Here is a 922,746-nt window from a genome sequence, read left to right as displayed (position 1 = left end):
AAGATTGATAAAGAAAAACAGGAAATTGAAACGAAGGTATTAAACAGCGGAATTTTGAAAAATAAAAAAGGAGTCAATGTTCCCGGAGTTAGTGTCAATCTTCCTGGAATTACGGAGAAAGATGCAAAAGATATTTTGTTTGGCATTGAGCAGGGAGTCGATTTTATCGCTGCATCATTTGTTCGCCGCGCTTCCGATGTATTGGAAATTCGTCAACTGTTGGAGGAACACCAAGCTGACGATATTCAAATTATCCCGAAAATAGAAAATCAAGAAGGCGTTGACAATATTGATCAAATTTTGGAAGTTTCCGACGGGCTAATGGTTGCTCGAGGAGATTTAGGAGTAGAAATTCCCGCTGAAGATGTTCCGCTTGTCCAAAAGGAACTGATTCGCAAATGCAATCAATTAGGAAAACCTGTTATTACTGCTACTCAAATGCTTGATTCGATGCAGCGAAACCCAAGACCTACCCGTGCGGAAGCCAGCGATGTAGCAAACGCTATTTTTGATGGAACCGATGCAATTATGCTTTCAGGCGAGACAGCTGCCGGTTTATATCCGGTAGAAGCAGTGGAGACGATGCATAAAATTGCTTCCCGCGTTGAACAAGCTTTAGATTATCGCCAAGCCTTAACGAAACATACGAAAGTTGCTGATTCAACGATCACAAATGCAATTGGACAATCAGTAGCTTATACGGCGATAAATTTGGACGTTTCGGCCATTATCACGCCAACAGTCAGCGGCTATACGGCCAAAATGATTTCGAAATATCGGCCAAAAGCGCCGATTATTGCAGTAACATCCAGCAGTAAAGTATGCCGTAAGCTTGCCCTTGTATGGGGTGTGCATCCAACAATAGGACAAATTGCTACAACAACAGATGAAATGCTTGACATAGCTGTGCGTGAATCTATAAACACTGGAATTATTACACATGGAGATCGAGTGATTATTACAGCCGGAGTACCTGTTGGAGAAACAGGTTCCACAAATCTGATGAAAGTCCATGTTGTTGGCGATGTTTTAGGAAAAGGTCAAGGGATTGGACGAGCATCGGCATTTGGAAAGGTTATCGTTGCAAAGAATAGTAAAGAAGCTGTTGAGAAAATGGTGAAAGGTTCAATTCTCGTTACGAATGGGACCGACATAGACATGATGGAAGCGATTGAAAAAGCAGCTGCACTTGTTACGGAAGAAGGCGGCTTAACGTGCCATGCGGCCGTAGTCGGTTTGAGCCTTGGCATTCCAGTCATTGTCGGGGTAGAAAATGCAACAGAAATTTTGAAGGATGGTATGGAAGTCACTGTGGATGCAATCCAAGGGATGATTTATAAAGGACATGCGAGCGTTCTATAATTTTGATTGAAAGGAGAAGGATTTCAGTTCCTTCTCTTTTTTTGTATAGTAAAGATTAAGAAACGAGCATTTTACATCTCCCTTTTGTATAGTAAAGAGTAGGGAACGGGTATTTTATATATGGAGGAGATAGCATATGCGAGCATTATTGATTTTTTTTATTGTTGCACCGGCTTGTGAAATAGGGGTTTTGCTTTTATCTGGAAAGACGATCGGGGTGCTTCCGACTGTGCTATTGATTATCTTAACAGGCTTTGTTGGGGCTTATTTGGCGAAAAAACAAGGAATTCAGGCAGTGCGAAATCTTCAAAAGGAAATTCAATATGGGCGCATTCCAAGCAATGCCATTTTGGATGCAATGGCTATTTTTGTCGGAGGAATCATGCTATTGACGCCGGGATTTATTTCGGATATCGTCGGTTTGTTTCTTTTATTTCCAATCACAAGAAATTGGATAAAGCCTTTTCTTATTCAATTCATAAAAAAATGGATTGATAAACATACGATCCATATTATTCGGCCATAATTCAATAAAAGATTTATTATGCTGAAATAAGTAATTCTTATTCAATTCTATAAGATTTTTTTATTAAAAAAAAGAATTCCGTAAAAAATATCTTATTTATCTGATTCACAAAAGTCTGATAATTGTTTATAATAGAGGTGTATTTTTTAATTCATATGTTTGGTGATCATTTCACTGATAAAAAATATTTCACAAAAGAAATGAAAGCATTTTCTTTTTGTGAAAAAATGAAAGTTTTATGAATTTCGTTTATTTCTATTTGAATTGCAGTTGAAAATTTTATGTAAAGGGGAGATAGCCATGACAGCAACGCGTGGACTAGAAGGCGTGGTAGCCACAACTTCATCAATAAGTTCTATTATTGATGATACATTGACATATGTTGGTTACAATATTGACGATTTAGCTCAAAACGCAAGCTTTGAAGAAGTTGTTTACCTGCTTTGGCATCGAAAGCTTCCGAATAAGGAGCAATTAGAGGAATTAAGAAAGCAGCTTGCTGAGAATGCGTCGATACCGAATGAAATATTAGAACATTTTAAAACTTATCCGATTGATAAAGTACATCCGATGGCAGCTTTGAGAACAGCTGTATCTTTGCTTGGATTGTATGACGAAGAAGCGGACAACATGTCTGATGAGGCAAATTATCGAAAAGCAATTCGATTGCAGGCGAAAATTTCTACAATTGTCGCTGCTTTTGCCCGCATCCGCAAAGGATTGGAGCCTGTTCAACCGAGAACAGATTTAGGCTTTGCCGCTAATTTCTTATATATGTTAAAAGGTGAAGAACCTGATCAAACTTCCATTGAAGCCTTCAACAAAGCGCTCGTCCTTCATGCAGACCATGAATTGAATGCTTCGACATTTACTGCAAGAGTATGTGTGGCAACGCTTTCGGACATTTATTCCGGAATTACTGCGGCAATTGGAGCATTGAAAGGACCGTTGCATGGCGGTGCGAACGAACGCGTTATGCGAATGTTAACAGAAATTGGTGAACCTGAAAATGTAGAATCTTACATTCGCGAAAAATTAGCAAACAAAGAAAAAATTATGGGATTTGGTCATCGAGTTTATCGCAAAGGGGATCCTCGTGCCAAACATTTAAAAGAAATGTCCCGCAGACTAACAGAAATCACCGGTGAAACGAAATGGTATGAAATGTCAACTAAAATTGAGGAAATCGTAACATCTGAAAAATCTTTACCGCCGAATGTTGATTTTTATTCAGCGTCTGTATACCATTGCTTAGGTATTGATCATGATTTATTTACGCCGATTTTTGCAATAAGCCGCACATCTGGATGGTTAGCCCATATTTTAGAGCAATATGAAAACAATCGATTGATTCGTCCTCGTGCGGAATATACAGGACCAGAAAAACAAGTATTTATCCCTATCGAAAAGCGCAGCTAACAGGTAAAATAGAAAAGGGATTCCTTTTTCTTCCCTGTTAAGCATGGCCATGCTTTTATACACAAATAGAGAATACATATTTAGGAGGTAATGATTGTGGCAGAAGGTCAAAAAATTACAATGACAAATGGTACTTTAAACGTTCCAAATGATCCTATAATTCCGTTTATTGAAGGAGACGGCACTGGTCCTGATATTTGGAGAGCTGCGTCAAAAGTGCTGGAAGCAGCTGTAGAAAAAGCATACAATGGCGAAAAGAAAATCGTTTGGAAAGAAGTGCTTGCTGGTGAAAAAGCTTTTAAAGAGACTGGGGAATGGCTTCCTCAAGAAACGCTTGATGTTATACGCGAGTATATGATTGCGATCAAAGGTCCGTTAACAACTCCTGTAGGTGGAGGAATCCGTTCTTTAAACGTTGCTCTTCGCCAAGAGCTGGATTTATTTGTGTGCTTAAGACCTGTCCGTTATTTCAATGGAGTTCCTTCCCCTGTAAAACGTCCTCAAGATACAGACATGGTAATTTTCCGTGAAAATACCGAAGACATCTATGCCGGCATAGAGTATGCAAAAGGGACAGAAGAAGTAAAAAAAGTCATTGAATTTTTACAAAAAGAGCTGGGAGTAAACAAAATCCGTTTCCCTGAAACGTCTGGAATCGGCATTAAGCCTATTTCTGAAGAAGGAACGAAACGGCTTGTCCGGGCGGCCATTAACTATGCAATTGAACACGGAAGAAAATCTGTCACCCTTGTTCATAAAGGGAACATTATGAAATTTACAGAAGGCGCGTTTAAAAATTGGGGATATGAATTGGCTGAGCAAGAGTTTGGCGATAAAGTATTCACATGGGCTGAGTATGACCGCATTGTTGAAAAAGAAGGAAAAGAAGCGGCTAACAAAGCGCAAGAAGAAGCAGAAAAAGCTGGAAAAATTATTATTAAAGATGCAATTGCAGATATTTTCCTACAGCAAATTCTTACTCGTCCGCGCGAGTTTGATGTAGTAGCAACGATGAATTTAAATGGAGACTACATTTCGGATGCTTTGGCTGCACAAGTAGGCGGAATCGGTATTGCTCCAGGAGCAAACATTAACTACGAGACAGGGCATGCGATTTTTGAAGCAACACACGGTACAGCACCAAAATACGCCGGACTTGATAAAGTGAATCCATCTTCCGTAATTCTTTCTGGAGTGCTTATGCTCGAACATTTAGGCTGGAAAGAAGCAGCTGATTTAATCATTCAAGCAATGGAAAAAACGATCGCTTCAAAAGTTGTCACCTATGACTTTGCACGCCTCATGGACGGAGCTACGGAAGTAAAATGCTCTGAATTCGGCAATGAATTGATTAAAAACATGGGTTAAACAAAGAACTGAGAGCTGCTTCTTTACGAAGTAGCTCTCCATTTAGATTCATTTTTGAAAAATCACTTACATAAAAGAGAGGATGGATGCTTGAAATGGCGATTAAAAGAAAGAAAATTTCTGTCATTGGTGCTGGATTTACTGGTGCGACAACAGCTTTTTTGCTAGCAAAAAAAGAGCTGGGAGATGTTGTGCTCGTTGACATTCCGCAAGCAGAGAATCCGACAAAAGGGAAAGCGTTAGACATGCTTGAATCAAGCCCTGTTCTTGGATTTGATGCGAACATTATCGGAACATCAAACTATGAGGAAACGGCTGATTCCGATATTGTTGTGATCACGGCAGGAATTGCAAGAAAACCTGGAATGAGTCGAGACGATTTAGTGCAGACCAACCAAAAAGTAATGAAAAGCGTCACAAAAGAAGTTGTAAAATATTCCCCAAATTCCATTATCATTGTGCTGACAAATCCGGTTGATGCAATGACTTACACTGTTTATAAAGAATCCGGATTTCCAAAACACCGCGTCATCGGTCAATCTGGAGTTTTAGATACCGCAAGATTCCGTACATTTGTTGCTCAAGAATTGAATTTATCAGTCAAAGACATTACAGGATTTGTGTTAGGCGGCCACGGAGATGATATGGTGCCATTAGTTCGCTATTCATACGCAGGGGGCATTCCGTTAGAAAAATTAATTCCGAAAGAGCGCTTGGATGCGATTGTTGAAAGAACTAGAAAAGGCGGGGGAGAAATTGTTAACCTGCTTGGAAACGGAAGCGCATACTACGCACCAGCCGCATCTCTTGTAGAAATGGTGGAAGCGATTGTTAAAGATCAGCGCCGCGTATTGCCTGCCATTGCATATTTAGAAGGAGAATACGGTTTTGAAGGTATTTATTTAGGCGTTCCAACAATTCTTGGAGGCAATGGCTTAGAGCAAATTATTGAGCTTGAACTGACGGATGAAGAAAAAGCAGCTTTGGAAAAATCTGCGGAATCTGTAAGAAATGTTATGAAAGCATTAATATAGTGCATGATAGAAAAAGGAGGACATGTTATGTTCCTCCTTTTTCTTATAAAAGAAAAAAGAGAGTTTGCATAGAAAATTCGTCCGCTTTTTCAATTTCCGCTTCAAAACCGCTCCATCATGTTTCTATCGATTCTTTAAAATCTTCTGAAAGCAGCTTTTCTTGTATTGGTTCTTTCTGCTTCGTGGACTATAATAATAATAAAGAATAATAAGAACAGTAGGAGAAAATTATTGGAGGATTTTATGAGTAAAAAAATATTAGTAGTGGATGATGAACAATCGATTGTCACTCTTCTTCAGTATAATCTTGAACAAGCAGGCTATGAAGTCATTACTGCTCAGGATGGAAGCGAAGGATTTGAAAAAGCAATTACAGATGCACCGGATTTAATTGTGCTTGATTTAATGCTCCCGAGTATAGATGGTATGGAAATTTGTAAACAGCTTAGACAGCGCAAAGTGATGACGCCCATTTTAATGCTTACGGCAAAAGATGATGAATTTGATAAGGTGCTTGGGCTTGAGCTAGGGGCGGACGATTACATGACAAAACCGTTCAGTCCAAGAGAAATTATCGCTCGGGTAAAAGCAATCCTGCGGCGTGTCAGATCAGAAGATGCTCACATGCATGTAAAAAAAGAAGCGGAAGAAAACAACATTATTATCGGTGATTTAAAAATTATGCCTGAACGATATGAAGCTTATTTTGAACAAGAAAGACTTGACTTTACACCGAAAGAGTTTGAACTGCTTCTTTATCTTGCGAAACATAAAGGCCGAGTTTTGACAAGGGATCAGTTATTAAGCGCTGTTTGGAATTATGATTTTGCCGGTGATACAAGAATAGTGGATGTTCATATCAGCCATTTAAGAGAAAAAATTGAACGGAATACGAAAAAGCCTGAATATATTAAAACGATCAGAGGTCTAGGCTACAAACTGGAGGATCCAAAGCTAAATGAGTAAGTTCCGTTCAAAACTGCTTCTTGCGTTTACAGCATTAATTATTACTGTTCTGCTTGGTTTTGGATTTATTTTAGGACAATTATTTCAATCGTTTTACTTCATCAATTATGAGAAGCAATTTAAAAAAGAAGCCGAGTTGATCAAGCTGGTCATTGAGAATGAAAAGATCGGTTCTACCGAAATGAAGCATAAAATGGAGGAAATGAGCGAAAAGTTAAACTCACTCCTTCTTTTTATGGATATGGACGGAAACATCGTTTTTAAAACAGGTCCTAGCTTTCATCAAAGCGACGAAAGGTTATCAGAACTGATCTTGACCAACCACCGAAATGCAAAGGAAGGATTTCGCCTAGGTCTCGATCAAGCTGATTTGTTATTTTACGGTATTCCCATCTTTCAACAAGATGAACGAAAGGGATTTTTAGTTTTCGGGACTTCCATCAAATATTTCGAAGCGATGAATAAAGAAATTTGGTTTTTCATTATAGGGAGTCTTATTGCGGCATTAACGATCATTTTAATTTTTGGCACCCGCATTATGAAGCAGTATACGAAACCGATCGAATCGGCGACAGAAGTGGCGATGGAGCTTGCAAAAGGAAATTACAAAGCGAGAACATATGAAAATTCATCAGGCGACGAAACGAGTATGTTGAGCAAATCCATCAACATTTTGGCACGCAACCTTCAAGACATGACAAGAACCCAGGAATTGCACCAGGAAAGGCTGCAAACATTGATTGAAAACATGGGAAGCGGTCTTCTTTTCATTGATGAACGTGGCTATATTAGCCTGATGAATAAAGCCTTTAAAGAAATTTTTCAAATTAATCAAGAGGATTATTTATATAAATCTTACCAAGAAGCGATCGCATATAAAGAAATTATTCAAATGGTCGAAGAAATTTTTTTGACGGAATCAAATATAAGAAAGCATATTATGCTTCCTGTTAACATCGAAAGAAAGCATTTTGAAGTTTACGGTGCTCCGATCATTGGAAAAAGTGAAGTATGGAAAGGCGTCGTTCTTGTTTTTCACGATATTACCGAATTGAAAAAGCTTGAACAAATACGAAAAGATTTTGTAGCAAATGTATCTCATGAATTAAAAACACCGATCACCTCCATCAAAGGGTTTTCTGAAACATTGCTGGATGGCGCCATGAAAGATGAACAAACATTGCATTTTTTTTTATCCATCATTTTAAAAGAAAGCGAACGAATGCAATCTTTAATTCAAGATTTATTAGATTTATCAAAAATCGAGCAGCAGGGCTTTCAGCTGGAGCTTAGAAAATGCAATGTAAACGAGTTTTTAAAAGAAATTCATCATTTGCTAGATAGAAAAGCGAAAGAAAAAAATATTGATTTTATATTGGATGTTCCAGACGAGCCTGTTTTTATTGAAGGCGATCCTCATCGGCTGAAGCAAATTTTTATAAACTTAGCCAGCAACGGAATTATGTATACGCCAGCTGGCGGAAAAGTGACCCTTTCTGTTAAGGCTGGACATGATGAAGTAGCCATTTCTGTTCAAGACACCGGAATTGGAATTAGAGAAGAGGAAATTCCTAGAATTTTTGAGCGTTTTTATAGAGTTGATAAAGCTAGAAGCAGAAACTCAGGTGGAACTGGTTTAGGGCTTGCGATCGTAAAACATTTAGTAGAAGCCCACCAAGCAAATTTGACAGTCAAAAGCACCGTTGGTGTTGGAACGACTTTTACTGTGACTTTTCAAAGATACAATGAATAGTTTAACATAAGATTTACATCCAATTTATGCTAAGTTAACATTTGATTGTTAAAATGGCATTCGAAAACCCCTTCATCCAAGGAGCCCATTTGCAGATGGAAACAATTACGTTTCCGTCTTTTTTTTATGGCTGCGTTTTTTAAATGAAACAAAATCGTACTTTTTTCGTATGAAATAATAAATAGAGAGAGATGGGGGGATATAATGGTAAGCATAAGAAGATTATTAACAATTATTGGATTTATTTTTCTGATCAGCATTCTCGGTCTTGCTGCGATTACTTCCTGGTATACTGTAGACGAGTCGGAACAAGCGGTTATTACTACATTTGGAAAAGTGGAAGAGGGTATAACTGAGCCTGGGCTTCATTTTAAATGGCCATGGCCGATTCAATCGGTAAAAAAACTATCCAAAGAAACATTCAGTTTACAATTTGGATATAAAGAAAAAGATGGAAAAGTTGAGTCTTTTCCAAAGGAAACAAAAATGATTACAGGCGATGAAAACATTGTGTTAGCAGATATGGTCGTTCAATGGAAAATAACGAATCCGGCAAAATATTTGTTCAATGCTGAAAATCCAAAGGAAATTTTGCGGGATGCAACATCTGCTTCGTTAAGAAGCATTATTGGAAGCACAAAAATTGACAATGCTTTAACGAGCGGAAAAGTGGAAATTGAAGCTCAAGTGCAAGAATTATTAAGCTCGTTGATGAAAAAGTATGATATTGGCATTTCAATCATTGCGGTCAAATTGCAGGATGTTGATTTGCCGAACGAAGAAGTTCGAAAGGCGTTTACAAACGTTACGGATGCAAGAGAAATGATGAATACGAAAATAAACGAAGCCAATAAATATAGGAATAAACGAACAAAAGAGGCAGAAGGAGAGCGCGATGCAATCATCTCCAAAGCTGAAGGGGACAGAGCGTCCAGAATTGAACAAGCGAAAGGGGAAGTCGCACTATTTAATTCTTTATACAATGAATACAAAAATTCGAAAGAAATCACAGAAAAACGTCTAATTTTAGAAACAATAGACAGCGTGCTGCCAAATGCGCAAATTTACATTATGAAGGATGATGGAAATACAATGAAGTATTTTCCTGTTCAGCCTATGCAGCAAGTGCTGCCTAATGATCAGCAAAGTCAGCAAAAAGCTGATCAATCGAGTGAGAACACGCAAAAAAGAGGTGAAAACAATGGACAAGAATGAAAAGAAAATTAATTTTGAATGGAAGAAATACATACGCCTAGGGTCTGTTATAGCCGGTTTATTTGCGTGTTTGCTATTTTTATTCAGCAACGTTTTTGTTGTGAAAGAAAATGAATATAAAGTCGTTCGCCAATTTGGCGAAGTTGTAAAAATTATAGAGAAGCCCGGCCTCCATTTAAAAATTCCTTTCATACAAACAGTTGAAAGTCTTCCAAAGCATCAATTAACGTATGATGTGGAGGAAGCGGAAATCAATACAAAGGATAAAAAACGAATATTAATTGACAACTATGCGGTTTGGAGAATCGAAGATCCGAAAGAAATGATCGCCAATGCAAGAACAGTTGTCAATGCAGAGGCAAAAATGTCGGAATTTATCTTTTCCACTGTGAGATCGCAGCTTGGAAAACTGAATTATGATGAAATTATTAATGATGAAAAGTCTTCCCGCGGGAGCCTCAATGACAAAATCACAAATATTGTTAATAACCTGCTTGAACAAAATCATTTCGGCATTAAGGTGGTTGATGTAAGAATTAAACGGACGGATTTGCCGGAAGCAAATGAAAAATCGGTATTTACTAGGATGATATCAGAGCGGGAATCAAAAGCCCAAGAATATTTATCGATGGGGGATGCAGAAAAAAATCGAATTGTTGCTGAAACGGACAGACAAGTAAAAGAAATGCTGGCAAAAGCTGAAGCTCAAGCTGAAACCATCCGCGGTCATGGAGAGGCGGAGGCGGCGAAGCTCTATAACCAGGCTTATTCAAAAGATCCTAAATTTTATGAATTATATAGAACACTTCAATCCTACAAGAAAACAATCGACGGTGAAACAGTCATCGTTCTCCCGTTCGATTCTCCATACGCCAAAATATTAATGGGAGAAACAGAATAAAATCGATAAGCCATGTTTTTTCTTCTGCTGAAAGTAATGGTAGAATAGAAGGAAGGCATGGCTTTTTTAGTTGAAGGAGGCTAGTAGTAGTGACAAAGAAGCTAGTTTTAATTGATGGAAACAGTATTGCTTACAGAGCGTTTTTCGCTTTGCCGCTTTTAAATAATGATAAGGGGATTTATACGAATGCAATTTACGGCTTTACAAATATGCTGTTAAAAGTACTGGAGGAAGAAAAACCGACACATATTCTTGTTGCATTTGATGCAGGGAAAACAACGTTCCGGCATAAAACTTTTAAAGAATATAAAGGAACTCGGCAAAAAACCCCGCCTGAATTGTCGGAGCAGCTACCATTTATACGGGATTTGCTTGATGCCTACAAAATTACAACATATGAGCTCGAAAATTATGAGGCTGATGATATTATTGGAACAGTTGCGAGACAAGCTGAGAAGCAAGATTTTGAAGTGAAAATTATTTCCGGAGATAAGGATTTAACACAGCTGGCAACTGAAAAAACGACCGTTTCCATCACGAAAAAAGGAATTACGGATGTTGAACCGCACACGCCTGAATCGATTCAAGAGAAGTATGGGCTAAGCCCGGCACAAATTATTGATTTGAAAGGATTGATGGGCGATCAATCAGATAATATCCCAGGTGTGCCCGGCGTTGGAGAGAAAACCGCGATTAAATTGCTGAAACAGTTTGAGACAGTCGAAAATATTTTAAATTCGATTGAAGAAGTAAATGGAAAAAAATTAAAGGAAAACTTACAAAACTATAAAGAGCAAGCATTAATGAGCAAACAGCTTGCGACAATTAATTGTGAAGCTCCTGTCGAAATAAAAATTCAAGACCTTGAGTATAAAGGCTATGACAAAGAAAAAGTAGTGAAAATTTTTAAGGAACTAGGCTTCCAATCGCTCCTAGACAAAATGGGAGAGCATGAGAATGAAGAAGCGGATGAAATGCCGACGATTAAGTTCGAAAAAGTTGAAAAGCTGTCAGACAAGGTTTTATCAGAGAAGGCAGCTCTTTTAGTGGAAATCATTGATGAAAATTATCATACTGGAGAAATCATCGGGTTTTCTATCGCAAACGAAAATGGATGTTTTTATATTCCAGCCGAAATTGCGCTACATTCAAAAGAGTTCATAGAATGGGTGAAGGATGAAACAAAGCGGAAAGTGGTGTATGATGCGAAAAAATCAATTGTGGCGCTGCGCTGGCGAAACATTGATTTAGCAGGTATTGAGTTTGATGTTCTCATTGCCTCATACATTTTAAACCCGTCTGAATCGATTGACGACATAGCCGAGCTTGCCAAGACAAAAAATAAACATTTAGTTCAAAAGGATGAAGTGATTTACGGAAAAGGCGCTAAACGTCATATCCCTGATGAAGACATTTTAGGCGAACATCTTGCCAGAAAAGCGTTAGCCATTTATGAGCTGGAAGAATTATTAATACAAGAATTAGAAGAAAATGAACAATTTCATTTATTCAGCGAATTGGAGCTTCCGCTGTCAGCCATTTTATCTGACATGGAAACAACAGGAGTAAAGATAGACGTCAACCGTCTGAAAGAAATGGGAAAAGAGCTTGATGAACAGCTGAAGCAATTAGAAAAGGATATTCATCGTCTAGCTGGAGTGTCATTTAACATTAATTCTCCGAAGCAGCTTGGGCCGATTTTATTTGAAAAGCTCAATCTACCGGTTTTGAAAAAGACCAAAACGGGGTATTCGACCTCTGCGGACGTTTTAGAAAAATTGAGAGGACAACACGAAATTGTGGAGAAAATTTTGCATTACCGGCAGCTCGGAAAGCTTCAATCGACGTATATTGAAGGGCTGCTGAAGGTTGTCCATCGTGATACGCATAAAATCCACACCCGATTTAATCAAGCATTAACGCAAACCGGAAGATTAAGCTCCACAGACCCGAATTTGCAAAACATTCCGATTCGCCTTGAGGAAGGCCGCAAAATTCGTCAAGCATTTATCCCTTCTGAAAAAGATTGGGTCATTTTTGCAGCGGACTATTCCCAGATTGAACTGCGAGTGCTTGCGCATATATCTGGAGATGAAAAATTGATTGAAGCGTTTAAACAAGATCTTGATATTCATACAAAAACGGCGATCGATGTGTTCCATGTCGAAGAAGATAAAGTGACCTCCAACATGAGAAGACAGGCAAAAGCAGTTAATTTCGGGATTGTTTACGGAATCAGCGATTACGGATTGTCGCAAAACTTAGGAATTACCCGAAAAGAAGCTGGTGAATTTATTAAAAAATATTTTGAAATTTATAAAGGTGTTAAAGAATATATGGATGGCATAATCCAAGAGGCGAAGCAAAAAGGCTATGTAACGACACTAATGCAGCGTCGGAGATATATTCCGGAAATTACGAGCAGAAATTTCAATATCAGAAGTTTTGCCGAGCGAACAGCCATGAATACTCCGATTCAAGGAAGTGCAGCGGATATTATCAAAAAAGCGATGATCGATATGGCGCAAGAAATTGAAAAACGAAATTTGCAAACGAGGCTGCTGCTTCAAGTTCATGACGAATTGGTGTTTGAAGCGCCAAAGGATGAAATTGAAATTTTAGAAAAGCTTGTTCCGGAAGTAATGGAAAATGCCATTCAGCTAAAAGTGCCGTTAAAGGTTGATTATTCTTACGGTTCTACGTGGTATGAAGCGAAATAATTTGAAAAAGGCGGAAAGGGAAGCTCCCCCGCCTTTTTCGAGTGTAGATAAGGGGTGAACATAATGCCTGAGCTTCCTGAAGTAGAAACGATTCGAAAAACATTAAGGGAGCTTGTCATAGGAAAAGTCATCGATGAAGTTATCGTATCATGGCCGAAAATCATCAAACGTCCTGAAGACGCAGAGCAGTTTTGCCGCGTTTTGAGAGGGGAAACAATCAATGAAATCGGAAGAAGAGGGAAATTTTTAAAATTTTATTTAGATCGATATGTTCTTGTATCACATTTACGAATGGAAGGAAGATATGGACTGTATCCAAAAATAAAGCCCATTGAACCTCACACACATGTCATTTTTCGCTTTCAAGATGAAACGGAATTAAGATATCGGGATGTTCGCAAATTTGGCACTATGCATCTGTATCAAAAGGGCGAGGAGGAGAAGCATCCTCCTTTGTCCCAGTTAGGCATGGAGCCTTTTTCGGAACAATTTACTGCTGAAAGACTTATGAGCAAGCTTCAGTCTACCTCTAGAAACATCAAGACGGTTTTGCTTGACCAAAAAATAGTGGCGGGATTAGGAAACATTTACGTTGATGAAGTATTGTTTCGATCAGGCATTCATCCGGAGCGGCTGGCAAAAGATTTGACAGCGGAAAAAGTGAAAATATTGCATCGGGAAATTATTCAAACGCTGAAGGAAGCAGTTGAAAAAGGAGGAAGTACTGTCCGATCCTACGTCAATTCACAAGGGCAAATCGGGATGTTTCAACTGGACTTATTTGTCTATGCAAGAGAAAAAGAACAATGTAAAATTTGCGGAAGCCCTATCCAAAAAATAAAAATTGGGGGAAGAGGCACACATTTTTGTTCATCTTGCCAAGTGTAGAAAGATTTATGCCACCTTCTTTAAGCGAACACATTTTAGTCGGTTTTCATATTACTATGTTAGCAATAAAAGGAAAGAAGGGGCATTTGATAAAATGACGGAAATCGGATCGGTTTTAATATTGGCGTTGGCAGTCAGTCTTGATAGTTTTTCTGTTGGCTTAGCGTTCGGTTTGCGTAAAGTAAAAATTCCAATTAAATCGATTATCACTATTTCATGCTGTTCGGCGATTGTGTTGCTCGCTGCGATGATGGCCGGACAAATAGCTCAAAGTGTTCTTCCTCCCTATTTTACGGATAGGCTTGGCGGAGCTATTTTCATTTTGCTTGGCATGTTTGTGTTATATTCCTTTTTCCGCAACAATGAATCAGAGGATGAGAAAGATGAGGAAAAGAGTGAAAAAACGATTTTAAATATGGAATTAAAATCGTTAGGCATTGTCATTCATATATTGAAAAAGCCTGCTGCAGTTGATATGGATCGATCTGGCGAGATTACAGGCGTGGAAGCTTTGCTGCTTGGGATCGCTCTTTCGCTCGATTCATTCGGAGCAGGAATCGGTGCGGCTTTAGCAGGGTATGAACCTTTTTTAACAGCTATTTTCGTCACTTGTATGAGCACGATGTTTGTTTATATTGGAATGAAATCCGGCCGATTTGCTTCATCCTATTCGTTTTTTGAAAAGTTTTCATTTATCCCGGGTTTATTATTAATAATGATCGGTGTTTGGGCCATGTAAGGATAAAGGAGAATGATGATATGACAATGATTATTGGATTAACTGGAGGCATAGCAAGCGGAAAAAGCACTGTGTCTGAAATGCTTAAAAAAAGAGGCATTCCAGTTATTGACGCAGATCTAATTGCAAGAGAAGTGGTAGAAGTCGGCAAAAAAGCATATACAGAGATCGTAAATGCTTTCGGAAAAGAAATATTAAACGAAGACTTAACGATCAACCGAGCTCGATTAGGCTCCATTGTATTTCAAAACGAAGATAAGCGGGAGAAGCTAAACAGTATTGTACATCCTGAGGTCAGGCTGGAAATGAAAAGGCGACAGGAACAATTGATCTCAGAAGGTGCGAAAGCAGTAGTTCTTGATATTCCCCTTCTATTTGAAAGCAATTTGAAGCATTTAGTGGATAAAGTGATTGTTGTTTATACGGGAGAAAAAAATCAACTGGAACGATTAATGAAAAGGAATAATTTTTCGAAGAAAGAAGCTTTATCACGCATCAATGCACAAATGCCTTTGAAAGAAAAAGTAAAATTTGCCGATGCAGTGATCAATAATGATGGAACATTAGAAGAAACGGAACAGCAATTGGAAAACATTCTCATGAATTGGGGAATTGGTTAATCCGCTCGTGAATAGAGCGGTTTTTTTATTTTTAGTATATATTTTTTAAGAAACGATTAAAATAATTGTTTCGTTATTTTATAAATGTGATATACTAATTAACAGAATAGGAGATAAAAAGTGTAACATAATGCCGGAAGGGGATATTCACATGAGTGCTAAGGTTGCCATTAACGGTTTCGGCCGAATTGGCCGAATGGTATTCAGAAAAGCAATTTTAGAAGGAGATTTGAATATCGTAGCAATCAATGCAAGCTATCCAGCAGAAACATTGGCTCATTTAATTAAATACGATACAAACCATGGGAAATTTGAAGGAGAAGTCATTCCAAAAGAAGATCATTTAATTGTAAATGGCCATAAAGTGCTTCTTTTGAACAATCGAAATCCTATTGAACTTCCCTGGAAAGATCTAGATGTGGACATAGTGATTGAAGCGACAGGAAAATTCAACTCCCGTGAAAAAGCGATGATGCATGTTGAGGCAGGGGCGAAGAAAGTTATTTTAACAGCACCTGGAAAAAATGAAGATGTAACGATTGTTATCGGTGTAAACGAAGAACAATATGATCCTGACAACCATGTCATTATTTCGAATGCTTCTTGCACAACAAACTGTCTAGCGCCTGTTGCAAAAGTTCTTGATGAACAGTTTGGCATTGAATATGGTTTAATGACTACTGTCCACGCATATACGAACGATCAAAGAAATATTGATAATCCGCATAAAGATTTAAGAAGAGCGCGAGCGTGCGCCCAATCAATCATTCCGACAACTACCGGTGCAGCAAAAGCGATCGGCTTAGTTTTACCGCAATTAAAAGGAAAATTGCACGGTCTTGCATTAAGAGTGCCTACACCAAACGTCTCCCTCGTAGACTTTGTTGTAGATCTAAAACGCGATGTGACCGTTGAAGAGGTAAATGAAGCGTTTATCCAAGCTTCTCAAGGAAAGCTGAAGGGGATATTAGATTTTTCTTCAGAACCGCTCGTATCGGTTGACTACAACACAAACCCGCACTCTGCTATTGTCGACGGTTTAACGACAATGGTTATGGGAACAAGAAAGGTAAAAGTGCTTGCATGGTATGATAATGAATGGGGCTACTCTTGCCGCGTTGTGGATTTAGCAAAACTTGTAGCAAGCAAATTGAATAAATTGGCCGCAGCTGTATAAAATGATGGGAGGGTTGATCTTTACAAAGATTGACCCTCTTCTTCTTTTTGTTTGGATACTTTTTTCAGCGCAAAATTTTTGACAAAGTATGTTGCAAAAACAAATCAAACCATATATACTATTTTTCGTGAACTTCTTAAACGCAAGGTAATGTGGCTACTTAAAGGGTTAGGACCTCTTTGGACTAACTTTCCCCCGTGGTAGTTAAACATACCAGAGTGCGAAGAATTCATAAAAATTTATAAAGGGGGATCCATGGCTATGGAAACAATGGGACGTCACGTTATCTCTGAGCTGTGGGGATGCGACTTTGATAAGTTGAATGACTTGGAATTTATTGAAAAAACGTTTGTAAATGCAGCATTAAAATCAGGTGCTGAAATCCGGGAGGTTGCGTTTCATAAGTTTGCGCCTCAGGGTGTAAGCGGAGTTGTGATCATTTCAGAGTCACACCTAACAATTCATAGTTTTCCAGAGCATGGATATGCTAGCATTGATGTGTACACTTGCGGTGATTTAAATCCAAATATTGCAGCGGATTACATTTCTGAAGCTTTAGGTGCTCAAACGCGCGAAAATATTGAAATTCCTCGCGGTATGGGTCCTGTTCAAATCAAACAGGGTCAAGCAAAAGCACTTTAAAGTGAAAACAGAATAAAATTTGAATGGAAATGCAAAGAGGTGTCAGCTTTTTACTGCACCTCTTTTTATATTATAATAAAGAATAATATTTCATATTGAATGGTATTTAGAGGCATCTTATTTGTGGCCTCAAAGTACCGAGTTATTCTACCCCCTTCAAAGCCGTTATGAAAAAGAGGCTTTGATGTTTTTAAAATCATTCATTGTAGTGATGTAAAAATAAAAAAGCTTTTATTGGCATGGCTACATGGCTGCCATCACTGTTTGGCGGTTCGAACATCATTTGATTGGACCGGACTGACAGAAATCCATTTCATTCAGTCGAATTATCTATAACAAAAATACAAGAACTTGAAAGTTTCTTGTCTGATCCAATGCTATTTAATAAGATGTAGGTAGAGCTTTTTTGATTTAGTTAAAAAGATTGGAGCTGGTGATATGAAATGCCCTTCCTGCCACCATTTTGGAACACGTGTTTTAGATTCGCGTCCAGTCGATGAAGGGAGATCAATTCGGAGGCGAAGGGAATGTGAGGAATGTCAATATCGGTTCACAACGTTTGAAAAAGTAGAAGAAATTCCGCTCATCGTTGTGAAAAAGGAAGGAACACGAGAAGAGTTCAGCAGGGAAAAAGTTTTGCGCGGGATGATTAAAGCTTGTGAGAAAAGACCGGTTTCTTTAAAAAAATTGGAAGATGCTGCGCATGATATTGAAAAAGAACTAAGAAATCTAGGTACATCGGAAATATCAAGCGAAACGATCGGCGAAATGGTGATGGACAGACTAGCCGAAATTGATGAAGTCGCATACGTTCGATTTGCTTCTGTTTACAGGCAATTTAAAGATATAAATGTCTTTATTGAGGAATTGAAAGAACTGATCAAAAAAGAACGTTCATAAAAGAGCTGCGAGATTATGACATGCTATTTGGGAAGGTTTTGAAAAAATGATTGGACATCATCACTGGAAAGAGCTGCTGCCTGTTGATCGCTACGTTGTGAAATGTACGAGCAGTTTGATTCATGAATTTGACCGAAAAGTTCTTACATTACTGTACCAGCCCTTAATCGGGCCAAGAACGTTAAACTTATACATGACGCTTTGGAGCGAGCTTGAACAAAACCGTCTTTGGGGGACGGAATCGACCCACCATTTTTTAATGGCTGTTACTCAATCCCCATTAAATGAAATTTATCATGACCGTTTGAAATTAGAAGGAATAGGTCTTTTAAAAACATACCTTGTCGATGAAAGCGAACCGAAAAAATATATTTATGAACTTCAACGACCTCTTTCCCCCAAACAATTTTTTTATGATGGAATGTTGAACATATATTTATATAACAGAGTTGGAAAAACGGTGTACCAAAGATTGAAAAGCTATTTTTCCGATAAATCGGTTGATAGCAACGCCAAAGATGTGACAAGATCATTTCATGAAGTATACCAATCGATCCACCCATCTGAGCTTTCAGCCAATATTGCAATGGAACCCGAGGAAAACGATCAGGAGCTTTTTGATCATGCGCCTGGAGAACCGATTTCGATTCAAAACCAGTCCTTTGATTTTCAATTGTTTTATGCCGGTTTATCAGAGCATATTGTGCCCAAAAAAGCGATCACGCCTGCGGTTAAGGAAGCTGTTGAGAAATTAGCATATGTTTATGGAATTGATCCAATTGAAATGAAAAATCTGGTCATCCGTTCTTTGGATCATGATGAGCAAATTAATTTAGACGAGCTGCGAAAATGGGCGAGGGATTGGTATAAGCTGAATCACGGCAACCGTCTTCCAGAGCTTGTTGATAGGCTTCAGCCTTTGAATCAGCGGGTGAAAGACGAAGAAATTGAACAGTCAAAAGATAAGGAATTAATTCGACAGCTTGAATCCATCTCTCCAAGACAGTTTCTAAAAGATATTTCAGGCGGTATTGAACCGTCCGCAGCGGATTTGAAAATTATTGAAGATGTCATGTTTCAGCAAAAGCTGCTTCCCGGAGTTGTCAACGTTTTAATTTATTATGTCCTGCTAAAAACAAATATGAGATTGTCAAGAGCGTATGTTGAGAAAATTGCCAGCCACTGGGCTCGATTAGGAATTAAAACTGTGAAGGATGCAGTGGATGTGGCGAAAAAAGAACATAAGAAATATTTAACTTGGGCGGAAACAAAGGATAAGAAGACTGTCAGCAAAAAAATCGTTCGAAAAGAAAAACTCCCTTCATGGCTTTTGGAAAACGAAAATCAACAGGTAGAAAACATCGATCCGGAAGCGTTTGAAAAAGAAAAACAAAAGCTACAGGAGCGGATTAAAAAATATAAAAATAAACAGAAGGACTAGGCGAAAGGAGGGAGGAAGATGGAATCCCTGCAAAATCATTTAAAACAATTCATGAACAGCAAAGGGTTTCAAGAAACGTATTTGAACTTGAAACAGCAAATAAAATCGGACAAAGATGTCAGGTTATTTTTAGAAAAGCATAAAAATCAAATCGATGAACATATGATTGACCGCAGCTTAGGCAAACTGTATGAATTTGTAACGCAGAGCAAGTTTTGCCGTGAATGCCGAAATTTAGATGAGTGCAAAAATATTTTAAAAGGATATCACCCTACATTAATTATTGAAAGAAAAACAATCGACCTGAAATATGATAAATGCCCGAGAAAAGAAGCATATGATGCTCGAAAAAAACAAGAATCGCTCATTAAATGCATGTATGTACCAAAGGAAATCCTCAATGCACACCTAGAGGATATTGATTTAAACGAACCAAACCGTCTGAAGGCAGTGTCTCTCGTGCAAGATTTTGTTGAGCAATACGGTCAAAATGATCGGTTAAAAGGATTGTATTTATACGGTTCCTTCGGCGTGGGAAAGACATTTATTCTTGGAGCGATCGCGAATGAGCTGGCGGAAAAAGGCGTTCCTTCCATGCTTGTATATGTTCCGGAGTTTGTCAGGGAGTTAAAAAGCGCTCTTCAAGATCATTCACTGAATGAAAAGATTGATGCGGTTAAAAAAATTCCGGTATTAATGCTTGATGATATTGGTGCTGAATCGATGTCGAGCTGGATGAGAGACGACATTTTAGGCTCGATTCTCCAATTCCGCATGCTTGAAAATTTACCGACCTTTTTTACATCCAACTTTAATTTTAGCGAATTGGAACACCACCTGACTTATTCACAAAAAGGCGAAATAGAACAGCTAAAGGCAAAAAGAATTATGGAAAGGATTCGTTTTTTGGCCATTCCCGTGGAATTGAAAGGAAAAAATCGCAGACAAGAATAACCGCTGGACAGCAAACACTTCTAAATAATGCCATCCCCCCATATATATAGAAACAGGACTTGCTATATAAAGGGGGGATCTTTTTTTGCTGGAAATAACTTTTCAAACGGAAAAAGAAGCTTCTTATCTGCATCAATTGCTTAATACAGAGAAGGAAAACTTTGATTTCCAAGCAGCCTTGCTGAACGGCACAGTATTAACATGTGAAACAGATGATTGGGAAACATTTATATCTGATGTGCTCGTACCATCATTTGTTGACTTTTTTCTAAATGTGAAAGAGCCCCGTCTCCTTCTTTTTATAATTGAAAAACAATTTTATTTTGAGGATGAAGATGAAAAACAGCAAATTTTACATATTGCTCAATCGATCTTGGAAGGAGAGCGGGCGGAAATTCCAATGATCAAACATTTTGAGCCGAGAGAAAACTTAATTATTTCTGCTTTAACGAATTTCCTTCGGCCAAACCAATCTTTTTCTATAGAATCATTTATTCAATTCCGCTTGTCTGATTATTTATCAAGACTTTCGGAATATGTCGGTCTCTCCATTGAAGAGTATAAAATGGAGCAGGAATACCAAAATTTTATTCAAAGCTTGCGGGAATATGTTCTCAATAAAAAACCGAAATTATCAACGATTCATATTTTGCATGATACTTCCTTTCAAGTGTTTAATGAAAAGTTCATCGAAATAAAAGAGCTGGAATTGAAAAAGTGGATTGATCGGGAATTTATTTATCGCCACCCGATGTATATTGATTCCCATTTGCTGGCCCCGCTTGTATCCATTGCTCCTTTAGAAATTTATATATACTCCGATCAACAGGAGGAAGCAATGATTCAAACGATCCAAAACATCTTTCAGGAACGGGTTCGATTTTTTTCAAGGGCTAGCTTTCAAAAACGATAAGTTTCTTTCAGTACTCCTTGATTTTTGGTGGCGAATCAGTCTATAATACGGTTGAAATCATTCATCACGAAAAGGTTATGATGAGGACACGGGAGTATTATCACAGTTCAAAGAGAGGGAAGGCACAGGCTGAAACCTTCCTAACTCGTGTAATGCTCTTACCACCTCTAAACTTCAGCTGTGAACGGCTTTTGCCAAGTAATAGCTGGCGGATTGCTCCGTTATCAAAATGAGCCGCGCAAAGTTTTGAGCGGGAACTAGGGTGGAACCACGGGTTTTACATACAACACTCGTCCCTTCTTTTAGGGACGGGTGTTTATTTTTGCAAGAAAAAACAAAGGAGGAAAGAAGATGAAAGAAGCCATTAAAATTACTTTTCCAGACGGTTCTGTAAAAGAATTTCCGTACGGAACAACAACGGAAGAAATCGCTGCATCCATCAGCCCTGGATTAAAGAAAAAAGCCATTGCAGGTAAAATAAATGGAAAGCTTATTGACTTAAAAACCCCGATTGAACAAGACGGCCAGATTGAAATTTTGACGCCTGATACAAAAGAAGCGTTAGAAATTTTACGACATAGTACAGCACATTTAATGGCGCAAGCGATTAAACGGCTTTACCCAAATGTAAAATTGGGAGTTGGGCCCGTCATTGAAAACGGTTTTTATTATGATATCGATATGGATGAAACGATCTCACACGAAGATTTGCCTAAAATCGAAAAAGAAATGAAAAAAATTGTCGGCGAAAATTTGCCGGTTATTCGTAAAGAAGTAAGCCGCGATGAAGCAAAAAAAATGTATGAGGAAATCGGCGACCATTTAAAGCTTGAGCTTATCGATGATATTCCGGAAGGCGAAATCATTTCCATATATGAGCAAGGAGAATTTTTCGATCTATGCCGAGGAGTCCACGTTCCTTCTACCGGAAAAATAAAGGAATTTAAATTGCTCAGCGTAGCCGGCGCCTACTGGCGTGGAGACAGCAAAAACAAAATGCTTCAACGCATATACGGTACAGCATTTTTTACAAAAGAAGAGCTTAAAGAACATCTCCGCATGCTTGAAGAAGCGAAAGAGCGGGATCATCGCAAGCTTGGAAAAGAATTAAACCTGTTTACCACTTCTCAAAAGGTTGGACAAGGCTTGCCGCTTTGGCTGCCAAAAGGTGCAACTATCCGCCGGATTATCGAACGCTATATTGTTGATAAAGAAATTAAACTCGGATACCAGCATGTATACACACCTGTTCTCGGCAGCGTCGATCTTTATAAAGCTTCCGGCCATTGGGACCATTATCAAGATGATATGTTTCCGCCAATGAAGATGGATAACGAAGAGCTTGTATTGCGTCCGATGAACTGCCCGCATCATATGATGATTTACAAAAATGAAATTCACAGCTATCGGGAATTGCCGATCCGCATTGCAGAACTTGGAACAATGCACAGATACGAAATGTCAGGTGCATTGACAGGGCTGCAGCGTGTTCGCGGGATGACGTTGAACGATGCGCATATTTTCGTGCGGCCGGATCAAATTAAAGACGAATTCATCCGAGTTGTCCGCCTTATTGAAGAGGTATACGAGGATTTTGGTATAAAAGATTATTCGTTCCGATTATCTTACCGCGATCCTGAGGATAAAGAAAAATATTATGATGATGATGAAATGTGGGAAAAGGCCCAGTCGATGCTGAAAGCCGCAATGGACGAACTCGGGCTGGATTATTATGAAGCGGAAGGTGAAGCGGCATTTTACGGACCGAAATTGGATGTACAAGTGCGGACGGCTTTAGGAAAAGATGAAACATTATCGACTGTTCAGCTAGATTTTCTCCTTCCGGAACGGCTTGATTTAACATATGTTGGCGAAGACGGCAAACATCATCGGCCAGTTGTTATTCACCGCGGAGTTGTTTCAACGATGGAACGGTTTGTTGCCTTCTTAATTGAGGAATATAAAGGCGCCTTCCCAACTTGGCTTGCACCTGTGCAAGTCAAAGTCATCCCTGTTTCGCCGGAAGTGCATCTTGATTATGCCAAAACAGTAGAACAGCGTCTTCAGCAAGAAGGCTTGCGTGTTGAAGTCGATATTCGGGATGAAAAAATCGGCTATAAAATTCGTGAGGCACAAATGCAAAAAATCCCGTACATGGTCGTTGTCGGTGATCAAGAAGCAGAAAATGAGACGGTCAATGTCAGAAAGTATGGAGAACAAAAATCAGAATCCATGCCGCTGGAGACATTTGCTGTATCTGTTGGAAAAGAAGGGAGAAAATAAGGAAATCGGCGTTTGCTGATTTCCTTTTTTTGAAACATAAGCGAGGGGTGTACGGATGGAAATAGTAGGAATTGATGCAGGGGGAAGTTTATTAAAAATTGCTTATGTTGAACATGGGCGATATCGGTATAAATGGTTTCCAATTGATGAAATGGATCAAGCTCTTTCTTGGATGAAGAGATTGAAGCCGGCTGCCCGCTATAGAATAACAGGAGGCAGAGCTGCAAAAGTAAAAGAAAAATTGACTGGAGCTGATGTGACCTTTATTCCAGAATTTGATTCAGTTTGTATAGGAACAAGAGAGCTTTTAGTAGAAGAAGGAAAGGAGCCAAAGAGCGATTTTTTAATCGTCAGCATCGGAACGGGAACATCTTTTTTCCTTATGAAGGGCGAGCGGTATGAGCGTTTGCTTGGTAGCGGTATCGGCGGTGGTGTTATTTCCGGTTTAAGCCGGCTCATTTTGCAGGAGAGCAATTTTTATCAAATCGTTGATTTGGCGAAAAAAGGTGATCGAAGCCATGTTGATTTGTTGGTAAAAGATTTGTATGGAGAAGAGGCTCCTCCAATTTTAGGAGATGTAACCGCTGCTAATTTTGGCAATCCGGATTTATCGAGAGCACGGAAAAAAGATGCTGCTGCAGCGTTATTTCAATTGATTGGTGAAACGATCGTTCTTTTGGCAAAGCAATGTGCCGAGCTTCATCAAGTGGACACGTGTGTCTATGTTGGAGCTGCAATTTCGCAAAACCCTCCTTTACAACAAATCATCCAAAGCTTTGATTCCATGACAGGTCTGCAAAGCATATTTTTATCAAACGGTTCTTTTACCGGAGCATTGGGAGCTATTTTATATCAATAATGTTTAAAACAATGGAGGAATTATTTTTCTTCAAGCTCAGAAATATCTACAACCGTACGTTCTTTAAACGGACCTCTTACATGAACGGTTGCTGTTTTTCCATCTTCATTTAGCTGATCAATCCAAACGGAAGCTCCGTTATAGAGAACTTCAATATCAGCCGGCGAGGATAAAATTTGTTTTACGCGGTTTGCATCCATTTCGATCACTCCAATAGTTATATGATATATTGATTATCATGTCCACTCCATTCCGATTTATGTATGTTCATTCAAATAGTCTCTTGCATTTTCTGTTTGAATAGTTTAAAATGGTATCGTTTTTGAAGAAATGTTGTTTTGACAAAGCTGCTTTGCCATGATAGAATATTATAGTCAAGGAGAACAAGCAGAAGCACCCGCTTCTCACCTGATTGACGCACATCGTTGCTGTTGACAGGTTTATACATTGGACAAAAAGTTCGTGTATTCAACGTGTGGGTGCAGTGTGCGTCTACGCGTTTTTTATTTGCATAAACGAATGTATAAGCTCTGTCAAGGCGAACGTGCACTTTGTTTATAAAATCTTGGAGGTGGCTCATTATTAGCAAAGACATGTTAGTAAACGAGGGCATCCGCGCTCGTGAAGTTCGACTGGTCGATCAAAACGGTAATCAGTTAGGCATTAAATCACGGCAAGAAGCGCTTGATATTGCCGCAAATGCCAATTTGGATCTCGTTCTTGTTGCTCCGAATGCAAAACCGCCGGTTGCTCGCATCATGGATTACGGAAAATACCGCTTCGAGCAGCAAAAGAAAGAAAAAGAGGCGCGTAAAAAGCAGAAAGTTATTAATGTGAAGGAAGTCCGCCTAAGCCCAACAATTGAAGAGCATGACTTTAATACAAAGCTTCGCAATGCTCGGAAATTTTTGGAGAAGGGTGACAAGGTGAAAGCATCGATCCGCTTTAAAGGAAGAGCGATTACCCATAAAGAAATCGGCCAACGAGTTCTAGAAAGATTTTCTGAAGCATGCGCTGACATCAGTTCTGTTGAAACGAAGCCGAAAATGGATGGGCGCAGCATGTTTCTAGTGCTAGCACCGAAAAACGAAAAGAAATAGAAGGAGGATCCTTTTATGCCTAAAATGAAAACTCATCGCGGCTCTGCGAAAAGATTTAAAAAAACTGGGAACGGAAATTTGAAACGGTCTCATGCATTTACTAGTCATTTATTCGCTAACAAAACTCAAAAGCAAAAACGCAAACTTCGTAAACCAGCATTAGTAAGCAAAGGTGACTTTAAACGTATTCATCAAATGCTTGACAATATAAAATAATTTTTAACTTCGATTTTTTAGGAGGGAATGCATTATGGCACGTGTTAAAGGCGGTACAGTGACACGCAGACGCCGCAAAAAAATTATTAAGCTTGCAAAAGGTTATTACGGTTCGAAGCATCGTTTATATAAAGTTGCTAACCAGCAAGTAATGAAATCTTTAATGTATGCATACCGTGACCGTCGCCAAAGAAAACGCGATTTCCGTAAGCTTTGGATTACGAGAATCAATGCTGCTGCGCGCATTCACGGTCTTTCCTACAACCGGTTCATGCACGGTTTAAAGCTTGCTGGCATTGAAGTAAACAGAAAAATGCTTGCTGACTTAGCAGTAAATGATGAAAAAGGATTTGCACAACTCGCCGAAACAGCTAAAGCTGAATTAAATAAGTAATCGAAAAAGCAAGCCACCTATAAACGTACATTGCCCTTTGGGCTGGACATAATTGAACAGCACATTATTGATCCCCTTTAAGTAGACGTGTAAAAAATCTGCGCAATGACTCGCGGATGCTGCACTTCTATTTGGAGGGGATTTTTATATGGCTGAAAAGGTAAACGATTATGGCTTTACGTTTCTCAACAGTGAAAAAAGTCAAAAGTTCAAGGGTTTTTTAGGCCGATGCAAAAAATTTAGGTTCTATACTAAATGTTGGGATCAAGAATATCATCAAAATGAAAAAAGCATTTACGAAGCACTCTGTTTTATAATGAAAGTGACCAAACCCAATTAAAAAGGAGACTTCGAAAAATTATAATCAATTACCGAGCTGTTTTACAAAATTTCATAGAGGAAGAGAAAAGGTAATGGGATAAAAATAGAAATGGAAGCTAACAGCAGCTCCCGCAATGGGAACTGCCTTCAGAATGCTTATTTTCTTTTTAAATCAGAAATATTCCATAGATTGATCAAAAAAGCGACACCATGATCGTCCAGTCATGGACCGCATAGTCTTTTAACACTGTCAATTTTGAACGGGAATGTCAAGCTGCTCATTCTTTTTTACTGTCTTAAGATAGTGTCGGGAATTCCGATTCGTTCCGATTCAAAAACTCTTTAATTGGACTTTTCCAGTCGATTTTGGCGTAAGGATATGCTTCTTTTATTTTCGATTCTATAAATTGAAAATCTTCTTTTGTAAACCCCCTTAACTTATTTGGAGTAGATGTCCAAATAAAAACGGAGATAACTTCAAAAGAAGTTTCAGTCGTGCCTAAATATTTTTCCCCTTCAAATAAAACTCCTTTATGCGTTAACAAAAAATTTTTGTGGACATTTTCTTTATCATCAAGAAAGAAAAATTTTTTTTGCTCATGAGCCAATTCTAACTTTCGCTTCGGGTTCAATAAATATTTAATGAATGAATAAATTAGGAAAATAATCGCAGCAATTATGAAAAGACGAAGAAGGATGACAATCATTTACTTTAAACCTCCCCGAAGGTCATATTCATACATATACATTACGAAAAAGGAATTGAAGGGGTTTCATTAATGATCACATTTGCTATAATTTTTTTAGATATATTTTAGGGGTTGAGAAAATGGATTTTGAACAGTTATATAAAATGCAAAAAGAATTGGATGAAAAAATTGAAAAGAAACACGGTTTGGAGGAAGAAAGGCTGATCGAGAGAAAAGTTTTAGCCTTGCTTGTCGAAATTGGCGAATTGGCTAATGAAACGCGCTGCTTTAAATTTTGGAGCGTTAAGCCGCCTTCCGACAGAGAGGTTATTTTGGAAGAGTATGTAGACGGCCTTCATTTTTTATTGTCGATCGGCCATGAATTGTATATTGAAAAACTGCCGGAAATGAAAGCAAGAAAAATCGATAAAAGCCTGACCGATCTTTTTTTAAACGTTTATCAAAAAACGGCAAAATTCAGTGAATATTTGTCTGTCCAAGCGTATATCGATTTATTTAACGACTATGTTACACTCGGCTCTGCGCTGGGCTTTTCAGAGGAAGATATTATTTCAGCATACATGGCGAAAAATGAAGTCAATCATGCTAGACAAAATCAAGGATATTAACAATTCCGTTTGGGAAAAATGAAGAATATAAATTAAAGGAGGTTTCAGTGTGGAGAAATGGGATGAAACATTGAAAATGTTAAAAGATTTAACAGACGCGAAAGGCATCGCCGGCAATGAACGGGAAGTCAGAGAAGTAATGAGAGGGTACATAAAAGATTATGCAGATGATATCCAAACGGATGGACTCGGCAGTTTAATTGCCAAAAAAGAAGGAGAATCAGGCGGACCCAAAATTATGATCGCGGGCCATCTTGATGAGGTCGGCTTTATGGTTACGCAAATTGATGATAAAGGGTTCATTCGCTTTCAGCCTGTTGGTGGCTGGTGGAATCAAGTTATGCTCGCACAAAGAGTGACGATTGTCACCCAAAAAGGAGATGTGACCGGCATCATCGGTTCCAAGCCGCCGCATATTTTGCCGGCAGAAGCACGAAAAAAGCCTGTAGAGATCAAAGACATGTTTATTGATATTGGCGCCAGCAGTCGAGAAGAAGCGATGGAATTTGGTGTTCGTCCCGGCGACCAAATTGTGCCTTATTTTGAGTTCACCGTTATGAAAAATGATAAAATCCTTTTGGCGAAAGCTTGGGATAACCGCATCGGTTGTGCAATAGCGATCGAAGTTTTGAAAAAGCTGAAAGGGGTAAACCATCCGAACGTCGTTTACGGTGTAGGAACCGTTCAGGAGGAAGTAGGATTAAGAGGAGCCCGCACATCAGCCCATTATATTGAGCCTGATATTGCTTTCGGCGTAGACGTCGGAATAGCCGGCGACACTCCAGGCATTTCCGAAAAAGAAGCGATGGGAAAAATGGGGAAAGGTCCGCAAATTATTTTATATGATGCTTCTATGGTCTCCCATAAAGGGCTTCGCGATTTTGTCGTAGGGGTCGCTGAAGAATGCGGCATTCCATATCAGTATGATGCTATGCCGGGTGGCGGTACAGACTCCGGATCGATTCATTTAACAGGAAATGGTGTTCCAACGCTTTCCATTACGATTGCAACGCGCTACATTCATACACACGCTGCGATGATTCATCGCGAAGACTTTGAACATACGGTTCAATTATTGACAGAAGTCATTAAACGCCTCGACAAAAAAACGGTTGAAAACATTACGTACAACTAAAAAGCAGGAGCTGGTTATTTCCCAGCTCCAGTCTCTTTTAATCCTTGTTCAAGTGTTTCAACCATTTCCTGCTGATCACGCTGACTTGAATGGTTCCAGATAATTTCAAATAACACGCCTAACCCTGGAAGCATTTTTTCTTCCTTGCTATTGATGGCATCAACGATCGTTTCTCTCAGCTCGTCTTTTGAATTTTGCGATATGTTGGCAATGACTGCATTGCGCAAATCAAAATTCATATCCTTCACCTCGTTTTTCTTCATTCTTCTTTATTTTTTCTTTTGTTTTCTATAATATGTATATGAAATGAACTATCAGTTGAAGGAGACACCATCATTGAAACGGATTGCGTCAACTAAAAATGAAAGAGTAAAAGAATGGAAAAAGCTGCAATCAAGAAAAAAACGGGAAGAGCGCGGGCTGTTTTTAATTGAAGGCTTGCATTTAATCGAGGAAGCTCTCAAATACAAATCAATTGTTCAAGAGTTAATTGTTTTAGACGGAGCGAAGCTGCCAAATCATTTTTTCGAAGGTACTATTCCGACAACGATTGTTTCCAAAGAGGTGTTTTCGCTTCTGTCTGAAACGGATTCCCCGCAAGGTGTCATGGCTGTTTGTAAGCAGCTTAGGTGGGAAATCGATTTGAACGCCAAAAAATGGCTGTTAATAGATGCGGTTCAAGACCCAGGAAATCTCGGTACGATCATTCGTACTGCAGATGCGGCTGGAATGGATGTTGTGATTTTAGGTGAAGGGACGGTTGATTTGTACAATAGTAAAACGATCCGGGCGACACAAGGATCAATTTTTCATTTGCCTGTGATCAATTCGTCATTAAAACCGATTATAAGTAAGTTGAAGGAAGAGAAAATTCCTGTATTTGGAACTTCAACAAAAAATGCTGTTTTCTATAAAGAGATTCCTCCATCTGAAACATTTGCCCTCCTTGTAGGAAATGAGGGAAATGGGGTCTCAAAAGAGCTGCTGGATATGACGGATCAAAATTTACACATTCCGATTTATGGAAAAGCGGAGTCATTAAATGTTGCCGTTGCTTCAGCTATTTTCATGTACCATCTTCGCAAATAGTGTTGCGCCTTTAATTTCTTTTTTTTATAATTAAAAGCAATTGAATAAAGGAATAACGATGACGGAGAAGAGTAGTTTGCAGGTCGCCATTTAGGGAGAAAATGCCGTAGACTGGAAGCATTTTTATGGTAGAGGCAAACGAATTCACCTCCAGAGTTGACGCCAGGACCATGCGGAAGCATGTAAAGGCGCTCCGGCTGTGCCGTTATGATAATGAAGTGAACAAAGATTCTTTCTTTGTTAATAAGGGTGGTACCGCGAAATTCAACTCGTCCCTTTTTTGGGATGGGTTTTTTTATTTATTTTAAAAAAAAAGGAGGAATTTACATGCAGGAAGAATTAACAAAGCTTCGCGATGAAGCGTTGCAAAAGGTACGGGAAGCAACGGATTTAAAACAATTGCAAAATATTCGCGTTCAATATCTTGGAAAAAAAGGACCGATTACCGAAGTTCTTCGCGGAATGGGAAAGCTTTCGAAAGAAGAACGGCCGAAAATAGGTGCGTTAGCAAATGAAATTCGGGAAGTGATTGCCGGGGAAATAACAAGTAAGCAAGAACAACTCGAAAAAGCAGAAATCGAGAAAAAATTACAGCAAGAAACGATTGACGTTACCCTTCCAGGCAGACCGGTTCGAACAGGAAACCATCATCCTCTCCAAGCGGTCATTGAAGAAATTGAAGATTTGTTTATCGGCATGGGATACACAGTAGAGGAAGGTCCAGAAGTTGAAACAGATTATTACAATTTTGAAGCGCTCAATTTGCCGAAAGGCCATCCGGCAAGGGATATGCAAGATTCCTTTTACATAACTGATGAAATTTTGCTGCGCACACACACATCTCCAGTTCAGGCGAGAACGCTAGAAAAATATAAAGGGAAAGGTCCTGTAAAAATCATTTGTCCAGGGAAAGTATACAGACGTGATACAGATGATGCAACGCACTCCCATCAATTTACGCAAATTGAAGGGCTCGTTGTGGATGAAAACATTCGCATGAGCGATTTAAAAGGAACGCTCGAAGTGTTTGCGAAAAAACTGTTCGGTGAAGACAGGCAAATTCGTCTGCGTCCGAGCTTTTTCCCGTTTACTGAACCGTCGGTGGAAGTCGATGTATCCTGTTTTAAATGCTCCATGAAAGGCTGTCATGTATGCAAAGGAACAGGCTGGATTGAAATTTTAGGAGCAGGGATGGTTCATCCAAACGTTTTGGAAATGGCGGGATTCGATTCGAAAAAATACCGTGGTTTTGCATTTGGAATGGGACCGGAACGGATTGCCATGTTGAAATATGGAATCGATGATATTCGTCATTTTTATACAAACGATGTGCGTTTTTTGAAACAGTTTAAACAAGCTTAAAAGGAGGTTTTCTCATGTTCGTTTCATACAAATGGCTCTCTGAATATGTTGATCTAGACATTTCCCCTGAGGAGCTGGCTGAAAAAATAACGAAGAGCGGCATTGAAGTTGAAAATGTTCAAGCTGTTAATGAAGGAATAAAAGATGTTGTAGTTGGACAGGTGCTTGAAAAAGAACAGCATCCAAATGCAGAAAAATTAAGCAAATGTTTAGTTGACATCGGAGAAGGAGAACCAGTGCAAATTATATGCGGCGCCCAAAACGTTGAAAAAGGTCAAAAAGTGCCGGTAGCCAAAGTTGGTGCGGTTTTGCCGGGCAATTTCAAAATTAAACGGGCAAAGCTGCGCGGTGAAGAATCTAACGGTATGATTTGTTCTTTGCAAGAGCTGGGCATTGAAGGAAAGCTTGTCCCAAAAGAGTTTTCTGACGGCATTTTTGTTTTCCCTAGTGATGCTGAAGTTGGAAAAAATGCGATTGAACAGCTGTTTATGGACGATTATGTACTTGAATTAGGTCTTACACCAAACCGTTCTGACTGTTTAAGCATGATCGGTGTTGCCTATGAAGTTGCAGCAATTTTAAAGAAAGAGGTTCGAAAGCCGGAAGTTCATTATGAGGCTGCCGAAGAAAAAGCAACTGATTATATTACTGTGAATGTTGAAGCAAAAGAAGATAATCCATTCTATGTAGCCAAAATTATTAAAAATGTCAAAATTGCCCCTTCCCCTTTATGGATGCAAATGCGCTTAATAAAAGCCGGAATCAGACCGCATAACAACGTCGTCGATATTACAAACTATTGTTTATTAGAATACGGCCAGCCGCTTCATGCGTTTGACTATGACCGGTTCGGATCAAAGGAAATACTCGTTCGCCGCGCACATGACGGAGAGACGATCGTGACCCTTGATGATCAAGAACGAAAGCTTACAAGCGATCACCTTGTGATCACAAATGGCAAAGTACCTGTTGCATTAGCTGGTGTAATGGGAGGGGCCGATTCTGAAGTAAGAGACGATACGACGACCGTTTTGCTTGAGGCCGCCTATTTTAAAGGCAGTGTTGTCCGAAAAGCGTCGAAGGATTTCGGACTTAGAAGTGAAGCGAGCTTGAGATTTGAAAAGGGGGTTGACCCGAACAGGGTAAAAGCTGCAGCAGAGCGGGCAGCACAATTGATCGCAAAATACGCCTCCGGAACTGTTTTAGAAGGTGAAGCAGAATTTCATGATTTTTCAATCGAGAAAAAAGTGATCACCATTTCCGCTGAGAAAATTAACAACGTTTTAGGGACAAACATTGCAGTAGATGAAATAAAAGAAATTTTTGACCGCTTGCAATTTGAAACCGTTGAAGAAAACGGTCTTTTTACAGTAACCGTTCCGACAAGAAGAGGCGATATTGCGATTGAAGAAGATTTAATTGAAGAAGTAGCCCGCCTTTACGGATATGACTATATTCCGTCAACATTGCCTGAAGGATCTTCAACATCCGGAGCATTAACAGACTATCAATTGAAAAGAAGAAAAGTGCGAAGATTTTTGGAAGGCGCCGGGCTTTATCAAGCGATCACATATTCATTAACGAGCAAAGAAAAGGCGGGACAATTTACGCTGGAGACGTCAAGCTTTACTCAATTAGCATTGCCGATGAGTGAAGAGCGGAGTGTTTTGCGTTTAAGCCTGCTTCCTCATTTGCTTGAGTCTGTAAAATATAACAAAGCGCGGCAAATCGATGATATTCATCTTTATGAAATTAGTTCTGTTTTCATTTCGGACGATGCTTTAGAAAAGCCTTTGGAAAAAGAACGTTTATCAGGCGTCATGACGGGTCACTACGTTTATCACCCATGGCAAGGGGAAAAAACAAAAGTTGATTTTTATGTTGTGAAAGGAATTTTAAACGGTTTATTTGATCTGCTTGGACTGTTGGATGAAATTGAGTATAAACAGGCAAAACGTGAAGGGCTGCATCCCGGCAGAACGGCAGATATTTATTTAAACGGATCATTCATCGGATTTGTCGGCGAATTAAATCCGGAAGTTGAAAAAGAGTATGATTTAGATGAAACATATGTTTTTGAGCTGAAGCTAGCCGATCTCATTCAATATGAAGCTAAGCCAGTCATATATACGCCGATTCCAAGGTTCCCATCTATTACAAGGGATATCGCCTTAGTCGTTGATCAGCATGTGCATGCTGGCGAGCTTCAAGAAACGATCCGGGAAGCGGGCGGAAAACTGTTAAAAGAGATTTCCATTTTCGATGTGTATGAAGGAGAACGTTTGGGAGCAGGGAAAAAATCGATCGCATTTTCACTCCGCTACTACGATCCTGAACGAACATTGACGGATGAGGAAGCAGCAAAAGCTCATGAAAAAGTAATTAAGGCGGTAGAGGAAAAATTTTCAGCAGTTCTTCGCAGCTAACGCAGGACGATAAATCCCTAAAATAATTCCAGCTAACAAATGAAGGTGCAGATAGCACCTTCATTTTTATTGAAATCATAAATTGGTCCTGCTAACCTCAGAAAATAAGATTTCCGGATTCGTCATTTCAATTCAATAGATTCAAAGCTTTTTCGGTGTTGGCAAAATGAAGCTTTGCCATTTTGCCAAGTGTGTTTTTCCCTTTTTCCTTTATTAATTTGGCAGCAGCTTCATCAACAGTATGGCTGGCTCCTTTTGGCAAATAAAATCCGGCTGCGTTGGATAAGCTGTTTAATTCTTTTAAAAAAGCATATCTTGCGATAATGGATGCTGCAGCGACAGATATGTGTATATGCTCCGCCTTCGGTTTAAAGATGGTTATGTCTTTAAACGGAACATCCCGGTCTTTAAGATATTGAAAGTAAACATTCGGCTCTGCAAACTGATCGATTAACACAGCTTCTGGTTTATCAGGAGAAATTTTCTTGAGTAAATGATGAATCGCTTGATTATGAAGGATAGCTTTCAATTTCCCTTGGTTCATTCCAGATTTTTGCAATTGATTGTATTTTTCATTGCGCAAAATTAAGAGGCTGTACGGAACTTTCTCTATTAAAGTGTTGGCGATTGAAAAAACTTGTTTGTCTGTCAAAGCCTTTGAATCTTTTACTCCAAGCTGCTGAACCAGTTTTCTTTTTTCTTTAGGGACAAATACTGCAGCAACCGTGATCGGTCCAAAATAATCCCCCGTTCCTGCTTCATCAGAGCCGATGACTGACATCTGTTGAAGCTGTTGAAGCTCATCCTCTGTTTGAGAAGGGGCTGTTTTTGCTATTTTTTCCCATCTGTTTGCTTCCTGCTGAGCGGCAGATCCTTGAAAAAGCACTTTTCCCGACTTGTAAGCAGTGATCGTACAGTTTGTCAATTTGGCAGAAAAGACGGCACCTGGAGGGGTTCTGTCTATAATGAAAGGATTATAAAAATCTTTCAAAGTTTGAATTCCCCCATGATCAACTTTTATGACGATATTGGACAATAAAAAACGCCTCGCTTTCCTAAAATGGATGCTATATTATTGTACCCTTTCTTTTGTTCTTCTTTCCATCTTTTCGACAAACATGTTATGATTATGATTAGGATTTTGAATCATTTTGCGATATTTTTTCATAGAGGATGGAGGATTCGCTTTGTCTGATCAACCTAAAAATAAAGCGACTGTTTATATATATGGACAGCAGTATTCGATTGTTGGAAATGAGAGCGTAAATCATATGAAGCTTGTCGCTTCAATTGTTGACGAAAAAATGCGGGAAATCAGTCAAAAAAACCCATCTCTAGATTTAAACAAGCTGGCAGTACTAACTGCGGTAAATGCTGTTCATGATTATCTCAAATTAAAGGAGAAATTTGAAGAACTAGAAAAGCAACTTCAAGAAAAGGATTGAAATTTAAAATGCTTGACTTGATCATTTTATTTTTCTTAGTATTCGGATTGCTCACTGGCCTTAAAAGGGGATTTATTCTCCAAGTAGTTTATTTATCAAGTGTTATAGTGTCTTTCATAATTGCCAGAACATATTTTGACGATCTTGCTCCTAAACTGGAATTATGGGTACCGTATCCAAATATAGGAGATTCAAATGCTGCTCTATCTATATTGACAGGGGGCCATTTGGAGGAAGCTTACTATCGCGGAGTTGCATTCGTGCTTTTGTTTATCGGATCAAAAATAGCGCTTCACATCATCGGATCTATGTTTGATTTTGTTGCGATGCTTCCAATACTTAAGCAAATCAACCGCTTGCTGGGTGCGGTTTTAGGTTTTGCGGAAACTTACCTCATTTTATTCATTCTGCTTTTTTTGGCAGCGCTCATTCCAGCCGAGCAAATTCAAAATCTTATCGATAAATCGCTGCTGGCTGATTTAATTGTCAATCATACCCCTGTCTTATCTGATAAAATTCACGATCTTTGGATCGGCTATTTCGGTAAAGGAAGCTAGACGTAAAGGGACGATGGAAACATCTTTATTTAGACCCCCATCGTCCTTCTCTGTTTCTATTAAATAGTTCAATAGCAGGTGATTTTTATATTGTTTAAGATTCAAGAGGTGACGTAAAACATGACGGTTCACAAAAAGGATGTTGTCAGCCTGTTAAAGAAAATTGCGGTATATATGGAGTTAAAAGGCGAAAACCCTTTTAAAATCTCCGCGTTTTATAAAGCTGCCAATGCCCTTGAAAGGGATGCGAGAAGCCTATCATACATCCACGATTTTACTTTAATCAGTGGGATTGGGAAAGGAACGAGTGCAGTCATCGAAGAATTCATAAAAACCGGCGAGTCAAAAACGCTGCAAACCTTGCAAAAGGAAGTTCCTGAAGGGTTAATCCCTCTTCTTCAATTGCCAGGGCTGGGCGGAAAGAAGATTGCAAAATTGTACAAGGATTTAGGTGTTGTGGACATCGATTCTTTAAAAAAAGCCTGTGAAGAACATAAAGTGCAAAGTTTACAAGGTTTTGGAAAAGTAACGGAAGAAAAAATATTGGCTGCGATCGATGAAATGAATAAAAAACCGGGCCGACTGCCTCTTGCTTATATGCTGCCGATTGCAGAAAAAATAGAGAAATTTTTAGAAAAAGGACAGAAAAACGGAATAGTTCGCTTTTCTCGCGCAGGAAGCTTAAGAAGAATGAAAGAAACGATAAAAGACCTTGACTTTATTATTGCGGCGGAAAATAAAGAAGCTGTGCGAGATTACATTTTAACAATGCCGAATATAACTGAAATCATTGCGAAAGGCGATACGAAAATATCGATTGAACTCAAGTTTGATGTCAAGGTTCAGGTCGATTTTCGCATCGTGCACCCAAAGGAATTCATTTCGGCTTTGCACCATTTTACAGGCTCAAAAGAGCATAATGTAAAAATGCGCCAGCTAGCGAAGGAAAGAGGAGAAAAAATAAGCGAATACGGCGTAGAAATAATAGAAACCGGAGAAGTGCTCACATTTGAGTCAGAAAAAGAGCTGTATGCACACTTTCAGCTTCCCTACATTCCGCCAGAGGTTCGGGAAGATGGGGAGGAAGTGGAAAAATACAAAGGAAATCTTATTTCGCTCGAGGAAATAAAGGGAGATCTCCATATGCATTCAACATGGAGCGACGGCGCTCATTCAATCAAGGAAATGGCTGAGGCTGCTAAAAGAAAAGGCTACAAGTACATCGCGATTACAGATCACTCGCAATTTTTAAAAGTAGCCAACGGCTTGACTCCTGAGCAGCTGAAAGAACAAAAAGAAGAAATTGACATGTTGAATGAACAATATTCTGATTTTACGATTTTCAGAGGAATCGAGATGGATATTTTGCCGGACGGTACACTTGATTATGACGACGATTGTCTAAAAGAGCTAGATATAGTTATTGCATCGATCCATTCGAACTTTTCCCAGCCGCAGAGTGTAATTATGAAAAGGCTGAAAGCAGCCCTATATAATAACCATGTTGATATTATCGCTCATCCGACTGGAAGGTTAATTGGGCGAAGAGAAGGATACGATGTTGATATAGAAATGCTTTTAGAACTTGCAAAGGAAACAGATACTATTTTAGAATTGAACGCAAATCCGAACAGGCTTGACTTATGTGTAGAACATTTGAAGAAAGCGAAGGAATACGGTGTAAAGGTTGTGATTAATACAGATGCCCACAGCATAAACATGCTAGAACATATGGAGATAGGGGTTGCGTATGCGCGAAAAGCTTTCATTCAGCCGGATGACGTTGTGAATACGTGGGATGTTGAACAATTAAAGCAATTTTTAAAAAGGAAAGACTGACCATTCAACTGTCAGGAGGTTTTGAGAAGTTGCAGGAACGAGTGTTACATGTTTTGGAATTTAATAAAATAAGGGAACTGCTGAAAGAGCATGCTTCTTCTTCTTTAGGAAAAGAGAAAGCGTTAAAGCTTATGCCATCAGGAGACATCAACGAAGTACTGAAGAGGCAGGAGCAGACAGATGAAGCACTAACAGTGCTCCGATTGAAAGGCTCTGCCCCTTTCGGAGGATTAAGCGACATACGGCCGAGTGTAAAGCGTGCGCAAATAGGCGGAACTTTAGGTCCGCAAGAGCTTGTGGCTGTTTCTGCCGTGTTATATGCTTCAAGACAAATGAAGCAATTTATTGAAAAGTTGACTCAAGAAGAGGAGGTTTCACTTCCTCATTTAGAACAATTGGTCAGCGAAATCGGAATTTATTTAAAAGAAGAAAAAGAAATTCAACGTTGCATACGCGATGACGGGGAAATTGTTGATGATGCGAGCGATAAATTAAAAGCGATAAGAGGTCAAATCCGTACATTGGAGGCTCGTATTCGCGAAAAGCTGGAATCGATCATTCGCTCCCCATCTGCACAAAAAAATCTTTCGGATGCCATTATTACGATTCGAAATGACCGCTATTGCATTCCTGTCAAACAAGAATATAGAGGAGTTTACGGAGGAATCGTCCATGATCAATCTTCCTCAGGAGCAACTCTGTTTATTGAGCCGCAGGCTATCGTAGAAGCGAACAACTCTTTAAATGAAGCGCGGATTAAGGAAAGGCGCGAAATTGAACGGATCTTAACGGAATTGTCGAAAATGGTTGCTGACATAAGCAAGGGAATCATTCATAATATCACTGTAATGGGTGAAATCGATTTTATGTTTGCCAAGGCATTGTATGCTAAAAAATTAAAGGCTACAAAGCCAAATATAAATGATCGTGGCATTATGAAGCTGTATAAAGCCCGCCATCCTCTTATTGACCCTGAAACCGTTGTGCCAAATACAATTGAAATTGGGGAAGATTTTCAATCGATTGTCATTACCGGTCCAAACACCGGCGGTAAGACGGTGACGCTGAAGACAATTGGACTGCTCGCACTAATGGCGCAATCAGGTCTGCAAATCCCTGCTGAAGAAGGATCTACAATGCCGGTATTTGAGGCAGTTTACGCAGATATTGGGGATGAACAGTCAATTGAACAAAATTTGAGTACATTTTCTTCTCATATGGTGAACATCGTCAAAATTTTACAGGAACTTAATGATCGCTCACTCGTACTATTTGATGAACTTGGGGCAGGTACAGATCCTGGAGAAGGTGCTGCTCTAGCCATTGCAATTTTGGATGAAGCTTTAAACAGAGGAGCGCAAGTTGTTGCAACCACCCACTATCCCGAATTGAAAGCATACGGATTTAACCGTAAGGGCGTGATCAATGCAAGCGTTGAGTTTGATGTCGACACATTATCGCCGACGTATAAATTGTTGATCGGTGTACCTGGCCGAAGCAATGCGTTTGAAATATCAAAAAGGCTTGGATTGAGCAAAGAAATTATTGAGCGCGCCAAATCGTTCATGAGCGCTGACAGATCCAAAACGGATGCAATGATTGCCTCCCTTGAGGAAAGCAAAAAACGTGCTGAAGAGGATTGGATGGAAGCTGAAAAAACGCTGAAAGAAGCAGAAAAACTTCATAAAGAACTACAAGAACAAATCATTGAATTTAATAAGCAGAAAGACCGCCTATATCAAGAAGCTGAGGAAATGGTGAAAAAAAGGCTGGAAGAAGCGCAAAAAGAAGCAGATCAGATTATTCAAAAATTGAAAAACATGCAAAAAGAGCACAGTTCAGCTATTAAAGAGCATGAATTAATAGAAGCAAAAAAGCGGCTTGAATATGCAGCGCCTGAATTTATAAATACTGAACAAAAATCTGAAAAACAAAAAAGCAAAAAGCAGCTGCGCCCCGGCGATGAGGTAAAAGTGATCAACTTAAATCAAAAAGGACATCTGCTTGAAAAAGCAAATGAAAGTGAATGGCTTGTACAAATTGGAATATTGAAAATGAAAGTAAAAGAAGAAGATCTTGAATATATTGGCAGCCCGAAACAAGAGGGAGAAAAAACGCTCGCAACAGTAAAAGGGAAGGATTTTCATGTTTCATTAGAACTTGATTTGCGGGGAGAGCGATATGAAGATGCGCTCATCCGTCTTGAAAAATATATTGACGATTGTCTTCTCGCAGGATATCCGCGGGCGCACATTATTCATGGCAAAGGGACGGGCGCTTTAAGAAAAGGGGTGCGGGAATTTTTGCAAAACCACCGCGCTGTTAAAAACGTCCGTTTCGGTGAAGCAAATGAAGGCGGAACAGGTGTTACGATTGTGGAGTTCAAATAAACTTTTCTTTAAGGAGAGTAAACATGAATCTGTTTTGGGAAAACGTATATGTTCAAACTGCTGCTAATTATAGTGTTGTCATATTGTGCGGGGTTTTATTTTTAGTCATTTTTGAATTGGTGACGAAATATAAAAACTGGGAAGAAATCCAAAAAGGCAATGTGGCTGTTGCAATGGCAACAGGCGGCAAAATTTTCGGGATTTCAAACGTTTTCCGCTTCTCAATTGAACAGCATGACGGTCTTTTTGAAATGATTGGCTGGGGCTTTTACGGATTTGCCTTGCTCTTAATCGGATATTTTATTTTTGAATTTCTGACTCCTAAATTTAATATTGATGATGAAATTCAAAAGGATAACCGTGCAGTTGGCTTTATCTCAATGGTCATATCCATAGGCTTGTCCTTTGTAATCGGAGCAGGAATTACAAATTAGGAGAGGGGAACATGGAAACGCTGGCTAAAATTTTATTTGGTTTGTGCGGTCTGTTTATTGCGATCGGTATTATTTATATGGTGTTTTTTGCTTGAAAAAGCGGAGAAAAGAAAAGGTCTCCGCTTTTTCCTGTTTAAAATTCTAAAAATAATTATATTTCTGAATTTTATTTTGATATAATGAAATAAAATCATCATTATTTTTCAAAGGAGAGGAGATAAATGGAATGTCAAAAACCTTGGCTCAATTTTTATCCCTCGGAAATTCCGCATAATATCTCTTGGGAGAATAAGCCGCTTTCCAAATATTTTCAAGATACGGCTAATCAGTTTCCGAATCATACAGCCGTTTCATTTTTTGGAAAGAACATTACGTACCGCAAGCTATACGAACAGATGCTTCAATTGGCTAATTATTTGGAGCAAACAGGGTTTGAAAAAGGGGATCGGGCAGCGATTATGCTTCCAAACTGTCCACAGGCAGTTATTGCTTATTATGCAGTTCTGGAGGCAGGCGGAATAGTTGTTCAATTGAATCCTCTTTATACAGAATCAGAGCTGGAGTACCAGTTGAATGACAGCAGTGCTACACATCTCATTACATTAGATCTTTTCTATCCAAAAGCCTCGAAATTGAAATCTCTCACAAATATCAAACATATCATAATAACAAAGATCCAAGAGTATTTGCCTTTCCCAAAAAATCTTCTATACCCGCTCATTCAAAAGAAGGAGCAAAATCTTTTAATAAAGGTAAACGCAGCAAATGGTGTTCATGTATGGACAGAGATCTTAAAAACATCGCCTGCTAAAGAATTGACAGTAAATATTGATCCGAAAGAAGATATTGCCCTTTTGCAATATACAGGAGGGACGACAGGGACGCCTAAAGGGGTGATGTTGACGCATGAAAACTTAATTTCCAATACGAAAATGTGTGCTGCCTGGATGTATAAATGCAGGAAAGGAGAAGAGTCCATACTAGGAGTTTTGCCTTTTTTTCACGTATATGGCATGACGACTGTAATGAATTTATCGATCATGGAAGGTTTTAAAATGATTTTAATCCCCAAATTTGATTCAACCGAAATTTTGAAAGCGATTGAAAAAGAAAAGCCAACGCTTTTTCCAGGAGTGCCAACGATTTATGTTGCTCTTTTAAATCATAAAGATTTGCGAAAATACGACTTGTCCTCGGTTAAATATTGTATCAGCGGTTCGGCTCCTCTTCCGGTAGAAATTCAGGAGCGCTTTGAAAAAGAAACAGGCGGGAAGCTTGTTGAAGGATATGGACTCTCGGAAGCTTCTCCCGTTACGCATGCAAACTTATTTTATTCAGATGTCAAGAAAAAAGGAAGCATTGGCATCCCTTGGCCCAATACGCATGCAGCCATTTATTCGGCTGAAAAAGAAGGATTTGCAGATGTAAACGAATTCGGCGAGCTTATTGTAAAAGGACCGCAGGTGATGAAAGGCTACTGGAACAACCGAGAGGAAACGGAAGCGGTTTTCAAAGACGGATGGCTTTTTACAGGAGATATCGGCTATATGGATGAAGACGGATTCTTTTATATTGTCGATCGTAAAAAAGATATGATTATTGCTGGCGGGTACAATATTTATCCCCGCGAGATAGAAGAAGTGTTGTATGCTAATGAAAAGGTTAAAGAGGTTGTCGTTGCAGGTGTTCCGGATCCTTACAGAGGCGAGACCGTGAAAGCTTATGTTGTACCAAAGGGAGGAGCACAGCTTACGGAGCAAGAGCTTGACCAATTCGCCCGAAAACATCTTGCCCCGTACAAAGTGCCGAAAAAATACGAATTTCGCGACGAGCTTCCGAAAACAGCAGTAGGAAAAATTTTAAGAAGAAAACTAGTAGAGGAAGAAAGAAAAATATAAAACGGACATCTATCGGTTTTGAACGAGAATAAAAACTTCCCTCAATGCTTGACAAAAAGGCTTAATCTAAATATCATATAAATGAATGACCATTCATTCATTTTGAAGGGAAGATACACGTTGAAAGAAAAAAAGGCAAAATATAAACAAATCATTGATGCAGCTATTGTCGTCATTGCGGAGAACGGCTATCATTCCGCTCAGGTTTCGAAAATTGCCAAACAGGCGGGCGTAGCAGATGGAACGATTTATTTGTATTTTAAAAACAAGGAGGATATTTTAATCTCCCTTTTTCGAGAAAGATTGATGAATCATATCGCTGAAGTGAAAAAAAGCATTGATGCAAAGCAGACTGCTGCAGAAAAATTGTTTGCGCTGATCGAAAAGCATTTTCAAATGCTAGTTCATGATCGGAATTTGGCAGTGGTTCTTCAATTGGAATTGCGGCAAGTAAACAAAGAATTGCGCCGGCGCATAAATGAAATTTTTAAAGAATATTTGAAAGTAATAGACGAAGTGATCGAATTCGGAAAAAAAACGGGAGAGTTTCGACAAGATTTGGATTTAAGGCTGGCAAGACAAATGATTTTTGGGACGATGGACGAAACGGCGACAACGTGGGTAATGAAAGATCAAAAATACGATCTCCTCGCAATTGCAGAAAAAATTCCTGAGCTGTTAATCAACGGATTTAAAAGCAATCATTCATAAAAAGAGAATGATCAATTTTTAAAAAGGGGATGGGAAAGGTGAATATTTTTGTCCTTATGAAAAGAACTTTTGACACAGAAGAAAAAATTTTAATTGAAAACGGATCAATCTCCGAGGATGATGCAGAATTCATCATAAACCCTTATGATGAATATGCCATTGAAGAAGCGCTGCAGCTTAAGGAGGCTCATGGCGGAGAAGTAACTGTTGTTACAGTAGGATCAGAAGAAAGCGAAAAAGAGCTGAGAACGGCTCTTGCGATGGGATGCGATAAAGCTGTCTTAATAAATATTGAGGAAGATTTGGAAGATGGAGATCAATTTACAACAGCAAAAATTCTATATGAATTTTTGAAGGATAAAGAAGCGGACATTATATTAGCTGGAAACGTTGCCATTGACGGAGGATCTGGCCAAGTAGGCCCCCGTTTGGCGGAGCTTCTTGACATTCCGTATGTCACAACGATCACAAATGTTGAAATAGATGGAAAAAACGTGAAAATTGTGAGAGATGTTGAAGGGGATTCGGAAATCATTGAAACAACACTCCCTCTTTTAGTAACTGCCCAACAAGGTTTAAACGAACCGAGATACCCGTCTTTGCCGGGAATTATGAAGGCAAAGAAAAAACCGCTTGAAGAGTTGGAGCTTGATGATTTAGATCTTGAAGAAGAAGATGTCATGCCGAAAACAAAAACGTTAGAAATTTATTTGCCGCCTAAAAAAGAAGCAGGAAAAATATTGCAAGGGGAACTGCAGGATCAAGTGAAGGAACTTGTTTCTTTATTGAGATCAGAAGAAAAAGTTATTTAGTGGAGACGAATATAGCAGGGGGATGAAAAAATGGCTCGAAAAGTGTTCGTATTGGGAGAAATAAGGGATCAATTTTTAAGGAACGTATCATTTGAAGCGCTTGCAGCCGGCAAGATAATATCCGAAGGCGGAGAGGTGGTCGCCGGATTAATTGGAGAGAACGTTAGAACGCTTGCAAATGACATGATTTATTATGGAGCGGATAGGGTTGTCATCGTGGAAGATGAAAAATTGAAATATTATAGTCCGGACGGGTATTCACAAGCTGTCATGGCGATCATTGACAGTGAAAAGCCTGACGCTATTATTTTCGGACATACGGCATTAGGCAAAGATTTATCTCCAAAAATAGCGGCTAAATTAAACGCAGGTCTTATTTCTGATGCTACCGCTGTAGAAATAGTGGGCGGTAACGTTGTTTTCACAAGACCGATCTATTCAGGAAAAGCTTTTGAGAAAAAAATCATTACGGATGGGATTATTTTTGCGACCGTTCGTCCGAACAATATTCCACCTCTCGAAAAAAATGAATCAAGGAGCGGAGAAGTTGCTTCCATATCGGTAGAAATAAAAGATCTGCGCACGATCGTGCGTGAGGTTGTCCAAAATGCAGCGGAAGGCGTTGACTTATCTGAAGCAAAGGTGATCGTTGCCGGAGGGAGAGGGGTAAAAAGTGCAGAAGGGTTTGAACCGCTAAAAGAATTGGCATCTGTGCTCGGAGGAGCAGTAGGGGCGTCACGCGGTGCCTGTGATGCAAACTATTGTGACTACTCGCTGCAAATCGGACAAACGGGAAAAGTCGTTACACCGGATTTATATATTGCCTGCGGAATTTCTGGAGCCATTCAGCATTTAGCGGGAATGTCGAATTCTAAAGTAATTGTTGCAATCAATAAAGATCCGGAAGCGAACATTTTCAACGTCGCAGACTACGGTATTGTCGGAGATTTATTTGAAGTTGTGCCAATGCTTACGGAAGAATTTAAAAAATTAAAAATCCATTCCTCTTAACGTGTCCTGAATGGACTCGTATTTTTTTGAACAAATCCATTCCTCCTAGTATAAGTGGAGACGGGTCACGACGTACATAAAATACAAAAAATATGAAAAAATAGTTGCAGATCAAAACATTCGCTTCAAGCGAAAGAACATGGTATACTTCACATAGAAAAAGTGAATTAGGAGGAATTAAGATGGCAATTGTAAACGTTACTGACCAGAATTTTTCCCAAGAAACAAGCGAGGGTGTAGTATTGGCAGATTTCTGGGCGCCTTGGTGCGGTCCATGTAAAATGATTGCCCCAGTCCTTGAAGAATTGGATCAAGAACTTGGTGACAAAGTAAAAATTGTTAAGCTTAACGTGGATGAAAATCAAGAAACTGCCGGTCAATACGGAGTCATGAGCATTCCGACGTTAATCGTCTTTAAAAATGGTGAAGCAGTGGATAAAGCGATCGGTTACCAGCCGAAAGAAGCTTTAGCGCAATTGCTTAACAAACATTTGTAATATAAAATATAAAAAGAGGCGCTCTCGAAAGTTACCTTTTGGAGCGCCTTCTTGCTTGTGCGCCCGGCATGGGTGTAATCTATAGGGTGAAAGTCCCGAGCTGCGAAGGCAGAAGTAGCAGTTAGCTTAACGCAAGGGTGTCCGTGGTGACGCGGAATCTGAAGGAAGCGAGCGGCAAACTTTAAGGTCTCTCGGAACACGAACTTCATATGAGGCTAGGTATCACTGGGTGAGTTTGCAAGACAAAACAAAGCCCTTTCTGCCGAAGGTGATACAGAGTAAATGAAGCAGATGGATGGAAGGAAAGATTACACTCTTACCCGGGGAGGTCTGGCTGGCACGCCAAGTAACCTTGGTAACCTATCTAGTGATAGATAGCTGAACAGTCAGAAGTCAGCAGAGGTCATAGTATTAGTTGGTCTAGAACAACTAAGAAGGACCGAACAATTAAGAGAGAATAGCCCTTGGCATTCAGTGAGTCATGATGAACACAGAAAACGTAGTACCTCACTTGAGGGAGGAAGCGGTGAATCCCGTGGGAGATCTCTTGGAGGGTGGAGTGACCACTGGCATAAAGAGAACAGCTATTCACGGAAGTTATAAAGACTTGCGTCAATTATCTTAATTGAACCGCCGTATACGGAACCGTACGTACGGTGGTGTGAGAGGACGGGAGTTAATCGCTCCCTCCTACTCGATTTAAATGAAAACGGCTGAATAAATCCAGCACAGATTAGAATAAGTTGGAGTGTTTTACCGATGTATGAGCATTTAAAAGAAAAACTTTCGCTTCTTCCGAATAAGCCTGGCTGCTATTTAATGAAGGACAAAAACGGAACCGTCATTTATGTTGGAAAGGCAAAAGTATTGAAAAACCGGGTTCGTTCCTACTTTACTGGATCACATGACGGAAAAACGTTAAGACTCGTTCAAGAAATTGCCGATTTTGAATATATCGTAACATCCTCGAATATTGAGGCGCTTCTATTAGAAATGAATTTAATTAAAAAACATGAACCGAAATACAATGTCAATCTAAAAGATGATAAAAGCTATCCGTATATTAAAATTACTTCCGAGCGCCATCCGCGGCTGATCGTCACACGAAAAGTAAAAAAAGATAAGGGAAAATACTTTGGACCGTATGCAAACGTCCAAGCTGCGAGAGAGACAAAAAAGCTGCTTGACCGCATGTATCCTTTGAGAAAATGCAATTCGCTTCCAGACCGGGTTTGCATCTATTATCATATGGGCCAGTGTCTTGCGCCTTGTGTTCACGAAGTTTCCGAAGAAACGAACAAACAAATGGTGGAAAGCATCATCCGTTTTTTAAATGGCGGATATAAGGAGATCAAAAAAGAATTAACAGAAAAAATGCTGAAATGTGCAGAAAATCTTGAATTTGAAAGGGCAAAAGAATATCGGGACCAAATCGCGCATATCGAAGCAACAATGGAAAAGCAAAAAATGGTTCTCAATGATTTTATTGATCGCGATGTATTTGCTTATTATTACGATAAAGGATGGATGTGCGTCCAAGTATTTTTTATCAGGCAAGGAAAACTGATAGAACGGGATGTGTCCATTTTCCCTCTGTACCAAGAGCCAGAGGAGGAATTTTTAACATTTATTGGTCAATTTTACGCAAAGAACGACCATTTTCTTCCGAAAGAAATAGTCATTCCGGAAGATGTCAATGAGGAAATGGTTCGAGCTTTAGTACAAGTACAGGTCAGCAAACCAAAGAAAGGAAAAAAGAAAGATCTCGTACAGCTAGCTTATCAAAATGCAAAAATTTCGTTAAAAGAGAAGTTTTCACTCATTGAACGAGATGAAGAAAGGACGATCAAAGCAATTGAAAATTTAGGAAAGCAGTTGAATATTCCTACACCACATCGGATTGAAGCTTTTGACAATTCCAATATTCAAGGCGCGGACGCTGTTTCGGCTATGGTTGTTTTCATAGATGGAAAACCTGCGAGAAAAGAGTATCGAAAGTTTAAAATAAAAACAGTCAGCGGGCCTGATGATTATGAATCGATGAGGGAAGTAATTCGCAGGCGATATACTAGAGTGCTGAAGGAGGAGCTGCCGTTGCCGGACCTTATTATTGTTGATGGAGGAAAAGGACAGGTACAAGCAGCTATGGATGTATTAGAAAACGAACTGGGACTTGACGTTCCTGTTGCCGGGCTTGTGAAAGATGACAAGCACAAAACGAGCGATTTGCTTCTCGGCAACCGGGAGGCTGCTGTTCAATTGTCAAGAAGCAGCCAAGAATTTTATTTGCTTCAGCGCATTCAAGATGAAGTGCACCGCTTTGCCATTACGTTTCATCGACAAGTCCGCCAAAAGAATACGTTTAAGTCTGTATTAGATGAAATCCCCGGCATAGGACCTAAGCGTAAAAAACAACTGTTAAAATCGTTCGGTTCCGTTGAAAATATTAAAAAGGCATCGCTTGAAGAGCTAAAACAGGCAGGAATGTCTGAAAAAACAGCACAAAACATTTTACAATATTTCAGCGAATAGCGATGTAATAAAACAAATAGGAGGAAGCTTTTAAATCCTCCTACTGCCCTTTCATTCTGTTAAATTTTATCTTTTTCATCCCATTTTACAATGAAAATAACTTTGTTTAAGCGTTTGTTTATCTGTTCATACGCTTCTGTGACGACACCGTTCATACATTCGATTTGCTGCGCGATAAATCCTGCTTCTAGTTGGAAGGATAAATCTTTGAAAAGCTTCATCCTTTTTTCGATCAATTGGCCTGTTAATTCAAATTCCATTTCGTTTTTTTTCTGGCGAATAATATGAAGATCGCCCCATCCGGCTGATGAAAAAAAAGATATAAGTTCTTCTAACGTAGATAATTGAATTTTTCGAGCTAGCTGTTTGCCTGCCCAATACAAAATGGAATGATGCTCTTTTCCTAGAAGTTCAGGAAGTAAATAGTCGCGAAGCAGCAAAACGCTAAAAGGATGTAAGGTTATTTCTTCTAATTCTTTTAATTGATCGTGATATGACAGCTCTTTCAATCGTTTCCCCTCTTTCTAGCGAACAATTATATTATATCAGCTTTCACATAAGATGAAAGAGTTTATAAAATCAATTTCGGATACGGGAAATATTCTATTTTCCGATCAGAAAAAATGATTTTACTGAATAATACTTTGTAGACGTTTTCTTGACGGTACTACTTTATGGGAGTACAATGAATTTGTCCTATTATTTTAAGATTTCGTCATATTTTGTCGGCGGATTTTTACATGCCAAGCAGGGGGAGCAGGAGATTTTAAGAAATCTTTTAATTTATTAAGATTAGGGGGTAAACGCATATGTCTGGTAACAGAGAATTTGCAAACCGCAGACTACATTCACTTTTAGGTGTTGTACCGATTGGCGTATTTTTAATTCAACACCTGACTGTCAACCATTTCGCCACAAGGGGCGAAGAAGCATTTAACAACGCAGCGCATTTTATGGAAAATTTACCATTCCGCTATTTTCTGGAAATTTTCGTTATTTTCCTTCCTCTGTTATACCACGCCATTTATGGGATTTATATTGCTTTCACAGCAAAAAGCAATGTAGGTCGCTTTGGCTATTTCCGCAATTGGATGTTCCTGCTTCAACGTGTAACTGGTATTATTACCCTTGTTTTTATTGCATGGCATGTATGGGAAACTCGTATTGCCGCGATGTTTGGGGCTGAAGTTAATTTTGATATGATGGAATCCATTTTAAGCAATCCTGTTAGTTTAGTGCTTTACATAGTAGGCGTTCTTTCAGCGATTTTCCATTTTTCCAACGGTCTATGGTCTTTTGCAGTCAGCTGGGGAATTACGGTTACTCCAAAATCTCAGCTAGTCTCAACTTATGTGACAATAGGTATTTTTGTGTTGCTTTCAATCGTAGGTCTTCGTGCCATTTTTGCGTTTGTCTAATCTAACTAAATTGCGTTCAAGGGAGTGGGCGAAAAAATGAGTAAAGGAAAATTAATTGTTGTCGGCGGCGGCTTGGCTGGCTTAATGGCAACTATAAAGGCTGCGGAAGCCGGGGTGTCTGTTGACTTATTCTCGTTAGTACCTGTAAAACGTTCCCATTCAGTATGTGCTCAAGGAGGGATCAACGGGGCGGTAAATACAAAAGGAGAAGGAGACTCTCCGTGGATCCATTTTGATGATACGATTTATGGCGGAGACTTTTTGGCTAACCAGCCACCGGTTAAAGCGATGTGTGAAGCAGCACCGGGAATTATTAACCTTTTAGATCGCATGGGTGTTATGTTTAACCGTACACCAGAAGGATTGTTGGATTTCCGTCGTTTTGGAGGAACACAGCATCACCGGACAGCGTTTGCCGGAGCAACAACTGGACAACAGCTTTTATATGCATTGGACGAGCAAGTTCGACGTCACGAAGTAGCAGGTCTTGTGACGAAATATGAAGGCTGGGAGTTTTTAGGAATCATACAAGATGATGAAGGACGCTGCCGCGGCATCGTTGCTCAAGATTTAAAATCAATGGAGATTCAAGCTTTCCGTTCGAATGCCGTAATAATGGCGACAGGAGGACCTGGAATTATCTTTGGTAAATCAACAAACTCTGTGATTAATACGGGATCGGCTGCTTCTATCGTTTATCAGCAAGGAGCTTATTATGCAAACGGGGAATTTATACAAATTCATCCGACAGCCATCCCTGGAGATGACAAGCTTCGATTAATGAGCGAGTCTGCACGCGGCGAAGGCGGAAGAATTTGGACATATAAAGACGGAAAACCATGGTATTTCCTTGAAGAAAAATATCCGGCATATGGAAACCTTGTTCCTCGTGATATTGCAACGAGAGAAATATTCCATGTATGTGTAGACTTGAAATTAGGCATTAATGGCGAAAACATGGTATATCTTGATCTTTCTCATAAAGATCCAAAAGAGCTTGATATTAAACTAGGCGGTATTATCGAAATTTATGAAAAATTCATGGGTGAAGATCCAAGAAAAGTGCCGATGAAAATTTTCCCTGCCGTCCATTATTCTATGGGAGGTCTATGGATCGATTACGATCAAATGACAAACATCCCTGGTTTGTTTGCAGCTGGTGAATGCGATTACTCTCAGCATGGTGCGAACCGGCTTGGAGCAAACTCATTGCTTTCTGCAATTTACGGTGGTATGGTTGCAGGACCAAAAGCTGTTGAATATATGAATGGATTGGAAAAATCAGCTGACGATTTACCATCCACATTATATGATGCACGCGTAAAAGAAGAACAAAGCAAATGGGACGAAATCCTGAAAATGGATGGAAACGAAAATGCTTACGTTCTTCATAAAGAGCTTGGTGAATGGATGACCGATAATGTTACAGTCGTGCGCTACAATGATAAACTTCTAAAAACAGATGAAAAAATTCAAGAGCTTATGGAACGTTGGGAAAGAATTAATATTAACGATACTGCGAAATGGAGCAACCAAGGCGCAAGCTTTACTCGCCAGTTGAGAAACATGCTTGTGTTGGCTCGGGTTATTACGCTTGGAGCTTATAACCGTAATGAAAGCCGAGGTGCTCACTATAAACCAGAATTTCCAGAACGAAATGATGAAGAGTGGCTCAAAACAACTATGGCAACGTTTGCCGGCCTGAAGGAAGCTCCTAAGTTCCACTATGAAGATGTTGATGTATCACTCATTAAGCCTCGTGTGCGTGACTATACGAAGAAACATTAAAAAAGCTGGGAGAAAAGGGGGAGTAAACAATGAGTGAAAAAACAGTGCGGTTTATTATCACCAGACAGGATCGACCAGACACAGAACCATATCAAGAAGAATTTGAAGTGCCATATCGTCCGAATATGAACGTTATTTCGGCCTTAATGGAAATTCGCCGTAACCCTGTTAATGCCAAAGGAGAAAAAACAACGCCAGTAACATGGGATATGAACTGTTTAGAGGAAGTATGCGGTGCTTGTTCAATGGTCATTAACGGGAAACCGCGTCAATCATGTACAGCGCTGATTGATCAGCTGGAACAGCCTATTCGTCTCGAGCCGATGCGCACATTCCCGGTTATTCGCGATCTTCAAGTAGACCGCAGCCGCATGTTCGACTCTTTGAAAAAAGTAAAAGCATGGATACCAATTGACGGTACGTATGACTTAGGACCAGGACCAAGAATGCCTGAGAAAAAACGCCAATGGGCATATGAGCTTTCAAAATGTATGACGTGCGGCGTATGTCTTGAAGCTTGTCCAAACGTAAACAGCAAATCGAACTTCATCGGTCCAGCGCCATTATCACAAGTGCGTTTGTTTAACGCTCATCCGACAGGCGCGATGCATAAATCAGAACGCTTGGAAGCCATCATGGGCGACGGCGGACTTGCGAACTGCGGAAATTCCCAAAACTGCGTTCAATCTTGTCCAAAAGGAATTCCGCTTACAACATCGATTGCGGCATTAAATAGAGAAACAACTGTCCATGCATTTCGTAAAATGTTCGGAAGCGACTATATTGACAGCTGATGTATATTGTGAAAAAGGGGCTGTCCAAAAAGTCAGGGTAACTGACTTTTTGGAGCCCCTCATTTTTTCACTTTTTAAAAAAAATGCACAAAAAAATCGTCCTTTCTAGTAAAATGAAGTTACCACACAACATTACAGAAAGGACGATTTTTTATGAGCAATCAAATGATTACTCGTGAAAATTATAACACACAAATGACACTTCCTCTAGATGGAAAAGAAGAAAAAACTCCTGCCAAAAGAAATTTAGCCCCTACTTTCAAACCATATGACAACCGTCAAGTTCAAATGATTTATGATATTGAATCTCTTATACCCGAACATCACGTGGCACGTGTCGTGGACGAAATGGTGGAGGCGATACCAGATAAACAATTGTTTTCTCATTATAAAGGCGGCGGCAGAAGTTCCTATCATCCCAAAATGATGCTGAAAATCATTCTGTATGCTTATTCTCAAAAGGTTTATTCCTGCCGAGGAATCGAAAAACTCGTTAAAGAAAATATTCCTGCCATGTGGCTTTCAGCGATGCAACAACCAGATTTTCGCACCATTAATGAGTTCCGAGGGGAACGGATGAAAGCTTTCATGGATGAGCTCTTTGAAGTCATGATTCTCAAATTGATAAAAGAACATTACATCACGATGGAAAACTACTTTTTGGATGGCACTAAGATCGAAGCCAATGCCAATAAGTATTCTTTTGTGTGGAAAAAATCCACTTTGAAATTCGAAGAGAAATTAAAAGAAAAAATCCAAGAAACACTAAAGCACATTCATGAATTAACCCAATTAGAAGCCGGAACAGGGCAAAAGGAAAGCGATCAACATACAGAGATCACCGAACAAAACATGGAGGAAATCGCAAAAGAAATAGAAGAAAAAGTTGAAACGCTAACGGAAGAAATCGAAAAGGAGACCGATACATCCATTCGGAAAGAGAAGCGAAAAAAACGCAGTCAATTAAAGAAATCGGTGAAACAAATTCGGGAAGATTTCCTGCCCCGAATGGCAAGATACAAAGAACAAAAGGAAATGTTCGGTGACCGTAACAGCTACTCGAAAACAGACAAAGACGCAACCTTCATGCGCATGAAAGAAGACCATATGAAAAACGGTCAGCTCAAGCCCGGATACAACGTGCAAATGGGGACAGAGAATCAGTTTATCTTGTTTTATACCATTCATCAACGACCGACCGATACACGTTGCTTTATCCCACATATGGAGAAGCTAGCCTCCAGTTCATTACCGATGCCCAAAACGGTCATTGCGGATGCAGGCTATGGTAGTGAAGAAAACTATGTATATGCAGTTGGTGATGAGAAAGAGCCCCGTTTTGAGTTTCTAATTCCTTATGGGAGCTATGTAAAAGAACAAACACGTACATACAAAAAAGACATTAAAAATGCCAAAAACTGGACCTATTGTGAAGAGGATGATTGTTTTATTTGCCCGAATGGAAGGAGAGTAACGTTTAAAAAATACCAAAACAAAAAGAATCCATCTGGCTATGAACAAAGCTTCAAAATATACGAATGTGAAGATTGTACCGATTGCCCATTGAAAGCGAAATGCACAAAAGCGAAGGGAAATCGTCAAGTTCACTGGAATCCCATCTTCGAAGAAATGAAAGCAAAGGCCAAAACAGCCCTTGAATGTGAAGAGAAAGCCGCCATCTACGCTCGACGCAAAGTCGAGGCAGAAAGTGTGTTCGGTCACATCAAGGGCAATCGGTCGTTCCGCAGATTTTCTTTGCGGGGCCTCGACAAGGTACATGTTGAGTTTGGGATTGTGGCATTAGCCCACAACATACTGAAAGTAGCCGGTATCCGCCAGCTACTTTCAGATAAAAATCGAAAAAATATAAAAGCAAGTGGAGAGAAACGAATTGTTTTTCTCCACTTGCTTCATTTTAGGGACTTATCGGACAGCCCCTAATTTTAGAAACGGTTGAATCTTTCTCGAACATTTCCTCCTTCAAACGAGTCCCTTTAACGTAAAAAAGCTTCTTTTCGCCTAAAATGCACCTTTCTTTTATGAATCTTGTCACGGTCATCTTTTTGCGATCATACTATATGGTGACAATTTTTAAATCCATCCTGTCGACTGGCTCTCATCTGCAAGGAGGGTTACAATACTTGAATGAGAAGGATTTTCAGCCAAAGCCGCTGCTAACAAAGAGAGAGAGAGAAGTATTTGAGTTATTAGTGCAAGATAAGACTACAAGAGAAATAGCCAGTGAACTTTTCATAAGCGAAAAGACGGTGCGGAACCATATTTCAAATGCTATGCAAAAATTAGGTGTGAAAGGGCGCTCACAAGCAGTCGTAGAACTTCTTCGTATGGGAGAACTAAAGCTTTAAACAGAAGAGGCAGCCTTAGTGGAACTTCGCCGTCGGCTGCCTTTTTTAGATTGATAAGGAAAGAGTTTGTTTTACTCTTTTTCTATGAATCATTGGCCTCTTAAAAAGGCTTGTGACTTTTTGAAAAAATTCGTCTTTCCACATTTTGGAAAAATACGGCTATGCTTGAAATTTTACATAAAAAAATGGAAAATAGATTTGATCTTATTTGTTAATCTTGAAAGAAAGGGTTCCCCGTTATGACGTACGTTTTCAATACTGTTGAAGAAATAGAAAAATCCCTCCGCTGCATAGCTGCGATTTTAAAAAAGAAGGGCCGTGATATTTTAAGCAACTACTCGATTACTCCTCCGCAATTTGACGCGCTTCTGTTATTGAATGAATCAGGAAACATGACAATTGGAGAACTTTCAAATAAAATGTATCTTGCATGCAGCACGATCACGGATTTAATGGATCGAATGGAAAAAAACAACCTTGTTAAAAGGGTGAAAGACGAAAAGGATCGTCGATTAGTCAGGATTCAATTGCTTGAAAATGGACAACGCGTTATCGAGGCTGCATTAGCGAAGCGGCAAGAATATTTAAGAGAAGTTTTGAAAAACTTCTCGGATCAAGAAATTGTTCAATTGGAAAAGCTATTAGCAAAATTGCAACAAGAAATGAAAGAATAGAGGCGATTTTTTGAATAGACCAATTGGAGTTATTGATTCAGGTGTTGGTGGATTAACTGTTGTTAAAGAGTTGATGAGGCAGCTTCCAAAAGAAGAATTAATTTATTTGGGTGATACCGCCCGATGTCCGTACGGCCCGAGGCCGAAAATGGAAATTCGACAATTTACATGGGAGCTGACCAACTATTTAATTTCAAACTTTCATATCAAAATGCTTGTCATTGCTTGTAATACTGCAACAGCAGTTGTATTAAAAGAAATTCAAGAACAACTTGATATCCCTGTGATTGGTGTAATTCAACCAGGGGCAAGAGCTGCCATAAATGCTACACGCTCAGGCCATATTGGTGTGATCGGAACAAAAGGAACTATATCGAGCGGCGCGTACGTTCGTGCGCTCAAAACGATTAACAGCTCTGTTATTGTGGAAAGTCTCGCTTGCCCTGAGTTTGTGCCGTTAGTAGAAAGCGGCGAATTTGAAGGTGAACGGGCGGAATATATTGTTGCAGAATCTTTACTTCCTTTTAAAGGAAAGAGAATTGATACGCTTATTTTAGGATGCACACATTATCCTCTATTACGGCCTTTAATTCAAAAATATATCGGGAAAGACGTAAAAATAATCACCTCGGGAGATGAAACAGCCCGGGAAGTGAGCGCTATTTTATCCTTTCATCATTGTTTAAACCAAGAGGATGGCAATAAAAACCACAAATTTTTAACTACTGGGTCGAAACAAATGTTTCAAAAGATTGCTTCAAAATGGTTCGGTCATCACATTGATCATGTAGAAAGTATAACTTTAACGAAAACAGTTTGCTCTAAATGAGCAAGCTGTTTTTTTGTCCATTGAATTTTTGGTTGGAGCTGGTCTATTTTTTTTCAATGCTCGTATACATAGTAGTACAAACTGCCTTAGGAGGGATTGTTATGCCAAAAAACAGATGGGTGAATGTGACAGCAGCAGTTTTGGCTACTTTTGTTTTGCTTTCAGGGTGTTCTTCATTTGGAAGCAAGAGTTCAAAACAAGAAATAGATCCGCCGCAGGATATTACCTATTTGGAGGACGGGGATCAGCTTGATCAACAATTAGACTCAGCGAAATCAACGTCCGACAAAGAGGAATCCTCAAAGGAAACGGTGAAAAGAGTTCTGTATTTAATTGACAAAAACGGAATGGTCGTTCCACAAACATTGGAGCTGCCTAACACGAAGGAAGTAGCCAAACAAGCCGTTGAATATTTAGTGGCTGGAGGGCCTGTTTCAAACATTCTCCCGAACGGGTTCCGTGCGGTATTGCCGGAAGATACAGTTGTTAAAGGAGTAGATATTAAAGACGGAACGGCTATTGTAGATTTCTCAAATGAATTTACTAACTACAAGCCGGAAGATGAAGAAAAAATTTTGCAGGCAATTACATGGACATTAACCCAATTTAAAAATATTAATAAAGTAAAGCTCTGGGTGAACGGCCATGAACTGAAAGAAATGCCAGTAAACGGAACCCCAATCGGCGAAGGAACGACTAGAAAAGACGGCATCAATATTGATACGAGCGATGCTGTTGATATTACGGATACTCATCCTCTAACCGTGTATTATATTGGGGAGGAAGGGGATAACGTATATTATGTTCCCGTGACAAAGAGGATCAGCAATGAAGAAAAAGACGAAGTCGTAGCTGCTGTTAACGCATTAGTTGAAGGTCCAGACCGTTCAAGCGGATTATTAAGCGAGTTTCAGTCTGAAGTGAAGCTGATTGAAAAGCCAAAATATGAAGACGGTCAAGTCACTTTAAACTTCAACGAAGCGATTTATGGAAGCTATGATGAGGAGAAAAAGATCGTTTCCAATCATGTTATAAACTCCCTTGTGCTTACATTGACGGAGCAGGAAGGAATAGAAAAAGTAGCACTAAAAGTGAACGGCAAGCAAGACCTTGTGAATGAAGATGGAAAAAGTTTGTCAGAGCCAGTGTCAAGACCTGAAAATGTAAACACAGGTAGTTTTTAAACATCTATTTTTGATATACTATAAGAATGAGACTTTAGAGGCGAGCATGATAGCTGCCTCTTCTTTCATGTTTTCGTACATTGCAGTTGGTAGGAGGGAAAACAATGCGCCTTGATGGCAGAAATCAAGATGAGTTAAGAGAAGTCACAATAGTAACGGATTATTTGAAGCATCCGGAAGGGTCTGTTTTAATAACGGTTGGAGATACAAAAGTGATATGCAGCGCAAGTGTAGAAGACCGTGTCCCTCCTTTTATGAGAGGTGAAGGGAAAGGATGGATTACCGCAGAATATTCCATGCTTCCGCGTGCAACGGCTCAAAGAACGGTCCGGGAGGCATCAAAAGGAAAAATCTCCGGAAGGACAATGGAAATTCAACGGCTGATTGGAAGAAGCTTGCGTGCAGTTGTTGATTTGGAGAAACTGGGTGAAAGAACATTATGGATTGATTGCGATGTAATTCAAGCGGACGGGGGAACGAGAACGGCTTCCATAACAGGTTCTTATGTTGCAATAAATCTCGCTCTCGGTAAATTATTCAATGACGGTGTACTAGATACATATCCAGTAACAGATTTTTTAGCAGCTACGTCTGTAGGGATCGTTCCTGAACACGGAGTCATTTTAGATTTGAATTATGAAGAGGACTCAGCGGCAAAAGTTGATATGAATGTTGTTATGACATCAAGCCGCCATTTTGTTGAATTGCAGGGAACTGGGGAAGAATCCACGTTTTCAAAAGAAGAGCTGAACTTACTGTTGGAATATGCTGAAAAAGGAATTTTGGAACTAATCGAAAAACAAAAAGCGGCATTAGGGGAATGGACTGCAAAAATTATCAATAACAGGGATCAGCGGGAAGAGGGATGCTCATGAAAGAATTGGTGATCGCCACCAAAAACAAAGGGAAAATCGAAGAATTTCGCGCGATGTTAGAAAAAAAAGGAATACAGGTCAAGTCACTGTTGGATTATCCGAATTTGCCAGATGTTGAAGAAACCGGCCAAACTTTTTATGAAAATGCTGTTCTAAAAGCGGAGACAATCAGCCAATTGCTTAATAAACCCGTTGTTGCAGATGATTCCGGGCTTTCGATTGATGCTTTAAATGGCGAACCGGGGGTTTATTCGGCCCGATATGCAGGAAATGAAAAAGATGATCAAAAAAATATTCAAAAGGTTTTAAAAAAAATGGAAGGCGTTGAAAATCGAAAAGCAAGGTTCATATGTGTTTTGGCGTTTGCTGCTCCAGGACGTGAAACGATGACGGTGGAAGGTGTGTGTGAAGGACAAATTACAACTGAACCTTGCGGTGACAATGGCTTTGGATATGACCCTATTTTTCTTGTGGAAGGCAAAGAAAAAACGATGGCTCAACTCAAGCAGTTCGAAAAAAACGAAATCAGCCATCGTGCAAAAGCTTTGAAGAAACTAGAAAAATTAATAGGCGATTGGGGAGAGGCTAATCGTGAAAGTTTTAATTATAAGTGATAGTCACGGTCTTACGGATGAGCTTGTGGAAATTAAGAAAAGGCATATAAACGAAGTAGAAGCAATCATCCATTGCGGTGATTCAGAGCTGAATGATGGAGCGGAACAAATTCAAGATATGTTGATCGTGAAAGGAAATTGCGATTTCCTTGGAAACTTCCCGAATGAAATCATTGAAACAATTGGAACCTATCGCTTTTTTATCACCCATGGCCATTTATATTCTGTCAAAACGACTTTAATGAAATTAAAATATCGTGCAGAGGAAGCGCAAGCAAACATTGTTTGTTTCGGCCATTCGCATATAGCCGGAGTCGAGCTTGTAGACGGGACATTGTTTATTAATCCAGGAAGTATTTTCCTTCCGAGGATGAGAAATGAAAAAACTTATGCTATACTAGAATTGATGAATGGCCAAGCAATTGTAGATTTTTACAATCTTCATGGAGAGAAAATTTCAAACTTGTCCACTAAATTCCAATTTGCTTAACCACTCTTCATTGAGGGAGAATTTTTCTCCCTCAAAAAATTTTTTAAAAAAGTAGTTGACATACTTTTAGCATGAAATTATAATAAACATTGTCTTTCGAAAAAATTATAAAAAATTATCCGATGTCCCAGTAGCTCAGCTGGATAGAGCAGCGGCCTTCTAAGCCGTCGGTCGGGAGTTCGAATCTCTCCTGGGACGCCATTTTTATAACGATAAAGCCCATCAAATCAACCTTTTAAAGTGCTTAGTGAAGCGGTCAAGAATTCGATCGCTTTTTAAAAGTGGAGCGTTTTAGAAGGTTGATTTTTATTATGACGAAGAAAAAAGATGTTATAATGTTATTAAGAAAAATTATAGTTTGAATGTTGTGCCTCTTGTTCATGAAAAAAGATAACGAGGTAAAAGATAAAATGGAACCTAGAATAACGTATGACAATGAAGCTAAATTAGCCTATTTATATATTTTCCCTGCAGATTTTCCATATGATATTGAATGTACCGAGGAATTAGAAGTTAATGAATTTTTAGTGCTTGATATTGATCATCATGAAAGGATTGTGGGGATTGAATTTTTTTGGACCTGCAGCCCATCAATTATCTAAATTAGCTGGGGCAGAGAAAATATATAAGAAAAATGGTAATACCTTTTCGTTTCGTCTGTCAGAACAAGAAGTAAAAAATAAATTCCAATATAAAGGAATTAATTTTTGCTTTTCTGATAAAGAGTTTGAACATTTTATCGGGTTTGATATTGTAGATCTTAATAAATACAATGAACATGCTTTAGAACAATTAGTAATTTAAAAAAATAATTAATACAGTTTATTAGACAGAGTAAGGATTTAGCTTGCTCTGCTTTTTATCGTTTCAATGTTTAAAAATTTATTGCTGCAGGCCTATGGTTTCTATGTAAAAGACTAGCATGTGTATAAGCGAAATCCGTGGATGCAAATCCAATTCTAAGCTCCATTTAAAAAGATTTGAGGCTTTTCACTGAGGAGGAGTTCACATCTAATAAGTGACGCCCAAAACAGCAATGTCATTATTTCCTAAGTTATTGCAGTTTTATTTGCTTTTGTATTTTCTTCGGCAATTTTTGAAAAACAAGTTCGTAGGAACGAAAAATCAGGTTTTCCAAAATTTCCTCCGGGATGTTCGTGTTAAAATATATTGAGATCCAATGATTTTTGTTCATATAGTAGCCTGGAATGACGCCATCGTAATTTTCTCTTAATTGTTCAGAATGATGCGGATCACATTTTAACGTGATGATTGGCTTTCCTTCAGAATCACATCCTATAATCGCAAATATTTTGCCTCCCACTTTATATCGGTCTGCTTCCCAATCAATTTGGTAATCATGAACAGAACCGGGAAGTTTGAGACAGAAAGATTCAAGCTTTTGTTTGTTCATCATATAATCTCCTCCACCATATATTGTTCCAAATATTTTTTATACAACATACTTTGTCTTTTTTCCTTCTTCCGAAATTGCTCGTTTCAAGTGAAGGGCTTTTATTTAAAATCGAATAACGTTCAAGGTTTTAGAACATACATATGCTGCATTACTGATTAAAACAGATTACAGCCCTCTTTCTGAAGTGTTCGGGTTGCCGAGCCTTTAAGAAAAACTGGTGTAATTTCGAATAAAATGGATGTTTTTTCTTTTGCCGCATTTGTTGAAAACGTTGGCTATTCAAATTAATTTAAATAAAATATTACGCACATTTTGCCTAATGGCTTGGAATCGATATTTATTTCAATTTAGAGCATAAAAAATTTTCATTGTATTATAAAATGTTGAAATAATGAGTTTGTAAACGTTACCAAAAAAACTGTTTCATAAAAATAATCAAATAATTCATAAAAATGGTGTTGACACTTTTGAAAAATCAGCGTATTATAAGGCTCAAACATAAATTTTCGTAGAAGAATTGAATGTAAAAATTTATAGATGAAAACGATGAAGAGGATTAGTAATCTTTGGTTAAGATAACTCCAGAGAGCCGGGGGAGCTGAAAACCGGCGTTATCACCAAGGATGAACTCGCCTCCGAGTGCCTTTTCGAAAGCGGACAGCGAGTAGGATTGGCCGGGTGCATCCCAATGCACTCGTTAGGAAAAGAACGGATATTCCGTTCATGAGGTGATCGATTTGATCACGAAGAAGGGTGGTACCGCGGGAATTCAACCTTCTCGCCCCTTTGGCCTGCTATAAGTGGGTTTCATAGGGGCGGGAAGGTTTTTCATTATCTAAAAATTCTATCACATCTGTTTAAAAGGAGGATATATTCATGACTGCGAATGTACAGTTGGATGAGTTGAAAACCAAATGTACAACAACAACCATGACGGGGTCGGAAATGCTCATCGAAGCCTTAAAAAGGGAAAATGTAGAAGTCATTTTCGGCTATCCCGGTGGAGCCGTTTTGCCAATATATGATAAGCTATATAATTCTGGAGTCTTTCACGTCTTAACAAGACACGAGCAAGGAGGAATCCATGCTGCTGAAGGATATGCACGTATATCCGGAAAACCGGGTGTCGTCATTGCCACTTCAGGACCTGGTGCAACCAACTTAGTGACAGGGCTTGCGGATGCATTAATTGATTCTTTGCCGCTCGTCGTCTTTACAGGGCAAGTAGCAACAACTGTGATCGGTTCTGATGCTTTCCAAGAAGCAGATGTGATCGGAATTACCATGCCCGTTACAAAACATAATTATCAAGTTCGGGATATAAATGATTTACCGAGAATTGTTAAAGAAGCGTTTCATATCGCAACAACTGGAAGACCAGGACCTGTATTGATCGATATTCCAAAAGATATTTCACAGGCGGAAGGCAATTTCGAATATGATATGGAATTGTCATTGCCTGGCTACCAGCCGAAATTAGAGCCGAATTACTTGCAAATCCGCAGGCTGGTGGAATCGGTCAGCAGTGCAAAAAAACCGGTGATTTTAGCTGGTGCCGGCGTTCTTCATGCCAATGCTGCGAATGAACTGAGAGAATATGTTGAACAGCAGCAAATTCCGATCACAAACACTCTACTTGGATTAGGAAGTTTCCCAGCGGATCATCCTCTATTTTTAGGAATGGCAGGAATGCATGGAACATACGCGGCTAACATGGCTCTTTATGAATGCGACTTATTGATTAGCATCGGAGCCCGCTTTGATGACAGAGTGACAGGAAATCTTAAACATTTTGCGCCTAATGCAACTGTAGCACATATTGACATTGATCCTGCCGAAATTGGTAAAAATGTTCCCACACAAATTCCGATTGTCGGCGACGCGAAGCAAGTATTGAAGCTTTTGATCGAGCAGGAAGGAAATAAAGGCGATCATCAAGAGTGGATTCAGCATCTTGCTGAATATAAAAAAGAATATCCATTATGGTATGAAAAATCTGAAAATGAAATCAAACCTCAAGAAGTGATCGAAGAAATTTATAAACAAACAAAAGGAGAAGCAATTGTTACAACAGATGTAGGCCAGCATCAAATGTGGGCTGCGCAATATTATCGCTTTAATTCGCCAAACAGATGGGTGACATCGGGCGGACTTGGAACGATGGGCTTTGGACTCCCTTCAGCTATCGGCGCGCAATTTGCTGACCGCAACAGAACGGTTGTCGCGATATTGGGTGATGGAGGGTTCCAAATGACCTTCCAAGAGCTTGCGGTAATCAAAGAGCACAATTTGCCAATCAAAGTAATCGTTCTGAACAACAATTCGCTCGGTATGGTTCGCCAATGGCAAGAACTCTTTTATGAAAAACGTTATTCTCATTCCGTCTTTCAAACGCAGCCTGATTTTATTAAATTGGCAGAAGCGTTTGGAATAAAAGGAGTAAGAATCCAAAATCATCAAAATCTTAAGACAGTGTTGGAAAAAAGCTTTGCAAACAGAGAGCCGGAGCTGATTGAAATCGTCGTAGCACCGGAAGAAAACGTATATCCAATGATTGCTCCTGGCAAAGGACTGAATGAAATGGTGGGGATAAAGAAATGAAGCGAATCATTACGCTGACTGTCATGAATAGATCAGGAGTTTTAAACCGAATTACTGGCCTGTTTACGAAAAGACACTATAATATCGAAAGCATTTCTGTCGGCCATTCGGAAATAGAAGGCGTTTCGCGAATTACATTTGTTGTAAATGTTAAAGAAGAAAAAGAAGTTGAACAAATTACAAAGCAATTAAATAAGCAAATTGATGTGTTGAAAGTGATGGATATCACAAATCAATCAATTGTTGCAAGAGAACTAGCATTAATTAAAGTTGTTGCAAATCCATCGACAAGAATGGAAATATACGGTGTGATCGAACCGTTTCGCGCATCGATCATTGATGTTAGCAGAGACAGCGTTGTCGTACAGGTAACAGGTGAGCCGAACAAAATTGAAGCGCTGATTGACTTATTGAAACCGTACGGCATCAAGGAAATAGCAAGAACAGGACTGACAGCTTTTCCTCGCGGTACACAAAAGCTGCAGCAGTCCGAAAAAACTTTTTCAATCGTCTAATACATTTTTAAATATAGTAAAACATTTAAGAAAGGGAGATGTACAAATGACAAAAGTATACTATAACGGAGATATTAACGGAGCTGTATTAGAAGGGAAGAAAGTAGCGATTTTAGGATATGGTTCTCAAGGTCACGCGCATGCTTTAAATTTAAAAGAAAGCGGCGTAGATGTAGTAGTTGGCGTTAGAAAAGGTAAATCATTTGAAAAAGCTCAAGAGGATGGATTGGAAGTTAAAACAGTTCGTGAAGCTGTTGAAGAAGCAGACATTATCATGGTGCTTGTTCCGGATGAAAAGCAAAGAGAGCTTTATGAAAATGAAGTGAAGCCGGGACTAAAAGCAGGAAATGCTCTCGTATTTGCCCATGGATTTAACGTTCATTTCAATCAAATTGTTCCGCCAAGCGATGTGGATGTATTTTTAGTTGCACCTAAAGGCCCAGGTCATCTTGTGCGAAGAACTTACACTGAAGGAGCTGGGGTTCCGGCATTGATTGCTGTTGAACAAAATGTAACAGGTCAAGCGAAAGAATTGGCTTTAGCATATGCAAAAGCAATCGGATCCGCACGTGCCGGCGTTCTTGAAACAACGTTTAAAGAAGAAACAGAAACGGATCTTTTCGGTGAGCAAGCAGTTCTTTGCGGCGGGTTAACATCCCTTGTAAAAGCTGGATTTGAAACGCTTGTTGAAGCAGGTTACAAGCCTGAAGTTGCATATTTTGAATGTTTGCATGAACTAAAATTAATTGTGGATTTACTGTATGAAGGCGGGCTTTCCAACATGAGATACTCCATTTCCGATACAGCTCAATGGGGTGATTTTGTATCTGGACCGCGCGTAATCGATGCGCATGTAAAAGAAAACATGAAAGCTGTATTGAATGATATTCAAACTGGAAAATTTGCGAAAGAATGGATTTTGGAAAACCAAGTAGGAAGACCGCAGTTTAACGCGATCAACAATCGTGAAAATGAGCATCAAATTGAACAGGTCGGAAGAGTGTTAAGAGACATGATGCCGTTTGTAAAGCCTAAAAATAAGGAAGCGGTGGTAACTGGTGCGAAAAATTAACTTTTTTGACACAACCTTAAGAGATGGCGAGCAATCCGCTGGAGTAAACCTAAACTTAAAAGAAAAATTAGAAATCGCAAAACAGCTGGAACGAGTTGGAATGGACATTATTGAGGCAGGCTTTCCTGCCTCCTCTCCAGGCGATTTTCGCTCAGTACAGGAAATTGCCAGAACAATCAAAAATTCTTCTGTTACAGGATTGGCGAGATCTGTTAAAGGAGATATCGATGCGGCGTGGGAAGCATTGAAAGACGGGGCGGAGCCAAGACTTCATACGTTTATTGCAACATCGCCTGTTCATCGGGAATATAAATTGAAAATGACGAAGGAGCAAGTGATCGAGCGTGCAGTAGAATCCGTCAAATATGCAGCGAAATTTTTCCCTATTATACAATGGTCTGCAGAGGATGCCTGCCGCACTGAACTCGATTTTTTGGCGGAAATTGTTGAAAAAGTGATTGAAGCCGGCGCGAAAGTCATCAATATTCCTGATACTGTAGGCTATATCACTCCGATTGAATATGGCAAAATATTTGAATATTTAAAACAAAATGTGAAAAACATTGATCAAGTCATTTTGTCCGCTCATTGCCACGACGATTTAGGAATGGCAGTAGCGAACGCTCTCAGCGCTGTAGAACATGGAGCAGGGCAAATTGAAGGTACGATTAACGGAATTGGAGAGCGTGCGGGCAATTCAGCTTTAGAGGAAGTGGCTGTCGCTCTGTACATTCGAAAAGACTATTACAAAGTTGAAACAAACATCCGCTTAAATGAAATTAAGAGAACAAGTGATTTAGTGAGCAAATTGACAGGAATGATAGTTCCGCCAAACAAAGCGATCGTCGGGAAAAACGCTTTTGCCCATGAATCTGGCATACATCAAGACGGTGTGCTGAAAGAAAAAACAACATATGAGATCATATCTCCTGAACTTGTTGGGGTACAGTCCAACAGTTTAGTATTAGGGAAACATTCTGGTCGTCACGCATTTCGGGTAAAGCTCAAGGAATTAGGCTTTACAATGGATGAAGAAGCGACAAATCGTTTATTCACTGCTTTTAAGGAACTTTCTGAAAAGAAAAAAGAATTGACGGAAGATGATCTTGTAGCTCTTGTATTAGAAGAACAATTAACAGGTGAAGAAGGAACATATGAACTTTGTGCGCTGCAGGTAACATATGGTACGACTGGAGTCCCGTCTGCCACTGTGACGCTGAAAACGAAAGAAAACGAGGAAATTCAAGAGGCTGCGACAGGAAATGGAAGCGTAGAAGCTATTTACAATACGTTAGAACGCTGTTTGAAGCAGTCCGTCACTTTGCTGGACTACCGAATCCAATCTAATTCAGGAGGACGCGATGCGTTAGCGCAAGTATATGTAAAAGTTAACGTGGACGGAATTGAAATGGGAGGACGCGGCATTGCCCAGGATGTGCTTGAAGCATCTGCCAAAGCCTATCTAAATGCTGTCAACAGGGCGATATTACTCAAACATACAGCGAAGGAAAAACATCAGGCGACTGTATAAAATCATGAAAGGGGTGGAACGTGATGAAGAAAAAAATCGCTGTTTTGCCGGGAGACGGCATTGGAAAAGAAGTAGCGAACGGAGCTATTGAGGTTTTAAAGGCTATTGGACAATATTACAAACATGATTTTGAATTTGAATTCGGCTTAATTGGCGGAGAAGCGATAGATAAGTGCGGGACACCTCTTCCTGAAGAAACGATTGAATTATGTCGTTCAAGCGATGCGGTTTTATTAGGAGCTGTAGGCGGTCCGAAATGGGATAAAAATCTTCCTGAACTCCGTCCGGAAAAAGGATTGCTAGGCATTCGAAAAGAGTTGGACTTATTTGCAAATATCCGCCCTGTTCAAACTTATAAAGCCCTTCAAGAAATATCTCCGTTAAAGGGAGAAAAAATAGAAGATGTTGACTTGGTGATTGTACGCGAATTGACAAGCGGACTTTATTTCGGGAAACCGAGTGAAAGAATCGTTTCAGACGGAGAAGAAGCAGCGGTTGACACGCTTTTTTATAAACGGAAAGAAATTGAACGCATTTTGGAAACAGCTTTTCAAATGGCGCAAAAACGCCGAGGAAAAGTAACGTCTGTTGATAAGGCAAACGTGCTTACAACTAGCAAGCTTTGGCGTGAAATTGCCGAAGAATTGGCTTCTAAATACCCTGATGTCACATTGGAGCATATGCTTGTTGATAATGCGGCCATGCAATTGATCCGCATGCCAAGCCAGTTTGATGTGATTGTGACGGAAAATATGTTCGGTGACATTTTAAGCGATGAAGCATCCATGATTACTGGATCGTTGGGCATGCTTCCTTCAGCAAGCTTATCAAACAGTGGATTGCACTTATATGAACCAGTGCATGGATCGGCTCCTGACATTGCCGGCCAAAACCTGGCAAACCCTGTCGGAATGATTTTATCTGGTGCGCTCATGCTCCGCTATTCCTTTGATCTTCATGAAGAAGCTAGAGCCATTGAAAAAGCGGTTAAACACGTGTTGGATTCCGGAAAGTGCACGAGAGATTTAACAAATAATGAAGGTGCATTTATTCATACAACTGAAATGGTGGAAGAAATCAAAGAAGTGCTTGCGAACGATTATGCACTATTAAATATTATCGATTCCTACGAATAAAATGGGGGGGTGTGGGCTTTTCCGGGAGGAGAAGCTCACCGTTTTCTTAATAGATACAAAACAGGAAATAGGGGGAAAAAGAAAATGAAGCCTCGAAACATAATAGAAAAAATCTGGGATGATCATGTGGTCGTAAGGGAAGAGGGAAAACCGGATCTGCTTTATATTGACCTTCATCTCATACATGAAGTTACATCACCGCAAGCTTTTGAAGGATTGAGACAAAACGGACGGAAAGTGAGACGTCCTGATCTCACCTTTGCCACAATGGATCATAATATCCCAACCGTGAACCGCTTTGTCATTGAAGATGATGTAGCTAAAAACCAAATAAGTGCTTTAGAAAGAAACTGCCAAGAATTTGGAATTACTCTGGCAGGATTAGACAGCGATGATCAAGGAATTGTCCATGTTATCGGTCCGGAATTAGGGCTTACTCTTCCAGGAAAGACTATTGTATGCGGAGACAGCCATACATCGACACACGGCGCTTTTGGGGCGCTGGCATTTGGAATCGGAACAAGTGAAGTAGAACACGTTTTGGCCACTCAAACATTATGGCAGCACCGTCCGAAAACTTTGCAAGTGAAAGTGACAGGATCTTTGTCAGAAGGAGTCACGGCCAAAGACGTCATCCTTTACATTATTGGAAAATTTGGTGTTGATTTCGGTACAGGCTATGTTATTGAATATTCGGGTGAAGTGATTGAAAGCTTATCAATGGATGAACGGATGACTATTTGCAATATGTCAATCGAAGCAGGTGCCCGCGCCGGTTTAATAGCTCCGGATGAAACAACCTTTAATTATATAAAAGGAAGAAAATATGCTCCGAAAGGGGAAGAGTTCGAAAAAGCAGTTGCTTACTGGAAATCTTTAAGATCTGATCCAGGAGCTACATTTGATAAAACGATTGAAATCCGCGGGGAAGACATCGCACCGATGGTTACCTGGGGTACAAATCCAAGCATGGTGCTGCCTGTTGACCATTCGATTCCGACACTTGAGGATGCACGCAATGAAAATGAAGCAGCTTCCTTCAAACGGGCGTATGAGTACATGGGACTTGAACCGGGAACGAACATTCAAGACATTGAAATCGATTATGTATTCATTGGATCATGTACAAACTCAAGACTAACTGATTTGCGTGCAGCGGCGAATGTAATTAAAGGACGAAAGGTTGCTCCAAATGTGAAAGCGATCGTAGTTCCAGGCTCCCAAAAAGTAAAACAAGCAGCAGAACAAGAAGGATTGCATGAAATTTTCATCAATGCTGGTTTTGAATGGAGAGATTCTGGATGCAGCATGTGTTTAAGCATGAATAACGATGTCGTGCCTCCTGGAAAACGATGTGCGTCTACTTCCAACCGCAACTTTGAAGGACGTCAAGGGAAAGGGGCAAGAACTCACTTAGTGAGTCCTGCAATGGCAGCACTGGCAGCAATTTATGGTAAGTTTGTTGATATTCGGACAGAGAAGCTTGAAGCAGTAAAATGAGGAGGGAAGAAGCAGCATGCAGCCTTTTACAACATTAACTAGCCATATTGCAGTATTAAATAGAACAAATGTGGATACGGACCAAATCATTCCGAAACAATTTTTAAAACGAATTGAACGGACAGGTTATGGAAGATTTGCTTTTTTTGATTGGAGATATTTAGATAATGGTGAGGAAAATCCACAATTCGAGTTAAATCAGCCAGTCTACAAAGGCGCACAAATTTTGCTAGCTGGCGAAAATTTCGGTTGCGGTTCATCAAGAGAGCATGCTCCATGGGCTTTAGCAGACTTTGGTTTCCGCGCAATTATCGCGCCTAGCTTCGCAGATATTTTTTATCAAAACTGTTTAAAAAACGGAATCCTGCCGATACGGGTCAATGAAGAAGTGTTTGAAACATTGCTCAAAAAAGCGGAAGGAAATGTGTACGAATGCACGATTGATTTAGAGCAGCAAAAAGTATTTGATCAAGAAGGATTTGAGTTTCATTTTGACATTAATGAGCATTGGAAGGAAATGCTTTTAAATGGACGCGACGAAATAGGATTTACATTATTATATGAAGAGCAGATCAGCCAATTTGAACAAAAGGCAAAAGCGTGGGGATGATGATTGCATCCTCCGCTTTTTCTTTTGATTCTTGTTTTCTCGTTGCTCAGCTGGTAAACTTGTAGCAAAATCATAAAGAGGTTTTCTACAATGAAAAAAGCGAATGGAAAAATCATTCCCTTTCCCCGACTTAATGAACGATTGATTGAAAAAGGAATGAATGCGTTACATAATAAACAATTTGAACAAGCGCTCGACCTTTTTTTAGAGGCGAGATCTTGGAATTCAAATCACCCTGATATTGAAATAGGAATTGCTTTATGCTTAATGGAGCTTGGAGAATATCAGGAAGCAAAACAAATTTGTAAAAAAATGCTTCACGAAGCAAAAGGAAATTATTTTGAAATATTGCAGATGTATTTAACGATTTTAGTACAGCTTGGACAATATGATGAGGTAAAAACGACGATTGAAGCGGTTTTGGAAGAAAATAAACTTCCGGCAGCACATGCAGAACAGTTTTACAAGCTGCTTCATTTTAGCCGGAGGATGAGCGAAGAGCAAATCAGTCCAGAACCGAATGACGATGATCTTTTCAGCAGGCTGGACAAGCAAATTTCCTACATACATTCGATCAAAAATAATAATAATGTTAAAAAAAATTTACATACGATTGAAGAGATGCTTCAGTCAAAAACGGTCCATCCGGTTGTGAAAACAATGCTGCTGCAAATATTGCGAGATCATGAAATAGCACGAATAATGACCGTTGAGAAATTCGGGGAAACTACCGCTGTAAATCCTATCCATCTTCAAGATTTATTAGAAATGACGTTTGCCAAAAAAGTGCTCAATCTTTTGGACGATTTTTTAGGAAATGAAAATCCAACCCTTTTCGAAGCTGTAAAAGATATATGGATTCGTCATTTATATGTCATGTATCCTTTTCATCCTAAACCGGAAAATGCAAATATTTGGGCAGCAGCGCTTCATTACGTTGGCTACGAAATTTTTGGGATCGTCATCAAGCTGACGGAAGTTGAGCGGATTTACAACATAAAAAGTGCTGAGTTTATTTCAGTTTGCGATAAAATTAGACAAATTGAAGAAATTTCAAACATTAGATGGTAGAGTCCTATTGAAAGGATTGAATCCTATGGTATAATAAAATGGTTGTAAAATGTATATTTTTTGTATGCACCTTTCTTGCTATTGGTGCCGGTTATCCTTTTTTGACATATTTATTTTATGGCTTGTTTCTTTACGGACAAGGCATATAAAAAATTTTTATCGTGTACTCACGAATAATATTTATAGATTGTTGGAGGGAAACAAATGTCAGTTAAATGGGAAAAATTAGAGAAAAACGAAGGAGTCTTAACCGTTGAAGTAGATGCACAAACATTTAAAGAAGCGCTGGATCGAGCATTTAAAAAAGTTGTAAAAAATGTAGCTGTTCCAGGATTCCGCAAAGGAAGAGTGCCGCGCCCTATTTTTGAAAAGAGATTCGGTGTTGAGGCGCTATATCAAGATGCGCTTGATATTTTGCTTCCAGAAGTTTACCCAAAAGCGGTTGAAGAAGCTGGAATTGAACCGGTAGACCGTCCTGAAATTGATATTGAACAAATTGAAAAAGATAAACCGCTTATTTTTACGGCTAAAGTAACGGTCAAACCAGAAGTGAAACTTGGCGAATATAAAGGTTTGGATGTCCAAAAAGAAGATACAACCGTTACGGATGAAGATGTGGAAAACGAATTAAAACAGCTTCAAGAACGGCATGCTGAATTGGTTGTGAAAGAAGAAGGAAAAGTGGAAGAGGGAGATACAGTCGTCCTCGACTTCGAAGGTTTTGTTGACGGCGAAGCGTTTGAAGGCGGAAAAGCTGAGAATTATTCTTTGGAAGTCGGCTCCGGCACATTTATCCCTGGTTTTGAAGATCAGTTGATCGGGCTTGAAGCAGGCGAAGAAAAGGATGTAGAAGTAACGTTCCCTGAAGAATATCATGAGGAAAAGCTTGCTGGAAAACCGGCTGTCTTTAAAGTGAAAATTCATGAAATCAAAACGAAAGAACTCCCTGCATTGGATGATGAATTTGCAAAAGATGTAAACGATGAGGTTGAAACACTTGAAGAATTAAAGGCGAAAATTAGAGAGCGTTTAGAAGAGCAAAAGAACACACAAGCTGAAAATAAACTTCGTGATGAACTTGTTGAAAAAGCTGCAGAAAATGTTGAAGTGGACATTCCGCAAGTGATGATTGACAATGAACTTGAAAGAATGATGAATGAATTTCAACAACGCTTGCAATTGCAAGGCTTGAACTTAGAACTGTATTACCAATTCTCTGGCCAAAGCGAAGAAGAATTGCGTGAACAAATGAGAAAAGACGCTGAAAAGCGCGTGAAATATAACTTAACATTAGAAGCAATTGCGAAAGCTGAAAACATTGATGTGACAGAAGAAGAAGTAAATGAAGAGCTGCAAAAAATGGCTGACATGTACAATATGCCAGTTGAAAGCGTTAAGAGAGCACTCGGTTCAACAGAAGGAATAAAAGAAGATTTAAAAATTAAAAAAGCGGTCGATTTTCTTGTAGAAAATAGAAAAGATGTTGCATAATATAGTTACAGGAACATCATGATCTTTGATAAAGTTGATAACAAGGCGCGATTTGATCGTGCCTTGTTTTATAAAATGAAAAGCGTTAAATCGTTCGAAACTGTACATAATAATTGTCACATAACTATACATACTTTTCATTACCGCTTTTCTTTTGTTTTATGATAAAATGCGATACATACTTTTCTTTTGTTTGAAAAGCATTGTTCCCCGATTCATGCGTGCGGTTTATATATGGGTGGGGAGGCAATGAAGGAAATTAAGGGGTGATATCATGTTTAAGTTTAACGATGAAAAGGGACAGTTAAAATGTTCGTTTTGCGGAAAAACTCAAGATCAAGTGAGAAAGCTGGTTGCTGGTCCTGGCGTCTATATATGCGATGAATGTATTGAACTTTGCACAGAAATTGTAGAAGAGGAGCTTGGCACAGAAGAAGAGGCTGAATTTAAGGATGTTCCGAAACCGAAAGAAATTCTCAGCATCCTAGATGAATATGTAATCGGGCAGGAGCAGGCAAAAAAATCTTTGGCGGTTGCAGTTTACAACCATTATAAGCGGATTAATTCAAACAATAAAATTGATGATGTTGAGCTGTCCAAAAGTAATATTGTGTTAATCGGGCCGACAGGAAGCGGAAAAACGCTGCTTGCACAAACGCTTGCACGCATTTTGAATGTTCCATTTGCAATTGCTGACGCAACGTCGCTAACGGAAGCTGGATACGTTGGGGAAGATGTTGAAAATATTTTGCTGAAGCTAATCCAAGCTGCTGATTACGATGTGGAAAAAGCGGAAAAAGGAATTATTTACATCGATGAGATTGACAAAATTGCTAGAAAATCAGAAAATCCATCCATTACAAGAGATGTGTCTGGTGAAGGCGTCCAACAAGCACTTCTGAAAATTTTGGAAGGAACTGTAGCAAGTGTTCCTCCACAAGGCGGAAGAAAACATCCGCATCAAGAATTTATCCAAATCGATACGACTAATATATTATTTATTTGCGGCGGAGCATTTGACGGCATAGAGCAAATCATCAAGCGCAGATTAGGGCAAAAGGTCATTGGATTTGGAGCAGATAGCCGAAACAAAGAGCTTGATCAAAAGCAACTGCTTTCAAAGGTGCTACCTGAGGATTTATTAAAATTCGGGTTAATTCCGGAATTTATCGGGCGTTTGCCTGTCATTGCCAGCCTTGAACCGCTTGATGAAGCAGCACTTGTCGAAATATTAACAAAACCGAAAAACGCGCTTGTTAAACAATATCAAAAAATGCTCGAGCTAGATGGCGTTGAGCTGGAATTTGAAGAAGAAGCATTATCAGAAATTGCGAAAAAAGCAATTGAACGAAAAACAGGTGCGCGCGGCCTTCGTTCTATCATTGAAGGCATTATGCTTGATGTGATGTTTGAATTGCCGTCTCGTGATGATATTACAAAATGTGTCATCACGGCAAACACTGTAAGAGAAAAAATTCCTCCGAAGCTGATTGCAAATGATGGAACCATTATAAATGAAGATACGAAAACTTCCGCATAAGACACGTTTTGACGGGCTTTTTAGTCTGAATTTGCAGCAGTTTAGTTTTGTAAAAGGATAGTTGTTCTCATAAAAATAAGAAGGATCGAGTTCATACAACTCGATCCTTCTTTTCATGAAAATCCGTCCTCAACATATGTTTAATCCGTATATGCAAAGGAGATAATAGGGGATAAACATTTGTTGAGGAGGAAACTCAGGATGAACTGGACAGGGATTGCCCTTTTCATACAATTAATTTTCGGAGTCATTGTCGGTCTTTATTTTTGGAATTTATTGCGGAATCAGCGGACGCAAAAAATTTCCATTGACCGCGAGTCGAAAAAAGAAATGGAACAATTGAGAAAAATGAGAGCTATCCAATTATCAAAGCCGCTTTCAGAACGAATTCGTCCAAAAAGCTTTTCTGACATCGTCGGACAGGAGGATGGCATCAAAGCATTAAAAGCGGCTTTATGCGGGCCGAATCCCCAGCATGTTATTATTTACGGACCTCCTGGTGTAGGAAAAACGGCTGCTGCAAGGCTCGTTCTTGAAGAAGCGAAAAGAAATAAAAAGTCTCCTTTTCAACATAATGCTGTTTTTGTTGAATTGGATGCAACAACAGCGAGATTTGATGAACGGGGAATAGCTGATCCTTTAATAGGTTCTGTTCATGATCCCATTTATCAAGGTGCTGGGGCAATGGGACAAGCCGGAATTCCACAGCCGAAACAAGGAGCAGTGACTCATGCACACGGCGGCGTGTTGTTTATTGATGAAATTGGCGAACTCCATCCCATTCAAATGAATAAACTGTTAAAAGTACTTGAAGACCGAAAAGTTTTTTTAGAAAGCGCCTATTATAGTGAAGAAAATTCTCAAATTCCAAGTCATATTCATGATATTTTCCAAAACGGTCTCCCGGCTGATTTTCGCTTGATCGGGGCAACTACAAGAACACCATCTGAAATACCGCCCGCCATTCGCTCGCGCTGCCTTGAAGTATTTTTTAGAGATTTAACGGCCGATGAACTCGCGGTCGTTGCTCGGAAAGCGGCTGAAAAAGTAAATGTAAAAATTTCAGAAAAAGGAATATCCATTTTAACTTCTTATGCCCGCAATGGAAGAGAAATTGCCAATATGATGCAAATTGCTGCTGGAATTGCCATCACCGAGGACCGAAATGAAGTGAAAGTCGAAGATATTGAATGGATTGTCCATTCCAGCCAGCTTACACCAAAATATGAAAAGAAAATTGGAAATGAACCTAAAGTTGGACTGGTGAACGGTCTTGCTGTTTACGGACCAAACAGCGGCTTTTTATTAGAGGTGGAAGTGACGGTTATTCCGGCAAAAGAAAAAGGAACGATCAACATTACAGGTATTGTAGAAGAAGAAAACATTGGCGACCGCGGAAAATCCATCAAAAGAAAAAGCATGGCCAAAGGCTCCGTTGAAAATGTCATAACAGTGTTACGATCAATGGGAGTTAATGCCCATGATTATGATATTCATGTAAACTTTCCCGGCGGGGTACCTGTTGATGGACCGAGTGCAGGAATAGCGATGGCAACCGGCATTTTTTCTGCCATCCACAAAATTCCTGTTGATAATACCGTTGCGATGACTGGAGAGATCAGCATTCATGGGAATGTAAAACCGATTGGCGGAATTATTCCAAAAATAAAAGCTGCCAAGATGGCAGGTGCAAAAAAAGTGATCATACCAGAGGAGAATATGCAGTCAATTTTAAAAACGATTGAAGACATTGAAATTATTCCTGTTCGAAGCTTTCAGGAAGTGTTAGATTGTGCGCTTATCAATCCTCCAACGGAGCAAATTTATCCAGAGACAATCATAGAGAAAAAATCGGTTTAAAGCAGCGTCTTCATTCCAAATGCCTAACAGGGTTCAGGCCGTGGCACTGAACCTTTATTTTTGTTGAGGCAGTTATTTATTCCTTTCAATAAAGATAAGTTTGAAAATAGACAGTGCAGAAAGAATAGGATAGAATTGAACAAGGACGCTGTATAATCTATTTTTCACATGATGGAGGTGTAAAAATATGGCGAAAAAAGAGAATAGAATCGTCCCCCTCCTACCGCTTCGAGGTTTGTTAGTTTATCCATCGATGGTGCTACATTTAGATGTAGGACGCGATAAATCTGTACAGGCGCTTGAGAAGGCGATGATGGATGATCATATGATATTTTTAACAACACAAAAGGAAGTTTCAATAGATGATCCAAAAGAGGATGATTTATACCATATTGGAACGCTGACGAAAATTAAGCAAATGCTCAAACTGCCGAACGGCACCATTCGCGTGCTAGTCGAGGGACAAAAAAGAGGCGCAATCAAAAGTTTTGAAAGCAAGGAACCATATATTTCTGTACAAGTTGATACTTATGAAGAACCGCTTCAAAAAGATGTTGAAGAAGAAGCTTTGATGCGAACTGCGCTTGAATATTTTGAGCAATACATAAAAATGTCTAAAAAAATTTCAAGTGAGACGTTTGCAACCGTTTTGGATATAGATGAACCGGGAAGATTGGCCGATATTATTGCTTCCCACTTGCCGATCAAGCTGAAAGATAAGCAAGAAATATTAGAAACATTTGATGTGAAAGAAAGATTAAATAAAATTATTCAAATGCTCCATAATGAGAAGGAAGTCCTGCAGCTTGAAAAGAAAATAGGCCAGCGGGTCCGTCAATCAATGGAACGGACGCAAAAAGAATATTATTTGCGCGAACAAATGAAGGCCATTCAAAAAGAGCTCGGAGAAAAGGAAGGGAAAACGGGCGAAATAGAAGATTTGACTGAAAAAATCGAAAAATCGGGAATGCCGGAACATGTTTATAAAACGGCTATGAAAGAGCTCAGCCGATATGAAAAAATCCCTTCAACATCCGCTGAAAGTGCGGTGATCCGCAATTACTTAGACTGGCTTATTTCCTTGCCGTGGAACAAGGCAACAGAGGACAGACTGGATATAAAGCTGGCGGAAGTGATCTTAAATGAAGAGCATTACGGACTAGATAAAGTAAAGGAACGGGTGCTTGAATATTTAGCAGTGCAAAAATTAACAAATTCGCTTAAGGGCCCTATTTTATGTTTAGTGGGACCGCCTGGCGTTGGGAAAACATCTCTTGCCCGTTCTGTTGCAAAATCATTAAATAGAAAGTTCGTTCGAATTTCTCTTGGCGGCGTTCGGGATGAATCGGAAATAAGAGGCCATAGAAGAACATATGTCGGTGCGATGCCGGGTCGGATCATTCAAGGGATGAAAAAAGCGGGAACGATTAATCCGGTATTTTTGCTGGATGAAATTGATAAAATGTCCAGCGATTTTCGCGGTGATCCTTCAGCTGCTCTTCTTGAAGTGCTGGATCCGGAGCAAAACCATAATTTCAGCGATCATTATATTGAAGAGCCATATGATTTATCAAAAGTCATGTTTATTGCGACAGCCAATAATTTAGCAACTATTCCAGGTCCGCTGCGCGACAGAATGGAAATTATCACAATTGCCGGTTATACCGAATTAGAAAAAGTTCATATCGCCAAAGATCATCTTCTTCCAAAACAATTAAAAGAGCATGGACTGAAAAAAGGTCACTTGCAAATAAGAGAAGAAGCAATTTTAAATATAATTCGTTATTATACGCGCGAAGCAGGGGTAAGAGGGTTAGAACGCCAAATCGCAGCAATATGCCGAAAAGCAGCGAAAACGATTGTAACAGGTGAAAGAAAAAGAATTGTTGTAACCGCTAAAACTCTTGAAGACTTTTTGGGCAAAAAATTGTTTCGATACGGTCAGGCAGAATTGCAGGATCAAATCGGTGTGGCGACCGGTCTCGCATATACGACGGTCGGCGGCGATACGCTGTCCATTGAAGTGTCCATCTCTCCGGGTAAAGGCAAGCTGATTTTAACCGGAAAGCTCGGAGATGTCATGAAGGAATCGGCTCAAGCCGCTTTCAGCTATATTCGATCTAGAACAAAAGAACTAAAGATAGATCCAGATTTCCACGAACAATATGATATCCATATTCATGTGCCTGAAGGAGCTGTTCCAAAAGATGGACCGTCTGCAGGCATTACGATGGCAACGGCGCTTATTTCAGCATTAACTGGAAGACCGGTTCGAAAAGAAGTCGGAATGACAGGTGAAATTACTTTAAGAGGCCGCGTTCTGCCGATAGGCGGTTTAAAAGAAAAAACATTAAGCGCCCATCGTGCCGGTTTAAAGAAAATTATTTTGCCGAAGGAAAATGAAAAGGATTTAGATGATATACCAGAAAGCGTGAGAAAAGAATTGACTTTTGTTCTTGTCTCACATATGGATGAAGTATTAAAACATGCATTGGCAGGAGAAAAAGAATGAAGGTAACAAAAGCAGAAATTGTCATAAGTGCGGTTAAATCTGATCAATATCCATCAACCGATTTTCCAGAAATCGCTCTGGCAGGAAGGTCTAACGTCGGGAAATCTTCGTTTATTAATAAAATGATCAATAGAAAAAATTTGGCGAGAACCTCTTCAAAGCCTGGGAAAACGCAAACGTTAAACTTTTATTTAATTAACGATCAATTTTATTTCGTTGATGTTCCCGGATATGGATTTGCCAAAGTGTCGAAAAGGGAGCGGGAAAAATGGGGGAAAATGATCGAAGCGTATTTGCTCAAAAGAGAACAGCTTAAAGCATGTATTCTTATCATTGACATCCGCCATGCACCTACATCTGATGATGTCATGATGTACGAATTTTTAAAATATCATGGAATTCCTGCTGTAATTGTCGCCACAAAGGCGGATAAAATTCCTAAAGGAAAATGGCAAAAACACTTAAAAGTAGTGAAGGAAACGCTAAAAATGGAAAAAAATGATCCGCTTATTCTTTTTTCAGCAGAAACTGGCTACGGAAAAGAGGATGCATGGTCAGCCATTTATCCATTCCTATCATAAAACGAAATTGCTTTAGGCTGGATACAGAAGGAAAAGCTCGAGAAGCTTTACCGCTTCGAGCTGTTTCCTTTTATTTTTTTCTGAAAAACAATAAATACAAACCTGCAATAACAAAAAGAATCGGCCAAAAGGCTTGCCAATTGGAAACGCTCTTTTGAATAAAAGATGTCAAAGCGGACGGAAAATAGTAAAGGAAACTTCCGATCAAAAGAAGGATAAATCCTTGTGCAAACCCGCTTTTTGTTTGAGCAGACCGAATGATGAAAGCAAGGGCAATGATCCAGATCATTGCGGTTAAATCATCAGGCCAGAACGGGAATGATTTTCCCCATAAAAAATGGATGCCAAGGCCAAGCAGCAGAACGGCAGGAACGATTGCTTGGTCATCCTTTTCCGCTTTTGCCTGAACCATAAAGGCGATGCCAAACATGATGAAAAAGAAAGGCAAAGTGTTCATGTTCATATTGAAAAAGAGATCGAAATTTTTCAACAAGAAATAAAGCCCGATCTCCAGCATAATCATAGCAACAAACGTCCAACGCACTTAACGATCACCTCTGTTTTGATGACTTGATTCCGGCTCTCTTTTTTGATAATATTTTTAATGTAATAATTAATATAATTTATATCTGTTTCTTACTTTATCATCATATCATACAGTTTCATATACTGTTCACATTTTTTTGTCGATATTTTGTTATAATAAAGTCAGTATGTATTTGCTTTTGGGGGGTCGGAGATGCATATTTTAGCTGTTGGGTTAAATTATAAAACAGCCCCTGTTGAAATTCGCGAAAGGTTGAGTTTTAGCAGCAATGATTTAGCTTCTGCAATGAAACGGTTGAAGAATGAAAAAAGCATTTTGGAAAACGTGATCGTTTCCACCTGCAACCGGACAGAAATCTATGCAGTTGTTGATCAGCTTCATACAGGGCGTTATTATATAAAAGCATTTTTAGCTGAATGGTTCAATATGGACATTGAGGAGTTCGATTCGTATCTAAAATACTTTGAAAATGAACAGGCTGTTCAGCACTTGTTTCGGGTGGCATGCGGCCTGGATTCTATGATTTTAGGCGAAACGCAAATTTTAGGACAAGTCCGTTCAAGCTTTTTATTAGCTCAAGAACATAACACGATCGGAACGATTTTTAATCAACTGTTTAAACAGGCAGTAACATTGGCTAAAGAAGCCCATTCGGAAACGGAAATCGGTTCAAATGCTGTTTCCGTCAGCTATGCTGCCGTAGAATTGGCAAAAAAAATTTTCGGCGACCTATCGAGCAAGCATGTGCTTATTTTAGGCGCAGGAAAAATGGGAGAGCTTGCCGTACAAAATTTACATGGCAGCGGAGTCAAACAAATTACAGTTATGAACCGTACATTTGAAAAAGCGAATGAATTGGCGAAGCGTTTTTCCGGACAAGCAAAAATGATGTCTGAGCTTCAGTGTGCGCTTATTGAGGCAGATATTTTAATTAGTTCAACAGGTGCAAAGAGTTTTGTGATTTCGAAAGACATGATGTTAGATGTTGAAAAGTTAAGAAAAGGCCGCCCGTTTCTGATGGTGGATATTGCGGTTCCACGCGATTTAGATCCTGCATTGAGTGAAATAGACAGCATTTTTTTATATGATATCGATGATTTGGAAGGAATTGTCGAAGCGAATTTGCAGGAAAGAAAAGAAGCGGCTGAACAAATTGAAATCATGATCGAGCGAGAGGTCTTGGAGTTTTCGAAATGGCTGAATACATTAGGGGTTGTTCCGGTTATTGCTGCATTGAGGGAAAAAGCTCTTCTTATCCAATCGGAAACAATGAAAAGTATTGAACGGAAGCTGCCGAATTTGACAGAACGCGAAAGAAAAATATTAAATAAACATACGAAAAGCATTGTCAATCAAATGTTGAGAGATCCGATTTTAAAAGTGAAAGAGCTGGCTGCTCTTCCAAATGGCGAACAATCTTTGGAATTGTTTAAAGAGATTTTTAATTTAGATTTAGATGAGGAATTAATAGAACAAACTCCTTCCGTTCAATTAAAAACGCATTCAAAAAATGTTTCACTTGAAATGTAAGTGAAAGGAAAAACTAATATATGTTTGATTGGAATATCATTAGATTAAACGAATTGATGATTGTTTTATATGCATTGAGCGTTTTCTTATATTTTATAGATTTTTTGCATCATAACCGGAAGGCAAACAAAATAGCCTTCTGGTTACTTTCTATTGTCTGGGTTTTACAATCCTTTTTTTTATTTTCGCAAATGGCGCAAACGGGCAGATTTCCGGTTTTAAACGTAGCGGAAGGCCTTTATTTTTATGCATGGGTATTGGTCACTCTTTCCCTTGTGATCAACCGGCTGCTTCGAGTCGATTTTATTGTCTTCTTTACGAATGTCATTGGTTTTATCATTATGGCCATCCGGACGTTTGCTCCTTCAGAGGCAGTATCGACTGAAGTATCCAGCAGGTTAATTTCAGAACTGTTATTGATCCATATCACGATGGCGATACTATCATACGGAGCGTTTTCGCTTTCATTTGTTTTTTCCATTCTTTATTTGATACAGCACAACTTATTAAAAAAGAAAAAATGGGGGAAAAGGCTTCATCGCATTCAAGATTTGGCAAAACTGGATTATATGACATATGTTTTAAATATGATCGGTGTACCTATATTGCTATTAGCTCTCATTTTAGGAATGATATGGGCTTATTTAAAGGTGCCAAATTTGAACTGGTATGATGCAAAAGTGATCGGTTCATTTTCTGTTTTAGGCATATACAGTTTTTATTTGTATGCCAGAGTAGTAAAAGAGTGGCAATGGAAAAGAATTGCCTTTTTAAACGTTGCCTCATTTTTAGTGCTGTTAGTTAATTTCTTTTTATTTGGAAGCTTATCGAATTTCCATTAATGCATGTGCTCAGGAGGATGTTTATGCGAAAAATTATTGTCGGGTCAAGGCGAAGTCGGTTAGCAATCGCCCAAACAAATTGGGTGATCGAGAGATTAAAAGAGCTTGGAGCCCCATTTGAATTCGAAATAAAAGAAATTGTCACAAAAGGTGATAAAATAGTTGATGTCACTCTTTCAAAAGTAGGCGGGAAAGGCCTTTTTGTAAAAGAAATTGAGCAGGCTATGCTAAACGGTGATATTGATATGGCCGTGCACAGCATGAAGGATGTGCCGTCTGTCTTGCCGAATGGCTTGACGATCGGCTGCATTCCTAAACGAGAAGATTACCGCGATGTTTTGATTTCGAAGGATTGCCAAACTTTAAGAGATTTGAAAGCTGGCGCTGTTGTTGGAACGAGCAGCTTAAGAAGGAGCGCCCAAATTTTAGCCGTCCGCCCCGATGTAACCGTCCGTTGGATTCGCGGAAATATTGATACGCGTCTAAAGAAGCTGCGGGAAGGCAACGATTATGATGCAATCATTTTAGCAGCAGCAGGTCTTAAACGAATGGGCTGGAAAGACGAATTGGAAAATGCGTACTTTTTACCGCCTGATATGTGCGTTCCGGCAGTCGGTCAGGGAGCTTTGGCGATAGAATGCCGAGAAGATGATCATGAACTGCTTGCAGCTTTAAGAAAACTAAATGACGAACGGACGGAGAAAGCCGTTTTGACAGAGCGGGCTTTTTTGCATGATATGGAAGGAAGCTGTCAAGTGCCTATTGCTGGTTTAGCTCAAGTTGATGAAAATGAAGAAATTGTGTTAACAGCACTTGTTGCATCTCCGAATGGAAAAACGGTATATAAAGAGACGAAAACTGGAAAAGATCCGAATTTACTTGGAAAGGATATGGCAGCACTTCTATCGTCTCAAGGCGCCAAAGAGCTGGTCGAACAAGTGAGAAAGGAGCTAAACCATGAATGAGTGCTGAAAAACCATTGAATGGTTTTAATGTGTTAGTGACGAGAGCGAACAGCCAGGCTGCCGAATTCTCAAAGAAAATTCAAGCGGCGGGAGGCTGTCCTATAGAAGTTCCGTTAATTGCAACAAGGAAAACAGAAACGGATTTCAATGCCCTCCCCGTTTTAAAACAGTTAACATCTAAAGACTGGATTGTTTTTACTAGTGCAAACGGCGTTCAATATTTTTCCGAACATGTAAAAGACTTGTCATTGGAATTAGAAGATCTGAAAAACGTCAACGTTGCTTGTGTCGGTGTAAAGACAAAAAAAGCTGCGGAGAAAATAGGATGGAAGGTTTCTTTATGTCCTGAAGAGTTTCGTGCCGAAAGCTTAGCGGAAGAATTAATCGATCATGTTCGGCAAGACAGCAAAATAGTAATTGCCCGCGGGAATTTGGCACGCACTTATTTACGTGAAGTATTAACAGAAAAAAAGATTTTTTTCTTTGATTTTGTTGTTTATGAAACAATACAATTGTTGGAAAATGAAAAAGAAGTGTTGCATTTGCTTGAAAATAAAACGATTGATTTTATTACGCTGACGAGTTCTTCCACAGCTTCTGCATTTATGCAAATTGTCAAAAGAAACGGGTTGGAAAACAGGATTCAGGATATTGTGTTTGTTTGCATCGGACCGATAACAAGAGATAAATTACTGTCTTATAAAATAAAGTGTACTTGCATTATGCCAGAAAAATATACAATTGATGGAATGCTGGAAAAAATGTGTGCATACGCAGAAAAAAGGGAGGAATAGATCATGCTGAATTTTGCACGGCATAGACGATTGCGGCATACAGCTAATCTGCGGGCTATGGTCAGGGAAACCCGCCTTCATAAAGAAGATTTAATATATCCGATTTTTGTTGTCGAAGGGGAAAATCAAAAAAATCCAGTGCAATCGATGCCGGGAGTTTTTCAAGTTTCATTGGACCGGTTAAATGAAGAAATTGAAGAAGTTGTCAAGCTGGGAATTAAATCAGTTATTTTATTCGGCATTCCTCATGAAAAGGATGAAGTCGGTTCAGGAGCATACCATGATCACGGCATCGTGCAGCGGGCTATCGCTCAAATTAAACAGCAGCATTCTGATCTTGTCGTTATCGCAGATACTTGTCTATGTGAATATACTGATCACGGTCATTGCGGAGTTGTGGAAAACGGGCAAATTGTAAATGATGCTTCGTTAAAATTATTAGCCAAAACAGCTGTCAGCCAGGCAAAAGCCGGGGCGGATATAATTGCTCCATCCAATATGATGGACGGATTTGTCGCAGCCATTCGGGAAGCGCTTGATGAAGAAGGCTTTGTTCATATTCCAATTATGTCATATGCGGTCAAATATGCCAGTGCTTTTTACGGTCCGTTCCGGGAAGCAGCTGAAAGCACGCCGAAATTCGGTGATCGGAAGACGTACCAGATGGATCCGGCTAACAGGCTGGAGGCATTAAGGGAAGCAGAAGCAGATGTTGAACAAGGATGCGATTTTTTAATTGTGAAACCGGCGCTTTCTTATTTAGACATTGTCCGTGATGTTAAAAATCATTTTAACCTTCCTGTCGTTGCTTATAATGTAAGCGGCGAGTACTCAATGATTAAAGCGGCAGCTGAAAATGGATGGATTGATGAAAAAGGCACTGTCCTTGAAATGCTTACAAGCATGAAAAGAGCCGGCGCGGATTTAATGATTACGTACCATGCAAAAGATGTTGCCCGTTGGTTAGATGAACAGTCTGATTATTGAAAAGGGGGCTCATTTCATGAAATATGAACGTTCGATAAAAGCATTTGAAAAAGCGAAGACGTTGATGCCCGGCGGGGTCAACAGCCCTGTGCGCGCGTTTAAATCCGTTCAAATGAATCCGATCTTTATTGAGCGCGGAAAAGGTTCTAAAGTGTATGACATTGATGGCAACGAATATATTGATTATGTTCTTTCATGGGGACCGTTAATTTTAGGACATGCCAATGACAGAGTTGTTGAAGCATTAAAGAAAATAGCGGAACAAGGAACGAGCTTTGGGGCGCCGACCTTGATTGAAAATAAGCTGGCGGAGCTCGTTGTGGAGAGGGTTCCTTCCGTTGAAATTGTGCGGATGGTGAACTCTGGTACGGAAGCGACAATGAGCGCATTGCGCCTTGCCCGCGGATATACGGGAAGAAATAAAATTTTAAAATTTGAAGGATGTTATCATGGCCATGGAGATTCGCTGCTCATTAAGGCTGGATCAGGAGTTGCCACATTAGGGCTTCCGGATAGTCCAGGGGTGCCGGAAGGAATTGCCCAGCATACGATTACTGTTCCATATAATGATTTAGAGAGCGTCCGCTTTGCTTTTGAAAAATTTGGCGAAGACATAGCTGCCGTGATCGTCGAGCCAGTAGCCGGAAATATGGGTGTTGTACCGCCTAAAGAAGGCTTTTTAGAAGGCTTGCGCGAGATCACCAAACAATACGAATCGCTTCTGATTTTTGACGAAGTGATGACCGGTTTTCGCGTTGACTATCATTGCGCCCAAGGATACTTTGGAGTGACTCCGGATTTGACATGTTTGGGGAAAGTCATTGGAGGAGGACTTCCAGTCGGGGCCTATGGCGGACGGGCGGACATCATGGAAAAAATCGCTCCTGTCGGTCCTATCTATCAAGCGGGGACACTTTCAGGAAATCCGCTTGCGATGACAGCCGGATATGAAACACTCATTCAGCTTACACCAGACACATATAAAGAATTTAAAAGAAAAGCGGATAAATTAGAGGAAGGATTGCGCAAAGCTGCTCAGAAATATGAAATCCCTCATACGATTAATAGAGCGGGATCAATGATCGGATTTTTCTTTACAAATGAAGATGTTGTCAATTACGAAAAAGCAAAAACATCAAACCTTGATTTTTTTGCAAAGTATTATCGTGTTATGGCGGATGAAGGCATTTACTTGCCGCCTTCCCAATTTGAAGGAATGTTTCTGTCAACAGAGCATTCGGATGAAGATATTGAAAAAACAATTGAAGCATGTGAAAAAGCTTTTTCGGTTTTGAGATAACGAGCTAAAAGGACTAGCTTCTGATTGAAGCTGGTCCTTTTATTTTTGTTTCCCGTGCATATTTTGCCATCCTCCTTCATACATCTTTAATGGCACGATAAATTAGATTGATTGGAGAAAGGAGGAAGTCCGCATGTCCATTGAAGAAACGTCCGTTTTACGATTTTCGGTAGAGGAATCGGTCTTGTTTCGCCATCATTTTCAACCTTCTGAACTATTGTCCATTTCACTGGAACCTGACATCTCAATTGAAGAACATGATGGATATGTAACGATAAAAGGTGCTCTAGAGCTTTCCGGAGAATACAAATTCGATGGAGAGGAGCAACAGAATGATAAACTTCTTCAAACCTCCTCCATCGCCCGTTATATACAAAATGTAGAAGCGAGAAATGACGGTGTAATGGAATTTAGACACGAGCTTCCGGTCGATATTACAATACCGAAAAAAAGAATTGCCAATTTAGAAGAGGTGTTTGTGGCGATTGAATCATTTGATTATGATTTTCCGGAAGCAAATGGTTTAAAGCTTATAGCTGATCTATCCATTTACGGAATTCGAGAAGAGCAGGCGGAAGAAACTGCTGCAAATGAAGTGGACGAGATCATAGATGCTGAAGCGGAAATCTCATCCGTTCGACAGTCTGATGTAAGGGAAGAAGATGAAACCGAATCAACGATCAAAGAAAATCGTTTCAACGATGAACCAATCAACAAAGCGGAAAATATTGAAAAAGACAATGAACAGAAAAGTCTTAATGAATATTTCGAATTCGATACAGCCGAACGCGATCAAAATGAGCAAATCGAACATGATCGTGATGCTGTTCAAAAGGATGACAATGAAGAGACATCAGACATTGTTTTTATGATGCCATTAAAGAGAGAAGAAGAAACGGAAACGGATTACGATACATTCACTGTTGAAGCGAAGAAAAATCAAGTCAGTTTGGAAGAGAAAGGCCGCATAGAAGAAGAAAAGCCAGTGATCAATAAAATTTCCAATTATGTCGAAAAAGACGATGAAGAAAAAGAATCTGTAAGGAAAAATGATAACACCTTATATTTAACAAAATTGTTTACGAAAAATGAGGAAGAAGAATTTTCTAAATTAAGAATGTACATTGTCCAGCAGGGAGACTCGCTCGAAAATATTTGCGAACGCTACAACATTACGCTTCAGCAGCTCAATCGAGTAAATCAATTTCACCATGATAAAGAGATTAGTGAAGGAGACATTTTATATATCCCGGTTCTTGAAACACAACAAACGTAATTTTTGCAAGCGGCTTGAGAGGGATCCAACCACCTCAAGCTTTTCTTTATTTTCTTTAAAGGCGTGTGGGAAGATGAGCGATGATCTGAAAACGGCCATGAGGATTTTGCAGCATTATCCAATCAAACCGATTTATTTAGAGAAAAAAACAAAAAATGTCTTGAAAATTCATTGTGAAAAAAGAACATATGCTTTAAAACGAACAACGATTAAAAAGCAAAGAAACATTCTAAAATTATATTCAATTTTTCACGACTTTCCATCTTTAGGAATCGTGCCGATTTATAGGACAACGAACGGAAATGTGTTTGTTAATGACTCAACGAAATCGTTTTATTTAATGCCTTGGATGGAAGGTTCAATCGTTGATGAAAAAAATGCCTCAATCCTTTTTTACCACTTAGCGAAACTCCATAAAAAAACAAAACAGGAAATCAACATACCTCTAGTTCAGCTCGAAAATGAGTATCAACAGATTCAGAACAAGTGGAAGAGAAATTTCAACCTGCTGGAAGCATTTATGGAACAAATCGAAAAAAAATGGTATATGTCGCCTTTTGAATTGGCGGTCTTCAGCTATTATTTTGAAACGAGGCAAGCCATCTTATTTGCTGAAGCAAAGCTTGATGAGTGGTATAACGAAATAAAGCAATCCCCTCACATGCGAATTGCACTGAACAAAGTAAATGTCTCCTTATCTCATTTTCTGTTAGATCCAAAAGGGAAAATTTATTTTATTAATATGGAAGATGCAGCATTTGCTACTCCAATTTATGACCTTTTCTTAATGTTTATGAACCTCTCCGAAGCAGAACCAACCGTTAGTGATGAAAATGTGCAATATATATCAGAGTACGAAAAAGTGCTTCCTTTAACAAAAACTGAGAGATTGCTGTTGATAAGCTATTTATCTTATCCAGCCAAATTATTAAAGCTTGTCCGGCAATATCAAAAAAAGAAAAGCGAAAAGGGAGAATTAGAATATTGCAAACAGCTGTTAAGAGCATACTGGCAAATGAAAAATACCGGGTACATTGCTTTAAAATGGAATGAAAAACTAGAAAACGATTCATTGGCATCAGAATGAATGGGGGATCTGTCAGCTTCAACCCCGTTCCATATACAACGCGGCTGCTAGAAATAGTAAAATGGCTAATAAAATAATATCAAACATAGTTGGTAAAAGGATTGTTCGAATTCCCTGAAAAATCGTTAAAGGAACGATGAACTGTTCAAGAGTAGATCGGAATTGTTTAATAAACGATTGAATATAGTATGGTTTTATTTTTTTTCTCATGCTGATCACCTTCAACTTTGTTAATTTATATTATGAAATAAAGAACATTTTGTGATTTTTGTTTAAAGGTTAAGGAAGATGGGGAAAATATTGACGAAAAAAACAATTTTTTAGTACTATTAAATATAGAAATTTATATAGTTTGTGAAAATGTGTTGAAGGGGAGTAGTACAACGAACGACTCCTTCCAGAGAGGGAAATCGCAGGCTGGAAGATTTCCTAGGAGATCCCGTTGGAAAGTCGCCCTGGAGCAGCTTCCTTGAAAGCTTTTAGTAAAGGGAGCCGGCATTAGCCGTTACCTGAAAGAAGTGCACAGACGTATCTGTGAAAAAAGGTGGTACCGCGAAAACATCTCCTTTCGTCCTTTTAGGATGGAAGGAGTTTTTATATTTTAGAATGAAAATAAGGAGGTTTTCATAAATATGTCGAATTCAGAAATCACTCTTTCCCCAAAATACGATCCGAAAACGGTTGAAGAGGATCGGTATGCATTTTGGCTCGAGGGAAAATTTTTTGAAGCAAAAGATGATGAGGGGAAAACTCCTTTCACGATCGTTATTCCTCCGCCAAACGTCACCGGTAAGCTTCACCTTGGACATGCATGGGATACAACTCTTCAAGATATTATTACCCGAATGAAGCGAATGCAAGGGTACGATGTTTTGTGGCTGCCAGGGATGGATCATGCGGGAATCGCCACACAAGCCAAGGTGGAAGCAAAACTGCGCGAAGAAGGGAAAAGTCGGTATGATCTCGGGCGGGAAAAATTTGTAGAAGAAACATGGAAATGGAAGGAAGAATATGCAGACCATATTCGCAAACAATGGGCAAAATTAGGCCTAGGTCTTGACTACACAAGAGAGAGGTTCACCCTTGATGAAGGTCTTTCAAAAGCTGTAAGAGAGGTTTTTGTATCGCTTTATAAAAAAGGTCTTATTTACCGAGGAGAGTACATTATTAACTGGGATCCGGTGACAAAAACAGCCCTTTCCGATATCGAAGTCATTTATAAAGAAGTGAAAGGGGCACTTTATCATTTAAAATATCCGCTGGCTGATGGATCCGGATATATTGAAGTCGCGACCACTCGCCCGGAAACGATGCTTGGGGATACAGCAGTGGCAGTTCATCCTGATGATGATAGGTATAAGCATTTAATCGGAAAAACAGTGAAGCTGCCAATAACAGGACGGGAAATTCCGATCGTCGCAGATGAATATGTCGATATGGAATTCGGTTCAGGAGCAGTAAAAATAACTCCTGCACACGATCCGAACGACTTTGAAATCGGAAACCGCCACAATTTAGAAAGAATATTAGTCATGAATGAAGACGGGACAATGAATGAAAAAGCGGGAAAATATGAAGGAATGGATCGCTTTGAATGCCGGAAGCAGTTGGTGAAAGACCTGCAGGAGGAAGGAATTTTATTTAAAATTGAAGAGCATATCCATTCCGTAGGCCATAGTGAACGAAGCGGAGCAGTTATCGAGCCGTATTTATCAACTCAATGGTTTGTGAAAATGAAGCCTTTGGCCGAAGCTGCTTTGAACCTTCAGAAAACAGAAGGGAAAGTTCATTTTATTCCTGAACGATTTGAAAAAACGTATTTGCATTGGCTGGAAAACATTCGCGACTGGTGTATTTCCCGTCAGTTATGGTGGGGACATCGCATTCCAGCTTGGTATCATAAGGAAACAGGCGAAGTTTATGTTGATCATGAGCCGCCTAAAGATATTGAAAATTGGGAGCAGGATCCAGATGTGTTAGATACATGGTTCAGCTCTGCTTTATGGCCGTTTTCAACAATGGGCTGGCCTGATAAAGAGGCAAAAGATTATAAACGCTATTATCCGACAGATGTCCTTGTTACCGGGTATGACATTATTTTCTTTTGGGTTTCGCGGATGATTTTCCAAGGATTGGAGTTTACTGGGAAAAGACCGTTTAAAGATGTTTTGATTCATGGACTTGTGCGCGATTCAGAAGGAAGAAAAATGAGCAAATCATTAGGCAATGGCGTCGATCCGATGGATGTTATTGACAAATACGGTGCGGACTCTTTGCGCTACTTTTTAGCTACCGGCTCAAGCCCAGGACAGGATTTAAGATTTAGCTTTGAAAAAGTAGAAGCCGTGTGGAATTTTGCCAATAAAATATGGAACGCCTCCCGCTTTGTACTGATGAATTTGAACGGTTTAACATATGAAGAAATTGATTTAAACGGAAAAAAATCAGTGGTAGATAAATGGATTCTCACACGGTTAAATGAAACGATTGAGCTTGTCACAAGACTTGCGGAAAAATATGAATTTGGCGAAGCCGGTCGGGTGCTGTACAATTTTATTTGGGATGATTTTTGCGACTGGTATATTGAAATGGCAAAAATTCCGCTGTACGGAAATGATGAGGAAGCGAAAAAGACAACTCGTTCCGTTTTGGCATATGTGTTAGATCAAACATTGCGACTCCTTCATCCTTTTATGCCGTTTATAACAGAAGAAATTTGGCAGCACCTTCCTCATCAGGGAGAATCGATTACAATTGCTTCATGGCCGGTTGTACGTCAGGAGCTTTCTGATGAAAAAGCTGCAAACGAAATGAAGCTTCTAGTTGATGTGATTCGCTCAGTCCGTAATATTCGCGCTGAAGTGAACACACCGATGAAGAAGCAGGTGGATATGATCATTCATGCTCATAGTGAAGAAGTTAAAAACCAGTTGGAGAAAAACCGCAGCTATTTAGAGAGATTTTGCAATCCTAGCTCATTAACAATTGATACAAACATTGATGCTCCTGACAAGGCTATGACAGCTGTTGTGAGCGGGGCAGAAGTATTTCTTCCTCTTGAAGGACTCATTAATGTGGAAGAAGAAATCAAACGGCTTGAAAAAGAATTAGAGAAATGGAATAAAGAAGTCGAGCGCGTTCAGAAAAAGCTTGCCAATGAAGGATTTATTAAAAAAGCACCGAAAGAAGTCGTAGAAGAAGAGCGGGCAAAAGAAAAGGACTATTTAGAAAAACAGCAGGCGGTGTTAAAACGACTTCAGGAGCTGAAAGGCTAAAACAAATCCGGGTATGCCCCGGATTTTCTTCCATCAAAACGTTTATGATACATCCGGTCATTCAAATTCATTGAAAATGTTCGAGAGTTCAAGGAGGGGAATTTATATGTTTCAAACATATGAAGAAGCACTCAAGTGGATACATTCCCGCCTAACCTTTGGAATAAAGCCTGGTCTCCAGCGAATGGAATGGATGATGGAAAAGCTTGATCATCCGGAAAGAAGATGCCGCTTCATTCATGTAGCCGGAACAAACGGGAAAGGATCAACGATTGCTTTTATGCAAGAGGTGTTAAAAGCCGCTGAATATAAAGTAGGTGCTTTCACCTCGCCTTATTTGGAATCATTCAATGAACGAATTACGATAGATGGCAATCCCATTTCTGAAGAGGAAATATTGCAGCTATCCAATGTGATCAAACCGGTTGTTGACGAGCTTGAGAAAACGGAGCTTGGAGCACCGACAGAGTTTGAAGTCATTACTGCGATGATGTTTTATTATTTTGGTAAAATCAACGTGCCGGATGTTGTTTTATTAGAAACAGGACTCGGGGGAAAATGGGATTCTACGAATATTGCGAATCCTATTCTTTCAGTGATTACAATGATTGGACATGATCATTTAAACATCCTTGGCTCAACGATAGAAGAGATTGCAGAGCAAAAGGCAGGCATTATTAAAAACGGAGTTCCTGTCATTACAGCTGTGGAACAAAAGGAAGCCCTTGATGTCATTGAGCGTGTTGCAAAAGAAAAAAAAGCAAAGCATTATTGGCTCACTAGGGATTTTCACGCAGGAGATTTTGATGAATTTTTTGTACAAACCCCCTTTAAACGATATAACAGCCTTTCATTACAGATGAAAGGAAACCATCAAGCGATCAATGCTGCACTGAGTGTCATGACGCTTGATTATTTAAGAGTTTATTATTCGTTTATCATTGAGGAAGAGCATATACAGGAAGGACTGAAGCGCACTTTTTGGAAAGGGCGGTTTGAAGAAGTAAAGGAAAAACCGAGAGTCATTTTGGACGGAGCACATAATCCGGAAGGAATGGCAGCGTTGAAAGAAACTGTACAAAAGTTTTACCCTGATAAGAAAATCATCATGTTATTTTCGTGTGTGAAGGACAAGCAATATAAAGAAATGATCAAGCAGGCTGCACAAACGGCAAATCGAATCATTTTTACAACCTTTCATTTCCCGAAAGCAGCTGATGCGAAAGAATTATACGAGGCTTGCGACATGAAGGATAAAGAGTATGAAGACAATTGGGAGCTTGCCTATGAAAAGATTATCAACACAATGGATGACGAAACGGTTCTCATTATTACAGGTTCCCTTTATTTTATCGGTGAAGTGAGAAAACATATAAAACATAGCTCATGAGTACGAGGATGTCGAAAAATAACGACAACAATTATGAACGAGGCGACAAATGTCTCGTTCTTTTTTATTTTACATATGTTAGCATAAAAAAAAGTTTGTCCAGCAAAAAAGGGCGGTGATCATTTTGGACAAGCCATCATCGAAAATAACCATTAAAATCAACGGTCAGGAAAACAATTTTTCCAACGATACGAATGTTTCTGCTGAAACAAGTGAAACTGGCAAACAATTAAAAGTATCCAGCTGGGAGGAAAAGGTGAAGGCTGAAAAAGAAATGGCAGCATCAGAGGATAAGAACGAAGAGGAGACATCTTTTCCTTGGATTTTGCCGGATGATGAGGAGGATAAGAAAGAAAACCCGAAAATAGCCTTCTCAAAGAACCATAGCAGAACGCTGCCTCCTAAAATAAAAAATTATGTGATATCGATCATATTTGCTGTTATTCTTGGACTGAGTTTTGGGGTTTTAGCCCTGCAATTTATTTCAAACGATTCAATGCCTGTATCATCTGAATTGAGGGATGTGTCAAAGTCTCCTCACAGACAGAACGTTAGCAATGCTTCAGCGCCAAGCGGTGCGGAAAACATCGTTTTTGAAGTTTATATGGTACAAGCCGGAAAATTTACAAAAAAAGAAGGGGCGGAAACCGTCAGCGGGCAGATAAAGGCTAAAGGATTGCCTTCTGTTATCGTTTCACAAGGCGGCGATCATTACGTATTCATTGGGGCAGCGTTGGATAAAAAGACAGCAGAAGAGTTGAAAAACATGGCTGAATCACATCAAATTGAAACGTTTGTGAAAAAGATGAAATGGGAAGGAAAGGTGGAAAACGAAAAAACAAAAACGGTCGTTGAGGAGATGCTGAAGCTGTCTTCGTCTTTTGTGAATGGAACCGCCCCGGAACAAGAGAAAGTAGAGTCATTATTAAATGAGGCTGGTCAAATAAAAGACGATTCAATTTTGGCAGCAGTAAAAAAACTGCAAACAGAAAAATCGGCAAATGAACAGCTATGGAGCCTGCAGCAGTCGCTGCTAGATTTTTTTGAAAAACTTTCTTGATAACGGGAAAGCGTTTGCTCGAGCATTCGTTTTCTTTTTTTATTTTCACAAGCAGTTTTCCTTAGATAATGTAGTTTTTTCTGTAAATTGAATAAATGTTTTTATTAATGGCGATTAGATAATTCTTTTTTGAAAAATTGTTTGCAAAAGCCTTTTTTGATAACATACGGATAGTATTGGTTGAAAGGATGAAATAAAAATGGAACGCCTCATACTTGCATCAAGCTCTCCGCGAAGAAAAGAACTCCTCAAGCTGTTAGGAATACCATTTGCTGTGATTGAAAGCAATTTGGAAGAGAGGCTGGACGAAGAAGCTGAACCCGAAAAAGCCATTCAAAAACTTGCCTTTCAAAAAGCCTTTCATGTAGCCGAAAGGTATAAAGATGCATATGTCATCGGAGCAGATACGGCGGTGATCCTCGAAAATCGAATACTAGGAAAACCGAAAGACCGCCGTGACGCCTATTACATGTTAAAATCACTTTCTGGGAAAACACATACTGTTTTAACAGCAGTTTCGATTATTCATGGTGAAAAGCATACAACATTTTCTGAATCAACAAAAGTTACTTTTTGGCCGCTTTCAGACGATGAAATCCTGGAATACATTGAGACAAACGAACCGATGGACAAGGCGGGTGCTTATGGAATTCAACATTTCGGCTCATTGCTAGTGAAAAAAATTGATGGCGATTATTTTACAGTTGTCGGTCTTCCTGTTTCAAGACTGTACAGAGAATTAAAAAATTTTGGATTTCACTGGTAACAAACAAGGGGGAAAGATATGCTCGCTATTCGAGATTTTCCAGAAGAAGAAAGACCGAGGGAACGATTGATACACAACGGACCAAAAGGCCTTTCCAACCATGAACTGCTGGCAATTTTATTGAGAACAGGGACAAAGGGAGAATCAGTGCTTGAACTGGCGAATAAGCTTTTAAAAACATTCGGCGGTCTTAGAATGTTAAAAGAGGCGTCAGTTCAGGAAATTATGGGCATACCCGGCATTGGAAAAGCAAAAGCGGTGCAAATTATAGCAGCATTAGAGTTGGGAAAAAGAATTCATCAGCTCGCATACGAAGATCGGTATGTCATTCGTTCTCCGCAAGATGCCTCCAATTATGTCATGGAAGAAATGCGCTTTTTAAAACAAGAGCATTTCGTAGGTTTATATTTAAACACAAAAAACCAAGTGCTGCATAAGCAAACGATTTTCATTGGCAGTTTAAATACATCAATTGTTCACCCAAGAGAAGTCTTCAAGGAGGCATTGAAATGTTCAGCTGCATCTTTTATTTGTATCCATAATCATCCATCAGGAGATCCCTCCCCAAGCAAAGAGGATATTGAAGTCACGAGGCGCTTGTCCGAATGCGGAAAGCTGATCGGGATTGAACTTTTAGATCATATCATAATCGGAGAGCGTAAATACGTCAGTTTAAAAGAAAAGGGATATTTATAACGTTTTTTTAAAAGGTTCTATGTCAATTGTTGGGGTGCACTGGATATGAAGTGCACCTCTTTTTATGATGTGTGAAGATTAGATCTATGAAATTATTGATAAATGACTTCCAATTTTTTAAGCTTAAAAATGACATTCGCAGTTTTATGAATTTTTATCTTTGAATATCTATTGCTGATGGAGAATGGCTTGATATATAATCAATAGCATCCCTTTACTTTATTGGAAAACTTTCATATATAAGGTTCTATTTTATATTACTCATATGATGCTCCTGTCTTTTATAATGAATTGTAAGGAAGCATGTTTTCATTTAAGATTACAGACTTCTGAAGTTAAGATCCTCGTCGCACTGCTGCCTATGTGATTGTGCACTTGAATTTGTATTGATGTTCTTTTTTTGGCAACTGCATCAGACCAGCTAACTTATTATTGAAAAATAACAATTCATTTTACTCTAGTCATTCTACCTCAGTTCCAGCAACAAAGTTTTATGAAAACCACTTATATGTATAATCATTACATTTCACCCAAAATTTTGTCATTGCGAAAAAGGAGTTATTTTTACACACTTTATATGGTTAAAAAACTTATTTTCCCGAGTTATAAATGGGTGAAAAAGTATGCCTTCATTTAAAATCAATCCTAACACGTATTACAGTTAATAGCTTTGGATTCTGAACTGCTAGCGCTTTTTCGGACAGATTTTTGCGCTTCTAGACACGTAATGCGAACAACCACCGTCTTGCTGAATTTGCAGGGGGACAGATGGGAGACAGCACAACGGTATATAACATACTGACCAGTCTCGCAAAGTACGATAAAAAGCTGCTTGAAGCGGGGCAGTGACGTTATTACAACGCATAAGTGCATGATAAAAGGAATTTCAAAAAACATTTGCACGGCCTCGCGGGCTCCAAATGATGTCCGCATTACAAAGGGTTTGCGACATAAGAAGAGCCAAAGTTGGAGAAAAAGCTCATATTTTAGTGATTTTCAATAATAGATGAACTTGAAACTTCGGCAGAATTGTTATGTAATACTTTATTGGAGTCATTTGAATTGAAACACAATCAACTGAAAAAACCATTATTTTTTATGACATTCTAAACCGTCGCTAATAAAGAGTGCAAAGGGGGGATTTGTAAACATAAAATAATATTTTTTGTATGGACTTGTAATATTTTTAAGTTATTATTCTCAATGGATAAATTAAATCAAGGTTTTCATACGGGCGGTATATGCTGTGACATCTATTTTTCATCCTCTATTCTCCACTAGGAAAATTTTTTAGTAAAAATTTTTGAGGCGTCCAACACAATGATCAGCTTTTCATCAAGTTTCATGAAAAATACCTCGCAAATTTTTATTTTACGCAGGGTATTGATAGCACTTTTTTTTTTGAAAAATTACGTTATAATATAATTTATGGGTTTTTTCAATAATGATTAGACATTTACATGAATATAAAAACGTATTTATTTTGGAAGAAAGGGAGATACAACAGCTATGTTTGGAATTGGTACGAGAGACCTTGGAATAGATTTAGGGACAGCCAATACGTTAGTGTTTGTGAAGGGAAAAGGTATTGTAGTGCGTGAACCATCTGTTGTTGCTTTGCAAACTGATACAAAGCAAATTGTTGCAGTTGGTAATGATGCAAAAAATATGATCGGGCGTACGCCTGGAAATGTTGTAGCACTTCGACCAATGAAAGACGGAGTGATTGCTGATTATGAAACGACTGCTACGATGATGAAATACTACATAAAACAGGCAACAAAAAATGCAGGTATTTTTTCGCGAAAACCTTATGTGATGGTTTGTGTTCCTTCGGGAATAACTGCGGTTGAAGAACGTGCGGTCATTGATGCAACGAGACAAGCAGGCGCTAGAGATGCGTATACGATCGAAGAGCCATTTGCGGCTGCTATTGGAGCCAACCTTCCAGTTTGGGAACCGACCGGAAGCATGGTTGTAGACATCGGCGGGGGAACAACGGAAGTTGCCATCATTTCTCTCGGCGGAATTGTGACAAGCCAATCTATCCGTGTTGCCGGTGATGAAATGGATGAAGCCATCATTAACTATATCCGTAAAACCTACAACTTAATGATTGGTGATCGGACAGCGGAAGCGGTGAAGCTTGAAATCGGTTCTGCAAGCGCTCCGGAAGGTGTTGAAAACATGGAAATTCGCGGAAGAGATTTGTTAACAGGCCTTCCGAAAACGATTGAAATTACTGCGACAGAAATTTCAGAGGCATTACGCGATACTGTCTATGCGATCGTAGATGCTGTAAAAATTACTTTGGAAAAAACTCCGCCTGAACTTGCGGCGGATATTATGGATCGAGGAATTGTTTTAACGGGTGGGGGCGCCCTTCTTCGCAATTTAGACAAAGTTATAAGCGACGAAACGAAAATGCCTGTAATCATTGCGGAAAATCCTCTTGATTGTGTAGCGGTCGGAACAGGAAAAGCTCTTGAACATATCCACCTATTCAAAAATCGTACAAAAGACCACAGATAAGTTAGAGGTGTAAATCATGCCACAATTTTTTCTAAATAAACGATTAATTGTGCTCCTTGTCGGGATCATTATTTTGGTGGCATTGATTGGTTTTTCCCTAAAGGAAGACCGCAATCTTTCGTGGCAGGAGAAGTTTATTCAAGATTCGGTTGGACTAGTCCAGAAGGTATTTCATCAGCCCGCACAATATATTGCGGGCTTCTTTGAGAATTTGAATCATTTAAAAAATACATACGAAGAAAACGAGCTGCTTCGCAAACAACTGAATAATTATATTCAATTGGAGGAAAAGCTGCAGGAATTAGAACAGGAAAACAAACAATTAAAAGAAGAATTAAAATTATCTGCTGATAACGATATAAGAAAATATAAGTCGATCCAAGGGACAGTCATCGCAAGAAATCCTGATCGTTGGCATGATTATATCAAAATTGATAAAGGCGAACAGCACGGAATCAAAAAAGACATGGCGGTTATAACGGCAAAAGGATTGATCGGGAAAGTGAAAAATACTTCTGAATTTACGTCCACCGTTCAGCTTTTAAGTGCTTCCGACAGAAAAAACCGGATTTCAGCAATGGTTCATACGAATAACGGAAAGGTATTCGGCCTCATTGTCGGCTACAGTGAGCAGGAAAATGCTCTTGAAATGAACATCATTGAATCAAATGCTCAAATCAAAGAAAATCAAATTGTAGCGACTTCTGGCCTTGGCGGAGTGTTTCCTGAAGGTTTAGTGATCGGAAAAGTAAAAAAAGTCGAACTTGATTCGTACGGATTAACAAAGATAGCTTATATAACCCCATCAGCTGACTTTTATGATATAGATCGTGTCATGATCATCGAGCGGGTTCTTCCAACAGTTGATATCAATCAATTGGAAGAGGAGGAAGACTCTTGAGAACGTTTTTCCTCCCCGTAATGGTTATGTTTATTTTCGTATTGGAAAGCATCATCGTTGATCTTGTTCCGATCCCTTTTCTTTCAGATCACCAAGTGGCAGTTCCCCATCTTTTACTATTGATGATTGTCATCTTGGCAGCGTACGGCTCTCGGAAAATTGCCGTCATTTATGGAATTGTTTTCGGTTTATTGTTCGATGTTGTTTACACGCAAGTTATCGGCATATATGCTTTCGCATTTCCAACCTTGGCATATTTAGTGATGCAAGCTTTGCGGGTGCTCAATCCCAATATTTTTGTTTTAATTTTTTTAACTGAGCTTTCCGTTGCATTGCTTGAATTTTTCACATACGGTATTTATTTACTAATCGGGATGACAGCTGTTCCTCTGCAATTGTTTACAATTGATCGCCTGCTACCGACACTTGCTCTGAATTTTGTATTAGCTTGTGTGTTAATCTATCCTTTAAAGAAATTCGTTTTGGGCTTGAAAATAGGTGAACACAACGATTAAGTTTTAAAGTTTGATAGAGGAGTTTTTGTTATTGCTGTCGAAATAGATTTTTGTTGGGGTGAACTTCGTGAAAGCTCAAAGACCATATTATGTAACGATTAAAGGCACAAAGGATGGATTGACATTATATTTAGATGATTCCTGTTCGTTTCATGATATTGTGAATGAACTGGATTCGATGCTCTCCAAAAGGCAGTATGTTCAGGAAAATGAACCGATGATCAGGGTGACGATAAAGGCTGGAAATCGTTTTTTGACGGAGGAACAAGAAGAGAAAATAAAAGACGTAATAAGAAAAAAAAGAAATTTAATTGTCGATGCAATTGATTCAAATGTCATCTCAAAGGAAGAGGCGTTGAAGTGGAAAGAGGAAGCAGATGTTATCTCAGTTGCTAAAATCGTCCGTTCTGGGCAAGTGTTGAAAATTAGAGGGGATTTGTTGCTGATAGGAGATGTCAATCCTGGCGGGACAGTCATGGCAACGGGCAATATTTTTGTCATGGGGGCTTTAAAAGGCATAGCTCATGCTGGTTTTGAAGGGAATCGAAATGCAGTGATTGCCGCCTCCTTGATGAAGCCGACACAGCTGAGGATCTCCGATATTTTAAGTAGGCCACCCGATCAGAAGGAGCCATCATTTCGAAATGATATGGAATGTGCATATATTGATGAAAATGGGACAATCATTATTGAACGGATTCAACAATTAGCTCATCTGAGACCCAATTTAACTAGGCTTGAAGGGGGAATAATGAATGGGTGAGGCAATTGTGGTCACTTCTGGCAAGGGCGGGGTCGGCAAAACAACAACGTCTGCAAATGTTGGTACAGCCCTTGCCATTATGGGAAAGAAAGTTTGTCTAGTAGATACAGATATCGGCTTGCGGAACCTCGATGTTGTCATGGGATTGGAAAACAGGATTATTTATGATTTAGTTGATGTTGTCCAAGAACGATGCAAAATTCATCAAGCTCTCGTAAAAGATAAACGCTTTAATGATTTTCTTTATTTGCTGCCTGCAGCGCAAACTAGCGATAAAACTGCCGTAACACCTGAGCAGATGAAAAAATTAATTGACCAGCTAAAACAAGATTTTGATTATATTATTATCGACTGTCCTGCCGGGATTGAACAAGGATATAAAAATGCCGTATCCGGTGCGGATCAAGCGATTGTCGTGACAACACCAGAAGTTTCCGCTGTGAGAGATGCGGATCGAATTATCGGTTTGCTGGAGAAGGAAGATATTGAGCCGCCACGATTAATTATTAATCGGATCCGAAATCATTTAATGAAAAACGGTGATATGCTGGATGTCGATGAAATTGTCAGCCATCTGTCTATTGATTTGTTGGGGATTGTAATTGATGATGATGAGGTAATAAAAGCGTCTAATAATGGGGAACCGATTGTAATGAACCCGGACAATCGTGCTTCCATTGCCTACCGCAATATTGCGAGAAGAATTTTAGGTGAAGCGGTTCCGCTTCAATCATTAGATGAGCCTGAAAAAGGTGTTATCGCAAAAATCAAAAAATTTTTTGGAGTACGTGCTTAATCCTAATCAATTTAAAAATCACACTTCCTTGAATAAGGCATTAGCTTTTTTCTTTGCACACATTAGAATCACTGCCATCACACTGATATATCTCCCACCTGCTGATCGTTTTTTTCTTCTATCTCTTGAGGTGGGAGATTTTTTGAAGGCTGTACAAAATATTTCCTCTTGAATCTTTTCCCTTTCAATATGATTCAATAATCGTCAATTTTTGTTCTGCGTTTGTCCGCTGTTTTGGTTCTGGGATTGAGGCAGGATAGCCAATATGTAGAAGGCCGACAATTTTTTCTCCTGGTTCTACTCCAACTTTTTGTCGGAAAGATGGTGAATAAATATAAGCACCTGTTTTCCATATAACGCCAATACCTTTTTCCCATGCAGCTAGTTGAAAATTTTGGATTAATGCACTGGTCGCTTTTAAATCCTCCTCCCACTGCTTTTGACGCGGATCCTCTTTCATGATTACCAATAAATGTGCTGGAATCGGCAGCAGCTTTTCTCGTAATCGATCGATATTTTTTCCATTGTTCGTTTCTTGTGCAATAGCAGCAACTAATTTTTCTTTTCCTTCATTCATAAACAGCACGAACCGCCATGGCTCTCTTAATCCATGATTAGGAGCCCAAACAGCCGTATTTAATAATTCACATATTACTTCTTTAGGGATTGGATCTTTCTTAAATTCTTTAATCGATCGACGCTCTTTAATTATATTGGCTACTTTGTATGTTTCCATTGGTATTTCTGATGCCTCCTTAATAATAATGATTTTCAATTAGAATTATTTCAAAATTGAGGCGATATGTAAATGTTTATTTCTACAGTCGTAATCGTTTACAAAGGGAAGGAGACAGGTGCGAGAAATCATTTCAAACAGCTGATACAAGAGCAATGAAAACGATCGACTTAAAAATACAGAATATTCAATTAATAAAATATGAATTCTTTACATAAGAACTATAAATGAGAAAGTTTCGCATGGATGAACAATTGCTAAAACTAGATATAACAGGATGATGCGAGAATATGTTCATCCAGCAATTGATTCATGCACATTTATATTCCCTAATGAGAAAGATCATTCATAAGAAATATTAGATGACTCATTTCTACGTTCAAATCTCAGATGGAAGGTGACAGTGATGGAACATGGCAAATCCACAAAAAAGTGGCCGGCCGTTGGTCCGGGGTTAATTGTCGCAGCAACGGGCGTCGGAGCCGGTGATCTAGTTGCTGCCTTAGTTGCCGGTACAAATTTTGGACTTGTCTTTTTATGGGCAATCATTATCGGGGCTATTTTAAAATTTGCCTTAAATGAGGGTGTTGGCCGATATCATTTGCTGACTGGAAAAACTATTTTAGAAGGCTGGCATTCTATGGGATTATGGGCAACAAGCTATTTTGGCGTTTATTCGGTTATTTGGGGATTTGTTTATGGAGCGGCTGCGACTTCATCTTGTGCATTGGCTCTGTCTGCATTATTTCCTGTCTTGCCTTTATGGGTATGGGCGGTTATAAGCGGTTTGTTAGGTTTTTTATTAACATGGATGGGGCAATATAAGCTATTTGAAAAAGTTATGAATCTTTTAATTCTACTTATGTTTATTTCGGTTGTCGGCTCAGCTGTTATTGTTCTGCCGGAACTTTCTGATATCATCGACACTGCTGTTCCGACGTTGCCGAAAGGGTCACTGCTTTACGCACTCGGATTAATTGGGGGAGTTGGCGGATCCATTACCATGGCGTCTTATGGCTATTGGCTGCAGGAAAACAATTGGAAGGATCGATCCTACCTCCGCTACGTTAGATTTGACTCCATGATTGCCTATATTACTACAGCAGTTTTTACAATTTCTTTATTAATTTTAGGGGCTGCATTACTATATGGAACGAATACAAACATTAACGGTGAGCAAGGTCTCGTATCATTTGCTACCATTTTAGGAAACGAGCTGTCCTCAACTGTACGCATCTTATTTCTCATCGGTTTTTGGTCAGCTTCCTTTACATCAGTATTAGGTGTTTGGAATGGCGTCTCTTATTTATTTGCTGATTTTGTCTATACTGTTAAAAAACATGATGTGAATAAAGAACAATTAAGTAAGACAAAAGCTTATAAATTTTTTGTTTTTTGGTTAACATTCCCGCCAATGCTCTTGCATTTTATAGGAAAACCTGTGAGCCTCATTATTTTGTATGGTGCCCTTGGTGCGCTATTTATGCCCTTTCTGGCGCTGACCCTTATCTATTTGCTTAATAGTAAAAAGCATCTTCCTCATAAGGAAGATCGAAATAAATGGTTTTTCAACGTACTTTTGAGTTTAAATATTGTTTTATTTTTCATTTTATCGATCAATGAACTAGTCAACCTATTTCGTTAAGCGGCTTCAAATAAAAGGCAGTCTAGCTTTTGTGTTAATTCACCATATACTACTATTTCAAAAAGAAGACGACAAAAGCATTTTGTGGTCTTCTTTTTGATTTCAAAATTTTGCTTTTCTCGGATAGCGCCATATTTTATTTTGCTTCATCCAGTATTCCTTTGAACCAGAAAACAGTGAAGAACCTACTTACTAGGTTGTAGGTAAAAGTTCTATATCAAGGTCAAAGATAAACATTTGCCTAGATATCGCTTTAAGAAATGCAAAATGGCTTTATTGTCATAAACGGTAAGGACAGGGCATAAACTTGTACAAAATTGCAAAAGGATGATGGATGATGAATCGTCGAGCAAAAGAAATAAAAAAACGAATAGCAAAGCGTAAACGAAAAAGAATGAACAGCATGCTTTCGAGCAGTTCAAGCAGCAGTGATGATATATCTGTTCCATTTATCAATCAAATCACACAAGAAAACGTGCAAGTTGACGCGGACTCCCCTCTTTATGTAGAGGCAGAAGGAAGTAAAAATTTTCATCCATTGTTCCGTTCGGACGTTTTTATAACAAAATTGCTAATCTCTGCCTGCATCGTCCTGATGATCGGTATTATTTTTAAAAATGACCGGGCAGAATTTCTGAAAGCTAGAGATTTCGTCAGCCATGTGATGGAAAAGGAGTTTAACTTTGCATATGTTTCCAAATGGTACGAAGAACAATTTGGGAATCCATTAGCGTTTTTGAAAAAACAATCGAAAGAAGAAAGTGGATCTAAAGAAAGTCAATATGCGGTTCCGGCATCAGGAAAGGTGCTTCAGAGCTTTAAAGATACCGGGCAAGGCGTGATGATCGAAACAAATAATAAAACGGTAGAGGCCATGAATGAAGGAATTGTTATTGAAGCTGGAAAGAAGGAGGATACTGGTCTGACTGTGGTGATTCAACATGCTGATGGAATAGAAACCTGGTATGGGAACCTGGAAGAGCTAAATGTAGCGCTGTATGACTTTGTCGAAACAGGAAAACCTGTAGGCAAAGTAAAGCAAAGCCAAAACCAGCATGGAACATACTATTTTGCCATAAAAAAGGGCGACACATTTATTGACCCGAGTCAGGTGATCTCATTTGAATAAATATTTTTCCTTATTGTCGAAAATACATATTCATCCTATCTTTTGGGTGTTGATTGCAATCGGAGCAATGACAGCGCAATTTAAAGCTCTTTGCATCCTTTTCTCAATAGTTTTTATTCATGAAATGGGGCATGCTGTTTGCGCCAGTTTTTTTTCATGGAGGATCAAGTCCATTCAGCTTCTTCCTTTTGGCGGTGTAGTGGAAATGGAGGAGCATGGAAATCGTCCCTTGAAAGAAGATCTGTTTGTTGTTATATCTGGACCGATTCAGCATTTATGGATGCAAATAGCTGCATGGATTTTTTGGGAAGCGAATTTCATAAACGACTCTACATATGAAATGTTTATTTTTTTTAATATGTCTATTTTCCTTTTTAATCTTGTTCCCATTTGGCCCCTTGATGGAGGAAAGCTTCTTTTTATTTTGCTGAGCAAACAAAAACCTTTTTCAGTTGCTCATAAGGAAATGCTTCGCATATCTGCAGTTGTTTTTTCATGTTTGTTCCTTTTTTTGCTTTTTTTTAACCCTACTCTTTTAAGCGGGTGGATTATCGCAGCCTTTATCGTCCACTCCATTTATACGGAATATAAACAAAGACAATTTGTATATATTCGCTTCTTGATGGAAAGGTATTATGGAAATCATCAAGCGTTTACAGTGTTAAAGCCGATCATTGTTGATCGCGATGATTTGATTTACCACGTGCTGCTGAAATTTCAGCGGGGTTGCAAGCACCCTATTATTGTGGAGGACGATGGAAAAAAACTTTTTCAGCTTGATGAAAATGAGCTGCTGCACAGTTTTTTTTCGGAAAAAAAGACGGACAGAAAAATGGGCGATTTACAGTACGTTTATTGACGCCTGCAGGAAAACATGATATTGAAATAGGAAACAATACATGAAAAGAGGTTGTTGGGTTGCGGCAATTAATTATAAATAAAAAAACGGATGATGAACGCATTGCATTGTTGGAAAACGGACGACTGGCGGAAGTATGGATAAAAGAAAAAAACACGATTGTCGGCAACATTTATAAAGGAAAAGTAACAAAAGTCCTTCCTGGTATGGAGGCTGTTTTTGTTGATTTAGGTCAGGGAAGAAACGGCTATCTTCACCGGAATGACATTATGTCATATTTTGAGACGTCCCGAACGAATGAGGCATTAAAAAATAAAAATGTCCGACATTTTATTTCTCAAGGTGAAGAGGTAATCGTTCAAGTTGTAAAAGAATCAGGAGAATTTAAAGGCCCTAAAGTCACAATGAATATTGAATTGCGATCCCCTTTTTTTGTATATCAGCCCTTTGGCCGCTCGGTAGCAATTTCCAAAAAAATTATTTCCCAGGAAGAAAGAAAAAGATTGCAGCTTCTCGGGGAAACGTTATGCTCAAACAAAGGGGGCATCGTTTTCCGAACTGCTGCTGAAAGAGCGGATGACCAAACAATAAAAAAATGGTTCGATGACATGCTGAGCAGTTTTGAACAACAGCTGAAAAGCAAAAAAGTGCCAAGCTTATTATTCGGTTCAGAAAGTTTTGTAGAGCAAATTATCGCTGAAATTTCACCGCATGTATTGGATGAAATTGTCATTGATGACATAAGCACTGTAAAAGAATTGAAAAAAAATTACGGAGATTTGTTCCCATTTTCCATTGATTTTTATTCCGAAAACGAAAATATTTTTTCTTATTATGCAATCGAACATGAAATCGAAAAGGCGCTGAAAAAAATTGTTTGGCTAAAAAACGGCGCGTTTATCGTAATTGAAGAAACGGAAGCAATGATTGTCATTGATGTTAATACAGGGAAATTTTCGGGGAAAAATACGTACCGAGATACGGTTTTAAAAACCAATGAGGAAGCGGCAAAAGAAATTGCCCGGCAGTTAAGATTAAGAAATTTGAGCGGAATCATTTTGATCGATTTTATTGATATGGAGAAGGAAGATCGAAGCCGGATTTTGAGATTGTTTCAAAAAGAATTGGAAAAGGACCGCATTTTCACAAAAGTCATCGGTTTTACCGAATTAAATATATTGCAATTAACAAGGAAAAAAACTCGAAAATCTCTTTCCGAGCTTTTGCTCGAACCATGTCCAGCATGCGGCGGAACAGGAAGAAAAAGGACGGTTGAAAGCATTGCTTTTGAACTTGAAAGAACCCTTCTTGAACATGCTGGATCAGATGACGAAGCCGTCCTTGTAGAAGCGGCCCCAGAAGTTTGCGATTTTTTTACATGTGAATATGAGAAACATTTAAAAAAGCTTGAAGAACTAATAGGCATGAAGATTTTCTTCAGTCCTTCCGATCATGTAAAAGGATTCGAAATTCGCCAATGGGGAACAGAAGAGGAAGTGGCTTTACGGATCTCCAAAATGTATTGACATATACATTCATATTTTGTTAAGATCAATTTGTTATTGTTTTTTGTAGCACCCGTGCTACAACCGCTCAGTTTGGGTTAGAAGCTCGGTTATCCGACACCCTAATCTGGCGAGTCTTAGTTAAATAGGAGGTGCAGAATATGTACGCAATCATTGAAACTGGCGGGAAACAAGTGAAAGTGGAAGAGGGTCAAGCCATTTATGTGGAAAAATTAGACGCTCAAGAAGGTGAAACAGTTACTTTTGACAAGGTGCTTTTCGTTGGAGGAGACAACGTAAAGGTAGGTAACCCGCTGGTAGAAGGAGCTACGGTTACGGCAAAAGTTGAAAAGCATGGCCGAGGTAAGAAAATTATCGTTTTTAAATATAAACCGAAAAAAAATTACCGTAGAAAACAAGGTCATCGCCAACCGTACACAAAAGTTGTCATTGAAAAAATTAATGCATAATAAAGGCTGTTTCATATGATACATGTGACCATCCATCGTTCGAAAGAAGGATTCATCCGGTCGTTTACAATGAAAGGGCATGCGGACTTCGCAGAGCACGGGAAGGACATCGTATGTGCAGGCGCTTCAGCTGTTTCTTTTGGAGCAGTAAATGCGATCAAAGCTTTAGCCAATGTCGATATGAATGTTGAACAATCGGAAGAAGGCGGATTTTTGCACGTACAGGTTCCTGATCAAGTTGACACGGATTCATTTGAAAAAATCCAATTATTGCTTGAAGGAATGCTTGTTTCATTACAAACGATCGAGCGAGGGTATGGAAAGTTTATTCGAATCGTTACAAAAAAAGATTAGGAGGTGGCACTCATGCTAAAATTGGATCTTCAATTTTTCGCATCGAAAAAAGGAGTTGGGTCCACGAAAAACGGACGTGATTCCATCGCAAAACGATTAGGTGCAAAACGTGCGGACGGCCAATTTGTTACAGGCGGCTCCATTCTTTATCGTCAAAGAGGTACAAAAGTTTATCCTGGTTTGAATGTTGGCCGCGGCGGGGATGATACGCTTTATGCGAAAGTAGACGGCATCGTCCGTTTTGAACGATATGGACGCGACAAGAAAAAAGTCAGCGTGTATCCGATAGCAAAAGAAGCATAAGCAAACACTTGAAAAACTCTAGCCTTTTTGGTTAGAGTTTTCTTTTTCGGTGTTTTTTTAATGGAAAGTTGATATAATTTTTGTACATGTTTAAAAAGATAGCTTGATGGGAGTGGAACCATGGCTGATCAAAGAGAGAGATGGAGTATTGTTGACGCATTAAGCCACTCCAGACATGATTGGATGAATAAATTGCAATTAATTAAAGGCCATTTATCATTAAAAAAATACGATCGGGTGAAGGAATTTATTGATGAAATTGTCGTGGAAGCAAAGCAAGAATCAAAACTTTGCAATTTAAACATGCCCAGTTTTGCAGAGCTGCTTTTAACATATAACTGGAAAGGACACCTTCTCATTTTGGATTATGAAGTGCTAGGGGAAGCGATGGATTGTTCTGGTCTAGATGAGGAAATGTTCCATTTTACAACAGATCTTTTTCAAATCCTTAATCAAAATATTGATAAAAAACAAGAAAATCATATAACCGTAACATTAGAACTCTTTAAAACAGAAAACAATGTCCGGTTCTTTTATGATTTTAATGGTATACTAACGGATGATAAGACTCTTTTAACATTTTTAGAGCAGTACCAATCAGATGCAATCACCATTCAACAAATACATTTTGATACATATGAATTTACATTGATGGTCAGTAAGTCGTGATGAAACAATGAAAGGAGGCTGAAGCTCAATGTTTGTCGATCAAGTGAAGGTATATGTGAAGGGCGGAGATGGCGGGAACGGCATGGTTGCTTTCCGCCGTGAAAAATATGTTCCGAAAGGAGGCCCTGCAGGGGGTGACGGCGGAAAGGGCGGAGATGTGATTTTTGAAGTGGATGAAGGTCTCCGGACGTTAATGGATTTTCGCTATAAAAAACATTTTAAAGCTCCAAAAGGCGAAAACGGGATGTCAAAAAATCAGCACGGGAAAAATGCCGACCCCCTTGTTGTGAAAGTTCCTCCCGGTACTGTTGTAATAGATGATGATACAAAAGAAGTGATCGCAGATTTAACCGAGCACGGGCAAAGAAGCGTGATTGCCAAAGGAGGACGGGGCGGCAGAGGAAACACCCGATTTGCCTCGCCAACGAATCCGGCGCCCGAAATATGCGAAAAAGGAGAGCCGGGCGAAGAACGATATGTAACATTGGAATTAAAGCTTTTGGCTGATGTCGGGCTTGTCGGATTTCCGAGCGTTGGAAAGTCCACTCTTTTATCAGTTGTATCAAGTGCTAAACCAAAAATCGCTGCCTACCATTTTACAACGATAGTGCCGAATTTAGGTGTTGTTGAGACCGAAGACGGACGCAGTTTTGTGATGGCAGATTTACCGGGTCTTATTGAAGGCGCTCATCAAGGAGTAGGTCTTGGACATCAATTTTTGCGTCATATTGAAAGAACAAGAGTCATCGTTCATGTCATTGATATGTCCGCAATGGAAGGCCGTGATCCGTATGAGGATTACCTGACGATCAATGAAGAATTAAAACAATATAATTTAAGGCTGACGGAGCGGCCGCAAATTGTTGTCGCCAACAAAATGGATATGCCAAATGCTGCTGAAAATCTTTCACAATTTAAAAGAAAGCTGCAAGACAAAAATGTCAGCATTTTTCCAATATCAGCCGTTACACGCCAAGGAATTCGCGAGCTGTTATTTGCTATTGCCGATTTACTGGAAAAAACACCGGAATTCCCTCTTTACTTTGACGAAACGGAAACATCTGCTCCGAATCGCGTCGTGTATACATTAAAGGATGAAAAGCCGAGCTTTACCATCAGCCGTGACAGCGATGGAGCGTTTATTTTATCAGGTGAAAAAGTTGAAAAGCTGTTTAAAATGACCGATTTTTCAAGAGACGAATCCGTTCGCCGTTTTGCAAGACAGCTTCGCAAAATGGGGGTAGACGACGCATTAAGAGAGCGCGGTGCAAAAGATGGGGATACAGTAAGGCTGCTGGAATTTGAATTTGAATTCATTGAATAAAACATTTTGCACATAAAATCTGTGTCCTTCATGCTTCATCGCATATGGGTGGGAAAGGAGACGGTAGATGAAAGACGAAATTTTTTATTTGGTAAGGGAAGATGTGCTGCCGGAAGCAATGAAAAAAACGCTCGAAGTGAAAAAGCTTCTTGAACGAGGCAAAGTCTCGTCCGTTCAAGAAGCAGTGCAGCTCGTTGACTTGAGCCGAAGTGCGTTTTATAAATACAGAGACGCGGTTTTTCCTTTTCATACTGTTGTCAAAGAAAAAATCATTACGTTGTTTTTCCATTTAGAAGATCGTTCCGGAACGCTGTCGCATTTGCTTAAAGTTGTGGCTGAAGCAGGCTGCAATGTGCTGACAATTCACCAAACCATTCCAATTCAAGGAAGAGCCAATGTGACTTTATCATTAAACACGAACGGAATGAAAGAAGATATGAACGTTTTATTATTAAAATTGCGGAAGCTAGAATTTGTAGAAAAGGTCGAACTATTAAGTTCAGGTGCATAGAATTAGGAAGGAAGATATACAGATGAAAATCAGCTATTTGGGACCGAAAGCAACATTTACTCATTTGGCCGTCTCAAAATTTTTTGAAAACGATGTAAAACTAGTCCCTTACCGAACGATTCCACATGTCATGGATGCAGTCGTCAAGCAAGAAACAAACATTGCCGTTGTTCCGCTTGAAAACGCGCTTGAGGGGTCGGTCAATCTTACAATTGATTATTTAATTCATGAAAATACACTGCATATTGTCGGTGAAATTGTTGTTCCAATCAAGCAGCATTTAATGGTTCATCCTTGCAGGAAGGATGATTGGAAAAAAATCGAAAAAGTATTTTCTCATTCACATGCTATTGCACAATGCCATAAATTTTTACATGAGCATATGCCGGATGTTTCGATCGAATATGCCACATCGACAGGAGCTGCTGCAGAATATATCCATCAACATCCGGAAGAAAATATGGCTGTCATTGCCAATGAGTTGGCGGCAAAAGAGTATGATTTAGCTATTGTGAAATATAATATTCACGATTATGATTACAACCATACACGATTTGTTATTTTACATCCGGATCAAGATTTTCAAATAGAAAATAACCACCATAATAAAGTCGGTGAAAAGACGACATTAGTTGTAACGTTGCCGACAGACCATGTAGGCGCCCTGCATCAAGTATTGTCTGCATTCGCATGGAGAAAACTGAATTTATCAAAAATTGAATCTCGTCCAATGAAAACGGGATTAGGAGATTACTTGTTTATTATAGATATAGAATCAAAAATGGATGATGTTTTAATACCCGGGGCAATCCAAGAACTGGAGGCTTTAGGCTGCGGCGTCAAGATTCTCGGAAGCTTTCCGGCTTATAAACTATAAAAAAAGCCGAGCATCCATTGCAGGATGCCTGGCTTGATTAATCAATGATCGTCACGAATTAAAAATCCTGCTTGATCAAGAGCTGCACAAACTTCATTTAAAGTTTTTTCATTGTCGGCAAGAATGGTGTGCAAATGAATGCCGTTCGTTAATTCCGACAAATAAGAGGCGTTTGTTGTTTCGATTTTTTTTATGAACTCATCTACTTCTTTTCGATTGCTTACCATAATCGATGCGGTCAAATCCCCGTACACTGGATGTTCAACGATTACATCTTTTACGGTCGCTCCGTAATCAACAATAATGTTCAATTCCTCCTTTGTTTTTTCCGGAGCGTGCTTGCAGGCAATAAGACGTTTCGCTTTTTTTGCCTCATTCGTTCTTTCTTTTAAATACATATATCCCTGACTTGTGGCTAAAATCGGTTCTCCGAGTGCTTTTAAAAGAGAAATATCTTGAACGATGACTTGACGGCTGACATTCGTCCGTGAGGCTAATTCCCCGCCCGTGATCGGCCGATTTTCATTTTTCAACCATTCGAGAATCACTTCCCTCCGCTTGTCCCCTAATATTTTTTCCATAAACACCAGCCTTTCAAAACTCTTATCGAACGATGGATAGAATCGCATTGATAAGCTCATCGACTTCCGAGATTGTATTTGTAATTCCAAAGGAAATACGAATAAATTGATGAGCGGAATCTTTGTCAAAGCCGATTGAAAGAAGGGTTTTAGAAGGATGACTATTTCCAGCTTGACAGGCGCTTCCAGTTGAGACCGCAAATCCTTTTCGGTTCAATTCGAGCATTACAAATTGACCTTCTAAACTGTTTGTGACAACACCAACAATATTTGGGAGAACCTCTTTTTTCGTTTCATTGACAATCGTTATAGTGGGCAGCTGTGTCTTTAATTGGCTGATCAAATGCTGCTTGAGCTTGATGAAATGGTTAAAATGCTTCTCTCTTTGATTATAAAACTCATTTGCGGCAGTGACAAAGGAAAAAATGCCTGGAACGTTGACAGTGCCTGGACGAAATCCGTCCTCATGTGTTGTTCCGGGAATCACTGGCGACCAGCTTGCTGCTGGATGAATATACACTGCTCCTACGCCCTTTGGACCGTAAATTTTATGTGAAGAAAATGTATAGGCATCAGCATTCATCTCATCGACGGGAATCAACAGTTTTCCAAACGTTTGCACACAATCGGTATGAAAGTATATTTTCCTCTTTTTTAAAAACAAGCCAATTTCCTTTATATTTTGAATTGTTCCGATTTCGGAATTGCCGTGCTGGATGGTGACAAGGGCCGTATCTTCACGTATTTCTTCTTCAAGATGCTCCATTAAAATATTTCCATTTTGATCATGTTTTAAAAATGTAATGTCATATCCTTTCGCACGCAATAAAGACAAATAATGGTCAATGGATGCATGTTCAAGTGAAGAAGCAATAATATGCTTTTTGTTTGGCGTGCTATTTAATAATGATTGGATGGCCAGTATGTTGCCTTCAGAACCGCCGCTGGTAAAATAAACACCGTTTGGATCTCCTCCTAATAACGCTGCAAATGCTTTCCTTGACGCTGTCAATAGTTCATACGCTTTGCCGCCGATATCATGCAGACTGCTTGAGTTTCCGTAAGCAAATTTTGCCGCTTCGGTGTATGAAGCAATCGCTTTTTCACTCATGGGGGTCGTTGCTGCAAAATCAAAGTATATCAATTGTTTTCGCCCCTCTCTATTCAAGCCTTAAAAATTTTGTGAAAAATTCCTCTTGTCAATATTGTATTTTTGTGTAAATATATGTGTCAAGACATGTGTAAATTTATAAGGGGGGTTGTTGATGACCCATTATGATGTCATCATCGTCGGAAGCGGTATTGCCGCATTAACGGTTGCAAGCGAATTATGTGAAAAAATGAACATATTAATGATTACAAAAACGATGAAAACTAGTTCTAATTCTCATTTAGCTCAAGGTGGAATTGCATGTGCCATACATGAAAATGATCATAGCTGCCTTCATTATGAAGATACATTATATGCTGGGCGCTACCACAATAAAAAGGAAGCAGTTGAGCTGCTCGTACAAGAAGGAAAGGAAATTATTTCATCCCTTATGGATGAGGGCTTTCCATTTGACAAGGACGAGCAAGGAAATGTGGATTTAGGAAATGAAGGGGCGCACTCCTTTCGCCGCATTCTCCATGCAGGAGGAGATGCGACGGGAAGGAAAATGGTAGAGCATTTTTTGAAAAAAATAACAAACCGGATAACAATCAATGAATATCAGTTTGTTTGTGATGTCGTTGTAAAGGACGGAAGGGCAGTTGGCATTATTACCAAAACAGCAGATGAAAATATACATGTCTATACAGCCTCCCATATTATTTTGGCAACCGGCGGCTGCGGTCAAGCTTATGAATGGACATCCAATCATCCGAACGCAACGGGAGACGGACTTGCCATTGCTTTTCGGGCTGGATGCAGGCTGATCGATATGGAGTTTACACAGTTTCATCCAACAATGCTTTATATAAACGGGACATGCAGAGGATTGATTTCTGAAGCGGTCAGGGGTGAAGGCGCTGTATTGATCGATGAAACGGGGCAAAGATTTATGAGCGAAATTCACCCATTAGGTGATTTGGCTCCTCGAGATGTTGTTGCCCGCGCAATTTATCGTAAATATCGGGATGGACATCAAGTTTATTTGGATATTTCAGAAATTCAATTTTTTTCCGAACGTTTTCCGACGATTGCTGAGATGTGTCGGCAAAATCGGGTAAATTTGAGCGAGAAGAAAATTCCTGTAGTGCCTGGCATGCATTTTTTAATGGGCGGAATTGAAACCGATTTAGTCGGCAGAACGAATATCGATCGGCTTTATGCTGTAGGCGAATTGGCGTGTACCGGTGTCCACGGGGCAAATCGTCTAGCATCAAATTCTCTTTTAGAAGGTCTTGTATTCGGAAAAAGGATTGCAAAATTTATACTGGATCAGCGGCTGTCTTCACAGGAGAGTTTTGGGGATTTCCATTGGAACGAACATGAAAAAACAGAGGTTCCAGAAAAAGGAGAAATACGCAAAATATTGACAAAATGGGTTGGAATCGAACGGACGCATGGAGAACTGGCATGGGCTGTTTCATGGCTGAAGCGATATGTCAAATATTTTCCATTAAATGCTATAAGTTATTCAATTGAAGAAATCGAACGGATTAACATGATCACAGCCGGATATTTAATAGCTAAAGGAGCTCTTTTACGAAAGGAAAGCCGCGGCGGCCATTTCAGGATCGATTATCCAGGGGAAAAACCTGAATGGCTGGAAAAACGAATTGTACAAACAAACGAGCAAAGGATAGGGGCGGTTGAAACATGAATCAAATAAAACTCGAGCAGGCATTGAAGCAATTTTTTATGGAAGACATAGGAGACAATGATTTGTCCAGCGATGCGATTTTCTCAGAAAACGACCGAGGATCGGGCGTCATAAAAGCAAAACAAAGCGGAGTTTTTTGTGGAGAAAACGTGGTGAAAACCGCTTTTTCGATGTTAAACCCCAACCTTGAAGTTCACATGTTTGTAAAAGATGGACATGAGCTGACAGCGGGGGAAGAGATTGCTGTCATAAAAGGTTCTATTCGTTCCATCTTACAAGGAGAGCGCGTAGTGTTAAATTTGCTGCAGCGAATGAGCGGGATCGCAACTTTGACAAAACAAGCGGTGCTGACGTTAAATTCAACGCATACAAAAATTTGTGATACAAGAAAAACAACACCTGGGCTTAGAATGTTTGAAAAGTATGCTGTCCGCATAGGGGGAGGATATAATCACAGATTTGGTTTATATGACGGGGTGATGATTAAAGACAACCATATTGCCTTTTGCGGTTCGATTACAAAAGCAGTTGAAAGGGCAAGAAATCGAGTCGGCCACATGGTAAAAATTGAGGTGGAGGTTGAAACGGAAGAGCAATTGAAAGAAGCAATTTCAGTACATCCCGATATTATCATGTTTGACAATTGCCCGCCTGAACAAGTGAAAAAATTTGTTGATATGACTCCGCCTGACATTATTACAGAAGCTTCAGGCGGAATTACGTTAAAAAATTTAGCGGATTACAAAGATACAAATGTTGATTTCATATCGCTTGGGTTTATTACCCATTCAGCACCTTCAATAGACATTAGTTTATCTTTTTCGGGGAGGAATGAGCTATGAATCTTTTTGAATTGTTGGATGCTTCAAAAACAGAAATGATGCCTGAAGATTATAAACATCGATCTGTGGAAGAATTGGAAAACCGTGTGATAGAAATTAAAAAGAAATTCGGAACAAGACTGATGATCCCAGGTCATCATTATCAAAAAGACGAAGTGATCCAATTTGCAGATGTAACAGGAGATTCGTTAAAGCTGGCACAAATAGCGCAAGAAACAAAAGATGCCGAATATATTGTCTTTTGTGGTGTTCATTTTATGGCAGAAACAGCAGACATGCTGACATCGCCTTATCAAAAGGTGATTCTTCCGGATATGAGAGCTGGCTGTTCGATGGCGGATATGGCAAATATCAAACAAACAGAAGCCGCTTGGAGCAAGCTGCAAGAGCTTTTTGACGACACGATTTTGCCATTAACATATGTCAATTCATCAGCAGAGATTAAAGCTTTTGTCGGTAAAAATGGCGGAGCAACGGTAACCTCCTCAAATGCTGAAACGATGCTGGCTTGGGCGCTGAAGCAAAAAAAGAGAATTTTGTTTTTACCTGATCAGCACTTAGGGAGAAATACTGCCTTTAAACTAGGTATTCCCCTTAATAAGATGGCTGTCTGGGATCCGATTGAACAAAAGCTGCATTATGATGGAACAAGGGAAGATGTCGCCATCATCTTATGGAAAGGCCATTGCTCAGTGCATGAGAAATTTACAGTAAAAAATATTGAACATATTCGCAGCAAATATCCCGATATGAAAATTATCGTTCATCCTGAATGTACATTTGAGGTTGTTCAGATGGCCGATTATTCGGGATCCACGAAATATATTATTGATACGATTCAAAACTCCCCGAAAGGAAGCAAGTGGGCAATCGGAACAGAAATGAATCTAGTGAATCGGTTAATACAAAATAATCCCGACAAAGAGATCGTTTCTTTAAATCCATATATGTGTCCGTGTTTAACAATGAATCGAATTGATCTGCCCCACTTAGTTTGGGCGCTGGAATCAATCGATAAAGGAAAAATAATTAATCAAATCATTGTGGATGAATCAATTAAAGAGTATGCAGTTCTTGCATTAAATCGCATGCTGGATCATAGCTCATAAAAAGGAAAAATATTGCAATTGCCCATATGCATGCGGGATAGCAAAAGTACGAAGAACAATTTGAATGCCTGGGGTCCTCCTCGGGTATTTTTATTTTTGTAATTTTTGCAGCATAAATCAGCAGCTGTGTACTGATATCGATATCAATTGGCTTTTAAAAAAGAGGATCGTTTTTCTTAGCCTTCATTTTTAAATCATAATCCCACTAAAATTTGCATAAGTTGTGATGAAGAAGATTTATGAATGTTTTGATTCGAAAGTTGTATAGGCAGTACGTTTTCACAGGAGGGGGAAACAGTGAAAATCCACATTGTTCAAAAAGGCGATACACTATGGAAAATTGCTCAAAAATATGGAGTCGATTTCCAGGAGTTAAAAAAGTTGAATTCCCAATTGAGCAATCCTGATCTTATTATGCCAGGAATGAAAATAAAAATTCCAACTGGTGATGTGCCAATTAAAAAGGAAGTGAAACATGAATTAAAGAAAGAAGTGCCAAAAGTAGCTTTTAAAAAGGAAGCAAAGGAACATCCTTTTGCAGAGGAAAAACCTGTTGCTCCTATTGAGACGGAGGAACCGGAAGCAAAGGAGAAGCCGTCTAAGCCATATGTGCCTCCCGTTCCAAAAGTTTATCAGCCTTACTATCCGAAAAAAACTGATGTAAGCAATTATTTTATGCTCAATATGCCGATGATGAATATCCATGAAGAAGCGGAAAAGGCTCCAACGCATCCCTATGCTTCAAAAGATTCCAAACCGCAGCTTCCGAAAAAGCCTGAAAATGTGTTTCATGAAGTTTTGGGTAAAGGAGAAGAAAATAAAGAGGAGGACAACAAAGATATGACGAATCCGCAATTTTCGAATGTCAATCCATATTATGGAGCCCAATGGCAGCCTTATTACGCGCCTGTCTGGCCAAATATTCCGAACCCTGCCCCGAATCAATTTGTAAGCCCACAACAATATGGCGAAGATTTTGATGATGATGAATATGATGAAGCGTATGGTTACGAAAACGTTGCACCTAACATTCCGCCAAACGTTTCACCAATACAATACAGTCCGCAACCCGTAGTTCCATGTGTACCATATCCTGTTCTTTGTCCACCGTTTCCATTCTTAGGATGCCATCCGGTATCTCCTGTATATCCAGGATCAGGATTGGCGCCGACACCTTATGCTGCACCTTATGGAATACCGCACGGTCAATGGGTAAGCCCGGAGGCGGCGGAAAATCAAGAATTTGCAGAGAATATACCTCATACTGGAGCTTTTCCGAGTCATCAGGATGACTGCGGCTGCGGAGGTCCTGTACCTTATGGATATCGAGCGGCTCCATTTGTACCATATGGAATACCGCATTACCCTTATGCTGTGCCTTACTATGATTATAACCAGTTCGTTGCACCGCAAGATGAAGAAGATGAAGATTAATTTTATTGGAGACGATGATAAAAATCGTCTCTTTTTTCTTTGAAAATTTCATGACATGATTTATTTTTCGTAAAATACAATATGATACAATAGATAATAAAAAGAAATGATGCTAAGGAAGGTGCATGACATAATGCAGGAAAAAATTGCAAAACTAATCGAATGGCTTCAAAATCAAGTAAAAAACGCAGGATTAAACGGTGCAATTGTTGGAATAAGCGGGGGAATTGATTCCGCCGTAGTTGCTCATCTCATTAAGCGAGCGTTTCCTGAGCATTCGCTTGGCCTAATCATGCCATGTAAAAGCAATCCGAAAGATCAAGAAGATGCTTTAAAAGTAGTGAAAAGCTGCAACATTGATTATATGGTGATCGACTTGACCGAAACTCATGAAACGCTTTTTCACGCCATTCAAAAAAATATTCAAGCTAAAAACGATTGGAATGAAGAAGCATCAAGATTAGGCGACGCGAATACGCGCGCGCGGCTCAGAATGACAACATTATACGCTGTGGCAAACAATTATCGTTACATGGTTGTTGGCACAGATAATGCAGCTGAATGGTATACAGGCTATTTTACGAAATACGGAGACGGCGGTGTAGACCTTGTTCCTCTTGTACATTTTACAAAAGGCGAAGTAAGGGAAATGGCAAAAATTTTAGGAGTTCCGGATGAAATTATTAATAAAGCTCCAAGCGCCGGTTTGTGGGAAGGACAAACGGATGAAAACGAAATGGGAACAACATATGATATGATTGACAAATTTTTAAAGGGAGAGGAAATTCCTGAGAAAGATAAAGAAATCATTGAAGCGCTGCATAGACGTTCTGAGCATAAACGAAATTTAGCGGCAGCACCGCCAAAATTTTAATTAATTGCCGGGAACTAACAGCAATAAACCTCCCCTGAAAGAACAAGCTATTGATGAGCTATTATGCTCAAATTGTTTTTCAGGGGGTTTTTTCATTGAGAAAATCAGTTTCCGCAGCTATTGCCCTTTCTTTTATGACAATTGGTCTTGCGGCGTGCAACAACAATAATGGTGCATTGGATGACCGTGATCGAAATGGTGCAGCACCAATTGGCTACTATTCAGCTGATCGGGATCGCAATTTTGATTACGTTGATAATGATGGACCGATCACTGAAATGTTTGACGGCGGAATGGATGACAATGATATGCTCCGCGATGCAAATGACCGCAATAGAGACCGCTCGCTGACAGTGAACGATAGAAGAAACAACGGCTTCCAAAGAAGCGATGTCAATTATCATAATCATTTACGGGATGTGGGCTCGAATAATGCTCAATTAGCCGAACGAATTTCTGATCAGGTAAGCCGGCTGAAAAACGTGCAGGATGTTGATACGCTCGTAACAAATGACAGGGTTGTAGTAGCGATCAATACAACTGATCGAAACGAACAGAATGTAAAAAATCGAGCCAAACGAGTTGTATCAAGACTGGCTGGAAATAAAAGCATCCATATTGTAACAGACGAGGAAACTTTTACTCGCGTGCGAAACATTAATAATAACTTGAATAACGGTACGGATGTAGGGGAAGATATCCAACGTCTATTCAATGATATTGGAGAAGCAGTAACAGAGCCTTTTGACGGAAATAACCGCTAACGAGACAGGGAGAACTCCTCCCTGTTTCTTTTGTGAAGAACAATTTTTCCCGCTAAATAAAATATGTTATATTAAAAATCGAGAATTGTTTATGAGAGGGGATTTTTAGAATGGCAGGACATTCTAAATGGAAAAATATTCAAAGAAGAAAAAATGCCCAAGATGCGAAGCGGGGCAAAATTTTTATGAAATTGGCAAAAGAAATTTATGTTGCGGCTAAACAAGGCGGAGGAGATCCTGACGCGAATCCGAGCCTCAGACTTGCCATTGACAAAGCTAAAGCTGCCAACATGCCGAACGATAATATAGAACGAGCAATTAAAAAAGCGACCGGCAGCCAAGATGGAGCCAACTATGAAGAAATTACATATGAAGGATATGGCCCCGGCGGTGTCGCTGTAATGGTAAAATGTCTGACGGACAATAAAAACCGTACAGCAACAAGTGTTCGCACTGCCTTTAATAAAAACGGAGGAAACTTAGGAGAAACTGGTTGTGTATCCTATATGTTCGAACGAAAGGGATATATTGTTATTGATGGTAACGGAATTGAAGAGGATGACTTGTTTCTTGAAGCAATTGAAGCTGGAGCAGAAGAATTAGAAGCGTCAGGTGGTGAGGCGTTTGAAATTTATACCGCTCCTGAAAATTTGAATAATGTAAAAACCGCTTTAGAAGAAAAAGGATATAAACTGGAAACAGCGGAAATCACATGGATTCCTCAAACGTACACGCAACTAGATGAAACAACGGCTGAAAAAATGTACAAATTAATCGATGTCCTTGAAGATGACGACGATGTCCAAGAAGTCTTCCATAATATGCAGGAAGATGAGTGATTGAAAATTTGTTGATATTAACGATTTGAAAAATCTAACAGCTGAAAAAATGAAATTGTTAAGTTATCCATTTTACTTTTTCTAATTGAAACGTATTAATATACAAGCATGCCATGATATACAAGGTAGTTTCCATAATATGTAATAAGATGAAGAATCAGGACTAAGGGTTAAAACTTCTCATGATGGCTACAATAAATAAAAACAAATGTGTTATAAGTTCAGGAGTGGTGGCATGTGAAAAAGGTATTTTGCCTCTTTTGTTATACTTTGATGATCTTAGCTTTTTGTCATTTCCATCCTGAAGCATCTTTCGCAAATGCGAATCATCATTCCTCGACAGTTGAAGTCATCTTGAGAAGAGTTTATCTTGATGGCGAAGTGAGCGAAGAGGTCAAAACAGAACATCTTCATTCTATCGCAGATGTAATTGCGAAATATCAAGATTGGCAGGTTGTTCGTCAGGATGGCGACGAAATTGTCTTTCAAAAGCAAATTGATGACCTCTCTCCTTTATTAAAAACAAATGGTTTTTTCGGTATTATGGAAGACGGGACTTTGTCGATTTTTAACGGGAAGCCTGACGCAGACAATGAAGTCATTCAGTCTTTTTTTCAGATCGATATAAAAAAACTGGAAAGCTATCGCCACCTGCAACTAAAAAGAGGAATTCCCGTAAAAAATAAAGAGAATTATTTAAATGTCATCAATACCTTTAAAGCTTATTCTGCTGATGAATTCAAATAAAAGGACCGATGCTTTTTGCATCGGTTTATTTTTGCAGTTCTATCCCTGACGGAGCGAGTTCTTTATGTTAAAATAGGTTAAGTGATGAGAGGTGAACGCAGTGATTGAGTTTATCCGCGGAGTTGTAGATCATATATCAATAGATTCAATTGTGATCGATCGGAACGGAATCGGCTTTCAAATTTTCACTCCCAATCCTTTCAGCTATCAAAAACATATAAAAAAAGAAGTGACAGTTTATACATATCAATATGTAAGGGAGGATCTCCTCGCTCTGTACGGATTTTCAAGCCGTGAAGAAAAGACTCTCTTTTCCAAGCTTTTAAACGTAACAGGAATCGGTCCGAAGGGTGCTCTGGCGATCCTGGCTTATGGGGATGCAAAGCAAGTAGTGGAGGCCATTGAAAATGAAGATGAAGCATTTTTAGTAAAATTTCCTGGTGTCGGAAAGAAAACAGCGAGGCAAATCATCTTAGATTTAAAAGGGAAGCTCGTCGAATTCGTTTCAGAACCGTCTTCCAACATGTTAGCTAATCAGGTGCAAACAGACCAAAAACATAGCAATCATTCGCTTATGGAAGCGATCGATGCTCTGAAAGTTTTAGGATACAGTGAGAAAGAGATAGCAAAAATCAAGCCGTCATTGGAAGGTGAATCGCTCTCAACTGATCAATATGTGAAAAAAGCATTGAAACTGCTTTTGAAATAAGGTGATAGCAATGGAGGAAAGAATTGTTGCAGGCGAAGCTGAAGCGGGAGAAAAAGATTTTGAATTCAGCCTTCGTCCTCAATCTTTCGATCAATATATCGGTCAATCAAAGATTAAGGAAAACTTAAAAATATTTATTGAAGCGGCAAAGCTTAGAGAAGAAACGTTGGATCATGTTCTTTTATATGGACCTCCAGGGCTCGGGAAAACAACACTTGCAACGATTATCGCAAATGAGATGGGGACGAATATCCGCCATACTTCAGGGCCCGCGATTGAACGGCCGGGAGAATTAGCGGCTATTCTCACTTCTTTAGAACCGGGGGATGTTTTATTTATTGATGAAATTCACCGGCTGCATCGTTCGATCGAAGAAGTCTTGTACCCAGCGATGGAAGATTTTTGTATAGATATCGTCATTGGAAAAGGATCAAGCGCCCGCACGCTCAGGTTGGATCTGCCACCGTTTACACTTGTTGGTGCAACAACTAGAGTTGGCTTATTAACTGCTCCTTTAAGGGATCGATTTGGTGTGTTAAGCCGCTTGGAATATTATCAAGAGCACGAGCTCTCAAAGATAGTCAAACGAACGGCCAATCTGTTAAATATCGAGATTGAAGAGGAGGCAGCCGTTGAAATAGCCAGAAGATCGCGGGGAACGCCAAGAATTGCGAACAGACTTCTTAAAAGGGTCAGGGATTTTGCGCAAGTGCTCGGATTTGAAAAAATCAGCGCCCATCTTGCTGAAGACGCCTTGGAGCGTTTGCAAGTGGATAAACTTGGATTGGATCATATCGATCATAAACTTCTTTTAGGGATCATTGAAAAATTCCAAGGAGGACCCGTTGGAATTGAGACCATTTCAGCGACAATCGGTGAAGAAGCGCACACAATTGAAGATGTTTATGAACCGTATTTATTGCAAATCGGTTTTATTCGGCGAACACCGAGGGGAAGAATAGTAACAGATCTTGTGTATAAACATTTTCAAATGGAGGTGCCGAAAAGATGACGGAATTTCCAAAGCTATTGATGGTGCTTGGCGGTATTTTGCTTTTTATCGGCTTATTTATGCAAGTTGTCGGAAGACTGCCAGGAGATATCGTAGTAAAAAAAGGAAATTTCACCTTCTTCTTTCCGATTGTCACATGCATTGTCATTAGTTTGCTTTTAACGTTCATTTTTTCTTTTTTAGGACGGTTTAAATAATGGACAGAAGCTAGGTGAACAGGATGAATATCGAATTATTTGACTTCGAATTGCCAGAGGAACTGATTGCTCAAACTCCGTTGAAGGAGAGGGATGCTTCAAGATTAATGATTGTTGATAAAAAAAGCGGAGATATTACGCACAGCAGATTTAAAAGCTTAATTGAGTATGTATCTCCGGGTGATTGCCTTGTTTTAAATGATACGCGGGTCATGCCGGCCAGATTGTACGGGGTGAAAGAAGAAACCGGGGCCAAAGTGGAAGTTTTATTGCTAAAAGAAAAAGAAGGGAATGTTTGGGAAACCCTTGTAAAACCTTCAAAGCGAGTCAAAGTAGGGACAACATTAAATTTCGGAAACGGCCTTTTAAAAGGAACATGTGTAGGAACTCTTGAACACGGCGGTAGAATCATTGAATTTCAATATGAAGGCATTTTTTTGGAAATTTTGGATCAGCTTGGGGAAATGCCATTGCCGCCATACATTAAAGAGCAGCTTGATAATAAAGAACGATATCAAACCGTTTATTCCCGAGAAATTGGTTCAGCAGCTGCACCGACTGCAGGTTTGCATTTCACGGATGAAATACTCGAAAATATAAAAAATAAAGGGATTCATATCGCTTTTATAACGCTGCATGTTGGGCTTGGGACATTTCGTCCAGTCAGCAGCACAAACATTACAGAACATAAAATGCATGCGGAATTTTATCAAATGACAGAGGGAACGGCCCGCTTATTAAATGAAGTAAGAGAAAAGGGAGGACGTATTATCGCAGTCGGTACGACTTCAACAAGAACGCTGGAAACAATTGCTGGAAAACATGGAGGCAAATTTGTCGAAGAAAGCGGTTGGACAGACATTTTTATTTATCCGGGCTACAATTTTAAAGGAATAGACGGACTCGTTACAAATTTTCATCTTCCTAAGTCTTCTCTGATCATGCTTGTCAGTGCGCTGGCTGGAAGAGAAACAATTCTTCGCGCGTATGAGGAGGCTATAAAGGAAAAATACCGTTTTTTCAGCTTTGGAGATGCCATGCTGATTATTTGAAACAGAATAGAGGTACACTGAATAAAGGAGGGGCTATCATTGAATAAGCCACCTATTCGATATGAATTGATCAAAACATGCAAACAAACAGGCGCCCGCCTTGGAATCGTACATACACCTCACGGTTCGTTTGAAACTCCGGTGTTTATGCCTGTGGGAACATTGGCGACCGTCAAAACTATGTCACCGGAGGAATTAAAAGAAATTGGCGCAAAAATCATTTTGAGCAATACATACCATTTATGGCTCAGACCAGGGGAAGATATCGTTAAGGAGGCAGGAGGTCTCCATTCTTTTATGAATTGGGATGGAGCGATTTTAACCGACTCCGGCGGATTTCAAGTGTTCAGCTTAAGCGAATTCCGGCGAATTGAAGAAGAGGGAGTATATTTTCGCAATCATTTAAACGGGGACAAGCTGTTTTTATCTCCAGAAAAAGCAACTGAAATCCAAAATGCTCTCGGATCAGATATTATAATGGCATTTGACGAATGCCCGCCTTACCCGGCATCATTTGATTATATGAAACAATCTGTAGAACGAACCTCCAGATGGGCTGAACGCTGTCTAGCAGCTCATAAAAGAGAAAATGAACAAGGGATGTTTGGAATTGTACAAGGCGGCGAATATGAAAACTTGCGGAAGCAAAGCGCACGCGATCTTGTCTCGCTTGATTTTTCGGGATATGCGGTTGGTGGTCTTTCTGTCGGTGAACCGAAAGAAGTGATGAATCGTGTGCTAGAATTTACCGTGCCTTTATTGCCAAGTGACAAACCTCGTTATTTGATGGGGGTCGGTTCTCCAGATTCACTGATAGATGGAGCGATTCGGGGCATTGATATGTTTGATTGCGTGCTTCCTACTAGAATTGCGCGCAACGGCACCTTAATGACATCAACAGGTCGGCTTGTCGTAAAAAATGCGAAATATGCGCGCGATTTCGGTCCATTGGATGAATCTTGTGATTGCTACGTTTGCCGAAATTATTCACGTGCTTATATCAGACATTTAATTAAAAGCAATGAAACATTTGGGATTCGATTAACATCTTACCATAATCTCTATTTTTTGATAAAATTAATGGAGCAGATTAGGGAATCAATCCGTGAAGACCGTTTAGGAGATTTCCGAGAAGAATTTTTTGAACGGTACGGATTCAATAAACCAAATGCGAAAAACTTTTAATGCTTAGAAAGGGGTGAAGAAATGTCGGAGAATTTTGTAGCAACAGTGCTGCCTTTTGTGCTGATGATTGCTATTTTTTACTTTTTGTTGATCAGACCTCAGCAAAAAAGGCAAAAGCAAATCCGTGACATGCAGGCAAACTTGAAGAAGGGTGATAAAATCGTAACGATTGGCGGTTTGCATGGGACGGTTGATTCATTGGATGAAGATAAAATCGTCATCCGTACGGGAGACGGCTCCCGCTTAACTTTTGACCGAAATGCTGTGAGAGAAGTCGTAGAACAATCATAGTTCTACAAAAAACAGGGCTGACTTAAATGTCAGCCTTTTTCTTTTTAAGCCTGCCGTTTTGGCGACGAAATATTGACTCCCAGCATTCCTCCAACTATTGAAGTGATCAAAAATCCACCGTGATATAATAGCGATTCTAGCGAAAGCGTTTTTCCGTAACCTAAAAATTGAAACAACAACACAATTCCCGTGTAAGCAACCGCTGTCGCACCGCCTAAAAGCCACCCTTTTTCTTTACCTTTTCCGCCAGCTATAAAACCTCCGATAAAAACGGCTAAAAAACTTATAGATGTGATGACCCAAAAGAGCGAATCTTCTGTTAAACTAGTAAATCGTAATAAAATAGATAAAAGAAAACTGGAAATCAAAGCAATGATCAAAATGGTAAAAACACCGTAAAATACAGCTTTCCCCCACCGCTTTGCTTCAATCATCCATTCATCTCCTCCCATGTTCACCCGTACAAGGGTAATCACTTTTATACAAGCATATTCATAAAAAAAAGATTTAGAATTAAAATTGCCAGATCAGGGTGAAAGGAATGAAACGGATAGATTTTAACGATTTTTCTGCATCGGAATAAAGATTGCTATATACGGACCGATTAGGGGAATTCGCTTTACTTCTTCCTTTTCGACTAGTCGAAAGATGATGAGAAACAGACTGTAAATAACTGTTGTGATCATGCATGCATACATTAACTTTGGCAGCAAATGCAGTTGTTCCAATAAGATATCGTAAATATGATAGGAGATCCAACCTGTTAAGAATATGGCTGCAAAAGATAGAACATAGTCTCTTAAATAAATTGTGAACTTAAACACTTTCAGCACCGTTGCATAATGAAGAAGAGTAACGATCATAAACCCGCTTATAATGGCAAGAGCTGCGCCGATAATGCCGAGCTCTGGCCTAGTTGCGAAAACAAAAATGAGCGCTGTTTTTAAAATGGAACCAATTAAACTGTTGGTCATCGCTGCTTTTGCTAAATTTAATGCTTGCAATGCTGCTTGCAGTGGACCTTGGAAATAATAAAAGATGAAAAAAGGAGCCATAACTTTCACATAGATGGCAGATTGAGCATTTCCATACATAAAGATCATGATCGGTTCAGCGTACACGTATAAAATAACAACTGCTAGTCCGCCTGTAACAAGCGAGAGCCTTAAAGCTTGCCTCAGCCGATATTCTGCTAATCGAATCCTTTTTTGGGCAATCGCTTCGCTTAATGCGGGCACTAATGATGTTGACAGCGAAAAAGTGATGAAAGAGGGAAGCATTAATAAAGGAAGCGCATACCCCGTCAATTCCCCATATTGTTTTGTAGCTAAAGATGAATGAACGCCGGCGATCAGTAAACTGTGTGAAACAACGATCGGTTCGAGAAACCATGAAATGTTGCCGATAAATCGGCTGCCGGTTGTCGGCAGGGCAATTTTCATGAGCTGACTGAATGTTTCTTTTCCCTTTTTTAACGAACGGAAAAACGATTTTCTCACTCGAATTTGCTTTTTGAAACGGAACGCTATTAGTAAGTAAAGTAAGGAAGCAAGTTCTCCAATTGCTGCCGCAACAAAGGCGCCAGCGGCTGCATATTCGATTCCGTAAGGCAGCATAGCTTTTGTACAAACGGCGATAAAGGCGATTCTGACCGCTTGCTCAAGCACCTGGGAGAATGCCGCAGGCGTCATGTTTTGTTTTCCTTGAAAGTAGCCTCTCAAAACAGAGGATACAGCAATAATAGGAATTACAGGAGTGATGGAAATCAAAGGAAAGAATGTTCTTGGGTCTGTAAGCAATGTTTCAGAAATATATGAGGCGGAAAACAACACAAGCGGTGCGATGATAATGCTTAAACTGCACGTAATTGTTAAAGATACAACCAGTATTTTTTTTACCTTTTTGCTGTCTCCTATTGCATCCGCTTCCGCGACCAGCTTGGAGATGGCAACCGGCAAACCGAGCTGTGTAGCTGCTGCGACAAGGCCAAACGTAGGCATCGCCATCATGTAGAGGCCAACCCCTTCTTCTCCAATCATTCTGGCTATGACAATTCGATTAATAAAACCGAGAATTCTTGTGATGAGGCCTGCCGTCATTAAAATGAGCATTCCTTTTAAAAAGGTTTGCTTCGGCATTTTTCTCCCTGCCTTCTCAAAAAACTTGATATCATATACAATTACTATATGCAGACTCGAAGTACAGGCATGACAACCTTTTAAGAAAGGAGCATAAAAGTGGAGAACTATTCGGTAGATGTCTATCGCAAGTATTTAAGGCCGTTTTTGAAAAGCAAGCTCGAAGAATTCCGGCTGTATGGATACGATAAAATGACAGAGGATGAATTGTGGGCTTTTTTGAAAAGAAAAAAATGGAAAAAAATTGAGGGTGTCAGAGTACATCGGTTAGTAGAAGGGATTATGTCAGTGAAAGTGTCCGATTTCATGAATTATACGACCATTGAGTTTATGAAAGATGCAAAATGGTTAGATAGTAAAGAAGGACAAGAAATATTAAAAGAATTAACCTAAAGATGATAAGGCGATGTTTCGCATATAAGCTTGAGGAGGATCAACATGGCAAAAAAAGGCCGAATTATATCATTTTTTATCATTGTTTTCGCCCTTTTAGGTTTGACTGGCGCAACGACAAAACCAATCGTAGAAGGCATTACGCTTGGTCTTGATTTAAAAGGCGGCTTTGAAGTTTTATATGAAGTGAAGCCGGTAAATAAAGGAGATAAAATTGACCGTCAAGCCCTTTTAAGTGCAGTTGAAGCGCTGGACAAAAGGGCGAATGCTCTTGGAGTGAGCGAACCAAATATCCAAATAGAAGGGAATGACCGAATTCGCGTTCAGCTTGCAGGCGTGACGGATCAGACTGAAGCTCGGAAAATTTTGTCGACGCAGGCAGAGCTGACCTTTCGTGATGTCAATGACAAAGAATTACTAAACGGTTCAGACTTAGTGCAAGGCGGTGCCAAGCAATCATTTGACCAAAACGGTAAACCGAACGTTGTCGTTGAGCTAAAGGATGCGAAAAAATTTAAAGAAGTGACAGAGAAAATAGTAAAAATGGCGCCTGAAAATAAGCTGATCATATGGCTTGATTGGGAAGAAGGCGACTCGTATAAAAAAGAAGCAGCAAAAGCGAATCCGAAATTTTTGTCCGATCCGTACGTAAATGAAGTGTTTGATACGACTACCGTCACGATTGAAGGACAATTTACGGTAGAAGAAGCGCAGCAATTAGCAAGTTTGCTGAATGCTGGTGCATTGCCAGTGAAGCTGCACGAAATTTATTCAACTTCTGTCGGGGCAAAATATGGGGAAGAAGCGATGCAATCAACCATTTATGCGGGTTACGTCGGCGTAGGCCTCATTATGCTGTTCATGATCTTTTACTATCGCTTGCCGGGATTGATCGCATCTATCACGCTTGTTTCATACATATACCTCATTTTAGTTGTGTACAATTGGATGCATGCGGTGCTTACATTGCCGGGGATCGCCGCCCTTATTTTAGGGGTTGGGATGGCAGTTGACGCGAACATTATTACAGACGAACGAATAAAGGATGAATTAAAGCTTGGAAAAAGTGTCCGATCTGCTTTTAAAGCAGGAAACAAAAGATCGCTTTTAACCATTTTTGATGCCAATGTTACGACAATACTCGCAGCTGTTGTTTTGTTTATTTTTGGAACAAGCTCTGTAAAAGGCTTTGCGACAATGCTCATTGTCAGCATTATTATATCCTTCCTTACGGCGATTTATTTAAGCAGATTGCTGCTCGGATTGCTCGTGGAGAGCCGGGCATTTGACAAAAAGCCGCATTGGTTTGGCGTGAGGAAAAGCGATATTTTGGATATTACGAAAACGAATAAAGATACCGATGTCCCAACTCGCTTTGATCATATTGATTTTGTTAAACATCGGAAAAAGTTTTTCGTTTTATCAAGTGTATTAATTGTCGCAGGCATCATCATCCTCTTTGTTGCTAAATTGAATCTAAGCATCGATTTTACGAGTGGAACGCGGGTCGAGCTAGCGACAAATGAGCCGCTATCGGCTGATACAATCGAAAAAGAATTCAAATCAATCGGGCTTAAGCCGGATGAAATTGTATTATCTGGTAATGATAAAAGCACAGCAGTTGTACGATTTGTAGGCGCATTTGATAAAGAAACGATTTCAAATGTAAAAGAACATTTCACAGAGCTGTATGGGATAGAGCCAAATATAAGCACGGTTTCGCCAACAGTCGGAAAAGAGCTGGCGCGAAATGCTCTCATCGGTGTTGCAATTGCTTCCATTGGGATTATCATATATGTATCCATCCGCTTTGAATTTTATATGGCGCTTGCAGCTGTGCTTGCCCTATTGCACGATGCCTTTTTTATCGTTTCCTTTTTCAGCATTACCCGTCTTGAAGTAGACATTACATTTATCGCGGCCGTGTTGACGATTATTGGTTACTCGATCAACGATACGATTGTTACGTTTGACCGTATAAAAGAAAACATGGGAAAAGCGAAAAAAATAAAAACATTTGAGCAGCTTGCGGAAATTGTCAACAAAAGCTTGCGGCAAACCTTTACAAGATCGATTAACACCGTTTTAACCGTGATCTTTGCTGTTGTCGCTCTCATTTTATTCGGAAGCTCGTCCATTTTAAATTTCTCGATTGCTTTGTTGGTTGGATTGATCGCAGGCGTTTATTCCTCTTTGTTTATCGCCAGCCAGCTTTGGCTCGTTTGGAAATGGAAGCAAATTGAAAAACGTTCTGTAAAAGAAAACTAGTGAACAGCCGCTGTAAAAGTTCGAAGGGGCTGTCCAAAAAGTCAGGGTTAACTGACTTTTTGGGGCTCCTTCATTTTAGGGATTTATCGGACAGACTATTTTTCCTATCTTGTGTTTAGGGGCTGTCTTTGAAAGTCAAATCGCCATTGAAAACAAAAAATCATAAACACCGATATATCAACATTTCTAAAACATTAATGGGAGCGTCAATAAGCCGTAAAAACGACTTATTAGACATCCCCCTTCTTATGCTCTCTTTCTTCATTACGTTCTCCAAAAGTTTTATGATGGACATTCAGCGCATACAATTTATTCCAGTTGGACTTCATTGCTTCTATGAAGGACATTTACAAATTTTATTCGATTATTTTTGTCCTTCACAATGTATTTCTCCAAACTCCTTCATTTTAGGAACTCATCGGACAGCCCCTCTCTTTCTTATGAAGAAACATAACCTTAAAAATAGTGTTTGAAAACATTTCATTTCGTTCTGTATAATAGGAGAAGTTGAGGGGTGAAATCATGCTGAGATCTAAATTTCGTTGGAATCGTTTATATAGGGATGAGTCCAACGAAGAGGCTGTTCGAGCATTAATCGACTCTTTGAATATTACCTATTTGACTGCTCGATTACTTGTGAATCGCGGCATTCAAAATGTTGAAGAAGCAAAAGAGTTTTTACATATAAAGGAACCTTCATTTCATGATCCTTTTTTGTTGGATGGGATGGAGCGGGCATGTGAGCGTATTTTTGCAGCAATCCGCGCTGGTGAAAAGATTGTCGTATACGGTGATTATGATGCGGACGGCGTTTCCAGCACTGCCGTCCTGTTGACGGCATTAAAGGAATTGGGGGCAAACGTCGATTTTTACATACCGAATCGATTTTCAGAAGGATACGGGCCAAACGAACATGCTTTCCGAATGATTCATGAAAAAGGATGCAGGCTGATTATAACAGTTGATACCGGCATCGCGGCAATCAATGAAGCGGATTTAGCCAAAAGGCTTGGAATCGACCTCATTATCACAGACCATCATGAACCGGGGCCTGTTTTGCCTGATGCGTATGCGATCATTCATCCGAAATTGCCAAATTCAACATATCCTTTTAAGGAGCTGGCAGGTGTAGGCGTTGCTTTTAAAATGGCCCATGCCCTTTATGGAAAGGTTCCAGAATCTCTGATAGAGATCGCAGCCATTGGAACAATTGCTGATTTAGTACCTCTATACGGAGAAAATCGGCTTCTTGCGAAAAAAGGGATTGAAAAATTAAAAACGACGACAAGACCTGGCATAAATTCGCTTCTTTCCATTGCTGGAGTGGACAAATCTTCCGTAAATGAGGAAACGATAGGATTTGTTTTAGGACCGAGAATCAATGCGGCAGGGAGGCTGAAAGAAGCCGATCCTGCCGTTGAATTGTTGTTGACAGATGATGAAGAAAAAGCTGATATGCTTGCTAAGGAAATCGATCAATTAAATAAACAAAGGCAGAAGCTTGTACAAGAGATAACGGACGAAGCGATTAAGGAAATTGAAAAAAATTTTCCAATCGAAGACAATCCTGTTTTAGTCGTCGCAAAAGAAAACTGGAATTCTGGAGTGATCGGAATCGTTGCTTCCAGATTGGTCGAAAAATTTTACCGTCCTGCCATCGTGTTGAGCATTGATCGTGAGACAGGTCTTGCCAAAGGGTCTGCGCGAAGCATTCAAGGGTTTGATCTATTTAAAAACTTATCGGAATGCAGGGAGCTTCTCCCTCATTTTGGAGGCCATACGATGGCTGCTGGCATGACGCTGAAAGCAGAGCATATTGACGAGTTGCGCCAAAAAATGATCGATCTTGCAAATAGTCAGCTTTCAGATGAAGATTTTATTCCTGTAAAAAACATTGAATGTGCCTGTTCATTGGAGCATGTCACAATAAAAGCAGTCGAAGAGCTGGAGAAGCTTGCCCCTTTCGGAGTCGATAATCCGAAGCCGCTCTTTTTACTAGAGAATGTCAATGCGGCAGATGTTAGAAAAATTGGGGTAAACGGAAATCATTTGAAAATGAAGATTGAGGAGAAGGAATTTGAATTAGATGTCGTCGGCTTTGGACAGGGAGAATTGGCAGAAGAAATATCTCCTTTCGCAAACGTTTCTATTGTCGGTGAGCTTGCGATCAACGAATGGAATTATGTAAAAAAGCCGCAGCTATTGCTTCAAGACCTTGCCGTGCCAGCGTGGCAGCTTTTTGATTGGCGAGGTTCAAGAGGAACGGAGGCTTTGCTCTCTAAACTTCCTGCTGAAAAACGATTGCTGATCGCCTTTCATGAAGAATCTATAAAATTATATAAAGATCAACCGTACATTCATGAAATTCATATAATATCAGAAATAAAGGATTACAAAAATATAGATGTTTCCAATAAGTATGTTGTATTTCTCGATATGCCCCCGGCAATCGAATTTCTTGTTTCAGCATTTGAGCAAGGAATGCCTGAAAGAATTTATGCTATTTTTTATCAGCACGCAGACCACTTTTTTCAAACAATGCCGACAAGAGAGCATTTTAAATGGTATTACGCATTCTTAACGAAAAAAAATTCTTTCGATTACAAAAAATATGGGGAAGATTTAGCCAAATACCGTGGCTGGACAAAAGAAACGATCTTTTTTATGACAAAGGTGTTTTTTGAACTTGAATTTGTTACAATAAACAATGGTGTGATTACATTAAACAAAAAGGTGAAAAAACGGGATTTATCAGAATCCGGAACATATCAGCAGAAGCTGGATCAAATGAAACTGGAACAGCAGCTTCTCTATTCTTCTTATCAAGAACTGAAGGAATGGTTTGAAAAGGCAGTCTTGAAACGAGATGCCGATAAATTTTTACAAGTTCATGAATGGTAAACAACCGAGGAGGACGAGTGATGGATTTAAAAAAATACGTGACAATTGTTGAAGATTTTCCAAAACCGGGCATTTCTTTTAAAGATATCACAACATTAATGGACAACGGGGAAGCATTTAAATATGCAACAGACCAAATTGTTCAATATGCGCGTGAAAAGAAGATTGATATTGTTGTCGGTCCAGAAGCAAGAGGGTTTATCATCGGCTGCCCAGTTGCTTACTCTCTCGGAGTTGGTTTTGCACCTGTTCGAAAAGAAGGCAAGCTTCCGCGCGAAACGATCAAGGTGGAATACGGGCTTGAGTACGGAAAAGATGCATTAACCATTCATAAAGATGCGATTAAGCCTGGCCAGCGAGTGTTAATAACCGATGATTTGCTGGCGACTGGAGGAACGATTGAAGCTACCATTAAATTAGTGGAACAGCTTGGCGGAGAGGTTGCCGGCATTGCCTTTTTAATTGAATTGTCTTATCTTGAGGGCAGAAAAAGGCTTGAAGGCTATGATATATTAGCATTGATTAAATATTAATCGGCGCAAATCTATAAATGAAGCACTCTTAATGGGTGCTTTTTTTTTAAACAATAAAATGAAAAACTTTAGAAGTTGTAATATTTTCCATCCACTCGTAAAATAGCCGCAGCAGCTCTATTTTTTTTACCCCTTTTCAAAAGGATCGTATTCTTCTCTTTACATGTTTGTTAATTTTATTTAATAATAAAAACAATAACGTATATACAATTAAAGGTGATCCCATGGCAAACGAACAAATGTTGACAGCTGAACAGATCTTCGAAAAAGCGGAAAAGTATCTTCCGCCTGACGATATAGAGTTTATAAAAAAAGCATACGAGTTTGCAAAAAACGCCCATCATGGGCAATATCGCAAATCAGGCGAACCATATATTATGCATCCGGTGCAGGTTGCCGGGATTCTAGTAGACTTGGAGCTGGATCCTACAACGATTGCTGGCGGCTTTTTACATGATGTTGTGGAAGATACGGATGTGACATTAGACGAGCTTCGACAAGAATTTAACGATGAAGTCGCTATGCTTGTGGATGGAGTAACAAAGCTGGGAAAAATTAAATATAAATCAAAAGAAGAGCAGCAGGCGGAGAATCACCGGAAAATGTTTGTCGCTATGGCGAAGGACATTCGGGTCATTTTAATTAAACTGGCAGACCGTCTTCACAATATGCGTACGTTAAAACATTTGCCGCAGGAAAAGCAGCGAAGAATCGCCAATGAAACGTTGGAAATATTTGCTCCTCTCGCCCATCGCCTCGGAATCTCAAAAATCAAATGGGAACTTGAAGATACAGCCTTGCGGTATTTAAATCCGCAGCAATACTACCGAATTGTCAATTTGATGAAAAAGAAACGTGCAGAACGGGAAAAGTATGTTGAAGAGGTAATTGAAGATTTAAAGAAGCGAATTGAAGAAGTAAAGATAAAGGCAGAGCTGTACGGTCGGCCGAAGCATATTTATTCCATTTATCGTAAAATGGTTCTCCAAAATAAACAATTTAACGAAATTTATGATTTGCTGGCTGTGCGAATTATTGTGAACAGCATAAAAGACTGCTACGCAGTGCTTGGCATCATTCACACATGCTGGAAGCCGATGCCTGGCAGATTTAAAGATTATATTGCAATGCCGAAAACAAACATGTATCAATCCATTCACACGACTGTCATCGGTCCGAAGGGGGATCCCCTTGAGGTTCAAATTCGCACATACGAAATGCATGCGATCGCTGAATACGGGATTGCCGCCCATTGGGCTTATAAAGAAGGAAAAAGCATTACATCTTTTGATAAAAAACTGAGCTGGTTTAGAGAAATATTGGAGTTTCAAAACGATTCTTCCAACGCCGAAGAATTTATGGAGGCATTGAAAGTTGATCTGTTCTCTGACATGGTGTTTGTATTTACTCCAAAAGGAGATGTCATTGAGCTTCCCGCCGGGTCGATTCCGATTGATTTCGCCTACAGAATTCATTCTGAAATAGGCAATAAGACGATCGGAGCAAAAGTAAACGGAAAAATAGTGCCTCTTGATTATAAATTAAAAACCGGAGATATAGTGGAAATATTGACGTCGAAGCATTCTTACGGTCCGAGCCAAGATTGGCTTAAATTGACGCAGACCTCTCAAGCGAAAAATAAAATTCGCCAATTTTTCAAAAAGCAGCGCCGAGAGGAGAATGTTGAAAAAGGAAAAGAATTAATTGAAAAAGAAATTAAAGCGATGGATTTTGATGTGAAAGAAGTCCTTACTCAGGAAAATATAAAACGTGTCGCGGAAAAATTTAATTTTTCAAATGAGGACGATATGTATGCGGCGGTTGGCTTCAACGGCATTACTGCTTTACAGGTTGCAAACCGCCTAGTCGAAAAAATTCGCAAACAGCGGGATATAGAAGAGCAGGAAAAATTGATGGAAAAGGTGGTTCAACAAGGTGCAAGGCGGCCGAAGCGCCGTGATGCAGGAGTGTCTGTAAAGGGTATTGATAATTTGTTAATCAGGCTTTCCCGCTGCTGCAACCCAGTCCCTGGCGATGATATTGTCGGATTTATTACAAAAGGAAGAGGGGTATCTGTTCACCGGTCTGATTGTCCAAATGTCAATAAAGAGGATGCAAAAGACAGGTTAATTGAAGTGGAATGGGAAAATCAGCTGGACGGCCGGAAGGAATACAATGTGGAAATTGAGATTTTAGGTTTTGACCGGCGCGGCTTATTAAATGAAGTGCTCCAGTCTGTAACAGAGACGAAGACAAACATTACGACAATTTCGGGAAGAACGGACCGTAACAAAGTAGCGAACATCCATTTAGGAATTTCGATTCAAAATGTCAGCCATCTTCAAAAAGTTGTGGATCGGATCAAGCAAATACCGGATGTATATTCAGTGCGGAGAATTATGAATTAAGAAAGGAAATACATGATGAAAGTTGTAGTACAACGAGCAAGGAATGCAAATGTCAAAGTAGATGGACAAGTTGTTGGTTCGATTGAGTTCGGTTTAATGGTGCTAGTCGGTGTTACACACGAGGATACGGAAAAAGATGCAGAGTTTTTAGCGGATAAAGTGGCCAATTTGCGCATATTTGAGGATGAAGAAGGGAAAATGAATTTATCTCTTTTAGATGTTGGGGGCGAAGTTTTATCCGTCTCCCAATTTACTCTGTACGGCGATTGCCGGAAAGGAAGAAGGCCAAATTTTATGCAAGCAGCCAAACCGGATATTGCTGAAAAACTATATGAATCTTTCAACGACAAACTGAGAGAAAAAGGCGTACGTGTTGAAACGGGTTCTTTCGGAGCGATGATGGCTGTTGAATTTACAAACGTTGGCCCAGTAACATTGATTATCGAAAGCAAATAAAAAAATCGTGAGCGAGCTGCTCACGATTTTTTTATGAGTTTACATATTTGACGACCGCTTTATAAATCGCTTGTGAGATTTTTTCTTGGTAAGCGTTTGTGCTGACTGTCCACTCTTCCATAGGATTGCTCAAAAAACCTAGTTCAAGCAAAGCAGCAGGACGTTTATTTTCACGCAGCACAAAATAATTTCCAAATTGAACACCGCGGTTTCTTAAATTGACATGCCTCACCATCTCTTTGTGAATTACATTTGCTAATGCTTTATCCTTTGCAGAATTGTAATAAAAAGTTGTGATTCCATTTGCGCTTGGAATGATTGAGCTATTATAATGGATGCTCACAAAGGCGTTTGCGTTGTTTTTTACAGAAATTCCTACACGGGATTGCAGGCTGATATATGTATCGTCGCTTCTAGTTAAAACTGCATTTACACCTGCTCTTTTTAATTTGTTGTACACAAGTTTAGCTGTTTTTAAGGTTAAATGTTTTTCCAGCGTCCCTCTGACACCGATCGTCCCGCTGTCATAGCCTCCGTGGCCCGGATCGATAATGACTTTTTTACCGTTTGACGGTATGCTTGTCCCTTTATTGGAATTGTTTTCGCTTGTTGTTGTGACGACCCAGCTTGCTACATAAGCTGTTTGACCGTTTCGGAGCTGAATTTTATACCAATTATTATAAATCCCTACAATTGGAAAAGTCTGCCCTTTGTTTCCTCTTTGAACAATTTTTGCAGAAGTGGAAGGTGCACTGCGCAAATTTGTTCCGTCGTATAAAAGGACAACTGATTGAGCGCCGTTTGTTTTCTTTGAGCCAGCTTCGATATATCTTTTGGATGCCCAGCCTGTTTTGTTTTTCGCATATCTAATTTGATACCAATCTCCGTTTGCACCTATGATTTCTACCTCTGTTCCTTTTTTAATGGTACCGACAATTTTTGAGTGTAAAGACGGACCGCTTCTAACATTTAACGAACTGGCTGTAATCCTTCCTTTTTGCGGGGAAGTGCTGCTGCTTTTAGCTGCTGCTTTGGTAATATATTGCTTCGACACCCACCCCGTCACATTGTTGTAGCGAATGTTATACCAATTGCCTTGTTCCGAAATGATTTCAACTTTCATGTTTTTTGTCAGCTTGCCGGTAATTGATGATTGTGCATTTGGTTTTGAACGAACATTTAATATAGTGGCTGTAACCGTACCGAGGCTATGCTTCTGATTCGAAGGAGTTTTGCTTGCTGCTGGAGCTACATATGCAGAAGAGACCCATCCTTGCCGGCCATTATAGGAAATTTTCACCCATTTCCCCTGTTTCATCAACACATGCGCTTTTTCCCCTTTAGGAAACTGTCCAACAACTTTATAGTTTGTCCCGGGGCCAGAACGGATTCTTAACCCGGTAGTCGTAGAAACGACATAATCCTTTTTTTGAAGCTCGGTTTCTACTGAAAGAAGCCAATCGGCTACCCACCCGGAAGAGCCCTGTTTTAATTGAATTTTCACCCAATCTCCTTTCCTTGCGACAATCGGGTATTTTTCACCGTACCGAACGCTTTTCATTACGGGATAGCTTAAACCGGGACCTGTCCGGACATTTACTTTATCTTGCTTAATGACTGCATTTTGCGTATCCGCTTGGGCTGAATGAAAAACTGGAGCGGTAGAAGTAAAAAGCAGTGAAAGCAACAGAACGATTAAAAAGCATTTTTTTCGCAATGGCCATGCTCCTTTCACATTCATGCAAAAAACTATTTCTATTTTATTTCGGCATTTCCTTTTTTACATTGAGTATTTTTTCATTTTTTTGCGGGAAGACTAAGACGCAAATTCTGATGAAAAAGAAAGGGGAAAAATATGCGGTCCAGTGAAAAACATTCTTTCTCCGCATCAATTTTTCATGACCAGTTTGGTATTTCTTTCAGTGATCGTACGATGCAGGATATTTTAATAGAGGTTTCGTTTGAGCATGGTTTAAATCAAGAGGAGGCGAAAAAGCTCCGTGATCGGCTCAGCCGTTCTTGACATGACACAGTATTGTTCGTATGATAATATAAAATTCTAGATTTAAAAATAACGTACATAAACAACCGATGACGGAGACAAGTAGCTGGGATGCACATGGACAGAGAGGAAAGGCCTTAGGCTGAAAGCCTTTCCCCATGATCGCTTAGTGAAGAACACTCCGGAGGTTTTCCTCTGAAAGGTGTAAAAGTAGGAGGAAACGTAAATAGGCGTTAACTTTTAAGTGGAAGCATTGCTTCAATTAGGGTGGCACCACGGGAGACTCTCCCGTCCCTACGGGAATCGTCAGGGGACGGGTTTTTTTATGGAATTTATTTTATAAGTGGAGGAGAATCGACAATGGCTTTTCAAATCCCGCGAGGTACACAGGATATTTTGCCGTCGGAGGCTTCAAGATGGCAATATGTTGAGAAAAAAGCTAGGGAAATATGCCGTCTTTATCGCTTTCAAGAAATTCGAACCCCCATTTTTGAACATACGGAATTATTTCAAAGGGGTGTAGGCGAATCAACCGATATTGTCCAAAAAGAAATGTACACTTTTTCCGACAGGAAAGGAAGAAGTTTAACATTAAGACCGGAAGGAACGGCAGCAGTCGTCCGCGCTTTTGTTGAAAAGAAAATGTACGCAGATCCGAACCAGCCTGTAAAGCTTTTTTACATCGGTCCGATGTTTCGGTATGAAAGACCGCAATCAGGGCGTTTTCGGCAATTTGTTCAATTCGGTGTGGAGGCTCTCGGCTCGGACGACCCTGCGCTGGATGCTGAAGTTATTTCTTTGGCGATGGCGTTTTATCAATCGCTCGGCTTAAAAAAATTGAAGCTTGTCATTAACAGTTTGGGAGATCAAGAGAGCAGAGCTGCACATCGTGCTGCTTTAGTCAACCATTTTAAGCCGAGAATTGGAGAATTTTGCTCTGATTGCCAAAAGCGGCTTGAGCAAAATCCGTTAAGAATACTTGATTGTAAACAAGACCGCGAGCATGAATTGATGAAAAGCGCCCCTTCCATCATTGACTTTTTAAACGATGAATCAAAGCAATATTTTGATCAAGTGTTAAAATATTTAACGGAGCTTGGCATTGAGTATGAAATCGATCCAAATCTCGTCCGCGGATTGGATTATTATAACCATACAGCATTTGAAATCATGAGCAATGCGGAAGGGTTTGGGGCGATTACGACTTTATGCGGCGGCGGAAGATATAACGGCTTGGTCGAAGAAGCCGGAGGGCCAAGCACGCCGGGGATCGGCTTTGCTTTAAGCATTGAACGCCTGTTAGCAGCAATTGATGCTGAAAACATCGCTCTTCCGATTGAAAAAGGTCTAGATTGTTATATTGTGGCACTGGGAGATCGGGCGAAGGAACGGTCGGTATCTCTATTGCAGGAAATGCGGAAAGCCGGCATTTCTGCAGACAAAGATTATGAAAATAAGAAAATGAAAGCACAACTGAAGCAAGCGGACAGGCTTCAAGCCAAATTTGTCATCATCATAGGTGATGAGGAATTAGAAAAAGGGGTGGCGAACGTAAAAAACATGGCAACAGGCGAACAAGATGCGGTGGCATTTGAACGACTTGCAGAGTATATAAAAGAGAGAAAGTAAAGGAGAGTATGTAGGATGTTTGGACGTTCGTATTATTGTGGAGAAATTTCCGAAAAAGCAATCGGCGAAAAGGTCGTTTTAAAAGGATGGGTGCAAAGACGCCGCGATTTAGGAGGACTTATTTTTATCGACTTGCGCGACCGGACAGGAGTTGTCCAAATTGTTTTTAATCCTGAAGTTTCAAAGGAAGCGTTAGAAATAGCTGAGAAAATCCGCAGCGAGTATGTATTGGACATTGAAGGCGAAGTGGTGAAAAGATCGGAAGAGACGATTAATCCGAACATTCGAACAGGAAAAGTGGAAGTGGTTGTTCAATCGGTAACCATTTTAAACAGCGCCAAAACTCCTCCTTTTTCACTTGCGGATCAAAAAGCGGACATTTCGGAAGAGGTTCGTTTAAAATACCGTTATTTAGATTTGCGCCGTCCAGTCATGTTTGAAACGTTAAAAATGCGGCATCAAATTACGAGAGCGATTCGCAACTTTTTGGATGAAAATGGATTTATTGATGTGGAAACCCCCATTTTAACAAAAAGCACACCGGAAGGAGCACGGGACTATCTTGTCCCTTCTCGCGTCCATGAGGGGGAATTTTATGCGCTCCCGCAATCGCCGCAAATATTCAAACAGCTTCTAATGGTTTCAGGATTTGATAAATATTATCAAATTGCAAGATGCTTCCGCGATGAGGATTTGCGCGCAGACAGACAGCCGGAATTTACCCAAATAGATATAGAAACTTCTTTTATGAGCCAAGAAGATATTATGAATCTAACCGAAAAGATGATGGCTCATGTGTTAAAAGAAGTGAAAGGAATCGAGCTTACTCTTCCATTCCAACGCATGCCATATGATGAGGCGATGGCGCGCTTTGGGTCGGACAAGCCGGACGTTCGATTCGGCCTGGAGCTTGTTGATGTATCTGAAATTGTGAAAAACTCCGCTTTCAAAGTTTTCAGTCAAGCAGTTGCAGGTGGAGGGCAAGTAAAGCTAATCAATGTAAAAGGAAAAAAAGACGAATTTTCACGCAAAGATCTAGATGCTCTCCAAGAGTATGTTCACAATTATGGAGCGAAAGGTTTGGCTTGGCTTAAAGTAGAAGAAAATGAAGTAAAAGGCCCAATTGCAAAATTTCTATCAGAAAATGAACAAAATAGTATTTTGCAAGCAGCTGAAGGACAGAATGGAGACTTGCTTCTGTTTGTTGCCGACAAGCCGAATGTTGTTGCTGATTCGTTGGGGGCTCTCAGATTAAAACTAGGAAAAGATTTAGGGCTGATCGAAGAAGATAAACTTGAATTTTTATGGATTACGGATTGGCCGCTCGTTGAATATAATGAAGAAGACGGCCGCTATTATGCATTGCATCATCCGTTTACTATGCCGTTTCGTGAGGACTTGGAGTACTTTGAGAAAGACCCTCTCAAAATGCGGGCTCAAGCATATGACTTAGTGTTAAATGGATATGAACTTGGCGGAGGGTCGATTCGGATTTTTGAAAAAGACGTTCAAGAAAAGATGTTCAAACTTCTTGGTTTTACAGAGGAACAAGCAAGAGAACAGTTCGGATTTTTGCTGGAAGCCTTCGAATACGGTACGCCGCCGCATGGTGGAATTGCACTAGGATTGGATCGGATTGTAATGCTTTTGGCAGGAAGAACAAATTTACGGGATACGATTGCCTTTCCGAAAACAGCAAGTGCGAGCTGTTTGTTAACGGAGGCACCAAGCCAAGTAAGCAAAGAGCAATTGGATGAACTGCATCTTGAAGTGAAACATAGCTCAAGGTAATAATTTCCATTATTTGTTTTTTATCTTGAAATCTCATGCTAATTATGATATTCTTTATTCAAAATTTAAGTCCTGATGTGTGCGTCGTACACCTAGTTTTGACCGAACAACGATTTAAATGGGAGCCCGGAGTTTCTAAAGTGAGTAAATGCCTCATATGCATATGGCACGAGGACTTACAAAGCTTTAGAACAGGGCACCCACCTGCTGAGAGCGGGTTCAAAACGAAGGAAACGGCGACGGCACAATTGGGACTTTTTTAGTTTGTACACTGAATTTTGTCAAATTGGAGTGATTTTTTTTGCTTCATCAGTTTTCCCGGAATGAACTAGCGATTGGAAAAGAAGGTTTACATAAATTGAAAAACAGCTCCGTAGCCGTTTTAGGGGTTGGCGGAGTTGGATCTTTTGCCGTCGAAGCTCTTGCACGATCAGGCATCGGGCGATTGATTTTGATCGATAAAGATGATGTCGATATTACGAATATTAACCGGCAAATCCATGCGCTTTTGTCGACGGTTGGAAAACCGAAAGTGGATTTAATGAAAGCAAGAATTGCTGACATTAATCCGGATTGTGAAGTAATTGCATTAAAAATGTTTTACACGGAAGAGACGTATGAAGACTTTTTTAAGCTAAACCCTGACTATGTGATTGACGCCAGCGATACGATCAGCTATAAAATTCATTTAATGAAGGAATGCCTGAAACGGAATATTCCTATTATTTCAAGCATGGGGGCAGCCAACAAAACGGATCCAACCCGTTTCCGAGTAGCAGATATTTCAAAAACACATACAGATCCGATTGCCAAAGTGATTCGAACGAAACTGCGAAAAGAAGGGATCCGAAAGGGAATTCAAGTCGTATTTTCTGATGAACGCCCTGTTGTTATTAGAGAAGATGTCAGAAAAGAAGTCGGCAATAACGAATCAACGATCCGCAAAGCAAAAATGCCCCCGTCATCAAATGCCTTTGTGCCATCCGTAGCCGGATTGATTATGGCTGGTCATGTGATTAATGAATTGCTGAAGGATATAAAAATTTATCGTGTCGGCGACGACGATTAAAAAATGGGGGTGTCAAATAAGCCGTTTTTCGGCTTATTGACGCCCCCTTTTATTTACGTTTTCCATGGGGTTTTGACATTTTGGACAATCCTATTTATATTTCCAAGATGACGCGGACATGACCGCAGCTTCCTATTCGTCCTTTTCTTTTTTCTTTTTCTCGATATTTTCATATATTTGCGCTAAAGCCTGCTCGAATTTGCCCGTTCTTTTTGGCTTGTAATATTTTTTATGCTTGATGGGGTCAGGCAAATATTGCTGGTTTACCCAGCCTGATTCATAATCGTGCGGATATAAATAGTTCACTCCTCTGCCAAGCTGCTTTGCTCCTTTATAATGAGCATCCCGCAAGTGGGAAGGGACCTCGCCTGTCACTCCTGAGCGAATGTCGGCTAAAGCTGCATCAATCGCTTTATAAGCAGAGTTTGATTTAGGGGATAAACATAGTTCAATCACCGCATTGGCCAAAGGGATGCGTGCTTCGGGAAAACCGATGCGCTCAGCTGCTTCTATAGCCGAAAGAGTTCTAGGTCCCGCTTGCGGATTTGCAAGACCAATATCTTCATAGGCGATGACCGTTAAACGCCTTGCAATCGAAGAAAGATCCCCTGCCTCAATTAATCTGGCCAAATAGTGAAGCGCTGCGTTTACATCGGACCCGCGAATAGACTTTTGAAAAGCAGATAAAACATCGTAATGATGATCTCCGTCTTTATCGTGGGAAAAGCTCTTTTTTTGCATGCACTCTTCAGCAATTTCAACCGTAATGCAAATGTTCCCATTCTCATCTTCCTTTGTTGATAAAACGGCGAGTTCTAATCCATTTAACGCCGCACGCACATCTCCGCCGGAGCTTTCGGCAAAATGTCTTAGAGCTTCGTCGCTGATTTGAACAGGAAAGTCGCTCAGTCCTCTTGGGTCTGTAAGAGCTCTTTTCAGGGCAATCATAATGTCATCTGGAGAAAGAGGGTGCAATTCGAAAATTTGACAGCGGCTCCGAATCGCCGGGTTAATGGCATGATACGGATTGCTTGTCGTTGCACCGATTAAAATAATCATGCCGTTTTCTAAATATGGAAGCAAAAAATCTTGTTTCCCTTTATCAAGTCTGTGCACTTCATCTAAAATGAGAATGATTTGCCCTGACATTTTTGCTTCTTCTACAACAATTTCCATATCTTTTTTATTGTGGACAACCGCATTCAGCTTTCGAAAAGGCGTGTTAGTGCTGCCTGCTATTGCAGTTGCAATAGATGTTTTTCCGATTCCAGGAGGTCCGTATAAAATCATCGAGCTTAAATATTTAGCTCGCACCATTCGTTCAATAATCTTTCCTTTTCCAACTAAATGTTCTTGTCCAATAATATCTTCTATTTTGGTTGGACGCATTCTATACGCTAAAGGTTCCATTTTATCGCTCCCAAATAAAAATCATATCATCTCATTTACCCACTAATAAAATAATATGCTATAATGTCTAAAGTTTAAAGTAGAACCAAGATGGTGAAAATCTTGAAAAAAACTAAAAAATAGGAGTGTAGAAACGTGAGAATTTCAACGAAAGGACGCTATGGTTTAACGATTATGATTGAATTGGCGCGAAAGTACGGAGAAGGACCGACATCTTTGAAAAGTATTGCACAATCTCATGATTTATCAGAGCATTATTTGGAACAATTAATTGCTCCTCTCCGCAATGCCGGACTTGTCAAAAGCATTCGCGGAGCTTATGGCGGATATATTTTAGCGAACGATCCGTCCAAAATAACGGCTGGTGACGTTATCCGTGTGTTGGAAGGACCGATCACCCCTGTTGAAGGAATTGAAGATGAACCGCCTGCTCAAAGGCATCTATGGTTAAAAATCCGCGATGCGGTGAAGGACGTTCTTGACAACACGACACTTGATGATTTAGCAAGCCATACAGGAGATAATGAGCAGGACGCTTACATGTTTTACATTTAAAGTCGGGAGGAATTAACTTTGGAACGGATATATTTGGATCATGCGGCAACATCGCCAGTCCATCCCGCAGTTTTGGATAAAATGACAACCTTTATGAAGGATTATTTCGGCAATCCGTCTAGCATCCATTCTTTTGGCAGAGAAAGCAGACGAGAAGTGGATGAGGCTCGAGAGCTCCTTGCCAAAAGTATTCATGCCGATCCAAAAGAAATCATATTTACAAGCGGAGGAACAGAAGCAGATAATTTAGCGGTGATTGGAACAGCGCTTGCTAATAAAGAAAAAGGAAACCATATTATCACAACAGAAATTGAGCATCCGGCTGTCCTCCAATCTTGCCGCTATCTAGAAAAAAACGGATTTCACGTTACGTATTTGCCTGTCAATCAATCGGGAGTTATTTCTGTCGATGATCTTAAAAAAGCTTTAAAAGATGAAACGATTCTTGTCACAGTCATGTATGGAAATAATGAAGTAGGTGCCTTACAGCCTATTTCAGAAATAGGAAGCTTATTACAAAACCATCAAGCGTATTTTCATACCGATGCAGTTCAAGCATACGGACTCGTTCCAATTGATGTTCGCGAGCTGAATGTCGATCTGCTGTCGGTTTCCGGTCATAAAATAAATGGGCCGAAAGGGATCGGTTTTTTATATGCAAAAGCTGGGGTGAAATTCACTCCGCGCATGCATGGCGGTGAGCAGGAATTGAAGAGAAGAGCCGGAACGGAAAATGTTCCAGCGATTATCGGGTTTGCAGAAAGCGCAAAAATTGCAGAACAAACAAGAAAGGAAAAAACAGAGCAATATGTGCATTTTAAACAAATCATGATCGATGTGTTTGAACAAGAGGGCATTTCCTTCGCTGTGAACGGCTCGATTGACAACAGCCTGCCTCATATATTAAACGTTTTCTTTCCGGGAACAAATGTTGAATCGCTTCTTGTCAACCTCGATTTGGCGGGAATTGCGGCATCAAGCGGCTCAGCTTGTACAGCAGGATCAGTTGAACCGTCGCATGTGCTCGTTTCAATGTTTGGCAAAAATTCAAAAGAAATAACTTCATCGGTTCGATTCAGCTTCGGCTTAGGAAATACGGAGGCACAAATTGAATCGGCTGCCAAAAAAACAGCCGAGATTGTTAAAAGGTTAACGTCAAAATAGAAAGAGGTGAGAGAGATGGAAAAGGCGCCGCATGAAACAAGAGTCGTAGTCGGGATGTCTGGCGGAGTAGATTCATCTGTAACTGCTTTGCTCCTAAAAGAACAAGGGTACGAAGTCATCGGGGTCTTTATGAAAAATTGGGATGATACGGATGAAAACGGCGTATGTACGGCAACGCAAGATTATGATGATGTAATCCGTGTATGCAATCAGCTTGGGATTCCTTATTATGCAGTGAATTTCGAAAAAGAGTATTGGGATAAAGTGTTCACTTACTTTTTAGAGGAATATAAAGCTGGAAGAACGCCAAATCCCGATGTCATGTGCAATAAAGAAATTAAATTTAAAGCTTTTTTGGAGCATGCAGCTGACTTAGGCGCGGACTATATCGCAACAGGTCATTATGCACGGGTAAAATACCGCGATGGTGTGTACAAATTGCTCAGAGGAAAAGATCCAAACAAAGATCAAACGTATTTTTTGAATCAGCTGAATCAGAAGCAGCTGTCAAAGGTCATGTTCCCCATCGGGCATCTTGAAAAAAAAGAAGTTAGAGAAATTGCGGAAAAAGCAAACTTGGCAACAGCAAAGAAAAAAGATTCAACAGGCATCTGCTTTATTGGCGAGCGGAACTTTAAAGAATTTTTAAGCCAGTATTTACCTGCTCAACCCGGCAAAATGGAGACGTTGTCTGGTGAGGTAAAAGGGAAGCATGACGGGCTTATGTATTATACGATCGGTCAACGCCATGGACTCGGAATAGGAGGAAATGGCGATCCTTGGTTTGTGGTTGGAAAAAATTTAAAAAATAATATTTTATATGTTGAACAAGGATTTCATAATGAACATTTATATTCAGACTCCATTATCGCAACAAATGTAAACTGGATAACCGGTGTAAAACCAACAGATGAGCTTGTTTGCACCGCAAAATTTCGCTACCGCCAGCCTGATCAGCCGGTAAAAGTGAAAATGATCGGTGATCAAACTGCACAAATTTCGTTTGAACAGCCGGTCCGTGCCGTTACACCAGGACAAGCTGTCGTTTTTTATAATGGAGAGGAATGTCTGGGAGGCGGCATTATCGATAAAGTATTTCGCAACGGCGAAAAACTGTGGTATGTCGGTTAAAGAGATAAGCTGTACCGATCGGAATGAGATTTGTTAACTTGGCGCAGCCTCTTTGCCTTTGGATGTGAAAGGATGAAATGGATGCATAAAAATCAACTGGCTTTAGAAGCAATAAAAGAAGGGAAATGGGAAGAAGCAGCGAAATATTTTGCAGAAGCATTGGAAGAAAATCCAAACGATCCTGTGTTATACGTAAATTTTGGGAATTTGCTTGCCTCTTCAGGTGATGAAGAAAGAGCATTGAAATTTTATGAAAAGGCGATTGAGATTGATAAAGGGACGGCTACTGCGTATTACGGCATTGGAACCGTTCATTATAATGCGGGAGATTATCATAAAGCGAAAACATTTTTTGATCAGGCGGAAAAGTATGGGCTTGCTCATAAAGATGTCTATTTTATGCTTGGAATGTCTCTTTACCAGCTTGAACAGCCCCGTCTTGCACTTCCATATTTTTTGCGGGCGGTTGAGCTGGATGAACAAGATGCCAGCGCTCACTTTCAATATGGTTTATGTTTAGCACAAGCAGGCCACATTCAAGAAGCAAAAAAAGAGTTTGAAAAAACGATCGACCTCGATCAACATCACGCAGATGCTTATTATAATTTAGGTGTTGCGTACGCATTTGAAGAAAATAGAGAAGAAGCTTTAAAAATGTTTGATATGGCGCTTTCCATTCAACCGGATCATTTGCTTGCGGGCAACGGGAAAAGGCTGTTAGAAGAAATGATTTAAACGAAATTAGGAGGAAAGAGGATGGGCGGTCAACAGGAGAGTTTGTTTCATGAGGAAAGTACTCCTTTTGTTCGCGGAGCCATTAAACATATTGTGTTCCAGAATGAGCAAAATTTTTATACTGTTATTAAAGTGAAAATTGAAGAGACGAATGAACAGTTTGAGCAAGATCAAGTGACCGTGACGGGTTTTTTTCCTCTTCTCCAATTACATGACAGCTATACGTTTTTTGGCGCGAAAAAATACCATCCAAAATTCGGCGTACAATTTCAAGCCGAGCGTTTTCAAAAGGAGCTTCCAACTACGAAAGAAGGAGTTATTCAATATTTATCAAGCGGGCTTTTTAAAGGAATCGGCAAAAAAACAGCGGAAGCGATCGTGAATGAACTGGGCGAACATGCGATTTCGATTATTTTGGAGGATCCCGATTCATTAAAAAGAGTGAAGAAGCTTTCAAAGGAAAAAGCCAAAATACTGGCTGAAACACTGAAGGAACATCAAGGTTTAGAAGGGGTTTTAATCGGATTAAATCAGCTTGGCATTGGGCCTGCGCTTGGGATGAAAATTTATCAGCTGTATCGGGAGGATACGCTTAAAATCATTCAAAAAAACCCATATCAATTGGTGGAAGATATTGAAGGGATCGGCTTTATTCGAGCGGATGAAATTGGGAGAGAGCTTGGGATCTCCGGCAATCATCCCGACCGGCTGAAGGCGGCTTGTTTGTTCACTATTGAACAAGATGCTGTAAAAGAAGGACATGTATATGTTACAAAAGTTCAGCTGATGGAAAAAGCGAAAAAATTGCTCACCCAAAATGGAGAAGACATATCTGATCAGGATATTGAAAGAATCATTCTTGAATTGGAAGAAGATCGAAAAATTATCGTCGAGGAAGATCGAATTTATTTACCCTCTCTTTACTATGCTGAAGTGGGACTTGCCAATAACATTGAAGAAATTTTAACCCAAAACCAATTTCAAGATATGTTTCCTGAATCAGAATTTTTGCTGGAGTTAGGAAAACTGGAAGAAAAAATGAATGTTCAGTATGCCCCCTCTCAAAAAGAAGCCATTCAGCGGGCTATTCATTCGCCGATTCTTTTGCTGACCGGCGGGCCTGGAACGGGAAAAACAACCGTTATCAAAGGCATCGTTGAAATTTATGCGAACCTCCACGGCCTTTCATTGAACCCAAAAGAATATCAAAAGAAGGAAGAGCCGTTTCCCATTGTACTGGTGGCACCTACCGGACGAGCTGCAAAAAGAATGGCAGAAGCAACCGGTCTTCCTGCCGTCACAATCCACCGCCTTTTAGGATGGAATGGTTCAGAAGGATTTGAACACAATGAGGATCATCCGATTTCTGGAAAGCTTCTGATTGTTGATGAAGTATCAATGGTTGATATTTGGCTCATGCATCAATTGTTTAAATCGCTTCCTTCGGACATACAAATTGTTCTTGTCGGAGACGAACACCAGCTTCCGTCCGTTGGACCCGGCCAAGTGCTTCGCGATTTGATTCAATCCGGACGAATCCCAGTTGTTACACTGACAGATATTTATAGACAAGCAGAAGGATCTACAATTATTGATTTGGCCCATTCAATCCGCCAAGGAACTCTTCCAGCGAACCTTTTGCAAACGACACAAGACAGATCGTTTATTCCTTGTACAACATCACAAATAAAAGAAGTTATAACGAGAGTAATTGAGAACGCTTTGAAAAAAGGATATTCTGCGAAGGATATACAGGTGTTGGCACCGATGTACAGAGGGATTGCCGGCATTGATCAGTTGAATGAAATGCTTCAGGAAATGTTAAACCCCCCTTCAAAAGAAAAAAGAGAGATCAAGCATGGCAACGTTATTTACCGAATCGGGGACAAAGTGCTGCAGCTCGTCAATCAGCCTGATCAAAACGTGTTTAATGGCGATATTGGGGAGATTGTTTCTATTTTTTACGCAAAAGAAAATGTCGAAAAAGAAGATATGGTGGTCATTTCTTACGACGGTATCGAAGTAACCTATACGAAGCAAGATTTTAATCAGTTTACTCATGCTTACTGCTGCTCCATCCATAAAGCGCAGGGAAGCGAATTTCCGATTGTCATTTTGCCGGTAGTAAAAGGCTACTTTCGGATGTTGAGAAGAAATTTGATTTATACAGCTGTTACAAGGAGCAAGCAATTTTTAATTATGTGCGGAGAATGGGAAGCGTTAAAAATGGGAGTATACAACAATCAGGAGTCGATGAGGCAGACAACCTTAAAAGAGAGGCTGAAAACGTCTGAACTTGTCGAGCTGAAAGAGGAGCTTCCTTTTCCACTAGAAGATGCCAACATTGGGATGGAGAACATCACTCCATATGATTTTATGGAAGAGGGCGAAGGATAATAAATTTGTTCCTTTCCATAAGATCGATAACGATTGACAGATGATGCTGCAAACAGGGGACAAATTGTTTAAGCATAAAAAAGCATGCTTTATAGAGACGTATAAATTTTTTGAAAATGGTAACAAATAGTAGTGTGCATAGCGAGAACATACCGGATTAATAAATAATTAAATAAATGAATAAAGAAGGTGTCCCTGTTTGTTAACATGTCCCAATTGTAAAAGCAAAGATATTGGAAAAATCGGAGTCAATCAGTATTATTGTTGGCATTGTTTTATTGAGCTTACCGTTACAAAAGGCATTATTCACACACATCAAGTAGAAGAAGACGGAACACTAAGTTCTTTAGATGACTTGTTTCCTGAAGAAGATCGTGCGATTTGAGGCGCCTAAAATGGGCGCCTTCATGCATATTTTCGTGAGCATTCCTCAAAATAAAAAGAGGAGGGATGCGGGATGAATGAGCGAGAGCGGAAATGGCTTTTCCGAATCATTTTTTTTCTCATTTTATCATTGTTTGTATATATGGTTCTTCAGCTAAAAGTCATTTGGTTTCCTATTTTCAAAATGTTAAAAGCTGTTTTAATTCCTTTTATGCTTTCCGTCTTCATTACCTACTTGCTTCATCCCGTAGTGGAAAAGCTTTACCGTTCAGGTGTTCCAAGAACATGTTCGATTCTCATCATCTATTTTATTTTTTTCGGAGGAGTCGGTTTTAGCTCTTATAAAGGTGTCCCAATTTTTGTTGAACAAATGAAAGACCTTTCCGAAAATATCCCTATGTTTACAAAATATTACCAAAGCTGGACGGATAAAATTCATGACGGAACAACCAATTTACCTGGAGAAATTCATCATCGAATTGAATCTTTTATTGCTGGAATGGAAACATCCGTCGCTGCCTTTCTTGAACGGATGCTTTCAAGCATGAAGTCAATTATTGATTATGCTGTTATTATTGGTGTCATTCCCTTTCTCGTTTTTTATATGTTGAAAGATTATGAGAAAATGAAAAAGGCCATTTGGTACTTCACCCCGAAGAAATGGAGACGTGAAGGGAGACGTTTTTTAGAAAACGTCGATGAGTCGCTCGGAAGTTATTTGCGGGGGCAACTATTTGTTTGTTTTCTGATCGGGCTGGCGGCTTCGATTTTGTTTTGGCTGTTTAAAATTAAATATCCGTTAATTTTAGGGACGATTATCGGAATGACCAATATTATTCCTTATTTCGGTCCATTTATCGGGGCGGTTCCTGCTTTGATGGTCGCTGCAACGCTCTCCATTAACAAAATAATTGTAGTGCTTTTCATCATTTTTGGGCTGCAATTTATTGAAAGTAATATTCTTGGCCCTTTCATCGTTGGGAAAAGCCTGCATATGCATCCGATGGTGATTATTATGGCGCTCTTGGCGGGCGGAGAAATCGGCGGAGTGATCGGTTTAATTTTAGCTGTGCCTTTTATCACTGTTCTGAAAGAGATATTGCTGCATATCATCCGTCTGAGGAAAGCGCATTGACAAGCGATTTTTCCTTGTCTATAATTCGTGATAGACATGGAATAAGTGCATGAAAGCGATGACGAATCGAGTATGTTGCAGTCCATCTTAAAAGAGAGGGGCTTCCGAGGCTGAAAGAAGCTCTAGATGAAGGGCAACAGAACGCTAATTCTGAGTGCAGGCAAAACCTGACGAAAATGCCACGTTACGGCAAATGAAGGTGATGAGCAATTGGCTCATAATCAGGGTGGTACCGCGAGTAACTCTCGTCCCTGTGTAAATCAGAGCATTTACATAGGCGAGAGTTTTTATTTTGCGAGAAAAATGAAGACATTTTAGGAGGAATGCCATGAAAAAGCTCACTTCAGCACAAGTTCGTCAAATGTTTTTAGATTTTTTTAAGGAAAAAGGACATTCGGTTGAACCGAGCGCTTCTTTAATTCCGGTTGATGATCCGTCACTATTGTGGATCAACAGCGGTGTCGCAACATTGAAAAAATATTTTGACGGAAGGGTTGTTCCTGAAAATCCGAGAATTACTAACGCACAAAAATCAATCCGAACAAACGATATTGAAAATGTCGGAAAAACAGCGCGCCATCATACATTTTTCGAAATGCTCGGAAATTTCTCAATCGGCGACTATTTTAAAGAAGAGGCGATTGAATGGGCATGGGAATTTTTAACAAGCGAAAAATGGATTGGCTTCGACCCAAATAGATTATCAGTTACTATTCATCCGGAAGATGAAGAGGCGTATGACATTTGGAAAAATAAAATCGGGTTGCCGGAAGAACGAATTATCCGTTTGGAAGGGAATTTCTGGGATATTGGTGAAGGGCCAAGCGGACCAAATACTGAAATATTTTATGATCGTGGAGAAGAATTTGGAAACGATCCAAATGATCCGGAACTTTATCCCGGTGGTGAAAACGAACGCTATTTGGAAGTTTGGAATCTTGTTTTTTCTCAATTTAATCATAATCCTGATGGAACTTACACTCCGCTTCCAAAAAAGAATATTGATACAGGCATGGGCTTAGAGCGAATGGTTTCTGTCATTCAAAATGCGCCGACCAACTTTGACACAGATCTCTTTTTACCGATCATTCAAGCTACCGAAAAGATTTCGGGGGAAGCTTATCGAACCGACAAAGAGAAAGATGTCGCTTTTAAAGTGATTGCCGACCATATCCGCACGGTTACATTTGCTGTTGCAGACGGTGCGCTACCTTCTAATGAAGGCAGAGGGTATGTACTTCGCCGTCTTATCCGCAGAGCGGTTCGGTATGCAAAAACGATCAACATAGACCGCCCGTTTATGTATGAATTAGTTCCGGTTGTAGCGGAAATTATGAACGATTACTATCCGGAAGTAAAAGAAAAAGCATCTTTTGTTCAAAAGGTAATTAAAAATGAGGAAGAGCGTTTCCATGAGACTCTCCATGAAGGGCTTGCCATTTTAGCGGATGTAATCAAAAAGCAGAAAGGACAGGGTAGCCGAATAATTCCAGGCGAAGATGTGTTTCGGCTTTACGACACATACGGTTTTCCAGTGGAATTGACGGAGGAATACGCACAAGATGAAGGCATGGAGCTGGATTATGAAGGCTTTGAACGAGAAATGGAGCATCAAAAAGAACGTGCAAGAAAAGCCAGACAGGATGTCGACTCGATGCAAGTGCAAAGCGGAATTCTTGTGGAATTAAAAGAGGAAAGCAAATTTGTCGGCTACAATACCCTGGAAGCAAATGCACGGGTGCTTGTGATCATAAAAGATGGGGAATTAGTCGATCAAGCCGAGAGCGGGGAAGAGGTCCAAATTATATTGGACGAGACGCCTTTTTATGCTGAAAGCGGAGGTCAAATTGCTGACAAAGGAATCATCAAAAATGATGATGTGGTCTTAAACGTAAAAGATGTGCAAAAAGCGCCGAACGGCCAACACTTGCACCGGGCTGTCATCGAAAAAGGCGTTTTGACAAAAGGAGCAGCAGTTTACGCTTCCGTTTGTGCAGAGTCTAGAAAATCCATCGTGAAAAATCATACAGCGACACATTTGCTGCACCAAGCGCTGAAGGACGTGCTGGGCGTACATGTCAACCAAGCTGGATCGCTTGTTGCTTCCGACCGTCTCCGTTTTGACTTTTCACATTTTGGACAAGTTTCAACAGAAGAGCTGGAAGAAATTGAGCGAATTGTAAATGAGAAAATTTGGGAAAGCATTCCAGTCTCTATCGAGCACATGCCTCTTGACGAAGCGAAAGCGATGGGCGCGATGGCTTTATTTGGAGAAAAATACGGAAAAATTGTTCGCGTTGTTCAAGTAGGCGATTATTCGCTTGAGCTTTGCGGCGGATGCCATGTAACAAATACAGCGGAAATCGGACTGTTTAAGATTGTTTCCGAAACTGGAATTGGTGCAGGAACCCGCCGAATTGAAGCGGTGACAGGAAAAGAAGCGTACCGGTTTATGAATGAACAATATTTATTGTTAAAGGAAATTGGGGCAAAACTGAAAGCGAATGTAAAAAATCTGCCGGAGAGAATTGACAGTCTGCAGCAAGAAATAAAAGAACTACAGCGGGAAAACGAATCTCTTACGATGAAGCTTAGCAATCTGGAAGCGGGGAACATCGCTGAAAAAGCGGTAACGATCAACGGTGTAACAGTTCTTGCGGAAAAAGTTCAAGTGAAAGATATGAACAGATTGCGCGGCATGGTCGATGAACTGAAGCAAAAGCTCGGCTCGGCTATTGTTGTGCTAGCAACGGTATCAGACGGAAAAGTAAATTTAGCAGCCGGCATCACAAAAGACTTAGTTGACAAAGGGTTCCATGCTGGAAAATTAATTAAGGAAATTGCAAGCCGCTGTGGAGGCGGCGGCGGCGGAAGACCTGACATGGCTCAAGCGGGAGGAAAAAATCCTGAACGGTTAGCTGAAGCTCTTCGTTTTGTCGAAGACTGGGTGAAATCCGTTTCATAAATTCCAGTCATAGTGTAAAATGGATGTAGACAAGCAGATTCGCTTTTTAGTCTAGGAAAGAGGTGCAAAAATTGAGTTCCTTCGATAAAACGATGAAGTTTAATTTTTCAGAAGAACCTGTTGAGACAAATGTCAAGGAAGTTCTAAGTGCCGTATACAATGCACTGGAAGAAAAGGGTTATAATCCGATCAATCAAATCGTCGGCTATTTGTTGTCCGGAGATCCTGCTTACATTCCTAGACATAACGGCGCACGCAATCTGATTAGAAAAATTGAACGAGATGAATTAATTGAAGAGCTTGTAAAATTTTATTTGAAAAACAACCGTGAGGAATAAAATGCGAATCATTGGGTTAGACTTAGGTTCAAAAACATTAGGAGTTGCGGTAAGCGATGAGCTGGGATGGACTGCTCAAGGTGTGGAAACGATCAGCATAAATGAAGATGAAGGCGAGTTCGGGATTCAAAGACTCGCTGAACTGATAAAGAAATACGAGATAGAAAAAATAGTAGTCGGGTATCCGAAAAATATGAACGGCACCGTTGGACCAAGGGGAGAAGCAAGCGAGCGCTTTGCCGCGCTTTTGAAGGAGCAGTTTCAGCTTCCGGTCATTTTATGGGATGAGCGCCTTTCGACGATGGAAGCCGAAAGATTTCTCATTGAGGCGGATGTAAGCCGGCGAAAAAGACGGCAAGTCATTGATAAAATGGCTGCGGTGATTATTTTGCAAAGTTATTTGGACAGTCAACAATAAATTGAGGTGAAATAAGTGGAAGGTGAAAAACATATTACCGTTATTGATGAAAACGGTAATGAACAACTATACGAAATTTTGTTTACGTTTAATTCGGACGAATTTGACAAATCTTACGTTCTTTATTATCCGATCGGCATCGATGATGAGGAAGACGAAGATGGAATAGAAATTCATGCAGCAAGCTACATTCCCAATGAAGACGGTGAGGGCGGAAAGCTGGAGCCTGTGGAAACCGATGAAGAATGGGAAATGATCGAGGCCGTTTTAAATACATTTTTAGAAGAGGAATAAGCACCGTTTTGCGGTGCTTTTTTTGTTGAGGTGATTTACATCCAAATGAAAAAAACAATTTCTTCCTATAAAAAAATGGAGATTTTTGACGAATAAATGCGTGTATGTAGTATAATAATCGGGACGGAAGGAGGATGAATTGATGGCGGATTCGGATTCGAATAAGGAATTTTTGGATAAGAAACTCCAAGAAAAACTGCATATAGCGAAAATTGTTCGAAAAACTGTGTTAACTGTCCTGATTGCCTTTGTTGTTATATTTGCTGGAGTGATTGGCGGCGGGTATTTATATGTGCGATCTGCATTAAAGCCTGTTGATCCGGATAATAAGGAACCTGTAAAGGTACAAATTCCGATTGGATCTTCCGTATCGCAAATTGCTTCTATTTTAGAAAAAAATGACATCATTAAAAGTGCGATCGTGTTTAAATATTACGTGAAATTTAAAAATGAATCAGGGTTTCAAGCAGGAAATTATCAATTTAATCAATCGATGACGATTCAAGAAATCGTTGAACGCTTAAAAAAAGGCGAATTAATGGGAGAAGCAGCTATTAAATTGACGATCCCGGAAGGATTGCAACTATCAGAAATTGCTGACATCATCGCCAAACATACTCCCTATTCAAAAAAAGAAATTATGAACCAATTAACAAACCAACAGTTTATCAAACAAATGCAAAAAAAGTATCCTAATACAATAACAGATGACATTTTCAACGGACGTATAAAATATGCATTGGAAGGATATTTGTATCCGGCTACTTATTCGTTTTATGAGGAATCTCCTCCGTTGTCGGAAATCATTGAAACAATGATTAAAAAGACAGATGAAATGCTTGTTCCTTATAGAAACAAAATGAAAGAGCTGAGTCTTTCCACTCATCAATTTTTAACATTAGCGTCTTTAGTGGAGGAGGAAGCGACGGAAAAAGCCGACAGGGAAAAAATAGCCAGCGTTTTTTACAATCGTTTAGAAAAGAACATGCCTCTCCAGACAGATCCAACCGTTTTATATTCATTAGGAAAGCATAAGGAGCGCGTATACTATAAAGATTTAGAAGTCAATTCTCCCTATAACACATATAAAAATAAAGGACTTCCGCCGGGGCCGATTGCCAATGCTGGCAAGCAGTCACTAGATGCTGTAGCAAATCCTGCCGATACAAACTATTTTTATTTTCTCGCAACGAAAGAAGGGGAAGTTATATTTACGAAGACGTTGGATGAGCATAACAAAGAAAAAGCTAAGCATATTACGGAAAAGGATTAAAGGTTTGCGATTCGCATTCCTTTTTCTTTTATGTTAAAATATATCGAGCTAAAAAAACAAACTTGAAGAGTTCGAACAGAACTCTTCTTTGATTAAGGGAGTTTTTTAGGAGTGTCCATTTTGCCAAACAAAAAAATCGAGGAATATTTAGCAAATTTTTCTACTAACAAAGATGAAAAATTAGTTCAATTAGAAGCATATGCAAAAGAGCAGAAGGTGCCGATTATGGAAGAGCGGGCGCTGTCTGTCATGCTTCATATTTTAAAGCTCCATCAGCCGAACAAAATATTGGAAATTGGGGCGGCGATCGGCTATTCGGCGATTCGGATGGCAAAAGCGTTGCCGAACACAAAAATTGTAACGACTGAAATAGATCCTAATCGATTTGAACTAGCGGAACAAAATATTCGAGCTTGCGGTCTTGAAAATCAAATTACCATTTATCACGGTGATGCTCTAGAAATCGTACAGGAAGTCAAGCTTGACGGTCCGTTTGATGCGCTCTTTATCGATGCGAGCAAAGGGCAATATAAACGTTTTTTTCAAGCATATGAACCTTTGCTGTCAAAAAGAGCGGTCGTTTTTTCGGATAATGTTCTTTTTAAAGGACTAGTCGCTGAAGAAATGATAGAATCAAAAAGGTTAAAATCTTTAGCGAAGAAAATTAAAGAATATAATGAATGGCTAATGAATCAGTCCGAATGGGATACCGTTATTATTCCGATAGGCGACGGATTAGCCTTCAGTATAAAAAGGGGTGAAGGGGAATGAAAAAACCCGAACTGCTCGTCACACCTGTAAATGTCAAAAATATTGAGAGCCTTTGCAAAGCTGGCGCAGATGCTTTTATCATCGGCGAACAGCGTTATGGCTTAAGGCTTGCAGGGGAATTTCATCGAAAAGATGTATTAGATGCGATTGACCTTGCCCATCAATATGGAAAAAAAGTATACGTTGCAATGAATGCAATTTTTCATAATGATAAAGTAGACGAGCTTGCAGATTATGTAAAATTTGTTCATAATGCGAAGGCAGATGCGATTGTATTCGGTGATCCAGCTGTGTTAATGACTGTTAGGGAAGTTGCTCCGGAGATGAAGCTCCATTGGAATACGGAAACAACCGCGACCAACTGGTATGCATGCAACTATTGGGGAAGGAAAGGCGCCAAGCGTGCAGTACTAGCTCGGGAGTTAAGCATGGAAGCTGTCATTGAAACGAAAGAGCATGCAGAAGTGGAAATAGAAGTCCAAGTCCACGGAATGACGTGCATGTTTCAGTCCAAAAGATCTCTTATCGGCAATTATTTTGAATATCGTGGGAAAGCGATGGAAATTCACAATTATAAATACGGCAAAAATATGTTTTTGCATGATAAAGAGAGAAATAACAAATATCCAATTTTTGAGGATGAAAATGGAACCCATATTATGAGTCCGAATGATATTTGCATCATTGACGAGCTGGAGGAACTGGTTGATGCAGGAATTGATTCTTTTAAAATAGATGGCGTGCTGAAAACTCCGGAATATATTGTAGAAGTGACGAAAAAGTATCGAAAGGCGATCGATTTATGCGCTGAGGATCGAGAGCAATATGAAAATGTTAAAGACAAGCTGTACGCTGAAATTGAGGAAATACAGCCGCCAAACCGCCCGTTGGATACAGGATTTTTCTTTAAAGAGACCGTTTATTAAAAAAACGTTAAAGGAGGAGTTCGCATGCCGGTTGTGAAAGATAAAATTTCAACAATTATCAACGGTAAAAGGGTCATAACGAAAAAACCTGAACTTCTTGCACCTGCCGGAAATTTGGAGAAATTAAAAATCGCCGTCATGTACGGTGCTGACGCCGTCTTCATTGGCGGACAAGAGTACGGCTTGCGTTCCAATGCCGATAATTTCTCCATTGAGGAAATTAAAGAAGGAGTTCAATTTGCTAATCAGTACGGGGCAAAAATATATGTGACGACAAACATTTATGCACATAATGAAAACATTCCTGGACTCGATCAATATTTAAAAGCGCTAGAAGACGCGGGAGTGGCAGGGGTCATTGTCGCAGATCCCCTCATTATTGAAACGTGCAGAAAGGTAGCTCCAAAATTGGAAGTCCACTTAAGCACTCAGCAATCCCTTTCGAATTGGAAAGCTGTCCAATTTTGGAAGGAGGAAGGTTTGGAGCGGGTCGTTCTAGCACGGGAAACGAGCGCTGAAGAAATTAGAGAAATAAAAGAAAAAGTAGATATTGAAATCGAAACGTTTATTCACGGTGCGATGTGCATTGCCTATTCAGGCCGCTGCACATTAAGCAATCATATGACAGCGCGAGATTCAAACAGAGGAGGATGCTGTCAGTCCTGCCGGTGGGATTATGATTTATATGAATATTATAAAGGCAAAGAAGTGCCTATGTTTGATGAGCAAGACTCTCCATTTGCAATGAGCGCTAAAGACTTAAAATTGGTTGAGTCGATTCCGAAAATGATTGAAATGGGGATCGACAGCTTGAAAATTGAAGGCCGCATGAAATCCATTCACTATGTTGCAACTGTTGTCAGTGTATATCGCAAAGTCATTGATGCATACTGCGCCGATCCCGATCATTTTGTCATGAAACAGGAATGGCTGGAAGAATTGGATAAATGCGCGAACAGAGAAACGGCTCCTGCCTTTTTTGAAGGAGTGCCTGGTTATCAAGAGCAATTATTTGGCACTCACAGCAAAAAAACAGCATACGACTTTGTCGGGCTTGTGCTTGACTGGAATCCAGAAACGAAAATGGTGACATTGCAGCAAAGAAACCATTTCAGACCTGGTGACGAAGTAGAATTTTTCGGTCCGCAAATTGACAATTTTCGCATTGTCATCGATAAAATTTGGGATGAAGATGGAAATGAATTGGATGCAGCAAGACATCCTTTGCAAATAATCCGCTTCAAGTGCGAGCATCCGCTATATCCGTATAATATGATGAGAAAAGAGACAAGATAGGGGAAGAATCTGGATTTTTTTATAAAAAAGCAAAACGTTTCTTGAACTGCCGATTATTTTGTAATAACATATCATAGATAAATATTTCCTTCTATAACTATGTTATAAAAGATTCTTTTCTGTCGAAAGAACGGCAGAAAAGTTCTTTCATTTTTTAGGAACCATTAGGGGGATATAAAGAAAAGGAGGACTATTATGGCGGAAGAAAAGGTATTTCCTATGACGAAAGCTGGGAAAGAAAAACTTGAACAAGAACTTGAGTATTTAAAAACGGTAAAGCGAAAAGAAGTTGTAGAACGAATAAAAGTGGCAAGATCATTTGGCGACCTATCAGAAAACTCTGAATATGATTCAGCAAAAGAAGAGCAAGCTTTTGTAGAAGGACGCATTACAACGCTCGAAAATATGATTCGCAATGCGAAAATTATTGAAGAAGACACAGAAAATAAAACAACTGTTTCACTTGGAAAATCTGTTACGTTTATTGAATTGCCTGATGGAGAAGAAGAAACTTATACAATTGTCGGAAGTGCAGAAGCAGATCCTTTCGAAGGGAAAATTTCCAATGATTCTCCGATGGCTAAAAGCCTGCTCGGCCGTCAAGTAGGGGAAGAAGTTGTAGTTCAGACGCCTGGCGGCGATATGACAGTCAAAATTGTACGTGTTGATTAATGTTGATAGCCTTTAATATAGTTTAAGATGTGCGCACCTCGTCGAAAATATAAGACGAGGTGTTTTTTTATGAATAAGCGAATAAAATATATAGGCGTCTTCATCATTTTGTTAATGGGTGTTCTCATATATAGACTTGCGCAAATTCAACTGCTTGAAACCGAGTCATTTTCAGAACAAGATGTCAATTTGATGAAAGAAAGCGTCAAACAGAGGACACAAGAAGTAATTATAGATGATGGGCGGGGTCGATTTATTGATCGTGAAAATAAACCTTTGAACGAAACATATTTGCCTACGCTCGTTTTATTTCCATTTCTGAAAAATTATCAATGGCCGATCGATCAATTGGCGGCAGCCATTTCTGTTCGCAAGGATGAAATCGAACAATTATTGAAAGGAACGAAAAATGAACCTATTTTGTTGAATAAAGAAAAAGGATTTCAACTTGATGAACAGGATATAAAAGCCATCAATAAGTTAAAAATTCCGGGAGTATTCGGCATCTTTATGAAAACAGAGCAATCAGACAATATTGCTTCCCATCTTATTGGGATGACAAGCGAAAATGAAACAGAATGGAAAAAAAGATACCCTGACAAAGAGATCACGTCATTAAGTCCTGAAGTAGGCGTGACTGGACTGGAGGAGGCGTTTGATGAATTTTTGCAGCCGGAAGATGCGTCAAGACTTTTATATCATGTTGATGGTCTCGGCAGGCCTCTTTTCGGCGTCAATGTAAAATATATTGCCGATTCCAATCCATTTTACCCAATTGCCGTTCAAACAACGATTGACAAACATTTGCAAGAAAAAGCTGAACAAATTTTAACAAAACATCAAATAAATGAAGGCGGCCTCGTTCTGTTAGACATTGAAAACAGCGAAGTAGTTGCAATGGCCTCCAAACCGGATCTGGACCGGAATGATCCAAAAACATATGAAAATAAAATGCTTTCGGCAATGTTTCCTGGTTCTGTTTTTAAAACCGTTATCGCTGCAGCAGCGATCGACACAAACATGATCAAACCGGAAAGAACATTTAATTGTGACCGGAATGTCTACGGCCAAACAGAAAAAGAGGAAGAAAAGCGGGCTGGAACGCTTACGTTTGAAGAAAGCTTTGCGAAAAGCTGCAATTATGCGTTTGCTACGATAGGTCAGGAATTAATACAAAAAAAGAGCAATATAATTGAAGAATACGCAGAAAAGCTTGGCCTTCTCAGCTTCTCAGGCTGGTCGGGAAAAGTATACCATTACGATCAATTTAAACAATTTCCAAGGGAGCAAAGAGGAACGATTTGGGGAGATGACAGCGACAAAAAGTCAGCAAAGGCCATCGCACAAACCTCCATCGGACAAAAAAATGTAAAGGTTACTCCTCTAGCTGTCGCGAATATGATGGCTACAATTGCTCGCGGAGGAGAAAAAAGAGAAGTGAAAGTCGTGGATAAAATTTTATATAAAAACGGAGAAACGATGTATACATTCAAGAACCATTTGATGAAAGGAGAAAAAATTTCCCCTGCAACATCATCAAAATTAACGGATCTCCTGCTTCAAGTAGTCGCTCATCCTGATGGAACCGGCAGAGCGTTTCAAAGCTTGCCTGTTAAAGTAGCCGGCAAATCAGGCACTGCCGAAACGGGAACATTGAACGACAATGGAAAAAAATTATATCATAAATGGTTTGCCGGTTTTTTTCCTGCGGAACATCCGAAATATGCCTTAGTTGTTGTTGATATGAACAAAACGAGCGGTAGAGCAAAGACAAATGATGTTTTTTACGAAATGGTTGAACAGATTTATAATGTTAATGAAGAATAAAGTATGTTAAAATAATAACTCAAAGATTGGAGAAACAAAGGAGTTGACGGGGAATGGCGGGTTCTCGTTATGAAATTCGGGATAAAAAACGAAAAACGAATTTGATTTTAAATATTTTAATTGGAATTGTCGCCTTACTCATCCTCGTTATTGCTTCTCAGCTTTTTTTGGGAGGCGGTACTGAACAAGCGAATTCCAACAGTGAACAACAAAAAGAGCAATCAAGCTCATCTAAAAATATCGAAGAAGAGACAGCTGAACAATCTAACGATCAGCGGGAAGAAGAAAAAGCAGCTGAACAGAATGAAAGTAATGAAATTAAGGAGGAAGAGGACGAAAATACACAATCAGCAAATAAAGAAAAGGAATCGAGCGATGATCCTTTTGAAGGTGCAACAGTAACTGAAGGAGAAGCAGGTTCCGATGTTGAACAAATCATTGAAAATCCAAATTGGAAGCCGATCGGAACAGTCCAGACAGGTGAGCACGTTACGACTTATAAAAAGTCATCTGTAGATTGGAAGGAAATGGAGAAAGCATTAAGCTATGCAACAGGTGTTTCTCTTGAAAATATGCAGACCCTTTGGATCGGCAATAACGGAAGCCCGAATGATGCGAAAGGAACGATTCAAAACAAAGCAGACGGAAAAAAATATAGAGTATCCATTACATGGATAGACGGAGAGGGCTGGAAACCGACTAGAGTTGAAGTATTAAAATAGACTGAAAAGCAAAAAAGACCCTCATGTGTAAAAAGCTGACTGTCAAACACTTGAGGGATCTTTTTTTATGATTTTTATAGCTATTCATGATAGAAAGGAATGTTGGAATATGAAAATTGCAATCATTGGTGCAATGGAAGAAGAAGTTCGCATCCTGCGCGAGAAATTGGATTGTACAAAAGAAGAGGAGATTGCAGGCTGCAGTTTTATGATTGGGAAATACAATCAAACTGATACGATTTTATTAAAATCAGGAATTGGAAAAGTGAATGCAGCCGTAAGCACAACTTTGCTGCTGGAGCGATATCGGCCGGATTATGTGATCAATACCGGCTCCGCCGGAGGATTTCATGAGTCTTTAAACGTAGGGGATGTTGTCATATCCACAGAGGTTCGCCATCATGATGTAGATGTGACGGCTTTTGGATATGAATATGGTCAAGTTCCCGGGCTTCCTCCATCCTTTAAGGCTGATGAAAAACTGATTGAAATCGCTGAAAGAAAAGCAAAAGACATTTCAGGAATTCAGACGGTAAAAGGGGCGATCGCAACGGGGGATTCTTTTATGAACGACCCCGATAAAGTAGCTTTTGTCCGGTCTAAATTCAGCCATTTGTACGCTGTTGAGATGGAAGCTGCTGCTGTCGCGCAAGTGTGCTACAAATTTCAAACGCCTTTTGTCATCATCCGGGCGCTCTCAGATATCGCCGGAAAAGAGTCGAACATTTCCTTTGAACAATTTTTAGACAAAGCGGCTTTCAATTCATCGGAATTGGTTCTGAAAATGATTGAAGAACTAAGTTGAATGTAAATGGAAACTATTACAAGCCTATTAGCCCGAATCGATATGTTATTCTTTTATAATATAGAATAACTAATTCGATTAGGTGATATCATGGAGGAGAAAAAATTAAAAGAATTAATAGAAGACTATAAGCATTTTGCTCTCGTTCTGCTAGCTGTCGGAACCTTTTTATACATCGGAATATGGATTCCTAATCATTCACCTCGGACCAATATACAAGAAATAATGCTAATCGGAACTTCAACGATGATGTTAGCCAGCTCTATTCTATTTTTTAAATTGTCATCGAAATATCAAAAAAAGCTTGATAAATTGCAATCTTAATCATTTCTTGAAAAAGGGCTCCAAAAAGTCAGTATAGCTGACTCTTTTGAGCCCCTCTTTTTTGATAAAACATTAGGTGAATGAAGGCGGCATTGTTCTGTTTCATATGAAAACAGCAACTAGCGCTGCAATAAAGGCTGCCTTTTTACAGATTGAAAGCAGTTGTAATGGGCTCTCAACCGTAACGTTCGCATCCTGTCAAATCATGTTACCACCATTTTACGTCAAACAGCGGATTCGCTTTCTGCGATTTTTATTAATCGGTCAATTTTGAGATTCGTTTTTATATCTCGATTTGCGCCAATGCGCTGGAAAACCTGTAGCAAGGTTAATTTTGAGTTTTATGGGATGTCACATATCGGAAAGCCACTTTAAAATGAATTTTGCAGATATACGCGAGTAAATCATTCAGGAACTCTCGCAAATTTCGCACAAAATCTCGTTGAAAATGCTTTTCCTTTTATTCTTTTGACATCTTTTTTTCTTTTTCATTTCGGTAAAACTCATGAAACATTTTCATAAGTGCCCTTTTTTCGATTCTGGAAACATAACTCCTCGAAATGCCGAGCTCTTTTGCAATTTCACGCTGCGTTTTTTCCTGCTGCGTATTCAATCCAAACCGCCCGATAATGACTTCTTTTTCTCTTTCGTCTAGAATCGATAAATATTTCTTAATTTTTTCCAGCTCCATATTCAATTGAATCGTGTCGATAATATCTTCATTTTCTGATTTTAGCACATCTATTAAACTGATTTCGTTTCCTTCTTTATCTTGGCCAATAGGATCGTGTAGGGAAACATCTTTTTTTGTTTTTTTTAAGGAACGGAGATGCATTAAAATTTCATTTTCAATGCATCTTGCGGCATATGTAGCAAGCTTTGTCCCTTTGTTTTCGGAATAGCTTTCAATCGCTTTAATTAAACCAATTGTGCCGATGGATATGAGATCTTCCGAGTCTTCACCTGTATTTTCAAATTTTTTGACAATATGAGCGACAAGGCGCAAATTATGTTCAATTAATATATTTCTTGCTTCGTCATTTCCTTCGGCCATCAGGCGGAGATATTTTTTTTCTTCATTTGGGGAAAGCGGTTGAGGGAAAGCATTGTTTTTTACATATGAAACGAGAAAAACCAATTCTTTTATAAAATAGCTTAGTGCAGTCAAAATTCCAGACATGTTTTTCACCCCCGCATTACGTATTATTAAATTGTATGTGATTGCGGCTTTGTCCTTGTATGTCCTTCATGAAAAAGGGGAAAGAGTATGGAAAACAGCTGAGTTTTAGTTATAATGAGACAGTGAAGAAAAATGGATTGGTATCGGAGATCATCAGTTGAAAGGTATTAAGTCATTGTGGATTGACATCAACGATTATCTGTTAAAGGAGTTTAGCGGCTGTGGAACATGCAGCCATGCGCCGGGGGTAGGTTTTTAAGCAAAAAAAAAGACACCGCTAAGACGATGCTTTTAATAAGTGAGAGAGCGAGCGGCGCTTTATTTCCAATTCTATTAATTCGATGAATTCTTTGCTAAGCCTCATTTCGGTTGCTTTATAGTAAGATTCAATTAAAAATTCGTCCGATAAATTTTTCATAGAAGCGATCATGTTATGGAGAAAGCACCTCCTTTATTTATTACCATAAATTTACCATGTTTTTTAATAGAGAACAACCGTTCTGTTATCCACAGCCTTCGGTGGAAAAGCTGTGGGTAGTTTGTTTATATACTTTACTAAAGATTGATATGAATAGGTGGATATTGTGTATAAAATTATCCACAGCTGTTGAATATGTTAAAAAATTGTCGAATTTTTTTTGTGAAAACAATATTGTTTTGAAAGTAAACTCGAAATTCGGTATGATGAAAAATAGTTTAACAGTAGTCTATTTATTGAATTAAGAGGTGTTCAATTTGCTGAAAAGGTTTTTGCCCGGAGAATATGCGAAAAGCGTTTTTCATATTTATCCTCATTTTTTAAAGGAAAAAGGTATAAAAGGTATTATTACCGATTTAGATAATACTTTAGTAGAATGGGACAGGCCGAACGCAACTCCGAAATTGAAAAATTGGTTTGAAATGATGGAACAGAACGGGATTAAAGTGACAATTGTTTCAAATAATAACGAAAAACGCGTTCGTTCGTTTTCTGAACCGCTGAATATTCCGTTCATTTCGAAAGCGGGAAAACCCCGTGCAAAAGCGTTTAAAAAAGCGGCTGAGCAGATGGGGCTGAAAAAAGAAGAAGTTGTTGTGGTCGGCGACCAGCTGCTGACAGATGTTCTCGGAGGGAATCTCTGCGGTTTTCATACGATTTTAGTTGTGCCTGTATCGTCTACTGACGGCTTTTGGACCCGGATCAACAGGAAAATTGAAAGGAAAATTTTAAAATTGTTAAAACAGAAAGGCATGCTGCATTGGGAGGAGTGATGAGTTTGGATGAGAAGGTTTGCGTCGGGTGCGGAGTAAAAATTCAAACGGAAGATCCATCTGAAATTGGATATGCTCCAAAAGCTGCTCTTGAGAAAGAACAGCCGATCTGCCAAAGGTGTTTTCGGCTGAAACATTATAACGAAATTCAAGATGTCTCGTTAACAAATGAGGACTTTTTAAAAATTTTGCACGGCATTGGCAATACGAAAGCTCTTGTTGTGAAGGTTGTCGACATTTTTGATTTTAACGGAAGCTGGATCAACGGCATACAGCGTTTTATCGGCTACAATCCAGTCATTTTAATCGGCAATAAAGCAGATCTCCTTCCAAAATCGGTGAAAAAAGAAAAGGTTATTCGTTGGATGAAGAGAGAAGCAAAAGAGTATGGATTAACGCCATTGGATGTGCTTTTAATCAGCTCAGAAAAGGGACATGGCATTAAAGAAGCGGCAGAGCAAATAGATCATTATCGCAACGGAGAAAACGTGTATGTTGTTGGATGTACAAATGTTGGGAAATCAACTTTTATTAATCGAATCTTGAAGGAGGTTACGGGAGAAGGGGATATCATTACAACTTCCCATTATCCCGGCACAACGCTCAATCTAATTGAAATTCCGTTAGATGACGGCGCAGTTTTATACGATACACCAGGCATTATCAATGATCATCAGATGGCGCACTTTATTGATAAGCGCGACCTAAAGCTTCTATCGCCGAAAAAAGAAATTAAGCCTAGAGTGTTCCAGTTAAATGAAAGGCAAACTTTATACTTCGGCGGATTGGCAAGACTGGATTATATAAAGGGAGGACGTTCCTCCATTGTGTGCTATATTCCGAACAGCATTGACATTCATCGAACAAAACTGGAGAAGGCGGATCATTTATATGCAACACATTTAGGGGAGCTTTTAACCCCTCCTAGTAAAGAAGCAGTCGAATCCTTTCCAGAACTTGTCCCGCACGAATTCACTATAAATGGAAAAAAGAAAGATATCGTGTTTTCAGGTCTTGGATGGGTAACGATCCACGATGGACCGAAAAGAGTCGTTGCTTATGCACCTAAAGATGTACATGTGGGCGTCCGTCATTCATTAATATAAAAACAAAAAGGTGGAGAGGATTTCAAATGGAGCAAGTTTACGGAGTAATAGGCGACCCGATCGGTCATTCGCTTTCCCCTCTCATTCATAACGATGCTTTCGATTACTTAAATATGAATGCCCGCTATCACGCATTTCAAGTAAAAGGGGAAGAGCTTGAACAAGCGGTAAAAGGGATGAAGGCTCTTGGCATAAAGGGGTTTAATGTAACGGTTCCGCATAAAGTGTCAATCATTCCTTTTCTTGATGAGTTGGATGAATCGGCTCAATTGCTTCACGCGGTAAATACAGTAAAAAACGAAGACGGGAGATTAATCGGTTTTAACACAGACGGATACGGATTTTACCTGTCATTGAAAGAGCATATTGACAATACCAATCCCCGAGATTTAAAAGTGCTGCTGATCGGGGCGGGCGGAGCCGCTCGGGCGATCTATACAACGCTGGCGAAAGAAGGCTTTGCGTTCATTGATATTGTAAACAGAACAGCAGAGCGGGCTCATCTGTTAAAGGAAAACTGCAGCTATGAGACAAAAGGAAACGTTTATTCATTCCAACAACTCGATCAAACGTCCAATGAATATGATGTCATCATTCAAACGACATCCATCGGGATGAAGCCGAATATCGAAGAAAAGCCGATTGAATTAACCGGACGCGTTCACGGCGGAACTGTCGTTGCTGATATCATTTATAATCCGCTGAAAACGATGTTATTAAAAGAGGCTGAAAAGCTGGGCCTTAAAACTGTTGACGGAGTAGGAATGTTTGTTTATCAAGGGGCATGTGCGTTTCAAATATGGACGAATGTGGAACCTGATGTCAGTCGAATGAAAAAGCTCGTATATGAAAAATTAGGAGGAAAATCATGACTTTAACTGGAAAACAAAAACGTTTTTTACGCTCTCTTGCACATCATCTGAACCCGATATTCCAAATTGGAAAGGGCGGAGTAAATTCAAATTTGCTTCAGCAGGTGAACGATTGTTTAGAAGCAAGAGAGCTCATAAAAGTGAACGTGCTGAAAAATTGTGATGAAGACAAAGCAGCAGTTGCTCAAGCACTTGTTGATGGGACAAATGCCCATCTCGTCCAAATCATCGGAAATGTCATTGTTTTATATAAAGAATCAAAAGAAAAAAAACAAATCATTTTGCCTGAATAAACGAACGGATGGTGCGGAAAAATTGGGTAAAATCGGAATTTTTGGGGGGACATTTGACCCGCCCCATAACGGACATTTATTAATGGCCAATGAGGTTCTTCATTCTCTTAATCTGGACAAAATATGGTTTATGCCGAACAATATTCCACCCCATAAACAAAAGGAGCCGGTGACAGAAACACACCACCGGGTAAATATGCTGAAAAGAGCAATTGAAGGAAATCCATTTTTTCAAGTCCAATTAATTGAACTTGAAAGAGAGGGTCCGTCTTTTACGTATGACACAGTGAAAATATTGAAAGAAAGATATCCAAACGAAGAATTTTATTTTATTATTGGATCAGATATGATTGAAAATTTGCCTCATTGGCATCGAATAGAGGAATTGATGGATATGGTGCAATTTGTCGGCGTGAAACGTAACGGATACTCGAATGAGAGCACATTTTTCGTAAAAGAGGTGGAAGTTCCTCAGTTTGATGTTTCCTCTACAATGATCAGAGAGCGATTGAAAAACGGACAAGCGGTGGACTATCTTCTGCCCAAAAAAGTTATTCAATATATAGGGGAGAATCGATTATATGGAACGTGAAAAAGCGTTAGCAGTTGTGGAAAAGGCGATAACGAAACAGCGTTATCAACATACTTTAGGCGTAATGGAGACAGCCATCAGTTTGGCAAAGCGGTACGGCGCCGATGTGAAAAAGGCAGAATTAGCAGCTATTTTTCATGATTATGCCAAATTTCGGCCAAAAGATGAAATGAGAAAAATTATTATTGAACAAAATATGCCGAAGGACTTGCTGGAATATAATACAGAACTTTGGCATGCACCTGTTGGCGCCTATTTAGTCGAGAAGGAAGTCGGCATTTCTGATAAAGAAATTTTAGATGCGATCCGCTACCATACATCCGGAAGAGAAAACATGACTCTTCTTGAAAAAGTGATTTATTTAGCTGATTATATTGAACCGGGTAGAAGCTTCCCCGGAGTCGATGAAGTCAGGGAATTGGCACAAAAAGATTTAAATGAAGCGCTCGTTCAGTCGATATCCAATACGATTGCATTTTTAATGAAGAAAAAGCAGCCGATTTACCCTGAAACGTTTAAAACTTATAATGCGCTCGTAATGAAAAATTGAAGGAGTGAAGTGGATGAATTCGCGTGATATTCTAGCTTTAACTGTTAAAGCAGGCAGCGATAAAAAAGCAGAAGATATCGTAGTATTAAACATGCAAGGAATCTCTCTAATAGCTGATTATTTTATGATATGCCATGCGAATAACGAAAAAAATGTGCAAGCAATTGCCAGAGAAATGAAAGAGAAAGCGGAGGAAAACGGAATTCCCGTCAAGCGTCTCGAAGGGTTTGATGAGGCAAAATGGGTTCTCATTGATTTAGGAGATGTCGTTGCTCATGTTTTCCACAGGGATGAAAGAAGCTATTATAATTTAGAAAAATTATGGGGAGATGCTCCACGCGAAGAAGTGAGCGAGTGGTTAGCTTGATTTATAAGCATTTTGCATCTGTGTACGACCGATTAATGAAAGATGTTCCTTATGATGAATGGGCGCAATTTTTGCATCAAGCGATTCAACGATATGGAAACGGCGGGAACCGGGTGCTAGATTTAGCTTGTGGAACAGGAGAAATATCGTATAGGATGGCAGAGCTTGGGTATGAGCTAACAGGTGTCGATCTCTCCGGAGAAATGCTCGCCGTTGCCCAGGAAAAGATGATGAAAAAAGGGTTTGATGCGCTCTTTATTGAACAAGATATGAGGGAGCTTAAAGGCTACGAGCCTTTTGATGCGGTGTTATTAAATTGCGATTCCATCAACTACTTGCTGAAGGAAGAGGATGTGGTCAAAACGTTTCAAGCCGTATACGACCACTTGAACCGAAACGGCTTATTTCTGTTTGATGCCCATTCTGTTCATAAAATGGAGAAAATATTTAAACATGCTGTATTCGCTGATAATGATGAGGATGTCAGCTATATTTGGAAATGCTTTGACGGTGAATATCCAAACAGTGTCATTCATGAATTAACCTTCTTTGTGAACAATGGAACGGATTATGTACGGTTGGATGAAGACCATTATCAAAGAACTTTTTCAATTTCTGAGTACCGACATATGTTGGAAAAGTGCGGCTTTACGATCGTTGACATAACGGATGGAATTTTTCAAAGCCCGGACATCGAGCAGGCGGAACGAATATTTTATATTGCGAAAAAAAGTTGAAACCATCGAATGTAATTTTTTTTCGATGGTTTTTTTCATTTTAGCAGGAATTTTCATGAGCCCTGCAGAATATTATTCATTGTCAAATTGATGCCTCACTTTTTGTAAATCTTCATCAAATTTTGCATGGGTGCTTTGAAATAAATGATGAAACATGTCGCCTAGTTCATTTTCAAGCACTTTAATCCCCTCTCCGGTAACTCCCCCTTTTACGTGCACTTTTTCCTGCAATGTCGGAAGCGTGTAATACCCGCTTTCAAGCAGCTTGCCTATGCCGATCATCATCTCGTTTGCTAATTGAACCGCATCCTCTTTCGAAATGTCTGTTTCCGCCTCAGCAGCTTCAATAAATTTTTGTAGCAAAAAGCTGAAAAAAGCCGGTCCGCAGCTGACGATATCAGATGCAACACGGGTAATGTTATTTTCTATTAAGATTGGCTTTGATATTTTTTCAAACATGGAAAGAATGATATTTCTTGTATGTTCGCTGCATCTATTTCCAAATGTCAGCAAAGCAGCTCCCGCTTTAGCCCTGTTTGTTATGCTTGGTATGACTCGGGCTACTTGGCATGGAACAGCCGATTCGATTTGCTCGACTGAAATCGGGCTCGTAATGGAAATTAAACATTGATGTTCTTGTAAACCAGTTTTCAGTTCCTTTAAAAGGGGGTGTATATCTAAAGGCTTAACGCATAGAAATATGAAATCGCTTTGATGAACGACCTCTATACTTGATGTACAAACATGTATTTCAGGATATTTCCGTTTGATGGCATATGCCTTTTGAATCGTTCTATTCGTTATAAACAACGATGAGGGTGTTGATACTTTTGCCTCGCAAAAAGCTTCAATGAGAATACGCCCCATATTGCCGGTTCCTATAAACCCTATTTTCACTTTTCACCCCTCCTTTTTTTAACATTGTTCTCCTACACGATATGTTCTGCTGCCTTATTTTATGAATGAATATTTAGAAAGGGGAATTCATGTGTATGAACCATTTCCTTTTTATAAAAAAGTATGGGGTTTTTTTGTTAATCATTTTCGCTGCCATTTTGTTTTTTATCATCAACAACTGGCGTGATTCAAACGAGATCGAAGTTTCCGATGAACCATTGCTGGAAACGGATGAACGAACGCCGATGCAAAAAAGCAGAGAAGGTGATGACGAAGAAGAGAATGAGCGCCGTAACGAACAGACGACGATGATTTTTATTGATATAAAGGGGGCTGTTCGTAAGCCTGGTGTTTATGAATTGCCGTCATCCAGCAGGGTGTTTGAAGCAATCGAAAAAGCTGGAGGAATGAATGACCAGGCAGACGGAAATCGTGTGAATCTGGCCAGAAAGCTAACAGACGGTATGGTTGTTTATGTGCCAAAGCTAGGCGAAAAAATTGACGAAAATGCTCTTATGGATGAAAGCGGCGCAAATGCTGATGCTTTACAAAGACCGCAAGAGAAAGAAAAAATCAATATTAATACGGCGACAAAGGAAGAGCTGCAAAAATTAACGGGAATCGGCCCTGCAAAAGCGGAAGCAATTATCGCACACCGTGAAGAAAACGGGCCGTTTCAAAAAGAAGAGGATTTACTGGAGGTTACCGGTATAGGAGAAAAAACGTTTGAAAAGATCAAAAATGAGATTAGCGTTGACGAACATGAAGACTTGTCGATAAACTGAAAAAGAATGTTTACAAAATTCGGAGGGGTAAAAGTGGATCGAATTTCTTGGAATCATTATTTCATGGCGCAAAGCCATTTGCTTGCGCTGAGAAGCACATGTACAAGGCTTGCTGTCGGTGCTACGATTGTCCGCGATAAACGGATTATTGCAGGGGGATATAACGGCTCGATCGCAGGAGGAGTCCACTGTATTGATGAAGGCTGCTATGTGATTGATAACCATTGTGTTCGAACGATCCATGCGGAGATGAATGCGATATTGCAATGCGCCAAATTTGGAGTGGCAACAGCAGGAGCGGAAATTTACGTCACGCATTTTCCATGCTTAGCTTGCACAAAAGCGATTATTCAAGCGGGTATTCAAAGTGTATATTATGCAAAAGATTACAAAAATCATCCATATGCAATGGAATTATTTGAACAAGCAGGTGTTCATATAGAAAAAGTCGCATTCGATGAAACGACTTTGGATTTAAAAAATGAAGAAAAGCGCGAATATGTTGAGCAGCTTTTAAATGCTTTAAAACATCTCGGCGTATCAGAAACGGACTTGAAAAAATGGAATGAACAAGCCCGTCAACTTTTCGGCTGATCTAATCGAAAAGGAGGTTATTTTTTTGAGAGGCCAGTGGGCATATGTCGCGATTTCCGCATTGTTGGCGATTGTTTCCGCTACCTCTTTTCCTTCCCTTCTTCCTTTTTTCATTTTTGCTGCACTTCTTTTTTTCTTATGGCTTCAACATAAAAGGAAATTAGCTTTCATCGTTGCTTGCTCGTTTTTGTTCATGCTTCCATATTTTCATTGGTATGATCAACAAAATAAAACAAATTATCACGAAGGCATGTTATCAGCAAAAGGAAAGGTAATCTCCTCTCCTGAAATCGACGGGGATCTGATGACATTTGCGGTCGAGACGAATCAGGGAGAAAAGCTGACGGCCCGTTATACATTGAAAACAAAACAAGAGATGAAAAGTACAAATAATATACGGCCAGGTGATATATGCAATTTTTCAGGAAAGCTTGAAAAACCGAAAAATAACACAAATGAAAATGCGTTTAATTATAAGCGCTATTTGTATTTTCAGCAAATCCACTGGCTGTATAAGCTCGACAAAATCGGGCATTGTACATATAAGCCGTCATGGAAAGATCATTTGGAAAATTACCGGCAAAAAATGATTGAATGGATTCATCATAAATTTCCAGAAAAAACAGCCGGCTTCGTCCTTGCTTTGACGGTAGGCTATCAGAACAATATTCCAGAAGAAGATCTTGCCGCTTATCGAAAGCTAGGGATTGTTCATATTCTTTCGATTTCAGGTCTTCACGTAAGCATATTAATCGCCTCACTTTACATCTTCCTTTTGCGGCTGGGCATTTCAAAAGAACAAACCATTATGATTTTGATTTGCTTCCTCCCCTTTTATGCATTGTTAACAGGAGGTGCTCCGCCTGTCGTCCGCGCCTCTCTTATGGCAGCGCTGATCATGGGAGGAACACTTTTTAAACAAAATATGCCCCTTTCTGATTCAATCTCATTCAGCTTTCTTCTCATGACATTTCTTGACCCGTATGAAGTTTTTCATCTTGGATTTCAGCTTTCTTACGCAGTCACATTTTCGCTAATTTTATCAAGACAAATCTTTCAAAAATGCAGGAATTCATTGCAATTGTTGGCAGCAGTTTCATTTGTTGCCCAAACTGCTTCACTGCCGATTATATGCTACTATTTTTATCAATTTTCTCTATTGAGCTTTATCATGAATATTATGTTTGTGCCGCTATACACGTTCTTTTTGCTGCCGCTTACCATGATCACTCTCATTTTAACCGTAATTTCTTCTTCCATCGGTTCAATATTTGTTTCCCTTCTTCACACTTCTTTTACTTTGTCGTCCAAAACAGCATTATTTTTCAGTAATTTGCCTTTTTTCATGATAACAACTGGAAAACCGACTGTTTATTTATTTTTGCTGCAATGCGTCATTTTTATTGCTGTTTTCTTTCAAATGGAGCATAAGCCGATGAAAAAATGGGGAAAACCGATATTGTGCAGCAGCTTGCTCACTGCATTGCTTTTGATAGCAGGAAAAATGACCATGCCGGGAGAAGTAACAGTTCTTGATGTCGGACAAGGAGACAGCATTTTTATTAGAGAGCCCGGCTTAGGTAACAGTTATTTAATTGATACAGGAGGAATGGCTGTATTTGAAAAAGAAAGCTGGCAGATGCGAAAAAAACCGTTTTCCATCGCATTGGACGTCCTGATCCCTTATTTTCAGTCGAAAGGGGTAGAGGAAATTGAAATTTTGTTTTTAACTCATGGAGACTATGACCATATCGGCGAGTCATTAACCTTAATCAAACAATTTCGAGTAAACAAATTGGTTATTCCAAAATATTTTTCCAGAGAAGAGCTTGAAAAGCAAATAGTAAAAGAAGCGAAAAATCGAGGAATTGAAATATTTGAATTAGAAGCAGGAGATCGGATCACAGGCAGAACAGCTTTCCACGTTCTCTCTCCTTTCACAAAATCGGATTCTAAAAATAATGATTCTCTCGTCCTAATGGCAAAAATAGGCGGGTTGCGCTGGCTGTTTACCGGTGATCTTGAAGAAAGTGGAGAGCGGCACATGATTAAACAATATCCAAAAATGACTGCGGATGTGGTCAAAATCGGGCATCATGGAAGCAGAACTTCGACTAGCGATATATTTTTACAAACAATTGATCCGAAGATCGGGGTCATTTCAGCAGGAAGAAACAATCGTTTCGGACATCCTCATCAAGAAGTATTGAATCGATTAAAAAAACAAAACGTATCCATTTTTCGTACAGATCAACTGGGTGCTGTCCAATACAAATATCGAAAGTCTCAAGGAACCTTTTTATTCTACCCGCCATACGATACATTAACAAAATAGGGCAGTTTTGACAGCTTGAAAATGGAGAGATGATTGGACGGCTGGGTCCGGATTGTACAAGGAGCAAAAAGAAAGAGACTGCCGTTTGCAGCCTCTCTCTTTACGAGCCGATCAATTTAATCGCTGTTGCAATGATAAACAATGTGGCAAAAAAGCCAAAAGAAACAATAAAACCGACGGCAGAATCAACAGCATCATTACGTTTGCTTACATTTTGTTCAAATTCGTTCATCTATACCCCTCCTCATCGTCATAAGTAGTATAAGCGATTTCAGCAAAAAAATCTACATTCTTAAAAATGATTCATGTTAACGATTAACAACTATATTCTTTTTCGAAAGGGAGAATATATGAATGGGTAATCGTTTTTTTGTAAGTGTCCCGGGGCTTACAAAAAAACGTTCATATAAATCGGAGGATTGGTTTCGCTGCCAATTCTCCATTATGTTGAAGTGTTGCGAAAAAAATTTTTTCCATATATGATGAATGAAGCACACTTCATTTTTTAGGGGAATCTTAAGATGATTGTCGATTTATGGAATTCATTTAAAAAGAAACAATTTCAGTCTCTTTATTTATTTTATGGAAAAGAATCATTTTTATTAAATGAAACAATTCGCAAATTGTTAACCGAGGCAATTAGTGAAGACGAACGGGAATTTAATTATTCCGTCTATGATATGGAAGAAACAAATATAGAAACGGCTGTTGAAGATGGGGAAACGATGCCGTTTTTAGGTGAACGCAGGATGGTTGTTGTGAAAAATCCTTATTTTTTGACGAGCGAAAAGAAAAAAGAAAAAGTGGAGCATAATCTTAAAAAACTTGAACAATATGTAGAAAATCCTGCCCCGTTTACTGTTTTTGTCTTTTTGCTTCCACATGAAAAAATTGATGAAAGAAAAAAGCTGACAAAACAAATAAAGAAAGCGGCAACAGTAGTTGAAATGAATTCCTTTTCAGAAGAGGAAACAGTCAAATGGATAAAGGAAAAAGCGGAAGCAGAAAATGTGGCGATGGAAAAAGAAGCGATCGATGAGCTTATGGAAAAAACATCTGGTAACTTAATGATCATAGATAAAGAGATGGAAAAATTATGTGCATATGTTGGAAGCGGAAATAAGTTGACTGCAGAAATGGTCAAGCAGCTCGTTGCACGCTCGCTTGAACAAAATGTTTTTGATTTAATTGATGCCGTCGTCAAAAAGAAAACAGAAGAAGCCTTTAAAATTTTTTATGATTTGTTAAAAATAAACGAAGAACCGATTAAAATTTTAAGCCTCCTTACACAACAATTCCGTCTATTATATCAAGTGAAGCAGCTTTCGAAATCCGGTTACGGACAGGATCGGATGGCGTCATCCTTAAAGGTTCATCCGTTTCGCATTAAGCTGGCTTTAAAACAGGAGAAGCAGTTTTCTGCCAGTGAATTGCAGAGCATCATAAAAGCTCTTGCGGAGACAGATTTTGAAATAAAAACAGGAAAAAAAGATAGACAATTAGCGTTAGAGTTTTTGCTGCTGAAGCTGTTTCAGCAAGAAAAAAAGCAATCAACAAGCGGGATAAAAGCTTGATGATTGCTTTTATTTTTATGCTGATAAGCTGTTTAATTTTTTAGCTAAGCGTGATTTGAAACGAGCGGCTGCATTTTTATGAATGATTCCTTTGGAAGCAGCTTTATCAATTTTTTTCGCAGCTACTTTAAACGCTTCTTTTGCTTGTTCAACATCTTTATTTACAACGTACGCTTCAAACTTTTTAATTGCTGTACGCATAGCCGATTTCATTGATGTATTGCGGGCACGGCGTGTTTCATTTGTTTTCATTCGTTTAATAGCGGATTTAATGTTAGCCATTGTTTCACCTCCTACTGACTATATAAAATCAAAGCTGCCGCATTCTTTTTTGGATATAGAACAAAAGTTATTCTATCAAACGGTTTTTTCTTTTGCAATACTAATGTAAATGAAATCCCCCTTTGAAGCTAAGAAATGGGATGAAATAAAATGACTTTGGAAAAAATAGATAAAAATGAACTTGGGGTGACAATGATGAACAACGCGCTTGATTTAAGCAAATATTCAATCAGAACCGATTTGGCGCTTGAAGCGAGAGATTTGGCTCTTGAAAAAAAGAAAGAAATGGAAGGGGTCATCGTTCAAGAAGAAGAGGAAGACGGTATGAAAATTGTCCATATGGACATTACGGATAAAGGTGCTGAGACAATCGGCAAAAAGAAAGGTAAATATTTAACGCTGGAAGTGCAGGGAATCCGCAATAAAGATACCGAACTGCAGGAAAAAGTAATCAAAATGTTTGCAAAGCATTTCAGTTCTTTTTTGGAACAGCTGCAAATTTCTAAAGATGCAAGCTGCTTAGTGGTCGGTCTTGGCAATTGGAATGTCACTCCAGATGCTTTAGGCCCTTTAACATGTGAAAATTTATTGGTCACAAGACATTTGTTTCAACTTGAACCAGAAAACGTCAAAGAAGGCTATCGACCTGTCAGCGCCCTTGCACCAGGAGTGATGGGGCTAACGGGAATTGAAACATCTGATATTATAACGGGAGTTGTAAAACAATCAAAACCTGACTTCATTATTGCCGTTGATGCATTAGCTGCAAGATCAATAGAGCGTGTAAACAGCACAATACAAATTGCCGATTCCGGCATCCATCCTGGATCCGGCGTAGGAAACAAAAGAAAAGAATTGAGTGTGGACACGATAGGCGTTCCGGTTATATCAATCGGAATTCCGACAGTAGTTGATGCTGTAACGATAACCAGTGATACGATTGATTTTATATTAAAGCATCTCGGCAGAGAAATGCGGGAAGGAAATCGCCCAAAAAATGCGTTGGCTCCGTCTTGGTTTAGCTTTGCTGAAAAAAAGAAGCTGACGGATGAAGATTTGCCTGAGGAAAAAGAGAGAAAGCAGTTTTTAGGGATAATCGGTACCCTGGAAGAAAATGAAAAGAGAATGCTGATTCATGAAGTGCTGAGTCCACTTGGACATAATTTAATGGTAACACCAAAAGAAGTAGATATGTTTATTGAAGATATGGCGAATGTGCTTGCGAGCGGTTTAAACATGGCGCTCCATTCCGCGGTGAATGAAGAAAATACCGGGGCTTACACACATTAAAAACAAAGTAAAAGTTCTATTCCTCCCAGTGCTGTCATACATATTTTGTAGACAAGCCTTGGAGGAGGATTTTCATGAAGCATCGCAGAATGGTCGTAACAGTTGATAGGACAAGCTTAAAAAAAATCATCTTAGCGGGATTTTTTTTAATCATTTTTATGTTTTTCATTACAGGGCTTTTGACGTCGATTAAGATTGAATATCGTCCCGCCTCTAGTTCTATTCATGAAATCACGGGAAATATAAACGGCAGAATGTTTCTTCATTTATTAAACTTTGAAAACCATTATTTTTCTCAAGGATTAGAAGAAAGTAAACCGGATTTTTCAGTTTCTTCCGTCCTTTTTCAATTAACGACAAGCATAAATCCTGATGATCCGCGCAGCTTGCTCGGACGGGAGCTTCCAGGGTTTACTTTGTTCGATGGCGACATCATTGTGGCTGGAGAAGGGACGAATTATACGAACATGCCGATTGAATCCGCTCCCCCGACAGAAGTGCTTTTAGAGGAAAGGGAAGCTTCGATTGACAAGCTTGAAGATGTGGAAGGCGAGGAAAAGCCAAAACAGTCTCCTAACTTAACAACAAATGGAAAAAAAGTCGTATTTATTTATCATACTCACACGACCGAATCTTATTATCCTTTATTAAATGGGGCAAAATCTCCTTTTCATTCAAAGGCGAATGTCACATTAGTCGGAGAAAAGTTTGGACAGGAGCTTGAAGAAAGAGGAATAGGAGCGGTTGTGGACAAAACGAATTTTCAAACTGTATTAAATGAGAAAAAATGGAAATATTACAAATCATATGATGCATCAAGACCTGTTGTTCAAGAAGCATTGGCATCGAATCGAGATCTTCAATACATTTTCGACATCCACCGTGATTCACAAAAAAGGGATAAAACAACCATTACGATTAATGGAAAGAGTTATGCCAAAATTGCATTTGTGATTGGCGGGAATAATCCAAATGCTGATAAAAATAAAAAAATTGCACAAAATTTGCACAAATTGTTTGAAAAGAAATATCCGGGCTTAAGCCGTGGTGTGTTTTCCAAAAAAGGCGAAGGAGTTAACGGCGTTTACAATCAAGACTTATCAGAGAATTCGCTGCTGATTGAATTCGGGGGAGTTGATAATAACATGGAAGAACTCAGCAGAACTGTCGAAGCGGTTGCAAACATATTTAGCGAATATTATTGGCAGGCAGAAAAGGTGAGCGGGAGCGTTCAAAACGAGTGACGGCTTGAAAGGAGGAATGTTTGATGGCGAAGTTTATGGCCAAAAGTCTGCTTCTAACCTTCATTATGTTTTTAGGAGTAATAATTGGCATACAGCAAGCGAGCCATGGCATTCAACAAATGAGAGGCTATGAGACGGAAGAGACAGTCGAAGCCGTTCAACTAAAGCAAAAGGACGACGGAAAACTGGAAGCCACGATTTTGGGAAATCAAGTGACAAGCCACGATTTACAAAAAAAGCAGGAGCAGCTTGAAAAAATAGAGGCATTCAATTTCTTCTCTCAAATTGGAAAATCGCTTGCGAATCTAGTGCAAAAAGGAACGTCAGCGATCATTGAAGGAATATTGGAGCTGATTGAAGCATACACCTAAACAAATTTAAAAGAAAGACTTGAAGCAATCCGCAGGTCTAGTCTATTTCAAAACAGGGTTCAGACAGTCATTCTGATCCCTGTTTTGCGTATTCAATCACAGAATAAATTTTCATTGAATCTCCAATTTTCTACTGATATAATCAAAGCTAGTGTAGTTGGCTAGTAGGAGTGGTGACAAAAATATGAAAAGGGAAGAAAAATTAGAACGCCAGAAGAGAATTCGCAATTTTTCCATCATTGCTCATATAGATCACGGGAAATCAACACTAGCTGACCGGATTCTGGAAAAAACAGCTGCTGTTACCCAAAGGGAAATGAAAGAGCAGCTGCTCGATTCGATGGATCTTGAACGCGAAAGAGGTATAACAATTAAACTGAATGCGGTTCAGTTATCATATAAAGCGAAAGACGGGAATGAATATATTTTTCATTTAATTGATACCCCTGGACATGTTGATTTTACGTATGAGGTTTCGAGAAGCTTGGCTGCCTGTGAAGGCGCCATTTTAGTTGTGGATGCGGCGCAAGGGATCGAAGCGCAAACGCTGGCGAACGTCTATTTAGCGATTGACAACGACTTAGAAATTTTGCCTGTTATTAATAAGATTGACTTGCCGAGCGCTGAGCCTGAACGAGTGCGACAAGAAATTGAAGACGTGATTGGGCTTGATTCTTCTGAGGCTGTGTTGGCATCAGCAAAAGCAGGAATCGGCATCGAAGAAATTTTAGAACAAATTGTTCACAAAGTCCCAGCTCCGCAAGGTGACCCAGACGCACCGCTCAAAGCGCTTATATTTGATTCTCTGTATGATGCATACCGTGGAGTTGTTGCTTATATACGCATTTTTGATGGTACGGTAAAAGTCGGAGACCGTATAAAAATGATGGCGACGGGGAAAGAATTTGAAGTAACGGAAGTCGGTGTTTTCAAGCCAAAAGCGCATCCTGTACAGGAGCTCACGGTTGGCGACGTCGGTTATTTAACGGCTTCCATTAAAAATGTCAGTGACACACGAGTTGGTGATACGATCACTAGCGCTGTCAATCCGGCTGCCGAGCCTCTGCCGGGGTACCGAAAATTAAATCCGATGGTCTTTTGCGGGATGTATCCAATAGATACGGCAAAATACAACGATTTACGTGATGCTCTTGAAAAATTGCAGCTGAATGACTCCGCATTGCAATTTGAACCTGAAACATCGCAAGCGCTGGGCTTTGGATTTCGCTGCGGCTTTTTAGGTCTGCTGCATATGGAAATCATCCAAGAGAGAATTGAAAGGGAATTTCATATTGATTTAATTACGACGGCTCCTAGCGTTATTTATCATGTTTATTTAACAGACGGCAGCATGGTTCAAGTTGATAACCCTTCGAACATGCCGGATCCGCAAAAAATTGACCGAATAGAAGAGCCTTATGTGAAAGCCGGGATTATGGCTCCAAACGACTATGTTGGTGCGGTGATGGAGCTTTGCCAAGGAAAACGCGGCCAATTCATAGATATGCAATATTTGGATGAAACGAGAGTCAATATTGTTTATGAAATCCCCCTTTCGGAAATCGTTTATGATTTTTTTGATCAGTTGAAATCAAGCACAAAAGGGTATGCATCGTTTGACTACGAACTCATTGGCTACAAACCTTCAAAACTTGTGAAAATGGATATTCTTTTAAACGGGGAGAAAATCGATGCTTTATCCTTCATTGTTCATCGTGACAGCGCCTATGAACGCGGCAAAGCTATCGTTGAAAAATTAAAAGAGCTTATTCCAAGGCAGCAATTTGAAGTTCCTGTTCAGGCTGCAATTGGAAACAAGGTCATCGCACGTTCAACGATTAAAGCTTTACGTAAAAATGTGTTGTCAAAATGTTACGGTGGAGATGTGTCGCGTAAACGGAAGCTTCTTGAAAAACAAAAAGAAGGAAAAAAACGAATGAAACAAGTCGGCTCTGTCGAAGTGCCGCAAGAAGCCTTCATGGCTGTGCTGAAAATGGATGAAAACCAAAAATGATGTTGACGAGTGCCGCAGCCATTGCTGCGGCATTAGCGCTTTGGAAAGGCAGGAGAATGAAAAATGGCTGAAGCCGCGTATATTCATATCCCGTTTTGCGAACAAATATGCCACTACTGTGATTTCAATAAATTTTTTTTACAAAACCAGCCTGTTGATGACTATTTGCAAGCACTGCGTTTGGAAATGATAAAGGCAATGGAGGATCAAGTATTAAATGAAGAATTAAAAACGATATTTATCGGCGGCGGTACGCCTACTTCCCTGTCAGCCAAACAGCTCGATCATTTAATGGAGAGCATACATCAAACTTTGCCGATGCAATCCGTAGTTGAATTTACAGTTGAATGCAATCCAGATCAATTAACGATGGAAAAGCTGTCTGTATTGAAAAACGCCGGAGTCAATCGCCTATCCATCGGAGTGCAAGCCTTTCAAGATTCATTACTGAAAAAAATTGGAAGGACTCATAATAAAGAAACAGTTTTTCAAGCAGTTGAACGGGCAAGATCGCTAGGCTTTGAAAATATTAGCATAGATCTTATGTACGGTCTACCCGGCCAAATGATAGAAGAATGGAAAGAAACTCTTTCCGTTGCATTTTCATTAGAGGTCCAGCATATGTCTGCTTATTCCCTAATCGTAGAACCGAAAACGGTGTTTTATAATTTAATGCGAAAAGGAAAGCTTTTGCTTCCTTCTCAAGAGGAAGAGGCGTTTATGTATGAGACCGTTATGAATGAAATGGAACGGCACGGATACCATCAGTATGAATTAAGCAATTTCGCACGCAAAGGCTTTGAAAGCAAACATAATTTAACGTATTGGCATAATAACCATTACTATGGATTTGGAGCTGGAGCACACAGCTATTTGGACGGGATCCGGCGGGAAAACGCTCGACCGCTGAAGAAATATATTGAAATGATTTATAAAAATAATGGAACGGCTTTTGTTTCGGAGAATATGCTAACAAAAGAAGAAATGATGGAGGAAGAAATGTTTCTTGGATTGCGGACGATCAGAGGGGTTTCCAAAAAACGGTTCCGAGATAAATACGGATTAGATGTTGGGGAAGTATTTGGCCCGCAAATTGAAGAACAATTAAGAAAAGGTCTTTTATCTGAAAGTGCATCACATCTTTTTTTAACAAGAAAAGGAATGCTTTTAGGCAATGAAGTATTTCAAGCATTTCTCGCAGTTAGTTAATTGACAATTCTTCTTTCATTTGATAACTTTATCATAGAATTAGCACTCGAGTAATATGAGTGCTAACAGAGGTGATGTTCCTTGCTGACAGATCGTCAATTATTAATTTTGCAAATTATAATTGATGATTTTATTCAATATGCTCAGCCGGTTGGCTCCCGTTCTTTATCGAAAAAGGAATCGATTACGTTCAGCTCGGCTACAATCCGAAATGAAATGGCGGACTTGGAAGAATTAGGATTGATTGAAAAGACCCATACGTCATCAGGCAGAGTGCCGTCCGAAAAAGGGTATAGATACTATGTCGACCATTTATTGTCACCAAAAAAATTAACGAAAAAAGAAATTATGGCGATAAGATCCATTTTCGCCGAGAAAATATATGAATTAGAAACGCTTGTTCAAAAATCAGCTCAAATTTTATCTGAGCTTACAAGCTATACAGCGATTGTTTTAGGTCCGAAAGTTTCGGAGAACCGACTCAAACGTTTGCAAATCGTTCCAATTAACGAAGATAAGGCGGTTGCCATATTTGTAACGAACACAGGCCATGTTGAGAATAAAATGATTACTTTTCCAGAAAAAATAGACATGAGTGAACTGGAAAAAATTGTAAATATTTTAAATGAAAAGCTTGCTGGCGTGCCTCTAAGCGAATTAAAGGATAAAATATACAAGGAAATTGCAAACATTTTACGGAAGCATATTAGAAATTATGATATTTTATTAAAATTGATTACTGGCACGCTGAATGTAGGTCACGAAAAAATATATTTCGGAGGAAAAACGAATATTTTGAGCCAGCCGGAGTTCCGCGATGTCTCTCAAATTCAAACATTTTTAGATTTCATAGAACAAGAAGATGAACTGTATGATTTGCTAAAGACAAACCCGTCAGGCATTACGGTGAAAATTGGCACGGAAAATAAAATATCTGCTATGGAAAACTGCAGCTTAATTACTGCCACCTATTCAATTGGCGAGAAGCAAATCGGCACAGTCGCGGTGCTCGGCCCGAAACGAATGGATTATTCAAGGGTCATCAGCCTTTTAAAATTTTTCTCGAAAGATTTATCACAAGTTTTAACAAAGCTATATCAAGGATAGGATGGGGGAATTCTCCATCCCTTTTCCTTTGCACTTTAAGGGAGGTGAAATGATGGCAAACGATCAGACTGAAAAAGAACAAACAATCCAAGAAGAAGTTGAATACAATAACGAGAAAGCCGAAAACGAGAAAGAAGAAATGCCTGATCAAGAAGAATTGCGCCAAGAGGGCAGCCAAGAGGAAAAAGGTGAAGACCAATCTTCTTCAAATGCTGAAGAGGAATTGGTGAAAGCGAATGAAAAGATCGCTGAGCTTGAGGCAAAGCTGGAGGAAATGGAAAATCGCATGCTCAGAGCTCAGGCCGATTTTGAAAATTTTCGCCGGCGCAGCAGGCTTGATATGGAAGCACAGCAAAAATATCGTGCGCAAAGTTTAATATCAGATCTTTTGCCTGCTATTGATAACTTTGAACGGGCGTTGAAAATTGAGGCAGAGGATGAAAAAACAAAATCCGTTTTGCAGGGCATGGAAATGGTTTACCGTCAGATCCTTCAAGCACTTGAAAATGAAGGAGTTGAAGTGATCGAAGCGGTTGGGAAACCGTTTGATCCGCACCTTCATCAAGCGGTAATGCAAGTGAAAGACGAAAATTTCGAATCCAATGTTGTTGTGGAAGAGCTGCAAAAAGGCTACAAACTGAAAGACCGGGTTATTCGACCGTCTATGGTAAAGGTTAATGAGTAATTACATATGATAATTAGCAGGAGGTTGTGATATATGGGTAAAATCATCGGTATTGACTTAGGAACAACGAACTCTTGTGTAGCGGTTCTAGAGGGCGGCGAACCGAAAGTGATTCCAAACCCAGAAGGAAACCGGACGACACCGTCGGTTGTTGCATTTAAAAACGGCGAGCGTCAAGTAGGTGAAATTGCAAAACGCCAAGCGATCACGAATCCAAATACAATTATTTCTATTAAACGCCACATGGGAACTGACTACAAAGTGGAGATTGACGGAAAAAAATATACGCCGCAGGAAATTTCTGCTATTATTTTGCAGCATTTAAAATCGTATGCAGAAGATTATTTAGGGGAAAAAGTAGAAAAAGCTGTCATTACTGTTCCTGCCTATTTTAACGATGCTCAGCGCCAAGCAACAAAAGATGCAGGAAGAATAGCCGGTCTTGAAGTTGAACGGATTATCAATGAGCCGACTGCAGCTGCTTTAGCTTACGGTCTTGACAAAATGGATGAAGATCAAACCATTTTAGTTTATGACTTGGGCGGCGGTACATTTGATGTGTCCATTCTTGAACTTGGGGACGGTGTTTTTGAAGTAAGAGCAACAGCGGGCGACAACCATCTCGGCGGTGATGACTTTGACCAAGTCATTATTGACTATTTAGTAGATCAATTTAAAAAAGAAAATGGCATTGATCTTTCCAAAGACAAAATGGCTCTGCAAAGATTGAAGGATGCTGCGGAAAAGGCGAAAAAAGACTTATCAGGCGTAACATCAACACAAATTTCTTTGCCGTTTATTACTGCAGGTGAACAAGGACCGCTTCATCTGGAAGTGACATTAACGCGGGCAAAATTTGAAGAATTGTCTGCGCATCTTGTAGAAAAAACTATGGGTCCTGTTCGCCAAGCATTGAGCGACGCTGGTTTAACGAAAAACGATATCGATAAAGTAATTTTAGTCGGAGGCTCCACTCGGATTCCTGCTGTTCAAGAAGCGATTAAAAAGGAAATTGGCAAAGAGCCTCATAAAGGCGTTAACCCGGACGAAGTCGTTGCGTTAGGTGCTGCAATTCAAGGCGGTGTCATCACAGGTGATGTGAAGGACGTTGTGCTCCTAGACGTTACTCCATTATCGCTTGGAATTGAAACGATGGGCGGAGTGTTTACAAAACTGATTGAACGGAACACTACGATCCCAACGAGCAAGTCGCAAATCTTTTCAACTGCTGCTGACAACCAAACTGCGGTCGATATTCACGTTCTGCAAGGGGAACGTCCGATGGCTGCTGACAATAAAACATTAGGACGCTTCCAATTAACAGATATCCCGCCTGCGCCGCGAGGAGTGCCGCAAATCGAGGTAACGTTTGATATCGACAAAAACGGAATTGTGAACGTAAGTGCTAAGGATTTAGGAACTGGAAAAGAACAAAAAATTACAATTAAATCATCCACGGGATTATCCGAAGAAGAAATTGAGCGCATGATTAAGGAAGCGGAAGAAAACGCTGAAGCTGACAAAAAACGAAAAGAACAGGCAGAATTGAGAAATGAAGCTGACCAGCTTGTCTTTACGACAGAAAAAACATTAAAAGAGCTGCAAGGAAAAGTTGACGAAGCAGAAGTGAAAAAAGCAAACGAAATAAAAGATGCATTAAAAGAAGCGATTGATAAAAATGATTTCGATCAAATAAAAGCGAAAAAAGAAGAACTTCAAGAAATCGTTCAGAACCTTTCTGTAAAACTTTATGAGGAAGCGGCTAAACAAGCACAGACAAATAATCAACAAAATAATTCTGAAAACAAAAATAAAAATGACGATGATGTGATTGACGCTGAATATAAAGAAGTAGATGACAAATAAAATGTTTTAATCTGAAAATGGATAAGTCAAAGTCAGGCATGTCTTGACTTTGACTTTTTTCAGTAAAGGCGGTTAACAGTTGCTTTCTTCCGTTTGTCAATGTTAAAATTTACTCTATGTGAGAAATCGGGAGTGTGAATATATGGCGAAGCGTGATTACTATGAGGTGCTTGGAGTTAGTAAGAACGCAACAAAAGAGGAGATTAAAAAAGCCTATCGCAAGCTGTCCAAAAAATATCATCCGGATATTAACAAAGACCCAGACGCGCCCGAAAAATTCAAAGAAGTAAAAGAAGCGTATGAAGTGTTAAGCGACGACACAAAAAGAGCCCAATATGACCGCTACGGTCATGCAGGTGCTACTCAAGGCTTCGGCGGCTTTAACGGTGAAGAATTTGAAGCGGATTTCGGGGGATTTGGATTTGATGACTTATTCAGTTCGATCTTTGGCGGAGGAAGAAGAAGAGATCCGAATGCTCCTCGAGCAGGTGCAGATATTCAATATACGATGACGATTTCATTTGAAGAAGCTGCGTTCGGAAAGGAAACGACAATTGAAATTCCTAGCGAAGAAACATGTGATACTTGCCACGGTTCAGGAGCGAAACCTGGTACTACTCCGGAAACTTGTCCGCATTGCGGAGGTTCGGGTCAAATCAGCTCAGAGCAGCGAACAGCTTTTGGTGTTTTTGTGAATCGGCGCGTTTGTTATCAATGTAACGGAACAGGTAAATTTATCAGACATCGCTGTACAACTTGTGGCGGCAGCGGAAAAGTGAAGAAACGCAGAAAAATCCAAGTAAAAATTCCAGCTGGTGTAGATGACGGTCAGCAGCTCCGCATACAAGGGAAAGGAGAGCCGGGAATTAACGGCGGTCCATCAGGTGATTTATATATTGTTTTCCGCGTACAGGAACACGAATTTTTCGTCCGCGATGGTGATGACATCTATTGTGAAATGCCGCTGACATTCGCACAAGCTGCGCTTGGAGATGAGATTGAAGTTCCTACTTTATACGGTAAAGTGAAATTAAAAATACCTGCAGGCACGCAGACAGGCCGAAAATTCAGACTGTCTGGAAAAGGGATCAAAAATGTTCACGGCCATGGCATAGGAGATCAATATGTAACTGTTCGCGTCGTTACACCAACTAACCTTACGGAAAAACAAAAAGAATTGCTGCGGGAATTTGCGGCTATCAGCGGGAATCAACCTGATGTACAGGAAGAAAGTTTTTTTGATAAAGTGAAGCGGGCGTTTAAAGGAGATTAAAGGATTGGGGTTACTAAAATGAAGTGGTCAGAGATTAGCATCCACACAACGGAAGAAGCGGTTGAACCTATCTCTAATATTTTACATGAAGCGGGTGCTGGTGGAGTAGTTATTGAAGATCCGTATGATCTTATAAAAGAAAGAGAAGATCAATATGGAGAAATATATCAGCTTGATCCTGAAGACTATCCTGATGAAGGTGTCATCATTAAAGCGTACCTTCCCGTGAATAGCTTTTTAGGCGAGACGGTGGAAGGGATAAAAGAACGGATAAATAACCTGCTGTTGTATGATATTGATTTGGGGCGGAACCATATTACAATTAGTGAAGTCAATGAGGAAGAATGGGCTACCGCTTGGAAGAAATATTACCGTCCTGTGAAGGTTTCAAAAAAATTTACGATTGTCCCCACATGGGAGCTGTATGAACCTGCTCACACCGATGAACTGATCATTGAATTGGATCCTGGTATGGCGTTTGGAACTGGAACCCATCCAACAACAGTTCTCTGCATACAAGCACTTGAAAAAAAGGTGCAAAAGGGAAATATTGTAATTGATGTCGGTACAGGGTCAGGCGTATTGAGCATCGCGAGTGCTTTGCTGGGGGCCGATAAAGTCATCGCACTTGATTTGGATCCAGTTGCAGTGGACAGCGCGCGATTAAATGTTAAATTGAATAAAGTGCAGCATCTTGTTCAAGTCAAGCAAAACAATTTGTTGGACGATATCGATGTTAAAGCAAACGTAATTGTTGCAAACATATTAGCTGAAGTCATATTGCGATTTGTTCGTGATGCGCATGAGCGTTTAGAAAACGGCGGTTATTTTATTACTTCCGGAATTATTCAAAACAAAAAACACGAAGTGGAGCAAGCTTTAATCGAAGCTGGTTTTACGATTGAAGAGACGATGACGATGGAAGATTGGGTCGCCTTTATCGCAAAAAAATAGAGGGATTGAAGATGCAGCGTTATTTTATTCATTATGCAAAAAAAGAATTAACTGATATTATTGACATCACCGGGGAAGATGTCCACCACATTTCCCGGGTGATGCGGATGAAACAGAATGATCAAATTATATGTGTAACAAAGGATGGATATTCAGCCCTTTGCCAAATTGTTCAAATATCTGCCGATAAAGTATGCTGTTCCATTTTAGAGTGGATCGAGAACAATTCAGAGCTTCCGGCAAAAGTGATATTAGCGAATGGGCTGCCTAAAGGGGATAAATTGGAGCTCGTCATTCAAAAAGGGACGGAGCTTGGTGCTTCCAAGTTTATCCCTTTTAATGCTGCTCGTTCAATTGTAAAATTAAATGAAGGTAAAATAAATAAAAAATTAGAGCGGTGGAATAAAATTGCGAAAGAAGCTGCGGAACAGTCACATCGGACCATAATTCCTGAGGTGACGAAGCCAGCTTCATTAAAGGATGTCATTTCTTATGCTGCATCAGCCGATGTAAAAATTGTCGCTTATGAAGAGCATGCAAAAAAAGGTGAAACGAGCAATTTATTTCGTGCTTTAAATTCTTTGCAGCGGGGAGGATCATTATTCGCTGTTTTTGGACCAGAAGGAGGTTTTACAGCCGAGGAGATTAAGCAGTTATCCGATAACGGCTTTCTTTTATGCGGGCTAGGTCCGAGAATATTGCGGGCGGAAACGGCTCCTCTTTATTTATTATCTGCAGTATCCTATCATTTTGAACTGTCGAGGTGAAAAACATGCCGACTGTTGCTTTTCATACATTAGGATGTAAGGTAAATCATTATGAAACAGAAGCTATTTGGCAGCTATTTAAAGAAGCGGGATATGAGCGCCGGGATTTTGAAGCGATTGCGGATGTATATGTCATTAACACTTGTACGGTGACGAATACAGGTGATAAAAAAAGCCGCCAAGTAATACGGAGAGCGATCCGCAAAAACCCTGACAGTGTTATTTGCGTTACAGGTTGTTATGCGCAAACGGCACCCGCAGAAGTCATGGCCATTCCTGGGGTTGATATCGTTGTCGGTACACAAGATCGAAAAAAAATGCTCGATTATATTGAGCAGTTTAAGAAGGAGCGCCAGCCGATCAACGGTGTGACAAACATTATGAAAGCTCGGGTATTCGAGGAGATGGACGTACCTTCCTTTACAGACCGGACGCGGGCGTCTTTAAAAATACAAGAAGGCTGCAATAATTTTTGCACGTTTTGTATTATTCCTTGGGCACGCGGTCTCATGCGGAGCCGGGATCCAAAAGAAGTGATTAAACAGGCTCAAAAGCTGGTGGATGCTGGATATAAAGAAATTGTTTTAACCGGCATCCATACAGGAGGATATGGGGAAGATTTAAAAGATTATAATTTTGCGCAGCTTCTTCGCGATATTGATTCTGAAGTGAAAGGATTAAAGCGGCTTAGAATTTCTTCAATTGAAGCGAGCCAAATAACTGATGAAGTAATTGAAGTGCTGAAAACGTCCGATAAAATTGTCCGCCATTTGCATATACCGCTTCAATCAGGATCAAACAGCGTCTTAAAGCGGATGCGCCGTAAATATACGACGGAATTTTATGCTGAGCGTCTGAAACGGCTGCGGGAAGCTTTGCCTGGGCTTGCGGTAACTTCTGATGTGATTGTAGGTTTCCCAGGTGAAACGGAAGAAGAATTTATGGAAACATACAACTTTGTTAAAGAACACCGTTATTCTGAGCTTCATGTTTTCCCTTATTCGAAGCGGACAGGAACACCAGCTGCCCGAATGGAAAATCAAGTTGACGAAGACATAAAAAACGAACGCGTACACCGGCTGATCGCATTAAGCGATCAACTAGCAAAAGAATATGCCTCAAAATTTGAGGGACAAGTACTGGAGGTTATTCCAGAAGAACCTTATAAAGAAGCTCCAGACAGCGGCAAATATGAAGGATATACGGACAATTATTTAAAAGTTGTTTTTCCGGCGACGAAAGAGATGGTTGGGAAAATTGTGAAGGTGAAATTAACTAAGGCTGGCTATCCATATAATGAAGGACAAGTAGTCCGTATAGTCGATGAAGACTATTTACAGAAGTCTTCTTAATCTAGCTTTTTCTTGTGTAAAACAGACTTTGATGTAAGCTGTACCACTTTTTATGAAGGGAGCCTTCTCATGAAAAGGGATATTGCGAAGTATATTGACCATACTGTTTTAAAGCCGGATGTCACGCAGGCAGATATTGAAAAGCTTTGTTTTGAGGCGAAGGAGTACGGATTTGCATCTGTCTGTGTTAACCCCGTATGGGTGGAAACAGCAGCTAATTTGCTGCAAAAATCAGATGTGAAAGTTTGCTCAGTGATTGGTTTTCCGCTTGGAGCAACAACTACTGAAGTAAAGGCATATGAAACGACAGAGTTGGTTCAAAAAGGTGCAGCGGAATTAGATATGGTGATAAACATCAGCGCATTAAAGGATCAGCGTTATCATGCAGTTGAAGAAGATATTCGTGCTGTCGTTGAAGCGGCAAACGGAAAAGCTTTGATAAAGGTGATTATTGAAACATGTCTATTAAATGTTGATGAGAAAAGAAAAGCGTGTGAGCTAGCTGTAAAAGCCGGAGCAGATTTTGTCAAAACATCGACAGGATTTTCTACCGGTGGTGCAACAGTTGACGATGTGAAGCTTATGCGTGCAGTAGTAGGTCCGAAATTCGGCGTGAAAGCATCTGGCGGAATCCGCGATTATAAAACTGCGATCATGATGATAGAAGCCGGTGCGACAAGAATTGGTACTAGTTCTGGAGTGGCGATTATAAAAGGAAGTGAACGTTAATCTATTATAATCACAGAATTGCTGGATTTTTTACATTTAGTTTAAAAAAGTTTTCCCGCAGTTTGTTGCGGGATTATTTTTTTATCCATGCTGAAATAGTTTTTGTCCACCATAATACAAAATTTGCATATTGATTCGCAAACGGGAGAATGATTAAAGAAGTTATCAAGTTAAAAATCAGACTAAAGTGAGCGATTTGGAAATCTGGTTCATTTGTTAACAATTTTAAATTATTTGCGAAAAAAGGAATAAGCGGAACGAACAGGATCACTCCAAACACATTCAGCCAAAGATGGGCAAAAGCAGTATATTTCGCTTCTTGTTTAGAGCCGATCGAGGCCAATAAAGCTGTAATGCAGGTGCCGATATTTGCGCCGAGAACAAAAGCTAATCCTGTTTCTAATGGCAGCAGCTGTTCGTTCATAAAGCTCATGACAATTCCGATTAATGCAGTTGATGATTGAATAATTCCGGTGAAGACCGCGCTTATTCCGACAGAAAAAAGCAAATGGTCACTCGATTTGGCAAGCAGATCAGACATAACCTGCAGGTCAGACAAAAGAAAAGCAGCTTTTTCAAACCCGTTCAAAGCTAAAAAAATACACGATATGCCGAAGCATGAACAGCCTAATGAAAATAAAATTCTGTTTTTAAAAAGCATGAGAAGAAGAGAAATTGCAAACATCATCCCTAAATAGTCATCTATTTCAACGGCTAGAAATTCGGTCGTAAAGGTCGTCCCGACATTGGAACCTAAAATAATTCCAATTGCATCTTTAAACTTTAACAAACCAGCGGAAACAAAACTAACTGTAATCACCATCACTAGAGAACTGCTATGAACAAGAGCTGTTGCAATCATGCCGGTTAGAAAGGATTTGATTGGGGCGTTCGTGCAGTTGTACAGCCATTTCTCCAGCTGCCTATGGGACATTTGCTGAAATCCGTATTTCATCATTGCCATTCCGCAAAAAAATAAAAGGAAACAAGAAAAAAATAATAACAGCAATTGCATTCCCATGAAAACCACCTCATCAACAGTCTATGGACAAGGTGTCACAATAAGACCTTATGAACGAGTAATTTTTTTCAATCGAACTAGTTATATTTTTTCAGACAGCTGTTTAGCGGCTTTCAAACGATCTTGAATCATTTCCTTATATACATGATGAATTTGGAAATTCTTCCATACAAAAGCTGATATAAAACAGTCTTGTAAACCTGTCCGATAAAAAAAAGTCATAAGGAATAGGAAAGATGTTTTGAACATTGACCAAATAAATCGATTATATTATACTAACTTAGTAAATGTTCTTTTTGATAAGGAACATGAACTGGCTTTGTTCGGAGGGAGGGAAAAAGGATGTCTAAAACGATCGTACGTAAAAACGAATCGCTTGAGGATGCTCTTCGCCGCTTCAGACGCCAAGTATCAAAAACTGGTACTTTGCAGGAATATAGAAAGCGCGAATTTTATGAGAAGCCTAGCGTAAGACGCAAGAAAAAATCTGAAGCTGCAAGAAAGCGTAAATATTAAAAGAGGGTGTATATTGATTATGGGTCTTCTTGAGCGTTTAAATCAAGATATGAAGCAAGCGATGAAAAATAAAGAGAAAGATCGCCTTTCAGTCATTCGCATGGTAAAAGCATCCTTGCAAAATGAAGCGATTAAACTCGGAAAAAGTGAGTTGACTGAAGAAGAGGAATTAACGGTACTTTCTCGAGAATTAAAGCAACGTAAAGACTCCCTCCAAGAATTTGAAAATGCAGGTCGTTCAGATTTAGTTGAAAAAGTGAAAGCTGAAATTGCAGTAATAACTGAATATATGCCTGAGCAATTATCTGAAGAGGAATTAATACAAATTATTAAAACAACAATTTCGGAAGTGAACGCAACGTCCAAATCCGATATGGGGAAAGTAATGGGAGCCGTTATGCCAAAAGTAAAAGGAAAAGCAGATGGCTCGCTTGTCAATAAATTGGTTCAGGATTTGCTTTCATAATTCGAGTAAAAAGCTTGCCGCTTTCTATGTGCGGCAAGCTTTTATGTTTTTGCAGCGGATTCATCCTATGGACTGCGGCAGTCGATTAATGAATGTAGCTGCCTTGCAATTCATCAATAGTGGTTCTGTTGTTGATAGCTAGCTTGTCGGCGAAAGAATATAGCTGCTATGCAAATGTCCGCAAAAAATTGAGCAGAGGGCAACAATGAAGGAAAACATTCGGAAAGGCTGATCTTCATGAAGATTATCGGGAAAATACGGCGGCAATAAAGGAAAACCTCTCGAAAAGGGAGCACATGTCTATCTGGCTGTGAGAACAGGAAAAACGACAGCACTATTTGCTCTGAAAGGGAAAGGATTTATTTCGGAGTTAACCCAAATATTTTCATTGAAACCTCAGGGATCAACATGACGGAGCGTATAAGCGGCGCCTGAGCTGTTCATACGCTCTTTTTTGATGAAGGGAAAACCGTTCTATCCATATAGTTTGAGCAGTTTTTCTTTTGACATCATTAAATATTTCGGCGGCCGCTTCAAGCTATCGAAACGATATTGAATGATTAAATACATAGGGGTAAATGTCAAAAGCTTATACCATTTATAAAATGGATTTTGAATGGAAAACGTTTCAAAGCCCAGCCGTTCAGAGCCTTTATTTAAAATAGTTATTCCAATGATCCCTTTCACATTATGAAATTGTGAATGATTCCGCAAGTATTGAACAATATTTGGCAGCCCTTTTTCTGTTTTAGAGTAAATGTATCTTCCTTTTTGAATTTCGCTCTTAAAACGATTCAGTTCCTTCATTAAGTAGACGTTATGAAGATGTATTTTTAACAGAAGATCATTTTTTTTAATTTTTGTACCGTCTGAAAGAATTATTTCCCTTCCTTTATATTTTGTCAATCGAACCCGGAAAATGTCACGATTATTCTCCTTGTCCCTCACATACTCAAGCCGCGAACAAAGGTAATAAATGGGATCCAACAGGCACCAAAACTTAAAAAAACAATATCTCAACCTTCCCATTTGCAACACCTTTCACTTTTTTTCTTACAGTTTATTTTTTAGCATACGAATTGTTTTTATTTATAAAAATTTTTTTCGAATAGCCATGCGAAATTAAGAAAAAACTTTTAAAGAACTCCATCAATAACAATGGTGAGCGATATGAAAAAAATTTTATATCTTCCTTTTTTGACCATACCTTCAGGCCATCATCAAACAGCTGATGCTCTAATGGAAGGGTTGTTACGTCTTGATCCCGACATTCATTGCGAAAAAATGGACCTTTTGTCATCGAAATTTGGAAAAATAGAAAGGCTGATATCTTCCTTTTATTTGCAATGGATTGGCCGTTTTCCTAAATCATACAGCCATATGTACCACAGGTCAGTGCTTGCGGAGCAAAAGAGCGCCAAAAGGTTTTTCCATTATGAGGCACTTTTTCTCCGGCATTTAAAAAAGATCATTGATGAATTGAATCCGAAAATGATTGTTTGTACCCATGCTCTTCCTTCTTACTTGCTCGCCAGGCTGAAAGCCTCTTCTCAAATCAACATCCCTGTTATCAATGTATACACAGATTTTTTTATTCATCATCTTTGGGGAAAAAGAGAAATTGACTATCATTTTGTCGGTCACTCATATATGAAAGATTATTTGCTCGAAAAAGGTATAAAGAAAGAGCAGATTTTTGTTACAGGGATTCCTATTCACCCAAATTTTACAAAAAGGAAAGATGAACATGTACATAGCATGCGCTTTTATCGAGGATTAATTTCGGGAGGAAGCTCAGGCGTCGGTTCAATAGAGAAGATAACGGAAAAAATCAGCCGCGATGATGATATCCATTATATGGTGTTATGCGGAAAAAACAGAAAGCTTTATGATCGATTAATAAAACAAAACCATCCACGAATTACTCCTTTACCTTACATCTCTTCAAGAGAACAAATGAACGATCTGTACAATCGCGTCGATTTTATCATGACAAAACCCGGGGGTGTGACAATCAGCGAATGTTTATACAAAAAAATTCCTATATTTGTATACCACACTCTTCCAGGACAGGAAGAAATAAATTTGGAGAAATTAACAAAATTCGGGATGGTGTTTGATTTTCGAAATTGGCAAGAGGAAACAAATATTTCGGCCTCCATTATTCGAGCGCTGCAATCTAAGCAGCTATCAAAATTTTTATCGAAAGTGGATGAATATCATAAAAGTTTAGCTCCGATTGAACCAGCGGGATTGATCAAACGTTTAATGAATGAATAGCTCCTGGAAGCCATTAAAGCTTCTAGGAGCATTAGTTTGAAAATTATTTATCGATAAAGGGATGACCCGCCCTCTATAAATTCTTTTGCTTTTTGCCTCAAACCTTCCTGAACGAAATCAGAATCACTTGAACCGGCCATTTTTCTTAAATTGTGGGAAATTTTCATCGAGCAAAATTTTGGACCGCACATAGAACAAAAATGGGCAATTTTCGCTCCTTCTGCCGGCAAAGTTTCGTCATGATATTCGCGTGCCCGTTCAGGATCGAGAGAAAGATTAAATTGGTCGTTCCAGCGAAATTCAAAACGGGCTTTTGATAAAGCATCATCCCTTATTTGGGCGCCTGGATGCCCTTTTGCCAAATCTGCGGCATGGGCTGCAATTTTATAAGCAACAACACCTTGGCGCACATCCTCTTTATTGGGAAGGCCTAAATGCTCTTTCGGAGTTACATAACATAGCATGGCCGTTCCGTACCAGCCGATCATGGCTGCTCCAATGGCTGACGTAATATGATCATAGCCGGGAGCAATATCGGTCGTTAATGGACCGAGGGTATAAAAAGGAGCCCCTTTGCAAATTTCATTTTCTAAATCAACATTTTCTTTAATTTTATGCATCGGAATGTGCCCAGGGCCTTCGATCATGACTTGGACATCATGTTTCCAGGCGATTTCCGTCAATTCACCGAGCGTTTTCAATTCGGCAAATTGCGCTTCATCATTGGCATCTCGAATAGATCCGGGACGCAAGCCGTCACCTAATGAAACGGCAATATCATATGTTTTTAAAATTTCGCAAATCTCTTCAAAATGAGTGTATAAAAAGTTTTCTTGATGATGCGCCATACACCACTGCGCCATGATCGAACCGCCGCGGGATACGATTCCGGTCGTCCGTTTGACGGTCAAAGGGATATAGCGAAGCAGCACGCCGGCATGTATAGTAAAATAATCGACCCCTTGTTCTGCTTGCTCAATTAATGTATCACGGTAAATTTCCCATGTTAAATCTTCAGCAACGCCATTTACTTTTTCGAGCGCTTGGTAAATCGGGACGGTTCCAACCGGCACGGGCGAGTTGCGGATGATAAATTCTCTTGTTGCATGAATATTTTTTCCTGTTGACAGGTCCATAATTGTGTCAGCGCCCCAGCGGATGGCCCAAAGCATCTTCTCAACTTCTTCTTCGATTGACGATGTTACAGCTGAATTGCCAATGTTGGCATTAATTTTTACATGAAAGTTCCGGCCGATGATCATCGGTTCACTTTCCGGGTGATTAATGTTGGACGGAATAATGGCCCTGCCGGCAGCGACTTCTTGACGAACGAATTCAGGATCCATGTTTTCACGAATCGCCACAAACTCCATCTCTGGGGTGATGATCCCCTTTTTTGCATAGTGCATTTGTGTAACGACAGCACCTTTTTTTGCTTTGAAAGGCTTTCGATGAAAAGGTGTGGCAATATTGTGATCTTCCCAATTGCGAAATCCATTATCTTCAGGCTTTACCTGGCGCCCGTCATATTCTACAACATCATGACGGTCTAAAATCCACTGTTTGCGCACAGCCGGCAAACCTTTATGAATATCTGCCTGAAAATCAGGATCTGTATAGGGACCGCTCGTGTCATAAACCTTTACAGGTTCATTTTCAAACGTTCCCGCTTCCGTTTTCGTGGGAGTTAATTGAATTTCCCTCATCGGAACCCGAATATCGGGTCTCGACCCAGTCACATAAATTTTTTTGCTTGCTGGAAACTGCATGTTTTCGAAATAATGTTTCATTTTTCTCCTCCTCCATTTTTTTATCTGAAGATGTGCATAGAAAAATAGGAGGGGAGATGGGACGTGAAAAATAAAAACGGGTTCGCTTTAGCACGAACCCGATCAATTCAATATAGAAAAAGAAGGCAATACAAATACTCCCGCTACCTACTTCCCTACGCTGGCATCATCCAGATCAGGTTCAAAGGGTTGAAGAACTTCAGGCGCGTTCTTCTCTCAGTCCAGCTAATTGGACACCCCTAGTAGATGGTTATATATTTTTTTTAATAGTAACATAATATGAAAAATAATGAAAATATTTTTTCGTTTCATGATGTTTGTAGAATTGTTGATTTTTGAAACTTTCTGCGCAATTGTCCGTAATAATATTAGGCAAAAAATAAGGGGGGAGAGGCCTGAAATCAAACAATAAGTTTTTCGCTATTTGCGCTCTGCTGCTCATCTTGTCGATTATTTGTGCGTCTTTTGATGCCAAATCATCTGAAGGGAAAACTGTTTATTTTATTCCGATTGAAAATACAATTGAAAAAGGGTTGGTGCATTTTATTAAACGATCCATTCAGGAGGCGGAAAAAGAGAAGGCGGATGTCATTGTTTTTGAATTGAACACTCCTGGCGGTGCTTTAGAGGCAGCGATAGAAATAGGTAAAATGATTATGGATACAGATATCAAAACAATCGCTTATGTAAATAAACATGCGATTTCCGCAGGGGCTTATATAGCATTAAGGGCTGATCAAATATATTACCATCCTGGCGGTACCATTGGGTCAGCGGCTGTCATTGACTCCAATGGCAATGCTGCAGAAGTAAAAGTGCAATCGTTTTGGAAAGCAGAGATGAGAAATGCTGCTGAGGTTCATGGCAGAGACCCTATGTTCGCTGAGGCGATGGTAGACAGCAGCTTGGATATGCCCGAATATGGTGCAGAAAAAGGAGAATTACTAACATTAACAGCAAAACAAGCGATGGAAGTCGGGTATGGTGAAGGCATCGCCAAAAGCCGGGCAGAGCTTTTGAAATCGATCGGAATGGAAGGTGCAAAAGTCCAGGAGACTGAGGAGACGTTTGCTGAAAAAATAGCCCGTTTTGTAACAAACATGTATACCATTCCGATATTATTAACGATTAGCGGTTTAGGGTTTGTGTTAGAATTGTACACTCCTGGGTTTGGCATTCCTGGTTTTATTGGACTATTGGCACTGTTTTTGTTTTTCTTCGGTCATTTTATTGCAGGGCTTGCGGGATTGGAAACGGTTGTTTTGTTCGTGCTTGGGGTACTGCTTATAATTGCAGAGTTGTTTGTTCCAGGAGGAATTATTGGAGCAATCGGTTTTCTTTCAGTCCTTTTAAGTTTATTTTTAGCAGCTGATCATATAGGACATATGGCGGTTTCTCTTTTTATTGCCGGTTCCATTTCGATATTCACAATATTCATCATGTCAAAGGTGATTGGTAAGCGTATGAAATGGTTTAAAAAAATTATTTTAAATGATTCAATCAGCACGGAGAAAGGTTATGTATCCAATCAAAATCGTACAGATTTAATTGGGAAAACGGGTGTAACTGTGACTGCTTTACGACCGGCAGGAACAGTAATGACCGATGGAGAGGAAAGATTGGATGTTGTGACAGAAGGAACGTATATTGAGAAAGGAAAAAAAGTGAAAATTGTTAAAGTAGAAGGCTCACGAATTGTTGTAAGAGCTATTAATGAAAATGAATAGGAGGTAGGTATATCACATGGATGTATCATTTTTTCTTTTACTAGGTCTTATCGTATTAGGTCTTATTTTGCTTGGCATCTTGTTCTCTTTTGTGCCGATTATGCTCTGGATTTCCGCTCTGGCAGCTGGCGTTCGCATCAGTATTTTGACTCTTATTGGAATGAGGCTGCGCAGAGTCATTCCAAGTCGAGTGATCAATCCGTTAATTAAAGCGCATAAAGCCGGCCTTGATGTCACAACAAATCAATTGGAAAGCCATTATTTGGCAGGGGGAAATGTCGATCGAGTTGTCAACGCATTAATTGCAGCTGAAAGAGCTAATATTGAATTGAGCTTTGAACGTTGTGCTGCGATTGATTTAGCGGGAAGAGACGTGCTTGAAGCCGTTCAAATGAGCGTAAATCCGAAAGTAATCGAAACCCCGTTTATTGCAGGGGTTGCCATGGACGGAATTGAAGTGAAAGCAAAAGCCCGCATCACGGTGCGAGCCAATATCGACCGGCTTGTTGGCGGTGCCGGGGAAGAAACGATTATCGCACGTGTAGGTGAAGGAATTGTCAGCACCATTGGTTCTTCTGATGATCATAAAAAAGTGCTGGAAAACCCTGATATGATTTCGCAAACAGTTTTAAACAAAGGACTCGATTCAGGAACAGCCTTTGAAATTTTATCCATCGACATCGCGGACGTTGACATCGGCAAAAACATCGGTGCGATCCTGCAGACAGATCAAGCGGAAGCAGACAAAAACATCGCGCAAGCTAAAGCGGAGGAACGCAGGGCGATGGCGGTGGCAAGAGAGCAGGAAATGCGCGCTAAAGTTGAAGAAATGCGGGCAAAAGTTGTTGAGGCGGAAGCGCAAGTTCCGCTTGCAATGGCGGAAGCTTTAAAATCAGGAAATATTGGAGTTATGGATTATATGAACATCAAAAACATTACCGCTGATACAAATATGCGTGATTCTATCGGAAAAATGACAAAAAACTCTGCTGGTGATGAAGAAGAATGATCTTTCTGCCCATCAAAGGAGGTGTCATATGGAAATATTTGAAAATCCACTGTTCATTGTTATTTTAATCGGGATTATTTCTTCTTTGTTTGGCAGAAATAAAAAAGATCAAGAGCAGCAGAAAAAAAGGAAACAAGTTGCAAAACAAACGAAACAAAGGATAAAAAATGTTTCGACAAGCCCTCCAAATGAATGGAATCAAATTCAAAATGTACACACAGGCCTATCCAGCCAACTAAAAAAAGCTGAAAAAGACAAATCGAATATGAAATCTTTTCATAATAAAAATAAAAAACAGAAACCATCAGCTTTACACATGCATTCAGCTGCAAAAGGAGTCATTTGGAGCGTCATTTTAGATGAACCACGATCCAAAAAGCCCCATCGGTCGAATTTCATAAAATAAATGAATTAATGGTGTTAATCCCCTTTTGTCTCTCATAAATATGAGGATGAAGGGGGTTCTTTTATGGGCAAAAAATGGCATCAGCGAATAAAAAGCATATTGACAGAAGGATTGCAAATACCAGCTGACGTCATGATGGATCTTCCCCGTGTTACGATGATCGGTACATTGCATATATATATAGAAAATCATAAAGGACTGCTTTCTTTTACAGATAAAGAGATTCGAGTTTTGCTGCAGCAAGGCCAGATGCTCATTAAAGGAAGCGATTTTGTGATGAAAGCGATATTGCCAGAAGAGCTCCTTGTAGAAGGGAAAATTGAACAAGTATTATATATTGATCAGTAGGGGGATCGGGATGCGGAACAATTGGTTGTTATATTTTACAGGCTTCGTTCAGGTAATAGCGGAAGGAACCGGCTCAGAAAGAATGTTGAACGATTGCACGCGGCTTGGCATTGTCACAATAAATGTAAAGCGGCTGGAAAACGGTGCAATTTCTTTTTTTATACGCCTTAAAGATGTACAGGCTTTACGAAAAGTAGTTCGTAAACATGAATGTAAGTGCACCTTTCACCAAAGGATAGGATTTCCATTTTTATTAAAAAAATCATGGAGAAATTTTGGTTTTGTTATTGGAATTGTTCTGTTCATTGCCATTACATTTCTTTTATCCAACATGATTTGGCATATTGAAATAAAAGGGGCTAGTCCGAAAACAGAGCATTTAATACAAAAAGAATTGGACAAAATAGGAATTAAAAGAGGGACGTTTCAGTTTTTGACATCGAGCAATCAAACAGTTCAAAATCGTTTGATGAGCCAAATAGATGATATAACATGGATCGGTGTCAAATTAAAAGGAACGACATATTCTCTGGAAGTAGCCGAAAAGAAAAAAGAGCAAAAAAGCAAAGTGGAGGGGCCGAGGCATTTAGTGGCCGCGAAGGAAGCTGTTATAGCAAAAATGTATGTTGAAAAAGGACAACCTTTAGTAGACGTTCATGATTTTGTTAGAAAAGGACAAATATTAGTTTCCGGTGTAGTTGGAGAAGGTGATAAAATACGAAAAGTGGCAGCAGACGGAGAAATATTAGGCGAAACTTGGTATATTTCAACAGTGGAGGTGCCGCTTCAAACAACTTTCCAGTTATTTTCAGGAAAGTCAGTCACGAAGCATTTTCTCTCCTTTCGTTCTTTTTCCCTTCCTATTTGGGGGATGTTTCGCAATGATGAATCGGAATATCCGCAATATGCGGTGGAGCGAGACGAGCGTCCATTAAAATTTTTAAAATGGGATCTTCCAGTTAACTATAAGAAAGAAACGATTCGTGAGACGGAAACCTTTCACAGAAAATATTCTGTGGATGAAGCGAAACGGCAAGCGATTGCTGCCGGGAAAAATGACTTATTTCGAAAACTTGGAAAAGATGTCAAAATTGTTGGCGAAAAAGTTTTGCACGAAGACGTCGAGAATGGTAAAGTAAGATTGAAAATACACTTCCAAGTTATTGAAAACATTGTAAAAATAAAACGGGTTCAGGGAGATTAGAGAATGACAGAAGATTTAGTCACAATCAGCCAGAGTTTAGAAAATCCGAATGAAGCCATTAATTTATTTGGGATTCATGATGTTCATTTAAAAAAAATTGAAGAAGAGTTAAACGTATCGATCATTTCGCGCGGTGAAGCGGTATATGTTTCAGGAGATAAAGAAAAAGCTGAACTGGTTGAAGACATCTTGAAATCCCTTCTTTCGGTTATTCGAAAAGGAATTTCGATTAACGAACAAGACGTGCTTTATGCAACAAAAATGGCGAAAAGTGGGAAGATCGATGAATTTGAATCCCTATACGATGAAGAAGTTGCGAAAAATGCAAAAGGAAAAATCATTCGTGTAAAAACGCTAGGTCAACGAAAGTATTTTCAAGCAATTAAAACGCATGATTTAGTATTTGGAATCGGTCCAGCAGGAACAGGAAAAACGTTTCTCGCTGTTGTCATGGCCGTCCATTGCTTGAAAAATGGGCTTGTAAATAAAATCATATTAACGCGGCCGGCCGTTGAAGCTGGTGAAAATTTAGGTTTTTTGCCCGGCGATTTAAAAGAAAAGGTAGATCCTTATTTAAGACCTTTATATGATGCTCTACACGATATTTTAGGCGTGGACCATACAGAGCGCTTATTAGAAAGAGGAGTTATTGAAATTGCTCCATTGGCGTATATGCGCGGAAGAACACTTGAGGATGCGTTCGTTATTTTAGATGAAGCGCAAAATACAACAACTCAGCAAATGAAAATGTTTCTAACCCGTTTAGGCTTTGGATCCAAAATGGTCATTACAGGCGACCTGACACAAGTGGATTTGCCCAAAGGAGTAAAATCAGGACTGCTTGAAGCGAATGAAAAATTATCAGGCATTCGAGGCATTTCATTCGTATATTTAAAGGAAACTGATGTCGTGCGGCACCCGCTCGTTTCAAAAATTATTGAGGCTTATGAAAAAGATGATCAGTAAGACCCGCTCATCATGACCGGGTCATTTTTGCATAGAATTGATCGGAGGTGCTGTGACAAATGAAAAGAAAAATGGATCGCAAAGACAGGAAACAGCCGATATTCCATTTTTTGAAAAAAATGAAATCCCTTCATCTTTTCTTATATCCCGTTATTGGAGTAATTTTGTTTACCGTTTTATACAGCAATGTAGAACCGGACACGTTTGATGCCAAATTATTTTCAGTATCCGACCAAACGATTTACGCACCTGTTACCGTTGTCGATAAGGAAATGACGGAAAAGAGAAGAGAAGAAGCTGCTGAAAGCGTGGAAGATCAATATGTGCTAAAAAAAGAATATGCGGACAACAGTGTGGATTTGGTCGAATCTTTATTTGATGCCATCATGGAGGCTTCATCTAATGCCGAAATGAGCAGCAAAGAGAAGCTTGACAGGCTTAAAAGCAGTTTAGGAGATATGTATGATAAATATCCTGAAAGCGTATATACATCGTTGTTAAGTGCAAATGAAGGACAGCTTACGCTGGCGAAAGATGCGGTTGTTACGGCTGTCAATGAAACGATGAGCGAGCCGATTCCGGCTGAAAAATTAGAAGAAGCGAGAAACAAAGTGAAAGAACGGCTTCAAAACGTGAATTTGCCGGATAAGATACGCTCAGCAGCTGATGAGATTGGACGCAGCGCAATTATTTCCAATTATGTATTTGACCCAAAATCAACAGATGAAAAGCGGGAAGAAGCAAAAGAAAAAGTGCAGGAGGTTCAAATTAAGCAAGGTCAAATTATAGTCGAAGAGGGCCAATTAATTGACAGGGAAGTATATAGAAAGCTGGAATTGTTGGGCCTTTTAGATAATAAGTACACATTTCAGCCGATCATTGGTCTTTTCATTTTAGTCTTATTAGTGATGATCTATCTTGCATATTTTTTTGAAAAAGAAAAGAACTCGTTCTTTACGAGTAAAAACCAGTCATTGCTTCTCTTTACCATCATCCTAGCGATAACGTTAACGGTCATGAAGATTATCAGCTTATTTCAAAAAATGGACTATTCTCATATCGGCTTTATTGTCCCGGTGCTGATGGGAGTTATGTTGACAAAGCTTTTGATTAATGACCGCCTTGCGTTCGTGACAAGCATTATATATGCTTTTTGCGGAAGCTTGATTTTTAATGATGGAGTCACTGGCACATTTAATTTTACAATTGGTCTTTACTACTTATGCGGGTGCATCGCAGCCATTCTGTTTCTAGGGGAACATAACGTCCGTTCGAAAATTTTACAAGCTGGTCTTTTCGTTTCGGCTGTTAATATTGTTGTGATCACCGCTATTTTATTCATTCAAAATGGAATTTATTCGAATCTAGAGATCGGTTCTTATTTTCTTATGGCGATTGTATCAGGTGTTATCTCTTCCGTCTTGACAATCGGTTTAATGCCTTTTTTTGAATCAGGTTTTGGCATTTTATCGACGATGAAGCTGATTGAACTGTCGAATCCGAATCATCCTTTATTAAGGAAAATATTAACGGAGGCGCCTGGTACTTATCATCACAGTGTAATGGTGGCCAATCTAGCCGAGGCTGCTTGCGAAGCGATCGGTGCGAATGGATTGTTGGCAAGAGTTGGAAGCTACTATCACGATATCGGCAAGACGAAACGGCCGCGCTATTTTATTGAAAACCAAATGAACATGGAAAATCCGCATGATAAATTGTCTCCTCAGCTAAGCAAAAACATTATTATTGCTCATGCTGAAGAGGGAGCAGAAATGTTAAGGAAGCATAAAATGCCGAAAGAATTTATCGATATTGCTCTGCAGCATCATGGAACATCGCTTTTAAAATTTTTCTACCATAAAGCCCAAGAAAATAGTGATCAGCCTATTTTGGAAAGTGAGTTTAGATATCCGGGTCCGAAGCCGCAAACGCGGGAGATTGCCGTTATTTGTATCGCTGACAGTGTAGAAGCAGCTGTTCGTTCAATGAAAAATCCGATGCCCGAAAAAATTGAAAAGCTTGTTCGTTCCATCATAAAAGATAAACTTCAAGACGGGCAATTCGACGAATGTGATATAACGTTTAAAGAGCTTGAAACGGTGGCAAAAATATTGTGTGAAACATTGAAGGGGATTTTTCATTCAAGAATTGAATATCCGGAATTTCATGAAAAGAAGGTGAAGAAAACATGACATTATCCATTGACATTTTCGACCAGACGGAAACACTCTCTTCTGAGGAAATAGAAACGATCGAAAATTTGCTGCAATTTGCTGCTTTAGAAGAACGTGTTCCCAAAGATTCGGAAGTATCTATAACCTTTGTTACTAATAAAGACATTCAAGAGATCAATCGGGATTACCGGGGAAAAGATCAGCCGACAGATGTGATTTCATTTGCGCTTGAAGAAACAGGAGAAGATGAAGTGGAGATCCAAGGTGCTGATCTCCCCCCTCATTTAGGGGATATCATTATCTCAATAGAAAAAGCGAAAGAGCAAGCAGAAGAATACGGCCACTCATTTATGAGAGAGCTCGGATTTTTATCTGTTCACGGCTTTTTGCATTTATTAGGTTATGATCATATGACAAAAGAAGAAGAAGAAAAAATGTTTTCAAGGCAAAAGGAAATTTTAGAGAAATTTGGATTGAAAAGAACAGGATAAACATGAAGACTTTGTTGAAAAGCTTTTATTTTGCCGTACAAGGAATAGCTGCAGCCTTCCAATCCGAGCGGAACTTTAGAATTCATGTGACAGCTGCGATCATCGTGATCGCAGCCGGATTATTTTTCAACATTAGCTTAATTGAATGGATTGTCATTCTCCTATTAATTGGCGGAATGTTAGCTTTAGAGCTGGTCAATACTGCCATTGAACGAATCGCTGATGCTGTGTCGAAAGAATTTCATCCTCTGCTTAAAACTGCAAAAGATGCAGCTGCAGGAGCAGTATTGGTTTATGCAGCCGTTTCGGTTGTTATCGGATTCATCATTTTTTCCCCAAAAATAATTGAAGTTTTTTCGTGAAAAATGTAGAATTTTCTGAAAAAATAAACGTGAAATTAAATGAAAAATGATGTAAAATAATGAGTATAAGCTGCAACGTAAACGAAAGGAAGGAAGCTATGGACTCCCATCAACTGATTGAAGAAGCAAAAAGAGCAAGAGAATTTGCTTATGCACCTTACTCTCGATTTAAAGTAGGTGCAGCACTTCTGACAAAGGATGGAAAAGTATACAAAGGATGCAATATTGAAAACGCAGCTTATTCCATGTGCAATTGTGCCGAGCGCACTGCTATATATAAAGCGGTTTCAGAAGGTGAAAATGAATTCGCAGCTATTGCCATAGTTGCGGATACAAAGCGCCCTGTATCGCCATGCGGCGCTTGCAGGCAAGTCATAGCAGAGCTCTGTCCTAAAAATATGAAGGTGATTTTGGCGAATCTTAACGGAGACTATAACGAGCTAACAGTTGAACAACTATTACCAGAAGCATTTACATCGGAGGATTTACATGAATAAGACAAAATTTAAATCAGGATTTGTATCAATCATCGGCCGTCCGAATGTCGGCAAATCGACTTTTATTAACCGTGTAATCGGTCAAAAAATTGCGATTATGAGCGATAAACCTCAAACAACGAGAAACAAAATACAAGGGGTTTATACGACGGAAAACTCACAAATTATTTTTATCGACACTCCCGGTATTCATAAACCAAAGCATAAATTGGGCGATTTTATGATGAAAGTCGCTCAAAATACGCTCAAAGAAGTGGATCTAATTCTGTTTATGATTAATGCTGAAGAAGGATTAGGCCGCGGTGATGAATATATCATGGAACGATTGAAGGAAACCGATACTCCTGTATTTTTAGTTGTCAATAAAATCGATCGGGTTCATCCTGATGATTTATTGCCGCTTATTGACCAATACAGGGAAAAGTTCGAGTTTCAGGAAATTGTTCCAATTTCTGCCCTGCAAGGAAACAACATTGAAACGTTGCTAGGGCAAATTGAAGCGTATTTGCCGGAAGGTCCGCAATATTATCCTAGTGATCAGGTGACAGATCACCCGGAACGTTTTATCATTTCTGAACTAGTTCGCGAAAAAGTATTGCATTTGACAAGAGAAGAGATCCCACATTCTGTTGCAGTTGTTGTTGATTCAATTGAAAAAAGAGAAAACCATGCAGTATATATAGCTGCAACAATTGTTGTGGAACGCAACTCTCAAAAAGGTATTATCATTGGGAAGCAAGGAAGAATGTTGAAAGAAATTGGGAAAAGGGCAAGGGTTGACATTGAAAACTTGCTCGGGTCAAAAGTCTTTTTAGAGCTGTGGGTCAAAGTGCAAAAAGATTGGAGAAATCGCCTGTCGCAATTGCGAGATTTTGGATTTAGGGAAGACGAATATTAATTGACTTAAAGGAAGTTAGAAATATTTTCAAAACATGAAAATGATTCAAAAAGGCTATGATAACAATGAATTGGATATAGCTTAGGAACAACGACAGAAAGGTGGGGACAATATGTTAGATTTTACCTGGAAAGTATTCACGTTTACAGGTAATATTGACACATATCTCCTTTTTAAAGAGCTTGAAAAGGAGCGGACGAAAGATTGTCAAATGAAGGAAGAAGAGCGGACTGAGGTTGATCTCCCTGTTTAGTAGTGCTGTATCCAATAGGATGGTGGAGAAATGCTTGTAAAGACGGAAGGAATTGTCATTCGTACAACGGAATATGGTGAGACCAATAAAGTTGTTACAATATATACAAGGGAGTTGGGGAAAGTTGGTGTAATGGCACGGGGCGCAAATAAACCGAACAGCCGCCTCGCAGCTGTTACCCAACTTTTTACGTATGGAAATTTTTTGTATCATCAATCTTCTGGATTGGGTAATTTAAGCCAAGGAGAAATCATTTCCGCTTTTAGAGAGATTAAGGAAAATATTTTTTTGACTGCATATGCTTCATATATTGTAGAGCTCCTTGATAAAGGAACAGATGAAAAAGACAGAAACCCTTTTTTGTTTGAGCTCTTATTTCAAACACTTCATCTGCTGAATGAAGAAAAGGATGCGGAAATTTTGACCAATATATTTGAAATAAAGATGCTCAACGTTCTCGGTTTATATCCCGAATTAAACAAATGTGCAGTAAGCGGCGAAACAAACGGACCGTTTCATTTTTCATTAAAAGAAAACGGATTGATTTGCAGCCGCTGTTTTGAAAAAGATCCTTACAGGCTCAATATTTCTCAGAAGACAGTGAAGCTGTTGCGGCTGTTTTATTCTATTGACTTAAACCGCATTGGTCAAATATCCGTCTCCCCTGAGACAAAAAAAGAACTGAGATTTGTTCTTGATCAATATTATCAGGAATATGCAGGTTTATCGCTGAAATCGAAAAAATTTTTAAATCAACTTGACAGTTTAAAAGAAATGTTGTAAACCATATACATGGATGTGAAACCTTTCAAATGAAGGATTTATCCCCCCTCATGCTGTTAGAAAAAGCGATTTAATGTCATGTAATGAGCGGAAATGATACGTGTCAAATTGAATAATAAAATGCGATGAAGGAAAAGAGTACCTGCAATCTTCATAGAAAGCGACCTTAGGATGGTGCGAGCTAAGGTATGAGGATGCAGGGAACGGCGTTCCAGAGCAATAACGGTTTACGAGAGGCTGAAACGTTTTTCAGCAAATAGGGTGGAACCGCGGGTCATCCCGTCCCTATGCAACTTTGTTGCATTAGGGACGGTTTTTATTTTGTTCGAACATAACTTAATTGTGGAGGTGCATGATGAATGAACATTCAAGAAATGATTTTGACGCTGCAAAAGCATTGGGCCGATCATGGATGTATTTTGATGCAGGCATATGATGTAGAAAAAGGTGCCGGAACCATGAGCCCATACACATTTCTTCGCTCCATCGGGCCAGAACCGTGGAATGTTGCTTACGTGGAGCCGTCAAGAAGACCTGCTGACGGAAGGTATGGGGAAAATCCGAACCGCCTTTATCAACACCATCAATTCCAAGTCATTATGAAGCCGTCTCCGAAAAACATACAAGAAATTTATTTAGATTCATTAAAGGCTCTTGGAATTGATCCGCTTGAACATGACATCCGCTTTGTGGAAGATAACTGGGAAAATCCTTCTCTCGGCTGCGCAGGGCTTGGCTGGGAAGTTTGGCTTGACGGAATGGAAATTACTCAATTCACGTATTTTCAGCAGGTCGGAGGACTGGAATGCAAACCGATTTCTGTTGAAATTACTTATGGAATAGAGCGTTTGGCGTCTTATATTCAAGAAAAAGAAAATGTATTTGACCTTGAATGGACAAACGGATTTACATACCGGGACATTTTTTATCAGCCTGAATATGAGCATTCCAAGTATACGTTCGAAACATCCGATACAAACATGCTATTTGAACTGTTTAATACGTATGAAAAAGAAGCGCACAGACAGATGGAATTAGGTCTCGTTCATCCAGCGTACGACTACGTTTTAAAATGCTCGCACACATTTAATTTGCTTGACGCAAAAGGAGCTATTTCTGTTACAGAACGAACCGGATATATTGGCAGAGTGAGAAAGCTGGCAAGAAAAGTTGCCAAAACGTTTTATGAAGAACGGGAAAAACTCGGTTTTCCAATGCTGAAAAACAAGGGGGCCGAAAATCATGAATAAACGGGATTTACTTATCGAAATCGGGCTTGAAGAAATGCCTGCCGGCGTCATCCTGTCTTCGATTGATCAGCTGGCTGACAAAGTAGGAGCTTGGCTGGATGAACATCGCATTTCTTACGCCAAAATAAAAAAATATTCAACTCCTAGACGTCTTGCCGTCCTTGTAGAGGATGTAAATGAAAAACAGGAAGATTTGCTTGGCGAAGCAAAAGGACCGGCAAAAAAGATTGCGGTTGATGAGAATGGAAATTGGACAAAAGCAGCGTTAGGCTTTGCACGGAGCCAAGGAGCTTCCACAAACGACATATCCTTTAAAGAAGTAAACGGTGTTGAGTACGCTTTTGTTCAAACATTTCAAAAAGGGAAAGAAACGAAAGAACTGCTCCCAGGGTTAGAAGAGATTATTCAAACCATCCATTTTCCGAAAAATATGCGTTGGGGAAATTGGAATCTTCGCTATATCCGTCCGATCCAATGGTTAGTTGTCTTATTTGGACAAGACATCATTCCGTTTTCCATTACCGATGTTCCGACAGGAAATGTTACGTATGGCCATCGCTTTTTAGGAACGAAAGCGGAAATTTCCACTCCACGCGATTATGAAAATACTTTGTTGAACCAGTTTGTTGTCGCCGATTATGAAAAACGAAAACAAATGATCATTCAACAGCTGGAGGAACTGGAAAGAAAGGAAAACTGGATCATCCCTGTTGATGAAGATTTGCTCGAGGAAGTTACAAACTTGGTGGAATATCCGACCGCCCTGTACGGTTCATTCGAAGACCGGTTTTTAACATTGCCTGAAGAAGTGTTAGTGACGACGATGAAGGAGCATCAGCGATATTTTCCTGTCAAAAATAAAGATGGAAAGCTGCTTCCGTTTTTTGTTACCGTAAAAAACGGGAATGATCAAAACATTGAAACGATTGCCAAGGGGAATGAAAAGGTCCTTCGGGCAAGACTTTCCGATGCAAATTTCTTTTACGAAGAAGACAAAAAGCTTGCCATCGATACCGCACTGGAGAAGCTTGAAAAAATTGTTTTTCATGAAGAACTGGGCTCCATCGGTGACAAGGTTCGCCGAATTGTAAAATTATCAGAAAAGCTTAGCGAAAAGCTTGAATGCTCCAATGAGGAGAAAGCTTATATTAAACGGACTGCTTCCATTTGCAAATTTGACATTGTTACGCAAATGGTTTATGAATTTCCTGAGCTTCAAGGAATTATGGGAGAAAAATACGCTCTTTTAAAGGGTGAACAGGAAGAGGTTGCAAAAGGAATAAATGAGCATTATATGCCGCGGCATGCTTCCGACAAGACGCCTGAAACGTTGAGCGGAGCCATTGTAGGGCTTGCGGACAAGCTGGATACAATTGCAGGATTTTTTTCGATCGGTTTGATTCCAACTGGCTCACAAGATCCGTATGCATTAAGAAGACAAGCAAGCGGCATTGTTCAAATTCTTCGAGCAAAACAATGGCGGCTTGAATTGGAGGAATTGTTCGACCTTGCTATAAATGTATATGGTTTAGAAAATAAAGACAATTTGAGAAAAGAATTGCTGTCGTTCTTCCAAATGAGAGTCAAATTTGCGCTTCATGAAGAAAATGTCCGCCATGATATAATTGAATCGGTATTACAATCCAATTACCATGAAGTTAATGCATATTTTGAGCGGGCTGCCGTTCTGTCAGAAGAAAGCCAAAAGGGTGACTTTAAAGAAGTAATTGAATCGCTGTCTCGTGTTGTCAACATCTCGTCTAAGGGCCAAGAGGGTAATATTAAAGAAGAGCTGTTCGAGAAGGAAGAAGAAAAAACATTGTATCAAGCGTATTTACGGCTTGAAGAAAATTTTGTAAAATTGCAAAAAGAGGGTAATTTTAAAGAAGCATTTTTGGAAATGAAAGCTTTAAAGCCGGTGATTGATCGTTATTTTGATAATATTATGGTAATGGCAGAGGATGAATCGGTTAAACAAAACAGGCTGTCCCAAATGGTACAATTAACAAAGATAATCACATCTTTTGCCAAAGTGAATGAAATTATCGTAAAATAAATGCAAATAGACGATTATCCCGAGGATAATCGTCTTTCCTTGTGCGCCCGGCATGGGTGTAATCTATAGGGTGAAAGTCCCGAGCTGCGAAGGCAGAAGTAGCAGTTAGCTTAACGCAAGGGTGTCCGTGGTGACGCGGAATCTGAAGGAAGCGAGCGGCAAACTTTAAGGTCTCTCGGAACACGAACTTCATATGAGGCTAGGTATCACTGGGTGAGTTTGCAAGACAAAACAAAGCCCTTTCTGCCGAAGGTGATACAGAGTAAATGAAGCAGATGGATGGAAGGAAAGATTACACTCTTACCCGGGGAGGTCTGGCTGGCACGCCAAGTAACCTTGGTAACCTATCTAGTGATAGATAGCTGAACCGTCAGAAGTCAGCAGAGGTCATAGTATTAGTTGGTCTAGAACAACTAAGAAGGACCGAACAATTAAGAGAGAATAGCCCTTGGCATTCAGTGAGTCATGATGAACACAGAAAACGTAGTACCTCACTTGAGGGAGGAAGCGGTGAATCCCGTGGGAGATCTCTTGGAGGGTGGAGTGACCACTGGCATAAAGAGAACAGCTATTCACGGAAGTTATGAAAACTTGCGTCAATTATCTTAATTGAACCGCCGTATACGGAACCGTACGTACGGTGGTGTGAGAGGACGGGAGTTAATCGCTCCCTCCTACTCGATTCGCCGTAATGAGCAATAGAAAACCTTTTCAAAATATTGAAATCATATATAATATTTTTATAATGCAGCCTCTTTTTCAAGGTGGTGAGGACAATAGAGCTTAATAAACGGCAAGAACAAATATTGCAAATCGTTAAGGAGCATGGGCCAATTACGGGTGAGCATATTGCAGATCGTTTAAACTTGACAAGAGCTACGCTAAGACCTGATTTAGCAATTTTAACAATGGCTGGATACCTTGACGCAAGGCCGCGAGTCGGCTATTTTTATACAGGGAAATCAGGCGCCAATTTGCTTGCAGAGAAATTAAAAAAGCTCCAAGTAAAAGATTTTCAGTCGATCCCAGTCGTTGTCAACGATAATGTTTCTGTTTATGATGCAATTTGTACAATGTTTTTGGAAGATGTCGGGACATTATTTGTGGTAGATAATCAATCGTTGCTAGTGGGAGTGCTGTCGAGAAAAGATCTCCTCCGGGCAAGTATCGGCAAACAGGAATTAACCCAAATCCCCGTCAATATTATTATGACTAGAATGCCAAATATAACCGTATGCAAAAAGGAAGATCTTATTATTGATGTAGCAAGGATTTTAATTGAAAAGCAAATCGATGCACTGCCCGTTGTAAAAGAAGTGGACGGCGGTTTTGAAGTGATAGGAAGAATTACGAAAACAAACATTACAAAAATATTGGTAAGATTAGTTGATGACGATATTATGTAAGAATGGGGGATCCGAATGAATAATCGTACGATCTATATTGTTTCAGACTCAGTCGGGGAAACGGCAGATCTCGTTGTAAAAGCAGCTATCAGTCAATTTAACGGCTCTCAATATGAAACGAATGTGAAAAGGGTGCCTTATGTGGAGGATGCAAATACAATCAAAGAAGTTGTCGCATTGGCGAAAATGGATAATGCGATCATTTGCTTCACAATCGTTGTCCCCGAACTTAGGAATCTTCTTATTCAAGAAGCGGAAAAAGAAGGTGTGATCTACCACGATATCATTGGTCCTTTAATTGATAAAATGGAAACGTCATATGGAATAAAAGCGAAGTATGAGCCCGGAAGAGTTCGGAAGCTTGATGAAGACTATTTCAAAAAAGTAGAAGCAATTGAGTTTGCTGTTAAATATGATGACGGCCGCGATCCGAGAGGAATTTTGAAAGCCGATATTGTTTTGATCGGTGTATCGCGGACTTCCAAAACGCCTTTGTCGCAATATTTGGCGCTAAAACGATTAAAAGTAGCTAATGTTCCTATTGTTCCAGAAGTAGAACCCCCTGAAGAACTTTTTAAAGTTTCCAAAGAGAAATGCGTCGGTCTAAAAATCAGTCCGGAAAAGCTGAATTATATCCGAAAGGAAAGATTAAAGCAGCTCGGGCTTAATGATCAGGCTATATATGCCAATATAGACAGAATTAAAGAAGAATTAGCTTATTTTGAAAAAATTGTTCAAAAAATCGGCTGTCCAGTTATAGATGTATCGAACAAAGCAGTTGAAGAAACAGCCAATCATATCCAAAATTTATTCTTAAAAAAATAACATGTGATAAAACCTGCTTATTCCGATCTTAAGAATATAGTAGGTTTTTTTCATGGTGAAAGATAAAATGATGGAATAATGCAGTGTATTGTATTATAATAAAAAATTGTGATAAAATTACGCTTTTTAGGTTTAGACTAAAAAAAATACGAATAAACTATTTACAGGAAGATGTCAAGGGGGTTGGAGAAAGAAAATTCGACAAATCACTTTTTGTAAAAAGTTTAAATTGCTGGCAGGATTCTTTGAGGTGATGAAGAATAGAGAAATATGATGGAAAAAATATCACTATTTTTGTCGATGCTGATGCATGCCCCGTCAAAGAAGAAATTGCATCAGTCGCAAAAAAATATAAAGTCCCGGTTTGTTTCATTGCATCATATGCTCATGTAGGTAAAAAGGATGACGGGAATAGCTGGGTATTTGTCGATCAAGAAAAGGAATCTGTCGACTTATACATTTTTAACAACTCAAAAAAACATGACATCATCATTACACAAGATATCGGACTAGCCGGTATGCTGCTTAAGAAATGCACACATGTTCTCTCTCCAAGAGGAATGCTGTTTACAGAAGATACAATCGACTCTGTTCTCCATCTCCGGTATATTTCGGCAAGGGAAAGAAGAAACGGCAATTATATCAAAGGGCCAAAAAAATTCCAAGATAAAGATCGTCATCATTTTATCACAGCACTTGAAAAAATATTGTCGAATTATGCAGGAAATTTTAAAATTCATATTGAATAAATTTTAAGGCACGGAGTTGTTCATATGGGGAAAATGCTTCCCGAGGAATTTATAGAAAAAGTGCAACATGCTGTTGATATAGTAGATGTTGTGAGTGAATATGTTCAATTAAAGAAGCAGGGTCGAAACTTTTTTGGACTATGTCCTTTTCACGGCGAAAATACACCTTCATTTTCTGTTTCACCTGAAAAACAAATTTTCCACTGCTTTGGCTGCGGTTCTGGCGGAAATGTTTTTACCTTTCTCATGCAAATTGAAGGATGCAGCTTTACAGAAGCTGTACAAATGACAGCAAAAAAAGCTGGTTTGGACATTCCAGGGGGCTCGGCACTTTCTCAAGAGTCGACATACCCAAACAACAGCGAAGCAGAGAAAATGATAAAAGTGCATGAACTGCTGAAAAAAATGTATCATCATTTATTACTAAATACAAAAGAAGGGCAAAACGCGTTAAATTATTTGCTTCATCGGGGTTTTACGAAAGAATTAATCGATCAATTTGAGATTGGCTACGCTTTAGATTCTTGGGACTTTTCTTTAAAATATTTGCTGAAAAAAGGTTTTGAACTTCCGTTGTTGGAAAAAACAGGGTTAATTATCCGAAGCGAATCTAACGGTTCTTTTTTTGATCGGTTTCGCAATCGGATCATGTTTCCGGTTAAAGATGCACAAGGCCGTACAGTCGCTTTTTCCGGAAGGTCGCTAGGAAACAAACAGCCAAAATATTTAAACAGCCCTGAGACAAAAATATTTAACAAAGGACGGATTCTTTATAATTTCCACCAAGCAAGACCTTTCATTAGACGAAAACAGGAAGCGGTGTTGTTTGAAGGGTTTGCGGATGTTATATCGTCCGTTCACGCAGGAATCGAGCATAGTGTAGCAACAATGGGAACAGCGCTGACGGAAGAACAGGTCAAGCTCTTAGCCAGAAGCGGAGGAACAGTTGTCATTTGCTACGATTCCGATTCCGCTGGAATTGAAGCTGCCTTCAGAGCTTCTAAATTGCTTGTTGAAGCAGGATGTAATGTAAGGATTGCTAAAATGCCTGAAGGGTTAGACCCTGATGACTACATTCGGACATACGGAAAGGAAAAATTCAAAAACGATGTAATAGGGGCAAGTCTCTCATTAATGGCATTTAAGATGGAATATTTTCGAAAGGGGAAAAATCTCCAGGATGAAGGGGATCGAGCGAGATACATTCAAGAAGTGCTTAACGAATTAAGCGGCCTTCCGAGCGGGATCGAACAAGAGCTGTATATCACGCAGCTTTCTGAAGAATTTTCCGTATCAAAAGAAACGTTAATGGCAGAGCTTCGGAATATAAATAAGCGGAAAAGAAGAAGACCTGAAAAGACGAGCCTCAAGACTGATGCATTACAACGGAATGCACTGATGCCTGCTTATCAAAAGGCAGAACGCCTTCTAATTGCTCATATGTTGAAAAGCAGGGAAGTGGCAGAAAAGGTTCTTCATGCGATTGGTGGAAATTTTAACGTGGAGGAGCATCGGGCTATTTCATCCTATTTATACGCTTATTATGAGGAAGGGAACGATCCAGACATAAGCCACTTTTTGACAAAGCTCAAAGATCCTTCATTAAGCCGAATTGTATCGGAAATTGCCATGATGACAATTGGCGAACAATTGACTGAGCAAGAGCTTCAAGACTATGTAAAACATATCTTGAACCATCAAAAAATGCTCATCCTAAAGGAAAAGGAAGCTGAGAAGAAAGAGGCTGAAAAACGAAAAGATTATGTAAAAGCTGCCGAAATTGCAATGGAAGTAATTCAGCTGAAAAAAGGATTAATGTGAAAGCTTGTATAACTCTGGAAGGAGGGGATCCAATGGCTGAAAAACAAGCCCATTCAAAAGATTTAGAAGCTGATGGAACTGTTGAGGAAGTGAAAAATCAGCTTATTCAATTAGGAAAGAAACGCGGAGTATTAACATATGAAGAAATTGCTGAGAAAATGGCAAATTTCGATATTGATTCAGATCAAATGGATGAGTTTTATGAATACGTTAATGAGCAAGGAATCGAATTAATTAGCGAAAACGAAGATGTTGATTCCAATTTGCCGGATTTAGACAAAGAAGATGAAGAAGAATTTGATCTAAATGATCTTAGTGTACCGCCGGGTGTGAAAATAAATGATCCGGTTCGAATGTATTTAAAAGAAATCGGCCGGGTTGATCTCTTATCGGCTGATGAAGAAATCGAACTTGCCAAGCGTATTGAACAAGGGGACGAAGAAGCGAAAAGAAGGCTTGCAGAAGCCAACCTGCGCCTAGTCGTCAGCATTGCAAAACGCTACGTCGGCCGCGGAATGCTCTTCCTCGATCTCATACAGGAAGGCAACATGGGGCTGATGAAAGCTGTTGAAAAATTTGATTATCGAAAAGGATACAAATTCAGCACATATGCAACATGGTGGATTCGCCAGGCAATTACACGGGCAATTGCAGATCAGGCGAGAACGATCCGCATCCCTGTCCATATGGTTGAGACAATCAATAAGTTAATTCGAGTCCAACGTCAATTGCTTCAAGATTTGGGTCGTGAACCGACACCAGAAGAGATCGCTGAAGATATGGATTTGACTCCTGAAAAAGTTAGAGAAATCTTAAAAATTGCCCAAGAACCTGTATCATTAGAAACGCCGATTGGCGAAGAAGACGATTCGCACTTAGGTGATTTTATTGAAGACCAAGAGGCTACTTCTCCATCAGAGCATGCTGCATATGAATTATTAAAGGAGCAGCTTGAAGATGTTCTCGATACCCTTACAGACAGGGAAGAAAACGTTCTGCGCCTTCGTTTTGGACTGGACGATGGAAGAACTCGGACTCTGGAAGAAGTAGGAAAAGTTTTCGGTGTCACTCGAGAACGCATTCGGCAAATTGAAGCGAAGGCTCTGCGAAAATTGCGCCATCCAAGCCGAAGCAAGCGGCTGAAAGACTTTTTGGAATAAAAATAAAAATGTTTTTTTCTTTCCTTGGGCAGACTTATTCGTCTGCCTTCCCTTCAATATATGTAAACGCTAACAACAATAACTATTTGTACTATATTTTACTGAATCTTCTTTCATTTTGCAAATGACATTTGTTAAGAAACATAAGATCTTTTTAAATTGTTTTTTTGTCTAATTCGTGAACATCACAAGGAACTTATATAGAAAGACTTTTCCTTCAAAGAAAATTGAAGTACAATAGAGATTGTTTAGGTTAGTTTCAGCTCGTCCATGTTGAGCGAAAAAAGCAAATGTACGGTTATACATAAGGGAGGTTACAAAATGAATCGTAATCCGCTTATTCCATTTGCATTAATCATTGTGTTTGGAATTGGACTAATGGTTGCATTTTCTTTCATCGGACTGGATAATATGAAAGAGATGGCTGAAGAAAAAGAGGGGGGCGGACAAAAAACGGAAGACGTCGCTAATGCAAAGCCGGAGGATATATTCAAGCAAAGCTGTGCAAGCTGCCACGGTCAAAACTTTGAAGGCGGAGCAGGTCCTTCATTAAAAGGTGTTGGCGACAAATTGTCTGTTGATGAAATTAAAGAAACAATTAAAAACGGCCGCGGTGCGATGCCTAGCGGGCTAGTACCTGAAGAAAAGCTTGATGAAATGGCCGAATGGGTTTCTAAAATTAAATAATAAAAAACATATTGGTTGAAAAGTCTTCCTTTTGGGGGACTTTTTTCGTATTTTCATGTTTACCAAATTGGAATAAAGGGTGAAATAAATTGAACAGTGTCCAACTTTCAAAAAGACTGTCGGCTGTGGCAGAATTTGTTCCGAATAATCAGGTGACAGCAGATATTGGATCAGATCATGCATATTTGCCATGTTATTTAGTGCTTGCCAAAAAAACAGTGAAAGCGATTGCCGGTGAAATCAATGAAGGCCCTTTTCAAGCGGCAAAAAAACAAGTGGAAAAAAGCGGGCTCCAGCATGTAATTTCCGTTCGGAAAGGGGACGGATTGTCCGTATTACAAAAGGATGAGGCAACATGCATCACGATCGCTGGCATGGGCGGCTCGCTTATTAAAACGATTTTGGAGGAAGGAAAAGAGAAGCTCGGGAAGGTTGAACGGCTTGTACTTCAGCCGAATATTCATGCAATTGAAGTTCGAAAATGGCTGATTGACAATGGTTGGGAGCTCGAAGGAGAAACAATTCTAGAAGAGAGCGGAAAAATATATGAGGTGCTGTCCGCTAAGCGTGGAAATGCAATGAAACCGTACGAAGATTTGCCATTTGAAGCAGCTTTGTTAATGGGTCCATTTTTGTTAAAAGAAAAGAACAACGTTTTTTTTAAAAAATGGAAACACGAGCTTTCTCATCGGAAGGACATTCTACGGCAGCTGGAGCAATCCAACGGAAATGAACAGCTTATGCAAAAAAAAGAAGAAATAAAAAAGGTGATCGAGATCATTGAGGAGGTCATAAAATAAATGAAGAAAATCGCTAACGGCCAACATATTATTCAATTATTTGAACGGTTTTCTCCAAAGCATTATGCATTGGAAGGAGACAAGATCGGGCTGCAAATCGGCACATTAAACAAGCCTGTCCGAAAAATTATGGTCGCTCTGGATGTTTTGGAGGAAGTCGTTGATGAAGCAATCAATCAAAAGGTTGATTTGATTATCGCTCATCATCCTCCCATTTTTCATCCTTTAAAGCATATTAGAACAGATGATCCGGCAGGGCGTATTATAGAAAAATGCATCAAGCATGAAATTGCCGTTTATGCAGCCCATACAAATTTGGATGTGGCTCCAGGCGGAGTGAATGATCTTTTGGCCGACCGCTTACAACTGGTGAATCAAAAAATACTTGTCCCAACTTATCAAGACCCATTAAAAAAGCTTGCTGTATTTGTACCAAAAGACTATGAGGGGGACGTTCGGGAGGCGCTTGGCAAAGCGGGTGCTGGATTTATCGGCAACTACAGTTATTGCACTTTTTCCTCGGCAGGAACAGGAACATTTTTACCTTTGGAAAATGCAAATCCCTTTATCGGAGATACTGGAAAGCTTGAAATGGTTGAAGAAGTCAAAATTGAAACGATCTTCCCGCAGTCAATCCAAAAGAAAGTCATTCAAGCGATGTTGAAGGCTCATCCTTATGAAGAAGTTGCTTATGACATCTATTCATTAGAAAACGAAGGGAAACAGCTTGGATTAGGGAAAATTGGAGAGCTTGAAAAAGAAATGACATTGAAGGAATTTGCAGAGCATGTTAAGAAAGCTTTAGAAGTGGAAAAAGTAAGAGTAGTAGGGGATTTACAGGCAACTATAAAAAAAGTAGCCGTTTTAGGCGGAGACGGAAATAAATACATTTATCAGGCAAAAATGAGAGGCGCAGATGTTTATGTAACTGGTGATGTATATTACCACACAGCTCACGATGCTATGATGCTCGGCTTACATGTAGTTGATCCAGGTCACAACATTGAAAAGGTGATGAAAGAGGGAGTGGCGGAAAAACTAACAAAGCTGTGTGCTGAAGAAAATCTGGAAGTAGAAATTATTCCTTCCCGCGTCCATACAGATCCGTTCAAGTTTCTATAATTAAAAGGGGGATCAGTTCTTTTTAGTGGACCGATCCCCTTTAATCATTAAAAAGGTTTTGTCTATGATTTTTTGACTTTTACCTTTGGCAATATTTTTTCAAGAGGGACATTTGAAGTTAAATCCCATGTTTCTGGATTTTCTGGATCATAATTCTCCAAAAATCGAATGACCTCTTTGACAATCGGCGTTGGGGTTGATGCACCGGCTGTAACGGCAACTTTTTTAACGTCTTTAAGCCATTCCAGTTTGATTTCACTTACATTCGCCACGCGATAAGCTTTCGTGCCCGCAATCTCTTCAGATACTTGCGCAAGCCGGTTTGAATTGTTGCTGCGCGGATCGCCGACGACAATGGTTAAATCAGCTTCTTTTGCCTGTTCGGCCACAGCTTCCTGGCGAACTTGTGTTGCGAGGCAAATTTCTTTATGAAACTCGACATGCGGATATTTTTCCTTCACTTTTTCCATTATATCAGCTACGTCCCATTGGCTCATTGTTGTTTGGTTCGTAACAATGATTTTGTCGTTGGAAATATCGAGCTCTTCAACATCGTTGACAGTCTCGACTAAATGAACGATATCCGGCGCTACACCTACTGCTCCTTCCGGTTCCGGATGCCCTTTTTTTCCAATATAAATGACGTCATACCCTTCTTCTTTTTTTTGCTTAATAAGTTCATGAGTTTTTGTGACGTCAGGGCATGTAGCATCGATCGTGACAAGCCCTTTTTCCTTCGCTATTTTGCGCACTTCTGGCGAAACGCCGTGAGCAGTGAAAATAACGGTTCCTTTATCGACTTTTTTCAAAATCTCAAGTCGATTTTTTCCGTCTAACGTAATAATCCCTTCTTTTTCAAAGGCATCTGTTACATGTTTATTATGAACGATCATTCCTAAAATATAGATCGGTCTAGGCAGTGATTTATCCATTGCTGCATTTTTGGCTATCACCATTGCATCAACAACACCATAGCAGTATCCTCGAGGGGAAATTTTAATAACCTCCATGTTTTTTCCTCCTGATATTTAGTAAAGGAAAATAAAAAAGCCGTCAAGCGGCTTGACTATCTAACATCATTATACCTAACATGGAGGAAGAAAACAAAACACAATTAAATATAAAGCTTAGGTTTTGATTCGCCCGACGTATTTTCATCTGAAGGGCTGTCATCGGCTGTCTGTTCCTTCAATCTTTTAGATGACGAATTTTCTTTTATATCATCTTCTTCGCTACTGTCTGTATCAGCATTTTTCAATTCTCTATAAATTTTGAACATTGCCGGGAGATTACGAATCAGAGGACCGTATTGCTGAACCATCGGTGTGACTTGCTGAGCGACACCGAGAACTTTTTGGACATTCGTCAACATGTTTGAAAGATTGGCAGGGTTTGTTAAACTTTGAACAGCACCGCTTGACGGTATACTTCCTGCATGCATTGTGCTCGATGGAAGAAAACGCGAAAAAAGCGATTGTAATCCTCCCCTAGGCGGAACCGGCCATTGCTGAACAGGTGGCTGCCCCCAAAAAGGATGGTAGCCTCCGCCAAAAAAAGGGCGGATCAATGGCTGCTGCCGGAAGGGAGGAAAAGCTCGATAAGGATGCATAAACTTTTCCCCTTTCTTTTGCTGTTTTACCTACATTAAACTATGCGGCGTTTTAGGAAAATGTTTTATTAAAATTGGAGTTTTTCCATTATATTGTTTATAATCAAAAAATGGGTTGATTGATTATGAAGGAGTTGTTTTGCAATGGCAGCTGACTTTAAAGATTTTCCATTTCAAGATTTTATTATAGATGCCGTTCAGTCGTTAGGTTTTAAAGAACCGACTGAAATTCAAGCACAAATGATCCCAATCATATTAAGAGGAGCAAGTGCCATCGGCCAATCACAAACAGGTACAGGCAAAACACATGCTTATTTGCTACCGTTAATCAACAGTATTTGCGGAGAGGAAAAGCGTGTTCAAGTTGTTGTTTTAGCACCGACGAGAGAGCTCGCGACTCAAATTTACGAAGAAGCGTTAAAAATCATAAAATTCGCCCCGCCGGAAAAAGAATTACATGCAAAACTTTTTATTGGCGGTACAGATAAAATGCGGGCGATCGAAAAGCTAAAAACTCAGCCCCATCTTGTGATCGGAACACCTGGCAGAATTCTTGATCTTGTCAAGGAAGGGGCGCTAGATTTATATTCGACCAAAAGCATAGTTGTGGATGAAGCCGATTTAATGCTTGATTTAGGCTTTATTTATGAGGTCGACCAAATAGCTAGCCGCATGAAAAAAGAACTGCAAATGCTTGTGTTTTCTGCCACCATTCCTGAAAAATTAAAGCCTTTTTTAAAAAAATATATGGAAAATCCTGAGTATGTTCATGTATCTCCAAAACAAGTACATGCCAAAAACATCACGCATGTTCTTGTTCCGCTGCGGCATCGAAACAAAATAGATCTTTTATACAATATGGTAGTTTCCTTAAACCCTTATTTAGCGTTAATTTTTGTGAATACAAAAGCGAATGCCCAAGATGTGGCATACGGTCTTGCCGAAAAGGGATTAAAGGTTGGGCAAATCCACGGCGGTCTTACCCCGCGTGAACGGAAAAAAGAAATGCGTCAAATAAAGGATCTTGCCTATCAAGTTGTAGTAGCAACTGATTTAGCTGCAAGAGGAATTGATATTGAAGGTGTTTCCCATGTAATCAATGCCGAGCTGCCGACAGATTTAGATTTTTATATTCACCGAACCGGAAGAACGGCTCGGGCTGGCTTTTCAGGATTTGCCTATACAATCTATGAAGACGATAACGAACAAATGCTGCAAAAGCTTGAAAAAATGGGGATAATCTTTGAAAATCGAGATATTGAAAACGGAATATGGAAAGCGCTCGATGACCGAAATCGCAGACAAAAAAGAAAAAAACAACCAATGGAAACAAACGCGATTATCGGAATCATCAAAAAGCCAAAATCGGTAAAACCAGGATACAAAAAAAAGATGAAAGAACAAATTGAAAAGCTAAAGAAAAAGCAAGCAAGAAAAAATAAATAAAAGGTTGTAAGGAGAGGAAAAACATGTTAAAAATTGGCTCGCATGTATCGATGAGCGGCAAGAAAATGTTGCTTGCGGCAAGTGAAGAGGCAGTTTCATACGGCGCTAATACGTTTATGATTTATACAGGAGCCCCGCAAAACACGAGAAGAAAAAAAATTGAAGATTTAAATATCGAAGCAGGTTTGGCGCATATGAAAGAGCATGGCATCGAAGAAATTGTCGTTCACGCACCATATATTATTAACATTGGCAATACAACAAATTTAGCGACCTTCCAGCTTGGCGTTGATTTTTTAAAATCGGAAATTGAACGCACGGAAGCAATCGGTGCAAAACAAATCGTGCTCCATCCGGGAGCTCACGTTGGAGCCGGTGCAGAAGCCGGAATCAAAAAAATTATTGAAGGTTTAAATGAAGTGCTGGAGAGGGGGCAAAAAGTGCAAATCGCCCTTGAAACGATGGCCGGCAAAGGTTCAGAATGCGGAAGAACGTTTGAGGAGCTTGCGATGATCATTGATGGTGTTACCTACAATGAACATTTGTCCGTTTGTTTCGACACTTGCCATACTCATGATGCCGGTTATGATATTGTCAATGATTTTGATGGGGTTTTAAATCAATTTGATAAAATCATCGGCATCGACCGTTTAAAAGTTGTTCATATAAACGACAGCAAAAATCCGCGCGGGGCCCAAAAAGACCGTCATGAAAATATCGGATTCGGCCACATAGGATTTAAAGCAATCAATTATATCGTCCACCATCCGCAATTAAAAGACTTGCCAAAAATTTTAGAAACTCCGTATGTCGGTGACGACAAAAAAAATAAAAAGCCGCCTTATAAATTTGAAATTGACATGCTGAAGAATAAGACGTTTGATGAAAATGTTTTGGAAAAAATAGCGAATCAATAAAAAAGGACAAGCTCCCTTTTTTAGGGAACTTGCCTTTTTTATTTCCAATTGCCATTGAAGAATTGCAAAAATAATTGATTTGCTTTTTTGGCTGTTTCCGGCGAAGTGATTTTGGCAATTTGTTTTAACAAAGCAATTCTTTCTTCTTCATGAAACACGTTGATTTTTTTTCCCTGTACGAGTTGAAGCAGCTGTTTTGCTTCGTTAATCGAAATGGATATATCATATTGCTTTGCATATGACACAAGTTCTTCAGGTTTTAAACTGTTAATTTTTTGTTGAATAATTTTTTCAAATAAAATCAAAGATCTCGCCTCCCCTCTTATTCGTATGAACAGAGGGGAAGATAGTTGCCTTTTTTTAAAAAAAATGGGTGGAGAAAATGACATAAATATCGTCTCAGCAAAATTTTTATAATACAATATGATTAAAAAAAAACTAGGAGGACGAGATGAGTAAAAAACATCATAAAAAAGAAAGCTTAAGACACATCATTTATCGATTGTTAATGATTGTGATCGGAGCTGTTCTGGCAGCCGTAAGCATCGAGCTGTTTTTAGTCCCAAATCATATGATTGATGGCGGTATCATCGGCATTTCGCTTATTTTAGACCACATATTTTCGAATCATATTAAAATCATCAATTTCGCAACATTAGTTATTGTGTTAAACCTTCCTTTTATGTATTCCGGTTATAAGCAGATTGGGAAGACATTTATGTTTTCGTCCATATTTGGCATCATTTGTTTGGCCATTGCGGAAAGGCTGGCCCATGATTTTGAGGCCTTTACAACAGAGCCTTTGTTAGCCACTGTATTTGGTGGTTTTTTGCTCGGTGCAGGAGTGGGACTTGTCATCCGACACGGAGGATCTCTGGACGGGACAGAAATTTTAGGAATTCTTTTAACGAAAAAAATTCCCTTTTCCGTTGGTGAAATCGTGATGTTTTTGAATATTTTCATTTTTGGAAGCGCAGCGTTTGTCTTCGGGATTGAGCAAGCCATGTATTCCATCTTTACATATTATATTGCCTTTAAAACAATTGATGCGGTTGTTCAAGGTCTTGATGAAACAAAGGCCGCCATCATTATATCTGATCATTACGATGAAGTGTCTGATGCCATATTGTCACGCTTAGGACGCGGAACGACAAAATTAAAGGGAAAAGGCGGATACACGGATACGGAAAAAGACGTCATTTATGCAGTTGTTACAAGGCTTGAAGTGGCAAAATTAAAATCGATTGTACATGAGATTGACCCGAACGCGTTTATTACCATTATGAATACACAAGAAACGAAGGGCGGAAAATTTAAATCTGCCATCCATTAATCAACACATTGAAGTAGAGGGAGAACACATTTTTCTTTACAAATGTGCTCTTCTCCTGTATACTTTAATGACAAAAATAAATCGTAATGATTCCTAATAAAATAGGTGAGAAGCATGGGGGAAAAAATAGTAGAAGTAAAAAACCTTTTTTTTCAATATGAGAGAAAATATGTGCTCGAAAATATCAATATTTCCATTGAAAAAGGAGCATTTTTAGGTTTAGTTGGGCCGAACGGCTCCGGAAAATCGACATTATTGAAATGTCTGCTTGGGCTTTTAAAGCCTCAGAAAGGGACGATTCATTTATTTGGTGAAGATATTCATCAATTTAACGATTGGCATAAAATTGGCTACGTTTCTCAAAAGGCAAACAGCTTTAACTCTTCGTTCCCAGCTACTGTTTTTGAAGTAGTAGCGAGCGGCTTGACTCCCAAACTCGGTTTGTTTAAAAAAATGAAAAAAGCTGATCGGGAAAAGGTAATGGAAGCGATCCGGGCAGTTGGAATGGAAAAGGCAGTTCACCAAAATATCGGTGAGCTTTCAGGAGGACAGCAGCAAAGGGTATTTATTGCTCGCGCACTTGTCAGTGAACCTAAATTATTGATTTTAGATGAACCAACTGTAGGTGTAGATAGTCAGACAGTCAATCATTTTTATCAGCTTTTGCATCATTTGAATAAAGAATTGGAAATCACATTAATACTTGTTACCCATGATATTGGAGCTATTACAGATAAAGTTACGCATGTTGCTTGCTTGAACAAACAACTTTATTTCCATGGAAATAAAGACGAATTTGAACGCCTGAAAGAAACGGAATTGACCTCATTGTACGGGCATCCAGTTCAGTTAATAACACATGATCATGAGTAGATGGAGGAAATGAAGATGTTTAGCAGTATTTTACAATTTGAGTTTTTGCAAAATGCATTTCTTTCAGGTATTTTAATCGGTTTTATCGCACCTCTTTTAGGTGTTTTTGTGGTGGTCAGACGATTATCACTAATTGCAGATGCACTGAGTCATGTGACCTTGGCTGGAATTGCGGGCGGTCTTTTTTTATCTTCAAAAATATCCTTCTTTTCTTCATTGAATCCAATTTATGTCGGAATGGGTTTTTCTGTTTTAGGCTCACTTGTGATTGAAAAGCTGCGAGCTTTTTATAAATTTTATGCGGAATTGGCCATTCCGATAATCATGTCGGCTGGGATCGGTTTTAGCGTTGTATTTATCTCTTTAGCAGATGGGTTTAATACAGATCTTTTTAATTACTTATTTGGAAGTGTTAGTGCGGTTTCCAGGACGGATTTATATATTATTACTGGTGTTGCAGCATTGGTTATTTTATTGATCGTATTGTTTTATAAAGAATTGTTTTTACTGTCGTTTGATGAAGAATATGCATCTGCTTTAGGGCTGCCGGCAAAAGGCTTGCATCTTTTGTTTATTTTAACAGTTGCCCTAGTGATAAGCGTTTCCATGAGAGTTGTTGGAATTTTGTTAGTTTCCTCGCTTATGACCCTTCCTGTTGCTGCAAGTATTAGAATAGCAACCGGTTTTAAAAAGACAATTTTTCTTTCCGTTATAATAGGAGAAGCTTCCGTTTTAATCGGTTTAGTATTATCTTATTATTTAGATATTGCTCCGGGAGGAACAATTGTCATTTTAGAGGTATTGGCTTTGATTTTTTCCATTATTTTGTCAAAAGCTAGGAGGGGCAAAATATGAATGTCGAACAAGCTTTACAATATTTAAAAGAAAAGGGATATAAATATACATCCAAAAGGAAAGAAATGCTTCAACTAATTGCCGATTCTGATAAATATTTGACAGCTAAAGATGTTTTGGAAAAAATGAATAAGCGCTATCCCGGTTTAAGTTTTGATACGATTTATCGGAATTTATCATTGTTTGCAGAGTTGGGTATATTGGAAACGACAGAGCTTTCAGGTGAAAAGCACTTTCGCTTTCATTGTGATTTAGGACATCATCACCACCATTTTATTTGTATGGAATGCGGAAAAACGAAAGAGATCGAATCATGCCCAATGAATACGATAGAGGAGTATTTGGACGGATATAAAATTAATGGACATAAATTTGAAATTTATGGGTTATGCCCGAATTGCCATGAACAAACCTTGTGAAATTTGATCACAAGGTTTGTTTTTTTATGGGAATTCATGATAAGAAGGGATGAACTCGAGTTTTGTCATTTCTTAAAAAAAGAATAAAATTTCACAAATAGTAAAAAAATAAAGGATCAACATATTGCTTCCCGTCCTCTGATCCAACATTAGATCCTATTTGAAAACATTTCCATAATAATGGGAATTGATTTGCTTATACTATAAATGCTCCTATCTTTTGAAAGCGAGGGATATGGCAATGGCAAACAAAAATTTCCCACATGCCGGCAAATCAACTGAAATAAATGCCATTCAGGAAAACCGAAATTTTGAAAACCGGAATAATGAAAACCGAGATTATCTAGAAGAAACCGCAGCAGAAGCTGGAGCAGTTGAATCTAGAAATACAAATGAAACATATAATTATAATAATGACGCCGATGAAGCTGGCGGCCGCAATTTAGGATGGCTGGCGCTGGCACTATCGATTATTTCTTTATTTGTTTTGCCCGTTTTATTAGGAGCATCGGGTATCATTATAGGGTTTATCGCCCGTCGGCGCGGTGCGGAAAATCTGGGAGCATGGGCGATCGGAATAGGTATCGTTTCCTTGCTGCTTGGAATTTTCGTATTACCGTTTTTTTAACAAAAACAAAAAGCTTGGGGCATCTGCTCCAAGCTTTAAACTTTTTCCTTTTCTTGTTTTTTGAAATATTCTTCAGCGATTAAATCCACTTCTTTTTTTAATTCTTCGACCATTGTTTCTTCCGGAACTTTCCGAACAATTTTTCCTTTTCTAAAAAGCAATCCTTCGCCTCGTGCACCAGCAATTCCAATATCGGCTTCTCTCGCTTCGCCTGGACCGTTTACTGCGCATCCTAAAACAGCTACTTTGATTGGCGCACGAATTTTTGAAATATATTCTTCGACTTCATTCGCGATTTTAATGAGATCTATTTCAATTCTTCCGCATGTAGGGCATGAAATAAGTGTTGCTGCATTGGCAGCCAGGCCGAATGATTTCAGCAATTCCCGGGCAACCTTCACCTCTTCGACGGGATCAGCGCTTAATGATATACGCAAAGTATTGCCGATGCCTTTGCTTAAAATGGCTCCAAGGCCGGCAGCGCTTTTGATTGTTCCCGCAAACAAAGTGCCAGATTCGGTAATCCCTAAATGGAGCGGATAATCAAACTCTTTTGCAGCTTTTTCATATGCTTCGATTGAAAGCCGTACATCAGACGCTTTTAAAGAAACGATAATATCGTGAAAATCAAGATCCTCTAAAATTTTTATGTGATGCAATGCACTTTCAACCATTCCGTCAGCAGTAGGATAGCCGTACTTTTCTAAAATCCTTTTTTCAAGTGAACCGGCGTTTACTCCAATTCTGATTGGAATGTTTCTTTCTTTCGCAGCCTTCACAACAGCTTCTACTTTTTCCCTTCGCCCGATGTTCCCCGGGTTAATCCGTATTTTATCTGCTCCGCCTTCAATCGCTTTTAAAGCGAGCCGGTAATCAAAATGTATATCGACAACTAGAGGAATGTTAATGCGTTTTTTGATTTCTGGAATTGCATTTGCAGCCCGTTCATCAGGACAAGCAACACGAACGATTTGACAACCTGCTTCTTCCAGTCTGTGAATTTCTTTTACTGTGGCTTCAACATCATGCGTTTTCGTTGTGGTCATGCTTTGAATGACTACTTCATTATTTCCGCCAATTTGAATGTTGCCTACTTTGACTGGACGTGTTTTCGTACGATGTGTGATTTCGCCCACGTTTATCGCTCCTTAAATATAAATACGTTTGATGGAACATTTGCCATCCTATGATATTGTACCAATCATAGCCAAGCAATGACAAGAATTAAAAACTTTAACTAATTGTTATATAAGGGGAATTTGTATGTTTTTCCTGCTTGTATACTGTACACATCTTCATTTGAATTTAATTCCCCAAAATCTTTAATAATCTCTTCAATGCTTGCTGGAACAGGCTTATTGTGTATTTTTTCAACAATGGAAAGAACCGTATCTCCTTCCTTCACTTTTACCTCCATAAATTGTTCTTCAGCATGCGGTTCATTTTGTATGGAAGATACAGGTAATGTACCGTTTTTTAAATCATAATAAATAACAAAACTGAAAAAGATAACTAGTAAAGCAGAAAATAAACGTTTCATCTCTATGTTCCCCCGTTTTGTTCTTTATTAACATATATGTTTTTTATGTACAAACATACCAATTATGTCTTTGCTGGCATACACAAGTGAAAAGTTAGCAAGTTCGGAGGACCTGGGGAGAAATCAACATCTCTTTTCTCGCTTGAGACAAGCTGCTGAAGCTGTTGCAAAGCGAGTTCGCTGCTTTTTTCGATCTTTCTGTCTTCTTGAATGGAAAATTTATATAGATTGAAGTTTTCAAGCAATGAGGGCTCAAATTTATGAATTCAGATCCTTTCCAGCTATTCTTTCCGAAAATATTGTTCAAGTTGAAGCAGTGTCTGAATTAATGCGAGAGGGAAGCTCAGTTAAACCTAAAGGGTAGAAGCTGCTTTACGATCGAAGAGCATTTTGAAAACGTCCAAGATATTCTTCGGTTTAACGCATTCCCTGCTGTCAACAATGAATTCATGCATCAATTCGAAATTCGAGTAAACGAAGGGAGATAAATATGAGAGAGCATATCATCATTATGTTATTAGGGATGCTTCCGTTTATGATGGTGCTAGGAAATTCGATGCTGATCCCGATATTGCCGGAGTTTGGACAAGCGCTTGAAATTACAGCTGCACAGACGAGCTTTATTTTAAGCATATTTAATATACCTGCAGCGATCATCATCCCAATCGTAGGTTTCCTTTCCGACCGTTACGGCCGAAAAACATTTATTTTATGGTCGCTTTTATTGCTGATCATAGGGGGGGCTATCTGTTTTTTCAGCGGTTTTGTCAACAAATCTATTGCTTTTTGGACATTGTTAGCTGGACGTTTGGTGCAAGGGCTTGGCACAGGAGGAATATCGTCTCTAGCCATGTCATTAGCAGGAGACATGTTTACGGACGAAAAACGGGATCGAGCTCTTGCCGTTTTAGAAGTGTTCAACGGAACTGCAAAAGTAGCCGCTCCCATTTTAGGGGCTTTGTTAGCCCTTGTAGCATGGTATTTTCCATTCATTCTTTTCCCTATTATTGGAACTCTCTTGCTTTTTTTCATTCTTTTTTTTATAAAGACTTCTCCATCAGGCGAGGAAAAAATATCGCTTCACGAATATGTGCAAAGAATAGCTGATGTGTTAAAGGTGCAAAAAGTGCGATTGTTATCTCTTTACCTGTATGGCGGTACAAGTATGTTTTTGCTTTTTGGGCTGCTGTATTACTTAGCCTATTTAATTGAAGAGTTATATCATATCGATGGATTCTTTAAAGGATTTGTATACTCTTTTCCGTTAGGCGCATTATCTATATCGTCTTATTGGACAGGAAAGCGATTGGACTATGTAAAAAACCGTTTTCTTTTTTTATTGGTAGGGATGTTCATGACGTTTTTATCATTTTTCAGTTTTTTGATTTTTCAACAGTTTTCGCTATTTTTGTTTTTTATCACTATTTCATTTGGCGGCTTAGGTTTTGTGCTGCCGGTTATTAATTCGTTGATTATATCAAGTGTTGATGATGCAGAAAGAGGGATTGTAGTTAGCTTATACGGGATGGCGCGTTTTTTAGGGGTTGCGCTCGGACCGGTTGTTTTTAGCTTGTGGATTGGCAATGAACAGTTGTTGTTTAAGCTTTTATTTTTTATGTTGTCGCTCGTTCAATGTTTACTCCTATACGTATTTAAAAATGATTGGAAAATAGTATGTAGCAAAATGTGGAGGAATTTACAATAAAAATAAAAAAACTTTAAATTCCCTTAATAATCTTTTGTCATAATGCTGTTAAGCTTATAAAGGGGGAAATCATAATAGTGAAAAAGAAGAGAAAGAACATGTCGATAGGAGAGCGAATACCTCTATCTGTAAGATTGATTTTGTTTGCGCTCATACTTCTTATTAGTTCGATAACTGTTGTCGGTTATACTGCTTACCAAAAAGCAAGTGAAACAACTTTTAATTTGATAGAGGATCGATTAAAAAGGGAAGTATATATGACAGAGATTGCTGCCAGCAATCTTCTGTATGCTTATGTAAATAGCTCTGATGATTTTTTCGAAAGATTTGATAAAGAAGTCGTTCAAAGGCAATCCTCCCAGCTGATTCAGGACGGTTTAAATGCTGACTTTTTTTTCGTTCGAAATGAAAAGGCCACACCATTTTCGGTTAGCGTTAAAACAAAAACTCAAATCCCAACTGCAATTGTAAAGGAAATAACGAAAAAAAATAGCGGAATTATTCATAAATCTTTCAATGGACAAGATTATACGTTGGCCTTTAAAGAAATGCAGGAATTGAAAGGAATTTTTTTGCTTGCCGTTCCGACAGAAAGTTTTATAAAGCCTGTGCATGAACTAGCTTACAATACAATCTGGATTGGAATAATCAGCGTCTTTTTTATGATGGGAATATTGTTTTTAGCTGTCAGAAGTATGACAAAACCGTTGACGATTTTGAGGGAAAAAATGAGAAAAATGCGTGAAGGAGATATTCAGCTTGATTTAAACATAAATACAAATCTTCCAGAAATCCTTTCGCTCATCAAAAGCTTTAAGCAATTGGCAGGCTATTTGGGGATGATGATTCAAAGGATTAATACCACAACAGAAAATTTGTTTTCGACAGGCCGGAAGCTTAAACATTCTTCTGATGACGTATTAACATTACATACGAATCTTGTTGAAGCGATTGAAATGGTGAAAAACGGTGCGCAGCAAACAGCTTCAAGCTCTGAAGAAAGCGCAAAAGTATTTCATTCCATGAAAAATACAGTTCAAACTGTGCTGGAGAGAATAGAGCGCCTTTTCTCAAGCGCACAGGGCATGAACCGATCAGCCAACACGGGAGAACAAAATATGAGACAGATGATCGAATCGTTAAATCGCTTTGAAAAAGAATGCAAAACTATGTCTAAAACGATCCAAAGTGTTCGAGATCATTCGACGGCGATTGAAAAGGTTGTGGAAATGATATATGCAATATCTGAGAAAACAAAGCTATTGTCATTAAATGCAACAATTGAAGCAGCAAGAGCTGGAGAAGAAGGCAAAGGATTTGCTATCGTTGCTGAGGAAGTCCGAAAATTGGCTGAACAGTCATCCAAAGCGACGGAAGACATAGCACAGTCTGTAAAAATGATGGATGATATTTCTCAGAGCGCTTATCAGCAGTTTAAGCTAATTTTGGAGCTTGTGCAAAACCATTTAGAAGTTGCAGGTAAATCGCGGCTTTCATTTGATCAACTAGTAGATGAGATTGGAAAAGTGAATGAAATATTGTCTGAAACAAGACACAGCTTACATACTTTAGATGATTGGCTCCCTAAAATGGAGCAATCTGCTGAAAATTTTTTATCAGTCTCTCAAGAAACGTTTGCCAGTGCAGAGCAAATGCAATCTGTCGCAAAAGTACAGATGGAACAAATTCGCGAAACCCATGCTATTGGACTAACTTTAATGGAACTGTCCGAATCTCTAAAGTCCACTACAAACAAATTTCAGTTTAAATCATAGTGTTAATAACCCCTTAAGGCAGAGTTGGAAATTCTGCCTTAAGGGGTTTTTTATGCAGCTTTTATTGGTTGTTTCGGGCTCGGGATTTCTTTTAATACAAGATATAAAACAGTTATATGTACAAACCAGTTTATATAAAGAGCAAAGGATATATCGATGAGAAAAAAGTTCATAATGGCAAAAAACACGGTTGCAAGCGTGACGCTGTAGGCTGAAATAGTCCAAAGCTGTTTAAAATTTAATCTTTTTCCCATCCTCTTTTTAAACAACAGCCCGACAATAGCTAAAAACGTAATTTCCACAAATTTAGAAGTGGCTGACATCGCAAATAGTGTGACAGATATCACGGGAATGATAATCGGAGCAACTTCAGACAGCTGTTTGATGGCAGCTGTCAAATCCTCTTTTGTTATCTCTGTTTCCTGAAAAAAGTTATACTCGAGCTGCTGCATTGTGCCATTGGAAACGAAAACAAATTCATTCGATAAGATGCCGATGACGTTTTCCTGCCATTTCAAGTCATCCCTTGTGAAAGTTCCTTTTGGGTCAAAAATAATTGTATATTGATCATGCTTTGCTTTCACAACCGCATTTTCCTCGGATTTTAAAGTTCCGTTATGAATGGTGAATTCAGGGATTTTTTCATTTATCGTTTGGTCAAGCCCGTTTATAGCATTTACAATAGCTAAGTTTAAATATATGCAATTGGGCAGGGCGGCAAGAAAGGCCAATAAAAATCCATAAAGAATGGGTTTGCCGATTTTTTGAAATCTAGTAAGAGCGATTGTTTTTGGAGAGTATATGCTTTTAAAAAGGAGGACAAATAAATTCATTGATCGAAACACTTCCTTTTATAACATTTCTATTTGATTGTACCAATGAAACAAAAATAATGAAAATAAGTTATATAGGCGATTCGGCAATAAGAATAACAATTGTGAACAAAATGTAAAATTTTTTTGTTAAATTTAAAATCACTAGCGTTGCAGTAATTAAATCTGATGATTCAAAATACTAAGAATGTTCAATTTTTTATTGATTTCGAAACAAAAAAATCCTTTACAATGGAAGTACAGGTGGTTCCTGTCCAAATCCAATCGTAAAGGATAAGAGTTATGGACAAGAATACACTAATTTCATCATTTGGTAAATGGGTTTCACCCATAAATATTCAAAAACTTAGCGAACAAGTCAAAGAATTGAAACAGGACTATTACACAAAAAAGCTGACAACAGAAGCCTATATTAAACTTTTATTGGTAGCCCAGCTGCTCGAATTTAAGAGCTTAGAGGAAATGAGTGATGCACTTGTAGACGAAGATCTTCAAAAAGCACTCGGATTTGAATCGATAAGTGCCTCTCAGCTATCCCGAAAAAACAATCAGATCCACCCACTAATTCTTGCAAATTTGTTCTTGGATCTTGTTTGGAAAATTCAACGGTACCATTATAAAAACGGAAAGAATATGCCACTGAAAATCATTGATTCAAGTACACTCCCGTTGAACTTGACCAATTATAAATGGGCAAAATTCCGGAAAACAAAAGCTGGTGTAAAGCTACACTTACGGCTCGTTTTCATGGATAAAGACACCGTCTATCCTGAAAAAGCAGTGATTACGACAGCAAAAGAACATGACCGAAATCAACTCGAAGTCCTAGTGGATGATCAAGAAGCCATGTATGTGTTTGACCGCGGTTATGTGGACTATGAACGTTTTGACCGGATGACAGATGATGGCTATTTCTTCGTTTCAAGACTGAAGAAAAACGCAGTCATTCGTGAAGTCTATACATTTTCACTTCCTGATGATTGTCACGTTCTATCCGATAAAATGGTCTACATTGGTACCACACAAAATCGTACTGAAAATGTCTATCGTCTACTAGAAGTTATGGACACAAAAGGGAACTTACTTCGTTTCATCACCAACCGATTTGATTTAAAACCAGAAGAGATAAGTGATATTTACCGATCTCGCTGGGCTATTGAACTCTTTTTCAAATGGCTCAAGCAACACGTAGAAATTAAGCACTTTTATGGAATGAGTGAAACAGCTATTCAAAATCAAATTTTCTTAGCCCTGATCACGTATTGCTTACATGTTCTCATTCAATTGGAGATGAAAAGTAAGAAATCCCTACTTCGAATTACTCGTTGGTTAAAGAGAGCTCTGTGGAAACCAGCTTATGTTTGGTTGCGAAAATTTGATGGGCGAGCCAGTCCATAATCTCCCTTTTGTCGTTGTCGCTCTGGTTTAACTGTATATATTTACCAAATGGGCAGTGCCACCTTTCTTTAGGTTTTGTCTTTTTGGCACAAATTCACAAAAGCTAATTAACAGAAAATTCTAACTATATTTATGCAATGCTAATGATTTAAAATATAAAAGTAACATGTGTGGGAGGAACATGTTAAAAATTAATTTTATTTGCGGGGCATATCGGTTTCGTCCATTATTATAGACAGAAGCTGCAGGAGCCTGCACCGATTGCAAAATAAAAAAATTGGATTTGAAGGAATTTGGTAATGGGAAATGTAAACGTTTCTTTTTCAAAAATGATTTAACCGTTAATATATTTGGAAAAATAAGGAGGTGAAACGAGTGGATGTAGATGTTCAAAAAATATTATTTGAATTTCTTGGCGGGATTGGAATTTTTTTATTTGCGATTAAAAGTATGGGAGAAGGTATGCAAAAATTCTCCGGAGATAAATTACGAGATATTTTGGATAAGTTTACGACAAACCCTATTATGGGTATTTTTGCTGGGATGTTTGTGACAATGTTAATTCAATCAAGCAGCGGTACAACTGTTTTAACGGTTGGTCTCGTTTCTGCCGGCTTCATGAGCTTAAAGCAAGCAATAGGCGTGATCATGGGAGCAAATATCGGAACGACTGTTACGGCATTTATTATCGGATTCGATATCGAAGCGTATGCCTTGCCAATTTTATTTATAGGTTCTGTTCTTTTATTTTTTTCTAAAAACAAAAAAATAAACAGCATCGGGCAGGTGATCTTTGGATTTGGCGCTTTGTTTTTTGGGCTTGAATTGATGGGAGACGGCATGAAGCCGTTAAGATCATTAGAAATTTTTCATGACTTGACTGTCAGCATAAGTGCAAATCCGCTGCTTGGCGTTGTAATTGGAACCGTTTTTACAATCATCGTTCAAAGTTCAAGTGCGACGATTGGGATTTTGCAAATGATGTTTTCACAAGGGTTAATTGATCTCAACGCTGCGCTGCCTTTATTATTCGGTGATAATATCGGAACAACCATCACAGCAGTTTTGGCATCAATTGGAGCATCGATTGCTGCTAAACGGGCTGCTTTGACGCATGTAATGTTTAATTTAATCGGAACGGCAATTTTTCTAATTATTTTACCAATTTTCAAATATTTTATCGAATCATTGCAAGCCCATTTGTATTTAAATCCTGAAATGACCATTGCCTTTGCTCATGGAATATTTAATGTTGTCAATACGATCGTTCAAGCGCCGTTCATCGGTGCACTTGCACTGCTTGTCACAAAAGTTATACCTGGTGAAGATTTAGCGATAGAGTATAAAGCGAAGCATTTGGATCCAATTTTTATTGAACAGTCACCAACCATTGCTTTAGGGCAAGCGAAGGAAGAAGTGCTTCGGATGGGTCAATATGCATCATTAGGGCTAGAGGAAACGAGACAATTTTTGATGACAAATCAGCAGAAGCACGCACAAATGGCGATGCAGCTTGAAGAGGCGATCAATAATTTAGATAGGAAAATAACAGATTATCTCGTATTGATTTCTGGAAAAGATATGTCGCAAAATGATTCGCGTCGACATTCCATTTTAATGGATACTGTTCGAGATATTGAACGAATCGGCGACCATTTTGAAAATATAGTGGAGCTTATTGATTATAAAAATAATAATAAAGTCACCATTACTGAGCAGGCATTGGAAGATTTATTGGAAATGTTTGAAATTACCTTGCAAAATGTGAAGGATGCGATCAACGCTTTAGATGATAACGATGTTGTATTAGCAAAAAAAGTATTGAAATCTGAAGAAAAAATCGATAGAATGGAACGCACTTTACGCAAAAAACATATTATCCGCATTAATGAAGGGATTTGTACCGGACAAGGCGGAATAGTATATGTAGATATTATCAGCAACTTAGAACGAATTGGCGACCACTCGGTGAATATTGCGGAAGCTGTTTTAGGATACCGTCAATAATCGTTTCAAGTGGATTAAATTGTTCATTGATTTCTAATTTCTAGGAGGATAAGCAAATGGATGTAATCATTTGGATTTTGATCATTGCTCTTTTTATCTTATCTTTTGTCGGGCTGATTTTCCCCATTTTACCGTCAGCGTTATTGATTGTAGCAGCCTTTTTTATCTATGGAATTTGTTTTAGCTTCAGCCAGTTAACCATTTCATTTTGGGTTGTTGAAAGTATGTTCATCATTCTTTTATTCCTATCGGATTATTTGGCAAATATGGTAGGAGTTAAACGGTTTGGTGGAAGTAAAGCAGCCGGATGGGGAAGTACGATTGGTTTAATTGCCGGGCCATTTATCATCCCGTTTGTTGGCATTATTTTAGGACCTTTTTTAGGGGCTGTTGCGGCAGAGCTTCTCGTACACCGCAAAACATTTAGCGAGGCTGTAAAGGTTGGAGTCGGTTCTTTATTGGGGTTGTTGGCGAGCACAGTAGCAAAAGGGCTGATTCAGCTGTTGATGATCATTCATTTTCTTTATACAATATTCTAAATTAGCCATTGACTTCAACAGCTATTTAGTGATAATTTACTTATGTGTTTGAAAAAGGACCCTTAGCTCAGCTGGTTAGAGCAGACGGCTCATAACCGTCCGGTCGCAGGTTCGAATCCTGCAGGGTCCATAAAATTAGTCGAATAATGTAACCGCTTTTTTAATTGCACATTAATTGCATCATTTTAATAAGTTTGGTAATCTGAATATGAAAGCTTCAAGGCAGAAAGCATTTAGTACATATTAATCATTAAGGAGGAGATTCATTATGGCTTATGAATTACCTAAATTGCCATACGACTATGATGCATTGGAACCTCATATTGACAAAGAAACAATGACGATTCACCACACAAAACATCATAACACATATGTGACGAACTTGAACGCTGCTTTGGAAGGTCAAACTGAACTTTTATCTAAAAGTGTAGAAGACTTAATCTCTAATTTAGACGCTGTTCCTGAATCTGTTCGTACAGCTGTTCGAAATAATGGTGGAGGACATGCAAATCACAGCTTGTTCTGGACCATCCTCTCACCGAATGGAGGCGGCGAGCCAACTGGAGAATTAGCAGAAGCAATTAACAAAAAATTTGGAAGTTTTGAAGCTTTTAAAGAAGAATTTGCTAAAGCTGCTGCTGGTCGTTTTGGCTCCGGCTGGGCATGGTTGGTTGTAAACAACGGCGAGCTTGAAATTACAAGCACTCCAAACCAAGACAATCCTCTTATGGAAGGGAAAACTCCAATTTTAGGTCTTGATGTTTGGGAGCATGCTTATTACTTAAAATACCAAAACCGTCGTCCTGAATATATTGCAGCGTTTTGGAATGTTGTGAATTGGGATGAAGTGGCAAAACGCTACAGCGCTGCAAAATAAACTGTTACAAGAGGCTGAGATATTCGAATCTCAGCCTTTTTTTATTTGTCGCGCCCAGCTAAGCTGTTATCTGCTAGTTGGTGCAAGTCCAACTCGAGTAAATGCCAGGACGCTCGGTAGCTGACAGGCAACTGGTGGAGAAACTAGACCTTGAAATCAACACAGAAAAATCCAAACTGGTCAGCCTATGGGACGACACAAACGGATTTGACTTTCTGGACAGCCCCTTGAAATCAGTTTTCTACTCTACTATTTTTTGGAAATGACTGACATAATTCGTGTTTCAGCGGTTTCTGTGCATTTTTTTTTGAGGCTGATCACTGAAAGGTAACGAAAACACCTTTCTTTATACATAACTCCCCTTTAGCTAGGAAAAATAGTAGTAGCAAGTAAAGGGGAGTTTTATATGATAAACGTCAAAAAATGGATTGGATCAAGAAAAACAGACCATGATTTCATGCTGCTGTTGATGATCGGCGGTTTTTATTCATTAAGCATTGCACTTTCGAATACGTTCGTAAATGTTTATTTATGGAAACAGTCAGGGGAATTGATTGATTTAGGATTATACAATTTATTTATTGTCATTTTTCAGCCGCTTGCTTTCATTATTGCTGGGAAAGTATCCAAAAAAATTGATCGAGTCGTTGTACTTCGCCTAGGAGTGTCGTTTTTAGCCGCATTTTTTCTAACCGTTTTAGTTTTAAAAGATCAAGCTGTCAACTACATGTATTTGTTAGGTGCAATCATTGGCGTCGGCTACGGTTTTTATTGGCTGGCCTTTAATGTGTTGACATTTGAAATTACTGAACCGGAAACACGGGACTTTTTTAATGGCTTTCTTGGGATATTAACTTCCCTTTCAGGGATGGTTGGACCGATGTTAGCTGGTCTGATTATTTCAAGACTTACAAATACTATTGGGTATAAAGTGATTTTTGCAGTTTCGTTAATGTTATTTACTGTTGCTGTCATGTTGAGCTTCTTTTTTACGTCTAGAAAAGCTCACGGAGATTACATTTTATTGAAAATCATTCAAGAAAGAAAAAGAAACAAAAATTGGAGATTAATTACAAACGCTCATGTGTTTCAAGGATTGCGTGAAGGAACATTTACATTTTTCATTAATGTGTTTGTATACATCGTGACCAAAAGTGAGATGGCTTTAGGTACATTTAGTTTTCTAAATTCTTTCGTAGCCTTTTTCACTTATATTGTGGCTTCTCGGTGGATCACGAAAAAAATGAGGAAAAAAGCTATTCTAGCCGGCGGGCTTATGCTATACTTTTCCTTGTTTCTCATTTTATTTCAAATTTCCTATGAAAGATTGTTAATATATGCTATTGCAATCGGAATTGCCTATCCAATTTTGCTTGTTCCGTACTCTTCGATCACGTATGATGTGATTGGAAAAGGGTGGAATATTGCGCAAGCAAGGATCGAATATATTGTTGTTCGAGAAATTTTTTTAAATGCAGGAAGAATCCTATCGATCCTCTTTTTTATTTTTACAGTTGCTTTGACAAATGAAACAAAAACCATTCCTTTTTTATTGCTCTTAATAGGTTCAGGCCATGCGTTCATATATCTGTTTGTTAAACAAATTAGGCTGAAAGAAAGCAACCGCCCGTTAAAACAAGAAAAGCGCATACACAGGCCAAATCTAGCGGATGGAGAGAAGGGATAAAATAAATGCGGAATGCCGTTTACGCAGCATCAGCTGTTCTTTATACACACAAAAAACAAGCTTTACAAAAGCTTTACATTCTATTAAAACTTGTTTAATACTTGAAAGTTAATCTTATATACGTAAGATGAGATCACGAAATAATAGGGGGAAGTAACCGAATGAAAAATTTTAAATTTTTGGCGTCATCCATTATGATCAGTTCTGTATTAGCTTTTACAGCAGCCTGCGGTAATTCGGATGATGCAAACACAAATGGTTCAAACTCCGGACAGCAATCATCTTCAGAAAGCGGATCAAGCGAGCAAAAATTAGAAGGTGAAATCGCTATTGATGGATCATCAACTGTTGGTCCGATAATGGAAGCTGTTTCTGAAGAATTTGCTGCAGAACATCCTGATGTAAAAGCTCCAATTGGAATTTCAGGAACAGGCGGAGGCTTTGAAAAATTTACAGCTGGTGAAACTGATATTTCTAACGCATCTCGCCCAATTAAAGACGAAGAGAAAAAAGTTGCTGAAGAAAATGGTATTGAATATACAGAATTCAAAATTGCTTTTGACGGTTTATCCGTTGTTGTAAACAAAGAAAATGACTGGGTCGATAAACTTACGATCGAAGATTTAGCAAAAATTTGGAAAGGCGAGCCGAAAAAATGGTCTGACATCAACCCTGAGTGGCCGGATGAAAAAATTAAATACTTCTCGCCTGGTACAGATTCCGGTACGTATGATTATTTTGATGAAGTTGTTTTAGGCGGTGAGCCGATTGTAAAAGATGCGACATTGTCCGAAGACGATAACGTACTTGTAAAAGGAGTCGCTAACGATAAAAATGCAATAGGTTATTTCGGCTATGCATACTATTTAGAAAATAAAGACCAGTTGAAAGTTGTGCCGATTGTAAACTCTAAAGGGGAAGCAGTCGAGCCGAAAAATGAAACGATTGAAAAAGGAACTTATGAACCGCTTTCCCGTCCGCTATTCTTTTATGTGAACAACAAATCATTAAAAGAAAAGCCGCAAGTGTATGAATACGTGAAGTTTGCCTTGGAAAACGCTGGGCAATTGGCAGAGGAAGTTGGCTATGTAAAACTTCCGCAAGAGCAATATGATGAACAGTTAAAAACGCTTGAAGGTTTAAAATAAAAATAAATAGACTGGTTGGATGAGAAGCATCCTTGCTTCTCATCTTCCTATGGGCATGAAAGGGGTTTTCATGATGGCTTTATCTGCAGGAAAATCGGTTCGGGAAATGATCAAAGAGAAAAAAACAAAAAAATCCACGCGCGATTTTATGGAAAAAATGGTCCCAGCCGTTTTATTTGTTGCAGCAGCTATTTCCATCTTAACAACTATCGGAATCATTGCTACTCTTGCTACAGAAACAATCATGTTTTTTTCACGAGTTTCTTTTTTTGAATTTATCACTGAAAAAGAATGGTATCCGTTTTTAAAAGATGATGCCTCATATGGAATCATGGCTCTTGTTTCTGGCACGCTTTTAGTAACGGTTATTGCCATGATTGTTGCGCTTCCAGTCGGTCTTGCATCTGCTATTTTTTTGAGTGAGTATGCGTCAGATCGGACAAGAAGGATTATCAAACCGATTTTAGAGGTTTTGGCAGGAATTCCAACTATTGTATATGGTTTTTTTGCTCTGACGTTTGTTACTCCTCTCTTGCAAAAATTGATCCCTGATATTGGCTTTTTCAATGCATTAAGCCCGGGCATTGTTGTTGGAATTATGATTATTCCGATGATTGCTTCCCTTTCAGAAGATGCGATGAGCTCTGTTCCGAATTCCATTCGAGAAGGCGCACTTGCTTTAGGTGCGACAAAATTTGAGGTGGCTTTAAAAGTAGTACTTCCTGCTGCCACATCGGGAGTCGTTGCCTCGTTCGTACTAGGAATTTCCCGTGCGATTGGCGAAACAATGATTGTCACATTGGCTGGAGGAGCCACACCAAAATTAACGTTTGATCCAACTGAATCTATTCAAACGATGACGGCTTATATCGTTCAAGTCAGCACGGGCGATGCGGGATACGGAACAACAATCTATTACAGCATTTATGCTGTCGGTGCCACGCTTTTTGTCTTTACAATGCTGATGAATTTATTAGCTCAATTTATCTCGCGCCGATTCAGGGAGGAATATTAACATGAAGTACATTGATCAAACGGTTGTTCGAAAAATGATGGGCAAAAGGGCCATGAAAAATCGTTTTTTTCAAACACTGTTTTTTGTATCTACCATTTTCGCTTTAGTAGTACTTGCTATTCTGTTATACCGAATATTCACTCAAGGAATTAGTTATGTAACACCGGAGTTTTTCCAAAATTTTGCCTCTAGGAGAGCTTCTGCATCAGGAATAAAAGCAGCCCTGGTCGGCTCAATTTGGGTTATGGGAGTGGTCATTCCAATTTCCCTCCTGCTTGGTGTAGGAACAGCTATCTATTTAGAGGAATATGCGAAAAAAAATAAACTTACAAATTTTATTCAGGCGAATATTTCGAATTTGGCGGGTGTCCCATCTATTGTTTTTGGTTTGTTGGGGCTTACAGTATTTGTTCGGGGAATGGATTTAGGCAGAAGCATTTTGGCAGGCGGTTTAACGATGAGTTTATTAATATTGCCAGTTATTGTCGTGGCGGCACAAGAAGCGATCCGTTCGGTTCCGAAAGAGTTACGTGAAGCTTCTTATGGAATGGGAGCAACGAAATGGCAAACAATTTATCGAATTGTTCTTCCAGCTGCAATTCCTGGAATTCTTACCGGAAGCATTTTAGCTTTTTCACGAGCTATTGGAGAAACTGCCCCTCTTCTTGTGGCGGGTGCATTTGTATTTGTTAACTATTTACCAGAGAATTTATTAAGCTCCTATACGGTTATGCCGATTCAAATTTACAATTGGGCTTCGCGACCTCAAGCAGAATTTCAAAATGTAGCAGCTGCCGGAATCATTGTGTTGTTTATTTTCTTAATAGTAATGAATTCGATTGCGGTGTTGATTCGAAACAAATTTCAAAAGCGTTATTAAATGGGTTTTCCTAAAAGGATGAAGGAGGTTTTTATTTTGGCAATTACTGAATTGAAAAAAACTGAACTGAAAAAAGAACAAGAAATCGTTTATGAACAAAATAGCGAAGACAAGAATGAAAAGAAAATTGTCTATAAAACGAACGGCTTAAATTTATGGTACGGTGATGATCAAGCTCTAAAAAACATTGATTTAGACATTTATGAAAATGAAGTAACTGCAATCATCGGTCCTTCTGGATGCGGAAAGTCGACTTATATCAAAACATTGAATCGAATGGTCGAGCTGATTCCATCCGTTCGAATCAACGGTGAAATATTATATCGCGGAAAAAATATATTTGATAAATCTTATCGTGTTGAAGAACTGCGCACTCAAGTCGGCATGGTTTTCCAAAAGCCGAACCCGTTTCCGAAATCTATTTATGACAATATTGCGTATGGACCGAGAATACACGGCATCCGTGATAAAAAAATATTGGATGAAATCGTCGAAAAAAGTTTAAGAGGCGCGGCTATATGGGATGAAGTAAAAGATCGGTTGAAGGAAAACGCGTATGGCCTGTCAGGAGGACAACAGCAGCGTTTATGTATTGCGCGTTGTTTAGCAATTGAACCTGATGTGATTTTGATGGACGAACCAACGTCAGCGCTTGATCCGATTTCTACGTTGAAAATTGAGGAATTGGTTCAAGAATTAAAGAAAGATTACAGCATTATTATTGTAACGCATAACATGCAGCAAGCTGCACGTATATCTGATAAAACTGCCTTTTTCTTAAACGGAGAAGTTATCGAATTTGGCGAAACCGACCAAATCTTTTCTAATCCGTCAGATAAGCGGACGGAAGATTATATTACAGGACGCTTCGGATAATAATTGTTTTGAATAACACGGTTCATGTTGGAGGAAAAAAAATGAGAGAAAAATTCGAACTTGACTTGAACACGTTACACACCAAGTTAATTGAAATCGGCAGTTTGACGGAAGTTGCATTAGGCAAATCAATCCGCGCATTAGAAAAGCAGGATATCGATTTGGCTATTGAAGTATTAGAGCAAGATGTGAATGTCGATCAGCTCGAAGAGGAAATTAATGACTTTGCAATTCTTTTAATTGCAAAGCAGCAGCCCGTTGCGATTGATCTAAGAAGAATCATTGTTTCCATTAAAATAGCTGCTGATATCGAACGAATGGCAGATAACGCAGTCAACATCGCAAAATCAGCAATTCGAATTGGAAATGAACCGCTTATAAAACCGCTTGAACAAATCACAAAAATGCACAAGCTGGCATCAGAAATGCTGTCTTTATCGCTGAAAGCTTACCATGAGGAAGATGTTGCATTAGCAAGAAAAATAGCCGAAATAGACGATGAAGTAGATGATTTATATGGTGAAGCAATTAAGGAGCTTTTGCAAATTATTCCTGAGAACTTAGAGTATATGAATCAAATTACCCAGCTCTCTCTTGTAGCAAGATTTATTGAACGTACTGCTGACCATGCGACGAATATCGCGGAAAATGTTTTATATTTAGTTAAAGGCCGCCATTATGCTTTAAATGATTAAAGGTTTGCCGTTTTCAGGCAAACCTTTTTTATATAAATAAAATCGCTATGTTATTCGTAAATGGTTCCGCGATACTAAAAAGCCCCTCCTAGTGCTAAAATAAATTTTGGTTCGCCGCCCAAATTTATCTAAATAGGAAGTGAACTTTTTATGTCTTTCGATTTAAATAGTTTATCGCATATAAAATGGAATTGTAAGTATTATATCGTGTCTATGTCTGAAATATAAGAGACAAGTGTTATGGAAAAATTTCGGGCAGAGCATAGGGCAATTTTGTGAAAGAAAAGGCATAAAATTTTGGTGGGCTTTTATAAGTACTATTGATTAAAAAAAGACAATTTAAAAGCCGAGAAAAGCACAAAATTGAGGCTGGGACAATGATCTTGGAATGACAATAATCAACACGGTCGGGAATGGGAGAAAAATGATAAGGGCAATCTTTTTGTGGTTCTGAACTTCACCATTTTGAGTTTTGAAAAACTTCCTTTTTTTACAAACGGCTGGTTTCAAACCTTATTTATAAAAAAACGGATCGCAGCCCCTTTTATCTTGTAAGGGCTTCTGCGATCTCGTAGTAGCTCATCCCTTTTTTTACTTCAAAAGTTCCAATTTGTACACGCTTATGATAATCGTGTTTAATTAAGTATTGATTAAATTTGGAGGCGGAATCAATAATGCCCGATTGTTCAAGTATTTTTGATACGTCGCTTGTCGTCATGCCTTCTTTAATATTTACTTTTACAGGTTTTACCTCAGTTTGTTGGTTATTGTTCTTTTGTTCTTGGTTTTGATTTTGTGCATTTTGGTTTTGTGCATTTTGGTTTTGTGCATTTTGATTTTGCTGCTTCTGCTGCTGTTCATTTTGTTGAGGTGTTTTATTCAGATTTTTTACTTTTGTATCTTTGTAAGAAAGAAATTCTTCATATTCTTTATTGGATACAGCAATTTTATTATTTTGAGCTAAATACTCGTTAACTGATTTGTCCGTCAACTCTTTTTCAGCCACAACCTTTTGATCATAGTTCCCTAAATAAAAAGTGAGGGTCAAAATTGAGGTGGAAACGATCATCCCTGCTGAGAATGCTTGTAAAATTCGTTTATTCATGATAGTTCCCTCTTATTTTGTTCGATTATTAGCTTTACTTCATCGGTTGTGGCATTTTCCGATTTTGCAATTTCAGCAATTGACATGCCTTGCTGATATTTTGATAAAATTTTGTTTTTCGTGTAATAATCAAAGTGTATAACGGACTGTGTGTCTTGCGAAACAGGCTTTGTGTTTGTTCCTTGCAGCAATTCTTCTTCCAATACCCTCATTTTCTTTTTCATTTTGTATATTTCTTGCATCGCAGAAACGGATAAATGCTCAACTTCTTGTTCCAACTCTTTTATATCGTCACGCTGAGTATAAGCAATTCCTAATAAAGCAATGCTGACAAGGAAAAGAATAATAATCACAATTTCCATGCATCTCACCTTCCATTAGTTGTCCCTTTATTGTTATATCATATATTTTAATAGAACAAAACGGCTTTTAACGAAATTTCATGTTAACTTAAAAAAAATGTAATTTGAAACGACTTGAAACTTTGTGTTCAAAAATAAACATAATGTAGATTTTACAATGCAAAAATGATATTATATAAAAGTCTGAATTTGAACATGAAATAGTTTGGAGGGAAAGATATGCGCGTAAATATTACTCTTGCTTGCACAGAATGCGGCGATAGAAATTATATCTCTACAAAAAATAAACGTACAAACACAGAACGCATCGAATTGAAAAAATATTGTCCAAGATGCAAAAGTCATGCTTTGCATCGTGAAACGAAGTAAAAGCAGTGGGAAGATATTTCCTGCTGTTTTTTTATTATAAAAAAGGTAAATGGGAGGAATTTTTAAGTTGGAAAAAAAATTTGAAATCAGAAATGAAGTGAAACGGATGTTAAAAAACATGGGGCATGAATTGCATGCGGACTGGTCAAACAAAATTGCTGAAACTCTTTTTGAAACAGACTATTGGCAGGAGGCGAATACCATTGGCCTTACAGTATCCAAAGGCTTCGAGGTCGATACAAAAAGTTTATTTTTTCGCTGCTGGCAGGAAAAGAAAAAAACAGCTGTGCCTAAATGCGACCCAAATATAAAAGAAATGGAGTTCAGGGAAATAAAATCGTTTGATCAATTAGAGAATGTTTATTTAGATTTACAGGAGCCGATCTTTGAGCAAACAACACTCATAACGCCAAAAGAAATTGACTTGCTCATCGTCCCTGGCATCTGCTTCGACCGGCGTGGGCACAGGATCGGATATGGCGGGGGTTATTTTGATCGTTATTTACATAAATACGCAAATGTAACTATTGCGCTTGCTTTTTCCTTTCAAATAGTTGAGGAAGTGCCGATTGAATCCCATGATATTCCGGTTGATATCATCATTACTGAAAAAGAATTGGTGGAGTGCAGGAAATGATCATTCCTTTATTGTTCATTATTTTTATTGCGACTATCGCTTATATTTCCTATAAGTCAAAAGCTTTGTCGATTTCTGGAGCAATAAGCTCCGTATTTGTCGGCGCTAGCATCTATTTTAGTTTTGGTTTTCCAGGGCTGGTCCCCCTTGGATTATTTTTTGCGTCATCAAGCATGATCAGTAAATGGAAGAAGGAACGAAAAGCGCAAATGGCATCAATTCTTGAAAAAGGGGAAAGACGCGACTATGTTCAAGTGCTGGCAAATGGCGGGATTCCAGTATTGATCAGCATTTTCAATATAGTGGATCATGATGACCGCAATTTTTGGTTCATTCTTTTAACCATTTCATTCGCTTGCGCCAACGCGGACACATGGGCTTCCGAAATTGGCAGCTTAAGCCGAATAAAACCGATTCTTTTATTTCCTCCAAAATTTGTCGAAAAAGGAACATCAGGTGCTGTTACCGTTCTCGGAACTTTTGCTTCCATCCTCGGTTCTTCGTTTGTTGCGCTGGGGAGTTCTTTTTTTATAAAAAATGATGCTCAAATTTTACCTTTCATTATATTATTTGGATTTATTGGAGCTTTGATTGACACGCTGTTCGGATGCTTTTTTCAACGAAAAAATAAATGTCTCGTCTGCCATGCTGAAACGGAAAAAAGAATACATTGCGGGGAATATACGGTAAAGACGAAAGGTTTTGTCTGGATGAATAATGACGCAGTCAATTTTTTATCAATTTTCATTGCAACAGTAATTGCGTATTTTATTTTGGATAAAAATTGAGCAAAAAGTTTATTTTAATTAATGGAGGGATTAAATTATGAAGCGATTAAAAAGAATTCTTCTAGTATTCGGCATTTTCTTCATATATTCAAATCGATACAAAATTATGAACGTATGCCTAAAAAGCAAATGGATGCGTGAGAAATTTATTCAACTGACAATGCAGATACCGCTAATTGGCAGGAAATTTCTCCAAGGTGCTTTTAAATAGGTGGAAATGGAAAGCTGAATCGTTTTTGATTCAGCTTTTTTCTTCAAACTGCCCTTCCACATTGGTATAATAAAGGAAAAACATGCGGAGAGATTTTAAATGGGGACTCAGCTAGATTTTATTTTTTGGAAAATTTTGCGAAGTCTTGTGGTGGAGCATAATTACAGGCTAATCAATATATCCGGCGATCATTCGGAGGTTTGGCTTGAGCCGTTTCGCAACAAATATTTTCAGCTTGTACGATTTGTCAGAAAAGATATTGACTGGGGAAATTGGATCTCTCAAGACATTGAACATACGGCGCATATTTTTGAAACGATCCGAAAACAATCTATGAGAAGGGACTTAAATATTCTTAACATTTATGTGACCACATTTCCTCCTGTTGATGATTGGGAATTTCGGATTAAAGAACCTTTTGCGCATGGGAAAACAGTCGTCAAAACAATGCTGCTGGATCAAGAGCATATAATGGAAAAAACAGGTGATTTGGAAGATGCTCTTTCGGTTTCGTTGAAAAAACTTGATTATGCAGCAGAAGAATCAAATTTTGAATCAGTTGAACGAATAAAAGAAGAAATATTTTCTTATATAAAAAGGCAGGAAAGGCTGGAACGCTCCTTTTTTGAAAATGGCAGGCCTTTCTTTACATATGTTTTTTTAACAGCACAAATTGTGATGTTTTTTCTTCTTGAATGGTACGGGGGAAGCACAAATTCTGATACTCTTATAAAATTTGGAGCGAAATACAATCCTGCCATTTACGATGGCGAATGGTGGAGATTTTTTTCACCAATTTTATTGCATATCGGTTTTTTGCATTTGATTATGAACTCTTTAGCCCTTTATTATATTGGAATGACTGTTGAAAAAATGTATGGTTCGATTCGATTTTTGCTTATATACTTGTTTGCCGGATTTACTGGTTCGCTTGCAAGCTTTGCTTTCAGCCCCTTTTTGTCCGCAGGTGCATCAGGTGCGATATTCGGCTTGTTCGGTGCGCTCTTGTTTTTAGGTGTGTTAAACCCTAAATTGTTTTTCCGTACAATAGGACCCAACATCTTGATTGTAGTTTTAATTAACTTAATGCTTGGCTGGGCGATTCCGAATGTGGACAACGCTGGTCATATAGGCGGTTTAATTGGCGGATTTCTGGCAGCTTTTGTTCTGCAGATTCCAAGGATGTCCAAATTTTTCACGAGAGCAGTGGGGCTTATTTTATCGATCATCTTCGTTTTCGGTCTTGGGTATTATGGATATGAAATAGCCCCTAAGCGCAATTCGGAAATGGCTTTAGCAAGGGCGCAGGCACTAATTGAGAACAAGGAGTTCCAAAAGGCTTCCGAAGTGCTTTCGGAAGCGAAGGAGCTTGATGATGCAAAAGTTGAAATCATCTATTTACTTGCTTATACGGAATATCGTTTGAACAATGTGGCAAGCTCAATTGAATATTTAAACAATGTATTGGAAAAAGATCCGACATTTCATCAAGCTTATTATGTACTTAGCCTAATATATGCGGAACAGAATGATGTTGTGAAAGCACAAGAAGCGATTGATAAGGCATTGAAGCTTGATCCGGGAAAAGCGGAATATCAGCAGCTAAAACAACAGCTTGACAATCTATAGCTCGATGACTTGTTCGGAAGTTTTCAAAAAAAGAACTTTAGCAATATGTGCAGCTTATCCGCATTTTTATTTAGAAGGTGATGTTTTTGAAAACGATTTACGACATACAACAGCTTTTAAAACGTTTCGGTACTATCATATACATCGGAGATCGTGTGGCTGATCTTGAATTAATGGAGGAGGAGGTGAAGCAGCTGTTTGAGTCGCAGCTGATTGACGCAAAAGAATTTGAAATGGCCATGCTATTGTTAAGACGAGAAATAATGATAGAAAAAGATAAGAGAAAAAGAGTAAAGGGTGAAAAATATGATCGATAATTGGCTAGTTGGTGTGGACTTAGGGGGAACTACGATAAAAATTGCATTTATCAATATAAATGGAGATATTATTGAAAAATGGGAAATCCCTACCGATAAATCAGGAAAAAATATTGTTAGTGATATTTCTCAATCTATATACGAAAAGTTGAAAGAACTTGGTGAATCGAAGCAAAAGCTGATTGGAATCGGCATGGGGGCGCCTGGCCCTGTCGATTTAACAGAGGGAATCATTTCTAGAACTGTCAATATTGGATGGGAAAATAATTATCCGCTTAAGAAAAATCTTGAAAAAGAAACTGGTTTGCAAGTAATCGTTGATAATGATGCCAACCTTGCAGCTCTTGGTGAAATGTGGAAAGGAGCGGGGAATGGAGAAAGGGATTTAATATGCGTCACACTCGGAACGGGAGTCGGCGGAGGAATCATTGCAAATGGAGAAATAATCCATGGGAAAAATAGCGCAGGCGGAGAAATCGGCCATATAACTTCCGTTTTGCATGGAGGTTTTCCGTGCAACTGCGGAAAAACGGGCTGCCTGGAAACGGTCGCCTCTGCAACTGGAATAGTTCGAATGGCTATAGCCAAAATGGAAGAGTTTAATGGGAGATCAACGCTGAATCGAGAATTGGAAAGAAAAGGATCGATCACTGCAAAAGATGTGTTTGATGCTGCGAAAAACGGCGATGAGATGGCATTGCAGGTTGTCGACGACATGACGATGCATCTTGGTCTTGCTCTTGCCAACTTGGCTACTGCTTTAAATCCTTCCAAAATTATCATTGGCGGTGGAGTATCAAAGGCTGGGGAATTTTTAATAAAAAGAGTTAAAAATGTTTTTCAACAGTTCGTTTTTCATGAAGCTTCCGCAGCAGATATTGCTCTTGCAACGCTTGGCAATGATGCAGGTGTAATTGGCGGCGCATGGCTGGTTAAAACGTACATACTTGAAAATTGAGAAAGACTAAAAAGGAATTGTCCGATAAGTCCCTAAAATGAAGTAAGTGGAGAAAAACAATGTGTTTCTCTCCACTTGCTTGTGCGCCCGGCATGGGTGTAATCTATAGGGTGAAAGTCCCGAGCTGCGAAGGCAGAAGTAGCAGTTAGCTTAACGCAAGGGTGTCCGTGGTGACGCGGAATCTGAAGGAAGCGAGCGGCAAACTTTGGGTCTCTCGGAACACGAACTTCATATGAGGCTAGGTATCACTGGGTGAGTTTGCAAGACAAAACAAAGCCCTTTCTGCCGAAGGTGATACAGAGTAAATGAAGCAGATGGATGGAAGGAAAGATTACACTCTTACCCGGGGAGGTCTGGCTGGCACGCCAAGTAACCTTGGTAACCTATCTAGTGATAGATAGCTGAACAGTCAGAAGTCAGCAGAGGTCATAGTATTAGTTGGTCTAGAACAACTAAGAAGGACCGAACAATTAAGAGAGAATAGCCCTTGGCATTCAGTGAGTCATGATGAACACAGAAAACGTAGTACCTCACTTGAGGGAGGAAGCGGTGAATCCCGTGGGAGATCTCTTGGAGGGTGGAGTGACCACTGGCATAAAGAGAACAGCTATTCACGGAAGTTATAAAGACTTGCGTCAATTATCTTAATTGAACCGCCGTATACGGAACCGTACGTACGGTGGTGTGAGAGGACGGGAGTTAATCGCTCCCTCCTACTCGATTTATATTTGTTCGATTTTCATCTGAAAGTAGCTGGCGGATGCCGGCTCCTTTCAGTATGTGTGCGCTAAAGCCACAATCCCAAACTCGACATGTACCTTGTCGAGGTCCAGCAAAGAAAATCTGATAGCGCTTTTAAAAAAGGCGCTATTTTTTTGGCAGCCAAATTTGGATTATAACAAATTCTGTTTATATGAAACTTTTTTAATTTTTGTCCGTCTAAACATAATAGGTACTGAGATAAAATAATATATAAAAAGCTAGCATCTTATTGTAAATATATTGTAAAAAAACATTGATTTTTTTTGGAAGAAGTATTAAGATAATCTTTAGTTATTCACTAAGATGCCTAAAAAATGGAAAAAAACACTTAAGTGTAGAAATGCGCAGGTCCACCGTTTGAGGAGGTAAAAAAATGCGTAAAAGCACATTTTCAAAAATTTCTTTTTTGTTATTAGCGACATTTTTTATGTGGATTAAAACGTACATTGTCTACAAAACTAGCTTTGATATAAAAATAGAAAATTTCAAGCAAGAGATTATTTTATTCATCAATCCGCTGAGCTTTTTGCTGTTTGTTTTTGGTATTGGATTATTTATGAAAGACAAAAACCGGAATCGCTGGGTGACCGGTGCCAGCATTGTGATGACCTTTCTCTTATTAGCTAATGTTGTTTTTTATCGGTTTTATAACGACTTTTTGACTATTCCCGTGCTCTTCCAAGCTAGCAATATGGGAGATTTGGGAAGCAGCATAACCGAGCTGATTCAACCTGTCGATATATTAATGTTTGTTGATATAGCCATTTTAATTTGGCTTTCACGGAGACCTGTTTTCCGCAAACAGGAAAAATTAATGCGCAAAGAAAAAACAGCATATTATTTAATGGTTGCAGCTGTGTTTTTCTTTAATCTTGGATTGGCTGAAACAGAGCGTCCGCAGCTTTTAACAAGAACGTTTGACAGGGAGATGCTCGTCAAAAATATTGGTGTATACAATTTTCATATTTACGATTCTTTGCTGCAGTCCAAAACGTCTGCACAACGTGCGTTAGCTGACAGCAATAACTTGGTCGAAATTCAAAATTATTTAAATGCGAACAAAAAAGAACCTAGTAAAGAAATGAATGGAATTGCAAAAGGTAGAAATGTCATTATCGTCTCTATGGAGTCGTTCCAAAACTTTGTTATCAATCAGAAATTGAACGGACAAGAAATTACTCCGTTTTTAAATGATTTTATTAAACAAAGCTACTATTTTGATAATTTTTACCATCAAACAGGACAAGGCAAAACGTCAGATTCAGAATTTTTATTGGAAAATTCTTTGTATCCGTTGGGAAGAGGCTCAGTCTTCTTTACAAATGCGAACAATGAGTACAATGCAACTCCGGAAATTTTAAAGGATTACGGTTATTACACAGCTGTATTTCATGCAAATAACCGCACATTCTGGAATCGCGATGTGATGTATAATTCTCTTGGATACGACCGTTTCTTTGATGTCAGAGATTATAATGTGACGGAAGAAAATTCGGTAGGATGGGGATTGAAGGATATTGACTTCTTTAAGCAGTCGGTACAATTATTGAAAAATGTTCCTCAGCCTTTTTATACGAAATATATTACATTAACGAACCATTTTCCGTTTGAGTTGGGTGAAGAAGATAAATTGATTGATGAATTTGATTCTGAAGATGGAGTCGTGAATCGCTATTTTACGACGGTTCGTTATACAGATGAAGCCTTGAAAGTGTTCATCGAAGATCTAAAAAAAGCTGGACTATATGAAAATTCAATTATTATATTGTACGGCGACCATTACGGTATTTCCGAAAACCATAACAAAGCGATGGCACAATTTTTAGGAAAAGAGGAAATTACGCCGCTTGATACGATTCAGCTGCAAAAAGTTCCGTTAATTATCCATATTCCAGGGGTTACCGATAAAAATCCGAAAGTGTTCCATCAAGTCGCCGGGCAAATTGACTTGAAGCCAACTATTTTAAACCTGCTAGGCATTGATACGAAAAACGATATCGAATTTGGTACAGATATTTTTTCAAAAGACCGTATTCCGTTTGCTGTGTTAAGGGACGGCAGCTTTATTACGGATCAATATGTGTATACAAGAGGAATATGCTATGACAAATCAACAGGCGAAGCTGTTGAGGATAAAAATGCATGTGAACCATATATGGAAAAAGCGAAAAATGAGCTTGATTATTCGGATGAAATTATTTATGGTGACCTGCTGCGGTTTTTTGACAAAGAGGATGAACCATCTCCGAATTCAACCGAGCAGCAAGCTGCAAAAAAACAGTAAAAGGCTCTGGCCATTAGGTCAGAGCTTTTTTATACGTTTTATTAATGAAACATGATGTCGTTCATATAATATGTTATGTACTGAATAAAAAGGGGAGAGGGGTTTTTTTATGGAAATCTGTATGAATGAAACAGCGGATTTGGAGCACTTGGGAAAAAAATATCAACTTTCAAAACGATTGTTGTTGGATTCAAATCCCTTCTTCGAAAACGAAAAAATCTTTAAAGGGGAAAAAATCGTCATTCCCGGATGGGGTTTCGTACAAAATAATCCGTTTCATCCTTCACCAAGCTTGACTAAAAATACATACAATGCTGTCCCAATTTCATGGCCTGTAATTGATCCAAAACGGCCCTATCATTTTTTTGCTTTGACAAGCGATATTGCGGTGTTAAAAAAAAATTACCCATTTATTAAAGAGAGGATTATCGGCCGCAGTGTTCTAGGGAATCCTTTAGTTGAACTTCTTATCGGTTCCGGAACGAAAAAAGTTCATATGAACGGTTCGTTTCATGCAAATGAGTGGATTACGACAGCCATTATGATGAAATGGCTCAATGAGTATGTTCGGAAACTTATTTTAAACGAATCGATTAATGGAATTTCTGTAAGACAGCTTTATGAGCAGATAACTTTATCGTTTGTTCCGATGGTGAATCCGGATGGAGTGAATCTTGTTTTAGCAGCCGAATCGTTTGATCCTCAAGTGAAAGAACAGGCCGTCAAGTTAAATAATAACTGTGAAGATTTTTCCGATTGGAAAGCAAATATTCGCGGCGTTGATCTGAACAATCAATTTCCTGCCTTTTGGGAAATTGAAAAAGAAAGAAAAAGCCCAAAATCCCCGGCTCCTCGTGATTATCCAGGTGATTATCCTCTCTCAGAGCCGGAAGCAATTGCTATGAGTGAACTAGTCAAGCAGTCTCAATTTGATCTCATCGTAGCCTTCCACACACAAGGAGAAGAAATATATTGGGGGTATTTAAATTATGAACCAGAGGAGTCGGAAGAAATCGTAAAAGAGTATGAGTTGTTAAGCGGATATAAAGGAATCCGAATGATTGATAGTCATGCCGGCTTTCGCGATTGGTTTATTAAAGAATACAGAAAGCCGGGATTTACCGTTGAATTAGGCAGAGGAAGGAACCCTTTGCCGCTTGACCAATTTGATGAAATTTATCGGAAAGCAAAGGGAATATTTTGGGCGTCGCTATATTTGCTGTGCAAATAATTTTTTTTTTAAAATTCGTAAATTATAAGTGAAAATTGGATGAGAAGGATGAGGGTGATGAGGGCAGCATTTTTTTTCGTCATGTGCTTTCCGATTCTCTTTTTGTCGTCTTGTGAATTTCATCAGCTAACGGATGAAAAGAAACAAGTGACAAAAGAGAAAAAAATGGAAACCGAGTTTGATAACTTTAAAGCAGAACAGAATCTTTTAGAGAACATTCAACCGATTGAAGCAGAGGAAAATACCTTTCAAAATATTACTGGATGGTTTCATGAAACGGCTGTGCTTTACATTAAAAATCTTGAAGACCGTTCGGAAGTTATTTGTCACGATCTTCAAAGCGGAAAAGATGAACTATTTTTTCAGACAAAGCATCCGATTATTCAAACAGTGCCCAATGATCGCCGAACAATTTTTCTCATTCATTCAAGCCATGAAACCAATCAAGCCATCCTGACATTTGTAAACACCGAAGGAGAGGAATTATTTCATTGGGAAATCAATGCGTTTGAACTTCAATACACATGGAATCCCTATAATGAAAACGAGCTGATGGTTACAGCATTTGCTGAAGATTGGTCATATAAGACTTATTTGCTTGATTTGAAAGAGAAAAAAGTTGTGGATAGTCCCTATCAAATACCTTTTTTTCAATGGACAGATGAAGATCGCATTACATATGTAAAATGGAATAACGATGAGCCTGAGTTAAGCGCTCCGCTTTATGAAGCAAACTTAATGAAACATCACGAAAAAAAAATCGCTGATCATGTCATCGGAAATGGAAATTTTTCATCGATTGTCATGTATTTGCAGGAAAATCAACAGGAAAAAGGATTCGGTCAATATGTTTTTATAAATTCTTCATCAAAAAAAGTGTTGTCTACATTTCGTGTCCCTTTGGCTTCCGATTACTCTCAATGGATTTTTCCCTACTATGACTTCAATGCTCAAAATCAGCAGTTTTATACATTTGTGCCCGTTGCCAAATCCCAGGACGGTTCCTTTGAACTGCAGAGATTTAACCTTATCACTAAGAAAAAAGAAACCATCTTCAAAAACGTGACAAACGATCCTATCCTCATTTCGCCATCCGGTCATTATGCTTTGTATGGGCCGAGATTGGAAAAAATCATGGATTTAAGTAAGGAAAAGATTCAGGAGATTGTAAAATAAACAGGAGTGAAAGCATCTTTTTTGGCAATATGAAGCGGAGGTTAAAAGACGGGTGTGTGACAACGGAATGTTTATTTATTCATAAAAAAAAGAATGGCCCCGCCATTCTTTCTTTTTTAGTGTGGCACTGGTATACCGTGGTGAACAATCGTTTTATAGGTAAACCATCCAAAAACAGCGACTGTTCCAAGCGCAAACAAAATTCCCAATATGTTTTTTTGTTTTAAAGAACGGAAAATAGCATAGATACCAAGCAAAGTTACTAAAGTAAAGATAATGACAGTACCCATTGTATAGCCCCCAATCTTTTATACGTTGAAGTGCGGCAAATATCTTCCCCTTCATATTTTAATCTCTTTTACTAGATTTGTCGAGGTAGGAACGGTACGTTTGCATAAAATGACTATGTCAATTTTATGAACGGTATGTCCTGCACATTTTAGGTTTGGCCAAAAATTTTCTAACTATTCCTTTTGCGCCAAAAAAGAATGTTTTGTATGATGGAAATGGAAAAGAAATTGACCTGAGGTGAGAGCATGAAATGGATGAGAATCCCGCTCGGATTGCTGCAAACAAATGCGTATATTTTAACAAATGACAAAAATGAGTGTATTTTATTTGATCCAGGCGATGAAGGAGAAAAGCTAATTGAAGTATTGCGCAAACATCAGTTGACTCCCCTTGCCATTTTGTTGACACATGCACATTTTGATCACATCGGAGCGATTGATGATGTTCGAAAAGTTTGGAATATTCCAGTATATGTCCACGAAAAAGAACAAAAATGGCTTGGCGATCCTTCTTTAAATGGATCTGGTCATTTTATGAATGGAAAAAATGTAACGGTAGAGGAAGCGGACGAAATCATTCGGGAAGAAGGAAGCTTGACAATTGGTTCTTTCCAGTTCTCTTTATTTGAAACACCGGGGCATTCTCCTGGAAGCATCTCCTACTATTTAGAAGAAGCAAATGCTGTTTTTTCAGGCGACGTATTATTTAAAGGAAGCATTGGCCGTACGGATTTGCTTGGAGGGAATCATGAAGAACTGCTGAAAAGCATTCATGAAAAACTGCTAGTGCTGCCGGAAGAAACCATTGTGTTGCCTGGCCACGGTTCAGAAACAACCATTATAGAAGAAATGGAAACAAATCCTTTTTTAAATGGATTTTCGCTTTCGTAAAAATTGAAGAAGGTCAAAAAACAGGCAATTCCATTGCGGAATTGCCTGTTTTTATTAATGGCCGCCTTGTCCAGGGACCATCATAAACGTCGTCCAATATGTAAACCCGACGAAGAAAATGGTCAAATATGCTCCGAAAATATAAATATACATTCGTTCAGTTAATTTTAAATAAGATAGTAAAACAAAAAATCCAGTTTGACCAAAGAAAAGTAAAGACGTCGTCTTCATATCGCCTAAATAAAACATAATAGCAAAAATACCTGTCCAAAAACCGAGTACACGGAACATGCGATCCATTGTGTTTCCCTCCTTTTCCCTCAATCGGTCGCTTTTTATATTATAATGTACAGCTTGATACATTGTAAATATACCGTTTCCAATTGTTATTGTATCCACTTTGTTTTCAAACATGTTGTAAAAAAATGTTCAAAAATTATGAGTTTATAGCAAAAAATTGTTTTCTAAACAGTCTTTGCAAACAATTGTTATTTTTCGGTTATGTTCAATTAAATTTTGCAAAAGGAAAGGGAAAAGAAAAATCCATTATCTACGTTCGCATTTTTCTCTTCAATTCGTTAAGATGAATCCTAAGAAAAGAAAGGGGGGATATGGAATGATTGAAATTGAAAAGCTTAGCGAAAAACTGATTGAACTGGCGTGTTCATTTAGTGCCTCAGACATCCATATTGTTCCGAAAAAGAAAAAAGCAGTTATTCAATTTCGAATTGACGATGACATCAAAGAAATATTTCATCTGCCAAAAGCTATTTGTGAACGCTTAATTTCTCATTTTAAATTTATGGCCCAAATGGATATTGGCGAAAAAAGGCGTCCGCAAAACGGTGCTTACTCCTTCCATACGATTTACGGAGAGGTGCATCTTCGTTTATCGACATTGCCTACAGTATTTGATGAAAGTCTAGTCATCCGAATATTGCTAGAGCAATCGATTCAAACGCCTGAAAAACTTTCATTGTTCCCGTCAGAATCCAAAAAAATGCTTTCATTTTTAAAGCATTCTCACGGTCTCCTGATCCTTACCGGTCCGACCGGTTCGGGAAAAACGACCACTCTTTATTCGCTTCTCCATTATGCAAAAAAACATTTTAAAAGAAACATCATCACACTTGAAGATCCTGTGGAAACGAAAAGCGATGAAATGCTTCAAGTGCAGATCAATGAAAAAGCTGGAATTACGTATGCAAATGGGTTAAAAGCAATATTAAGACATGATCCGGATGTGATTATGGTCGGTGAAATTCGGGATCATGAGACAGCAAGGATTGCGGTCCGGGCTGGGCTTAGCGGACATTTAGTACTGACCACCATGCATACGCGGGATGCAAAGGGAGCTATTTACCGATTATTAGAATTTGGTGTAACCTTTTCCGAAATTGAGCAAACTTTGATCGCTGTTGCTGCGCAGCGTCTCGTTCATTTAATATGCCCGTTTTGCAAAGGGAATTGCCCGCCTTATTGCAAAAAATTAAAGGAAATTAGGAGAATTGGGGTCTATGAACTTCTTTACGGCAAAAATTTAACCGCCGCTATTCGGGAAGCAAAAGGAGAGGAGCAGAGTGAGTTAGATTATATGAAGTTAAAAGATGTAATTAAAAAAGGAATCGCTCTTGGATATTTATATCCGGACATATATGATCGTTGGGTGTTCGAATATGAATAGGCATCGATGGAACAAAAAGATGCAGGCACAATTTTTGAAGAAAGTGAGTGAGCTGCTTTCAGAAGGGTATGCATTAAATGAAGCTATTCGCTTTATGAGTTTTCATGTAAAAGAAAAATACCGACAAGATATTGAGGCTTGTATACAGATGTTGACAAAAGGAGATTCACTATACACGGCTTTTGAGAAGCTTGGATTTCATCGAGATGTACTAAGCTATCTTTTCTTTGCTGAAAAGCATGGTGATATACATTTTGCTTTAAAAGAAAGCTCAGTAATGCTGGAAAAACAACTCCTCCATTTGGAAAAATTTATTCAAGTTCTCCGCTATCCGCTCTTTTTAATTGCTCTTCTTTTAATTATTTTATTTGTCATCCAAGCAGTTGTTACCCCGCAATTTTCGTATATGTATGAAGCAGTTGATTTGAACGCCTCCTTCTTTCTGACATTTGTCATGTTTACCATTCAAGGCATTAAAACGTTTTTTTTCATTTTGTTTAGTTTCTTATTGCTCCTTTTTTTCTATTATTGGGTCTCTTTCAAAAAAAAGCCTCCACTTGAAAAACAGAAGCTGCTTATGAAAATTCCGATCGTGTCAAAAGGTTTGCGGTTATTTCACAGCTACTATTTTTCTTTGCAAATGAGCAATTTGTTGAAGGGAGGATTGTCCGTTTTTGAATGCTTTACTCTGTTTAAAGAACAACATTTTCTCCATTTTTATAGGGAAGAGGCCAATCTGTTTATCGAGAAATTAAAGAAAGGAGAATCGCTAGAGATCATATTTGCTGAAAGTCCATTTTTTGAACAGGAACTTTCCTCTGTTGTTCAACATGGACAAGCCGTCGGTCAATTGTCTAAAGAGTTGTATATGTACAGCCGGTTCGTATTGGAGCGGATGGAACAAAAAATAATGAGAATCATTAGTTATATTCAGCCGGTCGTTTTTCTGATGATCGGGGTCTTCGTATTGATCATTTATTTATCGATTTTGCTTCCAATGTACCAAATGATGGGTCAAGTATAGGAGGATGAAAATAGTGAAAAATGAACATGGATTTACATTAGTGGAAATGCTGGTTGTACTGTTAGTGATCTCGATTTTGCTTATTATAACGATTCCGAATGTTATGGCTCATAATAAAAATATTCAAAATAAAGGGTGCGAAGGTTTAATTGATATGGTGCAGGGTCAAGTCGTCGCATATGAAATGGAGTTTCATCAAACACCAACAATTAATGATTTAATCACTAAAGGGTACTTGCCGAATAATTCTGGAAAATGTCCAAATGGTGATGAGATTGAAATTGATGCAAATGGAAACGTCATTAAGAGCAACTAGGCAAAGTGGTTTTACTGTTCTGGAGATGCTTCTTGTTCTTTCGATCTTTTTATTGATCAGCTCTTTTATATGGATTGGAGCAGTAAATATTTACAGAGAAAAAGTCATCGATCAATTTTTCGTTCAACTGGAAAAAGATTTGCTATATGTACAACAGCACGCATTCGTTAATAAAGAAAAAATTTATTTGTTTTGGTATCCTGACAAACATTACTACGAAGCTGAACGATCCGGCTTTAAAGGGGAACTGTTTGAAAGAGCATACGATCAAAACATAAAAGTCGAATCAGGAAACATAAAATTTCCAATCGAGTACTCTCCTTCCGGCTATTTTTATCAAGCTGGAACAATCTTCATTTCGTATGATAAAAAAACGTACAAAATCATTTTTAATTTAGGGAGAGGAAGGTTCCGTGTGGAAAAATTATAGCGGATATACGATCACAGAAATATTAATAGCATTTTCCATATGGTGTTTGCTTTCGCTGACGCTGGTCCCTGTGTCAACAGCCTTATTGAAACAGCAAAAAGAAGCAGCAGCATCTGTGCTGGCTTATCAACTGCTCAAAGAAGAACTTGAACGTTTTGTATTTGAAAAGAAAAAAACAAATGGCCAAGTTGAGCGGCAAGGGATGATGTTCGAACTGGTGTGGGGAAAGGAGGGGCAATTTGCTGAATTATGTGTTCTTTCGGATGAAAATGCAGAACAAAAGGTTTGCGGCTACATTTATGAACAATAAAGGATATACGGCAGCAAACATGCTGATAGCCTTTCTAGCGACAACCATCATCATCTCTTCCTTTGCACCCATGCTCTCATTTTTTCTCAAATTGAATACGAGACAGCAAGATTTACATCCAAGCGAGTGGAATTTATTTCTAATTGAGCTTCATCGTGAAATCAAAACATCTCAACAAATAATGGTGAAGCAAAATGTTTTACAATATAAAAATCAAAAAGGAGAAGTAGTCACACTCAGTCAATATAATGATTTGCTGCGCTATCAGGTTGACGGAAAAGGACATGTTATTGTGCTGCGCGGTGTTCAAGCCGCTCATTTTATTCCAATAACACATGGTGTGAAAATTGAAATCACAAGCTTAGAAGGTAAGCGGTTTGAAGGAACCATTCGCGATGTGAAAGGAGTGATTCCTGATTGAAAAATGAAGATGGTCATATTTTTCCGATGACGATCGGCATATTTCTGCTTTGCATAATGATTCTTACCGCATATGCTTCCTCATATATACAAGAGCAAAGATTTCGGCATGATGCGAAAGAGTTTTATTTGCAGGAAACGTTAATGCTTGCCGGTGTTCAATATTCGCTGAAAAAAGCTGACTATTCTGATACCCAGGAAATACTTGAACTCCCAAATGGAACCATTTCGTATAAACGAACGAAAAAAGAAAAAGGAATCGTCAATATTTCCATTACATGCAAGACGTTAAAAGGAACGGAGTATACGGCAAACTTTCATTATGATTTGAACAATCAACAGATTATGAGCTGGAATGAATATTCATAGCTTTCATCGTTCAGCGCCTTATCAAAGCTTCAACCAATCGTTTATTTGCCAGAATGTCTGTTTAAATGAACAGAGTTTAGGAAATAATATAAAAAAATTTTATTTCGAGGTGCCCGCTTATGTCTGGTAATGATTATGTGAAATATGTAACCGAACAGTTTGTAAAGTTTATCGACACCCCAAAAGAAACAAGGAAACAAAAGCGTGAGGAACGGAAAAAAGATCGTCTTCCATTATCAATGAGATGGTTTGGATTTTTGCCGATGGCGTTTTTAATTTTGATCAAGAAAAAGAAATAAAGGAAAAGGAGCCGTTTACCAGCTCCTTTTTTATTGAAAAGTGATGAGATCATTCAATTTCGAGCGTATTTTCTGCGTCTTGATTTTATTTTAATGAATTATAGAATCCGATGATAAATAAAAAATTCCTCCATTGTGGACTTCTATTTCAATGCGCGGTTCATACAGCTCTTGAATCGCCTTCTTTTCTGTCCAATAAACAGAAGGTTTTTCATCTAGATCTTCATAAAAATGCTCCAACAATGCTAAATCGGCATTCATTCGTTCTCTCGCTTCTTCCGCCCACCGATGGTCATCTTCTTCAATTTTTTTTATCACGTAATGCTTCAATCGAGTTAATCCGCTTTTTGGTGTAATTAATGGCGTAATGGTAAAACAAAAATCAGGAATTTTCGGTGTCAAATGAATTTTTTCTAGCTGCTCCTGAAAATTTTCAACAATCCTTCCATTGATTAAATGCAGTCCTAATGAATAAGTTTGATCCTTCTTTTTGTCACAAATATACGAAATCGTTACATTCATCCCAATCCAAGGGTGCAGCGGCACGTTTGCTTTGGAAGCTGCTGTCTGTTCATATAACCGAATATAAGAAGACATTTTCTTCGTTGCCGCAAAAATTTGGTGCAGTCTCGGCGATCCGAAATGAATCCATTCACCTTTTACATCTTCCGGAGCCTCCTTTGAATCCGTGATGAAAGTAAGTTTCATCGGATTTGGAGTTCCGCCGGTTTTTTCTAAATAATGCCAGTAAAAAGGCCGATTCATTAATTCTTTATCCATTTCAACAGTTAATTGAACGGTAAAATATCCGTTTTTTTCTTCAATAATTGGACAATTGGTCGCCTGAAAAAAGCGTTTTAAAAATGTGGAAATTTGAGCCTGCTGCATCATTCCGCCTCCTATTTAAAAATTTTGCAAGCAGCTATGAAAAAAAGAAATCAGTTATTCTCGGCCTGTTGTAATTGTTCACCAAAGTTAAGAATAGCCGCTAAATTTTCCATTTTAATTTTCATTTCTCCTTCCGAACTCGACTGAATCATAATATCTTCTATATGTTCATGAATATTGCGGAGGTCAAGTTTTGCTAAAATACTGTCCAATTCCCCAATAACACGTTCAAACAGATTTATTTTTTCATATAATAGCTTTAAGATATGCTCCTCTACTGTATTTTTTGTCGCCATGTTATAAATGAACACATCTCGTTCTTGTCCGAGACGGTGGATGCGCCCGATTCGCTGCTCCAAACGCATCGGGTTCCAAGGCAGATCATAATTAATAATATGATTGCAAAACTGCAAATTTATCCCTTCCCCTCCTGCCTCTGTCGCGATCAGTACTTGCGCTCTATTTTTAAATAAATCCTTCATCCAATCCTTTTTGCCGCGTTTAAATCCGCCGCGGAACGGAACAGATGTTATGCCGTGCTGTTTTAAAAACCATTGTAAATATAATTGTGTTGCCCGGTATTCGGTAAAAATAATCACTTTATCGTTAATGTTTTGAATGAGTTCGACCGTTTTTTCTGCTTTCGAATTTTTTGTTACTTGATCGATATAGCCCATTAGATTGCGAATGATCTTTTCAGGCAATTGTGGAGCTTCATCCTTTTTATCAAGCATTTTTTTTAATGTTATGTACACTGCTTCTCTGCTCGAACATGCTTCACGCTGAAGCGTTAAAATGGAGAAACTGCTTGTCGGAATAGAGAATGACGACCGAATTTGGCTGATGGCATCATATAAAGCCTGTTCAGCTTCCGAAAATTGAATCCAAATCGTTTCCACATGTCTTTTTGACCATTCAATTCCTGTATCAATGCGGCGGTTTCGTATCATAACTTTATTGACAAGTTCTCGTAAATGCTCATCGTCACGAATATTCCGTCCTTTTTTCTTAAACATATCGTGAAAGAGCTGTTCATTGCCGAGATGTCCAGGTTTTAAAAGAGAAACAAGGTTGAAAATTTCTTCAATGCGATTTTGAATAGGCGTTGCCGTCAATAATAAACAAAATTTTTTCTTTAAATTTTGAACAAACTCATAGTTTTTTGTTTTGTTATTTTTTAATTTATGCGCTTCATCAATGATGACCATGTCATAATCCAATCCGTGAATAATTTCTTTATGGGGGCTTCTTTTTGCTGTATCAAGGGAAGATACGACAACATCGCATTGCTCCCAAACATAGCTTTTCTTTTGCTCAACGGCAGGAATGTAAAATTTTTCATTTAATTCCCTCACCCATTGGGAGACGAGTGAAGCTGGAACTAAGATGAGCACTTTTTTGACAAGTCCGCGAATCATATATTCTTTTAATATTAATCCGGCTTCAATTGTTTTGCCGAGACCGACTTCATCAGCTAATATAGCTTTTCCGTTTAATTTTTCTACTACTGTTTGTGCGACCTCCAATTGGTGGGGAAGAGGGGTTACATGATCAAGATGCAAAGGAGCTACTAAACCTTCAAATGATGGAATGGACAAATAATTCGTAACTTCATAAGCTAATTTGTATAATTCCCAGTTTGCCCACGGACCGTCTTCCTTTAATCTTTGCAAAAATTCTTCTTCCCATGTTGTTTTATAGCGGATGTTTATATTCATTGCCCACACCCTATCCTTTATTTTTATATTCAAAGTGAAATGTTCATTTTTTTTATCGCTAATTCAAAAACCGTCCCGTTTTTTGATTATAAATTTTTATAAACACGAACAATTAACAATGATTTTTTAAAATTATTTGGGAAAGGTATTGCTGAAACCGTTTAAAGATGATACGATTAAAATACGTTTGAAGTCTTTTTCTTTTGTTTTCTACTCATCTTTTTCCTTTTTGTCGAATATGTCATTTGTTATTTTTTCACAATTTACAAGAAAATATGTGCGGATGAGAGCAAGGGGAGAGACCTCCTTTGTGAGGCGCCGAAGGAGCAAGCATATGTGAATCTCTCAGGCAAAAAGACTCTTGTTTGACGCAGCTCTGGAGAGTGTTTGCATATTGTGCAAACCACCAAAGGGGAAAGCCTTTTTAAGGTAAACTTTCAGGTGCAAGGACAGAGACGGTGTAGCAAAATCTTGTCGATCGGAATAGACAAGACGATACTAGGCCGTTTTCTGTCCTTTTTTCTGCTTTTTAAGCTAAAAAATTTTGAGAGAAACTAGATGCAAAAAATAGATCAGGAGGGGAAATGATGAATGAATTAAAACGCACTCCTCTTTTTGAAGTGTATAAACAATATCGAGCAAAGACGATCAATTTTGGAGGATGGGAATTACCTGTGCAATTTACTTCCATTAAAGAGGAGCATTACGCTGTCCGCACCAATGCAGGTCTATTTGATGTTTCTCATATGGGAGAAATCATTGTAAAAGGGAAAGACAGTCTTCAGTTTTTGCAAAAGGTATTAACTAATGATGTTTCAAAGCTTCGGGATGGAAAGGCTCAATACACAATTATGTGTTATGAAGATGGAGGCTGTGTAGACGATTTAATCGTTTATCGGCTAAACGAGGAAAAATATCTTTTAGTAGTCAATGCAGCGAATATTCAAAAAGATTTTCAATGGCTCATGTCTCAAAAACACGGAGATGTTGAATTGCAAAATATTTCTGAAAGCTGTGCTCTCCTTGCATTGCAAGGCCAGAAAGCGGAAAAGGTGCTGCAAACTTTAACAGACGTACACTTATCTGAGTTGAAATTTTTTGAATTTATTGAAAGTGCTGAGATCGCAGGTAAAAAAGCGCTCATTGCCCGAACTGGTTATACCGGGGAAGACGGCTTTGAAATCTATTGCCAAAGTGAGGACACCGTTTATTTATGGGAGAAGATTTTGCAAGCAGGAGATAAAGAAAAAGTTGTTCCATGCGGATTGGGCGCTCGTGATACTTTGCGGCTGGAAGCAGCTTTGCCGTTGTACGGTCAAGATCTTTCGGAAGACATTACTCCGATAGAAGCAGGAGTCGGATTTGCAGTGAAGCTTACGAAAAAAGAGAATTTTATCGGAAAAGATGTATTGCAAATACAAAAAGAACAAGGGGTATCGAGGCTGGCGGTCGGCTTGGAAATGATCGAAAAAGGCATTCCCCGTTCAGGCTATAAATTGTTTTCTGGAAATCAACAAATTGGAGTTGTTACATCAGGGACGCACTCTCCTACTTTGAATAAAAGCATTGGAATCGCTCTCGTCAAGAAAGAATTTTCGGAGATCGGGAATGAAATCGAGGTGGAAGTTCGGACAAAACGATTAAAAGCAAGAGTAGTACCAACTCCATTTTATAAACGACCAACAAAAAATGGAAAATAAAGAAAGGAGAAGCTTTCGATGAAGCATCGCTATTTACCGATGACAGAAACTGATCGAAAAGAGATGTTGGAGGCGATCGGAGTCGAATCGATCGATGACCTGTTTGCCGACATTCCAGAAAGTGTACGGTTTAAAGGAAAATACAACATAAAGGCTCAGAAACCGGAAACCGAGCTGTTTCGCGAGCTATCTCAACTTGCTGCCAAAAATAAAGATGTAAAAACAAACGTTTCCTTTTTGGGAGCTGGAGTGTATGACCATTATATTCCGGCAATTGTCGATCATGTCATTTCCCGTTCAGAGTTTTATACGGCTTATACGCCATACCAGCCAGAAATTTCTCAAGGCGAGCTCCAAGCAATATTCGAATTTCAAACAATGATTTGTGAATTGACAGGAATGGATGTCGCCAACTCGTCGATGTACGACGGAGGGACAGCTTTAGCAGAAGCTGCATTATTAGCTGCAGGTCAAACAAAAAAGAAAAAGGTGCTCGTTTCGCAAACGGTGCATCCTGAAACGAGAGATGTGCTAAAAACTTATGCAAAAGGACAAAACGTTGAGGTAGTGGAAATCCCTTACCGAAACGGAGTGACCGATGTAGAGGCATTAAAAGAAATGATGAATGCCGAAGTAGCATCAGTCATTGTACAGCATCCAAATTTTTTCGGTCAACTTGAACCGCTTCACCAAATCGAAGAGATCTCCCATTCCGAGAAAAGCTTATTGATCGTTTCAAGCAATCCTCTTGCTTTAGGTGTGCTTTCACCGCCTGGTTCATTTGGTGCGGATATCGTAGTAGGCGATGTTCAACCGTTTGGAATTCCAATGTCTTTTGGCGGTCCAACTTGTGGATATTTCGCCGTAAAAAAAGAGCTGATGAGAAAAATTCCTGGGCGACTCGTCGGTCAAACAGTAGATGAAGAGGGGAAACGAGGCTTTGTTCTCACTCTGCAGGCAAGGGAGCAGCATATCAGAAGGGATAAAGCTACATCAAACATTTGCTCCAACCAAGCGTTAAATGCTCTTGCCTCTTCTGTTGCCATGACTGCTCTTGGAAAAACAGGTGTAAAAGAAATGGCTTATCAAAATATCCAAAAAGCAAACTATGCGAAAAAGATGTTTGAGAAGAAAGGTTTTTCCATTCCGTTTCAGGGTCCAATGTTTAATGAGTTTGTCGTGAAGCTGTCCAAACCAGTTTCTTTGGCCAATAAAAAGCTGCTCGAAAAGGGAATCATCGGCGGCTACGACCTTGGCAGAACGTATCCGGAACTTGAAAAACATATGCTTGTAGCGGTAACAGAGCTTCGTTCGAAAGAAGAAATCGATTTATTGGTGAACGAGTTGGAGGGATGGCAATGAAGGATCAACCGTTAATTTTTGAAATGTCAAAACCGGGACGGATCGGATACAGCCTGCCTGATTTAGACGTACCGGAGGAAAATATTGAACAGCTGATTCCTAGTGACTATTTGCGGACAGAAGATGCCGAGCTGCCGGAAGTATCAGAACTTGACATTATGCGCCATTATACTGCTTTGTCGAAGCGGAACCACGGTGTGGATTCCGGTTTTTATCCGCTTGGTTCCTGTACAATGAAATATAATCCGAAAATAAATGAAAATGTGGCAAGATTAACTGGCTTTTCTTATATTCATCCATTACAGGATGAAGCGACGGTTCAAGGAGCAATGGAATTAATGTATGATTTATCAGAACATTTAAAAGAAATTACAGGTATGGATGCTGTTACATTGCAGCCGTCGGCAGGGGCGCACGGAGAGTGGACGGGGCTCATGATGATTCGCGCCTACCATGAGGCAAATGGAGAAAAACATCGAACACAAGTGATTGTACCTGATTCAGCCCATGGAACAAATCCTGCTTCAGCGACCGTTGCCTGTTTTGAAACTGTCACGGTGCGATCTGATCAAAACGGACTTGTCGACCTAGACGACTTAAAGAGAGTGGTAGGAGAAAATACAGCTGCTCTTATGTTAACAAACCCAAATACGCTCGGTTTGTTTGAAGAGCATATTGTAGAGATGGCGGAGATTGTTCATTCAGTTGGAGGAAAATTGTATTATGACGGAGCGAATTTAAATGCAATTTTAGGCAAAGCGAGACCAGGGGATATGGGCTTTGATGTCGTTCATTTAAATCTTCATAAAACGTTTACAGGCCCCCACGGGGGAGGGGGTCCCGGTTCAGGACCTGTCGGTGTGAAAAAAGAGTTAATTCCTTTTTTGCCGAAGCCTGTGCTCGTCAAGGATGAAAATGGATTTCGTTTCGACGAAGACAGGCCGCAATCGATCGGACGAGTAAAATCGTTTTATGGAAATTTTGGAATCAATGTGCGGGCATACACATACATCCGCTCCATGGGTCCGGACGGTTTAAAGGCGGTTTCTGAAAATGCGGTATTAAATGCGAATTATATGCTGAAAAAATTAGCGCCTTATTACGAAATGCCGTATGACCGCATTTGTAAACACGAATTTGTCTTATCTGCGAAACGGCAAAAGAAGCTCGGTGTCCGTGCGCTTGATATTGCAAAAAGGCTTCTCGATTTCGGGTATCATCCGCCGACAATTTATTTTCCGCTCAATGTTGAAGAATGCATGATGATTGAACCGACTGAAACGGAATCGAAGGAAACATTGGATGCCTTTATCGAAGCGATGATTCAAATTGCTAAAGAAGCGGAGGAAGAACCGGAAATCGTTCAAGAAGCTCCTCATACAACAGTCGTCAAAAGGCTCGATGAAACACTCGCAGCAAGAAATCCGATATTAAAATATGAAAAAAAGTAAGGATTCGCGTTTTGCGAATCCTTGTTTTTTATGCTTCATTTTATTTCCCTTTTTTAATTTTTCCAGTCCACTTTTTAAAGCCGCCCTTTAAATAATAGAGCTCCTGATAGCCTTTTTTCTTCAGCATTTGTGCGGCTCGCCCGCTTCTTGCACTTGACTGGCAATATAAATAAACCGGTTTGTCTGGGCGGATTTCTTTATAGCGCTGTCTCAATTGGGAAAGGGGAATATTTCTTGCTCCTAAAATGTGGCCACCTTCAAATTCATTCGGCTCCCGCACATCGATGAGCTGCGCTTTCCGATAGCCGGCTTTAAATTCTTCCTCCGTTAATCCTTTCATAATCTTTTTTTGATATAAAAATGTGGCCAAAAAATAAATGATAATAGCTGCAAGAATGAGCAATGACCATTCCACGCTTGTTCGACTCCTTTTTATTTGTTTGAATTTATTTGTTTGAAGTTCATGTGAACATACATACGAATGTTGGACAACATTTATTATATAAAACAAGAATGGAAATGTCATTTCTTTTCGGGCGTTTTATTTAACAATATCCTCTTCATTTGATAGACTAAAAAAGCAAATATAAAATAAAGAGGGTTGCGATATGGGAAAAGAAATATGGAATTATATTGATTCTGGCTTTTCATCCCCTTTTTACAATATGGCTCTTGATGAAGCTTTATTGGACTGGCACAGTGAAGGAAAAATCGCTCCGACGATTCGTTTTTACGGATGGAATCCGCCGACATTATCCATCGGCTATTTTCAAAAGGTTGAAAAAGAAATTGATATGGATGCTGTAAGACGGCACGGCCTTGGCTTTGTACGAAGACCAACAGGCGGAAGGGGCGTGCTGCATGACAAGGAGCTTACATATAGCGTCATCGTATCCGAAGATCATCCGCGAATGCCCAAAACCGTGACAGAGGCTTATCGTGTAATTTCGGAAGGAATTTTGCATGGATTTCGCTTGTTAGGCTTAGACGCTCATTTTGCAATTCCAAGAACGGATGAAGAAAAACAGCATTTGAAAAATCCGCGGTCATCTGTATGCTTTGATGCACCGTCTTGGTATGAGCTGGTAGTTGAAGGAAGAAAAGTTGCCGGGAGTGCCCAAACTCGCCAGAAAGGCGTTATCCTGCAGCACGGCTCGATATTGCTAGATTTAGATGAAAAGCTGCTGTTCGACTTGTTTAAATATCCTAATGAGCGAGTCAGGGAAAGATTAGAGAAAAACTTTAAAAATAAAGCGGTGGCGATCAACGACCTTAGAGAAACTCCAGTCACAATGGAAGAGGCATGGAGCGCCTTTAAAAAAGGGTTTGAATACGGGCTTGATATTGAGTTGAGACCGTACCAATTGTCTAGCGAACAAGAAGAGTATGTGAAAAAACTGGCTAAAGAGAAATATGAAACAGAAGAATGGAATTTTAGAAGATGAAGCGGCGAACATGCCGTTTTTTGTATGATCAAAATGAAATGGATCGTTGCTTGTAAATCAAGGTGCCGATGTGTTTTCAAAAACTGCAACTGACAAATTTCTTCAAATACCGCCGGAATGATTCTAAGATCATTAAATTTCTTTTCCTTGCTTCTTTTTTTGGTTAGTTTTACATTTGACATTTTCATAATGTAGCGTATATCATACAATATATAGAGCAAACAAATGTTCTTTAGCACAATATATTGTTATTTTTTCGTTGATAATATCATCTAAATGTGGTAACGTATATCAAGTACGATATTTTTAAGGGAGTTGTGAATATGACAGTGGCGCTGAATGAGAAAATGAAAATTGATGTGGAGAAGCTGAATAAAGATATCAGCCTTTTCCCGCAGGTGCATCCGATTACGGAAGATATGAAAATCACGCACAAAGGTGTTTCGCGCCTTGTAATGCTGGACAGGTATTCATTTAAAGACACTGAAAAAATTACGCTATCTGAAGGCGATTTTGTAGTGCTGACGATCAAGGAAGATCCAAAATTTCCTGCAAGAGGGCTAGGCTACATTAAAGAAATTGATTGGGAAAATAAAAAGGCAAAGGTTCAGGTCGAAGAAGAGTTTCGTCATACTCTTGAAAAGCCTGAAGAACGGGAGACGGGAATCATCGTTCGCTCTTTAGATGTCATCGAAAAACCGCTTGAAATTTTTTATGAACAAATTGCCAAAAGAAATGCAACAGGTCTTGCTGCTGTTGAAAAAACAGAAGAAAAAAGAAAAGAATGGTTTGAAAAATTTTATCAAGAGCTCGTCAATCTGCATTTTATTCCGGCTGGCCGGGTTCTTTACGGCGCAGGAGCAGGAACCGAAGTGACGTATTTTAACTGCTATGTCATGCCCTTTGTAAAAGATTCCCGTGAAGGGATCTCTGAACACCGCAAACAAGTAATGGAAATTATGAGCCGCGGAGGCGGTGTCGGCACGAACGGTTCAACATTGAGACCAAGAAACACATTAGCCCGAGGTGTAAACGGCAAATCATCAGGATCTGTGTCGTGGCTGGATGACATTGCAAAATTAACCCATCTTGTTGAACAAGGTGGCTCACGGCGAGGAGCCCAAATGATTATGCTGGCCGACTGGCATCCTGACATCATTGAATTTATCGTTTCCAAAATGCAAAACCCGCGCATTTTGCGCTACTTAATTGAAAATACAAATGATGAAGGAATTAAGAAGGCGGCTGAAGACAAGCTCAAATTTGTTCCTCTTACACAGCAAGAGCGCGACATGTATCAAGGAATTGTCAACTTTAAAAATGTTCCGGGCAAAGGAGGCTTTTCAGACGCTGTTATTAGAGAGGCGGAATTAAAGCTTCGAGTCGGAGGAACATATACTGTTCATAATCCGGAATTTTTAACAGGCGCTAACATTTCTGTCTGCTTGACGAAAGAGTTTATGGAAGCAGTGGAAGAAGATCGGGAGTATGAGCTTCGCTTCCCAGATGTGGAAAGCTACAATGATGAAGAAATGAAGATTTACAATGAAGAATGGCATAAAGTTGGCGATGTGCGCGAGTGGGAGAAAATGGGGCATCGCGTGCGCGTGTACCGCAAAATTCGCGCAAGAGAGCTTTGGAAGCTGATTAACATTTGTGCAACCTATTCAGCGGAGCCAGGTATTTTCTTCATTGACAATGCCAATGATATGACGAACGCAAGAGCATACGGTCAAAAGGTTGTTGCAACAAATCCGTGCGGTGAACAGCCTCTTGCGCCATATTCCGTCTGCAACTTAGCAGCAGTAAACTTGGCGAAGATGGTCGACAAGGAAAAGAAAGCTGTTGACTATGAAAAGCTCAAACGAACTGTGGAAATCGGCGTCAGAATGCAAGATAATGTCATTGATGCTACGCCTTATTTTCTCGAAGAAAACAAAAAGCAAGCGCTGGGTGAACGGCGCATCGGCTTAGGCGTTATGGGTTTGGCGGACTTGCTTATCTACTGCGAAAAAGAATATGGAGCAGAGGACGGCAACAAGCTTGTTGATGAAGTGTTTAAGGTAATTGCAACGACCGCATACCGGGCATCAATAGAACTGGCAAAAGAAAAAGGCAGCTTCCCGTTCCTAGTCGGCGAAACGGAGGAAGAGACGCAAAAATTAAGACAAGCCTTCATTAATACAGGATATATGAAAAAAATGCCGGAAGATATTCGCGAAAACATTTTAAAATATGGTATTCGCAACTCGCATTTGCTGACGGTAGCACCGACAGGATCAACTGGCACTATGGTTGGTGTTTCTACAGGTCTTGAGCCATATTTCTCCTTCTCGTACTACCGAAGCGGGCGTCTTGGCAAATTTATTGAAGTAAAAGCGGATATCGTTCAAGAATATTTAAACGAACATCCGGAAGCTGATCCGAATCATTTACCGCATTGGTTTGTGTCAGCGATGGACTTGTCGCCTGAAGCTCATGCCGATGTGCAATGCATCATTCAACGATGGGTCGATTCAAGCCTTTCCAAAACAGTAAATGCGCCGAAAGGCTATACAGTTGATCAAGTGCAAAAAGTATATGAGCGCCTATGGAAGGGCGGAGCAAAAGGCGGAACTGTTTATGTAGACGGAAGCCGTGATACCCAAGTCCTGACATTAAAAGCGGAAGAAAATGTATTGAATGACGACATTCCGGAATCGACGAAAGAAAATGAAGGTAAAGTTGTGTTAATGAACACTGTTCAAGATTTGCGCTCAACTGATGTCACATATGGCAACGAAGTCGGCAATACATGTCCTGTTTGCCGGGAAGGAAAGGTTCAAGAAATCGGCGGCTGCAATACTTGTACAAAATGCGGTGCCCAATTGAAATGTGGATTATAATAAAGCGGCAGACTTGTTCTGCTGCTTTATTCTTGTGCGCCCGGCATGGGTGTAATCTATAGGGTGAAAGTCCCGAGCTGCGAAGGCAGAAGTAGCAGTTAGCTTAACGCAAGGGTGTCCGTGGTGACGCGGAATCTGAAGGAAGCGAGCGGCAAACTTTAAGGTCTCTCGGAACACGAACTTCATATGAGGCTAGGTATCACTGGGTGAGTTTGCAAGACAAAACAAAGCCCTTTCTGCCGAAGGTGATACAGAGTAAATGAAGCAGATGGATGGAAGGAAAGATTACACTCTTACCCGGGGAGGTCTGGTGGATATGTGAAGTACGCTTCATAACCTACTTAGTGATAAGTAGCTGAACCGTCAGAAGTCAGCAGAGGTCATAGTATTAGTTGGTCTAGAACAACTAAGAAGGACCGAACAATTAAGAGAGAATAGCCCTTGGCATTCAGTGAGTCATGATGAACACAGAAAACGTAGTACCTCACTTGAGGGAGGAAGCGGTGAATCCCGTGGGAGATCTCTTGGAGGGTGGAGTGACCACTGGCATAAAGAGAACAGCTATTCACGGAAGTTATAAAGACTTGCGTCAATTATCTTAATTGAACCGCCGTATACGGAACCGTACGTACGGTGGTGTGAGAGGACGGGAGTTAATCGCTCCCTCCTACTCGATTGAAAACAAACTTCTAAACATCGTTTTCCCTTCTTAAAATGTAGTAACGGAATAGTAAGGAGGGAATGCTTTGAAAATTGACGGTGTTTTTTCTGGTGGAGGGATCAAAGGCTTCGCTTTTATTGGAGCATACAAGGCCTTGGAGGAAAAAGGATTTGAATTCGCCAGGGTTGCTGGCACGAGCGCCGGTTCGATCATTGCCGCTCTCATTGCAGCCGGCTACAAAAGTGATGAAATCCTTTCTTTGATGGACAGCTTAGACCTGCGAAAGTTTTTAGATAAAAGAAAAGGAATTATGTCATTTATGCTCATGAAATGGATCAGTGTTTATTGGCGGTTGGGACTATATAAAGGACAATTTTTAGAAGAATGGATGGAAGAAAAATTAAAAGCAAAAGGAGTTTCAACATTTGCAGATTTGCCGAAAGGAAAGCTTCGTGTGATTGCCTCCGACCTTACGAACGGAAAAATTGTTGTATTGCCGGACGATTTAAGCAAATATGGAATCAATCCTAATAGATTTTCTGTTGCAAAGGCAGTCAGAATGAGCTCATGCCTCCCGTATTTTTTTGAACCTGTCAAACTATGGACGAAGGATGGCGTCAGTATTGTTGTCGATGGAGGAGTGCTCAGCAATTTCCCGATTTGGCTTTTTGATGGAAAAATAAAAAAAAGACCGATCCTCGGTTTTCAGCTTAGCGCGCATATAGAGGAAAGGCCAAAAAATGAAATAAAAAACGCTTTATCAATGTTTCATGCGTTATTTGAAACGATGAAAGAAGCGCACGATGCAAGGCATATTGCTACAAGGCATGAACGCAGCATCGTTTTTATTCCGGTTGAAAATATTTTAACGACGGAATTTAAAATTACGAATGAGAAGAAACAGGAATTAATTCAGCTCGGCAAAGAAAAAACGGAAACCTTTTTAAAAAAGTGGTCCTATTAGAAAAGAGCTCTATTTTTCTTTTTTCCTTTTTTACCTTCGATGACTGTCAAATGATTGTTTTCTCTCCGCCTTTTAGCAGAGATAGCCGTTTTGTTTTTTTTGTGGAGTACGTGCTTTTGAGCATAATGTATCTTTTTGTCTTTAAATCTTTTTTTCGATCTTTTCGCAGCTTTTAAAAACTGTGAATACTCATTATTTGTACGTTTTTTCATCACTAAACGATAAATGAGGATGATGATCCCGATGACAACCGCCCAAATAAACAATTTGAAAAAAGTCTTTGGATTGAAAAAGAGCATATAAATAAGCCCTAAACCTCCTAAAGTAGCGATAACGGCGAATACGGGATGGACGGGAAAACGATTCATCTAAAGGCCACCTCCATCAGTCGTTTTCAAGAAAAAGAAAAGCTCTCGTTTATCAAATCAACCAATACGCTCCATTTTTTCCGTCTCTTCTTCCAATAAAAGCAGCTTTTGAAAGCTTGCAATCGCTACTTCCACTTGATCGTCTGTAGGTTCTTTTGTCGTCAGCAGCTGAAGCCATAGTCCTGGATAACCAAGATATTTTAAAACAGGCTTATGCCGCAGCTTATTTGTAAACTGCAATACTTCAAATGAAATGCCGAGAACAACCGGTATAAGAGCGATTCGGTCAACAACGCGAAGCCAAAGCGGGTCTGTCGGAACGAGCAGATACACAAATACTCCAACAATAACCGTAAACAAAATGAAACTGGAACCGCATCGATAGTGAAGTCTTGATTGTTTTTGTACATTTTCAACAGTTAAAGCGAGCCCGTTTTCATAGGCGTTAATCACTTTATGCTCAGCCCCATGGTATTGAAAAACACGCTTTACTAAAGGAGTCATCGAGATGAAATAAATATAAGCAAGCAACAGCAAAAGCTTAAAAAAGCCTTCGAGCAAAATTTGCCCCACATCCGATGAGATGATCGGCCTGAACCATTCTGCGATAAACACTGGAATTAAAGTAAAGATAAATTTGCCAAGCAAAAATGACAGCACTCCGACAGCAGCAGCTCCTAAAATGAGTGAAAGCTTCGACTCTTTTTTTTCTTCTGACAATAATTTTTCATCATCGGCTGGATCAACATCGTATCGATCTGAAGAATAGCTTAAATGCTTGGAGCCGTTTGCGCTTGCTTCAATAATGGCGGCAATTCCGCGAATAAAAGGAATTTTTTTGAAGCGGGATAATATAGGATGTTTTTTTCGCGGCAATTGAAAAAAATCAATTGAATTGTCTTTTCTCCTGATCGCTGTGACGAAATGATGCTTCCCTCCAAACATAACTCCTTCAATTACCGCTTGCCCGCCATACATAGTCTTTTCGTTTTTCATGACGCACCAACCTGCCTATCTATATAATAAAAAAGCTATTGAAAAGTTTTATTTATTACTATTCTACAAAAAATTAGATGAAACCTCTAGGTTGGATGTGTCTTTTTTCCAATAGGGCGGCGTGAAAAACTTTATCATTATTTAGTATGAATGAAATAAATTTTTTTATACGAGCATTTTGCAAAATTAGATTTTTTGGATAAAAGTATAAAAAATAAAGCACTCGACAAATAGCTACCAGCATGTTATTTTACAAAATATTACAATAATCTTGTTTTCGGGCATACCTACAGAATTTTTCACATTGAATTTTTTTAAGCGGCTTTCTTCCCTTTATTTTCCTTTGCCATCGCTAGCGCTGAAACAAGTAATACAATAGCGTTCAGGTAAATATGGGTCTTTACTTTTTCAATTCCCCATACATGTAGGGAGTTCGCCGTAAGGTAGCTTTTCATTCTTGAATTACAGCGTTCTACACTTGTCCTCTCGTTGTAAAGCTCTTTCCAACGTTTTGTATCACGGTGCGGATTGGAATATCGGCGCACATCCTTTTTGATGTCGACTTTTACCACCATTCCATAGTTGGAAGATGAACAGGCTGCCATTCCTAATGGGCAATCCACTTTGCCGGTTGCGTGAGGACATCTGAACTTGAGCTGGTCCTTATCAGCTCCCCAATAAGTCATTTCATAACCCATGGAACAACGCGGAGTTCCATTGGAAGAAATCCCTTCAGGAGGCTCTTTTTCGTTGCGCAAATTGAGCGGGATAATGGCTTGCGCTCCAATGTTTTTGGCTGATTCATAGTTTTTTAGTTGGTCATATCCGCCATCCATGATCAGAAATTCAATTTTGGATTTGGTACGCTCTGCCACTTGCTCTATTAATTCTGGTGCGACTTCTCCATCGTTCACATGGGCAGGGGTTACTTTTATGGCTATTGGCAGTTCGCTTGCGGTATCGACTGAAAGATGCATCTTATAGCCAAACCAGGTAATTTTATTGCCGAAGGAATCATATTTTGCGCCCCAATTGGCATTACCCGTTTGTTCACTACGCTTTTTGGGCTGTTTCTTTTCATAGGCATCAATGGCGGCACTGTCGATGGCCTGGTGGCTGCCGTCAATTATTCCTTCCTCCTGAGCTAACTGTACCAAGTCAAGGAAGATCTTTTCAGCCAGCTTTTTTTTGGTAAGTGCCGCAAAAACCCGGCTGAGAGTGGAGATAGACGGTGCGGGGCGATCAATCGATAAACCGCATTGATAACGGAAACGAAGGTCTTTATCCAATCGATGATGAAGGGCGGTAAAGGTGTCGATGCCTTCGAGTGGGGCAGCGATGAGAGCCCTTAGAATCCCTTCTCTGGAATGACCGTCAGCCCCTCGGGGTGAAGAACTTCTCAACTGTTTAGCATAAGGGCGTAAATCAAGCGAGCTAAAAAAGATAGGTAATTTCTCTTTTGACTCTAATTTTTGCAGTTCTTCAAAGGAAAATAGGCTTTCTTGTAGAATATACAAAGTGACTTCCTCCTTTTGAATTTTTGTGGTTTCGTCACTTCAAAAATTCTACATTTTAGGGGTGAAGTCCTTTTTTATGTCTTTGAAATCCTTATGGCTCTTGGGTCAAAAAATATGCAAAATGCTCATACAAAAAATAAACTTTTCATGAAAAATTCATCAAGAAAAGAAAAGTGGACATATTAAAAAAGGGAGGTGGACGGATGCTTAACAGCGAAAAAAAGAATTCTACTGGTAAGGAAAAGAAAAAAGAACCATTCCGATCCTTTTTTCTGAAAATTGTTGTCATTGGTTTTACTGGCGGAGTATTATGGAGTTTGATAGGATATTTAGCGTATGTGTTGAACTTTACGAAAATCGGGCCAAATCGAGCTCTCATGTTATTTGCCTTTGATAATTGGAAGAACGGAGTCGCTGGGCATTTTGCGGGAGCTGCCTTCATAGGCATCATTTCTATACTTACTGCATTTTTATATTATGTTCTGTTCAAAAAAGTTCGGTCAATATGGGGAGGCATTGTTTTCGGAGTCGCGCTGTGGGCCGTTGTTTTTTGCTGGCTGGGACCGGCATTTCTAAAAATCGATCCGCTCGGTCGGCTTGGTACAAATACCATTGTCACCTCCATCTGCTTGTATGTGCTGTTTGGCGTTTTTGTCGGGTATTCCATTTCCTACGAATATAGGGAACGTCAATCATAAACTAAATGATGAGATTATAGAACTGTGTCAGGGTCACAAGATCCAATCATAAACTAAATGATGAGAGATCAAGAATCTTATGGTAGAATGTTCATAATACTGGACATTCTTTTTTAATACATGATAGAAAGGTGTAATCGATGGAGAGAATACTTGTGATCAATGGCCCGAATTTAAATTATTTAGGCGTGAGGGAGCCGCATATTTACGGAAAAAAAACATTGGCAGATTTGGAAAATGAATTGAAATCTCTCGGTGAAAAAAAACAAGTTCAATTTTCTTTTTTTCAATCGAATCATGAAGGAGAGATTATCGATAAGCTTTATGAAGCCGATCAACAATTTGATGGAGTGATTTTAAATCCAGGAGCTTTTACTCATTACAGCTATGCGATACGGGATGCAATTGCCAGCATTTCAAAACCGGTAATTGAAGTCCATATCTCCAATACAAATCAACGGGAACCGTTCCGGCATCATTCTGTCACAGCACCGGTGACACAAGGGCAAATAATTGGCTTAGGGTTTTACGGCTATCAATTGGCAGCTTTATCTTTACTACGTTTGATCAGGGAGGAAACACATGAAGCTTGAAAAAGTTCGTTCACAAATGGAACAGTTAAATATTGACGGCATGCTCATTACAAACGAATATAACCGCCGCTATTTGACGGGATTTACAGGTACGGCCGGGGTCGCACTGGTGGCAAAAGAGGATGCATGCTTTATTACCGATTTCCGGTATGTAGAACAGTCAAAAAAACAAGTAAAGCATTTTAGAATTGTGCAGCATTCAGGATCGATTTTTGAAGAAGTCGCTGCGCAGGCGAAGAAAATGGGGATCAAAACGCTCGGGTTTGAGCAGGATCATCTTTCTTATTCAACATACACATCGTACAAGGATGTTTTAAAAGGGATTGAATTCGTTCCTGTCTCAAATATTGTGGAAAAGTTGCGCTTGATAAAGACTGATGAAGAGATTAAGATATTAAAGGAAGCCGCTGAAATCGTTGATGCTGCCTTTACACACATTTTACATATGATCCGTCCAGGTGTGAGAGAGATTGAACTAGCGAATGAGCTCGAATTTTTTATGCGAAAAAAAGGAGCAGCTTCCTCATCTTTCGATACGATTGTCGCGTCAGGCTATCGGTCAGCCCTTCCCCATGGTGTAGCAAGTGAAAAACCAATTGAAAAGGGAGAGCTTGTAACGTTTGACTTTGGCGCCTATTATAAAGGATACTGTTCAGATATGACGCGGACAATTGCTGTTGGAGATCCTGGAGATGAAATGAAAGAAATTTATAACATCGTGCTTGAAGCACAAAAGAAAGGCGTGCGCGAAATCAAGTCTGGAATGACTGGAAGGGAAGCGGATGCTGTCACACGTACCTACATTGAGGATAAAGGGTACGGGGAATATTTCGGTCATTCAACTGGACATGGAATCGGACTTGAAATCCATGAAGGACCGACACTATCAGCTCGCTCTGATACCGTTCTTCAGCCAGGCATGGTGGTCACGGTTGAACCTGGTATATACCTTCCAGGAAAAGGCGGGGTAAGAATTGAGGATGATATTTTGATCACTGAGCACGGAAATGAAGTGTTGACTCATTCGAAGAAAGAGCTCATCATTCTCTAGCGAGTGCCCCAATCAATGTTGTTAAAGAAAATGTAATAGGAGGACCAAATATGATTTCTGTAAATGATTTTCGTACAGGTTTAACGATTGAAGTCGATGGGGGGATTTGGCGCGTTCTTGAATTCCAGCATGTAAAGCCTGGTAAAGGGGCGGCGTTCGTTCGTTCAAAATTGCGCAACCTTCGGACAGGTGCCATCCAAGAAAAAACGTTTCGGGCTGGCGAAAAAGTAGCACGTGCTCAAATTGACACCCGGAAAATGCAATATTTGTATGCAAATGGCGATCAGCACGTTTTCATGGACACAGAATCGTATGAACAAATTGAGCTTACTTCAAAACAAATTGAATATGAGTTGAAGTTTTTGAAAGAAAATATGGAAGTATACATCATGATGTATCAAGGCGAAACAATCGGAATTGAGCTTCCGAACACGGTTGAATTAACTGTTACGGAAACAGAACCTGGCATTAAAGGGGACACTGCATCAGGCGGCTCTAAACCGGCTACGCTTGAAACAGGGCTTGTCGTGCAAGTGCCGTTTTTCGTTAATGAAGGGGACGTTATTATCGTCAATACTTCTGACGGTTCTTATGTTTCCCGTGCGTAATTATTCTTAAAAAATAATGAAAAAAGTCAAAGAAAACGAAAAGACCCGCAGAATTCATAACTGATTTCTGTGGGTTATTTTTTTTGAAAAGAAAGTTATAGCTATTTTCGCAATCGTTTATAAAAGACCAGAATACACAAGCTTTCCAACCTGGCCTTTTTTTGAACAGGATTCAATTACAGCTTGTCCACCTTTAATGATCCATCCACGCTTTTTTCTTTTTCCTCAATTCACTGAAAACGGCAAAAGGTATAACAATATAAATAAAAGCCGCAAGAAGCCATACAAGTCCATCATAAATTTGAACCAACATTCAATCACCACCCCCTAACTCCATTATAACTGTTAAAATCAGAAAATTCTATCAAATTCTATTGAAATGATAAATGCAAAAAAAAGGAATAAGAGAAACGGTAGTCATAAAGTGGCCAAGCTTGCATACATTGAAAATAAATAAGGTATTAAAGGGGGAAGGAAGATTGAAAGAAATCATCTCAATTTTTCCCGAAACAATTGCAAATGAATTAAAGCAGCTTCCTTCTTCTTTTTTTGAACAGATGGAAGAAATTCGCATACGTTTGTACAAGCCGATTGAAATCATCGCATTCGGCAAACCGCACTTTCTTCACTACGAGGCGACAAAAGAAGACGGGATGATGATTTTAAACAAGATCAGCCAATATTCGATTTACACACTGGAGGAAGAATTAAAGAGAGGTTTTATTACGATTGGAGGAGGGCACCGGATCGGCCTTGCTGGAAAAGTGATTACAGAAAACGGCAATGTCAAAGCCATACGGCACGTTACATCTTTTAATATCCGGATAGCAAGGGAGAAAATAGGCCTGGCTGAGCAATATATTCCTTATGTATATGAAAAAAAATGGTTAAATACGCTTGTTTTTGGACCTCCCCAATCAGGAAAAACGACGCTGCTGCGCGATTTTGCCCGGATCATAAGTACTGGGGTTAAAACGATCCCGCCTCAAAAGGTCGGCATTGTGGATGAAAGATCAGAAATAGCCGGCAGTGTAAAAGGAATTCCGCAATTTACTTTTGGTCTTCGCATTGATGTATTGGACGGATGCCCGAAAGCAGAAGGGATGATGATGTTGATCCGTTCGATGAGCCCTGACATCATTATTGCTGATGAAATAGGGCGTAAGGAAGATACCGATGCATTAATGGAAGCTGTGAACAGCGGTGTTCAGCTGTTTGTGAGCGCTCATGGCGAATGCTTTGAAGATTTGCTGCACCGTCCGACTTTAAGAGAACTTATTCAATTAGGCATTTTTGACCGATACATGGAATTGGAGAAAAAAGGTACTCCAGGGATGGTTTCCCGTATATTTGGAAAAAAAGAAAAAGAGATTGTGTATAAAGCAGGTGTGAAATAGCGATGAAATTGCTAGGGTCTTTATTCATCTTATTAGCAACAACATGGATTGGGTTTGATTCGGCTAAACGATTGACAGAGCGGACAAGACAATTGCGGCAATTAAAGGTTTCTTTGCAAAGCTTGGAAGCTGAGATCATGTACGGCCACACACCATTGCAGGATGCATCGCTTCATATTGCCAAACAGTCAGCCCCTCCGCTTTCTAATCTATTTACATTATTTTCTGAGAAATTATCGCAAGGCGACATGGATGTGAAAAGCGCATGGGAAAGCAGTCTGCTTGAAATATGGCCTTATACATCGCTGAAGGAAGGGGAATTGGAAGTTTTAAAGCAATTTGGAGAAACATTGGGGCAGCATGATTTAATCAGCCAGCAAAAGCATATTAAATTGACAATGGCTCATTTGGAAAAAGAAGAAAAAGAAGCGCTGTTTAATCAAGAGCATTACGGAAAAATGACGAAAAGCTTAGGATTTTTAGCGGGATTGCTCATTATCATTCTTTTGATGTAGCGATATAAGCTGGGAGGAGAAAGGGACATGGGTGTTGACGTCAACACAATTTTCCAAATCGCAGGAATCGGAATTATCGTTGCGTTTCTTCATACCATTTTAGATCAAATGGGGAAGAAAGAGTACGCCCAATGGGTTACATTGTTGGGATTTATTTACATACTTTTTATGGTTGCTTCCATTGTCAACGATTTGTTCCAAAAAATTAAAGCGGTTTTTCTTTTTCAAGGATAGGAGGTTTTGGAGATTGAAATTTTTCAAATTGTCGGGCTAGGATTGATTGCAACTTTGCTCGCTCTTGTCATAAAAGAACAAAAGCCGACCTTTGCCTTTCTATTAATCGTCTTTACCGGTGTCTCCATTTTTCTTTTTTTAGTGGATCAAATTTATGAATTGATTCGAATGGTCGAAAGAATTGCGAATGAAGCAAGCATTGATTTGATTTATGTCGAAACCATTTTAAAAATCATCGGAATTGCCTATATTGCTGAATTTGGTGCGCAAATTACGAAAGATGCCGGACAAGGCTCCATTGCATCCAAAATTGAATTGGCAGGGAAAATTTTAATCTTATCTATGGCAATTCCGATCATGACGGTGATTATACAAACGATGATTAAGCTTCTCCCAAATATATAAGTTTAAGGGGGTGATGGGGATTCAGTCATCATTTTTTCGCGGCATCCTTTTTTTGGCGTTTTTTGCTTTCGCTGTGCCAAACATGGTACAAGCCTCTCAAGAGCAAAATTCATCGGCAGATCCTCCAAAAGAAGAAGCGATTCAACAAGAATATATGGCAGAACAAATGGACGAACTTGGGATTGAGGAAATTAAAAATTTTTGGAATGACATTATGACGACATACGGAGGACTTCTTCCGGAAAGCCAGAAGGGAAGTTTGATGGATTTTATTAAAGGTGAAAAACAATTTTCTATAAAAGAGTGGGCCGTTGGCATTTTGAAATTTCTTTTACATGAAATCTTGGCAAACGGAAAGCTTCTTGGAACCATTATTATTTTAACGATATTTAGCGTTCTTCTCCAGCATTTACAAAACGCTTTTGAAGAAAAAAATGTAAGCAAAGTTGCTTACTCCATTGTTTATATGGTGCTTGTCATTTTAGCTTTAAACAGTTTTCACGTAGCCATTTCCTATGCAACGAATGCGATTAAAGGGATGACAAGCTTTCTTCTAGCCTTAATTCCGATGTTAATAGCTTTAATGGCGTCATCTGGAGGAGTTGCTTCGGCTGCATTTTTTCACCCCATTACCATTTTCTTGATGAACGGAAGCGGTTTGTTGATTGAAAAAATTGTTCTCCCTCTGCTGTTTTTGTCTTCTTTGTTATTTTTAATCAGCACGATGACGGATCAATATAAAGTTACTCAGCTTGCTCAGCTGTTCAGAAGCATTAGCATCTGGCTTTTAGGCATTTTCTTAACCATTTTTTTAGGAGTGATTTCTGTCCAGGGGGCGACGGCAGCTGTGACAGACGGGATCGCCTTGCGGACGACAAAGTTTATAACGGGAAACTTTATACCTGTGCTTGGAAAAATGTTTACGGAAGCGGCTGATACGCTCTTCAGCGCATCGATGCTGTTAAAAAACACAATTGGCGTCATTGGTGTTGCCATTCTCTTTTTGATCACCATTTTTCCGGCAATGAAAGTACTGGCGATTGCCTTCATCTATAAATTTGCCGCTGCCGTTTTGCAGCCTTTAGGGCCGGGAGAGATTATCTCCTGTTTAGACATCATCTCCAAGAGCATCATCTATATACTAGCGGCACTGATCCTTGTATCGTTCATGTTTTTTTTAAGCATTACAGTTATTATCGCAGCGAGCAATGTCACCATGATGGTTCGATAGGAGTGGTGGTATATGTCATTCATCACCGAATGGGTCACTAATATCATATTATTTATTTTTATTGCCATTATTTTAGATATGCTGCTGCCGAGATCCGCAATGCAAAAATATGTAAAAGTCGTTGTTAGTTTATTATTAGTGTCTGTCATTCTTACGCCGATTTTAAAAATATTTTCCTATGATTTTCCGAACTTGTTATCCGAGGAGCTGCTGAACTCGGAAGCAAAAGAAGATTCAATAAAAAAATCAATAGAATTTAAGAAAAATGAAATACAAGCTAACAACCGTGCATATATTTTAGAACAAATGGCTGTCCAAATGAAAAATTTAGCGGAAGAGGAGCTGGTAGAAAACTATGGTTTAAAGGTTCAAAAAATTCATCTTTCGGTTGATGAAACAAAAGAGAAGATTGAATCAGAAAACGATTTAAAGCAAGTTACAGTTTTCGTGGAAGAAAAAGATCTTCCCCACACGGTTGAAACGGTTAAACCGGTTGAAATCAACATGAACGAAGAAGACAAAAAAATGCTCGCAAATGAAAACGAAATAATTGCCCAGCTTGCTGAAACATGGGGAGTATCGAAAGAAAAAATTTCGATTGAAATGGAAGGAGGCGGCCTAAGTGAATGATAGGAAAAATTTTTTGCAGCGACTAGCCTCTCTTCTTCCCGGACGAGATATGCTCAAAAAATCAGCCACCTATCCATTCATGCTTATACTTTTGACGCTTGGAATCGCTTTTATGCTGATCGGCAGTTTTTTATCCAGCGAAAGCAAAACAGTAGAAACGATAAACACCGCTGCAGAAGAAGAGGATGTTGAGCCCGCATTTAAACAAACAACAAGTGAAAAAGGAACAATTGAACGTTATGAACAGCAGTATGCAAATGAGCTAAAAGGAGCGCTTCAGTCCATTTCAGGCGTAGGTGAGGTAGAAGTTATTGTCAATGTTGACTCTTCATCTGAAAGTGTGTTGGAAAAAAATCGCTCGATTCAAAACCAAACGACAGATGAGACGGACCGTGAAGGCGGAAAGCGGCAGGTGGAAGATAAATCTGTTGACGAACAAGTGGTAATCATTCGAAAAGGGGATCAAGAATCGCCCATCGTTGTAAAAACCGAAAAGCCGAAAATACGCGGAGTGTTAGTAGTAGCAAAAGGTGCTGAAAACGTTCAAATTAAAAAAATGATCACCGATGCAGTTACAAGGGTGCTTGATGTTGATAGTCATAGAGTAGCCGTATTGCCAAAAAAGTAAAGGAGGATGCTTGACATGTTAAAAAAACAAACTGTTTGGTTATTAACCATGTTAAGTTTAGTTGTTGTGCTGTCCGTTTATTACATTACATCTCCTGAAGGAGGATCTTCCCCTGATGTGGTGTTGACGGATACAGAGACGAATTCGAATGAAAAAGAAAGCGGAAATGACAATAATAAAGAACAAACAGAGCAGCAAAAAACTGATGCGAAGCAGCAAGAAAAAGAACAATCGAGCAAGCAGTCCAGCGCAGAAGATGGATCGGTAGTCTCCACAATAACGGACGATGATTTATTTACTGCGCTGAGAATGGAAGTGGAAGATGAAAGAAGTGAACGCAAGCAGGAGCTGGAGACAATTATTGGGTCCAATGATGTCTCATCTGAGGAAAAAAACAATGCATATGAGGAGATGCGCGAATTATCCAAGCTGTCAGAGAAAGAGAAGGTATTAGAAACACTTATCAAAACAAAAGGCTACGAGGATGCATTAGTTCGCGCTGATGGAGACAAGGTGAGAATTACCGTAAAAGCGAAAGAACACTCCCCGCAGCAAGCAAACGAACTGATTCAATTGGTGAAGGATGAAATCCAGTCCATGGAAGATGTTGCCGTAACATTTGAAATAGCAAAGTAACATGACTCCCCGAGAAAAATCGGGGATTTTTTCATGTGAAGAAAAAGCTGCCTTGAATTGTTTGCTCATATTTTTAATAGTTATTGAATTTTAGCAAAAAGTTATCGTATCATAAATGATAGTTACTTTTAATACTTGATGATAATATCTAGCAAATTGGAATTCATTTTAAGGAGTGTTTTTTCATGTTAAATTTTAAAGAAATAAAGGAAATCATCAAATTGATCGATGATTCATCCATTGATGAATTTACATATGAAAGCGAAGGGGCAAAGGTCCAATTAAAAAAAACTGCGGCTCGCGCTAATCAGCATGTTGTCTATAACAATGCTTCTGAAATTCAAGCTTTGCCAAAGCAGCCAGCTGCTGAATCTTTAGAACAGCCGAAAAAAGAGGTGCATTTGCCGAAAGAAGAAAGCGAGCAGAAAACAGAAAATTTACATAAAATTACTTCGCCGATGGTCGGCACATTTTATGCTGCTCCAAACCCAGATGCAGATCCTTATGTTACAATAGGATCAAAAGTAAAAGAGAATACCGTTGTTTGCATTGTAGAGGCAATGAAATTATTTAATGAGATTGAAGCGGAAGTAAAAGGCGAAATTGTCGACATTTTAGTTGAGAACGGTCAGCTTGTTGAATACGGACAACCATTATTCCTTGTAAAACCAGAGTGAGGGAAAGAAAATGTTTAAAAAATTGCTGATAGCAAACAGAGGAGAAATTGCAGTAAGAATCATACGCGCCTGCAAGGAATTAGGGATCGAAACAGTCGCCATATATTCTGAGGCGGATAAAGACTCCTTGCATGTTCAGCTTGCAGATGAAGCGTATTGCATAGGACCGACTGCATCTAAAGACAGCTATTTAAACTTTACGAACATCGTGAGTGTAGCGACGTTGACTGGATCAGAAGCCATTCATCCAGGCTACGGATTTTTGGCAGAAAACGCTGATTTCGCCGAGCTTTGCAATGATTGCAACATTGTTTTTGTAGGCCCTAGTCCAGAAGCAATCACAAAAATGGGAAAAAAAGATGTTGCTAGGGAAACAATGCGGCAGGCGGGTGTTCCGATTGTGCCTGGGTCAAAAGGGATCATTAAAAGCGAAGAGGAAGCAGTTGAGATCGCAAATCAAATCGGTTATCCAGTCATTATTAAAGCAGCCGCCGGAGGCGGAGGAAAAGGAATACGCGTTGCGAATGACGAAGAAAGCTTGCGGAAAGGGATCCAAATTACTCAGCAGGAAGCGCAAACAGCATTTGGAAACCCAGGCGTTTACATTGAAAAATGTATTGAAGATTTCCGCCATGTTGAAATCCAAATTCTTGCCGATCACCATGGAAACGTCGTTCATTTAGGTGAAAGGGACTGCAGCATTCAAAGGCGCTTACAAAAGCTGGTGGAAGAAACTCCTTCTCCTGCACTATCTGATAAAATGCGACATAAAATGGGGGAAGCGGCTGTAAAAGCAGCCAAAGCGGTGCGTTATTCCGGTGCAGGTACAGTGGAATTCATTTTTGATTATAAAAATGAGCAATTTTATTTCATGGAAATGAATACCCGCATTCAAGTTGAGCATCCTGTTACTGAAATGGTCACAGGCATTGATCTGATCAAAGAGCAGATCAAGATTGCAGCAAACGAACCACTAAGCTTTGAACAGAAAGACATTACATTTAACGGCTGGGCGATCGAATGTAGAATTAACGCAGAAAACCCGGAAAAGAATTTTATGCCTTCAGCTGGTAAAATCGAAATGTACCTGCCTCCGGGCGGACCGGGTGTCCGCATTGATTCTGCCTGCTACCCTGGCTATTCCATTCCGCCATATTATGATTCAATGGTCGCAAAGCTGATTACACACGGAGCGACAAGGGAAGAAGCGATAGCCAAAATGAAAAGAGCTTTAAGTGAATTTGTTATAGAAGGAGTGCATACAACCATACCTTTCCACCTGAAATTAATGGATCATGAAAAATTTATCAGCGGGGAGTTCAACACTAGATTTCTTGAAAATTATAAAATCATGTCATAATTTTGGAGGTGTACTATTTGAAAGATACAGGATTGGAAATGAATCATGAAGCAAGCTTTGGAAAAGTGGAAATCGCTCCGGAAGTCATTGAAGTCATCGCCGGAATTGCCGCATCTGAAATAGAAGGGGTAGCCCAAATGCGCGGCAATTTCGCTTCAGGAGTCGCTGAACGCTTTGGCAAAAAAAATCATGGTAAAGGCGTAAAAGTAGACTTAGGTGAAGAAGGCATTGTCATTGATGTATATTGTGTCATGAATTTCGGGGTTTCCATTCCGGCTGTTGCACAGAAAGTACAAGAAAACATTCGTCAAACGCTTTTAACGATGACGGCGCTTGAAATCAACGAAATCAACATTCATGTAGTGGGCATTCAGTTTGAAACGAAGACGGAAGAGCCTGAAATTCAAGAGGAAATGTAAAGGCGGAGGATATCCTCCCCTTTTTTGTTTAAAATAAAGAATAATAAGAAAGATTCTGAAATTTCTTTTCGGATGAACTTTCATATGTGATACAAGAGGCAGTTATGATATGATTCATATATGACATTTCGACATAGTTTGAAAAAAGGAGCAAAAAGATGAAACGGAGAACAGCTAGGAAAAAGGCATTGCAGGCACTGTTTCAAATTGACTTGGCTGAAGCGCTTCCTGAGGAAGCCATCAATCATGTTTTGGACGGTAATGAACATGATCCATTTTTAAATAAGCTTGTACTCGGAACGGTTGAACATCAAAACGAAATTGACGAATTGATAAAAAGGAATTTAACCAATTGGAAATTGGAAAGATTGGCTAACATTGACCGTGCCATTTTGCGTTTAGCTGTATATGAGATGAAATATGAACCGGATATTCCGTTCAATGTAACAATTGATGAAGCGATTGAACTTGCTAAAATGTTCGGAGATGTTCAGTCGAGCAAATTTGTAAATGGTGTCCTCTCAAGTATAAAAGAAGAGTTAGAAAAAAAAGCTTAGGAGGAAAAAGATGGTGGCGACGATTATTGACGGAAAAGAATTGGCAAAAGAAATGCGAAGCGAGTTAAAGAAAGAAGTGGAACAATTAAAGGAAAAAGGGGTAACACCCGGCCTTGCCATTATTTTAGTTGGGAACAATCCTGCTTCCCTTTCTTACATTAAGGGGAAGCAAAAAGCTTCGGAGGAAATCGGCGTTTCTTTTAAGCTGGAACATTTGGAGGAGTCGATTTCACAAGAAGAACTGCTTGAAGTGATAGAAAAATATAATCAGGACGATCGTTATGACGGAATTCTTGTTCAGCTTCCGTTACCTGACCATATTGATGAAACAGCAGTCATTGAAAAAATTTCTCCAGAAAAAGATGTGGATGGCTTTCATCCGATTAATGTTGGACGCATGATGACGGGACAGGATGCGTTTTTGCCGTGCACACCGGCCGGAATTGTTGAAATGATCAAATCTGCAAATATCGAAATTGCCGGAAAGCATGTTGTCGTTGTTGGCAGAAGCAATATTGTCGGAAAACCGGTCGGACAATTGCTTCTAAACGAAAATGCAACGGTTACATATTGCCATTCGAAAACGAAAAATTTACGGGAGCATACGATCCAAGGAGATATTTTAATCGTTGCTGTCGGGCGTCCTCATTTCATAGGTGCTGATCATATTAAAGAAGGTGCAGTCGTAATAGATGTTGGCGTCAATAGACTTGAGAACGGAAAACTTGTAGGCGATGTAAAATTTGATGAGGCAAAAGAAAAAGCAAGCGCCATTACTCCTGTTCCCGGCGGAGTAGGTCCAATGACGATTACGATGCTGGTTTATAATACGGTTAAATCCGCAAAGAAGCGGGTACGTCCATAAACTTGCTTTAAAGGAGTTGTTCATGAGTAACAAAAAATTTGTAACCGTTTCGGCGTTAACAAAATACCTTAAGCGAAAATTTGATGTTGATCCACATTTGCGCGATATTTGGGTAAAAGGCGAATTATCAAACGTAAAAATTCATGACAGCGGACATATTTATTTTACGTTAAAGGACGAGCATGCCAGAATACAGGCGGTTATGTTTTCAAGTTTTAACCGTTCTCTTCCATTTCGCCCAGAGGACGGGATGAACGTATTGGTACGCGGTGAAATTACCATTTACCAGCCCGGAGGAATATACCAAATTTATGCAAAGGAAATGGAGCCTGATGGAGTAGGAGGGCTTTATCTTGCATTCGAGCAGCTGAAAAAAAAATTGGAGCAAGAAGGGCTGTTCGATGTCAAGCATAAAAAAACGATTCCTGCCTTTCCAAAGACGATCGGTGTGATCACATCGCCGACAGGTGCAGCCGTCAGGGATATCATCACAACGATCAAACGAAGATACCCTGTGGCAAAAGTGGTGGTTATTCCCGCAATTGTTCAAGGTGTACAAGCGGGAAAATCGATTGTGAATAAAATACAGCTTGCCAACTCCCTCGGTTATTTCGATGTCCTCATTGTTGGAAGAGGAGGCGGATCGATTGAAGAGTTGTGGGCTTTCAATGAAGAGATGGTGGCAAGGGAAATTTTTAAATCAAAAATACCCGTTATATCTGCTGTAGGCCATGAAACAGATTATACAATCGCAGATTTTGTCGCCGATCTTCGGGCGCCGACTCCAACCGGAGCAGCAGAGCTGGCTGTTCCTAATATAACGGATTTAATCGAAAAGATCCGGGAACGGAACATTAGAATGACGAACGCTTTAAAGGAACGGATCAAAAAAGAAAAGCTCAAGCTTTTCCGCTTAACCAACTCATATGCATTCAAATATCCGAAAAAGCTTTATATGCAAAAGGAACAGGAGCTGGACATTTTATTCGAAAGGTTTAAAAAAGCAGGAAAACGTTACTTAAGCGATCAAACGAACCGATACTTGTTATTGACGAATCGTCTTAAAAACGAACTTCCATATGACCAAATTGAGCGGGCGAAGACAAGAATGAAGGATCTGGACAAAAAAATGCTGCGCGAGATGACAGCTTTATATCAACAGAAGCTGAATCGCTTTCAAGCATTGGCTTCTAAACTTGATGCGCTCAGCCCATTAAAGATTATGGAACGTGGATACAGCCTTGTGTATAAACAAGATAAGCTGGTAAAGAGCGTAAAACAAACGGCTGAAGGGGATTTTATTCAAATTAAATTGCAGGACGGGACCATCCATTGTGAAGTATCTGAAATTGAGGAGAGAAGATCATGAATGATCAAAAAGAATTAACGTTTGAAGAAGCGATGAAAGAGCTGGAAGCAATTGTTTTAAAATTAGAAGACGGAGATGTTCCATTAGAACAGGCGATCCAATATTTTCAAGAAGGAATGAAGCTTTCAAAGCTTTGCCATGAAAAATTAACGCAAGCTGAAAAGCAATTGGATTTTATTCTTGATGAAGATGGAACGATCAAACCTTTCCAAGCACAGGAGGAAGAACAAAAGTGATGTCTTTTCCGGAATACTTAAAAACGCGCAAAGCTGCCATTGATTCCGTTCTTCCCACATATATTGAAAGATTAAATGCCCCGAAAATTATTAAAGAATCGATGCTTTATTCCTTAAATGCCGGCGGGAAACGTCTGCGCCCTATGCTCTTGCTTGCCGTTCTCCATTCGTATGGAAAAGAAGAGAAAATTGGCTACCCGGTCGCATGTGCGGTGGAATTGATTCATACGTATTCGCTCATTCATGATGACCTTCCATGCATGGACAATGATGATTTTAGAAGAGGAAAGCCGACCAATCATAAAGTATATGGAGAAGCCATAGCCGTGCTGGCAGGTGACGGATTACTGACTGAAAGCTTTCGGCTGATTGCTGATGCTGAAGAGCTTTCAGATCGCGTAAAATTGACGCTCATTTCAGAGCTTTCAAAGGCGGCTGGTGCAGAAGGAATGGTTGGCGGACAAGTTGCCGACATGGAAGGAGAAAACAAACAATTAACTTTAAAACAGCTTGAATATATTCATGAGCATAAAACAGCAAAGCTTCTGGCTTTCAGTATTATTGCAGGTGCCATCATTGCTGAGGCGTCGATTGAAGAAATAAATAAATTAAAGGAATTCGCATACCATATAGGCATTGCCTTCCAAATTAAAGATGACATATTAGATGTTGAAGGAGACGAAGAAAAGATCGGAAAGCCTGTTGGTTCCGATGAAGAGAATAAAAAAACAACGTATTTGTCCGTACTGTCTTTGGAAGGCGCAAAGAAAAAATTGTCGGAGCATATTGAAACATCAAAGGCTATTTTGCAAACATGCTCCATAAACAATGAGCTTCTATTATCGTTTTGTGATTTAATTGGAGAGCGCGAACATTAAACGATGAAAATTCGGTGCACCTCCAACGGGTCGACAAAATGTGAGGAACGGGATTCGCATTTGAATGTGTGCATTCTCCAACAAGTTGAGGAAAACACTCCTATATGATATAATTCTGTCAGAAAACATGATGGAGTGGTGCAGTATTCTAGTCAGCCCTCCGGTTCTGAAGGCGGGCCTAAAAATCCGCTAAAGGGCACATCGATGAAGTTCCTGGTGTTGGCTTGAGGCGCCCAGCCTTGGGTTGATGCTGGGGGTTAAGGTTAGAGGGCGATCCACAATGGCATGTGGGCGTTGACCCTCTTTCCGCGGAGGCCCATTTTATGTGCAAAATGGGTATGAACCTGTCTACGCGCTTCATAGTGCAATGAGGCGCGGACAGCGTAGCCTGCCTTGAGTGGAGGCCGAGGGGATTATGGAAACAAGGAACTTTTTCATATGGCCAATGAAAGAGTTTCTTATGTGACATATGAAATCGGCTCTGCAAAAGAGGCTAGGAACCGGCTAAAGGCTGTTTGAGGAAAACTCCTAGACTGTTCACATGACATATATAGAGGATTGTAGTACGGACTAAGTGGCAATCCAGTCTAGCGTTTGGCGACAGCGCTAAGTCAGGTTTAAAGGGAAACCGCCGGGGCGGCAACGCCTGGTACTTGACTGGGAAAACCTACTGGACCTAAGCCGTAATGTTTACTCTATATATGACCACTCCATTTCGTTATATATAGTTTTTACATAGAAATCAGGTGTTATGCATTTCATGATGAAAGAGCTAATTCGATATTCAATACGATGGAGTTTAGGAATTGCCGTTATCACATTCGTGTTAGCGGCTCTTTTTTCAATTGTATCAACTGTTCTCCTGGAAGGCGTCGGATGGGCTGCCGGTATGATGATCGTTTTTGTGATCGTTTTAATCGGCATTTTTTTTGATATGCTCGGCATTGCTGCCACATCAGCAGATGAGGTTCCGTTTCATGCGATGGCGTCAAAGCGTGTGAGCGGTGCCAAGCATGCCATTCAAATTATCCGAAATGCCGATCGCTTTTCGAACTTTTGCAACGATGTTATTGGCGATATTTCCGGCATAATCAGCGGAACAGCCTCGGCTGTTGTCGTAGTGCAGCTGGCGGTGACGTTTGCCGACCGTCAAACTTCGGCGCTTGAGTTTACGATTTCAATCGTATTCACAAGCATTGTAGCTGCTCTTACTGTCGGAGGAAAAGCGTTTGGAAAGGCGTTTGCAATCCGTTTTTCAACTCCGATTATTTTTTATGTCGGAAAGATATTTTATTTTTTTGAAAAAAGATTTAATATTGTTTTGATGAAAGAGAAAAAAGGAAAGAATCATAAAAAAGCAAGCATATCTAAAAAGCGAAAGTGAGTGATCCGTTTTGGATCTATTGTCCATCGAAAATCCAAAATTTCTGAAAAAGTTTTCAATAAAAGAACTGGAGCAATTGAGCGCGGAAATTCGCCAATTTTTAATTGAAAAGCTGTCAGTGACCGGCGGACATATTGGACCAAATTTAGGAGTAGTTGAGCTGACAATATCTTTACATAAAATGTTTGACAGCCCGAAAGATAAATTTATTTGGGATGTAGGTCACCAGGCGTACGTTCATAAAATTTTGACAGGCAGGGCGAAAGAGTTTGATACGTTGAGGCAGTATAAAGGATTGTCCGGTTTTCCGAAGCGTTCAGAAAGCGAGCACGATGTTTGGGAAACGGGGCACAGTTCAACTTCACTTTCTGCGGCAATGGGAATGGTTATTGCCCGCGATTTAAAAGGAACGGATGAATATATTGTGCCGATTATCGGCGACGGTGCTTTAACCGGAGGCATGGCGCTTGAAGCATTGAATCACATCGGCCATGAACAAAAGGATATTATTGTTGTGTTAAACGATAATGAAATGTCTATTGCTCCAAACGTCGGTGCTCTTCATCATATACTTGGAAGATTAAGAACAACAGGCAAATATCACTGGGTAAAAGAAGAGTTGGAATACTTGTTAAAAAAAATTCCAGCTGTCGGAGGAAAGCTTGCCTCAACAGCAGAACGGCTTAAAGACAGTCTGAAATATTTATTCGTTTCGGGCATGTTTTTTGAGGAGCTTGGCTTTACCTATTTTGGACCGATTGACGGACATGATTTTCAGGCATTGATGGAAAACATTAGTTATGCCAAAAAAACAAAAGGCCCTGTTTTGCTGCATGTTATCACGAAAAAAGGAAAGGGCTATTTGCCTGCCGAAAAAGACAAGGTTGGAACATGGCATGGAACAGGCCCGTATAAAATTGAAACAGGCGATTTTGTTAAACCGAAAATATCGGCTCCGTCTTGGAGTGAATTAGTAAGTGAAACAGTTCGAAAATTAGCGAGAAACGATGAAAGAATTGTTGCAATTACACCAGCCATGCCGGTTGGTTCGAAACTTGAAAAATTCCGAGAAGAATTTCCGGACAGAATGTTTGATGTCGGTATTGCCGAGCAGCATGCGGTGACGCTTGCAGGAGGACTTGCTGCTGCCAATATGAAGCCGTTTTTGGCAATCTATTCAACCTTTTTGCAGCGCGGTTATGACCAAATGGTTCATGACATTTGCCGACAAAACTTAAATGTGTTTTTCGGAATTGACCGCGCAGGACTCGTCGGAGCTGACGGAGAAACCCATCAGGGAGTATTTGACATCGCTTTTTTGCGCCATATACCAAACATTGTATTAATGATGGCGAAAGACGAAAATGAAGGACAGCATATGGTTTATACGGCTCTGAAGTACGATGAAGGGCCGATCGCTCTTCGCTATCCGAGAGGAACAGGATTGGGTGTGCCTCTTGATCCTGAGCTGAAAGAAATTCCGATCGGTACGTGGGAAGTTCTTTTACAAGGTAAAGATGCTGTCATTTTAACATTTGGAACGACGATTAAAATGGCATTGGATGCAGCGAAAGCACTTGCCAAAAATAATGTTTCCGTTCGAGTCGTCAATGCCCGCTTTTTAAAGCCGCTTGATGAGAAAATGCTTCTTGAGATTTTCAACGAAGGAATACCGATTTTAACAGTAGAGGAAGCAGTTCTTGAAGGCGGTTTTGGCAGCTCGGTATTAGAATTTGCTGAAAAGCATGGCTTTACAAATCTTACAATGAAAAGAATGGGAATTCCAGATCGCTTTATCGAGCATGGAAGCGTGGAAAAACTATTAGAAGAGATTGGATTAACAAAAGAAGGAATAATAAAAAATGTGCTCGAAGTAATACCAAAAAAAGAAAAAGGAATCAAATATGGGTAAAAAGGAACGTTTAGATGTATTGCTTGTAGAAAGAGGACTTGCAGAAACGAGAGAAAAAGCAAAAAGGGCCGTTATGGCCGGGCTTGTTTATTCAAATGAAAAACGATTGGATAAGCCTGGCGAAAAAATTGATCGCGACATCCCGTTAACTGTAAAGGGAGATGCGATCCCTTATGTTTCAAGAGGCGGTTTAAAGCTGGAAAAGGCATTGAAACAATTTGAAATCAGTGTGGCAGGAAAAATTATGGTAGATGTCGGCTCTTCTACGGGAGGATTTACCGACTGCGCCTTGCAGAACGGCGCAAAATTATGTTATGCGGTGGATGTCGGGTATAATCAATTGGATTGGAAGCTGCGTCAAGATGAACGTGTCATCGTGATGGAACGGACAAACTTCCGTTATGTAAAGCCGGAGGATTTTCAAAAGGGGCTTCCGGAATTTGCTACCATTGATGTATCGTTTATCTCTTTAAAATTGATCCTCCCTGTTTTAAAAACCATTTTGGTGCCCACTGGTGAATGCGTCGCGCTAATTAAGCCGCAATTTGAAGCAGGAAAAGAAAAAGTCGGGAAAAAAGGAATTGTGAAGGATGCTCGGGTTCATGAGGAAGTTTTGCATGACATAACGGCCTTTGCAATCAGTGAAGGATTTGATTGCTTACATTTATCGTACTCTCCGATCACTGGCAGCAACGGGAATATAGAGTTTTTGCTCCATTTGTATTGGGGAGGGGCAAAAGAAAAAGGTGACATAAAATTTACGGAAACAATTGAAGAAATTGTGAAAAATGCTCATTCGACGTTAAAAATAAAGAGACAGGGATAACGAATACAAGTTATTCCTGTTTTTCTATGAGATATCATAACAGGAAAGAGAATAGGGGTGGTCGCTAATGACAAAAGGACAGCGTCTTATTAAAATTAGAGAGCTTGTCACAAATTACGAAATCGAAACGCAGGATGAACTAGTAGAAATGCTGAAAAATTTAGGTTTTAATGTCACCCAAGCAACCGTATCCCGCGACATCAAAGAGCTCCATTTAGTGAAGGTTCCGACATCTGATGGACGTTATAAATACAGCCTGCCCGCAGATCAGCGCTTCAATCCCCATCAAAAGCTGAAAAGAGCATTGATGGATGCATTTGTTAAAATCGATTCTGCCGGACATTTGCTTGTGATGAAAACAATGCCGGGAAATGCTCATGCAATTGGTGCATTAATTGATAATTTGGACTGGGAAGAAATATTAGGGACAATTTGCGGCGATGACACGATTTTAATTATATGCAGGAAGAATGAAGACACCAAAACGTTGACGGAAAAATTTTTGGACATGCTTTAACAAGTTTGGGGTGAAAATGCGATGTTAGCGGAATTGTCGATTAAAAATTTTGCCATTATTGAATCCCTATCTCTTTCTTTTGAAAAAGGGCTGACAGTGCTGACGGGAGAAACGGGTGCTGGGAAATCGATCATTATTGATGCTATATCTCTTCTTGTAGGAGGACGCGGTTCTTCTGAATTTGTCCGAGCCGGTGAAAAGCGCGCTGAATTGGAAGGGTTGTTTATATTGGAAGAAGAGGACCATCCGTGCTTGAAAAAGTGCCATGAATTAGGAATAGATGCTAGTGAAGGCATGATTGTTTTAAACCGGAATATCTCCGCTAACGGAAAAAGCATTTGCAGAATTAATGGAAAGCTTGTCACAATCGGAATTCTCCGGGATATTGGGAGCACATTAGTCGATATACACGGACAGCACGATCATCAAGAGCTGATGGACGAGCAAAAGCATCTTCATCTTCTCGACGAATATGGCGGCGAAGAAGTGAAAAAAGCAAAGGATGCATACGTAAAGCTTTATAAAAAATACACGGACTTAACAAAGCGGTTAAAAGCCCTTTCAGAAAATGAGCAGCAGATGGCGCATCGATTGGATTTATTGAAGTTTCAATTAAAGGAAATTGACGATGCCGATTTAAAAATGGATGAAGATATAAAGCTTCAGGAAGAACGGCAGGAAATGTTAAATTTTGAAAAAATTTATGAAGCCTTGAAAAATAGCTATGAATCGCTGCAGGGAGAGCAGCGCGGGCTTGATTTTTTACGACTTGCCATGAATCATTTAGAAGAAGCAGCAGAATTTAATAAACAGTTAAAAGAAATGTCCGAAACACTGTCGAACAGTTTTTACGTTGTAGAGGATTTAACATTTCAGCTTAGAAATGAATTAGAACGCATGGAATTTAATCCTGATCGGTTAAATATGATAGAGGACCGCCTCCATGTCATTCATCGGTTAAAACGAAAGTACGGGCAATCAATCAAAGACATTTTGCAATATAGAGATGAAATTGAAAAAGAGATCGATACGATTGAAAACCGTGAAAGCCATATTCAAACGCTTAGAAATGAGCTTAAATCTGTCGTCGAAGAACTGCTGACAAAATCCCAACATTTAACAGCAATAAGAAAAAAATACGCAAACAAGCTAACCGCTCAAATCACATCTGAATTAAAACAGCTGTACATGGATAAAACTACATTTAAGGTTCAATTTTCGCAGAAAGAGGCCCAAGATTCCGCTTTGATCGATGGAATTCCAGCGAAATTTGGAAGTGACGGCATGGATTTTGTGGAATTTTACATTTCCACCAATCCAGGCGAACCTCTTAAGCCTCTTGCGAAAATTGCTTCCGGCGGGGAATTATCAAGAATCATGCTTGCCTTAAAAACGATTTTTTCCAAGCATCAAGGAATTACTTCCATCATATTTGACGAGGTGGATACTGGTGTAAGCGGCCGTGTCGCCCAAGCGATCGGAGAAAAAATTTATCAGGTGTCGATTAACTCTCAAGTGCTATGCATCACGCATCTTCCTCAAGTTGCAGCGATGGCTGACAACCATCTATTAATTGCTAAGGAAGTAAGCAAAGAGGGAAGAACGAAAACAAAGGTTCTTCCGCTTTCTGAAAAAGAAAAAATTGCAGAAATCGGCCGGATGATTGCTGGAGCGGAAGTGACGGAATTGTCGAAGCAGCATGCAAAAGAGCTGTTGGATCTGGCTATATCGGTGAAATCCTCCTAGCGGAAATAATTTCTTTAAGAAAAAGTTATAAATGGCCTCGCTCAAGGAAAAATTATTAGATGTAGCCATGTGAAATAGTCATATGGTGTGGGTTAGGAGCGAGGAGAGTGAAGAAATGACTTTAGAATACATCAGAAAAATAATTGGTACGATTCTCCTTGTTTCTTTAATCAGTTTAGGCTTTTCAAAAGAGGTGCGACAATATTTACACATTCCGAAAACAATCACCATTTTTGAACATGACGTTTATACAATAGAAAAAAATGTTATTCCAGCTCAAGCTCAAGTTCAGGATGTTCAAAACGCTTTAAAAGTGTCGGAAAGCGGGGACGAATTGCTGCTAAAAGGCACGAAATCTGGAGATGGACAAATTCTCTATGAAATAAAAGGCATGCCGGTTAAAAACGTGAATGTCAAAGTTCTCCCGGAATTAAAGGTAATTCCTGGAGGCCAATCGATCGGTGTTAAGTTAAATACACTTGGTGTTTTAGTAGTCGGCTTTCACCAAATTGAAACTGAAGCCGGAAAAAAATCACCGGGTGAATCGGCAGGTGTAGAAGTCGGCGATATGATAACAAAAATTAATGGGACAAAAATAGAAAAAATGAGTGATATTATTCCATTTATACAAGAAGCAGGAAGAACAGGCCGCCCTTTAGCGATCGAAGTAAAACGCAACAACAAAGTTCTCAACACGAAATTGACACCAGTCAAAGACAAAAGCGACAAAACGTATCGTATCGGTCTCTATATACGGGATTCTGCAGCAGGCATTGGAACGATGACGTTTTATGATCCGAAATCAAAAAAATACGGTGCTCTTGGTCACGTTATATCAGATATGGATACAAAAAAACCGATTGTGGTTGAAAATGGAAAAATTGTCCGCTCAACGGTAACGTCGATTGAAAAAGGAAGAGGCGGAAGTCCAGGTGAAAAATTAGCAAGATTTTCAGAAAAACATGAAGTGATCGGCTCTATTTCAAAAAACAGTCCATTCGGCATATTTGGCAGGCTGAATCAAGAAGTGAAAAACGGAATTATGGACAAACCGATACCAGTTGCTTTCTCACATCAAGTAAAAGAAGGTCCTGCAAAAATTTTAACAGTGGTAGATCAAAATAAAGTGGAAGCATTTGATGTAGAAATTGTCAGTACCGTTAATCAAAAGTTTCCTGCAACAAAAGGTATGGTCATAAAAGTGACAGATAAGGAATTGCTTAAGAAAACAGGAGGCATTGTTCAAGGAATGAGCGGCAGTCCAATCATTCAAGATGGAAAGCTGGTTGGCGCTGTGACTCATGTATTTGTCAATGATCCGACATCTGGTTACGGTGTTCACATTGAATGGATGCTGCAAGACGCAGGGATTAGTATTGACGAAAAGCAGCAAAAAGCGAGTTAACGCACTCGCTTTTTCTTATGTGCGCCCGGCATGTACATGAACTATAGGATGTAAGTCCCGAACCCCGAAGACAGAAGTAGAGGTTAGCTCAACGAAAGGGTGTCCGTGGTGACGCGGAATCTGAAGGAAGCTGGAGGCAAAACACCGGTCCGAGGAACACGAACCTCATATAAGGCTAGGTATGATTGAGTGAGTTTGCAAAACAAAACAAAGCTCTTTCTGTCGAAGGTCATATCGAGTAAATGAGGCGGATAGATGGTGTGAAAGTGCATGTACTTACCCGGGGAGGTCTGGCGGATATGTGAAGTACACTTCATAACCTACTTAGTGATAAGTAGCTGAACCGTCAGAAGTCAGCAGAGGTCATAGTATTAGTTGGTCTAGAACAACTAAGAAGGACCGAACAATTAAGAGAGAATAGCCCTTGGCATTCAGTGAGTCATGATGAACACAGAAAACGTAGTACCTCACTTGAGGGAGGAAGCGGTGAATCCCGTGGGAGACCTCTTGGAGGGTGGAGTGACCACTGGCATAAAGAGAACAGCTATTCACGGAAGTTATAAAGACTTGCGTCAATTATCTTAATGGAACCGCCGTATACGGAACCGTATGTACGGTGGTGTGAGAGGACGGGAGTTAATCGCTCCCTCCTACTCTTATTACATGATGCAGCGTTCTGACATAAATCCTTTTGCGAAAAACGTCACGTTCACATAAAGGAATTTTGTGAAGTGGGCTGTTTGCTTTAAAAGCAAGGGAAGTGTACTGGCTGAATCAAGCGAAAATTTATGTATAAACTTATTTAATTCGACATACATATTTATTACAAAAACGCTGTTTATGTTTGTTAGAGGAGAAATTTGGTTGAAATCTAAGACTTTATTCATAATAAATAGGAAGAAAAAAGAAGAACTTTGAAAAAACACATATTTTTTCACTTTTTTTTAAAAAAGGAAAAGGATTATTTGTAAAGTTGTCGAAAATATCTTGTAGATCAAACAATGTATAATTTTGTAAAGAGGATTGGGAGGAGTGCGTGTGGAAAAAATTAAAGTATGTATCGTTGATGATAACCGAGAGCTTGTTGCCCTTTTGGATGAATATTTATCCAGCCAAGAAGATATGGAAGTGATCGGTGTTGCTTACAATGGTCAGGAATGTTTAAATATTTTAAATGAAAAAAGCCCGGACGTTCTTGTATTGGATATTATAATGCCCCATTTAGATGGTTTAGCAGTGCTGCAAAAGCTCAAGGAGCTAAACAAAGCGAAAAAACCGAACGTGATCATGTTAACTGCTTTTGGCCAGGAGGATGTAACGAAAAAAGCGGTCGACCTAGGGGCTGCTTATTTTATTTTAAAACCGTTCGACATGGAACAGCTGGCTGGAAATATTCGTCAAGTGAGTGGAAAACCTTCACCTTTAATGAAAAATATATCTTTACATAAATCTGGCTCTGCTGTTTCTGAAAATAAAAATGACAATCTAGACGCTAGTATTACAAGCATTATTCATGAAATCGGGGTTCCTGCGCACATCAAAGGATATTTATATTTAAGAGAAGCGATTTCCATGGTTTATAATGATATCGAGCTGTTAGGATCGATTACAAAAGTGCTTTATCCAGATATTGCGAAAAAATTTAACACAACGGCAAGCCGTGTGGAACGTGCTATCCGCCATGCTATTGAAGTAGCATGGAGCCGCGGCAACATTGAATCTATCTCATCGCTGTTTGGCTACACAGTCAGCATGTCAAAAGCCAAACCGACGAACTCAGAATTCATCGCAATGGTGGCAGATAAATTGAGATTGGAGCATAAGGCCTCCTGAAAAAAAGTAACCGCTGAGCCTAACGGCGGTTACTTTTTTTCTGAAAACGCGGCTGAACTCGATTGCGTTTTCTATCTCTATGCAAAATAAATCCTCCTATAAAGAACAATCCTGCTAGGAAAAATAATAAACCCATTAAAAATTGCAGCCATAAATAAGGAAACGGGGGCTGTAAAATGCCAAAAAGCATATCACGCATTAATTTAATTCCGTAAACCGCCAGAATCCCTGGAATCACCATAATCATCAATGCAATAAGCCTTATCATTTGACTTTATATCCCTTTCTGTTAAAATAGTACGGATCAATTTCATTTTTACGGTCATCTAACAATTTGTCAATACAAATAAACATGTTATGATGAAGGTATGCCATTTTATTAATGGTGAATGGACAAATAGCAGACGTCTTTTCTATATAAATATTTTTAAAAATCGGTTTTTTAGCATACATAGAAGAGATTAAAGGAAGGAGAGTTTCATGGCCAAAGAATATGATGTAGTGATTTTAGGAGGAGGAACAGCAGGATATGTCGCAGCGATCCGGGCATCCCAGCTCGGTATGAAAACAGCTATTGTAGAAAAATCAAAGCTTGGGGGGACCTGTTTGCATTCGGGCTGCATCCCGAGCAAAGTTTTATTGCGAAGCGCTGAAATTTTTGCTCAATCAAAAAAAAGCAGCGACTTTGGAATCGAGCTGTCCAATGTTCAAGTCAATTTTGATAAAGTGCAGGAGCGGAAGGAAAAGATAGTTTCTCAACTTTATCAAGGGGTCAGGCAATTAGTCAAAAAGGGAAAGATCGATGTGTTTCATGGCATCGGACGAATTTTAGGTGCGTCCATCTTTTCTCCGCAGCCGGGAACAGTTTCTGTAGAGATGGAAAACGGGGAGGAAAACCAAATTTTACTTCCGAAATACGTTATTATTGCAACTGGATCGCGCCCTCGTGAATTGCCTGGATTAACGATTGACGGCGAGACTATTTTGACGTCAGATGAAGCATTGCAATTACAACGCCTTCCTTCATCTATGATCATTGTGGGCGGCGGAGTGATTGGAATGGAATGGGCATCTATGCTCTCTGATTTCGGAGTTGAAGTCACGATCCTTGAAATGGCGGATCGAATTTTGCCGTCAGAAGATATTGAAATAAGTAAAGAAATGGAACGGCTAATGAGGAAAAAAGGAGTCCGCATTTTTACGAATATATCGATTTTGCCTGAAAAAACAGAAATACAAAACGGAATCACAGTGTTCATCGAACAGGATGGACAAGAAATCAGTTTGCACAGTGAAAAACTGCTGTTGTCAATAGGGAGAAAAGGGAACACAGAAGGAATTGGATTGGAAAATACCGAAATTGAAATCCATAATGGCTATATTGTGACAAACGAGTTTTATCAAACAAAGGAATCAAACATCTATGCAGTCGGTGATGTCATCGGCGGTCTTCAGCTTGCCCATGTCGCATCGCAAGAAGGAATACGCGCCGTAGAACATATTGCAGGAGAGAATGTTTTGCCAATTGACTACAAAAAAGTCCCTAAATGTATTTATTCGAATCCTGCAGCTGCAAGTATCGGTTTAACAGAACAAGAAGCGAGGGAAAAAGGCTATACCGTCAAAATCGGAAAATTTCCTTTTCAAGGAGTTGGAAAAGCGCTCATTTATGGAGAACCGCAAGGGTTTGTCAAAATTGTCGCAGATGAAAAGACCGATGATCTTTTAGGAATTCATATTATCGGACCAAATGCAACAGAGCTGATTTCTGAAGGAAGTTTAGCAAGCTTTCTCGATGCAAGCTCTTGGGAACTCTCCCGTACGATTCATGCCCATCCAACATTGTCAGAAGGGATAATGGAAGCGGCTCTTGCGGTAAATGGCAAAGCAATACATATATAAGCTAGGGAGGTCTTGTCATGCCCAAAAATCGTCATCAGTCTTTAGGTTTAACGGATCAGGACGTATTAAACATGTATGAAACGATGCTTCTTGCAAGAAAAGTGGACGAACGGATGTGGCTTTTAAACCGAGCAGGAAAAATCCCATTTGTCATCTCATGTCAAGGGCATGAAGGCGCTCAAGTTGGTGCAGCCTTTGCCTTGGACAAAACAAAGGATTATATTTTGCCTTACTACCGTGATCTAGGCATTGTCCTGCACTTTGGAATGACCGTGAAAGAATTAATGCTGTCAGCATTTGCAAAAGCGGAAGACCCGAATTCCGGGGGCAGGCAAATGCCGGGACATTTCGGCCAAAAGAAAAATCGGATTGTAACTGGTTCATCCCCTGTTACAACTCAAGTTCCTCATGCAGCTGGAATCGCCTTAGCAGGAAAAATCGATAAAAAGGATTTTGTCACATTTGTTTCCTTTGGGGAAGGATCTTCGAACCAAGGAGATTTTCATGAAGGGGCGAATTTTGCTGGAGTACATAAATTACCTGTCATTTTGATGTGTGAAAATAACCAATACGCCATCAGCGTTCCGATTCAAAAGCAATTAGCTTGCGAAAAAGTGTCAGACAGAGCAGCAGGGTACGGCATGCACGGGGTGACTGTAGATGGAAACGATCCTCTTGAAGTGTATAAAGTTGTGAAGGAAGCGAGAGAAAGAGCTGTCCGAGGAGAGGGACCGACATTGGTTGAAACGCTTGTGCACCGCCTTACACCCCATTCGAGCGATGATGATGATCGGAGCTACCGGACAAAAGAAGAAATCGAAGAAGCTAAGAAAAAAGATCCGATTTATACGTTTGCATCCTATTTAAAAGAAATTGGATTGTTAACAGAGGAATTGGAACAAAATATGCAGACGAAAATTGCAAGCGTAATCGATGAAGCAACTGATTATGCAGAAAATGCGCCTTATGCGGCTCCGGAACATGCACTGAAACATGTGTATGGAAACTGAAGGAGGAAAAAAGATGCCAATTATGTCATATATCGAAGCAGTTACAGCTGCACTTCGTGAGGAAATGGAGCGAGATGAAAAAGTATTTCTACTAGGAGAAGATGTCGGGAAAAAAGGAGGAGTTTTTAAAGCGACTCAAGGGTTATATGAACAGTTTGGAGAAGAGAGGGTAATCGATGCTCCCCTTGCTGAATCTGCTATCGCTGGCGTTGGAATAGGAGCGGCCATGTACGGAATGCGCCCTGTTTGTGAAATACAATTTGCTGATTTTATTATGCCGGCTGTCAATCAAATTATTTCAGAAGCAGCGAAAATACGGTATCGCTCCAACAATGACTGGAACTGTCCGATTACGATTCGGGCGCCGTTTGGCGGAGGAGTGCACGGTGCTTTATACCATTCTCAGTCTGTTGAGGCGGTATTTGCCAACCAGCCTGGTTTGAAAATTGTCATACCTTCTACGCCGTATGACGTAAAAGGATTATTAAAAGCAGCGATACGCGATGATGATCCTGTCTTATTTTTTGAACATAAGCGGGCATACAGGCTCATTAAAGGGGAAGTTCCGGCAGATGATTATGTTTTGCCGATTGGAAAGGCGGATGTCAAGCTGGAAGGGGATGACATTACCGTTATTACATATGGATTGTGCGTTCATTTTGCTCTGCAGGCAGCTGAACGATTAGAAAAAGATGGAATTTCTGTCCACCTTTTAGATTTAAGAACGGTATATCCGCTTGATCAGGAGGCTATTATTGAGGCCGCTTCAAAAACCGGCAAGGTGCTTCTCGTGACTGAGGATAATAAAGAAGGCAGTGTAATGAGCGAGGTATCCGCCATTATTGCAGAGCATTGTTTGTTTGATCTTGATGCACCAATTAAACGGCTTGCAGGCCCGGATGTACCTGCAATGCCATTTGCACCGACAATGGAAAAATTTTTTATGATGAATGCAGAAAAAATTGAAAAAGCGATGAGAGAATTGGCAGAGTTTTAAAGTTGACCCTAATCTCAAGGAGGAATCAACGTGCTAATCGAAGAAATGAAAATGCCTCAATTAGGAGAAAGCGTGACAGAAGGAACAATCAGCAAGTGGCTCGTCTCCATCGGCGATAAGGTCAACAAATATGATCCCATTGCAGAAGTTATGACGGATAAAGTAAATGCAGAAGTTCCTTCATCATATACAGGTGTAATTAAAGAGCTTGTAGCTGAGGAGGGAGATACTCTCCAAGTTGGCGAAGTTATTTGCAGAATTGAAGTGGAGGCTGTGGCGGTTGAACAAGAAAAAAACATTCAGCCAAAAGACAGTCTTTATGCTAATGACCATCAGCCGGCTGAAAAAGAAGAAACGGAAAAGAAGACTATGAAAAACAGGTATTCTCCGGCAGTGCTCCGGCTAGCTCAAGAACATGATATTGATTTAGAAAAAGTCAACGGAACGGGAGCTTTCGGAAGAATTACCCGAAAAGATGTGTTGAAACTGATTGAAGCAGGTAATATACCGAAAAAGGGCTCCTTGATCCAAGAAACGAAATCCTATAAATCACCTAAAACAGCCGGTGATACTGAAATTCCTGTTTCTGGGGTGCGCAAAGCCATTGCTCAAAATATGGCGCGAAGCAAAACAGAAATTCCCCATGCTTGGATGATGATTGAGGTCGATGTAACTGGGTTAGTTGAATTAAGAAATTCGATCAAGGAAGAATTTAAAGCAAAAGAAGGTTTTCCTTTAACATTTTTCCCGTTTTTTGTGAAAAGCGTTGCAGAAGCGTTGAAAGAATATCCGCAAATGAATTCGACTTGGGCGGGGGATAAAATTATTCAAAAGAAAGACATTAATATTTCGATCGCTGTTGCAACAGATGATGCGCTTTATGTACCAGTTATTAAACATGCTGATGAAAAATCCATTAAAGGAATTGCTCGAGAAATTAACGAGCTTGCTTTAAAGGTTAGAACGGGAACGATTGAAGCGAAGGAAATGGAAGGCGGCACATTTACCGTTAACAACACAGGTTCATTCGGCTCTATTCAATCAATGGGAATTATTAACTATCCACAAGCGGCTTTGCTGCAAGTAGAAACGATTGTGAAAAGATTAGTTGTCATGAAAAACGGAATGATCGCCGTGCGCGATATGGTGAATCTCTGCCTTTCTCTCGATCATAGAGTATTAGATGGGGTAGTATGCGGAAGATTTTTGCAAAGAGTAAAACAAATATTAGAAGGTATTTCGAAAGAAACGACATCCGTATATTAGTCCTTTGAGTTATTAGAAATAATGCTTAAGCAGAATTGAATTGGTTAACATTTGCTTCAAAGATTGCTGTTATTGTAAGATAACAATATAATGGTGAAAAAAGGGAAAGGGGTGCGAATGAATGAGCATCGATTTTAATTTCTTCATGAACGACATAGTTCGCCAAGCGCGTGAGGAAATCGTCGCCGCTGGCTATACGGAATTGAAAACACCGGAAGAAGTGGATGAAGCTTTAACGAAAAAAGGAACCACTTTAGTAATGGTTAATTCTGTTTGCGGCTGTGCAGGCGGAATCGCAAGACCGGCTGCATATCATGCGCTTCATTATGATAAACGTCCTGATCAATTAGTGACTGTATTTGCAGGTCAAGATAAAGAAGCTACGGAACGAGCTAGATCTTATTTTACCGGTTATCCGCCGTCTTCTCCATCTTTTGCGCTGCTCAAGGATGGAAAGCTCGTTACCATGATTGAACGCCATGAAATCGAAGGACATGAGCCGATGTCTGTTGTCCAAAAATTACAAGAGGCATTCGAGCAATATTGTGACGAAGTATAAAAAGAAAAGGCTGCCATTTTTAGATGTGGCGCCTTTTTTATTTCGAAAAGAGAATAGGAAAATGATGGTGATGAGTAATGAGAAAATTTAAAATCGGTTATCGTACGTTAAAAACAGCGATAGGTGCTCCTCTAGCGATATTTTTAGCACAGCTGATGGATTTAAACCATTTTGTTTCCACCGGCATCATCGCGATTCTTTGTATTCAAGTAACAAAAAAGAAATCATTGAAAAGCGCTTGGTCCAGGTTTTTTGCTTGTATAACGGGAATGATGTTTTCTTTTCTTTTTTTTGAAATTTTTGGTTACCATCCAATTGTCATTGGATTTCTGTTGCTTTTTTTCATACCGACAATGGTGCTTTTTAAAACGACAGAAGGCATTGTAACGAGCTCTGTTATTATTTTGCACTTATATGAAGCAGGTCAAATAACGCTGGATATTGTTCAAAACGAACTTTTGATTATTGTGACAGGGATCGGAGTAGCGCTCTTAATGAATCTGTATATGCCGAGCCTGGAAAATGACCTTAATGTTTATCGAAAAGAAGTAGAAAAAAACTTTGCGGTTATTTTTGAAAAAATTGTAGCTTTTTTAAGAGAAGGCGACTATACGTGGGATGGAAAAGAAATTCCTGAGACAGCCGATCTCATTGAAAAAGGGAAAGGATTGGCGCTCCGAAATGTAGAAAATCGTTTGCTAAGACATGAAGACCAATATTATGCATATTTTAAAATGAGAGAAAAACAATTAGAAATCATTGAACGAGTGCTGCCGACGTTCACGATGATCACCGCAAACGTAGAACAAGCGCACCTTATTGCACAGTTTATTGAAGAGTTAAAAGACAACATTCATTCCGGAAATACAGCAAAGAAATTTTTAAAAAAGCTAGATGACATCAAAAAAGAGATGGAAAGGGCACCGCTTCCGAAAACAAGAAAGGAATTTGAAACGAGAGCAAGGCTTTATCATTTTTTATATGAAATGGAGCAATATTTAATTACTGTAGATGAGCAAATTCACTAACATAAATTTACATCCGAACAAAAAAGGAGACATGAACCCGATTCCTTGATTAGAATAGATGTGTCACCAAACCATTCTCAAGGAGGTTCATGTCTCATGAATAGACTACCACATCACCAAGGAATCGACAAGTTTTTCGCAATGTTGGGGCTGGCCCTTTATTTCTCTAAGCCGGTCATGAAGCATCTCGTTCATATTATCGATGCGCTGACAACGAAAGGATTTGTGGGAACCTTGACCGATCTGCATCATGAGAGCTTTCATCCCAACCATCGAACGACACTGAGCCATTTTTTCACGAAAAGCCCTTGGGATGAAGAAATCTTGCTTCGCAAACTCCAGCAGTGGATGCTTCGTCATGTGGAACGAACGGCCAAGCGAAAGAATCACCCCATTTTTGTTTCGATCGATGATACGATCTGCCGAAAAACGAAGCCTTCGTCACAGGCGAAACACGCTATTGAAGGGTGTAATTGGCATTATTCTCACGCGGACAAAAAGTCGATTTGGGGACACTCTCTCGTCTGGCTCATGGTTCATACGATGACGCAAGCCTTTCCCTTTGCGTTTCGCCTCTACGACAAGGCGGATGGGAAAAGCAAGGGTCAATGGGCCATCGAGATGCTTTCTTCTTTGGATGTGCACGGTTCTGTTTATGTGCTGATGGATTCTTGGTACCCATCGAAAACACTCGTGGAAGCCTGCCTGAAAAAAGGATTCCACGTCATTGCGATGCTCAAGACGAATCGGGTTCTTTATCCAAAAGGCATCGCCATCCAAGCCAAACAGTTTGCCCGCTATATCGAACCGAACGACACCCATCTCGTCACGGTGGGAGAAGAGCGTTATCGCGTGTATCGCTACGAGGGAGCGCTGAAAGGTCTCGATGATGCCGTTGTGTTGTTGGCTTGGAAAGCCGATCAGCCGATGACACCTGAACATCTTCACTGCGTCTTGAGCACCGACCGGGAGCTAAGCGATGAAGAGATCTTGCGCTACTATGCCCAGCGTTGGTCGATCGAATGCTTTTTTCGACAAGCGAAAGACCAGCTGAAGCTCGATGGGTACCGCGTTCGTCAACGTCGGGCGGTGAAACGGTATTGGATCTTGGTGCAACTCGCTTATGTGTACAGTATGGTCGAATCCAACAGCGATTTCTCTACCGGGCTTGACTTCCTTCGAAAGAAGAAAGGACATAGCCTCGTGGAGTTTATTTACGATGCAGCGAAACAAGATATTCCCATTGATGTCGTTAAAAAACAGCTTCATGTGGCATAAGGGGTACTCCGTTTGTCTCTTTTTACATGGTAATTATTGTAATGAAAATTGCTCAACTACAGTTAATTATTAAAAGCCAGTTTAAAGGTCTTGCCGACGCCAAAAAAGGAAAAGGATGAAGCTCTTGTCATTGAGCACAATAAAACGAGAGATCGTGTCAATGCTTTTTTCATACATATGTTTAGAAGAAACGCCTTTACGAGCTGCACTTTTCAAAATACAAACAGAAGAATGGACCGTGTCTGCTGAAAAAAATCGGCTAAGAATGTTCACCATATCGGTTCGCATGATCTGAAAATATTCGTGAACAGCTATGGAATAAATCAGCGGATCTGTAAAAAAATTCGCGGCAACGATGCCAAAAGTCCGCAGCGGACGAGATTGATTTTGCGAAAATGAATGTGCGGAATTCATGGACTTTATCGGAAAATATGTAACAAAAGGTAGTATGAGGACGAGCAATCGAGAGGAGGAAGCACCGATTTGAAAGAAATTGTTTTTCACCAAACAGCCTATGTGGTGTAAAAAGTGCATGTTGAATTTTTAAAGCCACATAGTGATGCCTGTTAAAATTGAGGTGATCAGCAATGAACCTAACATAATATAAACAACCCACTTTTGCATTTTTTTGCTTGTCATCATGATTCCCTCCACATACATGATTTATAAAACATTGTACAACGATTTTTTAGAGGGGACAACCTTCATCGACAGCTTCTTTTTGATTTCACAAGCGGAATCAAAATCGGTTACACTAAACATGAATACATAATTAGGAGGAAAGACAAAATGGTTCAGGAAAACCGGCTAGTGAATGAATTTTTAGAACTCGTGAAAATTGATTCAGAAACAAAATTTGAACGGGAAATAGCAAATGTATTAAAGCAAAAATTTACCGAGCTTGGACTACAAGTAATAGAAGACGAATCAATTGAAAAAACAGGACATGGAGCAGGAAATTTAATTTGTACGCTAGAGGCGACGAAAGAAGGCGTTGATACGATTTATTTTACCTCTCATATGGATACGGTCGTGCCTGGAAAAGGGGTAAAACCTTCTATACAAAACGGATATATTGTGACGGACGGAACAACGATTTTAGGCGCTGATGATAAAGCGGGCCTTGCCGCAATGCTGGAAGCGGTGCGTGTATTAAAAGAAAATAACATTCCTCACGGGAAAATCGAGTTTGTCATTACGGTTGGAGAAGAATCAGGTTTAATTGGGGCAAAAGCGCTCGATTCAAAACTGATTACCGCGCAATACGGGTATGCATTGGACAGTGACGGAAAAGTTGGAGACATTATTGTTTCGGCGCCGACACATGCAAAAATTAAAGCGACGATTCACGGAAAAACCGCTCATGCCGGGGTTGCGCCAGAAAAAGGAATTTCCGCTATTACGGTTGCAGCAAAAGCAGTTGCCAATATGCCTTTAGGCCGAATCGATGAAGAAACAACGGCAAATATCGGCCGTTTTGAAGGGGGAACGCAAACAAATATCGTATGCGACCGCGTTGAAATTTTAGCTGAAGCGCGTTCACTTGTACCTGAAAAATTGGAGCAGCAAGTACAAAAAATGAAGGAAGCTTTTGAAACAGCAGCTGCCGAAATGGGAGCAAAAGCAGAAGTGGATATTAACGTAATGTATCCCGGATTTACGTTTACCGATGAAGATAAGGTCGTTCAAATTGCTAAAAAAGCTATCAAAACAATCGGCAGAGAGAGCAGATTGTTAAAAAGCGGGGGCGGAAGCGATGCGAATATTATCGCTGGCTTCGGCATTCCGACTGTTAATCTTGCTGTTGGTTATGAGGAAATTCATACAACAAATGAAAAAATGCCGATTGAGGAGCTTGTCAAAACAGCAGAATTAGTTGTCGCCATTATAAAAGAGGTAGCAAACCAATAGAGCTTTGAAAATTTGAAGCCGGAAGCTCGTCACTCAGCAAACGATCCGATGTGCCAGGCCTTAGGCTTCATAATAAGAATTGACAGCTCCAAAACATCTGCAAGACCTCTGATAGTTTTTACAACCTCCGGCTTCTATAATATTGACAGCCGTTCCGCTCTTCCAGCGTCGTGTTGGAAGAGCATCTTTTTTATTGATATTTTTCTAGTACTGAGAAAAACTCTTTAGCAAATTGATAAAACACTTTAACGGACGGGGCCAGCTCGTAATTTTTCGATATAATAATGCCGACATTTCTGCTTACACGAGGCATTTCAATCGGAATTTTTACCGTAAAACGAGGCATTGTTTCATAAAAAGTGCTTTCAGGCAGCAATGTTACGCCAATTTCTGCCGATACGAGCCCTTTGATGGCATCTAAATCTTCCCCTTCCGATGAAATAATTGGGAAAAATCCAGCCTGTTGACACGCTTCATGCACGATTTTATGCAGAATATAACCTTCTGGAAACGTCACAAACGGTTCATTACGCAATTCAGTCAGCACTAAGCTTTTTTTGTGCGCAAGCGGATGATTGTGCGGCAAAAGGGCTGCAAAGGATTCCGTAAATAAAATATCCCCTTTCACATCGTTGTCATCCGTCGGAATAGGACCGAGAAAAGCTAAATCGATTTCTCTTTTTTTGACGGCTTCAATTAAATATTTATAAGAACCTTGTCGCAAATGAAAGGAAACGTTCGGGTGTTTTGCTTTAAAAGCGGAAATAACAGTCGGCATTGTATGGCTTGCCAAGCTCGTCGGAAAGCCGATTTTAACTGTTCCTCTTTCCGGATCCAAAAATTCTTCAATTTGCTGTTTGGCGTGTTCGATCGCTTTTAAAGCCGTCTCGACATGGGGCAAAAAATGACGTCCAATTGGAGTAAGCTTAACATTCCTTCCTTCCCTTTCAAAAAGCTCCACTCCGAGCTCCGCCTCTAAATTTGCTATTTGCCTGCTGATAGCCGACTGTGCGACATGAAGGGCTTCAGCAGCTTCTGAAACATGCTCCCGCTTCGCAACCTCCCAAAAATATATAAGCTGTCTCAGTTCCATTTGACTCACCCCCAAGCAATTTATATCAAAATGAGATTATTATTATCTAAATTATATATTGTTAATATTATTTTTGAAAACTACAATTATACATACAGACTTATCGGCATGAGAATGGGGGAGAAGAGATGAAACAGATAGGATTACCAAAGGCACAAGGTCTCTATCGTCCTGAATTTGAACATGATGCATGTGGGATCGGTTTATATGCTCATCTGAAGGGGAAACCTTCTCATGATATTGTCAAAAAAGGCCTTCACATGCTTTGTCAATTGGAGCACCGCGGCGGACAAGGAAGCGATCCGAAAACTGGAGACGGTGCAGGCATTATGGTTCAAATTCCGCACAATTATTTTAAAGTTGCTTGCGGACGAATGAACCTTCCAGAAAAAGGACGATATGGAGTCGGAATGGTCTTTTTGCCGAGTCGTGAACATGATCGGATACATTATGAAACAGAAATCAATAAAATCATTGAAAAAGAAGGACAAATATTATTAGGTTGGAGAACTGTGCCGGTAAATTCTGAAAAGATCGGTTGGCTTGCAAAAGAGAGCAAACCTTTCATCAGACAAGTATTTATTGGGGCGAGCGATGATATTCAAGACGAGCTTACTTTTGAGAGAAAGCTGTATGTTATTCGGAAACAAGCAGAACGTCTTGTTCAAAATAATGAATTTTATTTTGCAAGTTTATCAAGCCGGACAATTGTTTATAAAGGTCTCTTGACGCCTGAACAATTAGATGAATTTTATGTAGACTTGCAGGACGAGAGATTTCAATCAGCTTTTGCTCTAGTCCACTCCCGATTCAGCACCAATACGTTCCCAAGCTGGGAAAGAGCGCATCCAAACAGATATTTAATCCATAATGGCGAGATCAACACATTGCGCGGCAATGTGAATTGGATGGCTGCAAGGGAAAAGCTGTTTGTTTCAGACGTTTTCGGGGATGATTTGACAAAAATCACACCTATTTTAGATATGAACGGAAGCGATTCATCCATTTTAGACAACGCTTTTGAATTTTTTGTGCTGGCAGGGAAAAAGCTGGCGCACGCGGCGATGATGCTTATTCCTGAACCGTGGTTTTGGGATGATGAAATGGATGATGATAAGAAAGCATTTTATGAGTTTCACAGCTGTTTTATGGAGCCGTGGGACGGTCCAACGGCCATCTCGTTTACAGACGGAAAGCAGATCGGAGCTATTTTGGACCGCAATGGACTTAGACCAGCCCGCTACTATGTGACGAAAGATGATTACATTATTTTCTCATCAGAAGTCGGTGTGATTGATGTTGAACCGGAAAATGTGCTTTATAAAGACCGGCTGAGTCCAGGAAAAATGCTGTTGATTGACTTGGAAGAAGGAAGAATCATTTCTGATCAGGAAATCAAAGAAGAAATCGCCAAAGAAAAACCATATCGCCAGTGGATCAATGATCAGATGATTTCTATTTTCGACATCAATGTCCCTGAAGATGTTGAAAAGGTTGACGATCTAACCAAACTCCAAAAAGCGTTTGGTTATACGTATGAAGATGTTGAAAAAACAATTGCAGCAATGGTGATCGATGGAAAAGATCCGATCGGCGCAATGGGAAATGATACTCCTCTTGCAGTGCTGTCAGATCGCCCGCAAAGCTTGTTTAATTATTTTAAACAATTGTTTGCCCAAGTAACGAATCCTCCGATTGATGCGATTCGTGAATCGATCGTCACTTCTACGATGACACTGTTAGGAAAAGAAGGAAATATTCTCGATCCTGATCCATCAGCAGCACGACGCATTCGCTTAGAATCTCCAATTCTTTCGAATGAAGAACTCGCTGCTTTGAAAAATAATCCGTATCCTGAATTTAAATGCGTCACTTTGCCGGCTTTGTTTAAAGATGATTTGAAAAATGCATTGGATCAGCTCTTTCAAGCTGCTGATGAAGCGGTGGAAAACGGCGCTACACTTCTAGTTTTATCAGATCGCGGAGTAAATGAAGAATATGCAGCAATTCCAGCACTGCTTGCCGGAAGCGCTCTGCATCAATATATGGTGAAAAAAGGAACCCGCACGAAAGCAAGCATTATTGTTGAATGCGGAGAAGCGAGAGAAGTGCACCATTTTGCGGCTCTAATAGGATATGGTGTAGATGCGGTCAATCCTTATTTAGCTTTAGAAACAGTGCGAAATGCTGTTCAAAAGGGAACGATTCCATATTCATATAAAGAAGCAGTAAAAAGATTTAAAAAAGCGGTGACAGACGGGGTCGTCAAAGTCATGTCAAAAATGGGAATTTCTACGATTCAAAGCTACCGCGGAGCCCAAATTTTTGAAGCGGTCGGCATTGGAGAAGAAGTTATCGAGGAATACTTCACTGGAACAGCCTCGCAAATTGGAGGAATCGGATTAAAAGAAATTGAAAAAGAAGCGAAAATGCGTCATGCTCAAGGATTTAAAACAACTTATCGAGATGAAACGCTCGATCCAGGCAGCGAATTTCAATGGAGAAGAAACGGAGAACACCATGCATTTAATCCGAAAACGATCCATACGCTGCAATGGGCATGCCGGAAAAACGATTATAAGTTATTTAAAGAATACTCGAAGATGGCCAATGAAGAGCAAGTGACGTTTTTGCGCAACTTGTTTGAATTCAATGAATCTAGAAAACCGATTCCTATTGAAGAAGTTGAGCCGGTGGAATCGATCGTACGCCGCTTTAAAACAGGAGCAATGTCCTTCGGTTCCTTAAGCAAGGAAGCGCATGAAGCATTGGCGGTTGCGATGAACCGCATCGGTGGAAAAAGCAACAGCGGTGAAGGTGGAGAAGATCCGAACCGCTATGTTCCAGATGAAAATGGAGATTTGAAGCGAAGCGCCATAAAACAAGTAGCTTCCGGCCGCTTCGGCGTGAAAATCCATTATTTAGTCAATGCTGACGAGCTGCAAATTAAAATGGCTCAAGGAGCAAAGCCAGGTGAGGGCGGACAGCTGCCAAGCAAAAAGGTGTATCCTTGGATCGGAAAAGTTCGCGGCTCTACACCGGGTGTGGAATTGATTTCACCGCCTCCGCACCATGACATTTATTCAATTGAAGACTTGGCGCAGCTTATTCATGATTTGAAAAACGCGAATAGAGATGCCCGAATCAGCGTCAAGCTTGTTTCAAAAGCTGGAGTAGGAACGATTGCTGCTGGAGTTGCGAAAGGTGCAGCGGACGTTATTACAATCAGCGGCTATGACGGCGGTACCGGGGCATCTCCAAAGACGAGCATTAAGCATGCCGGACTTCCGTGGGAGCTCGGCCTTAGTGAAACACATCAAACGCTTATGCTCAACGGATTGCGTGACCGAGTCGTTCTTGAAACAGACGGCAAGCTGATGACAGGCCGTGATGTTGTGATGGCGGCATTGTTCGGGGCAGAAGAATTTGGTTTTGCAACCGCTCCTCTAGTCGTTCTAGGATGTGTCATGATGCGTGTATGTCATCTTGATACATGTCCAGTCGGAGTGGCAACGCAAAATCCTGAACTTCGTGAAAAATTTATGGGCAAGCCAGAGCATGTTGTTAATTTCATGTATTTCATCGCGCAGGAAGTTCGCGAAATCATGGCAAGCCTCGGATTCCGAACTATTGATGAAATGGTTGGAAGATTAGATGTATTGAAGGTTAGCGACCGTGCAAAAAAACATTGGAAGGCAAAGCATCTTGACCTATCCCGCTTGCTTTATCAAGTGGAGGGTCCGCGAACATTTGCACGTCCGCAAAACCATAAAATCGACCAGTCATTAGACGTGAACGAAGTATTGCCGAAAGTTGAAGAGGCAATTAAACGGAAAGAAAAAGTTGAACTCCATTTGAACATTAAAAATGTGAACCGCGTCGTTGGAACCATTACAGGCAGCGAAATTGCAAAACAATATGGCGAAGAGGGGCTGCCGGAAGATACGATCAATCTTCATTTCTACGGCTCAGCAGGTCAAAGCTTTGCTGCGTTTGTACCGAAAGGAATGACGATGACGCTTACTGGCGACGCCAATGATTACATTGGAAAAGGCTTATCCGGCGGAAAAGTAATTGTCCGTCACCCGAAAGAAGCATCTTTTGCATCAAGTGACAATGTCATTATTGGAAATGTGGCGTTCTACGGTGCAACGAGCGGTGAAGCATATATTCAAGGGCGAGCCGGCGAAAGATTTTGTGTCAGAAACAGCGGTGTGAATGCTGTTGTTGAAGGTGTCGGCGATCACGGTTGTGAATATATGACCGGAGGACGTGTTGTCATTCTCGGATCTGTCGGCAAAAACTTTGCAGCTGGTATGTCCGGAGGCATTGCTTACGTATTGGCGGATGATCAGGAGAAATTCAAACGAACAGCCAATAAGGAATTAGTGTTATTTGAATCTCTTGAAGATGAAGAAGAAATCCGCACTGTATATGACATGATTTCGAAGCATTTCCAATATACAGAAAGTCCAAAGGCCCGGCATATATTAGATCATTGGGAAGAGTATGTCGGAAGATTTATTAAAGTGATACCTAGAAACTACAAACTAATGATCAGCACGATTGAAAAAATGGAAAATTCAGGTCTTACGAAAGAAGAAGCTGTACTTGCAGCATTTGAAGCGGTTGCGAATGAGAAAACAACCGCCGGTGAACCATTCGCTTTACAGGCTGTTGCAAATTAACCTCATTGCACACCTAGTGAATGGATGAAAAGGAGGGGGAGACTCGTGGGAAAAGCAACAGGTTTTATGGAGTATGTACGAGAAGAAGAGAAAAAACGTGATCCGCTTTCCCGCCTTGATGATTGGAAGGAATATTCATTCCCGTTTTCAAATGAAACACTTGCCAGACAAGGTGCCCGCTGCATGGACTGCGGGACTCCTTTCTGTCATATGGGAATGGAGATCAACGGCTTAACATCAGGTTGTCCGATTCATAATTTAATCCCTGAATGGAATGATCTTGTTTATAGAGGTAAATGGAAGGAAGCGCTGGACCGTCTTTTAAAAACAAATAATTTTCCTGAATTTACCGGAAGGGTTTGCCCTGCACCGTGTGAAGGATCTTGTACGGTTGCGATTTCAGATCCTGCTGTTGCCATTAAAGGCATCGAGCGCGCAATAATCGATAAGGGCTTTGACGAAGGATGGGTTCAGCCGAGAATTCCTGAAAAGCGCACAGGTAAAAAAGTCGCTATTGTTGGGTCAGGTCCTGCCGGTCTGGCATGTGCGGATCAATTGAACCAAGCGGGACATTCCGTTACGGTTTATGAGCGGGCTGATCGAATCGGCGGGTTATTAATGTACGGTATTCCGAATATGAAGCTTGAGAAGGAAATTGTTGAAAGAAGAGTGCGTCTTTTAGAAGAAGAAGGAATTACGTTTATAACTAATACGGAAGTAGGCAAAGACATCACCGCTGATGAGCTTCGCTCCCAATATGATGCTGTTGTTTTATGCACAGGAGCGCAAAAGCAGCGTGATCTTGTGATTGAAGGAAGAGAATTAAACGGCGTGCACTTTGCGATGGATTATTTAACAGAAACGACGAAAAGCCTGCTCAATTCTAATTTTGCAGACAAAAAGTTTATTGATGCAAAAGATAAGCATGTCATCGTCATTGGCGGCGGTGATACAGGTGCTGACTGTGTAGCGACAGCATTGCGGCAAAAGTGTAAAAGCGTTGTGCAATTTGGTAAACATCCAGCCTTGCCGAAGGAGCGGGCGGAAGGCAATCCATGGCCTCAAGCTCCGCTGGTCTTTACGTTAGATTATGCATATGAGGAAGCCAAAAGCAAATTCGGACAGGATCCTCGTCAATTTTGCATCCAAACAAAGAAAATTGTCGGCGATGAAAATGGCAATGTAAAAGAATTGCATACGATTCAAATGGAAAAATCATTTGATGAAAACGGCAATGCGGTGTTTAAAGAAATACCCGGCACAGAAAAAGTATGGCCGTGCGATTTAGTCTTTATCGCAATCGGCTTTGAAGGGCCGGAACAGCCTGTTCTGAAGCAATTTGGCGTTGAAACGGTAAACCGGAAAGTGAACGCTCCGTACGGCAAATTTACAACAAATGTAGAAGGCGTATTTGCCGCAGGTGACGCAAGAAGAGGACAGAGCTTGATTGTCTGGGCGATTCATGAGGGAAGAGGTGCCGCAAAGGAAGTGGATCGCTTCTTAATGGGAGCGACGAATTTACCTTAAAATTATATTTTGAAATCCCGGGGCTGTCTAGAAAGTCCAATCGCCATTGAAAATAAAAAATCATAAACACCGATATATCAACGTTTCTAAAACATTAATGGGGGTGTCAATAAGCCGTAAAAACGACTTATTAGACACCCCCTTTCCTTTATTTTTAAAGCATTTGCATAGCAGGCAGCAAGAAATGCCAGCTTCATTCAGCTCTGTCCGCCCATTCAAAAGAACAAGGGAGCCTCTTTTATTTATGTATGGTACAATGATATTGGGTGATGTGTATGAGCCGCGTTATTTTGCATATTGATATGAATAGTTTTTACGCATCTGTTGAGGCTGCCTTTGATCCGTCGTTAAAAGGGCTGCCGCTTGCGATAGCCGGCAACCCGGAGGAGAGGAAAGGAATTGTTGTGACTTGCAGCTATGAAGCTAGAGCGTTTGGGGTAAAGACGACCATGCCAGTATGGGAGGCAAAGAAGCTTTGCCCGAATTTAATTGTCAAAAAGCCCCGTTTTGATCGTTATCGAAAAGCATCGAAAGCAATGTTTGCGATTTTATGTTCATACACACCGATTGTAGAGCCGGTTTCTATAGACGAAGGATATATGGATGTCACAGACGTCGCAAGACATCCGCTCGATCTGGCAAAAGAAATTCAACAGCGGCTTCTTGATGAGTTGGAGCTGCCGTCCAGCATCGGAATTGCCCCGAATAAATTTTTGGCTAAAACAGCTTCTGATATGAAAAAGCCTTTAGGCATAACGGTTTTAAGGAAGAGGGATATTAAAGAGAAATTGTGGCCTCTTGATGTAGAAGAGATGCATGGCGTAGGGGCGAAAACAGCTGAAAAATTAAAGAAGATCGGAATTCGGACAATCGGTGACCTTGCAAGAGGAAACGACGTTCAACTAGAAAAAATAATTGGTATTAATGGATTAAGGTTAAAAGAAAAAGCAAACGGCATTGACCATCGCCCGGTTGATCCATCGTCCGTTTATGATTTTAAAAGCGTCGGAAATCAGATGACGCTGCCCGAAGATGAAACAAATGAAGAAGAGTTAAAGAATGCCCTAAAAAGTTTGGCGAAATCGGTAAGTCTCCGATTGAAGAAAAAAGAGGCGGTAGCGACAAAAGTTGCAGTGATGCTTCGCTATAAAGACCGGACGACTGTAACAAAAAGTATGAAATTAGAAAACCCAACCGATGATGAAAGAACAATTTTCCAGCATGCTTTGATTGTTTTTCAAAAGCTGTGGAAAAACGAGCCTGTGCGCCTGCTCGGCATAACAGGGCAGGATGTGATGCACAAAAAAAATGCTTTTAAACAGCTTGATCTATTTACTTTTGAAGAAGAAGCGAAAAATGAACCGCTCCATCAGGCGATAGAAAAATTGTCTGAAAAATATGGAGAAGGAATTATCAAAAAAGGACTGAGCATGCATAAAGAGATTGATTCTTTCGGCTCGAGCTTCGGGAAAGATTTTTTCTTTAAATAAGTTTTTTAAGCCTGTACTTTGTATATGGCTTTGACTTGAAAACAATCTATTAATTATGGTATTTTCAGTTCTGTAGAATAGTTATTCGAAATAGAAAGGGACGTATTCATATGTCAAAACAGCAAATAGGTGTTATCGGATTAGCAGTAATGGGAAAAAATTTAGCATTGAATATTGAAAGCAGAGGCTACAGCGTTTCTGTCTACAACCGTTCTTCAGAAAAAACAGACGAAATGCTAAAAGAAGCAGCAGGAAAAAAAATCGTCGGAACGTATAGTATAGAGGAATTTGTCAATTCTCTTGAAAAGCCTCGAAAAATTTTACTGATGGTTAAAGCGGGTGCTGCGACTGATGCAACTATTGAACAGCTTCTTCCATATCTCGATGAAGGAGATATTTTAATTGACGGCGGAAATACATATTATAAAGATACTCAACGCCGCAGCAAACAGCTCGCTGAACGCGGCATCCATTTTATTGGCACAGGGGTTTCCGGCGGGGAAGAAGGAGCTTTAAAAGGCCCTTCCATCATGCCGGGAGGACAAAAAGAGGCTCATGAGCTTGTGCGTCCAATTTTTGAAGCGATCGCCGCTAAGGTAAATGGTGAGCCGTGCACCACCTACATTGGTCCAGATGGAGCAGGACATTACGTAAAAATGGTGCATAACGGCATTGAATACGGAGATATGCAATTAATTTCCGAAGCTTACTTCATTTTAAAACATGTTCTAGGGTTAAATGCTCAAGAGCTTCATGAAGTGTTTGCTGAATGGAATAAAGGAGAGCTCGACAGCTATTTAATTGAAATTACAGCAGATATTTTCACAAAAATCGATGAAGAAACAGGAAAACCGCTTGTCGATGTCATTCTTGACACCGCCGGGCAAAAAGGAACAGGAAAATGGACAAGCCAAGACGCGCTCGATTTAGGAATCCCTCTTCCGATCATTACTGAATCGGTATTTGCCCGTTTTATTTCCGCCATGAAGGAAGAGCGTGTTAAAGCAAGCAAACTGTTGAGCGGACCGAATGTACGGCCTTATGAAGGAAGCAAGGAAGAACTCATTGAAGCCGTTCGCAAAGCGCTGTACATGAGCAAAATTTGTTCTTATGCTCAAGGGTTTGCGCAAATGAAAGCAGCAAGCGAAGAGTATAATTGGAATTTAAAATACGGCGATATTGCCATGATCTTCCGCGGCGGCTGCATCATCCGCGCAGCGTTTTTGCAAAAAATCAAAGACGCTTATGATCGCGACCCTGATCTTCCAAACCTACTGTTGGACCCTTATTTTAAAGAAATTGTTGAAAGCTATCAGGGAGCTTTACGACAAGTTATTGCGATTGCCATCGAAAGAGGAATTCCAGTGCCGTGCTTCTCTGCCGCTCTTGCTTATTATGACAGCTACCGCACTGAAACATTGCCGGCAAACTTAATTCAAGCACAGCGCGATTATTTCGGCGCTCATACGTATCAGCGCGTTGACAAAGAAGGCATCTTCCATACAGATTGGCTGAATAAATAACGATAAAAAGCATCGGTTTTAACCGATGCTTTTTCATTTCGCCATGATTCCTTTCTCGTGAGCACCGTTCTGCTATTTTTCATTTTGAAAAAGGAAAATACAAAATTTTTCTTGATAAAAATTTCAACATAAATTACTATAAATTCAAATAAAGGTTATATATTCCATTAAGATATAAAACTAGACTTATAATTCATTTGCTAAAAAGCGAGATGAGTGATAAAAAATGATCCAATGGATAAAGGATAATAAATTTTCCAGCTATGTATTGTTTTTTATTGCTTTTACATTGTCGTTCATTTCGATCATTCTGTCCATCTATATATCGATGGGCTCAGAGGCGGAAAATATTCCAATCATGCTGAAAAAAGAAGGGGCGCCGGCTTATGCAATTTTCGGAATTGTCCTCGTGTTTATTATATTATCAGTCATAATGCAATTATTTGTAGGAGCTTCCATTACTCATTTTTTCGTAAAATTTCTATTTAGAATTCCTTTACAATTTTCTTTATTTTATAGAGTTTATCTTATTTTCACTTCTTTTTTAGCGCTATCGATTATTTGGCAATTGTTTATGTTCCGAGATACTTCGAATATTTTTTTCATTGTAGCCAATCCGTTTTTACTCTCAGGTCTTTTTGCTCTTTTTATTCTATTGAAAAGAATGGCGAATTTAAGCTGGAAAAAGCCGCTCCTTTTCACCATTTTTTCTTTATTCGTCTATTTGGCTTTTACATTTTTAGGAGGTTACGTATTTGATGAAGAATACATTATGTGACGTGATCTTTTCTAATATGGCATCAGGATGAAGTTATGCAGTTTATTATAAAGGGTGCACTAAAAGCGGCTTTTAAAATTTAGTACTCTTAAAATATCACATGATTCATCCTTATTCACGAGAAAACCGATCTAAACTTGTGTAAGCGAGTATGATAAGACATGTATTTAAAATTATGCTATTTATTAACGAACTCAACTTTCGCACACAGAAATATTTAAGCATTGCTTGATATAATTAGGTATAGTGGCCAACCATTTATTCATTTGATTTTTAAAGATGTCCATGTTCAAAGAAACCTCGGCTTCCGCCAAAGTTTGGAAAAGGTCAATAAGTGATTGAAGGGCAGTAATAAAATCTATGTCTTTTACATCTTCGCAAAGGATGTAAAAAAGGTTGCCAATCGTCTTAGGATCCTCCTCTTTTCGCATTTGCCAAGCAATGAGAATATATCGTGTAAAAACAATGGTTGTATGGCTAATTAACATGTCGTAGGAACGTCCCTGGAATTCTTTCTCTAAATTTAAAAGGGATTTATTGCATTTGAAGAAGACTTCAATGTCCCAACGCATGCCGTAAATACGAATGATCTCTTCATTTTCTAATGTTGTATCTGTGCTGAGAATGGCAAGCCATTCGCTCCGTTTATTACGGTTTCGTACAAATAGAATTTTTACTGGAATTCCATTGTCTAAAGTAGCATAAACGGATCCGCAAATGTCTTTTTTACCCATGTGAGGTTTTGCCAATTTGTAAAGTTGATTCAGTGTGAAACGTTCACCATTGTAAACGTATCGCTGCTTTAATTGCTTCACCAAGCCAATGACAAATAACCCTTTGTTCGTAATCTTCTCAATTAAAGGCGCTTGTGTAAACCAGGAATCCATGAGAACATAGTCAGCTATAATCCCTTTTTCAAGCGCATGATCAAGTAAAGCTGAAGCCACGTCCGGTTTTGATTTCAGAGCTTCCTGGCGACGCTTATAGCCAGATGTTCGTTTATCAATATTGGTATTGATTTCTTGCAGGCGATTTTCCTTTTTCGGTGAACTTAGAAGAGCAAAATCAACGGGAATAAAAGTAAAACTATCGTAAGCGTAAAGTAATCCCCACCTGTATTCAGATGGGGATTTCATGTATGCTTTATTTAGATTTTTTAGGAACACGGCATTCCTGCGGAAGCGTCGGTGACCATGGCAGGAATTCAGCTAATTTTGTTTTATCTGTCGTATCTATATTGGGAAGCTCTTGAAACAGATAGCTAAGGTAGTTGAATGGATCCAACTCGTTTTCCTTGGCTGTCTCCACAACACTATAGATGATCGCACTAGACCTTGCTCCTTTTGATGTATTACTGAAGAGCCAGTTTTTGCGACCGATCACAAAAGGTTTAATTGACCGTTCCCCGCGATTATTATCGATCTCCAAACGGCCGTCCTCTAAAAATGCCTCCAACCGCTCCCATTGGTTACGACAATACTTGATCGCTTTGCCAAGTGCGCTTTTTGGCAGTACGCGCGGCATTTGCTCTTTAAGCCATGACAAAAAAGCCTCAAGCACGGGTTTGCTGTGCTCCAGCCGTGCTTGATAGCGCTCCTCTGGACTTGCATCTTTAAGCTTGCGCTCAATTTCAAAAAGTTTATTGCAATAGGCCAGACCTTCCTTTGCTTTGACGGTGGAAGTGCTCGCCGATTCAGGCAGTGCCTGCAGGGCTTCTGTGAATTTGCGGCGGGCATGGGCCCAGCACCCGACCAATTTCACATCGGGGAGGACGTTATAACCCGCATACCCGTCCACATGCAAATATCCCCGGAAGCCGTCCAAAAAACGGCGTGGGTGCTTGCCTGCACGGGTTTGCTGGTAATCGTATAAGACGATTGGTGTATCCCCGCGACCGGTACGATAAAGCCATATGTAGGAAGTCGATGTCGCTGGCCGGTCCGGTTCAGACAGGACCTGCAAGGTTGTCTCATCCGCATGCAGACGATCCTTCTGTAGGAGGTGCTCATGCATCTCATCGTAAATGAGACTAAGCCAAGTTTGAGCCCCATAAATTGTCCAATTGGCCAGCGTTTGCCGAGGTATGGACACGCCAAAGCGTTCCAGTTGTTTCTCCTGGCGATACAGGGGCATACCTTCTATGTATTTTTGTGTCATGGTATAAGCCATTGACGACGGAGACGCTAGGCTTCCAGGGAAAACAGGTTCCGGCATCTTCGCTGTCACAATAGGTGTGTTCAGTTCATGACGCTCACAGTGACGGCAGCTATATACATGACGCACATGTTCGACTACTTTCACTTGGGCAGGAATGACTTTCAATTCCTTGCGTACTTCTGTGCTCATTTCATGCATGGCACCGCCACAGCACGAACAGACCTGTTCCTCATCAGACAAACGGTATTCGATCGTCTCTGTAGGCAGGTTTTCAAGCATGTGTTTGCGTTGGCCGTGTTGTTTCTTGCGTCTATATGTCATCGTCTCAACGGTAGGCTCTTCCATAGCTGGATCAGCCGTGGACTCGGCTTCGTTGAAAAGGGAGAGCTGGTCCGGATGGGTCTTCTCGCTGGAAGCTCCGAATCGGCGTTGCTGGCTGAGGCGGAATTGTTCCTCATACCATTTTAATTTCGCTTCCAACTCTTCCTTTTCCATTTGGAGCTTTTCGTTGAGCGCTTTGTAATATTCAATTGTGCCTTTTGAAGTCTGCGCTGATTTTTCCATATGTCCAGTATACGGAAAAGAATCCAACTTGCCTAGTATCGAATTCTTTTTTTATTTATTTGTTTTATAGAAGGATGCGTGCCTTCACTTCCTGATGCGCTTGTTTTTGTTCGATTGGCAAGCCGTCCAGCAGCCAGCGCAGCTGGCGTGAACTGATAGACATGGGCGCTGTATCATTCTCCGACGGCCAGTGGAACGTTCCTTTTTCCAGACGGCGATAATGAAGCCAGAAGCCGTTATGTTCCCATTGAAGGATCTTTAACTTGTCCCGTTTCCGGTTACAAAACACGAATAAGCACGGAGAGAAGGGATCGAGTTCAAAGCATTCCTGTACAATAGCGGCCAGTCCGTCAATCGATTTGCGAAGATCCGTACTGCCACGCGCCAGATAGACACGTTCAAACGGGGAATTCATCAACATTGGTGTTGCAGCACCCGAATCACATCGGTTAATAGATCCAGATTGGCACCGGGCCGTACTTCAACGGAGATCGCATCAACGTGTAAAAAGATCGGACCTTGACCTGAAGAGGGCAAGGATTCTTCTACCTGAACAGCCAGCCACTGCGTCTGGACAGGCGTTTCAGTGCAACTGCCACCGCGGGAGAACTGCCTCACCCAATAGTACATTTGGTGAGTTTTGATTCCTTGATCCCGGCACCACTCCGCTATACTCTGTCCACTCTCTTTCCAGGCATCATATCGTGCTTTCCATTCTATTCTTTTTTCTTTTAGGGTCATGGCAAAACCTCCCGAATCATTCTAAGAAGATTATCACACGGATGACCTATGATCGGAATGTGGGTTTTATTTGACGCTTACAAACTATCGGTCCAGCCAAGTTTAATTTCTTTTGGTAATTGCGCAAAGTAGTCTTTATTCGTTATCATAGTGGTGACACCTTTCTTTTGGATTTGGTTTCGTCACCAATATTTTACCAAAAGAATAGGTGTCTTTCTTTATGTTTTAAAAAATGTCAAATGATAATTTTGTACTTCCCAAAACCATTTACATCAAGCATTTAAACAAGATTTTGGACTGCGAAAGCTGAGTTAAATATAAAATCACATAAATAAAAAAAGCCTATAGGTAACTCCAGAAACAATTAAGAAGTTCGATAACTAAACTTACCTCTTAAATAAGCCTAATTTTTTTTTGCTGCTTTTTTCTTCCATTTTTTTAAATGTTGTTGACATGGTTTTTGACCGTTCGGATGGAAATGAACATTTCATCTGCAATTTCACGTATTATCTATGAACTCTAATATTTTTCATTCGGTTGGCGTTAGTTGTGATTGGATTTTTTCCATCTTATATTGATTTTCTATCTTTTTAACTTGCAAAATTCTTTGGTCAAGTCCAAATTATTGTGTAAATTCCCCCCTATGAACTTTACTTTCTATAATTTGGATGGGGATGTTTAATAAGTCGTTTTTCGGCTTATAGACGCTCTTTTAATGTTTTAGAAATGTTGATAGATTGATATTTTTCAATGAGGATTTGACTTTTTAGACAGCCTCTATTGGATATATTTTTTAACTATCACTTTTTTGATTAATTCTTTCACAAACCGTTTCGTTTATATCTAAATTCGGTAAAAAATAAATTAAGATAGAAATGAAGAATATTTATGAAAGGAGTGAAAAAATGAAGCAATACCATATCATTGTTTCAGGACGTGTGCAAGGAGTGGGGTTTCGATATTTTACGCAATCAAAAGCGGTCGAGCACCAAATTTCCGGTTGGGTTCGAAACAGGATGGACGGAACGGTTGAAATCGTTGCAGAAGGAGAGGAGCAAAATTTACAGAACTTTCTTGCCTCTATTCAAAAAGGTAGTCCTTTTTCAAAAGTTGAAAATATACAATTAACGGAACATGATGAAGTGGAAGGCTTTCAAAAGTTTGATATTCGTTATTAATCATTAAAGCATCAATATGATAAAACACCCCTATTTGTACAAGGGGTGTTTTAATAAGGCAACACTTTTAAATTGAAAAATGTCATTAGATCGGCCACCAATGGAAGCCGTCTTTGGCAAGAAGTTCATCCGCTTCTTTAGGACCCATCGAGCCTGCCTCATAGTTAGGGAAGGCCGCTTTTTTACGGGACCATGCATTTGAAATCGGATCAACATATGTCCATGATAAGGCGACTTCATCCCAGTGGGTAAAATTCGTGGCATCGCCTTGCATGCAATCATATAGCAATCTTTCATATGCCTCCGGAGTGTTCATGCCGTCGATGCCGTTATTGTTGTAAGAAAGCTTAATTGGTGTAGCCTCTGAGCTTACTCCCGCTTTTTTGGCATTGAGATGAAGCGTAATCCCTTCATCAGGCTGGATATGGATGACAAGCAAGTTTGGAACGCGGTCGCTTTCCTTTTTAAAGTAAAGGTTCATTGGAATGTCTTTAAATTCGACAACAATTTTTGTTGATTTTTCTTTCATCCGCTTTCCTGTGCGAATGTAAAAAGGAACGCCTGCCCAACGGTAATTGTCAATCAAAATCTTTCCGGCCACAAACGTTTCTGTATTGGAATCGGGATCTACATTTGTTTCTTCTCGGTAGCCGATAACCTCTTTTCCATTAATTATTCCCTTTGTATATTGGCCTCTTACAAAATAGCTGTCGACTTCATTTTCCTGAATTGGCCGTAAAGCACGAAGCACTTTAATTTTTTCGGAACGAATTTCGTCAGTCGTTAATTTAATTGGCGGTTCCATCGCAAGCAGGGCCACCATCTGCAGCATATGGTTTTGCACCATATCTCTGAGCGCACCGGATGTTTCATAATAGTTGCCCCGGTCTTCCACGCCGAGTGATTCGCTTGAAGTAATTTGAATATTGGAAATAAAACGGTTATTCCATAAATGTTCAAAAAGCGCATTGGCAAATCGAATGACTTCAATATTTTGCACCATTTCTTTTCCTAAATAGTGGTCGATTCGGTAAATTTGCTCTTCATCGAATGCGGCGCGGATTTCATCGTTTAATTTTTGGGCGGAAGCTAGGTCATGGCCGAACGGCTTTTCAATGACAAGTCTTGTCCATCCGTTTGTATCTTTTAAACCGTGCTCTTTTAAATTGTTAGCGATGATTCCGAAAAATTCAGGCGCCATCGCCAAGTAAAAGACTCGGTTCCCTTCCGTTTGATATTTTTCATCCAAGTCGGAAAGTAAGCTTTTTAAGCTGTGATACGAAGACTGGTTCGATACATCAAACGGATGATAATAAAAATGCGAAGTAAAGGATGTTAGATCGCTGTTGACGGAAACTGCATTTTCAACGGAATCTTTAACATTTTCCCTGAACGTTTCGTTCGTCCATGGTCTTCTTGCTACGCCAACGACCGCGAATTCTTCGCTGATCTTACCGCTTTGATATAAACGGTAAATGGATGGGAATAATTTCCGTTTTGCTAAATCTCCTGTTGCTCCGAATATAATGATGATTGCTTTTGGTAACTGGATTGTATTCACTGAACGTACCTCACTTTATCGTTTTGCTATAAATTTTGCTAAAAATGTACCCGTTCAAATATTTAATTTTAAAGGTAAACGTACTGTAACGCAAATAATATTTGCTGATTTTTCTGCTAAATATTGAATGAATGTATTATAATAACAGATAAAAAGACATTTGGAGGAGCGAACGTTGAATCTTTATTTTTTAGGAACAGGTGCTGGTCTGCCGGCCAAACATCGAAATGTGTCTTCCATTGCGCTTGAATTGCTTGAAGAACGCGGTTCTATTTGGCTGTTTGATTGCGGCGAGGCGACACAGCACCGGATTTTATATACGAACATCAAACCGGCAAAAATTGAAAAAATTTTTATTACGCATTTGCATGGTGATCATATATACGGACTTCCCGGTTTGTTAGGAACAAGATCCTTTCATGGCGCCGAGAGCCCGCTCGTAATTTACGGTCCTCCCGGCATTAAAGAATTTGTGGAACAAACTTTGAAGTTAAGCTTTACTCATCTTAAATATCCGCTTATTACAAAAGAAATATTTGACGATGAAACCGTTTTTGAGGATGATCAATTCATCGTTAAGGTAAAGAAATTGGAGCACGGCATCCCTTCATTCGGTTATCGGATTATAGAGAAGGATCTGCCCGGAACACTTTTAGCGGATCGATTAAAAGAAATTGGAGTAAAACCAGGACCTATATACAAAAAATTAAAAAATGGCGAAACAGTCCAACTTGCTGATGGAAGAGTTTTGAATGGAAAAGATTTTTTAGGTCCTGTCAAAAAAGGACGGATTGTTTCGATTTTGGGTGATACAAGATATTGCAAGCAAAGCGTCGAATTATCAAAGGATGCGGATGTTTTAGTGCATGAGGCGACATTTGCAAAGGATGAAGAGCTTTTGGCCTACAATTATTTTCATTCGACAACAGTTCAAGCAGCGCAAATTGCTTTAGAGGCAAACGCAAAAACGTTATGGCTGACGCATATTAGCTCGCGATATCAAGGCGAAAAGGATTGTCAAATGCTTCTGGCTGAAGCAAGGGCTGTATTTCCTGAAGCAAGCCTTGCCCATGATTTTTTATGTGTCCCAATTCCTAAAAAGTAGAAAATGGTATGGGGATGCCAAAAATGAAACTTTCGCCGCCTTTTTTACATAGAATAAAAGAATCGTCTACAGGTATATTTAGTCCTATAATCGGGCAAAAAAATCGTCGACATGATTCTTGCAGAATCTCTGAACTTTCAAAATTTTTTCGGTTGCGGCAATGAAAGAATTATATGTTGATTCAACACTCACTGTATGCTTTGGAAAATGCAATATGCAAACAAAAGCTGCCTCAAAAGGCTTTTTTGAGACAGCTTCTTCTTTTATACGCGCCATCCGCGTTCATATTGTGTCGGCGATTCAATTTTTGCGTTTAGTTCATTAGCTGCATGGTAAGGCCAATATGGATTTCTCAATAATTCGCGGGCGACAAAAATAAGATCCGCCCGGTTGTTTTTTAAAATCTCTTCCGCCTGCAAAGGTGAAGTAATTAAGCCGACTGCCCCTGTTTTGATGTTTGCTTCCTGTCTGATTTTTTCGCTAAATGGCACTTGGTACCCGGGATAAACATCTATATTTGCCGGGACAAGCCCTCCTGAGCTGACATCAATCAAATCGACACCATCCTCTTTCAGCCATTTAGCAATTTGTACGTAATCATTTATCGTCGATCCGCCTTCAACATAGTCACTGGCGGAAACACGGACAAACAACGGGCCTTCCCACACTTTCCTTACGGCTTGGATAACCTCTTTTAAAAACAGGTAGCGGTTCTCTAAGCTTCCGCCATACTCATCATTTCGTTTGTTTGATAGCGGAGATAAAAATTCGTTAATGAGATAACCGTGGGCAGCATGGATTTCGATGATATCAAAGCCTGCGTCCTTAGCTCGTTTTGCTCCTAATTGAAATTTTTCAACCGTTTCTTTTATTTGTTCTTTTGTCAGTTCTTTCGGTGTACGGCTGTTTTGATCAAAAGGAATTGAAGATGGGGCGAATATGTCTCCGCTCACATTTGACTTTCTTCCTGCATGAGCAAGCTGGATGCCTGTTTTCGCTCCGTATGATTTGATTTGCTGCACAAGTTCAGCCAATTTTATAATATGGTCATCTTCCCATATACCGAGGTCCAATTCAGAAATTCTGCCTTCCGGCGTAACAGCTGTTGCTTCAAGAATGATGAGGCCCACCTGTCCTACCGCTCTTGAAATGTAATGTGTGAAATGAAAATCTTCAAGAAATCCTTTTTTATTTGCGGCGGAGTACATGCACATCGGCGACATGACAATTCGATTTTTCAATGTGACATCTTTAATCGTAAATGGAGAAAATAATAAACGGTCTTTCATCTTTTATTCGCCTCCCTAAATATTTCCTTTAAAATTTTAGCAATTATGATTATTTTTGTCATATGATCTGCTTGGTAAATATAAAAAGGGGTTCAGTATTGCTCGCTGAACCCGAGTCCGATTTCAAATTATTGTTCGTTCACCAGTTTTTCCTCCAAAGCGCTGTTTAATTCTTTTGACCGTTCGACTGCCCGTTTCACACAGCTTATAATAGCTTCATCTACGTGATGATTGTTTAGGACGCTTAAGCCGGCTTCAGTTGTGCCGCCTGGGCTCATTATTTCTTTTCTTAGAGTAGACGGCTCTTTGTCAGACGTTTTTAACATTAATGCTGCCCCATAAAGTGTTTGAACAATGAGGGAGCGCGCCATGGACTTTTCTAAACCGATTTCTTCTGCTGCTTTTTCCATTGCTTCTACTATGTAATAAATATAGGCTGGTCCGCTTCCTGCCAGTCCTGTGACGGCATCGAGCTTGTCTTCTTCAACAATTTCGACTGTTCCGATCAATTGAAACAGTTCAACAGCTGCTGACAGGTCACCATCCGTTGCATATTGTCCTTGTGCCAAGGCGGTTGCTGATTGTCTGATGGTAGCGGACGTATTCGGCATTGCTCGAATGACGGGAATACGTTTGTTGAATAATGTTTCAATTGCTTTCGTTGAAACGCCTGCAAGCATGGAAATAACAAGATGGTTTTCTGTTGCGTATTCGCGGACTGTTTTTACTGCCTCGTCAACGTCCTTCGGCTTCATCGCGAAAAAAATCGTTTTTGTGTTGTCAAACAGATGCTTTTTATCTTTTGTCATCGTGACGCCGTATGTTTTTTGCAGCTCCTCGAGCCGCTTTTCATTGGAACGGTTTGTCACAACGATCTCTTCTCTCCGGCACTTGTTCCCGTTGATCAATCCGGATATAATAGCTTCCGCCATAGATCCTGCTCCGATAAATCCAAACTTGTACATAAAAAGAGACTCCTTCCTGATCGTTTTATATGTTTTGAACTTCTTCCCTATAAACTTAGTTTAAAAGAGAAGAGATTCAGTGGGAAAGGTAGCGAGAAAACGTTTTACTATTCATCTGTTAAGCAACAGAAGCGCATGCTTTGGATGGGCTTGTATGATGAAATGTTTCCCTGCCTTAAATTCTAAAAGCGTTGTAGAATTAATTTTTTATCAGTTCCAACTGCTTGTCAAGTATACTTATGAATTATTCGAATAAAATGACAAATTGATTTATCATGTGTAAAATAAGTTATATTAAAAAATTAAAGGCGGTTTGCAAAAATGTTCAGCAAAGATGCAATTTATAAAATAACGATCCCTATACCTTATCCGATTAAAGATGTGAACGTGTATGTTGTAAAAGGGGACGCATTGACATTAGTGGATGCAGGGATGAAAACGGAGGAAGCGTGGAGAGTTTTTGAACGTAAGCTGAAGGAAATAGGGCTTGTGCCTGAGGATATTGAGCAAGTCATTCTTACCCACCATCATCCTGACCATATCGGTTTGCTCGATTTTTTAGATGGCGATCTTCGTGTTTTGGGCCATCGTTTGCTTGCTCCTTGGCTTTCTCATGATGTGCGTTTTTTTGATCGGCAAAAGGAATTTTTTTTAGAATTATTGAAGCAGTTTGCCGTCCCAGAGTCGTTTGCGTCACACTTAGATCATCTTGATCTTTCCTTATATCCACGCAATCATCCGCTGACCTCCTCCATTCAAGAAGGAGATGAAATAGACGGGATGCCTGGGTTTACGGTCATTGAGACTCCTGGACATGCCCAAAGCCATATCGTTTTGTACAATGAGAAAGACTGCCGAATGATCGGCGGCGATCATTTGCTGAAAACCATTTCCTCCAATCCTGTTCTTGAAATGCCGTATGAAGGAAAAGAGCGTCCAAAACCTCAGCTGCAATATAATGAATCTTTGAAAAAGCTTTTGCATATTCCGATTTCTGTTGTCTTTCCGGGTCATAAAGATGAATTTTTCGATCCTCATCTGTTGATTCGGAACCGTTTAGACAAACAGCATGAACGCGCGCTCACCGTATTAAAGCATTTAGAAAAACAGGAAATGACGGTGTTTGCTCTTTGCAAGCTTCTTTTTCCGTCTGCTTATCAACAAGAGCTTTTATTTGCTATATCAGAAACTGTTGCTCAGCTTGATTATTTAGAACAATATGGAAAAATTAACAAAAGAATAGAAAATGGAGTTTTACTTTTTTCCGTGCAACGAAGAGGTGACAAATAAATGAATTCGCGGCTTAAAGATCGATTGGTAGTTATTACGGGGGCATCGAGCGGGATCGGGGAAAAAATCGCAAGGATCGTTGCAGAAAGCGGTGGACACTTAGTTTTGCTGGCTAGGAGGAAGGATCGTCTCAAGAAACTTTCGGATGAGCTACAAGCCTCTCACTCTATTTCTTGTACATATTACGAACTGGATGTCAGTGACCTTGACGCAGTTTCCGAAGTATTTACGGACATCACAGAGAATTTTGACCGAGTGGATGTTTTAGTCAATAATGCTGGTTTTGGTATTTTTCGAAATGCAGAGGAAGCAACATTTGAAGAGATGCAGCAAATGTTTAAAGTAAACGTGTTCGGATTAATTGCTGCGACAAAGCTGGTTCTTCCGAAGATGCTGGCCCAACGGGAAGGGCATATTATTAATGTCGCTTCTCAGGCTGGCAAAATAGCTACTCCGAAATCAAGCCTCTATTCTGCTACAAAACATGCTGTTTTAGGCTTTACGAACAGCTTGCGGATGGAAGTGGCGGACCGCGGGATTTTTGTAACATCTGTCAATCCGGGTCCAATTGAAACGGATTTTTTCAATCTTGCCGATACGTCAGGGGATTATGTGAAAAATGTCCAACGCTGGATGCTTAATCCGGAAGCTGTTGCACAAAAAATCGTGAGCGTGATGCTGACAAATAAACGGGAAATTAATATGCCTGTTTGGATGGAGCTTGGCGGGCTTGTTTATCGTCTCATGCCCTCCCTATTTGAAAAAGTTGCCGGAAATTTGTTTCGGCAAAAATGACCGGGAGCATGATGCAGGAAATGAACAGAAAGCTGAAGGCGGACTTTTCGCTAAAATCTCCGCTCTCACTTCTGAAAAGGCGCGTCAAGCGTCTTTTTATTTTGACAAAAAATTCAGCTCGTTCACCGATTTGTCTCCAACTTAAATCTTCTAAAAAACGCGGCTGTATTTTGAATAAGCTGTTTCCAAGCTTAATATCTGTTTTTCGATGCCGTACTTCGTTGTTATGCTCCTTTTGTACCGCGAAAAATGGCGCAAATTCCCATTGAAACCGAACGTATATTCCTATACAATGAAAATAAAATAAAACCGAACATACATTCTCATAAGGGGATGATGGAATGAATTATGAATCGTTTACAAACCGGCATATATTATGCATCGATATGAAAAGCTTTTATGCGAGCTGTGCGGCGGTCATGCTTGGGCTTGATCCTTTAACATCCCACATTGCTATCGTTGGGGACAAAGATCGGGCAGGAAGCATTGTATTGGCCGCTTCACCAAAACTGAAGGAAGATTTCGGAATTCAAACCGGATCCCGCTTATTTCAAATTCCAAACGACCCCCGCATCCGCCTCATCACTCCGAAAATGGCGACGTATTTACGGATTTCTGCTGAAATTACTCGGCTGCTGAACCGCTATGTTCCGAAAGAAAACATCCATGTTTACAGCGTAGATGAATGTTTTATTACTGCAGATGGAACAGAAAGACTTTGGGGGGATGCGCATAGTCTGGCCGAAAAAATTGTGGAAGATTTACGAAATGAATTTTCTCTCCCATGTGCGGTCGGGATCGGTCCAAACATATTGATGGCGAAGCTTTGTCTAGATTTGGAGGCGAAAAAGAAAGGTATAGCGGAATGGACGTATGATGATGTCAAAACGAAGCTGTGGAGCATCAAGCCGTTGCGTAAGATGTGGGGGATTGGGGCAAGACTTGAAAAAACGTTAAATCGAATGGGAATTTTTACAGTCGGTCAGCTCGCAAATTATCCGTTAGAGCTCCTTGAAAAGAAGTTCGGCGTCATGGGGAATCAGCTTTATTACCACGCATGGGGAATAGATCTTTCCGACATAGGCTCTCCGATTATGCTGGGGCAAATCAGTTTTGGAAAAAATCAAATATTGCTTCGCGACTATCCGGACCCCGAAGAGGTAAAATGCGTCATCTTAGAAATGTGCGAGGAAGTGGCAAAAAGAGCGAGGGAACACCGGATGGCGGGGAGAACAATCAGCCTTGGAATCGGCTACAGCCAAAAGGAAGGCGGAGGAGGATTTTACCGTTCCAAAACGATGGATGTCTCAACAAATATTACGATGGATCTTTATCGAGCCTGCCTTTCGCTGTTTGATCGTTTTTATGAGGGGAAGACGGTCAGAAAAATTTCCATCTCTCTTTCCAACGTGGAAAAAGACAGCGGCATGCAGCTTGATTTGTTTAGGCCGAACCGCATAAAAGAGCATCGTTTAGGATATGTAATGGATGCGATTCGGAACAAGCACGGCTCCAATGCACTGCTGCGCGCTGTTTCGTATACGAAGGCAGGAACGAGTCTTCACCGCAACAAGCTGATCGGCGGGCATTATGCGTAACGAAAATGAAGAAAAGAAAGCAAAGGATGGGATAAACAATGATTCAGGATCGTGGAAGCATAAAATGGACAGCCATGATGCTGCCCGAGCATGTGAAATTGCTAAGGGAATACAATGAAAGTTTAGATAAAGTCGAAAAACCGGTTTTAGATGAACAAAAATATGAAGAATTTAATGAAGTTATCTGTGAGGCTATGGAAGAGAACATTACTCTACAATTCACCTATTATCAAAAAGGTGAAATAAAGAAGCTTGTCGGCAATATTCATTATATCGATCAGCTAAAAAGAGAATTACGAATTGTTGATTACTTGACTAAAAAACATGTTTTAAAATTAGGAGATATTATTGAAATTGAGCAATACTAAGAAAACAGCATTAGAAATACAAACTTAATAGGGGTAGCGTAAGGTCAGGAAAATGCAGATTTACAACGCTTAGAAAATGACGATAATTAAAAGCCCAATTTCTAAAAATTTGAGAAATTGGGCTTTTTGTGTGTGCGCCCGGCATGGGTGTAATCTATAGGGTGAAAGTCCCGAGCTGCGAAGGCAGAAGTAGCAGTTAGCTTAACGCAAGGGTGTCCGTGGTGACGCGGAATCTGAAGGAAGCGAGCGGCAAACTTTAAGGTCTCTCGGAACACGAACTTCATATGAGGCTAGGTATCACTGGGTGAGTTTGCACAACAAAACAAAGCCCTTTCTGCCGAAGGTGATACAGAGTAAATGAAGCAGATGGATGGAAGGAAAGATTACACTCTTACCCGGGGAGGTCTGGCTGGCACGCCAAGTAACCTTGGTAACCTATCTATTGATAGATAGCTGAATAGTCAGAAGTCAGCAGAAGTCATAGTACTCTTTCAAGCTCGAGATGGAAGAGGAAGGACTATATGATAGATGCATTAAAAGCTGTGGAAGGATCAGAAATTCGCATCAGCTTTACAGGGGCGATGAGGCCGTTTTTAATTCGTGTTCCCGAAGATGAAACAGTTTTGCAGCTGATTCTTCCTGTCCGAACATATTTCTTAGCTCCTGTAATAATTTACACTTATTAAAAAAGGACGCACCCCAAACTTTTACATTAGCTGTGTCAGGGCGTCCACAACAAGAGTGTTGGGGCATGAAAAAGTGTTTTTGTAGCTATCAACTTCTTAAAGCCTCTCAGAAGCCCTCACAGGCTTTTCTAAGGGCTATCCTATTCTATTTCCGCCAAAAAGTTGAACAGTCTGCTTTATCCTGAATATTAAATTCAATCATTTTCTCAAGCAATTCGTAATTTACCGGCTCATTCCACGGAATTCGAAACAAGCCTTTGGTAGCGCTGTAGCCAGCTTGGGCGATTTCATCGGCAAAATGCATCATTGTCTTTTCTTCGGGTGAAACGCTCAAATGATGCTTAGCTGTGGAAAAGCCGATAATAAATGTGCCGTGATCGGTAAACATTGGCGTATTCCACTTGATTTGCGGTTCTAAATTTGGAAATTTATTAGCAACCCACGCCAAAATTTCCTCTGTTCGGTCGCGGTGGTCGGGGTTATCAATACCTGCTAAATATTTTGCAAAAACTTCCATGTTATTTCCTCCCTGAATCCGTGATGAATTGAAATCGACTTTGATTTTGTTGTAATTTTGATGGATTGATAATCCATAAAACCCCTTTTATGCTTATGACCTATGTCATCTCTATTTCCGAAAATGGAACAAATCTCTTTTTTAGGTATACGAACCAAAAAAATAGACAAAAAAGCACAGGGAGTGACGTTGGACATCAGTGCCCGAACATTCGTTCGTTATCTTGCCTCTCTCCATTTCTGATAGACGTTCAGTAGGGGCTCGCTATAGCCACTCCTTCGCGTCAGTTTCATCCAGATCTGTCGTGATCGACGGACGAGTCGCCCTGCCATCGTGATCACCGTCTGAATAATCGTCTTGATGCGGCGGCGTTTCACTTTGTGGTGCAACGGATGTCTCGGATCGCTTAATAGATCTTGTCCAATCAGACGAAGAAGATTGTAAACGAAGGCTCCCATGACCAACACGAGCGCATTCGTTTTCATCTTCCCAGATGGAAGCCGCTCTAAATCTAAGTCGCTCTTCAGTTCGCTATGAAACTGTTCGCATGTCGCATGGTCATGATACAACGCGAGCACATCGCTCATTCGAACATGCTCGTATCCTTTGAGCCGCACCCAATAGCTTTCCACTTCATAATCAGGAACGAGCATCAGCTGTCCATTGCGTTCCATCGTCCGTTCCGTCACTTGGGTGACTTGAACGTACGTATACGTGTTTCCATCGATCGCTGCCTTCTGTGGAAGGCATAGCTCATAGGTTTGTACTCCTTCGCTTTGTCCATCATCGACACGTTTGCCCTTTTGCGAAGCGATCTGGAACCAAAGCGCTTTCGATTCTCGGCGTAAGTTTCGCTTGATGACAAAGTCCACGTCTTCCTTTAGGCATACGTGCACATTCGCTTCTGCATCGTTTCCTGCATCCATGCGAACAAGCAGACGAGATGAAGTCAGTTGACGAGCTCGACGGATAGCGGTGACTAAAAACGAGGGCATGTTGTCTTGCACATGTTGTTTCCCTGGACGCAACTCGGCATGAACGAGATACCCTTCCTTCCCTGCATACGCAAACAACGGTGTAAAACCGTCAAATCCTTTATACGTTCGACTGACTCCTTCTTTTTTCGTATCGGAGTTGTCAAATGGGGAACCATCTATATCAAGGGGAAGCCATGTCGTCTTTCCTTTGGTCCAACAAGGGGACAAAGTGGCATGTCGTTGAATCAACAGACGTATGGACTCCTCCCAAAGAATCGTTTCGGTCATCGGAAGACAAGCGAGCTGATCGAGTCGTTGTCGCAAGGTTGGAGAGGAAGGCACGTGCTGAATCCCCATCGATGCCGAAAAGATATCGTCCTGACGATACGCTTCGATATGATCGAAATCCGTTTTTCCTGTGGCAAGCAAGCCAATCATCGAGCGAATGACATCGCTATGGGAAATGTGCACTTCTCGACGAACCGTTGGAAGCCGAAGTGCGTTTACCCGTTTATCCAGTTTCGTTCGATGGAGTAAGTAGCCAACGAGAGCAAGCCCAGCACTTGGGGTAATCGCTTCATCTGTCAATACAAACCGAATCGGGAAATCTTTCATCACATCACCTACTTGATGAAGAATCGTCAACGTCGTTTTCCCTTATCGTATCAACGGTTTGCGACCATTGTAAAGATGTTTTGTCACGGATTCAGGTCCTCCTAAAATAAAAATCGTTTAGAGAAGTTCCTCAAACCCATTCGTCGTTAAAACTCCTCACAGAACCGCTCAGACAAGTTCTTAAACAACACCTATTTCCACTATATATTTTACAACCTGAATAGTCAAAATGGCTTAAAATGCAAATTAGTTTGAAATTTTCCATCCGAATGTAGAGTTAAAAAAGGTTCGATCATTTAAAGCAAATTATAATAAAGATTGATAAAACCATGATATTGTGAAACAATTTACTTAAACGAAAGGAAAGGGTACAGCACCAAATTAAATGAATATTAGTTTAATTTATGCTGTATCTTTTCGCTAGTCAACTACACGAGCCGTAGCAATTCAATGACCGAATTGCTACGGTAGTCAGTTTATGATTTAAGGATGGCTGATAACTTGAAAACAAATGCTAGGTATCAAACTTGGATTCGAATGAATAAACTACTAATTTTTTTGCTTTTTTCACTTTTATTCATTTTGTTGACATTCTTACCTATTAATTTATATCTGCGAGTTTTGTCAGGTATTATAGCGTTACCATTAATTTATATTACATTTATCCTTTCTTATTCTTATTACCAATTCGCAGCATTTGGGGGAAATTATCAGTCAAAAATACATGACTTAATTGTTGCCAAGGTGAATTGGGATGGGCAAGGAAAAATACTGGATATAGGAACAGGCAGCGGTTCACTGATTATTAAACTTGCAAAGGCTTTTCCTGAGTCCCTATTAACTGGAATTGATTATTGGGGCGACGATTGGGAATATTCGAAAGATCAATGCCAACGAAACGCTGAAATTGAAGGGGTTTCTGATCGAATAAATTTTCTGAAAGCAAGTGCCACAAAACTGCCTTTTAAAAATGATGAATTCGATATAATTGTAAGTTGTCTAACATTTCATGAAGTTAAAGATGAAAGAAATAAAACAGAAGTAATGAAAGAGGCATTAAGAGTGTTAAAACCTGGTGGTGGATTTGTCTTTTTAGATTTGTTTATGGATGAAAAAATATTTGGGGATGAAAAAGAGCTCTTAAATTCCTTAAAGAAACATGGTGTATCTGAATTGAAAAGCTACAAACTCGCTAAAGTAATGAAACTGCCAAAGCTTTTATTGAACAAAAAAGTATTAGGGAATGCAATGATATTGATTGGAAGAAAATAAGCGTGTCATCATTTGCTTGTGAAAATAACACTGATTTCTCACAAATAAAAAACAACAGCTTTATTCAACTAACCCGGCTAATAGTTTGTCAATATTTCTCTATAAATGTTTAAAAAACGTTAATCGGTTATGTTCATTCTGCTTCAATAAGCGGAGAGAGCTAAAATATGATAGAATGGAGGCAAAATTAAAAAAGGATGATTTTAGCCTATGAACATTTCGTTTACAAACGCAGCGAAAGCAAAGCTTAAAGAGATATTGGAAATGAACGAAAACCGCTATATAAAGCTGAAATATGATACAGATGGCTGCGGCTGTGTCATGAGCGGTGTTACTGTTCTTTGGCTTGTGAAAGATCTTGATGAGGATGATATGAAAATTGATACAAATTTTGTCCCGGTGTACGTGGAGCGATCAAAGCTTGTTTTTTAGATGATGAATTGCAAATCGATTATCACGGGCAAAAACAAATATTCATGCTCAAAAGTCCAATGCAAATTTACAATCCAAGAATGAGCTGCATTGTGAAATGAGGGAACAAAATTGAAGGAACGTCTAGCTTCTTTAAAGAACATTGCTTTAAATAAAACATGGGTGTCCTTTCTCCATGATAATCATCCGTACACCCTTCTGCATTGGTCTGTAGGAGGAATGGGATATGAAAAAAAGGATGTGTGGCTGATTCAAGATGAAATGACGTTTGAAGCGGAAGAGTTTGCCACGATCGATGAAGCAATTGCATGGATGGAAAAAAACATGCAGAATATTCACGATGTATTAGGATAAAAAAGAGCATGCATTGGTCAAAGGAAGGGAAAAAACATGAAAGATGCATGGAATCTCAAAGATCAGATCGGCGAAGAAAAAGCGAAAAAGCTTATAGATATGAAAAAACAAATTGAAGAAGAAAAGGAGAAATTAAAAAAACTGGAATTGGAGCGTAAAAGAAAAGAGGAACAAAAGCGGGAAAAACAGAAAAGCTTTGCTGAATTGCTCGCAGAAAGCGACTTGAAATGGGAAGATTTTAAATAAAAAGCTGGAAAGGAGGCTGTCCAAAAAGTCAGGGTTCACTGACTTTTTGGAGCCCCTTCATTTTAGGGACTTATCGGATAGACCATTTTTCCTGTCTTATTATATCCTCCAGAAGTCTTATGAACTTTCTTTCTTCATTACGTTCTTCAAAAGTTGTATGACGGACATTCAGCATATACAACTGCTTCTTGTTGGACTTCATTGCCTCTATGAAGGACATTTACAAATTTTATTCGATTATTTTTGTCCTTCACAGTAGTATTTTTCCCCGATCCTTCATTTTAGGAACTCATCGGACAGCCCCTTAATTCCCAACATTTATTATGCCGCCATGAATTTGTTTAGAAACACTTTCTTTTATAAATGAAAAAGAATTCCCACAAGAGAATAGATAATGACAGTTGAAAATAAGATTGTCATATGAAACAGAGAATAAAGAAACATTGATTTTGCCCATTTCTCTGAATCCATTTTTTTATAGCCGAAAATGCTTAACATAAGCCACAGAACGCTTAAAAGAAGGGCTACTAGCATAAGACCGAGGCTTAAAGGCCCAAAAAGAAAGCTTGCTGCAATTAAAATAATTAAATAAATATTCGTTTGTATATATGTTCTTTTAACACCTTTGACAACTGGGAGCATAGGAACCTTCGCAGCCTTATACTCATCGTGCTTGCGAATAGCTATAGCATAAAAATGAGGCATTTGCCAAATAATTGAAATCACAAACAAACCAAGAATGGCTGGATGTGTCACGTCCGGATGAACAGCAGCCCATCCGATGAGAGGGGGCATTGCTCCAGAAATACTGCCAATTTCCGTATTATAAATTGTTCTTCTCTTGCTCCACATCGTATATGGGACAACATAAAAAAACAAACCTAGAAACCCTAGGAATGCTGCTAGAGGAGTTGTTAATGCAAGAGCTGCAATTCCTAAAATAGACATACAGATTCCAAGCCATAATACTGTTTTAGGCTTTATTGCTCCTGTCACAGTCGGTCTGTTTTTCGTCCTTTCCATGATAGAATCTATATCTCGGTCATATAAGTTGTTAAAAGCTCCAGCTGCACCCATTACGAAAATCGATCCAATCAAAGCAAATAACATTTCCGGCAATTTCTCAAACAGGCTGATCTGATACGTATACAATGCCAATGTCAATCCAGCCAACATCGGAACGAGATTTGATTGAATAATTCCAATTTTACAAGTTTCAGCCAAAATTTGGGGCAAAGTTGGTTTCTGTGTTGTAAGGCTTTCTTCTTTTCGCATTCTTCCCCTCTTCCTTTTTCACTCATGATCTATAAATCTAGGAGGACATTGTTGATAGTTGCGTCCAGCATAATGAGAAATTATAATTTGTATACTGATTAGAATTTATATACTATCTGGTATGTTAATGCTATATGGTATGATTGTCAAGAGAGAGGGAGGATAGCAAATTGGTCAGACGAAGATTAACCCAAGAGGAGCGAAAAAAAGAAACGCGGCAATTACTTTTAGAGTCAGCTGTTGAAATCTTTGCTCGATTCGGCTTTCACGGCGCTTCTGTTGATAAAATTGCAGAACATGCCGGATTTAGCAAAGGGGCGGTATATGCCCATTTTCGTTCCAAAGAAGAGCTCTTTTTAGCTATTTTGGAGCAACAAATGCAATTGCATGTGGACAACATTCTTCAAGTCATAGACGGACAGCATTCGCTTTCACATTTTATCGAAACGATGGATGAATATTTCCTGTCAGTTAGGCAGAAAAATCGAACGTGGAGCATGCTTAACATGGAATTTTTTCTTTATGCGATGCGTGAAGAATCGGTACGCCGAAAATGGTCTGACATGATAACGGAAGCGGTACAACAAATTTCCAAGGCGATTGAAAAATTGAAGTCGAAAGAGAATAACGATTCTGCTCTATCTGCGGATGAAATAGCATGGACTATTCTTTCGTTAGAAAACGGTTTAGCGATATTTTATTATATTAGCGAAGACCGTGTGCCTCTTCATTTATATGGAAAAGCACTGCAAAATTTGCTTCGATCCCCTCATTAGAAAATATTCAAGCTTAAACGGATTTCAAAATATATTAGTCCAAAATTTTTCAAGATAGGAATGGACGGCGCTGTTCAATGAACCGATACATATAGTTGTAAATCCGGTTTATGTGCTATGAACAATCGTTTAGCCATTGAGATTGCAACATGATCATGCGAATCCCATCCGTTTCGGCAGGAACATCAACTGGATAGCTAAATTGAATTTTCAACAGTCATGTGAATCCGAAAATAAATAAGCGGGGATCGTCCCCGCCTGTTTTAACGGATTTCCGAAAGAAGTCTCCCATCCTCAAGGAATGTGCAGGGCGTAGCCCAATGAGTAGGTGGGAGATGAATTTCGGTTGGCTTTAGCCAAAGGTTTTGATATAATCAGTCTTATATATAAAAAAGGATTGATATATCAATGAAATTGGATAGTAATAATCATTCAGTGTTCCTATTACATTATCATCTTGTATTAGTTGTAAAGTATCGCAGAGAAGTGTTCACCGATGAAATATCTGATTTTGCAAAAGATATGTTCATTGAGATCGGAAAAAAATACAACATTACTTTGACAGAGTGGAATCATGATAAGGATCATATCCACATCCTATTCAAAGCACATCCTAATTCTGAATTATCGAAGTTCATCAATACTTATAAGAGTGCAAGTTCTCGACTGATAAAGAAAAACTTTCCTCATATCCGAAAAAGACTATGGAAAGAGATGTTTTGGTCAAGAAGCTTTTGCCTGCTTACAACAGGCGGTGCACCAATAGAAGTCATAAAAAAATACATTGAAAATCAAGGTCAGAAGTGAGGTGATTTGATATGGCCAAACAAAACAAAGCCTTCAAATTTCGTTTGTATCCGAATAAAGAACAGAAAATCCAATTAGCCAAAACATTTGGTTGTGTTCGCTTTGTCTACAATAAGATGCTGGAAGAACGTAAGGAAACGTATGAGAAATTCAAAAACGATAAAGAAACGCTTAAACAACAAGCATTCCCGACACCAGCGAAATACAAAGATGAATTTCCATTCCTAAAAGAAGTGGATTCTTTAGCTTTAGCAAACGCACAGATCAATTTGCAAAATGCTTATAAGAACTTTTTTGAAGGTCGTGCGGAGTTTCCTAAATTCAAAAGCAAGAAAAATAAACAATCTTACACAACCAATATGGTCAACGGCAATATTAAGCTAGAAAATGGTCATATCAAACTACCAAAAATCAAAAAGCCAATGAAAATGAACCGACATAGAGAAATACCTGCTGATTATAAAATCAAATCTTGTACTATTTCTAAAACAAAGACAGGTAAATATTATATTTCGATTTTGACAGAATACGAGAAAGATATTCAGTCAGTAAAGATTCAAAAAGTAGTTGGCTTAGATTTTGCTATGGACGGTCTATATGTCGAGAGTGAACAGGGTGAGAAAGCCAATTACCCACGGTACTATCGACAAGCATTAGACAAACTGGCAAAAGCACAACGAATTCTTTCTCGCAGAAAAAAAGGTTCTGCACGTTGGGAAAAACAACGTTTGAAAGTAGCAAAGTTACAAGAGAAAATTGCCAATCAACGCAAGAATTTTCTTCACCATAAATCAAAAGAATTAGCATCAACCTATGACGCAGTTATCATTGAGGACTTAGACATGAAAGGAATGTCTCAAGCCCTCAATTTTGGAAAAAGTGTTCATGATAATGGCTGGGGTATGTTCACTACTTTCTTAGAATACAAGCTAAAAGAACAAGGGAAACAACTTGTAAAAATCGATAAGTGGTTCCCTTCTACTAAGAAATGTTCTTGTTGTGGCAAGGAAAAAGAAATGCCATTATCTAAACGTGTATATGAATGTTCTTGCGGTTTTGTATTAGATCGTGATCACAATTCAGCAATCAATATCAAAAATGAAGGATTACGCATATTAGCATAAAGAATAATAACTTTCGGAACGAGAGGGTAAGCTCGGTCAATTTCTTATCGTTAGATAGGATTACCCGAGAAGCCCCCACTTCAAGCGACCCGCAAGGGTGGTAAGTGGAGGGTAGTTCACTCGCGATGGATTGTATAAAGAGACTGTTTTGTTGCGTTTATAAGCGCTTCGTATTCTTCTTCCAGCAGATCTTTTGCTTTCGCTGCTTGGACATTTTCAAGCAGCTGCTCTTGCTTGCTCGCTCCGGCAATGCAGGAGGCTACAACACGCTGATGAAGAACATATTTTATGGCTGTTTCCGTCCGAGTGCGATCCGGGCATGCTGAATCGATGCTGTGCAAAGCTTCTTTTAATTCATCGAACGTGTAGTCTAAATATCCATTGTTCTTGACGCGCTCAGAGGCTTTTTCGAGCGGGCGCTCTGTCAAGAGGCCTTGAGCCAACGGCCCTCTGGCAATAACAGAAACGTTATGCTCCTGAATCAAAGAAAACCATTCTTCTGGGCGCCGGTCAAGAAGGCTGTATTGCATCATGATTGAAACGATATTGGAGCGTTTCAACCATTCTTTCATAACGTTCGGCCGAATCGAAGAAATGCCGTAGTAGCGGATGACGCCTTCCTGCTTTAACTCTTCGAACGCTTCAATCGTTTCATCGATCGGGTCGTCGATTGTTCCTCCGTGAAGCTGATATAAGTCGATATAATCTGTACCCAGCCGTCTGAGGCTTTCTTTCACTTCTTCCTTTATGTATTTCTTGGATGGATCCCACCACCATCCGTCTTTGCCAACTTCAAACCGATTTCCTACTTTTGTTGCTAAAATGATATCGTTTCGACGCGATTTAAGAGCCCTTCCGACAAATTCTTCATTCAGGCCTTGATCATAAAGATCTGCTGTATCAAAAAAATTAATCCCCAATTCAAGCGCTTGGTCAATCAGCGAACGCGCATGCTTTTCGTCGCGTCCAAGCGACATGCATCCAAGACCGATTTCGCTCACATACAGCTCGGATGTTCCTAATCTGCGCTTTTTCAAAAAGATCACCTCTCTTTTTCTCTTCTAATTTGAAAGTAGTATAAACTTTTTGAAAAAGCAAATGTTTCATATTCATGATGAAGCCATTCATAGACTGTTTTATATCGTTTTGCGGCTTCCTTTAAGCTGTAAGCAATTTCCTTCGGCTTTCCGATCATCACGACACGGTTATAATTCCGATACATGAGCAATCGCTCCGCCTCCTTTTTAATTATGGTAGAATGTATGAAGAATGATTGGATAATAGAACAGGAGTTGAATATATGAACCGTTTAAACGAGGAAACGATTGCGAAGGAAAAAATTTTTTCAGGGAAGATTATTGATGTATATGTGGAAGATGTCCGTCTCCCAAACGGGGAAAATGCGAAACGTGAAGTCGTGAAGCATCCGGGTGCAGTTGCCGTGATTCCTATTACAAATGAAGGGAAAATTGTCATGGTGAGACAATATCGCAAAGCTTTAGAACGCCAGCTTGTGGAAATTCCTGCCGGAAAGCTTGAAAAAGGGGAGTCACCTGAAATCACAGCAAGAAGAGAGTTGGAAGAAGAAACGGGCTATGGATGTGAATCATTAAAACATGTCATTTCGTTTTATACTTCACCGGGCTTTGCTGATGAACTCGTTCATCTTTATTTAGCTGAAGGATTGATAAAGCTGGAAAATAAAGCGAGTTTGGATGAAGACGAGTTTGTCGAGGTGCTGGAAGTAACCCTTGAGGAAGCGAGAAAATTGATAGAAGAAAAAGAAATTTACGATGCAAAAACTGCTTATGCAGTTCAATATTTAACATTAAAACAATTGAGTGAGGAGATATGAACGCTTTTTTTGCAGATTTGCACATTCATATCGGCAGAACAAATACAGGAAAACCGGTAAAGATTACGGGGGCCAAGTCGCTGACGCTTGAAAATATTTTTATAGAAGCAGCTGAGAGCAAAGGTATGGATATAATTGGCATCATTGATTGCCATGTCCCCGAAGTAATCAAGGAAATTGAAGATGGCATCAGAAGGGGAAAGTATGAGGAATTAATGGAAGGGGGAGTCCGCTATCAAAATTCGACACTTATTTTAGGTACGGAGCTTGAAATATTTGATGAACATTGCAATGGGCCGATCCACGTTCTATGCTTTATGCCGACTTTAGAAAAGATGAAGGAATTTTCCCATTGGCTCAGCTCCCATTTAAAAAATATTCATTTAAGCTCTCAACGGGTATATGTTGAAGGGAAAAGACTTCAGCATAAAGTGAAAAGCTTGGGCGGATTGTTCATTCCGGCGCATATTTTTACTCCTTTTAAAAGCTTGTACGGAAAAGGGGTTCAGCGAAGCTTGACAGAAGTTTTTGATCAAACACTCATCGATGCGGTCGAGCTCGGTTTGAGCAGCGATACTAAAATGGCAAGCCGTATTCGTGAACTAGCTTCCTATCCATTTTTAACGAACTCAGACGCCCATTCATTGCCAAAAATCGGGCGGGAATATCAGAAGTTGTTGTTAAAAGCGCCGACGTTTCAGGAATTGGTGATGGCGATCAAAAAAGAAAACGGCAGAAAAATTGAGGCGAATTACGGATTAAACCCGAAACTTGGAAAGTATTATGAAACGTTTTGTGAAGCGTGCCAAAAAACAGTAGGCTTGACAGATGAGGGATGCTGTCAAATATGTGGAGGAGTAAAAATTACAAAAGGTGTAAAACAGCGGGTTGAAGAACTGGGGGATAAAACAAAACATGTGGAGAAAAGGCCCCCTTATATTCATCAAGTCCCGCTAGCTTTTCTGCCTGGCATTGGCCCTAAAACATTAAAAAAATTAAAGCATTATTTTGGAACGGAAATGAATATTTTACACAAAGTTCTGTACGCCGATCTTGTCGAAGTGGTTCCGGAAAAAATCGCCGCTTCCATCATCTCGGCAAGAGAAGGCACCCTTTATGTGCAATCAGGGGGAGGAGGAAAATACGGAAAAGTGGAAGGTGCGTAAATTTTCGCGCCTTTTCTTTTTTTCTAGTAAAAATACGAATATGTACCATCCGTTCTCTCATACAATCTAGTAAAGAAAGACAGGAGAGGATAGGATATGCAGAATATTCAGCGTTTTTTACTAAAACAATTGAAAGATCAATCAACCGTCTATTTATTTGTGCTTATATTGTTCATAATGGGAGTAATTTTTGGCGCAATCATCGTAAACAGCATGAGCATTACGCAAAAAGAAGATCTGTATTATTATTTAAACCTGTTTTTTGGACAAGTATCGGACGGAAAACTTGCCAGCTCGTTTGAAATGTTCAAGCAAAGTTTTTTCCACAATACAAAATATGTAGGGCTTATGTGGCTTCTAGGCATTTCGATCATTGGTCTGCCGATTATTTTTATCATGTTATTTTTAAAAGGAATGGTCGTTGGATTTACAGTCGGATTTTTAGTAAATCAAATGAAATGGGGCGGATTTTTGCTGTCATTCGTTTCCGTTTTGCCGCAAAATTTGCTGCTGATACCTGTGTTTCTTATTATGAGCGCATCGGCAATTTCTTTTTCCTTCAAGCTCATTAGACAGCTTTTTGTAAAAAAGTTCCACGATCAGCCGTTTCGAATGTTTGCAGGCTATGCAGTCACATTTTCTTGCTTGATCGCCGTTATATTGCTCGCTGCAATGTTAGAAGCATATGTTTCCCCGATCCTGATGAGAGGAACGATCGATTTTATTTATAAATAATAATTATTATTTAATATAAATTTTATTTTTTAATTTAAAATTATTTCAGTTGGACACTTTCTTTTATTTTGTTATAATATATGAGGAATGCGGCGAGGGAGGGAAAGTGTCATGGAAAACCGCATAGAGCGTATAAAAAAGCAGTTGCATTCTTCAAGCTATAAATTAACCCCGCAAAGGGAAGCAACCGTTCGTGTTTTGCTTGAACATGAAGAGGATCATTTAAGTGCCGAAGATGTTTACCTCCTCGTTAAGGAAAAATCGCCTGAGATCGGGCTCGCAACAGTGTACAGAACGCTGGAATTGTTAACTGAGCTGAAAATTGTTGATAAAATAAACTTTGGAGACGGGGTTTCCAGATATGATTTGCGCAGGGAAGGAGCCGCTCATTTTCACCATCATCTCGTATGTATGGAATGCGGTTCCGTTGATGAGATTCAGGAAGATTTATTAGAAGATGTTGAAAAAATTGTCGAACGAGATTGGAAGTTTAAAATTAAAGATCATCGTCTAACTTTTCATGGCATATGCCACCGCTGTCAGGAAAAAGAAAAAGAAGATAACAAGAAAGAATAAAGCCTTTTCCGCGAGGGGAAAGGTTTTTTTATATTATATACGTATAAAGATTGTCCAGACGGTCATATCTTTAAATATAAGAAAATATGGCCTTGTGGAGGACGAACATGGAAAAATGGACGAAAACCGTAAAGAATATGCTTAAAATTTTTATCTTGTTTACAGGATTTACGATTTTGTTCTACTATGCTATTATATGGGTTAACTTGGAATATCAAGATTACCATCGCTATGACGAGCCTGAAGGATCTGCCGTAAAGGTGACAAGCGTTGTGGAAGAACAGAACGATAATTGGCTGAATCGCTTAATATTCTTTTATTTAAACGGGGAGTAGAGAAGATTGAACGATCATATCCAAGATTTTATTCATTATTTGACCGTTGAGAGAGGACTTGCGAACAATACGATCGTTTCATATGAGCGAGACTTGAAATCGTACAAGCAATTTTTGAACGAAAAACTGAATATTCAAGAAGTGCAAAATATTCAACGCTATCATATTTTGCAATATTTGCATTTTTTGAAAGATCAAGGGAAATCCAGCAAGACAATCGCCCGGCATATCGCCTCAATCCGCGCTTTCCATCAATTTTTGTTAAGGGAAAAAGCTGCGGATGAAGACCCGTCCGTCCATATTGAAACACCGCAGATTGAACGGAAGCTTCCGAAAGTGCTGTCTCTTGAGGAAGTGGAGCGGCTTCTTGAAACGCCTGAGCTGACCTCACCGATTGGATATAGAGATAAAGCAATGCTTGAACTTTTATATGCGACAGGTATTCGGGTGAGTGAAATGGTTCATTTGAATCTTTCAGACGTCCATTTGATCATGGGATTTATCCGCTGCTACGGAAAAGGGAAAAAAGAACGGCTCGTTCCGATTGGAGAAAAAGCAACAAAAGCGCTGGAGGAATATTTGGAAAAGGGCCGGCCAAAGCTTGTAAGACAGAAGCATAAAACGGATGCCTTATTTTTAAACCATCATGGAAAAAGAATTTCCCGCCAAGGATTTTGGAAAAATTTAAAATCGATTGCGGTTAAAGCAGGAATACAAAAAGAATTGACTCCTCATACATTGCGACATTCCTTTGCCACCCATCTGCTTGAAAACGGCGCTGATCTAAGAGCGGTGCAAGAAATGCTAGGTCATGCTGATATTTCAACCACGCAAATTTATACTCATGTAACAAAAACACGTTTAAAAGATGTATATAAAATGTACCACCCCCGTGCTTAATGCCATCGTCATGCTAAAAATCAAGTTGCTCGTCTGTTTCGGCAAGCATTAGGAAAAAATATAATCATCACCGCTTTCAAATGGCAGGAGGAATTTAACATGCAGCATACATATAAACGCGTCTTTTTAATTGTAATGGATTCAGTTGGAATCGGCGAAGCACCGGATGCAGAGCTTTATAACGACAAAGGTGCTGACACGCTTGGCCATATCGCTGAACATCTCGGCGGTTTGCATTTGCCGAATTTAGCGAAGCTCGGATTGGGGAATATACGTGAAATAAAAGGTGTTCCAAAGACAGACAAGCCGCTCGCCTTCTATACAAAAATGAAAGAAGCTTCAGCAGGAAAAGATACGATGACTGGTCATTGGGAGCTGATGGGGTTAAAAATCGATTCTCCTTTTCAAGTATTTCCAGACGGCTTCCCAGAAGAACTGATAGAGGAGCTTGAAAAAAGAACCGGGCGAAAAGTGCTTGGCAATAAGCCGGCAAGCGGTACGGCAATTATAGAAGAGCTTGGAAAAGAACATATGAAAACAGGAGCCATCATTGTCTATACGTCGGCAGACTCTGTTTTACAGATTGCTGCACATGAAAAAGTCATTCCTCTGAACGAATTATATCAAATTTGTCAAATTGCCCGCGAACTGACTTTGGATGAAAAGTACATGGTTGGGCGCGTTATAGCTCGTCCGTTTGTCGGGGAGCCGGGGAATTTTGAACGGACTGCCAACCGGCATGACTATGCTTTAAAGCCTTTCGGCCGAACAGTTATGAACGAGTTGAAGGACGGAGGATTTGATGTAATTGCCCTTGGGAAAATTTCCGATATTTATGACGGCGAAGGCATTACAGATGCAATCCGGACAAAGTCGAATATGGATGGAATGGACAAATTGATCCAAACATTCGACCGGGATTTTACAGGTCTTTCCTTTTTGAACCTTGTCGATTTTGATGCAAAATTCGGCCATAGAAGAGATCCTGAAGGGTATGGACAAGCGCTTGAGGAATTCGATGCTCGTCTTCCTGAAGTGTTCGAAAAAATGAAGGAAGAAGACCTGCTCATCATCACAGCAGACCATGGAAACGACCCTCTTCACCACGGTACGGATCATACTAGAGAATATGTTCCGCTGTTAGTTTATAATTCAACCTATACAAAAGGAAAAGAACTGCCAATCAGAGAAACATTTGCAGATGTAGGAGCAACCATTGCAGAAAATTTCGGCGTGCAAATGCCAAATTACGGAACAAGCTTTTTAACAGAATTGAAGCAGGGGGATTGATCAATGTCAATTGTGGAAGAAGTTGAAAAGGCCTCTCAATTTTTAAAAGATAAATGCAAACAAACTCCAGAGATCGGTCTCGTTCTAGGATCAGGTTTAGGAGTTCTCGCTGAAGAAGTGGAGGATGCTGTAACCATTCCATACAGCGGCATTCCTTATTTTCCGGTTTCCACTGTTGAAGGGCATAAAGGCCAATTCGTAATTGGGGAGCTAAATGGCAAAACAGTAGCGATCATGCAAGGCAGATTCCATTTTTACGAAGGGTATAGTGTAAAGCAAGTGACATTTCCTGTGCGAGTCATGAAGGCGCTGGGTATTCATTCCTTAATTGTGACAAATGCAGCCGGAGGGATCAATCAGTCATATCAGCCAGGTGATTTAATGCTGATTACCGATCATATTAACAACATGGGACAAAACCCTTTAATTGGCGAACATAGCCCTGAGCTTGGCGACCGTTTTCCCGATATGTTGGAAGCGTACGATAGCAGACTAATCCAACTGGCAAAAGAAGCAGCGAAAGAGCTTGGCATCGAAATAAAAGAGGGGGTTTATGTTGCTAATACTGGACCGTCCTATGAAACGCCGGCTGAAATACGGATGTTAAGAGCGATCGGGGGAGACGCAGTTGGCATGTCAACAGTTCCAGAAGTGATTGTGGCGAATCAAGTCAAAATGAAAGTGCTTGGCATTTCATGTATTACGAACATGGCGGCGGGTATTTTAAAACAGCCTTTGACGCATGAAGAAGTCATGAAAACGGCGGAAATGGTTCGGGCTGATTTTATAGCGCTAGTAAAATCCATCGTAGCCAAAATGTAGAAAAAGGTGATTTGCATGCGAATGGTCGATTTAATAGAGAAGAAGCGGGATGGGAAAGCGCTCACAAAAAAAGAAATCCGTTATATCATTGAAGGATATACGGCCGGGGAGATTCCGGACTATCAAATGAGCGCTTTCGCCATGGCCGTTTTTTTTAGAGGGATGACGGAAGAGGAAATGGCGGAGCTCACAATGGCGATGGTTGATTCTGGAGAAAAGATCGATCTTAGTGAAATTAAAGGGATAAAAGTGGATAAGCATTCGACCGGAGGAGTTGGCGATAAAACTACGCTGGTGCTTGCGCCGCTTGTGGCTTCTGCTGGTGTTCCTGTTGCCAAGATGAGCGGAAGAGGTCTTGGCCATACCGGCGGAACGATTGATAAACTAGAATCGATCCCGGGGTTTCATGTTGAAATAGACAATCGACAGTTTGTCCGTTTAGTCAATCAAAATAAAATTGCAGTCGTTGGACAAACGGGAAATTTAACTCCCGCTGATAAAAAACTGTACGCATTAAGAGATGTGACAGCGACGGTTAACAGTATTCCTCTTATTGCCAGCTCCATCATGAGCAAAAAAATCGCTGCCGGAGCGGATGCCATTGTTTTAGATGTTAAAACCGGATCGGGCGCTTTTATGAAAAATATAGAAGAATCAAAAAAACTGGCAAAAGCGATGGTGAAAATAGGGGAAAACGTCGGCAAAAAAACGATTGCCGTGATCTCCGATATGAGTCAGCCGTTAGGGTTTGCGATCGGGAACGCTCTTGAAGTCCAAGAAGCGATTGATACATTAAAAGGTGAAGGTCCTGAAGATTTAACTGAACTATGTTTAACGCTTGGCAGCTATATGGTGTATATGGCGGAAAAAGCAAATAGTTTAGAAAAAGCGCGTAAACTGCTCGAGCAATCCATTGCTTCAGGAAAAGCTTTAGAGACTTTTAAAACATTTGTCTCTGCCCAAGGGGGAGATGCCTCAATTGTGGACGATCCATCAAAATTGCCGCATTCTTCGTATACATTCGAATTAAAGGCGAAAGAAGAAGGCTATGTAAACGAAATTGCAGCTGATGCAGTCGGGACTGCCGCCATGTGGCTTGGTGCCGGAAGAGCGACGAAAGATGCTGCAATTGATTTGGCAGTCGGCCTCATCCTCCATAAAAAAATAGGCGATTACGTAAAAAAGGGAGAAACATTCGTTACAATTTACAGCAATCAACAAGATATTGAAAAGGTGAAACAAACTTTATACTACAGCATTAAAATTTCGAAAAACAAAACAAAAAAGCCTGTCCTTATTTATGAAACAATAACAAATTAGGAAAGAAAAAAAGAATCGGGTAATCCCGATTCTTTTTTTGTATAACTTTTTAATAATTGGAAAAAATGGGTTTTATACAGATAATTTTACCAGTAAAAATTCATTCTCATTTCATTTTTAGAGTCTTTTACATTTCATTAGATTAGATTGCAGTTACATATGAGGAATGGAGGATGTGGAGATGAAACAATTACTACTGTCTGTCATGGCAACATTTGTTCTTTTTTTTGGGGTTTCAACGGCTGCGTGGGCAGAAGAAAAAAATGTCAAACTAGTAGATGGAGTGAAATCGGCTATACTGATTGAGCGGGATACAGGTCAAGTACTATATGAAGAAAATTCAGATACACCGCTGCCGCCCGCCAGTATGACGAAAATCATGACGCTTCTTCTTATTATGGAAGCTCTTGATAAAGGAAAGATTCAAATGGATGAAAAAGTAAGAGCGAGCGAATATGCAGCATCCATGGGGGGATCGCAAATCTTTTTGGAGCCTGGGGAAGAAATGACAGTGGAAGATTTATTAAAAGGAATTGCGATTGCTTCCGGCAATGATGCGTCTGTCGCGATGGCGGAGAGAATTGCAGGATCAGAAGAACAGTTTGTATCCATGATGAATCAAAAAGCGAAAGAGCTCGGACTGAAAAATACGCATTTTAAAAATTCGACCGGATTACCTGCAAAAGGACATTATTCGTCGGCAAAGGACATGGCGGTTATTGCCAAAGAGCTATTAAAATATGAAGAAATTACGAAATTTACGGGAACATATGAGGATTATTTACGAGAAGGAACAGACAAAAAATTTTGGTTGGTCAATACAAATCGGCTTGTGAAATTTTACGACGGAGTTGACGGTGTAAAAACAGGTTATACAAACGAAGCGAAATACTGTTTAACGGCAACAGCCAAAAAAGGGAATATGCGGGTGATTGCTGTTGTATTTGGAGCTAAAACGCCAAAAGATCGAAATGCTCAAATCACGAAGCTGTTAGACTATGCCTTTTCCCAGTATGAAACCCATCCTCTGTTTAAACGAAACGAAGTGGTGACAAAAGCAAAACTGAGCAAAGGAAGCGATAAAGATGTACAGCTGATTACTTCGGAGCCTGTTTCCATTATAACCAAAAAGGGCGAAAGCATTGATGATATTAAACAAGAAATTATGTTTAAAAACCACCTGGTAGCGCCAGTGAAAAAAGGAGATGAGCTTGGAACCCTCGTGCTGAAAAAGAATGGAAAGGTTTTTGCTGAAAGCAAGCTTGTGGCTAAACAAGATGTTCGCGTTGCGAGCTGGTGGAAGCTGTTCAAAAGGGTTCTAGGCGAATGGACGAAGGCCGAAAAATGATATTTTTGGCGAAATTCCACTAGTTTTGTCTTCAGGCAGGAAATATGAAAGGTCAACTCGAAAGATTCAATATCATAGTTGAAGGAGGAATATGATCTTGAGTCTAGCGGTTGACCTTGAAGTAAAAGAAAACGTGTTATTGATACGTCTGTCAGGGGAGCTCGACCACCATACAGCAGAGGAACTTCGGCAAAAAGTCAATGATGCCATCGAAAATAACTCTATTCAACATATTTTATTAAATTTAGAACAATTAACTTTTATGGATAGCTCTGGACTTGGAGTGATTCTCGGGCGTTATAAGCAAATAAAACATCTCGGCGGTGAAATGATTGTTTGCGCCATCTCCCCGAGTGTAAAGCGTCTTTTTGACATGTCAGGTTTATTTAAAATTATTCATCTGGCCGAGACAGAGAAAGCGGCTTTGCAAACGTTGGGGGTGGCGTCATGAAAAACGAAATGAAGCTTCAATTTTCCGCTGTAAGTCAAAATGAATCATTTGCAAGAGTAGCTGTAGCTTCCTTTATCGCACAGCTGGATCCGACGATCGATGAACTAACCGAAATCAAAACAGTAGTTTCCGAAGCTGTGACAAATGCGATCATTCACGGTTATGAAAATAATCCTGACGGTATTGTGTATATTTCCTGCACGCTAGAGGACCATATCGTTCATTTGACGATTCGAGATGAAGGGGTAGGAATTGACAACATTGAAGAAGCTAGACAGCCGCTTTTTACAACAAAGCCTGAGCTGGAGCGTTCAGGAATGGGATTTACCATCATGGAAAATTTTATGGATGAAGTGAAAATAGAATCGGAAAAAAATAAAGGCACAATCATTCGATTAACAAAACATCTTACAAAAAGCAAAGCTTTATGTAATTAAGGAGATTAGCTTATGGATGTGGAGGTCAAGAACGAACATTCGAATGGACAATTGAAGGATCAGGAAGTCAGGGATTTGATTAAAAGAAGCCAGCAAGGCGATCAGGCAGCCCGCGATTTGCTTATCCAAAAAAACATGCGGCTCGTTTGGTCAGTTGTGCAGCGATTTTTAAACCGAGGCTATGAGGCGGATGATCTATTTCAAATCGGCTGCATTGGCTTAGTGAAATCGGTCGATAAGTTTGATTTGTCGTATGATGTTAAATTTTCCACTTATGCTGTTCCGATGATTATAGGAGAAATTCAACGATTCATCCGGGATGACGGAACAGTAAAAGTGAGCCGTTCATTAAAAGAGCTCGGAAATAAAATTAGACGGGCTAGAGAGGAACTGTCCAAAACACTTGGCAAGGTGCCAACAGTAGGGGAGATCGCTGACTACTTAGATATTTCACCTGAAGATATCGTTCTTGCACAAGAAGCTGTACGTGCACCTTCCTCCATCCATGAAACGGTTTATGAAAATGATGGCGATCCGATTACATTGCTGGATCAAATTGCAGATCAAAATGAGCAAAAATGGTTTGATCAAATAGCATTAAAAGATGCTATGAACGATTTAGGCGAGCGGGAGCGGCTGATCGTTTATTTGCGGTATTATAAAGATCAAACACAGTCGGAAGTCGCAAAACGGTTAGGAATCTCACAAGTTCAGGTGTCCAGACTGGAAAAGAAAATATTAAAGCAAATGAAAGACCGAATGAGCGGATAGCTCTTTGGTCTTTTTTTGTGGAAATAAATGGTCTTGATCATTTTGCATGAGGGAGTGGCGAACGTTTCATACTATTAGAAAAAAGTAGGATGTGACAGGGCGTGAATAAAACGGTTTATGTGCGTCTAAAGCATCGTATTCAGGCAAAACCGAACGAAAGGATCACGCTTAACAAAATCGCGAAAATAATTGCAGACGAAGCGTTAATCAGCAAAATGGGGGATCAAATCATTCATCAAATTCAATCAAAAGATAAAACATATGTTGTCATTGATGTCATCAACGTCATAGAAAAAATCCAATCCATTGATCCTTCCCTTGATGTCCAACCTGTTGGGCCGACGCAAACAATTGTTGAAATTCAAAATCATCGAAAAAAATTTGCTCCCGTCCTTTTTTTTCTTGTATGGCTGTTATTATTTGTCGGATCGGCTTTAACGATTATGAACTTTCATGAAGATGTCAGCATGCAGCGGATGCATCGCAATTTGTATCAGTTTTTCACTGGCAATAAGATCGATAAGCCGTTAATTTTGCAAATCCCCTACTCCATCGGTTTGGGGCTGGGAATGGTTCTGTTTTTTAATCACGTTTTTAAAAAGAAATTTAATGAAGAGCCGAGTCCGTTGGAAGTCGAGATTTTTAATTATCAAATGGATCTCGACCAATACATCGCCATAAACGAAAACAAAGAAAGCGTGAAAAATGATGATGATTAAATGGTTCATGCTTTTGTTTACGGGGTTTGCAGGGGGCTTGGCTGTCGGGTGTGGATTTGTTGCGTTTTTATCTGTTCTCGGAATCATTCCAAGACTCATGCAGCTGACGAAGACAATAAAATGGATTCGTTTGTATGAATGGGCTGTTATTCTTGGCGCCGTGTCCGGCGGTTGGTTCAGCCTCTCTCCCGTCTATTTGCATGCTTCGCATTATTGGTTTATCCCGATCGGTCTCCTTTACGGAATATTTGTCGGAATGCTTGCAGCAGCATTAACAGAAGTGCTGAATGTATTTCCGATATTAGCGAAAAGGATCGGCATTGATGACAAAATCGTTATGTTGATGATGGCGATCGTTTTAGGAAAAATTTGCGGCTCTTTGTTTCATTGGCTTTATTTTGCTGGTCTGTAAAGGCAATTTGTCATATGATCGGAGGAAACATAGCATGATGCGGTTAACGGGAAAGCAAACATGGGTGTTTCAGCATAAATTGTTTGTCAATAAAACGGCAACTGTCGTTGGGCCGAAGGAAGCGAAAGGACCGCTTAAGGAAACATTTGATGCTCATTTTGATGATATGTACTGCGGTGCGCCGTCTTGGGAATTGGCCGAGCGGAATTTAATGGAGCAGGCGATCAGCCGCTGTTTAAAAAAAGCTGAATTAAAGGAAGAGGATATTGATTTGTTTTTGGCGGGGGATTTATTGAACCAAAATGCTACATCGAACTATACAGCTAGAATGCTCAATATTCCGCTGTTATGTATGTACGGGGCCTGTTCGACTTCAATGGAAACAGTCGCTGCGGCATGCGCGCTGATCGATGGGGGGTTCGCGAACAAAATTATCGCTGCCACAAGCAGCCATTATGGCGCAGCTGAAAAGCAGTTTCGGCATCCAACGAATTTCGGCGGACAAAAACCAGAAACAGCGACGACAACCGTAACAGGGGCAGGTGCTGTATTAATCAGCAAAGACGAAAGTGAGATTGCCATAACGGCTGCAACGATCGGCAAGGTGATCGATGTTGGCAGGAAAAACCCTTATGATATGGGGTCCGCAATGGCGCCGGCAGCTGCAGATACAATTAAGCAGCACTTTCGTGATTTAAATCGGACTCCTTCTGACTACGATTTAATTCTTACCGGCGATCTTTCGGGAGTCGGCAGTCCGAAGCTGAAGGAATTATTGCTTGAGGATGGGTACGACATCCGAGGCAACCATTCAGATTGCGGGCTGTTAATTTTTCATCCAGCACAAAGAGCATTTGCCGGCGGGAGCGGATGTGCTTGTTCAGCAGTTGTAACTTACGGTCACATATTCCAAGAAATGAAAAAAGGAAATTTAAAACGAGTATTGATGGTGGCAACCGGGGCTCTGTTAAGTAAAACGATGATCAAGCTGAACGAATCGATCCCGGCCATAGCTCACGGAGTAGTTTTTGAAAGACAGAGATAGAAAGGTGGGAAAAGGTGAGCTGAACATGAATGATGAAGAGAAAGGATTCGATAGCATGACGAAATTAACCGATCAAGAAAAAAGTCAAATCTCTCCCAAGCTGCAAGATACCGAAAAATTTTTTCGAGATCATATTGGCTTAGGAACAAGCTTTGATTTAGGCGTGCGCAAATTTATGCTTCTCGGAAAACAAGTGCATTTATATTATGTGACAGGACTTTGCGATTCACTTTATGTCATCGAACTGATCAAGGAGCTTTTGAAAATCAATGATCATGAAACGGAAGCCAATCGTTTAAAGGAAATTGTCAAAAACCGTCTCGTTCATCAGCAAGTAACATTGGTTCAAACGCTTGATGAAGCAGTCGATCAAGTGTTGTCAGGCTTAGTCGTTTTTTTTGTCGAAGACAGCGATTTTGCTTTTGTTGTCGATGTCCGCAACTATCCTGGAAGACAGCCGGAAGAGCCGGATACGGAAAAAGTGATCCGCGGCGCACGTGACGGTTTTGTGGAAAATATCGTTGTCAACACGGGACTGATTCGGAGAAGAATAAGGGACGAACGTCTGAGATATGAAATCATGAAAATCGGCGAGCGATCAAAAACCGACATTGCGATCGCGTATTTGGAAGATGTGGCGGATCCAGGATTAATTGAAGTGATCAAAAAGGAGTTAAAAACGATAAAGATTGACGGGCTTCCAATGGCAGATAAAACAATTGAAGAATTTTTAGTAAAGCAAGGCTTTAATCCGTTTCCGCTTGTCCGCTATACGGAAAGAGCGGATGTAGCTGCAGTTCATTTGCTGGAAGGACATGTCATTATTCTTGTTGACACGTCCCCGAGTGTCATTATTACGCCAACTACTTTTTTTCACCATGTTCAGCACGCCGAAGAATACCGTCAGGCGCCAGCGGCCGGAACGTTTGTCAGATGGGTGCGCTTTTTTGGCATGCTAGCTTCTATTTATTTGCTTCCTCTTTGGATGCTGTATGTAGTGCAGCCGTCTTTACTGCCGGAGGCTATATCTTACATTGGACCAAACAAAGAAAAAAATATTCCGATTGTTGTTCAAATTTTTCTTGCTGACATAGGGATTGAGCTTTTAAGAATGGCAGCCATTCATACACCGACAGCTCTTTCAGTGGCGATGGGTTTAATTGCAGCAGTTCTCATAGGACAAATTGCCATCGATGTCGGTTTGTTTTCGCCGGAAGTTATTTTGTACGTTTCCATTGCGGCGGTCGGTACTTTTGCAACCCCGAGCTATGAATTGAGCGTAGCCAATAAAATCGTTCGTTTTGTATTGCTGCTATTAGTAGTGATCTTTAAAGTGCCCGGATTAGTGATCGGCTGCACACTGTTCATCCTTTTCCTTGCCAGCATTCGATCGTTAAATACGCCTTATTTATGGCCGTTTATCCCTTTTAATCCTCAAGCCTTTTGGCAGATCATCGTCAGGTCGTCGGTGCCTCATATAAAAGTAAGGCCAAGCATTGTTCATCCGCAGAACGTAAAAAAGCAGCCTTAAAAAAATTTGAAAGAGAAAATGTTTTATGGTAATGTATTTTTAACTTTTACGTTCACGAAAGCGGGGGCTAGTCTTTGTATTTACAGGGAACAAGTAAAATCAACCAGTTAGGGCATTTAGAAATCGGCGGTGTCGATACAGTTGAACTTGTCAAACAGTATGGGACACCGTTATATGTATACGATGTCGCACTCATTCGCGAACGAGCCCGTTCTTTTAAAAATACATTTGAATCATTAGGAGTTCCATATCAAGTTGCTTATGCAAGCAAAGCCTTTTCTTCCATTGCAATGGTGCAGCTTGCAAATGAGGAAGGGCTTTCTCTTGATGTCGTTTCAGGCGGTGAACTGTATACGGCATTAAAAGCAGGATTTCCTCCGGAAAAAATTCATTTTCATGGAAACAATAAAAGCATCGACGAGCTTGCAATGGCTCTGGAGGCAAATATCGGTTGCATTGTGATTGATAATTTTTATGAAATTGATGTTTTATCTTCTCTTTGCCGGCAAATGAATAAAAAAGTTGCGGTATTGCTTCGCGTTACACCGGGCGTCGAGGCACATACACATGATTACATTACAACCGGGCAGGAAGATTCGAAATTTGGATTCGACCTTCATAATGGTCAAATCGAAAAAGCGATTGAGCTTGTAAAAAATCAATCGCATTTACAGCTATTAGGAATCCATTGCCATATCGGTTCGCAAATTTTTGGCACTGAAGGATTTGTTTTAGCAGCAGGAAAGATTTTTGGGAAAATTTCTATTTGGAAAGAGAAGTTTCAGTTTGTTCCGAAAGTTGTAAACTTAGGGGGAGGATTCGGAATTCGATATACGAAAGAGGATGATCCTCTGCCAATGAATGTATATGTTGAAAAAATGGTGGAAGTTGTGAAAGGACACTCTGAGAAGCTTCAAATTCCTCTCCCTGAAATATGGATTGAGCCAGGACGCTCTCTCGTCGGGGATGCAGGAACAACCTTGTACTCGATAGGATCTCAAAAGGTCGTCCCTAACATTCGCAAATATGTTGCGGTGGACGGAGGCATGAGCGACAACATCCGGCCTGCTTTGTACCAGGCAAAATACGAGGGGGCTCTTGCCAACCGGATGAATGACGAATGTTCTGAGACTGTATCGATTGCTGGAAAATGCTGCGAAAGCGGGGACATGCTCATTTGGGATTTATCCCTTCCTACCGTAAAAGCAGGCGATATATTAGCTGTTTTTTGCACGGGAGCTTACGGATATTCTATGGCAAATAATTATAACCGGATCGCTCGGCCTGCTGTTGTATTTGTTGAAAACGGCGAAGCGAGACTTGTCGTCAAAAGGGAAACATACGAGGATTTAGTCAGTCTCGATTTGCCTTTAAAAGCGGAAGTCGGTCAACCGTAAACGAAAAACGGCGTCTCAACATTAGTTGAAGACGCCTTTTTCATTATTGGAAAAACGATGCGATGGCATCAATGATCGAAGAAAAGAATTCTTTCAATTTTTGCAAAAAGCTTTGTCCTTCTTCGGATTCGAGAAATTTAGAAATTTTGTCTTTTGCTTTGTCAAGCTGGTTTCCGACTTCATCCCAATTGATATTGACGTTAATCATATTGTTAAATAAGAGGATTAAATTGTTTATATCATCTTCGGAAAGATTTATTTGCAAATCTTTTGCTGCTTGTTCAATCATTTCTCTTAACTCTTGGTCATTTTTCGGAACGCCGTTTTCGGACATCTGTTCTTTTACTTTTGCAATTAATGCCGAAGCATTTTCGTCACCAATCTTATCTCCAAGCTTTGCTGTTTCCACCAGCTCTTGGTTGGCGACCTGTTTCACGTCTTCAGGGATCGCTTTATCAGTCGAAACTTCATAAGCTTTTATCAACCCTGTTAAAGCGGCTGTTCCGGAAACTTCAAAAGGCGCGGTGACATAAACATTTGCATCTTTGACACCAGCTGTCATGAGCGCATTTAAGTACATTTCATCCGTGACCCAGTTTATGTTGTTTGTTTGGACTTCTAAACCAGATCCCTTTTTCTCAATTTGTATTTTGGAAGAAGAGATCGCTTTTGAACCGATTTGCGCTTTCGGAATATAATCCCCTAAATATTTGTGCTCCTCTTCGTTTGTCACGGTGACCGTTTGCACGTTATCTGGTACGCCCATTTCCTTTAAGAGATCCTGCTTTTGCTGCTCCGTTAAATCGCTGCCTAACGTGACAATAACATCTCCAACAACAGAATCAGCAAAACTAGTAGTTGGTGTTGCCAACCCAATAGCAAGTAATATGGATAAAACGATTTTTTTCATCACTTAACCTCCTAAGCGAACATGACTTCGAATATATGATTATAGAGTGCAAAAACTTTCAACCATTTAAGACGTATATATATACTAAAACGTTTCATCTGTATTTTATGTTTTACTCTATGATAAAATAAAGAGAAAATTTTTTCATGAAAGGGAGCTGTTTTATGAGCAAAAAAGGCTACATTTTAATGGAAAACGGAGAAAAAATTGAATTTGAGCTTTTTCCGAATGAAGCTCCAAATACAGTGAAGAACTTTGAAAAACTTGCGAATTCAGGCTTTTATGACGGTTTGACTTTTCATCGTGTTATTCCAGGGTTTGTAAGCCAAGGCGGATGTCCGAATGGCAACGGCACTGGTAATGCAGGATATACGATCAAATGCGAAACAGATGGCAATCCACATAAACATGTAACCGGCGCCATTTCTATGGCTCACGCAGGCAGGGATACAGGCTCTTGTCAATTTTTTATCGTTCATGAACCTCAGCCTCACTTGGATGGAGTTCATACTGTTTTTGGCCAAGTAACTTCAGGCATGGAAACTGTGTTGAGCATGAAAAACGGAGATGTAATGAAAAAAGTAGAAGTGTATGAAAATTAAATTCCTCTTTCAAATAGAAAGGGATGTACAAAATGAGAATGAAAAACTGGATGTTATTTATTGTTCTTGTTGTATTGAGCATTATTTGGGGACTCGTCTATTGGATGTTCATTGCTGACTAGCTGAATACCGCTCAGCTTTAGTTGATAATATAATTCTTGTAGATGCGGTCAAGTGTAGGAGAGAAATAATCGATAAAATGGCACTTTTTCATATTGGTCAAAGATTGCTTTCTTGACAGAAGACCGTTTGAAGGGAGATAATAGTAAAATAATTGGCTGTTTTCTTCAGCTTTGTTTCTTTTTCAAAACTCGTGAATGCTTCAAAATGGAAGGTGGGAAGCAAGAGGAAGCAGCCGTTTTTCCCATTGAAAATAACATAAAATGAATGATGCATCCTTCGGGGCAGGGTGAAATTCCCGACCGGCGGTGATAAAAGCTTTTAAGCTTTTTTAGCCCGTGACCCGCATTGGCGGAACGCCTTTGCGGTGGATCTGGTGAAAATCCAGAGCCGACAGTATAGTCTGGATGGGAGAAGGATCACTTTTGAAGGTGAGGAGTATAAACTGTTCAAAAAGAACAGATTTTATACTCTTATTTGAGTATACCTTCTTTTCGTTAAAGTGATCATCAAGCCCTGGGGGAACAAACCCGGGGCTTTTGTTTTGAAATCAACAAAAGGGAGGTGTGTCCTTCATGAATGACGAAAAATGGATGGAATTTGCCTTTCAGCTAGCGAAACAAGCAATCGGCCAAACGAGCCCTAACCCGTTGGTGGGAGCGGTCGTTGTGAAGGATGGGGAACTGATCGGGTTTGGAGCGCATTTAAAGGCTGGGGAACCCCATGCGGAAGTTCATGCTTTAAATATGGCTGGGGAAAAGGCAAAAGGTGCAACGCTGTACGTCACGCTTGAACCTTGCAGCCATTTTGGCAAAACTCCTCCCTGCTCTGAGCTTATTATCAAAAGAGGGATTAAACGGGTCGTTGTAGCTGCTTTGGATCCGAATCCTCTCGTAAGTGGACGCGGTGTGAAAGCTTTGCAAGATGCTGGAATCGATGTGGAAGCCGGGATATTGCAAAAAAATGGACATGAACTTAACAAAGTTTTCTTTCATTACATTCAAACAAACACTCCGTTTGTCACATTAAAATATGCCGCAACATTCGATGGGAAAATTGCTACAAAAACAGGTGACAGCAAGTGGATTACCGGAGAGGAAGCAAGACAGGATGTGCACCGTTACAGAGAAATACACGACGGCATTTTAGTGGGTGTTAATACAATTGTAAAAGACAATCCAAGTCTGACTTGTCGGCTGCCGGATCGCAAACGAACACCGATACGGATTATTTTAGATACCCATCTGCGAATTCCGCTGGATGCCAATGTGATAACTGACAAGGAAGCAGAAACTTGGGTCATTTGCCAAGATGGGGATCTCAATAAAAAAGCGGAACTGAAAAAATTAGGAATAGAAGTGTTGACTTTACATGATCAATGGAATATCCCAAATATTTTAAAAATATTAGGCGAGCGAGGCATCACCTCCCTGTTCGTTGAAGGAGGAGCAAGAGTCCATGCTTCATTTTTAAAAGCGGAAGCGGTGAATGAATTAATCGTGTATTTTGCACCCAAAATATTGGGGGACCCTGAAGGAATATCAGCCGTCATGGGCGATGAAGCATTAAAGATGAGCATGGCACATTCATTTGAAATTCAGTCCGTTACGAAAATAGGAGAAGATGTGAAAATTGTCTCCGTTCCGAAAAGAGGTGGACAAGATTGTTTACTGGAATCATTGAAGAAATAGGGGAAATCAAATCAGTAAAAGGAACGAATCAAGCAGTAATTTTAGAAATTTATGCAAAAAACATTTTGCAAGATGTAAAAATAGGCGACAGCATTGCCGTCAACGGAGTCTGTTTAACGGTCACCGACTTTGAATCGAATTATTTTTCTGTGGATGTCATGCCTGAGACGATGGCGGCAACGACATTTGGTACATTAAAAACCGGATCAAAGGTGAATTTGGAAAGGGCAATGGCTGTTGGCGACCGATTTGGCGGCCACATCGTTTCAGGACATGTTGATGGCGTTGGCACGATCGTCAAAAAAGAAAGAAAGGAAAATGCTGTTTATTATCAAATTAAAGCTCCTAAAGATTTGCTTTATTACATGATATTAAAAGGTTCAGTTGCAGTTGACGGAACGAGTTTAACCATTTTCGGCTTAACAGAACAAACCTTTACGATTTCGATTATTCCTCACACATATTCAGAAACAATTATTGGGGAAAAGGAGATTGGCGATAAGGTCAATATTGAATGTGATTTGATCGGGAAATATTTAGAAAAGTTTGCTCGCAAAGAGGCGCCAACCGGAATTACCGTTGATTTTTTGCAAAAGCACGGTTTTTACAGTGAATAGAGGTGATAGAATAATGTTTCATTCCATTGAGGATGCCATCGCAGATTTAAAACAGGGGAAAGTGATCATTGTCGTGGATGATGAGAATCGGGAAAACGAAGGAGATTTTGTCGGTCTAGCTGAGTTTTCCACCCCTGAAATGATCAATTTTATGATTTCGAAAGGAAAAGGTCTCGTTTGTGTGCCGATCACGGAATCGTTAGCGCACCGTTTGCAGCTTCACCCTATGGTAGCGGAAAATACAGATTTGCACCAAACCGCGTTTACTGTCAGCATCGATCATCAAACAACAACGACGGGAATCAGCGCATATGAGCGAGCTAAAACGATTCAGTCGCTCATTCAGCCGGATGCAAGGGCGGAGGATTTTAAAAGACCCGGACATGTTTTCCCGTTGATTGCAAAGAACGAAGGAGTATTAAAAAGAGCCGGCCACACGGAAGCAGCCGTTGATTTGGCAAAGCTGGCAGGATGCTTTCCAGCTGGCGTCATTTGCGAAATTATTAATGAAGACGGAACAATGGCTCGGGTTCCTCAATTAAAAGAAATAGCGGAACAATACAATTTAAAAATGATCACGATTCAAGATTTAATTCAATACCGCAGAAAACGGGAGGAATTAATCAAAAAAGAAGTGGAAATCGAGCTTCCGACAGGTTTTGGCCGTTTTAAAGCCATCGGTTATACCAGCTTGTATGATGGAAAAGAGCATATTGCGCTGGTGAAGGGTGAAATTAAGCCGGAGCATCCCGTTTTAGTTAGAATCCATTCAGAATGCCTGACAGGAGACGTCTTTCATTCTCACAGATGCGACTGCGGCCCGCAGCTTCATTCTGCATTGAGTGAAATTGAAAAAGAAGGAAGCGGAATTTTGCTCTATTTGCGCCAAGAAGGCAGGGGGATCGGGCTAATAAATAAATTGAAAGCATATAAGCTTCAAGAAAAAGGTTATGATACGGTCGAAGCAAATGAGGAGCTCGGCTTTCAGCCGGATCAAAGAGAATATGCTGTTGCAGCACAGATGCTGAAGGATATTGGAGCCAAGTCTATTCGTTTAATGACAAACAATCCGAGAAAAATGAAAGAAATGCAAGAATACGGACTTGAAATATTGGAGCGGGTTCCAATTGAAATACCGGCAAACAAGGATAATGAAAAATATTTGAAAACAAAAAAATCGAAACTAGGACATCTACTTCATATTTAGCGGGAGGTTATACTAATGAGCATAAACAAAATTGAAGGACATTTAGTCGGAAAAGATTTGAAAATCGGAATTGTCGTATCAAGATTTAATGAATTTATTACAAGCAAGCTGTTAAGCGGAGCAATCGATGCTCTCATCCGCCACGGCGTTTCGGAAAGCGACATTGATGTTGCATGGGTTCCGGGGGCTTTTGAAATCCCGCTTGTATCCAAAAAACTGGCTGAGTCCAAAAAATACGATGCGGTCATTGCCTTAGGAACAGTTATCCGTGGATCCACTACGCATTACGATTACGTATGCAATGAAGCGGCAAAAGGGATTGCGAACGCTTCTCTGCAAACAGGAGTGCCGGTAATATTTGGCGTCGTCACGACGGAAAATATCGAGCAAGCGATTGAACGAGCAGGAACGAAAGCGGGCAATAAAGGCTGGGACGCAGCACTATCGGCAATTGAAATGGCAAATTTAATCAAATCCCTCGCCCAACTTTAAAGAAAACAGTTTAAAATTCATAAGAAAATGTATATAATGTTAAGAGCAATATGATAAATGGGATTCAACACTAGTTGCCCATAAAATCTTTCTTGAAAGAATGTTATATATTAACGAGGGATCCAGCATGTTAGTTCGATATAAGAAAGCTTTTGAAAAAATTGCGATGGGGCTTCTTTCCTTTATGCCGAGTGAAAAGGATTTAAAGCAGCTCCAGCAAACGATGAAAACGTATGAAAATGACGAAAATTGGCAGCTTTTCTTATGGAAGGAAGAAGATGTTATCGGAGTGATCGGCGTTGAATTGAAAGATAAAGGAATAGTGGAAATTCAGCATATTTGCGTAAACCCGTCCCATCGTCATGAAGGAATCGGCAAAAAAATGATCAATGCCGTAAAAGAGCTATATAAAGATAAACATGTTATTCCTAGCGAACAAATTCAATCCTTTTTTGAAAAATGCGACCATGAACAATTGGAAAAAGAAGAGAGCTGATCACTCTCTTCTTTTTCTTTTTTTATGCCAATTTTTCAATCTCTCCTCAATGATGTCCGTTCGATCCCTTGTTTTATGTTTATGTATTAAAAAAACGTTTGAAATATCGCTAGGCTTACCGAACGTTTTTCCTCGTTCCTTTGCCGTTGTTAAGCAAATTTCGTAAAGGTTTTGATCAAAAATCGGCAGCTGAATGCTTTTATATGGTTCTCTTTTTTGAATTCGACCAAAAGTGTCTTGTAAAATATGTAAGAGCTGTTCATCATCCAAACCGAGTTTGTTAAGAGACGCCGTTTCATTTTTTAAAATGCGAATAGCATTTTTCATCATCCGTTCAGCACCATTGAAATTTTTTCTCCTGTAATGATAAAAGCTAACGGCAATTTGTATGAGCCCGACCCAGATTTGTTTTCTCTCTTCTTTAGGATCTTTTTTCCACAATTCTTCTAAAATTTCATGACATTCAAAATAATCCCGGTCACAATGAAAATGATATAAAAACTCAATATATTCAGGTGGGTACATATTGAGAAAACTCCTTTTTTCTACTATATATGTTATAGTTTATGAAAATGGCTGCAAAAAAGAAAGTATTCATGCCTGATTTAAAAATAAACAAAAATGAGCTTTGTTGAAAAAGAGTATTGGATGTATTTTTCTATTGGTCTATACTAAAAATTAGCCATTTATCGAGGGTGATGATCAGGTAATGTATCTAGTAAAGTTAGAAGCTTTTGAAGGTCCGTTAGATTTGCTTTTGCATTTAATTCATCGTTTAGAAATTGATATATATGATATCCCTGTCAGCGAAATAACAGAACAGTATATGGAATATATTCACACGATGCAGGAGCTTGAGCTGGATGTTGCCAGTGAATATTTAGTGATGGCAGCCACATTATTGTCGATTAAAAGCAAAATGCTCCTTCCAAGACAGGAGGAAGAGTGGTCAGACGAGGAAATCATCGAAGAAGAGCAGTCCGATCCGAGAGATGAGCTTGTTACCCGTTTAATTGAATACAAGAAATATAAAGAAGCGGCAGTAAAGCTGAAAGAACTGGAAAGTGAACGGGCGCTTGTCTATACGAAGCCTCCAAGCGACTTGAGCGAATATTTGGAGGAAAAAGAGCCGATTTTGCAAAAAGGAAACGTAACGGTTTATGATATGATCGCTGCCTTTCAAAAAATGCTAAAACGAAAAAAAATTGAAAAGCCAATCGAACGAACCGTAGCAAAAGAAGAAATCCCGATCGAAAAACGAATGAAGGAAATGATCATGGAGCTGAAGGCATCGAAAAAGAAAAAGGAGTTTCACGATTTCTTTCCAGCTGACAGGAAGGATTATATGGTCGTGACTTTTTTAGCTTTGCTTCAGCTGATGAAAAATGAATACGTTCATGTAGAACAAGAACATAATTTTTCAGAAATTTATATTTACGGGAGTGAAAAGCTGCATGAGTTTAGGGATTATTGAATGGAAATCCATTTTGGAAGGGCTCTTATTTGCGGCTGGAGACGAAGGCCTTTCCATCAAGCAATTAACTTCCGTTCTTGAAATTGACGAAGCAACGGTTTTAAGCATTATTGAAGATTTAAAAGAGGAATACCAAAAAAAAGAACGGGGGATCGACCTTGTAGAAGTAGCAGGGGTTTACCAGCTCACAACCAAAAAGGAGCATGCACCATATTTAAAGCGGCTGATGGAAACTTCTATGAACCAATCACTCTCTCAGGCTGCGCTTGAAACATTGGCCATTATCGCTTATAAACAGCCGATTACCCGGATTGAAATAGAAGAAATTAGAGGGGTAAAGTCAGAAAGGCCGATCCGGACCCTTTTAGCGAAAGGGCTTATTCAAGAAGTCGGCAGAGAAGAGGGAGTGGGAAGAGCTATTTTATACGGAACGACAAAAGAGTTTCTTGAATATTTCGGATTAAAAACGATCGAAGAATTGCCTTCATTGACAGAGATCGAGAATGAAGAGCATTTTATTCAAGAAGAGGCAGATTTATTCTTTGAAAAATTAAATAACTTGTAAGTCGTCTCAGGCGGCAGTCTGAGACTTATTTTTATTTCACATTCTTTCAAATTCCGTTCATACGGTTGTCTTCTTTGCATAAACTTGTACAAAACGAATCGAATAAAGGGACGTGAAAGCATTAATGAACAAATGGACATCACGTATTAATGTATTCATTCTTTTTATATTGATAGGCCATTTTTTTATCCCGACAGCTCATGCAACTCATACGATTGAAGTTAGTGCAGAAAGCGCCATATTAATGGATCAGGAGAGCGGCCGGATCCTTTTTGAAAAAAACCCACATAAAAAAATGCGCATTGCAAGCATTACGAAAATCATGACGGCGATTTTAGCAATTGAATCAGGAAAAATGGATCAAAATGTGACTGTCAGTGACCGCGCTGTCCGAACTGAAGGGTCTTCCATATATCTTAAGCAGAAGCAAAAGGTGAAGCTGGAAGATTTGGTTTATGGTCTTATGCTAAGGTCCGGAAATGACGCTGCGGTGGCGATTGCTGAATTTGTCGGAGGCAGTTTAGATGGTTTCGTATTTATGATGAACGAAAAGGCGAAGGAAATCGGCATGACAAATACTGAATTTGCCAACCCGCACGGTTTGGATGATCACGAAAACCACTATTCTACCGCATATGATATGGCTCTTTTAACGAAATACGCCATGGAGAATGAAACGTTCCGCAAAATATTTGGAACAAAAGTTTATAAAAAAGACGGATTTCAGTGGAAAAATAAAAACAAACTTTTAAATTTATATGAATATTGTACAGGCGGTAAAACCGGGTACACAAAGAGGGCAAATAGAACATTAGTCTCCACTGCGGAAAAAGATGATTTACATTTAATTGCTGTTACGCTAAATGCTCCCGATGATTGGAACGACCATATGTCCATGTTTAACAGCGCGTTCAGCGAATATGATCAAGTGACGATCAAAAAAGAAGGATACCTTGCCATTGACAACAAGTTTTACAAAGACCGCATCTTCATTAATCGCGACATTGTTTATCCGCTGATGGAGGAAGAAAAAAACAAAATAAACATCCGTTTATTCCTAGCAAAACCGAAGGCTTCGTGGAAGAACCATCCTGAAAAGGTTCCAGAAAAAGTAGGAACATTGAGAGTGTTGCTCGATGGCGAAACGATTGAAGAAGTGCCGATCTATTTTGAAAACGGTGATGTAGAGCCTCCGCATGGCTGGTTTGGAAAGATGATCGATCTATTTTTTGATATGCTGGGTGTTTCCGCATGATTCATATTATTTGGGTTGCCTTAACTTTGATCGGCGTCGTATTTGCAATGTTCAACGGAACAATGGAGGAAGTGAATAAAGCCGTCTTTTCAGGTGCAAAAGAGGGTGTCACCATTGCCTTTGGCTTCATCAGCGTGCTTGTATTTTGGTTAGGCTTAATGAATATTGCTGAGAAAAGCGGTCTGTTAGAAAAGCTAGGGAATCTGTTCAAACCGCTGATGAGGAGAATTTTTCCTGATGTTCCCCCTGAGCATCCTGCGATGGGCTACATGCTGTCAAACTTGCTCGCTAATATGTTTGGGCTAGGAAACGCAGCTACACCGTTGGGAATTAAGGCGATGGAGCAGTTGAAAAAATTGAACAAAAATAAAGACCAGGCGTCCAGAAGCATGATCACCTTTCTAGCATTAAATACAACTGGATTGACTCTTGTTCCAACAACTGTAATTTCTATACGAATGACATACGGTTCGCATAATCCGACTGATATTGTCGTGCCAACGCTTCTGTCGACTTTCTTTGCTACCATAGCCGCTATTATGATTGACCGCTATTTTTACTATTTACGAAAAAGAAAAGGAGAATAACGATGGTGTTCATTAGTGCTGTTTCGATATGGCTGATCCCATTGATCATCGGTTTTATTTTGTTGTACGGGACTTTTAAACGCATTCCAACTTATGAAGCGTTTGTTGAAGGTGGAAAAGAAGGAATCGAAATTTCTTTTTCCATTATTCCGTATCTTGTCGGCATGCTCGTGGCAGTGTCTGTTTTTCGCGCTTCAGGGGCTCTCGATTTTTTTATGGACCTGTTAAAACCGATGTTTCAAGCTATCCACGTCCCGGCGGAAATTGTTCCGCTGGCGTTAATTCGGCCCATCTCTGGAACAGCTTCGTTAGGAATTATGAGCGATTTAATTTCAATGCATGGAGCGGATTCGTTGATCGGCCGACTGGCAGCCACCATGCAAGGGAGCACAGACACGACTTTGTATATCATTACAGTATATTTCGGTGCTGTTGGGATCAAGCGAATGGGCGATGCGATAAAGGTTGGGCTGCTGGCGGATTTTGCAGCCATCCTTTCTTCCATAATAATTGTTACGCTCCTTTTCGGTTAAGCTTTAATGAGCTTAGCTTTTTTATTTGCAAAAAAATAAATGCGTTCATCTTGTGTAACCAGACCGAAAAAAGGTAATATTTTTAGAGAGGTGAGATCAATGGAACGTTTGCAAAAGGTGATAGCGCGTTCGGGAATTGCTTCAAGAAGAAAAGCGGAGCAATTAATTTTGGACGGAAAAGTTACTGTAAATGGACAAGTTGTAACAGAGCTCGGAACAAAAGTATCTGACGAGGACAAGGTGGAGGTAAACGGGATTCCGGTAGAAAGGGAAGAACCGATTTATATTTTGTTTTATAAGCCTAGGGGAGTTATTTCGAGCGTGAAAGATGAAAAAGGGAGAAAAGTCGTCACCGATTACTTTCGAGATTTTGAGCAGCGCATCTTTCCGGTCGGCAGACTTGATTATGATACTTCAGGCCTTCTAATCCTGACAAACGATGGCGATTTTGCTAATTTGTTAATGCATCCACGATATGAAATTGATAAAGTGTATGTAGCGAAAGTTAAAGGAATTCCAGAAAGGAAAGAATTAAAACAACTGGAGCAAGGGATCATGCTGGAGGATGGAATGACAAAACCAGCAAAAGTCAAAATGCTTTCTTTAGATAAAAGAAAAAAAACGTGTATAATCGAAATTACCATTCATGAAGGAAGAAACCGGCAAATTAGAAGAATGTTTGATAAAATCGGCTATCCTGTGCTGAAGCTGAAAAGAGAACGGTACGCATTTTTAGATTTAAAAGGGCTCAATCCGGGTGCGTTCCGCGAAATTACTCCCCACGAGGTGAAGAGATTGCGGGCGCTGGCCCAGCACGGCAAGCATGCGAGAGTTTAGCCTAAAATCGGTTAAGCTTTCGCATTTGTACCGACAAAACGTTGCAAACAATGTACTGCTTTAGGGGCTTACACGTTTTTATGTCACATAAACGTCAAAATTATTTTTCTGAATGAACGGAAATTCAATGATATAATAACAAGCGAATGAAAAACAAAGGGAGTACACACGATGAAAAAAAGGCGACTCATTACTCGCTCGATTATTCTTGTTATTTTATTAGGTGCTCTTGGATATACACTCTATTCAAATTTTTTTATGAGCAAAGAAAAAGTGAAAGTCGGATCAGCTGCGCCTGATTTTGTTCTTACTGATTTAGAAGGAAAAAAGCATCAATTTTCCGATTATAGAGGAAAAGGGGTATTTCTCAATTTCTGGGGAACGTGGTGCAAACCTTGTGAACGTGAAATGCCTTACATTGAAAGACAATATCAGCACTATAAAAATTTAGGCGTGGAAGTTTTAGCTGTCAACGATGGCGAATCAAAATTAGTAGTGGAAAAATTTGCGGAAAAATACGGACTCAATTTCCCGATTGTCATTGACAAAAATCAGCAGGTGCTTCATGCATATGATGTAGATCCGCTGCCTACTACGTTTCTCATCGATAAGAACGGGAAGGTTGTCAAAATCATTACTGCACCAATGACGGAACGGGAAGTTCGAGATTACATGGAAATGATAAAACCATAGTTAGGGAGTTTTCAACATGAATCATGTGAAATGTGAATGCGGTCATGTAAATCCGTTCGGTACTGTGCTGTGTGAAAATTGCGGACGGGCCTTGGCAGCAGAGGGCGAAGGCAATTCGGAAAAACTTCATGATATGCGTTATGACGGAAGCGCCAGACGTTCTCAAACATATAATAAAACGATCGTCGATAAAGTATGGAATTTTTTCTCTTCTGTTAAAGTTGGAGTCTGGCTGATTGTGATAACGCTGATCGCATCAGCAATCGGAACGATTTTTCCGCAAGAATTGTACATACCTTCCAACGTAACGCCAGAGCAATTTTATAAAGATGAATATGGAATTTTAGGCCAGCTTTATTATCAATTAGGCTTCCACCGCCTATACGGTTCTTGGTGGTATATGACCTTGATCGCATCGATTGGAATATCGCTTGTGATTTGCTCGCTTGACCGGGTTATTCCACTTTATCGTGCCTTGAAAAATCAAGGTGTGTCTCGGCACGAGTCTTTTTTGAAAAGACAGCGCCTTTTTAGCGAATCATATGTGGACAATATTGAAAAAAATGTAGAACAAGTTAAAAAAAATTTAACAGCGCGCCGTTATCGCATTCGAGAAGAAAATGGAAACATTTTGGCAGAGAAAAATCGATTTTCCAGATGGGGTCCGTATGTCAATCATATCGGATTGATTATTTTTTTAATTGGAGCCATGCTCCGCTTTTTCCCGGGGATGTATGTGGATGAGGTTCTCTGGTTAAGAGAAGGGGAAACGAAAGAAATACCCGGGACAAATGGCGAGTATTATTTGAAGCATCATCAATTCATTTTGGAAACTTATCAAAAGGAAAAAGAAAAAGATGTGTTTCAGGAAGCGATTGACCGTGTCGGCGATGGAAGCGTAGCTAAAAACTTCCAATCAAATGTGACGCTTTATAAAAAGCAGGGAGACAGCCTGCCGGGTGAAGAACCAAAATTAAAAGAGGTAAAAGACTTCAGCATTCGCGTCAACGAACCGTTGAAATTTGATTCTTATGCTGTCTATCAAGTGAATTACAAGCTGAATGAGTTAAATAAAATGACGTTTGATCTTATCGATAAAAAATCGGGGAAAAGCTTCGGGAAAGTTGTCATTGACCTCTTAAATCCAGAAAAGAAATATGATTTAGGAAACGGCTATGCTGTTGAAATTGCTAGCTATCTTCCAGATTTTTATTTTGATGACGAAGGCAATCCAGCCACGCGGTCGAGAGTGCCAAACAACCCGGCATTTGTTTTTAAAATGATTGCACCTGACAGACCGAAGGGAGAAACGAGTTTCGTTGCCATCCAGCAAACGATTGAACCTAACGAGAATAACAAATACAAAATGAAATTTTCAGGAATTGAAACGAAAAACTTAACGGGTCTAGTTGTAAGAAAAGATTTAACTTTATGGGTGCTCGGTGTCGGCGGAGCCATTTTTATGATAGGCTTAATTCAAGGATTGTACTGGCAGCATCGCCGCATATGGCTGAAAGCGGATAACGGCAAAATCATGCTGGCGGGGCATACAAACAAAAACTGGTTTGGATTAAAAAATGAATTGGACATCATTTTGCGCGATACTGAAATTCAAAAGCCTGTTGACCAAAAACAATTAAAAGAATAGAACCTCATGAAGGAGGGGAAGTTTGTGGCTGAACTTAGCAGCACTTTATTATACATTGCGTTTATTTTGTATTTAATAGGAACATTCTTTTTTGGCGGTTCCATCCGTGACAAAAGAGGAAAGGATGAAAAAACGAATAGATGGGCGCGATTAGGCATTGCGGCGGCGATCCTCGGTTTTTTGTCTCAACTGGGATACTTCGTTACGAGATGGATCGCTGCTGGACATGCCCCGGTTTCGAACTTATTTGAATTCACGACATTCTTTGGTATGATGCTAGTAGGAGCATTTATCATTATTTATTTTATTTATAAGCTGTCTGCACTTGGCTTATTTACATTGCCAGTTGCACTTTTATTGATTGCATATGCCAGCATGTTTCCGACAGAAATCAGCCCTTTAATACCAGCTCTTCAAAGCGATTGGCTGAAAATCCATGTAACAACAGCTGCTGCCGGACAAGCTATTTTGGCGATCAGCTTTGTAGCCGGAGTCCTGTATTTAACAAAGGTTGTGGATCAATCAAAAGCAACAAAAAAGACGTTTTGGCTTGAATTTGTCATGTTTGTATTAGTCACAACACTAGCATTTGTCATTGTCACAACCGTGTTCCGAGCAATGGATTATGAATCAGTGTTTAAATGGATCGATAAAAATGGACAAGAGGCGGAAATGGAATTTCATTTGCCTGCTCTCGTTGCGCCGCACGAAGGAGAATTGTTGACAAAAGATCGGCTTGCAGGCTTTGTGGAATTGCCGGCGATTTTATCGGCCAGAAAGGTGAACACTGTTTTATGGTCCACATTTGTAGGACTGATTTTATACGGAGTGATCCGCCTAATATTGAGAAAGCGTATTTCTGCAGCGTTGCAGCCTTTAGTGAAAAATTTAAATTTGGATGTGGTGGATGAAATTGGCTACCGTTCAGTAGCGATTGGATTCCCAGTATTTACACTAGGTGCTTTAATATTTGCCATGATTTGGGCGCAGATCGCTTGGACCCGATTTTGGGGCTGGGATCCGAAAGAGGTTTGGGCATTGATCACTTGGCTGTTTTACGCGGCATATCTTCACTTACGGCTTTCGAGAGGATGGCATGGAGAAAAATCAGCATGGCTTGCGGTTATCGGATTTGCGATCATCATGTTTAATTTAATTTTTGTAAACCTTGTGATAGCTGGTTTACATTCATATGCATAAACGGATTGGCTGACTCATGATACATGCTGGAATTTGGATCATTATCATTTGAGTCAGCTCTTTTTTAACCTGATCAAGGGAGGAATAAAATATGTCAGAGAACCAGGATGTAACGATTTTAGTGGTAGATGATGAAGAAAGAATTCGCAGGCTTTTGAAAATGTACTTAGAAAGGGAAAATTATCAAATAGATGAGGCGGAAAATGGTGATGAAGCGCTTGAAAAGGCTCTTTGTGCCGATTATGATTTGATTATTCTGGATATTATGATGCCCGGAATTGACGGAATCGAAGTGTGCAAGCAGCTGAGAGAAAAGAAAGCCACTCCTGTCATTATGCTGACAGCAAAAGGAGAGGAGGTAAACCGTGTTCAAGGGTTTGAGGTCGGTGTGGACGATTATATTGTAAAACCGTTCAGCCCGAGAGAGGTTGTTTTGCGTGTGAAAGCGATTTTAAGAAGGGCGTCACAAACAAGCTATTTAAAAACCGATTCATCGGCGAAAAATGTGATCGTTTTCCCGCACTTAACAATCGATCATGATGCTCATCGCGTGACGGCCGACGGCAAGGAAGTCAACTTAACCCCGAAAGAGTACGAGCTGCTTTATTTTTTGGCAAAAACTCCTGATAAAGTATACGACCGGGAAAAGCTGCTGAAGGAAGTATGGCATTACGAATTTTTTGGAGATTTACGAACAGTTGACACTCATGTGAAAAGACTTAGGGAAAAATTAAACAAAGTTTCGCCTGAAGCCGCCAAAATGATCGTGACTGTTTGGGGTGTCGGCTATAAATTCGAGGTCGTTGAAGAATGAAATTTTGGAGAAGCGTTGTTGGCAAGCTTTGGATGACCATTTTATTTCTTGTGATAGTGGTTCTGTCGATTTTAACCATTTTGCTGCTCGAGTTTATGGAAAATTATCATATAAAAGATGCCGAGCAAAAATTGACCCAGCTTGCCAATAAAGCAGCCATTATTATGGAAAATCATCAAAATACACCATTAGCCGGCTCCATCGCAACTGAACTTTCTGATAAACTAACAAGTGTGTATATCGTTGATGGTGGAAAAACATATTGGCAAAAGCAAAATGACGGGGCGGGTGTCGCTCAATATTCATTAAATGAAATCATCAGTGAGAAAGAACTGTCAAAAGTATTGGAAGATCAAGAAAAAATCAGCCTTGTAAAAAGCTTTCCGCAAACGAATGATCACAATAAATTCAACAATGAAATGATGATCGTCGGAGTGCCTTATCAATCTGGAGCGATATTTGTCGTACAATCTTTGTCTGCCATTAATGAAACAACAAAACAAACAACTAAATATATTTTTATGGCAGCATTTATAGCTATTATATTAACGACCGTTTTTGCCTTTTTTTTATCAACCCGCATTACCTATCCGCTCCGAAAAATGAGAGAAGTCGCAATTGAAGTGGCGAATGGAAAATTTGATACGAAAGTTCCAAAGCTGACAAGCGATGAAATTGGTGAATTAGCTGTTGCCTTTAACCAAATGGGCCGGCAGGTGAAATTCCATATTAACGCTTTGCGGCAAGAAAAAGAACAGCTTTCAAACATTTTAAGCAGCATGGCCGACGGTGTCATTACGTTAAATATCGATGGAACGATTTTAGTCACAAATCCTCCTGCTGAACGTTTTTTGCAGGCATGGTATTATGAAAACGGAATGAATCCGAAAAAGGAACATGAGCTTCCGCCGGCTATTGAAGAGCTGTTTAAACGAGTGACGACGACTCACCGCGAGCAGGTTACTGAGATTACTTTGCAAGGCAGAACATGGGGAGTGATCATGAGCTCTCTTTATAATCAAAATCGTGTTCGAGGAGCGGTCGTTGTATTGCGCGATATAACGGAGGAAAGACGTCTCGACAAATTAAGAATTGATTTTATTGCCAATGTGTCCCACGAGCTGCGGACGCCTATTGCCATGCTGCAAGGATACAGCGAAGCTCTTCGCGATGACATTGCAGGAAGCGAAAAGGAGCGGAAGGAGATTGTTCAGGTTATTTATGACGAATCATTGCGAATGGGCCGATTGGTGAATGATTTATTGGATTTGGCCAGAATGGAGGCAGGACATATTTCCTTAAATATACAAGATGTCAAATTGAAGCCTTTTATTGAAAAAATTATTCGCAAATTTCAAGGCATTGCAAAAGAAAAACAGATTCACCTCGAATATTTGCTGAATGTTCAAATGGATTCCTTTTCGTTTGATCCGGACCGCATTGAGCAAGTACTGACCAATTTAATTGACAATGCCATCCGCCATACGAGTGCACAAGGATTTGTAAAAGTAATTATTTCAGAAAGCAATGGTTTAAAAATAGATGTTCAGGACTCAGGAAGCGGAATCAGTGAAGAAGATCTGCCGTTTGTGTTTGAACGCTTTTATAAAGCTGACAAAGCGAGAACGCGTGGAAGAGCAGGTACGGGTCTGGGGCTTGCCATTGCGAAAAATATTGTTGATGCCCATAAAGGGGTAATACAAGTTCACAGCAAATTAAATGTTGGAACGACATTTACCGTACTATTGCCGCAAACATCGTAAAAATTTGCCGATCTTTATTGTTTCACACGTAACAGAAGGGAGGTTTGGCAATGAATTTATATACGCGTACAGGGGATCAAGGACAGACGAACGTTATTGGTGCGCGCGTCGATAAAGATGATCCAAGGGTGGAAGCTTACGGAACGATTGATGAATTGAACGCTTACATAGGCTATGCAAGGACGTTTTTAACAGATAAAGCGTTTCAAGATATTTACGAAGAGCTTGAAAAAATTCAGCATCATTTGTTTGATTGCGGATCTGACATAGCGGTTGTGTACGAAAAGCAAAAACATCCGTTTAAAACGACGGAGGATATGATTCGTTTTTTAGAGGAACGAATCGATCATTATGTGGAAGAAGCTCCTGCATTAGAAAAATTTATTTTGCCCGGAGGAACGGAGGCGGCCAGCGTTTTACATATTGCGAGAACAGTTGCCAGAAGAGCAGAGCGTTTAATCGTTTCTTTAATGAAAGAGGTTAAAATTCATCATCCGGTCCTCATTTACATGAACCGTCTGTCTGATTATTTATTCGCTGCTGCTCGGGTTGTAAATTACCGCCTAAACGTGAAGGATGTCGAATACGAACGAAGCGGGAAGGTGTTCCGGACACATAATAGCAAAAAAAATTGACACCGAGGGTCTCTTTTATAAGACCCTTTCTTTTTTGTTTGTAACATGTCATGCGTCTCTTTCGACAAATATTTTAAACGGAGGGTATGTGCATGGATGAATCGTTTCAAAGATTATACGAAAAGTATCATCAAGATATTTTTCAGTTTTTATATTATTTGGTGAAGGATCGGGAACAAGCGGAAGATTTGGTGCATGAAGTGTATATAAAAGTTTTAAAATCATACTCGAGCTTTGAAGGACGAAGCAGTGAAAAAACATGGTTATTTTCCATTGCTCGGCATGTGGCGATTGATTTTTTTCGAAAGCAAAAAACTCTCCGTCAGCGAATAATGGAAAAATTTGATTTAGATCAAGCACAAATTGCGGATCAAGAGCCCCTCCCGGAAGAAATAGCTTTACAACGAGAAGAAATACAGATGTTATACAAAGCAATGAATGACTGTAATGTGAATCAAAGAACCGTTTTAATTTTACGGTTTATAAAAGAATTATCTGTTGCAGAAACAGCCGAGGTGTTGGGGTGGACGGAAAGCAAAGTCAAAACAACCCAGCATCGGGCTTTAAAAGTGTTAAAAAATTATATAGATAAAGCTATGAAAGAACAAGGTGTCACGAAAGATCAGGGAGCTATGACAGAACAGGAGGTAGTTTCAAGTGAAAAACTCTCTGTGGAGCGATGAACAAATCAAAAAATGGATAAGCGAGTTTCCAAAAGTAGAAGATTCCCGCAGTTCATTCGAGATTTGGAACAATATTACCGAGAAAAAAAGAAAAAGAACAATATTGAAATTCATTGTTCCATCAGCTTCGATTGTTGCTTTGACAGCAGCCGTCACTTTTGTAGTTTTTCCGCTAAGCAACAGCAAAAATGAACAAACCCAATATTCATACAACAAAAAGGCCGAAAACGCAGGAAACAGTCATTTAACCGAAAGTCAAACGATGGAGGCTTCGCCGAAGTATCGTTCCATAGTTCCAAATTCTTCAACTGAACAAATTATCACAGTAGGGCTTTTAGATGAAAGCAAACAGCATGTCGTTCCTCTAAGCTTTAAAGGAAATCAATTCGAGCCTGCCGTCAAGCAAATAAATGACGTCTTAAACAAGATCGATGTGAAACGTTTCAATCTTTCAGCTTTTGCCTTTCAAGATGCAGACATTTATGAAAGCAAAAGCCGAAGTGACGAGGTGATCATAAATTTTGAAAAATTGAATATAAAAGACCGTTTCCATAATGAACAAAATTTTAAAGAAGTATTAAAAGAAACATTTCGGTGGCAAAATTATAAAAAGGTGCGCTTATTTACAAATGAAAAGCAGCATGTTCCTTCTGAGCATTTTGTTTCCGAATTTCAAATAAAGAAGCTGCTGAAAAAAGCCTATTTCTTGTTTTTTCCTAAAAATAGCAGCAATCCTTTGCTCGTTCCATCAAAAAATGAATATGAAACAATTGAAGATGCAATGAATGCCATGCAAAAAGGTAAGGAAGACGGGCTTGAACCTTCCATTAATAATTCCGTTAAAATTAAGCAATTGAAAAAGGATGATGAGCTGCTTACGGTCACTTTTGAAAATGCTTCAAAAATGAAAAACACAGAGCATACTGAAGTTATGCTGGAAGCGATTTTAATGACAGCGAAAGAATTCGGCTTTAAGAAAGTGAAGTTCGAAGGCTTTGATGCGAAAAAAATCGGAAATATTGATATTTCAAAACCGGTGGAAGTGCCTTTTTCGCCTAATTTTATTGACCTGAAAGTTGATGCATAGCAAAAGGAACGGAAATAGGTCTAAACATAAAGACACCATCATAAATATTGAGAATGTACGAAAGGAGGAAAGGAGGATGAACGGATGCTGGATTTAATGCGGAGGCTGGGTATTGCCCTAATTATGGGGCTTTTCATCGGTCTTTTGTTTTTGGGAGGATTAAAAACAGAGGAGCCAGGAGAGATAAGCCCTCCCAGCACCTTTAAATATTATAAATGAATAGTTTTGGCAGAAACGATGTCATCGAACTGGACTAACGCTTCAATAAGCTGATCATCAATCAGTTTATCACAAGTTAAAACCATGATTGCTTCGCCGCCGATGTTTTTACGTCCAACCTGCATTGTTGCGATGTTTACGCCATGGTCGCCCAGTACTTTTCCGACGCGTCCAATAACACCTGGTTTATCGATGTGTTCTACATATAATACTTCCCCTGCCGGGTAAAAATCGATATCGAAACCGTTTAAATCAACAATTCGTTCACCGTAGTTTGGAATATACGTTGCTTTTACGGAAAAAGTCCGATGATCTCCATCTACTTGAACAGCGATGCAATTTGCATATCCAGAACCGTTTGAAGCAATTTTTTCGCTGAAGCTGATGCCGCGTTCTTTGGCGATGAGGCCAGCATTCACTTCGTTAACAGTTGAATCAACCCGTTCTCCTAAAAATCCAGCAAGAAATGCTTTCGTAATAAAAGATGTTTCGAGTTCAGCAACCGTTCCTTCGTAAACGATTCCGATATGTTGAACAGGTTCTTTCATGTATTGAGAAGCAAGCTGACCCAATTTTTTGGCCAATTTATAAAACGGCTGTATTTTGTCAAATATATCTTTTGTTAATGTTGGTAGATTAATAGAATTTGTAACAGGTTTTCCATTTAAAAATTTTAATACTTCTTCAGCAACTTGAGAGGCAACGTTTAATTGGGCCTCTTTCGTTGATGCTCCAAGATGCGGTGTAGCAATGACCTGTTCAAAATCAAGCAGCTTCCGATTTACTGGAGGCTCGACTTCAAATACATCAAGTGCAACGCCTTTCACATGTCCAATTTCTAAATAATGAATTAATGCTTCTTCATCGATGATGCCGCCCCGGGCGCAGTTTAATAAATAAACTCCTTTTTTCGTTTTTCCGATATTTTCCTTTCCTAATAAACCTCTTGTTTCTTTTGTCAATGGTGTATGAACAGTAATGATATCAGCTTGCGCTAAAACTTCATCGAGCTTGCAGCTGTTTACTCCCAATTTTTGCGCCCGGTCTTTTGTTAAAAATGGATCAAACACTAAGACGTTCATTCCAAAAGCTTTTGCTCTTTTGGCAATTTCGCTGCCGATTCGTCCTAAACCGATGATTCCTAAGCTTTTGCCGTATAGCTCAGTACCGAGAAAGGCGGAGCGGTTCCATTCACCTGATTTAACGGAAACATTTGCTTGTGGAATATGACGAACAAGCGATGCCATCATGGCAAATGTATGCTCGGCAGTTGAAATCGTATTTCCGTCAGGTGCATTAATCACGACAACTCCGTATTTTGTCGCTGCTTCAACATCGATATTATCGACTCCGACGCCTGCTCTTGCAACAATTTTTAAATTTGTCATTTTTTGAAGCAGTTCTTCTGTTACTTTCGTTGCACTGCGGACGAGCAGAGCATCATATTTTTCCAGGTCGTCAACTTCACTTACTTTTTTCTGAACGACATTGATGTTTTCATCGTTCAATAATGGTGCTAATCCATCGCTTGATATTGAGTCAGAAACAAGAACATGAAACATTTTCTAAGATCCCCCTAGTGAACGAATTAAAAATGAAAACAAAATTTCTGATTATTTTATCTTAACTGGTCTATGTTGTCAAGGTTCAAAACTTTACAGTTTGAAAACGTTTACTGTGTGTAAAAAGGGAAAAAGAGAGTTGCTTCTGAAGAAACAGCTCTCTTTTTTGTTTAATTGTTAGATTCATTGTATCGTGCGATACATTCGTCAATTAGTTTTGCCGCTGCTTCAGGTCCTTCCCAGCTGCCGATCTCTGTTCGTTTTCCTTCCAAATCTTTGTAACGTTCAAAGAAATGGGCAATTTCTTTTAATTTGTGCTCCGGCAGATCTTCAATCGATTGAACATGATCAAAACGAGGATCATCTACAGGAACGCCGATTAATTTTGCATCTTCTTCACCGCTGTCGATCATGTTTAAATAGCCAATGACACGCGATTCTATGACGCATCCAGGGAAAGTCGGATTGGTGACGATTACGAGAATGTCAAGAGGATCTCCGTCAAGTGCTAAAGTATTTTCTAAATAACCGTACTCTGCAGGGTAAAACATAGGCGAATAAAGAACTCGGTCTAGTTTAAAAACGCCTTTTTCCTTGTCATATTCATATTTGTTTTGGCTTCCTGTCGGAATTTCAATAAAAGCTTCGACAACTTTATTGTTTGCCATCGACAAAATCCTCCTTTATTATGTATGCCTTTTTATTATAGAGGATGTAAAAAATATTGGCAATTGTAGAAAAAAGACAATGAAATAAAATAAGTTTCTTTTTTTTTTATTATTGTATATAATGAAGATAAAAAAATATGGATTCATCTTCGGGGCAGGGTGAAATTCCCGACCGGCGGTGATAAAAGCTTTTAAGCTTTTTTAGCCCGTGACCCGTAAAGGTGTTTTTCCTTTACGGTGGATCTGGTGAGAATCCAGAGCCGACAGTATAGTCTGGATGGGAGAAGATGAGGGTTCAGGCGTTTCAAAAAATATGATCATTGAAACGTTTATTTTGACCTGCTTACAATTCTCCCTCTGCGTCAATGTAGAGGGTTTTTTTATTGAAGCAGGAGATGGACCCTTCCTTCTTTTCAAGATGGATCACAGAAAGAAAAGGAGAGAAGGACTGTGTTAAAAACAAAGGCATTTAAACTTGTTTTTGTAGGAATGTTGAGCGGGATTTCCTACTTGCTTATGGCTCTTAACTTTCCGCTTCCGGGACTTCCGGCATTTTTAAAAATTGATTTCAGCGAAATTCCTGCTATGCTGGCGACGATTTTATTAGGGCCGATTGCAGGATTGGCTGTAGAAGCGATTAAAAATACGCTTCATTACATCATTCAAGGAAGCGCGACAGGAGTTCCGATTGATCAGTTGGCAAATTTCTTGGCTGGATTGTTTTTCCTTTTGCCGTTTGCATTCGTGTTTCAAAAAATTCGTTCGATGAAAGGGGTTCTTTTCGGTTTAGCTGCCGGGACCATTTCGATGTCAGTAGCCATGAGCTTATTGAACTATTATTTCATTTTGCCGGCATATACACTGTTTTTAAATATGCCGCAAATGTCGATTGCAGAAGTGAAGCAAGTCATTATTGCCGGGATTTTGCCTTTTAACCTCATTAAAGGAACAATTATTGCCATTGTCTTTTTAATGATTTACGGCAGAATCAAAGAATGGCTTCAACATAAATTTAACGTGCAAAATGCATAAATTTATATGCGAGCAAAAAAGCGGAGATCAGCCGTTATGATGTTTTCGCATCATCACGGTGCTCCGAATTATGATACACAAAACCCCCACAGAAATTCGTTTTTCCGTGGGGGTTGTTCTTTTAAAGCTGATGAAACAGCTATTCAAATTTTAAAGGATCGCCGTCAAAGGGTTCATCGGCAATTTTAATGGAATCTGTTGGGCAACCTTCAAAAGCATCCATTAAATCATCTTCTAAAACTTCTGGAACTTCAACCGTCCCTTGGTTATCATCTAGAATAACGTATGCGATTCCTTCGTCGTCATAATCATAAATATCTGGCGCTGCTGCCCCACATGCACCACATGCAATGCATGTTTCTTTGTCAACGATTGTATATTTTGGCATTGTCTAACCTCCTGTATAAATGAAATGAGTAGAAGTCATAAAAGAGAAAGAAACATTTATCTTCCACTTCAGAATGTTTTATATAATAATCAGAATACCACATAATTATTGTAAGATGGAATATTAAACATTTCAATAAAAAAAGATGAAATGTCATAGTATTTCGATAAACTTACTTAAATCAAATCATTCATTATATATTTTTCGACAATTATTGGATAAATTTTGATAAAATAAGGATTGAACAGAAGGTTTCAATTTTTAAGGTGATCAAATGCCTCTCTCTTATTTGGAAGGAATCATCCTTTATTGTTTTCAACAGCTCAAATGCGAGCGATCGAAAGCAGCTGTTTTTCATTTATTAAAAGGAAAAAAATCTTCTCAAACGATTCAAGATAGCATTATTTTTCATTTATCGAACTTATTTGGCATTTGCCGTGAGCTCGAGCTTGAAGAATATAATCACTTGTTAAACAGATTGGTTCAGCTGTCATATGTCAAACAAGTAAAAGGCGAGTTTTATATGGTCACAATGAACGGCGAACGGGTGCTGCAAGAATTTTTGTCAGAAAAACCGTTTCCTGATAAGCTGGATGGGGCCACCTACAATGATATAGGAAAAATTTTTTGGCAGCGTTTATCTTTATTTGTTCAAACGGTTTCCCATCTAGTTTATAACCATTCGAAATTTTTACCTATAACAAATAATGGTCAGCTGTTGCATTTTGTCAAAACATACATATTACAGATGAAAGAGACAAAGAAAAATATCGGAAATCGAACGTTTTTGGAAATGAACCGTTTGCTTGAATGTTTAGATGAAAAGGGAGCTATCTTAGTTGTCAATCGTTTGTCCGGCTTTAAAAAAAATGGAATCACCTTTGAACAGCTTGCAGCAGCTGCGAATGAAGATCCTTTTTATTTGAAGCTTATGTTTCAAGCTGCCGTCATTCAAATGGTGAACGAATTGCAAAAACGTTCTGATCAATATCCGATATTATTCGGTCTTTTAAGAGATTTGATAAAAAAACACCCGCTAACCGCATCGGCGGAAAAAACGTACCGCTTGTTGGCGGAGGGGTTGGGCATTGATGAAATTGCAGCAGTCCGAAAGCTTAAAAGAAATACGATTGAGGACCATATTGTTGAGATTGCTTTAAACATGCACGATTTTGCCTTCGAACCTTATGTAAGCAAAGAAGATGTGGTCAAAATCGGGCAAGCGATTGAAAAGCTGCAAACAAACAAGCTGAAAAAAGTTAAAGAATATCTTCAAGATCAATACAGCTATTTTCAAATTCGGCTGGCAATGGCTGCAATAAGGAGATGGCAATGACGAAAGATCTTTTTACTTTGCTGAAGGAAAAATTCGGTTATTCAAGCTTTAAAACAGGCCAAAAGGAAATAATTGAAGATGTTATTAGCGGACATGACGTAGTTGCCATGCTTCAGACAGGCGGTGGAAAATCATTGTGCTATCAGCTTTCTGGCTATTGTTTACAAGGTGCTGTATTAATAGTGTCTCCGCTATTGTCGCTCATGCAAGACCAGGAACAGCAGATGAAAATGTTTGGAGAAAAAAGAGTCATTGCATTAAACAGCTTTTTAACCCGATATGAAAAAGAAAAAGCTTTCCGGCAATTGCACCGTTACAAATTTATATTTTTATCGCCTGAAATGTTTAAATCAAAAAGGCTATTGGATGCATTGGCGCAAATCCAAATATCTTTATTTGTCGTCGATGAAGCGCATTGCATTTCACAGTGGGGACATGATTTTCGGCCTGACTATTTAAAGCTCGGAAAGGTAAGGGAGATGATCGGTTCTCCCCCTTGTTTGGCGATGACCGCCACAGCCACTAAAGAAGTGCTGAACGATATCGCGAAATGCTTGCATTTAACCGATGCAACATTTCATATTCATTCTATTGACAGGCAAAACGTTGCCATTAATGTTGAAGCCGTAAGCAGCCAAGAGGAAAAATTGGAGCGATTAGCCGAATGGCTGAAAATGTTAGAAGGGCCGGGTATCATTTATTGCTCCACAAGAAAGTGGGCGGAAGAGCTTGCCAGATGGATTGAACAAAAGGGAATGACAAATGCGGCTTATTATCATGGCGGAATGGAATATGAAGATAGAATGTTGATTCAACAGCAATTTTTAAATGACGAACTTTCGGTTATAACGGCGACAAATGCTTTTGGAATGGGAATAAACAAAAAAGACGTTCGATTTGTCATCCATTTCCATTATCCTGCTGACATGGAATCATACGTACAAGAAATAGGCCGGGCAGGAAGAGATGGAAACCAAAGCATTGCAATTGCACTTGTAGCAAAGGGTGACGAGGAGTTTCCCCGGTCGATAATACGTTCTGAATTTCCTGAAAAAAAAGAGATTGAGTTGATTGTTAAAACGATTCGGTTAAAGGGATGCTTTGATTTAACAGATGAAGAGTGGAGCAGCTTCGGCTTGTCTGATGTACAGAGGAGATTTTTACAATATAATTTCCAAATGTTGGATGAAAACATGTATCATTGGACGACTGATCAGATCGTAAATTATGTATGGAGCAAGATTGAAGATCGAATGAAAATGAAATTTAAAAAATTAGCCGACATGGAAGCATTTTTACGAGCAAAAGCATGCAGGCGGAACATGATTTTAAGCTATTTTCAGGAAAAACCTTCAACAAAGGTTTCGATTTGCTGCGACAATTGCGGAATAAACGATCGTTTTTTTATCCGAAAAAAAATTCATTCATCCCAGCCAATGATAAAGTGGGATTGGAAGCAAGAATTAAAAAGGCTGTTTCGTCAAAGTGGGTGAAGGCGTGATTAAAAGACAAGAAGAATTGATAAAGAACATGACCGATCGAGAGCTTTTATTTCATCTCATGGTCACTCAGTCGCTATTTCTTCTTATATCGATTATTTTAGGGTTCATTTTTTTTGACCGTGCGGAGGATTTTTTTCAATTATGGGAATTGAGTTGGGAAACGATAGCTGTTGGCTTGCTTGCAACAGTTATCGTTCTGCTCATTGATTTGGTAATTATGAAATGGGCGCCAAAAAGCTGGTACGATGATGGAGGAATCAATGAAAAACTGTTTCAAAACAGAAGCTTGCCGGAAATTTTTTGGATGACCCTTATCGTTGCTTTTGCGGAAGAAATATTGTTTCGCGGGGTTCTGCAAACCCATTTCGGACTGTTTATCGCCAGTTTGATCTTTGCCTTCATGCATTTTCGTTATCTTTCAAAATGGCTGTTATTTGCAACGGTTTTGTTCGTCAGTTTTTTTCTCGGAGTGATATTTGAACTGACTGAGAATATTTTAACAACAATTTTCGCTCATTTTCTTATCGACTTTGTATCGGCAGTGCAAATTCGCTTTCAATATTTGAAAAATAGTAAAGGCGATGGGAGGGACGATGAAGAAGATGACAAGTCCGTATGAACATGACCAAGCTGAGCGTTTAAGGGAAAAAATGATTGATGAAATAAAAGAGAGAACGGGGACATATCCGTCTCGGAGTGAAGTGCATAAAAAAAGGCGGAAGAAAAAAAAGAAAATGAACTATCCGCTTTTGCGTATTCTCGTCTTTCTTTTTATATTAGTGCCAGTCGTTGTTTTATTTTTAACTTCTTATTTGGAACGAAATCAATCAAACCGCAGCGGGGAAAATCTTTCAGATTTTGACTCTGTAATTATTAAAAATAATAGCGGGAAGTCTGTTCAAGAAGAGAGAGTGGAAGAAAATAATTCCTCTAACTCAGACAAAGAAGAAGGAAATCAGAATGAACAGGAAGCTTCTCCAACGACTGAAGAACAATCCTCTTCCAACAGCACAAGAGACGAAACCCGAAAAGAAATTTCTGGAAATGAAAGCGATGGAAACATGGAAGAGAACAGACGCATCATTACTCATGTTGTCCAGCCGAACGAAACGCTGTATAAAATCTCGATGAAGTATTATAAAAGCCGAAATGGCGAAGAGCTTATTCGAGAATGGAATCATCTTCAAGATTCCAACATTTATGTCGGACAAGTTTTAAAAATCCCTTTAGATAATCCCCAATAACTAAAAAATTTTCATATTTGAAAAAGATCATGCATAACTTGTACAAAAAACTTTGGGGGATTTTAAACGAATGGAAAGGCAAATTAAAGATCTGCCCTATACAGATCAACCTACCAAGCATATGCTGCAAGGGCTCATTGAGCGTAAAAGAGAATTCGAAACATATAAACAGAAATGTTTGGTTTGGCAAATAATTACATTTGTGGAAGTGATTATTTTTATAGTGTTTATTTATTTCAACGTATATCAACGATTGGAAACAGATCTTTTGTTTGTTTTATTCTATTTTTTTCAATCATCACACTTATTCGCCGTTTTGCTGATTGCATTCAGCTATTCAACAGCCGTTTATTTTAAAAAGAAAGAAGAAAAAGCGGAAAAAGAATATCATGAGCTTAGATGGGAAATTATTGATAAAAGCACTGATTTTTGGAAAAGCGAAGAAGAGTGGATGAATCGCGACAAGGTTTTTTCTGTTATGAAAAAAGAATTCGATATTAATCTCTATTATAAAACGAAATAAAAATGTGATTTGTGAGTAAAAATGCTTGTCTTCACCCCCTCGTAATTGTAAACTGTTTACTAACTAAAGAACCATCTTTTAGAATCAACATACAATATCGTATGATGTATTGACGGCAGGAGGGAAGAAGATGCGGCTCGAGCGTCTTAATCATAATAAAATTAAAATTTTCCTGACTCTAGATGATTTGTCGGATCGCGGCTTAACAAAAGAAGATCTATGGAACAACTCTTTAAAAGTTCATCAGCTTTTCCGGGAAATGATCAATGAGGCAAGTGAAGAACTCGATTTTCATGCAAACGGTTCGATTGCGGTCGAGGTTTATTCACTAAAAGCACAGGGAATGGTGATTATTGTTTCCAAAAATAATGATGAAGAACTTGAAGATGAATTTTTAGATGATTATATTGAAATGCAAGTAAAAGTGGATGAACATCAAGATATATTGTATGAGTTTTTGAATTTCGAAGATGTCCTCGATCTTGCAAAAGTTCTTCAACGTTTCGAAATAACAGAAGGCGCGCTATATTCATATCAGGGACGATACTACCTGCTGTTTGATGACATCTCTAAGATTGAAACGGAGCATCTTGTTGCAATTTTAGCGGAATATGGAACGCCGACACATATGACAACTCATAGACTGCATGAATATGGAAAATTATTGATAAAGGATCACGCTGTTCGTCTTTTGAATGACTATTTTTCCTGAGGCTGACAAAACATCGCCTTTCAGCGATGTTTTATCAGCTTTTTTTGCGTAGATTTAGTATTTTATTTGATAAAAAACAAGCGGTTTGCCGCTTTCTTTTTTTAACAAGAAATTCAGTATCCCTTTATTTTCTATGAATTAATGATTGAATTAATTTATAGAAGGTGTATACTAAGTCATGAAAGGTGGACTTTTCCTTTTCATTATTAAAGAACATATAGGAGGTTTACTTATTATGGTAGCCGAAGGCAATGACAAGCATGATGTGCTAAAAGCTACGCAAAAGGTAATACATAAAGCGTTAGGAAAACTAGGTTATCCAGAAGAGGTGTATGAATTATTAAAAGAGCCGATTCGCATGCTGACAGTGAAAATACCTGTTCGCATGGATGACGGTTCTGTTAAAATATTTACTGGCTACCGGGCGCAGCATAATGATTCTGTAGGACCTACAAAAGGAGGCGTTCGCTTCCATCCAAATGTAACTGAAAACGAGGTAAAAGCGCTTTCAATTTGGATGAGTCTAAAATGCGGAATTATTGATTTGCCTTACGGTGGTGGAAAAGGTGGAATTGTTTGTGATCCAAGAGATATGTCGTTCAGGGAATTAGAAAGATTAAGCAGAGGATACGTTCGGGCAATTAGTCAAATTGTTGGCCCTACAAAAGATATACCTGCACCTGATGTATTTACGAACTCGCAAATCATGGCTTGGATGATGGATGAATACAGCCGGATTGATGAATTTAATTCGCCAGGATTTATTACCGGCAAGCCTCTCGTTCTCGGCGGTTCACATGGCCGTGAATCGGCAACGGCAAAAGGCGTGACCATTTGCATTCGCGAAGCAGCGAAGAAGCGTGGAATTTCTTTACAAGGGGCTAGGGTCGTTGTCCAAGGATTTGGAAATGCAGGCGGTTATTTAGCAAAATTTATGCATGATGCCGGAGCAAAAGTTGTAGGTATTTCCGATGCATACGGCGGTCTGTACGATCCAGACGGACTAGACATCGATTATTTATTAGACCGGCGCGACAGCTTCGGAACTGTTACGAAATTGTTTAATGATACGATCACTAATAAAGAATTGTTAGAACTTGATTGCGAAATTTTAGTTCCTGCGGCGATTGAAAACCAAATTACAGAAGAAAATGCCCATAATATTCGGGCTCAAATTGTCGTAGAAGCAGCCAACGGTCCGACAACTGTTGAAGCCACTCAAATCTTAACGGACCGGGGAATTTTACTCGTGCCTGACGTATTGGCAAGCGCGGGAGGAGTAACGGTTTCTTATTTCGAATGGGTTCAAAATAATCAGGGCTACTATTGGTCTGAAGAAGAAGTGGAAGAAAAATTGGAAAAAATGATGGTGAAAGCATTTAACACTGTATATGAAACGGCGCAAAACAGAAGAGTAGATATGCGGCTTGCTGCATATATGGTAGGCGTAAGAAAAATGGCAGAAGCATGCAGATATCGCGGATGGGTATAATATTTGCATCGTTTTGCAGTTTCCCCTATGATAATGTAGGGGAAATTTTTCTTTTGTCACCAGCCGCTTAATGCTATAGGAGTGATCATGATGCAAGAAGAAAAAGTGATCATTGTCGGCGGAGGTCCATGTGGACTATCGGCTGCGATCGAATTGAAGGAAAAAGGAATAAATCCTTTAGTTTTTGAAAAAGGAAATATTGTTGATTCCATTTATCGCTTTCCAACACATCAAACCTTTTTCAGCACAGCAGATAGGCTTGAAATTGGCGGAGTCCCATTTATCACAGAAAACCGAAAGCCTGTCCGCAATCAAGCGCTTGCTTACTACCGGGAAGTTGTGAAGCGAAAAAATTTGCGCATTCATACATATGAAAAAGTAGAGAAGGTAGAAAAGCAGCAGGACGGAACGTTCATGGTAACGACGGAAAAAGGAAAATATCGTGCGTCATTTGTTGTGATTGCTACAGGTTATTATGATAATCCAAATTACATGAATGTTCCAGGCGAAAATCTGCCCCACGTTTTCCATTATTTTAAAGAAGCTCATCCATATTTTGATAAAGATGTCGTTGTGATCGGCGGGAAAAACTCAAGTGTTGATGCCGCGCTTGAGCTTTATAAAGCCGGGGCTAGAGTAACTGTATTGTACCGAGGAAGCGGGTATTCTTCAAGCATTAAGCCTTGGATATTGCCGGAATTTGATTCTCTTATCAAAAAAGGCTATATAAAAATGGAATTTCGGGCAGATGTAAAAGAAATTAAAAATGACTCTATTAGTTATATTGTGAACGGAATAGAAGAAAAAACTATTCCTTGTGATTTTGTCTTTGCCATGACTGGCTACCATCCAGATCATAACTTTTTGAAAAAAATGGGTGTACTTATTGATGAGCAGACAGGCAGACCTTACTACAATCCCGATACAATGGAAACGAATGTAAACGGGATTTTTATAGCCGGTGTCATCGCAGCTGGAAATGATGCGAATGAGATTTTTATCGAAAACGGCAGATTTCACGGGGAATTGATCGCAGAAGAAATTATCAAAAGAGTGTAAAAACATACTAACATTAGTAGTACAGACCTAGGCCAAGGTTTGTGCTACTATTTTTTTATAGTAGAAGTGAAGGAAGGTCGAACATCCCCTGGGACCAAATAGAGTCCGTATTAAAAACAGACCAACTTCACATCCTTATTTGAATCAGTTTAGTATGTTGGGTCCGAAGAGACCGTGTATAAGAAAATGGAATCAATAAGGCAATGTGAAGAACTTCTATGTTTGGCTAAAAAGGAGAGGCAGAAAATATGAAACACGTAGTGGCATTTGATGTCAGTATGGGGAAAAGTACAATGGTCATTTATGACCGTTATCGTCAATGCGAATATGAGGGTGAAATAACCCATAACCGCTACTCTTTCGAGAAATTAAACGAAACCCTTATATCTTTAACACAAAAAGATGCACAGGCACCTGATATTGTCTTTGAAGCAACAGGCGTATATTCAAAACCACTAGAACGATTCTTAGGTGATCAAGGTTATATGTATTATCGAGTTAACCCACTCGAAGCGAATATTCAAATGGCTTCAATGAGGAGACAAAAAACAGATAAAAGCGACGCTCATGAACTTGCGAAAACTCACTTTAGAGTTGAACGTGAACAAACTTATCAAGAAGGGGAATATTATAAACAAATGCGTGCAATGACGAGATTTTATGATGAATTAAGTAGTGAAATGACGCATTTATATAGTCGTTTACATGCGATTCTACAATTGAGTTTTCCCGAGTTAGAAAAGCTATTCAGTAAACGTTCTGCTTTATTTTTGAATGTCGTTCAATTATACCCTCATCCGGATCATGTGTTAGTTTGTTCAAAAACAGTGATTCGTAATCGTTTAAAAGCCAACACAAGAAAAAACTTATCATTGGCACGTGCTGAAGAAAAAGGGATCGCTTTAATCGAAGCAGCAAAAGAAGCGTATCCAGCAATTTCAAAAGATGATATTCGCTGTGAACAAGTGCGGGATTATGCCAAACGGATTGCAGACTTGAAGGAGAAAAGAGATCAACTTGTCCAAAAGATGGTTAAATTATCGAAAGATAAACAAGAGTATCAGATTTTAATTTCATTTCCAGGAATCGGAGAAACGACTGCAGTTCGTTTAATTGGAGAATTAGGAGATATTCGACGATTCAAAAACCATAAACAACTGAATGCTTACGTCGGTATTGATATTATGAGATATCAATCTGGGAATACCTTTTATAAAGACAAGATTAATAAAAGAGGAAATAACAAACTTAGAAAGATTCTATTTTACATGATCCAGACCATGATCCAACTACGGAAAAACACACAAAATCATATTGTAGATTATTATGATAAATTAAAAACGCAACCCCAGAGGAAACCTCATAAAGTTGCGTCCATAGCATGCGTGAATAAGTTCTTGAAATCGGCTTATCACCTTATCACACATAATCTGAAATACGATTACGAAAAGGCAACAATGCATCAGTAATCGTAAGTAAGATTATATCACAAAGACCTGACGAAAAAAATGGAAATCGTGAGGTCTATTTGTCATGCGAAAATTTATTTTGGAAGGAAGGGGTCCCCCTTCCTTCCAAAATAAAATCTATATTAACCAAATTATTTACTAAAAAATACTTGACTAGAGGTAAGAAATAGGGATATCCCGAAAATAATCAAGTAGAGAAAAACAATCCGTTTTTCTCTACTTGATTTTGTTGCTTTCATAAGTTGTGGGGCCGTCCAGAAATCAAATCGCCATTGAAAACAAAAAATTATAAACACCGATATATCAACGTTTCTAACACATTAATGGGGCCGTCAATAAGCCGTAAAACGGCTTATTAGACACCCCCTTTACTTGTAACATTTTTTAGTAAAATTTGTGTTGATCATCACAACAGCTTATTATTTCGAAAACATTTCTTCTATTTCAGTTAAATCGCTCGTTTTTTCTAAAGCCACTAAAAGCTTTATTCTAGCTTTTTGCCCGTTTAATCCGTTCGAAAATATAACGCCAAGCTGTTTTAAATGTTTTCCTCCGCCCTGATAATCATAGACATCCTGCACAATGCCGTTAAAACATCGTGAGACAATGACGATCGGCACTTTCTTCTCAATAAGCCGTTTCATGCCGGGGACTAAAGCCGGCGGCAAATTTCCTTGCCCTAAAGCTTCAATGACGATTCCATCCGGATTCAGTCCTTCAACTGCTTCCATTATTTTTTCATCCATGCCTGCATACGCCTTTAAAAGGAGCACATGTTTAGTGATTTTCGTTATACTATATGTTTCTTTTCTTAACGGATAGTGATGAAATGCCAGAATTTTTTTGTTCACAATACCGATCGGTCCGTATTGCGGACTTTGGAATGTAGCGATATTGCTTGTATGCGTTTTTGTGACGTTTTTTGCTGTATGAATCTCGTCATTCATGACAACTAACACACCAAGGTTTTTCGCTTCGTCGGAAGCAGCAACTTTTATGGACATCAATAAATTATATAATCCGTCTGATCCGAGTTCATTATTTGACCTCATCGCACCTGTTACAACAACCGGGATGGGAAGGTCAAGAGTCAAATCTAAAAAATAAGCTGTTTCTTCTAAAGTATCCGTTCCATGAGTGACGACGACACCGTCGATGCTTCCATTTTTGGCATGATGTTCGATTTCTTTTTTAATTTCCAGCATTTCCTTAGGAGTTATATGCGGGGAAGGCAAGTTAAAAAGCTCTTTTACGATTGTTTGTACATTGTTTGCATTCAATGAAAAATTTGTTAGAGGATTGGACCCTTCTGGTCTCACTGCACCGCTTTGCTCATCTTCCAGCATTGAAATTGTACCGCCTGTATGTAAAATCAATACTTTCTTCATCTTTTTATCCCTTTCATTAAAGTTTCATTTTTTCATGCTTATTTTTGATTTTCATTTTGTCATATACATGTTACCATTTTATCAAAAGGATGTTTTTAACAACTTACTGCTGCTCTACATGAATCATCATTTCTCATTCTTTTATTTTGTTTTATTTTAAAAGGAACATTCTAATAAATCTATACATAAATAAGGAGATACTAGAAGAAAAGAGGCTGTCATTATGATTGCGATTATTACAGCAGGCATTGCACCAGGGCTGGCAATACTTTCATATTTTTATTTGAAGGATCAATATGAAATGGAACCCCTTTACATGGTTGTTCGGACGTTTATTTTCGGTGCGCTGCTTGTTTTTCCAATTATGTTTATTGAATACGTTCTGGAAACAGAAAATGTATTTCCCTCTTCTTTTTTACAAGCTTTCTTTGCTTCGAGTTTATTGGAAGAGTTTTTTAAATGGTTTATTTTTTATTTTACAATTTACTCCCATTTTCATTTTGATGAACATTACGATGGAATCGTTTATGGTGTGTCCATCTCTCTCGGCTTTGCGACATTGGAAAATATTTTATATTTAATTGCGAACGGTGTGGAGTTTGCATTCGGGCGCGCAATTTTTCCAGTCCCAAGCCATGCATTGTTCGGTGTCATCATGGGGTATTATTTAGGAAAAAGCAAATTTTCGAATGATAGGCTTAAAAAAAGATGGCTCTTTTATTCTCTAGTTATTCCGTTTCTTTTGCACGGAACGTACAATTATATCTTGCTTTCCAATGAAGACTGGAAGTTTTGGGTCACTCCGTTTATGGTGTTTTTATGGTGGTTTGGGCTTCATAAAGCAAAAAAAGCGCGCATGGTATACAAGCAAAATATCGAAACAATATCAGGATAAAAAAATTTTTGAACCGGCATGAGCCGGTTTTTTTGTTGTATAAAATGACATCTACTACAGAAAATACATGTAACGATATAAAGTGAGGAGGCATGATGATGGGAAAAAACATGAAATATCTGCTCGCAAACGCTTTTGTTTTAATCGTTTTTCTTATTCTTTCTAACAATCAGCTGCATGTTCATGCTTTTAGCGAACAAGTGATTCAGAGAGGTGCGACAGGTGATGATGTCATTGAACTGCAGGCAAGACTTCAATATAACGGATATTATCATGGGAAAATTGATGGGGTATATGGATGGAATACTTATTGGGCAGTTAGAAAATTTCAAAATAATTTCGGACTTAAAGAAGTAGATGGTTTAGTTGGTCCTGAAACAAAACAAAAGCTTATCAATACGACAAAATATTATAAGTCTTTTGTCCACGAACAAATTCGAAAAGGCAGAGACTTTACCCATTATGGCGGAGTGCCGCTAAAAATCCAAACAGCGCCTTCTGAGGAGCTGCGCGCAAAATGGCGGAAGCAAACCGAAAAAAATCTCGCAAAAAATGTACCGCCAAAAAAACAACAAGCTGGTCAGGCTGGACAAGGGCAAAAGCAGGCTGCTCCTAAACAGCAAGCAGCCCAAAATAAACAACAAACAGGGAAATCGGTACAGCCGATGGCGGTGAATATGCCTGGAGGCTTTTCACAAAATGACTTAAATCTTTTAGCCAATGCCGTTTACGGAGAAGCCCGCGGCGAGCCTTATATTGGTCAAGTAGCAATTGCGGCAGTTATTTTAAACCGACTGAACAGCCCGACATTTCCAAATACGGTTGCTGGTGTTATTTTTGAACCGGGTGCTTTTACAGCTGTCAGCGATGGACAAATATATTTGACACCAAATGAAACAGCGAGAAAAGCGGTGATGGACGCCATTAACGGGTGGGATCCGACAGAAGAAGCTCTCTATTATTTCAATCCTGATACAGCAACAAGCCCATGGATATGGACGCGGCCGCAAATCAAGAAAATCGGAAAACACATATTCTGTGAATAGTGAGGTGATTCAATATGCTTCGAGGATTATTAATCGGGCTGCTTACAGTGGCCTTAATCGGAACAGGCTACTGGGGATATAAAGAGCATCAGGAAAAAAACGCCGTATTAATTCATGCAGAAAACAATTACCAGCGGGCTTTTCACGATCTAACCTATCAAGTGGATCAGCTTCATGACAAAATTGGCGAGACACTCGCCATGAATTCAAGAAAATCATTGTCACCGGCGCTGGCGGAAGTTTGGAGAATTACATCGGAAGCGCACAATGATGTCGGCCAGCTTCCGTTAACTCTTTTACCTTTCAATAAAACAGAGGAATTTTTGTCGAATATTGGTAAATTTAGTTATCAAACAGCAGTGAGAGATTTAAACAAAGATCCGTTAACGGATCAAGAATATGAAACGTTAAAAAAATTGTATAAAAATGCAAAAGACATACAAGACGAATTGAGAAACGTCCAGCATTTAATCTTAAAAAACAATCTGCGCTGGATGGATGTTGAACTCGCACTAGCATCAGGGCAAAAACAAATGGACAATACGATCATTGATGGATTTAAAACGGTAGAAAAAAATGTTGAAGGCTATTCCGAAACTAATTTCGGTCCAACGGCAACAGCGCTGCAAAAGCCTAAAAAAGGATTTGAACAATTAACTGGAAAGGAAATATCAGAGCAAGAAGCAAAACAAATCGCAAAACGATTTGCCCCTAAAAATGTAGAACGAGTAGATGTAACAACAAATGGTAAAGGATCAAATATTCAGTTTTACAGCATTACTATGCATGATAAAGGAAATAAACATGATGTTTATATGGATATCACGAAAAAAGGCGGTCATTTAATTTATTTATTGCACAACAGAGATATTAAACAACAAAAAATCAGCTTAAATGAAGCATCCAACCGAGCAACGGAATTTTTGAAAAAGCTAAAATTTAAGGATTTAGAGCTTTATGAGAGTGCACAATATGACAACATTGGTGTTTTCACATTTGTTTCTAATTACAAAGGTGTACGTCTATATCCTGATGCAGTTCGTTTAAAGGTAGCGTTGGACAACGGAGAAATTATAGGTTATTCTGGACGTGATTATTTAGCAGCGCACAAAAAAAGAAATTTGCCGAAACCTGCTATTACAAAAGAAGAAGCGAAAAAATCAGTCCATTCTAACGTTGAAATTCAGGAGGATCGATTAGCTGTTGTGACAAATGATGCCGGCGAAGAAGTGCTGTGCTATGAATTTTTAGGAACGATTGACCAAGACACGTACCGCATTTTCATCAACGCAATGGACGGAACGGAAGAAAAAGTGGAAAAATTGCAAAGTGCTGAACCGTTATTCAGAGAAATTTAATCACAAAAAGGGGAGTCGATTTTTAGGCTTTCCCTTTTTTTCATTTCATGCTTTAATAAATGTAGAGCGCTTATTACATTGAAAGAGTGGTAACGTTGATAAAAATTGGTACGATGATCACATTGGAACTTTCTGGCCAAGATCAAATACTAAAATGCAAACTTGTGGACCAAGAAGAAAACATTCTTTATATTGATTTTCCTATAAATAGCAAGACAGGAAAAACTGTTTTCTTAACAGACGGCACCGAGCTCGTTGCAACATTTGTGAACAGCGAAAAAAAACCGTATAAATTTCGTACTAAAGTTCTTGGCAAGAAAAAAGATAACCTCCCGATGATCATGCTTCAGGCACCTGAGTATATGGAGGAGATCCAAAGGCGGCAATTTGTCAGAATCGAGACAGCCGTTGATGTAGCCATACACGCCATTAATCAGGAATTCGCCCCATTTACAACAGTTACAAACGACATAAGTGCTGGCGGCATTTCAATCATTATTCCAAACGGTGTGGACGTACCGCTAAATGAAAATATACATATTTATATGGTGCTCACGTTTATGGACGGAACGATTGAATATTATAAGGTAACAGGGAAGGCGCTCAGAGTTGTGGAAGCGGAACATCATAAGCTCGCTTCCATAGCATTTATCAATATTGATGAAAAGACACAGCAAAAATTGATTCGCTTTTGCTTTGAACAGCAGCTGCAAATGAAAAAGAAAGGAATTTTGAATGAATAATACCGGCAAGGCTGTCCATACTATTTATAAAAAATGGCAAAAGGATGTTTTTTGTGAAGCGCTTTGAACAAATATTGATCAAATTGATCATTATACAATTCATTATGTTAATTGCCGCTCAGCTTTTTTTGCGCCATTCTGAATTGAAGCCATATTTATCAAAAGCCGTGCAATATGAAGGTGTTGGAAACATGTCCATCTCCGAATGGGTGGAAACTATCAGCCGCTAAAAGAGCAGGAAACCCCTGCTTTTCTTTCTGTATTCCAAAAAAATAGATACATATTTTTTGAAACTAGCTAGGAGGTATTATGAGTAAAAAAATTTCCATTGCAATCGACGGTCCGGCAGCTGCCGGGAAAAGCACAGTTGCCAAAAAAATCGCAAAAGATTTAGGCTATACATACATTGATACGGGTGCGATGTACAGAGCTCTCACTTTGAAAGCTTTACAGAATGGCATTTCTTTGGAGGATGAAAAAGCGCTAACCAAGCTTTTGAATGAAATGACGATTGAACTGAAGCCGATAAAAGAAGGTCAGCAAGTGCTAGTAAACGGTGAAGACGTAACGGCGATTATCCGTTCCAATGAAGTAACAAAGCATGTTTCCACTGTTTCCAAACATCCTAATGTGCGGGAGGAAATGGTGAAAAGGCAAAAACAGCTTGCAGGAAACGGCGGCGTTGTCATGGATGGCAGGGATATCGGCACTCATGTGCTGCCGAATGCGGAGTTGAAAATATTTTTAAAAGCTTCTGTAGAGGAAAGAGCAAAAAGAAGGTATGAGGAAAATTTAAGAAAAGGTTTTACATCCGATTTAACACAATTAAAGAAAGAAATTGAAGAAAGAGATAAGCTTGATTCCACGAGGGCAACTGCCCCATTAAAAAAAGCGCCGGATGCCGTCGAAATCGATACAACTTCATTGACGATTGAAGAGGTGGCGGAATTAATTAAAGAATTGGTAAAAGAAAGGCTGTAAGAAATGGGTAAATTTTATCAATTTGCAAAGGCAATTGTTTACTGCTTTATTAAACCGCTCTTTCGGGTCGAAGTGATCGGAAAGGAACATTTTCCAGTGGATGGTGCCGTGCTGCTTTGTTCCAATCATATTAATAATTTGGACCCTCCGACGATTGGTATCGTTTCACCAAGGCAGCTCCGTTTTATGGCAAAAGAGGAGCTGTTTAAAATTCCGGTTTTCAGCCTGATCGTCCGGGCATTGGGGGCGTTTCCGGTGAAAAGGGGCTTTTCCGATCGAGAGGCGTTAAGAACAGGCTTGAAAATATTAAAAGAAAGAGAAGTTTTAGCCATTTTTCCGGAAGGAACGAGAAGCAAAACAGGTGAACTCGGAAAAGGTTTGGCTGGTGCAGGTTTTTTTGCCTTAAGATCAGATTGTGTCGTCTTGCCATGCGCCGTCGTCAGTTCTTACAAACCGTTTCGGAAAACGAAAGTCATTTTCGGCCCAGCCATTGATTTTACATCTTATCGAAACAAAAAAATTTCAGCTGAAGAAGCGACCGATAAAATCATGACAGAAATTAGAAATTTGCTCGAAAAATATAGGTAATCAATGGATTTAACTTGACAAACGGAATTTTTTGTTAGAACTTATAGAAAAGAGGTATTTTTCATTCTATTTAGAGTAGCTTGTGACATACTAAATAGAATGGTACATATTTTGTTGAGTTGCTATGGCTTGACCAAGGAGGTAAATGGTATGGTAGAGGACATCAATCAAGGTGAAGTTTTTGTGCCTGAAGTGGGAGACGTTGTAGAGGGAACTGTAACAAAAGTGGAAGATAAGCAGGTGATTGTTGATATTAAAAATTGCAAACAAATGGGCATCATTCCGATTAGTGAACTGTCTAGTTTGCATATTGAAAAAGCTTCAGATGTTGTAGAGGAAAATGACAAGCTTGAACTAGCGGTCATTAAAGTTGAGGAAGAAGCCGTCATTTTATCGAAAAGCAAAGTGGCTGCGGATAAAGCTTGGGTGGAATTAGAGAGAAAATTTGAAAATAAAGAAGTATTTGAGGCAGAAGTGAAGGATGTCGTAAAAGGCGGTTTAGTGGTAGACCTGGGCGTCCGCGGATTTATTCCTGCTTCATTGGTTGAACCTCACTATGTTGAGGATTTTTCAGATTATAAAGGAAAAACATTGACATTGATGGTTGTGGAGCTAAACCGTGAAAAAAATCGAGTGATTTTGTCTCATCGTGCTGTAGTGGAAAAGGAGCAGGAAGAGAAAAAACAGCAAGTGCTTCAGTCGATTCAGCCTGGTGATGTATTGGAAGGAACAGTCCAACGTTTAGCCGATTTCGGAGCCTTTGTTGACATCGGCGGGATTGACGGTCTTGTACATATTTCTCAGATCTCTCATGCTCATGTAGATAAACCGTCAGATGTGCTTCAAGAAGGCGAAAAGGTAAAAGTGAAAGTTTTGTCTGTCGATCGGGATAATGGACGGGTTTCACTATCGATTAAAGAAACATTGCCTGGTCCATGGGAAAACATTTCTGAAAAAATCAAATCCGGTGATGTTGTCGAAGGAACTGTACAACGCCTCGTCTCATTCGGAGCTTTTGTAGAAGTTTTACCTGGAGTAGAAGGTCTTGTCCATATATCGCAAATTTCTAAAAAACATATAGGCACTCCTCAAGAAGTATTAGAAGAAGGACAAAAGGTAAAAGTAAAAGTGCTTGATGTAAACGAAGAAGAGAAACGGATTTCCTTAAGCATAAAGGAATTGGAAGATGATGGATCCGGTAGTGAAGAAGATTTTCGCAAATATCGTCCGAAAGAGGAATCGACAGGATTTCAACTAAGCGAAATGATCGGAGAGCAATTAAATAAATTAAAATAAAGACAAAGGCGATTATCACGAGCTGCCCCTTGTCAAGGTGACAGCGGAATAAAAAATGATCTAAGCGGCTTTATCTCTATATTCCATAGGGCTGAGGCCGTTTAGTCGTTTTATGAGGGTAATTTGTATCGATTGCCAGTCCTCAAACGAAATCTACGTTTCGCATTTGAGCGTTCTCCATAAAGACTCCATAAGCACCGCCCAGCATATAACGAGCTGTTTTATCATCTTCTCCACTGCTGTTCTTTTCATAAATCCTTGAGAATGATACGATCCATCCTCGCTGTAATAAGCTGTTATTGTTCGAAGCCTCGCCTAGTATATAGCTTCCATATCACTTCAATAAGCTGTATTTTGAGTTCTGCAGTATCGGTTCTATTTTTGCTAAGCTGCTCTATATCGTGATTATATGTGCGAACAAAATTCTTCGCTGCTTTTAATAAGCAAGCGATACGTCCGTTTTGCGTTCGTATCTCCATTAAAAATCAAAACTTGTGCAGATAAACAAGTGATACATCCAGCCTGAATTCATTAGCCCACAATTTTTTTGCAGAAAAACTCCCTCCTAAAAAACAAATAATGATTTAGAAGCCTTTTTTTATGAAAAGAAATTATACGGACATTCTGCCATTAAACAGATCGGCTTATGAGTTCTAAAAAAATAGCGAAAATTCCTTTCTTGACGGGCAGTGAAATGTTTACATTTTCCTCTCACAGCAATCCATCAGCAATCAATTCTCCCACAGCCTTTTAACTGCTTTTTATACGCTTTTAGCTTTGATTTTAAAATTTGTACGGTTAGCATCCATAAATTTTTCACATAATGGAAATAGTAGGAGGTTGGAGATGGAAGGAATATATTATTATTGGTTCATGTGGATAATTTGGGTAATTGTAACATTTTGGCTTCCAAAAACGGATGCTCGTTTTTGGCTCTCCTTTTTTATATTGTTAAATATTTTAGGAAGTGCAACGTTTATACACTTTACACAAATACATGTTGGTTTTTCGTATATCTTATTTGCTTTGCTTAGTTTTTTCATCTTGTATAGAACTAAGCGTTTATTTTATTCATTATTTTCCGTTTTGATCATTACGGTTGCCTATGCAGGAGTCAAGCTGTTTTATTTATTTGATCCTGTCTGGTTTTTACTTGACGTTCAGATGTATTTATCTATATTAGGAGTCATTTTATCCAATATGCTGAGCAAAGATTTTTTTGAAGGAATGGCATTTTTTATATTGGGATCTTGTTACGGAGAAGCTCTTTTTTCGTCTGCAGTTTATTCTTATTATCGGCCGATTGTAATAGGCGACTTTCCTTTTCTTGATATGCTGTCAATCGGAATCTTTTCATTGCTCATATGGGCGTCATTCAAAACATTCGCTGCTTCTTTAGAACATATATTCAAAAAACATGCAAGGGAGAGGCAAGGGTCATGAATGAATACACGCTTCCTATTTTTTATGGTGTCTTCGTAGGTGTGTTAGCCCGTCTTTTTATGCTAAAAACCGATTATCGCCAATATCCAACATATTTGCACGGAAAAATTATTCATATCGCACTTGGATTTATAGCGGCGGGACTCGGCACGATTGCTGTTCCGGCCATAATGGAAAAGGAGTTTACTGCCATTACTTTTTTAACGTTGGCTGCATCGCAGTTTCGCGAAGTCCGCAACATGGAAAGAAATACACTGTCAGAGCTCGATCAATATGAGCTTGTTCCTCGGGGAAGTACATATATTGAAGGAATTGCAATCGCCTTTGAAAGCAGAAATTATTTAGTGATTTTCACATCTTTATTTGTTACGCTTGCTTATTTAATCTTTGGCTTTTGGATGGCTCTTGTGATGACGGTCGTTTGCTTTATCATTTCTAAAGTGTTAATGTCTGGAGGCACATTGAAAGATATTGTTGACATTCAATATGTAAAGCCGCATTTTGACGGTGCAGGCTTGTATGTCGATGACATTTATATTATGAATATCGGCATCCCGGAAAAACGTGAACTAGTTTTAAAATATGGCATGGGGTTTATTTTGACACCAAAATCATTTGATGCGAGAACAACGATTGCCAACATCGGACAACGTCAGGCGATTCTCCATGATGTCTCAACTGCGCTGGGCGTAAACCGCGATGCGGGTGAACCATCTTTAGTCCCATTGGCAAAACGAGATCTTGAGGATGGAAGAGTCGGCGTGTTTGTGCTTCCTCAAAAACATGATTTGGATATCGCCATTCGAGTGATCAGCAACGTGCCAACGCTTGAAAATGCCATTCGCATGCCGACGGAGTCGAAGGCAAATAGGAAAGGTGAGAAAAAACGATGGTTTTAGAGAAAGCGGTTTTAGCGGTCGTTACGACAAATGAGAAAAAAATAAAAGGCGGTGCACCTGTTTTTATTTGTGATAACCAAAACGAAATGGATTCGATTGCAAAAAATTTAGAAGCGATTCTAGATGGAATTGCTCATGCCATAAGCGAGGAAATATATATCATTGTGAAACATTTTTAAGGCAGTTGTTCAATTTCATAAACTGCTATATAATAGGGTAGTTGGAAAAAAGCTTGGTAAAAAACTTCCGGGGCATGCCGAAAAAGGAGTTAGGCGCGAAAACATGCTGCGATTTCTTGAAGGCGTAGCCCCTTTAACATTATACATAGTGAAAAATGTGATGAGTTTTAAATTAGGAAGGAAGTTTTAGTATGCCGAAACCTGTTGTGGCTATTGTCGGTCGACCAAATGTCGGCAAATCGACGATTTTTAATCGAATTGTCGGTGAACGTATTTCAATTGTAGAAGATATACCTGGTGTTACCCGTGACCGTATTTATGCACCTTGTGAATGGCTGAATTTCCAATTTAACTTGATCGATACAGGTGGAATTGAAATTGGGGATGAACCGTTTCTAGCACAAATTCGCCATCAGGCGGAGATTGCGATTGAAGAAGCGGATGTAATTATTTTCATTACTAACGGTCGAGAAGGCGTAACTCCCGCTGATGAAGAAGTTGCAAAAATATTGTACCGCTCAAACAAACCCGTTGTCCTTGCCGTTAATAAAATGGACAACCCGGATATGAGGGAAAATATATATGAATTTTATTCTCTTGGCTTTGGAGAACCGTACCCGATATCAGGAGCGCATGGGCTCGGACTGGGAGATCTTTTGGATGCAGTATGCAAACATTTTCCAAAACCCCAATCAGAAAATGATGATGAAGGCATCATTAAATTTTCTTTGATTGGCCGACCAAATGTCGGCAAATCTTCCTTAGTAAATGCTATTTTAGGAGAAGAAAGAGTGATCGTCAGCGAAATTGCTGGAACAACACGAGACGCTATTGACACTAAGTTTACGTATAACAAGCAGGAGTTTGTCATCATTGATACAGCTGGCATGAGAAAAAAAGGAAAAATTTATGAGACAACAGAAAAATACAGTGTTTTACGGGCGCTTAAAGCGATTGAACGCTCTGACGTAGTGTTAGTTGTTTTAAATGCAGAGGAAGGAATTATTGAACAAGACAAGCGAATTGCTGGCTACGCCCATGAAGCCGGGAAAGCCGTTGTCATTGTAGTAAACAAATGGGATGCAGTGGAAAAAGATGAAAGAACGATGAGAGAGTTTGAAAAAGATATTCGCGATCAATTTTTATTTTTAGACTATGCGCCAATCGTCTTTTTGTCCGCAAAAACGAAGAAGAGATTGCACACATTAATGCCTCAAATTATTCTTGCCAGCGAGAATCATGCGATGCGTGTCCAAACAAACGTATTGAATGATGTGATCATGGATGCCGTTGCTATGAATCCGACTCCAACGGACCACGGTACGAGATTAAAAATCTATTATGCAACACAAGTTTCTGTTAAACCGCCTACATTTGTCATATTTGTAAATGATCCGGAGCTTCTTCATTTTTCATATGAACGTTTTTTGGAAAATCGCATTCGCGATGCATTCGGGTTTGAAGGAACCCCTATTAAAATCATTGCGAGAAAAAGAAGATAAATAAAAGGAAGTGAGCAATTTGGCGAAGGTGGCAATATTGGGAGCTGGAAGCTGGGGAACAGCGCTTGCAATTGTTCTTTGCGACAATGGTCATGAAGTGCATCTTTGGGGACATCGGAAAGAACATATAGAAGCGATCAATCGTACAAAAAAAAATGAGAAATATTTGCCAAATGTCCCATTGCCGGACAATTTAACCGGATTTTATTTCTTAAAGGATGCGGTTGAAAATGTGGAAACGATTGTCTTGGCAGTCCCGACAAAAGCGATAAGAGAAGTGCTGAGTCAATTAAGAGAAGCCATTGATCGGCCGGTTTTAATTGTCCATGTTTCAAAAGGGATTGAGCCGGGTTCATTAAAAAGAATTTCCGAAATTATTGAAGAAGAAATGCCTCCTCACCTTTTGAAGGACGTAGTTGTATTATCAGGTCCAAGCCATGCGGAAGAAGTGTCTTTGAGACAGCCGACAACAGTGACTTCTGCGAGCAAAAATATTCAAGCAGCAAAATTTGTTCAAGATTTATTTATTAACCGCTATTTTCGTGTGTATACGAATCCGGATATAATCGGGGTTGAAATTGGAGGAGCGCTGAAAAACATTATTGCTTTAGCTGCCGGAATCAGCGACGGCCTTGGATACGGGGACAATGCGAAGGCTGCTTTAATAACTAGAGGATTGGCGGAAATTTCAAGATTAGGCTGTAAAATGGGTGCCAATCCATTAACGTTTTCTGGTCTTGCCGGAATCGGCGACTTAATTGTCACTTGCACAAGTGTGCATTCCCGCAATTGGCGTGCCGGCCATTTGCTAGGAAAGGGCAAAAAACTAGATGAAGTTTTAGAAAGCATGGGAATGGTTGTCGAAGGAGTAAGAACAACAAAAGCAGCTAAACAGCTCTCTGAAAAATATTCAGTAAAAATGCCGATTACCAATGTCCTTTATGAAGTGCTGTTTCACGAAAAAGATCCGAAAGAAGCAGTCGAAGCGCTTATGGCGAGAGTTAAAACGCATGAAATGGAAGATCTTGTGAACATATTAGAAAATCGAAATGAAGAACTGTAGCACATTTCCCAGCTGCTTCAGTTTTTTTTTGAATTCGATTCTTATATGGAAAACAATTGCGTGAAAAAGAGCATATGTTAAAATGATTGGTAGGAATAGAAGGAGTGGATCACAATGTCAGAAGGTCTAATGAAAATGTGGATTGCCCTCACAGCGATGGCCTTTATGTTTATCGCGGTCTTTTCCATATACTTGAGCCGTTTTAAACTAAAAGGATTTTTGAAATCTATCACAGCAGTGATTGCTTATTTTTTTATGATTTTAGCAGGAATTATCATTTTTTTCGTAGTCTTTTCCGGACCGACAAGCGAGTAGGCAAAGTGAGGAAGACGAGGATGAACAAGAAAAGCATAATGAAATCTTTCATCTCTATCATGTTTGTTTTGCTTTTATCTGGATGTTTATACCCAGAAGAACGATTACATAAAAATGAAATACCTTATGAAGCGCAAATACAATCCGTGCAAAAAGCAGTAGAACAATATAAAGCTGATACGGAAGGGCTTTTGCCGATTAAAACGAGAGACAAATCAACGCCTATTTATGAAAAATACCCTATTGATTTCAATCTGTTGATTCCTGAATATTTGCCTGAGCCCCCTGGCGCCGCGTTTGAAAATGGAGGCATTTACTTATATGTTTTAGTCGATGTGGAAAAAAATCCAACCGTAAAGCTGATCGATTTACGAATAGCAGAGGCGATCCGTGAACTAAAGATGAGGATCAATGCTCATGAATATCCTCCTTATGAAAAGCAAATAGCGAAAAATGTATTTACACTGAACTATAAAAAGCTAGGATTAAAAGAGCCTCCTCATGTGAAGAGTCCGTACTCAGGGGAAAATCTTCCGCTTGTGATCGACAACAATCGAGAAGTTTATGTTGATTACAGCTTAGATTTATACCGTGCCATAAAGGAATCAAAAAGATCATTCAAAGAGGGGGAAGATATCCGTCATTTGCTAGTAGAAAACTCCCCGTTCGTCCCTGCATTTTCCCTTCCATATACTGTGAATGAAAAAAATGAACCGGTATTTTTAATAAAATAAGTCATGAACCTTTTTCTTAAGAATACAATTTAAGAGAAAGGTTCTTTTCTTTTTGGAAGAAATTCTTTTTTTACAGTCATAACTAGATAGGACAACATCATAAATATGTAATGACTAAAGAATTGTAAATGTATGGATGTTATAAGACTTGAAAGTCGGGAGGGAATCACTTGGAAAAGGTAGATATTTTCAAAGACATTGCAGAGCGAACTGGCGGCGATATTTATCTAGGGGTCGTTGGTGCAGTTAGAACCGGTAAATCAACATTCATAAAAAAGTTTATGGAATTAGTTGTTCTTCCCAATATTGAAAATGAAGCGGATAAAGCACGTGCTCAAGATGAGCTCCCTCAGAGCGCAGCAGGCAAAACCATTATGACAACGGAGCCAAAGTTTGTCCCGAATCAAGCGGTCACCGTCCATGTTGATGAAGGCCTTGATGTCAATATAAGATTAGTAGATTGCGTAGGATATACAGTGCCTGGTGCAAAGGGATACGAAGATGAAAATGGGCCGAGAATGATCAACACTCCATGGTATGAGGAGCCGATCCCGTTTCATGAAGCAGCGGAAATTGGCACCCGCAAGGTTATTCAAGACCACTCAACAATCGGTGTAGTCGTCACAACAGACGGTTCAATCGGCGAAATTCCTAGAAAAGATTACGTAGAAGCGGAAGAACGAGTAATTGAAGAGTTAAAAGAAGTCGGAAAACCATTTATTATGATTATTAATTCTGTGCATCCTCATCATCCGGATACGGAGGCTTTAAGAAAAGAATTAAATGAAAAATATGATATTCCAGTTCTTGCTATGAGCGTGGAAAGCATGAGGGAAATTGATGTAACGAATGTATTGAGAGAAGCGCTTTTCGAATTTCCAGTCTTGGAAGTCAATGTGAATTTGCCCAGCTGGGTGATGGTGCTGAGAGAAGATCATTGGCTTCGCACGAGCTATCAAGAAACGGTGAAGGAAACAGTAAAAGATATCAAACGTCTGCGTGATGTCAATCAAGTTGTCCAGCAGTTCAGTGAGTATGATTTTATTGAGCGGGCTGGACTAGCTGGTATTCAAATGGGCCAAGGGATTGCGGAGATCGATTTGTTTGCGCCGGATGAGCTGTACGATCAAATTTTAAAAGAAGTTGTCGGTGTTGAAATACGCGGGAAGGATCATCTGCTTGAGCTCATGCAAAATTTTGCACACGCTAAGGCGGAATACGATCAAGTAGCTGATGCTTTAAAAATGGTAAAACAGACAGGTTACGGCATAGCAGCACCGGCTTTATCAGATATGAGTCTGGATGAACCGGAAATTATCCGCCAAGGATCGAGATTCGGCGTCCGGCTCAAAGCAGTCGCACCTTCCATTCATATGATTAAAGTAGATGTTGAATCTGAATTTGCGCCGATCATTGGCACAGAAAAACAAAGTGAAGAGCTTGTTCGTTATTTAATGCAAGATTTTGAAGAAAATCCTTTGTCCATATGGAATTCCGATATATTCGGAAGAAGCTTAAGCTCGATCGTCAGAGAAGGAATACAGGCAAAATTGTCGTTGATGCCTGAAAATGCCCGCTACAAATTAAAAGAAACATTGGAAAGAATCATCAACGAGGGGTCAGGCGGGCTCATAGCAATCATATTATAAAAGATCAAAAGGTCAAAAACAACGGTTTTTGGCCGTTGTTTTTTTAACAAGGGGGCAAACGAGTGAGCCCTGTTTTTTTGACAAGAAGTTCTGCCCTGCGTTTTCCGGCCTTTGAAAAGACACATCATTTTTTTTAAAAGGTTAAACAACTTAGCGAAAAAACCGAATTTGAAGGTATTCGTACTGAAATAATTTTATTAGGCGGCGGAAGCTGTCGCTTTTCGATGCGTTTTGTTCAATATCTTCCAGTCGAAAAGGTTTGAAATTTGTCTTAGAATTTTCCGTAATGCTTTTAATGTGTTTCAATTGGTAGTAAACAACATTGTTTGATTCGAATAAATAGAGGGCCAAATAATCAGTTTTTACTTCAAGCAGCAAACCGCTTTTGCTTTCAGGGCCGCCTCTATTCACCTTAATAATATGAAAACGGCTTGTTTCTCCATGTAAGTAAAGTGCGTAATTGTGAACAAAACCATCGTAATTTTGTGTGCAAATAACACCTGTCAGCCATTTTAAATATTGCTCCACGTCTAAATATTGTTCAATTTCTTCAGAAAATTGGGACGAAATGCTTGTATTAACAAAATAAATAAATTGTTCGAACTTACTAAAATCGTCATTTTCCCCGTATTTTAGCTCATATCCTTGTGATAAGCTTTTTTTACCTTTTGGTCTAAATCGCTGTATAATGAAAAATTCGCATCACCATCTATTGCATAAAAAATTGGGCCTTTAGGCAGTTTTCTTTTTGCTAAAAAATCTTCATTGACGGATTCTTGGCGTAAATAAATGCCTTGATGGATTCCATTGATCGATAAAAGGGTGAATTTTGTTTCGGGGACGTATACTCCTATGCGGTCAAAAAAATAAAAAGAAAGCTTATTGCGAATCAGTGAAGGATCAAAATATTCCGCATTTAAATGAAATTCCTTTTCGTTATTGTATTTTGAAGGACGGTAATATTTTATAAAAAAAGATTTTTTTCGCTTTCCTAGTATGAGAGCCACGATACATTATATCCCCATCGATCTTCTTCTTCCCTAAATAAACCATGACGGGAACTCCGTCTTCATCCCATTTATTTTTTCATAAAAAAAGAAAATCTTTCGGATGAATGTATAAGGAAATTTTCTCCAAGTCTTTTTCCATTTGATCCCTCTTTTCACTGTTTTTCATTTAAATAGTATGAATGTGGATAAAACATGCCACTGTTGGTAAACGCACATTTTTTTAACGATTTAAAGGTCCAAACGAATTAATGTAAAGACACAGATGCTATACAAAATAAAAGGGGAGGGCAGAATAGTGATTTCCGAAAAAGTGATGAAAGAAGCATTTCATAGCGGGGGAGAAAAAGTGTTGAAACATTTTTATTTCCAAGAACCTGAAGGAAGAAGAAGATCGGATAAAACAAGCGGCAGCCGGAGAAGAAGCCACGACAGCAAGCATAAAAAACAAGCGGCAGCAGGGATTTTAAACATACGGAAAGAAAAAAATTCGGTGCTTTGAAAACGGAAATATGTGGGAGCTGCGTTTTTAAATGATGGAAGGGTTGACTGCTCATGCAGTCTCCATCTATTGTTTTGGCGAACTTTTTGCCAAATCGATTGAAAAATGACTGAAATTAATAGAATTGTGCTTGATTCTGCCATTATTGTTATGATAATCTTTTTACAGAAATTCTTCTCTCATAAGGATGAATCATCCTTTGCAACCAATTTGAAAATGAAAAACTGTTGAAATGAAATATTGTTTCATTTATGATAAGCTAGTCACCAACTTCTTGTTGTTGCATGTATAGAATTCTTAAAAGCTGTGAAGAAATGTATAATAGCTGGATTTTCATGAAACTTTTTTGGGAGGAGGTGAAACATTAAATGAACAAAACAGAATTAATCAACGCTGTAGCAGAAGCTAGCGAATTATCCAAAAAGGATGCAACGAAAGCTGTAGATGCTGTTTTCGATACAATTTTAGAATCTTTGAAAAAAGGTGACAAAGTTCAACTCATCGGTTTTGGAAACTTTGAAGTGCGTGAGCGTTCAGCGCGCAAAGGTCGCAATCCTCAAACTGGTGAAGAAATTGAAATTCCGGCAAGCAAAGTGCCTGCGTTTAAACCAGGTAAAGCTCTTAAAGATGCAGTTGCTGGCAAGTAATGAAATGAACGCACACAATTAAGAAATGAGTAGCGACTACATATGCTCGCTGCATTTCTTCACAGAATAAGCCCCTTTTTGGGGCTTTTCCTATTTAGGCGAGATTGTTCAGAAAAGTTTTCTGTTCTATTTGTGGGAAAGGAAGGAAGCTTCATTTTGCTTTTTTTTCATTAATTGTGCTAGAATCGGTATGAATGAATGACAATAGGAGGAGCCGAGTATGCCAAAAATTAATAAAGAGCAAATAGAACAGGCAGTACGTTTAATTATAGAAGCTATAGGGGAGGATCCTAATAGGGAAGGATTGGCTGATACACCTAAGCGGGTTGCCAATATGTATGAGGAAATTTTTTCAGGTATAGATCAGGATCCTAAAGAATATTTTCAAACCGTATTTGAAGAGGATCATGAAGAGCTTGTTTTAGTAAAGGATATTCAATTTTTTTCAATGTGCGAACACCATCTAGTTCCTTTTTTCGGTAAAGTACATATTGCATACATACCAAAAGGCGGCAAAGTGACTGGACTAAGCAAACTAGCCCGCGCTGTTGAAGCGGTTGTAAAAAAACCACAGCTGCAAGAACGGATTACGTCAACGATTGCCGACAGCATAGTCGAATCATTGGATCCTCACGGTGTGATGGTTGTTGTTGAAGCGGAGCATATGTGCATGACAATGCGCGGAGTGAAAAAGCCTGGATCAATCACTGTAACGTCAGCAGTCAGAGGATGTTTTTTGAATGATGCTGCGGCAAGAAGCGAAGTGTTGTCATTAATAAAAAAATAAACGGTAGGTGTTGATAGATGAATCCGAATCAAAATGATTATGTGGTTATTAAAGCAATTGAAGATGGCGTCAATGTGATTGGTTTGACAAGAGGTTCCGATACTAGGTTCCACCATTCCGAAAAGCTTGATAAAGGAGAAGTAATGATTGCTCAATTTACGGAACACACTTCTGCCATTAAAATTCGCGGCAAGGCGCTTATTCAAACAAGCTATGGAGAGATTGAGAGCGGCGAGAGAAAATAAGCAGGATTTCTGCTTTTACTTTTTCGACAAAGCCTAATGAAAAAATGTGGTTATGATATAATAAAATTTGTAAATGTTAGTATAGAGATATATGGGGGACAAGGGTGATAATGATGGAAATCTATCAAAAGCTGGAGCAAATAAAACGTTCGCTAGACCAATATTTTTCACATCCTGTGCTTAAACAATATATTCAAAAGCCTGTAATTGATGAAGACAAGCTGCTATTGTTTTACGCGCTTTTTGAAGAAGCGGAAATAGCAGATGAAAAGAAGGAAAAATATGTTGTGACCGCCATGCTTGTTCAATCAGCCCTTGATACCCATGATTTAGTAACGACAACGGAATGTGAAAATAAGAAGCTTTTTGTTGAAAGACAATTAAATGTTATTGCAGGTGATTATTTCAGCGGACTATATTATTTTATTCTTTCTGAAATTCAAGACTTGAAAATGGTTCGTGCGCTTGCAACCGCGATTAAAGAAATTAATGAGCATAAAATTCGTCTTTACGACCGAAGCTGCCAGTCGATTGAAGCAATAGTCGAAAGCATCGTCATTGTGGAAACCGCGTTATTTCAACGGATCGGAGAGCATTTTCAAATTGAGACGTGGCCGGAAATTTCCAAAACATATTTAACATATAAACGTTTATGTGAAGAAAAACATAAATACGATAAAAATAGCCAGTCCGTTTTAACACAATTTCAAAAGAAATCTAAAAGCCCGATTGATTTAGTTGGAACTTTCATAGAATGCTGCAATCATTATTTCTGGGAAATTAATAAACTGTTGGAAAAAAGTCTGAAATATTCGCCTGCCGTAAAACAATTTATTATGAACCGAATTCATGTATTACGGTTTTCGCATATGATAGTGGAGGAAGGTTAAAAAATGCAGCAATCGAAAGAAGAACGTGTGCACCGCGTATTTGAAAAAATTTATAAAAATTATGACCGGATGAATTCTGTGATCAGCTTTAATCGTCATATTGCATGGCGAAAAGAAACGATGCGGAGAATGAATGTGAAAAAAGGTTCCTACGCACTCGATGTTTGCTGCGGAACGGGGGACTGGACGCTTGCGCTCGGGGAAGCAGTCGGGCAAAACGGAAAGGTCATAGGACTTGATTTTAGCCAAAATATGTTAAGCATCGGTGAGGAAAAGGCAAAGGAAAGACAATTTTCCAATATTTCATTTATTCACGGCAATGCGATGGATTTGCCGTTTCCTGAAAACGAGTTTGATTATGTGACCATCGGGTTTGGCCTCAGAAATGTTCCTGATTATATGCAGGTTCTATCGGAAATGTACCGCGTATTGAAACCCGGAGGAATGGTAGTTTGTTTGGAGACATCACAGCCGACCTTGATTGGCTTCAAACAGCTTTACTATTTTTATTTTCGCTTTATCATGCCTTTATTCGGCAAGATATTTGCTAAAAGCTATGAAGAATATTCTTGGCTGCAGGAGTCCGCGCGTCAATTTCCTGGCATGAAAGAGCTGAAAAAAATGTTCGAGCAAACTGGTTTTATAAATGTAGAAGTGAAGCCATTTACAGGCGGTGTTGCAGCAATGCACTTAGGTTATAAACCGAAATTGGAAACAAAGGTGAAATAAATGAAGTTAAAATCATTCTATTCCTTTTTAACAAAAGACCTTGAAGTGATTGAAAATGAATTGCTGTCTTCCGTACAAACAAAAGATCCGTTAATACGTGAAGCCGGGATTCATCTTCTTCAAGCAGGGGGAAAACGGATTCGCCCTGTTTTTGTATTGTTGTCAGGAATGTTCGGAGATTATAACATTGACCGTATGAAACCGGTTGCCGTCGCTTTAGAGCTGATTCACAGCGCCTCATTGGTACACGATGACGTCATCGACAATGCTGAGCTGCGAAGAGGAAAACCAACAGTTAATGCAAAATGGGACAATCGCATTGCCATGTATGTTGGAGATTACTTATTCGCACGGGCTCTTGAAATCATAACAGAGCTGGACGATCCGCTTATTCACCGAGTTCTTTCGAAAGCTCTTGTTGAACTCTGTTTAGGAGAAATCGAACAAATCAACGATAAATACAATTTTGATCAGTCTTATCGGACGTATGTCAAACGAATTAAAAGAAAAACAGCTTTATTAATTGCTGTCAGCTGCCAATTGGGCGCTCTTGCCTCCGGCGCTCCAGAATCCGTTTGTAAAAAGCTGTATTTGTACGGTTATTATGTTGGAATTTCGTATCAAATTATTGACGATCTTTTAGATTTTACCTCTACGGAAGAAGAGCTTGGAAAACCAGTTGGGAGCGATTTACTTCAAGGAAACATTACCCTTCCTGTTTTGTTTGCCATGCAAAATGAAGAATTAAGAAAAAAAATTGTCAAAATCAATAATCAAACAACTGCTGAAGAAATCAAGCCGATTATTTATGAAATTAAAAAATCAAGAGCAATCGAACAGTCGATGAATATTAGTGACCGCTATTTGCAGAAGAGCTTTCATCAATTGGAAGGCCTCAAGCACGGGAAAGCGCGAACTTCGCTATACAATATTGCCAAATATATTGGAAAAAGGAAATTTTAGTTTGCGTAACCGCTTTAATAATGATACTATTTTCTTGTGGATTTTGTACTTATACATAAAGAAATTTTCGAGGTGGATGTGTTGATGGAAAAGACGTTTTTAATGGTAAAGCCTGATGGTGTACAACGGCAGCTGATTGGACAAATCGTTTCAAGATTTGAGCAAAAAGGGCTGAAGCTTATCGGTGCAAAATTAATGAAAATCTCTGAAGAATTGGCCCAGCAGCATTATGGAGAACATAAAGAAAAGCCTTTTTTCAATGAACTCGTTCAATTCATCACTTCAGGACCGGTTTTTGCAATGGTTTGGGAAGGCGAAAATGCAATCGAAATTGCCCGTCAAATGATGGGAAAAACCAATCCAAAGGATGCCCTTTCTGGAACAATTCGCGGCGATTTTGGTTTAACAGTAGGGAAGAATGTAATTCACGGTTCTGATTCACCTGAAAGCGCTGAGCGGGAAATTCAATTGTTTTTTAAAGCTGAAGAGCTTGTAGAATATGACCGTGAAATTGATGCATGGATCTATTAACATCTGACCCTAATCAAACAATGGTTTGATTAGGGTTTTCTACATTACATTCGGGGGAAGATCGGAAAGTGACAGATAAGGACTATGTTGCATTTATCGAAAAGATAAAAAGAAAAAGTGGGATTGACCTGTCGTTATATAAAGAGACTCAAATGAAAAGAAGATTAAAATCATTGTATGAAAAAAAAGGCTTTCAATCCTTTCACGAGTTTTTTTTAGCGATGGAAAAGGATCAATGTTTATACAATCTGTTTTTAGATCGGATGACTATTAATGTTTCTGAATTTTTTCGCAACTATCAGCGCTGGAACATCCTTGAAAAAAAATTGCTTCCGCGTTTGCTGGATGGTAAAAAACATATAAAGGTTTGGAGCGCTGCCTGCTCAACGGGAGAAGAACCTTACACAATTGCGATGATTTTAGCACAAAATTCGCTATTGAAAGACTCATATATATTAGCCACAGATATAGATGAACAAGCGATTAAAACAGCACAAATTGGAATTTATCCGGAAAGATCGCTAAAAGAAGTACCTCTTGAATATAAAACTAATTATTTTCAGCAAGAAGGCTCTTTCTATCATGTAAAAGAAGACATTAAACGCTCGGTTACTTTTAGAAAGCATAATTTGCTGTCAGACCGCTTTGAAACAGATTTTGATTTGATCGTATGCCGAAACGTCCTCATTTATTTTACTGAGTCTGCGAAAAAAGAGCTTTATGAAAAATTCAGCAACTCGCTTAGACGAAACGGGATTTTATTTGTTGGCAGCACAGAGCAAATTTTCACTCCGGAAAAATATGGATTAAAAACGATCGAAACGTTTTTTTATACACGATTGTAGCAATAGCAAAGATCTTTCTATTCAAACAAAAAATCTTATGGTATAGTTACGTAAAAGCATAAAAGCATAAAAGCGTTAAAGTGTTATGGGAAGGAGTTTGCTAGTATGAGATATTTGACAGCAGGGGAATCTCACGGCCCGCAATTAACGACGATTATAGAAGGAGTTCCGGCAGGGCTTCCTCTAACGGAAGAAGACATCAATATTGAGCTTGCAAGAAGACAGAAAGGCTATGGCCGCGGTCGAAGAATGCAAATCGAAAAAGACCAGGTGCAAATACTAGGCGGAGTGCGCCATGGCGAAACGCTAGGATCACCAATAGCGCTAGTTGTAGAAAATAAAGACTTTGCCCATTGGACGAAAATTATGGGGGCAGAGCCGATTTCCGAATCGGAGAAAGCGGAAATGAAACGAAAAATTACGAGACCTCGCCCAGGCCATGCCGATTTAGTCGGGGCGATCAAATACGGACATCGTGATATGCGCAACGTGCTTGAACGCTCTTCTGCCCGGGAAACAACTGTCAGGGTGGCAGCAGGAGCTGTTGCGAAGAAAATTTTGTCTGAACTCGGCATTCAAGTGGCAGGACATGTCATTGAAATTGGCGGTGTCCGTGCGCAAAAATTGGACTATTCGACGCTTGCTGAGTTGAAGGAAAAGACAGAGAACTCACCTGTGCGTTGTTTAGATGAAAATGCGGCTCAGCAAATGATGAAGGCGATCGACGAAGCAAAAGAAAAGGGTGATTCCATCGGCGGCATCGTTGAGGTGATTGTTGAAGGAATGCCGCCTGGTGTCGGCAGCTATGTTCATTGGGACAAAAAGCTGGATGCCAAAATAGCGCAAGCGATCGTAAGCATCAACGCGTTTAAAGGGGTTGAATTCGGCTTGGGATTTGAAGCGGGACGGAGTTTTGGCAGCGAAGTTCATGATGAAATCCTTTGGAGCGAAGAGAAAGGATACTATCGCAAAACAAACAATCTGGGAGGCTTTGAGGGCGGCATGACGACCGGCATGCCCATCGTCGTCAGAGGAGTCATGAAGCCAATTCCAACACTGTACAAGCCTTTGCAAAGCGTTGACATTGATACGAAAGAGCCTTTTTTGGCGAGCATTGAACGATCGGACAGCTGCGCAGTCCCGGCTGCAAGTGTTGTGGCGGAGGCAGTTGTTGCATGGGAAGTAGCCAAAGCGATCGTTGAACAGTTTGGTCTTGATCGCATTGACCTTATTCGGGAAAATATCGAACGTATGAAACAATATGCGAGGGAATTTTAATGGAACAGATGATGATTCAAACGAAAAGTCGCCCGTATCCAGTTTTTTTAGGAGACGGAATTATCGATAATGTCGGAGAATGGCTTCTGTCTGTTTGCAATAATCCTTCGAAAATTTTGATCATTACTGATCAAACAGTCAAGGATCTGTATGGCGGAAAATTAGAGTCGGTATTAAAAGCATTTGATTTGGACGTATTGACATGTGTTGTTCCGAGCGGCGAACAGTCTAAATCATTTGAAACGTACTATAAATGCTTGACCTTTGCTTTAGAAAACAATCTGGACAGAGAATCCGTGATCATTGCTTTTGGCGGCGGTGTAGTGGGTGATTTAGCAGGCTTTGTAGCTGCAACATTTATGAGAGGAATTCCGTTCATTCAAGTGCCGACGACCCTTTTGGCTCATGACAGTGCTGTCGGGGGAAAGGTGGCCATTAACCATCCGCTCGGAAAAAATATGATCGGGGCTTTTCATCAGCCTCATGCCATTATTTATGATACACAGTTTTTAAAAACACTGCCTCTTCTAGAAATCCGCTCAGGATTTGCGGAAGTGGTGAAGCACGGCTTCATCAATGATCGTTCATTTGTTGAAAATTTAATGAAAACGATCCATTCGTTGAATCATGTAACAAGCGAACAACTGCAATGGTTTATACGAAAGGGAATTGAAGTGAAAGCAGAAATTGTCGCTGAAGATGAAAGAGAAACGGGAAAAAGGGCGTTTTTAAACTTCGGTCATACTCTCGGCCATGCGCTCGAAGCGGAGTTAGGTTACGGGAAGATTTCCCACGGAGATGCCGTTGCATGCGGCATGCTGTTTGCTCTATGGCTGAGTGAAAAGATATTCCGCAAAGATTTTCAATATAAATCGATCAAAAATTGGTTTAACGAAATCGGCTTTCCCGTCAAAATCGATGAAACCATTCAAACCGAATCGCTTCTCGAACGAATGAAAAAAGACAAAAAAACGGTACATAGCCAGATTCGTTTTGTACTTCTCGAGGATATCGGCAATCCGGTACTTAAGACGTTTGACACGCATACATTATATTCATTTCTTAATGAGTGGAGAACGGAGGGATGCGTTTGATAAGAGGCGTTAGAGGGGCCATCACCGTTTCGGAAAATAATGAAGAACAGATTGTTGAAAGCACGGAGAGGCTCTTAAGGGAGATGATTCGATTAAACAACATTGCCCCTGAACAAGTAGCTTCCGTGTTTATTTCGGCGACAAATGATTTAAATGCCTGCTTCCCTGCAAAAGCATTAAGAAATATTGAAGGCTGGAAATATGTTCCTGTGACATGCATGCAGGAAATAGCCGTTGAAGGCGCCCTTGAGAAATGCGTAAGGGTGATGATGCATATTAATACAGAAGCCGCCCAAAACGATATTTGCCATGTTTATTTAGAGAAGGCAAAAATTTTACGACCGGATCTTGTTGACAAATAATGCTGTATCCGATAATATGGCGAATAAGAAAGTTTTTATATGACCTGAAATGAGCTGAGTTTAGTTAAGGGTAGTTGAGAATGAGTCGAGGAAGTAATAGATGAGTGGTTTAGGAAGATAGATTGATCGACTGCCCAAAAACGTAATGTTTTTGGGCATTTTTATTATCAATTTCATCCCTCAAAAACGATCCTCTATGACTCATTCTCCAAATACTTTGGAGGAGTGAGTACTTCAATGGCAACAACCTTTCAAGATTTTTTGCAGGATTGCCGCAAATATAAGACGGTTCCCATTATCGAGCAATATCATGTCGATATGCTGACACCTATCCAAATATTTCAAACGCTGCAAACCGATGCTTGTTATATTTTAGAAAGCAATGACAGCGAGTCGAACTGGTCCAACTTCTCGTTTATCGGTCTTGAGCCGATGTATTTTATCAAGGAAGAAAATGGAACGTTCCAGCTGCAAAATCGAAAACAGATGGTCATGGACAAAGATGTTTCGTTATCAGCATTGTTTCATAGAATGACGGTAAGCTTCAATGTAAAAAAAGTGGCGATCGATGTGCCGTTTTCAGGCGGAGCTGTCGGAAAAATCGATTATGATGCGGTCAGCCTATTTGAAAAAATTCCAGCTCATCGTCATGCTGACAGAACCCATTCTGTATGTGAACTGGTCATTTGCCAAACGGTCATTGCATATAGCCACAAGGAAAAACTGCTGACATTTATTCATTATAGAGAGCTAGAAGGAAACGAAAGCGAGCAAGAGCTGAAGCAAATATTTGAGGCGGGAAAGGAACGCATTTTTCAATATCGCAATGAATTAAAAAACGTCAAGCCGGAAGGAAATATTTTCATCCCGTCAAACAAAGAACCGGTTTCTTTCGCCGGATTTGAATCGAATTATACAAAAGAACAATTTTTGGATCATGTAGAAAAAATGAAGGAATATATTCGTTCTGGCGATATATTTCAAGGAGTTCTTTCGCAGCGCTTTGAAAAACAAGTATCGGTAACCGGTCTGCAATTGTATCGAATTTTAAGAATTATCAATCCTTCCCCTTATTTATTTTATATAAAACTATCAAACCAAGAGCTTATCGGCAGTTCACCGGAAAGATTGATTCATGTTCGCGACGATTATGTTGAAATTCATCCTATTGCCGGCACGAGAAAGCGGGGCAAAACAAAGGAAGAAGATAGAAGACTCGTTCGTCAATTGCTGCAGGATGAAAAAGAACTAGCGGAGCATTATATGCTTGTTGATTTAGCAAGAAATGATATCGGCCGAGTTGCTGAATACGGGACGGTCAAAACACCTGTACTTCTGGATGCAGCTTATTTTTCACATGTTATCCATCTCATTTCAAAAGTGAGAGGAAAATTGAGAAAAAGCATTCATCCGATTGATGCATTAATTTCGGCTTTTCCAGCCGGAACCGTTTCAGGCGCCCCAAAAATACGCGCGATGGAAATTATTCATGAGCTGGAGCCGACTGCCAGGGGGAGCTATGCGGGGACTGTTGCATACATCAGCTTCGATGGAAGCATTGATTCATGCATCACAATTCGGACGATCACGCTGAGCAATCAGAAGGCATATGTCCAGGCGGGGGCTGGGATCGTTGCCGATTCTGTTCCTTTAAAAGAATGGGAAGAAACAAGAAACAAAGCGAGTGCGCTCATTCAAACGATCGAATTAGCAGAACAATTGTTTTTAGAAAAAGGGAGGAAGAGGGCATGAAGCATATATTGGAGAAGTGCATTAATGGTGAGACTCTTTCAGCATCTGAAGCAGAAGATATTATGAAAAAAATCATGGAAGGAAAGGTTCCGGACAGTCAAATTGCCAGTCTCATCACTATTTTACGATTTCGCGGCGAAACGGTCGAAGAGATGACGGGATTTGTGAAAGCGATGAAGGAAAATATGACTCAGCTTGAAGGATTTGAAAATGCAGTTGATACTTGCGGAACGGGCGGAGATGGAGCATCAACTTTTAACATTTCAACCGCATCTGCCATTGTTGCTTCATCGTTGGGAGTGAAAGTCGCAAAACACGGAAACCGCGCTGTTTCTTCAAGAAGCGGCAGCGCTGATGTGCTCGAATGTTTAAACATCCCAATCCAAACAACGCCTGAAGAAGCAAGAAGAAGCCTGGAAGAAACGAATATGAGCTTCTTGTTTGCTCCTCTCTATCATTCATCGATGAAGCATGTTGCCAAAGCAAGAAAAGAAGTGGGATTCCGAACGATTTTTAATTTGCTCGGGCCGCTGGCTAATCCGGCCAATACAAAACGACAAGTGCTTGGCGTTTCATCATTGGAGCATGCGGAGAAAATGGCTGAAACATTAAAACATTTCCGTTCAGAGCATGTGCTGTTAGTATCAGGAAGGGACGGATTAGATGAAATTTCGATCAGTGATGAAACGGATGTCGTAGAACTAAAAGATGGGAACATAACAAAATATACGATTTCTCCGGAGCAATTTGGAATGAATCGAGGGAAGCTTGAAGAAATACAAGTCTCAGATGCGAAAGAAAGTGCTAAAATGATAGAGGAAGTACTGAAAAATAAAGGAAATGAAAGCGTGAAGAACATTGTAGCATTAAATTCGGCTGCAGCTCTTTACGTAGCAGGAAAAGCAAAAAACATTTCTGAAGGGGTACAGATGGCTTTAACAGCCATAAAAGACGGGACCGCCTATCAGCAATTAAAGAGATTGGCCATCCGAAAGGAAGAGAGCTATGCTTGATACGATCATAAGAGCTAAAGAACAAGAAGTGAAAGAGCTTGATTTGACGCAATTAGACCAAAAAACATTCGAAAAAAGATCATTTTTCGCTGCTCTTCAAAACCCGAACCGTTTTCTTGGGCTCATTGCGGAAGTGAAGAAGGCATCGCCGTCCAAAGGTGTCATTCGTGAAGATTTCGATCCTGTCGATATTGCAAAAAAATATGAGAGAGGGAAGGCAGACTGCTTATCTGTTTTAACCGATCAAAAGTTTTTTCAAGGGTCAACCGCATTTTTGTCTGAAATTAAAGAAAAGGTGAAACTTCCTGTTTTGCGCAAAGATTTTATTATCGATAAAAAGCAAGTGTATGAATCGAAATGGATCGGAGCGGATGCCATTTTGTTAATCGGGGAGGCTCTTCCGCCAAAAAAATTAAAGGAGCTTTGGGATGAAGCGGTCAGCTTAGAGCTGGATGTGCTGGTGGAGGTCCATTCTGTCGAGACTCTTGAAAGAATACTAGATATATTTGTGCCGAATATACTAGGGGTGAACAACAGGGATTTAACAACCTTTCATACGGATATTCATCATCTGGAAACGATTCAAAAATATGTGCCGAAAGATATTTTATTGATCAGTGAAAGCGGCATAAGCACGATGGCAGATTTGCAAACGGTGTATGAATATGGAGCAAAAGGCGTGCTTGTCGGGGAGTCGCTCATGCGGAAAAAAGACCCGGAACAAGGAATTTATGAGCTGTTTAAGGAGAGTGTAAAGTGAGACTCGTCAAAATTTGCGGCAACCGCACATTTGAAGATACAGCCGTTTCCATCAATCAAGGAGCCGATTATATCGGCTTTATCTTTTCCTCTGAAAGCAGACGGCAGGTGAAGGCAAATGATGTCGGCAGGTGGATGGAAGCTTTTCCAAAAGAAATGCGTCCAAAACTAGTAGGCGTATTTGTTCATCCGACGATTCAATTTTTAGAGGATGTGCTAGCAGCGGTCGAATTAGACTGCATACAGCTGCATGGCGATGAAGATGAAGAATTTGTAAAACAGGTAAAGGAAAAGTTCGGTCTTTCTGTTTGGAAAGCTCTTCCTCATCATGAACATGTGATAGAGGAAATGGAAAAATTTTCGCGTTGGGTGGATGGATATGTGATTGACAGCCGTGTGAAAGGAATGTGGGGCGGAACAGGCGTTGCTTTTGACTGGTCAAATGTGTCTGATTATATAATATGGGCGAAAAATCACCGGAAGCTTTGTTTTATTGCGGGCGGCATTACACCTGAAAACATAACAGAGCTGCTTGAAAAAGGCGCTGAAAACATTGATGTTGCAAGCGGTGTTGAAACAAATGAAAAAAAAGATGTCGAAAAAATAGCAAAATTAATAGAGAAGGTGAAAGGCTGATGAAATATCCTGATGAATATGGCAGGTTTGGAGAATTTGGAGGAAAATATGTACCAGAAACGTTAATGAAGCCGTTGTATGAATTAGAAGAAGCATTAAAGGATGCATTAAGTGATTCTTCTTTTCAACAGCAATATCATCAAATGCTGCAAAAATATTCCGGCAGACCGACCGCTTTAACATTTGCAGACCAATTAACAAAACATGTCGGGGGAGCAAACATTTTTTTAAAACGGGAGGATCTCAACCATACTGGTGCCCATAAGATCAATAATGCCATTGGTCAAGCGCTTCTTTCGAAAAGAATGGGAAAAAAGAAGCTTATTGCTGAAACAGGTGCCGGACAGCACGGTGTAGCATCAGCAACTGTCGCTGCGAAATTTGGCATGGACTGTAAAGTATTTATGGGAGAAGAAGACATCGATAGACAGCGCCTCAACGTTTTTCGGATGCAGCTGCTAGGTGCTGAAGTAGTGCCTGTTACAAGCGGAAATAAAACATTAAAAGACGCTGTGAATGAGGCGATCCGATATTGGGTTCAGCATTGTGAAGACCATTTTTATTTAATGGGCTCAGCTGTCGGTCCGCATCCATATCCGATGATGGTAAGAGAATTCCAGCGGATCATTGGAGATGAAGCGAAAGAGCAGTTTTTCAACGAGTTTGGCAAGCTGCCGGATGTTGTCATAGCTTGTGTGGGCGGAGGAAGCAATGCGATCGGGATGTTTACACCGTTTTTAGAAGAAGATGTAAAGCTTATTGGAGTGGAGGCAGGAGGAAAAGGAGTGGAAACGGGTGAACATGCGGCAACAATTACAAAGGGGACGAAAGGCGTTATTCACGGTTCGATGACGTACTTATTGCAAAATCAATACGGTGAAATTATTGAGCCTTATTCGATTTCTGCCGGCCTCGATTATCCGGGTGTCGGTCCGGAGCATGCTTATTTAGCAAAAATAGGGCGTGTCGTTTATGAATCTGTGACAGATGAAGAGGCGATTGCAGCACTCGAAACATTGGCGAAAACAGAAGGAATATTAGCCGCAATTGAATCTGCTCATGCCGTTGCAAAAGGAATTGAAGTAGCAAAAACTTTATCAAATGAACAGTCAATTTTAATTTGTTTGTCCGGACGGGGCGATAAAGATGTTCACACTTTGATGAAAACGAAAGGGGGAGTTGAAAATGGTTTCTAACAAAAGCATGTTTCAACAGTTTGACAAGCTTTTTATTCCTTTTATTACAGCTGGAGATCCGAATGAAGAGTTGACCATTGATCTCGCCCTTACTTTAGAAAAATGCGGGGCGTCAGCCATTGAGCTTGGCGTTCCCTATTCGGACCCGCTTGCTGACGGCCCCGTTATTCAACAGGCATCCATCCGGGCAAGAAGAAATGGAATGAATATTGAAAAGGCGATGGAATTAGCATATAAAATGAAAGAAAGAGGTTTAAAAATTCCGATCATTCTCTTTACTTATTTCAATCCTGTGCTACAATTAGGAGAAAAATACTTTTTTACTTTAATGGAGAAAAATCGATTAGAAGGACTTCTCATTCCTGATCTCCCGTTCGAAGAAAGCGGATGGATGCGAAAAAAATGTGACGAGCATGGGATTTATTTTATCTCTATGGTTGCTCCTACTTCCTACAATCGAATAAAAAAAATTGCTGAAAACGCCGCAGGATTTTTATATTGTGTTTCATCTCTCGGGGTGACTGGTGAACGCCAATCATTTGATGAGCGCGTTTCTGATTTTATCTCTCATGTAAAGAAGTATGCGGAAGTTCCGGTGGCTGTCGGGTTTGGCATTTCGTCGAATGAGCATGTAAAAAAATTTTTCAAAATAAGTGACGGCGTCGTTGTGGGCAGTGCGATTGTTAAACAAATTGAAAAGCTTATTCCGCTTCTCACAAATGCGAATACAAAACAGAGCGGGTTACAGGAATTTGAAAGGTTTATTGACGGTTTGCTCCATTAGGGGATGAAAGAGGTGTTAAGGTTGGAGGTAAAAGAACAGTTAAAGTCGCTGAAACCATACGAACCTGGAAAACCAATTGAACAAGTAAAAGAACAGTTTGGTCTAACAAAGGTGATCAAGCTTGCATCAAACGAAAACCCGTACGGTTGTTCTGATAAAGTGAAACAAGCGATACAAGAAGAGCTTGAATCTCTTGCGATCTATCCTGACGGCTATAGTGCAGAGCTGCGAAAACAGGTGGCAAAGCATGTAGGCGTAAAAGAAAATCAGCTCATTTTCGGAAACGGATCAGATAATATTATACAAATTCTGTCACGTTCACTTTTGAGCGAAGGCTTCAATACCGTAATGGCGTCACCGTCATTTTCCCAATACCGGCATAATGCGGTGATCGAAAATGCCGAAATTCGTGAAATTGAACTTGTAGATGGGCGGCACAATTTGGATAAAATGGCAGACTCTATTGATTCCAAAACAAAAATTGTATGGTTATGCAATCCGAATAACCCTACAGGAGTTTACATAAGTGAAGAAGAGCTTATTAATTTTTTAAACAAAGTGCCGAAGGATGTCCTTGTCGTATCTGATGAAGCGTATTACGAATATGTGACGGCGGAAGATTATCCAAATTCAGTCGCCTTATTGGATCAATTTCCAAATCTATTAATTTTACGGACGTTCTCAAAAGCATACGGCCTAGCTGCACTCCGAGTAGGATATGGAATTGGAAATGAAGAACTCATCCGCTTAATTGAGCCGGCAAGGGAACCTTTTAATACAAATCGTCTTGGACAAAAGGCTGCTATTGCAGCGCTAAACGATCAAACTTTTATCGAAACCTGCAAAAAATTGAACCGGGAAGGGCTCAAACAATACTATGATTTTTGTGAACAATTTGGTCTTGAGTACTTCCCTTCGCAAACGAACTTTATTTTAATAGATTTTCAAAGGGATGCGGATGAGCTTTTTCAACAGCTGCTTGAAAAAGGATTCATCGTCCGGTCAGGAAAAGCTCTCGGATTTCCGACATCGCTGAGAATTACTGTCGGAACAGAAGAGGAAAATGAAGCACTGATTCAAACTTTAAAGGAACTACTTTCCTAAAAGAGGTGAACGCTCACCTCTTTTTTTACCAAAAAGCAGAAACAGGTGGTTTTTTGTGGAAAAAGTTTTTATCATTGGTCTTGGCTTAATCGGCGGATCGATTTCACGTGCAATTAAGAAAGAACACCCATCGGTTCAATTGGTCGGATATGATATAAAAAATGATCAAGTGCAAATGGCAAAAAAATTGGGAATCATTGATCAATCAGCAGAATCTATTAAGGAAGGCGCTGAATCAGCGGACGTTATTATTATTTCAACTCCCGTTGAACAAACATTGAACGTTTTAACGTTTTTGGGAGAGCTAAGCTTGAAAGAAGGAGTCATTATCACTGATGTCGGCAGCACAAAGAAAAAAATTGTCGATCATGCGAGCTTTTCTTTGCCGAAAACAGTAACATTTATTGGCGGTCACCCAATGGCGGGCTCACATAAATCAGGCGTTGCGGCAGCGAAAACTCATTTATTTGAAAATGCGTTTTATATTTTAACGCCTGGCAGCAACGAACGTAAGGAAAAAATAGAACAATTAAAAAAGCTTTTAAAGGGAACAAAAGCGCAATTTATTGTCATGACACCTGAAGAACATGATTCCATTACCGGGGTCATTAGCCATTTTCCGCATTTAATCGCGGCAAGCCTCGTCCATCAGGCAGAAAAGAAAGAAGAAATGTTTCCAATTATTAAGCGGCTTGCGGCCGGAGGATTTCGCGACATTACCCGAATTGCGTCAAGCAACCCGGTTATGTGGCGCGATATTATTGTTCACAACCATGATGTATTAATCAAGTTATTTGATGAATGGATTCAAGAAATGAAGCAAATTAAACAATTCATTGAGAAGCTCGATAAAGAACAGCTTTATACATATTTTGAAAAAGCGAAGACATATCGAGACGGATTGCCTGAAAGGGAAAAAGGAGCCATTCCGTCCTTTTATGACCTTTATGTCGATGTTCCGGATTATCCGGGGGTTATTTCTGAAATTACCGGTTATTTAGCAAAAGAGGAAATTAGCATAACAAATATTCGAATTTTAGAAACGCGTGAAGAAATTTTTGGTGTTTTGCGCATCAGCTTTCAGTCGGATGAAGACCGGATGAAGGCGAAACAATGCATTGATCGCTACACGAATTATGAAACATATATACTGTAGTTGGGGTGATACAGATATGAATCAAGGGCTTGTCTTGACAAAAAAACATTCGCTGAACGGAACTATTGAAGTTCCCGGCGATAAATCGATCTCCCATAGGGCGGTTATGTTTGGGGCAATTGCGGAAGGAAAAACAACTATTCAAAACTTTTTAACTGGAGAGGATTGCTTAAGCACCATTTCATGCTTCAAAGAGATGGGGGTGTCGATCAAACAGGAAGGAACGAATGTAACAATTGAAGGGAAAGGATTTTCCGGACTGAAAGAACCTGTCAATATTTTAAATGTTGGGAACTCAGGCACCACGACAAGATTAATACTGGGCATTTTAGCGGGACGTCCTTTTCATGCATGCATTATTGGTGATGAGTCAATTGCGAAAAGACCGATGGATCGTGTAACAGCTCCTTTAAGACAAATGGGAGCTCATATTGATGGACGGAATAACGGATCTTTTACCCCGCTGTCTTTGCGCGGCGGGAATTTAAAGAGCATTTATTACAAATCCCCAGTAGCGAGTGCTCAAGTGAAGTCATCGATTTTGCTTGCAGGTCTTCAAGCAGATGGAACCACAACAGTTGAGGAGCCGTATCAATCAAGAGATCATACGGAACGTCTTTTGTCAGCCTTTGGCGTCCATGTGAAAAAACAAAATTTGACCGTTTCGGTAGAGGGAGGACAAACATTAAAAGGCGCCAATATTTATGTGCCTGGTGACATTTCTTCCGCTGCTTTTTTCCTTGTTGCGGGAGCCATTGTTCCGGACAGTTCGATCAAGCTGAAAAATGTCGGCATTAACCCAACAAGAACAGGGATTTTAGATGTTTTAGAAAATATGGGTGCAGAGATCGAAATTATACCTACATTAGATTCTGCCGAACCGATGGCTGATATATCGATCAGGACATCTGAGTTAAAAGGAACCGAAATTTCAGGAGAGCTGATTCCGAGACTGATTGATGAAATTCCGATCATTGCCCTTCTTGCGACACAGGCTGAAGGAACGACAGTTATTAAAGACGCCGAAGAATTAAAGGTAAAAGAAACAAATAGAATTGATACAGTTGTCGGCGAGCTGAAAAAGCTTGGCGCGGATATTGAAGCTACAAACGATGGAATGATCATTCACGGAAAAACAAAGTTGAAAGGAGGAACGAATGTTTCCAGCCATGGAGATCACCGCATCGGCATGATGCTCGCGATTGCCAGCACTATTTGTGAAGAACCTGTGGAATTAATGCAGCACGAGGCAGTCAGTGTATCCTATCCTGCTTTTTTTGACCATTTGAATTTGCTTTCCAAAACCATCTGAGTTTGTCAGATGGTTTTTGTCATATTTTTATCAACCTTTTCATAGCTTGTCTAAAAAAGCTATTGAGGTGGGAAAATGGCATATATTATTGATCAAATTCGTTTAATGGAAGACAATCAAATTGTGACGCGCTCAATACTCGTTGACGGAAATGAGTTTCGTTTTAAAGAAAAGCAATTAGATCAGTTTCGATTTATGAAAATGGATGGATCGCCCTATTTCATGACACCGGGCTTTGTCATGCTTGACCAAAACATTCAACATTTAGACCAAAGCCATTCATTCAAATTATATGTGAAGAATTTGATCCAAAAAGGCTGCACTTTTTTAATTGCTGCTGTTGATTTGCCGTTTGAAAGACAATGGGATGAAAAGAAAAAACATATTCGCAAAGTGATGATGAATTCGCCGATCGATTATGCGATCGCTGCAAAAATCCCAATCGAACGGCTGACCCCTTCAATCATCAGAATGCTAAAAAGAGAAAAAATTACTGTGATTATCGTGGAAATTAAGCAGATTGCTGAGCTTGATGATGTTCCATGGGAATGGATTCGTGAGACTTTATTTCCAAAGCAAACTCCAATTTTTCCCCATTTTTCTTCAGAAGATCAATCCATCTTCCATCAGTTGAAAAGCAAATGGCAGCAAATTGTAAAAAAATATAAATTGCCATCATTGGAAGAATGTCCTGAAAACGGTGTCCCACTTACGAAAGAAGCATTAATGAAAATCGGTCTTTATCCGATTCGCGGCGAAATTTTAAGCGGAAGCAATGTTGATTATAATTTATTTCGGATGATCGATTTAGTTGAAGAAAATAATTATCTAGATTATTATAATCATAACCCAGAAGTGATCGTTCACAACGGAAGCGTTTTGAAAGCAGGAGAACAAATATTTTATAAACCAGGGTTCGGAAAAGAAGTGCAGCTGAATGCACCAGGACGCTTCAATATTTATTCGCAGCCAATAAACAAGTACTGAATTTAGAAGGGGAGTTTTAGGTTGAATAAAAAAATGAGCGAAGCCGTTCAATTAGTTGAAAGCGGCCAAGTGGAAAAAGGATTGAAAAAACTTTCATCCATTGAAAAAGAGTTAAATGATGAAGAAAAGTTTGAGCTTGCGGAAAAATATTTTCAATGGGGCAGGACAGATGAAGCGTTAAAAATAGCTGAGGAGCTGTCGCAGCTATACCCTGATGAATCTGCCATCACTCTTTTTTTGGCGGAAATATACATTGAGCTTGACGATGAAGAAAAAGCGATTGATCTGCTGAATGAAATTGATCAAGAAGATGAATCATATCCGCAAGCCCTTCTTCTTATGGCTGATTTGTATCAATTGCAAGGCTTATATGAAGTCAGCGAACAAAAGCTGAAGGAAGCAAAGAGAAGATTGCCTGAAGAGAAAGTAATTGATTTCGCATTAGCCGAGCATTATTTTCATCTCGGAAAATATCGTCAAGCAATCGACTTTTATAGAGTAGTCCTAGAGGAATTTGAAAATATAATGAATGTAAATATTCATAAACGAATAGGCGAGTCTTTATCTGCTTGCGGTGAATTTGAAGAAGCCCTTGCTTATTTTGAGAAAGCGGTGGAAGAAGAGGATTTGGACACATATTTCGCTTATGGGATGACAGCTTTAAATGCAGGCCAGACAAAAACAGCGATTGCACAATTTGAACGAATAAAGGAATTGGACTCTACCTACCACTCACTATATTTATATTTGGCCAAAAGCTATGAACAGGAAGGGATGGTGGAAAAAAGTTTTCAAATTGTTCAAGAAGGTTTGCAGGAGGATCCATTTAATAAAGAGCTTTATTTATTCGGCGGGAAAATTGCCTTAAAGCTCAAAGATGTAGACAATGCAGTAAAATTGTTAAAAAAAGCGCTGGAGCTGGATCCGGGTTATATAGAAGCAATCATAACACTTTCAGGAGTGTTGTTAAACCAAGGCAAATATATGGAAACGATCGAGATGTTGACGGAAATCGTGGAAAGACATGAAGAATATGATCCTCATTTTGACTTCAATTTAGCGATCGCTTATCATCGCACCGAACAGTACGAAAAGGCATTAAAGCATTATGAAAGTGCATATAATAATTTTAAAACAGACCCGGAATTTTTGGAGAATTACGCTTATTTTCTGCTTGAAGAAGGGGAGAGGGCAAAGGCTAGGAAGCTTTTTGAAAAAGCGCTGGAGCTGGATCCAGGCAACATTGAATATGAAAATATGCTGCTCGAATTGGAGGACAATTTTTAAGCGGAATTGGAAGGAATTCAACGCAACTATGTTGAATTTTTGAATTAGATGGAAAGCAGAGGAGGGTTAAAGATGAAAGCCCCTGTTTCTGTTAACGAGAAGAAAGAATTTATTCGCTGGTTTTTAAATCATTATCAGTTGAAAAGACGGGAATGCGTATGGATATTAAATTATTTAATGAGCCATGATTCATTAATGGAAAACGTCCACTTTGTAGAGCATGCCAAATTTTGTCCGAGGGGAATGGTCATGTCCACCCACTGTGTGGATGATGTTCCGTTTAGATTTTATAAAGAAAATGTGATGACAACAGATGCAGAAAAGTCTTTTCACGATATTCGCTTGAATAAAGATGAAGACTTGTATATCCAGTTAAACTTTCGCGCTCAATACCGTTCCCCGGAATATGCTGCCGTTTTAGTTGAAAATCCATATTTGCCTAAAGATATGCAAAGAAATGAGAAAGACCGGCTGCTTGCGGAAAAAATTTTGGAGGAGTCAATTAAAAAATTTCAAAAAGAAAAACTCCTCCGCTTAATTGATGAAGCGTTGGATGCTCACGATGAAGAGGCGTTTCGAAAGCTTGTAAAACAATTGAACAATTTAGGATGTTAGGCAATGTGTACAGCATTGCTTTTTTATTTTGCTTATCAGTTTTATAATGAGTAAGGAAAAATAAAAAATAGGGGCTGAAATCAGTGAAATGGCAAATGGTTGATATCGATTCTTTTCTTCAATCAAGGGAGTACGTTGATACTGCAGTTGTTCCTTTCCTATCGGTATCTTTTGATGAGGAACTGAAAAGAAATGCGTCAAAAGCAGATTTTATTACAATTGTTTCACAGGAGCTTGAACGGCAGTTAAAGGGGCGGATCATGCTGTTGCCTCCGTTTGTTTCTTTAAAAAATGACGACATTGATTTGGATAAACTGTTAAAAAAGTGGAAAGATACGATTAAACAGCATTTTCAGCATGTCATTTTTTTAACATGTGAAGAAAGATGGCGCAAAGAAGGTGATGAATTTATATGGATTCCGTCAATCCCAATAGAACATATGGATCAGGATGTAAAGCGAAAGGTTGTTCAGGACCAAATCGAACAAATTATGAACATTTTATTACAATATTGGAACCGAACCTAAAAACCCTTTCAATCCCTTGTTTCTAACGATATGATTATATTGACCTTCTACAAAGATTGATATATCATGAGTATGTCCTAGTTTTATATGTTTCTGTATATGTCCATTATGGACTAGCTTGAGATAGAGGGGGGAAAAAGATGAGCGAGAATAAACACCGTGTTTCAAGACGTCAATTTTTAAACTATACGCTAACGGGTGTAGGCGGCTTTATGGCTGCGGGCATGCTCATGCCGATGGTTCGTTTCGCTGTAGATCCTGTATTGCAGCCGAAAGCAGCTGGAGAATTTGTTAATACAAATGTAAAGGAATCAGACATTAAAGAAGAACCGACACGTGTCGACTTTACCATTAAACAGAAGGACGCGTGGCATGAAGCTGAAGAGCCAAAATCCGCGTGGGTTTATAAAAATGAAAAAGGAGAAATTGTTGCACTTTCTCCAATTTGTAAACACCTTGGCTGCACAGTAAACTGGAACGGGGATAAATCAAACCCTAACATGTTCTTCTGTCCTTGCCACGGAGGATTGTATGAGAAAAACGGCGACAATGTCCCTGGAACACCGCCTTCTGCTCCGCTGGATGAATATGAGTACAAAATTCAAGATGGATTTTTATATTTAGGAAAAGCTAAACCAAGAGGGGGGGCGTAATAAGTGCTCAACAAATTGTATGATTGGGTTGATGAACGGTTAGATATCACCCCTTTATGGCGCGATATCGCAGACCATGAAGTTCCCGAACATGTTAACCCAGCCCATCACTTCTCAGCATTTGTATACTGCTTTGGGGGTTTGACGTTTTTTGTTACAGTGATTCAAGTGCTGTCTGGCATGTTTTTAACGATGTATTACGTGCCGGATATTAAAAATGCATGGGAGTCTGTCTATTATTTGCAAAATGAAGTGGCGTTCGGGCAAATTGTTCGCGGTATGCACCATTGGGGAGCAAGCTTAGTCATCGTCATGATGTTTTTACATACTTTACGTGTATTTTTCCAAGGAGCATACAAAAAGCCACGCGAGCTTAACTGGATTGTCGGTGTACTCATTTTCTTCGTTATGCTAGGTTTAGGTTTGACAGGCTATTTATTGCCTTGGGACATGAAAGCGTTATTTGCGACAAAAGTTACCTTGCAGATTGCTGAATCGACACCGCTTATTGGTGAGTACGTCAAAATTTTGCTTGCAGGGCATTCCGAAATTGTCGGTGCGCAAACATTGACTCGCTTCTTTGCGATTCATGTATTTTTCTTGCCTGCTGCATTATTCGGATTAATGGCAGCGCACTTCTTAATGATTCGCAAACAAGGGATTTCAGGTCCGCTATAAAATCCGGCTTATTCTTTTTTAGTAAGTTGTTCGTGGCGAACCGCTTAACAAAGGAGGGGAAACAATGCATCGCGGAAAAGGTATGAAGTTCGTTGGAGATTCTCGTGTGTCGGCTGAAAGAAAGCCGAACATACCGAAAGACTACTCCGAATACCCAGGGAAAACTGAAGCTTTTTGGCCCAACTTTCTTTTAAAAGAATGGTTAGTTGGCGCGGTCTTTTTAATTGGCTTTTTATGTTTAACCGTTGCCCATCAGTCACCGCTTGAGCGGGTTGCAGATCCTACGGATACTGGTTACATACCGCTTCCTGACTGGTACTTCTTATTTTTATACCAGCTTTTAAAATATTCTTATGCATCAGGTCCTTATACCGTTATCGGTGCAATCGTAATACCTGGACTGGCATTTTCTGCGCTACTTCTTGCTCCATTTTTGGATCGCGGGCCAGAACGCCGTCCGCATAAGCGTCCGGTTGCTGTAGGAATGATGCTGCTAGCTGTAGCTTCCATCGTTTATTTAACATGGGAGTCGGTTGAGCATACGGACTGGGAATTAAAAGAGGAACAAGGGAAAATTAAAGCGGAAGCTAAAATTGATACAAATTCGGAAGGATACAAAATATTTCAGGAACAAGGCTGCGTCTCCTGCCACGGTGATAACCTGCAAGGCGGAGCGGCTGGGCCTTCTTTAGTTGATAACGGATTGTCTCCGGAAGAAGTTGCGAAAATTGCTAAAGAAGGCGTAGGAAGCATGCCTCCTGGAATCTTTAAAGGTACGGATGAAGAGTTGAAAGTATTAGCAGAGTTTGTTTCTAGTGTTACATCGAAATAAAAAGAGCTGACATCGTGTTTGTCTGTATAGCTTGTAGAGAAAGGAAGATTTTTTCTCTACAAGCTTTTTTTATTGTCTTATCTCCATTGACTGTGAAACAACTCTAACAATTAAAGTCAGCAAGATTGATGCGATTGTATTTTCTTTTTGTAGACTGGTAAATGAAAAAATAGAGGAGGTCAATCGCCTTCGTTGACGTCTTTCTATCCATTTACTATTTTTTGACAAAATGATAAAGAAGGAGGGCTAGGACACCTGCTTATTATACGTTTCTCCTGTACACTCTAAACAAGCCACGTGTTCTAAATCGGCATCGGTTTCTATAGCCAGTATGCAAAGGCATTTACTGTTTTGATTTTATGATTTGTGCCCTCTGCTCATGTGTAGGTATGGAGTGTCTGAAAGTATTCCATGATTGGGGTATTTGATAATTGAATTTTGAGCTGCTCCAATTATATATTTCACGATCATCGACACAACGATATCGTTTCACATAAACAATTCAAAACAACGGTTTATTTCATAAGGGTAATTCACAGATTTTCTGAACATTTGTGGTGAAAAAAGCCGTAAAAGGACAGCGTTCTTGCTAAAACCTTTTCTCTATTTAAACATTATAATGTGTTTCAAACATATGTTAAGTAACGACTTAAAATTCTGGAAATTCTAGTCGCACAGAAAATATGTTCAACCTCCTGATAATTGGTTGCATAGCACTAACATTCATTTCAAATAATTCAAAAATATTTTCTTTTTTGTGTTATTTCACAAAAATTAATGAAGAATCTATTATAAATATAAATGCTGAGCTATAATTACTCATAACATTAAAATAAGGGGGAATTTTTTTTGGATGGTTTTATTGAAACATTGAGTGGGTGGCTTTGGAGTACGCCGATGATCGTATTTTGTATTGGAATCGGAGTGTTTTTTTCATTTATGACAAAATTTGCTCAAATACGATTGATCAAAGATATGGTTCAGCAAATGTTTAAAGGAAAAAGTTCCAAGTCAGGAATTTCTTCTTTTCAAGCATTGTCGATCGCATTATCGGGACGGGTCGGAACCGGGAATATTGCTGGTGTTGCTACTGCGATCGCATACGGTGGTCCCGGTTCAGTATTTTGGATGTGGCTAATTGCTTTTTTTGGTGCTGCTACGGCATATGTGGAATCGACACTTGGCCAAATTTATAAAGAAAAAGTGGATGGGATATACTGCGGAGGACCGGCTTATTATATTGAAAAAGGGTTAAATCGACGTTGGGCCGGAATGGTTTTTGCTGTGGCTGCGATTGTAGCAATGAGTGTTTTAATGCCGGGTGTTCAATCAAATGCCATTTCTTCTGGATTTAAAAAAGCATTCTCCGTTGATCCGACCGTAACAGGAATCATTTTAGTTGTACTATTGGGAGTGATTATTCTTGGCGGTGTAAAAAGAATCGCCAACGTCGCTCAATTAGTAGTGCCTTTTATGGCAATCGGATATATACTTATTTCACTTATCATTATTATCATGAATATTGAAGCAGTTCCTGGTGTGTTTAAACTAATTTTCTCTAGTGCGTTTGGAGCTAATCAATTATTCGGAGGGATTTTAGGAAGTGCGATTTCTTGGGGTGTAAAGCGTGGGATTTATTCAAATGAAGCTGGTCAAGGAACGGGGCCGCATGCTGCTAGTGCTGCCGAAGTTTCCCACCCGGCCAAACAGGGGCTTGTACAGTCATTTTCTATTTACATTGATACATTGCTTGTCTGTTCAGCAACAGCTTTTATGATTTTGTTTACAAATTCCTACAATGTGTATGAGCCTGATCAAAAATCATTGCTTGTAAACAATATTGGAGAAACTGTTGAAGTGGGTACTGCTTATACTCAAATTGCAGTCGATTCCCAACTACCTGGATTTGGATCCCCCTTTGTAGCAGTGGCATTATTCTTCTTTGCATTTACAACAATAATGGCATACTATTATATTGCCGAGGTAAATATTATATATTTGTTTAAGAAAAAAAGTAAGAATATACCGATTCTTGTCTTAAAGTTAATTTTTTTGGCTGCCGTCTTTTACGGAACGGTTCGGACATCTGATATCGCATGGACTTTGGGAGATGTCGGACTAGGATTGATGGTATGGGTGAACTTAATCGGTCTCGTATTATTATATAAACCGGCCATCAGGGCGTTAAAAGACTATGAAAATCAGAAAAAACAAGGTGTTGATCCGACTTATGATTCTACAAAACAGGGTGTAAAAAATGCCGAATTTTGGGCAGACGGGTATAAACATGAAAATGAAGAAAGATCCTAAAGATTGCGTACCGACAATAAGCCCCTTTTTTAACGTAAATTGACGAGAAGTCGCTCACCTTTATAGGCTGTGTGATGAATCGCCCTTTCTTTTCACTTGTGTTATGATCAGTTTATCAAAGGAAATGATCTTAATATAACATTGGGATTAGATAGTAATAATCATTCAGTGTTTTTCAGCATCGTAGACAATGATAGATGACGAAATATCAGAGTATGCAAACAGTACATTTGTTAGCATCGCTGAATCATATCACATGACTCTTTAGTCTTCCCTCTCCCGACTGTTAAGAGCTTCGGTATTCCTATGCGAAATTGTGGTAAACTCATTCTAGCCGGACGATCTTTGTTTCGATTCACCTCCAGGTCTGTTGATTGGCAAAATCTTTTATCAACCTGAGAATTCCTCGACAGCTGTACCGTACATCGCTGCACAACGGAAGAATTCTAAGTGAAACCGAGCAGTGCTGTATGCTCGATGAACGGGTTCACAGTAATCTTGTTTAAACCGCTCATAGCGGTTGTTGGAAAACAGTTTGATGAGAAAGTCAAGTTCATTCGCTTCAAAATCGAAAGTCGCAATCCAGTCCATGGCAAACATGCACTTAGCTTCTTTGATGTAATTTCCTATGGAACATCGTTTGTTGAAAAAACGCCACAAATTGAGCGGCTCCTACTCGAGGTTGGTGGCGATTGGTTTGTATCGAAATCCGTATCAACGATTTAGAGCATCTGGCTTTCATCCACCACCTGTGTTTGGCATAATGATCTCAACACGATGAGGCTTCTTCCAGGAGATCGCTTGGTAGGTGACCGTCATGCCTTCTTCATCATCGACGTACCATTTCCAGTAACGACAGGCGGCATCTTCCGCAGCGAGACGTTTCGTTGATGCTGGCAAGTCCTGTAGCGCTTTCTCAGGCTTGATTTTTCGAGGTGCTTGAGGAATATTTCGAATTTGCCGAAGTTGGTTGCATTTTGCGATGTACATTCGGTCTTGATTTTGTGGATAGGTGTGGTAGACTTCACCTTAAAGGTGCTCCTTTTTTGGTAGGTCATGTTCTTATCAAACAAAACTCTACCAAAGGTGAGGAGCGCTTTCCTTATTTATAGAGAATGATACTCTTGATAATCAGGATGAATATTGTTGCTGTGGAAGGCGATAAACTTATTTTAAAAATGCCTTCCTACCATTTAGTTCTTTAAAATATAAGGAACATTCCTGCAATGAAAAAAGAGTGTTTTCTTGGCATACATAGTACAGGGTGTCTCATGATCCATGCCCTCGAATTCAATAAAACCAAGGAGTGAACTTGGATGGGTTGGTTATTTTTTGTATTAAGGCAGCGATCATTTTTATATTTGATGCTTTTAATCAATACAGCAGGAACAATTTATGGTTATATTTGGTATAAACAGCAGCTTTCCGAAACACCGCCACAGTTTATTGCGTTTGTTCCTGACAGTCCAACCGCTAGTTTGTTCTTTGTTTTCGTTTTGATTGGGTTTCTTGTTGGGAAGCATTTTAAATTGTTTGAAGCACTAGCGATGATTACGCTATTTAAATATGGAATTTGGGCGGTTGCCATGAACCTGTTTGTATATTTGGAAACGGGTGTTTTATCCATTTACGGAATGATGCTCATTTTGTCCCATTTAGGAATGGCAATAGAAGGGCTGTTGTATGCACCGTATTATCGGTTTGAAATGAAGCACTTGATGCTGGCCTCCATATGGACGCTTCACAATGAAATTATTGATTACGTGTTTGATATGATGCCTCAATATAGCGTTTTAAATCAATATTCTGCGCTAATCGGTTACTTTACGTTTTGGCTGAGTATTATTTCCATTGCGATCGCTTATTTTTTTGTTATAAAAAATCAAACATACAAATTTGAATTGAAAGAATTGTAAGAAACATGGTCTACTCTTGTCCACTCTTGAATAACTATTACTAGTAGTTATAGGGGGGACAAGAATGAAAAAATGGATCAGTACGTTGATTGTTCTCTTGCTTTTTTTCCTGCTTCAAATACCGATCAATGCAAAAGAAAAAAACAATTGGGAAACATTGGATGTCATGACGAATTATGCGTGGCAGCTTTCAAAGCAAAAAAAGTTTGATGAAGCGAAGCAGCTGTTATTATTTCTTGAAAACGAATTTAAAGAAAATAATGTTGAAAACCGCTTATCAATAAATGAGCTTCGGGTCATTTCTGCTTCTTACGAAAAAGCGTTGGATGCCGTTGAGAACGATGGAATGAGCTATGAAGATCGGATCGACAAAGTCACTCAATTCCGGCTTGTTGTTGATGCAATTCTGTCTGAACACCAGCCGCTCTGGAGCACAATGGAAGAACCGATCATGACGACATTTGCAGAATTAAAAACGGAAATGGAAAAAGAGGATTGGGCGGCTTTTCAGCATGAGTGGAATCGTTTTTTGTCACTGTACTCCGTTATTTATCCAAGCCTTACCGTTGATGTTGACAGCAAAAACATTGATAAGATTGAAACACATATTTCAGCAGTAAGCGACAAAATGTTTTTTGAAATTTCGAAAAAGACAAGACAGAAGCATATGATGGAAATCGAAAAAGACTTAAAAAACATTTTTGATCGCGTCAAAAACGACGAAGCAGATCCATCATTGTTATGGGTGATGTTTTCAACGGGCAGCGTCATTTTTATTGCACTAGCTTATACAGGATGGAAAAAATACAAAGGAGAAAAAACAGATAAAAGAAAAGAGAACTAGAGTGCGGGGCTGTCTAATAAGTCGTTTTTTGGCTTATTGACAGCCCCCTTTATGTTTTAGAAACGTTGATATATCGATGTTTATGATTTTTTGTTTTCAAAAGGGATTTGACTTTCTGGACAGCCCCTGTCAGTGCTTAAACAAGTTTTTGTTTTCATGAAGGGTAAATCCTTCTTGAGCATCATAAACATCGTTGACGACAAGAAACGCGTTAGTGCTCAATCGGATTTTTATTTTCATCAAGGGTAAAGCCTTCACCGAGTACATCATGAACGTCGCTGACGACAACAAACGCATGAGGGTCGACAGCTGTAATAACTTGTTTCAGCTTGACAAATTCATTTTTGGCAACGACGCAATATAAAATATTCCGATTCTGTTTTGTAAACGAACCTTGTCCTTTTAAAATGGTCACTCCGCGATCCATATCCTTCATGATTTTTTCGGCAATTTCCTCATGTTTCTCCGATATGATGGTCGCTGCTTTTGCTCTATAGGCACCTTCCTGAATAAAATCAATGACTCTTGTTCCGATAAAAACAGCCACTAATGTGTACATGGCTTCGCGATAGGATAAATAAAAAATGGACGATAAAGTGATCACGCACGCGTCAAATAAAAACATTGTTTTTCCCATGCTGATGCCGAAAAATTTATAAACAAGACGAGCAATGATATCAACTCCACCTGTTGTTCCGCCATAGCGAAAAATAATCCCTAGTCCAACGCCGATGAAAACTCCTGCAAACAGAGCCGCCAATGTTAAATCTTCATGTAGAGGAATATGAAATGGATGCAGCTGAAAAATCCATAAAAAGAACGAAACCGAAATCGTTCCAATTAATGTATACAAAAAAGTCGTCTTCCCTAAAAGCTTCCATCCAATAAAAAAAATGGGTACATTCAATACAAGATTGGAAATAGAGGGGTTGATTTGAAACAAAAAAAATAAAAGGAGCGTAATACCAGTAAAACCGCCTTCAGCTAAATTGTTTTGCATATTAAAATGAACGAGTCCAAACGAGAAAATAGCGGATCCGAGCAATATAAAAAAGAGGTTTTTCAATTTAAAAGGCAACAAACTCCCACCTCCTATTTTTTTCGATGTTTTTAATTATAATGGATCAGATTGTATGTTACAATTCAATCGACATTTCTTTTCATTGTCAAATGGTAAGGAATTAGCTAACATGAAAGAGAAGACAAATGAGGTGGTTGCCTAATGGAACGTAAAACAATTAAAGACCTGCAAAAAGAAGTAGATGATTACATATCCCAATTTAAGGAAGGCTATTTCAGCCCGCTGGCGATGCTTGCGCGATTAACAGAAGAGCTTGGTGAGCTTGCAAGAGAAATTAATCATTACTATGGGGAAAAGCCAAAAAAAGAAACGGAGAAAGAGAAAGAAATTGAAGAGGAAATTGGCGATTTATTGTTTGTCATCATTTGCTTGGCCAATTCTTTAAACATTGATCTTGAGAAGGCGCACGATCGCGTCATGCATAAATTTCAAACTAGAGATCGAAACAGATGGACAAAAAAATAGAAAGGTGATGGAATAATGGAACAAATTAAGATCGTCATTGCCGGTCCAAGAGGACGCATGGGGCAAGAGGCAGTAAAACTGGTAAATGAAACAGAGCATTTTACACTTTCAGCTGTAATAGACAAAATAAATGATGGCGAATGGTTTCAAGATCAAGTCCGCACCTATACAAACCCTGAACAATGCTTTGCAGAAACATCGCCAGACGTGTTGATTGATTTGACAACACCAGAGGTTGGAAAAATACATACAAAGCTTGCGCTGGAGCACGGTGTCCGCCCTGTAGTAGGAACTACCGGCTTTCAGGAAGAAGACTTGCAGGAATTGAGAAAATTAGCGGAAGAAAAAGGAATCGGGGCAATTATCGCGCCAAATTTTGCGATTGGAGCTGTACTGATGATGAAATTTGCAAAAATGGCGGCCAGATACTTCCCTGATGTTGAAATCATCGAAATGCATCATGATAAAAAGCTTGATGCACCTTCTGGAACTGGAATCAAAACGGCTGAAATGATTTATGAAGTTCGCGGAAATAAAAAGCAAGGACATCCGGAGGAAAAGGAAACGATCAAAGGAGCAAGAGGCGGCGAATGGAATGGCATTCATATCCACAGCGTTCGTCTTCCAGGGTTAGTGGCTCATCAAGAGGTTTTGTTTGGCGGTGACGGTCAAACGCTGAAAATTCGCCATGATTCCTATAATCGTGCGTCTTTTATGTCAGGAGTAAAGCTTTCCGTTGAAACCGTGATGAAGATCGATACGCTCGTTTACGGGTTGGAAAACATTATTGAATGAGGGGGAAATATATGAAGATTGCACTCATTGCTCACGATAAGAAAAAGGACGATATGGTTCAATTTACTATTGCTTATAAACATATATTAGAAAAGCATGTTTTATTTGCAACAGGCACAACAGGCTTAAGAATACAGGAAGCAACTGGACTGAAAATTCACCGCTTCCAATCCGGTCCGCTTGGAGGCGACCAAGAAATTGGTGCATTAGTCGCGAAAAACGAGATGGATGCCGTCTTCTTTTTTCGCGACCCGCTGACTGCCCAGCCTCATGAACCGGACGTTTCTGCCCTTATCCGCCTATGCGATGTGTATGCAATCCCCCTGGCAACCAATATGGGCACTGCGGAAATATTAGTAAAGGGGCTTGAACGGGGAGATTTTACATGGAGAAACATCATCCACGAGAAAAATTGAGCAGAAATCATAGTTTTGAAAATATCCTTTCCTGGTGATAATGAATGAAAAAATTGAAAATTGGCATTACTTGCTACCCGTCTGTTGGAGGATCAGGCGTGGTGGCGACAGAGCTTGGAAAATTGCTTGCAGAAAGAGGGCATGAAATTCACTTTATTTCCTCCAGCATGCCATTCAGGCTGAATAAGGTTTATCACAACATTTATTTTCATGAAGTGGAAGTAAATCAATACTCTGTTTTTAAATATCCTCCATATGATCTCGCTTTATCCAGCAAAATTGCCGAAGTCATTGAGAGGGAAAATTTAGATATTTTGCACGTTCATTATGCTGTGCCTCATGCGATTTGCGCTTTTTTGGCTAAACAAATGGTTGGGGGAAAAATAAAAATCGTCACAACTCTTCATGGTACTGATATTACTGTGCTAGGATATGATCCGACGCTCTCCATAGCGATCAAATTTGGGATTGAAGCTTCGGACCGCGTTACAGCCGTATCAAAGGCGCTCGTTAAACAAACATATGATTTATTGGAGCCTAAAAAAGAAATTGAAACGGTTTACAATTTTATTGATGAACGAATTTATCATAAAAAACATTTGCCTTCATTAAAAAGAGAGTACGGGATTCAAGATGATGAAAAAGTGCTTATACACGTATCAAATTTTCGGCAAGTGAAGCGAGTTCCTGATGTCGTCAAAGCATTTGCCCTCATCCGACAGGAAGTCCCATCGAAGCTGTTGCTGGTCGGCGACGGACCGGAAGTGTCGATTGTCATGAAATTAGTGAAACAGCTGCAATTGGAAGATCATGTGCTGTTTTTGGGGAAGCAAGAAAACTTAGATCAATTGTATTCCATCAGTGATTTAAAATTGCTGCTGTCAGAAAAAGAAAGCTTTGGATTAGTTTTATTGGAAGCGATGGCTTGCGGAGTTCCCTGTATTGGAACGAGGATCGGCGGCATACCGGAAGTAATTGAAGATCATAAAACAGGCTATATTGTTGAGCTTGGCGATATTGAGGATACCGCCGAAAAATCGATTCGCTTATTGGAAGATCAAACACTTCATCAAAAAATGTCAGAAAATGCGATACTGCTTGTCAGAGAAAAATTTCATTCTGAAAAAATTGTGTCAACATATGAGCAAATTTATTTTGAATTACTATCTGAAGGAGTTCCAACATGAAAGCAGAATTTGTGGAGGCAATACCGATTATAGAACAATTAAATGAGCATGGCCATGAAGCGTATTTTGTCGGCGGTTCTGTTCGTGATTTATTGCTGAATCGGAAGATCGGGGATATCGACATTGCCACATCAGCAAAGCCTGATGAGATTCAAAAAATTTTTCCGAAAACAATTGATGTTGGGGTGCAGCATGGTACAGTCATTGTTCTTCATAATGGAAAGCCGTATGAAGTGACGACTTTTCGGACGGAAGGGGAATACGAAGAGTATCGAAGACCTAAATATGTCCGTTTTGTCAGCTCGCTGCAAGAAGATTTAAAGCGGCGCGATTTTACAATTAATGCTTTGGCGATGGACAAAAACGGGCGCATTTTAGATTATGTCAATGGCATGGAAGATTTAGAAAACCGCATGATTCGTACAGTGGGAGATCCGTATGAACGCTTTTCCGAAGATGCGTTAAGAATGCTGCGCGCTTTAAGATTTGTCAGCCAATTGTCCTTTCGGCTTGAAGAAAAAACTTTGCAAGCCATAACCGTTTGGCATAAGCTTCTTCAGAACATATCGATCGAGCGAATAACTGCTGAATTTGAAAAGCTTCTGGCTGGAGCTTCCGCAAATGATGCGATACAACTATTAACTCTTACGAATGTTTATCAACATATGCCTGGATTAAAACAAAAGAAAGAACAGTTGAACAAGCTGCTCAGATATCCAATGCATAATTTGTGTAAGCGGGAAGAATACTGGACTGTTTTGTTATTCGTTTTAGAAACGGATGATGGTGAATCATTTATGCGGAATTGGAAGCTTCCTAGAAGGGTGATCAAAAAAGTATGCAGACATCTTGAGTTGCTCAATTGTCTCTTCGAGAAAGACTGGACAGCCTTTCTTTTATATAAGACAGGGCTTGAGGATGCTCTTCAGCTGGAAAGAATAAGGCAGGTGCTGCAAAAAGAAAAAAACGAAGAAGCCATTCAGAAACTGCAAAAGTCTTACGAACAGCTTCCAATCCATTCTAGAAAAGAATTGGCCGTAACGGGGAATGACATTTTAAACATCGTGCCGAAAAAGCCGGGCAAATGGGTGGAGGAATATTTAACGCTGGTTGAACAACAGGTTGTCAATGGATTGATTGAAAATAATAGCGGCGAAATAAAGGAGTGGTTAAAAAATTGCAATCAGAAATTAGGCGAAAGCTGTTAGCAGCTTTTTCTGAAGCTGATGGAGGTTATGTTTCAGGCCAAAAAATCAGCGAATTGCTCGGTTGTTCAAGAACGGCAGTATGGAAGCATATTGAGGAATTGAGGAAGGAAGGATTTGTCCTCGAGGCGGTGCGAAGAAAGGGGTACAGAATAGTCAAGACGCCGGAAAAAATTACAGCCAACGAAATACAATTAGGTCTGCAAACGGATTTTATAGGACAAAACATTGTATATTACGATACGGTTGATTCTACTCAAAAAATTGCCCATGAATTGTCGCAGAAAGGTGTTGAGGAGGGAACGCTCGTAGTTGCGGATGAACAGACAGGCGGAAGAGGGAGAATGGCTAGAGTATGGTATTCGCCAAAAGGTACAGGGATTTGGATGAGCATCATTTTGCGGCCGAACATACCTTTACAGAAAACTCCTCAGCTTACTTTATTGACAGCCGTTGCTCTCGTAGAAGGGATTGAAGAGGCAACAGGGCTTTCTCCGACCATTAAATGGCCCAATGACATTTTGATTAATGGAAAAAAAGCAGTCGGAATTTTAACAGAGCTTGAGGCGGAAGCTGATCAAGTGCATTCGGTGATCATCGGCATCGGTATTAATGTAAATCAGCAAATTGATGAATTTCCTGAAGCGATTCGCAATACCGCCACCTCCATAGCGATTGAAAAGGGAGAGAAAATTCATCGCGCCCTTATCATTCAAAAGTTTCTCGAACGTTTTGAAAAATGGTATACTACATATTTAGAGCATGGATTTAAACCGATTAAACTTTTATGGGAAAGCTATTCCATTAGTTTAAACAAAACGATCCATGCCCGGACATTATCCGGAACAGTTGTCGGCAAGGCTCTTGGCATTAATGAAGAAGGGGCGCTTCTCATTGAAACTTCTGAAGGAAAAATAGAAAAAGTGTATTCAGCAGATATTGATATCAAATAAATATATTTTACAATGAAATTTTGTTATACTTAACGAAAGGGCAGTATCCTGTTTGGAACTGCACCAAAAAAGTTTCATGTTGTCATTATTAAAAGATTGATTCTGCCTTGATCCAAAAGGACTGGGACAGAGGGATGAAGAAGCCGATAATAAGGAAATGGTAAAAATCCTTCTTTCTCAGTGAAAGAAGGTTTTTTTGATCGGTTCGTTCTTACCCTCTGCAACTAAAAAGAGGGGGAGTTTTTATGAAAACAAAGCTGGATTTTATTCAAATGAAACAAAAGCAAGAGCCAATCGTGATGATGACGGCGTACGATTATCCGTCCGCTAAGCTTGCTGAACAGGCAAATGTTGATATGATCCTTGTCGGCGATTCGCTTGGAATGGTCGTTTTAGGGTATGATTCAACCGTACCTGTAACGGTGGAAGATATGATTCACCACACGAAGGCTGTAAAACGCGGAGCAAAAAATACATTTGTTGTGACGGATATGCCCTTTATGTCGTATCATATTTCGACAGAAGACACGCTGCAAAATGCAAAGAAAATGGTGCAGCAAAGCGGGGCAGATGCCTTAAAGGTGGAAGGGCCTGTTTTTGACGTCATATCTCTGTTAACAAATGCCGGCATTCCTGTTGTTGCCCACCTCGGACTGACTCCTCAGTCAGTAGGTGTATTAGGCGGATATAAAGTACAAGGAAAAGAAGCGAAAAGTGCAGAAAAGCTGCTGCTAGATGCGAAAAAATGCGAACAGGCTGGCGCGATTGCCATTGTATTGGAATGCATCCCGTTTCAGCTGGCGGAAAAAATAACAAACGAGCTGTCCATTCCAACCATCGGCATCGGCGCAGGAAAATATACAGATGGACAAGTGTTAGTGTTTCATGATTTGATTGGATTTGGAGTGGAAAGAGTGCCGAAGTTTGTTAAACAATATGCAAATGTAAATGAAAGCATTGTAAAAGCGATTGAAGCTTATAAAGATGAAGTGAAAAATCGGGACTTTCCATCGTTGGATCATTCGTTCCGCATGAATGAAGAGGAACTTGCAAGCTTATATGGAGGAAAAGGAAAATGAAAATCGTCACTACAATAGAGGAAATAAAAAAAGAAATCGATCTCAAGAAAAAAGAAGGAAAAACGATAGGGTTCGTGCCAACGATGGGATATTTGCATGAAGGTCATTTATCATTGGTTGAACGGGCCAAACAGGAAAACGACGTAACGGTGATGAGCGTTTTTGTGAATCCGCTTCAATTTGGACCGAATGAAGACTATCAAACATACCCTCGCGATATCAAACGCGACGAAGAGCTGGCAAGACAAAAAGGGGTTGACCTTTTTTTCGCGCCGACAAAAGAAGAAATGTATCCGGAAGAACCTGCCGTCACAGTAAAAGTGACGAAGCGGGTTGACGTTTTGTGCGGAAAATCAAGACCGGGACATTTTGACGGAGTGGCAACGGTTTTAACAAAGCTGTTTCACATCATAACTCCAGACAGAGCCTATTTCGGATTGAAAGATGCCCAGCAAGTTGCCGTTGTTACAGCACTTATAAAAGATCTTAATTTCCCAATTGAAATTGTTCCGGTGGAAACGGTTCGTGAAGAGGACGGATTGGCCAAAAGCTCTCGAAACGTACGGTTAGACGAACAGGAACGAAAAGAAGCCGTTCATTTATATCAATCGTTATTAATGGCAAAAGAAATGGTTGAGAACAAAGTGCATGATCAAGAAGCCATCATCGAAAAAATGAGAGCGTATATAACGGAAAAGACGAGCGGAGAAATTGATTATATAGATATTTTGACTTATCCTGACTTGAAAAAACCAAACGCACTTACGGGAAAAATTATCGTTGCGATTGCTGTAAAATTTAAGCATGCTAGGCTGATCGATAATATTATTATCGATTTGACCTAAAGGGGGGGTTCATACATGTTTCGTATGATGATGAACGGAAAAATTCATCGTGCAAGGGTGACGGAAGCAAATTTGAACTATGTCGGTTCCGTTACGATCGACCAGGATATTTTAGATGCCGTTGGGATTGTCCCGAATGAAAAAGTGCAAATCGTGAATAATAATAATGGCGAACGCTTTGAAACGTATGTGATTCCTGGAAAAAGAGGAAGCGGTGTCATTTGTTTAAACGGTGCGGCTGCCCGGCTTGTTCAGGTCGGTGATGTGGTCATTATCATTTCCTATAAGCTTGTGCATGAAGATCAATTAAAAAACCACCGTCCAACGATAGCCATCATGAATGAAAACAATGAAATCATCGAGTTAATTAAAGAGGAACCGGCGAACACGATTATGTGATAAACAAGGGTCAGGCTCTTAAGCTTTTGATAGGGCTTGACCTATTTTCTGTTGCGGACGTAATTGGCCATAACTTTTCTGTACATATAGAAAAAAGAGGAGCGGCGATGACTCCTCAAAAAATTAGGTGTGGACTAGGAGAAATTTTATTTAGTGTGAGCCGTAAAGCTGTTATAATGGGTACAGATAACAACATATTGCTGTTGTATCTGTATTGTTTCCTGGATGCTTTGTAAGTATGAATTACAAATTTTGTTTTTGTAAAGGAGGAAGCTGACATGGAAAGCAAAATCGAAATTATATCTTCCGTTACGGTTGAGCATTCCGACGATTTGTATAAAATAGTTGATTTGCTAAATCGGACATTAAAAAGAGAACATTTATTATTCGGATTAGCCCTTGACAGCAAAGATCCAAATAAAGCGGTTTTTACTATTTATAGAACATAATCGGTGATCATAATGAAAGGAAAAATTTTTATTTCTTTTATATGCGCTCTTATCTTTTTAGTGGTGACGTTTGCTTTTCTTTATAATAGTGCAAAAGAAGATAAAACAAAAGGACACGAAACAGCTATACAAGCTGCGAAGGAGCATGGCTTTGCATCGATCGATGAAGTCAACACATTTTATAATCGAAATGTTTACTATATCATTCAAGGGAAAAATAAAAAAGGCGAAAAAATTATCGGCTGGATGAAAAAGGGGAACACGGATAAAATTTTAATTAAAAAAGCGAAGGAAGGCTTGAGCAAAGACGACGTACTTCAATTGATTCAAAACATTGACAACAGCAAGCCGAAGAAAATAAAGAAAATCATGCTTGGGTATGATGATACAGATTCGAAAAAATGGGATATACCGGTTTGGGAGGTCCAATATATTGACCAACAAAACCGTTATACATATTTTATTGTTAGCTTTACGGATGACAGAGTTTATAAAATGTACAGCATTAAGCAATAAGAAGGGAGCATTGTAAAAGTGAATTTATCTAAACGCGTATCAACTTTAACACCTTCATCTACACTGACGATCACTGCAAAAGCAAAAGAATTGAAAGCAGCCGGGCATGATGTGATTGGCCTTGGGGCAGGCGAGCCGGATTTTAACACTCCTGATCATATTTTAGACGCTGCAGAAAAAGCGATGAAAGAAGGGCATACGAAGTATACGCCTTCTGGAGGACTTATATCATTGAAAGAGGCAATTATAGAAAAATTTAAAAAAGACCAGCATTTAGAATATAAACCGTCTGAAATTATTGTTTCAACAGGCGCTAAACACGCTTTATATACATTGTTCCAAGCTATTCTTGACGATGGTGATGAAGTGATCATTCCTTCTCCATACTGGGTAAGCTATCCGGAACAAGTGAAGCTTGCAGGCGGAGCTCCAGTATTTGTAGAGGGAAGGGAAGAAAATCAATTTAAAATTACGCCTGATCAGCTGCAGCAAGCGATCACAAACAAAACAAAAGCGGTTATTATCAATTCTCCGAGCAACCCGACCGGCATGATCTATACGCGGGATGAGTTGAAAGAATTGGCGGAGGTTTGCCTTAGACATGATCTTATTATCGTTTCCGATGAAATTTATGAAAAATTAGTATACGGAGAAAATGAACATGTGTCCATCGCTCAAATTTCTCCTGAAGTAAAAGAAAAAACAATTATTATTAATGGTGTATCGAAATCCCATTCAATGACAGGATGGAGAATTGGTTATGCGGCGGGCAATGAGCGCATTATTCAAGCTATGACGAACCTAGCGAGCCACAGCACTTCAAATCCGACTTCAATTGCTCAATATGCTGCGATCGCGGCGTATGAGGGACCTCAAGAACCGGTCGAAATAATGAGAAGAGCTTTTGAAGACCGTTTAAATATCATTTACGAAAAACTTGTGCAAATACCTGGTTTCTCGTGCATTAAACCGCAAGGAGCATTTTATTTATTTCCAAATGCAAAAGAAGCAGCAGAGATAACAGGTTTTCGTAATGTTGACGAATTTGTCGAGGCGCTCTTGGAAGAGGAAAAGGTAGCGCTAGTACCAGGAAGCGGCTTCGGTGCTCCAGATAATGTAAGATTATCGTATGCGACATCGCTAGAACTTTTAAATAAAGCGATTGAACGTATTGATCGCTTTGTCAACAATCATAAACAGTAAAGATTGTCAATAGCCGGTGGTTCAGCCGGCTTTTTCGCTGGTTTCCTTTATTGAAAAAAAAGGAATAACATATGTATAATAGAAAGCATCGAATAAAAAGGCGGTTTCATATGGAGGGTAAAGCTGTGAAAACAACAATTTCAAATGTTAAAAACCATGTCGGAGAACAAGTAACAATCGGCTGCTGGTTGGCGAATAAGCGATCAAGCGGAAAAATTGCTTTTTTGCAGCTTCGGGATGGAACAGGCTTTATTCAAGGGGTTGTTGAAAAATCGAAGGTGGATGAAGAAATATTTAAAAAAGCAAAACAACTCACACAAGAAAGCTCTTTGTATGTCACAGGAGTTGTGAGAGTGGATGAACGTTCACCTTTTGGATATGAGCTTGGCGTTGAAAATATAGAAATTATTCATGAAGCAAGCGATTATCCGATTACGCCGAAAGAACACGGTACTGAATTTTTAATGGACAATCGCCACCTTTGGCTTCGATCAAAGCGCCAGCACGCCATTATGAAAGTGCGCAACGAACTCATCCGTGCCACTTATGAATTTTTTAATGATCAAGGGTTTGTCAAAGTGGATCCCCCTATTTTGACCGGAAGTGCGCCTGAAGGAACGACGGAATTGTTTCATACGAAATATTTTGATGAAGATGCTTACCTTTCGCAGAGTGGTCAGCTGTATATGGAAGCAGCTGCTATGGCCTTAGGCAAAGTATTTTCATTCGGGCCGACATTCCGGGCTGAAAAATCGAAAACGCGCCGTCATTTAATTGAATTTTGGATGATTGAACCGGAAATGGCGTTTTATCAATTTGAAGACAACTTGCAGCTGCAGGAGCAGTACGTTTCCCATATTGTGCAATCGGTATTAAAAAATTGTTCACTTGAATTGAAAACATTAGAACGTGACATTTCCAAGCTGGAGCAGGTTGTTCCTCCGTTTTCGAAAATAACATACGACGACGCTATCGCGCTGCTGCATAAGAAAGGATTCAACGACATCGCATGGGGGGACGATTTTGGTTCGCCGCATGAAACAGCGATCGCGGAAAGCTTTGATAAACCAGTTTTCATTACACATTATCCGACAAGCTTAAAACCTTTTTATATGCAGCCTGATCCAAATCGACCAGAGGTTGTTCTGTGCGCGGATTTAATCGCTCCTGAAGGGTATGGAGAAATCATCGGCGGATCTGAACGCATCCATGATTATCATTTATTAAAAAAACGTCTTGAAGAGCATCATCTGGACGAAGCAGCTTATAAATGGTATCTTGAGCTGCGGCAATACGGATCCGTACCTCATTCCGGCTTCGGCCTTGGACTTGAACGAACTGTTGCTTGGATATGCGGTGTCGAACATGTTCGTGAAACGATTCCATTTCCGCGTTTATTAAATCGTTTATATCCGTAAACTGCATGAAGCCTCCTATCTTCAGGAGGTTTCGTTTTTCAGCCATGCATTCTGAAGCCATGAATGGCCGCAATCATGGTATACTTATTTTGAGGTGTCGAAATATGAAGAAAAAACAGTTCACCGAATTAGTGGAAGATGGATCACTGACCGTTCCCAATATACTGCTGCGGAATTATGCCGATTTAGGTTTGTCAGAAAAAGAATTTGTTCTCCTTTTGCACGTACATTCCCACATTCAAAAAGGAAATGCTTTTCCAACTCCTACAGAACTTTCCGACCATATGACAATCACAACGGCGGAATGTGTCAAATTGCTTCGGAGTTTAGTTCAGAGAGGTTTTTTAACGATAGAGGAATTTGAGCAAAACGGGATGATTTATGAGAAATATTCTTTAAAACAGCTATGGGAAAAGTTGTATGATGTAGTCGTCATGGACCAAGATCAAGAAAAAGTAGAAAAGGAAAATCAATTATACACCATCTTTGAACAAGAATTTGGACGACCTCTTTCCCCGATTGAGTGCGAAACGTTAGCTTTTTGGATCGACCAAGATCATCATGATCCCGATATTATCATTTCTGCATTAAGGGAAGCGGTGATCTCCGGAAAATTAAATTTTCGATATATTGACCGGATTTTATTTGAATGGAAGAAGAATGGAATCAAAACAATTGAACAAGCTAAGAAGCATTCACAAAAATTTCATGAATTCAATCAAAAACAAAAGCAGTCTACTCAAGGGGAGCAAGAATATAAAAGGAAGGTGCCTTTCTACAACTGGCTGGAAAACTAAAATTTTTTTCCTCGTTCAAGCTGATTGAAAGGTGATGGTACATGCTATCAAAAAAGAAAGTAAAAGAATGCTTAGAGGTTATCGGGAAAATGTTTCCTGATGCTCATTGCGAGCTTGTACACAGCAATCCTTTTGAACTGGTCATTGCTGTCGTTTTGTCTGCTCAATGCACGGATGCGTTAGTCAATAAAGTAACAAAAAATTTGTTTCAAAAATATAAAACACCTGATGATTATTTGTCTGTCCCGTTGGAGGAATTAGAACAAGATATTCGCTCCATCGGTCTTTATCGTAACAAAGCGAAAAATATTCAAAAATTATGCAAAATGTTAATTGAAGAATTTGACCGAAAAGTGCCGGAAACTAGAGAGGAATTAATGAGCCTTCCTGGAGTAGGAAGGAAAACGGCAAACGTTGTTTTATCTGTTGCGTTTGGAAAACCTGCCATCGCCGTCGATACACACGTTGAACGGGTGTCGAAGCGGCTCGGAATTTGCCGTTGGAAGGATTCTGTATTGGAAGTGGAAAAAACATTGATGGAAAAAGTTCCTGAGGACGAATGGGGAATCACCCACCATCGGCTTATTTTTTTTGGAAGGTATCATTGCAAAGCCCAATCACCAAAGTGTCATGAATGTCCTCTTCTTTATTTGTGCAGAGAAGGGGAAAAAAGAATGAAAGGAAAGGCATAAAAAATGCACGATAGGAAGATGTTTCATCTCCCTGAGCAATTTCAAAATACTGCATTTTTTGACGAGGAATCTGTATATTTGCATCCAACTGATTTTTTTTATTATGATCTTCAATATTTGGCTGGAATGGATGATACGAGACCATGGGAGGCGAGCGAGCAATTTTTGCCCAAGCTTTTTAAGCAGTGGAAGGAAATTCAAACCGAGATTCAACGCACGATAACAAAACCGTTTAAAATGGATCGACAAAAAATGATGACAGGGATCTGCCTCTATATCCAACTTCTTTATTGGCTCAATGAAAAGCCGGTTCATTCACTGCAATTAGACGAAATAAAGAAGCTGGATATAGCTCCCGTCAATATTGAAGATCGTCTAACGTTTATTTTAAAAAAGCCTACTCAATATCATGCATATATTCAATTAAATGAACTATTTACAGAAACGGAAAAATTGTTTTATAAACATCAGGCGATCAAAAAAGCAAAACAAAAGGGGGCTTCGAAAAATTCAGGGTAACTGAATTTTTCGAGCCCTCTCATTTTTTTTATAACAAAAGCCAGTGGAGAAAAACGAGCTGTTTTTCTTCACTGGCTCCATTTAGGAACTTATCGGACAGTCCCTTATTTTCATTGCTGAACAGCAGGCGTTTCGGTTTGTGAATTTCCGTTTCCACCCGTTTGTGAACGATTGAAGTTATTGCCTGGATCTTGAGGAGGAGTAGGTCCGCCGCCTTGATTGCCGTTTTGTGTACTGTCATTTGGCGTCTGCGGCTGTTCAGGATTCTCGTTTTGATTTTCCTCTTCATTTTGCCCGTTATTTTGTTCATTGTCATTTTCGTTCTCCAATTGATCCTCTTCATCTTGTCCTTCATTTTGTTCCTGTTCAGGCGGCGGCGTTAATTCATCTGGTAATTCTTCTTGCTCCTCTTCCTCCACAGAAGGTATTTCGATCATTGCGCTTGCAGGATCGCTTCGCATGCTGTCCCTTACAGCTGTAACGCTGAATTTATATACAGAACCAGGTTTCACATTTGACAAGACATACGATTTGTCTTTTGTAGTCGTTAATACTTTGGAAGCAGCGTTATCGATCGAGGCGCTCACTTCAAATGAAACGTCCGATTCACTGTGATTCCAGCTAAGTTTCACTGCATTCGTTTTTTGATCATAATTGATGGATAGGCCTGACGGTTTGTCCAGCTTTTCATATTTCGTTGAAACTTTTGTCGGCTCTTCGCCTCTTACAAAATATTCGTACGTAATCATATTTTTTGGCGTATATTTGCTTGCAAGCTTCGCCGGATTAGATCCTTTTTCGATTGCCTTTTTCACCACGCTTTTCGGCTGTTTGAAATCGGATGAATCCCCGTCAGATACATGCCGCATTAGCTTTCTAAAGATGTCTCTGGCAATTTGTTGTTCCCTTTTTGTTATATACATTTTCTCTTCATTTTTCTCATATCCAGTCCAAACAGCAGCTGTGTATTTTGGTGTATAGCCGACAAACCAATTGTCTTTTGCTGCACCGCGCTCCGGATGATATTTTGCTTTTTCTTGCTCTGTAAAGTTCGTTGAACCCGTTTTGCCGGCAATATTCAAGCCAGGCACCCGAGCTCTTGTACCGGTTCCTCGTTCTACAACGGTTTTTAACATATCGGTGATCATAAATGCTGTGTAATCGCTCATTGCTTCAACCGGATCTGGTGTTAAATCAGCTTTTGTTCCATCAACAAAAACAACCTTTGTTACGGAATATGGTTCATTGTATATACCGTTGTTGCCAAAGGCGCTGTAAGCCCCCGCCAATTGCAGAGGGGATATGCCGTGTTCAAATCCGCCGATTGCATATGCTTCTGTAATTTTATCGATTTTAATTCCCAATTTCTCGGCAAATGCTTTTGCCCTCGATTCACCAACCTCTTGAAACGCCTTTAATGCTGGGATGTTTCTTGAATCAGCCAATGCTTCTCTGATTGACATCTGCCCTTTATAGCTGCGGTCATAGTTGTTTATTGGTTTTCCGTTTGAATACGTGTACGGCTCATCAACGATTTGGTGATACGTTGACCATTTTAAATGCTCAATGGCAGGGCCGTAATCTAAAATAGGCTTAATGGTTGAACCAGGCTGCCGTTTTAAATCGACAGCATAGTTAAATCCGCCAATCGGTTGGTTTCTCCCGCCGCCGATGGCGCGTATTTCACCTGTTGTCGTGTCGATTAGAGCAATTCCAGCCTGAAAATATTTGCTCGGATAACTGATTTCGTCGCCGTTCAATAATTGTTCAACATATTCTTGAGCATCTGTATCGATTGTTGTATAGATTTTTAATCCTGCTGAGCTTGGATCAACGCCAAGCTTTTTTCTTACTTCTTCAATCGCATGTTCAATAAAGGCATGATATTTGTTTTGCTGCTGTTTTGGTTCAACTAATGATTCTGTGATGGATGTTTGTTTAGCTTTTGCCGCTTCCTCTTCACTGATAAATCCGTTTTTAACCATTAAATTTAAGACAACATTGCGGCGCTTTTCCGCCAGATCGGGATTTTTTCTAGGGTTGTATAGATCAGGATTTTTAATCATCCCAGCCAGCATTGCCGCTTCAGACAGCGTGATGTCTTTAAGATCCTTCCCGAAGAAAGCTTCCGTAGCTCTTGCGACGCCGTAATAGTTGCCGGGATAATAAATTCTGTTTAAATACATTTCAAGTATTTCATCTTTTGAATATTTTTGCTCCACTTGCAAGGCAAGCCATGCTTCTTGAGCTTTTCTTTTTAATGTTTTGTCAAGAGATAAAAAGGAAAGCTTGACAAGCTGCTGCGTAATTGTACTTGCACCTTCAGAACCGAATCCTTCTTTAAAGTTGGCAATTGCAGCGCCTCCAATACGAATTGGATCGATTCCGTTATGTTTATAAAATCGAACATCTTCCGTAGCAATAAACGCATCTTTTACAACTTGCGGAATTTCATCGATCTTCACATATGTCCGTTTTTCCGAACCGACCTCACCTATTTCATTTCCGTCCTTGTCATATACTTTTGATGACATATTTCCTTTTAAAAGATCATCATTTAGAGGAGGTGCCGTTGCTGCAAAATAAGCAAATGTCGATGTTCCTCCAATGATGCCTACAAGCCCTAACAAAAGAATGAAAAACACAATTTTTCTTGCGATTCCTTTTTTCTTCGGCTTTTTTTTCTTACTTGCTAAAGCTTTTCGTCTTTCTTCCCTCGATTTATATTGTTGACTCATTATAAATCCAACCTTTCATTTAGAATGAAAAGGGCAGTAGCTAAAAATATAACTTGTCTATTATACTAATATAATCAACTCTTGGGCAATAGCCAAGGGGGATATGGTGACCGCATTCTACAATTTCTTGATGCGAAATCGATTTTCTTCCCCCGTTTTTCTGTCTTTTCCAAAAATGCATCAATTTTTCAGCCTCTAAGAAGTATATTTGATTTAGTTTAGTGAATCGTATAATTAGAAAACATATTCCGTTTTGTTCGAGCACAGCTTTCATATGCTCGAATTGATGATCATGAATATTTTTTAGTGGAAAAGAGCTGTTTTTTGTCTCTTTTGCTTCAAAGTCAATATATTTGCCTTTATAAACTCCGTTGTAGTCGGTTGTTGAAGCCTGTTTAAAATAAGCTTCTTTAATGACTGCTGCGCTCCGTTTCGGATAATCAACCGAAACGATTTGGATCGGAGTCGGTTTTTTATGGATGACAGCTATTCCATTTTCCCTGTAATAAAGATTTGTCTCATTTAAGTCGTCCTCGAGGGTCATCCCTCTATTTGAATATTGTATTTCAACTGGGACTGGATTCGCTACATTTTGTTTAGCTTTCCACAACTTTCCGTTAGGATAACGAATAGCCAAGCGATCTCCTCCTTTTTCCGGCTATTTATATCTTAACAAAAAATGTTAACCTTTTTTCGATGAAATGACTTCATTATACATGATTTAAGTTGAAAGAGGGAATACTATGTCACTACATGATATAATATTACAAACAAAATTAAAAACAGATGACGGAAATGTTGATAATATTTCACGGACGGAACGATATGCAAAGTTTTATAAAAAACATCCGGAAGTAAAATGGGCGTTGCTGGCAAGCATGGTCTCCAGAAACGCCGGCTGGTTTATGACAGATTTAGAAGGTATTCCCCTCAAACAGGCTTTGCCTTATGAAAAACGGCAATGGCTCTTTTTATCAGTTGAAACCGCAAACTGGCTCATTTTTGCTGATGCTTATCCACAGCTTTTACTATATGAATATTCCAAGCGTTACAACAAACCGATGTTTTATTTGCTCGAAGCTTTTCATGTATCCGCCTTTATGATGGAGGAGTGGGAACGCTTTTTCCGCACAAAAGATGAGAAAAGGCTTTTAACCTCCCTTATTATTAATGAGCAGCATGTTATTCAAAAACCGGTTATTGATCATCCATTATTTAAAAAATTTGTCTTTCACAGCTTGCCGTTTATTTTTCAAGATCTATTTCATTTTCGCGTTATACTGTTTCCGACGTTAACAGGAAAATTGTACGGATTTTCCACCCATCAATTCAGCCATGTCAAAAAACGGATTGAATTGGGAAAAAGGCTGGCATGGCTTTTATTTCATCCTCTTTACCATGGACAGTTTCTAAAATTTTCAAATCGTGTAATACATACAGGATCACGGTATGATTATGAAAAATATATGAAAAAAACAACAAAAAGAAAATCCCCATATTTAAGGACGGCTTTTCCGATAATCTCACACGAAATAGACGAAAAAGAAAGAGAATGGTTTCATGGACAGCGGCTCGGAAAGTATTATAAAGATCCAGAGATTCCGAAACGAATTGAATTAACTAACTGGTATGAGAAAAAACAGTCCCAGCTACATTTATTATGCATGATGAAGCAATACTTACAATAATGGTCAGGCAATGAGCCTGACCATTTTTAAGTAGAGGGTCTGTTTGGACCTTCAAGCTTTTTGTCTCCAACTCCTCGCTTTTTTTCTTTTTGACTATCATTTTGAATGGTTTTTTTATCGTTTTTCATCATAACACCTCCCATGTTTATTTTTTCTAACCTGAAAAAATACATGCGCACAATGAAGCGGATTTTTGAATGCAGGGAATTTACACTTTTTTTGCCGAATCACAACTAGTTTTGTCAAACAGGCAGGACTCATATTTAGGAAGAAGAATTTTTTAGCAAAAATAAGAAAAGAGGGATGCTGATGAGTTCGTTTATAGAAAAGCAAGAGGCATTAAAAAAATTGCAGGAAATTGAAAAACAAATTGATCTTTTAGAGCAGCAATTGACGCAAAATATAGATAAAGAAATTCATCGGACAAAACAAGCCGTTTCAAACTTTATAGAAAATGGAGAAGAAAAGATGAATAAATTTGAGAAAATGTGTGCAGAAAGGAAATTCGTGCGGAGCTTGAGAAAAAAGGTAGTATAAAATTTGGTAAAACAAAAAAAATTTGCTATGATGAATCTGAGGTGAGAACCTTGGATGAAGAACAAGTCCGGAAAATCACGGAGCAATTGCTTCAAGTGATCCAAAAAAGTGCTCAACGCTTCGAGAGAACCAAGAAGGAAGGACTGGAATACGATTTTTTTGCCGAAATTAAACCGAGTGTTGACAAGATTTTGCCAATATTGGATGAATGGGAAATTGTTGCGAAAAAATGGATCAATAAGTACCATCCTAGATACCTGCATTCGCAACAAATTGATACGGCGAAAGAGCATATTGAAAACATTGTGATCCAATCTTTTTTTCAAGATACAAGCAAGGTGAGATTTAAAAATATAAAAGAATCTGCTGAATACACATTAAGAAGCATGATCCGTGAAATGGAAAAAAATAAATAAAAATGGGGAAGCGGAGAAGCGAGCAGTTTCTCCGCTTTATTATGTGTGAATATATAGACACAATCTATTGGGCTTTCGATTTACGTAAAACCTTACTTCGTTTGAAGAAATCTTGGGGTTAAAAGATTCTATCTAAAAAATATCCGTTCTTTTTTGTCAATCTATGTTATTGAACTGCCGTAAACGGGACTATTCGTAAGCGGCAAAAAGAGGCCGGAGAAAATTCTCCCGCCTCTGCTTGATTTAAAGGATGTATTCAGGTGTAACGGCTCCTTGCTGTTCTAGCGTTTTGACAATATTTCGAAAGTCTTTGATGCTGATGTTTTCATAAAGATACAATCTGCGAGCAAAGTCCAGCAATTCATTTGCACATTCTGCTTCGTATTGCTTCTCCATTTTAAATCTTTCCCTCAATGTTTGAACCGTCATAAAACATCCCCCCCTAACACTTATATTAATATGTTACCATCTCTTTTGTAATTATCAATTTTAAAAAAAATAAAAACTTCCGACACTATTTGACATCTCACCCTTTAAAAGGCAAAAACATATTTTATGATTAGTTAAGTTTTTATTGGAGGGATCAAAATGTATCATGATCATGTTTATGATTGGTTAAGACCTGTTTCTTACGATCAATATTTCATGATGAATCAACATGTTGTTCCTTATTTCCAATCTCCATATTATCAGCCTTTTATGAATCCGTATCCTCAGCCTTATCCAAGCACGCTGCCTATGATGATGCCAAAAGGGTCAAATCCTTCATTGCTTTCTTCATTTAAAAAAGCGGACGGACAGATGGATTTTAACAAAATGATCGATACAGCAGGACAAGTTGTTCAAACGATGAATCAAATGAGCTCCCTTTTAAAAGGAGTCACGCAAATTTTTAAAGCTTGATGCTGAATAATGAGCTTTGAAACGATGTAAGGCGCTAGGGATGCCGTTCGCCGCAAGTCAAGGCTGTTTATGCTTTGTTGGATATACGAAAAAATCCTTTTTATACCAAAAACCTATTTTTGGAAAAAGAATATTTCCAATCGGGAACAACAGCTGATGACATAATTGCCCGGGGAATGATGAGTACCGATCACAAAACAGACAATTACAGGATGCAATAGGAAAAATGGGACTGCCCGATAAGTCCCTAAAAGGAAGCAAGCAGAGAGAAACAACGCGTTTCTCTCCACTTGCTTTTATATTTTTCGATTTTTATCTGAAAGTAGCTGGCGGATGCCGCTATTTCAGGAAGTGTAAGCTAATGAGAAAACAATACCTCATCTTGCATCGTCTTCACCATTTTGTCTATGACACGTGCCACGTGATGTTCTGGTATGAGCAATTCAATATCGAAAATTACTTGAACTTGACGGTTGTCATATAGTTTGAAAGTAGGAGGGAATGTTAATTTCCTTTGTCAGGAGTATTTTCTTCTTTTACATCTAGTGAAAGTGCTGTTTCCGTAGTAATCATTTGATTGGTTCATAAAAAATCGTCCTTTCTGTGATGTTGGGTCCCAACTACATTTTATTTAGAAAGGACGATTTTTTTTGCTTTTTTAAAAGTGGAAAAATGAGGGACTCCAAAAGTCAGTTACCCTGACTTTTTGGACAACCTCTTTGATTAGAAGCATATTAGTCAATATTTATTTTTGTTTTTTTGGAAGGGATCACAATTTTCAGCTTTTCATTTTGAAACGATGCTTTAATACGTTGTACATCTAAGTAAGCTGGCAAATAAAAGGATTTCGCAAATTTGCCATGAGACTTGAACATTTGCGTCATCTGTTTTTCATCATTTGTTTGTTCAATATGTTGATCTTGCTGAATGGAAATCGTTAATACATGATCATACGATTCGATGCGTATTTGCTCTTTTTTCACTCCTGGAAGCTTTCCCTCTAACACCCATTCTTGATCGGTTTCATGAGTGTCAAAATGAAAAAAGGGAAGGGACATTGCGGCATCAAACAAATCATGAAACGGTTTTAATAGCGATTGAATGTAGGCAGGATCGAAAAATTGTGAAAACCTGCCTGGAAGCGGATCTAGTTGGGAAAACACGGGCAAAAATTCATCATGTTCCTTTTTGTCTTTTTTCATCTTGCTCTCTCACTCCCTTTCTTTTTTCACATTTATATGCAAAAGAGTTTCGAAAAGTTTATACGAAAGCTTCCAATGAAAACATGCTTTATTTACGAACGTTTATTCGTTAGAATAGATGTAGTGAATTCGAGGAGGAATGGGTCATGCTTGGGCGGAAACCTTTTGAAAAAGTCATCCATGATTTTAGACATGACGAGCGTTTTCGGGATCAGATTGTATATTGGCACACAATACCTGAAAAAGAAGCAATCACAGTTCCTTTTCCAGAAGATATGGATAACCGATTGAAGGAAATGTTGAAGAAAAAAGGAATTGAACAATTATACAGTCATCAAAAAGAAGCGTTTGAATTAGCGTTAAATCATCACAACATTGTCGCTGTAACCCCGACAGCGTCAGGAAAAACGTTGTGCTACAATTTGCCTGTTTTAAACGCAATATTAAAAAACAATAACACGAGAGCATTATATCTTTTTCCAACAAAGGCGCTAGCTCAGGATCAAAAAAGCGAACTGAATGAATGGATTGAAGGAATAAAAACGGAGATAAATTGCTATACATACGATGGAGATACTTCTCCAACGATCCGTCAAAAGATTCGAAAAGCTGGTCATATTGTTATGACAAATCCTGATATGCTGCATTCAGGCATTTTACCGCATCATACGAAATGGGTGTCGCTTTTTGAAAACTTAAAATATGTCGTCATCGATGAATTGCATACATATCGCGGAGTATTTGGAAGCCATGTTGCGAATGTAATCAGAAGGCTGAAGAGAATTTGCCGATTTTACGGAAGCGACGTTCAATTTATATGTACGTCGGCAACGATTGCAAATCCGTTGGAATTTGCTGAAACATTGATTGGAGAGAAAGCGGTTCTTATTGATCGAAACGGAGCCCCAAGAAGCAAAAAACATTTCATCTTTTACAATCCGCCTGTTGTTAACAAGCCTCTCAATATCCGCAGAAGCGCCATGATTGATGTAAAAGAGATTGCGAAAGAATTTTTAAAAAACGACATTCAAACGATTGTGTTTGCTAGAAGCCGGACAAGGGTTGAAATTATTTTAACGTATCTGCAAGAGATGACGAAAAAGGAATTGGGATCGAAAACGATACGCGGATATCGCGGAGGTTATTTGCCGAAGCAGCGAAGGGAAATTGAAAAAGGCCTTAGAGAGGGAAAAATTAAAGGTGTCGTCAGCACCAATGCTTTGGAGCTAGGGGTTGATATCGGTCAGCTGCAGGTTTGCATTATGACAGGATACCCCGGATCGATTGCCAGCGCGTGGCAGCAATCAGGCCGGGCGGGCAGAAGGGAAGAGGAAGCAGCAATTATTCTCGTCGGAGGATCGAGTCCATTAGATCAATATATTTTAAAGCATCCAGAATATTTGTTTGAAAAAAATCCGGAAAGTGCGATCATTCATCCAGATAACTTAATCATTCTCGTAGATCATATAAAATGTGCGGCGTTTGAGCTTCCATTTCAGTCAGGTGAAACGTTAGATGGGGTGGAGGTTGACGATATACTTGATTTTCTGAAAGAGGAAGGCGTTCTTTACGAAAACGGAGGCAGATGGTATTGGATGAGCGATTCGTTTCCTGCACATGGGATCAGCTTGCGTTCTGCTTCTCAAGAAAATGTCGTAATTATTGACACTACAAATGGCGCAAATGTCATCGGGGAAATGGACCGATTCAGCGCCATGACGATGCTTCATGAAGAAGCGATCTATTTGCATGAAGGAAGGCAATTTCAGGTTGAAAAGCTCGATTGGGAAGAAAAAAAAGCATATGTTTCTGAAGTCAATGTTGACTATTTTACGGATGCGAACCTAGCTGTTCAATTAAAGGTGCTTGAGGTGGATCAGGAAAAGGAAAGCAAGAGCATGGAGATTGGATTTGGTGATGTCATGGTGCTTGCCCAACCGACGATATTTAAAAAAATCAAATTTGGCACACATGAGAACATTGGTTCTGGTCCTATTCATCTGCCGGAGGAAGAGCTTCATACAACAGGTGCTTGGATTAGCTTTAAAAATGACGTTTTTTCTGTTTTATCGGAAGAACAAATGGAAAAAGCTTTAGTCGGCATCAGCCATGCTTTAAAATATGTGAGTGCTCTTGCAGCAATGTGCGATCCAAACGATCTTGACGTTGTATTTCAAGTGAAATCCATTCACAACGGAAAACCGACCATCTATTTGTATGACCGATATCCAGGCGGAGTTGGGCTTGCGAAGAAAGTATTTGATGAGTTTGAAAGCTTGCTTGAAAGAACGGAAGAAATGGTGACAAACTGTAAATGCGATGATGGCTGTCCTTCCTGCATCGGTCTTGATGGAGAATCGAGCGGAAGAAAGGAGGCGGCGCTTCGGCTGCTTCAATATATAAAGAAAGGACAGATTTTATGTCCATAAAACAAAAATTAAACAGATTAAAAAATCATATCGTTCATGAAGACGTATTGAAAAAGGAACAGGATATAGAGATTCCATACTTAAAACGCTGGGAAAGCGTTGGAGTCAAGCCGTTTTTCTTTGATGGCCAATATATTCTCATCCGTGAAGTAGAATATCCGCTCAATTATCGCCATGGATTGTATGAATTGAGCGAAGTAATTGATGTTGTAGAATACTGGAATGACAATGAAATGGAGCATCCGCTATCAGCAAAAGGGCATAAACCTTATGAACTTTTCTTTTTCGATACGGAAACGACTGGTTTAAAGGGCGGAGCAGGCAATATGATCTTTTTACTTGGATTTGCGCGAATATTATTCGATAAAGTGGTGATCAAACAGCTTTTTTTGCCTGCTCCTGGCCATGAGGTTGCTTTATATCAGCGGTTTTTAAGTGAAGTAAATATAAAAACATTAGTCACATACAATGGAAAAGCATTTGATTGGCCTCAGGTGAAAACGAGGCATACTCTCATTCGCAATATGGTGCCGCAATTGCCTGAGTACGGCCATTTTGATTTATATCATGCAGCTAGACGTCTCTGGAAAAATAGATTAGAGTCGGTAAAATTATCAAATGTTGAAAAAGATATTTTGCAAGTGAACCGAAAGGAAGATACTCCCGGCTATTTAGCGCCGATCCTTTACCATCATTTTTTGAAAGACCCAAATCCTGATAGTGTGATCGGAATTTTTCAGCATAATGAGATGGATATTCTCTCCTTAATTTCACTTTATATTCATTTGTCAAAAAAGCTTTTGTTTCCCGATGACAACCATGATGATAAAGAACTGTTTGAAATGGCAAGATGGTTTCAAGCTCAAGGAAATGAAAAGCTTGCTTATTTTTCATATGCGAAAATAAACGAGCAGTCAAACAGCCTTCACCTCAAGGCGAAATTTGAAATGGCAATGCTGGCAAAACGAAACGGACGTTTGGATGAGGCAGTGAAACTATGGAGCGAAATTAAAAAACATGGACAAGGCTTTTTGAAAATAAAAGCTTTAGTCGAACTGGCCAAATTTTATGAGCATCATGAAAAAAATATTGATGCTGCATATATGGACACAAACGAAGCGATTCAAATTTTGAAACAGCTGGAAAGAATGGGAGTATCCAATCATTCAACACAAAAAGAAGAGCTGCTGAAAAGAAAATGGAGGCTGGAAAAGAAAAAAAATAAGTTGGAAGATTTGGGAGAAAGATGAAACAATTACTCGATCACAACCGTCTAAATATAAGGATTTGTTAAAAGGAATAGATGCCGGCGGTAACATATTTTGGTATTATATACGAGAAAAAACGGCATCGCCTATTAGATGCTTTTTCTGTCAAATATAAAAAATTAAAGAGAAAGATTGACTAGCAAGACCTTCCATCGAACAAGAAGGTCTTTCTCTTGTGCGCCCGGCATGTACATGAACTATAGGGTGTAAGTCCCGAACCCCGAAGACAGAAGTAGAGGTTAGCCAAGAGCAAGGGTGTCCGTGGTGACGCGGAATCTGAAGGAAGCTGGAGGCAAAACACCGGTCCGAGGAACACGAACCTCATATAAGGCTAGGTATGATTGAGTGAGTTTGCAAAACAAAACAAAGCTCTTTCTGTCGAAGGTCATATCGAGTAAATGAGGCGGATAGATGGTGTGAAAGTGCATGTACTTACCCGGGGAGGTCTGGTGGATATGTGAAGTACGCTTCATAACCTACTTAGTGATAAGTAGCTGAACCGTCAGAAGTCAGCAGAGGTCATAGTATTAGTTGGTCTAGAACAACTAAGAAGGACCGAACAATTAAGAGAGAATAGCCCTTGGCATTCAGTGAGTCATGATGAACACAGAAAACGTAGTACCTCACTTGAGGGAGGAAGCGGTGAATCCCGTGGGAGATCTCTTGGAGGGTGGAGTGACCACTGGCATAAAGAGAACAGCTATTCACGGAAGTTATAAAGACTTGCGTCAATTATCTTAATGGAACCGCCGTATACGGAACCGTACGTACGGTGGTGTGAGAGGACGGGAGTTAATCGCTCCCTCCTACTCGATTCAAAAAATTTTAACGGATTTCCGAAAGAAGTCTCCCATCCTCAAGGAATGTGCAGGGCGTAGCCCAATGAGTAGGTGGGAGATGAATTTCGGTTGGCTTTAGCCAAAGGTTTTGATATAATCAGTCTTATATATAAAAAAGGATTGATATATCAATGAAATTGGATAGTAATAATCATTCAGTGTTCCTATTACATTATCATCTTGTATTAGTTGTAAAGTATCGCAGAGAAGTGTTCACCGATGAAATATCTGATTTTGCAAAAGATATGTTCATTGAGATCGGAAAAAAATACAACATTACTTTGACAGAGTGGAATCATGATAAGGATCATATCCACATCCTATTCAAAGCACATCCTAATTCTGAATTATCGAAGTTCATCAATACTTATAAGAGTGCAAGTTCTCGACTGATAAAGAAAAACTTTCCTCATATCCGAAAAAGACTATGGAAAGAGATGTTTTGGTCAAGAAGCTTTTGCCTGCTTACAACAGGCGGTGCACCAATAGAAGTCATAAAAAAATACATTGAAAATCAAGGTCAGAAGTGAGGTGATTTGATATGGCCAAACAAAACAAAGCCTTCAAATTTCGTTTGTATCCGAATAAAGAACAGAAAATCCAATTAGCCAAAACATTTGGTTGTGTTCGCTTTGTCTACAATAAGATGCTGGAAGAACGTAAGGAAACGTATGAGAAATTCAAAAACGATAAAGAAACGCTTAAACAACAAGCATTCCCGACACCAGCGAAATACAAAGATGAATTTCCATTCCTAAAAGAAGTGGATTCTTTAGCTTTAGCAAACGCACAGATCAATTTGCAAAATGCTTATAAGAACTTTTTTGAAGGTCGTGCGGAGTTTCCTAAATTCAAAAGCAAGAAAAATAAACAATCTTACACAACCAATATGGTCAACGGCAATATTAAGCTAGAAAATGGTCATATCAAACTACCAAAAATCAAAAAGCCAATGAAAATGAACCGACATAGAGAAATACCTGCTGATTATAAAATCAAATCTTGTACTATTTCTAAAACAAAGACAGGTAAATATTATATTTCGATTTTGACAGAATACGAGAAAGATATTCAGTCAGTAAAGATTCAAAAAGTAGTTGGCTTAGATTTTGCTATGGACGGTCTATATGTCGAGAGTGAACAGGGTGAGAAAGCCAATTACCCACGGTACTATCGACAAGCATTAGACAAACTGGCAAAAGCACAACGAATTCTTTCTCGCAGAAAAAAAGGTTCTGCACGTTGGGAAAAACAACGTTTGAAAGTAGCAAAGTTACAAGAGAAAATTGCCAATCAACGCAAGAATTTTCTTCACCATAAATCAAAAGAATTAGCATCAACCTATGACGCAGTTATCATTGAGGACTTAGACATGAAAGGAATGTCTCAAGCCCTCAATTTTGGAAAAAGTGTTCATGATAATGGCTGGGGTATGTTCACTACTTTCTTAGAATACAAGCTAAAAGAACAAGGGAAACAACTTGTAAAAATCGATAAGTGGTTCCCTTCTACTAAGAAATGTTCTTGTTGTGGCAAGGAAAAAGAAATGCCATTATCTAAACGTGTATATGAATGTTCTTGCGGTTTTGTATTAGATCGTGATCACAATTCAGCAATCAATATCAAAAATGAAGGATTACGCATATTAGCATAAAGAATAATAACTTTCGGAACGAGAGGGTAAGCTCGGTCAATTTCTTATCGTTAGATAGGATTACCCGAGAAGCCCCCACTTCAAGCGACCCGCAAGGGTGGTAAGTGGAGGGTAGTTCACTATAGTGCCTTAATCAATCGGTTATGAAGGAAATGCCTATACATGATAAATATCGCGCCTGCTTTTTTTTGAAAATAGGTATTTGAATTAGTACATGTACACTTTTATATTCATAGGCTAGTATTGTAAAAATAATAAAAAGGAAGGAGTTATATAATATGAAATGCAGACCGAACGTTCTTCAGCCGATTGTTCATCCGACGAAATGCTGCGTCAATCATACACATTCAACAACAATCGTTCCTCATATCCATCCAATTCATACAACAAATGTTAATCATCAAATGTATCAACATTTGCATTATTTCCCGCATACTCAATCTGCGGTAAATAACGTGTCACATCAACATTTTCAGTGCATGGGACCTGGTCCGTTTCCGAGATAATCTTTGAGAAGGGGCTGAGTAACCAGCTCCTTCCGTTTATAATCATTATTTTTAAACCTCTGAAGGCTTCATTTTTTCCCATAATAGGATGGAGACATGTTATTACCATAAAGAATAAATTGACATTAATCAGGAAGTTTGAAAAAATATAGCCTAGGAGGACTTCTGACGATTGAGGTGAACCGAGTTGATTTCAGATAAAATTAGATTAACGGCGAAAGAAATTTTGGAAAAAGAGTTTAAAACTTCGATGCGCGGTTATAAACAAGAAGAAGTTGATAAATTTTTAGATATTATCATTAAAGATTACGAAACGTTTTACCAGGAGATCGAACAGTTGCGGCAGGAAAATATGCGGCTGAAAAAGCAGCTCGAAGAAGCATCGAAAAAACAACCGACGATGCAGGCGAATACAACGAACTTTGACATTTTGAAGCGTTTATCGAATTTAGAAAAACATGTATTTGGAAGCAAATTATATGAATAATGTTCATGGATGCCACTTGAATTTTTTATTCATTTTCACTATACTACATAATGCGGTTTAGCATAACGTTCGGGTAATCGCTGCAACGGATCATCCGTTGTAGAGGAAAGTCCATGCTCGCACGGTGCTGAGATGCCCGTAGTGTTCGTGCCTAGCGAAACCATAAGCTAGGGCAGCCTTTTCGGCTGACGGCGGGGAACGTGCCTAAGCTATTGATTAGTATGGCACTATTACCCTGAAAGTGCCACAGTGACGTAGTCTTGCGAGAAATCGCAAGAGTGGAACGCGGTAAACCCCACGAGCGAGAAACCCAAATGATGGTAGGGGCACCTTCTCTGAGGAAATGAACGAGGAGAAGGACAGAAGGGCTAAAACCCTTCTGTAGATAGATGATTACCACCCATGTACAAGCTGCATGGGGACAAAACATGGCTTACAGAACGTTATGGAATAAACCGCAATTTTTCGTGCTCTCCATTTGGAGAGCTTTTATTTTCTGAAAAAGACAGGTGAAAAAATGAGCAAACGGTTTACATTGATTGCAACAGCTGCAATGGGAATTGAAGCGATTGTTGCATCAGAAGTGCGCAATCTAGGATATACATGCAAAGTGGAAAACGGAAAAGTAACGTTTGAAGGCGATGAACTGGCGATTTGCCGAGCGAATTTATGGCTTAGAACGGCTGATCGAGTGAAATTAAAAGTGGCTGAATTTCCGGCGACGACATTTGAAGAACTGTTTGAAAAAACGAAAGCCATTGATTGGGCGGAATTTTTGCCTGAAAACGCTCAATTTCCTGTCATCGGAAAATCGGTGAAATCAAAACTGGCAAGTGTTTCTGACTGCCAGAAAATTGTGAAAAAAGCAATAGTTGAAAAATTGAAGCAGCAGTACCGAAAAACGACCGATTGGTTAGAAGAGACAGGGGCGGTTTACAAGATTGAGATCTCTTTACATAAAGACATTGCTACACTGACCATTGATACGAGCGGAGACGGCCTCCATAAACGAGGATACCGCGCTCGAAAAGGAAATGCCCCTTTAAAAGAAACGCTCGCCGCTGCACTTATTTTGCTAACGAATTGGACTCCTGACAGACCTTTCTTTGATCCATTTTGTGGTTCAGGTACGATTCCGATTGAAGCGGCGTTAATTGGGCAAAATATCGCGCCCGGCTTCAATAGAGATTTTATTTCAGAGCAATGGGACTGGATCGGCAAGGATGTATGGAGAAGGGCAAGAGAAGAAGCAGAGGATTTAGCTAAATATGATATTCGCCTCGACTGCATCGGGACGGACATTGATCATAAAATGATTGAGATTTCAAAAGAAAATGCCATGGAGGCCGGGCTTTCGGATGTCATTACTTTTAAACAAATGCAAGTTAAAGATTTACGTACAGTGAAGGAATTTGGGGTAATAGTCGGGAATCCACCGTATGGTGAGCGACTCGGAGAACGAGAAGAAGTGGAGCAATTATATAAGGAAATGGGGAAAACATTCTCGCTGTTAGATACTTGGTCGATTTACATTTTGACAAGCAATAAAAGCTTTGAACAGTTTTACGGAAAAAAGGCGACAAAAAAACGGAAACTTTTTAACGGGTTTATCGAAACGCACTATTATCAGTATTGGGGACCTAAACCGCCCAAAAAAGCATAAATAATACCAGCTCTGCATAAATTAAAATGGATAAAATTTATACGGGGTTGGTTGATTTATGACAAAGGAAGAATATGCGATTATTTCTCGCGCATTAAAGAATACGTATACTGCGTTGGTAGAAAGAGGTTCAACAGAAAAAGCGCTCAGTCAAATCTTTGAAGCGGAAGGGCAATTGAAAAAGGCTATTTTTCACGGATCTCTTTCCGTTCGAGAGAAACGGCTTCCCTGAAAATGGGAAGTTTTTTCTGTTTTTAAATGATTTCGTTTCAACCGAGTCAATCGCTTATGCTTCAAACCTTACCGCTCGCTTCCTGCATAAGCGAGGTTGACATGATTCTAATTGAATCGCGCGCTGCCAGAAAAGATATTGACGTTATGCGTAATAAGTGAAATAATTTTACTCTATGAATAATCACGGAGGTTGGAGTCATGATGTTTCAAGGTTTACCTTTCCCGCTGACAAAAAATGAAAGCTTTTATGAAGCGTTAAACAAATGGATCGGTGATGTTCTGTATGATATTTTGCCTGAAAAAGGCTTTGAATTGCGCGACGAACAAATTTTTATGGCTTTCCAGCTTGACAGAGCTTTTAAAGAAAAGAAAGTGATGTTTGCGGAAGCGGGAGTAGGGACAGGAAAAACGATTGTTTATTTGCTTTATGCGATTGCATATGCGCGATATACCGGAAGACCTGCCGTCATTGCCTGTGCGGACGAAGCTCTAATTGAACAGCTTGTCAAAAAACAAGGGGATATAAAAAAGCTTGAAGAAGCTCTAGGTCTAAAAGTGGATGTGCGATTGGCAAAATCGATGAACCAATATTTATGTTTGGACAAGCTTGAGGATTTGCTTGGAATGGACGATGATGAGGACTTTTTTGATCTTTATGAATCTCTCCCTGAATTCGTGCATGATCAGAGCGGATTGCAATCTTACTATCATTATGGAGACCGGAAGCAATACCCGTTTTTTTCCGATGAAAAATGGGAAAAAATCAGCTGGGATCCTTTTAAAAACTGTTTGTCATGCAGCAAAAGACATCGGTGCGGCTTAATTCTTTCCCGCGATTATTATCGGAAGGCGAAGGATTTAATCGTTTGCTCCCATGATTTTTATATGGAGCATATTTGGACGAAAGAATCCCGGAAACGTGAAGGACAGCTCCCGCTTCTCCCAGAGCACAGCTGCGTCGTGTTTGATGAAGGCCATTTATTAGAATTTGCGGCTCAAAAGGCACTTACGTATCAAGTGAAAAAAGAAACGCTAGCAGCATATTTAGAAAAAATTTTAAAGAACAACATTCGTGAACAACTTGCAGAAATGGTCGAAGAAGCGCTTTTAGCGAACGATCATTTTTTTCATATGCTGTTTAAAAGTGCACATCAAAAGGAAGGCTCCAATCGGTTGACAATCACGAGAACAGACGATTTGTTAGAAGCGGCCGGAAATTTGTATGAACGATTGAATCAGCTGTCTGAAGCTTTAGTTTTTGAAAGTGAACTATATACCATTGATGAATATAGCTTAAAGATTGTGGAAGAATACCTTGATCAAATGGAATTTTCTTTTCGCTTGTTTTTACAATTTGACAACACAATTACCTGGCTTGAACAAAACGGCGCGTCATCTTCTTTTGTGATCATGCCGCAAAGGATAGAAGATATTTTAAAAGAAAAAGTGTTTTCTCATAAAATACCTTATATCTTTTCATCAGCCACTTTATCGGATCAAAACGGATCGTTTGCTTATTTAGCGAATAGCCTTGGTATAAAAGATTATCTATCATTCTCCGTTTCCTCTCCTTTTGACTATGAAAAAAATATGAAAGTGTTTGTAAAAAAAGGTACGAGCGAGGAAAAATTGAACTGGACGGAATCTGTCATAAAATCAAACAAAGGGCGCACGTTAATTTTATGCAGAACGAAAGAGGAGCTGCTTTTCTTAAAAAAACATTTACCAAGCTTTTGGCATTCATGTTTATTTGAAGGAGATTATGAAATCAGCGAATTAGTGGCATGTTTTGAAAGAGATCCGGAAACCGTTTTGTGCGCTGTGCATTTATGGGAGGGGCTTGACGTTCCAGGACCGTCGCTTGAACATGTGATCATTTGGTCGCTGCCATTCCCGCCGGATGATCCTGTATTTGATGCGAAACGAAAATCCGCAACAGATCCTTTTTATGAAGTGGATCTTCCGTATATGATACTGCGGCTGAAGCAAGGGGTTGGACGCCTCCTTCGCACGAAAGATGACCATGGTACTGTAACGATTTTTATCAGCAAAGATGAGGGAGAAAATATTGTTTCGGAGGTCGTAAAAGCGTTGCCTGTCAAACCGAGCTGAAATATATTTTCAATTGGAAGAAGGGGATGATCAAAATGGGCTTAAAAGAAAAAGAACAAAAATTTTTCGATTACTTAAAGAAAATGGAAAGCTATGAAGAAGCATTAAATTTAATGTATTGGGATTTACGGACGGGTGCGCCGAAAAATGGATTGGAGCGGCGAGCTGAAACAATCGGCATTCTTTCTGAAGAGTGGTTCCAGATGTCCGTTTCAGATACTATGAAAGAGTTTCTTGATGAATTAACAGAAAAACATGTTTATGACAATCTCTCTTCGGTGACAAAGAAAGCTCTTCAGGAATGCAGAGAGGAGTATGAAAAAAACATTAAGATTCCGAAAGAGGAATATAAAGAATATGTCATTCTCCAATCAAAAAGCGAATCAGTTTGGGAAGAAGCGAAAGCAAATGCAGATTTCAATCAGTTTGCTCCTTATTTACTGTAGATGAGCAATTTTCATAACAATAATTACCATACCAAAAGAGACAAACAGGGTACCCCTTATGCCACATGGAGCTGTTTTTTGACAACATCAATGGGAATATCTTGCTTCGCTGCATGGTAAATGAACTCGACGAGACTATGCCCTTTCTTCGTTCGGAGAAGATCAAGCCCAGTAGAGAAATCCCGGTTGGACTCGACCATACTGTACACATAAGCGAGTTGCACCAAGATCCAATACCGTTTCACCGCCCGACGTTGACGAACGCGGTACCCATCGAGCTTCAGCTGGTCTTTCGCTTGTCGAAAAAAGCATTCGATCGACCAACGCTGGGCATAGTAGCGCAAGATCTCTTCATCGCTTAGCTCCCGGTCGGTGCTCAAGACGCAGTGAAGATGTTCGGGTGTCATCGGCTGATCGGCTTTCCAAGCCAACAACACAACGGCATCATCGAGACCTTTCAGCGATCCCTCGTAGCGATACACGCGATAACGCTCTTCTCCCACCGTGACGAGATGGGTGTCGTTCGGTTCGATATAGCGGGCAAACTGTTTGGCTTGGATGGCGATGCCTTTCGGATAGAGAATCCGGTTCGTTTTGAGCATCGCGATGACGTGAAATCCTTTTTTCAGACAGGCTTCCACGAGCGCTTGCGATGGATACCACGAATCCATCAGCACATAAACGGGACGGCGTACATCCAAAGAAGAAAGCATCTCGATCGCGAGTTCCCCCTTGCTTTTCCCAGCCGCCTTGTCGTAGAGGCGGAACGCAAAGGGAAAAGCCTGGGTCATCGTATGAACCATGAGCCAAACAAGAGAATGTCCCCAGATCGACTTTTTCTCTGTGTGAGAATAGTGCCAATCACACCCTTGAATGGCGTGCGTTGCCCGTGACGAAGGCTTGATTTTTTGGCAAATCGTATCATCGATCGAAACAAAAAGGGGTTGATTTTTCTGTTTGGCGATCCGTTCGACACGATGAAGCATCCATTGCTGGAGTTTGCCAAGCAGCGTCTCTTCATCCCAAGGGCTTTTCGTGAAAAAATGGCTGAGTGTCGTTCGATGATTGGGGTGAAAGCTCCAATGATGAAGATCGGTCAACGTTCCAGAAAAGCCTTTCGTGATCATCGCATCCACGATATGAACGAGATGCTTCATGACAGGTTTTGAAAAATAAAGTGCCAACCCCAACATCGTGAAAAACTTGTGGATTCCTTGATGATGTGCTAATCTATTCATGAGACATGAACCTCCTTGTGTGAATGGTTTGTTGGCACATCTATTCTAACCAAGGAATCGGGTTCATGTCTCCTTTTTTGTTTCGATGTAAATTTATGTTAGTGATTTTGCTCATCTACTGTTATTTAGAAAAATTAATAGAATTCAATAAAAAGTTTATTTCCTATTGGGGCTATAAGGGACATAAATATAATACGCTCCTTCATTTGTATGAACCAGGAATAACTGTGGAGACGCTTGACAAGGTTTTTGCAGAGCTTAAAAAACATATCGTCCCATTAGTACAACAAATTGTACAATCATCAAAAAAAATCGACGTTTCGTTTTTGCACAAACCGTTTCCGAAAGAAAAACAGCGAAAGTTTTCCGAATATATTTTAAAGGAAATAGGCTACAATTTTGATGCCGGCCGCCTTGATGAAACCGTCCATCCTTTTGAAATTCGAATGAACCGGGGCGATGTTCGAATTACAACAAAGTATGATGAAACAGATTTTCGAACGGCCGTTTTCGGAACCATTCATGAAGCCGGACATGCGATTTATGAGCAAAACATAAATGAAGAACTGGAAGGAACTCCTCTTGCTGACGGCGCTTCAATGGGGATTCATGAATCTCAATCATTATTTTATGAAAATTTAATTGGGCGAAACTATCATTTCTGGAAGCGATATTACAACCAACTTAAAACGTATGCTCCAAACCAATTTACTGGGGTTTCTTTAAATGATTTTTACAGAGCGATCAATGAAGTTAAACCATCGCTGATCCGTATTGAAGCAGATGAATTGACATATTGTCTTCATATCATTGTACGCTATGAAATAGAAAAATTGCTGTTTGAAGGAAATTTGGATGTGTCTGATCTTCCAAAAGTTTGGAATGATAAATATAGCGAATATTTAAGTATTGCTCCAGATCATGATGGAAACGGGGTGCTTCAAGATGTTCATTGGGCGGGAGGAAGCTTTGGCTATTTCCCTTCATATGCTTTAGGATATATGTATGCAACGCAATTGATGCAAAAAATGGAGCAGGATCTTTCGAATGTTGAAGAACTTATTGAAAACGGAGAATTTCAGCAAATTCAAAGCTGGCTGACAAAACATGTTCATCTATATGGCAAAATGAAAAAACCGCTGGAAATATTAAAGGATGCGACTGGCGAATCGTTGAATCCGGCATATTTTATTCAGTATTTAGAAAAGAAATATAAAGACATTTACAGTCTTGATTAAAAGATTCGTTTGGAAAACTTTCCATCGTCAATCAGGGAAAAATTGTTTCGATTTTTAAAATGACATCCCACATTCTTAAAAAAAAATAAAAGATGGCGGATATCAGCTCTTTCGCCGATTTCCGCCATCATCAATTCTAAAGGCTTTAGACAGAGCCTTTTAATCATTCGAAGCTTTTGCCCGGCCTGCAAGAAGAACAAAATAGCACAACAGCCCGAACAAGCAGGAAATAAATAAAGCATGTGCCAAGGCAAGATAAAGATTTAAATCAGACAAGATCACGGATATGCCGGATAATGCTTGGAGAAGAATGAGAATGAAAGCTATAATCCAACCCCAATACATCACTTTTTGATCTTTATAATGTTTTATCGCATGAATAGTGGCAACCGCAATCCAAATAAACAGCAAGCCTGCTGCAAAGCGGTGGCCCATTTGCACCCATTCATGGACGGTTTGCGGGAACAAGCGATTTTCGCTGCAAAAAGGAATGCTTGGACAAGCTAGACTTGCGCCTTTATGCCGAACATATGCACCTGTGTAAATGACAATATAACTGTAAGTAATAATGCCATAAATATGAAATCGCATTTTTTTCCCAATGACAGCATTATCTGCGTCAAATTTTTTATCAACTTCAAAAATCAGCAGAGTAAGCAGCAAAACAGCTGCAAATGAAATGAGGGAAATTCCAAAATGAAGTGCAAGAACGGCATCGGATTGCCCCCATACGACAGCTGCAGCACCGATTAGCGCCTGCAAAACAATAAAAAAGATGGCCAGAAAACAAAGCAGCTTTGTTTCTTTTTTATGCCCGATCGCTTTCCAAGCCCAAATAACAAGACATAAAACAAGGATTCCTGCAATTCCGCTCACAAGTCGGTGTGAAAGTTCAATGATTGTTTCTAATGTCAAAGGGTCTGGAAGAACTTTTCCGTGGCAAAGCGGCCAAGACCGGCCGCATCCTTGAGATGATCCTGTTTTTGTTACGAGTGCTCCACCAATTAAAACGAATAGCATGACGATTGTTGTCACGACGCCAAGCCACTTTAATAAATAGTGCATGTCTCATTCACCTTCTAACATCTTTAATAAGTTTAAAAAGCCGAAAGAAATTCCATAATGGGTATAGAAACATCAAACTTCGAAACAAATAGTTTCTTGTAGAATCAGAAAAAGCTTGAATATTCAAAAGGAGTTTGCTAGAAATATTATGGGGAAGGCATTTTGCCGAAACGTTCGACCAACTATTATTATAATCGGAAAATATTTTATTTTTAACCGCTTCACAATTTCGACAAACTTTATTCGCGAAATGTACACAAAAAATTGACGAATTATGGTTTAATACTATATGAATGCTTTTTTGTCTCGTGTTTTTTTTATATGATAGAGGCAAACGCTAAATGGTCTCAGATAGGAGGCCGTCCCAGAGGAGGTCATTCAATTGGGTAATACAAGGGGCGAAGTTGTTTTAAACGATCGGCAAGAAATAGAAGTGGCAACTTCCGCTTGGAAAGATTTTTTATCATTAATTAAAATCGGAATCGTCAACTCCAATTTAATCACCACTTTTACCGGAATATGGTTGGCATTATATTTCAGCGGTAAAAGTTTTCTTGAAAATATAGATATTGTTGTGTTTACATTGCTTGGAACAGCAGCTATTATTGCTGGATCTTGCGCAATCAACAATTTTTATGACAGAGATATTGACCATGTAATGGAAAGAACAAGATTACGCCCAACCGTAACGGGCCGTATAAGCTCGTTTCAAGTATTGCTGCTGGGGACCGGCTTCATTTCCATTGGAACGATTTTGCTTCTAATGGTTTCTGTTTCCGCAGCCGTCATTGGTTTGTTAGGCGTGTTTTCCTACATAGTGCTATACACGATGTGGACAAAACGCCAATATACGATCAATACGGTAGTCGGCAGCATCGCTGGAGCTGTTCCGCCGCTGATTGGATGGGCTGCAGTTGATGATTTAAATATCATTGCATGGATTTTATTTCTAATCATGTTTATTTGGCAGCCGCCTCATTTCTTGGCACTTGCGATGAAGCGTTCGGAAGAATACCGTAAAGCTGGAATTCCGATGCTTCCAGTTGTTCATGGCTTTGAGGTGACGAAAAGACAAATCATTGTTTGGGTTGCCTGCTTGCTGCCCCTTCCTTTTTATTTGTTTAGCCTAGGCATTGGCTTCATCGTTTTGGCTACTGTATTGAACATTATTTGGTTGATTTTGTCATTAATTGGACTGAAAATGAAAAATGATTTAAAATGGTCTAAGTGGATGTTTATCTATTCAATTAACTATTTAACCATTTTGTTTGTGGCTATGGTTGCCTTTTCAATAATTTAACGTTCGGTAGTAATTCTTTCTAGATAAGAATTTATTCATAGAAGGAATTCTTCATTTTTTCTTTATGAACAGGATTTAACAAAGAAAGAGGGGTTTGATTTAGCGATGAAAAAGCTGAAATGGCGTCTTTTGTTACTACTTTCAGTCATGACGCTCGTATTGTCAGGCTGCGGCGAACCGTTTATTTCCACGCTGATTCCAGCTGGAGAAGTTGCCGATGAACAATTTTCGCTCATGATGTTGAGTACGGCAATCATGGTGATTGTTGTTGCAGTCGTAACGATTATTTTTATTTATGTCTTAATGAAATTCCGCCGGAAAGGAAGCGATAAAATTCCGGTACAAGTGGAAGGAAGCCATAAGCTTGAAATCATTTGGACTGTTATTCCTATATTATTGCTGATTGTATTGGCAGTTCCGGTAGTTGCTTCCACCTTTAATTTGGCGGATACCGACCCAATGAAAAAAGCGTTGGCAGACGATAAAAATGGAGGAAAAGATCCTCTTGTTGTCAATGTAAGAGCAAGTTTGTATTGGTGGGAATTTGAATATCCTGGCTATGGAGTCATTACAAGCCAAGATTTAGTCTTGCCGACAGATGAAAAAGTTTATTTTAACTTAAAAGCATCAGATGTGAAGCACTCATTCTGGATTCCTCCAGTTGGTGGTAAAATCGATACAAACACAGATAATGAGAACCAGTTCTGGTTAAAAATTGATTCAAAACGTGCGAAGGAAGCTGAAAACATTTTTTACGGGAAATGTGCTGAATTATGCGGACCATCTCACGCATTGATGGACTTTAAAGTGAAGGCGGTTTCCCGAGATGAATTTAATTCTTGGATTAATAAAATGAAAAATTTCAAAGCTGAAACTGTTGCTCAAACAGCGTCTGCAAAACAGGGAGAACAAGTGTTCAAAGATAAAGGCTGTATCGGCTGCCATGCAGTATCACCAGCTGATAACCGACCTGAACAAGCACGCACGGCACCTAACTTAGCTAACTTTGCTGATCGTGAACGAGTAGCCGGCATCTTGGAGCACAATGAAGAAAATATTAAAAACTGGTTGAAAGATCCTGAAAAATATAAACCTGGCAACACAATGACAGGCACATACGGTAAGTTGACTGAAGAAGAACTTCAAGCATTAACAGATTATTTACAAAGCCTATCAGTTGAAAAGTAATGCTCACTAATTATAAAAGGGAGGTTACATCGTGAGTACGTTAGCTCGGAAAAAAGGGTTCTGGCCAACGGTTTGGGACTATTTGACAACTGTTGACCATAAAAAGATTGCCATCCTTTATTTAATCGCTGGAGGACTCTTTTTTGTAATTGGTGGAATTGAAGCGCTTTTAATGCGTATTCAATTGGCCATCCCAGAAAATGACTTTGTCAGTGCAGGTACGTTTAACGAATTGATGACAATGCACGGTACAACGATGATATTTTTAGCAGCTACGCCGTTATTGTTTGCATATATGAACGCAGTTGTTCCACTCCAAATTGGAGCTCGTGACGTTGCGTTTCCGTTTTTGAATTCTTTAGGCTTTTGGTTGTTTTTCTTTGGCGGTGTTTTCTTAAATTTAAGCTGGTTTTTAGGCGGGGCACCTGATGCTGGCTGGACGGCATACGCATCAGTGGCCTTGAATTCTCCTGGACATGGAGTAGACTTTTATATACTAGGGCTGCAAATTTCCGGTATAGGAACATTGATCGCCGGGATCAACTTTATTGTTACGATTATTAATATGCGTGCTCCCGGAATGACATACATGCGGATGCCATTGTTTACATGGACTACATTTGTGTCATCATCGCTCATTTTGTTTGCGTTCCCTCCGCTAACTGTTGGAATTGCGCTTTTAATGTTTGACCGTTTATTTGGCGGGAACTTTTTCAATCCGGCTTTAGGCGGGAATACGATCATTTATGAACATATTTTCTGGATTTTTGGGCACCCTGAAGTTTACATTTTAGTTTTGCCGGCATTCGGAATTTTTTCGGAAATTATTCCAACTTTTGCTCGGAAAAGATTGTTTGGGTACACATCAATGGTGTTTGCAACAGTATTGATCGGATTTTTAGGATTCATGGTGTGGGCGCACCACATGTTTACAACAGGTCTTGGTCCGATTGCCAATGCGATTTTTGCGGTTGCAACTATGACAATTGGTGTGCCGACAGGAATTAAAGTGTTTAACTGGCTCTTTACGATGTGGGGCGGAAGCATTCGCTTTACGACACCGATGCTTTATGCAGTCGGCTTTATTCCTTCGTTTGTTATGGGTGGTGTGACTGGAGTCATGCTCGCTGCTGCTCCAGCCGATTATCAATACCATGATACTTACTTTGTTGTTGCACACTTCCACTACGTAATCGTTGGTGGTATCGTATTTGCTATTTTGGCTGCTGCCCATTATTGGTGGCCAAAAATGTTTGGAAAAATGTTAAATGAGACGCTTGGTAAAATAACATTTGTATTATTTTTCATCGGTTTCCATTTAACGTTCTTTATCCAGCATTTCCTTGGTTTAATGGGAATGCCGCGCCGCGTGTTCACATTCTTATCAGGCCAAGGCTTTGACACTGGAAACTTGATCAGTACAATAGGTGCGGTTCTGATGGGAGTAGCCGTAGTCGTTCTCTTGATCAATGTTGTGGTTACTTCTGTGAAGGGAGAAAAAGTAGGTGCAGATCCTTGGGAAGATGGACGTTCACTAGAGTGGGCAGTCGCATCACCTCCACCTGAATACAACTTTAAACAAACTCCGCTTGTTCGAGGATTAGATCCTTTATGGATTGAAAAAATGGAGGGCAAAAAAGGCTTAACACCTGCTGAACCGCTAAGCGATATTCATATGCCGAACTCTTCAATCTTGCCGTTTTTTATTTCATTAGGCTTATTCATTGCCGCTTTCGGCCTCATGTACCACAATGACTATTCGTGGGGTGTGCCGGTTGCGATTATCGGCTTTATCATTACGTTCGGTACGATGTTTTTACGCTCGGTTATTGATGACCACGGATACCATATTCATAAAGAGGATCTTTTAAAAGATGATAATGGGGGGGTTCGGGCATAATGCAAGTAGAAGAAAAATTAACGGCTGAAACGTTTCCTGAGCAGCCAGAAAAGGCCACCCTCGAAGGGAAAAATAAGTTTATAGGTTTTTGGGTTTTCTTAGGCGGCGAAACTGTGTTGTTTGCCACGTTGTTTGCTACGTTTCTTGCGTTGAGAAATTCCACCGCTGGTGGAGCCTCAACGCAGGAGCTCTTTGATATCAAATTAGTATTTGTAGCGACAATGCTCTTATTAACAAGCAGTTTGACAAGTGTCTATGCAATTTATCATATGAAAAACTTTCAATTTGGCAAAATGCAGTTCTGGTTTGGTGTCACCGTATTATTAGGTCTTGCATTCTTAATTTTGGAAATTTATGAATTTAACCATTATATGCATGAATATGAATTTAAGTTGACAAGCAGTGCGCTTGGTTCAGCCTTTTACACATTGGTAGGAACGCACGGTGCGCACGTTGCCTTCGGGCTTCTCTGGATCACAACGCTGATGATTCGAAATGCAAAACGCGGATTAAACTTATACAACGCTCCTAAATATTACGTCGCAAGCCTTTATTGGCACTTTATCGACGTTGTTTGGGTATTTATATTCACAGTTGTATACTTAATGGGAATGGTGGGATAACGATGGTGAGTGAAAATTCTCGTAACCCAAAAGTTGATTTAGCGTTTCGCCGCAAAAAAAATGCGGAAGAAATGAAGCACCAAGTCGTTTCATTTGCGTTAATGATCTTTTTAACGATTGTAGCTTTTATTACAGTAGGATATGATGGAATCGACGAATGGTTGAAAGTTCCATTTATTGTACTGCTTGCATGCATTCAAGTCATTTTCCAGCTGTATTATTTCATGCATATGAATCATAAAGGACATGAAGGACCACAGTTTTTCATATGGTCAGGTATTTTTGTCACATTTTTGACGGTTCTTGCCTTTATGACAATTGTCTGGTGGTAAAACACTCTTTATGGAAGCAATCAGTTTTAACTGATTGCTTCTTTTTTTAAAGGCAATATAAATCTGCTTGCTGAAAGAAATGTAAATTCATAGAACGTTCATTGAAAAAAGAAAAGGAAAGCATGTATAATGAAATGGAATCGACTAGATCGATGATTGAAAGGATTGATTCAGTTGAGTTTAGATATATTTGGCTTTCGCGCTATGTGGAGTCCGCTGTTTTTTATATTTTGTGTTATTTTAATTGTGCTTTACTTATTATTAACCGATTCGCTTCGTCACTATTTTAAAAATTCTGAACCGGTCAGCTTAAAGCAAAAATTAGTGTTTATATTGGCAATCGTTCTCCTTTATGTCAGCAAAGGCAGCCCGCTTGATTTGCTCGGGCACATTACATTTACAGGTCATATGGCTTCAATGGCGATTTTGTTTCTAATTGTAGCACCGCTTTTGATTATCGGCGTTCCTGAATGGTTATGGAAGGCTGTTATGGAAAAGCCGGTCATAAAACCTGTTGTAAAATTTTTCACTAAACCGATATTGGCAATGATTTTGTTTAATTTATTTTTTTCCTTGTATCATGTGCCGTTTATTTTCGATACATTAAAATCAAATTATATTTATCATGAGGCTGCTACTACTTTTATTTTCGTTTTTGCCTTTTTTATGTATTGGCCATTGATTGGAAAAAGTCCAAATTGGCATCCAATTGGGGGTCTGAAAAAAATTGCCTACATTTTAGGGAACAGCGTTTTAATCACACCAGCCTGCGGTTTAATCATTTTTGCAGGTGCGCCGCTGTTTGAAACATATTCGAATCCGGAGGCGTGGGTAAAGACTTTAAGCTTATGTGTTCCTTCTGATACGTTGGCTGGGTTGTCTTTGTCAGGCCCGCAAATGTTTAGCGGAATGCCGCTGCTTGAGGATCAGCAGCTTGGCGGCATTATTATGAAAGTGATCCAAGAGCTTGTGTACGGAACATTTTTAGCTCATGTATTTTTTGAATGGGCGAAAAAAGAAAGAGAAAAAGACGACATTGATGTGCAAAATTTGTCTCCTGAACCAAATAAATAAAAAAAACTGCAGGTTATTTACCTGCAGTTTTTCAAACAGTTAAGCTTTCAATCGCTTCTTTTGCCCGCTTTAACAGTTTTTCGCTCGACTCAACGATGACGGCTGGAAAATGTTCATCCTCTCCATATTCGACACCATGAGGATAATAATGTTTCCCTAATATTGGAGTTAGCAATTTAATAAGTGCGTAGCGGCCTCCCACATCGCCTTCAATACAATATCCTTGTACTCTTAAATAAAAAACATCGCCCTTATGCTCAAATTTTTTGTCAAACGTCACACGGTCATAATCCCATTGGCCGGCAAGGATAAAACCTAATTCTGTCAACGCATCCTTAAGGTGAGACAATTCCACCGTCAGCCCTTCCAGGCCGATTTGTTCAAATTTCATATGTATTTCCCTCCTAAGCGCTTCGAACAAAAAATTGATTTCTCTCTACTGTTTAATAATAGTATGAATAATTAAAACATGCAATGTTATATATATAGCATTTACACAATGTTCAAATAAAATTCGGTATTCAAATGGAGAGCGAATAAAGAAAATCGAAATTTCCCATAATAGATCAAAAAGCATAAGAGGTGTCCTCATTGAAAAAGGTAAAGGAAATTATGTTAACAAATTGTATTGTTTGCACACCGTTAGATAATGTGTTTGAAGCGGCTGTGAAAATGAAAGAGTCAAATGCTGATGCCGTTTTAATCGTTGAAAATGATCAATTAGCAGGAATCATAACCGATCGTGATCTTGTGACAAAAGGAATTGCAGAAAAACGTCCTGGTTCTACGAAAATTACGGATGTAATGAACGACGATGTTGTTACGATCACTCCTGATGCATCAGCAGAAGACGCAGCTGAGATGCTTGCAGCTCATCATATTCATCATTTGCCGGTTGTTGAGGATGGAAAGGTTGTTGGCATTATAACAGAACGTTGTTTTACATGATGAGAAGACAAAAACTACACCATTAAAAATGAGAGAAGTGAATTTTTCATGAAATGTTTGCAAAATTTCCCCATTTTTGATTAAAATGACTTAAAACAGAATATATAAGAAACAAAGAAAGAAGAGGGGAATTGAACTGAAAAGAGTTACAAGAATTATATTGATATTTGTAATTATTACATTAACATATATCGTATATGTCACCTTTCAAAAGGAACCAGTACTGCTTCCGGAACGGCAAAATTTTCAAGAGAAAACGGACAAAGAAATAAAAGTGGGGGAAGGAGTTATCTCATTTGTCGGAAGATCTTCCAAAGAAGTACTAAAAACTTTTGGCAAACCTGATCGGATTGATCCATCAAGATACGATTATGAATGGTGGATATACCGAGATGATTTGCAGCAATACAAGCAATTCGGTGTTTTAAACGGAAAGGTCGTTACAGTTTTTGCTATTGGAAAAGAAGTAAATGTAGATCCGTTTCAAATTGGCCAGCCGTCTACCCAAGTATTTCATATTGTCGCTCCCAATTCATTTGTCACAGCAGATATTGGTTTAAACTCATATCGGTTCGAGCTGTCGGAAGATGACCTGAATGTCAGGCCGACAGTCCGTTTGAATGATGATCTTTATGTTCAGTTGTATATGGATAAATTCACTGGAACGTTATCGAGCATTAGAGCTTTTGATGTTCAAACATTAGTAAAACAGCGTCCATATGAAGTTGTATATAGAGGCGAGCTTTTAGCGGCAGAGCCTATAACAGAGGAAGAGCAGCGGAAAATTGAGTACGGGGAAGAACAACAAATTGTTGACATAACGAATGTAATTCGAACAATAAATGGTTTAAGTCCTCTTAAGCAGGAAGAAAGCACAGCGAAAGTCGCCTATTCTCACAGCAAGGAAATGAGTGAAAAAGGATATTTTTCTCACGTTTCGCCTAATAGAGGCTCTCTTTCCGATCGTTTGACATCTGCTGGGGTTCATTTTGAAATGGCTGGTGAAAATATTGCGCATGGATATATGGATGGAATTGACGCGGTCGAAGGCTGGCTGAATAGTGAAGGACACCGAAAAACGCTTCTTGATGAACGGTTCACACATATAGGGGTAGGAGTGTATGAAAAATTTTATACGCAAAATTTTATTGCAAAGCGGGCCAAATGAAGAGGCTCGCTTTTTCATTTTATCACCAATTTTTCCGTTATCGATATATTAAATATAAGAAAAACGTTTATGAGGTGATCGCATGAAAACAAAATCGTTATCAAAACTCGAATTGTTTAAACAATTTATTAAAAAACATCCAAAATTAATAGAAGAAGTCCGCAAAGAAAAGAAAACATGGAAGGAGATTTATGAAGATTGGCAGCTTTTAGGTGAGGAAGATCCTTTGTGGAATAAATACCGATCAAACAGTATGAAAAGCCGTAAACATCAACAAGGTGACTTTCTGAAAAATATTTTACAAACTTTTCAGCATTTAGATGTGGAGACGGTAAACGAACATTTATATAAAATGAATGATGCGATTTCAACCATTCAAAATCTTTTAAAAGAGATCGAGAGCAGCCGCAAATCAGATCCAAATCATTCGCATCCCTTATCGTTTAGAAAGGATTAATAACAATGAGAAAGGACTTGTATTTATATATTCAACAAAATCCCCTTTTAAAGCAATACATTCGCGAAAAGCCATATTGGTACCGCACCTTGACTAGACATCCTGAATTTCTTGAGAAAATGGAAATTAGCATGGCAAATGACTATTATCTAACTCTGCCGCATAAAATAGAAAAATTTTCGAATTCTATTCAAATGATGTCGATGATGCTGGCGATGCTGCAAGCATTTCGCGAAAATTAACGGTTCAAATGTGTTTGTACGAAAGTAATCATTTTTCCTAATGGAATGAAAAAAACGGGTTTTTGTTTGTATTCCGCATTCAGCAGCTTCCGAATTTGTGAATGACGCGTCAGCGTCTTTTTTATTTTAAGCACATGTTTTTACATAAAGTGTTGAAAATATATGAAAAAGGAGGCATCATGATTATGCAAATGAAATGGCTCGCAATGCTGACGCTTCTCACGGTTATGGCGGCTTGTTCCCCAGAAAAACCGGTACCGGAAGGAAATAAAAAAGACAGCATCGTTCCGACAGAAATTCATGAATCCGACAGAAATGCCATTGAAACGATGAACAGCCAAATAAGAAAATTTCAAGTTCGTCATCATGTAGAAGGAAACAACGTTTATGTAGAATGCTATGTGCCTGATTTTACATTTAACGGTGAACGGAACACGAAAAAAGAAGGAGAAGGTCATATCGTATTATATATTGATGGAAAGAAAAAAAGTGATATTTATTCTGCTGCATTTATTATAAAAGGATTGTCTAAAGGGCGGCACACAATCAACCTGGAATTAGTATATAATGATTCAACCAGCTATCAATTGAAAAAAGAATGGATTGTAAATATATGAGAAACGCAGGCGTTGTAAATAAGATGATGTTCGTGCTACAATCAATATTGGAGGTGTGATCTTAATGGTTACGTCAATGGAAAGCGTTCTGCTTTTAGATGAAGCGGAAGCTTTAGCAAAAATGATAACAGAATCAGAACTTGCGATCGAATATCGGCGTTCATTATATAATTTGCAAAATGATCAAGAAGCTCAAACAATTATTCAAAAATTTGTCAAAATAAAAGAGCAATACGAAGATGTCATGAGATTTGGCAAATATCATCCTGATTATAATCGAATTAAAAGCGAAATGAGGGAAATTAAAAGAGAACTTGATTTAAATGATAAAGTCGCTGCATTTAAAAAAGCGGAAAAAGAAATTCAAAAACTTCTCGATGAAATCAGCATGTATATCGGACGAGCTGTTTCAACAGCCATTAAAGTTCCGACTGGAAACCCTTATTTTGAAATGATGCCTAGCTGTGGATGCGCATCAGGCGGAGCATGCGGCTGTTCAGCTTAAACGGGTTTAGAAGCAAAGGAAAAGGAGAATCGGGATGTTTGAAAAAAGACAGGGAATTATTGTTTGGCTGCATTCTTTAAAATATGTAAAAAGTTTGCGGAAATTTGGAAACATTCATTATGTTTCAAAAAAAATGAAATATGTTGTTCTTTATTGTGATAGAGAACAAATAGACGAAATAATGGACACCATTGCATCATTTTCTTTCGTAAAAAGGGTCGAACCTTCTTACAGGCCGCTTTTAAAAATTGAATTTGAATCAAAAGTGGATAAAGCAAAAGAATATGATTATAAAATTGGATTATAAATAGGACAGCCGAGAATTTAGGCTGTCCTACTATTGTAAAGAAGGTATGTATCGGTTCATCCGCAATATGCCGATTAAATGCTGGTAATACAATTCAACATCAGAAAATTGGTCTGAAGGCTTTACAACAAGCTCGATCAGCTCATGACCATATGTTTCGGCAGCCTGTTGAAAAAGTTCAAATCGTTTGTTCGTTTTTTTCTGCGGATTTGGGATCCCTTCCCGGCAAATATAAAGAGGCTGGAAATCACCTATCTCCGTCGGTTTTAACACAATGACGAACGAACAAACCTCTTTTCCATTTTTTACTGTATAAAGGACTAGAAAGTGCGAAATCCGGTCTTGATTTCTTTTTGCGATTTCCAATAATTCGTATATATCTGAATATCCTTCTCCTAGTTCAATAAATCGCTGGATCATTTTTATCCTTCCTCCAATGGGTATTTGGTTGCTAAATTCATAAGCTAAATGTATTGCGCTTTTGTCCGTAAATAAATGTATCATGAAAATGGAAGAATTGAAAGAATAAAAAAAAGCCTGCAGATTGGATCTGCAGGATCCTTCCTAGCTTTGAAGCAAAATCTTCAAAGCAGAAGGGAAAGGGAGAGGAGAAACCGGAGGAAGAACTTATGGGGAAACGTAAGTCTTCTCCGCGGTTGGCAACAACACCATCACAACTGATGTTGTCACTTTCATTATGGTCAATTGGCAAAAAATTATACTCGCTTCTGCAAAAAAACAGCTGTCAAATTTAATTGATGATCTTACATTTTCTATGTTAATATTATTCCGAGCCAAAAGGAATTTTGTCAAGTTGTGGTGAATGGTATGAGAGTGGTTTCCGGTGCATTAAAAGGACGAGCATTAAAATCGGTTCCTGGAAAGACGACAAGACCGACGACAGATAAAGTAAAAGAAGCAATATTTAACATGATCGGACCATATTTTGAAGGGGGACTTGCTTTAGATTTGTTTGCCGGCAGCGGCAGTCTTGGAATAGAAGCTTTATCAAGAGGGATAGAATGCTCTATTTTTATTGATAAAGATATGAAAGCGATTCAAACGATTCGAGAGAATTTAGAAAATTTAAAGTTAAACGACTGTTCTGAAGTATATCGCACCAGCGCTGATCAAGCGTTAAAAGCTGTCAGCAAACGCGGGCTGAAGTTTCGGATCATATTTCTGGATCCGCCTTATAAAAAACAAAAATTAGAATCTATTCTAAAGGTAATTCATGAGCAGTCTTTATTGTCAACGGATGGTGTCGTTGTGTGCGAGCATAGCTATGAAGTAACATTGCCAGACCAAGTTTTATCACTTGCAAAAACGAAGTCTGAGCGATATGGTATAACAAGTGTATCTTTGTATCAAAATGTTTGAAGTCGGATGGGGGTATTTATTTTGGCAAGCATTGCAGTCTGTCCGGGAAGCTTTGATCCCGTTACATATGGACATTTAGACATCATAAAGCGGGGGGCAAATGTATTTGAAAAAGTGTATGTTTGCGTTTTAAACAATTCTTCAAAAAAGCCGCTATTTACTGTAGAAGAAAGATGTGAGCTGCTGAGAAAGGTAACGGGCAACTTACCGAACGTATACATTGAATCCTTTCAAGGGCTGCTCGTTGATTATGCGAGAAGCAAAAATGCGAACGCTATATTGAGAGGCCTTCGGGCTGTTTCTGATTTTGAATATGAAATGCAAATCACATCAGTGAACAGAGTGCTGGATGAAAATATAGAAACTTTTTTTATGATGACAAACAATCAGTATTCGTTTTTAAGTTCAAGTATTGTTAAAGAAGTCGCTAAATACGGCGGAAAAGTTTCTGAGCTTGTACCGTATGAAGTGGAAGAAGCATTAAAGAAAAAATATGAGCATATGTATAAAAAATAATTTTTTGAGGTTCGGAAAATTTTGGTTTCCGAACCTTTTCTTATGTTCCACTTTTATTTCTTAAACGAAAGTAGTAAATCAAAATATACACAATGAGCGTGCAAATCGTGATAACGGGGCCGACTTTGGAAAGGAGCAGCCAATACTCCGTGAGAAAGCTTGGAGTTTTTTCAAATATAAATGCCGGTGCATAACCTTCATTCTTTGACAATAGATCGATATATAAAGGCTTGAATAAGATCAAAGCAGAGAGGCTTGAAAAAATCCCTTGCATAATGCGGGCGAAGAAAAAAGGCTTAAAGCGGATGTCTGTTTCTGCTAAAATGCTTGCCACTTGTGCTTGAACGGAGAAGCCGCTGAATGCCAATATAAAGCTTGTGATGATCACCTTATCCAGCATGGCGGCTTGTGCCTGGCTTGTAAGCTGGCTGCCTAATGTTATTTCAAACAGTCCGGAAAAAAACGGAACGGAAAGCTCAGTCGGTATATGAACAAGAATAAACAAAGACGATATGAAAGTTGCTGCTATGTCCGCCACATGAACGATGCTTAAAATTTGATTTAATACCGAAAACAAAATGATAAAGCCCCCGATGACGAGCAGCGTTTGGACAGAATTGAGAACGGCATCCCCGAGCATTTTTCCAAGAGGTTTTTCATTTTGCATTCTCATTTCGTGCATAAGCTGAAACGCTTTTTTAAATGATGGCTTCGAATGTACTGTTTCCTTTTGCAGCTTTTTTTCATCTTTTCCCCAAAATCTCATCGTTAGCCCGACGAAAACATTTCCTAAATAATGCGAAACGGCCAGCAGCAATCCGAGATTTTTATCTTGAAAAAAACCTATTGACACAGCTCCGAAAATAAATAGAGGATTTGAAGAGTTGGAAAAAGACACAAGCCTTTCCGCTTCATGTCTTGAGATCTGGTTTTCTTGTCTTAATCTTGCAGTCAATTTTGCCCCGGCGGGGAATCCGGAAGCCATCCCCATTGCCCAAACGAATCCCCCTGCTCCTGGAACTTTAAAAACGGGCCGCATAAGCGGTTCTAAAAACACGCCGATAAAACGGACCACACCGATTGATATAAGAATTTCCGAGACAATAAAAAAAGGCAGCAAGGAAGGAAAAACAATGTTCCACCACATATGTAATCCCCGCTTTGATGCCTCAAGTGAGGCGTCAGGAAAAAAAATAATCGTGCAGGTGATAAAGAAAATAACGGTTGCGTATAAAGCAGTTTTAATTTTTGCCTCTTTCAATTGTTATGCCCCCTATTGAAAACTGCACACGTATAAGCTGACATGATAGAATGAATAAGAGGTTTTCGTACAACCTATAATTCAATATACGTGAATAGGGTGGCATTTTAGACCATATGATGAATAACAAATTCATGAAAGGGGGCTCCGTTTATGCCGAAACATCCAACAATTGGTGTGGCGTTAGGTTCCGGGGGAGCTAGAGGGTTTGCTCATCTGGGTGTTTTGAAAGTGTTGAAGCAGCATGAAATACCGATTGATATGATTTCCGGTTCGAGCATGGGGGCCCTTGTAGGAAGCTTTTATGCCTCAGGTTTAACTGTTGAACAAATGTATAAATTGGCGGCAGCATTTAAACGAAAATATTTTATCGATGTGACCGTTCCAAAAATGGGGTTTATTCAAGGAGACCGCATTAAACAGTTAATTCGAATTTTTACCCGAAATCAAAATATAGAAGATTTGCCGATTCCTTTAGCGGTCGTTGCAACCGATTTAAATGAAGGGAAAAAAGTTGTTTTTCGAAAAGGTCCTGTTGCGGATGCCGTTCGGGCAAGCATTTCGATTCCGGGAATTTTTGTTCCTTTTTCTTATAACGGCTCGTTATTAGTTGACGGAGGAGTGATTGAACGGGTTCCCGTTTCAGCGGTGAAAGAAATGGGGGCTGATATCGTAATAGCGGTCGATGTATCACATGTCAAAAAAGAAGCTCGCATTCAGTCCATTTTTGATGTCATTATGCGGAGTTTAGACATTATGCAAAATGAGTTAGCGCAGCATCGAATAACATCAGATGTAGTGATCTGCCCGCGTGTTGAACATTTTCACAGCGGAGCGTTTACGAAAATTGATGAAATTATTAAACTTGGTGAAGAGGAAGCAACGAAACATATTGATGAGATCAAGAATAAGATCAACCAATGGAAGGAGACCAATCATGAAAAGTAAACGCATTATTATTTCTCTTATCATCAGCATCATTGTCGCACTCTCCGGTTCCTTCATCAAGCTCCCTTATTATATTACAAAACCGGGATTGGTCAATGATTTATCCAATATGATTCATGTTGAAAACGGATATAAGGAAGAGGGCAGCTTTTCGTTAACAACAGTCCGTTTCGGGAGAGCAACATTATTTACGTATTTATGGGCGAAAATGCAGAATGATTATGAGATTATGCCGATTCAACATGTCCGCCAAGAAGATGAATCTGATGAGGAATATATAAAACGTCAAATACATATAATGGAAGCTTCACAAAAAGCTGCGATTACCATCGCCTATAAAGAAGCCGGCAAAAAAATTACTATTCAAAATAATGGCGTTACAGTATTGGAGGTTATGAAAGAAGTACCGGCAAGGGAAAAATTAAAAGTTGGCGACCGAATCGTCGAAGCCGATGGAATGAATATAAAAACTTCAGAGCAATTCACTGATTATTTAAAAGGGAAGAAAAAAGGCGATCATATATCACTAAAAATAAACAGAGATGGAAAAATAATTGAAACATCAGTAGAACTTGTCCAAATTCCTGGTTATCCTAATAAAACGGGTCTCGGTGTTGGCGTCGTGACGGATAAAAAATTGACGACTTCACCAGGTATTACTATCAATACAAAAGATATCGGCGGTCCTTCAGCAGGTCTGATGATGGCTCTTGAAATTTACGATCAGCTGACGAAAACGGATTTAACAAAAGGATTAGAAATTGCTGGAACAGGAACGATTAATGAAAAAGGGGAGATAGGTCCGATCGGCGGCATTTCACAAAAAGTGATAGCAGCAGACCGTGCTGGGATTGATATATTTTTTGCCCCTAACGAAAACGGCAAGAGAGGCTCCGATTATGAAGAAGCGCTGAAGACACGAGACTCCATTCATTCTGATATGAAAATCATACCGGTGGATACATTTGATGATGCCGTCCATTATTTAGAAACAATGAGGACTTCCGGTTAAGGAAGCCCGTAACGTATAGGAGGCATTGTATACTCGAGCTTCATAAACTCGGTTGCGGCAGGTTCGTTGAGGATGAGCGCATAAACATTTGTCGCTCTGAGATCCATTTCCAATACATCTGAAGAATAGGACGAAACTTTAGAAATAAGCGGCAGCTCCAACTGTTTTTTAACAGCTTGCAAATAGCTTTGCCCCCGCCCTGACATTCCGAGCAAACGAATATACGGGGCTTTTTTCGTTTTTAATATGCTCGCCATTTCTTCTTTTTTCGTATTGGTCAAAAGATAGGTGCATAATCTTTGCAATCTTGTCCATGTGTATCTTTTCGTTTTCAAGAGAGATAGAAACTGGTGGAATGATGCAGCCCTTTTAATATGGTGAACAACGCGGTGTTCCAAGCCTTCGTCCATTTCATATATTTCTTTTAATTCTGTTAAAGTTTTGGACAATATAGAATATTTTAAAAATGGAAAGTAAAGCTCCCAATCGTGAAAGGCTGAATAAGTTTGTTTATAATTCAGTAAAATGCGAAACGAACTTTCCGGAACATAATGTTTCATGGAAGACAAGTTTTGTTCATGAACAATGTTTTTTCGGATGCTTGTTGCGCTGGCAATGCTCGGGTGATGGTATGATTCATCATGGTAGCCGGCGCCAATTCTCTCGATTGTAAGAGGCTTCATCGAGCTTTTTTGTTGAACAATGGCTTTGACATATTGAAATCCTAATATATTGTTCGGTTTGCTTAAATCTAATAGCGTTTTTTCCCCGGAAGCAATTTTTTGAAAAGCAATGGAAACGGCCTTTGGATAACTGTTGCCTTTCGAAAGCGCTGTTTTCAAAAGATGAACGAAATCATCGCTTCTTTTCTCCAGCAGTTCATATGTTTCAAGAAAAGCGTCAATTTTTCCGACCTCGCTTCCGAAACATAGTGAATCACAGCCAAGCGCATCTAAAATCGACACGGCGCCGCTGGCGAAAATTTCTGCGCTTTGCGATGAAAAGGCAAACGGAAGTTCAAAAACTAGATCTGCGCCGCCTGCTAGAGCCATTTCTGTTCTCGCCCATTTTGAGACGAGTGCCGGCTCTCCCCTTTGCAAGAAATGACCGCTCATCACTGCAATGACAATATCAGCATTTGCTTTCTTCTTTGATTCGGCAAGATGGTGTAAATGACCGTTATGAAATGGGTTATATTCTACAACAATTCCGACCGCCTTCAACTCCATCACCTTCTTTTTCAATTCATCAATATATTTGTGCAATAATGCCTATATTATAGTGTAAAGGAAAAATATTGACAAATACTTATTTGAAAGCTATAATAACCTTTGTTGTCTTGAGGTGATATATGTTGAAATGGTCTGTTCATCAATTATATAAACTGCAGAAAAAAGGCTTACAAATCAATGAAGATGTCGATCTATATGATCTTGTCCAAAATCATCCTGATTTGCGGGAGATAACTCCTGTTCATGTTCAAGGACATGCAGATATAAGCTCTATGAAAGTCATCTTTCATTTAACAATTACTGGCGAAATGACGCTTCCTTGCGCAAGAACACTTGTTGATGTTAAATATCCATTTGAAATCCGCACATCGGAAACGTTTTTGTTTAGCTCCGACGAGTATGAAACGAGTGAGCAAACACATGTTGTTCAAGGAGAAGTCATTGATTTAATGCCAATCATTCATGAGCTTGTCCTTTTAGAAATTCCGCTTCAAGTGTTTAGTGATGAAGAGGAAAACAAGCAGGAAGCAGCACCTCAAGAAGGAAAGTTTTGGAAGCTAATAAAAGATGAAGAACAAAAAAACAAAATTGACCCAAGATTAGCTAGCTTAGCTAAGTTATTGGATAAGAAAGAAAATGATTCTTAAAGCATTGCTCTGTAAGGAGGTGGGAAAAATGGCAGTACCTTTTAGAAGAACATCCAAAACGAAAAAAAGATTGCGCCGTACACATTTTAAATTACAAGTTCCAGGTATGGTAGAATGTCCAAACTGCGGAGAAATGAAGCTGGCGCACCGCGTATGCAAATCTTGCGGAACATACAAAGGCAGAGAAGTAGTAAACAAATAATGAAAAGTGACCATACCGTGTCAAGTAGACAATTTAGCTGCGGCCTTTTCTCGATATTCAGTCGGGGAAAGGCCGTTACATTTTGTGAAAGCAAATGCGGCTTAAGATCTGCTTGAACGGCTTGATCGTTTTTGGAGCTTTCTGTATTAAAGCGCGAGAAAAAGCTTTCAATACATACATATTTTTCTCCTGGCACAAAGGCTTCCTTGAATCTTTGAAAATTTCTTAATCCATTCTGAAATCTGTGCATCCTCTTTATTCCTAAGGTTCCATGAAGCTGCCGAGAAAACGATCCTTCCTCTAGTGTTAAGCGAACGACTTCACGAATATGAGTAGAAGATTTGTCCTTTTAGCATAAATCTCCTCCAAGCTAGACTCTAAAAAATATCCTCTCTTTTGACAGCCTGCCTGCTGGCGGAATGGGAAAAGATGTGAAGAAAATGTCGAATGCCGAATTAGAACAACCGCTTCTTCCAAATTTACTAATGCATCTCTCAATTCTCCCTCGATTTTCAAAAAAAACTTTTTAGGAAGCAGAAGAAATGTCAATGAAAGAAGCACATTCTTTTTCCTTTCAACTAAAACTGTGCTTCTATCGTTTCTATTACAGGCATATATATTATTAAAAATTGCATGAAATAGTTGAGATGAGGCAAAAAGCTCGCATCACAAAATTTAGAAAAGAGAATGGAAGCAACAATTGATTTGTTACATCTCATTCTATTTTTAAAAAATCATTTTTAAGAAAAAGTCAAATCAAAACGGAGGGATGAACAAATGGCGGTGACACGGCAAGATGCATGGACAGAGGATGAAGATCTGCTCTTGAAAGAAATTGTTTTGCAGCATATTCGCGAAGGCGGAACACAACTAAAGGCTTTTGAGATCGTTGCGGAGAAACTTTCAAGAACGGCTGCTGCATGCGGTTTTCGCTGGAATTCATATTTGCGAAAAAAATATGAAACAGACATTGAACTTGCGAAACAGGAACGTAAAAAATTTAGACAGCAAAAAGAGAAGAAAAATTCCGAAAAAAAGCTGCTTCATTATGAGAAAGCAGGTGGAAGATCGGAAATCACTATCGAAGATGTGATTGCTTTTTTAAAGTCTACACAGCACCAACCGGTGAACAATCGGTTGGAAGAAGAAAATAAAAGCTTGCGTGAAACAATTTCTTTTCTAGAACAAAAAGTAGAAGAATTTAAAAACGAAAATGAACAATTACATGAACAATTGAAGAAGATTGAAAATGAATTTTACGCTTTTATTAAAATGATGGAAAAAGTGAGGGAACGAGCAGGATTGAAAGAAGAGGCGGAGAAAGAAAAAATGAAACATAAAAAAAGACCGTTTCAGTTCGGTCAGGAATGAAAAAAGGGAGATTCTAAAAATAGATGAAACCGACAAAGCGTGCCGGTTTCATCAACTATCGACTTCTGACTTTGAAAAAGACGCTGCCAGCGTCTTTTTTTAATGAGCGCCCTTTTCTTTGACAGTGACACTGTTAGGATACCAAACGAGAGGATTTTCTCCACGATCTCGTTTCATATCATACTTTACAGGGACAAAGCCCATCTTTTCCCAAAAGCCAGCCGATTTCATACGCGGATTTGTTTTTATAGGCAAGCCGAACGATTTGGCAAAATCAACAAGCGTTTTTCCATACCCTTTTCTTTGGTATTCAGGAAGCACTTCCAATTTCCATAACTCAAGATAGTCCTGTTTTGGCTCAAAATATTGATCGTATTTTTTATCCACCCGATATAAACTCATCCGGGCAATTAATTTGTCTCCGTAGTAAATCCCGTAAAAGGGCGAATCGCTGTTATTTTCGATAATATTTGCTTCTAAATCCTCCAGCATGGATAATTCTTGTAAGCCGTATTCTTTAAATTTTTTAAATTCCTCTAAAGTTTTATAATTGACTAATAATTTTTCCACTTTTACCATGGCGAATCTCCCCCAATTGCCGCTATAATGATAGACGCCTTTTCACTCACATTATACTAAACATAAAGAGAAAATAACATTGAAAAAATAATAAAAAAGCAAATATAATCAAATTTTTAATTATATTCAGGAAAAAGAAGAATTTTTAGTTTTTGTTTGTTATGATACATATGAGAGAGGTGGAGAACTTGAAGATCGGTGTAATTGGCGGAGGAGCTGTAGGCTTGTTAATATCGGCATACCTTAGCCGAAAACATGACATTACCCTTTATACAAAGACGGAAGAGCAGGCAATTTTGGTAAGGACAGAAGGGATACATGTCATAGGCCCGAACCCTTGGACTGCATATGTAAAATCACGTGCAGATGTATTATATAATGAAGAATTATTAATTATTGCTGTCAAGCAATATAGTCTGCCGTCATTATTTGGAAAGCTAAAGCAATTGCCGCCGAAAAAGATTGTATTTGTTCAAAACGGCATAACTCATATCGGCAGAATGAAAGAGCTTGCCCAACATGAATTGTATATAGGGGTTGTAGAGCACGGCGCCTTAAAAAAATCCCCTAATACCGTTCACCATACTGGTATTGGGAAAATTCGCATCAGCCCGTATGACGGCGGTGGGGCGCGGGAATTTATTGATCAGTTAAATACGTCTGATCCATTATTTTTGGTACAATATGAAGAGGATTGGGTGCCGGTTGTATTGAAAAAACTGGCCGCCAATGCAGTTATTAATCCATTAACTGCCTTATTTCGAATGCCGAATGGCCACATCGTCAGCAATCCTTATGTTGCAAAGCTTGCCAAAAAGCTATTTCACGAAGTATGTGATGTTCTTGAAATAAATGAAAAGGATGATTTATGGGAATATATTGAAAGTATTGCAATAAAGACAAAAAACAATCGTTCATCAATGCTGTCGGATATTGAACATCATAAAAAAACAGAAATTGATTCAATATTAGGGGATCTCATTCAAAAAGGGAAAGAAAAGGGTGCTCATACTTGTACAATGGAATTTTTGTACAATGCGATTAAAGGGTTGGAAAACCAGGAGGAACGTTGATGGGAATTGTTATAGGAATCATCGCCTTTTTTGTGACGTTTCCATTGGCCGCGTGGCTGCTGTTTTTGGTTCTTTTTCGTATTCTATTAAAAAGTAAGAAAAAATCTTTCCTTTTGAGCGTGGATGTGGCTGCTGTATTTTTTGCCGTTTCATTTTGGATCAAGCTTTCTGTTATTTGGCATCATCAATCGTTTTTATGGCTGCTTTGTTTATATTTGCTGCTTTTTTTGGCGACAGCTGGACTTCAATTCGTATTCACTGACGAGATCAAATGGATGAAAGCATTGAAAATGATGTGGAGAAGTTCTTTTTTAATATTTTTTCTACTGTCTGAGAGCATGGCGATCATCGGGGTGTTTATGTACATAATGAATCAAATGTGAATAAATAAAAGCAAAATTTTTTTGTTTAAAAATATTACATGCTATACTCTTGTCGGGGTAATGATAATGAACGAAGAAAGGAAGTTAATAGATATGGAGGCGTTTGAACTCTTCCTTCCTCAATCCAATCCTTTTGTGAACAATTATATAAATCGGCGATTAGAGGTTGAAAAATATTTTGATTATGATCCATTTCAAGAAGATGTATTTCAAAAAAGATATGACGATATTTTATCAAGGACTTATAAGAGGGATGAGCTGGCGGATGTTTTAATCCAATATCATAAGCGGCTGAACGCAACAGAACAGATGATGGAGAATATTTTAAAATTAAAAAATCCGAATAGTGTCGTCGTTGTGGGCGGTCAGCAAGCTGGACTCTTAACAGGGCCTTTATATACAATACATAAAATCATTTCCATATTGGCATTGGCGAAAGAGCAAGAGAAAAAGCTGAACATACCTGTTGTTCCCGTTTTTTGGATCGCGGGGGAGGATCATGACTTTGACGAAATTAATCATCTCTATGTGGCAGACAGAGGGCGTTTGAAAAAGAAAACGATCATGCAAACACAACGAAAAAAAACAATGATATCGGAGTTATCAATTGATAAAAACGCTTGTCGCATTTGGCTGGAAGAAGTTTTTGCGGCATTTGGCGAAACGAAATATACGAAACATTTGCTTGCTTCTTTGTATCATGAGCTTGACCAATCTGCCACTTACGTTGAATTTTTTGAACGATTACTCATCTCCATGTTCGGAGATGAAGGAATTGTACTCATCAACTCTGGATCAAAAGAATTGCGGGAATTGGAAAAATCTTATTTCGAACAAATGCTCATGGCAACTGACAGCATTTATCATCAAGTCGTCAAGCAGCAGCAAATTTTAAAAGAAGAAGGATATCCATATCAAGCAATTACAATGAGAGAAAACTGCGCCAATCTGTTTTATCAAATAGAAGATGAGCGCTATTTGCTCATAGAAAAAGAGAAGAATCTGTTTTCGATCCCTGAAATCAATTGGACGTCTTCGTTGTCTGATCTTTTAGAAGAAGTCAGAATGAATCCATGGAAGTTCAGCAATAATGTAGTGACAAGACCGGTCATGCAGGAATATTTGCTTCCGACTTTGGCTTTTATCGCCGGACCAGGAGAAATTGCGTATTGGGCAGAATTAAAAGGGGTATTTCATTTATTCTCGATGAATGTGCCGCCAGTTATTCCGAGAATTCATTTGACGATTTTAGAAAGAAACATAGAGTCGGACTTGCTAGAATTGGACCTGCCGTTGGAAGAGGTTCTTAAGCAGGGGGTTGAACCGTTAAAACATAGGTGGTTTAAACAAAAGGAGCCCTTTGATGTCAGCACATATGTGTCGAAAGCAAAAGTAGAGATTGAGGACATTCATCGGTCATTGCGAGAAAAAATAGAGGATTTCGACCAAAGCTTAGCGCCCGTATTGCGGAAAAACGCACAATTTATCGAACAGCAGATAGATTTTGTGGAAAGGATCGTTCAAAAAAAGATACATGCAAAATATGAAGCAGAGCTGCAAAAGTTCAGGCGTATTGAGTATTCACTGAAACCGAATAATCAATGGCAAGAAAGAGTATGGAATATTTATTACTATTTAAACAAATATGGGCCGAATTTTGTAAAAGATTTGCAGCAGTTGACATATACTTTCAATGGAAAACATAAAATTGTCAAATTATAAAACTATTTTTTGAAAAATCCTGTGTCATACAGGGTTTTTTTTTATGTCCATTAATAGTACAATAAATTTGTGGTGAAAAGTGGGGGGAAGTGGTGGAAAAGAAATGAAAGTGGGGCCATCGTAATGTTTATGGGAGAATACCAACATACGATCGATTCAAAAGGAAGATTGATCGTACCCGCAAAATTCAGGGAAGGCCTTGGCGAGAAGTTTGTTCTCACGAGAGGTCTTGATCAATGCTTGTTTGGATATCCCCTCAGCGAATGGAAAGTGATTGAAGAGAAACTGAAAGCTCTCCCATTAACAAAAAAAGATGCCCGAGCTTTTACACGATTTTTCTTTTCCGGCGCTATTGAATGTGAAATGGACAAGCAAGGACGGATTAACATTGCGGCTCCACTTCTTGCTTACGCGAAATTGGAAAAAGAATGCGTCGTCATCGGCGTTTCCAGTCGGATAGAAATTTGGAGCAAACAAAATTGGGAGCAATACGTGGCTGAACAAGAAGAATCATTTGAAGAAATTGCAGAAAACATGATTGATTTTGATATTTGATGTTCATCCTATCCATGATCAAAACTTCTTCCGTTGGAAACGAGGTGCTGGATATTGTTTGTACATAAGACAGTTTTGCTGGATGAAGCGATTGAAGGTTTACGAATAAAAGAGGACGGAATTTATGTTGATTGCACATTAGGAGGGGCAGGCCATAGCGAACAAATTGCTAAAAGGCTGACAACTGGACATTTATACGCCTTTGACCAAGATGAAGCTGCAATTGCTTTTGCGAAGGAAAAACTCGAGCCCTTCCAAGATAAAGTAACCATCATCAAAAGCAATTTTAAACATTTAAAAGAAGAGCTTTTCTCTAGGGGTATTCATAAAGTAGACGGGATTTTGTTTGATTTGGGAGTATCTTCGCCTCAGCTGGACACACCGGAACGAGGCTTCAGCTATCAATATGATGCTCCTCTTGATATGAGAATGGATCAAAACCAAGAGCTTTCCGCTTTTACCATTGTCAACACCTGGCCCTATGAAAAGCTTGTAAAAATTTTTTTTCAATACGGAGAAGAAAAATTTTCAAAGCAAATAGCTCGAAAAATTGAACTTGCCCGCAAAAAAAAGACCATTCAAACAACTGGCGAGCTGACGGAAATTATAAAAGAGGCAATTCCTTCCGCCGCTAGAAGAAAAGGCGGGCATCCTGCCAAACGCATCTTTCAAGCAATTAGAATTGCCGTCAATGACGAGCTTTCCGCTTTTGAAAGCGCGGTTAGTCAGGCAATTGAACTGTTAGCTCCAGAAGGGCGGATATGTGTTATTACGTTCCATTCTTTAGAAGATCGAATTTGCAAACTGGCGTTTAGAAAAGCTGCCAGCCAAGCAGAAATTCCGCGCAACATACCGATAATTCCCAACGAAATGCTGCCAGAAATCAAAATTATAACAAAAAAACCGATCGTGCCGTCGGAAAATGAAATTGAAGAAAATCGAAGGGCGAGATCCGCTAAACTTCGTATAGCAGAAAAGATTAAAAAATAGGAGGTTTTCTATGAGCAATTTAGCTGTCAAAATTCAAGAAAGGCGACAAGAAGAAAAGAAGCATGCAAAACAAACCCTCGTTGTTAAACGAAAAAGATCCTCCATTACATTAGGCGAGAAACTGTTATTTGTTGTTTTTTTATTTTTGATGCTGGTATGCTCCATTTGGATTATCTCAAATAGTGTGAAATTGTATCAAGCAAATATAGAAATGCAGAAAATCGAAGCTGAAATTGAAAATCAGGAAAAAATCAACAGTGATTTAAACCTTCAGGTCGATGAATTGAAAAGACCTGAAAGAATTTATAAAATTGCTAAAGACTTAGGCTTCACATTAGATCCAAGCAAAGTAAAAGGCATACAGGACTGATTGGGATGAAGAAAAGCAAAAATATGAATCGGGGAGCAGCAATATTATCCGTAATATTTGTTCTGCTCTTTTTTATCTTATTTGGGAGGTTTTTCTACATTCAAGCGACAGGAACTGTCGATGGTCAAGTGCTAGCTGTTAAGGCAAAAGAAAAATATGAAAAAAAGCGCATGCTTGAAGCCCGCCGCGGCCAAATATTGGATCAAAAAGGAAACGTGCTCGCTGAAGATACTGTTACCTATACATTAGTAGCTGTATTGGATGAAAAAATGACAACGGATCCCGACCATCCGAATCATGTTGTCGATCCTGAAGAAACGGCAGAAAAATTAGCTCCCATTCTTGGAATGAAACAGAAAGAAATCGAAACTATTTTGAAAAAAGACAAGTTTCAGGTCGAATTCGGAGAAAAAGGAAGAAACATCAGCTTTGCGAAAAAACAGCAAATTGAAAAGCTTAAATTGCCCGGCATCGGTTTTATTCGCGATACAAAACGTTTTTATCCAAACGGAAAATTTGCATCATATGTGATTGGCTACGCCAAGCGAGATGAAAAGACGGGAAAAACAACCGGGCAGCTGGGGATAGAAAAAAGCTTAGATAAATATTTGCAGGAAACAGACGGATATGTGATATATGAAAGCGACCGAAGCGGCTACAAGCTGCCGCACAGCAAAGACAAAATTGTTACGCCGAATAACGGAGCCGACGTTTATTTAACAATTGACCAAAAAATTCAAACGTTTTTGGAAGATGCGTTAAATGAAGCTGAAAAACAATATCAGCCGACGAAAATGATCGGAATTGTCGCAGACCCAAAAACGGGGAAAATTTTAGCGATGTCTCAGCGGCCAAGCTTTGATCCAAACGAGCGTGATATTCAAAATTTTTACAATGACGCTGTTTCTTACCGTTTTGAGCCTGGTTCGACAATGAAAATTTTTACATTAGCTGCTGCGGTTAATGAAGGGGTTTATAACGGCAACGAAAAATATAAGTCCGGGATGTATAAAGTAAAAGGCGCAAGTCCTATATACGATCATAACAATGTCGGATGGGGCACCATTACGTTTGATGAAGCTGTTCAGCGGTCATCCAATGTCGGTTTTGCCATATTAGCGCATAAAAAGATTGGGCTTGATCGGTTTTATCAATATTTAAATCGTTTTGGGTTTTTAGAGAAAACGGGTATTGATTTGCCGAACGAAGAGAACAGCAAATTAAATTACAAATGGGAGAGGGATAAAATTTCGACTGCATTTGGACAAGCGTCAGCTTTCACACCAATCCAGCTCGTACAAGCTGCAACAGCTATTGCCAACGATGGGAAGATGATGAAGCCTTATGTCATCGATAAAATTGTAGACCCTGACACAAATCAAGTGCTAAAGAAGACGGAACCATCGGTAGAAGGCGAACCAATCACAAAAGAAACTGCTGCGAAAACGCTTGAACTTTTAGAAACTGTTGTGACATCTGAACATGGAACAGGGAAACCTTTTCAAATCCCGGGGTATCACATCGCCGGGAAGACTGGGACAGCTCAAATAGCAGGAGAAGGAGGACGTTATTTAACGGGCCGGGAAAATTATGTATTTTCCTTTTTAGGAATGGCTCCAAAAGAAAATCCAGAGCTCATTGTCTACGTTGCTGTTCAGCAGCCGAAGTTGAAGCCGACAGAAACCGGTTCAGCTCCTGTTTCCATGATTTTTAAATCAGTGATGAAAAATAGTCTTGAATATTTAAAAATTGAACCGACAACTGCTGCTGCGAAGGAAGAAAAAAATGTTAAAAATGAAAAAGAAGTCGGAGTTTCACTGCCTGAATATAAAGGCCAGCAGGTTCAACAAGCCGTTCAACAGCTCGAAAAACAGCAAATTCAACCAATTGTTCTAGGCGGCGGAGCCACCGTCACCTCCCAATATCCAAGCGCGACTTCACGGGTGATCCAAAGAGAAAAAGTGTTTCTTCTAACGGACGGAGCTGTGAGAATGCCGAACATTTCCGGATGGTCGTTGCGGGATGTGATGAAGCTGTGTTCCATCATGGAGCTTGAGCTGAAATATGAAGGAAGCGGATATGTTAACGCACAAAATATTAAACCAGGCACTGAAATTAGAAAAGGAGATCAATTAACTATTAAATTAAAAAAGCCTAAGTAGTACCACAATAGGAGCCCGCTTTTAAAAAAAATGTATCTGGGAACGGTTTGGCAAGCGGGCGCCTGCTTCCGCTTGAAGCTTGTTCTATATTAAATGGACGAGGCATATATTTTGATAGCGAACCTACATGAGGGGAGTTATCGTATATATGCGCGTTTCAAATGTAACAGTAAGAAAACGGCTCGTTTTCGTTCTATTGGCAGGTTTTTTGATTTTCGCCGTGATCGAAGTAAGACTAGGATATGTCCAATTTGTGTTAGGCGGGCAATTAACTTCTCTTGCCAAGGATTTATGGAGCAGAAATATTCCTTTTGAACCAAAGCGGGGAGAAATCGTGGACAGAAATGGGGAGAAGCTTGCGACAAATGTCAGTGCCCCGAGCGTATTTATCATTCCTCGTCAGGTCGAAAATCCAGCTGAAACGGCTCAAAAGCTTGCTTCTGTCTTAAATATGCCGACGGAAAAAGCTTATCAATACGTAACGAAAAAAGAAATGATTGTCCGTGTTCATCCTGAAGGGCGGAAAATATCTGACGAAAAAGCGCAAGAAATACGCAGTTTAAATTTAAAAGGCGTTTACATTGCCGAAGATTCTAAAAGATATTATCCGTTTAACAGCCTTTTAGCGCACGTTTTAGGCTTTACAGGGATCGACAACCAAGGGCTAAGCGGACTTGAATTATATTATGATCGGCAATTGAAAGGCCAAAAAGGATATGTTAAATTTTATTCTGATGCTAAAGGAAAAAGAATGCCAAATGAAGTGGAGGAATATATGCCTCCTGTGGACGGCTTGAATTTAAAGCTGACGATTGATGCAAAAATTCAATCGATCATCGAAAGGGAATTGGACATTGCCGAATCGAAATACAATCCGGACGGAATAATTGCCATTGCCATGAATCCGAACAACGGAGAAATTTTAGGCATGGCATCAAGACCGACATTTGATCCGACAAAATATCAGCATGTCGATCCGAAAGTTTATAACCGAAATTTGCCGATCTGGAGCACGTATGAACCTGGATCAACATTTAAAATTATCACGTTAGCAGCCGCTCTTGAAGAAAAGAAGGTTGATCTTTATAGAGAGCATTTTTACGACCCGGGTTATGTAAAAGTTGCCGGTGCGACATTAAGATGTTGGAAAAAAGGCGGACATGGGGATCAGACGTTTCTTGAAGTTGTTCAAAATTCATGCAACCCGGGATTTGTTGAACTTGGACAAAGGCTGGGAACATCGACTTTGTTTGAATATATTAAAAAATTTGGCTTTGGTGAAAAAACGGGGATTGATTTAGCAGGTGAAGGAAGCGGCATTCTATTTCAAGAAAGTCAGGTTGGACCTGTCGAGCTTGCGACCACAGCGTTCGGCCAAGGGGTCTCTGTAACGCCGATCCAGCAAGTGGCCGCTGTTTCAGCCGCGATCAACGGCGGTGTTTTATATACACCGAATATCGCAAAAGAATGGATTGACCCGGATACGGGAGATGTTGTATCAAGAAAGACTCCTGAGGCGAAAAGACGCGTTATTTCCGAGGAAACATCCAAACAAATTCGCGCTGCTCTTGAAAGTGTTGTTGCAAAAGGTACAGGAAGAGGGGCGTTTGTTGAAGGGTATCGGGTCGGAGGAAAAACGGGGACTGCGCAAAAAGCTGCTCCCGGCGGAGGATATTTGACAAATAATCATATTGTATCGTTTATTGGTTTTGCACCTGCAGACAACCCTCAAATAGTTGTTTATGTCGCCGTTGATAATCCAAAGGGAACGGTGCAATTTGGCGGTGTTGTTGCCGCGCCAATTGTAGGAACAATCATAAAAGACAGTCTCCGACAGCTCGGTGTGAAGCCTAGAACGAAGCAAATGGAAAAAAAGGAAACTTGGCTGGATGAAAAGTTCGTCACAGTACCGGACGTTTTAGGACTCACAAAACAGGAGCTCGCTGAACAGCTTGTGAATTTAAAACTTGATGTAAACGGCGACGGCAAGGTAGTCGTTCAACAATCGCCAAAAGCAGGCGTAAAGGTAAAAGAAGGATCTACTGTACGAATTTTATTAGGAGACGAGGCGGCAGCAGACGAATAATTTTCTAAAAAAGGGCTTTTTGAAACAACTGCTTTTGAAAAGCCCTTGTCGCTCATTTTAAGCTAAGATAAAATAATGGAGAATGTTTTTTTGAGAAAGGATTATCGTTATGAAATTAGATGCAATTCTCACTGCTCTACATCATTATAAACGTTATGGTAATGGGAATCCTGAGATTACTTCATTGGAAATGGATTCGCGTGCTGTGAAGGAAGGAAGCTTATTTATTTGCATCAAAGGCTTTACGGTAGACGGTCATGAGTTTGCTTTAGAAGCTGTAAAAAAAGGCGCAGCCGCTCTGTTATCAGAAAAACCGCTGAACCATCTGCCGGATGATATCCCGGTAATTGTCGTAAATGATACAAAACGGGCAATGGCTGTGCTTGCTGATTATTTTTATGATCAGCCAACACATAAGCTTCACCTCATCGGTGTCACGGGCACGAACGGAAAAACGACTACGACTCATCTGATTGATCATATTTTTCGCAATGCCGGCTATAAAACCGGTTTAATCGGAACAATGTATACAAAAATAAATGATCAACAATACGAAGTAAAAAATACAACGCCTGACAGCTTAACCCTGCAAAAAACATTTAAAAAGATGATTGAGGAGAACGTGACCCACGCCAGTATGGAGGTTTCCTCTCATGCGCTGCATATGGGACGAGTCCACGGCTGTGATTTTGATGTTGCAGTATTTACGAATCTCACCCAAGACCATTTAGACTATCACCAAACAATGGAAGAATATCGAAATGCGAAAGGATTATTGTTTGCTCAGCTCGGAAATAAATATGATCATAATCATCCAAAATTTTCTATATTGAATGGTGATGATCCAGCCTCTGACTATTACAGACATATGACTTCTTCCCATATCGTTACATATGGAATTGAAAACGAATGTGAGATTATGGCGAAAGATTTGAAAATGAATGCAAGCGGGACTTCTTTTCTCCTCGTTACTCCTGAAGGTACATTTCCTGTACAAATGAAATTAGTCGGGAAATTCAGCGTTTATAATGTTCTTGCTGCTATTGCGGCTTCTTTAGTTTCAGGAGTTGAGATCGAGAAGATCATCGAAGCGGTCGAATCGATGGAAGGTGTGCGCGGCCGATTTGAGTTAGTAGATTGCGGACAAAATTTTTCCGTCATTATTGACTATGCACACACACCAGACAGCTTGGACAATTTATTGAAAACGGTGAAGGAGCTTGCCAAAAAGAAAGTCATTTTAGTCGTTGGCTGCGGAGGAGACCGCGATCGAACGAAGCGTCCGCTTATGGCGAAAATTGCTGTTCAGTGGGCGGACATTCCAATTTTTACTTCCGACAACCCTAGAAATGAAGATCCGCATCAAATATTAAAAGATATGACAGCTGGTGTCGACGGAGAACCTTTTCATTCAATTGTCGATCGAGAGGAAGCCATCCAATTTGCAATCAGCAATGCAGAAGAAGGAGATGTCGTCGTCATTGCAGGAAAAGGCCATGAAACATATCAACAAATCGGGGACAAAAAATTTGACTTCGATGATCGAAAAGTGGCTATTCGCGCTATTCAATTGAAAGAGAATAAATAATCAAGCAGGAAGAGGATTTGTTATGGAATTGGAATGGTTTAACATCAATAATCATATGGATATAAAGGCAAATGTTGGTTTTGGTGGGAGGAGGAAGTATCAATGCTAGAACAAGTCGTGCTTTTTACCATCTTAATGGGCTTTTTAATCAGTGTATTACTTTCTCCCATTTTTATTCCATTTTTAAGAAGGCTGAAATTTGGCCAAAGTATTCGGGATGAAGGACCAAAATCCCACCAAAAAAAATCCGGAACTCCGACGATGGGCGGAGTCATGATTATGTTATCCATCATTATCACCACTATTGTCATGACCAATAAATTTTCGAAACCGGGGATCGAAACGTTTTTGCTGTTGTTTGTAACGATCGGTTACGGACTCCTCGGATTTTTAGACGATATGATTAAAGTGGTGTTAAAAAGAAATCTCGGTCTGACTTCAAAACAAAAATTAATCGGTCAAATCATTGTTGCGGTTATTTTTTATTTTGTTTTAAATCAATTTGAGTTCTCTACAGAAATTCGATTGCCGGGGACGGAACTTTCTTTTGATCTTGGCTGGCTCTACCCCGTTCTTATTTTGTTTATGCTTGTAGGCGGCTCAAATGCCGTCAATTTGACCGACGGTCTCGATGGATTGTTATCCGGCTGCGCTGCAATTGCTTTCGGAGCATTTGCTGTATTGGCATGGAACAATAGTCAATATGATATCGCCATCTTTAGTGTTGCAGTGGTCGGTTCCGTATTAGGCTTTTTAGTGTTCAACGCTCACCCTGCAAAAGTGTTCATGGGAGATACTGGCTCATTGGCTTTAGGAGGAGCGATTGTCGCTGTAGCCATTTTGACAAAATTAGAAATTTTGCTTATAGTGATTGGCGGCGTGTTTGTTATTGAAACATTATCAGTCATTATTCAAGTAATTTCCTTTAAAATGACTGGAAAAAGAGTGTTTAAAATGAGCCCGCTCCATCATCACTATGAATTAAACGGATGGTCGGAATGGAAAGTCGTCGTGACATTCTGGGCGATGGGTTTGCTTTTTGCAATACTAGGAATTATCATCGAGGTGTGGTTATAATTGAAAAATGTACAAATGTATGTCGATCAAAACGTTCTCGTATTAGGTTTGGCGAAAAGCGGCTTGAGAGCCGCTAAATTATTGCATAAACTAGGTGCTCGTGTTACCGTAAACGACATGAAACCATACGAAGCAAATGATGATGTAAAAGAACTTGAAAGTTTAGGGATCAAACTTATTTTAGGAGAACATCCCGAACAATTGCTCGAGGAGCATAATATTGATATTGTTGTAAAAAATCCAGGCATTCCATACACAAACCCAATCGTACAAAAAGCAGCGAGCCAAAATATTCCCATTATAACCGAAGTCGAGCTTGCGTATCAAATTTCTGAAGCGGAAATTATTGCGATAACTGGATCGAATGGAAAAACGACGACGACAACTTTAATATACGAAATGCTGAAGGCAGATGGAAAACAGCCGCTGCTGGCAGGAAATATCGGAAATGTGGCTTGTGAAGTTGTACAGGAAGCGACAAAGGAACAAATTGTAGTTATGGAGGTATCCTCGTTTCAGCTTTTAGGAACCATTCATTTTAAACCTTCAGTCGCGGTCTTGTTAAATATTTTTAATGCCCATCTAGACTATCATGGAACTCGCGAAAATTATATGCAAGCGAAAGGGAAAATTTTTTCGAACCAAGATGACCAATCGGTTGCGGTTATCAATTCGGATGATCAAGATGTTGTGCGTCTGTCCGAACTGTCAAACGGAAAGAAAATTTATTTTTCAACCAATAAGGAAGTATCAAATGGTGCTTATATCCAAAATGAATCCATTTGGTATGATGGTGAAAAAATTATTGATATAAAAGATATCGCTCTTGTCGGCAAGCATAACTTAGAAAATATTTTGGCCGCTATTTGTGCAGTAAAGGCGAAAAATGTTGGAAACAAAGCGATTCAAAAGGTGCTGGCATCGTTTTCAGGTGTAAAGCATCGCTTGCAATATGTCGGCGAAGTTTCAGGAAGAAAATTTTATAACGATTCGAAAGCCACGAATATTTTGGCAACAACAAAGGCTCTCGAAGCTTTTTCATCCCCTGTTGTATTGTTGGCCGGAGGGCTTGACCGGGGGAATGAATTTGATGAATTAATCCCGTATTTCAAACATGTGAAAGCAGTCATCACCTTTGGACAAACTGCCCCAAAAATAAAGAAGGCTGCAAAGAAGGCTGGAATAGAACTGATAGAACATGTCGATAATGTGGAACAAGCAGTCTTTGCGGCGTTTCGCATATCGGATATAGGTGATGTCATTTTGCTCTCTCCGGCCTGTGCAAGCTGGGATCAATATAAAACATTCGAAGAGAGAGGAGACATTTTCATAAACGCCGTGCATAAGCTAAAATAAGGGCTCGTACCCTTAAGCTTAAAAAAGATGGGGTGTTCGGCGTGTCGACAAAAAGCAAATCTCCAGATTTCATTTTAATTTTGATCACATTTTTGCTGCTTTCGATCGGTTTAATCATGGTATATAGCGCAAGCGCCATATGGGCAACGTATAAATTTGACGATGCATTCTTTTTTGCAAAGCGGCAGCTGCTGTTCGCCGCCTTGGGCATTGTTGCCATGTTCTTTTTTATGAATATAGACTATTGGACATGGAGAACGTGGGCAAAGGTGCTTTTAATCGTATGCTTCGTTTTGCTGATTGCCGTGTTGATTCCTGGAATTGGCGTTGTACGAAATGGCTCCAGAAGCTGGATCGGTGTCGGGGCATTTTCCATTCAGCCTTCTGAGTTTATGAAGCTAGCAATGATCGCCTTTCTGGCTAAATTTTTGTCCGAAAATCAAAAATTTGTAACAACCATTAAAAAAGGTCTTTTCCCGTCCTTAGGATTAGTCTTTTTAGCATTTGGGATCATTATGCTTCAGCCGGATTTAGGAACAGCAACGGTGATGATGGGAGCATGTGTCGTCATGATCTTTGCAGCAGGAGCGAAAATTAGCCATTTTATCGGACTGGGATTGATAGGTGCACTCGGTTTTACCGCTCTTGTGTTATCAGCTCCTTATCGTATGAAAAGGATCACTTCGTTCCTCAATCCATGGGAGGATCCGCTTGGGAGCGGGTTTCAAATTATTCAATCGCTTTATGCAATTGGCCCTGGAGGCCTTTTCGGATTAGGATTGGGTCAAAGCAGACAAAAGTTTTTTTATTTGCCCGAGCCACAAACAGATTTTATTTTTGCGATCGTTGCGGAAGAATTGGGGTTTATAGGCGGTTCTCTTGTGCTTTTATTATTCTCTCTTTTGCTTTGGCGGGGAATTTTAATCGCGTTGAACGCGCCTGATTTATTCGGCAGCTTGCTTGCTGTCGGCATTGTTGCAATGGTTGCGATTCAAGTGATGATCAATATCGGGGTTGTCACAGGATTAATGCCTGTAACGGGCATCACCCTTCCGTTTTTAAGCTATGGAGGATCGTCACTGACGTTAATGCTGATGGCAATCGGGGTGCTTTTAAATATTAGCCGATATGCAAAATATTAAGCTTTCCAATCTGGATAAATATGGAAAAAAGGGGCTTTTCAGCTTGTTTTGCTCAGCCTCTTTTAACTGTTTTATAAAAAGTTTCTAACATTTCAGGGGGGGCTTTTTGAATGAACATTGTCGTAAGTGGAGGAGGAACCGGCGGTCATATTTATCCTGCGCTTGCTTTCATAAAAGAAGTGAAAAAATATGACCCTCATGCCAATTTTTTATATATTGGGACGGAAAATGGACTGGAAAAAGAGATTGTGGCACGGGAAGGGATCCCGTTTAAAGCGATTAAAATTAGCGGTTTTAAACGAAAGCTGTCGTTTGATAATGTTAAAACAGTTTATCGATTTTTCAACAGCTTCGCCATCTGCAAAAAGCTGCTAAAAGAGTTTCAGGCGGATGTTGTAATTGGGACTGGAGGATATGTTTCGGGACCAGTCGTTTATGCAGCCAGCAGACTCGGAATACCGACAATCATCCACGAACAAAACAGCGTGCCTGGTTTGACTAATAAATTTTTAGCAAAATATGTTGATAAAGTCGCCATTTCTTTTGAAAGCTCCAAAAAATTTTTTCCGGAAGAAAAAGTTGTTCTAACAGGAAATCCTCGCGCGCAGGAAGTGATTGGCGGCGATCGGGCAAAAGGTAAATCATCTTTAAATTTAACAGAGAATGTAAAATCCGTGCTCATCTTTGGAGGAAGCCGCGGGGCAAGACCGATTAATGAATCTGTCCTCAGCATCCTTGACGAATTATCGAAAAAGCCGTATCAAATTGTTTATGTCACCGGTGAGGTTCATTACAAGCAAATAATGGAACAAATAGGTGATTGCGGCCGGCTGAAAAATATTATTATCAAACCGTTTATCCACCAAATGCCGGATGTGCTGGCAGCAGTTGATTTAATCGTATCAAGAGCAGGTGCTACGACTTTAGCGGAAATAACAGCGCTTGGTCTTCCAAGCATATTAATTCCAAGCCCGTATGTTACAGCCAATCATCAAGAAGCAAATGCCCGCACACTCAGTGAAAGAAACGCTGCCGTTTTATTGCTTGAACAAAATTTAACAGGGCATCGTTTGTTAACGTTGATCGATCAAATTTTACTGAATCCGGAAACGTTGAAGAGCATGAGCGAAGCTTCTTTTGAACTGGGAGTTCGTGATGCAGCCAAAAGGCTTTATCAAGTCATGAACGAACTTGCCGCTGCTAATAACAAGATTTGAAAATGGGGGGATACATGTGAAGCAGCTGTTGGAAGAGTTAATTCGAGCTGATGTAGGAAAAGTGCTTGAGAATGAGCCGTTAAAAAAACATACAACGATGAAAGTCGGCGGACCGGCAGATGTGTTTGTCGAGCCAAAAAGCATTGAAGGCTTAATGAAAACAATGGAAATCATCAAAAAGCATCATGCAGATTGGCGCGTAATAGGGAGAGGATCCAATTTACTTGTTTTAGATGAAGGAATTGCCGGGGTCGTAATTAAATTAGGAAACGGCATCAGCCATTTAACCATTCAAGATGAGGAGATCACAGTGGGGGGAGGCTATTCATTAGTCAGCCTGTCAACATTGATCAGCAGAAAAGGATTGTCTGGTTTAGAATTTGCCAGCGGCATTCCCGGATCTGTAGGCGGTGCGGTCTATATGAATGCGGGTGCGCACGGCTCGGATATTTCAAATGTTCTCAAAAAGGCGCATATTTTGTTTGCAGATGGGACATTAGAATGGCTTTCCAATGAAGAAATGGAATTTTCATATCGCAGCTCTATCTTGCAAAAAAAGCGCCCGGGAATATGTTTAGAAGCGGTATTTCAATTAAAAAAAGGAGATAGAGACAGCATCGTATCGACGATGCAAAAAAATAAAGAATATCGCCGTGAAACACAACCTTGGAACCATCCTTGCGCAGGAAGCATTTTCCGAAACCCCCTTCCTCATTATGCTGGTCAGCTCATTGAAAAAGCCGGCTTAAAAGGCTACAAAATCGGAGGCGCAAAAATATCGGAGATGCACGGGAATTTTATTGTCAATGAAGACAATGCAACAGCTTCAGATGTTCTGGCCCTCATCGATTTTGTAAAAAAGACGATTTACGAGCAATTCCAAATCAAAATGGAAACGGAAGTTGAAATTGTTGGAAGGAATAAATAGGAAAAATCTTTCTCCCTTTCAGCTTGTACATTATGTTATAATATTTCAACAAGATTTTTTTAAAACGGCATGCTATTGCCGTTTTTTCACCTTTAAACATTTTTTGCTCCTTTTGGACAAGCTTATATATTAAACCTGGATTCAATGAATCTAGGATGGGGTGAACATAGACTTGGAAAAAGAAAAAATCGTTTCAATCGAGGATCGGATACCGAAGCTCAAGCAGCAGCGCAAACAAAAGGCAAATAGGAGATTTATACTATTTATTCTCACCTTCTCCTTGCTTATTTTATTAATTATTTATTTAGAAACGCCGTTAAGCAAAGTGAAAAACGTAGAAGTGAGCGGAAATGTCAATGTTCCCAGCGATGAAATCATTTCGCTTTCCGGTATCGATCAACAGACGAATTTTTGGAGTGTTAATAAAGAAAAAACGATCAAAGCCTTGAAAAAACATAAAGAAGTGAAAGGTGCGAACATAGTCAAAATTTTCCCTCACACCATTCGGATTGAAATTGAAGAAATGAAACGAGTAGCCTACGTGTCCAATGGATCATCCTTTTACCCGGTTTTGGAAAACGGGGAAACTTTAGATGGACAAAAAAGCGTAAAAGTGCCTGATGCTCCGATCTTATTCGGTTTTGACGATGCTGAATTTGCTCATCTCATGACTGAACAATTGACAAACCTTCCGCATTCCATTTCCAATTCCATTTCTGAGGTTCACTATACGCCGGAAAAAATGGATCCGTACATAATTACATTATTTATGAACAACGGCTATGAAGTGAGAGCTTCTATGAAAACTTTTGCTGAAAAAATGCGTTCATATCCAATGATTGTAAAAGAACTCAACCCGAAAGTAAAAGGGATTATCCACTTAGAAGTCGGTTCTTATTTTGAGCCTTACAGCAAGAAAGGATCACAGAAGAATAAAGGGGACAAAGCCGATGAGGAAAGCTAATGCCAGCCATGTCATGTTATTTTTTATTATGCTCGTCGTCGGTTTCTTAATTTCATATTCTTTTCAATGGACAAAAGAAAGAAAAGATTTGAATGTATCACCAGAACAGTGGGAAAAAGAATATGAAACAAGAAAGCTGCTGATCAATCAAGAAGAAACAAACCGGAAGCTCCAGGAGGAGCTTTTTCAAAAACAAAAAAAAGTTACAGAAATTGAAGAGCAATTGAAAAAAGAGAAAGAGCTTTATTATAACTTAGTTGAAGATGTTGAAAAATTGAGGATGTTTGTAGGAGAGGTAGGGGTTGTCGGCGAAGGGATTGAAGTGACGCTCGAAGACTCTTCTTATGTTCCAGAAGGGGAAAATGTGAACAATTATATTGTTCATGAAAGCCACATCTTTAAAGTTGTGAATGAATTGCTCATTTCAGGTGCGACCGCTGTAGCGATCAACGGACAAAGAATATTCCATCATTCTTATATCATCTGTAACGGCCCCGTCGTAACGGTAGATGGAAACCAATTTCCCGCTCCATTTGTTATTTCTGCCATCGGAGATGCTGAGGTATTGACGCAGGCGCTAAACATTGCAGGAGGCGTTTTGGATCAGCTTGCCTATGAAAATATTGTTGTAAAGGTGGAAAAGAAAAAAGAAATTAAAATGGGGCCCTATTTGTCAAATGAACTGGATGATTAGCGGAAACCCTAGCTAACCTAGCTCTAGAAAAAAGAAAGGTGATGGACGATTGATGAAACCAAAATGGAAATTTGCCTTTACATTTTCCATCATTACAACAATTTTTGGGTTTATGCTTGGCGTGCAATATCGATCCATAGAAGAACCGGACGAGCGTGATACGAGGGATATGTGGGAGCTCCGTGAAGATTTAAAAAGAGAACAGAAGCTTCAAGTGGAATTGTTAGAAGAAATCCGCAAATATGACCAAATGCAAAGGGAAATGGAAAAAAACGAAAGTCCTGAAAAAGCGTTGAAAGATACTTTAGAAGAGCTGAAGGCGAAAGCGGGTTTAACCGAAGTAAAAGGTGAGGGTGTCGTTCTCACAGTTGAGCCTTTGTTTGACAGCAACCTGCTCGGAAAACCTATTCAGCCGATTTCGCCAGAGCTTTTAAAGCGTCTGATCAATGAAGTGAACTCTTATGAAGCAAAAGAAATTTCAATAAACGGATACAGAGTTGTCAACACAACCGTTATCCGCGATATTAACGGAATAACGAAAATTGACGGAAACAGTCTGAACACTTACCCGATTGAAATCAAAATTTTATCAAACGACGCTGAAAAACTTTACAGTAAAATAAATGGATCTGCATTGAAAGACGATTTTGCGATTGATAATTTGAAATTGACCGTATCTGCACCGCAGAAACAGCTAATTATACCGCCTTATGAAAAATCGATCCGCATTCAAAATATGGCACCTCTTAAAGATGAAAAGGAAGGGAATTAGTTATGTGGCTCCCGGTTATCGGAATTCTTTTAGGTATCGTCTTAGGTCTGTACAGCAACATTCAAATTCCAGATGAATATTCCAACTATTTATCAATAGCCATACTTGCTGCGCTTGATACTCTGTTCGGGGGATTCCGGGCATACTTGCAAAATTCTTATGATGAGCTTGTGTTTGTTTCCGGATTCTTTTTTAATATACTTTTAGCTGCAAGTTTAGCTTTTCTCGGCGTTCATCTTGGTGTAGACTTGTATTTAGTAGCAATGTTTGCTTTTGGAGTTCGGCTTTTCCAAAATATAGCGGTTATTCGCAGAATTTTAATCGCAAAATGGAACAGCGGCAGAAATACGAACAAAAAAAAATCCAACTTTTAAAAGGGAAAATAGATCAAGTGTTGAATTTACACATATACAAATTGAAACAAATATGTAACGTTCGTTTCATTGTATTGTTCTATTGGACGTAATAGAATAGTAGTATTGGATAAGGAGGTGCCAAAAGCATTGAACAGCAATGAAATATTTGTCAGTCTTGACATCGGTACATCCAATGTAAAAGTAATCATTGGCGAAATGATGGATGAATCGTTAAACGTTATTGGTGTTGGTAATGTGAAATCAAAAGGCTTAAAAAAAGGATCAATTGTTGATATAGATGAAACCGTTCATTCTATTAAAAAGGCTGTGGAACAAGCGGAAAGAATGATCGGCATGCCCCTCCATAAAGTTGTTGTCGGTGTGAGCGGCTCTCATGTAAAACTTCAAGATTGTCAAGGAGTAGTGGCAGTTTCAAGTGAAAACCGAGAAATTCAAAATGAAGATGTAAGGCGTGTCATTGAAGCTGCACAAGTTTTATCCATTCCCCCAGATCGGGAAATTATAGATTGCATTCCGAAGCAGTTTATTGTAGACGGTCTTGACGGGATACATGATCCAAGGGGAATGTTGGGAGTAAGGCTGGAAATGGAAGGACTGCTCATCACCGGATCAAAAACTATTCTACATAATTTACTGCGCTGCGTTGAACGTGCAGGTCTTGAAATTACGGATATTGCACTTCAGCCTCTCGCATGTGGTTCAGTTGCTTTATCCAAAGACGAAAAAAATTTAGGCGTAGCTCTTATCGATATTGGCGGGGGATCCACTACCATTGCAGTTTTTGAAAACGGAGAGTTAAAAACAATTTCCGTTCTACCGGTTGGGGGAGAACACATTACCAACGATTTATCAATTGGTCTTAGAACTTCCACAGAAAATGCTGAAAAAATTAAAATTAAACATGGACATGCCTTTTATGATCATGCATCTGAAGACGAGGTGTTTGATGTTCCGATTATAGGCAGCGATAAAATGCAAAAATTCAATCAGCTTCAAATAGCTGATATTATTGAGGCTAGAATGGAGGAAATTTTTCTTCTTGTAGCTCAAGAAATTGCAAAACTGGGCTTCAGGGAATTGCCCGGAGGTTTCGTGTTAACTGGCGGAAGTGCAAACATTCCTGGTGTGCTTGAACTTGCTCAAACTGTACTCGCCCACAATGTTCGGATTGCTAGCCCCGACTACATAGGTGTTAGAAATCCTCAATACATGACAGGTGTCGGTCTCATCCAGTTTGCCTACAAAAATGCAAAAATTCAAGGGAGACGGATTGGATCGAAGGTGGAGGTGGAACAGATTAAGCAAACTGTTCCGAGTGAAGCGAATGAAGTGACTTTAAAGCAAAAAACGAAGCGTCAAAATGAAGAAAAAATGAGCAGAGTGAAGAAATTTTTTGGGTACTTTTTCGAATAAATTTCGTCAATAGAGCATTGATGGATTAGGGAGGATTTTGCATGTTGGAGTTCGATACGAATATTGACGGCTTTGCAACAATTAAAGTTATTGGAGTAGGAGGCGGCGGAAATAATGCCGTCAACCGGATGATTGAACATGGTGTGCAAGGTGTAGAGTTCATTGCTGTCAACACTGATGCACAAGCATTAAACCTTTCAAAAGCAGAAACAAAAATGCAAATTGGCGCAAAATTGACAAGGGGCCTTGGTGCAGGAGCAAATCCAGAGGTCGGAAAAAAAGCTGCTGAAGAAAACAAGGAACAAATTGAAGAAGCTGTAAAAGGTGCAGACATGGTGTTTGTAACGGCTGGAATGGGAGGAGGCACCGGAACTGGTGCAGCACCTGTCATTGCGCAAATTGCCAAAGATTTAGGAGCACTGACGGTCGGCGTTGTCACGAGGCCGTTCACGTTTGAAGGAAGAAAACGCGCTATGCAGGCGGCTGGTGGAATTGCAGCCATGAAAGAAGCCGTTGACACTCTTATTGTGATTCCGAATGACAGACTTCTTGAAATTGTTGATAAAAATACGCCGATGCTTGAAGCTTTCCGTGAAGCGGATAACGTTCTTCGTCAAGGAGTGCAAGGTATTTCTGATTTAATTGCTGTGCCGGGACTCATCAATCTAGACTTTGCGGACGTGAAAACAATCATGTCGAACAAAGGTTCTGCATTGATGGGAATCGGAGTAGCAACGGGAGAGAACAGAGCGGCTGAAGCTGCCAAAAAAGCAATCTCAAGTCCGCTTCTTGAAACTTCAATCGATGGGGCGCAAGGAGTATTGATGAACATTACCGGCGGAACAAATTTAAGCCTATATGAGGTTCAAGAAGCAGCCGATATTGTTGCATCAGCCTCGGACCAAGATGTCAACATGATCTTTGGATCTGTTATTAATGAAGATTTGAAGGATGAAATTGTTGTAACAGTGATTGCAACTGGATTTAGAGAAACTGAAATAAATCCTAGCAAGCAAGAAGCGAGACCATTTGCTCCTAATAAGAAGCCAAATGTTGCAACTAAGCGTGAAGTGAAAAAGGAAGAGCCGACTCACGACATTACGAGCCGTGCATTGCAGCAGGCAGAAGATACGCTTGACATCCCGACATTTTTAAGAAACAGAAAGCGCCGCTAAAAAAAGCATGGGTGACAATAGACGTCATCCATGCTTTTTTCGTGCGCCCGGCATGTACATGAACTATAGGGTGTAAGTCCCGAACCCCGAAGACAGAAGTAGAGGTTAGCCAAGAGCAAGGGTGTCCGTGGTGACGCGGAATCTGAAGGAAGCTGGAGGCAAAACACCGGTCCGAGGAACACGAACCTCATATAAGGCTAGGTATGATTGAGTGAGTTTGCAAAACAAAACAAAGCTCTTTCTGTCGAAGGTCATATCGAGTAAATGAGGCGGATAGATGGTGTGAAAGTGCATGTACTTACCCGGGGAGGTCTGGCTGGCACGCCAAGTAACCTTGGTAACCTATCTAGTGATAGATAACTGAACAGTCAGAAGTCAGCAGAAGTCATAGTACTCTTTTCGAGCTCGAGACGAAAGAGGAAGGACTGAACAATTAAGGAGAACGAATCGCTAGGCGTTCACCTTCTGTGTGGAAGCAGACAATCCGATAGGACTTACTTGAAGGAGGAAGTGGTGAATCCCACGGGGGACTTCAAGAGGGTGGAGCAGAAGATGGCACAAATAGAAGAATTCGTTCACGTGGAGAGGATATCAATGTTGATGGAAATGATTTTGTCACGGGAAAATCTCCTGGCGGCACTGAAACGAGTCGAACAGAATAAAGGAGGTCACGGAGTAGATGGCATGTCCGTAAAAGACCTACGAAGACACCTCTACGAAAATTGGGACTCCATTCGACAGTCGTTGAGAGAAGGAACCTACAAGCCCTTACCCGTCCGTCGAGTCGAAATCCCGAAACCGAACGGTGGAGTAAGACTTCTAGGGATCCCTACCGTGACGGATCGTTTCATCCAACAAGCGATTGCCCAAGTGTTGACGAAAATCTTTGATCCGACCTTCTCGAACCATAGCTATGGTTTCCGACCAGGTAGAAGGGGACATGATGCGGTTAGGGAAGCAAAGGGTTATATCAAAGAAGGATATCGTTGGGTAGTCGATATAGACCTAGAGAAATTCTTTGACAAGGTGAATCACGACAAACTGATGGGGATCTTGGCGAAAACGATCAAAGATCGAATTCTACTGAAGGTAATTCGCCGGTATCTTCAATCAGGCGTGATGATCAATGGAGTGGTAATGGAAACGGACATGGGAACGCCTCAAGGCGGCCCGCTTAGTCCACTTTTATCAAACATCATGCTTCATGAATTGGATAAAGAGCTTGAGAAACGTGGACATAAGTTTGTTCGGTATGCGGATGACTGTAACATCTATGTGAAAACAAAGAAAGCAGGAATTCGTGTCATGAACTCCATTACGAACTTTATAGAGAAGGAGTTAAAGCTCAAGGTAAATAAAGAGAAATCGGCGGTAGACCGTCCTTGGAAACGGAAGTTTCTCGGTTTCAGCTTCACACTCAATAAGACTCCAAAGGTACGGATTGCGAACGAAAGTGTGAAACGTTTGAAGAACAAGATCCGTGAAATTACATCAAGGTCGAAACCGTATCCAATGGAGAAAAGGATTGAGAAACTGAATAAGTATTTAATGGGATGGTGCGGATATTTTGCCTTGGCAGAAACACCAAGTAAGTTCAAAGAATTTGATGAATGGATTAGACGAAGGCTTCGGATGTGTTTGTGGAAAGAATGGAAAACCTCGAAAACAAGAATTCGGAAACTCAGAGGATTAGAAGTTCCAAGCCATAAAGCATTCGAATGGGGCAATACACGCAAGAAATATTGGCGGATTGCCTGCAGTCCCATTCTACACAAAACCCTCGACAACTCCTATTGGAAGCGTCGAGGGTTAAGAAGTCTATTCGAAAGATATCAAGCACTACGTCATACTTAATTGAACCGCCGTATACCGAACGGTACGTACGGTGGTGTGAGAGGTCGGGGGTTAGTCACCCCCTCCTACTCGATTTAAAGCTCATCAAGCGGGAAAATGGAAGATTTTTAATATTTGCATGCGTAAAACAGTTTAAATATTGGACTGGAACATAAATATTTGCAAGATTCAGAGATTCCTATTAGGCATGATTTGTTCAAAAATCGTATTACGGCGGAAAGAATCAAAAAATTATGTAAAAATAGATAAACAGATTTGAACGCGTTCCCGAAAATAGCAAAACGAATGAATCAAAACTTTATGAAAAAATACGACATGCCATTTGAAAAAAATGCGGATCCTTGCTGAAAATTTAATGCCATGTATATGGTAAGTTCTAATATTTTTTGTGGAATATAAATTGCAGATATATACGCGAAAGGACCTGGCTTTTTAGCCAGGCTTTTTCCTCGTTCTGAAAAAGTATAAACATTTGCGCAGCTTTTTTAAGAAAAGATCTCCTGTAATTTCCCCATCGTCTCTTAACGAAAGTGTTTACAACTTCAGCAATTTAGCTTTCTTCCTCTAAAAGGCTTGTACCGTTTTTTTTTCTTTAACCATTTTTCCATTCGACGAAAACATTAGGAATCCGTCAAAAATTGTATGCTGTACTCGCCACTATTTGACACAATTTGGAATGAATAGCGTTTATACTACCTATTAATAGCAAGTCAGAAGCCTAGAAAATTGAATGGTGGGAGAGGAAGAGGCGGTTGACCATTTATTTGGATGCTATTTGGCTGATGAATTTTTGCTTTGATATCATGCTCCTTTTTCTTACAGCAATCATCTTAAAGAGAAACATTGTATGGAAAAAAATAATGATTGCTTCGCTCATCGGCTCCGCTATTGTGATATTGCTTTTTTCGCCTTTCGCACAGCTGGCGAGCCGTCCGGAATCAAAACTAATCCTCTCATGTGTGATGGTTCTTTATGCTTTTGGCTTTAAGAAGTTTCGCTACTTTATAGAAAATTTATTGACTTTCTATTTTGTCACTTTTGCAGTTGGGGGAGGTATGCTTGGCACTTATTATTTTTTTCAAGTAGGCTTTTCATTTCAAAATAACATGATTTTAACAAATGGAAATGGCTTCGGAAATCCTGTCAGCTGGTTATTTATCGTGGTCGGCTTTCCGATTATTTGGTATTTTTCCCGCTTGCGGCTTGAACAGGTTGAAGCAAAAAAAATCCACTATGATCAAATTGTCGATGTTTCGATCACGATGATGGAGAAAAAAGTAACAGTAAAAGGATTGATTGACAGCGGCAATCAATTGTATGATCCCATCACTAAGAAGCCAGTCATGATTGCCGAAGCGGAAAAATTAATGACCGTGTTTCCTGAAAGTATGCACCAAGTCATTTCAAATCGAAATCCTATGGAGGCTGTGACAGCGATAGAACAGAAAGAATGGATCGGCAGGCTGAAAATTATTCCGTATCGGTCTGTTGGCCAGGATCTTCAGTTATTATTAGCCGTAATAGCAGACGAAGTGGTGATTCATACAAAAGAAGAATCATTAATGCTGTCCCGCCCGCTTATTGGACTAAATCATTCGCGGCTTTCAAGCGAAGACGATTATCAATGCATTATTCATCCAAAAATGATCCAGACGGGTAAACAAAAAGATGCTTCTTAGCCTTTATTCATAGCATACTCATAAACCAATTTGTTTAGAAGGGGGAACAACATGAAAAAAATTAAGCTTTATCTCACGTATATATGGTACAAGTTTTTAACAAAATTAGGGATCAAAACAGATGAAATTTATTATATTGGCGGAAGCGAAGCGCTGCCGCCTCCGCTTTCGAAGGAAGAGGAAGAAATACTGTTAAAAAAACTTCCGAGCGGCGATAAGGCTGCCCGTTCGATTTTGATTGAACGAAATTTGCGCCTTGTCGTGTATATTGCCCGAAAATTTGAAAACACCGGCATCAATATTGAAGATTTGATCAGCATTGGGACGATCGGGCTAATTAAAGCAGTCAACACCTTTAATCCCGAAAAAAAGATCAAGCTTGCGACATATGCATCTAGATGTATAGAAAATGAAATATTAATGTATTTGCGCAGAAATAATAAAACAAGATCTGAAGTTTCTTTTGATGAACCGTTGAACATTGATTGGGATGGAAATGAACTGCTTCTTTCGGATGTTCTCGGAACAGAAGACGATATTATTACAAAGGATTTGGAGGCTAATGTTGACCGAAAGCTATTAATGCGGGCGCTGCAGCAATTAAATGAACGAGAAAAACAAATAATGGAGCTTAGGTTTGGATTGCATGGCGGAGAAGAAAAAACGCAAAAAGATGTGGCTGACATGCTCGGGATTTCTCAATCTTACATATCAAGATTGGAAAAAAGAATTATTAAGCGTCTTCGAAAAGAATTTAATAAAATGGTGTAATTTTTGCTTGCTAGTCGCATGTATAGCGAAAAATCAACAGCGTGTTCACTCTGAAAAGCTTGTGCATATTTTTCCCCTTCAGGGAGATACTTAACTTAAGACAGCAAGAACTCCTGTAAGGGGGAAACGAAATGACAAGAAATAAAGTTGAAATTTGCGGTGTTGATACTTCGAAGCTTCCTGTTTTAAAAAATGAAGAAATGCGAGAATTATTTAAACAAATGCAAAGTGGTGATTTATCAGCCAGAGAAAAGCTTGTCAACGGAAATTTGCGACTCGTTTTAAGCGTCATCCAAAGATTTAATAACAGAGGCGAGTTTGTCGATGATCTTTTTCAAGTAGGATGTATTGGGTTGATGAAATCTATAGATAATTTTGATCTGAGCCAAAACGTAAAATTTTCTACTTATGCTGTACCGATGATCATCGGTGAAATTCGTCGATATTTGCGAGACAACAATCCGATACGTGTTTCAAGATCATTGCGTGATATTGCCTATAAAGCTTTGCAGGTGCGTGAAAAACTCATGAGCGAAACGTCACGTGAGCCGAAGGCAGAAGAAATTGCTAAAGAGCTGAATGTGCCGCATGAAGAAATCGTTTTTGCTTTAGACGCCATTCAAGATCCAGTTTCATTATTTGAACCGATTTATAACGACGGCGGTGATCCGATCTTTGTTATGGATCAGTTAAGCGACGAGCGAAACCGCGATTCCAAGTGGATTGAAGAAATTGTTCTAAAAGAGGGGATCAGACGATTGAATGATCGGGAGAAGCTGATATTGAAAAAAAGGTTTTTTCAAGGCAAAACACAAATGGAGGTAGCAGAAGAAATCGGCATTTCCCAAGCTCAAGTTTCTCGGCTTGAAAAAGCTGCCATTAAACAAATGACCAAAAATATTCAATAATCATTGGGCCACATTCTTTTGAATGTGGCCCTTTATCATCATTCAAAAAAAAACTCATATACTGATTGTAAAAATACTTGAGGGGAGAAGCCGGCATGATCCATATTTCCGATTTGCAAATAAAAGATGTTGTGAATGTCCATGACGGAAAAAAATTAGGAAGCATTGAAGACGTTGACATCGACTTAAAAACTGGTAAAATTCAAGCGATCATGATCACTAGTCAAGGGAAGGTTTTAGGTTTTTTTGGAAAAGGGGAAGAAATTGTCATTCCTTGGAGGAACATCGTAAAAATCGGAAAAGATGTTATTTTAGTAAGAGTTTCGAAAAATGTTGAAACAGAATAAGAATCGCACGAATTTTGGTTAAATGTTGGCTTAAAGATATGTTAAAATAAAAATAAGAGAATTGTCGAAGAGGAATGGTACAATGAAACATGAACCGTTTCAATTAACAGATGAATCTTTTTTCTCCATACCTGCTTGGGCGAAGCTTCATTCTCAGATTACAGCAGGTTTTACGACGAGAAAAGGAGGATTTTCCAAGAATGGTTTTGCTTCATTAAATTTAGGTCTTCATGTGAATGATGAAAAGGAAACGGTGATCAAAAATCGAAAAATCATTGGGGACAAAATTCGTTTTGATCTACCAAACTGGGTATGTGCCGATCAAGTCCATGACAAACAAATTGTCAAGGTAGTAAATAAACATAAAGGATCAGGGGTTTTTACATATCGTCAATGCATCACTCAAACGGACGGCCTATACACATCGGAAAAAAATATATTACTTTCCCTTTTTTTTGCTGATTGTGTTCCGATTTTCTTTTTTTCTCCAAAAGACTCACTGATTGGCATCGCACATGCGGGCTGGAGAGGGACTGCGAAAAATATAGCAGGTGAAATGATCGACAGTTGGGTTTTGCACGAAGGTGTGCAAGCTCAAAATATATTTGCAGCCATAGGTCCTTCAATCGGCGAATGCTGTTATGTCGTCAATGACGATGTGATCGATGCGATCAAACCTCTTTTTGACAATGAGACGACATTTTATAAACAGCTTGAGAACGGCCTTTATTCTATTCATCTTGCAGAAATCAACAAAAGATTGTTAATGAAAAAAGGAGTGCCGGAACATCAAATCCTATTGACCTCATATTGTACAAGCTGCGATCAAGATTTGTTTTTTTCCCATCGAAGAGATCAAGGGAAAACAGGACGAATGATGGGATTTATCGGTTTGAAGGAGGGATATTAAGCCTTGTCAGTGAAAGAAAATTTAGCACGAATCCAACAGGAAATCGAACAAGCATGCAAAAAATCAAATCGAAAAATAGATGATATCCAAATTATTGCAGTGACGAAATATGTAACGGTAGAACGGGCTATAGAGGCGATAAATTCAGGCATTTTACACTTAGGCGAAAACAGGGATGACGGTTTTTTATCGAAATATAACAGCATTGGGTCAAAAGCTGTCTGGCATTTCATCGGCACACTTCAAACTCGAAAAGTGAAAAATATTATAGACAAGGTCGATTATATTCATTCGTTGGATAGAATATCGCTAGCAAACGAAATTGAAAAAAGAGCAGATCGAACGATCAAATGCTTTGTGCAAGTAAATACATCTGGCGAACAGTCAAAGCATGGCGTGGCTCCTGAACAATGCATTGATTTTATTCAACAGTTGAAGGAGTATCGCCATATCGAAGTTGTCGGATTAATGACAATGGCTCCATTTACAGAAGATGAAGATGAAATCAGAAGATGCTTCCGAAGTTTAAAGCAACTGCAGGAACAAGTGAAAGCACTAAATATAGCGAATGCACCATGTACAGAGCTATCAATGGGGATGTCCAACGACTACAAAATCGCGGTTGAAGAAGGGGCTACTTATCTTCGCATCGGCTCCTCGCTAGTAGGTACATAAAACGAAACTGGAGGTAAATCAGATGAGCTTAAAGAATAAATTTAAAAGCTTTTTTGCTCTCGATGATGAAGATTATGAGATTGAAGATATGGAAGCTCCGGAAGAGAAACACCAACATGAACCGATTATGTTCAATCACAACAGCAGCGTTGAAAAAAATGCCGCTTTCGGAAAACAAAATGTTGTAAGTTTGCAAAGCGCCCAAAAATCCACTAAAGTAATATTATGTGAGCCAAGAACGTATTCAGAGGCGCAAGAAATTGCTGATCATCTGAAAAACCGCCGTTCATGCATTGTCAATTTGCAGCGGATCGGGCATGATCAGGCAAAAAGAATTGTTGATTTTTTAAGCGGCACTGTTTATGCGATTGGCGGAGACATCCAGCGTGTTGGAACAAACATATTTTTATGTACCCCAGATAACGTAGATGTCGCCGGCTCCATTTCCGATTTCATGGCAGATGATGAAAATAAAAGGTGGTAGAAATGATTGATGGGGACAATATATAACATATTAAGTTTTTTGCTCGATATTTATTCCTATGCGATTATCATTTATATTTTGATGTCTTGGTTTCCGAATGCAAGGGAAACGTCCATTGGACAATTTTTAGCGGCTATATGTGAGCCTTATTTAGAACCGTTTAGAAGAATCATTCCTCCATTAGGGATGATTGATGTATCTCCTATTGTTGCATTGATTGCCCTGCATTTTGCAGATTATGGGCTGTATGCTCTTTTTAGTATGATTTCATAAAATTCATTCGCCGATTGACATTCGAATTGTTTTGTATGCCAATCGGCTCTTTTCATATCATAATTGGAGTTGTCTCTTATGGAGAGTGTTTATCAGCATTTTCGCAAAGAAGAAAGGGAGTTCATTGACAAAGTCTTTGGATGGAAACAAATTGTGACTGAGCAATATCGGCCAAAATTGACCGATTTTTTAGATCCGCGGGAACAGAAAATCATTAAGACATTGATCGGTGAAAATCCGGATGTTCACGTGCAATTTTTCGGAGGCTATAAAAATGCTGAAAGAAAGCGGGCTTTTTTTTACCCTGACTATATTCAACCGACATTAGATGATTTTTCAATGTTCGCATTTGAAATCATGTTCCCGAAAAAATTCGTAACATTATCACATCGCGAAGTGCTTGGATCGCTTATGTCGCTCGGCTTAAAACGGAGCAAGTTCGGCGACATTATCATTCATGATGAAACGGTGCAAGTCATGGTTGCGCAAGAAATTGCCAATTTTCTGCAGCTGAACTGGAATAAAATTGGAAAGATTTCCGTTCGTTTGAAACAGATTCCATTCGAAGATGTGTTTTCTCATGAAGAAGAAATGGATATTTCTTTGATCACCGTTTCTTCGCTTCGGCTCGATGCTGTTCTAGCAAATGTTTATCACCAATCTCGGCAAAAAATAAAATCGCTTATTGAAAATAGTCTTGTCAAAGTCAATTGGAAAATTGTTGAGGATGCTCATTTTGAAATTGCGGAAGATGATGTGTTATCTGTCCGAGGATTCGGAAGAAGCAAAGTTTTGGCAATTGAAGGGAAAACAAGAAAAGATAAGTGGCGCATTAAGATCGGAATACAAAAATAATATTACAAATGGAAAGATTTTTGCCCATTCTGTCGAAAAATCGTTTATAATTGGATTAGTGTTTTGCGAAAAACATACATATGGAGGTGGAATTTGTGCCTTTAACCCCGCTGGATATTCATAACAAGGAATTTACAAAAGGCTTTCGCGGCTATGATGAAGATGAAGTAAATGAGTTTTTAGATCAAGTGATTAAAGATTATGAAATGGTCATCCGCGAAAAGAAAGAATTGGAATTAAAGGTGAAGGAATTAACCGAGAAGCTGAATCACTTTACAAATATAGAAGAAACGTTAAATAAATCGATTTTAGTTGCGCAGGAAGCTGCGGAAGATGTGAAAAGAAACGCTCAAAAGGAAGCGAAGCTGATCATTAAAGAAGCGGAAAAAAATGCTGACAGAATCATCAATGAAGCACTTGCTAAATCGCATAAAATTGCAATGGAAATCGAAGAGATGAAAAAGCAGTCAAAAGTATTCCGCACCCGTTTTCAAATGCTCATCGAAGCACAGCTTGATCTGCTAAAAAATGATGATTGGGATCACTTAATGGAATACAATGTCGAGCCAATCTTAGGAGAAGAAGCGGAAGAACCGAAAGTATAACTTGACTTTTTTGTTCGTGATTTCATATAATACGAAAATAAAACGGAATATGACAAAACAATGAGAGGGACAGTAGTCCTTTCAAGCCCTTTATGACAGCGAACCGGGGACGGTGGAAGCCCGGGTAAAGGCGAAAGGATGAACATCACCCTTGAGTCCATAGCTGAAACATGCTAGTAGGCTGTGGCGGCCAAGTCCGTTATGTTTATGAGTGGATGTGCATGATTTGTGCGCATCTAAAAGGGTGGTACCGCGAGATTCCTCCTCGTCCCTTAGGGATGAGGAGTTTTTTTATTTTAGTGAACAAATATTATGTGGAGGAATGGGAATGGATTATAAAGAGACGTTACGAATGCCGAAAACAGACTTTCCAATGAGAGGAAACCTTCCGAAAAAAGAACCTGAGATCCAGAAAAAATGGGAAGAGATGGATATTTATGAAAAAGTGCAGGAGCGCACGAAAGGACGGCCTCTTTTCATATTACATGATGGTCCTCCGTTCGCAAACGGGGATATTCATATGGGGCATGCCTTAAACAAAATTTTAAAAGACATTATTGTCCGTTATAAATCCATGAGCGGATATTGCGCACCGTATGTTCCAGGATGGGATACGCACGGTCTGCCAATTGAAACAGCACTTTTGAAGAAACAAAAAATCAATCGAAAAGAGATGGATGTCGCGCAATTTCGAAAACATTGCGAGCAATATGCATGGGAGCAAATTGAGCGCCAGCGCGTGCAATTTAAACGCCTTGGAATTCGAGGCGACTGGAAAAATCCATATGTCACCTTGAAACCAGAATATGAAGCCCAGCAAATTCGCGTCTTTGGAGAAATGGCGAAAAAGGGATATATTTATAAAGGCTTGAAGCCGGTTTATTGGTCTCCATCGAGCGAATCTGCCTTGGCAGAGGCGGAAATTGAATATTATGACAAACGCTCGCCTTCTATTTATGTTGCATTTGAAATAAAGGACGGAAAAAATGTATTAACAGATGGAGAAAAAATCGTCATTTGGACGACTACTCCGTGGACTATCCCTGCAAACTTAGGAATTGCTGTTCATCCTGATTTGGAATATTCTGTAGTGAAGGTTGGAGCTGACAAGTTTGTGATCGCATCTGCCCTGCTCGAAGAAGTGGCAAAAGAGCTGGACTGGACAGAATATGAAGTAGTGAAATCGTTTAAAGGCAAAGAGCTGGAATATGTGGTTGCGAAACACCCGTTCTATGACCGCGATTCATTAGTGATCCTTGGCGAACATGTAACGACCGACGCTGGTACAGGATGCGTCCATACAGCGCCAGGCCATGGGGAAGACGATTTTGTCGTCGGACAAAAATATAACCTAGGCGTATTATGTCCTGTCGACGAAAGAGGGTACATGACAGAAGAAGCTCCAGGGTTCGAAGGATTGTTTTATGATGACGCAAATAAAAAAATAACGGAAAAATTAGAAGAAGTAGGGGCATTGCTAAAGCTTTCATTTATTACACACTCCTATCCACATGACTGGCGAACAAAGAAACCAACGATTTTCAGAGCAACAGCGCAATGGTTTGCGTCCATTAAAGATTTTCGAGATGAATTGCTGCAAGCAATTAAAGAAACGAAATGGATCCCTAATTGGGGAGAAATTCGCATTCATAACATGATCCGCGATCGAAGCGATTGGTGTATTTCCCGTCAGCGGGCATGGGGCGTGCCAATTCCAGTGTTTTATGGTGAAAATGGGGAGCCGATCATAACAGATGAAACGATTGAACATGTGGCAAAACTGTTCCGCGAGCACGGCTCGAACGTTTGGTTTGAACGCGAAGCAAAAGACCTGCTTCCAGAAGGATTTACACACCCTTCAAGCCCGAACGGCATTTTTACGAAAGAAACAGACATTATGGACGTTTGGTTCGATTCAGGCTCTTCTCATCAAGCAGTTTTAGTTGAACGGGAAGATTTGCAGCGTCCTGCTGATCTTTATTTAGAAGGCTCTGACCAATATCGCGGCTGGTTTAATTCATCGCTGTCTACAGCAGTTGCTGTCACAGGAAAAGCTCCATATAAAGGCGTTTTAAGCCATGGATTTGCGCTGGACGGCGAAGGACGGAAAATGAGCAAATCGCTAGGAAATGTTGTTGTTCCTGCCAAAGTGACGGAACAGTTTGGAGCAGATATTCTTCGTCTATGGGTAGCATCAGTTGATTATCAATCGGACGTTCGCGTCTCTGATGCAATCTTAAAACAAGTATCTGAAGTATATCGGAAAATTCGCAACACGTACCGTTTCTTGTTAGGAAATTTGTTTGATTTTGATCCAAATCAGCATCGTGTTTCTGTAGAAAAATTAAGAGAAGTGGATCGCTATATTCTCATTAAACTGAATAAACTAATTGCCAAAGTGCGAAAAGCATATGAAGAATATGATTTTGCATCCATCTATCATGACGTTCACAATTTCTGTACGATTGAGCTAAGCTCATTTTATCTTGATTTTGCAAAAGACATTCTGTATATTGAGGCTGCTGACAGCCATAATCGACGCTCTATCCAAACGGTTTTATATGAAGCGCTTCTTGCTCTTGTAAAGCTGATGACACCGATTTTGCCGCATACAACAGAAGAAGTATGGGGACATATTGAATCAGTTGAAGAAAAGAGCGTACAGCTTGTCGATATGCCGGAAGCTGTAGAGATTGAAGGCAGCAAAGAGATTGAAGCGAAATGGGATCAGTTTATGTCAGTTCGCGATGATGTATTAAAGGCCCTGGAAATTGCCCGAAATGAAAAAGTGATCGGCAAATCGTTAAATGCTGCTCTCATCCTTTATCCGAACGAAGAAATAAAAGAATTGTTCAATTCAATACAAGAGGACTTAAAACAGCTGTTTATTGTTTCCCAGTTAGAAATTGCCGGTGATTACAAAGATGCTCCAGAAGAAGCGCAAACATTTGATAGCATCAAAATAATTGTGAAGCAAGCGGATGGTGAGACTTGTGAAAGATGTTGGGTTGTTTCAACAGATATAGGCACTGATCAAGACCATCCGACATTGTGCAAAAGATGTGCAAGCATTGTGAAAGATCACTACAGCCATCTAGCATAGTTTTATCAGCTCCCTGTGCAAACAGGGAGTTTTTTCATTTAGCAATGCTTCCTCATAAAGAAGTGTCATAAAAAGAACGATCTTTCATTGAAATCCGTCATAGTCAATTGGAAAAGTTTTCTCGGATGCTTTTTCAAAAATGAATACTTTGCTCAAAATTGAAAGAAGAATTCAGCTTTTAGCTTTTAAAGTGTGAATCATTTCCAAGCCGCTATTTACGTGTGTGGAAAAACTTGAATGTGATAGGAGGCAGTACGGCGGTTACAATATAAATACAAAACAGACGAGGGGGTTTTAATAATGAATCCGCTCGATCAAATCAAAGACGAATTAACGTTAATGAAGGACGAACTCAATGCGCGGCTCGCCAAAAGTCAATTGGATGACCCGATTTTTATCCGGGATGTAAAAAATGAGCTCAACGATGTTGAGCTTGCATTGGAAAAAATGGAATATGGACTTTATGGCATATGTGAAGAAACATTGCAAAAATTGCCGCTCGAACAATTGGCACAAATTCCGACAGCCAGAACGATTCATGATTTTCTCAATATGAAATCATATTTAAAAAAAACACTAGAATATCATTAAGAAGTGAAGTGAACAAGCTTCACTTTTTTGCTTGTTCCCCTTCTTTACTGTTTGTCAAAAAATGTGCTAAAATTTGATGGAAACTTGCCAGTGAGTGGGGGAACACAGTGTGCTTAAATATTTGATTGCATTATTTGTCATCGCTCTCGACCAATGGACAAAATGGCTGATCGTAAAAAATATGGAAATTGGCGAAAGCATTGAAATTATCAACGGATTTTTATACATAACGTCTCACCGCAATAAAGGAGCGGCTTGGGGAATATTACAGAACCAGATGGTGTTCTTTTATATTATTACCATTATTGTTGTCGTAGCGATTATTTATTATATGCAAAAATATGCGAAACAAAATGCAATGCTGGGGGTTGCTCTCAGCTTAATGCTCGGCGGAGCGATTGGGAATTTTATTGACCGCCTTTACCGTAAAGAGGTGGTGGACTTTATTCATACATATATTTTCGGCTATAATTTTCCAATTTTTAATATTGCCGATTCGTCTTTAACAATTGGTGTTATTTTACTTTTCATATATTTTTTGTTTTTTGAAGAAAAGAAGCAAAAGGAGTAGAAAATGGAGCAATTTACTTTTGTTGTGACGGAAAAAGAGGAACATGAACGAATAGATAAATTTTTGTCCAATAAAAATGAGAATTGGTCAAGAACGTCGGTCCAAAATTGGATCAAGGACGGGATTGTTTCAGTAAATGAAAAATCGGTGAAGGCCAATTACAAGTGCCAAATTGGTGATGTCATCACTGTATCTGTTCCAGAACCGGAAGAGCTGGATGTCAAGCCTGAGCCGATGGAGCTTGATATATACTATGAGGATGAAGATGTCATCGTTGTCAATAAACCGCGCGGGATGGTCGTTCATCCAGCGCCGGGACACACTTCAGGAACGCTTGTGAACGGTCTTTTATATCATTGCAAAGATTTGTCCGGCATTAACGGAGTCCTTCGCCCGGGAATTGTTCACCGGATTGATAAAGACACTTCAGGTTTATTAATGGTCGCCAAAAATGACTACGCTCATGAATCATTAGCAAATCAATTAATGGAAAAGAGAGTTGAAAGGAGATATAAGGCGATTGTACACGGGGTAATTCCGCACGACCATGCCACAATTGATGCTCCGATCGGCAGGGATCCAAAGGATCGGCAAAAAATGACGGTGACAAAAACAAACAGTAAAGAAGCTGTCACCCATTTTCATGTGCTGGAACGATTTTCGGATTTTACATATATAGAATGCAGGCTGGAAACCGGGAGAACGCATCAAATCCGCGTGCATATGAAATATATCGGTTTTCCGCTAGCTGGCGATCCAAAATATGGACCGAAAAAAACACTTCCAATTCGTGGACAGGCACTTCATGCAGGCGTACTCGGTTTTGAGCATCCAAGAACAAAAGAGTTTTTGAAGTTTGAAGCACCGCTTCCGGAAGAATTCGAAAAGATTTTGCAAATGTTACGAAATGATCGTTGACAATTACGAGCTGCTCTGTCATAATACGTTTAGACAAAACAGCATCCTTTAACTGCAGTCCCGTGAGGCTGAGAAGGAATCGTATGGCAATAGGTGAGCTATGCACAAAACCTCTCATCCTCAGGATGAGAGGTTTTTTTAACCGAAATTTGAGGTGATGAGCATGCCGGAAAAAGCGGTTGTGTTAGATGAGCAGGCGATCAGAAGGGCGCTAACTAGAATAGCCCACGAAATTATCGAACACAATAAAGGGATAGACAATTGTGTTTTGGTCGGAATCAAGACAAGGGGAATTTATCTTGCCAAACGTCTTGCAAAAAGAATAGAGGACATTGAAGGAAAAGAGATACCTGTCGGCAACCTTGACATTACCTTTTACCGGGATGATTTAACACAAAAAACAGAAAGCGGCGAACCGCTCGTTAAAGGTTCAGATATCCCGATCGATATTAACAATCGAAAAGTCATTTTAGTGGACGATGTCCTTTACACGGGAAGAACAGTACGGGCAGCGATGGATGCCATTGTTGACTACGGCAGGCCAGCGCAAATCCAGCTCGCTGTACTTGTTGACCGCGGCCATCGCGAACTACCGATCCGAGCGGATTATGTCGGAAAAAACATACCTACTTCAAAATCAGAAAAAATTGTTGTACAGCTTTTGGAAGTAGATGAAAAAGAAAAAGTATCCATTTATGAAAATGAATAGATGTCCCTTTTAATAGCAGTCCCGTGAGGCTGCAAAGGGGTCCGAAAGGTGTATACGCTATTTGTATGCACTTTGGCAAAAACCTCTTTGTGCCTCATCGGCCAAAGAGGTTTTTTTATGCAAATTCCATAAGGAGGAAAAAAACATGAAACAAAATATTATACTAGATGTTCATGATAAACCTGATTTTATCACATGGCTCGCCCTAAGCTTCCAACATTTATTTGCCATGTTTGGAGCAACGATTCTCGTACCGTTTTTAGTCAAAATTGATCCTTCTGTTGCCTTGATTTCCAGCGGTCTCGGCACACTCGCATTTATTTTGATCACAAAAGGAAAAGTGCCGGCATATGTCGGCTCCTCCTTTGCCTTCATCACACCGTTAATTGCGGCTAAAGCTGCCGGCGGTGTAGGAGCGGCGATGATCGGCAGCTTTTTGGCAGGTTTAGTTTACGGAGTTGTCGCACTTATCATCAAACAGACAGGATATAAATGGATTATGAAATTACTTCCAACTGTTGTCGTCGGTCCAGTAATCATGGTAATCGGACTTGGCCTTGCATCAACAGCTGTGAGTATGGCCATGAACGATCCTAAAGGACATTACAGCTTGCTTCACTTTTCAGCAGGTCTTGTTACGCTTCTGATCACCATTATAACAATGGCATTTTTTAAAGGATTTTTTAACCTAATCCCTGTATTAATCGGAATTTTCGGCGGATATGTATACTCGCTTATAATCGGCATTGTCGACTTTCAAAAAGTGGCGGAAGCCAAATGGTTTCAGCTCCCGAACTTTATCATTCCATTTGTTGATTATACACCTCACATTACATCTGAAATCATTCTGCTGATGGTTCCAGTCGCAGTGGTGACATTATCCGAGCATATCGGTCACCAAATGCTGCTAAGCCAAGTAATCGGAAAAGATTTAATCAAAGACCCTGGACTTGCCCGTTCCATTCTCGGCGACGGAGCGGCAACCATGATTGCATCTCTTATCGGTGGACCGCCGAACACGACATATGGCGAAAATATCGGCGTATTGGCGATTACAAGAATTTACAGCGTTTATGTCATTGCCGGTGCAGCTCTATTCGCAATCTTGTTTGGCTTTATTGGAAAAATATCAGCCTTGATCAGTTCGATTCCAACTCCAGTAATGGGAGGCGTTTCAATACTTCTCTTCGGGATCATCGCATCTTCAGGATTAAGAATGATGATTGAGCATAAAGTTGATCTGAACGAAAAAAGAAACTTAATTATCACTTCCGTCATCTTAGTAATAGGAATTGGCGAAGCAATGATTAAGTTCGGTGAAAGCTTCGAATTACACGGAATGGCATTAGCTGCAATCATTGGCGTCATTTTAAACTTTGTGCTCCCAGGAAAAAAAGAAGAACATATTTTTGACACAAATGAAGAAGATTCTGTAGCGTAGCAATCACCTTTTAAAAAAGTCCAGAGAGGCTTTCAAGGGTGTGTGAGACAAATCAAGCTTCGCCATTTGCTTACACCCTGTCATGCCTTGGCAGGGTATTTTTTTTAAAATTCAAACGTCAATCGCTTTTATTTAAAGGAAAGGGGAAGAAAGCGATGAAACATTTAGTGACCATGAGCACGCTGTCAACTGAAGAGATTATTGCCATTTTGGATGAAGCGGAACACTTTAAAATGGGAAAACGATGGAAAGTCGGAGAACAAACATTTATCGCCAACTTGTTTTTTGAGCCGAGTACGAGGACGAGGTTTAGTTTTGAAGCTGCTGAAAAAAAACTTGGACTTGACATTTTAAATGTGGATGGAGCTTCTTCAAGCATTCAAAAAGGAGAATCGTTGTACGATACTGTAAAAACTTTAGAATCAATCGGTGTCGAGGCAGTCGTGATCCGTCATCCGCAGGATCGGTATTTTGACGAGCTGATCGGCCGTGTCCAAGTATCCATATTAAATGCTGGCGATGGGTGCGGACACCATCCAACGCAATGTTTGCTCGATTTGATGACAATTCGTGAAGAGTTTGGGAGTTTTAACGGATTGACGGTTTCCATCATCGGTGACATTCGCCACAGCCGTGTAGCAAGATCTGATGCAGAAGTGCTGACAAGGCTCGGGGCAACCGTATTGTTCTCTGGACCTGAAAAATTTCGGGACGACACCAATCCATACGGTACATACGTATCGATCAATGAAGCAATCGAAATGTCAGATGTTGTGATGCTCTTAAGAATCCAGCATGAACGCCACAGCGAAAAATGGACAGCTGATCAATATTTGGAGCAGTACGGATTGACAAAGGAACGGGAAAAAATGATGAAGGACCATGCGATTATTATGCACCCTGCACCGGTCAACAGAGGAGTTGAAATCGACGGAGATTTAGTAGAGTGCAGCCGATCGCGAATTTTTAAACAGATGGAAAACGGTGTATTTGTCCGCATGGCAGTTATAAAACAGGCGATTGAAAGTAAAGCACAAGGGGGAGAGAAGAAACATGTCCATTCTATTTAAAAATGCGCAATTGTTAACAGAGGAAGGCGAATTGACAAAACGGGATGTTCTTGTGGAAAACGGAATAGTCAAACAAATATCGGAAGAGATAGCTGATGGAGCGGGAGACGTGATCGATTGCAACGGAAAGCTTCTTTCCCATGGATTTATCGATCTTCACGTTCATCTGCGTGAACCGGGTGGAGAAGCGAAAGAGACGATTGCCACCGGCACGCTGGCTGCAGCGAAGGGCGGCTTTACAACCGTTGCCTCCATGCCTAATACGAAGCCGCCTATTGATACGAAAGAAAAAATGATCAATTTACAAAAGCGAATTAAAGAAACAGCAAAGGTTCGCGTTCTTCCTTATGCAGCGATCACACTTGGGCAAAGCGGAAGCGAATTAACGGATTTTGATGCATTAAAAGAGGAAGGTGCTTTTGCCTTTACGGACGATGGCGTAGGTGTCCAGTCGGCCGGCATGATGTTTCAAGCAATGAAAAAAGCGGCGGAGAAAGGATATTCAATTGTCGCGCATTGTGAAGACAATACCCTTATCAACGGCGGATCCTTCCATGATGGAGTTTTTGCAAAAAATCACGGTATATCCGGCATTCCATCTGTATGTGAATCCGTTCAAATTGCAAGAGATGTTCTGCTGGCAGAAGCTAGCGGCTGCCATTACCACGTGTGCCATATTAGTGCAAAAGAATCCGTCAGAGCCGTCAGAGACGCCAAAAAAGCAGGCATCCGCGTGACATGCGAAGTGACCCCGCATCATCTTCTTTTATGTGATGAAGATATTCCGGAGCTTAATCCGAACTTTAAAATGAATCCGCCGCTTAGAGGCAGAGAAGACAAGAAAGCATTAATCGAAGGGCTGTTGGATGGAACAATCGATTTTATTGCTACGGATCATGCGCCTCATACGATGGAGGAGAAATCTTTAGAGGTCGATAAGGCGCCGTTTGGGATTGTCGGGTTGGAAACTGCCTTTCCTCTTTTGTACACATATTTTGTCGAACGGGGCATTTTTACATTGAAACAGCTTGTTGATTGGTTGACGGTAAAGCCTGCTAGAGCTTTTAACTTGGATATGGGGGAATTAAAAGAAGGCATTTCTGCAGATTTGACGCTCATTGATTTACAGGAAGAAAAAAGGATAGATGCCTCAACATTTGCATCAAAAGGAAAAAATACGCCGTTTAACGGCTGGCTTGCAAAAGGCTGGCCTGTTTTAACAATGGTGGACGGCAAAATCGTTTGGAAAAGGGGAGAGTAATATGAAACGGCAATTAGTGCTTGAAAACGGCGATGTTTTCATCGGCGATGGCTTTGGAAGCGATCGTGACATCATCGGAGAGGTTGTGTTCACAACCGGAATGACAGGCTATCAAGAAACACTTTCAGATCCTTCATATTGCGGGCAAATCGTAACGTTTACTTATCCATTGATCGGCAATTACGGCATCAACCGAGACGATTTTGAGACGATCCGCCCGTTCGTGAACGGGATGATTGTGAAGGAAGCCTGTGAAGCTCCCTCCAACTGGAGAAGTTTATATTCAATCAATGATTTTCTCATAGAAAACGATATTCCTGGCATCAGTGGAATCGATACAAGAAGGCTGACTAGAATTATCCGCAACTACGGAACGTTAAAAGGTGCAATCTGTTCAGCTGAGGCGGATCCAAAGCAAGTGGCTGAGAAATTAAGAGAAACGGAGCTGCCGCGCAATCAGGTGGAAATTGTATCGACGAAAAGACCATATCAAAGTCCAGGAAGAGGAAAAAGAGTGGTTGTTGTAGATTTTGGCATGAAGCATGGAATCTTAAGAGAATTAAACAGCCGAAATTGCGACTCGATCGTCGTTCCATATGATACATCTGCGGAGGAAATATTGCGATTGAAGCCTGACGGCGTTTTGCTCACAAACGGACCTGGAGATCCGCAAAACGTTCCAGAAGCAATTGAAATGCTGCGCGATCTTATCGGGAAAACCCCTATCTTTGGAATATGTTTAGGGCATCAGCTGCTCGCTTTAGCATGCGGTGCGAAAACAGAAAAATTGAAATTCGGCCACCGCGGCTCAAACCATCCAGTGAAGGATTTAAAAACTGGGAAAGTGTATATGACTTCCCAAAATCACGGCTATGCTGTAAGCATCGAATCCATTAGGAATACAGAGCTTGAAGTAACACATGTTGCACTAAACGACGGAACAGTTGAAGGATTGAGACATCGCGTGCATCCTGCTTTCGCTGTTCAATACCATCCGGAAGCATCGCCGGGACCTGAGGATGCCAATCCATTGTTTAATCAATTTATCGAGCTGATGGAAAAGACTGCTCAAAGGGGGAATCTCAATGCCTAAGCGGAAAGATATTCAGAAAATTTTAGTTATTGGATCAGGACCGATTATTATCGGACAAGCGGCGGAGTTTGACTATTCGGGAACACAGGCGTGCTTAGCATTGAAAGAGGAAGGATATGAGGTAGTTCTTGTCAACTCGAACCCAGCGACAATTATGACGGATACGGAAATTGCCGACAAAGTGTATATGGAGCCGCTCACGCCGAGCTTTGTCGCCAAAATCATCCGCAAGGAAAGGCCGGATGCGATCCTGCCGACTCTCGGCGGACAGACTGGACTAAACTTGGCGGTCGAGCTTCATAAAATGGGTGTTTTAGAAGAGTGCGGCGTTGAAATTTTAGGAACTAAGCTTTCAGCCATTCAAAAAGCTGAAGACCGTGAACTGTTCCGCGAGCTTATGAAGGAGCTGAATGAACCGGTGCCGGAAAGCGCCATAATTCATGAGCTTGAAGAAGCGTTTCATTTTGTGGAGCAAGTCGGCTATCCGGTGATCGTCCGGCCTGCATATACACTTGGCGGGACCGGAGGCGGCATTTGTCACGATGAGGAAGAACTGATTGAAATTGTGACGAACGGTTTAAAGCTCAGCCCTGTTCATCAATGTCTGCTCGAAAAAAGCATTGCCGGCTACAAAGAAATCGAATATGAAGTGATGCGGGACTCAAAAGACAATAAAATCGTTGTCTGCAACATGGAAAATATTGACCCCGTCGGCATTCATACAGGCGATTCGATCGTTGTGGCGCCCAGCCAAACGATTTCAGACAGAGAATACCAGTTGCTCAGAAACGTGTCATTAAAAATTATCGGAGCTCTTGGCATCGAAGGCGGCTGCAATGTTCAGCTTGCTCTTGATCCGGATAGTTTTCAATATTACGTTATCGAAGTGAACCCGCGGGTTAGCCGCTCATCTGCCCTTGCATCAAAAGCGACAGGATATCCGATTGCGAAACTCGCAGCGAAAATTGCCGTCGGTTTGACGTTAGATGAAATCATCAATCCAGTGACAGGGAAAACATTTGCTTGCTTTGAACCGGCGCTTGATTATGTTGTCACGAAAATACCGCGATGGCCGTTTGATAAATTTGAATCAGCCAACCGTGTGCTTGGCACTCAAATGAAAGCAACCGGTGAAGTCATGGCGATCGGCCGCACGTTTGAAGAATCGTTGTTAAAAGCTGTTCGTTCTCTCGAAGCAAGCGTCTACCATTTAACATTGAAAGAAAACGATGTCTCAGATGAAATGATTGAAAAGCGAATCAAGAAAGCAGGGGATGAACGAATCTTTTACATCGCGGAAGCGCTGAGAAGGGGTTTTTCCGTTGAGCAAATTCATCAATGGAGCAAAATCGACCGCTTTTTCTTGAATAAGATAAACAACATTATCGAATATGAACGAGAACTGAAAAAATCTCCATTTGATGTAAACGTGTTGAGAAAAGCAAAGCAGCTCGGATTTTCTGATCACTTTATCGCTTCGTTATGGAATACAGATGAATCGGAAGTTTATGAGTTTCGGAAAAAACAAGGAATTGTTCCAGTTTACAAAATGGTTGATACGTGCGCAAGCGAGTTTGAATCCGAGACGCCTTACTTTTACGGCACATATGAAGAAGAAAATGAATCGATTGTGACTGAACGAAAAAGTGTTGTCGTGTTAGGTTCAGGGCCGATTCGAATCGGGCAGGGTATTGAGTTCGATTATGCAACAGTTCACTCTGTTTGGGCGATTCGCGAAGCAGGATATGAAGCAATCATTATCAATAACAATCCAGAAACGGTGTCAACGGATTTCAGCATTTCCGACAAGCTGTATTTTGAACCGCTGACGATCGAAGATGTCATGCATATTATCGACTTGGAGAAGCCGATTGGCGTTGTCGTCCAATTCGGCGGGCAAACGGCAATCAATTTGGCAGGCAAGCTGGCAAAACGAGGTGTCAAAATATTAGGAACAAGCCTGGAAAATTTAGATCGGGCGGAAGACCGCGACAAGTTCGAACAAGTGCTTGAAGCTTTGGAAATACCACAGCCTGTAGGGAAAACGGCTCTATCCGTCGCTGAAGCGGTGGAAATTGCGGAAGAAATCGGCTATCCGGTGCTTGTCCGTCCTTCCTATGTGCTTGGCGGCCGGGCGATGGAAATTGTCTACCATAAAGAAGAATTGCTCCATTATATGGAACATGCAGTAAAAATTAATCCGGAACATCCCGTTTTAATTGATCAATATTTAACCGGAATAGAAGTGGAAGTTGATGCGATTTCAGACGGTAAACATGTGCTCATTCCGGGCATTATGGAGCATATTGAGCGGGCAGGCGTGCACTCAGGGGACTCGATAGCGGTTTACCCGCCGCAAACGTTATCTGATCAGTTGAAAACAGAACTTGTTGATTATACGATTCGTTTGGCAAAAGGGCTGAATATTGTCGGACTGCTAAACATTCAATTTGTAATTGCTGACGGGCGGGTATACGTATTGGAAGTGAACCCAAGATCAAGCAGAACAGTTCCGTTTTTAAGTAAAATTACCGGAATTCCGATGGCTAAGCTTGCGACAAAGGTGATACTCGGTGCTAGCTTGCCGGAACTCGGTGTGAAAACAGGGCTTGCAAAAGAGGCGAAAGGTGTATTTGTGAAGGTGCCGGTATTTTCATTTGCGAAGTTGCGCCGTGTAGACATTACGCTTGGACCAGAAATGAAATCAACTGGGGAAGTAATCGGAAAGGATGCCACCTTTGAAAAGGCTCTTTATAAAGGCTTTGTTGCAGCCGGTACGAATATTTACGAGCACGGATCAGTACTGCTTACGATTGCTGATAAGGACAAAAACGAGGCTTTAGAAATTGCGGGCAGATTTCGCAATATCGGCTATCAGCTGCTGGCGACGGAAGGAACCGCAAAGTTTCTAGAAGAGAACGGCATAAAAGCAAAAGTTGTCAGCAAAATCGGATCACGTGGCGACAACATTTTGGATGTGATACGCAATGGAAAAGCGCAATTTGTCATCAACACGCTGACGAAAGGAAAGCAGCCTGAGCGCGACGGCTTCAGAATCAGAAGGGAATCGGTTGAAAACGGTGTGCCGTGCTTCACTTCTTTAGACACTGCAAGGGCAATTTTACGCGTGCTTGAAACGATGGCTTTTACGGTTGAAAATCTCTCCGAACATAATAGGTAAAGAAGGTGATCCAATGATCAAAGCTTGGATGGAAATCATCAGCAACAGGCCAATTGCGAAAAACATTTATAAAATGGAATTAAAAGGAGAGCTCGTTCAACGCATTACTCGTCCGGGACAATTTGTTCAAATAAAAGTGGATGACAGTTTTGATCTGTTATTAAGAAGACCGATCAGCATTGCCGAATACAATGCCGAAAAAAACACGATGACATTAATTTATCGGGCAGAAGGCGCCGGAACGAAAAGATTGTCCAGAAAAAAAGCAAGTGAGCTTGTCGATGTTTTCGGACCGCTCGGAAACGGTTTTCCGGTTGAAGAAACGAAGGAAAAAGCATTGCTTGTCGGTGGCGGCATTGGCGTTCCCCCTCTTTATGAATTGTCGAAGCAGCTTGTTCAAAATGGAGTGGAAGTTGTCCATGTATTAGGATTTTCAACAAAAGCGGCGGTGTTTTACGAACAAGAGTTTAAAGAGCTGGGCGAAACGTTTGTGGCGACAGTTGACGGCACATTCGGCGCAAAAGGAACCGTTATGGATATCATCAATGAACAACGCTTCACATTTGAAACGCTCTATACATGCGGACCAACTCCAATGTTAAAAGCGATAGAAGAAGCATTTCCGCATAAAAAAGTGTTTTTGTCCCTGGAAGAAAGAATGGGCTGCGGAATCGGCGCTTGCTTTGCCTGTGTCCGCCGTACGAAAACCGATGCAAATGATTCGGGCTATAAGAAAATCTGTACCGACGGGCCTGTTTTTCGAATCGGGGAGGTGATGTTGGAATGTTAACTGTTAAGCTTCCTGGTCTTGAGTTAAAAAATCCGATCATGCCCGCATCAGGATGCTTCGGCTTTGGCCGCGAATTTGCCAAGCTGTACGATTTATCCAAGCTTGGAGCGATCATGATCAAAGCAACAACGCTTGAGCCTAGATTCGGAAATCCAACACCAAGGGTGGCGGAAACGCCGTCGGGAATGCTCAATGGCATTGGGTTGCAAAATCCCGGATTAAAAAAAGTGATGGAGGAAGAGCTTCCTTGGCTTTCTCAATTTGATGTTCCGATCATTGCGAACATTGCCGGCTCGACTGTTGAAGAATATGTGGAAGTGGCAAAAGAAATCAGTAAAGCGCCTAACGTAAAAGCACTTGAACTGAACATTTCTTGTCCGAATGTTAAACAAGGGGGGATCATGTTCGGAACAGTTCCTGAAGTAGCCGGACATTTAACAGAAGCTGTGAAAAACGTTTCTTCAGTACCGGTTTATGTCAAGCTTTCTCCAAATGTAACTGACATTGTCGCCATGGCAAAAGCGGTGGAAAAAGCGGGAGCAGACGGAATTACGATGATCAACACGCTCCTCGGCATGCGGATCGATGTGAAAACAGGCCGGTCGATTATTGCTAATGGAACAGGCGGGCTTTCTGGACCTGCTGTCAAGCCGATTGCCGTTCGTATGATCTATCAGGTTTCCCAAAGTGTAGAAATCCCGGTCATTGGCATGGGAGGAATTATGAATGTCGATGATTGCATAGAATTTTTGCAGGCAGGAGCAAAGGCAGTCGCAATTGGTACAGCGAATTTTGTCAATCCTTACGTCTGTGTTGAACTTATTGATGCGTTGCCGAATCGGCTGAAAGAATTAGGCTTTGATCATGTGAATGAATGTGTCGGAAGGAGCTGGAAAGATGAAAAATCGTCCTCTAATTCTTGCCCTTGATTTTGATACGAGAGAAAAAGCATTGCAGTTTGTGCAAATATTTGAGCAGCCTTTATTTGTTAAAGTGGGGATGGAACTTTTTTATCAAGAAGGCCCTTCTATCATTGAAGAATTACAGCGAAGCGGTCATCAAATATTTCTTGATTTGAAGCTGCATGATATACCAAATACCGTGAAACAAACGATGAAAGGACTTGCCAAGCTCGGAGTCGATTTGATCACTATTCACGCTGCGGGAGGTAGAGACATGATGGAAGCAGCGATAGAAGGGCTGGAGGCGGGAGCTCAGAGCGGAAATAAGCGTCCAGATGTTGTCGCTGTCACCCAGCTGACAAGCACTTCCAGCGAGATGCTAAAAAATGAACTTCTCATTGAAAAGCCGTTGCTTGAGACGGTTTTACATTATGCGGAAAATGCAAAAAAAAGCGGGATGAGCGGTGTTGTTTGTTCTGTCCATGAAGTAAGCGAAATAAGAAAAACGTGCGGTCCATCTTTTCTGACTGTTACGCCTGGAATTCGTTTAGCAAAAGATAGAGCACAGGATCAAGTCCGCATTGCGACGCCAAAATTTGCAAAGGAACAAGGCGCATCAGCCATTGTAGTCGGCAGGACAATTACAAAAGCAGAGGATCCTGTTGCAGCCTACAATGAGGTAAAAAAAGAATGGGAGGGTAAGGTGGAATGAAAAAGGAAATCGCCAAACATTTGCTAGAAATTGAAGCAGTTACTCTCAGACCAAATGAACCGTTTACGTGGGCAAGCGGAATAAAATCGCCCATTTATTGCGACAATCGTTTGACTCTATCGTATCCGAAGCTCCGCAAAATCATTTATAAAGGACTAGCTCAACTAATCAGTGAGCATTTTTCCGATGCTGAATTAATTGCTGGAACTGCAACAGCCGGTATTCCCCATGCGGCATTAGTTGCTGAAGAGCTGGGATTGCCTATGTGTTATGTGCGCAGCACACCGAAAAAGCATGGGAAGGGAAACCAAATAGAAGGAAAAGTGAGGGAAGGACAAAAAGCTGTTGTAATCGAAGACTTGATTTCAACAGGGGCAAGCTCCTTAAAAGCTGTTGAAGCACTAAGAAATGCTGGCTGTCAAGTACTAGGTGTCGCCGCAATTTTTACCTACGGTCTTCCTCAAGGAAAGCAAAACTTTGCCAATGCTGGCATTCCTGCGATCGCATTAAGTGATTATGACACTTTAATCCAAGTGGCTTTGGAAGTGCAAATGATTTCAAAAGAGGATCTCGACCGCTTGTCATTATGGCGAAAAAATCCTGAAAACGACAGTTGGCTCGAAAAAGTTTAACCGCCTTTTCATATAATATTTAATTCCAATCAAAAAACTCGGGTTGACTTTTAGGAAAATTATGATAAAATTTGATAGCATATAGCACGTTCTTGAAAGGAACACTGTGAATCTTCTAACCTAATTTTTAAGTACAAAATGTCATTTGTACAAATGAAAGAAAAGAAGGATTATATAAAAAGCTGTCTCAATAAACCGCTGACTAGACGACTAGAGGCGGTTTTCAATCCTTTTATTGAACGCGCTCTATTCCTTTTCTAATAAGGGGGAAAGGCGAATGCTTACGTACGAAACCTGGGCGGAACCTGATCTCGTGTTTGATGAGACATCGGACACAAAAGGTGCCCTAGAGGTGTTGGAATGGGCATATTCAACATATAAAGATGATATTGTGTATTCGTGCAGCTTTGGGATTGAAGGGATTGTACTCATTGATTTAATATCAAAGGTCAATCCGACCGCACGGATTGTCTTTTTGGATACAGGGCTGCATTTTAAAGAAACCTATGATTGCATAGAAAAAGTAAAAAATCGATACCCAGATTTAAATATAGAATTGAAAAAACCAGAGATCACATTAGAAGAGCAAAAAGAGCAATATGGGGATAAGCTTTGGGAGAGAGATCCGAATCTTTGCTGCCACATCCGGAAAGTGGTTCCTTTAAGGGAGACACTTGAACCTGTAAAAGCATGGATTTCAGGATTGAGAAGAGAACAATCGCCGACAAGAAAACATATAAACTATATTAATAAAGATGAGAAATTCCAAAAGGTAAAAATTTGCCCTCTCATCCACTGGACATGGAAGGAAGTTTGGCGATATGTTTATAAACATGATTTGCCTTATATCGTCTTACATGATCAAGGTTATCCTTCCATTGGCTGCCAGCCTTGCACTCAGCCAGCCATTAACATGGATGATCTGCGTTCTGGAAGATGGGTCGGCCATCAAAAGCTTGAATGCGGATTACATGAGAGTGTGACAAAATAATGGAAGCCTATAACCATTAGAGGAAGCGGTGCGGCGGTAGCGGGTGCTGCCTGTCGTACAGGAGCGGTAAAAACATATCGCTTTTTCCTCCATTCGGACTGCTGGAAATGTTCTCTGTTCAATGGTCGGTGGAGGTGAAGGTGCCTAAACCGTCTGCTTCGGCTTCATCGATAGTTGATTCAATCATTTTATCTTTGGTGTTTGTTCAATCAAAATATGAATATCACTTACAAGTGAAGTGATAGTTTGATCTACAGCAGGCCTTTTTCCGCATATAATGCTTTATAAAAACTCGTCATAAAAAATAAAGTTTTGAAGACACGTTTCATGAAATGATTCTTTTTACTCGTTTTTGATGATGGCGTATCGCAACGATTTAGATTTATTTAGCGGCTAAGGCTAAAAATTTTTTCAACAAAAGCCTAGTAAATAAATATGAATATAGGAATATATGGCGTAGCAAGGAGGAGATCAAATGGGGATTGCACCGCACGGAGGAACATTAATCAATCGCTATAATCCAGAATACAATTATTCTCATATTCAAGAAGCAATTGAATTGGATAATATCGGGCTCTCTGACTTAGAGTTAATCGGTATTGGAGCATTTAGTCCATTAACGGGTTTTTTAACTAAAAAAGATTATGATAGTGTTGTCGAAAACATGCGTCTTGCCAATGGTATAGTTTGGAGCATTCCAATTACACTTCCTGTTGAAGAAGAACAAGCTGATCGCATCGACATTGGAGATGAAGTTAAGCTGACATTTAACGGAGAAGTATACGGTGTGATCAAAGTGGAAGATAAATATAAGCCGGATAAACAAAAAGAAGCGGAATATGTTTATCGGACAAAAGATGAAGAGCACCCAGGAGTTGCTAAATTGTATGAGCGTCCTCCTGTCTATCTTGGCGGGGATGTCGTGTTAGTAAAGAAAACGGAAAAGCCGTTTCCAAATGAAACATTTGAGCCAGCAGAATCTCGAGCCGCTTTTGAACGTTTTGGCTGGAATACAGTCGTAGGGTTTCAAACGAGAAATCCTGTTCACCGTGCGCATGAATACATTCAAAAAACAGCTCTTGAAACCGTAGACGGATTATTTCTGCAGCCGCTGGTCGGCGAAACAAAAAAGGATGATATTCCTGCAGATATTCGCATGGAAAGCTATCGAGTTCTGTTAGAAAATTACTATCCAAAAGATCGTGTTCTGTTAGGAATTTTTCCAGCCGCCATGCGCTATGCCGGACCGAGGGAAGCGATATTCCATGCTATCGTCCGAAAAAATTATGGGTGTACGCATTTCATCGTTGGAAGAGACCATGCAGGGGTTGGAAATTACTATGGAACATATGATGCGCAAAAAATCTTTTCCAACTTTACAAAAGAGGAATTAGATATTACGCCGCTGTTTTTTGAACACAGCTTTTATTGCAAAAAATGCGACGGCATGGCCTCCCATAAAACATGTCCGCATTCCGATGACGACCGTGTCATTTTATCAGGCACAAAAGTAAGGGAAAAACTGCGAAACGGCGAGCCGCTGCCAAACACTTTCAGCCGTCCGGAAGTTGTTGAAGTGCTCGTAAAAGGACTGCGCCAAGAAGAATTGCAAAAATGAGGTGGAATAAACGTGACAAGTAAAAATATTGTTTGGCATCACCATTCCGTCACAAAAGAAGAGCGGAGGAAAAAGTTGGGGCATCACAGCTTTGTTCTATGGTTTACCGGATTGTCTGGTTCCGGCAAATCAACGTTAGCCAATGCATTAAACCAAAAACTGTTCAATGAAAATATTTCGTCTTACGTATTAGATGGGGACAACGTTCGCCATGGGTTGAACAAAGATTTAGGCTTTTCGGAATTGGACCGAAAAGAAAACATTCGGCGCATTGGAGAAGTAGCAAAATTATTTGTGGACAGCGGCCAAGTTGTTTTGACAGCCTTTATTTCACCATATAGAGAAGATCGGGAGTTAGTAAGAAATTTGCTCGAGCATGATGAGTTCATTGAAATATATGTTAAATGCTCATTATCAGAATGTGAAAAACGAGATCCGAAAGGGCTGTACAAAAAAGCGAGAAACGGTGAAATTAAACATTTTACAGGCATCGACGATCCATATGAAGAGCCGGAAAATCCTGAAATCATTGTTCATACTGAGGAATGGTCAGTAGAAGAAAGTGTTGAACATATTTTTCAATATTTAAAAAATCGAAAGTTCCTATAATCTTAAACATTGGGGGAGTTGCAATGGCACAAGAAAAAGTATGGGCAAACAATGAGAATTTAAATAAGTTTGAATTAAAAAAGCTTGAAAAAGACGGATTGGACATTTTGGAAGAAATCGACACCTTTGCGAAAAACGGCTTTGCTTCCATTCCGGAAGAAGATTGGGATTTGCTCAAATGGGCCGGGCTGTATCTTCAACGTCCAAAAAAAGACGGTTATTTCATGATGCGGGTGAAAGTGCCGACGGGAATATTAACCTATGATCAAGTCGTTGCGCTCGCAGGGATCTGCAGAGATTTTGGCCGGGATCTATTTGATATTACAACTCGTCAGGCCATTCAGTTCCATTGGCTGGAAATCGAGAACATTCCGGAAATATTTAGACGCTTGGATGAAGTCGGTCTAACAACGGTAGGCGCCTGTGGCGACATCGCCCGCAACGTGATTGGAAATCCTCTTGCGGGCATTGACCCGGAGGAGCTTTTGGACACAGAGCCGATTGTGCGAGAAATTCATCAATTTTTCCATAAAAATAGAGATTTTTCCAATTTGCCAAGAAAATATAAAATTTCGATTAGTGCAAGCTACTACAATTCCGGACATGCCGAAATCAATGATTTAGCTTTCATACCAGCTACAAAAGAGATTGATGGAAAGCTTGTGAAAGGCTTTCATGTAAAGGTCGGTGGCGGACTATCATCAAAACCGCATTTGGCCCAACCATTGAACATTTTCGTAACCCCGGATAAAGTGAAGGATGTTGCCATTGCGGTCACAACCATCTTCCGTGATTACGGCTATCGTGAGAAAAGACACCGCGCCCGTCTAAAATTTTTAGTTGCCGATTGGGGTGTAGAAAAATTCCAAGAAAAACTGCTTGAACTGACAGGTCCGCTTCCGGAGAGAGGAAACGATGAAACAAAAGGCTGGAATGCAGGATATTTTTACGGCGTTCATCCGCAAAAGCAAAAAGGCTTGAATTACATTGGCTTTAATGTTCCGCTCGGAAGACTTTATTCCGAGGAAGTGCTGGAGATCGCCAGAATTTCCAAAAAATACGGAAATGGACAAATCCGAACTTGCAATACACAAAATATTGTGATTCCGAACGTTCCGGATGATCAAGTTGAAGCTTTGCTGGCAGAAGAAATTTTTCAAAAGGGCAGAATTACCATCAAGCCGAAATCATTCATTGGTTATGCCGTTTCCTGCACTGGAACGGAATTTTGCAACCTTGCGCTTGTTGAAACGAAACAGCGGATGAAAACAATTGTCGAATATTTGGATCAAGAATTAGAATTGGATGTACCTGTTCGAATGCACATCACAGGCTGCCCGAATTCATGCGGTCAGCGGCAAATCGCGGACATCGGTCTGCAAGGCGTTTTGATGAGAACAAAAGATAAAAAAATGGTCGATGCCTACGAAATTCATGTTGGCGGAACGCTTCTTGACGGCGGCCGATTTAATGAAAAATTGAAAGGAAAAATTGAGGCAGAGAAGCTTCATTTAGTGTTGAAAGATTTTCTGCAATATTTCAAAGAAACGAAGCTGGCCGGCGAAACCTTTTTAGAATATTATGATCGCGTCGGCATTGAACCTTTGCAGGCGAAGCTCGATGAGATTTTGGAACCTCTCGGAGCTTAAATGGGGTGTCAGCATGTATTTGTATCGCTTTCTTGTAAAAACGAAGGAGAAGGAAATTCCAGTAATCATCGCGGCCGAAAATGATTTGAAAGCATTCGAGCAAGTAGATGTTGAGCTTGAAAAATTTTATTTAAAGGTTCTTGACATTGAAGATGTTACGTTGTACGAAAAGAAAAAAATACGAAAAAGTGCAGGGTTTGTGATAGATGAAAGCGACGTGACGCTCTGTACGTAGTGGGGGAGATCAGCGTGGGAAAAGTGTATATTGTCGGAGCAGGCCCAGGAGATCCAGAATTAATCACAATAAAAGCGATGAAGGCGATTCAGAAGGCGGATGTGATTTTATATGACAGGCTTGTCAACAAAGAGCTCCTTGCTTATGCAAAAAAAGAAGCGGATCTCATTTATTGCGGCAAATTGCCAAATTACCATACGATGCGCCAAGAGACGATCAATAAGTTTTTAGTGAAGCATGCCCAGGCAGGCAAAATCGTAACGCGGTTAAAAGGAGGCGATCCCTATCTTTTTGGCAGAGGGGGAGAGGAAGCGGAAGTATTGGTGCAAAAACGAATTCCTTTTGAAGTGATCCCCGGGGTTACGGCTGCTTCCGCCGCTTCCGCTTATGCTGGCATCCCGCTTACGCATCGCAGCATCAGCGCTTCTTGTGCGTTTATTACCGGGCATAGAGCAGGGGACCGGAAAACAAAAGAGGAAACGATTCATTTGATGAAGGCGGCGGACACCGTTGCCGTCTATATGGGTGTGAAAAATATTCCGGAAATCCAAGACATGATGGTCCGAAGCGGGAAGGATCAAAATACGCCTGTTGCCTTTATTGAATGGGCAACTACGGAAGAACAGCGCACAGTAACGACAACCGTGAAGGAAATGGCGAAATCGGCAAAAGAAAATTGTATTTCTAATCCATGCATGATCATTATCGGCGAAGTCGTTCGTTTTCATGACCAGTTGAACTGGTTTGAGAAGCAGATGAGCAACATCGATTTTACAACAGGTGTTTCGTTATGAAAAAAGGGGTTCTGTATATCTTTCACGGCAGTCGGTTGCGAGATTCTAGAGAAGAGGCGATTCATTTTTTCAATGACGTGAAGGCGAGCCTGCCATACGAGATTCAAGAAATCTCTTTCCTTGAGCTTGCAAAGCCTACCATTGAGGAAGGATTTGCATCCTGTTTCGCAAAAGGAGCTGCTCATATTGCGGTAATCCCAGTGCTGTTATTAGCTGCCGGCCATGCCAAACAAGATATACCAGCTATTCTTTCGACATTGCAGACAAAGTATCCGGAAGCAATGATCTCCTATGGCATGCCTTTTGGCGTTGATGAATTGATGCTAGAGGCAGTGGAAGACAGAATTAAACGCGTTTTGAATAGACCGAAAAAGTCTAGAATGATTTTGATCGGTCGAGGAAGCCGCGATGTGGAAATGCAGCAAGATTTTTTAAGGATTGGCCGCATGCTTGAAGAGCGATTGGAAGTACCGGTGACGTGCTGCTTTTTAACCGCAGCTTCTCCTCTTTTTCAAGATGTTGTTCAATCCGTTCCAAAAATGCCGGAAGAAGAAATAATTTTTGTGCCTTATTTATTGTTTACAGGTCTATTGTTAAAAGGAGTTCAAAAGGAAATCGAGCAATTGAAAAAGGTAACGAATAAAAATATTATGTTAACTGATCATATCGGAAACCATTCGGCTGTAAAAGAACTGCTTCGCTTCAGAGTTGAAGAAGCGTTTGCAACAAGAGAAGAGAATAAATATTTGAAAAAGGAAACCGTGTTATGAATGGTTTCCTTTTTCTCTGTACTGAAATGAGGCGTACATAATTTTTCAAGATTAGAGCTAGTGAAGGCGACATTCCCGATGATCAACGTTGTTAATGGAGTAAGAGTTTCATAAAAGAAGCTTATAAAAGCAGAAGGAGAAGCAGAAAAAACGTCTATTGTTTTTTCAACTTCAGCACGAGCTCTTCATCAGGCGTCACATAGACCGTTTGCTGATTTTCATATATGACAAACCCAGGCTTGGCGCCATTCGGTTTTTTTACATAGCGCACTTTTGTATAATCGACAGGTACGGAGCTTGATTGGCGCGCTTTGCTGAAATAAGCTGCAAGATTCGCTGCTTCTAAAATGGTCTGTTCAGATGGATCCTTTTTTCGGATCACAACATGGGAGCCGGGTATGTCCTTTGTATGAAGCCAAATATCGTCTCTAGCAGCAACCCGGTTCGTCAAGTATTCGTTTTGCTTGTTGTTTTTGCCGACTAATATTTCAGCTCCGTCGCTGGACAGATAAGCTTCTAAAACAGGTTTAGCATTTTTTTTCTTCTGGATGTTCGCTCTTTTTTTCAAATATCCCCCTTCAATCAATTCTTCTCGAATTTCCTCTAAGTCTTTAGGAGAAGCTGTTTCAAGCTGCTGGAGAAGCCGGTCAAAATATTCGATTTCTTGTTCTGCTTTTTCGATTTGCGATTTGACAACTAAAACGGAATTTTTGGCTTTTTGATATTTTTGAAAATAACTTTGGGCGTTTTCAGAAGGAGTTTTCAAAGGATCAAGCGGAATTTTGATCTTTTGTCCATCCTCGTCATAATAGTTGATAACTTCGACTTCTTTATCCCCTTTTTTCACTGCATGCATGTTCGCTGTCAATAGTTCGCCGTAAAGCTGTAGCGTATTTGCTTTTTCAGCCTCTTTGAGCGTGTGTTTTAGCTTTTGGATTTTCGTTTCATTCTTTTTTCGTTCGTTGATGATGAAGCGTTCTAAATCCTGCCCTTGCTGCTTCACTCGATCGCGTTCCGCTTTCGAGTAAAAATATCGGTCTAGCAATTCGCTTATGGTAGAAAATGTTTTCCTTTCTCCTTTTACGTGCTCTAAAGGCAAAATATAAAAATATTCTTTATTTAAAGTTTTTGTCATTTGCGGAACAATGCTTCCGCTTTTTATTTGATTTAAAACGGACATAAGCGTTCTGGCAACCGATTCCTTATTGGCGATTCCAGAGCGGTAGACGATTTCTTTTGCCAACAGAGGCGAGATGCCAGCAAATTGGTCGACAATTTGTTTTTCAAATTTTCCTGAAAACAGATCAATTTTTTTCAAAACCGTTTCTTCTGAAGCATGAAAAGGATTCAATTTGCCTTGGTCTGGAGGAAAAACATATGCGTGTCCGGGCAAAACAGAGCGATGGCGATTGACTGCAGCTGATACATGTTTGATGCTGTCAATGATCATCTTCTTTTCTTGATCGACTAAGATGATGTTGCTATGTTTTCCCATGATCTCGACAAATAATTGTTTCCTGGTGATATCCCCTAATTCATTGCGGGATCTCATTTGCAGCATGACGATTCGATCAAGTCCGACCTGGCTGATTTCCTCAATGATGCTTCCTTCCAAATGCTTTCTTAAAACCATACAGAACATCGGCGGTTCTTGCGGATTATCATAGTGGGAGGCTGTAAGATGAATGCGCGCAAAATTGGGATGATTGGATATAAGCAGACGATAATTTTTACCTTTCTGACGAATTTGCAAGATAAGATCGTGCTTAGAAGGCTGATGAATTTTTGTGATTTTTCCGCCTTCAAGCTCTTGTTTCAATTCTCTTTGAACACAATATGTAAAAATGCCGTCAAAAGACATATTTGCTCACCCTTTTTCCATGAAGTCCAAGAAAAAACTTACTAAATTATAACATGTTTTAGGACAAGGCTGAATATGTTGTTCTTAGAGCGTGTATCAAAAGGTGAAAAGGGGTGAAACAGAAATTCATGAAATGGCATGAATTGACAGAACAAGAAGCAATTCAATCATTGAATGTCGATATAAAAAAAGGATTATCAGAAAAAGAAGCAGAAAACCGCAGAAAAAAATTAGGATACAATGAGCTTGCAGAAGGAAAACGGCAATCAAATCTTTTGTTATTTTTCGGCCAGTTTAAAGATTTCATGGTTCTTGTTTTAATTGCGGCAACCGTCATTTCCGGCCTTTTAGGAGAGTATATTGATGCAGTTGCCATTATTGCGATTGTGATTTTGAACGGAGTTCTTGGATTTATTCAAGAGAAAAAGGCAGAGAAGTCTCTTGCTGCATTAAAAGAACTGTCAAGCCCGCAGACTACTGTATTGCGCAGCGGGAAGTGGATGAAGATCCCTTCGAGAGAAATTGTCGTAGGGGACTGCATTAAATTTAAAAGCGGCGATCGAATCGGAGCTGATGTGCGTCTCATTCAGGTATCAAGCCTTGAAGTCGAGGAGTCGGCACTAACTGGTGAATCCGTCCCTGTTGGAAAACATACACGCCCATTAAAAGGGAATCAAGGATCCGTTGGCGATATGCAAAATATGGCCTTTATGGGCACGCTTGTAACAAGAGGAAGCGGAGTCGGCGTTGTCGTGGCTACAGGCATGAAAACGGCAATGGGGCAAATTGCAGATTTGCTGCAAACCCAGGAGCAGCAATTGACACCGATGCAGAGAAAATTAGAAGAGCTGGGCAAAGTTTTAATTGTTGTAGCTCTTCTCTTGACGGTATTAGTAGCAGGAATCGGAGTCATGCAAGGACATGCTGTTTATGAAATGTTTTTGGCGGGGGTCTCGCTGGCAGTGGCGGCGATTCCTGAAGGCTTGCCGGCGATTGTTACGGTTGCATTGGCATTGGGCGTCCAGCGGATGATCAAGAAAAATTCAATTGTCCGAAAGCTTCCAGCTGTTGAAACGCTCGGATGTGCAACCGTCATTTGTTCAGATAAAACAGGAACAATGACTCAAAACCAAATGACTGTGACAGACATTTGGATAAGCAATCAATCATGGAAGGTAACAGGTGCGGGCTATCAGCCTGCTGGGGAGTTTTTTGAAAACGGAAAAAAAATTGATCCGGCTGCTCATAAACCGTTGAAGCAAATGTTAATGTTTGGAATGCTTGCTTCAACATCTGATATTATTGAAACAAATGGAGAATATTCCCTTGATGGCGACCCGACGGAAGGTGCGTTGATCGTGGCTGGCATGAAAGCGGGGCTGGCAAAATCAAAATTATTGAAGCAATTTCATATTATGCGAGAATTTCCTTTTGACTCCGACCGAAAAATGATGTCCGTCATTGTTCAAGATAAAGACGGAAAATGCTTTGCAGTTGCAAAAGGAGCTCCAGATGTTATATTAGAACGTTCGACACATGTTCTTTGGCACGATAGAAAAGAACGTTTAACGGAGCAGCGAAAAAATGACATTCAAAAGGCGATTTTTCATCAGGCAAACGAAGCATTAAGAACGATAGCAGTTGCATACAAACCGCTTCATACAGGATCTCTACCCCAAGCTGAAGCGGAATCTTCTCTTATTTTCATTGGCATACAAGGAATGATTGACCCGCCAAGACCAGAAGTGAAACAAGCGGTGAAGGAATGCGGTGAAGCAGGCATTAAAACTGTCATGATAACAGGCGATCATGTTATTACCGCACAAGCTATCGCAAAAGAACTAGAAATATTGCCGCCTAACGGTAAAGTAATGGACGGATCATCTTTGTCCAAGCTCACGATTGAAGAATTGGAAGAAGTAGTTGATGATATTTACGTATTTGCCAGAGTTTCTCCGGAGCATAAATTGAAAATTGTGAAAGCATTGCAAAACAAAGGACATATCGTTGCAATGACTGGAGACGGCGTAAATGATGCCCCGGCAATCAAAGCGGCAGACATAGGCATTTCGATGGGAATGAGCGGCACCGATGTGGCAAAAGAAGCTTCCTCTCTTATTCTCGTTGATGATAACTTTGCCACCATTAAAGCAGCGATTCAAGAAGGGCGCAATATTTATGACAATATCAGGAAATTTATTCGCTATTTATTAGCATCAAATGTAGGAGAGATACTAGTTATGTTATTTGCCATGATTTTAGCATTGCCACTGCCGCTTGTTCCGATTCAAATTTTGTGGGTGAATCTTGTAACAGATGGCCTGCCGGCTATGGCGCTTGGCCTTGATCCTGCAGAAGAAGATGTGTTAAAAAGAAAGCCTCGCGATCCGAAAGAAGGGATTTTTTCGAGAGGGCTTGGCTGGAAAATTTTATCTCGCGGGTTTTTAATCGGGCTGTCCACACTACTTGTCTTTTACTTCATTTATGAACGGAATACAGAACAGCTTGCCTACGCGCAAACAGCTGCTTTTGCAACACTTGTTTTGTCCCAATTGATTTTAGTGTTTGATTCAAGAACGGAAAAAACGATTTTTGACCGGAATCCTTTTAGCAACATTTATTTGCTGCTGGCAGTCTTTTCATCCATAATCTTAATGCTTGTTGTCATTTATTATGAGCCGCTTCAACCGATTTTCCATACAACGCCTATCATGGCTCGAGATTGGCTGTTTATTTTCGTCATGTCCGCTCTGCCGACATTTTTGCTGGCAGGATCAATTTTAACAAGAAAAAAACGATAAGTTATGTTATAATTTTTTCAGGTGATAGATGCTATTCTATGACCTTTCTTTTTTTCTTTTGTTTTGAAGGCGATGAAAGAACGGATGTGATACAATGGTATTAAGCATGACGGGATTTGGCCGCTCGGTAAAAACGGTGCAGCAGATGCAAATAACAGTTGAGATGAGATCGGTCAATCACCGGTTTTGTGAAATCAGCGTGCGGATGCCTAAAAATTTTTTTTCGCTTGAAGAAAAAATAAAGAAAGCCGTACAATCTTATATAAATCGAGGACGTGTGGAATTGTACATCACGGTCAGCGGAGAGGGTCTTTTTTCCAGAACCCTAAACGTTGACTGGTCCCTTGCCGCTCAATACATAGACGCTTTGAACGAAATGAAACGCCGTTTTCATATAGATGATTCCATTCGTTTCATGCACCTTTTGCATGACGAACATATTTTTGAAATTCAAGAGGTTGCGAATGAAAATGAAGAGCTTGAATGTATGATGTTAGAAGCTGTTCATGAAGCGGCCAATCAACTTTTGGAAATGCGGGCTGCAGAAGGAAGCAAGCTAAAAGAAGACTTGCTGAAGCATTTGGAAGCGTTAGAGCAAATCATAGAGCATATTCAATCAAGAGCCAGTATTGTCGCAAGCAACTACAGAGATAAATTGCAAAAGCGTTTATCCGAGTTTATAACAGGGAATATTGATGAGAATAGAATATTGTTGGAAGTGGCAATTTTCGCTGACAAATCGGATATTACGGAAGAATTGACAAGATTAGAAAGCCATTTGAGCCAGTTTCGAAAAACGATCGAAAAAGATGAACCGATAGGGCGGAAGCTTGATTTTATCGTACAAGAGATGAGCCGGGAAGCCAATACGATCGGAGCTAAAGGGAATGATTCGGCCATTTCTGCTTTCGTTGTGGAATTGAAAACTGTTATTGAAAAATTAAAAGAGCAAGTTCAAAATATTGAATAAAGGCTTTTTAGGGGGAAAAATCATGGGAATTAAATTAATTAATATTGGCTTTGGCAACATCGTTTCAGCAAGCCGCATCATTTCCATTGTAAGCCCCGAATCGGCTCCGATAAAGCGGATGATTCAAGATGCAAGAGAACGAGGAATGCTTATTGATGCGACATATGGAAGAAGGACGAGAGCAGTTGTTATAATGGATTCTGACCATATTATATTGTCTGCCGTCCAACCGGAAACAGTTGCTCAAAGGCTTTCCAATAAAGATGAGCTGTCTGATGAAGGGTAGGGTAAAATTGAAATGCAATTAAAGAAAAAAGGTTTGTTAATTGTTTTGTCTGGACCGTCCGGAGTGGGAAAAGGCACTGTTCGCAAAGCGTTGTTTGCACAAAAAGACGTCAATTTTCAATATTCGATCTCAGTGACGACGAGAACCCCACGGGAGGGTGAGAAGGACGGTGTAGATTATTTTTTTAAAACACGCGAACAATTTGAACAGATGATTAAGGAAAACAAACTGCTTGAATGGGCAGAATATGTTGGGAATTATTACGGTACACCCGTTGAATATGTAGAGAAAACACTTGCAGAAGGAAAAGATGTTTTTCTAGAAATTGAAGTTCAAGGGGCTCTTCAAGTTAAAAAGGCATTTCCTGACGGGTTGTTTATATTTTTACTCCCGCCTAGCCTGGAAGAACTGAAAAATCGAATTGTCACGAGAGGAACAGAGTCAGCTGACTTGATCAATAATCGGATGAAAAAAGCAAAAGAAGAAATTGACATGATGGATTATTATGACTATGTTGTTGTTAATGATGAAGTGAATCTTGCCTGTGAAAAAATTAAAGCGATTGTGACTGCTGAACATTGCAGAAGGGAAAGAGTTGCACAAATGTACAAAAAATTTTTGGAGGTTGAGTCTTGATGCTTTATCCATCAATTGATTCCCTATTAAACCGTATCAATTCAAAATATACACTAGTAACTGTAGCAGCAAAAAGAGCGCGGCAAATGCAGCAAAACAATGACCAGCAATTGGAAAACACGGTATCTGTAAAATATGTCGGAAAAGCGCTGGAAGAAATTGATGCAGGGCTGCTTAATTATGAAAAGATTGAGAAATAATAGCTGCTGTCATAACAACCTACTTGATAGGTTGTTATTTTTTTAAAAAGCTGAGAAATAGGAGGAGAACAAAGTGGCACGTCCGAGACGTATTTTATTGTGTGTAACGGGAGGAATAGCGGTTTTCAAGGCTGCAGCTTTGACGAGCAAGCTGACACAGGCGGGTTTTGATGTGAAAGTGATCATGACAGAATCTGCTACGAAATTCGTCACCCCTTTGACGTTTCAAGTACTATCGAGAAATGAAGTGTTTTTAGATACTTTTGATGAAAAAGATGCGAAAGTGATTGCACATATCGATTTAGCCGACTGGGCTGATTTAGTGCTCGTAGCTCCAGCAACTGCCAATATCATTGGGAAACTTGCCTCAGGGATTGCCGATGATATGGTGACAACGACACTGCTGGCGACAACTGCACCGGTTTGGATTGCTCCTGCAATGAATGTACATATGTATGACCATCCGGCTGTAAAACGCAACATTGAAACGCTTGATCGGGACGGCTATCAGTTTATTGAACCGCAAGAAGGACATCTTGCATGCGGTTACGTTGGCAAAGGCCGCCTGGAAGAGCCGGACAAAATCGTTGAACTCATTCAAAACCATTTTTCCGATCAAACGAAGGTACCTTCCGTCTTGAATCAGAAAACAATTATCATTACTGCGGGGCCGACAAGGGAAAAAATAGATCCTGTCCGGTTTTTCTCCAACCATTCAAGCGGAAAAATGGGCTATGCGATCGCCGAGCAGGCGAAGGAGCTTGGAGCGAGCGTAATTTTAATTTCCGGTCCGACTTCTCTTGCGCCGCCGGCCGGGGTGACATTTGTGCCAGTTGAAAGTGCTGAAGAGATGTATCATGAAGTGATGAACCATTTTGACAAAGCCGACATTGTGATTAAATCTGCCGCAGTTTCTGATTATCGGCCGAAACAAACATTTGATCAAAAAATGAAAAAAAAGGACGGCTCATTAGTCATTGAATTGGAACGTACGGAAGACATTTTAAAAAGACTCGGCGAGAAGAAAGGAACAAAATTGCTGGTAGGATTTGCGGCGGAAACGGAAAATGTTGAACAATATGCGCTGCATAAGCTGAATGAAAAGAACTTGGATTTAATTGTCGCCAACAATGTAAATGAACCAGGAGCAGGATTTCAAAAGGATACAAATATAGTGACGATTTTTCATAGAAACGGAGAAAAGAAGGCGTATCCGCTTATGTCTAAAAAAGAAGTGGCAAATGCAATTTTAAGAGAAATTGAAAAGCTTTTGAAAGGTGAATAGATAATGCGGTATGCAAGCGTTGTTGTGGATGTCCCGGCAAAAGGCACGGACAAGCTATTTGACTACGAAATTCCAAATAAATTCGCTGGCGTAATCCAGCCTGGCATGAGGGTCATCGTTCCTTTCGGCTCCCGCAAGCTTACTGGATTTGTCGTTCAGTTAAAAAATGAAACAGATATTGACAGTGTGAAACCGATCCATTCGCTTTTTGATCCGGAACCGGTATTAAATCATGAACTGTTAGAGCTTGGCGCATGGCTTAGTGAAACGACTCTTTGCTATAAAATCACCGCTTTTCAGGCAATGCTTCCGGCTGCGATGAAAACGAGGTACATAAAAGAAATCAAGCCATCGAGCTCCGCTCAATTGGAGGATTTGCCTGAAGAGATCAGGACTGCTTTCGAAAAAGGAGGGCCGCTTTCATGGGAGGATTTACCTTCATCACTTGTCGCCGTCGTTCAAAAGGAAATTCGTAATGGGAATTTGCAAATCGATTATCGTGTCGAACAAAAGCAAAAAAAACGGCTTGTGAAATATGTAAAGCCTCTTTTGCCGGTTCGTGAGCTTGAAGAACAGCTTCAGCATTTGCCAGCTCGCGCCCATAAACAGAAAGAGGTTATTCAATTTTTTATTGATCATCCTAATCCGATTTTATTAACGGAGTTGACGAACAGCATACAAGGAGCTTCAATTGCCGTCAAAGCGTTAATTAAAAAAGGTATTTTGACAGAGGAGCAAGTAGAAATTTACAGAGATCCTTATGAGCATAAACAGTTTCCGAGAACGAAGCCTTTACCGTTAACTGACGAACAAAAACGTGCAATGGAGCCGATTTTAGACAAGCTGAATCGACACGAGCACGAAGTATTTTTAATGTATGGGGTCACGGGAAGCGGCAAAACGGAAATTTATTTGCAAGCGATCGAGAAGGTATTGAATGAAGGAAAAGAAGCGATCGTGCTAGTACCTGAAATATCGTTGACTCCTCAAATGGTTCAGCGGTTTAAAAGCAGATTTGGCAGCCAGGTTGCTGTTCTTCATAGCGGGTTGTCCAGCGGGGAAAAGTTCGATGAATGGCGGAAAATTTACCGGAAAGAAGCGAAGCTTGTCGTCGGGGCGAGATCAGCAATTTTTGCCCCGTTTCAAAATATCGGCATCATTATTATTGATGAAGAGCATGAAACTAGCTATAAACAGGAGGAAAGTCCTCGGTATCATGCAAGGGACGTTGCCATTTACAGAGGGAAATATCATCAATGTCCAGTCATTTTAGGAAGCGCCACTCCGACGCTTGAATCATTTGCGAGAGCACAAAAAGGCGTTTATACGTTGTTAACTTTAAAAGAACGCGTCAACCGCCGTCCTCTGCCGGAAGTCCATATTGTCGACATGCGGGAGGAGCTGAGAAACGGCAACCGATCGATGTTTTCAAGAACGTTGTTTGAAAAGCTGACAGATCGCTTGAAGAAAGGAGAGCAATCTGTACTTTTATTAAACAAGCGCGGCTATTCTTCCTTCGTCATGTGCAGAAATTGCGGACATGTCATAGGATGTCCTCATTGCGATATTTCCCTTACTTATCATCGGCATGGGGAAAAGCTAAAATGCCACTATTGCCAATTCGAAACAGCCATGCCGTCGCGATGCCCAGAATGTGGAAGCGAGCATATCCGCTTTTTCGGAACAGGAACTCAGCGTATCGAGGAAGAGCTCAACAGGCTTATCCCGGAAGCGCGTGTCATACGGATGGATGTCGACACGACCAGCCGTAAAGGAATGCATGAAAAGCTTTTAAACGCATTCGGCGAAAAAAAAGCAGACATCCTGCTTGGAACACAAATGATTGCAAAAGGATTGGACTTCCCTGATGTCACATTGGTCGGAGTGCTTTCGGCTGACACGATGCTCCATCTTCCTGATTTCCGGTCTGGAGAAAAAACGTTTCAATTATTAACGCAAGTAAGCGGAAGAGCAGGCCGGCATGAGCTTCCGGGGGAAGTGGTGATTCAAACTTATACGCCTGAGCATTACTCCATTCAATTGGCAAGCTTGCATGATTTTGAAACATTTTATCGACAGGAAATGAAAATGAGAAAATCTTTTGCCTATCCGCCCTATTATTTTCTCATTCTCATTACCGTTTCCCATCCAAATGCGATAAAAGCAGCTGAAGTAACGGAGAAAATTGGACAATATTTAAAGCTTCATTTATCAAATGAGGCGCAGATCCTCGGTCCTGTCAGTTCGCCAATACCGAAGATGAAAGATAGATATCGATTTCAATGCATGATAAAATACAAACGGGAAAAAAACTTGTATAATTCACTGAAATTATTGTTCGAGCATTATGAAGAGGACATGTCGCAAACGGATTTAAAATTGATGATTGATCTAAATCCGTATACCATTCTATAAATTGGTTATGTAAATTGTTAGCATCATATCTAGTTTTTAGATGTCGATGAGTTGGAAACAATAGAAGGGAGATATGTATGGCGAAAATTATATTTATGGGCACGCCTGACTTTGCTGTACCAGTGCTAAATCGAATCGTAAAAGACGGTCATGGCGTTTGTGCGGTTGTCACACAGCCAGACCGCCCGAAAGGAAGAAAAAAACAATTGACGCCTCCGCCTGTAAAAGTGGCTGCAGAACAACATAACATTCCAGTGTTTCAACCTGAAAAAATCCGTCACAAAGAAGAAATAGAAAAAATTTTGGCGTTAAAACCCGACTTAATTGTAACGGCTGCTTTTGGTCAAATTTTGCCAAAAGAGATTTTGGACGCACCGAAATATGGCTGTATAAATGTACATGCTTCTCTTTTGCCTGAACTGCGTGGCGGAGCACCCATTCATTATGCCATCATGCAAGGCAAAAAGAAGACGGGAGTTACGATCATGTATATGGTGGAAAAACTGGATGCCGGAGATATTTTAACACAAGTCGAAGTTCCAATTGATGAAAGGGATACGGTTGCTACATTGCACGACAAATTGAGCGAAGCAGGCGCCAATCTTTTATCACAAACGATACCGAAAATTTTAGAAAACAGTATAACTCCAATTCCGCAAGATGAAACGAAAGCCACATTTGCCTGGAATATTCAAAGGGAACAGGAAAAAATCGATTGGACGAAAAGCGGTGAAGAGGTGTACAACCACATTCGCGGGTTAAATCCTTGGCCAGTTGCCTACACGGTTTTGAACGGAAAGACGATTAAAATTTGGTGGGGAGAAAAAGTGAAGAAAGAACACCAAGCAGAGCCTGGAACAATTGTTTCCGTCGACAAGGACGGTTTCGTTGTTGCAACAGGAAATGACGTTTCCATTAAAATTATTGAGCTTCAGCCGTCCGGAAAGAAAAAAATGAGCTGCGAGCAATTTTTAAGAGGAACGCAAATTGAAATAGGGATGACATTCGAATGAAAAAACGAAATGCAAGAGAACTAGCAATGGATTTACTAGTGGCCATCGAAGAAAAACAAGCATACAGCAACCTGCTGCTAAATACATGGATTGATAAATATAAATTGGAGCAAAAAGATGCTGCTTTATTGACAGAGCTTGTCTACGGAACCATCCAGCGGAAGCTGACTCTTGATTACTATTTATCGCATTTTCTAGAGAAAAAGAAAAAAATTAGCAATTGGGTGATCCAGCTTTTAAGAATATCGCTTTATCAAATGGTGTATTTAGAACGGATTCCTGACCGCGCGGTTCTTTATGAGGCAGTGGAAATCGCCAAAAAGAGAGGACATAAAGGGATTGCGGCTTTAGTAAACGGTGTTTTGCGAAATATACAACGAAAAGGCCTCCCTACCATTAAAGATATACAAGATCCGATTGAGCGTTCAGCGGTAAAGACAAGCGCTCCGAAATGGCTTGTCGAACGGCTTGCGAGTCAATACGGGTTTGAGACTGCGGAAAATATATTATCCTCGCAGCTTTTGCATGCTAAACAGACAGCTAGAGTGAACAAGCTGAAAACGACAGTTCCTCAGGCGATCGCTGCTTTGGAAAAAGAAGGAATAAAGGCGGTAAAGGGAAAGCTGGTTGATGAGGCCATCGAAGCTGTAAAAGGAAATTTAGCGAATACGAGCCTCTATCAAAAAGGTTGGTTCACCATTCAAGATGAAAGCTCGATGCTCGTCTCGCTAGCTTTACATGTAAAAGAAGGAGAGCAAATTTTGGATGCATGTGCAGCTCCGGGAGGGAAGTCAACTCATATTGCAGAGCTTTTGAATAATACGGGTAAAGTCGTCTCCCTAGATTTGCACGAGCATAAAATCCAGCTCATCGAAAAACAAGCATCAAGGCTTGGGCTCTTGAATGTAAACGCAAAAGTGCTGGACAGCCGCAACGCCTCGGAGCATTTTCCGCCAAACAGCTTCGACAAAATTTTAGTGGATGCACCGTGCAGCGGATTCGGTGTCATAAGAAAAAAACCGGAAATAAAATATACGAAAACAGAAGAAGATATTCTTTCTTTAACATCAGTGCAAAAAAAGATATTAGCTTCCGTAGCTGATTTGGTGAAGCCTGGAGGTTTGCTTGTTTATAGCACTTGCACAATAGATAAACAAGAAAATGAGGAGATGATAAAATATTTTTTAAAGGAGCATGATGACTTTCAATTAGATGAGACGTTAAAAGATCGAATGCCGGAAAAAGTTCGACAATACGTCGAAAACGGCTTTGTGCAAATTTTGCCGCAATATTTCAATACCGACGGATTTTTTATCGCGGCTTTGAGAAGGAAGGTACAATGATGGACAAGATGCAAGTAAAACCATCTATTTATTCGTTAAAATATTCCGATTTAAAAGAATGGCTTGAACAACAAGGCGAAAAAAGCTTTCGAGCAGCACAAATTTTTGATTGGCTGTATAAAAAACGCGCTGCCTCTTTCGATAAAATGACCAATTTGCCAAAGTCATTGAAGGAAGCATTGGCGGAGCATTTCGATTTGACAACATTGAAAACAATTGTTAAGCAAACGTCAAAAGACGGCACGATGAAATTTTTGTTTGAGCTCCATGACGGCTATTCCATTGAAACGGTGTTAATGAGGCATAATTACGGAAACTCAGTATGTGTGACAACACAAGTTGGCTGCCGAATCGGGTGCACCTTTTGCGCTTCCACATTAGGTGGATTAAAACGAAATTTATCTGCGGGGGAAATTGTAGCTCAAGTCATAAAAGTTCAGCAAATATTAGATGAAATCGGCGAACGAGTCAGCCATGTCGTCATAATGGGGATTGGAGAGCCTTTTGACAACTATGAAGAAATGATGTCATTTTTAAAAATCATCAACGACGAAAAAGGATTGAACATTGGCGCCCGCCACATTACTGTTTCAACGAGCGGAATTATCCCTAAAATTTATCAATTTGCTGATGAAAATTTACAAATCAATTTAGCTATTTCCCTCCATGCACCGAATACAGAACTGCGCACAAAGCTAATGCCGATCAATAAAGCTTTTAAGCTTCCTGATTTAATGAAGGCAGTCAAATATTATATTGACAAAACAGGGCGGCGAATTTCATTTGAATACGGACTGTTTGGAGGCGTAAATGATCAAGTGGAGCACGCACTCGAGCTTGCTGAGCTAATAAAAGATTTAAAATGCCACGTGAATTTAATTCCAGTCAACTATGTTCCGGAGCGGAATTATGTTCGCACGAGCAAAAATCAAATTTTTCGATTTGAACGGACATTAAAGGAACAAGGGATTAATGTCACGATCCGAAGAGAACATGGACACGATATTGATGCAGCTTGCGGACAGTTAAGGGCAAAAGAGCGAAAAATAGAGACGAGGTGAATAAATGAAAACCGCTGTTTTTACTGACAAAGGAAAGGTCAGAACCCATAATGAAGACGCCGCAAGTGCCATTCTTAACCGACACGGGCAAATTTTAGCTGTCGTGGCTGACGGAATGGGTGGCCACCTCGCAGGCGATGTCGCAAGCAGAATGACGATCGAGCATTTTGAAAAAAGCTGGAACGAAGCGGAAAAAATGGAACATCCCGAGCAGGCGGAGAGCTGGATAAACGATCATATTGCCGAAGTCAACGAAGAACTTTTGACATATGCGAATGAACATAAGGAATGTAAAGGAATGGGCACGACGTTTGTCGGTGCCATCTGTACTGAAAGCTTTGCTACAATCGCCCACATTGGTGACAGCCGATGCTATTTGTTAAATAAAGCCGGTTTTGCTCAAATTACCGATGATCATTCATTAGTGAACGAGCTTGTGAAATCGGGACAAATTTCAAAAGAGGATGCGAAAGAGCATCCGCGAAAAAACATTTTATTGAAAGCTCTCGGCACAGAACAATCTGTCGATGCAGATATTAAAACAGTCGTCCTAGAAGTAAACGATTATTTGCTTCTTTGTTCTGACGGTTTATCGAATAAAGTGCAGGAACATGAAATGGAATCAATTTTATCATCCGACCAATCACTGGAAGAAAAAGCGAAGGAATTAATACGGCTAGCAAATGAAAACGGCGGCGATGACAATATTTCTGTCATTATTTATAAACATGTCATCAGCCGCGAGAGTGATGGAACATGCTGATCGGCAAGCGGATTAGCGGCCGTTACAAAATTTTGAAAGTGATTGGCGGAGGAGGAATGGCAAACGTTTATTTAGCAAGAGACATTATTTTAGAACGCGACGTTGCCATTAAAATTTTACGACTAGATTTTTCAGATGATGATGAGTTTATACGAAGATTTAGGAGAGAGGCACAATCGGCAACAAGCCTTGCCCATCCGAATATCGTCAGCATTTACGATGTCGGCGAAGAAGATAACATTTACTACATCGTGATGGAGTATGTGGAAGGCAAGACGTTAAAGCAGTACATCCAGCAAAATGCACCTTTGCATCCTAGAGAAGCATTAAATTTAATGGAGCAAATCGTATCAGCCATTGCTCACGCACACGAAAATCAAATTGTCCATAGAGATATAAAGCCGCACAATATACTTATTGACAACCTCGGGAACATTAAAGTGACCGATTTTGGGATTGCTATGGCTCTGACATCAACAACCATTACCCACACTAATTCCGTGCTGGGCTCTGTACATTATTTGTCGCCTGAACAAGCGAGAGGTCAGATTGCAACAAAAAAATCTGACATTTATTCGCTCGGCATCGTCCTGTATGAAATGCTGACAGGCAGGCTCCCTTTTGACGGGGAATCGGCCGTATCAATCGCTTTAAAGCATTTGCAATCAGAAGCTCCGTCTCCAAAGAGATGGAACCCTGAGATCCCCCAAAGCGTCGAAAATATTATTTTAAAGGCGATGGCGAAAGACCCTCTTCACCGTTATTCCTCTGCGGAAGAAATGGGAGAAGATATTCGCACTGCCTTTAATACAGACAGATTAGATGAAAAGAAATTTGAAATACCTGATAACGACGAAAAAACGATCACCCATCCGATTGTTTTACATGATATACCTGAAACTGGGGAACAAACAATCATTCATCATGCAAAGGATCGGCAGCCGTCGGGAGCAGAAAAGGAACAAAAGCATGAAAATATTGTAAGCCCTAAGAAAAAAAGAAAATGGCTGAAAATGTTATGGATGGCGACAGCTGTAGTCATCATAGCCATCATTTTAGCACTTCTCGTTCTTCCTAAACTAATCCTTCCAAAAGATGTAGAAGTGCCTGATGTGAGAGGGAAAACATATGAGGAAGCTGTCAACCAATTGCTGAAGGAAGGATTTGATGTCAAAGACACGATTTTGTTGGAAAACGATGAAATTGAAGAAGGATATGTCATAAGGACAGAACCAGAAGCAGGAGAAATGGTAGAAGAAGGTTCTTCTATTATCATTTATGAAAGTGCAGGCAAGAAAAAGGTGACGCTTGATAATTATATCGGGAAGGATATCGAAAGAGTAAGACAGCTCCTTGAAGTAAAAGGATTTTCCAACATTACAGTATTGGAAGAATATAGCGGAGAAGAGGAAGGAACTGTCATTGACCAATCTCCGAGTGAGGGAGCAGAGCTCATTCCTGATGAAGATGAAATTACATTAACCGTGAGCAAAGGACCGAGAAAAATCACGCTTGCAGATTTAACGGGATACACAGAAGAAGCTGTTAAAGACTATGTGGAAAAAGAAGGTTTATCTTTTTCAAAGAAAGAAGAACATTCCGATGAAGTTCCTGCCGGTCAAGTGATTTCCCAATCACCGAGCGCAGGAAAAAAAGTGCTTCCGGGTGAAAAAATAGAAGTGGTTATTTCCTTAGGTCCGGAAGAAAAGCCGGACAAAAAAGTCGTCCGTGAAGTAGAGATCCCGTTTGATCCCGAAATTCACGGCGAAGAAGCGGAAGTGGGTATTTATATCAATGATGCTGAGCATTCTATCGGTGAACCTTATGAAACATTTAAAATATCAAAGCCTACCAAAAAGAAAATTGAGCTGACGATTCAACCTGGTCAATCCGCTTATTATCAAGTTTTGCTGAATAATGAAGTGGTGAAAACTGAAACGGTTCCTTATCCTGAAAATTAATGAAAAAGGAGGTCATGTATGCCAAAAGGCAAAATTGTTAAAGCGTTAAGCGGATTTTATTACGTATTGGCTGAAAATAAGCTTTATCAATGCAGGGGAAGAGGGGTGTTTCGAAAAAATAAAATTTCCCCTCTAGTAGGAGATGAAGTTATTTTTCAGGCGGAAAATGAAAAAGAAGGCTACATTCTAGAAATTTTGCAAAGAAAGAATGAATTGATCCGTCCGCCCATTTCAAACATTGATCAAGGGATCTTAGTTTTTTCCGCTGTAAGTCCAGATTTTAGCGCCAAGCTGCTGGATCGCTTTTTGGTGTTAATGGAAGCCAAAAATATTCGCCCGATCATTTGTATTACAAAAATGGACTTAATTGCAGATCATGTAATAGATGAAAAGATTCGTCAGTTTGCCAAAGATTATGAAAAAATTGGCTATCCTGTCTTTTTGATGACTACAAAAGAGCCTGAAACAGTTAAACAGGTCATTCCTTATTTAAAAGACAGCATTTCAGTGATTGCCGGGCAATCTGGAGTTGGCAAATCCTCCATGTTGAACTGCCTGGATCACCGTTTGCAATTGAAGACAGGAGAAATTTCCGATCATTTGGGGAGAGGAAAGCATACAACGAGACATGTAGAGCTCATTTCATTGGGAGGGGGACTAGTCGCCGATACGCCCGGATTTAGTTCGCTGGAGTTTACGGGTATAGAAGCTGCTGACTTGCCGAATTGCTTTCCAGAGATAAAAGAATTTAGCATTCAATGTAAATTTCGAGGCTGTCTTCATCAGAAGGAGCCAAAATGCGCCGTTAAAGAAGCGGTTGAAAATGGCGATATTTCCTCCTACAGGTACGAACATTATCTTCAGTTTTTAGAAGAGATAAAAGAAAGAAAGCCGAGGTATTGAACATGGTTAAAATTGCACCTTCGATTTTATCCGCAGATTTTTCTAGGTTGGCAGAAGAAATTATTGATGTGGAAAAAGGAGGAGCGGATTACATTCATGTTGACGTGATGGACGGCCACTTTGTGCCGAATATTACGATCGGTCCGCTCATTGTGCAAGCGATCCGCCCAGTGACCAAGCTGCCGCTTGATGTTCATTTAATGATTGAACAGCCTGATCGTTATATTCCTGCTTTTGTTGAAGCAGGAGCCGACTTGTTGTCCGTTCATGCGGAAGCCTGCCCGCATCTTCATCGAACGATCCATTTAATCAAATCGAATGGAGTGAAAGCAGGTGTTGTTTTAAATCCACATACTCCTGTATCGATGATCGAGCATGTAATAGAAGATGTTGATCTCGTGCTTTTGATGACGGTTAACCCTGGATTTGGCGGACAAGCGTTTATTCCATCAGTCATCAAAAAAATTCAGCAAGTTTCTAGCATCTTGAAAGAAAGAAATTTGCAAGTTGAGATCGAAGTGGACGGCGGCATCAACGCTGAAACAGCCAAATTGTGTGTGGAAGCTGGAGCAAATGTGCTTGTGGCAGGATCAGCCATTTATAATCAAAAAGATCGCAAACAAGCGATCAAATCTATAAGAGGAATGTGAAAGAACCGTTTATATGCGGTTCTTTTCACATTTAAAGGAAAAAATTTTTCATTTTTATGTTGATTCTTCAATAGATGTCAAGTACTTTTTTATTTTTTTCATGCATAAAGATATTGTAAGAAAAGTTGATGAAGACGTTCTAATTAGTATCTAAAATACGGATGATGAATATGCTACTTATAGACGTTTTTTAGATTTCTCATGGGGAGGGTAAATATAAATGAGATTTTATACAATTAAGCTTCCGAGGTTTTTAGGAGGAATTATACGGGCAATGCTCGGTTCATTTAAGAAAGATTAAAGAAGCACCTATCAAGGTGCTTTCTGCTTGTAGACAAAGCCAAATGGTGTGAACTCTACAAGCTTTTTTTATACCAAATTATATTGTGGGGATTTACCATTCTGTTAGAATGTTCATCTTCAACTGGAAAAAATAATAGAGGACCCCGATTAAGTGCATGTTGCCTTCGTTTTTAGCAAACTGTCAACAAATACAGTAAATGGCAGGGATTTTTGTCTTCAATACTAAAAAGCTGCCTCATTTTTCTTCCATCTTTTTTGTGTAAAAAAGAATTTTTTTAATTTAAGTAGACTTTATGCGGTTGATTTTGTGTATGCCAAAAGGAACACGGATCGCGCTGAAGAAAGGCAAACTGTTTAAGAAAGTGGAATGTATTCCGATCGTTAATATGTAGTAAATAACCTATGTAGTTTTTTTAGCAGTTTGAAAAAATTTCATGTTAACGTGGATTTTATAGTTGTAGGATTCGCCTAAAAAGAAGAATGTGCTTGAAGAAATGTGACATTGGAAGTGCTTCAAAAGGTGAATAAAGAGTATTGAAACAAAACGGGCAGAAGTTTGTTAAAGCGCCGATTTTTTAAACGCTTATTTTCGAAATACTTTTGATCAGAAGATATCGGGATTCGCCGATTTCTTCTGATCATAATCCAACCTCTTGTCGTCTAACTTTTGTTTTATACACGCTCAACTTTTCCAGATTTAAGAGCACGTGCAGAAACGTATACACGTTTTGGCTTTCCATTCACAAGAATTCGCACTTTTTGAAGGTTCGCTCCCCATTTGCGTCTTGAAGCGTTCATAGCGTGAGAGCGCGTATTGCCAAAGCTTGTTTTTTTGCCAGTAATTACGCATTTACGAGCCATTTCTATACCTCCTAACTTGCAAGGAAATTGCTATTTTGACAATGTTTCAAGATACTATAATAATGTAACATACACCCTTGATCATTGCAATATAAATTCACCTCACTTTCAAGAATTTACGCTTGACATCATCATGTATTAATGCTCTTATTATGTAGGGAGCCATGACATTTCTTTAAATCCAAATCATCATATAGTAAAATGTTTGTAATGAACGTATGCTAAAGGAGGAACTCGAATGTCCATCGAATTAAAAACGAAATATGGCCAGATCGAAATTTCGAATGATGTAGTCGCACAAGTTGCCGGCGGTGCAGCTGTTGATTGTTACGGAATTGTCGGAATGGCTTCCAAAAATCAAATTAAAGACGGACTCTCAGAAATTTTACGGCGAGAAAATTTCAGCCGTGGAGTGATCGTCCGCCAAGAACAAGAGAGCGTTCATATTGATATGTATATTATTGTCAGCTATGGAACAAAAATATCAGAAGTTGCTCATAATGTTCAAACAAAAGTGAAATATACATTAAATCAAATTCTTGGATTATCTGTCGATTCCATTAACATATATGTGCAAGGGGTTCGTGTTACGAATCCGTAGAGAAGGAGGAAACATTTGTGGCCAATACTTTGCTTGATGGGAAGCGCTTTGCGGAAATGGTGATTCAAGGAGCGAATCATCTATCTAATAATGCGAAAGTGGTGGATGCGTTAAACGTTTTTCCTGTTCCGGATGGGGATACGGGAACAAACATGAATTTATCCATCACAGCTGGAGCAAAAGAAGTACAAAAACATGTTTCATCAAATATCGGTTCTGTAGCTGGAGCATTTGCAAAAGGTCTGTTAATGGGCGCGCGTGGAAATTCTGGGGTTATTTTATCCCAGCTTTTTCGTGGGTTTGCAAAAGCGGTTGAAGGAAAAGAATCGATCAATGCGGATGAATTTGCTAAAGCTTTTCAAGCAGGTGTTGATACTGCCTATAAAGCTGTTATGAAGCCTGTTGAAGGGACTATTTTAACGGTTGCAAAAGATGCTGCGAAAAAAGCTGTTAAAACAGCTAAATCAACCGATGATCTGACAATTGTTATGGAAGAAATGGTAAAAGAAGCAAAGGAGTCATTAAAGAGAACGCCTGAGCTTCTGCCTGTCCTAAAAGAAGTGGGCGTTGTGGACAGCGGTGGACAAGGACTTGTATTTATTTACGAGGGATTTTTGGCAGAATTAAAGGGAGAGAAAATTTCCGAATCCCCTAAGCTTCCTTCGATGGACAAACTGGTAAGTGCAGAGCATCATAAAAATGCACAAAGTCATATTAATACAGAAGATATTAAATATGGATATTGTACAGAATTTATGGTTCGGTTTGAAAAAGAAAAAGAGCCGTTTTCTGAAAAGAAATTTCGCGAAGATTTATCCCGGTTCGGAGATTCGCTTTTAGTAATTGCCGATGATGAACTTGTCAAAGTACATATCCACTCTGAACAGCCTGGCGAGGTATTGACATACGGGCAGCGCTACGGCAGCTTATTGAATATGAAAATTGAAAACATGCGCGAGCAGCATAGTACAATTGTCAATAATCAAACGGAAAATGTATTATCTACTGAACCGGCGGCACCCAAAAATGCAAAGTACGGAATTATCGCGGTTGCCATGGGCTCGGGAATTTCCGACCTTTTTACATCAATTGGTGCAACAAAAATTATTGAAGGCGGCCAGACGATGAATCCAAGTACGGAAGATTTTGTAAAGGCTGTCGAACAGTTGAACGCAGAGAATATTATTATTTTGCCGAACAATTCCAATATCATTATGGCAGCCAATCAAGCAGCACAAATAACTGATAAAAATATAAGAGTCATTGAAACGAAAAGCGTTCCTCAAGGATTATCCGCCCTGCTGGCTTTCAATCCTGAACTCGGTTTAGAGGAAAACGTAAAGGCGATGGAGGAAGCAAGCAGGAATGTGAAAACAGGACAAGTCACATATGCTGTAAGGGATACAAGTATTGACGGACTTGCGATAGAAAAAGGAGACTTCATGGGGATTTACGAGAAAACCATCGTCGCAAAAGATAAAAGCAAACTTGAAGCTGCCAAAAAATTGTTGGATCAAATGATCGATGAAGAGGATGAAATATTGACGATTCTCCAAGGAGAAGATGCATCCGAAAACGAAGTAGACCAATTAGTCCAACATGTTGAAAATCATTATGAACATATCGAAATTGAGGTTCATAATGGAAATCAGCCATTATATTCTTATATTTTTTCAGTTGAGTAGAGCAGGAGGGCTTCGGCCTTCCTCTTTTTATTTCACGGTTTAAGTATTTTTGGTAAACTAAATATCGATATTTCAAACGGTTTTAAAGGAGGTTTCCCGCGGCTAAGTTCAAAGCTGCAAACAGAACATGAACCAATTGCTACAACCGGTCACAGCGGTTAAAGGGGTAGGAGAACAAACAGAACGTTTGCTGCATGATATGGGAATACATACTGTTTCTGATTTGCTTTATTATTTTCCTAATCGCTATGAAGACAACCGTTTAAAGGATCTTGCTGAAGTGAAGCATAAAGAAAGAGTGACAGTCGAAGGAAAGGTTTACAGCGAGCCATTGCTGACCTATTACGGAAAGAAGCGGTCGCGTCTTTCCTTTCGCCTGCTTGTCGGCCGTTATGTTGTCACTGCAGTATGTTTTAATAGACCATATTACAAACAGAAGCTTGCCATCAATCAGGTTGTTACCGTCTCTGGCATTTGGGACCGCAATCGGCAAACTGTCAATGTTCAACAGATTCATTTTGGGCCTCATAAGCAAAATCAAGAAGTAGAACCCGTTTATTCAGTCCGCGGAAAGCTGACTGTTTCAGAGCTAAAACGGATTATCAGGACCGCCATCCAGTCGTATTCCAGTTTTATTCCAGAAAATTTGCCGGAAATGCTCAGGAAGCGATATAAATTGCCGATGAAAGAAGAAGCGGTAAGAGCCATGCACCTTCCCAAAAATGCCGATGAACTGAAACAGGCAAGAAGAAGATTTGTTTATGAAGAATTTTTATTATTTCAATTGAAAATGCAGGCGATTAAACATTTTCGCAGGTCTTCCTCAAGAGGAATTTCTCATCATTTTGATCGAAAAGAATTGCAATCCTTTATCGACACGCTTCCTTTTTCATTAACAAACGCACAAAAGCGTGTCGTTTCGGAAATTTTATCCGATATGTCTTCACCCTACAGGATGAACCGCCTTCTTCAAGGAGATGTTGGATCAGGGAAAACCGCAGTTGCTGCCATTGTGATGTATGCCGCTGTGTTAAGCGGCTATCAAGCGGCATTGATGGTTCCAACGGAAATTTTAGCTGAGCAGCATGCGAAATCATTGTCAAATCTTTTTTCGCATACGTCTGTCCGCATCGCTTTATTAACAAGCTCAATCAAAGGGAAAAAACGAAAAGAACTGCTTCTTCAGTTGAAATCCGGGGACATTAACATGATCATAGGGACGCATTCCCTTATTCAGGAGGAAGTGAATTTTTGCCGTTTAGGGCTTGTGATTACGGATGAACAGCATCGGTTCGGCGTCAATCAGCGAAGAATATTGCGGGAAAAAGGAGAATTCCCAGATGTGTTATTTATGACGGCAACTCCTATTCCAAGAACTCTTGCTATAACTGCATTTGGCGAAATGGATGTTTCCATCATTGATGAAATGCCTTCCGGAAGAAAGAAGGTAAAAACATATTGGGTTCGGCCGGAAATGTTAACCCGAATTCTAATATTTATTGAAAAAGAAGTGAAAAAGGGCCATCAAGCGTATGTGATTTGTCCGTTAATTGAAGAATCGGAAAATTTGGATGTTGAAAATGCTGTGACAGTGCACAGTCAATTAACTCAATTTTATCAGGGCAGAATTCAAATCGGCCTTTTGCATGGGCGCATGTCACAAGAAGAGAAAAATCAGGTGATGATGGATTTTAGCGAAAATAAAGTGCAAGTTCTTGTCTCCACGACAGTAGTGGAAGTGGGCGTAAACGTACCGAATGCCACGGTCATGTTAGTTTACGATGCGGAGCGGTTTGGTCTTGCCCAGCTCCATCAGCTGAGAGGAAGAGTTGGCCGGGGAAACTTGCAATCCTATTGCATACTGCTTTCAGATCCGAAATCAGAAATAGGAAAAGAAAGAATGAGAATTATGACGGAAACAGATGACGGCTTCCGTTTAGCTGAAAAAGATTTGGAGCTTAGAGGTCCAGGAGATTTTTTCGGCAAAAAACAAAGCGGCATACCAGAGTTTAAAATCGCCGACATGATCCATGATTACAGAGCGCTTGAAACTGCGAGATCTGACGCTGCCCAACTGATTCAGTCTGATGCTTTTTGGAAGGATGAACAATTTGCGCCGCTCCGCGATGATTTAGAGGCTTCCGGAGTGTTGAGCGGAGAGAAGCTGGATTAGCCAAAAAAAAGAATTCATTGTTGCAAACTTATTTCTTTGATTATATACTTGTTATTAGTACCTAGTCTTAATACTAGTCGGACGGTGTAAAAAATGAGACGCAGTAAAAAGGAAAGACAGCGTTTATTGTTGGAAACAATTCAAGAAACGCCTTTTATTACAGATGAAGAATTAGCTGAAAAATTTGGTGTCAGCGTCCAAACCATCCGTTTGGACAGACTAGAACTGTCGATCCCGGAATTAAGAGAACGAATCAAGCATGTCGCTGAACGAAAACTTGAAGATGAAGTCAAATCCCTTCCGATTGATGAAGTGATCGGTGAAATTATTGATCTTGAGCTCGATAAATCAGCTATTTCGATTTTTGATGTTAAAAAAGAGCATGTTTTTAGCCGAAATCAAATTGCACGCGGCCATCATCTATTTGCACAAGCGAACTCTCTTGCCGTCGCTTGCATTGATGATGAATTGGCATTAACGGCTAAAGCGACAATCCGTTTCACACGGCAAGTAAAAGAAAATGAGCGCGTTGTCGCAAAAGCAAAAGTCACTCGCATTGACCGAGATAAAGGCCGCACGTTTGTTGAAGTAAACAGCTATGTCGGCAACGAACTCGTTTTTTCAGGTGAATTTGAAATGTTCAGATCTGCGAATCAATCTAAAAAGGAAGGGGCAAAACATGAAGATAGCTATTGATGCAATGGGGGGAGACAACGCGCCTCAAGCGGTTGTAAAAGGAGCATTAAGAGCGCTTGATGAATTTTCTGATTTGGAAATTGAATTAATCGGAAATGAGTCGCTGATCACTCCATTGTTAGAAGGTAGACATACAAACATTTCTATTTTTCATACAGAAGAAAAAATTGAAAATGACGACGAACCTGTTCGGGCTGTGCGCAGAAAAAAAAATGCGTCGATGGTCATTATGGCTGAAAGAGTTCGCGACAAAAAGGCGGATGCCTGCATTTCAGCTGGGAATACAGGCGCGCTTATGACTGCCGGTCTGTTTATTATCGGCCGTATAAACGGCATCGACCGGCCGGCGCTGGCACCAACGCTGCCGACCCTTGATGGAAAAGGCTTTGTGATGCTCGATGTCGGCGCTAATGCAGATGCGAAAATGGAACATCTGCAGCAGTATGCAATCATGGGCTCCGTTTATGCAGAAAAGGTGAGAGGGATCAAATCTCCGAGAGTTGGCTTGCTCAACATTGGAACGGAGGAAAAAAAGGGGAACGAATTAGCTAAACAGGCTTTTCAACTTCTGTCTCAATCGCCGATCAACTTTGTCGGCAATGTAGAAGCGCGCGACCTGCTGAAAGGAGCGGCTGATGTTGTAGTAACGGACGGTTTTTCAGGAAACATTGCTTTGAAAGCCATTGAAGGCACAGCACTTTCGGTATTTGCCATGATGAAAGAGGCGTTGACAAGCTCTTTTACAGCGAAAATTGCTGCAGCTGTTTTGAAGCCGAAATTAAAAGGACTAAAGAAAAAAATGGATTATTCAGAGCATGGCGGGGCTTGCTTATTCGGGCTGAAAGCACCGGTGATCAAAGCCCACGGTTCATCCGATGAGCTGGCTATTTTTCATGCTATTCGCCAGGCTCGGGAAATAGTGGCAAACTCCGTATCTTCAACGATAGAAGAAACGATTCAGAACATGCAATTGAAAGGGGATTGACAATGGGGAAAACTGCTCTTCTGTTTCCGGGACAAGGCTCTCAGCAAGTCGGTATGGGAAAAGATTTTTTTGATCAAGTTCCCATTTCCAAGGAAATTTTTCAAAAAGCAAATGAACGTTTAGACTTTGATTTAACTTCTATTATTTTCAACGGTCCGCAAGAAGAATTGACGTTAACATACAATGCACAGCCTGCACTGCTGACGACAAGCGCTGCGATTTTTGAAGCATTGAAACAGTATGAAGTTGTTTTTGATTATGTTGCCGGACACAGCCTGGGTGAATATACAGCATTAGTGGCGGCAAACGTCATGACAGTTGAAGATGCAGTCTATGTTGTAAGAAAGCGCGGTGAACTGATGGAAAAAGCGGTTCCTGCAGGAGAAGGATCCATGGCTGCCGTTTTAGGTATGGTGCAGGAAGAACTTGAAAACATAACAAAACAAATCTCGAATGAAGGCACACTAGTACAACTGGCAAATTTAAATTGTCCCGGGCAAATCGTTATTTCTGGAACAAAAGAAGGAGTACAAAGAGCTGGGGAGCTTGCTAAAGAAAAGGGCGCCAAGCGGGTAATCCCGCTGGAAGTAAGCGGTCCATTTCATTCTGAATTGATGAAGCCGGCTGCCAGCGAGCTGTCAAAAGTGCTTGATGAAGTGACCATTCAAGATGCATCCGTTCCTGTCATCGCAAACGTGACTGCTGCTCCTGTTCAAAATAAAGATGAAATCAAGAGCCTTTTGATTGAGCAGCTTTATTCTCCTGTTCGATGGGAAGAAAGTGTACGGTCGATGATTCAAGCAGGGGTGACAACGTTTATTGAAATCGGTGCTGGAAAAGTTCTGACAGGTCTTGTCAAAAAGGTGGATCGCAGCGTTAAAACATACAATATTTTTGATTTGTCATCATTAGAAGCAGTTGTTCATGACATAAAGGAGGTATGATTATGCTTTCAGGGAAAACGGCCCTTGTAACGGGAGGAAGCCGCGGAATCGGCCGAGCGATTGCTATTGATCTTGCCAAAAATGGCGCGGATGTTGCTGTAAATTACTCTGGTAATGAGGAAAAAGCCAATGAAGTGGTAAAAGAAATTGAATCCTTAGGACGGAAAGCTTTTGCCATTCGCGCTAATGTTGCAAATGCTGATGAAGTAAACAGCATGGTCAATGAAGTAATCGAACGATTCGGCCGTCTCGACATTCTTGTAAATAATGCCGGAATCACGAAAGATAATTTGCTTATGCGAATGAAAGAATCAGAATGGGACGACGTGATCAACATAAATTTAAAAGGCGTTTTCAATTGTACAAAAGCGGTCACAAGACAAATGATGAAGCAGCGTTCCGGCAGGATCATCAACATCGCATCGATCGTCGGTATAGCTGGTAATGCTGGACAGGCAAACTATGTAGCGGCTAAAGCCGGGATTATCGGACTGACGAAGACGACTGCGAAGGAGCTGGCGGGCCGAAATATTACAGTAAATGCTGTAGCGCCAGGTTTTATTTCAACCGATATGACGGATCAGCTCCCTGAACAAATAAGAAATGAAATGCTCAAACAAATTCCGCTCGGACGTTTCGGCGAGCCGAATGATATTGCCAATATGGTAACATTCATAGCTTCTGATAAAAGCTCCTATATGACAGGGCAAACACTTTGTCTCGACGGCGGAATGGTCATGTATTAATTTTGAATTCGTTGTAGTAATATGAAGACAAATCTTCTATAATACTGGAGGGAGGTGAAAGTTATGGCAGATGTATTGGAGCGTGTTACGAAGATCATCGTCGACCGTCTCGGAGTTGATGAATCTGAAGTAAAGCTTGAATCCTCTTTTAAAGACGATCTCGGCGCTGATTCCCTAGACGTTGTTGAACTTGTTATGGAATTAGAAGATGAGTTCGGCATGGAAATTTCCGACGAAGAAGCGGAACAAATTGTGACTGTAGGGGATGCAGTTAATTACATACAGAGCAAACTATAATTGCATGTTTTTAAAAAGTCCCGTATCTTTGCGGGGCTTTCTCCCTTTTCATCCCTTTTTTTGTTAACATAAAGTAGAGGTTGTTTCATTTGTTTAGAAAATGGAGGTAACGTATGCCTAACAAAACAAATTTTAAAAAAAATTTTTTAAAAAAAATAGAAAAGTTTCGTGATTTCCAAGCAAAAATCGGCATTACGTTCACGAATGAAAAGCTCTTATTTCAGGCTTTTACACATTCATCCTATGTGAATGAGCATCGCAAAAAACCGTATGAAGACAATGAACGGCTGGAATATTTAGGTGATGCAGTATTGGAGCTGACGGTTTCGGAGTACTTGTATAAAAAATATCCGACAATGTCTGAAGGCAATTTAACAAAGCTGAGAGCTGCCATTGTTTGCGAGCCATCGCTTGTTACTTTTGCCAACGAGCTTTCTTTTGGCGAACTCGTTTTGCTCGGAAAAGGAGAGGAAATGACTGGGGGGCGCGGTCGTCCAGCTCTTTTAGCTGATGTCTTTGAGGCATTTATCGGCGCTTTGTATTTGGATCAAGGTCTTGAGTCAGTCACTTCTTTTTTAAATAAGGTCGTTTTCCCGAAAATCGACGAAGGTGCTTTTTCTCATGTGATGGATTTTAAAAGCAGATTGCAAGAGCTTATTCAACGTGACGGAAAAGGTGTTTTGGATTATAAAATTTTGGAAGAAAAAGGCCCCGCTCATAATAAAGAATTTGTTGCAACCGTATCTTTAAACGGAGAGGTGATCGGTTCAGGAGTGGGCCGTTCCAAAAAAGAAGCAGAACAGCATGCAGCTGAACAAGGATTGCAAAAATTAGGCGAATTCCCCCAAAAATAAACGGGGGATTTTTTATTGATATTGCTCCGATCATTTTTTGTTATGGTAAAATAGGAAAGACTTATTTGGAATGAAAGGGGATCACCATGTTCCTCAAACGTTTAGATATCGTAGGATTTAAATCTTTTGCAGATCGGATCAGCGTTGATTTTGCTGGCGGTGTTACCGCTGTTGTCGGCCCAAATGGGAGCGGAAAATCGAATATAACAGAAGCTATTCGATGGGTTCTTGGGGAGCAATCAGCAAAATCATTAAGAGGATCCAAAATGGAGGATATTATTTTTGCTGGAAGCGATACTCGCAAACGTTTAAATATGGCGGAAGTCACTTTAATTCTTGATAACGGCGATCAGTTTTTGCCGATCGATTATCATGAGGTAAGTGTGACAAGAAGAGTTTACCGCTCTGGAGAAAGTGAATTTTTTATAAACAAGCAATCTTGCCGCTTAAAAGATATTATCGACCTGTTCATGGATTCCGGTCTCGGAAAAGAAGCGTTTTCAATTATCAGCCAAGGAAAGGTTGAAGAAATTTTAAGCGCGAAACCGGAAGATCGGCGGACAATTTTTGAAGAAGCGGCTGGTGTGCTAAAATATAAAACCCGAAAAAAGAAAGCTGAAATAAAACTTGCTGAAACTGAAGAAAATTTAAATAGAGTTCAAGACATTTTATATGAACTGAATGCGCAAATTGAGCCCCTTAAAATGCAGGCATCTATTGCAAAGGATTATTTGGATAAAAAGGAAGAACTGAAGCAGCATGAGGTCGCTCTTCTCGCGCATGAAATTGAAGAGCTTCATGATAGATGGGAAGCATTGAAGCGTTCGGTCGAAGAAAATCGCGATCGCGAACTAGAGCTGACATCGCAAATACAAAAAAAAGAAGCGAATCTGGAAGAAATGCGGGATCAAATCAGTGCATTGGATGAATCAATCAATGATTTGCAGCAAGTTCTTCTTTTGGCAAGCGAAGAACTGGAGAAGCTTGAAGGGAAAAAAGAAGTTTTAAAAGAAAGAAAAAAACATGCGGCGCAAAACGAACAGCAGTTGAAAGAGCAAATCGCTGAGCTGACTGAACAAATAAATCAATTATTAAAAGAAAAAGAAGAGCAAAAAAGCGTCTATGAAACATGCGAAAAAGAAGTAAAAGAACTAAAATCCTTCCTGCAAAAAAAAGAAAACGAGCTGCTAAGCCTGGATGGAAACATCGAGGAAAAGCTTGAGCAGCTAAAAAGTGACTATTTTGAAAAATTAAATGAACTGGCAAGCGCTCGAAATGAAATCAATTATATTGAGGAGCAGCTAAGCTTGCGAAAAGTCAAAGCAGACCGCTTAGACGAGGCAAACGAAAAATATATTTCCGAAAGAAAAGAGCTGAAAAAAGAGAAAGGGAAAATAGAAGCACAGCTTTCTAAAATCGGAAAAACATTGCAAAATCAGCTTTCCTCTTATCATACAGGCTTAAAAACGCTGGAAAGCCTAAAACAACAATATGAAAAGAAGGAATCGCTGCTTTATCAAGCATATCAATATTTACAAAAAGCAAAATCAAAAAAAGAAATGCTAGAGGCGATGCAGGAGGATTATACCGGTTTCTTCCAGGGTGTCCGTGAAGTTTTAAAAGCAAAAAACAAGCTAAAAGGCATACATGGTGCTGCTATCGAGCTGTTGACAACGAAACATGAATATGAAACAGCCATTGAAATTGCTCTTGGCGCGGCAAGCCAGCATATAGTCGTTGACGATGAAGAATCGGCAAGACAGGCGATTGCGTTTTTGAAGAAAAATGCATTCGGCAGAGCGACGTTCCTTCCTTTATCTGTCATCAAAGGCCGCTCAATCCCGAAATATCAGCTTTCGATTGCAGAAAGCCATCCTGATTTTATCGGGATAGCGTCTCAACTCGTGGAATATGAATCAGCATATAAGCCGATCATAGAAAATCTGTTAGGAAACGTTATTATTGCAAAAACGTTGGAAGGGGCAAATGCGATTGCCAAACAAATTCAGTACTCGCACCGAATTGTTACGCTTGAAGGCGATGTAGTCAATCCAGGCGGATCGATGACAGGAGGAGCGGTGAAGCAGAAATCACCTTCTTTCCTTACCAAAAACCGAGAGCTTGAGTCGATTCGCGACAAAATTGCGGAAATGGAAGAAAAGACAGCTTTGCTCGAAAAAGAAGTAAAAAATCTGAAGCAATCGATTGCCAAAAAAGAGAAAGAACTTGATGATCTGCGGGAAGAAGGATCTTCTTTGCGAATGGAAGAGCAAGCTTTGAAGGGCAGCTTGAGGGAAATTGAATTAAAAGAGCGAAATATTAATGATCATTTGAAGCTTTACGATGCTGAAAAAATCGCCTATGTAGAAGAACAGGAGAAGCTAGATGAAAGAAAAACAAAATTGCTGTCCTCCATCGAACAAATGGAAGGACAAATACAACAGCTAGATTCAGAGATTCGTCAGCTGGCCGAGAAGAAGGAGAAACAGCAAAAATCAAAGGAAGAATGGATGCAGGAAATAACAGAGCTCAAAATTATTCTTGCAGGAAAAGAGGAATCCTTTAAAAATAGTAAGGAACAATTAGCACGCCTTGAAAAAGAATATCATCTGGCGAATCAAAAAAAGAAAGAGGCGGAAAAAGATTTACAACTATTATTGGATGAAATCGACCGCGACCACTCAGGTGAAATCCAATTGGAAGAAATAAAAAAGGAGAAGCTGGAGGACAAAAATAAAACAATTGAATTGATCGCATCCCGCAGACGCCAGCGAATGAGCATGCAAGAAGAGCTGGAACGAGAAGAAAAAGAATGGAAAGAACTGAAGCGCGCTCATAAACAACTGACGGACGTTCTAAAAGATGAAGAAGTGAAATTAAACAGGCTGGATGTGGAGCTTGATCAGCTCTTGAATTATTTGCAAAATGAGTATAAGCTAACTTTTGAAGCAGCAAAGGCCCGCTTTCCTTTACAGATGGAGAAAGAAGAGGCGAAGAAAAAAGTAAAGCTGATTAAACTGGCATTAGAAGAGCTTGGAACCGTAAACTTAGGGGCAATTGATGAGTACGAGCGGGTGCGTGAACGGCATGAGTTTTTAACAGAACAGAGGGACGATTTATTGAATGCAAAAGAAACTCTTTTTAAAGTCATCGCCGAAATGGATGAAGAAATGAAAAAGCAGTTTTCCCAAATGTTTGCCAAAATACGTTCTCAATTCGATATCGTTTTTAAAGAACTGTTCGGAGGCGGAAAAGCGGATTTAATTTTGACAAATCCCGACGATCTGTTAAACACCGGAGTGGACATTATTGCTCAGCCTCCAGGGAAAAAACTGCAATATTTAAGCCTGCTGTCCGGAGGCGAACGCGCTTTGACTGCAATTGCCCTTCTATTTTCCATATTAAAGGTACGTCCTGTTCCGTTTTGTGTTCTCGATGAAGTAGAGGCGGCATTGGATGAAGCAAACGTTCAAAGATTTTCTAAATTTTTGAAGCGTTTCAGTGAGAATACTCAATTTATTGTCATCACCCACCGGAAAGGGACGATGGAAGAAGCGGATGCTTTATATGGTGTGACAATGCAAGAATCGGGAGTATCAAAAGTTGTATCCGTCCGCTTGGAAGATACAGTTAGATATGTGAAATCGTCGTGAAAGGAAGAAAAATAAATGAGTTTTTTTAAGAAATTAAAAGAAAAAATTTCAAAGCAGAAGGATTCAGTAACGGCAAAATTTAAAGAAGGGCTTGAAAAAACGAGAAGCTCTTTTACAGAAAGCTTAAATGAACTTGTTTCGCGCTATCGAAAGGTTGATGAAGAATTTTTCGAGGAATTAGAGGAAATTTTGATTACTGCCGATGTCGGCGTTCAAACGGTCATGGACTTGATCGATGAATTGAAAATGGAAGTGAAAAGGCGAAACATTCAAGAACCGAAGGAAGTGCGCGCTGCCATTTCCGAAAAGCTTGTTGAAATTTACCAAGGAGAAGACGGCGCTCCTACCGATTTAAACATTGAAGACGGCCGGTTAAACATCGTATTGTTTGTTGGCGTCAATGGTGTTGGAAAAACGACGACGATCGGAAAGCTTGCACATCGATTAAAAGAAGAAGGAAAATCTGTCCTTCTTGCTGCCGGCGACACGTTCCGAGCAGGCGCCATCGAACAGCTGGAAGTTTGGGGGGATCGGGTTGGCGTAGATGTGATTAAACAATCGGCAGGCTCTGATCCTGCTGCCGTCGTGTATGACGCCATTCAGGCCGCTCGCTCTCGAAAAGTAGACGTCTTATTATGTGATACTGCTGGACGGCTTCAAAATAAGATGAATTTAATGAAAGAGCTTGAGAAAGTAAAGCGGGTTATCGAACGGGAAATTCCAGGTGCTCCGCATGAAGTGCTGCTTGTCCTTGATGCGACAACCGGACAAAATGCAATGAGCCAGGCAAGACAGTTTTCGGAGGCGACAAATGTCACTGGAATTGCCTTGACAAAATTGGACGGCACTGCGAAGGGAGGAATTGTTCTAGCCATTCGAAATGAGCTGAACATTCCTGTAAAACTGGTGGGGCTTGGCGAAAAAATGGACGATCTTGAGAAATTTGATGCAGAGAAATATGTTTATGGGCTGTTTGCCGATTTAGTAGATGAAGCGTAACGTAATTGTGTTAAGAAAAAAACTTGACATCTACAGTTAGAATCGATACACTAAAAACATGTAAAGGCAATTCACTTAACAACAGGGGGTGTTGATGTTGCTTGAAAAAACAACGAGGATGAATTATTTATTTGATTTTTATCAGTCGTTGTTGACGCCAAAGCAAAAAAGCTACATGTCTCTGTACTACTTGGATGATTACTCCCTAGGTGAAATTGCTGAAGAATACAACGTCAGCCGCCAGGCAGTGTACGACAACATAAAACGGACGGAAATGATGCTGGAGGAATACGAGCAGAAGCTTCAGCTGTTCAAGAAATTTCAAGAGCGTAAAAAAATAATTGAAAAGCTGAAAGGTCTGCCTTTCCAATCGGAAATGAAGGAAGAATTTGACCGACTACTTCATCTTTTGGAAAAACTGGATTAGGAGGAGCCGCCATGGCTTTTGAGGGATTAGCCAACCGACTGCAAAACACGATGGCTAAAATCCGCGGCAAAGGAAAGGTTTCTGAAGCGGATGTCAAAGAAATGATGAGGGAAGTTCGTCTTGCTCTTTTGGAAGCGGACGTCAACTATAAAGTCGTCAAAGACTTTATTAAGAAAGTCAGCGAAAGGGCTGTTGGCCAGGAAGTCATGAAAAGCTTGACACCAGGCCAGCAAGTTATCAAAGTAGTGAAAGAAGAGCTGACCGAGCTGATGGGCGGCGAGCAGAGCAAAATTGCCGTAAGCAAACGGCCGCCGACGGTGATTTTGATGGCGGGCCTTCAAGGTGCAGGGAAAACGACTACGACTGGAAAGCTTGCCAACTACTTGCGAAAAAAACATAACCGAAACCCGCTTCTTGTTGCAGCTGATATTTATCGTCCTGCAGCCATTAAACAATTAGAAACATTAGGAAAGCAGCTTGGCATGCCTGTATTTTCACTCGGCGACAAGGTAAGCCCTGTTGAAATAGCCAAACAGGCGCTGGAATATGCCAAAAATGAGCATCATGATTATGTTCTCATTGATACAGCCGGACGCTTGCATATCGATGAAAATCTGATGGATGAATTAAAGCAGGTGAAGGAAGCTGCAAATCCTGATGAGATTTTTCTCGTTGTCGATGCCATGACTGGACAAGATGCCGTCAATGTGGCAAAAAGCTTTCATGATGAGCTTGGCATTACCGGTGTTATTTTGACAAAGCTTGATGGGGATACACGTGGCGGTGCTGCGCTTTCCATTCGTGCGGCAACAGGTGCTCCGATTAAATTTGCCGGGATGGGCGAAAAACTGGATGCGCTCGAACCGTTTCATCCCGAACGAATGGCATCGCGTATATTAGGAATGGGAGATGTCTTGACCCTGATCGAAAAGGCTCAAGAGAACGTCGATCAGGAGAAAGCAAAGCAGCTGGAAGAAAAAATGAGGACGATGTCTTTTACCTTCGATGATTTTTTAGAGCAGCTTGAACAAGTAAGAAACATGGGTCCTCTTGATGAGTTGATTTCCATGCTGCCTGGTGCAGGGAAAATGAAAGGCTTGAAAAACATTCAAGTTGATGAAAAGCAGCTAAGCCACGTTGAAGCGATCATCCGCTCCATGACAAAAGAAGAAAAAGAGAAGCCGGAAATTATTAATGCAAGCAGAAGAAAACGGATTGCTAAAGGGAGCGGTACTTCTGTCCAGGAAGTAAACAGGCTTTTAAAGCAGTTTGAAGAAATGAAAAAAATGATGAAGCAAATGACTTCAATGACAAAAGGCAAGCGAAAAGGATTTAAATTTCCTTTTATGTAATAAAAATTTATTCTGTTAAGAAAAAACACTTTACAAACTTTTTGATCATTGATAATATTCTATTTTGTTGAAAATATTTCGGAGGTGTAAAAAAATATGGCAGTTAAAATTCGTTTAAAACGCATGGGTGCAAAAAAATCTCCATTTTATCGCATTGTTGTAGCTGATTCCCGTTCTCCTAGAGATGGACGTTTCATTGAAACGATCGGTACGTACAATCCAGTAAAGGATCCTGCTGAAGTGAAAATTGACGAAGAATTGGCTCTTAAGTGGCTTCAAAACGGTGCAAAACCGTCTGACACTGTTCGTAACCTGTTTTCGAAACAAGGGATTATGGAAAAATTCCACAATGCGAAATATAGTAAATAATGTGTGATTATTATGGAACAGTTAATAACAACAATTGCCAAAGCTATTGTTGATCATCCGGATGAAGTCAAGGTGAACAGAGAGGAGAAAAAAGGTGAAATTGTATATACTCTTTCTGTTCACCAAGACGATATTGGCAAAGTGATTGGAAAACAAGGCCGTATTGCAAAAGCGATCAGGACGGTCGTTTATGCAGCGGCTAGCGGCAAATCAATGAGAGTAACGCTTAAAATTAATGATTAAAAGGTGAGGGGATTGCTCCTCGCCTTTTTTACAAAAGAAGAAAAGCTGATTTCGCAGGATCAAAAAATCACATTTGAAATTGCGACGATTCCAGACCTCCCTCTTCTGGCCAGAAGGGAAAAGCCGGGAGGGATCTTCCATGAATATACTCCTCGGAGCAATTTTATGACTGGAGGAGAGAGGAATGAAAATCATTTATCCGATCACAGTAAAGCAAATATTGACGGAAAACAGCAAGGAAAAACTGATTCATAAATGGCAGGCAAAAAAAGAAGAAATGAAACGGGAATGCGATCAATTATATTTTCAGCTGAAAAAAGCTGAAAAAACAACAAAAAACCAGTCCATCATTTCCCAGTACCATCAGGAAATCAACAAGAGAAAGGAAAAAATGAAGTTGATGGAATTTAAGCTTCAGCAAATCGATATGCTCCCTCTAGGCAGCGAATTAAAAGAACGGGAAGTGAACGCAGTAATCGAAGTAAAAGAAGGCGACAACTGGGATCAATTGCTGAATGAAAAAACGATTGTGATCGAAGATGGAGTAGTAAAAGAGATTCGCTAGAGGTGATCATATGGCCGAAAAATGGTTTCAAGTCGGAAAAATTGTCAATACGCACGGAATTCGCGGCGAAGTGCGCGTCGTTTCCGTAACTGATTTTCCTGATGAGCGATATAAACGCGGAAACCGTTTATACATTTTTCAAAAAGACAAAGAGCCTGTTGAAGTTATTGTCAAATCTCATCGAATTCATAAAAATTTTGATTTATTGTCTTTTGAAGGGTATGATTCGATCAATGAGGTTGAGCCGTTTAAAGGCTCAGACATAAAGGTTCCAGAAAGCCAGCTTGGCAGCCTGGATGAAGGAGAATATTATTTTCATGAAATCATCGGATGCTCCGTGTATACCGAAGACGGCGATGAGCTGGGGATCATAAATGAAATTTTAACGCCCGGTGCCAACGATGTGTGGGTTGTCAAACAAAAAGGCAAAAAAGATTTGTTGATTCCATATATCGAGGATGTTGTGAAACATATTGATGTGAAAGAGAAGCGAGTCATCATTTTTCCTATGGAAGGGTTATTGGACAAATGATTATCGATGTACTGACTTTATTTCCTGATATGTTCGCTGGAGTTTTTAACCAATCGATTTTAAAAAAAGCTCAGGAGAAGGATGCTGTTTCGATTAACGTTATTAATTTTCGAGATTATTCAACAGACAAGCATCAGTCGGTCGATGATTATCCGTACGGTGGCGGTGCCGGCATGGTATTAAAGCCGGAGCCGATCTTTCATTCTGTTGAGGCTGTAAAAGAAAAGCGAAACGCACAGCATTCGAAAGTCATACTTGTTTGTCCGCAAGGAGAACGCTTTACCCAAAAAAAAGCAGAGCAGCTGGCTCAAGCAGATCATCTAATATTTATTTGCGGCCATTATGAAGGCTACGACGAAAGAATCCGTTTTCTTGCGACAGACGAGATTTCAATTGGAGACTTTGTCCTGACAGGCGGCGAGCTTGCCGCGATGGTCATCATTGACTGTGTTGTGCGTCTTCTACCAGGTGTTCTCGGAAATGAAGAATCGCACCAAAATGATTCTTTTTCAACGGGACTGCTTGAACATCCGCATTACACCCGCCCTGCTGAATTCAGGGGGATGAAGGTGCCTGATGTGTTATTGTCAGGCCATCACGAAAAAATAGCCGAATGGCGGGAAAAAGAATCGCTCCGAAGAACGTGGGAGCGCAGACCTGACTTATTGGACGGCTATTCTTTAACGGAAAAGCAAAAAAAATGGCTGGAAGAAATAAAAAAGGCGAAATGAATGCTTGCAAATGGTTTGTTTCCTATGATAAGATACGTTTTGTGACATAGACAGCCGGTCTTGTCTTTTTAAAACGATGTTCCGCTGCAAGCATCTTGTATGAGCATCTGTTGGAAGGAGATGATTGCGATGCAAAAATTAATTGAAGAAATTACGAAAGAACAACTTCGCACAGATTTGCCTGAATTTAGACCTGGGGATACCGTCCGTGTTCACGTGAAGGTTGTTGAAGGCTCCCGTGAACGGATTCAGGTTTTTGAAGGAGTTGTAATTAAACGCCGCGGCGGCGGTATTAGCGAAACATTTACTGTTCGTAAAGTTTCTTACGGCGTAGGTGTTGAACGTACATTCCCGCTGCACACTCCAAGAATTGCGAAAATCGAAGTTGTTCGCCGAGGCAAAGTGCGTCGTGCAAAACTTTACTATTTGCGCAATCTACATGGTAAAGCAGCTCGCATTAAAGAAAGATAAACATTCGAACATAAAAAGGGCTTGTATTCAATACAGGCCCTTTTGTCATGTGAGCAGTCATTCACTTATGAATTCATTTAATATTTTTGGAAAAAATTATTTAGCGAAAGCATAATCTGTTTAAAAATAGGTGGACATGTTCTTTTGTTAAGCCAATAATTGTATTAAAATAAATAAAAAACCATTTTAAAAACATAAAGGTGTGAAAGAAATGTCACGTAAAAAAAATGAATTTTTTGAGTGGATGAAAGCTCTAGGTGTCGCCGTCTTGTTGGCGGTCGTCATTCGGACGTTTTTCTTTGCTCCGATTGTCGTTGATGGAGTTTCCATGATGCCGACATTACAAGACCAGGACCGAATGATCGTGAATAAAATCGGAACGAAGCTTGGTGAAATAAAACGCTTTGACATTGTCGTCTTCCATGCAACGGAAGAGAAAGACTACATTAAGCGTGTCATCGGTTTGCCTGGCGATCATATAGAATATAAAGATGACACCCTCTACATTAACGGCAAGAAGTATGAAGAGCCATACTTGGAAAAATATAAACAAAACGGCGTGGATGGCCCTTTAACAGAACCATTTAAACTTGAAGACATTATTGGAAGATCAACTGTGCCTGAAGGCGAATTGTTTGTTATGGGTGATAATAGAAGATACAGCAAAGACTCGCGGCATATAGGGACCATTCCGATTGAATCAGTTATGGGGAAAACTAATTTTGTTTATTGGCCGCTTTCTGAATTTGGAGTTGTAAAGTAGGTGAAGTAGATGACGATTCAATGGTTTCCAGGGCATATGGCAAAAGCGAGACGGCAAGTTGTTGAAAAATTGAAACTGATAGATATTGTCTATGAGCTTGTCGATGCCCGAATCCCTCAGTCATCGAGAAATCCGATGATTGATGACATTATTGCCAATAAAAAAAGAATTTTAATTTTAAATAAAAAGGATATGGCAGACGAAAGCATTACGAAAGAATGGATTCAGTACTACAAAGAACAGGGCATTGCATCAATAGCCATCGACTCGCAAACAGGATCAGGACTAAAACAAATCGTGCAGCTTTCAAAAGAACTGCTCGAAAAAGAACGTGAAAAAATGAAAGCAAAAGGGGTAAAACCAAGGGCGATCCGCGCATTAATTGTTGGAATTCCGAATGTCGGCAAATCAACGCTGATCAATCGCCTTGCAGGAAGAAACATTGCCAAAACCGGCGATCGTCCAGGCATAACGAAACAGCAAAGCTGGATCAAGACAGGAAAAGAATTGGAGCTGCTCGATACCCCAGGCATTCTTTGGCCGAAATTTGAAGATGAAGAAGTCGGGCTGAAGCTGGCTGCGACAGGCGCCATTAAGGATGAGATTTTAAATTTGCAGGATGTAGCAGCTTATGCGATGCGATACTTGATCAAGCATTATCCAGATCGTTTAATGGATCGCTATCAAATCGACAATCTATCAAATGAAAATGAAATCGTCGACTTATTTGATCATATTGGAAAAAAAAGAGGCTGTTTATCAGCTGGCGGCCTGATAGACTATGACAAGACGGCGGAAGTGTTCATAAGGGATGTTCGGACATTGAAGCTGGGGAAAATAAGTTTTGACCGGCCAAATGAATAAAGGCACGCATTCCGCGTGTCTATATTTTATTTTTAACAAAACTCGTTCACTTGAGAGAAGCGGTGCAATCGGCGCTTAACCGGTTAATCGGTTTTCCTTTCTTGACGGGTAAAGAGCTTCCAAAGAAGCTTTCGAGAAATAGTAAAAAAGTCTTGAAAGTCATTTGAGCATTTGAAAAATAGACGCTTAATCAAATTGCAGCCGAGGAAGCCGTTCATGTACAAACTATTCGAACGAAATTTACAAATGCAAATATTAAGGGAGAGGTTGAAGAAAGTTGAATTTAACGGCAAAGGAAATTGAAGAAAAGCTCAGTGCCATCCATGATATAAACGACCCTTTTTTTCTTGCCTGCCAAAAAGATGAGCGGAAAACCGTCCAAAAATTAGTAAAAAAATGGCTGAAGCAATATGAAAAAGAGCAGCAATTGAGACAGCAGTTTCAAAACATGTGCAAATACGAAAGAGCATTGAAAGAAAAGGGATTTCGAATGCTGGCAGGCATTGATGAAGTGGGAAGAGGGTGTCTTGCAGGTCCGGTCGTTGCTGCTTGCGTGATTTTGCCTGATGAATTTTATTTGCCGGGGCTGACGGACTCGAAAAAAATTTCGAAGCAAAAACGGGAAGAGTTTTTTCAATACATAATGGATCTGGCAGTAGATGTCGGGATTGGGTTTGTGTCGGCAAAAGAAATTGATGAGCTAAACATTTACAATGCGACAAAAAAAGCAATGCTTTTAGCCATTGATCAGTTAAAGCAGGCAAAGCCGGATCATTTATTGATTGATGCTCTTGAATTACCAATTAATATTCCGCAGCTTTCCATCATTAAGGGTGATGAAAAAAGCATTACGATTGCAGCAAGCTCCTGCATCGCAAAAGTTGTGAGAGACAGGTACATGGAAGAGCTGGGAAAGCAATTTCCGGAATACGGCTTTGAACGTCATGTGGGCTACGGTACAAAGCAGCATTTGGAAGCGATCGAGAAGCACGGTGTGACGGAGCATCATCGGAAAAGCTTTGCTCCGGTACAAGATGCGTTAAACTTTTTTAACGGGTGATAAGAATGAATGAAATATCTGCTCTTCTTAGGAAGATAAGTCTTCAATCTCTTTTTGATCCCGCGGCCAAAACATTTCAAGATCAAGAGATTGTGAAAGGAAAAGTGTTGAAAATTTATCCTAATTCTCATGCATTGCTTGCAATTGGAAAAATGAAATTAACCGCTGCTGTTGAGGCGGATATTCAAGCAATGAAAACTTATTGGTTTCAGACTGAAGTAACGGAAAGCGGAATCAGACTGAAGCTTTTGTTTCCGGAAAAAGATGAAGGTCATACAGGCCGGGCTATTCTTGAACATTTCCGCCTGCCTGCTGACAATGCGGCCTCGCAGCTTATTGATTTGCTGCTGGAAAATGAAATTCCTTTTTCCAAAAAAGACTTGGCTCTTGCCATCAACATTTTGCAGTCCTTTAAGGGAAAAGCTCCTCGTGAAAGTTTATTTCAGGCGCTTCTCATCGCTTTTGAAAAAAAACTGCCAATTGCGGAGCATGTCATCCGTCCTTTGCTGGCTGTTCTAGACGAGAAGAAGCTGTCTCAGCTCCTTTTTCAATTAGACGAAATGTTAAACAATAGCGGAAGAGCCAAGGACATGAAAGATCTAAACCGAAACCTGTTTCAGCTTACAAACCTTCGTTTTCTATATAAAGCCGAAGAAGTGAACCAAATATTGCGAGAAAGAAATGACACCTTTTCCAAGCAATTGTTGAATAAGCTTGAATTTTGGATGAAAGAAAATCCGCTAGCCATTAAGCAGCTTATATTGAATGAAAACAGTGAGCAAGCATTGCTTCAACCATTCACAAAAGACAAGGCGGACGGAAGTAGAATTGGACAAATGCTGAACGCGGAAGAAAAAAATATGCTGAAAGCGATGTTTCAGCAAAGCATCCACAACGTTTCCGCTCAAGAAGTAAAACAATTGTTAAAAACAGCGATAGCCAAAATCGGCTTATTTGAACATGCTGAAAGCAGTAGCGGTCAGAGTGAATGGCCATTAAAGACACTGCTTATAAAATATTTGCAAAATATGGAACATTCAAGTTTAAGAGGGGCGATGGAGCGCGCTTTAGATTACATAAACGGACAGCATTTTATGCGGGAACAAAAAGGACCTGTTGAACAATTTTTTATTCATGTCCCCATTCAGTTAGGAGAGCAATGGACGGATATTACAATCCAAATCAACGGAAAAAAAGACGAAACAGAAAAAATAAATCCTAATTTTTGCCGAATCGTTTTTTCATTGTATTTAAAAGAAATAAAAGAAACAGTAGTGGACGTATTCATTCAAAATCGCGCTGTAAAAGTTACGATTTACAACGACATTCTTGAAGAAAGCGATATTGTTCAGCATTTGGGAAGCCTTCAGGAAAATTTAAAACAAATCAATTATGTTTTAACAGGAGTTTCTATCCAAAAGGGAAAAACGGATGAACAAACTCAAAAGGTCATTTCCGGACAACCTTACCAGAAGGTGGACATCAAAATATGAAAAAAGAAACAAAAGATTTAAAAGCTGTTGCCCTCAGCTATAACGATGAAAAGGACGCCGCGCCAAAAGTATCGGCAAAAGGTAAAGGGTATGTCGCTGAAAAAATCATTGAAAAAGCGAGAGAAAACAATGTTCCGATTCAAGAAGATCCCTCGCTTATTGAACTTTTGTCAGAAGTGGAAATAAATGAGCAAATTCCCGAGGAGCTTTATGAAGTGGTAGCTGAGCTTTTAAGCTTTATATACCGCTTAGACCAGCAAAGATGAAATAAACGACGTCTTTTTATAAAGAATGGTAGACAATGATGAAACATTTTTATACAATGAAAGCGCAGTCTAAAATTGCCTCGAAAAGGCTAAGATACATAAGTTAGGAGGATGGGATATGAATATCCATGAGTACCAGGGGAAAGAAATCCTCAGAAAATACGGCGTCACGGTACCGAACGGCAAAGTTGCGTTTTCCGTTGAGGAAGCGGTTGAAGCGGCAAAAGAGCTGGGTACTGACGTAGTGGTAGTCAAAGCGCAAATTCATGCTGGCGGCCGCGGGAAAGCTGGCGGAGTAAAAGTAGCGAAAAGTTTAGAAGAGGTTCGCGAGTATGCTAGTGAATTGTTAGGAAAAACGCTCGTTACACATCAAACAGGACCAGAAGGAAAAGAAGTCAAACGTCTTTTAATTGAAGAAGGCTGTGACATTAAAAAAGAATATTATGTTGGTTTTGTTGTTGATCGCGCAACCTCCCGCGTTGTTTTGATGGCGTCTGAGGAAGGCGGCACCGAAATTGAAGAAGTGGCAGCGAAAACACCGGAAAAAATCTTCAAAGAATATATTGATCCGGCAGTAGGACTTCAACCTTTCCAAGCTCGCCGAATCGCATTTAACATTAACATTCCGAAAGAATTAGTCGGACAAGCTGTTAAATTTATGTTGGGACTTTATCAAGTATTTGTCGAAAAGGATTGCTCTATTGCGGAAATTAACCCGCTTGTCGTTACAGGCGACGGAAAGGTTATGGCTTTGGATGCTAAACTAAACTTTGACTCCAATGCATTATACCGTCAAAAAGATGTGTTGGAATATCGTGATTTAGATGAGGAAAATCCGAAAGAAATTGAAGCTTCAAAATATGATTTAAGCTACATAGCTCTTGATGGCAATATCGGGTGCATGGTAAACGGAGCAGGTCTTGCCATGGCAACGATGGATATTATTAAATATTACGGCGGTGAGCCAGCAAACTTCCTAGATGTCGGCGGCGGCGCAACGGCAGAAAAGGTTACGGAAGCGTTTAAAATTATTTTGTCGGATGAAAACGTAAAAGGGATTTTCGTCAATATCTTTGGAGGCATTATGAAATGCGATGTCATCGCACAAGGTGTCGTTGAAGCGACAAAACAAGTTGGCTTGACGATCCCGCTAGTCGTTCGTCTTGAGGGAACGAATGTTGAGCTTGGTAAAAAAATACTAGAAGAGTCAGGCCTAAATATTACATCTGCAGAGTCTATGGCAGACGGGGCGCAAAAAATCGTTTCATTAGTGAAATAGGAAAGCGAGGGAGAAGAATGAGCGTATTTATTAATAAAGATACAAAAGTAATCGTTCAGGGGATTACTGGATCTACTGCGTTATTCCATACGAAACAAATGCTTGAATACGGAACGAAGATTGTCGGCGGGACATCCCCAGGCAAAGGCGGTCAGGAAGTCGAAGGAGTTCCGGTTTTCAACACGGTTGAAGAAGCGGTGAAACAAACCGGTGCCAATGCTTCCGTTATTTATGTCCCAGCTCCTTTTGCAGCGGATGCCATTATGGAAGCGGTTGATGCGGAGCTTGACCTAGTCATCTGTATTACAGAACATATCCCGGTTTTAGACATGGTCAAAGTAAAAAGATACATGGAAGGAAAGAAAACTCGATTAATCGGACCGAACTGCCCGGGAGTCATCACACCTGGCGAATGTAAAATCGGCATTATGCCTGGATATATCCACACTAAGGGACATGTCGGAGTCGTTTCCCGTTCAGGTACTTTGACATATGAAGCGGTTCATCAGCTATCGCAAGCAGGCATTGGTCAGTCAACGGCTGTTGGAATTGGCGGGGACCCTGTAAACGGCACAAACTTCATTGACGTGCTAAAAGCATTTAACGAAGATCCGGAAACATATGCCGTCATTATGATTGGTGAAATCGGGGGTACAGCGGAAGAAGAAGCAGCTGAGTGGATTAAAGCAAACATGACAAAACCAGTCGTAGGATTTATCGGCGGACAAACAGCACCTCCAGGAAAACGCATGGGACATGCGGGCGCAATTATTTCCGGAGGTAAAGGAACAGCAGCGGAAAAAATTAAGAAAATGAATGAATGTGGTATTAAAGTCGCAGATACTCCTTCCGTTATTGGCGAGACGTTAATCTCAGTTTTAAAAGAAAAAGGTTTATATGAAAAATGCAAAACTCATTAAAACAAAAGGAGTAGCCACAAGGCTATTCCTTCTTTATAGAATTGAGGTGAGGGCTATTAATCCTAGAAATTTATTAATAAAACTCGCTCATTGCAAAGGTGCGGCAAAGAGAAGAATCGTTCAGCTTTTTGAACAGGAAGGCATGTATGAAGAAGCTCTGCATCTAACGCCTCAAACATTAGCCACCCGTCTGTTTATTCCTCCTAAAAACTATTCAACGTTTATAGAAGATTACCAATCCATTTCAACGGAGAGCCTGCTAAACTATTATAAAAACAGGAATATCCACCTGATTACGATCATTGATTCCCATTATCCAACGTATTTAAAGCATATTTTTGATCCGCCTCCCGTTTTATTTTGCCAAGGGGATATTAGTCTATTAAAAAATATCCGAAATTTAAGCGTTGTCGGAACTCGTCATGCATCGAAATATGGCTGCGACCTTGTTCAATATTTTGTTACGCATTTGGCGAAGCAAAAATTTACGATAATCAGCGGGCTTGCCCTCGGTATTGATGCGAAAGCCCATTGGACGGCCATTGAGGAGAATTCGAAAACAATTGCCGTAATCGCTGGCGGATTTGATCATATTTATCCGAAGGAAAACATGGAGCTGGCTAAAATCATCCAAAAGGAGCATCTTCTCCTCTCTGAGCATCCTCCATATAAAAGACCGGAAAAATGGATGTTTCCAATGCGAAATAGAATTATTAGCGGATTAAGCTTAGGAACCTTTGTTGCTCAAGCTTCCAAACGAAGCGGTTCTCTTATCACTGCCCAGCATGCTTTGGAACAAGGGAGAATCGTTTTTTCACCCCCGGTGCCATTATTTGATCCATTATTTCAAGGGAATATACAATTGTTAAAGGAAGGGGCAGCGCTTGCCCTGTCACCTGATGAGATTATAGAAGAATTAAAGCCGATGTATGAAGAAAAATAATTTTTTTGCGTCTAAAGGCGGAAGCTGATGAATACTGTTTGACAAAATGCATTGGAATATTTAATAATAGTGAAGATTATTTTAACAGTTGAATGATCAACAATCATTTTCATAAACTGATGCATAAAAAGAGAGAAAACCTCTTAAGGAGGAAAAATGAATGTCGGACTACTTAGTCATTGTGGAGTCGCCAGCAAAGGCGAAAACAATTGAAAAGTATTTAGGAAAAAAATATACCGTGAAGGCTTCAATGGGCCATGTTCGGGACTTGCCTAAAAGTCAAATGGGAGTTGACATAGAGCACAATTTTCAACCAAAATACATCACGATAAGAGGGAAAGGGCCGGTTCTGAAAGAGCTCAAGAACGCTGCCAAAAAGGCGAAAAAAGTTTTTCTTGCAGCCGACCCGGACAGAGAGGGAGAGGCGATTGCGTGGCATTTAGCGCAAAGCTTAGATATTGATATCCAATCCGATTGCCGCGTTGTGTTCAATGAAATTACAAAAGATGCGATCAAAGATTCTTTTAAATCGCCAAGAGCTATTAACATGGATTTAGTTGATGCCCAGCAGGCAAGAAGGGTATTAGACAGGCTGGTCGGCTACAATATCAGCCCGATCCTTTGGAAAAAGGTAAAGAAGGGTTTAAGTGCCGGGAGAGTTCAATCTGTTGCTGTCCGTCTAATTATCGATCGTGAAAATGAAATTAAACATTTCAAGCCTGAGGAATATTGGACGATTAACGGAGACTTTCTTAAAGGAACGGAGTCGTTTGAAGCTGCTTTTTGGGGTGTTGAAGGCAAAAAAAAGGAGTTGAAAACAGAGGAAGATGTAAAACAGGTGCTCCAAAAAGTTATTGGAAATGAGTTTACTGTAACGAAAGTAACAAAAAAAGAACGGAGAAGAAATCCTGCACCTCCATTTACTACTTCCTCTTTACAGCAGGAAGCTGCAAGGAAACTCAATTTCCGTGCGAAGAAAACGATGATGGTAGCACAACAGCTGTATGAAGGAATAGACCTCGGCAAGGAAGGCACTGTCGGATTGATTACTTATATGCGTACCGATTCCACGCGAATTTCAGACACAGCGAAATCGGAGGCAATCAGTTATATTGAAAAGATGTTTGGCAGTGAATATGTGCAAGCCAAAACGAGAGGAAGTCAGAAATCAGGCAATGTTCAGGATGCTCACGAAGCGATACGGCCGACCAGCGCTTTTCGAAATCCGGATGGAATAAAAGACTTTTTAACAAAAGACCAATATAAATTATACAAACTGATTTGGGAACGATTTATCGCGAGCCAAATGTCGCCGGCTGTCATGGATACGATGAGCGTTGATTTGGAGAACAATGGTGTTATGTTCCGTGCAAACGGTTCAAAAATCAAATTCCATGGTTTTATGAAAGTATATGTAGAAGGGACGGACGATCAAGAAGAAGATAAAAGCAATCGTCTTTTGCCTGATCTTCAGGAAGGGGATAAAATCTTTTCAAAAGATTTAAAACCGGAGCAGCACTTTACACAGCCGCCTCCAAGGTATACGGAAGCGAGGCTTGTCAAAACGCTGGAGGAATTAGGCATAGGACGTCCTTCTACATATGCACCGACGCTCGATACCATTCAAAGAAGAGGGTATGTTGCGCTTGAAAACAAACGATTTGTCCCAACAGAACTTGGCCAAATTGTCCACGAGCTGATGATGGAATTTTTCCCTGAAATTTTGGATGTGGAATTTACTGCGAAAATGGAGCATGATTTAGATGATATTGAAGAAGGAAAAGTAAATTGGGTAAAAATTATTGATGAATTTTATCATGATTTTTCAAAGAATGTTAAAAAAGCCGAAAATGAAATGGAAAAGGTAGAAATAAAAGATGAATATGCCGGTGTAAAGTGTGAAAAATGCGGAAGCGAAATGGTTTACAAAATGGGAAGGTACGGAAAATTTTTGGCTTGCTCCAATTTTCCAGACTGCCGCAATACAAAACCGATTTTAAAAGAAATCGGTTTGAAGTGTCCGAAATGCCATGAGGGAAATATTGTGGAGAGAAAGTCGAAGAGACGCCGCGTATTTTATGGATGTGACCGTTACCCAGAGTGCGATTTTATTTCTTGGGAAAAGCCGGTTGAAAGAAAATGTCCGAAATGTGGAGAAATTTTGGTAGAAAAACGTTTGAAAAAAGGTGTTCAAGTGCAATGTTCTTCTTGCGACTATAAAGAAGAACCGCAGCGTTAACAAATATCTTCTCTTTGGTGAGCAATGTAAAGCTCACCTTCTTCATGGAGATATTTCGGCAGTTTTTTTTCGAAAACACAACAAGAAGAGAGCTTTTAAAAAGACGGAGGAGTGCTAAAATGAACAATCAAGTTGTCAACGTTATCGGTGCTGGGCTAGCTGGAAGCGAAGCGGCATGGCAAATTGCCAAAAGAGGCATTCAAGTTCGCTTGTACGAAATGCGTCCAAAAAAGCAAACTCCGGCCCATCATACTGATAAATTTGCTGAACTGGTCTGCTCTAATTCGTTGAGAGCCAATTCTTTGACAAATGCAGTCGGAGTATTGAAAGAAGAAATGAGAATGTGTGACTCCGTAATTATTTCGGCTGCTGATCAATGTTCCGTTCCGGCTGGGGGTGCACTTGCCGTTGATCGCCACGAATTTGCGGATATCGTCACTAAACGGGTGAAAGAACATCCCAATATTACCGTCTTTCACGAAGAAGTAACGGACATTCCAGAAGGGCCGACGGTAATAGCGACAGGACCTTTAACTTCAGAAGCATTATCGGAAGCATTAAAAAAGCTTACTGGCGAGGAATATTTATATTTTTACGACGCAGCCGCACCGATAATTGAAAAAGACAGCATTGATATGGAAAAAGTATATTTGAAATCAAGATACGACAAAGGGGAGGCTGCATATTTAAACTGTCCGATGACAGAGGAAGAGTTCGACCGCTTTTATGAGGCATTAATCAGCGCGGAAACTGTTCCTCTAAAAGAATTTGAGAAAGAAATCTTTTTTGAAGGATGCATGCCGATTGAAGTCATGGCAAAGAGAGGAAAGAAAACGCTTCTTTTCGGACCGATGAAGCCTGTCGGCTTGGAGCATCCCGAAACAGGAAAGCGTCCTTTTGCCGTCATCCAGCTGCGGCAGGATAATGCGGCAGGGACTTTGTATAATATCGTCGGCTTCCAAACTCATCTAAAATGGGGTCCGCAAAAGGAAATCATTCAGATGATTCCGGGGCTTGAAAAGGCGGAAATTGTCAGATATGGAGTGATGCATCGAAATACGTTTATCAATTCCCCGAAACTGCTTAGACCAACTTATCAATATAAAGGGCGCGAGGATTTGTTTTTCGCCGGACAAATGACTGGCGTAGAAGGCTATGTTGAGTCAGCTGCTTCCGGATTAATAGCAGGCATTAATGCGGCATGCCTCGTTTTGGGAAAGGAATTGATTGAATTTCCTGATGAAACAGCAATGGGAAGCATGGCAAAGTATATTACAACGGCAGATCCGAATAATTTTCAGCCGATGAATGCGAATTTTGGTCTTTTTAAACCGCTTGACACCCACATTAAAGTGAAAAAAGAAAGAAATGAACAATTGGCAAAAAGAGCACTTCAAACTATTCAAAAAATTTCGAAAAAATTATAAAATGGATTGAAAGGGCTACTGCAAATGTGATACGATTTAGTAGCCCTTTGTGAGGTGCTAATAGTGGAAAATGTTAAGAATTTTTTAAATTTATTCATTGAATATTTACAAATTGAAAAAAATTATTCACAATATACAATTGTGAATTATCTGCATGACTTGAATGATTTTTTTTCTTTTATGGAAAAAGAAGGGTTAGAAAGGCTGGATGACGTTCAATATTCAGATATACGTATTTTTTTGACGGATTTAAGCAAAAAGTATTCCAAAACATCCATTTCCCGTAAAATTTCAAGCATTAGAACTTTTTATCATTTTCTTTTGCGGGAAAAATATGTAACGGATAATCCTTTTTCTTTAGTGTCACTTCCGAAGCAAAAAAAAGCGATCCCTAGATTTTTATTTGATGAGGAGCTGGAAATGCTGTTTTCCATTTCCGACCTTAATGATCCGCTCGGGCAGCGGAATCAATTGATTTTGGAATTTTTATATGGAACGGGAATCCGTGTAAGCGAATTATGCGAAATTCGCCTTGAAGACCTGGATTTTTCCATTGAGACCATTTTAGTAAATGGAAAAGGAAACAAACAGCGCTATGTGCCTTTCGGAAGCTATGCACGTCAGGCAGCGGAACGATATATCCATGATGGCAGAAGCAAGCTGATGAAAAATCAGTCCGGACAGGATCATCGCTTTTTGTTTGTAAACCATCGGGGAAAGCCTTTAACAGCAAGGGGAGTTCGGTATATATTAAAACAGCTGATAGATGCTTCAGCAAAAAATCTGCATCTTCATCCGCATATGTTTAGGCATACTTTTGCGACTCACCTCTTAAATGCTGGAGCTGACTTAAGAAGTGTTCAAGAACTTTTGGGCCATGTTCATTTATCATCAACGCAAATTTATACCCATGTGTCAAAAGACCATTTGAAAAATGTTTATATGGCCTACCATCCACGAGCAAAAGATTCTTAAAGGGAGGCTTGCAATTGTCAACATTTCATGCGACAACGATTTTTGCCATTCGCCATAAAGGACAATGCGCGATGGCAGGTGATGGACAAGTAACACTTGGCAATCAAGTTGTGATGAAGCATACAGCACGAAAGGTCCGAAAAATTTATAATGGAAAAGTGCTTGCTGGATTTGCGGGATCTGTTGCTGATGCGTTTACGCTGTTTGAAAAGTTTGAAGGCAGCCTGGAAGAGTATAACGGCAATTTGGCAAGAGCGGCTGTGGAAATGGCAAAAGAGTGGCGAAGCGACAAAGTATTAAGACAATTAGAAGCAATGTTAATTGTGATGGATGCCCAAAAGCTTCTGCTCCTTTCTGGGACGGGTGAAGTAATCGAACCGGATGATGGCATTTTAGCTATCGGCTCAGGGGGAAATTATGCCCTTGCTGCAGGCCGTGCATTGAAACAATATGCCGGTGAACAAATGTCTGCCAAAGAAATCGCTAAATCCGCTCTAGAAATAGCAGCAAATATTTGCGTTTTTACGAACAATAACATTATCGTTGAGGAACTTTAGAAAGGAGGGAGGCGAATGAAAAAAATGCAATTATCTCCGAAACAAATTGTTGAACGATTAGACCAATACATAGTCGGTCAGGAAGAAGCGAAAAAAGCGGTTGCTGTTGCGTTAAGAAATCGATACCGGAGAAGCTTATTGGATGAAAAAATTCGCGATGAAGTAGTTCCGAAAAACATTTTAATGATTGGTCCGACTGGGGTTGGAAAAACTGAAATTGCTAGGAGAATTGCAAAGCTCGTCGGCGCGCCCTTTGTAAAGGTGGAGGCAACAAAATTTACAGAAGTAGGGTATGTCGGGCGAGATGTGGAATCGATGGTTCGCGATTTAGTGGAAACTTCCGTCCGGCTTGTGAAGGAAGAAAAAATGCAGGAAGTAAGAGCTCAAGCGGAAGAAAACGCCAATCGCAGGCTGGTCGAGCTCCTCGTCCCGAGTAAGAAAAAACAGGCTGCTTACAAAAATCCTTTAGAAATGCTTTTCGGAGGAAATCAACAAACAAATTCGTTCGAAACTCAGGGAGAAAATGAACAGGATCTAAAGGAGAAGCGGAGAGAAATCGCGCGCAAATTAGCAGCAGGCGAACTGGAAGATCATTTTGTTACGGTTGAAATTGAGGAACAGCAGCCCTCTATGTTCGATCTCCTGCAAGGGACAGGGATGGAGCAGATGGGCTTTAATATGCAGGATGCTTTGAACAGTCTTCTTCCAAAAAGGAAGAAAAAAAGAAAGCTTACTGTGAAAAACGCCCGAAAGGTTTTGACGAATGAAGAAGCAGCAAAACTGATTGATATGGACGAAGTGACACAGCTTGCCATTGAACGCGCGGAACAATCAGGCATCATTTTTATCGATGAAATCGACAAAATCGCCAAAAACGGCCACAACAGTTCTGGTGCTGATGTTTCCCGCGAAGGTGTGCAAAGAGATATACTTCCAATCGTGGAAGGATCTGCAGTTGTAACAAAATATGGCACCGTAAAAACCGATCATATACTCTTTATTGCAGCTGGCGCTTTTCACATCGCGAAGCCATCGGATTTAATCCCTGAATTGCAAGGACGTTTTCCGATTCGCGTGGAATTGAAAAAGCTGACGGCAGATGATTTTGTCCGAATTTTAATTGAACCGGATAATGCTTTATTAAAACAATATGAAGCATTATTGGAGACGGAAGGTATAAAATTAGAATTTTCTGACAAAGCTATTCGTAAAATTGCTGAAATTGCTTACCAAGTGAACCAAGATACAGATAATATTGGAGCAAGAAGGCTTCATACCATTTTAGAAAAACTGCTGGAAGACTTGTTGTTTGAAGCGCCGGAGATAAATTTAGAAAAGGTTGTGATTACACCGAACTATGTGGAAGAAAAATTAAATAAAATTGTTCAAAACAAAGATTTAAGTCAATTTATTTTATAAAAAGATGAAATTTTTTAGGAGGATTTGAGATCATGGAGTTATTAGAAAAAACAAGAAAAATTAATGCGATGCTGCAAAAGGTGGCAGGAAAACCTGTTAATTTTAAAGAAATGGCGGAAACATTAAGTGAAGTCATTGAAGCAAATATTTTTGTGCTCAGCCGCCGAGGAAAAGTATTAGGCTTCGGCTTGAACAAGCAAATAGATAATGACCGCATGAAAAAAATGCTGGAGGAAAGAAAATTTCCTGAAGAGTATACGAAAAGTTTATTTAATATTACCGAAACGTCACCAAATTTAGATGTATATAGCGAATATACTGCATTTCCCGTTGAGAACCGCGAGCTCTTTAAAAACGGATATACGACCATTGTTCCGATCATCGGAGGCGGAGACCGCTTAGGAACCCTTATATTATCTAGACTGGGAACCCAATTTAATGATGATGACCTAATATTGGCTGAATACGGGGCAACTGTTGTTGGAATGGAGATTTTAAGAGAAAAAGCTGAGGAAATTGAAGAGGAAGCGAGAAGCAAAGCGGTTGTCCAAATGGCAATCAGCTCTTTATCATACAGCGAACTCGAAGCAATCGAACACATTTTTGAAGAATTAAGCGGCACAGAGGGATTGCTAGTTGCAAGCAAAATTGCTGACCGCGTCGGCATTACCAGATCTGTGATCGTCAATGCGCTTCGCAAGTTAGAAAGCGCTGGTGTCATTGAATCTCGTTCTCTTGGTATGAAAGGCACATATATTAAAGTGTTAAACAACAAATTTTTAGTTGAACTAGAAAAATTAAAAAACCATTAAAAGAAAGCTGCTCAAAAGGTTTGCTAGCAAACCTTTTGAAGCAGCTTTTATGAGTGCTTTCTACAAATTTCTTCTTGAAAATCGGCTGATTTGTCTAATTTCAATAAGTTCTAACCTCCTACTCATCCCTCTGAAAAAGCTGCAGAATCAAATTCCAATGTTAAAAAAGTGATAGTCATTTAGAACTAGAAAAAAAATAATCGCAATGTACGACGATTTTTTACAAATTATACATAGACTTTAAGCTGTTTCTTTTTTAAAATAATATTTATAAATTAGCAAAATTCGACATTTTTACTTCTTATTTCTTTTGCAATACAAGATCATCATACTTTTGGAGGGAGCAATGAAAATATTTTCTAATTCAATAGCCAATTTGGAGCAGGCAATTCGAATTTCTTCCTTAAACGGAAAAGTTATAGCCAATAATATTGCAAATGTGGACACTCCAGGGTATAAAGCGAAAACAGTTAATTTTAAAAACGTTTTGGATCAACAAATAAAACTGGATGCATATCGGACCAATCCGCGTCATCTTCCTTTTGTGGGCAGCGAAAGCACATCGATTGTGGAAACGAGGACAAACAGTGCTTATCAGCATAATGGGAATAATGTCGACATTGATCAAGAAATGGCAAAGCTTGCGGAAAATCAAATTTTCTACAATGCATTGATTGACAGATTGAATGGCAAATTTAATTCATTAAAAACAGTAATAAAAGGTGGTCGTACATAATGGGGATTTTTCAGTCTTTAAACATTTCCGCATCAGCTTTAACAGCTCAGCGGCTGAGAATGGATGTCATTTCATCGAATATGGCAAACATGGAGACGACTAGAGCTGAATATGTGGACGGGCAATGGCAGCCTTACCGCCGGAAAATGGTTGTAACAGCAGAGGATACAAAACCTTTCTCAGCTTTTCTGAATCAAGAGCTGAACGGCGTTGGAAACGGCGTGAGAGTTCAAGCCATTGTTGAAGACGAGACGCCTTTTAAAATCGTTTATGATCCCGACCATCCTGATGCAGACGAAAATGGCTATGTTTCTTTGCCAAATGTAGATCCTTTAAAAGAAATGGTCGACTTAATCAGCAGCACGCGCTCATATGAAGCAAATGTTACAAGCTTTAATGCATCGAAAAACATGCTGCTGAAAGCATTGGAAATAGGGAAATAGAATAGGAGTGATGTAAATGATTGAGCAAATTTCTTTTCCGACTCAATCGATCCAGCTCGAAAACCGAGCACAAAGTGCGGAAAATTCTGGGAAATCATCCTTTTCAGATATGTTGAAAAAATCGCTGGAAGCTGTCAATGAAGCTCAATTAAATTCCGATCGGCTGACAAATGCTCTTGCAGCAGGACAAAATGTAGAGCTTCATGATGTCATGATCGCAGCACAAAAAGCGAGCATTTTACTTGAAGCAACTGTTGAATTCAGGAATAAAGTCATTGAAGCTTATCAAGAAGTGATGAGAATGCAAATATAATTAGTCTATTTAGAAATGGAATGTCATTATCGGGGGATCAGAAAGAATGAATCAAAAACTACTGCAAATAAAGGATACAATTTTGTCATTTTGGAGGCAAAGGACAAAATGGCAAAAAGCCCTCATCATCGGAGGCGCATCGCTCATCATCATTGCCATTATCGTTTCGTCAATAGTTTTGTCAAAACCGAAAATGATACCGCTATATACGAATTTATCATTGGAAGAAGCTGGCCGAATCAAAGAAACCCTCGATAACAAAGGGATTCAATCGGAAATAGCCGATAACGGAACAACTATTAAAGTGCCAGAAAGCGAAGCAAATGCACTGAAAGTGGAACTTGCTGCTGAAGGTATTCCTGAAAGCGGAAATATCGATTATTCGTATTTTGGACAAAATATCGGTTTTGGCATGACAGATAATGAATTTGATGTATTAAAATTAAAAGCTACACAAACAGAACTGGCCAATTTAATTAAAGAAATCGAAGGCGTAAAAAACGCTAAAGTGATGGTCAATTTACCTAAAGAAACGGTATTCGTCGGCGAGGACGCAGGAGAAGCATCAGCTTCCATTGTTTTAAATTTGGAGCCGGGTTACAAGCTTGATCAATCGCAAGTGAACGCACTCTATCACCTTGTTTCCAAGAGCGTGCCGAATTTACCGGTTGAAAACATTGTTATAATGGACCAAAATTTTGATTATTATGATTTGAAACAAGAGGATACACCTGGCACTAATTTTGCTTCCCAGCTTGAAATCAAATCGGAAATTGAAAAAAATATTCAACGGCAAGTTCAAAGAATGCTGGGTACGATGATGGGCCAAGACAAAGTGGTTGTCAACGTATCAGCTGATATTGATTTTACCCAGGAAAAGCGGGAAGAAAACTTAGTGGAGCCAGTTGATGAAGAGAACAATGAAGGAATTGCCATCAGTGCAGAACGGATTACGGAAACATACACAGGTACTGGGGCGCAAGCTGCCGGCGTTGCTGGAACAGGTCAAACAGATGTCCCGAATACATATCAACAGGCTGCCGGTGCAAACGGAGAAGGAGAATATGAAAAAATTGAAGACCGAATCAATTATGAGGTAAACCGGATCAAACGGGAAATTGTTGAAAGTCCATATAAAATTAGAGATCTGGGCATTCAAGTCATGGTTGAGCCCCCGAATCCGGAAAATCCAAATTCGTTGCCGCAGCAGAGTGTAGATGATATTGAACAAATTTTATCAACAATTGTTCGGACAAGCATCTATGAAGATCCGGAGGCCGAGCCGTTAACGGATCAAGACATTGAAGATAAAATCGTAGTTTCTGTTCAGCCGTTTTCAGGCAAAATAAATGCGGATGATTTAAAGGAGCCATCATCATTCCCAATTTGGGGCTATGTGTTAATTGGAGCAGGCATTCTGCTTCTTGGATTGTTATTCCTATGGTGGTGGAAAAGACGGAGAGACGAAGAAGATGAATATGAAGATGATGAATTTGACGAAATAGAAGAAGTGGTACCGCAGCCTGTGCAAGAAGAAGAATCTGTCGAGCAAACGAAAGCAAATGAGCAGCGTAGGAAGCTTGAGGAGCTTGCCAAAGAGAAGCCTGACGAATTCGCTAAACTATTGCGCACTTGGCTCTATGAAGACTAGGGGGAAATGACATATGAAAAAGTTAAACGGTAGGCAAAAGGCTGCTATTTTATTGATCTCCTTAGGTCCGGAAGCTTCTGCTTCCGTTTATAAACACCTCACGGAAGAAGAAATTGAAAAGCTTACATTAGAAATATCGAGTGTACGGAAAGTGGATTCGCAAAAAAAAGAAGAAGTGATCGAAGAGTTTCATCAAATCGCCCTTGCGCAAGATTATATTGCCCAAGGGGGGATCCAATATGCGAAAGAGGTGCTTGAGAAAGCATTAGGAGGGGAAAAGGCAAGTGAAATAATCAGAAGGCTGACATCTTCTCTTCAAGTACGGCCGTTTGATTTTGTTAGAAAAGCAGATCCGGCTCAAATTTTAAACTTTATACAAAACGAGCATCCGCAAACGATCGCTTTAGTTTTGTCCTATCTGGATGCCAAGCAGTCGGGACAAATTTTATCGAGCTTGCCTCAGGAAGTTCAAGCGGATATTGCAAGAAGAATCGCCATTATGGACCGCACATCCCCTGAAGTAATTAATGAAGTTGAACAAGTTTTAGAGAAGAAACTTTCTTCTACTGTAACGGAAGATTTCACAGAAACGGGTGGAATCGAAACAGTAGTGGAAGTGTTAAACGGTGTCGACCGCTCGACAGAACGAACGATACTGGAAGCACTAGAAGTGCAGGACCCCGAGCTTGCCGAAGAAATCAAAAAGCGGATGTTTGTATTTGAAGATATTGTTACCTTGGATAACCGCGCCATTCAGCGCGTCATTCGCGAAGTGGATAATAATGATCTCATGTTGGCGTTAAAGGTTGCGTCGGATGAAGTGAAAGAAATTGTCTTTAAAAATATGTCAACTAGAATGGCGGAAACATTCAAGGAGGAAATGAATTACATGGGTCCTGTTCGGCTTCGTGATGTAGAAGAAGCGCAATCAAGAATTGTTGAAGTGATAAGAAAATTAGAGGATGCTGGCGAAATTGTGATCGCTCGAGGACAAGGAGATGAAATCATTGTCTAGAGTCATAAAATCCGGCCATGCTTGGTCATTGCACAAGCCGCACAAATTGACGATCAGAACGATCCAAATTCAGGAAGAGTTCGCCGCTTCCGATCAAAAAGAGAACACACAGCGTTCACAGTTCCTTGAGGCAGCCCATTTGGAAGCAGAGAAAATTTTAGAAAAAGCTGAAGAAGAAAAAACGCGATTGCTTAAGGAGATCGAAAAAGAAAGGGAAGCTTGGCAGGAAGAAAAGGCGCGCCTAATAGAAGAAGCAAGAAAAGAAGGGTATCAAGACGGTTTTGAAAAAGGGAAAAAAGATGGACTTCAAGAGTATGAAAATGTGATTGAATCTGCCAGACAGGTAGTCCAGCTTTCCAAAAAAGATTATGAGAAAAAAATAGAAGCTTCCGAGGAAACCATTATTGAAATTGCTGTAAAAGTAGCGGAAAAAATTATTGCAGCCAACCTAAAGCGAGAGCCTGAACTGTTTACTGGATTGGTTCGCGAAGTGATTTGTGAAGTAAAGGAATATCCAGAAGTCAAAATATACGTTCACCCTGACAAATATGAATTTATGCTTGAACAAAAAGAAGAATTAATGGAACTATTTACAACCAAAACAGAGCTCTATATTTTTCCAGATGTAAATTTGCCCGAAAACGGAATTTGTGTGGAATCGCCATTTGGAAAAATTGATGCGAGCATTGATACACAGCTGGAGCAATTAAAAAGCAAGCTGTTAAATCTTGTCAGGGAGGATTGAAGCGATTGAAAGTAGCTCAATTGATCGACCATATAGATCGGCTGGACTCTTATAAGAGATATGGAAAAGTGAAAAAAGTAGTCGGACTCATGATTGAATCACGCGGACCTGAATGCTCCATCGGTGATGTTTGCTATGTACATGTAGGAAAAAATGAAAAAACGCTGGCAGAAGTTGTCGGATTCAAAGAAGAAAATATTCTATTAATGCCATTTACAAAGGTCAACCAAATTGCACCTGGCTGTGTCGTGGAAGCAACAGGCTCGCCCCTGAAAATAAAATCGGGAATCAGCCTGATCGGAAAAGTATTAGATGCATTTGGTCATCCAATGGACGGATCCAATCTTCCAAAAGGTTTAACGACTATTCTGTCTGAGAATGAGCCGCCGAACCCGTTAACCCGGCCGCCGATCACTAAAAAAATTGAAGTGGGTGTGAAAGCAATTGACGGTTTTTTAACGATTGGGAAAGGTCAGCGGGTAGGTATTTTTGCAGGAAGCGGCGTTGGAAAAAGTACTTTGCTCGGAATGATCGCAAGAAGCTCAGGAGCAGATATAAATGTGATTGCCTTAATAGGTGAAAGGGGAAGAGAAGTTCGAGAATTTATTGAGAGAGATTTAGGGGAAGAAGGGCTAAAGCGGACGATTATTGTGGCGGCAACCTCCGATCAGCCGGCTTTAATGAGAATTAAAGCTGCCTATTCTGCAACGGCGATTGCAGAATATTTTCGAGATAAAGGATATAATGTCATGTTTATGATGGATTCAGTCACGAGAGTAGCGATTGCGCAAAGGGAAATTGGACTGGCAGTTGGGGAACCGCCGACGACAAAAGGATACACCCCTTCAGTGTTCGCCATGCTTCCTCGACTTTTAGAAAGAACAGGAAATAATGAAAAGGGTTCGATCACAGCCATTTATACTGTCTTAGTTGATGGCGATGATATGAACGAGCCGATAGCGGATACTGTGAGAGGAATTTTGGACGGGCATATTGTGCTCGATCGCGAGTTGGCGAATAGAGGACATTTTCCTGCAATTAATATTTTAAAAAGCGTCAGCCGCCTTATGAACCATATTGCCGAACCGGCGCATCTCGAAGCTGCGAACAAACTGAAAGCATTGTACTCTACATATACCGAGTCAGAAGATTTAATTAAGATCGGCGCATATAAAAGAGGCTCTTCAAAAGAAATGGATCAAGCAATGGATTATTATCCGAAAATAAACGGATTTCTTCAGCAGCATATGAATGAAAAAATAACATTTGAGGAAAGCGTACAGCAATTAATTTCGCTACTTGAAGAAGGTGACAAGACATGACATACCATTTCCGCTACCAAAAAATATTGGATGTAAAGGAAAATGAGAAACGAAAATCATCAAAAGAATATGAAGATTCCGTTGAAAATTTTAAAAAAGTTGCAACAAAGCTGTATACATTTTTAAAACAAAAAGAGGAGTTCGTAAAGCTTCAAGAAGAAAAATTGAACAAAGGGATGTCCGTTCAAGAAATTAAGCAGTATCAACAGTTTGTTCAAAATTTGGAAAGAACAATTGAGCATTACCAGCAGCTTGTCATTTATTCTCGTAATGCAATGAATGAAAAACAGTCGATTTTGATGCAAAAACATATAGAAGTAAAGCAATATGAAAAAATAAAAGAAAAAGATTACAAGAAATTTATGGAGCTAAGGAAACGAGAAGAAGGAAAAATGATGGATGAAATATCAATCATTACATATTCGTTTCATAGAAATTAGGTGGAAATGATGGCGAAAAAAGAAAAGAAACGAGGCGGTTTAAAAACTTTTTTGACCATATTTTTATCACTTTTTAGTCTTGGGCTTGTCGCCGTAATCATCATGTTTTTTCTCGGCATCCTGCCGGCCCAAAATATTCCGATTATTTCGGACTTAGCGCAAGGAGGTCAGAAGCAGGAAAATCTTGAAAGGCTGAACGAGCAGCTGGAAAAAGAGCAAGAAGAGCTCAAGCAAAAGATTGAAGAGCAGGAAAGCACAATCAATCAGCTGCAAGAACAGCTGAAAAGCAAGGATGAAGAAATACAAGAGTTGACACAGCAAATCAACTCATTGGAAAACGCAGCTCAAACCAATCCGCAAAAAAATCAACAACAAGCCGTTGATATTGCGAAAGTATATGGAGAAATGTCAAGTAAAAAAGCAGCTGCCATCATTACAGAGCTTTCTGATGATGAAGCAATGAGCATACTATCATCTTTAAAAAAAGCCGTGCTTGCTAGAATTTTAGAAAAAATGACTCCCCAAGACGCTGCCAAATATACGAAGCTGTTATCCGAGCAAGCAGCAGCTCAATCTGAACAACCAGCAGCCGAATCTGTACCATCAGCAACTGAAGAGGCAGCTGCTCAATAAATAACTTACATGAACATTCTGATCATATTACAGGAGGTGAACAAATGGATGCCATTAAATTGCAGTTTTTCCAATTGAACACGCGAAACATACCATCAACAAACGGAGAAGAAAAAAAGGAAGAGTCAACTTTTCAAACGTTTTTTGATCAGCTTGTGAACATGAAGCCAGCCGATCAGGTGAAAGGAAATGAACCGCAAAAATTAGAAATCGAAACAACTATCTTAGAAGAGTTGCAAGATGCGATCAAAAATTGGCTCTCTCTTGACATTTTGCACGATCAGGAAACAGACGCTCAAGACAAACAGGAGAGAGAAGACAGCAGTTTATCTTCTGTCAGCCAACCTTCTTCTGAAAATTTGGAATTGACATTTGCGAGCAATATGGAACTGAATGTTGATCATACGGAGCAAAGTCCGGAAAAAACTGTACTTTTTCAGCAAATCACTGCTATTTTAGCTTATTTGCAGCGAAATGAGCCGAACGAGTTTATTCGAATGCTCGAAGTTTTTGAAACCATTACTAGAAAGTATGGCGATCTAGGCAGCACGATGCTTCAAAATATTTTAACAGCTGTTCGGATTGGACGATATGAGAATCACAGTGCTACCATAGCTGACATATTGCCTAATGATCTAGAAACATCAGAGCCGCTTCATTTTATACAACAAATAGACACGAATAAGAAACCATTTGTGCAGCGTGAGGAAATATTGGCAAGAACGCATCCTCTAATGGAGTTTGTTCAACAAGAGAGCCGTGCTGAACAAAAAAGTGTTGGAAATTTCCTAACGAGCCAAACGAAGGATACGTTTGAGTTGACTCTTACTTCATACATAAACAAATTTGGCTCAGAAAATCCGGCTTCGCAAATTGATTCTGAACTGAGTATAGACGTCCAAGAGGAATTTTTTCAAAAGTTAAAAGACGTAATAAAAACAAGTCGATTTGGCCAGCTTCCCAATGGCGCACAAAAATTGACGATACGGCTCACTCCGGAGCATTTAGGGACCATTACCATTCAATTAATAAAAGATGGCGACCAAATGAGCGCCAAAATTAAGACATCGACTCAATCAGCGAAAGAATTGTTAGAGCATAGTATTCAGCAGTTAAAGCATTCGCTGCCGAATATAACATTGCAAATTGACCGCTTTGATATTTTTGACGAAGAGCATTATTTCTTTCAAGAAAAAAGAGGACGTGGCAATTCGCAGCAACATAACGGGGAAGATCAAGAAAAGCACCAAAATGAACAGCAGAACGACCAAACTTTTATGGAAAAATTAAAAGAGTATGTAAATGCCATTATATAGGAGGTTCTTATGAGCGGAATTTCCATCGACAGCTATTTGTTATCGACCTATACAGAAAACAAAGCAAGGGAAGCTAAGTCAACTCTTGGAAAAGATGATTTTTTGAAGTTATTGATTACCCAATTGCAATATCAGGATCCGCTAAATCCAATGGAAGATAAAGAGTTTATTGCTCAAATGGCGAATTTCTCAACATTGGAACAAATAACAAACATGAATAAATCGCTTGAAGCCTTTTTAAAATCGGATGCACTCATCAAATATTCGCAGCTCATCGGCAAATCGGTAGAATACTCAAAAGAAGGTGAGCAAAAGCAGAGCATTGTCAAAAGCGTGCGGATGAATGGAGATACAGTCATCATTGCGCTTGCCAACGGCGATGAAGTGGAAAGCTCAAGTATTACGAAAGTATCCGAAGCTGGAGAAAACGATTCATCTGATCAGGAAGGATAATAATATTAACATTTTAAAGAAAGGGAGAGGTTCATATGTTGCGTTCCATGTATTCTGGTATTAGCGGAATGAAAAATTTTCAATTGAAATTGGATGTCATTGGCAACAATATCGCGAATGTCAACACGTACGGCTTCAAAAAAGGACGTGTCACTTTTAAAGAATTAGTCAACCAGCAAATTTCAGGCGCAAGCGCCGCTGTAAATGGACGAGGAGGTATAAATCCTGCACAGGTAGGATTGGGTGCGGCAATCGGAACAATCGACACTGTTCATACATCTGGACCAACTCAATCGACTGGAAGAGTTTTAGATGTGGCCATATCTGGAGACGGATTCTTTCCTGTTGGGACGATCACCGATTTATCAAGAGTGAATATTGATTATGCCGGTCAATACGGGGACAACAAAATTCTTGGATCCATCAATAATGCCGTAAACCTTGCCTATACCCGCGCTGGGAACTTTTACTTGGATGCCAATGGCTATATTGTGACAGGTGAAGGGTATTATTTGATCGGCGAAACAGGCGAAAAAACCCCGCCGACACAGGCTGGGATTGATAAAGCAAACGCTGCGCTGCAGCAAATTACATCTTTTAATACTCCTTATAAAAATATGTATGAATCTTTGAACGATATCGGCAAAAAAGCCAATGCGCTGATGGAAGCCTATGAGGCTTACAACGAATCAGTCGAGTTATGGGAGAAAAATGGGAAAGAAAATCCATCTTCTTGGTATACAGCGATGCAAAATGCTTATAATGCACTCGGGGAAGTATGGGATGAGTTCAATAATTCGGTGACGAATGCGTCCGGATTTAACAATATCAGCGATCAATTTGATACAGCGATCAATCTATTAAATGACTCGATAGATGTGTTCAATGATACACCACCTTATACTGATATTTTAACTACCATTACAAATGCAATTGGACAGCTTGAAGTTGGAAATGATTATCCAAACGATCCGCAAGCTGACGTTGAATTGGAATCAAGCGTTGATACAGCTACTCTAGATCAAATGTCAAAATTGATCGGAACGATTGAAAGCTACAAAGTTTCACTAAACAATATCGAACAAGCTGTTATCAAATATGAAAATCTTGCTGAAAGTTTAAGAGAACCGCAGTGGACGAATTCTTTAAGCGGTGAACCAGGCCTGATTCAAATTCCGCTGTCGGCAAAAACATTCAGTATAGGGGCGGACGGTAAAATCACATTTACAGATAGCAACGGACAGTTGAAAGTGGCAGGCCAAATTCGCATCGCTAATTTCCCGAATCCAGAAGGTTTGGAAAAAGTGGGAAGCAATTTGTTTATCGAGACGCAAAACTCTGGATTCTTGGATAAAAACGGAAACGGATTGGAGCTTAATGAGTTATCTGTTCCTGGAGAAGATGGTGCAGGCTCGCTAATTACAAGCTCGCTAGAAATGTCCAATGTGGACTTGGCGGAAGAATTTACGGAAATGATTGTGGCACAAAGAGGTTTTCAATCAAATACGAAAATCATCACAACTTCTGACGAAATTTTGCAGGAGCTCCTTGGCTTAAAACGTTAATAGGAAGAACGGGGGAGCTTGAAACGTGATCAAATTAACAAAACTGAATGGCGAAGCTTTTTATCTGAATGTGTTGTTAATCGAACGGATTGAATCGTTTCCTGATACGACTATTACGTTAATATCCGGCAAAAAATATATAGTAAAAGATTCACAGACGGAAGTAGTAACAAAAATCAATGAGCTTTATAAACAATTTGGTTTTGGGAAAGCTTTCTATTTCGGGGGACAAGAAAATGAGTAAAAAATTTATAACTGCATTATTAATCGTCATTTCAACCGTTGGAATTGCTGCACTGACTACGTTTGTCGTCATGGAATTTTTTACGAAGGATCCGGTAGAAGCGAAAAACCGCTCCATCGACGAGGTGGTGGAATCGTCATTTGATGTTCCTGAAATTACGACAAACTTAAAAAGTAAAAATATTGTAAGACTTTCTTTCAAAATTGAAGCATCTGACAAAAAAGCGAGAGAAGAATTAGAAAAGAGAGAATTTCAAATAAAAGATATTATTATAACCGAACTGGCAAATATGGAAGCAAAAGATTTGGAAGGGCAAGCTGGAATGGACCGCTTTAAAGATACGATTAAAAAGAAGGTCGATGCGCTTTTACAAGAAGGAGAAGTGAAACAAGTGTACACGACTTCCTTTATCCTTCAATAGACAAAAAAGGGATAAGGAGGTGATGTTCTCATTATGTCAAATGAAATTTTATCGCAAAGTGAAATTGATGCGCTATTATCTGCATTAACGACCGGTGAAATGAATGTTGATGAATTAAAGAAAGAAGAAGAAGCAAAGAAAATAAAAGTTTACGATTTTAAACGTGCTCTTCGTTTTTCAAAAGATCAAATTCGCAGCATTACTCGAGTGCATGAAAATTTCGCAAGGCTTTTAACGACGTATTTTGCTGCGCAATTGCGGACATATGTCCAAATAACCGTCACGTCTGTAGACCAGCTGCCCTATGAAGAGTTTGTCCGTTCCATTCCGAAAATGACGGTTTTAAATGTTTTTGAACTTGGGACACTTGATGGAAGAATTATTATGGAAGTGAACCCAAATATTGCGTACGCAATGATGGATCGGTTAATGGGCGGTTTCGGGGCTTCCATGAATAAGATTGAACAATTAACAGAAATTGAAATGAAAATTATTGCATCCATTTTCGAAAAAACTTTGGAGCACTACCGTGAAGCTTGGAGTACCATTTTGGACATTGAGCCTTGCATGCAGGAATTTGAGGTAAATCCGCAATTTTTGCAAATGGTATCTCCAAATGACACTGTTGTTGTTATTTCCCTTAATACACAAGTGGGAGAAGCGAGCGGAATGATAAACCTTTGTATTCCCCATGTTGTGTTGGAACCAATTATTCCAAAGCTTTCCGTCCATTATTGGATGCAATCAGAAAGGAAAGCCCAAAACTCTGTGGAAACGGAAGTAATCAAAAACCGGATAAAGCTTGCAGAAGTTCCGGTGGTTGCGGAATTAGGGACGTCCGTTGTGACAGTTCAAGAGTTTCTTGAAATGCGAGTGGGGGATATGATCCGTCTTGATCAATCGACCAGCGACCCGTTGGTGATTAAAGTAGGTGACGTCCCTAAATTTTTTGGACAGCCTGGCAAAAAGAACAAGAAGCTGGCCGTTCAAATATTAGGCCACATAGAGAGAGGTGACGAAGCTGATGACTGATAACATGTTGTCACAAGAGGAAATCGATTCTCTATTAAAAGGGGGAAATCAAGAATCAACTGAAACTGACAATCTATTGAATGATATTGAAAAAGATACGATTGGGGAGATAGGAAATATTTCTTTTGGCAGTTCTGCTACAGCTTTATCATCCTTGCTTAATCAAAAAGTAGAAATCACTACTCCGAGCGTGTCAATTATTAATAAGCAAGAACTGGCAAAGGAGTTTCCACATCCATACGTAGCAATAGAAGTAGTTTTTACAGAAGGGCTGTCCGGCAGCAATCTGCTTGTAATTAAACAAAGCGATGCTGCTGTCATTGCTGATTTAATGATTGGCGGGGATGGTTCCAACCCGGACGAATTGGGGGAAATTCAATTAAGTGCTGTCCAGGAAGCGATGAATCAAATGATGGGATCTGCTTCCACATCAATGTCAACCGTTTTAAATAAAAAAATAGATATTTCACCGCCTCGCCTCGAATTATTGAATGTTAAAGAAGGGGAAGGAACCGATGCTATTCCTGATGATGAACTGCTTGTGAAGGTATCCTTCCGATTAACTGTCGGCAATTTAATTGATTCGAATATTATGCAGCTCTTACCCCTTGATTTTGCTAAACAGCTCGTTGTTGAATTAATGAATAAAGCGAGTAAAGAGGCATCAAATAACGTGCAAACAGAACCTGAAGAAGCGCGAGAAAATCAACAGCTGCATATAGAAAAAAGCGAGAAGGAAAAAGCTCAGCCTGTTGAAGTTAAACCTGTTGAATTTGCGACATTTGATGAACAAACGAATCAATCTGTAGACACGCACAATTTGGAGCTGCTGCTCGACATTCCTTTAAATGTAACGGTTGAGCTTGGAAGAACAAAAAGATCCATCAAACAAATTTTGGAATTGTCTAAAGGATCCATTATCGAGCTTGATAAGCTGGCCGGGGAGCCAGTCGACATATTCATAAACAGCAAAAAGGTAGCAAAAGGTGAAGTAGTTGTCATCGACGAAAATTTCGGTGTTCGCGTAACGGATATCATGAGTCAAGCAGATCGGATAATGAATCTAAAATAGTTGATAGGAGTGAGGAGCAAAATGTCAAAAAGGATTTTAGTCGTTGATGATGCAGCATTTATGAGAATGATGATCAAAGATATATTGACAAAAAATGGATATGAAGTAGTAGGAGAGGCTGCAGATGGTGCGCAGGCAGTCGAAAAATTTAAAGAATTGCAGCCTGATTTAGTCACGATGGATATTACAATGCCTGAAATGGATGGCATCACTGCTTTAAGGGAAATACGCAAAATTAATCCAAATGCAAAAGTTGTCATGTGTTCAGCGATGGGACAGCAGGCAATGGTAATCGATGCTATTCAAGCTGGTGCCAAAGATTTTATTGTGAAACCTTTTCAGGCCGATCGTGTACTGGAAGCTATTCAAAAGACATTGGGATAAGGAGCATTTGCATTGAAACGACGTATTACATATTTGTGCTGTTTATGGCTGTTGTTTTTTTATGTTCCAATAAACGCCGATTTCGTGCATGCAGCCGTGAAAAATCCCACCGTTGAGGAATATTTAAAACAGCAGACATCCGATCAACAGGATGAAAAAAAAGAAGAGAAAGCGACGAACGAATTGGTTGAAGATGGTGGCAACAGCACCTCCTTATCAGTATTCGATGCTTTGAAAATGATTTTTACACTTATTCTTGTTTTAGGTCTCTTAATCTTTTTATTAAAATTTTTAAACAAAAAAATGAAGCTTCCGCAAGAAACTAAATACTTACAAAATCTCGGCGGCATTTCCTTAGGACAAAACAAGTCCATCCAGCTGGTGAAGGTGGGGAATCGCATTCTAATCGTTGGCGTCGGGGATACGATTGAACTATTACAAGAAATTAATGATGAAGAGGAATATAAGAAAATTATCGACATGCAGAAAGAGCCCGGCAACAATGCTTTTGAACAAAATATGATGCGCTTCATTCTAAATAATCATAAACAAAAGGGTAGCGAGAAGACCTCCTTCAAAAAAGAACTGGAATCACTATTAAAAGAAAGACGTGAACAGATGCAGCGTCTTCGGCAGAAAGGATCAAAAAAATGAGTGAGTTTTTTAGCTATTTTAATCAAAATGATCCGGAAAATGTTGCGACGACTGTGAAGCTTTTGCTTCTGCTCACCGTTTTGTCAATTGCACCAGGGATATTGATTTTAATGACTTGCTTTACGCGCATCGTCATCGTGTTATCGTTTGTGCGAACTTCGCTTGCTACCCAGCAAATGCCGCCCAACCAAGTGCTCATCGGCCTTGCACTTTTTTTAACCTTTTTTATAATGGGACCGACTTTTCAAGAAATACATGAAAAAGCTTTGAATCCTTTGTTCAACAATGAAATAACCATTGAGGAAGCGTATGAACAGGCGGAAAAGCCGATAAAGGAATTTATGAGCAAACATACGAGACAAAAAGATTTAGCTTTGTTTTTAAATTACGCCAATATTGAAAATCCTGAGACGATTGACGATATTCCGCTCGTGGCTTTAGTGCCTGCATTTGCCATCAGCGAATTAAAAACAGCGTTTCAAATAGGTTTTATGATCTTTATTCCTTTTTTAATCATTGACATGGTTGTATCAAGTGTCCTCATGTCAATGGGAATGATGATGCTTCCTCCTGTCATGATATCATTGCCTTTTAAAATATTGCTGTTTGTGCTCGTGGACGGCTGGTACTTAGTTGTCAAATCATTGCTGCAAAGTTTTTAAAATAAGTAGGTGAGCCAATGAGTACCGAAATGATCCTTTCCATAGCAGAAAAAGCGGTTTATACAACTTTAATGATCAGTGGGCCACTTCTTTTAATATCGCTTGTTGTCGGCTTAATTGTCAGCATCTTTCAAGCAACGACACAAATACAGGAACAGACATTGGCGTTCATACCAAAAATTGTGGCTGTTTTGGTCGGATTGATTATTTTTGGCCCATGGATGCTATCTGTCATTTTGTCGTATACACATAATATTTTCAGCAATCTCAATCAATTTGTTGGATGAGTTGAATGATGATGCTGGAGTATTATCCGCTTTTTTTGCTTGTGTTTACAAGAATAACAGCTTTTATTGCAACACTTCCATTATTTTCATATCGGAATATTCCGATGCGGTTTAAAATTGGCATGTCTTTTTTCCTTTCCCTTATCATCGTCATGACGATCGATGAGGGAAAGGTTGACTTAGATGCGAATTTCTACCCGCTGATAATAAAAGAAGTTTTAATCGGACTATTCATTGGTCTGATCGCATATATCATCATGTCAGCTGTCCACATTGCAGGAAGCTTAATCGATTTTCAAATGGGGTTTATCATCGCGAATATTATTGATCCGCAGACAGGAGTTCAAACGCCGTTAATTGGACAATTTCTTTATTCTTTTGCCCTATTGCTCATGCTGAGCCTAAACGGGCACCATATGCTGATTAACGGGATTGTATACAGTTTTCAAGTAATCCCTCCGGATCAATATTTTATTCCGATTTCTGATGGAGCTGTTGCCGAGCAAGTTTTGAAGGCGTTCAGCAAAATGTTTCTCGTAGCATTTCAAATGGCGCTTCCGATAGTCGCTTCGCTCTTTTTAGTTGACCTTGCTCTAGGGATTGTTGCCCGGACAGTTCCGCAAATGAATGTATTTGTCATTGGGTTTGCCATTAAAATTGGCGTCAGCTTCCTGATGATGGTGCTCGTTTTAGGCATTATATTTATGATAATTCAGGGGCTTTTCCAATACATGTTCGATGTGATGAGAACCTTAATGAATCTATTAGGTGATGGCGCATGAATTATTTACCGTTAGACTTGCAATATTTTGCCGGTGAAAAAACGGAAAAAGCGACTCCGAGAAAGCGGCAGGATGTAAGGAAAAAAGGACAGGTTGCCAAGAGTCCCGATTTGAACACAGCCATCACCATGTTTTTAGTTTTTCTGTCATTGCTGTTTTTCGGGAAAACGGTGATTGATAATATTTTAAACATGTTCCATTCTACTTTTGAAGATTATTTGTTGACGGATATCACAGAAGAAAATGTGCATTCAATCTTTAATAAATATGTATTGGAAGGCGCTCAAATTACCGCTCCATTCATGATAGCAGCCTTCGTTGCTGGGGTTTTCAGTAATTATATTCAAGTTGGATTTCTTTTTACAACTGAACCGTTGAAAATGAAATTAAATAAACTGAATCCGATTGAAGGCTTTAAACGCATATATTCCACTCGGGCAATTGTCGAGCTTTTGAAATCGATCTTAAAAGTTTTCTTTATCGGCGGGGTAACCTTTGCGTATATTTATTTCAATTGGCAGGAGATTTTGCGGCTTCCGCAAATGCCGCTTGAACGAGCTTTTGCTTCAATTTCAAAGCTGGCGGTGCAGATAGGACTATATGCTTCAGGTGCGCTTTTGTTCATCGCATTGCTAGATTACTTGTATCAAAGATGGGATTTCGAAAAAAACATTCGCATGTCTAAGCAGGAAGTAAAAGATGAGTACAAAAAAATGGAAGGCGACCCGTTAATTAGATCGAGAATTAAACAGAAACAAAGGGAAATGGCGATGAGAAGGATGATGCAGGAAATTCCGAAAGCTGATGTCGTCATTACGAACCCTACTCATTATGCAGTTGCCTTAAAGTATGATGAAAAGGAACACGATGCACCTGTCGTAGTTGCAAAAGGAACAGATTTTGTCGCGCAAAAGATCAAGCAAATTGCCAAAGCCCATGAAATCATAACAGTCGAAAACAGGCAGCTCGCTCGTTCCTTGTATGACCAAGTGGAAATTGGCGAGATGATTCCTGAACAATTTTTTAAGGCTGTGGCTGAAATTTTAGCTTATGTTTATCGTCAAAAACAAAAAGTGTAACAATTTTGCTAGGAGGAAGTATCATGTCAGCAAGAGATTTATCGGTTATAGTAGCTGTCATTTTAATTGTTGCCATGCTTATCATCCCGCTGCCTTCATGGCTGCTGAGCATATTGATTATCATTAATATATCTCTTGCCTTGCTCGTCCTCCTTACATCCATGAACATTGAAAAGCCTTTACAATTTTCAATCTTTCCTTCTCTTTTGCTTTTGTTAACGTTATATCGACTCGGCTTAAACGTTTCCACAACGCGTTCGATTTTAGCTAATGGAGAAGCGGGAACAGTCGTGGAAACGTTTGGAACTTTTGTTGTCGGTGGAAATATCCTTGTTGGTTTTGTCGTATTTATCATTTTAGTTATTATTCAATTTGTTGTCATTACAAAAGGATCTGAACGGGTAGCAGAAGTGGCAGCCCGCTTTACGCTTGATGCCATGCCCGGTAAGCAGATGAGTATTGATGCAGACTTGAATGCGGGAATCATCTCGGAAGACGAGGCAAAAAAACGGAGAGAAACGATTGCAAGAGAAGCAGATTTTTATGGCGCAATGGACGGAGCAAGCAAATTTGTAAAAGGAGATGCTATTGCTGGTGTCATAATTGTGCTGATCAATATTATTTTCGGAATTATCATCGGCATGATCCAGCAGGGGCTTTCTTTTCAAGAAGCTGTTTCAAAATTCACGCTTCTTACAGTTGGAGATGGATTAGTCAGCCAAATTCCAGCTTTATTAATCTCAACGGCAACAGGGATTGTTGTCACGAGAGCTGCTTCTGACGGAAATTTAGGACAAGACATTACGAACCAGCTTTTAGCATTTCCAAAGCTGCTGTATGTTACCGCAGGAATCATCTTTATTTTAGGAATTGTTACTCCGATTGGTCCGATCGTAACAACTCCGATCGCTCTCATGTTTGCTTTCTTAGCATTTGCGATGAATCGTACGAAAAAACAAATTGAAAAAGACGAAGAGATTGTTGAAGAAGAAGTGGAAATGAACGAAGCGAAAAGTCCGGAGCAAGTGATGAATCTGTTATCGATGGATCCGATTGAATTTGAATTCGGATATGGTTTAATTCCTCTTGCTGATAGCGGACAAGGAGGAGACCTGTTGGATCGGATCGTAATGATCAGAAGGCAGCTTGCCGTAGAATTGGGCCTTGTCATTCCGGTCGTCCGAATACGGGATAATATCCAATTAAAGCCGAATGAATACCGATTAAAAATAAAAGGAAACGAAGCGGCGAAAGGTGAAATTATGCTCGATCATTATTTGGCGATGGCGCCAGGAATGGATAATGATTCGATTGAAGGGATTGACACAATTGAGCCTTCGTTTGGACTTCCTGCAAAATGGATCAGCGAACATTTAAAAGAACAAGCTGAATTGGCAGGATATACGGTCGTCGATCCTCCTAGCGTTGTTTCTACTCACATTACGGAAACGATCCGGAGGCATGCTCATGAATTGCTTGGACGACACGAAACAAAACAGCTTGTCGATCATTTAAAAGAAACATACCCGATATTAGTGGAAGAAGTTACGCCGAATCCACTTTCTATTGGAGATATTCAAAAGGTTTTGGCGAAACTGCTTAAAGAAAAAATTTCTATTCGAAATTTGCCGGTTATTTTTGAAACATTAGCTGACTATGCCAAATTTACAACAGATCCGGAAATTTTAGCTGAATATGTAAGACAGTCGCTGGCAAAACAAATTACAAGCCAGTATGCAAAAGAAGGGGAGACATTGAAAGTCATTACTCTCTCCGCTCAAGTAGAAAAAGCCATTGCCGATGGCGTGCAGCAAACGGAACGAGGAACCTTTTTGTCATTGGAGCCGCATGTATCACAAAGGATTGTCGAAGCCATTGCAAAAAATGTGGAACAGCTGGCAATGGAAGAGCAAACGCCAATCTTGCTCTGCTCGCCTTCTGTCAGAATGTATGCACGGCAGCTGATCGAGCGATATTTGCCTGATGTACCCGTATTGTCATACAACGAACTTGAATCAAACATTGAAGTACAAAGTGTCGGAGTGGTGAATATTTAATGAAGATTAAAAAATTCAAAGCCCATACTATGCAAGAGGCGATGAAGACGATTCGCAGCCAACTCGGTCAAAATGCTGTCATCCTCAATTCGAAAGTCGTCTATACTGGTGGATTTCTAGGAATGTTTAAGAAAAAAATGATTGAAGTGGTGGCGGGCATTGACGAAGAAGATGAAATGATCAGCGGGTCCCAAAAAGAAAAAATAGAACATCAAACGGGCCAGCAATTAGAGATGGCTCCTGTACTGAATGAAATAAAAAAACTGAAGGATCTAGTTCAATCCATGTCCGTAAACAGTACTGTTATTCATCCTGACCTAAAAGAGATCGAACAAAAAATCGATTCGTTAGGTTTGCTGCAGCCGATTAAACAGGATGTGATCGCATCTATACTGGAAACGTATTTGATTCATCAAAAAAAGCTGACAAACGAACAGCTGGAATTTCAATTGAAGAAAGAGTTAAAAAAGAGAATTTCGGACATTCCTTTTCACGGCATTACTTTTTCAAAAAAATTTGTGAATGTTGTAGGACCAACCGGTGTTGGAAAAACGACGACATTGGCAAAGCTTGCCGCAATCTGCAAAATAAATTACAAGAAAAAAATCGGATTTCTTACGACGGACACTTATCGAATTGCTGCGATCGATCAATTAAAAACATATGCCGAAATTTTAAATGCCCCGCTTGAAGTTTGTTATAACTCATTTGATTTTCAGGAAGGGAAAAAGAAGCTGAATGACTGCGACATCGTTTTTATTGACACAGCGGGCCGGAACTTCCTTGAACAGCAATATGTGCAAGATTTAAGCGAAACCATTGACTTTCAGGATGAAATGGAAACATTTTTAGTATTTTCTTTAACTTCAAAATTTGAAGATATGGAAAAAGTTTATAACCAATTTTCTCATTTGCCGATTCATCAATTTATTTTTACTAAACATGACGAAACCTCCTCTTATGGAGCTATGTATAACATCGTCTACAAAACAAAGATTGGTGCCGGATATATGACTGACGGTCAAGATGTTCCAGACGACATTCATAAGCTGGATCATGAAACTTTTATTCAATATTTAATGGGGTAGCAGGATATGGATCAAGCAGAACAACTCAGAAAGATTATTCAACAAAACAAATATGCGGTGATAAAAGACTCTCCGCCTAACCGTCATGCAAAAACAGTGGCTGTGATTAGCGGAAAAGGGGGAGTCGGCAAATCGAATTTCGTTTTAAATTTCGCTTTAAACTTGATCAAAAAACGAAACGACCGTGTGCTGCTGGTAGATTGCGATATTGGGATGGCAAACATCGATCTTTTGCTGGGACAGCAGTATCAAGAAAGATCAATTGTCGATTTGCTGAAAAACCGCATTGGAATTGAACAAATTATCAAAAAAGGTCCTTTAAATTTGCAGTATTTGTCAGGAGGAATGAGCCTTTCCAATATTGTCACAATCGATGAAGCAGAGTTTCAATTTTTTCTTTACGAGCTTGAAAGAATAATAGAGAAATACGACACCATCTTATTTGATATGGGGGCAGGAATTTCGAAAGACAGCTTGAAATTTTTGCTTGCAGTGGACGAAATTATCGTCATTACGACGCCTGAACCGACATCGATTATGGACGCCTACAGTGCGATAAAGCTCATTCACCAGTTCGATCAAGAAAAGGTGATGAAAGTAGTTGTCAATCGATTCAAGAAAAACATTGAAGCGAAAGAAACATGGGAAAAAATTAGAACCACTGCAGAGCGTTTTTTACATAAAACAATTGATTTGCTCGGCAGTTTGCCGGAGGATGATCATGTACAGAAATCAGTCATGGAACAAATTCCGTTTATTTTGCGTTTTCCGAATGCTCCTATATCGAAAGCACTAGAAAATATAACAGAGATGTACTTAAATGGTAAAATAAAAAGAAAAGGATTTATTCATTCTCTTAGATCTTTGTTTTCAAGTAGGTGATGTTTTTGAGTCGTGTAAAGGTTTTGGTTATTGATGATTCGGCATTTATGAGAAAGTTGATTTCCGATTTGCTTTTAGAGAGTCCTTCCATCGATGTGATTGGTACAGCTAAAAATGGAAAAGAAGGAATTGAAAAGATCGCAGAGCTTGATCCTGATGTTGTGACGCTAGATATTGAAATGCCGGTTTTAAACGGGCTTGATACTTTGCAGATTATCATGGACAAGTTTCCAAGGCCAGTCATTATGCTTTCAAGTTCGACGAAAGAAGGAGCCGAAAACACGATAAAATCTTTAGCTTTCGGAGCGTTTGATTTTATCCCGAAACCTTCCGGCTCCATATCTCTTGACATATTTAAAGTGAAAGAAGAATTAATTGCAAAAGTTCTAGCAGCAAAACGGGCAAAAGAAAAAGTTCAGATGTTAAAAAAAGAGATCGACACATTTCCTCGAAAGGAGATGATGAAAGAAAAGAGCCATCGACAGCGAAAAAAATCTTTAATTGCCATTGGAACTTCTACTGGCGGACCGAGCACCCTTCAAAAAATCGTTCCATGCTTCCCGAAAAACCTGAATTCGCCGATTTTCATCGTACAGCATATGCCGCCAGGATTTACAAAATCGTTGGCTGAACGATTAAATGAAATGTCAAACATCGAAGTAAAAGAAGGCGAGCATCAAGAAATCGTCAGAAATGGGGTAGCATACATAGCGCCTGGAGGCAGCCATATGAAAGTAATAGAAAAACAAGGGAATTTATTCATTGAACTGGATCAATCGGAAAAAAAGAGAGGGCACAGACCTTCAGTAGATGTACTGTTTGAATCTTTATCGAATTTAAAATATTATCAAACGATTGCTTGTATTTTAACGGGAATGGGTTCTGACGGGACAAAAGGATTGAAAGCATTAAAAGAAAGGACAGATGCGACAGGGATCGCACAGTCCGAAAAAACCTCCATTATATTTGGGATGCCAAAATCCGCCATCCAAGCGAATGTGGTTGATTACGTGGAAGATTTAATGGAAATTCCGTATTTAATTCAAAAGCTGATCTAAATCCAAGGAGTGTGCTGCCATGGAAATGAATCAATATTTGGACATTTTTATTGAAGAAAGTAAAGAACATTTGCAGTCGTGCAACGAAAAGCTTTTGGAGCTTGAACAAAATCCGGATGATTTAGGAATTGTGAACGAAATTTTTCGCTCCGCCCATACATTAAAAGGAATGGGCGCAACGATGGGGTTTGAAGATTTAGCCGATTTAACACATAAAATAGAAAATGTGTTTGACGCCATTCGCAATCAAAAATTAGAAGTAACGCCTGAAATTATGGATGTCCTTTTTGAAGCATTGGAGAATTTGGAGGAAATTGTTTTATCGATTGCGGATGGAGGAGACGGCAAAAAAGATGTTTCGGCCATTGTGAAAAAACTGCAAGCGATTGAAAGCGGAGAACAAATTGAAGATGAGACAGCTGAAAATGAAACATCAAGAGAACAAGTGCAGGATGTGAAAAAACTGAAGTTTGATGAATATGACAGGACGGTCATTCTTCAATCAATTGAACAAGGATTTCAAGTATACGAAATCAACATTCGGCTTCGAGAAGACTGCATCTTAAAAGCAGCGAGAGCATTTATGGTTTTTGAATTGCTTGAGAAGCACGGGGAAGTGGTCAAATCATCGCCTTCTGTTGATTTACTCGAAGAAGAAAAGTTTGACAACAATTTTTCGGTTGCCTACATTACGAAGGAAGATAAGGACTTTATCCGGAACAGCCTATTGAAAATTTCAGAGGTTGAAGAAGTACTAGTTGAAAAAGTGAATGTAGAAAAGCCAAGTACTGAAAGAGTACAGCAGTCTGTTTCCAGCATACAATCTAATTCCAGCCAACAAACTGCTGCTAGCAAACAAACTACTGTTTCCAGCAAGCAAAGCCGTCAGCAGAAGGACAGCTCGAAAGACACTAGCCAAAAACAGAAGAAAAACCAGCAAAAGACGATCCGCGTCAACATTGAGCGCCTCGATATTTTAATGAACTTGTTTGAAGAATTAGTCATCGACAAAGGGCGTTTAGAGCAAATATCAAAAGAATTAAATCACTCGGAGCTGAAAGAAACGGTTGAGAAAATGTCCAGAGTTTCAGCTGATTTGCAAAACATTATTTTAAATATGCGCATGATTCCAATCGAAACCGTTTTTAACCGCTTCCCGAGAATGGTGAGAAATCTCGCCCGCGATTTAAATAAAAAAATCAATTTAGTTGTCACTGGCGCTGAAACCGAATTGGATCGGACCGTCATTGATGAAATTGGCGATCCGCTTGTGCATCTAATCCGAAATGCGATCGACCATGGGATTGAAACGCCTGAAACCCGCCTGAAATATGGCAAAAAAGAAGAAGGAACGCTGCGGCTCAGCGCATATCACAGCGGAAATCATGTCTTTATCGAAATCGAAGACGACGGTGCAGGAATCAATCAGAAAAAGGTATTGCAAAAAGCTATTGAGCGGGGAATCGTTACAAAAGAGGCAAGCGAAACATTAACGGAAAAACAAATTCATGAACTCATTTTCGCATCAGGCTTTTCAACGGCTGAAAAAATTTCAGATGTCTCTGGACGGGGTGTAGGGCTTGATGTAGTGAAAAATACAATCGAATCGCTCGGAGGAAGCATCACCATCGAGTCGGAAGAAGGAAAAGGATCTTTATTCTCGATCCAGCTCCCGCTGACATTAACGATTATTTCCGCCATGCTCATTGAAGTTGGAAATGAAAAATACGGTATTCCAATTTCGTCTATCATTGAATCCCTTGTTATTAAAAAAGAAGATATTTTACAGACACATCAAAACAAGGTGATTGATTATCGCGGAAAAATTGTACCTCTAGTGTTTTTAAAAGAAATTTTTGAAGTGGACGCCGAGGATGACCAAGATTATGTTTCAATCGTCGTTGTCAAAAAAGGAGATAAAATGGCTGGTTTAGTTGTCGATTCCTTCATCGGTCAGCAAGAGATTGTTTTGAAATCGTTAGGACAATATTTGACAAATGTATTCGCCATCTCAGGTGCCACAATTTTAGGAGACGGTCAAGTTGCATTGATCGTTGATTGTAATGCATTAATCCGGTAATGCTTGATGGAAGGGGAAGATGAGAATGGCAAATAGTGTATTTAATGAACAGAAGGTCATAGTTTTTCAGCTGCAAGACAAAGAATACGGGGTTTTTGTACAAAATGTGAAATCGATTGAAAAAGTTGACCATATCACCCGCGTTCCGAAAACAGCTGACTATATAAAAGGAGTCATCAATTTGCGCGGTGTTGTCACTCCGATCATAGATTTAAGAAAAAGATTGAATATGCCGGAAAAAGAAATAACAGATCAGACGAGAGTGATTATAGCTGTTCAAAATGAAATGGAAGTTGGATTGATTGTTGATTCTGCCAATGATGTCGTCGATATATCTGAAGACAGTATTGAACCTGCTCCAAGTGTCATCGAACAAGTAGAAACCGAGTTTATAAAAGGAATTACAAAATTGGATAAACGGCTGATTATGCTCCTTGACCTTGAAAAAGTGCTGAGCAAAGAAAATCAGAGGGTAATAGAGCATGAGCAAGTTGTTTGATTTATCAAACAAAAGGATCGATATATTAAAGGAAATTGCCAATATCGGAGCGGGAAATGCCGCAACGAGTCTGTCCCAACTTCTTAATAAAAAAATTGAAATGAAAGTTCCGAACGTTTATGTCGCCTCTTTTAACGATGTGATGGATTTAGCAGGCGGTGCGGAAACAGAGGTTACGGCTGTATACATCCGCATTCAAGAGGATATAACTGGATCGATGTTTTTCATTTTGCCGATCCCGCAGGCTAAAAAATATGCAAAAGCATTAATGAATGATTATGTTCTTCAGGATGCTTCAACTATGAAAGAAATGGAATGCTCTGTTTTGCAGGAGCTCGGCAACATCCTAATTGGATCCTATTTATCTGTTTTATCGAACATGACCAATTTGATGGTTAATCCGTCCGTTCCTGCCATCCAATGTGATATGTTCGGCGCGATTATCAGTCATGCTCTGATCGAGCTTTCGCTTGAAAGTGATGAAGCACTTGTCATCGATGCTGTTATAAAAGAAGAAGGGCATCAAGATTCCGAATTAATAAGAGGGCATATTTTCTTTCTGCCCGACTCACAGTCATATAAAAAAATTTTTGACATATTAGAGGTTTAGTGAAATGGGGCATTTTGAAAATGTTGTAAAAGTCGGTATTTCGGAAATGAATGTTGTGAAAGCTCCGTGGAAAATTCGAACAACTGGATTAGGATCTTGCGTCGGACTCGTCATCTATGATGATGTAAATAAATTGGCAGGACTTGCTCATATAATGCTGCCTGATTCTTCGCTTTCAAACAAGGAGCCTTTAAATTGTGCAAAATATGCGGATACGGCTGTAACAGAATTAATTCGTCTTTTAAAAAACTATGGAGGAAACATCATGTTTTTTAAAGCGAAAATAGCTGGAGGAGCTGAAATGTTTCCGCATCGGCCATCTTCCAAAATCATGCGAATAGGTCCGAGAAATGTTGAAGCGGTCAAACAGCATTTGTTGAGCAGTAATATCCCTATCGTTAGCGAAGATGTTGGCGGTAAAAATGGAAGAACCATTGAATTTGATACGAATTCATTCATTTTGACGATTCGCACCGTCAATCTTGGAGTGAAGCAAATATAGCCGGAGATTGACATTTTAGAAGGAGGAAAAAGGCAATGGTCCAATCGATGACACTGAATGATGAAAGGGTGTACTGGGACAAGTGGTTTCGTCACCGTGATCAAGATGCGGGCAACATGCTCGTCAAAAAATATATGCCGCTTGTCCGCTATCATGTCAGTCGTATTTCAGTGGGTCTTCCAAAAAATGTCGATAAAGATGATTTAATAAGTTTTGGATTGATGGGATTATATGATGCACTGGAAAAATTTGACCCTACACGGGATTTAAAATTCGATACGTATGCATCCTTCCGCATACGCGGAGCCATTCTTGACGGGCTAAGGAAAGAAGATTGGCTTCCAAGAAGTTTTCGGGAAAAAGCAAAAAAAGTGGAAGCAGCCATTGAGCGGTTGGAGCAAAAATATCATCGCAATGTGACGCCTAATGAAGTTGCAGAAGAGTTGGGTATGACACCCGAAGAAGTCGTTCATGTCGTCAATGAAAACTTTTTTGCCAATGTCTTGTCAATTGATGAACAATTGCATGACCAAGAAGAAGGGGAACAGATGAACATTGTCCTTAAGGATGATAAAACATTAACTCCGGAAGAGCATCTGTTAAAAGAGGAATTATTTGAGCATTTAACAAAATTGATCTCACAATTAAACGATAAGGAGCAGCTCGTATTAAGCTTGTTTTATAAAGAAGAGCTGACATTAACAGAGATAGGAAACGTGCTGAATTTGTCCACTTCGAGAATTTCGCAAATTCATTCGAAAGCATTATATAAATTAAAAGGAACGCTCGTTAAGCTTTTATCTTAAAAAGAATACAATTAAATGAGGTTGAAACATGGCGGTATTTCTTTTACTGAGCTTTGTTTTGCACATCGTTTCGTTTTACTTTATCATTCTCCTTTATACTCGCTATCAAAATGTAAAAAAAATAGAAGAAAAGCAGGAACAATTATTAAAAGAAGCAGAAGATTCGCTCGCGATGTTTTTATTGGAATTAAAAGAAGAAAACAAACAATTTCTTGAACAGCTCGAGCAAAACAGCGCCAAGCCCGGTTCTTTTGATCTCGAAAAATTAGTTACGCAGCTGGAAGACAAGGTGGAAGTGAGCACAATCCAGAAAGACACGAGCGCGGATGTAGAGCCTATCGACAAGGATGCAGAGCTTATAGAAGAGCCTAAAGATAAAAGAAAAAATTTGCATAAACAAGTATTCCAATTATTAGAGAAAGGATATACTATAGACGAAATCGCACAAACATTACATGTCGGCAAAACAGAAATTGAACTCGTCATGAAATTTCAACAAAACGATTGAATTCTTTCTTGATTGCCAAACTTCCATATGTTATATTTGTTTTTGGTGCTAATACACACGTCTGTTGATTTAAGCATCGGTGCTGTTTTGTGCAGTCATGCTTAAAAATGAAGCGGGCGGAGGATGAAAAACCATTAGGAGGAATGAAAATGTCAGTTATTTCAATGAAACAATTATTAGAAGCTGGTGTTCATTTCGGTCATCAAACACGCCGTTGGAATCCGAAAATGAAACGCTATATTTTCACTGAACGGAACGGAATTTACATCATTGACCTTCAAAAAACAGTAAAAAAAGTTGAGGAAGCGTATCAATTTGCAAGAGAGTTAGCTGCAAATGGAGGCAACATTTTATTCGTTGGTACGAAGAAGCAGGCGCAGGAATCTGTTAAAGAAGAAGCAGAACGCGCAGGAATGTTTTACGTCAATCAGCGCTGGCTGGGAGGAACATTAACGAACTTTGCTACAATTCAAAAACGAATTGCTCGTTTAAAAGAAATTGAAAAAATGCAAGAAGACGGCACATTTGATGTATTGCCGAAAAAAGAAGTAGTTCGTTTGAAAAAAGAATTGGAACGCCTTGAGAAATTTTTAGGCGGCATTAAGGAAATGAAACAGCTGCCTGATGCTGTTTATATTATCGATCCTCGCAAAGAGCGCATCGCTGTATCGGAAGCTCGCAAATTAAATATTCCGATTATCGGCATCGTTGACACAAACTGCGATCCGGATGAGATCGATTATGTAATCCCTGCAAATGATGATGCAATCCGCGCCGTCAAATTGTTAACTTCCAAAATAGCAGATGCTGTTTTAGAAGGCAAACAAGGCGAAGAAACTACAACTGCCTAAATGACAAAAGGTGATAAGAGGGGATTTTAGCCTTTTATCACCTTTTTTAAGCATACGAATTGAAGGAGGAACTTTTATGGCAATTACTGCTCAAATGGTAAAAGAGCTTCGGGAAAAAACCGGTGCAGGCATGATGGACTGCAAAAAGGCATTGACTGAAACAAATGGTGATATGGACAAAGCAATAGATTATCTTCGTGAAAAAGGCATAGCGAAAGCTGCGAAAAAAGCTGACCGAATCGCTGCAGAAGGCTTGACATTGATCAAAACTGACGGCAATACAGCTGTTATTTTGGAAGTGAATTCCGAAACAGACTTCGTTGCCAAAAATGATTCTTTTAAACAATTAATTGAAGATTTGGCTAAACACTTGCTGGCAAGCAAACCAGCTGATTTAAAAGACGCATTGGCTTCCAAAATGGAAAACGGTTCAACAGTGGAAGAATACATCCATGCTGCTATTGCTAAAATTGGCGAAAACATTACATTACGCCGTTTTGAAGTTGTCGAGAAAAATGATCAAGATGTCTTCGGCGCTTACTTGCACATGGGCGGACGCATTGCAGTATTAACGGTGCTTGAAGGCACAAATGATGAATCTGCTGCAAAAGATGTAGCAATGCATATCGCAGCGGTTAATCCGCGTTATATTTCTCGTGAAGATGTTCCTCAGGCTGAAGTGGAGCACGAACGCGAAGTTCTTAAAAAACAAGCTCTTCAAGAAGGAAAACCTGCAAACATTGTAGAAAAAATGGTTGAAGGCCGCCTCGGCAAATTTTTTGAGGAAATTTGCCTTTTAGAGCAAAATTTTGTAAAAAATCCTGATCAAAAAGTACGCGATTTCGTCAAAGCACAAAACGCAAACGTAAAAGCGTTTGTTCGCTATGAAGTTGGAGAAGGAATTGAAAAGCGTCAAGAAAATTTTGCTGAAGAAGTTATGAATCAAATTAAGAAATAAAAGTCATGAAAATGTTAAGAAGGGAACACAAGCGAGTGTTCCCTCTTTTTGAAAACCCTTTGTTTCAACTTTTCTATATATAGCGTCAAGAAATAGCTTGGAGGTTAATATGAGTACGCCAAAATATCATCGTATCGTGCTGAAATTAAGTGGAGAGGCGCTTGCTGGAGCTCAAGGCTTTGGAATTAATCCTTCCGTCATACAGTCAATTGCCAGACAAGTAAAGGAAATTGCTGAAATGGGTGTAGAAGTCGCAGTAGTTGTTGGCGGCGGAAACATTTGGAGAGGCAAAATCGGCAGCGAGATGGGGATGGATCGGGCAACAGCAGACTATATGGGAATGCTGGCGACTGTTATGAATTCTTTAGCTTTACAAGATAGTTTGGAAGGACTTGGCATTCCTACCCGAGTGCAAACTTCAATTGAAATGCGACAAGTCGCAGAACCGTACATAAGAAGAAAAGCCATTCGCCATTTGGAGAAGAAAAGAGTAGTCATTTTCGCAGCAGGAACAGGAAATCCTTATTTCTCAACAGACACAACGGCTGCGTTAAGAGCCGCTGAAATCGAAGCAGATGTCATTTTAATGGCGAAAAATAATGTAGATGGTGTATATAGCGCAGATCCAAAAAAAGACGCCTCAGCGGTAAAATATGATGAGTTATCTTATTTAGATTTATTAAAAGACGGGTTGGCTGTCATGGATTCAACAGCTTCTTCATTATGCATGGACAATAATATTCCTTTAATTGTTTTCTCGATTATGGAAGAAGGCAACATTAAACGTGCTGTTTTAGGAGAAAATATTGGAACAATTGTAAGGGGGAAATAAACATGTCTAAACAAGTTCTTTCACAAGCGAAAGAAAAAATGGAAAAAGCTTTATCAGCTTTCAAACGTGAATTAGCAGGTGTTCGTGCAGGCCGGGCAAACGCGTCTTTGCTTGATAAAATTCAGGTCGACTATTACGGAGTTCCAACTCCTGTAAATCAATTGGCATCGATTTCTGCGCCAGAAGCACGTTTGCTTGTTGTTCAGCCTTATGACAAATCGACAATCGGTGAGGTTGAAAAAGCGATTTTAAAATCTGATCTTGGATTAACGCCGACATCGGACGGATCCGTCATCCGCATTGCCATTCCTCCATTGACGGAAGAGCGAAGAAAAGAACTGACAAAAGTAGTTCGCAAATATTCAGAGGATGCAAAAGTTGCTGTGCGAAACATTCGCAGAGATGCAAATGATGAATTAAAAAAATTAGAAAAAGCGGGCGACATTACAGAAGATGAACTGCGCGGTTTTCAAGATGATGTACAAAAACTGACGGACGAATACATTAAAAAAATTGATTCCGCAACAAAAGAAAAAGAAAAAGAAATCATGGAAGTTTAAACAAAATGAATGTACAATAGAAATGTGCTAAAAACCCTCTTTTCTCACAGGGGGTTTTTTTGTTCAAGAGGATTTGCTACATTTTTTAATGTCATATTATTCTCGGTGGAGGATTCTTATGTTTAATTTTCCTTATAAAAAAAAGAGCAGCAAAGGTTCCAAAAACTTGGTGGCGAAAGAAAACATTTTAGTAAATGAAATACCGGAACATGTGGCCATCATCATGGACGGAAACGGAAGATGGGCGAAAAAAAGATCGCTGCCTAGGATGGCCGGCCATCGAGAAGGAATGAAAGTAGTTAAAAAAATTACGAAATTAGCGAGCGATATCGGCATCAAAGTTTTGACCTTATATGCGTTTTCAACAGAAAATTGGAAAAGGCCAAAAGATGAGGTTAATTATTTAATGCGCCTTCCGGTCGAATTTTTATCGACTTTTTTGCCGGAATTAATACAGGAAAACGTGCAAGTTCGGGTTATCGGCGATCAATCTATGCTCCCCGATTATACGGTAAATGCTGTGAAGAAAGCTGTGAATGAAACGAAGCAAAACACCGGGCTGATTTTAAATTTTGCGTTGAACTATGGCAGCAGAACAGAAATTGTTGAAGCAGTAAAAAAAATATTAAGAGACCGCGAAGATGGAAAACTACATATAGATGACATAGATGAACAATTGTTTTCCAACTATTTAATGACGAAAAAGCTCAAAGATCCTGACCTGTTAATTCGGACAAGCGGAGAAATTCGGCTAAGCAACTTTATGCTCTGGCAGCTGGCTTATACTGAATTTTGGTTTACGGATGTGCTCTGGCCGGATTTTAATGAACACCATTTTTTGGAGGCAATCCGCGAATATCAGCAGAGAATCCGCAGATTCGGCGGCGTATAGAAGGAGCTAAAAAAAATGAAAACACGAATCATTACAGCAATTTGTGCTTTAGCCTTATTTGTACCAATTGTCATTATTGGCGGACTTCCGCTGACAATTGCTATTTATGTGCTCGCATCAGTTGGATTGTTTGAATTATTTAGAATGAAACGATTTCATTTATTTTCATTTCCAGTTTTGTTCAGCTTTATCCTTTTATGGATTTTAATTTTCCCAAACCGTTATATTGATTTGCTTCATCAAATACATATAAGTAAAACTGGCTTTCTTTTTTTTGGCGCGATCCTGTTATTGATCTATACAGTGTTTTCAAAAAACCAATTTTCTTTTGATGACGTTGGATTTGCGCTCATTGCGATCATATATGTGGGAGTCGGATTTTATTTTTTTATTGAAATGAGAGTGTTAGGTCTAGACAAGCTTTTGTTTGCTCTGCTAACGATTTGGGCGACTGATTCAGGCGCTTACTTTATCGGCCGAGCCTTCGGAAAGAAAAAACTATCAGCTGAAATCAGCCCTAATAAAACAGTCGAAGGATTTTTCGGAGGGATTTTCTCGGCAATTTTGGTTGGATTAATTTTCCACTATTTTGCAAATTTTTTACCGACATATGTTCAAACCGTTTTTGTGTCCGTCATTGTTTCTATTGTTGGACAAATGGGGGATTTAGTACAGTCCGCTTTTAAACGCCATTACGGCACAAAGGATTCCGGAACGATTTTTCCAGGCCACGGGGGAGTTCTTGACCGTTTTGACAGCTTGATTTTTATTATGCCGATTTTATATTTCTTCATCCAATTGATCAGTAGACAAGGGGTGACAATGTGAAAAAAATTATTTTGCTGGGTGCGACAGGATCTATTGGGCAGCAAACTCTCGATGTGATTCGAGCAAATCCGGATTCATTCAGGCTAGTTGCGATGTCATTTGGAGAAAATATCGAACTTGGATTGAAGGCTGTTCATGAATTTAAACCAGAGCTTGTTGCTGTCAAAAATCGTGAAATTTATGATCAAATTCGTTTGAACATCCCTTCTAACTGTCAGCTTACATACGGACATGACGGGCTGTGTGAAACGGCTGCTTATCATAAAGGCGAGATAGTAGTGAATGCGGTCATTGGGAGCGTCGGGCTTATTCCAACACTAAAAGCGATCGAAGCGAAAAAAACGGTCGCTTTAGCGAATAAGGAAACACTTGTTACAGCTGGACAAATTGTGACCGACTATGCTCGAAAACACAATGTGCAAATTCTTCCTGTGGACAGTGAACATTCCGCGATTTTCCAATGCTTGAACGGGGAAAAAAAGGAAAGCGTCGAACGGCTTATTTTAACGGCTTCAGGAGGAAGCTTTCGGGATAAATCGCGAAATGAATTAAAGCATGTTACAGTTAAGGAAGCGTTAAACCATCCGAACTGGTCAATGGGCGCAAAAATAACGATCGATTCTGCGACGATGATGAACAAAGGGCTTGAAGTCATTGAAGCACATTGGCTGTTTTCTGTTTCATACGACCAAATTGATGTGCTGCTGCATAAAGAAAGCGTCATTCACTCGATGGTCGAATTTCATGATGGCAGCATCATAGCGCAGCTTGGAACTCCTGATATGAAAATACCGATTCAATATGCGCTTACATATCCAAATAGAATTCCTTCTTATGAAAGCGAAAGATTGGATTTAACAAAATATGGACAGCTTCATTTTGAAAAAATTGATTTTGATCGATACCGTTGCTTAAAATTTGCTTTTGATTCGGGTAAAATAGGAGGTACAATGCCTGCTGTTTTAAACGCAGCGAACGAAGTGGCAGTCAATGCTTTTTTGGAAGATAAAATTCCGTTTTTAAAGATAGAAGAACTTGTGGAAAGGGCATTAGAAGAACATGCTCCGCTTTTCAATCCGACCTTGGAGGATATACAAGAAGCGGATGGAAGGACAAGACAGTTTGTTCAATCTTTAATTAATTAGAGGTGGTTAAATAAGTGAACACGGTGATCGCATTTGTCGTTATTTTTGGCGTATTGGTGTTTTTCCACGAATTAGGGCACTTAGTTATGGCGAAAAGGGCAGGCATTTTATGCCGTGAATTTGCAATCGGCTTTGGGCCGAAAATTTTGTCGTTTAAACGAAAAGAAACGGTCTATACGATCAGGCTTTTGCCTATCGGCGGCTTCGTGCGCATGGCGGGGGAAGACCCGGAGATGATTGAGGTCAAACCTGGCTATCAGGTTGGACTATTGTTTAATCAGAAAGGACAAGTTGAAAAAATTATTTTAAACAGAAAAGAAAAGTATCCTAATGCAAAAGTGATTGAAGTTGAACAAGCAGATTTGGAACATGGAATGTTTATCACAGGCTATGAAGATGGAGAAGACAGCGGTCTAAAAAGGTTTGAAGTAAGCGAAACATCCTTTTATGTAGTTGACGGTGAAGAAATTCAAATTGCACCTTATAACAGGCAATTTGCTTCAAAAACGCTCGTTCAAAGAACGCTCGCCATTGCTGCCGGACCTTTTATGAATTTTCTATTAGGGTTTTTAGTTTTGTTTTACCTCGGCTTAAGCCAAGGAGTGCCCGTGAATGAACCGGTTTTAGGAGAAATCGTCCCTGACAGCGCGGCTGAACAAGCAGGATTACGGGAAGGCGATGTTGTAAAAGAAATAGAAGGAACGCCGATGAATTCGTGGAAAGATGTCGTTGAAATGATCAGAGCAAATCCGGAGAATGAGCTTCTTTTTTCAATTGAACGTTCCGGAGAAGAATTGGAAATGACGGTAACGCCGGATTCTGTGAAATCCGAAAACAAAACGATCGGCCAAATAGGAGTTTATTCCCCGGTTGAAAAAACATTTTTCGGTTCTTTGAAATATGGCTTAGTTGAGACCTATACATGGTCGAAAGAAATAATATTTGCGGTTGGGAAGCTGATAACCGGACAATTTTCAATTGATATGCTCTCTGGACCTGTCGGCATATATGATATGACAGGAAAAGTTGCAGAAACAGGCTTGACAAGCCTATTAAGCTGGACGGCTCTCTTAAGCATTAACCTTGGCATTATGAACTTGCTTCCAATTCCAGCTCTAGATGGAGGACGCTTATTGTTTTTTGCCATTGAAGCGGTCCGGGGAAAACCGATTGATCGACAAAAAGAAGGGATCGTCCACTTTATCGGATTTGCACTTCTAATGCTGTTAATGCTCGTTGTGACATGGAATGACATCCAAAAGTTTTTCCTTTAAAAAATAATATAGAAATCAAATTCGAGGTGCTTTAAATGAAACAGAGTCAGTCATTTATACCCACAATGAGAGAAAATCCAGCAGATGCGGAAGTTAAAAGCCACCAGCTGCTGTTGCGTGCCGGATACATTCGGCAGACAGCTAGCGGTGTTTATTCGTATCTGCCTCTTGCTCATAGAGTGTTAACCAAAATTGAAAATATTATCAGAGAGGAAATGAACCGGATCGGAGCGGTGGAGCTGCTAATGCCGGCTTTGCAGCAAGCAGAACTTTGGCAGGAGTCTGGCCGCTGGTATTCATACGGATCAGAATTAATGAGATTGAAAGACCGTCATGAGCGTGATTTTGCTTTAGGTCCGACTCATGAAGAAGTTATAACAAGTTTGGTAAAAGATGAGATCAAATCTTATAAACGTCTGCCGCTCACCCTTTATCAAATTCAAACGAAGTTCCGGGATGAAAAGCGTCCGCGGTTCGGTCTTTTGCGGGGACGAGAGTTCATTATGAAAGATGCTTACTCTTTTCATGCTACACAGGAAAGCTTAGATGAAGTGTACGAACAGGTACGAGAAGCATACAGCCGCATCTTTACTCGATGTGGGTTGAACTTTCGCGCAGTCATCGCTGATTCGGGAGCAATGGGCGGTAAAGATACTCATGAATTTATGGTGCTTTCGGAAATCGGAGAAGATACGATCGCATATTCTGATTCGTCCGATTATGCAGCAAATATTGAAATGGCTCCGGTAGTTGCATCTTATGAAAAGGTTGACGAACCGCTCATAGAGCTTGAAAAAAAAGAAACGCCAAACAAAAAATCCATTGAAGAAGTGGCGCAGTTTTTCCAAGTTCCGAAGGAAAAATTAATAAAATCCGTTTTATTTAAAGTAGATGAAAAGTTCGTTCTTGTTCTTGTCCGCGGTGATCATGAGGTCAATGACGTGAAACTGAAAAACCTTTATCAGGCATCAGTTGTTGAACTTGCTTCAGCTGAAGAAACAGAGCAGGTAATGGGAGTTTCACCCGGATTTTTAGGACCGATCGGCGCATCCGACAAAGTGGAAATTGTCGCAGATTATGCAGTTCAAGCAGTCGTAAATGGAATATGCGGGGCAAATGAAAACGATTTGCACTATATCGGAGTAAACCCTGATCGGGATTTTACCGTTACCAAGTATGAAGATATAAGATTTATTCAGGAAGGGGACCCTTCGCCGGACGGAAAGGGACGGATCAAGTTCGCGAAAGGCATTGAAGTCGGCCACGTCTTTAAGCTTGGCACAAGATACAGTGAAGCGATGAAGGCAGAATTTTTAGATGAAAAGGGAAAAACAAACCCTATCATCATGGGATGCTATGGTATCGGTGTTTCACGCTTACTGTCTGCGGTGGTCGAGCAATTTCATGATGAAAATGGAATTATTTGGCCTAATAAATTAGCTCCGTTTGAAGTCCACCTTATTCCGGTTAATATGAAAAACGAAGAACAAGTCAAGGTTGCAGAGCAAATTTATCACGATTTGCAGGCGAAAGGATACGAAGTCCTTTATGATGATCGTGCTGAACGGGCGGGTGTGAAATTTGCTGACAGTGATTTAATTGGCATTCCTGTCAGAATAACGGTCGGAAAAAGAGCTGGTGAAGGGATTGTAGAAGTGAAAGAAAGAAAAAGCGGAAATAGTATAGAAGTTTCTGTTGATCAGCTAAAAGAGCAGCTTGCCAAACTTCTCCGCTAATGAAGCTGGATGCCGCAGATGAAGCTGGCATAGGTAAAGAGTAGGGGGTCTTGCCTTTATGATAATTTGTCAAACGGGTCAAGCCCCCTATTAACTTTTTGGGAAAGAGGGGAAACCAATGGATGATAAAGACTTGCAGCAGCAAAAAGAACGGTTTCAGATTTTGCTGAAACAGCTTGAAATGACGGATGATCAAATCTACCCTTATTTCCAAAACGGAGCGATCTTAAAATTAACAGTTCATAAAAAATCTAAATTATGGGATTTCTCTTTTCGGCTTGAAAACATTCTTCCATTTCGTATCCTGCAATTGTTTGATAGAAGATTGAACAAAACATTTTCTCATTTAGCCAATGTTACGTTTCACATTACAACTGTGAAACAAGAATATGATGAACAGCTCGTTCAAGACTACTGGGAGTTTTGCCTCCAAGAAATGGAGGGGGTTTCTCCGCCGATATTATCACTGTTAAAAGAACAAATGCCGAAGCTGGAAAAGCAAAAATTAATGATTCGCACGAGAAATGAGACGGAAAATGAAACGATCAAGAAAAAATACGGCCCCATCATCCAGCAGGCGTACGAGAAGTACGGCTTTCCAAAGCTGACTATCGACACGGTGATCGATGCATCTAACGAAGAATGGGAAAAATTTTTGGAGCAGAAGCAAAAAGAAGACGAAGAGCGGATTTTACAAGCAATGATGGAAATGAAGCAAAATGGAAAGGAAAATCAAACTCAGGAGTCTAAAAAGCAGGAAGGTCCTCTTATTATCGGATACAAAATAAAAGATGACGAAGAAATTCGCACTCTTGATAACATTTTTGATGAAGAGCGGAGAGTCGTCATTCAAGGATATGTTTTTGAGGCGGAAACAAAGGAATTAAAAAGCGGAAGAACGTTATGCACGTTTAAAATTACCGATTATACCAATTCCATTTTAGTCAAAATGTTCGGCCGCGATAAAGAAGATAATGCATTGCTTGCATCGATCAAAAAAGGAATGTGGCTGAAAGTTCGCGGAAGCATTCAAAACGATACATTTGTTCGTGATCTTGTCATGATTGCCAACGACATTAATGAAATCAACCCGAAAAAACGGTTCGATACCGCACCTGAAGGAGAGAAAAGGGTGGAATTGCACCTTCATTCGCAGATGAGCCAAATGGATGCTGTCACATCGATCACAGATCTTGTTGAACAAGCTAAAATGTGGGGCCATGAAGCGATTGCATTGACAGATCACGCAGTTGTCCAATCTTTTCCAGAGGCATATGCTGCAAGCAAAAAGTTTGGCGTTAAAATGATTTACGGTCTTGAAGCCAATATTGTTGATGACGGTGTACCGATTGCTTATAACGAATCGCACAGACTTTTAAGCGAAGATACCTTTGTTGTGTTTGACGTTGAAACAACAGGGCTTTCGGCTGTATACGACACGATCATTGAACTTGCAGCGGTGAAAATAAAAAACGGGGAAATTATCGACCGATTTGAATCGTTTGCCAACCCTCACCATCCGCTTTCAGCAACAACGATAGAACTGACGGGAATTACCGATGATATGGTTCAAAATGCTCCCGACGTCGATGAAGTATTGTACAAATTTAAAGAATGGGCTGCCGACAGCATTTTAGTTGCCCACAATGCAAGCTTTGACATGGGCTTTATTAATGCAGGCTACAAAAAATATTTGCAGGTTAAAAAGGCGGACAACCCTGTCATTGATACTCTTGAACTTGCAAGATATTTATATCCTAATTTAAAAAACCACCGCCTGAATACATTGTGCAAAAAGTTTGATATAGAGCTTGTACAGCATCATAGAGCCATTTATGATGCGGAAGCAACCGGCTATTTGCTTGTAAAATTGCTGCAAGAGGTAAATGAACGAGGAATTCTTTATCATGATGAGCTGAATGAGCGGACTGGGGATTCAAAAGCGTATGAGCGGGCAAGACCGTTTCACGCGACGCTTCTTGTGCAAAATGAAACAGGGCTGAAAAATTTATTTAAGCTTGTATCTCTTTCCCATGTTCAATATTTTTATCGCGTTCCGCGCATTCCCCGTTCTGTATTGTTAAAGCATAGGGAAGGCATTTTAATTGGTTCAGGCTGCGACAAGGGAGAAATTTTCGAAGCAATGATGCAAAAAGGTCCGGAAGAAGTTGAAGAGATGGCTTCATTTTATGATTTTCTCGAAGTGCATCCGCCGGAAGTATATTACCCTCTAATTGAGACGGAGCAGGTTCGACATGAACAAGCGATCAAAGAAATCATTGCAAACATAGTCAAACTAGGGGAAAAGCTGTCGATTCCGGTTGTGGCAACAGGCAATGTCCATTATTTAAACAAGGAAGATAAAATTTACCGGAAAATCTTAATTTCTTCGCAAGGGGGAGCGAATCCTTTAAACCGCCATACATTGCCTGATGTGCATTTCCGTACAACAAATGAAATGCTGGATGCTTTTCGTTTTTTAGGCGATGAAAAAGCGAAAGAAATTGTTGTGACAAACAGCCAGTACATCGCCTCTCTCATAGGTGATGTAAAACCGATTAAAGATGATCTGTATACACCGAAAATAGACGGTGCCGAAGAAGAAATTCGGGAAATGAGCTACAATCGTGCCAAAGAAATATACGGAGACCCATTGCCGGAAATCGTTCAAGCAAGGCTTGAAAAAGAGTTGAAAAGCATTATCGGCCACGGATTTGCCGTCATTTATTTGATATCTCACAAACTAGTAAAAAAATCTTTGGATGACGGGTACTTGGTCGGTTCAAGGGGATCAGTCGGCTCATCCTTTGTTGCCACGATGACGGAAATTACTGAGGTGAACCCTCTTCCGCCTCATTACGTTTGTCCAAAATGCAAGCATTCCGAATTTTTCAATGACGGCTCTGTAGGATCCGGATACGATCTTCCTGATAAAAATTGTCCGCAATGCGGAGCGCCATATAAAAAGGACGGGCATGACATACCGTTTGAAACGTTTCTAGGATTTAAAGGAGACAAGGTGCCTGATATTGATTTGAATTTTTCAGGTGAATATCAGCCGAGAGCACACAATTATACGAAAGTGCTGTTTGGTGAAGATAAAGTGTACCGTGCAGGAACAATTGGCACCGTTGCCGAAAAGACAGCTTTCGGATTTGTCCGCGGCTACATGAACGATCATAATCTGCATTTCCGCAGTGCAGAAGTCGATCGGCTTGTGAAAGGATGTACGGGGGTCAAGCGGACGACAGGACAGCATCCCGGAGGAATCATCGTTGTTCCCGATTATATGGATATATATGATTTTACTCCAATTCAATATCCGGCAGATGATACAAGCGCTGATTGGAAAACGACACATTTTGATTTCCACTCCATTCACGATAACTTATTAAAGCTTGATATACTAGGGCACGATGATCCGACGGTCATCAGAATGCTTCAAGATTTAAGCGGAATCGATCCGAAGACCATTCCAACAGATGATCCGGAAGTAATGAAAATCTTTTCCTCAACCGAATCACTTGGCGTGACAGAGGAGCAGATTGGCTGTAAAACGGGCACTCTGGGGATTCCAGAGTTCGGCACGCGATTTGTCCGCCAAATGTTGGAGGAAACAAGACCGACGACATTTTCAGAGCTTGTCCAAATATCAGGATTGTCCCATGGGACAGATGTTTGGCTAGGAAACGCACAAGAGCTGATTCAAAGCGGCACATGTACATTAAGTGAGGTCATTGGCTGCCGCGACGATATTATGGTTTATTTAATTTATCAAGGATTGGAGCCGTCGTTAGCCTTTAAAATTATGGAGTCGGTTCGGAAAGGAAAAGGCTTGATTCCCGAATGGGAAGAAGAGATGAAAAAGAACGGCGTTCCAGACTGGTATATTGAATCTTGCAAAAAAATCAAATATATGTTTCCAAAAGCTCACGCGACAGCTTATGTATTAATGGCTGTGCGGATTGCATATTTTAAAGTGCATTTTCCTCTGCTATTCTATGCAACTTATTTTACAGTCAGAGCGGACGATTTTGACATCGAAACGATGATCAAAGGAAGCACCGCAATCAGAGCGAAAATTGAAGAGATCAGTGCAAAAGGGCTCGATGCTTCTCCAAAAGAGAAGAGCTTGCTGACCGTATTGGAGATGGCACTTGAAATGACGGAGCGTGGATTTTCATTCCAAAAAGTAGATTTATACCGCTCTCAAGCCAAAGAATTCATTATTGACGGCGACAGTCTCATACCGCCGTTTAATTCGATACCAGGGCTTGGTACGAACGCGGCCATCAATATTGTCAAAGCGAGAGAAGAAGGAGAATTTTTATCCAAAGAGGATCTGCAGGAGCGGACAAAAATTTCAAAAACGATTATGGAATATCTTGAAAATCATGGCTGTTTGGCATCGCTGCCTGAGCAAAATCAGCTCTCCCTTTTCTGATTTGCGATTCAATTTGCAAACCTGATTAGGTTATGTTATATTCATTTATGGAAATGCTAAAAAAAGCCTAACGAAAGAGTGGGGAAAAAACCCACTCTTTCCTATTGGAACTAGTTTTTTATGACGATTAAATAGATGTCCCTTTCTGAAACGCTGAAATTAAGGAGGAAAATATGAGCCAATCTATAACAAATCTCGTCAAAGAACTAGCATCGCCAATTCTTGAAAATTTGCAGCTGGAACTAGTAGATATTGAATATGTAAAAGAGGGGAAAAATTGGTATTTACGGCTTTTTATTGATTCTGAAGATGGTGTCGACATTGAAGAGTGTGGTATGGTAAGCGAACGTTTGAGCGAAAAGCTGGATGAAATCGATCCGATTCCTCACAACTATTTCTTGGAGGTATCTTCTCCAGGCGCTGAACGCCCTTTAAAAACAAAGGCCGATTTTGAAAAGGCTGTCGGGAAAAATGTCGCACTCAAAACTTACGAGCCGATCAACGGGGAAAAACATTTTGAAGGGGTTTTAACGGATTTTGACGGCGAGATTGCCACACTCGAAATAAGAGTGAAAACAAAAACTAAACAAGTGGAAATTCCTTGGGGAAAAATTGCAAAAGCTAGACTTGCCGTTTCATTTAATATTTAAGTGATGAGGAGGAACATCATTTTATGAACAGCCAACTTTTAGATGCCTTGACAGTATTAGAAAAAGAAAAAGGCATTAGTAAAGATGTCATTATAGATGCGATTGAAGCTGCCCTCATTTCTGCATACAAACGCAACTTTAACCAAGCGCAAAACGTGCGTGTCGATATTAATCGCGAAACAGGTACGATGCAGGTGTTTGCGAGAAAAGAAGTGGTGGAAGAAGTAACGGATCCCCGTTTGGAAATTTCCATCCATGATGCGATGAACATCAATCCCCAATATGAAATCGGCGATGTCGTTGAAATTGAAGTGACACCGAAAGAATTTGGACGAATAGCTGCACAAACTGCGAAACAAGTCGTTACGCAGCGAGTTCGTGAAGCCGAAAGAGGAGTCATTTATTCGGAATTTATTGATCGTGAAGAAGATATCATGACCGGAATCGTCCAAAGAACTGATCCCAAATATATATACGTAAGTCTAGGGAAAATAGAGGCTCTCCTCCCACAATCGGAACAGATGCCGAATGAAAAATACGAACCTCATGACCGAATTAAAGTATTCATTACAAAAGTAGAAAAAACAACAAAAGGACCACAAATTTTTGTTTCCAGAACACACCCGGGGCTGTTGAAGCGTTTATTCGAATTGGAGGTTCCGGAAATATATGACGGGATAGTGGAAATTAAATCAGTCGCCCGGGAGGCAGGTGACAGATCAAAGATTTCGGTTCATTCCGACAATCCGGAAGTTGACCCGGTCGGATCATGCGTTGGACCAAAAGGCCAGCGTGTTCAAGCAATTGTAAACGAGTTGAATGGCGAAAAAATTGATATCGTTCGCTGGTCTAAAAATCCTGTTGAATTTGTTGCAAATGCTTTAAGTCCTTCAAAAGTTTTGGACGTTATTGTCGATGAAGAGGAAAAAGCTACAACCGTCATCGTTCCTGATTATCAATTATCCCTTGCGATTGGCAAAAGAGGGCAAAACGCTCGCCTCGCTGCCAAATTAACCGGATGGAAAATTGATATTAAAAGCGAATCGGAAGCGAGAGAGCTGAACATCTATCCTCGCGAAGAGCATGATAGTTTATTCCAATTGGACAATACGGATGATGAACACGGAGAAGAACAAGACGAATAGAGGTGGTTACCAGTGGCAAAGCAAAAGAAAATTCCGATGAGAAAATGTGTGGCGACTGGCGAAATGAGACCCAAAAAGGAGCTTGTTCGAATCGTTCGTTCGAAAGAAGGAGAAGTTTCGGTTGATTTAACAGGAAAGAAAAATGGACGCGGTGCTTATATCACTCTTGATAAAGACTGCATTTTAAAGGCGAAAAAGAAAAATGTGCTATCCGTCCATTTAGATGCGCCTGTTCCGGAATCTATATATGATGAATTAATTCAGCTAGCTGAGAAGGAGAAACCTTCATTGCCATGAATGGACAATGGAAATCTTTATTAGGCCTTGCCTATCGGGCAAGAAAAGTGATTTCAGGAGAAGAACTTGTTTTGAAAGAGGTTCGAAATAAGCGTGCAAAACTCGTTTTATTGGCAGACGATGCTTCTTCTAACACGAAGAAAAAAATTACGGATAAATGTTCGTTTTATAAAGTTCCGCTCGTGATTGCCCCAAACCGATACGAACTTGGGCAATCGATCGGTAAGGAAGAAAGAGTAGTTGTTGCCGTGACGGAAGAAGGTTTTGCCAAGAAGTTGAAGCTTCTACTTGAATAACTACTTTGGGGGTGAACGTATGGGTAAAATGCGAGTATATGAATATGCAAAACAACAAAATATAACGAGCAAAGAAGTAATCCATACATTAAAAGAAATGAATATAAATGTTGCAAACCACATGTCAATGATCGACAGCAATACAATTGAAAAACTCAATGGACGATATCAAAAGGAACAACCTAAGAAAAACGTTCAAAAAGATCATCAACCAAAACAAAAGGAAGAAAAGCATGCAGCATATGATGACATTCCATTTGATGACGATGAGGATATCGTATTGAACAAGAAAAAATCAGGCAAAAAACCTTCTCCAAAACGCGAGGAACGCAAACAAAACGTTCCGATTCAACAAACGAAACATAAAAACAAAAAAAATGGAAAGAAAAACAAAAAAGCGGTTCAAAATGAAGCTCCAAGCAAAAAAGAATTGCCGTCCAAAATTACGTATCAAGGCTCTTTAACAGTCGCTGAGCTTGCCAACAAACTCCATAAAGAACCGTCAGAGATCATTAAGAAGCTCATGATGCTCGGCGTCATGGCAACAATCAACCAAGAGCTGGAGAAGGACATTATCGAACTGATCGCTTCTGAATACGGCGTTGAAGTGGAAGAAGAAATTGTTTTCGATGAAACGGAATTTGAAAAGTATGAAATCGAAGACAAGGAAGAAGATCTTGTCAGCCGTCCTCCTGTTGTGACAATTATGGGGCATGTTGACCATGGGAAAACGACTCTTTTAGATTCCATTCGAAAAACAAAAGTGGCTGAAGGCGAAGCTGGAGGCATTACGCAGCATATCGGCGCTTACCAGGTTGAAGTGGAAGGGAAAAAGATCACATTTTTAGATACACCTGGCCATGCAGCGTTTACAACAATGAGAGCCCGCGGTGCTCAATTAACAGATATTACTGTTTTAGTCGTTGCTGCAGATGATGGTGTTATGCCGCAGACAGTTGAGGCAATTAACCATGCAAAAGCTGCGAATGTGCCGATTATTGTAGCGGTCAACAAAATGGATAAGCCGACGGCAAATCCTGACCGTGTGATGCAGGAATTAACGGAACATGGCCTTGTACCGGAAGATTGGGGCGGCGACACGATATTTGTGCCAATTTCGGCATTAAAAGGTGACGGAATTCCTGAACTATTGGAAATGATCTTGCTCGTTGCGGAAATGGAAGAGTTAAAAGCGAATCCGAATCGTCTTGCAACCGGTACGGTTGTTGAAGCAAAGCTTGATAAAGGCAGAGGTTCAGTTGCAACATTGCTTGTTCAAAACGGAACGCTTCGTGTCGGTGATCCAATTGTTGTCGGAAACACATATGGACGGGTGCGTGCGATGGTGAATGATGTCGGAAAACGTGTAAAAGAAGCTTTACCGTCCACTCCGGTTGAAATCACCGGTCTTCATGAAGTTCCATTAGCCGGCGACAGATTTATGGTATTTGAAGATGAGAAAAAAGCGCGTCAAATCGGTGAAGCCCGTGCGAAAAAACAGCTGGAAGAGCAGCGCAGCGAAAAGACAAAGCTAAGCCTTGATGATTTATTTGAACAAATTAAGCAAAATGACATGAAAGAAATTAATTTAATCGTCAAAGCAGATGTGCAAGGTTCCGTTGAAGCTCTTTCATCAGCTCTTCAAAAAATCGATGTTGAAGGAGTAAAAGTAAAAATTATTCACACCGGTGTCGGTGCCATTACGGAATATGACATCATGCTTGCCTCTGCTTCCAACGCTATTGTGATCGGCTTTAATGTTCGCCCGGATGTGAATGCGAAGAGAACAGCGGAAGCGGAAAACGTCGACATTCGCCTTCACCGCATCATTTATAAAGTGATCGAAGAAATCGAAGCGGCTATGAAAGGTATGCTTGATCCTGAATACGAAGAAAAAGTGATCGGTACCCTTGAAGTGCGGCAAACATTCAAAGTTTCTAAAATCGGTACAATTGCCGGCTGCTACGTCACAGATGGTTCTGTTACACGCGACAGCGGCGTTCGCTTAATTCGGGACGGAGTCGTGATTTTTGAAGGAGAAATTGACACTTTAAAACGTTTTAAAGATGATGTAAAAGAAGTTGCTCAAGGATATGAGTGCGGACTTACGATTAAAAACTTTAACGATATTAAAGAAGGCGACACGATTGAAGCGTTCATCATGGAGGAAGTTAAAAAATAATGCTCGGGATGGTATCATGTGAATGCATGATTTTTGAAGCTTCTTCTTTAAAAGAAAAACGTGCAGTAGTGCAGCGAATTATAAAAAGACTGCAAAATAAATTTAATGTCAGTGTTGCAGAAATCGGCTTTCAGGATGCATGGCAGCGGACCGAAATCGGCATTGCCTGCCTTGCATCGAGCCGCGCCATCGCGGAAAAAGAACTGAACCAGGCATTGAAGTTGATCGATTCTTTTCCTGAAATTGAACGAACCATTACAACATTTGACTGGTTTTAGCAAATGAGGTGATGAAATGAGCCTAAGAGCAAACAGAGTAGCTGAACAGATGAAAAAAGAGCTAAGCGATATTATTGGCAGAAAAATTAAAGACCCGAGAATTGGATTTGTAACTGTAACGGACGTTCGCTTAACAGGGGATTTGCAAATCGCTAAAGTATATATTTCTGTATTGGGAAATGAGGAACAGAAGGAAAACACGATGAAGGCGCTGGCGAAAGCCAAAGGATTTATCCGCTCTGAAATCGGGTCGCGGATTCGGCTGCGGAAAACTCCGGAAATTCATTTTGAATTTGACGAGACAATTGATTATGGCAATCGAATCGAATCATTAATCCATGAATTGAAAAAAGAAGAAAGAGATCATGAAAGCTGAGGCATCCCGTTTCACAATTGTGTAACGGGTTCTTTTTTCATGATTGCAGCTGGCAAAAGGAAGGTGTGACTGTGGACGGCGTTCTTCTCTTACATAAACCTAGAGGAATGACTTCAAATGATTGTGTCCAAAAAGTGCGCAAATTGTTTCGAACGAAAAAAGCGGGGCATACTGGTACATTAGATCCGGATGTCTCAGGCGTGCTCCCTATTTGCATCGGCAAGGCAACAAAAATTTCGTCATATTTAATGGCTGAGAATAAGGAATACATTGCTGAAGTAACATTAGGAGCTGCCACTGAAACAGAGGATGCTTCTGGAAGCATTATTGCTGAAAAAGAAGTAAAGCTCCCGCCATCAAAAGAGGAAATTGAACGAGTGCTGGAAAGCTTTCGCGGAGAAATTGAACAAATTCCGCCAATGTATTCTGCTGTAAAAGTGAATGGAAAAAAATTATACGAATACGCGCGTGAAGGGAAAGTAGTCGAAAGGCCGAAAAGAAGGGTTGTCATTCATGCCATACACCTTTTAAGCGATATAAAACAACATGACAAAACGGCTTCCTTTTCCATTCAAGTCTCTTGCTCAAAAGGGACATATATTCGAACTCTCGCGGTCATGATCGGAGAAAAATTAGGGTATCCTGCTCACATGTCTGAATTGGTGCGAATAAGATCCGGCCGTTTTCATTTACATGACTGCGTCACGTTTTCAGCGGTCGAGCAATGTTTAAAAACGGGAGATTTGCCAAACGGTTTTCTTACCATAGAGGAAGCATTAAATCAATTGCCGAAAATTAAAATAAATGATACATTAGCAAAGAAAGTAAAAAACGGAGCGATGTTGGAAATGAACGAGGATTTCCAGCATATTGGACAAAATGATGTTGTAGCAATATGGAATAATCGAGAAATTATTGCCATATATAAAAAGCATTCAGAAAAAAACAATGTGCTTAAACCCGTCAAGGTGTTAAAAACGAATGAATAGGTAAGAAAAGGGGAACTTTCGGTGAAAATGTTAAAAATAACACATCCACACCATTTGGCAAAACAAAATGTGCCGAAATCGGTAATGGCGCTCGGATTTTTTGATGGAGTCCATAAAGGGCATCAAAAAGTCATTCAAACAGCTAAACAGAAGGCTGAAGAATTAAATGTTGAATGTGCGGTGATGACATTTGATCCGCACCCATCCATCGTCTTAAAAAAAAATATTCAACAAATAGAATATATTACTCCTTTACAAGAGAAACTGAAGTTTATTGAAGATCTTGGAATTGATCGATTGTATTTAGTCGAATTTACAGAAAGCTTTAGCTCGCTTCAGCCTCAACAATTTGTCGATCAATATATTATCGGATTAAATGCCATTCACGTTGTGGCCGGTTTTGATTTTACATTCGGCCGGTTTGGAAAAGGGACAATGGAAACTTTGCCTTTCTATTCAAGAGGAGCCTTTACGCATACGACGGTTGAAAAGCTGACAGACGGTGAAAGAAAAATCAGCTCTTCCCTCGTTCGAAACGCTATTAAAAATGGTGATGTTTCTTATGCATGCTCTCTTCTAGGGCGGCCTCATCAAGTATCCGGAAAGGTAATCCATGGAGAAAAGCGAGGGCGGACAATCGGCTTTCCAACCGCAAATATTGAACTAAGCGAATCCTACATTACTCCTCCGACAGGGGTATATGCGGTCAAAATCAGCATGAATGGGAAGGAATATGCGGGCATATGCAATATCGGTTATAAGCCGACATTTCATGAAAAAAGACCGGACAAGCCGAGCATAGAAGTTCATATTTTTGATTTTCATGAAGAAATTTATGATATAGATGTGACCGTAAAATGGTTCAAACGAATACGAAGTGAACAAAAGTTTTCTGGTGTGGAAGAATTAATTGCCCAAATCAAACGGGATATCAAGGAAGCTAAAGATTTTTTTCAGCGGCTGACAGAATCGGATAAAATCACGGCTGAAAAAAATTTTTAATGGAACCTCCTTGCTTTTTCTTGGGAAAAATAGTATTCTTATTCTTGTAACTTTTAACCGCTGCGTGGCAACGCGAGTCACCGACGCTTGCTAGGTAGCCGGGGATTATATTTAGGAGGTGGACAAGGATGGCTTTAACGCAAGAACGGAAAAATGAAGTGATTGAGCAATTTAAAACACATGAATCAGATACTGGTTCTCCTGAAGTGCAAATTGCTATCCTAACTGAAAAAATCAACATTTTAAATGAGCATTTGCGCGTTCACAAAAAAGACCACCATTCACGCAGAGGTCTTTTGAAAATGGTTGGGAAACGCCGTAATTTGTTGACGTATTTGCGCAATAAAGATGTTGCACGGTACCGTCAACTCATCAATAAACTCGGTTTGCGTCGTTAAGTTGTATGGAAGCGGGAGATTTCCCGCTTTTTTACTGTATTCAAAAAAGTTTATGACAGATTACATAAAAACGATATAGATTGAAAAGTTTAAAAATAACATTTTTGTACAATCTTATGTGCGAAGATAGACTTTGTCAATGAAAGAGGGGTTCAAAACAAGTATGGATCAAGAGAAACATGTTTTTTCCATAGATTGGTCCGGACGTAAGCTGACTGTTGAAATCGGCCAGCTGGCGAAGCAAGCGAACGGCGCCGTTTTAGTCCGCTATGGAGATACGGTCGTTTTATGTACGGCAACCGCTTCGAAGGAAGCAAAAGGAGTAGATTTCTTTCCCCTAACGGTCAATTATGAAGAAAGGCTTTATGCTGTCGGTAAAATCCCGGGAGGGTTTATTAAACGAGAGGGTAGACCGAGTGAAAAAGCTATTTTAGCGAGCCGTTTAATCGATAGACCGATTCGCCCGCTGTTTCCAGAAGGGTTTCGCAATGAGGTTCAAGTAGTCAGCATGGTGATGAGCGTCGACCAAGATTGTTCTTCCGAAATGGCGGCTATGTTTGGATCTTCGCTCGCGCTGTCAATATCGGACATTCCGTTTGAAGGTCCGATTGCCGGTGTCACGGTCGGCCGCCTTGATGACCAGTTTATCATTAATCCAACTGTCGAACAGCTTGAGAAAAGCGATATCCATTTAATCGTAGCCGGCACGAAAGATGCCATCAACATGGTGGAAGCAGGAGCCAATGAAGTGCCTGAAGAAACGATTTTAGAAGCAATCATGTTTGGCCATGAAGAAATCAAACGTTTGATTGCATTCCAAGAAGAGATTGTAGAAAAAATCGGAAAAGAAAAAATGGAAGTCGAATTATATAAAATCGATGAGGAGCTTGAAAAAAGAGTTCGTGAAATGGCTCTTGCCGACTTATTGCAAGCCATCCAAGTGCCTGAAAAACACGCCCGCGAAGATGCTATTAATGAAGTGAAAGAGAAGACTGTCGCAATATTTGAGGAAGAAGAAGCAGATGAAGAAACGATTAAGCAAGTAAAAGAAATTTTGCACAAGCTCGTGAAAGAGGAAGTGCGCCGTCTCATTACAGAAGAAAAAGTGAGACCTGACGGACGAAAAATTGACGAAATCCGTCCATTATCGTCTTCCGTCGGAATTTTGCCGCGCACGCACGGTTCAGGTCTTTTCACCCGCGGCCAAACACAAGCCCTGTCTATTTGTACGCTCGGAGCTTTAGGAGACGTACAAATACTTGACGGACTCGGCGTGGAAGAATCAAAGCGGTTCATGCATCACTACAACTTCCCGCCATTTAGTGTCGGGGAAACCGGTCCGATGAGGGGGCCTGGCAGACGGGAAATTGGTCATGGAGCGTTGGGAGAAAGAGCGCTTGAGCCAGTCATACCTTCCGAGCGCGATTTTCCGTACACAATTCGTCTCGTTTCAGAAGTGCTTGAATCAAATGGTTCAACTTCACAAGCGAGCATTTGTGCAAGCACCTTAGCGATGATGGATGCCGGCGTGCCGATTAAGTCGCCTGTTGCTGGAATTGCAATGGGACTTGTAAAATCTGGTGACAACTATACGGTTTTAACAGATATTCAAGGCATGGAAGATGCGCTTGGTGATATGGACTTTAAAGTCGCTGGTACAGAAAAAGGCGTCACCGCGCTGCAAATGGACATTAAAATTAAAGGCTTGTCCCGTGAAATTTTAGAAGAAGCGTTAAAACAAGCTCGCAAAGGCCGCCTTGAAATTTTGAAATCGATGCTGGCGACAATCTCTGAACCGAGAAAACAATTATCGCCATATGCTCCAAAAATTTTAACCATGGTCATCAATCCGGATAAAATTCGTGACGTGATTGGACCTAGCGGAAAACAAATTAACAAAATCATTGAAGAAACAGGAGTAAAAATCGATATTGAACAAGATGGCACAATCTACATTTCTTCCGTAGACGAAGGAATGAATAAAAAAGCGAAGAAAATTATTGAAGATATTGTAAGAGAAATTGAAGTCGGACAAATGTATTTAGGAAAAGTTAAACGGATCGAGAAATTCGGCGCATTCGTGGAACTGTTTAACGGAAAAGATGGTCTTGTCCACATTTCTGAGCTTGCAGAAGAGCGGGTAGGAAAAGTGGAGGATGTTGTGTCAGTCGGTGATGAAATTTTAGTCAAAGTGATGGAAATCGATAAACAAGGTCGTGTCAATTTATCAAGAAAGGCCGTTTTAAGGGACCAAAAAGAGCAGCAAAAGTCTTGACCGGAGCCAGGGAAAACCCGGCTTCTTTTCCATTTTTGCGGTTGGCAGTTCTATCTTGTCCCCTTTTTTCATAGTTTTATAAGTGAAAAAGGGGATGTTGCGATGAAGCGAAAAAAAGGGAAAATAGCCATTTTTATATTGATCATACTTTTTTCTTATGTCATATTGGATAATCGTTATACATTGATCTTTCTTCAGCAATTAAAAGCAAAGCATGAATTGGCTGTATCTGGCGAAAATTCGTTGTATCAAGAAATCGTTGCCAAAGCAAAAGAGTATGAAATTCCTCCGGAAAATGCTGAAATACATAGAGTTTGGAAAAAAACGCCCGGTTATAATGGGCGATCAGTCGACATTGACGCATCGTATAAGAGAATGAAGAAAAAGGGTTCTTTTGATCCGAAGCTTCTTGTATTCAAGCAAATTCCACCTTCTGTTCATTTAAGCGATTTGCCGAACGAAGCGATCTACCGTGGACATCCGGATAAGCCAATGGTATCCTTTTTAATAAATGTTGCATGGGGAAATGAGTATCTTCCTAAAATGTTGGCCGTGCTAAAAAAGCACCATGTCAAAGCGACGTTTTTTTTAGAAGGAAGATGGGTAAAAGAAAATCCTGAACTGGCTAAAATGATTGTAGAAAGCGGCCATGAAATTGGAAATCATTCATACTCGCATCCAGATATGGCCCGCCTGCCGTCTGCAAGAATTAGACAAGAGATGGAAGAGACGAACAAAATCATCAAAGCGACGACAGGAAAAAACGTGAAATGGTTTGCGCCTCCAAGCGGCAGCTTTCGCAAGGAGGTTGTAGATATAGCGGCAGATATGAACATGGAAACAATCATGTGGTCTGTTGACACGATTGATTGGCAAAAGCCGCGGCCTGAAACGTTAATCAATCGAGTGATGTCAAAAATTCATAACGGCGCCATGATCTTAATGCATCCGACGTCATCGACCGCAGAGAGTCTAGATTCATTAATTAAAAAGATTAAAGAAAAAAATCTTTCCATCGGTTCACTTTCTAGTCTGCTGGATGAAAAACGTCTTGACTGATTGGAAGAACAGGGGGTTACAATTTGATCAAGAAATATACATGCCAAAATGGTGTTAGAATCATTTTAGAATCCATTCCGACTGTTCGCTCCGTTGCTATCGGAGTTTGGATTGGCACAGGTTCTAGAAACGAGACGAAAGAAACAAACGGCATTTCTCATTTTTTAGAGCATATGTTTTTTAAAGGAACAGAAAAAAGAACAGCTAGAGAAATTGCAGAAGCTTTTGACAAAATTGGCGGTCAGGTGAATGCCTTCACCTCAAAAGAATACACCTGCTATTATGCAAAAGTGCTCGATGAGCATGCAAATTATGCACTTGAAGTGCTGGCTGATATGTTTTTCAACTCAGTATTTGAAGAAGAAGAATTAAACAAAGAACGAAATGTTGTTCTAGAAGAAATCAAAATGTATGAAGATACTCCAGACGATATTGTGCACGATTTGTTAAGCCAGGCTGCATTTGGCGATCATCCGCTTGGCTATCCGATTTTAGGCACAGAAAAAACTTTATCTAGTTTTACCGGCGATGCGTTGAAAAGCTATATGGAAAAATACTATACTCCTGACAATATCGTCATTTCAGTAGCTGGAAACGTTCAAGAAAGCTTTATTCAAGAGGTTGAGAAATGGTTCGGCAATTTTAAGTCGTCTCATAAAAAAGAAAAATATAAGGAACCGGTTTTTTTGGACCAAAAAATCGCCAAGAAAAAAGAGACGGAGCAAGCGCATCTCTGCATTGGGTTTAAAGGGTTGAGAGTCGGTCATGACGACATTTACAGCTTAATTGTGTTAAACAATATTTTGGGCGGGAGCATGTCAAGCCGCTTATTCCAAGAGGTGAGGGAAGAAAAAGGGCTTGCTTATTCTATTTTCTCTTACCACACTTCATATGAAGACAGCGGAGTGCTCACAATTTACGGTGGGACTGGAAGAAACCAGCTGAATATTTTATTTGAAACGATTTTTCAAACAATTGAAAAATTGAAAAAAAGCGGTATTACTGAAAAAGAATTAATGCATTCAAAAGAACAAATTAAAGGGAATTTAATGCTTAGTCTTGAAAGTACAAATGCAAGAATGAGCAGAAACGGCAAAAATGAGCTGCTCTTAGGCAAACATCGATCTTTGGATGAAATTATCGAAACGGTTAACCGTGTTGATATCATGAGCGTCAATGAACTTATTCAACATATTTTTACAGATGAATATGCTGTATCTTTAATTAGTCCGGAAGAGAATCTTTCTTCTGCAATTCCAGAATTAAAATGCCTGCTATGATGGATTGGCGGGCATTTTTTATTTGCCAAAAACGTATACATGTATGGAAAGCTATGTTCATCAGTTTCGAATCAATCTCTGCCTGTGAATATGTTCGTATATTTATAATGAAAGAGGGGAGCCAATACTATGCGTTTATCCGAGTTAAGCGGAAAAGAAATCGTCGATGTAAAACGAGCGGAACGTCTAGGCGTGCTCGGTCAAACAGACTTTGAAATCAATGCGGAAACTGGACAAATTACGGCGCTTATTATTCCTTCTTTAAAGTGGTTCGGTTTAAGGAAACAAGGACATGATATTCGAGTACCGTGGGAGCATATCAAAAAAATTGGTCAAGATATGATCATTATTGACGTACCGGAAAATTCCTTAAATAAAATTGATGACTAATGAAGATCCGCCGGCTAAAGAAGCCGGCTTTATTTTTTTGGCAATTTTTCGATGCGATTCACCTATCGGCTGCCGCCTACATAATATGCTTAAAACAGGGAGCTAATTATGGTTTTCGAAACTGAACTGAATTGCCATAAAGAAGGTGAAAAAAAGGATGTTAACTGGCTTAAACGTTGCTGTAATTGGCGGTGACTCCCGGCAGCTAGAGGTGATCCGAAGGCTATCAGAGCACGATGCCAATCTATTTTTAATCGGATTTGATCAGCTTGAACATGGGTATACAGGATCAGTAAAAATAAACAGCCATAATATTAGTCTGGAAGGAATGGATGCAGTAATATTGCCTGTTTCAGGAACCGGAAGCGAAGGACAGGTCGAAGCAGTTTTTTCCGCTGAAGAAATCGTACTGACAAGAGAAATGGTGGCCTCCACTCCTAAGCATTGCATCTTTTATTCTGGGATACGCACAAAATATTTAGAAGAGTTAATGGAAAAAGAAAAACGAAAGCTTGTACCGATACTGGACCGTGATGATGTAGCGATATATAATTCCATTCCGACAGTAGAAGGGACCATAATGCTCGTTATTCAACATACTGATTTTACCATTCATGGTTCCAACATTGCCGTTATCGGATTTGGACGGACAGGAATGAGTGTTGCCCGCACTTTTGCAGCATTAGGAGCTAATGTGAAGGTAGGCGCTCGCAAACAGAAAGATTTGGCCAGGATCACGGAAATGGGAATGAAGCCGTTTCATTTGAGTGAACTGAAGGACGAATTGTCGTCGATCGATATTTGCATTAATACAGTTCCAGCGTTGGTGTTGTCTTCTGATGTTTTGGCAGCTATGCCTGTCCACGCTCTTATTATCGATTTAGCATCAAAGCCGGGGGGAACCGATTTCCACTATGCTGAAAAAAGAGGTATGAAAGCCATTTTAGCACCTGGTCTTCCAGGAATTGTCGCACCGAAGACAGCGGGCCAGATTTTGGCGAATGCGTTGACAATCCTTTTAACTGAACAGCATCAGCTTGAAAGGAGTATGGATAATGGAAGTGAAAGGTAAACGGATCGGATTTGGTTTAACAGGCTCTCATTGTACTTATGATGCGGTATTTCCGCAAATTCAAAAGCTCGTTGAAAAAGGAGCAAACGTTTTGCCAATTGTCACCTCGACCGTAAAGACGACAACAACTAGATTCGGGGAAGGAGAAGAATGGGTCAAAAGAATTGAAGAAGCGACTGGAAATCAAGTAATTGATTCGATCGTGGATGCCGAGCCTTTAGGTCCGAAAATTCCTCTTGATTGCATGGTCATTGCGCCGATGACCGGCAATTCGATGAGCAAACTGGCGAATGCCTTGACGGACTCTCCTGTATTGATGGCTGCAAAAGCGACTATGAGAAACCATCGCCCCGTTGTACTAGCCATTTCTACAAACGATGCTCTCGGGTTAAATGGCGTAAATTTAATGAAGCTAATGGCGGCAAAAAATATTTTCTTTGTTCCGTTCGGCCAAGATGCACCCCACCAAAAACCGAATTCAATGGTGGCGAATATGGATCGGTTAGTGGAAACAGTTGAACATGCGCTTGAACATAGACAGCTTCAGCCGGTTATTATTGAACATAAAAAATAATCAAACAAATAAAACGCTTTCATAAAAAATCGCTCATCACTTTTTTTGGCTACTGTGATACAATTAAACGTAATACGAATACATGATTATTCGACTCTGATGCATTTTGGAAGGAGATAGATAGAAAATGGCTCAAAAAGGTTTTCATGTAGCAGTTGTCGGAGCAACTGGAGCAGTAGGAACACGAATGATCGAAACATTGGAAAAAAGAAACTTTCCTGTGGAAACTTTAACGCTGTTATCATCCGAACGATCTGCAGGAAAGACAGCTACATTTAAAGGAAAACCAATCACAGTACAAAAAGCGGAACCGGAAAGCTTTGAAGGGGTTGATATCGCTCTTTTCAGCGCTGGAGGAAGCGTGTCGAAGCAGCTTGCACCGGAAGCAGCTAAAAGAGGCGCGGTCGTGATCGACAATACGAGCGCATTTAGAATGGATGAAAACGTTCCTCTCGTAGTACCGGAAGTGAACGAAGAGGATATAAAATGGCATAACGGTATTATTGCCAACCCGAATTGTTCGACGATCCAAATGGTTGTTGCATTGCAGCCGATCCGTAAAGCGTTCGGGCTGAAAAAAGTCATTGTTTCCACTTATCAAGCAGTATCAGGTGCGGGGGCACAAGCGATCCAGGAATTGAAAGAACAGTCTAAAGCGATTTTAGAAGGAAAGCCGTTTGTACCTGAAATTTTACCTGTTAAAAGTGACGAAAAACATTATCAAATTGCGTTTAATGCAATTCCGCAAATTGATAAGTTCCAGGAAAATGGATTTACATTTGAAGAAATGAAAATGATCAATGAAACAAAAAAAATTATGCATATGAAGGATCTGGAAGTTGCAGCGACCTGCGTCCGCTTGCCGGTCGTCATCGGGCATTCAGAATCAGTCTACATTGAAATCGACAGGGACGATGTTACTGTAAATGATATTCGCAATGTATTAAGAGATGCGCCTGGCGTTACGCTTGAAGATGATCCGGCAAATCAAATTTATCCAATGCCTGCTTTTGCAGAAGGCAAATACGATACATTTGTAGGCCGAATTCGCAAAGATTTAGATCGGCCAAACGGCTTCCACCTTTGGGTTGTATCCGACAATTTATTAAAAGGGGCAGCGTTAAACTCTGTACAAATTGCCGAAAGTTTAATTAAACTGAAATTAGTATAAGGTGAAAAGAAGAGAGTTGAAGCCATCAGCTCTCTTCTGTTTAGTTATTTTATAGAGGTGAACATCATGAGCATTGTTGTTCAAAAGTTTGGAGGAACGTCTGTCCGTGATGAACAAGGCAGAAGACATGCGTACGAACATATAAAGGAAGCCTTGTCTGAGAAAAAAAAAGTGGTCGTCGTCGTATCAGCGATGGGGAGAAAAGGAGATCCGTACGCAACAGATACGCTGATTAGCCTGGTGGAAGGCGGGATAGACACCATTTCCAAACGTGAACAGGATATGTTGCTGTCCTGCGGAGAAATCATCTCTTCCGTCGTATTTACTAGCATGCTAAAAGGAAAAGGAATAAAAGCGGCAGCTTTAAGCGGAGCGCAGGCAGGTTTTTTGACGACAAATGAACATACAAATGCTAAAATATTAGAATTGAAATGTGATCGCCTGCTCGGGCTTCTAGAAACAAATGATGTCGTTGTTGTCGCAGGCTTTCAAGGAGCACAAGCAAATGGAGATGTGACGACAATTGGGCGCGGCGGCAGTGACACTTCAGCAACAGCACTTGGAGCAGCTTTAAAAGCAGAATATGTAGACATTTTTACAGATGTGGAAGGAGTTATGACAGCGGATCCTCGTATTGTTAAGGATGCAAAGCCCCTTTCATTTGTGACGTATACGGAAATTTGCAATTTGGCCTATCAAGGAGCAAAGGTGATTCATCCGCGTGCGGTTGAAATCGCTATGCAAGCCAAAATCCCGATTCGCATTCGTTCCACTTATTCTAAATCGAAAGGAACGATCATCACTTCTCACCATCAGGATAAACTAGGTGCGGACATAAAAGAACGTTTAATTACTGGAATTGCTCATGTTTCCGATGTCACGCAAATTAAAGTAGATGCAAAAGAAGGGAATTTCCGTTTTCATCAAGAAATTTTTAAAGCGATGGCTACAAGCGGAATTAGCGTCGATTTCTTTAATATTACCCCTAAGAGTGTCATATATACTGTTCATGGGGATGTAACGGATCTTGCTGTTGGAATTTTGAAAGAGATCGGATATGATCCGATGATCACGCGGCATTGTGCAAAAGTCTCAATTGTAGGAGCAGGCATTCAAGGAGTCCCTGGAATCGCTTCCAAAATCGTAGCTGCTTTATCGGAGGAAGGGATACAAATTTTGCAATCGGCAGACAGCCATACAACAATTTGGGTGCTTGTGAAGGAAAGTGAAATGATTCAAGCAGTTAATGCACTTCATAAAGCGTTTGATCTTGGAAAATAATCGATAAAGGTGTGAGGAACAAGTGGGTATGTTTGGAAGAATTTCAACTGCAATGGTTACCCCGTTTGACAATAACGGGAATATTGATTTTCAAAAAACAGAAAAATTAGTAGAATATTTAATCCATCATGGAACAGATTCAATTGTTGTGGCTGGAACAACGGGTGAATCTCCAACTTTAACAACGGAAGAAAAGCTCGCTTTATTTAAACATGTCGTTTCTGTTGTCAATAAAAGAGTTCCAGTGATTGCAGGGACAGGTACAAACAATACAAGAGCTTCCATAGAACTGACAAAAAAGGCGGAACAAACCGGCGTCGATGCGATTATGCTTGTCACTCCATACTACAACAAACCGAATCAGGAAGGGATTTATCAGCACTTTAAAGCGATAGCAGAAAGCACGCATCTTCCTGTGATGCTTTACAATGTGCCTGGCAGAACATCGTCCTCGATCGCGCCTGAAACGGTTATTCGTCTATCGGAAATTGACAATATCGTTGCGATTAAAGAAGCTAGCGGAGATCTTGATAATATGGCCAAAATTATCGAGAAAACGCCAGATGATTTTGCTTTATACACTGGGGACGACAGCTTAACGCTGCCGACATTATCAATAGGCGGTGATGGCGTCATATCTGTAGCCTCCCATGTTGTAGGAGATGAAATGCAAGAAATGATTCAAGCCTTTTTGTCAGGTGATGTGAAAAAAGCCGGAAGCCTTCATCGAAGACTTCTCCCATTAATGAAAGAACTGTTTAAGGCGCCAAACCCTGTTCCAGTGAAAGCAGCGCTGCAAATAAAAGGTCTGGATGTTGGGCCGGTGCGCTTGCCGTTAGTTCCGTTAACAACAGATGAGCGAACATCATTAGCCGCTGTGATCCATGAATTAGGCTGATCATCGTGATTAGCCTTTTTTTATTTTAAAAATTCCACTCTGCCCCATTCAAAACAGCTGAGTCTAGCGGCTTAATTTTTCGGATAAGTGTGCCTGATATAAATTAACTTGTATTCCATTTCTTTCATCAGGTATAATATTGCTAAGTGCTTTGGACGGGGATATTTAGGGAGGATCACTAACACTTATGAAAAAAGCTGAAAAAATTCAACTTATTGCTTTAGGAGGGGTTGGGGAAGTCGGAAAAAACCTGTACATCGTCGAAATCGACTCGGATATTTTTATTGTGGATGCCGGCTTGAAATATCCTGAAAACGAGATGCTCGGAATTGATGTGGTGATACCGGATATTACATATTTGCTTGAACGTAAAGATAGGGTTCGGGCCATCTTCTTAACAAATGGCAGATTGGATCGGATCGGTGCGATTTTCTACATTTTAAAACATATCAATGCGCCAGTTTACGGAACGAAATGGACAATTGCCTTGACAAAAGAAAGAATGAAGCAATATTCTGTTACCGCTGATTTTCGCGAAGTGAATATGCGCAAGCCTGTACATTTTCCTCAAGTGACGGTTTCTTTTTTTCGCACATTCTCAAATATTCCTGATTCTATGGGAGTTTGTTTCCATACGTCAATGGGAGCGATCGTGCATACAGGCGATTTTAAATTAGAGCAATCCTCGATCGGAAGTCATTTTCTTGATTTTGGTAAAATGGCGGAAATCGGTAATAGCGGAGTTCTTTGTTTGCTTTCCGACAGTATCAATGCAGAAAGACCCGGCTTTTCTGGTTCCGAAGCTCTTGCCGGAGAAATGATCAACGATGTTATGTATAATTCGCCTGGAAGAGTTGTTGTATCTGTAGCAGAGACGAATATTTACCGAATTCAGCAAATTTTCAATGCCGCAGTTGAGACTGGAAGAAAAATAGCAATTATAGGGAAATCGTTTGCCAAAATTATTGATCTTGCAAGACAATTACGGTATTTAAAGGCTGACGATGATTTGTTTATTCCGGTGTCGCATTTAAAAAAGCTTGAAAAACAAAACTCTGTTCTACTATGTGCAAGCGATTCATTCGATCCGCTTGCGGAAATTTCAAAAATGGCCAAAGGCATTCACAAGCAACATCATATAACTTCCGATGATACGGTTTTAATTGCTCAGACCCCAACACCCGGACAAGAACTTATTTATTCGAAAACGATTGATTTGCTGTTTCGAGCAGGAGCCAATGTTGTTTCGATTGATAAAAAAGCGTTTTTTTCTGGTCATGGCTGCCAAGAAGAGCTGAAGCTTATGCTACATTTAATGAAACCAAAATACTTTATTCCCGTTCATGGTGAATTTAAAATGCAAATAGCGCATGCTAAAATTGCGCAATCGATCGGAATACGCGAAGAAAACATTTTTTTGCTCGATCAAGGAGATGTGGTTGAATTCACCCCTAAATCTGCCAAAACGGTTACAAAAGTACCTTCTGGAAATGTACTCATTGACGGGCTTGGTGTAGGAGATGTTGGAAATATCGTGCTAAGAGACCGGCGTTTGTTATCTCAGGACGGCATTTTAATTGTTGTTGTTACGTTAAACAAAGAGATGAAAAAAATTGTCGCTGGTCCTGAAATTATATCAAGAGGGTTTGTGTATGTTCGTGAGTCTGAAAGTTTAATTTCCAAAGCTACGAAAATGGTGCATGACACACTGTCGTCTTGTATGGAAGATGTTTCAATGGATTGGTCAACAATGAAACAAAACATTCGCGACGTCTTGAATCAATTTTTATATGAGCAAACGAAGCGCCGCCCGATGATTTTGCCAATTATTATGGAGGTTTAGACAAAAAGCAGGCCGACGAAGCCTGCTTTTTTCACATTTTTAAAACGGTTTCCTGGCCGCATGAAAAAATGGATTCCGTTCATACTAACATCATAACGGTAAGAAGAAAGGATGATTGGGATGAACGGAAATGCTGATCAACCGACTGTTCAGCCAGTGGAAAAGGGAAGCGAAAATGTAGTTGACAAAATTCAGCAGTTAGGACAAACAAACATTCCGCAAATGGATCAGGAAACAAACATTCATTGTTTGACCATTATCGGTCAAATTGAAGGACATATACAGCTCCCTGCTCAAAATAAAACAACGAAATATGAACATATCATTCCGCAAATTGTGGCGATCGAACAAAATATGAAAATAGAAGGACTGCTCGTCATTTTAAATACTGTCGGCGGCGATGTTGAAGCAGGACTTGCGATCGCTGAAATGCTTGCTTCGCTTACGAAACCGACTGTATCCATCGTTCTTGGCGGCGGACATTCTATCGGTGTGCCCATCGCTGTGTCATGCGATTATTCATTTATTGCGGAAACGGCTACGATGACGATTCACCCGATAAGGTTAACCGGTTTGGTCATTGGTGTTCCGCAAACGTTTGAATATCTTGATAAAATGCAGGAGCGGGTTATTAGTTTTGTAACAAAGCATTCCAATATTACAGAAGATAAATTTAAAGAGCTGATGTTTTCAAAAGGAAATTTAACAAGGGATATTGGAACAAATGTTATCGGTCAAGATGCGGTTAAGTACGGCTTGATCGATGAAATAGGCGGTGTAGGAAGCGCGATGAAAAAATTGAACGAGCTTATTTTGGAAAGAAAGAATGGAAAAGGAGGGGACATCCTTCAATGATTTTATACACGACTGTTCCTGAAGAGCTCATTTTTCCATCAGATCAAGAAGCTTTTCAAAAAAGGCACATTATTGAGATGAACGGCATTTCATTATTAATAGAAGAAACGGGAGAAAATCAATGCCAAATCGTCAGAGTGCTTTCAACCAATCCAAACCATTATTTATTGGAATCTGTTTTCCCCGGTCAAAAAGTACCTTTTTTTCGAAGCTAACATTCCTTTTAAAGACAACATCGTTGCTAGCATACCTAAATTCAAGTTTGTATGATATAATATGGACACAAACAGTCGTTCGCAGCCAAATAGTGGCTGCGTTCTTGTTTTACATAATACATAGGTGGGATTAAAGTGGCAAAAGTGAAAAGGAAACGAAAAAAGAGAAAAACAGATTGGCAAAATAAACTAAAATTTGAAATAGCGGGACTTCTGCTATTATCATTGTCGATAATCGCTTTAAGCGAATTTGGATTTGCTGGCAAAGCGCTTGTCTCCTTTTTTCGGTTCTTCGCTGGAGAATGGTTTATTATCTTTTTGCTAGGATTATTATGGTTTTCCATATATATATTTTGGAAAAAGACATTCCCTCATTTTTTAACGAGAAGATGGCTCGGGATCTATCTTATAGTTGGCTCAATTTTAATTCTCAGCCATATGAAGCTGTTTGAAAATTTGTCAAAGGGAGGAGTTTTTGCTTCTCCAAGCGTTATATTGAATACTTGGGAGATGTATTTAAAGGAATTAAACGGGGAGGCAAGCGCTCAAGATCTTGGAGGAGGAATGATCGGCGCCGTTTTTTTTGCTGCATCATACTATTTATTTTCTTCAGGGGGCACCCGAATTATTTCCATTGTCTTGATCATAATTGGTTGCATCTTAATTTCCGGAAAATCACTCGGAAACAGCCTCTCCAAAATTGTTGAGTCCATCGGCCGGATGTTCAAAAAACAATTTTTTGCCTTTGTGGATGATATGAAGAACTTATTTTCCTTAGTAAAAAAACAAAAGAAAAAGCAAAAGAAGCATCGCTCCAATAAGGTTCAGGCTGAAGACGATCAAGAACAAGAAGATGAACATTTAGAAGAAAATACATCTGAACCGATTATTTCCAGTTTTACAGACCATCCGGAAATCGTGACAAATGATAAAAAAGAGCCCGAAAATAATTTAAAGCAGGAACAAATTACGTTTGAAGAAAAGGATGAGCCGATCGCCTTTCAGGAGATAGAAAACAAAGATTATAAATTGCCTCCGATTGATTTGCTGTCTCTTCCAAAATACAGCGGTCAGCATGCCGATAAGCGGAATATTTACGATAATGCGAGAAAACTAGAGCGCACTTTCCAAAGCTTTGGCGTGAAGGCAAAGGTTACCCAAGTACATTTAGGGCCTGCTGTAACAAAATATGAAGTGTACCCGGATGTCGGGGTGAAGGTAAGCAAAATTGTCAGTTTAAGCGATGACCTGGCGCTGGCTTTAGCAGCAAAAGATATTCGGATTGAAGCGCCGATTCCGGGAAAGTCTGCAATTGGAATTGAGGTGCCGAATTCAGAAATTGCGATGGTGTCATTGCGCGAGGTGCTGGAATCCAAAATGAACGATCGCCCTGATTCCAAGCTGCTGATCGGTTTAGGACGTGATATAACTGGAGAAGCGGTGCTGGCTGAACTGAACAAAATGCCGCATCTGCTTGTTGCAGGTGCAACAGGCAGCGGAAAAAGCGTCTGCATTAACGGGATTATTACAAGCATTTTGATGAGGGCGAAGCCTCATGAAGTGAAAATGATGATGATCGATCCAAAAATGGTCGAATTAAGTGTTTACAATGGGATTCCGCATCTATTGGCTCCTGTTGTGACAAATCCGAAAAAAGCGTCGCTCGCATTGCAAAAAGTAGTAAATGAAATGGAAAGAAGATACGAGCTTTTTTCACATACTGGAACGCGCAATATTGAAGGATATAATGAAATGATCAGAAGGCAAAATTCGCTTTCAAAAGAGAAGCAGCCTGAGCTTCCTTTTATTGTCGTCATCGTGGATGAGCTCGCTGATTTAATGATGGTGGCTTCTTCTGATGTAGAAGATTCGATTACACGCTTGTCACAAATGGCCCGTGCTGCTGGCATTCATTTAATTATTGCGACTCAACGTCCGTCTGTTGATGTAATTACAGGAGTCATAAAAGCCAATATTCCATCGAGAATTGCCTTTAGTGTGTCCTCCCAAACCGATTCACGCACTATTTTGGATATGGGGGGAGCTGAGAAGCTGCTCGGAAGAGGAGATATGCTGTTTTTGCCAGTCGGATCATCAAAGCCGATTCGTGTTCAAGGAGCGTTTTTATCAGATGAAGAAGTGGAAAAAGTCGTGAATTACGTCATTTCACAACAAAAGGCGCAATATCAAGAAGAAATGATTCCGAACGAAGATTCCGAGGATCATGGAGATGTTGATGATGAATTATATAATGAAGCGGTTCAACTAGTTGTGGACATGCAAAGTGCAAGTGTATCCATGCTGCAAAGAAGATTTAGAATCGGCTACTCAAGAGCTGCGAGATTAATTGACGCCATGGAAGAGAGAGGGGTAGTCGGACCTTATGAGGGAAGCAAGCCGCGCCAAGTGTTGATTTCTAAAGAAGAGCTGGAGGAACGTTTGTCATAAAAATTTTCGTGTTTTTCATGCAAAAATATTTTAATAACGGGCATACTAAAACTACATTTACTAGAAAGTGAGAGATCGATGGATGGCAAAAGATGCGAAACGTAAAAAAGCAAAAAACAGTTTGAGCAGCGCCCAAGAAGTCACTTATTCGAGAGCGTTTAAAATGGCTGACAGAGCGGGAGGCTTTTCAGAAAAACATGAAAGCCATTAAAGCATAAAAATGCCAATTATAAAATGCTCCGAACTTGTCACCCTAATGGATAGGACATGTTGTGAAAGCAACTGTCTACACCCTCTTTGCGGAGGTGCGCAAAATGGGAAGAGCACATAAGCAAAAAGCGCGTGATAAAAACAAAGCTAAGCTGCCGCAAGTGCCAAAAAATTTGAAGTCAGACGGCAAAAGTATTGAATTTTCAAGAGAGCTTGCCGACAAGGACGATCTTCAAGCATTGGCTCGCTCTGCTGCAGCGGACAAAAGGCAACAGAAAAGAACATAAAGGTTGTTTTAAAAGCTGTGCCTGAAAAATAATGATGAAAGGGCTTGTCTAAAAAGTCCATAAAAACAGAGCGAATGGAGAAAACAATGAGTTTTTCCATTCGCTCTGTTTCCTTATTTTTGAAATTGGTTTGGGAATTTGCGGCCCATTTCAGTATGTTGTGGGCCATTGCCACAATCCCGAATTCTGTTCGGACTTTATGAAGCCCCCGTAACAGAAATCGAGTGAAACGCAAATTGCCCTTGATGTTACCGAACACACTTTCGACATCCACTTTACGCTTCGCATAAAGAGCTGCCTTTTGTTCGTCACCAAGAGCTGCTTTGGCTTTCGCTTTCATTTCTTCATAAATCGTGTTCCAATATACTCGACGATTTCCTTTGGCTTTCGTACACCCATTCTTCAACGGGCAATCCGTACAATCTTCACACTCGTACACTTTCAAATCTTGTATGTATCCAGATGCATTTTTTCTTTTTTGATAATACTTGAATACGACTTTCCGATTGTTCGGACAGATAAAGCAATCGTCTTCTTCGATGTATTTCCAGTTTTGTACTTTTGATAAATCCTTTTTAAACTTTTTACTTTGTTCCTTCAAATAGGTTTGGTATGGGGCTAATAATTCAAAACGAGGTTCTTTTTCTTCGCCAATCGCATATAAATAGTTTTCTTCACTCGCATATCCTGCATCGGCAATGACATACTTGAGTTTCTTTTCCTTCGGCATCGATTCCAATAACTTTTCCATAAATGGTTGGAAACAGCGAGTATCTCCTGGATTTTGATAAATTTCAAATCCCACGATAAATTGATGTTGTGTGGCGAGTTGAACATTATAACCCGCCTTGAGTTGGCCGTTTTTCATATGGTCCTCTTTCATTCGCATAAAAGTGGCCTCATGGTCGGTTTTCGAGTAGCTATTTCGTTCACCTAGAATCTGTTTTTGTACTTTGTATTTTCGTAATCGTGGAAGATAATCCGTTTGAATCGTTTTCAGTTGTTTGGTGAGTTGGGATTTTTTAGAGCGAAGTTCTTTTTTTCTTTCTTTGTCTTCTTCCTGTTTATAATCTTTTTCCAAAGCTTCTATTCTCTCAGAAAGTTGTGCCGATGATTTTTCTAATTCTTCTTCTAATTGTTCTTCTTTTAATTCCTCCAAGGCGATTTGGTGCGCTTCTTGTAGAAACGATTGAATTTTGGCTCGTAGTTTCTGATCATATTTTTCTACGGATTTTCGCCATACAAACGTATATTTGTTGGCATTCGCTTCTATTTTCGTACCATCCACAAAAATATGGTCGAGGTCGATAAGTCCTTGTTCTACTAGTTGAAGGACAAATTGTTCAAATACAGAATCCATCATGTTTGACATACGAACACTACGAAAATCATTTATTGTGCGATGGTCAGGGGTTTGCAATCCCGCCAACCACATCATCGGAAGATTTTCTTTCACCATTTGCGCTATTTTCCGACTTGAATAAACATTTTGAGTGTACGCATATAAAATCACTTTCAATAACATTTTAGGGTGATAGGGTGCACGACCCCCACCAACATAATGAGTATACAACACTTCATCCGGAATCGATTCCACCATTTCATCCACTAAACGGGCGACATGATTTTCAGGAATATACATTTCGATATCTAAAATGCTCATGACTTGACGATTGCAATAAGGTTGGAAAACTAGTTTTTTGCGTTTCTTATTCTTTTGAACCTCTATTTTTTGAATACCCTCTAGAGTCATTTCTAATTGCGTGTTATAATTTTCTTGAATAGTCATTTGATTATTCATAAGAAATCGTCCTTTCTGTAGAATGTTTTTTGGTCAATTTCATTCTATAAAAAAGGACGATTTTTTTGTACCCTAAAAACAGAAAAAAGGGCTGAGCCCAAGGTCGATTCAATCGACTTTTCGGACAGCCCCTTTTTCAGTATATGGTATTTTTTTACTTAAAATTGAACAATAAACTGAAACACACAAAAAAGTATTGGGCAACGATCAATAGTGTGTTTTCTCCGAGAATCTGCTAAAGACTTTTTAATTCCTGCATGTTATCGTATAGTATACCCATATTTTATACATAAGAAGGATGTCATAAGTCAGCTGATCTGGCTAGAGGCATCCTTGCTTTTTGTTGAATAATTAACAGTAATTTAATTATGTAAACTTTAAATAGTATTTCATTTTGTTATGATTTCCTTCAATATCCTATGATTGATATAATTACTAATAACGTGTTTTTTCATGATTGGAAACAATATCATATAGAAAGCTTTCAGGCTTAGGAGGGATAGAATGGGTTTTTTACAAGAGCAAGTAAGCGAAATAAACGGGATTCAGCTGCATACCGTTTCATCAAATGCTTTTAAAACAAATTCACTTATTTTAAGGTTAAAGGCGCCGCTATCGGAAAAGGATGTAACCATTCGAGCTTTGCTTCCCCATGTTTTGCAAAGAGGTACAGCATCCTACCCATCCACAACTGAATTAAGGAAATATTTGGATGATTTGTACGGTGCAACACTGCAAGTCGATTTAGCCAAAAAGGGAGAAAACCATATCATTACGTTCCGGATGGAAATCCCGAATGAAAAATTTTTAAAAGATAAGACACCTTTATTGGAAAAAGGGATTGAATTGTTGTCCGAAGTACTTCTTTCGCCTCCTCTGCAAGAAGGGGTGTTCAATCAAAGCATTATCGAACAAGAAAAGCGGACATTAAAACAGCGTATTCAAGCGGTTTATGACGATAAAATGCGTTATGCGAATTTACGTTTAATCCAAGAAATGTGCAAAACTGAGCCGTACCGTCTGCATGTCAACGGAGAGAAAGAGCATATCGACCAAATTTCTCCTCAACAGCTGACGGATTATTATACAAACATGCTGCAGCATGATGAAGTCGATTTATTTGTGATCGGGGATATTGAAAACGAACAAGTGGCTGATATTGTCAGGAAATATTTCCGTTTAACAAAATCCAATCAACAAGCTAGGGCTGAAAGTGTTGAAAAAAAAATTGAGAAGGTTAACGAAGTTATCGAAGAACAAGACATTACCCAAGGGAAATTGAACATCGGGTACCGCACGCACACAACATATAGTGATCATGATTATTACGCATTGCAAGTGTTTAACGGCATTTTTGGGGGATTTCCGCATTCGAAGCTGTTTCTAAACGTTCGCGAAAAGAACAGTCTTGCTTATTATGCTTCCTCGAGAGTGGAAAGCCATAAAGGCTTGTTAATGGTGATGTCAGGAATTGAAATAAAGAACTACGAACGCGCTCTCACGATTATTCATGAACAAATGGAAGCGATGAAAAAAGGAGATTTTACAGATAAAGAATTGGAACAAACGAAAGCGGTGATCAAAAATCAGTTGCTGGAAACAATCGATACCCCTTACGGAATGACGGAAGTGCTGTACCACAATGTTGTTGCGAAAACAAACCGAACTATTGAAGAATGGATCGAAGGGGTAGAAAAGGTCCAAAAAGACGAAATCGTCCAGCTTGCTGAAAAAATTCAACTGGATACGGTTTATTTTTTGAAAGGGGGCGGATCTTTATGATAAAAGAAATTACATTCGATCAACTGAAAGAAACGTATTATTATAAGAAAATGGAAAATGGATTAGATGTTTATGTCCTTCCAAAACAAGGGATTCATAAAACGTATGCGACATTCACCACTAAATACGGTTCTATTGACAATAAATTCGTTCCAATTGGCAAAGAGGAAATCGTTCACGTCCCGGACGGCATTGCTCACTTTTTGGAACATAAGCTTTTTGAAAAAAAGGATGGGGACGTATTTCAACAGTTTAGTGAACAAGGGGCATCGGCCAATGCATTTACATCCTTCACGAGAACGGCATATCTTTTTTCCAGCACGGCAAATGTTGAAAAAAATTTAGAAACGTTAGTAGATTTTGTCCAAAGTCCTTATTTTACTGACCAATCCGTTGAAAAAGAAAAAGGCATTATAGGTCAAGAAATCAACATGTACCAAGACAATCCTGATTGGCGGCTTTATTTTGGACTCATCCAAAACATGTATGAAAGCCATCCAGTACGGATTGACATTGCCGGCACAATTGATTCGATAAATCAAATTACAAAAGAGCAGCTTTATGAATGCTACGAAACGTTTTACCATCCCAGCAACATGCTCCTGTTTGTGATCGGGCCTGTTCAACCGGAAAAAATTATCAAGCAAGTGGAAGAGAATCAGGCAAAAAAAGATTTTAAAAAGCCAACCAATATTGTTCGTGAACAAGTACATGAAAGAGATGAAGTGTTTAAAACGAGTGAAAAAATTTATATGAATGTCAAGTCGTCGAAATGCTTAGTTGGCTTAAAGGCAAAACATCCTTTCCGAAAAGGGGAAGAGCTGCTTACGCATGAGCTTTCCATGAATTTAATTTTAGAAATGCTTTTTGGCAAAAGCTCAAAGCTTTATTTGGAATTGTATGAAAAAGGGCTCATTGATGATACGTTCAGCTTCGATTATACAGAGGAGTACAGCTTCGGTTTTGCTATGGTCGGCGGCGATACCGACCGGCCGGATGAGCTGAGTGAATATATAAAAGAAGCTCTTATGAAAAGCAAGCAATCGTTATTTACCGATGAGCAGCTGGAAGCCGCCAAAAAGAAAAAAATCGGCTCTTTTTTAAGGGCTTTTAATTCTCCTGAATTTATCGCCAATCAATTTACCCGGTATCAATTTAACGAAATGAATCTGTTCGATGTTGTGCAAGCTTTAGAAAATGTAAACATGGACACGATTGAAGCAGTTTTAAAAGAAGCGATTGATGAAGATTATTTAACAGTTTTCCAAGTTTTGCCGAAATCATAATATTGCGGAGGGGAAATCTTGAAAACAGCGTTAGTAACTGGAGCCAGCGGAGGAATCGGAAAAGCGGTTGTAGAAAAATTGGCTCAGGAAGGATATCAAATTTATGCTCAATACTTTCGAAACATTGAACCGTTAAAAGAAGCAATGGAGTTATATGATCAGATCATTCCAGTTTATGCGGATTTGTCATCGGAAAGCGGGACGGAACAATTACTTGAAAACATTCCAACTTCTATAGATGCTCTTATTTTTGCTAACGGTATTTCCCACTACGGACTGATTCAAGATGTTTTGATGGAAGATTATCAAAAAATTATACAGCTTCATCTCACGTCGCCTTTTTTTATTACTCAAAAAGTAGTCAGTGGAATGATAAGAAAACAAAAAGGAAGCATTCTTTTCATCTCCTCTATATGGGGGCAGACAGGAGCCAGCTGTGAAGCTTTGTATTCCATGGCAAAAGGGGGGCAAATTTCCTTTGTGAAAGCACTAGCGAAGGAATTAGCGCCTTCCAATATTCGCGTCAACGCCGTTGCGCCAGGCATGATCGATACAAGTATGAATGATCGATTCTCTCCTGAAGAATTGGAAGATATTAAAAACAGCATCCCCCTTGAAAGAAATGGAAATCCTGAAGAAGTCGCGAATGTTGTTTTATTCCTTATTAGCGAGCAAGCTTCCTACATTACAGGTCAGGTGATTGCTGTCAATGGAGGATGGTACTGCTGATTCCCTCTCCCGTATAAAAACTGCATGATCAAGGGAAAATAAAAATTGATTAAACGATAAAGGAGGGGAACATATGTCAGTATTGGAAAATTGGAATCAATGGAAAGATTTTTTGGCGGATCGCCTCCAGCAAGCAGAAAGCGGCGGATTGTCCCAAGAGGTTATTTCCAATTTAGCGTATGAAATCGGTGATTATTTAGCAAAGCAAGTGGAGCCGAAAAACCCTGAAGAAAAAATTCTTCACGATCTGTGGAGTGTCGCTTCAAAAGAGGAGCAACATGCAATCGCCAACATGATGGTGAAACTGGTTCAAAATGACAGCGTTCATTAGGATGTTGTTCATTTATTACTGTCAAGTTAGGGCACTTGGTGAAATGACCAAGATGCCCTTTATTTTTTCCTTGCAATTATCCTTTCTTCTTTATCTAAAATGATTTATTATAAATTTATAGGTGTGTTATTTGGGGGTCTTTGAAGGTGGAAAAAACTGAATGGTATTTAGAATATAAAATTCAAAAAAACCGGCCGGGGCTGCTGGGAGATGTTTCGTCTTTGCTCGGTATGCTGAACATTAATATCGTTACGATTAACGGCGTTGATGATATGCGCCGCGGGATGCTTCTGCGCTGCGAAACGATTGAACAAATTAAAAGGCTTGAATCTATTCTGAATACGATGGACAACATAACAGTGACAAAATTGCGGCAGCCTAAACTGAGAGATCGTCTTGCTGTCCGTCATGGATTTTATATTCAACGGGATGCAGATGATAAAAAGACGTTCCGTTTTGTTCGCGATGAACTTGGTATTCTTGTGGATTTTATGGCCGAGCTCTTTAAACAAGACGGTCATAAATTAATCGGCATACGCGGAATGCCGCGTGTCGGAAAAACAGAATCGATCGTAGCGGCGAGCGTCTGTGCGAATAAAAGATGGCTTTTTCTCTCTTCAACCATGCTGAAGCAAACTGTCCGGGAAAGGCTGATTGCTGATGAATACCGGACAGATAACGTGTTTATTTTAGATGGAATCGTCACGATGAAAAGAGGCTCTGAACAGCATTTGCAATTAGTTCGGGAAGTGATGCAGCTTTCGGCAACGAAAGTCGTGGAGCATCCAGATATTTTCGTTCAGAGCTCCGAATATACTTTGGATGATTTCGACTACATTATTGAACTAAGACATCACCCTGATGAAGAAATTACGTATGACGTCGTAGAAAATAATCATCAGCCGTTTGGCCACTCAATTTATAATGGATTTGATTTTTAGAAAGGTGGGTACGTTTTGAGCGAGTTAGGTAACCATCTGAGACAAGCTAGGCTGGAAAAAAACATCTCACTCGATGACTTGCAGGAAATAACTAAAATTCAAAAGCGCTATTTAATCGGCATTGAGGAAGGAAACTACTCGATCATGCCGGGGAATTTTTATGTGCGTGCGTTTATTAAACAATACGCGGAAGCGGTTGACCTTGATCCGGATGTTTTATTTGAACAGTATAAAAATGAAATACCAAGTACATATGATGAGATACCTGAGAAATTGTCCCGCGTTCAAACGCATAAAGAGCTTCCAAAGCCGGCTTCCAAATTTTTAGAGCTGTTGCCGAAGCTTGCCGTCATCGCTGTTATTATTTTGGTGGCGATTATCGTTTGGGTGCTTTCCCAGCGTGGAAGCACAGATGAAGGCGTTCAGACGGAGGACGATACAAAATCCGTCAAAATAGAAACCTCTGGCGTGGAGCCTGAGAAAAAAGAGCAAAATAATATTGACGATGAAAAAGACCGTTCGGTTGAAGAAACAGATCAAGAGGAGAAAAAAGAAGAGAACGCCGAAAATGAAACGAAGCAAACATTGACGGTAAAAGAAGTAAGAGGGAAAGAAACCGTATATGAATTGTCCAATGCGGACAAATTGGTGATCGATATTTCAACCAATGGGAATTCGTGGATAGAAGTGAAGAACGGAAAAGGAAAATCGTTTTTTGCAGGAATGATGCGACAAAATGAGCAGAAAACGGTTGATGTAACAGCGGAAGAAGAAGCAAAAATCGTTGTAGGCGATGCTCGATTTACGACCATTCAAGTGAATGGAGAAGCCGTTTCTTATGAAACGGACCCGAATAAAATGGTTCGGCAGGATATTATCATTTTAAATAACAAGGATGAATAAGTCATCGTACGAGATGGCTTATTCTTTCTTACTTTATGCTAGTGGAGGTACAAAATGAATTTGCCTAATCGAATCACTGTATCAAGAATTATGCTAATTCCAATATTTATGATTGTGATGCTTGGCGATTTTAACTGGGGAAATTGGTCGGTCGGTGAAGTAGTCATCCCTGTCAATCATGTCGTTGGCGCCCTCATTTTTATTTTAGCTTCGACGACCGATTGGATTGATGGATATTATGCACGCAAGCTTGGACTTGTGACAAATTTAGGAAAGTTTTTAGATCCTCTTGCCGATAAATTGCTCGTTTCTTCTGCTCTCATCATATTGGTGGAAATAGGTGCTGCTCCGTCTTGGATTGTCATTCTGATCATCAGCCGTGAATTTGCCGTAACCGGATTGCGTTTAGTTCTGGCTGGGGAAGGAGAAGTCGTAGCAGCTAATATGCTCGGCAAAATAAAAACATGGACGCAGATTGTGGCTATTTCCGCTTTGCTTTTACATAATATACCTTTTGAATGGATTTCGTTTCCATTTGCAGACATTGCTTTGTGGGTTGCGCTCTTTTTTACCATTTTATCTGGATGGGACTATTTCATGAAAAATAAACACGCGTTTGTCAATTCGAAATAACCATGTGGAGGAAAATGTATGAATGTAAATGCTGAAATTATTGCTGTCGGTTCAGAACTGTTGCTTGGACAGATCGCCAACACAAACGCCCAATTTATATCAAGAAAGCTTGCCGAAATAGGTGTTAATGTTTTTTATCATACGGTCGTTGGAGACAATGCTGAGAGGCTAGAGCATGCGATCGAAACGGCAAAAAAACGGTCGAATTGCATCATTTTTACCGGCGGGCTCGGCCCGACAAAAGATGATTTGACGAAAGAAACGATTGCACGTATTTTGAATAAACGTCTCGTGATCGACGAGGCGGCGATGAAAAACATTGAGGATTTTTTTAAACGGACGAAACGGACAATGTCGGAAAACAATCGGAAACAAGCATTAGTTTTGGAAGGTTCTACTGTTTTGCCAAATCATTACGGAATGGCGCCAGGAATGGCGTTAGAGGCGAACGGAATTATATATTTGCTCATGCCGGGTGTTCCGAAAGAAATGAAGCCGATGTTTATCAACTACGGTGTGCCGTTTTTGCAATATCATTACGGGTTAAAAGAAAAAATCATCTCGCGTGTGCTTCGTTTCTTTGGCATCGGCGAATCTCAGCTTGAAACAGATATAGAGGATCTGATTGATCAGCAAACAAATCCGACCATCGCGCCGCTGGCAAAAGACGGCGAAGTAACATTGCGCCTGACAGCAAAACATGAAGATGAGTCGACTGCGCTGAAGCTGATTGACGAAACAGAAAAAAAGATTTTAAGCCGTGTTGGCCGATATTTTTATGGACACGGTGAAACTTCGATCCAAGAGCAGCTTATGAAGCTTCTAAAAGAAAAGCAATATACTATTTCGGCTGCAGAAAGTTTGACGGGCGGTCTTTTTTCCGAACAGCTGACCCATTTTCCAGGCGCTTCGAATATTGTGCTTGGAGGAATTGTCTGCTATACAAACGAAGTGAAGCAGCATGTTCTTGGCGTGTCGGAAGAAACGTTGAAAACAAAAGGAGCCGTTAGCTCTGAATGTGCGAAAGAAATGGCGGAAAATATAAAAAAATTGACCGGCAGCAATATCGGCATCAGCTTTACGGGAGTGGCAGGACCTGATCCTTCTGAAGGAAAAGAAGTTGGGACTGTCTATATCGGCATTCAATTCGACGATCGGCCGACGGCAGTCTTTGAGCTTCATCTTTCCGGTACTCGGGAAGGGATCAGGCACAGAACGGCAAATTATGGCTGCTACTATGTAATGAATGTAATAAAGGAAATGGAAAACCGGTTATGAGCGTCTTCATCCGGTTTTTTAATTTTTATATAATGAAAATTAAAAAACGAATAAATGTTCCCTTTTTTCTTGGCAAACAGGAAAAAACACGGTATATTTATTTTGAAGCTATCAATTTTTTAAGGAGGAAATTGTATTGAATCATGATCGTCAAGCTGCCTTGGAAATGGCGTTAAAACAGATTGAAAAACAATTCGGAAAAGGTTCGATAATGAAGCTTGGAGAACAAGCTGAGCGAAAAGTTTCAACAGTTCCAAGCGGATCGCTGGCATTGGATGCAGCTCTTGGCGTCGGCGGATATCCTCGAGGTCGGATTATTGAAATATATGGACCGGAAAGCTCCGGTAAAACGACAGTGGCCCTTCATGCCATTGCTGAAGTTCAAGCTCTAGGCGGGCAAGCAGCGTTCATCGATGCGGAACATGCGCTCGACCCTGTCTATGCGCAAAATTTAGGTGTTAATATTGATGAACTGCTTTTGTCGCAGCCCGATACCGGCGAGCAGGCTCTTGAGATTGCAGAAGCTCTCGTTCGCAGCGGTGCAGTCGACATCATTGTCATTGACTCGGTCGCAGCACTCGTCCCAAAAGCGGAAATTGAAGGCGAAATGGGCGATGCGCATGTCGGATTGCAGGCGCGTCTTATGTCACAAGCGCTTCGGAAGCTTTCAGGAGCCATCAGCAAGTCGAAAACCATTGCGATTTTTATTAATCAAATAAGGGAAAAAGTGGGCGTCATGTTCGGAAATCCCGAGACAACTCCAGGGGGACGCGCGCTGAAATTTTACTCATCTGTCCGCCTTGAAGTGCGCAGAGCTGAACAGCTGAAACAAGGAAATGATATGGTAGGAAACAAAACGAAAATTAAAGTTGTCAAAAACAAAGTAGCGCCTCCTTTTAGAACGGCAGAAGTTGATATCATGTACGGGGAAGGGATTTCAAAAGAAGGAGAAATCATCGACCTGGGAACGGAATTGGATATTATACAAAAAAGCGGTTCGTGGTATTCTTACCAAGAGGAGCGTTTAGGACAGGGAAGAGAAAATGCAAAGCAATTTTTGCGCGAAAATCCGGATATTCGCGATGCCATTCAGCAAGAAATTCGCAAGGCATATGGCCTTGAAACGAATGAACCTGTGCAAGAGGGGCAGGAAACGTTCGAGCTTTTGGATGAATAATGTACGCACATCTTAGCGTAAGGCTGGCGAAGTAGCCGGTCTTATTTTTTTGATCAAAAAAAGCCCCATCCTTTGTTCGACAAGATGAAAACTTGACAAGGGTTATTCCCACATTTAAAATGGATATGTATATTTTTTCATTTTTGCAATATATTTAACATATTTTTTTGGAAAATGTTATCGGGAGAGTAAATGTGTAATGCCGACACTTTCTTTGTGACAAGTTCATAGCAAGAGGAGGTGAAAGAATGGAACTCATTGAAATCATCTCCATTTTGCTTGGCCTAATCGTCGGTGCAGTTGTTGGTTATTTTGTTCGAAAATCCATTGCTGAAGCGAAAATAGCGGGTGCAAAAAACGCCGCGGAACAAATTCTTGAAGATGCTAAGCGTGAAGCTGAAGCAACGAAAAAAGAAGCGCTTCTGGAAGCAAAGGATGAAATTCATAAGCTTCGTTTGGAAGTAGAAAAAGAAATTCGCGAAAGAAGAAATGAACTTCAAAAACAAGAAAACCGTTTAATGCAAAAAGAGGAGAATCTCGATCGAAAAGATGAATCATTAGATAAGCGTGAGGCGATGCTAGATAAAAAAGAAGATTCTCTAAATGAAAGACAACAGCATATTGAAGAGATGGAAAGCAAAGTGGAAAAGATGGTGCAAGAAGGACAAATAGAGCTTGAACGCATTTCGGGTTTATCGCGTGAAGAGGCGAAACAAATCATCCTGGAACGAGTGGAAAAGGAACTTTCTCATGATATTGCTGTAATGGTGAAAGAAGCAGAAACAAAGGCGAAAGAAGAAGCAGACAAAAAAGCAAAGGCAATTCTTTCCCTTGCTATACAGCGCTGTGCAGCAGATCATGTGGCTGAAACGACCGTTTCTGTTGTGAATTTGCCAAATGACGAAATGAAAGGGAGAATTATCGGCAGAGAAGGAAGAAATATCCGCACTCTTGAAACGTTGACAGGGATCGACCTCATCATCGACGATACACCGGAAGCGGTTATTTTATCAGGATTTGATCCGATTCGCCGTGAAACAGCAAGAATTGCGCTTGACAAGCTTGTTCAAGACGGGCGCATTCATCCAGCGCGAATTGAAGAAATGGTGGAAAAATCGCGGCGGGAAGTGGACGAGCATATTAGGGAAATCGGAGAACAAACGACATTTGAAGTTGGCGTTCACGGTCTTCATCCGGATTTGATCAAAATTTTAGGCAGATTGAAATTTCGAACGAGCTATGGCCAGAACGTGCTGAAGCATTCAATAGAGGTTGCCTTTTTAACCGGATTGATGGCTGCCGAATTAGGTGAGGATCAAATCCTTGCAAGACGTGCAGGGCTTCTGCACGACATCGGAAAAGCCATTGACCACGAAGTAGAAGGAAGCCATGTTGAAATCGGCGTGGAGCTGGCAACGAAGTATAAAGAACACCCGGTTGTCATCAACAGCATTGCTTCCCATCATGGGGATGAAGAACCGACATCGGTAATTGCGGTTTTAGTTGCAGCGGCTGATGCTTTATCGGCAGCACGGCCGGGTGCCCGCAGTGAAACGCTTGAAAATTATATTCGCAGGCTTGAAAAATTGGAGGAAATTTCCGAGTCGTTTGAAGGTGTGGAAAAATCGTACGCCATTCAAGCAGGCCGCGAAGTTCGCATCATGGTAAAACCGGATGCAATAGATGATTTAGAAGCTCATCGATTAGCAAGAGATATTCGCAAGCGGATCGAAGAAGAGCTTGACTACCCTGGACATATTAAAGTGACCGTCATTAGGGAAACTCGTGCGGTTGAATATGCCAAATAAAGTGGTACATGAAAATGTGCCGCTTTATTTTTTTTTCAATTTATGCAAAACTATATAATAAACATTTAGAAAGGAATTCATCATGAAAGTTTTATTTGTAGGCGATGTGGTAGGAGCAAAAGGGAGAGAAATGGTTGAACAATATTTGCCGAAGCTGAAGAAAAAATATAATCCTGAAGTAACAATTGTCAATGGTGAAAATTCTGCACATGGCAAAGGAATAACTATGAAAATTTACCAGAAGCTTCTTTCATTGGGAGTTCAGGCAGTGACAATGGGCAACCATACTTGGGATAAAAAAGAAATTTTTGAATTTATCGATGAAGCAAAAGCGTTGGTTCGACCGGCTAACTTTCCTGAAGGCACACCAGGAAAAGGAATCGTGTACGTGGAAGCGGATGGAAAAGAGCTTGCAGTCATAAACCTCCAGGGAAGAACATTTTTGCCGGCAATCGATTGCCCTTTTCGGAAAGCGGATGAATTGATTCAAGAAGCGAAGAAAAGAACTCCATATATTTTTGTTGATTTTCATGCGGAAGCAACAAGCGAAAAACAAGCGATGGGCTGGTATTTGGATGGGAAAGTTTCCGCAGTGGTTGGCACTCATACACACGTTCAAACTGCCGATGAAAGAATTTTAGATAAAGGAACGGCATTTATTACCGATGTCGGGATGACAGGACCATATGACGGTATTTTAGGAGTTGACAGGGAAGCAGTATTAAAAAAATTTTTAACGAATCTCCCTGTTCGGTTTGAAATCAATGAAGGCAGAGGACAATTGAATGCCGTATTAGTGGAAATTGAGGAAGGAACCGGCAAAGCGAAATCGATCAAACGAATATTAATCAATGATGATCACGTTTATTTTGAATAAATTAAATCACTAGCGTTGCATTAATTTAATTCGAAAATTCTGAATTGAAAAAAGTCCATAAAAAAATCCTTTATAATGGATGGTACAGGTGGTCCCTGTCCAAATCCAATATAAAGGATGAAGCCTATGGACAAGGATACACTATTTTCTTCATTTGGTAAATGGGTCACTCCTCTCAATTCTGTTAAATTTACACAAAGAATTGAAGAGATGAAACAAGATAAATATACGAAAAAATTAACCACAAAAGCGTATTTACTTTTGTTTTTGCATGCTCAACTTCAACAACGAGAAGGACTGCGCGCCATCGCCGATGATGCGTTACTGGATGATTTTCAGCGAGAATTAGGATTGACATCTATTAGTGCTTCACAACTTTCTCGAAAACATCGCCAAGTAAAACCCGAATTGCTCGCAGAAATCTTTCTGGATTTAGTGAATCAAATCCGCCAGATGTCCACGAATTCCTCCAGTCAGGTGAGTGGCTTAAAAATCGTGGATTCTACGACCATTTCACTGAATCTGAAAAAATATCAATGGGCTACGTTTCGCAAAACGAAGTCGGGAATTAAGGTTCATTTACGACTGGTGTTTGTCAATGAAGATACGGTTTATCCGGAAAAAATGGTCATGACCCCAGCAGGGAACAATGATCGAACACAAATGGAACAACTGATCGACGAAACAGATGCCATGTACGTGTTTGATCGTGGTTATGTAGACTACGAAAAGTTCGATTATTACTGTGATAAAGGCCTCTTTTTCGCCTCCCGTCTGAAAAAGAATGCCTATGTTCGATTTCTTGAATCGTTCTCTGTCCCATCCAATTCCTCTATTTTATCTGATTCGATGGTGGTCATTGGGACACCACAAAAACGAACGGAAAATGTGTTTCGATTAATCGAAACATTCGATTCGGACGGGAATCGAATTCGAATCATTACGAACCGATTCGACCTAGATCCAGAAGAACTTGGTGATATCTATCGTTCTCGATGGGCCATTGAACTATTTTTTAAGTGGATTAAGCAACGTTTAACACTCAAACATCTTTATGGAACGAGTCCAGAAGCTGTAGAAAATCAGGTTTACTTAGCTCTGATTTCTTACTGTTTACTCATTCTTATTCAACTTGAAATGAAATCGAAACATTCTCTCACCCAGATTTATCGTTGGCTTCGCGTTTTTCTTTGGAAACCAAGTACCGTGTGGGTGGAACGAATTCAACGGGAATGAGTTGAAAAAAGTCGGCGAAGCGCAGTAGCCATGTAACAATAAAACAAATACATTTATTACCAAATGGATAGTGATCACCTTTAGTTGGTTACTGCCTTGTTTTTCGTTTATCATAAAATATTTTATTCAGAAAATTCTGCATAAAATGTTTTTATTTTTTATGCAACGCTACTGAAATTAAATAAAAAAAATTAAAAATAAGCAGGAATACTGCTAAACTTTAGGGAATATAGTAACTATGGGATGGAACCAATTGTTCAAGAGGTGATGGGTCTTTTGAACAATGCATCTAACAGCATTTGTTCCAATAAATTTTCACGAACCATTGTAAAAAATGAAGGGGGAACTAGGAAATGGAAATATTAAAAGTTTCAGCAAAATCTAATCCGAATTCTGTCGCCGGAGCGCTAGCAGGGGTGCTGAGGGAGCGTGGAGCCGCCGAAATTCAAGCGATTGGAGCTGGAGCATTGAATCAAGCTGTAAAAGCGGTAGCGATAGCAAGAGGATTTGTAGCTCCGAGTGGTGTTGACTTAATTTGTATTCCGGCATTTACAGATATTCAAATAGACGGTGAAGAACGAACAGCCATTAAATTGATTGTTGAGCCGAGATAACATGTTTAAATAAATTAGCTAAACAGTCTGCACTCCTTATCGGTTGCAGACTGTTTTTTGCTTAAAATGTTGATAATATTTATCGGTTTTATTATAATTTCATTATACAGAAATGAAGAATGGTGAATATTTAAAATTTTTTGTCATTACAAGCATTTAAACTTGTAATTTTGATTATTTAGGGATAAAATTGAAATCGTTTAGGATTATCCCAAAAATTTTAAGGTATGGTGGTTTTGCTGCCAGAACAAGGTTATTATGGCTAAAAATAGCATAATTCATCATCATAGACTTTTCGGCAGGGCAGTGGGCCTCTAAAATACCGGAAATGATAAAGATATTTTAGATCCAAAGGAGTGTAACATAGAAATGGTAAACCAACTCTCATGGAAAGTCGGTGGGCAGCAAGGAGAAGGAATCGAAAGTACAGGAGAAGTCTTTGCAATTACGCTCAACCGGCTTGGTTATTACCTATATGGATACCGCCACTTTTCTTCACGAATTAAAGGGGGACATACAAACAATAAAATTCGTGTCAGCACGAAGAAAGTTCGAACGATAAGCGATGATTTAGATATTCTTGTTGCTTTTGACCAAGAAACGATCGATTTTAATTTTCACGAATTGCGGGACGGCGGAGTTATTCTTGCCGATGCAAAGTTTGGACCGAAAATCCCTGAAGGAAGCAATGTTTCCTTATATTCAGTACCTTTTACGAAAATCGCTTCAGAGCTGGGAACATCTTTAATGAAGAACATGGTTGCAATCGGTGCAACAAGCGCAATTTTGAATCTTGACCCGTCATTATTTCAGGAAGTTGTACAAGACACTTACGGAAGAAAAGGCGAACAAGTCGTCTTAAACAACATGGAGGCGATTAGAAAAGGCGCCCAATATTTAAAAGAAGAATTAGGGTTTGACCGTTCAGATCTTTATTTGGAAAAAGCGGATGGTCAAAAGCGGATGTTCATGATTGGAAACGACGCCATCGCTCTAGGTGCGATTGCCGCTGGTGCACGCTTTATGGCTGCCTATCCGATTACTCCCGCTTCGGAAATTATGGAATATTTGATTAAAAAGCTTCCAGATTTAGGAGGAGCTGTCATTCAGACGGAAGACGAAATCGCTGCAGCCACAATGGCGATTGGAGCCAACTATGCTGGCGCTAGGGCATTTACTTCCTCTGCTGGTCCAGGTTTATCATTAATGATGGAATCGATCGGTCTGTCAGGCATGACGGAAACTCCGCTAGTCATAGTTGATACACAGCGCGGTGGTCCGAGCACTGGACTTCCAACTAAGCAGGAGCAATCGGATTTAATGGCTATGATTTACGGAACACATGGAGAGATACCAAAAATTGTTATTGCACCGAGCACGGTGGAAGAAGCATTTTATGATACGGTTGAGGCGTTTAACTTAGCGGAAGAGTACCAATGCCCTGTGATTGTACTTTCTGATTTGCAGCTTTCTCTTGGTAAGCAAACGGTTGAACCTCTTTCCTATGAATCTATCCAAATTCGGCGCGGAAAACTATTAAATGAAGAATTAGTTCCGGAAGCAGGCAATCAAGGGTATTTCAAACGCTATGAAATAACAGAAGACGGTATATCGCCGCGAGTGATTCCTGGAATGAAAAACGGCATCCACCATGTGACAGGTGTTGAGCACGATGAAACCGGAAAACCTTCGGAAGCTGCCGCAAACAGAAAGGCGCAAATGGAAAAACGGCTTCGCAAATTAGAACAAATAGAGTTCAACAATAAAGTTCATAAAAATGACAAGCATGAAGAGCCGGATATTTTGTTCATCGGCTACATTTCGACAAGAGGGGCCATTGAGGAAGCGATGGAACGTCTAGAAGAAGACGGAGTGAAAGTGAACCATGCGCACATCCGTCTCATTCATCCATTCCCGAAAGAGGAAATTCGCCCGCTCATTGAAAAGGCTAAACAAGTCATCGTTGTGGAGCATAATGCAACAGGACAATTAGCAAATCTTATAAAAATGAATGTCGGATTTGCTGACAAAATTCAATCTCTATTAAAATATGACGGAAACCCGTTCCTGCCGAATGAAATTTATACGCAAAGCAAGGAGTTCACAAAACAAGGAGTGTTGTTCTAAATGGCCACTTTTAAAGATTTTCGCAACAATGTCAAACCGAATTGGTGTCCGGGTTGCGGCGATTTCTCGGTTCAAGCAGCTATACAGAGGGCAGCGGCTAATGTCGGTTTGGAACCGCATCAGCTTGCAGTCATTTCCGGAATTGGATGCTCAGGAAGGATTTCAGGTTATATATATTCTTACGGCTTCCATGGAATTCACGGTCGTGCGCTGCCGATCGCACAAGGCGTAAAAATGGCGAACCAAGATTTAACGGTCATAGCAGCTGGCGGTGACGGCGATGGGTTTGCTATTGGTACGGCGCATACCATTCATTCGATGAGAAGAAATATCGACATTACGTATATTGTGATGGACAACCAAATTTACGGGTTAACAAAAGGACAAACGTCCCCAAGAAGTGATGTCGGTTTTAAAACAAAAAGCACCCCGCAAGGTTCAATTGAATCTCCGCTGTCCGTAATGGAATTGGCGTTAACAGCAGGTGCTACGTTTGTTGCGCAAAGCTTTTCGACAGATTTAAAAGATTTAACTTCCTTGATCGAACAAGCAATTCAGCATAAAGGCTTTTCCTTTATCAACGTGTTCAGTCCTTGCGTTACTTATAACAAAGTGAACACATACGACTGGTTTAAAGAGAATTTAACAAAGCTGAAAGATATTGAAGGATATGATCCTTCTGACAAAAAACTTGCCATGCAAACGTTAATGGAATATAACGGTCTTGTAACAGGTCTTATTTATCAAAATAAAGAACAAAAACCATATGAAGAGCTTGTTCCAGGATTCGGCGAAGTGCCGCTTGCAAAAGCTGAACTGAAACTTAGCAAAGAGAAATTTGACGAATTAGTAGCAGAGTTTATGTAGGAGAGGGGTTCCCCTCTCTCTTTTTTTGACTTCAATTGTTAAAGGAAGAAATCTACTTTTAGCTTATTTCTAGAAATCTTGTATCGAAAATTTTAAAAAAAAGTGTCTTTATTATAAAATAATGGTGCAATATTGTGTTCTGCTACTTAACACGATATACTATAAAACAGTGTACACTTTTAAACATGAAGGAGTAATGCGCCATGAATGAAAAACAACGATTAGCAACCACGTTTGTGAATCCTTCGGACAAAAAATCCGAGAAGGATTACAGTAAGTATTTCGAGCGTGTTTACATTCCGCCTTCTTTAAAAGATGCGAAAAAGCGCGGAAAAGAAGAAGTGAAATACCATAAAGATTTTGTCATTCCTGAACATTTAAAAGGAATGGGAGAAGGCAGAAAGTTTTATATTCGCACATACGGATGTCAAATGAATGAACATGATACGGAAGTGATGGCCGGTATTTTTATGCAACTCGGATATAAGCCGACTGACAGCACAGAAGATGCTGATGTTATTTTGTTAAACACATGTGCGATCAGGGAAAACGCTGAAAACAAAGTATTTGGGGAAATTGGGCATTTGAAGCCGCTCAAAATGGAAAAGCCGGATCTTATCTTAGGTGTTTGTGGCTGCATGTCCCAAGAAGAATCTGTTGTCAACAAAATTTTAAAGCAGTACCAATATGTTGATTTAATTTTTGGAACACACAACATTCACCGCCTTCCGCATTTGTTGAATGAAGCGTACATGTCGAAGGAAATGGTCGTGGAGGTTTGGTCAAAAGAAGGCGATGTGATTGAAAACCTTCCGAAAGTCCGGAAAGGAAATATTAAAGCTTGGGTCAATATTATGTACGGCTGCGACAAATTTTGCACATATTGCATTGTTCCGTACACTCGAGGCAAAGAACGGAGCCGCAGACCGGAGGATATTATTCAAGAAGTTCGCCACCTTGCAGCGCAAGGGTATAAAGAAATCACGTTACTTGGTCAAAACGTAAATGCCTACGGGAAAGATTTTGACGATATCAAATACGGCCTAGGCGATTTAATGGACGAGCTTCGAAAAATCGATATCGCCAGAATTCGTTTTACCACAAGTCACCCGAAAGATTTTGACGACCGTTTAATTGAAGTTTTGGCCAAAGGCGGCAACCTTGTCGATCATATCCATCTTCCGGTGCAGTCAGGCAGCTCGGAAATATTGAAATTGATGGCACGCAAATATACGCGCGAACAGTATTTAGAATTAGTGCAAAAAATTAAAAAGGCGATTCCAAACGTTTCGTTAACGACTGATATCATTGTCGGCTTTCCAAATGAGACGGATGAGCAGTTTGAAGAAACACTCTCCCTCTATCGCGAAGTCGGCTTTGACAGTGCCTATACGTTCATTTATTCGCCTCGGGAAGGAACGCCTGCTGCTAAAATGAAAGATAATGTCCCGATGGAAGTGAAAAAAGAACGACTGCAGCGATTAAATGCATTAGTCAACGAAATTTCCGCCCAAAAAATGAAAGAATATGAAGGCAAAGTCGTTGAGGTATTAGTTGAAGGCGAGAGCAAAAACAATCCTGACATTTTGGCAGGGTATACGAGAAAAAATAAACTAGTTAACTTTAAAGGTCCGAAATCGGCGATTGGTCAGCTTGTAAAAGTAAAAATTACAAAAGCCAAAACCTGGACTCTTGATGGAGAAATGGTGGAAGAGCAAATTGGGGTGACATTGTAATGGCGTATACGAAAGACGATATTTTAGAAAAGGCAAAAGAACTGGCGCAAATGATAGCCGAAACAGAGCAAGTTGACTTCTTTAAAAAAGCGGAAGAACAAATTAACGAAAATCAAAAAGTTCGGGAAATGATTGCCAGCATTAAAAGCCTGCAAAAACAAGCCGTCAATTTTCAGCATTTCGGAAAGCATGAAGCTCTCAAACAAGTGGAGGAGAAAATTGACAGCCTGTATGAAGAATTAGATCAAATTCCGATCGTCCAGCAATTTAAAGAATCGCAAATTGAAGTTAACGATCTTCTTCAATTAGTAGCGAATACAATTTCAAACCATGTGACAAATGAAATTATTCGCTCAACTGGAGGCAATCTGTTAACGGGTGAAACAGGCGCCCAAATTCGGAATAAACATGGATCTTGCCATTAATCGTATTAAGGTTTTCAGGCTATTTTTGAAAAAATAAAAACCGTTTGAGCTTATGAACAATCGGTATTTCTATGATTTCGGCCAACCCTCCCTCATTTTGTTTAAAGACGCGTCAGCGTCTTTTTTAATTTTTGGTACATATTTTCTGGCTCATGCATAGAATGAACTAGAAGGATTTATGAAAATATCGAGCTTGTCCTAGCGAAAATCTTTTTACGATCGTTTTGAGGAGGGTTTGGCAAATGGCAGAATATAGGGAAATCATAACGAAAGCGGTAGTAGCAAAAGGTCGAAAGTTTACTCAAGCAACACATACGATTAGTCCTGAGAAGAAACCAGCAAGTATTTTGGGTGGTTGGATTATTAACCATAAATATGATGCGCAAAAACGGGGGAAAACAGTTGAAATCGAGGGAACATATGATATTAACGTTTGGTATTCATTTGATGAAAATACGAAAACAGAAGTAGTTACAGAGCGTGTCAAGTATACAGATGTGTTAAAATTACGATATAAAGATGACAACTATTTAGATGACGAGAACGAAGTGGTTGCCCGTGTTTTGCAGCAGCCGAATTGTCTGGAAGTCACCATTTCTCCAAACGGCGAAAACATTGTGGTTCAAGTAGAAAGAGAATTTTTAGCAGAGGTCATCGGAGAAACGAAAGTGGTTGTCTCCGTCCATCCTAACAACTTGTCTGAATCCGATGAGGAATGGGATGATTGGGAAGAGGATTTAGAGGATGAAATAGAAGATTTAACGCCAGAGCTTTTAGAAGGTGAACCAGAAGAATAATGAAAAACTAGGAGGGCTGCTTCCTAGTTTTTTTATGTCAAAGGTTTGGCGGAATAAACAAATCTGTGAATAATCGTGTACTTGCTTCCTGTTTTTTATGTCAAAGATTTGACGGGAAAAACTAATTTTGCGATAATCGCGCGCTGGTTTCCTTGTTTTTTAGTCAAATGTTTGACGGAATAAACAATCTACGAATAATCGTGCCCTTGCTTCCTAGTTTTTTATGTCAAAGGTTTAACGGAAAAAACTAATTTGCGATAACCGCGCACCTGCTTCTTAATTTTTTATGTCAAAAGTTTAAAGGAATAAACAAATCCGCCATTAATCATGAACATGCTTCTTTATTTTTTATGTCAAAGGTTGACGCAATAAACAAAATTGCGAATAATCATGTACGTGCTTTTTAGTTTTATTGTTTTGTCATAGGTTATTTGAGCGAATAAGTTTTTTTCGGAATAAAGAGTTTGTGCTATAATAAAAGATGTTAACTTTTACATACAGTCGGGGGATGAACATGGCACAATACACGCCAATGATACAGCAATATTTAAACATCAAGGCAGACTATCAGGATGCCTTTTTATTTTTTCGTTTAGGCGATTTTTATGAAATGTTTTTTGAGGATGCCATCAAGGCTTCTCAAGAATTGGAAATTACGTTAACAAGCCGTGATGGCGGGGGCGAGGAAAGAATCCCGATGTGCGGGGTGCCGTATCACTCAGCCTCAAGCTACATCGAACAGCTCATTGAAAAGGGCTATAAGGTGGCGATTTGTGAACAAACAGAAGATCCGAAACAAGCAAAAGGTGTTGTGAAACGGGAAGTCGTTCAGCTCATTACACCAGGGACATTAATGGAAGGAAAAGGGCTAGGCGAGAAAGACAACCAATATATTGCTTCCGTTACGGTCTTTGAAGCGCTTTTCGGCTTAGCTTTGACAGATATTACGACAGGGGAATCATATGTCACCCTTCTCTCCACAATGGAGGACTGCTTGGGAGAGCTTTATTCCCGCCAAGTGAAAGAGATTGTAGTGGCAGATGATTTTCCTGAGAAACTGAAAAAAATGATATTAGAAAGACAGCCTGTGACATTTTCGATTGAAAAAGACGCAGCTTATCTTGAAAAATTAGACAGCATTGCAGGACATTTGCAAGATCAGCGGCTGAAAATAACGTTTGCAAGGCTATACAACTATTTAGAACGGACGCAAAAACGGACGCTAGAGCATTTGCAAAAGGTGGAGTTTTATCAATTAAATCAATATTTGAAAATTGATATGTACTCGAAAAGAAATTTGGAGCTGACCGAGACGATTCGGTCGAAAGGAAAAAAAGGCTCCCTTCTTTGGCTGCTAGATGAGACGAAAACAGCTATGGGCGCGCGTCTGCTGAAGCAATGGATTGACCGTCCGCTTATTGACAAAAAAGAAATTGAAAAGCGGCAAAATATCGTTGGAATATTGATCGACCGCTATATCGAAAGAGAAGAACTAAGGGAATTGCTGAAGGAAGTATATGACTTAGAAAGACTGTCGGGAAAAATTGCGTTCGGAAATGCAAACGCAAGAGATCTGATTCAATTGAAAAAGTCGCTTGAAAAAATTCCTGAGATCCGCACAATCGTTGCTTCGTTAGGAATTGCTGATTCGGAGCAAATAAAAAAAGAAATTGATCCTTGTGAAAGCTTGAAGGAGTTGCTTCAAAAAGCGATCATCGAAAACCCGCCGATTTCAGTCAAAGAAGGGAACATCATTAAGGACGGATTTAACGAAGAATTGGATCGCTACAGAGATGCAGCGAGAAACGGAAAAACGTGGATAGCAGAGCTGGAAAAGAGAGAAAGAGAGCTGACAGGAATTAAATCGCTTAAAATCGGCTACAACAAAGTGTTTGGATATTATATTGAAGTAACGAAAGCGAATCTTCATCTTTTGGATGAAGGAAGATATGAACGGAAACAGACGCTGGCCAATGCTGAACGTTATGTGACACCAGAGCTGAAAGAGAAAGAAGCGTTGATTTTAGAAGCGGAAGAAAAAATCGTTGATCTTGAGTATGAATTGTTCGTGCAAATTCGCGACGAAGTAAAGCAATATATTCCTAGATTGCAGCTCTTGGCTAAAAAGATTGCCGAGCTTGACTGCCTGCAATGCTTTGCTGTAATCAGCGAAGAACGACATTATACGAAACCGTCTTTTTCCGACTCCGAGCTTTACATTAAAGATGGTCGTCATCCAGTCGTAGAAAAAGTGATGGAATCCGAAAACTATGTTCCGAATGATTGCTGGATGAAAGAAGGAAGGAACATTCTTTTAATTACCGGTCCAAACATGTCAGGAAAAAGTACGTACATGCGGCAAATTGCTTTAACGGCTGTTTTGGCGCAAATCGGCTGCTTTGTCCCTGCCAGCGAAGCGGTTCTGCCGATCTTTGACCAAATTTTTACTAGAATTGGAGCGGCGGACGATTTAGTATCAGGGCAAAGTACGTTTATGGTGGAAATGCTGGAAGCCAAAAATGCGATTGTACATGCCACGAATCAAAGCTTGATTTTATTTGATGAAATCGGGCGCGGGACATCGACATATGACGGCATGGCGCTTGCTCAAGCGATAATCGAATACATTCACGACCACATCGGAGCCAAAACATTGTTCTCGACCCATTATCACGAATTAACCGTGCTCGGAGATGAATTGCAAAATGTGCAGAACGTCCATGTTAAGGCAATAGAGGAAAACGGAAAGGTTGTTTTTCTCCATAAAGTGGATGAAGGAGCGGCTGATCAAAGCTACGGAATTCATGTTGCTGAGCTTGCGGAGCTTCCTGAAATTCTTATCCAAAGGGCAAAAGAAATATTGAGCAAGCTCGAAGGAGACAATCAGAAAGAGAAATATACACCATCCGTCATCGAGCATTCGGTGGAACCGAGCATCGAGTATTCTGCTGAGCCAAGCCAGCTTTCTTTATTCGGTGATGAAATAGCAGAGAAGAAAAAAGAGCCGGCAGGGAAAAAGCTATCATCAAAGGAAAAAGAGGTGCTCTCCATCATTTCTTCCTTAGATCTATTGGATATGACGCCTCTTGAAGCATTAAACACACTGTATGACATCCAAAAGAAATTGAAATAGGTGATGATGATGGGAAAAATCATCCTTATGGATGCTAGTTTATCCAACAAAATTGCCGCTGGGGAAGTCGTGGAGCGGCCGGCTTCTGTTGTGAAAGAACTAGTCGAAAATGCGATTGATGCAAACAGCACAGTGATTGAAATTGAGGCGGAAGAAGGCGGTTTGAGCAAAATTCGCGTCGTGGACAATGGGGACGGAATGGAGCCAGATGATTGCGAAAAGGCGTTTAAGCGGCATGCAACAAGCAAAATTAAAGATGAAGCGGATTTATTCCGCATCAAAACTCTCGGCTTCCGGGGCGAAGCGCTGCCTTCGATTGCCGCCGTTTCTCATCTGGAAATGAAAACTAGCACAGGGGATAAACCCGGGACGAAAATTACTTTAATCGGCGGGAAGGTAACAGCAAAAGAGACAGCATCAAGTCGAAAAGGAACAGACATCACGGTCACGAACCTGTTTTTCAATACGCCGGCGCGATTGAAGTATATGAAAAGCCTGAATACGGAGCTTGGGAGAATAACTGACATAGTCAATCGTCTTGCGCTGAGCTATCCAAACATATCGTTTAAATTTACGCATAACGGCCGGCGGCTTCTATATACGAACGGCAAAGGAGATGTAAGGCAAGTTCTTGCAGCGATTTACGGGGTTCCCATTGCGAAAAAAATGTTTCCAGTCCATTTCCGTTCGCTTGATTTTGACATACGCGGCTATTTATCGTTGCCGGAAGTGACAAGAGCATCCAAAAACTATATTTCTACGATGATCAACGGAAGATTTATTAAAAATCATTCCATTACGAAGGCGGTGGAAGAAGGGTACCATACGCTCCTGCCTATAGGGCGTTTTCCGGTCGTCTATCTTCATATTGAAATGGATCCGATCTTAGTGGACGTAAATGTTCATCCTGCCAAACTGGAGGTCAGAATCAGCAAAGAAGCGGAATTATTTGAAGTCATCGCAAAAGGCATCCAGGATGCATTTAAGAAAAAAGAGCTTATCCCAACCTCTGATACAGTCAAAAAGAAAAAAGAGCACCCGGTAAATGTGCAGCAGGAGATCCAATTTGAACATCTGATCAATGAGGAAAAACAGGATCCAGAATGGACGTTTCAACCAAAAACGGCTGACAATCAATGGAACGAAGATGATTTGTATTCGATTGATCATAGAGGAGCGGATGAAGAGCAGCAACAATCCTTTTCCTCTGAAAAAATAGCTGAACCTCCAGTTGTCAATGGAGAAACTGAAGTACAAGAGTATTTACCAAATAACAACGAAGAACATGAAGAGAAGGATTCGGACAATAATACGTTGGATGAAAGCCGAGTTCCTCCAATGTATCCAATTGGACAGATGCACGGCACTTACATTTTGGCGCAAAATGAAAAAGGATTATATATAATCGATCAGCATGCTGCCCAAGAAAGAATCAAATATGAATATTTTCGCGAAAAAGTTGGGGAAGTGGCGAGCGAAGTGCAGGAAATGCTTGTTCCCCTTACACTGAGCTTTTCCTCTGATGAAGTCATGGTGATCGAAGAGCATAAAGAAGAGCTGGCAAAGGTCGGAGTGTTTTTGGAGAATTTTGGACCGAACACCTATATCATTCGATCTCATCCAACATGGTTTCCGCAAGGTGAAGAAAAAGAAATTATTGAAGAGCTGATCCAGCAGGTGCTTGATGAAAAAAAGACGGATATCCACAAGCTTAGAGAAGATGCAGCCATCATGATGAGCTGCAAAGGATCAATTAAAGCGAATCAATATTTAAACAATGAAGAAATATTCGCGTTGCTAGAATCGCTAAGAAAAGCGTCAGATCCATTTACTTGCCCTCATGGCCGGCCGATCATCATTCATTTTTCCACCTATGAGCTGGAAAAAATGTTTAAGAGGGTTATGTAATAGTTTTCTGCAGCATGTAAAAGATCGTTGTCAAGTTATGAGGTAAATGGAGATGAGAGCAATGATTGGACAAGAGTTGTTTTTTTCGGATTAGAGCAGTATAAAGAGAATATGAAATCAATTGAAAAGAGTATACTCTATGATGAAAAAGGGTATAATACATTGGTGTTTTCTTAAAAATCATGATACGATGAAACAGTGAGTATTTTTTGAAAGTGTGGTCAATATGGAAGAAGAAAAGGATAGACTTGTTGTTTTAATTGGCCCAACTGCTGTCGGAAAGACGAAACTAAGCATTGAATTAGCCAAAAAATTAAACGGTGAAATTATCAGCGGCGATTCCATGCAGATTTATAAAGGAATGGATATCGGAACAGCAAAGATAAAAGAGCATGAAATGGAAGGAATCCCCCATCATTTAATTGACTTAAAGAATCCTTCGGAAGAATTCTCCGTTGCCGAGTTTCAAAAGCTTGCGAGAAAAGCAATTGCCTCGATAACTAAGCGCGGAAAAATGCCGATGATTGTTGGGGGAACAGGCTTGTACATTCAAGCGGTTCTATATGATGATTACCAATTTTCCGATATTCAATCTGACCCTGAAATAAGAAAAGAACTGGAAAATTTTTTGCATGAACATGGGAATTTAGCATTACACGAACGTTTACAGGAAATCGACCCTGACAGTGCAGAACGAATTCATCCAAACAATGCTAGGAGAGTCATCCGTGCTTTAGAAATTTACTATAAAACAGGAAAAAAAATGAGCGAGCATATAAAGACGCATGAAGCAAATGAGCGCTATCATACTGCCATTATCGGCCTTACGATGGACCGCGATGTATTGTATCAACGCATTGATAAAAGAGTTGACGAAATGATTGAGGAAGGTTTGATTGAAGAAGCAAAATCACTGTATGATTCTGGAGTTCGCGGTGTACAATCTGCGCAGGCGATTGGATATAAAGAATTATACGATTTTTTTGATGGCAAGGCTTCTCTTGCAGAAGCAATTGAAACGTTGAAAAAAAACACAAGAAGATATGCGAAAAGGCAACTAACATGGTTTCGAAACAAAATGAATGTCAAATGGTTTGATATGACTCCGCCTGTCTTGATGGAAGAAAAAGTTAGTGAAATTTTTCATTATATAGCAGGAAAGCTTCTTTCTGAGAAGAAATAATAAATTATAGAGGATATGAGGAGGACGAATGATGAAGCAACCGATAAACATTCAAGATCAAGTGTTAAATCAGTTACGAAAAGATGGCACTTACGTGACCGTGTTTTTATTAAACGGTTTCCAAATTAGAGGACAAGTAAAAGCATTTGATAATTTTACGGTCCTCATCGAATCAGAGGGAAAACAGCAGCTCATTTACAAGCATGCGATCTCAACATTTGCACCGCAAAGAAATGTACAAATTGACATTGAAGCATGACGAAAAAACCGGAGATGATCTCCGGTTTTTTCATGAGAAGGAAAGGTTTCGTGGCAGCGGTTCCGATATGTCAGGTATTTTTCTATCTTCAATCCATGTTTTCCTAATTATCGTCTAAACGCAGATAATTTGAATGGTCGTTATTTTTGCCCTTCGCTAATATTTAACTGACCTGTCCTAGAATCTGTACTTGTCCAGGCCGCAAGCCACCCAGGCTTCAGAAAAATACTGCTTAGTTTTTATGAAGACATAGATGAAAAGAAGGTTTGTACTACTTGGCTTTCAGCATAAATATTAATAATAACAACCTTTTTCCATGACATGTTCCTTTAAACAAAGTAGATGTAATTTAGAAGATAAATATAAAAATGAGGTGAAGCCTGTGGAGCGAGCGGTCACCTTCAAAAATAACGGCCAAATGAATATTGTCTTAGGACAAAGCAAAACTGAACTTGAAGGTAAAAAGGAAAAAATCGCAACATATGATCTTTCCATTTCCAAAGCGGCTGTCGAACACAGTGTATTAAAAGAGATTGAACAGGAGATGGGCGCATTAGTTGGAATGGAAGAAGTGAAAAGATTATTAAAGGAAATATATGCATGGATTTTTGTGAATAAAAAAAGAGAAGAACAGGGGTTAAAAACCGGAAGGCAAGCGCTTCATATGCTGTTTAAAGGGAATCCCGGAACGGGAAAAACAACGATCGCGCGATTGATCGGAAAGCTTTTTTTCCAAATGAATGTTTTATCGAAAGGACACTTAATTGAAGCGGAGCGGGCTGATTTAGTAGGTGAATATATCGGCCATACAGCGCAGAAAACGCGCGATTTGATCAAAAAATCACTTGGCGGAATTCTTTTTATTGATGAGGCATACAGTTTAGCCCGCGGAGGAGAAAAAGATTTCGGAAAAGAAGCAATTGACACCCTTGTCAAACATATGGAAGACAGACAGCATGATTTTGTGTTAATTTTAGCTGGATATCCAAGGGAAATGGATCGTTTTTTATCTTTAAATCCCGGACTCGAATCCCGTTTTCCGATCGTAGTTGATTTCCCAGACTATTCAGTCGATGAGCTGATGGAAATAGCAAAATTAATGATGAAGGACAAAGAGTATCGATTTAGCCATGGAGCTGAATGCAAATTGAAAGAGCATTTGCTAAAAGTGAAATATGCGACTCACCCAACGAACTTTTCAAATGGAAGATATGTTCGCAACATTATCGAAAAATCTATACGGGCACAGGCAATGAGGCTCCTGCTTTCTGATAAGTTTGGCAAGGAAGATTTGCTTCTTGTAAAAGAAGAAGATTTAATATTAAACGTATAAGCAGCCCCTAGGCTGCTTTACTTGATTATTGAAAAGAATTGATTGATAAATCTTTATTTAAATGGGTTTTGAAGAAAGCTCCTGTTTCATTGCTGCACATAATTTACACAAATTCGTTTATTTTTCTCACATAGTTTAGAAAAGAATGACGGCAGCCATTTAATTGGCTGAAACGATTAGAATTTGATACTCTTAACGTTGATTCAATAAATTTTTCTAGTGTTGAAGTGCGTTGATGATTTAAGTTTGATAATCTTTATTTTGACTCAATACGTTTCTGTTTTTAAAGCATACTGAAGATGATTTAGTTGAGTCCTAACATTGAACTTAGCAACGTTTCTAGTCTTGAAGTGTGCTGAAGATGATTTGAATTTGAACTCTGTACGTTTTGTTTTGAAATGTGCTGAAGATGAATTGAGTTTGATCATCCTACCTTTGAACTTAATAATGTTTCTAAAGTTGAAATGTGCTAAATGATCCTAACTTTGAACAGAGTACGTTATTGTCTTGAAGTACGCTAAGGATGATTGGAGTTGGTATCCTAATTTTGAACTTAGCAACGTTTCTAGTGTTGAAGTGTGCTGAAGATGGTTTGGATTTGAACTCTGTACGTTTTGTTTTGAAATGTGCTGAAGATGAATTGAGTTTGATCATCTTACTTTTGAATTCAATACGTTTCTTTTGTCTTGAAGTGCGCTAAAGATGATTTAAATTTGATAACCTTACCATTGATCCGTTTATCGAAGGTTTAATTCATAACGCATAGTTTATAAATTTGCAGCATAATTGGAGGAAGAAGACGAGTGGAAGAGAAAGAACAGGTGATTCTCGTTGGCGTCAAGTTCATGGAAACCGATGAAGAACAGTTTTTTTATTTAATGGAAGAGCTGAAATCGCTCACGGCTGCTGCGGGCGGCCAAGTCGCAGCTGTTTGCACACAAAATCGACTGAGGGCCGAACCATCTACATATATTGGAAAAGGAAAAGTTGATGAGATTAAACAGCTTATCGAGACGACAGAGGCAAATACCGTTATTTTCAATAATGAGCTGTCGCCCAGCCAGCTGCGAAATTTAGCTCGTCTGTTAGAGGTAAAGGTGATCGATCGGACTCAGCTAATTTTGGACATTTTTTCAAAAAGGGCGAAGTCAAGAGAAGGGAAACTTCAAGTTGAACTGGCACAGCTTGAATATTTGCTTCCGAGACTTTCGGGACATGGATTGAATCTATCTCGGCAAGGAGGAGGAATCGGGACAAGAGGTCCGGGAGAAACGAAGCTTGAAACGGATCAAAGGCACATCCGAAATCGCATTCACGATATAAAACAACAGCTGTCCCATATTGTTTCCCATCGCGAGCGTTATCGTTCGCAAAGAAAGAGAAATCATCAAACTCAAATCGCTCTTGTTGGCTATACCAACGCAGGAAAGTCAACGCTGTTCAATAAGCTGACAGCTGCTGATTCATTTCAGGAGGATATGGTGTTTGCCACATTGGATCCTATGACAAGGAAAATGTTTCTCCCATCCGGCATGAAGGTGCTCATGACTGATACTGTCGGCTTTATCCAGCAGCTGCCAACAAGCCTTATCGCTGCTTTTCGTTCTACGTTAGAAGAAATAAAGGAAGCAGATTTGCTTTTACATATCGTCGACAGCTCTCATCCTGACTATATTCAGCATGAAAACACCGTGAATGAATTATTAAAAGAATTAGGAACGGACGGATTGCCTGTTTTAACAGTGTACAATAAAAAAGATCAACAACTAGAGCATTTCTTTCCTTCTTTAAAGGAAGACTATATTGTCATTTCTGCTTTTTGTGACGAAGATATAGAACGGTTAAAAACAGCTATTGAAGAAAAATTAAAGAAAAAAATGCATCCTTACGTTGTCTCCGTTCCAACAGGTGATGGGAAACGTCTATCGTTGTTAAAAGCAAATACGCTCGTTTCAACCTTGCAATTTGACGAACAAAATCAGCACTATATCGTTTCTGGTCTAGTGTTTCGCGACCATCCAGTATATGATCAAATTATGAAGAATAAGTAGAAAGGGTTTTACAGATGTTTCAATATTTTACACATGGAAAAAAAATTATGGACATAGCTCAAAAAGTAGAAAAAAAAATAAAACCATTTCACGAAGAAATTGACAAAGTAGTGGAAGTAAATCAGCTTCGTGTGCTCAGAAGCTTTCAAAAGCATCGGGTGAGCGATTCCCACTTTATTCCCTCAACAGGATACGGATATGATGATATCGGCAGGGATACATTGGAAGATGTTTATGCTGATATTTTTGGATGTGAAAAAGGACTTGTCCGGCCGCAAATCATTTCTGGTACACACGCCATTTCAACGGCTCTCTTCGGCGTATTAAGGCCCGGCGATGAACTTATCTATATTACCGGAAAGCCGTATGATACGCTTGAAGAAATTGTCGGTATCCGCGGAAAGGGGACAGGCTCTTTAAAAGAATTTGGCATTTCTTATCAAACAATTGATCTGACTCCTGAAGGACGAGTTGATTTTGACCGAGTAAAAGCGGCAATCAGTGATAAAACAAAAATGATCGGAATTCAGCGTTCTAGAGGATATGATGTCAGACCGTCATTTTCCATTCATGAAATTAAGGAAATGGTTTCTTTCATCAAATCAATCAATGAAAAAATTGTTGTTTTTGTCGATAATTGCTACGGTGAGTTTACCGAAGATCAGGAGCCGGGACATGCAGGTGCTGATCTTATTGCAGGCTCTCTTATAAAAAATCCTGGAGGAGGGCTTGTGAAAACGGGAGGATACATCGTTGGAAAAGAAGAGCTCGTGGAAGCTTGCGCGTACCGGCTCACTTCGCCAGGTATCGGAAGGGAAGCCGGTGCAATGCTTTACAGTCTTCATGAGATGTTTCAAGGTATTTTTCTCGCTCCGCATGTTGTTGGACAAGCGCTAAAAGGAGCGATTTTTACCGCTGCAATGCTGGAAGAAATCGGGTTGCGAGTCAATCCTAGCTGGAATGAGAAAAGATCAGATCTAGTTCAGTCCGTTCAGTTTGATAATGCAGATATGATGATTGCGTTTTGCCAAGCGATTCAATCTGCATCGCCCATAAACTCGCATGTAACACCGGTTCCAAATGAAATGCCGGGTTATAGCGATCAAGTCATCATGGCGGCCGGGACTTTTGTCCAAGGCTCCAGCATTGAGCTTTCAGCGGATGGACCGATTCGTCCTCCATATGTGGCATATGTGCAGGGAGGCTTGACGTTTGAACATGTCAAAATCGCTATTTTCCATGCCGTCAATGAATTAATAGAAAAACGATTAGTCGAACTATAAAAAAACATTTCATCTGGTTCAGCGTTCTGCTTACGGTTTCTAGGGACGTTCCGATCATATTTGCCAATTCTCGATTCGTTAAATGGACTGTCAAACGATAAAGTTTTCCTTGTATAAAAAACCATGTTAAATTTTATGACATTATATTGACATGATATCTTACATTCATCTATAATGTAGATAAGCAAAAGGAAGGAGGGGCTAAAAGAGCATGAATGATCAAGACCGCCGTTCCATGCCGTTGTTTCCAATCAGCATCGTAAAACAGCTGACGGAACTATCTGCCAGACAAATAAGATATTATGAAGAACATGGTCTTATTTCCCCTGCGAGAACGGAAGGCAATCGCCGGTTATTTTCCTTCAATGATGTCGATAGATTGCTTGAAATTAAATCGTTGATTGAGCAGGGTGTCAATATGGCAGGTATTAAGCAAATATTTGCGTATAAAGAAAACGAACAAGAAAGACAAACTTTCGAAAGATCTTCATTGGCAAAAGAAAAATCAGATTTATCTGATGCCGAACTTCGCAAACTATTAAAGGAAGAACTTCTCCATGCTGGAAGAATGAACCGTGCAACATTAAGACAAGGAGACCTTTCACGGTTCTTTCATTGATAATATCGCTATATAAATTTATTTTTTATATATGAGAGGAGAAATAATATGCCAAAGTACACAAAAGAAGATATTATTCGTTTAGTCCAAGAAGAAAACGTAAAATTTATCCGCCTGCAGTTCACTGACATTTTGGGAACGATTAAAAACGTTGAAATCCCTGTTTCCCAATTAGAAAAAGCGTTGGATAACAAAATGATGTTTGACGGATCATCTATTGAAGGATTTGTCCGCATTGAGGAATCTGATATGTATCTGTATCCTGATTTAGATACGTTTGTCATTTTCCCATGGACAGCGGAAAAAGGGAAAGTTGCCCGCTTAATTTGCGATATTTATAATCCTGATGGAACGCCTTTTGAAGGAGATCCGCGCAACAACTTAAAACGAGTGCTGAAGGAAATGGAAGAGCTCGGATTTACAGCATTTAATTTAGGGGCTGAGCCGGAATTTTTCTTATTCAAACTGGATGAAAAGGGTGAACCAACATTAGAATTGAATGATAATGGCGGATATTTTGACCTTGCGCCGACTGATTTAGGCGAGAACTGCCGCCGCGACATTGTGTTGGAACTTGAGGAAATGGGATTCGAAATCGAAGCTTCCCACCACGAAGTAGCACCTGGTCAGCATGAAATTGACTTTAAATATGCAGATGCCATCAAAGCTTGTGATGACATTCAAACATTTAAGCTTGTTGTGAAAACCATTGCCCGTAAACACGGCTTGCACGCAACATTCATGCCAAAACCATTGTTCGGAGTCAACGGTTCAGGTATGCACTGCAACCTTTCTTTATTCCGAAATGGTGAAAATGCATTCTACGATCCAAATACAGAAGATGGATTAAGCGAAACAGCTTTACAATTCATTGCAGGTGTCATCAAACATGCAACAAGCTTTACAGCTGTGACAAACCCAACTGTCAACTCTTACAAACGTTTAGTGCCTGGCTACGAAGCTCCTTGCTATGTTGCATGGTCCGGCCGCAACAGAAGTCCGTTAATCCGGATTCCTGCATCTCGCGGCATGAGCACTCGTATTGAAGTGCGCAGCGTTGACCCATCTGCAAACCCATACCTTGCCATGGCTGTACTCTTGAAAGCTGGTCTCGATGGCATTAAAAACAAATTAACTCCGCCAAAACCAGTAGATCGCAACATTTATGTGATGACAAAAGAAGAACGCATCGAAAACGGCATTGTCGACCTTCCAGCAACATTATATGAGGCACTTGAAAACTTAAAACAAAACGAAGTCATTGTCAGTGCTTTAGGATCCCATTTATTCGAACATTTCGTCGAAGCAAAAGAGATCGAATGGGATATGTTTAGAACTCAAGTGCACCCATGGGAGCGCGAACAATACATCACCCAATATTAATTCCTGAAACCCCTTGACGCTCAAGCGTTGGAGGGGTTTTATATTTGTGGGTGAAAACAATAAATCTAACTTTCAATAAAAAGCACCCACAAAAATTGAAAAAAATTACTCCATAATTGATGAGGTGTATTCTTCATATTTACGCATCGAATCTTGATCGACCGTGAAAGCAGATTTACGGCAAATTCAATTATTCCACACAGACAGAGGCAATGAATTCAAGAACAAGACAATTGATGAAGTTCTAGATACTTTTCAGATTAATCGGTCGTTAAGCATGAAGGGGTGTCCCTATGACTACGCAGTATTATCAAAACAGAATTTGTTAAAGGTAAATATTTCGAAAATTTTGACCAATTGAAACTGAAATTAGATGATTATGTTCATTGGTTTAATATATTAGAATTCATGGAACACTTGGGTATTTAAGCCCGCTGGAGTACAAAGAGAAACACCTCAAACAGAAAAAAGGAATTTTAAGTAAAAACTACCAATCATTTATCAGATCATGTTCTTATTTTAGATCGTAGGAACCGATCGAATAGACCTAAACCAATTTTCCTGAATGAAATGTTAAATATGGTCTCACTCTTCCTTCAATTGAATGAGAAGGGAATGAGCCGGATGTTTACTTTATTAAAACAGATGGGTCAGGTAAAATGGTTGATACAACATGGATTTCATTGTCGGCAGGCAAACTTTGAAATCTGTTTTAAACGGAAATAAAAAAGAGTCGTCGACCCCCAATCGTGCAAAAATCCCGGGGGATCGACGACTCTTTTAAATCTTCATTGAGCCCAAGCAAATCAAAGATTTGATAAAAATTCCACTTTTCGCTAAAATAAAAATAACCAGTCAAGCATTAAAAATGAAATGCTTATTTAACAACTTTTTTTAGGGTTTTTATCTTAACTATGAGGAATTGAAACATAGAACAAAATAAAAATATTGATAATCTGATTCAGTTTTTATCTTAACTATGAGGAATTGAAACCTGTTCAACGCGTTGTCCACTTCGGTTTTTGTATACGTTTTTATCTTAACTATGAGGAATTGAAACTCAATCCTTCTTTAAAATTGTTGAATTCTTTCATAAAGTTTTTATCTTAACTATGAGGAATTGAAACATCGCTAAGCGCCTTGTAGTAGCCCGTCTTCTGATAGTTTTTATCTTAACTATGAGGAATTGAAACCGAGACATATAACAAGATTACCAAAAATGCGCTAGATGTTTTTATCTTAACTATGAGGAATTGAAACGTGATTGTATTTTCTTCCCCTTGAAGCAGGTATTTTTGTTTTTATCTTAACTATGAGGAATTGAAACAATAAAAGAAGGTCAGACCGCCATCTGACCTTCCAGTTTTTATCTTAACTATGAGGAATTGAAACCCATGCCAGCCAACGCTGTAGTTGTTGCTGCCGAAACAGTTTTTATCTTAACTATGAGGAATTGAAACTTTTAAGGATCATAGCAATTTATTTATCATGCTGTTATGTTTTTATCTTAACTATGAGGAATTGAAACCAGGTTGCGCCCGGTGCGATGTGGAACTTACAAGGTGCGTTTTTATCTTAACTATGAGGAATTGAAACAAGTCAGAAAATAAACTTCCTGTTTCTTTGCAAAATCGTTTTTATCTTAACTATGAGGAATTGAAACAAAAGTAACAAAAATTATAAAAGGAATGTATATGCAAAGCGTCATTGCTTTTGATGTCGGTATGGGAATAACCCCTCAATATCATAAATAACCATAACTTGCTTATTGTTGTATTCTTTAAATGTAGGAGTAATGTCTCTTTGCTGTTTTGAAGGTTCTTTATCATGTATTTCTGGAAAAAATGACAATTGCATGGTATCATTCATTATAGTAGTCTTTTGATTACTCATAAAAAATCGCCCTCTTTCTAAAATGTTTGTTTGGTCACTTACCTTTTACTAGAAAGGGTGATTTTTTTGTATTTTTAAGCATGAATTAACAGAAAGAGGCTGCCAAAAAGTGAAAATTAGTCACTTTTTGGACAGCCCCTTACTTGTTATGAGTTGACCGTCATTAATTCGTAGAATTCGATCCCCTAGCTTAGCCACCTTATCATCATGGGTCGCAACAAGCACTGCAGCACCTTTTTCTTTGAAAGAAAGAATATGAGACATTACTGTTTGCGCTGTCTCGCTATCAAGGGCTGCTGTCGGCTCATCGGCGAGTATCACATCAGGATTGTTCACCAGAGCACGAGCAATAGCAACTCGCTGTCGTTCACCTCCAGAAAGTTCTGATGGTTTCTTCTTTAATGCCCAATCCAGACCGACTTTCTCTAATGCCTCTAATACTCTATTTTTTCTCTCCTTACGTCCTGGTAAGGGTCTTGCATATTGCAATGGTATCATGACATTACTTTCAACAGTTTCATTCTCAATTATTGCGTAATCCTGATGGATATATCCAAAATACTCATTTCGTAGACGAGCCCTATTACGATCGCGTTCTGATACTTCTCTTCCTTGAATGAGGATATGGCCCCGCGTTGGCTTACTAATTAATCCTAATATATTTAATAATGTAGATTTACCGCTACCTGACGCCCCCATCAAAATAACACATTCACCAGCATTCAGTCGTAAAGAAACTTTTTCAAGAGCCGTTACTTGTGTGCGATCCCTACCATAAACCTTCGAAATGTTTCGAGCTTCAAGGATTGGTTTCATTTTCAGCCTCCTATCTTTTTTGTGCTGCGCATGGACCATAACCATAATATAAAAAATGTCACTAAGATTCCTAACATAACCCATAACGGTACATTTGGTGATGGTGCACCCGCAAGATGTAAGTAACATAAGAGCAGTGTAAGTATCGTAATCGGTGGGATCAGCACCACCGCTGCCAAAAATCCCCCAATGCGAAGACTAATATGAAAAGGCGTTGCTCCATACATAACCCTGATTTTAAAAGCCCGATGCTCTTGACGAATCGTCAAACGTGCAGAGGACACGAAAGCAATAAAAACTAGTAACAGAAAACTTAACATACCTACAATATATATAGCGGAACGTCCCATTATTTCACGAAATCGTTGAGGTTGATCCACAGCTATGTCATGGGGAATAAGAAACAAGTCACTATTTGCACTCATCTTAACAAACGTACCTACCGCTTTAGCTTCCGGATCAAGCAAGACCGTTCGAGCTATAGCTTCTTCTTGCTCAATAGGACTGAGTAGTGGAAGAAGGTTAGATGGTGCTCTAATCACGATGCGATTGTCTAAGGGTAAACCTGCCGCCGAAGGATCAAAAAAGGTAGCTCCTGCAGGAAGTGTGCCGACTACTGGTATGTTTTCTCCTGCTATATTTACAGAGTCCATATTTTCACCAGCAAGTTTTGACCCTTGCATAGCACATGGTACGGATTCGCACAGCTGAAGCTCAGGAAATAAATCTGAAATAACATCACCGAACAGTATTAGTGTAAGATGTCCATCTGCAAATTCAGGATCATCAAGTCCCATGTTATTAATGATTGCAGTATAGCCCTTTTGATCGTTGATTTGGTCTATCACAAATTGTATAGTATCCGTCCCTACTTGACTCGGTTCACCATCGGATGGATAGTAAGGGGTAAAAGTGACAGCGTGCTGTTCCCGTAATTGCTGGCCTCCTTTTAATACAGCAACCTGGGATACAACATCCTCTAAGGCCAGTGCAAAAACAACGCAGGCTGCGGTAATCATCAATGAAATTCCTAACATGGCCTGCCAACGTCGGCAAGCCATAATAACCCCTGCCCACAACTCACGCATCAACATTTACCTCCTTGTTTGTCTTTATAACCACATAAAGTATCAAAGACCATGTCAAGATGACAATAATGAATGAGATAGCAATACTAGCGAATGTTTGTAAATTGAATAATGGGATATCAGTATGGCTAACTTCTGCTATTAGAAGTTTTGACATAATTCCACCTATAGCACTCCCTATTAGAAGACCAGCTATCCCAAATAATAGATTTTCTCGCACGAGGGTAGTGGGCAAGGCTCCATAACGTCTTCGAATGCCAAACTCTCGAGTACGTTCTTGATTGTATAAAAACCAGTCCAAAACAACACATAAAAGACCCATAACTAGAAAAATGACAGTGATTACAACAAATGGATTATTAATGAAATATGTAAATAATGGGATTTCCTTACTTACCTGAGGGACAAACCCCATCTGATAGAACAAGTTTAATATATGTTTTACTTGATCCGGATCCGAAGTATTTATCGTGTAATTTCCAGGAGGTAGTGGATCTAGATTAATCGTACGTGCATATTGATAATCATCTGTTGCAGATGGCGAATCAATCACTCCGGAAATTTCAACTTCCTTTGGTAAAAGAGATGCTGTACCAGAATTCGACCACTGTTTTTCAGTGTATGTACCTCGGAAAAGATAGGCATGAGAAGTTGTTAAGTCCGTACTTTCATCTGAATCTTTTGGAAACCAAGGCAGGGATCCATGTGGGTCGTAAACAATGATTTCAGGTCGACCATCGCCTAACGAAGAATAAACAAGAGATAGTGACTGTTTATCAATATAGTCAATTAACATACTTTGTGCAGAAGATGCTTCAGTTTTTGTAACCTCTTGTGGACCATTAATCATGGTCAAGACAGTTATTTCTCCTGTTAAGCCGAATGTGATTTCTTGGCGGCTTTCAAGCGTCCATTGAAATGCTTGCACCATGAAAGATGTTAGCATGCTGAGAAGGACGCAACTAAGTGCAAGTCTTAAATTTAATAGAAACCATTTATTTGTATTCATGTCAACGCCCTCCTCAATTTACGTGCTTTGATCCAAATTCTAGAAAGTAAAACTTAATTAGGTTATAATTTTAGAAGTAAATAAAGTTATAGTTATAGCGAGTTACATATTTGTCACCCCAAAGTGGTGAGTCCCAAACAGAGTCTTGGCGGGAATGAACTCTTGTATCACTTTTCGAACTTGCTTTTGAAGTGTAAAGACGTCCTGTATCAAGAGAAGGTCCCGCCTGACGAGTAAACCGGTGATATCCCTGTTTCGCGTGTTTGCCATTATCATTATACGAGGCTTTGATTTGGACATAGCCATTCCATTTTGCCCCCATTAGTGTTTCCCATGCTTTAGCATAGTTCTGACCGGCTGCTTGTGTTTGAGTAAAAGAGAGACATAAGGTAATTAAAAGCCCCGCAATGATTAAGACAAATACATTTCGCACATAGCGAGAAACTCCAAGACTACTATTCATTTTTTATCCCCCCTTTCCAAGTTTTTCACAGTAATCTTTTCAACAATTTACAATAATATCCTCTCTATTTTGACAAAATGAAACAATATTACTAGCATCAATTAAGGTTTAGTATTTTTGCACGAAAATATATAGGTAAAAATGGTGGAGTAAAATTTATGAAGGATTGGATAATCCAAACATGTCTTTGTTTTTACTACAATAGGATCGCATAAAGGGGACATCACACTTTATTTTTTGCTTCGACAAGTATATAAAATTCCATTAAAATAAAAAGAACCATAAAACTTCCAAACGGAAATTTTATGGTTCCTGTCACATTTCGTATGACGTAAAGCATATATTTCCACAACCATAGAGCCACAAGGCATTTTCAACTTAATAGGATTTATCCCTCAGTAAAGTGTATGTTGCATATCAAATAGAATTGTTCAATACACTCATTCTAAAATAAAAAGGTTGTAAGAATAATTATATAGAAATAGAAACTTTTCCTTTTAAAGGTACCATCAAGAATTTTGTGTAAGGTTCTATAGAGTATCCTCAGATTATGCTTTATTCGATAATAAATTCATTTATCTGTTCCCACTAGGAGACTCGGGGAAACGGATATAAGTTAAGTTCGGAACATCAATGAGCCAGCCGATGTTTTTTGTGAAAGTGATGCCGGGGCGTGGGTGCATGGAACATCAAAATAAACGAGAGAATATTTTATGGTTCTCGTCAGATTAGGCAGTGCTTATTTCATAAGGTCAACTGCTTCGAAATAGTTGAATTTATTTGAGCTTCTTCAAATTTCAAAAGCAAACTCATTCTCCGGTCAATCGCAATTCTTTTTTGGCTTCTTTGTCGACTACAATTTTCTCATGGATATATCCGAATTTGCCTTTTGAAGTTCCGCAAACAGGACATTTTTGAAGTGAAAGAGGTAATTCCAAGCCACAGCTATTCAGCAGATCTTCATTGGATAAAATGTCCACTGCGGTTCCATCTGCAGCTATTTCTCCTTTTTTTATCACAATAATCCTTTTACAGGTTTCAAGTACCATGTCCAAGTCGTGGCTGGTAATTATTTTTGTATGTTCAAAGCTTTTTAACAAATCAATTACTCTCCGTCTTGATTTTGGGTCCAGGCCAGAAGTTGGCTCATCCATGATCAATACATCAGGTTGCATGGATAAAACGGATGCAATTGCGGCAGAGCGCTTTTCTCCTCCTGATAGTTTATAGGGGGCTCGGTCTCTCAAATGAGGTATTCCAACCTTCTCCAGTGCCTGCATCACCCGTCTCTCCACGTCTTCCTCTTCCAGCTTATAATTTCGTGGTCCAAAGGCAACGTCTTCATAAACAGTAGTCATGAACAATTGGTCGTCAGGGTCCTGAAAAACCATTCCCAATCTTTGGCGAATCATCGGTAATGTCTTTTTGGTTACACGCACATCTCCTACCAGCACTTCTCCGCCATCCGGAAAATAAACTCCCATCAACAGCATTAGCAGCGTAGACTTCCCAGCACCATTTGCACCAATGATTCCGACTGATTCACCATGATAAATGGAAAAAGACATATTTTTAATTGCTTCATGTCCATCCGGATACGAAAAATGCAGATTCCTCACTTCAATTTTATGATGACTCATCCTATCAAATCACTCCTGTAAACAATGACCCTATCAATACAGGTATGTTGTAAATTCTTGCAATAATAAAAAATAGACTCCATCCGGCAAAATAGGCAAGGTCTTTAAAGCTTAGTTTTGCAATATCTCCTGTATAATACTCTCCTGTAAAGCCTCTTAAATTCATTGCTTGATATACCCGCTCTGCTCTTTCAAAAGTCCTGAGCAATATTTGTCCGGCAAAAGAGCCCCAAGCGCTCCACTTTAATCCCTTTTGTCCTGGCGCCCTAAGTGAATACGCCCTTATCATCCTGGAAATCTCTTCGATCAGCACCGATATATATCGATATGTTAATAGAAGCTGTAAGACAAAAATCTTAGGGATTTTGACCATCCGCAAAGCTGCGGCAAACCGATCCATCCCTGTGGTTGCAATGAGTAAAATGCTGGCTGTCACTGTTAAACTGCATTTTATTAAAATGGATAAAAAAGTAACCCAACCTTTTGAAATGGCAATTCCACCAAACAGCACTTTAGAATGATCAAACAATGGATTTAATATTCCGATTCCGATAATGAAAGGTTCAATAAGCAATATCATTTTTAAAATTGGCGCAACTGGTAGCTCTGCAAAAGCAAAAATTAGTATAGGATAAAAAATAAAAGGCAAAAGACCAATTATTTCATACCTTTCAAATGATACAACCACAGTCAAATAGACGACTGTGGTTAACAGCTTTATTAGTGGATGAATTCTGTGTATAAAGGTCTCTTTTCGCGCCAGATCATCCAGAAGCCTCATATTAGACAGCGAATTTATCATGTTCGACATTTACATCCATTCCTATTATATATTTTTAATAAACTAAAGGGAGGACCCCACCATAAAAATGATCAAGCGGTCGTTTTTATTTTTCTCCTTTTAATCAACATGATGACCCACCCTGTAAATACGGCTAATGCAAGAGTCAATGCTCCTCCTACTATACCCGAAACGCTTGTCCCAGCATTAACAGCAGGCCACGCATTTTCAGCTTGTCCAGCTGTTTTTTCATTTTCACTTGCTTTAAAATCATAATCAGGCAATAATGCTGTTTTGCTTTGAATTTCAGAGAGTGTTTCATGAATGCCGTCAGGAGCTTCCAATTCTGCCGTACCTGCTGTTTTTTCGATAGACCATTCCAGTCCGTCAGGATTAGCGGATGCAAACCAAGAAAACAAACCGCCAACCACAACTACAGCGATTGAAAGGGCTGTCAATACTTTCTTCATAGATATATTGCCAAAGGCTTCCTCGTTTGCTGCTTTTTCCAAAATGTCAGGTCTAGCCCTCCATACGAAGGTAATGATTGCTGCGGTCACCAGCCCTTCAACTATTCCGATCGCAAGGTGAATCGGCTGCATTAACAATACGAATTTCTCAAAGGGTAATTCGGTTTTTCCTGATAAAAGAGTCTCAAGGACAACGCTAAAAGCACCCAATTGGAGAGCAACCAGTGCTGAAGCCATCGAACCAGCAAAAATCCTATTGGAAGTAATCCCTTTACGTGTAAACCATTTATATATGAATGGATATGCTATAAAGCACGTATAAAAACCAAGGTTAAATACGTTGCAGCCAAAAGCAAGCAATCCGCCGTCACCAAAGAACAATGCCTGTATCAACAAAATCGAAGCCATTGTTAAAAATCCCGCATAAGGACCTAATAATATTGCCAGCAGCATTCCTCCTCCGAGGTGTCCGCTTGAACCAGTGCCTGGTATTGAAAAATTAATCATTTGTGCTGCAAAAACAAATGCTCCCATCACTCCCATTAAAGGAATTTTCTTTTCATCCAGCTCATTCTGGAGTTTTTTGATTGAATAAGCTGCAACTCCAGCAGTAGTTGCCAGCATGGTTCCACCAACAGCTGGTGAAATCAAGGCATCCGCCATGTGCATCATATTCACCCCTTTGTAACATTATTTTTAGAATTTTTAAAATAATTTGTAAGACGAGCGTATCACGGTTTGACAAGAATGGTCAAGAGAATGTTAAGTTACACGACTTTCAATGGTCAGAAATGTTCAGCTTTGTTGAACGCGATTTGTTTTTATTCAGCAATTACAATCTTTTGCTATCCAGCCATTTCTCACTATCCGGTTTCTGGATTTGAAACGGGGGAGGAGATGGATTTTTACTGGTACCTCATGTTGTTTTCGGCTTATCGTAAAGGGGCAACTAGTATCGCAGATTTTTTGTGCCGGGTCATAGATGTCGAAAATTACATCTTTATGATCGCTGTTGCGCACAGCCGGAAATTCCGTCAATGTTTTGCTAAGATTTTTTCTTATCGGCGATTAATGAATCTATCCATATAAACGGGCAGTTTTTTAAAATTGGATTTGTCCGCATTTAACTGGTTCACAAAAATATCGATTTATTTACAACGTTTGGCAGCCAGATATGTTGATTTTTAAAGAAAAATTTTTAACAAATTAATTGTAAAACGATTTCATTTTGTTTTATAATTTTACTAAACCGGTTTATGAAAACGCTTATAAATACTAAATCGATTTAGTAATGAAAGAGGGATCCCTTTGAAAAAAGTTACGATGGCTGACGTCGCAAAGTTGGCGGATGTCTCGAAAAGCACAGTGTCGCAATATTTAAATAAACGCTATGAATATATGAGCGAGGAAACGAGAAAACGAATTGCCATGGCGATTAAGGAATTGGGATATCAACCGAATTTTATCGCCCGCAGCTTAAAACAGAAAACAACGATGACAATCGGAGTGGTCGTCTTCAACATTATGCATATGCTTACGACGCAAGTGCTGCATGCGATTGAGGAAGAGTGCCAAGAGCGGGGTTTCCATGTTATCGTCTCTAATTCCGATGATGATCCGGAGAAAGAAAAGAAATATATTGAGATGCTGCGGGCAAAACAAGTCGATGGTTTGATTATTTTTCCAACAGGAAAAAACGCTGATATATATCAAAAATTACTTGAAGAACGGTTTCCGCTTGTGTTTGTCGATCGGATGGTTCCGGAGGTCAAAGCGGACGCAGTTCTGCTTGATAATCAAAAGGCTGCTGAATTGGCGGTCGAATATTTTGCTGAGCGTGGTTACGAACACATCGGAATTGTCACTCCGCCGCTTGTTTCCCATATCGTTCCGAGGATGGAGCGCATTGAAGGATTTCGGCAAGCGTTAGTAAAAAAGGGACTTCCAGTTGTTGACGATTATTTTATCACAACGGAGATCCCGCGTATTCAAAAAGAATTGACAAGGTTGTATGAATCCGGCCGCTTGCCGGAAGCATTGTTTACGATCAATGATTTAACATTGATGGAAGTTTTGTATTTTATTAAAGGAAATCATATTAATACTCCTGACGAATTGGCGATTATCAGCATTGACGATGTGCCGTTTGCCCATGTTTATACGCCGACGTTGACGACGATCTCGCAGCCGACGTTTGCCATGGGGAAAAAAGCGGCAGAACGGCTTTTTTTGCAAATCGCCAAAAAAAGCGAGCATCAACCGCAAGTTTTTCGTTTTTCGCCTACGTTTATCGAACGAGGATCGGTAAAAGAAAAAACATCATAGAAAGAGGGAGCAGACATGGAAGCAAAACAACCAGTTGTAATTGGTGTCGATATCGGAACGACGAGCACAAAAGCGGTGGCGTTTGGCGAACAGGGGCGGACGCTAGCCTCCCACGCAATTGATTATCCAATAATACAGCAGCATCCAGGCTGGGCGGAGCAGGATCCGGAGGAGATTTTCGCAGCTGTTGTGAAAACTGTAAACGCTGTTATTTCTAAGTTAAAAATTCCTTCTAGCCAAGTGAAGGCGATCGGATTCAGCGCGGCGATGCATTCATTAATGGCGCTTGATGTATCAGGACGCCCGCTTACCCGCTGCATTATTTGGGCCGATAACCGCAGTGTCGAACAAGCGGAGCGGCTTTTGGATGAATTAAGCGGCATAAGCATTTACAAACGGACTGGAACCCCGATTCATCCGATGTCCCCGCTTCCGAAATTGCTTTGGCTGAAAGAGGAACAGCCTGATTTATTCCGTCAGACGCACAAATTTGTATCGATGAAAGAATATGTGCTGTATCAATTATATGGCCAATATGTTGTCGACTATTCGATCGCTTCAGCAACGGGTCTGTTCCGCTTAGATACGCTTGATTGGGATGAGGATGTTCTTAAACTTCTCGGAATGACAAGAGCGCAGTTATCGAGCTTGGTGCCAACGACGCACATATTGCGGGGGATGAGGAAAGAATGGGCTGAGCAAATGGGCTTGGATCCGAACGTCCCTGTCGTTGTCGGAGCTAGTGACGGGGTGCTCGCTAATGTCGGCGTCGGAGCGATTTTGCCCGGGGAGGCGGCGATTACGATTGGAACAAGCGGCGCGGTGCGGACGATTTCCCCAATTCAAAAAACAGATGAAAAAGGGCGGACGTTTTGTTATGCGCTTACACCAAATCATTGGGTCGTTGGCGGGCCGACGAACAATGGCGGTATTTTGCTGCGTTGGCTTCGTGACGAATTTGGCAGCCCAGAGCGCGAAGTGGCGAAAAGGCTCGGCATTGATCCATATGAACTGCTGACAAAGTACGCTGAAAGAGTTCCAGCAGGTTCAGAAGGATTGCTGTTTCTTCCGTTTTTGTCTGGCGAACGTGCACCGTACTGGAACGCGAACGCAAGAGGGACTTTTTTCGGCATCAGCCTCCGTCATAAGCGGGAGCATTTTATTCGCGCGGTGATGGAAGGGGTATGTATGAGCGTCTTTTCTGTCGCTCTGGCGATTCGCGATGTCACAGGGCCGCTGTCGGAAATCCGCGTATCTGGCGGTTTTGCGAAATCTCCGTTTTGGCGGCAAATGCTTGCCGATATGATGGGAAAAGAGCTGTTAGTACCGGAAACGCACGAGGCGTCTGCGTTAGGCGCTGCAGCATTGGCATTGTATGCGCTTGGCGATATTCCATCGCTTGATACGGTGAAAACGTGGATTCATATTTTATCACGCCATGTGCCAAATGAAGAAAATACGCTTATTTATTCCGAACTATTTGATATATATACACGATTATATGATCGCATAAAGGATGAGTTTGATGTGATTGCTTCTTTCCAGCGTAGAAATGGATAGCTACTAAATCGGTTTAGTTCACATCAAACAGAAAATAGGAGGAATGGAAATGGGAATCGCGATTGTTATTGCTGCGATTGTTGTGTTATTGCTGCTCATCACTGTTGCGAAAATGCATCCGTTTGTCGCTTTGATTTTGACATCCGTTGGTGTAGGGCTGGCAATGGGAATGCCGCTGATCGCACCGTCGCCGGAAACGCCGGGAATTATTGATTCGATTAAAGCAGGTCTTGGCAATACGCTTGGCTTTTTGGCGATCGTATTGGCGCTTGGAACGATGCTTGGAAAAATGATGGCGGAGTCCGGAGGCGCTGAACGCATTGCGAAAACATTGATTGACCGTTTTGGCCAAAAACGCGTCCATTGGGCAATGATGGTCGTCGCATTTTTAGTGGGGATCCCAGTATTTTTCCAAGTAGGATTCGTGCTATTAATTCCGCTTGTGTTTACCATTGCAATGGAAACAGGAATTTCGCTTGTGACAATTGGTATTCCGCTTGTTGCCGGATTATCTGTCGTGCATGGACTTGTTCCGCCGCATCCGGCTGCGATGGCTGCCGTCGGCATTTTTAAAGCTGATGTCGGGACAACAATTCTTTATTCGCTTATTGTCGGGCTGCCGACAGCCATTATCGCCGGACCGTTGTTTGGAAAATGGATCGGGTCGCGCATGTATAAACAAGTGCCTGGTGAAATCGCCGAGCAGCTTGTACAGCATAAAGAAAAGAAAGACCTCCCTGGCTTTGGCAACACGTTAATTACGATTCTGCTTCCGGTTATTTTAATGCTGGTTGCTTCCATAGCTAATGTTACGCTGGATCAAGCGTCGGAAGCATCGAAAGTGTTGCGCTTTATCGGGGATCCGATCATCGCGCTTTTGATCGCGACGATTTATTCGTTCTTTAGCCTTGGCTACGCTCGAGGATTCAATCGCGATAAAGTATTAAAATTTGCCAATGACTGCCTTGGTCCTGTCGCCAATATTTTGCTTGTCATCGGAGCTGGCGGGGCGTTCAATAAGGTGTTGCTTGATTCTGGCATTGGCGACCAAATCGCAGACTGGGCTACACATTCGCAAATGTCTCCGCTGCTGTTAGGTTGGGGAATTGCCGCGCTCATTCGGATTGCGACAGGTTCTGCGACGGTATCGATGATGACAGCGGCAGGCATTGTTGCCCCAATTGCCGCCAGCATTCCTGGCACGAACGCTGAATTGCTTGTATTAGCGACAGGAGCGGGATCACTCATTTTATCGCACGTCAACGACTCCGGCTTCTGGATGATCAAAGAGTATTTCGGCATGACCGTCAAAGAAACGTTGATGACATGGACCGCAATGGAGACAATTATTTCTGTCGTCGCTTTTGCGCTGATTGCGTTGCTGGATTTATTAGTGTAAGATATAAAAAATGTCAGGCGCTTTCGCAAAACCCTGTCAAGTGGGCATTTCCGACTGAGATCGAATAACAATGCTGTAATAGTCACTTGCACATAACTCTGTCAAGCAGATATTAAAAAAAGAGTATATGAAGCTGCGGCCTTTTCTCGATACTCAACCGGGGAAAGGCCGTTATTTTTTCTTGGAAACGACTGTAATGGTAAAAAATGAATATATTCTTCAATCGAATTACAAGCCTTAAAGAATCACACATTTATTTTTTTTGATCATCAAACTAACCCAGCAGGAAATTGCGTAAGGACTTCTAAAAGCGTGAGACTAATCGCTCGCTGAATCGTATAAAAAAGGAGATGCCGTCAAAACTATGTGTTTTTTGTTCATCTAAATGTAAAAAGCAGGTGAATATGCGAAATTAGAAGAACGGAACATTCGTTAAAAATTCGTCCAACGACATAAAATTTAGAAGTTGTATTTGATAGAGCATTTTTATTTAGGTTCAAAAAAGAAAAATCCTTGGGCTATTGTTTATTGCTATTATATTTTTCGAATAAATTCGTCCACAGAATAATAGAACACTGCACGAATAACTGCATAAATCAGTAATTCAGGAGGAGACTATAATGCAAATATAGATATAGAAAGACAGTATACAATTGCTTTGACTAATAGTCGATTTTCTTTTTTCATAATACTTTTACTTAAAATTTCAGAGAGGATTGATGCGGATACCCCATATAACAAAACAATGAAAGATACATAGAAGCAGCAGATAAAAATATAGGAAATATTTACATCCAGAATCTAGGGATTAGTCAGATCGTTATCAGTACTGATACCAACCAATATGTTGTGAGATTTCTAAATAAAAATGCTTTCATTCATACTACACGACCTTTTTCATGTTTATCCATCGATTTTAATACAATGTAAATTAGCAGTAAATGACAGTTTCATAGAGATTTTATGTTAAGCAGCGATGGATAAATGAATGCAGAGTTGAAAAATCACTAGCATTGCAGTAATTAAATCTGATGATTCAAAATACTAAGAATGTTCAATTTTTTATTGATTTCGAAACAAAAAAATCCTTTACAATGGAAGTACAGGTGGTTCCTGTCCAAATCCAATCGTAAAGGATAACTATTATGGACAAGAATACACTAATTTCATCATTTGGTAAATGGGTTTCACCCATAAATATTCAAAAACTTAGCGAACAAGTCAAAGAATTGAAACAGGACTATTACACAAAAAAGCTGACAACAGAAGCCTATATTAAACTTTTATTGGTAGCCCAGCTGCTCGAATTTAAGAGCTTAGAGGAAATGAGTGATGCACTTGTAGACGAAGATCTTCAAAAAGCACTCGGATTTGAATCGATAAGTGCCTCTCAGCTATCCCGAAAAAACAATCAGATCCACCCACTAATTCTTGCAAATTTGTTCTTGGATCTTGTTTGGAAAATTCAACGGCACCATTATCAAAACGGAAAGAATATGCCACTGAAAATCATTGATTCAAGTACACTCCCGTTGAATTTGACCCATTATAAATGGGCAAAATTCCGTAAAACAAAAGCTGGTGTAAAGCTACACTTACGGCTCGTTTTCATGGATAAAGACACCGTCTATCCTGAAAAAGCAGTGATTACGACAGCAAAAGAACATGACCGAAATCAACTCGAAGTCCTAGTGGATGATCAAGAAGCCATGTATGTGTTTGACCGCGGTTATGTGGACTATGAACGTTTTGACCGGATGACAGATGATGGCTATTTCTTCGTTTCAAGACTGAAGAAAAACGCAGTCATTCGTGAAGTCTATACATTTTCACTTCCTGATGATTGTCACGTTCTATCCGATAAAATGGTCTACATTGGTACCACACAAAATCGTACTGAAAATGTCTATCGTCTACTAGAAGTTATGGACACAAAAGGGAACTTACTTCGTTTCATCACCAACCGATTTGATTTAAAACCAGAAGAGATAAGTGATATTTACCGATCTCGCTGGGCTATTGAACTCTTTTTCAAATGGCTCAAGCAACACGTAGAAATTAAGCACTTTTATGGAATGAGTGAAACAGCTATTCAAAATCAAATTTTCTTAGCCCTTATCACGTATTGCTTACATGTTCTCATTCAATTGGAGATGAAAAGTAAGAAATCCCTACTTCGAATTACTCGTTGGTTAAAGAGAGCTCTGTGGAAACCAGCTTATGTTTGGTTGCGAAAATTTGATGGGCGAGCCAGTCCATAATCTCCCTTTTGTCGTTGTCGCTCTGGTTTAACTGTATATATTTACCAAATGGGCAGTGCCACCTTTCTTTAGGTTTTGTCTTTTTGGCACAAATTCACAAAAATTAATTAACAGAAAATTCTAACTATATTTATGCAATGCTAATGTTGAAAAATATTAAAATATATAGTCCTGTTTGTTTGGACAACTCTTTTTGTATGTATACGATATGATTATGCCGAAAAATTTTTTATACATCTTGATAGGAATACCTGTTTTATTAGTAAGTTCATTTTTTCTTTTGAAAATTTTTAATGAGAATCGAGCAAACGATTGAGTTTTAAATATCGACATTTGAAATTCAAAGGATAAGAATGTAATTTAATTACGGTTCTATGTCAATTGTTTTGGCGATCATTATTGGACGAAAAGAAGCCGGACGTAAAACTCCTGCCTTCTTGACCACAAGGCGACTACAAAAATTTAATGACATTCGATCTATTAAGGACGATACAAAGTGGCTACGGCTAACGATCACAAGCGCAATTATTGTGTCAGTGATCGGAGGAGTCGTAGCTATTATTTTTGCTGCATTGAAGTAAGTGTTCAGTGACGGAAAAAATCGTGCGGTAGACAAGTAACTCATTTGTTGAATTGCTATGCTTCTGCTGTTTCTCTTGCCCTAGGTCTTGAATACACTAATGTTGGAGCAATGACAATTAGAAAGGAGATGTTCAATTGGAAGCTATTCTATCAATTGAATTCACTGCATATGTGGCATTAGCCGTTTTGCTGTACGCAATCCGTCAAGCAACCAATCTTTCGAATCGCTACATTCCGATTGTCGCAGTTGTACTTGGCATTGCTTTCTCTATTTTTGAAGCCAGCGCTTTCTCATTTGAGGTTTTAGTAAACGGATTAAAATATGCCTTGTATGGGATCGGATCCGTCGCTGCAATCAAATATGCTCTTGAAAAGACAACGGAGAAATAATGGCAGACAAATCCGGGGCGATAGCTGGTTGGAAAAGTATAAAGTGTTTCCTTTCTTGACAGCTGCATAAGCGTACTTGAATCAGTTCGAGGAACAAGCGGTTTGGCCGGAAATGGTAACAACCAGATGGTTCGTTTTTCGGGCAACACCATCACAATGCATGAAAGGTTGTTGTCAATGTGAAGTTAAAAAGTACGAAATCTGGGCAGGAAGCGTCGAACATCAAAACGCTTTTTTGTTGATAATAAACGTTGCAAAGCTGAACTTGGTGAAAAAGATTATGTTTAAACCGTAAAGAAGTTAACGCTGCCGGATATGTATGCGCCGGAGCGGACGAGTTGACCCAAAAATGCTTGAGAAATATTGTTCATATAATTTTTGGATTTCACAATCAATTCTTCTATAAATTTACATCTGGTGTATAATCAATTTGAGATTCAAAGGCAATCACCATATTACAAAATCAATAGATCAAAATGTTCCAAAGAAAGAAGAGATCGAGAAAAAGCTGGTGGAATATTGTCTATGATACAGAAGCAGCAGTAAAAAGCATTCTGGAAAAAACACGGATTCAAACAAAATTGAATTGTCGATCTGCAGACAAACGTTATGTTTTAAAAATAATGAAATTTGTCGTCGACCTCCAATCGTGCAAAAAACCTGGGGGATCGACGACTCTTTCAACTCTTTATTGAGCGCAAGCAAATCAAAGGATTGATAAATTTTTACTCATTGGCTAAAATGAAATTAACCAATCAACCATTTAAATCGGAATGCTTATTTAACAACATTTTCTGGAGTTTTTATCTTAACTATGAGGAATTGAAACTACTGTCAATGTCGCCTGCAAGAGTGGCGTAATAAGTTTTTATCTTAACTATGAGGAATTGAAACATTTTACATTGACAGTGTTTTCTGACTTCAGCACAACATGTTGATTCTTCTATTTTAATGACTAGGATGATGATGAAATTTTGCTTGACATCCTCTAGGAAAGTACTAATAGTCGAAAAATTGGAGTGCAATATCACTTGGCTATATGGGGTATTCCCTCATTACAATCACGTAGTGGGGTAAAGGCCCCATAATCATTTCATCATAAATAAGTGGTATGTCAAAACTAGACAATTTTTTGAGGTGTTTCTCTTTGTACTCCACCGGGCTTAAATACCCAATTGACGGTGGAGAAGGAGAAAGCGTACATGGTGAATTTGGTCATAAAGATGTTTTTCCAGACATGTTTTCTAAAATACTATCGTATTCATCCTTAAGGTTTCCCGCGCCTTTTCGCTTTTGTAAAATCATACGGATATGTGAAAATAATTCATTAAACTGTTCACGACCAAGCGCACTTTCAATATCTTCCCATTTTTCTGTGTAGATTTCTTGCTCGCTTTCAGGAATTTTACCGATAATTTTAGCTTTTAAAATATCAGTAACCATTAAATCAAGTCCACAGTCGTTTAAAACAGTAAAGATACGAAAGGCAGAGTCAAAAATTCGGTGTGGACACAATAACCATATAGCATAGCGTAGCAATGACACTCGGTAACGTTGTTAAAGTAGATTCATCAAGGTCGTTAAAACGCTCTAAATAATATAGCGCATTATCCCTAATTAATGCTTGACTGTCTGTTTTTACAGGGGTTTGTTTTGTTAGTTTTGTAATTCCATCGCGCTCTTGAATGTATTTTTTAAAAAAGTCATTGTCTTTCTTACGTAAACGAAGACGATATGTATCTTCAATTTTACGAATTCGGCTACCGCGCTGAACAATGAGTTCGTCAATTTCATTCGCATATTCTTCTGGTAAATAACTGCGAAGAGCAGATAATAAGATAGTTAAAGTCGTTAAACGCTGCTGCCCATCCAATACTTCTGCCTCTGGTTTCTCCCCTTTTACAAGGACAATGCTTCCAAGAAAATAAGGTTCCGGGATTTGCTCAATATTTTTTTCAGTGATTCCGTGATGTTCAATGAACTCAAGTAAATCATCTAATAACTCTCCTGCTTGCTCGGTAATCCAAGAGTAAGGTCTTTGAACAGAAGGAATGGTAAATAAAAAATCATCACTAAATACTTTATGTAGCGGCATTTCTTGAGCGTTCAGAGGGGTGTGCATCTATTTTCATCCTTTCTTTTCGTTCATAAATTTTAATGAGAGTTAATTAGTTTTTCGCCTCCTAATATATTGTAATATTTTCTTAGCTGTTGATGCGAGAAAAAATCACTCATTGCTCCCATATTATAAATAACATGGAATGGATTGAAACGAACATGTAACTTTCTTCTTGTCAACAATCGAGAATAATAGCGAGAAGAATTTGAGACTAAAAAACATTGCCATAGTTTGTCGAATGTCTGTTGTTGTAAAATGATGTCGAGTATAATGGAAGTATATACTATGTTCGGTAGCGTAAGTAATAGTGGGATTTACATTTGGGAGGTCTAATGAGTGACAACACCATATCAAAGCAAATACTTTGCTTATGAATTAACAAAACAAAATTCATCACATTCGATAGGACGCTTAAGTCAATCGCTCATTAATGCTACGGTCGATTTAAACCCACATCAGGTGGAAGCAGCTTTATTCGCCTTTCGTGCTCCATTAGAGAGGGGAGCTATCTTAGCTGATGAAGTAGGATTAGGAAAAACAATTGAAGCGGGACTTATTATTAGTCAATTGTGGGCAGAAAGAAAGCGGAATATTCTTATTATCGTGCCACCTCCACTAAGAAAACAATGGAATCAAGAGCTTTGGGAAAAATTTTATATCCCCTCGATTATTCTAGAAAGTAAAAACTTCAACGAGATGGTACGTTCTGGTCATCGGAATCCTTTCTTACAACAAGATCAAATTGTTATCACTTCGTATCAATACGCTCGAAATAAAGCGGATATGCTACAAAAAGTAAATTGGGATTTAATTGTCTTTGACGAAGCGCATCGTATGCGGAATGTGTATAAAAAATCAAATAAAATCGGACGTACATTACGAGCAGCAACAGCTGGCTATCCGAAAATCTTATTGACGGCAACACCATTACAAAACTCTTTAATGGAATTGTACGGGCTTATTAGTTTTATCGATCCTCATATTTTTGGAGATGAAACAACGTTTAGACGTCAGTTTGCCCGCGGTACGAAAGAAATGTCGGAAATAGATTTTATTGATTTAAAACAACGTATTAAACCTGTTTGTCATCGTACGTTAAGACGGCAAGTTACCGAGTATGTGAATTATACACAGCGTATTCCGATTACTCAGGAGTTTATGCCAACGAAAGCCGAATGGGAACTGTACGAAAAAGTCTCCGCATACTTACAGAGAGACAGACTCTTTGCTTTACCAACAAGCCAAAGGGCATTAATGACATTAGTTGTCCGGAAATTGCTGGCATCTTCTTCCTTTGCTATTTCTGACACATTGCTTTCTTTAATTAAACGACTTGAGCAGTTGTTAGTGGAACTAGAGCGAGGAAAAACAGAAATAGCCGCAGAGCATTCGGACGTTTACGCAGATGTTGATGAATTTGACGATACAATGGAAGAGTGGGGAGAAGAGCTACAGCCATCATACATACGTGAATTATCGTTAGCTGAAATGAAACATCTTGTCCAAAAAGAAAAACAAGAATTAGAAGAATATTATTCACTAGCGAAGTCGATTAAAGAAAATTCAAAAGCGGAAGCATTGTTAATTGCACTTGAAAAAGGATTTGAAAAATTAAGAATGTTAGGTGCAAACGAAAAGGCGGTCATCTTTACCGAATCACGGCGAACGCAAGCTTATTTGCGTGAATTTCTCGAGCGTAACGGTTACGCTGGCAAGATTGTATTATTTAATGGAGAAAACCAGGATGAACAGGCGAAGCAAATTTATGAACAATGGCTGGAAAAACATCAACACGATGATAAAATTACCGGCTCAAAAACAGCCGATATGCGTGCAGCCCTTGTTAAATATTTCAAAGAACAAGCATCGATTATGATTGCGACAGAGTCGGCATCAGAAGGGATTAACCTGCAATTTTGCAGTTTAGTCGTTAACTATGATTTGCCTTGGAATCCACAGCGGATTGAACAGCGGATCGGACGTTGTCACCGTTACGGTCAAAAGCATGATGTCGTTGTGATTAACTTCTTAAACCATAAAAATGAAGCTGATAAAAAAGTGTATGAAATTCTCTCAGAAAAATTCCGCTTGTTTGAAGGAGTGTTTGGTTCTTCAGATGAGGTACTAGGGTCGTTAGAGTCTGGTGTAGATTTTGAAAAACGAATTCAACAAATCTATCAAACTTGCCGCACCGCAGAAGAAATTGAACAAGCATTTAAAAGTTTACAAGCGGAGCTAGATGAGCAAATACAATTAAAAATGAAAGAAACGCGTATGCATTTATTGGAAAATTTTGATGATGAGGTCAGAGAGAAGTTACGAGACCATTATCATCAAACAAGCTTACATCTCAATCGTATGGAACGCTACCTTTGGAATTTATCGAAATATGAAGGTGCGAGGGAAGCAACGTTTGATGATAAAACATTAAGTTTTGTCAAAGATCATGAAACATATCAAATGATCTCGCAAGCGAAAAAGCAAGAAAGAGAGAACGTCCATCACTATCGTTTTTCTCATCCGCTTGCACAAAAATGGATTGAGCAAGCAAAGAAGAGAAAACTCATACCAAAAGAAATTACATTCCGTTATTCTGATTATGAAGGAAAAGTTAGTATTTTAGAGCGATTGATCGGAAAAGAAGGGTGGCTATCTTTAGAATTACTTCATGTACAATCGCTAGAAAATGAACAGCACCTTATTTTTTCAGCAATTGATTTAGAAGGAGAGCAACTCGATCAAGAAATGTGCGAAAAAATGTTTGAACTACCTGCCGTTGAAGGGGAAGAGATTGAGCTTTCCGAGTCGATTTGCAATACGCTTCGCCGGATTAGCGAAGGGCAACAAGAAGCAATTTTAAATGAAATTATGGAGAGAGCATCTGCTTATCTTGATTCTGAATTAGAAAAGCTGGAAAAATGGTCGCAAGACTTGAAAAATAAGCTCGAAAAAGATATAGATGAGATGACAGTTGAAATTGAACATTTAAAAAGAGAAGCAAAACTGACGCGCAATCTAGCAGAAAAGCTTGAAATGAACAAGCAAATTAAGGAACTCGAAAAGAAGCGAAACGAGATGCGGCGAAATCTCTATGATCAGCAAGATGAAATTGATGAACAAAAAGATCGATTGTTCGAGGAAGTAGAGAAACGACTAGAACAGCGTACCTCAACAGAACATCTCTTTACGATAAAATGGAGAATCGTGTAACAATAGGAGGGAGTACATTGGCTCAAAAACAAAAACTAGAACTAACGTGGATTGGCAAAGACGAACAACCAAAGCTTGAACCGCGCATTCTTCTCGAAGATCTGGAACTTTCTTATCACGCGAAGGAACGAGTGACGGAAAATGATATTTTTGATAACCGGCTTATTTTCGGGGATAACCTATTAGCATTGAAGGCATTGGAACAGGAGTTTGCAGGGAGAATAAAATGTATTTTTATCGATCCTCCATATAATACAGGAAATGCATTTGAGCATTATGATGATGGATTGGAGCATTCTATCTGGTTAAATATGATGTTTGCTAGATTAAAGATACTTCATAAATTGTTAAGAGAAGACGGTTTTATTTTTGTGCAAATAGATAATAATGAGCAAGCATATTTAAAGGTAATAATGGATGAAATATTTGGTAGAAACAACTTTTTAAATATGATTGCTTATGAACGTTCCGGAAGTGCTGGTATAGGACAAGGAGCAACTTTCTTATTAAACAATACTGAGTATATTCTAGTTTATGCAAAAGATAAAAAACAAATTGAAAAGATAGAAGCAAAGAGCTATAAGCCTTTGGATAAAGAGATTATGAAGAGATATAACAAAATCTTAATTGATCAAGGTTCAAAAGAACTAATTAAGGAATTTAATTCTAAATCAAACGGACAACCAGTAAAAATTTACAGACATAGAAATTATAAAATTGAAACCATCTCTTTGGCTAACTTTAATAATCGAAAAGATGAAATTGAGAAATTATACTTTAAGTATTTTGATTCCATTTTCCGAACAACTAATCCGCAAGCTGAAAATTCATTTCAGAATGAATTAATTAGTTACATGGATAAGGATTGCTTATACTCAGTTGAATATATTCCAAGTCGCGGAAAAGAGAAAGGAATATTAACTAATAAATACTATCTTAATAAGGAGATATTTGCTTGGTTAAAAGATTCTGCAGAAATAAAAGATAATCAGGTTGTTAAAACTAATAAAATGGGTGATTTCTGGCGAAACGAGGATATTCCTAAAGCTAATTTAGCTAATGAAGGAGGAGTTAATTTTAAGAGAGGGAAGAAGCCCGAAGCCTTAATTAAGACAATATTAGATATGGTTACTGAAGAAGGTGACTGGGTCCTTGATTCGTTTGCTGGCTCTGGTACAACTGGAGCAGTAGCTCATAAAATGAGACGGCGTTGGATAATGATTGAACTTGGTGAGCATTGCCATACGCATATTATTCCGCGAATGAAGAAAGTGATCGATGGGACCGATCAAGGAGGAATTAGTAAAGCGGTGAATTGGCAAGGCGGAGGCGGATTCCGCTATTACAAGTTGGCGCCAAGCCTGTTAAAGAAAGATAAATTTGGTAATTGGATTATCAATCCGGAATACAATGCCGAAATGTTAGCGGAAGCAATGTGCAAACATGAAGGATTTACGTACAATCCTGATCCAGAAGTGTTTTGGAAGCAAGGTCAATCGACGGAGAATGATTTTATTTATACAACAACACAGCTTGTTACGCAGCAAATGGTTGAGGGAATCGTTGAACAAATGAAAGAAAATGAAACATTATTAATTTGCTGCAAAGCATTTAATGTTAATATCGATGATTTCCCGCAAGTAACGATTAAAAAAATCCCACAGGCAATTTTAAACAAGTGTGAATTTGGTCGCGACGATTACAGTTTAAAAATTAATGAATTACCAATGAAAGAAAAAGAACCTGAACAATTAGAGCTATTTTAGGGGGAAGAGAGATGAATCGTATCGTTAGTGCTATTTCATCCCGGCTTAGTCTTCGAAAACCACAAAAAGAATCACTTGAAATTCTTGCCGAAGTGATTGAACACTTCGGCTTAAATAAACATAATGATCCCGAATCTTTGAAAGAAAAGCTAGAGGCTGTTAATGGGTTATTCCCGTCAGTGACTGATTTTGAACGAGAGTTTCCTTCGCTCTGTTTTGCGTTGGCAACCGGTGTCGGAAAAACACGTTTAATGGGAGCGTTTATCGCTTACTTACATATTGCAAAAGGAATTCGTAATTTTTTTGTTTTAGCCCCTAACTTAACAATTTATGAAAAATTAATCCAAGATTTTACGCCAAATACACCGAAATATGTATTTAAAGGGCTTTCCGAGTTTGCTAATAAACAACCGAACATTATTACAGGGGATAACTATGATCAGCAAGCCATCTTTTTAGCTGATCCGGTAGCTATAAACATTAACATCTTCAACATATCTAAGATTAATAGCGAAGTTAGAGGAGGAAAATCGCCAAAAATTAAACGGTTAAGTGAATATTTAGGGGAGAGTTACTTCGATTATTTGAAATCCCTTCCTGATCTTGTTCTATTAATGGATGAATCGCATCGGTATCGGGCATCAGCTGGAGTCAAAGCAATTAATGAATTAAACCCGATTCTCGGTTTAGAATTAACGGCTACACCGCAAGTGGAAAGCGGAAATAAAACGATTCCATTTAAGAATGTGATTTATAGCTATCCTTTATATAAAGCGATGGAAGACGGATATGTGAAAGAGCCGGCTGTAGCGACGAGGGAAAATTTTAATCCAGCAAAATTCGACAACGAACGAGAGTTAGAACGTTTAAAATTAGAAGACGGTATCCGTGTCCATGAAGAAACAAAAGTGGAACTAGAGTTATATACGATGGAAAATAATGTAAAATTAGTGAAACCATTTATTCTTGTCGTTGCCCAAGATACGGATCACGCCGAAGAACTTATGAATATCATTGAAAGCGATGACTTTTTTGAAGGACGTTATAAAGGAAAAGTCATTACGGTTCATTCCAATCAGCGTGGCGAAGAAAAGGACGAAACAATTAAGCAATTGCTTGCTCTTGAAGATCCAAATTCAAAAGTTGAAATTGTCATTCATGTGAACATGTTAAAAGAGGGATGGGACGTAACGAATTTGTATACGATTATTCCACTCCGTGCCGCAAACTCAAAGACGTTAGTGGAACAGTCCATTGGTCGCGGTCTCCGTCTTCCATACGGAAAACGCACAGGGGTGCCGGCAGTCGATCGTTTAACAATTATTGCTCATGATAAATTCCAAGAAATTATTGATGAGGCGAATAATCCGAATTCCATTATTCGTCGCGGGGTTGTCATTGGCCGTGATGTGGCACAGACAGAAAAGAAATTAATCACAATCGAGTCGAACTTAGAAACATCACTAATCGATGAGTTAGTGGGAATGAAGGAATCTGCCACTCCTGAAGAGGAAAAGAAACTAGAAATCAAGAAAAATATTGCGGAAACCGTTGTAAGAGCCATTGCCAAGCAACAAACGTTATATAGTTCTAAACAATTAAAAGATCCTGCCGTCCAACAACAAATTATTAGTGATGTTAAGGAAACTTATACGGTATCCCAGTTGTCTTTATTTGAGGAAGAACCCGAAAAAGTGATTGAGGAAATGGTTGCAAAAGCAGTTGATTTACTTCCTGATCTGTCCATCGAAATCCCGAGAATTATCTTGCAGCCGACCGGAGAAATCTCATGGGGCTATCACGATTTTGATTTAGATTGCAGCTTAATTCCGAAACTGCAACCAGTTGCTGAAAATATTTTGATTGAGCATTTGCGTACTCATCAAAGAGAAGTGTTACAAATTAAAAAAGATGTAAATACAACAGAAGAGAGTTTAGAAGATTATCTTGTCTTTCACCTAATGGATTATCCGGCTGTTTCTTATGAAGATCATGCTGAATTGTTGTATAAGCTGTCAGGACAGTTGATATCTTATCTTCGCAGTTATTTAAAAACAGAAGACGATGTAAAAAATGTCGTTATTTACAATCAAAAACGTTTAGCACAGTTGATTTATGCGCAGATGAAAGAACATTATTATGAAGAGCCGACAAATTATGAGGTCATCGTTCGAGTTGGTTTTGATACATTAAAAAGCAGCAGCGTAGCCGTGGATGCGAATGAGGAAGTACGTGATTTTCGACAACCAGTAGCAAATAAAGCGGCAATTCGTAGCATGTGTTTTGGTGGCTTTAAGAAATGCCTGTACCGAACACAAAAATTTGAATCTGACGCTGAACGAAAATTTTCCGTAATTTGTGAAAGCGATCCGTCCGTTTTAAAATGGCTGAAACCAACGCAAAATCATATCAAAATTTACTATAATCAAACACAAGCATACATACCGGATTTCATTGTTGAAACAGATGAAAAAATGTATTTATGCGAAATCAAGGCAACAAACAGAATCGAAGAAGACCAGGAAGTAGCACTGAAAGCCCAAGCTGCCATCACCTGGTGCCAAAACGCTTCTAAACACGCCCGCGAAAACAGCGGCAAAGAATGGGTATACTTATTAATCCCACACGATGATGTCGATTCGAATAAGACGATTAAAGGGTTAGGAGCGGTTTATAGGCAGAATTAAGCTTGCAAGGATTCCAGAGAAGATAAATGGTTAATTATTCATTTCCGGCAGAAGTTGTCATAGCTTCTGTCTTTTTTGTTTTTTACGACAGAATTCGACAAATATTTTTGATGACTTTTGATATTGTTTTGGGTGTATATATAGGCCTACTTTATCCAAAAATAAGGGACATGCCGTTTCATTCGGTTATAAGTTAAAACTTTTAGTTTATGTAGTTAATAAATCTACTTGACAAATAGTTATCAAAGAAAGGCTGTAGAGCATAAGATATCAACACTTCTATAGAGAGGAATCTTAAATGTCGGAGGGCAAAGTGATTTTTTTTTCTAAATATGAAGGGTGGTGTATGTAAAACAACCCTATGTAAAGAGATAGCGTACTATCTACAAAAACGAGGCAAAAAAATTCTTGTAATAGATATCGATCCACAATCTAATTGTACTCAGTCATTCTTTGAAAAATTTGGAGTAGATGTTCTAGATCAAAACGGTAATATCAGGAGAGGCATACCTTCAATTCAAAAACTTTATGACCACAACTTGTAGATGGAAAAGAAAAAGATGTGATTTTAACGGTAACAATATGATGAAGAAACGCGTTTTCGAAGAATGCAACATTTAGCTTCAATTACTATATTTCTTGTCAAATCTCCAGGATATGGAATTATGAATTGTTTCGTATGGCGTCGATCCTTACGTAACTGTCACTCCACGTAAAGCTACGTATCGAATTTTGTGAGCGATCATATTCTAAGTTGAGATAAAGCCAATGGAGTGATAATTTACAGCTTAGGAAGGAGATAACTATTGAAGAAAAAGGTTCATAAGAATAAAATTGTTGCCTATGTATTAGCTTTCTTTTTAGGTGGATTAGGTGTCCATTTATTTTATCTCAAAAAGCCGTTTCGAGCAATTCTTTATCTTTTGTTCAGTTGGACGGGTTATACTTTTATTCTTGGTTGGTTAGATATGTTTTTTATTTCATCCTGGGTGAACAAACTCAACGAAAAGAGGGTAGAATCTTCTTTGGATGTGGAGGGTGTTACCTATGAACATGTGTTAGAACTTTCTGAATCAGTGGCTTCTAATGAAAATACCGAAGTTCATACATTAAGAAAAGAGAAAGGTACTTCCGCAATAGCGATCCCGACCCACTCGGATGAGAAAAAATCTACAGATAAAATACATGTGATACCTAATAAAACAGATAACAAAAAACGTACGGACGAACCAGGTGGTAGAATTTTTCAAAAAATCCCTTTTTCTACAGAACCAGTAAAACGTTTAACCATCTTTGTTAACAAAGATCTTGAACAAGAGCAACAAAGATCAAATAAACAGATTCCAACAGAGTCAGTGCTAAAAGAAAAAGAACAGCTTGCTAATAGTGAAATGGAGAAACAACAACAAAATAACCTTAAAGAATTTTTATCAGTTGTTTCAACAGTAAAGAATGAACATTTACGTCGTTTACAAGCAGCGTTATTAGAATTGATACGATTTAAACAGGAATTAGAAATAAAAGAAAAAATCGATCATTCACATCAACAAGAAGAAGTGATAAAAACACCACAAAAAGAAAATCAGGAGCTCCAACGTCAGATTGAATTGGATATATTGGTTGATAAAGAGGAAAAATCTGCTCCTGTAGCAAAATCACAACTTAAAGATGTAAAGAATACTTTCATCAAAGGGATTAAAAATTTCTTATCAGGTACGTTTTACGATGAAGAGACCATTATATTGCCTGAATTTGCACATGTAAAAACTCCTTCATTTGTAAAAGAAATGATTCATAACATAAAAGGGAAGGAACAACGAAAGACATTAAAAAATTCATATATCTATATTAGCGTACACACTAGGGAATCAGATTTTTTAAATGACTCCCTTCGTTACTCACAGAAAACAGGAGATCCAAAGGCGAAGTTTGTGCCTTTTATGCAATACTATCCCACTTTTAGGTCCTTAGATGATAACCAAAAGAATTGGTATTTTTACTGGAGAGAGGAAGTTTTAAAGGGGCGTTACATAGATACGGATTTGAGCTATATTTATTTATTTGCTTACGAGTTAATTAATTATACCTTTAACCAAAAAACGTCTTTTAATGTAAGCATGTTAGTTCGTCTTTACAATAATTATAAAGAACGGTTTCCGAGTTTATCACGTTATTTACCTGAATGGATAGGTCACATGCTCCTAGAAGCAGGAGAGAAAGAATTAGCAAGTAATTGGATTAGGGAACGAACAAGTAATCGTTATTACGAGGAATTTAAGAAAACACTTATAGAAACAGAGGACTGGAGCAAAATTTCAATCTCCATTTGGAAAAAGTATCTGCGTAATCATCGAGAAACTGCATTTTTTACTCAGAACAAAAACCGAATTTACAATATCTTCAAATCAGGAATTCAATTACTACGAGAGTACTACGAAGAACAAGGGATTTCAATAGTGGATGAATGGTTAGTTGAAAATATTAAGCAGCAGCCAATGTTCTTGTTTCAAGGGGCAGTAGTCCATAGAGAAGAGAGAAACACTGAAATTACAATGAATGTATTAGTGCCTTCTGAAAAATTATTTGATCAAGTAACTGCGTTATTCAAATACTCAGAAAACATTATGCGGCTGTTAAAAGAGAATAAAAGAATGGTGAAAGTGGATGAAGAAGTGTTGCCTGAAGAATTTCGTGAAAATATGAAACAAATATTTTTAAATAAAGATGGTATTGGTTCACGGTTTAAAGTTGTTCAAAAAGGTATCATGAATAGCGGTTCTAAGATACCAGATCCACCTAAAGATATCAGTCAAAAACAAGATATTGTATCATCAGAAGAACAAATACAAGACTTAGAGGCTGTTATTGAATTTGACGATGATAAAATCAAACAACTTGAAGAGGAAAATCGCTTATTACTACAACATTTTGAACAATATGAAGACGGAGATGAACACTCAATCTCTACAACTGTTGAAAATAATGTATCTGTAGTATTAGCTGATGAAAATGTTAATGATAACATACCTAATTCTGAAAAGAGTGATAAAGAGCATGAATCAGATGTATTTTTTGGGAGCAGTGACAGTTTTTCATTGGATTTTTTATCTTCGTCTGATGGAGAAGCAAGTGAATTCATTCATTCTCTATCTGAATTGGAAAAGTTTTTATTGAAGCATTTTACGGGAGACAGTATTCAAGTGTCTGAAGCTAAGCAATTGATGAAGTCAAAAGGTGTCATGATTAATGTTGTGATAGATAACATCAACGAAAAGTCAATGGATATTTTAGGAGACAAATTCATTGAACTTGAAGGAGAACAATATGTCATTTATGAAGAGTACATTGAGGTATTAAATGAACTAAAGGAGAGTGTATAAAATGAATATTAAAAAACGAGATTCCAGTGCTATTTTGAATGCATTATCAGGTGGAGTTGTTCCAAGCAGAGGTCTTCAATATATCATGGTAGGTCGTGCGGAAGAAGCAAAACAAATTTTATCCGACTTAAAGAATATTAAAGAAGGTGCTTCCATTATAAAATTATTTATTGGTCCTTTTGGAAGTGGAAAAAGTTTTATTCAATCGTTGATTAAACAAATCGCATTTAATGAAAAATTTGTTGTGGCTAATGCTGACTTTACTCCAGAAAGACGATTATATGGTAGTGAAGGAAAGGCAGTTGCTACCTATACGGAATTGATGAAAAACTTGTCTACTGCTACTTCTCCAGAAGGGAATGCATTACCCGCTATTTTAGATAAATGGATAAGTGATGTTCAATCAAAAATAGCAGAGGATAAATATAACGGAATGGTGGAGTTTGATAACGAAGAATTTGTGAAAGATGTTCAGACAGAGATCACTAAAATTGTTTCTAAGATGGATGAGTTAACTGGTGGTTACGATTTTTCCCGAATCCTAAATCTTTATTTTAAAGGCTTTGTTGAAGATGACAATGAACTGCAACGACAGGCCATCCGATGGTTAAGAGGAGAATATAGCACTAAAACAGAGGCCAGAGCCGATTTAGGAGTAAGGACTATTATAGATGACAACAATTATTACGATTACTTGAAAGTTATGTCTCAGTTTGTAAAACAGATTGGTTATTCTGGTCTTGTTATCAACTTAGATGAAGCCGTTAACTTATATAAGATTACCCATCCACAAACGAGAGAAAAGAACTATGAAACTATCTTGAAGATTTATAATGATACATTACAAGGAAACGTAGAAGGCCTGTATATTACTATTGGTGGAACACCAGAGTTTTTGGAAGATGAACGAAAAGGTTTGTTTTCATACGGAGCATTAAAAAGACGATTGCAAACCAATCCGTTTGAAACCAAAGAACATCGTGATTTAAGTCAACCAGTGATTAAATTAACACCGTTAACACATGATGAAACATATGTTCTTTTACAGAAACTAAGAGATATTCATGCTGTACATCATGGATATGAAACCACGGTAACAAACGAAGAAATTAAATCGTTCATTCGTAAGGAATACTCTAAGCCAGGTGCAGAAGGTAATCTCACAGTAGGGGAGGTTATTCGTACATTTTTAGGTGCATTAAACATTCTTCAACAACATCCCGACTATAATCGTTCGGAATTGTTTGGAGTCGCTTTAACGAAGCAGGAATCAATCAACAATAGCAGAGTTACAAATATCACTTCTCGATTCTCAAGAACAGGAGGATGAGAATGAGTTCGTTTGATTTGTTATCACCAAATATGCAGAAAAAAATATGGGAGATGAGATGGGAAGAATTTACTCCGATTCAAGATAAAGCAATACCCGCAATTATCGAAACAGATGATGATATTATCATTTTATCGGGGACTGCTTCTGGAAAAACAGAAGCAGCCTTTTTACCTATTCTTACACTAATTGAGGATACAGCTAAACAATCATTGAAGGTGTTATATGTTTCTCCGTTAAAAGCACTGATAAATAACCAATTCGAACGGATTGAAAGCCTTTGTAAGGATATTGGAATTCCTATACATAAATGGCATGGTGATGTTTTACAAAGCAAAAAGAAAAAGTTCATTCAGAATCCAGCTGGTATATTACAAATCACACCGGAGTCGATTGAAAGTTTATTTATTAATAGAACATCTATGATTCCGCATATTTTCAATAAGTTAGATTTTATTGTTATAGATGAAATACATTCGTTTTTAGACGTTGAGAGGGGAATACAATTACGTTCTTTATTAGCAAGGATAGAAAAAGTAATAAACAAACGCCCCCGATATATCGGTCTATCCGCTACTATTGATAATTTTGAGTTTGTGAAACAATGGGTTAATTTTAGAAATACAGATAGAGTTCGAATTATTCACGAAAAAGGCTACGATAAAGAGTTACTCTACCATCTAATGCATTTTCAACGAATTGAAGCTAATAAAAAGCCAATCGAGTTATACGAAGATATAAGGGAATTAACAAGAGAAGCTAAAGCTATTATTTTTTGCAACTCTAGGGAAGAGGTTGAATATTCTACTGTTCTTCTTAACCGTTTAGCACAAAAAGAGGGAGAAGGAGAAACATATTATCCACATCATTCATCTATTGATAAAAAAGAGCGTAAGTTTGTAGAAAAAACAATTGCCGAATCTACATCTCCTAAGAGTGTGATTGCAACTAGTTCTTTAGAGTTAGGCATAGATATCGGAAGTATTGATATTGTCATACAGGTAGACAGTACCTATACAGTATCATCATTACGCCAGAGGCTAGGACGATCGGGGCGAAAACAAGGCTCTAGCAGCATGCTTCAACTATATAGCACAATGGAAGATAGTTTAGTCCAATCATTAGCAGTTATGGAATTGGTGTTAGAAAAATGGGTAGAGCCATCCCAAGGATACAAACAACCATTTGATATCTTATTCCATCAAATTATATCTATGTGCCAACAATATAATGGGATAAAACGCTCCCAGCTTATTCAAGAGATCAAGTCCAATGATGCATTTCATGATTTAGATATAAAAGACATTAATGAATTATTAAACTACATGATAGAAAGAGAAATTCTTGAACAATTACCTGTTGTTCAGGAATTAATTATAGGGGTAGAAGGAGAGCGAATCTTAAGAAGTAGAGAATTTTATTCTGTTTTCATGACACGTGAACAGTATGATGTCTTTAGTGGAACAAAACAAATAGGTACAATAGACAAAAGTCCATTTATTAACATTAAAGATAGAATTATTTTGGCAGGAAAGTTATGGGAAATTTATGATATTGATTCAAAGCGAAATAAAATATATGTCTCCAAGGCTTCACAAGGAGACCCACCTAAATATTCTGGTGATGGCGGTAAAATTCACCAAAGAATAGGTGATAAAATGATGGAAATTATTTGTTCAGACAATTCTTTTGAATATATTGACGAGAAGGCTGCAGATTGTCTAAAGGAGATAAGAATACCTTATCATTATTATGAAGTTACACCTCAACAACGGGTAATATGGAGAAAAAAAGATGAATTAGTATTTGAAACTTATACTGGCACAACCATTTTTCAAACATTAATGTGGATGCTTAGAACAAAAGGTGTTGATGTAAAAACAGTTGATGGAGTAGGGAGAATTAAAATTACAATGCCTCCTGAAGAAGATATTCTAAAGGTTCTTGATGATATTAAAAATTCGAATTGGTGTCCTGAAGATGTGATGAAAGGTGTATTAGAAAGGGAAAAATTTGTGTCTAAGTATTCCTTTTATTTACCGGAAAGATTAAGAGACAAAATGCATATTGCCAATGAAGTTGATATTGAAAATACGATTTCTTATCTTGATTCATATACATTTAGGTTAATTGTCTTGTGATTTTTTCATGAAACTCGTTCAATCCAAATGTACACAACGGTCAGAAAAATTGACACGATCATTTTGATTAATCAAGAGGGGTCAGAGCGGTTTTAACTCTGACTCCTTTTCTGTTTTCTTTTCTCATCTTTTTGTAAATAGTTATCGAAAATGAGAAATCACATAATCTCTATATGCTTTTTTATTCAAATTGCTAGAAAAAGCCATTTTAGACTATGTACAGTCCGCATCTATGATCTCAGCTAGCAATCTTAGTAGATACTTAGTAAACGAATGCGGTGCTTCAAGTGAAACCTTTTCAACAGGTAGATTTAAAATATACCCTGATGTTTGTAAGTTTCTTGACTATTTAGCTGAGCAAGGATTATACGAAAAGATGGGGTCAATGATCGGATTTATGATAAGTTACAATAATTCATGGTTCAAGATTTTAGAAAAGTCATCTTGAACTTAAACATATTGATGGCCATGACAATACATTCAATTGAGTCTCTTAATCCATTAATAGTGCAAGATTTGGGTTTAGAGTTTGTGACCAATTCCATTAAAATAGAAGGAGATGAAAAGAGTATATACCTCAAACCAAACCTAGCATTATCGAAAACTAAAGATATGTTTGATTTTTATAATGAAAATTATAAGTTCATTATGGATTTAAAAGAATTTTTCGACACTACAACTACTTATCCTTTATACTTTAATAAGTATATAGATTCAGACTCATTTTCCGACATAACCACCTGTCCGATGCGCTGGAGTAGTCTTTCTGGAAATTCAGAAAGGTACTCCAAAAACGAAACAATCGATTCTCGCAACTCTTTTCGATTGGGATGAAATCGATTGGCAATGACACTTTCTTTCAGCCAGCCCCAAATTCGTTCAACGAAGTTTAAATTCGGTGAATACGGGGGTAAGAATACAAAAGTTAATTGTTCTCCGTGCTCCTGTAAAAAAGGCTGAAGAACTTTAGCATGATGAATGTTTGCGTTATCCAAGTAAGCGTCAAATCTTGCACACCTTCTTGATGTGCTAATTTCATGAGATAATCTCCTCAAGATGAAATTGAAGGAGGTTTTTTTATGCCTAAGAATCCTGAATTACGAAAGGTTTGGGAACAACGAATCGCTGACTATCGTAAAAGCGGTCAAACTCAAGTAAACTGGTGCAAGGAAAATCAATGGAGTATTCACCAGTTTAAATACTGGTTAAGAAAAATTGAAAATCCAATAAAAAATCAAGGAAAGTCTACAAAATGGGCATCCGTTACCCTAGAAGATCATTCACAAACAGTTGAAAATTCATTACGGATTGAAATTAGTGGGATTTCAATTGAAGTAAAACCTGGTTTCGATCCGGCCTTTCTTTCAGAAGTGGTTAGGACGTTGAAATCAACATGTTAGTTGGTACAAGAGCTGAACGAGTTTACTTGGCAAAAGGAAGTACTGATTTGAGAAAATCCATTGATGGATTAGCTGCTTTGGTGAAAGAGGGATTTGATTTAGATCCCTTTTCATCAAGCTATTTTGTGTTCTGTAATCGAAAGCGAGATAAATTAAAAATTCTTCACTGGGACTATAATGGTTTTTGGCTTTATTATCGTCGATTGGAAAAAGGAAAATTTCAATGGCCAAATGAAAATGACACTGGAACGATACAAATTAGTTATCGGCAATTACGCTGGTTATTGGATGGTCTTGCAATGGAGCAAAAGAAAGCACACCCAGAAGTAAAGGCTAGAACAGTTATATGAATTTTTTACTTTTAACAAAAACCTTGGAGGAAAATAGCTAAAACCGTCGAATTATTACTACATGATGAAAAATTTAAAGAATCCTAACCAAAACCCATTTGAATTAATTGAAAAACTTCAACAGCAAATCGTTGAATTGACGGCGAAATTACAATGGTATGAAGAACAGTATCGTCTTAGTCAAAAACGAAAATTTGGCTCTTCAAGCGAAAAAACAAATCCTAATCAATTAGAACTACCTTTATTCAATGAAGCAGAGGTAGAGTCTAATGTAAAAGCCGAAGAGCCAACTGTTGAAACAATTACATATCGTCGTAAAAAGAAACGTGGTCAACGTCAAGCTACGTTTGAAAACCTGCCTATGGAAACGATTGAATATCGTTTACCCGAAGAAGAGCAGGTCTGTTCGTGTTGCGGTGAAAAAACACACGAAATGAGCACAGAAGTACGACAAGAATTAGTGATTATTCCGGCTCAAGTCAAAGTTTTAAAACACGTTCGATATGTCTATGGATGCCGTCATTGTGAGCGTAATGAAATAGAGACACCAATCGTTACAGCACCTGCCCCAAAATCTGTGTATCCAAAAAGTTTAGCTTCACCGTCAAGCATGGCATATATTATGAATCAAAAATATGTAGAGGGGCTACCTCTATATCGCCAAGAACAACAGTTCAAACGATTAGGTGTGATCTTATCCAGGCAAACCATGGCCAATTGGATGCTTTATGGTGCCGAAAAATGGCTTGCGCCAATTTATCAACGAATGAAAGAGCATCTCCTCTCTAAAGACATTCTACATGCGGATGAAACAACTGTTCAGGTTTTACATGAACCTGGAAGGTCAAGTACATCGAAATCTTACATGTGGCTTTATCGGACTGGAAGAGAGGATCCACCACTTGTCCTTTATGACTATCAGGAAACTAGAGCAGGAGAACATGCCAAAGAATTCCTAAAAGGGTTTAAAGGATACCTGCATGTCGATGGATATGCAGGATACCATAAGGTATCCGGCGTAACATTAGTTGGATGTTGGGCTCATGCCCGCAGAAAGTTCGATGAGGCTTTAAACGTACTTCCTGAATCCAAACGTCATTCAGCAGTCACAGCTCGGGAAGGACTCAATTTCTGTAATCAGCTATTTGCCATCGAGCGTGATTTGAAAGAATGTACACCAGAAGAACGATATAAAAAACGACTTAAACACAGCCAACCATTGTTGGAGGCTTTTTCAGCATGGCTAAAAACAGAGAAAAGCAATGTTTTACCAAAGAGTCTATTAGGTCAAGCCATTACATACTGCCTCAACCAATGGGAAAAACTCGTGGCATTTTTAGAGGATGGACGATTAGAAATCGATAATAATCGAAGTGAACGATCCATTAAACCATTTGTGATCGGAAGGAAGAACTGGATTTTTAGCAATACTCCGAAAGGAGCTAAGGCCAGCTCAATCATTTACAGTATTGTGGAGACAGCAAAAGAGAATAAATTAAATCCATTTTATTATCTTCGCTACTTATTTGAAAGGCTTCCCAATATGGATATAAGCAATATGGATGAGCTTGATCAACTACTTCCTTGGTCCAAAACAATTCCTTTGAATTGTCGGGTTTTTAATAACTTATCACAATAATAGTATTTAATCCCTATCATTAAAAGGTGGGGATTATTTTACGCTTACCTATCCAAGACCATCACGACATGTTTATCTGGATACTGATCCAATGTGTATTGGAGAAACTGCAGAAAAGCCTGTGCATGACATTGGGCCGTTTCTATACAGAGAAATTCACTGACCGCCTAATAAGCTAACCATCGCGTGGTGTCCATATGTAGGGATTTGTTTTTGACGTCCTTTGACATTCCATGTGGTACGAAGAGCTTGGTAATCGCGAATATGACTTTCATCTTCATAGATTATGACTGTGTTGTCGGACAAGTTTTTTTTATCAGTTCGATTTCTTGTTGAAACTCTTTTTGTTTTTGAGGATTCGCATAGGGCGTGTATAGCGAAATCCCCATCGATGGAGCATATCACAAATCCCACCGCAAGACATGGTGACAGAAAATTTATCTTCTAACACATGTTGAATGATTTGTGTATTCCAGCTGGTTTCGATGCCGTATCCTTCATCGGTAGGGGTGCTTTCTTCCAAGATTTTTCTCAATTCACGTTCTTCGTCTGGAGACACATACGGTTTTCTACCGGGTGCATAATGGCGTTCAAATAGCGCATCCATGCCACCTCGATTAAACCTTTTTTACACACGGTTTCACGAAAAGCTCAGTGACTTGGATTCCTAAGTAGCCTTGCATAATGAGACGAATCACCGCAATTCGTTTCGCCATGTTCGCACTTTTCACTCTGCGTTCCTATTCTTGAAGACGTTCGATGGTCCAACCATAGTCGTTTGTAAAATGAAAGTGCGACTAAACATCAAAAGGAGAGTTTACATGCAAGAACGCTTTCATTTTACAACAGATCGAGCTAAACTTCAAAAACGATATGCAGTGATTTTGTTTTTTGTATTGGCTCAACTATCGAGTATCCAAGTTTATCTTCAATGCCGAAACCGTTATTTGTTGAAACAGGAAGACGAGGTCATCATCGCTGTCCATGTCATTGGAAAGTTGTTGGGCTTTACTTCCGAATGGGCTTGGCACCGATTTGTGATCGTAAACTTATTTTCGAAAGAGTGGTTTCCAAAACTTTCTCGATATAACCGTGTTGTCGAGATCTTGGCTTCGCAATCAAATGGATACGACATCAACTAGCCAAGTGTGGGCAATATCACGCTTATGCGGTAGTGGATAGCTTCCCCATTGAACTCTGCTACCATGCACGAATGTATCGCGTCAAACGGTTTCAAGGAATCGCCGATATTGGGTATTGTGCATCCAAAAAGATGGCTTTCTATGGGTTTAAGCTTTATCTTCAGATCACCGACCAAGCGCTTCCGATGGGATATGTTACCAAAGCATCCTGCCACGACCGGACAGCTGCGGAAACCGTGATGGCCCAACTTCCTCATACGTGTACACTTGGTGACAAAGGATATGTGAGCCAAGACTTGCAAAAGAAGCTGTATGAGGAATACTAGATCACTTTTTTGACGCCCGTTAGGAAAAACCAGAAAATCAATCAATCGAAAGCATGGAAACGATGGATGGAACGAAAGCGCAAAGTCATTGAAACCGTGTTTTCAGTTCTCATTGATCATTACCGGATCATAGAGATTCGAGCCAACTCTGTTTCTGGATTTGAATCAGCTTTGGATGGCATTTTACTCGCTTATTCACTCGTGATTCTTAGGCTAGTTGAGCGTTAAAGTTCAACTAGAACCACAGATTGGTATGGATTATTTGTAAACAATTACGCGTAAGGGCACGAAAAGTATTTAAACGAACTCTAATTATATGGAGTTAAAATTCAATCTGGAAGATCATTTTCAAAAGCCGGTAGATTTAGTCATTTTAGATGATATCAAACCAGCATTAAAGACGAGTATTTTAAGGAGTGCTAAGTATGCAGAGAGAGCCTAAAGTCTTTTTACAAGATATTCTCGCTGCTGCAGAAAAAATTGAGAAATATACCAAGGGCTTATCTTATGATGATTTTCTAAACAAAGACTTAGTATCGGACGCGGTAATTAAAAATATATTAGTGATTGTCGAAGCAACGAAAAACATTCCAAATGAAATCCGAGAAACACACCCGCATATTGAATGGAGAAAGATGGCTGGCATGAGAGATATGATGATTCACGGCTATTTCTCCATTAATTATCGAATTGTCTGGGATGTTGTTCAGAATAAGATTCCTAAGTTAAAACTACATGTTGAGCAGTTACTAATTGAAAATTAGAGTGGATATTTTTAAAGACCAAATCTTTTTGAGTTAGCATAGAAGATGATAATTGATAATAATTTACTGTCGTTAAAAATCCATACTATCTATTTTCAACCGGCGTTCTCTTAAAATCTCTAGTTGCTCATCAAATGTAGTTGGACGTTTAACATTTGCTGTATTTTCTAACCCCCATAAATAAATGAAAAAGCCCCACCTTGGTACACATTGTTAAGAGTCGAGGTGGGTTCTGCTAATTTAATCGTAATCTTGTGTAAGTGAAGTGAAATGAAACATACACACATTTCTATAACTAAGATTAAAACAACTTCATCTGTTCGTTGTACAAAGTGTTTTTTTCATCTAACACATAGCCCATGGCGCGGTATCCCGCCAATCTTTTTTCAAACATCTTTTGCATCATCGGGATGTTTTTATCCACGTAGTCATATACACGTACTTCTTGTTTATTTGCATGAATTCGATGCAAGCGTCCGACATATTGTTGCAGGGTGCCTTTCCATGAAATCGGCATGGCTAAAAATAGAGTATCTAACCTCGCATCGTCAAATCCTTCACCGATATATTTTCCTGTTGCAATCACTAATCTTTCCATGTCATCAGGAATGGAAGAAAGTCGATGCAATTGTTCCATCCGTTCTTTTTTCGTCATATTCCCGGAGAGTACAATAATATTTTTAGCAAATCCTTTAAATAATTGCTTTAAAATTTCAACATGTTCAATTCGTTCTGTTAAGATTAGCGGACAACGACCTTCTTCAAGCGCAGATAACACATCATCAAATAATTGCTGATTTCTCTGTTCATTGAGTGCTGTTTCTTTATAAAGTTGCTGAATGTCGTTGTGTGAGGACGTAAAGTTCGTATACCTCGGAATTAAACGATGAATAAATGGCCTTACTTTTGCTTGGGTTTTCCCGTCAATTTTATAACGAATAGGACCACATTGCATGTGAATAATAGGGTGTAAACCATCTTTACGAATCGGTGTAGCCGTTAGCCCATACACATACTTGGCGCGAACTTGTTTTAACACTTTCTCAAAGCTAAAGGCAGAAATATGATGGCATTCATCGACAATGATTTGGCCATATCGGGTAATAAATGACTTCAACTGACCTTTGTAATTTAAGCTTTGAATGGTTGCTATATCAATTTTTCCTGTTATTTTGTTTTTTCCGCCGCCAATTTGTCCGATTTCTTTTGATGAAATATTAAGAAACGTTGATAATTGCTCCAACCACTGTTGCATCAACTGTGTCCGATGAACGATGACTAGCGTATTAACTTTTCGTTCCGCAATAAGAGCGGACGCTATAACTGTTTTACCAAAACCAGTGGCTGCTGAAAAAACACCTGTATTGTGTTTCAATAATTGCGATATGGCATCGTGTTGCTGAGAAGTTAACTCACCTTGAAATTCCACCTCAATCGTCTGGCCATCGAATTGATCATCAATGATTTCAGTTTGAATGGATAATGACGATAAAAGGTTAATAACCTCCTCCAAACAGCCGCGCGGTAAGACTAAATATCCTTCCTCATCCCAAGAGCAATTAATCACTCGTGGTATTCCGTATGTAGACATGCGATTTTTCTGAGCTTTATAAAATTCAGGATTCGCTAATGTTGCTAGTTTCGTCAACTTAGTTAAAAGAGAAGAGGGGACTCTATCATTTGGAATGTATAGACCATTCTTTAATTCAATAGTAATTTTCTCTGGATAAACTTCGTTTACAGTAATAGATTTATTTTCGTAAAGCTGTACCACATCTTGTACTTCTTTTTTTGTCATCGTTTGAACAGAAGATAGATACAGCCATTGGTCTGGATAAGGAGTAAAGGATTCATCGACAAATACACTATTGCCGTTTATCCTTGGCTTTCGCTGAAGCGGCAATGCGATTAAATTTCCGAATCCGCCTTTTGGAAGCGTATCTTGATTCGGGAATAATCGATCATAGGAGTCTAAACCTATTTCATATCGTTTTTCCATTGTTTTAGTGAGCAATGTCATTCCCATTTTGCGAGCTAATGAAGCAGGAATCTCTTCGGAGAAGAAAATCCATACGTGTGCACCATTCCCAGATCTTGATCGTTCAATGCTATACGGTACGGAAAACTCTTTACATACACAAACAAACGCCAACACATCTTCTTGCCAATTCTTTTTGTCAAAATCAATCGCCAAAAAGAAACACGTTTCATCTTTTTGCATCGGATAAATTCCAACAGTATGCTTTCCGCTTAAATGATCGTACAGTACTTGATCATTTAGCGGTAGCAATGTTCGATGCGGACACTCACTGCATTTGATCTCCGGTTTTCGACAAAGAGGTGGTTGCCACTCATAGGCACAGGCAGGTGTATATCCCGCACGGCCGTTTTTTGACTCCCAGCGAACCGCATATACATCAGTCCGTCCTCGAAAAAGCCGCTTGAATAATCGTATCTTTTCTTCAGGGGACGATTGGTTGTTGACTATAGAACTAGCCGTAGTTACAGAATTACTTTTTTCTTTCTTTTGCATCATCGTTGAAAGAATGTGTTTTAAATATTCATTTTCTTTCCTTAAACGTTCGCATTCCGCAAGAGCTTCTTGCAACTGAATCCGGATATCCATGACTTTACCTCGTTCGTTAAGTACCTTTGTAATTTTAGGACTACCATATAGGCCTCTTGATTCTAAATGTGCACGTTTAATCTTAGCTGTTAGCTTTTCTTTTCGTTTCTTTTGTTGACTCTTTTCACGCTTTTTCCAAGCATAATATCCACTTTTTGCAACACCTAATACTTGGCACATCTTCGCTACACGAAACTCGTGTTGGTGTTTTTCAATGAAATCATATATTACTTCTGGTTTTTGGCGAAGATGCCCATAGCCTTTTTTAAGATTGCGTTCTCTTCCTCTAAATCCTTTATACGCTTATTTAATTCACGCATAGCTGCATCCTCAGGTTTTAAGTTGCCACTCCCAACAAAACTATTTACTGGATCCTTTTATAATCACTCACCCATCTATGCAAGGTTTTTGGTGAAATATCTAGTTGTCTAGCCGTTGCTGTAATTTGTTTTCCACCTTCTAAAACTAATTTTACTGCTCCTTCTTTAAACTGGCAATTTTAGTGATATAGAAAGCATTTACGAAACCTCCTTATGTTTGTGTGGTAGCTAACATTATTGCCAGGTTTTCGTAAGTGTTTTCTTCTTTTTTGCCAAAATCACAAAAAGTAGTGATGAATCTTTTTTTTAAAACGAGAGAAGTGATTACCGAATCTCATTCCTAACCTATGAAGCAGGGATGAGTTTTTTAATTTAAAAATTGGAATAAAATAGCTTCCAATAGCATTTTTTTGCTATAATTTATGTAAAATTTGTAAGCGATCTAGTTTGGTGGTGAGCTTTTTGAAAGACTTGCAGCAAAAAATAATCGCATTTCGAGATGCTCGTAATTGGAGACAGTTTCATACTCCAAAAGATTTAGCGATTTCCCTAACGTTAGAGGCGGGGGAATTGCTGGAAAATTTCCAATGGAAAACAAGCGAAGAAGCAGTTCAAGCTAATTTTGAAAATATTAAGGATGAACTAGCTGATGTTGTTATTTACGCACTTTTATTGTCACATGAATTAGGCATTGATTTAGAAGAAGCAATCATCAATAAAATGGAGAAAAATGAAAAAAAGTATCCGATTGAAAAAGCGTTTGGTTCAAAGAAAAAATATGATGAGCTGAAGTAGTACACTGGTCAAATGCCTGTCTCCTCGAAGTTTAATGACAGAAGCTGTATTGGCTTCTGTTTTTGTTTTTATGACATGTTTTGAAGTGGTTTTTACCAAAATTAGTTAAGGTGAACATAAACGTCCTTTATTTTAAAGTAGCATTGATTTTTTTACAAATTGTAAAATTTATTTTTGCAAAAAAGATATTTAGGGTATAATTATTAACAGCAAGTATATTTTGAAACAAGTTGATACTGCGGCACAAGGAGGGAGGAAAAATGAACTTCTTTCAACATCGTAAGAAAATTGGCGAGAATATTGCCACTTTTATTAGGTTAAAAGGATTTTCAAAATCATCTTTTTCTAAGTTAACAAACATTTCTCGTCCAACATTAAATTTAATTCTTGCCGGGGAAATTTCAAGCCCAGTTACATTTGAAACCCATCTAAAAAAAATTACGGCAGCTTTCAATTTGCCTGAGGATTACTTTCTGCATCCTCCTGTGATCATTCCTGAATCATGGCAGAGACCGGCTATGCAATATTCTGATCGTTTACAGGAAGAAAACAGGCCGGAACATATTCAAAAGATTTTAAACGATCTTGATGACTTATTAGATATTGCCGCCATCTATCTATAAACGAAAGGCATGGGAAAATGATGCGAATTACTAGTGAAAATCTGGATCAGACGGTCAAGCTGAACAAAGAAATCAAAGAGGAAATTGAACGACTTATTACGGTTGTGGAGACAAGATATAAAAAAATCCGCATCCTTTCACCTGAAAAGCAGGCCCTGCAAATACTAAAAGAACACTATCTTATTCAAGTTCCTATACCTGACGAAAATTGGGGTGGCGCCATCAGGGAATTGCCTAATGGTAAGAAAGTGTTTGTCATTAACACGGCACAACCGAGGGTGTATCAGTATTTTATCTGTTGGCATGAAATCTACCACTTAATCAAAGGGATTGAAGAAAGTTCGTCCCACATAATTTCAACAGAATTTGATCTTTCTGAGAGAAAAGCAGATTATTTTGCCAGCCAAATGCTTTTAGGTCATGATGTGTATGGGTATTTTTATCAGGTGGGCCATCACTTGCCATTTGTTGAGCGAATTATGCACTGCATCGATACCTTCAAAGCACCCTACAAAGCCATCCTCATCCAACTATATGAATCAGCAGGAGAATATAAAAACGAAGAACTGCGCCAGCAAATAAAAAAGAACTTTGATATTAGAATCAGCCAGCAAGAATTCGAGAAGATGTTCCGCAAGTTGGCCCTAGATGTATCATTGGTTCAGCCGAGCAATATTATCGACTTAGGAGCATTAGAAACAAAAATCAAAGAAAAGCGCGCAGAACATGAAGAAGTCGAAATGTATAAGGAACATGAAGAGTTTCTCAACCAATTTGTCCGGACATTAGAGGGATTGAATCATGTATGAGATGGTTAGCGATAGTTTTAAAGAGTTAAACAGTTTTATTACAAAAGAACATGATTTGCGGATTTGTATACTTGACAATAATAATGTACAATTTTGCACCCAACACGAAAAATATTTTCCAGTTGACAAAATCTATGGATATTACGACCTTATTTTAGTTCCAGGCTGGGTGTATGCTGAAATTGCACAAAGTGAACATCGGCTTCAATATATTTCTTCTATCCCTCAACAGTTGCTTTATTTGGATGAAGAAACGGATTACCTCCCTTTGGTAGATTATCATGACTTGAAACTCATGAAAGTGTTTGCCAATGCTTCTTCTCCCGGATCAAAGCCGCATCGATATTTAAAAAAACAGATTCAAGAAGCGGAATCAGGCAGAGTAGATATTGATGATGAGTGGATTGGGAATTATTATAAAAACGGCTTTGACAGCAAGGAAGAAGGGATAATAAAGAAAAACGCTGGAGAAACTTCTATTCTTGCATTGGCTTTCTTGCTTGTTCACCATTATGGAAATAAAATTAAACAAATTTCCATTAGCACAAGTGATTTTGCGGTTGTGGAAATAAAGAAAAAAATTATGGATTATTCATCTAAACATAACTTGTTAAACGTGCCCACTATCAATCCAATCAGCTTTTTAAGTACAGATGTCCTTTTGGCGAGAGCTTTTCGGATGGGAATGATTGGAGAAACAGAACTTATTTATCTGCGAAAAAGTACGCATCGAAAAAGAGTCATCTGCATTGTTAGAAATAATGATAGTACCGTTGTTCCGGTCGATACCGTGATGGAGACGGAAGATTTTTTACAGCTGTTAAAAGGCAATGAATCTTACGATATTATTTTTTAAGCTGAGCAATGATTAAAACAGCCACCAAATTTTACGCAAACGTGAACGGACGAGAAGTCGAAGTTCTTACTGGCGATGAAGGACTAAAAGCATACGAACTCGCTAAAAGTTACTAGGAGAGATGATTGGATGAAGATTTACAAAGAATCTCTTAATATTTCAGTTCGCCAATGGCTTGAATTATTAAGAAATAAAGAGATTTTTCAAGAAGAAGATGTCGAGCTCATGATGATGCTTTATTATCAAACGAATTGCAAAGCGACGGGAAAACAACTTGCAAATCTTCTAAATAAAAAGAGTCATTCTGTCCTAAACCTTCAAATCGGAAGACTTGGAAAAAGAATTGTAAGTAAGCTTCAAGATGTGCAATTTCCAAGAGCAAAAGATGACACCATTAGATATTGGCATATTCCCTTTTTAGGAGAAAAAGATCGAAACACGTTTATTTGGCAATTGAGACCTGAATTAAAAGAGGCTATACGCATCTATGAAAAGGTAGACTTGAACGATAAAAGTCAAGAAACTCTTTTACCGCAAGAATTAGAAAATATCGAATTATACGAAGGCAGCAAAAAGCTGGTGGCTGTAAATCGATATGAGCGGAATCCTAAAGCAAGACAGTTATGCTTATTAAAATATGGGTACCAATGCTCTGTTTGTGAATTTGATTTTGAACAATTTTATGGCGAAATCGGTAAAAAATTCATCGAAATCCATCACATAAAACCATTAAGTGAAATAAATGAAGAATATCGAGTAAATCCTTTCGATGATTTAAGGCCCGTATGTCCTAATTGCCACGCCATGTTACATAAAGCCAATGTTTCTATCGAGGAACTGAGACGGATTATTCAAAAAAATCATCAACAACGGTAGCTATATAAGTTGAAATTTTGTTTTACATCCAGCTGATCACTCGCCACGTTATATCATATCAGCTTGTATTTAGATGAAAACCGAAACGAAAAAACGGAAATTCTTTATTGCAACTTATATATTAAACTCAACTTTCGCACACAGAAATATGCAGACAGTCCTTGATATAACGAGGTAAAGAAGTAATCCAATTGGACAGTTGACACTGAAAAATGTCCATACTCAAATAAACCTTAGCTTCAGCCAAAGTTTGGAAAAGAGAAATCAATTGTAGTAAAGCCGTTTTAAAGTCCATCTCCTTTACTTCGTCACATAGAAACAAGAATAAGTTGCCCATGGTCGTCGGATCCTCTTCTTTTCGAAGTTGCCAAGCAATCAAGATATACCGAGTGAAGACAATGGCAGTATGGCTAATCATCATGTCATAGGAACGACCTTGAAACTCTTTGGCTAAATGTAAAAACGATTTACTGAATTTAAAAAAGGTTTCGATGTCCCAACGCATCCCATAGATTCGAACGATTTCTTCATTAGACAGAGTAGTATCTGTACTCAAAATGGCCAGCCATTCACTTTGGTTGTTTCGATTCCGCACAAACACGATTTTCACTGGTAAACCCGTATGAAGGGTTGCGTGAATCGAGCCGAGTGTTTCTTTTTTGCCAATGTCTCGTTTCGCTTTTCGATACAGTTGTTCCAAGGTTAAACGTTCTCCGTTAAAAAGATACCGTTGTTTCAGCTGTTTGACCATGCCAATGACAAAAAGGCCTTTGGAGTGAATCTCCACCAACGGGGCATGAGTAAACCATGTATCCATGAGCACATAATCAGCGAAAATCCCTTTATCCAATGCATGTTCTACTAATGTCAACACCATGTTTGGTTTTGCTTCCAATGCCTCGAGCCGTCGTTTGTAGCCTGTGGTTCGTTTATCAATGGACGAATGGATTTCGTTCAAGCGATTCTTTTGGTTCGCTGAACTCAAAAGAGCGAAATCGATAGGTACAAATGTAAAGCCATCGGACCATCCGAGCGTTAATAGTTGAAAACCATTGACAAACTGACGAGTGGAATGATCGAATACTTTAGCTAGAAGCTCAACCGATTTACTACGGTTACGAGAATAAATCGAATCGTCTACAATAAACACGGTAACACGGCGCTTCGAAATCGTTTGTTTCACACGACGAATCACTTCGGAGCTCAGAGATAGTAAAAAGGTTCACCAGTTATACGTAGACGAGTTCAAAAAACGATAAATGGTATCTTTTCCTGGTAAATCGGCAGCCTTTTTGCTTTGTAAGGAGTGGTACCAGTTTCTGTATTGAAAAACAAGAAGAAATAATAGTTGAAAAATCGATAAACAAGAATAACCACAAGCCTTGATAATTCCTGCTTTTCTTAAATGATTACCAATTTGTCATTCAGAAAATCCGTCTTTTATTTCTTTTAGTAATTGCGCAAAATACTCTTTTTTCGTTATCATAATGGTGACACTTTTCTTTCTTTGGTTTTTGGTTTGGTCACCAATCGTTTACCAAAAGAAAGAGGTGTCTTCTTGTTTTTTAGACGAATTTTTTCAGTGTCAAGTGAATATGAGATACCCAAAGAAACCTATCGAATCAAGGATTATTCATAAATTTTTCACTGCGAAAGTTGAGTTATTTATTTTGTGTAAAAGTGTTCTAAAATATATTGAAGAGCTTTTGAATCCAGATAAAAACTCCCTACAATTAACCCTGTCAAATAAACAATGAAAAAAGAGCATTTCTGTTATATATAAATGTAACTGTAATTCAATATTTCGACTTCTCAAGAAACGTCTTAAGCGTTGTAGAACTTCTTCCAGACGATGTTCAATGTACTCTAAAAAACCGTTCACTCACATTTCGTAATCTTTGATTCCGAAAAAGTAGATTTTTTTTGAACGATGCCGAATGAGTAAGTATAAGTAGGAAAAAACAAAGAAGTCGCAAAGAATGAACATTCATATTCGCGTCATTTTTTACCAAGCTACGTATCTCAACATGCTCAGTGAATTTTTCGAGGATGAAATATGTGTCAATTTCAACTTTTTGAAAAAATGCTTTAAAGGCTAGGAGGAGGCTTTTTTTCTTAATTATGTTTTCGAGATTGATACTCATGACGCAAAAAATGCATCATTATTACAAGAGTGAAAATCTATTTTGTCGAATGTTTTAAATTTATACAATTTGGAATTTGAGTATGTCCATGGAAGATGTATTCATTATATTAGCAACCATATCAAGTTGTTGAACTTATGTCTTGTTTGTTTGAAAGTCATCAGAAGAAGCCATACATAGTTTTAGCCTTTTTGTGTTATTATGTAAGAGAAAGGCGGTAGATTGGGAATGGACGATTTGTTTGACAAATACAAAGAATCGATCATGTTGTCGTATCAATATGCATTTCGTTTATTGTTGCACTTAAAAAATGTGATTTCAGCATCGCAACAAATAACAAATGAAGACGAATTGATGAAAGAAGTGTATAGAGATTCGATTGTGAAAAAATATGAGATTTTAGAAGATCAACTTTGGAAGCTTTTATCAAAAATTTTTAAGTCATCCGGGCTTGAACTAAACAGTCCGCGGGCATGTTATCGTCAAGCTTTTAAGGAAGGATGGATTGAAAATATTGATGTATGGAACGATATACTGAGTTCGCGAAACGCAACTGCCCATGTGTATAACGAAGAAGATTATGAGCGAATAAAAAATAAAATCGTAAATGAATATGTTCACCAAATCGAAGCGTTGCTTCAAAAAATAAAAGAAGAAGTGATTGATAGCGATGTATGGAATTAATAAAAATGTATTTGAGCGGTTGCTTACGTATTTTGAAGGTGACAAAGAGATTCAAAAAGTTATTTTGTTTGGATCACGCGCAAAAAACACGGCACGCTATAATTCTGATATTGATTTGTGTCTTGATTATACCGGAAATAAAAAGGGGAAAATAATGGACGACATTGACGAGATTGTCGGCATTTATTCGTGTGATGTGCTGTTTTTTGACTCGCTGAATGAGGAAATAAAACGGCAAATTATGCGTGATGGAAAGGTCATTTATGCAAAGCCTCTGTCGTGAACTCAGTGTTCGAGAGTATGTGTCGAACATGATGGGACCCAAAAGTGTTCGCTAGGCGTTCTCTTTTCGGGTGTCCTCCCTTTTTCCGCAAAAAACATCCATGAGTAAATTTTACTCCCCACCCATACATGAAAATCAACTATTCCTTCCCATAATGGATGATGAACGCAAACAGTTTTGAAAGACGTTCTTGGCGAACAGTGACAGGCATTGTTTGTCAATATTGTAAAAAAGCTGCAGAAAGAGAATCCTTCCTCTGGAAGTTTTGTATGATTAGTGAAGTATGCTGAGGAGCGTCCGCATGAGGTTGCTATGTTGTTAAATCAGTTCATTTATTCATCTTTATTTCCTGCCTCAAACTTTGCGTAAAACTATAGTTTAATGAAAAATTCTCCTCAAGTTTTTTAGCTTAAAAGTGAAAGATGCTTAGCCCGGTGTTTCATCATCTTCCCTTGTTTTGCAATCCTCCTCAAGTTTGGGAACAATCATTCATACCCTCTTCTCTTGTTTTCTTATATAATAAGAGAAAATCCAGTTTGTAGGAGTGGAGCGAGATTGGAACCAATTGAAAGATTGCTAGCCGTTTTTCCGAAGCGGACGATTTCGTTAGGGGAGCTGGAACAGCTCATTCAGCCTTTTGTACGTACGTATGATGAGTTTTCCGAAATAATTTTGCGTCTGGAGGCGGAGCGGGTGCTTGACATGGTGAAGTCGAAAGGGCGGACAACGAGAACACCGTCTCTCGCTTTTCAATATCGCATTTATAAAAGCAGATTTATAGAAGACTATCATCATGAGCTGCAGCGCTATCAAAATCGGCTTCATCCGGCGATTCAGCTCGATGCCTATTACGGCATAGATCCGTCCGTTTGGAACAATGATGTGCCGTTCATTTTAAAAATTGACGAATATTTAAAGACGCATTCGTTACCGAGCGAACCCGTTCCCGCACCGGAGCACAGCATGGAGTTGGTCGGCGATGAGAAATGGATCACCGAAGGCGACGGGAAAAAGCTGCTTGAGCGAATCGGTCTTTTTGACCACCTTCTCATCATCCCCGTGTCCGAACCGTTAATGTTAGCCGTCCATCCGGCAAAAATAGCGGAAGTGGTCCAGCTCCACCTCATTGTTGAAAATAAAACGACGTATCAAGCGCTGCTTCCCGCGCTTCCAGACACCGCATTTTCGACGCTGATTTACGGGGAAGGCAAAGCCATAATTAGCAGCATCGAACAATTTTCGCTGCAATATCCGGTGAAAGCGGACCATCGTTTTTATTACTTTGGCGACATTGACCGCGAAGGTATTGCGATTTGGCATTCGCTTGCGAAAAAGCAGCCCGTTTCACCGGCGCTTCCGTTTTATCGGGCGTGTTTGCAGAAAGATCCGGCCAGCGGCAAGGACTATCAGATGGAGCGGGCGGACGCGCTTGACGCGTTTCTCGCTTATTTTTCAGCGGATGAAAAAAAGCAGCTTCAAGAGCTGTTGGCTTCCGGCCAGTACTATCCGCAAGAAATGTTGAAAACGAGGGAACTGCAACAAATTTGGAGGGAATGGCAGTGGACAAGCTAGAATTGGCAGGGGTGACGGACGGCTATCGCGAACGTATCAGAAGGCTTGCGCTGTTTGATCCGCTTTTTGATCTTGAGCGGAAGCGTTCAACTGACCTCAATGGGCAGCCGATTGATATGAAAGGGCTCGGGCTATTGGCGCTTTTATTTTTCTTTGAGCAAAAGCTGATGCGGCAGTATAAAACTGGGGTAAAACAGCTCGCGTCTTTTTTAAAAAAGCTAACGGAAAATGTGTACGTGTTAGATGACGAGATGTACGAAGACTTGGCGCGGACGATTATTCAAACGTGTTCGCCCGACGACGGGGAAAAAACGGAGTTATTCGTTTTACGATTGGGAAAAACGGGAAGAGAGCGCGATTGAATATTCCCTTTTAAAAGCGAACGATTTCAATGTGAAAACGAATACGCAATATTACACGCTCGATGAAGATGGGCTTGAGCTCGTCTTTGCGACGAAGGAGTTTTATAGCGAATTCCAGTTAGCGATTAACCAGTTGATGTTGCGGAAACGGTTGGAAAAAGGCGAATTTGCCGCGGCACTCAAGCAAATCAACGAAATGCGAATTGACGTCGAAACATTGGAAGAACGCATGACTCGGCTGAAGCATGAAATTCAGCGCAGCATTATTTCCGAAGAGACGTTTGAACGGTATAAACAGCTACTCGACGACATCTACAGTCGGCTTTCGCGAGAGGATGAGGAGTTCAAGGAACTGCGCGAATTCGTCAATGAAACAAGGGAACGCCTGTACGCGCGCGATGTTCATCAAAAAGAAGCGAAGACGTATGAACTTGTCTTAAAAATCGCCCGGGAATTAGAGTCGGTGCATTATGCGCATTCTGCTTTGCTTGACAAGGCTCTTTCATTAAAAAATACAACGCTCGTCACGGCGCAGGAGTCGCTTTATTATACGGGTCTGCATTCGTTCAATTTCGACCAAGACATCGTGTCATACATCGTTTCCACCCCGTTCCCCCCTCGAAGCGATGAAAGGGTTGCTCCACCCGTTTTTAAAAGTCGAAGAAAATCAATTTTGGTCGCCGCTTGCGATTTTTGCGGAGCAAAACATTACGGAAGAGATGGATAGAGCGGAAGGGATTCATACGCAAACGATGAGAGAACGGCTGGAAGTTTACGTAACCGCTCATCATACATTGAAGGATGTGATTACGGAATTGCAATATCGCACAAACTTAACGTGGAAAACGATTGGGGAAATTTTGACTGGCTGCAAACGCCTTGACGATTTTAAAAACAACCCGTAAAAGTTTATTGAAGAAGTGACGAAAATTATTCAGAGGGAAATGAGAATACTTTTAAAAGACGGCGTGAAATATTACAAATCGGTGATGATACTTATTACGCAGTTGAGCTGTTCCAAAACGAAGAGCTGCTTGCCTACTTGAACGATAACGCTATCCGAAGTGAAAAGTCACCTGATCATGTCGTTTACGATTCGGATATTGAAGCAAGCTCCGTCCGGCGCTTTGAAAACGACGAAAACGTCAAAGTATACGTCAAACTGCCAAGATGGTTCAAAATTGACACTCCAATCGGTTCCTATAACCCTGACGGGGCGCTTGTCATTGACAACGATGGTGAAGAAAAACTATATTTCGTTCTTGAAACAAAAGGCGCGGAAATTGAAGAATTTTTACGTCCCGAAGAAAGAGCGAAAATCGACTTCGCCCGCAAACACTCTGAAGCCGTCGGCACCAACATCGAATTCATCGGACCGGAGAAAGATGTGAATCAGCTTATGCTGCGGGCACTTAGCCGTTAATTATGACTTACGACAGAAGCTGTCAGGGCTTCTGTCTTTTTTGTTTTTGTGACAAGGTTCGACAGCCTTCTTTCTGAATGTAGATATAATCAAAATTAGAATTAAAGCTAGAAGAAGTGATAAACGATCGTTTATGTGATCGGTAGGAAAGGTGGAGATTATTTTTATACATTGCTTCTATTATGTCTGTTTGTCTTGCTAGTGAGATGGATTAAATCAAAAGAAACCGTGTGGGGGATCGTATGGGGAATATAAAGTTTGTAAAGGTATTGAAAAGATAGAAACGATTTCGTCGAGAAAATACAAAAGTTTTCACAACTTATATATTCCTAAGCACGATGGCACCACTTCACAGATTGATCATCGTTTCTGACAAAGCTTCAAAGGCTGTAGCAACTATCCGAAATGTAAGTTTACGCAAGCGGTTCATTAACTATAAAGGAGTCTTTTTATGAACTAAAATGGGAGTAGAAAATGGGGTTTTCTATTCACGAGGAAATGAAAAGATGATCACAAAAATATCCATTTTTTCTGCGCAAGCGGCATTTAAACAGTCATTTAAAATTCATCTTCAAGAAAGGTTTCTTGTGACAGAGAATAAGCATTTGCATGGGTATACAGCAGATCTTTGGGTGAAAAAACGAGAAGGTGGGCCATAATATGCCATATATTTAATGAATCGGCTTGCCAAGCTGTCCATTAAGACCAAATTGTCCGACTAAAACATCACGGTGCTGAAGACCAAGGACGCTAAGATTTTCTTAAACAAGTGGAGAAATTGGAAAAACTCGTTGCTGCGAAGGAGAATGTCCAAGGAATAGAAGTTTTGTTAATGAATGACCATTTGTATTGGTTAGAGCCAGTACGATCGAATACAGTAGACAGTGAGTTTCGCATTCACGAAAATCGCCTATTAACTGAGGAATTGAAATGGTTGGAACATGCTTCGAGGGGAACGAAAGAAAACCGTGAAGATCCGATCTTCTTAAAAGGGATGTATAAAATGCAATGGCATCATTACTGTACTGTAAACAATGAAAAGCACGGGGAGTTTCGGTATTTGGCGGTTCATGTAGGAAATCAGCAAACGATATGTAGCGAAAGGGGAGAGGCGAAATGTTAAGCTTTGAACATAAAAAATCGATTTTCCGTTCGTTTTCACAGCTGCAAGAGAAACCGATCAGCAAAGGCCGAATCAATTACGTTTATCCGGAAAGCCGGCAAAGAGGAAAAATATTGATCACACAGTTGAGTTCGAGCGGAAACGGGTACGTCAATGGCAAATATATGGATGGTAAAATAATAAAGGAAAAGGGCTATCAAGTTGATCCGAGAGGGTGGATCTGCATTAAAGATTTTTCAGAAGAACAGTTAAGGGAAGTCGTTGAGATCGCTATGATGTCCATGTCGGGGAAAGAAGAAACGGAAAGAGCGCATTCGGATGATAGCGGCAACGAAACGGAGTGGCAAGAGATAAGCGATCAAACGTATTTTGAACAATTAGTGCGCTCCTGCTTGTATAATTGGCTCGGTTATGGAAATATAAATGCCCCAGTTTGGTTTCTTGGCATTGAAGAAGGAGGTGCGGAAATATGGAGGAATAAAAAGAAAACGCTGGAAGAAAGTTTACGCATTCGCTCCACGTTTCGTCTGCAAATGGATTTTCGTCATGTGTGGGAAGATTTGTACAACATCTCTCTATCGTCATTTACAGGTCCTAACGTTTGGCATTATATGGCCGCATTTCTTTTGCAATTAGAAAGGGGAAATGTGGATGTTCAACATATTAATGATTATATCTTTTATTCCAAACGATTAGGCCGTGAGGATTCCAACCATTTTCTTGGGGAAATGATGCCGTTACCTAAACAATCAAAGAAAAGCATTGAACCTTATCAATCCATTTGGAAATCTGTAAATGATTATTATAATGAAGTAGCGAACCGGAGGCTTTCTTTAATCCAACAAACAATCATTCAACATCAAAATATAAAGCTTATTGTATTGTATGATCAAGAACTTACCAAAAAATTGCTGGAATACTTTGCGACGATTGAAATGATTAATAGCTGGCATTTTCGGAATGAGTCGTACAAGCTTTATAAAGTTTGGTTAGAGAATGAAAGGGATGTTTGGGTGCTTTCCACTCCTTTTTTTGGTAACGGAAGAGTTAGTTATGATGGAATAAGGGATGCGGCGAGACGAGTGTTAGATGTGTTATGAAATTACGATTAACACCGCTTCATCTCCTATCTTGATTGAATCGGTGCCTGACACAACCCGAAGTATATCGAAGATTGTTAAAATATCAGAAAAAGAGAGTCTGTCTGTAATATTCCAAAAAATCACCCGGCTCTCTTTCATTTTTTATTGTTCAAACTCTTGATTTCCCTTCTCATTCCGCTTTAATAAAATCGTATCTATATCCTCTAAAAAATTTCCTCAATGACAAAAGATACCTCGATTTGAAAATGGATTTTATGTTTAAGCAATTGTTCGGCCACCCAAGCCGAAAGTGAATTACGATCGCGTTTTTGAACGGGATTTTAAACCACACGGGCCGCGATCGGATTGTCGATGTGCAATATGAAAACACCGAGCTTCCAAAAGGACGGTATTGATTTGTACATTAATTGTACGGGAAACAAAAAGGAAAAATCATGAATAAGATTGACAACATTGTCGGCATTTATTCGTGTGATGTGCTGTCTTTCGATTCGCTGAATGAGGAAATCTAACGGCAAATTGAGCGCGATGGAATAATGATTTATGAGAAGTCTCTATCTTGAATTATGTCTTTGCTTAAATAATATGCTCGGACGGCGCGCATCTGCACCGCCCGCTTCACTGTTCATAAAAAAGAATCGCTTTCGTGAACTCGGTAAAGTCGATTAGATGGTGATCAAGTATTTTTTGCAAAATTGTCAAATTAATTTCCTGGTAGTCGTGAACGGCGATGTTTCTAAATCCGACCATCGCTTTCATTTTTTGTGAAAGAAAAGGAGTGATGATGTCGTGCTGTTCTAAAAGAGAAAAAGCGTCTCGACTGTTTTGGGGGAGGCCTAGCTTTTTCTGTGCGACCATGTGCATCGCCAGGTCGATGCTTGCTTCACATGCTCGTTGGAGATTTAAGATAATGGAGTCTTGCTTCGTGTAGTTTTCTAAATTTTTCGGGTTGTTCTCATATTCTTCGTGAATGCGCTTTATGCACCGCTCGATCACGCTAATTTTATTTAAAATGACATCATTTTTCATAAACCGACCCGCTTTCATTAATGTTTCGCAAGATTTCCGTGCGTTCTTCATTCAATTTTGCGTACATCTTCAAGGCTCTCCATTCATATTCGGCTTTTTTCTGTTCATTTGTACAATAGATGACTTTGCCGTTACTGACCACTTGCGCCTGAAACACGGTGCTTGCTTGTTTGAGGTCCACAAGATCGACGTCCCGGTGCAGCCTGGATGCCAATTCTTGCGCAACCATAAATCGCTCATAATGATCCAATTGTTTTTGGTCGCTGAGAAAAGCGATATCAATGTCGCTGTCTTGATGAACATGTCCTGCAACCGTTGATCCAAACAAATAAATCAAATATGGGGACACCGTTTCGGTCAACACTTCAATAATGATTGGCTCGATCTGTTCAGTCAACACTGCCCCTCCTTTTCTTCGCCCCAATCCGGGCCATTTTCTTTCATTATATTACTTTTTATTTCCTGCCTCAAACTTTGCGTAAAAGCTAAGGTGGTTCTTGAGCCCACGCAAATCAAAGGATTGATAAAATTTGACTCCTTCGTTAAAATGAAAATAACCAATCAACCATTTAAAACGAAATGCTTATTTAACAACATTTTCTGGGGTTTTTATCTTAACTATGAGGAATTGAAACATCGTTTTAATACTTACATGTTTTGTTAAATCCATTGTTTTTATCTTAACTATAAGGAATTAAAACAGTCTGGAAGGAAACACTTGACACAAGTCACCTTGTGTTTTTATCTTACCTACAAGGAATTGCAACACCAAACTAAAGGTCTTTATGTTTGATGCCTACCAATTGCTCCCATTATACCGCTGTTAAAAATAAGAAATAAAAAACTTTGAGGCGGTCATAAGATACAGTTGAGCGTCAACGCTCAACTAGCCCAAGAACAACGAGCGAATAGGCCAATAAAATGGCATCAAGCGCCGTTTCAAATCCAGAGATCGAATTGGCGCGAATTTTCGTGATCCGAAATGAATCCACTAAAACCGAGAACGCGGTTTCGACGATTTTGCGTTTTCGTTTCATCCATTGTTTCCATTCTTTTGATTGCACCACACGTTGATTTTTTCGGGCAGGCGTCCAAAAAGCGATCTTGTATTCATCGTACAGCTTCTTTTGCAGGGCTTGGCTCACATATCCTTTGTCGCCAAGTGTATACGGATGAGGAAGTTGAGTCATCACTGTTTCCGCAGCTGTCCGATCGTGGCAGGATGCCTTGGTCAGGACATATCCCATCGGAAGCGCTTGGTCGGTAATCTGAAGATGAAGCTTAAACCCATAGTAAACCATCTTTTTGGAGCACAATACCCAATATCTGCGATTCCTTGAAATCGTTTGACGCGATACATTCGTGCGTGGTGGCAGAGTTCAATGGGTAAGCTGTCCACTACCGCATAAGCGTGATGTTGTCCACGTTTGGCGAGTTGGTGACGAATCCATTTGATCGCCCAACGCAAAGAACGGCATCGACGGTTGTATCGAGAGCGCTCTAGGAACTTTTCCTTGGTGAACAGGTTTCCAATGACAAATCGATGCCAAGCCCGTTCCGAAGTAAAACCCAGCAATTTTCCAAGAACGTGAATGGCGATGATAACCTCATCCTCTTGCTTCAACAAATGACGATTTCGACGTTGCAAATACATCTGAATACAAGACAGTTGTGCTGATACAACGAATAAGATCGCGGTATATTGCTTTTGAATTTTTGCTTGGTTTATTGTAAAATGAAAGTGCTCTTGCATGGAACTTCTCCTTTTGAATGTTTGTTCGCACTTTCATTTTAAAGGAGATCCTCATGCAAGGGCTGTTTTTATGTCTCGAGATTTTATCTAGCACCACGGGTATTTGAGATATAAAAATATTGTGCCGATATGATGTTCAAAACAGTAAAATTGATGCAGGTATTTGCTTATGAAAGATGATCAAGGTGTTTCCTTGTCTTCTAGATACAGGCATGGCATCACGATCCCCATAATTGTAGATGTAAATCCTGCTGGGAAGTTTGAAAATTGGTCATTTCCTTCATGATTAGACGGATACCCCCATTTCAATGATGAAAGAGCTGTTTAAGACGCCACACCCTGTTCCAGTGAAAGAGGATGACGGTACGGTTGCCGCTTTGACAGAAAAAGATTGTTCAAAAGAATGCTACTGGATGTACTTGTTAGCCAATGGCGATTCAGCTCCAACCTTCTTGTTCTGGCCTCTCTAGATTAAAAAGCTCGCATCCATCCTGCTGAGAGCTTTGTGGTGTGCATTTCATTTGTGAAACGATTTCATTGAATGGTGACCCATATTTTTTGAAGCTTTTATTCGCCTTTTTCCTGCAAAAAATTTGTTAATCGCTATTGTTTAAAGAAGGAAAAATTACCCCTTTGTCGAATGGAGTAAAAGAAGAGAGGTAAATGCCGAAACTTAAGCAAATTTGTTGCGTTTACGGTTCAAGACTTATGAAAAACCGAATCAACAGCAGGTTAGAAATTGTTGTGCCTCATTCCCAAATGTAAACGGTGAAGGAAAATATTTTCAGCATTATGAGTGGCAACAAGGCTGTTCAAAAACTAAGCTATATAGGGGGGTGTTGAAAGTCGAAAAAGATGAAAAATATTTAAGGGCGAAAAAAAGAGTGGAAAATTTGAAAGCCTTTTATTTGCATTTCATTTCTTATGTTTTAGTGAATTCTATGCTTTTTGTTTTTAATTTAATTTCGGATCCCGGTAATTGGTGGTTTCAATATCCGCTTTTTGGCTGGGGGATTGGGCTTTTAGTACACGGCGCCTCAACGTTTGCATTTGGCATATTCGGGGAAGAATGGGAAGAAAAAAAGATAAAAAAATATATGGAAAAAGACAGGTAGAACATTTTAAAAGCGTTCGGAATCGAACGTTTTTTTGTGGAGAGTATTAAAATGGAACATCTAAAAGATGCACCCTGTGAGGTGCATTTCAAACATTACAGTATGGAGAGTTGAATTATGTTTCGTCTATTTCATAAGCGGTGCTTTTTGTGTAAGCGAAAAACAAAAACTTACTATCATTATGTAGACCATAACGGAAATAGTATGAAAGTTTGTCCGGAATGTGCAGTATATGCGGAAAGAAGGGCATTTAGAAAAAAAGTGTAGGCACCTTTTGAAAGGTGCTTTTTCTTTTCCTTCAAAACTCAACTTCAAAGGAGGGAGCTTTTTGTTAAATACTGCACAAGCAACGGGTAAGAGCAAGAGCCAAAAGCGCTGCTAAAATCGATTGGAAACCGCTGCAGAATCAATTTTGAAGCGAACAGCAGCTGATAAATTAGCCAAAATTAAGTTTAGTAACCCATAAAATAATTATGTGAACTAATATAAAAAAAGTGTCGACTCATTCATCATATGGATATAAATGGATGTATTGCAACTGATGGGGATTAACTCAAAGTATGGATATTGTTGGGCAAACAGGTTGGAATGGGTTGATAAAAAGAAAGCTTTCTGATCTTGGAGGATGGCCGCAGACAACATCCGAGAGGATGGCGAATCAGAAGACGAAAAATTCCTTTTGTATACATTGAAACATCCAGAGGGCACAAAAATCCTTTGTTCACAATAAACGCATCGGCATTTTGCAAAGGAATAGTTGCTTGGTCTGTATCGGCTTAATTTATGGTGTCTCCAATGAAAATCTGAACATTAGTGTACTTTTGAATGCGAAATAATGATGGAACCTCTTGAGGTTATGGCGTTAAGGGAATTTAAACAGAACAACGCCCCCCTTAATAAAAGAGGGCGCATTGTAATGTCATTTAGCAGCATTTAGAAGGGTATCCTGGATCAACAATTACGTTTCTTGTAATTGGTCTATAAATATGTCTAGGAACATTGACAATATTGAAACGATTAATCCTTACAATTGGATGAATATAAGGAACTACACGTGGAATGAAACGGTCGCGAACCACATGTTTAGGCGGACAGATAATAGGTCTATTATGACCAAACATTGGAAACTCACCTCCTAGAATATCTATATACATTAAATGTATTAGCAGGACTTTTTGAAACGGACAAATATCACAAGTTATATAAAAAATTCATCTAGTTGTAAAAGATTGGGGATCTTTAGTATTAGAAGGGCATTCAATGTACACATTTTGAAGAAAAATTTTTGTTCGATGTGTTGACGTTAAAAGACGTCCAGCTATCCCGCTTCATGAAGAAAGCTAAATTTGGAATGATCGGGATCAAATCCATTTGCCAGATGCTGGAACAAAAAAGAGTTCAGCAACAGAAGAGAAAATGAACTGTTATTATGTTTACTAGGGGCAGGAGAAACCCATTAAGTGAGGGGCTATAAGTTTTCGTGTAACCGATTTATCAGCTCCATCAGAGCGGGGTATTATGATTTAAACGGCAAATTGCTAAATGTGAACGGCTCATTTCTTTGTTCTACAAAAGCACGGATCCAACGCTTTTATGCCATATTATGCAAAAAATTGCTATGGTGACTTCCCAACATTTTAACAGCAGCATTGGAATTCCACTTCTTTCAAATAATTGCTTAGAGAAAAAAGCTATCGTCTAAAACAGCATTTCTTCTGTTAAGAAAAACGGTAAGCTGCTTTATTTTTGGCCTGCTGAAACAACCTAACAAGTTGTGAAATAGGGTTTTAACATGTTACCGTACATTCGTCAGGATGGCAACCCTTAACCCTTCACATTTTAACATGTTACTGCACATTCAAAAGGGACTGTTTCCCGGGGTGGATCGGGACTGTATAATTGAAATCAATCTGTAATTAACAAATCAACGACCGGTGAGGCAGAATTTTTTTGCCTAAATTCATAAAAACATAAATTTCTACTTGACAGGTAGGATTAATATGTTTTAATATAATGTTAAATTTACTGGAAAATTAAAAACGCCGACTGGTTCACTAGAGGCTCCATTCAAGATGGATTTTCTTGATTTGGGAGCCTCTTAGTTTTTAAATTCGCAGCAGGAATATAAATGATCCGTATAAGGCACAGAGGATGAAATAGTCTTAACAAGATCAGACTTGCACTAAGAAAGCTGGTGCAGCGAAATCGGATAACCATTTAAAAAAACGTAAAAATTTTATGATAAGGAGAGGATCACATGAGTAACCTTCTTCGTCAGGCTGTAGAAATCAGAAGAAAAAAATTGATCAACAAACTGATTGTCTTAAATGCATTTAAGAATGAGGAGCAGCTTTGCAAATTAACGTTATCAGAATTAGAATATGAATATAAAAAAACCCAAAGGGATTCCCATCCGCATAGTGAAACAGGGTTGATTCGTTGGACGAGCAAAAAATTATAATTTTCATCAAAAAATACGCATGATTCTTTTAAACCCGTACGTTGGAAAGGGAAGGACAGTGAATTCTCCTCAAAGCATGGGTAAGTGAACTGAATTTTCCAAAAGGTCTTCAACCCTTCTCAATTATTCTGCTAGTGATTAGCAGATCAAAACGCTATGGCAAATTCCAAAAATTTTGAATGAGGATTTATCGAAAACGAAATTTTACGCAATGGCTTTTAGTAAAAATTTCTATCTGCTTTTGCACTCTGAAATACTACTATATAGATAGTATTAGTATGATTTAATAAACTACCAGCTGAATTATTTGAGGCTCTTGATTCGAGATAGGAGGAAATCTTGATTTAAGAGCCTCTTAGCTTTTCATTTTAGTGTAAGGATTATAGATGCCGATTGAAACAGCGTTCTTCATTTTCGCTAAATCCGCCTTTAAATATTTAACATGAGCATTTTGCAAAATTAGATTTTTTGGATAAAAGTATAAAAAATAAAGCACTCGACAAATAGCTACCAGCATGTTATTTTACAAAATATTACAATAATCTTGTTTTCGGGCATACCTACAGAATTTTTCACATTGAATTTTTTTAAGCGGCTTTCTTCCCTTTATTTTCCTTTGCCATCGCTAGCGCTGAAACAAGTAATACAATAGCGTTCAGGTAAATATGGGTCTTTACTTTTTCAATTCCCCATACATGTAGGGAGTTCGCCGTAAGGTAGCTTTTCATTCTTGAATTACAGCGTTCTACACTTGTCCTCTCGTTGTAAAGCTCTTTCCAACGTTTTGTATCACGGTGCGGATTGGAATATCGGCGCACATCCTTTTTGATGTCGACTTTTACCACCATTCCATAGTTGGAAGATGAACAGGCTGCCATTCCTAATGGGCAATCCACTTTGCCGGTTGCGTGAGGACATCTGAACTTGAGCTGGTCCTTATCAGCTCCCCAATAAGTCATTTCATAACCCATGGAACAACGCGGAGTTCCATTGGAAGAAATCCCTTCAGGAGGCTCTTTTTCGTTGCGCAAATTGAGCGGGATAATGGCTTGCGCTCCAATGTTTTTGGCTGATTCATAGTTTTTTAGTTGGTCATATCCGCCATCCATGATCAGAAATTCAATTTTGGATTTGGTACGCTCTGCCACTTGCTCTATTAATTCTGGTGCGACTTCTCCATCGTTCACATGGGCAGGGGTTACTTTTATGGCTATTGGCAGTTCGCTTGCGGTATCGACTGAAAGATGCATCTTATAGCCAAACCAGGTAATTTTATTGCCGAAGGAATCATATTTTGCGCCCCAATTGGCATTACCCGTTTGTTCACTACGCTTTTTGGGCTGTTTCTTTTCATAGGCATCAATGGCGGCACTGTCGATGGCCTGGTGGCTGCCGTCAATTATTCCTTCCTCCTGAGCTAACTGTACCAAGTCAAGGAAGATCTTTTCAGCCAGCTTTTTTTTGGTAAGTGCCGCAAAAACCCGGCTGAGAGTGGAGATAGACGGTGCGGGGCGATCAATCGATAAACCGCATTGATAACGGAAACGAAGGTCTTTATCCAATCGATGATGAAGGGCGGTAAAGGTGTCGATGCCTTCGAGTGGGGCAGCGATGAGAGCCCTTAGAATCCCTTCTCTGGAATGACCGTCAGCCCCTCGGGGTGAAGAACTTCTCAACTGTTTAGCATAAGGGCGTAAATCAAGCGAGCTAAAAAAGATAGGTAATTTCTCTTTTGACTCTAATTTTTGCAGTTCTTCAAAGGAAAATAGGCTTTCTTGTAGAATATACAAAGTGACTTCCTCCCTCTATAAATGTTGATATATCAACGGTTGTAGCCGTTTCAGGGGTGTCAAAAAAATATTTTTCGACAAAGTTCCTAACATTATTTCTTAAATATGTGTATATCTTACATTGACTGGGTGCGCTTCGCTGCCACTACTGGTTTAATTTGGTTGTAATGGTGGTAAATGTATGTGATGCACCTTGGATCTCTGCATCGCTGATGATGACGAACCCTCCCATGCCTCTTGGCATCCTTGTGCCTACATTCCTTCGTTCGGTCTAGTCATCAGGCAGAGGCTGGCGAAGCTCCTTTAGGGACTCAAGGTCGAATGGATGATATCGTGCCAGCTTCTCCGTGTCATCCTTGTTGTCTAGGGAATCGTAAGGCATGCAGGCATCAAGCCGCCGTTTCGAGACCAAAGATGTCCTGCATCATTCGCTTCGCATCGAACGCCTGGTGCTTCGTACACACAGCGTGCAGTACCTTCAGTAATTTCCCACATAACACCACAATGGATTGCTTCTTGCGCAACGGATGATCGGGCCGTGTCGTGTAATATTCATGTAACTGTCGAAACGCTTCGTTGTGGCGGATCATCGGCATCATCACGCGGAAGAGGAGGGCGCGCAACCGCCTTCTTCCACGCTTGGAGATCCGTTTTTGCCCTTTGTGTTGGCCGGAGGAGTTTTCCCGTAAGGTCAGTCCCGCAAGTTTCAATAATTGGCGCGGATCCTGATAGTGGGAAAAACTCCCGATTTCCGATAACAGTTCCACGATCGTCGCATCCCCTAAGCCCGGAACAGTTTTGAGCCATTCGTATTCCACGGATGTTTGCACAAGTTCTGTCAGTTGCTCATTCAGTGCCTCGATTTCTTTCTCCAATTGGCGGTACCGGCGGACAAGTGTGGCGATTTCGATACGGGCCATCTGTTGTCCTTCCGTTACGCCAATGGAGTGTTGGGCCAGTTCCATCAGCTTCTTCGCTTTCGGCTTTTGTGGCGATTGTAATCCCTCGCTTTGCCGATAAAGGGTGAGAACCTCTTCGATCTCTTTCTCTGCTAAATCCGACGGAAACGGCGTCTGTTCCAGCGCAGCGAGCGCCATTTTCCCAAACGACGGAAAGACTTGCGTAAATTCCGGAAAATACCGATCGAGCCAGCGAATCATCTGATTTCGAACCGCCCCCTGCTCTTCCACGAGTTTGGATCGAAACGTCGCCCCTGTGCGCAGTTCGGCCTCCATCCCTTTCAGAATACGCGGATAGCTGAATCGGCCGTCTTTCACTAACCGGGCAATGACGAGCGCGTCTTTCGCATCATGTTTGGTTGGAAGATTGTCGTCTAGCTCTTTGGAGCGCTTCACGTGCATCGGGTTTGTCATCACGAGAGGAATGCCCTTCTCGTCAAGAAAGTAAGCGAGATTGAGCCAATAATGTCCCGTTGGCTCGATGCCAACGATCACTTCCGTTTTTTCAAATTCCTCCATCGCTTTCACGATGCACTGGTACAACCATTCCAACCCTTCTCTGGATTGCGGAACGGGAAACGATTTTTTTAGCACCCTCCCTCGCTCATCCACAAAGCAGGCATAATGCTTCTTTTTCGCGATATCCATGCCAACGACGAGCGTTTGATCGGTGACTTGATTAATCTTCTTGTTTGAGATAGAATTCATGTATAGTCCTCCTTGGTATCCAAATTAGGGGTCAATTCATCCGATTGACACCCCCGAATCATACCAAGAGGGCTTTTTTTATTCAAGTCCCCGAAAAAACTTCTAACAGGAATGCTCCTTTTCTCCGTTTTTCATTCATCACAGATTGTTTACAGCTATTTATTCATTTACAAAAATGTTTACGAAAGCAAAATGAAAAATATGCATCTTTGTCAATTGTCGACAGGATGTACGAAGCGATGAAATATTCGTAATAAAAATTTGAATATTCTTATTTATGAAGTCATTTATAATGAAAGGGATCACATTAATTTTTATATATGGAGGAAGGAGAACTTCTATAAATTTCGAATAAATTAGAACAGTGCAGCAAACGAAAGATTTGCGGAAAATCTTCCAATACAATGCCGACTTTACAGAATTTTTCGATTTGTATTTATAAACAAGTTATAATAGGATTATAAAAAATAGACAGTCGACATTATAGAGAGGAAGAGCGGGAATGAAAAATAATCAATTATTTTACAATCATTCGTTGTCCCACAAAATAGCGGAAAAAATAACAAACCAAATTATGGCGGGGGAGCTGAAGCCCGGAGAAAAAATTATTGAATCCACTTACGCAGAAGAGTTTGGAACGAGCAGGGCGCCTATTCGAGAGTCGCTCTATTTGCTGGAAAATGAAGGGCTAATAGAGCGAATTCCTAGAAAAGGCGCTGTTGTGAAAGGCTATACGGAAGATGAAGTTTATGATCTTCTTGAAATGAGAATCGTATTGGAAAGCCTTGCGATGAAAAGAATTAAAGTCCGCGGGATAAATGAAGAAATTCTTAAGAAAATGGAGCAATTGGTACAAAAGATGTCAGAGGTTGATGACGAAAAACAGTATGCCAATCTGAACCAAGAGTTTCATATGCTCATCATTGAAATGAGCAAAAGCGAAATTATTAAAGAAATGTATTGGAGATTAGGACGTCCTTTGCTTGTACTTCAAAGAATATCGTTTCTTGAAGAGGAGCATATAAAAAAGTCTTTGAAGGAACACCGCATTATTTTAGATTTGTTAAAGGAAAACCTGATCGATGAAGCGCTTGTTTTGCTTGAAAATCATAATCATAGCGTAATTAAAAGGGTCGAAAACAAAACGAAAAATAAACAATCGTACTAGCAGCAAAAAAGGGAAAACAACGAGCGCTGTAAATGTCTTGAAACGAACAACATATACATGATTTTAGGGAGTTCATATGAAGGAGTGAAGCCCTTTTCATATAAGCTCCTTTTTTTATTTTTCAGCTTATTGACTGGGTCATAATCAAAACATGACATAAGTAGGTTTTCCTCAGCAAATACAAAATGAAAATTTAAAATTTTTAGAATTTTTATTGACTTTTATAACATGAGGGGATATCATGGTTGTAACAAGATAATTGTCGACAGTCGTCCATCTTCTAGGAAGAGCATTTTTTGAATCCTGATGGTTTTGTTAAAAAATATAAAGACAAGAGATAGGTGATTTTTAATGAGGGTAACGATTAGTCAGGTCGAGGCGGATGGGAAAATTATACTTCAGGAAAGTGCAGGGCTTGCCATTGTAACGATCCAACGTCCACGCCTAAAAAATGCTATAACATCGGGGATGTGGAGGGAGCTCGCGGAAATCGGAAGGCTGATTCCTGAAAACCCGAAAACACGAGTGGTGATCCTGCGCGGAAGCAAGGATCAATTTTGTTCAGGTTCTGATTTGAAAGAATTTAACCAAATGTCGATTAACGAAGCGCACGAAGCTTTCCGCTTAATGGAACAAGCCATTTCGACGTTTGAAAAACTTCCGTTGCCAACCATTGCCGCTATAAATGGTCCGGCATTAGGTGCAGGATTTGTTCTATCTTTAGCATGTGATCTTCGGGTTGGGACCTCTAAAGCTAAAATGGGAATCCCAGTCGGACGGCTGGGAATTACGTTAAACCAAATGTTTGTAAAACGGATTGCAGATCTGATCGGAGGGAGCCGGACGATGGATTTAGTTTATACAGGTCGACTGCTAGACGCTTCAGAATGCTGTCAATTGGGATTAGTTAATTACATGGTTCCGGATGATGAGGATGTGGATCATTTTACATTACGTTTGGCGAAAAAAGTTATGGAGCAGTCACCGGCGTCTCTTCTTGCTGTTAAAAGATCTGTCGCCTACAATAAGCCGGCACTTTCATTTCCGTGGGATACAGGTACGGCGTCCAGTATTGACGCAAATGATTTTCCTGAAGGTGTTCGTTCCTTTGTAGAAAAAAGAAAACCGAATTTTAAAGGGAGAGGTTGACATGCTGCCACTTGCAGGAATTAAAATTATTGACTTAACGAGAATATTGAGCGGCCCTTTTTGCACAATGACATTAGCTGATTTAGGCGCCGAGGTGATAAAAATTGAAAGTCCACAAGGGGATGATACAAGGCAATGGGGTCCTCCGTTCATTAAAAATGAAAGCGCGTACTTTCTAAGTGTCAACCGCAATAAGAAAAGTGTTGTTTTAAATTTAAAAGATCCAAAAGGAAAAGGAATTTTACTGAAAATGGTAGAAGAAGCGGATGTTGTTGTTGAAAACTTTCGACCCGGCACATTAAAAAAGCTCGGAATTGATTATGACATCTTAAAGCAGCATAACCGCGGAGTCATTCTTGCTTCGATTTCCGGCTTCGGTCAAACAGGACCGTATTCAAAAAAGCCTGGCTATGATGTCCTGGCTCAAGGAATGGGCGGGTTAATGTCCGTTACAGGCGAACCAGACGGTACACCAGTTAAAGCTGGATATTCTTTGGCAGACATCGGAGCAGGAATGTGGGCAACAATCGGCATTCTGTCAGCACTTTGGGAAAGAGAGCGTTCAGGTCAAGGACAATGGATCGATGTCTCCTTGCTCGACACGATGGTTTCTTGGCAAACGTACCTTGCCGGCAACTATTTTGCGACAAACAATGATCCAAAGCCGCTGGGAGGAGCCCATCCGAATATTGTGCCTTACCAGGTTTTTGAAGCTTCGGACGGCCACTTTATTCTTGCAGTAGGAAATGACAGCCTTTGGAATTCGCTGGTTGACGTATTGGATGTGGAAGCTCTTAGAGACCGGAAATTTAAAACGAATCCGGACCGGGTTCAAAATAGAGATGAACTGATTTCCATACTTGAAGAAATATTTAAAAGAAAAGCGAGAGATGAATGGGTTGACATGTTGGAATCTGCGAAAATTCCATGCGGACCGGTTAATAAGCTTTCGGACATTTTAAATGATGCCCATATCAAGGAAAGGGAAATGGTCGTTGAAATGGAGCATCCTTCCCTCGGAATCTTAAAAATGCTTGGTGTTCCTGTAAAATTATCGCGCACACCGGGCAGGATCAAAACGGTCCCTCCAGCTCAGGGGGAGCATAGTGAAACCGTTCTAAAGCAAATGGGCTACAGTAAAGAAGAGATAGAAACATTTATAAAAGAGGGGATTATTATTCCTCAACAAAAATGTGTATAATTCGATAAAATTCAGTCGACAATCGACTAAAAATATTTTAATAATTTGCTAGTTTTTTCAAGTAAAAAAACTTCCTCTGTTTTATTGTGTATGATGCTCGATCCAAAGCCTATTTTTTTGAAATTCATGAATATTAATATCCCACATAACAATCGGAGTCCCGAAACAAACATTTGCTGTCATACGAACTGAATTTTCCTGTAAATAGACAGAATAGAGTTTCCGGTTTGCCGGATCCGGTCCGCCTTTAAGTTTTACGGGCATTTTCCTTCAGGTTGAAAGATTTTTAAGAAAGGGGTATTCACCCAATGCGCGTATTCGCTCTTGTTGGCCGCAGCGGCACGGGAAAAAGCACCAGCGCACTTTCTTTTGCACATAGTAAAAACATACCGGCTATGATTGATGATGGATTGTTAATTTATAAAGGGCGAAAAGCTGCAGGGAGTTCAGCGAAATATGAAAAGAACTATATAACCGCTATTAAACGGGCTGTCTTTTTTTATGAGGATCACCGAAAAGAAGTCCAAAATGCTATTAAAGCACTTGATATTCATTCGCTTCTCATCATTGGTACGTCTACGAAAATGGTTGATCAAATTGCGGAAACATTGCAATTAGGAAAAATCACCAAATATTACAAAATTGAAGAAATTAGATCGTCAAAGGAAATCAACATGGCATTATATGTGAGAAAAACAGAGGGGAAACATATTATTCCGATTCCATATGTACAAGTTGAACAAAATATTTTAAAGAAGATCATTATGAAGGGAAAGAAAATTTTTTCTACCCAAAAAGAAGAGATTGGTGAAACAACGATTATCAGACCACGGTTTCATCAAGGAACCATCCACATTTCTGAATACGTTTTAAAACAAATCATTTCCCATGCCTGCACTTCGGTAGAAGCAGTGAAAAAATGCCATCGGATAGATATTGCATTAAACGAACTGCCGAATATAAAAATCAACCTCACCATATTTTATCCATTGGATGAAGCATTACCCGTCATCGCAGAAAAGATTCAACAAAAAGTTGCTGAAGATTTTTTAAAATTTTTAAATATAGAGTTAAATAGTATTACTATTCATATCAGTAAATTATCGATGGAACACTCTTATTCTGCACATCAATGATCCGGACTGCGCGTATATGATTTGGGCTGATAAGTTATGCAAAATTAGGTAATCGTAGCTGAGCAAAGGGGTGCCATATGATCAAAAAGTCAGTCATTATTATAAAAATGGCAAATGTAAAAGAACGGATTATACAGTAAAAGGCATATTGAAAAAATAAATTCATATAGAGCAAGTATTATATTTTTAATGCTGACAGCACAAATGCAAATGCTCCAGATAAACCTAGCATCATTTTGAATTCAGGATGCTCCTGAAGCTTCTTTTTAATAGAGAGTAAGCCTATAATTAAAGAAGGTAAAGTAACCCCCCACCAAAATAAAGCCCATTCAATCGGCAGAAAACCTTCCATAATATGCATGGCGATGGCCTGTTCCGGGATAAAAACGAATAGAAATGATTGGGAGCTTCCTTTTCGGCCCAACAGCGATGAGTGTTGTTGGATTTATTGTTCTCTTTTTCCAATCATTATTTACACAAATTTATCTCTTGTTAATCCGCCATTTTCAAACATTTTTAGCTGATTGAAAACGCCAGTTTATTCATCGTGAAGAATACTCAAAGTTTTCAATAAATAGGGAAATATACAATTAACAACAGATGATGTGTCTAGTACGATTCTTGGTTTTGCACTTTTTGTTATTTTGGAAAATGAAAAAAATTGACTTTGTCCTCAGGGATAGAAAGAATATAAAACGCCTCAAACTAATTCGTGGGCACAAATAAATCTTTGAGTATCTTCGGGACAGATAGAATATAAAACTCCTCAAACAGCAGGAAGCTAAATGGAAGCGATCTTTCACACTTACCATATGAAGCTGTTTATTTACTTTAAAAAGATTAGGAAAACCGGGCGTTCAATTTTTACGCCCGGTTTTCCTTAATGCCCACCATGCCCGTGTCCGTCTTCCTGAGCAATTTCAAGCTTGTCATCTAGAATTCCTTGTGTTTGAAAGGAAATTTGTTTTTGATCTCCGATGATAAAACCATGATTGTAAGGACCTGTTGTCGGGTCATCTTGAAAGGTTGGCTTGATGCTTGCCAAGAAATCATATGTTTCTTGTTGAAGCTGTCCTTTGTTTAACCAAATCATCGGTGCATGTTTGCCGAGATGTGAAAACGGCGCGGCAGCTAAAGCAAGCTCTGGTGAATCTGTTGAAATAAAAGAAACACCATGGCCCGGTTCCGTTATACCCCATCCGAATTGAGTGTCTTTATCTTTAAATTTGGCAAATTCAATCGAAGTGGTTACAGGGTCATTTCCAGCTATTCGATGAACAGTCCCGTATTCTTTCAATTGATTTTCTACATCTTTAGAAATAACCTTCTCTGGTCCTAAAATATAAATGTTTGCTTTCTTGTTCCGTTTCTTAAGCGCATCTTTCGTTTCTTTAGGAAGCTCGTGTTCAGATGCAAACAGTATAGGCTCAGGCATATGGGAAATCCAATTAACGGCTGGTATGGAATATAGTTTATGTTGATCCTCTGAAGAAACGATGATCACGCTTTCTGGATAGCCTTCGGATACTTCTGCATAAGCTTGATCGACATTCCTTGCGAATTCTGCGGGATTTTTTCCTTTGATCTGTTCTATTTTATAACCTGACAACTGGTTGATGACATTGTTTGAAACATCTCCTAACACAACAATTTGAGTGCCGTTCCGGTTCCCAGTTGGATTTAACCGTTTGATTTCACTCAACACTTTATCGGGAATGTTATCTTGATGAATCAGTAAGATCGGGCCGTTATTTGGATGATGGATTAAGTCAGCTCCGGCTAATGTTGTTTGCCATTGACCAACAGGAGACAGAATAGCGGCTCCGGGTTGATTTTCTTTATGTGTGGCAGGCCAAATGGTTTGGGATACGTAAATGGATGCACGAATTGGATCGGCAACAGGAATTCTCGTTATATTTTTCGTGTTTTGAACAATTAAGCTTTCCTCAGCATTTGGATTGAATTGTGCAGGCGCTTTGGAAAAGGCTTGATTTTTTGTGCTCTGAGTGTCTTTTCCGTTATGTTTGGCATGATCATTCATATTTTTGTGGTCCATTTTTTCATGATTCATGCCTTCCGTATGTTCTCCTGTATGGCCGTTGCTGCTTCCGTTGGAACATGATGCAGAAAAGAGCATGAAAGCTGTTAAAACGGTAAGAAAAATCAGCAGCTTACTATTTTTTTTCATTCTGATTCCTCCTCCTAACATTTTCTTTGCATCTGTTTTAACAAAAAAATGTGCAAAAATGATGGAGACGGTCCCTTTTTGATCCTGTAAATTTTTTTATGCGAAAATTATTTACTCGCCAAAAGGTGTGCCCGCATTTGGCATCCGCTCGCTGTTTTAAAGTTCGGACGGGGGAGAACAGATAAGCGTTGGATGAAAATGATATAATGAAAAAATGAGAACAGAACGTTCGGTTAAAGGCGGCGAAGAGCTTTCCTTTTTGAAGAGGAAGCTAGTTGGCTGATAAGGAAGGGACAAAAAGTGAAAAAAATTTCGTTTAAATTAGGACTGCTATTTTTCGTGTTTGTTTTGGGAGTCGAAATCATTTTATTTGTCTCATTGTACATAACTTTGGTCAATTCAAGAATTGAGGAGGAGTTTGAGCATCTATTGGCGAGAGGGAATAACCATCGCGATGTGCTGGAAAAAAACTTTGACCATTCCACGCTGGAGCATGTGACGATGATGGAATCGGAAGCGGTGACGGATGTAGTGATTACAAATGAGAAAGGCGATATATTGTATTATTCCGATGACATATTGCCTTTTGCCAAAAAAATTGTAAATACAATGGACAGAACGATTCCGCATGACGGAATAATCGTGCAAAGAAATTGGCAAAAAGAGTCGCATATAGCGACAGTAAGCCCGATACGTATTGACGGCAAGATCAAAGGGTATGTCTATATGTTTCAAAATACCGATGCTATTCAAAAAATGATCTATAAGTTAAAGCATCATTTCGTTTTGGTTGGATTTCTTTCGGTATTTTTAACCATTTTGACGATCGCTTTTTTATCAAAAGTGATAACAAATCCTCTTATTCGTATGAAACAGGCAACCGAAAAATTGAGCAAAGGCGATTTTTCTGTTCGCTTGCAAGTGAAAGGTGAGGACGAATTGGCGGAGCTGGGGGAAGCGATTCAAACATTGGCGAGAGATTTGGAATATTTAAAAAAAGAAAGAAAAGAATTTCTTGCCAGCATTTCTCATGAGCTCCGAACCCCTCTTACATATGTAAAAGGGTATGCAGATATCGCAAGAAGGCCAAATCTAAAAGAAGAGGAGAGAAACCGCTATTTGTCCATTATTTATGAAGAAGCGGAGAATATGCAAAAGCTTGTAAAGGAACTGTTTGAATTAGCAAAGATGGATCAACATTCATTTCAAATCCATAAGGAACCGGCCAACTTGTGTGATTTCTTAAAGAAATTACATGACAAAATGCTACCTGCGTTTCATGAGAAAACCATGTCACTTATCTATAAATGTGAAAAAAACATTACCGTCCAAATTGACCAAAAGCGATTTGAGCAGGTGATGATCAATTTGTTGGACAATGCTTTAAAATATTCCGATGAAGGCTCAGTTGTATCGATTGAAGCAAGAGCGGAGAAAAACAGCATAGTGATCATTGTTTCAGACGATGGAATCGGAATTCCAGAGGAAGATTTGCATCATATTTTTGAACGATTTTACCGAGTGGATAAATCAAGATCAAGAACAAGCGGCGGTACTGGTCTCGGATTGGCCATTGTTAAGGAGATCGTCGAAGCGCACGGAGGAACGGTTTACGCCGCCAGTGAATACGGAAAAGGAACAAACGTTGTTATCACGCTGCCGGAGGTATAAGGATGTACACGATTTTGCTCGTTGATGATGAAAGAAAAATGTTGGACTTGCTGGAGCTTTATCTTTCCCCTCAAGGATATCATTGCGTCAAGTGCGAATCAGGATTATCAGCCATCCGATATTTAGAAAACAACAAAGCTGAACTTGTCCTTCTCGATATTATGATGGCGGAAATGGATGGCTGGGAAACCTGCCGGAAAATAAGAGAATTTTCAAACGTTCCTATTATAATGGTAACAGCAAGAGACCAAACATTCGACATTGTTAAAGGCCTCAAACTCGGTGCGGACGACTATATAACAAAACCGTTTGACGAAGCTGAACTGCTTGCTCGCATCGAAGCGGTGCTGCGTCGTTCCGCAGGAAAGCGTTCAATTATTGATGTTCAAGGATTGGTGTGGGATCAAGAAGAACATAAAGTCCATTTTCAAAACGAAGACATATTATTAACGCCGAAAGAATTCGATATTTTAGGGCTGCTTTTAAAGCACCCGAACAGAGCGTTCAGCAGGGAAGAAATCATTTTATCCTTATGGGGATACGATGCTGAAACTGAGGAGCGCACCATCGACTCTCATGTAAAAAATATCCGCGAAAAACTGAGACAAGCCGGTTTTCCGATCGATCAATTCCTTCGCACTGTTTGGGGAGTAGGGTATAGATGGGGAAAATAGCTGTATTGCCGGATTAGCTTTTTTTAATGCTGATACGGCAAGAGTGCATACATCTTTTATATTTGTTAATAGGCAGATGAGAGCCAGCTTATGTCTGGCTCTTTTTTATGTTTTGGAACCAATTTACAGATCATCTGTCATTTGCTTTCCGACCTTTAGCAAGAATAATTTTGTTCGAACTGTAAAAAACTACCCACAAATAAATGAATTAAAAAAGGGGTAAGTTATATGGAGCGCTTTGAGGAATTGAACAAAAATTATATAAATGGTGAATGGGTCGAAGGATTAAGTGAAAGAAAATATGAAAATTTGAATCCATATGATGGAACTGTCATTCAAACGATTCAACTGGCGACTTCACAACAACTTGAACAGGCATTTTTAAACGCAAAGGAAGCTCAAAAAGAATGGGGAAAAACATCGTCAGAAGAACGAGAAGAAGTGCTGCGGAAAACCGCGGAATTTTTTAAAAAAAATCGTGACGAAATCATAAAAGTGATCTCTCGTGAAACAGGCGGAAGCTTCATAAAGGCTAACGTTGAACTTGACTTGACGGTAGGGCTTGTGGAAGAAGCTGTGAAAATGGCCAAGAAATTAGATGAAGTGAGGGAAATTGAAGCCGATATAAAGGGGAAAGTGAATCGTGTTTATCGTCTTCCTTTAGGAGTTATAACATCCATCTCGCCTTTTAATTTTCCGATGAATTTATCCATTCGGACAATTGCTCCTGCTATTGCACTTGGAAACAGTGTCGTTCATAAACCTGATATTCAAACAGCCTTGACAGGAGGATCAATCATTGCGAGGGCATTTGAATATGCAGGACTGCCAAAAGGTGTTTTTCAATGTATTTTAACGGATATTGATGAAATTGGCGATGACATGCTCACTTCTCCGCATTCACAGCTTATTAGCTTTACTGGTTCAACGCCAGTTGGCAAGCATATCGGAAAAATTGCCGGCAGCATGCTGAAAAGGGTTGCCCTTGAACTAGGCGGAAATAACCCGTTCATTGTTCTGGCAGATGCAAATGTAGACCGTGCTGTTGATGCAGCTATTTTTGGAAAGTTTATACATCAAGGTCAAATTTGTATGATTGTAAACAGAATTATTGTCCATAAAAATAAATATGATGAATTTGTACAAAAATTTGTGGAAAAAGCCAAATCGTTGCCTTACGGAGACCCGTCTGACCCGAAAACAATTATTGGACCGCTTATAAACGAAACACAAATTGAAAAAGCTTTAAATATTATAAATGAAGCAAAAAAAGAAGGAGCAAAAATTGCGTTGGAAGGGAAGCGTATCGGAAATATTTTAACTCCGACTGTATTTGTGGATGTTGATAACAACAGCAAGCTTGCTCAAACTGAGTTATTTTCACCAATTGCTACGATCATGAAAGCGGAATCAGACGATCATGCCATTGAAATGGCGAATAATACAGAATATGGTTTAAGCTCTGCGATTTTTACAGAGGATTTAAGTGAAGGTGAACAACTAGGACTTCAAATTGAAAGCGGAATGACTCATATCAATGATCAAACAGTCAACGACAGCCCGACAATTCCGTTTGGCGGAACAAAGTCGAGCGGAATGGGTAGATTCGGAAATCCTTGGGTAGTAGAAGAATTTACGATGACAAAATGGATTTCGATTCAAAAAGAATATCGAAAATATCCTTTTTAACAACATCCCGACCTGCCAAACAATAAGGGATTTTTGAACGAACAGTTAATGGTTAACTGAAAATGAATTTGTGTATCATTTTTGCTTGGCAAATAATCATGACGTTTCCAAACTCTTTCCCGCGATTTTTGGGAAAGTTTTTTTATGTTGTGCATTTTTAAAAATCTAGAAATGAGCAGGATGATCTTTTCTAATCTCGTGATATGAGCATAGATAGTTTTACTGTCACTATTTCTGCATCTTTTTAATATTCAATCCGGCTTCAAAAAACGATGAAGCGTGTGTCTCGTTATCTTAGGCAGCGATGGATTACGACTCAAGAAGCTTTCCAGCTTGTCGTTAAATATTTTCATTTATACTCTATTGGATAATAACGGGTGAATACTAGCTGCTTATTATCCGATTTCACTTTCAATCCGGCTTTAGCGTATTGTTCCAATTATTTTAATTATCATTGTTTAGGATAGACAAGCGAGAATCCTCCCCTTTTTAAAGGGGAGATGAATCGCTTTTTTTATATTTTATAAAGACTATATGTGGTTTATTAAAGATTGAAATAATTGGTTTTTTTGTATATTTTTGATATACTATATGTATGAAGAAAACAAATTTAATTCACGCAAGAACTTGTGTTTATAATGTCAATTATCATATTGTATGGTCTGTGAAATATCGAAAGAAGGTTTTGACACAAGAGGTTGAGTTATATCTCAAGAAAATTTTTAAAGAGATTGCAGAAGAAAAAGGTTTTCTGTTGCAGATGGTAGAGGTGGGTGAACAAGATCATATTCATGTATTTGTATCAGCTCATCCAAAAATAGCACCTTCTTATATTGTCAAAATGTTAAAAGGGATTTCAGGGAGAAAAATTTTTCTGCAATTTCCTGAAATCAAACAAAAATTATGGAAAGGAGTATTATGGAACTCTAGTTATTATATTGAAACCGTTGGCTCTATTAGTGAGGATGTCATAAAACGCTATATTGCTAACCAAAAGAAAGGTGGTGACTAAATGAAAAAGGTATCGTATTTCACCTATAAAGCGAATCGAACCAATCAAATCATCTTATATCACTTGTGTTATGCCAGTCGTAAGTTATGGAATGTGGGGAACTATGAAAAACGGAATTGGTCGAAAGAACAAGGTGTACCGTTCCCGAATTGGTATGAACAGAAAAAACGATTAAAAACACATTTTTGGTATAAACAATTACCTGCTCAATCAGCACAAGAGGTCTTAAAAGTCTTGCAAGAAGCGTGGGTGTCTTTTTTCAAACTAAAGGAAAGCAATGGAATAGATAATCCACAACCACCACGATTCAAACATCAAAACTTTAATGTCCGTTTTCTAAATAACAGTTTCAAATTGGTGGAGAACAATACCAAAATTCGTTTACCCATTCCAAAGGCTCAAAAAGCCTTTTTAAAAGAAACGTATGGATTGGAAGAAAGTTATCTTTATATCCCGATTCCGAAACATATCGAAATCGAAAAGATAAAACTGATTGAAGTGAAACCCATCAGTCGAAAAGAATATACGATTTATCTGATTCAAGAATACAAAGATGTACCATTGAAACAAAAGAATAGCACGAAATTTTTATCGATTGACTTAGGGATTGCCAATGCGATGACTTGTTATGATTATCAAGGAAAAGCACACATCATTTCAGGAAGGCAATGGCTATCCGTTGAACGCTACTTTCATAAACAAATCGCCCATTTTCAAGCGATTGGTTTCGCTCAACAATGTGCTAAAGGAATACAATACCCGAAACCTTCCAGACGTGTGTTACAACTTTATCAAAAGAAAAGAAAACAAGTGCATCACATGTTGCATTGTATGACAAGAAAAGTGATTGATATTGCTCTGCAACAAGGAGTCGAAACGATTGTGATTGGTGACATTACAGGTATACGAGAACAAGCGAAATTCAACAAGAAAACGAATCAAAAATTGCATGGTTTTCCGTATGCGAAAATCATTCAAATGATACGGTATAAAGCGCAGGAGCAAGGAATAGATGTTCGTTTATCAACCGAAGAATACACCTCTCAAGCATGTTCAGTATGCCAAATGTTCCCTTGTGAAGAAAACGCAAAGCCGAGTAATCGGATTCATCGAGGGTTATATGTATGTAACGACTGTCATACAACCATCAATGCGGATGTGAATGGTGCTATCAATATCAGCAAAAAGTATCTGAAAGAGATTAAGGCTTTATCTCAATCAGTAGTGGTGTTGGACACGCCGACTGTGTATACGTTTAACGGACAACAGTTCGTTGCGTAGAACAGGAAGCTCGTCATTTCAATGACGAGTAGTTCACAAATCTCTAATGTTCCAGTACCAACAAAAAAATGTTATTATTGGGTAAAAAGGAGAAACATGTATGTCAAAAGAATCTGTTTCAGCTTTAGGGTATATACTTATTTCTATTGTTTTGATAATTTCAATTTATTTGTTAATTGAACCCAATTCACTAGTGCCTGAAGCATATAAGCTGGCTGTTGATGGTTATGTAATTGCTAGAACTTTAGTAATTCTTTTTATCTTGTATTTAGTGTCAAAACTAGGATTTTTATTTATAAATAAAAAAAATTAACTTCAAACTGTGAAATAATTAAAAAGTAAAGTGAATGGCTCTGTCGGTATCATAAAGCTGCCATTATAGACAGCAGCATCTAAATAATAACGCTGTTCGTCCATTCCTATATTTTAATTTTTCGGAATGAAACTTCCTAAGTTTTGGCTAAAATGATTCTTTTGTGGATCCATATGAATCGATATAATGATTCCATATCATGTATTGAACAGGAGAGGGAAAAAATCGTTTATGAAAAGGTACATTCATACGAAATCAAAATAGGCGAAAAAATAGAAAGAAGGATGAAGGTGCATGAACGTTTTTGAAGCTATACAGAAAAGACGTGAAATGACAAAGTTTCTAGATCAGCCTATACCAAATGAACGGTTGGAGCAAATTTTAGAAGCAGCTTATTTAGCCCCTTCTGGGAACAATCTGCCTTCCAGGGAGTTTATACTTATAACAAATCGTGAAAAGCTTGATGAATTGGCAAACGCCACGCCTTTTGTTTCTTGGTTGAAAGAGGCGAAAGCGGCCATAGCCGTTACAGGCTGCCCGGAAGTGAGCAAATATTGGCTGCAGGACGCCTCGATCGCATGCGGTTTTATATGGCTGACTGCAACTGAATTAGGTTTAGGGGCTGCTTTTGGTGCGATATATCACTCACAGGATCAAGCAGAATCAAAAAAACGGGAAGACTTTGTCCGGACAGCCTTAAACATTCCATCAGACCGCCGCGTAGTTGCAATATTAGGTTTAGGTTATCCTGAAAAGGAACCGCCCGCAAAAGAAATGGTTCGGAAGGAATCTATTATTCATTATGAACGGTTTCAAACGTAATTACGTTTGCGGAAATTTTGAAAAACCTTTTTCCAAGCAACATATGTAAGGAAAAAGGTTATACGAGTGTCATAGCATTTTATGGAATTTTTTGAAAATCGAGCTTTTCCATAAACTCGACAAACGCTTTCACAAATTTCAGTTGGATCGATTCCTTGTGATAAAACATCCAAGTTTTTCTTAAAATGGGCTTCCCATTTTTCGATTTCAGATCGATTTTATAAATATCGTCGGCATCATCTAAAATCAAGCTTGGCAAAATAGCGTAACCTAATCCGTTCAACACCATTTTTTTGCACGTATCTGCTTTATCGACTTCGATGCTGATCAATGGTGGTTGGGAGTAATTCTCAAACCACCAATTGTCCACTGCCGTTTTTAGCAAGGGATCCATCCGGTAATCAATTCTCGGCAAATTTGGAAGCTCCCGGAGATCTATTTTGTCTTTAGAAGCAATACAAATGGATTCCTCAAATAGTAATCGTTTTTGATCGTTCCAGCTGTAAGCTCCTTTTACGAAAGCGACATGGACTTCGTGGCTGTGGATCAAATGGGCTATCTCGCTGCTCGAGCCTGTCAGGACCTTAAATTCAATGTCGGGATACTCGTTTTTAAAAAGCTTTAAAAGACCGGGGAGTTTATAATCTGTAAAGTAATTGGAAACCCCTAATCTTAATGTGCCGGTTACTCGGTTCTCCATGTTCACAACATTTTCTTTTATTTTTTGTATTTTCAGCAGCATTTGATTCGCACATTTCGCTAAATATTCTCCTTGCGGGGTAAATTCAACTCCCCGCCTTCCTCGATGAACAATCTGTACACCGAATTCCTTTTCAATTTGCTGAAGCCGGTTTGTTAAAGCTGGTTGAGAAATATATAAATTTTTTGCAGCTTTTGTAATGTTTTTTTCGTTGTAGAGAACTTTCAAAATAAGCCAGTCTCGATCATCCATCGTCATCACCTCTCTTTTTCCATCAATAATTTTTATAATCATGCATAGATTATTGATATTTTATTTATATCTAAAAAAAGTATACAATATGTTTGTAGCAAGTTCGAATGCCGCAAGATATTTTGTTTAGAAAGAAGGATTGAAATGATACGAACGAAAGGTTTCTTGCGCAATGTTTCGTTTATTTTATTCAGCAGTATTGGAGGATTGCTTTTATCTCTAACAGGCCTTTCCATCGGCTGGATGCTCGGAACATTGGTGATGGCAGGGGCTTTTTCATTTTGGAGCCATACCAATTCAACATCGTCCGATGACAAGTATGTTTTGCCCCGATTTTGGATGAATGCTGGGCAATTTATTTTGGCGATTGAATTAGGGCAAAAAATCAATTTAACGGTTATAGATATTTTTAGAGATCATTGGATGTCCATCATGACAATGCTTCTCTTGTCCATTGTTTTCTCGCTGCTGTCTGGACTCGTTTTGTGGAAGTTCAGTCATACAGATTTATTGACTAGTTTGTTCGGAACGGTGCCCGGGGGCTTGTCTGTTATACCAGGCATAGCAGAAGAAGTCGGGGGCAACATTGGTGTCGTCAGCATTATACAAACGATGCGGGTATTTTTAGTAGTGCTTGTGATCCCGTTTCTTGTTTCTTCATTTGCGGTCCATTCTGAGAAGCTTGAAGTTTCGAACAACCAATCAGCGTTCATTTTTCCTAGCTTGGAAATGGACGAAATGATTTGGACGGCAGTATTGGCACTAGGGGCATTGGCAGGGTATTACATTGGAAAGCGGCTGAAGTTCCCTGCACCTTGGCTCGTTGGCGGAATGCTTGGTGCTGCTAGTATTCAAGCAGCCGGCTCATCATTTGCAGGCCACAACTTGACTCCATGGTGGCCGAACATTTTGATCATAGCGGCGCAAGTTTTCATCGCTGCAAGCATCGGCTCGAAATTTCATAAAAAGATGTTTACAGGGCTAGGGAAAACAATGGCGGTTGCTTTATTCAGCACGATTGGTTTAATTCTTTCCTTGTTTATTTGCGCTTTTATTGTTTCAAAGCTGACTGGAATAACCTTTGTCACAGCAGTTCTTGCATTTGCGCCGGGCGGTATTACGGAGATGGCTACAACAGCCGCTGTACTTCATGAAGATTCAACATTTGTTGTGGTCGTTCAAGTACTGCGCATTGTGTTAGTATGCATCGCAGTACCTCCATTGATCAAACTGCTCCATCAAAGAAGATTGCGCAATAGAGCACATTCGCATGCAGCAAGAAATATTTGATTGACATTAGGAACTTAAGACATGAAGCTTTTCAAGACTGACAGCTTCAAGTAAAATGGTAAGCGATGAATCTAATAGAAAGAGTGGTTGAGATGAAATATTTTGTCGTATTATTGCCGATGAAAGATGAAGAAAAAAGCAAAGCGTTTCGGAATGATCACTTGAATTATTTAGAGCAGAAAGGAAAAGAAGGAAAAATATTTGCAAAAGGCAGATTTACCGACGGCACAGGCGGTATGGTGATTTATCGCGCCGGCTCTTTTGAAGAGGCCGAAAAGCTTGCGAAAGAAGATCCATATGTTGTGACTGGCGCTAGAGGGTATGAGATTCACGAATGGGAAATGGTCAGCGACGCAGTGCTCCCAAATTAAGATTTTGATAGGAAAGCCGTTGTAGAATGATAGAACATTTGCATCGGTGCTGTCCGTTAGTCTCTAAAATAAATCCCTTAGAGAAAAAGAGCTGTTTTTCTCTAAGGGCTTTTGTATGTTTACGATTTTTCTCAAAAAAACAGTTCGCAGATGCCGGCTGCTTTCAATATGCTGTGGGCTGAAGGCACAATTCTGATAACATTTATATGCAAAAAACAATCATCAGAATTTTCTTGACTTATTTGTTATTATTATCGATAATGATAATAATAACATAAATAAAGGAGAAATTAACATGATTGAACAATTTATCAGCTTTCAAAGCTGCGGATATGAGTTAAAAGGAACGTTATCCGTGTTACAGAACAGCCAAAAAAAGCCGGCTATTCTCATTCTTTCCGGTTCTGGTCCGTTGAATCGCGACGGCAATGATGCAAAAGGAAAATTCCAGTTGAATATATATAAGCAATTGGCATCATTTCTTACTTCTTTAGGATTTATCGTGTTGCGATATGATAAAAGGGGAGTTGGTGAAAGCGGCGGCGATTATTTATCTGCAGGAATGTGGGATTTCGTCCGGGATGCAGCTAGCGCTGTACAATTTTTAAAACAACATCCGCTTGTTGATGAAAATCGGATCATTGCCTTGGGGCACAGTGAAGGAACAACATTGGCAGTTGCTTTAAACACCTTGGAGAAAATGGATGGGCTCATTCTTCTCTCAGGGGCAGGGGAGCGGCTGGAAGAAGCTTTAACGAGACAGAGAAAGCTTGTGTATGAAGCTTTAAACAATGTAACAGGTTTAAAAGGAAAAATGATCCGCATGTTTAACATCGAGCAAAAAAACGAAAAAAAGGCGAATGCCCTTTTTGAAAAAATCATGCAATCTGATCAAGATGTGATCAAAGTTGGTTTTCAAAAAATAAATGCTAAATGGTTTCGGGAGCATTTGCAATACGATGTGCTCGAAGATTTGAAAAAAATAGAATGCCCTGTTTTGGCCATTACCGGTGACAAGGACGTTCAAGCTGATCCGGAAAAGCTCAACCGCCTCCCCGCTATAGTGAAAGGGGAGTTGGAATATTATATGATTCAAAATATGGATCATTTATTGAAAAAACAAGAAGATGAGATTAATATGTTGAAAATGAAAAAAAATTATATCAAAAATGCGGATCAACCGCTTCACGAAGAGCTTTGCGACCATTTGCAAAAATGGTTGAACAAACGGTACAATGAGGTGTTTTCATGATTGAATCAAAAGCTGCTTTAATCTTGCATCCGGTACGGATTCGGATCATTCAAACATTGATCGGAAAACGCTTGACTGTGCAGGAAATAATGGAGTTTCTGCCGGAAGTTCCGCAAGCATCCTTGTACAGACATTTAAAAAAACTTGAAGAAGCAAAGCTGATTGAAATCGTTGAGAAAAGAAAGATAAGGGGAACAATAGAAAAAGTTTATGCCTTGCCGGATGAAACGATTGGGCTCGAAGACAGCGATTTGCAGCATATAAGCAGAGATGAACATTTGAACATATTTATGAGATTTATCGCCAATATTTTAGCGGATTATGAGAGATATTTACGACAAGAACAAATCGATCTCCTAAAAGATGGAGTGGGATTTCGGCAGGTTCGCTTTTATGCAAGCGACGAAGAGTTTTTTCAATTTGCTGAAACTGTCAACCGAGCGATGAAAAAGCTAATGGGAAACCAGCCTGCTCATAACCGAAAAAAAAGAATTTTTACATCTATCATCATGCCGGAAGCAGAAGAAAAATTAAAATAGTGCGGTCTTTTTTATCCGCTTTGATTGGAAATGAAAAGCTAATCAATATGGATCAAAACAGGAGGATTATGTTCTGAATGAGCTATAACTAGAAAAATTGGGGAAGCGATCTGATTGTTGCTTCGGAATTGTCATGGGGCTGTCCAGAAAGTCAAAATCCACTGAAAACGAAACATCATAAGCATTGATATATCAACGTATCAACGTTTCTAAAACATTAAAGGGGCGTCTATAAGCCGGAAAATCGACTTATTAGACTGCCCCATAAAGTTTCAAAATTAATGCATGTGGAGGAATTTATGTGGCGAGCTGGAAGAAAGTTCGGCTTGGTGAGATTGTTCAAATAAATCCTGAATCATTAACGAAACAATTTCCCTTTCAAATGATCGATTACATCGATATTTCGTCTGTTGGAACAGGCGAACTGAGGGAGACATCGCAATATTTGATTCATGAAGCGCCCAGCAGAGCAAAAAGGCTGGTTCGAGCAGGCGATACAATTCTTTCGACCGTCCGTCCGAATCGAAGATCCTTTTTGTTTTTAAAAAATCCGAAAGAAAATCAAGTTGTATCGACCGGTTTTGCGGTTCTTCGGCCTACGGAGCATATTCATCCGAGGTATGTGTATTACCTTATTTCCAATCAATCTTTTACAGATTATTTAGTTTCTCAGGAACAGGGAGCTGCGTATCCGGCTGTCAGCATGGATTCTATTAAAAATGCGCTCGTATTGCTGCCGGACATGCGGACGCAAGAGAAGATTGCGGACATATTAGGAACAATTGATGATAAAATTGAACTGAATATCAAGATAAATAAAACGATCGATGAAACGATCATGACACTTTACAAATACTGGTTCATAGAGTTTGGGCCTTTTAAAGATAGAGGGTTCGAAATTTCTGAATTGGGAATGATTCCGAAAGGATGGAAGGCAGGAACATTAGGTGAAGTTATAGACTTACAAAATGGATATGCTTTTAAAAGCAAGGAATGGAAATGTGAAGGCATACCAGTAATAAAAATAAAAAATATTGTCCCGCCTTTCATCAACAAAGAAGATGCAGCATATGTAGATCCATCTTTATTCCATCGATTAGATCGTTTCAAAATTACACAAGGAGATCTGCTCATTGGGCTAACAGGCGCTGAAATCGGGAAATGCGGCATTTACTATTTTGAAGAACCCGCATTATTAAATCAACGTGTCGGCAAATTTTATTCTAGCGTGCATGAAATGAACACATTGCCATTTGTCTATGCCATAACTAAATTGCCGGATTTCCGCCAAAAAATTTTAGATCGGTCTACTGGATCTGCACAGCCGAATGTCAGCGCGGATGAGATAAAAAAAATGAAAATTGTGCTTCCGCCGGATGATATTTTAAAAAAATTTATACGTTTCACCAGCAATTATTATACGATGATGATACAAAATGCCAATGAAAATGACCGGCTCAAAAAATTGCAAAACGCTTTGCTGCCCCGTCTTTTATCAGGGGAGATGGATGTATTAGATGCTGAAAAGCATGTTGCTAACATGCTGTAAAATGATAAATAAGTTCCAAAAGAGGGGCTGTCTAAAAAGTCCATTTTAGTGTTTATGTTCTCTAATTAGAAACCCGAGAATGTTGATATGACAGCATTCTTGGGTTTTAATTTTGACTGAAAAACCACTTTTCGGTCAGCCCCTTTTGGAATGCTGCTACTTATCTTTCCAGTTCAATAGGAGATCAAGCATATTTAGTATGAATTTTTGATCTTCAACCGGCCTTGCCTGAAGTTTTGTAATAATTTGCGACAAAGTATAATCTGGTTTTTTTGAATTTGGTTGAATAGATTTAAATAATTCCTCTAAAGAAACCTCAAGCGCCGTTGCGATTTTGTTAATGCTTTCCAATGTTGCGTTTTTTTCACCTCTTTCTAATTGTCCAATATAAGTAGCATGTAGATTTGCTATATCTGCTAATTCTTCTTGACTCCACCCTTTCTGCTTGCGAAAATTTCGGATTCTTTCTCCGATTATTTGCTGTATTTTAGTCATGAACCGTCACTCCTTGGGGATAATAGTGATTCCTTTTTACAATCTACTATGAGAGTTAAGCCCCCAAGAGACTATTGATATTAAAAGTATTAAAATATATACTAAAAATATGAAATATAACATTAGACATTATCCGAAATAGGTCTATAGATAGACGTCTAGGAGGTTCTTCCATTGGTTAAATGGGAAATTAGAAGGATAAAAGAAATTATAGATAACAAATCATTTTGTCATTTTTTTCAACCTATTTATGAATTAAAAGAATCAAAAATATATGGATACGAAGCTTTGCTTCGCTGCAAATATTTTTCCGATCCGGAAATTTTGTTTCAAATCGCCCGTGAATGCGGTTTTTTATATGAACTGGATACTTGCTCCATTCACAATGCAATAACATCGATGGGAGACCTGCAGCAAAAGCTGTTTATTAACGTATTTCCATCGACGATTGTTCATCATTCTTTTACCCAATTTATAAAAAAAATAAACCTTTTTTTTCAGTCGACCGAAAAAGTAGTTTTTGAAATAAATGAAAGTGAAAAAATCGAAAATATTGAATTGTTGAAAAAAAATATTCAATTTTTAAAAGATGAAGGGTATAAAGTTGCCGTTGATGATTTCGGAAAAGGTGAAATATCGTTAGAAACCATTGTCGATTTAAACCCGCATTATATTAAAGTCGATCGTTCTTTAGGCCAAAATTTATATAATTCGGGCAAAAATCAAGATGTTATTAAAAAGCTTTTATTTCTTTGCGAACGTACCAATATGAAACTAGTTTTAGAAGGAATTGAGAAAAAAGAAGATTTAGACACGGCTAAAGCATTGGGGGTTCATTACGCTCAAGGATATTTATTAGGCGAGCCGAAGCCGATGAGGGAAAATACAAAAAAATAATTGCTGCTTATTCATAGTAAATGAATTAGAAAAATAAATTTTATCGGATCGAACATATAGACTATTTTCAGATTATTTTTGCTTCATTGACGTAAAAGAACCGCACTAAATGAACGATAAAATTAATGAAAACGCTTAAATAAAGGATTATCGGTTCATTATATTTTTGACCATATACGTTCGATGTTAGCTAAAAAAATACATATTTGACAATAAATGGCTCTTCACCACAAAATGTACTTGACAATCAGGTTGTTTTCTGATCAAGGGTACAAAAAATGCGAAATTTCCTGTATGGTAAAGGTGACCAAACCATCAACCATGGAGGAAATTTCGCATGCAATCTCAGTTTATCAAAGATTTGATCACTTTACCAGGCTTTCTTATTCATGGAGAACGAAAAGAGGGAGAACGATGGATTTTTGAACTTTCCCTCCCTCCTCATTGTCCGATCTGCCCGACTTGCTTCGGACGGACAACCAAAATATCATCGAAACGAAAACAATGGATTCATGGCTATACAAATACGGTCGGTTTATTTTGGATTGAACTTCCCATAGAAAGACGGCGTTGCCAAGCCTGTTTTCTGACGTTCACCGTTTCTTATCCGGGACTTCCGTCTCACAGTATCGCGACGGAATCGTTTCAACATTGGGTCGCCCAGTTATGCATCGGAAAAACGATTCAAGAAGTCGCTCGCTTGTTACAACTCGCCTATACGACAGTAGAACGCTGGTTTTATCAATATGCCCCGGCTCTTTTACCAACATCGAATCCTACAGTAGTATGTGTGGATGAATTCGCTTTCCGAAAGGGACATGATTACGGAGTAGCGGTGATGGATACACAGACTCGGAATGTCCTTTCCATTGCTTCTGGAAAAAATGAAGAAGCCATTGTGGAGGCGCTTCAACCCGTCGCCTCCAAAGTGAAGTATGTTGTCAGCGACTTGGCTCCTGCCATGAGAAAAGCCATTGAAAAGGTATGTCCAAAAGCCATCCATGTTCTTGACCACTTCCATGTGATTCAGTTATTCACCGATGCACTGGAACGTTGTCGCAAATACCTTGCCAAAGGCGGAACCAAACATGGAAGCGTTCGCCGCGTGTGCCGATTGTTAAGCCAACGTCCAGAAAAATTAACAGAAGAAGAGAGACAGGAAGTTCGACAATGGTGCCAAGAAAGTGCTTATTTACGTGATGTCTATCAAGCACTTCAACATTTCCGTTACGTATCCAAAAGCCAAACAAGAAAGCAAGCCGAAACTCGTTTGACCCAATGGTTTGACCGGTACCTTTTTAGCGACTGTGCCGCCGTACGTAGTATTGCCAAGGCACTCATCACCCGAAGAGACGCAGTGCTTTCTTGCATCGTTTTTTCTTACTCAAATGGTCCAATGGAAGGAATCAACAACAAAATAAAATTGATCAAAAGGCGAGGATATGGGTATCGAAATATCCAGCGTTTTACTTTGCGTGTCCGTCTAGAGACCTCTATCACATTTTAACGTAAAAATCAAGTACATCTTTTGGTGATGAACCCAATAAATGATTAATTAACTAAAAAAAGTATGTTTAGAGGCCGATAATTAAAATGTCAAGCAACCAATTTCGGATTTGGGGAGTGAAAATGGATGGAAATGAGTTCGTAACGCTTTTCTAAGAGGAAAGAACTAAGTCTTTAAAAAAATTATGGCATAACAAAGGGGTAATGATTTTCATGAAAAAGAAATTTCAATTCACGATACGTATGAAGCTAATGACCATTTCATTTCTATTATTAACGATTCCGTTAGTCATTTTAGGCTTGTTAAGCTATCAGAAAACAACTTCCAGTTTAAACAAGCTGGGGGAAAAGAACTTAAAAAATAGCGTCGAAATGACCATTGAGTTAATCGATGCGTTAAATAAAGAGGTTGAAAAGGGAACATTGTCTTTAGAAGAAGCGCAGGAACAGGTAAAAGTTGCGATATTGGGGGAAAAGAATGCTGACGGCAAACGGCCAATTAATAAAAATTTTGATTTAGGCGAAAACGGATACATGTATATTATCGATCAAAAAGGAACTCTTATTGCACATCCAGTTATAGAAGGCAGACAAGGCTGGAATGACGAAGATTCCAAAGGCGTAAAATTCAATCAAAAAATGATTAAAACCGGAAATGAAGGCGGCGGTTTAACTTATTACGAATGGGCTTTGCCTGACAACGAAAATCGAATTGAAAAAAAAGTCGCCTATTCAAAAACTGATCCTCATTGGGGATGGGTTGTATGTGCGGGCACGTATTTAATGGATTTCAATCAGCCGGCTAATGATCTTCTCGTTTTTTTAATGATTGTCATTGGCGCAACGATTGTGATTGGATTTTTCATCGTATGGCTGTTTTCAAACAGCATTTCCAAACCAATACACGCCGTATCTGAGCGCATGCATTTGCTGGCTAATGGAGATTTAACACAAGGTGAAATAAAAATCCGTTCGAAAGATGAAACACAAAATCTGGCACATGCCATAAATCAGCTACAAAATAAACTGAAAGAAATGATTACAAACATTTCGAATGCTTCTGAAGTACTGACAAGCCACAGCGAGGAGATGACCCACTCTGCAAATGAAGTGAAGGCCGGATCAGAGCAGGTTTCAACCACCATGCAGGAATTGGCATCAGGCGCTGAAACGCAAGCAAGCAGCGCGAGCGACATGGCAGCAAAGATGGAGGTATTTGTCGAAAAAGTTCAAGATGCCAGCGAAAAAGGGGAGCATATTGAATCAGTCTCCAGAGAGGTGCTTGAAATTGCCGGCAAAGGAAATAAACTAATGATGTCTTCTACCGAACAAATGTCGAAAATTGACGAAATTTTTCAACAATCTGTTGATAAAGTGCTCGGTTTAAACGGACATTTGCAAAAAATTACAAAACTCGTATCAGTCATACAAGGAATTGCGGACCAAACGAATCTTCTAGCATTAAACGCAGCGATTGAAGCGGCAAGAGCAGGCGAAAACGGAAAAGGCTTTGCAGTAGTTGCAGATGAAGTAAGAAAGCTCGCTGAACAAGTTTCCGTCTCAATCTCAGACATAACAAGCATTGTCGACAATATCCAAAATGAATCAAAGAATGTAGTTGATGCTTTAAAGAGCGGCTATCAGGAGGTTGAACAAGGAACAGAGCAAATTAAAAATACAGGCGCAACATTTCAAACGATCAACAAAGCTGTTACGGACATGGTTCATCATATTCAAACAATTGCGAACAACTTGACGGAAATCGCTTCCAACAGCCGGGAAATGAACCGTTCCATCGAGGAAATAGCCTCGATCTCCGAGCAATCAGCAGCAGGTATTGAGCAAACCTCTGCGGCAGCCGAACAAACAAGCAGTTCTATGGAAGAAGTGGCGAACAGCTCCGAACAACTAGCGAAGCTAGCCGAAGAGCTGAATGAATTTGTACGGCAATTTAAGCTTTAGAAAATAGAAGAATGTGTTTGATTTTTTTGATATCAGAAGATGTATTTGGGTGGGGATAAATGTCCTCACCTTAAACTTTTGAGCGATACATAGACCAGCTCCCTGCAAAAAGGGGGATAAATGTTCAGTATTGCTGGCATTTAGAGGGGGAAGACAACTTGCATAAATGTCAGATCAAATACAGACCTTTCTTTATTAGAAAGGAGATCAGTCGTAAAAGCATACATTTGATTAGAGATTAGTTCTTAGTGTGCACGAATTGCACAGTCTTTTTGAAAAAACTTTTGTCTTATTGCTCAAATTCCCAATATTCCACATCACATTTTCTCCATTTAAACCGCCTTTTTGCTGCGTGAACGATAAATCTATTATAATCATATGTAGAAGTGGAAATAAAGAGAGAAGATTCTCCTCATACAAGCTCATGCAAACTTTCAAGCAAGGCAAATCGTTTTATTGAAACATCTTTTGGTTTGACAGCAAAAAAACTTCTAAAAGTTTTGCGCCAGTTTAAGAAATGGTTCATTGAGAGAACGATTGTTTTAACACGAGTTAGTTTTGAGGTACTTTAAATAAGTTCAAATCTTTTCGAGAAAACGATCACTTTAACTTAAATTAGCTTGCTGATGAGGAGTTTTTTTCAATCAGTTTGGTTCATGCGAAAATGGTTCACTAAGGAAGGATGATTTCATGATCATAGATGAATTTGACGTGTTTTTATTTGACCTAGACGGAGTGATTTACATAGGAGAAAATCCGCTTCCTGGGGCAGTTGAATCTTTGCGGCGCTTGCGTCAAGAAAAGAAAATGATTCGGTTTCTTACAAATGATCCTTGTACTACGAGAGAAAAAATTGCCGGACGGCTCAAGCGAATGGAGATTACAGCAAGTCCAGAGGAAATCATTACATCCGCTTGGTTGACAGCTCAATATTTGCGAAAACAAAATATTCGCAGTGCCTACGTGCTGGGGGACGATCATTTACAGCACGAGTGCAGTCAAGCAGGAGTAATGGTTGTAAAGGGTGAAGAGGAGGCAGAAGCCGTTGTTGTCGGCTGGAGCGGAAATGTATCTTTGTACGATATTCAGGAAGCGGTAAAACAAATACATAATGGTGCGAAGTTTATTGCAACGAATGCCGATATGAGTTTCCCTACTTCGAAAGGTCCTTTGCCTGCAACAGGAGCTGTTGCTGAAATGATACGAGCATCAACCGGGAAAAAACCGTACATTGTCGGCAAACCGAATCCATTTATGTTCCAGAAAGCGATTGAATCGATTTCGTCTAAAGCAAAAGTGGTTATGATCGGCGATAACCCGTTAACTGATATATTAGGTGCTCATCAAGCAGGGATTCAAGCGATTTTAATTTCCAACGGGAAGAATGCACCGTTTCCATCTCCCGGGGATTACCGCAATCCGGATGCGGTGATCGGAAATTTGCAGTCTTTATTTGATGATCGTGTCAAAATCATACAATGGCATCCGCGTGATTTTGCATGGCCGGAGCGGATCGAAGCAGGAGTGGCGGGAATTATTTTTAACGAACAGCAGCAAGTTCTCCTATTAAAACGGTCGGATAACGGACTATGGGGCATTCCATCAGGGCATGTAGAGCCGGGAGAAAAGGTGGAAGAAGCAATTATAAGAGAAATTTACGAAGAAACTGGTCTTGAAGTGGAGGTAACCCGGCTGATCGGCATTTACTCAGATCCGGATTCGCAAATTTTTTTATACCCAAACGGCGAAATCAGCCACTTTATTACAACTTGCTTTGAGTGCAAGATCATTGGGGGAAAGCTGCGCCAAAAAACAGATGAAACCCTTGATGCACGATTTTTCGATCCAAACAATCTGCCGGAAAACCTTTTAACGATGCATCCGAGATGGCTGCAAGATGCATTGGAAAAAGAGCATGCTCCATATATACGATAAAAGCCGGAATACTGTTGGGGGAAGTTGCGTCTTGTTCAAGTGTTGCGCTATGAAGATTATGAATCTTATTTTGCCCCCATCCTAAGCCTGGAAACCAAAAGGCTTATTGGATGTGCTATCTGCAAGGGAAGGCTGCTTTTTTTGCCTGTTGCATAAATGATCATAATAGGACTTTTGTTCACCTATTGTTTTTTTAAGAGAAAACTAGTTTTTGGCGGAAAACGAATAGGAGGATTTCTGATTTCTTTTATCGATTATTTCGATTTCCGCCATCGTTTCGCTTGAGATTTTTGAATTATTTTTAGCCGATTTTATCAAGCGTTAACATGTTTATTTTTGCTTTTGTCGACGAATATGCATTCATTTGGTAGATGAATAACATCGCTTACGTATGTGATCTTCTATTAGGTTGGGAAAACTAGCAATTTTTTTGTTTTGATTATATGTAAAATGATAAATAAATTTCGAATGAAATTTCCTGTATTTGTGCTTCGGTGAAAAACCATTCCACTTTCTCTTTTCTTCGCTTATTGCCAATTTTACTTGATTAGCGAATGCTTGAACGCATAAATGACGGCTTGGGTGCGGTCTTGAACGCCCAGTTTGCTTAAAATGTTGCTGACGTGAACTTTGACGGTTTTTAATGAAATGAACAACTCATCTGCAATTTCTTGATTTGATTTCCCTTGAGCCATTAAAAGCAGCACTTCCATTTCTCGGTTTGTTAATTCTTCATGAGGATGGCGGTTTTGTTTTTTATTCATTCTTGCCATCATTTTCGTTGTCACTTCAGGCTCTAAGACAGATTGTCCCTGATATGTTGAACGGATCGCATCGGCGATTTCGTCTGCTTTTGAAGTTTTTAACATATAGCTGACAGCACCGGCTTCAAGGGCAGGGTAGACTTTTTCATCATCGAGAAAGCTTGTGACAATAATGATTTTTGCCTCTGGCCATTGATGAAGTATTTCTTTTGTCGCTTCAATCCCGTCCATTTCCGGCATGACGAGGTCCATTAAAATAATATCAGGCTTTAATTGTAAAGCTAGTTCAATGCATTTTTTGCCATTATCAGCCTCGCCGACGATTTCTATGTCAGGCTGGGACGATAAAAAAGCCGAAACGCCGATTCTTACCATTTCATGATCATCAACTAGTAATACTTTAATCATTTTTATCACCTTCATCTGTTAACAACGGTACTTTTATTTCCAATCTAGTTCCTTCATGAGGGACACTGACAATTTGCAATGTTCCGCCGATTTCGGCTGCACGTTCATACATGTTTTGCAAACCATATGCTCCTGATTTTGCCGATTGAACGTCAAATCCTACACCATCGTCGACAATCCGTAAAATGGCCATATTTTTCCGTTTGATCAGCAATACTTCAAGTGTATTCGCTTTGGCGTGGCGAAGAGTGTTTGACACCGATTCTTGCAAAATGCGGAATAAATGGTCTTCAATCCCTTTATCTAGAGGAAATTGCTCTGTCTTCCATTGGATGTTCATCGGCACCTTTTGCCGCAGCTCTGTGAGCAGTTCTTCAATTCCAGTTTGCAAAGATTTACCTTTTAAAGGGACAGGCCGCAAATGCAAAAGAAGAGCGCGCATTTCAAGCTGGGACTGCTGAATAATTTCTTCAACTAAATGGATTTGTTTGCTCGTTCCTTCATCGATTTTTTCCTTGTTTCCTTTAACAGCAGAAATGAGCATCGAGGCCGCAAACAAGTTTTGACTGACAGAGTCATGCAGCTCGCGTGCCAGCCTTTGCCTTTCTTGTGAAATGATTTCTTCCAATCTTTTTTCTTGTTCTTTTGCGTTTTCACCTGCAAGTTTTTGCGTTAATTTCGTCTGTTCAATGAGATGATGCTGCACTTGGTCAATTCGAAGGTTGATTTCATCTAATTCTTTAATGTTTATATGTTCATTTTGTTCAACCGTTTCTCCTTTTGTTATTTTTTTTAGTTTGTCTTCAATCTTGTGTAGTTTATCTTTAAAAGGAAGTCCGAATAGAATGCCGAAAAGCAAGCCGATGGCGCTGCTGATTACGAACGTGAAGAGGATAAACGGAATATCAAGAATTTTTTGTTTCCATAGTAATGTCCAATTAGGAAACAGGAACGTAAGCAAAAGCGAAACAGTGAAAAATAAAAAAGTGACTACTGATGTTACTAAGCAGATAATAATTTGTCTTTGCAATACATTCATGTTCTTTTCACCTCTATTCTGCCAAAGGTTATAGAGGTGATGATTTTCACTTTTTGGGCAGATTCATGATAGTTTTTGGACTCATATCGAATTGTTTCGTTCCATACATTCGGTTCACTATAATCAAAAATGGAGTAGGAGCCGATGAAACCGGAATGGTGGACGGACACTTCCAGCTCGTAAGGAACAATTATTTCGATATTGCCGATAAGCTTTCGGATGACAATCACCGCTTCACCTTTCGGAAGAATCGTATAGTTTAAATCTATTACTGTATCGCCGATGCCTGTTTGAATGTTGACATCGTTCCATCTGTATATTTGTTCTTCGGTTCGCTGCGTTCCGAACAATCTGTTTTGAAAAAGAGGCGTTTTGGAAAATGTCTCTTCTTGCGAGAGGATTGGATCTGCTTCTTCAATTTTAGGAGACTTTTTAGCAGCTACCTGCTTGTTTTGAACATAGTGAAAAATAAAGTAAATGAAAACAGCAAATAGAAGCAGTCGGAATGTAAACATATTGAAAAAAGATAGAACGCCGCCGATTATTCCGATCCAAAATAACAATAATCCTGATTTTTTCGGCATTCTTTTTCTTCCAATATATACGCAAAAAATCATCATCATTAGGAAGAAAAGGGCCTCACCATTGAAAAATAAAAGCTCTGCGATGAATAAGATGATGCCAATGACGAAAATCCATTTTGTAAAATCTATTTTCGATTGATGAAACACGAGGCTCCTCTCCTTCCTATTAGTGTGAACATAAATATGGAAAGGCGTAGAGAACTACGCCCTTATAGCATAACAATTTACGTTAAGAATTTGAATCCGTTTCTTGATTTTTTAATTCTTTTTCAAGCTTTGCGATTCTTGCATCAAATGTTAATGTATCGTATCTGTTGTTGATTCGATTTTCCAGTTCATCAAGGTAATTCTCTATTTCAGCAAAGCGAACAAAATGGTTCTTTTCGGAATTATGCTGCTCAAGAACTTGGTTGATCCGAGAGTAGGCGCGTGCAATATTTTCTCGTCCCATCAGCTCCATGCGCTTTATATGCATATCTTTCAATTTATGTTTCATTTCTTCATATTTATGTTCTAAGTCAATGAGCTGTTTCGTTGCTTGTTCAAGTGCTTGTTTTAATTTTGATGCACGCTCCTCATACTGCTGCTGCTCGTTGATGGCAAATTGATGCAATTCTTCTTCTTGCGCTTTCAACGCAATTTCGGCTTGATATTTTCTTTTTTCTTTTAAGTGTTCAGCATGGTTGTATTCTCTTAACAGCTCTTGTTTTAATAATCGTTGGCGTTCGATTAATTTTTGAACCTTTTCAACTTCCTTTTCACATTGGCGCAAATATTCATTTAATAGCGCAATTGGATTCCTTTGTTCCTGTTCATTCAATAAATCATGTAAATCGGCCATAATCACATTTTTTAATCTCGTAAATATGCTCATTTTTTTCCCCTCCATTTATTGTCGTTTTAGCGATTCCCATTGTTTTTCAAAATTGGTGAATGGATCGTCTGACACATACGGATCATTCGATTTTTTCCAATTATTAAAAATGAGATAAAGCACATATGCGGCGATTAAACCGAGAATAGCTGGGACATTTGCAGCTGAAACAGATAGTGCAATCAGCCCGACAATCCCCCAAAACCATTTTTTTGATTTTTTGTCGGATTTCACAAATTGTTTAAACGAAAAGTATAGAACAAGCAAACTGATAAGAAGTCCGACGATTGAGCCGAGATTGGCGATTAAAACTATTGCGGCTATTGCACCTGCGATGAACAAACCAATTTTTTTCATAATTTGAATGACCTCCTTTCAATTTTCATCTTACCTTTTGTGGTCGCTGCTCATAACGAACCTGAGGCATATTTTGAACTACGACTTGAGGCGTATTTCGATTTCCTTTCAATGATTATGTTCTGCTTAGGATCATGGTTAGAAGGGAGGACGGGGCATGGGAAACATTGATCAATCTGTATAAAAAGCACGCCATTATTGATTTAATGCGATATTACACCGTGATGAATTTGTTAATGATCTTGTTGTTTTTCTTCCGTAATCTAGCGGATGTGCCTTGGCATTTAATTTTATTCGCCTTGCTGCTCGGGTTGAATTTTTTGCTGATTGGTGCGTTATTGATTTTATTGGTCAAAAATGTAGAAATGGCGTTCGGATTCATTGCCATTTATACGGTTGTCGAATACGTGACAAACGGCGAACTTATACCATGGCCGCACTTTTTTTACAAATTCAACTCGATGGCTGACGGAAATGAAGCGTTTGTTTATGCAGCAAATATTTTGAGCATCGTGATCGCAAGCTTGCTGATAAGAAGAAAATTAACGGAGTAGGAAAATTGTTTTAAAAAGCGGTTTGGGGAAATAACGCTCCAATTTTAAGGATTTTCATTGCTATGCAATTGAAAACATCTGTAAGGCCATTTGTGATTGACGTACACTTTGCTGTCGGCCAAAAAGGGGAGTAAGTATGCAGACAAGCTGTTAACCAGCTTTGAGTAGTAATCGATGAATTTCACACTGAACGTCAAAAGAAAACGGAATATGGAAAAAGACGCATGCAAATCGTCAAAATGATTACAAAATCAAATGAAAAATCCTGCCAAGCTGCTTCGGTTTTTGCAGATGATCGTTTGGCAGGAATGATTTGAACTCTAAAGAGGGGGCATCCTTCTTCATGGGTTACACAGTTTTCCGCTCAATTAACCGAAAGGGGAGAGTCATCTTCTTATTTGTTTGCTCCCGTTTTTCTTTACAATGAATAATCGATTGCACCGCAAGCTTCCCCATTTTTCTTATTGGGATTTCAATAGTAGTGATTCCCATGATGTCGGCAATAGGCTGATTATCAAAGCTTAAGATGGCAATGTCTTGAGGAATCTTTATTTTATATTGTTCGGCACTTAATAAGATACCTGCTGCCACTTGATCGTTTGTAACAAAAAAGGCAGTCGGTTTTTTCTCTAAATGCTGAAGCTTTTCCATAAGCTGTTTGCCGTCAGTGATCGATAGGCATTTGTCGAAGATCCACTCGCTTCGAATCGGTTCGCCTAATTCCTTCATTTTTGTTTTATAGGCTTTTCTTCTTTTTTTACTGTTTGGCCCTTCCATTCGTCCTAAAGTAAATGCAATTTTCGTATGACCTTTCGAAATTAAATAGTCCAAACCAAACTGAAATGCCTGTTCATGCGGAATGCTCAAAGAAGGGAAATGGCTTTGGTCTGAATCTTCGCAAAGAACGATCGGTCCAGCATTTTTATATTCTTTCAATACATCAAAGGAAATGGCTCTTGAACAAAAAATGACACCATCCAATAAGGTTCCCCGCAACAATTCCAATGCTTCAAGCTCTTTTGCTGGTTCATAATTCGTTTGAAAGAGAACAAGCTGCAAATGATGCTTGATCGCTTCCTCCGAAATCCCTTCCACAATGCTGCTAAAATAAGGATGATCGATTTTAGGCAGGACGACGCCGATCAAATTTGAAAAGCCTCTAGACAAGTGGACTGCATGAATGTTCCGTTTATAGTTGATTTCTTCTATCACTTTTAAAACCGCTTCTTTTTTTTCGTCACTGACATATGGATGATTATTTAAAACTCTCGAAACCGTTGTAACAGAAACACCTGCAAGCTTTGCAATATCACGAATCGTTGCCATGAAATATCCCTTTCTTTTAAAAATCCTTGACCTGAAACGCGTTTCATACATTATGTTGATGTTGACAAAGAGATGAGTTTGAGGGGGGAGGAATATGATGAAAGGATTACTTATTTTAATTGGCTTATGTCTTCTCGAAATCATCTTAGCAAAATTGGCGTTAAAAGACAAAGATGCTTCGCTGATGGATTTTGCTGAGTTCTTTGAATTAGATGATAAAAAAGAAGATCAGAAATGATACCTGTCCGGTTACGGTATTCAACTTCATTTGTCTACATTTGCTAAAGCCATACGGATTTACTAATATTAAATTGCAACGGTCATTCCGATCAGTCTGCAAAAAGCAATTTGCTTTTGCATGTTTTCGGTTTATCTGAAAGCAGCTGGCGGATGCCGGCTACTTTCAGGATGTTGCGTGTTCATCACCAATCTTAAATTCGACTGTGTTTGCCGAGCCATCACAAAAAAAATTTATGGAACGGCCGATAGCCCTTGCTGCGGCAAGAACAACAATTTCTGTAACGATTTTGCGCGCAAGAGGAGAGGGAGGTTTCTCTTCGCATTCAAACGCTGCTCTTGCGATTGCTTTCATTTTGGTAAGGATGGTATTTTAGTGAATACGGAACGAAAAGAGATGAAAAATTCAACAGATCAGCTTTTTGACAATAAATGAAAGATTTGATAAAATTATTTCGAATTAAAAATAATTTAATTCGAGATATTTTAATTCGAAATAATGACCCGTTAAAATGATTGATTTACAAAAACGAATCGCGTAAAGAAAATAATAAAGGAGAATCAAAGATGAAAAAGAAAACAGCTGGAATTCATCATATTACTGCTATTGTCGGCCATCCGCAGGAAAATATTGATTTTTATGCCGGAGTTTTAGGGCTGAGGTTAGTTAAAAAAACTGTGAATTTCGATGATCCCGGCACGTACCATTTTTATTTCGGGGATAAAGAAGGAAAGCCAGGGACACTGATTACTTTCTTTCCTTGGCCTGATGCGTATCAAGGAAAAATCGGCAATGGTCAGGTGGGTGTAACTTCTTATGTGATACCAGAAGGTTCCATGAGCTTTTGGCAAGAAAGACTAGATAAATTTAGAATTCCGTTTACAATGACAGAACGGTTTGGTGAGTCACTGCTTGTATTTCAAGACCCGCACGGTTTGAACATTGAGCTAGTGGAACGAAAAGAAGGAGAATTAAATCAATGGGAATTTGGCCATGTCACCTCTGATGTTGCCATTAAAGGATTTGGCGGCGCCGTATTATATTCATCATTTCCTGAAAAAACGTCAGAGTTGTTGGAGAATATTTTTGGACTTCAACGAATTGGAAGGGAAGGAGATTTTATTCGTTTTCAGTCTCCAAGTGAAATCGGCAATGTCGTTGATGTAAAAATTACTTCTTCCGGACGCGGCATCATGGGGGTTGGAACAGTCCATCATATCGCGCTTCGGGCAAAAGACGACAACGATCAACTAGAATGGAAAACATCTTTAGAATCAAATGAATACAGGGTAACGCCAGTTCAGGATCGAAAGTATTTTCATTCTATTTATTTCAGAGAGCATGGTGAAATTTTGTTCGAAATTGCAACAGATCCTCCGGGTTTTGCAATTGATGAATCTTTAGAGGCACTTGGAAAAGAATTAAAGCTTCCGGAGCGTTACGAAAAGTATCGGGAACGGTTGGAAAATAAGTTGATGCCAGTGGAAGTCCGTAACCTTGACGAATAAGAAAAGTAATGCTTAATAAACGCTGAGAAGGAGAAAAAACGATGAAACATATTTTTCAAAAAGGAAGCAATCCGGCAAAACCGACTCTCCTATTGCTGCATGGAACCGGCGGAAATGAATTTGATCTTCTTCCCATTGCAGAAATTATTGATCCAGAAGCATCGATTTTAGCTGTGCGCGGAAATGTAATTGAAAATGGAATGCCGCGTTTTTTTAAAAGACTTGCCGAAGGAGTTTTTGATGAAGAAGATCTTGTTTTCCGTACAAAGGAATTAAACTCTTTTTTAGATGAAGCAGCACAAACATATCGATTTGATCGAAATTCTGTAATCGCAATCGGTTATTCCAACGGAGCAAATATAGCAGCCAGCCTTTTATTCCATTTTCGGGATGCGCTAAATGGAGCCATCTTGCATCACCCGATGGTGCCGAGAAGAGGGATGGATCTGCCGGATCTTTCAGGAAAAAACGTTTTTATTGCAGCTGGAAAGCGTGATCAAATTTGCTCTCCTGAAGAATCAATAGAGCTTAAAACATTTTTAGAAAATAACAACGCAAATGTGCACTTGCATTGGGAAAACGGAGGACATGAGCTGACTTTATCAGAAGTTCAGGCAACATCCAATTGGTACCGGCAGCTTTATCAAAAATAAGCTGTGAAAGATACCAATAAAAGCAAGTAAATTGGATCAAAATGTTGCCAGCAATCAATTGGCCGTCATTCCAAAATGTTTATAACAAAATGCGGAAGGAAATTGGGCGTGCTCTTCCATTTGTAAATGTTTGTCATTCTCAAGGCTCGTACATCATATATCAAAAGAGCTGCTTAATTCCACGCAAAGCGGATCAAAAATGATCCGTAATGCAAAAAGTTTCGTCAAAGTGCGGGAGTTCTTATATTTGAAAAAATGTTTATCAACTTTGAACCTTGTGCATCAAATATATTAACAGAGCTGCCGAATTCCACAAGATTTACAATAGAAAATCGTGAGCGTTCGGTGGATTTTATGAAATCAAGATAAGTATTCGCAAAATAAATGTTTTGACAGAGGCATTAATTTGCAATTTTTCAGTAATGCTTTATTCTGTTTTAATTAATTCCTGAATCCGTGACAAAACATCTTTACAATGGTCGCAAACCGTTGATACGATAAGGGAAAACGACGTTGACGATTCTTCATCAAGTAGGTGATGTGATGAAAGATTTCCCGATTCGGTTTGTATTGACAGATGAAGCGATTACCCCAAGTGCTGGGCTTGCTCTCGTTGGCTACTTACTCCATCGAACGAAACTGGATAAACGGGTAAACGCACTTCGGCTTCCAACGGTTCGTCGAGAAGTGCACATTTCCCATAGCGATGTCATTCGCTCGATGATTGGCTTGCTTGCCACAGGAAAAACGGATTTCGATCATATCGAAGCGTATCGTCAGGACGATATCTTTTCGGCATCGATGGGGATTCAGCACGTGCCTTCCTCTCCAACCTTGCGACAACGACTCGATCAGCTCGCTTGTCTTCCGATGACCGAAACGATTCTTTGGGAGGAGTCCATACGTCTGTTGATTCAACGACATGCCACTTTGTCCCCTTGTTGGACCAAAGGAAAGACGACATGGCTTCCCCTTGATATAGATGGTTCCCCATTTGACAACTCCGATACGAAAAAAGAAGGAGTCAGTCGAACGTATAAAGGATTTGACGGTTTTACACCGTTGTTTGCGTATGCAGGGAAGGAAGGGTATCTCGTTCATGCCGAGTTGCGTCCAGGGAAACAACATGTGCAAGACAACATGCCCTCGTTTTTAGTCACCGCTATCCGTCGAGCTCGTCAACTGACTTCATCTCGTCTGCTTGTTCGCATGGATGCAGGAAACGATGCAGAAGCGAATGTGCACGTATGCCTAAAGGAAGACGTGGACTTTGTCATCAAGCGAAACTTACGCCGAGAATCGACAGCGCTTTGGTTCCAGATCGCTTCGCAAAAGGGCAAACGTGTCGATGATGGACAAAGCGAAGGAGTACAAACCTATGAGCTATGCCTTCCACAGAAGGCAGCGATCGATGGAAACACGTATACGTACGTTCAAGTCACCCAAGTGACGGAACGGACGATGGAACGCAATGGACAGCTGATGCTCGTTCCTGATTATGAAGTGGAAAGCTATTGGGTGCGGCTCAAAGGATACGAGCATGTTCGAATGAGCGATGTGCTCGCGTTGTATCATGACCATGCGACATGCGAACAGTTTCATAGCGAACTGAAGAGCGACTTAGATTTAGAGCGGCTTCCATCTGGGAAGATGAAAACGAATGCGCTCGTGTTGGTCATGGGAGCCTTCGTTTACAATCTTCTTCGTCTGATTGGACAAGATCTATTAAGCGATCCGAGACATCCGTTGCACCACAAAGTGAAACGCCGCCGCATCAAGACGATTATTCAGACGGTGATCACGATGGCAGGGCGACTCGTCCGTCGATCACGACAGATCTGGATGAAACTGACGCGAAGGAGTGGCTATAGCGAGCCCCTACTGAACGTCTATCAGAAATGGAGAGAGGTAAGATAACGAACTAATGTTCGATCACTGATGTCCAACGTCACTCCCTGGGCTTTTTTGTCTATTTTTTTGGTTCGTATACCTAAAACAGAGATTTGTTCCATTTTCGGAAATAGAGATGACATAGGTCATAAGCATAAAAGGGGTTTATGGATTATCAATCCATCAAAATTACAACAAAATCAAAGTCGATTTCAATTCATCACGGATTCAGGTAATTGATATAATTGCCGAAAAAAAGAATATCGTTCTAAATAAAAAGATTGAAAGTAAAGGACGGAATTGCTTTCAAGCAAACAGTGGGGCTGTCCGACGAGTTGCTAAAATGAAAGATTTTGAGAAATACAACTGTGAAGGACAAACATAATGAAATAAAATTTATAAATGTTCTTTATAGAGGCAATGAAGTCCAACAAGAAGCGATTGTATGTGCTGAATGACCGTCATAAAACTTTTGAAGAACCTAATGAAGAAAGAGAGCAAAAGAAAAGTCCTTCATAAGACTTCTGAAGGATATAAACAAGATTGAAAAAAATTGTATGTCCGATAAGTCTCTAAAATAATGCTCCCAAAAGTCAGTTAACCCTACTTTTGGGGGCCTCTTTATTTTGTTATTGCAGCAGGCTGCAATCTCTTAAGATATTTTTATGGTGCTTTAGACAACTTCAAGAATTTGAACATAATGGAACAAACAATAAACAGTCGAGCAACTGCTGCTTGAAAATGAATAAAAGAATCCTTTCATAATTTCATTTATAAAGCCATAATAATATTTAATAGCTTATTAGTTAAAAAACTGATTTTTCTGATAGAATTTGTTATAATGTTAATGAAAGGAGTTGAAATATTGTGACAAAAAAGACTAGATTAGGCAAGACCGATATATATGTGAACCCAATCGGGCTTGGAACAAATGCTGTTGGCGGGCACAACATTTTTCCAAACCTTGACGATGAAACTGGGAAAGAAATCGTTCGTACAGCTTTGGATCATGGAATAAATTTTTTGGATACGGCATTTTATTACGGTCCTGAGCGTTCGGAAGAAATTATCGGTGAAGTCGTCAAGGAGTTTGGCCGTCGTGATGAAGTAGTCATTGCTACTAAAGGTGCTCACAAATTTGTAGACGGAAAAGTTGTTCTTGATAACTCTCCCGATTTCCTTGGCGAGTCGGTCGAGGGCAGCCTGAAACGCTTAAAAACGGATTACATAGATTTATATTACATTCATTTTCCGGACGAAACGACACCGAAGGATGAAGCTGTCGGTGAATTGAAGAAGCTTAAGGATGAAGGGAAAATTCGTGCGATCGGTGTATCGAATTTCTCGCTCGAACAATTAAAAGAAGCGAACAAAGATGGGTATGTCGATGTAATTCAGTCCGAATATAACTTATTTAAACGACAAGCAGAAAAAGATTTGCTTCCTTACACGGCGGAAAATGGAATATCGTTTATACCATATTTTCCACTTGCCTCAGGTCTATTAAGCGGAAAATATTCGAAAGATGAGAAGTTCAATGATTCACGTGCACAAAATCCTTTGTTTCAAGGGGAAGCATTTGCGCGTAATCTCGAAAAAGTCGAGCAATTGCGTCCAATCGCAGAAGCGAAAAATGCTGAAATTGCTCACGTTGTGCTAGCATGGTATTTAACGGTCGATTCCATCGATGCGATCATCCCTGGTGCGAAGAAGCCGGAACAGGTACTTGACAATTTAAAAACGTTAGATGTCCAGTTAACAAAGGAAGAAATAGAGAAAATCAGTCAGATTTTTCAATAATTTTGTAAAAAAGCTGTGATGGAAATATCCCATTCACAGCTTTTAATAGGACTTTCTCATTCGTCAGAACGTTTAGAGAAGAAGCAGGAGTGGTAATATGAGACGTGTTTGTGTTTTTGCAGGATCGAATCCGGGAACAAATCCTAAGTATAAAGAAGCAGCTATCAAACTGGGAGAAGAATTGGTAAAAAACAGGCTTGAGCTCGTATATGGAGGCTCCAGCATTGGTCTGATGGGAGTGATTGCAAACACCGTATTAGAGTTAGGAGGCACCGTATTGGGCGTTATGCCGACGAATTTATTTCAAGGAGAGGTTGTCCACAAGCATCTCACTCAGCTTTATGAAGTCAATGATATGCATGAGCGGAAAGCAAAAATGGGAGAGCTTTCAGATGCGTTCATTGCTCTTCCCGGAGGCTATGGTACTTTTGAGGAAATATTTGAAGCGGTTAGCTGGGGGCAGCTTGGGATTCATGAAAAGCCTGTGGCGTTGTTAAATATCGATGACTATTACACGCCGGTAAAACAGATGATTGAGAATGCGGTAGAGGGAGGCTTCATGCCTGAAACGCATAAACAGTTTATGATTTTTGCAGACAATCCCTCTATATTAATAGATAAACTTCGTGCGTACAAACCGCCTTTGAAGACAAATAAGTGGATCGAACTAGATCGATAAATGAAAATATCAGAACTTTACTTCGCCTTTAGCTTTCTGATCAGTTTGTCTAAAAATGACAAGCTGATCAGAAACGTCAATGTTTAGTCGTTTATGCTTTTTTCAAGAGCTTTCAGCTTATGTTCAAGCTGTTGAAGCGCATCATCAATTTGATTTGCATTTTTCTCTAAATAGATTGGTTCGCCAAATGCAACGACAGCTTTTTTCCCGGCAAAAAAATCTTTTAAACTTTTTGGACCATGATAGGTTGCAGGCAATATGGGAACGCCGGCTTTCATCGCAATTGTAACCGCGCCTCTTTTTAAAGGAACTTCCTCGTCTGTTCTTGTGCCGCTCGGGAAAATTCCAACAACTTTATTTTCTTTTAACAGTTTCAAAGGAATTTTTAGTGCGCTCGGTCCAGGATTTTCACGATTAACTGGAAAAGCATGCATCTTTTTCAAAAACCAACCTATGAGCGTGTTCTGAAACAATTCTTTTTTGGCCATATAATGGACATGAATTGGAAAAAGTGCTGCGGCGAGCAAGACTACATCTACCCAGCTGCGATGAGAGCATGTAACAATAAAACGATGGTCTGCCGGAATATGCTGCTTGCCTTTGACTTCTAGCAAACTAAAAATTTTAATGATCAATATTGCAAGTTTTCCTGCTAAATGATAAATCATTTTGTTCCCCCCCCCCGAATGACTTCCAGAAATATGTTTGCGTTGCAAAAGATCTGTATTTTCGGTTAGGGCGCATGTCGATTTTGTCTGCGTTCAGTTTAGCATTTTTACGTGATGCATGTAAAGTCGGTAGTACATCGTCAACGAATCGTCTTATCCAAAGTCAGTCAGTGAAAATACCGCCGTTTCATTTGGAGGAAGGGCGGGTCGTATTCGGTGTTTTTTAGATGAACAAGTATTTGTGCTGAAGGTTGTTGGCGCTGGATAAAAGGGGCAACCACATCAATAATAAAATGTTTTAATTGGAAAAATCAATTTTAATAGCAGTTACTTTGTTTCTATAAATTTTATACTTAATGATACAAAATATTGAGAGTAAAGAAGAGAAGAAGCAGAAAAACGAACATCAGCGCAATCTGTCTTTTTTAATTAAAAAGCAAGAGACAATCAGTCCAGGCATCAGCGTAAAAAAATATGTAAGATAATCTGACATAAAACTTCAATTCTCTCATTGAATGGGATACACTGATAGAGAAAAATTTGATCCAATCGTGGAAATAAAGAAGAGTGAATTTGGATCGGTGTGATGTCAATTTCTATTCACTCAAGTTAAGATGGGGTATTATAGTGAGCATGATGAATCGCCAAAGCAGGTTAGGTAAAGCTTTAGCGATTATCATATATGTTTACTCACTATAAAGAATAAATGATGGAAATGACCATTTTTCTATCTTTTAAATGACTCCTTGTTCTACCATTGCATCAGCGACTTTTTTAAATCCTGCAATGTTAGCGCCGACGACAAGATTTCCGGAGCAGCCGTATTCATTTGCAGCGTTGACGCAATTTCGGTAAATGTTCTTCATGATATCACGTAATTTTGCGTCGACATCTTCAAAGCTCCAAGACAATCTTGCGCTGTTTTGAGCCATTTCTAATGCTGAAACAGCAACTCCGCCTGCGTTAGCAGCTTTTGCAGGTCCAAAAAGAATATTGTTTGATAAAAACACGTCGATCGCTTCTAATGTAGACGGCATGTTGGCGCCTTCTCCAACAGCTTTGAGTCCGTTGGAAACAAGGAGTTCAGCTGCTTTTTTATCGATTTCATTTTGAGTAGCGCATGGGAGGGCAATATCGCATGGAATGGACCAAATTCCGGAACAGCCTTCATAATATTCTGCATGAGGATGTTCATTTACATATTCTTTAATTCTTTTTCTTTCAACTTCTTTTAACCTTCTAACCGTTTCAAGATTAATTCCATTTTTATCAAAAATGTAGCCATCAGAGTCGCTGCATGCGACAACTTTTGCACCTAATTGTGTTGCTTTTTCAATCGCATATATGGCAACGTTCCCAGAACCAGAGACAACAACTGTGCTTCCTTTGAAGCTTAATCCATGGTCATTAAGCATTTCTTCAACAAAATAAACAGTTCCATAACCTGTCGCTTCGGTTCTCGCTAAGCTTCCGCCGTACCCAATGCCTTTTCCGGTTAACACCCCAGCTTCAAATCCGCCGCGTATTCTTTTATATTGGCCAAACAAGTATCCGATCTCTCTTGCGCCAACTCCAATATCACCGGCAGGAACGTCAATATCTGGTCCAATATGTTTGTAAAGCTCTGTCATAAAGCTTTGTGTAAATCTCATAATTTCCCCATCTGATTTACCTTTCGGATCAAAATCAGATCCGCCTTTTCCTCCGCCGATCGGCTGCCCAGTCAATGAATTTTTGAAGATTTGTTCAAATCCTAAAAATTTAATAATGCTGGCGTTGACGGTCGGGTGAAAGCGCAAGCCTCCTTTATATGGCCCAATTGCACTATTATATTGCACTCTAAATCCGCGGTTTACACGCACTTTTCCTTCGTCATCCACCCATGGAACGCGAAAAATGATCAATCTTTCCGGCTCAACAATTCTTTCAAGTATTCCGTGCTTTATATATGTAGGATGTTGAGCAAATACAGGCACAAGCGAGTCAAATATTTCTTTTACAGCTTGAAGAAACTCAGGCTCATTCGGATTTTTTTCTTGCACGGATTGAAATACTTCATTGACATATTGCTTTGCATTTTCCAGTTCACTTTGTTTCATAAGTAATTGATTCATAGCACCTCTCCTATACCTAAAATTTAAGCAGTTAGAAGAATTCAAACAATTCAGTAAATCATCCCGGCACTGGCTAAGGAAGCGAAATCTACAATAAAAAATTCTACAACAAAATAAATCAAAAAACAATGACTGTTGAGAATTGTTGCATAATAGCTTTGCATGCAGGCGCGGAGAAGGCGCCTGAAATTTGTTTCATTGAATCTAGCTTGTCTGCATACATATTGATTAGAAAACATTTTTAAAAATTTAACATCGCTAAGAGAGGGAATGTTGAAAATTTTATAAAAAGAAAAAGGATGCCTCACCTGTTTTGAGACATCGAATATTCAGTGTATGGAACGGTATAGCCCGATCACTTTTCCGAGTATTGTCACATTTTTTAAAATAATCGGTTCCATTGTTGGGTTTTCCGGCTGAAGCCGTATAAAGTCTTTTTCTTTGAAAAACCTTTTTACGGTCGCTTCATTGTCGTCTGTGAGCGCGACAACGATGTCGCCGTTATTGGCTGTTTGCTGTTGTCTGACAATAACTAAATCTCCGTCCAGAATGCCTGCTTCGATCATGCTTTCTCCGACTACTTCAAGCATGAAAAGTTGATCATCACCTGATGCAATATGATTCGGAAGCGGAAAATATTCTTCGATGTTTTCAACGGCAGTGATCGGAATACCAGCCGTCACTTTTCCGATGACCGGCACGTTGATCACATTGTTTGTTAGAAGGTGGCTGCCATCATCGTCCAAAATTTCAATGGCTCTCGGCTTTGTGGGGTCTCTTCTAATCAGTCCTTTGCTCTCAAGCTTTGCTAAATGCCCGTGAACAGTTGAACTGGAGGCAAGACCGACCGCTTCGCCGATTTCTCTTACAGAGGGAGGGTATCCTTTCTTTTTTACTTCCTCCTTAATGAAGTTCAAAATATCTTGTTGTCTCTTAGATAATTTTGTTGACATGTCAAGCACCTCAGTCATATCAATTTGTGTCGATTATAGCATGATTTTTCCAAAAAAGCAAACGTAAGTTCGAATATTTGCTTGACAGAAACATGTGTTCCCTTTTATACTTAAAAACAAAAACCGAACAAATATTCTGTTTCAGGGGGCGGTTCTTAATGGATAAATTATCATGGTCTTACATCGTTTCTTTTTTCCTTGTCATCATGGCGGCAGTTTTGGCGATTTCGTATACTGGAGAAAGGGAAGAGCTCGATCATTATATGGAGGTTCAAGTGAAGGAAGGGGACAGTTTGTGGAAAATCGCTGATGAATATAAAGAATATGACAATATGTCTCATTCAGAGTTTGTAAAATGGGTTCAGGAGCGAAACAATCTCCAAAGCCTTGTTGTAAAACCGGGGGAAACAATCGTCATTCCGATTGAAAAAAATAAATACTACAATGCTGAATATTTGGCAAACAAAGAATAACCGCAAGGAGCATTTAACATGAGAGCAGTCGTTTATGCAAGAGTCAGCACTGAAAAGGCAGAGCAGGAAACATCTTTGAAAAGACAAAAAGACGAGCTGTTAAAGCTCGCAGCTGAAAACGGTATGGAAGTTGTTGAAGTGATAGAAGAAAAAGCGAGCGGGTATGATGTTGATCGTGAAGGGGTTTTTCAACTGCTGGAATTGATTGAGGAGAAAGAAATTGAAGCGGTATTAATACAGGATGAAACAAGAATTGGCAGAGGAAATGCCAAAATCGCCATTGTCCATTCCATTTTGAAACAAGGCGTGAAAATTTTCACCGCTGCCCATCGCGGGGAGATGGAACTGTCTGAATCAGACACGATGGTGCTTGAAATTATAGGAATTGTGGAAGAATATCAACGAAAAATTCATAATTTGAAAATAAAGCGGGGAATGTTGAGAGCTATACAAAATGGGTACAGGCCTGAAAAAAATTTAAAGAATAGAAATTCTTCCTATAAAAGAGAGCGAAAAGAAGTTCCGATCGAGGAGATTGACCGATTGCGGAAAAACGGCCTGACATTTTCAGAAATAGCGGCAACATTAAGAGGATTCGGCTATGATGTTTCAAAAGCTACTGTTCATCGCAGATATCAACAATTTTTGTCAGAAAAAGGCGAATCATAGCAATAATTGTTGTCATTAGTGGTTGCATTTAGTATGATAAAAGAGCGCGGCAAAAATATACAAGGGGTTCAGCTTATGATTTCAAAAGAAAAACTTAACCGTATTAATGAACTATCTAAAAAGTCTAAGTCAGAAGGATTGACGCAAGTGGAAAAGCTAGTGCAGCAGCAATTAAGGCAGGAATATTTAGAGTCGTTTCGTCGGGATTTTCAAAACACCTTAAAAAATGTTACAGTGATTGATCCGAAAGGTAATGATGTTACACCGGAAAAATTGAAAAAATTTAAAAATAAAAGGCTGCATTAACGGATGGGTGTTGCCTTATTGCAACAATAAAGATAAGATTATAAACTGAAAATACAGATGAGAGGATGATAATGGTGACTCATTCCATTCAAGATTTATCCATCATGACGATTCGAACATTATCCATTGACGCGATTGAAAAGGCGAATTCCGGACATCCTGGAATGCCAATGGGCGCCGCACCAATGGCTTATGCGCTGTGGACGAAATTTATGAACATTAACCCTGAAAACCCTAATTGGTTTAATCGAGATCGCTTTGTTTTATCTGCCGGACATGGTTCGATGCTGCTTTACAGCTTGCTTCATTTATCGGGTTATGATCTTTCCATGGATGATATTAAATCGTTTCGTCAATGGGGAAGCAAAACACCTGGACATCCTGAATACGGACATACACCTGGCGTTGACGCAACAACTGGACCATTAGGCCAAGGAATAGCAATGGCCGTTGGAATGGCGATGGCAGAACGTCATTTAGCAGCTACATACAATAAAGAAGGATACAATATTGTTGATCATTACACATACGTCATATGCGGTGACGGTGACTTAATGGAAGGGATTTCCTCTGAAGCAGCTTCCTTAGCTGGTCACTTGAAGCTTGGACGATTAATTGTTCTTTATGATTCGAATGATATTTCCCTAGATGGGGATTTAAATAAATCATTCTCAGAAAATGTAGAAGAGCGCTTTAAATCTATGGGCTGGCAAGTGCTGCGCGTTGAGGACGGCAACAACATTGAAGAGATTTCGAAAGCCATTGAAGAAGCCAAATTGGATGAACAACGACCGACATTAATTGAAGTAAAAACAACAATCGGATATGGTTCGCCGAATAAAGCAGGCACTTCTTCCGTTCATGGTTCGCCGTTAGGTCCAGAAGAGGCAAAATTGACAAAAGAAGCCTATGCATGGACATTTGAAGAAGATTTCTATGTTCCAGCAGAAGTTTATGAGCATTTTGAGAAAAATGTAAAAGAACGTGGAAAGCAGAAAGAAATTGAATGGAATAATTTGTTTGAAAAGTATGAGAAAGAATATCCTGAACTTGCAAAAGAGTTAAAGGCAGCAATCAATGGTGAATTGCCAGAAAATTGGGATCAATCTTTACCTTTTTATGAAGAAGGAAAAAGCGTTGCAACCCGTTCTTCTTCTGGAGAAGTATTAAATGCAATAGCTGAAAAAGTTCCTTATTTCTTTGGGGGATCTGCAGACTTAGCTGGATCAAACAAAACGACAATAAAAGGTTCAGGAGACTTTTCTGCGGAAGATTACAGCGGACGAAACATTTGGTTTGGTGTCAGAGAGTTTGCCATGGGAGCAGCATTGAACGGTATGGCTCTGCATGGAGGTTTACGTGTTTTTGGCGGAACGTTCTTTGTTTTCTCTGACTATTTGCGGCCAGCGATTCGTTTAGCAGCATTAATGAATCTCCCTGTAACTTACGTGTTCACTCATGACAGCATAGCGGTTGGAGAAGACGGACCAACACATGAGCCGATTGAACAATTAGCTTCTTTGAGAGCAATGCCGAATCTTTCTGTCATTCGTCCAGCTGATGGAAATGAAACAAGAGCTGCGTGGAAGGCTGCGCTGGAATCTAAATCAACACCGACTGCATTAGTATTAACGCGCCAAAATTTAGAAACTATTAAAGGTACGAAAGAAAATGCTGAAGAAGGTGTTGCAAAAGGCGCTTATGTCATTTCACCGGCGAAATCGGATCAACCGGATGCTCTTCTACTTGCATCAGGTTCAGAAGTAGCATTAGCTATTAAAGCTCAACAAATTCTTGCATCTGATGGAATTGATGTGCAAGTCGTCAGCATGCCGTCATGGGACCGTTTTGAAAAGCAATCAAAAGATTATAAAGAATCAGTTCTTCCTAGCAGCGTAACGAAGCGTCTTGCGATCGAAATGGCATCTTCGCTTGGCTGGGAGCGCTATGTCGGATCTGAAGGTGAAATCTTAGCTATCGACAAGTTTGGAGCATCTGCACCTGGGGAAAAAATTATAAGCGAGTACGGTTTTACTGTTGAAAATGTTGTCGAAAAAGTAAAAGAATTAGTTCGGAAATAATCGCCAAAATTAGTGCCTCTATCCGCCACCATAAGACAAACCTTTTACATTCCTTGCTTTATAATAGCAAAAAAGGAATGTAACAATGAGGTGAGCGCATGAGGCACTTTTATTTGTATTTGATAAAAAAGGAATTTGCTGAGCATTTTTATCATAGGGAATCGAAAATTTTTCAGTTATATCAAGAATTTTTTTGGACAAGGAAAACGCATCCTATTTTTGAACAATTGGAAAGGCAAGTCAATTATATTTCAAGAGCCATTCCCATTTCAGAAATAGATTTGCTGCTTCAGTCATTCTTGTCTCACCGAAACCATTATCAAAAGGTATCATCGATTCACGCCATCCAAATGGAAAATCAAAAAGGACAAGCTACTATGGTTTTAAAGGAACGGTATATTGAAATGATTTGTACCGGCAGCTTTGACGGTGAGTTATTGTTTTTTGATATATTGGGAAAATTTGATCCTTATTTTTTTGCCATGGATTTTACAAATGAACGATACGGGTGGCTGAGTCCAATTAAAGAAAGAAAATTTGTCTAAAGTTGCGGAAATTTGCTAATGAAATATTGTATAATGTCATATGGTTTAGTACACTGTATGATAGACAACATGAAGGAGGAAATAAGATGGAACTTTGGCTGGCGATATTAATCGCTGTTCTGGCATTACTTGCCGGCGTAGCGCTAGGCTTTTTTATCGCTCGAAAGTATATGATGAATTATTTGAAGAAAAATCCACCTATTAACGAACAAATGTTGAAAATGATGATGATGCAAATGGGAATGAAACCGTCCCAGAAGAAAATCAATCAAATGATGAAAGCGATGCAAAATCAATTAAAATAATGAAATGTGTCAGAAACCTTGATATGATTGGTTTTTTAGCAGGTTTATCCTTCATTTTTTAAGCAAAAAATCAAAAAATTGCCATTATTTTGGTTTATTTTTCTTCACGATTTTTTGCTTAAAATTGCTTTATCTTTCATATTTAAAAAAACAAACCACTTTTTCTGATGGAAACTTCAGCAGAAAGGGTGGTTTTTTTGTGTTGTTAGAGGATGTTTTAGCGGAATATGACTATTATTGTTTAGCCAGAGGGTTTACAGAAAAGACGATAAAAAATAAACAGCAAGAACTCAAACAATTAAAAAATTTTTTATTGGAAAAACGTGGCATTACAGAGTTAGAAAGTATTACAACGTATGATTTAAAATCATATGTGAGATTAAAACAAAAATCAGGGTTACAACCACAAAGTATTGTTTCCATGTTTAAGATAATCCGGGCATTCTTTTCTTGGTGCGAGAAGGAAGAGTATTTAAAAGAAAATATAGCAAAAAAAGTGGAAACTCCTAAACTGCCAAAAAAGGTATTAAAGGGCTTCACAGCAGAAGAAGTTGATAAAATGATTAATTCTTTTACTTATAAGAGTTATTTTGAAGCACGCAACAAGGCAATTATTGCTATGCTTGCCGACTGTGGACTGCGTGCCATGGAACTAAGAGAATTAGAAACAAAGAATGTAAAAGAAACCACAATTCTCGTCAATGGAAAAGGTAACAAAGAACGTTATATATTTATCAGCCCTGCGTTAAAGAAAATTCTTATAAAATATGAGCGGATCAAAAAGGAATATTTCAGGGATAAATATTTTAATCCAAACTACTACTTTTTGTCATACAAAGGCGATTTAATTTCGCATGTTGGCTTAGACAACATCATTAAAGAAGCTGCTAGACGTGCAGGAATTAAAGATAAAAGAGTAAGTCCGCATACATTTAGACATTTTTTTGCAGTTCAATGTATTTTAAATGGGATAGACATTTATACACTTTCTAAGTTGTTGGGTCATTCTGATATATCCACCACACAGAGATATTTGCAATCGCTTGAGGATTTTCAACTTATTGAAAAAGCAATGCCATCGAGTCCGTTGATGCATCTAAAAAGGAGCATTCCTGTTAGAAGTTTTTTCGGGGACTTGAATAAAAAAAGCCCTCTTGGTATGATTCGGGGGTGTCAATCGGATGAATTGACCCCTAATTTGGATACCAAGGAGGACTATACATGAATTCTATCTCAAACAAGAAGATTAATCAAGTCACCGATCAAACGCTCGTCGTTGGCATGGATATCGCGAAAAAGAAGCATTATGCCTGCTTTGTGGATGAGCGAGGGAGGGTGCTAAAAAAATCGTTTCCCGTTCCGCAATCCAGAGAAGGGTTGGAATGGTTGTACCAGTGCATCGTGAAAGCGATGGAGGAATTTGAAAAAACGGAAGTGATCGTTGGCATCGAGCCAACGGGACATTATTGGCTCAATCTCGCTTACTTTCTTGACGAGAAGGGCATTCCTCTCGTGATGACAAACCCGATGCACGTGAAGCGCTCCAAAGAGCTAGACGACAATCTTCCAACCAAACATGATGCGAAAGACGCGCTCGTCATTGCCCGGTTAGTGAAAGACGGCCGATTCAGCTATCCGCGTATTCTGAAAGGGATGGAGGCCGAACTGCGCACAGGGGCGACGTTTCGATCCAAACTCGTGGAAGAGCAGGGGGCGGTTCGAAATCAGATGATTCGCTGGCTCGATCGGTATTTTCCGGAATTTACGCAAGTCTTTCCGTCGTTTGGGAAAATGGCGCTCGCTGTGCTGGAACAGACGCCGTTTCCGTCGGATTTAGCAGGGAAAGAGATCGAAGAGGTTCTCACCCTTTACCGGCAAAGCGAGGGATTACAATCGCCACAAAAGCCGAAAGCGAAGAAGCTGATGGAACTGGCCCAACACTCCATTGGCGTAACGGAAGGACAACAGATGGCCCGTATCGAAATCGCCACACTTGTCCGCCGGTACCGCCAATTGGAGGAGGAAATCGAGGCACTGACCCAGCAACTAACGGAACTTGTGCAAACATCCGTGGAATACGAATGGCTCAAAACGGTTCCGGGCTTAGGGGATGCGACTATCGTGGAACTGTTATCGGAAATCGGGAGTTTTTCCCACTATCAGGATCCGCGCCAATTATTGAAACTTGCGGGCCTGACACTGCGGGAGCATTCCTCCGGCCAACACAAAGGGCAAAAACGGATCTCGAAGCGTGGAAGAAGGCGGTTGCGCGCCCTCCTCTTCCGCGTGATGATGCCGATGATCCGCCACAACGAAGCGTTTCGACAGTTACATGAATATTACACGACACGGCCCGATAATCCGTTGCGCAAGAAGCAATCCATTGTGGTGTTATGCGGGAAATTACTGAAGGTACTGCACGCTGTGTGTACGAAGCACCAGGCGTTCGATGCGAAGCGAATGATGCAGGACATCTTTGGTCTCGAAACGGCGGCTTGATGCCTGCATGCCTTGTGATTCCCTAGACAACAAGGATGACACGGAGAAGCTGGCACGATATCATCCATTCGACCTTGAGTCCCTAAAGGAGCTTCGCCAGCCTCTGCCTGATGACTAGACCGAACGAAGGAATGTAGGCACAAGGATGCCAAGAGACATGGGAGGGTTCGTCATCATCAGCGATGCAGAGATCCAAGGTGCATCACATACATTTACCACCATTACAACCAAATTAAACCAGTAGTGGCAGCGAAGCGCACCCATCCAATGTCATATATATACAGATTTGAGAAACAAAGTTAGAAAACGTGTCGAAAAAAATTTTTTTGACACCCCTGAAATGGCTACAACCATTGATATATCAACATTTATAGAGGGAGGATATTCAAATGAAAAAAACCAAGTCAGTCTTACCGCAATAATGACCGCCTACTTACGTGCCTACCATGCCATGAATGATACCCCAAAAATTTTTGATGACTTTCTAGCCTATCGTTTGATTCCAGAGGAAAGACGTGCACTCATTGAACAAGGATTTTCTAGGGCTCTCCAGATTAATGTTCCTGAAAGTATCTTGGCATGCTCCGACCAGGCGACAAATACCTTGCCGTCTTTATTGCAAGCCATGGGGTTACCTAATGTCCTTAGCCGTTCAAGATATACGGAAGATAACCTTGATCAGGCTGTAAAACAAGGGGTGGAGCAGTATGTGATACTCGGAGCTGGGTTGGATACTTTTGCTTTTCGTCGTCCAGATCTCCTAAGTCAGGTTCAGGTATTTGAAGTTGACCACCCGGCCACACAAGCCTTCAAACTTAATCGACTGGCTGAATTAGAATGGGAAATCCCATCAAATCTTCATTTTGTACCTGTAGATTTCACAAAGGAGAGTTTGGCTGATGCACTCAAGGGAACTTCGTATGACTTGCAGACTAAAAGTTTTTTTAGTTGGCTAGGTGTCACAATGTACTTAACTCAAAACGAAGTGTTCGCAACGCTGCGTTCCATTACCGATATTGCCCCCGTGGGCAGTGCGGTTATTTTCGATTACTTTGTACCAGAAGAAGCTACTCCATATATGAAAAAGATACAGGAGAATTTACGAAAGATAGGAGAGCCGATTAAAACGACCTTTGACCCGTCAACACTGGCTTTTGAACTGGAAAGTTTAGGGCTCCGTCTTCATGAGAACTTAAGCCCATCCGATATTCAAGAACGCTATTTTCAGAGTCGAACGGACGGCTATTATGCGAGTAAACATGTGCGCTTCGCGAGGGCAGTAGTAGAGTAATTCATTGGGCATGATGAACACGGAGACCTGCCTATTCCAAAAGAGATGTCCCTTTTCTCTCGAGGGCGCAGAGGGAAGCCGTTAATACCCATGTCGCACAATAAAAGAGTCTTATCTTTTCAAATTGATCTCACTTTGGAGGGAAACTCATGGAAAATCGAACGATGGATGTCAGACTGATCCCCAGCAGTTATTTGCGTGGGAAAATAGACCCCTATGATCCTTTCCTGTGGTATGAAGAAATGAGGAAACAAACCCCCGTTTATTACAATGACAAGGCAGGCATGTGGAATGTTTTCCTCTATAAAGATGTCAAAAGGGTATTGGAGGATAAGGAATTTTTCTCAAATGTCATTCCGCGAAGAGGGCAGAGTTTACTTTCACAAAGCATCATTGCCATGGACCCGCCCAAGCACACCGATATCCGCTCCATAGTAAGTCGCTCCTTTACTCCCAAAGTAATGAGAGAGTGGGAACCCCGTATTCATGAGATTGCAGTGGAACTGCTCAATTCGGTCCAAGGGCAATCGGAATTTGATATTGTAAATGATTTCTCTTATCCTTTGCCCGTGATTGTCATTGCCGAGATGTTGGGTGTTCCATCGTCCGAAATGAAACGGTTCAAAGACTGGTCGGATACGCTGGTCAGTTCCCCCGAGAACGATCACCCCGAACACTTGGCCAAATTCAAAGAGATCCGCAACAGAACCGAAGCGGAATTAAGCGCCTTTTTTTGAGCAAATCATTGAAGAAAAACGGGCACATCCAGGAAATGACCTCATCTCGATCCTCATCAAAGCGAAGGAAGAGGAAGCGAAACTGTCCAGCCAAGAACTAATTGCCTTTTGCAACTTATTGCTTGTGGCGGGAAATGAGACTACAACCAATTTAATTTCCAATGCGGTATACAGCCTCATCGAGCATAAGCTGGTGTTTGAACAGGTCAAACATGATCCGGCCCTGGTTTCCCAACTGGTCGAGGAGACGCTACGTTACCGTTCACCCGCCCAAGTCATCATCCGCAGAGTGAAACAAGACACGGAATTAGGGAACAACAAGTTGAAAAAAGGCGAAATCGTAATGGCTTGGATTGGTTCCGCCAATCGTGACGAAAACCAATTCGAAAACGCCCATGTGTTTGACATTCATCGCAAGCCCAACCACCACCTTGCGTTTGGGCAAGGCATCCACTTTTGCCTAGGTGCCCCCCTGGCGCGTTTGGAAGCTAACATCGCTTTAACCAGTCTCCTGCAAAGAGTGGATCGCCTTTCTTGGCAATCGGATCGCCGCCCTGTTCCAATCGGCAACAGCACAGCGATTTATGGATTGAAAAAGCTTCCTGTTTCCGTGAAATAAACGGTTTCCGCAAAAGCATGACAAGCGCCCCGGCAGCTTCACCAATGGGGCGCTTGTATCAAATGGAGAAGTTGGCTGCAACCATCGGTCGGGAAACGCGTGCGCAATCTCTGGTCGTGCTCTTCGATCACTTGTGCAAAGCCTTCTCCCTCAAATAGATTAATGCATGTTCATATGACGTAAGAGCTGCTTCTTTTAATCCATAATCAACAAAAGGTTTTATGACTATTAATGTTTCATTTTTTAGATTTTGATTCCCTGAAAATGTTTTTTTTGGTTTTATATTTACACTTTCTCACGAAGGTAGAATCACTCAACAACACTGTCGATCACTTCATTGGAGGATATCTTGATCTCATTTTCTTTTCTTCTTACTTTGTCAGTAGCTTTGATCGATTTAGTACGAATTAAATAGATACAAAACCCCATTGATAGCCATATCAATCCTGAAAAAAAGCCAGACCCTCCAACTGGAATTAGTAAACAAAGGCTGATGATTAAGGCTAAAGCTGGAAGAAAGGGATAAAAAGGAGTTAAAAACTGCGTTGATTTTTTTTCAAGAGTCGCTTTTCTTCTCGAGATAAAAAAGGCAATCATCGTAAAAATAAAAGTGATTAAATATAAAAAACCTGTTGCATTAACTGCAATATTAATTGAACTTACCAATGTAAAAAGAATTTGAATACTAACTCCTAGTAATATAGCGTAAACCGGAGTTTGGAAGCGAGGATGTATAAAGCCAATTTTTTTCGGCAAAAATCCATTGCGGCCCATGGCAAAGGCAGTTCTCGAAATCGAGATAATAAAAGCATTAGCTGTGGCTGGTAAAGCAATAACAATCACAATGCTAACTAAGGTCGGCCCGAAGTCTCCTAAAAATTGCTGACTTGCGAAAGCGACCGGTACTTTTGATGATCCAAGTTCCTGCCAAGGGACGACTCCTGTCGAAACGAATAAAAGACCACAGTATAGAAAAAGTACGATGATAATGGATGAAAAAATAGCCTTTGGAATGGTTTTACTCGGATTTTTCATTTCTTCTCCTGCATCCACAATCACATCCCATCCAACCATCGAAAGAAAACCAACTAATGCTGCGGCAAGAATTCCTTCAAAGCCGTTAGGAGCAAAAGGTGTATATAGCGAATAATCCACATGACTAAAACCTAGAGCAAAAAATAAAAGGAGTACGATGATTTCAACAACTACAATTCCTACTTGAACAACGCCGCTGAACTTGATACCCAAAATATTTAGAAATCCTAAAACCAGAAGGAGTACCACTGCACTTAGCAACGGAGGAGCACCCGTTAAGGAGTTAAGGTAGTTACCAAACCCTTGTGAAACGAAACTGCTTGCTGCAAGCCATGCTCCCCAATATGACCATCCAATTAACGTCCCAACAAATGAACCCATTGTTTGCCTCACATATTCATAAGCACCACCTGCTCTAGGGTATCTCGATGCTAATTCTGCGTAACATAGTCCTAGTAAAATTTCTAAGATTGCTGCGATTACAAAAGCAAGCATCACAGCCGGCCCTGCTTTACCAGCTGCTACACCACTAAGAATAAAAATACCCGCACCGACCATAGCGCCAGTGCCAAGAGAGGTAGCTTCTTTCCATCCTAAATCTCTTTTTAAGTTCATGAAATTCCCCTTTCATCAATTGAGCTAAAATTCCGTGACTTCACCTGGCTTTTCTACAAAACGCCATTTTTTCAAATCAACGATCCAGTACTTTTTAGGACGGACAATCCCATTTATGTCATATCCTGCACGGCGTTCCCATTCCCCAATTTGATATTCTTCGCTCACTTCTAATTGAGCCAACCCTTTGACGTTTTTGTAGCCGTATAAACCGAAATCAAATAATCGAACAGGATACCCTTGTTCCATGGGTAAAGGTTCCCCATCAACTGAGTGAACAATCAATGCCCGTCTGGAAAGAGCATCACCCAAAGGAATCGTAGATTCATAAACTCCTTTTTCCTTAGTTCCTATACTTGTTTGCTTTAAATAATACTTCTCAGGATGGGATACTCCAGCCATTTCTATAATGTTCGATAATAAAACACCTTTCCACGTCCGACGAATACTCCAATTACAGACACAAACCATTCTTCTGCTTTCTTCTATTTGTGGCATCTCTAATAAATCTTGATAGGTAAAACTCAATTTTTTGTCTACTAATCCAGTAACTGATAGACGCCAGGTATTTAAATCAACCGATTTTGGTGGCCCTTCCTGATAATAACGAAGTGAAGATGGCTTTCGATCTAAATTTGGAGTTTTAACTATTGGATTCATAGTCCTCTCTCCTTAAATAAGATTGATAACACAACGAAAACTAATTAGATTATCCCTGACTGAAACGGGATAGTAATCTCTTGCTGTACATCTCATGAAATCTTCATTATGTAGTCCGCATCCACCTCTAACTATGTGATAATCTTCTTCTTGCGTAAGATATAATGGATTTACTCCGGTTTCATCCCATTCGTAATTAAGAGAAACATTATCCAAACACCATTCTGCAAAATTCCCCGCCATATCTAAACATCCGAAAAAGGACTTATTCTTTGGAAAAGCATAAACAGAGGTTGAGCTACGGTTCAATTCTTCGGGATCGCAGTCAACAGCAAAGTTTGCATGATCAGAAGTTGGTTCTTCATTTCCCCACGGATATTTTCGTTGATCCGTTCCTTTGCATGCGTACTCCCATTGCGCTTCGGTCGGTAAGGTCTTGCCTACAAACGTAGCAAAGGCCATTGCCTCCCACCAACTGACTCCTGTGACAGGATGGTCGTCTTGATTAAAATGATCATCGTACCAATAATTTGGATATTTAATGTTGTTAGTTTTGATATACTCCCATCCTTTCGGAAGCCAGAAAACAGGGTTTTCATATCCGCCTGCTTCTACAAATACTCGAAATTGTTTATTTGTTACTGGTGTTTTATCAATGGCAAAAGGGTGTAATGTTACGGATTTAACTGGTTGTTCATCCGGCGATTCATTGCTGCCACGAAGAAAAGTCCCCCCTGGAATCACAATCATATTGTCTAACTGATTTTTCACTTGATTCCCCATCTTGGATTCCCCCTATTATCTGAGAAGCCCCATACTTCCGGTTAGTTTATTCACTTTTTTCTTGTCTCCATATAAAGCCAATCCTAAATACTCAAGATCGTTTGTTGATAAGGTCGAAATTTTTTCGATATATTCCTCATAACTTTTTGTTGTCTGTGCCGCATTGGTGAAATCTACAACAAATAAATCAGAAAATTCCTCTGCGTATAACTTGTTCCTTAACTCTTTAATTTTTAGGGAATCACCTTTTAAAATAGGAATAGGTGTAGTAGTTATCCCTACATGAGGATGACCGCTTCCATCCTTTACCGTTGGACCAATAATTCCCTCAATTTCCTTTCCCAAAGTCAGGGCTAATACCGCAGCAGTATTTGAGATTAATCCAGTAGGTAAATCTGCATCAATAACCATTACACATTTCATTTCCATGATTTTTTCCTCCATTGTTAAAGTTTGAACGATACGATTGTTGACTTTTTACCAAAAACGGACCATAACATTAAAATGGTACAGGTCGGCGAAATGAATTCTACGTTATATTTTTGGGCTGCATTGACAGTTGTTAAACAAAGGTCCACTTCACCTTTCTGTAATTTGATAGCAGCTTCGCTTGTTGAATTGACAAATAACACCTCATATTTCATGTCGAAATCGGCTAAGAACCAAGGAAGAAGACAAGAAGGAGCATGATGAGTAGCAATAACCAATGAACGGTTCCTATTCAATTCTTCACAAGGTCTTTTTGCAACTCCGTATAAAGGTGTTTCAAAGACAAATGGAAATAAAAATTGGATATCTTTTGACATGTAAAACTTATCTATTCCCTTGTAGGCATTAGCTACAAGAAGAATATTAGATGTCCCTGAAACTAAGTTTTCATAAGCTTCTTCATAAGTAGGAAAAAGTGAATACTTTCCATGACTGTTTTTTAAGGATGAAAGCAAGTATTGAGCTGATGCCTCACTACTTGTTCCAGAAGGGCCTAGAGTAGCAATTTCAAGTTGTTCTAAAAATACCAGGGATGATAAAAAGTGTTGATTCCAATTTAATAAGGGATGATTTTGCTCCTTTGCTTGGGTTTCAACGATCATTTTGCCCCCGCCCCCGTAACGATTAGGATTATTTATCTTGTACCCCAATTTATGTATATTATCTTTTTTAAATAATTTAGCATGATAAAATGGTAGTGATAAGGACCAATTATTATTGATTTTTATAGTACCAATTTAAACAAAAGGGGAATAAGCATGCTCTGGATCACGATTGATCGAACATTAGACATACCTTTAACACGACAAGTTTATGAACAAATTCGCACACAAATATTGAAAGGAGAACTTGTAGCTGGAGAGCGTCTTCCACCTACCCGTGAACTAGCCTCCAATTTAGGCATATCACGGAATGTGGTTGTAGAAGTTTATGAACAATTGCTAGCAGAAGGATACATTGAAGCAAGGCAAGGTTCCGGAACATATGTTGCGGAAGGAGCCTACTTAAGTCAACAAGAGAGAACGGATTATTTATCTTTTTTTGAAATTCAGCACTTGAAAGATGAAAGAAATGATTTTATAGATTTTCGTTCCGGTATCCCCGCTTTAGACATGTTTCCAAGGCATAATTGGGGACAAATCGCTAAACGAGTGTGTATAGAAACTCCACATTCCGTATTTGGCTATGGATACCCTGAAGGTAGAATTGAACTGCGTCATATCCTGTCTCGGTATCTAAAGAGAACAAGGGGGGTACATTGTTATCCTGATCAGCTAGTTATTACATCTGGAGCAACACAAGCCTTATCCCTTATAGCAAAACTACTTCTTTCACCAGGGGATGAAGTAATGATTGAAGATCCTATTACACACGAAATTCAAACCATTTTTTCTTCTACTGGGGCAATGCTCCACCCTATACCTGTAGATGAACACGGTATGAAAACGGATTTAATCCCCCCAAATAAAAAACCAAGATTTATTTTTGTTACTCCATCTCATCAGTTTCCGCTTGGGGGAACGTTGCCTATTCAGCGTCGAATTCAGTTAATCCAATTTGCCAGAAAAGTTGATTGTTTTATTGTAGAAGACGATTATGACAGTGAATTTCGTTATCAAGGAGCGCCAATTAATTCACTTCAGGGGCTTGATCCAAACAGGGTGATTTATATTGGAACTTTCAGCAAGATCTTATCACCTGCCCTAAGGTTGGGGTATTTAGTTCTCCCTCATTCTTTAACAAAACGTTGTAAAGATTTAAAATGGTTCACGGATCTTCACACCCCTTCATTAGAACAACTCACCCTTGCGCGTTTCATAGATGAAAGACATCTGGAACGCCATATTAGAAAAATGAAAAAAATATATAAAACACGTCGTGATCATTTAAAAAAATGTTTAGTAGAACAGTTTGGTACTAAGGTTAAAATTTCAGGTGATTCAACAGGTCTGCATTTGATTGTTGAATTTCAAAATATAGAGTTCTCAAATGAAAAGGTACAGGAAATAATGGTAGAACATAAAGTTAAAATTTACCCAGTAGAACTTCATACGATTCATAAAGGAATACATCAAAATAAAATAATTTTAGGCTATGGTAATCTAGCAATAGAGGAAATAGAAGAAGGTATACATAGACTAAAATCTGCTTTGATCTAAGAGATGGTGAATCATTGGGTGCTGGTCACAGCAATATCGTCACGACATCACGGTATTTGAAAGAAAGATACAGTGATCTTGCCGATGCCGTGGAGGTGTTGCCGAAATTCTAACAAAGTTTGTTAGCGTGCTGGGCAGAAGCTTAGGAATATATCTTACGTTTACCTTTTTTAATGAGTTTATATATATCGGATATAAAGTTCTGGTGCAAAAAATCTGCAAACTTGGACATACTTACGTTATTTTCGTACCAGATCCTAAAACGCCCCTATATAAAAAAATAAGTGTTCGGGTGTGAAGAATTTGCACAACAGTAAGAAGGGAAGCTTTATGCTCCCTTTATGGTTTTGGTTTAAAAAGGTGTTTTACTTATCATGTCGAATTCATTTAATTAGTGATGTTAAGAATGAACAAAAGAACCAAGAAAAGAAGAAAAGAACGTTGGAAGAAGGAAGATGTAAAGGGATCACTTATCATAAAGAAAAATGATTCAAAACTTGATTCCATCATGTCAACGTTCGGAAGATTAACCTTTTGTCATGAAAGTACTTATGCGGAAAAATGATAAATTGTTATGATTTCATCCTTTTTAATTTCCGATACGTGAATTCCATTTTAACCGAAACGGAAAGTGAAGTTCCGAAGGTGGTTCACTTTCTGTTTCGGCTTCGCCGATAGGCGATTAATTGTTTCATTGCATTACATGTATATTACTCTGTAATGTTTTTAGAGTAAGAAGGGGAGCTTTTTGCTTCCTTTATTGTTTTGGTTTAAAAAGGTGTTTTACTGATCTTGTCGAATTCAATTAAATAGTGATGATAAGAACGAACAAAAGAAACAAGAAAAAAAGAAAAGAACCTTGGAAGAAAGGAGGATGTAAAGGATGGCAATCACTATTACAATGGGGATTCAAAAAGGTGGATGTGGCAAATCCACAACAACAGGGATTTTATCGTATTTGTTAAATCAAGACGGATACAAGGTACTTGCAATAGATATGGACTCACAAGGAAACCTGACAGAGTTATTATCTAAAAAACCTTCAAATGAATTTATAGGGAAGTCTGTATTGGAAGCGATGCAGCAGGGTGATGTAAAAGAATACATTGTGCCGATTGGGGAAAATTTAGACTTACTTCCTGCCAATAACTTTTTAGCAACCTTTCCTCGTTGGATTTATACAGGAAAAACATATCGAGGGGAAACCGTTCCGTTTCGTGGAAATCCTAGCTTAATTTTAGATCATGTATTGGATCAAGTAAGAGGGGAATATGATTTCATTGTCATCGATACTCCACCATCATTAAGTGAACAGACAACGAATGCATTATGTGCCAGTGAATATGTCGTTGTTTTATTTGAATGCTCCAACTGGTGTTACTCTGCTATTCCTAATTTCATGGACTCTGTAAATGGTGCAAGAGATTTTGGAAAGCGGGGAACAAAGGTAATCGGTATTTTACGGACGATGAATGATGTCAGACGCAGTGATGCAAAGGCTTTTAATGAAATGATTGAGGAAGATTATCCGGATGAAGTATTCAAAACCATTATCACACGAAAAGCACCGATAGGTAGACTATCTCTATATGGATTCTACCAAAATGCAGAGCTAAAACAGGCATTAGAACAATATGAGAATTTCTATAAGGAGTTGATGAAACGTGTCAAAGGTGAATGACATTAAAAACATGAAACGCCAACAGAAACAAATAACTCCTACCCATATATTAACAGAAGTAGTTGGGGAAGAAAGTAACGTTGATACGAACGAAGAAAACAACCAAAGAAGAAAGGAAGAAAGAAAGGTGGAAAGAAAACGGGTATCTTTTGACTTACGCACGGATTTACATAAAGAACTGAAAATGCAGTCGATCTTACAGGAGAAGAATGTTTATTTGCTTATTGAGGAAGCTGTAGAAAAATATTTATCTGAGTTAAAAGGAAAGGATCAGATTTAGATCTTTCTCTGATTCAATAATAAATAGTTTTAAGTTTTTTGCAAAAATTGTAAAAGTATATTTTGCGGAAATCCGGATAATTCCGGTTCCGCCTAGTAAAATGAAGACGGGTGATCTTGTGTTCTTTGACACTTATAAAAAAGATGGACATGTCGGCATTTATGTCGGTGATGGAAAATTTATCGGAACGCAAACAAGCACAGGTGTAGCGATTGCGGACATGTCTAAAGGCTACTGGAAAGAAAATTCAATGGTCGCGTGAAGCGAATTTAAAGCAGGGATTGACCCTGCCTTTTGGTGAATACATTAATTTTACACCTGTTATACCTCTATTTTACTCATGATATTATACTGGAAATCTTATATAAGAGACAACGAGGATTCTAACACGCCACCTTAAACGAAAAATGTTTAACAGGTACTAATTTATATGTTGTTATAAAAATCAGGGTTTTTTCTTTTGTGTTAAAGTGCAATTTATACATTGGGTTTTCGAATTCTTCATGTTTTTTAGCTTTCTTTGTAAAACTAGGTGCTAGTTATACAGGAAAACCTTTGCTATTTCTTTTCTTCAGAGGGATAATTTGCTTTAATAATAAAAAATAATGTCAGATTTTTTAACCAAAGATGATGTATAAAATTTTGTGTAAAGCATTTTGCTAGACCAAAAGAAAAAAGGTAGGGTATTCTCTGATTTGGACAAAAACACATTCCAGAGAAAGGAGAACCCTACCTATGTCTAAAAGTATACCGAATGTAGACTGGGCAAATCAACTGGAAAGTGTTATTCGTCAGTTTGTAAAGGAAAAATTAGAACTGATCATGCGAGAAGAAATGAAAAGTTTCCTCGAAATTGAACAGGCTGGAACGTCGAATATGAGAAACGGTTATTATCAACGAAATCTAGATACGCAATATGGCCGGATTGAAGGTCTTTTGGTCCCAAGAGATCGAAATGGGGAATTTCAAACGCAGCTGTTTGCCCCTTACCAACGTCATACTGGCTGGCTCAAGGAAGCCGTCATCAAAATGTATCAAAGTGGCATGAGTACGCGGGAAATTGGTAAGTTTATTGAACGAATTTTAGGAAATGCCTACTCACCAACAACGATTAGTCATATTACCGATGTCGTGAAGGAAGACATCGAGAAATGGCACACTCGTCCTCTACATAAGCGTTATTCCGTCTTATATTTGGATGGTTTATACGTAAAACTTCGTCGTGAAACCGTTGAGAAAGAAGTCATTTATGTGGTGTTAGGTGTGAATGAAGAAGGATATCGTGAAATTCTTGATTTCTTTGTAGGAGGACAAGAAAGTGCCTATGTATGGCAGGAAATTCTTCAAAATCTCTACCAAAGAGGCGTCAAGGAAGTGCTTCTGGGCGTATTCGATGGACTACCGGGTTTAGAGGAAGCCTTTAAGGCGGTTTATCCGAAAGCCGATGTGCAGCGTTGTGTCGTTCACAAAGTCCGTAACACACTTAGTCGTGTTCGGAAAAAAGACCAATTCGAAATGGCGGAAGATTTGAAACTCATTTATCGATCTCCGAATAAAAAAATTGCACTGGAGATGTTTCAACAGTTTGAATCAAAATGGTCCAGCAAATATCCAAGAGAAGTTCAATCTTGGGCAAATGAGTTGGATGTCCTCCTTACATTTATGGATTATCCAAACAGTATTCGAAGTGTGATTTACACGACCAATGCCATCGAACGAACGATCAAGGAGATTCGGAAACGCCTAAAGCCGATGAACAGTTTGAACAGTTTAGAAGCCGCGGAAAAAGTCGTGTATTTGACTGTTCAAGATTTTAATGAGAAATGGGCAGGGCGAAAGTTGCGAGGATTTGCCGAAGCGCATGAAGCCCTTCAACGAATGTTTGAAGAACGTTATTGTTAACCAAATATTGTAAATAAACAAAATAAGGGAATTCTCCCTTTCCACACAGGAGACTGAATATTCAGTCTCCTGTGTGGAGGAAATATCCCTCTCTATTCTAAATCCATTTCAGAGATACCCTATCTATCTTACATTACACAAAATTCTTGACAGTACCTTACTACGGTAAATAACAAACATTCTTTTTCATCTGGGAACAATGTTACATTTTTATTAAATTAAATAGATATTCGGTATCTTCATCTTTGTGAATCTTTAAGTGTAAGTCCAAAGTAGTAATACTCCCACTTTTTACATTAAATGTGTAGTCTTTGTTGGTTTCTCCATTAATCTTTAATTCAGGTTTAAAACTCATTGTAGTATTGTTAGCTGTTGCGTCAATCATTAAATCTTTAATAGCAGTATCGGATTTTCCAATATTATAAACGTCAATTTTTATTTTTAATTCTAAAAATGAAGCTTCATCGGGAGTTGCTATCTTTTCTACGTCAAAACCATTTTCATTTACAAAATTTTTATAGTAATTAAATTTTCCAGATGACTCATTGATCCCAGTTCTGATTTTAGGCTTATTTTGAATATAATCTTTGATTAAATTTAAACAAAAACCTAATACAACACCAATTAATGTCATGAAGGGTAATAATAACTTCATATTAATTAAATTTATTAAACAAAAGCCTAGTACAACGCCTATCAGTATCATGAATGGCAAAAGTAACTTCATATACTTACTCCTTTATTATTGTACTGTACAACATTAGGATTGAAGTCTACTCATAAAAGTTTATTCTTCCTCTTCTACCTCAACCAGCTCCGCAAGATCGTCCACTTTACACCCTACAATTTTCGCTAAAATAAAGGCTTTCTCCAAAGGCGGGAAACTTACTCCATTTTTTCAATTCCAAAGCTGTTTTTGTTGCACATTTACGTGTTTTCGTATGTAATCATTCCGCAATCCACTCTTTTCAATTAGTTCCCAAATATTGCTTTTCAGTTTGTATTTTTTCATCACTCATCACCATTTAAAATAATTCCACTCGTTTCATTTTTTTCTTCGTCCAAAATAAAAAATACAGTTATAAATAAAAAGAGTTAATGTAAAAAGATTATCCATTTCGTATTGTCCAAGTAAATGGACTAAAATTACGCTCATAAGGGACGGTAAGTTACCGTTCCTTTTTTGGTTCACATAGTAATGTTATAATTAGTGAGCATTTTGCACATTTTTCAACCCAAGAGCCATAAGGTTTTCTAAAGCATAAAAAAGGACTTCACCCCTTATTTGTAGAATTTTGAAGTGACCAAACCACAAAAATCCACAAGGAGGAAGTCACTTTGTATATTCTACAAGAAAGTCTATTTTCCTTTGAAGAATTGCAAATTTTAGAGTCAAAAGAGAAATTACCGATCTTTTTTAGTGCTCTAGATTTGCGTCCTTATGCTAAACAATTGAAAAGGGCTTGTCTAAAAAGTCCATAAAAACAGAGCGAATGGAGAAAACAATGAGTTTTTCCATTCGCTCTGTTTCCTTATTTTTGAAATTGGTTTGGGAATTTGCGGCCCATTTCAGTATGTTGTGGGCCATTGCCACAATCCCGAATTCTGTTCGGACTTTATGAAGCCCCCGTAACAGAAATCGAGTGAAACGCAAATTGCCCTTGATGTTACCGAACACACTTTCGACATCCACTTTACGCTTCGCATAAAGAGCTGCCTTTTGTTCGTCACCAAGAGCTGCTTTGGCTTTCGCTTTCATTTCTTCATAAATCGTGTTCCAATATACTCGACGATTTCCTTTGGCTTTCGTACACCCATTCTTCAACGGGCAATCCGTACAATCTTCACACTCGTACACTTTCAAATCTTGTATGTATCCAGATGCATTTTTTCTTTTTTGATAATACTTGAATACGACTTTCCGATTGTTCGGACAGATAAAGCAATCGTCTTCTTCGATGTATTTCCAGTTTTGTACTTTTGATAAATCCTTTTTAAACTTTTTACTTTGTTCCTTCAAATAGGTTTGGTATGGGGCTAATAATTCAAAACGAGGTTCTTTTTCTTCGCCAATCGCATATAAATAGTTTTCTTCACTCGCATATCCTGCATCGGCAATGACATACTTGAGTTTCTTTTCCTTCGGCATCGATTCCAATAACTTTTCCATAAATGGTTGGAAACAGCGAGTATCTCCTGGATTTTGATAAATTTCAAATCCCACGATAAATTGATGTTGTGTGGCGAGTTGAACATTATAACCCGCCTTGAGTTGGCCGTTTTTCATATGGTCCTCTTTCATTCGCATAAAAGTGGCCTCATGGTCGGTTTTCGAGTAGCTATTTCGTTCACCTAGAATCTGTTTTTGTACTTTGTATTTTCGTAATCGTGGAAGATAATCCGTTTGAATCGTTTTCAGTTGTTTGGTGAGTTGGGATTTTTTAGAGCGAAGTTCTTTTTTTCTTTCTTTGTCTTCTTCCTGTTTATAATCTTTTTCCAAAGCTTCTATTCTCTCAGAAAGTTGTGCCGATGATTTTTCTAATTCTTCTTCTAATTGTTCTTCTTTTAATTCCTCCAAGGCGATTTGGTGCGCTTCTTGTAGAAACGATTGAATTTTGGCTCGTAGTTTCTGATCATATTTTTCTACGGATTTTCGCCATACAAACGTATATTTGTTGGCATTCGCTTCTATTTTCGTACCATCCACAAAAATATGGTCGAGGTCGATAAGTCCTTGTTCTACTAGTTGAAGGACAAATTGTTCAAATACAGAATCCATCATGTTTGACATACGAACACTACGAAAATCATTTATTGTGCGATGGTCAGGGGTTTGCAATCCCGCCAACCACATCATCGGAAGATTTTCTTTCACCATTTGCGCTATTTTCCGACTTGAATAAACATTTTGAGTGTACGCATATAAAATCACTTTCAATAACATTTTAGGGTGATAGGGTGCACGACCCCCACCAACATAATGAGTATACAACACTTCATCCGGAATCGATTCCACCATTTCATCCACTAAACGGGCGACATGATTTTCAGGAATATACATTTCGATATCTAAAATGCTCATGACTTGACGATTGCAATAAGGTTGGAAAACTAGTTTTTTGCGTTTCTTATTCTTTTGAACCTCTATTTTTTGAATACCCTCTAGAGTCATTTCTAATTGCGTGTTATAATTTTCTTGAATAGTCATTTGATTATTCATAAGAAATCGTCCTTTCTGTAGAATGTTTTTTGGTCAATTTCATTCTATAAAAAAGGACGATTTTTTTGTACCCTAAAAACAGAAAAAAGGGCTGAGCCCAAGGTCGATTCAATCGACTTTTCGGACAGCCCCATTCCAAAGAAGGGATATTAAGGGCTCTTATCGCTGCCCCATTAGAAGGTATTGATACTTTTACTTCTCTTCACAATCGATTGAAAAATGACCTGCGTTTTCGTTACCAATGTGGTTTAGATATTAGCAGGCCTGCACCATCCATCTCTACTCTTAGCCGAGTATTTTCTTCACTAACCAAAACTGGACTCGTGAAAAGAATCTTTCAAGATCTCGTCCAGTTAGCTCAAGAGGAAGGAGTAATTGATGGAAAACATCAGGCTATCGACAGTGCCGCCATTGATGCTTACGAAAAGAAGCAGCCTAAGAAGCGAAGTGAACAAACAGGCAACGCCAATTGGGGGGCAAAGTTTGATTCCTTCGGTAATAAAATTACTTGGTTTGGCTATAAGATGCATCTTTCCGTTGACACCAAAAGTGAATTACCAATGGCGATTGAAGTAACCCCTGCTCATATCAACGATGGGGATGTCGCACCACAATTAATTGAACAAGTAAAGAGTTGTACAAACTCTAAAATTGATTTCCTGATAATGGATGGTGGGTACGACCAGCTTAAAAACTACGAATCCGCCAAGAACATTGGGGCTCAAGCTATTATTCCACTCAATTTGCGTAATGAAAATGACTCCCGAAGGAATTGCCTCCAATGGAACCCCACGCTGTTCTATGGGGTACGAAATGACTTATTGGGGAGCCAATAAGGACCAGCTCAAATTCAGATGTCCACACGCAACCGGAAAAGTGGATTGCCCATTAGGAATGGCAGCCTGTTCATCCTCCAACTATGGAATGGTAGTAAAAATTAACGTGAATAAGGATCTTCGCCGGTACTCTAATCCACACCGCGATTCCAAACGTTGGAAAGAACTTTACAATGAGCGAACCAGTGTAGAACGGTGCAATTCAAGAATGAAAAGTTATCTTACAGCGAACTCCCTGCATGTGTGGGGAATCGATAAAGTAAAAACTCATATTTACTTGAACGCCATCGTATTACTGGTTTCAGCTCTCGCAATGGCAAAAGAGAGTAAAAAGCAACAAACCGCTTAAAAAATTTTTAAAGCGAAAAATTCTGCAAGTACGCCCAAAAAAGGACAAACAGAATATTTGTAAACCAAAGATACAAAATACCCCAATTTATTTGGGTTTCTTTTAAAACTCTTTTTAATAAAAATCTAATTTTGCAAAATGCTCAATTAGTAGGAAAATTTCGTAAAGAGGTGATTAAGTTTGAAAAAAAATTTGCTTTTAACAATATTTTGTTTGGTATTTATAAGTATGATAGGTTGCAGTTCAGAAAAAACTGTTGAAGAAAATAAAACAAAGGAAGAGCAACAAGTGCAAAGTAAAATTGAAAACAAGGCAAAGTACGATATAGATAAAATTATTGTTCCCGTTCAGACAGAATGGACAAACGATTTAAAAGTATATCGAGACTTTAATATCGCAGTAATAAAAGAAATGGCTCAATCAAATAATATTCCAGTTGAACTAAGAGAATTTCCTACATTTGACGATGTGATTATTGCTTTAAAACGTGGAGATGTTGATGTTGTGCCTGGTATTGATAACCTCGTAGAAACAGATTTAACTAAGACGTATACATATTTTACGGGAGCTATATATCTCCCTAATGGAGAAGAGTTTGTACCGAAGAAAAGCTATGCAATGGCAGTAAGAAAAAAAGATACAGAACTTTTAAAATTTTTCAATGATACGATCTTAAAGTTTAAAGAAACAGGTAAATTAGAAAAAATCCAACAGGAATATCTAGGAGATCGAAATTAAAAAGAATTTCGTTCAAAAAGGTAACCGTTTATGAATATTAACATGGACAATAGCATTAATAATTAAGACCACTCATTTCGAGTGGTCTTTTTCATCATCAATATATTCAATAAGATCCTCAACTTTGCAATCCAAAGTTTTACATAACTTGTCTAAAGTATCAAACTTTATTCCATCAGTTTCCTCATTGTATAGCTTTGCAATTCCATTCCGATGCAACCCTGTCATTCTTGCCACATCAGCTATTTTCAGTTTTTTTTCTCCCATGATCCGTGATAAATGTACTTTTATCATAATTAATCCTCCTTGCTAGTGAAAATTATATATTAAATTGTTTATTTTGGCAATTATAGTGTTGACAATGCACATTACAGTGTGCAATATTTAATTAACACTACAATATGCAAAATGAACACTATATAGTACATTTTTTGATAAGGAGGGTAATGAATGATCATAGCAAGCAAAGATTGGTTACGATTAACAAAACAACAACGTTATTTATTGTTGGTCGGATTGGTTACAGTTCAGAAGAAATTAGGTATGGTAAAAAAGTAATGTTTCTTTAGTTATAACAGAAAGAAAAAATTTAAGTTCGGTAAAATAAAAAATTTAACATCTATTTGAGAGGAGAATGTAAAATGATTAAAGTTAATGAGAAATTAAAAAAATATTTGGCTCAAGGCACTTTATCGTTTGCTGTTTCAAAATTGATTAATGCTGGATCAGAAAACGAAGCAATTGCGGAAATCATAACAAAGCTTAATTCGTTTAATATTGAGATAGATGAAATATCAATTAAAACAAGCAATGGGGAAGTAGTAACTTTAAAAGTTCATGATGTTGATATGGATTGGGAAAGTATTGTTGAGGATGATGAATAGGTGGGCTGTACTAAACAAGTGCAACTTTTTATTTACTTGAAAAATTACAGTTAATGATGAATATGAGGTTGCAGGTTATACTTATAGAGTTGTGAATGTCAATTATACAAAAGCGGGATTGATTATTTTGACATGTGAGATAGGATAAACCACATTTTTTCTATTTCTCAAAATATTTGATAGACAAATAACAGAAAATATGGTATATTTTTCTTTACAGAAAAAGTGGTTTGAAAAATGCTTAAAACCCTGAAATATCAAGGTTTTTGATGCAAATGGGAATGAAACCGTCCCAGAAGAAAATCAATCAAATGATGAAAGCGATGCAAAATCAATTAAAATAATTTCGTTTCAGGCATTATTGAATGATTTTTCATTAAATTAGTTCATGATGACCAATCATATTTTTTGACATCATGTAATTTTTATCTATACTACTTAATATATGCGTTGTTTTATAACGGAATTGTGAAGTAAGAATTAGTCTTTCCTTTCTCAAGGTAAGATTAATTCTTTTTTCGTTGTAAGAAGTTGTAAAAATAGTCATTCATGGCGGGAGAAGGTTCATTGTAATAATGTGCGGAAAATGTCAAACGTTCTTTTAAACATTTATTCAATGATCTGTTAGAATGGATGGAGGTAAATCTTTTGGAAGGAGCAGCAAAATGTCGGAAATTAATGTGTTTTTAGCATTTGGAGCAGGTTTTTTATCGTTTATTTCTCCGTGCAGCTTGCCTTTATATCCTGCTTTTTTATCGTATATAACTGGGGTATCGGTTAATGAGTTAAAAACTGAAAACGCTATGCTGCAAAAAAGAAGCTTATTACATACTTTCTTTTTTTTAGTTGGTTTTTCTGCCATTTTTATCGCAATGGGGTTCGGCACATCCTTGATTGGAAACTTTTTCTTGAACTATCAAGATCTGATAAGACAAATAGGAGCGATCCTCATTATCTTTTTTGGACTCGTTATTCTCGGTGTTTTTCAACCTGATGTTTTAATGAAGGAAAGAAGGATTGAATTCAAAAATCGTCCAGCCGGATTTCTTGGATCTGTTCTGATTGGTATGGCGTTTGCAGCTGGATGGACTCCCTGTACGGGCCCAATTCTTATGGTAGTAATCGGTTTAGCGGCAACCAATCCTAGTTCTGGAGTTCTGTATATGACAGCATATGTGCTAGGCTTTGCAGTACCGTTCTTTATTTTATCATTCTTCATCGGGCGGATGAATTGGATCAAAAAACATAATGTGAAAATCATGAAAATTGGAGGCATATTCATGATTTTCATGGGAATTCTGCTGTTTTTTGATTGGATGACTAAAATTATTAATTGGATGAACAAAATTCTTATATTTTTACCAACCGGGTTTTAATTTTTAGTCATTTAAGAGAAAAACGAGATTTTTGACAATATTTTAAACCTCTCGGTACTTTTTTGTGACAGAAAGTAGTATAATATCAAAGGATTTAGTTTGCGAGGATAATTGAGGTGGAATTAATTTGAAAGCATTGATCGTTGACGATGCGAAATTTTTAAGGGAAACATTAAAGGACATTTTGAAAAAGCATAGTATTGAGGTTGTTGCAGAAGGGGAAAACGGCATCGAAGCGGTACAATTATACAAGCAATTACAACCAGATGTATTAATCACAGATATCACAATGCCGAAAATGAACGGCATTGAGGCTATTACAAAAATTAAACAGGAATTTCCGGATGCGAAAATCATTATATGTTCGGCAATGGGACAGCAAAAAATGGTTATCGAAGCGATAGAAGCAGGAGCACTCGATTTTATTACAAAGCCTTTTGATGAAGATCGTGTGATGGAAGCCATCAAAAGAGTTATGAATTAGCCTTTTCATTTTGCTTTTTTTTCTATAATATTATTAAAGAAAGAAGCTGAAAATAAAAGGATGGTTCTGCATGGTCATTTGGTCTTCTATTACGGCTGTATTAATGGGCATTTTCGTAATTATGATGAGAACAAAGGCTGCTAAAAAGCCGGCGACAGCGAAAAAAATTATTTTGCCTCCGATCTTTATGAGCACTGGAGCCCTTATGTATTTATTTCCGCAATTCCGCATAACGCCGATGGAAATTTTAGAGGCGTTGACAGTCGGGCTGATTTTTTCGATTTTTTTAATAAAAACCTCTACTTTTGAAGTTCGGGGAGAAGAAATCTATTTAAAAAGGTCAAAAGCTTTTGTTTACATTTTGATTGGTCTGTTAGTTGTACGAATTCTGCTAAAATCTTATTTAAGCGCGTCTATCGATGTTGGCGAATTAAGCGGTATGTTCTGGCTGCTGGCTTTTGGAATGATTGTGCCTTGGAGAATTGCGATGTTCATTTCGTATAAAAAACTGAAAAATCAACTGAACGGAACGTAAAAAATACATATAGCTGCCGGCTGTTTAAAGCAGGTTACCGTTTATTCCATATAAATAAGCCTTTCGGGACAAATCCCCGAAAGGCTTATGTTTTTGTTTAAAAGAGTGCTTCATATTTGGAATAGTCGATATTTTTTTCTTTTAGTCTTTTAATTAAAAATTTATGGTCCCGTTTTGGAGTTGCGATAATATAGCCTCGAATGACCAAATCTTGCGTAATAGATGGAGCTTTTTCTTCTAATGCCAGTTGACCGATTTTTGCTGCGATTTTTTGTCTGGCAACATCGCGGAAAAGCTCTGGAACCGGTGCAACCAATTCTTCTAACAACGCCTTTTGTTCCTCTGACCATAAATGCCGAGTCTGTTGAATATAATACTCTTCCCAATCAAGTTCAGATTTTCCGTCTTCTTTCGGCAGCCGTTTCAAAAATTTGCGAAACATGAAGAAGCCGCCAATCGATAACATAGTTATAAGAAACACAACCCATATGAGAATAAACCATAAAAACCAGCCTTCAAGCATGAAATCACCCCCATCGCCTTAACATTTCCATTAATTCGTGCACTTCGGCGAAGTTGATGAAAACCGTTAAGGATTAATCGACTCATATGCATCTATCAATTCTTTTACAGCACGTCTCACAGCTTCTAATTTCTTTTTATGACGGCCGACAGAAAAGCAGTCATTAATTTCCGCGAAAACTTGGTATTCAACTGCATCACGGTAAATACTAATTTTAATATCGCCTGATTTGGAAGGATAAATTAACATTTCATATAAACGCCCGTTCATGACAGCCTCCAGACTTAAAAATTTTATATTATCAATATCTGTCATTTGCTGAAAAAAAGCTTCCATTTTCACCTTACTATATTTTATGATAGATTCCACTTTCATTTCAATCATTTGTCATCAACTTTTTATTATTAATAAAAACATTGTTCTAAATGAAAAATAGATATAACTTTAAAATTCGTCGTTAAAGAAAAACCATAAACGAAGGATTTCCGCAAGACATAATATGTAGAAAAGACGTGTATAAAAATCGAAACGGCGGCAGTCCAGAAAGTCAAATTCTCATTGAAAACATAAACATCATTTCAACATTTCTATAAGATGAAAGGGGACGTCTATAAGCCGAAGAAAGACTTATGATATGCTTAAAAGCCATAGTATGACAAGAGTTGGACGTTGCATTGATAACGGCCCAATGGAATCTTTTTGTCGAACCTTATAATGTGAAAGAGGGATATGAAACGTTTGAAGCGTTACAACAGACCATTAAGGAATATTCAGTTTTATAATAACGAACGTTATCAAAAAAATTAAACGGCTTAAGCCCATTAGAATGTAGAGCTCAAGCCGCTTAAAGCATTTTTATTATTTCCGCTGTCTACTTGGGGACATTTCAATTAAACATCCCCATTTTTTTATAAATCATGCTCCGAGTTATGTTTTTGGCGGCTATGATTTCGATTTTTTATTTTTTTCGATCCAGATAACGGCTCTGGCTGTCCCTTCCGATTTTGAACGTTTTGTTTTTGATCATTTTGTACTTGATCTTTTGCCATATACATCGCTCCTTAATATTTAATAGTAAAGAATAGCATTGTTATCTTTCGTCGTTTAGTTTGAATAGTTTTGAAATCATTCATTCATTTTAGAATAAATTGATTTCATGAAAAAAACACTATAGAAGATAAAAAAAACGAAAGGAGTGCTATATTTGCCGTACCATAAAAATAAAAAACAAGCATTTGATGCAGTACAACAAGGAATGGTGGAAGTTCATAAAGCACATGTCAATCTAACGAAAAACAGTTCTGATTATGGACATCAGCTAAAGCATCTTCGCCAAGAAATTAATGAGGCGTATGAACAAATTCAAAATGCATTGGAAGTTGCATCGGAAACGCAGAGAAAGCATTTAGAACAGTACAAGAGCGATTTAGATCGAATTGTGCAGGAAGTGAATTTGGATGACATTTGAAAGCGGCGGAGGTTCCGTCGTTTTTCACTATTTTTTTCTCATGCCAACACTTCCATTTAACAAGAAAAAATTATACTGAATATATTAATTTTTTTAGTGAAATAAGCATTTCTTATAATAATTGATAACATCATTGATATTTACTTATCATAAAAAGTATATTAAGATTTAAATGTGTGATGTTTAAAGTGGGGAGATATTCGGCATTTTTGTCGAAATTACGTTTAAAGGGGGATAAAATGACATGTCACAGCAACAGTTAGAGAAAAATGACGTTTTCCGTGCAAGAAAAAGCTTTTCAATTAACGGAAAAACGTACAACTACTATTCATTAAAAGCGCTAGAAGATGCAGGAATTGGTCAAGTTTCCCGTTTGCCTTATTCAATCAAAGTTCTTTTGGAATCAGTCCTGCGCCAAGTGGATGGACGAGTTATTACAAAAGAACATGTTGAAAACCTTGCGAAATGGGGAACAGATGAAATTAAAAATTTGGATGTTCCATTTAAACCATCTCGTGTCATTTTGCAAGACTTCACCGGCGTTCCTGCTGTCGTTGATTTAGCTTCATTAAGAAAAGCGATGGCTGACATGGGCGGAGATCCACAAAAAATCAATCCGGAAAAGCCTGTTGATCTTGTTATCGACCATTCTGTTCAAGTGGATCGTGCCGGAACAGATGATGCGCTGCAATATAACATGAATCTTGAATTCGAACGAAATGCTGAAAGATATAAATTTTTAAATTGGGCTCAAAAAGCATTTGACAACTACCGTGCTGTTCCGCCAGCAACAGGTATTGTCCACCAAGTAAACTTGGAATATTTAGCAAGCGTTGTCCATGCGGTTGAAGGTGAAAATGGAGAATACGAAACATATCCTGATACGTTAGTTGGAACAGACTCCCATACAACCATGATTAACGGACTCGGTGTTTTAGGTTGGGGTGTCGGCGGAATCGAAGCTGAAGCTGGAATGCTTGGACAGCCTTCCTATTTCCCTGTACCTGAAGTCATCGGAGTAAGACTTGTTGGCGAGCTGCCTAACGGAACAACAGCAACAGATTTAGCCCTTAAAGTAACTCAAGTACTGCGTCAAAAAGGCGTGGTAGGAAAATTTGTGGAGTTTTTCGGCCCTGGTGTTGCAAAGCTTCCGCTTGCTGACCGTGCTACTATTGCGAATATGGCGCCTGAATACGGAGCAACATGCGGATTTTTCCCTGTTGATAATGAATCGCTTGAATATTTGCGTTTAACTGGTCGAGATGAAGAGCATGTAAAAGTAGTGGAAACATATTGTAAAGAAAACGGTTTATTCTTCACGCCTGAAGCAGAAGATCCTATTTTTACGGATGTAGTTGAAATCGATCTTTCTCAAATTGAAGCAAATCTTTCCGGTCCGAAGCGTCCTCAAGATTTAATTCCTCTTTCAAAAATGAAAGAAGAATTTCATAGAGCTCTTACAGCTCCGCAAGGAAACCAAGGATTTGGCTTGCAGCCGGACGAACTTAATAAGGAAGTAACGGTTGAATTTGCAAATGGCGAAAAAACAACAATGAAAACGGGTGCAGTCGTTATTGCGGCGATTACAAGCTGTACGAATACGTCAAACCCATATGTTTTAGTAGGCGCCGGTCTCGTTGCAAAAAAAGCTGTTGAAAAAGGATTGACTGTTCCAAAATATGTAAAAACATCATTGGCACCTGGTTCAAAAGTTGTAACCGGTTATCTTCAAAATTCTGGCTTAATGCCTTATCTTGAAAAATTAGGGTTTAACCTTGTCGGTTACGGATGTACAACTTGTATCGGGAACTCTGGACCGCTTGCAGATGAAATTGAAAAAGCGATCGCTGAAAATGATTTGCTCGTCACATCTGTTCTTTCCGGAAACCGGAACTTTGAAGGCCGTATTCATCCGCTCGTGAAAGGTAACTATTTAGCTTCACCGCCTCTAGTTGTTGCTTATGCATTAGCAGGGACTGTTGACATTGATTTACTGAATGATCCAATCGGAAAGGATCAAAACGGAAGCGATGTTTACTTTAAAGATATTTGGCCTTCAATGGAAGAAATTAATGAAGTTGTGAAACAAACTGTTACACCAGAATTATTCCGTAAAGAATATGAACGTGTATTTGATGATAACGAACGCTGGAATGCCATTGAAACAACAGATGAGCCATTATATCAATGGGACGAAGAGTCTACTTATATCCAAAATCCGCCATTCTTTGAAGGATTGTCTCCTGAGCCTGGTAAAGTAGAACCGTTGAAAGGGCTTCGCGTTGTTGGAAAATTCGGCGATTCTGTCACAACAGACCACATTTCTCCAGCAGGTGCGATTGGCAAAGATACTCCTGCAGGCCAATACTTGCTGTCTAAAGGTGTATCGCCAAGAGATTTCAACTCTTACGGTTCAAGACGCGGAAACCACGAAGTAATGATGAGAGGTACGTTTGCAAACATCCGCATTCGCAACCAAATTGCACCGGGAACTGAAGGCGGATATACAACGTACTGGCCGACAGGCGAAGTAATGTCTATTTATGACGCTTGCATGAAATATAAACAGGACGGAACAGGACTTGTTGTACTGGCAGGAAAAGATTACGGAATGGGAAGCTCTCGCGACTGGGCTGCTAAAGGAACGAACTTATTGGGAATCAAAACGGTTATCGCTGAAAGCTTCGAACGTATTCACCGTTCTAATCTTGTTCTTATGGGTGTTCTTCCGCTTCAGTTTAAAGAAGGCGAAAATGCGGAAACACTTGGTTTAACCGGTAAAGAAGTATTGGATGTTCACATTGATGAATCGGTAAAACCGCGCGATTACATCAAAGTAACGGCAACTGATGAGAACGGAAACAAAAAAGAGTTTGAAGTATTAGTTCGCTTTGACAGTGAAGTTGAAATTGATTACTACCGACATGGCGGAATTTTACAAATGGTATTAAGAGAAAGATTAAAAGGATAATAATTGAAAAAAAGCGGGAACTGTTCATAGTTCCCGTTATTTTTTGGCTAAAATTAGACAATTGATATGAAATACTGTTTTTTTTACAAAAATAATATATGATGAAGTTGGGCATCATTTCGAAATGCTATCGTATTGAATCAGAGGTGTTATGGTTTATGAAACAAAAGCTTGCTGTTTTTTTATTAATCGCATTAGCAGCGATTGCAGTATGGCAATGGATCAATTCCCAGAAGGAAACAGTCGGTTTAGAAATAGGAAACAAAGCTCCGAATTTTGAAGTGACGACTTTGGATGGAGAAAAGAAATCGCTTTCCGATTTTTATGGAAAAAAAGTACTTTTAAACTTTTGGGCCACTTGGTGTCCACCATGTAAAAAAGAAATGCCGATCATGCAAAAAATATATGAAAAGCATCAAGATGAAGTAACGATTGTCGCGGTTAACTTTACTGCCAGTGAGAAAAGTGCAAAAGATGTTGAAAATTTTGTTCAACAGGCTGGATTTACGTTTCCGATATTACTTGATCCAAAAAATAAAATGAACAGTGGATATAAAATTCTTACATATCCGACGTCATTTTTTCTTGATGAAAATGGAGTCATACAAGATAAAGTAGTGGGAGAATTAAATGAAAAAACGATAAAAGAAAAACTAAACCTGAAATAAAAAGACGCTGATTTCCTTTCGGGAATCAAAAAGAATCGGCTGACTTTGCCGATTTTTTCTTTTTACAAAAGAAGAGTTTTTTGAAACGTATGAAATTTTGCATTATTGGTTATATTGTCATTAAACATTCAAATTTTCAACGGGAAAGTGTCGGAATATTTTGTACAATAAAAGTAACAGAGAAAAGAAGTGAGGGATAAAAAATGAAAAAAACGAAAATTTCGTTTAAACAGCTTGTGTTGGAAAATAAGCAAAACTTGCTAAAAGACCGTGAAGCATTGAATGAAATTGAAGAAAGACTTGAAAAAAGGCTGGAAAAACGGCAATTGGAAAAATCGAGCTGATAGCAAACAGTCGTGTTTGACAGCATGTTTTCTGCTTTATTGGTAAACAATAAAAGCAGGAGGCGATTATTTGATGACAAATTCAAATGATATCCAGTCTCATTTTAATCCGAATCATATCGGAACAAAACCGAGAGGATTCGGTGGAAACAAAGGGAAAAAAATGCAAAATAAGACGAATGAGCATCCTCAAGTGATTCAGACAAAAGGCGAGTAGGACATATGTCCACCGCCTTTTAATTTACATAATATAATTATGGTTCCATCATTTTTCTCCTTTTCATTGAGGAAACAGGTTCGTTTCATAATTTAACATCAAATGCACAAACTATATTTGAAATGGCGATAAAACAATTTTTCCCAGAAAGGAGAATATTTGATGCAAAATCGAACAAATCGTGATGACCGTTCCGACAATGTTGAAAAATTGCAGGAAATGGTACAAAATACGATTGAAAACATCGAAAGAGCAGAAGAAACATTAGAGTTTGCCAACGACAGAGAGCGTGAACAGATTGAGGCAAAAAATCGCCGCAGAGAAGAAAGCATTGAGGCGATGCGACAAGAAATTAAAGATGAAGCCCGTGAACGAAACTCCTAGCTTTCAATTTAGGTTGATAATTCCATTTTAGTTTTCGATTGCAAATAGAAATGTTATAATAAAATTGTTCATTGAAAATTTTTGCCTTCTAAATTCATTTGATGAACGGCCAACAATGGGACAAACTTTGTTGGACCGGCTTGAATAAAAAACAGACTCCGAAAAAAATTTAAGTAAGAAAGTTGAAAAGGCCTAAAATAGAAAGCCTGTATCACAGACGCTGATGCAGGCTTTTTCGATCGATTTCATTTTTTGCAAGGGAGAGAAGCTTATGTTTGTTTCATCAAAAGAAATAGAAGTTCGTTATGCGGAAACCGATCAAATGGGTGTCGTGTACCATGCCAATTATATTATATGGATGGAAGTTGGACGGACGAAGCTGATCCAAGATCTTGGCTTTTCGTATGCAGCGATGGAGAAAGACGGAATAATTTCCCCAGTCGTGGATATTCAAATCGAATATAAAAAACCGATTACATACGGTGAAAAAGCAATAATACATACGTGGATTGAGAAATATAACGGAATTAAAACAGTATATGGATACGAAATTTTCAATTCTCATGGCGAATTGGCAGCAAAAGGTTTTTCCAGCCATGTTTGCGTAAAAAAAGAAACGTTTCGCCCAGTTGTATTTAAGAAATTATATCCTGAATGGCACGAAGCATATGTAAAAGCGATGAAAGAGGAGAGATAAAGATTGGCCTTTGGAATCAAGAAAGAGGAGCTTGCTGAGTGGAAGAAAAAAGTGCGGAAAGGGGAAATCGCCTTTTTAACGCATTATTGGTATGATGAACGGTTTCCGGATTATCATTCTGTAACAAAGGTTGGATGCAGCAATATAAAGCATTTAATAGAATGGGGAAATAAGAACGGTTTGAAAATGGAGTGGATCCATCATCATAAAGATTTTCCGCATTTTGACCTGCTGGGGGAAAAACAAGTAGAAATCCTGCAAAAATATCAGCTAACCGATCATTTAAGAAGATTTAAATTGCTGAAAAAATAAAAGATTTGACGGGCATTTTGTGGAAGTCAGATTTGAGTAAAAAATGATGAGATGAAACAAGAAACCCAATCGGCAAATTAAATTTGCGGTTGGGTTTCTTTACTGACTATAGCATGCTTCGTCTACTAGAACAGCTCTTTGACAAAGACTTGTTTTTCGACCTATAGCATGCTTTTAATCGATTTGCTAATTTATAAGACGAACAACAGGTTCATGAATTTTTTCATCCAATTGAATGGTCACGTCATGATTGTCGAAATACCATAAATCATCATGTTCAACATAAAATGTGACCCCTAGTTTTTCGGCTTTTATTCCGATTTGATTTGGAGCTTCTTTTGCAATTCCAAGGGAAAATCCGCTTTGCACATGGCCGCATCCGCCATATCGGACAAAGAAGCGGACTGCATCTCCCTCGTTTAACTCCAATTCTTCCTTGTACCATTTTGCTGCATCATCGGTAATATTTAGTTTCATTTTTGTCACTCCTAATATCAGCTTCCTGTTTACATTATATTACATGAAAAGCTTTCTTTCCATGAATAAACTCTACTGGATAGAGTTCGTCACTTCTTTCGTTTCCAACCATTGATGCATATGCTTCATCACTTTTTCATAGGCGTTTTTGTCGATGCGGTCCAGCAATTCAACATAGTAATGATGATTTTTATTTTTGGTAACGTAGGTAGGGAGTAAACGCGGATTTTTCAAAGTCAGTGTCGTACCGTTAGCATCAGTCCGCTTAATTACATCAATCGAAAAAATCCCTCCGATGTCTTTTCCATCTCCCTTTTGGCCAGACAAGAAGTTGCCTAACGAATACACAACGATACTCTTGTTTCCATTTTTTCCTTCCAGCCATTCGATCGGCTGCAATACATGAGGATGGTGACCGATGATAATTTCTGCACCATGATCGACTAGCAGCTGCGCCCACTGTTTTTGAGCGTCGCTTGGAAAGGATTGATATTCTTCTCCCCAGTGCATGTTAACAATAGTTACATCAACTTGTCCATTTAGTGTGTCTAAATCCCTTTTCATTTTTTCTTCATCAATAAGGTTTACTAAATAGGGTTTATTTTTCGGAACTGGAATACCGTTTGTCCCATATGTATACGAAAGAAAGCCGATTTTCACCCCGTTGACCTGTTGAATTCTCCATGTATTGGCGTCCGCTTCGTTTTTAAAGCTCCCTACATACGGTAGCCCGATTTGTTCATAATGCTGAATCGCATTTAAAATACCTTTTTCTCCTTTATCTAAACTATGATTGTTTGCCGTTGAGACGATATCAATGCCAGCATCTTTTAGCGCATCTGCCACTTCGAATGGGCTATTAAACAACGGATAACTGGAGATTCCAAGTTCTGTTCCCCCAATGATCGATTCTTGGTTGGCGATGGCTAAGTCGCTTTTCGAGAGCAAAGGTTTTACTGTTGCAAACATTGGCTTAAAATTGTATGATTCGCTCCCGGTCCTCGCATCTTTAAAAAGCTGGCTATGTATGAGAACATCACCTATTGCAGAAACAGTGACGAGCGATTCGGTCGGCTCCACTTTTTTGGGAGCAGCTTGTATAGATTGTGGCGAATCATCCACATTTTCTTTTTTGACCGTGTTTTGCTCATTTGCCTGACCTTTGCTGCCGCATCCTGAAAAAAGCATCAAACAAATAATTGCGAATATTAAGAAAACCTTTCTCATAAAACCCTCCTTAAATACTGTTTTTATTATCATAAACGTTTTGTCGGAAAAAATAAACTATTGTCTAATTTTGTTTTTATGTTAGATTTTCTAACATACTTTTTCGAAAAATTATGGAAAATGAATTGACATTAAAATAAAACAGGTGTAAAAATAGAGATATACTTCTTATGTTATTTTTTATAACATGATTAAGAAGAAATAATTACATGGGAGGTTGTGCTATGGACTCATTAACGTTAATGAACAGTTTATGGGTGATGCTGGGAGCTATTTTGGTCATCTTTATGCAAGCAGGATTTATATTGCTCGAAGCGGGTTCTACACGAATGAAAAATGCCGGACATATTGCCGGAAAAACTGTTTTTACATTCGGAATTGCCTCCATTGTTTTCTGGGCAGTCGGCTATGGATTTATTTTTGGGAAGAACGGCAACTTTTTTGTAGGAATGTCTGACTTTTTTTATTCAGGATATGAAATAGATGGATTATCTCTTTCAACATCCGTCTTTTTTGTATTCCAGTTAGCCTTTGCCGGAGTTTCTCTAGCCATTGCTTTTGCTGGATTTGCGGAACGGGCGAAACTTTCAGTTTATTTAATTTTTTCTGTATTGTTTACCGCACTTGTTTATCCAGTTGTTGCTCATTGGATTTGGGGCGGAGGATGGCTGTCAGAACATGGAAAACAAGATTTTGCAGGTTCTACCGTTGTTCATTTGACAGGTGCAATGGCAGCTTTGGCTGCAACGATCTTGTTGAAGCCTCGGATCGGTAAATATAACAAGGATGGTTCTGTTAATAATATTTATGGACATAACCAAGTTTATACAGCTCTAGGCGTACTTATTTTATGGGTTGGCTGGTTCGGTTTCAATGCAGGAAGCACGATTACAGTTGAGGATGGATTTTTTGGATTTGTTGCTTTGAACACGAATTTAGCTGCCGGAGCAGGAGCCGTAAGCGCCTTGATCATTTCATGGATCGCTGGCGGAAAAGCTGATATACCGACAATGTTAAACGGAGCGCTTGCAGGATTGGTCGCCATTACCGCATCTTGTGCATTTGTCGACACATGGGCTGCTGTCGTAATCGGACTAATAGCTGGAATTCTTGTATATTTTAGTATGAAGTTTTTTGATAAAGTTAAAATTGATGATCCGATTTATTGTTTGTCTGTTCACGGAGTAGCTGGTGTTTGGGGCACTTTATCAACTGGATTTTTTGCAACCCCTGAATTAGCAACTATTGGTAACCCTGGATTGTTTTACGGCGGAGGCTTTACGCAGCTCGGCATTCAAGCGTTGGGAGTGTTTACTTCAGGTTTATACGCCTTTGTTGTTTCATTCGTCATCTTAGCTGTGATGAAAAAATTGCTCAATGGCTTGCGGGTGACAGAAGAAGAAGAAATGATCGGTTTGGACTTAAGCGAGCACGGAGTTTATGGGTATCCGGAAGCATTTGAATCTAATGAACAAAAGCTTGGAAGCTAACCGCAAGAGCGTATGGATGATGTATCATCTGTACGCTTATTTATAAAAAAGGGGATTTTTACACACATGGGGAATCCTTACAAACAATTGAAGGAATGGCGCAACAGCCATTTGCAAAAAGCGAAAACAGTGACGGAATTAAACAGTATACACGATCAGGTTATGAAACAATCCTTCCATCTTTCTTTCGAGATTGTAAAAAAGAAATACGGCCCTGCGCCTTGTGAATTTACTTGGTTTTTAGTCGGAAGCGGCGGAAGAGGCGAGCAGGCGAAAATAAGCGATCAAGACCACGGACTCATTTTTCATTCCAATGAGAAAGAAGCTCTCGACTACTTTTTGCTGCTTGGAAAAGAAGTTTCATTCGGCTTGAACGTCATCGGTTATCCTTACTGCGAAGGAAATGTCATGTGTTCAACTTCTTTATGGTGCCGATCGGAACAAAGCTGGAGCAAGCAGATCAATAAATGGCTCCAGGATGAAACATTTGATTCTATCCGCTATTTATTAATCTTTTTTGATGCGCGTATGATCATCGGACAATCCGAATCGATTCATCGACTGAAAAACCAGATTTTCCAATATATTCAATATAATCCTGATTTTCTCGGTCGATTGTTAAACAACACAATGCATGTCAAAAAAGGGGTGGGTATTTTTCATCAGCTGCTTCCTGAAACATACGGCCCTCATTCAGGCGCTATTGATTTAAAACAGGCCGGGTTATTGCCTTACATTAATTCTGTCCGCTTATTGGCGATCAAAGAACGATTGTTGGATACGTCTACGCTGTCGAGGTTTCAGCTTCTGATGAAGCAGGAGTATTTTCGTCATGTATTATCTCCATATCACACATATTTTCAAGAATTAGTAACGATTCATTTTAAAAATTCATTAAAAGCGAACACATATGATGAAGTTCATTACCTCTCTTTAAAGGATTTATCAAAAGAAGAAAAAGGAAGGCTAAAAAAAATCATTTTAGGCGGAAAAAAATTGATGAATGAAACGAAATCCATCATTGAAAAGGGCGTTAATCCATGAAACTTCCATCTTTTTTTCACTTGATGAAGCAATTTCAGGGGAAAATGCAATCTTCAGCATTTACAGGTCTTGAAACGAATCTTCAGCATGCAGCGTTTTTGCGGAAAATGGAACAAGACTTAAAGCGGGAGGAAAGCTTGTCAACTCCTCTTCAGGAGCTGGACGTTGTTGTGCTTGATTTGGAAACAACAGGTTTTTTTCCGGAAAAAGGGGATCAAATTCTTTCGATTGGAGCAGTTAAAGTTCACGGCATGCAGATTGAAGAAAAGCATACATTTTACTCTTTTGTTCAGTATGAAGGGGAAATTCCCGTTGATGTAAAAAAATTGACAGGAATTGTTGAAGAAGACGTAAGAGCTGCTCCCCCTATATCGGAAGTATTGATTCGTTTCTATCAATTTGCAGAAAATCGGACGCTTGTCGCCCATCATGCCAATCATGAAAAAAATTTTCTTACAGAAGCTAATAAGGAGCATTTCCGCATTCCATTTAAACATCGGATTGTGGATACAGCCATGCTGTTCCAGCTCGTTCAGCGAGAACAAATTGCCGTAAGTTTAGATGAATGCTGCCGGTTTTTTTCCATCCCGGTCCAAAAGCGTCATCACGCCTTAGAAGATGCAAAAATGACAGCCGCGATCTGGTGTGAATATGTAAAAATGTTTGTTGAATCAGGCTATAAAACGTTGATGGATGTGTTTATCAAACTATCGCAATTAAAACAAGGAGCGAGAAGATGAGTTCCCGCTCCTTTCTATTTTACAGCCATTTCACTTTTGGCTCTGTTTTATTTATGATCCTTTTAATATTGGCTCTGTGCCGATAGAAAACAAAGGTTGCGAGGATCGCGACAATGATCATTAAAGCCGCATCACCGGTAAAAATGGTATAAACTAACGTATACAGTGCTGTAACCATAGAGGATAAAGAAACATATTTTGATACATATAAAACAAGAAAAAATACAGCAAGCATAGATAAAAAGAGTAATGGGCTATAAAAAAGCAGCACCCCTCCGCTTGTCGCCACGGCTTTTCCGCCCCGAAAGCCTGCGAAAATTGGATACATATGTCCTACAGCAGCCACCATTCCTGCAATGAGCGTCCATGCTTGGTGAAGGTCGCCACTAAGCAATACGGGGAGGCTTGCTGCGAGAGTACCTTTTAAAATGTCTGCAACCGTAACAAACAGCCCGGCTTTTTTTCCAAGCACTCGAAAAGTGTTGGTTGCACCTAAATTTCCGCTTCCATGTTCGCGAATATCAATGCCGTATCCAATTTTGCCAACGATAAGTCCAAAGGGGATGGAACCAATTAAATAAGCTAAGATAAGGACTAAGATTAATAGAAAAGACATAATGAAACTCCTTTATATTCATGATTCTATTATTATTATTATTGTACACAATTGATTCGATCAGGACTATATTTTGTTGATAAAAGCCGTTTTAAAACTTTGGTGTTCGACGCTTTTACAGTTATAATAAAAGAAACATTGGAAGGAGTGAACAAATTTTCATGCAAAATCCAAGTCTGGACGAAATCCGTGATATTTTAAAAAAAAGCAAACGAATCGCTGTTGTCGGCTTGTCCAACAATCCTGAAAGAGAATCTTACCAAGTTTCACAAGCGATGCAAAATGCGGGGTATGAGATTATTCCTGTCAATCCGATGATCGATGAAGCCTTGGGTGTCAAAGCGGTCTCATCCTTAAAAGAAATTGAAGGACATGTGGATATTGTAAACGTTTTTAGACGTTCCGAGCATTTATTAGATGTTGCGAAAGAATTTTTAGAAATTGATGCCGATGTTTTTTGGGCTCAATTAGGCTGCGTTAACGAGGAAGCTTATCAATTATTAAAAGAAAAAGGTTATCCCGTTATCATGGATATGTGTATAAAAGTGGCGCATGCGTTAACAAAATAACAAATGTTTCCCCCATCATCTTGATGGGTTCTTTTTTTGAAGAAAGGTTTGAAACATACGACATTTGAGTAATACAATAATATACGTTGCCGTGTAAGATTGCCAAACGCAGGGAAACCATGTAAAATACAGTTTACAAACATCTGTTCTTGTTTTTTGAAAGGAGTTATTTGTTTGTGGGAAAAGCAAAGATAATGGAATACAATGACGATGCGATTCAAGTATTGGAAGGATTGGAAGCAGTAAGGAAGCGGCCGGGGATGTATATCGGCAGCACGGATGCTAGAGGATTGCATCATCTTGTATATGAAATTGTTGACAATTCTGTAGATGAAGCATTAGCAGGCTTCGGAGACCATATCATTGTCAAAATACATAAAGATGAAAGCATTTCTGTTGCTGATAAAGGAAGAGGAATGCCGACTGGCATGCATAAGCTTGGTAAGCCGACTCCGGAAGTAATTTTAACCGTGCTTCATGCAGGAGGAAAATTCGGGCAAGGCGGTTACAAAACAAGCGGCGGCTTGCACGGAGTAGGCGCTTCAGTCGTCAATGCTTTATCTGAGTGGCTTGAAGTGACGATTAAACGGGACGGATTTATTTACAAGCAAAGGTTCGAAAAGGGCGGGAAACCCGTTACGACATTAGAAAAGATAGGAGAAACAAAAGAAACCGGTACGACAGTCCATTTTAAACCAGATCCTCTCATCTTCAGCACTACGACTTTTCAATTTGACATATTGAGTGAACGATTGCGGGAGTCTGCATTCCTCCTAAAAGGATTAACAATTGATTTGATTGATGAACGGAACAATGTTCAAGAATCTTATTGTTATGAAAATGGGATCGAATCATTTGTCGCATATTTAAATGAAGGAAAAGAAACTCTTCATCCTGTTGTCTTTTTCGAAGGTGAGCAGCAAGGAATTGAAGTCGAATTTTCTTTCCAATTTAATGACGGCTACAGCGAAAACATTTTGTCGTTTGTCAACCATGTGAGAACAAAAGACGGCGGCACACATGAAGCGGGCGCCAAAACTGCCATGACAAGAGTGTTTAATGAATACGCACGAAAGACCGGTTTATTAAAAGAGAAAGACAAAAACTTGGAAGGAACAGATATTCGTGAAGGGCTATCGGCAATTATCTCCGTCCGAATCCCTGAAGGACTTTTGCAGTTTGAAGGACAAACGAAAGGAAAACTCGGTACAACAGAGGCGAGATCTGCTGTTGACACAGTCATTTCGGAAAAATTATCTTATTTTTTAGAAGAGAATGCGGAGATCAGCACCCTCCTGATTAAAAAGGCGATAAAAGCGCAAGAAGCAAGAGAGGCGGCAAGAAAAGCGCGCGAAGAAGCAAGATCAGGAAAAAAACGAAAAAAATCTGAAATGTCTTTAAGCGGAAAGCTTACGCCTGCTCAATCACGGAATCCAAAGAAAAATGAATTGTTTCTTGTGGAGGGGGATTCTGCGGGAGGATCAGCGAAACAAGGCCGGGATAGAAGATTTCAGGCTGTTCTGCCTCTGCGCGGAAAAGTGATCAATACGGAGAAGGCGAAGCTGCAGGATATTTTTAAAAACGAAGAAATCAATACAATTATTCATGCAATCGGAGCTGGCGTCGGTGCTGATTTTAACATTGAAGATTGCAACTACGACAAAGTGATCATTATGACGGATGCTGATACGGATGGCGCCCACATCCAAGTGCTTTTATTGACTTTCTTCTATCGATATATGAAGCCGCTCATTCAGGCAGGGAAAGTCTATATTGCGCTTCCGCCTTTATATAAAGTAAGCAAAGGCAGCGGCAAATCCGAAGTCATCGAATACGCATGGAATGAGAAGGAGCTGTCCGCTGCCATTAAGAAGGTCGGCAAAGGCTACACAATTCAACGATACAAAGGGCTTGGAGAAATGAATGCGCCGCAGCTATGGGAGACGACGATGAATCCTGAAACACGCACTCTCATCCGCGTCCGGATTGATGATGCAGCAAGAGCGGAAAGAAGAGTGACAACCTTAATGGGTGACAAGGTTGAACCGCGTCGACAATGGATCGAAAAAAATGTGTCTTTTGGTATTGACGAAAATGACAACATGTTCGAAATTTAAAACAATGTGCTAGAGGAGGAGCAGCATGGAAGCTCAACAACGTTATGTCGATTTACCCCTTGAAGATGTGCTGGGCGACCGTTTTGGACGGTACAGCAAATACATTATTCAAGACCGCGCGCTTCCGGATGTTCGCGACGGGCTGAAGCCGGTGCAGCGGAGAATTTTATACGCGATGCTGATGGACGGAAATACGCATGATAAAGGATTTCGAAAAGCGGCCAAAACAGTCGGGAATGTTATCGGGAACTTCCATCCGCATGGAGATTCTTCTGTATATGAAGCGATGGTTCGGATGAGCCAGGAGTGGAAGGTTCGCAATGTTTTAGTGGAAATGCACGGAAACAACGGAAGCCTTGACGGCGATCCTCCTGCCGCCATGCGTTATACGGAAGCACGGCTGTCCAAACTTGCTTCCGAGCTTTTAAAAGATATTGAGAAAAATACAGTCGAGTTTGTACCGAATTTTGATGACACAACGAAAGAACCCGTCGTTCTCCCCGCGATGTTCCCAAACTTGCTTGTCAATGGTTCAACAGGGATTTCAGCCGGCTATGCAACTGATATTCCTCCGCACAATCTTGGCGAAGTCATTGATGCTGTGATTATGCGAATGAATCATCCGGATTGCACAGTTGAGGAATTAATGGAAGTGTTAAAAGGCCCTGATTTCCCGACTGGAGGAATCATTCAAGGAATCGACGAGATTAAAAAAGCATATAAAACAGGAAAAGGAAAAATTGTTGTTCGCGGCAAAGCGGAAATTGAAAAAATCCGAGGCGGAAAAGAGCAAATTGTCATTACAGAAATTCCGTATGAGGTCAATAAAGCAAATTTAGTTAAAAAAATAGATGACCTTAAGTACGAAAGAAAAGTGGATGGAATTGCCGAGGTGCGCGATGAAACGGACCGGACAGGTCTTCGCATCGTCATTGAACTGAAAAAAGATGCCGATGCTGAAGGAGTTTTAAATTACTTATATAAAAACACAGATTTGCAAGTTCCATATAACTTTAATATGGTTGCAATTTACCGTCGGCATCCGAAATTATTAAGCCTGCCTGAATTGTTGGATGCTTACATCGAACACCGAAAGGAAGTCGTGATCAACCGATCGACTTTTGAGCTCCAAAAAGCTCAAGAAAGGGAGCATGTCGTAAAGGGATTAATCAAAGCTCTATCCATCTTGGATGAAGTGATCGCTGTTATTCGTGCTTCAAAAGATAAACGGGATGCGAAAGATAATTTAATTAGTGAATTTGCATTTACTGAACCGCAGGCAGAGGCGATTGTCTCGTTGCAGCTGTACCGTCTGACAAACACTGATATTACAGCGTTGAAAGCGGAAGAAGAAGAGCTTGAGAAAAAAATCAAGGGGTTAACAAGCATTTTGGAGGATGAAAAAAAGCTTTCCAAAGTCATTCAATCCGAATTAAAACAATTGAAAAAAACATTTGCCGATGAGCGGCGGACGAAGATTGAGGCGGAAATTGAATCCATTACTATCAATATGGAATCCCTCATCGCAAGCGAGGATACAATTGTTACTGTGACAAAAGACGGCTATGTGAAACGTACGAGCTTGCGGTCGTATACAGCATCAAACGGAAAAGATTTCGGCATGAAGGATTCGGATCGACTGTTATGCCAGTATGAAATGAACACAACAGATGTTCTTCTCTTATTCACAAACAAAGGAAATTATTTATATTGTCCTGTTCACGAGCTTCCGGATATTCGCTGGAAGGATATTGGACAGCATATTTCAAGGACCATTCCGATTGATCAAGATGAACGGATTGTACAAGGAATTCCTTTAAAAAGTTTTGACGACGAGAAATTTTTCTTGTTTGTTACGAAAAAAGGCATGGTGAAGAAAACGGAAATTCGCCAATATAAAGCTCAGCGATACTCCAAGCCGCTTGTTGCGATCAATTTAAAAGACGACGATGAAGTGGTTGCGGTTCATATAACTGATGGAACAGGATTGATTTTGTTATCCACCCGTTTTGGATACGGTCTTTTATTTCACGAAGAAGAAGTGAATATTGTCGGCTCCCGTGCAGCAGGAGTCAAAGGCATCCAATTAAAGGAAGGAGATGCAGTCGTTTCTGGACTTGTGTTTGCTGAGAAACATGTTAACGATCAAAAGCTCGCCATTGTCACGCACAGAGGCGCTGTGAAAATGATCAATATCGGGGAAATCGAACGAACACAACGAGCCAGAAGAGGATCAATGCTGTACAGAGAGCTGAAAACAAACCCGCATCGGACAGCGGCCGTCTTACTCGTCAACGGAAATGAGAATTTGGTATTGGAAACGGAGAAAGGCATCAGGGAAATAGTGCCTCTTTCCAATGTGAAGGTGACTGATCGATACAGCAACGGTTCCTTTTACATAGATAAAGAGGAGGCGGGAGAAGTGCTCGACAGCTGGATCGAACGAGAGCAATAAACAGTTCTTAGGGGCTGTCCAGAAAGTCAAAATCCACTGAAAACGAAACATCATAAGCATTGATATATCAACGTTTCTAAAACATTGAAGGGGCGTCTATAAGCCGGAAAATCGACTTATTAGACAGCCCCTTTAAAATGTTTTTTTAAGCTGACCTTGTTTTATTATTGATCAGTATTCTGAGTAAAAATCCCTGCTGCAAAACAAAGCTGAAATACAGCCCAAGGTAGGGAAGAAACGATGCACATGACCGATGAGTGAAAATTGCATTGGCGATCATGAAATATGATTTGTTGAATGCCTAGCGAATTTAAGATTAAACAGGTTTTAAAAAAGGAATTTAGTTTTTTATAGGCTCTGATCATGAAAAGTAGAAGCATTAGATAAATGATAACATCGAGCAAACATCAGGGAAAAAGTATATGTTTTTCATTGAAAACTAAATATGATGTCCAAAAAAATTTTTTTCAATTAGTCTGCTCAGTAGCTGACCAGCCTTTGTAAACCATGGTAGAAAATCATGACGACAATTTTCATTAACCGGCGCTATGAAAAATTTTGTTGTTAACTAAGCAGGAATGTTGAGCGGAATTGAGAGGTAATGAAATAGTTTAAGTCGTTTCATCCTTTAACCTATTCCGTATTTTGATATTGTCCACTTCTCCGTCTATAGTACCTTCCGTAAAAGTGTCGCTCACTTGCTCATGAGTGACGGCCAATCCTTGCGAGCTTTCAGAATGGCTTTTATAGTCATTCGGTGTATATATTTTTCCCGCAATATTTTTACCATCCGTTTCGTTCTTTTTATCGTTTTCTTCGGTCATCTCTTTTCGCCTCCAAAATACTGAGTACTTTAAAATTAGTATGGTTCTTTCAGTAAAAAAAATTCATTTATTTCAAATGAGTATACTTGAACCTCCGATATAACTGTTAAACACTTTCATTGGATGAAATACTAGATGACTAATGGCGCTGAAAATTTTTACAAAAAAAATCACAAGCGAAGAGCTTGTGAAGATCATTTATAGCCTTTTCGTCTTCAAATTTGTTGTTCATCGTTTATAATGGCCTTTGGATCATTGTTGTTATAGCATGTAAAACAATGCAATGTTCCATTTTCTTTATTATCAACCCCATTTAAAAAACTATTCAAACAATGAATTGGTTTGCCGCATTCAGAACAAAACCCAACGAATTCTTCCAAACGCTTAACTCTCCCTTCGAAAACGTGGTGAAGCTCCATCGTTCGTAAAACCATTTAAAATGGGTATATCATTTATTATAACAAATTTTGTGCAGGAAATTATAAAATCATTAATGAAAATTATGAAAGCGTTACATTCATGGAATCTTAATTGACAATAGAATTGAATATTTTCAAAACATCCTTTAAAATGTAAGGAACATTATTTTTTATTACAATTTTTTTAAATATCACATAAAGGTAGCCTTTCTGACGGAAAGATGGGATGTACAATGTTGCGTGACCAATTCAATAGTCCATTATTAGACTTGCGCATTTCGGTGACAGACCGATGTAATTTTCGTTGTGTATACTGTATGCTGAAATGGAAGGAAGACAGTATTCTTTTATGAAACGGGAATAACTAATGACGTTTGAAGAAATATATCGTTTGGCCAGCCCCTTTACGTTTAGGCATTCGAAAAATTCGTCTGACCGGGGGGAAACCGCTCCTCCGAAAGGACATTGATGTACTAATATCGATGTTAAAAAATATTCAAGATCTTCAAGACGTTTCATTGACCATTAACGGATATTTTTAATATCATATGCCAAGCGTTTAAAAAAGCGGGCATGAACCGGATCAATGTCAGTTTAGATGCTTTAAATAACGAAATTTTTTCTAAAATGAACGGAGGTAAAGCAAAGTCTGAGGAAATTGTTAGAGGAATTGAAGAAGCGGTTGCACAAGGTCTGGCGGTAAAGGTGAACATGGTTGTAAAAGGAATAAATGAGAGCGAAATTTTACCGATGGCTCGTTTTTTTGAAGAAAAAGGAATGACGATCCGCTTCATCGAATATATGGATGTCGAAACCTTAAACGGTTGGAAAATGGACGAAGTTTTGACGAGCAAAGAAGTTCATGATATGATTCACCAAGAAATACCTCTTAAACCAGTTCAGTCAACGTTTTTGGCGAGGTTCCTAAAAGGTATCGATACCGAGGTACGGATGTGGAAGGCGGTTTTATTTCTTCCTTATCAGGAGCTTTTTGTTCTGATTGCACGCGAATGCGCCTATCAGCTGACGGTAAAAAGTATACATGCTATTTGCCTCAAACGGCGTTGATTTATTAGTTAAAATGCGAAAGGGAGCAAGCGGTGAAGAAATATTGGATGAGATCATCCGTGTTTGGCAGGCTCGGGACGATCGTTATTCCGAAGAAAGAGGAAGGATCAATGCTCTTTCTGCAAAAAGACGTGTGGAAATGTCTTATATTGGCGGGTGAGGTGTGATTGATGAGTGTATCTGAACATCGCAGCAAGGCAAATGGCCCTGTTCGCTGCAAAGTGATCACCGTTTCTGATACGAGAACGAAGGATACGGATAAAAGCGGTGCATTAATCATCGAATTATTAACGAGAGAACAAATGGAAATAATAGATTACGAGATTGTGAAAGATGAACGGGAAGCCATTCAATCTGCTGTGAAAGAGGCTTCTGAGGAAATTGATGTTTTTTTATTGAACGGCGGGACTGGTTTTACAAAACGGGATGTGACGGTAGAAGCGGTAAAAGAATTGCTTGACAAAGAAATGGTTGGTTTTGGGGAATTGTTTCGTTATTTAAGCTATAAAGAAATTGGAAGCGCATCCATGCTTAGCCGAGCACTTGCCGGTTCAATTGGACAAAAAGTCATTTTTTGCATGCCGGGATCTACAAATGCGGTTCGTCTTGCCATGGAAAAGCTGATTTTGCCGGAACTTCGCCATCTTGTTTGGGAGATGAATCGTCAGTGAACAAGATGATCGGGATTGTGCTGGCAGGAGGACAGTCGAAACGGTTTGGGCAACCGAAAGCATTTGCGAAAAGAAATGGAAAGGAATTTATTTTATATAGTATCGAAGCGCTGCAATGTATCACAAAAGACGTGGTTGTTGTCATACATCCTGAAATAGATACGAAATGGCTGCAAAGGAACCAGCTGACATATATTCAAGATCTCGAATTGTATCAAGGAAAAGGACCTCTTGCCGGCATTTATTCCGTTATGTCCCAATTCAAATCCGAATGGTATATCGTTTTACCTTGTGATACTCCTTTTATCAATGCGCATTTGTTGAAAAAATTGCAATTATACAGAAATGACGGTTGTGAAGCGATTGTTCCTAGTGTTCACGGAAATATTCAGCCATTGATCGCCATGTACCATCATCGAGTGAAGGAAAAAATACGATGGCACCTTGAACAAAATAAGTTAAGCATGAAGCATTTTCTTCCAAGTATTCATACTAGATATGTTGAGATTAATGATGATGATGCTTTCATCAATATTAATACAAAGGATGAATATGACCAGTATATTGTTCATAATAACCTTTTTCCTCAAGCCTCCTTTTCCAAAACAAAATAAATGTTCCTTGGTAGTATCGGGTGGGGGAAAGAATGGTGGAAAGGAATGGGAGCGTTGCGAAAGCCAATTCAAGTAGAGGAAGCAATCGACCGGGTGTTGGAAAAAAGCTATGAAGGTGAAATAGAGTATGTATCAATCGAAAACAGCTTTCATCGTGTGCTTGGTCAAGATATAACTGCTACAACGGATGTACCTGGATTTGATCGATCCCCTTATGACGGCTATGCTGTTTGGGCAGCATCGACCGAGGCCGCTTCAGCTTCCAATCCAGCAGTTTTGGAAGTCGTCGGGACTCAAGGAGCAGATTCTGTTTGGAAAGAATCTTTAAAACCTTTTCAAGCCGTTAAAATTATGACTGGCGCTGCCATTCCAGAAGGTGCAAATGCCGTCATCATGAAGGAATTAACACAGGAATTCAGAAAAGACGGAAAAACATATGTGCAAATAAAAAGAAAAGTTGAGGCAGGAGAAAACATCTCCCGCATCGGAGAAGATATGAAAAAGGGCAGTTTGCTTATCGAAAAAGGAACCGTGATCACTCCGGGAATATCCGCTGTTCTGGCAACGTTCGGGTATCATTACGTTCCGGTTATGAAGAGCCCAAAGGTTGTCGTCATAGCAACCGGGAGCGAATTGCTTGAAGTGTATAAACCGCTGGAAAAAGGAAAAATTCACAACAGCAATACTTATATGCTGCAGGCACAAATTTTCAGAGCTCACGGTGAACCGATTTTATACGGAATTGTGAAAGACACATTTCAAAATGTATTTCAAGCTGTTACAAAAGCAATGCAAATGGCCGACATTATCATCACAACAGGCGGAGTGTCAGTGGGCGATTTTGATTATATCCCAAAGGTGTACGAGCATCTTCAAGCCCAAGTTTTATTCAATAAAATCGGCATGCGCCCAGGGAGTGTTACCTCTGCAGCAGTTGTCGGCAACAAAATTTTGTTCGGCCTCTCAGGCAACCCTTCCGCTTGTTATGTCGGTTTTGAGCTGTTTGTCCGTCCGTATATAAGGGCGATGCTCGGACAAAAAAATTGTTATTTAAAACGAGCCCGGGCGATTTTAACGAAAGATTTTTTAAAGCCGAATCCGTTCACGCGCTTTGTGAGAGCAAAATTGTCCTTTCATGATGGAAAGCTAGTAGCTGATCCGATTGGAAGGGACAAATCAAATATTGTTTCATCCTTAATTCATACTAATAGTTTAATTGTTTTGCCTGGCGGAAGCAGAGGATTTCAAGCAGGCAGTGAAGTTAACGTGCTGTTAATCGAAGATGAAGAAGGAGCCTCCAGTTGGCTATGATGATTTTACAAGTGGTAGGGCATCAAAACAGCGGAAAAACTACGCTAATTGAAAAATGCATCAAAGAGCTGACCAATCATGGGATAAAAGTCGGTACTTTTAAACATCACGGTCATGGTGGAAAACCGGATATTCCAAAAAAAGATACGTATCGGCATTGGGAAGCTGGTGCTGTTGTTTCAGCGGTTCTAGGGGAAGAAACTTTGCTGTTGCAAGCTGAAATAAAAGCGAATGAACATTTTTCGAACATTATGGAACTTTACCGGCATTTTTCAATTGATGTATTGATTATCGAAGGATTGAAAAAAGCTCCATACCCGAAAATTGTCTGTATCCGTGATGAGAAAGATCTTCATCTGCTTGATTTATCAAATGTGATCGCATCGATTAGCTCGATCCCTTTGAAAGAAAAACATTCATTTTTTATTAAAGATGAAGATTTGTATATCAGCTGGATCGTGAACTATGTAAAGGAGAAGCTGTTGGAAATGAGACAATAATGCCATTTTATATTATATTTGGAGGGATAATTATGTTTCAAATTGTGAAAGAACCGATAGATGTTTCACGTGTCATCGAAGCTGTTGTGGATCGAAATGCCGGAGCTATCGTTACATTTATCGGAACTGTAAGGGAATTGACAAAAGGAAAAAAAACATTGTATTTAGAATATGAAGCATATGAATCGATGGCTCAAAAAAAACTGGAACAAATCGGAGCTGAAATTAAACAGCAGTTTCCGAATGCTAAGGTTGCCATTGTCCATCGTATCGGACGATTAGAAATTACGGATGCCGCGGTCGTCATCGCCGTATCTACTCCTCACCGCGCTGATGCTTATGAAGCAAACCGTTATGCAATCGAGCGGATTAAAGAAATGGTACCGATATGGAAGAAAGAGCATTGGGAGGATGGCTCATTGTGGATCGGCAATCAGCAAGAAACGATTTCTTATGAAAAAGGCATTCCAAAGGAGATGAAGTCATGATCCGAATTTTATTTTTCGCCCAACTAAAAGAGCAGCTGAATAAAAAGGAGATGACATTGCCATATCAAGAAATAACTGTTAAACAACTCCGCGAACGGTTGGAAAAAGAATATTCACTGCCCGCCCTATCCTCCGTCCTTTTTGCCATCAATGAAGAATTTGCTGCAGAAGATGACATCATTCGGGATGGGGATGTTGTCGCCCTTATTCCGCCGATGAGTGGAGGTTAAAAACATGAAGAAGCTGACTCACTTAAATGAGCAAGGAAGGGCAAAAATGGTAGATATTTCAGAGAAACAGGAAACAGTCCGTACTGCACATGCCATCTCAAGTATTCTTGTTTCAAAAGAAGTGTATGAAAAAATCACAAGCTCACAGGTCAAAAAAGGAGATGTTCTGTCAGTAGCGCAAGTAGCTGGAATTATGGCCGCCAAACGCACGGCTGACATCATTCCAATGTGCCATCCGATTGCTTTAAAAGCGGTGGATATTCAATTTGAATGGAAATGCGACGAAAACAAATATGAATTAATGATCCATTCATTTGTGAAAACAAAAGGAAGCACAGGGGTTGAAATGGAAGCATTAACTGCTGCGAGCGTCTGCGCCTTAACCGTGTATGATATGTGCAAAGCAATCGATAAAGGAATGGTCATCGGCCAAACATATTTAATGGAGAAAACAGGCGGCAAAAGCGGTGACTTCCGCCGTGAACTATAACTTTTATAGGTAATTGATCATTATAGAAAAGAATTTTTAGCTGCAGAAAGAAACTAGTTACCATGAAACCAATCAACTTACTCTGTCTTTAAATAAAAGGACGCCAAGCTGAAAACTACAAGGAAAGAGACACTTTTGAAAAAAGCATGATCATATCAAATGTTTCGCAATCCGGGCTCTTGGAACTGGAAAAATTTCTAAGGAGCCCTGTACATATTTTTCATTCGGCATATAAGAGCTTCTTCATTATCATCGATGAAGGGCTGCATAAGCGTTATGGGCAACGAGCTTGTCGGGGTGTTCTCGTGCCGTCCTATAACCGCCTCGTTGCCGTCTGTTTTGATTTATGTCATTCTTTCTGAACGATTCAATCAGCTCTATTTCACAAGTTATTCTATTGTTTTAAAAAAAAAATTTTATCATATCGCGTTGAATGCTTTTGCATCCCGTTTTGCAAAAAAAGGCCAGGGGCTTATGAAGTGTCTAGTGCCCCAAAATTGTTGGATTGCTGAGGCAGCATGGATAAAACGAAAGGTTAAGGACAAATTTTTTTAAGCTCCTCTGATCATTTCTCCAAAGCAGGGAAGAAAACTGCTTCAAGACGCAAAATGTCGATCTTCATTAAGCCCTCATGATCAAAAGGCGTTTTCCTTTCAATAACATTGATTTTCCGCTTCGCAAAAAATTTTACAAAATGCTCCAAATACGTTAAAATTTCATTCAAAAAGCTTTTTTTATTTAAAACAAGAGGTATAAAATTCAAATTTTTTATCTTTTTTCCATTCCTTTGTTCCGACATTAAATGAAATAAAAAATTTTCAGTGGTTTGCTGCACGAAATAAAATAAATAAGAGTGCCAAGCTTTTTATAAAGAGAGAAGTGTTTAATAAGTATAATGGTTTGAATCATTTGCAACTTTATTCATAATCAAAACAGGGGATTTCGCTTTTTATGAAGAAAGGGCTGTTTTACATGTTTCACATCAAAAATTTACGATACAAAGATATTCTTTACATTGACGAGTTGAAAATTGGAGAAAAACAAGTAACGTGCATCATTGGCCAAAGCGGGGGAGGAAAGACAACACTTTTAAAAATGCTCAATCACATGCTGTCGCCAGATCAAGGAGAAATTGTTTATAAAGGCCTGTCATTGTTTGAATGGAATCCAATCGCTTTAAGACGGGAAGTTGTGATGCTTTCACAGCAGCCAGTAATGTTTGAAGGAAATATTCGAGAGAATTTGAATTTCGGCAGAATTTTATCTGAAAAAGAGCCTATTGACGATGAAAAGTTGAAAGAAGCACTAAAATTTGTGTGCTTGCAAAAAAAATTAGAGGATGACGTAGAACAATTGTCCGGCGGAGAAAAACAAAGACTTGCACTAGCCAGAATTTTTCTAATGGATCCAGAAGTTTTTTTATTAGACGAGCCAACCTCTGCGCTAGATAAAGGAACTGAAGAGAAAATCATGGATGCATTCATTCGTTATTCAAAGGAAAAAGAAAAAACGGTTATTATGGTAACACACTCAGATACAATACCAAAAACATATGCAGATAAAGTTATTACGATAAATAAACCAACAGGTGATAATCAATGAAGCAAGAAGTTATCAACATCGAATTTTGGAGGCTCTCGGCAGCATATTTATTTGTTCTTATTTTAATATTGCTTGTAAAAAAACGAGAAATTAAACGTGAAAAATTAATTGTCCTTTCAACTGCCAGGATGACGATTCAACTTGTGCTAGTCGGATACATATTGATGTATATTTTTAAAAATCCTTCACCTTGGATTGTTTTATTGGTGCTTTGTTTCATGGAATCGTTTGCCGTTTATAATATATTTAAACAGCTTCATAAGCCTTTATCGAAAAATGGTTATCGGCTCTCTCGTCAGCCTGTTGTATTTTAATCTAATCGTCATTCATTTTAAGCCTTGGTATGAACCTCAATACTTTATCCCGATTGCCGGAATGTTTATTGGAAATTCAATGATCGGTATAACGCTAGGCATGAAAGAAATGATCGAAAATTTTGCTACCCAAAAGAATCTGATTGAAGGGGCGCTCATGTTAGGTGCTAAACCCGATGCAGCAACAAAACCAATCGTAAACTCTGCATTTGATTCAGCTATTTTGCCGACTATCAATAACATGGTCGGTATGGGGATAGTGTTTTTGCCGGGAATGATGACAGGTCAAATCCTTGCAGGTACAAGCCCTTTAGTTGCAATCGAATATCAAATTGTGATTTTGATCGGTATTGCCGGAAGTGTAGGGATTTCATCTTTTTTATCACTGCAATTCGGCTACAAAACATTTTTTAATGATCGCTTCCAATTTATACCACAAAATGGAAAAGAGAAGTAAAAGAACGGCAAAGAGCGGCAATAATTCATTGATTTTGCCGCTCAAATCATGAGGATGAGGGTATGAGTGGAGTTTTTTAAAAACATAAATATATTATGTAAACTTAGAAGAAGATGAATGAACGGACTTCGGGATATAGAACAAACAAAAATGAAGCGTTAATAAAAATAAATAAATCATAATCCAAAATTAATCATGGAATGAATTTAAACACGCAGCAAATCATAACGAATTTTTAAGATCAATTAATTAAATTGCAATGTAAATTTACAATTTAAAAAGAAATTCATTAAATGCAATTAAAATACAATTTGTTTCATTTTTTTATTTCGTCTCATCACAACAAGTAATCTCTTTAGTGAAACAAGATCCATTTATAACTTCCTATAATATATATTATGTAAACTAAAATTCGAAAAATATAAAGCAGCTATTGACTACTTAACTGCCCTTTCGTTAATTTTATAAAATTCTTCGCTAAATGATTTGTCATGTTTTAACAACCATGTATAATACGTTCCTAATGTAATTCAAGCAGTTCCACATGCTCGATGAATGCAATAATTTTTTTTTTCGATATTCATCGATAAAAGCTTTTTACTTTCTGCAACAGCATGTTTTGTCTTTAATTTTGCGTTTTGCAATGTTTCTGTATCCAAATTTTGATCCGGGAACACTTCAAATTTGCGTTTTAAGTACAATCCTTTGTCATGAGTCGTAAAATTCCTTAATGGTTTTTCGGCTGCTCATATATAAACGAATATGATTTTCTTTTTTAGTTAAGTTTACTTCAAATCCACATGCTTTTAAATGATTCTCCAATGCAGTTACAATAACTTTTCTATAAATCTCTATCACCAATGCAACAAGCATTTCAAAGGAATCTGAACTAGAAAAAAATTAATTTAAGTTATTATTGTTGATGTATTCACAATATTTATTTAATTATCTGGTTAAGAAAGTGAACATCGTTAAAAAGCAGTTAATTTAACAAACCGATCGACTTGATTTTCTTAGATTTCATGCATTAATATTCAACCCGCAAATTATAACACCGCGTTTTCCTATTAGAAAATCCGATTAGATGAATTATTATTCTAAATCATCGTATTCATGAGGAGTACTTACAGCTAATTTATAACGATAATTTAAATTTCCTGGTTCTTTTTGATACAGTTCTTCATATAAGCGCAATGCTTCCACGTACTTTTTCATGTATAAGAAAATTCTTACTTTTTACTGCTGTTGCAAAGCTTTCATGGTGTGTATCCTTAATGGTTACTCCTTCAAATTCGAGGATTTCTTCAGGGGGGGTTCATTTGTGTCGTGAATTTATGAAGTTAGAATCTATTTGATTAATGCAATAGTGTTGCCTTAACCTTTTTTTCTTTTATTCGCAGGATGGTTGAGGTTCTTAACGAAAATTCCTTTCTGCATCTGGTTAGATAATTTATCTAACTTCTCCAACTTTTCGAATACAGATATGTCCCCTCCAATTGCTTTTCCAAACAACTCTTTTATGATATCCGTTTGGGCATTCTTTTCATAAAGTTCTGCTGACCTTCTTCTTGAATACTTTGGTGATAGATGGGCTTCTTCTGCTATCTTGAACATATTGAAATTGTAGAGCGTGCAAATTTGAAACATTCGAAGAAATGGATTTTATTCCTTCTATCAGTAGAGCATTTTTTACATCATGAGCGTTTATTTTGAACGACGAAATGAACTTTTTATTTGGGAAAGTTTATTTTGTAAGTTTGCGTGATCACGTTTCATTTGACTAAGACGATTCGTTACAACTTTTTTTCCATATCCATGTGGTGCGGAGGCGATTAATATTACATTTTCTTTATAATTGTTCATTTGAGAGACCTCCTAACAGCATTTTGATAAAGTAACAATAAGAATATCCTTTTGATTCAAGTATAGCATTAAATATATTCTCTTGGTAAGCCTTCAGTTTATAATAATCCCACTCTCCTAGCAGGGGCAGATGAAAGCAAAATACATAAGTCTTTACCTTAAACAAGAAATAGCATATTCTTTTTTCCAGTGAATAGTATAGCTTTTCATTATGATTATGATCATTATATGTTTGCACAACGTAAGAAGAAGCATCATCTAATGAAAAGTTCTCAGGAGTTGTTAATCCATCATATTCTTTGCAAATCATCTGGTTATCTCTTTTTTCGTAAAGAGTTACGGCTTTACAGTCCATTAATGCTCCTATAGCTTCTTGTTGGTACTTTGTATTTGTAGAGTAAATATTGCAGCCGACCATCTTAGATCGTAAAAGCGCTAATAGCCTTCTCCAATTTGTAATTTGCCCATTCTGCAATAAACTTATGAATTCAAGTGATAGTTCATAAAAATCCCCGTATAATTCTACATGTTCTAAGCTCCGTTCTATTTCAGAACGAATATTTAAGTATTGAAGGCTTTCTTTGAAAAGAGCTGAAAGATAGCTTTTTATGTTTGAAAGAATTTCGACACCTAATGAGCATTTTTCGAAATATATCCCTTTTTGTTCTGCATCATAAAGAAAGTACCATACGTAATTTTCGGCAATATGAGGCTCCTCTTTAATATTTTCGCTTATAAAATTCAACATTGAATCCGGTTCTTTACCGTGTTCCCTTAAATACTGTACTAACGATTGTTTTATTTGAGGTCTGATCGTCCGAAAATAGGTATCAAGAACTATATCGTGAACATACACAATAAGACGTTTATTTTCGTGATATGCACGTAAAAATTCAAGGTGAGTAACAGTTTTCCCTTCATCCTCTAAGAATGTTCCTGCTTTATCCGTGATAAATAGTAGAAAGATATCACTTCTTGATACGTACTCCAAACAAGTTCGGATGGCATCTTGATGAATATATCGCATACTATCTTCAAAGCGAATAGGTTCATGCCCCATATTTTTTAATTCTTCAAAATCCGTTGTTCTTCTGTGAATTCAAAATTCATCTTAAAAACTCCTCCCGCGATTAAATAATGTTATTCTCTTTAAAATAGGTAGTCTCCTTAAATGAAAATCCAGCTTCCTGCAGGATTTCCCATGTATGCTCTCCGGCCATCGGCGGATGACGTTCTATCTTTGTATTCGTTCTTGATAGTTTAACAGGCGAACCAACGAGTTTTACCATTCCTGCTTCCGGGTGTTCGACTTGGACAACCATATCACGGGCCAAAACTTGTGGATGTTCAAATACTTGATCTATAGTATGGATGGGACCGCATGGAATATTTTTTTCTGAAAACAGTTTTATCCACTCATTGACCGTTTTGAGCTGGAGCTGGTATTCTAAAATCCTCGTCAGCTCCAGCTTATTTTCCATTCTTGCCACATTCGTACAGAAGCGAGCATCCATTGCCATTTCGCTCAGCCCCATTACTTCACATAGTGTGGCAAACTGCCGGTTATTCCCGACTGCGATAATTATGTCCCCATCTAACGCTTTGAATTTCGAATAAGGGACTATATTCGGATGGTCATTCCCGAGTCTACGCGGTACCTTCCCGGAAATTAGATAATTGCTGGCGACATTGGCAAGCGAGCTGACCGCTGTATCCATCAGTGATAGATCAATTTTTTGCCCCTTGCCGGATCTTCCCCTTTCCAACAAAGCCGCTTCAATGGAAATGACCGAATATAATCCTGTTAAAATATCCACCATGGCAACACCGATTTTCATTGGACCGCTCTCTTCGCTTCCGGTTATACTCATCAGGCCGCTCATCCCTTGAATAATAAAGTCATAACCCGGCAGATACCGGTACGGGCCCGTTTCCCCGAATCCCGTGATGGAACAATAGACGAGCCGCGAATTTATTTTTTGTAAGGCGTCGTAGTCGAGCTGCCATTTTTCCATCGATCCAGTTTTAAAATTATGAATGAGCACGTCCGCTTCTTTTGCCAGAATTCGAATGATTTCCCTGCCCTCTTCTGATTTCAGATTTACGGTAATGCTTCGCTTATTGCGATTTGTACATAAATAGTAAGCACTGACACCGTTTTGAAACGGCGGTCCCCAGAACCTCGTTTCGTCGCTGCCGCCCGGGGCTTCTACCTTAATAACATCTGCTCCGAGGTCTGCCAAAATCATTGTACAATATGGGCCGGCAAGCACCCTAGTCAAATCTAATACCTTTACACCCTCTAGTGCGCCTCCGATGTTCACCGCCTCCTATTGAAAAAGGTTTCTTAAATCGAGTAGGAGGGGGTGACTAACCCCCGACCTCTCACACCACCGTACGTACCGTTCGGTATACGGCGGTTCAATTAAGTATGACGTAGTGCTTGATATCTTTCGAATAGACTTCTTAACCCTCGACGCTTCCAATAGGAGTTGTCGAGGGTTTTGTGTAGGATGGGACTGCAGGCAATCCGCCAATATTTCTTGCGTGTATTGCCCCATTCGAATGCTTTATGGCTTGGAACTTCTAATCCTCTGAGTTTCCGAATTCTTGTTTTCGGGGTTTTCCATTCTTTCCACAAACACATCCGAAGCCTTCGTCTAATCCATTCATCAAATTCTTTGAACTTACTTGGTGTTTCTGCCAAGGCAAAATATCCGCACCATCCCATTAAATACTTATTCAGTTTCTCAATCCTTTTCTCCATTGGATACGGTTTCGACCTTGATGTAATTTCACGGATCTTGTTCTTCAAACGTTTCACACTTTCGTTCGCAATCCGTACCTTTGGAGTCTTATTGAGTGTGAAGCTGAAACCGAGAAACTTCCGTTTCCAAGGACGGTCTACCGCCGATTTCTCTTTATTTACCTTGAGCTTTAACTCCTTCTCTATAAAGTTCGTAATGGAGTTCATGACACGAATTCCTGCTTTCTTTGTTTTCACATAGATGTTACAGTCATCCGCATACCGAACAAACTTATGTCCACGTTTCTCAAGCTCTTTATCCAATTCATGAAGCATGATGTTTGATAAAAGTGGACTAAGCGGGCCGCCTTGAGGCGTTCCCATGTCCGTTTCCATTACCACTCCATTGATCATCACGCCTGATTGAAGATACCGGCGAATTACCTTCAGTAGAATTCGATCTTTGATCGTTTTCGCCAAGATCCCCATCAGTTTGTCGTGATTCACCTTGTCAAAGAATTTCTCTAGGTCTATATCGACTACCCAACGATATCCTTCTTTGATATAACCCTTTGCTTCCCTAACCGCATCATGTCCCCTTCTACCTGGTCGGAAACCATAGCTATGGTTCGAGAAGGTCGGATCAAAGATTTTCGTCAACACTTGGGCAATCGCTTGTTGGATGAAACGATCCGTCACGGTAGGGATCCCTAGAAGTCTTACTCCACCGTTCGGTTTCGGGATTTCGACTCGACGGACGGGTAAGGGCTTGTAGGTTCCTTCTCTCAACGACTGTCGAATGGAGTCCCAATTTTCGTAGAGGTGTCTTCGTAGGTCTTTTACGGACATGCCATCTACTCCGTGACCTCCTTTATTCTGTTCGACTCGTTTCAGTGCCGCCAGGAGATTTTCCCGTGACAAAATCATTTCCATCAACATTGATATCCTCTCCACGTGAACGAATTCTTCTATTTGTGCCATCTTCTGCTCCACCCTCTTGAAGTCCCCCGTGGGATTCACCACTTCCTCCTTCAAGTAAGTCCTATCGGATTGTCTGCTTCCACACAGAAGGTGAACGCCTAGCGATTCGTTCTCCTTAATTGTTCAGTCCTTCCTCTTCCATCTCGAGCTTGAAAGAGTACTATGACTTCTGCTGACTTCTGACTGTTCAGTTATCTATCACTAGATAGGTTACCAAGGTTACTTGGCGTGCCAGCCAGATCTCCCCGGGTAAGTACATGCACTTTCACACCATCTATCCGCCTCATTTACTCGATATGACCTTCGACAGAAAGAGCTTTGTTTTGTTTTGCAAACTCACTCAATCATACCTAGCCTTATATGAGGTTCGTGTTCCTCGGACCGGTGTTTTGCCTCCAGCTTCCTTCAGATTCCGCGTCACCACGGACACCCTTGCTCTTGGCTAACCTCTACTTCTGTCTTCGGGGTTCGGGACTTACACCCTATAGTTCATGTACATGCCGGGCGCACAAACAATAAAGCCAGCCCAAACACACTTTAGTGATATGGACTGGCTTTACGAACCATTTGAACCAGCCGGCTAAGGCTGGAAATGGAATCTTATCAGTCAACTGTTAAATTAAGATAAGAAGAGATATCTTCATTACCTTCACCTGTAAAAGGTAGATAGGATGAAGTTTACACTTATTTTAAAAGAATTTTCTGAATATTTCAAGAGGATTTTACCAAAAATATATAAACATTTCGCGCCTGTTTTGCTTATCGTTCATTACCTGTTATTTTTTGCTTAACCCCTAGATGCAATGATGTCAACCGTTCCGTTCCCAATATGTGAAGGCAGGAAAAACTGTTGTTCCCAATCATTGTTTTGAACATGTCCATGCACAAGTTGACTGAAATGATCAAAATAATCGTGAATATCCCTAATCAATAAATGTGAAGTCAACATAATACCCCCTTCCACAATCCATTAATGATAATGATTATCATTTTTATTATATTTAATTTCTTTATCCATTCCAATATATAAAGAAAATTTTGATAAATTGCTGTTTTCCCTTTTACCTAACAAATTCCATCACTTCCTGTTCAATTGAAATGTTTATCATTTTTTTAAAGCAACGATTAATCTATACCCACAATTTTGCTGCGGCGTTCAAGGAATACAACATCACGCCATACGCCATTTAACTTTCCTAAACGTTGTCGTATACCAACTTCACGAAATCCAACACTTTGATGTAAACGTAAGCTTGGTATGTTTTCAGGGAAAATCCCTGCATTTAATGTCCAAAATCCTTTTGCTTCCGATTCTTTGATCATGGCTTGCAGAAGTTGTTTTCCAACACCATTTCCTCGGCTCACATCTCGAACATATACACTCACCTCTCCCACTCCTGCATATACGCAGCGATCTGATACTTTACTGATCTTACACCAGCCTTGAATACCTTTTTCATCTTCAGCAACCAGACACAAGTTTTCAGCAATTGTCGATTCCCATTTTTCGAATTGTGGCACTGTCGTTTCAAACGTTGCTTGTCCTGTCGCAATTCCTTGCTCGTAAATTTCCTTCACTTGCAGCCAATCCTCTTTGTAAAAGCTGCGAATGTTCATATTTAATCTCTCCTTATTTTTTATATAGAAAAGGCAAAAGGCACTAGGAATCGCCCTACTGCCTTTTCTATGTCACAATAACAACACTTACGATTAAATGTAGATGGGCAACATCCATAACGGTTTTGTATGCAATATCTTCACTTTTTTCATGAGATCGGAATCATCATGGAAAACAAGTTGCTCATTTTGTCTTACCTAACAGTTTCTAATCTGTTACACCACGTTTTTTAAGGTTTCATTGCTTTTATGACCGCAGAAGCAATGTAATCTTCGATGTTCGCTCCAGGCACCCAGTCTTTGATAAACTCCTTCGATTCATCTTTCGGTTCAATGGTGATCTGTATGAATCCACTCTGTTGCAACAATGATTCCAGTTCTCTAATTGATGCTGCTCCTGATACGCAGCTCGAATACAAGACATCCATATTGTTTTTGATTTCCGATGGAAGCTCTGCTGTCGCTACAACGTCGGAAATGACAAGGCGACCACCTGTTTTCAGCACACGATAGGCTTCCTTGAACACTTGGGGCTTATCTGGAGAAAGATTAATGACACAATTGGAAATAATAACATCAACCGTACGATCTGCAACCGGTAAATGTTCAATCTCTCCTAATCGAAATTCAGTGTTGGTATAACCATTCTTGGCAGCATTATTCCGAGCTTTGCTGATCATTTCTGGCGTCATATCTACACCAATGATGCGGCCGGTTTCTCCAACCTGTTGTGCCGCCAGAAAGCAATCAAATCCAGCACCGCTACCAAGATCCAACACTACTTCTCCAGGTTTCAATTCCGTAATTGCCAGCGGGTTGCCGCAGCCAAGTCCAAGATTGGCTCCTTCTGGTACGGCAGATAATTCCTCATCCGAATAACCTAGTTTTGCCGATACCTCCTTAGGTGTACCACAACCTCCGGAACTGACTGAACAACAACCCCCAGAATTCACTTCCTGCAGCGCAATTTTCTTATAGCGGTTTCGGACATTTTGCCGGATTTGATCGTTATTCATGTGATTCATAAGTGATCACTCCTTAAATAAGATAGAATAAAAATCCTAATAACCCTGCCATCGTCATGACAGAGTCTACAAACGCAAAGACTAGTTTCTTTTTAAAGATACTGTGCAATATTGATATCCCGGTAAGCTTGCAGCTTCTCAGTTAATCATCAATGCAATGTCATGCTCATTGTAATCAACATTGGCGAGATAGGAATCACGAAAAGACGGACATTCCAAGGATTTTCGATGATTGCAGCAATACACCCCCATTTAGATTGAAATTCATTCTGTCGGTACAGCGCCATGAATAGCGGCTCCAACGCCTGAACCCAAAAGCAAATAGTAAAAGGTGTCCTGTAAATCTTCTCTCATGTTTCCTTTTTAATCTTTATCTCTCCTTTCGCCATTACTTTGCATAGCTTGACTTTCAACTTGACTTTCAATCCGTATTTTTCAAACCTGAATATATCTATCTAAAAAGTGAATAACAATTAAAATACTAAAAATAAAAGAGTTCATTCCAACGAAACAGAAAGAAATTTTCGAATAATCTTATCTCTTTTATTTTATTTGCAAAATGCAAATATAAGTTTAACGAATTGGCAAGCCAAGATAGCTTGCCTTAAAATAATGGTTTGCAACATACGCTCGATTTTGCCATGCACTCATTCAACAATTTAATCGAACGAATTACTGTTTCTTTCTCGAATTCCGTCATGTGTGAAAATACCTCTTCTAAATATTGTCTGATTTCTCGATCGATAGTTGTTGCTATAAATTTTCCCTCGTTGGTTAGAGATAACGTGTATACTCTTCGATCTTCAGGGAGCGGCGTTTTTTTTACTAAACCCATTTTGACCAAATTTTGAATCTGTCTGCTGAATGTCGTAATATCCATTCCCAATACTTCGGCCACTTGTTGCATAGAAGGGTATTCTCTTTTATCAATTTCATATAGAATATGGCTTTGAACGAGAGAAATATCAACACCATCAATAGAACAGCAATTTTTATTCAGCAATCCAAAACGACGTGTCATCACTTGAAAAAGCTCTCTAACGTTTTCCATTTTTTCACCTCTATATTTATTTATACTATATTATTTGCAATTTGCAAATAATCATTTTTAATAATAAACTGAAGCTCCATCAGATCGTTGAATGGAGCCGAAAAAAACTGTTAAGACATTAGTTGTGAAACTAGCTGAATTTTGCACTATAAAGTTAAAAATAGACTATTCACACAAATCTTTTGTCCGCTTTAAACCACTCATATATTGTTATTGGAACCATGCAAAAGTTTCGAGTCTTTCAGTACCTAGACCTGTGCTGCTTATTTATTCGCTGTTAAAACAGTTGTTAGCTCGTCAATTGCTTGCCGAATATCATCCTGCGTATTGTAAAAATGAGGAGCGATTCGGATGACGTCGTTTCTAGCAGAAACAATGATATTTCTCTCTTTCAAGATCGATTCTATTTGCCCAGCATTTTTTACATAAAAAGCAGTTATGCCGCCTCTTTTGTGAGCCGATAAAGGAGTAACAGTGTGTAATCCTTTTTCTTGTCCATAATCTAATGCGAATTGAGCTAATAGGTTTAAATAAGAAGATATATTCTCCACTCCTATTTCAAGAAGTAAACGAATAGCGGCAGCTGCTGCATAAGCGCTTATAAAAGAAGGCGTTCCAGTCTCAAAACGACGTGTTCCAGCTGCTGGTATAATTTGATGAACATTGAATTTCGAATGATCCTCCTGACCAAACCATCCTGTGACACGCGGTTTCCATTTCTCTGCCAATTCAGCTTTTATGTATAGGAAGGATATTCCCGGAATACCTAACATGTATTTCCTTGTTCCTGCTGCCAATATGTCGATATCCATTTTCTTTACATCAATAGGCACCTGTCCAGCAGATTGATATGCATCAACAAAAAGAAGTGAACCTTTACGATGAACAATGTCTGCAATCGCTTTGAGATCTTGTTTAAAACCGTTGTAATAACAGACATGGGAAATGGATGTGACAAGTGTGTCAGACGTTACATAACGTTCATAATATTCTAAAGGAATGACTCCTTGTTGAGAAGGAATAAATCTGACCTTTGCTCCAAATTTCTCCTGAGCGAGCCATACATGACCGGCGGTTGGAAAGTCCATATCTGTCGTCACAATGATATTTTTCCCTTTTTCAAAAGAAAGTGAAGAGGCGATAGCAGAAAAAATGTCAGAGACCGAGCATAATACAGCAATTTCATTAGGTTCAGCACCGATTAATTTTGCAAAACTGTATTTTGCCTGTTCAACTACTTTTATTGCTTGATTCCAATTAACCCCCGCCGTTAGCAAACTATTCATATACGCTTCAATCGATTCGGAAACAGTTTTTGAAATGGCTCCTTGCGAACAGCTCGCCAGATGGATTTTCGATGCTAAAACAGGAAATAAAGGACGATAATGAGCATACGGGTGTTTCAATCCTATCTCCTCCTTTTAACTCCGCAAAAAAAAATTTTCTCCTAGTTATTGGTCTCCTGATTATTATAGTAATCAGCAACTGGATTTTTTCTTTTAGTTTATTATCCTGTTTCATAGACTTACAAGAGTTTACTATTTGGAGTAATGAAACCTCTACTGCAAACTCCTGTTTTTATTTTGCCAGTGTGAATCCAATATAAATCGCTGCTCCCCACATGACGAGCGCGGAAATTTTGTTGAAAGCACTCATCAAGTGTCCAGATTTATCTAGATCCCCTATTCTCCGTCCTGCCAAAGCCAGCCCCGCAAACCAGATCCAAGAAACTAGAATACAGGCAAGTGCAAAAGCTGCTTTTTCCCCTCCATTGTATTGAAGTGAACTCGTTCCGATCACGCCAATCGTATCCATGATCGCATGTGGATTGAGCAGCGAGACCGATGCTGAAAAGAGAACTTGTTTGAATGGTGTAAAAGTTTCCTTGGCTGTTTTTTCGTTATTCTCTTTATCAGTAGAAGAGGTACTTTTCCAAGTGCTCCACCCCATATATAACAAAAATAAAATTCCTAAGCACAGCATAATCGTTTTGATCAAAAAAGAACCCAAGACCATAATAGATACTCCGAAAACAGCAAGGATGATTAAAAGTGTATCACATAGTGAAGCAGTTAAAACGGCTGGGAGCGCATGAATGAAGTGTTTCTGAAGAGCTCCTTGATTAAAAATAAAAACGTTTTGGACGCCAAGAGGAAGAATAAGTCCAAATGCAAGAATAAGTCCGTGAATAAAGGCTTCCTCCATTCCAATCCCTCCTATTGTATAGCATATGAATACAATTTTACTCGGAAATCGATTATTGTCTCCAACCAATTGGATGGATTCAATACCAACCAAGTTGTATAATCGACTCATATGATTGTAAAGGGAGAGTATTTTTTCATGAATGAATTAGATTGGAAGCCAGACAAATCGACTCCAGTTCCCCTTTATATCCAGATCAAAGAATATATTAAAGAAAAGATTGAAACAGGAGAATGGACTTTAGGGACAAAAATCCCTCCTCAACGCACATTGGCCCAAGCATTCGGAGTGAACCGCAGTACGATCGTGGCGGCTATGGAAGAATTGATTGCTGATGGATTGCTGAAAGGAAAAAGAGGGAGCGGTACCAAGATTATTAACAATTCATGGTCTTTGATGACCTCTACCCCTCCCCCAGACTGGAATTCCTATGTGCAAGCGGGGAGTTATTATCCTAATTTGCCTACGATACAGGAAATCAATAAAGCAGAGTTTGATTCAAATATCATCCGGCTAGGAACAGGAGAGCTTTCTCCAGATTTATTTCCACGTGAGATGATGAAACAAGTATTTGAAAAGCTGACGGGGCACATTGATTCACTTGGCTACGAGGAACCGAAAGGGCTGCTTTTTCTCAGGGAACAGCTCAGTAGATATTTGAAAACCATCGGGATTGAAGCTTCCCCTTCTTCCATTTTGATTGTGTCAGGAGCTCTGCAGGCATTGCAATTGATATCAATAGGTCTATTGCGGCGAGGTGCTACGATCTTTCTGGAAAAACCATCGTACCTGTATTCCCTGCATGTATTTCAATCTGTCGAAATGCGATTATTTGGACTTCCTTTAGATGAGCATGGAATTCAAGCAAATAAGATTTCGGAACAAAAAAAGCGGCAAAATGCTTCATTGCTTTATACAATTCCGTCCTTTCATAATCCAACAGGAATTTTGATGTCCGAAGCAAGACGGAGAAAACTGATCGATGTATGCGAAAAGGAGCGGCTGCCGATTATTGAAGATGACGTATACCGAGAACTCTGGCTCGATTCACCGCCTCCCCCACCATTGAAAGCCATCGATAAAAATGGGCTTGTTTTATATCTTGGGAGCATGTCGAAAACATTGAGTCCCGGTCTGAGAATCGGCTGGATAGTCGGACCGAAGCCTGTTATTGAGCGATTGGCGGATATTAAAATGCAAACCGATTACGGATCCAGTTCCTTGTCTCAATGGGCAGTTGCGGAATGGCTAGCAAGCGGGCTCTATCATCAACATTTGGAAGAGGTCAGAAAAGAATTGAAGGTTCGAAGAGAGATCATGATTGATTTATTACAGAGGTATTTTTCCGATATTGCGACCTGGACTGTTCCTAGAGGCGGTTTTTATATATGGCTGCGCATATTGCCTTCAATCTCCATACGGGAACTTTTTGAAAAATCATTAGAGCATGGAATTCTATTAAATCCAGGAAATGTCTATGATAAGCATGCAGCCCAGTACCTTCGCCTTTCTTATTCCTACGCTTCTTTAGCTGACCTGGAGAAAGGAATGTTCCGTCTTTCGAAAGTCATCCGACAACTAATCACCTAACTCTTTAACGTGCGTTCCATAGCGGTAGTTGAATCCATCGCATACATCAACATCTCGTATAAAACAGCCAATATCGAAACTTGAATAGGTCCCACATTCAGGCGATTGTGAATCGATGCTTGCATCGGAAGCTTTCTCGATTTTATTCTTTCAAGCCCCACTTAAACTACACATAACCAAAATAAAATAATGTTAGAAATCGGGCGGTGTTTCAAAAATGTAATAATTGAAGCCTCAAATCGTACTATAAATCCCTTAAAACTTTTACCTAAATTAAATATCTATTTTTCTCCCTAAAATCTGCCCCATTGCAGCAAATCTATTAATCTTAATGTTGATATTGTCTTGCAACAGCCAATGCTATATGACTTTTTCGTTAATTGTCTAATTCTTCTCCTAAAAAACACGAAGAGCCCGAGAAAGTTCTCCAGGCTCTTTTTGTTATTGATATGGAGGGACTGAAGGAAGTTATTCACCAGTCTCAGCAAAACGTTTAATTCTTTCACCAATCTCATCGCGAACACGCATGAAAACAGCCCATTTTTCTTCTTCTGTCCCCTCTGCCTTCGCAGGATCATCGAATCCCCAATGTACGCGTTTCACGTGCGGAGGTGTTACCGGGCAATGGTCTGCGGCGTGACCGCATAATGTTACGACCAAATCCGCTTTATTTAAAATTTCCGGATCAATGATATCCGATGTTTGGTTCGAAATATCAATTCCTACTTCTTTCATGACTTTTACCGCGTTTGGATTTAATCCGCGAGCTTCGATACCGGCGCTGTACACTTCCCACTCGTCGCCAAGATATTTTTTTGCCCATCCTTCTGCCATTTGGCTGCGGCAAGAGTTGCCAGTGCATAAGAAGTAAATCGTCTTTTTGTCTTTCATGTTCATTCCACCTTTGTTGTTAGTATGATACTGATTCGGTTTTAAAGTATTTTCGTTTAAACCATAATGCTACGTTGACCAATGCAATCATGACAGGCACTTCCACAAGTGGTCCAATGACAGCTGCAAATGCTGCACCAGAATGGATCCCAAACACGCCAACAGCTACAGCAATCGCTAACTCAAAGTTATTGCTGCCGGCTGTAAAGGCAAGTGTGGTGGTGACAGGGTAGCTCGCTCCAAATTTCTTCCCCAAGAAGAAGGAAACGAAAAACATCAATACAAAGTAAATGAACAATGGAATGGCGACTCTCACTACATCCAACGGCAAACTTACGATAGCGTCTCCTTTTAAAGAGAACATGACGATAATCGTAAACAATAAAGAAATCAATGTAATCGGGCTGATTTTTGGAATGAATACTTTTTCATACCATTGTCTGCCCTTTGCTTTTACCAACAAAAAGCGCGTCACCATTCCGCCAAGAAACGGAATTCCTAAGTAAATGAACACCGACTTGGCGACTTCCGTCATTGTAATATGAACGACAGCACCTTCTAGTCCTAACCATTCTGGAATGATTGTTACAAACACATACGCATAAACAGAGTAAAATAGCACTTGGAATACAGAGTTAAACGCTACAAGCCCAGCTGCGTACTCTCTGTCTCCTTTCGCTAAATCATTCCAGACGATCACCATCGCAATACAACGTGCCAGACCGATTAGGATGAGTCCGACCATGTATTCCGGCTTATCCGGCAAAAATACAATCGCCAATACAAACATCAATATTGGTCCAATAATCCAATTTTGTACAAGGGACAAAACCAATACTTTTATGTCTTTAAAGACGCGTCCCATCTCCTCGTAGCGAACTTTTGCTAACGGAGGATACATCATGAAAATTAAACCAATGGCAATTGGAATCGATGTGGTTCCTGCCTGTAAACTGTTTATTGCGTCTACAAAGCCCGGAAAGACAGATCCAAAGCCAATTCCTGCTGCCATAGCTAGGAAAATCCAAAGCGTTAGATATCGATCCAAGAACGATAGGCGTTTTTTCCCCGTATTATTCATTTTCCCTCCCAATTAAATTAAAATTAATAGGTTAACAACCACAACGGAGTGTAGGGTTGGTTTCCTCAATCTTACGAATATTCTCTGTTTGATCTGGAATGTGCTGCAGAATTTCTTGAATGAAATCATATAACTCATTTTCTAGATTGAGAGAATAATAAATCCATTGCCCCCTTCTATCTTCTTTTACTAATCCTGCATCTTTTAACTTGCGTAAATGCTGACTAATAGCCGGCTGACTCATATCAAATACTTCTAGAAGCTCACAGACGCAACACTCGCGTTTCTTTAAAATGGCCATAATCGTTAAACGTGTTTTATCACCGAGTAGCTTTAAAACGTGTGCTGCTTTTTCTATTTCCACCACTACTTTTTGCATTTGGAACACCCCCTATACATATATAGTTATATAAATATTTACTTATATATCAATCTACTTTATGGTTCATCGCACACTAAAAAATGTCTTTTCATATCCACGACATGAATACTGTTTAGTATTATCATTTCCTTAACTTCAATAAACATATAACAATATACTTATATAAATCAACGGAAAATACGATTTTTAACATAATCTTTATAATTGACCCGAAAGTATGAAAGAAATTTTTAAAATCAGTGCAAATAACTTTACGCGAAACAGAAATTTTCGCTGTTTCGCCTGCATGAAAATCAAGTTACAGTCAAGTGATGCTCAACTTTACTAAAACTTCCGACCAGCTCCCCCAATATTTTCAGACCAGTATGGATATTCTTCTGTAGCTGCTGTTGTACGTGCTACTGTTTCTCCCAGTAATTTTGCTACAATGTATAAAGACATATCGATTCCAGCTGACACTCCAGCAGAAGTTAGAATATTGCCTTCATCCAAAAATCGGACATTTGAACTACTTCAATGTCCATATAATTAGATTTCATGTATTCAATCGCAAATGAATGTGTAGTTGCCTTTTTGCCGGATAATAGACCTGCTTCTGCCAACAATAGTGCACCTGAACATACCGATGCGACCATGCCGCCAGACTTGTAAAAATTTAAAATCCATTCAAGCAGCTGTTGATTTTTGAAACTGGATCTGATAGCAAATAATGTCCCGCCCTGGACAACTTAGTTTACACGGCTTGAATTGCAAAAATCTGCACTTTCATATCGATTGTCCTCGACCATCTTTTGTTCCGTACGTACATATGCTTCAACATGCTTTCGATCTCGCAGAACTATTTTGATGATTTGATTTACTGATATCACCTCTTGACTACATTTTTATACATTATACTGGTAATGGATATAAATACAATTGATTATGAGGAAAAATAAAACGTTAAAATTCCCCAATTTTTTCATAGTTTAATAACGACACTTGAGTAAAAGCGATTAACAGTTTTACTTTTTTCTTCTTTGGTGTTGCAATTTGCAACATGATTTCCTTTCTTGCAAAGGGTAATAAACATTTCATGTAGTTAATAATCAAGCAGTCTTTGTAATGAATGTATTGATTGGTTTCTCTAGTATTTCCAAGAGCCAAAATAATTTTGCAAACATATTTCCGAACGAGTGGAACATTATTAAAATTGAATTGGAGTCTTTTGTTACGTTCTTCCGTATTCTTTACATAGATTGACTAATATGTCTCATAAATATCAACGCTTATTGTATACTATCATTATTCATTTATTGTAATCGTAGTTTTAGATGCACAATAAAAGAAGGAGTAGTTTCATGGGTGATATTAAATTATTTCGTATAAATGGAGAACATGTAAGTGAATTGGAAGGCACATCTCTGACAATTGAAAAATCGCTGCAAACCCTTATTGAGCGTAATCTTGAAACATTTTTAGGTGTACGGTTTTTAGCATCAGAATATTCTACTGGTAAGACACATGGCGGCAGAATCGATACATTAGGTATTGATGAAAATAACTCTCCAGTTATTATCGAATATAAACGAGCTGTCAATGAAAATGTCATTAACCAAGGATTATATTATCTGGACTGGCTGTTGGATCATAAAGCAGAATTCACTCTTATGGTAATGCGCAAATACGGTAATGACTTGGCTGACGCAATTGATTGGACGAATCCGCGCTTATTATGTATTGCGGGTGGATTCACAAAATATGACGAACATGCTGTTCAACAAATAAATCGGAACATTGAGTTGTACCAGTATAAGTTTTATAAAGATGGATTTCTTTTGCTCGATTTAGTAAATGCAACAACTGCACAACCATTACTGGAAGTTGAAAACCATATTAACTCATCGAAGCCCGGATATAAGACAGTCTCCGAATATCTGGAACAATCCAGTACAGAATTAAAAGACCGGTTTGAAGCAATAAAAGCATATATTATGGCACTAGGCGATGATGTACAAATGGCTGTATTAAAATACTACATAGCCTTTAAGCGCATTAAAAATTTTGTCTGCTTAGAAGTGCATCCTCAGACAGAAAAAATCGTCTTATTTTTAAAAGTGAATCCAGATGAAATTGAACTCGAGCTAGGATTTAGCCGTGATGTTCGAAATATCGGTCATATCGGAACAGGGGATTTAGAAGTCAGTATTTATAATGATGAAGATTTTGAAAAGGCAAAGCGACTTATTCATATGAGCTATGATAGAAGTTAAAAATCGCCGGTAATTATTATACTTGGCGATTTTTAATAATTAAATATTTTTAACCAATCCTCTGTAAAGAAGGCAGGATTTATTTTATCTCATTATTTCCATGATACAATTCCAATAAAAAGTGTTTATTAAGAAGAGACAGGAATTGTCAAAACATCTAGGTGGAGCAGATTTTTGAAGGAATTTGCGAACGAAAGCAGTGATGATGCTCTACATATATTTGACAAAAAGGCAGTGTTAGAATATGAATAGCTGGAGGGAATCTTGTGAATCAAACTTTAAAGAAACAACCTGTTGCGTTTGTTACAGGAGCTTCAAGCGGCTTTGGATTGCTAACAAGTGTAGCGCTTGCCCGCGAAGGCTACCGCGTGCTGGCTTCAATGAGAGATTTGGATAAGAGAGGACGACTGGAAGCGGCAGCCAAAGAAGCAGGTGTAACAGACCGGATTGAGATTATCCAACTAGATGTAACCGATTTTTCAGCAGCGGAAACTGTAATTCAGAATGTGATTGAAGATTACGGCCAAATTGATCTGTTGGTAAACAACGCGGGGTATGCAGCGGGAGGGTTTACGGAGGAGCTTGCTGTTGAAGAATGGCAGAGGCAATTTGAAACGAATTTTTTCGGTTTGGTGGCAGTAACAAAAGCTGTTTTGCCGTCGATGAGGGCACGCAGAAGCGGCAAGGTTGTGAATATAAGCAGTATTAGCGGACGAATCGGATTCCCTTCTATGGGACCTTATGTGGCATCCAAGTTTGCGGTGGAAGGATTCAGCGAGTCTTTGCGTTTAGAGATGCTGCCGTACGGTGTTCATGTCGTTTTAATTGAACCGGGATCCTATAAAACGGAAATCTGGTCAAAAGGGCTGGATGCGGTATCGGTCAATCCGGATTCTCCTTATGTTAAAGAGATGGAGAAAATTTTGAAATATGTCAACCATGTTGCTGACACGGCACCCTCTCCGTATGAAGTGATCCAACAGATTGTACACGTGGCAAAGTCTCCTTATCCGAAATTGCGGTATCCGGTTGGCAAAGGCGTGAAATTAGGAATGGTCTTGAAAAATATATTGCCGTGGAAGTGGTGGGAGCGGATGGTGATGAAGCGGCTGTGGGAGAGTTAGAATCGTGATGCTGGGACATTAGTTCAAAAATATAGAGGTGAAGAGTCAGAGTTTACGGTTCAGTAAAATTATAGTTTGATGATATTTTTTGTCACTTCACTAATGGAAAGGGATTGAATTTGTTGAACAGTTTAAGATTAATTAAAGGTGAACCGTATCACAAGTGGAAATAGTTGTAGATAAAAAATTGCTAGGGAAGCTTATATGAATGACATGACTTTTAGATTTATCATTTATGGTGAGAAGACTGCTTACTCAAGGGGAATGAGGATGACACATTCCCCTTGAGTAAGGAGGGAATTCACCGTTTAAGGGCTTAGTTCAGTTTTATTTCAGACCATTGTAGGGATCAGGATCATAACTTATCAAGAGCTTCGTTAAATGTTCTGCATGGAATTTCTCATCACGGCTAATGACAGAGAAAACATGACTAACATCCGGGATAGAGATTTCAGCTGCATATTGATCATAAAGTACGGCTGTCTCTAGTTCTCCTTTAAGATCACTTCTGACAAGATTTAATATCAATTGTTTATCATAATTGGGTCTATAGGTCTGCATTGGTTCCTTTACATCCAAATGAGTGTTTTGATAGTAGAGATAGGTTTGATATTGTACAGGATCGTATTTGCGCAAGAGGGTTAGAAACATTCCGTAATGTTTTTTTTCATCCAGCATGATCATTCTCCAAACCCTATTGACTTCTTCCATGTTGGAATTTGCAATATGGTAATTATAATCATTAATTGCGGTTAACTCAGCGACCATCGCTTCCCTGATTTTACTTGTGATAAAGATGGGCTTCCCCTGCGGTTGACCTCCCGGAAATGTATAACTCAATATAGATTCCTCCCGATTATCCATTAGAATGATAATATACTTTATGGGCTGCTTTCATGAGTTGTGCATGGTTATTTTTTTGAAAGTCGATTAGCAGGGGCCCTTTACTAAAAGTTTTTGACAAACCATAATCAATTACCTAATAACGATGTAAGGTCTTATCATCTCATAGTCCTCGTGCTCCAAAATATGACAGTGTTGTTCTTGAGGAGCTTTGGGGGTGTCTTATAAGTCGTTTATACGGCTTATTGACGCCCCCATTAATGTTTTAGAAACGTTGATATATCGATGTTTATGATTTTTTGTTTTTAAAGTAATGAAGCCCGCTTATTTCAAAATCTTAAATCCGAATTTTTCAAAAATTTGAAACGAATCTTCTGTCTGCAGGTACTGATAGAAATCGGCAGCCTCTTTTTTATGCTTTGTGTCCTTAATGATGCCAACTGGATAAATAATAGGATCATGCATATTTGCGTCTGCAATTTCGACAATTTTTACCTTATCAGATATTTGAGCATCAGTTTTGAATACAATTCCTGCGTCCACTGTATTTGCTTCTACATATGATAATACTTGGCGCACATCCTTTGTGTATACGACTTTCTCTTTTACTTTTGGCCAAAGATTTAGCTTGGTCAGAGTTTGCTGCCCGTATTGACCTGCTGGAGTAGTTTCAGGATTTCCTAATGCAAATTGCTTAATACCGCTGTCTGCCAAAGACTGAAATCCTTTTACTGTGTCTGCTTTATCTTTCGGAACGATTAAAACGATTTCATTTCCTAGCAAGTTTTTACTCTCTTCTATGTTAATCAATCCTTTGTCTACGAGTGGACGAAACTTATTTTCAGCAGCCGAGAAAAATAGGTCTACCGGCGCTCCTTGTTCGATTTGCTGTTGCAATGCACCAGAACTTCCAAAGTTAAATGTAATTTTTATATTTTCATGTTCTTTTTCATACTTTTTCTGAATTTCCGTTAAGGCATCTTGTAAGCTTGCGGCTGCTGAGATGGTTAATTGTACTGTCTGTTTATCCTCTGTCTTCTTTGATTCCTGTTTTTCTCCCTCGTTTGTACAACCAAAAATAAAAAAGATTGAAGCACACAAAAACATGATCATGCGAATAGAATGCTTCATGCTTTCTCTCCCCCTTCTATTTTTAATCTAATATAAAACTTATTATAATTTCTTATAACTATTTTGTATAGCATATAATTAATTTATATAAAATATAATTATATAGAATAGTAAAGTGTCTCCGTTCATGGATAGAAAAAACACATTTGTTCAGTGCAATGAAAAAAGAGCCATAAGGTGCTTTTTAATCGGCCTTGCCAATACCGCCTTTTCAATAAATGCTTTTATCAGCTTTTACTTTATCTATGTTTTCGATTCTTTTTTCAAACCATCCAATCTTAGATGTTTCTATTGCATCAAACATCGGAACGTAAGGCTTTATATCGAGTAAAGGTGTTTCGTTCAATACATCGACATCTAAGACATGGATATGGTTCCCCTCAATACTTTTCAATCGAACGACTGAAAAGCCGATTGGGTTCGGTCTTTTCGGGAATCTTGTTGCAAAAATACCATGGGGTTGATCATCTAAGAAAGGAACTACCTGCAATGAATATTCATGAACCTTATGAAAATAATAAATAAGAATAAGATGAGAAAAGCCGTCCAGATCTTTCATCCCTTCTACATACAATGGGTTAAGCTCTATTGTTCCTTCTACATTTTTCGCCGCCGCCGATTGAATCGGCATTCCTTCCAAGGTGTTAAAAGGGGTTAGAATTTTTCCTATCGCTTTAAAATGAATGTTCATCTTTACAACATCCTATTTTCTTTTATTTATAATTAATTATATTTAATTATAAATAAATATAATAGAAAAAGATATACTTATGTTTCTCTTTTTAGTTTTTCATTTCCAGTGCTCACGAATCAAGAAAACCAGATATTCCAGTGCCAAAAAGTGATAAAACAAAGCCAGGGGTTTTTAAGAGAACCCCTGGCTTTTAGCTGGATCCATTTCAGCTTTCATAAACGACTTGTCCGGTTTGTGACAAATCATAGCCTCCTAGTGCTTTTAAATCGTTTTGAAAGTGAACCGATCTTAAAATTTGCAGGACTTGACTAATTAACTCTCTATTTTCATCGTTCTTTAAAATAACCAAATCGTACTTTTCATTAACTAACGGAATGAAATCGACATCTTTAACTAGGTTAGCCCCTCTTTCAATTCCTACCCCGACATCTGCATCCCCTTTAGCGATAGCACTTGCGACACTTACGTGATTGGTTACCTCATTGTCATAGCCGTTAATTTCAGAAACAGGTATGCGATACTTTCTCAAACATTCATCTAGTAAAACACGAGCACCCGCACCTTTTTCCCGGTTCACAATTTTTATATTTTTTCTTCTTAAATCTTCCCAATGCTTAATATTCAACGGGTTTCCCTTTTTGACGTAAAAGCCTGCCTTCCTTGTTAGTAAATGAATCACGATATACTGAAAATTCACTAGTATCTTATTGATATACGGAACATTATATTCACCTGAAATTCCTTCGATTAAGTGTGTACTGACAATGTCTGAATATCCTTGATACATTGAAATTAGGCTTTCTAAGCTTCCAACATAAGAACGAAGTGGCCGAAACCTTTTCGAGGATTTTTCTAAGTAGTTCGCCAAAATATCTAAGCTCATATCCTGGCCGCTTATAATTAATTGTCTAGGTTGCAAATACCCTTGAGTTTCAATCGATGCTTCTTTTTTTGATGACTGTACGGAGCTTGGCTGCAGTTCTTCTTTTGACTTTTTTATATACTCTTCTAGATCGGAAGGATCAATTCGCATTTGTCGTCCGACACGATAAGCAGGTAATAACCCTTTTTTCACTAAATCATATACGGTTAATTTTGAAACCTTTAATATGTTTGCCACTTCCTCGGTTGTATAAGAAAGATTTTTTTCCATACCTACTTGCTCCTTCATAAAAAAATTCGTTATAAGTAATTAAATGTAATTTGATATATTGTATTGATAACTTCTGTATCAATGATTTATATTTAAATATAAATAAAATTAATTATTTTCTTAACAAGAAGATGGCTATGTAGTTTATATCTAATCTTGATTATATCATGTTTTGTTTCGCTCTTTTTCAATGGAAATAACTCAACTTCTTGTTTTACCATTTCCTTTACTCCAAAGTTCAAAATAATTATAACCATTTATAACGAAAAATGATGAAACTTTATGAAAAGGTGAACGACAAATATGAATTACTCGCCGCTTATACTCTCTTTAAAAACGGCAACTATCGCCACGTTTATCGTATTTGTTACTGGGGTTGTGTTGGCACGATTGATTAGTCGTAACTCCTTTCGAGGGAAAAGTGTTATAGAAGCGATTATTTTGCTGCCACTCGTGCTTCCGCCTACAGTTGTAGGCTTTGGTTTATTATATATATTTGGTAAAAACGGTTTTATTGGTCGATTACTGCTCGATTGGTTTGATTTCCAAATTGTTTTCACCTGGTATGCTGTTGTGATCGCAGCAGTCGTCGTATCTTTTCCTTTAATGTATCAAAGTGCATCTGCAGCGTTTCGGCAGTATGACCCAAATATTGAAAATGCTGCTTATACAATGGGAGCATCGAAATGGAGAGTGTTTTGGACGATATCTTTTCCACTGGCATGGCCAGGACTGTTAGCTGGCTTAGTTTTATCCTTTGCACGAGCGTTAGGAGAGTTTGGTGCCACTCTCATGCTCGCCGGCTATATTCCGAATGTCACCGACACTATTCCTCTAGCCATTTATTTTGCGGTGGAGTCAGGTAATTTGGAAGCGGCAAAATTTTGGGTAATCATTATCGTTGCCCTCGGCTTTAGCGCTATTTTATGGCTTAATTGGTGGAGCAAAAGAAATATGATGAGACATGTACAAAAATAGTAAGTTCAAATTGTCGTTTACTTAAAGGAGTTTTTTCTTATGCTTATCGTTGAAATCCAAAAAAGACTATCCCATTTTGAATTAGATGTAAAATTTTCAGTGGCCAATGAGATTGTTGTCCTTTTTGGCCCCTCCGGCTCCGGAAAAACGACAATCTTAAATTGTATTGCTGGGATAAGCAAACCTGCTGCTGGCATCATCCGATTAAACGACACCATTTTATTTGAAAATAAGAAAGTATTTGTTCCTATTCAAAAAAGAAACATCGGCTATGTATTTCAAGATTATGCGCTTTTTCCCCATATGACTGTTTGGAAAAACATTGCTTATGGCATGCAAAATGAAAGCTTTGTCAAAGATTTAATGAAAGAGCTGCGAATTGAACACCTTAGAGATAAATATCCGTCTGAAATTTCAGGCGGCGAAAAACAACGGGTCGCCATTGCACGAGCCATTGCAACCGAGCCGGATGCCTTGCTTTTAGATGAACCTTTTTCTGCATTAGATAATCAAACACGTGTAAAAGGTCATGAAGAGCTATTACGTATCCATAAGCTTTGGCGCATTCCCATTATATTAGTCACCCATCATCTTGAGGAAGCAAAAAAATTGGGGAATCGAATTTTATATTTACACGAAGGAAAAATTTGTGACAGTGAAATGAATGTGAATCTTATTCAGAGTTAATTGACAGACTTACTCTTTAAGCTAACATCAATTATAGCAAATTATGAGGAAAAAGGGGGTTTATAGCATTCCCCTTTTTCAGATTTTGTGTTTACTTCCTTAAAAACAGTAAATTAAATTTATTTTTTATATTGTTCATTTAGCACATAGTTCTATTTTTACTGGATACGTCTCTCGCTTGAAACAGCATAATTCTTTGGTCGTGAAATTTATAAAATTTTCCCTTATGATGCTTTTTATTGATAAAATCTATTAATTTTTAATGCAAAAGGATCAATGACGGACAGTTGAAGAAAGAATTCTTGGGACAAATTACAGCGCTCGTCTCATTCATTTGTCGCCGGCAGTGGTTGCATTGGACTCGGCTTATGGTGCATTAGAATTAAGCTCAGACGTTTCCGGAAAAGACTGGCTTTCAGGTTGAGAGCTTGGCACAGGGGAAAAATTATTCTGCAGCGCCCTCGACCCATTGGATATCGTCACTGGCGTTAGTTCGTTTTCTAAATTCAGCAGCGCGGCCCGGTTACGCCCTCTTCGAGAAGCAATGGATCCAAAGCTATTTAAGCTGGATTGAATCAAAAATCACAACATGCCTGCGACATGGTTGTCCGTATAGAAGAAAGGCTTATCTTCCCTCATCAAATGCGACAAGACAAAGCAAGTGATCAACAATTTAACGGAGGTATGAAAGCGAAATGCCTATTGATATAAGAATTTTACCCGTTTTCGTTCAAAAATACTATGAATCCACAAGTTTAAAAGAATTGAGGGACATATAGGCTAGCACTACCTTTTCTTTTAGAAAGGGAGGTACCCCCTTTCCAGAAGAAAAGGCCACCAAGCGAAGCGCGGCAGCCTGAACCCCAATATTTGACAAAGAACCTTTTTTATTACACCGGATATACTCCATGCTTTCTTTCCGAAAAGACGATATATTTCGACATATAGGCATCAAAGCGACGAATCAATTCTTCGCGAAGCTGGTTTGGAGCGATAATTCCATCTATCACCATCTCTGAGGCTAAACGATAAATATCAATATCGCGGCGATACTCCTCCCGTTTTTGTTCAATAAAGGCTGCCTGTTCTTCTTTAGGAAGCTCAGCAATTTTATTGGCATAGACTGCATTAACCGCTGCTTCTGGTCCCATCACAGCAATTTGTGCATTAGGAAACGCTAAGCAGCAATCCGGTTCAAAGGCCGGGCCAGCCATCGCATAAAGACCTGCCCCATACGCTTTTCGCACGATAATAGAAATTTTCGGAACCGTTGCTTCTGACATCGCTGAAATCATTTTCGCTCCATGGCGGATAATTCCTGCCCTTTCCACTTTTGTGCCGATCATAAATCCTGGAATATCGGCTAAAAATAAAAGCGGAATATGGAAGGCATCACATAAAGTAATAAATTTGGCTGCTTTATCAGCCGAATCATGGAATAGGACACCGCCTTTGATGCGCGGCTGGTTAGCGAGTATACCGATTGGCTGTCCATTCAAGCGAGCAAGTCCTGTAATCAATTCAGGTGCAAACAGCTTTTTGATTTCGCAAAAAGAGCCTTCATCAATAAAACGCTCGATCAAGTCATACATATTAAACGGCGCATTTTGATTCAGGGGTAAAATGTCCTCAATCGTTTTTTCAAAGCTCTTCGCTGGCTTTGCTTCGACAATCGGCGGTTTTTCAGCGAAATTGGCTGGAAAATAAGATAAGTACTTGCGGGCAAACTGAATGGCTTCTTCTTCTGTTTTCACAAGTACATCTCCACATCCAGAGACACTGCAATGCATTTGCGCTCCACCCATCTCTTCAAGCGTCACTTTTTCGCCAATCACCATCTCCGCCATTCGCGGCGATCCTAAATACATCGAAGCGTTTCCTTCGACCATAATGACGATATCGCAAAAAGCTGGAATATAAGCACCGCCGGCCGCCGATGGTCCAAATAATAAGCATATTTGCGGCACTTTTCCAGAAAGCTTTACTTGATTGTAAAAAATGCGCCCTGCCCCGCGGCGACCAGGAAACATTTCGACTTGATCCGTAATCCGAGCCCCAGCCGAGTCTACTAAATAAAGCATCGGACACCGAAGCTTTTCTGCGGTTTCTTGGATACGAATGATTTTTTCTACGGTTCGTGATCCCCACGATCCCGCCTTTACCGTTGAATCATTGGCCATTACACATACGGTTTGCCCGTTGATTTTTCCGATCCCTGTTACCACGCCATCAGCTGGCAGACCGTCAGCAAGACAATTGGCAAATAAAGCATCCTCAAATTGCATTCCCTCATCAAATAACAGCTTTAGACGATCTCGTACGAATAGCTTGCCTTTCTCCGCATTTTTTTGATGGTACTTTAATGCGCCGCCTTGTTCAATTTTTTCGACTTGTTCCGCCAATTTCTCGGTCAATGTTTTTGCTTGCTCGTTGATCACTTGCACTTCCTCCTTTACTCTCCTTTATAAACAGGCTTCCGCTTTTCTTTAAAGGCTTGCAGCCCTTCTAAACGATCCTTCGTTGGAATTGTCATCTCATAAGCCATCTGCTCCAGCTTCAAACCTGTATATAAATCGACTTCCAGACCTCGATTAATGGCTATTTTAGCTTGGGCAACAGCAATCGGCGCATTTTGAATTATTTGTCCGGCAAGTTCGTTTGCCTTTTCCATTAACTGCTCATACGGCACAACATATTCTACTATTCCGATGCTGGCTGCTTCCGCTGCCGTTAGCCGTTTAGCCGTAAAAATGAGCTCCTTTGCTTTGCCTTTTCCGATTAAACGCGGGAGACGCTGAGTTCCGCCAGCACCTGGAATAATCCCAAGCGCCGTTTCGGTTAATCCAAGCTGAGCATGATCAGAGGCAATACGGATATCGCAAGCTAACGCCAATTCGAGGCCTCCGCCAAATGCAACGCCATTAATCGCGCAAATAGTTGGTGCTGGAAGCTGTTCAAATTCATTGATCGTCTCGCGAATCAGCGCAACGGTTTTTCTCACTTCTGTTTCAGTCATACTGGCACGTTCTTTTAAGTCAGCACCAGCACAAAATGCTTTTTTTCCACTTCCTGTTACGATCACACAACGGATCGAGCGATCAAACCTTAATTGCCCAAGCTTTTGCTTCAGCTCCATTAACAGCGCTGTAGACAAAGCGTTGACTGCTTGCGGGCGATGCAAAGTCAGCACTGCCACTCCATTCGCCGCCTCATAGAGAATAGAAGATTCCATTTAATCACTCTCCTTTATTAGGACAAACAAGGATCAACGGTTTGCAAATAATGGCTATTGAGCGCTCGACCGATTTTATTTTGAATAAATAGCGCTGCCTCCGTTAACCGCCCAGCATCAATGCCTGTAGCAATATCCATGCCATGAAGCATATATAATAAATCATCAGTCGCTACGTTTCCGGAAGCTCCCGGTGCATACGGACAGCCGCCCAGTCCACCAAGCGAGCTGTCAAAAGTCGTAATCCCCATTTCTAATGAAAGCAGCACATTGGCTAAGGCTGTTCCCCTTGTATCGTGAAAATGCATGGATAGCTTTTCTTTCGGGAATCTCTTTAGAAGCGAGTTGAGCACAGCTTCCACTTGGCGAGGGGTAGCAACACCGATCGTATCACCTAAAGAAAGCTCATCCACTCCCATTTCAAACAACCGCTCTGATATAGCAGCTACCTGCTCAATGGAAACTTCCCCCTCATAAGGGCAACCAAAAACCGTTGAAAGATAGCCGCGAACAGTTTTCTTAGCACGCTTTGCCTCCTGAACAACAGCTGTTAAGACAGGATAGGTATCTGAGATTGATTTATTAATATTTTTTTGATTATGCGTCTCGCTTGCAGACATAAATACAGAGATTTCATCAACTTGAGTCGTCAAAGCATTTTCAAGCCCTTTTTGATTCGGAACAAGCGCTGCATAAGTAACACCAGGAGCTCGTTCAATTCCTGCTGCAACATCTAGCGCATCGGCTAGCTGCGGAATCCATTTTGGATGAACAAATGATGTTATTTCAATGTACGTCAACCCTGTTTTGGAAAGCTGATTGATCCAAGCAATTTTATCTTCAGTCGCAATGGCTGTCTTTTCATTTTGCAGCCCATCACGAGGCCCTACCTCTTTAATCGTAACGTGTTTAGGCCAGTTGCCCACGCGCCTCACCTCTTATTCAAATTCAAGCAAAATATCGCCTTCATTGACAAAATCGCCTTCCCTCACATGAATTTCTTTAACGATTCCGCTTGCTTCTGCAGCAATAGGAATTTCCATTTTCATTGATTCTAAAATCACGACATCTTGCCCTTTCTCAATGTTTTCTCCGACAGAAACAACAATTTTCCATACATTCCCTGCCATTATTGCAACAATCTGATTCATCTTTTTACTCCTCCATTTCCTGAACTTGCAGATTGAAGGTCTTCCACTCTCTAATCAAGAAAAGTGGAAGACTTGATCAACATCTTATTTTTTGATAGAAACGCTGCTTAAATGCCGATTTACAAAATCGGTTGTTGTATGTCCCGCTTGAAATTCTGGGTGTGCCAACACTTCTTTTAGCATTGGAATGTTTGTTTTAATTCCTTCAATTTGATAGCTGCCAAGCGCTTGCAGCATGCGATTAATCGCTTCCTTTCGGTTTTCGCCTTTTACAATTAATTTAGCAATCATTGGATCATAAAACGGCGTTACGACCATTCCGCTTTGAACAGCTGTTTCATTGCGAATACGCTCTCCCTCCGGTAATTGAAGCGCAGAAATGGTTCCGGGGGATGGAAAAAATGTTTTTGGATCCTCTGCGTAAATCCGCGCCTCGATGGCATGCCCTTGACGCTGGATGTGATCTTGGCTATAGCCGAGCTTTTCCCCGGCAGCGATGCGCAGCTGCTCTTCGACAAGATCCAGACCGGTGATCTCCTCAGTTACTGGATGCTCTACCTGAAGACGCGTATTCATTTCAAGAAAGTAGAAGTTTTTCTGTTCATCAACAAGAAATTCAATCGTTCCTGCATTTGTATAACCAATATATTGGGCAGCTTGAATGGCTGTCTCCCCCATTCTTTTTCTTGTTTGCTCATCTAAAAACAGAGAAGGAGCTTCTTCAATCACCTTTTGGTGACGCCGCTGAATCGAACATTCACGTTCCCATAAATACACATAATTCCCGTAGTGGTCAGCAAGAAGCTGAACTTCAATATGGCGCGGATTCTGAATATACTTTTCCAAATACATCGCCCCATCGCCGAAGAAGGAAGTCGCCCGCTTTTGGTTGCCTTCAAACACTTTGTGCAATTCCTCTTCATTATGGACGATTTGCATTCCGATACCGCCACCGCCGCTAGACGCCTTTAACATAATAGGATAACCGATCGTCGCTGCTGTGCTTGCTGCTTCCTCAACACTTTGAAGCGGAAAGGAGATGCCGGGGACGATCGGCACACCTGCTTCTGACATTGTTTTCCGAGACTCAATCTTACTTCCCATTTTCGCAATAACATCAGCATTTGGTCCGATAAATACAATTCCTTCCTCTTCACAACGGTGCGCAAATGTCGGGTTTTCCGACAAGAGACCATACCCTGGATGAATCGCTTCCGCTTTTGTCGCTTTTGCAACCTCAATGATTTTGTCAATATTCAAATAACTTTCACTGACATGCGGCTTTCCAATTAAATAAGCTTCGTTTGCCCATTTTACATGGAGCGAATCAGCATCTGCTTCTGAGTATATGGCTACTGTCTGAATTCCTAACCGCCGGCACGTTCGAATGACTCGAGCTGCAATTTCTCCCCGATTGGCCACTAACACTTTTTTAAACATGCAACTCCTCCTATTCATGTGTTGTCTTTGTACTAAGAATTTGTTTAGCCTGCTCGCGCAATTTAAATTTTTGAATTTTTCCGGATGCTGTCATCGGATACGAATCGGTAAATTCAATATAACGGGGGATTTTATGACGCGATATTTTTCCGCGGCAAAATTCTTGAACTTCTTCAGCCGTCGCAGTTTGCCCTGATTTTAAAATAATCCACGCCATTACTTCTTCTCCGTATTTTTCATCAGGTACACCGACCACTTGAACATCTAGAATTTTCGGATGCTGATATAAAAATTCTTCAATTTCCCGTGGATAAATGTTTTCTCCGCCGCGGATGATCATATCCTTTAGTCTTCCAGTAATGCGGCAATATCCATTTTCATCCATTATTGCTAAGTCGCCTGTACGGAGCCATCCTTCCTCATCAATCGCTTCTTTCGTCGCTTCCGGATTGTTATAATATCCTTTCATGACATGATAGCCTCGCGTACATAGCTCTCCTTGCACACCGCACGGTACTTCCTTGTTTGTGCCTGGTTCGACTATTTTGACTTCAACGTTTGGAAGAGCACGCCCGACTGTCTCGACGCGCAAATGAATAGGATCATCCGTTCTCGTCTGAGTAATGACAGGCGAAGATTCAGTTTGTCCATAAGCAATCGTAATTTCTTTGGCTCCCATTTTTTCGATGACCGCCTTCATTACTTCAATTGGACAATTTGATCCCGCCATAATTCCTGTCCGCAATGAAGACAGATCGTATTTTTCGAAATCAGGATCGTTCAACTCAGCAATAAACATGGTCGGCACACCATGTAAAGCGGTGCATTTTTCATCTTGAACCGTTTGAAGCACTTGGGTAGCATTGAATTCTTGAATTGGTACGATCGTAGCGCCGACAGAGACGCATGCTAAGACGCCAAGCACGCAGCCAAAGCAGTGAAAAAATGGCACAGGAATACATAAACGATCATCTTTCGTGAGTTTCATGCATTGAGCAATATTGTAGGCGTTGTTGATAATGTTGTAGTGGCTGAGCATAACTCCTTTTGGAAATCCTGTCGTTCCTGAAGTGTATTGCATGTTGATGACATCATGCGGGTCAAGGGAGTTCATTCGTTGATCGAGTTCATCTTCAGCGGTATCTTGAGCCATCGCCAAAAGATCATTCCATGTATATGTGCCAGGGTAACGCTTATCACCAAGAACGATGACATTTTTTAGACGTGGAAGACGCTTCGCCTTCAGCTGTCCTGGCTGACATTCGTACAGCTCCGGGGCAATCTCATAGATCGTGTCAATGTAAGAGGTATCGCGATATTGTTCGATTAAAAGAAGGGTCGTGGAATCTGATTGCTTCAATAAGTATTCTAATTCAGCTGTACGGTAGTTCGTGTTGACCGTCACAAGTACAGCCCCCATTTTGCCTGTAGCAAACTGGCATGCCAGCCATTCAGGAGTGTTGGTTGCCCAAATTGCAATATGCTCTCCTGACTGAATGCCCAGTTTCATTAAGCTTCGAGCAACAAGACGACAATATTCATCAAACTGCCTGTATGTCATTCTAAGTCCGCGATCTGCATACACAACAGCCTCATGCTCTGGATAAGCATTCGCTTTTTCTTCTAATAGTTTGCCAACCGTAACCTCTAACATCTCCGCCATAACATGCGCCTCCTTTGTTTAAATAAATTTTCATCCTCTCCATTTTTCTGTCCTTTAACATCCAAGCTGACGGGCAATAACGATCCGCTGAATTTCTGATGTGCCTTCACCAATTTCCATGAGCTTAATATCGCGCAAATGGCGCTCGACCCCATATTCTTTCATATACCCGTATCCTCCATGAATTTGAATTGCCTGATTACATATGCGGAAGCCAGCTTCAGAAGCGAACAGTTTAGCGAAAGAGGCTTCTTTTGTAAACGGTTTCCCTTGATCTTTTAGCCAGGCCGCTTTATACACCATGCTGCGGGCTAATTCGATTTCCATCGCCATATCGGCAAGCTTAAATTGAATCGCTTGGAATTTAGAAATGGATTGACCAAATTGTTTCCGTTCCTTCGCATATTGAAGCGCTTTCTCAAACGCGGCTTGAGCGATGCCAACGGCAAGAGCAGCAATCGAAATGCGACCGCCATCTAGAGTATATAAAAATTGCTTAAATCCCTTTGCCGGATCCCCTAATATGTTCTCTTTCGGCACGCGTACATTTTCAAGCACAAGCTCGCACGTATTCGAGGCACGGACACCCATTTTGTCGTAATTGCATTGAATCGTAAATCCCGGAGCGTTTGTTGGAACAATGAAAGCAGAGATGATGTTTTTATCCTTGTCATCCTTTCCGGTCACTGCGGTGACAATCACTTGTCTTGCATGCCCTGCATTCGTAATCCAGCATTTTTCTCCATTAATCACATATTCACCTCCGTCAAGCACCGCTCTCGTTCGGGTTCCGCCAGCATCTGAACCGGCATTCGGTTCAGTTAACCCAAACGCTCCCAACGCCTCTCCTTTGGCCATTGGAACAAGCCACTTTTGCTTTTGCTCTTCTGTACCAAAATAGTAAATAGGGCTTGCACCTAATGAGACAGCAGCAGCATAGCTAAGACCTGTTCCGCCACAGGCGCGGCCAATTTCCTCTACAGCAACAGCATATGAAATCGTATCGCCACCAGCTCCGCCATATTCTTCTGGGAACGGGATTCCCAATAGCCCTAGCTCTCCCATCTTTTTGAATATTTCGATGGAAAAATAGGCTTCTTCATCCCATTTCGCTGCGTTTGGTGCAATTTCCTTCTCAGCAAACTCCCTTACCATTTCTTTAATCATCTGTTGCTCTTTTGTAAGTTCAAAATTCATGCTCTCTCCCCCATTTCTAACATATTATTCTAAAACCGACTAGTCGGTTTTTTACGAAAAATTTACGTTAACTAAAAATCATTTTTTAAATTTTAAAATGATTGAAGCGAAGTCTGCTTGCTTTTGATGAAATAAATGATATTTTCCGCCTTTTGCTTAGCCTTTTCTGTAAGGACAGAATGCAGAATAAAATCAATAAAATAGTCGGCAATTTGCTCGATTGTCATCGGTCCTTCCGGCTTATACCATTTATACGTCCAGTTCACCATGCCAATAATCGTCATGCCTGTAATTTCCACTGAAAGCTCTGGGCGAAACTCGCCTGCGTCAATTCCTTCGCGAATGACCCGAAAAATCACCTGCTTAAACTCATCACGCTTTTCATTAATTTTTTGTGCATACTCCGGCTTTAAATAATTGCTTTCTTGATAAAACACCGTTATATGCGGCTTATATAAATGAAATACTTTCACAAATGATTGGATAATAGCACATAAACGCTCTGTAGGGGTTTTGTAGTTTTCATAGGCCGCCTGTGCCTTGTTGAGCACATAGGTGATAAACACATCGTGAATGTGATAAAGAAGTTCATCTTTTGATTTAAAATTATGATAAAAGCCGCCTTTTGATGCGTTGATTTCTGTGACAATCCGATCGACAGTAACCCCATGATAGCCGTATTGTTCAAAAAGATGCAGAGCCGTATCGATAATTCTTTCTTTTAAAGTTTTATTTGCCATAGAAAATCTCCTTCATCAGCTTATATTAACACAATTTTCAGAAAAGTTAAATATTTTATAGCTGTTATTTATAAAATACGTAATAAATGCCCCAAATGTCAATCCTCGTTTAATAAGATTGAGTCAAAATTTTGTGGGTATTTTCTTTTTTGTACAGAAGAATTTTTTATTCGAAAGCGTTTACTGAACTCCTTAGTTTGCTTGTGCAGTACCGTTTAGGATTTTTTAAATCTAACCATCGCTATCAAGGCATGATACATCGGGCTGCCAGATGAGTGTTGTAGATAAGGAACTGATCATGAAGACACAGATATTGCTTTGATTTGTTTGTTTTTCTCTCTTATAAAACAATCGTTTGATATCTTCGCACAAGAGTTAATAGTTGTTTTTTTCTTTCCTGACTTAAAAAAATTCCGGAATAGTATGTATTAATCTAAGTTCGCATGTTTCATAAATTCTCATTCCATCTTCATCCATTGGTACAGATACAATGTTCGTGCCGCAGGATCGGCATACATTTGAGTGCCGTTGGATAAATAGGTACTTCTTGAAATCTCCCTGAAGGCAATCGTTCCCCCTCAGACACAATGTTTTTAGGTTAGTTTTTGTCTAATTCTATGTTGTAAAACGGCCTCCTTAAACCGTCTAAAAGAATAGGTTATCCTTTGCTTTGTTTCTCTAACAGTTCAATGATTCTATCCAGCTTCTTATCAATTTGTGCTGAACTTTTCTCATGACTAATGATTTGACTACAAATAACACTGCACGTGCAAAAGCAATAAGAAAAGCAAACATGACCAATGGAAAAATGAATGATTCCCAATCACCCATCCTCTTTTTTCTAACTGTATCACAAAGAAACAAAGGGCTGGAATCTTTGGTTGTATCCCGACTCACCATACAGTTAACATAACATTTTTATTAAAAACTTTAACAATCAGTAAATAGCAAATTTATTTTGATTGTTTGATCTAGAGTGAAAAGCATCCATTATGCTTCTGTTTGATGCCCTTTAAAGAATTCTCTGTTTTTAATCCTTTTTCTTCTCCTTAAACTTCCATTTTTCCTTTACCTTCTTGTTTAATTATTTTCATTATTTTATTTCAATGTTCATTTAGCACATAGTTCTATTTTTGAAAAATAAGCGTTCACACTATACAATTTCTTATTAAAAAATCACCCGCCTAAAAAGGATTCTTATAAAAAAAGAAGCAGGAACGTCTTCCCTGCTTCAGTTTCTTAGCTTCAATTGTTGGTTTTCCATGACATATATATGATCTGCGACACGATCAATAAACATGCGATCATGCGATACGAGGATAACAGTTCCTTCATATCCTTTTAAAAAACGCTCTAACGCTTCAATACAAAAAACATCCAAAAAATTGGTCGGTTCATCTAAAATCAGTATATTGTATCTTCCTAAAAATAGTTGACACAAAACTAGACGGATAGCTTCGCCACCGCTTAAATTGCGGACGTTCTTTTCTAAATCATTTCCTGTAAAATTCATTGCGTGCAGAACTGCACGAATCTTACTTTCATGATAGTCGCTTCGTTCTTTCATAAATGAAACTACTGTTTCGTTCTTTTCAAATTGATAGCCCATTTGTTTATATGATCCGATGACAGCTTTCGGAGAAAGAATAATTCCTTCCCCTTGCTGGATGATATGACGAAGGAGTGTTGTTTTCCCTGAACCATTTTTTCCCGTGATAGCGACCGTGCTCCCTAATGGGAATTGGAAACTGGCTTCTTTAAGCAGAATTTTATTTCCTGCCTTAAGCGTCAATCGATCCGCCATAATGGGAAACTTATTGTGCAGTTTGAGAGCAGCTGGCTGAGGAAAATAAAGGGTTTGTTCCTTTTTTGGCGCCTCTACTGCTTCGAGTTGCTCCGCACGCTGCTCAATCGCTTTTGCTGCACGTTGAATCGCCTTTTGGCTTGTATCCTTTGATTTCGTCATAAACATTTTATTTGCCTTTGCTTTTGTTTCCTTTTTTGACATACGTTTATTTGGCTGAGTAATTTTTTCAGCCTTTTTCATTTTCTCCTCAGCTGCTTTTAAAAGACGCGTTTTTTCTTTCACGTATTTTTCGTACTCTTTAAGCTGTCTATTCCGAGTGAGCTTTTTTTGTTCTGCGTAGTCTGAATAATTCCCCGTATATTCCGTTACACGCCCGTCTTCTACCTCCCAAATTTTTGTAACGAGTTCATCCAGCACATGGCGATCATGGCTTACAAGAACAAGCGCGCCATAGTAATAACTTAGCTCATCAATGAAAAACTGCACACCGTCCTCATCTAAGTGTGTTGTCGGCTCGTCTATTAATAAACCTTCATGATAGGTGGAGAAAATTTCCGCTAATTTCAAACGAGTTTGTTCTCCGCCGCTTAAATTTTTCACTTCTGTTTGCGGGATTGACAATCTTCCTAGAAATTTATAATCGATTTCACGTTTAACCGGTCTTGACAGCTGATCAAAATAAGCAAAATCGGCAAAACGATGTACTTGACCTTTATCAGGCGTAATTTGGCCTGCCAAAAGCTTCAACAACGTACTCTTTCCGGCCCCGTTTTTTCCGACAATCCCGATACGATCAAATTGGTGTACGGCCAGTCGAGGAATATTTAAAACAAGTTGGCCGGAAAATGAAACTTCAATATTATTTAACAATACTTTTTCCATGATTCGCAGCCCCCATTCTTGTTGCAAATGTTTTCTTTACGCCTACTAAAATTTCCAAATCCACCATGATCTCAGCCGAATCCCGATTTATAAACGCATCAATACGCCCTTTATCCGCAGACCATGCTAGCGGGGTCATTTGCACCAAGTGTTTAAGATCAGCTTTATTAAGGTTCTTTGTGTAACATAAATGCTGCACATCCAGCAGATGGAGATGTTTTTTGAAAAGCGACACTGTTTGATCATTTTTATAGACCTTTTTTTCGTTGTGATCAAATAGTTCATCTCTCAGCTCTTTCAAATAATGAGGACGAGGAATAACTTTAATGACAAGTCCATCTTCAACTAATATCCTCTTGAATTCTTTGTAATTGGCAGGAGATAAGATATTTAGAATTACATGAAACGATTGATCCGCAAGCGGTGATGTTGCCAAGTCACCTACTAACCAAATTTGGTTTTCGTATCTCTTCGCAGCCATGGCAATGCCTTCCTTTGAAATATCAAGACCAATCCCAGTCATTGCCGAAACCTTACATTCGTCCAAAATCCTTTGTAAATGGGAGCCCTCTCCGCACCCTACATCTGCAACCATTAAAGGTTTAAAAGAAACGTCCATATACTCCTTTATCGACCTTGCAATCGCTTCATGCACGAATGTGTATAAGTCGCTTTCCATAATGATTTTGCGTCTTGCTTCAAACAATTCCTTCTTGTAATGACTAGTAGAGGAACGAGTCATCAAGTTTACATATCCTTGTTTAGTGAAATCAAAAGTATGATTTTTAGAGCATATTAGGCTTTTCAAATCAACAACCCTCATCGAACTTTTACAGAGTGGACATCTGAATACCGCTACAAATTCACTAACAAGTTCTGCACTTTTGATTTTTTTGGTCATGTGATCTCTCCCTTTCCAAATAAAAAAACACAGGCGATCTGCCTGTGATTCAGAGTAAAGGGAAGAAGACCCATCCTTATTTAAATTACGGGGCTATTTGAAGCCGTCACCAAATAAAGTGAAACTTCCATCAGTGGGCGACATGTGCTAGTGCCGATGAAGAAATGATGACGCTGCGTTTTTAATCGGCCTTCATCCCCACTGATGGTTAGCTAAACCAATCGGGCTTTTACGGGCAGTTATTCCCCACTTAGACTTATTATATTTAGTCTTGAAGCGGGGACTTATTGCCCGTTAAAGCGGGATAAACCTTCCTTTTGCTAAATAAAAGAAGGATAATTGATAATTATACATATATAAAAAAGACAGACGAGACCCGTCTGTCTTCATATTACATATTTTCTATATGAAATGAAGATTATTAAAAAAGGACAGACTGCTCCCATTACTCTGCATTCACAAGCAGAGCCTTTGAACGTATTTAATTACTTAGTTCAAAGCTGGGAAACGCAATCTGACAGAATACACTTTTTAATAATCCTCCTTTAAATTTTCAGTACACCGATTATTATAGAGATCTTATCTGAAAAAGTCAAAGAAAACTAGCAATTATTCCGCTTTTATACAACATTTTCTTGAAGAAGCTGTCCATTAATCTCCCTGATTCTCCACCATCTGATCCCTTTAGAAAACAATAATACCTGAAGTTTGTGACAGCATTTTGTGCTTAACACATACACGTGATCATTTTATAAGCTTTAAATGATCGTGATCCAAGCAGTTTCATCACTTCCTGTAAAATCTTTTCTGTATTTTTTGCTCAACTGTCCAAGACGATATTGGTATTGCTCTTTAAATAAAAGCTATACATCGAAATTACCTTTGGTTCAAAAAAGAATTCTTCGCAATTATTCAAACTTGTCCAATTCCCTTTTTTCTCGTAAAAGTTTTTGAAATTCCATTTCTAATTCTTTAGATGGTTCGATACTTAAGCGACTTAGTACTTCTGATATTTTTGTTTCGAGTAAGAGACGTTTTTCTTTTGCAGTGTCTCGAGTTTTTTGCAGTTGAGCATGTTTATATTGCTGATAGGTTCCTTCAAAAAGTGCAATCTTTTGATTACGTATTGCCAAAATTCGTGTAGCGATATTTTCAATGAATCGGCGATCGTGGGAGACGAAGATCACGCTTCCTTCATACTCTTTTAGAAGAGACTCTAATGCTTCAACAGATTCCGTATCAAGAAAATTCGTCGGTTCATCTAAAATTAACGTATTGATATCACTTAAAAATAGTTTTGCCAGCGCAACTTTTACCCGCTCACCGCCGCTCAAAACCTCTACTGGCTTATATACATCATCTCTGAAGAAATGCATTCTCGCAAGAACCGTCCGAATAAGTGTTTCATTCTGTTTAGAAGAAGACTGGACATTCTCAATAATAGATTTTTCCACATCTAATATATTTAAATTTTGGCTAAAGTAACCCATTTTCACAGCCGGGGAAAGTGTAATGCCAGGCTCTTCGTTGATGATCTTTTTTACAAGCGTCGTTTTTCCACTTCCATTTGGACCGATAATCGCTAATTTATCACCACCGCGTACATGGAAGCTTGCATTGCTCCAAAGTACACGTTCGCTAATCCTGCCTGTTACATCCTCTACACGCAAGATAATTCGATTTTTAAACGCTTCTGCATTCGGCAAGTTCATCTTAAGCGGCGGGAATTCTTTCACTTTTTCTACCTTTTCAAGTTTTTCTAATCTCGTTTCAATGGCTTTCGCTGTTTTTTGCAGCTTCTTTTGCTTTTTGGCAAAGTACGGCTTCGCTCCAGTAATTTTCGCCTCTGATTTACTTACCTTTTTAGGAGTCTTTGTTGCTCTTTCCGCTTTTTTCTCTTTTAATTTTAATGCTTCTTCTAACTGCTTTCTCTTTTTCTCGTATTTTTCATACGCTAACTGTTCTTGACGTCTCTCTACTTCTTTTTGTTTTACATAATCGCTGTAATTGCCTGTATATTCCTTAATCTTTCCTTCATTGATTTCCCATATGGTCGTACAAAGAGCATCCAAAAATTCGCGATCATGTGAAACAATGATAAATGCCCCCTGCCACTCTTTCAGTTTCTTTTCTAACCATTCAATATGGTCTGTATCGAGATTTGTCGTTGGTTCGTCTGCAAGTAAAAGCTCTGGATCTTTCACAAAAGCTTTTTGAATATATTCTTGCGTCACTTCACCACCGCTTTTTGTTGTATCTGTTCGTTTAAACTGCGGCAAAAGTTCACATTGAGTATGTTGAATAACGCTCCCTTCCTCTGAAGAAATTTTTTTAGCTAAAATATGAAGTAACGTCGTTTTCCCGCTTCCATTTCGACCAACTAATCCAATTCGATCTTTTTGATGGATTTCCAATCGATCCACATCTAGTAATAAACGATCCTGTACATAGTGCTTTATATGATGAGCTTCTAATAAGAGCATATGAACATCTCCTTTGTACTAACTTAGGAGACAAAAAAATGCCTCCTATATACATTCAGAATAGGAGGCATAAATATTTAGGGGCACACCAAAAAGAAACTATTCTTTTAGATCCACCTATAGAAGACCAATCCTATTCTGAAAAAACGACAATTGAAGTCATTGCAAACACAGCAGAGATTGTCTGCTAAACATAGCCTTCAATTGTAACCTTTCATAAATAGGATTAGTACTTCATTAGGTCAGTTCACCCTTCCGATCTTAAGTTTAAATTTACTATAAACGATTTACTAAGAATTGTCAAATGTTATTTGTAAATAAAAAACATTTTTGTTAATGGAACAAATTTTTTACATTCAACTCATACATAAATAGCATTCGAGGAGTTTCGTCACGTTTACACATCGACAGCCTGACAAAAATATTACGAAACAATAATAAAGCGTATCAAGGTATTTTGGGGATTAGAAAACGTCCCAACTGCATTTGATGAACAACAAAAGATTTATGATCGCGCCTGCAGAGGATTGAATATATGGATGCAGCAAGGGCAGCTTTACGAGAGTAAATGATTAAATGGTAGTTCTTATGTTAATAACATGTAACTTTTTTGCTCCTTGCAAAAAATTGTTTCGTTAGCCAACCATAAAACGAGTTCACACACAGAAGTTGGAATTTAACTCATATTTCATGGGAGTACAATTGCTCCCACAATTATTCTACAACAGAGAAAATTAGCGAATCTTTTGTGTAAACCTGCATTTGGGATAGGTGCTGCAGCATTTAAATTTTCCATATTTTCCATTTTTGATTACTAGAGCGCTGCCGCATTTCGGACAGCGGTTTTGCTGAATATATCGATCCTCCTGCTTTCTATTTGTTTGAATCGTTTGTACATGCCGCTTTTTTATTTCGTTTTGTTGCTGCTTGTTCTTGACAATGACAGTTTCTAATTTTCGAATCAACTGTTGTTTTGTTTCTCCGTCGATCTCGCTTGTTCTATGCTGCTCAAGCACTTGTTTCAGCTGTTTTGGATAAATAACGTATGCATTGGAAAAATGAATTTCTGATTTGAACTTTGCCCGCGGCAGAAGCACGACGACCGAGTGAATTGGTATATGTGCAAACTCCTCCCTAAGCCAGTTTCTTAACGCCTTGATATGACCTTTATTTTGAAAAATTGGATTAAGAAATTTTTCTTTTCGTTTGTAAATGACTTGTGTCCAATATTTTGACGTTTCATCACCAAAAATCCAACCGCTGTAATTTTTGGTTTCAATCACATACAACCCATGATCAGAAAGAATAATATGATCTATTTGCGAAGTGGAGCCATCTTTTTTCGTAATATACAAGTCATGAAAAGATTTGTATTTTTCAGACGATTCTTCTATCTTATTTATTTCTTTTCGGACTTTATATTCTCCAAGCGATCCAAGCCATTCCGCTTCTTTCGATTTGAACCATCTTGCTAACAAGGCAGACAAGAATAAAAGAAGGAATGTATAGAAAAGATTCGTATTCATTGTATTCCCCTTCCTTGCTGCATCTACTGTATACTGTTGCAGACTGCTTTATTGATTTCTTTCAATTCTTATCGTATTGTTTTTTTCAGCATAAATTGTTGAAACAATATAAAGGAGTGCATAATCCTTCTTTTAAAAACAAGCAATTAAGAATATCAGCAATACTAGTACTGCTAAAATTGATACAAAAGCCGTTGTTATTAGCAAAATATATCTAAACGGGGATTTAATTTTAAAGGACTGATAACAAAAGACTATTCCTAAAACTAATGTAATCAGAGAACCCATTTGCCCAAGCCTAGTATCTAATTTGTCTGTCATAAAAACGAACGAATAGAGAATAAGCAAGTGAATTGTTACAAGGAAAAGACAAAAAGCATTGACTGTTTTTGATTGAACATCTCCCATATTAACCTCCCAAGCTATTGAAATTTATATTTTTAAGCTCCCTCTTTGTCACAATTAATCACTAAATACGAATGAATATTTAATCAGTTACCTTGAAGCGATTCCCAATGCCAAAAAACATTTATAAAGGGTATCGTCTTACCTATTAACGCTTTTTTTACTCATATAAACCTAAAATTATTTCTAAAAGCCCTGATAATGCCGAATACACTCCTGATAATGTTAGTTTTAGCTCAAAAAGACAAATGTTAAAAATATAACTCTAATCAAGCTTTCATTTAGCCGAAAACATTAATTCTTATAATTTGCCAACTAGTAATTCGTCGGTGATCGCAACAAAAAGCTTTCTCATCATTTTAAGTTAAGCGATGAAAGATCTTTTTTAAAACTTCCCACTCCCTTTTTTTGAAAACGAACACTGTATCCATGATGATCGTTAATGTAATAGATAATAAGTCAATTTACTAATACAGTTTTGAATGATCTGCTCGAAAAAAATTTTGTAGCTGCACATTTTTAAATTGCACCCTCCAGAAATTTACTGATTAAATGTTTATAAACGTTTCTTCATTAGCTTTCCCAGCTTTTCTCATGCGTTCAAATTTGTAGTAATGCATTTTGAATTTCAAAGCTTAAAATCAAGTAGGACTTTTCTCCCTCATTCTATTGACTCTTTCTAGTCCAAAATATACATAATAGACACAAAAAATGCTGTCGAATATTGTCATAAAACTAAAAAAAGCAGAAACTTACCTGCTTCTGTCTTAATGGATTGACTTTTACACACTGCCGTAATTCGCCAACGCCGTTTTGGAACAATCATGTGGAATGATTCGGCAAATTGAAAACGCCACCTTATAAAAATGTCATAAGCTGCGCCCATATTTCAAACTGTGTGTGATTATGGAAAATTTCACAGCTGAATTGACAAAAAATTTTTTCCATTCTAACTACGAATGCCATTACACTTTGCCAATTATTCATTCCTCTTCAATGATTTGTAGAAATCTTCACATAACCTTATCGATTCTCTTTTCTTATACACGATCTCATGGTTCCAATATTTTAAAACAGATTCTGATAAGGACAGTGAAGTTGGCCAGTTTTTAATACGAACTCTCATAGTTCTGGCTCTGTCACGACCACTTTTTACTACAAAAAATAACAGCACAGACCTTTGCCCTTGGTCTGTGTTGCTAATCTTTATATTTTTTTCTATGTTATGTTGTAATCGTTGATTGATTGTTTTCCTTCTTTTCGCTTTTTTTACGGAAATAGGTCGCCACAATCGGTCCAGAGATGTTATGCCAAACGCTGAAAATTGCGCTCGGAACAGCGGCAAGAGGCGAAAAATGAGCAGTCGCCAGCGCAGCTCCAAGTCCGGAATTTTGCATGCCGACCTCAATCGAAATCGCTTTTTGTTTCGGCTCTGACATTTTAAGCAGCTTCGCAAACCAGTAGCCGAGCAGCAATCCAAGCCCATTATGAGCAACGACGATAAGGAAAATAAGAAGCCCGCTTTTTGCGATAGCCTGCTGGTTTTGAGCGACGACAGCAGCCACGATAGCCACGATAGCGATAACGGAAACGAGCGGAAGAATTTGAACGGCTGCTTTTACTTGTTTTTTAAACAACATTTGTACAATCAGTCCGAGAATAATAGGAATAAGTACAACTTTCACGATTGACCAAAAAAGATCGCCGGCTGAAACGGACAGCCATTTCCCTGCAAGCAGCAAAATTAAGGACGGTGTTAAAATGGGAGCAAGCAGGGTTGACACGGACGTAACAGCGACCGAAAGCGCTGTATCACCTTTTGCTAAGTACGTCATGACATTGGAAGCCGTTCCGCCAGGACAGCAGCCAACAAGAATGATGCCGATCGCTACTTCAGGTGAAACAGGCAATAAGGTAGCGAGCAAAAAGGCCAAAAGCGGCATAATAAAAAATTGGGCGATTACCCCAATCAGCACATCTATCGGACGAGTGAATACTTCCTTAAAATCGTTGGCTGACAAGGTCAATCCCATTCCAAACATGACGATACCTAGCAGCGGCACAATATATGGGGCGACCCATGTAAATGCTTTTGGCTCAAAAAAAGCTAATGCTGCGAATATTAATACCCAAATTGCAAAAGTATTGCTGACAAAATTGCTTAGTTTGACAAGAGTCCCCATTATTTCTTCCCCTTCCAATTTATGAATACAAAAGCTATTATACATTTAATATTCAAAAAGTTTCAACTATAAAAATAATAGGTTACTATATAACGAAAACCTGTAAAGAGTATGGTTTTCCTTTTTTATTTATATTTTGTGGGCACTCTTTTTTGTTTTGAAACTTTTGATGTACAAGGATTTAGAGTGATGAAATTCATTCATATTGTTGATTTATAAGGATTAACGCTCTTAATGGCATCTGGAATACCCAGAAGAATTATAATGTACTATTCATTAATTATTGGGAGAGGAAAACGATGCAAACAAACGTTGACCAGTGTACCCGTGTATATACGACGATCTATCCAATATTAATTGCAATCAGTATCGGTCAATTGACATGAAGCCATGCAGTCGGTTGTTCCTGAGTGTTTTCGATTTTGGGAACATCAATGCATTTATCGTATTCGCAAATTGGCTGGATCGCCTTTAATTAAATATAGTATTTTCATTTTGCACGCTGATCGTCGGTTTACTTGCAGATTGGTTTCCTTGACTGTGGAAAAATAAAAAACGGGAGAGACCAGAGTCATTGATTATCCTCGAGACATTTTTTTACATTATACTACATTTAATTTCCTTATCCAATTTTTTGTTAAATCTCGTTATTAAAATTGACTGGATAGTCAATGTGTTTTTTTAAACTGCAGGTTGAAAACAGTTTCATACGAAGAACATGACATAATCTATTTTCTCCAAAACAAAAAAAGAGGATGCCATCTAAATAGACATCCCATTTTGTCGTATATGCTTTGTTTGAATAAAATATAAATATGCAATAAAAAGGCGTGAAATGTTTCCTTTGCTTAATTTTTTTGAAAACTTTCGCTTTATATTTCCCTTTTTCGTACTTAATTCCACTTTACTTTATTTACAATACCATTCCATTGCATTTTGATAAAGGATTTTTTTAACTGCTTTATCATCAAAATGCTCTTGGATTAATTCGATATCTGAAAACCGGAATGGTCTTTTTGCCCTTGTAGAAGGCAGGTCCGTTCCAAACATGAGGGCATCTGGATTCACCTTATAGATATCTTTCATCGCTTCAACCGGGTCAAAATCAATTCGTCCAAATCCTGTTGCTTTTACACGTACACCCATTTCAACTAATGCAAGCAAATGTGGAAATCCTTCCTTCGACAAGCCTAAATGGTCAATGGATACTGCTGGAAGTTGGGCGATAATTGGCTTGATAGCCGGCAGCTCTTTTGAATTAATATACAATTCTGTATGCCAATTAGCTAGCTCATAAACTCTTTTAGCAAAATAATCTAATCGACGAATGTCCTCAGAGCCCCCGCGATTCACATTAAAACGCAGTCCTCGGACACCGTGTTTATTTAGCTCAATAATTTCTTCGTCGGACGTATCGTATGGAAGCTGTGTTATACCAACAAAATTCTTTCCTAGTTTTTGTAATGCATCCAACAAATATGTTTGGTCAAACTTTTGAAAAGAGCCTGAAACAATTGCTCCACCTACTAAATCAACTGTATTTACATGTTGTAAATAATCCTCTGTTGTAAATGGCTCGGGCAAGAAGCCTTGATTTGCGTATAATGGAAACTTTGGATCAATAATATGTAAATGCGCATCAAATATTTTCATCAGATTACCCCATTCAATTGAATGTATATATTTTAAGATTCATCTTGGCTGAACCAACATTTAATCTTAATTACAAATTTCAATATTATAATAATGCCTATAATTATTACTGTATTTTTTCAATTAATATCGGAATATTCTTGCTTTTATTATATCGGTTAAAAAAAGATGCATAAATATGGCTCTTTATCATCTTCTATAATAGAGTTTCTACCAAACTTTATATCAAATCTGCAAAAAACGTCAGTATAAACTGACTGTAAAACTTTCTCTTTATTATGATTTTTTAAAAGTACATAAAAAATCAATATCGTATCGTTATTCCTATTCATGATAAACAGAAAGAAAAAGACGGGATCTTTTTTGTAAATATTATACAAAATTCATACTTAAAAAATAGAAGACTGTTGTTCCTGAATCGAACATACTATTCTTTCATTTTGCTCACTTACCGCAAACCATTCCGTTGTTCTTCCTGGAAATATAGGTAGGATTTAACAAACAAATATACAACCCCGCTCAATGTAACGGCTAAAAACAAGATAAAACCCCATATTCCTTCAATAAATACCGTCAACATTAATGCTAATCCCATGAACACAAACACTTTTCCGCCTATACGATGCGTCTTGTTCCAAACTGTTTCATTCGCTATCGTCCAAGGTGTACGAATCCCAACGAAGTAGTTATGTTTGAGTTTAGGCATGTAGTTTCCTAATACAATGAATAAAACTCCGATTCCGATTGGCACAAATAAATCCACATCTACAGGAAACCCTAGGTTATAGGCTAATGTCACGATATGAAGAGCGATAAAAAAGATCACTAATACGTTGATTATTATGTTATAGCTCCCTTTAAATTTTTCATAGTTTGCTTTTTTCGGATCCATTTTTGGTAAAAGTGTCATTAACAATACGATTGAAGTCATAATGAAAGGGAGACTAAACGCCCCAAACCATTTGCTACTGTACCCATCCGCTTCACCAGCCGTATTCCAATGAGTGGCCACTTCATCAGGTAGATATGGGATCGCAATCAAACTTAACAAATAACTAAAAACCGTCAACATGACCACGAAGCGATTTGTTCTCATCATTTATCCCCTTCCTTTTGTAAAAAATCATAAAACCAACTCATTAAATCTTGAAAGACGGTTGTGTTTAATGAATAATAAATATGCTGTCCGACGCGTTGATCTTGAATCAAATCCGCTTGCTTTAAAATTTTTAAATGATGCGACACGCTCGGTTTCTGCATATCAAAATGGGAAGCGATTTCACCAGCGGTTAAATCCCCATTTTTCAGCAAGGAAAGAATCTTTCTTCTAGTGGGATCAGCAATGGCTTTAAACGCTTCGTTAAATAACAAAGAACGCACCACCTTTTAAAAAAATAAGTAATATTCTATTTAGATATTTAGAAAATCATCTAATTATAAAACAAAAAAATTAGATATTTAGATATTTTTCTAATTATAGAATATTCTATTTGCAGATAATTGTCAATGAGTTCGTAAAACAGATTAAGTAACGAAGCCGTTGAAAAATCGAACCGTCTGCTTTTGCCTACACTCTATACCATAATAAACCACACCATTCATATTTTCATTTCTCCAGTTCAATTTGTTTTTTCTTCTTCTCTGAAAGAAAAAAAGCCGCTGCGGCGGCTTTTCTATATTAGCAATTCATATTTTTAGCGGGTGGCAGCCGCTACTTCCTCTAAATTTTTGGTGGAATTTGTCATGTTATTCAACAAATCCCTCAATCTCTTCAACGCTCCCGTCACCTCTTCCACCATGGCCAGCAACTGCTCGCTGTTTGCGGCATTGGATTGAATGTTGCCGTGCATATTCTCAAATACATCAATCACGCATTGGCCGTTTTGAAACATAGTTTCAACCGAATCTCCCAGCTGGGCAATCTTTCGTGACGACTCTTTCGTAGCATCAATCAAATGCTGAATAGAATCGTTCGCATGCTGAATTCCCTGTCTGCTGCTTATAATAACTGACAATTGATTGTCATTTCCTTCTTTCGTACTGGCAATTTCTCGCTGAATATCCAATAAGATTTGAGCAATCTTATCAGTTGCCCTTCTGCTTTCCTCCGCCAGTTTTCGGACTTCTTCGGCCACGACAGCGAATCCTTTCCCCTGTTCTCCAGCTCGAGCGGCTTCAATGGCTGCGTTCAACGCCAGCAAGTTTGTCTGTTCCGCAATACCTTTAATTAGTGAAATAATTCCTCCAATTTCCTCTGAACTTTTGGCTAGCTTTTCGATTCGGCTGCCGCTTTCTTCTACTCCTTTGTAGATATTTTCTATTACATTCGTAATATTTTCCAACCCCCGAATACTGCTTTCCGCCAGACCCTTGGCATTGTTTGAGAAGTCTTCGAGCTCGGATGTCATGCTGGAAACATTCGTCAAGGTACGGGACATATTTTCCACGATTTCCCCGGCTTCATTCAGCTGCTCAGCTTGCTGTTGATTGTTGTGTGCATTATCTGTCACAGCCTTGGTAACCTGTTCCAATGTCTCCAGCGTTGTATCCATCTCTGAACGATATTCCTTCTGGGTCTTTGTGACAGCAACTAAATTGCCTTGGATAGCCGACAGCATTTCCCGGTACTTTTGTACCACTTCTGTAATTGCTTCTTGAATCTCTTTTAACTCTTTCGCTTTTACTTGCTCCCATTTTACTTCCTGCCCGTCCCCTGCTTCCCGCAGGACTCTAGAGAAAAATTTCAACGGTTTTAACACCGAGCGGATCACACCAAAAAGGACAAAGAGGAACAACAGTGAAAAGATAAAAATCGCCAGCATGATTTTATATCCAACCCCATTAATCAACTGCTGAAACTCCTGCAATACTTGGTTAGTGGATTCGGCATGCTGGAAATACGGGGCAGCATCTAACAAGGTATATAATACATAACGCACATTTCCATCCGCTTTTACCGGAACATAAGCCTCCACATGATTGTCCTTCAGGAAAATCCGAGCTTTTCCGGAAGAAAAGACCGACTGAACATTTTCGTTTTTTGCAGCTTTTCCTTTTTCCCACAGGGATGGCTGTTCTTTCTTTAATGTTTCCATCAATACGACTTGTTTGGGATCAAACAAATAAATTGCTTTCACTTCTTCCTTCTCTTGGATGTGACGGGCGAGCGACGATTCAAAATTGCTTACATCTAACGCCGATTCGACAATTCCCTTTCCATCAGCGCGGGGAATGGCCATAAACTTGAAAATCTCTCCGGTCTCTGCTTTGATCGTTAAGGTTGAAGGCAGCATCTGCTCTTCACCCGTCAGCAATTTGCGATATCCGTCCCAAATATCAAATAAATTACTCCCTAGTGCCGCTTTCTCTGTAGATGCGACAAAAATTCCATCTCGATTTGTCAGATAAAAATCTGTCATCCCTGTTTGCTCTGCCAAACGCTTCAAATCTTCGTTATGTAACGTTCTCACCCGATCCTGCTCCTGCAATAAATAGGCTGCATTCAGCATATTTTTCTCCATCGACTGCTCGAGTTCAACTAAATTTCTGGAAATTTGATTCGCAAACGCCTCCACTTCCACCTCTAATTTTGTTTCCGCTTCCTTCCATACTTCATCAGTTATTTCATTCCCTTTTTTCTCTAAAGTGTTTCTTTCCAACCATAATACTAGAAACGTGCTGGACAATAACAAAAAAACAAAACCTGCCATTAAAGCAAAAAGCTTAGCTTTCATAGTCATTCCGTCATATCCCCCTTTTAAATCGACAAATGTAAAAAAACGGCTGTAGGTTTGTTTTTTAGGAAAATTTAAATCTCATATCTAGTTTTTTATTTATTATCATCAGTGGAAAATAAATCAAACGGCTCATCTTGCCGTATCCAATTCCTTTTCGATAATTCCGAATTTTCGCTCTTTATATCAGTAAAGCGGTTACAACCTGACCGATTGCCTATCGTTCAACTGCACGATCTCCCCTCGCTTTCGTTTTTAATAAACGGACATTTATTTAGATTTTTTAAATAATTTTTAAATTAAGGTATTATTTTACATATGTTTCAAAAAATGTTTCAGGAAAATGATGGATACATTTTTATTAAAGCGAAATGAGGAGGAGAAATCAAGATGATAAATAGAAAATTCCGACAAAAAAAACAGAAAAAGGTACAAATATTTTTTTGAAGTATGAGCAGCTCTCTTCTCTGACAAATAAACATAGGATTGGAGAAAAGAAGTTTTTTGGAATTAAAATAACATATTATTCCAAACAATTTTTTAAACTTCCATTTAAGACCATTCAAATGTTGATTTTAAAAAGTTTAATGTGATCTACGTTAAAATTTCTGGAGCATGTTACGATGAATATAAAAGAAAAGGCACATCTATGTCCAAAATGAGTGGAAATGATTTTGTAAGCAATAAATGTTTTATTTATATCTTTATTTAGTAACTCAACTTTCGCAGCTCAATTTTGGTAAATAAGCCTTGATATAATTAGGCAAAACTACAATCCATTTACGTAATTGACTTTCGATGAATTTTTTAATCTTTTGATTTACATTTTGAAGTGCATCTTCAAGAATTTCAATGAGTAGTTGAAGTGCAAAGGCCCAATCTAGTTCATCGATTTCATCACAAAGTTCATAAAAAATGCCGCCTAATGTTCGATAATCTGTACTTACTCGGTTTTGCCAAGACAAAACAATGTACCTTGTAAACACAATAGTGGTATGGCTGATCATGGAATCATAAGATCTTCCTTGGAACTCTTTTTGGAGTTTCAATAAGGATTTGACTGTTTTGAAGAATACTTCAATATCCCAACGTATCCCATAAATACGAATGATTTCTTGATCCGATAAAGTACAGTCTGTACTCAAAATAGCTAGCCACTGTCTCTTTTTATTACGATTACGGACAAATACCACTTTAACAGGTACGCCATTTGCCATCGTTGTGTGAATAGAGCGCAAAATACCCTTTTGATGTTGTGATGGTTTAGCTGTTTGGTATAGTTTTTTTAGGCTCACCCATTCACCGTTCACTTGATATCTTTGTTTTGTATCCTTCACCATTCCAATAACATCCAACCCTTGATCCACAATGGACTTGATCAAAGGCTGTTGGGTAAACCATGTATCCATTAAAACGTATGAGGCATCGATTCCTTGAGAAAGTGCCCGTTTAATCATATTGGGAATAACTTCCGGCGCTTTTTGTAAAGCTTCGACACGCCGCTTATAACCGGATGTACGCTTATCGATTCGGTTATCAATCCCATTGATTTGGGAATTCGTAGAGCTTAATAAAGCAAAATCAATAGGCAAAAATGTAGCACCATCTGACCAGCCGAGTGTAAGCATACGAAATCCTTTGTAATAACGCATTTTTTGAGAAGAATGATCGAAACAGCGAGCAAGCAGTTCAACCTTTTTACTGCGATTTCGTTCATAAGATGAGTCGTCCACGATCAGCACTTTCGGACGGTCGTGTCTCGTTAAACTACTTACCTTCATAATGGTGAAAGTACTCAAAACAAGTAAAAACCTGCGCCAATTGTATTGAGGGTTATTTAAGAAGCGATAAATAGCGTTTTTTTCCGGCAAATCTTTAGCTTTTTTACTTTGAAGAAGTCGAAACAAATTTTTGCCTTCAAAAACTAAACTAAAAACTAGCTGGAATAAATAGGCGCAGGAATAACCGAAACCCTTGTTAATTCCCACTTTCCTTAAATATTTTAAGATTTCAAGTTCATCAAATATAGCTTTTACTTCTTTTGGTAG

Annotated in this window: 892 protein-coding genes, 2 tRNA genes, 2 other RNA genes, 28 pseudogenes, 1 CRISPR repeat array, 4 riboswitches and 9 other annotated features (2 of these 938 only partly in view); of the genes and pseudogenes, 756 read left to right on the top strand and 168 right to left on the bottom strand. The window is 39.4% G+C overall.

The features are described from left to right. The 21 genes from pyk to coaW form a co-directional block, all read left to right on the top strand. Positions 1-1,362, top strand: the 3' portion of a protein-coding gene (gene pyk / locus NST97_RS08055; protein WP_311066382.1) for a pyruvate kinase. It extends 399 nt beyond the left edge of the window; the window shows 1,362 of its 1,761 coding nt (coding positions 400-1,761); its start codon lies off the left edge, out of view; it ends in the stop codon at positions 1,360-1,362. A 136-nt stretch (positions 1,363-1,498) separates the two neighbouring features. Then, positions 1,499-1,888, top strand: coding sequence for an FxsA family protein (locus NST97_RS08050; protein ID WP_339197032.1), 390 nt, complete (start codon positions 1,499-1,501; stop codon positions 1,886-1,888). Positions 1,889-2,188: 300 nt separating this feature from the next. Next, positions 2,189-3,307, top strand: a complete 1,119-nt coding sequence (citZ, locus tag NST97_RS08045) for a citrate synthase (RefSeq protein ID WP_063387400.1) — start codon at positions 2,189-2,191, stop codon at positions 3,305-3,307. 96 nt (positions 3,308-3,403) lie between these two features. Continuing rightward, a complete protein-coding gene (gene icd, locus NST97_RS08040; RefSeq protein WP_066247811.1) occupies positions 3,404-4,675 on the top strand; it encodes an NADP-dependent isocitrate dehydrogenase in 1,272 nt (423 codons plus the stop codon). A gap of 95 nt (positions 4,676-4,770) precedes the next feature. Continuing rightward, positions 4,771-5,709, top strand: a complete 939-nt coding sequence (mdh, locus tag NST97_RS08035; protein ID WP_063387488.1) for a malate dehydrogenase — start codon at positions 4,771-4,773, stop codon at positions 5,707-5,709. A 243-nt stretch (positions 5,710-5,952) separates the two neighbouring features. Continuing rightward, complete coding sequence (locus tag NST97_RS08030) at positions 5,953-6,675, top strand: response regulator transcription factor (RefSeq protein ID WP_063387489.1); 723 nt, start codon at positions 5,953-5,955, stop codon at positions 6,673-6,675. Beyond that, positions 6,668-8,428, top strand: a complete 1,761-nt coding sequence (gene pnpS, locus NST97_RS08025; RefSeq protein WP_339197028.1) for a two-component system histidine kinase PnpS — start codon at positions 6,668-6,670, stop codon at positions 8,426-8,428. The genes NST97_RS08030 and pnpS overlap by 8 nt, the downstream gene beginning before the upstream one ends. A gap of 204 nt (positions 8,429-8,632) precedes the next feature. Next, positions 8,633-9,643, top strand: a complete 1,011-nt coding sequence (gene hflK, locus NST97_RS08020; RefSeq protein ID WP_066247808.1) for an FtsH protease activity modulator HflK — start codon at positions 8,633-8,635, stop codon at positions 9,641-9,643. After that, a complete protein-coding gene (gene hflC, locus NST97_RS08015; RefSeq protein WP_339197026.1) occupies positions 9,630-10,544 on the top strand; it encodes a protease modulator HflC in 915 nt (304 codons plus the stop codon). The genes hflK and hflC overlap by 14 nt, the downstream gene beginning before the upstream one ends. Before the next feature lie 89 nt (positions 10,545-10,633). After that, complete coding sequence (gene polA / locus NST97_RS08010; RefSeq protein ID WP_327862618.1) at positions 10,634-13,264, top strand: DNA polymerase I; 2,631 nt, start codon at positions 10,634-10,636, stop codon at positions 13,262-13,264. Between the two features lie 63 nt (positions 13,265-13,327). Then, complete coding sequence (gene mutM, locus NST97_RS08005; protein WP_130156137.1) at positions 13,328-14,152, top strand: DNA-formamidopyrimidine glycosylase; 825 nt, start codon at positions 13,328-13,330, stop codon at positions 14,150-14,152. Beyond that, positions 14,109-14,891 carry a sporulation membrane protein YtaF gene (ytaF, locus tag NST97_RS08000; protein ID WP_341343096.1) on the top strand — a complete coding sequence of 261 codons (783 nt, stop codon included), beginning with the start codon at positions 14,109-14,111 and terminating at the stop codon, positions 14,889-14,891. The genes mutM and ytaF overlap by 44 nt, the downstream gene beginning before the upstream one ends. A 20-nt stretch (positions 14,892-14,911) precedes the next feature. Beyond that, positions 14,912-15,511 carry a dephospho-CoA kinase gene (coaE, locus tag NST97_RS07995; protein WP_063387409.1) on the top strand — a complete coding sequence of 200 codons (600 nt, stop codon included), beginning with the start codon at positions 14,912-14,914 and terminating at the stop codon, positions 15,509-15,511. Between the two features lie 151 nt (positions 15,512-15,662). Next, entirely contained in the window at positions 15,663-16,688 is a 1,026-nt protein-coding gene (locus NST97_RS07990) for a glyceraldehyde-3-phosphate dehydrogenase (RefSeq protein WP_063387490.1), read from the top strand. Between the two features lie 261 nt (positions 16,689-16,949). Then, entirely contained in the window at positions 16,950-17,330 is a 381-nt protein-coding gene (gene speD, locus NST97_RS07985; RefSeq protein ID WP_063387410.1) for an adenosylmethionine decarboxylase, read from the top strand. Positions 17,331-17,768: 438 nt separating this feature from the next. Then, positions 17,769-18,230, top strand: coding sequence for a transcriptional regulator NrdR (gene nrdR, locus NST97_RS07980; protein WP_063387411.1), 462 nt, complete (start codon positions 17,769-17,771; stop codon positions 18,228-18,230). Between the two features lie 46 nt (positions 18,231-18,276). Then, positions 18,277-19,671, top strand: a complete 1,395-nt coding sequence (locus tag NST97_RS07975) for a replication initiation and membrane attachment family protein (RefSeq protein WP_094246325.1) — start codon at positions 18,277-18,279, stop codon at positions 19,669-19,671. 18 nt (positions 19,672-19,689) lie between these two features. Continuing rightward, on the top strand, positions 19,690-20,625 hold the full coding sequence (dnaI, locus tag NST97_RS07970; RefSeq protein WP_341343095.1) for a primosomal protein DnaI: 936 nt from the start codon (positions 19,690-19,692) through the stop codon (positions 20,623-20,625). Positions 20,626-20,710: 85 nt separating this feature from the next. Continuing rightward, positions 20,711-21,538 (top strand): putative sporulation protein YtxC, encoded by an 828-nt coding sequence (gene ytxC, locus NST97_RS07965; protein WP_063387414.1) that lies wholly within the window; start codon positions 20,711-20,713, stop codon positions 21,536-21,538. A 351-nt stretch (positions 21,539-21,889) separates the two neighbouring features. Continuing rightward, positions 21,890-23,821 carry a threonine--tRNA ligase gene (gene thrS, locus NST97_RS07960; protein ID WP_066247800.1) on the top strand — a complete coding sequence of 644 codons (1,932 nt, stop codon included), beginning with the start codon at positions 21,890-21,892 and terminating at the stop codon, positions 23,819-23,821. A 55-nt stretch (positions 23,822-23,876) separates the two neighbouring features. Next, positions 23,877-24,680 (top strand): type II pantothenate kinase, encoded by an 804-nt coding sequence (gene coaW / locus NST97_RS07955; protein WP_341343094.1) that lies wholly within the window; start codon positions 23,877-23,879, stop codon positions 24,678-24,680. Positions 24,681-24,700: 20 nt separating this feature from the next. Here the strand turns inward: coaW and NST97_RS07950 are convergent, their stop codons facing one another. After that, on the bottom strand, positions 24,701-24,880 hold the full coding sequence (locus NST97_RS07950) for an H-type small acid-soluble spore protein (protein ID WP_063387416.1): 180 nt from the start codon (positions 24,878-24,880) through the stop codon (positions 24,701-24,703). A gap of 179 nt (positions 24,881-25,059) precedes the next feature. Continuing rightward, positions 25,060-25,190, top strand: a sequence feature (ribosomal protein L20 leader region). 68 nt (positions 25,191-25,258) lie between these two features. Here NST97_RS07950 and infC point away from each other — a divergent pair. The 4 genes from infC to NST97_RS07930 all read left to right on the top strand — a co-directional run bounded on the left by infC (position 25,259) and on the right by NST97_RS07930 (position 26,730). Then, complete coding sequence (infC, locus tag NST97_RS07945; protein ID WP_222422773.1) at positions 25,259-25,780, top strand: translation initiation factor IF-3; 522 nt, start codon at positions 25,259-25,261, stop codon at positions 25,778-25,780. Between the two features lie 15 nt (positions 25,781-25,795). Beyond that, complete coding sequence (rpmI, locus tag NST97_RS07940; protein WP_063387419.1) at positions 25,796-25,996, top strand: 50S ribosomal protein L35; 201 nt, start codon at positions 25,796-25,798, stop codon at positions 25,994-25,996. A gap of 34 nt (positions 25,997-26,030) precedes the next feature. Then, a complete protein-coding gene (gene rplT / locus NST97_RS07935; protein ID WP_063387420.1) occupies positions 26,031-26,390 on the top strand; it encodes a 50S ribosomal protein L20 in 360 nt (119 codons plus the stop codon). A gap of 148 nt (positions 26,391-26,538) precedes the next feature. Further along, positions 26,539-26,730, top strand: coding sequence for a hypothetical protein (locus NST97_RS07930; protein WP_130156128.1), 192 nt, complete (start codon positions 26,539-26,541; stop codon positions 26,728-26,730). 277 nt (positions 26,731-27,007) lie between these two features. Here the strand turns inward: NST97_RS07930 and NST97_RS07925 are convergent, their stop codons facing one another. Further along, positions 27,008-27,418: a hypothetical protein gene (locus tag NST97_RS07925; protein WP_063387422.1), complete on the bottom strand. Its 411-nt coding sequence runs from the start codon at positions 27,416-27,418 to the stop codon at positions 27,008-27,010. A 122-nt stretch (positions 27,419-27,540) separates the two neighbouring features. On the opposite strand from NST97_RS07925, the gene NST97_RS07920 reads away from it, so the two are divergent. Both NST97_RS07920 and NST97_RS07915 read left to right on the top strand, forming a co-directional pair. Further along, complete coding sequence (locus NST97_RS07920) at positions 27,541-28,029, top strand: dUTP diphosphatase (protein ID WP_063387423.1); 489 nt, start codon at positions 27,541-27,543, stop codon at positions 28,027-28,029. Positions 28,030-28,078: 49 nt separating this feature from the next. Next, a complete protein-coding gene (locus NST97_RS07915) occupies positions 28,079-29,164 on the top strand; it encodes a M42 family metallopeptidase (RefSeq protein ID WP_063387424.1) in 1,086 nt (361 codons plus the stop codon). Between the two features lie 14 nt (positions 29,165-29,178). Here the strand turns inward: NST97_RS07915 and sspI are convergent, their stop codons facing one another. After that, a complete protein-coding gene (gene sspI / locus NST97_RS07910; RefSeq protein WP_063387425.1) occupies positions 29,179-29,403 on the bottom strand; it encodes a small acid-soluble spore protein SspI in 225 nt (74 codons plus the stop codon). A gap of 67 nt (positions 29,404-29,470) precedes the next feature. On the opposite strand from sspI, the gene NST97_RS07905 reads away from it, so the two are divergent. From NST97_RS07905 to pheT, 3 genes are all read left to right on the top strand, one after another. Beyond that, a complete protein-coding gene (locus tag NST97_RS07905) occupies positions 29,471-30,253 on the top strand; it encodes a TrmH family RNA methyltransferase (protein ID WP_445684585.1) in 783 nt (260 codons plus the stop codon). 49 nt (positions 30,254-30,302) lie between these two features. Further along, positions 30,303-30,533: a binding site (T-box leader), on the top strand. 47 nt (positions 30,534-30,580) lie between these two features. After that, the gene (pheS, locus tag NST97_RS07900; protein WP_063387428.1) at positions 30,581-31,615 is read left to right on the top strand and encodes a phenylalanine--tRNA ligase subunit alpha; all 1,035 of its coding nucleotides are present in this window, start codon (positions 30,581-30,583) and stop codon (positions 31,613-31,615) included. A 14-nt stretch (positions 31,616-31,629) separates the two neighbouring features. Beyond that, entirely contained in the window at positions 31,630-34,041 is a 2,412-nt protein-coding gene (gene pheT / locus NST97_RS07895) for a phenylalanine--tRNA ligase subunit beta (RefSeq protein WP_339230307.1), read from the top strand. 127 nt (positions 34,042-34,168) lie between these two features. Here the strand turns inward: pheT and rnhC are convergent, their stop codons facing one another. Continuing rightward, positions 34,169-35,077 carry a ribonuclease HIII gene (rnhC, locus tag NST97_RS07890; protein ID WP_340881880.1) on the bottom strand — a complete coding sequence of 303 codons (909 nt, stop codon included), beginning with the start codon at positions 35,075-35,077 and terminating at the stop codon, positions 34,169-34,171. 151 nt (positions 35,078-35,228) lie between these two features. Here rnhC and zapA point away from each other — a divergent pair, with 151 nt between their 5' ends. The 11 genes from zapA to uvrC all read left to right on the top strand — a co-directional run bounded on the left by zapA (position 35,229) and on the right by uvrC (position 48,167). Continuing rightward, positions 35,229-35,486: a cell division protein ZapA gene (zapA, locus tag NST97_RS07885; RefSeq protein ID WP_063387431.1), complete on the top strand. Its 258-nt coding sequence runs from the start codon at positions 35,229-35,231 to the stop codon at positions 35,484-35,486. An 8-nt stretch (positions 35,487-35,494) separates the two neighbouring features. After that, positions 35,495-36,043, top strand: coding sequence for a CvpA family protein (locus NST97_RS07880; protein ID WP_063387432.1), 549 nt, complete (start codon positions 35,495-35,497; stop codon positions 36,041-36,043). A gap of 120 nt (positions 36,044-36,163) precedes the next feature. Further along, positions 36,164-37,882, top strand: a complete 1,719-nt coding sequence (gene polX / locus NST97_RS07875; RefSeq protein ID WP_341343092.1) for a DNA polymerase/3'-5' exonuclease PolX — start codon at positions 36,164-36,166, stop codon at positions 37,880-37,882. A 29-nt stretch (positions 37,883-37,911) separates the two neighbouring features. Then, positions 37,912-40,272 carry an endonuclease MutS2 gene (locus tag NST97_RS07870; protein ID WP_341343091.1) on the top strand — a complete coding sequence of 787 codons (2,361 nt, stop codon included), beginning with the start codon at positions 37,912-37,914 and terminating at the stop codon, positions 40,270-40,272. A 23-nt stretch (positions 40,273-40,295) separates the two neighbouring features. Next, entirely contained in the window at positions 40,296-40,706 is a 411-nt protein-coding gene (locus tag NST97_RS07865; RefSeq protein WP_063387435.1) for a DUF350 domain-containing protein, read from the top strand. A gap of 221 nt (positions 40,707-40,927) precedes the next feature. Next, positions 40,928-42,604 (top strand): long-chain-fatty-acid--CoA ligase, encoded by a 1,677-nt coding sequence (locus NST97_RS07860; RefSeq protein WP_341343090.1) that lies wholly within the window; start codon positions 40,928-40,930, stop codon positions 42,602-42,604. Positions 42,605-42,724: 120 nt separating this feature from the next. Then, entirely contained in the window at positions 42,725-43,315 is a 591-nt protein-coding gene (locus NST97_RS07855; RefSeq protein WP_063387437.1) for a TetR/AcrR family transcriptional regulator, read from the top strand. 38 nt (positions 43,316-43,353) lie between these two features. Further along, positions 43,354-44,127: an electron transfer flavoprotein subunit beta/FixA family protein gene (locus NST97_RS07850; RefSeq protein ID WP_340805759.1), complete on the top strand. Its 774-nt coding sequence runs from the start codon at positions 43,354-43,356 to the stop codon at positions 44,125-44,127. A gap of 30 nt (positions 44,128-44,157) precedes the next feature. After that, the gene (locus NST97_RS07845) at positions 44,158-45,138 is read left to right on the top strand and encodes an electron transfer flavoprotein subunit alpha/FixB family protein (RefSeq protein ID WP_063387439.1); all 981 of its coding nucleotides are present in this window, start codon (positions 44,158-44,160) and stop codon (positions 45,136-45,138) included. 182 nt (positions 45,139-45,320) lie between these two features. Further along, complete coding sequence (trxA, locus tag NST97_RS07840; protein ID WP_063387440.1) at positions 45,321-45,635, top strand: thioredoxin; 315 nt, start codon at positions 45,321-45,323, stop codon at positions 45,633-45,635. Positions 45,636-46,394: 759 nt separating this feature from the next. Further along, entirely contained in the window at positions 46,395-48,167 is a 1,773-nt protein-coding gene (uvrC, locus tag NST97_RS07835) for an excinuclease ABC subunit UvrC (RefSeq protein WP_340857303.1), read from the top strand. Between the two features lie 59 nt (positions 48,168-48,226). Here the strand turns inward: uvrC and NST97_RS07830 are convergent, their stop codons facing one another. Next, a complete protein-coding gene (locus tag NST97_RS07830) occupies positions 48,227-48,676 on the bottom strand; it encodes a YslB family protein (protein WP_232515579.1) in 450 nt (149 codons plus the stop codon). A 300-nt stretch (positions 48,677-48,976) separates the two neighbouring features. Here NST97_RS07830 and NST97_RS07825 point away from each other — a divergent pair, with 300 nt between their 5' ends. From NST97_RS07825 to NST97_RS19230, 14 genes are all read left to right on the top strand, one after another. Beyond that, entirely contained in the window at positions 48,977-49,585 is a 609-nt protein-coding gene (locus tag NST97_RS07825; RefSeq protein ID WP_339196997.1) for a succinate dehydrogenase cytochrome b558 subunit, read from the top strand. A gap of 36 nt (positions 49,586-49,621) precedes the next feature. Continuing rightward, a complete protein-coding gene (gene sdhA, locus NST97_RS07820) occupies positions 49,622-51,373 on the top strand; it encodes a succinate dehydrogenase flavoprotein subunit (protein ID WP_066247775.1) in 1,752 nt (583 codons plus the stop codon). A 29-nt stretch (positions 51,374-51,402) separates the two neighbouring features. Continuing rightward, the gene (gene sdhB / locus NST97_RS07815) at positions 51,403-52,167 is read left to right on the top strand and encodes a succinate dehydrogenase iron-sulfur subunit (RefSeq protein ID WP_339196994.1); all 765 of its coding nucleotides are present in this window, start codon (positions 51,403-51,405) and stop codon (positions 52,165-52,167) included. A gap of 153 nt (positions 52,168-52,320) precedes the next feature. Then, positions 52,321-54,108 carry an IS1182 family transposase gene (locus NST97_RS07810; RefSeq protein WP_327859295.1) on the top strand — a complete coding sequence of 596 codons (1,788 nt, stop codon included), beginning with the start codon at positions 52,321-52,323 and terminating at the stop codon, positions 54,106-54,108. Between the two features lie 200 nt (positions 54,109-54,308). Then, on the top strand, positions 54,309-54,533 hold the full coding sequence (locus NST97_RS07805) for a helix-turn-helix domain-containing protein (RefSeq protein ID WP_063387446.1): 225 nt from the start codon (positions 54,309-54,311) through the stop codon (positions 54,531-54,533). Positions 54,534-54,772: 239 nt separating this feature from the next. Further along, positions 54,773-55,207: a MarR family winged helix-turn-helix transcriptional regulator gene (locus NST97_RS07800; protein WP_339193195.1), complete on the top strand. Its 435-nt coding sequence runs from the start codon at positions 54,773-54,775 to the stop codon at positions 55,205-55,207. 10 nt (positions 55,208-55,217) lie between these two features. Further along, a complete protein-coding gene (gene racE / locus NST97_RS07795) occupies positions 55,218-56,036 on the top strand; it encodes a glutamate racemase (RefSeq protein WP_339196991.1) in 819 nt (272 codons plus the stop codon). Between the two features lie 101 nt (positions 56,037-56,137). After that, the gene (locus tag NST97_RS07790) at positions 56,138-57,220 is read left to right on the top strand and encodes a GerMN domain-containing protein (protein ID WP_144597666.1); all 1,083 of its coding nucleotides are present in this window, start codon (positions 56,138-56,140) and stop codon (positions 57,218-57,220) included. Positions 57,221-57,324: 104 nt separating this feature from the next. Next, a complete protein-coding gene (rph, locus tag NST97_RS07785) occupies positions 57,325-58,095 on the top strand; it encodes a ribonuclease PH (RefSeq protein ID WP_063387450.1) in 771 nt (256 codons plus the stop codon). Next, positions 58,092-58,709, top strand: a complete 618-nt coding sequence (locus tag NST97_RS07780; RefSeq protein ID WP_341343089.1) for an XTP/dITP diphosphatase — start codon at positions 58,092-58,094, stop codon at positions 58,707-58,709. The genes rph and NST97_RS07780 overlap by 4 nt, the downstream gene beginning before the upstream one ends. Beyond that, the gene (locus NST97_RS07775) at positions 58,687-59,199 is read left to right on the top strand and encodes a metallophosphoesterase family protein (protein WP_063387452.1); all 513 of its coding nucleotides are present in this window, start codon (positions 58,687-58,689) and stop codon (positions 59,197-59,199) included. Before NST97_RS07780 ends, NST97_RS07775 begins: the two co-directional genes overlap by 23 nt. A gap of 124 nt (positions 59,200-59,323) precedes the next feature. Next, positions 59,324-59,400, top strand: a tRNA-Arg gene (locus NST97_RS07770). A gap of 209 nt (positions 59,401-59,609) precedes the next feature. Then, the gene (locus NST97_RS19235) at positions 59,610-59,801 is read left to right on the top strand and encodes a DUF2283 domain-containing protein (protein ID WP_445206682.1); all 192 of its coding nucleotides are present in this window, start codon (positions 59,610-59,612) and stop codon (positions 59,799-59,801) included. Continuing rightward, a complete protein-coding gene (locus NST97_RS19230) occupies positions 59,764-60,003 on the top strand; it encodes a hypothetical protein (protein ID WP_445684583.1) in 240 nt (79 codons plus the stop codon). The genes NST97_RS19235 and NST97_RS19230 overlap by 38 nt, the downstream gene beginning before the upstream one ends. Positions 60,004-60,253: 250 nt before the next feature. On the opposite strand, the gene NST97_RS07760 is transcribed toward NST97_RS19230, so the two are convergent. Next, positions 60,254-60,613 carry an MmcQ/YjbR family DNA-binding protein gene (locus NST97_RS07760; RefSeq protein WP_063387491.1) on the bottom strand — a complete coding sequence of 120 codons (360 nt, stop codon included), beginning with the start codon at positions 60,611-60,613 and terminating at the stop codon, positions 60,254-60,256. A 540-nt stretch (positions 60,614-61,153) separates the two neighbouring features. After that, positions 61,154-61,405, top strand: a binding site (T-box leader). An 87-nt stretch (positions 61,406-61,492) separates the two neighbouring features. Here NST97_RS07760 and ilvB point away from each other — a divergent pair. The 13 genes from ilvB (at position 61,493) to yihA (ending at position 78,636) form a co-directional block, all read left to right on the top strand. Beyond that, complete coding sequence (ilvB, locus tag NST97_RS07755) at positions 61,493-63,217, top strand: acetolactate synthase large subunit (protein WP_063387453.1); 1,725 nt, start codon at positions 61,493-61,495, stop codon at positions 63,215-63,217. Continuing rightward, the gene (gene ilvN / locus NST97_RS07750; protein ID WP_063387454.1) at positions 63,214-63,732 is read left to right on the top strand and encodes an acetolactate synthase small subunit; all 519 of its coding nucleotides are present in this window, start codon (positions 63,214-63,216) and stop codon (positions 63,730-63,732) included. The genes ilvB and ilvN overlap by 4 nt, the downstream gene beginning before the upstream one ends. A gap of 13 nt (positions 63,733-63,745) precedes the next feature. Next, positions 63,746-64,804: a ketol-acid reductoisomerase gene (gene ilvC / locus NST97_RS07745; RefSeq protein WP_257790183.1), complete on the top strand. Its 1,059-nt coding sequence runs from the start codon at positions 63,746-63,748 to the stop codon at positions 64,802-64,804. Continuing rightward, the gene (locus NST97_RS07740; RefSeq protein WP_339193188.1) at positions 64,791-66,335 is read left to right on the top strand and encodes a 2-isopropylmalate synthase; all 1,545 of its coding nucleotides are present in this window, start codon (positions 64,791-64,793) and stop codon (positions 66,333-66,335) included. Before ilvC ends, NST97_RS07740 begins: the two co-directional genes overlap by 14 nt. Positions 66,336-66,358: 23 nt before the next feature. Further along, entirely contained in the window at positions 66,359-67,471 is a 1,113-nt protein-coding gene (leuB, locus tag NST97_RS07735) for a 3-isopropylmalate dehydrogenase (protein ID WP_063387457.1), read from the top strand. An 84-nt stretch (positions 67,472-67,555) separates the two neighbouring features. After that, complete coding sequence (gene leuC / locus NST97_RS07730; RefSeq protein WP_340734101.1) at positions 67,556-68,971, top strand: 3-isopropylmalate dehydratase large subunit; 1,416 nt, start codon at positions 67,556-67,558, stop codon at positions 68,969-68,971. A 16-nt stretch (positions 68,972-68,987) separates the two neighbouring features. Continuing rightward, positions 68,988-69,581 (top strand): 3-isopropylmalate dehydratase small subunit, encoded by a 594-nt coding sequence (gene leuD / locus NST97_RS07725; RefSeq protein WP_063387459.1) that lies wholly within the window; start codon positions 68,988-68,990, stop codon positions 69,579-69,581. 90 nt (positions 69,582-69,671) lie between these two features. Further along, positions 69,672-70,652 carry a tetratricopeptide repeat protein gene (locus tag NST97_RS07720; protein ID WP_339193186.1) on the top strand — a complete coding sequence of 327 codons (981 nt, stop codon included), beginning with the start codon at positions 69,672-69,674 and terminating at the stop codon, positions 70,650-70,652. Positions 70,653-70,856: 204 nt separating this feature from the next. Further along, positions 70,857-72,143, top strand: a complete 1,287-nt coding sequence (gene tig / locus NST97_RS07715) for a trigger factor (RefSeq protein WP_063387461.1) — start codon at positions 70,857-70,859, stop codon at positions 72,141-72,143. Between the two features lie 274 nt (positions 72,144-72,417). Continuing rightward, positions 72,418-73,683 carry an ATP-dependent protease ATP-binding subunit ClpX gene (clpX, locus tag NST97_RS07710; protein WP_066249773.1) on the top strand — a complete coding sequence of 422 codons (1,266 nt, stop codon included), beginning with the start codon at positions 72,418-72,420 and terminating at the stop codon, positions 73,681-73,683. 201 nt (positions 73,684-73,884) lie between these two features. Further along, a complete protein-coding gene (lonB, locus tag NST97_RS07705) occupies positions 73,885-75,543 on the top strand; it encodes an ATP-dependent protease LonB (protein ID WP_327847815.1) in 1,659 nt (552 codons plus the stop codon). Between the two features lie 187 nt (positions 75,544-75,730). Further along, positions 75,731-78,055, top strand: a complete 2,325-nt coding sequence (gene lon, locus NST97_RS07700; protein WP_327847814.1) for an endopeptidase La — start codon at positions 75,731-75,733, stop codon at positions 78,053-78,055. After that, positions 78,052-78,636, top strand: a complete 585-nt coding sequence (gene yihA / locus NST97_RS07695; protein ID WP_063387465.1) for a ribosome biogenesis GTP-binding protein YihA/YsxC — start codon at positions 78,052-78,054, stop codon at positions 78,634-78,636. The genes lon and yihA overlap by 4 nt, the downstream gene beginning before the upstream one ends. Before the next feature lie 70 nt (positions 78,637-78,706). On the opposite strand, the gene NST97_RS07690 is transcribed toward yihA, so the two are convergent. Beyond that, positions 78,707-79,180: a LiaF transmembrane domain-containing protein gene (locus tag NST97_RS07690; protein ID WP_339193183.1), complete on the bottom strand. Its 474-nt coding sequence runs from the start codon at positions 79,178-79,180 to the stop codon at positions 78,707-78,709. A 195-nt stretch (positions 79,181-79,375) separates the two neighbouring features. On the opposite strand from NST97_RS07690, the gene hemA reads away from it, so the two are divergent. From hemA to ysxE, 8 genes are all read left to right on the top strand, one after another. Next, positions 79,376-80,713, top strand: coding sequence for a glutamyl-tRNA reductase (hemA, locus tag NST97_RS07685; RefSeq protein ID WP_094246302.1), 1,338 nt, complete (start codon positions 79,376-79,378; stop codon positions 80,711-80,713). A 20-nt stretch (positions 80,714-80,733) separates the two neighbouring features. Continuing rightward, a complete protein-coding gene (locus tag NST97_RS07680; RefSeq protein WP_144597675.1) occupies positions 80,734-81,555 on the top strand; it encodes a cytochrome c biogenesis protein in 822 nt (273 codons plus the stop codon). Between the two features lie 23 nt (positions 81,556-81,578). Beyond that, on the top strand, positions 81,579-82,520 hold the full coding sequence (hemC, locus tag NST97_RS07675; RefSeq protein WP_340881872.1) for a hydroxymethylbilane synthase: 942 nt from the start codon (positions 81,579-81,581) through the stop codon (positions 82,518-82,520). Continuing rightward, positions 82,517-83,314, top strand: coding sequence for a uroporphyrinogen-III synthase (locus NST97_RS07670; protein ID WP_144597679.1), 798 nt, complete (start codon positions 82,517-82,519; stop codon positions 83,312-83,314). Before hemC ends, NST97_RS07670 begins: the two co-directional genes overlap by 4 nt. Before the next feature lie 3 nt (positions 83,315-83,317). Continuing rightward, positions 83,318-84,301, top strand: a complete 984-nt coding sequence (hemB, locus tag NST97_RS07665; RefSeq protein ID WP_339193177.1) for a porphobilinogen synthase — start codon at positions 83,318-83,320, stop codon at positions 84,299-84,301. Between the two features lie 16 nt (positions 84,302-84,317). Continuing rightward, a complete protein-coding gene (gene hemL / locus NST97_RS07660; protein WP_144597683.1) occupies positions 84,318-85,601 on the top strand; it encodes a glutamate-1-semialdehyde 2,1-aminomutase in 1,284 nt (427 codons plus the stop codon). Between the two features lie 133 nt (positions 85,602-85,734). Beyond that, a complete protein-coding gene (spoVID, locus tag NST97_RS07655) occupies positions 85,735-86,877 on the top strand; it encodes a stage VI sporulation protein D (protein WP_341343088.1) in 1,143 nt (380 codons plus the stop codon). Between the two features lie 73 nt (positions 86,878-86,950). Next, positions 86,951-87,964: a spore coat protein YsxE gene (gene ysxE / locus NST97_RS07650; protein WP_341343087.1), complete on the top strand. Its 1,014-nt coding sequence runs from the start codon at positions 86,951-86,953 to the stop codon at positions 87,962-87,964. 18 nt (positions 87,965-87,982) lie between these two features. Here the strand turns inward: ysxE and NST97_RS07645 are convergent, their stop codons facing one another. Then, positions 87,983-88,174 carry a hypothetical protein gene (locus NST97_RS07645; protein ID WP_063387843.1) on the bottom strand — a complete coding sequence of 64 codons (192 nt, stop codon included), beginning with the start codon at positions 88,172-88,174 and terminating at the stop codon, positions 87,983-87,985. Between the two features lie 146 nt (positions 88,175-88,320). Next, positions 88,321-88,543: a binding site (T-box leader), on the top strand. Positions 88,544-88,596: 53 nt separating this feature from the next. Between NST97_RS07645 and NST97_RS07640 the strand changes: the two genes are divergently transcribed. From NST97_RS07640 to minD, 10 genes are all read left to right on the top strand, one after another. Continuing rightward, entirely contained in the window at positions 88,597-91,239 is a 2,643-nt protein-coding gene (locus tag NST97_RS07640) for a valine--tRNA ligase (RefSeq protein ID WP_339210172.1), read from the top strand. Between the two features lie 106 nt (positions 91,240-91,345). Further along, complete coding sequence (locus tag NST97_RS07635; RefSeq protein ID WP_339210171.1) at positions 91,346-92,629, top strand: bifunctional folylpolyglutamate synthase/dihydrofolate synthase; 1,284 nt, start codon at positions 91,346-91,348, stop codon at positions 92,627-92,629. Positions 92,630-92,753: 124 nt separating this feature from the next. Further along, positions 92,754-93,689 carry an SPOR domain-containing protein gene (locus NST97_RS07630; protein ID WP_339210170.1) on the top strand — a complete coding sequence of 312 codons (936 nt, stop codon included), beginning with the start codon at positions 92,754-92,756 and terminating at the stop codon, positions 93,687-93,689. A gap of 199 nt (positions 93,690-93,888) precedes the next feature. Further along, positions 93,889-94,455, top strand: coding sequence for a Maf family protein (locus tag NST97_RS07625; RefSeq protein WP_094246292.1), 567 nt, complete (start codon positions 93,889-93,891; stop codon positions 94,453-94,455). A gap of 18 nt (positions 94,456-94,473) precedes the next feature. After that, complete coding sequence (radC, locus tag NST97_RS07620) at positions 94,474-95,151, top strand: RadC family protein (RefSeq protein ID WP_130156096.1); 678 nt, start codon at positions 94,474-94,476, stop codon at positions 95,149-95,151. A gap of 1,509 nt (positions 95,152-96,660) precedes the next feature. Next, positions 96,661-97,683 carry a rod shape-determining protein gene (locus tag NST97_RS07615; RefSeq protein WP_063387942.1) on the top strand — a complete coding sequence of 341 codons (1,023 nt, stop codon included), beginning with the start codon at positions 96,661-96,663 and terminating at the stop codon, positions 97,681-97,683. A gap of 16 nt (positions 97,684-97,699) precedes the next feature. Beyond that, a complete protein-coding gene (gene mreC, locus NST97_RS07610) occupies positions 97,700-98,584 on the top strand; it encodes a rod shape-determining protein MreC (protein WP_063387943.1) in 885 nt (294 codons plus the stop codon). Continuing rightward, positions 98,581-99,099 (top strand): rod shape-determining protein MreD, encoded by a 519-nt coding sequence (gene mreD, locus NST97_RS07605; protein WP_063387944.1) that lies wholly within the window; start codon positions 98,581-98,583, stop codon positions 99,097-99,099. Before mreC ends, mreD begins: the two co-directional genes overlap by 4 nt. A 58-nt stretch (positions 99,100-99,157) precedes the next feature. Then, the gene (gene minC, locus NST97_RS07600) at positions 99,158-99,862 is read left to right on the top strand and encodes a septum site-determining protein MinC (RefSeq protein ID WP_340881863.1); all 705 of its coding nucleotides are present in this window, start codon (positions 99,158-99,160) and stop codon (positions 99,860-99,862) included. After that, positions 99,855-100,658 (top strand): septum site-determining protein MinD, encoded by an 804-nt coding sequence (gene minD / locus NST97_RS07595; protein WP_063387946.1) that lies wholly within the window; start codon positions 99,855-99,857, stop codon positions 100,656-100,658. Before minC ends, minD begins: the two co-directional genes overlap by 8 nt. Positions 100,659-100,842: 184 nt before the next feature. On the opposite strand, the gene NST97_RS07590 is transcribed toward minD, so the two are convergent. After that, complete coding sequence (locus NST97_RS07590; RefSeq protein WP_340881861.1) at positions 100,843-101,394, bottom strand: nitroreductase family protein; 552 nt, start codon at positions 101,392-101,394, stop codon at positions 100,843-100,845. Between the two features lie 406 nt (positions 101,395-101,800). On the opposite strand from NST97_RS07590, the gene NST97_RS07585 reads away from it, so the two are divergent. From NST97_RS07585 to pheA, 11 genes are all read left to right on the top strand, one after another. Beyond that, the gene (locus NST97_RS07585) at positions 101,801-103,039 is read left to right on the top strand and encodes an Nramp family divalent metal transporter (RefSeq protein WP_066249575.1); all 1,239 of its coding nucleotides are present in this window, start codon (positions 101,801-101,803) and stop codon (positions 103,037-103,039) included. Positions 103,040-103,373: 334 nt separating this feature from the next. Beyond that, positions 103,374-104,168, top strand: a complete 795-nt coding sequence (locus NST97_RS07580; protein WP_063387950.1) for a M23 family metallopeptidase — start codon at positions 103,374-103,376, stop codon at positions 104,166-104,168. Beyond that, positions 104,161-105,027, top strand: coding sequence for a M50 family metallopeptidase (locus NST97_RS07575; RefSeq protein ID WP_117016766.1), 867 nt, complete (start codon positions 104,161-104,163; stop codon positions 105,025-105,027). The genes NST97_RS07580 and NST97_RS07575 overlap by 8 nt, the downstream gene beginning before the upstream one ends. Positions 105,028-105,086: 59 nt before the next feature. Then, entirely contained in the window at positions 105,087-106,553 is a 1,467-nt protein-coding gene (locus NST97_RS07570; protein WP_340734021.1) for an Rne/Rng family ribonuclease, read from the top strand. Positions 106,554-106,604: 51 nt separating this feature from the next. Next, positions 106,605-106,680 (top strand) — a sequence feature (ribosomal protein L21 leader region). Positions 106,681-106,693: 13 nt separating this feature from the next. Then, entirely contained in the window at positions 106,694-107,002 is a 309-nt protein-coding gene (gene rplU / locus NST97_RS07565; RefSeq protein WP_063387953.1) for a 50S ribosomal protein L21, read from the top strand. A gap of 15 nt (positions 107,003-107,017) precedes the next feature. Beyond that, a complete protein-coding gene (locus NST97_RS07560; protein WP_063387954.1) occupies positions 107,018-107,356 on the top strand; it encodes a ribosomal-processing cysteine protease Prp in 339 nt (112 codons plus the stop codon). Between the two features lie 12 nt (positions 107,357-107,368). Beyond that, entirely contained in the window at positions 107,369-107,659 is a 291-nt protein-coding gene (rpmA, locus tag NST97_RS07555) for a 50S ribosomal protein L27 (protein WP_063387955.1), read from the top strand. A gap of 120 nt (positions 107,660-107,779) precedes the next feature. Then, complete coding sequence (locus tag NST97_RS07550; protein WP_341343086.1) at positions 107,780-108,328, top strand: Spo0B C-terminal domain-containing protein; 549 nt, start codon at positions 107,780-107,782, stop codon at positions 108,326-108,328. Between the two features lie 28 nt (positions 108,329-108,356). Beyond that, positions 108,357-109,652: a GTPase ObgE gene (gene obgE, locus NST97_RS07545; RefSeq protein ID WP_327856489.1), complete on the top strand. Its 1,296-nt coding sequence runs from the start codon at positions 108,357-108,359 to the stop codon at positions 109,650-109,652. A 67-nt stretch (positions 109,653-109,719) separates the two neighbouring features. Continuing rightward, positions 109,720-110,163, top strand: a complete 444-nt coding sequence (locus NST97_RS07540; protein ID WP_063387958.1) for an ACT domain-containing protein — start codon at positions 109,720-109,722, stop codon at positions 110,161-110,163. Positions 110,164-110,185: 22 nt separating this feature from the next. Next, a complete protein-coding gene (gene pheA, locus NST97_RS07535) occupies positions 110,186-111,040 on the top strand; it encodes a prephenate dehydratase (protein WP_063387959.1) in 855 nt (284 codons plus the stop codon). A gap of 41 nt (positions 111,041-111,081) precedes the next feature. Here pheA and NST97_RS07530 read toward each other — a convergent pair whose 3' ends face one another. Both NST97_RS07530 and NST97_RS07525 read right to left on the bottom strand, forming a co-directional pair. Beyond that, entirely contained in the window at positions 111,082-111,621 is a 540-nt protein-coding gene (locus NST97_RS07530; protein ID WP_063387960.1) for a transcription repressor NadR, read from the bottom strand. 22 nt (positions 111,622-111,643) lie between these two features. Continuing rightward, positions 111,644-112,732, bottom strand: a complete 1,089-nt coding sequence (locus NST97_RS07525; protein WP_063388165.1) for an IscS subfamily cysteine desulfurase — start codon at positions 112,730-112,732, stop codon at positions 111,644-111,646. A 154-nt stretch (positions 112,733-112,886) separates the two neighbouring features. Here NST97_RS07525 and nadB point away from each other — a divergent pair, with 154 nt between their 5' ends. From nadB to yajC, 14 genes and pseudogenes are all read left to right on the top strand, one after another. After that, positions 112,887-114,428, top strand: coding sequence for an L-aspartate oxidase (gene nadB, locus NST97_RS07520; protein ID WP_144597696.1), 1,542 nt, complete (start codon positions 112,887-112,889; stop codon positions 114,426-114,428). Further along, entirely contained in the window at positions 114,425-115,270 is an 846-nt protein-coding gene (nadC, locus tag NST97_RS07515; RefSeq protein WP_339196940.1) for a carboxylating nicotinate-nucleotide diphosphorylase, read from the top strand. Before nadB ends, nadC begins: the two co-directional genes overlap by 4 nt. Further along, positions 115,267-116,379 (top strand): quinolinate synthase NadA, encoded by a 1,113-nt coding sequence (gene nadA, locus NST97_RS07510; RefSeq protein ID WP_130156075.1) that lies wholly within the window; start codon positions 115,267-115,269, stop codon positions 116,377-116,379. Before nadC ends, nadA begins: the two co-directional genes overlap by 4 nt. A gap of 297 nt (positions 116,380-116,676) precedes the next feature. After that, positions 116,677-116,824 (top strand): annotated as a pseudogene (gene safA / locus NST97_RS19225) (SafA/ExsA family spore coat assembly protein); the annotation flags it as partial. 1,122 nt (positions 116,825-117,946) lie between these two features. Further along, a complete protein-coding gene (gene nadE, locus NST97_RS07500; protein WP_130156071.1) occupies positions 117,947-118,687 on the top strand; it encodes an NAD(+) synthase in 741 nt (246 codons plus the stop codon). Positions 118,688-118,782: 95 nt separating this feature from the next. After that, a complete protein-coding gene (locus NST97_RS07495; RefSeq protein WP_066249549.1) occupies positions 118,783-119,451 on the top strand; it encodes a YhcN/YlaJ family sporulation lipoprotein in 669 nt (222 codons plus the stop codon). A gap of 110 nt (positions 119,452-119,561) precedes the next feature. Then, positions 119,562-120,290, top strand: coding sequence for a YebC/PmpR family DNA-binding transcriptional regulator (locus NST97_RS07490; protein ID WP_130156068.1), 729 nt, complete (start codon positions 119,562-119,564; stop codon positions 120,288-120,290). Positions 120,291-120,527: 237 nt separating this feature from the next. Further along, on the top strand, positions 120,528-121,037 hold the full coding sequence (locus NST97_RS07485; RefSeq protein ID WP_340788030.1) for a BofC C-terminal domain-containing protein: 510 nt from the start codon (positions 120,528-120,530) through the stop codon (positions 121,035-121,037). A gap of 100 nt (positions 121,038-121,137) precedes the next feature. Beyond that, the gene (gene ruvA / locus NST97_RS07480) at positions 121,138-121,746 is read left to right on the top strand and encodes a Holliday junction branch migration protein RuvA (protein WP_066249544.1); all 609 of its coding nucleotides are present in this window, start codon (positions 121,138-121,140) and stop codon (positions 121,744-121,746) included. A 10-nt stretch (positions 121,747-121,756) separates the two neighbouring features. Then, on the top strand, positions 121,757-122,758 hold the full coding sequence (gene ruvB, locus NST97_RS07475; protein WP_339210158.1) for a Holliday junction branch migration DNA helicase RuvB: 1,002 nt from the start codon (positions 121,757-121,759) through the stop codon (positions 122,756-122,758). Continuing rightward, positions 122,755-122,955, top strand: coding sequence for a DUF2905 domain-containing protein (locus tag NST97_RS07470; RefSeq protein WP_063387970.1), 201 nt, complete (start codon positions 122,755-122,757; stop codon positions 122,953-122,955). The genes ruvB and NST97_RS07470 overlap by 4 nt, the downstream gene beginning before the upstream one ends. 23 nt (positions 122,956-122,978) lie before the next feature. Continuing rightward, entirely contained in the window at positions 122,979-124,007 is a 1,029-nt protein-coding gene (gene queA / locus NST97_RS07465; RefSeq protein ID WP_063387971.1) for a tRNA preQ1(34) S-adenosylmethionine ribosyltransferase-isomerase QueA, read from the top strand. Between the two features lie 39 nt (positions 124,008-124,046). Next, positions 124,047-125,192: a tRNA guanosine(34) transglycosylase Tgt gene (gene tgt, locus NST97_RS07460; protein ID WP_063387972.1), complete on the top strand. Its 1,146-nt coding sequence runs from the start codon at positions 124,047-124,049 to the stop codon at positions 125,190-125,192. Positions 125,193-125,213: 21 nt separating this feature from the next. After that, positions 125,214-125,483, top strand: coding sequence for a preprotein translocase subunit YajC (gene yajC / locus NST97_RS07455; RefSeq protein WP_063387973.1), 270 nt, complete (start codon positions 125,214-125,216; stop codon positions 125,481-125,483). Between the two features lie 44 nt (positions 125,484-125,527). Here yajC and NST97_RS07450 read toward each other — a convergent pair whose 3' ends face one another. Both NST97_RS07450 and spoVB read right to left on the bottom strand, forming a co-directional pair. Continuing rightward, positions 125,528-125,917, bottom strand: coding sequence for a TIGR04086 family membrane protein (locus tag NST97_RS07450; protein WP_066249537.1), 390 nt, complete (start codon positions 125,915-125,917; stop codon positions 125,528-125,530). A 123-nt stretch (positions 125,918-126,040) separates the two neighbouring features. Continuing rightward, a complete protein-coding gene (gene spoVB / locus NST97_RS07445) occupies positions 126,041-127,621 on the bottom strand; it encodes a stage V sporulation protein B (protein ID WP_340881850.1) in 1,581 nt (526 codons plus the stop codon). A gap of 99 nt (positions 127,622-127,720) precedes the next feature. Here spoVB and NST97_RS07440 point away from each other — a divergent pair, with 99 nt between their 5' ends. The 6 genes from NST97_RS07440 (at position 127,721) to dtd (ending at position 136,580) form a co-directional block, all read left to right on the top strand. Further along, positions 127,721-128,014 carry a post-transcriptional regulator gene (locus NST97_RS07440; protein WP_341343085.1) on the top strand — a complete coding sequence of 98 codons (294 nt, stop codon included), beginning with the start codon at positions 127,721-127,723 and terminating at the stop codon, positions 128,012-128,014. A 45-nt stretch (positions 128,015-128,059) separates the two neighbouring features. Further along, a complete protein-coding gene (gene secDF, locus NST97_RS07435) occupies positions 128,060-130,282 on the top strand; it encodes a protein translocase subunit SecDF (RefSeq protein WP_339210156.1) in 2,223 nt (740 codons plus the stop codon). 522 nt (positions 130,283-130,804) lie between these two features. Further along, positions 130,805-133,183 (top strand): single-stranded-DNA-specific exonuclease RecJ, encoded by a 2,379-nt coding sequence (gene recJ, locus NST97_RS07430; protein WP_094246271.1) that lies wholly within the window; start codon positions 130,805-130,807, stop codon positions 133,181-133,183. Positions 133,184-133,203: 20 nt separating this feature from the next. Beyond that, the gene (locus NST97_RS07425) at positions 133,204-133,716 is read left to right on the top strand and encodes an adenine phosphoribosyltransferase (protein ID WP_063387979.1); all 513 of its coding nucleotides are present in this window, start codon (positions 133,204-133,206) and stop codon (positions 133,714-133,716) included. Between the two features lie 224 nt (positions 133,717-133,940). Beyond that, complete coding sequence (locus tag NST97_RS07420) at positions 133,941-136,124, top strand: RelA/SpoT family protein (RefSeq protein ID WP_063387980.1); 2,184 nt, start codon at positions 133,941-133,943, stop codon at positions 136,122-136,124. 15 nt (positions 136,125-136,139) lie between these two features. Further along, complete coding sequence (gene dtd, locus NST97_RS07415) at positions 136,140-136,580, top strand: D-aminoacyl-tRNA deacylase (RefSeq protein ID WP_063387981.1); 441 nt, start codon at positions 136,140-136,142, stop codon at positions 136,578-136,580. Positions 136,581-136,611: 31 nt separating this feature from the next. Here dtd and NST97_RS07410 read toward each other — a convergent pair whose 3' ends face one another. Next, on the bottom strand, positions 136,612-138,297 hold the full coding sequence (locus tag NST97_RS07410) for an SH3 domain-containing protein (protein ID WP_339196918.1): 1,686 nt from the start codon (positions 138,295-138,297) through the stop codon (positions 136,612-136,614). Positions 138,298-138,435: 138 nt separating this feature from the next. Between NST97_RS07410 and NST97_RS07405 the strand changes: the two genes are divergently transcribed. The 5 genes from NST97_RS07405 (at position 138,436) to NST97_RS07385 (ending at position 143,071) form a co-directional block, all read left to right on the top strand. After that, positions 138,436-138,603, top strand: a complete 168-nt coding sequence (locus NST97_RS07405) for a hypothetical protein (protein WP_158640147.1) — start codon at positions 138,436-138,438, stop codon at positions 138,601-138,603. Positions 138,604-138,662: 59 nt separating this feature from the next. Next, positions 138,663-138,881 (top strand) — a binding site (T-box leader). A gap of 61 nt (positions 138,882-138,942) precedes the next feature. Next, positions 138,943-140,211, top strand: a complete 1,269-nt coding sequence (gene hisS / locus NST97_RS07400) for a histidine--tRNA ligase (RefSeq protein WP_144596729.1) — start codon at positions 138,943-138,945, stop codon at positions 140,209-140,211. 15 nt (positions 140,212-140,226) lie between these two features. Further along, entirely contained in the window at positions 140,227-142,002 is a 1,776-nt protein-coding gene (gene aspS / locus NST97_RS07395; protein ID WP_066250519.1) for an aspartate--tRNA ligase, read from the top strand. Between the two features lie 66 nt (positions 142,003-142,068). After that, a non-coding RNA gene (gene ssrS / locus NST97_RS07390) (6S RNA) lies at positions 142,069-142,261 on the top strand. Positions 142,262-142,303: 42 nt separating this feature from the next. Beyond that, entirely contained in the window at positions 142,304-143,071 is a 768-nt protein-coding gene (locus NST97_RS07385; protein ID WP_063387985.1) for a tRNA threonylcarbamoyladenosine dehydratase, read from the top strand. 132 nt (positions 143,072-143,203) lie between these two features. Here NST97_RS07385 and NST97_RS07380 read toward each other — a convergent pair whose 3' ends face one another. Further along, positions 143,204-144,481, bottom strand: coding sequence for a replication-associated recombination protein A (locus NST97_RS07380; protein ID WP_063387986.1), 1,278 nt, complete (start codon positions 144,479-144,481; stop codon positions 143,204-143,206). Positions 144,482-144,616: 135 nt separating this feature from the next. Here NST97_RS07380 and cymR point away from each other — a divergent pair, with 135 nt between their 5' ends. From cymR to NST97_RS07280, 20 genes are all read left to right on the top strand, one after another. Next, positions 144,617-145,036, top strand: coding sequence for a cysteine metabolism transcriptional regulator CymR (cymR, locus tag NST97_RS07375; RefSeq protein ID WP_063387987.1), 420 nt, complete (start codon positions 144,617-144,619; stop codon positions 145,034-145,036). An 18-nt stretch (positions 145,037-145,054) separates the two neighbouring features. Further along, positions 145,055-146,200: a cysteine desulfurase family protein gene (locus tag NST97_RS07370; RefSeq protein ID WP_130158149.1), complete on the top strand. Its 1,146-nt coding sequence runs from the start codon at positions 145,055-145,057 to the stop codon at positions 146,198-146,200. 15 nt (positions 146,201-146,215) lie between these two features. Next, positions 146,216-147,331, top strand: a complete 1,116-nt coding sequence (gene mnmA, locus NST97_RS07365) for a tRNA 2-thiouridine(34) synthase MnmA (RefSeq protein ID WP_063387989.1) — start codon at positions 146,216-146,218, stop codon at positions 147,329-147,331. Positions 147,332-147,412: 81 nt separating this feature from the next. Next, positions 147,413-148,066, top strand: coding sequence for a tetratricopeptide repeat protein (locus NST97_RS07360; RefSeq protein ID WP_327848041.1), 654 nt, complete (start codon positions 147,413-147,415; stop codon positions 148,064-148,066). Between the two features lie 21 nt (positions 148,067-148,087). Further along, the gene (recD2, locus tag NST97_RS07355) at positions 148,088-150,463 is read left to right on the top strand and encodes an SF1B family DNA helicase RecD2 (RefSeq protein ID WP_341343084.1); all 2,376 of its coding nucleotides are present in this window, start codon (positions 148,088-148,090) and stop codon (positions 150,461-150,463) included. Positions 150,464-150,662: 199 nt separating this feature from the next. Beyond that, positions 150,663-150,848 (top strand): hypothetical protein, encoded by a 186-nt coding sequence (locus tag NST97_RS07350; protein ID WP_094246265.1) that lies wholly within the window; start codon positions 150,663-150,665, stop codon positions 150,846-150,848. A gap of 72 nt (positions 150,849-150,920) precedes the next feature. Then, the gene (locus NST97_RS07345) at positions 150,921-151,982 is read left to right on the top strand and encodes an AI-2E family transporter (RefSeq protein WP_339196906.1); all 1,062 of its coding nucleotides are present in this window, start codon (positions 150,921-150,923) and stop codon (positions 151,980-151,982) included. Positions 151,983-152,031: 49 nt separating this feature from the next. Further along, positions 152,032-152,238: a binding site (T-box leader), on the top strand. Positions 152,239-152,310: 72 nt separating this feature from the next. Continuing rightward, on the top strand, positions 152,311-154,947 hold the full coding sequence (alaS, locus tag NST97_RS07340; RefSeq protein WP_339193149.1) for an alanine--tRNA ligase: 2,637 nt from the start codon (positions 152,311-152,313) through the stop codon (positions 154,945-154,947). Between the two features lie 71 nt (positions 154,948-155,018). Next, a complete protein-coding gene (locus NST97_RS07335; protein ID WP_063387994.1) occupies positions 155,019-155,285 on the top strand; it encodes an IreB family regulatory phosphoprotein in 267 nt (88 codons plus the stop codon). Position 155,286: 1 nt separating this feature from the next. Further along, the gene (gene ruvX, locus NST97_RS07330) at positions 155,287-155,703 is read left to right on the top strand and encodes a Holliday junction resolvase RuvX (RefSeq protein WP_341343083.1); all 417 of its coding nucleotides are present in this window, start codon (positions 155,287-155,289) and stop codon (positions 155,701-155,703) included. 15 nt (positions 155,704-155,718) lie between these two features. Beyond that, complete coding sequence (locus NST97_RS07325; RefSeq protein WP_063387996.1) at positions 155,719-155,997, top strand: DUF1292 domain-containing protein; 279 nt, start codon at positions 155,719-155,721, stop codon at positions 155,995-155,997. A gap of 142 nt (positions 155,998-156,139) precedes the next feature. Further along, positions 156,140-157,270: an endolytic transglycosylase MltG gene (gene mltG, locus NST97_RS07320; RefSeq protein ID WP_066250532.1), complete on the top strand. Its 1,131-nt coding sequence runs from the start codon at positions 156,140-156,142 to the stop codon at positions 157,268-157,270. Between the two features lie 120 nt (positions 157,271-157,390). Then, positions 157,391-158,041, top strand: a complete 651-nt coding sequence (locus NST97_RS07315; protein ID WP_339193143.1) for an O-methyltransferase — start codon at positions 157,391-157,393, stop codon at positions 158,039-158,041. Then, entirely contained in the window at positions 158,038-158,967 is a 930-nt protein-coding gene (locus NST97_RS07310) for a peptidase U32 family protein (protein WP_063387999.1), read from the top strand. Before NST97_RS07315 ends, NST97_RS07310 begins: the two co-directional genes overlap by 4 nt. Positions 158,968-158,991: 24 nt before the next feature. Next, the gene (locus NST97_RS07305; RefSeq protein WP_066250540.1) at positions 158,992-160,263 is read left to right on the top strand and encodes a peptidase U32 family protein; all 1,272 of its coding nucleotides are present in this window, start codon (positions 158,992-158,994) and stop codon (positions 160,261-160,263) included. Between the two features lie 195 nt (positions 160,264-160,458). Next, the gene (gene greA, locus NST97_RS07300; RefSeq protein WP_063388001.1) at positions 160,459-160,935 is read left to right on the top strand and encodes a transcription elongation factor GreA; all 477 of its coding nucleotides are present in this window, start codon (positions 160,459-160,461) and stop codon (positions 160,933-160,935) included. A gap of 69 nt (positions 160,936-161,004) precedes the next feature. After that, positions 161,005-162,762, top strand: coding sequence for a peptidoglycan D,D-transpeptidase FtsI family protein (locus NST97_RS07295; RefSeq protein ID WP_144596741.1), 1,758 nt, complete (start codon positions 161,005-161,007; stop codon positions 162,760-162,762). Positions 162,763-162,815: 53 nt separating this feature from the next. Then, positions 162,816-163,484: a YrrS family protein gene (locus tag NST97_RS07290; protein ID WP_339196895.1), complete on the top strand. Its 669-nt coding sequence runs from the start codon at positions 162,816-162,818 to the stop codon at positions 163,482-163,484. A gap of 109 nt (positions 163,485-163,593) precedes the next feature. Further along, positions 163,594-164,289 (top strand): 5'-methylthioadenosine/S-adenosylhomocysteine nucleosidase, encoded by a 696-nt coding sequence (gene mtnN / locus NST97_RS07285; RefSeq protein ID WP_339193134.1) that lies wholly within the window; start codon positions 163,594-163,596, stop codon positions 164,287-164,289. A gap of 90 nt (positions 164,290-164,379) precedes the next feature. Continuing rightward, the gene (locus tag NST97_RS07280; protein ID WP_063388004.1) at positions 164,380-164,613 is read left to right on the top strand and encodes a YrhC family protein; all 234 of its coding nucleotides are present in this window, start codon (positions 164,380-164,382) and stop codon (positions 164,611-164,613) included. A 460-nt stretch (positions 164,614-165,073) separates the two neighbouring features. On the opposite strand, the gene sigK is transcribed toward NST97_RS07280, so the two are convergent. Together sigK and NST97_RS07270 are read right to left on the bottom strand one after the other, a co-directional pair. After that, on the bottom strand, positions 165,074-165,793 hold the full coding sequence (sigK, locus tag NST97_RS07275; RefSeq protein WP_063388005.1) for an RNA polymerase sporulation sigma factor SigK: 720 nt from the start codon (positions 165,791-165,793) through the stop codon (positions 165,074-165,076). A 277-nt stretch (positions 165,794-166,070) separates the two neighbouring features. Further along, on the bottom strand, positions 166,071-166,211 hold the full coding sequence (locus tag NST97_RS07270) for a sporulation histidine kinase inhibitor Sda (RefSeq protein WP_063388169.1): 141 nt from the start codon (positions 166,209-166,211) through the stop codon (positions 166,071-166,073). Positions 166,212-166,528: 317 nt separating this feature from the next. On the opposite strand from NST97_RS07270, the gene NST97_RS07265 reads away from it, so the two are divergent. Genes NST97_RS07265 through NST97_RS07230 form a run of 8 tightly spaced genes read left to right on the top strand, consistent with a single transcriptional unit; the run spans position 166,529 to position 171,561 of the window. Next, positions 166,529-167,044: a YqeG family HAD IIIA-type phosphatase gene (locus NST97_RS07265; protein WP_339193131.1), complete on the top strand. Its 516-nt coding sequence runs from the start codon at positions 166,529-166,531 to the stop codon at positions 167,042-167,044. After that, positions 167,044-168,150, top strand: a complete 1,107-nt coding sequence (gene yqeH, locus NST97_RS07260; protein ID WP_429653210.1) for a ribosome biogenesis GTPase YqeH — start codon at positions 167,044-167,046, stop codon at positions 168,148-168,150. Before NST97_RS07265 ends, yqeH begins: the two co-directional genes overlap by 1 nt. Positions 168,151-168,176: 26 nt before the next feature. Continuing rightward, on the top strand, positions 168,177-169,022 hold the full coding sequence (gene aroE / locus NST97_RS07255; RefSeq protein WP_066250548.1) for a shikimate dehydrogenase: 846 nt from the start codon (positions 168,177-168,179) through the stop codon (positions 169,020-169,022). Beyond that, complete coding sequence (gene yhbY / locus NST97_RS07250) at positions 169,019-169,315, top strand: ribosome assembly RNA-binding protein YhbY (RefSeq protein ID WP_063388009.1); 297 nt, start codon at positions 169,019-169,021, stop codon at positions 169,313-169,315. The genes aroE and yhbY overlap by 4 nt, the downstream gene beginning before the upstream one ends. Before the next feature lie 22 nt (positions 169,316-169,337). Beyond that, complete coding sequence (locus NST97_RS07245; protein WP_066250550.1) at positions 169,338-169,907, top strand: nicotinate-nucleotide adenylyltransferase; 570 nt, start codon at positions 169,338-169,340, stop codon at positions 169,905-169,907. Continuing rightward, complete coding sequence (gene yqeK / locus NST97_RS07240; RefSeq protein ID WP_063388011.1) at positions 169,897-170,457, top strand: bis(5'-nucleosyl)-tetraphosphatase (symmetrical) YqeK; 561 nt, start codon at positions 169,897-169,899, stop codon at positions 170,455-170,457. Before NST97_RS07245 ends, yqeK begins: the two co-directional genes overlap by 11 nt. A gap of 13 nt (positions 170,458-170,470) precedes the next feature. Beyond that, positions 170,471-170,824 (top strand): ribosome silencing factor, encoded by a 354-nt coding sequence (gene rsfS / locus NST97_RS07235; protein ID WP_063388012.1) that lies wholly within the window; start codon positions 170,471-170,473, stop codon positions 170,822-170,824. Beyond that, positions 170,812-171,561: a class I SAM-dependent DNA methyltransferase gene (locus NST97_RS07230; protein ID WP_341343082.1), complete on the top strand. Its 750-nt coding sequence runs from the start codon at positions 170,812-170,814 to the stop codon at positions 171,559-171,561. Before rsfS ends, NST97_RS07230 begins: the two co-directional genes overlap by 13 nt. Positions 171,562-171,633: 72 nt before the next feature. Here NST97_RS07230 and comER read toward each other — a convergent pair whose 3' ends face one another. Continuing rightward, entirely contained in the window at positions 171,634-172,458 is an 825-nt protein-coding gene (gene comER, locus NST97_RS07225; protein ID WP_341343081.1) for a late competence protein ComER, read from the bottom strand. A 95-nt stretch (positions 172,459-172,553) separates the two neighbouring features. Here comER and NST97_RS07220 point away from each other — a divergent pair, with 95 nt between their 5' ends. From NST97_RS07220 to NST97_RS07210, 3 genes are read left to right on the top strand one after another with little or no spacing between them, the layout of a single operon-like run. Continuing rightward, positions 172,554-173,243, top strand: a complete 690-nt coding sequence (locus tag NST97_RS07220) for a helix-hairpin-helix domain-containing protein (protein WP_341343080.1) — start codon at positions 172,554-172,556, stop codon at positions 173,241-173,243. 33 nt (positions 173,244-173,276) lie between these two features. Further along, positions 173,277-173,837, top strand: a complete 561-nt coding sequence (locus tag NST97_RS07215) for a ComE operon protein 2 (RefSeq protein WP_063388016.1) — start codon at positions 173,277-173,279, stop codon at positions 173,835-173,837. A gap of 25 nt (positions 173,838-173,862) precedes the next feature. Beyond that, positions 173,863-176,172: a DNA internalization-related competence protein ComEC/Rec2 gene (locus NST97_RS07210; RefSeq protein WP_341343079.1), complete on the top strand. Its 2,310-nt coding sequence runs from the start codon at positions 173,863-173,865 to the stop codon at positions 176,170-176,172. Between the two features lie 100 nt (positions 176,173-176,272). On the opposite strand, the gene NST97_RS07205 is transcribed toward NST97_RS07210, so the two are convergent. Next, positions 176,273-176,404 (bottom strand): YqzM family protein, encoded by a 132-nt coding sequence (locus NST97_RS07205; protein ID WP_065095531.1) that lies wholly within the window; start codon positions 176,402-176,404, stop codon positions 176,273-176,275. Positions 176,405-176,693: 289 nt separating this feature from the next. Between NST97_RS07205 and holA the strand changes: the two genes are divergently transcribed. Further along, entirely contained in the window at positions 176,694-177,746 is a 1,053-nt protein-coding gene (holA, locus tag NST97_RS07200; RefSeq protein WP_063388017.1) for a DNA polymerase III subunit delta, read from the top strand. 15 nt (positions 177,747-177,761) lie between these two features. On the opposite strand, the gene rpsT is transcribed toward holA, so the two are convergent. Further along, positions 177,762-178,028 (bottom strand): 30S ribosomal protein S20, encoded by a 267-nt coding sequence (gene rpsT / locus NST97_RS07195; RefSeq protein ID WP_063388018.1) that lies wholly within the window; start codon positions 178,026-178,028, stop codon positions 177,762-177,764. A 195-nt stretch (positions 178,029-178,223) separates the two neighbouring features. On the opposite strand from rpsT, the gene gpr reads away from it, so the two are divergent. The 13 genes from gpr (at position 178,224) to deoC (ending at position 192,889) form a co-directional block, all read left to right on the top strand. Then, positions 178,224-179,318, top strand: a complete 1,095-nt coding sequence (gpr, locus tag NST97_RS07190) for a GPR endopeptidase (RefSeq protein WP_063388171.1) — start codon at positions 178,224-178,226, stop codon at positions 179,316-179,318. Positions 179,319-179,392: 74 nt separating this feature from the next. Next, the gene (spoIIP, locus tag NST97_RS07185) at positions 179,393-180,562 is read left to right on the top strand and encodes a stage II sporulation protein P (protein WP_063388019.1); all 1,170 of its coding nucleotides are present in this window, start codon (positions 179,393-179,395) and stop codon (positions 180,560-180,562) included. 23 nt (positions 180,563-180,585) lie between these two features. Beyond that, on the top strand, positions 180,586-180,933 hold the full coding sequence (locus tag NST97_RS07180; protein WP_063388020.1) for a DUF3679 domain-containing protein: 348 nt from the start codon (positions 180,586-180,588) through the stop codon (positions 180,931-180,933). 184 nt (positions 180,934-181,117) lie between these two features. Next, positions 181,118-182,947: a translation elongation factor 4 gene (gene lepA / locus NST97_RS07175; RefSeq protein WP_339193118.1), complete on the top strand. Its 1,830-nt coding sequence runs from the start codon at positions 181,118-181,120 to the stop codon at positions 182,945-182,947. Positions 182,948-183,010: 63 nt separating this feature from the next. After that, positions 183,011-184,156, top strand: a complete 1,146-nt coding sequence (gene hemW, locus NST97_RS07170; RefSeq protein ID WP_130157923.1) for a radical SAM family heme chaperone HemW — start codon at positions 183,011-183,013, stop codon at positions 184,154-184,156. 81 nt (positions 184,157-184,237) lie between these two features. Beyond that, positions 184,238-185,263 carry a heat-inducible transcriptional repressor HrcA gene (gene hrcA, locus NST97_RS07165; RefSeq protein ID WP_063388023.1) on the top strand — a complete coding sequence of 342 codons (1,026 nt, stop codon included), beginning with the start codon at positions 184,238-184,240 and terminating at the stop codon, positions 185,261-185,263. 52 nt (positions 185,264-185,315) lie between these two features. Next, the gene (grpE, locus tag NST97_RS07160) at positions 185,316-185,948 is read left to right on the top strand and encodes a nucleotide exchange factor GrpE (RefSeq protein WP_232515773.1); all 633 of its coding nucleotides are present in this window, start codon (positions 185,316-185,318) and stop codon (positions 185,946-185,948) included. Positions 185,949-185,981: 33 nt separating this feature from the next. Further along, a complete protein-coding gene (gene dnaK, locus NST97_RS07155) occupies positions 185,982-187,814 on the top strand; it encodes a molecular chaperone DnaK (RefSeq protein ID WP_063388025.1) in 1,833 nt (610 codons plus the stop codon). A 142-nt stretch (positions 187,815-187,956) separates the two neighbouring features. After that, the gene (gene dnaJ / locus NST97_RS07150) at positions 187,957-189,087 is read left to right on the top strand and encodes a molecular chaperone DnaJ (RefSeq protein ID WP_341343078.1); all 1,131 of its coding nucleotides are present in this window, start codon (positions 187,957-187,959) and stop codon (positions 189,085-189,087) included. An 18-nt stretch (positions 189,088-189,105) separates the two neighbouring features. Then, on the top strand, positions 189,106-190,041 hold the full coding sequence (gene prmA / locus NST97_RS07145) for a 50S ribosomal protein L11 methyltransferase (protein WP_063388027.1): 936 nt from the start codon (positions 189,106-189,108) through the stop codon (positions 190,039-190,041). Positions 190,042-190,052: 11 nt separating this feature from the next. After that, complete coding sequence (locus NST97_RS07140) at positions 190,053-190,808, top strand: 16S rRNA (uracil(1498)-N(3))-methyltransferase (protein WP_340787958.1); 756 nt, start codon at positions 190,053-190,055, stop codon at positions 190,806-190,808. A 5-nt stretch (positions 190,809-190,813) separates the two neighbouring features. Then, positions 190,814-192,160 carry a tRNA (N(6)-L-threonylcarbamoyladenosine(37)-C(2))-methylthiotransferase MtaB gene (gene mtaB, locus NST97_RS07135; protein ID WP_066250569.1) on the top strand — a complete coding sequence of 449 codons (1,347 nt, stop codon included), beginning with the start codon at positions 190,814-190,816 and terminating at the stop codon, positions 192,158-192,160. 69 nt (positions 192,161-192,229) lie between these two features. Continuing rightward, the gene (gene deoC, locus NST97_RS07130; protein WP_063388030.1) at positions 192,230-192,889 is read left to right on the top strand and encodes a deoxyribose-phosphate aldolase; all 660 of its coding nucleotides are present in this window, start codon (positions 192,230-192,232) and stop codon (positions 192,887-192,889) included. Between the two features lie 73 nt (positions 192,890-192,962). Here deoC and NST97_RS07125 read toward each other — a convergent pair whose 3' ends face one another. After that, positions 192,963-193,910, bottom strand: a complete 948-nt coding sequence (locus NST97_RS07125; RefSeq protein WP_144596759.1) for a Na/Pi symporter — start codon at positions 193,908-193,910, stop codon at positions 192,963-192,965. A 342-nt stretch (positions 193,911-194,252) separates the two neighbouring features. Here NST97_RS07125 and rpsU point away from each other — a divergent pair, with 342 nt between their 5' ends. Both rpsU and NST97_RS07115 read left to right on the top strand, forming a co-directional pair. Continuing rightward, positions 194,253-194,426 (top strand): 30S ribosomal protein S21, encoded by a 174-nt coding sequence (gene rpsU, locus NST97_RS07120; protein ID WP_063388032.1) that lies wholly within the window; start codon positions 194,253-194,255, stop codon positions 194,424-194,426. A 19-nt stretch (positions 194,427-194,445) separates the two neighbouring features. Next, on the top strand, positions 194,446-194,892 hold the full coding sequence (locus NST97_RS07115) for a GatB/YqeY domain-containing protein (protein ID WP_063388172.1): 447 nt from the start codon (positions 194,446-194,448) through the stop codon (positions 194,890-194,892). A gap of 474 nt (positions 194,893-195,366) precedes the next feature. Here NST97_RS07115 and NST97_RS07110 read toward each other — a convergent pair whose 3' ends face one another. Further along, positions 195,367-195,921, bottom strand: coding sequence for a YkoP family protein (locus NST97_RS07110; protein WP_063388033.1), 555 nt, complete (start codon positions 195,919-195,921; stop codon positions 195,367-195,369). A 141-nt stretch (positions 195,922-196,062) separates the two neighbouring features. Between NST97_RS07110 and NST97_RS07105 the strand changes: the two genes are divergently transcribed. Continuing rightward, a complete protein-coding gene (locus tag NST97_RS07105) occupies positions 196,063-197,172 on the top strand; it encodes an MGDG synthase family glycosyltransferase (protein WP_144596761.1) in 1,110 nt (369 codons plus the stop codon). A 47-nt stretch (positions 197,173-197,219) separates the two neighbouring features. Here the strand turns inward: NST97_RS07105 and thiC are convergent, their stop codons facing one another. Further along, a complete protein-coding gene (thiC, locus tag NST97_RS07100) occupies positions 197,220-198,962 on the bottom strand; it encodes a phosphomethylpyrimidine synthase ThiC (RefSeq protein WP_144596763.1) in 1,743 nt (580 codons plus the stop codon). Between the two features lie 135 nt (positions 198,963-199,097). After that, positions 199,098-199,213, bottom strand: a riboswitch (TPP riboswitch). A gap of 192 nt (positions 199,214-199,405) precedes the next feature. Between thiC and NST97_RS07095 the strand changes: the two genes are divergently transcribed. The 23 genes from NST97_RS07095 to NST97_RS06985 all read left to right on the top strand — a co-directional run bounded on the left by NST97_RS07095 (position 199,406) and on the right by NST97_RS06985 (position 221,956). After that, a complete protein-coding gene (locus tag NST97_RS07095) occupies positions 199,406-200,689 on the top strand; it encodes an NfeD family protein (RefSeq protein ID WP_341343077.1) in 1,284 nt (427 codons plus the stop codon). Positions 200,690-200,705: 16 nt separating this feature from the next. Beyond that, positions 200,706-201,698 (top strand): flotillin-like protein FloA, encoded by a 993-nt coding sequence (floA, locus tag NST97_RS07090; RefSeq protein ID WP_066247540.1) that lies wholly within the window; start codon positions 200,706-200,708, stop codon positions 201,696-201,698. A gap of 28 nt (positions 201,699-201,726) precedes the next feature. Beyond that, positions 201,727-202,104, top strand: coding sequence for a hypothetical protein (locus tag NST97_RS07085; RefSeq protein WP_339193100.1), 378 nt, complete (start codon positions 201,727-201,729; stop codon positions 202,102-202,104). A gap of 63 nt (positions 202,105-202,167) precedes the next feature. Beyond that, positions 202,168-202,452, top strand: coding sequence for a sporulation protein YqfC (gene yqfC, locus NST97_RS07080; RefSeq protein WP_063388039.1), 285 nt, complete (start codon positions 202,168-202,170; stop codon positions 202,450-202,452). Between the two features lie 10 nt (positions 202,453-202,462). Next, complete coding sequence (yqfD, locus tag NST97_RS07075) at positions 202,463-203,656, top strand: sporulation protein YqfD (protein ID WP_063388040.1); 1,194 nt, start codon at positions 202,463-202,465, stop codon at positions 203,654-203,656. Between the two features lie 3 nt (positions 203,657-203,659). Further along, complete coding sequence (locus NST97_RS07070; RefSeq protein ID WP_341343076.1) at positions 203,660-204,622, top strand: PhoH family protein; 963 nt, start codon at positions 203,660-203,662, stop codon at positions 204,620-204,622. 59 nt (positions 204,623-204,681) lie between these two features. Then, positions 204,682-206,814, top strand: a complete 2,133-nt coding sequence (locus tag NST97_RS07065; RefSeq protein ID WP_341343075.1) for an HD family phosphohydrolase — start codon at positions 204,682-204,684, stop codon at positions 206,812-206,814. Next, entirely contained in the window at positions 206,811-207,287 is a 477-nt protein-coding gene (gene ybeY / locus NST97_RS07060; RefSeq protein WP_063388043.1) for an rRNA maturation RNase YbeY, read from the top strand. Before NST97_RS07065 ends, ybeY begins: the two co-directional genes overlap by 4 nt. Positions 207,288-207,289: 2 nt before the next feature. After that, complete coding sequence (locus NST97_RS07055) at positions 207,290-207,649, top strand: diacylglycerol kinase family protein (protein WP_341343074.1); 360 nt, start codon at positions 207,290-207,292, stop codon at positions 207,647-207,649. Between the two features lie 98 nt (positions 207,650-207,747). After that, entirely contained in the window at positions 207,748-208,146 is a 399-nt protein-coding gene (locus NST97_RS07050; protein ID WP_063388045.1) for a cytidine deaminase, read from the top strand. After that, on the top strand, positions 208,139-209,044 hold the full coding sequence (gene era / locus NST97_RS07045) for a GTPase Era (RefSeq protein ID WP_063388046.1): 906 nt from the start codon (positions 208,139-208,141) through the stop codon (positions 209,042-209,044). The genes NST97_RS07050 and era overlap by 8 nt, the downstream gene beginning before the upstream one ends. A 112-nt stretch (positions 209,045-209,156) precedes the next feature. After that, a complete protein-coding gene (locus tag NST97_RS07040; RefSeq protein WP_065095532.1) occupies positions 209,157-209,297 on the top strand; it encodes a YqzL family protein in 141 nt (46 codons plus the stop codon). A 30-nt stretch (positions 209,298-209,327) separates the two neighbouring features. Then, the gene (recO, locus tag NST97_RS07035) at positions 209,328-210,080 is read left to right on the top strand and encodes a DNA repair protein RecO (RefSeq protein ID WP_339210129.1); all 753 of its coding nucleotides are present in this window, start codon (positions 209,328-209,330) and stop codon (positions 210,078-210,080) included. A 116-nt stretch (positions 210,081-210,196) separates the two neighbouring features. Continuing rightward, positions 210,197-210,370, top strand: a binding site (T-box leader). 69 nt (positions 210,371-210,439) lie between these two features. After that, complete coding sequence (glyQ, locus tag NST97_RS07030) at positions 210,440-211,330, top strand: glycine--tRNA ligase subunit alpha (protein ID WP_063388048.1); 891 nt, start codon at positions 210,440-210,442, stop codon at positions 211,328-211,330. Continuing rightward, positions 211,323-213,386, top strand: coding sequence for a glycine--tRNA ligase subunit beta (gene glyS, locus NST97_RS07025; protein WP_063388049.1), 2,064 nt, complete (start codon positions 211,323-211,325; stop codon positions 213,384-213,386). The genes glyQ and glyS overlap by 8 nt, the downstream gene beginning before the upstream one ends. 767 nt (positions 213,387-214,153) lie before the next feature. Further along, positions 214,154-214,792 (top strand): helix-turn-helix transcriptional regulator, encoded by a 639-nt coding sequence (locus NST97_RS07020; RefSeq protein ID WP_094246231.1) that lies wholly within the window; start codon positions 214,154-214,156, stop codon positions 214,790-214,792. Positions 214,793-214,807: 15 nt separating this feature from the next. Then, entirely contained in the window at positions 214,808-215,617 is an 810-nt protein-coding gene (locus NST97_RS07015) for a pyruvate, water dikinase regulatory protein (protein ID WP_063388051.1), read from the top strand. 260 nt (positions 215,618-215,877) lie between these two features. Beyond that, positions 215,878-216,366: a YaiI/YqxD family protein gene (locus tag NST97_RS07010; RefSeq protein WP_063388052.1), complete on the top strand. Its 489-nt coding sequence runs from the start codon at positions 215,878-215,880 to the stop codon at positions 216,364-216,366. A gap of 24 nt (positions 216,367-216,390) precedes the next feature. Then, positions 216,391-218,187, top strand: coding sequence for a DNA primase (gene dnaG, locus NST97_RS07005; protein ID WP_094246229.1), 1,797 nt, complete (start codon positions 216,391-216,393; stop codon positions 218,185-218,187). A gap of 32 nt (positions 218,188-218,219) precedes the next feature. Beyond that, complete coding sequence (gene rpoD / locus NST97_RS07000) at positions 218,220-219,347, top strand: RNA polymerase sigma factor RpoD (RefSeq protein WP_063388054.1); 1,128 nt, start codon at positions 218,220-218,222, stop codon at positions 219,345-219,347. Between the two features lie 321 nt (positions 219,348-219,668). After that, on the top strand, positions 219,669-220,034 hold the full coding sequence (gene cccA, locus NST97_RS06995; protein ID WP_341343073.1) for a cytochrome c550: 366 nt from the start codon (positions 219,669-219,671) through the stop codon (positions 220,032-220,034). 89 nt (positions 220,035-220,123) lie between these two features. After that, positions 220,124-220,834 carry a tRNA (adenine(22)-N(1))-methyltransferase gene (locus NST97_RS06990; protein ID WP_341343072.1) on the top strand — a complete coding sequence of 237 codons (711 nt, stop codon included), beginning with the start codon at positions 220,124-220,126 and terminating at the stop codon, positions 220,832-220,834. Then, positions 220,835-221,956 carry a Nif3-like dinuclear metal center hexameric protein gene (locus NST97_RS06985; RefSeq protein ID WP_341343071.1) on the top strand — a complete coding sequence of 374 codons (1,122 nt, stop codon included), beginning with the start codon at positions 220,835-220,837 and terminating at the stop codon, positions 221,954-221,956. It begins immediately after the preceding gene. A gap of 62 nt (positions 221,957-222,018) precedes the next feature. Here NST97_RS06985 and NST97_RS06980 read toward each other — a convergent pair whose 3' ends face one another. Both NST97_RS06980 and vrrA read right to left on the bottom strand, forming a co-directional pair. After that, a complete protein-coding gene (locus NST97_RS06980) occupies positions 222,019-222,966 on the bottom strand; it encodes a 4-hydroxy-3-methylbut-2-enyl diphosphate reductase (RefSeq protein ID WP_130156326.1) in 948 nt (315 codons plus the stop codon). Between the two features lie 104 nt (positions 222,967-223,070). Further along, positions 223,071-223,586: pseudogene (vrrA, locus tag NST97_RS06975) on the bottom strand (VrrA/YqfQ family protein); the annotation flags it as partial. A gap of 123 nt (positions 223,587-223,709) precedes the next feature. On the opposite strand from vrrA, the gene NST97_RS06970 reads away from it, so the two are divergent. Beyond that, a complete protein-coding gene (locus NST97_RS06970; protein WP_144596775.1) occupies positions 223,710-225,011 on the top strand; it encodes a DEAD/DEAH box helicase in 1,302 nt (433 codons plus the stop codon). Between the two features lie 23 nt (positions 225,012-225,034). After that, positions 225,035-225,928: a deoxyribonuclease IV gene (locus NST97_RS06965; RefSeq protein WP_066247561.1), complete on the top strand. Its 894-nt coding sequence runs from the start codon at positions 225,035-225,037 to the stop codon at positions 225,926-225,928. Between the two features lie 38 nt (positions 225,929-225,966). Here NST97_RS06965 and NST97_RS06960 read toward each other — a convergent pair whose 3' ends face one another. Continuing rightward, positions 225,967-226,233: a DUF2624 domain-containing protein gene (locus tag NST97_RS06960; RefSeq protein WP_063388062.1), complete on the bottom strand. Its 267-nt coding sequence runs from the start codon at positions 226,231-226,233 to the stop codon at positions 225,967-225,969. Between the two features lie 146 nt (positions 226,234-226,379). On the opposite strand from NST97_RS06960, the gene NST97_RS06955 reads away from it, so the two are divergent. From NST97_RS06955 to NST97_RS06935, 5 genes are all read left to right on the top strand, one after another. Next, a complete protein-coding gene (locus tag NST97_RS06955; RefSeq protein ID WP_063388063.1) occupies positions 226,380-227,261 on the top strand; it encodes a YitT family protein in 882 nt (293 codons plus the stop codon). A 114-nt stretch (positions 227,262-227,375) separates the two neighbouring features. Continuing rightward, positions 227,376-228,134, top strand: coding sequence for a metal ABC transporter ATP-binding protein (locus tag NST97_RS06950; RefSeq protein ID WP_066247563.1), 759 nt, complete (start codon positions 227,376-227,378; stop codon positions 228,132-228,134). A 15-nt stretch (positions 228,135-228,149) separates the two neighbouring features. After that, positions 228,150-228,989, top strand: coding sequence for a metal ABC transporter permease (locus NST97_RS06945; protein ID WP_063388065.1), 840 nt, complete (start codon positions 228,150-228,152; stop codon positions 228,987-228,989). After that, on the top strand, positions 228,986-229,408 hold the full coding sequence (locus NST97_RS06940) for a Fur family transcriptional regulator (protein ID WP_063388066.1): 423 nt from the start codon (positions 228,986-228,988) through the stop codon (positions 229,406-229,408). The genes NST97_RS06945 and NST97_RS06940 overlap by 4 nt, the downstream gene beginning before the upstream one ends. A 241-nt stretch (positions 229,409-229,649) precedes the next feature. Beyond that, entirely contained in the window at positions 229,650-230,036 is a 387-nt protein-coding gene (locus NST97_RS06935; protein ID WP_063388067.1) for a hypothetical protein, read from the top strand. 35 nt (positions 230,037-230,071) lie between these two features. Here the strand turns inward: NST97_RS06935 and ispG are convergent, their stop codons facing one another. Together ispG and NST97_RS06925 are read right to left on the bottom strand one after the other, a co-directional pair. Further along, on the bottom strand, positions 230,072-231,178 hold the full coding sequence (ispG, locus tag NST97_RS06930; protein ID WP_341343175.1) for a flavodoxin-dependent (E)-4-hydroxy-3-methylbut-2-enyl-diphosphate synthase: 1,107 nt from the start codon (positions 231,176-231,178) through the stop codon (positions 230,072-230,074). Between the two features lie 95 nt (positions 231,179-231,273). Then, complete coding sequence (locus NST97_RS06925) at positions 231,274-231,576, bottom strand: hypothetical protein (protein ID WP_341343070.1); 303 nt, start codon at positions 231,574-231,576, stop codon at positions 231,274-231,276. A 490-nt stretch (positions 231,577-232,066) separates the two neighbouring features. Here NST97_RS06925 and NST97_RS06920 point away from each other — a divergent pair, with 490 nt between their 5' ends. Beyond that, positions 232,067-233,281, top strand: a complete 1,215-nt coding sequence (locus tag NST97_RS06920) for an MFS transporter (protein ID WP_339193073.1) — start codon at positions 232,067-232,069, stop codon at positions 233,279-233,281. 77 nt (positions 233,282-233,358) lie between these two features. Next, complete coding sequence (locus NST97_RS06915) at positions 233,359-235,056, top strand: methyl-accepting chemotaxis protein (RefSeq protein ID WP_341343069.1); 1,698 nt, start codon at positions 233,359-233,361, stop codon at positions 235,054-235,056. 50 nt (positions 235,057-235,106) lie between these two features. Here NST97_RS06915 and NST97_RS06910 read toward each other — a convergent pair whose 3' ends face one another. Continuing rightward, on the bottom strand, positions 235,107-235,889 hold the full coding sequence (locus NST97_RS06910; protein ID WP_144596783.1) for a DUF1189 domain-containing protein: 783 nt from the start codon (positions 235,887-235,889) through the stop codon (positions 235,107-235,109). A 282-nt stretch (positions 235,890-236,171) separates the two neighbouring features. Between NST97_RS06910 and NST97_RS06905 the strand changes: the two genes are divergently transcribed. The 11 genes from NST97_RS06905 to phoU all read left to right on the top strand — a co-directional run bounded on the left by NST97_RS06905 (position 236,172) and on the right by phoU (position 247,011). Then, on the top strand, positions 236,172-237,287 hold the full coding sequence (locus NST97_RS06905) for an IS4 family transposase (protein ID WP_339210175.1): 1,116 nt from the start codon (positions 236,172-236,174) through the stop codon (positions 237,285-237,287). 375 nt (positions 237,288-237,662) lie between these two features. Next, positions 237,663-239,294 carry a Na/Pi cotransporter family protein gene (locus tag NST97_RS06900; protein WP_066247567.1) on the top strand — a complete coding sequence of 544 codons (1,632 nt, stop codon included), beginning with the start codon at positions 237,663-237,665 and terminating at the stop codon, positions 239,292-239,294. A gap of 56 nt (positions 239,295-239,350) precedes the next feature. After that, positions 239,351-239,833 carry a DUF456 domain-containing protein gene (locus NST97_RS06895; protein ID WP_341343068.1) on the top strand — a complete coding sequence of 161 codons (483 nt, stop codon included), beginning with the start codon at positions 239,351-239,353 and terminating at the stop codon, positions 239,831-239,833. Between the two features lie 56 nt (positions 239,834-239,889). Continuing rightward, positions 239,890-239,963, top strand: a tRNA-Ile gene (locus NST97_RS06890). A gap of 138 nt (positions 239,964-240,101) precedes the next feature. Next, entirely contained in the window at positions 240,102-240,710 is a 609-nt protein-coding gene (sodA, locus tag NST97_RS06885) for a superoxide dismutase SodA (protein ID WP_063388074.1), read from the top strand. A 406-nt stretch (positions 240,711-241,116) separates the two neighbouring features. Then, positions 241,117-242,397, top strand: coding sequence for an MFS transporter (locus tag NST97_RS06880; protein ID WP_341343067.1), 1,281 nt, complete (start codon positions 241,117-241,119; stop codon positions 242,395-242,397). Positions 242,398-242,558: 161 nt separating this feature from the next. Then, a complete protein-coding gene (locus NST97_RS06875; protein ID WP_341343066.1) occupies positions 242,559-243,545 on the top strand; it encodes a PstS family phosphate ABC transporter substrate-binding protein in 987 nt (328 codons plus the stop codon). Positions 243,546-243,618: 73 nt separating this feature from the next. Further along, positions 243,619-244,560, top strand: coding sequence for a phosphate ABC transporter permease subunit PstC (gene pstC / locus NST97_RS06870; protein WP_063388077.1), 942 nt, complete (start codon positions 243,619-243,621; stop codon positions 244,558-244,560). A gap of 1 nt (position 244,561) precedes the next feature. Beyond that, positions 244,562-245,440, top strand: a complete 879-nt coding sequence (gene pstA, locus NST97_RS06865) for a phosphate ABC transporter permease PstA (RefSeq protein WP_341343065.1) — start codon at positions 244,562-244,564, stop codon at positions 245,438-245,440. A gap of 84 nt (positions 245,441-245,524) precedes the next feature. Then, complete coding sequence (gene pstB / locus NST97_RS06860; protein WP_269467022.1) at positions 245,525-246,316, top strand: phosphate ABC transporter ATP-binding protein PstB; 792 nt, start codon at positions 245,525-245,527, stop codon at positions 246,314-246,316. 41 nt (positions 246,317-246,357) lie between these two features. Further along, positions 246,358-247,011 (top strand): phosphate signaling complex protein PhoU, encoded by a 654-nt coding sequence (gene phoU, locus NST97_RS06855; protein WP_063388079.1) that lies wholly within the window; start codon positions 246,358-246,360, stop codon positions 247,009-247,011. A 544-nt stretch (positions 247,012-247,555) separates the two neighbouring features. Here phoU and NST97_RS06850 read toward each other — a convergent pair. Both NST97_RS06850 and NST97_RS06845 read right to left on the bottom strand, forming a co-directional pair. Continuing rightward, positions 247,556-248,116 (bottom strand): endolytic transglycosylase MltG, encoded by a 561-nt coding sequence (locus tag NST97_RS06850; protein WP_339193063.1) that lies wholly within the window; start codon positions 248,114-248,116, stop codon positions 247,556-247,558. After that, a complete protein-coding gene (locus NST97_RS06845) occupies positions 248,113-248,478 on the bottom strand; it encodes a DUF6115 domain-containing protein (RefSeq protein ID WP_063388081.1) in 366 nt (121 codons plus the stop codon). The genes NST97_RS06850 and NST97_RS06845 overlap by 4 nt, the downstream gene beginning before the upstream one ends. Before the next feature lie 219 nt (positions 248,479-248,697). Here NST97_RS06845 and rpmG point away from each other — a divergent pair, with 219 nt between their 5' ends. From rpmG to NST97_RS06800, 9 genes are all read left to right on the top strand, one after another. After that, positions 248,698-248,847 carry a 50S ribosomal protein L33 gene (gene rpmG / locus NST97_RS06840; RefSeq protein ID WP_063388082.1) on the top strand — a complete coding sequence of 50 codons (150 nt, stop codon included), beginning with the start codon at positions 248,698-248,700 and terminating at the stop codon, positions 248,845-248,847. 67 nt (positions 248,848-248,914) lie between these two features. Then, positions 248,915-249,484, top strand: coding sequence for a 5-formyltetrahydrofolate cyclo-ligase (locus NST97_RS06835; RefSeq protein ID WP_063388083.1), 570 nt, complete (start codon positions 248,915-248,917; stop codon positions 249,482-249,484). Beyond that, positions 249,481-250,272, top strand: a complete 792-nt coding sequence (locus tag NST97_RS06830; RefSeq protein WP_130156347.1) for a DUF92 domain-containing protein — start codon at positions 249,481-249,483, stop codon at positions 250,270-250,272. Before NST97_RS06835 ends, NST97_RS06830 begins: the two co-directional genes overlap by 4 nt. Before the next feature lie 310 nt (positions 250,273-250,582). Beyond that, positions 250,583-252,112, top strand: a complete 1,530-nt coding sequence (locus NST97_RS06825) for a rhomboid family intramembrane serine protease (RefSeq protein ID WP_341343064.1) — start codon at positions 250,583-250,585, stop codon at positions 252,110-252,112. A gap of 86 nt (positions 252,113-252,198) precedes the next feature. Next, positions 252,199-252,429, top strand: coding sequence for a YqgQ family protein (locus NST97_RS06820; RefSeq protein WP_339210110.1), 231 nt, complete (start codon positions 252,199-252,201; stop codon positions 252,427-252,429). Next, the gene (locus tag NST97_RS06815; RefSeq protein WP_130156351.1) at positions 252,419-253,387 is read left to right on the top strand and encodes an ROK family glucokinase; all 969 of its coding nucleotides are present in this window, start codon (positions 252,419-252,421) and stop codon (positions 253,385-253,387) included. Before NST97_RS06820 ends, NST97_RS06815 begins: the two co-directional genes overlap by 11 nt. Positions 253,388-254,522: 1,135 nt before the next feature. After that, complete coding sequence (locus NST97_RS06810; RefSeq protein WP_341343063.1) at positions 254,523-256,433, top strand: LTA synthase family protein; 1,911 nt, start codon at positions 254,523-254,525, stop codon at positions 256,431-256,433. A gap of 109 nt (positions 256,434-256,542) precedes the next feature. Then, positions 256,543-257,664 (top strand): M14 family metallopeptidase, encoded by a 1,122-nt coding sequence (locus NST97_RS06805; protein WP_341343062.1) that lies wholly within the window; start codon positions 256,543-256,545, stop codon positions 257,662-257,664. A 57-nt stretch (positions 257,665-257,721) separates the two neighbouring features. Then, positions 257,722-258,840, top strand: a complete 1,119-nt coding sequence (locus tag NST97_RS06800; protein ID WP_339210106.1) for a YqgU-like beta propeller domain-containing protein — start codon at positions 257,722-257,724, stop codon at positions 258,838-258,840. Between the two features lie 116 nt (positions 258,841-258,956). Here the strand turns inward: NST97_RS06800 and NST97_RS06795 are convergent, their stop codons facing one another. Beyond that, positions 258,957-259,130, bottom strand: coding sequence for a DUF2759 domain-containing protein (locus tag NST97_RS06795; protein ID WP_065095533.1), 174 nt, complete (start codon positions 259,128-259,130; stop codon positions 258,957-258,959). Between the two features lie 246 nt (positions 259,131-259,376). Between NST97_RS06795 and NST97_RS06790 the strand changes: the two genes are divergently transcribed. Continuing rightward, entirely contained in the window at positions 259,377-260,021 is a 645-nt protein-coding gene (locus NST97_RS06790) for an MBL fold metallo-hydrolase (protein WP_063388091.1), read from the top strand. A 54-nt stretch (positions 260,022-260,075) separates the two neighbouring features. Here the strand turns inward: NST97_RS06790 and NST97_RS06785 are convergent, their stop codons facing one another. After that, entirely contained in the window at positions 260,076-260,321 is a 246-nt protein-coding gene (locus NST97_RS06785; protein ID WP_063388092.1) for a DUF2626 domain-containing protein, read from the bottom strand. A gap of 316 nt (positions 260,322-260,637) precedes the next feature. Here NST97_RS06785 and comGA point away from each other — a divergent pair, with 316 nt between their 5' ends. From comGA to NST97_RS06745, 8 genes are all read left to right on the top strand, one after another. Beyond that, entirely contained in the window at positions 260,638-261,705 is a 1,068-nt protein-coding gene (comGA, locus tag NST97_RS06780; protein ID WP_130156359.1) for a competence type IV pilus ATPase ComGA, read from the top strand. After that, the gene (gene comGB, locus NST97_RS06775; protein ID WP_341343061.1) at positions 261,698-262,729 is read left to right on the top strand and encodes a competence type IV pilus assembly protein ComGB; all 1,032 of its coding nucleotides are present in this window, start codon (positions 261,698-261,700) and stop codon (positions 262,727-262,729) included. Before comGA ends, comGB begins: the two co-directional genes overlap by 8 nt. A 4-nt stretch (positions 262,730-262,733) precedes the next feature. Further along, positions 262,734-263,045, top strand: a complete 312-nt coding sequence (comGC, locus tag NST97_RS06770) for a competence type IV pilus major pilin ComGC (RefSeq protein WP_063388095.1) — start codon at positions 262,734-262,736, stop codon at positions 263,043-263,045. Continuing rightward, positions 263,014-263,475 (top strand): competence type IV pilus minor pilin ComGD, encoded by a 462-nt coding sequence (comGD, locus tag NST97_RS06765; RefSeq protein ID WP_158640149.1) that lies wholly within the window; start codon positions 263,014-263,016, stop codon positions 263,473-263,475. Before comGC ends, comGD begins: the two co-directional genes overlap by 32 nt. Continuing rightward, on the top strand, positions 263,459-263,785 hold the full coding sequence (locus tag NST97_RS06760) for a hypothetical protein (protein WP_063388097.1): 327 nt from the start codon (positions 263,459-263,461) through the stop codon (positions 263,783-263,785). The genes comGD and NST97_RS06760 overlap by 17 nt, the downstream gene beginning before the upstream one ends. Beyond that, on the top strand, positions 263,715-264,206 hold the full coding sequence (gene comGF, locus NST97_RS06755; RefSeq protein WP_133309105.1) for a competence type IV pilus minor pilin ComGF: 492 nt from the start codon (positions 263,715-263,717) through the stop codon (positions 264,204-264,206). The genes NST97_RS06760 and comGF overlap by 71 nt, the downstream gene beginning before the upstream one ends. Beyond that, the gene (gene comGG / locus NST97_RS06750; protein ID WP_066247591.1) at positions 264,203-264,574 is read left to right on the top strand and encodes a competence type IV pilus minor pilin ComGG; all 372 of its coding nucleotides are present in this window, start codon (positions 264,203-264,205) and stop codon (positions 264,572-264,574) included. Before comGF ends, comGG begins: the two co-directional genes overlap by 4 nt. Before the next feature lie 119 nt (positions 264,575-264,693). Then, positions 264,694-264,873, top strand: coding sequence for a YqzE family protein (locus NST97_RS06745; RefSeq protein ID WP_341343060.1), 180 nt, complete (start codon positions 264,694-264,696; stop codon positions 264,871-264,873). A gap of 90 nt (positions 264,874-264,963) precedes the next feature. On the opposite strand, the gene NST97_RS06740 is transcribed toward NST97_RS06745, so the two are convergent. Both NST97_RS06740 and NST97_RS06735 read right to left on the bottom strand, forming a co-directional pair. Continuing rightward, the gene (locus NST97_RS06740; protein WP_063388101.1) at positions 264,964-265,761 is read right to left on the bottom strand and encodes a YqhG family protein; all 798 of its coding nucleotides are present in this window, start codon (positions 265,759-265,761) and stop codon (positions 264,964-264,966) included. A gap of 50 nt (positions 265,762-265,811) precedes the next feature. Beyond that, positions 265,812-267,479, bottom strand: a complete 1,668-nt coding sequence (locus tag NST97_RS06735; RefSeq protein WP_327863172.1) for a DEAD/DEAH box helicase — start codon at positions 267,477-267,479, stop codon at positions 265,812-265,814. A 283-nt stretch (positions 267,480-267,762) separates the two neighbouring features. Next, a riboswitch (glycine riboswitch) is annotated at positions 267,763-267,850 on the top strand. A 213-nt stretch (positions 267,851-268,063) separates the two neighbouring features. Here NST97_RS06735 and gcvT point away from each other — a divergent pair. Genes gcvT through gcvPB form a run of 3 tightly spaced genes read left to right on the top strand, consistent with a single transcriptional unit; the run spans position 268,064 to position 271,992 of the window. Further along, positions 268,064-269,179, top strand: coding sequence for a glycine cleavage system aminomethyltransferase GcvT (gene gcvT / locus NST97_RS06730; RefSeq protein WP_341343059.1), 1,116 nt, complete (start codon positions 268,064-268,066; stop codon positions 269,177-269,179). Between the two features lie 18 nt (positions 269,180-269,197). Continuing rightward, positions 269,198-270,541, top strand: coding sequence for an aminomethyl-transferring glycine dehydrogenase subunit GcvPA (gene gcvPA / locus NST97_RS06725; RefSeq protein WP_341343058.1), 1,344 nt, complete (start codon positions 269,198-269,200; stop codon positions 270,539-270,541). Then, positions 270,532-271,992 carry an aminomethyl-transferring glycine dehydrogenase subunit GcvPB gene (gcvPB, locus tag NST97_RS06720; RefSeq protein WP_341343057.1) on the top strand — a complete coding sequence of 487 codons (1,461 nt, stop codon included), beginning with the start codon at positions 270,532-270,534 and terminating at the stop codon, positions 271,990-271,992. Before gcvPA ends, gcvPB begins: the two co-directional genes overlap by 10 nt. Positions 271,993-272,032: 40 nt before the next feature. Here gcvPB and NST97_RS06715 read toward each other — a convergent pair whose 3' ends face one another. Next, positions 272,033-272,407 carry a rhodanese-like domain-containing protein gene (locus tag NST97_RS06715; RefSeq protein ID WP_063388106.1) on the bottom strand — a complete coding sequence of 125 codons (375 nt, stop codon included), beginning with the start codon at positions 272,405-272,407 and terminating at the stop codon, positions 272,033-272,035. Between the two features lie 193 nt (positions 272,408-272,600). Between NST97_RS06715 and NST97_RS06710 the strand changes: the two genes are divergently transcribed. From NST97_RS06710 to NST97_RS06700, 3 genes are all read left to right on the top strand, one after another. Further along, on the top strand, positions 272,601-273,437 hold the full coding sequence (locus NST97_RS06710) for a lipoate--protein ligase family protein (protein WP_063388107.1): 837 nt from the start codon (positions 272,601-272,603) through the stop codon (positions 273,435-273,437). Between the two features lie 323 nt (positions 273,438-273,760). Then, the gene (locus NST97_RS06705; protein ID WP_063388108.1) at positions 273,761-276,322 is read left to right on the top strand and encodes a vitamin B12-dependent ribonucleotide reductase; all 2,562 of its coding nucleotides are present in this window, start codon (positions 273,761-273,763) and stop codon (positions 276,320-276,322) included. A gap of 746 nt (positions 276,323-277,068) precedes the next feature. Next, a complete protein-coding gene (locus NST97_RS06700) occupies positions 277,069-277,947 on the top strand; it encodes a patatin-like phospholipase family protein (protein ID WP_341343056.1) in 879 nt (292 codons plus the stop codon). Here NST97_RS06700 and NST97_RS06695 read toward each other — a convergent pair. The 3 genes from NST97_RS06695 to NST97_RS06685 all read right to left on the bottom strand — a co-directional run bounded on the left by NST97_RS06695 (position 277,944) and on the right by NST97_RS06685 (position 280,828). Further along, on the bottom strand, positions 277,944-278,315 hold the full coding sequence (locus NST97_RS06695; protein ID WP_066247602.1) for an SA1362 family protein: 372 nt from the start codon (positions 278,313-278,315) through the stop codon (positions 277,944-277,946). The two genes, NST97_RS06700 and NST97_RS06695, sit on opposite strands and share 4 nt — an antisense overlap. A gap of 57 nt (positions 278,316-278,372) precedes the next feature. Beyond that, positions 278,373-279,311, bottom strand: a complete 939-nt coding sequence (locus NST97_RS06690; protein WP_066247604.1) for a DUF1385 domain-containing protein — start codon at positions 279,309-279,311, stop codon at positions 278,373-278,375. A 314-nt stretch (positions 279,312-279,625) separates the two neighbouring features. Then, positions 279,626-280,828 carry a transposase gene (locus NST97_RS06685; protein ID WP_339192838.1) on the bottom strand — a complete coding sequence of 401 codons (1,203 nt, stop codon included), beginning with the start codon at positions 280,826-280,828 and terminating at the stop codon, positions 279,626-279,628. A 203-nt stretch (positions 280,829-281,031) separates the two neighbouring features. On the opposite strand from NST97_RS06685, the gene NST97_RS06680 reads away from it, so the two are divergent. From NST97_RS06680 to spo0A, 27 genes are all read left to right on the top strand, one after another. Continuing rightward, entirely contained in the window at positions 281,032-281,526 is a 495-nt protein-coding gene (locus NST97_RS06680) for a YqhR family membrane protein (RefSeq protein ID WP_340733988.1), read from the top strand. Positions 281,527-281,666: 140 nt separating this feature from the next. Next, the gene (aroQ, locus tag NST97_RS06675; RefSeq protein ID WP_339193038.1) at positions 281,667-282,119 is read left to right on the top strand and encodes a type II 3-dehydroquinate dehydratase; all 453 of its coding nucleotides are present in this window, start codon (positions 281,667-281,669) and stop codon (positions 282,117-282,119) included. Beyond that, entirely contained in the window at positions 282,109-283,170 is a 1,062-nt protein-coding gene (locus tag NST97_RS06670; RefSeq protein ID WP_094246194.1) for a M24 family metallopeptidase, read from the top strand. Before aroQ ends, NST97_RS06670 begins: the two co-directional genes overlap by 11 nt. Before the next feature lie 50 nt (positions 283,171-283,220). Next, positions 283,221-283,778, top strand: a complete 558-nt coding sequence (gene efp / locus NST97_RS06665; protein ID WP_063388115.1) for an elongation factor P — start codon at positions 283,221-283,223, stop codon at positions 283,776-283,778. A 479-nt stretch (positions 283,779-284,257) separates the two neighbouring features. Then, the gene (gene spoIIIAA, locus NST97_RS06660) at positions 284,258-285,175 is read left to right on the top strand and encodes a stage III sporulation protein AA (RefSeq protein ID WP_339196819.1); all 918 of its coding nucleotides are present in this window, start codon (positions 284,258-284,260) and stop codon (positions 285,173-285,175) included. Between the two features lie 2 nt (positions 285,176-285,177). Then, entirely contained in the window at positions 285,178-285,690 is a 513-nt protein-coding gene (spoIIIAB, locus tag NST97_RS06655) for a stage III sporulation protein SpoIIIAB (RefSeq protein ID WP_339196817.1), read from the top strand. A gap of 27 nt (positions 285,691-285,717) precedes the next feature. Beyond that, the gene (gene spoIIIAC, locus NST97_RS06650; protein ID WP_063388118.1) at positions 285,718-285,924 is read left to right on the top strand and encodes a stage III sporulation protein AC; all 207 of its coding nucleotides are present in this window, start codon (positions 285,718-285,720) and stop codon (positions 285,922-285,924) included. Between the two features lie 6 nt (positions 285,925-285,930). After that, complete coding sequence (gene spoIIIAD, locus NST97_RS06645) at positions 285,931-286,329, top strand: stage III sporulation protein AD (RefSeq protein WP_094246193.1); 399 nt, start codon at positions 285,931-285,933, stop codon at positions 286,327-286,329. Between the two features lie 13 nt (positions 286,330-286,342). After that, positions 286,343-287,560, top strand: a complete 1,218-nt coding sequence (spoIIIAE, locus tag NST97_RS06640) for a stage III sporulation protein AE (protein ID WP_339230400.1) — start codon at positions 286,343-286,345, stop codon at positions 287,558-287,560. A gap of 12 nt (positions 287,561-287,572) precedes the next feature. Then, a complete protein-coding gene (gene spoIIIAF, locus NST97_RS06635) occupies positions 287,573-288,190 on the top strand; it encodes a stage III sporulation protein AF (RefSeq protein ID WP_063388120.1) in 618 nt (205 codons plus the stop codon). Beyond that, complete coding sequence (spoIIIAG, locus tag NST97_RS06630; protein ID WP_341343055.1) at positions 288,183-288,818, top strand: stage III sporulation protein AG; 636 nt, start codon at positions 288,183-288,185, stop codon at positions 288,816-288,818. Before spoIIIAF ends, spoIIIAG begins: the two co-directional genes overlap by 8 nt. Positions 288,819-288,833: 15 nt before the next feature. Beyond that, a complete protein-coding gene (locus NST97_RS06625; protein ID WP_340787841.1) occupies positions 288,834-289,454 on the top strand; it encodes a SpoIIIAH-like family protein in 621 nt (206 codons plus the stop codon). A gap of 185 nt (positions 289,455-289,639) precedes the next feature. Beyond that, positions 289,640-290,131, top strand: coding sequence for an acetyl-CoA carboxylase biotin carboxyl carrier protein (gene accB, locus NST97_RS06620; protein ID WP_066247610.1), 492 nt, complete (start codon positions 289,640-289,642; stop codon positions 290,129-290,131). A gap of 10 nt (positions 290,132-290,141) precedes the next feature. Next, entirely contained in the window at positions 290,142-291,491 is a 1,350-nt protein-coding gene (accC, locus tag NST97_RS06615; RefSeq protein WP_063388123.1) for an acetyl-CoA carboxylase biotin carboxylase subunit, read from the top strand. Positions 291,492-291,508: 17 nt separating this feature from the next. Continuing rightward, the gene (locus NST97_RS06610) at positions 291,509-291,910 is read left to right on the top strand and encodes an Asp23/Gls24 family envelope stress response protein (protein ID WP_063388124.1); all 402 of its coding nucleotides are present in this window, start codon (positions 291,509-291,511) and stop codon (positions 291,908-291,910) included. 158 nt (positions 291,911-292,068) lie between these two features. Beyond that, entirely contained in the window at positions 292,069-292,467 is a 399-nt protein-coding gene (gene nusB / locus NST97_RS06605; protein WP_063388125.1) for a transcription antitermination factor NusB, read from the top strand. 10 nt (positions 292,468-292,477) lie between these two features. Continuing rightward, a complete protein-coding gene (gene folD / locus NST97_RS06600) occupies positions 292,478-293,332 on the top strand; it encodes a bifunctional methylenetetrahydrofolate dehydrogenase/methenyltetrahydrofolate cyclohydrolase FolD (protein ID WP_063388126.1) in 855 nt (284 codons plus the stop codon). A 22-nt stretch (positions 293,333-293,354) separates the two neighbouring features. Then, on the top strand, positions 293,355-294,701 hold the full coding sequence (gene xseA, locus NST97_RS06595; protein ID WP_063388127.1) for an exodeoxyribonuclease VII large subunit: 1,347 nt from the start codon (positions 293,355-293,357) through the stop codon (positions 294,699-294,701). Continuing rightward, a complete protein-coding gene (locus NST97_RS06590) occupies positions 294,698-294,937 on the top strand; it encodes an exodeoxyribonuclease VII small subunit (RefSeq protein ID WP_063388128.1) in 240 nt (79 codons plus the stop codon). Before xseA ends, NST97_RS06590 begins: the two co-directional genes overlap by 4 nt. Further along, entirely contained in the window at positions 294,937-295,815 is an 879-nt protein-coding gene (locus NST97_RS06585) for a polyprenyl synthetase family protein (RefSeq protein ID WP_130156396.1), read from the top strand. Before NST97_RS06590 ends, NST97_RS06585 begins: the two co-directional genes overlap by 1 nt. A gap of 763 nt (positions 295,816-296,578) precedes the next feature. Next, on the top strand, positions 296,579-297,199 hold the full coding sequence (locus NST97_RS06580) for a hypothetical protein (protein WP_066247695.1): 621 nt from the start codon (positions 296,579-296,581) through the stop codon (positions 297,197-297,199). Between the two features lie 10 nt (positions 297,200-297,209). Further along, entirely contained in the window at positions 297,210-299,111 is a 1,902-nt protein-coding gene (gene dxs / locus NST97_RS06575; protein ID WP_063388130.1) for a 1-deoxy-D-xylulose-5-phosphate synthase, read from the top strand. After that, on the top strand, positions 299,104-299,937 hold the full coding sequence (locus NST97_RS06570) for a TlyA family RNA methyltransferase (protein ID WP_063388131.1): 834 nt from the start codon (positions 299,104-299,106) through the stop codon (positions 299,935-299,937). The genes dxs and NST97_RS06570 overlap by 8 nt, the downstream gene beginning before the upstream one ends. Positions 299,938-300,004: 67 nt before the next feature. Continuing rightward, entirely contained in the window at positions 300,005-300,454 is a 450-nt protein-coding gene (ahrC, locus tag NST97_RS06565; RefSeq protein WP_063388132.1) for a transcriptional regulator AhrC/ArgR, read from the top strand. Between the two features lie 21 nt (positions 300,455-300,475). After that, on the top strand, positions 300,476-302,200 hold the full coding sequence (gene recN, locus NST97_RS06560) for a DNA repair protein RecN (protein WP_341343054.1): 1,725 nt from the start codon (positions 300,476-300,478) through the stop codon (positions 302,198-302,200). A gap of 115 nt (positions 302,201-302,315) precedes the next feature. Further along, positions 302,316-303,605 carry a SpoIVB peptidase gene (gene spoIVB, locus NST97_RS06555; RefSeq protein WP_311066312.1) on the top strand — a complete coding sequence of 430 codons (1,290 nt, stop codon included), beginning with the start codon at positions 302,316-302,318 and terminating at the stop codon, positions 303,603-303,605. A 1,038-nt stretch (positions 303,606-304,643) separates the two neighbouring features. Then, positions 304,644-305,438 carry a sporulation transcription factor Spo0A gene (gene spo0A / locus NST97_RS06550; protein ID WP_063388135.1) on the top strand — a complete coding sequence of 265 codons (795 nt, stop codon included), beginning with the start codon at positions 304,644-304,646 and terminating at the stop codon, positions 305,436-305,438. A gap of 19 nt (positions 305,439-305,457) precedes the next feature. Here the strand turns inward: spo0A and NST97_RS06545 are convergent, their stop codons facing one another. After that, the gene (locus NST97_RS06545; protein ID WP_340787823.1) at positions 305,458-305,706 is read right to left on the bottom strand and encodes a DUF2627 domain-containing protein; all 249 of its coding nucleotides are present in this window, start codon (positions 305,704-305,706) and stop codon (positions 305,458-305,460) included. Between the two features lie 212 nt (positions 305,707-305,918). Here NST97_RS06545 and lpdA point away from each other — a divergent pair, with 212 nt between their 5' ends. The 7 genes from lpdA (at position 305,919) to NST97_RS06510 (ending at position 313,478) form a co-directional block, all read left to right on the top strand. Beyond that, positions 305,919-307,340, top strand: a complete 1,422-nt coding sequence (gene lpdA, locus NST97_RS06540) for a dihydrolipoyl dehydrogenase (protein ID WP_340806002.1) — start codon at positions 305,919-305,921, stop codon at positions 307,338-307,340. 17 nt (positions 307,341-307,357) lie between these two features. Next, positions 307,358-308,350, top strand: coding sequence for a thiamine pyrophosphate-dependent dehydrogenase E1 component subunit alpha (locus NST97_RS06535; RefSeq protein ID WP_340787819.1), 993 nt, complete (start codon positions 307,358-307,360; stop codon positions 308,348-308,350). Between the two features lie 13 nt (positions 308,351-308,363). Beyond that, positions 308,364-309,347 carry an alpha-ketoacid dehydrogenase subunit beta gene (locus NST97_RS06530; protein ID WP_063388139.1) on the top strand — a complete coding sequence of 328 codons (984 nt, stop codon included), beginning with the start codon at positions 308,364-308,366 and terminating at the stop codon, positions 309,345-309,347. 30 nt (positions 309,348-309,377) lie between these two features. Then, positions 309,378-310,613, top strand: a complete 1,236-nt coding sequence (locus tag NST97_RS06525; protein WP_311066310.1) for a dihydrolipoamide acetyltransferase family protein — start codon at positions 309,378-309,380, stop codon at positions 310,611-310,613. A 121-nt stretch (positions 310,614-310,734) separates the two neighbouring features. Continuing rightward, positions 310,735-311,172 (top strand): BrxA/BrxB family bacilliredoxin, encoded by a 438-nt coding sequence (locus tag NST97_RS06520; protein WP_063388141.1) that lies wholly within the window; start codon positions 310,735-310,737, stop codon positions 311,170-311,172. Between the two features lie 77 nt (positions 311,173-311,249). Continuing rightward, entirely contained in the window at positions 311,250-312,200 is a 951-nt protein-coding gene (locus NST97_RS06515; RefSeq protein ID WP_341343053.1) for an aromatic acid exporter family protein, read from the top strand. A gap of 96 nt (positions 312,201-312,296) precedes the next feature. Beyond that, positions 312,297-313,478, top strand: a complete 1,182-nt coding sequence (locus NST97_RS06510) for an IS701 family transposase (RefSeq protein WP_063388773.1) — start codon at positions 312,297-312,299, stop codon at positions 313,476-313,478. Positions 313,479-314,021: 543 nt separating this feature from the next. Here NST97_RS06510 and prli42 read toward each other — a convergent pair. Then, on the bottom strand, positions 314,022-314,117 hold the full coding sequence (gene prli42, locus NST97_RS06505; protein ID WP_153028099.1) for a stressosome-associated protein Prli42: 96 nt from the start codon (positions 314,115-314,117) through the stop codon (positions 314,022-314,024). Between the two features lie 150 nt (positions 314,118-314,267). On the opposite strand from prli42, the gene NST97_RS06500 reads away from it, so the two are divergent. Continuing rightward, positions 314,268-315,389: a tripeptidase T gene (locus NST97_RS06500; RefSeq protein ID WP_339196787.1), complete on the top strand. Its 1,122-nt coding sequence runs from the start codon at positions 314,268-314,270 to the stop codon at positions 315,387-315,389. A 190-nt stretch (positions 315,390-315,579) separates the two neighbouring features. Here NST97_RS06500 and NST97_RS06495 read toward each other — a convergent pair whose 3' ends face one another. Beyond that, positions 315,580-316,482: a LysR family transcriptional regulator gene (locus tag NST97_RS06495; RefSeq protein ID WP_341343052.1), complete on the bottom strand. Its 903-nt coding sequence runs from the start codon at positions 316,480-316,482 to the stop codon at positions 315,580-315,582. A gap of 128 nt (positions 316,483-316,610) precedes the next feature. Here NST97_RS06495 and gltB point away from each other — a divergent pair, with 128 nt between their 5' ends. The 5 genes from gltB to NST97_RS06470 all read left to right on the top strand — a co-directional run bounded on the left by gltB (position 316,611) and on the right by NST97_RS06470 (position 326,488). After that, on the top strand, positions 316,611-321,170 hold the full coding sequence (gene gltB, locus NST97_RS06490; protein ID WP_341343051.1) for a glutamate synthase large subunit: 4,560 nt from the start codon (positions 316,611-316,613) through the stop codon (positions 321,168-321,170). A gap of 45 nt (positions 321,171-321,215) precedes the next feature. Further along, on the top strand, positions 321,216-322,697 hold the full coding sequence (locus tag NST97_RS06485) for a glutamate synthase subunit beta (protein WP_341343050.1): 1,482 nt from the start codon (positions 321,216-321,218) through the stop codon (positions 322,695-322,697). 269 nt (positions 322,698-322,966) lie between these two features. Then, the gene (locus NST97_RS06480; protein ID WP_144596814.1) at positions 322,967-324,187 is read left to right on the top strand and encodes a DNA polymerase IV; all 1,221 of its coding nucleotides are present in this window, start codon (positions 322,967-322,969) and stop codon (positions 324,185-324,187) included. Between the two features lie 110 nt (positions 324,188-324,297). Next, entirely contained in the window at positions 324,298-325,710 is a 1,413-nt protein-coding gene (gene gndA, locus NST97_RS06475) for an NADP-dependent phosphogluconate dehydrogenase (RefSeq protein ID WP_063388147.1), read from the top strand. A gap of 226 nt (positions 325,711-325,936) precedes the next feature. Continuing rightward, the gene (locus NST97_RS06470) at positions 325,937-326,488 is read left to right on the top strand and encodes a hypothetical protein (RefSeq protein ID WP_094246183.1); all 552 of its coding nucleotides are present in this window, start codon (positions 325,937-325,939) and stop codon (positions 326,486-326,488) included. Positions 326,489-326,682: 194 nt separating this feature from the next. On the opposite strand, the pseudogene NST97_RS06465 reads toward NST97_RS06470, so the two are convergent. The 5 genes and pseudogenes from NST97_RS06465 to NST97_RS19220 form a co-directional block, all read right to left on the bottom strand. Beyond that, a pseudogene (locus NST97_RS06465) lies at positions 326,683-327,579 on the bottom strand (IS4 family transposase); the annotation flags it as partial. Between the two features lie 52 nt (positions 327,580-327,631). Then, positions 327,632-329,209: an IS66 family transposase gene (gene tnpC / locus NST97_RS06460; protein WP_445684581.1), complete on the bottom strand. Its 1,578-nt coding sequence runs from the start codon at positions 329,207-329,209 to the stop codon at positions 327,632-327,634. Between the two features lie 64 nt (positions 329,210-329,273). Further along, positions 329,274-329,630 carry an IS66 family insertion sequence element accessory protein TnpB gene (tnpB, locus tag NST97_RS06455; protein ID WP_048622526.1) on the bottom strand — a complete coding sequence of 119 codons (357 nt, stop codon included), beginning with the start codon at positions 329,628-329,630 and terminating at the stop codon, positions 329,274-329,276. Then, positions 329,624-329,950 carry an IS66 family insertion sequence element accessory protein TnpA gene (tnpA, locus tag NST97_RS06450; RefSeq protein WP_327848417.1) on the bottom strand — a complete coding sequence of 109 codons (327 nt, stop codon included), beginning with the start codon at positions 329,948-329,950 and terminating at the stop codon, positions 329,624-329,626. The genes tnpB (NST97_RS06455) and tnpA (NST97_RS06450) overlap by 7 nt, the downstream gene beginning before the upstream one ends. A gap of 438 nt (positions 329,951-330,388) precedes the next feature. Beyond that, positions 330,389-330,457, bottom strand: coding sequence for a LuxR C-terminal-related transcriptional regulator (locus tag NST97_RS19220; RefSeq protein ID WP_412674568.1), 69 nt, complete (start codon positions 330,455-330,457; stop codon positions 330,389-330,391). A 398-nt stretch (positions 330,458-330,855) separates the two neighbouring features. On the opposite strand from NST97_RS19220, the gene NST97_RS06445 reads away from it, so the two are divergent. Then, positions 330,856-331,128: an acylphosphatase gene (locus NST97_RS06445; RefSeq protein WP_066247639.1), complete on the top strand. Its 273-nt coding sequence runs from the start codon at positions 330,856-330,858 to the stop codon at positions 331,126-331,128. Between the two features lie 85 nt (positions 331,129-331,213). Here the strand turns inward: NST97_RS06445 and zwf are convergent, their stop codons facing one another. Next, positions 331,214-332,689, bottom strand: coding sequence for a glucose-6-phosphate dehydrogenase (zwf, locus tag NST97_RS06440; RefSeq protein WP_341343048.1), 1,476 nt, complete (start codon positions 332,687-332,689; stop codon positions 331,214-331,216). 175 nt (positions 332,690-332,864) lie between these two features. Here zwf and rnz point away from each other — a divergent pair, with 175 nt between their 5' ends. After that, complete coding sequence (rnz, locus tag NST97_RS06435) at positions 332,865-333,794, top strand: ribonuclease Z (RefSeq protein ID WP_094246177.1); 930 nt, start codon at positions 332,865-332,867, stop codon at positions 333,792-333,794. Positions 333,795-334,057: 263 nt separating this feature from the next. Here the strand turns inward: rnz and namA are convergent, their stop codons facing one another. Next, positions 334,058-335,083: an NADPH dehydrogenase NamA gene (namA, locus tag NST97_RS06430; protein WP_341343047.1), complete on the bottom strand. Its 1,026-nt coding sequence runs from the start codon at positions 335,081-335,083 to the stop codon at positions 334,058-334,060. 128 nt (positions 335,084-335,211) lie between these two features. Continuing rightward, the gene (gene proC / locus NST97_RS06425; RefSeq protein WP_063388161.1) at positions 335,212-336,048 is read right to left on the bottom strand and encodes a pyrroline-5-carboxylate reductase; all 837 of its coding nucleotides are present in this window, start codon (positions 336,046-336,048) and stop codon (positions 335,212-335,214) included. A gap of 321 nt (positions 336,049-336,369) precedes the next feature. On the opposite strand from proC, the gene NST97_RS06420 reads away from it, so the two are divergent. The 5 genes and pseudogenes from NST97_RS06420 to NST97_RS06400 all read left to right on the top strand — a co-directional run. Continuing rightward, entirely contained in the window at positions 336,370-337,338 is a 969-nt protein-coding gene (locus NST97_RS06420; protein WP_066247647.1) for an MBL fold metallo-hydrolase, read from the top strand. Continuing rightward, positions 337,339-338,133 (top strand): SDR family NAD(P)-dependent oxidoreductase, encoded by a 795-nt coding sequence (locus NST97_RS06415; RefSeq protein WP_066247648.1) that lies wholly within the window; start codon positions 337,339-337,341, stop codon positions 338,131-338,133. It begins immediately after the preceding gene. A gap of 341 nt (positions 338,134-338,474) precedes the next feature. Further along, the gene (locus tag NST97_RS06410; RefSeq protein WP_341343046.1) at positions 338,475-339,731 is read left to right on the top strand and encodes a Y-family DNA polymerase; all 1,257 of its coding nucleotides are present in this window, start codon (positions 338,475-338,477) and stop codon (positions 339,729-339,731) included. Positions 339,732-339,769: 38 nt separating this feature from the next. Then, positions 339,770-340,099, top strand: coding sequence for a YolD-like family protein (locus NST97_RS06405; RefSeq protein ID WP_063388351.1), 330 nt, complete (start codon positions 339,770-339,772; stop codon positions 340,097-340,099). Positions 340,100-340,617: 518 nt separating this feature from the next. Then, positions 340,618-340,785: pseudogene (locus tag NST97_RS06400) on the top strand (hypothetical protein); the annotation flags it as partial. A gap of 145 nt (positions 340,786-340,930) precedes the next feature. Here NST97_RS06400 and NST97_RS06395 read toward each other — a convergent pair. Both NST97_RS06395 and NST97_RS06390 read right to left on the bottom strand, forming a co-directional pair. Further along, positions 340,931-341,302 (bottom strand): iron chaperone, encoded by a 372-nt coding sequence (locus tag NST97_RS06395; protein ID WP_340733981.1) that lies wholly within the window; start codon positions 341,300-341,302, stop codon positions 340,931-340,933. Between the two features lie 218 nt (positions 341,303-341,520). Then, a complete protein-coding gene (locus NST97_RS06390; RefSeq protein ID WP_044899598.1) occupies positions 341,521-342,894 on the bottom strand; it encodes an IS1380-like element ISGsp2 family transposase in 1,374 nt (457 codons plus the stop codon). 489 nt (positions 342,895-343,383) lie between these two features. Between NST97_RS06390 and NST97_RS06385 the strand changes: the two genes are divergently transcribed. The 4 genes and pseudogenes from NST97_RS06385 (at position 343,384) to NST97_RS06370 (ending at position 345,198) form a co-directional block, all read left to right on the top strand. Continuing rightward, positions 343,384-344,166 (top strand): class I SAM-dependent methyltransferase, encoded by a 783-nt coding sequence (locus NST97_RS06385; RefSeq protein WP_327855879.1) that lies wholly within the window; start codon positions 343,384-343,386, stop codon positions 344,164-344,166. 210 nt (positions 344,167-344,376) lie between these two features. Further along, a pseudogene (locus tag NST97_RS06380) lies at positions 344,377-344,699 on the top strand (iron-sulfur cluster biosynthesis family protein). Positions 344,700-344,709: 10 nt separating this feature from the next. Then, a complete protein-coding gene (locus NST97_RS06375; protein WP_063388346.1) occupies positions 344,710-344,952 on the top strand; it encodes a DUF2552 family protein in 243 nt (80 codons plus the stop codon). Positions 344,953-344,988: 36 nt separating this feature from the next. Beyond that, positions 344,989-345,198: a DUF3886 domain-containing protein gene (locus NST97_RS06370; RefSeq protein ID WP_130157802.1), complete on the top strand. Its 210-nt coding sequence runs from the start codon at positions 344,989-344,991 to the stop codon at positions 345,196-345,198. 357 nt (positions 345,199-345,555) lie between these two features. On the opposite strand, the gene cyoE (NST97_RS06365) is transcribed toward NST97_RS06370, so the two are convergent. Continuing rightward, a complete protein-coding gene (gene cyoE / locus NST97_RS06365; protein ID WP_066247660.1) occupies positions 345,556-346,473 on the bottom strand; it encodes a heme o synthase in 918 nt (305 codons plus the stop codon). A gap of 170 nt (positions 346,474-346,643) precedes the next feature. Here cyoE (NST97_RS06365) and NST97_RS06360 point away from each other — a divergent pair, with 170 nt between their 5' ends. The 3 genes from NST97_RS06360 to NST97_RS06350 all read left to right on the top strand — a co-directional run bounded on the left by NST97_RS06360 (position 346,644) and on the right by NST97_RS06350 (position 349,180). Beyond that, entirely contained in the window at positions 346,644-347,249 is a 606-nt protein-coding gene (locus NST97_RS06360; protein ID WP_066247661.1) for a TetR/AcrR family transcriptional regulator, read from the top strand. Positions 347,250-347,657: 408 nt separating this feature from the next. After that, positions 347,658-348,056 carry an IS200/IS605 family transposase gene (gene tnpA, locus NST97_RS06355; RefSeq protein ID WP_094245197.1) on the top strand — a complete coding sequence of 133 codons (399 nt, stop codon included), beginning with the start codon at positions 347,658-347,660 and terminating at the stop codon, positions 348,054-348,056. Between the two features lie 11 nt (positions 348,057-348,067). After that, a complete protein-coding gene (locus NST97_RS06350; RefSeq protein ID WP_003353586.1) occupies positions 348,068-349,180 on the top strand; it encodes an RNA-guided endonuclease InsQ/TnpB family protein in 1,113 nt (370 codons plus the stop codon). Positions 349,181-349,296: 116 nt separating this feature from the next. Here NST97_RS06350 and NST97_RS06345 read toward each other — a convergent pair whose 3' ends face one another. Then, positions 349,297-350,217, bottom strand: a complete 921-nt coding sequence (locus NST97_RS06345; protein ID WP_341343044.1) for an aldo/keto reductase — start codon at positions 350,215-350,217, stop codon at positions 349,297-349,299. A 5-nt stretch (positions 350,218-350,222) separates the two neighbouring features. Then, positions 350,223-350,402, bottom strand: coding sequence for a Z-ring formation inhibitor MciZ (gene mciZ, locus NST97_RS06340; RefSeq protein WP_145976098.1), 180 nt, complete (start codon positions 350,400-350,402; stop codon positions 350,223-350,225). Positions 350,403-350,480: 78 nt separating this feature from the next. On the opposite strand from mciZ, the gene NST97_RS06335 reads away from it, so the two are divergent. The 18 genes from NST97_RS06335 (at position 350,481) to lysA (ending at position 366,290) form a co-directional block, all read left to right on the top strand. Beyond that, the gene (locus NST97_RS06335; RefSeq protein ID WP_063388341.1) at positions 350,481-351,035 is read left to right on the top strand and encodes an NUDIX hydrolase; all 555 of its coding nucleotides are present in this window, start codon (positions 350,481-350,483) and stop codon (positions 351,033-351,035) included. Then, the gene (locus NST97_RS06330; RefSeq protein WP_341343043.1) at positions 351,032-352,201 is read left to right on the top strand and encodes a TIGR00375 family protein; all 1,170 of its coding nucleotides are present in this window, start codon (positions 351,032-351,034) and stop codon (positions 352,199-352,201) included. The genes NST97_RS06335 and NST97_RS06330 overlap by 4 nt, the downstream gene beginning before the upstream one ends. A gap of 96 nt (positions 352,202-352,297) precedes the next feature. Next, the gene (spoIIM, locus tag NST97_RS06325; protein WP_066247667.1) at positions 352,298-352,936 is read left to right on the top strand and encodes a stage II sporulation protein M; all 639 of its coding nucleotides are present in this window, start codon (positions 352,298-352,300) and stop codon (positions 352,934-352,936) included. 111 nt (positions 352,937-353,047) lie between these two features. Continuing rightward, on the top strand, positions 353,048-353,512 hold the full coding sequence (gene fur, locus NST97_RS06320) for a ferric iron uptake transcriptional regulator (RefSeq protein WP_063388338.1): 465 nt from the start codon (positions 353,048-353,050) through the stop codon (positions 353,510-353,512). Positions 353,513-353,619: 107 nt separating this feature from the next. Then, positions 353,620-353,847 carry a YqzK family protein gene (locus NST97_RS06315; RefSeq protein ID WP_063388337.1) on the top strand — a complete coding sequence of 76 codons (228 nt, stop codon included), beginning with the start codon at positions 353,620-353,622 and terminating at the stop codon, positions 353,845-353,847. A gap of 6 nt (positions 353,848-353,853) precedes the next feature. After that, positions 353,854-354,747 carry a site-specific tyrosine recombinase XerD gene (gene xerD / locus NST97_RS06310; protein ID WP_063388336.1) on the top strand — a complete coding sequence of 298 codons (894 nt, stop codon included), beginning with the start codon at positions 353,854-353,856 and terminating at the stop codon, positions 354,745-354,747. 99 nt (positions 354,748-354,846) lie between these two features. Next, positions 354,847-356,037 (top strand): phosphopentomutase, encoded by a 1,191-nt coding sequence (deoB, locus tag NST97_RS06305; protein ID WP_144598189.1) that lies wholly within the window; start codon positions 354,847-354,849, stop codon positions 356,035-356,037. A 3-nt stretch (positions 356,038-356,040) separates the two neighbouring features. Continuing rightward, the gene (locus NST97_RS06300; protein WP_341343042.1) at positions 356,041-356,859 is read left to right on the top strand and encodes a purine-nucleoside phosphorylase; all 819 of its coding nucleotides are present in this window, start codon (positions 356,041-356,043) and stop codon (positions 356,857-356,859) included. Positions 356,860-356,874: 15 nt separating this feature from the next. Next, complete coding sequence (locus tag NST97_RS06295) at positions 356,875-358,179, top strand: pyrimidine-nucleoside phosphorylase (protein WP_341343041.1); 1,305 nt, start codon at positions 356,875-356,877, stop codon at positions 358,177-358,179. Positions 358,180-358,360: 181 nt separating this feature from the next. Next, positions 358,361-359,527 carry a D-alanyl-D-alanine carboxypeptidase family protein gene (locus tag NST97_RS06290; RefSeq protein ID WP_063388332.1) on the top strand — a complete coding sequence of 389 codons (1,167 nt, stop codon included), beginning with the start codon at positions 358,361-358,363 and terminating at the stop codon, positions 359,525-359,527. Positions 359,528-359,624: 97 nt separating this feature from the next. After that, positions 359,625-359,978, top strand: a complete 354-nt coding sequence (spoIIAA, locus tag NST97_RS06285; RefSeq protein ID WP_063388331.1) for an anti-sigma F factor antagonist — start codon at positions 359,625-359,627, stop codon at positions 359,976-359,978. After that, positions 359,975-360,415, top strand: coding sequence for an anti-sigma F factor (gene spoIIAB, locus NST97_RS06280; RefSeq protein ID WP_063388330.1), 441 nt, complete (start codon positions 359,975-359,977; stop codon positions 360,413-360,415). Before spoIIAA ends, spoIIAB begins: the two co-directional genes overlap by 4 nt. 12 nt (positions 360,416-360,427) lie before the next feature. Beyond that, positions 360,428-361,186: an RNA polymerase sporulation sigma factor SigF gene (gene sigF, locus NST97_RS06275; protein WP_063388329.1), complete on the top strand. Its 759-nt coding sequence runs from the start codon at positions 360,428-360,430 to the stop codon at positions 361,184-361,186. Between the two features lie 101 nt (positions 361,187-361,287). Beyond that, the gene (locus NST97_RS06270) at positions 361,288-361,905 is read left to right on the top strand and encodes a stage V sporulation protein AA (protein ID WP_063388643.1); all 618 of its coding nucleotides are present in this window, start codon (positions 361,288-361,290) and stop codon (positions 361,903-361,905) included. Then, the gene (locus tag NST97_RS06265) at positions 361,895-362,317 is read left to right on the top strand and encodes a stage V sporulation protein AB (RefSeq protein ID WP_063388663.1); all 423 of its coding nucleotides are present in this window, start codon (positions 361,895-361,897) and stop codon (positions 362,315-362,317) included. Before NST97_RS06270 ends, NST97_RS06265 begins: the two co-directional genes overlap by 11 nt. A gap of 37 nt (positions 362,318-362,354) precedes the next feature. Then, positions 362,355-363,362, top strand: a complete 1,008-nt coding sequence (spoVAD, locus tag NST97_RS06260) for a stage V sporulation protein AD (RefSeq protein WP_063388662.1) — start codon at positions 362,355-362,357, stop codon at positions 363,360-363,362. A gap of 55 nt (positions 363,363-363,417) precedes the next feature. Beyond that, the gene (locus tag NST97_RS06255; protein WP_327855896.1) at positions 363,418-364,893 is read left to right on the top strand and encodes a spore germination protein; all 1,476 of its coding nucleotides are present in this window, start codon (positions 363,418-363,420) and stop codon (positions 364,891-364,893) included. Positions 364,894-364,967: 74 nt separating this feature from the next. Then, positions 364,968-366,290 (top strand): diaminopimelate decarboxylase, encoded by a 1,323-nt coding sequence (gene lysA / locus NST97_RS06250; protein ID WP_094246161.1) that lies wholly within the window; start codon positions 364,968-364,970, stop codon positions 366,288-366,290. 43 nt (positions 366,291-366,333) lie between these two features. On the opposite strand, the gene NST97_RS06245 is transcribed toward lysA, so the two are convergent. After that, entirely contained in the window at positions 366,334-367,200 is an 867-nt protein-coding gene (locus NST97_RS06245) for a DUF1002 domain-containing protein (RefSeq protein WP_066247675.1), read from the bottom strand. Positions 367,201-367,364: 164 nt separating this feature from the next. On the opposite strand from NST97_RS06245, the gene NST97_RS06240 reads away from it, so the two are divergent. The 6 genes from NST97_RS06240 to NST97_RS06215 all read left to right on the top strand — a co-directional run bounded on the left by NST97_RS06240 (position 367,365) and on the right by NST97_RS06215 (position 372,425). Continuing rightward, complete coding sequence (locus NST97_RS06240; protein ID WP_063388640.1) at positions 367,365-367,802, top strand: peptidylprolyl isomerase; 438 nt, start codon at positions 367,365-367,367, stop codon at positions 367,800-367,802. Positions 367,803-368,193: 391 nt separating this feature from the next. Then, a riboswitch (FMN riboswitch) is annotated at positions 368,194-368,345 on the top strand. Positions 368,346-368,497: 152 nt separating this feature from the next. Continuing rightward, positions 368,498-369,613, top strand: coding sequence for a bifunctional diaminohydroxyphosphoribosylaminopyrimidine deaminase/5-amino-6-(5-phosphoribosylamino)uracil reductase RibD (gene ribD, locus NST97_RS06235; protein WP_341343040.1), 1,116 nt, complete (start codon positions 368,498-368,500; stop codon positions 369,611-369,613). Then, positions 369,586-370,230, top strand: a complete 645-nt coding sequence (gene ribE / locus NST97_RS06230) for a riboflavin synthase (RefSeq protein ID WP_341343039.1) — start codon at positions 369,586-369,588, stop codon at positions 370,228-370,230. The genes ribD and ribE overlap by 28 nt, the downstream gene beginning before the upstream one ends. 13 nt (positions 370,231-370,243) lie before the next feature. Next, positions 370,244-371,437: a bifunctional 3,4-dihydroxy-2-butanone-4-phosphate synthase/GTP cyclohydrolase II gene (locus tag NST97_RS06225; protein WP_063388637.1), complete on the top strand. Its 1,194-nt coding sequence runs from the start codon at positions 370,244-370,246 to the stop codon at positions 371,435-371,437. A gap of 21 nt (positions 371,438-371,458) precedes the next feature. Then, complete coding sequence (ribH, locus tag NST97_RS06220; protein WP_063388660.1) at positions 371,459-371,929, top strand: 6,7-dimethyl-8-ribityllumazine synthase; 471 nt, start codon at positions 371,459-371,461, stop codon at positions 371,927-371,929. A 127-nt stretch (positions 371,930-372,056) separates the two neighbouring features. Further along, positions 372,057-372,425, top strand: coding sequence for a GNAT family N-acetyltransferase (locus NST97_RS06215; RefSeq protein WP_063388636.1), 369 nt, complete (start codon positions 372,057-372,059; stop codon positions 372,423-372,425). Here NST97_RS06215 and NST97_RS06210 read toward each other — a convergent pair whose 3' ends face one another. Beyond that, the gene (locus tag NST97_RS06210) at positions 372,426-372,950 is read right to left on the bottom strand and encodes a DUF309 domain-containing protein (RefSeq protein ID WP_340881781.1); all 525 of its coding nucleotides are present in this window, start codon (positions 372,948-372,950) and stop codon (positions 372,426-372,428) included. Between the two features lie 184 nt (positions 372,951-373,134). On the opposite strand from NST97_RS06210, the gene NST97_RS06205 reads away from it, so the two are divergent. From NST97_RS06205 to NST97_RS06135, 15 genes are all read left to right on the top strand, one after another. Next, positions 373,135-373,899 (top strand): segregation/condensation protein A, encoded by a 765-nt coding sequence (locus NST97_RS06205; protein WP_063388634.1) that lies wholly within the window; start codon positions 373,135-373,137, stop codon positions 373,897-373,899. Beyond that, complete coding sequence (scpB, locus tag NST97_RS06200; RefSeq protein ID WP_341343038.1) at positions 373,880-374,464, top strand: SMC-Scp complex subunit ScpB; 585 nt, start codon at positions 373,880-373,882, stop codon at positions 374,462-374,464. The genes NST97_RS06205 and scpB overlap by 20 nt, the downstream gene beginning before the upstream one ends. 124 nt (positions 374,465-374,588) lie before the next feature. Next, complete coding sequence (locus NST97_RS06195; protein ID WP_066247679.1) at positions 374,589-375,719, top strand: D-alanyl-D-alanine carboxypeptidase family protein; 1,131 nt, start codon at positions 374,589-374,591, stop codon at positions 375,717-375,719. Continuing rightward, positions 375,716-376,306, top strand: a complete 591-nt coding sequence (locus NST97_RS06190; protein WP_063388631.1) for a nucleoside recognition domain-containing protein — start codon at positions 375,716-375,718, stop codon at positions 376,304-376,306. Before NST97_RS06195 ends, NST97_RS06190 begins: the two co-directional genes overlap by 4 nt. A 2-nt stretch (positions 376,307-376,308) precedes the next feature. Then, entirely contained in the window at positions 376,309-376,839 is a 531-nt protein-coding gene (locus tag NST97_RS06185) for a spore maturation protein (protein WP_063388630.1), read from the top strand. 99 nt (positions 376,840-376,938) lie between these two features. Continuing rightward, on the top strand, positions 376,939-377,676 hold the full coding sequence (locus NST97_RS06180; RefSeq protein WP_063388629.1) for a pseudouridine synthase: 738 nt from the start codon (positions 376,939-376,941) through the stop codon (positions 377,674-377,676). Positions 377,677-377,847: 171 nt separating this feature from the next. Next, a complete protein-coding gene (gene resA / locus NST97_RS06175; RefSeq protein ID WP_341343037.1) occupies positions 377,848-378,369 on the top strand; it encodes a thiol-disulfide oxidoreductase ResA in 522 nt (173 codons plus the stop codon). Positions 378,370-378,385: 16 nt separating this feature from the next. After that, the gene (gene resB / locus NST97_RS06170; RefSeq protein WP_063388627.1) at positions 378,386-380,017 is read left to right on the top strand and encodes a cytochrome c biogenesis protein ResB; all 1,632 of its coding nucleotides are present in this window, start codon (positions 378,386-378,388) and stop codon (positions 380,015-380,017) included. Between the two features lie 24 nt (positions 380,018-380,041). Then, complete coding sequence (gene ccsB, locus NST97_RS06165; RefSeq protein WP_144598193.1) at positions 380,042-381,217, top strand: c-type cytochrome biogenesis protein CcsB; 1,176 nt, start codon at positions 380,042-380,044, stop codon at positions 381,215-381,217. Between the two features lie 91 nt (positions 381,218-381,308). Further along, positions 381,309-382,031, top strand: a complete 723-nt coding sequence (locus tag NST97_RS06160; protein WP_341343036.1) for a response regulator transcription factor — start codon at positions 381,309-381,311, stop codon at positions 382,029-382,031. Continuing rightward, the gene (locus tag NST97_RS06155) at positions 382,028-383,794 is read left to right on the top strand and encodes an ATP-binding protein (protein ID WP_327855885.1); all 1,767 of its coding nucleotides are present in this window, start codon (positions 382,028-382,030) and stop codon (positions 383,792-383,794) included. Before NST97_RS06160 ends, NST97_RS06155 begins: the two co-directional genes overlap by 4 nt. A 50-nt stretch (positions 383,795-383,844) precedes the next feature. Next, positions 383,845-384,429: a cob(I)yrinic acid a,c-diamide adenosyltransferase gene (locus NST97_RS06150; RefSeq protein ID WP_341343035.1), complete on the top strand. Its 585-nt coding sequence runs from the start codon at positions 383,845-383,847 to the stop codon at positions 384,427-384,429. 92 nt (positions 384,430-384,521) lie between these two features. Further along, the gene (sigX, locus tag NST97_RS06145) at positions 384,522-385,112 is read left to right on the top strand and encodes an RNA polymerase sigma factor SigX (RefSeq protein WP_094246152.1); all 591 of its coding nucleotides are present in this window, start codon (positions 384,522-384,524) and stop codon (positions 385,110-385,112) included. After that, positions 385,087-386,199, top strand: coding sequence for a GerMN domain-containing protein (locus NST97_RS06140; RefSeq protein ID WP_063388621.1), 1,113 nt, complete (start codon positions 385,087-385,089; stop codon positions 386,197-386,199). Before sigX ends, NST97_RS06140 begins: the two co-directional genes overlap by 26 nt. A gap of 84 nt (positions 386,200-386,283) precedes the next feature. After that, a complete protein-coding gene (locus tag NST97_RS06135) occupies positions 386,284-386,418 on the top strand; it encodes a hypothetical protein (RefSeq protein ID WP_261308724.1) in 135 nt (44 codons plus the stop codon). Here NST97_RS06135 and serA read toward each other — a convergent pair. Both serA and NST97_RS06125 read right to left on the bottom strand, forming a co-directional pair. Continuing rightward, a complete protein-coding gene (serA, locus tag NST97_RS06130) occupies positions 386,409-387,980 on the bottom strand; it encodes a phosphoglycerate dehydrogenase (RefSeq protein WP_066247685.1) in 1,572 nt (523 codons plus the stop codon). The genes NST97_RS06135 and serA overlap by 10 nt on opposite strands. Before the next feature lie 170 nt (positions 387,981-388,150). Beyond that, complete coding sequence (locus NST97_RS06125) at positions 388,151-388,648, bottom strand: inorganic diphosphatase (RefSeq protein ID WP_063388619.1); 498 nt, start codon at positions 388,646-388,648, stop codon at positions 388,151-388,153. 141 nt (positions 388,649-388,789) lie between these two features. Next, a riboswitch (FMN riboswitch) is annotated at positions 388,790-388,941 on the top strand. Between the two features lie 157 nt (positions 388,942-389,098). Between NST97_RS06125 and NST97_RS06120 the strand changes: the two genes are divergently transcribed. Next, a complete protein-coding gene (locus tag NST97_RS06120) occupies positions 389,099-389,680 on the top strand; it encodes an ECF transporter S component (RefSeq protein WP_094246150.1) in 582 nt (193 codons plus the stop codon). A 139-nt stretch (positions 389,681-389,819) separates the two neighbouring features. On the opposite strand, the gene NST97_RS06115 is transcribed toward NST97_RS06120, so the two are convergent. After that, on the bottom strand, positions 389,820-390,068 hold the full coding sequence (locus NST97_RS06115) for a ferredoxin (RefSeq protein WP_063388618.1): 249 nt from the start codon (positions 390,066-390,068) through the stop codon (positions 389,820-389,822). Between the two features lie 274 nt (positions 390,069-390,342). Between NST97_RS06115 and NST97_RS06110 the strand changes: the two genes are divergently transcribed. The 9 genes from NST97_RS06110 (at position 390,343) to NST97_RS06070 (ending at position 399,405) form a co-directional block, all read left to right on the top strand. Then, positions 390,343-391,404: a helix-turn-helix domain-containing protein gene (locus NST97_RS06110; RefSeq protein ID WP_339196747.1), complete on the top strand. Its 1,062-nt coding sequence runs from the start codon at positions 390,343-390,345 to the stop codon at positions 391,402-391,404. Beyond that, the gene (locus tag NST97_RS06105) at positions 391,401-392,897 is read left to right on the top strand and encodes a RecQ family ATP-dependent DNA helicase (protein ID WP_341343034.1); all 1,497 of its coding nucleotides are present in this window, start codon (positions 391,401-391,403) and stop codon (positions 392,895-392,897) included. Before NST97_RS06110 ends, NST97_RS06105 begins: the two co-directional genes overlap by 4 nt. A 4-nt stretch (positions 392,898-392,901) precedes the next feature. Next, positions 392,902-393,525 (top strand): CPBP family intramembrane glutamic endopeptidase, encoded by a 624-nt coding sequence (locus tag NST97_RS06100; RefSeq protein ID WP_063388615.1) that lies wholly within the window; start codon positions 392,902-392,904, stop codon positions 393,523-393,525. Continuing rightward, positions 393,500-394,150 carry a LysM peptidoglycan-binding domain-containing protein gene (locus NST97_RS06095; protein WP_157728008.1) on the top strand — a complete coding sequence of 217 codons (651 nt, stop codon included), beginning with the start codon at positions 393,500-393,502 and terminating at the stop codon, positions 394,148-394,150. The genes NST97_RS06100 and NST97_RS06095 overlap by 26 nt, the downstream gene beginning before the upstream one ends. Before the next feature lie 70 nt (positions 394,151-394,220). Next, the gene (locus tag NST97_RS06090; protein ID WP_063388613.1) at positions 394,221-394,673 is read left to right on the top strand and encodes a DUF2663 family protein; all 453 of its coding nucleotides are present in this window, start codon (positions 394,221-394,223) and stop codon (positions 394,671-394,673) included. Between the two features lie 130 nt (positions 394,674-394,803). Beyond that, on the top strand, positions 394,804-395,385 hold the full coding sequence (locus tag NST97_RS06085; RefSeq protein ID WP_063388612.1) for a genetic competence negative regulator: 582 nt from the start codon (positions 394,804-394,806) through the stop codon (positions 395,383-395,385). A 235-nt stretch (positions 395,386-395,620) separates the two neighbouring features. Beyond that, positions 395,621-396,877 carry a Glu/Leu/Phe/Val family dehydrogenase gene (locus NST97_RS06080; RefSeq protein ID WP_063388611.1) on the top strand — a complete coding sequence of 419 codons (1,257 nt, stop codon included), beginning with the start codon at positions 395,621-395,623 and terminating at the stop codon, positions 396,875-396,877. A gap of 90 nt (positions 396,878-396,967) precedes the next feature. Continuing rightward, complete coding sequence (locus NST97_RS06075) at positions 396,968-397,936, top strand: YpdA family putative bacillithiol disulfide reductase (protein ID WP_341343033.1); 969 nt, start codon at positions 396,968-396,970, stop codon at positions 397,934-397,936. Positions 397,937-398,184: 248 nt separating this feature from the next. Next, on the top strand, positions 398,185-399,405 hold the full coding sequence (locus tag NST97_RS06070; protein ID WP_341343032.1) for an IS110 family transposase: 1,221 nt from the start codon (positions 398,185-398,187) through the stop codon (positions 399,403-399,405). A 419-nt stretch (positions 399,406-399,824) separates the two neighbouring features. Here the strand turns inward: NST97_RS06070 and NST97_RS06065 are convergent, their stop codons facing one another. Continuing rightward, complete coding sequence (locus NST97_RS06065) at positions 399,825-400,793, bottom strand: asparaginase (protein ID WP_339193011.1); 969 nt, start codon at positions 400,791-400,793, stop codon at positions 399,825-399,827. Positions 400,794-401,016: 223 nt separating this feature from the next. On the opposite strand from NST97_RS06065, the gene prsW reads away from it, so the two are divergent. The 16 genes from prsW (at position 401,017) to spoIVA (ending at position 415,484) form a co-directional block, all read left to right on the top strand. After that, positions 401,017-401,688, top strand: coding sequence for a glutamic-type intramembrane protease PrsW (prsW, locus tag NST97_RS06060; RefSeq protein WP_066251976.1), 672 nt, complete (start codon positions 401,017-401,019; stop codon positions 401,686-401,688). A gap of 92 nt (positions 401,689-401,780) precedes the next feature. Continuing rightward, positions 401,781-402,734, top strand: coding sequence for a spore cortex-lytic enzyme (sleB, locus tag NST97_RS06055; protein ID WP_094246145.1), 954 nt, complete (start codon positions 401,781-401,783; stop codon positions 402,732-402,734). A 14-nt stretch (positions 402,735-402,748) separates the two neighbouring features. After that, positions 402,749-404,092 (top strand): germination protein YpeB, encoded by a 1,344-nt coding sequence (gene ypeB, locus NST97_RS06050; protein ID WP_066251975.1) that lies wholly within the window; start codon positions 402,749-402,751, stop codon positions 404,090-404,092. Between the two features lie 95 nt (positions 404,093-404,187). Continuing rightward, positions 404,188-404,835 (top strand): flagellar brake protein, encoded by a 648-nt coding sequence (locus tag NST97_RS06045; protein ID WP_339193010.1) that lies wholly within the window; start codon positions 404,188-404,190, stop codon positions 404,833-404,835. A 44-nt stretch (positions 404,836-404,879) separates the two neighbouring features. Further along, complete coding sequence (locus NST97_RS06040) at positions 404,880-405,065, top strand: DUF5359 family protein (RefSeq protein ID WP_232515564.1); 186 nt, start codon at positions 404,880-404,882, stop codon at positions 405,063-405,065. Positions 405,066-405,144: 79 nt separating this feature from the next. Beyond that, positions 405,145-405,816, top strand: a complete 672-nt coding sequence (cmk, locus tag NST97_RS06035) for a (d)CMP kinase (RefSeq protein ID WP_339193008.1) — start codon at positions 405,145-405,147, stop codon at positions 405,814-405,816. A 3-nt stretch (positions 405,817-405,819) separates the two neighbouring features. After that, a complete protein-coding gene (locus tag NST97_RS06030) occupies positions 405,820-406,404 on the top strand; it encodes a lysophospholipid acyltransferase family protein (RefSeq protein ID WP_339193007.1) in 585 nt (194 codons plus the stop codon). A 150-nt stretch (positions 406,405-406,554) separates the two neighbouring features. Then, the gene (rpsA, locus tag NST97_RS06025) at positions 406,555-407,700 is read left to right on the top strand and encodes a 30S ribosomal protein S1 (RefSeq protein ID WP_341343031.1); all 1,146 of its coding nucleotides are present in this window, start codon (positions 406,555-406,557) and stop codon (positions 407,698-407,700) included. An 846-nt stretch (positions 407,701-408,546) separates the two neighbouring features. Further along, complete coding sequence (locus tag NST97_RS06020) at positions 408,547-409,143, top strand: YphA family membrane protein (RefSeq protein WP_339193005.1); 597 nt, start codon at positions 408,547-408,549, stop codon at positions 409,141-409,143. Continuing rightward, positions 409,140-410,042: a YIEGIA family protein gene (locus NST97_RS06015; RefSeq protein ID WP_063388600.1), complete on the top strand. Its 903-nt coding sequence runs from the start codon at positions 409,140-409,142 to the stop codon at positions 410,040-410,042. Before NST97_RS06020 ends, NST97_RS06015 begins: the two co-directional genes overlap by 4 nt. Continuing rightward, positions 410,033-410,221: a capping complex subunit for YIEGIA gene (locus NST97_RS06010; protein WP_327856234.1), complete on the top strand. Its 189-nt coding sequence runs from the start codon at positions 410,033-410,035 to the stop codon at positions 410,219-410,221. Before NST97_RS06015 ends, NST97_RS06010 begins: the two co-directional genes overlap by 10 nt. 191 nt (positions 410,222-410,412) lie before the next feature. Then, a complete protein-coding gene (gene der, locus NST97_RS06005) occupies positions 410,413-411,723 on the top strand; it encodes a ribosome biogenesis GTPase Der (RefSeq protein WP_063388598.1) in 1,311 nt (436 codons plus the stop codon). 19 nt (positions 411,724-411,742) lie between these two features. Beyond that, positions 411,743-412,786: an NAD(P)H-dependent glycerol-3-phosphate dehydrogenase gene (locus NST97_RS06000; RefSeq protein ID WP_341343030.1), complete on the top strand. Its 1,044-nt coding sequence runs from the start codon at positions 411,743-411,745 to the stop codon at positions 412,784-412,786. Between the two features lie 114 nt (positions 412,787-412,900). Beyond that, positions 412,901-413,101: a DUF2768 domain-containing protein gene (locus NST97_RS05995; protein WP_063388596.1), complete on the top strand. Its 201-nt coding sequence runs from the start codon at positions 412,901-412,903 to the stop codon at positions 413,099-413,101. Positions 413,102-413,121: 20 nt separating this feature from the next. Further along, positions 413,122-413,835, top strand: coding sequence for a hypothetical protein (locus tag NST97_RS05990; RefSeq protein ID WP_339193002.1), 714 nt, complete (start codon positions 413,122-413,124; stop codon positions 413,833-413,835). Between the two features lie 170 nt (positions 413,836-414,005). Next, positions 414,006-415,484, top strand: coding sequence for a stage IV sporulation protein A (gene spoIVA / locus NST97_RS05985; protein WP_063388595.1), 1,479 nt, complete (start codon positions 414,006-414,008; stop codon positions 415,482-415,484). A gap of 150 nt (positions 415,485-415,634) precedes the next feature. Here the strand turns inward: spoIVA and NST97_RS05980 are convergent. Then, a pseudogene (locus NST97_RS05980) lies at positions 415,635-416,491 on the bottom strand (CotH kinase family protein). 298 nt (positions 416,492-416,789) lie between these two features. On the opposite strand from NST97_RS05980, the gene NST97_RS05975 reads away from it, so the two are divergent. The 30 genes from NST97_RS05975 to NST97_RS05825 all read left to right on the top strand — a co-directional run bounded on the left by NST97_RS05975 (position 416,790) and on the right by NST97_RS05825 (position 443,691). Further along, positions 416,790-416,993: a hypothetical protein gene (locus NST97_RS05975; protein WP_341343029.1), complete on the top strand. Its 204-nt coding sequence runs from the start codon at positions 416,790-416,792 to the stop codon at positions 416,991-416,993. Between the two features lie 368 nt (positions 416,994-417,361). Beyond that, positions 417,362-417,640, top strand: a complete 279-nt coding sequence (gene hbs / locus NST97_RS05970) for a non-specific DNA-binding protein Hbs (RefSeq protein WP_063388591.1) — start codon at positions 417,362-417,364, stop codon at positions 417,638-417,640. A 220-nt stretch (positions 417,641-417,860) separates the two neighbouring features. After that, positions 417,861-418,427: a GTP cyclohydrolase I FolE gene (folE, locus tag NST97_RS05965; RefSeq protein WP_063388590.1), complete on the top strand. Its 567-nt coding sequence runs from the start codon at positions 417,861-417,863 to the stop codon at positions 418,425-418,427. 17 nt (positions 418,428-418,444) lie between these two features. Further along, positions 418,445-418,672, top strand: coding sequence for a trp RNA-binding attenuation protein MtrB (gene mtrB / locus NST97_RS05960; RefSeq protein WP_063388589.1), 228 nt, complete (start codon positions 418,445-418,447; stop codon positions 418,670-418,672). Between the two features lie 113 nt (positions 418,673-418,785). Further along, positions 418,786-419,562 (top strand): heptaprenyl diphosphate synthase component 1, encoded by a 777-nt coding sequence (locus NST97_RS05955; RefSeq protein WP_158640198.1) that lies wholly within the window; start codon positions 418,786-418,788, stop codon positions 419,560-419,562. A 3-nt stretch (positions 419,563-419,565) separates the two neighbouring features. Further along, on the top strand, positions 419,566-420,291 hold the full coding sequence (locus tag NST97_RS05950; RefSeq protein WP_063388587.1) for a demethylmenaquinone methyltransferase: 726 nt from the start codon (positions 419,566-419,568) through the stop codon (positions 420,289-420,291). Further along, entirely contained in the window at positions 420,292-421,254 is a 963-nt protein-coding gene (hepT, locus tag NST97_RS05945) for a heptaprenyl diphosphate synthase component II (RefSeq protein ID WP_339196722.1), read from the top strand. Positions 421,255-421,338: 84 nt separating this feature from the next. After that, entirely contained in the window at positions 421,339-421,785 is a 447-nt protein-coding gene (ndk, locus tag NST97_RS05940) for a nucleoside-diphosphate kinase (protein ID WP_063388585.1), read from the top strand. Positions 421,786-421,853: 68 nt separating this feature from the next. After that, positions 421,854-422,630 carry a CheR family methyltransferase gene (locus tag NST97_RS05935; RefSeq protein ID WP_340881765.1) on the top strand — a complete coding sequence of 259 codons (777 nt, stop codon included), beginning with the start codon at positions 421,854-421,856 and terminating at the stop codon, positions 422,628-422,630. A gap of 105 nt (positions 422,631-422,735) precedes the next feature. Next, positions 422,736-423,908 carry a chorismate synthase gene (gene aroC, locus NST97_RS05930; protein ID WP_341343028.1) on the top strand — a complete coding sequence of 391 codons (1,173 nt, stop codon included), beginning with the start codon at positions 422,736-422,738 and terminating at the stop codon, positions 423,906-423,908. Beyond that, positions 423,908-425,002 (top strand): 3-dehydroquinate synthase, encoded by a 1,095-nt coding sequence (gene aroB / locus NST97_RS05925; protein ID WP_063388582.1) that lies wholly within the window; start codon positions 423,908-423,910, stop codon positions 425,000-425,002. Before aroC ends, aroB begins: the two co-directional genes overlap by 1 nt. Further along, positions 424,999-425,364, top strand: coding sequence for a chorismate mutase (gene aroH / locus NST97_RS05920; protein WP_063388656.1), 366 nt, complete (start codon positions 424,999-425,001; stop codon positions 425,362-425,364). Before aroB ends, aroH begins: the two co-directional genes overlap by 4 nt. A 237-nt stretch (positions 425,365-425,601) precedes the next feature. Continuing rightward, entirely contained in the window at positions 425,602-427,116 is a 1,515-nt protein-coding gene (gene trpE, locus NST97_RS05915) for an anthranilate synthase component I (RefSeq protein ID WP_341343027.1), read from the top strand. Continuing rightward, positions 427,113-428,129: an anthranilate phosphoribosyltransferase gene (gene trpD / locus NST97_RS05910; RefSeq protein WP_063388580.1), complete on the top strand. Its 1,017-nt coding sequence runs from the start codon at positions 427,113-427,115 to the stop codon at positions 428,127-428,129. The genes trpE and trpD overlap by 4 nt, the downstream gene beginning before the upstream one ends. Next, positions 428,122-428,889: an indole-3-glycerol phosphate synthase TrpC gene (trpC, locus tag NST97_RS05905; RefSeq protein WP_130156178.1), complete on the top strand. Its 768-nt coding sequence runs from the start codon at positions 428,122-428,124 to the stop codon at positions 428,887-428,889. The genes trpD and trpC overlap by 8 nt, the downstream gene beginning before the upstream one ends. After that, positions 428,886-429,524: a phosphoribosylanthranilate isomerase gene (locus NST97_RS05900; protein WP_117016815.1), complete on the top strand. Its 639-nt coding sequence runs from the start codon at positions 428,886-428,888 to the stop codon at positions 429,522-429,524. Before trpC ends, NST97_RS05900 begins: the two co-directional genes overlap by 4 nt. Further along, positions 429,524-430,720, top strand: a complete 1,197-nt coding sequence (gene trpB, locus NST97_RS05895) for a tryptophan synthase subunit beta (RefSeq protein ID WP_412674490.1) — start codon at positions 429,524-429,526, stop codon at positions 430,718-430,720. The genes NST97_RS05900 and trpB overlap by 1 nt, the downstream gene beginning before the upstream one ends. Further along, positions 430,710-431,504, top strand: coding sequence for a tryptophan synthase subunit alpha (trpA, locus tag NST97_RS05890; RefSeq protein WP_420534700.1), 795 nt, complete (start codon positions 430,710-430,712; stop codon positions 431,502-431,504). The genes trpB and trpA overlap by 11 nt, the downstream gene beginning before the upstream one ends. 21 nt (positions 431,505-431,525) lie before the next feature. Next, positions 431,526-432,608 carry a histidinol-phosphate transaminase gene (gene hisC / locus NST97_RS05885; RefSeq protein WP_066251925.1) on the top strand — a complete coding sequence of 361 codons (1,083 nt, stop codon included), beginning with the start codon at positions 431,526-431,528 and terminating at the stop codon, positions 432,606-432,608. Between the two features lie 55 nt (positions 432,609-432,663). Further along, positions 432,664-433,764 (top strand): prephenate dehydrogenase, encoded by a 1,101-nt coding sequence (locus NST97_RS05880; protein WP_066251922.1) that lies wholly within the window; start codon positions 432,664-432,666, stop codon positions 433,762-433,764. Positions 433,765-433,780: 16 nt separating this feature from the next. Further along, positions 433,781-435,076 (top strand): 3-phosphoshikimate 1-carboxyvinyltransferase, encoded by a 1,296-nt coding sequence (gene aroA / locus NST97_RS05875; RefSeq protein ID WP_066251919.1) that lies wholly within the window; start codon positions 433,781-433,783, stop codon positions 435,074-435,076. A gap of 75 nt (positions 435,077-435,151) precedes the next feature. Then, on the top strand, positions 435,152-436,063 hold the full coding sequence (locus NST97_RS05870) for a hypothetical protein (RefSeq protein WP_327848137.1): 912 nt from the start codon (positions 435,152-435,154) through the stop codon (positions 436,061-436,063). Between the two features lie 21 nt (positions 436,064-436,084). Beyond that, positions 436,085-437,350 carry a tetratricopeptide repeat protein gene (locus NST97_RS05865; protein ID WP_066251910.1) on the top strand — a complete coding sequence of 422 codons (1,266 nt, stop codon included), beginning with the start codon at positions 436,085-436,087 and terminating at the stop codon, positions 437,348-437,350. A 72-nt stretch (positions 437,351-437,422) separates the two neighbouring features. Continuing rightward, positions 437,423-437,965 (top strand): ReoY family proteolytic degradation factor, encoded by a 543-nt coding sequence (locus NST97_RS05860; RefSeq protein ID WP_066251907.1) that lies wholly within the window; start codon positions 437,423-437,425, stop codon positions 437,963-437,965. Positions 437,966-438,048: 83 nt separating this feature from the next. Next, the gene (locus NST97_RS05855; protein WP_341343026.1) at positions 438,049-438,492 is read left to right on the top strand and encodes a YpiF family protein; all 444 of its coding nucleotides are present in this window, start codon (positions 438,049-438,051) and stop codon (positions 438,490-438,492) included. Between the two features lie 140 nt (positions 438,493-438,632). Beyond that, positions 438,633-439,145 carry a QcrA and Rieske domain-containing protein gene (locus NST97_RS05850; protein WP_063388569.1) on the top strand — a complete coding sequence of 171 codons (513 nt, stop codon included), beginning with the start codon at positions 438,633-438,635 and terminating at the stop codon, positions 439,143-439,145. A 3-nt stretch (positions 439,146-439,148) separates the two neighbouring features. Next, positions 439,149-439,823 carry a menaquinol-cytochrome c reductase cytochrome b subunit gene (qcrB, locus tag NST97_RS05845; RefSeq protein WP_063388568.1) on the top strand — a complete coding sequence of 225 codons (675 nt, stop codon included), beginning with the start codon at positions 439,149-439,151 and terminating at the stop codon, positions 439,821-439,823. Positions 439,824-439,887: 64 nt separating this feature from the next. Continuing rightward, on the top strand, positions 439,888-440,655 hold the full coding sequence (locus NST97_RS05840) for a menaquinol-cytochrome c reductase cytochrome b/c subunit (protein WP_341343025.1): 768 nt from the start codon (positions 439,888-439,890) through the stop codon (positions 440,653-440,655). Positions 440,656-441,504: 849 nt separating this feature from the next. Next, positions 441,505-442,965 (top strand): alanine/glycine:cation symporter family protein, encoded by a 1,461-nt coding sequence (locus tag NST97_RS05835; protein WP_063388566.1) that lies wholly within the window; start codon positions 441,505-441,507, stop codon positions 442,963-442,965. A gap of 450 nt (positions 442,966-443,415) precedes the next feature. Beyond that, positions 443,416-443,691, top strand: a complete 276-nt coding sequence (locus tag NST97_RS05825; protein WP_341343024.1) for a hypothetical protein — start codon at positions 443,416-443,418, stop codon at positions 443,689-443,691. Positions 443,692-443,703: 12 nt separating this feature from the next. Here NST97_RS05825 and NST97_RS05820 read toward each other — a convergent pair whose 3' ends face one another. After that, positions 443,704-443,955, bottom strand: a complete 252-nt coding sequence (locus tag NST97_RS05820) for a hypothetical protein (protein WP_341343023.1) — start codon at positions 443,953-443,955, stop codon at positions 443,704-443,706. A 326-nt stretch (positions 443,956-444,281) separates the two neighbouring features. Here NST97_RS05820 and NST97_RS05815 point away from each other — a divergent pair, with 326 nt between their 5' ends. Together NST97_RS05815 and ypjB are read left to right on the top strand one after the other, a co-directional pair. Then, the gene (locus NST97_RS05815; RefSeq protein WP_066251898.1) at positions 444,282-444,881 is read left to right on the top strand and encodes a DUF1405 domain-containing protein; all 600 of its coding nucleotides are present in this window, start codon (positions 444,282-444,284) and stop codon (positions 444,879-444,881) included. Positions 444,882-444,945: 64 nt separating this feature from the next. Next, positions 444,946-445,725 carry a sporulation protein YpjB gene (gene ypjB / locus NST97_RS05810; protein WP_339196702.1) on the top strand — a complete coding sequence of 260 codons (780 nt, stop codon included), beginning with the start codon at positions 444,946-444,948 and terminating at the stop codon, positions 445,723-445,725. Positions 445,726-445,936: 211 nt separating this feature from the next. Here ypjB and NST97_RS05805 read toward each other — a convergent pair whose 3' ends face one another. Beyond that, complete coding sequence (locus tag NST97_RS05805) at positions 445,937-446,806, bottom strand: YitT family protein (protein ID WP_094246122.1); 870 nt, start codon at positions 446,804-446,806, stop codon at positions 445,937-445,939. A gap of 141 nt (positions 446,807-446,947) precedes the next feature. Between NST97_RS05805 and NST97_RS05800 the strand changes: the two genes are divergently transcribed. From NST97_RS05800 to NST97_RS05725, 16 genes are all read left to right on the top strand, one after another. Further along, the gene (locus tag NST97_RS05800) at positions 446,948-447,271 is read left to right on the top strand and encodes a nucleotide pyrophosphohydrolase (RefSeq protein WP_063388560.1); all 324 of its coding nucleotides are present in this window, start codon (positions 446,948-446,950) and stop codon (positions 447,269-447,271) included. A gap of 15 nt (positions 447,272-447,286) precedes the next feature. Then, positions 447,287-448,066, top strand: coding sequence for a 4-hydroxy-tetrahydrodipicolinate reductase (dapB, locus tag NST97_RS05795; protein WP_094246121.1), 780 nt, complete (start codon positions 447,287-447,289; stop codon positions 448,064-448,066). Positions 448,067-448,077: 11 nt separating this feature from the next. After that, positions 448,078-448,482, top strand: a complete 405-nt coding sequence (gene mgsA / locus NST97_RS05790) for a methylglyoxal synthase (protein WP_311066266.1) — start codon at positions 448,078-448,080, stop codon at positions 448,480-448,482. 44 nt (positions 448,483-448,526) lie between these two features. Then, positions 448,527-449,669, top strand: a complete 1,143-nt coding sequence (gene bshA / locus NST97_RS05785) for an N-acetyl-alpha-D-glucosaminyl L-malate synthase BshA (protein ID WP_130156200.1) — start codon at positions 448,527-448,529, stop codon at positions 449,667-449,669. Further along, the gene (locus tag NST97_RS05780; protein WP_130156202.1) at positions 449,666-450,877 is read left to right on the top strand and encodes a CCA tRNA nucleotidyltransferase; all 1,212 of its coding nucleotides are present in this window, start codon (positions 449,666-449,668) and stop codon (positions 450,875-450,877) included. Before bshA ends, NST97_RS05780 begins: the two co-directional genes overlap by 4 nt. After that, on the top strand, positions 450,847-451,827 hold the full coding sequence (locus NST97_RS05775) for a biotin--[acetyl-CoA-carboxylase] ligase (RefSeq protein ID WP_117016804.1): 981 nt from the start codon (positions 450,847-450,849) through the stop codon (positions 451,825-451,827). The genes NST97_RS05780 and NST97_RS05775 overlap by 31 nt, the downstream gene beginning before the upstream one ends. Positions 451,828-452,072: 245 nt before the next feature. Continuing rightward, positions 452,073-452,906: a 3-methyl-2-oxobutanoate hydroxymethyltransferase gene (panB, locus tag NST97_RS05770; RefSeq protein ID WP_066251892.1), complete on the top strand. Its 834-nt coding sequence runs from the start codon at positions 452,073-452,075 to the stop codon at positions 452,904-452,906. Next, positions 452,903-453,751 carry a pantoate--beta-alanine ligase gene (gene panC, locus NST97_RS05765; RefSeq protein WP_063388553.1) on the top strand — a complete coding sequence of 283 codons (849 nt, stop codon included), beginning with the start codon at positions 452,903-452,905 and terminating at the stop codon, positions 453,749-453,751. Before panB ends, panC begins: the two co-directional genes overlap by 4 nt. A 15-nt stretch (positions 453,752-453,766) precedes the next feature. Further along, on the top strand, positions 453,767-454,150 hold the full coding sequence (gene panD / locus NST97_RS05760; RefSeq protein ID WP_063388552.1) for an aspartate 1-decarboxylase: 384 nt from the start codon (positions 453,767-453,769) through the stop codon (positions 454,148-454,150). A gap of 278 nt (positions 454,151-454,428) precedes the next feature. Next, a complete protein-coding gene (locus NST97_RS05755) occupies positions 454,429-454,599 on the top strand; it encodes a YpmA family protein (protein WP_065095534.1) in 171 nt (56 codons plus the stop codon). A 12-nt stretch (positions 454,600-454,611) separates the two neighbouring features. Continuing rightward, entirely contained in the window at positions 454,612-455,115 is a 504-nt protein-coding gene (locus NST97_RS05750; RefSeq protein WP_063388550.1) for a cell wall elongation regulator TseB-like domain-containing protein, read from the top strand. Positions 455,116-455,133: 18 nt separating this feature from the next. Beyond that, positions 455,134-456,318: a pyridoxal phosphate-dependent aminotransferase gene (locus tag NST97_RS05745; RefSeq protein WP_341343022.1), complete on the top strand. Its 1,185-nt coding sequence runs from the start codon at positions 455,134-455,136 to the stop codon at positions 456,316-456,318. Between the two features lie 125 nt (positions 456,319-456,443). After that, the gene (asnS, locus tag NST97_RS05740; RefSeq protein WP_144598146.1) at positions 456,444-457,736 is read left to right on the top strand and encodes an asparagine--tRNA ligase; all 1,293 of its coding nucleotides are present in this window, start codon (positions 456,444-456,446) and stop codon (positions 457,734-457,736) included. A gap of 104 nt (positions 457,737-457,840) precedes the next feature. Further along, positions 457,841-458,533, top strand: a complete 693-nt coding sequence (locus NST97_RS05735) for a DnaD domain-containing protein (protein ID WP_063388653.1) — start codon at positions 457,841-457,843, stop codon at positions 458,531-458,533. Positions 458,534-458,574: 41 nt separating this feature from the next. Beyond that, a complete protein-coding gene (gene nth, locus NST97_RS05730; RefSeq protein WP_063388548.1) occupies positions 458,575-459,225 on the top strand; it encodes an endonuclease III in 651 nt (216 codons plus the stop codon). Positions 459,226-459,228: 3 nt separating this feature from the next. Beyond that, positions 459,229-459,744: a YpoC family protein gene (locus NST97_RS05725; protein ID WP_133309192.1), complete on the top strand. Its 516-nt coding sequence runs from the start codon at positions 459,229-459,231 to the stop codon at positions 459,742-459,744. 110 nt (positions 459,745-459,854) lie between these two features. On the opposite strand, the gene NST97_RS05720 is transcribed toward NST97_RS05725, so the two are convergent. After that, positions 459,855-462,482: a PBP1A family penicillin-binding protein gene (locus tag NST97_RS05720; protein ID WP_340733956.1), complete on the bottom strand. Its 2,628-nt coding sequence runs from the start codon at positions 462,480-462,482 to the stop codon at positions 459,855-459,857. A gap of 40 nt (positions 462,483-462,522) precedes the next feature. After that, positions 462,523-463,119: a Holliday junction resolvase RecU gene (recU, locus tag NST97_RS05715; RefSeq protein WP_327863925.1), complete on the bottom strand. Its 597-nt coding sequence runs from the start codon at positions 463,117-463,119 to the stop codon at positions 462,523-462,525. Positions 463,120-463,225: 106 nt separating this feature from the next. On the opposite strand from recU, the gene NST97_RS05710 reads away from it, so the two are divergent. The 3 genes from NST97_RS05710 to NST97_RS05700 all read left to right on the top strand — a co-directional run bounded on the left by NST97_RS05710 (position 463,226) and on the right by NST97_RS05700 (position 465,123). Further along, positions 463,226-464,170, top strand: a complete 945-nt coding sequence (locus NST97_RS05710; RefSeq protein WP_063388544.1) for a DUF2515 family protein — start codon at positions 463,226-463,228, stop codon at positions 464,168-464,170. Between the two features lie 309 nt (positions 464,171-464,479). Then, positions 464,480-464,707 carry a hypothetical protein gene (locus NST97_RS05705; protein ID WP_066251875.1) on the top strand — a complete coding sequence of 76 codons (228 nt, stop codon included), beginning with the start codon at positions 464,480-464,482 and terminating at the stop codon, positions 464,705-464,707. Between the two features lie 50 nt (positions 464,708-464,757). After that, positions 464,758-465,123 carry a YppE family protein gene (locus NST97_RS05700; RefSeq protein WP_340733955.1) on the top strand — a complete coding sequence of 122 codons (366 nt, stop codon included), beginning with the start codon at positions 464,758-464,760 and terminating at the stop codon, positions 465,121-465,123. Between the two features lie 243 nt (positions 465,124-465,366). On the opposite strand, the gene yppF is transcribed toward NST97_RS05700, so the two are convergent. Then, positions 465,367-465,552: a YppF family protein gene (yppF, locus tag NST97_RS05695; RefSeq protein WP_063388541.1), complete on the bottom strand. Its 186-nt coding sequence runs from the start codon at positions 465,550-465,552 to the stop codon at positions 465,367-465,369. A gap of 159 nt (positions 465,553-465,711) precedes the next feature. Between yppF and NST97_RS05690 the strand changes: the two genes are divergently transcribed. After that, entirely contained in the window at positions 465,712-466,026 is a 315-nt protein-coding gene (locus NST97_RS05690; protein ID WP_063388540.1) for a YppG family protein, read from the top strand. A 361-nt stretch (positions 466,027-466,387) separates the two neighbouring features. Continuing rightward, entirely contained in the window at positions 466,388-466,510 is a 123-nt protein-coding gene (locus tag NST97_RS05685; protein WP_268753477.1) for a hypothetical protein, read from the top strand. A gap of 250 nt (positions 466,511-466,760) precedes the next feature. On the opposite strand, the gene NST97_RS05680 is transcribed toward NST97_RS05685, so the two are convergent. Next, positions 466,761-467,228, bottom strand: a complete 468-nt coding sequence (locus NST97_RS05680; protein WP_066251868.1) for an Hsp20 family protein — start codon at positions 467,226-467,228, stop codon at positions 466,761-466,763. A 146-nt stretch (positions 467,229-467,374) separates the two neighbouring features. Between NST97_RS05680 and NST97_RS05675 the strand changes: the two genes are divergently transcribed. The 11 genes and pseudogenes from NST97_RS05675 to NST97_RS05625 all read left to right on the top strand — a co-directional run. Further along, positions 467,375-469,657: a DEAD/DEAH box helicase gene (locus tag NST97_RS05675; RefSeq protein WP_340881755.1), complete on the top strand. Its 2,283-nt coding sequence runs from the start codon at positions 467,375-467,377 to the stop codon at positions 469,655-469,657. Beyond that, complete coding sequence (locus NST97_RS05670; RefSeq protein ID WP_311066258.1) at positions 469,648-470,907, top strand: ribonuclease H-like domain-containing protein; 1,260 nt, start codon at positions 469,648-469,650, stop codon at positions 470,905-470,907. Before NST97_RS05675 ends, NST97_RS05670 begins: the two co-directional genes overlap by 10 nt. A 988-nt stretch (positions 470,908-471,895) precedes the next feature. Then, the gene (gene tnpA, locus NST97_RS05665; protein ID WP_094245197.1) at positions 471,896-472,294 is read left to right on the top strand and encodes an IS200/IS605 family transposase; all 399 of its coding nucleotides are present in this window, start codon (positions 471,896-471,898) and stop codon (positions 472,292-472,294) included. Between the two features lie 11 nt (positions 472,295-472,305). Further along, complete coding sequence (locus tag NST97_RS05660) at positions 472,306-473,418, top strand: RNA-guided endonuclease InsQ/TnpB family protein (RefSeq protein ID WP_003353586.1); 1,113 nt, start codon at positions 472,306-472,308, stop codon at positions 473,416-473,418. Positions 473,419-473,696: 278 nt separating this feature from the next. Continuing rightward, on the top strand, positions 473,697-473,924 hold the full coding sequence (locus tag NST97_RS05655) for a CotD family spore coat protein (protein WP_063388536.1): 228 nt from the start codon (positions 473,697-473,699) through the stop codon (positions 473,922-473,924). Positions 473,925-474,111: 187 nt separating this feature from the next. Then, entirely contained in the window at positions 474,112-474,411 is a 300-nt protein-coding gene (gpsB, locus tag NST97_RS05650; RefSeq protein WP_063388535.1) for a cell division regulator GpsB, read from the top strand. Between the two features lie 65 nt (positions 474,412-474,476). Beyond that, positions 474,477-474,852: RNase P RNA component class B (gene rnpB, locus NST97_RS05645), an RNA gene on the top strand. Positions 474,853-474,928: 76 nt separating this feature from the next. Continuing rightward, on the top strand, positions 474,929-476,074 hold the full coding sequence (locus NST97_RS05640; RefSeq protein ID WP_340733951.1) for a THUMP domain-containing class I SAM-dependent RNA methyltransferase: 1,146 nt from the start codon (positions 474,929-474,931) through the stop codon (positions 476,072-476,074). A gap of 58 nt (positions 476,075-476,132) precedes the next feature. Beyond that, the gene (locus tag NST97_RS05635; protein WP_157728005.1) at positions 476,133-476,306 is read left to right on the top strand and encodes a hypothetical protein; all 174 of its coding nucleotides are present in this window, start codon (positions 476,133-476,135) and stop codon (positions 476,304-476,306) included. A 200-nt stretch (positions 476,307-476,506) separates the two neighbouring features. Then, entirely contained in the window at positions 476,507-478,420 is a 1,914-nt protein-coding gene (locus tag NST97_RS05630; protein WP_445684580.1) for an ATP-dependent DNA helicase, read from the top strand. A gap of 35 nt (positions 478,421-478,455) precedes the next feature. After that, positions 478,456-478,860, top strand: a pseudogene (locus NST97_RS05625) (carboxypeptidase M32); the annotation flags it as partial. Between the two features lie 62 nt (positions 478,861-478,922). Here NST97_RS05625 and NST97_RS05620 read toward each other — a convergent pair. Next, positions 478,923-480,104, bottom strand: coding sequence for an IS701 family transposase (locus NST97_RS05620; protein ID WP_339192808.1), 1,182 nt, complete (start codon positions 480,102-480,104; stop codon positions 478,923-478,925). Positions 480,105-480,169: 65 nt separating this feature from the next. Between NST97_RS05620 and NST97_RS05615 the strand changes: the two genes are divergently transcribed. After that, a complete protein-coding gene (locus tag NST97_RS05615) occupies positions 480,170-481,342 on the top strand; it encodes a carboxypeptidase M32 (protein ID WP_341343020.1) in 1,173 nt (390 codons plus the stop codon). 159 nt (positions 481,343-481,501) lie between these two features. Here NST97_RS05615 and NST97_RS05610 read toward each other — a convergent pair whose 3' ends face one another. Further along, positions 481,502-482,407 carry a COX15/CtaA family protein gene (locus tag NST97_RS05610; RefSeq protein WP_063388531.1) on the bottom strand — a complete coding sequence of 302 codons (906 nt, stop codon included), beginning with the start codon at positions 482,405-482,407 and terminating at the stop codon, positions 481,502-481,504. Between the two features lie 427 nt (positions 482,408-482,834). Here NST97_RS05610 and cyoE (NST97_RS05605) point away from each other — a divergent pair, with 427 nt between their 5' ends. The 6 genes from cyoE (NST97_RS05605) (at position 482,835) to ctaG (ending at position 488,824) form a co-directional block, all read left to right on the top strand. Continuing rightward, positions 482,835-483,707, top strand: a complete 873-nt coding sequence (gene cyoE / locus NST97_RS05605; protein WP_339195788.1) for a heme o synthase — start codon at positions 482,835-482,837, stop codon at positions 483,705-483,707. Positions 483,708-483,812: 105 nt separating this feature from the next. Then, positions 483,813-484,895 (top strand): cytochrome c oxidase subunit II, encoded by a 1,083-nt coding sequence (coxB, locus tag NST97_RS05600; protein ID WP_063388529.1) that lies wholly within the window; start codon positions 483,813-483,815, stop codon positions 484,893-484,895. A gap of 31 nt (positions 484,896-484,926) precedes the next feature. Continuing rightward, the gene (ctaD, locus tag NST97_RS05595) at positions 484,927-486,795 is read left to right on the top strand and encodes a cytochrome c oxidase subunit I (protein ID WP_327856253.1); all 1,869 of its coding nucleotides are present in this window, start codon (positions 484,927-484,929) and stop codon (positions 486,793-486,795) included. Then, a complete protein-coding gene (gene ctaE, locus NST97_RS05590; protein WP_339196679.1) occupies positions 486,795-487,418 on the top strand; it encodes a cytochrome c oxidase subunit III in 624 nt (207 codons plus the stop codon). Before ctaD ends, ctaE begins: the two co-directional genes overlap by 1 nt. Before the next feature lie 2 nt (positions 487,419-487,420). Next, a complete protein-coding gene (gene ctaF / locus NST97_RS05585) occupies positions 487,421-487,750 on the top strand; it encodes a cytochrome c oxidase subunit IVB (protein WP_063388526.1) in 330 nt (109 codons plus the stop codon). Between the two features lie 174 nt (positions 487,751-487,924). After that, positions 487,925-488,824, top strand: a complete 900-nt coding sequence (gene ctaG, locus NST97_RS05580) for a cytochrome c oxidase assembly factor CtaG (protein ID WP_063388525.1) — start codon at positions 487,925-487,927, stop codon at positions 488,822-488,824. Between the two features lie 31 nt (positions 488,825-488,855). On the opposite strand, the gene NST97_RS05575 is transcribed toward ctaG, so the two are convergent. Next, positions 488,856-489,215, bottom strand: coding sequence for a YugN family protein (locus NST97_RS05575; protein WP_144597729.1), 360 nt, complete (start codon positions 489,213-489,215; stop codon positions 488,856-488,858). Positions 489,216-489,415: 200 nt separating this feature from the next. Between NST97_RS05575 and NST97_RS05570 the strand changes: the two genes are divergently transcribed. The 7 genes from NST97_RS05570 (at position 489,416) to NST97_RS05540 (ending at position 493,068) form a co-directional block, all read left to right on the top strand. Further along, positions 489,416-489,772 (top strand): CBS domain-containing protein, encoded by a 357-nt coding sequence (locus NST97_RS05570; RefSeq protein ID WP_341343019.1) that lies wholly within the window; start codon positions 489,416-489,418, stop codon positions 489,770-489,772. 136 nt (positions 489,773-489,908) lie between these two features. Beyond that, positions 489,909-490,940, top strand: coding sequence for a CAP domain-containing protein (locus tag NST97_RS05565; RefSeq protein WP_340882526.1), 1,032 nt, complete (start codon positions 489,909-489,911; stop codon positions 490,938-490,940). Between the two features lie 82 nt (positions 490,941-491,022). Then, the gene (locus NST97_RS05560) at positions 491,023-491,397 is read left to right on the top strand and encodes a YlbD family protein (protein ID WP_063388521.1); all 375 of its coding nucleotides are present in this window, start codon (positions 491,023-491,025) and stop codon (positions 491,395-491,397) included. A 5-nt stretch (positions 491,398-491,402) separates the two neighbouring features. Further along, a complete protein-coding gene (locus NST97_RS05555; RefSeq protein ID WP_063388520.1) occupies positions 491,403-491,639 on the top strand; it encodes a YlbE-like family protein in 237 nt (78 codons plus the stop codon). Positions 491,640-491,824: 185 nt separating this feature from the next. Beyond that, positions 491,825-492,256: a hypothetical protein gene (locus NST97_RS05550; RefSeq protein ID WP_341343018.1), complete on the top strand. Its 432-nt coding sequence runs from the start codon at positions 491,825-491,827 to the stop codon at positions 492,254-492,256. Positions 492,257-492,320: 64 nt separating this feature from the next. Continuing rightward, positions 492,321-492,761, top strand: coding sequence for a YlbF family regulator (locus NST97_RS05545; protein ID WP_063388518.1), 441 nt, complete (start codon positions 492,321-492,323; stop codon positions 492,759-492,761). Between the two features lie 34 nt (positions 492,762-492,795). After that, the gene (locus NST97_RS05540) at positions 492,796-493,068 is read left to right on the top strand and encodes a YlbG family protein (RefSeq protein WP_063388517.1); all 273 of its coding nucleotides are present in this window, start codon (positions 492,796-492,798) and stop codon (positions 493,066-493,068) included. A 30-nt stretch (positions 493,069-493,098) separates the two neighbouring features. Here NST97_RS05540 and NST97_RS05535 read toward each other — a convergent pair whose 3' ends face one another. Then, positions 493,099-493,488: a DUF7147 family protein gene (locus tag NST97_RS05535; RefSeq protein ID WP_130156241.1), complete on the bottom strand. Its 390-nt coding sequence runs from the start codon at positions 493,486-493,488 to the stop codon at positions 493,099-493,101. Between the two features lie 408 nt (positions 493,489-493,896). On the opposite strand from NST97_RS05535, the gene rsmD reads away from it, so the two are divergent. Beyond that, on the top strand, positions 493,897-494,448 hold the full coding sequence (gene rsmD / locus NST97_RS05530) for a 16S rRNA (guanine(966)-N(2))-methyltransferase RsmD (RefSeq protein ID WP_066251986.1): 552 nt from the start codon (positions 493,897-493,899) through the stop codon (positions 494,446-494,448). Positions 494,449-494,469: 21 nt separating this feature from the next. Next, a complete protein-coding gene (gene coaD, locus NST97_RS05525) occupies positions 494,470-494,964 on the top strand; it encodes a pantetheine-phosphate adenylyltransferase (protein WP_063388514.1) in 495 nt (164 codons plus the stop codon). A gap of 40 nt (positions 494,965-495,004) precedes the next feature. Here the strand turns inward: coaD and ylbJ are convergent, their stop codons facing one another. Beyond that, the gene (gene ylbJ / locus NST97_RS05520; protein ID WP_339196668.1) at positions 495,005-496,225 is read right to left on the bottom strand and encodes a sporulation integral membrane protein YlbJ; all 1,221 of its coding nucleotides are present in this window, start codon (positions 496,223-496,225) and stop codon (positions 495,005-495,007) included. A gap of 153 nt (positions 496,226-496,378) precedes the next feature. On the opposite strand from ylbJ, the gene NST97_RS05515 reads away from it, so the two are divergent. After that, a complete protein-coding gene (locus tag NST97_RS05515; RefSeq protein ID WP_063388513.1) occupies positions 496,379-497,173 on the top strand; it encodes a patatin-like phospholipase family protein in 795 nt (264 codons plus the stop codon). Further along, a complete protein-coding gene (locus NST97_RS05510) occupies positions 497,163-498,185 on the top strand; it encodes a SepM family pheromone-processing serine protease (RefSeq protein WP_341343017.1) in 1,023 nt (340 codons plus the stop codon). Before NST97_RS05515 ends, NST97_RS05510 begins: the two co-directional genes overlap by 11 nt. Here NST97_RS05510 and NST97_RS05505 read toward each other — a convergent pair. Then, the gene (locus tag NST97_RS05505; RefSeq protein WP_339209985.1) at positions 498,182-499,408 is read right to left on the bottom strand and encodes a nucleotidyltransferase; all 1,227 of its coding nucleotides are present in this window, start codon (positions 499,406-499,408) and stop codon (positions 498,182-498,184) included. The genes NST97_RS05510 and NST97_RS05505 overlap by 4 nt on opposite strands. 131 nt (positions 499,409-499,539) lie before the next feature. Between NST97_RS05505 and NST97_RS05500 the strand changes: the two genes are divergently transcribed. The 3 genes from NST97_RS05500 to NST97_RS05490 all read left to right on the top strand — a co-directional run bounded on the left by NST97_RS05500 (position 499,540) and on the right by NST97_RS05490 (position 501,637). Continuing rightward, the gene (locus NST97_RS05500; RefSeq protein WP_339209984.1) at positions 499,540-500,064 is read left to right on the top strand and encodes a YceD family protein; all 525 of its coding nucleotides are present in this window, start codon (positions 499,540-499,542) and stop codon (positions 500,062-500,064) included. Positions 500,065-500,092: 28 nt separating this feature from the next. Next, on the top strand, positions 500,093-500,266 hold the full coding sequence (gene rpmF / locus NST97_RS05495) for a 50S ribosomal protein L32 (RefSeq protein WP_063388509.1): 174 nt from the start codon (positions 500,093-500,095) through the stop codon (positions 500,264-500,266). A 777-nt stretch (positions 500,267-501,043) separates the two neighbouring features. After that, entirely contained in the window at positions 501,044-501,637 is a 594-nt protein-coding gene (locus NST97_RS05490) for an RsfA family transcriptional regulator (protein ID WP_341343016.1), read from the top strand. A 99-nt stretch (positions 501,638-501,736) separates the two neighbouring features. On the opposite strand, the gene NST97_RS05485 is transcribed toward NST97_RS05490, so the two are convergent. Further along, on the bottom strand, positions 501,737-502,216 hold the full coding sequence (locus NST97_RS05485; RefSeq protein ID WP_341343015.1) for an N-acetyltransferase: 480 nt from the start codon (positions 502,214-502,216) through the stop codon (positions 501,737-501,739). A gap of 188 nt (positions 502,217-502,404) precedes the next feature. On the opposite strand from NST97_RS05485, the gene NST97_RS05480 reads away from it, so the two are divergent. The 52 genes from NST97_RS05480 to NST97_RS05225 all read left to right on the top strand — a co-directional run bounded on the left by NST97_RS05480 (position 502,405) and on the right by NST97_RS05225 (position 557,261). Beyond that, on the top strand, positions 502,405-503,289 hold the full coding sequence (locus tag NST97_RS05480; RefSeq protein WP_341343014.1) for a 2-dehydropantoate 2-reductase: 885 nt from the start codon (positions 502,405-502,407) through the stop codon (positions 503,287-503,289). Next, positions 503,289-503,672 (top strand): DUF3397 family protein, encoded by a 384-nt coding sequence (locus NST97_RS05475; RefSeq protein WP_341343013.1) that lies wholly within the window; start codon positions 503,289-503,291, stop codon positions 503,670-503,672. Before NST97_RS05480 ends, NST97_RS05475 begins: the two co-directional genes overlap by 1 nt. A 66-nt stretch (positions 503,673-503,738) precedes the next feature. Then, complete coding sequence (gene bshC, locus NST97_RS05470) at positions 503,739-505,394, top strand: bacillithiol biosynthesis cysteine-adding enzyme BshC (RefSeq protein ID WP_341343012.1); 1,656 nt, start codon at positions 503,739-503,741, stop codon at positions 505,392-505,394. A 123-nt stretch (positions 505,395-505,517) separates the two neighbouring features. Further along, positions 505,518-505,949, top strand: a complete 432-nt coding sequence (mraZ, locus tag NST97_RS05465) for a division/cell wall cluster transcriptional repressor MraZ (protein ID WP_063388503.1) — start codon at positions 505,518-505,520, stop codon at positions 505,947-505,949. Positions 505,950-506,003: 54 nt separating this feature from the next. Then, positions 506,004-506,939, top strand: coding sequence for a 16S rRNA (cytosine(1402)-N(4))-methyltransferase RsmH (gene rsmH, locus NST97_RS05460; protein WP_063388502.1), 936 nt, complete (start codon positions 506,004-506,006; stop codon positions 506,937-506,939). A gap of 10 nt (positions 506,940-506,949) precedes the next feature. Further along, positions 506,950-507,309 carry a cell division protein FtsL gene (gene ftsL / locus NST97_RS05455; RefSeq protein ID WP_063388501.1) on the top strand — a complete coding sequence of 120 codons (360 nt, stop codon included), beginning with the start codon at positions 506,950-506,952 and terminating at the stop codon, positions 507,307-507,309. Positions 507,310-507,314: 5 nt separating this feature from the next. After that, entirely contained in the window at positions 507,315-509,471 is a 2,157-nt protein-coding gene (locus NST97_RS05450; RefSeq protein WP_341343011.1) for a penicillin-binding protein, read from the top strand. Between the two features lie 148 nt (positions 509,472-509,619). Continuing rightward, entirely contained in the window at positions 509,620-511,557 is a 1,938-nt protein-coding gene (locus NST97_RS05445; protein ID WP_144597719.1) for a stage V sporulation protein D, read from the top strand. Between the two features lie 109 nt (positions 511,558-511,666). After that, positions 511,667-513,145 carry a UDP-N-acetylmuramoyl-L-alanyl-D-glutamate--2,6-diaminopimelate ligase gene (locus NST97_RS05440; RefSeq protein WP_341343010.1) on the top strand — a complete coding sequence of 493 codons (1,479 nt, stop codon included), beginning with the start codon at positions 511,667-511,669 and terminating at the stop codon, positions 513,143-513,145. A 102-nt stretch (positions 513,146-513,247) separates the two neighbouring features. Continuing rightward, the gene (gene mraY, locus NST97_RS05435) at positions 513,248-514,222 is read left to right on the top strand and encodes a phospho-N-acetylmuramoyl-pentapeptide-transferase (RefSeq protein ID WP_066251816.1); all 975 of its coding nucleotides are present in this window, start codon (positions 513,248-513,250) and stop codon (positions 514,220-514,222) included. Continuing rightward, complete coding sequence (gene murD / locus NST97_RS05430) at positions 514,223-515,578, top strand: UDP-N-acetylmuramoyl-L-alanine--D-glutamate ligase (RefSeq protein ID WP_445206676.1); 1,356 nt, start codon at positions 514,223-514,225, stop codon at positions 515,576-515,578. It begins immediately after the preceding gene. A gap of 41 nt (positions 515,579-515,619) precedes the next feature. Then, on the top strand, positions 515,620-516,720 hold the full coding sequence (gene spoVE / locus NST97_RS05425; protein WP_063388496.1) for a stage V sporulation protein E: 1,101 nt from the start codon (positions 515,620-515,622) through the stop codon (positions 516,718-516,720). Between the two features lie 110 nt (positions 516,721-516,830). Further along, complete coding sequence (murG, locus tag NST97_RS05420) at positions 516,831-517,937, top strand: undecaprenyldiphospho-muramoylpentapeptide beta-N-acetylglucosaminyltransferase (protein ID WP_063388495.1); 1,107 nt, start codon at positions 516,831-516,833, stop codon at positions 517,935-517,937. A 16-nt stretch (positions 517,938-517,953) separates the two neighbouring features. Further along, positions 517,954-518,865: a UDP-N-acetylmuramate dehydrogenase gene (gene murB, locus NST97_RS05415; RefSeq protein WP_311066250.1), complete on the top strand. Its 912-nt coding sequence runs from the start codon at positions 517,954-517,956 to the stop codon at positions 518,863-518,865. Positions 518,866-519,037: 172 nt separating this feature from the next. Next, positions 519,038-519,829: a cell division protein FtsQ/DivIB gene (locus tag NST97_RS05410; RefSeq protein WP_063388493.1), complete on the top strand. Its 792-nt coding sequence runs from the start codon at positions 519,038-519,040 to the stop codon at positions 519,827-519,829. After that, entirely contained in the window at positions 519,816-520,523 is a 708-nt protein-coding gene (locus NST97_RS05405; RefSeq protein WP_063388492.1) for a DUF881 domain-containing protein, read from the top strand. Before NST97_RS05410 ends, NST97_RS05405 begins: the two co-directional genes overlap by 14 nt. Before the next feature lie 52 nt (positions 520,524-520,575). After that, positions 520,576-521,295, top strand: a complete 720-nt coding sequence (locus tag NST97_RS05400) for a DUF881 domain-containing protein (RefSeq protein WP_063388649.1) — start codon at positions 520,576-520,578, stop codon at positions 521,293-521,295. 2 nt (positions 521,296-521,297) lie between these two features. Next, the gene (locus NST97_RS05395; RefSeq protein WP_311066249.1) at positions 521,298-521,669 is read left to right on the top strand and encodes a small basic family protein; all 372 of its coding nucleotides are present in this window, start codon (positions 521,298-521,300) and stop codon (positions 521,667-521,669) included. Positions 521,670-521,798: 129 nt separating this feature from the next. Beyond that, the gene (gene ftsA, locus NST97_RS05390; RefSeq protein WP_340881726.1) at positions 521,799-523,085 is read left to right on the top strand and encodes a cell division protein FtsA; all 1,287 of its coding nucleotides are present in this window, start codon (positions 521,799-521,801) and stop codon (positions 523,083-523,085) included. 41 nt (positions 523,086-523,126) lie between these two features. Continuing rightward, the gene (gene ftsZ / locus NST97_RS05385) at positions 523,127-524,260 is read left to right on the top strand and encodes a cell division protein FtsZ (protein ID WP_063388489.1); all 1,134 of its coding nucleotides are present in this window, start codon (positions 523,127-523,129) and stop codon (positions 524,258-524,260) included. Between the two features lie 594 nt (positions 524,261-524,854). Beyond that, a complete protein-coding gene (gene ltrA, locus NST97_RS05380) occupies positions 524,855-526,114 on the top strand; it encodes a group II intron reverse transcriptase/maturase (protein ID WP_341343172.1) in 1,260 nt (419 codons plus the stop codon). A 752-nt stretch (positions 526,115-526,866) separates the two neighbouring features. Continuing rightward, complete coding sequence (gene spoIIGA / locus NST97_RS05375) at positions 526,867-527,793, top strand: sigma-E processing peptidase SpoIIGA (RefSeq protein WP_063388488.1); 927 nt, start codon at positions 526,867-526,869, stop codon at positions 527,791-527,793. 51 nt (positions 527,794-527,844) lie between these two features. Continuing rightward, positions 527,845-528,564 (top strand): RNA polymerase sporulation sigma factor SigE, encoded by a 720-nt coding sequence (gene sigE / locus NST97_RS05370; RefSeq protein WP_063388487.1) that lies wholly within the window; start codon positions 527,845-527,847, stop codon positions 528,562-528,564. 131 nt (positions 528,565-528,695) lie between these two features. After that, complete coding sequence (sigG, locus tag NST97_RS05365) at positions 528,696-529,472, top strand: RNA polymerase sporulation sigma factor SigG (RefSeq protein WP_063388486.1); 777 nt, start codon at positions 528,696-528,698, stop codon at positions 529,470-529,472. Positions 529,473-529,567: 95 nt separating this feature from the next. After that, complete coding sequence (locus NST97_RS05360) at positions 529,568-529,819, top strand: YlmC/YmxH family sporulation protein (RefSeq protein WP_063388485.1); 252 nt, start codon at positions 529,568-529,570, stop codon at positions 529,817-529,819. Positions 529,820-529,901: 82 nt separating this feature from the next. Beyond that, positions 529,902-530,729, top strand: a complete 828-nt coding sequence (gene pgeF / locus NST97_RS05355) for a peptidoglycan editing factor PgeF (RefSeq protein WP_063388484.1) — start codon at positions 529,902-529,904, stop codon at positions 530,727-530,729. 3 nt (positions 530,730-530,732) lie between these two features. Further along, positions 530,733-531,404 carry a YggS family pyridoxal phosphate-dependent enzyme gene (locus tag NST97_RS05350; protein WP_066246582.1) on the top strand — a complete coding sequence of 224 codons (672 nt, stop codon included), beginning with the start codon at positions 530,733-530,735 and terminating at the stop codon, positions 531,402-531,404. 22 nt (positions 531,405-531,426) lie between these two features. Then, a complete protein-coding gene (locus tag NST97_RS05345) occupies positions 531,427-531,888 on the top strand; it encodes a cell division protein SepF (RefSeq protein ID WP_063388482.1) in 462 nt (153 codons plus the stop codon). 9 nt (positions 531,889-531,897) lie between these two features. After that, on the top strand, positions 531,898-532,161 hold the full coding sequence (locus NST97_RS05340) for a YggT family protein (RefSeq protein ID WP_063388481.1): 264 nt from the start codon (positions 531,898-531,900) through the stop codon (positions 532,159-532,161). Positions 532,162-532,239: 78 nt separating this feature from the next. Next, entirely contained in the window at positions 532,240-533,016 is a 777-nt protein-coding gene (locus tag NST97_RS05335) for a YlmH family RNA-binding protein (RefSeq protein WP_063388480.1), read from the top strand. Between the two features lie 95 nt (positions 533,017-533,111). Then, positions 533,112-533,621, top strand: a complete 510-nt coding sequence (locus NST97_RS05330) for a DivIVA domain-containing protein (protein WP_063388479.1) — start codon at positions 533,112-533,114, stop codon at positions 533,619-533,621. Positions 533,622-533,672: 51 nt separating this feature from the next. Next, positions 533,673-533,897 (top strand) — a binding site (T-box leader). Between the two features lie 52 nt (positions 533,898-533,949). After that, positions 533,950-536,724, top strand: coding sequence for an isoleucine--tRNA ligase (gene ileS, locus NST97_RS05325; RefSeq protein ID WP_066246579.1), 2,775 nt, complete (start codon positions 533,950-533,952; stop codon positions 536,722-536,724). Between the two features lie 300 nt (positions 536,725-537,024). Further along, positions 537,025-537,315: a hypothetical protein gene (locus NST97_RS05320; RefSeq protein ID WP_063388477.1), complete on the top strand. Its 291-nt coding sequence runs from the start codon at positions 537,025-537,027 to the stop codon at positions 537,313-537,315. A gap of 109 nt (positions 537,316-537,424) precedes the next feature. After that, positions 537,425-537,886: a signal peptidase II gene (gene lspA, locus NST97_RS05315; protein ID WP_445206675.1), complete on the top strand. Its 462-nt coding sequence runs from the start codon at positions 537,425-537,427 to the stop codon at positions 537,884-537,886. A gap of 3 nt (positions 537,887-537,889) precedes the next feature. Further along, positions 537,890-538,804 carry an RluA family pseudouridine synthase gene (locus NST97_RS05310; protein WP_341343009.1) on the top strand — a complete coding sequence of 305 codons (915 nt, stop codon included), beginning with the start codon at positions 537,890-537,892 and terminating at the stop codon, positions 538,802-538,804. Between the two features lie 163 nt (positions 538,805-538,967). Further along, complete coding sequence (pyrR, locus tag NST97_RS05305) at positions 538,968-539,513, top strand: bifunctional pyr operon transcriptional regulator/uracil phosphoribosyltransferase PyrR (RefSeq protein WP_063388474.1); 546 nt, start codon at positions 538,968-538,970, stop codon at positions 539,511-539,513. A 145-nt stretch (positions 539,514-539,658) separates the two neighbouring features. Continuing rightward, entirely contained in the window at positions 539,659-540,954 is a 1,296-nt protein-coding gene (locus tag NST97_RS05300; protein ID WP_339196629.1) for a solute carrier family 23 protein, read from the top strand. 155 nt (positions 540,955-541,109) lie between these two features. Then, entirely contained in the window at positions 541,110-542,024 is a 915-nt protein-coding gene (locus tag NST97_RS05295) for an aspartate carbamoyltransferase catalytic subunit (RefSeq protein WP_339196626.1), read from the top strand. Then, complete coding sequence (locus tag NST97_RS05290; protein ID WP_341343008.1) at positions 542,008-543,285, top strand: dihydroorotase; 1,278 nt, start codon at positions 542,008-542,010, stop codon at positions 543,283-543,285. Before NST97_RS05295 ends, NST97_RS05290 begins: the two co-directional genes overlap by 17 nt. Before the next feature lies 1 nt (position 543,286). Continuing rightward, positions 543,287-544,378, top strand: coding sequence for a carbamoyl phosphate synthase small subunit (locus tag NST97_RS05285; protein WP_063388471.1), 1,092 nt, complete (start codon positions 543,287-543,289; stop codon positions 544,376-544,378). After that, the gene (carB, locus tag NST97_RS05280; protein ID WP_341343007.1) at positions 544,371-547,559 is read left to right on the top strand and encodes a carbamoyl-phosphate synthase large subunit; all 3,189 of its coding nucleotides are present in this window, start codon (positions 544,371-544,373) and stop codon (positions 547,557-547,559) included. The genes NST97_RS05285 and carB overlap by 8 nt, the downstream gene beginning before the upstream one ends. 13 nt (positions 547,560-547,572) lie before the next feature. Then, on the top strand, positions 547,573-548,349 hold the full coding sequence (locus NST97_RS05275; protein WP_063388469.1) for a dihydroorotate dehydrogenase electron transfer subunit: 777 nt from the start codon (positions 547,573-547,575) through the stop codon (positions 548,347-548,349). Further along, positions 548,343-549,278, top strand: a complete 936-nt coding sequence (locus NST97_RS05270; RefSeq protein WP_341343006.1) for a dihydroorotate dehydrogenase — start codon at positions 548,343-548,345, stop codon at positions 549,276-549,278. Before NST97_RS05275 ends, NST97_RS05270 begins: the two co-directional genes overlap by 7 nt. Then, the gene (gene pyrF, locus NST97_RS05265; RefSeq protein ID WP_341343005.1) at positions 549,247-549,963 is read left to right on the top strand and encodes an orotidine-5'-phosphate decarboxylase; all 717 of its coding nucleotides are present in this window, start codon (positions 549,247-549,249) and stop codon (positions 549,961-549,963) included. The genes NST97_RS05270 and pyrF overlap by 32 nt, the downstream gene beginning before the upstream one ends. After that, positions 549,960-550,595: an orotate phosphoribosyltransferase gene (gene pyrE, locus NST97_RS05260; protein WP_063388466.1), complete on the top strand. Its 636-nt coding sequence runs from the start codon at positions 549,960-549,962 to the stop codon at positions 550,593-550,595. The genes pyrF and pyrE overlap by 4 nt, the downstream gene beginning before the upstream one ends. A gap of 277 nt (positions 550,596-550,872) precedes the next feature. Then, on the top strand, positions 550,873-551,586 hold the full coding sequence (locus tag NST97_RS05255) for a phosphoadenylyl-sulfate reductase (protein WP_340787571.1): 714 nt from the start codon (positions 550,873-550,875) through the stop codon (positions 551,584-551,586). A gap of 475 nt (positions 551,587-552,061) precedes the next feature. Further along, complete coding sequence (gene sat, locus NST97_RS05250; protein ID WP_340733939.1) at positions 552,062-553,204, top strand: sulfate adenylyltransferase; 1,143 nt, start codon at positions 552,062-552,064, stop codon at positions 553,202-553,204. Between the two features lie 12 nt (positions 553,205-553,216). Further along, on the top strand, positions 553,217-553,813 hold the full coding sequence (gene cysC / locus NST97_RS05245; RefSeq protein ID WP_340733938.1) for an adenylyl-sulfate kinase: 597 nt from the start codon (positions 553,217-553,219) through the stop codon (positions 553,811-553,813). A gap of 23 nt (positions 553,814-553,836) precedes the next feature. Then, positions 553,837-555,462 carry a nitrite/sulfite reductase gene (locus tag NST97_RS05240; RefSeq protein WP_341343004.1) on the top strand — a complete coding sequence of 542 codons (1,626 nt, stop codon included), beginning with the start codon at positions 553,837-553,839 and terminating at the stop codon, positions 555,460-555,462. A 13-nt stretch (positions 555,463-555,475) separates the two neighbouring features. Then, on the top strand, positions 555,476-555,697 hold the full coding sequence (locus NST97_RS05235; RefSeq protein WP_063388461.1) for a DUF3906 family protein: 222 nt from the start codon (positions 555,476-555,478) through the stop codon (positions 555,695-555,697). Positions 555,698-555,711: 14 nt separating this feature from the next. Continuing rightward, positions 555,712-556,491, top strand: a complete 780-nt coding sequence (gene cobA, locus NST97_RS05230; RefSeq protein ID WP_341343003.1) for a uroporphyrinogen-III C-methyltransferase — start codon at positions 555,712-555,714, stop codon at positions 556,489-556,491. Next, positions 556,488-557,261: a sirohydrochlorin chelatase gene (locus NST97_RS05225; protein ID WP_341343002.1), complete on the top strand. Its 774-nt coding sequence runs from the start codon at positions 556,488-556,490 to the stop codon at positions 557,259-557,261. Before cobA ends, NST97_RS05225 begins: the two co-directional genes overlap by 4 nt. A 154-nt stretch (positions 557,262-557,415) precedes the next feature. Here the strand turns inward: NST97_RS05225 and NST97_RS05220 are convergent, their stop codons facing one another. Further along, entirely contained in the window at positions 557,416-559,122 is a 1,707-nt protein-coding gene (locus NST97_RS05220; protein WP_327856276.1) for an Rqc2 family fibronectin-binding protein, read from the bottom strand. A 128-nt stretch (positions 559,123-559,250) separates the two neighbouring features. On the opposite strand from NST97_RS05220, the gene NST97_RS05215 reads away from it, so the two are divergent. The 15 genes from NST97_RS05215 to spoVM all read left to right on the top strand — a co-directional run bounded on the left by NST97_RS05215 (position 559,251) and on the right by spoVM (position 575,710). Then, positions 559,251-561,923, top strand: coding sequence for a calcium-translocating P-type ATPase, SERCA-type (locus NST97_RS05215; RefSeq protein ID WP_341343171.1), 2,673 nt, complete (start codon positions 559,251-559,253; stop codon positions 561,921-561,923). Between the two features lie 94 nt (positions 561,924-562,017). After that, positions 562,018-562,893, top strand: coding sequence for a YicC/YloC family endoribonuclease (locus NST97_RS05210; RefSeq protein ID WP_063388457.1), 876 nt, complete (start codon positions 562,018-562,020; stop codon positions 562,891-562,893). 22 nt (positions 562,894-562,915) lie between these two features. Further along, positions 562,916-563,179 (top strand): extracellular matrix/biofilm regulator RemA, encoded by a 264-nt coding sequence (gene remA / locus NST97_RS05205; protein ID WP_063388456.1) that lies wholly within the window; start codon positions 562,916-562,918, stop codon positions 563,177-563,179. A gap of 12 nt (positions 563,180-563,191) precedes the next feature. Next, positions 563,192-563,815 carry a guanylate kinase gene (gene gmk / locus NST97_RS05200; protein ID WP_063388455.1) on the top strand — a complete coding sequence of 208 codons (624 nt, stop codon included), beginning with the start codon at positions 563,192-563,194 and terminating at the stop codon, positions 563,813-563,815. Further along, positions 563,815-564,015, top strand: a complete 201-nt coding sequence (rpoZ, locus tag NST97_RS05195) for a DNA-directed RNA polymerase subunit omega (RefSeq protein ID WP_063388646.1) — start codon at positions 563,815-563,817, stop codon at positions 564,013-564,015. Before gmk ends, rpoZ begins: the two co-directional genes overlap by 1 nt. Positions 564,016-564,088: 73 nt before the next feature. After that, on the top strand, positions 564,089-565,300 hold the full coding sequence (coaBC, locus tag NST97_RS05190; RefSeq protein ID WP_144597709.1) for a bifunctional phosphopantothenoylcysteine decarboxylase/phosphopantothenate--cysteine ligase CoaBC: 1,212 nt from the start codon (positions 564,089-564,091) through the stop codon (positions 565,298-565,300). 3 nt (positions 565,301-565,303) lie between these two features. Further along, complete coding sequence (gene priA / locus NST97_RS05185) at positions 565,304-567,715, top strand: primosomal protein N' (protein ID WP_341343001.1); 2,412 nt, start codon at positions 565,304-565,306, stop codon at positions 567,713-567,715. A 77-nt stretch (positions 567,716-567,792) separates the two neighbouring features. Then, positions 567,793-568,728 (top strand): methionyl-tRNA formyltransferase, encoded by a 936-nt coding sequence (gene fmt / locus NST97_RS05180; RefSeq protein ID WP_341343000.1) that lies wholly within the window; start codon positions 567,793-567,795, stop codon positions 568,726-568,728. Then, complete coding sequence (rsmB, locus tag NST97_RS05175; protein ID WP_341342999.1) at positions 568,725-570,071, top strand: 16S rRNA (cytosine(967)-C(5))-methyltransferase RsmB; 1,347 nt, start codon at positions 568,725-568,727, stop codon at positions 570,069-570,071. The genes fmt and rsmB overlap by 4 nt, the downstream gene beginning before the upstream one ends. Then, positions 570,071-571,132 (top strand): 23S rRNA (adenine(2503)-C(2))-methyltransferase RlmN, encoded by a 1,062-nt coding sequence (rlmN, locus tag NST97_RS05170; RefSeq protein ID WP_339209948.1) that lies wholly within the window; start codon positions 570,071-570,073, stop codon positions 571,130-571,132. The genes rsmB and rlmN overlap by 1 nt, the downstream gene beginning before the upstream one ends. 4 nt (positions 571,133-571,136) lie before the next feature. Further along, the gene (locus tag NST97_RS05165; RefSeq protein ID WP_339196590.1) at positions 571,137-571,895 is read left to right on the top strand and encodes a Stp1/IreP family PP2C-type Ser/Thr phosphatase; all 759 of its coding nucleotides are present in this window, start codon (positions 571,137-571,139) and stop codon (positions 571,893-571,895) included. Beyond that, entirely contained in the window at positions 571,889-573,856 is a 1,968-nt protein-coding gene (gene pknB, locus NST97_RS05160; protein ID WP_339230534.1) for a Stk1 family PASTA domain-containing Ser/Thr kinase, read from the top strand. Before NST97_RS05165 ends, pknB begins: the two co-directional genes overlap by 7 nt. An 18-nt stretch (positions 573,857-573,874) precedes the next feature. Then, a complete protein-coding gene (rsgA, locus tag NST97_RS05155; RefSeq protein WP_339209945.1) occupies positions 573,875-574,759 on the top strand; it encodes a ribosome small subunit-dependent GTPase A in 885 nt (294 codons plus the stop codon). Positions 574,760-574,761: 2 nt separating this feature from the next. Then, a complete protein-coding gene (gene rpe / locus NST97_RS05150; RefSeq protein ID WP_327847729.1) occupies positions 574,762-575,409 on the top strand; it encodes a ribulose-phosphate 3-epimerase in 648 nt (215 codons plus the stop codon). 220 nt (positions 575,410-575,629) lie between these two features. Next, positions 575,630-575,710 (top strand): stage V sporulation protein SpoVM, encoded by an 81-nt coding sequence (spoVM, locus tag NST97_RS05145; RefSeq protein ID WP_063388445.1) that lies wholly within the window; start codon positions 575,630-575,632, stop codon positions 575,708-575,710. Positions 575,711-576,384: 674 nt separating this feature from the next. Here spoVM and rpmB read toward each other — a convergent pair. Next, on the bottom strand, positions 576,385-576,573 hold the full coding sequence (gene rpmB / locus NST97_RS05140; protein WP_063388444.1) for a 50S ribosomal protein L28: 189 nt from the start codon (positions 576,571-576,573) through the stop codon (positions 576,385-576,387). Positions 576,574-576,811: 238 nt separating this feature from the next. On the opposite strand from rpmB, the gene NST97_RS05135 reads away from it, so the two are divergent. From NST97_RS05135 to NST97_RS04640, 100 genes are all read left to right on the top strand, one after another. After that, positions 576,812-577,174, top strand: a complete 363-nt coding sequence (locus NST97_RS05135; protein WP_063388443.1) for an Asp23/Gls24 family envelope stress response protein — start codon at positions 576,812-576,814, stop codon at positions 577,172-577,174. A gap of 17 nt (positions 577,175-577,191) precedes the next feature. Then, positions 577,192-578,859: a DAK2 domain-containing protein gene (locus tag NST97_RS05130; protein WP_341342998.1), complete on the top strand. Its 1,668-nt coding sequence runs from the start codon at positions 577,192-577,194 to the stop codon at positions 578,857-578,859. Positions 578,860-578,986: 127 nt separating this feature from the next. Further along, entirely contained in the window at positions 578,987-581,032 is a 2,046-nt protein-coding gene (gene recG, locus NST97_RS05125) for an ATP-dependent DNA helicase RecG (protein ID WP_341342997.1), read from the top strand. Positions 581,033-581,125: 93 nt separating this feature from the next. Next, positions 581,126-581,728, top strand: coding sequence for a transcription factor FapR (gene fapR, locus NST97_RS05120; RefSeq protein WP_339209942.1), 603 nt, complete (start codon positions 581,126-581,128; stop codon positions 581,726-581,728). Further along, positions 581,712-582,713: a phosphate acyltransferase PlsX gene (gene plsX, locus NST97_RS05115; protein WP_339192948.1), complete on the top strand. Its 1,002-nt coding sequence runs from the start codon at positions 581,712-581,714 to the stop codon at positions 582,711-582,713. Before fapR ends, plsX begins: the two co-directional genes overlap by 17 nt. 2 nt (positions 582,714-582,715) lie before the next feature. Beyond that, positions 582,716-583,657 carry an ACP S-malonyltransferase gene (gene fabD / locus NST97_RS05110; RefSeq protein ID WP_063388438.1) on the top strand — a complete coding sequence of 314 codons (942 nt, stop codon included), beginning with the start codon at positions 582,716-582,718 and terminating at the stop codon, positions 583,655-583,657. A 2-nt stretch (positions 583,658-583,659) separates the two neighbouring features. Beyond that, positions 583,660-584,403 carry a 3-oxoacyl-[acyl-carrier-protein] reductase gene (fabG, locus tag NST97_RS05105; protein WP_063388437.1) on the top strand — a complete coding sequence of 248 codons (744 nt, stop codon included), beginning with the start codon at positions 583,660-583,662 and terminating at the stop codon, positions 584,401-584,403. 63 nt (positions 584,404-584,466) lie between these two features. Next, positions 584,467-584,700: an acyl carrier protein gene (locus NST97_RS05100; RefSeq protein ID WP_063388436.1), complete on the top strand. Its 234-nt coding sequence runs from the start codon at positions 584,467-584,469 to the stop codon at positions 584,698-584,700. 113 nt (positions 584,701-584,813) lie between these two features. After that, on the top strand, positions 584,814-585,554 hold the full coding sequence (gene rnc / locus NST97_RS05095) for a ribonuclease III (RefSeq protein ID WP_327862772.1): 741 nt from the start codon (positions 584,814-584,816) through the stop codon (positions 585,552-585,554). 86 nt (positions 585,555-585,640) lie between these two features. Next, positions 585,641-589,207: a chromosome segregation protein SMC gene (gene smc, locus NST97_RS05090; protein ID WP_339209933.1), complete on the top strand. Its 3,567-nt coding sequence runs from the start codon at positions 585,641-585,643 to the stop codon at positions 589,205-589,207. Positions 589,208-589,222: 15 nt separating this feature from the next. Then, on the top strand, positions 589,223-590,206 hold the full coding sequence (ftsY, locus tag NST97_RS05085; protein WP_063388433.1) for a signal recognition particle-docking protein FtsY: 984 nt from the start codon (positions 589,223-589,225) through the stop codon (positions 590,204-590,206). Between the two features lie 94 nt (positions 590,207-590,300). Next, the gene (locus NST97_RS05080; protein ID WP_063388432.1) at positions 590,301-590,633 is read left to right on the top strand and encodes a putative DNA-binding protein; all 333 of its coding nucleotides are present in this window, start codon (positions 590,301-590,303) and stop codon (positions 590,631-590,633) included. An 11-nt stretch (positions 590,634-590,644) separates the two neighbouring features. After that, positions 590,645-591,985 (top strand): signal recognition particle protein, encoded by a 1,341-nt coding sequence (ffh, locus tag NST97_RS05075; RefSeq protein WP_066246533.1) that lies wholly within the window; start codon positions 590,645-590,647, stop codon positions 591,983-591,985. A 96-nt stretch (positions 591,986-592,081) separates the two neighbouring features. After that, positions 592,082-592,354, top strand: coding sequence for a 30S ribosomal protein S16 (gene rpsP, locus NST97_RS05070; protein ID WP_063388430.1), 273 nt, complete (start codon positions 592,082-592,084; stop codon positions 592,352-592,354). Between the two features lie 12 nt (positions 592,355-592,366). Next, positions 592,367-592,597, top strand: coding sequence for a KH domain-containing protein (locus NST97_RS05065; RefSeq protein WP_063388429.1), 231 nt, complete (start codon positions 592,367-592,369; stop codon positions 592,595-592,597). A 184-nt stretch (positions 592,598-592,781) separates the two neighbouring features. Further along, positions 592,782-593,162: a YlqD family protein gene (locus NST97_RS05060; protein WP_063388427.1), complete on the top strand. Its 381-nt coding sequence runs from the start codon at positions 592,782-592,784 to the stop codon at positions 593,160-593,162. 10 nt (positions 593,163-593,172) lie between these two features. Then, positions 593,173-593,694: a ribosome maturation factor RimM gene (gene rimM, locus NST97_RS05055; RefSeq protein ID WP_339209932.1), complete on the top strand. Its 522-nt coding sequence runs from the start codon at positions 593,173-593,175 to the stop codon at positions 593,692-593,694. Continuing rightward, on the top strand, positions 593,691-594,425 hold the full coding sequence (trmD, locus tag NST97_RS05050; protein WP_063388425.1) for a tRNA (guanosine(37)-N1)-methyltransferase TrmD: 735 nt from the start codon (positions 593,691-593,693) through the stop codon (positions 594,423-594,425). Before rimM ends, trmD begins: the two co-directional genes overlap by 4 nt. Positions 594,426-594,554: 129 nt before the next feature. After that, entirely contained in the window at positions 594,555-594,896 is a 342-nt protein-coding gene (gene rplS / locus NST97_RS05045) for a 50S ribosomal protein L19 (protein ID WP_063388424.1), read from the top strand. Between the two features lie 211 nt (positions 594,897-595,107). Further along, on the top strand, positions 595,108-595,659 hold the full coding sequence (gene lepB / locus NST97_RS05040) for a signal peptidase I (protein WP_063388423.1): 552 nt from the start codon (positions 595,108-595,110) through the stop codon (positions 595,657-595,659). Between the two features lie 9 nt (positions 595,660-595,668). Further along, the gene (gene ylqF, locus NST97_RS05035) at positions 595,669-596,523 is read left to right on the top strand and encodes a ribosome biogenesis GTPase YlqF (RefSeq protein ID WP_063388422.1); all 855 of its coding nucleotides are present in this window, start codon (positions 595,669-595,671) and stop codon (positions 596,521-596,523) included. A gap of 277 nt (positions 596,524-596,800) precedes the next feature. Next, positions 596,801-597,583, top strand: coding sequence for a ribonuclease HII (locus NST97_RS05030; protein ID WP_063388421.1), 783 nt, complete (start codon positions 596,801-596,803; stop codon positions 597,581-597,583). Positions 597,584-597,588: 5 nt separating this feature from the next. Beyond that, the gene (locus NST97_RS05025) at positions 597,589-599,076 is read left to right on the top strand and encodes a hypothetical protein (protein WP_341342996.1); all 1,488 of its coding nucleotides are present in this window, start codon (positions 597,589-597,591) and stop codon (positions 599,074-599,076) included. Beyond that, on the top strand, positions 599,073-599,342 hold the full coding sequence (locus NST97_RS05020) for an EscU/YscU/HrcU family type III secretion system export apparatus switch protein (protein WP_063388419.1): 270 nt from the start codon (positions 599,073-599,075) through the stop codon (positions 599,340-599,342). Before NST97_RS05025 ends, NST97_RS05020 begins: the two co-directional genes overlap by 4 nt. A 118-nt stretch (positions 599,343-599,460) precedes the next feature. Beyond that, positions 599,461-600,621 carry an ADP-forming succinate--CoA ligase subunit beta gene (gene sucC, locus NST97_RS05015; protein WP_063388418.1) on the top strand — a complete coding sequence of 387 codons (1,161 nt, stop codon included), beginning with the start codon at positions 599,461-599,463 and terminating at the stop codon, positions 600,619-600,621. A 17-nt stretch (positions 600,622-600,638) separates the two neighbouring features. After that, positions 600,639-601,541, top strand: a complete 903-nt coding sequence (sucD, locus tag NST97_RS05010) for a succinate--CoA ligase subunit alpha (RefSeq protein ID WP_066246522.1) — start codon at positions 600,639-600,641, stop codon at positions 601,539-601,541. Continuing rightward, positions 601,519-602,484, top strand: a complete 966-nt coding sequence (dprA, locus tag NST97_RS05005) for a DNA-processing protein DprA (RefSeq protein WP_082830336.1) — start codon at positions 601,519-601,521, stop codon at positions 602,482-602,484. The genes sucD and dprA overlap by 23 nt, the downstream gene beginning before the upstream one ends. 160 nt (positions 602,485-602,644) lie before the next feature. Further along, entirely contained in the window at positions 602,645-604,723 is a 2,079-nt protein-coding gene (topA, locus tag NST97_RS05000; RefSeq protein ID WP_340733928.1) for a type I DNA topoisomerase, read from the top strand. 119 nt (positions 604,724-604,842) lie between these two features. Then, on the top strand, positions 604,843-606,150 hold the full coding sequence (gene trmFO, locus NST97_RS04995) for an FADH(2)-oxidizing methylenetetrahydrofolate--tRNA-(uracil(54)-C(5))-methyltransferase TrmFO (protein WP_339196567.1): 1,308 nt from the start codon (positions 604,843-604,845) through the stop codon (positions 606,148-606,150). Positions 606,151-606,213: 63 nt separating this feature from the next. Next, complete coding sequence (xerC, locus tag NST97_RS04990) at positions 606,214-607,125, top strand: tyrosine recombinase XerC (RefSeq protein ID WP_339196564.1); 912 nt, start codon at positions 606,214-606,216, stop codon at positions 607,123-607,125. Positions 607,126-607,139: 14 nt separating this feature from the next. After that, the gene (hslV, locus tag NST97_RS04985) at positions 607,140-607,682 is read left to right on the top strand and encodes an ATP-dependent protease subunit HslV (RefSeq protein WP_082829323.1); all 543 of its coding nucleotides are present in this window, start codon (positions 607,140-607,142) and stop codon (positions 607,680-607,682) included. A gap of 15 nt (positions 607,683-607,697) precedes the next feature. After that, positions 607,698-609,101: an HslU--HslV peptidase ATPase subunit gene (gene hslU, locus NST97_RS04980; protein ID WP_339209925.1), complete on the top strand. Its 1,404-nt coding sequence runs from the start codon at positions 607,698-607,700 to the stop codon at positions 609,099-609,101. Positions 609,102-609,133: 32 nt separating this feature from the next. Further along, positions 609,134-609,913, top strand: a complete 780-nt coding sequence (gene codY, locus NST97_RS04975) for a GTP-sensing pleiotropic transcriptional regulator CodY (protein WP_339196556.1) — start codon at positions 609,134-609,136, stop codon at positions 609,911-609,913. A gap of 346 nt (positions 609,914-610,259) precedes the next feature. Next, a complete protein-coding gene (flgB, locus tag NST97_RS04970; protein WP_063386658.1) occupies positions 610,260-610,649 on the top strand; it encodes a flagellar basal body rod protein FlgB in 390 nt (129 codons plus the stop codon). Next, positions 610,649-611,092 (top strand): flagellar basal body rod protein FlgC, encoded by a 444-nt coding sequence (gene flgC, locus NST97_RS04965; protein WP_066246514.1) that lies wholly within the window; start codon positions 610,649-610,651, stop codon positions 611,090-611,092. Before flgB ends, flgC begins: the two co-directional genes overlap by 1 nt. Positions 611,093-611,108: 16 nt before the next feature. Further along, the gene (gene fliE, locus NST97_RS04960) at positions 611,109-611,405 is read left to right on the top strand and encodes a flagellar hook-basal body complex protein FliE (RefSeq protein ID WP_066246512.1); all 297 of its coding nucleotides are present in this window, start codon (positions 611,109-611,111) and stop codon (positions 611,403-611,405) included. Positions 611,406-611,451: 46 nt separating this feature from the next. Then, positions 611,452-613,056 (top strand): flagellar basal-body MS-ring/collar protein FliF, encoded by a 1,605-nt coding sequence (fliF, locus tag NST97_RS04955; protein WP_339209922.1) that lies wholly within the window; start codon positions 611,452-611,454, stop codon positions 613,054-613,056. Positions 613,057-613,069: 13 nt separating this feature from the next. Then, positions 613,070-614,071: a flagellar motor switch protein FliG gene (gene fliG / locus NST97_RS04950; RefSeq protein ID WP_339209920.1), complete on the top strand. Its 1,002-nt coding sequence runs from the start codon at positions 613,070-613,072 to the stop codon at positions 614,069-614,071. After that, positions 614,064-614,816: a flagellar assembly protein FliH gene (gene fliH, locus NST97_RS04945; protein WP_311066232.1), complete on the top strand. Its 753-nt coding sequence runs from the start codon at positions 614,064-614,066 to the stop codon at positions 614,814-614,816. The genes fliG and fliH overlap by 8 nt, the downstream gene beginning before the upstream one ends. Positions 614,817-614,821: 5 nt before the next feature. Beyond that, positions 614,822-616,138 (top strand): flagellar protein export ATPase FliI, encoded by a 1,317-nt coding sequence (fliI, locus tag NST97_RS04940; protein ID WP_339209918.1) that lies wholly within the window; start codon positions 614,822-614,824, stop codon positions 616,136-616,138. Next, the gene (gene fliJ / locus NST97_RS04935; RefSeq protein ID WP_339209916.1) at positions 616,135-616,578 is read left to right on the top strand and encodes a flagellar export protein FliJ; all 444 of its coding nucleotides are present in this window, start codon (positions 616,135-616,137) and stop codon (positions 616,576-616,578) included. The genes fliI and fliJ overlap by 4 nt, the downstream gene beginning before the upstream one ends. 9 nt (positions 616,579-616,587) lie before the next feature. Beyond that, entirely contained in the window at positions 616,588-617,211 is a 624-nt protein-coding gene (locus tag NST97_RS04930; protein ID WP_339209914.1) for a MotE family protein, read from the top strand. 44 nt (positions 617,212-617,255) lie between these two features. After that, entirely contained in the window at positions 617,256-618,527 is a 1,272-nt protein-coding gene (locus NST97_RS04925) for a flagellar hook-length control protein FliK (RefSeq protein WP_341342995.1), read from the top strand. A gap of 9 nt (positions 618,528-618,536) precedes the next feature. After that, positions 618,537-618,980, top strand: coding sequence for a flagellar hook assembly protein FlgD (gene flgD, locus NST97_RS04920; RefSeq protein WP_063386668.1), 444 nt, complete (start codon positions 618,537-618,539; stop codon positions 618,978-618,980). A 35-nt stretch (positions 618,981-619,015) separates the two neighbouring features. Beyond that, positions 619,016-620,545 (top strand): flagellar hook-basal body complex protein, encoded by a 1,530-nt coding sequence (locus tag NST97_RS04915; RefSeq protein ID WP_339209909.1) that lies wholly within the window; start codon positions 619,016-619,018, stop codon positions 620,543-620,545. Between the two features lie 25 nt (positions 620,546-620,570). Next, positions 620,571-620,789 (top strand): flagellar FlbD family protein, encoded by a 219-nt coding sequence (locus NST97_RS04910; RefSeq protein ID WP_063386670.1) that lies wholly within the window; start codon positions 620,571-620,573, stop codon positions 620,787-620,789. Next, positions 620,782-621,210 (top strand): flagellar basal body-associated protein FliL, encoded by a 429-nt coding sequence (gene fliL, locus NST97_RS04905; RefSeq protein WP_066246495.1) that lies wholly within the window; start codon positions 620,782-620,784, stop codon positions 621,208-621,210. The genes NST97_RS04910 and fliL overlap by 8 nt, the downstream gene beginning before the upstream one ends. 33 nt (positions 621,211-621,243) lie before the next feature. Continuing rightward, entirely contained in the window at positions 621,244-622,242 is a 999-nt protein-coding gene (fliM, locus tag NST97_RS04900) for a flagellar motor switch protein FliM (protein WP_063386672.1), read from the top strand. Then, complete coding sequence (gene fliY / locus NST97_RS04895; RefSeq protein ID WP_063386673.1) at positions 622,235-623,314, top strand: flagellar motor switch phosphatase FliY; 1,080 nt, start codon at positions 622,235-622,237, stop codon at positions 623,312-623,314. The genes fliM and fliY overlap by 8 nt, the downstream gene beginning before the upstream one ends. Before the next feature lie 21 nt (positions 623,315-623,335). Beyond that, positions 623,336-623,698 (top strand): response regulator, encoded by a 363-nt coding sequence (locus tag NST97_RS04890; protein ID WP_144597745.1) that lies wholly within the window; start codon positions 623,336-623,338, stop codon positions 623,696-623,698. A 12-nt stretch (positions 623,699-623,710) separates the two neighbouring features. Next, positions 623,711-624,352, top strand: coding sequence for a flagellar biosynthetic protein FliO (locus NST97_RS04885; protein ID WP_341342994.1), 642 nt, complete (start codon positions 623,711-623,713; stop codon positions 624,350-624,352). Then, positions 624,349-625,014: a flagellar type III secretion system pore protein FliP gene (fliP, locus tag NST97_RS04880; protein WP_063386676.1), complete on the top strand. Its 666-nt coding sequence runs from the start codon at positions 624,349-624,351 to the stop codon at positions 625,012-625,014. The genes NST97_RS04885 and fliP overlap by 4 nt, the downstream gene beginning before the upstream one ends. Positions 625,015-625,031: 17 nt before the next feature. Continuing rightward, complete coding sequence (fliQ, locus tag NST97_RS04875; protein WP_063386677.1) at positions 625,032-625,301, top strand: flagellar biosynthesis protein FliQ; 270 nt, start codon at positions 625,032-625,034, stop codon at positions 625,299-625,301. 5 nt (positions 625,302-625,306) lie between these two features. Then, on the top strand, positions 625,307-626,083 hold the full coding sequence (fliR, locus tag NST97_RS04870; protein WP_327847720.1) for a flagellar biosynthetic protein FliR: 777 nt from the start codon (positions 625,307-625,309) through the stop codon (positions 626,081-626,083). Continuing rightward, the gene (gene flhB / locus NST97_RS04865; RefSeq protein WP_339196536.1) at positions 626,080-627,162 is read left to right on the top strand and encodes a flagellar biosynthesis protein FlhB; all 1,083 of its coding nucleotides are present in this window, start codon (positions 626,080-626,082) and stop codon (positions 627,160-627,162) included. The genes fliR and flhB overlap by 4 nt, the downstream gene beginning before the upstream one ends. A gap of 23 nt (positions 627,163-627,185) precedes the next feature. Beyond that, positions 627,186-629,219 (top strand): flagellar biosynthesis protein FlhA, encoded by a 2,034-nt coding sequence (gene flhA / locus NST97_RS04860; RefSeq protein WP_066246489.1) that lies wholly within the window; start codon positions 627,186-627,188, stop codon positions 629,217-629,219. Then, entirely contained in the window at positions 629,219-630,307 is a 1,089-nt protein-coding gene (gene flhF, locus NST97_RS04855) for a flagellar biosynthesis protein FlhF (protein ID WP_130156286.1), read from the top strand. The genes flhA and flhF overlap by 1 nt, the downstream gene beginning before the upstream one ends. Before the next feature lie 6 nt (positions 630,308-630,313). Then, the gene (locus NST97_RS04850; protein ID WP_066246485.1) at positions 630,314-631,189 is read left to right on the top strand and encodes a MinD/ParA family protein; all 876 of its coding nucleotides are present in this window, start codon (positions 630,314-630,316) and stop codon (positions 631,187-631,189) included. Positions 631,190-631,194: 5 nt separating this feature from the next. After that, a complete protein-coding gene (locus NST97_RS04845; RefSeq protein ID WP_063386683.1) occupies positions 631,195-632,247 on the top strand; it encodes a protein-glutamate methylesterase/protein-glutamine glutaminase in 1,053 nt (350 codons plus the stop codon). Between the two features lie 19 nt (positions 632,248-632,266). Then, positions 632,267-634,327 carry a chemotaxis protein CheA gene (locus tag NST97_RS04840; protein ID WP_341342993.1) on the top strand — a complete coding sequence of 687 codons (2,061 nt, stop codon included), beginning with the start codon at positions 632,267-632,269 and terminating at the stop codon, positions 634,325-634,327. 25 nt (positions 634,328-634,352) lie between these two features. Then, positions 634,353-634,826, top strand: a complete 474-nt coding sequence (locus NST97_RS04835) for a chemotaxis protein CheW (protein ID WP_063386685.1) — start codon at positions 634,353-634,355, stop codon at positions 634,824-634,826. Beyond that, on the top strand, positions 634,810-635,436 hold the full coding sequence (locus NST97_RS04830) for a chemotaxis protein CheC (protein WP_066246481.1): 627 nt from the start codon (positions 634,810-634,812) through the stop codon (positions 635,434-635,436). Before NST97_RS04835 ends, NST97_RS04830 begins: the two co-directional genes overlap by 17 nt. 4 nt (positions 635,437-635,440) lie before the next feature. Further along, entirely contained in the window at positions 635,441-635,938 is a 498-nt protein-coding gene (locus tag NST97_RS04825; protein WP_063386687.1) for a chemotaxis protein CheD, read from the top strand. Between the two features lie 35 nt (positions 635,939-635,973). Beyond that, complete coding sequence (locus tag NST97_RS04820) at positions 635,974-636,744, top strand: FliA/WhiG family RNA polymerase sigma factor (protein ID WP_063386688.1); 771 nt, start codon at positions 635,974-635,976, stop codon at positions 636,742-636,744. A 28-nt stretch (positions 636,745-636,772) separates the two neighbouring features. Next, the gene (locus NST97_RS04815) at positions 636,773-637,252 is read left to right on the top strand and encodes a DUF6115 domain-containing protein (RefSeq protein WP_066246479.1); all 480 of its coding nucleotides are present in this window, start codon (positions 636,773-636,775) and stop codon (positions 637,250-637,252) included. Positions 637,253-637,401: 149 nt separating this feature from the next. Further along, on the top strand, positions 637,402-638,103 hold the full coding sequence (rpsB, locus tag NST97_RS04810) for a 30S ribosomal protein S2 (RefSeq protein ID WP_063386690.1): 702 nt from the start codon (positions 637,402-637,404) through the stop codon (positions 638,101-638,103). Positions 638,104-638,179: 76 nt separating this feature from the next. After that, a complete protein-coding gene (gene tsf, locus NST97_RS04805; RefSeq protein ID WP_063386691.1) occupies positions 638,180-639,061 on the top strand; it encodes a translation elongation factor Ts in 882 nt (293 codons plus the stop codon). Between the two features lie 109 nt (positions 639,062-639,170). Continuing rightward, a complete protein-coding gene (pyrH, locus tag NST97_RS04800) occupies positions 639,171-639,893 on the top strand; it encodes a UMP kinase (RefSeq protein WP_063386692.1) in 723 nt (240 codons plus the stop codon). A 2-nt stretch (positions 639,894-639,895) separates the two neighbouring features. After that, positions 639,896-640,453: a ribosome recycling factor gene (gene frr / locus NST97_RS04795; RefSeq protein ID WP_341342992.1), complete on the top strand. Its 558-nt coding sequence runs from the start codon at positions 639,896-639,898 to the stop codon at positions 640,451-640,453. Between the two features lie 118 nt (positions 640,454-640,571). Next, a complete protein-coding gene (locus NST97_RS04790; protein WP_063386694.1) occupies positions 640,572-641,345 on the top strand; it encodes an isoprenyl transferase in 774 nt (257 codons plus the stop codon). Between the two features lie 15 nt (positions 641,346-641,360). Continuing rightward, positions 641,361-642,173: a phosphatidate cytidylyltransferase gene (locus NST97_RS04785; protein WP_063386695.1), complete on the top strand. Its 813-nt coding sequence runs from the start codon at positions 641,361-641,363 to the stop codon at positions 642,171-642,173. Then, entirely contained in the window at positions 642,170-643,318 is a 1,149-nt protein-coding gene (gene dxr, locus NST97_RS04780; protein WP_063386696.1) for a 1-deoxy-D-xylulose-5-phosphate reductoisomerase, read from the top strand. Before NST97_RS04785 ends, dxr begins: the two co-directional genes overlap by 4 nt. A gap of 14 nt (positions 643,319-643,332) precedes the next feature. After that, positions 643,333-644,592: an RIP metalloprotease RseP gene (rseP, locus tag NST97_RS04775; RefSeq protein ID WP_063386697.1), complete on the top strand. Its 1,260-nt coding sequence runs from the start codon at positions 643,333-643,335 to the stop codon at positions 644,590-644,592. 35 nt (positions 644,593-644,627) lie between these two features. Next, on the top strand, positions 644,628-646,328 hold the full coding sequence (locus NST97_RS04770) for a proline--tRNA ligase (protein ID WP_063386698.1): 1,701 nt from the start codon (positions 644,628-644,630) through the stop codon (positions 646,326-646,328). A gap of 118 nt (positions 646,329-646,446) precedes the next feature. Beyond that, positions 646,447-650,772, top strand: coding sequence for a PolC-type DNA polymerase III (locus tag NST97_RS04765; protein WP_341342991.1), 4,326 nt, complete (start codon positions 646,447-646,449; stop codon positions 650,770-650,772). Between the two features lie 173 nt (positions 650,773-650,945). After that, on the top strand, positions 650,946-651,422 hold the full coding sequence (gene rimP, locus NST97_RS04760) for a ribosome maturation factor RimP (RefSeq protein WP_327856304.1): 477 nt from the start codon (positions 650,946-650,948) through the stop codon (positions 651,420-651,422). Between the two features lie 23 nt (positions 651,423-651,445). Further along, entirely contained in the window at positions 651,446-652,567 is a 1,122-nt protein-coding gene (gene nusA, locus NST97_RS04755; RefSeq protein ID WP_340806147.1) for a transcription termination factor NusA, read from the top strand. Positions 652,568-652,579: 12 nt separating this feature from the next. After that, on the top strand, positions 652,580-652,864 hold the full coding sequence (rnpM, locus tag NST97_RS04750; RefSeq protein ID WP_063386702.1) for an RNase P modulator RnpM: 285 nt from the start codon (positions 652,580-652,582) through the stop codon (positions 652,862-652,864). Then, positions 652,861-653,160 carry a YlxQ family RNA-binding protein gene (locus NST97_RS04745; RefSeq protein WP_063386703.1) on the top strand — a complete coding sequence of 100 codons (300 nt, stop codon included), beginning with the start codon at positions 652,861-652,863 and terminating at the stop codon, positions 653,158-653,160. Before rnpM ends, NST97_RS04745 begins: the two co-directional genes overlap by 4 nt. A 19-nt stretch (positions 653,161-653,179) precedes the next feature. Then, on the top strand, positions 653,180-655,342 hold the full coding sequence (gene infB / locus NST97_RS04740; RefSeq protein WP_340806149.1) for a translation initiation factor IF-2: 2,163 nt from the start codon (positions 653,180-653,182) through the stop codon (positions 655,340-655,342). Further along, positions 655,342-655,620: a DUF503 domain-containing protein gene (locus NST97_RS04735; protein WP_063386705.1), complete on the top strand. Its 279-nt coding sequence runs from the start codon at positions 655,342-655,344 to the stop codon at positions 655,618-655,620. Before infB ends, NST97_RS04735 begins: the two co-directional genes overlap by 1 nt. Positions 655,621-655,636: 16 nt before the next feature. Next, entirely contained in the window at positions 655,637-655,996 is a 360-nt protein-coding gene (gene rbfA / locus NST97_RS04730; protein ID WP_063386706.1) for a 30S ribosome-binding factor RbfA, read from the top strand. A gap of 71 nt (positions 655,997-656,067) precedes the next feature. Continuing rightward, positions 656,068-656,985 carry a tRNA pseudouridine(55) synthase TruB gene (gene truB / locus NST97_RS04725; protein ID WP_327847715.1) on the top strand — a complete coding sequence of 306 codons (918 nt, stop codon included), beginning with the start codon at positions 656,068-656,070 and terminating at the stop codon, positions 656,983-656,985. A 21-nt stretch (positions 656,986-657,006) separates the two neighbouring features. Beyond that, the gene (gene ribF, locus NST97_RS04720; RefSeq protein ID WP_341342990.1) at positions 657,007-657,987 is read left to right on the top strand and encodes a bifunctional riboflavin kinase/FAD synthetase; all 981 of its coding nucleotides are present in this window, start codon (positions 657,007-657,009) and stop codon (positions 657,985-657,987) included. 128 nt (positions 657,988-658,115) lie between these two features. Next, positions 658,116-658,385, top strand: a complete 270-nt coding sequence (gene rpsO / locus NST97_RS04715; RefSeq protein WP_063386709.1) for a 30S ribosomal protein S15 — start codon at positions 658,116-658,118, stop codon at positions 658,383-658,385. Positions 658,386-658,548: 163 nt separating this feature from the next. Further along, positions 658,549-660,660 carry a polyribonucleotide nucleotidyltransferase gene (gene pnp, locus NST97_RS04710; protein WP_063386710.1) on the top strand — a complete coding sequence of 704 codons (2,112 nt, stop codon included), beginning with the start codon at positions 658,549-658,551 and terminating at the stop codon, positions 660,658-660,660. A gap of 102 nt (positions 660,661-660,762) precedes the next feature. Then, on the top strand, positions 660,763-661,719 hold the full coding sequence (locus tag NST97_RS04705) for a polysaccharide deacetylase family protein (RefSeq protein WP_144597755.1): 957 nt from the start codon (positions 660,763-660,765) through the stop codon (positions 661,717-661,719). 23 nt (positions 661,720-661,742) lie between these two features. Further along, positions 661,743-662,999, top strand: coding sequence for a M16 family metallopeptidase (locus NST97_RS04700; RefSeq protein WP_066246458.1), 1,257 nt, complete (start codon positions 661,743-661,745; stop codon positions 662,997-662,999). Between the two features lie 129 nt (positions 663,000-663,128). Next, complete coding sequence (locus tag NST97_RS04695; RefSeq protein ID WP_063386713.1) at positions 663,129-663,389, top strand: YlmC/YmxH family sporulation protein; 261 nt, start codon at positions 663,129-663,131, stop codon at positions 663,387-663,389. A gap of 157 nt (positions 663,390-663,546) precedes the next feature. Beyond that, positions 663,547-664,461: a dipicolinic acid synthetase subunit A gene (dpaA, locus tag NST97_RS04690; RefSeq protein ID WP_341342989.1), complete on the top strand. Its 915-nt coding sequence runs from the start codon at positions 663,547-663,549 to the stop codon at positions 664,459-664,461. Then, a complete protein-coding gene (locus NST97_RS04685; RefSeq protein WP_063386715.1) occupies positions 664,445-665,035 on the top strand; it encodes a dipicolinate synthase subunit B in 591 nt (196 codons plus the stop codon). The genes dpaA and NST97_RS04685 overlap by 17 nt, the downstream gene beginning before the upstream one ends. Before the next feature lie 127 nt (positions 665,036-665,162). Continuing rightward, positions 665,163-666,206, top strand: coding sequence for an aspartate-semialdehyde dehydrogenase (gene asd / locus NST97_RS04680; protein ID WP_063386716.1), 1,044 nt, complete (start codon positions 665,163-665,165; stop codon positions 666,204-666,206). 66 nt (positions 666,207-666,272) lie between these two features. Next, a complete protein-coding gene (gene dapG / locus NST97_RS04675; protein WP_341342988.1) occupies positions 666,273-667,487 on the top strand; it encodes an aspartate kinase in 1,215 nt (404 codons plus the stop codon). Between the two features lie 22 nt (positions 667,488-667,509). Beyond that, complete coding sequence (gene dapA, locus NST97_RS04670; RefSeq protein WP_117016776.1) at positions 667,510-668,385, top strand: 4-hydroxy-tetrahydrodipicolinate synthase; 876 nt, start codon at positions 667,510-667,512, stop codon at positions 668,383-668,385. Between the two features lie 187 nt (positions 668,386-668,572). Beyond that, complete coding sequence (locus tag NST97_RS04665) at positions 668,573-670,228, top strand: ribonuclease J (RefSeq protein ID WP_341342987.1); 1,656 nt, start codon at positions 668,573-668,575, stop codon at positions 670,226-670,228. Between the two features lie 120 nt (positions 670,229-670,348). Next, positions 670,349-671,083 carry a ClpP family protease gene (locus tag NST97_RS04660; protein WP_066246454.1) on the top strand — a complete coding sequence of 245 codons (735 nt, stop codon included), beginning with the start codon at positions 670,349-670,351 and terminating at the stop codon, positions 671,081-671,083. Beyond that, positions 671,080-671,298, top strand: a complete 219-nt coding sequence (locus tag NST97_RS04655) for a YlzJ-like family protein (protein WP_066246452.1) — start codon at positions 671,080-671,082, stop codon at positions 671,296-671,298. Before NST97_RS04660 ends, NST97_RS04655 begins: the two co-directional genes overlap by 4 nt. Positions 671,299-671,433: 135 nt before the next feature. After that, the gene (locus NST97_RS04650) at positions 671,434-673,746 is read left to right on the top strand and encodes a DNA translocase FtsK (RefSeq protein WP_341342986.1); all 2,313 of its coding nucleotides are present in this window, start codon (positions 671,434-671,436) and stop codon (positions 673,744-673,746) included. Between the two features lie 82 nt (positions 673,747-673,828). Beyond that, positions 673,829-673,957, top strand: coding sequence for a YfhE family protein (locus tag NST97_RS04645; protein ID WP_082830229.1), 129 nt, complete (start codon positions 673,829-673,831; stop codon positions 673,955-673,957). Positions 673,958-674,060: 103 nt separating this feature from the next. Further along, the gene (locus NST97_RS04640; RefSeq protein ID WP_063386722.1) at positions 674,061-674,243 is read left to right on the top strand and encodes a YfhD family protein; all 183 of its coding nucleotides are present in this window, start codon (positions 674,061-674,063) and stop codon (positions 674,241-674,243) included. Positions 674,244-674,394: 151 nt separating this feature from the next. Here NST97_RS04640 and NST97_RS04635 read toward each other — a convergent pair. Then, positions 674,395-675,906 (bottom strand): annotated as a pseudogene (locus tag NST97_RS04635) (IS1182 family transposase); the annotation flags it as partial. A 642-nt stretch (positions 675,907-676,548) separates the two neighbouring features. Between NST97_RS04635 and yfmF the strand changes: the two are divergent. The 25 genes from yfmF (at position 676,549) to NST97_RS04510 (ending at position 706,741) form a co-directional block, all read left to right on the top strand. Further along, on the top strand, positions 676,549-677,826 hold the full coding sequence (gene yfmF / locus NST97_RS04630; protein WP_341342985.1) for an EF-P 5-aminopentanol modification-associated protein YfmF: 1,278 nt from the start codon (positions 676,549-676,551) through the stop codon (positions 677,824-677,826). Next, positions 677,823-679,112 (top strand): EF-P 5-aminopentanol modification-associated protein YfmH, encoded by a 1,290-nt coding sequence (gene yfmH, locus NST97_RS04625; RefSeq protein WP_063386724.1) that lies wholly within the window; start codon positions 677,823-677,825, stop codon positions 679,110-679,112. The genes yfmF and yfmH overlap by 4 nt, the downstream gene beginning before the upstream one ends. Before the next feature lie 15 nt (positions 679,113-679,127). Next, a complete protein-coding gene (gene ymfI / locus NST97_RS04620; RefSeq protein ID WP_445684593.1) occupies positions 679,128-679,841 on the top strand; it encodes an elongation factor P 5-aminopentanone reductase in 714 nt (237 codons plus the stop codon). 73 nt (positions 679,842-679,914) lie between these two features. Then, positions 679,915-680,172 carry a DUF3243 domain-containing protein gene (locus NST97_RS04615; RefSeq protein WP_063386726.1) on the top strand — a complete coding sequence of 86 codons (258 nt, stop codon included), beginning with the start codon at positions 679,915-679,917 and terminating at the stop codon, positions 680,170-680,172. A 146-nt stretch (positions 680,173-680,318) separates the two neighbouring features. Further along, positions 680,319-681,113, top strand: a complete 795-nt coding sequence (locus NST97_RS04610; RefSeq protein ID WP_339196472.1) for a YmfK family protein — start codon at positions 680,319-680,321, stop codon at positions 681,111-681,113. Positions 681,114-681,128: 15 nt separating this feature from the next. Then, the gene (locus tag NST97_RS04605) at positions 681,129-682,016 is read left to right on the top strand and encodes a helix-turn-helix domain-containing protein (RefSeq protein WP_339196470.1); all 888 of its coding nucleotides are present in this window, start codon (positions 681,129-681,131) and stop codon (positions 682,014-682,016) included. Between the two features lie 54 nt (positions 682,017-682,070). Continuing rightward, the gene (pgsA, locus tag NST97_RS04600) at positions 682,071-682,649 is read left to right on the top strand and encodes a CDP-diacylglycerol--glycerol-3-phosphate 3-phosphatidyltransferase (protein WP_327862729.1); all 579 of its coding nucleotides are present in this window, start codon (positions 682,071-682,073) and stop codon (positions 682,647-682,649) included. A gap of 18 nt (positions 682,650-682,667) precedes the next feature. Next, positions 682,668-683,927 carry a competence/damage-inducible protein A gene (locus tag NST97_RS04595; protein ID WP_341342983.1) on the top strand — a complete coding sequence of 420 codons (1,260 nt, stop codon included), beginning with the start codon at positions 682,668-682,670 and terminating at the stop codon, positions 683,925-683,927. A gap of 136 nt (positions 683,928-684,063) precedes the next feature. Next, the gene (gene recA / locus NST97_RS04590; protein WP_082829319.1) at positions 684,064-685,104 is read left to right on the top strand and encodes a recombinase RecA; all 1,041 of its coding nucleotides are present in this window, start codon (positions 684,064-684,066) and stop codon (positions 685,102-685,104) included. Positions 685,105-685,352: 248 nt separating this feature from the next. After that, on the top strand, positions 685,353-686,912 hold the full coding sequence (gene rny / locus NST97_RS04585; RefSeq protein WP_063386730.1) for a ribonuclease Y: 1,560 nt from the start codon (positions 685,353-685,355) through the stop codon (positions 686,910-686,912). An 82-nt stretch (positions 686,913-686,994) separates the two neighbouring features. After that, on the top strand, positions 686,995-687,789 hold the full coding sequence (locus tag NST97_RS04580) for a TIGR00282 family metallophosphoesterase (RefSeq protein WP_063386731.1): 795 nt from the start codon (positions 686,995-686,997) through the stop codon (positions 687,787-687,789). Positions 687,790-687,915: 126 nt separating this feature from the next. Then, complete coding sequence (locus NST97_RS04575) at positions 687,916-689,025, top strand: IS4 family transposase (RefSeq protein ID WP_144596560.1); 1,110 nt, start codon at positions 687,916-687,918, stop codon at positions 689,023-689,025. Positions 689,026-689,378: 353 nt separating this feature from the next. Further along, positions 689,379-689,639: a stage V sporulation protein SpoVS gene (gene spoVS, locus NST97_RS04570; protein ID WP_003181955.1), complete on the top strand. Its 261-nt coding sequence runs from the start codon at positions 689,379-689,381 to the stop codon at positions 689,637-689,639. 369 nt (positions 689,640-690,008) lie between these two features. Then, positions 690,009-691,766, top strand: coding sequence for a 2-oxoacid:acceptor oxidoreductase subunit alpha (locus tag NST97_RS04565; protein WP_341342982.1), 1,758 nt, complete (start codon positions 690,009-690,011; stop codon positions 691,764-691,766). Next, positions 691,767-692,633, top strand: a complete 867-nt coding sequence (locus NST97_RS04560) for a 2-oxoacid:ferredoxin oxidoreductase subunit beta (RefSeq protein WP_063386733.1) — start codon at positions 691,767-691,769, stop codon at positions 692,631-692,633. A gap of 203 nt (positions 692,634-692,836) precedes the next feature. After that, on the top strand, positions 692,837-694,369 hold the full coding sequence (miaB, locus tag NST97_RS04555; RefSeq protein WP_094246007.1) for a tRNA (N6-isopentenyl adenosine(37)-C2)-methylthiotransferase MiaB: 1,533 nt from the start codon (positions 692,837-692,839) through the stop codon (positions 694,367-694,369). Further along, on the top strand, positions 694,369-694,794 hold the full coding sequence (locus NST97_RS04550) for a RicAFT regulatory complex protein RicA family protein (protein ID WP_063386735.1): 426 nt from the start codon (positions 694,369-694,371) through the stop codon (positions 694,792-694,794). The genes miaB and NST97_RS04550 overlap by 1 nt, the downstream gene beginning before the upstream one ends. A 242-nt stretch (positions 694,795-695,036) precedes the next feature. Beyond that, positions 695,037-695,591 carry an outer spore coat protein CotE gene (gene cotE / locus NST97_RS04545; protein ID WP_063386736.1) on the top strand — a complete coding sequence of 185 codons (555 nt, stop codon included), beginning with the start codon at positions 695,037-695,039 and terminating at the stop codon, positions 695,589-695,591. Positions 695,592-696,105: 514 nt separating this feature from the next. Next, positions 696,106-698,724 carry a DNA mismatch repair protein MutS gene (mutS, locus tag NST97_RS04540; RefSeq protein WP_341342981.1) on the top strand — a complete coding sequence of 873 codons (2,619 nt, stop codon included), beginning with the start codon at positions 696,106-696,108 and terminating at the stop codon, positions 698,722-698,724. 9 nt (positions 698,725-698,733) lie between these two features. Continuing rightward, positions 698,734-700,632, top strand: a complete 1,899-nt coding sequence (gene mutL, locus NST97_RS04535) for a DNA mismatch repair endonuclease MutL (RefSeq protein WP_341342980.1) — start codon at positions 698,734-698,736, stop codon at positions 700,630-700,632. A gap of 226 nt (positions 700,633-700,858) precedes the next feature. Further along, the gene (gene miaA, locus NST97_RS04530) at positions 700,859-701,815 is read left to right on the top strand and encodes a tRNA (adenosine(37)-N6)-dimethylallyltransferase MiaA (RefSeq protein WP_341342979.1); all 957 of its coding nucleotides are present in this window, start codon (positions 700,859-700,861) and stop codon (positions 701,813-701,815) included. Positions 701,816-701,846: 31 nt separating this feature from the next. Further along, complete coding sequence (gene hfq, locus NST97_RS04525; protein WP_066246428.1) at positions 701,847-702,074, top strand: RNA chaperone Hfq; 228 nt, start codon at positions 701,847-701,849, stop codon at positions 702,072-702,074. A gap of 418 nt (positions 702,075-702,492) precedes the next feature. Next, positions 702,493-703,407 (top strand): stage V sporulation protein K, encoded by a 915-nt coding sequence (gene spoVK, locus NST97_RS04520; RefSeq protein ID WP_232515765.1) that lies wholly within the window; start codon positions 702,493-702,495, stop codon positions 703,405-703,407. Positions 703,408-704,210: 803 nt separating this feature from the next. Beyond that, positions 704,211-705,458, top strand: a complete 1,248-nt coding sequence (gene hflX, locus NST97_RS04515; RefSeq protein ID WP_082830231.1) for a GTPase HflX — start codon at positions 704,211-704,213, stop codon at positions 705,456-705,458. A gap of 14 nt (positions 705,459-705,472) precedes the next feature. Further along, the gene (locus NST97_RS04510; protein WP_341342978.1) at positions 705,473-706,741 is read left to right on the top strand and encodes a methionine gamma-lyase family protein; all 1,269 of its coding nucleotides are present in this window, start codon (positions 705,473-705,475) and stop codon (positions 706,739-706,741) included. Positions 706,742-706,748: 7 nt separating this feature from the next. On the opposite strand, the pseudogene NST97_RS04505 reads toward NST97_RS04510, so the two are convergent. Next, positions 706,749-706,853, bottom strand: a pseudogene (locus NST97_RS04505) (helix-turn-helix domain-containing protein); the annotation flags it as partial. 99 nt (positions 706,854-706,952) lie between these two features. On the opposite strand from NST97_RS04505, the gene NST97_RS04500 reads away from it, so the two are divergent. The 3 genes and pseudogenes from NST97_RS04500 to NST97_RS04490 all read left to right on the top strand — a co-directional run. Next, positions 706,953-707,360 (top strand): MerR family transcriptional regulator, encoded by a 408-nt coding sequence (locus NST97_RS04500; RefSeq protein ID WP_063386743.1) that lies wholly within the window; start codon positions 706,953-706,955, stop codon positions 707,358-707,360. Positions 707,361-707,408: 48 nt separating this feature from the next. Next, complete coding sequence (gene glnA, locus NST97_RS04495; RefSeq protein ID WP_063386744.1) at positions 707,409-708,743, top strand: type I glutamate--ammonia ligase; 1,335 nt, start codon at positions 707,409-707,411, stop codon at positions 708,741-708,743. Positions 708,744-708,936: 193 nt separating this feature from the next. Then, positions 708,937-709,273 (top strand): annotated as a pseudogene (locus NST97_RS04490) (IS3 family transposase); the annotation flags it as partial. Between the two features lie 369 nt (positions 709,274-709,642). Beyond that, positions 709,643-710,406: direct repeats of the CRISPR family, unit length 30 nt; unit sequence GTTTTTATCTTAACTATGAGGAATTGAAAC. A gap of 41 nt (positions 710,407-710,447) precedes the next feature. On the opposite strand, the gene NST97_RS04485 reads toward NST97_RS04490, so the two are convergent. From NST97_RS04485 to NST97_RS04450, 8 genes are all read right to left on the bottom strand, one after another. Then, complete coding sequence (locus NST97_RS04485; RefSeq protein WP_263115623.1) at positions 710,448-710,636, bottom strand: hypothetical protein; 189 nt, start codon at positions 710,634-710,636, stop codon at positions 710,448-710,450. A gap of 120 nt (positions 710,637-710,756) precedes the next feature. After that, complete coding sequence (locus NST97_RS04480; RefSeq protein WP_094245972.1) at positions 710,757-711,452, bottom strand: ABC transporter ATP-binding protein; 696 nt, start codon at positions 711,450-711,452, stop codon at positions 710,757-710,759. Between the two features lie 2 nt (positions 711,453-711,454). Further along, positions 711,455-712,540: a hypothetical protein gene (locus NST97_RS04475; protein ID WP_094245971.1), complete on the bottom strand. Its 1,086-nt coding sequence runs from the start codon at positions 712,538-712,540 to the stop codon at positions 711,455-711,457. Continuing rightward, positions 712,533-713,549, bottom strand: a complete 1,017-nt coding sequence (locus tag NST97_RS04470) for an FtsX-like permease family protein (RefSeq protein WP_263115627.1) — start codon at positions 713,547-713,549, stop codon at positions 712,533-712,535. Before NST97_RS04470 ends, NST97_RS04475 begins: the two co-directional genes overlap by 8 nt. A gap of 70 nt (positions 713,550-713,619) precedes the next feature. Beyond that, positions 713,620-714,012 carry a hypothetical protein gene (locus tag NST97_RS04465; RefSeq protein WP_094245969.1) on the bottom strand — a complete coding sequence of 131 codons (393 nt, stop codon included), beginning with the start codon at positions 714,010-714,012 and terminating at the stop codon, positions 713,620-713,622. 809 nt (positions 714,013-714,821) lie between these two features. After that, entirely contained in the window at positions 714,822-715,652 is an 831-nt protein-coding gene (locus NST97_RS04460; RefSeq protein ID WP_341342977.1) for an energy-coupling factor ABC transporter ATP-binding protein, read from the bottom strand. Positions 715,653-715,656: 4 nt separating this feature from the next. After that, the gene (gene cbiQ, locus NST97_RS04455; protein ID WP_339192899.1) at positions 715,657-716,463 is read right to left on the bottom strand and encodes a cobalt ECF transporter T component CbiQ; all 807 of its coding nucleotides are present in this window, start codon (positions 716,461-716,463) and stop codon (positions 715,657-715,659) included. Positions 716,464-716,525: 62 nt separating this feature from the next. After that, the gene (locus NST97_RS04450; protein WP_339195773.1) at positions 716,526-717,572 is read right to left on the bottom strand and encodes an energy-coupling factor ABC transporter permease; all 1,047 of its coding nucleotides are present in this window, start codon (positions 717,570-717,572) and stop codon (positions 716,526-716,528) included. A 639-nt stretch (positions 717,573-718,211) separates the two neighbouring features. On the opposite strand from NST97_RS04450, the gene NST97_RS04445 reads away from it, so the two are divergent. The 6 genes from NST97_RS04445 to NST97_RS04420 all read left to right on the top strand — a co-directional run bounded on the left by NST97_RS04445 (position 718,212) and on the right by NST97_RS04420 (position 725,420). Continuing rightward, positions 718,212-719,228, top strand: coding sequence for a LacI family DNA-binding transcriptional regulator (locus tag NST97_RS04445; protein ID WP_339196436.1), 1,017 nt, complete (start codon positions 718,212-718,214; stop codon positions 719,226-719,228). A 15-nt stretch (positions 719,229-719,243) separates the two neighbouring features. Next, positions 719,244-720,788 (top strand): gluconokinase, encoded by a 1,545-nt coding sequence (gntK, locus tag NST97_RS04440; RefSeq protein WP_341342976.1) that lies wholly within the window; start codon positions 719,244-719,246, stop codon positions 720,786-720,788. 49 nt (positions 720,789-720,837) lie between these two features. Then, positions 720,838-722,187: a GntP family permease gene (locus NST97_RS04435; RefSeq protein WP_341342975.1), complete on the top strand. Its 1,350-nt coding sequence runs from the start codon at positions 720,838-720,840 to the stop codon at positions 722,185-722,187. A 1,145-nt stretch (positions 722,188-723,332) separates the two neighbouring features. Then, positions 723,333-724,448, top strand: a complete 1,116-nt coding sequence (locus NST97_RS04430) for an IS4 family transposase (protein ID WP_341342974.1) — start codon at positions 723,333-723,335, stop codon at positions 724,446-724,448. Positions 724,449-724,822: 374 nt separating this feature from the next. Continuing rightward, the gene (locus NST97_RS04425; RefSeq protein ID WP_327847748.1) at positions 724,823-725,029 is read left to right on the top strand and encodes a hypothetical protein; all 207 of its coding nucleotides are present in this window, start codon (positions 724,823-724,825) and stop codon (positions 725,027-725,029) included. 136 nt (positions 725,030-725,165) lie between these two features. Next, positions 725,166-725,420, top strand: a complete 255-nt coding sequence (locus tag NST97_RS04420) for a hypothetical protein (RefSeq protein WP_339209857.1) — start codon at positions 725,166-725,168, stop codon at positions 725,418-725,420. A 1,215-nt stretch (positions 725,421-726,635) separates the two neighbouring features. On the opposite strand, the gene NST97_RS04415 is transcribed toward NST97_RS04420, so the two are convergent. Both NST97_RS04415 and NST97_RS04410 read right to left on the bottom strand, forming a co-directional pair. Further along, on the bottom strand, positions 726,636-726,863 hold the full coding sequence (locus NST97_RS04415; RefSeq protein ID WP_341342973.1) for a hypothetical protein: 228 nt from the start codon (positions 726,861-726,863) through the stop codon (positions 726,636-726,638). A 49-nt stretch (positions 726,864-726,912) separates the two neighbouring features. Continuing rightward, entirely contained in the window at positions 726,913-727,542 is a 630-nt protein-coding gene (locus NST97_RS04410; RefSeq protein ID WP_341342972.1) for a DUF262 domain-containing protein, read from the bottom strand. 333 nt (positions 727,543-727,875) lie between these two features. On the opposite strand from NST97_RS04410, the gene NST97_RS04405 reads away from it, so the two are divergent. The 8 genes from NST97_RS04405 (at position 727,876) to NST97_RS04375 (ending at position 742,501) form a co-directional block, all read left to right on the top strand. Beyond that, positions 727,876-730,749: an SNF2-related protein gene (locus NST97_RS04405; protein WP_341342971.1), complete on the top strand. Its 2,874-nt coding sequence runs from the start codon at positions 727,876-727,878 to the stop codon at positions 730,747-730,749. Further along, on the top strand, positions 730,734-732,515 hold the full coding sequence (locus NST97_RS04400; protein ID WP_445684578.1) for a site-specific DNA-methyltransferase: 1,782 nt from the start codon (positions 730,734-730,736) through the stop codon (positions 732,513-732,515). The genes NST97_RS04405 and NST97_RS04400 overlap by 16 nt, the downstream gene beginning before the upstream one ends. A gap of 11 nt (positions 732,516-732,526) precedes the next feature. Next, on the top strand, positions 732,527-735,202 hold the full coding sequence (locus NST97_RS04395) for a DEAD/DEAH box helicase (RefSeq protein ID WP_341342969.1): 2,676 nt from the start codon (positions 732,527-732,529) through the stop codon (positions 735,200-735,202). A gap of 332 nt (positions 735,203-735,534) precedes the next feature. Then, positions 735,535-735,747: a ParA family protein gene (locus NST97_RS19215; RefSeq protein WP_445684576.1), complete on the top strand. Its 213-nt coding sequence runs from the start codon at positions 735,535-735,537 to the stop codon at positions 735,745-735,747. 261 nt (positions 735,748-736,008) lie between these two features. After that, positions 736,009-738,582 carry a TerB N-terminal domain-containing protein gene (locus tag NST97_RS04390; RefSeq protein WP_341342968.1) on the top strand — a complete coding sequence of 858 codons (2,574 nt, stop codon included), beginning with the start codon at positions 736,009-736,011 and terminating at the stop codon, positions 738,580-738,582. A 1-nt stretch (position 738,583) separates the two neighbouring features. Continuing rightward, entirely contained in the window at positions 738,584-739,912 is a 1,329-nt protein-coding gene (locus NST97_RS04385) for an ATP-binding protein (protein WP_341342967.1), read from the top strand. A 2-nt stretch (positions 739,913-739,914) separates the two neighbouring features. Next, positions 739,915-742,053 carry a DEAD/DEAH box helicase gene (locus NST97_RS04380; RefSeq protein WP_341342966.1) on the top strand — a complete coding sequence of 713 codons (2,139 nt, stop codon included), beginning with the start codon at positions 739,915-739,917 and terminating at the stop codon, positions 742,051-742,053. 232 nt (positions 742,054-742,285) lie between these two features. Next, on the top strand, positions 742,286-742,501 hold the full coding sequence (locus NST97_RS04375; protein WP_341342965.1) for a DUF3895 domain-containing protein: 216 nt from the start codon (positions 742,286-742,288) through the stop codon (positions 742,499-742,501). Positions 742,502-742,885: 384 nt separating this feature from the next. On the opposite strand, the pseudogene NST97_RS19210 reads toward NST97_RS04375, so the two are convergent. Further along, positions 742,886-743,111 (bottom strand): annotated as a pseudogene (locus tag NST97_RS19210) (transposase); the annotation flags it as partial. 21 nt (positions 743,112-743,132) lie between these two features. Between NST97_RS19210 and tnpA (NST97_RS04365) the strand changes: the two are divergent. The 3 genes from tnpA (NST97_RS04365) to tnpC (NST97_RS04355) all read left to right on the top strand — a co-directional run bounded on the left by tnpA (NST97_RS04365) (position 743,133) and on the right by tnpC (NST97_RS04355) (position 745,442). Further along, positions 743,133-743,453: an IS66 family insertion sequence element accessory protein TnpA gene (gene tnpA / locus NST97_RS04365; RefSeq protein WP_003352856.1), complete on the top strand. Its 321-nt coding sequence runs from the start codon at positions 743,133-743,135 to the stop codon at positions 743,451-743,453. Then, positions 743,447-743,803: an IS66 family insertion sequence element accessory protein TnpB gene (gene tnpB, locus NST97_RS04360; protein ID WP_003352857.1), complete on the top strand. Its 357-nt coding sequence runs from the start codon at positions 743,447-743,449 to the stop codon at positions 743,801-743,803. Before tnpA (NST97_RS04365) ends, tnpB (NST97_RS04360) begins: the two co-directional genes overlap by 7 nt. Before the next feature lie 61 nt (positions 743,804-743,864). Continuing rightward, positions 743,865-745,442 (top strand): IS66 family transposase, encoded by a 1,578-nt coding sequence (gene tnpC / locus NST97_RS04355; RefSeq protein ID WP_094245431.1) that lies wholly within the window; start codon positions 743,865-743,867, stop codon positions 745,440-745,442. 316 nt (positions 745,443-745,758) lie between these two features. Here the strand turns inward: tnpC (NST97_RS04355) and NST97_RS04350 are convergent. Further along, a pseudogene (locus tag NST97_RS04350) lies at positions 745,759-746,058 on the bottom strand (helix-turn-helix domain-containing protein); the annotation flags it as partial. A gap of 205 nt (positions 746,059-746,263) precedes the next feature. Here NST97_RS04350 and NST97_RS04345 point away from each other — a divergent pair. The 3 genes and pseudogenes from NST97_RS04345 (at position 746,264) to NST97_RS04335 (ending at position 747,674) form a co-directional block, all read left to right on the top strand. Further along, a pseudogene (locus tag NST97_RS04345) lies at positions 746,264-747,138 on the top strand (IS982 family transposase). 73 nt (positions 747,139-747,211) lie between these two features. Continuing rightward, positions 747,212-747,352, top strand: a pseudogene (locus NST97_RS04340) (nucleotidyltransferase); the annotation flags it as partial. Next, positions 747,336-747,674, top strand: a complete 339-nt coding sequence (locus NST97_RS04335; protein ID WP_063388704.1) for a HepT-like ribonuclease domain-containing protein — start codon at positions 747,336-747,338, stop codon at positions 747,672-747,674. The pseudogene NST97_RS04340 and the gene NST97_RS04335, both read left to right, overlap by 17 nt. A gap of 301 nt (positions 747,675-747,975) precedes the next feature. Here the strand turns inward: NST97_RS04335 and NST97_RS04330 are convergent, their stop codons facing one another. Together NST97_RS04330 and NST97_RS19205 are read right to left on the bottom strand one after the other, a co-directional pair. After that, a complete protein-coding gene (locus tag NST97_RS04330) occupies positions 747,976-750,300 on the bottom strand; it encodes a TOTE conflict system archaeo-eukaryotic primase domain-containing protein (RefSeq protein ID WP_341342964.1) in 2,325 nt (774 codons plus the stop codon). A 6-nt stretch (positions 750,301-750,306) separates the two neighbouring features. Further along, positions 750,307-750,793 (bottom strand): annotated as a pseudogene (locus tag NST97_RS19205) (transposase); the annotation flags it as partial. A 289-nt stretch (positions 750,794-751,082) separates the two neighbouring features. Between NST97_RS19205 and NST97_RS04325 the strand changes: the two are divergent. The 5 genes from NST97_RS04325 (at position 751,083) to NST97_RS04305 (ending at position 754,579) form a co-directional block, all read left to right on the top strand. Beyond that, complete coding sequence (locus NST97_RS04325; RefSeq protein WP_044894221.1) at positions 751,083-751,415, top strand: nucleotide pyrophosphohydrolase; 333 nt, start codon at positions 751,083-751,085, stop codon at positions 751,413-751,415. A gap of 260 nt (positions 751,416-751,675) precedes the next feature. Next, positions 751,676-752,038 (top strand): helix-turn-helix domain-containing protein, encoded by a 363-nt coding sequence (locus NST97_RS04320; protein ID WP_066247507.1) that lies wholly within the window; start codon positions 751,676-751,678, stop codon positions 752,036-752,038. Positions 752,039-752,055: 17 nt separating this feature from the next. Continuing rightward, positions 752,056-752,847 (top strand): ImmA/IrrE family metallo-endopeptidase, encoded by a 792-nt coding sequence (locus NST97_RS04315; RefSeq protein ID WP_339209844.1) that lies wholly within the window; start codon positions 752,056-752,058, stop codon positions 752,845-752,847. Then, complete coding sequence (locus tag NST97_RS04310) at positions 752,840-753,703, top strand: hypothetical protein (protein ID WP_341342963.1); 864 nt, start codon at positions 752,840-752,842, stop codon at positions 753,701-753,703. Before NST97_RS04315 ends, NST97_RS04310 begins: the two co-directional genes overlap by 8 nt. A 129-nt stretch (positions 753,704-753,832) precedes the next feature. Beyond that, positions 753,833-754,579 (top strand): HNH endonuclease, encoded by a 747-nt coding sequence (locus tag NST97_RS04305; protein WP_339209841.1) that lies wholly within the window; start codon positions 753,833-753,835, stop codon positions 754,577-754,579. A gap of 127 nt (positions 754,580-754,706) precedes the next feature. Here NST97_RS04305 and NST97_RS04300 read toward each other — a convergent pair. Further along, positions 754,707-756,065, bottom strand: a pseudogene (locus NST97_RS04300) (IS4 family transposase). An 886-nt stretch (positions 756,066-756,951) separates the two neighbouring features. Between NST97_RS04300 and NST97_RS04295 the strand changes: the two are divergent. The 12 genes and pseudogenes from NST97_RS04295 to NST97_RS04250 all read left to right on the top strand — a co-directional run. Beyond that, positions 756,952-757,407, top strand: a complete 456-nt coding sequence (locus NST97_RS04295) for an HI0074 family nucleotidyltransferase substrate-binding subunit (RefSeq protein WP_094245930.1) — start codon at positions 756,952-756,954, stop codon at positions 757,405-757,407. Continuing rightward, the gene (locus tag NST97_RS04290) at positions 757,394-757,690 is read left to right on the top strand and encodes a nucleotidyltransferase domain-containing protein (protein ID WP_003397908.1); all 297 of its coding nucleotides are present in this window, start codon (positions 757,394-757,396) and stop codon (positions 757,688-757,690) included. Before NST97_RS04295 ends, NST97_RS04290 begins: the two co-directional genes overlap by 14 nt. A gap of 555 nt (positions 757,691-758,245) precedes the next feature. After that, the gene (locus tag NST97_RS04285; protein WP_339209839.1) at positions 758,246-759,262 is read left to right on the top strand and encodes a Wadjet anti-phage system protein JetD domain-containing protein; all 1,017 of its coding nucleotides are present in this window, start codon (positions 758,246-758,248) and stop codon (positions 759,260-759,262) included. Further along, positions 759,250-759,624, top strand: a complete 375-nt coding sequence (locus NST97_RS19200; protein WP_339196427.1) for a hypothetical protein — start codon at positions 759,250-759,252, stop codon at positions 759,622-759,624. The genes NST97_RS04285 and NST97_RS19200 overlap by 13 nt, the downstream gene beginning before the upstream one ends. A 31-nt stretch (positions 759,625-759,655) precedes the next feature. After that, entirely contained in the window at positions 759,656-760,351 is a 696-nt protein-coding gene (locus NST97_RS19195; protein ID WP_445206599.1) for a hypothetical protein, read from the top strand. Then, a pseudogene (locus NST97_RS19190) lies at positions 760,344-761,047 on the top strand (restriction endonuclease); the annotation flags it as partial. The gene NST97_RS19195 and the pseudogene NST97_RS19190, both read left to right, overlap by 8 nt. A gap of 268 nt (positions 761,048-761,315) precedes the next feature. Continuing rightward, positions 761,316-761,420: a hypothetical protein gene (locus NST97_RS04275; RefSeq protein ID WP_339211612.1), complete on the top strand. Its 105-nt coding sequence runs from the start codon at positions 761,316-761,318 to the stop codon at positions 761,418-761,420. A 133-nt stretch (positions 761,421-761,553) separates the two neighbouring features. Further along, on the top strand, positions 761,554-761,706 hold the full coding sequence (locus NST97_RS04270; protein ID WP_339209838.1) for a hypothetical protein: 153 nt from the start codon (positions 761,554-761,556) through the stop codon (positions 761,704-761,706). 110 nt (positions 761,707-761,816) lie between these two features. Continuing rightward, positions 761,817-762,170, top strand: a complete 354-nt coding sequence (locus NST97_RS04265; protein WP_339209836.1) for a hypothetical protein — start codon at positions 761,817-761,819, stop codon at positions 762,168-762,170. Next, entirely contained in the window at positions 762,164-763,270 is a 1,107-nt protein-coding gene (locus tag NST97_RS04260; protein WP_339209835.1) for a hypothetical protein, read from the top strand. The genes NST97_RS04265 and NST97_RS04260 overlap by 7 nt, the downstream gene beginning before the upstream one ends. A gap of 248 nt (positions 763,271-763,518) precedes the next feature. After that, positions 763,519-763,656 (top strand): annotated as a pseudogene (locus tag NST97_RS04255) (PD-(D/E)XK nuclease family transposase); the annotation flags it as partial. Positions 763,657-763,686: 30 nt separating this feature from the next. Further along, positions 763,687-763,785 (top strand): annotated as a pseudogene (locus tag NST97_RS04250) (nucleotidyltransferase domain-containing protein); the annotation flags it as partial. Positions 763,786-763,891: 106 nt separating this feature from the next. Here the strand turns inward: NST97_RS04250 and hepT (NST97_RS04245) are convergent. From hepT (NST97_RS04245) to NST97_RS04235, 3 genes and pseudogenes are all read right to left on the bottom strand, one after another. After that, positions 763,892-764,302, bottom strand: a complete 411-nt coding sequence (gene hepT / locus NST97_RS04245) for a type VII toxin-antitoxin system HepT family RNase toxin (protein WP_339209834.1) — start codon at positions 764,300-764,302, stop codon at positions 763,892-763,894. Further along, positions 764,292-764,699 carry a type VII toxin-antitoxin system MntA family adenylyltransferase antitoxin gene (gene mntA / locus NST97_RS04240; RefSeq protein WP_111646590.1) on the bottom strand — a complete coding sequence of 136 codons (408 nt, stop codon included), beginning with the start codon at positions 764,697-764,699 and terminating at the stop codon, positions 764,292-764,294. The genes hepT (NST97_RS04245) and mntA overlap by 11 nt, the downstream gene beginning before the upstream one ends. 478 nt (positions 764,700-765,177) lie before the next feature. Continuing rightward, positions 765,178-766,055 (bottom strand): annotated as a pseudogene (locus NST97_RS04235) (IS982 family transposase). A gap of 308 nt (positions 766,056-766,363) precedes the next feature. On the opposite strand from NST97_RS04235, the gene NST97_RS04230 reads away from it, so the two are divergent. After that, positions 766,364-766,525, top strand: coding sequence for a hypothetical protein (locus NST97_RS04230; protein ID WP_339209833.1), 162 nt, complete (start codon positions 766,364-766,366; stop codon positions 766,523-766,525). Between the two features lie 369 nt (positions 766,526-766,894). Next, complete coding sequence (locus NST97_RS04225) at positions 766,895-767,170, top strand: 2TM domain-containing protein (protein ID WP_094245893.1); 276 nt, start codon at positions 766,895-766,897, stop codon at positions 767,168-767,170. A gap of 923 nt (positions 767,171-768,093) precedes the next feature. On the opposite strand, the gene NST97_RS04220 is transcribed toward NST97_RS04225, so the two are convergent. Further along, complete coding sequence (locus NST97_RS04220) at positions 768,094-768,291, bottom strand: hypothetical protein (protein ID WP_340881584.1); 198 nt, start codon at positions 768,289-768,291, stop codon at positions 768,094-768,096. A 1,136-nt stretch (positions 768,292-769,427) separates the two neighbouring features. Here NST97_RS04220 and NST97_RS04215 point away from each other — a divergent pair. Beyond that, positions 769,428-769,631, top strand: a complete 204-nt coding sequence (locus NST97_RS04215) for a Fur-regulated basic protein FbpA (protein WP_063387775.1) — start codon at positions 769,428-769,430, stop codon at positions 769,629-769,631. A gap of 587 nt (positions 769,632-770,218) precedes the next feature. Here the strand turns inward: NST97_RS04215 and NST97_RS04210 are convergent. Then, positions 770,219-771,421, bottom strand: coding sequence for a transposase (locus NST97_RS04210; protein ID WP_339192838.1), 1,203 nt, complete (start codon positions 771,419-771,421; stop codon positions 770,219-770,221). Between the two features lie 389 nt (positions 771,422-771,810). Then, complete coding sequence (locus tag NST97_RS04205; protein WP_341342962.1) at positions 771,811-773,088, bottom strand: IS110 family transposase; 1,278 nt, start codon at positions 773,086-773,088, stop codon at positions 771,811-771,813. A gap of 502 nt (positions 773,089-773,590) precedes the next feature. Here NST97_RS04205 and NST97_RS04200 point away from each other — a divergent pair. The 4 genes from NST97_RS04200 to NST97_RS04185 all read left to right on the top strand — a co-directional run bounded on the left by NST97_RS04200 (position 773,591) and on the right by NST97_RS04185 (position 777,742). Continuing rightward, on the top strand, positions 773,591-774,256 hold the full coding sequence (locus tag NST97_RS04200; RefSeq protein WP_063387781.1) for a GntR family transcriptional regulator: 666 nt from the start codon (positions 773,591-773,593) through the stop codon (positions 774,254-774,256). Positions 774,257-774,607: 351 nt separating this feature from the next. Beyond that, positions 774,608-775,405: an enoyl-CoA hydratase/isomerase family protein gene (locus tag NST97_RS04195; protein WP_130158631.1), complete on the top strand. Its 798-nt coding sequence runs from the start codon at positions 774,608-774,610 to the stop codon at positions 775,403-775,405. A 1-nt stretch (position 775,406) separates the two neighbouring features. After that, positions 775,407-776,606: a CaiB/BaiF CoA transferase family protein gene (locus NST97_RS04190; RefSeq protein ID WP_341342961.1), complete on the top strand. Its 1,200-nt coding sequence runs from the start codon at positions 775,407-775,409 to the stop codon at positions 776,604-776,606. A 308-nt stretch (positions 776,607-776,914) separates the two neighbouring features. Then, on the top strand, positions 776,915-777,742 hold the full coding sequence (locus NST97_RS04185; protein ID WP_341342960.1) for a hypothetical protein: 828 nt from the start codon (positions 776,915-776,917) through the stop codon (positions 777,740-777,742). Positions 777,743-777,923: 181 nt separating this feature from the next. On the opposite strand, the pseudogene NST97_RS04180 reads toward NST97_RS04185, so the two are convergent. Next, positions 777,924-778,103 (bottom strand): annotated as a pseudogene (locus tag NST97_RS04180) (energy-coupling factor ABC transporter permease); the annotation flags it as partial. A gap of 519 nt (positions 778,104-778,622) precedes the next feature. After that, positions 778,623-779,930 (bottom strand): cell wall-binding repeat-containing protein, encoded by a 1,308-nt coding sequence (locus tag NST97_RS04175; protein ID WP_341342959.1) that lies wholly within the window; start codon positions 779,928-779,930, stop codon positions 778,623-778,625. A 300-nt stretch (positions 779,931-780,230) separates the two neighbouring features. On the opposite strand from NST97_RS04175, the gene NST97_RS04170 reads away from it, so the two are divergent. The 7 genes from NST97_RS04170 (at position 780,231) to NST97_RS04140 (ending at position 787,392) form a co-directional block, all read left to right on the top strand. Beyond that, a complete protein-coding gene (locus NST97_RS04170) occupies positions 780,231-781,601 on the top strand; it encodes a sensor histidine kinase (protein WP_341342958.1) in 1,371 nt (456 codons plus the stop codon). A 2-nt stretch (positions 781,602-781,603) separates the two neighbouring features. Next, on the top strand, positions 781,604-782,275 hold the full coding sequence (locus tag NST97_RS04165; protein WP_339196321.1) for a response regulator transcription factor: 672 nt from the start codon (positions 781,604-781,606) through the stop codon (positions 782,273-782,275). Between the two features lie 228 nt (positions 782,276-782,503). Beyond that, a complete protein-coding gene (locus tag NST97_RS04160; RefSeq protein WP_340733830.1) occupies positions 782,504-783,964 on the top strand; it encodes an aldehyde dehydrogenase family protein in 1,461 nt (486 codons plus the stop codon). Positions 783,965-784,559: 595 nt separating this feature from the next. Beyond that, entirely contained in the window at positions 784,560-784,976 is a 417-nt protein-coding gene (gene tnpA, locus NST97_RS04155; protein ID WP_094246129.1) for an IS200/IS605 family transposase, read from the top strand. Next, positions 784,977-786,257, top strand: a complete 1,281-nt coding sequence (locus NST97_RS04150; RefSeq protein ID WP_341342957.1) for an RNA-guided endonuclease InsQ/TnpB family protein — start codon at positions 784,977-784,979, stop codon at positions 786,255-786,257. Between the two features lie 100 nt (positions 786,258-786,357). Beyond that, the gene (locus tag NST97_RS04145; RefSeq protein WP_066251603.1) at positions 786,358-786,570 is read left to right on the top strand and encodes a hypothetical protein; all 213 of its coding nucleotides are present in this window, start codon (positions 786,358-786,360) and stop codon (positions 786,568-786,570) included. Positions 786,571-786,864: 294 nt separating this feature from the next. Continuing rightward, a complete protein-coding gene (locus NST97_RS04140) occupies positions 786,865-787,392 on the top strand; it encodes a nitroreductase family protein (protein ID WP_066251605.1) in 528 nt (175 codons plus the stop codon). A 79-nt stretch (positions 787,393-787,471) separates the two neighbouring features. On the opposite strand, the gene NST97_RS04135 is transcribed toward NST97_RS04140, so the two are convergent. Next, on the bottom strand, positions 787,472-788,344 hold the full coding sequence (locus NST97_RS04135) for a LysR family transcriptional regulator (protein WP_066251606.1): 873 nt from the start codon (positions 788,342-788,344) through the stop codon (positions 787,472-787,474). Positions 788,345-788,488: 144 nt separating this feature from the next. Between NST97_RS04135 and NST97_RS04130 the strand changes: the two genes are divergently transcribed. The 5 genes from NST97_RS04130 (at position 788,489) to NST97_RS04110 (ending at position 793,345) form a co-directional block, all read left to right on the top strand. Beyond that, the gene (locus NST97_RS04130; RefSeq protein WP_066251609.1) at positions 788,489-789,634 is read left to right on the top strand and encodes an AbrB family transcriptional regulator; all 1,146 of its coding nucleotides are present in this window, start codon (positions 788,489-788,491) and stop codon (positions 789,632-789,634) included. 92 nt (positions 789,635-789,726) lie between these two features. After that, entirely contained in the window at positions 789,727-790,005 is a 279-nt protein-coding gene (locus NST97_RS04125; RefSeq protein WP_066251612.1) for a YciI family protein, read from the top strand. Between the two features lie 295 nt (positions 790,006-790,300). After that, the gene (locus tag NST97_RS04120) at positions 790,301-791,257 is read left to right on the top strand and encodes an alpha/beta hydrolase (protein ID WP_063387799.1); all 957 of its coding nucleotides are present in this window, start codon (positions 790,301-790,303) and stop codon (positions 791,255-791,257) included. Next, positions 791,254-791,796: a helix-turn-helix domain-containing protein gene (locus NST97_RS04115; protein ID WP_063387800.1), complete on the top strand. Its 543-nt coding sequence runs from the start codon at positions 791,254-791,256 to the stop codon at positions 791,794-791,796. The genes NST97_RS04120 and NST97_RS04115 overlap by 4 nt, the downstream gene beginning before the upstream one ends. Positions 791,797-792,097: 301 nt before the next feature. Further along, positions 792,098-793,345, top strand: a complete 1,248-nt coding sequence (locus NST97_RS04110) for a restriction endonuclease subunit S (RefSeq protein WP_341342956.1) — start codon at positions 792,098-792,100, stop codon at positions 793,343-793,345. 156 nt (positions 793,346-793,501) lie between these two features. Here NST97_RS04110 and NST97_RS04105 read toward each other — a convergent pair whose 3' ends face one another. Then, positions 793,502-793,840, bottom strand: a complete 339-nt coding sequence (locus NST97_RS04105; RefSeq protein WP_063387802.1) for a helix-turn-helix domain-containing protein — start codon at positions 793,838-793,840, stop codon at positions 793,502-793,504. Between the two features lie 174 nt (positions 793,841-794,014). On the opposite strand from NST97_RS04105, the gene NST97_RS04100 reads away from it, so the two are divergent. From NST97_RS04100 to NST97_RS04085, 4 genes are all read left to right on the top strand, one after another. Then, a complete protein-coding gene (locus NST97_RS04100) occupies positions 794,015-794,737 on the top strand; it encodes an EAL domain-containing protein (protein ID WP_339192860.1) in 723 nt (240 codons plus the stop codon). A gap of 337 nt (positions 794,738-795,074) precedes the next feature. Next, positions 795,075-796,244, top strand: coding sequence for an ISL3 family transposase (locus NST97_RS04095; protein ID WP_021292746.1), 1,170 nt, complete (start codon positions 795,075-795,077; stop codon positions 796,242-796,244). A 212-nt stretch (positions 796,245-796,456) separates the two neighbouring features. Further along, positions 796,457-798,205, top strand: a complete 1,749-nt coding sequence (locus tag NST97_RS04090) for a methyl-accepting chemotaxis protein (protein ID WP_341342955.1) — start codon at positions 796,457-796,459, stop codon at positions 798,203-798,205. Positions 798,206-798,895: 690 nt separating this feature from the next. Further along, entirely contained in the window at positions 798,896-800,140 is a 1,245-nt protein-coding gene (locus tag NST97_RS04085) for an HAD-IIA family hydrolase (protein ID WP_341342954.1), read from the top strand. A 539-nt stretch (positions 800,141-800,679) separates the two neighbouring features. Here NST97_RS04085 and NST97_RS04080 read toward each other — a convergent pair. The 5 genes from NST97_RS04080 to NST97_RS04060 form a co-directional block, all read right to left on the bottom strand. Then, complete coding sequence (locus tag NST97_RS04080) at positions 800,680-801,312, bottom strand: response regulator transcription factor (RefSeq protein WP_063387805.1); 633 nt, start codon at positions 801,310-801,312, stop codon at positions 800,680-800,682. After that, positions 801,305-802,351, bottom strand: a complete 1,047-nt coding sequence (locus NST97_RS04075) for a sensor histidine kinase (RefSeq protein WP_063387806.1) — start codon at positions 802,349-802,351, stop codon at positions 801,305-801,307. Before NST97_RS04075 ends, NST97_RS04080 begins: the two co-directional genes overlap by 8 nt. Continuing rightward, the gene (liaF, locus tag NST97_RS04070; protein ID WP_066251251.1) at positions 802,348-803,082 is read right to left on the bottom strand and encodes a cell wall-active antibiotics response protein LiaF; all 735 of its coding nucleotides are present in this window, start codon (positions 803,080-803,082) and stop codon (positions 802,348-802,350) included. Before liaF ends, NST97_RS04075 begins: the two co-directional genes overlap by 4 nt. Positions 803,083-803,164: 82 nt before the next feature. Then, positions 803,165-803,809 (bottom strand): PspA/IM30 family protein, encoded by a 645-nt coding sequence (locus NST97_RS04065; RefSeq protein ID WP_063387808.1) that lies wholly within the window; start codon positions 803,807-803,809, stop codon positions 803,165-803,167. Between the two features lie 15 nt (positions 803,810-803,824). After that, a complete protein-coding gene (locus NST97_RS04060; protein WP_063387809.1) occupies positions 803,825-804,166 on the bottom strand; it encodes a lmo0954 family membrane protein in 342 nt (113 codons plus the stop codon). Between the two features lie 134 nt (positions 804,167-804,300). On the opposite strand from NST97_RS04060, the gene NST97_RS04055 reads away from it, so the two are divergent. Then, positions 804,301-804,720: a hypothetical protein gene (locus tag NST97_RS04055; protein WP_341342953.1), complete on the top strand. Its 420-nt coding sequence runs from the start codon at positions 804,301-804,303 to the stop codon at positions 804,718-804,720. A gap of 348 nt (positions 804,721-805,068) precedes the next feature. On the opposite strand, the gene NST97_RS04050 is transcribed toward NST97_RS04055, so the two are convergent. Next, entirely contained in the window at positions 805,069-806,046 is a 978-nt protein-coding gene (locus NST97_RS04050) for a LacI family DNA-binding transcriptional regulator (RefSeq protein ID WP_063387811.1), read from the bottom strand. Between the two features lie 94 nt (positions 806,047-806,140). On the opposite strand from NST97_RS04050, the gene NST97_RS04045 reads away from it, so the two are divergent. The 6 genes from NST97_RS04045 to NST97_RS04020 all read left to right on the top strand — a co-directional run bounded on the left by NST97_RS04045 (position 806,141) and on the right by NST97_RS04020 (position 812,814). Beyond that, positions 806,141-806,284: a hypothetical protein gene (locus tag NST97_RS04045; protein WP_161939811.1), complete on the top strand. Its 144-nt coding sequence runs from the start codon at positions 806,141-806,143 to the stop codon at positions 806,282-806,284. A 566-nt stretch (positions 806,285-806,850) separates the two neighbouring features. After that, positions 806,851-807,792, top strand: a complete 942-nt coding sequence (locus NST97_RS04040; protein WP_341342952.1) for a ring-cleaving dioxygenase — start codon at positions 806,851-806,853, stop codon at positions 807,790-807,792. Positions 807,793-807,833: 41 nt separating this feature from the next. Continuing rightward, positions 807,834-808,445 carry an alpha/beta hydrolase gene (locus NST97_RS04035; protein WP_341342951.1) on the top strand — a complete coding sequence of 204 codons (612 nt, stop codon included), beginning with the start codon at positions 807,834-807,836 and terminating at the stop codon, positions 808,443-808,445. A gap of 543 nt (positions 808,446-808,988) precedes the next feature. Beyond that, positions 808,989-810,362 (top strand): IS1380 family transposase, encoded by a 1,374-nt coding sequence (locus NST97_RS04030; protein WP_339211605.1) that lies wholly within the window; start codon positions 808,989-808,991, stop codon positions 810,360-810,362. Between the two features lie 840 nt (positions 810,363-811,202). Continuing rightward, entirely contained in the window at positions 811,203-812,135 is a 933-nt protein-coding gene (locus NST97_RS04025; RefSeq protein ID WP_341342950.1) for an aldo/keto reductase, read from the top strand. 97 nt (positions 812,136-812,232) lie between these two features. After that, on the top strand, positions 812,233-812,814 hold the full coding sequence (locus tag NST97_RS04020; RefSeq protein ID WP_066251226.1) for an LOG family protein: 582 nt from the start codon (positions 812,233-812,235) through the stop codon (positions 812,812-812,814). Between the two features lie 83 nt (positions 812,815-812,897). Here NST97_RS04020 and NST97_RS04015 read toward each other — a convergent pair whose 3' ends face one another. The 3 genes from NST97_RS04015 to lexA all read right to left on the bottom strand — a co-directional run bounded on the left by NST97_RS04015 (position 812,898) and on the right by lexA (position 816,549). Beyond that, positions 812,898-813,482: a lysophospholipid acyltransferase family protein gene (locus tag NST97_RS04015; RefSeq protein WP_066251223.1), complete on the bottom strand. Its 585-nt coding sequence runs from the start codon at positions 813,480-813,482 to the stop codon at positions 812,898-812,900. 734 nt (positions 813,483-814,216) lie between these two features. Further along, positions 814,217-815,596 (bottom strand): NADP-specific glutamate dehydrogenase, encoded by a 1,380-nt coding sequence (gdhA, locus tag NST97_RS04010; protein WP_327862970.1) that lies wholly within the window; start codon positions 815,594-815,596, stop codon positions 814,217-814,219. Between the two features lie 329 nt (positions 815,597-815,925). Next, positions 815,926-816,549: a transcriptional repressor LexA gene (gene lexA / locus NST97_RS04005; RefSeq protein ID WP_063388299.1), complete on the bottom strand. Its 624-nt coding sequence runs from the start codon at positions 816,547-816,549 to the stop codon at positions 815,926-815,928. Between the two features lie 158 nt (positions 816,550-816,707). Between lexA and yneA the strand changes: the two genes are divergently transcribed. The 10 genes and pseudogenes from yneA to NST97_RS03955 all read left to right on the top strand — a co-directional run bounded on the left by yneA (position 816,708) and on the right by NST97_RS03955 (position 826,074). Then, entirely contained in the window at positions 816,708-817,022 is a 315-nt protein-coding gene (gene yneA, locus NST97_RS04000) for a cell division suppressor protein YneA (RefSeq protein WP_339196274.1), read from the top strand. An 18-nt stretch (positions 817,023-817,040) separates the two neighbouring features. After that, positions 817,041-817,691, top strand: coding sequence for a YneB family resolvase-like protein (locus NST97_RS03995; RefSeq protein ID WP_339196272.1), 651 nt, complete (start codon positions 817,041-817,043; stop codon positions 817,689-817,691). Positions 817,692-817,766: 75 nt separating this feature from the next. Continuing rightward, the gene (locus NST97_RS03990; RefSeq protein WP_340733804.1) at positions 817,767-817,997 is read left to right on the top strand and encodes a DUF896 domain-containing protein; all 231 of its coding nucleotides are present in this window, start codon (positions 817,767-817,769) and stop codon (positions 817,995-817,997) included. A gap of 71 nt (positions 817,998-818,068) precedes the next feature. Then, positions 818,069-820,078, top strand: coding sequence for a transketolase (gene tkt / locus NST97_RS03985; RefSeq protein WP_066251217.1), 2,010 nt, complete (start codon positions 818,069-818,071; stop codon positions 820,076-820,078). A gap of 113 nt (positions 820,079-820,191) precedes the next feature. Further along, positions 820,192-820,623: a sporulation inhibitor of replication protein SirA gene (sirA, locus tag NST97_RS03980; RefSeq protein ID WP_157727967.1), complete on the top strand. Its 432-nt coding sequence runs from the start codon at positions 820,192-820,194 to the stop codon at positions 820,621-820,623. Positions 820,624-820,709: 86 nt separating this feature from the next. After that, positions 820,710-820,928, top strand: coding sequence for a YneF family protein (locus tag NST97_RS03975; RefSeq protein WP_063388294.1), 219 nt, complete (start codon positions 820,710-820,712; stop codon positions 820,926-820,928). A 199-nt stretch (positions 820,929-821,127) separates the two neighbouring features. Continuing rightward, positions 821,128-822,153 (top strand): tyrosine-type recombinase/integrase, encoded by a 1,026-nt coding sequence (locus NST97_RS03970; RefSeq protein WP_341342949.1) that lies wholly within the window; start codon positions 821,128-821,130, stop codon positions 822,151-822,153. Next, positions 822,150-823,427 (top strand): IS110 family transposase, encoded by a 1,278-nt coding sequence (locus tag NST97_RS03965; protein ID WP_339210353.1) that lies wholly within the window; start codon positions 822,150-822,152, stop codon positions 823,425-823,427. Before NST97_RS03970 ends, NST97_RS03965 begins: the two co-directional genes overlap by 4 nt. 286 nt (positions 823,428-823,713) lie before the next feature. Then, the gene (locus NST97_RS03960; RefSeq protein ID WP_341342948.1) at positions 823,714-824,718 is read left to right on the top strand and encodes a class I SAM-dependent methyltransferase; all 1,005 of its coding nucleotides are present in this window, start codon (positions 823,714-823,716) and stop codon (positions 824,716-824,718) included. A gap of 149 nt (positions 824,719-824,867) precedes the next feature. Next, positions 824,868-826,074 (top strand): annotated as a pseudogene (locus NST97_RS03955) (cytochrome P450). Positions 826,075-826,383: 309 nt separating this feature from the next. Here the strand turns inward: NST97_RS03955 and NST97_RS03950 are convergent. The 5 genes from NST97_RS03950 to NST97_RS03930 are packed head-to-tail and all read right to left on the bottom strand — an operon-like array spanning position 826,384 to position 830,258. Further along, positions 826,384-827,724 (bottom strand): APC family permease, encoded by a 1,341-nt coding sequence (locus NST97_RS03950; protein WP_339209813.1) that lies wholly within the window; start codon positions 827,722-827,724, stop codon positions 826,384-826,386. Positions 827,725-827,748: 24 nt separating this feature from the next. Then, complete coding sequence (locus NST97_RS03945; protein ID WP_339209812.1) at positions 827,749-828,384, bottom strand: molybdopterin-dependent oxidoreductase; 636 nt, start codon at positions 828,382-828,384, stop codon at positions 827,749-827,751. Between the two features lie 12 nt (positions 828,385-828,396). Continuing rightward, positions 828,397-829,167 carry a formylglycine-generating enzyme family protein gene (locus tag NST97_RS03940; protein ID WP_339209811.1) on the bottom strand — a complete coding sequence of 257 codons (771 nt, stop codon included), beginning with the start codon at positions 829,165-829,167 and terminating at the stop codon, positions 828,397-828,399. A 15-nt stretch (positions 829,168-829,182) separates the two neighbouring features. Beyond that, the gene (locus NST97_RS03935; RefSeq protein ID WP_003353594.1) at positions 829,183-829,596 is read right to left on the bottom strand and encodes a DUF2000 domain-containing protein; all 414 of its coding nucleotides are present in this window, start codon (positions 829,594-829,596) and stop codon (positions 829,183-829,185) included. Between the two features lie 17 nt (positions 829,597-829,613). Next, positions 829,614-830,258 (bottom strand): bacilysin biosynthesis protein BacA, encoded by a 645-nt coding sequence (locus tag NST97_RS03930; RefSeq protein ID WP_339209810.1) that lies wholly within the window; start codon positions 830,256-830,258, stop codon positions 829,614-829,616. A gap of 156 nt (positions 830,259-830,414) precedes the next feature. On the opposite strand from NST97_RS03930, the gene pdxR (NST97_RS03925) reads away from it, so the two are divergent. The 5 genes and pseudogenes from pdxR (NST97_RS03925) (at position 830,415) to NST97_RS03905 (ending at position 835,678) form a co-directional block, all read left to right on the top strand. After that, positions 830,415-831,815 carry a MocR-like pyridoxine biosynthesis transcription factor PdxR gene (gene pdxR, locus NST97_RS03925; RefSeq protein ID WP_339209809.1) on the top strand — a complete coding sequence of 467 codons (1,401 nt, stop codon included), beginning with the start codon at positions 830,415-830,417 and terminating at the stop codon, positions 831,813-831,815. An 883-nt stretch (positions 831,816-832,698) separates the two neighbouring features. Continuing rightward, entirely contained in the window at positions 832,699-833,496 is a 798-nt protein-coding gene (locus NST97_RS03920; protein WP_339209808.1) for a ParA family protein, read from the top strand. Further along, entirely contained in the window at positions 833,480-833,776 is a 297-nt protein-coding gene (locus NST97_RS03915) for a hypothetical protein (RefSeq protein ID WP_339209807.1), read from the top strand. The genes NST97_RS03920 and NST97_RS03915 overlap by 17 nt, the downstream gene beginning before the upstream one ends. Before the next feature lie 100 nt (positions 833,777-833,876). Beyond that, positions 833,877-834,049: pseudogene (locus NST97_RS03910) on the top strand (NlpC/P60 family protein); the annotation flags it as partial. Between the two features lie 462 nt (positions 834,050-834,511). Further along, positions 834,512-835,678: an IS256 family transposase gene (locus NST97_RS03905; RefSeq protein ID WP_340881559.1), complete on the top strand. Its 1,167-nt coding sequence runs from the start codon at positions 834,512-834,514 to the stop codon at positions 835,676-835,678. A 202-nt stretch (positions 835,679-835,880) separates the two neighbouring features. Here the strand turns inward: NST97_RS03905 and NST97_RS03900 are convergent, their stop codons facing one another. Beyond that, positions 835,881-836,405: a hypothetical protein gene (locus NST97_RS03900; RefSeq protein WP_339209805.1), complete on the bottom strand. Its 525-nt coding sequence runs from the start codon at positions 836,403-836,405 to the stop codon at positions 835,881-835,883. A gap of 611 nt (positions 836,406-837,016) precedes the next feature. Between NST97_RS03900 and NST97_RS19185 the strand changes: the two are divergent. Further along, a pseudogene (locus NST97_RS19185) lies at positions 837,017-837,136 on the top strand (transposase); the annotation flags it as partial. On the opposite strand, the gene NST97_RS03895 reads toward NST97_RS19185, so the two are convergent. Then, the gene (locus NST97_RS03895; protein ID WP_445684592.1) at positions 837,123-838,760 is read right to left on the bottom strand and encodes an IS1182 family transposase; all 1,638 of its coding nucleotides are present in this window, start codon (positions 838,758-838,760) and stop codon (positions 837,123-837,125) included. The pseudogene NST97_RS19185 and the gene NST97_RS03895 overlap by 14 nt on opposite strands. Before the next feature lie 269 nt (positions 838,761-839,029). Between NST97_RS03895 and NST97_RS03890 the strand changes: the two are divergent. After that, positions 839,030-840,083: pseudogene (locus NST97_RS03890) on the top strand (transposase); the annotation flags it as partial. A gap of 180 nt (positions 840,084-840,263) precedes the next feature. Further along, positions 840,264-840,821 (top strand): substrate-binding periplasmic protein, encoded by a 558-nt coding sequence (locus NST97_RS03885; protein ID WP_339211581.1) that lies wholly within the window; start codon positions 840,264-840,266, stop codon positions 840,819-840,821. Between the two features lie 72 nt (positions 840,822-840,893). Here the strand turns inward: NST97_RS03885 and NST97_RS03880 are convergent, their stop codons facing one another. Beyond that, positions 840,894-841,115, bottom strand: a complete 222-nt coding sequence (locus tag NST97_RS03880; RefSeq protein WP_339211580.1) for a helix-turn-helix domain-containing protein — start codon at positions 841,113-841,115, stop codon at positions 840,894-840,896. Between the two features lie 347 nt (positions 841,116-841,462). Here NST97_RS03880 and NST97_RS03875 point away from each other — a divergent pair, with 347 nt between their 5' ends. The 5 genes and pseudogenes from NST97_RS03875 to NST97_RS03855 all read left to right on the top strand — a co-directional run bounded on the left by NST97_RS03875 (position 841,463) and on the right by NST97_RS03855 (position 844,100). Continuing rightward, positions 841,463-841,705 (top strand): hypothetical protein, encoded by a 243-nt coding sequence (locus tag NST97_RS03875; protein WP_339211578.1) that lies wholly within the window; start codon positions 841,463-841,465, stop codon positions 841,703-841,705. Positions 841,706-841,968: 263 nt separating this feature from the next. Continuing rightward, a pseudogene (locus NST97_RS03870) lies at positions 841,969-842,049 on the top strand (YneF family protein); the annotation flags it as partial. 321 nt (positions 842,050-842,370) lie between these two features. Continuing rightward, the gene (locus NST97_RS03865; RefSeq protein WP_066251214.1) at positions 842,371-843,081 is read left to right on the top strand and encodes a cytochrome c biogenesis CcdA family protein; all 711 of its coding nucleotides are present in this window, start codon (positions 842,371-842,373) and stop codon (positions 843,079-843,081) included. A 127-nt stretch (positions 843,082-843,208) separates the two neighbouring features. Further along, complete coding sequence (locus NST97_RS03860; RefSeq protein ID WP_063387698.1) at positions 843,209-843,565, top strand: response regulator; 357 nt, start codon at positions 843,209-843,211, stop codon at positions 843,563-843,565. A 70-nt stretch (positions 843,566-843,635) separates the two neighbouring features. Then, positions 843,636-844,100, top strand: coding sequence for a CcdC family protein (locus NST97_RS03855; protein WP_339196269.1), 465 nt, complete (start codon positions 843,636-843,638; stop codon positions 844,098-844,100). Between the two features lie 97 nt (positions 844,101-844,197). Here NST97_RS03855 and NST97_RS03850 read toward each other — a convergent pair whose 3' ends face one another. The 3 genes from NST97_RS03850 to NST97_RS03840 form a co-directional block, all read right to left on the bottom strand. Further along, the gene (locus NST97_RS03850; RefSeq protein WP_063387696.1) at positions 844,198-844,623 is read right to left on the bottom strand and encodes a DUF2621 domain-containing protein; all 426 of its coding nucleotides are present in this window, start codon (positions 844,621-844,623) and stop codon (positions 844,198-844,200) included. A 66-nt stretch (positions 844,624-844,689) separates the two neighbouring features. Continuing rightward, entirely contained in the window at positions 844,690-845,007 is a 318-nt protein-coding gene (locus NST97_RS03845) for a hypothetical protein (protein WP_063387695.1), read from the bottom strand. Between the two features lie 524 nt (positions 845,008-845,531). Further along, positions 845,532-845,672 carry a small acid-soluble spore protein P gene (locus tag NST97_RS03840; RefSeq protein ID WP_063387694.1) on the bottom strand — a complete coding sequence of 47 codons (141 nt, stop codon included), beginning with the start codon at positions 845,670-845,672 and terminating at the stop codon, positions 845,532-845,534. A 155-nt stretch (positions 845,673-845,827) separates the two neighbouring features. Here NST97_RS03840 and NST97_RS03835 point away from each other — a divergent pair, with 155 nt between their 5' ends. The 8 genes from NST97_RS03835 to NST97_RS03800 all read left to right on the top strand — a co-directional run bounded on the left by NST97_RS03835 (position 845,828) and on the right by NST97_RS03800 (position 851,684). Further along, positions 845,828-846,091: a hypothetical protein gene (locus NST97_RS03835; protein WP_341342946.1), complete on the top strand. Its 264-nt coding sequence runs from the start codon at positions 845,828-845,830 to the stop codon at positions 846,089-846,091. Between the two features lie 244 nt (positions 846,092-846,335). Beyond that, positions 846,336-849,062, top strand: a complete 2,727-nt coding sequence (gene acnA / locus NST97_RS03830) for an aconitate hydratase AcnA (RefSeq protein ID WP_066248551.1) — start codon at positions 846,336-846,338, stop codon at positions 849,060-849,062. A gap of 158 nt (positions 849,063-849,220) precedes the next feature. Beyond that, entirely contained in the window at positions 849,221-849,730 is a 510-nt protein-coding gene (locus NST97_RS03825) for a redoxin domain-containing protein (protein WP_130156985.1), read from the top strand. A gap of 203 nt (positions 849,731-849,933) precedes the next feature. Next, positions 849,934-850,074, top strand: a complete 141-nt coding sequence (locus NST97_RS03820) for an FbpB family small basic protein (RefSeq protein WP_082829475.1) — start codon at positions 849,934-849,936, stop codon at positions 850,072-850,074. Between the two features lie 73 nt (positions 850,075-850,147). Continuing rightward, entirely contained in the window at positions 850,148-850,291 is a 144-nt protein-coding gene (locus NST97_RS03815) for an acid-soluble spore protein N (protein WP_063387690.1), read from the top strand. Positions 850,292-850,453: 162 nt separating this feature from the next. Then, positions 850,454-850,675 carry a small acid-soluble spore protein Tlp gene (gene tlp, locus NST97_RS03810; RefSeq protein WP_063387689.1) on the top strand — a complete coding sequence of 74 codons (222 nt, stop codon included), beginning with the start codon at positions 850,454-850,456 and terminating at the stop codon, positions 850,673-850,675. A 271-nt stretch (positions 850,676-850,946) separates the two neighbouring features. Then, positions 850,947-851,372, top strand: coding sequence for an acyl-CoA thioesterase (locus NST97_RS03805; RefSeq protein ID WP_063387688.1), 426 nt, complete (start codon positions 850,947-850,949; stop codon positions 851,370-851,372). A 3-nt stretch (positions 851,373-851,375) separates the two neighbouring features. Continuing rightward, a complete protein-coding gene (locus NST97_RS03800; protein ID WP_144598039.1) occupies positions 851,376-851,684 on the top strand; it encodes a hypothetical protein in 309 nt (102 codons plus the stop codon). Positions 851,685-851,870: 186 nt separating this feature from the next. On the opposite strand, the gene NST97_RS03795 is transcribed toward NST97_RS03800, so the two are convergent. Beyond that, positions 851,871-852,161: a HesB/YadR/YfhF family protein gene (locus tag NST97_RS03795; RefSeq protein WP_063387686.1), complete on the bottom strand. Its 291-nt coding sequence runs from the start codon at positions 852,159-852,161 to the stop codon at positions 851,871-851,873. 72 nt (positions 852,162-852,233) lie between these two features. Beyond that, positions 852,234-853,388 carry a CapA family protein gene (locus NST97_RS03790; RefSeq protein WP_341342945.1) on the bottom strand — a complete coding sequence of 385 codons (1,155 nt, stop codon included), beginning with the start codon at positions 853,386-853,388 and terminating at the stop codon, positions 852,234-852,236. A gap of 224 nt (positions 853,389-853,612) precedes the next feature. On the opposite strand from NST97_RS03790, the gene NST97_RS03785 reads away from it, so the two are divergent. From NST97_RS03785 to NST97_RS03775, 3 genes are all read left to right on the top strand, one after another. Then, positions 853,613-854,878, top strand: a complete 1,266-nt coding sequence (locus NST97_RS03785) for an ammonium transporter (RefSeq protein ID WP_066248561.1) — start codon at positions 853,613-853,615, stop codon at positions 854,876-854,878. A gap of 66 nt (positions 854,879-854,944) precedes the next feature. Then, positions 854,945-855,922 carry a DUF294 nucleotidyltransferase-like domain-containing protein gene (locus tag NST97_RS03780; protein WP_063387683.1) on the top strand — a complete coding sequence of 326 codons (978 nt, stop codon included), beginning with the start codon at positions 854,945-854,947 and terminating at the stop codon, positions 855,920-855,922. After that, entirely contained in the window at positions 855,919-856,662 is a 744-nt protein-coding gene (locus NST97_RS03775; protein WP_094245866.1) for an exonuclease domain-containing protein, read from the top strand. The genes NST97_RS03780 and NST97_RS03775 overlap by 4 nt, the downstream gene beginning before the upstream one ends. A gap of 19 nt (positions 856,663-856,681) precedes the next feature. Here NST97_RS03775 and plsY read toward each other — a convergent pair whose 3' ends face one another. After that, positions 856,682-857,278, bottom strand: a complete 597-nt coding sequence (gene plsY / locus NST97_RS03770) for a glycerol-3-phosphate 1-O-acyltransferase PlsY (protein ID WP_063387681.1) — start codon at positions 857,276-857,278, stop codon at positions 856,682-856,684. A 161-nt stretch (positions 857,279-857,439) separates the two neighbouring features. On the opposite strand from plsY, the gene NST97_RS03765 reads away from it, so the two are divergent. The 3 genes from NST97_RS03765 to parC all read left to right on the top strand — a co-directional run bounded on the left by NST97_RS03765 (position 857,440) and on the right by parC (position 862,419). Continuing rightward, positions 857,440-857,847, top strand: coding sequence for a CoA-binding protein (locus NST97_RS03765; RefSeq protein WP_063387680.1), 408 nt, complete (start codon positions 857,440-857,442; stop codon positions 857,845-857,847). Between the two features lie 194 nt (positions 857,848-858,041). Beyond that, positions 858,042-859,964 carry a DNA topoisomerase IV subunit B gene (parE, locus tag NST97_RS03760; protein WP_094246508.1) on the top strand — a complete coding sequence of 641 codons (1,923 nt, stop codon included), beginning with the start codon at positions 858,042-858,044 and terminating at the stop codon, positions 859,962-859,964. 25 nt (positions 859,965-859,989) lie between these two features. Further along, positions 859,990-862,419 (top strand): DNA topoisomerase IV subunit A, encoded by a 2,430-nt coding sequence (gene parC, locus NST97_RS03755; protein ID WP_341342944.1) that lies wholly within the window; start codon positions 859,990-859,992, stop codon positions 862,417-862,419. A 611-nt stretch (positions 862,420-863,030) separates the two neighbouring features. On the opposite strand, the gene NST97_RS03750 is transcribed toward parC, so the two are convergent. Then, positions 863,031-863,243, bottom strand: coding sequence for a YozQ family protein (locus NST97_RS03750; RefSeq protein WP_341342943.1), 213 nt, complete (start codon positions 863,241-863,243; stop codon positions 863,031-863,033). A gap of 215 nt (positions 863,244-863,458) precedes the next feature. Further along, positions 863,459-863,623 (bottom strand): hypothetical protein, encoded by a 165-nt coding sequence (locus NST97_RS03745; protein WP_341342942.1) that lies wholly within the window; start codon positions 863,621-863,623, stop codon positions 863,459-863,461. A gap of 272 nt (positions 863,624-863,895) precedes the next feature. Between NST97_RS03745 and moaA the strand changes: the two are divergent. The 10 genes and pseudogenes from moaA (at position 863,896) to NST97_RS03695 (ending at position 871,407) form a co-directional block, all read left to right on the top strand. After that, a pseudogene (moaA, locus tag NST97_RS03740) lies at positions 863,896-864,890 on the top strand (GTP 3',8-cyclase MoaA). Positions 864,891-864,900: 10 nt separating this feature from the next. Continuing rightward, a complete protein-coding gene (locus tag NST97_RS03735) occupies positions 864,901-865,401 on the top strand; it encodes a MogA/MoaB family molybdenum cofactor biosynthesis protein (protein ID WP_130156971.1) in 501 nt (166 codons plus the stop codon). Positions 865,402-865,406: 5 nt separating this feature from the next. Then, complete coding sequence (locus tag NST97_RS03730; protein ID WP_063387703.1) at positions 865,407-866,015, top strand: molybdenum cofactor guanylyltransferase; 609 nt, start codon at positions 865,407-865,409, stop codon at positions 866,013-866,015. A 45-nt stretch (positions 866,016-866,060) separates the two neighbouring features. After that, complete coding sequence (locus NST97_RS03725) at positions 866,061-867,326, top strand: molybdopterin molybdotransferase MoeA (protein WP_339196239.1); 1,266 nt, start codon at positions 866,061-866,063, stop codon at positions 867,324-867,326. Continuing rightward, the gene (gene mobB, locus NST97_RS03720; RefSeq protein WP_201108594.1) at positions 867,323-867,826 is read left to right on the top strand and encodes a molybdopterin-guanine dinucleotide biosynthesis protein B; all 504 of its coding nucleotides are present in this window, start codon (positions 867,323-867,325) and stop codon (positions 867,824-867,826) included. The genes NST97_RS03725 and mobB overlap by 4 nt, the downstream gene beginning before the upstream one ends. A gap of 32 nt (positions 867,827-867,858) precedes the next feature. Beyond that, entirely contained in the window at positions 867,859-868,314 is a 456-nt protein-coding gene (locus NST97_RS03715; protein ID WP_130156967.1) for a molybdenum cofactor biosynthesis protein MoaE, read from the top strand. After that, positions 868,311-868,544: a molybdopterin converting factor subunit 1 gene (gene moaD / locus NST97_RS03710; RefSeq protein ID WP_063387661.1), complete on the top strand. Its 234-nt coding sequence runs from the start codon at positions 868,311-868,313 to the stop codon at positions 868,542-868,544. The genes NST97_RS03715 and moaD overlap by 4 nt, the downstream gene beginning before the upstream one ends. A 4-nt stretch (positions 868,545-868,548) precedes the next feature. Continuing rightward, positions 868,549-869,034, top strand: a complete 486-nt coding sequence (gene moaC, locus NST97_RS03705; RefSeq protein ID WP_063387660.1) for a cyclic pyranopterin monophosphate synthase MoaC — start codon at positions 868,549-868,551, stop codon at positions 869,032-869,034. 972 nt (positions 869,035-870,006) lie between these two features. Further along, on the top strand, positions 870,007-870,636 hold the full coding sequence (locus NST97_RS03700) for an ABC transporter ATP-binding protein (RefSeq protein WP_341343169.1): 630 nt from the start codon (positions 870,007-870,009) through the stop codon (positions 870,634-870,636). Next, positions 870,633-871,407 (top strand): annotated as a pseudogene (locus NST97_RS03695) (ABC transporter permease). The gene NST97_RS03700 and the pseudogene NST97_RS03695 overlap by 4 nt, the downstream one beginning before the upstream one ends. A gap of 1,092 nt (positions 871,408-872,499) precedes the next feature. On the opposite strand, the gene NST97_RS03690 reads toward NST97_RS03695, so the two are convergent. The 12 genes from NST97_RS03690 to NST97_RS03635 form a co-directional block, all read right to left on the bottom strand. Further along, complete coding sequence (locus NST97_RS03690) at positions 872,500-872,622, bottom strand: hypothetical protein (protein ID WP_339211564.1); 123 nt, start codon at positions 872,620-872,622, stop codon at positions 872,500-872,502. A 159-nt stretch (positions 872,623-872,781) separates the two neighbouring features. Then, positions 872,782-873,021 carry a hypothetical protein gene (locus tag NST97_RS03685; protein WP_341342941.1) on the bottom strand — a complete coding sequence of 80 codons (240 nt, stop codon included), beginning with the start codon at positions 873,019-873,021 and terminating at the stop codon, positions 872,782-872,784. Positions 873,022-873,111: 90 nt separating this feature from the next. Further along, on the bottom strand, positions 873,112-873,270 hold the full coding sequence (locus tag NST97_RS03680; RefSeq protein ID WP_311066120.1) for a hypothetical protein: 159 nt from the start codon (positions 873,268-873,270) through the stop codon (positions 873,112-873,114). Then, positions 873,257-874,369 (bottom strand): DUF4062 domain-containing protein, encoded by a 1,113-nt coding sequence (locus tag NST97_RS03675; protein WP_341343168.1) that lies wholly within the window; start codon positions 874,367-874,369, stop codon positions 873,257-873,259. The genes NST97_RS03680 and NST97_RS03675 overlap by 14 nt, the downstream gene beginning before the upstream one ends. Positions 874,370-874,400: 31 nt before the next feature. Further along, on the bottom strand, positions 874,401-875,588 hold the full coding sequence (locus NST97_RS03670) for a CaiB/BaiF CoA transferase family protein (protein WP_341343167.1): 1,188 nt from the start codon (positions 875,586-875,588) through the stop codon (positions 874,401-874,403). 107 nt (positions 875,589-875,695) lie between these two features. After that, complete coding sequence (gene ltrA, locus NST97_RS03665) at positions 875,696-876,955, bottom strand: group II intron reverse transcriptase/maturase (protein WP_094245397.1); 1,260 nt, start codon at positions 876,953-876,955, stop codon at positions 875,696-875,698. 829 nt (positions 876,956-877,784) lie between these two features. Further along, entirely contained in the window at positions 877,785-877,943 is a 159-nt protein-coding gene (locus NST97_RS03660) for a hypothetical protein (RefSeq protein WP_339211556.1), read from the bottom strand. 179 nt (positions 877,944-878,122) lie between these two features. Beyond that, positions 878,123-878,614, bottom strand: a complete 492-nt coding sequence (locus NST97_RS03655) for a GNAT family N-acetyltransferase (protein ID WP_339211554.1) — start codon at positions 878,612-878,614, stop codon at positions 878,123-878,125. Between the two features lie 230 nt (positions 878,615-878,844). Continuing rightward, on the bottom strand, positions 878,845-879,639 hold the full coding sequence (locus NST97_RS03650) for an arsenite methyltransferase (RefSeq protein WP_339211552.1): 795 nt from the start codon (positions 879,637-879,639) through the stop codon (positions 878,845-878,847). A gap of 604 nt (positions 879,640-880,243) precedes the next feature. Then, positions 880,244-880,690: a MarR family winged helix-turn-helix transcriptional regulator gene (locus NST97_RS03645; RefSeq protein WP_339211551.1), complete on the bottom strand. Its 447-nt coding sequence runs from the start codon at positions 880,688-880,690 to the stop codon at positions 880,244-880,246. A 263-nt stretch (positions 880,691-880,953) separates the two neighbouring features. Beyond that, positions 880,954-882,096, bottom strand: a complete 1,143-nt coding sequence (locus NST97_RS03640; RefSeq protein ID WP_339211549.1) for an aminotransferase class V-fold PLP-dependent enzyme — start codon at positions 882,094-882,096, stop codon at positions 880,954-880,956. Between the two features lie 172 nt (positions 882,097-882,268). Continuing rightward, the gene (locus NST97_RS03635) at positions 882,269-882,895 is read right to left on the bottom strand and encodes a LysE/ArgO family amino acid transporter (protein ID WP_063388315.1); all 627 of its coding nucleotides are present in this window, start codon (positions 882,893-882,895) and stop codon (positions 882,269-882,271) included. A gap of 138 nt (positions 882,896-883,033) precedes the next feature. On the opposite strand from NST97_RS03635, the gene pdxR (NST97_RS03630) reads away from it, so the two are divergent. After that, positions 883,034-884,485, top strand: coding sequence for a MocR-like pyridoxine biosynthesis transcription factor PdxR (pdxR, locus tag NST97_RS03630; protein ID WP_341342940.1), 1,452 nt, complete (start codon positions 883,034-883,036; stop codon positions 884,483-884,485). 468 nt (positions 884,486-884,953) lie between these two features. Here the strand turns inward: pdxR (NST97_RS03630) and arsC are convergent, their stop codons facing one another. The 4 genes from arsC to NST97_RS03610 form a co-directional block, all read right to left on the bottom strand. Next, the gene (arsC, locus tag NST97_RS03625) at positions 884,954-885,376 is read right to left on the bottom strand and encodes an arsenate reductase (thioredoxin) (RefSeq protein WP_339192826.1); all 423 of its coding nucleotides are present in this window, start codon (positions 885,374-885,376) and stop codon (positions 884,954-884,956) included. A gap of 19 nt (positions 885,377-885,395) precedes the next feature. Continuing rightward, on the bottom strand, positions 885,396-886,457 hold the full coding sequence (arsB, locus tag NST97_RS03620) for an ACR3 family arsenite efflux transporter (RefSeq protein ID WP_144598538.1): 1,062 nt from the start codon (positions 886,455-886,457) through the stop codon (positions 885,396-885,398). Between the two features lie 31 nt (positions 886,458-886,488). Next, positions 886,489-886,836 carry an ArsR/SmtB family transcription factor gene (locus NST97_RS03615; RefSeq protein ID WP_144598537.1) on the bottom strand — a complete coding sequence of 116 codons (348 nt, stop codon included), beginning with the start codon at positions 886,834-886,836 and terminating at the stop codon, positions 886,489-886,491. 473 nt (positions 886,837-887,309) lie between these two features. Continuing rightward, on the bottom strand, positions 887,310-887,513 hold the full coding sequence (locus NST97_RS03610) for a DJ-1/PfpI family protein (protein WP_327863186.1): 204 nt from the start codon (positions 887,511-887,513) through the stop codon (positions 887,310-887,312). Positions 887,514-888,179: 666 nt separating this feature from the next. On the opposite strand from NST97_RS03610, the gene NST97_RS03605 reads away from it, so the two are divergent. Further along, positions 888,180-889,091, top strand: a complete 912-nt coding sequence (locus NST97_RS03605; protein WP_339211545.1) for a DUF5655 domain-containing protein — start codon at positions 888,180-888,182, stop codon at positions 889,089-889,091. A 266-nt stretch (positions 889,092-889,357) separates the two neighbouring features. Continuing rightward, positions 889,358-890,215 (top strand): oxidoreductase, encoded by an 858-nt coding sequence (locus tag NST97_RS03600; RefSeq protein ID WP_339211543.1) that lies wholly within the window; start codon positions 889,358-889,360, stop codon positions 890,213-890,215. 327 nt (positions 890,216-890,542) lie between these two features. Here the strand turns inward: NST97_RS03600 and NST97_RS03595 are convergent, their stop codons facing one another. From NST97_RS03595 to NST97_RS03580, 4 genes are all read right to left on the bottom strand, one after another. Further along, positions 890,543-891,055, bottom strand: a complete 513-nt coding sequence (locus NST97_RS03595; RefSeq protein ID WP_094245830.1) for a rubrerythrin — start codon at positions 891,053-891,055, stop codon at positions 890,543-890,545. A 327-nt stretch (positions 891,056-891,382) separates the two neighbouring features. Then, entirely contained in the window at positions 891,383-892,189 is an 807-nt protein-coding gene (gene modA, locus NST97_RS03590; RefSeq protein ID WP_340881464.1) for a molybdate ABC transporter substrate-binding protein, read from the bottom strand. A 211-nt stretch (positions 892,190-892,400) separates the two neighbouring features. Further along, entirely contained in the window at positions 892,401-892,880 is a 480-nt protein-coding gene (gene tsaA / locus NST97_RS03585) for a tRNA (N6-threonylcarbamoyladenosine(37)-N6)-methyltransferase TrmO (protein ID WP_066250716.1), read from the bottom strand. A 208-nt stretch (positions 892,881-893,088) separates the two neighbouring features. Then, entirely contained in the window at positions 893,089-894,036 is a 948-nt protein-coding gene (locus NST97_RS03580; RefSeq protein ID WP_341342939.1) for a helix-turn-helix transcriptional regulator, read from the bottom strand. Positions 894,037-894,339: 303 nt separating this feature from the next. Here NST97_RS03580 and modB point away from each other — a divergent pair, with 303 nt between their 5' ends. After that, positions 894,340-895,014, top strand: a complete 675-nt coding sequence (gene modB / locus NST97_RS03575) for a molybdate ABC transporter permease subunit (RefSeq protein ID WP_066250710.1) — start codon at positions 894,340-894,342, stop codon at positions 895,012-895,014. Between the two features lie 39 nt (positions 895,015-895,053). Beyond that, a complete protein-coding gene (locus tag NST97_RS03570) occupies positions 895,054-895,701 on the top strand; it encodes an ATP-binding cassette domain-containing protein (RefSeq protein ID WP_341342938.1) in 648 nt (215 codons plus the stop codon). Between the two features lie 890 nt (positions 895,702-896,591). Here NST97_RS03570 and NST97_RS03565 read toward each other — a convergent pair. From NST97_RS03565 to NST97_RS03515, 12 genes are all read right to left on the bottom strand, one after another. Continuing rightward, entirely contained in the window at positions 896,592-898,139 is a 1,548-nt protein-coding gene (locus tag NST97_RS03565) for an acyl-CoA carboxylase subunit beta (protein ID WP_341342937.1), read from the bottom strand. A gap of 14 nt (positions 898,140-898,153) precedes the next feature. After that, positions 898,154-898,933 carry an enoyl-CoA hydratase gene (locus NST97_RS03560; RefSeq protein WP_063389474.1) on the bottom strand — a complete coding sequence of 260 codons (780 nt, stop codon included), beginning with the start codon at positions 898,931-898,933 and terminating at the stop codon, positions 898,154-898,156. Positions 898,934-898,950: 17 nt separating this feature from the next. Then, a complete protein-coding gene (locus NST97_RS03555) occupies positions 898,951-899,859 on the bottom strand; it encodes a hydroxymethylglutaryl-CoA lyase (protein WP_063389475.1) in 909 nt (302 codons plus the stop codon). A 12-nt stretch (positions 899,860-899,871) separates the two neighbouring features. Then, the gene (locus tag NST97_RS03550) at positions 899,872-900,084 is read right to left on the bottom strand and encodes an acetyl-CoA carboxylase biotin carboxyl carrier protein subunit (protein ID WP_063389476.1); all 213 of its coding nucleotides are present in this window, start codon (positions 900,082-900,084) and stop codon (positions 899,872-899,874) included. 84 nt (positions 900,085-900,168) lie between these two features. Further along, on the bottom strand, positions 900,169-901,524 hold the full coding sequence (locus NST97_RS03545) for an acetyl-CoA carboxylase biotin carboxylase subunit (RefSeq protein WP_341342936.1): 1,356 nt from the start codon (positions 901,522-901,524) through the stop codon (positions 900,169-900,171). 10 nt (positions 901,525-901,534) lie between these two features. Then, positions 901,535-903,178: an AMP-binding protein gene (locus NST97_RS03540; protein ID WP_445684591.1), complete on the bottom strand. Its 1,644-nt coding sequence runs from the start codon at positions 903,176-903,178 to the stop codon at positions 901,535-901,537. Between the two features lie 63 nt (positions 903,179-903,241). Then, positions 903,242-904,384, bottom strand: a complete 1,143-nt coding sequence (locus NST97_RS03535; protein ID WP_066250694.1) for an acyl-CoA dehydrogenase — start codon at positions 904,382-904,384, stop codon at positions 903,242-903,244. A 92-nt stretch (positions 904,385-904,476) separates the two neighbouring features. After that, positions 904,477-905,124, bottom strand: a complete 648-nt coding sequence (locus NST97_RS03530) for a TetR/AcrR family transcriptional regulator (RefSeq protein ID WP_339192816.1) — start codon at positions 905,122-905,124, stop codon at positions 904,477-904,479. A gap of 658 nt (positions 905,125-905,782) precedes the next feature. Next, the gene (locus tag NST97_RS19180; protein WP_130157298.1) at positions 905,783-905,947 is read right to left on the bottom strand and encodes a DUF4083 family protein; all 165 of its coding nucleotides are present in this window, start codon (positions 905,945-905,947) and stop codon (positions 905,783-905,785) included. A gap of 408 nt (positions 905,948-906,355) precedes the next feature. Next, positions 906,356-907,813, bottom strand: a complete 1,458-nt coding sequence (locus tag NST97_RS03525) for an Msr family ABC-F type ribosomal protection protein (protein WP_341342934.1) — start codon at positions 907,811-907,813, stop codon at positions 906,356-906,358. Next, positions 907,791-908,714, bottom strand: coding sequence for a putative RNA methyltransferase (locus NST97_RS03520; protein ID WP_341342933.1), 924 nt, complete (start codon positions 908,712-908,714; stop codon positions 907,791-907,793). Before NST97_RS03520 ends, NST97_RS03525 begins: the two co-directional genes overlap by 23 nt. A 908-nt stretch (positions 908,715-909,622) precedes the next feature. Then, complete coding sequence (locus NST97_RS03515; RefSeq protein ID WP_117017485.1) at positions 909,623-911,197, bottom strand: Vga family ABC-F type ribosomal protection protein; 1,575 nt, start codon at positions 911,195-911,197, stop codon at positions 909,623-909,625. A gap of 38 nt (positions 911,198-911,235) precedes the next feature. Between NST97_RS03515 and NST97_RS03510 the strand changes: the two genes are divergently transcribed. After that, a complete protein-coding gene (locus NST97_RS03510) occupies positions 911,236-911,388 on the top strand; it encodes a hypothetical protein (protein ID WP_158640213.1) in 153 nt (50 codons plus the stop codon). Between the two features lie 543 nt (positions 911,389-911,931). On the opposite strand, the gene NST97_RS03505 is transcribed toward NST97_RS03510, so the two are convergent. The 7 genes from NST97_RS03505 to NST97_RS03475 form a co-directional block, all read right to left on the bottom strand. Next, a complete protein-coding gene (locus NST97_RS03505; RefSeq protein ID WP_341342932.1) occupies positions 911,932-912,723 on the bottom strand; it encodes an NERD domain-containing protein in 792 nt (263 codons plus the stop codon). A gap of 1,628 nt (positions 912,724-914,351) precedes the next feature. Then, the gene (locus NST97_RS03500; RefSeq protein WP_341342931.1) at positions 914,352-915,311 is read right to left on the bottom strand and encodes a bile acid:sodium symporter family protein; all 960 of its coding nucleotides are present in this window, start codon (positions 915,309-915,311) and stop codon (positions 914,352-914,354) included. Positions 915,312-916,220: 909 nt separating this feature from the next. Then, on the bottom strand, positions 916,221-916,964 hold the full coding sequence (locus tag NST97_RS03495; RefSeq protein WP_341342930.1) for an amidohydrolase family protein: 744 nt from the start codon (positions 916,962-916,964) through the stop codon (positions 916,221-916,223). A 448-nt stretch (positions 916,965-917,412) separates the two neighbouring features. Further along, a complete protein-coding gene (locus NST97_RS03490) occupies positions 917,413-918,060 on the bottom strand; it encodes an SdpI family protein (protein ID WP_445684590.1) in 648 nt (215 codons plus the stop codon). After that, positions 918,060-918,335: an autorepressor SdpR family transcription factor gene (locus NST97_RS03485; protein ID WP_063389491.1), complete on the bottom strand. Its 276-nt coding sequence runs from the start codon at positions 918,333-918,335 to the stop codon at positions 918,060-918,062. The genes NST97_RS03490 and NST97_RS03485 overlap by 1 nt, the downstream gene beginning before the upstream one ends. Before the next feature lie 323 nt (positions 918,336-918,658). After that, entirely contained in the window at positions 918,659-920,704 is a 2,046-nt protein-coding gene (locus NST97_RS03480) for a methyl-accepting chemotaxis protein (protein ID WP_341342928.1), read from the bottom strand. 710 nt (positions 920,705-921,414) lie between these two features. Further along, positions 921,415-922,746: the 3' portion of an IS4 family transposase gene (locus NST97_RS03475; RefSeq protein WP_094245809.1), read on the bottom strand. It continues 30 nt past the right edge of the window; the window shows 1,332 of its 1,362 coding nt (coding positions 31-1,362); the start codon falls outside the window, past its right edge — the gene reads right to left on this strand; it ends in the stop codon at positions 921,415-921,417.

The sequence above is a fragment of the Aeribacillus sp. FSL K6-1305 genome, from assembly GCF_038050115.1.
Classification (GTDB): Bacteria; Bacillota; Bacilli; order Bacillales; family Aeribacillaceae; genus Aeribacillus; species Aeribacillus composti.
Note: the sequence above shows the minus strand (reverse complement) of the source record. Positions and strands in the feature narration are given on the sequence as shown.

What these genes read in the sequence shown, in the direction of transcription:
- NST97_RS04295 (WP_094245930.1), top strand. Translation starts at nt 756,952, where the DNA reads ATGGACGATTTGTTTGACAAATACAAAGAATCGATCATGTTGTCGTAT.
- NST97_RS06695 (WP_066247602.1), bottom strand. Translation starts at nt 278,315, where the DNA reads ATGAATCGTTTTCCCGTCCATCCCGTATTCGCCGTTATCGCTACTTTA.
- NST97_RS05445 (WP_144597719.1), top strand. Translation starts at nt 509,620, where the DNA reads ATGCGCGTTTCAAATGTAACAGTAAGAAAACGGCTCGTTTTCGTTCTA.
- ysxE (WP_341343087.1), top strand. Translation starts at nt 86,951, where the DNA reads ATGAGCGATGATCTGAAAACGGCCATGAGGATTTTGCAGCATTATCCA.
- NST97_RS07905 (WP_445684585.1), top strand. Translation starts at nt 29,471, where the DNA reads ATGAACTATCAGTTGAAGGAGACACCATCATTGAAACGGATTGCGTCA.
- radC (WP_130156096.1), top strand. Translation starts at nt 94,474, where the DNA reads ATGCTCGCTATTCGAGATTTTCCAGAAGAAGAAAGACCGAGGGAACGA.
- pstC (WP_063388077.1), top strand. Translation starts at nt 243,619, where the DNA reads ATGGCTTTATCTGCAGGAAAATCGGTTCGGGAAATGATCAAAGAGAAA.
- glyS (WP_063388049.1), top strand. Translation starts at nt 211,323, where the DNA reads ATGAATAAACGGGATTTACTTATCGAAATCGGGCTTGAAGAAATGCCT.
- NST97_RS06420 (WP_066247647.1), top strand. Translation starts at nt 336,370, where the DNA reads ATGTTCAGCAAAGATGCAATTTATAAAATAACGATCCCTATACCTTAT.
- obgE (WP_327856489.1), top strand. Translation starts at nt 108,357, where the DNA reads ATGTTTGTCGATCAAGTGAAGGTATATGTGAAGGGCGGAGATGGCGGG.
- nusA (WP_340806147.1), top strand. Translation starts at nt 651,446, where the DNA reads ATGAACAGCCAACTTTTAGATGCCTTGACAGTATTAGAAAAAGAAAAA.
- NST97_RS07085 (WP_339193100.1), top strand. Translation starts at nt 201,727, where the DNA reads ATGGAAATATTTGAAAATCCACTGTTCATTGTTATTTTAATCGGGATT.
- NST97_RS04640 (WP_063386722.1), top strand. Translation starts at nt 674,061, where the DNA reads ATGGGAAGAGCACATAAGCAAAAAGCGCGTGATAAAAACAAAGCTAAG.
- NST97_RS06150 (WP_341343035.1), top strand. Translation starts at nt 383,845, where the DNA reads ATGAATTTATATACGCGTACAGGGGATCAAGGACAGACGAACGTTATT.
- NST97_RS06845 (WP_063388081.1), bottom strand. Translation starts at nt 248,478, where the DNA reads ATGGAAATTGTGATTATTATTCTTTTCCTTGTCAGCATTGCTTTATTA.
- NST97_RS06295 (WP_341343041.1), top strand. Translation starts at nt 356,875, where the DNA reads ATGCGAATGGTCGATTTAATAGAGAAGAAGCGGGATGGGAAAGCGCTC.
- mutL (WP_341342980.1), top strand. Translation starts at nt 698,734, where the DNA reads ATGGGAAAAATCATCCTTATGGATGCTAGTTTATCCAACAAAATTGCC.
- NST97_RS07530 (WP_063387960.1), bottom strand. Translation starts at nt 111,621, where the DNA reads ATGGAAAAAATATTAGGGGACAAGCGGAGGGAAGTGATTCTCGAATGG.
- NST97_RS07825 (WP_339196997.1), top strand. Translation starts at nt 48,977, where the DNA reads ATGTCTGGTAACAGAGAATTTGCAAACCGCAGACTACATTCACTTTTA.
- NST97_RS04830 (WP_066246481.1), top strand. Translation starts at nt 634,810, where the DNA reads ATGAGCAAGTTGTTTGATTTATCAAACAAAAGGATCGATATATTAAAG.
- NST97_RS03580 (WP_341342939.1), bottom strand. Translation starts at nt 894,036, where the DNA reads ATGGAAAAAAATCTTTCTTATACAACCGAGGAAGTGGCAAACATATTA.
- NST97_RS06925 (WP_341343070.1), bottom strand. Translation starts at nt 231,576, where the DNA reads ATGAAACGTTTATTTTCTGCTTTACTAGTTATCTTTTTCAGTTTTGTT.
- NST97_RS04915 (WP_339209909.1), top strand. Translation starts at nt 619,016, where the DNA reads ATGTTGCGTTCCATGTATTCTGGTATTAGCGGAATGAAAAATTTTCAA.
- NST97_RS07760 (WP_063387491.1), bottom strand. Translation starts at nt 60,613, where the DNA reads ATGAACAAACAAAAGCTTGAATCTTTCTGTCTCAAACTTCCCGGTTCT.
- yfmF (WP_341342985.1), top strand. Translation starts at nt 676,549, where the DNA reads ATGGGTTTTTTACAAGAGCAAGTAAGCGAAATAAACGGGATTCAGCTG.
- NST97_RS03490 (WP_445684590.1), bottom strand. Translation starts at nt 918,060, where the DNA reads ATGAGAACAAATCGCTTCGTGGTCATGTTGACGGTTTTTAGTTATTTG.
- remA (WP_063388456.1), top strand. Translation starts at nt 562,916, where the DNA reads ATGGGAATTAAATTAATTAATATTGGCTTTGGCAACATCGTTTCAGCA.
- spoVK (WP_232515765.1), top strand. Translation starts at nt 702,493, where the DNA reads ATGAATATTGTCTTAGGACAAAGCAAAACTGAACTTGAAGGTAAAAAG.
- NST97_RS05995 (WP_063388596.1), top strand. Translation starts at nt 412,901, where the DNA reads ATGTCAGAAGGTCTAATGAAAATGTGGATTGCCCTCACAGCGATGGCC.
- gcvPA (WP_341343058.1), top strand. Translation starts at nt 269,198, where the DNA reads ATGAAGCATCGCTATTTACCGATGACAGAAACTGATCGAAAAGAGATG.
- deoB (WP_144598189.1), top strand. Translation starts at nt 354,847, where the DNA reads ATGCAGCATACATATAAACGCGTCTTTTTAATTGTAATGGATTCAGTT.
- efp (WP_063388115.1), top strand. Translation starts at nt 283,221, where the DNA reads ATGATTTCTGTAAATGATTTTCGTACAGGTTTAACGATTGAAGTCGAT.
- NST97_RS06795 (WP_065095533.1), bottom strand. Translation starts at nt 259,130, where the DNA reads ATGGGTACTGTCATTATCTTTACTTTAGTAACTTTGCTTGGTATCTAT.
- namA (WP_341343047.1), bottom strand. Translation starts at nt 335,083, where the DNA reads ATGAAAGACCGTTTATTATTTTCTCCATTTACGATTAAAGATGTCACA.
- hemC (WP_340881872.1), top strand. Translation starts at nt 81,579, where the DNA reads ATGCGAAAAATTATTGTCGGGTCAAGGCGAAGTCGGTTAGCAATCGCC.
- pgsA (WP_327862729.1), top strand. Translation starts at nt 682,071, where the DNA reads ATGAATTTGCCTAATCGAATCACTGTATCAAGAATTATGCTAATTCCA.
- NST97_RS07780 (WP_341343089.1), top strand. Translation starts at nt 58,092, where the DNA reads ATGAAAGAATTGGTGATCGCCACCAAAAACAAAGGGAAAATCGAAGAA.
- NST97_RS03905 (WP_340881559.1), top strand. Translation starts at nt 834,512, where the DNA reads ATGTCTAAAAGTATACCGAATGTAGACTGGGCAAATCAACTGGAAAGT.
- trmFO (WP_339196567.1), top strand. Translation starts at nt 604,843, where the DNA reads ATGAACAATCAAGTTGTCAACGTTATCGGTGCTGGGCTAGCTGGAAGC.
- spoVS (WP_003181955.1), top strand. Translation starts at nt 689,379, where the DNA reads ATGGAAATATTAAAAGTTTCAGCAAAATCTAATCCGAATTCTGTCGCC.
- NST97_RS05515 (WP_063388513.1), top strand. Translation starts at nt 496,379, where the DNA reads ATGCCGAAACATCCAACAATTGGTGTGGCGTTAGGTTCCGGGGGAGCT.
- NST97_RS03655 (WP_339211554.1), bottom strand. Translation starts at nt 878,614, where the DNA reads ATGAACATTCGCAGCTTTTACAAAGAGGATTGGCTGCAAGTGAAGGAA.
- tnpA (WP_094245197.1), top strand. Translation starts at nt 347,658, where the DNA reads ATGAAATTGGATAGTAATAATCATTCAGTGTTCCTATTACATTATCAT.
- NST97_RS06510 (WP_063388773.1), top strand. Translation starts at nt 312,297, where the DNA reads ATGAATAGACTACCACATCACCAAGGAATCGACAAGTTTTTCGCAATG.
- pyrR (WP_063388474.1), top strand. Translation starts at nt 538,968, where the DNA reads ATGCCGGAAAAAGCGGTTGTGTTAGATGAGCAGGCGATCAGAAGGGCG.
- NST97_RS04580 (WP_063386731.1), top strand. Translation starts at nt 686,995, where the DNA reads ATGAAAGTTTTATTTGTAGGCGATGTGGTAGGAGCAAAAGGGAGAGAA.
- NST97_RS05675 (WP_340881755.1), top strand. Translation starts at nt 467,375, where the DNA reads ATGCTTGGGCGGAAACCTTTTGAAAAAGTCATCCATGATTTTAGACAT.
- NST97_RS05840 (WP_341343025.1), top strand. Translation starts at nt 439,888, where the DNA reads ATGCATCGCGGAAAAGGTATGAAGTTCGTTGGAGATTCTCGTGTGTCG.
- NST97_RS05285 (WP_063388471.1), top strand. Translation starts at nt 543,287, where the DNA reads ATGAAACGGCAATTAGTGCTTGAAAACGGCGATGTTTTCATCGGCGAT.
- NST97_RS04040 (WP_341342952.1), top strand. Translation starts at nt 806,851, where the DNA reads ATGAAAAAGAAAACAGCTGGAATTCATCATATTACTGCTATTGTCGGC.
- NST97_RS06300 (WP_341343042.1), top strand. Translation starts at nt 356,041, where the DNA reads ATGTCAATTGTGGAAGAAGTTGAAAAGGCCTCTCAATTTTTAAAAGAT.
- NST97_RS05705 (WP_066251875.1), top strand. Translation starts at nt 464,480, where the DNA reads ATGAGTTCGTTTATAGAAAAGCAAGAGGCATTAAAAAAATTGCAGGAA.
- NST97_RS07670 (WP_144597679.1), top strand. Translation starts at nt 82,517, where the DNA reads ATGAGTGCTGAAAAACCATTGAATGGTTTTAATGTGTTAGTGACGAGA.
- NST97_RS03520 (WP_341342933.1), bottom strand. Translation starts at nt 908,714, where the DNA reads ATGACCAAAAAAATCAAAAGTGCAGAACTTGTTAGTGAATTTGTAGCG.
- murG (WP_063388495.1), top strand. Translation starts at nt 516,831, where the DNA reads ATGAACATTGTCGTAAGTGGAGGAGGAACCGGCGGTCATATTTATCCT.
- ndk (WP_063388585.1), top strand. Translation starts at nt 421,339, where the DNA reads ATGGAAAAGACGTTTTTAATGGTAAAGCCTGATGGTGTACAACGGCAG.
- rnc (WP_327862772.1), top strand. Translation starts at nt 584,814, where the DNA reads ATGCCTAACAAAACAAATTTTAAAAAAAATTTTTTAAAAAAAATAGAA.
- NST97_RS05670 (WP_311066258.1), top strand. Translation starts at nt 469,648, where the DNA reads ATGTCCATAAAACAAAAATTAAACAGATTAAAAAATCATATCGTTCAT.
- ltrA (WP_094245397.1), bottom strand. Translation starts at nt 876,955, where the DNA reads ATGTTGATGGAAATGATTTTGTCACGGGAAAATCTCCTGGCGGCACTG.
- trmD (WP_063388425.1), top strand. Translation starts at nt 593,691, where the DNA reads ATGATTATCGATGTACTGACTTTATTTCCTGATATGTTCGCTGGAGTT.
- NST97_RS04175 (WP_341342959.1), bottom strand. Translation starts at nt 779,930, where the DNA reads ATGAAAAAAAATAGTAAGCTGCTGATTTTTCTTACCGTTTTAACAGCT.
- NST97_RS04320 (WP_066247507.1), top strand. Translation starts at nt 751,676, where the DNA reads ATGAACTTCTTTCAACATCGTAAGAAAATTGGCGAGAATATTGCCACT.
- yajC (WP_063387973.1), top strand. Translation starts at nt 125,214, where the DNA reads ATGTCGGAGAATTTTGTAGCAACAGTGCTGCCTTTTGTGCTGATGATT.
- spoVB (WP_340881850.1), bottom strand. Translation starts at nt 127,621, where the DNA reads ATGCCGAAGCAAACCTTTTTAAAAGGAATGCTCATTTTAATGACGGCA.
- sspI (WP_063387425.1), bottom strand. Translation starts at nt 29,403, where the DNA reads ATGAATTTTGATTTGCGCAATGCAGTCATTGCCAACATATCGCAAAAT.
- rimP (WP_327856304.1), top strand. Translation starts at nt 650,946, where the DNA reads ATGAGCCAATCTATAACAAATCTCGTCAAAGAACTAGCATCGCCAATT.
- nadE (WP_130156071.1), top strand. Translation starts at nt 117,947, where the DNA reads ATGCAGGAAAAAATTGCAAAACTAATCGAATGGCTTCAAAATCAAGTA.
- yihA (WP_063387465.1), top strand. Translation starts at nt 78,052, where the DNA reads ATGAAGGTAACAAAAGCAGAAATTGTCATAAGTGCGGTTAAATCTGAT.
- NST97_RS03935 (WP_003353594.1), bottom strand. Translation starts at nt 829,596, where the DNA reads ATGGAAATGAAATGTGTAATGGTTATTGATGCAGATTTACCTACTGGA.
- gpr (WP_063388171.1), top strand. Translation starts at nt 178,224, where the DNA reads ATGAACAACGCGCTTGATTTAAGCAAATATTCAATCAGAACCGATTTG.
- fliL (WP_066246495.1), top strand. Translation starts at nt 620,782, where the DNA reads ATGAGTAAAAAATTTATAACTGCATTATTAATCGTCATTTCAACCGTT.
- NST97_RS07640 (WP_339210172.1), top strand. Translation starts at nt 88,597, where the DNA reads ATGTCGAATTCAGAAATCACTCTTTCCCCAAAATACGATCCGAAAACG.
- rpsP (WP_063388430.1), top strand. Translation starts at nt 592,082, where the DNA reads ATGGCAGTTAAAATTCGTTTAAAACGCATGGGTGCAAAAAAATCTCCA.
- NST97_RS07615 (WP_063387942.1), top strand. Translation starts at nt 96,661, where the DNA reads ATGTTTGGAATTGGTACGAGAGACCTTGGAATAGATTTAGGGACAGCC.
- hslU (WP_339209925.1), top strand. Translation starts at nt 607,698, where the DNA reads ATGAAAAAAATGCAATTATCTCCGAAACAAATTGTTGAACGATTAGAC.
- NST97_RS05450 (WP_341343011.1), top strand. Translation starts at nt 507,315, where the DNA reads ATGAAGAAAAGCAAAAATATGAATCGGGGAGCAGCAATATTATCCGTA.
- NST97_RS06415 (WP_066247648.1), top strand. Translation starts at nt 337,339, where the DNA reads ATGAATTCGCGGCTTAAAGATCGATTGGTAGTTATTACGGGGGCATCG.
- ahrC (WP_063388132.1), top strand. Translation starts at nt 300,005, where the DNA reads ATGACAAAAGGACAGCGTCTTATTAAAATTAGAGAGCTTGTCACAAAT.
- spoIIAB (WP_063388330.1), top strand. Translation starts at nt 359,975, where the DNA reads ATGAAAAACGAAATGAAGCTTCAATTTTCCGCTGTAAGTCAAAATGAA.
- rimM (WP_339209932.1), top strand. Translation starts at nt 593,173, where the DNA reads ATGGCCGAAAAATGGTTTCAAGTCGGAAAAATTGTCAATACGCACGGA.
- NST97_RS05060 (WP_063388427.1), top strand. Translation starts at nt 592,782, where the DNA reads ATGAAAATCATTTATCCGATCACAGTAAAGCAAATATTGACGGAAAAC.
- gndA (WP_063388147.1), top strand. Translation starts at nt 324,298, where the DNA reads ATGTCAAAACAGCAAATAGGTGTTATCGGATTAGCAGTAATGGGAAAA.
- pdxR (WP_341342940.1), top strand. Translation starts at nt 883,034, where the DNA reads ATGAATGAATTAGATTGGAAGCCAGACAAATCGACTCCAGTTCCCCTT.
- NST97_RS05065 (WP_063388429.1), top strand. Translation starts at nt 592,367, where the DNA reads ATGGAACAGTTAATAACAACAATTGCCAAAGCTATTGTTGATCATCCG.
- NST97_RS04615 (WP_063386726.1), top strand. Translation starts at nt 679,915, where the DNA reads ATGTCAGTATTGGAAAATTGGAATCAATGGAAAGATTTTTTGGCGGAT.
- gltB (WP_341343051.1), top strand. Translation starts at nt 316,611, where the DNA reads ATGAAACAGATAGGATTACCAAAGGCACAAGGTCTCTATCGTCCTGAA.
- flgD (WP_063386668.1), top strand. Translation starts at nt 618,537, where the DNA reads ATGAGCGGAATTTCCATCGACAGCTATTTGTTATCGACCTATACAGAA.
- NST97_RS06670 (WP_094246194.1), top strand. Translation starts at nt 282,109, where the DNA reads ATGAAGCTTGAAAAAGTTCGTTCACAAATGGAACAGTTAAATATTGAC.
- NST97_RS04745 (WP_063386703.1), top strand. Translation starts at nt 652,861, where the DNA reads ATGAATGGACAATGGAAATCTTTATTAGGCCTTGCCTATCGGGCAAGA.
- recD2 (WP_341343084.1), top strand. Translation starts at nt 148,088, where the DNA reads ATGGGCGGTCAACAGGAGAGTTTGTTTCATGAGGAAAGTACTCCTTTT.
- NST97_RS06075 (WP_341343033.1), top strand. Translation starts at nt 396,968, where the DNA reads ATGCAAGAAGAAAAAGTGATCATTGTCGGCGGAGGTCCATGTGGACTA.
- ftsZ (WP_063388489.1), top strand. Translation starts at nt 523,127, where the DNA reads ATGTTGGAGTTCGATACGAATATTGACGGCTTTGCAACAATTAAAGTT.
- infB (WP_340806149.1), top strand. Translation starts at nt 653,180, where the DNA reads ATGGGTAAAATGCGAGTATATGAATATGCAAAACAACAAAATATAACG.
- carB (WP_341343007.1), top strand. Translation starts at nt 544,371, where the DNA reads ATGCCTAAGCGGAAAGATATTCAGAAAATTTTAGTTATTGGATCAGGA.
- NST97_RS05990 (WP_339193002.1), top strand. Translation starts at nt 413,122, where the DNA reads ATGAACAAGAAAAGCATAATGAAATCTTTCATCTCTATCATGTTTGTT.
- NST97_RS04230 (WP_339209833.1), top strand. Translation starts at nt 766,364, where the DNA reads ATGATGAAAGAGCTGTTTAAGACGCCACACCCTGTTCCAGTGAAAGAG.
- dtd (WP_063387981.1), top strand. Translation starts at nt 136,140, where the DNA reads ATGAAAGTTGTAGTACAACGAGCAAGGAATGCAAATGTCAAAGTAGAT.
- NST97_RS04165 (WP_339196321.1), top strand. Translation starts at nt 781,604, where the DNA reads ATGTACACGATTTTGCTCGTTGATGATGAAAGAAAAATGTTGGACTTG.
- NST97_RS06330 (WP_341343043.1), top strand. Translation starts at nt 351,032, where the DNA reads ATGAACGCTTTTTTTGCAGATTTGCACATTCATATCGGCAGAACAAAT.
- moaD (WP_063387661.1), top strand. Translation starts at nt 868,311, where the DNA reads ATGATCCGAATTTTATTTTTCGCCCAACTAAAAGAGCAGCTGAATAAA.
- comGA (WP_130156359.1), top strand. Translation starts at nt 260,638, where the DNA reads ATGATTGAAATTGAAAAGCTTAGCGAAAAACTGATTGAACTGGCGTGT.
- spoVM (WP_063388445.1), top strand. Translation starts at nt 575,630, where the DNA reads ATGAGATTTTATACAATTAAGCTTCCGAGGTTTTTAGGAGGAATTATA.
- gdhA (WP_327862970.1), bottom strand. Translation starts at nt 815,596, where the DNA reads ATGAATCAATTACTTATGAAACAAAGTGAACTGGAAAATGCAAAGCAA.
- NST97_RS07680 (WP_144597675.1), top strand. Translation starts at nt 80,734, where the DNA reads ATGTTTGATTGGAATATCATTAGATTAAACGAATTGATGATTGTTTTA.
- recG (WP_341342997.1), top strand. Translation starts at nt 578,987, where the DNA reads ATGAACCAATTGCTACAACCGGTCACAGCGGTTAAAGGGGTAGGAGAA.
- NST97_RS04315 (WP_339209844.1), top strand. Translation starts at nt 752,056, where the DNA reads ATGATGCGAATTACTAGTGAAAATCTGGATCAGACGGTCAAGCTGAAC.
- greA (WP_063388001.1), top strand. Translation starts at nt 160,459, where the DNA reads ATGGCGGAAGAAAAGGTATTTCCTATGACGAAAGCTGGGAAAGAAAAA.
- nusB (WP_063388125.1), top strand. Translation starts at nt 292,069, where the DNA reads ATGAAACGGAGAACAGCTAGGAAAAAGGCATTGCAGGCACTGTTTCAA.
- NST97_RS03965 (WP_339210353.1), top strand. Translation starts at nt 822,150, where the DNA reads ATGAATTCTATCTCAAACAAGAAGATTAATCAAGTCACCGATCAAACG.
- NST97_RS03495 (WP_341342930.1), bottom strand. Translation starts at nt 916,964, where the DNA reads ATGAAAATATTTGATGCGCATTTACATATTATTGATCCAAAGTTTCCA.
- ilvB (WP_063387453.1), top strand. Translation starts at nt 61,493, where the DNA reads ATGACTGCGAATGTACAGTTGGATGAGTTGAAAACCAAATGTACAACA.
- NST97_RS06205 (WP_063388634.1), top strand. Translation starts at nt 373,135, where the DNA reads ATGTATCTAGTAAAGTTAGAAGCTTTTGAAGGTCCGTTAGATTTGCTT.
- NST97_RS06020 (WP_339193005.1), top strand. Translation starts at nt 408,547, where the DNA reads ATGGAAGGAATATATTATTATTGGTTCATGTGGATAATTTGGGTAATT.
- ypeB (WP_066251975.1), top strand. Translation starts at nt 402,749, where the DNA reads ATGCTTCGAGGATTATTAATCGGGCTGCTTACAGTGGCCTTAATCGGA.
- NST97_RS06195 (WP_066247679.1), top strand. Translation starts at nt 374,589, where the DNA reads ATGAACAAATGGACATCACGTATTAATGTATTCATTCTTTTTATATTG.
- NST97_RS03785 (WP_066248561.1), top strand. Translation starts at nt 853,613, where the DNA reads ATGGACTCATTAACGTTAATGAACAGTTTATGGGTGATGCTGGGAGCT.
- thiC (WP_144596763.1), bottom strand. Translation starts at nt 198,962, where the DNA reads ATGAAACATTATTTCGAAAACATGCAGTTTCCAGCAAGCAAAAAAATT.
- ruvB (WP_339210158.1), top strand. Translation starts at nt 121,757, where the DNA reads ATGGAGGAAAGAATTGTTGCAGGCGAAGCTGAAGCGGGAGAAAAAGAT.
- NST97_RS03975 (WP_063388294.1), top strand. Translation starts at nt 820,710, where the DNA reads ATGGAACTTTGGCTGGCGATATTAATCGCTGTTCTGGCATTACTTGCC.
- NST97_RS07380 (WP_063387986.1), bottom strand. Translation starts at nt 144,481, where the DNA reads ATGGAACCTTTAGCGTATAGAATGCGTCCAACCAAAATAGAAGATATT.
- NST97_RS06580 (WP_066247695.1), top strand. Translation starts at nt 296,579, where the DNA reads ATGAAAGAGCTAATTCGATATTCAATACGATGGAGTTTAGGAATTGCC.
- NST97_RS05310 (WP_341343009.1), top strand. Translation starts at nt 537,890, where the DNA reads ATGGAGCAATTTACTTTTGTTGTGACGGAAAAAGAGGAACATGAACGA.
- NST97_RS05950 (WP_063388587.1), top strand. Translation starts at nt 419,566, where the DNA reads ATGCAGCAATCGAAAGAAGAACGTGTGCACCGCGTATTTGAAAAAATT.
- fliE (WP_066246512.1), top strand. Translation starts at nt 611,109, where the DNA reads ATGATTGAGCAAATTTCTTTTCCGACTCAATCGATCCAGCTCGAAAAC.
- NST97_RS04150 (WP_341342957.1), top strand. Translation starts at nt 784,977, where the DNA reads ATGAAAAAGGTATCGTATTTCACCTATAAAGCGAATCGAACCAATCAA.
- NST97_RS04460 (WP_341342977.1), bottom strand. Translation starts at nt 715,652, where the DNA reads ATGAGTCATCATAAAATTGAAGTGAGGAATCTGCATTTTTCGTATCCG.
- ybeY (WP_063388043.1), top strand. Translation starts at nt 206,811, where the DNA reads ATGACATTATCCATTGACATTTTCGACCAGACGGAAACACTCTCTTCT.
- NST97_RS04090 (WP_341342955.1), top strand. Translation starts at nt 796,457, where the DNA reads ATGAAAAAGAAATTTCAATTCACGATACGTATGAAGCTAATGACCATT.
- pyrF (WP_341343005.1), top strand. Translation starts at nt 549,247, where the DNA reads ATGAAAAATCGTCCTCTAATTCTTGCCCTTGATTTTGATACGAGAGAA.
- sodA (WP_063388074.1), top strand. Translation starts at nt 240,102, where the DNA reads ATGGCTTATGAATTACCTAAATTGCCATACGACTATGATGCATTGGAA.
- NST97_RS03840 (WP_063387694.1), bottom strand. Translation starts at nt 845,672, where the DNA reads ATGGCAAAAGATCAAGTACAAAATGATCAAAAACAAAACGTTCAAAAT.
- pyrE (WP_063388466.1), top strand. Translation starts at nt 549,960, where the DNA reads ATGAAAAAGGAAATCGCCAAACATTTGCTAGAAATTGAAGCAGTTACT.
- NST97_RS05755 (WP_065095534.1), top strand. Translation starts at nt 454,429, where the DNA reads ATGGAAAGCAAAATCGAAATTATATCTTCCGTTACGGTTGAGCATTCC.
- rsmD (WP_066251986.1), top strand. Translation starts at nt 493,897, where the DNA reads ATGAGAGTGGTTTCCGGTGCATTAAAAGGACGAGCATTAAAATCGGTT.
- NST97_RS07125 (WP_144596759.1), bottom strand. Translation starts at nt 193,910, where the DNA reads ATGGGAATGCAATTGCTGTTATTATTTTTTTCTTGTTTCCTTTTATTT.
- NST97_RS06970 (WP_144596775.1), top strand. Translation starts at nt 223,710, where the DNA reads ATGGCAGCTGACTTTAAAGATTTTCCATTTCAAGATTTTATTATAGAT.
- NST97_RS04195 (WP_130158631.1), top strand. Translation starts at nt 774,608, where the DNA reads ATGAGGGTAACGATTAGTCAGGTCGAGGCGGATGGGAAAATTATACTT.
- asd (WP_063386716.1), top strand. Translation starts at nt 665,163, where the DNA reads ATGGCTCAAAAAGGTTTTCATGTAGCAGTTGTCGGAGCAACTGGAGCA.
- tlp (WP_063387689.1), top strand. Translation starts at nt 850,454, where the DNA reads ATGCAAAATCGAACAAATCGTGATGACCGTTCCGACAATGTTGAAAAA.
- NST97_RS07540 (WP_063387958.1), top strand. Translation starts at nt 109,720, where the DNA reads ATGAAAGACGAAATTTTTTATTTGGTAAGGGAAGATGTGCTGCCGGAA.
- NST97_RS05725 (WP_133309192.1), top strand. Translation starts at nt 459,229, where the DNA reads ATGCACGATAGGAAGATGTTTCATCTCCCTGAGCAATTTCAAAATACT.
- NST97_RS03825 (WP_130156985.1), top strand. Translation starts at nt 849,221, where the DNA reads ATGAAACAAAAGCTTGCTGTTTTTTTATTAATCGCATTAGCAGCGATT.
- dapB (WP_094246121.1), top strand. Translation starts at nt 447,287, where the DNA reads ATGGAACAAATTAAGATCGTCATTGCCGGTCCAAGAGGACGCATGGGG.
- NST97_RS06470 (WP_094246183.1), top strand. Translation starts at nt 325,937, where the DNA reads ATGATCCAATGGATAAAGGATAATAAATTTTCCAGCTATGTATTGTTT.
- NST97_RS03510 (WP_158640213.1), top strand. Translation starts at nt 911,236, where the DNA reads ATGCCTCCTATATACATTCAGAATAGGAGGCATAAATATTTAGGGGCA.
- NST97_RS06520 (WP_063388141.1), top strand. Translation starts at nt 310,735, where the DNA reads ATGAGCATCGATTTTAATTTCTTCATGAACGACATAGTTCGCCAAGCG.
- sigF (WP_063388329.1), top strand. Translation starts at nt 360,428, where the DNA reads ATGGATGTGGAGGTCAAGAACGAACATTCGAATGGACAATTGAAGGAT.
- NST97_RS06185 (WP_063388630.1), top strand. Translation starts at nt 376,309, where the DNA reads ATGGTGTTCATTAGTGCTGTTTCGATATGGCTGATCCCATTGATCATC.
- NST97_RS06405 (WP_063388351.1), top strand. Translation starts at nt 339,770, where the DNA reads ATGATTCAGGATCGTGGAAGCATAAAATGGACAGCCATGATGCTGCCC.
- NST97_RS07115 (WP_063388172.1), top strand. Translation starts at nt 194,446, where the DNA reads ATGGGTCTTCTTGAGCGTTTAAATCAAGATATGAAGCAAGCGATGAAA.
- tnpB (WP_003352857.1), top strand. Translation starts at nt 743,447, where the DNA reads ATGTTAGTTGGTACAAGAGCTGAACGAGTTTACTTGGCAAAAGGAAGT.
- grpE (WP_232515773.1), top strand. Translation starts at nt 185,316, where the DNA reads ATGGCAAACGATCAGACTGAAAAAGAACAAACAATCCAAGAAGAAGTT.
- NST97_RS06570 (WP_063388131.1), top strand. Translation starts at nt 299,104, where the DNA reads ATGGGTAAAAAGGAACGTTTAGATGTATTGCTTGTAGAAAGAGGACTT.
- NST97_RS06090 (WP_063388613.1), top strand. Translation starts at nt 394,221, where the DNA reads ATGGAAAGGCAAATTAAAGATCTGCCCTATACAGATCAACCTACCAAG.
- fliG (WP_339209920.1), top strand. Translation starts at nt 613,070, where the DNA reads ATGAAAAAGTTAAACGGTAGGCAAAAGGCTGCTATTTTATTGATCTCC.
- NST97_RS04125 (WP_066251612.1), top strand. Translation starts at nt 789,727, where the DNA reads ATGAAATATTTTGTCGTATTATTGCCGATGAAAGATGAAGAAAAAAGC.
- NST97_RS04825 (WP_063386687.1), top strand. Translation starts at nt 635,441, where the DNA reads ATGGGGCATTTTGAAAATGTTGTAAAAGTCGGTATTTCGGAAATGAAT.
- NST97_RS05870 (WP_327848137.1), top strand. Translation starts at nt 435,152, where the DNA reads ATGGCATATATTATTGATCAAATTCGTTTAATGGAAGACAATCAAATT.
- aroB (WP_063388582.1), top strand. Translation starts at nt 423,908, where the DNA reads ATGGAACAGATGATGATTCAAACGAAAAGTCGCCCGTATCCAGTTTTT.
- NST97_RS03995 (WP_339196272.1), top strand. Translation starts at nt 817,041, where the DNA reads ATGAGAGCAGTCGTTTATGCAAGAGTCAGCACTGAAAAGGCAGAGCAG.
- NST97_RS04480 (WP_094245972.1), bottom strand. Translation starts at nt 711,452, where the DNA reads ATGAAACCAATCCTTGAAGCTCGAAACATTTCGAAGGTTTATGGTAGG.
- NST97_RS05680 (WP_066251868.1), bottom strand. Translation starts at nt 467,228, where the DNA reads ATGAAAAAAGACAAAAAGGAACATGATGAATTTTTGCCCGTGTTTTCC.
- NST97_RS04020 (WP_066251226.1), top strand. Translation starts at nt 812,233, where the DNA reads ATGAGACGTGTTTGTGTTTTTGCAGGATCGAATCCGGGAACAAATCCT.
- NST97_RS05555 (WP_063388520.1), top strand. Translation starts at nt 491,403, where the DNA reads ATGAGAAAGGACTTGTATTTATATATTCAACAAAATCCCCTTTTAAAG.
- NST97_RS06790 (WP_063388091.1), top strand. Translation starts at nt 259,377, where the DNA reads ATGAAATGGATGAGAATCCCGCTCGGATTGCTGCAAACAAATGCGTAT.
- spoIIIAB (WP_339196817.1), top strand. Translation starts at nt 285,178, where the DNA reads ATGAAATTGCTAGGGTCTTTATTCATCTTATTAGCAACAACATGGATT.
- tig (WP_063387461.1), top strand. Translation starts at nt 70,857, where the DNA reads ATGTCAGTTAAATGGGAAAAATTAGAGAAAAACGAAGGAGTCTTAACC.
- folD (WP_063388126.1), top strand. Translation starts at nt 292,478, where the DNA reads ATGGTGGCGACGATTATTGACGGAAAAGAATTGGCAAAAGAAATGCGA.
- hemB (WP_339193177.1), top strand. Translation starts at nt 83,318, where the DNA reads ATGCTGAATTTTGCACGGCATAGACGATTGCGGCATACAGCTAATCTG.
- NST97_RS06240 (WP_063388640.1), top strand. Translation starts at nt 367,365, where the DNA reads ATGAGCAAAAAAGGCTACATTTTAATGGAAAACGGAGAAAAAATTGAA.
- dnaI (WP_341343095.1), top strand. Translation starts at nt 19,690, where the DNA reads ATGGAATCCCTGCAAAATCATTTAAAACAATTCATGAACAGCAAAGGG.
- dnaJ (WP_341343078.1), top strand. Translation starts at nt 187,957, where the DNA reads ATGGCGAAGCGTGATTACTATGAGGTGCTTGGAGTTAGTAAGAACGCA.
- NST97_RS04145 (WP_066251603.1), top strand. Translation starts at nt 786,358, where the DNA reads ATGTCAAAAGAATCTGTTTCAGCTTTAGGGTATATACTTATTTCTATT.
- leuD (WP_063387459.1), top strand. Translation starts at nt 68,988, where the DNA reads ATGCAGCCTTTTACAACATTAACTAGCCATATTGCAGTATTAAATAGA.
- rbfA (WP_063386706.1), top strand. Translation starts at nt 655,637, where the DNA reads ATGAGCCTAAGAGCAAACAGAGTAGCTGAACAGATGAAAAAAGAGCTA.
- NST97_RS07880 (WP_063387432.1), top strand. Translation starts at nt 35,495, where the DNA reads ATGCTTGACTTGATCATTTTATTTTTCTTAGTATTCGGATTGCTCACT.
- aroA (WP_066251919.1), top strand. Translation starts at nt 433,781, where the DNA reads ATGAATCAAGGGCTTGTCTTGACAAAAAAACATTCGCTGAACGGAACT.
- NST97_RS06895 (WP_341343068.1), top strand. Translation starts at nt 239,351, where the DNA reads ATGGATGTAATCATTTGGATTTTGATCATTGCTCTTTTTATCTTATCT.
- NST97_RS04035 (WP_341342951.1), top strand. Translation starts at nt 807,834, where the DNA reads ATGAAACATATTTTTCAAAAAGGAAGCAATCCGGCAAAACCGACTCTC.
- dnaK (WP_063388025.1), top strand. Translation starts at nt 185,982, where the DNA reads ATGGGTAAAATCATCGGTATTGACTTAGGAACAACGAACTCTTGTGTA.
- mgsA (WP_311066266.1), top strand. Translation starts at nt 448,078, where the DNA reads ATGAAGATTGCACTCATTGCTCACGATAAGAAAAAGGACGATATGGTT.
- fabD (WP_063388438.1), top strand. Translation starts at nt 582,716, where the DNA reads ATGGGGAAAACTGCTCTTCTGTTTCCGGGACAAGGCTCTCAGCAAGTC.
- aroC (WP_341343028.1), top strand. Translation starts at nt 422,736, where the DNA reads ATGAGATATTTGACAGCAGGGGAATCTCACGGCCCGCAATTAACGACG.
- NST97_RS07425 (WP_063387979.1), top strand. Translation starts at nt 133,204, where the DNA reads ATGGATTTAAAAAAATACGTGACAATTGTTGAAGATTTTCCAAAACCG.
- NST97_RS03645 (WP_339211551.1), bottom strand. Translation starts at nt 880,690, where the DNA reads ATGGAAAACGTTAGAGAGCTTTTTCAAGTGATGACACGTCGTTTTGGA.
- NST97_RS03930 (WP_339209810.1), bottom strand. Translation starts at nt 830,258, where the DNA reads ATGATCGTTGAAACCCAAGCAAAGGAGCAAAATCATCCCTTATTAAAT.
- pheT (WP_339230307.1), top strand. Translation starts at nt 31,630, where the DNA reads ATGTTCGTTTCATACAAATGGCTCTCTGAATATGTTGATCTAGACATT.
- NST97_RS05630 (WP_445684580.1), top strand. Translation starts at nt 476,507, where the DNA reads ATGATGTTTCAAGGTTTACCTTTCCCGCTGACAAAAAATGAAAGCTTT.
- NST97_RS04850 (WP_066246485.1), top strand. Translation starts at nt 630,314, where the DNA reads ATGGATCAAGCAGAACAACTCAGAAAGATTATTCAACAAAACAAATAT.
- NST97_RS04085 (WP_341342954.1), top strand. Translation starts at nt 798,896, where the DNA reads ATGATCATAGATGAATTTGACGTGTTTTTATTTGACCTAGACGGAGTG.
- NST97_RS06125 (WP_063388619.1), bottom strand. Translation starts at nt 388,648, where the DNA reads ATGGCAAACAATAAAGTTGTCGAAGCTTTTATTGAAATTCCGACAGGA.
- frr (WP_341342992.1), top strand. Translation starts at nt 639,896, where the DNA reads ATGTCTAAACAAGTTCTTTCACAAGCGAAAGAAAAAATGGAAAAAGCT.
- NST97_RS03945 (WP_339209812.1), bottom strand. Translation starts at nt 828,384, where the DNA reads ATGAATCCAATAGTTAAAACTCCAAATTTAGATCGAAAGCCATCTTCA.
- NST97_RS04930 (WP_339209914.1), top strand. Translation starts at nt 616,588, where the DNA reads ATGGCGAAAAAAGAAAAGAAACGAGGCGGTTTAAAAACTTTTTTGACC.
- NST97_RS04790 (WP_063386694.1), top strand. Translation starts at nt 640,572, where the DNA reads ATGTTTAATTTTCCTTATAAAAAAAAGAGCAGCAAAGGTTCCAAAAAC.
- scpB (WP_341343038.1), top strand. Translation starts at nt 373,880, where the DNA reads ATGAGTTTAGGGATTATTGAATGGAAATCCATTTTGGAAGGGCTCTTA.
- NST97_RS04450 (WP_339195773.1), bottom strand. Translation starts at nt 717,572, where the DNA reads ATGCACATGGCGGATGCCTTGATTTCACCAGCTGTTGGTGGAACCATG.
- NST97_RS05360 (WP_063388485.1), top strand. Translation starts at nt 529,568, where the DNA reads ATGATCCATATTTCCGATTTGCAAATAAAAGATGTTGTGAATGTCCAT.
- NST97_RS05300 (WP_339196629.1), top strand. Translation starts at nt 539,659, where the DNA reads ATGAAACAAAATATTATACTAGATGTTCATGATAAACCTGATTTTATC.
- NST97_RS05820 (WP_341343023.1), bottom strand. Translation starts at nt 443,955, where the DNA reads ATGTACATCGCAAAATGCAACCAACTTCGGCAAATTCGAAATATTCCT.
- NST97_RS06955 (WP_063388063.1), top strand. Translation starts at nt 226,380, where the DNA reads ATGAGTAAAAAACATCATAAAAAAGAAAGCTTAAGACACATCATTTAT.
- spoIIIAF (WP_063388120.1), top strand. Translation starts at nt 287,573, where the DNA reads ATGTCATTCATCACCGAATGGGTCACTAATATCATATTATTTATTTTT.
- NST97_RS03780 (WP_063387683.1), top strand. Translation starts at nt 854,945, where the DNA reads ATGGGGAATCCTTACAAACAATTGAAGGAATGGCGCAACAGCCATTTG.
- citZ (WP_063387400.1), top strand. Translation starts at nt 2,189, where the DNA reads ATGACAGCAACGCGTGGACTAGAAGGCGTGGTAGCCACAACTTCATCA.
- comGC (WP_063388095.1), top strand. Translation starts at nt 262,734, where the DNA reads ATGAAAATAGTGAAAAATGAACATGGATTTACATTAGTGGAAATGCTG.
- hfq (WP_066246428.1), top strand. Translation starts at nt 701,847, where the DNA reads ATGAAGCAACCGATAAACATTCAAGATCAAGTGTTAAATCAGTTACGA.
- NST97_RS06705 (WP_063388108.1), top strand. Translation starts at nt 273,761, where the DNA reads ATGACAGTGGCGCTGAATGAGAAAATGAAAATTGATGTGGAGAAGCTG.
- NST97_RS04785 (WP_063386695.1), top strand. Translation starts at nt 641,361, where the DNA reads ATGAAAACACGAATCATTACAGCAATTTGTGCTTTAGCCTTATTTGTA.
- NST97_RS05335 (WP_063388480.1), top strand. Translation starts at nt 532,240, where the DNA reads ATGGAGAGTGTTTATCAGCATTTTCGCAAAGAAGAAAGGGAGTTCATT.
- tsf (WP_063386691.1), top strand. Translation starts at nt 638,180, where the DNA reads ATGGCAATTACTGCTCAAATGGTAAAAGAGCTTCGGGAAAAAACCGGT.
- tkt (WP_066251217.1), top strand. Translation starts at nt 818,069, where the DNA reads ATGGTGACTCATTCCATTCAAGATTTATCCATCATGACGATTCGAACA.
- hemW (WP_130157923.1), top strand. Translation starts at nt 183,011, where the DNA reads ATGGCTGAAGCCGCGTATATTCATATCCCGTTTTGCGAACAAATATGC.
- NST97_RS06215 (WP_063388636.1), top strand. Translation starts at nt 372,057, where the DNA reads ATGTTAGTTCGATATAAGAAAGCTTTTGAAAAAATTGCGATGGGGCTT.
- yppF (WP_063388541.1), bottom strand. Translation starts at nt 465,552, where the DNA reads ATGACGGTTCAAACATTGAGGGAAAGATTTAAAATGGAGAAGCAATAC.
- NST97_RS03940 (WP_339209811.1), bottom strand. Translation starts at nt 829,167, where the DNA reads ATGGGGAATCAAGTGAAAAATCAGTTAGACAATATGATTGTGATTCCA.
- secDF (WP_339210156.1), top strand. Translation starts at nt 128,060, where the DNA reads ATGGCAAAAAAAGGCCGAATTATATCATTTTTTATCATTGTTTTCGCC.
- NST97_RS04290 (WP_003397908.1), top strand. Translation starts at nt 757,394, where the DNA reads ATGTATGGAATTAATAAAAATGTATTTGAGCGGTTGCTTACGTATTTT.
- NST97_RS05255 (WP_340787571.1), top strand. Translation starts at nt 550,873, where the DNA reads ATGCTTACGTACGAAACCTGGGCGGAACCTGATCTCGTGTTTGATGAG.
- panC (WP_063388553.1), top strand. Translation starts at nt 452,903, where the DNA reads ATGAAAATCGTCACTACAATAGAGGAAATAAAAAAAGAAATCGATCTC.
- NST97_RS06350 (WP_003353586.1), top strand. Translation starts at nt 348,068, where the DNA reads ATGGCCAAACAAAACAAAGCCTTCAAATTTCGTTTGTATCCGAATAAA.
- miaB (WP_094246007.1), top strand. Translation starts at nt 692,837, where the DNA reads ATGAATGAAAAACAACGATTAGCAACCACGTTTGTGAATCCTTCGGAC.
- NST97_RS06785 (WP_063388092.1), bottom strand. Translation starts at nt 260,321, where the DNA reads ATGGATCGCATGTTCCGTGTACTCGGTTTTTGGACAGGTATTTTTGCT.
- NST97_RS04015 (WP_066251223.1), bottom strand. Translation starts at nt 813,482, where the DNA reads ATGATTTATCATTTAGCAGGAAAACTTGCAATATTGATCATTAAAATT.
- NST97_RS04310 (WP_341342963.1), top strand. Translation starts at nt 752,840, where the DNA reads ATGTATGAGATGGTTAGCGATAGTTTTAAAGAGTTAAACAGTTTTATT.
- NST97_RS07990 (WP_063387490.1), top strand. Translation starts at nt 15,663, where the DNA reads ATGAGTGCTAAGGTTGCCATTAACGGTTTCGGCCGAATTGGCCGAATG.
- smc (WP_339209933.1), top strand. Translation starts at nt 585,641, where the DNA reads ATGTTCCTCAAACGTTTAGATATCGTAGGATTTAAATCTTTTGCAGAT.
- NST97_RS04115 (WP_063387800.1), top strand. Translation starts at nt 791,254, where the DNA reads ATGATTGAATCAAAAGCTGCTTTAATCTTGCATCCGGTACGGATTCGG.
- tnpA (WP_003352856.1), top strand. Translation starts at nt 743,133, where the DNA reads ATGCCTAAGAATCCTGAATTACGAAAGGTTTGGGAACAACGAATCGCT.
- NST97_RS05710 (WP_063388544.1), top strand. Translation starts at nt 463,226, where the DNA reads ATGTCACTACATGATATAATATTACAAACAAAATTAAAAACAGATGAC.
- NST97_RS06950 (WP_066247563.1), top strand. Translation starts at nt 227,376, where the DNA reads ATGGGGGAAAAAATAGTAGAAGTAAAAAACCTTTTTTTTCAATATGAG.
- NST97_RS04200 (WP_063387781.1), top strand. Translation starts at nt 773,591, where the DNA reads ATGAAAAATAATCAATTATTTTACAATCATTCGTTGTCCCACAAAATA.
- NST97_RS06385 (WP_327855879.1), top strand. Translation starts at nt 343,384, where the DNA reads ATGGCTGATAACTTGAAAACAAATGCTAGGTATCAAACTTGGATTCGA.
- mraY (WP_066251816.1), top strand. Translation starts at nt 513,248, where the DNA reads ATGCTAGAACAAGTCGTGCTTTTTACCATCTTAATGGGCTTTTTAATC.
- NST97_RS19235 (WP_445206682.1), top strand. Translation starts at nt 59,610, where the DNA reads ATGGAACCTAGAATAACGTATGACAATGAAGCTAAATTAGCCTATTTA.
- NST97_RS06805 (WP_341343062.1), top strand. Translation starts at nt 256,543, where the DNA reads ATGGAAATCTGTATGAATGAAACAGCGGATTTGGAGCACTTGGGAAAA.
- ftsY (WP_063388433.1), top strand. Translation starts at nt 589,223, where the DNA reads ATGAGTTTTTTTAAGAAATTAAAAGAAAAAATTTCAAAGCAGAAGGAT.
- NST97_RS06880 (WP_341343067.1), top strand. Translation starts at nt 241,117, where the DNA reads ATGATAAACGTCAAAAAATGGATTGGATCAAGAAAAACAGACCATGAT.
- rph (WP_063387450.1), top strand. Translation starts at nt 57,325, where the DNA reads ATGCGCCTTGATGGCAGAAATCAAGATGAGTTAAGAGAAGTCACAATA.
- fliR (WP_327847720.1), top strand. Translation starts at nt 625,307, where the DNA reads ATGATGATGCTGGAGTATTATCCGCTTTTTTTGCTTGTGTTTACAAGA.
- NST97_RS05135 (WP_063388443.1), top strand. Translation starts at nt 576,812, where the DNA reads ATGTCCATCGAATTAAAAACGAAATATGGCCAGATCGAAATTTCGAAT.
- NST97_RS03790 (WP_341342945.1), bottom strand. Translation starts at nt 853,388, where the DNA reads ATGAGAAAGGTTTTCTTAATATTCGCAATTATTTGTTTGATGCTTTTT.
- NST97_RS06315 (WP_063388337.1), top strand. Translation starts at nt 353,620, where the DNA reads ATGGAAAAATGGACGAAAACCGTAAAGAATATGCTTAAAATTTTTATC.
- NST97_RS05640 (WP_340733951.1), top strand. Translation starts at nt 474,929, where the DNA reads ATGAGCAAACGGTTTACATTGATTGCAACAGCTGCAATGGGAATTGAA.
- bshA (WP_130156200.1), top strand. Translation starts at nt 448,527, where the DNA reads ATGAAAAAATTGAAAATTGGCATTACTTGCTACCCGTCTGTTGGAGGA.
- NST97_RS07860 (WP_341343090.1), top strand. Translation starts at nt 40,928, where the DNA reads ATGGAATGTCAAAAACCTTGGCTCAATTTTTATCCCTCGGAAATTCCG.
- NST97_RS06530 (WP_063388139.1), top strand. Translation starts at nt 308,364, where the DNA reads ATGCCAATTATGTCATATATCGAAGCAGTTACAGCTGCACTTCGTGAG.
- NST97_RS07950 (WP_063387416.1), bottom strand. Translation starts at nt 24,880, where the DNA reads ATGGATGCAAACCGCGTAAAACAAATTTTATCCTCGCCGGCTGATATT.
- sucD (WP_066246522.1), top strand. Translation starts at nt 600,639, where the DNA reads ATGAGCGTATTTATTAATAAAGATACAAAAGTAATCGTTCAGGGGATT.
- NST97_RS07580 (WP_063387950.1), top strand. Translation starts at nt 103,374, where the DNA reads ATGATGAATCGTCGAGCAAAAGAAATAAAAAAACGAATAGCAAAGCGT.
- NST97_RS07845 (WP_063387439.1), top strand. Translation starts at nt 44,158, where the DNA reads ATGGCTCGAAAAGTGTTCGTATTGGGAGAAATAAGGGATCAATTTTTA.
- NST97_RS03765 (WP_063387680.1), top strand. Translation starts at nt 857,440, where the DNA reads ATGCAAAATCCAAGTCTGGACGAAATCCGTGATATTTTAAAAAAAAGC.
- sleB (WP_094246145.1), top strand. Translation starts at nt 401,781, where the DNA reads ATGATGATGGGAAAAAACATGAAATATCTGCTCGCAAACGCTTTTGTT.
- NST97_RS06710 (WP_063388107.1), top strand. Translation starts at nt 272,601, where the DNA reads ATGGGAAAAGAAATATGGAATTATATTGATTCTGGCTTTTCATCCCCT.
- rplS (WP_063388424.1), top strand. Translation starts at nt 594,555, where the DNA reads ATGCAAAAATTAATTGAAGAAATTACGAAAGAACAACTTCGCACAGAT.
- NST97_RS07590 (WP_340881861.1), bottom strand. Translation starts at nt 101,394, where the DNA reads ATGGAAACATACAAAGTAGCCAATATAATTAAAGAGCGTCGATCGATT.
- lepB (WP_063388423.1), top strand. Translation starts at nt 595,108, where the DNA reads ATGTCACGTAAAAAAAATGAATTTTTTGAGTGGATGAAAGCTCTAGGT.
- rpmF (WP_063388509.1), top strand. Translation starts at nt 500,093, where the DNA reads ATGGCAGTACCTTTTAGAAGAACATCCAAAACGAAAAAAAGATTGCGC.
- mnmA (WP_063387989.1), top strand. Translation starts at nt 146,216, where the DNA reads ATGGAAAAGGCGCCGCATGAAACAAGAGTCGTAGTCGGGATGTCTGGC.
- hepT (WP_339209834.1), bottom strand. Translation starts at nt 764,302, where the DNA reads ATGAAAAATGATGTCATTTTAAATAAAATTAGCGTGATCGAGCGGTGC.
- NST97_RS06945 (WP_063388065.1), top strand. Translation starts at nt 228,150, where the DNA reads ATGTTTAGCAGTATTTTACAATTTGAGTTTTTGCAAAATGCATTTCTT.
- NST97_RS03990 (WP_340733804.1), top strand. Translation starts at nt 817,767, where the DNA reads ATGATTTCAAAAGAAAAACTTAACCGTATTAATGAACTATCTAAAAAG.
- fliJ (WP_339209916.1), top strand. Translation starts at nt 616,135, where the DNA reads ATGACATACCATTTCCGCTACCAAAAAATATTGGATGTAAAGGAAAAT.
- NST97_RS06480 (WP_144596814.1), top strand. Translation starts at nt 322,967, where the DNA reads ATGTGTATGAGCCGCGTTATTTTGCATATTGATATGAATAGTTTTTAC.
- NST97_RS04080 (WP_063387805.1), bottom strand. Translation starts at nt 801,312, where the DNA reads ATGATTAAAGTATTACTAGTTGATGATCATGAAATGGTAAGAATCGGC.
- NST97_RS06940 (WP_063388066.1), top strand. Translation starts at nt 228,986, where the DNA reads ATGAATGTCGAACAAGCTTTACAATATTTAAAAGAAAAGGGATATAAA.
- NST97_RS04095 (WP_021292746.1), top strand. Translation starts at nt 795,075, where the DNA reads ATGCAATCTCAGTTTATCAAAGATTTGATCACTTTACCAGGCTTTCTT.
- ruvX (WP_341343083.1), top strand. Translation starts at nt 155,287, where the DNA reads ATGCGAATCATTGGGTTAGACTTAGGTTCAAAAACATTAGGAGTTGCG.
- NST97_RS07015 (WP_063388051.1), top strand. Translation starts at nt 214,808, where the DNA reads ATGAATAATCGTACGATCTATATTGTTTCAGACTCAGTCGGGGAAACG.
- gcvPB (WP_341343057.1), top strand. Translation starts at nt 270,532, where the DNA reads ATGGCAATGAAGGATCAACCGTTAATTTTTGAAATGTCAAAACCGGGA.
- coaW (WP_341343094.1), top strand. Translation starts at nt 23,877, where the DNA reads ATGGAAATAGTAGGAATTGATGCAGGGGGAAGTTTATTAAAAATTGCT.
- NST97_RS06245 (WP_066247675.1), bottom strand. Translation starts at nt 367,200, where the DNA reads ATGAAAAAAATCGTTTTATCCATATTACTTGCTATTGGGTTGGCAACA.
- spoIIIAC (WP_063388118.1), top strand. Translation starts at nt 285,718, where the DNA reads ATGGGTGTTGACGTCAACACAATTTTCCAAATCGCAGGAATCGGAATT.
- spoIIIAE (WP_339230400.1), top strand. Translation starts at nt 286,343, where the DNA reads ATGGGGATTCAGTCATCATTTTTTCGCGGCATCCTTTTTTTGGCGTTT.
- NST97_RS03515 (WP_117017485.1), bottom strand. Translation starts at nt 911,197, where the DNA reads ATGCTCTTATTAGAAGCTCATCATATAAAGCACTATGTACAGGATCGT.
- flhF (WP_130156286.1), top strand. Translation starts at nt 629,219, where the DNA reads ATGAAGATTAAAAAATTCAAAGCCCATACTATGCAAGAGGCGATGAAG.
- NST97_RS06690 (WP_066247604.1), bottom strand. Translation starts at nt 279,311, where the DNA reads ATGAAAAACGAAAAGACTATGTATGGCGGGCAAGCGGTAATTGAAGGA.
- NST97_RS03540 (WP_445684591.1), bottom strand. Translation starts at nt 903,178, where the DNA reads ATGTTAGAGGTTACGGTTGGCAAACTATTAGAAGAAAAAGCGAATGCT.
- NST97_RS04705 (WP_144597755.1), top strand. Translation starts at nt 660,763, where the DNA reads ATGAAGCGAAAAAAAGGGAAAATAGCCATTTTTATATTGATCATACTT.
- mtrB (WP_063388589.1), top strand. Translation starts at nt 418,445, where the DNA reads ATGAATCCGAATCAAAATGATTATGTGGTTATTAAAGCAATTGAAGAT.
- NST97_RS04305 (WP_339209841.1), top strand. Translation starts at nt 753,833, where the DNA reads ATGAAGATTTACAAAGAATCTCTTAATATTTCAGTTCGCCAATGGCTT.
- NST97_RS04400 (WP_445684578.1), top strand. Translation starts at nt 730,734, where the DNA reads ATGGAGAATCGTGTAACAATAGGAGGGAGTACATTGGCTCAAAAACAA.
- tsaA (WP_066250716.1), bottom strand. Translation starts at nt 892,880, where the DNA reads ATGAACATTCATTTTAAAGCGATAGGAAAAATTCTAACCCCTTTTAAC.
- nth (WP_063388548.1), top strand. Translation starts at nt 458,575, where the DNA reads ATGCTATCAAAAAAGAAAGTAAAAGAATGCTTAGAGGTTATCGGGAAA.
- NST97_RS06160 (WP_341343036.1), top strand. Translation starts at nt 381,309, where the DNA reads ATGTCAGAGAACCAGGATGTAACGATTTTAGTGGTAGATGATGAAGAA.
- NST97_RS06370 (WP_130157802.1), top strand. Translation starts at nt 344,989, where the DNA reads ATGAAAGATGCATGGAATCTCAAAGATCAGATCGGCGAAGAAAAAGCG.
- nrdR (WP_063387411.1), top strand. Translation starts at nt 17,769, where the DNA reads ATGAAATGCCCTTCCTGCCACCATTTTGGAACACGTGTTTTAGATTCG.
- NST97_RS05750 (WP_063388550.1), top strand. Translation starts at nt 454,612, where the DNA reads ATGAAAGGAAAAATTTTTATTTCTTTTATATGCGCTCTTATCTTTTTA.
- topA (WP_340733928.1), top strand. Translation starts at nt 602,645, where the DNA reads ATGTCGGACTACTTAGTCATTGTGGAGTCGCCAGCAAAGGCGAAAACA.
- aroQ (WP_339193038.1), top strand. Translation starts at nt 281,667, where the DNA reads ATGGAGAGAATACTTGTGATCAATGGCCCGAATTTAAATTATTTAGGC.
- NST97_RS06745 (WP_341343060.1), top strand. Translation starts at nt 264,694, where the DNA reads ATGTCTGGTAATGATTATGTGAAATATGTAACCGAACAGTTTGTAAAG.
- mobB (WP_201108594.1), top strand. Translation starts at nt 867,323, where the DNA reads ATGATGATTTTACAAGTGGTAGGGCATCAAAACAGCGGAAAAACTACG.
- NST97_RS06985 (WP_341343071.1), top strand. Translation starts at nt 220,835, where the DNA reads ATGAAGAAAATCGCTAACGGCCAACATATTATTCAATTATTTGAACGG.
- rpsU (WP_063388032.1), top strand. Translation starts at nt 194,253, where the DNA reads ATGTCTAAAACGATCGTACGTAAAAACGAATCGCTTGAGGATGCTCTT.
- NST97_RS06445 (WP_066247639.1), top strand. Translation starts at nt 330,856, where the DNA reads ATGAAGCAATACCATATCATTGTTTCAGGACGTGTGCAAGGAGTGGGG.
- NST97_RS06965 (WP_066247561.1), top strand. Translation starts at nt 225,035, where the DNA reads ATGTTAAAAATTGGCTCGCATGTATCGATGAGCGGCAAGAAAATGTTG.
- NST97_RS06500 (WP_339196787.1), top strand. Translation starts at nt 314,268, where the DNA reads ATGGTTCAGGAAAACCGGCTAGTGAATGAATTTTTAGAACTCGTGAAA.
- NST97_RS04695 (WP_063386713.1), top strand. Translation starts at nt 663,129, where the DNA reads ATGCGTTTATCCGAGTTAAGCGGAAAAGAAATCGTCGATGTAAAACGA.
- ileS (WP_066246579.1), top strand. Translation starts at nt 533,950, where the DNA reads ATGGATTATAAAGAGACGTTACGAATGCCGAAAACAGACTTTCCAATG.
- NST97_RS03525 (WP_341342934.1), bottom strand. Translation starts at nt 907,813, where the DNA reads ATGGAAAAAGTATTGTTAAATAATATTGAAGTTTCATTTTCCGGCCAA.
- priA (WP_341343001.1), top strand. Translation starts at nt 565,304, where the DNA reads ATGCGGTATGCAAGCGTTGTTGTGGATGTCCCGGCAAAAGGCACGGAC.
- NST97_RS05860 (WP_066251907.1), top strand. Translation starts at nt 437,423, where the DNA reads ATGAAAGCCCCTGTTTCTGTTAACGAGAAGAAAGAATTTATTCGCTGG.
- NST97_RS06905 (WP_339210175.1), top strand. Translation starts at nt 236,172, where the DNA reads ATGGACAAGAATACACTAATTTCATCATTTGGTAAATGGGTTTCACCC.
- NST97_RS04330 (WP_341342964.1), bottom strand. Translation starts at nt 750,300, where the DNA reads ATGGATATCCGGATTCAGTTGCAAGAAGCTCTTGCGGAATGCGAACGT.
- NST97_RS07550 (WP_341343086.1), top strand. Translation starts at nt 107,780, where the DNA reads ATGGCTGATCAAAGAGAGAGATGGAGTATTGTTGACGCATTAAGCCAC.
- NST97_RS05165 (WP_339196590.1), top strand. Translation starts at nt 571,137, where the DNA reads ATGAAAACCGCTGTTTTTACTGACAAAGGAAAGGTCAGAACCCATAAT.
- cotE (WP_063386736.1), top strand. Translation starts at nt 695,037, where the DNA reads ATGGCAGAATATAGGGAAATCATAACGAAAGCGGTAGTAGCAAAAGGT.
- dpaA (WP_341342989.1), top strand. Translation starts at nt 663,547, where the DNA reads ATGTTAACTGGCTTAAACGTTGCTGTAATTGGCGGTGACTCCCGGCAG.
- sigX (WP_094246152.1), top strand. Translation starts at nt 384,522, where the DNA reads ATGGATGAATCGTTTCAAAGATTATACGAAAAGTATCATCAAGATATT.
- NST97_RS06015 (WP_063388600.1), top strand. Translation starts at nt 409,140, where the DNA reads ATGAATGAATACACGCTTCCTATTTTTTATGGTGTCTTCGTAGGTGTG.
- cccA (WP_341343073.1), top strand. Translation starts at nt 219,669, where the DNA reads ATGAATCGTAATCCGCTTATTCCATTTGCATTAATCATTGTGTTTGGA.
- NST97_RS04835 (WP_063386685.1), top strand. Translation starts at nt 634,353, where the DNA reads ATGGCAAATAGTGTATTTAATGAACAGAAGGTCATAGTTTTTCAGCTG.
- NST97_RS06030 (WP_339193007.1), top strand. Translation starts at nt 405,820, where the DNA reads ATGGGTAAATTTTATCAATTTGCAAAGGCAATTGTTTACTGCTTTATT.
- trpA (WP_420534700.1), top strand. Translation starts at nt 430,710, where the DNA reads ATGGTTTCTAACAAAAGCATGTTTCAACAGTTTGACAAGCTTTTTATT.
- cmk (WP_339193008.1), top strand. Translation starts at nt 405,145, where the DNA reads ATGAGTAAAAAAATTTCCATTGCAATCGACGGTCCGGCAGCTGCCGGG.
- NST97_RS04565 (WP_341342982.1), top strand. Translation starts at nt 690,009, where the DNA reads ATGGTAAACCAACTCTCATGGAAAGTCGGTGGGCAGCAAGGAGAAGGA.
- der (WP_063388598.1), top strand. Translation starts at nt 410,413, where the DNA reads ATGCCGAAACCTGTTGTGGCTATTGTCGGTCGACCAAATGTCGGCAAA.
- NST97_RS05270 (WP_341343006.1), top strand. Translation starts at nt 548,343, where the DNA reads ATGTTAACTGTTAAGCTTCCTGGTCTTGAGTTAAAAAATCCGATCATG.
- NST97_RS03570 (WP_341342938.1), top strand. Translation starts at nt 895,054, where the DNA reads ATGCTTATCGTTGAAATCCAAAAAAGACTATCCCATTTTGAATTAGAT.
- NST97_RS04475 (WP_094245971.1), bottom strand. Translation starts at nt 712,540, where the DNA reads ATGCGTGAGTTGTGGGCAGGGGTTATTATGGCTTGCCGACGTTGGCAG.
- spoIVB (WP_311066312.1), top strand. Translation starts at nt 302,316, where the DNA reads ATGACTTTAGAATACATCAGAAAAATAATTGGTACGATTCTCCTTGTT.
- NST97_RS03605 (WP_339211545.1), top strand. Translation starts at nt 888,180, where the DNA reads ATGGGTGATATTAAATTATTTCGTATAAATGGAGAACATGTAAGTGAA.
- NST97_RS07310 (WP_063387999.1), top strand. Translation starts at nt 158,038, where the DNA reads ATGAAAAAACCCGAACTGCTCGTCACACCTGTAAATGTCAAAAATATT.
- pyrH (WP_063386692.1), top strand. Translation starts at nt 639,171, where the DNA reads ATGAGTACGCCAAAATATCATCGTATCGTGCTGAAATTAAGTGGAGAG.
- NST97_RS04185 (WP_341342960.1), top strand. Translation starts at nt 776,915, where the DNA reads ATGCGCGTATTCGCTCTTGTTGGCCGCAGCGGCACGGGAAAAAGCACC.
- NST97_RS05400 (WP_063388649.1), top strand. Translation starts at nt 520,576, where the DNA reads ATGAAACCAAAATGGAAATTTGCCTTTACATTTTCCATCATTACAACA.
- NST97_RS08030 (WP_063387489.1), top strand. Translation starts at nt 5,953, where the DNA reads ATGAGTAAAAAAATATTAGTAGTGGATGATGAACAATCGATTGTCACT.
- flhB (WP_339196536.1), top strand. Translation starts at nt 626,080, where the DNA reads ATGAATTATTTACCGTTAGACTTGCAATATTTTGCCGGTGAAAAAACG.
- NST97_RS06515 (WP_341343053.1), top strand. Translation starts at nt 311,250, where the DNA reads ATGAGAAAATTTAAAATCGGTTATCGTACGTTAAAAACAGCGATAGGT.
- NST97_RS06850 (WP_339193063.1), bottom strand. Translation starts at nt 248,116, where the DNA reads ATGAATAAACGAATTTTACAAGCATTCTCAGCAGGGATGATCGTTTCC.
- NST97_RS05850 (WP_063388569.1), top strand. Translation starts at nt 438,633, where the DNA reads ATGAGCGAGAATAAACACCGTGTTTCAAGACGTCAATTTTTAAACTAT.
- NST97_RS07405 (WP_158640147.1), top strand. Translation starts at nt 138,436, where the DNA reads ATGCGGTCCAGTGAAAAACATTCTTTCTCCGCATCAATTTTTCATGAC.
- NST97_RS04410 (WP_341342972.1), bottom strand. Translation starts at nt 727,542, where the DNA reads ATGCACACCCCTCTGAACGCTCAAGAAATGCCGCTACATAAAGTATTT.
- NST97_RS05510 (WP_341343017.1), top strand. Translation starts at nt 497,163, where the DNA reads ATGAAAAGTAAACGCATTATTATTTCTCTTATCATCAGCATCATTGTC.
- NST97_RS03530 (WP_339192816.1), bottom strand. Translation starts at nt 905,124, where the DNA reads ATGGCAAATAAAACTTTAAAAGAAAGAATTATCGATACGGCTCTGCAT.
- serA (WP_066247685.1), bottom strand. Translation starts at nt 387,980, where the DNA reads ATGTTTCATGTTCTTGTTTCTGACTCAATATCAAGCGATGGATTAGCA.
- NST97_RS04215 (WP_063387775.1), top strand. Translation starts at nt 769,428, where the DNA reads ATGAGTAACCTTCTTCGTCAGGCTGTAGAAATCAGAAGAAAAAAATTG.
- NST97_RS05610 (WP_063388531.1), bottom strand. Translation starts at nt 482,407, where the DNA reads ATGCACTATTTATTAAAGTGGCTTGGCGTCGTGACAACAATCGTCATG.
- modB (WP_066250710.1), top strand. Translation starts at nt 894,340, where the DNA reads ATGAATTACTCGCCGCTTATACTCTCTTTAAAAACGGCAACTATCGCC.
- NST97_RS05685 (WP_268753477.1), top strand. Translation starts at nt 466,388, where the DNA reads ATGAGAAAACAATACCTCATCTTGCATCGTCTTCACCATTTTGTCTAT.
- NST97_RS04500 (WP_063386743.1), top strand. Translation starts at nt 706,953, where the DNA reads ATGAATGATCAAGACCGCCGTTCCATGCCGTTGTTTCCAATCAGCATC.
- deoC (WP_063388030.1), top strand. Translation starts at nt 192,230, where the DNA reads ATGAAAAGGGATATTGCGAAGTATATTGACCATACTGTTTTAAAGCCG.
- thrS (WP_066247800.1), top strand. Translation starts at nt 21,890, where the DNA reads ATGAAAGAAGCCATTAAAATTACTTTTCCAGACGGTTCTGTAAAAGAA.
- rpsB (WP_063386690.1), top strand. Translation starts at nt 637,402, where the DNA reads ATGTCAGTTATTTCAATGAAACAATTATTAGAAGCTGGTGTTCATTTC.
- NST97_RS06225 (WP_063388637.1), top strand. Translation starts at nt 370,244, where the DNA reads ATGTTTCATTCCATTGAGGATGCCATCGCAGATTTAAAACAGGGGAAA.
- fur (WP_063388338.1), top strand. Translation starts at nt 353,048, where the DNA reads ATGGAAAACCGCATAGAGCGTATAAAAAAGCAGTTGCATTCTTCAAGC.
- NST97_RS07625 (WP_094246292.1), top strand. Translation starts at nt 93,889, where the DNA reads ATGGAACGCCTCATACTTGCATCAAGCTCTCCGCGAAGAAAAGAACTC.
- NST97_RS08050 (WP_339197032.1), top strand. Translation starts at nt 1,499, where the DNA reads ATGCGAGCATTATTGATTTTTTTTATTGTTGCACCGGCTTGTGAAATA.
- NST97_RS05735 (WP_063388653.1), top strand. Translation starts at nt 457,841, where the DNA reads ATGAAGAAAAAACAGTTCACCGAATTAGTGGAAGATGGATCACTGACC.
- lpdA (WP_340806002.1), top strand. Translation starts at nt 305,919, where the DNA reads ATGGCCAAAGAATATGATGTAGTGATTTTAGGAGGAGGAACAGCAGGA.
- NST97_RS05545 (WP_063388518.1), top strand. Translation starts at nt 492,321, where the DNA reads ATGGTTACGTCAATGGAAAGCGTTCTGCTTTTAGATGAAGCGGAAGCT.
- NST97_RS07975 (WP_094246325.1), top strand. Translation starts at nt 18,277, where the DNA reads ATGATTGGACATCATCACTGGAAAGAGCTGCTGCCTGTTGATCGCTAC.
- hbs (WP_063388591.1), top strand. Translation starts at nt 417,362, where the DNA reads ATGAACAAAACAGAATTAATCAACGCTGTAGCAGAAGCTAGCGAATTA.
- NST97_RS07305 (WP_066250540.1), top strand. Translation starts at nt 158,992, where the DNA reads ATGCCGGTTGTGAAAGATAAAATTTCAACAATTATCAACGGTAAAAGG.
- minD (WP_063387946.1), top strand. Translation starts at nt 99,855, where the DNA reads ATGGGTGAGGCAATTGTGGTCACTTCTGGCAAGGGCGGGGTCGGCAAA.
- NST97_RS03500 (WP_341342931.1), bottom strand. Translation starts at nt 915,311, where the DNA reads ATGGGGACTCTTGTCAAACTAAGCAATTTTGTCAGCAATACTTTTGCA.
- fliF (WP_339209922.1), top strand. Translation starts at nt 611,452, where the DNA reads ATGAATCAAAAACTACTGCAAATAAAGGATACAATTTTGTCATTTTGG.
- pheA (WP_063387959.1), top strand. Translation starts at nt 110,186, where the DNA reads ATGAAAATCAGCTATTTGGGACCGAAAGCAACATTTACTCATTTGGCC.
- spoVAD (WP_063388662.1), top strand. Translation starts at nt 362,355, where the DNA reads ATGCGGTTAACGGGAAAGCAAACATGGGTGTTTCAGCATAAATTGTTT.
- NST97_RS04045 (WP_161939811.1), top strand. Translation starts at nt 806,141, where the DNA reads ATGATGAAAGGATTACTTATTTTAATTGGCTTATGTCTTCTCGAAATC.
- NST97_RS04890 (WP_144597745.1), top strand. Translation starts at nt 623,336, where the DNA reads ATGTCAAAAAGGATTTTAGTCGTTGATGATGCAGCATTTATGAGAATG.
- lexA (WP_063388299.1), bottom strand. Translation starts at nt 816,549, where the DNA reads ATGTCAACAAAATTATCTAAGAGACAACAAGATATTTTGAACTTCATT.
- NST97_RS04470 (WP_263115627.1), bottom strand. Translation starts at nt 713,549, where the DNA reads ATGAATACAAATAAATGGTTTCTATTAAATTTAAGACTTGCACTTAGT.
- plsY (WP_063387681.1), bottom strand. Translation starts at nt 857,278, where the DNA reads ATGTCTTTTCTATTAATCTTAGTCCTTATCTTAGCTTATTTAATTGGT.
- bshC (WP_341343012.1), top strand. Translation starts at nt 503,739, where the DNA reads ATGAACGAAGAAAGGAAGTTAATAGATATGGAGGCGTTTGAACTCTTC.
- NST97_RS19215 (WP_445684576.1), top strand. Translation starts at nt 735,535, where the DNA reads ATGAAGGGTGGTGTATGTAAAACAACCCTATGTAAAGAGATAGCGTAC.
- NST97_RS05655 (WP_063388536.1), top strand. Translation starts at nt 473,697, where the DNA reads ATGAAATGCAGACCGAACGTTCTTCAGCCGATTGTTCATCCGACGAAA.
- NST97_RS04270 (WP_339209838.1), top strand. Translation starts at nt 761,554, where the DNA reads ATGATCACAAAAATATCCATTTTTTCTGCGCAAGCGGCATTTAAACAG.
- nadA (WP_130156075.1), top strand. Translation starts at nt 115,267, where the DNA reads ATGAATCTTTTTGAATTGTTGGATGCTTCAAAAACAGAAATGATGCCT.
- miaA (WP_341342979.1), top strand. Translation starts at nt 700,859, where the DNA reads ATGGAAGAAGAAAAGGATAGACTTGTTGTTTTAATTGGCCCAACTGCT.
- NST97_RS05535 (WP_130156241.1), bottom strand. Translation starts at nt 493,488, where the DNA reads ATGATCCAGCGATTTATTGAACTAGGAGAAGGATATTCAGATATATAC.
- yfmH (WP_063386724.1), top strand. Translation starts at nt 677,823, where the DNA reads ATGATAAAAGAAATTACATTCGATCAACTGAAAGAAACGTATTATTAT.
- NST97_RS07925 (WP_063387422.1), bottom strand. Translation starts at nt 27,418, where the DNA reads ATGATTGTCATCCTTCTTCGTCTTTTCATAATTGCTGCGATTATTTTC.
- trpE (WP_341343027.1), top strand. Translation starts at nt 425,602, where the DNA reads ATGGCAACAACCTTTCAAGATTTTTTGCAGGATTGCCGCAAATATAAG.
- arsC (WP_339192826.1), bottom strand. Translation starts at nt 885,376, where the DNA reads ATGAAAGACAAAAAGACGATTTACTTCTTATGCACTGGCAACTCTTGC.
- fliP (WP_063386676.1), top strand. Translation starts at nt 624,349, where the DNA reads ATGAGTGAGTTTTTTAGCTATTTTAATCAAAATGATCCGGAAAATGTT.
- NST97_RS06410 (WP_341343046.1), top strand. Translation starts at nt 338,475, where the DNA reads ATGAATTATGAATCGTTTACAAACCGGCATATATTATGCATCGATATG.
- sdhB (WP_339196994.1), top strand. Translation starts at nt 51,403, where the DNA reads ATGAGTGAAAAAACAGTGCGGTTTATTATCACCAGACAGGATCGACCA.
- NST97_RS07865 (WP_063387435.1), top strand. Translation starts at nt 40,296, where the DNA reads ATGAATCTGTTTTGGGAAAACGTATATGTTCAAACTGCTGCTAATTAT.
- NST97_RS04665 (WP_341342987.1), top strand. Translation starts at nt 668,573, where the DNA reads ATGAAAAAAGCTGAAAAAATTCAACTTATTGCTTTAGGAGGGGTTGGG.
- polX (WP_341343092.1), top strand. Translation starts at nt 36,164, where the DNA reads ATGACGGTTCACAAAAAGGATGTTGTCAGCCTGTTAAAGAAAATTGCG.
- NST97_RS04395 (WP_341342969.1), top strand. Translation starts at nt 732,527, where the DNA reads ATGAATCGTATCGTTAGTGCTATTTCATCCCGGCTTAGTCTTCGAAAA.
- hemL (WP_144597683.1), top strand. Translation starts at nt 84,318, where the DNA reads ATGAAATATGAACGTTCGATAAAAGCATTTGAAAAAGCGAAGACGTTG.
- NST97_RS06255 (WP_327855896.1), top strand. Translation starts at nt 363,418, where the DNA reads ATGACGAAATTAACCGATCAAGAAAAAAGTCAAATCTCTCCCAAGCTG.
- NST97_RS03815 (WP_063387690.1), top strand. Translation starts at nt 850,148, where the DNA reads ATGACAAATTCAAATGATATCCAGTCTCATTTTAATCCGAATCATATC.
- NST97_RS06085 (WP_063388612.1), top strand. Translation starts at nt 394,804, where the DNA reads ATGCGGCTCGAGCGTCTTAATCATAATAAAATTAAAATTTTCCTGACT.
- pgeF (WP_063388484.1), top strand. Translation starts at nt 529,902, where the DNA reads ATGAAACATGAACCGTTTCAATTAACAGATGAATCTTTTTTCTCCATA.
- spoIIP (WP_063388019.1), top strand. Translation starts at nt 179,393, where the DNA reads ATGAAGCATCGCAGAATGGTCGTAACAGTTGATAGGACAAGCTTAAAA.
- NST97_RS04220 (WP_340881584.1), bottom strand. Translation starts at nt 768,291, where the DNA reads ATGTTTGGTCATAATAGACCTATTATCTGTCCGCCTAAACATGTGGTT.
- recO (WP_339210129.1), top strand. Translation starts at nt 209,328, where the DNA reads ATGCTTGTAAAGACGGAAGGAATTGTCATTCGTACAACGGAATATGGT.
- NST97_RS04140 (WP_066251605.1), top strand. Translation starts at nt 786,865, where the DNA reads ATGAACGTTTTTGAAGCTATACAGAAAAGACGTGAAATGACAAAGTTT.
- NST97_RS04385 (WP_341342967.1), top strand. Translation starts at nt 738,584, where the DNA reads ATGAATATTAAAAAACGAGATTCCAGTGCTATTTTGAATGCATTATCA.
- NST97_RS04575 (WP_144596560.1), top strand. Translation starts at nt 687,916, where the DNA reads ATGGACAAGGATACACTATTTTCTTCATTTGGTAAATGGGTCACTCCT.
- NST97_RS05345 (WP_063388482.1), top strand. Translation starts at nt 531,427, where the DNA reads ATGAGCTTAAAGAATAAATTTAAAAGCTTTTTTGCTCTCGATGATGAA.
- NST97_RS05405 (WP_063388492.1), top strand. Translation starts at nt 519,816, where the DNA reads ATGAGGAAAGCTAATGCCAGCCATGTCATGTTATTTTTTATTATGCTC.
- NST97_RS03880 (WP_339211580.1), bottom strand. Translation starts at nt 841,115, where the DNA reads ATGATAAAAGTACATTTATCACGGATCATGGGAGAAAAAAAACTGAAA.
- NST97_RS06935 (WP_063388067.1), top strand. Translation starts at nt 229,650, where the DNA reads ATGGCAAACAAAAATTTCCCACATGCCGGCAAATCAACTGAAATAAAT.
- NST97_RS05550 (WP_341343018.1), top strand. Translation starts at nt 491,825, where the DNA reads ATGCAAATGAAATGGCTCGCAATGCTGACGCTTCTCACGGTTATGGCG.
- fmt (WP_341343000.1), top strand. Translation starts at nt 567,793, where the DNA reads ATGGCGAAAATTATATTTATGGGCACGCCTGACTTTGCTGTACCAGTG.
- rpe (WP_327847729.1), top strand. Translation starts at nt 574,762, where the DNA reads ATGGTTAAAATTGCACCTTCGATTTTATCCGCAGATTTTTCTAGGTTG.
- NST97_RS05235 (WP_063388461.1), top strand. Translation starts at nt 555,476, where the DNA reads ATGTATTTGTATCGCTTTCTTGTAAAAACGAAGGAGAAGGAAATTCCA.
- NST97_RS03855 (WP_339196269.1), top strand. Translation starts at nt 843,636, where the DNA reads ATGGTCATTTGGTCTTCTATTACGGCTGTATTAATGGGCATTTTCGTA.
- NST97_RS03805 (WP_063387688.1), top strand. Translation starts at nt 850,947, where the DNA reads ATGTTTGTTTCATCAAAAGAAATAGAAGTTCGTTATGCGGAAACCGAT.
- NST97_RS04380 (WP_341342966.1), top strand. Translation starts at nt 739,915, where the DNA reads ATGAGTTCGTTTGATTTGTTATCACCAAATATGCAGAAAAAAATATGG.
- prsW (WP_066251976.1), top strand. Translation starts at nt 401,017, where the DNA reads ATGATTGCGATTATTACAGCAGGCATTGCACCAGGGCTGGCAATACTT.
- NST97_RS03920 (WP_339209808.1), top strand. Translation starts at nt 832,699, where the DNA reads ATGGCAATCACTATTACAATGGGGATTCAAAAAGGTGGATGTGGCAAA.
- NST97_RS06010 (WP_327856234.1), top strand. Translation starts at nt 410,033, where the DNA reads ATGGTTTTAGAGAAAGCGGTTTTAGCGGTCGTTACGACAAATGAGAAA.
- panD (WP_063388552.1), top strand. Translation starts at nt 453,767, where the DNA reads ATGTTTCGTATGATGATGAACGGAAAAATTCATCGTGCAAGGGTGACG.
- comGB (WP_341343061.1), top strand. Translation starts at nt 261,698, where the DNA reads ATGAATAGGCATCGATGGAACAAAAAGATGCAGGCACAATTTTTGAAG.
- NST97_RS04160 (WP_340733830.1), top strand. Translation starts at nt 782,504, where the DNA reads ATGGAGCGCTTTGAGGAATTGAACAAAAATTATATAAATGGTGAATGG.
- NST97_RS05660 (WP_003353586.1), top strand. Translation starts at nt 472,306, where the DNA reads ATGGCCAAACAAAACAAAGCCTTCAAATTTCGTTTGTATCCGAATAAA.
- resA (WP_341343037.1), top strand. Translation starts at nt 377,848, where the DNA reads ATGAAAAAAAGGCGACTCATTACTCGCTCGATTATTCTTGTTATTTTA.
- NST97_RS04735 (WP_063386705.1), top strand. Translation starts at nt 655,342, where the DNA reads ATGCTCGGGATGGTATCATGTGAATGCATGATTTTTGAAGCTTCTTCT.
- NST97_RS03545 (WP_341342936.1), bottom strand. Translation starts at nt 901,524, where the DNA reads ATGTTTAAAAAAGTGTTAGTGGCCAATCGGGGAGAAATTGCAGCTCGA.
- NST97_RS07450 (WP_066249537.1), bottom strand. Translation starts at nt 125,917, where the DNA reads ATGATTGAAGCAAAGCGGTGGGGGAAAGCTGTATTTTACGGTGTTTTT.
- yqfD (WP_063388040.1), top strand. Translation starts at nt 202,463, where the DNA reads ATGCGGAACAATTGGTTGTTATATTTTACAGGCTTCGTTCAGGTAATA.
- uvrC (WP_340857303.1), top strand. Translation starts at nt 46,395, where the DNA reads ATGTATGAGCATTTAAAAGAAAAACTTTCGCTTCTTCCGAATAAGCCT.
- hisS (WP_144596729.1), top strand. Translation starts at nt 138,943, where the DNA reads ATGGCTTTTCAAATCCCGCGAGGTACACAGGATATTTTGCCGTCGGAG.
- tnpB (WP_048622526.1), bottom strand. Translation starts at nt 329,630, where the DNA reads ATGTTGATGAATTCCCCGTTTGAACGTGTCTATCTGGCGCGTGGCAGT.
- codY (WP_339196556.1), top strand. Translation starts at nt 609,134, where the DNA reads ATGGAGTTATTAGAAAAAACAAGAAAAATTAATGCGATGCTGCAAAAG.
- NST97_RS05690 (WP_063388540.1), top strand. Translation starts at nt 465,712, where the DNA reads ATGTATCATGATCATGTTTATGATTGGTTAAGACCTGTTTCTTACGAT.
- NST97_RS06105 (WP_341343034.1), top strand. Translation starts at nt 391,401, where the DNA reads ATGACGAAAGATCTTTTTACTTTGCTGAAGGAAAAATTCGGTTATTCA.
- NST97_RS03795 (WP_063387686.1), bottom strand. Translation starts at nt 852,161, where the DNA reads ATGAAACTAAATATTACCGATGATGCAGCAAAATGGTACAAGGAAGAA.
- NST97_RS05225 (WP_341343002.1), top strand. Translation starts at nt 556,488, where the DNA reads ATGAAAAAAGGGGTTCTGTATATCTTTCACGGCAGTCGGTTGCGAGAT.
- NST97_RS03680 (WP_311066120.1), bottom strand. Translation starts at nt 873,270, where the DNA reads ATGAACAATTATAAAGAAAATGTAATATTAATCGCCTCCGCACCACAT.
- NST97_RS06920 (WP_339193073.1), top strand. Translation starts at nt 232,067, where the DNA reads ATGAGAGAGCATATCATCATTATGTTATTAGGGATGCTTCCGTTTATG.
- nadB (WP_144597696.1), top strand. Translation starts at nt 112,887, where the DNA reads ATGACCCATTATGATGTCATCATCGTCGGAAGCGGTATTGCCGCATTA.
- pstA (WP_341343065.1), top strand. Translation starts at nt 244,562, where the DNA reads ATGAAGTACATTGATCAAACGGTTGTTCGAAAAATGATGGGCAAAAGG.
- gntK (WP_341342976.1), top strand. Translation starts at nt 719,244, where the DNA reads ATGGAAGCAAAACAACCAGTTGTAATTGGTGTCGATATCGGAACGACG.
- speD (WP_063387410.1), top strand. Translation starts at nt 16,950, where the DNA reads ATGGAAACAATGGGACGTCACGTTATCTCTGAGCTGTGGGGATGCGAC.
- NST97_RS04925 (WP_341342995.1), top strand. Translation starts at nt 617,256, where the DNA reads ATGGATGCCATTAAATTGCAGTTTTTCCAATTGAACACGCGAAACATA.
- gmk (WP_063388455.1), top strand. Translation starts at nt 563,192, where the DNA reads ATGCAATTAAAGAAAAAAGGTTTGTTAATTGTTTTGTCTGGACCGTCC.
- NST97_RS05780 (WP_130156202.1), top strand. Translation starts at nt 449,666, where the DNA reads ATGAAAGCAGAATTTGTGGAGGCAATACCGATTATAGAACAATTAAAT.
- NST97_RS03505 (WP_341342932.1), bottom strand. Translation starts at nt 912,723, where the DNA reads ATGAATACGAATCTTTTCTATACATTCCTTCTTTTATTCTTGTCTGCC.
- NST97_RS05440 (WP_341343010.1), top strand. Translation starts at nt 511,667, where the DNA reads ATGAAATTAGATGCAATTCTCACTGCTCTACATCATTATAAACGTTAT.
- NST97_RS03480 (WP_341342928.1), bottom strand. Translation starts at nt 920,704, where the DNA reads ATGACTATGAAAGCTAAGCTTTTTGCTTTAATGGCAGGTTTTGTTTTT.
- plsX (WP_339192948.1), top strand. Translation starts at nt 581,712, where the DNA reads ATGAAGATAGCTATTGATGCAATGGGGGGAGACAACGCGCCTCAAGCG.
- yqeK (WP_063388011.1), top strand. Translation starts at nt 169,897, where the DNA reads ATGGAACGTGAAAAAGCGTTAGCAGTTGTGGAAAAGGCGATAACGAAA.
- mciZ (WP_145976098.1), bottom strand. Translation starts at nt 350,402, where the DNA reads ATGTATCGGAATTATAACCGTGTCGTGATGATCGGAAAGCCGAAGGAA.
- rsfS (WP_063388012.1), top strand. Translation starts at nt 170,471, where the DNA reads ATGAATTCGCGTGATATTCTAGCTTTAACTGTTAAAGCAGGCAGCGAT.
- NST97_RS06625 (WP_340787841.1), top strand. Translation starts at nt 288,834, where the DNA reads ATGTTAAAAAAACAAACTGTTTGGTTATTAACCATGTTAAGTTTAGTT.
- accB (WP_066247610.1), top strand. Translation starts at nt 289,640, where the DNA reads ATGTTAAATTTTAAAGAAATAAAGGAAATCATCAAATTGATCGATGAT.
- acnA (WP_066248551.1), top strand. Translation starts at nt 846,336, where the DNA reads ATGTCACAGCAACAGTTAGAGAAAAATGACGTTTTCCGTGCAAGAAAA.
- NST97_RS04820 (WP_063386688.1), top strand. Translation starts at nt 635,974, where the DNA reads ATGGTCCAATCGATGACACTGAATGATGAAAGGGTGTACTGGGACAAG.
- NST97_RS06825 (WP_341343064.1), top strand. Translation starts at nt 250,583, where the DNA reads ATGGGGACTCAGCTAGATTTTATTTTTTGGAAAATTTTGCGAAGTCTT.
- rsgA (WP_339209945.1), top strand. Translation starts at nt 573,875, where the DNA reads ATGCCAAAAGGCAAAATTGTTAAAGCGTTAAGCGGATTTTATTACGTA.
- NST97_RS07050 (WP_063388045.1), top strand. Translation starts at nt 207,748, where the DNA reads ATGGACTCCCATCAACTGATTGAAGAAGCAAAAAGAGCAAGAGAATTT.
- accC (WP_063388123.1), top strand. Translation starts at nt 290,142, where the DNA reads ATGTTTAAAAAATTGCTGATAGCAAACAGAGGAGAAATTGCAGTAAGA.
- pnpS (WP_339197028.1), top strand. Translation starts at nt 6,668, where the DNA reads ATGAGTAAGTTCCGTTCAAAACTGCTTCTTGCGTTTACAGCATTAATT.
- NST97_RS07110 (WP_063388033.1), bottom strand. Translation starts at nt 195,921, where the DNA reads ATGGGAAGGTTGAGATATTGTTTTTTTAAGTTTTGGTGCCTGTTGGAT.
- NST97_RS03900 (WP_339209805.1), bottom strand. Translation starts at nt 836,405, where the DNA reads ATGAAGTTACTTTTGCCATTCATGATACTGATAGGCGTTGTACTAGGC.
- pnp (WP_063386710.1), top strand. Translation starts at nt 658,549, where the DNA reads ATGGATCAAGAGAAACATGTTTTTTCCATAGATTGGTCCGGACGTAAG.
- hemA (WP_094246302.1), top strand. Translation starts at nt 79,376, where the DNA reads ATGCATATTTTAGCTGTTGGGTTAAATTATAAAACAGCCCCTGTTGAA.
- NST97_RS04430 (WP_341342974.1), top strand. Translation starts at nt 723,333, where the DNA reads ATGGACAAGAATACACTAATTTCATCATTTGGTAAATGGGTTTCACCC.
- NST97_RS07790 (WP_144597666.1), top strand. Translation starts at nt 56,138, where the DNA reads ATGCCAAAAAACAGATGGGTGAATGTGACAGCAGCAGTTTTGGCTACT.
- NST97_RS04335 (WP_063388704.1), top strand. Translation starts at nt 747,336, where the DNA reads ATGCAGAGAGAGCCTAAAGTCTTTTTACAAGATATTCTCGCTGCTGCA.
- leuC (WP_340734101.1), top strand. Translation starts at nt 67,556, where the DNA reads ATGAAGCCTCGAAACATAATAGAAAAAATCTGGGATGATCATGTGGTC.
- NST97_RS07105 (WP_144596761.1), top strand. Translation starts at nt 196,063, where the DNA reads ATGAAAAAAATTTTATATCTTCCTTTTTTGACCATACCTTCAGGCCAT.
- NST97_RS04645 (WP_082830229.1), top strand. Translation starts at nt 673,829, where the DNA reads ATGGCAAAAGATGCGAAACGTAAAAAAGCAAAAAACAGTTTGAGCAGC.
- trpC (WP_130156178.1), top strand. Translation starts at nt 428,122, where the DNA reads ATGCTTGATACGATCATAAGAGCTAAAGAACAAGAAGTGAAAGAGCTT.
- NST97_RS05080 (WP_063388432.1), top strand. Translation starts at nt 590,301, where the DNA reads ATGTTGCTTGAAAAAACAACGAGGATGAATTATTTATTTGATTTTTAT.
- recN (WP_341343054.1), top strand. Translation starts at nt 300,476, where the DNA reads ATGTTAGCGGAATTGTCGATTAAAAATTTTGCCATTATTGAATCCCTA.
- panB (WP_066251892.1), top strand. Translation starts at nt 452,073, where the DNA reads ATGAAAACAAAGCTGGATTTTATTCAAATGAAACAAAAGCAAGAGCCA.
- aroE (WP_066250548.1), top strand. Translation starts at nt 168,177, where the DNA reads ATGGAGCAAGTTTACGGAGTAATAGGCGACCCGATCGGTCATTCGCTT.
- comGD (WP_158640149.1), top strand. Translation starts at nt 263,014, where the DNA reads ATGCAAATGGAAACGTCATTAAGAGCAACTAGGCAAAGTGGTTTTACT.
- rny (WP_063386730.1), top strand. Translation starts at nt 685,353, where the DNA reads ATGGAACTCATTGAAATCATCTCCATTTTGCTTGGCCTAATCGTCGGT.
- NST97_RS06265 (WP_063388663.1), top strand. Translation starts at nt 361,895, where the DNA reads ATGATGATTAAATGGTTCATGCTTTTGTTTACGGGGTTTGCAGGGGGC.
- proC (WP_063388161.1), bottom strand. Translation starts at nt 336,048, where the DNA reads ATGTACAAGTTTGGATTTATCGGAGCAGGATCTATGGCGGAAGCTATT.
- NST97_RS04105 (WP_063387802.1), bottom strand. Translation starts at nt 793,840, where the DNA reads ATGACTAAAATACAGCAAATAATCGGAGAAAGAATCCGAAATTTTCGC.
- pknB (WP_339230534.1), top strand. Translation starts at nt 571,889, where the DNA reads ATGCTGATCGGCAAGCGGATTAGCGGCCGTTACAAAATTTTGAAAGTG.
- alaS (WP_339193149.1), top strand. Translation starts at nt 152,311, where the DNA reads ATGAAAAAGCTCACTTCAGCACAAGTTCGTCAAATGTTTTTAGATTTT.
- NST97_RS07585 (WP_066249575.1), top strand. Translation starts at nt 101,801, where the DNA reads ATGGAACATGGCAAATCCACAAAAAAGTGGCCGGCCGTTGGTCCGGGG.
- NST97_RS07490 (WP_130156068.1), top strand. Translation starts at nt 119,562, where the DNA reads ATGGCAGGACATTCTAAATGGAAAAATATTCAAAGAAGAAAAAATGCC.
- fliQ (WP_063386677.1), top strand. Translation starts at nt 625,032, where the DNA reads ATGAGTACCGAAATGATCCTTTCCATAGCAGAAAAAGCGGTTTATACA.
- NST97_RS07070 (WP_341343076.1), top strand. Translation starts at nt 203,660, where the DNA reads ATGACAGAAGATTTAGTCACAATCAGCCAGAGTTTAGAAAATCCGAAT.
- yhbY (WP_063388009.1), top strand. Translation starts at nt 169,019, where the DNA reads ATGACTTTAACTGGAAAACAAAAACGTTTTTTACGCTCTCTTGCACAT.
- NST97_RS03715 (WP_130156967.1), top strand. Translation starts at nt 867,859, where the DNA reads ATGTTTCAAATTGTGAAAGAACCGATAGATGTTTCACGTGTCATCGAA.
- hflK (WP_066247808.1), top strand. Translation starts at nt 8,633, where the DNA reads ATGGTAAGCATAAGAAGATTATTAACAATTATTGGATTTATTTTTCTG.
- NST97_RS06910 (WP_144596783.1), bottom strand. Translation starts at nt 235,889, where the DNA reads ATGAATTTATTTGTCCTCCTTTTTAAAAGCATATACTCTCCAAAAACA.
- ctaF (WP_063388526.1), top strand. Translation starts at nt 487,421, where the DNA reads ATGGTGAGTGAAAATTCTCGTAACCCAAAAGTTGATTTAGCGTTTCGC.
- NST97_RS04485 (WP_263115623.1), bottom strand. Translation starts at nt 710,636, where the DNA reads ATGAGTAATCAAAAGACTACTATAATGAATGATACCATGCAATTGTCA.
- NST97_RS06115 (WP_063388618.1), bottom strand. Translation starts at nt 390,068, where the DNA reads ATGCCAAAATATACAATCGTTGACAAAGAAACATGCATTGCATGTGGT.
- NST97_RS03635 (WP_063388315.1), bottom strand. Translation starts at nt 882,895, where the DNA reads ATGGAGGAAGCCTTTATTCACGGACTTATTCTTGCATTTGGACTTATT.
- NST97_RS06190 (WP_063388631.1), top strand. Translation starts at nt 375,716, where the DNA reads ATGATTCATATTATTTGGGTTGCCTTAACTTTGATCGGCGTCGTATTT.
- NST97_RS05290 (WP_341343008.1), top strand. Translation starts at nt 542,008, where the DNA reads ATGTCCATTCTATTTAAAAATGCGCAATTGTTAACAGAGGAAGGCGAA.
- NST97_RS04050 (WP_063387811.1), bottom strand. Translation starts at nt 806,046, where the DNA reads ATGGCAACGATTCGTGATATTGCAAAGCTTGCAGGTGTTTCTGTTACA.
- ffh (WP_066246533.1), top strand. Translation starts at nt 590,645, where the DNA reads ATGGCTTTTGAGGGATTAGCCAACCGACTGCAAAACACGATGGCTAAA.
- NST97_RS06390 (WP_044899598.1), bottom strand. Translation starts at nt 342,894, where the DNA reads ATGAAAGATTTCCCGATTCGGTTTGTATTGACAGATGAAGCGATTACC.
- NST97_RS06680 (WP_340733988.1), top strand. Translation starts at nt 281,032, where the DNA reads ATGCTTAACAGCGAAAAAAAGAATTCTACTGGTAAGGAAAAGAAAAAA.
- lepA (WP_339193118.1), top strand. Translation starts at nt 181,118, where the DNA reads ATGAAAAGGGAAGAAAAATTAGAACGCCAGAAGAGAATTCGCAATTTT.
- NST97_RS05635 (WP_157728005.1), top strand. Translation starts at nt 476,133, where the DNA reads ATGACAAAGGAAGAATATGCGATTATTTCTCGCGCATTAAAGAATACG.
- NST97_RS04655 (WP_066246452.1), top strand. Translation starts at nt 671,080, where the DNA reads ATGATTTTATACACGACTGTTCCTGAAGAGCTCATTTTTCCATCAGAT.
- NST97_RS05575 (WP_144597729.1), bottom strand. Translation starts at nt 489,215, where the DNA reads ATGAAATTTGAACAAATCGGCCTGGAAGGGCTGACGGTGGAATTGTCT.
- NST97_RS04130 (WP_066251609.1), top strand. Translation starts at nt 788,489, where the DNA reads ATGATACGAACGAAAGGTTTCTTGCGCAATGTTTCGTTTATTTTATTC.
- prmA (WP_063388027.1), top strand. Translation starts at nt 189,106, where the DNA reads ATGAAGTGGTCAGAGATTAGCATCCACACAACGGAAGAAGCGGTTGAA.
- queA (WP_063387971.1), top strand. Translation starts at nt 122,979, where the DNA reads ATGAATATCGAATTATTTGACTTCGAATTGCCAGAGGAACTGATTGCT.
- trpD (WP_063388580.1), top strand. Translation starts at nt 427,113, where the DNA reads ATGAAGCATATATTGGAGAAGTGCATTAATGGTGAGACTCTTTCAGCA.
- NST97_RS04065 (WP_063387808.1), bottom strand. Translation starts at nt 803,809, where the DNA reads ATGAGCATATTTACGAGATTAAAAAATGTGATTATGGCCGATTTACAT.
- NST97_RS06070 (WP_341343032.1), top strand. Translation starts at nt 398,185, where the DNA reads ATGAAACACGTAGTGGCATTTGATGTCAGTATGGGGAAAAGTACAATG.
- mutM (WP_130156137.1), top strand. Translation starts at nt 13,328, where the DNA reads ATGCCTGAGCTTCCTGAAGTAGAAACGATTCGAAAAACATTAAGGGAG.
- ftsL (WP_063388501.1), top strand. Translation starts at nt 506,950, where the DNA reads ATGAGCAATTTAGCTGTCAAAATTCAAGAAAGGCGACAAGAAGAAAAG.
- rpsA (WP_341343031.1), top strand. Translation starts at nt 406,555, where the DNA reads ATGGTAGAGGACATCAATCAAGGTGAAGTTTTTGTGCCTGAAGTGGGA.
- NST97_RS07280 (WP_063388004.1), top strand. Translation starts at nt 164,380, where the DNA reads ATGGAGGAGAAAAAATTAAAAGAATTAATAGAAGACTATAAGCATTTT.
- yqeH (WP_429653210.1), top strand. Translation starts at nt 167,044, where the DNA reads ATGAGTTTGGATGAGAAGGTTTGCGTCGGGTGCGGAGTAAAAATTCAA.
- NST97_RS05615 (WP_341343020.1), top strand. Translation starts at nt 480,170, where the DNA reads ATGTCTCCTTTTTTGTTTCGATGTAAATTTATGTTAGTGATTTTGCTC.
- NST97_RS07040 (WP_065095532.1), top strand. Translation starts at nt 209,157, where the DNA reads ATGTTAGATTTTACCTGGAAAGTATTCACGTTTACAGGTAATATTGAC.
- sigG (WP_063388486.1), top strand. Translation starts at nt 528,696, where the DNA reads ATGACAAGAAATAAAGTTGAAATTTGCGGTGTTGATACTTCGAAGCTT.
- NST97_RS07345 (WP_339196906.1), top strand. Translation starts at nt 150,921, where the DNA reads ATGAATGAGCGAGAGCGGAAATGGCTTTTCCGAATCATTTTTTTTCTC.
- NST97_RS07295 (WP_144596741.1), top strand. Translation starts at nt 161,005, where the DNA reads ATGAATAAGCGAATAAAATATATAGGCGTCTTCATCATTTTGTTAATG.
- NST97_RS04685 (WP_063386715.1), top strand. Translation starts at nt 664,445, where the DNA reads ATGGAAGTGAAAGGTAAACGGATCGGATTTGGTTTAACAGGCTCTCAT.
- mutS (WP_341342981.1), top strand. Translation starts at nt 696,106, where the DNA reads ATGGCACAATACACGCCAATGATACAGCAATATTTAAACATCAAGGCA.
- rplU (WP_063387953.1), top strand. Translation starts at nt 106,694, where the DNA reads ATGTACGCAATCATTGAAACTGGCGGGAAACAAGTGAAAGTGGAAGAG.
- NST97_RS07360 (WP_327848041.1), top strand. Translation starts at nt 147,413, where the DNA reads ATGCATAAAAATCAACTGGCTTTAGAAGCAATAAAAGAAGGGAAATGG.
- NST97_RS06535 (WP_340787819.1), top strand. Translation starts at nt 307,358, where the DNA reads ATGCCCAAAAATCGTCATCAGTCTTTAGGTTTAACGGATCAGGACGTA.
- NST97_RS03730 (WP_063387703.1), top strand. Translation starts at nt 865,407, where the DNA reads ATGATCGGGATTGTGCTGGCAGGAGGACAGTCGAAACGGTTTGGGCAA.
- NST97_RS04415 (WP_341342973.1), bottom strand. Translation starts at nt 726,863, where the DNA reads ATGGTTACTGATATTTTAAAAGCTAAAATTATCGGTAAAATTCCTGAA.
- tnpA (WP_327848417.1), bottom strand. Translation starts at nt 329,950, where the DNA reads ATGACCCTAAAAGAAAAAAGAATAGAATGGAAAGCACGATATGATGCC.
- folE (WP_063388590.1), top strand. Translation starts at nt 417,861, where the DNA reads ATGCCAAAAATTAATAAAGAGCAAATAGAACAGGCAGTACGTTTAATT.
- fliY (WP_063386673.1), top strand. Translation starts at nt 622,235, where the DNA reads ATGACTGATAACATGTTGTCACAAGAGGAAATCGATTCTCTATTAAAA.
- NST97_RS07930 (WP_130156128.1), top strand. Translation starts at nt 26,539, where the DNA reads ATGGCTGAAAAGGTAAACGATTATGGCTTTACGTTTCTCAACAGTGAA.
- NST97_RS04260 (WP_339209835.1), top strand. Translation starts at nt 762,164, where the DNA reads ATGTTAAGCTTTGAACATAAAAAATCGATTTTCCGTTCGTTTTCACAG.
- rplT (WP_063387420.1), top strand. Translation starts at nt 26,031, where the DNA reads ATGGCACGTGTTAAAGGCGGTACAGTGACACGCAGACGCCGCAAAAAA.
- NST97_RS03685 (WP_341342941.1), bottom strand. Translation starts at nt 873,021, where the DNA reads ATGTTCAAGATAGCAGAAGAAGCCCATCTATCACCAAAGTATTCAAGA.
- NST97_RS03690 (WP_339211564.1), bottom strand. Translation starts at nt 872,622, where the DNA reads ATGAAAAAGTACGTGGAAGCATTGCGCTTATATGAAGAACTGTATCAA.
- cyoE (WP_066247660.1), bottom strand. Translation starts at nt 346,473, where the DNA reads ATGCGAAAAGAAGAAAGCCTTACAACACAGAAACCAACTTTGCCCCAA.
- rpmI (WP_063387419.1), top strand. Translation starts at nt 25,796, where the DNA reads ATGCCTAAAATGAAAACTCATCGCGGCTCTGCGAAAAGATTTAAAAAA.
- recJ (WP_094246271.1), top strand. Translation starts at nt 130,805, where the DNA reads ATGCTGAGATCTAAATTTCGTTGGAATCGTTTATATAGGGATGAGTCC.
- parE (WP_094246508.1), top strand. Translation starts at nt 858,042, where the DNA reads ATGGAATACAATGACGATGCGATTCAAGTATTGGAAGGATTGGAAGCA.
- NST97_RS06065 (WP_339193011.1), bottom strand. Translation starts at nt 400,793, where the DNA reads ATGAAGAAAGTATTGATTTTACATACAGGCGGTACAATTTCAATGCTG.
- NST97_RS04435 (WP_341342975.1), top strand. Translation starts at nt 720,838, where the DNA reads ATGGGAATCGCGATTGTTATTGCTGCGATTGTTGTGTTATTGCTGCTC.
- rpsO (WP_063386709.1), top strand. Translation starts at nt 658,116, where the DNA reads ATGGCTTTAACGCAAGAACGGAAAAATGAAGTGATTGAGCAATTTAAA.
- NST97_RS05560 (WP_063388521.1), top strand. Translation starts at nt 491,023, where the DNA reads ATGAAAACAAAATCGTTATCAAAACTCGAATTGTTTAAACAATTTATT.
- ltrA (WP_341343172.1), top strand. Translation starts at nt 524,855, where the DNA reads ATGTTGATGGAAATGATTTTGTCACGGGAAAATCTCCTGGCGGCACTG.
- sigK (WP_063388005.1), bottom strand. Translation starts at nt 165,793, where the DNA reads ATGTCTGGAATTTTGACTGCACTAAGCTATTTTATAAAAGAATTGGTT.
- phoU (WP_063388079.1), top strand. Translation starts at nt 246,358, where the DNA reads ATGAGAGAAAAATTCGAACTTGACTTGAACACGTTACACACCAAGTTA.
- NST97_RS04660 (WP_066246454.1), top strand. Translation starts at nt 670,349, where the DNA reads ATGAACGGAAATGCTGATCAACCGACTGTTCAGCCAGTGGAAAAGGGA.
- NST97_RS04375 (WP_341342965.1), top strand. Translation starts at nt 742,286, where the DNA reads ATGATCTCAGCTAGCAATCTTAGTAGATACTTAGTAAACGAATGCGGT.
- fapR (WP_339209942.1), top strand. Translation starts at nt 581,126, where the DNA reads ATGAGACGCAGTAAAAAGGAAAGACAGCGTTTATTGTTGGAAACAATT.
- NST97_RS04075 (WP_063387806.1), bottom strand. Translation starts at nt 802,351, where the DNA reads ATGAATGTATTGCAAAGACAAATTATTATCTGCTTAGTAACATCAGTA.
- hepT (WP_339196722.1), top strand. Translation starts at nt 420,292, where the DNA reads ATGAAGTTAAAATCATTCTATTCCTTTTTAACAAAAGACCTTGAAGTG.
- sigE (WP_063388487.1), top strand. Translation starts at nt 527,845, where the DNA reads ATGAAAAAAATTAAGCTTTATCTCACGTATATATGGTACAAGTTTTTA.
- NST97_RS06110 (WP_339196747.1), top strand. Translation starts at nt 390,343, where the DNA reads ATGCCTCTCTCTTATTTGGAAGGAATCATCCTTTATTGTTTTCAACAG.
- NST97_RS06155 (WP_327855885.1), top strand. Translation starts at nt 382,028, where the DNA reads ATGAAATTTTGGAGAAGCGTTGTTGGCAAGCTTTGGATGACCATTTTA.
- NST97_RS04560 (WP_063386733.1), top strand. Translation starts at nt 691,767, where the DNA reads ATGGCCACTTTTAAAGATTTTCGCAACAATGTCAAACCGAATTGGTGT.
- NST97_RS03875 (WP_339211578.1), top strand. Translation starts at nt 841,463, where the DNA reads ATGATTAAAGTTAATGAGAAATTAAAAAAATATTTGGCTCAAGGCACT.
- mltG (WP_066250532.1), top strand. Translation starts at nt 156,140, where the DNA reads ATGGCGGATTCGGATTCGAATAAGGAATTTTTGGATAAGAAACTCCAA.
- rpmA (WP_063387955.1), top strand. Translation starts at nt 107,369, where the DNA reads ATGCTAAAATTGGATCTTCAATTTTTCGCATCGAAAAAAGGAGTTGGG.
- NST97_RS03700 (WP_341343169.1), top strand. Translation starts at nt 870,007, where the DNA reads ATGTTTCACATCAAAAATTTACGATACAAAGATATTCTTTACATTGAC.
- flgC (WP_066246514.1), top strand. Translation starts at nt 610,649, where the DNA reads ATGGGGATTTTTCAGTCTTTAAACATTTCCGCATCAGCTTTAACAGCT.
- NST97_RS03615 (WP_144598537.1), bottom strand. Translation starts at nt 886,836, where the DNA reads ATGCAAAAAGTAGTGGTGGAAATAGAAAAAGCAGCACACGTTTTAAAG.
- trpB (WP_412674490.1), top strand. Translation starts at nt 429,524, where the DNA reads ATGAAATATCCTGATGAATATGGCAGGTTTGGAGAATTTGGAGGAAAA.
- NST97_RS06095 (WP_157728008.1), top strand. Translation starts at nt 393,500, where the DNA reads ATGAAGAAGATGACAAGTCCGTATGAACATGACCAAGCTGAGCGTTTA.
- NST97_RS05020 (WP_063388419.1), top strand. Translation starts at nt 599,073, where the DNA reads ATGAAAAAAGAAACAAAAGATTTAAAAGCTGTTGCCCTCAGCTATAAC.
- flgB (WP_063386658.1), top strand. Translation starts at nt 610,260, where the DNA reads ATGAAAATATTTTCTAATTCAATAGCCAATTTGGAGCAGGCAATTCGA.
- NST97_RS05800 (WP_063388560.1), top strand. Translation starts at nt 446,948, where the DNA reads ATGGAACGTAAAACAATTAAAGACCTGCAAAAAGAAGTAGATGATTAC.
- NST97_RS06040 (WP_232515564.1), top strand. Translation starts at nt 404,880, where the DNA reads ATGTTTTTTGTGAAGCGCTTTGAACAAATATTGATCAAATTGATCATT.
- pdxR (WP_339209809.1), top strand. Translation starts at nt 830,415, where the DNA reads ATGCTCTGGATCACGATTGATCGAACATTAGACATACCTTTAACACGA.
- NST97_RS05475 (WP_341343013.1), top strand. Translation starts at nt 503,289, where the DNA reads ATGGGAATTGTTATAGGAATCATCGCCTTTTTTGTGACGTTTCCATTG.
- NST97_RS05340 (WP_063388481.1), top strand. Translation starts at nt 531,898, where the DNA reads ATGGGGACAATATATAACATATTAAGTTTTTTGCTCGATATTTATTCC.
- NST97_RS05395 (WP_311066249.1), top strand. Translation starts at nt 521,298, where the DNA reads ATGTGGCTCCCGGTTATCGGAATTCTTTTAGGTATCGTCTTAGGTCTG.
- gcvT (WP_341343059.1), top strand. Translation starts at nt 268,064, where the DNA reads ATGATGAATGAATTAAAACGCACTCCTCTTTTTGAAGTGTATAAACAA.
- NST97_RS05320 (WP_063388477.1), top strand. Translation starts at nt 537,025, where the DNA reads ATGAATCCGCTCGATCAAATCAAAGACGAATTAACGTTAATGAAGGAC.
- NST97_RS07140 (WP_340787958.1), top strand. Translation starts at nt 190,053, where the DNA reads ATGCAGCGTTATTTTATTCATTATGCAAAAAAAGAATTAACTGATATT.
- leuB (WP_063387457.1), top strand. Translation starts at nt 66,359, where the DNA reads ATGAAGAAAAAAATCGCTGTTTTGCCGGGAGACGGCATTGGAAAAGAA.
- dprA (WP_082830336.1), top strand. Translation starts at nt 601,519, where the DNA reads ATGAAAAATGCAAAACTCATTAAAACAAAAGGAGTAGCCACAAGGCTA.
- floA (WP_066247540.1), top strand. Translation starts at nt 200,706, where the DNA reads ATGGATGTATCATTTTTTCTTTTACTAGGTCTTATCGTATTAGGTCTT.
- NST97_RS05720 (WP_340733956.1), bottom strand. Translation starts at nt 462,482, where the DNA reads ATGAGTCAACAATATAAATCGAGGGAAGAAAGACGAAAAGCTTTAGCA.
- rpoZ (WP_063388646.1), top strand. Translation starts at nt 563,815, where the DNA reads ATGCTTTATCCATCAATTGATTCCCTATTAAACCGTATCAATTCAAAA.
- NST97_RS03735 (WP_130156971.1), top strand. Translation starts at nt 864,901, where the DNA reads ATGAGTGTATCTGAACATCGCAGCAAGGCAAATGGCCCTGTTCGCTGC.
- spoVID (WP_341343088.1), top strand. Translation starts at nt 85,735, where the DNA reads ATGTCCATTGAAGAAACGTCCGTTTTACGATTTTCGGTAGAGGAATCG.
- NST97_RS07920 (WP_063387423.1), top strand. Translation starts at nt 27,541, where the DNA reads ATGGATTTTGAACAGTTATATAAAATGCAAAAAGAATTGGATGAAAAA.
- NST97_RS07525 (WP_063388165.1), bottom strand. Translation starts at nt 112,732, where the DNA reads ATGAGTGAAAAAGCGATTGCTTCATACACCGAAGCGGCAAAATTTGCT.
- dnaG (WP_094246229.1), top strand. Translation starts at nt 216,391, where the DNA reads ATGGGGAAAATGCTTCCCGAGGAATTTATAGAAAAAGTGCAACATGCT.
- NST97_RS03725 (WP_339196239.1), top strand. Translation starts at nt 866,061, where the DNA reads ATGGGAGCGTTGCGAAAGCCAATTCAAGTAGAGGAAGCAATCGACCGG.
- tnpA (WP_094246129.1), top strand. Translation starts at nt 784,560, where the DNA reads ATGAAGAAAACAAATTTAATTCACGCAAGAACTTGTGTTTATAATGTC.
- NST97_RS06830 (WP_130156347.1), top strand. Translation starts at nt 249,481, where the DNA reads ATGATCATTCCTTTATTGTTCATTATTTTTATTGCGACTATCGCTTAT.
- NST97_RS05100 (WP_063388436.1), top strand. Translation starts at nt 584,467, where the DNA reads ATGGCAGATGTATTGGAGCGTGTTACGAAGATCATCGTCGACCGTCTC.
- tnpC (WP_445684581.1), bottom strand. Translation starts at nt 329,209, where the DNA reads ATGGAAAAATCAGCGCAGACTTCAAAAGGCACAATTGAATATTACAAA.
- yqfC (WP_063388039.1), top strand. Translation starts at nt 202,168, where the DNA reads ATGGGCAAAAAATGGCATCAGCGAATAAAAAGCATATTGACAGAAGGA.
- sat (WP_340733939.1), top strand. Translation starts at nt 552,062, where the DNA reads ATGGGGATTGCACCGCACGGAGGAACATTAATCAATCGCTATAATCCA.
- NST97_RS05815 (WP_066251898.1), top strand. Translation starts at nt 444,282, where the DNA reads ATGGGTTGGTTATTTTTTGTATTAAGGCAGCGATCATTTTTATATTTG.
- NST97_RS07635 (WP_339210171.1), top strand. Translation starts at nt 91,346, where the DNA reads ATGTTTCAAACATATGAAGAAGCACTCAAGTGGATACATTCCCGCCTA.
- NST97_RS05210 (WP_063388457.1), top strand. Translation starts at nt 562,018, where the DNA reads ATGGTATTAAGCATGACGGGATTTGGCCGCTCGGTAAAAACGGTGCAG.
- rpsT (WP_063388018.1), bottom strand. Translation starts at nt 178,028, where the DNA reads ATGGCTAACATTAAATCCGCTATTAAACGAATGAAAACAAATGAAACA.
- NST97_RS06810 (WP_341343063.1), top strand. Translation starts at nt 254,523, where the DNA reads ATGCGTAAAAGCACATTTTCAAAAATTTCTTTTTTGTTATTAGCGACA.
- rpoD (WP_063388054.1), top strand. Translation starts at nt 218,220, where the DNA reads ATGGCTGAAAAACAAGCCCATTCAAAAGATTTAGAAGCTGATGGAACT.
- NST97_RS03535 (WP_066250694.1), bottom strand. Translation starts at nt 904,384, where the DNA reads ATGAATTTTGAACTTACAAAAGAGCAACAGATGATTAAAGAAATGGTA.
- sdhA (WP_066247775.1), top strand. Translation starts at nt 49,622, where the DNA reads ATGAGTAAAGGAAAATTAATTGTTGTCGGCGGCGGCTTGGCTGGCTTA.
- NST97_RS05220 (WP_327856276.1), bottom strand. Translation starts at nt 559,122, where the DNA reads ATGTCTTTTGACGGCATTTTTACATATTGTGTTCAAAGAGAATTGAAA.
- NST97_RS03560 (WP_063389474.1), bottom strand. Translation starts at nt 898,933, where the DNA reads ATGGAATCTTCTATTCTCTATGAGGCGGCGAATGGAGTGGCAGTGCTG.
- rpmG (WP_063388082.1), top strand. Translation starts at nt 248,698, where the DNA reads ATGCGCGTAAATATTACTCTTGCTTGCACAGAATGCGGCGATAGAAAT.
- NST97_RS06735 (WP_327863172.1), bottom strand. Translation starts at nt 267,479, where the DNA reads ATGAATATAAACATCCGCTATAAAACAACATGGGAAGAAGAATTTTTG.
- NST97_RS04840 (WP_341342993.1), top strand. Translation starts at nt 632,267, where the DNA reads ATGGAAATGAATCAATATTTGGACATTTTTATTGAAGAAAGTAAAGAA.
- NST97_RS05955 (WP_158640198.1), top strand. Translation starts at nt 418,786, where the DNA reads ATGGAAATCTATCAAAAGCTGGAGCAAATAAAACGTTCGCTAGACCAA.
- xseA (WP_063388127.1), top strand. Translation starts at nt 293,355, where the DNA reads ATGAGTAACAAAAAATTTGTAACCGTTTCGGCGTTAACAAAATACCTT.
- NST97_RS03650 (WP_339211552.1), bottom strand. Translation starts at nt 879,639, where the DNA reads ATGAATCACATGAATAACGATCAAATCCGGCAAAATGTCCGAAACCGC.
- NST97_RS04135 (WP_066251606.1), bottom strand. Translation starts at nt 788,344, where the DNA reads ATGGATGATCGAGACTGGCTTATTTTGAAAGTTCTCTACAACGAAAAA.
- NST97_RS05215 (WP_341343171.1), top strand. Translation starts at nt 559,251, where the DNA reads ATGAAATGGCATGAATTGACAGAACAAGAAGCAATTCAATCATTGAAT.
- glyQ (WP_063388048.1), top strand. Translation starts at nt 210,440, where the DNA reads ATGAACATTCAAGAAATGATTTTGACGCTGCAAAAGCATTGGGCCGAT.
- NST97_RS03895 (WP_445684592.1), bottom strand. Translation starts at nt 838,760, where the DNA reads ATGAGCATTTTAGATATCGAAATGTATATTCCTGAAAATCATGTCGCC.
- NST97_RS06740 (WP_063388101.1), bottom strand. Translation starts at nt 265,761, where the DNA reads ATGCAGCAGGCTCAAATTTCCACATTTTTAAAACGCTTTTTTCAGGCG.
- ylqF (WP_063388422.1), top strand. Translation starts at nt 595,669, where the DNA reads ATGACGATTCAATGGTTTCCAGGGCATATGGCAAAAGCGAGACGGCAA.
- NST97_RS06180 (WP_063388629.1), top strand. Translation starts at nt 376,939, where the DNA reads ATGGAACGTTTGCAAAAGGTGATAGCGCGTTCGGGAATTGCTTCAAGA.
- hflC (WP_339197026.1), top strand. Translation starts at nt 9,630, where the DNA reads ATGGACAAGAATGAAAAGAAAATTAATTTTGAATGGAAGAAATACATA.
- NST97_RS05490 (WP_341343016.1), top strand. Translation starts at nt 501,044, where the DNA reads ATGGCGGTGACACGGCAAGATGCATGGACAGAGGATGAAGATCTGCTC.
- ribD (WP_341343040.1), top strand. Translation starts at nt 368,498, where the DNA reads ATGAATGACGAAAAATGGATGGAATTTGCCTTTCAGCTAGCGAAACAA.
- ypjB (WP_339196702.1), top strand. Translation starts at nt 444,946, where the DNA reads ATGAAAAAATGGATCAGTACGTTGATTGTTCTCTTGCTTTTTTTCCTG.
- NST97_RS06800 (WP_339210106.1), top strand. Translation starts at nt 257,722, where the DNA reads ATGAGGGCAGCATTTTTTTTCGTCATGTGCTTTCCGATTCTCTTTTTG.
- coaE (WP_063387409.1), top strand. Translation starts at nt 14,912, where the DNA reads ATGACAATGATTATTGGATTAACTGGAGGCATAGCAAGCGGAAAAAGC.
- NST97_RS07055 (WP_341343074.1), top strand. Translation starts at nt 207,290, where the DNA reads ATGAAGACTTTGTTGAAAAGCTTTTATTTTGCCGTACAAGGAATAGCT.
- clpX (WP_066249773.1), top strand. Translation starts at nt 72,418, where the DNA reads ATGTTTAAGTTTAACGATGAAAAGGGACAGTTAAAATGTTCGTTTTGC.
- NST97_RS07220 (WP_341343080.1), top strand. Translation starts at nt 172,554, where the DNA reads ATGAACCATTTCCTTTTTATAAAAAAGTATGGGGTTTTTTTGTTAATC.
- NST97_RS06815 (WP_130156351.1), top strand. Translation starts at nt 252,419, where the DNA reads ATGATCGATAATTGGCTAGTTGGTGTGGACTTAGGGGGAACTACGATA.
- mraZ (WP_063388503.1), top strand. Translation starts at nt 505,518, where the DNA reads ATGTTTATGGGAGAATACCAACATACGATCGATTCAAAAGGAAGATTG.
- lon (WP_327847814.1), top strand. Translation starts at nt 75,731, where the DNA reads ATGGCGAAAAAAGAGAATAGAATCGTCCCCCTCCTACCGCTTCGAGGT.
- parC (WP_341342944.1), top strand. Translation starts at nt 859,990, where the DNA reads ATGGAAGCTCAACAACGTTATGTCGATTTACCCCTTGAAGATGTGCTG.
- rpmB (WP_063388444.1), bottom strand. Translation starts at nt 576,573, where the DNA reads ATGGCTCGTAAATGCGTAATTACTGGCAAAAAAACAAGCTTTGGCAAT.
- NST97_RS05485 (WP_341343015.1), bottom strand. Translation starts at nt 502,216, where the DNA reads ATGGTAAAAGTGGAAAAATTATTAGTCAATTATAAAACTTTAGAGGAA.
- NST97_RS03750 (WP_341342943.1), bottom strand. Translation starts at nt 863,243, where the DNA reads ATGACCGAAGAAAACGATAAAAAGAACGAAACGGATGGTAAAAATATT.
- spoIIM (WP_066247667.1), top strand. Translation starts at nt 352,298, where the DNA reads ATGCAGAATATTCAGCGTTTTTTACTAAAACAATTGAAAGATCAATCA.
- yneA (WP_339196274.1), top strand. Translation starts at nt 816,708, where the DNA reads ATGGATAAATTATCATGGTCTTACATCGTTTCTTTTTTCCTTGTCATC.
- NST97_RS04425 (WP_327847748.1), top strand. Translation starts at nt 724,823, where the DNA reads ATGTCAATTGTTTTGGCGATCATTATTGGACGAAAAGAAGCCGGACGT.
- modA (WP_340881464.1), bottom strand. Translation starts at nt 892,189, where the DNA reads ATGAAGCATTCTATTCGCATGATCATGTTTTTGTGTGCTTCAATCTTT.
- mtnN (WP_339193134.1), top strand. Translation starts at nt 163,594, where the DNA reads ATGAAAATTGCAATCATTGGTGCAATGGAAGAAGAAGTTCGCATCCTG.
- NST97_RS04055 (WP_341342953.1), top strand. Translation starts at nt 804,301, where the DNA reads ATGGTTAGAAGGGAGGACGGGGCATGGGAAACATTGATCAATCTGTAT.
- NST97_RS03550 (WP_063389476.1), bottom strand. Translation starts at nt 900,084, where the DNA reads ATGAATCAGATTGTTGCAATAATGGCAGGGAATGTATGGAAAATTGTT.
- NST97_RS07560 (WP_063387954.1), top strand. Translation starts at nt 107,018, where the DNA reads ATGATACATGTGACCATCCATCGTTCGAAAGAAGGATTCATCCGGTCG.
- rlmN (WP_339209948.1), top strand. Translation starts at nt 570,071, where the DNA reads ATGGACAAGATGCAAGTAAAACCATCTATTTATTCGTTAAAATATTCC.
- ilvN (WP_063387454.1), top strand. Translation starts at nt 63,214, where the DNA reads ATGAAGCGAATCATTACGCTGACTGTCATGAATAGATCAGGAGTTTTA.
- NST97_RS04815 (WP_066246479.1), top strand. Translation starts at nt 636,773, where the DNA reads ATGGCGGTATTTCTTTTACTGAGCTTTGTTTTGCACATCGTTTCGTTT.
- NST97_RS06210 (WP_340881781.1), bottom strand. Translation starts at nt 372,950, where the DNA reads ATGTACCCACCTGAATATATTGAGTTTTTATATCATTTTCATTGTGAC.
- sucC (WP_063388418.1), top strand. Translation starts at nt 599,461, where the DNA reads ATGAATATCCATGAGTACCAGGGGAAAGAAATCCTCAGAAAATACGGC.
- NST97_RS05620 (WP_339192808.1), bottom strand. Translation starts at nt 480,104, where the DNA reads ATGAATAGATTAGCACATCATCAAGGAATCCACAAGTTTTTCACGATG.
- mtaB (WP_066250569.1), top strand. Translation starts at nt 190,814, where the DNA reads ATGCCGACTGTTGCTTTTCATACATTAGGATGTAAGGTAAATCATTAT.
- era (WP_063388046.1), top strand. Translation starts at nt 208,139, where the DNA reads ATGAATAAGACAAAATTTAAATCAGGATTTGTATCAATCATCGGCCGT.
- NST97_RS04550 (WP_063386735.1), top strand. Translation starts at nt 694,369, where the DNA reads ATGGCGTATACGAAAGACGATATTTTAGAAAAGGCAAAAGAACTGGCG.
- NST97_RS06495 (WP_341343052.1), bottom strand. Translation starts at nt 316,482, where the DNA reads ATGGAACTGAGACAGCTTATATATTTTTGGGAGGTTGCGAAGCGGGAG.
- NST97_RS06135 (WP_261308724.1), top strand. Translation starts at nt 386,284, where the DNA reads ATGCTGGATTTAATGCGGAGGCTGGGTATTGCCCTAATTATGGGGCTT.
- NST97_RS03865 (WP_066251214.1), top strand. Translation starts at nt 842,371, where the DNA reads ATGTCGGAAATTAATGTGTTTTTAGCATTTGGAGCAGGTTTTTTATCG.
- NST97_RS07800 (WP_339193195.1), top strand. Translation starts at nt 54,773, where the DNA reads ATGACGTACGTTTTCAATACTGTTGAAGAAATAGAAAAATCCCTCCGC.
- prli42 (WP_153028099.1), bottom strand. Translation starts at nt 314,117, where the DNA reads ATGACAAGCAAAAAAATGCAAAAGTGGGTTGTTTATATTATGTTAGGT.
- NST97_RS04205 (WP_341342962.1), bottom strand. Translation starts at nt 773,088, where the DNA reads ATGAATTCTATCTCAAACAAGAAGATTAATCAAGTCACCGATCAAACG.
- flhA (WP_066246489.1), top strand. Translation starts at nt 627,186, where the DNA reads ATGTCAGCAAGAGATTTATCGGTTATAGTAGCTGTCATTTTAATTGTT.
- cbiQ (WP_339192899.1), bottom strand. Translation starts at nt 716,463, where the DNA reads ATGTCGAACATGATAAATTCGCTGTCTAATATGAGGCTTCTGGATGAT.
- NST97_RS07180 (WP_063388020.1), top strand. Translation starts at nt 180,586, where the DNA reads ATGGCGAAGTTTATGGCCAAAAGTCTGCTTCTAACCTTCATTATGTTT.
- NST97_RS06335 (WP_063388341.1), top strand. Translation starts at nt 350,481, where the DNA reads ATGAACCGTTTAAACGAGGAAACGATTGCGAAGGAAAAAATTTTTTCA.
- NST97_RS05275 (WP_063388469.1), top strand. Translation starts at nt 547,573, where the DNA reads ATGATCAAAGCTTGGATGGAAATCATCAGCAACAGGCCAATTGCGAAA.
- NST97_RS06290 (WP_063388332.1), top strand. Translation starts at nt 358,361, where the DNA reads ATGAAACAATTACTACTGTCTGTCATGGCAACATTTGTTCTTTTTTTT.
- NST97_RS03950 (WP_339209813.1), bottom strand. Translation starts at nt 827,724, where the DNA reads ATGAACTTAAAAAGAGATTTAGGATGGAAAGAAGCTACCTCTCTTGGC.
- NST97_RS04765 (WP_341342991.1), top strand. Translation starts at nt 646,447, where the DNA reads ATGGATGATAAAGACTTGCAGCAGCAAAAAGAACGGTTTCAGATTTTG.
- pheS (WP_063387428.1), top strand. Translation starts at nt 30,581, where the DNA reads ATGCAGGAAGAATTAACAAAGCTTCGCGATGAAGCGTTGCAAAAGGTA.
- NST97_RS06395 (WP_340733981.1), bottom strand. Translation starts at nt 341,302, where the DNA reads ATGGAAGTTTTTGCAAAATATTTAGCAGGTATTGATAACCCCGACCAC.
- arsB (WP_144598538.1), bottom strand. Translation starts at nt 886,457, where the DNA reads ATGAATAATACGGGGAAAAAACGCCTATCGTTCTTGGATCGATATCTA.
- NST97_RS04770 (WP_063386698.1), top strand. Translation starts at nt 644,628, where the DNA reads ATGAAACAGAGTCAGTCATTTATACCCACAATGAGAGAAAATCCAGCA.
- NST97_RS04190 (WP_341342961.1), top strand. Translation starts at nt 775,407, where the DNA reads ATGCTGCCACTTGCAGGAATTAAAATTATTGACTTAACGAGAATATTG.
- ctaE (WP_339196679.1), top strand. Translation starts at nt 486,795, where the DNA reads ATGCAAGTAGAAGAAAAATTAACGGCTGAAACGTTTCCTGAGCAGCCA.
- trxA (WP_063387440.1), top strand. Translation starts at nt 45,321, where the DNA reads ATGGCAATTGTAAACGTTACTGACCAGAATTTTTCCCAAGAAACAAGC.
- NST97_RS04465 (WP_094245969.1), bottom strand. Translation starts at nt 714,012, where the DNA reads ATGAATAGTAGTCTTGGAGTTTCTCGCTATGTGCGAAATGTATTTGTC.
- nadC (WP_339196940.1), top strand. Translation starts at nt 114,425, where the DNA reads ATGAATCAAATAAAACTCGAGCAGGCATTGAAGCAATTTTTTATGGAA.
- NST97_RS04030 (WP_339211605.1), top strand. Translation starts at nt 808,989, where the DNA reads ATGAAAGATTTCCCGATTCGGTTTGTATTGACAGATGAAGCGATTACC.
- NST97_RS05540 (WP_063388517.1), top strand. Translation starts at nt 492,796, where the DNA reads ATGTTTGAAAAAAGACAGGGAATTATTGTTTGGCTGCATTCTTTAAAA.
- NST97_RS06875 (WP_341343066.1), top strand. Translation starts at nt 242,559, where the DNA reads ATGAAAAATTTTAAATTTTTGGCGTCATCCATTATGATCAGTTCTGTA.
- moaC (WP_063387660.1), top strand. Translation starts at nt 868,549, where the DNA reads ATGAAGAAGCTGACTCACTTAAATGAGCAAGGAAGGGCAAAAATGGTA.
- NST97_RS05295 (WP_339196626.1), top strand. Translation starts at nt 541,110, where the DNA reads ATGAAACATTTAGTGACCATGAGCACGCTGTCAACTGAAGAGATTATT.
- NST97_RS07270 (WP_063388169.1), bottom strand. Translation starts at nt 166,211, where the DNA reads ATGAAAAATTTATCGGACGAATTTTTAATTGAATCTTACTATAAAGCA.
- holA (WP_063388017.1), top strand. Translation starts at nt 176,694, where the DNA reads ATGATTGTCGATTTATGGAATTCATTTAAAAAGAAACAATTTCAGTCT.
- NST97_RS07420 (WP_063387980.1), top strand. Translation starts at nt 133,941, where the DNA reads ATGGCAAACGAACAAATGTTGACAGCTGAACAGATCTTCGAAAAAGCG.
- NST97_RS07065 (WP_341343075.1), top strand. Translation starts at nt 204,682, where the DNA reads ATGAAAAGAAAAATGGATCGCAAAGACAGGAAACAGCCGATATTCCAT.
- coxB (WP_063388529.1), top strand. Translation starts at nt 483,813, where the DNA reads ATGAAAAAGCTGAAATGGCGTCTTTTGTTACTACTTTCAGTCATGACG.
- mdh (WP_063387488.1), top strand. Translation starts at nt 4,771, where the DNA reads ATGGCGATTAAAAGAAAGAAAATTTCTGTCATTGGTGCTGGATTTACT.
- NST97_RS06980 (WP_130156326.1), bottom strand. Translation starts at nt 222,966, where the DNA reads ATGGAGGTTATTAAAATTTCCCCTCGAGGATACTGCTATGGTGTTGTT.
- NST97_RS07205 (WP_065095531.1), bottom strand. Translation starts at nt 176,404, where the DNA reads ATGAACGAATTTGAACAAAATGTAAGCAAACGTAATGATGCTGTTGAT.
- NST97_RS03820 (WP_082829475.1), top strand. Translation starts at nt 849,934, where the DNA reads ATGAAAAAAACGAAAATTTCGTTTAAACAGCTTGTGTTGGAAAATAAG.
- NST97_RS03775 (WP_094245866.1), top strand. Translation starts at nt 855,919, where the DNA reads ATGAAACTTCCATCTTTTTTTCACTTGATGAAGCAATTTCAGGGGAAA.
- fliM (WP_063386672.1), top strand. Translation starts at nt 621,244, where the DNA reads ATGTCAAATGAAATTTTATCGCAAAGTGAAATTGATGCGCTATTATCT.
- NST97_RS06545 (WP_340787823.1), bottom strand. Translation starts at nt 305,706, where the DNA reads ATGATAAGGCTTATTGCATTGATGATTATGGTGATTCCAGGGATTCTG.
- NST97_RS03845 (WP_063387695.1), bottom strand. Translation starts at nt 845,007, where the DNA reads ATGATTGAAATGAAAGTGGAATCTATCATAAAATATAGTAAGGTGAAA.
- NST97_RS07810 (WP_327859295.1), top strand. Translation starts at nt 52,321, where the DNA reads ATGAGCAATCAAATGATTACTCGTGAAAATTATAACACACAAATGACA.
- NST97_RS04060 (WP_063387809.1), bottom strand. Translation starts at nt 804,166, where the DNA reads ATGAAAAAAATTGGTTTGTTCATCGCAGGTGCAATAGCCGCAATAGTT.
- tnpC (WP_094245431.1), top strand. Translation starts at nt 743,865, where the DNA reads ATGATGAAAAATTTAAAGAATCCTAACCAAAACCCATTTGAATTAATT.
- tnpA (WP_094245197.1), top strand. Translation starts at nt 471,896, where the DNA reads ATGAAATTGGATAGTAATAATCATTCAGTGTTCCTATTACATTATCAT.
- mreC (WP_063387943.1), top strand. Translation starts at nt 97,700, where the DNA reads ATGCCACAATTTTTTCTAAATAAACGATTAATTGTGCTCCTTGTCGGG.
- NST97_RS05025 (WP_341342996.1), top strand. Translation starts at nt 597,589, where the DNA reads ATGAATGAAATATCTGCTCTTCTTAGGAAGATAAGTCTTCAATCTCTT.
- dapG (WP_341342988.1), top strand. Translation starts at nt 666,273, where the DNA reads ATGAGCATTGTTGTTCAAAAGTTTGGAGGAACGTCTGTCCGTGATGAA.
- NST97_RS03850 (WP_063387696.1), bottom strand. Translation starts at nt 844,623, where the DNA reads ATGCTTGAAGGCTGGTTTTTATGGTTTATTCTCATATGGGTTGTGTTT.
- NST97_RS07645 (WP_063387843.1), bottom strand. Translation starts at nt 88,174, where the DNA reads ATGAGAAAAAAAATAAAACCATACTATATTCAATCGTTTATTAAACAA.
- NST97_RS07290 (WP_339196895.1), top strand. Translation starts at nt 162,816, where the DNA reads ATGGCGGGTTCTCGTTATGAAATTCGGGATAAAAAACGAAAAACGAAT.
- NST97_RS06590 (WP_063388128.1), top strand. Translation starts at nt 294,698, where the DNA reads ATGAATGATCAAAAAGAATTAACGTTTGAAGAAGCGATGAAAGAGCTG.
- NST97_RS07470 (WP_063387970.1), top strand. Translation starts at nt 122,755, where the DNA reads ATGACGGAATTTCCAAAGCTATTGATGGTGCTTGGCGGTATTTTGCTT.
- lonB (WP_327847815.1), top strand. Translation starts at nt 73,885, where the DNA reads ATGAACTGGACAGGGATTGCCCTTTTCATACAATTAATTTTCGGAGTC.
- NST97_RS04120 (WP_063387799.1), top strand. Translation starts at nt 790,301, where the DNA reads ATGATTGAACAATTTATCAGCTTTCAAAGCTGCGGATATGAGTTAAAA.
- aspS (WP_066250519.1), top strand. Translation starts at nt 140,227, where the DNA reads ATGTTTGGACGTTCGTATTATTGTGGAGAAATTTCCGAAAAAGCAATC.
- NST97_RS06585 (WP_130156396.1), top strand. Translation starts at nt 294,937, where the DNA reads ATGTCTTTTCCGGAATACTTAAAAACGCGCAAAGCTGCCATTGATTCC.
- fabG (WP_063388437.1), top strand. Translation starts at nt 583,660, where the DNA reads ATGCTTTCAGGGAAAACGGCCCTTGTAACGGGAGGAAGCCGCGGAATC.
- resB (WP_063388627.1), top strand. Translation starts at nt 378,386, where the DNA reads ATGAATCATGTGAAATGTGAATGCGGTCATGTAAATCCGTTCGGTACT.
- NST97_RS05240 (WP_341343004.1), top strand. Translation starts at nt 553,837, where the DNA reads ATGGCACAAGAAAAAGTATGGGCAAACAATGAGAATTTAAATAAGTTT.
- NST97_RS04510 (WP_341342978.1), top strand. Translation starts at nt 705,473, where the DNA reads ATGTTTCAATATTTTACACATGGAAAAAAAATTATGGACATAGCTCAA.
- glnA (WP_063386744.1), top strand. Translation starts at nt 707,409, where the DNA reads ATGCCAAAGTACACAAAAGAAGATATTATTCGTTTAGTCCAAGAAGAA.
- NST97_RS07720 (WP_339193186.1), top strand. Translation starts at nt 69,672, where the DNA reads ATGAAAAAAGCGAATGGAAAAATCATTCCCTTTCCCCGACTTAATGAA.
- rsmB (WP_341342999.1), top strand. Translation starts at nt 568,725, where the DNA reads ATGAAAAAACGAAATGCAAGAGAACTAGCAATGGATTTACTAGTGGCC.
- NST97_RS06080 (WP_063388611.1), top strand. Translation starts at nt 395,621, where the DNA reads ATGGTAGCCGAAGGCAATGACAAGCATGATGTGCTAAAAGCTACGCAA.
- NST97_RS04595 (WP_341342983.1), top strand. Translation starts at nt 682,668, where the DNA reads ATGAATGTAAATGCTGAAATTATTGCTGTCGGTTCAGAACTGTTGCTT.